Genomic DNA, 920,334 nt, shown 5'->3' with positions numbered 1-920,334 from the left:
TCCAGTACGGGTATTGCCAGATCGGTGCGGAAACCATACCAAGGCTGCGAATTTGGGCGCGCGAAAGCGTTTTGCGCAGTTTTTGAAACATTCTGAAAACCTGGCAGCGCGAACGGAAATGCGCCGAATCCTGCTTTCAACTGTCAAGATCCTGATCTCGGCTGCGCTGCTCTATTTCTCGCTGCGCAAGGTCAACCTGTATGACCTCGCCTCGCGCATCCAGGTCGAGAGCCTGGGCTGGCTCGGCCTCGCGATCGCGGTCACGTTCCTGCAGATCTTTCTCGGCGTGCTGCGCTGGCGGGAGATCGGCGTGGAGTGCGGCGCGCCGCTGGAGACCTCCCAGGCGATGCGCTTCAACGTGATCGGCACCTTCTTCAACCAGACACTGCCGTCCTCGATCGGCGGCGACGCGGTGCGGCTTTGGCTCGTCGCGCGCGCCGGCGCGGGCTGGCGCGCCGCCACCTATTCGATCTTCGTCGATCGCGCGGTCGGATTGATCGCGCTTGCCGTCGTGATCGCCGTCACCCTGCCCTGGAGCTATCGGCTGATCTCCGATCCCCACGGCTGGACGGCGTTGCTGCTGCTGGACCTCGCCGGATTGGCGGCCGGATTTGGCTTCCTGTTGATCGGCGTGTTGCCGTGGCCCTGGCTGGCGCGGTGGTGGGCGACGCATCACATCCATGCCTGCGCTGTGATCGCAAACCGGGTGCTGTTCAGCCGTGCGCATGGATTGAAGGTGGCAACCCTCTCGATTGCCATTCATGTGGTGACGGTCGTGATCGGCTGGTGCGTGGTGAAGTCGATCGCGGCCCCGGTCACCTTCGGAGAGATCTTCCAGCTGCTGCCGCCGGTGATGCTGATCACGATGATGCCGATCTCGATCGCAGGCTGGGGCGTGCGCGAGGCCACGATGGCGCTGGCCTTCGGCTATGCCGGATTGATCGCCAATGAGGGCGTCAACGTCTCGCTGTTGTTCGGCGCGGTGACGTTCGTGGTCGGAGTGTTCGGCGGCCTGGTATGGATCCTGAGCCCGGAAAAGGCCGCCAAGGGCGCCGCGCCGATCGAAGTCCCGGGATCGCAATAGCGAGTCCCGGGATCACAATAACCGGACCAGAATGAGCGCTTTCGAAATCCTCCTGTCGTTGATCGCAGCGGCTCTCGCCGCAGCGATCTCGGCCGTCCTGATCCAGGCGACGCGGCCACTGCTGCTGCGTGTGGCGCTCGCGAAACCAAATGCGCGCTCGTCGCACCGCATTCCGATCCCGCAGGGCGCCGGCATCGCGGTCACGGCAGCCACGCTGCTCGCGGGTGGCATCGTCATCGCCCTCACCGGATCGCCGGACCTGACTATTCCATTCACGGTGTTCGCGGCCTGCCTGTTCATCGCGGTGGTGGGTTTTGTCGACGACATCCGTTCCCTGCCCGTCGTCCCGCGGCTGTTGCTGCAGGCTGCCGCCGTCGCGGCCGTGGTGTTCTCGGCGCCTGATGATCTCAGGCTCGTTCCGGCCTGCCCGATCTGGCTCGAACGCGGGGCGCTGCTGATCGCCGGGCTCTGGTTCGTGAACCTCGTCAACTTCATGGACGGGCTCGACCTGATGACGGCGGCCGAGGCAGTGCCGATCACGCTGGCCGTCGCCCTGCTCGGCTGCTTTGGCCATGTCGGCGCGGCACCCGCGCTGATCGCGGCAGCGCTGTGCGGCGCGCTGCTCGGCTTCGCGCCGTTCAACCGGCCGGTCGCAAAGATATTCCTCGGCGATGTCGGCAGCCTGCCGATCGGCTTGCTGCTCGGCTGGTGCCTGCTCGAGCTTGCCCTGCACCAGCAATTCGCCGCCGCGCTGCTGCTGCCGCTGTACTATTTGACGGATGCGACGGTCACGCTGTTCCGCCGCATGGCGCGGCGCGAGCCATTCTGGGCCGCGCATCGCTCGCACTTCTATCAGCGCGCGACCGACAACGGATTCACGGTATGGCGCGTCGTCGGCGAGGTCTTCGTGCTCAACCTCGTGCTGGCGCTGCTCGCCTTCGCCTCGGTCGGCCTCAATTCCCTCCGCGCGGACGTCGCCCTGCTGCTGGCCGGCGCGCTCGCCGTCGGCTGGCAGCTGCGCCGGTTCTCGCGACGGCTCTGATCGGTCAGATATCGGTCCGGCTCAGCGCGCGCCGCAGCCCCTCGTCGAGGCTGATCGGCTGCTGCCATCCGGTGCTCGCGACCTTGGAGAGATCGAGTTCGAGCGAGGCGAACAGGCTGTCATAGGCTTCCTTGCGGCCGCTGATGCCGAGCAGCACCTTCAACAGCGGCTGCGGCAGCCAGAACAGGCGCGGCGAGGTTTGCGCCGCGCGGGCAAGGCGCTCGACGAACTCCCGCGTCGAGACCTGCTCGCGGTCAGCCACCAGGAACACGTCGAAATCACTTCCCGGTTGCAACAACCGATGCAGGATGAACGACGCCAGGTTTTCCGCCGACAGGAACGCGCGGCGATTCTTCACATAAGCGAGCGGGAGCGGCATGCGATTCATCACCGCGCGCTTGAGCAGGTCGAAATTTCCCTTCGCGCCGGCGCCGTAGATCAGCGGCGGCCTGATCACGGTGACCCGCATGCCGCTGCCCGGCACGATTTCCTTCAAGCCGACCTCGGCGGCCGCCTTCGAGTTTCCATAGAGGCCGCGCGGCGTCAGCACATCGTCCTCGCGATACGGCGGACGCCCGTAATTGCTGCGCCCATGCACCAGGATCGTGCTGACGAAAATAAAATCCCGGACGCCGGCAGCGGCCGCCGAACGCGCCAAATGCAGCGTGCCCTCGATGTTGACGTTGCGGTAGAGCTCGATCGCCTGTTCGTCGGACTGCTGGTGAACGCGGGCCGCAAGATGAACGACGGCGTCGACGCCATCGAGCGCGGCGCGCCAATCGGTGGCCGGGCTGAGCGAGCCGATCGCCACGTCGTTTGCATCCTGCGGCGGGGTCCGCACCGCGCGCCGCACCAGCCAGCCGTTGCGCGCCAGCACCGGCACCACATGACGACCGACGAAGCCGCTCGCGCCCGTCACCAGAACCGTCCGCCGACCATCCTTCATGCCGTCCGCTCCGCATCGCGATTGGAGAGCAGCTCCCGAACCAGCGCAGCATAGCTCGCCAGCGCCCGCTCGGGGCTGAAAGTCCGCGCGGTCGCGACGGCGCGCTCGGCCATCGCAGTGTCCTGCGATCGCGACGCCAGCCTGACGGCGTCGGCGAGTTGATCGGCCCGCTCGGGGGTTACGACCCAGCCCAGCCGGTTTTCGCTGACGGTGAGCGCAGCCTCCGCCTCGGGCTCGGAGACAAGGATGACAGGCCGTCCCGCCGCAAGCAAATTGTAGAACCGGCTCGGGACCGACACCCCGGCGACGTTCTTGCGATAGGGAATGAGCCAGACGTCCGCGCTGGAGAGCAGCGCATCGAGCTCGCCGTCGGCGACGCGGTCGACCAGCGTGACATTGGCGAGCCGCGATGCGGCCTGCAGGTCCTTCAGGCGCGCAAAGCCCATGCCCCAGCCCGAGAGCAGGAAATGGATGTCGGTCTCGTCCTGCAACAGCCGCGCGGCCTCGAACACGACGTCCGGATCGTGGGTGAAGCCGAGATTGCCGGACAGGCCGACGACGAAGCGGGCGGCGAACGCCTTGCGAAACGGATTGTCGGGACTGACGGGACGGTTGCCCGGCGTGAGCGTGGCCCAGTTCGGAATGAACCTGATCTTGTCCGGCGTCATGCCGCCGTACCGCAGCAACAGTTTTTCGGCGTCGCGGCCGATCACGATGACCGCGCTCAAGGCACGGAACATCAGCGCGTTGATCGCGCGCATCGCCCGTGCCACCAGCGAGGTCGGCCGCAGCAGCCCGGCCATCACCAGCACGTCGGGAAACAGGTCGTGCAGGATCAGCGCCGACCTTGCCCCCTTCAACCTTGCCGCGGCGGCAACCGCATAGGGTAGCGCGAAGGGTGCGGTCACGGTCAGCGCCACGTCGCCGCGCTGCAGCCGCGACAGCAGCGCAAAGAAGATCCGGCCGGTGAACAGCGCCTCGGCCAGCGCACGCTTGATCAGCGCGGCCTTTCCCGGCAGCCAGTTCCTGATCTCGACGACGACGGGGCGCCCCGGCGCGGACGCCTGCGCGGAGCCCGGCATGCCGGAGACGACCATCACCTCGGCCTCCTGCGCGATCCGCTCTGCGATCGCAGCCATGATCGCGGCGGTCGTGCTGTGGTCCGGCGGATAGTGCTGGCTGACGACGACGACTTTTCGAGAACTGCGCATCAATGGCTTTCGAAACGGTCTTGCCTCATCGTGCGCAGGACGGCGCGGTCAGGCGGCATTCGATCCGAACTCGGGCACGGCATCCTGAAGCACGGCGTGGATGGTCACGCGGTCATCTCTCTCGATCGCATCCTCCAGCGCCGCCAGCCACTTGCGCAGCGTCGCCATCGGGGGCTGGTTCGGCTTCGCCGCCATCACGCCGGCGACGCCGATCTCGAGCGTCGGCTCCTGGCTTGCGAACAGGATCTCGTTCAGCCGCTCGCCGGGACGGATGCCGCTGAACACGATCTCGACGTCGACGCCGGGCTGCAGGCCCGACAGACGGATCATCCGCTCGGCGAGATCGACGATCTTCACGGGCTGTCCCATGTTCAGCACATAGACCGAGACGTCGGGCCGCGCCGGCGTCACCGCGTGCGTCGCCGCGGTGATCACGAGATCGCAGGCCTCGCGGATTGTCATGAAGTAGCGAACCATGTCGGGATGGGTGACCGTGATCGGTCCGCCGGCCTCGATCTGCGCCTTGAACTTCGGCACCACCGACCCGTTGGACGCCAGCACGTTGCCGAACCGCACCGAGATCAACCGCATGTGCGCCTTGCCCTTCGCCTCGGTCATCAGGTCATGGTCCAGCGCCTGACAATACATCTCGGCAAAACGCTTGGTCAGGCCCAGCATCGACACCGGCTCGATCGCCTTGTCGGTCGAGATCATCACCATCGCGCTGGCGCCCGCGGCGCGCGCGGCGTCGGCCACGTTGACCGAACCGAAGATGTTGGTCTTGACCCCCTCGCTCCAGTCGCGCTCCAGGATCGGCACATGCTTGAGCGCCGCGGCATGGAACACGATGTCGGGCTTGAACTCGCTCATCAGGCGCGTGACGCGCTCGCGATCCCTGATGTCGGCGATCCGGCCCTCGATCGCGGCGCCGGTGTCGCGCGCCGACAGCGCCTCGGTGACCGCATAGAGCGCCGGCTCGGAGTTCTCCACGACCAGGAGGCGCGCCGCGCCGAAGGTCGCGACCCGGTCGCAGATTTCCGCGCCGATCGAGCCGCCGCCGCCGGTCACGATCACGGATTTGCCTCGCACCAGCGCCTCAAGGCGCGCGTAGTCGATCTTCTGGCTCGGCCGCAGCAGCAGGTCCTCGACCGCGACATTGGTGAGCCGCGGCGCATCGCCGCCTTCCAGCGACGGCAGGCGGCTGACCATCAGGCCGAGCCGCTTGGCGCGCATCAGCACGCTCTCCGGATGCGCCTCCGGCTCGAACGCCGAGGGCATCATGACCACGCGCTTGATTGGCCGCTGGCGGGTCTCGAAGTCGCGAATCACGGCCTCGATGTCATCGACGCCGCCGACTACGGGAATGTTGCGGATCATCTGGCCGCGATCCGCGTTCGACGGCGAGAGCACGCCGACCGGCCAGAGCCGCTTGATGGCGCCGTTCTCGATGCCGCGCAGCACGACTTCCGCGTCGGCAGTGCGTCCGACCAGCAGCGCAGGCGCGGCATTGTCGGACCGGGCATGCAGGCGCGTGCGCGAATAGCGGAAATAGCGATAGCCGATGCGCAACGCGCTCAGCGCGAACACTTCAAGGAAGAAGAACAGGATGATCGTGACCCGGCCGAGGAACACCGGACTTTGCGAACTCGATCCCGTGAAGAAGTAGACATAGTCCAGCACGACCAGTGCCAGCGTCAGCACCGCCGCGACCCGCAGGATATTCACCGCGTCCGGCAGCGAGGTGAAGCGCCATTTCGCCGTGGTCAGGTTGGAGAAATAGCTGACCGCAACGCTGAACAGCACGAACCAGGGCAGAATGCGCAGCAGGTGCGGCAGCCGGTCGGTAAGGAGGCTGCCCTCGAAACGCAGATAAAAGCTCGCCAGCAACGCAAACGTCGTCGCGAGCGCGTCATGCGCCATAATCAGGAAGTTGCGCAGGGTGAATTGTGAAAGACGCGTCATCTAACAGACGGGTTGCCGGCAGCTGGGAGTTCGCGATGGGACATTGGCAGGCTGATAGCGTATCTGCACAGCCCTTGCCAGCGATCATGGACCGACGGGAGGTTCGGGTTCCATATCGGTCCCCAAACGCCCCTTCAACGCCATGCCGCCGGCTACCCCGACGCCCAGCACATACATCCAGCCTTCGTGAAAGTCGAAGATGTGTGAATTAAACAACGAAGTAAAAATATTCTGCACCACAACGAGGAGTCCAATCCAGTTGGCGAGACCGTCGCCGCGAAACAGCAAGAGATGCAACAGCCACATAGCGTAAAGTATGGCGACGCCCAGAATGCCCCACTGCACGGCGACGTTCAACGTTTGATTGTGAGGATTGCCGATCACCCCGCCGCTAGCCTGGGTCTCACCGCCGACCGCGACGCGCTCGAACAGGCCGCGCGTCGAGCCGGTGCCATGGCCGACGAGCGGGGCCTCGGCAAAGAACCCGAGCGACTTGCGCCAGAATTCCAGCCGCAAACCCATCGACGTCGGCTCGTTGCGCTCCATGTAGAGCTTGTAGTCACGCTGGAATGACTCGGCCGTCCAGCGCAATTGCGGCGACGCATACCACGCCACCACGGACAACGCGGCGGTCGCGCAAGCGATCAGGATGATGCTGCGCCAGCGCAGATGGAGCAGCGCAAACACGGCAAACATGATCGGAACCGTCACCATCGCGGTCCGCGACACCACCACCAGCGCCATGTTGGCGAACAGGCTGAGCGCAATCGCGATCAGCAGCACGGCCGGCAGGACCCGTTTTTCCCGCAACAGCATGACGACCGGATAGGACAGCCCGACCGCGCACAGCGTGAATTCCTGGCTCTGGTTGATGTAGTTCTTGACGAAGACTCCCTGCTCCCCGGGACCAGGCGCCCTCAATGCGAGGCCGGGATAGGCGAACACCAGCCAGGACATCACCATCAACAGCGTGCAGGATATCACGAAGGCCACGAACACCCAGCTCCCGCGCGTCGAGCGCTGGAAATGATAGAGCAGCACCGGAAGCACCAGCAGCTTGGCCGTCGGCCCGACCGCGTAGAATCGCGCGCCCCATGCGGCGTCCGACCAGAGCGTGCCGACCAGCGCGAGGCAGAACAGCGCGATCGGCGCCACGCAGATCGGCCGCTTCAGCAGCGTCCAGAACGCCCTCAGGTCGACCGTCGGCGCGATCGCGATCAAGAGCACCACGCCGAAGATGCCGACCAGCGAGGTCGACCACGGCATCGACAGCGCGATCAGCACCGCGACCACATCGGTCGCAGTGTGCCAGCGCGCCGGATCGCGCCAGGCCGGGCACGCCGCGGCGCCTGCCTGAGATGCCACGCTCGCGCTCACGCCTTGCCCTCACGGGCCCGGGCAACCAGCGACGTGGTGCTGTGACCGGGCAGGATCTCGACCAGCACGACCTCGCCGCCGGCGGCTTCGACGATCTCGTGACCGACCACCTGCTCGCGGGTGTAGTCGCCACCCTTGACCAGCACGGTCGGGCGCACCTTCATGATCAGATTGATGGGCGTGTCCTCCTCGAAGATTGCGACAAGGTCGACGGCTTCCAGCGCCGCCAGCACCTCGGCGCGGGCGCGCTCGTTCTGCACCGGACGCCCCTCGCCCTTCAGCCGCCGCACCGAGGCGTCGCTGTTCAGCCCGACGATCAGGCGGTCGCAGGTGCTGCGCGCGGCGGTCAGCACCTTGACGTGGCCGGGATGCAGGATGTCGAAACAGCCGTTGGTGAAGCCGATGCGCAGATCCTGTTTGCGCCATTCCTCGATATGCGCATCGATATCGCCGCCGGCCGGCACGATCTTGTCCTCGGCCGCGAGCGAGGCGTGCGGCAGGATCCTTCGCCGCAATTCGGCGGACCTGACGATCGCGGTCCCGGTCTTGCCGACCGCGACCGCCGCCGCGGCACTGGCGATCCGCAGCGCGCCGTCCCAGTCGGCACCACCCGCCAGCGCCAGCGCCAACGCCGCCGCAACGGTATCACCGGCGCCTGAGACGTCGCGCACCTTGACCGGCAGCGCCGGCACATGGATCGAGCCGCCGTCCCGCGTCACCAGCGTCATGCCGCGCTCGCCCTGCGTCACCAGCATCGCCTCGCAATCCGCGAGATACATCGCATCGGGCGCGGCCTGGGCGATGCTGTCCTGGCTGTCGGCGCGGCTGCGGGTCGCCTCGGCAAATTCCTTCCGGTTCGGCGTCAGCACGGTGGCGCCGCGATAGATCGCGAGATTGGCGCTCTTGGGATCGACGATCACGCGCTTCTTGGCCTGGCGCGCAGCGTCGATCACGTTGCGGATCACGCGCGCGGTGAGCACGCCCTTGGCGTAGTCGGACAGCAGCACGATGTCGGCACGGGCAAGATGCGGCAGGATCGCGTCGATCAGCTGCTGCTCGATGGCGGGCGCCGCCGGCGCGGCGAGCTCCCAATCGGAGCGCAGCATGTGGGTCGAGAATTGTTCGGAAACAAAGCGCACCTTGCGCGTGGTCGGTCGCGCGGCGTCGCGCACCAACACGGTCTCGATGCCGGCCTCCTTCGCCAGCGCCTCACTCAACGCGGTGCCGGCGGCATCCTCGCCGATCAGGCCGACGAAGATGCAGCGCCCGCCGAGCGCGGCGATATTGCGCGCGACGTTGCCGGCGCCGCCGATATTGGTCTCGCTGCGCCTGACCGCGATCACCGGCGCCGGCGCCTCCGGCGAGATTCGCGACACTTCGCCGTACACGAACTCGTCGAGCATGAGGTCGCCGACGCAGAGCACGGTCTGACCGGACATCGCACGCGAGATCGCTTCAAAATCGAACATCTGTCACACTGATCCGCTTAGCGATAGCGATCTGGGCGGTCGAGAAAGCCCTTCACATAGGCCCCGACCGCGTCTTCCAACCGAGTAAAGCCGCCATTGTATCCGGCGCGCCCGAGACGATCGACAACGCTCTGGGTGAAGTACTGGTAGCTGCCGCGGATTTGCTCCGGCATGTCGACATACTGGATGTTCGGCTGCAGGCCGAGCGCGCCATAGGCCGAGACGATCAGGTCCTTGAAGCTGCGCGCTTCGCCGGTTCCGACATTGAACAGCCCGGAGACCCGCGGCGTCGCGATCAGCCACATCATCACCCGCACGACATCGTCGACATAGATGAAGTCGCGGCGTTGATCGCCATCGGCGATGCCCTCGCGATGCGACTTGAACAGCTGCACGACGCGGCCCACCTTGATGTCGTCGAAGCGGCGCGCCAGCACGCTCATCATCGTACCCTTGTGATATTCATTCGGCCCGAACACGTTGAAGAACTTCAGCCCGGCCCATTGCGGCGGCAGCCGCTCGCCCTTCGCGACGCGCTCGGCGACCGCAAGATCGAACAGCTGCTTGCTCCAGCCGTACAGGTTCATCGGCCGCAGCCGCTTCAGCCCCTCGACCGACCCGTCGTCGTCGAACCCCCGCTCGCCGTCGCCATAGGTCGCGGCCGAAGAGGCATAGATAAACGGCGTGGCATTCGCGGTGCACCAGTCGAGCAGCCGCATCGAGAGCCGGAAATTGGTCTCGATCACCAGATCGCCGTCGGTCGCCGTGGTCTCAGAGATGGCGCCGAGATGGATGACAGCGTCCAGCCGCCGTCCCTTCAGCCAGTCGCCGAGTTCGGTCGGGGGAACGACGTCGGCAAGCTGACGCTTGGCCAGGTTCCGCCACTTGCCGTCGTGCCCGAGGATATCGCAGACCGCGACGTCGCTGCGCCCGGCGTCGTTCAACGCGGCCACGACGTTCGAGCCGATAAAACCGGCGCCCCCGGTTACCAGAAACATGATGAAATCCCGCCAGATTCCTTTGCAGCCGCCAGCTTTGCCCCACTCCGGCGCCACAGGCAACGACGGCTTTACCTCTAATCGCGAACCAGTTACCGACTTGGCCGCGTCCGACCCGGTCCTGGCCCTTTTAGAAATGAATATTGATTCAATATATGATATCGAAACACAGGATACGGAGGATAGCAGACCTATCCTGATCGTACCCTATGTTTGGATTGGGGATTTCGTGCGCGGCCACACCGTGGTCCGGGTTCTCCGCAAGCGCTGGCCCAATCGGCCGGTCGATCTGCTGACGTCAAGCCTGTGCGCCCCTTTGGTCGATTATATGCCGGGTGTCCGCGCCGGGCTCGTCTACGACCTGCCGCGCAGCCAGCTGGCCTTGGGCAAGCAGCGGGAACTCGCTGCCGAGCTTCGCTCCCGGAACTACGCCACCGCGCTGGTGATGCCGCGCACCTGGAAGTCGGCTATCGCGCCGGCGCTGGCCGGGATCCCGGAGCGGGTCGGCTTCTTTGGCGAGGCGCGATTCGGCCTGATCAACGCCATGCGCTGGGGCGAAAGGAAGCTGCCGCGCTTCATCGACAAGAACGCCGTGCTGGCGCTGCCCGACGGCGCGCCCCGCCCGGGCGAATGGCCTGTGCCGCAGCTCCGGGTTCCCGCCAACGAGATCGGACGCTGGCGGCAGGCCAACGGCCTCGGCACCGGCCCCGCCGTCGCACTCGGGCCCGGCTCGGTCGGCGCCTCAAAGCGCTGGACCTATTATCCGGAAGCCGCGCGGCTGTTCGCCGAGCGCGGCTTCGACGTCTGGGTGGTCGGCGGCCCCGGCGAGAAGGCGCTGGCGCAGGAGATCGCGGCCGCCGGCGGCGCGCGGGTCCGCGATCTCACCGGCACCGATCTGCGCAATGGCGTGCTGGCGATGGCCGCGGCCAATGTCGCCATCGCCAACGACTCCGGGCTGATGCACATCGCGGCCGCGATCGGCACGCCGACCATGGGCATCTTCGGCCCGACCGACCCCTATCTCTGGGCCCCGCTCAATGAGCTCGCCGCAACGGTGCGGCAGACCAGGAGCAAGCTCGCGTGCCAGCCGTGTCAGCGCACGGTCTGCACCATGAACGACCATCGCTGCATGCGCGACATCGCAGCCGAAGAGGTCGTCGATATCGCGCAACGCGTGCTGGCTCAGATCAACGTGCGATAGACCTTAGCGATTGCGCGCGCTTCCGCATCGAGGCTGAACTTATCCACAACTCGTTGGCGGGCCCGCGCCCCCATCGCCGCTGCCGACGCCGGATCGCGCATCAGCGGCTCGAGCGCGGCCACCAGCGCGTCGGCATCGCCGGTCGGCGTCAGCACGCCGGTCGTGCCATCGACGACGAACTCGGCAGCGCCTGCGCGCGCCGCGACCAGCGCCGCGCCTGCCGACATCGCCTCGATCAGGGTCAAACCAAAGCCTTCGTTGCGCGAGGTGAAGGCGTAGATCGTCAGCCGCTGGTACCAGCGCACGACATCCTCGATCGGCAATTCACCTGTGATGATGATGCGCGATTGCAGGCCGGCCGCCTCGATGCGCCGCTTCAACTCGCCGGCAAAGACCTGCTGCTCCGGCACCACGGCGCCGACGATGACGGCGGTGAAATCGGGATAGCGCGGCAGCAGTCTGCACATCGCCTCGACGAACACGTCGCTGCCCTTCTGCGCGCGCACCCGCCCGAAGCAGCCGATCGCATAGCGTCCCGGCAATCCGCTCTCGGCGAAGGCCGCCGCGCGATCGGCCGGCGGCGCATAGCTGAGGGTATCGACGCCATGCATCACCACGGTGGCCTCGCGCTTCAGATACGACGCCGACAGCGGGCTGGTCGCGATGATCGCATCCATGTTGCGGATCAGCCAGCGCGTCAGCCAGGTGTGATGACGTTGCGCGGCTGACGTGAACAGCAGTTTCAGCGGCCAGCCGAGCGCACGCAGCACGAGCCCTGCGATCATCTCGTCATTGCGCCGCGCATGCCAGATCAATGGCGACGCGCGCCGCCGCAGCCGCATCAGATCGGCAAATCCCATCGCGTCGATGCCGTCGGGCCGATGCGAGCCGAGCCATGCCGCGCGAAACATTTTGGCAAGCTTCGGCGCGACCATGCGGTTGGTCGCGGTGACACCGGAATAGCGTCGGTGCAGATTGGGCACGATGAGCTCGAGCTCGGGCGCAGGTGTGTTCTCGATCGGCACGCAAGTCTCCGTTTCGCGCCAGTTCCTATACGCAACATTAAGCATAGTGGCCAGTTCGGTTGGGTCGAAACCCCCTCTTCACCGCGCTCCCGCTAGCATCGCCGGCCAAAGATATCGGGAGAGCTCTATCCATGACCGTGCTCGTAACCGGCGGCGCCGGCTATATCGGAAGTCACATGGTCCATGCGCTGGTCGATGCCGGCGAGAGCGTCGTCGTGATCGACAATCTCTCCACCGGCTTCTCCGCGTTCCTGCCCGACGGCGTGCCGCTGTTCATCGGCGATGCCGGTGACGAGAACCTCGTCGAGGGCGTGATCGCCCAGCACGGCATCGACAGCATCATCCATTTCGCAGGCTCCGTGGTGGTGCCGGACTCGATGCGCGATCCGCTCGGCTACTACCGCAACAACACCATGACGACGCGCAGCCTGCTCAATGCCGCGGTGAAAGCCGGCGTCAACCGCTTCATCTTCTCCTCGACCGCGGCCGTCTACGGCAATCCGGACCAGGTGCCGGTGCCGGAGATCGCGCCGACCCGTCCGCTGTCGCCCTACGGCTCCTCGAAGCTGATGACCGAGATCATGCTGCACGATGTCGCCTCTGCCCATGGCATGAGCTACGTCGTGCTGCGCTACTTCAACGTCGCCGGCGCCGACCCGAAAGGACGCGCCGGCCTCGCCACCGTCGGCGCCACCCATCTGCTCAAGATCGCGGTCGAGGCCGCGACCGGCCAGCGCGCCAAGATCGACGTGTTCGGCACCGACTATCCGACACAGGACGGCAGCTGCGTGCGCGACTTCATCCATGTCAGCGATCTCGTCGAAGCGCATCGCTCGGCGCTGTCCTATCTACGCGCCGGCGGGCAATCGGTGACGTTGAACTGCGGTTATGGCCGCGGCTATTCCGTGCTCGAGACGATCGAGACGGTGCGCCGGGTCTCGATGCGCAATTTCGCCGTCGCCTACGCCGCGCGACGGCCCGGCGACATCATGACCATGGTGGCCGACACCACGAGGATCCGCTCGGCTCTCGACTGGACGCCGCGCTACGACGATCTCGAGACCATCGCAACCCATGCACTGGCCTGGGAGGAGAAGCTGTTCCGGGAGCGCGGCGGCCCCGCGCGACAGGCAGAATCGGCCTAAAAATCAAGCCGTTATCAAGCCGTTATTGGGCTTGAAAAAGCCCCGCCAAGCGGGCAATGAGGTCCCGCAACCTGACGGCCGGCACGGCCCGCCGTCAATGGACCGCGGATGGCTCAGTTTCCAAAGAAAATTACCGACGATCCCTACGGCGCGGCGGTCCTGATTCGCCGCCTGGTCATGGAACAAGGGATTACCTACTGGCGGCGCTATCTGACGGCGTTCGCCCTGATGGCCGTGGCGGCGGGCTCGACGGCGGGCGCCACCTATGTGCTCGGCCAGGTGATCAACCAGGCCTATGTCGACAAGAACATTCCCGGCATCGCGATGTTCGCCGGGATTACGGTCCTGCTGCTGTTCATCAAGGGCGTGGCGACCTACGGCCACATGGTGATCCTGACCAAGATCAGCAACGCCATCCTGGCGCAGAACCAGCGCCAATTGTTCGCCAAGCTGATGAGCGAAAGCATCGGCTTCTTCTCGCAGCGGCACTCGTCGGAATTCCTGGCGCGGCTGACGGCCGGCGCCAAGTCGATCACCGACGTGCTCAACATGCTGGTCAATGCGATCGGCCGCGACTTCCTGATGCTGATCAGCATGCTCGCCGTGATGGTCTGGCAGGACCCGCTGATGTCGTTCATCGGGCTCGTGGCGGTGCCGCCGGCGATGCTGATGCTGCGCAAGCTGGTGAAGCGGATCAAGGGCCTCGCCTACAACCAGTTCACCGGCACCGCCGACATCATGGAGACGATGCAGGAATCGCTGCAGGGCATCCGCACCGTGAAGGCGTTCACGCTGGAAGACACCATGCAGCAGCGGATCGACGAGAACATCGCGATCGTCGAGCGCAACGCCAACAAGATGGCGCGGGTCGCCAACCGCTCCAACCCGCTGATGGAGATGCTCGGCGGCTTCGCGGTCGCCGGCTGCCTGATGTATGGGGGCTATAGCGTGGTGGCGCTCGGTTCCACACCGGGCCAGTTCTTCACCTTCCTGACCGCCTTCCTGATGGCGACCGAGCCGGCCAAGCGGCTGGCGCGGCTCAACATCGACCTCAACAGCCAGCTGGTCGGCGCGCGGATGCTGCTCGAGGTCGTCGACAGCCCGGCAAGCGAGCAGACCGACGACGACAAGCCGGCGCTGAAACTCTCCGACGCGCGGATCGAACTGCGCGACGTCAGCTTCGCCTATCGGCCCGGCGAGCCGGTGCTGAACCGCATGAGCTTCATGGCCGAGCCCGGCAAGGTCACCGCGCTGGTCGGCCCCTCCGGCGGCGGCAAGTCGACGGTGCTCGCGCTGCTGCTGCGCTTCTACGAGACGCAAGCCGGCGAGATCCTGATCGACGGACAGTCGATCTCGTCGGTGTCGCGCAGATCGCTGCGCCGGCAGACCGCCTATGTCGGCCAGGACGTCTATCTGTTCCGCGACACGATCCGCGCCAACATCGCCTTCGGCAAGCCTGATGCCAGCGAGGCCGAGATCATCGACGCCGCCAAGGCCGCCTGCGCGCACGACTTCATCATGAGCTTCCCGCTCGGCTACGACACGCCGGTCGGCGAGCACGGCACCCAGCTCTCCGGCGGCCAGCGCCAGCGCATCGCAGTCGCCCGCGCGCTGATCAAGAACGCGCCGATCATCCTGCTCGACGAGGCCACCGCCGCGCTCGACTCGGAGTCCGAGAAGCAGGTGCAGGAAGCGATCGAGCATCTCTGCCAGGGCCGTACCACGATCGTGATCGCACACCGCCTGCACACCATCATGCATGCCGATGCGATCCTGGTGGTCGAGGGCGGCGAGATCGTCGAGCGCGGACGCCACGACGATCTGCTGCGCCGCGGCGGCCGCTACGCCTCGTTCTTCCGCCTGCAGCATCGTCACGACGTGATCGAGCTCGCGCCGGTCAGCGCAACCGGCTGAGGTTCATCTTCTTATCCCTTGGCCGCAAGACCTGCGCGCAGCACGCGCAGGACATTGCCGCCCATGACCTTGCGGATGTCGTCCTCGGAGAATCCGCTCGACATCAAGGCCTGGGTCACGGCGACGATCCCACTCGCATCGAATCCCGTGGTGGTCGAGCCGTCGAAATCCGAACCGAGGCCGACATGGTCGATCCCGACGAGGTCGCGGACATAGGCAATCGCCCGCGCGACATCCTTCGGATCGAGCGAGCAGACCGCCCCCTGCCAATAGCCGATGCCGATCACGCCGCCGGTCCGTGCGATAGCCCTGACTTCATCGTCGGTGAGGTTGCGGTTGACCTTGCAGGTCGCCTGCACGCCGCCATGGCTCGAGACCACCGGGCGCGTCGCCATCGCCAGCACGTCGGCGACCGCGGCGTGGCTGGCATGGGCGAGGTCGACGACCATTCCGAGCGCCTCCATCCGCTGCACGACCTGGCGGCCGAGCGGCGTCAGTCCGCCCTTGGCCACGCCGTGCATGGAGCCAGCGACATCATTGTCGAAGAAATGGGCGAGACCAGCCATCCTGAACCCGGCGGCGTAGAGCACGTCGAGATTGCCGATGTTGCCCTCGAGATTCTGCAGCCCCTCGATCGACAGCATGCCGCCCACCACCGTCACGCCGGTCTTGCGGTCGGCAAGCAGGCGATCGATGTCGGCCGGCGTCGTGATCAGGCGAAGCCGTCCGCCGGACTGCTCGGCGAAGCTCCGCAATTTCTCGGCATGCCACAGCGAGCGCTGCAGCAGTGAGAACCAGGTCCGCGGCGGTTGCAGATCGATGATGGCGAGGTTCGTGATCGTGTCGGTGTCGCCGCCATTGGCATCATAGTTCTGGCCCTTCGGCGACTTGGTGACCGACGAGAACACCTGCAGGGCGTAGTGCCCCTCGATCAGACGCGGCAGGTCGATGTGGCCGCGATCGGATCGCGCGATCAGGTCGCGCTTCCACAGCAGGCTGTCCGCGTGCATGTCGGCGACGTCGAGCTTCGCCTGCAAGGCGCGGGCGGCGGGCGTGATCTCCAGCGCCACGCGCTGGACCTTGTTCTGCCCGCGGTCGATCCGTTCCGGGGTCACCGTGAAGAAGCGGACGGCGGCGGCGACCAGGGCTACAGCGATCAGCGCAAGGCCGATTGAAAGCCACTTCCTCATGAACATCCCCTTGAACATCCCCTTGGGCTTCACCGCTCGCCCGCGACGGGTGTGCTCGGCGGAAAGCTGGCCTCACCTCTGCGCCGGATGCAGCCACAGCCACTAGCCCTGCGCGGCGTAAGCGCGTAAATACCGGCCGCGCTCCCTCCTTCAACCCTCCGGGACCCGTTCATGAACGCCGCCTCCACCGTCATTCCACTTCCCCCGCAGCCCTCGCTCCCCGTCGTCGGCGAATCCGGCACCTATCCGGTCCGCCGCATCTGGTGCGTCGGCCGCAACTATCTCGAGCATATCAGGGAGATGGGCAATGACGAGCGTGCGCCGCCGTTCTTCTTCGGCAAGCATGCCGACATGCTGGTGCCCGATGGCGCGACCATCCCCTATCCGCCGCTGACCAAGGACCTGCATCACGAGGTCGAGCTGGTGGTGGCGATGAAGAGCGGCGGGCTGAACATTCCCGCCGACAAGGCGCTCGAGCATGTCTACGGCTATGCGGTCGGCATCGACCTGACCCGCCGCGACCTGCAGATCGCCTCGCGCAAGAAGGAGCGTCCCTGGGAGATCGGCAAGTCGTTCGACTATTCCGCGCCCTGCTCCGCGATTCAGCCGGCCGCGAAGATCGGCCACCCGACCGCGGGCAAGATCTGGCTCACCGTCAACGGCAAGGAAGCGCAGAAGGGCGACCTCACCGAGCTGATCTGGAACGTGCCCGAGATCATCTGGCAGCTCTCGCAGCAGGTGAAGCTCGCCGCCGGCGACATCATCATGACCGGCACGCCGGCCGGCGTCTCGCAACTGCAGGTGGGCGACAAGCTTGAATGCGGCGTCGACGGTGTCGGCAAGCTCGCTGTGACGATCGGCAAGCCGGAATAGGCAGACCGCACAAGAGATGATGCAAAGCCCCGGACCTCGCGGTCCAGGGCTTTTTTGCTGGGCGCGCTCAGCGCATCGTGCCGGGCATGCAAGGCGGCTCGGTGAAGGGCGCGGTTGCGAACGAACCGACGTTCGGCGCGCGCACGCAATCGGTGGACTTGCTGCCGACCGTTGTCGTCGCCTGAGCATGGGCACGCCGCATCGCAGCATTGTTGCCGGCGGCGAACGCCTGAGCCGAGAACGCAGCTGCCGCAATCAGCGCAACCGTCGTGATGGTCAATTTGGTCATTGGGTTTCTCCGCACGATGGATGAAGCCGACCAAGTTCGGCTCCTGTGACCAATGACCGTGACAGTTCGAAGAATATTTCCTCCGGCCCGATCACCGAACCGCGAGCGCGTCATCACGTTCGGCGGAGCGAGGAATATCGGAATGACAAAACGCGTCCGTCTATCAGAGCCGCGCACAACGCGGCGATGACTGTATGGAGGTTTTCATGATCGACGTCCGGCGACTTGGCCTGGCTGCAATTCTGTCTTCAGCCATGGCGACCACTTCCTTCGCGGCGACGGTCGAGGCCCCCGGCGCATACGCGGCAAACGAAACCGCGACCAGGCCATGGTCGGCGCCGGTCGGCCATCGCCAGCCGCGCGCCGCCGACATTCCCGCCGCGACATCGGCGTCGCTGCAGACCCTCGATCAGGAGGACGCAATCGTCGACCGGAAGATCAAGGGCATTTGCCGCGGCTGCTAGCACACCGACGCTGCGGAACGCGACCGCCGTTCGCGATCAGGGCGTGCGGCGATACGGCACGTAGCGCGGGGTCCAGACCTTGGCGTGGATGCGCGCCTCGACTTGGTCGATCGGAATATCCTTGGCGAGCCCTTCCTTGTGCGCCTGCAGCGCCACCGCGAGCGCAACCGTCAGCGACACGTCGCGCAGCGCGCTGACCGGCGGCAGCAGATTGTGCTTCGGGTTGTTGCGGGCCGGCGAGACGCTGGCCAGCGCCTTCGCCGCGGCCATGAACATGCCGTCGCTGACCCTGACAGCGCCGACTGCGAGCGCGCCGACGCCGACGCCGGGGAAGATGTAGGAGTTGTTGGTCTGGTCGACCTTGAAGCGGGCGCCGTCGCGCGTGATCGGCGGGAACGGGCTGCCGACACCGATCAGCGCCCGCCCCTCGGTCCACGCCTCGATATCGACCGGCGTCGCTTCCTCGCGCGAGGTCGGGTTGGACAGCGGGAAGATCACCGGCCGCGCGTTGCACTCGGCCATCGCGCGGACGATCGGCTCGGAGAACGCGCCGGCCTGACCGGACACGCCGATCAGCACGGTCGGCCTGGCGTTGCGCACGACATCGAGCAGCGCGATCTTGTCGGGATGGCTGAGCTTCCAGCCGGTGATCGCCTGCTTGTCCTGGACGAAGGGAAGCTGGAACGGCGCGAGCCCGCTCATGCCCTCGAGCAGGAGGCCGTCGCGATCGACCATGAAGAAGCGCTTGGCCGCCTCGCTCTCCGAAAGGCCGGCATCGACCATCGCGGCGCGGATCAGGCTGGCGATGCCGCAACCGGCCGAGCCCGCGCCGAGCACGGCGACGCGCTGCTCGGTCAGCGGCACGCCGGTGACGTTGATGGCGGAGAGCAAGGCGCCGGTCGCGACCGCCGCGGTGCCCTGGATGTCGTCGTTGAAGGTGAGGAGCCGGTCGCGATAGCGCTCGAGCATGCGCGTCGCGTTATTCTTGGCAAAATCTTCCCACTGCAGCAGGACGCGCGGCCAGCGCTTGATCACCGCCGAGACGAAGGCCTCGATGAAGTCGTCATACTCCTGGCCGCGGACGCGCTCGTTGCGCCAGCCGATGTAGAGCGGATCGGCCAGGCAGTCGGGATTGTCGGTGCCGACGTCGAGCAGGATCGGCAGCGTCGTCGCCGGATGCAGCCCGCCGCAGCCGGTGTAAAGCGAGAGCTTGCCGATCGGGATACCCATGCCGCCGGCGCCCTGGTCGCCGAGCCCGAGGATGCGCTCGCCGTCGGTCACCACGATCGCCTCGACATGATCGAAGCGCGGCTGCGCCAGGATGCGGTCGATGCGGTGCTTGTGCGGGATCGAGAGGAACAGCCCGCGCGGCTTGCGGAACAGCCGGCTGAACTGCTGACAGCCGGCGCCAACGGTCGGCGTGTAGACGATCGGCAGCAGCTCCTCGAGGTTCTCGACCAGCAGCGCGTAGAACAGCGTCTCGTTGGTGTCCTGCAATTCGCGCAGGAAAGCGTAGCGCTCGAGATCGTTCTCGAAGCCGCGCAGCGCCTGCAGCCGGCGCGAGACCTGTTCGTCCAATGTCGCAACATTGGGCGGCAGCAGGCCATGCAGGTCGAACGCCTCGCGCTCGGCCTCGGAGAACGCCGTGCCCTTGTTCAGCTGCGGATCGGCCAATAGCTCGTAGCCGCTCAGCGCAGTGGTCGCGAAAGCTCCTGACGTCTCGGACATGACAAGGGTTCCCTCAGTGCGGATGCCTGATGCGACTGTATCACTTCAGTGCAACGAATCGGAGAGCGAACGGCGTCGTGCTGCGCAAAGCGGAATGTTGACTCAGGGGCGATGAACGGTCGTCCGGGCTCCGGCAACGCCGCTCCGGCTACAGCTGCGGACAGACATCAACATACGTTGGTATAACTTCCCTATTCCTTGTCATGACCTGTGCTGACGCTCGTACAATTGAGCGATGGAGAGAGATTTTTATGCTCCGGGGTACTGCAACGGATGCGCAAATAGCTCAGAACTTCTCTCTCCGGAGGCGCGACTAACAATAGCAATCCTCGTTCTACAGCGGGCGCGCGTTGTGTTCCCGAATCTGTGATCAGGATCACTGCTCCGAGGCGTGAATCGCAAGACTGTCACGAATGCGGGTTCTTCGAGGAACACTGAAATGATCGTCAACATTCAGAAGCTTAATGGCCTGTGGCACCTCATCGTCGGATCGTGCAAGATCCGAACTCCGTTCCTGGAGACTCAGGACCGGGAGTCGGTCGTCGCCTACGCCCGGCGCGTCTACCCCGGCGCCAAGGTCTTCGAACGCGACTGATCTCGGCTGCGACGTCCCACAGTTCACGCCCCAGCAAAAGGCCCCGGAGCGCGCTCCGGGGCTTTGTATTTGTAGGGCGGGTTAGCGAAGCGTAATCCGCCATGCCTCCGCACGATGCGGATTACGCCTTCGGCACATCACCGCAGCGCCGACACCACGATCAGGCCGAGGATCAGCGCGGTCACGGAATACTTCAGCGTGTAGTACACGTTCCGATTCCACTCCTTGACCTTGCGGCTGGCGAGATGGAGCTCGTAGAGCTTGCCGAACACCTTGTTCAGCGCGCCGACATGCTCGCCGTCGACGTTCTGGGTGGCCGACGCCTTGACGATGTTGTGGCTGACCCAGCGGTTCATCCTGGTCATGAAGCCGTACTTCATCGGGCGCTCGACGTCGCAGAACAGGATGATGCGGTTGACGTCGGTCTTGTTCTCGGCGCTGTGGATGAAGGTCTCGTCGAACATGAAGGCCTCGCCGTCGCGCCAGACGCATTCGACGCCGTCGACCAGGATGCGGCACTCGTTCGAGTTCGGCGTCACCAGGCCGAGGTGATAGCGCAGCGAGCCGGCGAAGGGATCGCGATGCGCCCCGAGCTTGCCGCCGGGCGGCAGCATCGCGAACATCGCGCCGTGCACATTCGGGATCGAGTTGAGCAGCTCCACCGTCTTCGGGCACAGCGTGCGCGCCGACGGCAGGAAGTCGTCGTACCATTTCAGATAGAAGCGCTTCCAGCCGCTCTTGAAGAAGGAATAGAAGCCCCAGTCGTTGTTCTTGGCGGCAGCGCGGATGAAACCCTCGTCGAACAGGCGGGTCGCCTCGTCGCGGATGGTCTCCCAATTGTCGGAGATCTTCTTCAGCTCGGGAAACTGCTCGACCGGGATCACCGGCGTGTTTGCTACGGCCGAGCCCGCATACATCAGCACATTGTAGGGCGCGAGGTAGGTCGACGCCGAGCTGGCGGGCGAAGCGCAACCGCTGCTTGCCGCGGAAGTGAACGTAGAGCGTAGAGGCCACCAGCACGTAGAGAATGACGAGCTGCGGCGCGAAGAGCTGTCTCAACATGATCCGTCTATGATCGCAGCGCGCCGATGCTCTCCATGCACCGCCCCGTAGCAGCCTAGCTAGACCCTTGATGGGCGGCTTAGCCCCGGGCGGCGAAGCGCAACGCCGTCCGCGAAAACTCCCCTGTTTCATCCTGACTTGGCACTGCGGCGTGGGCCAGTGCCCTGCCGCGGTGCCGTCCCGGATGAGCCATGTAAGCGTACGCTCACCGAATGTGAAGCGCCGCCTCATTCGAAGGAGCAACCTTGTGGCAATAATCACACACATATAATTCGCTATTGACAAACTGATTAGATAATTACTAATCATGAGATGAACCGCCAGAAGAGCGCGGACATCCACAGGGAGGAATGATGAGACACGTTCTGGCGGCAGCCATTCTCGCGGCAATGACATCGGTCGCTCATGCCCAGGTTTCCGACGACGTCGTGCGCATCGGGGTGCTGACCGACCTGTCGAGTTGGGGACGCGACAACTCCGGCCCGGGCTCGGTCGAGGCGGCCAGGATGGCGGTGGAGGAGTTCGGCCCCACCGTGCTCGGCAAGCCGATCGAGATCATCTCGGCCGACCACCAGATGAAGACCGATGTCGGCGTGCAGGTCGTGCGCGGCTGGTTCGACAACGGCAAGGTCGACGCGGTCGTCGACATCCCGAATTCCGGCATTGCGATCGCCGTGCACAACATGGTGCGCGAGCGCAACAAGATCGCGCTGTTGTCCGGCCCCGGCGCGAGCTCGCTGACGGATGAATTGTGCAGCCCCAACACCGTGCACTTCACCTACGACACCTACGCGCTATCGAAGGTCACGGCATCGGCGGTGATCGCGGAGGGCGGCAAGTCCTGGTACTTCATCACCGCGGACTATGCCTTCGGCCAGCAGCTCGAGAAGGACGCGACCCGCTTCATCAACGAGATGGGCGGCAAGGTGCTCGGCAGCGTCCGCCATCCGACCAACACCGCCGACTTCTCCTCCTTTGCGCTGCAGGCGCAGAGCTCGAAGGCCGACGTGGTGGCGTTCGCCAATGCCGGCCAAGACACCGACAATTCGATCAAGCAGTCCGGCGAGTTTGGCCTCGTGCAGGGCGGCCAGAAGCTGGTCGGCCTCCTGATGTTCGACACCGACGTGCATGCGATCGGGCTCAACGCCGCGCAGGGCACCTACATGACGACGGCGTCGTACTGGAACATGGACGAGAAGACCCGCGCATGGTCGAAGAAATTCTTCGCCCGCACCAACGTGATGCCGACCATGATTCAAACCGGCGTCTACGGCTCGGTGCTGCATTATCTCAAGGCGATCCAGGCCGCCGGCACCGACGATCCGCAAAAGGTGATGGCCAAGATGCGCGAGCTGCCGATCGAGGACACCTTCGTGCATGGCGGCAAGTTGCGCGAGGACGGCCGCGTCATCCGCGACATGTATCTGGCGAAGGTGAAGAAGCCCTCGGAATCCAAGGAGCCGTGGGATTATCTCGACATCATCAAGACGGTGAAGGGCGAGGACGCCTATCGTCCGGTCTCCGAGTCGAAGTGCCCGCTGCTCAAGAAATAGGATCGATCGCGTGGCCAACGAAGAAACTTATGAATGCGACGCGCTGGTCGTCGGCTCCGGCTGCGCCGGGCTGTCGGCGGCGGTCACCGCCGGCCATCACGGCCTGAAGGTTCTCGTCGTCGAGAAGGAGCCGCGGTTCGGCGGCACCACCGCGCGCTCGGGCGGCTGGCTTTGGATTCCCGGCACCTCGCTGGCGAAGGCGTGGGGCATCGAGGAGAGCCCCGATCAGGCCAGAACCTATCTGCGCCATGAGGCCGGCAACAGTTTTGACGCCGCCCGCGTCGATGCGTTCCTGACCGAAGGGCCGAAGGCGGTCGACTTCTTCACGACAGAAACCGCCGTGCGCTTCGACATGCCGCTGACGTTCCCGGACTATCATGCGGAAGCGCCCGGCGGCGCGCAGGGCGGCCGCTCGATGGTGACGCGCCCGTTCGACGGCCACGAGCTCGGCGACGCCCTCAAGGATCTCGGCAGCCCCCTGCCCGAGCTCACCGTGTTCGGCATGATGCTCGGCTCCGGCAAGGAGATCGTGCATTTCATGCGTGCGACGCGCTCGCTGGCCTCGGCGGCCTATGTCGCGAAGCGGCTGTCGAAACACGCGCTGGACGTGATGCGCAACGGCCGCGGCATGACGCTGACCAACGGCAATGCGCTTGCCGGCCGGCTGGCGAAATCCGCCCTCGACCTCAAGATCCCGCTCTGGCTCAATTCGCCGGTGCGCGAACTGATCGTCGAGAACGGTGTGGTGCGCGGCGCGATCGTGGTGCGCGAGGGCCGCACCATCCGCGTCAATGCGAAGCGCGGCGTGGTGCTCGCCTGCGGCGGCTTTCCGCATGACGTAGCGCGACGGCAGAAGATGTTTCCGCATGCGCCGACCGGAAAAGAACATTACTCGCCGGGACCAACAGGCAACACCGGTGACGGCCTGCGGCTTGCGGAATCCGCCGGCGGCCGCGTCGAGGATTCGCTGCCGAACGCGGCAGCCTGGGTGCCGGTCTCGGTCACGACGCGCAAGGACGGCTCAAAGGGCGTGATGCCGCACTTCATCGATCGCGCCAAGCCCGGCGTGATCGCGGTGATGCGCGACGGCAAGCGCTTTGCCAATGAAGGCAATTCTTACCATGACTTCGTGCAGGAGATGATCAAGGCGGCGAAGCCCGGCGAGGAGATCGCGGCGTTTCTGCTTTGCGATCACGCGACTTTGCGCAAATACGGCCTCGGCTGCGTGCCGCCGCGCCCGATGCCCACAGGCCATCATCTGAAGACCGGCTATCTCAAGCGCGGCACGACGCTGTCGGAGCTTGCCGCGCAGGCCGGCATCGACGCAAAGGCGCTTGAGGCAACCGTCGCGGCGTTCAACACGACCGCCGCCGAGGGACGCGATCCCGCCTTCGGCAAGGGCTCGCGCGCCTATAACCGCTACCAGGGCGATGCGCTGCACGGGCCCAATCCCTGCATCGCGCCGATCCAGAACGGGCCGTTCTACGCCATCAAGATGGTGATCGGCGATCTCGGCACCTATGCCGGCATCCGGACCGACGCCAATGCCCGCGCGCTCGACGCCGACGGCCAGCCGATTGCGGGCCTCTATGCCGCCGGCAACGACATGGCGAGCATCATGGGCGGCAACTATCCCGGCGCCGGCATCACGCTCGGACCGGCGCTGACCTTCGGATACATCGCGGGCAAGCATATCGCCGGCGCCGCGGCAGAACGCAGCGCGGCATGACATGAGTCCCGTCATCCTGAGGAGGCCGCAACGCGGCCGTCTCGAAGGATCGACGGCCCGACTGTGGCCGTGCATCCTTCGAGGCTCGCAAGGGCTCGCACCTCAGGATGACGGGGTGGGAACGGATATGACGCACAAAGACGTCCCGCACATCGACGTCTCGCGAACGGCGTGCTTTCTTGCTAATTGCGAAAGCGCGAGCGCGAACAGGGCCACATGACGAGAGAAAGCCGCGGCATACAGTCGATCGAGGTCGGCGGGGAATTGCTCCGCGCGCTCGCCCGCAGCGGCGAACCGATGATGCTGCGCGACCTCGCGCGCGAAGCCGGCATGCCGCCGGCCAAGGCGCATCCCTATCTCGTCAGCTTTTCCCGCATCGGCCTGATCGAGCAGGACGAGACCACCGGCCGTTACGAAATCGGGGCGCTGGCACTCGAGCTCGGCCTGATCAGCCTGCGCCGGCTTTCCGCCGTGCGGATCGCGACGCCGCGGATCGCCGCGCTCGCCAACAGCATCAATCACGCGGTGTCGCTGTCGGTCTGGGGCACCCACGGCGCGACCGTGGTGCGGCTCGAGGAGCCAAGCCATCCCGTGCATATCGCGATGCGCGTCGGATCGGTGGTGGCGCTGCTGGAGACCGCGACCGGCCGCGCCTTCGCCGCCTTCATGCCGCCGAACGCCGTCAAGACGGCGCTCGAGAGCGGCCTCGATCGCCTCGGCGTCGGCTACAATCCGAAACGCGAGACCATCAGCGCCAAGACCACGGAGATGCTTGCCGAGGTGCAAAGCCGCGGACTCGCGCGCGCGATCGGCGATCCCCTGCCCGGCGTCAACGCCTTCGCCGCGCCGGTGTTCGATCACGCCGGCCACGTCGCGCTCGTCATCACCGCGATGGGCCCGGAGGGCACCTTCGACGCCGACTGGGACAGCGCCATCGCAGCCGCGCTGCGCGATTGTGCAGGCGACATCTCGCGGCAGCTCGGGCACGGCTCGGTGCGGGTGTCGGAATGACAGTGAAGTGAGCACACTGCTCAGGCTCCCTCTCCCCTTGCGGGAGAGGGGCGGGGAGAGGGGTGGCCCCGGGCGAGATGATTGATGATGACATCGCCCTCGCAAAATCGTTTGCTTGTCGTCGTGACGATACGGAGAGAGCACGTCGTGTGGCACCCCTCTCCCTAACCCTCTCCCGCAAGGGGAGATTCTATGGGTCTAAAAACATCAACAAAATCAACGAAAATAAGCATTTTCAACAGCTTGGTTTGCCTTTCCGGCGGGAAAAACGTACACAAATAGGGACACAAACCCCTTTTGCGTGCACCCGGACGGAGACCAACACACCGTGGCATCTAAGCAGCATCACCTTCAACGCATCAACGGCTTTCCAACTCGCCTTTCAACGCAAGTGCCGTCTCGTGTCGTGCTAGCGCCCTTTCAATTGCTCTCAATAGCTCATCCGACCTAACAGGCTTAATGAAGAAGTTGTCTGCCCCCGCTTTGATCGCCTTCACCGTGACGGTGATATCCATGTAGCCCGTCAGAAACACGATAGGTAGGGTCGAGCCGAACTCGATCAAACGGCTCTGTAAATCCGGGCCGCTCAAGCCACGCATCCGGACGTCGACAGCCCGGGTTGTTTTCGTCCGGGCGCTGATCCAGCAACTGCTGGGCCGACGCATAAGTGACGACCCGGTACCCGGTCTTCTCTAATAGTCGCTTGATGGCTGTTCGGTACGACGCGTCGTCATCCACGACATAAACGATGCCGGGCAATTGGCTCTCCTAGGAGCTTGTCTGGATAGTCGCTGTTCAAATCTGGTCGGGTCTGATTCAACATTGGGCGATGAGCAAGTATTTTCGGCCTTGGAACATCGATCAGACGCTGCTTCTGCCGCCGAATGTGCAGGACTTCGTGCCGAAAGGCCATGTCTCGCGGTTTATGGTTGATCTGGTGCGGGAGAGCCTCGATCTCAGGGAGATCATGGGCAGCTATGTGAGCGGGCTTGGGCAGCCGCCGTTTGATCCGCGGATGATGGTGGCGCTGCTGCTGCATAGCTATGCGAGTGGGCTGTATTCGTCGCGTCGGATTGCCAAGGCCTGCCGGGAGCGGAACGATTTTGTGATGATCGTGGCGCTGGATGCGCCGGATTTTCGGACGATCTGCGACTTTCGCAAGCGACATTTGAAGGCGCTCGGCGCGCTATTCGTGCAGGTTCTGAAGTTGTGCGAGACGGCCGGGCTGGTCAAGCTCGGTCATGTCGCGCTGGATGGTACGAAGATCAAGGCGAACGCGTCGAAACACAAGGCGATGAGTTATGAGCGCATGAAGAAGCGCGAGGCGGAATTGAAGGCCGAGGTCGCTCGCATGCTGGCGGCCGCCGAGGCGGCGGATGCCTCGGAGGATGAGACTTTCGGCAACAGCGACGAACTGCCGGACTGGACCGTCGACAAGCAGAAACGGCTGGCGAAGATCCAGCAAGCGATGGCGGCGCTGGAAGCGGACGCCAAACTGGCGGCGGAGGAAGAGCGCCGCATCGAGGCCGAAAAGGAACAGCAGCGCCAGGCCGAAGGCCGCAAGAAGCCGGGCAAACCGGCGGCGCTGCCATCGGAGGAACCCAATCCCAAGGCGCAACGCAACTTCACCGATCCGGAAAGCCGCATCATGAAGTCGAAGGATGGCTTCGTTCAGGCCTATAATGCCCAGGCGGCCGTCGATGCACATGCCCAGATCATTGTCGCGCAAGAACTGACCCAGCACGGCCTCGATCAGGGCCAGTTGGTGCCCCTGATCGAGGCCATCGAGAGCAATCTTGGCCGCAAGCCGCGGCAGGCCTCAGCGGATTCCGGCTACTGCAGCGAAGCCAATCTCGAAGCGCTCGACACACGCAGCATCGATGGCTATGTCGCGCCCGGACGCGCCAAGCACCCGACAGTAGCGAACGGAAAAGTCGGCGGCCCGCTGACACAGGCCATGCGAAAGAAGATCGACGATGGCGGCTTCGAAACACCCTACCGATTGCGAAAGCAAGTGGTGGAGCCGGTGTTCGGGCAGATCAAACAGGCAAGAGGCTTCCGCCAGTTCCTGTTGCGGGGCATCGAGAAAGTGCGCGCCGAGTGGACAATGATCTGCACCGTCCATAACCTCCTCAAGCTGTTCAACCTCGCAAACGCAGCCTGAGCCTGCTACTCTACAACAAATGCCCGTCACGAAAACATATCTGGACGGGCTCCTAGGAAGAAAGTGTGCTTGTTCTTGCTCTTGCTCTTTTCAGCGCTTTCTCACCAAGCATCGTTGCCGGTCACCCGCGTCAGCGGCTGCGCTGATTGCGGCGCTTGTCGCCCTCATTGTTGGGCTAGTCAGCCCGATTATCACATACAGGATGGGCTCAAAACAGGCAGCCGTCGCAAAAACCGCTGCCGATGCTGCCATGATGACCGCGAAACATGCCGGGACACGAGCACTCGCCAACGTTCGTCTTGAGTGGCTCCAATCGTTGCGCGACACCCTATCGGAATATCACTCGATCCTGATGAGTTGGGAAGATGATGAGCCTGCCAAGACCGACGCCGACTACCGGAGGCTTTCGTATCTCGGGACGCAGCTTGATCTGTTGCTGAACCAGAGGAAGAAATATCAACAAGCGCTTTGGCAAGTGAGCGACGACATTCTTAAAATGGAAACTCGGGATGAACGACAGGCGCAAGACGAGCGGCTTGTGATCGCCGCGCGAGAGGTGCTCGATTTCCACTGGCGAAAGATCAAGGCCGAGATAGTTGGCGGTGCGGCTCTGCAAGAGCCCCCATACGAACGTCCTCCGCAAAGCGCGGATGCCGGACGCTAACCGAAGCCCAGCTCTCGGGCGCGCGGCATCTCATCGAACGTGCGCCCGCGACCACGGCCCAGCTCGGCACCTTGCGCTTCCTGCCGTCCTTGCCGGTGCGTTTTTCAACTGCCTCAGTTCAACACTACGTAGTGTTGACTTCGTCGTCTTTCTCAAGCCGCGCACTAAGCCGAAATAGTCCCTGCTGCGATACCGATATGGAGATGGTCCATCAGGACTTCTCCCAGCTTGCTGCCGCCAACCTTGATGATGGCAGCGAGCGCTGCGCCAATTGCGCGGGTGGCAGCGCCAATGACGTTCTCGGCAATCAGCTTCTTTAAATGAGCAAGCAGATCGGACGCTTCGCTCCGTTCCGCCTTTTGCAGATTGAGGGTTGGCAGCTCCCTCTCGATCCCTGCGATGACTTGAGACACCTTCGACTGATCGACCGTGAGCTGCGCGCTTTGGGTGCTGTTCGCGCCAGCGACCTGCACGATGCTGTAGTGAGCCTCGATGGTTAACCACCGATGCTGCTTGTTATGCACCGCTGGAACGACGAGTCCCGTCCACTACATCTGCTGCGGCGTATGGGTCCCGGCCTTCGCCGGGACGACGGTGGAGTGTGCGGAGAAAGTCGCGCGACGAACGCGAAGCTGCATTCTCATCCACAACTGTCATCGCCCGGCTCGACCGGGCGATCCAGTACGCCGCGGCCTCTCGATTCAAGCTCCGGCGTCTCTGGAATACTGGATCACCCGCATGCGCGGGTGATGACATCGAGTGCTCTGCTGTTTGACATGTGAATCGAAACAATCAGGCGCGCAGCGCCTGCAGGCTCTTGAAGGTCAGGCGCTTGGGATCGCGGACGCCGGCGAGATAGAGCTTGCGGATGAAGGCAATGACGGTGTCGCGATCGCAATCGGTCAACGCGACCACGGCGTCGACCGCAATCTTCTGGGCTTCCATGGGAACACGTCCTCCGCTGCAGCCTCGAACCCGGAAGCCTAGGCGCTGCCGGTTAATCCGGCATTAACCTCTGCCCACAATCGCCGATTCCGGCCCCCTCGCGTATACGCGAAACAACGCATGCGACGGCCTGTCCAACCACCGCAGCAAAAAGCCCCGGGCAATGCCGGGGCTCTTCACGTGATCGACTGTGACGACCGCAGATCAGTAGCGGTAGTGATCCGACTTGAACGGGCCTTCCTGCTTGACGCCGATATAGTCGGCCTGGTCCTTGCGCAGCTCGGTCAGCTTGGCGCCGACCTTGGCGAGGTGCAGGCGGGCCACCTTCTCGTCGAGCGTCTTCGGCAGCACGTAGACCTTCTTCTCGTACTTGCCGCCCTTGTTGTTGGCGAACAGCTCGATCTGCGCCAGCGTCTGGTTAGTGAACGACGCCGACATCACGAAGGACGGGTGGCCCATTGCGTTGCCGAGGTTCACCAGACGTCCCTCGGAAAGCAGGATGATGCGGTGCTTGTCGGGGAATTCGATCTCGTCGACCTGCGGCTTGATGTTGTTCCACTTCAGATTACGCAGACCTGCGATCTGGATCTCGTTGTCGAAGTGACCGATGTTGCAGACGATGGCGCGATCCTTCATCGCGCGCATGTGCTCGATGGTGATGATGTCCTTGTTGCCGGTCGCGGTCACGAAGATGTCGGCGCGCGGCGCGGCCTCTTCCATGGTAACTACCTCGTAGCCTTCCATCGTCGCCTGCAGCGCGCAGATCGGATCGACCTCGGAGACCATGACGCGGCAGCCGGCCTGGCGCAGCGAAGCCGCCGAGCCCTTGCCGACGTCGCCGAAGCCCGCGACCATTGCGACCTTGCCCGACATCATCACGTCGGTGCCGCGGCGGATGCCGTCGACCAGCGATTCACGGCAGCCATAGAGGTTGTCGAACTTCGACTTGGTGACGCTGTCGTTGACGTTGATCGCGGGGAACAGCAGCTTGCCCGCCTTCTCCATCTCGTACAGACGGTGCACGCCCGTGGTGGTCTCTTCCGAGACGCCCTGGATGTTCTTGGCGATCTCGGCGAACCAGCCCTTCGGCTTCTCCTTCAGCAGGCGCTTGATCAGCGCGAAGAAGACTTCTTCTTCCTCGGAACCAGGCTTGTCGAGGAACGCGACGTCGCCCTGCTCGGCGCGCAGGCCGTGATGCACCAGCATGGTGGCATCGCCGCCGTCATCGAGGATCATGTTGGGCGTGCCGCCGCCGTGCCAGTCGAACAGCTTTGCGGTGTAGTCCCAGTATTCGGTCAGCGTCTCGCCCTTGACCGCGAACACCGGAATGCCGGCCGCGGCGATCGCGGCCGCGGCGTGATCCTGCGTCGAGTAGATGTTGCAGGAGACCCAGCGGATGTCGGCGCCGAGCACGGCCAGCGTCTCGATCAGGACCGCGGTCTGGATCGTCATGTGCAGGGAGCCGGCGATGCGTGCGCCCTTCAGCGGCTGCTTGGGGCCGTACTCCTCGCGGGTCGCGATCAGGCCGGGCATCTCAGTCTCGGCCAGCGAGATCTCCTTGCGGCCGAACTCGGCGAGCGAAATGTCCTTGACGATATAGTCGGTGAAGCCGGGCTTCGTGGGGGCGTTCATGTCTGTTTCCTAATCGGTGAATCCAGCGTGTCAGTAACAAAGCGAGCCGAACGCCCTGCGGCGCGACCTTCTCCCTCTCCCCGTTCTTACGGGGAGAGGGCCGGGGTGAGGGGCTCCATCCGCTGGCTGAATCTGCGGAGAGTCCCCCTCACCCGCCACTTCGTGGCGACCTCTCCCCGCAAGCGGGGCGAGGTAAGAGCATCAGAGCGCGCGCTTGAGCGGCTCGACGAGATCGGTCTTCTCCCAGGAGAAGCCGCCCTCATTGTCCGGCGTGCGGCCGAAATGGCCGTAGGCCGAGGTGCGCGCGTAAATCGGGCGGTTGAGGTCGAGATGGGTGCGGATGCCGCGCGGCGTCAGATCCATCGCCTTGGCCGCCGCCTTCTCGAGCTCGTCCTCCGAGACCTTACCGGTGCCGTGGGTGTCGATGTAGATCGACAGCGGACGCGCCACGCCGATCGCGTAGGCGAGCTGCAGCGTGCAGCGGTCGGCGAGACCGGCCGCGACGATGTTCTTGGCGACGTAGCGCGCGGCATAGGCCGCCGAGCGGTCGACCTTGGTCGGATCCTTGCCGGAGAACGCGCCGCCACCATGCGGGGCCGCGCCGCCATAGGTGTCGACTATGATCTTGCGGCCGGTCAGGCCGGAGTCGCCGTCGGGACCGCCGATGAAGAACTTGCCGGTCGGATTGATGTGCCAGATCGTCTTGCCGTTGATCCATTCCTTCGGCAGCGCCTCGCGCACATAGGGCTCGACGATGTCGCGGATCTGGCTGGACGAGAGGTCCTCGACCAGATGCTGGTGCGAGACCACGATCTCGCGGACGCCGACCGGCTTGCCGTTCTCGTACTGCACGGTGACCTGGCTCTTGGAGTCCGGACCCAGCACCTTCTCCTTGCCGGAGTGGCGCGCTTCGGAGATCAGCCGCAGGATCTTGTGAGCGTAGAAGATCGGCGCCGGCATCAGGTCCGGCGTCTCGTTGGTGGCGTAACCGAACATGATGCCCTGGTCGCCGGCACCCTCTTCCTTGACCTCGCCCGGCTGCAGCGCGTCGACGCCCTGCGCGATGTCGGCCGACTGCGGATGCAGCAGGATCTCGATGTCGCAGGTCTTCCAGTGGAAGCCGTCCTGCTCGTAGCCGATGTCCTTGATCGCGTCGCGCACGACGCCCTCGATGTGTTCATTGGTGACCGAGCTCGGGCCGCGGGTTTCGCCGGCGATCACCACCTTGTTGGTGGTCGCGAGCGTTTCGCACGCCGCACGGATCTGCCACGGGTCGATGCCTGCCTTCGGGCCCTCGCGATAGAACAGATCGACGATCTCATCCGAGATGCGATCGCAGACCTTGTCCGGATGGCCTTCCGAGACCGACTCGCTGGTGAAGAGATAAGACGCGCGCATCAAGCAAACCCCTTGTTTCGTCGAAGTCCGACGTTGGTTGGTGAATATGTCCCCGGAATGTCAGTCTCGTCGCCGCGAGATGACGTAGGATTCGTCGTAGAACCACAGCCCGTTGTGTTTGCGGAGAACTTCGCGCGTAGCCTCGAGAGCTCGTCCGTTTTCGGTCGTTTCGGTCAACCGCTCATCTTCGATCTGCGCGACATACACCGCCGCATTCCACGCTGCAAAGGCCGTCGAGGTTCCGATCGAACCGGTCACCTCATTGGGCAGCGCTTCCATATCATATCGGAAGATCGAACGGTTATCGGCGTAGGCGTTGAAGTTCAGCTCGCGACCGGCCGACCCCAACTCGTATTTCACCGCGCGCAGTATCTCATGACGGCTGACGGCGAAAGGATTTTCTCCGGGCCAGACGGCCTGAATGATTTCAAGTCCGGGATCGCCGCCGTGGGAGTGGATTCCTATCAGCCGTCCGCCGCCGCGCAACGCGCGGGCCAGCGGCGCGATGATCCGCTTGGCGCGGAAATTCACCGAGGATTTGGCCCGATACGGCTGCGAGGCGATCACAAGATCGAAATTGGCCTCGGTGCGGCCGGCCCGGGGAATGATCGAATCGAGCAGGAAGCGGTGGTCGTCGCGGTACAGCACCAGCGCCACCGGCCGCTCATAGATCGGCATCGCATTCCCGGGGCTGAGATTGGCCCGCCAATTCTGCTCGAGGAACGGGCCGAGTTCCGCGATCTGGGCCTCGAATTCACCCGAGGACGCGCCGCGGAGGGCCACCTCGTGCCAGATCATGCTGGCGGCCGCCGTGGAGTTCTTGGGCGTCAGCCAGGGCGCCTCGGCGTAATACATGTTGGTGAACACGAAGACGCTGGCCGGGTGCTCGAACAGGCGGTCGGGGACCTTGTCCAGGGTGAGGCGGACGTCCTCCAGGCTCAGTTCCTTGCCGGCGACATAGAACGGCATATGTGGGAAGCGGCCATGCATGGCACGCAGGACCCGCGCCAGCACGGTGCCATCGCCCATCCCGGCATCGAACACCCGCAATGCCGGCGGCCGCGGGTGGATGGCGGCCAGTTCCAGCGAAACCCGGTCGGCAATCACCCGCTTCTCGCTGCAGGTGTGCACGAACAGCAGATAGCGCTGGCGGTTCTCGAAAAAGCGAAAATTGCCGCGCGGATCGCGCTTCTCCGGCGGAACCACCAGGCCGCGCGGCGGCGGCACGCCGCCCGGCGTCGAGGTCGCGATGAAGGCATTAATGCGGTCGAGCGTGTCGATGGTGATGCGCTTGCCCTCGCGCAGCCGGTGCACCAGCTTGCCGTCGTTGACGGCACGGCGGCCGAACGTCGTCTCCGCCATGTCGGAGCGCCGGCAGAAATCCGTGATCTGACTGAGGATTTCGTCGTTCTTCATGGGCCTGGGGTGGGCGGCGGCGAGTGGGCAGGAAGTGGGCAGAGATAGTGTGTAGCGACGTCTTACCACCATTTTCCCACCAGTTGAACCCCCCTTTACTGCCCGATCACCAAACACGCATAGATCGCCTCGCCCTCGCCGATCGCCATGACGGCTTACCCGTGGATGACCGATGCGCCGCCTGCTCCTGATCCCAGCTTTCCTCGCCGCCTTGCTCTGGTCGGCGCCCTGCCTCACAAGATCATCGCGCTGAAGGTGTTTTCCGGCGAGAAACTCAAGAAGGGCAACTATGCCCAGGTGATTTCCGACGCCACCGAGGCGCTGCGCCTCAAGCCGAGCACCGCCGTCTACAATCTGCGCGGCTCGGCCTATTACGACAAGGGCCAGTACGACATCGCGATCGCCGACTTCAACGACGCGCTGCGCATGGGGCCGCCGAGCGGCATCATCTTTCACAACCGCGGCAACGCCTATCGCGGCAAGGGCGACTACGCCAAGGCGATCGCCGATTATGACGCCGCGATCAAGGCCGGCCCGAAGTCGGCCTTCTCCTACCAGAACCGCGGCTCCTCGAAGCAGGCGCTCGGCGATCTCGACGGCGCGCTCGCCGACATCAACGAGGCCGTCAGGCTCGATCCGTCGCTGCCGCAGCCGCTAATCAGCCGCGCCGTGATCTGGCGCGCCAAGGGCGACATCGCGCGCGCGATTGCGGACACGTCAGAAGCGATCCGGCTCGCGAAGGCGAAGGCGCCTGTCAACATCATGACGCCGCCGGGCAGTGTCTTGATCTCGGCCTATACCCAGCGCGGCCTCAGCTATGAGGCAAAGGGCGATGCCGCGCACGCCAAGGAAGACTACGCCTCGGTGCTCGAGGGCGTCGCGTCCGACGCCGGCAGCAAGGCCAACCAGGCCACCGCCAAGGTGCGGCTCGCACTGCTCAAGGAGGCCGATGCAGCACCGCGCAACGATGCAGCCCCCCGCAAGGCGGCGGCGGCACCTGCCGCCGAGAGCAGCCCGACCGCGCCACCGGCAGGCTCCGTCACCGCACCGGCGCCGCCCGCCGCGCCGTCACAGACTGCCGCAACCAGCCGGCGCGTCGCGCTGGTGATCGGCAACGGCGCTTATGCACATGTGAAGGCGCTGCCCAATCCGCCCAACGATGCGCGTGCCATCGCCAAGAGCCTGCGCGAGATCGGCTTCACCGTCTCCGAGGGCCTCGACCTCGATCGCAATGCGATGCAGACGACGATCCACGACTTCCTGCGCGAGGCGGCGCGGTCGCAGATCGCCGTGGTCTACTACGCCGGTCATGGCGTGCAGGTCGACGGCCGCAACTATCTCGTGCCGGTCGATATCGAGTTCAAGGCGGGCGGCCGCATGACCGACGCAATGGTGGACATGGACACCATCATGGCCGGTCTCGACGATCAGATCCGCACCAACATCCTGATCCTCGATGCCTGCCGCAACAACCCGATGGCGCCGCAGGTCGCGTCCGCAGGTCCGAGCCGCGGCATCGAGGCCGGCTCCGGCCTTGCCGCCCCCGCCTCGCTCGGCTCAGGCTCGACGCTCGGCGCTGGCACGCTGATCGCGTTTGCGACCGCGCCGGGCCAGGTCGCGCTCGACGGCGAAGGCGCCAACAGCCCGTTCTCGGCGGCACTGTCGCGCCATGTCGGCACGCCCGGCCTCGAGGTGCAGCAGATGCTGACCCGGGTCCGCGCCGAGGTCGTCGCCGCGACCAAAGGCAAGCAGGTGCCCTGGTCGAACTCCTCGCTGCTCGGCGAGGTCTATCTGGCGGAGAGGTGAGACGACGCGCGCAAGAACCGTCATCGAGGAGCGTCGGCGACCAGACAATCTACTCGTCTGTTCGCCGCGCCACGAACGTGCCACCCGGCTGATGAAAGATCATCTCGTCGACGATCGTCCCATCACTGCAAAATTCGACGAGGGTCGCCTGCCCGACAATGCGGAACGTCCTGCCCTGCTCCGGCGCGAGGCGATGGGCCGGCTGGTGGTCGGACTTCAACTCAAGCGCCCCCTCGCTATCCAGCGTGACGCGGTGCGTGATCGCGCTCCATTTGAAACTGCCGACGCACCGCGCACGGAACGCGGCGTCGGTGCATTCGCCGGCCGCAAGGCGCACGAACACGATATCCGCGACGGCCGGTTCGAGCGGCGCGGAGAGACTGACGATGGCGCCGTCGCGATTGGTCAGGAACGTGAGCGGAAGCGAGTCCGGCACGTAGCGGTCCTGCACCTCCGGCGTTTCGAACGTCTCAAAGTGACGGTGCCCCAATGTCGCAAACAGCCCGCGCCACGACCAGTGCAGCGCACCGTCCTGCTCCCTGATCGACATCACGCCGTAAGCAGGGTGCTCATAATCGCCGGAGTAGGCCGCAAGTTCGTGCGCCGGGTGAGTTGAGTGTTGTTGCGGCGGCCCTTCTCCCGCACGCCCTTGTCGGCCTGGATCTGCTCGAGGGCTTCATCACGCCGCTTGCGGAAACGCTCGCGCCATTCGATCGGCTCGCGGCCGCGCAGCCGGTCGATGATGTGCAAGGTCAGCGTCCACGGCACCTGGTTGGGACTGCGGTTGGTGAAGACAGCAATGCCGATGCCAAAATCCGGCAGCAGCGTCATCTGCGTATTCCAGCCAATCCAGCCGCCGCCGTGCTCGACCAGTCGGTCGCCGCGGTAGCTGTTGCACTGGAAGCCAAGGCCGTAATGTGCCTGGCCGAACTCCGCATAGCCTGGCAACCAGTTGTAGACACGCGGCGCATGCAGCTCACCGATCAGCGCTGCCGGCAATATGCGCTCACCGTCGAACGCGCCCTGACCGAGATGCAGCCGCATCCAGTTCGCGAAATCCACGACCGAGGTGGTCATCGCGCCGGACGCGGTGGTCGTGATCGGCAGACGGAACGCGGGCAGCCGCCTGTCTCCGTGCATCTTGTACGGCCGTGCCGGCTCGCTCGAGGCTTCGAGATCATCAACGTTGAAGCCGACATTCATGCCGAGCCAGTCGGTCAGCCGCGCGCGGATGAACGCCTGATAGCTCTGCCCGCTCAGGCGCTCGATCAACAGGCCCGCAACATTGTAGCAGAGGTTGTTGTATTGAAAGGCGCTGCGGACATCGCGGCTCAACTCCAGATGCCGCATCAGGCCGAGCATGTCGGCCGGCGCGAGATCGCCGGGCTCGTGCACCCAGTCATGACGCGGCAGCCCGGTGTGATGACACAACAAATCGAGCACGGTGACGCGCTCCGTCGCCACCGGATCGCTCAGACGAAACTCGGGGATGTAGTCGCGCACCGGTTTGGCCCAATCGAGCCGCCCTTCATTGTGCAGCAGCGCGATCGCGGTCGCGGTGAAAGATTTGGTGATCGAGCAGATCGCGAACTGCGTCGACGGCGTGACGGGCAAATTCGCCTCGACATCGCGCTGGCCGTAGGCGCGTGCGAGCACGACCTTGTCGTCCTGCACCACGGCGAGCGCGGCGCCTGGCACCTTCCAGTCGGCCATGACATCGGAGGCCAGACGATCGAGTTCGGGGATAAAGGATGCAATTGGCGCACTGGGCGCGTCGGATGATTGGGGCATGAGGGCTTCTCGGCTTCAACAGCAACAGACGGCGCCTCACCAGGGTGAGGCGTGGCGGCGTTACGGCAACCCGGTCGTTCGACCGGCTCACCGTTCGTCAGTGCTGGCTAAGCTCGAAAGCGATCAACATCGTTGGATCATCCTCAATGGACCAAAGCTATCATGTGGCCAGGACAACTGTCCAGCCGCACGAGCTCACGCGGGATGCGCCGTCATTCCGGGTACCTCGAAGCCGCGAACCCGGAACGATGAGCGAAACCTACTTGCCCCACACCTCGTTGGCGACCTCGACGGCGAGCCGCAGCTTGGCCCACTGCTCTTCCTCGGAGAGGATGTTGCCCTCCTCGGTCGAGGCGAAGCCGCATTGCGGCGACAGCGCGAGCTGCTCGATCGGGGCAAACTTCGATGCCTCCTCAAGCCGCCGCTTGATATCGTCCTTGTTCTCGAGCTCGCCGAACTTCGAGGTGATGACGCCGACCACCACGACCTTGTTGCCCTTGGGCAGGAAGCGCAACGGCTCGAAGCCACCGGCACGATCGGAATCATACTCGAGGAAATAGCCGTCGTAATTGGTGCCGGCGAGCATGGTCTCGGCGACCGGCTCGTAGCCGCCCGAGGAGATCCAGGTCGAACGGAAATTGCCGCGGCAGACATGCGTCGTGATCACCATGTCGGACGGACGATCGGCGATCGCGTAATTGATGACGCGGGCATAGATCTCCTGCAGGCCGTCGGGATTGTCGCCGCGGTCGCGCGACTTCTGCAGCTCCTCCTGCGAGCACAGATAGGCCCACACGGTGTCGTCGAATTGCAGGTAGCGGCAGCCGGCGTCGTAAAACGCCTTGACCGCCTTGCGATAGGTCTTGCCGAGGTCCTGGTAGAATTCCTCGAGGTCCGGGTAGACCTCGTTCGAGATCAGCTTGCGGCCGCCGCGGAAATGCAGCACCGCCGGCGACGGGATTGTCATCTTCGGCGTGACATGCGCCTGGTCGGCGTACTTCTTCAGGAACCTGAAGTGATCGAGCATCGGGTGATGATCGGAGAAGTCGAGCTTGCCGATCACCCGGATGGCGTCGTGCCGGGTCTGCACGCCCGCGAACTGGATGCCCATATCGGGATGGAACAGCAACCGGTCAGGTGGCTGAGGAAATCGAAGTGCCACCAGGAACGGCGGAACTCGCCGTCGGTCGCAAGCTTCAGGCCGACCGAGGCCTGCTTATGCACGACCTTCTCGATTTCCATGTCCTCGACCTTGCGCAACTCGTCGGCCGAGATCTCGCCCTTCTCCAATCTGGCGCGGGCTTCCTTGATCTTCGGCGGCCGCAACAGGCTGCCGACCTCGTCGGCGCGAAACGGAGGCTTGGATCGCTGCATGGTCAACTCCCGAACGTTTCTAATGTACCTTCTAATGTGCCTTGGCCCCGGAGACGCCGAGGTGGCGCTCGAGGACGGAGGGATCGGCTTTCAGCGCAGTGCTTGTGGCATCGTGCACGATCATGCCGCGTTCCAATATCACAACGCGGTCGGCGAGCCCGAGAATCTTTTGTGCATTCTGCTCCACGATGATCGAACAGATCCCACCGGCGCGCGTGATGGTTCCGATCGCCTTTAACAATTCCTCAACGATGATCGGCGCCAGGCCTTCGGTCGGCTCGTCGAGCAGCAGCACTTTCGGATTCAAGGTCAGCGCGCGGCCGATCGCCAGCATCTGCTGCTCGCCGCCCGACAGCTGGTTGCCGAAATTGCCGCGCCGCTCCTTCAGCCGCGGAAACATCTCGTACACCCGCTCGACCGTCCACGGCCCAGGCTGCGCCACCGCGGTCATGTTCTCTTCCACCGTCAGCGAGCGGAAAATGTTGCGCTCCTGCGGGACCCAGCCGATCCCGGCGCGGGCGCGCTGGTCGGGCCGCATCGCCGTGATGTCCCGGCCGGCGAGCGCGACGCTGCCGCCAAAGCGTCTGACGATGCCGACGATCGAATTGATCAGCGTGGTCTTGCCGGTGCCGTTGCGGCCAAGCAGCGCGAGCACCTGGCCCTCGGCGAGCGAAAGCGACATATCGGACAGCACCACCGCCTCGCCATATCCGGCGCGCAGGCCCTTGATGGAGAGCAGGTCAGGCATCGGCCGCCTCGCCGAGATAGACCGCCCTGACCTGCGGATCGCGCGCGACCTCGTCGGGCGCGCCCTCGGTGAGCAGGCCGCCATTGACCAGCACCGAGATGCGGTCGGCGAACGAGAACACGAGGTCCATGTCGTGCTCGATCAGGAGCACGGTGACGTCGCGCGGCAGCGCCGCGACCGCCGCCAGGATATCGTGGCGCTCGCTCTCGGGCACGCCGGCCGCGGGCTCGTCGAGCAGCAGCACCCGCGGCTTCGCGGCGATGGCGACCGCGATCTCGAGCAGCCGCTGCTTGCCATGGGGCAATGTCGAGGTGAGCTCGGTCATCACGTCGAGCAGATGGAAGCGCGACAATATCTCGGCGATCTCGGCGTTGACGTCGTCGCGCGTCCCCATCCGCCGCCACCAGTCGCCGCCGCGGCCCATCCGCTCAGAAGCGGCGAGTCCGATGGTCTCGAGCGGGGTCAGGTCGGCATAGAGCTGGTTGATCTGGAAGGTGCGCGACAGTCCGCGCAGCACCCGCTTGTGCACGGAGAGGCCGGTGATGTCGCTGCCTTCGAGCAGGATGCGTCCGCTGTTCGGCGTCAGCACCCCGGTAAGCTGATTGATGACGGTGGTTTTGCCGGCGCCGTTGGGTCCGATCAGCGCGTGGCGGGCGCCCTGCATCACCTGCAGCGAGAGATCGCGGGTGACGCGAAGGCCGCCAAAGGATTTTTCCAGGCTGCGGGTCTCCAGCGCGATCGTCATAACGCATCGCTCTCCGGCACGGCGACGGCGGCTTTGCGGCCGGCGAACTGGCGGACGACCAGGTTCGGCACGAACAGCACCCAGCGGTGGATGCGCGCGCGGCCGACCAGCACGATCACGACCAGCACGAGGCCGATCCAGAACAGCCAGTATTGCGGGGTGATGGTCTGAAACAGCTCCTGCAGCATCTTGAACACGACGGCGCCGATCAGCCCGCCATAGAGATAGCCGGTGCCGCCGATCACGAGCACCAGCATCAGGTCGGCGGAGCGCTCGAAGGAAAACACGTCGAGCGAAGCGAGCGCCGTGGTCTGGGTGAACAGCGCGCCGGCGATGCCGGCATAGAACGCGGCGAGTGTATAGACCGCAATCAGGCGGCGGTTGACCGGCACGCCGATCGCGGCCGCGCGCAGCGGATTGTTCCTGATCGCGCGCAGCGACAGGCCGAACGGCGAATGCACCACGCGGCGGGCAAACAGGAATAGGATGAACAGCACGATCAGCGAGTAGAAGAACCCGGTCTTGCCGAACATGTCGAAGGTGAACAGCCCGAGGATCGGCTGCATCTCGATGCCCTGCAGGCCGTCGGTGCCGCCGGTGATGTTGGAGAAGCGTTCGGCGAGCGCTTCCAGCAAGAGCGCGATGCCGAGCGTCACCATCAGCCGCGTCAGGTCGACGCCGCGGATGACCAGGAAGCTGGTCAGGAAGCCGAGCACGGCGGCCACAAGACCAGCGACAACAAGCGCAATGACGGGCTCGTTGATGATGCCGTGCAGCGCCAGCAAGCCGGCCGAATAGGCGCCGACGCCGAAGAAGGCCGCATGGCCCAGCGAGACGATGCCGGCGTAACCGAGGATCAGGTCGAGCGACAGCGCGAACAGGCCAAGCCGCACGATGTCGGTCATGATCAGGTAGCGCGACGGGAACAGGAAGGCGCAGGCGAGCGTCAGCACCCAGAACGCGACCTCGCCGATCCGCCAGCGCGCGCTGGCCATCGCGTGAGTGGAGACGTCGGACAGCGCGGTCATGCCAGCCTCACCGCGCCGCGGTGCGGCCGAACAGGCCGTTGGGACGCCAGAGCAGGATCACGATCATCACCGTGTAGATCACGAAGGGTCCGACCTTGGGCACGTAATATTTGCCGGCGACGTCGGCGATGCCGAGCAGCAACGAAGCCAGGAACGGCCCGGTGATCGAGGAGGAGCCGCCGACGGTCACGACGATCAGGAAGTAGATCATGAATTTCAGCGGGAAGTATGGATCGAGCCCGAGGATCTCCGCGCTCAGCGCGCCGCCGAGGCCGGCGAGGCCGCAGCCGAAGGCGAAGGTGAAGGCGAACACCTGCGGCACGTTGATACCGAGCCCGATCGCAGCGCGCGGATCGTCGACCGCGGCGCGCAGCCGGCTACCGAACCGCGTCTTGGCGAGGATCAGCTGCAGCGCCAGCGTGAGCAGGCCGCAGATCACGACGATCATCAGCCGGTAGCGGCCGATGCCGACGCCGAACAGATCGATCTGGCCTTCCAGCGCCGCCGGCAATTTGATGAAGACCCGCGACGATCCCATGATGTAGTCGACCGCCGCGACCGACATGAAGACGAGCCCAATCGAGAACAGCACCTGATCGAGATGGCTGCGGGCATAGAGATGGCGGTACAGCGTGCGCTCCAGCGCGATGCCAATCACTGCGCTTCCGACAAAGGCGAGCGGCAGGCCTGCGAAGAACGGCCAGCCGGAATTGTTGACCAGCACGGCACAGATATAGCCGCCGGCCATGGCGAAGGCGCCATGCGCGAGATTGACGAAGTTCATCAACCCGAGCGTCACCGCCAGCCCGCAGGCGAGCACGAACAGCAACATGCCGTAGGCGACGCCGTCAAACAGATTGGTGAGGATAGAGGCCATCGGGTCAGCTCAGCCGAAAGAACGCCACCACGTCGCGCAGGTCGGATAGATCGCCATGGCCGGGCTCGTCCCGGCCATCCACGTCTTGCTCGCACGCCGGCAGGAAAGACGTGGATGCCCGGCACATCTGCGTGAAGACACGCTTCGCGTTTTTGGCCGGGCATGACGGAGTACGGGCACGCGCTAGGAATGACGATAACGGCGTCACTTCTTCGTCTTGCCGGAATCCTTGACAGCCTCGAAGGTTGCGAACTCGACGTTGTAGAGCTCGCCGTCGACCTTCTCGACCTTGCGGATATAGATGTTCTGCACGATGTCGCGGGTTTCCGGATCGATCGAGATCGGGCCGCGCGGGCTCTCCCACTTCATGCCCTTCATCGCCTCGATCAGCTTGTCGCCGTCGGTTGCACCATTGGTCTTCTTCAGCGCCTCGTAGATCAGATGGATGCCGTCATAGCCGCTGACCGCCATGAAGCCCGGCCGGTTGCCGTATGCCTTCTTGTAGGCGGCGACGAAGTCCTTGTTCATCGCCGACGGATGGGCTGCCGAATAGAGATGCGCGGTCACCGCGCCGAGCGCGGCATCGCCCATATTGTTGAGCAAATCGTCGTCCATCACGTCGCCGGGGCCGATCACCTTGATGCCGCTCTTGTCGAGCCCGCGCTCGGCATATTGCTTCATGAAATTGCCGCCCTGCCCCGCCGGCACGAACACGAACATCGCATCGGGCTTGGCATCCTTCATGCGCTGCAGGAACGGCGCGAAGTCGGGATTGGCGAGCGGGACCTTGACCTCTTCCACGACCTCGCCGCCGCCGGCGGTGAAGTGCTGCTTGAAGAAGGTCAGCGCGTCGTTGCCCGGCGCGTAATCCGAGGTCAGCGTCGCAACCTTCTTGATGCCGTTCTTGACCGCCCAGTCGCCGATGATGGTGGAGGATTGCGCCAGCGTGAAGCTGGTGCGCACGATATAGGGCGAGCGCTCGGTGATGATCGAGGTGCCGGCCGCCATCACGACTTCCGGAATCTTCGCCTGCGTCGCCAACGGCGCCGCGGCAAGCGCCGCGGGCGTCACGCCGAAGCCGGCGATGAAGCTGACCTTGTCGTTGACGATCAGCTCCTGCGCGAGCCGCTTGGTGTTGTCGGGCACCGCGGCGTCGTCCTTCAGGATGATCTCGATCTTCTTGCCGGCGACGGTGTCGCCCTTCTGCTGCATGTAGAGCTTGATCGCGTTATCGATCTGCTTGCCGGTCGACGCCTGGCCGCCGGTCATCGGCAGGATCAGGCCGATCTTAACGGCGTCATCCGCCCGCGCCGGCGCGCTGGCGCACAATCCCGGAAGCACCGCCGAAGCGGCGCCCCACAGCAACAATTTGCGACGATTGAACATCGACGTCCCTCCCCCTTCCATTCTTCTGCGTCGAGCCGAGTCCCCGGCCCTTGCCCTTCCTTAACCCAAGCATGTCACGGCCAAGGCGCAACGCGACAAGGCGTCTCCCCGTGCTCTCTGTCAATCGGACGATGGACGTGTGTCGCGCGGGGTGCGATCCGGCTCGCGGCCGTGACCAGTATCAGGATACCAAAGCCGCTCCCCGAAATTCAATGCCCGCGAGAACCGGTCTCGCGCGCTCAGAGAGCTTCGCGGGCTCAATTATACGATCGTACAAACAAAGCGGCGATGTCAACAAACAAGCACAATTGCAGCCGAACGGTCGCGCCCGACGTCCATCATCCATAAAGACCAGGGTTGTATGCTGCCTCCCATGCCAATCGTCACGCGCCACATCCCTGTCCTGATTGCCCTCGCGCTCGCGGCCTGCGCGCTCGGGGGATGCAGCACCGTGAACCAAAAGCTCTCATCCGGCATGGCCGACTACATTCCGGCCTGGGCCGGCGGCCTGCCCGCGGATGCGCCGCCGCGGCAGGGCACCCCGGAATACGACAAGTTCATGCAGGAGCGGGAACGCAAGCGCCAGATCCCCGCGGCCGAGCGCGACGACGCCAAGCCGGCCGCGACGACGCAGGACGCGCCCCACTGAGCCGATGCTCCGGTCGAGACTCTCTCCTGAGGATTTCGCCGCGGCCGTCGAGTTCGACCACCACGTGAACCGCGGATCAGTCCACGAACACCACGGTCTTGCGGCCGTTGAGGATGACACGGTCGGCCAGATGGTAACGGATCGCGCGCGCCAGCACGCGGCGCTCGATATCGCGACCCTTGCGCACCAGATCCTCCGGCGTGTCGCGATGGCTGATGCGCTCGACGTCCTGGTCGATGATCGGCCCCTCGTCGAGATCGCTGGTGACGTAATGCGCCGTGGCGCCGATCAGCTTGACGCCGCGCTCATGCGCCTGGTGGTAGGGCTTGGCGCCCTTGAAGCCGGGCAGGAAGGAATGATGGATGTTGATGCAGCGGCCCGACAGCCGCGCCGACATCTCGTCGGACAGGATCTGCATGTAGCGGGCCAGCACCACGAGGTCGGTGTTGGTGTCCTGGGCCAGCTGCCACACCGCGTCTTCCTGCTGCCGCTTGGTCTCTTTGGTCACCGGCAGATGATGGAATGGGATGTCGCCGAAATCGAGCGAACCATAGCTCTCGCGCGGGTGGTTGGAGACAATCGCGGTCGGGATCATCTCGAGCTCGCCGGTGCGCCAGCGATAGAGGATGTCGACCAGGCAATGATCGGACTTGGACACCAGCAGCATCACCCGGCGGCGGCTGGCGCGATCGCGCATCTGCCATTCCATGCCGAAACGCTCGGCGATCGCGGCAAAGCCGGTCTGCAGCGCGGCCAGCTCCACCGCGAGATCGGCCGCGGTGAACACCACGCGCATGAAGAACTTGCCGGTCTCGATATCGTCGAACTGCTGGGCGTCCAGGATGTTCTGCCCATTATGCGCGAGGAAGGTCGAGACCGCCGAGACGATCCCCGGACGGTCCGGACAGGACAGGGTCAGAACGAATTGATGGTCGGGCATGCCAATTGACCAAAGCTTGAGCAGGTAGGTGGAATTTTCGGCCCTCGTCTACACCGCGGGCGGCCTTGCGCCAATCCCGGCGCGGGGGTCAAATCGAACAAATGACGACAATGTTGTTAGGGACCATCATGGCTGACCGGCTGAACGGCTACCGCATCCTGATCCTCGAGACCCGCGAGGAGGCGCAGTTTTCCCGCCTGCTCGCCGAACAGGGCGCCGACGTGCTGCAATGCCCGATGTTCACCATCCATGATGCGCCTGATCCGGCGCCGATCGAGGCCTGGATTCGCCGCGCCATCGAACGCCCGCTCGACGACCTCGTGCTGATGACCGGTGAGGGCCTGCGCCGCCTGATGAAGGTCGTGCGCCGGATCGGGGTCGAAGCGGAGTTTGTCGGCAGCCTCGGCAAAACGCGCAAATTCGCCCGCGGCCCCAAGCCCGGCCGCGCGCTGCGCGAGATCGCCCTGGAGCCGCAAATGACGACGGAGAAGCCGACCTCGGAAGGCGTCGCCGAGATGCTGGCAAAGCTCGACCTGACCGGCCATCGGCTCGGCCTGCAGCTTTATCCGGACAAGGACCACGCCACCCTGATCGGCGCGATCAAGGCACGTGGCGCCGAGATCGATACGGTGCTGCCCTATGTCTACGATGCGCAAGCCGCCGACACCAACATCGTCACCGCGATCGAAGAGATGGCGCAGGGCCGCATCGATGCGATCGCGCTGACCAATCTCGGCCAGGTCCGCCGCCTCGTCGAGGTGGCACGGGCGCGCGGTTGCGAGGACAGGTTACGCGACGGGCTCGCGCGTACCCCGATCGCTTCCGTCGGACCGGCGGTATCGGATGAACTCAAGTCCCAAGGCCTGCGCACCGACATCTACCCGGCCGAAGACGCCTTCTTCATGCGGCCGTTGATATCGGCAATGGCGGCAGCGCTTTCAAAAAATCCGCCGCGCGCGGCGGCGCGAAGCTAATCCACCTTGGCGCCGGCGAACTTGACCACCTTGCCCCATTTCTCGGTCTCGTCCGCCACCAGTCTGCCGAAGTCGGCAGCCGAGCCCGGCAGCATCATCGCGCCGAGCTCGGTGAACCGCGCCTTCGCCTTCGGATCGGCGAGGATTTCATTGACCGCCTTGTTGAGCTTGTCGACGATTTCGGGCGGCGTGTTCTTCGGCGCCGCGAGGCCGTACCAGGCGCTCGCCTCGTAGCCCGGCAGGAAGTCGGCGACCGGCGGCAGATCCGGAAGCACGTCCGAACGGGTCGTGCTGGTCACGGCAAGTCCGCGCAGCTTGCCGGATTTGACGTGCTCGGCACAGGTCGGAAGATTGTCGAACATCACCTGCATCACGCCGGAGAGCATGTCGGTTATCGCCGGCGCGCCACCCCGGTAGGGCACGTGCTGCATCTTGATGCCGGTGAGCATCTTGAACAGTTCGCCCGACATGTGGATCGTCGAACCGTTGCCTGACGACGCCATGTTGAGCTTGCCGGGATTGGCCTTTGCATAGGCGATCAATTCGGGAATCGACTTGATCGGCAGTGAGGGGTGCACCACCACAACGTTGGGAAAGCGAATGATGCCCGCGATCGGCTCCATCTCGCGCATGAAATCGAAGGGCAACTTCTCGTAGAGCGTCGCGTTGATCGCATTTGCCGGCGCGACCAGCAGCAGGGTGTAGCCGTCGGGCGCTGCGCGCAGTGCCGCCTCCGTGGCGATGTTGGTGCCGCCGCCCGGCCGGTTCTCGATAATGAAGGATTGCCCGAGTCTTTCCGACAGCCATTGCCCCATCAGGCGCGCCGTGAGGTCTGCCGAACCGCCCGGGGTGTAGCCGATCACGAGGCGAACCGGCCGCGCCGGATAGGCCTGGGCACGCGCGCTGCCAAATGTGAGCGGAAGCGCAGCCGTACCGGCTGCAAGTTGCAGGAATTGGCGGCGCAGAATTTTCATGATGCCTCCTCCGACGCACTGGCGGCTCTTGCGGCCGCTCGGGTACGCGCATCCTATCCGCGGCGTCGCCAAGCCGACAGATATTCTCCGTCGGAGGGCGGGAGGATCACCGCGTCACTTCGTCTCGCGCAGAAAGGCCTGATAGGCGAGCTTGATGCCATCCTCGAGCGAGGTGGTGGCGCGCCAGCCGAGCTTGGCCAGACGGCTGACGTCGAGCAGCTTGCGCGGCGTGCCGTCCGGGCGCGAGGTGTCGAAGCCGATCTCGCCGCGATAGTCGACAGTGGCGGCAACGACGCGGGCGAACTCGGCGATGGTGATGTCCTCGCCGGTGCCGATATTGACCAGGTCCGGCGAGGAATAGGTCTTCATCAGATGGATGCAGGCGTCGGCGAGATCGTCGACATAGAGGAATTCGCGGCGCGGCGTGCCGGTGCCCCACACCACGACATTGCTGGCGCCCGAGACCTTGGCCTCGTGGAAGCGGCGGATCAGAGCGGCGACGACGTGGCTGTATTCGGGATGATAATTGTCGCCGGGACCGTAGAGATTGGTCGGCATCACGCTGATGAAATCTGAGCCATACTGGCTGCGATAGGCCTCGGCCATCTTGATCCCGGCGATCTTGGCGATGGCATAGGGCTCGTTGGTCGGCTCCAGCGGGCCGGTCAGCATCGAATCCTCGCGCAGCGGCTGCGGCGCCAGGCGCGGATAGATGCAGGACGAGCCGAAGAACATCAGCTTCTCGCATCCATTGGCATGGGCGGCCTGGAGCACATTGGTCGAGATCGCCAGATTGTCGTAGAGGAATTCGGCCCGCAGCGTGTTGTTGGCGACGATGCCGCCGACCTTGGCGGCGGCGAGGAACACGGCCTGCGGCCGCTTCGCGGCAAACCAGGCGCTCACCGCGGCCTGGTCGCGCAAATCGACCTCGCTGCGCGACACCGTCAGTAGATCGGCCTGTTCGCGCGCCAGCCGGCGCATCAGCGCCGAGCCGACCATGCCGCGATGGCCGGCAACGAAAACCGTCTTGCCCTTCAGTTCAAACGTGCTTGCCATTGCCCGCGTCCTGCCTGGCCTCAGCGAGATCGCTGGCGACCATCTCCTGCACCAGCCGCGCGAATGGCGTCTTCGGGGCCCAGCCGAGCTTGGCGCGTGCCTTGCTGGCGTCGCCGATCAGGAGATCGACCTCGGTCGGACGGAAATAGGTCGGGTCGATCTGCACCAGGGTCTTGCCCGACGCCTTGTCGACGCCGACCTCGTCGACGCCCTTGCCGCGCCATTCGATGCTGCGGCCGACCTCCGCAAACGCCAGTTCGACGAACTCGCGGACCGAGCGCGTCTCGCCGGTCGCGAGCACGAAATCATCAGGCTCGTCGGCCTGCAGGATTTTGTGCATGCCCTCGACATAGTCGCGGGCATGGCCCCAGTCGCGCTTGGCATCGAGATTGCCGAGATAGAGCTTGCTCTCGAGGCCGACCTCGATGCGGGCGACGGCGCGCGTGATCTTGCGCGTCACGAAGGTCTCGCCGCGGATCGGGCTCTCATGGTTGAACAGGATGCCGTTGCTGGCGAACATGCCATAGGCCTCACGGTAGTTCACCGTGATCCAGTAGCCGTAGAGCTTGGCGACGCCATAGGGCGAGCGCGGATAGAACGGCGTGGTCTCCTTCTGCGGCACCTCCTGCACGAGCCCGTAAAGCTCCGAGGTCGAGGCCTGGTAGAACCGCGTCTCCTTTTCCATGCCAAGGATGCGGATCGCCTCCAAAAGGCGCAGCACGCCGATGGCGTCCGCGTTCGCTGTATATTCCGGGCTCTCGAAGCTGACCTGGACGTGGCTCTGGGCGGCGAGGTTGTAGATCTCGGTCGGCCGGATCTGCTGCATCAGCCGGATCAGATTGGTCGAATCCGTCATGTCGCCGTAGTGCATCAGGAACGGCACGTTGCCGGCATGCGGGTCCTGGTAGAGATGGTCGACCCGCGCGGTGTTGAACGAGGACGAACGGCGCTTGATCCCGTGCACAGTGTAGCCGAGGCCAAGCAGATATTCGGCGAGATACGCGCCGTCCTGCCCGGTCACGCCGGTGATCAGCGCCACGCGCCGCTTTGAGTCCTGAGCCGCCATGTCATCTCCAGAGAGCGCGAGACCGCGCGATCCCGACGAGGCCGGTCTGTAGCATCCGGCCTTCGCCAAGTCTAATGGCTTAATCGTGTGAAATCAGGACTTTAAGGCATGATCCGGAAAAGTGTGAAGCGGTTTTCCCTCGCGACAAGCGCGGAACGCGCTTGCGCGGAGATCATGCCCAAACAAGAAGCTAAAGCGCGATGGATCTCATCGCGCTTTAGAACCTCAGAAAGTGGCCCAACGCTACCCTGCCCCGTCACTCGCCGTAGTGGCGGAGCCGGTCGAGGTTGATGATGGTCACCCCGCCATATTCGAGCCGCAGCAGCCCCTCGCGCTCGAGTCGCTTCAGGCACTGGTTGGCATTCTGCCGCGAGATTCCCGACAGCGCCCCGATCTCCTCCTGGGTGATCTCCAGGTGCAGGGTGAGGTCGGGGTAGAGGATCGGATTGAACAGCGAGGCGATCGAGCGCGCCAGCCGCGCCGTCGCATCCAGCGTGCGGCCGTATTCGAGCAGCGCGATGAACTGGCCGAGCCGTTCGTTGAGCGATCCGACCAGGAAACGGTTGAACCCGACGCTGTTCTCGAACAGCCAGACGAAGGTCCGGCGATCCATCATCGCCAGCCGCGTGTCGCGCAGCGCGACCACGTCGTAGCGCCGCGGCTCGTTCTTGAGCACGGTGCCCTCGCCGAACCACGCGCCGGCGGTGAGGCCCGCGAAACTCGCCGCCTTGCCGCCGCGCGACACGATGCCCATGCGCGCGAGCCCGCTGACGATGCCGGTCCAGTACTGGAAATTGTCGCCGCGCATGAAGATGAATTCGTTGGCGCGGTAGGACTTCTCGGAAATGCCGGCGCGCGCGATTTCGATTTCTTGCTCGCTCAGTTCGCGCGACCAGGCCGCGATGCGCCTTAAGTAATCAGCAGCAATCATTCTAGCGACGGCATCCCACCCCAAGATACTGACACGATATTGCACTGCAGCAATGCCGCGTGCGAAGCCAGCAGCCCGACGCCTGGAATGCCAGCGAAAATTCCTGACCAATTGTCGGGCACATTTTCAACCTATCGCTTTCTCGTATTCAGAGCCACCTCGCGTAACGCCGCGCAGCACCTTGGTGGATCGCTGACGGCGGATGATGCGAGACCGGGCTTGCAGGCGGGTGCGGCGTTACCGCGCATGACGCAGGCGATCGGGGCGAGCGATGCTCCCGAACGCCGGCATCATTAGTCGGATGGTCTCCCTTCGGCGGCCCATATAAGATCGGAGCGAAAGATCAAGAGCGCGCCAAAGCGCCTGTATCTGGAGGGAACAGGGTGTCTTACAGTCTCGAGGTGCGCGGGGTCTCATTGCGCTTTGGCGGCGTCCGCGCGCTGACCGAAGTGAGCTTCGGCGTGAATCAGGGCGAACTGTTCTCGATCATCGGCCCGAACGGCGCCGGCAAGACCTCGATCGTTAACTGCATTTCCGGCCGTTATAAGCCGACCGCAGGCCAGCTCTTTTATGGCGGCAAGGATATCACCGGCCTCACCCCGAACGCGCGGCCCCGCCTCGGCATCGGCCGGACCTTCCAGAATCTCGCGCTGTTCCACCACATGAGCGTGCTCGACAACATCATGGTCGGCCGCCATCACCTCTTGAAGAACAACTTCATCACCGGATCGCTGTACTGGCTGACCGGCGCGCGCCGCGAGGAGCTGGAGCACCGCCGCAAGGTCGAGGAGATCATCGACTTCCTCGACCTGCAATCGGTGCGCAAGGCGACCGCCGGCACCCTGCCCTACGGCCTGCGCAAGCGCGTCGAGCTCGCCCGCGCGATGGCGCTGGAACCGCAACTGATCCTGCTCGACGAGCCGATGGCCGGCATGAACTTCGAAGAGAAGGAGGACATGGCGCGCTACATTGTCGATCTCAACGAAGAGTTCGGCATGACCGTGATGATGATCGAGCACGACATGGGCGTCGTGATGGACATCTCCCACCGCGTCATGGTGCTGGATTTCGGCCGCAAGATCGCCGAGGGCGATCCGGCCGCCGTGCTCGCCGATCCCCATGTCAAGCGCGCCTATCTCGGTGAAGAGGACGAGGCGCTGGTCGATCCCGACGACAAGCCGGCGGTGCGGGAGAGCGCGGCATGATGGACTATGCCGGACGCGCCGCGCAGGCCGACACCTATCCAAAGCTGCTGCGGCTGAACGCAAAAGAGCACGGCAACGAGATCGCGCTGCGCGAGAAGGATCTCGGGCTGTGGCGCGAATTCACCTGGAACGATTACCAGACGCGCCCCCATGATTTCGCGCTCGGCATGGTCGAGCTCGGGCTCGGCCGCGGCGACGTGATCGGCATCATCGGCGACAACCGGCCGGACTGGGTCGCCGCCGAGATCGCCAGCCACGCCATCGGCGCGATGAGCCTCGGCCTCTATCGCGACGTGCTCGACGAGGAAGCCGCCTATCTGTTGAGCTACGGCGAAGCCAAGCTGGTGTTCGCCGAGGACGAGGAGCAGGTCGACAAGCTGCTCACGCTCGCCGACCGCGTGCCTCACCTCAAGCACATCGTCTATTCCGACCCGCGCGGCATGCGGAAATACGACGATCCGCGGCTGATGGAGGCGAGCAAGCTGGTTGCGCTCGGCCGCGACCGCGCCGCACGTGAGCCCGCTTTGTACGATCGGCTGGTCGACGAAACCAAAGGCGAGGACGTCGCGATCCTCTGCACGACCTCAGGCACGACGGCGAACCCGAAGCTCGCAATGCTCGCGGCGGGCCGTGTGCTGCGGCACTGCGCGACCTATCTCGCCTTCGACCCGAAGGGACCGGACGACGAGTATGTCTCGGTGCTGCCGCTGCCCTGGATTATGGAGCAGGTGTACGTGCTCGGCAAAGGGCTGCTCTGCCGGATGAAGGTCAACTTCGTCGAAGAGCCCGACACCATGATGAACGACTTCCGCGAGATCGCGCCGACCTTCGTGCTTTTCGCGCCGCGGGTGTGGGAATCAATCGCGGCCGACGTCCGCGCCGGGGTGATGGACGCCTCGCCGTTCAAGCAGCGGCTCTACGAGCTCGGCATGAAGACCGGGCTTGCCGCGCTCGCCGAGGGTAAGCATTCGGTGCTCGCCGACCAAATCCTGTTCCGCGCGCTGCGCGACCGGCTCGGCTTCACGCGGCTGCGCTCGGCGGCGACCGGCGGCGCAGCACTCGGGCCTGATACTTTCAAATTCTTCCAGGCGATGGGCGTGCCCCTGCGCACGCTCTACGGCCAGACCGAGCTGCTCGGCGCCTATACGCTGCACCCCGAAGGCGAGGTCGATCCCGATACCACCGGCATTCCGATGGCCGAAAGCATCGAGATCCGGGTCGACAATGCCGACGTCAACGGCGTCGGCGAGATCGTGGTGCGCCACCCCAACATGTTCCTCGGCTACTACAAGAACCCGGAAGCATCGGTCGCCGACATCAAGGACGGCTGGATGCATTCCGGCGATGCCGGCTACTACAACGACAACCAGCAGCTCGTCGTGATCGACCGCATCAAGGATCTCGCCGAGACCTCGCGCGGCGAGCGCTTCTCGCCGCAATATATCGAGAACAAGCTGAAATTCTCGCCCTATGTCGCCGAGGCCGTCGTGCTCGGCGCCGGCCGCGACGCGCTCGCCGCGATGATCTGCATCCGCTACTCGATCATCTCGAAATGGGCGGAGAAGAGCCGGCTCTCGTTCACGACCTATACCGACCTGTCCTCGCGTCCGGAGGTCTATGCGCTGCTGAGGAGAGAGGTCGAGGCGGTCAACGCCACTCTGCCGCCGGCGCAGCGCATCTCGCGCTTTCTATTGCTCTACAAGGAGCTCGATGCCGACGACGGCGAGCTGACCCGCACCCGAAAAGTCCGCCGCGGCGTCATCAACGAGAAATACGCCGACATCATCGATGCGATCTACCGCGGCACGGCCAAAATCCCGGTCGATACCGTGATCCGCTTCCAGGACGGCACGACACAGCGCGTGCGCACCACGCTCGAGGTCGTCGATCTCGGCCGCGCCGTGACCGCGGAGGCCGCGGAATGAACTTTGGGCAATACAGTGAGATCGCAGTGACTGCGCCCTCTCCCCTTGTGGGAGAGGGCTACGCTCCCGGTAGACACAAACTCGCTTCGGTGAGGGGTTTTCTCTCCACGATCCCGATGCGGAGACAACCCCTCACCCGGCTTCGCTTCGCGAAGCCATCCTCTCCCACAAGGGGAGAGGGTACTAGCGCCGCCGTCCGGAGCTACCACACCCCATGAACACCCAGTTCCTGATCCAGCTGATCGTCAACGGCCTCGTGGTCGGCACGCTTTATGGCGTGGTCGCGATGTCGTTCGTGCTGATCTACAAGGCGACGCAGGTTGTCAACTTCGCACAGGGCGAATTGCTGCTGGTCGGCGCCTGGGTGTGCTGGGCGCTGCTGACCAAGTACCAGGTGCCCTTCTGGGTCGGGATGCCGATCACGCTGGTGTTCATGTTCATCTTCGGCATCGCGATCCAGGTCGTGATCCTGCGGCCGATGATCGGCGAACCGATCATCTCCGTGATCATGGTGACGATCGGCCTCTCGACCGTGTTCCAGGCCGCGCTGAAATGGATCTTCGGCGTCAACCCGCAACCATTCCCGCGGGTGTTCGAGAGCCAGTCGGTCAGCCTGTTCGGGCTGCAGATCCAGACCGTCTATCTCATGAGCCTCGTAGTCTCGCTCGCCATGATGGTCGGCATGGCCTGGTTCTTCCGCGCCTCCAAATACGGCCTTGCGATGCGCGCCACTGCCTTCAACCAGCAGGTCGCGCAGTCGCTCGGCATTTCCGTGAAGAACGTGTTCGCGATGGCGTGGGCGATTTCGGCTACCGTCTCGGCGGTTGCCGGGGTCGTGGTTGCGGTCGTGAACGGCGTGTCGTCCGGCCTCTCGGCCTATGGCATCAAGGTGTTTCCGGCCGCGATCCTGGGCGGACTCGACTCGGTCGGCGGCGCCGTGCTCGGCGGCATCATCATCGGGCTGCTGGAAAACGTCGCCCAGTATGTCGACAGCGAGTATCTGCACTGGGGCAATCTCTACGAAATCGCGCCGTTCTACGTCCTGATCATCATCCTGATGATCAAGCCCTATGGGCTGTTCGGCACCAAGGACATCGAGCGGGTCTGATCAATGGCAACAAGCACTCTCATTCCTTCGGGCGATTTCCGCACCAGCTACGCGGCCGACACCACGATCTTCCCGACCGCAACCAGCCGCAACTTCGCGATCGCCGGCATCCTGCTCGCCTGCCTTGCACCGATGGTGCTGACCAATTACTGGCTCAGCGTCTCGATCCAGATCGGCATCTTCGCGATCGCAGCCCTCGGCCTCAACGTCCTGGTCGGCTTCACCGGCCAGATCTCGATCGGCCACGCCGCGTTCTTCCTGTTCGGCGCCTTCACCTCGGCCTACATCTCCAACAATCTGCCGATCCCGGTGTTCTTCGCCATCCCCCTCGCCGGCGTGGTCACCGCGCTGGTCGGCCTGATCTTTGGCGTACCGGCGGCGCGGCTGAAGGGGCTCTATCTCGTCATCGCAACGCTTGCCGCGCAGTACATCCTGCTCGATTTCTTCTCGCGCGCCGACTGGTTCTCGGGCGGCTCGGTGCCGGCAAGCGCCAACCCGTTCTCGATCTTCGGCTACACGCTGCGCGGCGACCGGCAGTATTTCTACGTCGTGCTCGCCTACATGGTGATCAGCTACCTGCTGGTCACCAATCTGATGCGCACCCGCGACGGCCGCGCGCTGGTCGCGATCCGCGACCATTATCTCTCCGCCGAGATCATGGGCATCAACCTGACCAAGTACCGGACGCTGTCGTTCGGACTTGCCGCCTTCTTTGCCGGCATCGCCGGCGCGCTCTACGCGCATTATCAGCTGGTGGTCTCCCAGGAAGGTTTTGGCATCGAGCGCTCGGTGCTGTTCCTCGCCATGGTCATCATCGGCGGCACCGGCTCGGTGATGGGCACGCTGATGGGCACGGCTTTCGTGGTGCTGCTGCCTGAATCGATGGAATGGCTGAGCGCGTGGCTGAAGGGCGGCGCCATCGACAAGGCGCTGCAGCTCAACAACAACATCACCTTCCTGCGCGAGATCGCGATCGGCCTGATCATCATCGGCTTTTGATGTTCGAGCCTGATGGCCTCGCGCATCGCTGGCGGCAGATCAAGGCCTACTGGAAGCTTTATCCGTTCTCACACTGACGCAAGGCACGGAACGCAACTCAAAATTCGGTTCAACGAATAAGCAGGAGGAAACCAAAATGACGATTAGATCCCTTTTGAGCTCGGTCTCCCTCGCGCTGCTGATCAGCAGCGCGGCCGCCACCGCGCAGGCCCAGATCGCCATCGGCCATCTGCAGGACCTCTCCGGCGGCACCTCCGATGTCGGCACGCCCTACGGCCAGGGCGTCGCCGATACCTTCGCCTGGGTCAACAAGAACGGCGGCATCGGCGGCAAGCAGCTCAATGTCGACAGCAACGACTATGGCTACCAGGTGCCGCGCGCCATCGCGCTGTACAAGAAGTGGTCGGCGCCCGACGGCAAGGTCGCGGCGATCATGGGCTGGGGCACCGCCGATACCGAGGCCCTCACCGGCTTCCTCGCGCAGGACAAGATCCCCGACATCTCCGGCTCCTACGCCGCCGCGCTGACCGATCCGGAAGGCACCAGCGGCAAGGCCAAGCCCGCGCCGTACAATTTCTTCTACGGTCCGAGCTATTCGGACTCGATGCGCGCGATGCTGACCTGGGCCGCTGAGGACTGGAAGGCCAAGGGCAAGTCCGGCAAGCCGAAGTTTGTCCACATGGGCGCCAACCATCCCTATCCGAACGCACCGAAGGCGGCCGGCGAAGCGCTCGCTACCGAGCTCGGCTTCGAGGTGCTGCCGCCGCTGGTGTTTGCGCTGTCGCCCGGCGACTACTCGGCGCAGTGCCTGAGCCTGAAGAGCTCCGGCGCCAACTACGCCTATCTTGGCAACACGGCCGCCTCCAACATCTCGGTGCTGAAGGCTTGCAAGACCGCCGGCGTCGACATCCAGTTCATGGGCAATGTCTGGGGCATGGACGAGAACGCCGCCAAGACCGCCGGCGATGCCGCCGACGGCGTCATCTTCCCGCTCCGCACCGCGGTGAGCTGGGGCGGCAACGCGCCCGGCATGAAGACGGTGATGGAAATCTCCAAGATGTCCGATCCGTCCGGCAAGGTCTATCGCCCGGTGCACTACATCGCGGCGGTGTGCAGCGCGCTCTATCTGAAGGAAGCGCTCGACTGGGCCGCCAAGAATGGCGGCGCCACCGGCGAGAACGTCGCCAAGGGCTTCTACCAGAAGAAGGACTGGGTGCCGGCCGGCATGGAGGGCGTCTGCAACCCGTCGACCTGGACCGAGAAGGATCACCGCCCGACGACGAAGGTCGATCTCTATCGCTCGAAGGTGTCGGGCGCGACCGACGGCGACATCAACGACCTGATGGGCAAGGGCACGATCAAGCTCGAGAAGGTGAAGACCGTCGAACTGCCGCGCAAGCCGGAATGGTTTGGGTGGTGACGTGGTGAGGCTGCCACCAGTGCAGCCTCAACAACAACCGTCATCCCCCGCGAAGGCGGGGAATCCAGTACGCCGCGCTCTCACGTTTTGATCGCCGGCGTCTCTGGAATACTGGGTCACCCGCCTTCGCGGGTGACGACAGTGGAGAGTGATCGAGACCATGAACGAAACCCTCGAAGCCACCCGCCCGGGGCCGACGGCAGTACTGCCGCCGCCGCTGCTCAGCGTCAATAACATCGAGGTCGTCTATGACGACGTCATCCTGGTGCTGCGCGGCCTCAGCCTCGAGGTGCCGAAGGGCGCGATCGTGGCGCTGCTCGGCGCCAATGGCGCCGGCAAGTCGACCACGCTGAAGGCGATCTCCGGCCTGCTCAAGACCGAGGACGGCGAGGTCACCCGCGGCGAGATCCTGTTCGAGGGCCAGCGCATCAACGGCATCGATCCGGACAAGATCGTCCGCCGCGGCATCTTCCAGGTGATGGAGGGCCGCCGCATCGTCGCCGACATGACGTCGCTGGAAAATCTGCGGCTCGGCGCCTTCACCCGGCGCGACGGCGAGGTCTCGGCCGACATCGACATGGTGTTCAAATATTTCCCGCGCCTGAAGGAGCGCACCGGCCTCGCCGGTTATCTCTCCGGCGGCGAGCAGCAGATGCTCGCGATCGGCCGCGCGCTGATGGCGCGCCCGAAGATGATCCTGATGGACGAGCCGTCGATGGGGCTGTCACCGCTGCTCGTCAAGGAAGTGTTCGCGATCATCAAGGAGATCAACCGCGATCTCGGCGTCACGATCCTCTTGGTCGAGCAGAACGCGCGCGCCGCGCTTTCGGTCGCGAGCCACGGCTACATCATGGAACAGGGCAAGGTGGTGCTCGACGGCTCGGCCGACGAGCTGCGCGACAACGAGGACGTCAAGGAGTTCTACCTCGGAGGCGCCGGCGACCAGCGCAAGAGCTTCAAGAACCTGAAGAGCTTCAAGCGGCGCAAGCGCTGGCTGTGAGGCCATGGCGCGTTTTCTAGCGGAGTTGAGGACCAGTTGGCGTGCAGAAAACGCATCAGACCAGCAAGGGCGTTCTAGCTGAGCACCTGTTCCGCTTCGGTGACGGCGCAGAGCACATGGTAGAACGACGACGCCGGGATCGGCGCAATCAGCGACTTGCCGTCGCGGTCGAACTGGTCGTACCAGCCGCCGGCGACGGGATGGCTGAGATAGTGCCGTTCGAGCAGCACCAGCGCCGCGCGCGCCTCGTCCGCCGCGCCGGCTTCGCCCGACTCGGCCTGCGCGATCCAGGCCTTCGCCAGCTCACTTTGCGGCCACAGCCGCCGTGTGTGGCGGCGGATGTTGCCCTCGGCGTCGCCCTCATCGATCAGGCAGCCGGTGGCCGCGTCGCGATAGCGCAGCGCCGAGGCCAGCAGTTCGCCGCGCGGACGCCCGGTGGGGCAGCCGGTGATGCGTTCAAATCCCTTCAGCAACCAGACCCATTCCGCGAGGTGCCCGGGCTCGACAGAGACCGGCGGGATCTTCGACCAGTCCTCCTCGAAATATTCGCCGAGGGTGCGCGTCTGCTTGTCGTAGAGGTTGGCGAGGAACAGCGCGAAGAAATCGCCGGCGCGGTTCTGGAACGACAAATCGTGCGTCGCGTCGAAGCACGCGATCATCGCCTCGAACAGGTGCATCTGCGGATTCTGACGGCGCGGCATCGAGGGCGGCAGGCCTTCCTGGAAGGCGCCGTGGGGCGAGCGCAGCTTGGTGTCGAGGAACGACAGCAGCGCGTCGATCTCGGCGCGGATCTGGGCGTCCTGGTCGAGGCCGTAGACGGTCGCGAGCGCCAGCAGCACGAAGGCGTGACCATAGGTGTCACGCAGCGGCTCATGCACGCCGCCGTCGGGCGTGAGGCTGTAGACGAAGCCCGGCCGGCCGTCCGGCGCCTTGGCCTTGGCCAGCAGGTAGTCCAGCCCCTTCAGCGCGATCGCGCGGCCTTCCGGATACCAGCCGAGCTGGGCCGCCTTGGCGTAGCAATAGATCTGGCGCGCTTGCACAAGCAGGCGGCGCGGCGCGGCGTGATCGGCTGTCCCATCCTGATGCAAACGGTCGACAAAGCCGCCGGTTGTGCTGTCCCAGCCGACCGTCGACCACAACGGCAGGGCGTGGTCGATGATGCGGCGCTTCAACCTCGCGACGACGTCGGCGGCCCCGTCCGCCGCAACGCTCTCTGCCTCAGCCATCGTGCTCCCTGGAACCATCCCAATGTCAGCGGTCACCGTCTGATAGCACGCGCCAGCCGGCACGTAACCCTGCGCACATCTTCCCTCAAGGATCCGCCATGACCGACCATTACGACGCCCTTGAAACGCGCGATCCGGCCCAGCGCGAGGCCGCCCTGTTCGCCCGGCTGCCGGACGTGCTGCGCAAGGCGATGGCAGCGCCCGCCTATGCCAATTTGCTGAGGGGCACCGATCCCGCATCCATCACCAGCCGGGAAGCGCTGGCGGAGCTGCCGGTGCTGCGCAAGTCGGAATTGCCGGCCCTGCACAAGGCTGCCCCGCCCTTTGGCGGCTTCGTGGCCGACAAGCCGGGCTCATTCGCCCGCCTGTTCACCTCGCCCGGCCCGATCTTCGAGCCCGAGGGCCGCCAGGCAGACCCTTGGCGCGGCGCGCGGGCGCTGTTTGCGGCGGGCTTCCGCGAGGGCGATGTGGTGCTGAACACTTTCAGCTATCACCTCACGCCCGGCGGCTTCATCTTCGACGCCTCGGCGCGGGCGCTCGGCTGCGCGGTGATCCCGGCAGGCCCGGGCAATACCGAGCAGCAATTCGAGCTGATCGAAGCCTATCGCCCGGTCGGCTACAGCGGCACTCCGGACTTCCTGAAAATCCTGCTCGACGCCGCCGCAGCGGGCGGCCGCGACGTGTCCTCAATCAAGCGCGCGCTGGTTTCGGGCGCCGCATTTCCGAAGTCGTTGCAGGAGGAGATGAAGTCGCGCGGCGTCGAGGCCTACCAGGCCTTCGGCACGGCCGATCTCGGCCTGATCGCGTTCGAGACGCCGGCGCGCGAGGGGATGACGGTCAACGAGGAGCTGATCCTGGAGATCGTCAAGCCCGGCACCGGCGATCCGGTCGCACCGGGCGATGTCGGCGAGATCGTGGTGACCTCGCTCGATCCGCATCATCCCTGGATTCGCCTTGCGCTCGGTGACCTGACCGCCGCGCTGCCCGGCGCGAGCCCGTGCGGGCGCACCAACATGCGTATCAAGGGCTGGATGGGCCGCGCCGACCAGACCACCAAGGTGAAGGGCATGTTCGTGCGTCCCGAGCAGGTCGCGGAAATCGGCAAGCGCCATCCCGGGCTCGGACGGCTGCGCCTCGTCGTCACGCGTGCCGGCGAAGCCGACGCAATGACGCTGAAGGCCGAATGCGCTTCGCCGCCCGCGTCGCTGCAGGATGAGGTTGCGGCGACGCTGCGTGCCGTGACAAAACTCGGCGGCACGGTCGAGCTGGTCGGCGCCGGCGCGCTGCCGAACGACGGCAAGGTGATTGCCGACGAGCGATAGTCCTTGAGGTCAGAGAAGCGCGAGCGCCCGGCCACCTTGGGCGTGATCCGTCTACATTGTCGCGCGCGGCATTGTGAACTATTGAGCTAGCCCATGCCGAGTGGAGACAGACGGATCATCACCTCATGAGCAGCGCTTCCGGAGATCAGCCGCGACGGCCGGCGGTTTTCTTCGATCGGGATGGCGTCCTGAACCAGGACATCGGATACCTGTTCGAGAGCCACAGGCTGATCTGGATCGACGGCGCGCGCGAGGCGGTGAAGGCCGTCAACGACACGGGCTATTTTGCGTTCGTCGTAACCAACCAGTCAGGCGTTGCAAGAGGCCTCTACGAAGAGGCGCATATCCAGGAGCTCCACGGCTGGATGGCCGCAGAGCTCGGCAAGATCGGCGCACATATCGACGCCTTCGAATACTGCCCGTTCCATCCTGAGGGGACGGTCGAGCGGTATCGGCAGGTCAGCCATCGCCGCAAGCCGTCGCCCGGCATGATCAATGACCTGCTGGCGCGTTTTCCGGTCGATGTCGAACGCAGCTTCCTGGTCGGCGATCAGCCGACCGATCTCGAGGCGGCGCGCGCGGCCGGCCTGAAGGGCTACCTGTTCTCAGGCTCCAATCTGGAGCTGTTCCTGAGGCCTCTGCTGCAGCGAAGCTGAGCCTCAGAACTTCCGAACCAGGTCGATCACCTCATCCTGCTGCTGGCGCGTGATCTCGGCGAAGATCGGCAGCGAGAGGATCTGGCCCTGGTCGCGGTGCGCGTTCGGGAATTGCTCCGGCCGGTGGCCGAACCGCGCATAGGCCGGCAGGAGCGGCAGCGCGGTCGGGTAATTGATCGCAGTCTGCACGCCATTGGCGTTGAGATGGGCGGCAAGCGCGTCGCGGCGCGGATGTCTGATCGTGTAGAGGTGATAGACGTGGCTGCGCGCCGGCGCGACCTCGGGCACCACGACATCCTCGATCTGGTTGAGGCCGGCATCGTAGACCTCGGCAGCAGCCTGCCGGGCCTCGGTCCACGCTTCGAGATGCGGCAGCTTGGCCGAAAGGATCGCGGCCTGCATGCCGTCGAGCCGGCTGTTGACGCCCTCGATATGGTGCTGGTGCTTCACCAGCCCGCCATGACGCGCGAGCATCGCCATCTGCTCGGCAAGCGCGGCGTCATTGGTCACGACGGCGCCGGCGTCGCCCATCGCGCCGAGATTCTTGCCGGGGTAGAATGAATAGGTCGCGGCCTCGCCGAACGTTCCGACCATGCGGCCCTTGTAGCGCGCCAGATGGGCCTGGGCGCAGTCCTCGATTACCCAGAGCTTGTGCTTCTGCGCGATCGCCATGATGGCGTCCATATCCGCCGGCTGACCGTACAGGTGCACCGGGATGATGCCGACGGTGCGCGGCGTGATCGCGGCCTCGATCGCGGCCGGATTGATCGTGAACGTCGCTTCATCGGTGTCGCAGAACACGACGGTGGCGCCGGAATGGGTGATCATCGCCGCGGTCGATATCCACGAATGCGCCGTCGTGATCACCTCGTCGCCGGGCTTCACCGTTAGCGCCCGCATCGCGAGGTAAAGCGCATCGGTGCCGTTGGCGCAGGACACGCAATGGGCGACCTCGGCAGCCGCGGCGAACTCACGCTCGAAGCGGTCGACATAGCTGCCGCGAATAAAGGCGTTGTCGCGGATGACGCCGGCGATCGCCGCATCGATCTCGTCCTTGATGGACTGGTATTGCAGTTGCAGGTCGGCATACGGCACCGGCATCAGATATCCCCTATTGGCTCGCCAGCAGCCGGCGCGCCGGATTGCCGGCATAGGTGCCCGGCGTCGTGATGTCCTTGGTCACCACCGATCCCGCGCCGATGACAACGTCATCGGCGATCCGGACCGGCATGATCGTGGCATTGGAGCCGATCGACACCCGGTTGCCGATCACTGTCTCGCGCCACAGCTCCTTGCGTCCGCGCGCAGGGCCGCCGGTTGCGAACGTGTCGTTGACGAACATCACGCCGTGCCCGACGAAGCAGTCCTCGCCGATCGTGACGAGCTCGCAGACGAAGGCATGCGATTGCACGCGGGTGCGCGCTCCGACCACCACGCCTTTCTGGATTTCGGTGAAGGGACCGACGAAACAGTCGTCACCGAGCGTGCAGCCATAAAGGTTGCAGGGCTCGACGATCTTGACGCGTTCGCCGAACGCGACATCGCGCACGCTGGCCTGATGCACTTCCGGCCGGTTCACGAAACGACACCCAACCGGCTCAAGCGCGGCGTGAAGCGCAGCGCCACTTCCTCGCCGGTCTCGATCGACTCATAGAGGGCCGAGATCAGCTCCAGGCTCTTGCGCCCCTCGAGCCCGTCGACCAGCGCGGCGCGCTGGTTCTCCAGGCAATCGACCACATGGTGGTAGTAGGCCTGATGGCCGAAGCCGTAGACGTTGGGCGGGTTGACCGAGAACTTCTCCACGACGTCCTTGTCCGACGGCAGCTCGTCGACAAAGCGCCAGTGCCGGATCTGGTTGACCGCAAAACCGGAAATCTCGACGGTGCCCTTCTCGCCCAGGATCGACAGCGAACCCTCGAGATCGGTCGGACGCGCCGCAGTGGTCGCCTCGATGATCCCGAGCGCGCCATTGCGGAACTTCAGCGTTGCGACAGCGGTGTCCTCGGTTTCGATCTTGGCCAGCGCCGTTGCCGCGCGGGCATGCACGCTCACCACATCGCCGAAGAACCACTCCAGCATATCGACATGGTGGCTCGCCTGATTGGTCAGCACGCCGCCGTCGTAAGCCCAGGTGCCGCGCCATTGGTCCTGATCGTAATAGGCCTGGTCTCGGCACCAACGCACCCGGACCGTCCCCAGGATGAGCTTGCCGAAGCGGCCGGCATCAAGCGCCTCGCGCGCCTTGACCACCGGCACGTTGAACCGGTTCTGCTTGACGATGAACATCTTGACCCCGGCCTGGTCGCAGGCCCGGATCATGTCGTCGGCGTCCTGCAACCGCAGCGCCATCGGCTTCTCGACCACGACATGCTTGCCGGCCCTGGCGCAGGCGATCACATGCGCGGGATGCAGCCCGCTCGGCGTCAGCACAGCGACAGCGTCGATATCCTTGCGGCCTAAGAATTCGTCCATGTCGTCATGGGCCGCAACCCCGAACTTCGCGGCAACCGCATCGGCGCGGGCACGAACCGGATCGCAGACTGCAACCAGGCTTGCTCCCTCGATGTGATTGCCACCCAGGAGATCGGAATGACGCTTGGCGATACGCCCGCACCCGAGCAGGCCAAATCTGATCATGCAACAGGCCCTGTCTTGTCTCGCGGCCGACCGTTGCAGCCAGCCGAACAGCCGAGGGAACAAGCGGCCTTGCAAGCCGCACGGTAACGTCCATTACCCAGAAAACTTGGGATTAGGCAAGGCGATCCAGCGGCGCGGCCCGCGGCGTCATGCTTCGAGCCTGCCATAACCGATAGGCCGCGAAATATGCGGGCCAAAAGCAGCAAACATCGATCTCACGCGCCCGACTTGTTGCAGCTCCAATAAATATCCAGTCCGCAATACCGCGGGATCGGCGAGGCAAGGAGTTGGGGACGCTTCCAGAGCTTAAATGGCCGTTCCTGATCGGCGTTCTCCGGGACCGCCTGAAAATTCGAGTATCCCGCGCAGATCTGCCGCAACGACCTGGCCGAGATGAATTCGGTCGCCGGCGCCAGCGAACCGTCCTGCGTTTTATCGTAGGCGGCGGTTTCACCGTCGCGGAAGGTCCCGCGATAGCCGCCGAGTTCACGCAGCATATAGCGAAGCGCGCGTTTCGGCTCGAGCACGAACTGCCGGTAGGAGTAGGCATAGTAGACCATGCCGACGAGGCGTCCGCCTGGCACCAGAAGCCGGCGGCAGGCCGCGATTGCAGCGGCGAGGTTGCCGGTATGATGCAGACAACCGATCGCGACAACCGCATCGAACGAATTGTCGGGAAGCGAGTTGCTGAGAATGCTGCCTTGAACGGCCCTGCCGTTCAGCCCGCTCTGCTTGATCCGGTGATTGACCATCGTGACCGGATTAGCGGCGATATCGAGACCAGTGAAGTCGGCGCCACTCTCCGCGATCTTCTGCGAGACGCTGCCGTAACCGAGCCCGATCTCGAGCACGCGCTTGCCGCGCATCGCCTTCCAGTCGATGTATTTCTCGAGATACGGATAGAAGTGGAAATAATTCTCGTCGTAGCGCCGCAGCGACTCCATCGAGGAATCGGTGATCCCCCACGCGCGGGCTGCCGCCGAGCCGCACAGTTCGTCCCAGAACGCCGCATTGGCGGCGTCGATCGCCTGTTGAGTGTCAGTCATAGCGGCCCTTACCTGCTTCAGCCAAATAGTGTGTTTCGACGCATCCGACGCCGAATATCCGGTATTGCTCGTCCTGCCAACATCTGATTCGGCCCCGATTTCCGCTTCAATTTCGCTGTCGGCAGACCGACTGCGTGCCGCGAGCGGGCCAATCCCTTCAGCGCAGCGACAGTCGCAATTCAGCCGGAACGACCGGCGCGACGACCTCGGTCTCCGCTCTCGCCAGGGAACGTCTGAGGCGCTTCAGGAGCCGCCAGGCATCAACCAAACCCCGGCGGGCCTGGAAGGGCGTCCCGCTATCCCAACCGTTGGGCCTGGTATCCTCGCCGAAGAATCTCTTCCCACCAGGGCCTGTTGTTAAGGTACCAATATACCGTCTTCCTGATGCCGGCCTCAAAGCTCTCCTGCGGGCTCCAGCCGAGTTCTCGCTCGATCTTGGACGGGTCGATGGCGTAGCGGCGATCGTGACCGGGACGATCCCTGACTAACGAGATCAGGCGTTTGTGCGCGCCGGTCTCGGCCCCCCTGGCCTCATCGAGCAGCGTACAGAGCAGTTCCACGACCTCGAGATTGGTGCGTTCGCTCCTGCCGCCGATATTGTAGGTCTCCCCCACTTTCCCGTGGTGAAGAACGCGGATCAGCGCCTCCGCATGGTCCTCGACATACAGCCAGTCACGGATGTGCTGACCATCACCGTAAACAGGCAGCGCCTCGTCGGCCAATCCCCTGATGATCATGTGAGGGATCAGCTTCTCGGGAAATTGATAGGGTCCATAGTTGTTGGAACAATTTGTCACCAGGGTCGGCAGCTCGTAGGTCTCGCACCACGCACGCACGAGATGATCGGAAGCGGCCTTGCTGGCCGAATAAGGTGAATTTGGCGCATACGGGCTTGCTTCCACGAAATGGCCATCCGCACCCAGCGTGCCGAACACCTCGTCCGTCGAGACATGAACGAACCGGAACGCGTCGCGCTCCGCGGGCGCTAACGCCCGCCAGTAGCGCAAGGACTCCTGCAGCAGCGTGAAGGTACCCACAACATTGGTCTGGATGAAATCGCCGGGCGCGTCGATCGAGCGATCGACATGGCTTTCCGCAGCAAGATGCATCACGGCCTGAGGCCGGTAGTGATCGAACAGACTGCGCAAGCCCGGACTGTCGCAGATATCCGTTCTCGAGAGAGCATAGCGTTCGCTGCTTAACTCCGACGGAATTGAGTGAAGGCTGGACGCGTACGTCATCTTGTCAACATTGACGATCGAAGCGTCGGTGCAATTTAGCAAACGCCGAATAACGGCAGAGCCGATGAAGCCGGCTCCTCCGGTGACAAAGATCGTTGCTTTGCTAGGCACCACTGGCGTCGACCTCAGTGCGACCGCCTCGAATTGGCAAAGCTATCATAGATCGACAAAAGATACTCACCATAGCTGCTCTTCGCATTCCGCTCCGCAACGCTGCGAAAGGCGTCAAGGGAGATGTAGCCGAGCCTCAGCGCGATCTCTTCCGGACACGCGATCCGAAGGCCCTGGCGCTGCTCGAGGACCTGCACGAAATGACTGGCCTCGACCAGCGAGGCATGGGTCCCGGTGTCCAGCCACGCGAAGCCGCGCCCCAAAATCTCGACATGCAGCTCGCCGCGCTCCATGTAGGCGCGATTGACGTCGGTGATCTCGAGTTCGCCTCTCGTCGAGGGCTTGATGGAGGACGCAATCTCGAGCACGTCATTGTCGTAGAAGTACAGGCCCGTCACGGCGAGATTGGATTTCGGCAGACGTGGCTTTTCCTCGATCGAAATCGCCCGTCCATCCCCATCGAGTTGGACGACGCCGTAGTCCTGGGGACGCTTGGTGACATAACCAAAGATAGTCGCTCCCGAAGCTCGCGCGCTGGCGCGGTTCAATATCTCCGGCAACCCATGACCGAAGAACAAATTGTCGCCGAGGACCAGGGCGACGTTGTCCTTGCCAACGAAATCACGCCCGACAATGAAGGCATCAGCCAAGCCCCGAGGTTGGTCCTGGCTTGCGTATTCCAGCTTGAGGCCGAAGTCCGAGCCGTCACCCAGCAACCGGCGAAACAACGGCTGATCCTGGGGTGTGGAGATAATCAGAATCTCCCTGATGCCACTCAGCATCAAGGTCGAGAGCGGGTAATAGATCATGGGCTTGTCGAAAATCGGCAAGAGCTGCTTCGACACGACAATCGTCACCGGGTAAAGCCGAGACCCGGTACCACCAGCAAGAATGATACCCTTCATCCAATCCCGCCTGTGCAATTATCCGGACAGTCTACCAGAGGCCATCGGTTCGGCAAACGCGCGGCATGATTCCAGCGATCCGCATTGACACCATTGGGCAGGAACAATGGAATAAAATACAAGCATATTCTTGTCGTCTTATCGGCGCCGTGTCATGTCCCTAGGCCCAAGTCACTAGGCCCAGGACGGTGCCATCGTCTGGCGATCGTGGGGCCCAGTCGGCCTGGCGCGATGACCAGCAATGGAACAGTCCAAAACGTACAGCCCGATACGGCGGTGAGCGAGAATGAACGATCGGATCACTCAGCTGGAGCTTGGTTGGCCCCAGGCCAAACTTGCCCTGCTCGCCTATGCCCACATCGTGGTGTGTTGCGTTTCGCTCTACTTCATCACGGCCGTCGATACGTTTCCGGGTGTCACCGGCATCGACCAGGCACACGTGGCAGCTGCCATCCTGAATGTGCTGGCGTTCAGCCCCGTCGTCATCCTGTTCGCGATCGTACGCTTCAGCTTTGGCTATCTCGTCGGCTTCTACTTCTACATGATGATCCTGGGATACCTCTGGCTGATCGAATTTTCGCTGCTAAATTACGATCACCGCCTGGCGCTTGTCTCGATCGTGCTTTCAGGATTTGCATTCCTTGCTCCCGCGCTGTTGATCACCGCGCCTGTGCAGCAGGCGATCGTCATGCCGGCACGCGCCTTTCACATGATGCCTTCCGTTATCCTGATCGCCTCGGCCGCAATCGTCGGCATCGGCGCTCTCTACCACCTCAAGCTGGTCGATCTCTCCGAGATGTACAAATATCGCGCGGAGATCGAATTTCCCGGCTTCCTTCGATACGCAACTTCGATCGCCTCGAACGCCCTGTTGCCTTTCGCCTTCGCCTGCTTCGTCGTCAGCAAGCGGAACTGGCAGGCAGCGATCACTCTGGCCCTGATGGTTCTGTTCTATCCCATCATGCTGACCAAGATGGCGCTGTTCGCTCCGTTCTGGCTGCTGCTTCTCGCGCTCATCTGCAAGCTGGCCGAGGTGCGGCTTACGACGATCCTCTCGCTATTCCTGCCTGTCTCCGTCGGCGTTGTCCTGGTCTTCCTGGTCAAGACCGGCGTGATTCCGTTCAGACCCGGGATGGTCTATTTCGGCACCGTCAACAACAGGATGATCGCAATCCCGTCGCTCGCCCTCGAGGTCTACAACAACTACTTCTCAGCGCATCCGCTGACCCATTTCTGCCAGATCAACGTCGTGAAGCTCGTGGCTGCGTGCGCCTACGACGAGCCGATATGGGCCGTGATGGCCAAGGCCTACGACCTCGGCTCCTTCAATGCCTCGCTGTTCGCCACCGAGGGAATCGCCTCGGTCGGCCTCGTGCTCGCGCCGCTGTCCGCGCTCGGTTGCGGCCTGATCATCGCGCTTGGCAACCGCCTGTCGGCAGGCCTGCCCCCGCGATTTGTGCTGCTATCCGCCGGGGTCCTGCCGCACGTTCTGCTCAATGTACCGCTTTCGACGGCCTTGCTGACCAACGGCACCGGTCTGCTTTTCCTGCTCTGGTACGTTACGCCGCGGTCGGCTTTCGAGCAGACGGCAGCGTCAACGACCGCAGTGGACGGACAGTTACAAGGCGCAAGCGCCAGCTAGCGCGCCGGCTTCGAACCCGTCTCACCCGAAAGGGCACCCGGTGGGCGGGATAGCCGGCGCCGCGACGAGATCGCCTGTGCGCGAATGATATCGCCTACGCGCGAATGATATCGCCTACGCGCGAATGATATTGTCTGCCGGCTCAGGGAACTTGCCGCGACAATCGACGAGCAGCGGCGCGTGCGCGCCGAGCAGCTGATAGTCGAACTTGTCGTGGTCGGTTGCCAGCAGGACGCAATCGAAGCGCCGCAGATTGGCCTCGGTGAGCGCGACACTCGACAGATCGAACGAATGCGCACGCATCTTCGGGAACGCGGGAACGTGCGGATCGCTGTAGGCGACGCTGGCGCCGAGATCGCGAAGCTTCTCCATCAGCAGCACGGAAGGCGACTCGCGAACGTCGTCGACGTTCTTCTTGTAGGCAATGCCGAGGACCAGGATCGAGCTGCCGCTGATCGACTTGTGCCTCTGATTGAGCGCCAGCGAGATCTTCGACACCACGTAGTCGGGCATCGAGGAATTGATCTCGCCGGCGAGCTCGATGAAACGCGTATGCATGCCGTATTCCCGCGCCTTCCAGGTCAGGTAGAACGGGTCGATCGGAATGCAGTGCCCGCCGATGCCGGGACCGGGATAGTACGGCACAAACCCGAACGGCTTGGTTGCTGCCGCGCGGATCACCTCGTGAATGTCGATCCCCATCTTGTCGGCGACCATCTTCATTTCGTTGACGAGGCCGATATTCACCGAACGATGGATGTTCTCCAGCAGCTTGGTCAGCTCGGCAGCCTGCGTCGAGCTCACCGGAACGACCTTGTCGATCACCTGACGATAGAGGGCGATGCCGGCCTCGAGACACGCGGGCGTGCAGCCGCCGCAGACCTTCGGGATCGAGCGGGTCGAGAAGTTCTGGTTGCCGGGATCTTCGCGTTCCGGCGAGAACACCAGGAAAATATCGGTGCCGACGCTGAAGCCGCACTTTTCGATGCGCGGCTTCAGTTCCTCCTCGGTCGTGCCGGGATAGGTCGTGCTTTCGAGCGACAGCACCATCCCCTTGTGGAGATATGGCAGCAGCGATTCCGTGGTGTTCAGCACGAAGCTGAGATCGGGTTCGCGATATTTGTTGAGCGGGGTCGGAACGCACAGGATGAGGGCATCGACCTCTTTCGCCTGTGAGAAATCCGTGGTCGGCTCGAAGCCGAGCTCCGTCGCCCGCTTGATGCTCGCGCTCGAGATATGTTCGATATAGGACTGGCCGGCACGAAGCGCATCGACCTTGGTTTGGTCGATATCAAAGCCTATGACCTTGTAGCCCACCTCGCTGTAGCGAAGCATGAGCGGCAGGCCGACGTAGCCCAAGCCCACGATACCAATCCTGGCGGTCTTGCGGTCCAGCTTGTCGATCAGTTCGGAATTCATGTCTAACGTCCGTACGTGTGGTTGTGTTCAAAACAGCGTGCTGAATAAAATCCGCAAGGTAAGTCGCCTTTGGCGAGATGGTTGCATAGACGCCCCGTATCCGTCCGACAAGCCCAAAAGCGGTGGGCTGGCTTGGCTCGTCCACCCCGGCGACGGGCCGCCCCGTCGCTGCCGGACCAAATTGAGATCGCCTTCGCCTAAGAGAGCGGCCTATTTCAGATTGCGGCGTCCGGCTGTCTGCAGCACCAGATCGTAGTCGCTGCGAACGTGGCGCGCCCGTCCGAGGATTGCGCGATCGATACGATCTGACGGTGCCATCGGCTCCGGCGTCCACCATTCGGGATGAGTGAGAAGGTGTAGCCGATCATGTCCGTGCGCGATCACCTCCGACATTGGCTTGAAGCGCCAGTAGCCGTTGGAGTCGGAGCAATAAACGTAGTCACGCCTGAATCGGCCCGCATAGGCATTGATCAACCCGCCCATCTCCTCCGCCTCGAACTCGAGCAGATTGGTGAGGTCGGGATTGTGCCAGCTGATACAGCGGACGGGAAGCTCCAGCGCGAGCTCAAGCAGCTGCCGTTCGCGCTGCACGGCCGCGACAAGTTCCGCTTCGTTCCACTGCGTCACCGGGTAAGCGCCGGCATCGAAGTGCAGTCCGATCTCGTGACCGAGGCCGGCGATCCGGCGCACCAGCGCCATGATTTGGGGCTCGAGCAAATTGCAGAACAAGCAATGCGGATTGACGAAATAGGTCGCGACCGCCCCCTCCTCCGCCTCGATCTCGGCCAACGCGGCTGCGCGATGCATCGATATGTCGACGTCGTGCCGCCAGATCACGTGCCGGCCGCTGGCAGGCTCGCCGTATCGCGCGAAACGGTAGCCGCCGGCCTTGAGCAGAAGCAGCAGTTGTCGAAAACCAGCTTCTGTAAATTCGGAGAAATCCTGTTTCGTCATCGTGGAGCTCAAGCGTGATCCCGAAGTTTGGCCATCACCACCTGATCCGTCCACCTGCCGTCGATAAAGCAAGCGCGCCGCATGGTGCCTTCGATCGCGAGCCCAGCTTTCTGATACGCCTTGATGGCCCGTTCATTGTCTGCGAAGACACTGAGCCACACGCGCTGAAGATTTCGGTCCTTGAAGGCGAAATCGATCGCAAGCGTCACCGCCTCCGTTCCCGCGCCACGGCCGCGATCAACCTCCTGCCCGATACGGATCGTCAGCTCAGCGGTACGATGGATCGGATGAAGGTCGATCAGCTGCACTACGCCGATCAAGCGGAGGTCGGGAAGTGCGCGAATGGCGAAGACGATCTTGGCCGTTGAAGTGATGACCGATTTCAACCAATTCTCATGGGTGGTTTCGTGAACCGGGGAGAATGGAGCGTTGAAGCGCACCGTATCGGGATCGTTGATCCAGTGAAACAATTGGGGAGAGTCTTCGTTTCGAATTTCGGTAAGCGCGATGACCTGCCCTTTAATCATAGCTGCCTCCAGGTGATCCCGTTGCTGGCCGCCCGTCCCACATCAGATAGTCGATCACGGAGAGGCCCGGAATGAACGCCTCATGCGGGCCATACGGCTGCGGCGCGAAGCCCTGGCTGACCAGACGAACGCCATGCTGCTCGAACAATTCGTCCTGCTGGTACCCCGTGGCACCGCCGCCGGCGAGATAAGCATCCCCGCCGACTGCCTTGACGAGTGAGATGAGAAGCTCGGTCGCCTTACCCGCATGCGGCAGCTCGGACTGCCGTTCAAATCGCGTCGCAAGGCCGAGATGCTCCGTGATCGCCTTGATGGCCGCGATATTGAACGCCGCAAGGTTCGTTTCATGCTGCTCGACCAGGGGCTGCAAGAGGCCCATCGCCTCGCGAAACCGCGGCGCTTTGCCGTAGCTGGCCTGCAGCGTCGCAATCATCTTGCGACGCCAGGGCCGACCGTCATCGATCTCTGCGGCATTGAGCGGCGCCCCCAACGGCAGGCGATGGACAGGACACGTGGCCCAGCGCGCCTCGCCCTGGATAGCAATTCGCACCCTGTTCGACCACGATCCCATGCCCCCCGATCCCGAGCGCGGATAATCGACGGCATCGAGCAGCACGAACACATCGGCACGCCGGATCTTGTCAAAGTACCCGAGCCACGGAAAGAAGTTGGGTTGATGGATCGCAACGAGGCATCCCATCGTGCTGCCTACCCGCTACAGCCGCGTGTCGAAGAACGACTTGAGCCGCCGGAACCACCACAGCCCGGCCCAGAATGCAGCTGCGCCAACCACCGCCAGGTAGCAGATCATCCAGAAGCTCGGCATCGCCCCGTCTACAGTTGCAGTGCGGTAGCACTCCGCGATGACATAGAACGGGTTGAGCTGCACAACAGGCCGAATGAAGTCCGGGTAGGACGAAAGCGGGTAGAAGATCGGAGAAGCGAACAGCAGCACGGTGAGCACATTCGGTAGCGCCAGAGCGGTATCCCGTACAAAGACGTTGAGCGCCCCAAGGAACAATCCCAGTCCCGACACGAACAAGATGTGGAGGGCTACGATCAGCGGCAGCGCCAGATAGCCTGGGCCCGGCATCTCGCCCGAAACCACCTGCAGTATGAGTACGATAGCGAGCGCGACGACCAGCGGCACCAACCCCATCAGCGCGCCCACCATCGGCAACAACTCCGATTTGAAGGCGATATTCTTCACGACGCCGGCGTTTCCGACTACGGACGTCGTTGCCGCCGACAGGCCTTCGCTGATCGCAAGCCACGGCCCGTAGCCGCTAAGCAACCAGATCACGAACGGCAACGACCCCGTACGTCCCGGCAGCCGCCCCGGAAAAACGACGGTGAACACGAACGTGAAAATGCACATCAGCATCAGCGGCGACAGCACCGCCCATACCAATCCCAGCGCCGAGCCCAGATAGCGGTCGCCCAACGTCATGCGGAAGAGATTACTCAGCATGCCGAGATCTCGCCGATCAAAACCTGCCAGCATCATGTCTTGACGTCCTCAAGGCGGCGCGCGCTGATCCGCGGAGGATAGAAGATCAGCGGCTGCCCACCTACTTGTCCTTCCTCGTCGACGACCTCCAGCACGCAGGAAATCGATTCCTTGTCGCCCCCGTTACCGACAAGCGCAACATCGAAGCGATAGAGATTGGCCCCCAGCACGAAAGGATCCATGTCGATGGTGACCGTGAATGGACCCGACGCGGGCAGCGCCATCCCCACCTCCGAAAGACGCCGCCGCCAGACCAAACGTCCGTCGACCCGTGTGAGAACAACCTCGAGATCATGCATCGGCGGGGTCGAGTCGAGCCGCCCGCGCGCGACGATCGCCAACGGCACCATGGCGAGCGCGGTCGCCTTGCGCGCCTCCCCGCGCTGAATGATTTCGACTGCATCGAGCTGAAGGGGTGCGGCCCGGTTCACCACGCTCCCTTCAAACTTGCGCATCAGCTCCGCCTCGTCCGCCTCACGCACGGCCGCCTCATAGGCCTTGGTGACGACCTGCGGCGAACCATCCATGACGAGCCGACCGTCATCGAGCCAGAGGCATCGTGAGCACATTTCCACGATCGAGCCCAAGCCGTGACTTACGACGATCACAATACGGCCGCTGGCCGCGACATCTCGCATGCGCCGCGTCGCCTTGGCGGCAAAGAAGGCATCGCCGACCGATAGCGTTTCGTCGATGACGAGAATGTCGGGATTGATGAACGCCCCCATCGAAAACGCGAGCCGGGCCTTCATCCCCGAAGAGTAGGTTCGCACCGGACGATCGATGAATTCACCGAGTTCGGCGAACGCGATGATTTGATCGGCGACGTCATTGACTTGTTGTCGACTACGGCCGTGCACGGCCGCATCGAGGAAAATGTTGTCGCGGCCGGTCATGTCCTCGCGCAGCACGGCGCCCACCGTGAGCATCGCGTGCAGGTCGCCGTCGACCTCCACAGAGCCTGAGGTCAGCTCGGTAAGCCCCGCGATGATTGAAAGCAGCGTCGTCTTGCCCGCTCCGTTGCGGCCTATGATGCCGACGCGCTCGCCCTCCGCCACTTCGAAGCTGATCGAATCGAGCGCCTGCACGTGACGTGTCGTGACTTCGCGCTTGCCTGTGCGCAGCGCTTCCATCAGCGATACGGGCCCGCCGCCATGGTCGGCAAGCGCAAATACCTTGCTGACATTGCTCACCCGAATTGCCGCGCGCATCAACCAGCCACCTTCCACTCGGCTGGCAGGCTGAATCCGCGCCCGGCCGAGCCTTCCACGCTGAGCGCGAGTCCGTTGCCGTCGAGCCAGCTAAATCCATCGAGAACAATTCGGACCACCGGATTGTCTGGATCCGGCATCGCAAGGTGCAGGCCGATCTGGTAGCTCCCGGGTGCAAGCGGCAGTGCCGGGATATCGACGCCGATCGCATAGCGCCCGGGTTCCTCGCCGACAGGCGTGAGCCGACGCGACATCAGCCCCGTCTCCCAGCCGTACGCGGGCTGGAGGTGCTCGACCACAACCACCGCGCCGACCTCCGCCCGGGTGAGGATATCGACCTCCGCTTCAAGCCTGAAATCCGCTCCCGTCATAATCGTGCGCGGATAGACAGGCGCCCCCGCGAACCGTGCAATTCCATCGCGGTATGTCGACTTTGCCTGCTCGCCGTAGAGGTAGCGCCTCACTGCATGCTCGGCCGGCCCCGAAAAGATCACCTTGCCACGGTCCAGGACGTGCGCCGTTTCGCACAGCCGTACGATCGCAGACCAGTCGTGCGTCACGAGGACCCCGGACGCCCCGCCCGATACCCGTTCGCGCAACCGCCGCCAGCACTTGGACTGAAAGTGCTGATCGCCGACCGCAAGCACCTCATCGAGGAGATAGACCTCGTATTGCCCGGCCGTCGCGGTCGAGAAATAGAGCCGCGCGCTCATCCCGGTCGAGTACGTCAGCACGGGATCCTCGAATCGATCTCCAAGTTCGGAGAAATCGTGGATATCCAAGATCATTGCCGCTCGCTCGCTCGGCGAAAATCCATGCACGGTCAGCAGCCGGTCGGCATATTGTCGTCCCGTGAGCTCCGGATGGCCGACCAGACCGAGCTCGTAGAGGCCCGACATCGCCCCGTTTACCTTGACCCGGCCGGTATCCGGCGCGTAGACGCCGCCGATCACCCGAAGCAGCGTGGACTTGCCGGCCCCGTTGCGGCCGAGCACGCCGAGGAAACGGCCCTTGGGCACCTCGAAGCTGACGTCCTCAAGCGCCGTGAAGTGCGGAACGTCGCGTCCCAGCCCGAACGCGAGCCGCCAGGCGCTTCCACCGTCGACGAGCGCAAAGCTTTTCGACACACCTTGGCACGTGATGGCAACGGCGCGCGACATCATGCCTTCGCGCATTGCCCATACCGGCAATCAGCCGCAAAATCAGAGATCGGTTGTTCAACCATTTTCGAGATCAAAGTACGCATTCATTTTGTACGGCGCGGACCGCGCGGCCGATTTTCCATTCAATACGGGTTCATCGAGGACGCTGAACAACCGTCTCCAAAATCTCTCGATTGGCTGGCGTCGGATGATAGTTGGCGAGATTTTGGCTCACCTTCCGCCGCCTCGCGCACGCAGGGATCAGAATACTGAGATGCTTACATTTCTTCCAGCGCCGCCACCACCCGGTCGACGTCGGCGGGACCCATGTGGTTGTGCAACGGCAGCGCGATGGTTTGCGCCTCGGCGCGCGTCGCAACCGGGAAGTCGGCCGGATCAGTCCCCAGCCGCTTGCGATAGGCGGCAAGACCGACCACCGAGTGGGTACCAGGCCTGCTGCCGATACCCTTTTCCTGCAGCCGCAACAAAATTTCGTTGCGGCTGAGCGGCGCATTGTCAGCCACCATCGCTACGTAGGCCTGCCAAGCGTGTACATACCCCTGTGGTCGCGTCGGAGGCTTGATCCAGTCGATCCGACTGAGCCCCTGGTCGAGACGGTCGGCAAGCACCTCCCGCTCGGCGATGAACCTGTCGAGCTTCTGCAGTTGCACGCTCGCCACGGCGGCCTGGATATCTGTCATTCGATAGTTGAAGCCGAACACCTCGAACTCCGGCAGCTCGTAGGGCTTCGGACCACGATGTCTCACCTCCTCGGAAATCGACGCGCCGTGGTTGCGGTACACATCGAGGAGGCCAGCGAGCCTGTCGTCGTTGGTCGTGACAACCCCTCCCTCGCCGCACGTGATCGACTTTCTGGGATGCAGTGAAAAGCATCCCATATGCCCAAGCGAACCTGCAGCCTGCCCATGATAGCCGGCTCCGGCAGCGCACGCGGCATCCTCGATCACCGTCACCTGACGGCCGCCAAGCGCGTCGTTGATCGCATCCATGTCGGCGGCGAGACCGAACAGGTGCACGGGAATGATTGCCTTGGTCCGCGCGCTGACGGCCCGGCTGACCGCCTTGGGATCGATGTTGTAGCTGGCGGGGAGAATATCGACAAAAACAGGCGTGGCTCCGCAGTGCATGACCACGTTGGCCGTTGCTACCCACGTGAATGCCGGCACGATCACCTCGTCCCCCGGACCGATGCCGGCAGCGACCAGCGCCAGATGCAATGCAGTGGTGCAAGAGGTTGTAGCGAACGCATGCTTCACGTCGTGCCGCTCGGCGAATGCCGTCTCGAGCTTGCGCACCCATGGCCCCTGCGTGAGCCATCCTGATTCGAGCACCTGACGAACTGCCTCCAGCTCTTCGGCTCCCATTACGGGCTTTGCGATCGGCAAGGTTGGCAACGACGACGACATTGATGGCACTCGGGCTTGTTTAAAAGCGATGCAGGAAACTTAACCGGTCACACTCGGCAATGCCAGCGGGACGACAAGGAACGATGGGTGACAACCGCCAGGGCGTCAGGCGTGGGCATGTTTCTTAAGCATCTCAGTACGGACAACATCACCCAACGCATTGTCCGGATCCGCGGGCAAGCCGGCACGAACACGATCGATAATCGTCTCGAAGCGCGCGGCACATACTTCCTGAGTATGCCATTTGAGCGCGAAGGCGCGCGATAGCTCGCTCATCCTGCGACGCCGCTCTGGATCATTGACTAGCGCCTTGAGCTCGCCGTAGATCGTTGCTTCGTCAGCGTGCTGGACTGGCGCCTCCGTCAGATAAGGCAGCTTCTCTCCTCGCCCGTGCTTGAGACTGGTGATCACCGGCCGACCCAACATGAGACTCTCCCGCGCGTTGGCACCGAGCCGTCCGTAGTTGAGCTGGTCGACGACAATGTCCGCTTGTACCTGATAGTAACGCACGTCCCGGCTTGGCAGGTCGGTGGCGAAGAACAAGCGGATCGGACATCCCTCGGCCTTCAGCCGATCGATGGCCGCCAACACCGCTCCGGTGCCCTTGATGTCGCGCCCCTGGTCTCGGCGGCTCTCATAGTTGCCGACCGCGTGATACACCAGCAGCTCATCCGGGGCCCGCGCGATCCAGAACGCGTCTGGGACTTCCAGATCAGGCCGCCAGCGGTCCTTCGATAAGGCCGTGACTGCAGGCCCGAACACATGGCGCGGTGTCTTGCGCTCGGGCGTGACCCAGTCTCCCTCCAATCCGACCCAGTCGCAAACCAGATCCAGCCTTGCCAGCCACGCCGCATTGCGGTCCTCGGAGCAAATGTCGGGCCGAAGTTGCCAAACGCAGTGCGAACATACACCGTCCGTCACCTCGAAAAACGATGATGGCAGAGCGCCCTCAATGCATCCGCTCGGCATATTGCCAATGATCAGATTGTGCCGCCGCAACTCCATGAAATCCCATGGAATCTTCGTATTCTTTTGACCTGCCTCCATGTTATCGGAGAATAGGGCCGCTGCGCCCATTCCATAGAAGTGCATTGCCTCGAAGCGTTCTGGCACAGACTTGAAGAACTGAGCGACCTGGCGCTGCATTTGCGCGGGGTCTGCGTGAAACAGGCTGAGATCTTCTCCGTGAAAGAACTGTTGTTGCGGACTGGCCGGGTTCTCGAGCGATACCGTCATCGCATCCCATCCGCGCTCCTTCAGTCCCTCCGCAAGATTGTTGAAGTGGTAATAGCTGTGGTGCAAGAACAGCGCCGAGCGCCGCCTCGGTTGCGCTGGAACGCGAAAGTCCGGCAGGTACTCGGGCAGCGCAAAGGGAGCTGGCACACTGCCCGCCGCAGTCTTCCGCCCGGCGGCAAGAAAATCAATCAAGTCGGGCGTTTGCTTTAGAAGACGCGCCGTCATTTCAAATGCGTGCTCGGAGTCAGACGCAACTAGCTGTAAGTCGTCCGCAACTCCAGCATGCGCGTTCAGTGCGTCCCTGAATAGGGTCGGCTCCGTCGCGATATGCTTCAAGACTGCCGGCCGGGCCGTCCATGGCCCGAGCGTGCCGTCGGCAGCGAGCACTGCCAACTCGAACTCCGTCACCTGGCCCGCGACAATCGCGGCTACGATGGAGTCGCCAGACCAGCCGCCAAGCCCCAGCACCTGCACCTGCACCTGCTCTTGGCTTGCCGTGATTGCGCGCAGCGTCTTGCCCCGTCGCACGATCAGGATGCGATCGGGCCACGCCTCATTGTTGGGCGCCGTCAACAGCGGCCAAACAATGTGGCCGGGAGGCACCCGCACATCCGCACGTCGTTGCGCCTCCAGTTCAGCTATCCGCGTTTGCGCAGACGTCAGTTCATCACGCAACACGTCGAGCTCCGCCTTCAAATCGGACAGGTCCGCCCGCACGGAGTCCTTCCATTGCCTGGCGCGGCGCATGAGGGTGAAGGGATTGGTTGTCATCAACGGCTTCAAACTGGCGACCTTTCGTGGTCCGGCCGACCCAGTCGCCCCAAATCCGAGCGACCGCGTACGCGTTACGGCCTTAGCTGGTGAGGCGACCACTCTCGATCAAGTAGCAGATCCGGCCGGCCGCGGCTTCTTGCGTGAGACGAGCAGCTCGGCTCCGACATCGGAAGAGCGATCGCCGGCTTCAACGTGCGGCATGCAGACCCTCGTGATGACGCAGCTCTGCACACATGTGGCCGACATTCTGTCTTTGTTAAGATCTCGTTTTGGCTTTCTTACGGACCAAGGAGGCTGCGACGAATCACCCTCTGCCCTGCCGGGATATCATGCGCAGTCCTCAATATGCGCGCGCAGCGCGTACTCCACGTTGATCAGCGACCAAATCAGCAGTCTGCGATTTTCGCGACCGTGGAGATGATCATCGACCAACTCCCTGATCGGCTTGGGATCGAGATAGCGATAGATTTTCGCCTGATCGTCGAAAAGGACGTTGCGGACAAAGTCGATGCTTTGGCCCTTGAACCAGCTCGCGTCAGGGCCGGAGAAGCCTTGCTTCTCGCGTTCAACGACTTCCTGGGGGATGTGCTGCTGCATCACGTTTCGCAGCAGCATCTTGCCATCACGAGCCTTCTGAAAGTAGCGGGCCGTTTTCCTGCCCGGCTCGTTTTCGTCCAATGCCACGACTTCATCGAGCTTGCCGAGCTTCATCCGGACCGGCAGCTTCATGGCAAAGTCGACAAGATCGTTGTCGAGGAACGGAACGCGTGTCTCTAGCGAATGCGCCATTGAGAGTTTGTCTTCCATGGTCAACAAGCCATGGAGAAAGGTCTTGGCCTCCAGATAGAGCGAATGATTGACGTAATCCTCCGGGCGGGTCAGACGCTCGGCGTGCTGATTGAACATGTCCCTGAAGATATCACGGGTCGAGACGCCCTGCACGTCGCCCCAGATCGGTGCGAAGACGCGCTTCAGCACAGTGTTCGGTACAAGCCGCTGCCAGTACTCGTAGTACTTGTCGATATATTCCTCGAAGCTCTGGTTCACGACCGCGCGGTAGTAGCGCCAGGGGTAGCCACCGAAGATCTCGTCGCCGCCCGTTCCCGCAAGGACAACCTTGTTAAACTTGCTGGCGAGCTGCGCGACGTAGTAGTTCGGATAGCTCTGTCCGACGCGCGGCTCTTCAAGATGCCAGGCCAGCTTGGGAAGAACGCGCTCCATGTCGCCCGATTTGAGCACCATTTCGTAGTGCTCGGTGCGAAACAGATATGACATTCTTTCCGAGGCCGCACGCTCGTCGTATTGGAGCTCGATGCCGGATACCGAGCTCAGGTCGAAACCGCAGGTGAACGTCCGCATGTAGCTGAGCGATTGCGCCGCGATCGCGGTAATCGTTCCCGAGTCCATTCCGCCCGACAGATACGCCCCGACGTCGACATCAGAGACGAGCTGCCGCTTCACCGCCTGTTGAAGCAGATGATCGACCTCTTCTTGATAGTCCGCTTCGGACCGCGCCGTTTCCGGCTCCTGGAAATTGTAGTCCCAGTAGCGTGTCAGCTTCGGCTGCGTTCCAGCGCCCGCCTCGCTCGATACGCTGATATAGCAACCCGCGGGTAGGATACGGACGCCCTTGAGCAAGGTGCGGTCCGTGAAGAAATTCTGGAATGTGAAGTACTCCAGCAACCCCTCGGATTCGAGCTGCGCGTTGAAGTTCGGAACGGCGCGAAACGCCTTCGATTCCGACGCGAACAGCAACTGGTTGGCACCCAACCAGTAGTACAGCGGCTTGATGCCGTAGCGATCCCTCGCAAGCGTAAGTCTGCGCTCCATGCGGTCCCACAGCGCGAAGGCAAACATGCCGTTGAAACGCTGCAGAGCACCCAGTCCCCACGCTGCGATCGCCTGCAACAGGACCTCGGTATCGCTGCTGGATCTGAAGACATGTCCCTGGGCTTCGAGCTCGGCGCGAAGGTCCCGATAATTGTAGATTTCGCCATTGTAGGAAATCACAAACCGGCCATCCGCCGTTTGCATCGGCTGCGCGCCGGTCGGACTCAGATCGATAATCGCCAGCCGGCGATGCCCGAGACCTATCGAACCGTCGATCCATTGGCCTTCGCCGTCAGGACCACGGTGGGCGATCGCCTGCGTCATCGCACGCAGAACATGCGAGGACACCGGCCGCCCATCGAGGTTAAGAATGCCCGCGACGCCGCACATATCTAGATCCGTCCGATCCTGGACTGCAGAGCCTTACTCAATGCCGGCCTTGGCGCGCCGCCGCTCGAGGCCGGCCCGATGCTTCGATCGCCATTCGATCAGCATCTGCAGTCCCTCACGCAAATCGACTTCCGCGGTGAAGCCGATTTCCTCGGCCGCGCGCTTCGTGGAGCCGACCCGATTGCGCACGAAGCTCGCGTTGCTGCGCGGCGCGTACTTGATCGGCTGGTTCGACCCGGTCAGCTGGAGCAGCATTTCCGCGAGCTCCTTGAGCGACGTTCGCTCGCCGGTCCCGACATTGTAGTAGCGGGCAACCGTATCGGCCGACATCGCGCAGAGATTTGCCCGCGCGCAATCCAGCACTGAAACGAAGTCGAAGGCTTCCGAACCGTCGCCCAGAATGGTCGGCCCTTCGCCGCGGTCGATCGCGTCGAGCATCTTCATGATGACCGCGATATAGGCGCCCTGATAGTCCTGACGCGGCCCGTAGACGTTCATGTAGCGCAAGCCGACCGCAGGCAGGCCATAACGGTGACAGAATGCCGTCGCCATCGCTTCGCCGGCGATCTTGGTCGCGCCGTAGAAATTCTTGTTGTTGAACGGATGATCCTCGGTCATCGGCTCCTCGACCGCATCACCGTAAACCGAAGCCGAAGAGGAATAGACGAGACGCTTGATCCGGTTCGCGACGCAGGCTTCGAGCACATTGAACGTCCCTCGAATATTGGTGTCGAAGGCCGCCCGGGGGAATTCATGGCATTGCAGCAGCCACAGCGCCGCAAAATGGAACACGCCATCCTTGCCCTTCATCGCGGCATCAAGGATATCGGATTGGCAGACATCGCCACCTGCCTCGAATATTTTGACACGCGGATCGCTGAGCACCCGCTCGACATTCTCGAGCGAGCCGCGCGCGAAATTATCGAAGATCACGATCTCGCCGACGTCGTGCTTCGCGAGCTGTTCGACCGCATGCGAGCCGATCAATCCCGCTCCGCCGATGACGAGGAACTTCTTGCCGTTGATTTCCAAGGTCGACCTCTTGGACTGGAGTTTTACGCCTCACCACGAGCGGACAAAGTCGGGCCCGCGGCAAAGTGACGATGACTGCTTGAGATGCAGGACAACCGCCAGGAGGGCAACGGGTACGAATCCCGTTGGTAACGATCTCAGCTTGCTGCGCGCGATGGGGCCTGGTCTCGCAGCAGTTCCGCGATCTCGAAAGCCGCTCGTCCCTGGCCGTAGTCGGTGATGTCGTTGCGCGCCAGATGCGCCGGTCCCTTCCAGAGCCGGTTCCAGCCGTTTGTAACCGTCTCGGTCCACTCGGTTTCATCGCGCAGCGTCACGCATGGCACGCGATGAAAGTAGGCTTCCTTCTGCAGGCCGCCGGAATCCGTGTACACTTCCGTGGCGTGGTGCAGCAGCTTGGCCATGTCGAGATAGCCGACCGGGTCGATGATACGCAGCCCTTCCAGGCTCACGCCCAGCCGCGAGGCGGCGCCCCGGGTGCGCGGATGCAGTGGCAGGACCACGGTGCGCCCGCGCGACTGCTCCAGCAGGAATTGAACGACATCGCGGAGCCGCGCCGGATCGTCGGTGTTTTCCGCACGGTGCACGGTGGCAAGCGCGTATTGCCCGGGTTGCAGCCCCAGTTCATTCAGGATCGTGGAGCTGACCTCGGCCTTCTCCAGAGCGAACAGCGTGGCGTCGTACATCACATCGCCGACGTGATGCACGCCCTTGACCACGCCCTCAGCCGCAAGGTTTGCGATTGCGGTTGCGGTGGGACAGAGGTGAAGGGTCGAGAGATGATCCGTCACAATCCGGTTCAGCTCTTCGGGCATGCGCCGGTTGAAGGAACGGAGCCCGGCTTCGACATGGGCGACCGGAATGTGGATCTTTGCCGCCGCCAGCGAACCGGCCAGGGTCGAGTTGGTGTCGCCGTAGACCACGACCCAGTCCGGCTTTTCGGCAAGCAGGATCGGCTCGATTTCCATCAGCATCCGCCCGGTCATGTCGCCGTGACCGCCGCCATTGATATCCAAATGATGTTTCGGCTTCGGGATGGCCAATTCCTCGAAGAACAGATCGGACATGTTCGCATCGAAATGCTGACCGGTGTGAATCATCACCTCCGTCAGTCCATCCGTTTCGCGAATGGCCCGGCTGACCGCTGCGGCCTTGATGAACTGCGGCCGCGCACCGACCACAGTGAGGATCTTGATCGACATCAGGAATACTTCGCGACGTCAGGCGCATGCGCAACGTGATTGCGCATGCAGCCAAGGATGCGGTCACGGTTTTCCCGGGTCCACGCGATGGTCCGCTTGAGGCCATCCTCATGCGCGACGCTCGCGACGAAGCCGAGCTTTTCGCGCGCCTTCCCCGGATCACCGAAGCGCTGACCCGACCGGTCCCAATCACGCGCCGGCGTGAGCGCGATCGGGGTCTGGTTGCCGGCGATCGAATTCACCCGCTTCGCCAGATCAAGGATGCTGGTCTCGACACCCGACGCCAGATTGTAGATTTCGCCGGGCTCACCGCCGAGGGCGCACGCCATCAGTCCCCGCGCCATGTCTTCCACAAAGATGAAGTCACGCGACGCGATCCCGCCATTCTCGACCGGAAGGGCTTCGCCATGCAGCGCCTTCCAGATGAAGGTCGGGGTGACATTGCGCCAAACCGTGTGAACGGTGCCGCGCCAGCGGCCGGCCCCCAGTATTTCGCCCGGCCCGTAGACGTTCTGGAACCGCGCCTTCACGAAGGGCAGCTTGTACCGGGTGAAGTAGTAGTTGCCGTACATCTCCCCGATCAGCTTGGAGATCGAATAGGGACTGTCGTGAAACAGCGAGACCGGAGCGTCCTCCGTCGTCGCCGAGGCGCCGTCAAAGGTCTTCTCGGCCACTGCACAGCCAGCCGCGGCGTACACCACCTTTTGCAGCGAGCGGATGTCCTTGAGCCTTTCGAACAGCTTCAGGCTCGTCAGCGTGTTGTTGTCATGATCGGACAACGGATCGGCGATCGACGACTGGTTGCCGTGGAAGCACGCAAGGTGGAAGGCAAAGTCGAGATCCTCCGGCAGCGCGGCCAGCACGGCGTCTTCGGTGATCGGACGCGGCACGAACTGGATCCGGGGATCAGGCGGCACGTTCGAGGCATCGGCCGACAGCAGATTGTCGACGACAATGACCTTGGCCGGCGCCTGCTCTAGCAGCAGCCGCACGAGATTAGAGCCGACGAACCCGGCTCCGCCGACGACGAGAATGGTCGATCCGTTAAATGACTTCATGATCAGCTCTTTGGTGCCGCCAGGTGACTATAGACATCGCTCACGCCATAGGCGTCGTACCACGCAAGCAGGCGCCGGATGGTCTCATCGAATGGCACCTTGGCTTGCCATCCGAGAACTGCACGGGTCCTGCTCGGATCGGGAACGACGGACGGCACGTCGTCATCACCGACCGGCACCACCTTCACATCAGGATCGGCCGGCAGTCCAAGGTGGGAACGCACGAGGTCGTAGATTTCCTTGATCGAGTGACCGATCCCGCTCGATACGTTGAAAACGCCGGTCGGCGCCTGCTCGGCCATCGCGAGATCCACCGCGGCCAGGAAGTCGGACATGTCGAGGAAATCGCGCTGCGCGTCGCTGCAGAAGCAGCCCTGCCCGGCCTTCAGGCGCTTGTAGAAGGTCGGGATCGGACCAATCGCCAGACGAGGCCCCGTCACGTTGGCAAGCCGCAGCGACACGTAAGGCAGACCGCTCATCGCCAGGTACTGCTCGCCGGCAACCTTTGAGATGCCATAGCTGGTGAACGGCCGGAGCGGATGCTCGACCGGGATCGGTGTGCTTTCCGGCCGGCCGTAACACAGCACGGTCTGGAAGTTCAGGATCCGGCCCGCGCCGGCGGCCCGCGCCGCGTCGATCACGTTCGCGGTGCCATCGACGTTGGTTGCGATATCTTCGCGCCAGTTCGCCGGGTCCTTGTAGGAAGCCGCCGAATGCACGACATGCGTCGGTCGAAACTTCTCGAATGCCGAGGCAACGAGATTCCGATCGGCGATCGAACCTTCGATCAAGGTCAGGCCGGGAAGCGCCGGCACAACCTCGCGCTTGCCGGTCGCGAAATTGTCGATGACCAGAATCTCGTGGCCTTGCGGCAACCAGTGCTCGATCAGGTTCGAGCCGAGGCAGCCTGCGCCGCCGGTGATGATGATGCGCATCTCGTGGTTCCGATCAGGTGCGGATTTCCGCACGCGCTTCCTTCAGGTGCGTATAGCCGCCGACGACGCCTTCCTTCTCCCAGCGTTCAACAGACAGACGGGCAATCTCGTCGAGCGAGGTGAACTCGACGTCGCCGAAATCCTTGAACGTACGTGACGGGTCGAGGAGGATCGAAGGTGCATCGTCCGGACCGAGCGGCTTCACTTCCGGCTCCGGGTAATCATTGATCTTCATGGCGCGCACCACGGAATCGTAGAGCTCCTTGATGGCGACATCCTTACCCGAGGAGAAGTGATAGGTGCCGCGACCGACACCATCGGCGGCCTTGACGACGACGCGGGCAAGATCACCCGCGTAGCAGAAGTCGCGGCGCGCCGGGGTGACGAAGCACTTCTGTCCCTTGGCCAGCCGCCCGTAGAAGATCGGCAGCGGCCCCGACACGTTTCGCGGCCCGATCACGTTGGCAAGGCGGAACGTCACCCATTCGACCCCGGAGAACTGCACGTAGTGCTCGCCGGCCGTCTTCGAGATCGCGTAGCTGGAATTGACCGGGTTGATGGGATGGTCGAGCGGGATCGGCGACTGCAGCGGCTTCGTGCCGTAGCAGAGCGCCGTCTGGAAGTAGATCAGACGGGATACGCCGAAGGTCTTGCAGGCCTTCGCGATGTTGGCGGTGCCGACCGCGTTCACCAATGCATCGCTGCTCCAGTCCTCCGGATCCTTGTAGGACGCCGCGGTATGGATCACGACCTCAGGCCGGAAGTCGGAGAACAACTGATCGACCACCGCAGCATTCGCGATCGTGTCCTCGACCAGGGTCAGATTTGCGTGCTTGGTGAGGTTGTCGGCTCTGCCGGTCGCATAATTGTCGATCGCAACCACTGTGTCGCCGCGCGACAGCAGCATATCGACAACCGTTGATCCGACCTGCCCGGCTCCGCCGGTTACAAATATCTTCATAGCCACCATCCAGATTGAGAAGTTTAAGCACTGACCATCGCGCGGAACTCGGCCGCCCGGTCATGAAACCGTTGGTGCCAGAGTTCCAGACTGAGAAGACCCCACGTCTTTCGGGAGAAGCGGGATTGCTCGCCAAAGCTGGAGAGCACGACATCGCTGTTGAAGAACGGGCGATGCTTCGAACGCTGTTCACCAAAGATATCAAGGACAAAGTCCTTGAGCTCGCCGTCGAACCATTCCTTCAGCGGCACCGGGAAACCCATCTTGTCGCGCCGCTGCAGCAGTGCCTTCGGCAGGGTGTCGCGATAAGCCGTCTTCATGAGCTGCTTCATCTGCCCGCCCATGAACTTCACGTCGGCCGGCACGGTAGCGAGAAACTCCACAAGGGGATGATCCAGCAACGGCACGCGGCTCTCCAGGCCGTGCGCCATGCTCATGCGGTCCTCGACGTGAAGCAGCGCCGGCAACAGGCACTTGAAGTCGAAGTGGGTCATCTTGTCGAAATAGGCTTCCTTCCGCACATTGTCCTGGTTGTTGAAGATCGCGCGGAAGGACTCGAACACCCCCTCCTTGTTCAGCGCGCTCCAATCGACCTCACCGACCATGTCGGTCGAACGATCGACCAGGCGGAAGTACCTGCGATCAAGATCCGCGAACAGGCCATCGCGCCAGAACTCCTTGATCATCGGCTTGTATTCACGCAGCAGACCGAGATTGGGCACGATCGACTCGATCGTGACCACGTAGTGACCACTCTGGTAGGTGCCGTCGATCGCCGCCTTGATGCATTGCTCGAAATAGGCGACCAGATACCGCGCATAGCCGCCGAGCAGCTCGTCGCCGCCCTGCCCGCCGAGCACGACCTTGACGTTCTTCGCCGCCAGCGCGGACACCATGTATTGCGGAAACGACCCCGGTCCGGCGACCGGGAAGTCCAGATGGTAGATCACGTCGCCGATGCTGTTGCGGAAGTCGGCGGCGGTGATGTCGACCATGTGGAGCGACATATCAGCCAGATCGGTCACCGTCTTGGCGTAGCCGCTCTCGTCATAGCCCGGAAATTCGAGAAAGCGGCCGTGGAATGCGTCGCGGCTGCGGTGATCCAGCTTGGAGGCCATCAGTGCAACGAGGCTGGAGTCGAGACCGCCCGACACGTAACCGCCGACCGGAACGTCGGAGCGCAAATGCACCTGCATCGAGTCGGACAGCAGTTCGGTGAAGCGCCGCTCGAAATAGGCGGGACTGCGATCGAAATCGACATCGTACTGCACGTCCCAGTACCGGGACGTCATGACGTCGCCGCCCGCGAGCCGAAGCAGATGGCCGGGCAGCAGGGCCGATATCCCCTTGAACAGGGTCTTCTTGCCGATCGTGTACTGAAACGTGAGATACTCGCTCAGCGCATCGGCGTCGGTTTCGATGTCGCTCAGGAACGGCAGCAGCGCCTTGGCTTCGGATGCGAAGTAGAAGACCCCCTGTTGCACCGTGTAGTAGAACGGCTTGATCCCGAAGCGATCGCGCGCGGCAAACAGCTTCTTGTTTCTCTCGTCCCAGATCGCAAAGGAGAACATCCCGCGCAGATGATCGACGCAGCGCTCGCCCCATTTGGCGTAGGCGGCGAGGATCACCTCCGTGTCCGAATGGGACTGGAACGTCCAGCCGTCCGAGAGCTGTTCGCGAAGTTCGACGAAGTTGTAGATTTCCCCGTTGTAGGAAATCACGGTGCCGTTCGCCCCCTTCATGGGCTGGGCGCCGGCAGGCGTCAAATCAATGATCGCAAGCCGACGGTGGACCAGCCCGACGCTTCCGGCGTCATCGCTCCATTGCCCTGAACCATCGGGCCCGCGATGCGCAATCAAGCTGCTCATCGCGTTGAGCGACGCGACGCGCCTTGCGACGGGATGACCGGACAGAGATGCAAATCCTGCAATGCCACACATGAATTCAGAGAACCTCGATACTCAAGATCGCTGCAAAGACACTAAAGCTATCCGCGAATTCTGCGCGCGAGTGACAGCATCTGGCGGACAAGCGTAACGACAACTGCGTGAAGGAAATTGGGTAGCAACCTGATTTCCTTCACATCCTCGATGTGATGCTGATGCGCGCGAAGAACGGCGCGGGTAAACGATTCCCGTAAGGCAAGCTCGTCTGTTACCGTACCGGTTGAGCTACCGCAATCAGGGAGTCGTCGGCCCTTCCTGACCGCCGCATCACGAACTTCCGCTAGCAGACCTGCCACGAAATTCCTATAGCGGAACCTCGGATCCTCGACCAAGGCACGGTAACAGGCCTCGATCCGCGCCATATTGGCGTCCTCGTCCTGCATCTGCTCATAGACGTCTTCGACATTCGAGCAATCCGGCGCGAGCGCGATGTAGTGCTCACCCGCCTTCAGGGCACCGGCGTAATTGCCGGGCGTCAAGATCTGGCAGGAGCGTGCGATCGCCGCCTCGAACAGGCGCGGACCCGCTGCGGTATAGACATTCCGCATATCCTGACCGGGAAAGCAGGCCTGCTCCAATTCCTCAAAGCTGGCCGCCGGGTTGCGCTGCAGCCGCCGCTCGACGCATTCCCTGATCTCCCCCCTGGCGTCCAGCAGCGAACTTCCGCTCTCGCAGCCCAGGGTGAACTTGCTGTTGCCCAGAAACTGCAGCCAGGCGTCGCCAACGAGGGCGTCGCGCGCCTGCGTCGAGATATCCAGCTTCAGCTGGCGATCGGCCATGCTGGAGCGGAAGCGATCGCCCAATTCGGTTTTCAGCTGGCCAATTCTTCCAAAATAAGCAGGCAGCGCCCTGGCCCTGTAGCCGACGTCGATCTCCCGGTCCTTGAACGGGACGGCAAAGCGCTGCATCAGCCCGATGTCGGCGTCGTCAACGTATCCCGTCAGCGCCTCGAGCACCCGGGCATGCTTCCCCGCGCGAGGATAGAACTCCGCATGATGGTCGTAGCAGACGGAATAGATGAGATCGACCTTCCAGTCCGAAAGCCAGTTGTCGAGTATTTCGGCGTGGTCGTACTCGTCCTGGGGCAGCGCCACCTTGACGGCATCCGACTTCGCGATGAAGTCGTAGGCATCGAGGAGCCGATCCAGCCACAGCGATTTCGGCCTCGCCCATCTCCAGCACAGAAACGTGGTGTCGAGAATGATCGCGTCGAAGGCCTGTTCGCGAAGACGGGCGGTGACGGGCTGGCGTGCGCTATGCAGCGTGTATTCGTGCTCAGGAGCATATTTGACGAGTGCGAACGCGTGATTGATCGACGTACGCCGCGCCGAGTCAAGATCGTCAAGTTCGTGCAGGATAAGGATGCGCACGATCGAAGATTAACCCTGCATCCGGCAGCGTGGGACGGCAGCTGTCACGCGTCAATCCCGATCAGGCGACGAATTCTCGTGTGCCTCAAAACGATCCGTTTCGCCCAACGACGGAGTGGACCCGGCGTCAAACGCGCCACATGGATGACGCCATTCGCTGCAACGACCTTCGCGATGACGACCAGACGGTGGCGTACCGTCTGCCTCGCCTTCCGCATCACTTTCTGCATCAGCTCCCGTCGCCGCGTGCGGCGCTTTTCGCGCGCGACCAATGCGACAAGCTCGCCTTCGGCATAGCACCGTTTCGTTGCCGCCATTTCAGGGTGATATCGACGGTCGATAGCGCGATCGACCTGCCGGACCATTGCCTCGAAGCTGTTGTCGGGATTGAGCGCAACCTCACGATAGGCCCGGTCGACAATCTCTTGCGCCCGCACCGGATCGCGCAGCACCTCCATGACCTCGGCCATGTTGGAATGATCCTTTTTCAGCGGCACATAGTGCCGCCAGGGCTCAAGCCTTCCGGAATAGGTGCCCTCGTACAGGATCATCAATGTTTGCAGCGCGGCCGCCTCGAAGCATCTCGGCGAGATGACGGCGAGAATGACTCGATTGTCCTCATCCTTGAAATACAGATCACGCAGCGTTTCAAAGCTCGCCGACGGATCGCGGGCCAGATGTTGATCCACGTTGCGCTGAATCTCGCCGGTGAAGTCGCAAACGCTGGCACCACTTTCGGTGCCGAGGACGGCCTTGCAGTTGGCAAGGAACTTGATCCAGTTCTCGCCGTAGATGCGGTCTTCCTCGCGTGTGGACATGTCGCAGGTCAGTCCGTACTGAGCGGCATCCGCCTCAAACCGACCGGAAATCAGCCACTTCTCCTGGGCAAAGCTTCCCAACCAGTCGGGAACCTTTCTCGCACGGTAACCGACATCGATGGATCGATCCTCGAGACGCGGCACCGTCCGGTCGAGCAATTCGCCCGGAACGTAGCCGGTGAGCACGGTTTCCCGGACGACATTCGGCAGCCGATCCTGCGGATAGTAGTCGTCCATGATCTCCTGCGGGACGACGCTGAACAGGATATGGACGCCGAGCTGCCGGAACGCGGCCATCGTGTCGTTGATCCAGCGATACTCGTCCTGGATGAAGGCGGCCTTCAGCCCCTTGAACCTGCAAATGGCGGCCCGCAGATTCGGGCCGATATAGGTGTCCATGCAGGCGACGAGAGAATAGTGGATGATGACACCGTCAAATCGGTCGAGCTCGAGCAGATTGGAGACGTCGCCCCGTGAGTTGAAGATCTGGATCGAGTGCCTGGAGAACTCCTTGAGACCCATGACGTGGTCAATGATCGTGGAGGCGCTGCCTGGCATGAAATCACAAAGCAGCAGAAACTCAAGACGCCGAAGATTGGGCGCGTCGACCGCGGTGAGCGGAGGAACCGGATGGGTGACTGGAATCATCTGGGTTAACTGAAGTTGGTTTGGAAAAAACGCCAGCCTAGGAGCTTGTCTGGATAGTCGCTGTTCAAATCTGGTCGGGTCTGATTCAACATTGGGCGATGAGCAAGTATTTTCGGCCTTGGAACATCGATCAGACGCTGCTTCTGCCGCCGAATGTGCAGGACTTCGTGCCGAAAGGCCATGTCTCGCGGTTTATGGTTGATCTGGTGCGGGAGAGCCTCGATCTCAGGGAGATCATGGGCAGCTATGTGAGCGGGCTTGGGCAGCCGCCGTTTGATCCGCGGATGATGGTGGCGCTGCTGCTGCATAGCTATGCGAGTGGGCTGTATTCGTCGCGTCGGATTGCCAAGGCCTGCCGGGAGCGGAACGATTTTGTGATGATCGTGGCGCTGGATGCGCCGGATTTTCGGACGATCAGCGACTTTCGCAAGCGACATTTGAAGGCGCTCGGCGCGCTATTCGTGCAGGTTCTGAAGTTGTGCGAGACGGCCGGGCTGGTCAAGCTCGGTCATGTCGCGCTGGATGGTACGAAGATCAAGGCGAACGCGTCGAAACACAAGGCGATGAGTTATGAGCGCATGAAGAAGCGCGAGGCGGAATTGAAGGCCGAGGTCGCTCGCATGCTGGCGGCCGCCGAGGCGGCGGATGCCTCGGAGGATGAGACTTTCGGCAACAGCGACGAACTGCCGGACTGGACCGTCGACAAGCAGAAACGGCTGGCGAAGATCCAGCAAGCGATGGCGGCGCTGGAAGCGGACGCCAAACTGGCGGCGGAGGAAGAGCGCCGCATCGAGGCCGAAAAGGAACAGCAGCGCCAGGCCGAAGGCCGCAAGAAGCCGGGCAAACCGGCGGCGCTGCCATCGGAGGAACCCAATCCCAAGGCGCAACGCAACTTCACCGATCCGGAAAGCCGCATCATGAAGTCGAAGGATGGCTTCGTTCAGGCCTATAATGCCCAGGCGGCCGTCGATGCACATGCCCAGATCATTGTCGCGCAAGAACTGACCCAGCACGGCAGCGATCAGGGCCAGTTGGTGCCCCTGATCGAGGCCATCGAGAGCAATCTTGGCCGCAAGCCGCGGCAGGCCTCAGCGGATTCCGGCTACTGCAGCGAAGCCAATCTCGAAGCGCTCGACACACGCAGCATCGATGGCTATGTCGCGCCCGGACGCGCCAAGCACCCGACAGTAGCGAACGGAAAAGTCGGCGGCCCGCTGACACAGGCCATGCGAAAGAAGATCGACGATGGCGGCTTCGAAACACCCTACCGATTGCGAAAGCAAGTGGTGGAGCCGGTGTTCGGGCAGATCAAACAGGCAAGAGGCTTCCGCCAGTTCCTGTTGCGGGGCATCGAGAAAGTGCGCGCCGAGTGGACAATGATCTGCACCGTCCATAACCTCCTCAAGCTGTTCAACCTCGCAAACGCAGCCTGAGCCTGCTACTCTACAACAAATGCCCGTCACGAAAACATATCTGGACGGGCTCCTAGTGCTTCTCTTTGAGAAGGCATCGACCATCAATTTCAACGTAAGCTTCGCCGGACCGCGGACACTTCAGATCGTCGCCGAGCCGCTCGCCGGCCCTGCTCATCCAGCCGATCCTTCTTGCGGGATTGCCCGCCATCAATGCAAACGCAGGGACATCCTTCGTGATCACCGAACCGGCCCCGATGAAGCAGTATTCGCCCAGCGAATGCCCGCAGACGATGGTCGCATTGGCACCGATGCTCACCCCGCGTCCGATCGGCGTCTTGCGAAACTCATCCTTTCTGGAAACGTCGGCGCGCGGATTGTTGACGTTCGTGAAGACGCAGCTCGGACCGCAAAACACGTCGTCCGCAAGCTCGACGCCATCGTAGATCGAGACGTTGTTCTGGATCTTGCAGCCGTTTCCGATCCTCACGTTTGGACCGATCATCACGTTCTGGCCGATCGAGCAATTCTCGCCGATCACCGTGCGCGACAGAATATGGCAGAAGTGCCAGACCTTGGTGCCGCGTCCAAGCACGGCACCGTCGTCGACGTAGCTCGATTGATGGATCAACACGCCGGGGAAGCGCGGATCCTCGCGCATCTCGCTCATTTGTGCATCGCCTTCTGGGCAAAGGCGTGAACGCCATTGCTTCGAACGAGCGGCGCCGTGCGGAACGTGGAAACGATATCGATCGAGGGGCGGACTTCGTCCAGACGGAAGCCGCGGCCGGCGACGATCTCCTCATAGCTCCTGGTATGGAGATCGGTGAAACCTTCGGAGAACTCGACCTCTTCGCCATCGACGGTGATGGAGCGAAAGGTCGTCTTCTTGCCCTTCACGCTCTCCGGCAGGTCGTTGCGGTCCAGCGACAGGAACCAGCTCACGTCAGCGCGCTCGCACTCCAGCGAGCCTGCAGCCCTCTCCGGCTCGCGCAGGTGCGCCTCGTTGCGGCTGGCGGGACCGAACACGAAGCTCAGCACGTCGAAGAAATGCACCCCGATATTGGTGGCGACACCGCCGGACCTTTCCTCCGCGCCTTTCCAGGAGGTGTGATACCAGCGCCCCCGCGATGTGATGTAGGTGAGCTCCACCTTGTGGCGCTTCTGCGAATTGGCGAAGCGGTCGCGAAGCGCGATAATCGCCGGATGCAGGCGCAATTGCAGAATAGTGGAGATGCGCCGGCCGGTATCGCGCTCAATGGCCGCCAGTCCGTCGATGTCGCCGGGATTGAGCACCAGCGGCTTTTCGCAGATGGCATCCACCCCGGAGCGAAGCGCAAATCGGCAGTGCGCGTCGTGAAGGTAGTTCGGCGAGCAGATCGTCATGTAGTCGAGCTTTTTGCCGTCGCGCTGCAACGCACCGACGTGGCGATCAAACAGCTCAAATTCCGTAAAGAACTCGGCATCCGGAAAATGGCTGTCCATGATTCCCACGGAGTCGTTGGGATCGTAGGCCACCGCGAGCTTCCCGCCGGTATCGGCCATCGCCCGCATGTGCCGTGGCGCGATGTAGCCGGCGGCACCGATCAGCGCGTAGATCGTCATGAAATTCCTCTCTTCGAACTTTCTGCTCTGTTTAGGCAAGCTGTTTGCTTCAGGCAAGCTACCGCACTCGGGGTGAATCGAGCGTCACACCCAAGCCAAAATATATCCATCACGCCCGCCAGGCGGCGGAACGCACTCAAGCCGCGGCGATCAGATCCGCCCCGACAAGAACGCGAACCTTGCGGCCCAGCAGGTTCAAAAGCACAGCCACGCGATGGTGATCGCTGGCATCTTCGACGAGCGCAAGACTATCGACGAATGCACCCTGGACAATTCGCACGGTGTCACCGGGCGAGAAAGTCGGCCGGCGTACGAGCTGGATGAAACCGGCTTCGTCCTCGCGCGATTTCAGCGTGTCGATGACACCACTTTCCACCGCGGCCGGCCGATCTCCCACGCATACGAGATGCGAAACACCAAGCGTCGATTGAATGGCACGCCAGCGCTGGGCCGCAACATCGATTGCGACGAATAGGTAGCGCGGGAATAGCGGCCGCGGCACCAGTTCCACCTTCCGCGCATGACTGCGGCGTCTCTGATAGCGGGGAAGGTAGGTGGAGAATCCCTGCCGCACGAGGCCCGCCGCCGCCTTGGCTTCGGCATTGACCTGTGTCTGCACGACGTACCAGCGCGAATCGGGCTGCATCGCCATCACGCCCCCGGCGGCTGCTTTGGACGCAAGCCCAGCAGGTCCGGGGCGAGCACTTTCTCCACCCCGAACTTGCTGACCGCCTGGTCGAATACATGTCGCGCGCCAGTCAAATGGGTCACGACGACCGCATCAAACGGCTCATCCACCAACGCATAGGAGGAAACCACCTTGACTCCGATGAACCGGGACGCGGTTGCATCGGGATCAACGATCGCAAGGACCGAGATCGGCCCGTCGACCGCGCACAGGATCGCGATTTCGCAAAGGTCCGATTGTCCGGCAAGCACAACGCGCCTGAAGCCCCGCGCCTGCGCGCGTTCAAACAGCTTGCCATATTCATCCTTCGCCTTGCGGAAGAGCGAAAAGGAGTCGGACAGGAATTGCACGGTGAGCCGCGATTTCTCGGAGAAGCCCTGCGGCGTGAGGTAGTAGGCATATCGTCGCGCGGGCGCCGACCCGACCTTGACGAAGCCCTTCTTGATCGCCCGCTTCAGGTAAGCGTTGACCAGACCGAGTGCGACGCCCAGTTCGGCTGCGATCCGCCGCTGCGATTGCGCGCCATCCGCCTCAAGAGAGGTGAGCAGCCCGAGCACGAGCCGGTCGCTGTCATTCTCATCCGTCGGTAGAGTGCCTGCCATCACGCCTATCCCCACTGGAGAGGCTGATAGCGCGTTCACACGATGAACGTCAAGCAAATTCGTTCACGCCATGAACATCGCAACTATCTGATTATAAAAGAATTTATCTCGCGAGCCTGTGTCGCAATGGCCACACTTCAGGCCGGATCACGGGGCTCGGCCAGATACTGCGCCGCGAGAGTCGAATAGCTGTATCGCTGCGCGGCGGCGACACGATCGCCGCGCAGACGCGCCGGACCGTCGAGAGCGGCACGCAGCGATGCCGCAAGCGCATCAGCATCATCAGGTGCGCATCGCGCGGTCACCAGATCCTCGAGCCCGGCCAGCGCCCGCTCCTCGCAGGCTATGACGCTGCGCGGCGCGAACAAGCAGTAGTCGAACAGCTTGTTGGGACTGATGCCATGGTAATAGAGCGCGTTCTTGTGGAAGGCGACGACCGCGCAATCGGAAGCATGCAGCATGCCGTGCACGACCGACCGATCGACTTCATCGTGAAACTCCACATTACCAAGCGCGACCGCCCGCTGTTCGAGCGCGGCTCGCGAGGTCCCTGAACCGATCATCACGAAACGAATCTCGGAGTTCGATTTGCCGAGGATGGCAGCCGCATCGAGAATAGCCTCCACGGCGTTCGGAGGACCCATGCCGCCGGCGTAAAGCACCACCCGCCTGCCCTGCTGCTTCAGCAGATTGATGCGATCGGTCAGGGGGTGGCGAAGATTGTCGATCGTCAGTGCGCTCTGGATCTCGCCGTCGGAGACCCCGTTCGGAATCCACAGGAACCTGCCGGCCGGCAAGCCACGTGCCCGCATATGGGGTTCCGCTCCGGCCAGCAGGCAGATCACGCGATCTGCCGCGCGATACGCCGAGCGCTCCTTCCAGCCGAGCACCTTCATCAGCGGATGCCATGCCGGGGTCATTCCGAGCGCGATGATGCTCTCAGGCCAGAGGTCGCGGACCTCCAGCCAGAACCTCGCATCGAAACGCCGCGCGACCTGATGCGCCGCTGAGATGAAGAACAGATGCGGACTCGACGCAATCATCAGATCCGGTTTGCCGAACCGTGCGGCAATTGCAGACGCCGCCGAGCCGAAGGCCGGCCCGAAGCTCAGATTGTTGCGGAGCCGCCCCAGGCTGCCGCTGCCATAGCGCGGTGTATCGAGAAACCAGAAGTCGATGTCGTTGATCCGCTGCGGCCCCGGAACGCGCGGCTGCCTGTGCAGATGATGGAAGGCGGCGCTGACCACCACCACCCGGTGCCCCATCTTGCCCCAGGCGTCCGCCAGCCAGAACGGACGATAGTGACGCCCCAGGCCGGGTCCGCCAGCAAAGGGATGCACCAGCCAGATGTTCATGCCGCCGCCCCGGGCGAAGCAAATCGCCGGTAGAGGTCGTTGAGCTCCGCCGCGTCGTGCTGCCAATTGAAATTCCCGGCAACCGCCGCCCGTCCCGCCAGCCCCAGTCCGATCGCCATTTGAGGGTCGTCCGCCAGCCTGGACAGGCTGTCGAGCAGCGCCGCGCGATCCCTGAGCGACACGACGATGCCGCAGCCGGCGGCCTCGACGATCTCCTTGGATTTCGGCAGATCACTCGAAATGACGGGTAGCCCAGCGGCCATGTATTCAAAGAGCTTGGTTGGAAGTGAGAGCAAATAATTCGGTTCGGGCAATAGCAGGTTGAGTCCGATGAGACTTTCGTTCAGCAGCGTCGCGATCTCACCACGTCCCAGCCTGCCCCTGTATGACACGTCGGCGGATGATTTCTCAAGCCAGGCCTGTTCTTCGCGGCCGATGGTTCCCGCGAGCACGAGCGGCAGACGCACCGCGGCGCATGCTTCCACCATTTCGACCAACCCGCGATCGAAACTGGTGCGGCCGACGTAAACCGCCTGACGCTGCCGTTTTGTGGTCGGCGTCGGCTCGATGAATTCGTCGAGCCGCACGGTGTTCCTGACCAGCGTGACATTAGCGCCATAGCTCTGAAAGCGATCCGCTATCGCCGGCGTCGCAGCCACGATCGCATCAAAGCGCCGCGCCGCGCTCCGCTCCACCAGTTCCATCGCGCGCGCCACCAGAGGCCGCATCCAGGGCCAAATCCACCGCTTGGAATGGATGTCCGACGGCACGTCCTCGTGAACGTCATAGACCACCTTGCAGCGCCGGCTCTTGAGCAGGAGCGCGAACGGTATCAGTTCCGGATCGTGGAATTGCACGACATCGGCCCCGGATGCGCGGGCAAGTGCAATTGCCGCCCTCCCCGCGACCCACGGACGCTTCCAGCGCGCGACCGAGGCCTGCTCGATCAGTTTGAACGCGATGCGTCCTGTGTCGCCTGGGCGCGGCGGCCGCGCCACGACGGTCACCTCGTGACCTGCCTCGGACAGGCTTCGCGCTTCCTTCTCAACAATTCGAATGTCGTTGGCCGAATGGACGCTCGACAGCATACAGATCTTCATGGGGCTCCAACCCGGAAGCGTTCGCCCCAGAGCGCCACGCAATAGAGCCGCCAGCGCATTCCGAGGTCGAGCCGGTGGAATTTCCTCTTCACTGCAGCCATGTCGACGTAGCGGGCCAGCAGCGTGCTGCCAATCACCTTGTCATACATCACCGGCGAGTGTCGGTTGAGCCAGAGCTGATCGGGAGCCGCAAAGCCGATCTTGTCCTTGCGCCAGCAGATGTTGGCCGGAAGAACGTCCTGCATGGCTGCGCGGAGCGGCCATTTTGTCCAGCCGTGATTGACCTTGATCCGGGTCGGCAAGCTCAGTGAAAATTCGACAAAGCGGTAATCGAGGAATGGCAATCGCGTTTCGACGCCGAACCGCATCGAATTCTTGTCCTCGAAACGCAGCAGCATCGGCAGGTTGGTTTCGGTGATCTCCAGAACCTGCATCTCACGTGCATCGTTGGTGTTTCGCGCAAAACGGCGCAGCGACTCCGGCAGGGCTGGACTCTTCAGGAACGCGTATCGCCAACGGTAGACGCCGGCTCGCAGTCCCGCCAGGCTGGCCCCGAACAAATACATCAACAGGCGACTGGCTGAAACGCCCGCCTTCCTGGCCGCGCCGAAGGCGGAGAAAAATCCGCGCACACCCGAGCGATGAAAGTGGTCGCGGAGCCAGGCCGCATAATAGCGATGATATCCGAGCAGCGTTTCGTCGCCGCCCTGACCATCGAGAAGCACAATCACGCCGTTCGCGCGCGCCGTCTTCATCACCTCATACTGCATCATGATCGAGGGGCCTCCGAACGGCTCCTCCTGAACCTCGAGCAGGGTTTCCGCCGTCGACGCGAAATCCTCGTAGCCCGGCTTGGTGCGCAACCAGTTCAGCTCGGCGCTTGCCACGATTTCGGCCGCGTAGGCTTCCTCGTTATTGGCGGCCTGCTCGCTGACTGCGGTGATGGCAAAGAAGCGATCGTTGGAGGTCGTCGCATAGCGCCGTGCTGCCAGCGTCGCGACGCTCGAACTGTCCAGTCCTCCCGACAGGCAGGTTCCGACGCGAACGTCCGAGCGCAGGCGCAGACGCGTTGCGTCGTCGAGCAGCTCTCGCAGCAATTTGGCTGCATCCTTCCCGTCAGCGACGTCCGGGCGAGGCGCCAGCGAATAATAGCGCTCCGTCCTGATCCGGCCTGTTGCCACATCGACGCGCATCTTGTGTCCGGGGGCGAGCTTCTCGATGCCCTTGAAAAAGGTGCGATTGGTATGGTCGCTGAGGCCGCAGACGAGAAAATCCCTGACAAGATCGTCGTCGGCGACGGAGCGCCCGATCAGCGGCAGCAACTGGCGAATCTCCGAACCGAATGCGAACTGCGTCGCCGTGTCGGCATAGTAGAATGGCTTCACACCGAAGCGATCACGCGCGCAGAACAGCGTATTGTCGCGCTCGTCATGGATCGCAAACGACCACATGCCGTTGAAGCGGTCGAGGCAGTTTTCGCCCCAGTGGACATAGGCGGCCAGCAGGACCTCGGTGTCGGACGCGGTGTGGAAGACATGTCCGAGCGCCTCGAGTTCCGCGCGGAGCTCGAGGTAGTTGTAGATTTCACCGTTGTAGGTGATCCAGATCGGAAGCAGCCTGTCGCGCATCGGCTGCGCGCCGTCTTCGGTCAGATCGATGATGGCGAGGCGCCGGTGTCCCAACCCGACATTGCCATTGACCCTCACGCCGCGCCCGTCCGGCCCGCGGTGAGCGACCAGATCGGTCAGTCGATCGACTTGATCAGCATCAACGAGCCCGTTCTTGGCGATGAGGCCGAATATGCCGCACACGTGGGACTAACCTGTTCGTCTGGGTTTCGTTGACAATTCGACAGGACGCGCAGTCTGGCCGCCGCGGCATGACATCCGACCCAGCGCCTGAGCTCTCCTCTACCCCGTTCACGCGATGAACGTCAACCTCGCCGGGTGAAGCAGCGCCCGCGCGATCTGCTGCGCGACCTCAGCTTCTATCTTGCGACTGGCTCACTGATCTCCTGACCGGCAGCCCGTCGCATGGTGGCCGCAAAACTCGCCGCAAAGGCGCGGACGCTGTCGTCCTGATGCGGGACGACGTTCCGAACGACGAGCCCGCGCGCCTGCTGTGAAACTTGCATCAGGTGGTCCGCGAGCGCGACCGGATCATTGACGCCGAAATAGCGTGCAGCCCCGTCGGTCTGCTCCTTGTGCACATCGAGATCGGACAGGATCATCGGAACGCCGAACGACTTCGCCTCCTCGACCGTCGTGCTCCACCCCTCGAAACGCGATGGATTGATCAGTGCGGTCGATGCCCGCAGCAGCGCGTAGACGTGTAACAAGGGGATCGTCCCAACATGGCGGAAATGCGCATCGAGGCCGCGCTCGCGAACCTGCGCGTTGACCAGTTCGTAATAGCCCGGCTCGCGGCGGTCCTCGGTGCTGCCGGAAGCACAGACCACCACGTTGGCGCCGCGCTTCTTCAGGATCGTCAGCGCGTCGACCACGAGCTGATGGTTCTTGTGACGGTAGAACTGATTGGGCAGGTAGAAATAGCTTTCCGGCAGGCCGTAGGTCGCGATCACCTCGGACGGATCCGTGTTCAGGAGAGCGGCCGGCGGCTGGGTTGCGAAGCGAACCACGCAGACATCGTTCCCGGCGCGCGGATAGTAGGTCCTGAAATCGCGATGCGCACTCTCGCTGCTCAGCATGATGGTCCGGCCCGACGCCATCTGGACGCGAAAGCCGATTTCGCGGCGCCAGCGTGCCATCCTCGGAAAGAGCTGAGGCAGAGATCGGTGTTGCAGGTCCGGAATCCACGCCACTACCGGGATAGCCAGCCGCCAGCCGAAGAAGTGTGCCGCTTCAACAACAACATCGATGCGCGCGGAGCGAAACGCCGCGGCGGCTCCGGGGTCCAGCCCAAGCCCCAGCGCCGCGGCTGAACCTGGCTGTCCATCGAATGCTGCCGACCGGACCACCTCAACACCCGGTGTTGCGGCAAGCTCCGCGAGTTCATTCTCATCGGCCGTATTCCCGGCAAAGATGACCGGAACGAATTCGCCAGGCAGAGACCAGGCGAGCGCCGCGAACAGATTGCGCTGATAATTGTATCCGCCAGCCCAAAGCCGACGCGAAATGTGACTGAACGCGATCCGCAACGGGCGCAACGTCACGAAGCCTGCCCCTTGAACCACGTCACGTAGTCGGCAAGGCCCTGATCGAGGGGAATGCGCCAATCGAACCCGATTTGGCGCAGCATTGCATCGTCGGCCAACAGGCTCACGGGATCGCCGGGCCGGCTTACGCCCGAGTGTCGCACTGCGGTGTTGCTTCCCCACTCCCGGATAAGGCCGGCCGCAATGTCGGCAACGCTCGTCCCACGGCCCGATCCGCCATTGATGACCCGGAACGTCTCCTGCGGCGACGGTTCCGCGACACTTGCAAGAAGCCTCGCGACGTCGCGAACGTCGGTCCAGTCGCGGATTTCGTTGCCCATCCCGCCGAGCGTGAGCAACGGCTCCCTGGCCTCGAGCCGCGAGCAGATGTCCCAGAGCAATTGTTTGCGCAGGTTGGGACCGTAGACCGAGAACAGCCGCACGACAGTGCAGCGGATGCCGAACGACTGCGCGTAGCTGCGGCACAATTGCTCCATCATGAACTTGTGTTGCCCATAGGGTGACATCGGAGCTGCGACGGCGCTTTCGGCGATCGGGCCGGTATGGTCGGCACCATAGACGGCGGCGCTCGACACCGCGATCACTGCGCAATCTGGCGCGGATCCACGCAACCATTCGAGCAGCCGCGCCGTGCTGGCGACAGTCCGTGTGAAATCCTCAAACGGCCGCTCAATCGAGACGCCGACGGACGATCCGCCGGCGAGGTGAAAGACCTGCGCCGGCAACCCGTGCACAGCCGCAAGCGTGTTGAGATTGGCCGCGTCGACCTCACCGTTGATCCAGCTCTGCAAACCGAGGCGCCGGGCTTCCGCCGCATCGACGGCTCCGTGCCCGACCCCATGCACCGCATGGCCCGGCGCGGCCAACTCCCGCACAAGATGGCGGCCGATGAACCCGTTCGCGCCTGTGACCCACACGATCATGCGATTGACCCAGCCAAACTAAGTTTCAAGGACTGACCTTACAAGACGTGCCGGGTTTCCGGCGACGACTGTGTCTTCGGCGACGTCCCCAGTGACTACCGAACCAGCCGCTACTATCGCGCGGGCGCCGATCCGAACGCCTCTCGTCAGGAAAACGCCAGCCCCGATCCAGGCATCGTCGTTGATCAGGACAGGACGCTCATCGAGATCTAGCTCACGCGGATGACCTTTGGTAAACATCTCCTGAATCTGCCGGTGGCGCGCCACGTGGTCCACAGGATGAGTGAGATTGTCGAAGACATTCACATCGTGCGCAATCAGCACCCGGTCTCCAATTCGCACGGATCCAGCGGACCATATCCGCGAATTCTCCCCGACATAACACCACGATCCGATTTCGATGCGCCCGCCATGGGCGAACGTCAAAAGCTCGCCTCGGATAATGCTGTTCGCACCAATGACGATGCAGTCGCTGTCACCGCGAATATTGCGGATGCGTGCAGTCGGCATCAGCCTGGCGTCCGACCCAAGGCGACAGGTCGCGCGCCCCAGCATCCGCTGCAGCCAGTAATCGAGATTCATCTGATCAACTCGATGCAGGCAATAGCGCGCGCGCAGCCAGCCCTGTCGTCGAGCCGGCCGCGTCCGCTATGCGGGTCAAATGCAGTCGCATTCGCAACCTCGGCCTCCGTTGCCCGACGCCAGCCCGTCTTCTCATAGCCGAAGAACTCGAGCTCGAAGGACGAAGGCGCAAAAGCGTCGATCAGGGTCTGGATCATCCCCCGGTCGAAGACCTGAAACCAGTTGAAGTTCTCATATCGCCCATATGGCACCGTGATCAGGCAACGTCCGCCGGGAGCAATGATCCGTCGAAACTCGCGCATCGCATCGGCAAAGCCATGCTTATTGGTTTCTGATTTAGCCGGATCATTGGTGTAGAGCATTGTGTTGTCCAGTCCGACATGCTCCAGGGTAGAAATGCTGACAATGGTGTCGAAGGCGCCATCCTCGAACCTCGTCTTGCGAAAATCCCCAAAGACGTAGGAATAGCCCTCGTACCAGTAACACCGCTTTTCCGGTGCCAACGTCATGATCGTCAGGTCCGCGTTGCGCAGTGGATCGCGGCCCAGAATGTAGTCGTGATTCAGCGTCGAGCCCGCGTCAAGCATTCGTCCCAGTCGGACACCATCGCGGCGCAACCGGTCGAACAGCCATGGATATTCGACTACCCTCTCATCGATGGCGATGCCAAATGCGTCAGGCAGCGGGCGCCCCGATCCAACGGCGGCCGTGTCGATCGCGGTCTGAATGCAGTCCTTCTTGCGCGTAAAGTAACCAACCGACCAGGGTCGACGCCCTCTAGCAAAGTAGACAGGCAATGCAGCCGCGTCAGCCAACTCCTTGATTCTAAAAACCAGACCGTCAACGTGCATGCCTGCTCCTAGACGCGCTCCAAGAGGTCTTCAAATAGGGCCCACTGGCGCCCTTTGCTATACAAATCTCCGACCACTCGCCGCCCCCGCTCGGCTTTCGCCTTCATTTCATCCCAGCCCCGCAAGCAATTCGCGATCTGGGTGAGGCAATCATTGCCCGACTCGTAGACCGCAATCGTCTGCCCATCCTCCATCCCCTCCGGATAATTGCCGGCGTCCGAGACGAGCAGCGCTCCGCAGCCCATCGCCTCGAAGCAGCGCATGTTGCCGCGATCGTTGCCGGCCATGTCGATTGCGCCGTTGAGCACGATCTTCGCCGATCCGAAGAGATCGTAGAGGTCCCTGCCGAACAGCGGCAACCTCGCGATCCGCGCGATGACCTCGGGACGCCGGTGCTTCCCCAGCGGCAATAATCGTCCGACCGGGCTTTCGGCAAGCCGTGTCAGCCGCGATGCATCGAGGCAGAATACGATGTTGCGATCAGCCGCCAGCGCCGCGACCTGCTCGAGCGTCCGGCCCCGCGCGCTGTGGTGCCGCGAATATCCACCGACAAACGCCACGTCGATCGGCCGTTCGCCGTGGCCGTATTGCTCCATCACCGGATCGACCGCAGGGAAGAACAGCTCTGCCCGGCACCCCTTGCTGCGCCAGGCCTCGAGGATCGAAGGGAAGTTTCCAAGCACCGCGCCATAGGCGGTCAGGTCGGCATTTCCGGAGGGTGCCGCGCGCCAGCACAGCGTCTTCTTCACGCAGCCGGGAAGCTTTGCGACGAACGGGCTCGGATAGCGCACCGGATCGAGATTGTAGAACACCTCGGTTCCGTGATGCTCGATCTGCGCAAGCAGGATTGCCTCGAGCGTCGGCGTCCCCTTGATGCCCTGCTCATGCGCCCATCGGCGCTGCAGCACTTCGTCGTCGCCGTTGGTGAAGAAGGCTTCGGGTGCGCGGTCGAGCACCGGCTTGAGGAAATGCGCCGCGCCAAAGCGATCGTGCAGGAACACGTCGCGCCGCGCCGCGAAGGTCGACGCCTTTGCCGCAAGCTGGTTCAGCCGCGGCAGATAGGACGGATAGAGACCGCTGTTCTGGAACAGACGCATTGCTTACGCGGACCTCGCCAACATCCATTTCATGTTCAGATACGGCCAGATCCGGCCGACGGATTCCCAACCCCAGCTTTGCGATGCCGTCAAGCGGCCGACCGCCTTTCGAAGCGGCACCTCGTCGACGAACTCGGCAAATGCCGGGACCTTCCGATCGAGCAGCTCTGCGGTCCAGCCGGCCAACGGCCCGTTCAGCCATTCCGGCATCGGCGAATTGAATCCGACCTTGCGGCGCGCAGTGCGGATGCTTTCGGGCATCAGGTTCGCCATCGCCTGCCGCGCCACCACCTTGGTCATGCCGTCGGCCGACTTGCTCGTTTCCGGCAGCGCCATCGTGTAGGTGACCAGCCGCCAGTCCATGAACGGCATCCGGACCTCGATCCCGTGCGCCATCGAGAGCCGGTCGAAATTGCGCAGGATGGTTGGCAGCGTGGTCGAGTGAAACATCCGGTAGAGACGCCGGTTCAGCGCGCCCCACGCGCTCGGCATTTCGTCATCCTCGGCGACCAGCCGCAACGGTGCGGGCATCGCCGCCGCGCCGCCACGCAGGAAGTAATACCCCTGCCGCCTGATCATCTGCGCCCGCAAGAAGTCGATGCCCCGCTGCGCCAGCTTCGATCGTGACGTGAGCGCGGTCGCTGCGTTCCGGATCCGGAATGCGGTCGACTGCCCCTCCTGCAGGTAGGCGCCCATCAATTCATCCGCGCCGTGACCGTCAAGCGACACGGTGACGTTCTGGCGCCGGAGTTCGCGGTAGATCAGCCACGGCGCGCTCGGCAGCCCGATATAGACGTCGTCATTGTCGTCGAGGATCCGGTCAAGGTCGATCAGCGCATCAGCGCGGCCGATCTCGAGAAAGCTCGGCACCACCTCGGCCCATGCGGCCGCTTCCTCCGCCATCGGCCGCTCGTCGTTGCTGTCGCCGGGAAAGGTCGCGACAAAGGCGTGCCGCCAGGCGGTGCTGTCGCGCGGTCCCATGCCGGCCTTCTCATGCGCCGACATGGTGCAGATCACCGCGGACGAGTCGAAGCCGCCGGACAGGCAAGTGCCGATCGGTACGTCGCTGCGCATGCGCAGCGCCACGGAATCCTGAAACAGCTCACGAAAGCGCGCCACGCGTTCGGCCTCGGTGTCCGGGATATCAGGCAGATGATCCACGGTTCGCCACCAGCGGCGCACCTGCACCTTGCCCTGGCGCAGCCACATGCAGTGGCCGCCCTGCAGGCGGCGCAGCTGCGCGAACAGGGTCCGCTCGCTGCCTTCGATCCCGAATGGGTCAAGCAACAGCCGCCGCGCCACGTCGATGTCGAGCGATGTCTCGATCAGTCCGCTCCGCGCCAGCGCCCGCTGCTCGGACGCGAAGACGAATCGCTCGGACGACAGCGCATAGAGCATCGGCTTGATGCCGAAACGGTCGCGCGCAAGGAACAGATCATCCGTGGCGGTGTCGTAGATCGCCAGCGCCCACATGCCGTTGAAGCGCAGCAGCATGTCCTCGCCCCACGCCTGCCAGGCGGCAAGGATCACTTCGGTATCGGACTGGCTGCGGAACACCGCGCCCTTCGCCTCGAGCTCGCGGCGCAATTCGAGGAAGTTATAGATCTCGCCGTTGTAGACGATCACATGGCGGCCATCGCCTGAGACCATCGGCTGATAGCCACCCTCGCCGGGATCGATGATGGCGAGCCGGCGATGGCCGAAGGCGACGTTTCGCTTGGCGTTGAACCAGATGCCCTCGCCGAACGGACCGCGATGCGCGATCAGACTGGTGAGCCGCGAGATCTCGGCCGGCTCCACGGCGGAGCCGCGCAGATTGACGATGCCTGCGATACCACACATGTCTAGGCGGCCTTGAAGGGCAAGAAGCGGGTGATGATGATGCGGAGGTCCCGCCGGCAGACGGCACGATAGGGACCAAGCTGCGACACGGCGACGGCGGCGACGAAGATTGCCGCCGCCGACACGCCGTAGAGCGACACCACATACCACCATGACGGCGCGTGGTCGAATGAGGTGTGGCCAAGCTGGGAGCGCAGCGCCAGCGCAACGGCGATCCCGGTGCCGAGCGGGACGAGGACGAAATGCAGCATCCGCGACCACATGGCTGAAAACCTGAAGGTCCGCCGCAACAGCAGCACCGTGGTGACCATCTGCGCGACCATCCCGACGCAGGTGCTCCAACCGGCCGCCTGCCAGCCGAAATACGGCAATGCGACGGCGCTGGTCGCGAGCGTGAAGACACCGGTGACGAGCGAGATCAGCGCGTTGGAACTGGAGCGCCCCTGCGACAGCAGATAGAACGCAAACACGTTGGCGCAGGACCCCAATATGCCGCTGATCGAGAGCACCACCAGCACCAGTTGCGCCTCGGCCGCCACCTCGGCGCCGGTCCATCGATATAGTAATGCGCCTGCGACCGGGATCAGGCCGCCGAGCGCGCTCGCGGCAAGCACATTGAGAATCCAGGACGAACGAAGCAGCAGGTCGACCTTGCGATCGTCATCCTCCTTTTGCAGCGTGCTGAAGAACGGGAACAGGATCTCGCCGACCTTCAGCACACCGATATAGACCGCCTCCTCCAGCCGCTGCGCAACACTGTAGAAGCCGACAAATTGCGGCTGCAGCAGCGCGCCGAGCAGATAGCGGTCCGCCTGCCCGGCAAACAGCGCGCCGCTTTGCGCAGCCACCTGCCAGCCGCCAAGCTTGACCAGTGCACGCAGCGCGTTGCGATCGAGCGCCGGCCGTGCCAGCCAGTCACCCATCGCGTGCCGCGACCAGGCGACGGCCATCAGGAAATTCGTTGCGAAGCCCAATGCCTGGCAACCGAGGAACGTCGAGGCGCGCGGCGCATGCGGGATCAGCAGCAGCATCGACATCGTCGTCACCACCGTGCCTGTGATGCTGATCGACGCGATCCGCCGATAATCCTGGCGCGCCGTGAACAGCGAGAGGAAGACCGCGAACAGGCACTGGCACAGCCAGCCGGCGCCGGCCAATGCAAAGGCAAGCCCCAGGTCGTCGCCAGCCGGGCCCCCCAGGTGAAATCCCAATCGCGCGAACGGCGCGCCCACAAGGCTGAGCACTACCGCGATCAGGCCGCCCACGACGAGGGCGAGCGCAAGGGCGGTCGCGAAGAAGCGCCGCGCATCGTCGCGATCGGACGATTCCAATCGTTGCGCGAGCTCGCGCGTCGTGGAGAGGCCAAGCGCGTTGCTGAACATCAGCGCAGGCGCGACGCAGGCTGTCACCAGGCCCGCAACACCGAACGCAGCGAGGCCAAGGCGGAAAATCACGAATGGCAGGATCGCAAGATTGAGCAGCACTGCGACCGCGAAGGCAGTCGCGTTCCATGCCGAGTTGCCGAGCAGATGGGATGGACCTTTCTTCACCGCCATGCCCGTTTTCGGTCCATCGCTTCGATACGCTTCAAGTGTCTATTCCATAAGGGCAAAACCCGTTCGGCTCGGCGACGGGCTAGCAGCCGCCGGGGTGATTGTCGAGGGTTGGCAGATGGTAGTGCCGGCGAGCAGGCCCGGCTGGCCCAAATCACCGCCAAGGGACGAACCGATCTTCACGGAACCATGGCTGGTTGTTTCCGGCCCGGCCTGTCGTCCGGGTAACAGTTGGAAAGGTCAGCCAAATTGTCTAAGGCAGATAGGCAGTAGCCCCCAGAGCGGCCCGCCAAACAAGAGGTGTCTCAATGCCCTTTCCTCGCGCATCCCAAGCCCTGTCCCGTTTCACCGTGCTGGATTTGACCCGGGTCCGGTCGGGGCCGACCTGCGTGCGCCAGCTCGCCGACTGGGGTGCCAACGTCATCAAGATCGATGCGCTGCTGGAGGACGGCGGCGGCGAGCAGCCGGGCGGCCCCCGCGGCGGGTCCGATTTCCAGAACCTGCATCGCAACAAGCGCGCCATGACCTTGAACCTGAAAGACCCCAGGGGGCTCGAGGTGTTCAAGCGGCTGGCCGAACAGGCTGATGTCGTGGTCGAAAACTTCCGGCCGGACGTCAAGGCCAAGCTCGGCATCGACTATGAGAGCATCTGCAAGATCAATCCGCGGATCGTCTATGGCAGCATCTCCGGCTTCGGCCAGGGCGGCCCCTATCACAAGCGCCCGGGGTTCGATCTGATCGCGCAGGGGATGGGCGGCCTGATGTCGGTGACCGGCGCGCCCGGCGAGGGGCCGATGCGGGTTGGCATTCCCGTTGCGGACCTGACCGCGGGCCTGTTCTGTGCGCTCGGCATCCTGACCGCGCTGCTGGAGCGCGATGTTTCCGGCGAAGGCCAATGGGTGCAGACCTCGCTGCTGCAGGCGCAGATCTTCATGCTGGATTTCCAGGCGGCGCGCTGGCTGATGGAAAAGGAAGTCGCCAAGCAGGCCGGCAACAACCATCCGACCTCGATCCCGACCGGCGTGTTCACGACCTCCGACGGCTACATCAACATCGCCACCACCGGAGGACGAATCTGGGAGCGCTGCGCACAGGCGATCGGCGCGCCCGATCTGGTCACCGACCCCGACTATGCAACCGCACCGGCGCGCTCGAAGAATCGCGACGCGCTCAATGCGCGGATCGACGCGCTGACCCAGAAGAAGTCGACCGAGACCTGGGTGCAGGAGCTGAACGCCGCCGGCGTGCCGTGCGGGCCGATCTATTCGATCGACCAGATGTTCGAGGATGCCCAGGTCAAGCATCTCGGCATGGCCCAGCACGTTCCCAATGACGAGAACCGGCATATCCAGCTGGTCAGCCAGCCCGTGACGCTGTCGCGGACCCCGAGCAGGATGGCGGCCCGTCCGCCGGAATTCGGCGAGCAGACCGAGGAAGTCCTGGCCGAATTCGGCTTCGACAAGGACGAGATCGCCGAGCTCCGGCAGCGCAAGGTCGTCTGACCCCTCACGCCTTTGCCGGCCGCACCAGACGCGCGACGCCGGCAAAGGCCCGATCGATCACCGGCCAGAACAGCAGCACGATCGCCAAGGTCGTGATGGTGCCGACGAGGCCGTTCGACCAGAACACCTTCATATCGCCGCCGGAACCGATCATCGAGAGCCGGAATGCGTCCTCGGCACGGCTGCCGAGCACCAGCGCGAGGGTGAATGGCGCAAGCGGGATGCCGATCTTCTTGAAGACGTAGCCGACGACACCGAAGCCCAGCATCAACCAGATGTCGAACATCGCGTTCTGGATCGCATAGGCGCCGATCGCGCAGGACACCACGATCATCGGCGCGACCGCCGCGAACGGTACCCGGAGGATCGAGGCGAAGATCGGCACGGTGGTCAGCACCAGCACGAGGCCAACGACGTTGCCGAGATACATCGAGGCGATCAGGCCCCAGACGAAGTCTTTGTGCTCGACGAACAGCAGCGGGCCCGGGTTGAGGCCCCACACCATCAGGCCGCCAAGCAGGATCGCCGCAGTCCCCGAGCCGGGAATGCCGAGCGCGAGCATCGGCAACAGCGCCGAGGTGCCCGAGGCATGCGCGGCGGTCTCCGGCGCGAACACGCCCTCGATGCGGCCCTTGCCAAAACTTTCCGGATCCTTGGCGAAGCGCTTGGCGAGATTGTAGCCCATGAAGGAGGCCGCGATCGCGCCGCCCGGCGTGATCCCGAGCCAGCAGCCGATCACGGACGAGCGCAGCAGCGTCACCCAGTATTTCGGCAGGTCCTTCCATACCGAGAGCACCACGCGCAGGCTGATGCCGGCGGCGTGTCCACGCAGCGCCAGGCGCTCCTCCATCGTGAGCAGGATCTCGCTAATGCCGAACAGGCCGATCACCGCGACGAGGAAGTTGATGCCGCGCAGCAGCTCCGCGGAGCCGAAGGTCATGCGCAGCTGCCCGGACACCGTATCCATGCCGACGCCGGCGAGCAGCAGCCCAAGCGACATCGAGATCACCGTCTTGTGCTTGGCCTCGCGGCCGAGGCCGACGAACGAACAGAAGGTCAGGAGGTAGACGGCGAAGAACTCCGGCGGGCCGAACTTCAGCGCGAACGACGAGATCATCGGCGCCAGGAAGGTGATCAGGAGCACCGCGACCAGCGAACCGATGAAGGACGAAGTGAACGCGGCCGTCAGCGCTTCAGCCGCCCTGCCTTGCTGCGCCATCGGATAGCCGTCGAAGGTGGTCGCGACCGACCAGGCCTCGCCGGGAATGTTGAACAGGATCGAGGTGATGGCGCCGCCGAACAGTGCGCCCCAATAGATGCAGGACAGCATCACGATGGCGGACGTCGGATCCATCGTGAAGGTCAACGGCAGCAGGATCGCGACGCCATTCGGACCGCCAAGCCCGGGCAGCACGCCGACGAAGATGCCGAGCACGAGGCCGACCATCATCAACAGCAGCGTCTTCCACGTCAGCAGGACGGCGAAGCCGTGCAGCAACAGACCGAAGGCTTCCATGTCTCGAAATCCTGTCGGTTGGCTAGCGGCCGAGAGCCGCTTCGAGCGGCCCCTTCGGCATGATGACGTCGAACGCGACGTCGAACGTTATGAACATCACGGCGGTGAAGACGAAGGCAGTCAACAGCGACTTCCACAGCGCGATCTTGCCGACCAGGCGCATGAAGCCCGCGATCAAGAGAAAGCTCGCGACATAGAGGCCGAGATATTGAGTGGCGAAGCAGAACAGCAATGTCGGCACGAACACCGCCATCACCCGGCGCAGCTGGGCGCGGGTGACGAAGGTCTCGGCGGCTTCCCGGCGCGAGAGGAAGGCGGCGCCCAGGCCGTAGAGGCTGGCGCCGCCGAGGATGACCGAGAGATAGAACGGAAAATAGCCCGGTTGCGGCCCGGTCGAATCCCACGAGGCGCCGGTGCGCCAATTGTCCCAGCCGAGCACCAAAGCGAGCACAAGCAAAAGCAGCGAGACGACGACGTCGACGACGCCGGTGCTGACGACCGCAGGCGAGTTCTCTTCAGGCGCGGTCGGATCGTCGACGACGATCTCAAGTTCGGTATTGGACATGGACGAGACGGTCTCGGTTGCGAGGGCAACGATTGGATAGCGCGCTGATACAATCACCGTCAATGCAGCCTTCAGCTAACGCCGGAACGTTCGGGAAACGCGCTCGCAAGTGCAGCACGGCTAGCGTTGAGGACGCCGCGCTCGGTGATCAATCCCGTCACCAGCCTGGCCGGCGTCACGTCGAAGCCGAAATTGGCGACGGAAGAGCCTTCCGGCACCACGCGCACGGTCTCGATCCGTCCATCAGTCGTGCGCCCGGTGAGGTGCGTCACCTCGGCGGCCGCGCGCTGCTCGATCGGAATCTGTTTGATGCCGTCATCGATACGAAAGTCGATGGTCGGCGACGGCAGCGCAACGTAGAACGGCACGCCGTTGTCATGGGCCGCGAGCGCCTTCAGATAGGTCCCGATCTTGTTGCAGACGTCGCCATTGGCGGCGACGCGGTCGGTTCCGACAATCGCAAGATCAACCATTCGATGCTGCATCAGATGGCCACCGGTGTTGTCAGGGATCACGGTGTGCGGCACGCCGTGATGCCCGAGCTCCCAGGCGGTCAGCGAGGCACCCTGATTGCGCGGCCGCGTCTCGTCGACCCAGACATGGACCGCAATGCCGCGATCATGCGCCTGGTAGATCGGCGATGTCGCCGTTCCCCAATCCACCGTTGCAAGCCAGCCGGCATTGCAATGCGTCAGCACGTTCACCGGCTCGCCCGGCTTCTTCGTCGCGGCGATTTGCTCGATCAGGGCAAGGCCGTGGCGGCCGATATCGCGGTTGATCTCGACATCCTCGTCGGCGATTTCGCGGGCGCGGGCATAGGCGGCTTCCGCGCGGGCTGAAGCTGCGAGCGGCGCGAGCGCGCGCTGCATCTCGTCGATCGCCCACTTCAGATTGATCGCGGTCGGCCGGGTCGCAGCGAGCATCTTGCCGGCCCGCGCGAGCGCCGCGTCGGACGCATCGGCGCGCATCGCAAGCGCCATGCCATAGGCTGCGGTGGCGCCGATCAGCGGCGCGCCGCGCACCAGCATCGAGCTGATCGCCTCGCCGGCCTCCTCCGCTGTCGTGAGCCTGGCGATGATGAACTCATGCGGCAGCCGCCGCTGATCGATCGCGCCGACCGACCAGCCGTCGGGCTCGAGCCAGATGCTGCGAAAATGCCGTCCATCGACCTTCATGCGTTCAACACCCTTCCGGCGACGGCATCGAGCTTGGCAAGCAACTGCGGATCGCGCGCCGTGGGCGCCGTGATCAGCGCGGTGTCCAGTGCACGATCTGAGCCCATCGGACACGGCTCGTGCTCGCGCGGGAAATCCCGCGCCAGACGCGCGACCAGCGCCTTTGCCTTCTCGGCGTTCGAATTCAGCACGCGGATGATATCCTGCACCGTCACGGCATCATGCGCCGGATGCCAGCAATCGAAATCGGTCACCATCGCCACGCTGGCGTAGCAGATCTCGGCCTCACGGGCGAGCTTGGCTTCCGGCATGTTGGTCATGCCGATCACCGAATAGCCCTGCGCCTTGTAGGTCAGGCTTTCGGCGAGCGAGGAGAATTGCGGCCCTTCCATGCAGAGATAGGTGCCGCCGCGCGCAAACGCGATGCGCTCGGCCTCGGCCGCGGCCGCGAGATGCTTCACCAGCAACGGCGACACCGGATGCGCCATCGAGACATGCGCGACGCAGCCCTTGCCGAAGAACGAGCTCTCGCGCCTGTGGGTGCGATCGACGAACTGGTCGACCAGCACGAACGTGCCCGGCGGCAACTCCTCCTTGAACGAGCCGCACGCGGACAGTGCAACAAGGTCGGTAACCCCCGCCCGCTTCAGCACGTCGATATTGGCGCGATAGTTGATGTCGGACGGCGACAACGCATGTCCCTGGCCGTGCCGCGGCAGGAACACGATCGGCAGTCCCGCCATCTCGCCGCGGCGCAGCGGCGCCGACGGCTCGCCCCACGGGCTCGTGATCGCTTCCTCGCGGACATTTTCCAGGCCCGGCAGGTCGTAGATGCCGGATCCGCCGATGATGCCGAGAACGGCTTTGCTCATGATCGCTCCTCACAGTCCCGCCGGACATTCCGCCATAGTGCGGCGCAATATCGATGGGGTGGCTGCGCGATGCAAGGCGATTCCGGACCGACGGCGAAGCGATGCGGCCGGTCATTCCGGGGCGCCCGAAGGGCGAACCCGGAATCTCGAGATTCCGGGTTCGATGCTCCGCATCGCCCCGGAATGGCGGAAGACGTCACAACCGCCATCGCTACTTCGCGACGAAGCCCGCCGCATTCATCAGCGAGGCGTTCAGCTTGTCGTCATCCTCGAGGAACTCGACCATGTCCTTGCCGGTGAGGAAGATCGGCTTCAACGCCTGCTTCTCCATATAGTCCTTGTATTCAGCCGTCTGCGTCACCTTCTGGAACAGGTCGGCATAGAACGCCTGTTGCTCCTGCGTGACCTTGCCCGGCAGGAACATCGCGCGCAGCATCAGGTACTGCAGGTCGAGCCCCTCTTCCTTGCAGGTCGGGATATCGTTCCAGGATTGCGTCTCGGTGACCTTGGTCTTGTAGGAGATCCGCTCCTTGTCGAACACGCAGAGCGCGCGAACCTGGCCGGCCCGCCAGACTTCGAGGTTCTCGCTCGGATTGTTGACGTTGGACTCGGTGTGGCCGCCGACCAGCTGGGTCGCAGCCTCGCCGCCGGATTTGTACGGCAGGTAGGAGAACTTTGCGCCGGTCTTCTGCTCCATGAACACGGTCAGCACGTGATCTTCGCGCTTGGAGCCCGTGCCGCCCATCTTGAACGGCGCGCTTGCCGCCTTGGCGGCCTCGATGAACTCCTTCACGGTCTTGGGACCCGATGCATTGTCCCACAACACGAACTGATCGAGCGCAATCACCGACACCGGCGTGAGGTCGCGCCAGTTGAAGGGAATTTTCGCCGACAGCGGCAGCATGTAGATCAGCGCTTCGGCACCCGACGCGCCGCCCTTCAGCGACACCACCATCGGCTGCTTCATCAGATTGTTCTTCTGGATCGCCGCCTGCATCATCCGCGCCATCTGGTCGGAGGCGCCACCGGCACCGGCCGCAACCACGATCTCGACCGGCTTGCTCGGCTCCCAGCCGGCAAAGGCCGGCGTGCTCAGCAGCAAGGCCGCGATGGCAGCCGTGGTTTTCACAATCTGTCCCACGTGTTTCTTCCCTATCTATTTGTTCGGCTTGGCGAAAACCTGCGAATTGGCGGGTGCCGTCATTGTGCCGAGAATGCGGGTGAGTTCAAGCCGCGAACTGCCGCAGCACGTATGACTTTGGAATGAGGTGGGTGTGTCGGTTCGCACTGACATTAGCAGTCCCGTCATCCTGAGGAGCGCGTAGCGCGTCTCGAAGGATGCACGGCCACCAGCCGGGCCGTACATCCTTCGAGGCTCGCTCAGCTCGCACCTCCAGCGACAAAGGCGAAGCCTTTGCGCGGGGATGACGGTCCTATTCGGATTCGAATGGCAAACAACATGCTCGATGGTCATCACCCGCGCATGCGGGTGATCCAGTATTCCAGAGACGCCGGAGCTTGAGCCGAGCGGCCGCGGCGTACTGGATCGCCCGGTCAAGCCGGGCGATGACAGGTGAGGATGGGGATACAGCATCGCATTCTCGCGACATGAATCGTCCGAGTCTTACATCTCGTTCCGCCCTCTCATCAAACAGAGGGCGCAGGGAAAGCCGGGTGCCGATTGCACCCATGGGTCCCGTGCAACAGGAAGCACGGGAGGTAGGACCACAGGTGTCACCGGGAACTCCGGCTTTCCCTGCGCGATGGGTTACGGCTTATTTCGTGCTCTCCCCGGCGAGACCGGGCTTTGTTGTCACCGCCCTCGCAAAAACGCTTGCGCGTTTTGCGAGGGGACACCTACCGCTGGGGCGTCAGGACCACACGACTTCACCGTCCGCTTCGCGTGCTCTCGTCAGCGCCACGCTCGGCGTCCACCGCATCCCACACCGCGTTCGTGACTACCGCGAAGCGCCCCTCGATCGGGTGAGACGGCGGAGTCATAACACTGAGCTGCCCTTACGATAAACCGAAATATTTTTCGCGGAAGGGCTGGACAGGGTGTGTCGCATTGATTTGTCGGGTGAAATTAGATTTTACGCGCATATTCACCCTCTCCAGGTCACGCCGATGGAAATTTGAAACCGAAGAGTGGGGTCGCCCGTACAATTGCAATCGGACGACCCCTGCCGACCACTTCCAATTGCCCCCTGCCATTCAACAGGTGCGATAGCCGACCCCACAAATACGCAGCAACCATGATCCGGTTTTGCTGCGCAATCCGGTCATTCCTTTTCATCTGACCAGTTTGGGCTATATGGCGTGCGTTGGCGCGACCTGGAGCAAAGCGTGAAACCGCCGCTACTTGCCCTTGAAGTTCGGCGCGCGCTTGTTGAGGAAGGCGTCCATGCCTTCGCGGAAATCCTCGCTCATGTAGGCGCGCAGGATCAGGTCTTCGCCTTCCTCGCGCGACAGCGTGCGGCGGATGCGGCGCACCGCTTCCTTGGTCACTTCGAGCGTGATCGGCGCATGGCCGGCGACAAGCTTGGCGGTCTCGTTGGCGCGGCGCTGCAGCGTCTCCACGTCGGGAACGACTTCGTTCAGGAGCCCGAGCGCCAGCGCCTCCGGTGCCTCGACCAGGCGCGCTTTGAAGATCAGATCCTTGGTCCGCGCCGGGCCGATCAGCGAGACCAGCCGCGAGATGTTGGACATCGAGAGGCAGTTGCCGAGCGTGCGCGCGATCGGGAAGCCGATCCGTGTCGCCTCGGTACCGATGCGGATGTCACAGCATGCGGCGATGCCGGCGCCGCCACCGGTGCACGCGCCGGCGATCGCTGCGATGACGGGCACGCGGCATTGTTCGAGCGTTCCCAGCACGCGGTCGATCCGCGCCTCATAATCCAGCGCATCCTGCGCGGTCTTGAAGGCCCGGAACTGCGAGATGTCGGTGCCCGAGGCGAACGCCTTGTCGCCGGCACCGGTCATGATCAGCGCCTTGATGAGTGATCCTGATTGATGTTCTCGCAGATCGAAGCCATCTGCTCATACATCGCAAAGGTCAGCGCGTTGCGCGCCTGCGGCCGGTTGAACGTGATGCGCGCGATCCCGTCCTCGACGGAATAGATCAGGTCTTCGGTCGAAGTGACGGGCGCGTTCATGTCTCGCTCTTTCTGTTGTCTACGATTCGATTTCAGGCGACGGCCTTTTTAAGCAACAGCCTCTTCAAGCAACAGCCTTGGACGCCTGCGACGGGTCGCGTCCCTTCAGGACTTCCATCGCCGCCAGCACGCCGCCACTGCGATGCGGCACCTTGGCGAGATCAAGCCCCATCTCGACGCCGGACAGCGTGCCCATCAGCATCAGGTCGTTGAAGTGACCGATATGCCCGATCCGGAATACCTTGCCCTTGACCTTGTTGAGGCCGGTGCCGAGCGACATGTCGAAATTATCAAGCACGACCTTGCGGAAATGATCGGCGTCATGGCCATCAGGCACCCGCACCGCGGTCAGCGCCGGCGAGTGCGCGCCCTGTTCCTGGCACTGCGTCTCGAGGCCCCAGACCTTGATCGCGGCGCGCGTCGCCTCGCTGTGGCGCTTGTGGCGGGCGAAGACGTTGTCGAGCCCCTCCTCCTCCAGCATCTTCACGGCCTCCCTGAGGCCGAACAGGAGATTGGTTGCGGGCGTGTACGGCCAGGTGCCGGCCTTGTTGATGTTGATGACCTCCTGCCAGTCCCAATAGGAGCGCATCGCGGGATTGGCCTTGGCCACTGCCAGCGCCTTCTCCGACACGGCGTTGAAGCCGAGGCCGGGCGGCAGCATCAGTCCCTTCTGGGAGCCGGCGATCGACACGTCGATCCCCCAGGCATCGTGCTCATATTCAAGCGAGCCGAGGCCCGAGATGGTATCGACCATCAGCAGCGCCGGATGCTTCAACGTGTCGAGGATCTTGCGGACGTCGCGCGGATAGGTCACGCAGGCGGTCGAGGTCTCGTTATGGACCACGCAGACGGCCTTGATCTTGTGCGCCTTGTCGGCGGCAAGCCGCGCCTCGATCTGCTCGAGGTCGGCGCCGTGGCGCCAGTCGCCGGGAATGAAATCGACGTCGAGCTTGAACTTGTCGGCGATGCCGTGCCACAGCACGGCGAATTGCCCGGTCTCGCACATCAAAACCTTGTCGCCGGGCTGCAGCGTGTTGACGATCGCAGCCTCCCAGGCTCCGGTCCCCGACGAGGGGTAGATGATCACGGGCTGCTTGGTGCGGAACACACGCTGCATCGCCGAAAGCACGGCAAAACCGATCTCGGCGAATTCGGCACCGCGATGGTCCATGGTCGGCATGTCCATGGCCCGCAGCACCCGGTCCGGCACGTTGGTCGGTCCCGGAATCTGGAGAAAATGCCTTCCAGTATGCACGGTCATGAGCGTCTTCCCGGTCTTGTCTTGGTCGTGGTGAGCCGCTCGCATATCACTATTCGCCGGGTTTGTCCTAGGCCCGGCGAGGGGCCGTCATGCATATCTGACGGCGCTCCACCGGGGCCGGCAGCCCCTCATTCGGCCGAGGCTATCGAGGTTGGGGAATCGACGCGATCATCGTCCCCGTAAAACTCGTCATGCCCGGGCTTGTCCCGGGCATCCACGTCTTCGTTTCCGGGCAAAGATAGACGTGGATGGCCGGGACAAGCCCGGCCATGACGCTGCCATATGCGATGGCCCTATTCACTCGGCGGCCACCACCTTTCCCGGTGCCACCGGTTCGCTGGTCTCCTCGAACGGCCGCTCCGGGTGCATCAGCAATGCCGAGAAACCTCCGACCAGCAAGAGCCCCATCGACATCAGGAACGGCAGGTACCAATTGCCGGTCGCGTCGATGACGAAGCCGGCGACCAGCGGCGAGACGATGGCCGCAAACGCCGAGCCGGAGTTCATGATCCCCGCGGCGGTGCCGGAATATTTCGCCGCGATGTCCATCGGGATCGACCACATCGGGCCGATCACGAGCTCGGCGCAGAAGAAGCCGGCCGACAGGCTGAGCGCGACCACCGTGATGTCGTGAACGAACAGGATCGGCATCAGGGACAGCAGCGCGCCGGCGAATCCCACGATCGTCACGCTGAGCCGCGCCAGACGCACATTGCCGGTGCGCTCGAGGATGCGGTCGGAGATGACGCCGCCGATGCTGTCGCCGACGACGCCGGCGAAGAAGACGCCGGATGCGAACAGCGCCGAGTTCTTCAGGTCGAGGCTGTAGTTGTTCTTGAAGAACAGCGGCAGCCAGTTGAGGTAGAGCCACAGGCACCAGCCGTAGCAGAAATAGGTCAAGGTCACCGGCCACATGCGCTGCAGCAGCGGGCCCCACGGCACCTTGGGCCGCTCGCCCTGCGGACGCGGCGGCAACGTCGCAAGCTCGGCTGCGGTGATCGAGCCATGGTCGCTCGGCTCGTTGCGGAAGTACCAGACCCACGCGACGCCCCAGATCAGACTGACAATACCGAGCGCGATGAATGCGCCGCGCCAGGTCAGCCATAGGATCAGCAGCGCTACCACCGGCGGGGTGACGGCATTGCCGAGCCGCGCGAACGAATGCGTCAGCCCTTGCGCGAAGCCGCGCCGCTTTGGCCGGCGTCCAGTACTGCATGGCGCGCGTCGCGGTGGGAAAAGTCGCGCCTTCGCCGAACCCGAGCGCGAAGCGGGCAACGAACAGCGCGGCGAGACCATGGACAAAGCCGGTCATGATGGTCGCCGCAGCCCAGATCATACCGCACCAGAACAAGGTCTGGCGCGGTCCGAAGCGATCGCCGACCCAGCCGCCGATCACCTGGAACAGCAGATACGGATAGGCGAAGGCCGAGAACACCAGGCCGAGCTCGGTGTTTGACAGGCCGAGCTCCTTCTGGATATCGCCGGCCGCGGTACCGATGTTCACCCGGTCGACATAGGTGATGAAGTACATCACGCAGAGCATGGCCAACACGACATGAGAGCTGGCTCCGCAAATTCGGACAGTAGCTTGAGTGGATTTTCTGCCTGACAGCGGCGAGGATTCTTGCCGCGAATCAGGAGCGAAGATGACGAAGAAGAGCCGCCGGATGCATTCTCCGGCATTCAAGGCGAAGGTTGCTTTGGCTGCGGTCAAAGGCGAGAAGACGCTGGCGGAGCTGGCGCAACTGTTTGATGTTCATCCGAACCAGATCACGATCTGGAAAAACCAGCTCCTGGAAGGCGCCGCCGGCGTGTTTGGGCATGACAAGGCGTCGGCCGAGACGCCGGTCGATTTGAAGGCGTTACATGCCAAGATCGGCGAGCTGGCGTTGGAAAACGATTTTTTGTCCGGCGCGCTCACCAAGGCGGGCCTGCTGAGCGCAAAGCGATGATCGACCGCGGTCATGATCTTTCTATCGTGCGCCAGGCGAAGGTCCTGAAGCTGGCTCGCAGCACGGTCTACTATGAACCTCGGCCAGTTTCGGCCGAGGACCTTGCCTTGATGCGTCGGCTCGATGAGCTGCATCTCGATTATCCCTTCGCGGGAGCGCGTATGCAGCGATCGTTGCTGCGGCGGGAGGGCGTATACGCCGGTCGCCGCCACATCGCGACGCTGATGAAGCGCATGGGGATCGAGGCGGTCTATCGTCGCCCGAACACGAGTAAGCCGGCACCGGGTCACAAGATCTACCCGTACCTGTTGCGCGGATTGAAGATCGAGCGGCCCGACCAGGCGTGGGCAATGGACATCACCTACATTCCGATGCGGCGTGGCTTCGTCTATCTCGCGGCGGTCGTCGATGTGTTCAGCCGACGGGTCCTGGCCCATCGCGTCTCGATCACAATGGAGGCGGCCTTCTGCGTCGAAGCGGTCCAGGAGGCGTTGGCGAAGCACGGCAGGCCCGAGATTTTCAACACGGACCAGGGCAGCCAGTTCACCAGCCTCGAGTTCACCGATGTGCTGCTGGACGCGAAGATCGCCATCAGCATGGACGGCAAGGGCGCCTGGCGCGACAACGTGTTTGTCGAGCGGCTCTGGCGCACGGTCAAATACGAAGAAGTTTATCTCCGCGCCTACGACAGCGTGTCCGAGGCGCGAGCGTCAATTGCCAAGTATCTGGCCTTCTACAATCAGGGACGCCCTCACTCGAGCCTTGACGGGCGCACGCCCGACGAGGCTTACTTCGGCACGCAAGCTATGGTGATGGCCGCATGACCGTCGCCGACGATTTTGTCGTCGCTCTGGTCGGGCTACGCCCTCCCGACGCAACGACAAAATCGTAAGGCCCCGCGTTCAGCATAACCCGGCAGGAATCCACTTAAATCCCGCGGGGCGCTGTCCAAACAACCGGCGCCAGCTCTATGGGTGGCCTTGAACCGAAGCCTCATATCCTCCCCTTCCCTGATCCCCGATTTTTCTGTGCCGTTGGCCTGCGGGATGCCGGTAGGTGATCGCTTAAGTGCTGACCACCTTCAGATGCGACGGCGCGTTGTGCTGATCGCGCTGCTCAAGAATCCGCATGGCGGCCTCGACGCCACCCGCACGATGCGGGACGCCGGCGACCGACAGCCCCATCTCGACGCCGGTGAGCGCACCAAGCAGCGTCAGCTCGTTGCACTCGCCGAGATGGCCGATGCGGAACACCTTGCCGGCAACCTTCGACAGGCCGGCGCCGAGCGACATGTTGAAATTGTCGAGCACGACCTTGCGGAACTGATCGGCATCGTGGCCGGGCGGCATCATCACCGCGGTCAGCACCGGCGAGAATTCCGATGGCTCCTGGCAGAGATTCTCGAGCCCCCATTGACTGACGGCAGCCCGCGTCGCGGCGGCGAGCCGCCGATGGCGCGCGAACACGTTGTCGAGCCCCTCCTCCAGCAGCATCGCGATGGCTTCGCGCAGCCCGTAGAGCAGGTTCGTCGCCGGCGTATAGGGGAAGAAGCCCTTGGCGTTGGGCTTCAGCATCTCCTCCCAATCGAAATAGGAGCGCGGCATCTTGTTGCTGCGCGACGCGGCGCGCGCCTTGTCGGAGATCGCGTTGAAGCCGAGGCCGGGCGGCAGCATAAAACCCTTCTGCGAGCAGCTGACGCTGACGTCGACCTTCCACTCGTCGTGCCGGTAGTCGACCGAGCCCAGCGAGGAAATGGTATCGACCATCAGGAGCGCCGGATGCGAGGTGCGGTCGATCGCGGCGCGGATATCCGCGATGCGGCTGGTGGCGCCGGTCGAGGTCTCGTTGTGGACGACCATCACCGCCTTGATGCTGTGGGCGGTGTCGCCGGCGAGTCTCGCCTCGATCTCGGCGGGGTCGGCGCCGCGGCGCCAGTCGCCGGGCATGAAGTCGACCTCGATGCCGAAGCGGCCGGCCATCTGGCGCCAGAGCGTGGCGAAGTGGCCGGTCTCGACCATCAGGACCTTGTCGGCCGGCGACAGCGTGTTGACGATCGCGGCCTCCCAGGCGCCGGTCCCGGACGACGGGAAGATGACCACCGGTCCTGCGGTCTGAAACACCTTCTGGCTGCCCTCGAGCACGGTGCGGCCAAGCTCGCCGAATTCGGCGCTGCGGTGGTCAATGACCGGCATGTCCATCGCGCGAAGAACGCGGTCGGGGACCGGGCTCGGTCCCGGAATCTGGAGAAAATGGCGCCCTTGATGCATGAGAACCTCCCAATCGCCGTGCTTCAGTCCGCTGGTCGGCTATTTTGCATTCATTTTTTGTCTTTTCAACGCATATTTGGTATTCGATTGGAGACGTCGACGCGACCCTGTGGGTAAATTATTGTCCTGGATATGAAATCTGCGATTCCCGAAACCGGGGTTCCGATCACCCCACCGGCCGCCAGCAATGGCGGCGACCGCCAGGAAGCCTCGCTTCATGGCGAGATCCTGTTGCGGCTTCGCGACTATGTGGTGGAGGGCAACATCCCCGAAGGCGGGCGCATTCCGGAGCGGCAGCTCTGCGACATACTGGGGATATCGAGGACGCCGCTGCGCGAAGCACTCAAGGTGCTGGCCGCCGAAGGCCTGATCGAGCTGTTGCCCAATCGCGGCGCGCGGGTGCGCCGGCTCAGCCCGCGCGACCTCGAGGAGCTGTTCGACGTCATGGCAGGGCTCGAGAGCCTGGCCGGGCGGCTGGCCTGCGAAGCCATTACCGATGAGGAAATCGCCGCGATCGAGCGGCTGCATTACGAGATGTACGGCCACTATCTGCATCGCGACATGCACGGCTATTTCCAGGTCAACCAGCGCATTCACGAGAGCATCGTCGCCGCCGCGCGCAATGAGACCCTGAAGACCGCCTACGCCAATTTCGCGGGCCGGATCCGCCGGGTGCGCTACTCCGCCAATTTCGCCCGCAAGCGGCAGCGCTGGGCCGAGGCGATGCGGGAGCACGAAGCGATCCTCGATGCGCTGCGCCGCCGCGCCGGTAGCGAGCTCAGCGACATCCTGTTCGCCCACCTGCGCAACAAGCGGACCGCCGCCATCGAGCACCTCGCCGAGGGACCGGACGCCGCCGACGAGGCGACGCTTCAGGGCGACTAGCCTTGAGGCCGCAAGTCTTGCTCATTATGAATTCATAATGTTATTTTGGTCGCCATAGAATGAATAATCAACGGGCAGTTTCGGCTGCGTTGTGGATCACATCGGATCTGCGATGAAGAACGCCTCATCGCTTGAACAGCGCCTGCGGTCCGAAATGACCGGCGACGTCTTTTTCGATGCCTTCAACCGCGGCCGCTACGCGACCGACGCCTCGTTCTACCAGGTCATGCCGGCCGGCGTGGTGGTGCCCCGAACCATCGACGAGGCGCTGCGGGCGCTCGCGATCGCCCGCGACGACGGGCGGATCGTCACCCCGCGCGGCGGCGGCACCTCGCAATGCGGCCAGACCGTCAATGACGGCATCGTGGTCGACCTGTCCAAGCACCTGAACCGGATCCTCTCGCTCGACGTCGACAACCGCACTTGTGTCGTTGAGCCCGGCATCGTGCTCGACGACCTCAACCGCCAGCTGAAGAAGCACGGGCTGTGGTTTCCGGTCGATGTCTCGACCGCGTCGCGCGCCACGATCGGCGGCATGGCCGGCAACAATTCCTGCGGCGGCCGCTCGCTGCGCTATGGCACGATGCGCGACAACACGCTGTCGATGGATGCCGCGCTTGCCGACGGCACGCTGCTGCATTTCGGCGAGGTGCCGCGCGATCTGACGCGGATCAATTCTCGCGACAGCGGATCGCGCCTGTTCCGCGACATGCTCGATCTCGGCGAGCGCGAGGCGGCCGAGATCGCGGACAAATTCCCGAAAGTGCAGCGCCGCGTCGGCGGCTATAACCTCGACGCACTGGTGCCGCGCAATGCGCCGAACAACATGGCGCATCTCCTGGTCGGATCGGAGGGAACGCTCGCCTTCACGACCCAGGTCGAGCTGAAGCTGTGGCCGGTGATCCGCAACAAGGCGCTCGGCGTCTGCCATTTCGGCAGCTTCTACGAGGCGATGGACGCAGCCCAGCATTTGGTCAAGCTGCGCCCGATCGCCGTCGAGCTGGTCGATCGCACCATGATCGCGCTCGGCCGCGAGATCGCGATGTTCCAGCCGATCATCTCCCAGGCCGTGCGCGGCGATCCGGACGCCATCCTGGTGGTGGAGTTCGCCGAGGAAGATCAGGCCGACAATCTCGCCCGCCTCAAGCAGCTCGGCGAGCTGATGGCCGATCTCGGCTTCGGCTGGGACAGGCCGCAGCGCAAATGGGGCGGCGTGGTCGAGATCGTGGAGCCCGCGCTGCAATCCGGCATCGCCGATTTCCGCGCCGCCGGCCTCAACGTCATGATGTCGATGAAGCAGGAGGGCAAGCCGGTCTCCTTCGTCGAGGATTGCGCGGTGCCGCTGCCGCACCTCGCCGACTACACCGAGCGGCTCAACGCGGTCTTCGCCAGGCACGGCACCCGCGGCACGATGTATGCGCATGCCTCCGAAGGCTGCCTGCATGTGCGCCCGGTGCTCAATCTCAAGCTCGAGAAGGACGTCAAGGCAATGCGCGCCATTGCCGAGGAAGCCTTCGAGCTGGTGCGCGAATACAAGGGCTCGCATTCCGGCGAGCATGGCGACGGCCTGGTGCGCTCGGAATTCCACGAGACGATGTTCGGCGCGCGCATCGTTGCCGATTTCCGCGAGGTCAAGCAGCGCTTCGATCCGGACAACACGCTCAATCCGGGCAAGATCGTCGATCCACCGAAAATGGACGACCGCTCGCTGTTCCGCTTCTCGCCGGATTATCGCGTCGGCGAATTGAAGACGGTGCTGGACTGGTCGGCCTATCCCGGCGCCGGCGGCGGTTTCCAGGGCGCCGTCGAGATGTGCAACAACAACGGCGCCTGCCGGAAGCTCGAGGGCGGCGTGATGTGCCCGTCCTATCGCGCGACCCGCAACGAGAAAGACGTCACCCGCGGCCGCGCCAACACGCTGCGGCTGGCGATCTCGGGCCAATTGGGTCCGGACGCGCTCGCCTCCGACGAGATGATGGACACGCTGAAACTCTGCGTGTCCTGCAAGGCGTGCCGTCACGAATGCCCGACCGGCGTCGACATGGCCAAGATGAAGATCGAGGTGCTGGCCGCGCGCGCCGCAACGCACGGCCTGTCGCTGCGCGACCGGCTGGTGGGCTATCTGCCGCGCTATGTCGATCTCGCCTCGCGCCTTGCGCCGCTCGCGAACTGGCGCAACCGCAGCCCGCTGCTGCGCGCGCTGTTCGAGAGACTCGCCGGCATCAGCGCCAGGCGCGCGCTGCCGGCGTTTCGCCGCGACACGTTCCGGCCTGACGCCGAGGTGCTGGGTCCGCCTGATGGCCGCGAAGTGGTGCTGTTCGCCGATACGTTCAACCGCGGCTACGAGCGGGAAAATCTCGCCGCGGCGATCGAGGTCCTGCTTGCCGGCGGCTATCGCGTCCACCTCCCCAAGCCTTTGGATGGCGGCCGGCCGCCGTGCTGCGGGCGGACATTCCTGTCAGCCGGACTGGTCGAGCAGGCCCGGGCCGAGCTCGACCGGCTGGTTGCGACCTACGCGCCGTTCGCCGCCCGCGGCGTGCCGATCATCGGTCTCGAGCCGAGCTGCCTGCTGACCCTGCGCGACGAGCTGCTATCGCTGCGTTCGGATGCGCTTGCGAAGACCGTGAGCGCGCACGCTTTGCTGTTCGAAGAGTTTTTGGTACGCGAGGCAGAGGCCGGGCGTCTCGCCTTGCCGCTTGGCGCGGTCGCCGGCAAGGCCGTCGTGCACGGTCATTGCCACCAAAAGTCCTTTGGCGCGTTCAAGCCGGTGGAGAAAGTGCTCCGCCTGGTGCCGGGCCTCGAGGTCAAGACCATCGAGTCGAGCTGCTGCGGCATGGCCGGCGCGTTCGGCTATGGAGCGGATACCTATCAGGCCTCGATCGAGATGGCCGAGCTGTCGCTGCTGCCGGCGATCAGGAGCGCCGATCCGGACACGCTGATCGTGGCCGACGGCACCTCATGCCGGCACCAGATCATGGACGGCAGCGGCCGCACGCCGCTTCACGTTGCCAACGTATTGGCGATGAGCCTGAAGTGTGCGAAATCCAGTTCAGATCAATCGATAAAGGAAGAGGCCCATGGCTGATCTCACTCTCGACACTGCCCGCAAGATTCTGGATGCCGCGCTGGCCAAGGGGGTCGAGAAGAAATTCAAGCCGCTCGTCGTCACCATCCTCGACGCCCGCGGCGCCGTGAAGGTGACGGCCGCACAGGACGGCACCAGCCTGATGCGGGCCGAGATCGCCCATGGCAAGGCCTATGGCGCGCTGGCATTGGGAATGGGATCGCGCGCCCTGTTTCAGCGCGCGCAGGAGCAGGCCTATTTCGTCGACGCCGTGAACACGCTGGCGCAGGGCCGGATGGTACCGGTCCCCGGCGGCGTCTTGATCATGGACGGCTCTACCCTGCTCGGCGCCGTCGGCGTCAGCGGCGACACGTCAGACAATGACGAGATCTGCGCCGTAGCCGGCATCGAAGCCGCCGGCCTGAAGGCCAACGCGAGCTAGCGATGCGCACCGCCGCGCGACCCAGTCGCGCAGTGCATGGCCGTCGCGCCGCTCTAGCGCCCGGTCCATGTCGGCTTGCGCTTCTCGCCGAAGGCCTTGAGGCCTTCCTTGGCGTCCTCGGTCATCGCGAGCAGCGCAATCTGGCTTTCGGTGTAGGCGATGCTTTCGTCGAACGACATCGACGCGATCGCCCGCATGGCGTATTTGCCGCGTCGGATCGCCGTCGGCGACTTGTCGACGATGCGCCCGATCAGCCAATCGACCTTGGCGTCGAGCTCGGCCGCGGGCACGACATAGTTGAGAAGGCCGGCCGCCTGCGCAGTCCTGGCGTCGAACGGCTCGCCGGTCAGCGCCCATTCGTTGACGAGGCGCGGCGGGGCGATCGATTGCAGCAGGCTCAGCACCTGCATCGGAAACACCCCGACCTTCACCTCGGGCAGGCCGAAGATCACGCCATCGGCGGCGACCGCCATGTCGGTCATGCACAACAGCCCCATGCCGCCGGCCATGCAGACACCGCCGACCCGCGCGATCACAGGCTTGGTCGAATTCTGCGACAGCCGCAACAGGTCGGCGTAGTCGACATTGGGACGCGAATAATCCATCGAGAACGCCGCGCCGCTATTCTGCAAATCGGCGCCGGCGCAGAACGCCTTGTCGCCCGCGCCCGTCAGCACGATGACGCGAACGTCCTTGTCGTCATGCGCATCGCGGTAGCCCTTGGCGATGCCGGCGATCACACCCGCATTGAGCGCGTTTCGCTTGTCCGGGCGGTTGATGGTGATCCAGAACGCCTGCCCGCGCTTCTCGAGAAGAACGCTGTTGTCGGTCATGTTTCCCGCCTGTTTTCTTGCCTGTGCGCTGTTGTCAGCCCACATTTGCGGCAGGATCGGCGCCGACTGCAAGCAGGATTTAGGCGGCCGACGCCTTCCTGATCCAGACCTTGTTGTCGTGGAACGCGGCGCCGCCAAGCGGCGCGACGGCCTCCGCTCCGGTCAGCATGTTGATGCCGCGGCCACCGATGTGGGACTTGTTCGGGTGGATCGATTCGGCGATCAGCACGCCGCGGCGAACGCCATCGAACAGTTTCGCGGTCAGCGTGGTCTCGCCGCGCATGTTGCCGAGCGTCACGGCCTCCCCGTCGGCGATCGACAGCGCGGCCGCATCGTCGGGGTGAATCATCACGGTCGGCGCGCCCTCGCGGGCCTGCGACGACGGCGTTTCGTTGAAGCTGGTGTTGAGGAAGCTGCGCGAGGGCGATGTCGCCAGACGGAACGGGTGCTGCGCGTCGGCCTCCTCGATGATCCTCCAGTGGTCGGGCAGCGAGGGCATCTTGTCCCATGCTCCCATCAACCCGCCTGTGCCGACCGGGACCTTGCCCCAATCGACCTTGAAGTGGAACTTCTTGTCGGCGTGGGCAAATCCATCGAGATAATGCGACGTGCGGAAATCGGGTTGCAGATCGCGCCACAAATCGGCTTCCAGCGTCGCGATATCGCCGTGGCCGCTCTTCTTCAAAGTTGCGTCTATCAGCTGGCGCGGCGTCATGTCGAAGCCGGGATGCACGGCATTGAGGCGGCGGCCGAGCCCCTGCATCACCTCGTGATTCGAGCGGCACTCGCCGGGCGGATCGATCAGCTTCGGGCCGACCGAAATGTGCTGATGGCCGCCACCGTAATAGAGGTCATCGTGCTCCATGAACATCGTCGCCGGCAGCACGATATCGGCCATCTGGGCCGTCTCGGTCATGAACTGCTCATGCACCGCGACGAACAGATCCTCGCGGGCAAAGCCCTGGCGCACCAGCGCCTGCTCGGGCGCCACAGTCATCGGATTGGTGTTCTGGATCAGCATCGCCTTGACCGGCCCACCGCCGCGCAGTGCTTCGGCATCGCCGGTGAGGATGCGGCCGATCTTCGATTGATCGAGCACCCGGGTGCTGGGATCGATCGCGTCGTGGCCTTCGATGATCGACTCGTCGAAGCGCCTGATGCCGGCATTGTTGAAGAAGGCGCCGCCGCCCTCATATTGCCAGGCGCCGGTGACCGCGGGAATGCACGTCGCTGCGTGCATCTGCGCCGCGCCGTTGCGGCTGCGGGTAAAGCCGTAGCCAAGACGGAAGAAGGAACGCTTGGTGGTCCCGACCAGCCGGGCGAACGCCTCGATCTCCTCAACCGGCACGCCCGAGATCGCCGACGCCCATTCCGGCGTGCGGGTCTTCAGATGCGCTTCCAGTTCGTCGGGGCAATCGGTATAGCGCGCGAGATAGTCGCGATCGGCAAATCCCTCGCGGAACAGCACGTGCATCACGGCGCAGGCGAAGGCGCCATCGGTTCCCGGCCGCAGCAGGATCTTGATGTCGGCCTGCTTCATGGTCTCGTTGTTGTAAACGTCGACCGCCGCAATCTTCGCACCGCGCTCCTTCCGCGCCCGCGATGCATGCGTCATCACGTTGACCTGGGTGTTGACCGGATTGGTGCCCCAGATCACGACGAGGTCGGAGACGCCCATCTCGCGGGGGTCGACGCCGGCGATCTTGCCGGTCCCGGCCGCAAAGCCGATGCGCGCGATGGTTGCGCAGATCGTGCCGTAGAAGCGCGAATACTTCTTCACATGCGACAGACGGTTGAGGCCGTCTCGCATCACGAGCCCCATTGTGCCCGCGTAATAGTAGGGCCAGACCGACTGGGCGCCGAACTCCCGCTCGGCGGCATCGAAACGCGCGACGATCTCGTCCAGCGCCTCGTCCCAGGAGATCCGCTCGAATTGGCCAGAGCCTTTCGGACCGGTCCGGCGCAGCGGATACATCAACCGTTCGGCATGATGAATCCGCTCGGCATAACGCGCGACCTTGGCGCAGACCACGCCGGCCGTATAGGTCTGCTGCTTGGAGCCGCGTACCCTGCCGATCGAACGTCCGTCGATCACCTCGACGTCGAGCGCACATGCCGAGGGGCAGTCGTGCGGACAGGTGGAATGGCGGATGTCGGCCTTGGCATGCTGGTTCATGGCCAAATTGGTAACATCAAATGCCCCCTCCGCCGAGGGGCATTATTGACCCAGTCTCGGCGAAAACCGCGCATATGCCATGCGGCAGGCGCCCAAATGCTCGGCAATCGAGCCCACGCCGTCCGTCAAACGCGGAAGATGCGGGTGTAGCGCGATTTGATCGATTCCCCTTCCCGCTCCACCGCCGCGGGATCGTCCTTCATCGTCTTGATGTCCTTCAGCGGCTTGCGGCCCGCCTTCTCCTGGGCCTGCGCGTGGACCGAGCGCAAGCCGCCGATCTCGATGTTGAGTTGCTGCCCCTCGCGCCCGAGCGCGAACGATTGAAACAGCCTTGCGGCGTTCGGATGCGGGCAATCCTTGAAGATCCCGTTCGGGCCGACAATGAGCGGCGACCCTTCGGTGGCGTAGACCGGCTCGACCGGGCGGCTGGCCTCCTTCATCTGAAAGATGTTGTACTCGTTGCCGTCAGCCATCACGGCGCGCTCGCCGAGATCGAGCTTCTTCGGCGGATCCGTCGAGGACTGCACCTGCATGATATTCTGCTTTGCGAGCTGCTCGAAAAAGCTCCAGCCGAGGTCGCGCTGCATCTGATAGGTCGCAGTCATGATGGTGCCGCTATAGCCGGGATGCGCCTTGACGATCTTGCCCTTCCATTTCGGGTCGAGCAGATCGGCAAAGCTCTTCGGCGCCTCCTCGGCCTTCACCAGATTGGTGTTGTAGGCAATGATCGACAGCCAGACCCGGAAGCTTGCGAACTGGCCGTCGGGATCGCGATGCTCGTCCGGATAGTATCTTGCGACCTCCTCCGGAACATAGGGCGCCAGAATGCCGTCGCGCTTCCACACGATGAAATGTGCGGCGTCGGAGGAGTTGACGACGTCGACCGCATGAATGTTGCTGGAATATTCCTGGCCGACCCGCTGGAACACGCGCTCCGCGCCGGTGCGTTCGACACGCACGGTGATCCCCGGATATTTCGCTTCGAACGCTCTTGCCAGCTTCTCGGCGACCGGCAGATCGGTCGAGGTGTAGTAGACGACCTGGCCCTCTTTCCTCGCCGCCTCGATCAGCGTCGGCGTGACCGGTTCGGCGGGTGGCGCAGCGGCCATCACACGCGTTGAAAAAGCGGCCCCTGCCAGCACAGCGCCCGAGCCCTTGAGCATAGCGCGGCGCGATAGCCCAGGATGTTTCCTCATGTGATTCCCCGCACGCGATGGCGAAGTTGAATACACCGTCCTCCCGCTGATATTCCGATGCGCAAGGACGGAGTCTGTCGTCGACAGAGGCTTCAGGTTGCCGCTAGACTTCTAACCAAGAAACAAGACTAAAGTTGGGGAGAGGATCAATGGCGGGCTTACGGTACGCCTTGGTGCTTGTCGCGGCGCTGCTGACCGGGTCGATGGCAGGCTCATGTGCGGATGCCGAGGACTATCCTGCCCGGCCGGTCAGGATCATCGTTCCCTTCGGTCCCGGCGGCCCGGCCGACGTCGTCGCGCGACAGATCGGCAGCATCTTGCAGGAAAGCCTCGGCCAGCCCTTCGTGGTGGAGAACCGCACCGGCGCCGGCGGCGTGATCGGCACGCTCGAGGTCGCCATGGCGACGGCCGACGGCTACACCCTGCTGATGATGTCGAACACCCAGACCGCGAATGAATCGCTGGTGCCGCAGCGCAAATATGAGCTGATGCGCGACCTCACGCCGATCGCGTCCCTGAACACTTCCGACCTCGTGATCGTGGTCCACCCTTCTGTGCAAGCGAAGACGCTGCAGGACTTCATTGCATTCGCAAAAGCCCAGCCCGGAAAACTGAATTACGCCTCGTCGGGTCAGGGCACGCCCCATCACATGGCCGGCGAGTTGTTCAAAGCCATGGCCGGGATTGACGTCATGCATGTGCCCTACCGCAACAGCGGCGAAGCCCGTAGCGGCGTCATCGGCGGCCAGGTCCAGATGATGATCGACGCCGTGCCGGCGATGGCGGCGAATGTTGCCGAAAACCAGGTGCGCGCGCTCGCAACAACCGGCAAGGTTCGTTCGGCGGTGCTGCCCAACGTTCCGACGGTGATCGAGGCCGGTGTCCCCGGCTATGAGGCAGCGATCTGGCTCGGCTTGATGGCGCCGGCGGGTACGCCGAAGCCGATCATCGACAAGCTCAACACGGCCGTGAGCGCCGCGATCAGGCGGCCGGATGTCGAGAAGCTCTGGGCCGCGCAGGGCGCAGTACCGATGCCGATGACGCCGGACGAGTTCGACAGATTCCTGCGCGCCGATATCGTGAAGTGGGCGGACGTCGTCAAAAGGCTGGACAAGACTCAATAGGCACGCGGCGGGCAAGACATGGCAATGGAACAGTGCGAATGAAGACGTTGAACATCCTGAGCGGTGGCGCCGCGCAGGGCCTGGTCCGCAGCCTCGCGCCGGCCTTTGAAGCCGAAACCGGTCTCAGTATTACCGGCGATTTTGGTGCGGTCGGCGCCATGGCCGACAAATTGCGCGCCGGCATTCCGACCGACATCGTCATCCTCACCGCCGCCCTGATCGCGAAGCTTGCCGACGAAGGGCTGGTCCTGCGCAGTTCGATTGCCGACATCGGCCGAGTTGAAACGGCGCTTGCGGTCCGGGCGGGCGATCAGCCGGTGAGCGCAAAGGATGCGGCGAGCCTGCGCGCGGCGCTGCTCGCTGCGGACGCGATCTTCGTGCCCGATACCAAGGCCTCGACGGCCGGAATTCACGTCGCCAAGGTCCTCGCACAGCTCGGCATTGCGAACGATGTTGCCAACCGGCTGAGGATCTTTCCCAACGGCGCGACCGCGATGCGGCATCTGGCTGCCACCAATGACCGGCGGCCGCTCGGTTGCACGCAATCGACCGAGATCATCAGCACCCAGGGTGTTGTGCTGTCGGGCAACTTGCCGCCGGGATGCGACCTTGCGACCATGTATACGGCCGCTGTTCCGACGCAGGCAGCCTCTGCATCGCAGGCGCTACGCCTGATCGCGTTGCTGACGTCGTCGGATGCATCGCAGCTGCGCAGCAAAGCGGGCTTCGTCTCTTAGAGCCTTTCCCGTTCCGATTGAATCGGAACGGGGCTCTAGATTCTCGTTTTGACGCGTTTTCTTCACGCGAACCGGCATCCACTTCGCTCGAAAACGCTCTAGCGCGCCAACTGCGTGAGACCCGTCGGCGGTCCGTCGACCGCGGTCCAGCCACCGTCGACGAACAGCGTGCTGCCGCTGACATAACTCGCCGCATCCGAAGCGAGGTAGGCGACGGCGGTCGCGACCTCATCGGCACTGCTCCAGCGATTGAACACGGTGTGGCCGGCGTAGAGATCGTAGATGTCGGGCCGCTGCTTGAACGGGCCGGTCAGCGCGGTCTCCGCGATGCTCGGCGCGATCGCGTTGACCCGGACGCCGGATCGGCCGACCTCGGACGCGAAGCCCTTGACCAGCAGCCCGATCGCAGCCTTGGTCGATCCATAGACCGCAAGCCCCGGCTCGATGGTCACTGCGCGCACGGAAGAGCAGGCAATCAGGCTGCCACCTTGCTGCTTGACCATGATGCGGCCGAACGCCTGGAAGAACCAGACCGTGCCCTTGATGTTGAGGTTGATGACACGGTCGAGATCCTCCTCGGTGTAGTCGAGGATGGTCTTGCGGATGTTCAGGCCCGGCGTCGTCACCGCGATATCGATCCGACCAAATTCCGCGAGCGCCTTCGCCGCCAACGCCTCGACATCAGCACCATCAGCCGCATCGCAACTGACGGTCGTTGCCGATCCGCCCTGTTGCCGGATCGCCGCGGCGGTTGCTTCCGCTCCTTCCTGGGCTCGATCCGCGCAGAGCACGCGCGCGCCGAGCGACGCCAGCGCTTCGGCCGAGGATTTGCCGATCCCTGAGGCAGCCCCCAACACGACGGCCGTCTTGCCGGTGAGATCAAATAGCTTGCGATAGTCGGTCACGTGAACTCTCCCTTCGGCAATGCGTGCCGGAATGCCCGATTTGCTTCAGGTTCTGCACCGAGGGCAAGCGGCATCTTGCACAAGCGCGGCAAACGCGTCAGCATCATGGGTAGAAGCGCGCCTGCGCCAGCTCCGCCAAGAAAGGGCACCCGTCGTGAGGATCGTCGACCTGAGCCGAGAGCTCTATCACCGCACGCCGAGCTATCCCGGCCATCCGCCGATCATCCACGGGATGTGGAAGAACCACGCGGAAGCCCTCGCGGATTCGCGAAATGTCTATGGGTTGGCATCGATGTTCATCTCGACGCCTGACCATGGCGGAACCCATATCGATGCGCCCCGGCATTTCGGCCCGAGCGGCATCCCGATCAACGAATATCCGCTGGAGAAGTGCATCGTGCCGGGCATCTGTCTCGACCTGCGCCATATTGCGCCGCGTGCCGAGATCACCCCGTCCGATCTCGACGCCGCCGTGAAGGCGGCCGGACGGCCGATCCCGAACGGCGGCACCGTCCTGCTCTGCACCGGGCATCATGCGAGGACCTTTCCGCGCAAGGAATATTCGACCGACAATTCCGGCGTGAATGTCGCCGCCACTGAGTGGCTCGCGAAGCAAGGCATCGTTCATTTCGGCATCGATTCGATGCGCCCGGGTCCCGATAGCGACGAGAACCTCCTGGTTCACAAGGCCTGCCTCGACCTCGACATCACCCACATCGAAAGCCTGTGCAATCTCGAGGCCCTGCTTGGCCAGGGGCAGTTCACCTTCATCGGCCTGCCGATGAAATGGCGCGACGGGACGGCATCGCCGATCCGCGCGGTGGCGGTGTTCGGCCTGCAGGAGCCGTGATGCGGGTGAGGCATATCCAATGACGGGCAGCAGGCCAGCCTCGCCCTCGCGTCGCGCCATCTTGAAGGCCGGTGGCGTGCTCGCGGTCGCGGGTCTCGCCGGGGAAGCCAGGGCGGCCGGCTATCCGGAACGCCCGATCAAGGTCATCGTGCCGTTCGCGCCGGGCGGGCCGACCGACATCATGGCCCGCATCCTCGGTACTCACCTCGGCGAAGCGCTCGGCGGCACCATCGTGGTCGAGAACCGGCCGGGCGGTGGAGGCAATATCGGGATCGGCATAGCGGCACATGCCGACGCAGACGGCTACACGCTGCTGATCACGTCGAGTGCCTATGTCGTCAATCCCGGCCTCTACGCCAAAATCCCGTACGATCCGGCGAAAGACTTTGCACCAATTGCCGAGCTTGGTACCTCGCCCAACGTGATCCTGGTCAATCCGAAGCTCGGGATCAATTCGGTCGCGGACCTGGTCGCGCGTGCCAGGGCCAACCCGGACGAACTGAACTATGCGAGCCCAGGCCTGGGGACGACGCCGCATCTCGCCGGAGAGCTGTTCAAGATCACAGGCCAGATCCAGATGACGCACGTGCCGTTCTCGGGCGCCGGTCCGGCCATCCAGGCGATCCTGAGCGGAACGACCCAGGTCGCGTTTGCAGCGCTCCCACCTGCCCACCCGCACATCGAGTCGGGCGCGCTAAAGGCGCTGGCCGTCACCGGAACCTATCGATGGTTCGATTTGCCTGATGTGCCGACCATGATCGAGCTCGGCTACAAGGATTTCGTCTCCGACACCTTCCAGGGTTTTCTTGCGCCCGCAAATGCGCCCTCCTCCATCGTCGCGCTGCTGTCGGCGAAGTCGATCGCGATCCTGAAGACACCGAAGATCACCGAACAGCTGCGCAATGACGGTTTCGAAGTGCTGGCAAACGGCCCCGACGGCATGCGCGAGCGAATTGCGGACGAAGTGCCGAAATGGCGCGACATCATCGCAAAGGCCGGGATCAAGCCGGTCTGAGCAGATCAACATTGCGCGACACGCACAGCGTGTGGCCTTGCGACCGCCAAAGCGCATCCCTACGCTGCCCCCCATAACAAAACAACACTTGGGAGGCGATCGTCATGGCTACAAGGCGGGATTTCCTGAAGGTGGGAGCAACGGCGGCGGCCGGCATCGTGTTCTGCGGCTGCGGGCTCGTGCACAACGCGAACGCGCAGCAATCGCGCCAGAAATTGCCGGTCTCCGTCAATGGCAAACGCGTCAAGACGATCGACATTCATTCGCATTGCCACTTCCGCGAGGCGGGAGCCCTGCTCGGTGCCGACGCCGGAAGACTGCAACTGCCGCCGGTCAACGGCGCCGTTGAGGCCTTCGTCGAGATCGACAAGCGCCTGGCTGCGATGGACGCGCAGGCAGTCGATATGGAGGTGCTGTCGATCAATCCATACTGGTACGACCGCGATCGCGAGCTTGCCGGGCAGATCGTGAAAATCCAGAATGAAAAGCTCGCCGAACTCTGCGCTTCAAAGCCCGAGCGGTTTGCGGCCTTCGCCTCGCTGACGCTGCAGGCGCCTGATCTCGCCGTGCAGGAGCTGGAGACGGCGGTCAGGAAGCAGGGCCTGAAGGGTGCGGCGATCGGCGGCGTCGTCAACGGCGTCGAATTCTCCGATCCGAAACTTCATCCGGTGTGGGCCAAGGCCGAAGAACTCGGCGTCCCCCTGTTCATCCATCCGCAGGGTGTGCCGGAGCTCAACAAGCGGCTCTCCGGCAATGGCGCTGGCTCGGCAACACGATCGGCAATCCGCTCGAGACCACGATCGCGCTCTCTCACCTGATCTTCGAGGGTACACTCGATCGCTTCCCGGGATTGAAGGTCATCGCCGCGCATGGCGGCGGCTACCTCCCCTCCTATGCCGATCGCTCGGACCATCCCTGCCTGGTCGGCCCCAAGGGATGCAACCCGGACATCAAGCTCCAGAAAGCGCCGACGGAATATCTCAAGCAAATCTATTTCGACTCCCTGATCTTCACGCCTGAGGCCATCCGGCACCTCGCCGCCCAGGTGGGCTCCGGCCAGATCGTGCTGGGAAGCGACTATCCCTATCCCTGGCAACTGGCACCGGTCGACCACATCTTCGCGTGCACGTCGCTGAGCGACGACGACAAGGCCAATATTCTCGGCCAGACCGCAGCAAAGCTGCTCGGTGTTGCCGCGTGAGGATGGAAGCGGAGCGTTGGACGATCTGAATTGCCGACGTCGCATCTTGGCGCGTGACTTTGGCACGCGACCTTGGCACGCGACGACGGCATCAACGATCAGTAGGCTTTCACTGTCCGTATTTCGTTGCCCGGCCGGGCCGTTGGCGCCGGCTGTGCGATGTTGGGCACCGGATCAGCGTAGATGGCATCAGTTCCAGCGAACTCGGCTTGCGCCGCGTCCGATATCCATTTGACCGCCGCCGGGCGACTGACCAGCATCCCGATCAAGGCAACGATGACGAGCACCGGCAGAGCGATCAGCTTGATGCTGAAGCTCTGGTAGTTGCTCTGCGGGTCCTGCTGTCGCTTGTCGAAAGAGCCCTGCATGGATTCCTCCATAGTGTGCGCCCCGAAGCGTCACTTACCGCAATGCATGGAAGGCCGATGTGATTGGTTTCACAGGGCCTGCCAAATTCACCGTTTCGTGACATGCCTGACTGGTCGGCGGCCGCGGCAACTAGTCGCCGTCATCAGCTCCGGCCTCGACCAACGCTTGAAGCGTCTCGGGCTTCAGCACGACGATCGCGCCATGCTCAAGCCTGACCCAGCCGCGTATCGCCCACGCCCGGAGCTGCTTGTTGATGCTCTCGCGTGTCATGCCGACCATCTCGCTGATCTCCTGCTGGGTGATCGAGATGGTGCGCCCTTGCGGCTCGCGCTTGTGCTTGTCACTCAGGCGCAGCAGCGCGCTGGCCAGGCGACCGGGCAAGTCCTGCAGGATAACCTGCTCGACCTGATCGCTGGTCCGGCGCAATCGTTCGCAAAGCAGTTCGATGAACTTCATCGCGAGCGTCGGCTGGCTGCGCACGAAGGGAATGAACTCGCGCCGGTCGATGACGAACAGCTCGCAATTGCTGTTGGCGGTGGCATCGGCCGTCCGCGACAAGCCGTCGAGCAGCGCGATCTCCCCGAATATCTCTCCTGCCTCGATCAGGTTCAGGATCGCGTTACGACCATCCGGCGATGAGATGCTGATCTTCACGGTGCCCGAAATCACCGCAATCAAACTCGTGCCGGGATCGCCCTTGGAAAAGATCGTCGTCCCGCGCTTCAGCGTGGTGTGCTTGGCGTAGCGGCAGAGCTGATCGAACGCCTCCGGCTCAAGATCTGAGAAATAGGGATGCTTGCGCAGCACCGAAAGCTTGTTGTTCGGAAACGACGGCGCACCGGCAATTCGTTCTATGGGCGACGCACCGGTCATTGTCATCCAGACTGATTGTGTTGCGTTTAATCGGCCGCCAGAGCGGACGCCGACAAAGCCATCGATCAATGAAAGCGGAGGGGACTATAACCCCGCCGGGGACCTACAGCAACAAAGGTCCGTGCAGGGGATTCAAAGTACAATTTGGAATAAATAAACACCTAGTTGCAACGCTCAATTGTACCCGACAGCGGCACCTGATCCGGAAACCCGGTCCGGCAACGCAAATCCCGCGTGGCGAAACGCCTCTGTGCTGGCCGGCGCCCGGCCGGGCTCACAGCAGCTTGCCGTCAGGCCCAAAGAACGGATGCGGCCCGTCGAACTGACCGATTGGGACCTGATGCGTGACCAATTGCCCAAAACCCTGCCCGGGAAACCACGCGTGCAGATGAAACGCAGGCGGTTCCACCTTGAACGACGGTTCTCGGAGCTGTCCGAGATCCAGGTCGACCGCATGGTTTGGCGCAGGACATATTGTCACGGGAATGCCGGCAAGGGTGGTAAGCATGGCCCGGTGAACGTGCCCGCACGCGATCAACTGCGCACGCGGGTGGCGCCTGACGATTGCGGCCAGTTCCTCGGCATTGAACAGGTCCTGGCGGTCCATGTGCCAGATCCCACCCTTGAACGGCGGGTGATGCAGGAAAAGCAGCGCCGGCCGATCGGTCGCCGTCGCCAGCGTCGCATCCAGCCATTGCAACGTCGACGCTTCAAGCAGGCCATGCGGCTTCCCGGCAACGCTTGAATCAAGCAGCAGGAGATCGAGGCCGTTCACCTCGATCTTCTGGTCGAGCGGTCCCGTTGCGTGAGCATAAGGCGCGGCGGGAAATGCTGCGCGCATCCACTCCCGCGAGTCGTGATTGCCGGGAATGCCGGCTAACGGCAGGCGCAGCGGCGCGAGCAATCGCTTGAGATAGTCGTATTCTTCGACGGACGGCGTATCCACAAGGTCGCCCGAGATGACGACGAAATCCGGTGCAGGCTCGAATGCACCGAGCGCCGCCACACAGCGTTCAAGCGCCTTGGCGGTATCGACGCGGCCATAGGCCAGCGCGCCGGGCGGCTTGATGTGGAGGTCGGATATCTGGGCGATGAGGACCGGTTTCGACGGCATCGATGGAGCTCAGGGTTCGGAGGGCAGGACACGAAGAGCATCGGGCGCGATCGAAAGTCCGATCCGGTCGCCGACTTTGGCTTGAATCGTGTTCGGCGCATCGACATTGAGCGGCTTGCCCGATGCACCACTCACGACGATCCGCTGCCGGTCGCCGATGAAACTGACGGAATCGACGATACCCGAGAGCACCCCCGCGCCCGCGCCGGTCTCCGTCACGCGGATGGTTTCGGGGCGGATCATGACGGTTGCATTCGCAATCGTCGCTCCACCGTCGATCGGCAATCGCCCGCCGGGCAGCTGCAATACACCGTTCTCGATCGGAGCTTCCACAATGTTCGCTGCGCCGATGAACTCCGCCACAAACCGATCCTTCGGCGCGAAGTAGACCTCGCGCGGCGTTCCGATCTGGGCAATCGCGCCCTTCCGCATCACCACAATGCGATCACCCAGTTCCATGGCTTCGGCCTGGTCATGCGTGACATAGATCGTCGTGATCCCGAGCGCGCGCAACAGCCGGTTGAGTTCGCTGCGCAGCCGGTCCCGCAAGGCGGCGTCAAGGGCGGTCAAAGGCTCATCGAGCAGCAAGATGCCGGGCCGGATCGCAACCGCACGCGCCAATGCGACGCGCTGACGCTGGCCGCCCGAAAGCTGGTCGATGCGGCGGTTCTCCAATCCGGTGATGTTCGTCAGCGTCACCAGCTCGGCGACGCGTGCGACCCGCTCGCTCCTCGCGACACCGCGGATCTTCAGGCCGTAGGCGATATTGTCCGCCACCGTCATGTTGGGGAACAAGGCGTAGGACTGAAACACCATTCCGACATTACGCCGCTCGATCGGGACCGAGGTCATATCCTTGCCGTCGAACAGGACCTTGCCGCCGGCATCGGGCAACTCGAGGCCTGCAATGATGCGCAGCATCGTGGTTTTGCCGCAGCCGGATGGCCCGAGCAGCACCAGCGTCTCGCCGCGCGCAATGTCGAGGGTCGCGGGATCGAGGGCGCGCGTGCCGTCGGCAAACGTCTTGCCGCAGCTTTCAATCTGCACCGCTGCGCCATGGCCGTCCGTACTCATCGCTTGGGATCCCTGTCAGCCAGCAGCTGCATCGCAACGAGGAGCGGAATGATCATCACGAAGAAGATCAGGGTGTAGGCCGAGGCCACTTCGAGCCGCATCGAGGCGTAGCTGTCGGCGAGCCCGATCGGCAACGTCTTCGTCAGCGGCGTATGCAGCATCCAGGTCAGGTTGAATTCGCCGAGCGACAGCGTGACCACCATCAATGCGCCGGCCAGAATTCCCGGCAGGGCATTCGGCACGATGACATCGCGAAATCGCCGCCACGGCGATGCGCCGAGCGAGGCGGCGCCTTCATCGAGCGTCTTGATGTCCACGGTGGCAAACACCGCCATGACCGACCGCACCATGAACGGCATGGTGAAGATCACGTGGCCGACCAGGATGAACAGCCAGGAACGGCGAAAGCCGCCAAAGCTCCCATAGGAGAGCAACAGTGCAAGCGCGATCGCAAGTCCGGGGATCGCCAGTGGCAACGTGATGATCTCCTCGACGATGCGCGCAAGCCGGCCGCCGCGCGCATGCAGCGCATAGGCGGCGGGGACGCCGGCGACCAGCGTGACCGCAAGGGTCGCGAAGGCGATCACGAAGGAGAGCAGGATGGTGCCGGCATAGAGCTCCCAGACCTGCGCCACCCATTGCAAGGTGACACCGGACTGGATACCGCGGAAATAATTGACGGTGACCCCGGCGGAGATCGAAAGCCCCGCCGGCACCACCAGGAATGCCGCGACGAGCAGTGTGAAAATGAATTGGCCGGCGAAGATCAGGCGGTCGCGCATGGGTTCACCCGGCCGCCGCGACCGCGCTGCCGCTGAACGTGCGGGCAAGCGCAAGGATGAGCCAGGTGATCAGGCCAAGTCCGACCGATAATGCTGCCGAGGTCGCGAAATTGGCGGCCAGCGTGAACTCGGTGTAGATCAGCATCGGCAGCACGTCGATATTCGTCGCCAGCGTGAAAGCGGTCCCGAACGCTCCCATTGCGGTGGCAAAGGCGATCGCACCGGAAGCGACGAAAGCCGGCGCGAGCGCCGGCAGCACGACGTCACGCTGCACCGCCCATGGGCTGGCGCCGAGCGACCGCGCGGCTTCCTCCAGGCCGACATCGAGCTTCTGTACGGCCGCCATGATGGTGAGGATCACGCGCGGGATCGAGAAATAGAGATAACCCAGGAAAAGCCCGTAGATCGAATAGGCGAAAACGATCTTCTCGCCGAAGATCCTGTTCGAGAGATCGCCGATCAGCCCCTGTCGTCCGGCCAGCAGAATGATCATGAAGCCGACGACCACGCCGGGAAACGCCAGCGGAAAGGTCAGCATTGCGATCAGCACGGCCCGCCCGGGAAAGCGGTGCCGCTGCAGAAACATTCCGGCAATCGTCGCCGCGATCAGCGTCACGACCGTGGTTGCCGCCGCGAGAAGCACGGTGTTGATCAACGTCGCGCGATAGCGGCCTTCCGCAAGGATCGCGAGATATCCGGCGAGCCCGTGCGGCCCTTCGGCACCTGCGATCACCAGCCGTGCCATCGGCAACAGGAAGAATGCCGTCGTCACCACCGCAAGCGGCAGCAGACAGAGCCAAACAAAGGACTTTTGCGACATCGGAAGATTGGTGCCCTGGCGAAGGGCACCATATTGCCTCAGCGAACCTCGGCGAGATAGCGGTCGACGAAGGCTTTTTGCACGTTTTCCATCTCGCCCCAGTCGACGCTCTTGGCCCGCGCGTAGTCGCTGTCGGGGAGGAATTTGCCCTTCACGGAAGCCGGCAGCTCGATCGGGCGGGCCGGACGCAGATAGGCATTGGTCCAGATCGCCTGGCCCTTGTCGGACAGCAGATAGTCCATCACCTTCTTGGCCTTCTCCTTGTCGGGCGCGTTCTTCACGAGACCGACGACATAGGGAAACACCACCGAGCCCTCGCAGGGAATCACAAACTCGAAGTTGCCCTTTTCCGAGTATTTCGCGCGGTAGGCGTGGAAGTCATAGTCGAACAGAATCGGCATCTCACCGGAGACGACGCGGGCATAGGACGTCTGCTTCGGCACGATCGGATCGTTCTTGCGCAGCTCCTTGAAGAAGCCGATCGCGGGATCGAAATTGGTGGGCGAGCCGCCCAGCGCCAGATTGACGGCCACTGCGCCGACATAGCCGACCGCCGCCGACGACGGATCGAGGTAGCCGACCATCCCCTTGTAGTCGGGCTTCAACAAATCCTTCCAGCAGGCCGGCACCGGCTTGCCGCCAAGTGCGTCCTTGTTGACGAACAGGCCGAGCGTGCCGGAGTGGATCGTGGTCCAATAGCCCGTCCGGATCCTTGAGGCCGGCGGGGACCTGGTCCCAATGCGCCGGCTTGTAGGGTTCGAGCGCGTCCTGGGCCTTGGCCTTCATGCCGAAGGTGACGCCGAAATAGCCGATATCGCCGACCGGGTTGGCCTTCTCAGCCAGGATCTGAGCCAGCGCCTGGCCGGAATTCTTGTTGTCGTGCGGGATGTCGTAGTTGAGGTCGGCCTTGATCGCCTTCAGCATCGAGGCCCAATCCGCCCATTCCGGCGGGCAATTGTAGCAGACCACGTCGGCCGCCCTAGCCGATTGCCACGGCGCGATCAGCGTCAGCGCCAGCAACGCGAGGACAAGGCGGACGGTCTTCATGGGAGGCTCCGGTTTGGCGGGATGCGATGAGGATTTCAACATCAACCGGACGATCAAGTATAGTCCGCGTATGAAGGTTTTGCGACGCGCCCGCTGCTGTGCAGCAAATGGCGGAGCCGCGATGCCAACCATCGGCTGCTCGCGGCCGCCGGCCGTTTTGCGCTAGGCTGCCAACCAAAAGAGGAGGCGACCATGTACCAGCCGCCCGGCGTCAAGACATCGCCCGACCTTCCCGTCCCCGACCGCATGAAAGCCTGGGTCCTTGGTGACCCCGATCAGCTCCTGCTGAGCGAGAAGCCGACGCCTGCCCCGTCGCGTGCCGAGGTGCTGGTCCGCATCGATGCGGTTGCGATCTGCGCCACGGATCTTGAGATCATCCATGCCGGGTCGCCGGCGAGCATTCAGGGCGGCCTGCCCTTCAACAAGAACTTTACGCCGGGCCACGAATACATGGGCACGGTCGCCGCGCTCGGCCCTGATGTCGACGAATTCAGGATCGGCGAGCGGGTCAGCGTGGAAATTCACGCCGGTTGCGGCCAATGCAAACGCTGCCGCCAGGGCATGTACACGTCCTGTCTCAACTATGGAAAGCCCGAGAAGGGTCACCGCGCCAACGGCTTTACGACCGATGGCGGATTCGCCGAATACGCGGTGAATCACATCAACACGCTGGCGCGCGTACCTGATGCGATGAGCGACGCGGAAGCGACGCTGGTCGTGACTGCCGGTACGTCGATGTATGGCTTGACGGAATTGGGGGGATTGGTTGCCGGCGAGAGCGTCGTGGTGATCGGCCCCGGGCCGATTGGACTGCTCGCTGTGGCGGTGGCCAAGGCGCTTGGTGCAAGCCCGGTCATCCTGACCGGAACACGCAACAAGCGGTTGGCGATCGGCGGGGAATTGGGGGCCGATCGTGTCATCAACATCAACGACGAAGATGCCGTCGAGGTTGTGAGGCAACTAACAGGAGGGATCGGCGCTGACTATGTCGTCGAATGTGCCGGCACCGAAGCGACACTCAACCAGGCCATTCACATGACCAATCGTGGCGGCAGGATTTGCCTGGCCGCCTTCCCGCACGAGGCCGCAACACTGGACATTGCACATCTCGTGCGAAACAACATCTACGCCTACGGCATCCGCGGCGAGGGCCGCAGCGCCACCCACCGCGCCATGGAGTTGATGGCAGCGAAACGGTTCGACGCGAGAAAGATTCACACGCATACCTTTCCGCTGGCCGACCTGCCGACGGCGCTCAGATATGCGCGGGATCGCGTCGACGATGCGATCAAGGTCGTCGTGACCAATCGCAGCGCCGAACAGATCGCAAGCGCCGCGGAGTAAGATGGCGCTCGCGCCGGCTGCAACCGCGCCGGCGTGGGAGCCTGCTCACACCGAACAATATCGCTCCTTGATCTCATTGTCGGCCAGCAGTGCCTGCGCAGATGCCTGATGCACCACGGATCCCTGGTCCAGCACATAGGCACGATCCGCGATACCCAGCGCCAGCTCGACGTTCTGCTCGACCAGCAGCACCGTCGTTCCCTGTGCCTTCATGCTGCGGAACAGCTCGAACATCTCGTCGACCAGCACCGGCATGATGCCCTCCGAGGGCTCATCCAGCATGATCAGGTCGGGCTTGGCGATCATCGCCCGCGCGATCGCCAGCATCTGCTGCTCGCCACCGGACATCGTGACCGCCTCTTGATCCATGCGCTCGGCCAGTCGTGGGAATATCACGGCGATCTCGTCGATCAGCTCGGCCTCCCGCTTCTTCTGCTTCGATGCGACCAGCCCGAGCCGCAAATTCTCCCGCACGGACAGCCCCTGCACGATCCGCCGCTCTTCGGGAACATAGGCAAGCCCCAGCGCGAACCGAACATGCGCCGGCTGGCGCAGCAGCTCTTCACCCTTGAAGGTGACCGAGCCGCGCGTCCGCCCCATCAAGCCCATGATCGATTTCAGCGTCGTCGTCTTGCCGGCTCCGTTGCGGCCGATCAGACAGACGATTTCGCCCCCAGCCACCTCGAGACTGATGTCCTGCAATGCGTGGCTTGCGCTATACCAGGCATTAAGCTTGCTGATCTGCAGCATCACCTCAATGCTCCCGCTGGCCGAGATAGACACGCTTCACGGCCTCGTTCTGCCGCACCTCCTGCGGCGTTCCCTCGGCAAGAAGTTCACCATGGTGCAACACGAGGATGCGATCGCTGATCCCGAGCACGAGCTTCATCTTGTGCTCGACGAGGATGACCGTACGTTCCTTTGCGAGCTTCACGATGAGATCCATCATGGTCCGGGTTTCTTCCGGGCTCATGCCGGCCGTCGGCTCGTCCAGCAGCAGCAAGCGAGGCTGACTGGCAAGCGCCATGCCGATTTCCAGCGCCCGCTGCTCGCCATGAGCCAACGTTTTGGCGGCGCGTTCGCGGGACTCCCACAGCCCAACCAGGGTAAGCAGTTCGTCCGCCCGCTCCACCAGTTCGGTCAGCCGCGCGCGCGGGCGCCAGATGTCGTATCTGGACACCAGGGCCTGCAAACCGACGCGGATGTTCTCACGCGTCGTGAGCTGCGGAAACACGCTGGTGATCTGGAACGACTTTGCAATCCCCATGTGCGCAAAGCGGTGCTGCGGCAGACCGGTGACATCCTTGCCCTCGAACTCGACGCTGCCATTCGACGGCGGAAAGGCACCGCACAACAAATTGAAATAGGTGCTCTTTCCGGCGCCGTTCGGACCGATGATGGAGGTGATCGCTCCCCTGGCAAACTCGGCCGAGATGTTGTTGAGCGCAACAAACTTGCCGAACGTCTTGCCGACGCCCCTGGTGCGCAGAATGATTTCCCCCGCCTGGTCTGCCGCCCCGGTCATCGCCTGCCCCGCGCGATCAGCGTACCCCAGATGCCGGCGGGGAAGAACAGCACGCATGCAATGAAGATGGCGCCAACGATCAATTGCCAGTGCACGGTCCAGACGGAGACGATGTTCTCCAGCACCAGGAAGACCGCGGCGCCGATCATCGGCCCGAAGAATGTCCCCATCCCGCCCAGCAGCGCGATCATCACGACGAGGCCCGAGGTCTCGTAGTGCAAAATCTCGATCGGCACGATCGACAGATGCAGGGCCTGCAAGGCACCCGCGAGGCCGCAGAAGCCACCCGACAGGACGAAGGTCAGCAATCGGGTCAGGGTCACGTCATAACCTGACGCGCGGGCCCGCATCTCATTCTCCCGCACCGCCTCAATAACGGCCCCAAACGGTGACGCCAGAATGCGCGACATCACGAAAAAAGCGGCGATCACGAAAGCCGCAATGACGTAGTAGCGGACCATCGGGTTGATGAAATCAATCCGCAGGCCGAACAGATCGATGGTGCGGACGTTGATGCCGCGCAGGCCGTTTTCACCGCCGGTCAGGTCAACCGCCTGATAGAAAAGGTAGTAGACGCATTGCGACAGCGCCATCGTCACCATTGCGAAGTAGATGCCGCGGGTTCTGATCGCGAGTACGCCGATCAACAGCGCCATCGACAGGCCGCCGGCGACCCCGGCCGCGATGGCCGCATACCATGGCCAGCCAAAGTGCACGATGGCGATACCACAGACATAGGCACCGGTCCCGAGCAGCGCAGCATGACCGAATGAGAGCAGGCCCAGATAGCCAAACACGAGGTTGAAGCCGAGGGCGTACAGCCCATAGATCAGGATGTTCACGGCCAGGGCCGTGAACGGCATCACCAGCGGGAACACCAGGATCACCGCTGCCGCGATGCTTAGTCGCGAACTCGTACCAACTGGCCGTCGTGGTATCGGGCTGTTTGATGGATTCGGTAGCGTCGGTCATGCCTGGCTCAGCTCATCAATCCGGCGCGGCCGAAGAAGCCTTGGGGACGAACAATCAGCACGAGCGCCATCAGGGCAAAGATCGAAACCTTGGCCATCTCTGGTGCAAACAGCGAGGTCATGCTGACCACCACACCGACCAGCAGGCCTGCCAATATGGCGCCGCCGATCGACCCCATTCCGCCGACGACGGTCACCACGAAGGCTTCGGCGAGAATCGTGCCGCCCATCTCCGGAATGACGCCCTGCAGCGGGGCCGCCAACAGCCCGGCCAAGCCCGCAATCGCGGTACCTATCCCGAACACGATCAGCCAGACCCTGGAAACATCGACCCCAAGGACACGGACGATCTGCGGATCGCGCGCGCCGGCGCGGATAATGAGCCCGAAGCTGGTCTTCTCCAGAAACAACCAGAGCGCCAGCAGGACGACGGCCGTCGCCGCGATGACAAACAGGCGGTAGAGCGGGAAATAGCCGACACCGATGTTGACCGCCCCCTGCAGGATCTCGGGCGTGTCAAAGGGATAACCGGTCTTGCCAAAGGCAATGCGCACGCATTCGACCATCACGTAACTCAGCCCGAAGGTGAGCAGCAGCGGATAGTCGATGCCGCGGCCGTAGAGCGGCCGGATCAGCACGCGCTCGACCACAAGGCCGAACAGTCCGACCAAGAGCGGCACCGCCACCAGGCAGACCCAGAAATTGCCGCCGATCGAAATCAAATAGAGCCCGACATAGGCGCCGACCATGTAGAACGCGCCACGGGCGAAGTTGACGACCGTCAACATCCCGAAGATCAGCGAGAGGCCGATCGCAAACAGCACGTAGATCGCGCCGAGCGCCAGCCCGGCAAACAGTTGCAGCGCAATCAGGTCAAAGCTCAGGCCCGCCATCTCATCACCCCAATGTGGCGCGCACCGTTCCGCGGCGCGCGCCATCGCACGAGCTCAGCTCTTGTGACCGAGCGCTTCGCAGGTACGCAGGTTCTTTTCGTTGGGTTCTTCGGTCGACAGAACTTCGAACACATCGGACTCGTTCTTCATGTCCTTGGACTTCGACTTGATCACGAGCACCGACTGCACCGACTGGTGATCGCATTTGCGATAATATTGCGGTCCCTTGTAGTAGTCGTACTTCAGAGCCTCCAATGCGGTGACGACCTTGTCGGTCTCCACGCTGCCGGCGCCCTTGACCGCCTCGAGCACGGTCCGAACACCGCCATAGCCGAGCGCACCGTAATCGGTGGGCAGCTTGCCGTCATACATCTTGCGGAAAGCATCGTTGAACGCCTTGGTCGAGGCGAACTTGTCATCGATACCCCAGTAGAACGAGCAACCGCCGACGACGCCTTCGAATGCCTGCGGACCCGCCGCGACGCGACTGGCATGCGAGAGCAGCGGCGCGATGATCTGGATCGATTTCTTGATGCCAAAGTCGGTTGCCTGCTTCAGCGCGATTTGCTGGTCCCGCCCGAAATTGCTGATGCACAAATATCGGGCTTCAGCGACTGGAGACGCGGCAGCAGGGTCGAGAAATCGGTCGTTCCCAGCGGATGGCGGATGTCGCCGAGGTTCTCGATGTTGAACTCCTTGCCGACCTCAAGGAAGCCGCGAACCATCTCGTGACCGTAGGCATAATCCGCCGTGAGAACGCAACCTTCTTGCCGAATTTGGTGAAGGCGTAGCGGCCGACCGCACCTGATGTCATGTGCGGGTTCAGCGCTTCGTGGAATGTGTATTTGCTGAAGTCTGCCGCCTCGTTGATGGCGTCGGACTGGCTGATCGAATTGAAGATGACGCCGCGCTCCTTGGTGACGTTGTTGATCGCAAGCTGAACCGCCGCCGACAGACTGCCGACGACGAAATTCACCTTCTCCTTCTCGACCAGCTCCAATGTCCGCGTCGCCGCCTCACCGGGATTCAGCTTGTCATCGCGCACGACGAGCTCGGCCTTGCGGCCGTTGAGACCGCCGGCATCATTGAATTGGGCGACAGCCAGCTGACCCGCCCGGACCTGGTCCTGGGCCTCGGCGCCATATGGGCCGGTCAAGGGAACCGGGAAGCCGATCTTGATCGGTGCTTCCTGGGCCTGCAGTAGATTGATGCGAAAGGGCGAGACGGCGAGAGCGGCGTCGGCGCTTGCCGTCGTCAGCAGACGACGCCGCGATATCGATCCAGCTTTGGTGACCTTGTTCGTCATGACCATTCCTCCCCAAGAACTGTCTGTGTTGTGTTTTGCTTATCGTTTTGTCTTTGCCCGGAACGTCGCCACCTCAGATTCGTCCCAGGGCCGTCAGGATAACCTGAGGCGTCAGCGGAATCTCGGTAATTATTGCGCCGAACGGCCGGAGCGCGTCATTGACCGCGTTGGCCACGCAAGCTGCCGCCCGGCTGTCCCCGCCTCGCCCGCCCCCTTGGCGCCCAGCTCCGATTCTGACGTCGGAGAGACCACGTGGCCGATCTCGATATCGGGCATCTCACCGGACATCGGGACCAGGTAGTCCGCCATATTGGCGTTGGTCAGCTGACCGCGTTCATCATAGATGCACTTTTCGAACAGTGCCGCGCCGAGCCCCTGCACGACCCCGCCCCGGATCTGCTCGTCAACCAGTTGCGGATTGACGATGGTGCCGCAATCTTCGACAACCCAATGCTTGAGCAGCGTAACGAACCCGGTCTCGGTATCGACCTCGAGCCACGAGGCCTGAATGCCGTTGGTAAACGCAAAGGGGTACTGGCGTGGAACGAAATGCCGGGTCGCCATCAACTCGGGCTGGATCCCTGGCGGGAGGGTGTCCGGTCGAAAATAGACGATCCGCGCCAGCTCGTTCAGCTCGATGCGGGGCGCGCCGTCGTCGGCATTGACGATACTGTTGTTGACGATATCGAGCCCGGCTGGCGTCGATTGCAGGATGGCCGCAGCAACGTCGAGAATATTCTTGCGCAGAGCCTTGGCGGCTTGCAACGCGGCTTCGCCGCCGATGCCGGCGCCGCGCGAGGCCCACGTACCGCCGCCATAGGGCGTGTTGTCGGTATCGCCCAGGATCACGCGGACCCGCTCCATCGAAACGCCAAGCACGCTGGCGACGATCTGGGCCGTCAGCGATTCCGACCCTTGCCCCTGCTCCGTGATGCTGGTCTGGCAGATCACCGAGCCCTGGGCGTCAAGCCGAACCGCGACACCATCCTGCGACGAGATCCGCGCGCCGCCGACGCCGTAGAAGGCGGCGCTGGGATTGGTCACTTCTATGAAGCTGGCGATTCCGATGCCTCGATGAACGTTTCTGGTACGCAACGCGGCTTGCTCGGCACGCAATGCGTCGTAGTCCATCATCTGAAGCAGCTTGGCCAGCGAGGCGTGATGCGAGAGCTGCTCGAACTTCATGCCCGAGGGTGATGCGCAGGGATAGGCATCGTCGGCGATCAGGTTGCGCCGGCGGATTTCGACGGGATCCATGCCGATCTTCGCTGCGGCCAGATCGACCAGGCCTTCGGTAACCGAACAGGCGATCGGGTGTCCGACCGCCCGGTACTGGCACATCACGTTCTTGTTCTGGAACACGACCCGCGCGCGCGCCCGATAGTTCGGGGTCAGATATGCCCCACCGACAAGGTTGACCACCTGATTTGCCTCGATGGCGCTGGTGCGCGGATACATCGAATAGGGGCCGATCCCCGTCAGATCGTCGATCTCGAATGCCGTAATCGTGCCGTCCTTTAGGACGCCGATCCGTCCTCTGCATCGATGATCGCGGGCGTGAATGTCCGTGTTGAAACTCTCGACGCGGTCAGCCACGAATTTGACCGGCCGCCGCAGCAGCTTGGACAGCGCATAGGTCGCCATTTCGTCGGCGTAGATATGGACCTTGATGCCGAACGAGCCGCCGACATCCTTGCAGACCACCCGGACCTGCGCTTCCCTCAGCCCGAGATGGAGGGCCGCGATGTTCTGCACCATGTGGGGCGCCTGCGTGCCCTGATAGATCGTGAGCCGCGCCTCGGCCGCATTCCAGTCGGCAACGACGGCCCGCGGCTCAAGTGTCACGCCGGTGTGGCGCCCGAACACGAAGTCGGCTTCGACCACCTCGGACCCCGACAATGCGAGGTCGACATCGCCGGCATTGAGGGTCCGCTCAAAGGCGAGATTGTCACCGAGCGAGGCGTGAATGACAGGAGTCGCCGGATCGAGCGCGGTGCGCATGTCCCTGACCGCCTCGAGTTCCTCGTAGTCGACGGCAATGTGCTCCATGGCATCTTCAGCGGCCGCACGGCTGGTTGCCACAACCGCCGCCACCGCCTCACCCTGCCAGCAGACCCGGTCGACCGCGATCGCGTGCTGCGGCGCCGACTTCAATCCCTTTAGATGCGAGAGCACACCGACCCAAGGCGTAATCACAGCCTCAAGCTCACGCCCGGTGACGATGGAAATGATGCCCGACATTCGCCTTGCCGCGGCGGCATCGATCGCCACGATTCTGGCGTGGGCATATGGCGACCGCAGAAAGATCACGTGCGCCATACGCGGCAATTCCAGGTCGCTGACGTACTGTCCGCGCCCTTGCAGCAGCCTGTCGAGATTCGGACGCGGCACCGTCTTGCCGATGTAGGAATTCGGCCGATCGAGCACCGAAGGCGTGTTTGTTGCCGCGCGGGTCACCGTCATGCGCGGCGCTCCGCGCGCGTCTTGGCTGTCGCCTCCACAGCATCCACGATGGCCTGATAGCCCGTGCAGCGGCAATAGTTGCCGGAAAGATGCTCGCGGATCGCTTGACGATCAGGCACGGACAGACGCTTCAGCAAGTCCTGCGCCGTCATCAGCATGCCAGGCGTGCAATAGCCGCACTGCAATGCATTCCGTTCGCGAAACGCTGCCTGAAGATCGGCGACTTCTCCGCTGTCGGACAGCCCCTCGATTGTCTCGACCGACGCCCCCTGCGCCTGGACCGTCAACATCAGACAGGAGCGAACGATCTCGCCATCGACCCGGACAGTACAGGCGCCACAGACGCCGTGCTCACAACCGATGTGAGTGCCGGTCAGCTTCAGGTTCTCCCGGAGAAAATCAGCGAGGTTGAGCCGCGGCAAGACAAAGGCATCGATCGGTTCGCCGTTGACCAGAAGCGAGATCGATACCGGAACGCTCACTTGGTTGCTCCCGTTTCCAGTTCAGGTCGCGCGAGTAACGCGGCCACACAGCGCCGGAGCAAGACTGTGGCGAGATGTCGGCGCATGGCTGGGCTAGCCTGCTGATCCTCATGTGGATCGAGTTCATCGGCCAGCGCGGTCGCAGCCTCTGCGAGCAAGACGGCGGTCACAGATGCATTGATCAGCTTGTCGGCGGCGGACGCGAGCAGAGGCCGGTCACCAACCGCAAAGAAACCGAGCCGAAGATCCGTGAACCTGCCGCGCGCCACAACAGCGCGAGCGGCGAGGCCAGCGATGGCATAGTCGCCATGCCGCCGGGCGTATTCCTGAAAGAAAAATGTCGAGCCTTGCCCTGCGACAGGCACCTCGACTGCGACAAGCAACTCGTCCGGAGACAGTGCCGTTTCGTAAATTCCCTTGAAAAACCCGGTCGCAGCAATCCGGCGCTCGCCGGCCGGGCCGCGAACGATAACCGTGGCGTCAAGTGCTACGACGCAGGCGGGCAGTTCCGACGCAGGATCGGCATGGGCGAGGCTACCGCCAATCGTTCCGCGATTGCGAATTGCGGGATGAGCAACATGGGCAACGGCATCGCGCAACAACGGCGCGTGCAGAGCAACCTCCGGCGAACCGAGCAGGTCGACATGCCGGGTCAACGCACCAATGACCAGCACATCCCCCTTCACCGCGATGCCGCGCAACTCGGCGAGGCCGCCGATATCGACCACAATGTCCGGAGATAGGAGCCGCAGGTTCATCGCCGGCATCAGGCTCTGACCACCTGACAAAACCTTCGCCTTGTCGCCATGCGCAGCGAGCAATTCCAGCGCATTCACGACGCTGGTCGCGCGGGCATAGGCGAAAGCCGCAGCTTTCATGTGGGCGTGGCCTCCCGGGCCCAATTTTGGTTTGCCCGATTAGAGGGCCGCCCTCTTCAAAGGTCAAGCTTGTTTATCGAGTGATTATTTGCGCGGCGGGGCTTGTCTTCGCTGCGGGAAGGCCGCAGGTTCCTCGCCAACTAAAGTTCTACTCGCAAGGGAGGCGGATCATGAAGCTCGGATTCTTTACGATGCCGATCCATCCTCTCGACAAGGATTGGCGGCAGTCGCTCCGGGAGGATCGGGAGGCCTTCCTGCTCGCGGATGAGCTCGGGTTCACCGAAGGCTATGTCGGCGAGCATGTCACCGACAAGGCCGAGAACATCACTTCCAGCATCGCGTTCATTGCCTGGCTCGCGGCCGCAACCAAGCAGATCAGGCTTGGAACCGGCACCATCAACATGCCGAACACCCATCCGGCTGCAGTCGCCGCATCTGTCGCCATGCTCGACCACATGCTTGATGGGCGCTTCATACTCGGGATCAGCCCTGGCGGATTGCTGTCCGACGCGGAAGTCTTCGGCAATCTCGATGCCGACCGCAATGCGATGTTCCTGGAAGCGATCAATCAGGTTCTCGACATCTGGGCCGGCAAGCCGCCCTATGATCTGCAGGGCAAATATTGGGATGTCTCGGTCAAACGAACTCTGATTGAGGATATTGGCCAAGGCATCGTCGCGCGCCCCTTGCAAACCCCTCATCCGCCGATCGTGGTGACCGCGGTCGCGCCGTTCTCAAAAGGGGTCACGGAGGCGGCGGCACGCGGCTGGGATCCGATCTCGGCAAACTTCCTGATGCCTGCCTGGGTGAAGAGCCATTGGCCCAAATATGTCGAGGGCTGCGAACGCGCAAACCGGGCGATCGACAGCGCCAATTGGCGTGTCGCCAAGAGCGTGTTCGTGGCAAGGGACGCAGCAACCGCGAAAGCCTATGCCACGTCGCCCGACAGCCCCTACGTGTACTACTATCACCAGCTGTTCACGAAGCTGAAGCGCAGCGGCCGGCTCGAACTGTTCAAGACGCGGCGGGATCAACCTGACGCCGAGGTTACATTGGAAGAGATCTGCGACAAGCTCATCATCTACGGCACACCCGAAAGCGTTGCAGATCAACTGCTAGCGTTCCAGGAGGAGATCGGCGCCTTCGGAACCTTGCTGTACGCCGGCAAGGACTGGAGGGATCGCGAGCTTGGCCGTCAATCGACGATCCTGATGGCTGAGAAGGTCTTGCCGCGGATCAATGCCGCTCCCGGATTATCGGCGTGATCAAGGAGTCTCGACATGGCCTTCACTGATCGCATTCCGTACCAGGCCCAGGTCGATCGCCCGAAGCTGACATTGCCGGGCGGCAAGAAACTTGCCGTGTGGGTGATCCTCAATGTCGAGGAATGGCGCATCGGGAACGCGATGCCGCGCACCGTGCTGAGCCCACCGATGGGCCAGCCCCTGCTGCCCGACGTGCCGAACTGGTCGTGGCATGAATACGGCATGCGCGCCGGCTTCTGGCGGCAATTCAAGGCCCTCACCGACCGAAAGATTCCGGTGACGCTGGCCGTGAATGCCAACGTCTGCAACAGCTATCCGCGGGTGGCGTCGGCAGCGCTTGAGGCGGGCTTCGAATTCATGGGACACGGATTTGTCCAGGGCCCGATGCACAAGGTCGAGAACCAGGCTGACGCAATCAAGCGCGCGGTCGACACCATTGCTGGATTTACCGGCAAGCCGCCGCGATCGTGGGAAAGCCCAGGCCTGACCGAGACCGAAGAGACGCTCGATCTCCTGCGCCTCAACGGCATCGAATACGTGGCCGACTGGGTGATCGACGATCTCCCGCAGGACATCGCCACGCCGCACGGAACGGTGACGACAATTCCCTATTCCGTCGAGACCAATGACATCGTCATCCACGCGCTGCAGCATCTTCCGTCAGAGCAGTTCCTGACGCGCTGCACCGACCAGTTCGATCGGCTGTATCTCGAAGGCGCGGAGAATGCGCGGATCATGGCGATCTCGGTGCATCCCTACATCACGGGCGTGCCACATCGAATCAAATATCTGGAGGCGCTGCTCGATTACGTCATCGGCCATGACGGCGTAGCGCTGATGACGGCGAGCGAGATCGGAGATTGGTATCGGGGTCAGATGGCAACGAGGTAGTGCCGCTCAACCAACGACCTTGATCGGCGCCCGTCGACGATCGGTCGCGCTCTCCGCCATCCTCTCGAATCCTGCGAGAAAGATATCCAGCGCATCGCTGATCATTTTTGCCTTGTCCTCGAGGACCGGCGCTTCGTAGATGTACTTCCGCACACCATAGTAGAAGATACCGCCGTGAAACACCCAGGCCAGTTCCAGTTCAGCGGCGCTGGGCCTGCTTTGCGTCGCGAGGCCGGCGTCGTAGCGACATTCCCTGAGAATGCGGGTCAGGATCTTGTCCTTGACCATGCCGACATACCAGCGATTGATATCGAGGCCCTTCAGGCCGGAGTAAAGATAGATCCTCAGCCATTTGCGGTTGAAGATTGCATCCGTATAAACTTCGTAAAACTCCTGTAGGCGCACGCGGAGCGGACGCGAGCGATCCGAGAGCAACTTCTCCCAGCCGATTTCCAGGGGTTCGAGATATACCTTGCGGTAGACCTCCTTGATGAGATCATCCTTACTCGGAAAGTAGCGGTAAAGCAGCGGCTGGGTTACGCCGAGCTTGCGCGCGAGGGTACGTGTACCGCCGCCGAATCCCTCTTCCGCAAAAAGCTCAGTCGCCTTGGTGACGAATTCGCTGCGCCGGTCGTCAGCTGATAGTCGCCTCTGCTTGGTACGAGCTCGCTTGACGGGCGTCTTTCGATTCATGATGTCTTGTCACCATCGTCAGGCTGGAATCCGCCAAAACCTCCCCGCGCGAACAACAACGGATTGTTCCGGTTATAAGCGTAGGCTTCCACCGCCCCTAGAAAAATGACGTGATCTCCGCCGTAGTAGCGGTTGGCGGCACGGCATTGAAAATTTGCAACCACGTCGGCAAGCACAGGAGCTTGACCGAGACCTGGCGTCCAGCTCACACCTGCGAACTTGTCGCCTGATGACCTAGCGAACTGCAGCGCCAACGCCCGCTGCGACGCATCAAGAACGTTGACGGTAAAATGGCTGGCATTCTGGAAGATCGGCAGCCCCTGCGAAAACATGCCCAGGCTCCACAGCACCAGCGGCGGATTGAGCGATACCGACGCGAAGGAATTGCAGGTAATTCCGTACGGCCGCCCTTCGGCAGACATCGCGGTCACGATCGTCACGCCGGTCGCGAACGTGCCAAGCGCGTTGCGGAAGTCACGAGGGTCGATCGTCGAACTGTCGCTTGCGAACTCACTGGCCGGATCCGGCGGATGTTTGGGTAAGTCAGACATCCAATCGGCCTCAAAGCGTCAGGTTTTCAGACGGAAGCCCGAGGGCCACCCGCCCGTAATTGGTACCGGCCGCGTCAAAATTGAAGGCGAGGTGCGAGTTCACCGCATGCGCATCGCGGAATTGGCGCTGCAACGCGCCCGAGGTGAACAGGCTGCGCGCCCCGCTCGCCGCGAACAGAAGAGACACCGCTTCGGTGCACAGATTGACCGCAAACGCGCCGTCGCGTCGGAGCTTCGTCTTCGCCGCAATGCTCGGGATGTCACCACGCCGAACTTCCGCTAACACCTCAACGCAGTTCGTACGCATGATCAACCGCGCGGCATCTATCTTTGCCGACGCCTCAGCGATCTTGATTTGTGTGCTTTGCAGGTCTCCGATCTTGGCCCGGTTGTATGTCGAGGCGCGGTGTCGCGCGATCTCGACATAATCATCAAGGCAAGCCTGCGCATTCCCCAAGCCGACCCCTGACAATACATAAGGAAACAACGAGAAGACCGGAAGCATGTAGAGCGCATTCGGATTGACAACACTGCCGGGCGTCGCACCGCCCGCGAGATCGCTGACGGCAACCGTCATATGCTCGGGGACGAACGCGTCAGTTACCCGAACGTCGTTTGATCCCGTTCCGCGCAAACCAGCCGCATTCCAGGTATCGTCGATGCTGTAGTCCCGCTTGTTCAGCAGGAACAACCGATACTCGACGCCATCGGCTTCATCGTCAGAGGCAACCACGCTCGCGAGCATGTTCCATCCGCACGCTTCCACCCCGGACGAGAACGGCCAGTGACCGCTCAGCACATATCCGCCACTTGTCTTCCTTGCACGGCCTGCCGGGAAAACAAAGGAAGACGCGATCAGCGTATCCGGATCCTTGCCCCACACCGCGCTCTGCGCCTCGGGCGCGAACATGCCGAGCATCCAGTGGTGGCTCGCAAGATTGGCAAAATTCCAGGAGACCGAGGCGTCGCCCTGCCCCAGGGCATCGGCGCAATCGACCAGTGCAACATAGTCGAGTTCGCTTCCCCCGACGCGCTTGGGCTGCAGGATCCGGAAAAGCCCATTATCGTGCAGATCCCGTTCGGTCTCGGGCGGCAATCGGCGCAGGTCTTCGGTCCGTTGAGTTCGCTCACGCAAGGTCGGCACAAGCGCCCTGGCTCGTGCGACCATGATCGAATAGCGATCCATGTCTGCGCCTGGCGGCACCTTCGCGTCGAGCCCGCGGTCAACCTCAACCATGGTCTCTTCCTTCGTTCGATCTCCAAGACATTTGTGCGTGCGATCGAGCCGTACGGCTCAGTTTATCGATCGATCACCAGAGATCAAGCCGCGCAAGCCTACGTCCCTCGAATTTTCAACGCCCAGGACTAACGACTGCGGCGGGTGCCCACTGAGGGAACGTTTTCAGCGATGCCTCGTCCGCGCAGGACAGGCCAATCCAGCATTTTTTCCCGGCCAGGATACGACATGTGGTCCAGGCTCCTGCTAGCGAACGCTGAATGCAGAAGGCCGCTTCCTGGCGCAGAAACGCAAAAAAGCCCGGTGGCCATTCGGCCGCCGGGCGCTCTACGTCATGATATTATTGGTAACCGCTCAACCCATCTCGCGCGCTTTCTAGACGAGTTCCTTCCGCCAATACAACGTGTGCTCCCATGCCCAGGGCGAGGTAGGTTCGAACAGCCTGTACCCTTGCCGGATAAAGTTATTGGCCGAGAAACGATTGTGGGTCGTATCCGAGACAATCGCTTTCCAGCCGGCCCGCCGCCCTCGCGTTTCCAGCGCGCGAGTAAGCCGTACCTGCAGGCCGTGGCCGCAGTGCGGCATCGCAACGCCAACGCGGCACAGATATCCGGCGTTGGCGACATGGGTCGAGGGGACGACGCCCGCGAACGCTATCGGCCGCGTTCCGCGAAACGCAAACCACCAATATCCCTGCTCGAAGTCAGGCGCACGTGTCCCATCGCAGAATATCAGCTGATGAAGCTCGGCGAGCGAGTCCGCGACCTCATCGTCCTGCGGATCAACCTCGCGTATCCTGTACATTTTCACGCCTCGAGATTCTATTGTTCGCCAGGATGCCCAGGCGTCTGACTTGGACATCAAGCCGCCCACCCTCAGTTACAACGCCAGTCACTTTCCGAGCGTGGTCTTGATGCCCAACCAAACGGCACCGAGAAAACCAGTAGCGATCACGGTGATCACCGCTTTGAAAGTATAACTAGGCGGTCATTGCAAACCTCATTGATCGGCCGGCAGCGCGCGGTGCGGCCATCGAATTAAAGATGCGGCAGGTCGCGCAAAATGCTGCAACCGTTTGGGGCGCGAACCTTATCCCTGACGAGTGGGGCCGCGGGCAGCGCCGGCTTGCGCCGCGCCGCAGGACCGGCGCGTTCGCGCGCACCGGCCAATTTCGTGCTCGCTTCAAAGGGGGCGGACGGCGGCGCGCTGACGACGCTCAGGCGATGGGCGGGAGGATGTGGCGTCGTGACGTTGCGGCCGCCGTCCGATTGGTGAAACGGCAAACAAAAAGCCCGCCGCGGATTGCTCCGCGCGGGCTCAACAATTTCGGAATTTTTGAATTATGCAGCTGAGTTGCCCGACGTGTCAAACCTTTTTACGAGCTGAATGCGATCGGTAAAATTCAACGCGTCGGCTTCGACGGTGGGAAACCGCCTTGATCGAAAGTTTGCGCATGATCTGGAATCGCAACATGAGTTGGCGTCGATCGGCCGTATGCTTGTTGCGATGATGTCAGTGTGCCGCTGAGTTGCCCGACGCGTCAAGTGGGACAAGCGGTTCATATTTGGACCGACATCAATTACGGTTTTCGGCTCGCGCCGGTCGAACCGGCCCGCGCCGTACGTTGATTGCAGGGAGGAAGCGTCGATGTATTTCGTTGCTGCCGTGCTCGCGGTCCTGTCCGGCCTGTTCTATGCCGCAGGCCATCATCAGATCGGTTCGCTCGGTACCACCATGTGCCAGTATGGCGGCTTCTTTTGCGACGCTCCGGTGCTGGTTCTCGTCGGTGCCGGGTTCGCCGCGGCGTGGGGCATGCTCGTCAGCGTTCGCTGATCATCGCTTGATACTGCCGACAGTGATCTTGTGCCGCTGAGTTGCCCGACGAGTCAATTCCTGCGCTCCGCGTCATCGGACGCATCTCCACGAACGCCCGCATTTATTGCGGCGGGATTGGGTTTGCCGGTTGCGCCGGCTTGGGGCCAGGTGGAACGGGCTCAATCGGCGCCTTCGGCTCGGTCGGCATGACCGTTGCGCCGGCCGCACGCGCCGCCTCGCCGGTCGTCGAGTAGTTGGCGGAGGCGGCCGGCTGCACCTTCGGCTTATTCCATGGACCATGGTCGACGATCAGCATCCCGAACACGCCAAGGATCGCAACCACGGCTGCAACCACCAGCGGCATACCGCCGTGCCGATTGCGATGCCTGAGCGAACCACCTTCCATTATGCCGTGCGCTTGCATTGTCATCATCGTCTCCCCGGAAACAAGCCGCGACCCGCGCGTAAGTTTCCGGTTCCCTGACGTGAAAGGACGGCATGTCGGTGGAACCAATCCACGGCTGTGGCATTTGCACGATGTACGGCCGCCACCTGCAATTCAAAACGGCGCCTGTCGCGGATAGCCCGAGGTTCATCGACCCGCTGTTCAAAGCATGTGCACGCGCGGATGGAGGTGGCGGCCACCTGACCTTTAGTGAGATCGCGGCACATGAGCTCCGAGACACCCGAGTCCCCCCTGCAGCCCACACTGGGCGAACGAGCGATCGACGCTGCGACGGACGTTTCGCGCACCATCACGGAGGTGTCGGACGGACTGCGAGCGGCTGCGGATCGGCTCAGCGACGCGATCGCAACCTCGCGCCGGCCGGGCGGAGTCCTTGCCACGGTGAGCGCGGTCACGCGCGAAGCGCCGCTCGCCAGCCTGTTCGTCGCGTTTCTGCTCGGCGTTGCCGTCGCGCGCCGGCGCTAGGCTCGACGCGCTGCGAAAGCCGTCCTAGAACTTGCCTTTGGTGGCGTCCTTGGTTGCGGACATGACGCTTCCGCTGATCTGCCGCATATGTTCGCCGGCGTTAGTGAACTGGCTGCGGAGGAACTCCGACTGGATCCGCATCGCCTCCTGCAGATCGGTCGCGTACACGAGCTTGCGCGCATGCTCGAACGCCGCCTTCATGTTCTGCTCGGTGAACGACAGCGCCTGTTTGGAAATCTCGGTACCGGTGCCCGGCATCGCCGTCATCGACTTGCTCGCGGCGTCAAAGAACAGGCTGAAGGCCTTTTCGGCGTGGTCGATGGTCTTTTCCGCGAGATCGCGCAACTCGGCGGGAACTTCAAGCTTCGGCTCAATCATGATCGCGCCCCCTGAAATAAGCGTGGGGCAACGTTAGCATAGTTTGTGACGGCGTCAGCGCCGGATCGCCAGCCATGACAGGCCCGCTCGTTCCAGCCCCCGAGGAAAATTTACCTAGCCAGGGCCAGACCGCATGTGTAGCCGATTCCAATCGTGTCAGCACTGTGGCATAGTGATTCGACTTTCTTCGTTGGTCGCGTTCGCGTCTCTTGGGGAATAAGGGGATCCGATGCTGCGCGCCGTTCGTCCGACACCGACCTGCACCCGATTCAAGACCAGTATCGAGATGCCGTGCATGAAGTGCGGCACGCAAATGCGGCTGACCTTGATCGAGCCGGGCGACCAAGTCTACGACGTGCTGACCTATCAGTGCACGCCCTGCAATTCCGGCGAAAGCTTTCTGAACGCGCGATAAAGCGTTTTCACGCGAAGTGGATGCCGGTTCGCGTGAAGAAAACGCGTCAAAATATCTAGAGCCCCGTTCTGATTCCATCGGAACGGATAAGGCTCTAGGCGGCTACCCCGTTCAGTCGCTCAACACCGCAGCTCCCGCCGGCGTCAGCACGGGCTCGTCGTCATGCAGTTCGACCAGACCAAGCTCGGTCAGGACGCGCAAATCCTCGTCGCTGATCGGGGACAGTCCGAGCCGGCGGGCCTGGATATCCCGCAGGGTCCAGCGCAAGCCGATCGCGCGTTCAAGTGAAAACTCAGCGAATGGATTATCTGCCATCCGCCTCGACTAGTGCGGCATTTGGATCAGACTTTGTCTTTGCCGCGGCGGCTTCATGGACACCACAGATTGATAGCGAACTGGCGCGACCGAGGCGCCCGTGGGCCCCGATCGCGCTATCGCTTCGTACCAGTTCAGTAGCGGTAGGGATCGATATCGACCAGCGGGAATGCGCTGAACACGCTCGGCAGATTGGTCGGCGGCGCCGGGTGAAGATAGGATTTGTCCAGTTCGGCAAAGCTGGTGACGCCGAGCAGCCCGAGGCACCGGATTACCTCGTCCTCCAGCAATTCAAGCATCCGGACAATGCCCGCCTCGCCGGCCGCGGCGAGCGCCCAGCACTGCAGACGACCGATCCCGACAAGGTCGGCGCCCGAGATGATGGCCTTCACGATGTCGGTGCCGCGGCAGAACGAGCCGTCGACCATGATCTTGGCTCGCCCCGCGACGGCCTGGACGATCTCGGGTAGCACATGCATGGAGCCGCGGCCGTGGTCGAGCTGGCGTCCGCCGTGATTTGAGACGTAGATCCAGTCGACCCCGTGATCGAGGGCGATCCTTGCATCTTCGGCGGTGGCGATGCCCTTGAGGATCAGCGGAATCTTGAACTTGTCCTTGATCAACTTCACGGTCCGCCATTCCAGACCCTTCTGGAAATCGCCGCCGGTGGCGCGGATACGGCTTTCACGGACGTAGCGCTTGGCGATGTCGCGCTCGCGCCGGCTGTAATGGGCGGTGTCCACGGTGAGGCAGAACGCGGCATAACCGTTGTCGATGCTACGGCTGACCGTGTCCTCGACAAATGCGTCGTCGCCACGCACATAGAGCTGGAAGATGCGCAAGGCGTCAGGCGCGGCCTTGGCCGTGTTCTCCAGACCCGGCTCCGACACCGAGCTCAGCATATGCGCCGCGCCGAACGTTCCAGCTCCGCGCGCAACGGCTGCACCCGCATCGGGATCGAATATCTCGAGCGCGCCGACCGGGGCGATCATCACGGGAAGCCGGAGCTTGCGGCCGAAGACCTCGACGGAAGGATCGACATCGATGACGTTGCGCAGGACTCGCGGCCGGAACGCGATCTCGTCGAGGGCCATTCTGTTGCGGCGCATCGTGGTCTCGGTCTCCGAGGCGCCGACGATATAATCCCAGGCGTTCTGGTTCAGCTTGGCGCGGGCCTTTTGCACGAATTCGTGCAGGTTTTGGAATTCCTCGCCGCTGGCGCCGAGCTCGACATTGCGCGTCTGTTGAATGGGGGTCCCGTCATTCATGGTGTTTCTTCTCCCGATTTTGGCCGGCACATTAGCCGCAGACAAACCGGAAAAGCTACCGCCTTGAACTATGAATCCGGCCAGCGAAGGCCAGCTATTCGCTCGTGAGATAGATCAATTTCGACACCAAGCGCCCGGCGTCCGGACTGAGCCAGCCAGAGGCGAGCTAGCTGCCCGAAAACCGGTTTCGGTACTCGGTCGGTGACACGCCAAGGTGGCGCAGGAAGGCCCGCCGCATTCGTTCGTCATCGCCGAAACCCGCGCGCTTGGCGACTTCGACCACCCCGCCGATCTGACGGCTCTCGAGCAGCAGGCGCGCGGTCTCCACACGCAGCGCCTCGACGCCGCTTGCGGGCGTCATGCCGGTGCGGCTGACATAGGTCCTGGCAAAGGTGCGAGGCGTCATCCCGGCCTTTTCCGCGAGGGTCTCGACCTTGAGGTCGTCAGTGATGTTCTCGATGATCCAGGCGTGCAGCGCGCTGAAGCGTCCCTCGACGTCCGACGCCTGGGCCGCGAGCACAGTCGAGAACTGGCTCTGACCGCCCGGCCTCTTGAGAAACACAACAAGCCGGCGTGCGACATCGAGCGCGCTGGTGTGGCCGAAATCCTCTTCGATCATGGCAAGCGCGAGGTCGATACCAGCGCTGACGCCGGCCGATGACCAGACCCGCCCATCCTTGACGAAAATCGCGTTGGGCTCGACGCGGATGTTGGGGAAGCTGTCCTGCAAGCGCGGGCAATACCGCCAGTGCGTTGCAGCACGCTTGCCGTCCAGGATTCCGGTCCAGGCCAGCGCAAACGCGCCGAGGCACACCGATGCGATACGGCGCGCCTTCGGCAGCGCCTCCGCAATCCAGTTCATCAACTTGGCGTCGTTGCGGAGCTTCCAGATGCCCGGCCCACCAGGGATCACCAGCGTATCGACCTCGGCGGGCGCAACACTGTCGATCGGCGCCGTGTCGATCATCATGCCGACATCGGTCGGCACCAACCCACCGGACGCCGACAGGTAGGACAGCGAGTAGTCCGGCCCGGGCAGTTCGATCGCCTCCAGCTCCGCGAACACCTGGGCGGGCCCGGAGATGTCGAGCAAGGTCACGCCCGGAAAGGCGACGATCGCGATCCGCCGCGTGGTTTTCTTGTCGCGCGGCTCCGGCCGGGGCGCTTTGGCAGCTTTCGAGGGCATATTGTCCTTTAAGCCATTCGAGGCTGCCCTGTATAGGTCGCGATGGAATTCTGGAGTTCTACCATGTCGCGAAATCTGGGCAGCGGATACGAGGCGATCAAATCGCCTTGGGCGGATTACGCGATTTACAGTCTACCCGACGCCTCGCGGATCGAAGCCTGCGACCGTCAGCCGCTGATGGATGCCATGAACGGCATCATTGCCATCAACTGGCAAGCCCGCGAGCCGCACTGGACCGCAACCTCCTCGCCCTTCGACAAGAAGTACAGCCTGATCCTGGTCTACGACGGCTCAGGCCTCGTGGCCTTCTCGGTTTACCGCATCCTGCAGATGTCGGCCGGACTTGGAATCTACCGCGGCGGCACGGAAGTGCTGCCGGCGCACCAGGGCCGCGGCTTGTACGGCTTCTTCACGTCGGAAGTCCTGAAATGTTCGGGCGCCGCTGCGAGAGCCGACGGCAACGTCCTCTACGGCTGGCGGACCCGCAATCCGATCGTGTGGGCAGCGAACGCTAAGATTTGCGAAAAAGTGTCTCCATCGTTGCTCGACGATGCACAGGATCCCGCGTTGCAGGCGGCCTGTGTCGAGATGTGCACCTCGCTCTATCCGGGCAAGCCGCTCGAACTTCCCGACATGATCATGCGCGGCGCCTACGGCCACATTAAGCACCATCGGCAGACCTACCATGGCACCGCATCGCTGGTCGACGCCGCGATGTCGCGCAAGATTCCGAATTCAGCGGATGCCCTTTTCTCTGTCGGTTACGCGAGGGTTTGATGTCGATGCTCGGACAACAGGCGGTATACGTCCCGACGTCGCGCTTCACCGATCGCGCCTATCTGGCCTGGACGGCGGTCGCGATCGCCTATGCCATCGCGTTCCTGCAACGCGTGTCGCCGCAATCGGTGAGCCTCAGCTTCATGCACGACTTCGACACCGACGCGGCCGGTGTTGCGATGCTCGCCTCGAGCTATTTCTGGGGCTACACCTTGATGCAGATTCCGGCCGGCCTTCTCGTCGACCGTTTCGGCGTCAAGCGCGTCGTCCTGGCCAGCATGATCGCCTCGTCGCTCGGCAGCGCCGCATTCGCGCTCGCGCCGAACTTGCTCGACGTCTTTGCCGCTCGGCTGATCGTCGCCTGCGGCGACGCGCTGGTCTTCACCGCCCTGCTGAAGCTCGTCGCGCAGAGCTTCGCCGACGAGCGGTTCGGCATGATGTCCGGCATTTCGCAGGTGTCCGGCTATGTCGGCGGCGTGATCGCGACCACGCCGCTCGCGGCCGCGGTCTCGGGCTTTGGCTGGCGGTCATGCTTCCTGTTCATCGCCTGCATCGGACTTGCCAATCTCGCTTTCGCCAAGCTTGCGCTCAAGCCGGATCCGGTCTCGCACAGCAACAAGACGCTGAAGGGCGTTGCCATTGCGGCACGACAAGCGCTGGCCCATGTCGCGAACTGGGGTTGCGCAATGACGTTTGCCTCGCACTTCGCGGTCGTGACGACGCTGTCGGGCGTCTGGGGCATTCCGATGGTCGCGCACTTCTTCCATATCTCGCCGACGGCCGCCGGCACGCCGCTGCTCGCCTTCATGATTGGCAATGCGCTCGGATCGATCTTCCTCGGTCATGCCGCCGACCGTGCCGCCGCGGTACTCGACCGCGCGCTGATCGGCATTTGCGCGCTGCGCATGCTCCTGATCGCGATGCTGCTGCCGCCGATCGCCCAAACGTTTGGTCTTGCCTACGTCACCGTCGTGTTCACGGCATTGGGCCTCGTTGCCGGCGGCACGGTTCCGCTGGTGCTGAAATGCGTCAAGAAATTGTACACGGCGGACCTGATCGGTGTCGGCGCCTCCGTGAATACCACGGCTGCCGGCATCTTCGCCGGCGTCGCGCAGCCCATCATCGGCTTCGCGATGCTTGCCGCCAGCAGCGCCTCCGGGACCGACGCCGTGCACAACACGGCCGTGATCGGTGATGGCGGCTACAGCGCCTTGATTGCCATTCTTCTTCTCATGTCGCTGCCGGGCATTGCCGGGCCGCTGTTGATGAGAAGCAAGTTGATAGCTCGTTAGTGTCGTTAGGAGTCGAGGGGGTGTTATGGAGCGCTTGTTTTTGAGAAGAGGCGAAGTCGCGTCAAACTTTCCGGTCAGCAGCTGGCAAAGCGTGATGTTTTCCGAGTTTGAAGCGCAGATGAGCAGCGAGGCGAGGCCGTTCCCTTGCGTGTTCGGGGTGACCGGACATCGCCAGGACCAGCTCCGCTACCTCTTCATCGATCCGTATGACGTGGCGGTGCTTGGCGAACAGCTCGGACAATATGTCTCGGAGGCGCGCTCGTTCGGTCCCAACACCTCATTGATCGTCTTCACGCGGCCCCGCCCGGTGCAGACGATCGACGCCTATTATCGCAAGATGTGGCTGACGCTCGACCAGCTTGCGCGGCTGGACAAGAACCCCTGGCCATCAGAGATTCCGGAGCAGATCGACCATCCGATGTGGGAGTTCTCGTTTGCGGGCGAGCCGATCTTCGTCGTGTGCACAACGCCCGCGCATGTGATGCGCCAGAGCCGCCGGTCCAGCGCCTTCATGCTCACCTTCCAGCCGCGCTGGGTGTTCGAGAAGATTCTCGGGACGGAGAAGGCGGCGAACGCTGCGTTCGCCGAGGTGCGCAAGCGCCTGATCCCTTACGACAGCGCGAGCCCCTCGCCGCTGCTTGGCCGCTACGGCGCGTCCGACGGCCGCGAGTATCTGCAGTACTTCCTGGACGACGACAACAATGCGAGCGCCGGCTGCCCCTTCGCCAAGCTCGCACAGAACAAGACGGCACCGATCGCGAACAAGGAACAGGCAGCATGACCCAGATCATCGCAGGCGCGAAGACCGAATTTGCCATCGATCCGGAGATCCTGAACCTGCTCCCGGCGCAGGGCTCCGTCGAGCTGCAGCATGATGCGGCCGGTAAGGTGCATCACTTCCATACCCATCCGGTCGATGAAATCCTGATGATCATCAGCGGCCGGCTGAACTTCATCTGGGATGGCGGCGAACGGGTCGTCGGCCCCGGCGACACCATCCTGCTGCCTGCCGGCACCCGACATCAATCCGAAGCGCTCGAGGGCGGCGCGATCTACGTGATCGCGACGCAGCCCCCGGCCAAACCAATGAACAACTGACATCCAGGGAAAACGCGAACACCTCAGGACAGTGGAGGGTCGCGCGGCGGTTCAACCGCCAAACGTTCGACCAGCTCGATGACCTCGGAACGCTGGTCGGACGCAAGCCGAAGGAAAGCCTTCAACAGTCGCAGGCTTTCCAGTGTTTCGCTCGATGGAGCTCCGAGCTTGTTCTGCAGCTCTGCAACGTATGTGGGATTTTTCATCTCGCACCTTAAGTGAGGATTACGAATGGCATACCCAGGTAAACGTGAAGGCTTGGCCCAGAAGGTCGACACCGCAGCGCAAGAGGCCGAACGCCTCGGCCTGACCACGGCAACCCTTATACTCCGGATGGCCCGCCTCGAGATTGATCGGGCGGAGCCCGAGGAAGTTGAAAGTATGCCAAGGAACAACTTGCGCAGCAAGCCGAACTGAACTCCCGAAAACGGACCGGTTCCGGCTCCGAGGCCGCCGGCATGCGCCCGAGGCCTGTGACGTCTGAACGACGTCCTGCGAGGCGAGAGGCTAGCCTCTCGCCTGCGCTCAGGTTGCCTTGCGAACATTCGATCTTGGGTGCAGGCCAGCCACGCTAGCCGGTGTTCCCTGCCTTGCCGAACGCGCCCGCCTCGGCCAAGGCGGCCATGCGCCGGTCGTCATAGCCAAGCGTCTTGCTCAACACATCCCGCGTGTGCTGACCGAGCAGCGGAGCCGCAACAGGATCAACCGCCGGCGTCAGGCTCATATTGACCGGCGACTCGATGTTCGGAACCGAACCGGCGGTCGGATGCGCGATTCTGCTAAGGCGATGCCGATCGCGCACCTCGGGTGCGTTGAACCCTTCCTCGACCGTCCGCAGATAGCCAACCGGAATGTTGGCCTTCTTCATCTTCGCCATCCAGTGCTCGAGCGTGTCGCTCGCGAACACGCTGGCAATGATGGCGCGGAGCTTCTCCTTGTTGGCCGTCCGCGCCTTGCGGTGAGCAAATTCGGGGTCAGTGACGAGATCCGGACGCTCCAGCACGTCGGTGACCAACCGGCGATAGAGCCGATCATTGGCGCAGGCCATGTAAAGCGGACCATCGGACGCCCGGTAGACGCCGACGGTCGGCGAACCGTTCGGAGAATTGCCGAAACGGCCCGGGTTGTTGCCGTTGATGAGATAGGCCATGCCGTAGAAGCCGGTCATTGAGACCGCGGTGTCGATCAACGCGACCTCGACCTGCTGACCGCGTCCGAGCCGATCGCGCGCGATCAGCGCCAGCAGGATGGCGTTGCAGGCCGACATGCCCGTTGCCATGTCCACGATCGGCGGCCCGGTGCGCACCGGCTCGCCATCCGGAAAGCCGTTGAGCGACATGAAGCCGCTTTCGGCCTGGGTGATCGGGTCAAAACCTGGACGTAGCGCGAAATCACCTTTGCGGCCGTAAGCGGAGATCGAGCAATAGATCAGCCGCGGATTGGTGGGCGCCACCGACGCATAGTCGAGCCCGAATTTCTTCATCACGCCGCCGGAGAAATTCTCCACCACGACGTCGGCCTTGGCGATCAACGCGCGCGCGACCTCGAGCGCGGCCGGATTGTTGAAATCGAGCGCAATGCCGCGCTTGTTGCGATTGAGGCTCAAATAAGCTGCGCTCTCTCCGCCGATTTCGGCGTGCTCGTAAGCGCGCGTATCGTCTCCGCCGTCCGGGTTCTCGATCTTGATGACCTCGGCCCCGAAGTCTGCCAACGTTTGCGTGCAGGCCGGACCGGCGACAACGCGGGTGAAATCGACAACCAGCAGCCCATCGAGCGCCGTCGGAACTCCCTCCCCGCGCGGCGCGCGCCCTGGCAATTCTGGTCCGCTCATGATCTGACGCTTCCTCTGTTATTTTGTCAGGCGAAATACGACGGCCCTCCCAGGACCGACGCTGCGCGCCTTTTTAGCGGAAGCCCGTCACCAAAACCAAACCCGGATTTTGCAGGGCGGGACCTTCGCCTGACATGGCTGTCATCAGCAGAGAAGGTCCCGCGGTGCCGGCAGCACCGACACGGTCGGACCATTCGAATGTCGAGGAAGACTACCGGATAGCGGGTCCGTGAGAGCTTCCGGCCAGCGGAGGAATGTAGATTCGATGGGTGGCGGCGTCCGGCCGCCCCCCGCTTTCGTCATCGAGAACCGTCGTGCTATTCGGCGATCATTTCGCCGGACCCGCCGAACTCGGCCGGAAAATCCTTCAACTTCGGCAGACCATCGCGTATCGGCAGCACCGCCTCGGCATAGTTGACGTGCACGCCAGGGCTGAATTTCAGCGTCGGGATCGTTGCCGTGAAGACGTCGACGAGCCCAAGCGTCGGGTGGTTGGTCATCAGGTGACCGCCGCACTTGGTGCAATATTTGGGTTGGCTCATCGCCGTCTTCTCGAATGTCCCGATATGGTCGGCGCCCTTGGTGACCTCAACCGCCTCAGGCTTCCAGAGGCTGAACGCATTCACCGGACCGCCGGACCAGGAACGGCACGAGCGGCAGTGGCAGTAACCCATCGCCTCAGGCTCTCCCGCGACCTTGAGTTCGACAGCGCCGCAAAAGCAGTTTCCAGTGTGATTCATCGGTCGGTTCTCCTTGGGTGAATTTTGATTGGGGCTCCGCGCCGGCACCGACCCACGTTGCTCGTGATGTTCGTGATGCAGGAGGAAGATATGGAGAGGCGTAGCCGCTGCGAACTCCCTTGAGGTGACGCGCCAGACCCATTCCCGGCACCCGAGGGCATCACACTTCGTGTCGAATGCAGGCAGGTCATAGGCGTGGGCGAAGCTACATGAGAGTCCGCACCGCTGTCGACCTCTTCACGGCCTGTCCGAATACAACGCCCAATACACACGAAGGATGGAGCGCAATGTGAGGCCAGGCACAGTCCTGCAATGTGATGAAGCGTTGCCGTGCCGGAGGCCTGCATCGCAACCGGCACGCAAGCACATCACTTCAAATCAGCATCGGCGATCCTTCACGGGAACCCTGTTCGGCGTGGCAAGCCCGTACATCAGCGCCAGCCGATCCAGGCATTCCTTGAGACGCCGCGCGAAATAGTCCTGCCAGCGCTGCGTGCGCAGCCCGCGCCGCTGCCCAACCTGCTCCATGGTCATGCCGAGGATCAGGACGTCGTGCACCAGCGCCGAGCCGTCGGCGCCGAGCTCATGCTCGGCACGATTCAACCGCAGGGTCGCCCGACGCTGCCCCTCCGTGATCGGCTCGCGTTGCTGACCGCCGTCGACGTATTCGCGCGTCGTGTCCACCGCGCGAGGGCCACGCTCGGCCTTCTCCCAATCGTTTTGGAAGGCCCTGCCGCTCCGATACTGCGTATCGTCGATCTGTCGATGCGCGTGCAACCGGCCGAGCGGATCGTTGCGTATCGAGCGGAACGCAACGATCTTGTCGCCCGGCTCGAGCGCAAGGGGGTCGTCGATCTCGACCGTCGCCACCTCGGCATTGAAGGGCAGATCCTGGGAGCGTCGATCGTGCGCTCCGGCGGGATCGTACGGTTTCCGGCGTTTGGCTCGCGGCATTGCTGGTCTCCAAATATCTGGGTGAAGAGCGCGCGGAGTCATCCGCGCGATTACGGTTACGGACTGAAGTCCGGCGGTCGGGAGGTGAATCGCCTCAGATGGCCCCGACGGCCTGAAGCCAGGCCTCGTTCAATACCGGCCTCGCCGAGGCCTCCGGATCGCGGCTCAGGTGAAAATGCGGTGGACAGTAGCTCGTGCCCGGCCGGCACGGATGACCGCAGAAGGTGACCGTCTCGCCGTCGGCATCCCCGCCATAGGGATAGCGGCAGTCGCCGCGTTTCAGGTCGAGCAGTGAAAGATGCCGCGGCTCGACCGCCGCGCAACGAAGTTGGGGCATCTCCACCGCTTCGGCGAAGATCTTTGGCCAGCGAAGCAGATCGGGCTTCAGCTCGGCCCGCCCCTCCCGCAGGCGCCCGATGCCCGGGAGCTTCGGCAGGGACGGTTTCGGTGGGTCGAGGCGCCCCGGCAGGGACGGCTCCACCCGATCGAGGCCTACCAACCCCATGCGCTGGGCCCGGCTGAGGGCCGCGTAGCGTGTGTAGGCCGTGTTGAAGGTTGCGTTGATGGTGTCAGCGATCTCCGAGTAGGACAAGCCGCGGGCGCGCAGGTCCTGCAGGGCTGCCGAATGCTCCGGCAGCCAGTTCGTCATTTCCATTCCAGATTCCCATTTTTGTCATTCCGCCGGCGCCTTGCATAACTTCCGATATTCCGAAGTAAAAGTCAAGCTTGAATTCTGATAATCGTAACGGTATGGATATGGCAGGATTTGGAGAGGATGAAACATGCTGGACGCGGCACTGATCGAACGAGCACTGGAAAAGACAGGGAAGAGCAAGGGCGGGCTTGCCCGCGCAATGGGGGTACGGGCAGGGGCGGTATCCGAGATACTGTCGGGGATACGGTTGATCAAGGCGTCGGAAATCGCTCCGATCATCGAATATCTGGAGCTGAACTCGGTGCCGATCATGGGCCGGGTCGGCGCCGGCGCCTCGATCGAGCCGGACCTCGAGCAGGTACCGCCGGAGGGTCTCGGCGAGGTCGAACTTCCGTTCCCGGTGACCGAGGAGACCATCGCTTTCGAGGTCTCGGGCGATTCGATGCTGCCAAAATACGAGAACGGCGACGTCATCGTGGTCTATCGCGAGCAGCGCCATCCGCTGTCGAGCTTCTACGGCGAAGAAGCTGCGGTCCGGCTGAAGAGCGGCGAGCGCTACCTGAAGACGATCGAACGCGGCAGCTCTTCCGGCCTGGTCAACCTCAAGAGCTTCAACGCCAAGCCGATCAACGGCGTAAAGCTCGAATGGATCGGGGAAATCTGCGTCACCCTGCCCCGCGGCCAGATCGAACGGCTGCGCGGCAAGACGGCGAAGGGCCGCAAATCTGCCCGGACGCAGGGGCGATCGGAGAAATAGCGGCGCGACTTCAGGGCCGACCAGGCCGATTCGGATACCTCCGGACCGAATCGGCCGGACCAGCGGCGTCGGAATTCGGGTTATCGGCAATTTCTCTTGACATAGTTCCGATTATCGGAAATAATGGCCAATGACAGTCAAGGCATCGAACTATCGGGCATGCAGTATTTTGTCGTGATGATCGACTATGGCCGCCGCGGCCGGGAAGCGATCGTCGACCCCGAAATGACCCGGCGTGAGGTGGTCTCGCGCATCGCGTCGGGTGAATACACCAACATCAGCTTCATCCACGAGATTGCCGAATGTTCGGTTGAGGATGTCACGAACGACATCCTTGCCGAGGCTGCCCTGCCGGAGGTCCCCCTGACCGCCGCTGATATGCAAGCCAATACGCTCGATCACATCGGCGACCTGCGCAAGCACGAGCCGGTCTGACGTCGAGACCTCACGTGGTGATTTCGAAAACGTGATCTTTCTTGAGCCGGCCACTTGGCCGGAACCGGAAACGGACTAGATAGGGTTCACGCAAAGTCTATTCGGACCGGGCGTGGGTTCCCTTTAGATTAGCGATTCGTTTCTCGGGCCGGTAGATTTCTGCTTCAAATGACTCCGACAAAAGATGCCGGGATCGCGGCAGGCGATGGCGATCTCAGGATTGCGCTGCTGCTCGGCATCGCGAACTGGTTTCTATTCCTCGATCATATTCCGCACAACGTCGTCAACACGCTGACCATGCGCAACTTCGGCTTCAGCGGCGCCACCGACCTGTTTGTATTCGTTGGCGGCTACGCGACGACGCTGATCTACAGTGGGATGGCGGTGGAGCGGGGAATGCTGGTGGCGGCCACCCGCATCTTCAGGCGCGTGTGGCAGCTCTATGCTGCCTACATCGTTTTGTTCGTGATCTATGTCGAGTTGATCAGCTATGTCGCAGCCCGGACCGCGGCGCCCGAGATCATCAGCGAGTTCAACATCACCGGCTTCATCGACCACGGGATCCGAACGCTGATCTACGGCCTGTTCCTGCAAGCCAAGCCGCTCAATCTCGATGTGCTGCAACTCATTATCGCCTTGATGGCCTTCCAGCCCATTATCGTGTGCGGACTGCTCTATGTGCCGAACGCGACGCTTGCCGGGTCCGTTGCGCTTTATGCGACCGCCCGCGTACTCGACTGGAATCTGTCATCATACCCGGACGGACACTGGTACCTGAACCCGTTCTGCTGGCAATTGCTGTTTGTGATGGGCGGCTGGCTCGCACTCATCGGCAAGCGGTATGCATCCGAGATCCGCGCGCTGCAGGCTACTCCCGCGCTGCGCGCCGCGGCCCTGTTGTATCTGGTGCTCGCGCTGACGATCGTCTCAGTTGGCGATATCCCAGCCCTCGCCCAGATGATGCCGGATGGACTGAGCGATATGCTCCTGCCAAGCGATCGGGAGGACGTTGCACCCCATCGCATCCTGCATTTCCTGACCCTGATGTTCCTGTTCACCTTGCTGGTGCCGCGGGACTGGGGGTATCTGCGATCACACGCCCTGCAGCCGATCATCAAGTGCGGCGAGGAGTGGCTCGCCGTGTTCTGTGCAGGCGTTTTCCTCTCCTTTGCCGCGCACCTTATCCTGATCACCGGCCCGAACTCGGTGGCGAGGCAGGTCGCGGTCAGCATCGCCGGCATCGCGGCGATGATTGCAGTCGCCTACTACGTCTCGTGCGAAGCAGCAAGATCATAAGTCGGCTGTGGGAGCCCATTCGTGAATCAGGTGATTGAGAGCGTTTTCGAGCGAAGTGGACACCGGTTCGCGTGAAGAAAACGCGTCAAAACAACAAGCCAGAGCTGCGGTTCTGATTCAATCGGAACCGCAGCTCTAGTCGATCGCCAGCGACCGCCGCAGCCGCGTCTCGCTGTCGTGCAACATCGCAGCGTCGAGCGCATCCCGACCGGCTGCGTCGCTCGCACAGGCGAACAGACGGTAGAATTGGGCCCCATCATAGGCGACCAGCAAGAGATCGACGCCCGCGTTCAATGCCTCGACGACGGCGGTGCAGACGTCGTGCTGATAGATCGCGCCCATCACCAGATCATCCGTCATGACGAGGCCGGGGTAGTTCCAGCTTTTCCGGATCAGCCCATCGATGACGGCCTTCGAATGCGAGGCAGGCCGCGCCGGGTCGAGAGCGCTGACCGCCACATGCCCGACCATTAGGCGCGCACCGGTGGTCGACAGCACATCGCGGAACGGACGCCAGTCGGTCGCCTCCAGTTCGCCGACCGGCGTATCGAGATCGGCGTTGAAATGATGCGTGTCGGCGCGCACGCGGCCCAATCCGGGAAAGTGCTTCACGGTGGCATTGACGCCCGCGGACTCGAGGCCATGGATGTAGGCGCCCGCGATCGCGCTCACCTTGGCGGGGTCGTCGGAAATCGCGCGCTGATTGGTCAGCGTATTGAAATCGAACCGGTTGCGCGTCGCCTCGGGCCGAAGGTCGAGCACCGGAGCCAGATTGAGGTTGACGCCAAGCGACGCCAGTTCGCGTCCATGGATGCGTCCGAACTCCTCGGCTTTTGCCGTTCGTTGCTCCGGCGCCAATTCGGCCAGCGAGGCAAGCGCGGGCAGCCTCGTCAGCGGCGGCGCGAGGTGCGAAACGATGCCACCCTCCTGATCCGTCGCGACCATCAGCGGCGGCAGCCCGGCCGCGCGCCGCGTCGCCTGCAGCGCAGCGACCTCCGCCTTCAGTGCATCGACCGTCCTGCCGGCGACATTGCGCCCGGTGACATAGATACCCGCAATCAACCCGCTCTCCGCCAGCGGCGCGACCTCGTCGAACGACCGGTAGCCAACGATGAAATGCTGCCCAAGGGACCGCGCAAGAAGCGGCTCAGTCTGCATTACGCGGTGCTTGCGGACCTCGAACACACCATGCGCGGCCAGCATTGCGAGTGGCGGCAGGCACCACAGGATGACGAGAAGCTTCCCCGCCCAGGCCCGCCAGGCGCCGCGGCGGACCAGCATGGGCACGACGGCGACGCTTGCGACCACGAGCAGCAGATTGCCGATCCCGCGTAGCGGGACCAGATAGGGATCGTTGTGGTTGACGCCGGCAAAGACGAATGCGAGCCCGACGATCCAGGCTAGGGCAATGCCGACTCGCTTGATGATTTGCATGGAGACGAAGGGTTGAACAAACCGAACGTGTCGTCCGTATCAGACCGGATTCGCCGCAGCTAGCGGATAAGACCCCTCTGCACGCAATCTGCATAAGACTCCTGAACTCCTGCTGATCGCCTTTCCGCTGTCTGCACGCAGCCAACCCAAGGTTCGCCATGCCGCAGCCGGGATCGCGTTCGCACACCCGTCGATGACGTCAGCGCGACCGCCGGAGTCCAAACGTCCTTCAATCCTGAGGTCACAATGACAAGCCTTGAGTCACCGGAAACCGAGACACAATCGATTGCCAACGGCTTGCCGCCGGCCAAGGCCGCCGCCGCGCTTACTCTCGCCGCGCTGGCCGATTGGTTGTTCTATGATCAGAATGCCGGACTTTCGGTGGTCCTGTTCGCAGTCGCGCTGGCCGGCGTGTCACTGGCCTCCAACTTTGGTCACCTCGCTCGCCACAGGCTGCTGATGGCCGGCGCGATCGTTGTGGCCGGGTTGCTCCCTGCCCTGGAGGAGTTCAACGCAGCCTCGCTGGCCTTCGCCGTTCTTGCGCTCGGCGCCGCGCTCACTCTCACGACCAATCCCTGTCTCGACAGTGTGGCCAAGGGAGCTGCCTCGCTGGTGGACCTCTTGCTGGTCAGCCCTTTCAGGTTGTTCCGGGACGTCGTCAGCGCATTCAGCCTGCCGGGCCTGACCAAGGGTTTCATCCTATGGTTCGTGCCATTGCTGCTCGGAACCGTGTTTGTCTTTCTGTTCGTCGCCGCCAATCCAGTGCTGGAAATATGGATCAGCCAGCTGAACCCGGGCAATCCCGCCGCCAGCCTCAGCCTCGGCCGCACGCTGTTCTGGATCCTCGCATTGGCGCTGGTCTGGCCCTTCATCCATGTCAAATGGCGGCACTACACCAACGTCGTGCCCAACGGACCTCGATCTTCCGCGAGGGATCCCGCCGAACCCGATCATTTCATCGACTTGTTCGGCGCAGGCTCCATCCTGCGCTCCCTGATCCTGTTCAACCTGCTGTTTTCGATTCAGACCATTCTCGATGCGATCTATCTCTGGGGCAACGCGACGCTTCCTGCCGCGATCACTTACGCGTCCTACGCCCATCGTGGCGCCTATCCGTTGATCGTCACGGCGCTTCTGGCCGCGGCCTTCGTTCTGCTCGCGATGCGGCCGGGCGGCCCGGCCGAACAATCGCGAGTGATCCGACCGCTCGTCTACGTCTGGGTCGGGCAGAATGTCTTGCTGGTGATCTCCTCGATGCTCCGGCTTGATCTCTACGTCCAAACCTACCTGCTCACCTACTGGCGCGTCGCAGCATTCGTCTGGATGCTGCTCGTCGCCGTCGGGCTGATCCTGATTCTGGTGCGCATCGTCCTGCGGGCGTCGAATGAATGGCTGGTCCGCACCAACCTGTTGGTACTCACCATCCTGCTCTATGTCTGCTCCCTGGTTAATTTCGCCGCCGTCATCGCCGACTACAATGTTGGCCACAGTCGCGCAGCCTCGGGCAGCGGCGCCAATCTGGATATGGACTACTTGATCCAGCTCGGCCCCCAAGCCCTTCCGGCCATCGACCGGGCGATCCAGCTCCGCTACGCCAACCCGGTCCTTGTCTCGCGCCGCAATAGCCTTGTAGAACAGCAACGCCAGCAGATGGCCTCATGGCGCAGCTGGGGCTTTCGCGGCTGGCGGCTTCAGCGTTTCCTGGACAGGCAGCAGACCAATGCGCCGGGATAGTCGAAGCGCCGGTTTTCGGAGACGACTCGTGACGCACCGCATCCTCATCGTCGACGACGACCTGCATATCCGCGAGGTCATCCGCGTCGCCCTCAAGAAAGCCGGCATGAGCGTGGCCGAGGCCCGCGACGGAAAGGAGGCGCTGACCCGGTTTGCCGGCGAGCGGCCGGACCTGATCGTGCTCGACATCGGCATGCCGGAGTTCGATGGCCTCGACGTCTGCCGTGAAATTCGCAAATCGTCCGAGGTGCCGATCCTGTTCCTCTCCGCCCGTGACGAGGAGATCGACCGCGTCCTCGGCCTCGAGATCGGCGGCGACGACTATGTGACCAAGCCGTTCAGCCCGCGCGAACTCGTCGCGCGGGTGAATGTCATCCTACGGCGGCTGACCCCACGGATAGCGGCGACAAGGACAGAGGCCGCCGTGCTCTCGCGGGGCAGCTCTCGATCGATCCCGAGCAGCACATCGCGACGTTCGCGGGCGCGCCGCTGCGCCTGACCGCAATCGAGTTCGGAATTCTGCGCGCCTTCCTGACGCGACCGACGGTGGTATTTAACCGCGAACAGATCATGAGCGCGGCCTACCAGCTCAACATCCAGGTCTCCGACCGCACCATCGACAGCCACATCCGCAACATCAGAGCCAAGCTCGCAGCCGCGAGCTGCGACAACGTTATCGAGACCGTTCACGGCGTCGGCTTCAAGCTCGGTCGCTGCGAGCTGCAGGCATGACATCCTTCCGCGCCCGCCAGAAGTGGCGACCGTCGCTTGGTCTGGTCATCTTCACCGTGCTTGCCCTGGTCGCGCTGCTGCCGCTGGTGGGTCTGTTCTTCTTCCGCCTCTACGACAACCAGCTGATTCACCAGACCCAGGCCGAGCTGATCGCGCAAAGCCGTGTTCTTGCCGCGATCTACGCCGAAGAAGTGAAGGCACGATTGGGCAACGGCATCCCGCTCGGCCCCGCGGTCCCCCCGGAGGCGTTGCCTGATCCCGGCGATCACGTGACGCCGATCCGGCCCGCGCTCGACCTCGCCGGCAACGACCTGCTGCGGCGACGGCCCGACGCGCTGCCGGCGGCCGGGGCCGCGGATCCGGCCTATGTCGAGATCGGCACCCGGCTGATGCCCATCATCCTGGAGACCCAGAAGGTGACGCTTGCAGGCTTCCGGATTCTCGATCCGCAGGGCGTGGTGATCGCCGGACGCCAGGAGGTCGGACAGTCGCTTTCCCATATCGAGGAGGTGGCCGCAGCGTTGCACGGCCAGTATAGCGCCGCATTGCGCATCCGCATGCCCGACAAGCCTCCACCACCGATCTATTCAATCAGCCGCGGCGTCGGTGTTCACGTCTTCTCCGCGATGCCCGTGATCGTCAACGACCACGTTGCCGGCGTGATCTACACGTCGCGGACGCCGAGCAACATTTTCGACCATCTCTATCAGGAGCGCGGCAAGTTCCTGCTCGCCACATTGGCCGTGCTGCTGGCGACGATAGCGATCGGGTTGATGTTCTCACGCACGGTCACGCGCCCGATGCGCGAGCTCGTCGATCGCGCCGTGCGGATCGGCCGTGGCGACCGCAACGCCTTCCAGCCGCTGCAGCACTATGGCACACGTGAACTCGCCCAGCTCTCCGACAGCTTTCTGGACATGGCCCAGCAGCTGTCGCGGCGGTCCGACTACATCGCCACCTTCTCGGCACACCTGACGCACGAACTGAAATCGCCGCTGACATCGATCAGGGGCGCAGCCGAGCTGCTGCAGGATTCGCTTCAGAGCAAATCGGATACGCTGACCCGCTCCGAACAACAAAGCTTCATCTCGAACATCCTTGGCGACGTCGAGCGGCTCGATGCGATGAGCCAGCGGTTGCGCGAGCTGGCCCGTGCGGAGGGCGCCCCACAGAACGAGCAGACCCCGCTCTCTCCCGTCATCGAAAACCTGAAGGGCCGCTTTGCAGGCCGTACCATTGCGGCCAGCGGCTGCCTCGACCGCTCAATCGGCATGTCCGGCGAGAAGGCGCTGATCGTGCTGGCGCATCTGGCCGACAACGCGTTCCGTCACAATGCCAAGTCGGTGGAGATAGAAGCGACCGGTGACGCCTCCAGCGTCAAAGTGACGATGAGCAATGATGGCGACCCGATCTCCGACGCCAACAGCGACAAGATCTTCGACGCTTTCTTCACTACGCGCCGCGACAGCGGCGGCACAGGCATGGGACTGGCGATCGCGCAAGCCGTCATGGTGACCCATGGCGGCTGGATCCGACTCCTGCCCTCCAGCCGGGGCGCCGCCTTCGAGTTGCAGTTTCCCGCCGTCTGACCGGTCAGAACCGCTTGATGATGATCGCCGCCCTCATCGCGGAGGGCGCGCCGATCGAACCCACTTCCTGACTATTTTCGGCGCGAAGCCAAAATCTTCTCGGCGGCGCGAAGGTGCGGCTTGTCCAGCATCTTGCCATCCATCTTGGCGACCCCGGACGGATTGCGGGCAAACGCGGCGATCACCCGTTCCGACCACGCGATCTCCTCATCCGTCGGCATGAAGGCCGCGTTGACGACGTCGACATGCTTGGGATGGATCACGGCCTTGGCGAGGAAGCCGTCCTGCCGCGCGGCGATCGCCTCCGCCTTCAAGGCATCCAGATCGTTGATGTCGGTGGCAATGGTATCGATCGCGACCACCCCGGCGGCGGCCGCGCCGATCAGGCAGAGATCGCGGGCCAGGATGAAGGGGGAATGATAGCGGCCGTCGGTGCGGTTGCGCGTTGCCCCGAGCGAGGCCGCGAGATCCTCCGCACCCCACATCATGCCCCAGAGACGCGAGCTCATATTCTCGAAGTCGAGGATTTTCAAGACTGCCCGCGCCGTCTCGGTCGCGACCGTGACGATCCGCGTGGTGCCCTGCGCGATGTCAGAGGCGGCCTCGAATGCGTCAAGATACAGCGCGAGCTTGTTGACGTCGGCGGCGCCAGCGCATTTCGGCAGCACGATGCCGTCGGGCTTGCCGGGCATCACGGCGGCGAGGTCGCCGAGCGTCAAATCGGTGTCGAACGCATTGACCCGGATATAGAGCTTCTGGTCCGGATTGCGCGCATCGAGCATCTCGCGCGTGATACCGCGCGCAACCACCTTCTGGTCCGGTGCGATGGAATCCTCGAGATCGAGGATCAGCGCATCGGCCGCGGTCTTCTTCGCGCTTTCATACTTCCGGGTGCTGTCACCGGGAACGAACAGGAACGATCGCATTGTCTATGCCTTCGGCTTGCAGTGCATCAGGCCGGTGCGGCGGCAACTCGCCACCACCTCGCCGCGCTGATTGGTCATAGTGTGCTCGAATTCGACGATGCCCTGGGTCGGCCGCGACTTGCTGGCGCGCTTGCCGATGATCCTGGTGTGCGCCTTCAGCGTGTCGCCGTGGAACACCGGCTTTGGAAACTTAACGTCGGTCATGCCGAGATTGCCGACCGTGGTGCCCAGCGTCGTGTCGTACACGCTCATGCCGATCATGATGCCGAGCGTATAGAGGCTGTTGAACAGCCGTTGGCCGAACTCGGTCTTCTCTGCGAAATGCGCATCGAGGTGCAGCGGCTGCGGGTTCATGGTCAGAAGGCTGAATAGGGTGTTGTCCATCTCCGTCACGGTCCGGCTGAACTCGTGATGGAATTCCCGCCCGACCTCGAACTCTTCGAAATACAATCCAGCCATTTAGCGTCCCTTGTAATTGGGCGTCCGCTTCTCGACGAACGCATTGAGCCCTTCCTGGCAGTCTTCCGTGGACGCGACCACCACAAAGCTCTCAGCCGTGTTCTCCACCGAGCGGCGGAAATCGGTATCGACTGCGCGCATGAATGCGTCGCGGCCGATCTTCATCACGATCGGTGACTTCGCCGCAAACTTCCGTGCGATCTCGCGCGCTCGCTTCAGCGCAGTGCCGTTCGGTACCACTTCGCTGAGCAGGCCCATGCGATGGGCGGTCGCCGCATCGAAGGGTTCGCCGAGGAACAACGGGCCGAACGCCTGGTGTTTCCCGACCAGCCGCGGCAGCTGCACGAAGTGGATCGCGGGGATCAGGCCGACATCGATCTCGGGGTAGCCGAAGGTCGAGCCGTCCCCAGCGATGATCATGTCGCAAGAAATCGCGATCGTCATGCCGCCGGCCCGCACCGCGCCATCGATCGCCGCAATGGTGGGCTTGCCCATGCGGTATTGCGTATCGTTCAGCGCAAAATACAGCCGCTCGAGAAATGTCTTGGTCTCGATCGCGGGCTTGCCCCTGACGATATGGAGGTCGAGGCCGGCGCAGAACACCTTGTGCGCGCTGCTGATGATGACGGCGCGCACGCCCTCATCATCGCGCGCCTTCGCAAGGGCCGCCAGCAACGCGTCGATCAGGGGGATGCTGAGTGCGTTGACCGGCGCGCGATCCAGCACGATCTCCGCAATCTGATCGGTGACCGAGTAACGAACGAGGTCCGTGCTCATGATGTATTGCCTCCGTTATCACTTGGCTTGCCGCACGGCGCCTGACAACAGCAGGCCGTCGATCTCCGCGGAGCCGAAGCCAGCCTCTGTCAGCACGGCGCGGCTATCCTGTCCAATATCCGGTGCAGGACAGAGCTGATCCTCGGACAGGCTCGCGATCCCCGGCGTCCGCGGCGAGTAGACCGCACCGACGCCGGGCGTATCCTGGCGCACCGACGCGCTGGTCGCCTCGACATGGGCGTTGCGCAGCCATTCGCCGGGACTGAGGATCCGCTCCGCGATGATATCGCCGGCGTGCAATCGCGTCAGCCAGGCGTCGGTCGGCTGGGTCAAAAACACCTCGCGCAGCTGCGGGATCAGCGTGTCGGCCGCATCGGCGCGCCGGGCGAAATCGGCGAAGCGCGGATCGCTGGCGAGTTCCTCGCGGCCGATCGCGGTGCACAGCCGCTTGTATTGCGGCTCGTTCACCAAGGTCACCATCATCCAGCCGTCCTGGGTCTGGTAGGTGCCAGCCGGCACGTTGAGCGCGCGCGGCGCACCGCCCTCCAGGATGAACTCCGCGACCTTGTGGCCGAGCAGCGCCGACGTCGACTGGAAGAGATTGACGTCGATCCAGCGACCGGTGCCGACCGTCGCGCGCGCGAACAGCGTCGTCGCAATCGCCTGGAACGCATACACGCCGGTGACGACGTCGGAGATGGTGGTGCCGACCCGATGCGGCACGCCATCGGTGCCGACATTGACCGAGACCAGGCCGGAGAACGCCTGCGCGACCGAGTCCGATCCGGGCCGCTTCGAATACGGCCCGCTCTGCCCGAAGCCGCTGACCGACAGATAGACCAGGCCGGGATTGTCGCGCGACAGGCTCTCATAGCCGAGCCCAAGCCGCTCCGCGACACCAGGGCGAAATCCTTCGATGAGCACGTCTGCCTCGCGCGCCAGAAGCTGCGCGATCGCGATGCCGTCCTTGTGCTTCATGTCGAGGCACAGGCTGCGCTTGCCGCGGTTGTAGACCGCCGACAGCGTCGTTTGATTGCCGTAGGTGGTGCCGAGATAGCGCGACCAGTCGCCTTCCGGCGGCTCGACCTTGATGACGTCCGCGCCGTAGACTCCGAGCAGCATCGCGCAATAGGGCGAGGCGATCCCCTGCCCGAAATCGAGCACCTTCAGCCCGCGATACGGCGCCTCGTGCGTCGGCGTCAGCCTGCGTTCGCCCGCCATTTGTCCTCCCACATCCGTCGAGGAGCCTTACAGCGCCAGATAGCGCTGCCGGATGTTGTCGTTGGCCTTCAGCTCTTCGATGGAGGATGTGTAGACGATCTGTCCCTTGTCGATAACCGTCGCGTGGCTCGCAAGGCCAAGGCAAAAATGCATGTTCTGCTCGGCGATCAATACTGTGGCACCGGTGCCGCGGAGCTGCCGCAGCAGCTCGCCGATGCGCTGCACGATGATCGGCGCCAGCCCCTCGCTCGGCTCGTCCAGCAGCAGCAGCACCGGATTGCCCATCAGCGTGCGGGCGATCGCCAGCATCTGCTGCTCGCCGCCGGACAGCCGTCCGGCGATCCGGTGCCGCAGCGGCTCCAGCAGCGGAAACACGTCGTAGACGCGGCGGATCGACCATTCGTCCTCGCCATCCGGCCCTTTCTTCTGGCCTATGACGAGATTGTCCTCGACGGTATGCTCGGGAAAAATCTGGCGGTCCTCGGGCACGAAGCCGAGCCCGGCCCGCGCGATATGATGCGGCCTCATCCCGGACACCACGCGGCCGCGCAAGGTCACCTTGCCGCGGCGCGCCGGCGCCAGCCCCATGATCGCCTTCATGGTGGTCGACTTGCCGGCGCCGTTGCGGCCCAGCAGCGCCATGGTCTCGCCTTGCCGCACCGAGAGGCCGACGCCGAACAGGATCTGGCTGGTGCCATAATAGACGTCGAGGTCCTCGACCTGCACCACCGGCTGCGCACTCATACCACCGCTCCCGCGTGGTCGTCGCTGCCGAGATAGGCCTCGATCACGGCATCGTTTCGCCGGATCGCGTCCGGCGTCCCGGTCGCAAGGATCCGCCCGTAGCACAGCACGACAATCTGCGGCGCGATCTTGAACACGATATCCATGTCGTGCTCGATGAATACGACGGTGATCTTCTGCGTTTCCCAGAGCTCGCGCACCTTGTCGATCATGCGCCAGCGCTCTTCAGTGCCCATGCCCGCGGTCGGCTCATCCAGCAGCAGCACCTTGGGTTCGAGCACCAGCGCGAGCGCGATGTCGAGCAGCTTCTGGTCGCCATGCGATAGTGTGGCCGCGGTCCGGTTGCGCTTGCTGGCGAGGCCGAGCAGCTCCATCGCATGCTCGGCGCGATCGCGCGTCTCGGCCAGCGGAAAGCGGCGATGCATCACGCCGGCGCGGCGCTGATCGGCGCAGACCGCTGCGAGCATCGTCTCCTCGACCGTCAGCGACGGGAAGATGCTTGCGACCTGGAAGGCGCGGCCGATGCCATGACGCACGATCTCGGGCGGCGTCTTGCCCGCCATATCGACGCCATTGAGCAGGATCTGCCCGGCATCGGGCCGCAGCGCGCCCGTGATCAGATTGAAGAAGGTGCTCTTGCCGGCACCGTTGGGGCCGATCACGGCGGTGAGCGAACCGTCGGCGAAGTCGAGCGAGACGTTGTCGGTCGCCTTGACGCCGCCAAAGGATTTCGAGAGGGCGCGGATTTCCAGCATGGCTAGCCGCCCGCCTCCCGCAGGCCGCCATAGCTGTTCCACGATGTGGCGACGAGCCAGCCGCAATCGACCGGCACATTGGCGCCGGTCATCGCGGAGGCCGCATCGGAAGCCAGGAACGCGACCACGCGGCCGATCTCCGAGGGATCGACGAGACGGCGAAGCGCTGCGTTGGCGGCGAGCGCGGAGACATCCCGCTCGCCGCGATCGATGGCATTCTTCAATGCCGGAGTCAGCGTGTAGCCGGGCGACACGGCGTTGACACGGATACCCGATGGCCCCCACTCGGCCGCCAGGCATTCGGTGATGGCGATCACCGCGGCCTTGGCGGGCGCATAGGCGTGCAAGGGCATCGAGCGCATTCCGGCAATCGAGGCGATGTTGACGATGCTGCCGCGCTTGCGCGCGATCATCTGCCGCGCAAAGGCGACGCAGGCGACATAGGTGCCGCGCTGGTCGACGCGCACGACGTCGTCCCAGGAGGACATCGGCAGATCGTGCGGCCGGACCGGCACCTGGATGATGCCGGCGCTGTTGACGAGCACATCCACGGGGCCGCAGTCCCGCTCGATCGCGGCGGCGCTGGCCTCGACGCTGCGCTCGTCTGCGACATCGGCGGCAAAAGCCTTGCCGCCAACTTCCGCTGCAACCGCCTGCGCCTTGGCGAGGTCGCGGTCGACGACCGCCACAATATCGCCTGCCGCCGCCAGCTCACGGACGCAGGCCGCGCCGATGCCGCTGGCGCCGCCGGTGACAACGCTGATCCGTCCTTTGGTACTCATAGCGCGCGCTCCCCGGCTGCTCCGCGGCGCTGCGCGAACCATTCGACGACGAAGTCCATCAGGCCCTTCCGCAGGCCGATGGCAAAGAACAGGATCACGATGCCGAGCACAATGCCGTGATACTCGGTCAGCCGCGTGACGGTGTCATTCAGGATCAGGAACAGCATGGTGCCGACCATCGGTCCGAGGAAGGTGGTCACGCCGCCGAGCATGTTGATGAAGATGCCCTCGCCGGAAATCGTCCAGTAGGCGAATTCGGGATAGGCGCCGGAGACGAACAGCGCCATGATCATGCCGCCGGTCGCAGCGAACAGCGCCGCCAGCACGAAGATTGTCAGCTTGGCGCGCCAGACGTCGATGCCGATGAAGCTCGCCCGCGTGGCGTTGTCGCGGATCATGCGCAGCGTGTAGCCGAACGGCGACTGTGCGATCTGGCGCATCAACAGTAACCCGATCACCAACAGCGCGCAGCTCGTGATGTACAGATGCAAATGGTTCGACAGATCGATGCCGAGAAATGGCGGCCGCGGGATGCCGCCGCGCAAGCCCTGGTCGCCACCGGTCAGCGACTGCCACGACAGGATGGTCGAGTGGATCAACATCTGGAACGCCAGCGTGACGAAGGCGAAGTAGATTTCCTTCAGCCGCACGCAGATTGCGCCAATAACGACGGCAACGACCAGGGTCATCGCCAGCGTGCCGACGAAGGCCACCGGGATCGGCACACCGGTCTTCTGCATCATGAGGCCAAAACCATAGGCGCCGAGGCCGAAGAACATGCCGTGCCCGAACGAGATCAGTCCGGTGTAACCGACCAGCAGGTTGAGCGACGTCGCGAACAATCCGTAGGCCGCGCAGCGGATCACGAAGTCGAGCAGCTGCTTGCTGCCGAATACCATCGGCAGCAGCGCGAGCACGACAAACGCCGCGAGCGCGATCAGCACATCGCGATAGCGCTGCGGTCTGGCATCGATCCGGGGAACCTCGAGGGGCGGCGCGCTTTGGCCTGCCTGCAATTCGGTCATGCGACCTCCCTGCCGAACAGGCCGGTCGGGCGCGACACCAGCACGATCACCATGAAGAGATACATCAGCCCCTCGGTGAACAGCGGGAAGCCGAGCGATCCGAACGAGCGGATCAGGCCGATCAGCAGCGCGCCGATCAGCGCACCCAGGATCGAGCCCATGCCGCCGATCACGGTGACGATGAAGGACTCGATCAGCACCGAGAACCCCATGCCCGGGCTCAGCGAGCGCACCGGCGCGGCAAGCGCTCCCGCCAGTCCCGCCAGCATGCCGCCAAGCGCGAACACGCCGCCATAGATCAGCCCGGTATTGATGCCGAGCGCCGAGACCATCCCGGGATTATGCGCGGCGGCGCGGATCACCTTGCCGATCCTGGAGCGCGCCAGCGCCAGCCCGAGAACCACAGCCGCAGCGAGCGCCAAGCCGATCAGCAGCAGATAACATGGCGGCACCACGCCGCCGGCGATGAACAGCGGCGGAACCTGGAATGCGGCCGGCATGCCCATCGACCTGAATTCGGGGCCCCAGATCATGCGGACGACGGCGTCGAAGATCAGCACGAAGGCATAGCAGACCAGAAGCTGCATCAGGACGTCGCGGCCGTAGACGCGGCTCATGAAGACGCGCTCGAAGATCAGGCCGAGGAGCGCGGTGCCCGCTGCGCCGCTCAGTATCGCCAGCGCAAAGCTGCCGGTGAACTGATAGGCCGTCATCGCGAAATAGGCGCCGAACATATAGAAGGCGCCGTGGCTGAAATTGACCACCTTGAGCACGCCGAAGATCAGCGAGCCCGACGGCGACGAGAAACAGCAGCATGCCGATGATCAGGCCGCTGGTGGTCTGCGTCACCAGGCATGCAGGACTGGCGAGGCAACTGGCGAGCGCGTCGAGGTCCACGGGAAATCATCCATTACGGCGGGCCGCAATGCCGGCGCGCGACAAACATCAGATGAAAGGCGGAGACCGCATGCTGCTGTCTCCGCCCCGCATGCGGATCAGGTGTAGCCCTTGCTCTTCTTCCACTCGGCTTCGAGCTCGAAGATGGTCTTCCAGTCGCCTGCCTTCACGTCGGGCACGTAGGGCTCCTGCGGGATCGTGGTGCCCCAGCCGATCGCGTAGCCGACCAGCGTGTGATCGTCGGCGCGCATGGTGACGGTGCCGTCGGCGCCGAACGGGCACTTGATGGTGAGCCCGGCGAGGGCCTCCGCGACCTTCTTGCCGTCGGTCGAGTTCGTCTTCTTGACGGCCTCGTTGAGGAACATGACCGCCGTTGCGTTCTGCCACGACCAGTTGGTCGGGTACTCGTTGTACTTCGCCTTGTAGGCATCGCCCCAGGCTGCATTCTCCGGGGTCGGCGGGAATGTCTTGATGTAGCGGTCGCCGGAGTGGATGCCCTTGGGCAGGTTCTTCACCACTGTGAGCGCGGTGTAGTCGGCCATGTTGACCGCGAACACCTCCATCTGGGTGAACATCGCGTAGATGTTGGCCTGGTCGATGTAGGAGGTGAGATCGCCGCCCCACAGGCAGGAATACAGCGCCTGCGGCTTGGCCTGCAGGATCTTGGTTACCACCTCGGTGTAGTCGGGCTGGAACAGCTTCGGCCAGGACTCGCTGATGATCTCGACGTCGGGCGCGAACTTCTTCAGGTAGAGCACGAACTCGCCGGTGGTGTCGCGGCCATAGGCATAGTCGGGCGAACAGGTCGCCCATTTCTTCAGGCCCTTGGCCTTGGCGATCCCTGCCGCGTAGCCGGCGCCGACGATCGAGTCGTGAATGCCCTGCCGCACGCAACGGAAGGCGTTCGGGATGTGCTGCTTGGGATCGGCGGTCAGCGACGACGCTTCCGAGCAAGTGTGGATGCAGAGCACGCCGAGATCGCGCGCCACCTCATGAACCGCGAACGATCCTGACGACGCCTCGCCGTCGAGCAGCATCTCGCAGCCGTCGGTGTTGACGAGCTCGCGCGCGATGCGGGCGGCTTCCTGCGGCTGTCCCTTGGAATCGCGGATCACCATCTCGATCTGCCGCCCGGCGAGCCCGCCGGCGGCATTGACCTTCTCGACCTCCAGCATCACCGCGTTGCGCGAGGAGGTCCCGAGCTGCGCGACGCGGCCCGAGAGAATGGTCGGCATGCCGATCTTGATCGTCTTGGCCTGGGCACGCGCCACCCACGGTGCGGCAAGGCTCGCCGCGCCGGCACCCATCAACGCAAGCGTCGAGCGCCGGGTGATGCCCGGTTTCCGGGTCCTCTTCATATTCCTCTCCCTGTCGGGTGTTGGCGTTCCCAAAATCCCTGTCGGAGATCGTTCCGTCTCCGTGACCGCAATGTTTTCAGAGCAAGGGGGGTGACGTCAAGCCAAAGATGAATTACGACTCATAATTCATCTAGGGAGAAACGGCGCCGGAAATCGGCCCGACGGGCGGCAAATGATCAATCTTTCCAGCTTCATCGCATTTCATGCCAAGCGGACTCCGAACCGCTGTGCGCTGAAATATCGCGGCGAAGATGTCTCCTATGCCGACTTTGATCTGCGCATCCGCCTGGTCGGCGGCTGGCCGCGCGGGATCGCGCCCGGCGATGTCGTCGCGGTGCTGATGAAGAACAGTACGGCTTTTCTCGAGCTGGTGTTCGCGACAAGCCATATCGGCGCGGTGTTCCTGCCGATCAATTATCGCCTGTCGGCCGATGAGGTCGGCTACATCGTCGGCAATTCTGGCGCGCGCCTGCTCGTCGCCGACGAGGAATTTGCCACCATCGCAGCCGGCAACGCGCCCGTCGTTTTGCTTGATGAAGGCGCGCAGGCCAGCATCACTAATCTCGCACCCGATATCGCACTGGCGCCGATGCATGTGCGCCAGCCGCGCGACCTGATGCGGCTGATGTACACCTCGGGCACGACGGATCGTCCCAAGGGGGTGATGCTCACCTACGAGAACATCTACTGGAAATCCGCCGACCAGACGCTGGTGCTCGGGCTCAGCGCCGACACGCGGCTGCTCATCGTCGGCCCGCTCTATCATGTCGGCGCACTCGACCTGCCCGGCATTGCGGTGCTTTGGCACGGCGGCATGCTATGCATTCACCGCACCTTCGAGCCCGAGCCGGCACTGGCCGCGATCGAGCGAGAGAGGCTGAACGCGGCGTGGTTCGCGCCTGTCATGACCACGGCCCTCCTCACCTGCCCGAACCGCGAGCGTTACGACGTCTCCAGCCTGAAATGGGCGATCGGCGGCGGCGAGAAGACGCCGGAAGTGCGCATCCGCGCCTTCTCGGATTATTTTGGGAATGCGCGCTACATCGATGCCTACGGCCTCACCGAAAGCTGCGGCGGCGACACTTTCATGGACGCGGGCCGCGAGATCGAGAAGATCGGTTCGACCGGCCGCGCCATCGCCCATGTCGAGATCGAGATCCGCGACGATGCCGGCAAGCGCCTGCCCGCCGGGCAGAATGGCGAGATCTGCCTGCGCGGCCCGAAGGTCACGCAGGGCTACTGGAAGGATCCCGAGAAGACTGCATCCGCGTTCTTCGGCGACTGGTTCCGCACCGGCGATGTCGGTTATCTCGACGCGGATGGCTTCCTCTATCTGACCGACCGCAAGAAGGACATGATCATCTCCGGCGGCGAGAACATCGCCTCCTCCGAGGTCGAGCGCGTCATCTACGAAATACCTGAAGTGCGCGAGGTCGCCGTGATCGGCCTGCCGGACGCGCGCTGGGGCGAAAAGCCGGTCGCCATCGTGGTGCTGGCCGATGGCGCGAAGCTCGACCTGCCTGATCTCACCGACTTCTGCCGTTCGCGGCTCGCCGGCTTCAAGGTGCCGCGGCAGCTGATCATCCGCGACAGCCTGCCGCGCAATCCATCCGGCAAGGTGCTCAAACGCGTGCTCCGCGCCGAACTCGAGGCCATCGCATGACACAAGCGACATCCGCCAAAGTCACCAAGCTCAACCGGGTCGAGCGCAACGCCTGGACCAAGCAGAAGATCTTCGACGCCGCGACCAAGATCGTCGGCAAATACGGCTACGCCGAAGCCTCGGTCGCCCGCATCACCGAAGCCGCCGGTGTCGCGCAGGGCACCTTCTACAATCATTTCGAGAACCGCCAGGAGCTGCTCGACCAGTTGCTGCCGAAGATCGGCCTCGACATGGTCCGCTTCATCCGCGCGCGAACCGGCACCGCCAGCGCAGCCCGGCAGGAGATCGAGCGCTTCAGCGCCTTCTTCGATTTCATCCGCGAGGTACCGGAATTCCTGCGCATCCTCAACGAGGCCGAGTTCTTCGCGCCGATCGGCTACCAGAAGCATTTCGACAACATCTCGAGCGCCTATCTGCGGATTCTGCAGCGCGCGCGGGCCGCGGGAACCACCAATAATTTCAGCGACGAGGAATTCGAGGCCATCGTGCAGGTGTTGATGGGCGCGCGCGGCTATCTCAGCCGCCGCTATTCCTACTCCGAGCAGGGCGTCACGGCGGTGCCCGACTATGTCATCTCGGCCTACCAGAAACTCGTCACACGCGGCCTGTTCACCACGAGCGACAAGGGAAGAAAATCATGAGCGCCAACGGCACCATCCTCGTCACCGGCGGCAGCCGCGGCATTGGCGCGGCGACCGCAACGCTGCTTGCCGATCAGGGCCATCGCGTCGTCATCGTTGACATCGCGCCCGAACCGCTGGCCGGAACGGCGGCCATCCTTTGGCCGGCGCCGTTCGACGTCGCGAGCGAAGCCGCCGTGGTCGCCGGCATTGCCGATATCGAGAAGGCGCACGGCCCGATCACCGGCCTCGTCAACGCGGCCGGCGTGTTCGGCAAGATGCACACGATCGAGCGGGTGCGGATGGAGCAATGGGACCGCGAGGTGAACATCGACCTGCGCGGCACCTTCCTGGTCGCGCGCAGCGTCGGCGTCGCGATGGCGAAGCGGCGGCATGGCGCGATCGTCAACGTCGCCTCGGTGGCCGGCATGACGTCGGGTCCGATCCACGCCTATACCGCGGCAAAGGCCGGCGTCATCCAGATCACGCAGACGCTCGCCGCCGAATGGGGCCGCGCCGGCGTCCGCGTCAACGCGGTGTCGCCCGGCTTCACCCGCACGGCCGCGCTCGAGGCCGGCATCGCGTCGGGCGCCCTGAACAGGGACCTGCTGACGCGCCCGACCGCGATGAACCGGCTGGTCGAGCCGATCGAGGTGGCGCAGGCGATCGCCTGGCTGCTCTCGCCGCAGGGCAGCGGCGTGACCGGCATCAATCTGCCGGTCGACGCCGGCTACATCGTGGGCACCACCTGGGCCGCCTATGGCGGTCTGCCGGACGCTCCGGCGAGCTGAGGACAACGCATGAACATCGAGCTTTCGCGCAAACACCTCGATCTGTCCTCCGCCATCGCCGAGGGCGACATCCGCGTGCTGCTGATGGTGCTGGTGCACATGACCGGCGACGAGAAGTGGCTCGAGCCGCCGTACAAGCCGAAGCGCGACGTCCGCCTGATCCCCGATCCGGACGCCGGCGTGCCGAAGGAAATCCAGGACGAGATCCGCGCCGCCGTCCTCAACCTGTTCGCGAACGGCATGCCGAAGCCCGTCATCACCGATCTCGGCAACGAGCTGATGCTGCGGATGATGCGCGCGACGCTCGGTGAGAACGTCGCACCGGAATACGCCCCGCTGATGCGCGAGGAAATGGCTTTCACCCCGCGCGATGCGCGCTGGCGCGAGCGGCCCTCCGACGGGCGGCTGGCGCAGCAGCATGTGCTGATCGTCGGTGCCGGTGTCTGCGCGATCGCGCTTGGCGTTGCGCTCGGGCGGCTCGGCATTCCCTATACGATCGTCGAGAAGCAGGACGAGATCGGCGGCACCTGGTACGTCAACCGCTATCCCGGTTGCGGCGTCGATACGCCGAACCACCCCTATTCCTTCTCGTTCGGCGCCCGCAATCCGTGGACCCGCTATTTCGCGCAGCGCCAGGAATTGCTCGACTATCTGCTCAAGGTCGTGCGCGAATACGACATCCGCAAGCACGTCCGTCTCAGCACCGAGCTCGTTGCCTCCTACTGGGACGAAGCCAGGCGGCGCTGGATCTCGACCCTGAAGACTGCGAGCGGCGAGGAGACGTTCGAGTCCACCGCGCTGGTCAGCGCGATCGGGCAACTCAATGATCCCCTGCCCGCTCGCTTTGAGGGAGACGACGATTTTGCCGGTCTGAAGGTCCATTCGGCGCTGTGGTCCGACGACGTCAAGCTCGACGGCAAGCATGTCGCCGTGATCGGCACCGGCGCCACCGCGATGCAGCTGGTGCCTTCGATCGCTGACCGCGTCGCCTCGGTGACTGTCTACCAGCGCACCGCGCAGTGGGCGCGGCCGGTGAAGGGCTATTCTGATCCGATCACCGAAGGCGCGCAGTGGTTGCTCGCCCATCTGCCGTTCTATGTGCAGTGGTATCGCTTCAACATGTTCTGGCGTTACGGCGACGGGTTGCTGCCGTTCCTGCGCAAGGATCCGGCCTGGCCGCATCCGGACCGCGCCGTCAACAAGGGCAACGACCGGCATCGCCAGGAACTCGCCGACTTCATCCTGTCCGAGCTGAAGGATCGCCCTGACCTGATCGAGAAGTGCATGCCGACCTATCCGCCTTACGGCAAGCGAATCCTGCTCGACAACAACTGGTTCAAGACCCTGACCAGGCCGAATGTCGAGCTCGTCACCGACAAGATCAACCATTTCGCTGCAGAAGGAATCGTCACGGCTGACGGCAAGTCGCGGCAGCACGACGTCATCGTGATCTCGACCGGCTTCAAGGTCTCCGAGATGGCGGCGCGTCTCAACATCACGGGACGCGACGGCAAGACTCTCAGGCAGGCGTGGGACCACGACAATCCGACCGCGTATCTCGGTCTCACTGTGCCTGACTTCCCCAACCTCTTCCTGATGCTCGGGCCCAATTCGGGACCTGCGCATGGCGGCAGCGTGATCTTCCAGTCGGAGTGCCAGAGCCGCTATATCTCCGCCTGCCTCGTCGAGATGATCGAGAACGATATCGCTGCGATCGACGTGCATCCTGATGCGCATGATCGGTACATCCGCGAGGTCGATGCCGAGCATGAGCAATTGATCTGGACGCATCCGGGCATGACGACCTACTACCGCAACAGAAGCGGCCGCGTGTTCTCTGCGATGCCGTGGCGGTTCGTCGACTACTGGAAAATGACGCACGATCCGGATTTCACGCAGTATCGCCAGACCAAGTCGCGACAGGAATCCTGACCTGAATTACCCCTCTCGTTAACTTGACAGACGACCATAACTGCCGCAGCATTTCGCTGACTGCACCTGTTGGGGTGCGGGAGCGCCTGCTCCCCGCGTCGCAGGAATTGACGGACGATTATGGGATCGGCCGCCAGGCAGCAGAAGCGGACAGAGGTCCGTCGGCCCACCCTTGGAGAGGAGCATGACGCCACCGGCGAAAGCCAGCGACCTTGCTCGGCAAGGTCTCGGTGCACGTGAGGCGAACAGCAGCTGCTAGCCGCGTGTACCGCCGACAATCTGAACATATCCGCAGGACGAGAGCGCAAAGGCCAAGCGCTTTTAGGTCCAGAATCACCACTGGTCTACACCAGAGATCCTTCGCTAAAACGAAGTAGCAGGGCCCCGCGATGCTTGAATGCACCGGGGCCCATTCGTTTGCCTGCCATCTCCCCTTCGTCACCCCGCATTGCGCCACCGCCGTGGATCGGGAACAATTGTCGTGACGGGATGAGGAACGCCGATGGAAAAGCCGCTTGTACGGATCTACACCGACTACAAGTCTCCCTACGCCTATGTCGCCAACAAGCGACTGTTCGAACTTGAGGAGACCTACGGCGTCGAATTGGAATGGCTGCCCTACACGCTGCGCATTCCTGAATTCATGGGCACGGTGGAGGCGCGCACGCCGCACTTCTGGCGCAAGGTGCGCTACGCCTATATGGACGCGCGGCGGTTCGCCAACGCGCAGGGGCTCACCATGAAGGGCCCGCGCCGGATCTATGAAGCGTTCTACGCCAGCGCCGGGATGCTGTTCGCACAGCGTCACGGGCTGTTCCGGCCCTATCATGACACGGTGTTCCAGAGGTTCTGGAACCATGAGCTGGAGATCGACGAGCTGTCGGAGATCTCCGGCGTGATTGCCGCGGTCGGCGGTTCCGCTGAGGCGTTCGAAGCCTATGTTCGCGGCCCTGCGCGCGCGGAGCATGATCGCATCATCGACGAGGCCGAGACGCTCGGCGTGTTCGGCGTACCCAGCATGGTGTTCAACGGCGAGCTGTTCTGGGGCGGCGACCGCATCGACATGCTGATCGAACGGATCAAGCGGCCGGAGTCGATCGCGGTTGCGCTTGGGAGCAGGCACCACCGGACCTAGGTGCCGGGTGTTTGGAAGCCGCCTCCTGATCAATCAGCCTCCATCCAGGATGGCCCAGCATCCCGTGCGTTCCAGCACGGGCCTCAACGCAGCGCGATCGCCGGCATCGAGCGCGGCAAACTTCTCGCGCAGCTGCTGCAGGCATTTGACCTGATATTTGAACGCCGCCAGCGCGTAAGGCAGCCCCCAGACGTTGATCTCGAGCCGCTCGAGGCCTTTCGCGAATGCATCCGCATTGGCCGCCAGGAACGGCAGATAGAGCTCGCCCGCGATCCGCAGCAACGCCTCGGCGAACCCGCCGAGCGCCTGCTCGCGCGGATACCATTTGCCCTCGACGCCGGACGCGTCATCGAGCCGCCGCACCCAGTGATCGGTGAACGGCGCCCGCTCGCGCATGATCCGCATCGGGGTCGGATCGGTTGCCATCTCGCTGAGCTGGCCGAACCAGGCAAAATCCGCCAGCGACGGCCGGCTGCCGAACAGATAGTTCGTCATGCCGACATGCGGCTCGAACGCCGCAAGGGTCCGGCGGTAACTCTCCTCCAGCAGCAGCCTGTTCTCGTCGGTCGCGCCGAGAATGACCATGCGCGAAATCTGCCGCTGCCGGAACTGCTCGATCTCCTCGCGGCTGCCGACCGCGGCGTCCGATGTCGACCATTCCTCGCCGGCCCAGCGCGACACATAGGCCTGATCTTCCGGATCCCACCAGCGATAGAGAAACAGCGGCTTGACCGCCCATTCGTCGGCGAGGTCCTCGAGCAGGTCGCAGACGAACGCGACGGCCTTGTCCTCGGGGATCACCGAACGCCCCTGGTGGCGCGCTTCCAGATCATAGGCGAGCGTCGTGGTCTCGCCGCGATAGCTGCCGTCGGGATATTGCAGTACCGGGATCAGCATCGGCTTCAAATGCGCGGTCGCCGCGCGCAGCGCCTTGGTCATGATCACCCAGTCATGCGGAATCCGCCGGTAACGCAGCAGCGCACGCAGCTTGATCGCATAGGGCGACGCGGTCGATCCGATCAGGCGATAGCGGCCCTCGGTCATGACGACGTCTCCGAGAACGCCGGATTGCCGTACGGATAGAACTGCGCAAGATCGACGTTCTTGTAAGGCAACTTGTCGAGGCGCGTCGTGCCGAGGAAGGGCTGCTCGGGCTCGACCAGCAGGATCGTCTTCGCAAAGCCGTTGTCGTCGAAGCCGCGGCGGAAGTGGACACGCGACTTGATCGCCATCACGTCGAAAGCGCCGATATCGGGCACCAGCGCCTTCAGCGAGAACGGCTCCATGACCTGCACCAGATAGGTGGAGAGGACCAGCACATTGTTGCGCCCGAAGCGCACGCAGACCCAGAACTGCCCGTACCCCTCACCCGCGGCCGAGATGGTGCCCTGAATACGAACCGGCTCGCCCGCCGACTCGTCGGCGCGACCACCGATCTCCAAGTCGAAGGCATCGCCGACCTTGGCGCCGGCCGCCTTCAGGCTTGCCGTCGCCCAGGCATCGGCAATGGTCGCGATCACCGTGTTGGCGAGGTCCTGAGCGATGATCTCGCGCAGCAGCCAGGTCGCCGATCCTGAGCGATCGCTGTGATCGGCGAGCACCACCGGCGTGTTGCCATCAGCGACGGCCTGCTTTGCCAGTGTGACGCCCTCGGTGATGCTGTGCAGCTTGGTCGATTGCAGCAGCGCCTCGCGCAACCGCCAGATCGTTCCGGCGAGGTCCCGCGCGACCTGCTCGGCGAGTTTTGGATTGTCGTTGGTCAGGACCTGCACGGTCATGCCGACATCGGGAACATCGGCGAACGGGAAGCCGAAGAAGATGTTGACATAGACGTCGACCTCGCGGGCCTCCCAGACCAGCGCGCGCTGCACCAGATCCATCCACGGCCGCGCCCCGGTCCATTGCAGCACGGTGGACGAGATCACAGGAACCTTGATGGTCCGGTGCGTTGGCTTGTAGTCACCGCGGATCGCCCGCACCAGCACGCGCGCGGCCCGTTCACCCTGCAGATGGGCGTCATAGTGCGGGAAGTATTTGACGGTGAACGCCATGTCCGCCTGTTCGAGGAACGCCTCGTCCTCATTGCCGTGAAGGTCGAAGGTTGCCGCGATGAAGGCAGAGCGGCCGACCACCTCGCGCACCTGCCGCGCCAGATCGGCCTCCGGCCGCGGCACGCCATGCACGGCCATGGCGCCGTGCAGACACAGATAGACGCCGTCGAACGGCCCCTCCTCCTTCAGTCCGGCCATCATCTTGCCGACGAAGGTGCGATAGGCGCCCTCGGTGATCCAGCCCGATCCGGTACCGGTCTTCGGCCAGAGCGGGGATTCGATGCCGACCAGCTCGACCTCGGAGAACTCGCGCGCCACCTGCACGAAACCGCCCATGTAGTTCCTGGGATCGAACTGCAGCAGCGCCTCGCCGCTCGCCGGCGAGCCCGGATAGATGAAGTCGTCGAGCGTGGTCTCGTTCGGCAGGAACGAGACGGTTTCGTGGGAGAAATGCAGGACGGCGATACGTATCTTGCGTTCGCTCATTTTGTGCGCCTCGGCTGTTTTTCCGTATCCTGACATCGAAGGCGCGGCGCGCCAATGCCGCATTCGGTTTTTGCCCGCCAGCCCTGCAAATACGCAGACGCGCCACAGCTTGCCGCCGCGCCGATTCTGCTATGGTCCACGCCAACAATCGGGCCTCGGCCCCGCAGATGTCTCAAGGAGAGAACGCCATGAATCCCCCCGTCAGCTCGCCCGCGATCAAGGTCGTCAAATCGGTTCGCGAGCAGGTGAGCGCCGAGGAGTGGCAGGCCCGTGTCGATCTTGCCGCCTGCTATCGGCTGACGGCGATGTACGGCATGACCGAGATGATCGCGAACCACATCTCCTGCCGCGTGCCCGGCACCACCGACCAGTTCCTGATCAACGCCTACGGCATGCTGTATGAGGAGATCGACGCCTCCAGCCTGATCAAGGTCGATGTCGAGGGCAACACGCTGCTCAACGCCACCGATTATGACGTCAACGTCGCCGGCTTCGTCATTCATAGCGCCATCCACATGGCCAAGCACGACATGGATTGCGTCGCGCACACCCATACCCCGGCTGGCATGGCCGTCTCCGCGATGGAATGCGGCCTGCTGCCGCTCGCGCAGACCTCGATGCGCTTCCTGCACATCGCCTATCACGATTTCGAAGGCATCGCCGACAATGTCGACGAGCGCGAGCGCCTGGTCCGCGACCTCGGCGACAACGAGGCGATGATCCTGCGCAATCATGGCCTCTTGGTCGTCGGCCGCACCGTGCCCGCCGCCTTCAACGTGCTGTTCCGGCTCGAGCGCGCCTGCCAGACCCAGGTGATGGCGCTGTCCTGCAACACCAAGCTGATCTATCCGCCGCGAAACATCCTCGAAGACACCTATGAGCGGATGCAGCCGAAGCCCGGCCGCGCCGCGCGCAACGGTGAGCTCGCCTGGCCCGCTTTGCTGCGAAAGCTCGATCGCGTCGATCCGTCGTATCGGGACTGAGGCGAAATCGCGCCTTCGCATCAACTTTGAGCGTCGCTTGCCCGCTATTTGAGCGCACGCTTTGTCGCGAGATCGCCGATGCTAGCCCTCGGCGAGGCGGCAGGTGCGTGCGATGAAAACCTTCATTCGCGTTGTTGAACTGTGGGTGCCCGATAAAACCCGGACGCGGCTGGAGTTCGGCGGCAGCCTCCACAGCGGCGAGTTCACGGAGTTCAACGCGGTCAGCGAGAACGCACTGTTCGCCTATGACGAGGGCCTTCCCGGCAAGGCCTGGGCGAGCGGCCATCCGGTCATCCTGACCGAATTCGCCAATTCCTATTTCAAGCGAACCGACGAGGCGCGCGAAGCCGGCCTGACCTGCGGCGTCGCGCTTCCGGTGTTCGCCGGCGAATTCCTGATGGCGGTGATGGTGCTGCTGTGCGGTGACGACAGGAAGCATGTCGGCGCGATCGAGCTCTGGCACAACGATCCGGACAGATCCCACGAAATGGCGCTGGTCGACGGTTACTACGGCACCGCCGACATGTTCGAGTTCAACTCGCGCCACACCAAATTCCCGCGCGGCTTCGGCCTGCCCGGCCGGACCTGGAAGGCCGGCATGCCGCTGATCATCAAGGACCTGCACAATGCCAAGGGATTCCTGCGCTGGGAGGACGCATCCGAGATCGGCATCAATTGCGGTGTCGGCATCCCCTACACGACCGGCGACCAGACCTGGGTGGTGACATTCCTGTCGGCCCAGGCGACGCCGATCGCACGCCGGTTCGAGATCTGGGTGCCGAACGAAGAGCGGTCGGCGCTGGTGTTCCACACCGGCGATTGCAGCGAGCAGTCCGACCTCGCCACGCTCTACGCGGCAAAGACGATCGGCCGCGGCGAAGGCTCTATCGGCGGCGTATGGGCAACCGGCATGCCCGCGCTCACCGAACATCTGAAGCAGGATCAATCGATTGCGGCCGCACTGGCGCGCGCCTCCGGTATGAACCACGTGGTCGCGCTGCCGGTGATCGAGAGCGCCCGGCTCAAGGCCGTGCTGGCCTGGTATCTTTAGGGGTTGGAAGGATCGTCCGTCACCGCCTGGATATAGCTCCATCACCGTCATCCCCGCGCAAAGGCTTCGCCTTTGTCGCTGGAGGCGCGAGCGGAGCGAGCCTCGAAGGATGTGCGGCCCCGCTGGTGGCCGTGCATCCTTCGAGACGCGCGCAAGAGCGCGCTCTTCAGGATGACGGTATTGGCCTGATTTGACTGTCAAACAGCTTGGTGTCATCACCAGCGCATGCGGGTGATCCAGTATTCCAGAGACGCCAGTGCTTGAGCCGAGGAGCCGAGGCGTACTGGATCGCCCGGTCGAGCCGGGCGATGACAGTGTGGGTGGGGACGCAACTTCGCGTTCTCGCGACATGAATTGCCCGAGACTTGCTCTTCGTTTCGCCCTCTCACTTGCAGAGGGCGCAGGGAAAGCCGGGTGCCGATCGCACCCATGGGCCCCGAGCAAAGGGTGAAAGCTCGGGGGTAGGACCACAGGTGTAACCGAACAATCCGGCTTTCCCTGCGCGATGGGTTACGGCTTACTTCGTGCTCTCCCCGGCGAGACTGGGCTTGTTTGTCACCGCCTTCGCAAGACGTAATTGCGTCTTACAAGGGGACACCGGCCGCTAGGGCGTCAGGACCACACGACTTCACCGTCCGCGTCATGCGCACTCGTCAGTTGCACAATCGACGTCCACCGCATCTCACACCGCGTTCGTGACGACCGCGAAGCGCCCCTCGATCGGGTGAGACGGGCGGAATTGGACCACTGAGTTGCCCGACGACGGAAGCGCCGATTTGCCCGTCGGGTTGATTTGTCGCAGGACCGGTTACGCCATCGCCAACCCGCCCGCCGTCCTCGCGTGATTTGCCTGCGGGGCGCGTTTTCAACTAAGGTCGCCGGATGGACATGCTCGTCAAGCTCTATGCCTTGCCCGATTCCCAGCCCGCCTACGATCGATTGCTTAAGGCCGGAATTGTGATGCGCCGTGCGCTTGCCCCCGAAAAGCACAAGGTCGTGGCCTGGGTGCGGGAGACATTCAGCGAGGCATGGGCCAGCGAAACCGAGGTCGCGTTCAGCTGCCAACCGGTCTCCTGCTTCATCGCGATCCAGCAGAAGAAGATCGTGGGATTCGCCTGCCACGACGCGGCCTGTCGCAACTTCTTCGGTCCGACCGGTGTCGCGCCCAAGGCGCAGCAGGGCGGAATCGGCAAGGCGCTGCTGTTCGCCTGTCTTGAGGACATGAAACACCAGGGCTTCGGCTACGCCATCATCGGTGGCGTCGGCCCGGCGGAATTCTATTCGAAAGCCGTCGGCGCGGTGGCCATCGAAGGCTCCGCGCCGGGGATCTATCGGGGACTGCTGTAGCTGCGCCTTTGCGCGGCGCGCATGTCGATCAGCTCCCGAGCTGAATGGTGCGCTCCAGCGCCCCGCCGAAGCCGTTGAGGGGGACGTTGAAGACGACAGCCTGCCCGCCGTTGATGTTCTGCGCGGCAACGGTGAGCGTCTTGGCCTTGCTCATGGTGTCGGTAACCACTGTTGGAAATGATACCGGAAGCAAACAGCCTTGCGCGGTGCACGTGGAGAAGCGCGTCTGCTCCAAATCCTTGCCGTCAAGCTTGACGACGGCCCCGGTATCGAGCTTCAGCCCAAACGGCATCAATATGTTGCCTTCCGCCTTTCCGTCCCTGGGAATCAGTTCGATGGCGAAGATCTGCTGATTGGTCTCCTTGGAGAGCTGTGTCTGGCTCAGGGTACACAGCTTTGCACCACCGTCGAGCAGGCATTTGACGATCCAGTCTCCATAAGTCTCGCTGATCGCGGAAGCGCCCTTGGGAAGCTGGACGGGGCGGACCACGCCATCCGCCGCGGAGGTCTGGCTCCGCGTCTCGATCGGAATCGAGACGGTGCCCCCGCTGGCATCCGATTTATCGGCTGTTCGGGCGGCTTGTGCCGAACCGATGCCGGCAAGGACGACGAGAGCGACGAGAGCGACGAGAGCGACGATCGCCCGAAGACGCCTGTCCGCAGCGCTTACTCTCACCATGCATTCGCTCCAGCACGATACATCTCGAAACCGATTCCGGCTCTACGTGGGTATATTTCCCACGTAGATGTGCTACGTGTACTTGGAGAACCGCAGACATGCAAGAGATTATCGCCGCCAGTGTGATCGTCGCGATCGTTGCATTCTGCGGCGGGTATTTTTGGGCAGTTGCGCGTGAAGTCGGGACCTCGAACAAGCAACAGCGGAAATCGCAGCGCTGACCGGCGATCCGCACCACGCGCCGCACAGCCCGGATGGAGGAGCGAAGGGATACCCGTCGTTCCAGCCTCCGATGCGGCCTGGTGGTAGCGCTGCGCTCCACCCATTCTACGAAGTTCGCGCAGAGATCGGTCAAAGGTCTTGTCTGACCTGCAGCACAATTCGCCCCATCGCGCGCCGGTTCGCAACCAGGCTCATCGCCTCGCCGGCACACTGGAGCGGAAGCACCCGGTCGACCTGCGGCCGCAGCTTGCCCTCGCCGACCCATGCCATGACGGCTTCCGTCGCGCGGGCCGCTTGTTCCGGACAACGCTCCATCCAGGCGCCGACAAAGACGCCGACGACCGAATAGTTCTTGAGCAGAGGCAGATTCATCGCGAGCGACGGGATTTCGCCGCTGGTGAATCCGATTGGGAGCAGCCGACCGTTCCAGCCCATAAACCTTGCAAGGGTCGCGAACAGCGCACCGCCGATATTGTCGACGCAAATGTCGAGGCCCTTGTCCCCCGCAAGAGCCTTCACACGTTCACGCACATCTTCGCGCGAATGGTCGACGATCTCGGCAGCGCCATGCGCGCGCACTATGGTCGCCTTCGCAGCACTGCCCACGACGGCAATGACCCGCGCGCCCATCAAATGCGCCATCTCGACGCAGGCGAGACCAACTCCGCCGGCAGCGCCCGTCACGAGCACCGTCTCGCCCGCCTGCAGGCGCGCCCGCTCGATCAGGGCGTACCAGGCCGTGAGATAGGTGTGCAGCACTGTTGACCCCACGGTGAAATCTACGTTGGCCGGCAGCAATGCGACGCTGCTCTCCCTGGCAACCATCCGCTCCGCAAATGCACCGAACCAGTTTCCGCAACTGACACGGTCGCCGGGCCGGAAGCGCGTGACCCGGTCACCACAAGCCAGCACGATTCCGGCAGCGTCCGTTCCCGGTACGTAGGGAAGAGCCGGCCGCATCTGATAGCCGCCGCAACTCATCAGATAGTCCATGTAGCTGACGGACGCGGCATGGACATCGACGAGAACCGCGTTTGCTGCCGGGCGCGGTTCGGCGATCTCGGTGAAGCTCAGGTCTTCGATACCTTTGAAGGCCTTGCAGACAATGGCGCGCATATCAGCCTCCGTGGCGGGTTTCTGGAGCGATCGGGGCACCGCCAGGAAGACGCGGCAGCAGCATCGGAACGCGTTGGCGATACTGCTCGTAGCTGGCGCCGAACTGCGCAACCAGGTCCCGTTCCTCGAGCCTGACGCCGATAAGGATGTAGCCGGTGGTCGCGACGGCAAACAACAGATGCCCGGCGGTCATGTGCGGCGTCGCCCAGAAGGCGAGCAACAGACCCAGCATCAGCGGGTGACGGACCAGCCGGTACAATAGCGGCGTCTTGAACGCAGGCATGCGATCGGCTGCTCCGCGTAGCACGTCGACGACCTGGCGCAATCCAAACAGCTCGAAATGGTCGATCTGGAATGTCGACATCAGCGCGATCAGCCAGCCCATCCAGAAGATTGATGTCAGCATTACTTCCGGCCAGCCCTCGACGCGCCAGACTGTCGCGACGATCGGACGCCACTGCCAGAAGATCAGGATCAGCAGAAAGCTCGAGATCAGCACATAGGTGCTGCGCTCACAGGAAGCCGGGACGATGCGCGTCCACCAGCGCTTGAAGGCTTGACGCGCCATGACGCTGTGCTGGATCGCGAATACGCTGAGCAAAATCGCGTCGATCGCGAGCGCTTGCGCTAACCCGCTGTCCGGTCCGACATCGATCGTCTTCGGGACAAGAAAATTGCCGATAAAGGCCGGCGCATAGGCAAATGAAACCGAGAAGACGAGGTAGCTCGCGAGGCCATAGATGAGGGCGACGGCGCGTCCGGTCATGACGTTTCTCCAGAAGGTGGCGGCGCAATGCCCCCGGTGCTAGCATCGCGGCGTCCCCTGAGCGTCCCCGGACGCCTTCATCGAAGATCGCATCGGTATGGCTTCGTTCAGCGTCCGGACGCTCGGATTTCCGGAGGTTCGTTGTGATGACCGCCTGCGCCCGGTGGCGCTGCGCAAGGGACTTGCACTGCTGGTCTATCTGGCTGAGGCGAAAGGCCCGGTCGGACGCGATGCGATTGCGACCATGTCGTGGCCGGAAAGCCCCGCCGAGGTGGTAAGAGCCCGGCTGCGTCGGCTGTTGCATCGCCTGCAGCTCGCGCTCGGCGATGTCATCGCATCCGACAGATCCACAGTTCGATTATCGGCGGGGATCAAACTGGACATCGATTCACGCCTGTTTGAACAGGCTTGCGATCGCGGCGAGTTCGAGCGCGCCTGCGGTCTCTATCAAGCCGATTTCCTCGACGGCTTCTCGCCCGGCGATTGTCCGCAATTCGACGAATGGGCGTTCTTTCGAAGAGAGGCCTTGCGCGGCCGCGCGATCCAGGCGCTCGAGCGGGTTGTGCAGGAGAAGCACGCGGCGGGCGACTATGCCTTCGCCGCCGCACATGCCGGCCGTCTGGTGGCACTCGATCCGCTCAGCGAAATCTATTCCCGCCACTTCATCCGCAATCTCCTGCTGGGGGGCGACAGGGCCGCGGCCGAGCGCCAGCTCAAGGCGCTGACGCAGCGTCTGCGCAACGAACTCGACGTGGCGCCCGAAGCCGAGACCAGCGCGCTGCTCGAGGCCGGCGCCGCGGAGCCGCCGACGACGCAATATGTCAGCGGAGGCAACGTGCATCTCGCATTCCAGACCTATGGCAAAGGGCCCACCGACGTTCTGATGCTGCCCGGCTTCGTGTCTCATGTCGAACGGGTCTGGGAGGACGCAAGGTGCCGAGCCTTCCTTTCCTCGCTTGCGGCGATGGGCCGTCTCGTCCTGCTTGATCGCCGTGGCGTCGGCCTGTCTGACCGGGTCGGGTTCACCCCCAACGCCGAGGCAACTGCGCAGGACATCCGCACCGTGCTTGATGCCACGGGCTCGCGCCGGGTCGTGCTGTTCGGCGCATCCGAAGGCGGACCGGCCTGCATCAGGTTCGCCGCCGATCATCCCGACCGCGTCGCCGGACTAATCCTGTTCGCTTCGCTCGCGAAGGGAAGTGCCGCGCCCGACTATCCGCATGCGTTGAACGCCGACCAGTATGATGCGTGGCTGCAGCAGCTCGTTTCGGCCTGGGGCGGCCCTGCCGGTATCGAAACTTTTGCGCCGAGTCTGGCCGGCGATGCCAAGGCGAGGGCCTGGTGGGCCGGCCTGCTTCGTGCGGCCTCAAGCCCTGGCGCCATCAGGGGCGTGCTGGAGACGCTGCGCGACACGGATGTGCGACATCTTCTGGGGCGGGTTACCGTTCCGACCCTGGTGCTGCACCGCCGCGGCGACCGCGCCGTCCGCATCGGTGCCGGGAGACATCTCGCCGACAACATCCCACACGCGCGATTCGTCGAGCTCGACGGCGCCGATCACTGGGCTTTCGCCGGCGATCGGCAAGCGGTGCTTGATAACGTCAGGCAGTTCGTCGGCGACCTCGCGGAGTAGTGTTGTCAGGGCAGCCGCAGCGCTGACCGACGATCCGCACCGCGCGCCGACGGTTGAATGTTTGATCTTCCCTTCCGATTTCAATTGCACACGCCTGGCGATCGCCGCGGTCCTGCGCATCTGGCAACGTACGTAGGAACATGGCACACTTGCGATGGGTCGTACCTTTCGCGAGGTCTCCGTCAGCTTGACGGAGGTGCCGGCCTCGTCGCACTGCGAGACAGACTGACAATCTTTGTGTTCTGGGAGAATCCAAAGATGGGTGGCGGGTTGAAGATCACGACCGGCATCATCGCCGTGGTGCTGGTCACTGCGGCGGTGGCCCAGGCGCGCAGTGTGCTCGCCCCGCTTGCGGCCGCCCTGTTCATCATTGCGATCGTCTGGCCCGTTCAGAAGCGGCTTCAGTCGTGGCTGCCGAAACTCCTCGCGCTCGCCATTACGGTCGTTGTTACGGCTGCAACCTGCGTCGCGTTTGCTTCGCTGGCGGCATGGGGATTCGGCCGCGTCGGGCGCAATTTGATTGCGGACGCGGCGCGGTATCAGGCCTTCTACGACGCCGCAGTGATGTGGCTGGACGGCCATGGCGTCTCATTCGCCGGCCTTTGGGCGGAGCACTTCAATGTCGGCTGGCTGCTGCGCACCACTCAATATGTCACGGGTCGCATCAACACCACGTTGAGTTTCTGGCTCATCGCGCTGGTCTATGTCGTGCTGGGACTTCTCGAGGTCGAGGACGCTGGTCGACGAATTGGGCGGCTGGAGAATCGCACAGCTGCGCGCGTCTTGCTCAAGGGAGCAAAGCCACGGCCGCGAAGTTCCGCAAATATATGCTGGTGCGGACGCAAATGAGCGCGGTCACCGGTCTGCTGGTCGGCCTGTTCGCTGCCGTGACCGGACTGCCATTCGCTTTCGAATGGGGCGTGATCGCCTTTGTCCTCAACTACATTCCTTTCATCGGCCCTTTCATCGCGACGCTGTTCCCCACCCTGCTGGCCATGACGCAGTTCGACAGTTGGCCTGCGGTGTTTGGTGTGTTCGCCTGTCTCAACGTCATCCAGTTCGTGGTCGGCAGCTATATCGAACCGCGGGTGGCCGGCTCGACGTTGTCGATCTCGCCGTTTCTGGTTCTGTTTGCGATCTTCTTCTGGAGCTCGCTTTGGGGCCTGTTCGGGACCTTCATCGGCGTGCCGATCACGCTCGCTATTCTGACCTTCTGCGCCGAGTATCCCCCGGCCGCTTGGATCGCCGATCTCTTCGGCGGATCACACGAAGACAAGCCGAAAACGGCCTAGAGCCGTTCCGATGGAATCGGAACGACTCTAGATTCTTGTTTTGACGCGTCTTCTTCACGCGAACCGGTATCCACTTCGCTCGAAAACGCTCTAGTCTGACTGAGTCACAAAACCGCCGGCCAGAATCAGCGATGGATGAAGCACGGACCATCAGTCGAGAGGCCGACATGAGCGGGCGTGGCACCAAGACGAGCGAGAAGCGATTTGCGACGTATTTGGAAGGGCTTGCCAGTGTCATCGGTCATGCTGATCGGAAGGCGCCGCTGCGCGACTATTGCGTCGGCCTGATGGCCTGTGGCGGTCGCAAGAGCGTGGAGTCGATGGCGGCGGTGACAGCTCCGGAACGGACGGCCGCCCAGCATCAATCGCTGCTGCATTTCGTCGGCAGCGGCGCCTGGTCGGATGAGAAGGTGCTGGGCAAGGTACGTGAGATGGTCCTGCCGGCGATTGAACGCCAGGGCCCCATCGAAGCCTGGATCATCGACGATACCGGATTTCCCAAGCAGGGCCGACATTCAGTTGGAGTTGCACGGCAATATTGCGGGCAGCTCGGCAAGCAGGATAATTGTCAGGTGGCGGTGTCACTGTCGATTGCCAACCACCACGCCAGCCTGCCTGTCGCTTATCGCCTTTATCTTCCGAAGGAATGGACTGAGGACTGCGATCGGCGGCGCAAGGTGGGCATTCCTGCCGAAGTTGGCTTCCGGACCAAGCCGGAGATCGCGCTGGAGCAGTTGCGGTGGGCCTGCGCGAGCGGCCTTCCACGCGGTGTCGTACTGATGGACGCGGGCTATGGCAATAACAGCGACCTGCGCACGGAGATCACGGCGCTGGGATTGACCTATGTGGCGGGTCTTCTGTCGAGCACAACGGTATGGGCGCCCGGTACCGGTCCCTTGCCGCCGAAGCCATGGTCGGGCCGCGGCCGTCCACCGAAACTGATGCGCCGCAACCGTCAGCATCAGCCGGCCGCCGTCAAGGCGCTCGCGATCGGCCTGCCGGCCAAAGCTTGGCGCACCATCACGTGGCGGCAAGGAACGAACGAAAAGCTGACCTCGCGCTTTGCCCGCGTGCGGGTCCGTGCCGCGCATCGTGATTATTGGCAAACCACCCGGCGATTGGAGGAATGGTTGCTGATCGAATGGCCAAAAGGCGAGGACCAGCCTACCAAATACTGGCTCTCGACATTGCCGGAGGATGTGGCATTCCGGACTCTCGTTGAGACGGCTAAATTGCGCTGGCGCATCGAACGCGACTATCAGGAACTCAAGCAGGAGGTCGGGCTCGGCCACTTCGAGGGACGCGGCTGGCGCGGCTTTCATCATCACGCAACAATGTGCATCGCAGCCTACGGATTCCTGATCTCCGAGCGGGAGACGATTCCCCCCTCAGGCACTCGGCACGCCCGGCCGATCCTGCTCGATCGCATTCCCGCAGATTACAGACCCCGCGGATTTGCCGCTGCGGACCCAACGTCACATTCCAAATTCGATCGCGACGATGCGACGGCGCCTCGAACATGGGCTCGTCCGAACGCTGTCGAGATGTCCTTGTTGTGCGATCAAGTTCGACCACTAGACAGATCATCGTTTGTGACGCAGTAGGACTAGCAGGCTGTTGAAGAAATGTCGGAACGACGTGCGATGAATGGGATGTCGTCGCCGTTGACGAGGCAGATTTCACCTTCGAGCGATCCGTTATCCTGCAGTTCGGCCCAGCCATCACCGCCGGCTGGCTCCATTTCGTCGTTTCCTTCCCAACTGAACTGGACGGCATCGCTGTCGCAAGGAGCCGTGGATGGAGCCCGTGAGGCAATCGAAGGCGAATTCGCCGCCGATCTCGTGCGTGGCCCGGGGTCTCGACGACGCGCCATCGACCCCGGATGCTCATGCCGGCGCCGTCAGAAGCTTGGGCAGGCGAATGAGGTTATAAGCTGCCAGCGCAAGTGTGAAGGCGGCGTCCACACGCGCACGGCCGCGCAGCTTGATTTTGGCGAGACCGGCGGAACTCTTGATCCAGCCGAATACTTCTTCGATGCGTTTGCGGCAGCGCTGGCTGATGTCATAGCCGGCGTGACGCGTGGTGCGGGCGTCGACCGCCGTCTTGCGTGGCTTGCCAGTCTTGCTCAGATGTCCGTCGATCGCGATATGCGGAGTGACTGACCGCTCTCTCAGGTCGCACACGAACTGGGTGACATCGTAGGCTTTGTCCGCTCCGAGAGTAATCCGTTTCGCGGATCCACGCCCGTCGATCATAGCGAGCGCGGCCTCCCGTTCGGCTGTGCCAGTCGCTTGGCTCACCCCGCCTAAAATCGCCAAACCGTTGCGATTCTCCATCAACGCATGGCCCATGTAGCAGAGCTTGGCCGGCTGGCCGTCGCCCTTCCTGTAGAGCCGGGCCTCGGGATCGGTCGTACTCTCATGGGTCTCGTTGGATCGCTTCTCTTTGTGGAAGCTACGCTCGGCATTGCGTCCCGGACCGTCATGGTCCTTGTCGCTGCCGCCCTTCCTCCGGAAGCTTTTGATCGAAGCCCAGGCTTCAATCAGCGTGCCGTCCACTGAGAAGTGATCGCTTGACAGCAAACGCTTCACCTTCGGCTGCGCCAAAAGCGCGTTTAAGAACTTGGCCGCAATCTCGCCTTCAAGCAGCCGATCCCGGTTCTTCGAGAAGGTTGAATGGTCCCAAACCGCATCGTCGACCCCAAGTCCGACAAACCAGCGGAACAGAAGATCGAACTCCATTCGTTCCATCAGATGCCGCTCCGAGCGAACCCCATAGAACGCCTGCAGCAGCATCGCCCGAAGCAACTTCTCTGGCGCAATCGAGGGCCGGCCGAAGTCCGTATAGAGCTTGCCGAACTCGCCTGACAGATCGCTCAGCGCAGCATTCGCCAGCTCCCTGATCACCCGTAGCGGGTGGTCGGCGCGAACCCGAGCCTCCAGGTCAATATAACTGAATAGCGCGCCAGACCGCTCGTCGCTTCCTCGCATCGCAATCCCCCGCCACGCCCAGATCCTAGGGAATCACGATCTAAACCGCTTCGCCAGCGACTTCTTCAACAGCCTGCTAACTCTTGGCAATCTCCACCCGCTCGGGCTCGGCGAGGCAGAGCTTCCGGTCCGGCCCGACCATCATTCTGTGGATGTAAAAATAGCTGGCTGCATCATCGGCCCCCATCACCGGCGACGGGGCCGAGACGATCTTCGATGCACCACATGTACCGATCCAATCGATATGACGGTGACCGTGCATCACAACCGAGCGGTCGGAAAACCTTTGCAGCCTGCGCACAAACCAACTGCCGTTGATCAACGCCGTCCCAATGCGCTCGGCGAACGTCTTCACCGGCATGGGATATTCCATCAGGTGATGGTGTAGGGCGATGGTCCAGTACGCCGTCGGGAAATGACGGATCGCAGCCTCCAATCGCCGCGTTTGCGCCTCCGAAACCAAACCGAGCGCGTTCGTGAAGGAGAAGTGGGTTTCGGCGTTGGAGTTGAGAACGGCGATCCCGAGGCCGCCGTCCCCGTCCGGCGGCACGATCATTGGAAACTGATCATCGAACAGGCCGCGGAGCGCCGCTGCGCGGCGCACGCCCCCGTGCTGCGCAAATTGCGTGATCCGATCATAGGAGGGCGCCAGTGCCTGGTTCAGCGTCGCCGATGGCTTGCCGGAACCATCGATGACGCGCACGCGATCACCCTGGACCGCCGCGATTGCCGATAGCGTACGCATCTGCCGCAGCCGCTTGCTTGGGCTGAACGGCAGGTCGAGACGCGCGGGATTGGCGCGATCCACGACGTTAACGTCATGATTCCCCGGAAGCATGATGATGCGTGCGGCAAGGTCGGGATGACCTGCCAATGCATCGAGAAATTCCGCCCATTCGCCGGGCCGGCCGGCATCGGTCATATCGCCGCTGATCAGCACTTGGTCGAGCGGATCAACGGCGTGAATTTCGGCAAGCCGAGCCAGCACGCTGTCATTCGGCCTGCAATATTGACCCCCTAAGCCGGGGGATCGGCGTCCAAAATTGACCCCCTACAGATTGATCTGTTGCGCTGCCTGCTTTGGAACGAAGCAGGTGGTGGGGGATGCTGATCGTGGAGACAATTGCCCGGATCCGGCGCGAGCACTTCATCAAGGGCAAGACGATCAAGGAGATCGCCCGTGACCTGAAGGTGTCGCGGAACACGGTCCGGAAGGTGCTGAGGTCGGGAGAGACCTCCTTCGAGTACGAGCGGCAGGTGCAGCCGCGGCCAAAGCTGGGACGATGGGCAGTAGAGCTTGACGGATTGCTGGCGGCGAACGCGGCCAAATCGGCTCGTGAACAGCTGACGTTGATCCGGATCTTCGAAGAGCTGCGCGGCCGCGGCTACGACGGCGGTTACGATGCCGTGCGGCGTTACGCCAGGCGGTGGAGCAAAGAACGCGGGCAATCGACCGCGGCGGCTTATGTCCCGCTGAGCTTTGCCCCAGGCGAAGCCTACCAGTTCGACTGGAGCCACGAGGTGGTCTTGCTGAGCGGGACCACGGTGATGGTGAAGGCCGCCCATGTCCGGCTCTGTCACAGCCGCATGCTGTTCGTGCGGGCCTATCCGCGGGAGACGCAGGAGATGGTGTTCGACGCCCACGACCGGGCGTTCGCTCTGTTCAAAGGCACCTGCACCCGCGGCATCTACGACAACATGAAGACCGCCGTAGAGACGATCTTCGTCGGTAAAGGGCGTCTCTACAATCGCCGCTTCCTGCAGATGTGCAGCCACTATCTGGTCGATCCGGTCGCCTGCACGCCGGCGTCGGGCTGGGAGAAGGGGCAGGTCGAGAACCAGGTCGGGCTGGTCCGGGAGCGCTTCTTCACGCCGCGGCTGCGGTTCAAAAACCTCGACGAGTTAAACGCCTGGCTGCTCGACAAATGCATCGCCTACGCCAAGGCTCATCGCCACCCGGAGCTGGTCGATCAGACGATCTGGGAAGTGTTCGAAGCCGAGCGTCCCAAGCTCGTTCCCTATGCCGGCCGCTTCGACGGCTTCCATGCGGTGACGGCATCGGTCTCGAAGACCTGCCTGGTGCGCTTCGACAACAACAAGTACTCGGTCGCAGCCAGCGCAGTCGGACGGCCGGTCGAAGTCCAGGCTTATGCCGACCGCATCGTGATCCGTCAGGATGGACGCATCGTTGCCGAGCACCCGCGATCCTTTGGCCGCGGCGAGACGACCTATGATCCCTGGCACTATGTGCCGGTGCTGGCTCGCAAACCCGGTGCCTTGCGCAACGGCGCTCCCTTCAAAGACTGGGTGCTGCCGGCCGCGATCGAGCGGATCCGGCGCAAGCTTGCCAGCACCGACGATGGCAATCGGCAGATGGTCGACATCCTCACCGCGGTGCTGACTGACGGTCTGTCCGCGGTGGAAGCGGCCTGTGCCGAAGCGCTCGGTCATGGCGTCCATTCCGCCGATGTCGTGCTCAACATCCTGGCCCGTCAACGTGAACCCGCCCCACCGGCCAACATCATGACGCCGGCCGCACTGACGCTCCGTCATGCACCGATCGCCGATTGTGCCCGCTACGACAACCTCCGGAGGACCATCTGATGGAACGAACCCAAATCTTCGACCTCATGGGCGAGCTCAAGCTCTACGGCATGAAGGCTGCCTTCGACGAGATCATGGCAACTGCCGTCAAGCGCCAGCACGAACCTCAGCGCATTGTCGGCGACCTGCTTAACGCCGAGATCAACGAGAAGCAGGCCCGCTCGATCAAATACCAGCTGACCATTGCCAAGCTGCCGCTTGCCAAGGACATCGCCGACTTCCAGTTCGACGGCACGCCGATCAATCAGACTCTCGTCAATGATCTCGCCAGCGGCGGCTTCATCGCCCAGCAACGCAATGTCGTGCTGGTTGGCGGCACCGGCACAGGCAAGACCCACCTGGCCATTGCCATCGCCAGAAGCTGCATCCGATCCGGTGCCCGCGGCCGCTTCTTCAACGTAGTCGACCTCGTCAATCGCCTCGAGACCGAGACCCGCAACGGACGGCAAGGACGGCTCGCCGAGCATCTGACCCGGATGGACTTCATCGTGCTGGATGAACTCGGCTATTTGCCCTTCGCCCAGTCCGGTGGCCAGCTCCTCTTCCACCTCGTCAGCCGGCTCTATGAGCGCGCCTCCGTCATCGTGACGACCAATCTCGCCTTCGGCGAATGGCCGAGCGTGTTCGGCGACGCCAAAATGACCACAGCGCTGCTCGACCGATTGACCCATCACTGCGACATTGTCGAGACCGGCAACGATAGCTGGCGGTTCAAGAGCCGAGACGACGATCACGCCACCCGCGCTCGTCTCGCCTCCGCTATCCCGGCCAGCTCCGACGAGACGAGCGCTACCAGCAAAGCCCGCCGCACGAAGGGGTCAAAATTGGACGCCGATGAGGGGTCAAATTTGCAGGCCGATTGACAAGCACGCGATTGAAGCGTTCGTTTCCTCGCGGACCGGCCGTCCCGCTTTCGATGCGGAAGCCGTATCGCTCGCCGACCACGTGAAGATCGGACAGATGTGCAACGCGCCAGACGCGGCCTCCTGACGGCGTCGCGTCGAACCCGGCAAGGTCGGCCGGTTGATCCATGCTGGCGTCGGCCACACTCCAGGCCAGTGATGCCACCGCAAGATAGCAGGACACCAGCACCACAGCGTTCGCGAACGTCGGCACCACAAGATGATGGATCAGAACAAGGTCATTGATGGTCGCCTTCCATTGCGAAGCAGGCCAGGCCAGGACGGCGATCAATGCCGCACCCGCAGCGAGCAGTATGCCGGCGCCGACGGAGCAACTGCGGCGCAGCCGCATGCGGGAGGCAGGAGTTGCGCCGGAGTGCCAGAATAGCTCGGCCAGATGGCCCAGCGCCTCGCGCGCGAACGCGTAGCTCGGCTGGACCGCGAGCGCGTTAAGTGACCAGAAGCTGGTTTCCGCGATTTGAAACAGCGGTCGCCCGCCGAGCCATCCTAACGCCGCGATCACAATGAGCGCCAACACGGCGCCCGCTTCGGACAGTGCAAGAGCGTGTTGGGAAAGGCCCGAAATCCAGGCGGACGCGACCAGCGGCGCGAGGCCGAGTAGCACGCCCGGAACCAGAAGCGAAACCGTCCAGGCGAATAACAGCTTCGCCGGGCTGATCTCAACGAGAAGGCTGCCCACGATAGCGAACAACGAACGCTGTTCGGGACTGGCGGCATCGTCCTCAAAGTCACCGTCGCGGGGGTCAAGCAGCACGCTGACGTCCCTCCGTAGGATGGGTGGAGCGCAGCGATACCCATCAACTCAGATTCGCGGCGCGAACGATGGGTATCGCTGCGCTCCACCCATCCTACACGGCTAGCCTATCGTCAGCGCAGTTTCCTGAAAAACTCCCGGACCTCACCGACAAACAGCTCAGGCTGTTCGAACGCCGAGAAATGCCCACCCTTCGGCATCTCGCTCCAGTGCTGGATGTTGGTGAAGCTCGTCTCAATCCATTTGCGGACCGGCGTGACGATCTCCTTGGGGAACACCGCAACGCCGGTCGGCACGCTCACTCTGTGGAGGGTTCGCTTGCCCGGCCCAAAGCTTTCCCAGTAGAGCCGCGCCGACGACGCGGCCGTCGCGGTGACCCAGTACAGCATCACATTGTCGAGCAGTTCGTCGCGGCCCAGGATGTTCTCCGGATGCCCGTCGCAGTCGGTCCAGGCCCAGAATTTTTCCAGGATCCAGGCCGCCTGCCCGCTCGGCGAATCCGTCAGGCCATAGCCAAGCGTCTGCGGCCGGGTGGACTGCTGTTTGGAATAACCGGAATCCCAGTCGGCATAGTATCTGATGCCGTTGAGCGCGCGGGTCTCCTCCGGCGTCGGCTTCCCCTCGACATTGGGCCGCGTCGACATCGCGAGCGTGATGTGAATGCCGGCGCAGTGTGCAGCGTCCTGACCGCCGATCGCGGTCGTGACCGCGGAGCCCCAATCGCCGCCTTGCGCGAAATAGCTGGCATAGCCGAGCCGTTCCATCAGGACGGCCCAGGCCTTGGCGATCCGGTCGACGCCCCAGCCTGTCGCGGCCGGCTTGGCGGAGAAGCCGAAGCCCGGCAATGACGGGCACACCACGTGGAAGGCATCGGCCGCGCTGCCGCCATGCGCGGTCGGATCGGTCAGCGGCTCGATCACCTTGTGGAATTCGACCACCGAACCGGGCCAGCCATGGGTGATGATCAGCGGCCTTGCCTCCGGATGCTTTGAGCGGACATGAATGAAGTGGATGTCGAGCCCGTCGATCTCGGTCGTGAACTGGCTGAAACGGTTGAGCTGCGCCTCGCGCTGCCGCCAATCATAGGTCTCGGCCCAATAGTGGCAGACCTCCCTGATCCACTGCAGCGGCGCGCCCTGGCTCCAGTCGTCGACCAGTTCGGCCTCCGGCCAGCGGGTCCGGCGCAGCCGGGTGCGCAGATCCTCGAGGACGTCGTCGCTGACGGCGATGCGAAACGGGCTGATGGCGGTAGTCATGGCGTCTCCCCGGGATGCAGACCTTTCCGGGGAAGATAGGGGCGCGCGGGTCGCCGATCAAACCCGCGCCGCGCCATTTACCGCGACCCAGCCGCCCTCTGCACGAACCCTGCACGACAAACCGCGAATTCTGCACGACAAAATCCATCATCGGCCTCGCCATGTTGTTAAGACGGAGGCTGCGATCGATCGACATCAATCGCGGACGATCGAAGCACTCATGGCGCAGCGCATGGAGCTGATGTGGCACTCTATTTGACGAGCATCATGAACGCCCAGGACGTTCTGTTGAAGCTGGGCGTGCCGCTTGTCGTCATGTTCTTGTCGGGGTGGATCATCATCGGGACATGGGTGAACAGGCCTGGCATCGATTCGTCAGGCTTTTCGCCGGCAGCGTCGTCGGCCCTGTTTTCCCCTATACTCCTCGTCATGTACTTCTTGCTGCTGCAATCCGTCATGCAGGAAGGCATTGCCGCTCACGCGGAGCTCGTCATCTTATACGGCGCGATTTTCGCACCGACATTTCTTCTGCTGCTGCCATTCGCAATCATCTCCCTCGTGCGAGTGCGCCGACGGAGAGCACCGCTCGGCAATGGGATGCTATGTAGCGCATTCGCGGCCTGGCCGATCTTGCAGGTGGTGTGGATGTGTCTGCTGTTCGGAGAATGGGAATAGATCGGTCAAATTACCTGCCGATCGCGGTCTGCAGCAGCGCCTGGGCCTGTTTGGTGGCCTCTGCGAATGCCGGTTGCTCTGGCGCGTGCTGAACGAAGCAGCGCTTGAAGGCGTCGTCGCCCTGTTGGCGCAAATCGCCGAGCTTGTCATAGGCCTTCTTCGTGATCTCTTTGCGATCGAGCTTCTCGGCCGCCGCGTCGGCCTTCTTGTTGTAGTCGGCACGAATGGTCGCGCAGGCCGGCACCTGCACGGCAGGCGCGATCTCGCCATAGGCGATGTAGAACTTGCCGTTGGCAAGCGCCGCGACGAACACCTCGTCGGCGGCCTCGGGGGTCGAATCCTGGGTGCGGCCGGCCAGGAAGCCGTATGTCAGGGTGGCCGACGACGGCTTGGCGACCGGCAGTTGGTCGAAGTTGATCACCGCGGCATCGGTCGAGATCGCCTGGGTGTAGAGGCCTTCGAACTTCAGAGCCGCTTCGATCTGTTGCGGCACGTTCTTGCTGCCCTTGTCCCACCAGGTCTTGTGCTCGTGCAGCCAGCGGGTGAACAGGGCTTCGGTGGTGACGATGATATGGGCCTTCGGCTCGACGAAGCTCCCGTCGGGGCGCTGCTCGCCGATCTTGCCGCCGTCCCTGCCCTTGTCGGCATCGAAGCGCAGGCCGTCCAGCATGCCGAACCCCATATCGCCCTTATAGAGAGTGTCGAGGTTGAGCTGGGCGGGCGCAAAGCCCGGCCGGGCGGGCTCGGACAGGATTGCGGTGAGCTGCGTCTTCAGCTCGTCGCGCGCCGCCGCCTCGGCCTTGTCGACGGCCTCGCCGGTCTTGCCGTCATTCGCCTGCTTGGCGAATTTGGCGATCGCGGCGTCACGCGCGGCAATGTAGCGGTCTTCCGGCGACGCCGCGTGGGCGTGCGAAAGGACCAGGATCGGGGAAAGCGCGAGGGCAAGGCGGAAAATAAAATGCATGCCCTGTGGTCGCCCGCAGGGCATGCAAGGTTCAAGGTCACGGGTACTACCAGCATACCCAACACCGGCAGCCCTCTGCCGGCGCAGAATCTCGTCAGGCCCGACCGTTCAGGCCGCCTCCACTAGGCTGCCTTGAGATTAGGCTGCCTTAAGCCGCCTTGGAGTTCGCCACGTGGGTGGCGATTGCGTCCATCAGCGGCGGCGACAGGCAATCATAGGGCTCGAGCCCAAGCTCCTTCAGCCGCGACCGGATCCCGGCCATATCGGCCGGCTTGACGCCGGACTCGATCACCGACGAGACGAAAGCGGCAAATCCCGGAGCCGCCGAGCCGGACTCCTGGAACAGCTCGGGGTGGACGAAGTCGAGGCCGTAGAACGGATGGCCCTTGTTCTCGATCCGGCCGTACATGTGAGTGCCGCAGCCCGAGCAGGCGTGGCGCTGAATCACCGCCGCCGTATCGACGATCTTCAGCTTGTCGCCGTTTTCCAGCACGGTGACGTTCTCGCGCGGCACCACCGCGACCACCGAGAAGGTGGCGCCCGAAGGCTTCCAGCATTTGGTGCAGCCGCAGGCGTGGTTATGGGCGACGTCGCCCTTGACCCCGACCTTGACCTTCTTGTCCGCGCATTTGCAGACAAGCGTGCCGCCGGCGAAACTGCCGGAGCCTTGCTTGACGCCGTTGTCGATTGACGGGTGGATATGAACAGTCATTGACCTATCCTCCTAGTGCTTGGTGTTTTGATTTTTAGAACACGACGACCGAACGGATCGACTTGCCCTCGTGCATGAGGTCGAAGCCCTTGTTGATCTCCTCGAGCTTCAGCACGTGGGTGATCATCGGATCGATCTGGATCTTTCCGTTCATGTACCAGTCGACGATCTTCGGCACGTCGGTACGACCGCGCGCGCCGCCGAAGGCGGTGCCCTTCCAGACCCGTCCGGTGACGAGCTGGAACGGCCGGGTCGCGATTTCCTTGCCGGATTCCGCGACGCCGATCACCACCGAGACGCCCCAGCCGCGGTGGCAGGCTTCCAGCGCCTGGCGCATCACGTTGGTGTTGCCGGTGCAGTCGAAGGTGTAGTCGGCGCCGCCGTCGGTCAGGCCAACCAGGTGCTGGACGATGTCGCCGGAGACCTTGGTCGGGTTGACGAAATGCGTCATGCCGAACTGGCGGCCCCAATTGTCCTTGGAGTCGTTGATGTCGACGCCGATGATCTTGTCGGCGCCGACCATCTTGGCGCCCTGGATCACGTTGAGGCCGATGCCGCCGAGGCCGAACACGACGACGTTCGAGCCTGGCGTCACCTTGGCGGTGTTCACCACCGCACCGACGCCGGTGGTGACGCCGCAGCCGATGTAGCAGCTCTTGTCGAACGGCGCGTCCTCGCGAATCTTGGCCACCGCGATCTCGGGCAGCACGGTGAAGTTCGAGAAGGTCGAGCAGCCCATGTAGTGGAAAACCGGCTTGCCCTTGTAGCTGAAGCGCGAGGTGCCGTCGGGCATCACGCCCTTGCCCTGGGTGGCGCGGATCGCAGTGCAGAGATTGGTCTTCTGGCTGAGACAGCTTTTGCACTGCCGGCACTCGGGCGTGTAGAGCGGGATCACGTGATCGCCCGGCTTCACCGACGTCACGCCGGCGCCGACCTCGCGAACGATGCCGGCGCCTTCGTGCCCGAGGACCGACGGAAAGATGCCTTCGCTGTCGAAGCCGTCGAGCGTGTAGGCATCGGTGTGACAGATGCCCGTCGCCTTGATCTCGACAAGGACCTCGCCGGCCTTGGGGCCTTCCAGGTCGAGCTCGACGATCTCAAGCGGCTTCTTTGCTTCGAATGCGACTGCGGCGCGGGTCTTCATCTTGGTCTCCAACAAATATTAAACAGGTTGCCGTTCGCGCCGGACACGCTCACTTCTTGTTGCCCATGCAGGCGTCTTCCGCCTTGGTGTAGGCTTCCGATTTGTCTTCGTGCTTGGCCGGCCGAACACGCCCGGTCGCATCATTGGCGCGGGCACGCAGGTACACATAGAGGTCGTCCATGTAGCAGGCAACGTTCGGGTTATCGCCGAATGCCGGCATCACGTTCTCCTGCGCCGTAGAGACATTCTTGCGGCCGCTCGCGACCACGCCCATGAAGTCGGCATAACTCATGGTCTTCAGCGAATCCTTCAACGCCGGCGCGTAGGTCGAGCCCATGCCATCGGGTCCGTGGCAGACGTGGCACTCCGAATGATAGCGGCGGTATCCGGAGTAGGTGTACCAGTCCACCGTGCCGTCGGGCGCCACCTTGAACGTCGGGTCTCCATCCTTGTCGAGATACTTGCCGTCCTCGGACTTGACGGCGGTCGGATCACCCGCGTCCTCGGCGGAGGCAACTCCACCCATTGCCACGACAAAGATCGCGGCACTCACAAACCAGATCTTACGCAAAAGCATATCCTCGCGTGCAGATTGAAGACGGTCCGGCGCATGGAGATCGCTCCATGCGCCGGAACGAGCTTGCTCAGCTCACTGCTGCGGCAGCGAGAACACGGTGAGCGTTCCGCCGAGCGCGGTGTAGTTGCTCAGCGCGGCATAGCCTCCGACCGCACCGAGACCGGCCGTCGGATCGGTCAGACCGGCCGCGAGGCCGATGCCCGCCCAACCGCCAACACCCGAAAGAATGGCGATGTACTGCTTGCCGCCGTTCTCATAGGTGGTGACGTTGCCGATGATGCCGGACGGGGTCTTGAACTTGTAGAGTTCCTTGCCCGTCTTGGCGTCGACTGCCTTCAGGTAGCCTTCCAGCGTGCCGTAGAACACCACGCCGCCGGCGGTCGCGAGCGCACCCGACCAGACCGAGAACTGCTCCTTGTTCGACCACACGATCTTGCCGGTCTTGCCGTCCCAGGCGATGAAGTTGCCCATGTGGGTTTCACCGGGAGGCGGATACATCGACAGCGTCGCGCCGACATAGGGCTGACCTGCGGTGTAGCTCACCTTGAACGGCTCGTAGTCCATGCAGACGTGGTTGGTCGGCACGTAGAACAGCTGGGTGTCCGGCGAGTAGGCTGCCGGCTGCTCGTCCTTCGAACCGAGCGCCGCCGGGCAGATGCCCTTCACGTTGACGTCCTCGCCGGCCTTGTCGGTCGACGCTGCGTCAAGAACCTTCGGGCGACCATAGGTCGGCGAGCTCTTGTTCATGTCGACGCCGGAGGTCCAGTTCACCTTCGGATCGTACTTCTCGGCGACCAGCAGTTCGCCGGTGGCGCGATCGAGCGTATAGCCGAGGCCGTTACGATCGAAATGCGTCAAGAGCTTGCGCGGGGTGCCGTTGATCGATTGATCCGAGAGGATCATCTCGTTGATGCCGTCATAGTCCCATTCGTCATGGGGCGTCATCTGGTAAACCCACTTGGCGACGCCGGTATCCGGGTTGCGTGCCCAGATCGTCATCGACCACTTGTTGTCACCGGGACGCTGCTTCGGATTCCAGGTTGAGGGGTTGCCCGACCCGTAGTAGACGAGGTTCAGTTCGGGATCGTAGGAGATCCAGCCCCAGGTCGCGCCGCCGCCGATCTTCCACTGATCGCCTTGCCACGTCTTCAGGCTCGAGTCCTTGCCGACCGGCTTGCCGAGCTCGGTGGTCTTGTCGTCGACCAGGATCTGGTCATCCGGACCTTCCGAGAAGCCACGCCAGACCTGCTTGCCGGTCTTGATGTCGTAGGCGGTCACATGAGCCTGGACACCGAATTCGCCACCGGAGATGCCGAGCAGAACCTTGTCCTTGACCACGAGCGGCGCGGAGGTGCCGGTCGAGCCCTTGCTGGGATCGCCGTTCTTCACTGTCCATTCCACCTTGCCGGTCTTGGCATCGAGCGCCACCAGCGTGGTGTCGGCCTGGTGCAGGAAGATCTTGCCGTCGCCATAGGCAACGCCGCGGTTGACCGTGTCGCAGCACATCACCGGAATGACGTTCGGATCCTGCTTCGGCTCATACTTCCAGACGATCTTGTTGTCTTGCGAAAGGTCAAGAGCATAGACCTTGTTTGGGAACGGCGTGTGGACGTACATCATGTTGCCGATGATCAGCGGACCGCCCTCGTGGCCGCGCAGCACGCCGGTCGAAAACGTCCAGGCGACCTGCAACTTTCCGACATTCGAAGCGTTGATCTGATTCAGCTTCGAATAGCGCGTATTGGCGTAGTCGCCAGCCGGCATTACCCAGTCTTTCGGGTTCTGCGACATCTTGCTGAGTTCTTCATTGGCATTGGCAGCTCCGGCGGCGAACACCGCCATGGCGCCAAGGCTGGTCGCGTAAAGCAACTTGCGCATCGTGGATTTCCTCCCAGGGTTCAAGAGTTCAAGGGTTTCCGCCGAAACGGCCCCACTTCTTCCATTTTGGTTGCTCAGTCGTAGTCCGATCGAACCCCGCTGACTTGCCCAGCAGCGAAGCGCCGTTTGCTCAGAAGCGAAGCTTTGTCAGATTTTTGCGGCCGGGCCCCCAATTGGCAGGAAAGGCCGCCTCATGTTGCAGGGCATCAAACGCCCTCGGTGCCGTTCCAGCGTCAGATGGAAGCGGCCCAAGGTTGCGCTTGACGCGCCCAGAACTAAGTCGGAGGATCACCCGACATTAACCGGGAAGAAATCCCGCCGCCTCCCTAAGCTGTTCAGAATCAGGGAGAAGGCGCATCATCCCGGGCCAGACCTAAGCTCGGTGAGCAGTCACGTTGGGGATCGAATCGGTGGCTGGAAAGATGACCGATACAGTCCATTCACTCAGCACGAACGGTTTGACGCCCAAGCGTCAGATCCAGCGCTGGTCGGATGCGCTCACTGACCTCTGCGGTCAGTTCGACGTCGATGCGCTCGAGGGATCTTCGCTCGAGGGCCGGATCAATTTCACGACGGTCTCGCGATTGAAGCTGTGCCAGATCGAGGCAAGCCAGCACCGGATCGCGCACACCATCTCGCGCATCAAGCTGAGCGAGCACCCCTACATCAAGATCGTGTTCCAGACCCATGGCGTCTCGCATTTCGAGCAGGACGGCCTGCACTTCGACATCATGCCGGGCGACTGCTTCGCCTACGATGTGTCCTGCCCGCATACGATCATCAGCCCGTCCCTGACCCGTCACGAGGTTGTCATCGTGCCGAAGGACCTGCTGAAGGAGCGCGGCTTCCAGCTCTCCAAGATGGCGCCGTGCAAGCTGTCGGCGCGCAACGGCACCGGCCGCATCGCCTATGATTTCGTCCATGCCGCGTTCGGCGAGGCCCCGACGCTGACCCCGGTCAACGCGGTCGGCGTCGCCGATGCGCTGATCGACCTGCTGCTGCTGCCGCTGCGCGAGACCGGCGCCATGTTCGACCGCGGCAGCGCGGAGGCGACCTACGTGCGGGCCCAGGGCTTCATCCGCGAGCATCTGCGCGATCCCGATCTCTGCATCGACCGCATTTCCGCGGCGCTCGGCTGCTCGAAGCGCTATCTGCACATGCTGTTCAGCGATCGCGGCATGACGGTCAGTGATTACATCTGGAAGGCCCGGCTGCAGAATTGCCGGCAGGAGCTGGAATCACAGAACGGCAAGACCATCACCGATGTCGCGTTCTCCTGGGGCTTCTCGAGCTCCTCGCATTTCAGCCGCGTGTTCCGGAAGTATTTTGGCATCGCGCCCTCCTCCGTCCACAAGGGCCTGCACGGCGGCATGCCGGCCGACGTGGTGCTGGAATAGCGTTTCCGCCTGGCGTGCAGGCGTCACGCCATGCTGTCCGCGACCAAACTTTCCTCGATCAAGCATTCACTCAAAACCTGGGCGCGAAACCTCAAACGGGACAGCGTCGCGCTGTATCTCGCAGCGCGTGATCCGCGCGTGCCCTGGTACGCCAAGGCCGTTACGGTCGCGGTGGCCGCCTACGCACTGTCGCCGATCGATTTGATTCCGGATTTCATCCCTGTCATCGGCTATCTCGACGACCTGATCCTGCTGCCGCTCGGCATCCGGCTTGCGATCGCGCTCGTTCCCGACGAGGTGATGGCGGAATGCCGCGCCAAGGCCAGCACCATATTGCAGCGCCCGACCAGCCGGGCCGGCATGACCGCGATCATCGTGCTCTGGATCGCCGGCGCACTGGCGCTTGTCTGGGCCGCCTTCGCATACTTGCCGCGATCCGCCCCCTAGGACGGTGCGGCCTTCGGCACCAGCGCCTCGACCGTCACGCCGTCATCGCCTGAAGTGATATTGAGCGTGCCTCCAAGCGCGAGGATTCGCTCCCGCATGCCGGATAAACCGCGCCCAAGCCGGTGATCCCCGAGCATACCGCGGCCGTTGTCGCGAACCCGCACCAGCGCGCAGCCACGGCTGCCGCGCGGGCCTGCCTGCCGCTCCGCCGGCTCGATCATGATGTCGACTTCAGTTGCGCCGGCGTGGCGAAACACGTTGGTGAGCGCCTCCTGGACGATGCGATAGATCGTCAAATCGGCCATCTCGCCGGTATCGCCGAGATCGGGCGAAATGCGGCTATCGATCTCCACCTCGGGGTGCGACTCACCCCACATCCGCACCAGCGCGCCAAGCGCTTCCGCAAGCCCGAGCTCGGCCAGTCCGACCGGCCGCAAGCGCTCCAGGATGCGGCGGGTGAACTGCTGGAGCGCATTGACCTGCTCGAGGATGGCATTGCCGTGCTTGCGCAGCGCCGAGGGATCGGGCTTTTCGACCTCCGACAGCCGGTTCAGCGCGGCGGCATGCGCGCGCAGCGCAAACAAATACGGCCCGAACTCATCATGCAGTTCGCGCGCGATCTCCTTGCGCTCGGAATCCTGCAGCGACACCGCGCGTTCGGCCAGCTGCCGCTTGCTGTCCACGGCTTCGCCAAGGGTCGCCGCCAAATGGTTCAGTTTGGCACAGATTGCCGCCAATTCCGGCGATCCGCCGGGCTCGACGCGCGCATCATAATCCCCGGCCTCGATGCCGGTCATGGCCTGCGACAGGGCCTCCAGCGGCGCAAGCGCACGGCCGACCACCAGCATCGTGACGAGAAGCAGCGCCACCGCAATCGCGGAGCCGACCTCGAGCTGGGTGACGATGCCGTCCCAGATCTCGGCCATTTCATCATCCGGATGCGAGGTGATGACCAGCGATTGCGGCTTGCCGTGAACCGAGATCGGCACCCGCACCGAGGTCTGCTCGGGATGCACCAGCGCCACGAACCACTCGGGCGGGGCGCGCGGATCGCCGGCCTCCTCCGCCCGCTCCGCCGGCTTTGCGGTCGCGTCATCCTGCCGCGAGATGCTGACATGGCGCAGCCGGCTCAAATCCTCGACGATCTGATCGAGCCGCGCATCGGGGTCCGGCGCTTCGTCGAGACCGGCCACGATCGTCGCGACAAACTCGCGCGCCAGCCGGATCACGCTCTGGTCCTCGGCCTGGACACGCGGCCCGGCTTCCAGTACGAGCCGCGCAATATTGATGCCCAGTCCAAGCGCCAATATCAGCGCCAGCAGCAGGTTGATCCGTGCGCGCAAGGATAGCTTTTGCCACATGACGTTGCCCCCGACCCGCGATCCCTCCTCCGAGAGGATCGTTGACAGCCAAATTTGCCCGGCTATCTAATCGCAGCCTATCGCAATCTCGCGCGAGGTGCACAAGCGGCCGGAACCGACCTGTCCTGGTGCAAACCGATGTGATGATGAGTGAGCCAAGGAAGGCCGCGGAACAACGCCATGCGCGTTCTGATTGTTGATGATCATCCCATCGTCGCCTCGGGTTGTCGCACCGTGTTCGCCGACGATCCCGAGATCATCCTGCTGGAAGCCGCGGATGCCGAGAGCGGCGAACGGGCTTTCGTCGCTGAAAAGCCCGATCTCTGCGTGATCGACATCAACCTGCCGACGGTCTCCGGCTTCGAGCTGGCGCGCCGCATCCTGTCGCACGATGCATCCGCACGCCTCATCATGTTCAGCATGAACGACGACCCGGTGTTCGCCGCCCGCGCCATCGATATCGGCGCCAAGGGCTACGTCTCGAAGACCGGCGATCCCAACGACCTGGTGGAGGCGGTGCGCGAGGTCGGCAATGGCGGCGTCTATTTGCCGCCCGCGATCGCACGCAATGTCGCCTTTGCGCGGCCGGGCTTTGCGCAGAATCCGCTCTCCAAGCTGACCTCGCGCGAGATGGAGATCCTGCGCCTGCTCAGTTCCGGCAAGAGCCTGTCGGAGATCGCCTGGCTGGTGCATTCGTCATACAAGACGGTCGCGAACACGTCATCGATCATGCGCCAGAAGCTTGGCGTGCGCACCTCGGCAGAACTCGTGCGGCTCGCGATCGAGAGCGGCGTCGCCTGACGCAGCACTCCAACCCAGAGGAATACGACAATGCAGACGGTTTCCCAGAACAAGTCGCATGGCGGCACGCAGGGCGTGTACCGGCATCCAGGCCGCGAGACCAGGACCGACATGACCTTCTCGGTGTTCGTCCCGGAGCATGCGGCCGGCGCCAAACTGCCTGTGGTCACCTACCTGTCGGGCCTGACCTGCACGCACGCCAACGTCACCGAGAAGGGTGAATTCCGCCAGGCATGCGCCGAACTCGGCCTGATCTTCGTTGCGCCCGACACCAGCCCGCGCGGCGAAGGCGTCCCCGGCGATCCCGCCAATGCTTACGATTTCGGCCTCGGCGCGGGCTTCTATGTCGATGCGACGGAGCAGCCGTTCGCGACCAATTACCGGATGTGGAGCTACGTCACCGAGGAATTGCCAAAGCTGATCGCCGAGCATTTTCCGGTCGACACGACGCGGCAATCGATCCTCGGTCACTCGATGGGCGGCCATGGCGCGCTGACGGTGGCGCTGCGCTATCCGGATCGCTATCGCGCGGCGAGCGCGTTTGCGCCGATCGTGGCGCCGTCGCAGGTGCCATGGGGCAACAAGGCGCTCGGCGGCTATCTCGGCAGCAACAAGCAGGCGTGGCGAAAGCACGATGCGGTGGCGCTGATCGAGGACGGCGCCCGCTTCTCCGATCTGCTGGTCGATTACGGCGATGCCGACGGGTTTCTCACCGAGCAGCTGCGGCCGGAGCTGCTGAAAGCCGCATGCGAGAAGGCCAACATTCCCCTCACTCTGCGGCGTCAACCGGGCTACGACCACAGCTACTACTTCATCTCGACCTTCATGGCCGATCATCTGCGCTGGCACGCCGCGCGGCTGAAGGCGTGATCATCACTTAGGACAACGCCGGTCCATCTCCGTCACCCCCGCGCAACGGCTTTGCCGTTGTCGCTGGAGGAGCCGCGAAGCGGCGTCTCGAAGGGTCGACGGCCCCGACTTTCTCCGCGCGGCTGTAGGTGGGCCGTTTATCCTTCGAGACGCGCTACGCGCTCCTCAGGATGATGGGGAAAAATCCGTGCGCGCGAGCTACCGTGCCTGCGGCGCGCCGTAATTCGGCGCGAGCAGGCGGTTGCGGACGAGGTAATTGGTGGCGCGCGACCAGGATTCGTCGGTATTGCCGCGCATGTCGGCGCTCGCCGCGGCTAGCAATTGCCCGCTATGCACGTCGCGCAGATAGAGATTGATGTTGAGGATCAGGTTGGAGACCTTCTGCACCACGCCTGTCATCACGAGATCGGCGCCCAGCTCGCCGGCCAGCTTCACATCGCACCCGCCGCAGGCCTGAAGATTGCTGCCGTGTGCCGCAGCGTTGACAGGCGCGATGTCGAGCACGCGGAACCTGCCTGATTCTGCGAGCTCCTTGCGCACCTGATCACCGGTCCGGATCAGCCGTGCCTGCTCGTCAGTCCGCGGCCCGTTGACCTCGCCTTGCAGGCTGGTGTCGATCATCTCGAGGTCGAACACCGCGAGCCTGGGCGGCTCGGCGCGCGCGGCCGCCGCAGACATCACCAGCAAAGCGACGACGAAAGCGAACGTTGATCTCATGATTGTGAACCAATCGAAATTTGTAACCTCGCAACGACAAAAAGCGGGGTTGCAAGCTAGGCCAATTCGGTCATCTTGCACGTCAACGCATGGTCCGACAATCGCCATGCCCGGTGAAGAAAGACTGCGGGAGGAGTTATGTTCCGATGGCTGATCGGCACGATCGCGCTCAGCATGATGGCGACCGGAGCGCTGGCGGCTGATCCCGTCGAGGTCCATATCGGCTATCTCGGCCACGCCGGCGTCAAATCGACGCTTTCGCTGCTCGACCAGCCGGCCGACAATGACGGCATCGCCGGCGCACGGCTTGCGATCGAGGACAACAATACGACCGGGAAATTCCTCAACCAGCGCTTTGTGCTCGACGAGGTCAAGGTCAAGGACAGCGACGACGTCGCCAAGGTCGCGACCGATCTCGCCGGCCGCAACGACTACATCATCACCGACCTGCCCGCCGATGCCCTGCTCAAGGTCGCCGATGCGCTGCGCGACCGCGGCACCGTGCTGCTGAATGCAGGCGCGATCGACGATCGGTTGCGCGAGCAGGACTGCCGCGGCAACGTCATCCATGTCGCACCGACCCGCTCGATGCTGGCTGACGCGCTTGGCCAGTACCTGGTGTGGAAGCAGTGGAAGCGCTGGTTCCTGGTGGTCGGCTCGCACGATCAGGACAAGCTCTATGCCGACGCGCTGCGCCGCGCCGCCACCCGTTTTGGCGCCAAGATCGTCCAGGAACGGACATTCGAGGATACCGGCGGCGCACGCCGCACCGACTCTGGCGTCACGCTGATCCAGCGCCAGATGCCGGTGTTCACGCAGCAGGCGCCGGCTTACGACGTGCTGGTTGCGGCCGACGAGAGCGAGGTGTTCGCGAACTATCTGCCCTACCGGACCTGGGACCCGCGGCCGGTGGCAGGCTCGGCGGGCCTGGTGCCGACCAGCTGGGACGCGGCGCATGACCAATGGGGCGCCGTCCAGATTCAGAACCGCTTCATCAAGCTGAACATGCGCCGCATGACGGCGATCGACATGCAAGCATGGACCGCCGCGCGCATGATCGGGGAGGCCACGTCGCGCACCAATTCGGGGGATCCCAGGAAGGTCATCGCCTTCCTCAAGGGCCCGGACTTCTCGATCGCCGCCTTCAAGGGCACGCGATTGACCCTGCGCAACTGGAATCTGCAGCTGCGCCAGCCGATCCTGCTGGCCGATGGTCGTATGGTGGTCTCGGTCTCGCCGCAGGAAGGTTTCCTGCATCAGGTCTCCGAACTCGACACGCTCGGTGTTGACCGGCCTGAAACGAAGTGCAAGCTGCAGTGAAGGAGAACCAACTTATGTGGCGCCGCTGTCTGTTGACCGGGATCCTGATTTGGCTTGCCGCGGCGCCGGCATCCGCTTTTGTTGCCTATGTCTCCAACGAAAAGGGCAACACGGTCACGGTGATCGACACCACGAGCTGGACCGTGACAAAAACCATCAAGGTCGGCCAGCGGCCACGCGGCATCGAGTTCTCACGCGACGGCAAATTCGTGATGGTCGCGGTCGGCGATGACGACACGATCCAGGTGATCGACACCAAGACCCAGGAGATCGTCGACACCCTGCCCTCCGGCCCCGACCCTGAACTGTTCGCCCAGGATGCCGCCGGCAAGACCATGTATGTCGCCAACGAGAACGACAACACGGTCACCGTGATCGATCTCGAGAAACGCGCCCGGATCGGCGACATCCAGGTCGGCGTCGAGCCCGAGGGCATGACGATCAGCCCGGACGGCAAGATCCTGATCAACACCTCCGAAACCACCAACATGGCGCATTTCATCGACACGGCGACGCGCCAGATCGTCGCCAATGTGCTGGTCGATTCGCGGCCGCGCTTTGCCCAGTTCAAGCACAACAGCTCTGAGTTGTGGGTATCGTCCGAGATCGGCGGGACGGTGTCGATCGTCGATCCCGTCAAGCACGAGGTGACGGGCAAGATCACCTTCGAGATTCCGGGCCTGCGGAGCGAGGCGATCCAGCCGGTCGGCATCGGCATGACCAAGGATGACAAGACGGCGTTCATCGCACTTGGCCCTGCCAACCGCGTCGCGGTGGTCGATGCCACCAGCCACAAGGTGATCAAATATCTCCTGGTCGGCCAACGGGTCTGGCACATGGACTTCACCCCGGACGAAAAATATCTGCTGGTCACCAACGGCGTCTCGAACGATGTCTCGGTGATCGACGTCGCGGCCCAGAAGGTGATCAAGACCATTCAGGTCGGCGAACTGCCCTGGGGGATCACGATCGCGCAGCCATGACCGCAACCGACGCCCATATCGCGAGCCAGCCCTCGCCGGACTCAGCCCCCGGAGCAGAAGCGGCCGTGCAGCCGGCACTGTCGATCGGCAATGTCAGCCACAGCTACGGGCCGCGGCGCGCCCTGATCGATGTCAGTTTCACGGTCGCACCGGCGAGTTTCACCGCGCTGCTGGGCCTCAATGGCGCCGGCAAGAGCACGCTGTTCTCGCTGGTGACGCGGCTGTTCGGCATCCAGAACGGCCAGATCAAGATTTTCGGCCACGACATCAGTCGGACGCCCGGTGAAGCGCTGCGGCTGATGGGCGTCGTGTTCCAGCCGCGCACGCTCGATCTCGATCTCTCGCTGACGCAGAACCTGCTCTATCACGCCGCGCTGCACGGCATCTCGCGGCGCGAGGCGCGGATGCGCAGCGCCGAGGTGCTCGGCCGCATCGGCCTTGCCGACCGCGCCGGCAGCAAGGTGCGCGACCTCTCGGGCGGCCAGATGCGGCGGCTCGAGATCGCCCGCGCGCTGCTGCACCGTCCCAAGCTGTTGCTGCTGGACGAGGCCACCGTCGGGCTCGACGTCAAGGCGCGCGCCGACATTCTCGACCATGTCCGGCAGCTCGTCACCGAACAAGGCATCGGCGTGCTCTGGGCAACCCATCTGTTCGACGAGATCATGCCGAACGACGACCTCGTCGTGCTGCATCAGGGCAGGATGCTGGCGCACGGCCCGGTGTCGCGCGTGATCGCGGAGGCCGGCGCCCAGGACGTCAACACCGCGTTCATGCGCCTGACCGGAACGGCCACACTTTCGGGGAGACCGCCGTCATGAGCAGTACGACGGTGACGCCCGAGCGAAGCGGCTTCTCGCTGTCCGAATACATCGTCTGCCTGAACGGCATCGTGTGGCGCGAGGCGCTGCGTTTCCTACATCAGCGCGAGCGCTTCGTCTCGGCGCTGGTCAGGCCGCTGGTCTGGCTGTTCATCTTCGCCGCCGGCTTCCGTCAGGTGCTCGGCATCTCGATCATCCCGCCCTATGAGACCTACATCCTCTACGAGGTCTATATCGCGCCCGGCCTGATGGCGATGATCCAGCTCTTCAACGGCATGCAATCCTCGCTGTCGATGGTCTATGACCGCGAGATGGGCAACATGCGCACGCTGCTGGTCAGCCCGCTGCCGCGCGGCTACCTCCTGTTCTGCAAGCTGCTCGCCGGCACGGCGGTCTCGCTGCTGCAGGTCTACGCTTTCCTCGTCATTGCATGGTTCTGGGATATCGCGCCGCCGACCGTCGGCTATCTCACGGTGCTTCCGGCGCTGGTGCTGTCGGGCCTGATGCTCGGCGCGCTGGGCATGCTGATCTCGGCCAGCATCAAGCAGCTGGAGAATTTCGCCGGCGTGATGAACTTTGTGATCTTCCCGATGTTCTTTGCATCGTCGGCGCTCTACCCGCTGTGGCGCGTGCAGGAAGGCAGCCCGATGCTGTATTATGTCTGCCAGTGCAATCCGTTCACCCATGCGGTGGAGCTGATCCGGTTCGCGCTGTATGGCAAGATGAACTGGGTTTCGCTCGCGGTGGTCGGCGGCTGCACGGTGGTGTTCATGATCGGCGCGATCGTGGCTTACGATCCCTCGCGCGGCCTGGTGCGCCGCGGACCCGGCGGAGGCGAGGCATGAGAGGTCTACGAATCGGACTGGGTGCGCTGTGCGCGATGGTTCTGTCGAACCAGGTCGCATCCGCCGCGGACCCGCGCTATCCGGACTGGCCTTGCGCACAGGCCAAGGTGCCCGAGATCTCGCTTGCCGCCGTCTGGGCCGGGCCGCCGCTGGGCGATGCCGAGACCAAATGGAAGGACGATCCGAAGATCAGCGCACTCGCGGCCAAGCTCGCGGCGCGCCGCATTCCACTGGAGGATGCGCAGAAGGAGATCACCGAGTTCCTGTCGTCTGCCGCGGCCGACAAGGCCAATGCGGGAAAGCTGCTGTTTGCGGGCCTGTTCAATACGCTCAACGGGCAGCGGGCCTCGGTGATGAACGGGCTCGAACGCGTGATGCGCAAACAGCGCGAGGCCGCGGAAAAGATCCGCGCCGACACGCTCGCGCTGCAGGCGCTGCAGGACGCCACACCGCCGGACCAGGCCAAGGTCGATGAGCTCGGCAATCAGCTGGTCTGGGAGACGCGGATTTTCGAGGACCGTGGACGCGTGGTGCGATTCGTCTGCGAGGTGCCGACCACCATCGACCAGCGCCTGTTCGCGCTGGGTCGGATTATTCAGCAGGAGCTGGATTGAGCCCTGCGACCGATCGCCCCGGCGGTCGTTGACATATCTCCCGGGGCGCGGCGCCGATCCGGAACAAACTGCGGCTCCGCTCGTTGTCTCCTACTATATCTGAAGTTGGGAGGCCTCGATGAGAGCAGCCAAGATCGTCATGACCGGCCTTGCGGCCGCGAGTCTGGTCACGTCAGCGGCTTTGGCCCAGCAACCCATGTCGGGAATGGTCACCAAGATTGACCGATTAAGCGGAACCATTTCGATCCAGCAGACACAGAGCGGTACCGTCGGCGCGGCTGGCGGCGCGATCCAGGAATACAAGGTACCCAAGGGACAGTCGCTGGAGGAGCTTCACGCCGGCGACAAGGTGACGTTCACCACCGCGGACGGCGACGGAGGCAAGACGATCGGCAAGCTCGACAAGCAGAAGTAGCTCGCAAACCGCGTGAGGGCGGGCTCATTGCTCGCCGTCGCGCGGCTCGGGCTCCGCATCCGCCAGCGGCAGTTTGGCGCGCCCCCACCCGTCGGTTCCATCCGGATACCACGCCACGTTGCGGTAGCCGTAAGACAGCACGCGCTTGGCGGCATTCCACGACATCCAGCAATTCTCCTGGCAGTAGATCACCAGCAGTCTCGCCTTGTCGTCGCCGGAGGCGCGGGTCAGTCCGCGTCGCAGATACGTTTCCGTCGGCGCGGCGAGCCTGCCGTAGCCGGTGTCGGGCAGCCAGATGCTGCCGGGGATATTCTGATGCGGCCGCTCGCGCCACACCGTGCCGGCGGGCAGATTTGGCTTCGGCGCGCGCGGCAGCACGTCGACGAAGGCGCCGGATTTCTCGCGCCAGATCGCTTCCGCTTCCGCGGTCGTGAGCACCTGTGCGCCGGCAAGCGTTGTCGGCACCGGCGCGCGGTAATCCTCGGTGCGATAGCCCTCGGGTTCTGCGGGATGGTCCTGCGCGCGGACAGGCGAAGCGGCGACCAACATCACCGCAAGCATGGCCGCGCGCCTGATCATGGCGATTTGGTCGCGGTCTCCGGCCCGATCGGACGGTCGTTCTCGTCGAGCAGCGGAACGCCGTAGTCGAGCAGGATCTTGTTGATCGCCGGCTGGTTCTCCTGGATCAGGCGATTGAGCTGCCGCTTCCAGTTCTGATCAGACCCACGCACGCCCATGCCGATGCGATAGACGAGCTTCGGTCCCGTGGTCTCCTTGACCAGCGGCGTGATATGCAGCGGCGGGTTGGCCTTCTTGGCGTAATAGCCCGCCATCGGTCCCCACAGGATGCCGGCGTCGATCTCACCCTTGGCGAGATCGTTCATCATGGCCTCGGCCGACGAATCGTAGCGCGTGTCGATCATCAGCGGATAGGGCTTGGCGTTGCTCATCAGACCGTTGATGGCCATGTTGGTGGCGGGCGGCGTTCCCGCAACGATACCGATATGCTTGCCCTTCAGCCGCGCGTCCTCGAGCGTCGTGACCTCGTCGAGCCCGCTGCCAGGCTTGGCGACGATCGCATAGGCCGTGCGATAGTAGGGATTGGTGCCTTGCGCGAGGTCATCGCCTTGTGGAAATCCCATGATCACGTCGCAGCGATGCGCCGCGAGCGTCATCCGCACGAAGCCGGTCGCCTGCGGAAAGAACATGTAGTCGAGCTTCTTCTGCAGTTTTTCGGCAAGCAGCTCGCCGAGCTTGTTCTCAAAGCCCTCGCCCTTTTCGTTCGAGAACGGCAGGTTGCGTGGATCGGCGCAGATGCGCAGCACTTTGGCATCGATCAGCTCGATGGAGAGTTCGCCCTGATCATTGACCTGCGCGTGCGCGATGTCGCGCCCGGCCAGACAGGCAATGAAGCCTGCAAGCGCGAGCAGAACAGGACGGTATCCGGCAATTCTCATCACGCGGTCTCCTCTCGAACGGACGCTTCGCCGTCATCCAGCAATTGCAGGGCGTACCATGACGTGCAACAGGGATAATGATCGCGACAGCGCCGCGTTGCTTGTTGCAGCGCAAACTGGCGCGCGACGACATTGATCGCGCGTCCCGGAGAAACTGAGGCTGAAACATGGCTCATGGCGGTTCGGTGCTTGCGCTGCTCCTGATGCTTTGGGCGCCGACCATAGCGTGGGCGCAAGAGGCGGAATTGCCTGTGAGCGAAGTCGCCCCCGGAATATTCGTTCACACTGGGGTCATTGCGTTGATGACGCGCGAGAACGAAGGCGCCATCGCCAATGTGGGATTCGTGGTCGGCGACAGCGCCGTCGCCGTCATCGACACCGGCGGCAGTGTCCGCGAAGGGCGGCAATTGCTCGCCGCGGTCCGCAGCCACACCGACAAGCCGATCCGCTACGTGATCAACACCCATGCGCATCCCGATCACAGCTTCGGCAACGCGGCCTTCGTGGGCGACGGGACCAGCTTCGTCGGCCACAAGACCCTGCCCCGCGCGCTGGCGACGCGCGGGCAATTCTATCTCGACGGCTTTCGGCGCACGATGGGCGACGCGTTGATCGACGAAGTCAGGATCATTCCCCCGACCGTGCTGGTCGAGGACACGCTGAAGCTCGACCTCGGCGGACGCAGCCTGACGCTGAAGGCGTGGCCGCCGGCGCACAGCGACAACGACCTCACCGTGCTCGACGAACAAACCCAAACCCTGTTCGCCGGCGATATGGTGTTTCTCATCCATATTCCCGTGGTCGACGGCAGCCTCAAGGGCTGGCTGCGTGCGCTTGACGACCTCCCGGCGATTGCCGCCGAGCGCGTGGTTCCCGGTCACGGCCCCGTGAGCGCATGGCCTGCGGCGCTCGCCGACCAGCGGCGTTATCTGGGTACGCTGGCCTCAGACGTCCGTGCGCTTCTCGCGAGCGGCAAGCCGATCACGGCAGCCGCCGAGCATGCCGGCGAAGCCGAGCGGCCGCGCTGGCAATTGTTCGACGATTACAACGCCCGCAACGCAACTGCAGCATTCTCGGAAATTGAATGGGAGTAGCTGTTGGTCCTATAATGACGCAGCTCGCATAGGATTTCGCGAACATGCCTCGACATCGCGCCCGCCTGCTTTGCATCGCCAGCTTTCTCACGATGACGCTGGGCACATCGGCTGCGCCCGCCGCCGAGGCCTATGATCCCTGGCCGGGCCTCGTCCAGGACATCTTCAGCAACCGCCCGATGAACGACGGCGGCGACGTCATCGGCATCGAGATGCCGGCGCGCGCGGAAGACGTCGCGATCGTCCCGGTGACGCTGCGTACCAAGCTGCTGCCCAGCGACAGCCGCCGCGTCGTCGCGATCACGCTTGTCATCGACGAGAACCCGGCGCCGATGGCCGCGAAATTCACGCTTGGGCCGAGCGCCAACGTCAGCGAGATTTCGACCCGCGTCCGCGTCAACAACTACACCAATGTGCACGCCGTCGCTGAACTCAGCGACGGCAAGCTCTATGTCAGCAAGGTCTATGTCAAGGCATCCGGCGGCTGTTCGGCGCCCGCCGGCAAGAACGTCGAGGAGGCGAAAAACCGCCTCGGCCAGATGCGCTACCGCCAGTTCACGAAGTCCGAACAGGGTCCGGCGACCAGCACGAGGGAAGCCCAGATCATGATCGGGCATCCGAACAATTCAGGCCTGCAGATGGACCAGGTCACGCAGCTTTACATCCCGGCCTTCTTCGTCAACGAGCTGCACATCTGGCAGGACGACAGTCCGGTGCTGGCGATGGAGGGAGGAATCTCGATTTCCGAGGATCCCAATATCCGCTTCACCTACGTCTCGAACGGCGCAAAACTCTTCCGTGCCGAAGCCAAGGACACCGACGGGCACGTCTTCGAGCACGAATGGAAGGTCGAGAATCCCGGGACCTGAGGCACCGTCGATCTCACTATAGACGTTAGAAGCACCTGACTTCGGCCTCGGCCTGGGCGCGCCTGAGGTCATTGAGGGCGTTCGCGGCCTGCTCGGACGAGCGGAACTGGCCGCCCAGATTGCCGCGCACCTGCGACATGCTCAGCACGGTCTCGGCGGTGATGTAGCGATCATAGGGGATGATCGATGCGACGACGTCGATCGAGCAGGAACATTGCTCGATCGACTGCCGGCTTTCGCCATTGGCCTTCATGCAGCCGAACACATATTCCGCCCGCGCCGAGGTCGGATAGTCGTTGACCTCCTGGGCCCGCACGCTGACGGCCGTCCCGGCGAGCACCCAGACGGCGACAATCGGTCGTAGCATGCCAGCTCCTGCCATGGTCCTGCTTCCTCTTCTCTTCGCGCAAGCTATGCTATGGATGTTGATCAGAAAAGAAAACATTCGGGGAAGTGGCACAAGAAACGATGATCATCTCTGTTCGCATGGTGTTGGCTGCGGCGGTCCTGGCGGTCATGCAGTTCGGCACCTCGTGCAACGCGGAGACCATCCGCATTGCAGCGCAGAAGACCGGAACGCTGGCCTGGGAACTGGCCGTCATTCGCTCCCATGGCCTCGACAAGAAGGCGAATCTGTCGATCGACGTCACCGAGCTCGCCAGCCCCGAGGCCGGCAAGATCGCGCTGCGCGCCGGCTCGGCCGACGTGATGGTGTCCGACTGGCCCTGGGTGTCGCGGGAGCGTTCGCTCGGCGCCAAGCTGCAGTTCTATCCCTATTCGAGCGCGCTTGGGGCCGTGATGGTCCCCGCCGCCTCGCCACTCAAGACGCTCGCGGACCTCAAGGGACGCAAGCTTGCCGTCGCCGGCGGCGCGATCGACAAGAACTGGCTGCTGCTGCAGGCCGCGATGAAGCAGGACGGCGTCGACCTGAAGTCGCAGTCGACCATCGTCTATGGCGCGCCGCCGCTGCTTACGGCCAAGACGCTCGACGGCGAGATGGACGCGACGCTCAACTACTGGAATTTCTGCGCCGCGCTTGAAGCCAAGGGCTTCCGCCGTCTCGCCGGCATGGAAGAAATCCTGCAAAAGCTCGGCAGCAAGGGCCGCATCGCAATGATCGGCTACGTGTTCGACGAAGCCTGGGCCAACGCCAACAGGGATCTGGTGGCTCGTTTCATCGCCGTGACGCGCGCAGCGAAGCAGATCCTGGCAACCTCGGACGCCGAATGGGATGCGATCGCGCCGCTCACCGGTGCGCAGGATGCCGCAACCCTGCATGCCTATCGCGACCGCTACCGCGAAGGCATCCCGCGTCGTTCGATCGCGGACGAAGAAGCGGATGCGCGCGTACTCTACCGGGTGCTGGCGCAGCTCGGCGGCCGCGATCTGGTCGGCACGGCAACCGAGCTCGATCCCGGCACATTCTATCAAGCGATCTCGGGAGACTAGCGGTGCTGCGTCTCCTGTCCTTCGCGCTATTCATCGCGACCTGGTGGATCGCCTCGCTGCTGATCGGCGATGCGAAGCTGCCGGCACCGCCGGCGGTGCTGTCCGTGCTCGTCGCCGAAGCCCGATCGGGGGCGCTGTTCGTCAATCTCGGTGCAACGCTGGCGCGCGTCGCGCTGGCCTTCACGCTCGCGATGGCGCTCGGCTCGGCGATCGGTTACCTGATGGGCCGCGTCTCGCTGGCCAACCGCCTTGGCGACCCCTGGCTGATCCTGCTGCTCAATTTGCCGGCACTCGTCGTCATCGTACTTGCCTATATCTGGGCCGGGCTGACCGAAGTCGCCGCGATCGTGGCGATCGCCATCAACAAGCTGCCGACCGCCGTCGTCACGCTACGTGAGGGCGCCCGCGCGCTCGATCCCGCGCTCGATGAGATGGCAACGGCGTTTGCCTTGCCGCGCGGCCGCGCCTTCCGACATGTGATCCTGCCGCAGCTTGCACCCTACATTGCGGCCGCGGCGCGCTCGGGACTCTCGCTGGTGTGGAAGATCGTTCTGGTCGCCGAATATCTGGGCCGGCCGAACGGCGTCGGCTTCGAGATCGGCGTCGCCTTCCAGCTGTTCGATATCCCCTTGCTGCTCGCCTACTCGCTGAGCTTTGCTGGTGTCGTTCTCGTCATCGAGACCCTGCTGGTGCAGCCGTTTGAAACCAGGCTAACGCGGTGGCGGCTCCGTGCAGCTTGAGGTCAATATCACAGGCAAGAGTTTTGCGAGCGCGGCCGGGAAACGGCACGACGTGCTCGACAACGTCACCTTCACGTTGAACGCCGGCGAGGTTGGCGTGCTGTTCGGCCCGTCGGGCTGCGGCAAGAGCACCCTGCTCAGGATCCTCGCCGGGCTCGACGGCAACTACCAGGGCCACGTCGCGCGCTCGCCCGGCATGCGCCTCGGCATGGTGTTCCAGGAGCCGCGGCTGCTGCCCTGGCGCACCGTCGAGGAGAATGTGCGGCTGGCCGCACCTCACGTCGACGACAGCACACTCTCGACGCTGTTCGAGGTGCTCGAACTGACCGTGCACCGCAACCATTTCCCCGGCGAGTTGTCGCTCGGCCTCGCCCGCCGCGTCGCGCTCGCCCGCGCCTTCGCCATCGAGCCGGATTTCCTGATCCTCGATGAGCCGCTGGCCTCGCTCGACAATGCACTCGCGGGGCGGCTGCGCGATCAGGTCGCGACTCTGGTGGCAAGCCGGAAGATGATGACGCTCCTGGTCACCCACGATCTCGACGATGCAGTCCGCCTCGGCGACCGCCTGTTCTTCCTGTCGCCGCGGCCGGCGCGTATCCTTCACGTCGAGACCATCGCCGCACCGCGCGCGTCGCGCGATGATGCCCAGATCGGAGAAATCAAGCGGCAGCTCTCACAGTTGGACCTTGCAAATATGTGAGACGCCGTCATCCTTGGACAAAGCGTAAGGGAGAAATTGGATGTCGCGCGCGTTGATTGCTGCTGGGGTTGCGTTGCTTGTGCTGCCGGGCGCGGTGCTGGCCCAAAGCAAGGGCAAGGGCATCCGGCTGTGGAATCTGACCAGCGCCACGATTTCGAGCTTCGAGCTGTCGCCGGCGGGCAAGAACGAGTGGGGTCCCAACCAGACGCTCAATGACAAGGACAAGGAAGTCGACCACGACGAGCGGCTGCGCATCACCGGCGTCGAGCCCGGCCGCTTCGACGCCAAGGTCGGCTACAGCGGTGCCAAGCAATGCTTCGTCCGCGACATCGAGATCAAGGCCGACGCCGTGTTTTCGGTTTCCGACAAGGACCTGAAGGACTGCAACAAGTAGAGCGCCTAGCCCGCCGGCGGCTCGCCACCGGTGCCGGCGCGGTCATTGCTGTGCGGATATTCACAGCGCCATCGCACGGCGGTCCATTTCGGATGCTCACCGACCCATTGCGCGATGTAGGGCGGCGCGGCCATGGCGCATTGCTGCAGCGAGCCGCTCCAGTTGAACACCAGATGCTGCTCCTCGCAGGTGGCGGGCGACAGCACGGCACATACAGTGACGATCAGATCAATCGGGTTCATGCGCGATCCCTAAGCGTGCTCATGAAATAGATAACACGACGGAATACGTAATCAGACAAGGCAGAGTTTCACAGCCCCGTGAGAGGACGTCGGAACCTAGAAGTTGAGACCGTACACCAGCCGCGCCTGATGGCGCTCAAAATTGACCAGATCGAGGGCACCGCTGCTCCCGGCGTGCTGTCCCCAGGCCTGGACGCTCCAGGTCGCGGTCAGGCGTGAGCGCTCGGAGAGCTGGAAATAGGCGGTCGGCCCGATGAACAGCGCTTGCCCGGACAATTCATCGAGCCCGATCCCCTCATACTTCCGGAAATAGCGCACTTCGCCGCCGAGCAGGATATCCGGCTTCACCTTGGCCATCAGCCCGAACGCGACGCCGACCGTGGCATCCTGCTCTGCTGTGCCGGTGCGCGGCATCCGCGTCCATTCCGGCTCATAGCTGACGTTCAAGGCCGCCACCACAAAGTTCGGGATCACTTCGCGGTCGAACGCCAGCGTGAGTTCGGTGCCGTAGCTGCGGACGGCTGCGGCCGTCACTTCGTCGACGCGGTCGGCACGTGCCTCCAACGCGACGGTCATACCGAATGGCGCCGACTCGCGATCGAGAAAGCGATAGCGGAAATCGGCCGAGACGCTCTGCCACGACAATTGGCGGCGATCGTCAAAGCCGGGGACGCGGTTGATGTCGTAGGCCGAGAACGACGTTCCGAGCGCGACGCGAAAATTCGGCGCCGGAACGAGCTCGAGCTCCAGTTCCTGACTGAGCGTGCGATACCGGCCGCCGTCCTTGGCGAAGCGCCCGGTGGCCTGAGTCTGAAACTCGCGCTCGCCGCCCCCCCCCACATCGGAGCCGATCATGAATCCGAAGATGTGCTCGGTATCAAAACCCTCGGCATAGGCGCCGAGCGGCAATACCGCGGCGACGCCGGCAACCGCCGCGCACACCACGCCCACCCAACGCCCGATCTTGATTGCGAGATTCATCGTCCCGTAGCACCACCTTGAACCGCACTGTAGGACAAAGCCGTGCGGCCCGCCAATCGCGCGGGCGATGTCGATCTCAAGGGTCCAGTGGGAAGGATGTGAGAGAAGCTGTTCGAGCGACTGCATCAGAGCCGCGAAAGTACTTTGCGCGAAAGACGCCTGCCACGGCCCGATGCAGCAAGCTGCACCAGCCGGGCAGGCTGTCTCACATTACTTGCGTTACTTGCGCGCCGCGCAGGCGTACATGTTGATTTCCATGCCCACCGGCACTTCGACGATCTTCGGTGTTTTCCAGGCCATTTCCTTCTCCCAAGTATAAGTTGGCGCAAGCTTCGCGCCGCGCGGCAAGCTAGGGCTGGCTTTTCCAGGGCGCAAGCTGGGGGTTAAGGACCCGACTTCGCTGCTGGACATGCCGGAACGGACGACGGCTCGCTGACGCCTGCCCGGCTTTGGAAGGGCTGGGAAATTCCGACACTGTTCTGTCAGGCATTTTCCGGCTGCCGGGCAGCGGCGCACGGATAAGGAGACCCGATCACGGCAGCCGAGTCTTGTCCAAGAGCGAAATCGCAACTTTTTTTGTTATGCGCCGGATTCCAGCGTCAATGACCGGAATCGGCCCCGTGGAGGGTGCTGCCGGAAGCTTATTTGAGCAGGCGCAGCAGTGCCCGGCCGGCGCGCGACTTCAGCTCTTTCGCATCCAGCGTTCCGTCATTGTCGGGATCGGCGGCCTTGAAGCGCTGCTCGACGACCGCGAGATATTCGTCGAGCGTCAGGGTGCCGTCGTGATCGGGATCGGCCATCGCCAGCTCTTTCGCGGTCAGCCGTCCGCGCAATTCGCGCACGTCGAGCGTGCCATCATGGTCAGGATCCAGCTTCGCGAACAGGTCGGCGGCCGCCTTCTTGGCTTCGGCAAGGTCGACCGTCCCGTCATTGTCGGGATCGAGCATCTTGAGCACGCTGCCGCGGCCGGATGCCGCCAAAGCGGGGCCCGCGAGGGCGGCCATGCCCAAAGTCAAAGCAAGCGATCGGCGCGAAATCATCATTCGTCTCCCTTGCGTGCCGCTCCGGCGACGTGACGAAGCGCTGCAAATCGAGACAAAGCATAGCAGCTTTGGAGACGCGCCGTACAGTTTGCACAGCCGGTAAGCCCTCGTCGGGTTTCGGGTGGAACGAGACTGCCCCACCGGTCATCTCTGGAGTTCTGACGCATAGCACCAGAATGAACGAGGTCATCCATGAGCGGCATTTGCAGGAATGCGTTGGGCTGCCTTGTCGTGCTTGGCCTGATCGCGCCGGTGTCGGCACAGACCAGAGCCCCTGCCCGATCCGCGGAGGCGGTCCAGCAACGCACGCTCACCGGCAAGGAGCGGCTCGGCCGCAAATGGACCGACGAGCAGCGCATCGACAATTGCAATGTGCCGCCGGACAAGCGGGGCACGAAGCCGCGCCCGAGTGCCTGTCCCCATTCGCCGTCAAGCTGATCGAACCGTGCGCGTTGCGACATAACCGCGGGCCACGCGTGGTGTTGTGTATTCCACGCCGCGGTAAGCTACGGACGCATCTGCGAAAAACCTGACGTTCTTGACCGGGTCGCCGCGTTCGCTGGGGTTCGTTCACGTTTTCGTATTGACCCGTTTTGCTTTCAGGCCGATGGTTGCATCCGCAACGTCAGGGAATAGGCGTGCAGCAAAAAGGTTCATTGGGAGGAGATATGATGAGACGCATTGCGCTGGCCGCAAGCCTCGTGATTCTTGCATCGTATGGTGCAAGCGCGCAGACCAACGAACAGTTGGTCAAGGGGGCGACTGATACATCTAACGTTCTCAATTATGGAATGGGCTACAATCTTCAGCGCTTCTCGCCGCTGAACCAGATCAACAAGGACACCGTCAAGAATCTGGTGCCGGTCTGGAATTACAGTTTGAACGACGACCGCAGCGAGGAATCGCAGCCGCTCGTCTACCAGGGCGTCCTTTACGTCACCACCCACAGCGCCACGATCGCGATCGACGCCAAGACCGGCAAGCAGATCTGGAAGACCAAGGTCGAGTATCCCGCCGAGACGCCGCGTATCGTCTGCTGCGGCATCATCAATCGCGGCGCGGCGCTCTATGACGGCAAGGTGTTCCGCACCACCCTCGACGCCAACGTGATCGCGCTCGATGCCAAGACCGGCAAGGAGCTGTGGCGCGAGAAGGCCGCCGACATCAAGGAAGGCTACTCGATGACGGTGGCGCCGCTGGTCGCCGATGGCGTTGTCATCACCGGCATCTCGGGCGCCGAATTCGGCACCCGCGGCTTCATCGACGGCTGGGATCCGGCGACCGGCAAGAAGCTCTGGCGTACCTATTCGATCCCGACGCCGGACGAGCCCGGCGGCGACACCTGGAAGGGCGATACCTGGAAGCTCGGCGGCGGATCGACCTGGATCACCGGCTCCTATGATGCCGAATTGAACACGGTGTATTGGGGCATCGGCAATCCCGGCCCGTTCAATTCGGCGGTGCGCCCGGGCGACAACCTCTACACCTGCTCGGTGCTCGCGCTCGACCCGAAGACCGGCAAGATCAAGTGGCACTACCAGTTCTCGCCGAACAATCCTTTCGACTACGACTCGGTGGCCGAGATGGTGCTCGCCTACATGAATGTCGAGGGCAAGCCGACCAAGGTGCTGATGGATGCCAACCGCAACGGCTTCTTCTACGTGCTCGATCGCACCAACGGCAAGCTGCTCGCGGCCAATCCCTATGTGAAGGTCAATTGGGCCACCGGCATCGACATGAAGACCGGACGCCCGATCGAGACCGACGTCAGCAAGGATGCGCGTGACGGCAAGAAGGTCACCGTCTATCCGTCGATCCTCGGCGGCAAGAACTGGGAGCCGATGTCGTACAATCCGCAGACCGGCCTCGCCTACGCCAACACGCTGGCGTTCGGCGGCAAGTACAAGGCCGAGCCGGTGACGTTCAAGCAGGGCGAGTGGTATCTCGGCATGGACCTCACCGATCCCTGGGAATGGGGCACCGGACCGCGCGGCCATCTCAAGGCGATCGACCCGATGACCGGCAAGGCCAAGTGGGAAGCGCCGAGCGACATTCCGCGCTTCTCCGGCGTGCTCTCCACCGCCGGCGGTGTGGTGTTCTCCGGTCAGCTGACCGGCGAGTTCGAGGCGTTCGACGCCGACACCGGCAAGAAGCTCTGGCAGTTCCAGACCGGCTCCGGCATCGAAGGGCAGCCCGTCACCTGGCAGCAGGACGGCGTGCAGTATGTCGCGGTGACCTCGGGCTATGGCGGCGTCTACGCACTGTTCTCCGGCGACGAGCGGCTGGCGAAAGTGCCGCCCGGCGGGTCGCTGTGGGTCTTCGCGGTCAAGAACTGAGCGCGGAGCGCACGTGACTGAAAGAGTAACCCTGTTGACGGCGGCGATCTTCGCCGCCGTCGCGGCGGCCTTGATCATGCTGATCCCGGCTGCCGCACAGCAAACCAGTGCAATCGATCTTTCCGGTCAGGCCGACGAGGGCAAGGTCACCTACGCGAAGAACTGCTCGCATTGCCATGGGCCCAACATGGTCAACTCCGGCACCATCACGCCGGACTTGCGCGCCTTCCCCGACGACAAGACGCGCTTCGTGACGACCGTCAAGCAAGGCAAGAACGGCAAGATGCCGCCCTGGGTCGACATCCTGAACGAACAGGAGATCGCCGACGTCTGGGCCTTCGTGTCGAGCCGGAGGACGCCATGAGGGCTCTGCTTGCGGGCACAGCGGCGGCTCTGCTGCTCGCCGTGACGGCGGCGGCGCATGCCGCCGGCGACCCGCTCAAGGTATGTCTCGACGAGGATCTGCCGCCGCTGTCGGCGCATCATCGCGGCAAGCCGGATGCCGGCTTCGACGTGGCGCTCGCGCAGGCCATTGCCGAGAGGCTCGGACGGCCGCTCAAGATCCAGTGGTTCGAGAGCAAGCTCGACGAGGATTCGAGTCCGGCGCTCGAAGCCAACGCGCTGCTGTCGGACGGACGCTGCTCGCTGGTCGGCGGCTACGCCCTCACCACGGACTCGCTGAGGGTGCCCGGCGTCACGACGGCCAAGCTGCCGGACTTCGACGGCGCCACCCGCGAGGATCGGCGCCGGCGGATCCCGATCGGCGTGCTGGTGCCGAGCCGGCCCTATATCTACTCGCCGATGACCGTCGTGCTCGGTCCCAAGGCCAAGGACAAGCTCAAGGACCGCAAGATCACCGATATCGGCGATCTTGCCGGGCTTCGCCTCACGATCGAAAGCGGCACGCTCGGCGATGCCATCCTGATGACCTTCGACAAGGGCAAGCTGATCGACGACATCACCCACCTCGTTCCGGGGCGCAGCGACCTGCTGGGCGAGCTCGAGCGCGGCGAGTTCGACGCCACGCTGCTCGACCTGCGCCGGTTCGACGCCTACCGCGCCGAGCATCCCGACACCGGGATAACGGCCTCCGGCTACTATTACCCGATCGGCGCCAACCGCGGCTACGTTGCGCTCGAAACCGACAATGCACTGCTGGATGCCGTCAACAAGGTGCTTGAGGATATGCAAAGCAAGGGCAGCATCGGCCAGCTTGGCCAGGCGGCTGGCCTCACCTGGCTTGCCCCACGCGAACCGATCATCCTCGGCGATGTCTGGCTGAAGATCCTGAACCGCTGATGCGACCTGTGGCCCGCTATCGCAGATAGCTCGCCAGGTTCATGCTCTGGATCTTGGAGATCGCCGAATAGGATGCGGTCAGCTGCGCCTGATAGGTCGAAAGCTGCGCCGTCACTGCAGCGACGTCGACGCTGGTGAGGTTTGTCGACAGGGTCTTTGCGAAATTCTGGTAGTCGCTCTGGTTGGTGCTGGCGGTCTCGATCTGCGAAGCCGCTGTCGAAAGCTTCGCCTGCACCGTTGACGTCGCATCCAGCGCATTGCTGGCAAGGTCGAGCGCTTGCGAGATATCGCTCGACGACAGTGTCGTGCTGTTGCCGACGTACTTCAAGAGCCGCATCACCTGCTCGAAGGCCGGGTTGTCAGCGGTGACGCCGTAGGAAATCGACTGGCTGTCGGAGACGCGCACCGACGCGATCTCGCTGTCGCCCTTGTAGTAGCTGGTGTCTGATGTCGTCAGCGAGCCGGTGTCGAACGTCGACAGATCCGCAGGGGCGGTGTCGGTGCGGGCGCCGCTGAAGACATACTCGCCGTCATATTGCGTGTTCAGCAGCCCCTGCATCTGCGAGATCGCCTGCTGGGCATAGTTGATCACCGACGCCGTCGCCGTGCTGCTGCCGGTGGTCGCGGCGCTGAGCTGGGTCCGAAGCTGCGTGATGATATCGGTCACCGAGCCGACCGCCGAATACATCGCCTGCACCTTGTTGTCGGCGAGATTGCTGGCATCGATATAGGACTGGGCACGCGTCACCGAGACCTGCAGATTGATGACGCGCCCGGCGCCGGGACCGTAACCGCCGAAATCCTCGGATTGCAGCCCGGAGGACTCCTGCACCTGCTCGTTGGCCATCACCGCCTGCACCCGCAGCGCACTGGTGATCATCTGTTCCGATTGTGCAAAGGTGGCAACACGCATCATCATGACAGCGGCCTCACACTCAGCTTGCGCTCATCGCGGTCATCAGCGCCGAGAACATCGCGTTGATGGTCGTAATGATCTGGGACGCGGCAGCGTATTTGTTCTGCAACGAGCTCAGATTCGCGCTTTCCTGGTCGAGGTTGACGCCGGACTGCGACGACAGCGAGCTCGCATAGGTCGATTGTGCGGTCTGCTTGGCGGTGTAGGTCGCCGACGCCTGGGTCGCCTTGCTTGCGACGTTGGCGACGATCGCGGCCGCATAATCGGTGAACGAGCCGGTGGTGGCGCCGAGCCCACCCGCCATGGCGAAATTGGTCGACCCCGTCAGCGTGCTCGAGAGCGCGTTCACCACCGTCGCGGAGCCCGGCGACAGCACCGAATTTCCGACCGTCAACGTGGACGACGCATCGAGCGTCGCCGTCGGCAACGCCGCCGTGCCGCTGAGGATGTCGCTGCGAACCGCGATATCCGACGCGCCAGTCCCCGTGATCAGGTCGTTGAGCCCGAAATAGTTCGAAAACCCCTCACCGGAACTGCCGACCGAGCTCGTCATCTCATTGATGGCGACGCCGTTGCCGGACCCGGTCGCCGCGATCGACAGATGTCCATTGGCATCGACCGACGCCGACAGGCCCGAGATGCCGTTGATCGCGGTAACGAGATCGCCGACCGTCGCGAAGGACGACAGATTCAGGTCCTTGTAGGACACGAGATTTCCACTCTTGTCCGCAACCGCGATGCGCACCGTGCCGGTCGCCGACAGCGCCGTCGCGCTGCTCACGGTGGCGGTCCCGGTCAGGCTGGACGGCGGCGGCACCGACGTGCCCTGGTTCGACACCGCATTGACGCTCGCGGCAAGCTGCTGGGCAAGCTGGTCGAGCTGCGACTGTGCGGCGGGCAGCGTCTGGTCGCGCAGGGTGATCAGCGCGCTCACCTTGCCGGAGGAGATCTGCGAGGTGATGTCGACCCCGTTGACGGTGATGCCGCTGAAGCCGCTCGACGATCCTGCGCTGTAGGTAGTAGAAGCCGTGACGCTGGGCAGCGCCGTATAGCTCAGCGGGTGCGCCGTGCTGTCGACCAGCGCCTGCCCCGATCCGGTGTAAACCTGCAGATCGCCGGTCGACGTGGTGAAATAGCTCACATTCATCATCGACGCGAGGTCCTGCAGCGCGCTGCTGCGCTGGTCCTCCAGATCGGCGGTCGACTGCCCGGCTGCGGCCTGCTGCTTGATCTGCTTGTTGAGGTCGGAGATCTGCTGCAGATCGGAATTGATGTCGGTGACCGACGAAGCGATATCCTGGTCGGCATTGGAGCGCAGCGTCTGGATGCCGCTCGAGGTCTGCTGAAGTTGCGTCGTGACCGCGGCAAGCGCGCTGACCGCGTTCGACTGCAGCGACGCACTGCTCGGCGTGCTCGCCAGCGACGACAATGCCGATTCGAATGCCGCGAGCGTGTTGGCAAGCGAGGTGCCGGTGGTGGAGCTGTCCCCGCTCGAGGTGCTGCCGTAGAGCTGCTGGAGCTCGGTCAGAAAGCTGTTGGTGGTGTCGGCGGCGCCGAGATCGGAATCGGCCCCGACCAGCGACTTCAGCAGCAGCTTGTCGACGGCGCTGGTGATCCCCGTGATCGTGACGCCGGTGCCGACGCCACCGGTGACGCTGGCGCTCTGGTTGGCGGTCTTCTCGGTGTAGCCCTTGGTATCGGCATTCGAGATATTTGCCGAGGTCACGCTGATCTGCACCTGCGTGGCCGACAGCCCGCTGAATGCAATGCTTCGTGCAATATCGAGCGACGACACGGCTAACTCCCTCCGGCGCGGACCAGATCAGGCCCGCACGTTGGTCCCATAGGACATCGCGGGCGTGACGCGACGGCCGCCGGCCCCGTAGGGCGACACATTGGCGATCTGCTCGCGGATCGCCTGCATGATCGCCTCGATCCGGCGGTTGCTGGCATCGATCGCCGCGCGCAGCCGCATCACGTTCTCGTCCATCGCCCCGCGGAGCTTCCAGGATCCGGTCCATCAGCTGCTCGCGCAGCACCCGGTCCTGGACGTTGAGGTTTGCGGTCTTGCCGACGGCCTCGGCCACGCACTGCTCGAACAGGGTGGCAAGCCGGTTCTTCTCGTCGACCTGCTTCAGCCGCGAGGCCGGCAGGCCCTTGGCGAGCTCGACGTTCTCTTCGTTGACGATTGCGATCAGATTGTCGATCAGCGCGATCAACGACCTCGCGCGCTCGTCATTGCCCGCGGGATTGATCTTGATGTTGCGTTCCGGTGTCATGTCATCGCTCCCGTTCAAGCTAGTGTCCGCGACGCAGGGCGCGGACCGATTGTGCGCTGCGCCCGTACGCGGTGATCGCCATTACCCGGACCGTGGCCCGGTTGAGTTCCTGGTCGAGCCGCGCGCATTCGCGCATCAGCTCGCCGCGCAATGTCTCCACATCGTCGAGCAGCGCAGTGAGCTGCGCCCGGTCGTTCGGCTGAACCGAAGCGGCCATCGCCTTCAGCCGCCGCAGCCGGACCAGCAAGCGGTCATTCTTTGCGGTCATCATCGCGACACCGCCGAGATCAGGGTATCGAACATCTTGTCGACGGTGGTGATCACCTGCGATGCCGCCGAATAGGCCTGCTGCGCCGAGATCATGTTGGAGAACTGGCCGCTGGTGTCGGTGGTGCTGGATTCCAGCTCGCTGCCGTAGATCGTTCCGGCACCGTTGCTCCCCGAAGTCTGCAGCGTGGCGTTGCCGGAGGCTGCCGTCGCGGAGTACATGCCGTCGCTGGCCGCGCTCAATCCGTTGGGATCGCTGAAGGTCGCGACCGCAATCTTGTAGATCGCGATCGTCTGCCCATTGGAATAGGTCGCGTCGACCACGCCGCCCTTTCCGATCGAGATGCTGCTCAGCTTGCCGTAAGGCAGGCCGTCCGACGTGATGCTCGTGAGATCGACCGCTGGCGTGGTTTCGCCCGACGAATATTGCGTGAGACCGTCGGTCTTGCCGACCGTACCGAGATTGAGCGTGATGGCATTGGTGCTGGAACTATCGGCCGCACCATCTTTCCAGCCGGTCACCGAGATTGTTGGCGGACTCGGCACCGTCGAGGCGAGCGAACCGTCGCTATTGAAGGTGATATCCACCGTGTCGGTGATCGCGTTCGCACTGGCCGTACTGGAGTCCGACGCTAGCTTCGGCTGCTCGAAGCTGGCCTGCCAAGTATTGTCGGCGGTCTTCTTCCAGTCGATCTGGATCGTGCTCGCCGTGCCGAGCGAATCGTAGACCGTCATCGAGCTGTTGAAGGTCGCGTTGACGGCCGCGTCGGCCGGCAGATTCGCCGCGACTGTGGTCTTGGTGGTGGCACTACCGCTGGTTGATGCCACCTGGGTGTTGATCGGCCCGAGGCTCGCGGCCGAGGCGTTGCCAACGATGTTGCCGTCAGCGTCGGTACGCCAACCCTCGAGGTAATTGCCGTTGTTGACGAGATAGGCGGTGTTGTCGGTGGTGAACGCACCGTTGCGCGTATAGGAGGTGGTGCCGCCCGACGTCGCGTTGGTGGTGACGAAGAAGCCGCTGCCCTGGATCGCCACGTCGGTGGCGTTGGTGGTCGCGGCCAGCAATCCCTGCTGGGTGATGTTGGCGCGGCCGGACACCGTGACGCCGCCGGACGTATATGAGGTGGCGCTGTTCGACGCCGTCACCAGATCTTCGAACATCGCCGAAGTGGTCTTGTAACCCGTGGTATCGGCGTTGGAGATGTTGTCGGAAATCATTGCCAGCGACTGGCTCTGCGCATTGAGCGCCGAGATCGCCGAGGAAAGTGCACCAGTGAGACTCATGATAATACTCCGGAAGCAATCAGGACGTGACGCCGATGATGTTGGCGGCGCTGACGGGGACGCCGTTCACAAGCAGCGAGGGCGTCGAGCCGGAGGCATCGATCCCGGTCACCGTTCCCGTCATCGTGGTGTAGCTGAGCAGCGAGTTTCCGGCGGCGTCGGTCGCGGTCACCTGGATCGTGTACTGGCCGCCATCGCTGAGCTGGGTGCCGCTCGTGGTCTGACCATTCGAGGTGAAGCTGTTTGAGCCGGCGTTTCCGGTCCCCTTGCCGCTCCAGACCGTGTTGCCCGAGGAATCCTGGATCGTGATCGCGACGTTGGAAGCGGCCGAGGTGAGCGAGTAACCGAAGGTCGCCGAACCATTGGTCAGCTCCGCCGTGCTCGTCTTCGCCTCGACGGTGTGGCCGATATAGTTGACCGAGTTCAGCGTCACGAGACTCGAGAACGAACTCGCCAGCGACGTCATGCTGGCGTTGGTCGACTGCTGCTCGGTGAAGTTGGCGTAGGAGGTGAGCTGATTGATGAAGTCGGTCGTGCTGGTGGCGTTCAGCGGATCCTGGTTCTGCAGCTCGCTGACGAGCAAATTGAGAAAATCGGTCGAGCTCATCCCCATCGATGCGCTCGACGATGAACTCGACGAACTCGAGGCGGCGGAGGCTGCAGCAGAGGTTGCCGAGGAGACGGTCATGACAAGGCTCTCTTCGCCGCGGGCTAAGGCGGCGGAACGCGTTGGAACATTGGGATCGTGAAGTCGTTCGCAGATAAAACGGACGACGCGCCGATTTCAGGCGCGGATTCATCCGCGCGGAATCACTTGATTAATCGACAGAATTTGCCGCGTCGGCTGCGGCTTCACGGCGCGCCGAGCGGGCGCAAGCGATCTGCCGCGGACACCGGGCCGCGGGCGCAAAAGGAATGTGGAGAGCCTAGAGCGAGAGGCTGATCGGCAGATCCGGTTCGCCGAGCATCAATGCCGGCGGCGCCAATGCGGGCAACAGGCAGAGGGCCAGCAACAGCGCGGGCAACACCTTGCCCTGCTGTGCCGCATCACCCGGAGCTTGCGCATCGCCCGGCTGATCCGCCGGCGCGGCCGGCTCCGAGGCCATCTCCTGTGCCGTCTCTTGGGGCAGTTTCGCCGCGGCGGTCACGATGCGGTCGACAAGCTCCTTGGGCGCGCGAACCGGCGGCGCGGCGAGCGCCCGGCGTACCGCGCTCGCCTCTTCATAGAGCGTCCGCGCCTCGGCCGAGGATGCGAGGAGCTGGACGGCGGCAAGACGTTGATCGTCGGGCCAGCGGGACAGATCCTCCCCCAGCCGGTCGATCAGGTCTTCGAATATCGCAACGTCCATCGCGCGCGTAGATCCAGCCTCGTCGCCAAGGCTGTCATAAAGCATTCGCGGGACGGCGGAAATCAATTTCCGCCGCCGGTGCGTCAGGTCCAGCATGGTGTCCGTCAGGCGGCTATTTTCCCCACCAGGACGCCTTCCCCGGGGCGTCCTGCACCACCGGCGAAGCGGTCTCGCCGGGCGATTCGTGCCTCAGCCGCGCCTAGCGGCCGGCGGCTGATTCGAGCGTTTTGGCCTTGGCGGCCTTGCCGGCGGTGGCCTCGACGTACTTCCAGGCGTCGCGGAGTTCCGTCAGGCTGGCGATGATGCGCCGGAAATTCTCCCTGGCCTGCGGCCGGCCATAAGAACGCAGACACGCCATGATCAGGGCGTTGTAGGTGCGGTAGAGCCGATCGGCCATCGCGCCGCCACGGGTGAAGTCGAGATTGTGGCTCAGTCCGCGCAGGATCGCGGTCGCCCGCGTCAGATAGGTGTGGCCTTCCTCGAAGCGCTTCGCCTCGTGCGCGTCCAGCGCCTTCTGCAACAGCGTGATCGCGCCGTCGCACAGCATCACCACCGCCTTCAGCGGCGGCACCGCCACTGCGGCGGATCGGTAGGCATTGTTGGCAAGGTAGGCGGTAGCGTTCTGTGTCATCAGTTACTCGATGCTGAATCCAGGAGTGCTTTCAGGTAGCCCAGCGTGTTGTTCGCGCTTTCGATGGCAGCCTGATAATTGGCGTATTGGACCTGCAGCTGCGCCTTGAACGTCGCGGCATTGCTCTGGATGTCGCTGACCTGGGACTGCAGATCGGTATCGCGCGACTGCAAATTGGTGATCATGGTCTGCAACTGACCGCTGGTCCCGGAGCTGGTGTGCGCGAGCTGATAGAGCTGCGATGCAAGGCCGGACGTCGACGTCACGGTGATCGATTGCGAGGTCGATCCGGTGTAGGTGAATGCCATGCCGGCGTAGATCGTGCCCGCATTGCCGATGATGCTGTTGCCGACCACCGAAAAGCCCGAACTGTCGCCGCCGACGGACGCGCCGGTCAGCGTGCCGGTCGAATCCACCGTCACGTCGAGCGTGAACGATTGCGGCGATGTGCCGGTGTTGACGACGTTGAGCTGGCTGGACGAGGTGGTCGTCTGCGCCGACAGCAGCTGGGTGACGCCGGCGAGATTTTGTGTCAGCACGGTCGACAGCGTGCCGGTATCGAGTTGCAGCTCGTTGTTCTCGTTGAAGGACAGGCCGAGGTCAGCCATCGTCATGCCGCCAACCGAGCCGCTGAGCACCTGCTGCAGCTGGGTCATGATATCGCGCATCGTGCTGTCGCCGAACAGCACCGCGCTCGATGCGGCCGTGCCGTCGGAATTCTGCGCGGACTGCGCGATCACCTGGTCGCGGAATGCATTGTAATTGGTGACAAAGGTCTGCAGCGCGGAAGTGATCTGGCTGGTGTCGGTCTGGATGCTGATGTTCAGGCTGGTGCCGCTCGGCGTCGGCTGCAGCAGATCGAAGGTGACGCCCGAGAACGTCGGAAATGTCGTTGGTGTTGCGGGTAAGCGCGATGCCGTCGAGGGTGAATTCCGCGGACTGCGACTTCTGCAGCACGTCGGTGAAGGCACCCGACGTGTCGGTGACGCCGAGCTTGTTCAGGATGCCGTCGCCGGAGGTCGAGGAATAGGTGATGTCGGCGGCGTCCTCGGTCCCGGTCAGCACCATCTCGTAGGACCCGCTCGACACCTGGACGATCGAGGCCTGGACATTGGTGCTTGAGGTCTGGGCGTTGATGGTGTCGACGACATCCTGCATCGTCATCCCGCTGGTGATCGAGATCGCGGTGCTGCTGCCGCCCGCGAGCCCCAGCGAAAACGTGCCGGCGAGGCCCAGCGCCGTCGACGAGCTCGACTGCGAGGAGCCGATCACCTTCTGCGCGGTGGCGAGCTGGGTGATCTGGAGCGTGTGATCGCCGGTCGCCGAGCCGCTGTTCACGCTCATGTTGAGCGCCGAGGAGGCACTGACGTCGCCGGTGGACGAAATCGTCGCCGAGCGCGTGGCGAAGGCGTTGGTGGCGATCGAATTGATGATCGACGAGCTGAGCGACGACAACCCGGTTGCCAAAGTCGACAGCTCGGTCTGCAGCGACTGGTAGGCCGTGACCTTGGCCTGGTTCGCGGTGATCGTCGTGGTGATCGAGGTCGCCGCCGCGAGCTTGGCGTCGACCTCGGCTTCGATCAGGGCGTCCCAGTCGATGCTGGTCGAATTGGTCGTGCCGGTCGTGGTCACCGTGCTGGCAGAGCTGGCAGAACTCGACGACGTCGTGCCTGATGTACTCGAGGTGGCGCTGCTAACCGTCATGTCGACACTTCCGCCGCAATGGGAATCGGGCCGGCATCATGCCGGCCCGATCTATCCCTGGATTTAGCCGAGCAGCTTGAGCAGGTACTGCGGCATCTGGTTCGCCGCCGTTTCCGCCGAAACCGCGGCCTGGGTCTTCACTTCGGCCGAGGACAGCGTCGCCTGCTCGGAAGCGATATCGACGTCCTTGATCGCCGAATTGGCCGACTGCAGGTTCTGGGTCTGGGTCGAGATCGAGTCGGCGCTGAAGTTGAAGCGCGACTCCTGGGCACCGATCTCGGCGCGGGCCGACGACACGGTGTCGATGGCGCTGTCGAGTGCCGACATGGCGCTGGTCGCGCTCGACAGGCTGGAGACGTCGAGCGAGGTGACGCCGAGCGAGGACGCCGTCAGGCTGGTCAGCGTGATCGTGATGGTGTCGGCCGAGGTCGAACCGACCAGCACCGAGACGCCCGAGGAGAACACGCTCGAACCGTCGAGCAAGCTCTGGCTGCTGTAGCGGGTGCCAGAGGCGATGGAGTCGATTTCGCCCTTGAGCTGTGTGAATTCCGAGTTGATGTAGGCGCGGCTGGAGTCAGCCACGGTGCCGGAGGCGGACTCGGAGGCCAGCGACTTCATGCGGGCTAGGATGTCCGAGATGTTGGAGGCGCCGCCGTCGGCGGTTTGCAGGATCGAGGTCGCCTGCGCCGCGTTGGTGGCGGCCTGCTGCAGCGTCGTGATGTCGGAGGAGATGCGGGTCGAGATCGCGAGACCGGCCGCGTCGTCGGAGGCCGAGGTGATGCGCGAGCCGCTCGACAGCTTCGACAGCGCGCTGGTTTCCTGCTGCGAGTTGATGTTGAGGTAGCGGACCGCGGAGTTGGCGGCGGTGTTGGTGGAAATTGCCGGCATGAGTAGCTCCTGTGCTGATGGGGCATGGCATGCCGCATCGTGAAAAAGAGAGGTGACGCGGATCCAGCCCCCGTCCGCCCGATCAAACGGGTCGGCCGACGCAGGTCAGGCGCAAAATCTTCAGATGCCGGATTTTATGGTTAGCAGTCGGTAAACGCGCCGCGCAGGTCGCGCTCGTGCCGCTTCAGCATTTCGCGCAGCTGTTGCCGTCCGCGCTTCAACAGCGACTCCACCGCGGCCACGGTCGTATCCATGACCTCGGCGATCTCGCCGTTGCTCATGCTCTCATGATAGGAGAGGATCACCGCGACGCGCTGCTGCTCTGGCAGCCGCTGCATCGCCACCTCCAGAAGATTGCCGATCTCGTTGCGCTCGATGACCGTCGAGGCATCGAGCTGAGTATCGGCGACTTCGGGCACGACGTCGACATTCTCGGTGCGCGGCTTGCGGCGCAGATCGATGCAGCGGTTGCTGACGACGCGATACAGCCAGGTCGAGAACTTGGCACGGCCGTGCTGCCAGCGGCCGCGATGCGTCCACACTTTCAGCATCGTGTCCTGCACCACGTCTTCGGCGTCGGCGGCGTTGCCGACGATGCGCAGCGCGATCGCGTAGGCGCGATCGACATGGCGTTCGACCAGAGCACGAAACGCCGCCTCGTCGCCGGCGGCGAGGCGGTCGAGCAATTCCTTGTCCTCGTCCTGGATCTCGACGGTGTCGAGCGGGCCCGCATCGGCGACCGTGGGAACGTCGCTCCAGGGCGCAGCCGCCTCGACCGGCGCGACCGCGGCCGTCGTGGCCTCGATCTCGGCCGCTGCCGTCATATCAAGCGCGTAACTCATGCCCCGCTCTCCAACCAGCGCCGCTGGCACACATCCCATGCGGCTTCTGAGCGTTGAACGGAGGCGCTGGACAAACCAGGCGAAGATTTTTTGTTACTTTTCAAATGCTTAGCTGGATATTTTTGCCGACTGCCCGGCAAAAGCTGCCGCTGCGTCAGCGCGCAGGGAAAAGTTCGACGGGATCTGGAGCAGTCGTTCAGCATCGCCTTGCATGCCCGCGGGAAGAGATCGTCGCGCCGGAAAACGCTGTTGTCACACCAACTAACGCCACGCGAACACATGCATGCGCGGAGCATGCGAGTGATCCGTCGCCGTTGGTCGCCATCTTGCATTCGACGATTGCGACTAGGCAATTTTTTCCGAATCACCTTTTCGACGTTATCGGATTTTTTGAATCTGTCAGTCGCGAAGCGCGCGTTTTTGAATCGCGCATCAACTTTTTTGGATCAGCGCGCCTGATTTGTCTCACGCACGCGTTCAACGCATGAGGACTGGCGGGAATTTTGCGCATGACGATCATGACGGTCGACGCGACGCGTCGAGCGCAGAATGTTTCTGCATGTTCATTCGATGTTTTCGATACATTTCTGTTGCGTGCGTGCACGACGCCAGATGGCGTATTTGAAAGGGTTTTTCAGCTTTCGCCCATTGCTGAAAAATTTCCAAATATGTCCGTCAGTTTCGTTCAGCATCGAATCCAGGCCGAAGCGCGCGCGCGCAAGGTTGCGCTGGAGCGCAGCGGCTCCACTGAAGTGCACATCGCCGACATCTATAAGTACTTTCCGTTCAGGCTGTTCGGCCTGAGCCGCGATGCGTTGCGCGATCTCGCGCGAATCGAGTTCGGGGTCGAGCTCGAGCTGTGCCGCGTCAATCCGGAAATGCTTGAGCAATATCTGGACATGAAGCGCGGCGGCTTTCGCACTGGCTTCATTTCCGACACCTACTGGAGCACCGACCAGCTCGCGCAGCTGTTGCGCAGCTGCAGCCCCGGACTGACCTGGGATTTCCTCTACGCATCCTGCGATCACGGCTCAGGCAAGATCGAGGTGCTGTTCGAGGCCTATCTCGCCGAACAAGCCATCGATGCGGCAAGCTCGTTCCATATCGGCGACAACCACAACGCCGATATCAAGGGTGCCCGCCGTCATGGCATCCGCCCGCGCTATTATCCGCAGGCCAGCGCGGCACTGGCCTCCAAGTTTCAGCGTGAAGCATCGATCTACGAATTGCTCTGTCCCGATCAGCCGTCGCGGCTCGATTGCGGCGCCCGCACGCTGCGGCGTGTAGTGACGGCACAGAGCGCGGAGCATTCTCCCGCCTTCCATCTCGGCGTCACCGTGCTCGGACCGGTGATGGCGGCATTCGACGCGTTCATCGAAGCGCGGCGCTCCGCGCTCGCCCGCGAGGGCGCGCGGGTTGCGATCGGATTCCTCGGCCGCGACGGCCTGCTGCCACATCGTGTCTGGCAGGCGGACCATGGCGAGACCGGCGCCTATGTCGAGATCAATCGCCGCGTCAGCCTGGTCGGATCCGCCGATACGCTCGAACCGCTCTGCGAGCTGTTGAGCCGGGTCGTCAAGATCGATGCGGCGACCTTTGTCGATATCGTCAAGGTGCAGCCGCCCGCGGTGATGAATTTCTTCGCGCAATACCCCGATGGCATCGCGAGCGGCCGCGAACTTGCCGACGCCCTGCCCGATCTGATGGACCCGCGCGAGATCACCGATATCGCCGCCGGGGTCCGCGCCCGGCTGCTCGCCTATCTGCGCGCGCACATCCAGGATTTTGATAACTGCACCGACCTGATCCTCGTCGATCTCGGCTATTCCGCTAGCGTGCAGAAGTCGCTGCGCCGGATCTTCGATCGCGAGGGCATTCGCACCCGCCTGCACGGCGCCTATCTGCTGACGCTTGACGATGCCTTCGACGACATCGCCGATGACGACACCGCAGAGGGGCTGATTTCCGATCGGGTCGTCACGCCGCACGTAAAACGCATGCTGATCCGCAACGTCGCGCTGTTGGAGCAGCTATGCTGTTCTGCGGAAGGATCGGCGCGCGATTATCGAAGCGGCGAGGTGTTGCGCGAGGGTGATCAGCGCCCGGCCGCGCAGCTGGCGCTCGCAACCGAAGTGCAGTCGGGGGTGCTGGCCTATGCCGCGCGCGCCCGCGAGCTGGCACCGCGCTACGCGCTGCAGCCCTACGCGGACCCCACTGTTGCGGCACGCTGGGCCGCCGCTGTACTTGGACGCCTGCTGCTGCTGCCAGACGACGACGAGCTCGTGCTGCTCGGCGGCATCAAGCATGACGTCAATCTCGGCACCCAGGCGCTGGCGCCCCTGCTCGACGCCAGCTTCGTCAACGACTGCATCGTCGCCCGCGGGCTCGTGTCCGCCTGCACCGCCCCGGCGCCTCCGATGTGGCTGGCCGGCAGCTTTGCCGCCTTGTCACCGGCGCATGCCTACCTCTACACGCTGTTCGGCGCCAACCGCCTGTCCGCGAACGTGTTCGGCGAAGCCCAATGCGGGACGCTGCAGGTCGGCCTGTTCCGCCACGATGGCCAGGCGTCGCTCGAGGCCATCAACGTCTATCACACCGGGCTCGGCGATCTTCGCCTGCGGATTCCGCTGTCAGGCCGCATGACGGTGGCGACCATCGCACTTCCGCTGGCAAAGCTCACCAGCAACGGGATACTCCACGGCATCACGGTGCAGTACGGCGAGAGCGCCGCAAAGGCCGCGGACAATTCGAACATGAAGACGATCGCCGAGGGACGGCTCACCGATGGCGGCATCGAGAGGAGCGGCCGTCACTTCCGTGCCGCCGGTGACGACGGCATGCTGCTGATCCCGGTCGACGGCTTCGAAGAGGATGTTGCGATCTACACGGTCGCGCTGACCGCCCTCGACCACGACCGCATCCTTGCGCTCGGGGACCGCGACGGCAACGAGGCCGCCTCGGCCACGCTGACCTGGCGCAGCGCCAATCGCACGCCGGCCGCGAACGGCAAGTGATTTGTCCGCCTGATCTGACCGCCCCGCTCGTAGAAGGTTAACGAGGGGTAGCGCGGGCATGACATCGGCTGACACGGCGCAAGCGGACGGCTTGCAGACGAATTTAGACCAATTGCTGTCGGCAAACGGCATCCGGATCAACGCGGCGCAGCGCCGGCGGCTCGCATGGCTGTCCGCGCGGCTCGGACGCGCGGCCGTCCATCAGCCCGGTTCAGTTCCGGCGCGGGATCATGGCGTCGTCATCCTCGCTGGGCCGCCGAGCGGTCCCGCCGCCGAGATGCTTTACCGGTCGCTTCGCGCCGACTGTGCGGTCGTTATCCCCTTCGGCGAGAATCCGGCATTCGACTTCCTCAAATCCAAGCTCACCGACTACGGCACGATCGGGCCGAGCTCCGACGGTCCGCACGAGATGTGGTGGGGCGGCCTCAATTGGCGCCCGATCGCGCCCGAGGAAGGTTGCCGACCCGACGCATCGCTGCGCGTAGTCTCCTGCTATCCCTGCGCCCTCGGCGACGATCATGCCGGCGCGCTCCGGCAGAAGCTCGCCGAATTTCAGATCGCCTGCGACATCGTACCGATCGACACCGCGGACGGCGAGCAGATACGCGCATCCGAGAAATCTGCCTTCATGCTACGGATGTGGGAGGAGCATCGCGAGCCACTGCTCTTCATCGAAGCCGATGCAACGCTCAGCGAGCCCCCGCTGCTGCCGTCATATCTCGATTGCGACGTCGCGCTCCATAAATGGAACCGATGGGAGATGTCGGCGCGCACGCTCTATTTCGGCCGGTCGCCTGCCGCCGAAGCGCTGCTGCGCAACTGGCATCACATCGCGACCGCCTATCCCGCGGTCTGGGAGGGCTATCTGCTCGACCAGGCCTGGAGCCTGACGTCGTCGCAGATCGCGCTCGACGCCGCCTGGCTGCCGCGCTCGTACCATGCGCCCGCTGAGGACGTCGGCACGCCCCGCCACACCACCGTCGTTCACAATCTGCCGACCGACAACAGCGATCTTGGACCAGACGCCGAATTCGGCGTCGCAATGCGCCCCGCGCGGCGCGCCTGCCGCAGCGGCGGCCGCGACGCGATGATCGTAATCAACTCGCACGCAGCTTCGAATGCCGCGATCACCGTGATCATGCGCGATATCGCGACCAGCGACGCGCGCGAGATGGCCGCCAGCATCGAGGCGGTGACCGGCGCGTTCGCCGCCGACTGCGGCGGGTTCGGCCGGCTCGAGCTCGCGCTCTGCCCGTGGCAGGACGATATCCGCGCGGCGAAATCGGCAGCGAAGAGCGCGAACAACCGGATTATCGAGATTGCGCCCTGGCAGACACTGCCGGCCGATCTGTTCCGCACCGTGGGTCAATCCCGCGATGCCGGCAGTGTCGTCGTTATGGCCGGTCAACGCAGCTGATATCGGCTGAAGGGCTGAACAAGGGAAGGACATCCGCATCATGAAGACCATCATCCTTCTCACCGGCGTCGCCAGCCAGCAATTCGCGCTCACCGAGCTGTTGAAGGCGCACAATCCCGCGCTGTCGTTCCGCTGCGCGGTGACGGCCGACGACCTCGCCGCGATCGAGCCGGAGGTCCTGCGCGACGCCCGGCTGTTGGCGTTCACCACCAGCGTGATCGTGCCTGAAAGCATGCTGGCCGCGCTCGGCCATGGCGCCTACAATTTCACCCCGGCCCGCCGCAATATCCGGGCTGGGCGCCGGCGCATTTCGCGCTCTATGACGGCGCCCGCACCTTCGGCGCGACGGCCCATGTGATGGCCGCGCGCGTCGATTCCGGACCGATCGTCGGCGTCGAGTCCTTCATCATTCCCGACAAGATCAGCGTGCGCGGCCTCGAGCAGATTGCCTATGTGCGGCTTGCCCATCTGTTCTGGCGGATGTCGCGCGACCTCGCCTGCGATGGCGCGCCGCTGAAGGAGTTGGACATCGCCTGGTGCGGCATCAAGAGCACCCGGCGGATGTACCGGGAGATGTGCGAGCTTCCCGCCGGCATCAGCGCCGGCGAGCTGGCCCGCCGGATTCGCGCCTTCCACGACGACTTCCGCGGCATCCCGCTGACCGTCTCTCTGCACGGCATCCGCTTCCAGCCCGCGACATCAGCCACACAGGCGCCCGAGGCACCGCAGGTGGTCTCGCCGCCGCTCGCCGCGGCATCCTGAGGATTGGCCTCAACGACATTACCTGCGGCTCCGGGACTCACGTTGCTGCTGCAACAGCGCCCTCACCGCGCGCTCCGCGGCCCGTGCGGAGCCGAAATAGCCGCCATCGAGGCCGTCAAAGGCGCGGTCGGAGGAGAAGAAGCAGAAGCCGCTTTTGTCGCTGACAACGATACCTGCTGTGCGATCCGATATTTCGATGACGTAAGCTAGGGATTTTTGGGCTTGGGATATCTGGGCTTGGGACATGCGTGCTCAATCGCCGGGTGACGGCGCTCCTGTCTGATTGTCGCTGACTCTGGATTTGTCGAAGCGATCAACAACAGACGCCGGTCACCGCCGAGATGCAGCGATGCTGCATGCGGCTTCGCATGTCGTACATCAGGCTGCGGTCGTCATGTCTCATTGCAGTGACCTTGAACATCGTAGGATAGCGCGCATCAATATCCAGCCGAAGCGCGCTGCGGTCAATGAAATGGCTGTCCAAAGTTGACCGCGCGGCGCGATGCATCCATTCGCGGCGGGCGGAAAAACAGCACAGATTTGGTGATGACGGTTGCGGACCGCTGAACTGGCAAAGCGACGGCCGGGCACCGAGCCCTACGGTGCCCGGCCGTGATTCCTCAAGGCAGGATCGGCGGGCGATAGCTGAAGGTCGCCATCAGGATCGCCGCCAGCAGCATCACGATCGGGAAATGGATGAAGAACTGCACCGAGGTGTAGCCGATCAAATCCTTCGACTTCAGGCCGAGAATGCCGAGCAGCGGCAGCATCCAGAACGGGTTGATGAAGTTCGGCAGGGTCTCGGCGATGTTGTAGACCGTCACCGTCCAGCCCAGATGCGCGCCGATATCGTTGGCCGCCTTCATGATGTAGGGCGCCTCGATGATCCACTTTCCGCCCGCCGACGGCACGAAGAAGCCGAGCAGCGCCAAATAGATTCCGACCAGGAACGAGAACACGGTGGAGTTGCTGGAGGCGCCGACGAACCAGTGCGCGATCGTGTCCGACAGCGTGGTGCCGCCGCTGTTCGGCACTTTGGTCAGGATCTGCGCGATGCCGGCATAGAACGGAAACTGCAGCAGCACGCCGGAGACGCTCGGCATCGCCTTGGAGAAGGACTCGATCAGGCTGCGCGGGCGCCAGTGCAGCACAATGCCGAGAATGAGGAAAACGAAATTATAGGTGTTGAGGCCGGACAGGGTGATCAGCGGATTGCCCGACTGAAAGGTCTGCCATAGCCAGCCGGCGGCAAGCAGCGCGATCAGGATCGTCAGCAGCGGACTGAACTCGAGCCAGTCGCCCGGACGGGCCGGCTTCCTGGCCTCGATCCGATCATTACCGAGCGCAACGCCGAGGTCCTCCGCCGTCTTGGCCTGCTCGGGCGCCGGCGTCGTGAAATAGCAGATTGCGGCGGACACGACGGTCACCATCACGACAGTGACCATGTTCTGCCAGGTCAGGATGGTTTCCGAGAAGCCGATCACGCCGGTGATCGGCAGAAGGGACGCCGGAATGCTGCCGGCATTGGCCTGGAGCTGTGCGGCGGAAGACGTGATCCCGAGCGTGAAGCCGCAGCCGAGCCCGAGATAGCCGGCCGCGCCGGCCGCCCGATAGTCGAGCCGGATGTCGGTGCGCCGCGCGATCTCCCGCACCAAGAGGCCGGAGAAGATCAGGCTGAGGCCCCAGTTCAAGAGCGAGAGGAAGATGCTGAGCACGCCGACAAAGACCACTGCGCCGCACCCGGTCTTCGGCACGCTCGCCAGCCGCGCAAGCACGGCCGCCACCGGCGGCGACATCGCCACGACATAGCCGCCGATCGCGACCAGCGCCATCTGCATCGTGAAGGGAATCAGATTCCAGAACCCGTCGCCGAACGCGCGACTGACCGCGAGCGGCGAGCCGCCATGCAGGATCGCACCGACGGCAACCGCAATCACCGCGATCAGGACGAAGACATAAGCATCCGGAAACCAGCGTTCCGCGAACACTACCAGAGCCTGCGAAAATCGCGCGATGATGTTGTCCACGTCAGGTTTTCGCAGGCTCACGGTTTGGTCGTGCGTTGCATTCGTCATTAATCTCGTCCCCCTACCGGTGATGCGGTGACAGCCTTCAGTGTGATTTGGTCATCAAAGCGCGAGCGTGAGGTCGGTCAGAGGGACCGCCTGGCAGGCAAGGCATTGCCCCTCGCTTGCATCGACAGGCCCGAGATGGGTGAACTCGCCATCGACGACCTCGACCGCACAGCTTTCGCATTGCCCGACGCGACAGCCGCTCGGCAACGCGACGCCCGCCGCACTGGCAGCGTCGAGCAGCGTCCCTTGCTCCGGTGCCCACGAAAAGCTCTGCTTGCTGCCGGAAAGCCGGACGGTGCGCGGCGCAAGATTGCGCGGCACCGCGGGCGGCGAAACGAAGCTTTCGGCGAAGATGTCGAAGCGCGGCACGCCGAGCGCCGTCACGGCCGCGATCTGCGCCGCGACGAAATCGGGCGAGCCGCAAATGTAGACCAGCGGCCGGCGCGCCGACAGCGGCCTGACCTGTTCGAGATCAAGCCGGCCCTTGCGCAGCGAATGCGAAACGACCGGGTCCTGCGCGAGCGGTGCGGAATAGAACGTCACCCGTGTCAACTCTGGCGTACTGGCTTCCAGCTCCGCAAGCCGCCGCGCGAACGGATGCTCGCGGCCGCTGCGGCAGCCGTGCAGCAGCAGGATCTCGGCGACACGATCATCTGGCGCCATGTGTTGCAGCGTCTCGAGATGGCTGACGAACGGCGTGATACCGATGCCGGCGGCGAGGAAGACCAGCGGCCGCGGCCCCTTCAATGGCGGCGTGAAGATGCCGCCCGGCGGCTCCAGCAGAACCTCATCTCCGACCGCGAGACCGTGCAGATGATCCGGCATGAAGAACGGCGCATCGCCGCGCCGTGCTTCGTCAAGGAAGCGTCCCTTCACCGCAATCGACAGCGCCTGCGGCAGTTCGCCCGATCCGGTCAGCGAATAGGCCCGCGCCTCCGCCGCGCCCGGCAGCGAGATCATCACGTGCTGGCCCGGCAGGAAGTCGGGCAGCGGGCCGCCGTCAAGCGGCCGCAGGCTGAGCGCGACCACGTTATCGGCCTCGGCCCGACGTTCGCTGACCGTGAAGCGGCGTTGGCCGCTCCACACGCCGCGGCTTGCATCGGCGTCGCGCCTGATATCGCAGACGATCGCGCGCAGCGGGACGGAACCGCTGACGGGATCGCGGGCATCGTCGTGCAGCACCGCGTTGATGTTGCGCGTGCGGTTGCCTGCCGCAGCTGAACGATCGCGGCCGAGCGGCGGACAATCCTCCCACCAACCGAATTCGGCGACAACGACGCGATCGTCGAGCGCCGCAATGAGGCGCACCTTCAGGCGTACGGCACCGCCTTGGGTCTCCACCACGGCCCAGTCGCCTTCTACCAGCCCGCGCTGCCGGGCGAGTTGCGGGCTGATCTCGACGGCCGGATCCGGTGACTTACGCCGCAGCGAGGCCACATGCCGATAGGAGGAGTGGACGAACCAGCCGCTCTTGGCGGTCGAGAGCACCAGCGGAAAGCGCTCATCCGCGGCACTGGTGAGCGGGCTTCCGACCGGCTCGACATGATCGGGCAAGGGATCGTACCCGTGCCCCAGCATCAGCTCCGAGTAAATCTCGACGCGGCGCGTCGGCGTCGCAAACCCCGCCACGGTTCCGTCGTCGCGCGTGACGGCGTATTTTTTATCGCGGAAGAGCTGCGGGAAGCGGCGTCCCTCGGGATGCGCGCGCAGCTCATCGACGCCGACGCCGAGCGGCGCCAATTGGTAGTTCCAGCCGGCCTTGATGTCGCCACCGAAGAACAGCTCTCCCATGCCGAGCTTCAGCGCGAGCGCTGCGGCGATCTCGTAATCGGCCTTCACGGCGCCGACCGGCTCGACCATGCGCGGGCGAAACTGCACGGTCTCGACGGCTTCCTGCGTGATCTCGAACCCGATCTTGAGCGCGTCGCGTTCCCACGGCGTGCTGGCGGGCAGCACGAAATCGGCGCTCTCCGCGGTCGGGTTCATGAACATGTCGATATGAACCTGGAACTCCAGCGCATTCAGCGCCGCACGGTTGCGCTCGGAATGGCCCTGCGAGACGACGAAGTTGGTCCCGAACGCGACCAGCGCGCGCACCCGGTAAGGCTCGCCGTCGAGCACAGCCCGACTGAAGTCGCGCGCCGTGATCCAGCCCTTCGCCGGCGGGCCGAGCGGCAGCTCAGTAATGCCGAGCGCCTTGGCCTGCTGCGCCGGCGACAGGATGTTGTAGTCGTTGAGGGCGCGCGTCGGCGGCGGCACCGGCCAGCGATTGCCGCCGGGCCGATCGCACGCACCGGTCAGCGCGTAGAGCGTTGCGATCGCGCGCTCGATCGCGGTCGCATTGGTGTGCTGGCCGACGCCGGCCCAGGAATGATAGGCAAGCCGCGGCCGGCCCTCGAGCAACGCGTTGAACGCGTCGACATCCTCGGTACGTAGCCAGGTCAATTCCGCCACGCGCGCCGGCGTGTAAGGCGCAACGCGCTCGGCCAGCAATTCGAACGCGGTTGCCGCCGGTATCATCCGGCCGTCGCGCGCACGGATCGATAGCGCGCCACGCAGCCGGCCGCCGCTCTCCGGCGCGTAGCTTGTGTCGCACGGCACCGGCGCGCCCGACGCATCGAGACGAACGAAGGCGTCCGCCATGCCATCTGCCCACAGCGCGTCGGCGCGCAGGAAGCGCCCTGTCGCGCGATCGACCAGCAGCGCTCCATTGGTCCATGCGTTGACGAATTCCGCGTCGAAGCTGGCCGTCGCGATGAGATGACGGATCGCTCCCATCGCGAGCGCGCCGTCGGCGCCCGGGCGAATGCGCAGCCAGAGATCGGCCTGCTGACCCGAGCCATTCGGCTTGGGATCGACCACCACGACCTTGGCACCGCGGCGCCGCGCATCGGCAATCCGCGTCGCCTGGGCGAGCCAGGTGCGGGCGGGATTGTGGCCCCACAGGATGATCGCATCGGCATTGTCGTAATCGGGAAAGCCGATGCCGCGGCCGAAGGTCAGCGCATGCGCGTAGTCCTTGTGCCAACCGCAGATCTCGACCGCATAGATCAGGTTCGGGCTGCCGAAGCCGCGGATGAAGCGCTCGACCCACTCGAAGCTATCGACCATCGGCGTGCCGCTCGGCGTGGTGACGCCGAACGCCACCGCCTCGGCGCCACTTTCGGAGCGGATCGTGCCGAGCCGCGCAGCGATCTCGGTCAACGCCTCGTCCCAGGACACCTCGACCCAGCCCGGATCGGCGGCATCGCGCGGACGGGACCGCTTCAGCGGCACGGTCAGACGGCGCGGGCTGGCGACGATTTCGGGGGCGGCCCGGCCCTTGGCACACAACGCACCGCCGGTAGGGTGGTTATTTAATACCTCTATACCGACGAGACGTCCGTCCTCGACCACGGTGACGGCACCGCAGCGCGAGCGGCAAAGCGTGCAATAGCCGGGCAGACGCTGTTTCACCGCCATCTCAAGATCAGCCACCCTTAGTGGCGCATCCTAGTAACGCGTTACACATTTACGTCATACGCTACCGTCCCCGTCAAGGCTAAGTAATAATCAGGGACGAATCGGAGTTCGGAGCGAGAGGCGGCGACGACCACCCATGGATCAGAATTTGCGAGAACAGGTGCTGCAACGGGTGCGCGCCGAGATCATTTCCGGGCAGAGCCTACCGGGCACGATGTATTCGGTACCGAGTTTGGCGGCGAGCCTCGGCGTCTCCTCGACGCCGGTGCGCGAGGCGCTGCTCGAGCTTAGCCGCGGCGGCCTGGTCGAGCCGATGCGCAACCGCGGCTTCAAGGTCGTGGAGCCGACGCTGACCGAGCTGCGCAATTTGTTCGACATGCGCGAGGTGCTGGAGCTGCACGCCGCGGTGCTGGTCGCCGCCAATCCCCCGCGGGATCTTCCGGCCGTGCGCGGCTGGGCCGACCAGATCGCCAAGGCGGTCGAGACCGACGACGTCCAGCTCTATCTGGAAGCCGACCGCAACTATCATCGTGAGTTCATTGCGGCTGCCGGCAACGAGCTCTTGACCGACATGGTGATGGGCCTGCGCGACAAGATGCGGCTCTACGGCATCAGCTCCCGCGCCGGCCACGAGCGGCAGCTGGCTTCGGTGCCCGAGCACTACCGGTTGATCGAACTCGTGCTCGCCGGCGAGACCGAGGCGTTGCCGACCCTGCTGCGCAGCCACATCCGCTCCTGGGAGCCGATCTTCGTCGATGCGCTGCTGCGCTCGAAGGAGCACGTGCGCGAGCCGCTGCGCCAGGCGCGCGGCTGACGCGGAGCGAGGCAGATAGCCGATCGCGGCGGCGATCGGCTAATCCAGAATGCTCTTGTAGTGCTCCGAGAAGACATCGCGGCCGATGATCAGCCGCATCACTTCGGAGCTTCCCCCCAGGATCCGATTGACGCGCGCGTCGGTGAACATGCGACTGATCGGATATTCATCCATGTAACCTGCGCCGCCGTGCAGCTGTACGCCGAGGTCGAGCATCTTCCACTCGACTTCCGACGACATCATCTTGGCCTTGGCGCCCATATTGCTGGTCAGGAGTCCCGCATTGTGCTCGGCCACGCAGTGATCGACATAGACCTGCACGAGATCGATTTCGGCATCCATCTCCGCCATGCGGAACTGGGTATTTTGCTGTTCCGCAAGAGGCCTGCCGAACAGCTTGCGTTCCATCACGTAAGCGCGCGAGATGTCGAACGCCTTGCGGCCATTGGCGATCGATCCGACTGCGGAGATCAGCCGTTCCTCGGCAAGGCCTTCCATGAGATAGTAGAAGCCCCTGCCGGGCTCGCCCAGCACGTTGGCCTTGGGCACCTTCACATTATGGAAGAAAAGTTCGGCGGTGTCCTGCGCCGGCATGCCCATCTTCTTGAGATTGCGGCCGCGCTCGAAGCCTTCCATGCCCCGCTCGACAATCAGCAGCACCATGGCATGTTTCTTCTCTGCGCCTGCGAGCCTGGCGGCCACGATCACCACGTCGGAATTGATGCCGTTGGAAATATAGGTCTTCGAGCCATTGAGCAGGAAATAATCGCCCTTGTCCTCCGCCGTCGTGCGCATGCCCGCGAGATCTGAGCCCGCGCCGGGCTCAGTCATCGCGATCGCCAGGATCGTCTCACCGCTGACGCATTTGGGCAGGAATCGGTCACGCTGCTCCTCGGTGCCGAAGCGCTTGAAGTAAGGACCGACCAGGCGGCTGTGCAGCGTGTTGTACCAGCCCTTGCAGCCGGAGCGCGCAGTCTCCTCGATGATGATCTGCTCATAGCGGAAATCGGCGTCGCCCATGCCGCCGTATTTTTCCTCAGGCCAGATCATCAGGAAGCCGAGGTCGCCGGCCTTCTTGAACGCGTTGCGGTCGACGATGCCGGCCTCCCGCCACTCCTCCATATGAGGCGCGATCTCGCTGGCGAGGAACTTGCGGTAGGAATCGCGGAAAATGACCTGATCTTCGGTAAAGCTGCGCATCATTCCCCCAATAGAGCGTTTTCGAGCGAAGTGGGCACCGGTTCGCGTGAAGAAAACGCGTCAAAATAAGAAGCTAGCGTTTCAAGCGACGTGAATACCGGCCGGCGCAAAAATTCTGAGCGCCGGTTCTCAGTCAATCAAAACCGGCGCTCCATTGTCGAAACAGTCGACGCCTTACTTGCCCTTCCAGTTCGGCGCGCGCTTTTCCGCAAAGGCCGCCGCGCCCTCACGGGCATCCTCGGAGACGAAGACAGGACCGGCGATCTCCTGTTGCTTCTTCCACATCTGGTCTTCCGGCCAGAGCCGGGATTCGACGATCACCTGCTTGGATGCCTTCACCGCGAGCGGGCCGTTGGCGCCGATCGCTGCCGCAAGCTCAAGCGCGGCGTCGAGCGCGGGGCCATCGGTCACGCGGTTGATGATGCCTAGTTCGTAGGCGCGCTCGGCGCCGAAGAACTCGCCCGTCAGTGCGAACTCCATCGCCACGCGAATGGGCATCTGGCGCGGCATGCGGATCAACCCCCCCGCCGCGGCGGCCAGCCCACGCTTCACCTCGGGGATTCCGAACTTGGCGTTGCGGTTGGCGACGATCATGTCGCACGACAGCGCGATCTCCATCCCGCCGGCGAGTGCGTAGCCGTCGACGGCCGCAATCAGCGGCTTCTTCGGCGGCGCCTCGGTGAGGCCGGCGAAGCCGCGGCCGGGGATCGACGGCCGCTCGCCTTTCAGGAACCCCTTGAGGTCCATGCCCGAGCAGAACGTGCCGCCGGCGCCGGTGATGATGCCGACGCCAAGGGCATCGTCGGCGTCGAGCCGGTCGATCGCCGCGGCCACGCCCTTGGAGAGGGCGAGGTTGGCCGCGTTCTTGGCTTCCGGCCGGTTCAGGGTGATGATCAGTATCGGTCCGCGGACTTCAGTGAGGACCGGCGTTTCTTCGGACATCGCTTTCGTCTCCTGTAGTCACCTAGCGCGGGGCCATACGGATGGCGCCATCGAGGCGGACGTCTTCACCGTTGAAGTAGCCGTTGGTGATCATGGTCAGCGCCAGCTGCGCATACTCCTCCGGCATGCCGAGACGCTTCGGGAACGGCACCGACGCGCTGAGCGCGGCCTTGACGTTCTCCGGGGCGCCCTGCAGCAGCGGCGTGTTGAAGATGCCCGGCAGGATCGTGTTGACGCGGATTCCCTCGGCCATCAGGTCACGCGCGATCGGCAGCGTCATGCCGACGACGCCGGCCTTCGAGGCCGAATAGGCGGCCTGCCCCATCTGGCCGTCCTCGGCCGCGACGGACGCCGTATTGACGACCGCGCCGCGCTCGCCGTGCTCCAGCGGCGTTAGCGACAGCATGCCCTGCGCCGACTTGGCGATGCAGCGGAAGGTGCCGACGAGGTTGATCTGGATGATGCGGTTGAAGGCGTCGATCGGGAAGTGAGTGGGTTCGCCGGTCTTCTTGTCCCGGCCGGCGGTCTTCACCGCGTTGCCGGTGCCGGCGCAGTTCACCAGGATGCGCTCCTGGCCGTGTGCCGCGCGGGCCTTGGCGAAGCCTGCGTCGACCTGCTCGTCGGAGGTGACATCGACCTTACAGAACACACCGCCGATTTCCCTGGCGATGGCTTCACCCTTCTCCTCGTTGAAGTCGAAGATCGCGACTTTCACGCCTTGCGCGGCGAGCGCCCGCGAGGTGGCTGCGCCGAGGCCGGAAGCGCCGCCGGTGACAACGGCGGCGACCGATGAATCGAGTTTCATGGCAGGTTCCTTTCGCGATCAGATGCGTTCGATGATGATGGCCGGTGCCATGCCGCCGGCGGCACACATGGTGACGAGACCGTAACGTCCGCCGCTGCGCTCGAGTTCGTCGAGCGCCGTGCCGATCAGGATCGATCCGGTCGCGCCGATCGGATGGCCAAGCGCAATCGAGCCGCCATTGATGTTGACCTTCTCGCGATCCAGCTTGAGGTCGCGAATGAATTTCTCGGCGACGACCGCGAAGGCCTCGTTGATCTCCCAGACGTCGATGTCGTCCTTGCTCAGGCCGGCCTTGGCGAGAACCTTCTTGGCCGCCGGAACCGGCGCGTTGAGCATCAGCGTCGGGTCGTCACCCTGATTGGCGTAGGCCACGATGCGGTCGCGCGGCTTGAGGCCGTGCTTCTCGGCATATTCCTTCGAGGTGATCAGCACCGCGGCGGCGCCGTCCACCACGCCGGAGCTGTTGCCGGCATGATGCACGCCCTTCCAGTCGAGGTCCGGATAGCGGCGCTGGATCTGGTTCTTGAATGTCACGCCGTTGCCGAGATCGAAATCGGCAAGCTGCTCGAAGCTGGGCTTCAGCGACGCCAGTCCTTCGGCAGTGGTCTCGGGACGCGGAAATTCTTCGCGATTGAGCGCGACGCTGCCGTCGTCGTTGAGGACGGGGATCACCGACTTGGCGAAGCGGCCTTCATCGATCGCCCGCTTGGCACGCTGCTGACTGACCAGTGCCAGGGCATCGCAGGCCTCGCGGCTGATTCCCTCACGCGTGGCGATGGCGTCGCCGCAGACGCCCTGGTGGGACTGCGGGTGAACGGCGTCAAGCGCCGGGTTGCCTGAACCCATCATCCGCGCCGGCTGTCCGGCCTTGGAGCGCTCGGCTGCGAGGGTCTGCTGATAGCTCATCATCTCGGTGCCACCGGCGATGACGCAATCCTCCATTCCCGACATCACCGAAGCTGCCGCGAGGTTCACCGACGTGATGCCGCCGCCGCAGAAGCGATCCAGCGTCGTGCCGCTGGCGTTGATGTCGTAGCCGGCCGCGAGCGCCGACATGCGTCCGAGATCGCCGCCCTGCTTGCCTTCCTGGGTCGACGTCGACCAGATGATGTCGTCGACGGTCGACGTATCGAGCTTGTTGCGCTCCTTGAGCGCGCCGAGCACTGTTGCTGCCAGTTGCTGCGGGTGCAGGTGCGACAGCGCTCCCTTGCCCGGCTTGCCGATGCCCCGCGGCGTGCGGACCGCGTCGATGATGTATGCTTCAGACATGCGTTTCCCCTTCGTTTCAGATGTTTCGTGACTGTGAGCTCGCGGCGATGGTCCCGATCATTCTGCCTCGGAACAAGCCGAGCGTCAGCGGTAAGGTGGCGTCACCGCAAGCGGCTCGGCAACCGCGTTGCGCTCGTCCTCGAAGTACCCGAAGCGCGAGCCGATCCCTCGCCGCACGGATGCTTGTGCCTCATGGAGTTCCCGCTCTTCGGCAAAGGCCGGCTCGTTGCAACTCGCTGCGAGCAACGGGGCGCCGGCCGTGTTGGCGTCGGGAGCCAGGGCATATTTCTGCTCGTGCGGCAGGTAGATCAGTTGGCCGATCTGGGTGAGGGTCAATGTGAGACGAGAGACCGTCGATCGCGGAAGCCCACAGCGATCGGCGATCTCGCGATTGCCGAGGCGCATGCTTCGACCCTCGAAGCAGCGCACGATGTCGAATGCGCGCGATACCACCTGTATCACACGTCTGTTGTCCGTGCCGGCCGTCTCTTGCGCCATCAGTACTTCAGATCGACGTCCCATCGTTTACGCCTCAATCCTCGTTTTCATACGGGTGAACAAAGCCCACGCTGGTTCGAGCAGAAGGCCCGATCCGAGATGTCCCTGCCGGGCGCGCAACGTGGCGCGGCCCGCGCGCGAGCGGACAAGCGTGCAGGATCTGACGGCAAGGATCGGCGGACGCCGCGTCGGTGTCCCAGCGGTGCTGGTCGGCTTGTTCCGGGATCGACGGTTTGACGTGGTGGCCGGCTGCTTCGGCATTCGGCGGAATGCCGGTCGTGTTGATTGTACCGACGCCGTGCCGCGCAGGTTCGGCAAGGAATGCGGCCTGCCAGACAACACCGTCCCGGCCTGTTCGAGGCCGGTCTGCACGGAACCCGTGAGCGCGTGGTTTTCCAGCCGGGTGAAGCCGCCACCGAGCGGGGCAAGCAGCTTCGGATATCTTTGGCTGGCCAGCATCAGGCGGATTCTTTCCCTAGGGTTTCCGCCTTAATTAATTGATTAATTAGTTTATTGGCCGAGTGATTAAGATGGGCCGGCCTTCCTGTCAACTATCCTTCGGCGCGCGCCTGCCCCTCGCCCAACGCCTTACACATCGCTCCAGCCGCTCGCGGCCGGCTTTGTCAGAGCCGTGACCGGAGCGCCCGGCGCGACTTTCTTCAGACTGAGGCCGACGCTGAACGTTGATGACGCAAAACGTCGGCGAGAGTCCGCCCGCAACCGCGGGCATGCTACGACGCATGATGCAAAGACGATCGCGGAATGAGGCGGCGCCGCAGAGCTGGCTCGGGAAAGGTGCGTACCGGCGTGCGACCCAGAGCATCATTCCCGATCGGAAGCGGGGTTCAGGTCCGACCCGTTGCTCAAATTTGGTCTAGCCTCCCGCCAAACAACGGAGGTCGTAGGAAACCTTAAGAAACGTCGACATCTGCGCGTGCCAACGTCCCGCTCGCGCCCTGATCGTAGGAATGTCGGAGGCTCAAGTCGATGGAAGGCTTAGCAACCTGGGCCAATAACTCGCTGCGGATCGACGGTCCCTCGGAGAATGACTTTCGTCGTTTCCGCAACCGGCGGAATGACTTATCTGCCAAAAGCAACCCGCAATCTGCAAAAGCAACCCGACCCAGCGTCTCGGACGAGCGAAAGGCTGACCGGCGATATCTCCTCCAATTGGTCGCTTGATGTTGCTCGATCCTTTCACTCGATCGCTTCGATCAGAGCCGCTGTTACGCAGTCGATCGGCTGTGATGCGTCAACGCTCCTGAGTAGTCCCTTCGCGGAATAGTAGTGAGTAAGTGGGCTCGTTTGGTTTGTATAAGCCGCTAGACGTACGCTGAGCGCTTCCTCGTTGTCGTCCGCCCGCACTGCTTCACCGCTGGCGCGAGCCTGGATGGCACGTCCTAAGATCCGGTCGAGCAACTTCGCTTCATTGACTCTGAGTTCGAGGACGCAATTGAGCTCGTGTCCGTCGGCGACCAGAAGCCCGTCAAGAATTTCGGCCTGCGACACGGTGCGCGGAAACCCGTCGAGGATGAAGCCTCTCGCCGCATCGGGCTGCGCGACCCGCTCGATGATCACCCTCGCCACCAGGTCGTCGGGAACGAGTTCGCCCCGCTTCATGATATCCGCCGCTTTCATCCCGACCGTCGTTCCCGCCGACGCGGCCGACCGAAGCATGTCGCCGGTCGACAGCTGCGGAATCGCGAGAATCTGGGACAATCTGAATGCCTGCGTACCCTTCCCGGCGCCCGGCGGTCCCAAAAGCACAAGTCTCATATCGCTTCTCCGTCAACCAGGCTTGCGCACGGCGGCGCGGCCTATCGCGGTTTCAATCAGCGTGCGCGCCTCGTCGGCATGTCCCCATCCTGCGAGTCGCACCCACTTGCCGGGTTCGAGATCCTTGTAATGAAGGAAAAAGTGCTCGATCTGCTTCCAGGTGATCTCGGGCAGGTCTGTGTAGGTCTGCACATGTTGATAGCGCTGGGTCAGCCGTGACGACGGCACCGCGATGATCTTCTCATCGCCGCCACCGTCATCCTCCATCTTCAGAACGCCGATCGGCCGCACGTTGATGACGGCGCCCGCAATGATCGGGCGTGTATTGGCGACCAGCACATCGATCGGATCACCGTCGTCGGACAGCGTCCGCGGCACGAAGCCGTAATTTCCGGGATAGCGCATCGGCGTGTACAGGAAGCGATCGACAAAGAGCGTGCCGGACGCCTTGTCCATCTCGTATTTGATCGGTTCGCCGCCGAGCGGCACCTCGATGACGACATTGACGTCGTCGGGTGGCGTGTGGCCGATTGCAATCGCATCGATGTTCATGGGATGCTCACGCCTATCGCTTGTTCTGCCGGTTCTGCACGAGGTCGTCGACCACGGCGGGATCGGCCAGCGTCGAGGTGTCGCCGAGGCTCGACGGCTCGTCCTCGGCGATCTTGCGCAGGATACGGCGCATGATCTTGCCGGAGCGCGTCTTCGGCAGGCCGGGCGCGAACTGGATCAGATCCGGCGAGGCGATCGGGCCGATGTCCTTGCGGACCCAGGCGACCAGCTCCTTGCGCAGCGCCTCGGTCGGCTCGGTGCCCTTCATCAGCGTGACATAGGCGTAGATGCCCTGGCCCTTGATGTCGTGCGGATAGCCGACCACGGCGGCTTCCGACACCGCCTCATGCGCGACCAGCGAGCTCTCGACTTCGGCGGTGCCCATGCGGTGGCCGGAGACGTTGATGACGTCGTCGACGCGGCCGGTGATCCAGTAATAGCCGTCGGCGTCGCGCCGGCAGCCGTCACCGGTGAAGTACTTGTTCTTGTAGGTCGAGAAGTAGGTCTGCTCGAACCGCGCATGATCGCCATAGACCGTGCGCATCTGGCCGGGCCATGACTTGGTCAGGCAGAGATTGCCCGAGGTCTCGCCTTCCAGAGTCTTGCCGTCGGCGTCGACGATCTCCGGCACCACGCCGAAGAACGGCCGCGTCGCCGATCCCGGCTTCAGCTTGGTGGCGCCGGGTAGCGGCGTGATCAAAATGCCGCCGGTCTCGGTCTGCCACCAGGTGTCGACGATCGGGCAGCGCTCGTCGCCGACCACGCGGTAGTACCACTCCCAGGCTTCCGGATTGATCGGCTCGCCGACCGAGCCGAGCAGGCGCAGCGATTGGCGCGAGGTCTTCTTCACCGGCTCGTCGCCGCCCTGCATCAGCGCGCGGATCGCGGTCGGCGCGGTGTAGAAGATGTTGACCTTGTGCTTGTCGACCACGTTCCAGAACCGCGAATTGTCCGGATAGTTCGGCACGCCTTCGAACATCAGCGTGGTCGCGCCGTTGGCGAGCGGTCCATAGAGGATGTAGCTGTGACCGGTGACCCAGCCGACGTCGGCGGTGCACCAGTAGATGTCGCCGTCGTGATAGTCGAACACGTATTGATGCGTCATCGAGGCGAACACCAGATAGCCGCCGGAAGTGTGCAGCACGCCCTTCGGCGTGCCGGTCGAGCCCGAGGTGTAGAGGATGAACAGCGGGTCCTCGGCATGCATGTGCTCGGCCGGGCATTCCGTCGTCACCATCTCGGCGGCCTCGTGATACCAGAGGTCGCGGGTCGGGTTCATGTCGATCGCACCGCCGGTGCGCTTCACCACCACGACCCAGTCGACGCCGCCGGTCTTGGCGATCGCGGCATCGACATTGGCCTTCAGCGGCACTTTCTTGCCGCCGCGCAGGCCTTCGTCGGCGGTGATGACGACCTTGGAATCGCAGTCCTTGATGCGCTGGGCGAGGCTGTCAGGCGAGAAGCCGCCGAACACCACCGAATGGATGGCGCCGATCCGCGCGCAGGCCAGCATGGCATAGGCGGCTTCCGGAATCATCGGCAGATAGATCGTGACGCGGTCGCCCTTCTTGACGTTCCGGGTGCGCAGGATGTTGGCCATCTTGCAGACTTCGTCGTGCAGCTGGCGGTAGGTGATGTGCCTGGATTCGGAGGGATCGTCGCCCTCCCAGATGATCGCGGTCTGGTCGCCGCGCTTCTCGAGATGCCGGTCGATGCAATTCCAGGCGACGTTCAGCACGCCATCCTCGAACCATTTGATCGAGATGTTGCCGGGCGCGAAGGAGACGTTCTCGACCTTGCTGAAGGGCTTGATCCAGTCGATCCGCTTGCCGTGCTCGGCCCAGAAGCCGTTGGGGTCCTTGACCGAGTGCGCGTACATCTCGCGATATTTGGCGTCGTTGACGTAGGCGCGCTTGGCCCAATCGGCCGACACCGGATGAACCTGCTCTGCGGACTTGTCCAAACTCGTCGTCATCAACCAACCTCCGAGAAATCACGTGGCGGGGCCTTTAGGAAATCCGTTACGACCTTGATCTGGTCCGGCGTCACCAGCGGCGGCACATGGCCACGATCATCGAACCGGAAAATATCGGCGCGCCGATTCCGGCGTCTCATCTCATTCGTCAGATCGATCGACAGCAGGTCTGATTTGGCACCGTGCAGCACCAACATCGGCACCTTGATTGCTTCCCAGTACTTCCAGAGATCGAGTGGTGCGTAGAACCAGGGCGTTTTGAACGCCTTGGCGATCGCCGGATCGCAGAGCACCGCGTAACGCCCGTTGGCTTCTTCCCAGCGCAGACTGTGGATCGCAAGATGCCGCCAATGCTCGTCGGCGAGATAGCCATAGGGCGCGAGCACGGTACGAAAATATCTCTCGCCGTCCTCGATGGTCGAGAACGATGCCGGCATGTCCGCGATGTAACCGCCGATCCGCCGCAACCCGGTCGCGGACACGAACGGGCCGATATCATTGATCACGAGCTTGCGGACAATGCTTCCGGAAAAGCCGGCCATCACGATCCCGATCAAGCCACCGAGCGATGTTCCGACCCAATCGACCTCCCTCACGCCGAGGCGTGCGACCAGCGCATTCATATCGGAGCAATATTGCGGCAGCGAATAGTCGTCGGGATTGCTGATCCGCCCGCTTCGGCCGCGACCCGGCAAATCGGGACAGATCACCCGCCGGCCGCTCGCCGCGAGATCAGCGGCGAGATGGTCAAAATCCCGCGCCTGCCGCGTCACGCCGTGGACACAGATCACTGGCCTGATATCGTCGACTGGCCCCCAATCGACGTACGCAATCTCGTGAAGGCCCGACGGCGAAAGGCCAAGCAGCCGATCCGCGCGATCCGGCTGCGGGCCTTCGGACGTCCCGCCCGAAGCCTCCCCTGTCACCTCATATTCTCCGTCAAACATCCCGTCTCTCCCGACAAGCGACGGCGGAAAAGCTCGCCATGCGCGGCGCCGCCCATCCGCAAGCAAGCCCCCCTCAATGACGACCCATCATCACGATCTATCTGCCCGATGCATCGCCGCCTGCCTGAAAATGCGCGAAGCGCTGGGCTTCCGCCTGCGTCTCGAAGATGTGCGGCGCGACGTGGCGCTCGGCGAGCCCCTCCCCGAGCTTCATCCGCATGAACGCACTCGTGGTGTAGCGGGACGCCGAACTGTAGTAGCGCTTCTCGAGATAGGCGATCATCGAGAAATAGGTGTCGCTGACCTGCGGCTCGAGATGGAAGCCATCGTAGTTGGCGATCAGCGCAACCGGTTTCCCGACCACCCGGCAGGCGTTCTCGACCTCGCGCCGGACCAGATCGACGTCTTCGACGGTGCGGACCTCAAACCCTTCGAAATTGACGAACAGGGCATTGCGTTCTGCATCGTAGCTGATGCGATCGGCGAGGTTGCGGCCGAGCAGCATATGGTCCAGCCCCATCGGCTGGTTGCGGAAGATCCGCGCGTCCATCGGACGCACGTTGCGGATCAGCGGCTTGAAATCCATCTGGCCGAGGATGTCGCGTTCGATATCGATGCCCGGCGCCACCTCGATCAGTTCGAGCCCTGCAGGCGTCCGCTGCAGAACGCAACGCTCGGTGACGTAAAACACCGACTGGCCGGTTTCAGCCGCGTAGTCGCCACTGAAGGTGATCTGCTCGACCTCGGCAATGAATTTCCGCATCGTGCCTTCGCGCAGGATGTGGAGCGCTTCGTCCTCGACCGCGAGCTTGAGCCCGCCGCTGGTGAAGGTGCCGGCAAAGACGATCTTCTTGGCGCTCTGGGATATGTTGATGAAGCCACCCGCGCCGGCCAGCCGCGACGAGAACCGGCTGACATTGACGTTGCCAGCGCTATCGACCTGCGCCATGCCGAGGCAGGCGAGATCGAGCCCGCCACCGTCATAGAAATCGAACTGCTGGTTCTGGTGGATGACGGCGTCCGGGTTGAGCGCGGTGCCAAAATTGAGGCCGCCCTGCGGCATGCCGCCGATGACGCCGGGCTCCGCCGTCAGCGTCAGGTACTTCAGCACGTGCTCCTCGGCGGCGACCGCCGCAACGCCTTCCGACATGCCGATGCCGAGATTGACGACGCCGCCCGGCGGCAGCTCGAACGCACAGCGGCGCGCGATGATCTTGCGCTCGTCGAGCTCGAGCGGCCGGACGCGATCCATCGGCACCCGCTGGCGGCCGGAGAAGGCGTGGCTGTAGGTGGTGCCGTAGGTCTGCGGATGGTTCTCGGGATCGGCGACCACGACGCAGTCGACCAGAATCCCTGGAATCTGGACCTCGCGCGGATTGAGTGAATTGCCGGCGGCGATGCGTTCGACCTGCACGATGACAAACCCACGCGAATTCTTGGCCGCCATCGCCATTGCGAGATTGTCGAGCGTCAGCGCCTCGCGCTCCATCGTGATGTTGCCGGCGGGATCGGCGGTGGTCCCCCGCAGGATTGCGACGTTGATCGGGAACGCCTTGTAGCGCAGCCATTCCTCGCCATCGATGGTCATCAGCTCGACCAGGTCCTCGGTGGTCTTCTCGTTGAGCTTGCCGCCTTCGAGCCGCGGATCGACAAAGGTGCGTAGCCCGACCTTCGAGATCGTGCCGGGACCACGCGCAGCAATGCTGCGGTAGAGGTGCGAGATGCAGCCGAGCGGCAGATTGTAGGCTTCGATACGGTTGGCGAGTGCCAGTTCGCCGAGCTTCGGCACCAGCGCCCAATTCCCTCCGACAACCCGCTTGACCAGGCCATCATGCGCGAGCCGGTTCAAGCCACGCTCCCGGGAATCGCCCGGGGCCGCGGCAAACAGCAGCGTCAGGTCGGCGGGATGACGCGTCTCCCGATAACGCTTCTCCAATGCGATCAAGAGCTCGTCGGGCGTGCCGACGCCGACGAAACCGGACGTGCAGACCGTGTCGCGATCCCGGATGATCGCAACGGCCTCGTCAGCGGATACGATCTTGTCCTTCATGGATGCGCCTCAATCCCTGGCCGCCAGCCATTCCGCGATGCCCTTGCTCAGCCGTCCCTGCGACTTGCTCGATACGAACAGCCCGACGTGGCCGCCCGGCAGGGGGATTTCCGTGTAGTCCTTGGTACCGATCAACGGACCGAGTGCCTTCGAACAGGTCGGCGGAATGATGTGGTCGTCGAGCGCGAAGACGTTCAGCGTGGGCGCCGAGATCACGCGAAGATCGACTTTGCGGCCGGACAGCGTGAAGGTTCCGTTCACGAGCCGGTTCTCCTGATAGAGATCCTTCAGCCACTGCTTGGCCGCTTCGCCGGGATGGGCCGGTCGGTCGGCGAGCCACTTCTCCATCCGAAGGAAATTCATCAACTTGGCTTTGTCGTCGATGACCTCGATCAGGTCGATATTGTACTTGGTCAGCGAGCGCATCGGCGTCATCAGCGAGAAGACCGAGCTCATGAATTCGCCGGGGAGTCCGCCGTAGGTATCCACCAGCCGATCGATATCGGCGCTGTCGAGGCTTCGGGTCCAGAGATTGAGGAAGCCGTGATGGGTGTCGGGATCGTCACGATCGGCGTGAAAGTCGATCGGCGTGATGGTCAGGACCAGACCCTTGACCTTGTCCGGGTGAAGCGCCGCATAGCAGGTCGTGAACACGCCGCCTTCGCAGATGCCGAGCAGCGTGATCCGGTCATGCCCGGTCTCGCGACAGACACGCTCCACCGCGGCGTGGATATAGTCGTCGACGTAATCGTCGATCGTCAGCCAGCGTTCGGTGCGGTTGGGCTGCCCCCAATCCACCAGCCAGAGATCCAGTCCCTGCGACAGCAGGCTGCGGACCAGCGAGCGGTCCTCCTGCAGGTCGGCCATGGTGTAGCGGCCGATCAGGCCGTAAGCCAGCAGCACCGGCGTCTTGACCCGCTGCTCGGCCAGCGGCTCATAGCGAAACAGCTCGACTTTGTCGCGACGCATCACCAGCTTCTTCGGGGTCGCTCCGACATCGACGTCCTGATCCCTGATGTTCGACAGCAGCTTGCCGGCCTTGAGCAGCTTGTCCGTCATCTCGGCGAACCCGCCGGCCGCACCCTTGTCTGGCGTCTGGCTGCTCATGCTTCACCTCGTGCTGCGCCGGATGCGCCGATCCGGCGTTCCAAGGCGCGCATTTCGCGCCTGAGCTCGGTGAGCTGGCGGGTGACGTCGTCGAAATCGCGCTGGGTCGGAAGCCCCAGCACGGATGCGATGGTGTCAGCGATATCAGATTGCCGGGCACGAAATTCGGTCGCCGCCTGCAACAGCTGTTTTTGCGCGACCAGGAAGTCCTCGGTGCGCTGGTTGGCGATCAGTTCTTCGTTGGCAAGCTTGTTCCAGGCGCCCAATTGCTCACGCCAGCCCGCAGTCGCATCGGCGCCGCCCTCTTGCCGCCCGCGCGCGGTGTACTGTTCAGCCGCGCGCATCCAGGGCCGCGAGGCAACAGCATGGTATGCCGCAAGCTTGCTCTGCAGCTCACCCCAGGCGGCCGCAACGCCGGCGAGCTTACGGTCGAAATCCAGAACGTCGGCGAGCCGCGGCCCGTTGGCCATCCGCTCGATGGCCTCGGCCAGATCGTTGCCTGCCCCGAAGCCAAACCCGCTCTCGGCGACACGCTTCATGATGAAGGACAGCATCGAGTTCGACCAGCTTTCGCTGATCCCACCGGTGCCGGCCATCGCACGCCAGGATTCCATCCACTGCGCGGCGATCGGCCCGAACGGGTTGACGTCGCCCTTGTCAGCCATGGGGGGCCTGCACGGAGCGATTGCTGCCGTCATCGAAAGCGGCGCTGTAGATCGCATAGGCGTCGTCCAAGGTCAGCTCGCGGGGATTGTTGACCAGGAGACGCGTCTGCTTCATCGCATCCTCGGCGAGCTTCTTCAGATCATCGCGGCCAATACCGACCGCCGACAACGACGCCGGAACCTGACAATCACGGCCGATCGACGCCATCTCGTCGATGAAGGCCCGCGCCCGTTCCGCCTGGCTGGTCGCGTGCAGGCCAGGCCTGACGAGCTCGGCGAGCTCCGCATAGAGCGCCTCCGCCGCCGGCAGATTGAACTCGAGCACGTGGCGCAGGACGAGCGCGTTCGACAGCCCGTGCGGAACATGGAAGATTGCGCCGATCGGATAGGCCAGCGCGTGGACGGCCGCGACTGGCGCGTTGGCGAAGGCCATACCGGCGAGCATCGATCCCAGCAGCATCTGCGAGCGCGCCGCCAGGTCGGCGCCGTTCTGGCAAGCGCGGCGTATGTTGGCCGACAGCAGCCCAAGCGCCTGCCGCGCAAGCTGGTCGGACATCGGGTTCTTCCTGACCTTGCTGGTATAGGCCTCGATCGCATGCACCATGGCGTCGATGCCGGTTGCAGCGGTGACCGGCGCCGGGAGGCCCAGCGTCAGTTCAGGATCGAGGATCGCCCAATCCGGGATCAGCGCGGGTGAGACCACGCCTTTCTTTTCGGTGGTCGGGGTGGTGACGATCGCAATCGGCGTCACTTCCGATCCGGTACCGGCTGTGGTTGGCGCCAGCAGAAGCGGCAGGCGCTTTCCTTTGGCTAGCCCAACGCCATAGATGTCATCGAGGCGATCCGGCGTTTTCGCGAGATAAGCGACGAGCTTGGCGGTATCCAGCGCGCTGCCACCGCCGATCGACAGCACAAGCTCGATGTCGTTGGCCTGAGAGGCCGCCACCGCGGCCTCCACGACATGCGACGGCGGATCGGCGACAACATCATCGAAAACGCTGACCTCGATGCCGGCAGCCGCCAGCGAGGCCTCGGCCCCCCGCGTCAAGCCTGCCCCGCGCACGCCCTTGTCGGTCACCAGCATCACGCGCCGCGCGCCGTAGCCAGCAACCAGCTCGTCGATCTTCCGCGAGGCGCCGGGCTCAAACAGGATGTTCGACGGTGCCTGGAAAGTGAATCTTCCGATCATGTTCCCGATCCTTGTGTCTCGCCGCGCGGCTTACGCTCTCGACCCACGGATGAATCGCCGGCACGCGCGGCGCCGGCCAGCCATTGCCGGCACGACCTGCAATATCGCTCTCTCGTCAGGACGGCCTGACATCGAGCTTGCGGCCATGGAGCTCATCGACCAGCACGCGGGTGTTTTCTGAGTAATCGATCGCCACATCGACGAGGTGGACGCCGCCGCCTTGAAGGCGGCCTCCAGTGTCGGCACCAACCCGTCGACCGAGGTGACGCGGGAACCCTTGGCACCGTAGGACTCGGCATAGCGGACGAAGTCGGGATTGCCGAACGTGAGGCCGAAATCCGGGAATGCGTCGACCGCCTGCTTCCAGCGGATCATGCCGTAGGCGCCGTCGTTGAGGATCAGCACCACCAAATTGAGCTTGAGGCGGACCGCGGTCTCCAGCTCCTGGCTGTTCATCATAAAACCGCCGTCACCGCAGATCGCCATCACCCGACGATCTGGATACAGCTTCGCCGCCATCATGGCCGACGGCAGGCCAGCCCCCATGGTGGCAAGCGCGTTGTCGAGCAGCAGCGTATTGGCCACATAGGTCCGGTAGTTGCGCGCGAACCAGATCTTGTACATGCCGTTGTCGAGCGCGACGATGCCGTTCTCGGGGATCACCTGCCGGATGTCGTGGACCAGCCGCTGCGGCGTCACCGGCCAGCGGCTTTCGGTGGCGCGATCCGCGATGCGGCCAAGGATGCTCTCGCGCAGCGGCAGCATTCGGCAGCCTGCCCTCCACCCGGTCAGCGAGCAGCTCAAGGCTCGGTCCGACGTCGCCGACCACCTCGGCGTCCGGGAAATAGACCTGCTCCACCGTGGCCGGCGTATAGCTGACATGGATCACCTGGGGTCCGTGCGGTCCCATGATGAAGGGCGGCTTCTCTACGGTGTCGTGACCGATGGCGATGATCAGGTCGGCCTGGTCGATCGCATCATGCACATAGTCACGCTCGGACAACGCGGTTGTTCCCATGTACTGGCTGGTGCCGCCGGGCACCGTCCCCTTGCCCATCTGCGTCGTGAAGAACGGGATGCCGGTGCGCCGCACGAAACCAGCGATACCGAATGTCGATCGCGGTCGGCTTGCCGCCGCACCCAGCATGATCAACGGCCGCTTTGCGGCCAGAATGATCTCAGCCGCGCGATCGAGCGCAGCGCGGTGCGCGACCGGAATATCGATCGGGTGGATCGGCACCATCGGGACCGGTTGGACCTCGTCTCCGGCAATGTCTTCAGGGAGCTCGAGAAGCACCGGTCCTGGCCGCTCCTCCATCGCAACACGGAATGCATCGCGGACCAGCGTCGGAATGCTCGCAGCGCTGACAATCTGCCGTGACATCTTGGTGAGCGGCTTCATCGACGCGATCACGTCTACGATCTGGAAGCGCGCCTGGCGGCTGCTCATGATCGCTTTTTGCCCTGTCAGCATCAGCATCGGCATGGCGCCGAGATGCGCATAGGCCGCCCCAGTCGAGAAATTGAGCGCGCCGGGGCCGAGCGTCGCGATGCACACGCCCGGACGGCCGGTGAGCCGGCCATGAGTCGCCGCCATGAACGCCGCAGCCTGCTCGTGCCGGGTCAGCACCAGCTCGATCTTCGAGTTCCTCAGCGACTCCACAACATCGAGATTTTCCTCGCCCGGCACCCCGAAGATGCAGTCGACGCCTTCATGCTCCAATGCAGCGACCAACAGGTCAGAGCCTTTTGTCATTCATCCACTCCCTGCTGTCGATCGATCCGCCACGGCGAGATGCCAGCGCTCGAGCGACGGTTTCGTCCATTGCAAAAGGCGGCCCTGCGTCGTGCAGGTGCCGCGAACAGCCGCACGGGCCACGCGTTCGCACAGCCCAGGTGGTTCATGCCGCGAGGCGCTTGATAACAGCATTGGCAAAATCGGCGGTCGACACCTTGCCACCAAGGTCAGCCGTCCGCACGTTGTCGATCTGCAAGGTCTGCTCGATGGCGGTTCGCAACCTGGTTGCCTGATCGTCCCTGTTGACATGTTTGAGCATCAAGCCCGCAGCCAGCAGCAGCGCCAGCGGATTGGCGATACCCTTGCCCGCAATGTCCGGAGCCGAGCCGTGCACTGCTTCGAAGATCGCGGCCTTTTCACCGATATTGGCGCCAGGTGCCATACCGAGTCCGCCGACGAGGCCAGACATCTGGTCGGACAGGATGTCGCCGAACAGATTGGTGGTGACGATGACGTCGAACTGCCAGGGATTCATCACGAGCTGCATGGCGCAGGCGTCGACGATGCGGTCGTCCATCGCGACGCGCCCCTCGTACTCCTTGGCGATCTCGCGGCCGGCCTGCAGGAACAGCCCGGTCAGCGCCTTCAGCACGTTCGCCTTGTGCACCACGGTGACCTTCTTGCGCCCGTGAGCCAGCGCATATTCGAATGCAAAGCGGACGATCCGTCGCGCTTCCGCGTGCGTGTTGACGCCGGAAGAGATCGCAACCGCATGTGGGTCATCGCCAACGGCGATGAAATGCTCGAACGCTACATAGAGACCTTCGATGTTCTCGCGGACCAGAACGAGGTCGATATCCTCGTAGCGACCGCCTGGCACCATGGTCTTCACCGGCCGCAGATTGGCGTAGAGCTCGAACTCTTCGCGTAATCGAACGTTTACCGAGCGAAAGCCGCCACCAACAGGCGTCGTCAGTGGTCCCTTTAGCGCGAGCTTGGTGCGGCGGATGCTGTCGATCAATGCCCCCCGGCAAGGGATCGCCGGCGCTTTGGATACCGGCCATGCCACCCTGCTGCACGTCCCATTCGAACGGCGAGCCCATTGCATCGAGAATGCGCGTCACCGCTTCCGTGATCTCTGGACCAATCCCGTCACCGGGTATCAACGTCGCTGGAATTTTGCCTGACATCTTTGTTTCCTCAGAGTTATCGAGGTGCGTTCGATCGGATCAGCGGCTTATCACGCCGCAAGCTGGCGCAGCACGTAAGGCAGGATGCCTGCCGTGCTTGTAGTAGTTGAGCTCGTCCAGCGTATCGATGCGGCAGGTGACCGGCACCCGCTGCACTGAACCGTCGACCGTCGTGACGTCGACCGTCATGCGCTGGCCGGGCGCGATGTCGGAGAGTCCTGTGATCGAGACCTGTTCGCTGCCGGTCAGGCCGAGGCTCTTCCAGGAGGCACCCTCGTCCAGCACGAACGGCAGGATGCCCATCCCCACCAGGTTGGAGCGATGGATGCGTTCAAAGCTCTGCGCAATCACGACGCGGACACCGAGCAGCTTGGTGCCCTTCGCGGCCCAGTCACGCGACGAGCCATTGCCGTATTCGACGCCAGCGAACACGACGAGCGGAACGTTCTCGCGCTGGTAGCGCATCGCAGCATCGAAGATCGACATCCGCTCGCCGGACGGCTGATGCACGGCCCAGCCGCCCTCGGGCGTGTTGCCGCCCTCGTCCTTGACGGAGAAATTCCTGATGCGGATATTGGCAAAGGTGCCGCGCACCATCACTTCGTGATTGCCGCGCCGCGTCCCGTACTGATTAAAATCCTCCTGCCGCACCTGGCGGCCGCGCAGGAATTCGCCAGCCGGCGATGACGCCTTGATCGAGCCGGCCGGAGAGATATGGTCGGTCGTGATCTTGTCACCGAACAGGCCAAGGATCCGCGCGCCGACGATGTCACCGGTCGGCACCGGGGTCATCGCAATGCTCTCGAAATAGGGTGGGTTCTGCACATAAGTCGACGACATGTTCCAGCGGTAGGTCATGCCGGTGGCGACCTTGACGGCCTTCCAGTTGGCATCCCCCTCGAAGACGTCGGCATATTTGCTCACGAACATCTCGCGGGTGACATTCTCGCGAATGAACTGCTCGATCTCGGCATTTGAGGGCCAAATGTCCTTCAGATAAACCAGCGTACCGTCCGATCCCGTCCCTAGGGGCTCGGTCGCGAGATCGATCTGCATTGAGCCTGCCAGCGCATAGGCGACCACGAGCGGCGGCGATGCCAAATAGTTCGCCTGCACGTCAGGCGAGACGCGCCCTTCGAAATTGCGGTTGCCGGACAGCACCGCGGCGCCGATCACGCCGTTGTCGTTGATCGACTTCGATATCTCGCGCGGCAGCGGGCCGGAATTACCGATGCAGGTGGTACAGCCGAAGCCGACAAGATAGAAGCCGAGGGCGTCGAGATCCTTTTGCAGCCCGGACTTTTCGAGATACTCGGCCACGACCTGCGAACCCGGCGCGAGCGAGGTCTTGACCCAGGGTTTTGCGGTGAGACCCCTCCGCGCCGCGTTTCGTGCCAGGAGACCGGCACCGATCAGGACCGACGGATTTGACGTATTGGTGCAGGATGTGATCGCCGCGATGACGACGTGACCGTGGCCAAGCTTGAAATCCTTGTCTTCGACGCCAAATTGCTTCGCCGCCTGCCCCTGCTTGCCATACTCGCTCTCGAGCGCCGCAAGGAAATTGGCCTTGGCGACGCTGAGGCCGACCCGACCCTCTGGACGCTTCGGACCGGCGAGGGACGGCACGACATCGTCGAGATTCAATTCAAGCGTATCGGTGAAGACGGGATCCGGCATGCCCGGCGTCCGGAACAGGCCCTGCGCCTTGGCATAGGCTTCGACCAGCGCGATGCGGTCGCTGGAGCGGCCTGAGAGCTCGAGATAGTTCAGCGTCTCCCGGTCGACCGGGAAAAAGCCGCAAGTCGCGCCATATTCCGGCGCCATGTTGCTGATGGTGGCACGGTCGGCGAGCGTCATATGGTCGAGGCCTGGCCCGAAGAACTCGACGAACTTTCCAACCACCCCCTTCTTGCGCAGCATCTGGGTCACGGTGAGGACGAGATCGGTTGCGACCACGCCCTCGCGGAGCTTGCCCGACAGCTTGAAGCCGATCACCTGCGGCACCAGCATCGACAGCGGCTGGCCAAGCATCGCCGCCTCGGCCTCGATGCCGCCGACCCCCCAGCCAAGCACAGCGAGGCCATTGGCCATGGTGGTGTGGCTGTCGGTGCCAACCAGCGTATCAGGATAGGCGATGGTCTCGCCGCCCCGTTCCATGGTCCAGACCGTCTGCGCCAGATATTCGAGGTTGACTTGATGACAGATGCCGGTGCCGGGCGGCACCACGCGGAAATTGGCGAAGGCGCCTTGCCCCCATTTTAGGAAATTGTAGCGTTCGCCGTTCTGCTCATATTCCCGGGTGACGTTGTCCTGCAACGCATGCGCATTGCCAAAGTGATCGACCACGACTGAATGATCGATCACGAGCTCAACCGGCACGAGCGGATTGATCCGTGACGGATCGCCGCCGAGCCTCTCCATGCCGTCGCGCATCGCGGCAAGATCGACGACGGCGGGCACGCCGGTGAAATCCTGCATCAAGACCCGTGCGGGGCGAAAGCCGATCTCGGCGCCGGCCGATCCACGATCCTCGGTCCATCGCACCAGCGCCTCGATGTTGGCGCGCGTGACCGAGCCGCCGTCCTCGAACCGCAGCAGGTTCTCGAGCAGCACCTTCAGCGAGAACGGCAAGCGCGACATGCTCGCGAGGCCGTTCTTTTCGGCGTCAGGCAAGGAAAAATAGGTGTAGGTCTGGCCGCCGACGGTCAACGTCTTCCGGCATTTGAAGCTGTCAAGACTGTTCATGGGTCAACCAACCTTTCACGCAGACGACTTCGACGAGAGCCGCTTGATGCGGCGCACGAGTTATTTCAGGTAGCCCATGATAAGCAGGACCACCGTGACGGTAACCGCGCCGCCGATCCGGGTGGCGATCTGGGCAAACGGCATCAGCTGCATGCGGTTGGCTGCGGTCAGAATGGCGACGTCGCCGGTGCCGCCCTGCCCGCTGTGACAAGCATTCACGATCGCCGTTTCGATCGGATACAAGTTCATGAACTTGCCGACCGCAAATCCGGTCGCCATGATCGTAACCACGGTCGACACGATGGTGACGATATTGGCGAAATGAAACGCCGCGACCAACTTGTCCCATGGCGTCAACGCGACACCGATCGCAAACAGCAGCGGATAGGTCATGTTGGTCCGTACGAACTCGTAGACCACCAGTCCGCCGCGCTGCAGCTCCGGCGACACCGCACGGGTCAGCTTGGCCAGCACCGCCAGGAACAGCATCGCGACCGGCGCCGGCAGGCCGAACAGATGATGACAGAGCACGCCGAGCAGATAGAGCATGATCGCGGTCAGGCCCGCCGCAGCGATCGTGCTCACGCCAACATGGCCGACACCCTGCTCGGTGCCGCCCTCCTCGTGCACCGCCTGCACATCGATGTCATCGTCGTGATGCGGCTGGAGGCGGCCCTCACCGGTGAGACTCGGGTATTTCTTGCCGACGAAATTGAGCGTGCCGGCGAGCAGGATGGCCGTCAGGCTCCCCAGCATGACCGGCGGAAGGACCTGCGCAAAGACCTCGCCCTGCGGTATGCCCGTCAACGCCGCATATCCGATCGACAGCGGAATTGCGCCCTCGCCAACCCCGCCTGCCATGATGGGCACGACCACGTAGAAGAATGTGTGCGAGGCGCCAAGTCCGAGTGCCGTCCCAACTGCGGTCCCGACAGCTGCGGCCGCGACGGAGCCGACCGCGAGCGGCACGAAGATCTTCAGAAAGCCACGGATCAAGACCTCACGGTCCATCGCAAAGATGCTGCCGACGATGATCGACGCGATGAATAGGTAAAGGAAGTTGGTCGACTTGGTGAAGTCGATGATGGATTTTTCGACCTGCGCCGGGATCAGGTGATAGAAGGCCAGCGCCGACGGGATGAAGGTGGCGAAGATCGCACCAGCGCCGATGCTACGCAGCACCGGGATCCGCTTGCCGATCTCGGCGCAGGTGAAGCCGCCGAGCACCAGCACCACGATCATCGTCGGCCCGTCCGGCTTGATCTCACCGGTGTAGACCAATGCGGCAACGAGAACGATGAGCAAGGCATAGATCGGAACCGGCACTATTCCGATCCGGATATCGGTCAGGCGCCACCATCCCTCAGGCCAGAAACGGTGCACAGGGTCCGCCGAACTCTCGGCGACCGACCGCACTGTGCTCTCATGGTGCGAAGCAATTCCGCCTGCGTCCTGCGAGGCCATGTCCGCTCTCCTCCCGGTATTTTTGCCAGATATCGACGGACCCCCGCCACGCAGGGGATGAATGTCGTTCCGGTCGTGTTATCGGGCGGCAGCATAAGTCGGCCAACCTGTCAGCAAGCTGTCACGTTGCGTCATCCGCGATGGATCTGTCGTGGCATACGGAAAACCACGATCAATGCCCTGCGCTCGCTGCTCGTGATCCCGACGGCGCTTACCGGCTCCGCTCAGCGCCCGTGAAGTGACTCTTTCCAGTCCTTCAGGAAGCGATGACGCTTGGCCTGATCGAGATAGGTCATGAGATCGATGCTCAGCGCGATCGGCCGCAACGCTTGGGCCCCATCGGCATAGCCGGGAATGGCGCCCTTCATGTCGCTGCGAACGGACCCCAGCGAATGCCCGGCCAACAGGGTCTGGCCACTGCGTGACAGCAAGAAATCGACGAAGCGGCGAGCCAGCTCCGGCTGCGGCGCCGATTGCGGGATCAGCGCGATCCGTGACAGCAACAGCATGTAGTCGGAGGGAAGGACGACGCCAAGATCGGGATCGCGCTTGGCACGTTCGAGCGCGTAGGAGCCTAGCACGTTGTAGGCCAGCAGCAGCTGGCCGCTGCTGACACGGTTGATCATCGGGTCAGACGATGCATAGAGCTCGACTCCAGCCTGTCCCATCGCTGTCACCAGCTTCCAGGTCTGGGTCGTGACACGCACGTCCTGGGTAATGAACAGCAGGCCGGTGCCGCTCAACTCGGGATCATAGGTCGCGATCTTGCCGCGGAACACCGCTGGATGATCGGTCAGCAGGCGCAACAGGTCGGCATGGTCTTTCGGCACCAGACCGTCCTGCAGCAGACGCTTGTTGTAAACCATCACTACCGCCTCGGCCGTGACGCCGTACGCACGATCCTTCCAACGCGCCCAGTCGAAAATCCCGTCGGCTTCAGGCGAGCGGTACTCGGCCGCATATCCATCATTGGCTACCTTGATCTGGAGGTCCATCGCCGAACTCCAGGTCACATCGGCCGTACCTCGTGCCCCCGAATGCCTGACGACATCATCGAACAGTTCCGTCGACGACACCTTTGAATACTGAACCAGAACGTCAGGGTTCCGCTTCATGAATTCAGTCAGGAGATCGGCGACTTCGGACCTGTCGGTCGTACCTTGCACCGCAAGACGAACCTGCGCGCGGCCGGCATTGTCGGTCGCCTTGGCACCGGTCTCGGCGCGGAGCGCGGCGGTGCCAAAAAGGAGAGACACGGCAAGCCCGCACAGGCCGGCGATTAGACGATACGCCGGCAAGCGTGGTGACAAATTCACTCGGATGATGCGCAATCTTTTGACCTCGTGACGCATCTGAACTTACATTGCCGCGTTTGGTAACGCCCGCCGCTCCGGCTCGAGGTTCATCGTCGTGCGTATTCTAATCGTTGAGGATGACACGTCGTTGGTCGAAGGCCTCAAGAAGGCCTTGGCACCTTCGGGCTTTGCCATCGATCACGAATCGAGTGGATCGGACGCAGTCGAGATCGTACCATCCGAAGCCTACTCGCTGATCGTGCTGGACCTCGGCCTGCCCGACATCCCGGGCCAGGAGGTGCTGCGCAGGCTGCGCGGCAATGGGTGCGAGGTGCCGATCCTGATCCTTACTGCGCTCGGTGAGGTAAAGGACAAAGTCAAATGCCTCAACCTTGGAGCCGATGATTACCTGACCAAGCCATTCGACCTCGATGAATTCGAGGCCCGGGTCAAGGCTTTGGTGCGGCGCGGCAAGGGTCGCCTCGATCCGATCCTGCGATGCGGGTCTTTGATGCTGGACACTTCGTCCGCGACAGCCATGATCGACGACCTGCCATTGCCGCTGCGCCGCCGCGAAGTGACGGTTCTCGAGATCCTGATGTCACACGCTGGTCGGCTCGTGCGCAAGGAACGGCTGATCTCGGAAATCTTCGGCTTTGATGAACCGGTCGCACCAAACGCCATCGAGCTCTATATCGGGCGGCTGCGGCAAAAGCTTGGGCCCAGGGGACCCACAATCAAGACGGTACGCGGCCTCGGCTATTTGATGGAGAACAAGTGATCGCCAAGCGAGCTCCCTCACTACGCCGCGCGCTGCTTCTTAACCTGCTGGTTCCGACCAGCGCGCTTGCCGTCGCATTTGGGCTCGCCGGTTTGCTGTTGATCAACAAGACCATCGAAAGTGCTTATGATCGTGTTCTCGACGGTTCGGCGAAAGCGATCGCGGAAAAGGTCGCCGTCGAAGACGGCGAAATCACCGTCGATCTGCCTCAGGTCGCGCTTGGGATGCTCGAGAGCAGGGCCAATGACAGCGTCTATTATAGCGTATCTCACGGACAGGCTCTCATCACGGGTTATCAAGATCTGCCCCGCGCGGAAGTCGCTGCGATTCCAATCGGGGACGTCAAGCATTTCGATTCCTCCTACCGTGGAATAGCGGTTCGTGTCGCGGCGACGACCCAGGCGGTCTACGGCAAACCGCTCCCCGTTCTGATCGAAGTCGCGGAGACCATGAACGGGCGAACGGCAGTGCAGCGTCAGCTCCTGCTCGCGCTGGCAGCGCTGGAAGTCGCCATCATCGCCACAGCCGCCATCCTGGTCTGGTTTGCTGTCCGGCGCGGGCTTTCGCCGCTGGTCGATCTTGGACGCGAGATCGATACGCGGCAATTCGGAACGGGAGCAAGCCTGGACCGGCTCGACCTGGAACACATCCCGATCGAAGCACATCCGCCGGTGCGCGCGATGAACGAGCTGTTCGTCCGTCTCGAAGTCGCGATCCAGGTGATCCGGGACTTCATCGCCGATGCCTCGCACCAGATGAAGACGCCGCTCGCTTCGCTGCGCGTCCATCTGGCGCTGCTGCAACGCGACACTAGCCAACTGCCAACCAATGTCGAGACCATCGCCGAGATCGAGAAATCGACCAAACATCTGGATCGGCTGGTTGCCCAGCTCATCGTAATGGCGCGCGTAGAGCAGGCTGCGGTTGCCGCGCCAACCGAAGATATGCCTTCCACCGATCTCGTCGCCAGCACGGGCGAGGCCATCGTCACCATGGCGCCCTTCGCGGCCGCAAAGAATGTCGAGCTGGCGTTTGACTGCGAGATCGACAATGCACCGCTCTACGCAGATCCAGCGGCGCTGCATGACATTCTTACCAACCTGATCGACAACGCGATCAGGTACAATCGCGAGGGTGGTAGCGTGGTCGTCAGTGTTGTCGCCAGCCTTGGCCGGTATGCAGTGAAGATCGCAGACAATGGCCCGGGCATTGCGCGAGAGTACCGCGAACGAGTATTCGATCGCTTTTACCGCATACCCGCCGCCACCCGCCCTCCCGGCTCTGGGCTCGGGCTCTCCATCGTCCGCGCCTTGGTGGGGCAAAGTGCCGGTACGATAACGCTAACGGAGGGCATCGGCGGTCGCGGCCTGACGGTCACACTCAATTTTCCTGCGGACACCATGGACGATTGAGCTCACCCGCGATACTGCCCTCCTCAGCGTTACAGGCTCCGGCTACGCTCGATTGTCTTAAACCGCTCGCCTGCTCGCTACAGACCGACGAGTTCTCTTGCAGCAAATTGCGGATCAGCGCGCGGGCGATCGTCGGCGGAAGTAGCCAGGAAACATTGCAAGAGTCACTTCTTGAGTTCGGTGGGCAGAACTGCCCCGATGCGCTGTAAAGCCACCCAACTTTCATCCACCCGCTAATTCGAGGGCGGAACGATCTTCATCACGAAGGACGTGGGCTTCTCGGTGGGTCCAAAGGGACCGGGCACCGCGTTTTTGATCGGCTTCAGCGTTTTCAGGTATTCAGCGATTGAATTGGCATCCGCCGCCGTCATTGCCGAGAACCCCCGCCATGGCATTGCCGCTGAAAGTTCTCGATTGTCCGGGGTGACGCCCCTTGTGAACGCCGCAACAATCTCAGCAACCGACCAGTTGCCGAGGCCCGTCTCGTTGTCTGGTGTCAGGTTTGAACCATAGAACACACCAAGTTGCGGGACTTCAAAACCAACCTCGGAGCCGCTGAGGGCCCGGCTGAGATCCGGCTTCCCGAAGAAGTGGCCCGGCGTGTGGCAATCACCGCAGCCCACAATTCCGACCAGGTATTTGCCGCGCTGAACTTGACTCTCGTCCGCGTGAACCGGACGGCACGACTCAGCCAAGCCGATCATCGAGAACAGCCAGACGGCGCCGGCGCGCGTCCAGCTGCTCTGAAGTATCCGCCTCGAAATTTGATGAGCCAGCATGCCAACCTCCCCGATCCGTTACCGGCGTTCGTGGCCGCAGCCCGCACGCCAGATCTGCTGCATATCGTTCACGCGCTTTTCTCGTCTGCCCACCACTTCCCCGCAGGCACCGCAGCTTCAATGTTCGCGTGGCACATGGTTGAGCGAATCGACCACCACCAGCAACAAGTCCATCGACGTCCCGATCCGCCGCACTCACGGGCGAAGCGATTTGACTGATCGAGCGCTGCAGTCGACACTCGGCAAATCGACACCTCCGGCAGGGCATTGCCGGAGGTGTCCTTCGTGCCGCGCGCGATCGGCTGTTGAGGTGCAGGGAGTCAGAACTTCACCGTAACGCCTGAGTACAAGGTAGACTCGACGCAGCTGCCAGCAAATTTACCGATGCACGAGGGCGAGAGGTTGTTATCGAGACCGAACTTGTTCTTCCAGTACCGATAGGCGACCCAGACATCGACAAAGTGCGAGTACTTGTCCCCCCACACCGCCTTGCTGGCATCGAGCGTCAGTCGAATGGGCTCACTGTTGAATTCAATTTTCCTGTCAAGCGTGCCGGGTACACTGGTGCCGGGCCCCTTCGGTCCGTACCAGGCGGCGCGGACGCTGATCGACCAGAACTGCATGTTCTGTGGCAGGAAGCCGAGATCCATATAGTAGTTGGTCTCGAGCGCCCAGGTGCCGCGGAAATCCAAAGTCCCGTCGGACGGAGCCGGCAAGAAAGCACTGTGGTTTGTCTCCTTGTAGTATAACGGCGAGACGTTGAAGAATCCCTTGTAAGGCAGGTCGAATGCGAACAGCAATCCGACCACGCCGGATCGTTTGGCTGGCGACAAAGGATTGTTTTCAACCCCAGCGTCCACTCCCACCTCAAACGAGATGTTCCTTAGCGGCCCGACGGTGAAAGCCGTGGTGTCGAATATCTGGTTGAATCCGAAAGTGCTGCGGATGTAACCATAGAAGTCGCTGGCGCCAGCGCACCCAACTCCGCCTCCAGGGGCACAGGGCGCTGCCGGATCGTTGTGATCGGATTTGTAGAGGGCAAGGTTGATCAGGTTGGTGCCGTACTGCCAAGCGTCGAAATGGGTGAATGCGTACGCTTGCTTCGCGGTCGATGCCGTTACACCGGGATCAGTGCCGTTGGGCATGTAAGCGTAGGTAAGCCTGTTATCATTGACGAAGAAGAACGGCACCGGCGCCGCAGGCTTGGGAGCAGCCTTGACCGGCTGATCGTCGACGTCAGCAGCATGGCCAGAGGCGACGCCCCCAATCAATGAGAACGCCACAACAAGAGTTCGGATATTTGAACGAAACGGCATTTCAACCCTCCACACGAAGCCGCCAAACCAAAGGACATCGCCAGACTCCTGGTTCTGTGAAATTGCCCGATGGCGAGCGCAACGCTCACCCTCCGAACCTCTTCGCTGTCCACTTGGAGAATATACCGCAGTTAATTCATGAAGTAACTTCATGATTTTAATTGCTTACAATAATTTGTGAAGCCATTGCTGAATTGTCACACACAAGATGAGTTTTCGGGCTAGCTTTTTCCGGCTATGAAGCCGTAGCATGGCTTCAATCGAAGAGACCGCCGACGGTCCAGACACCAACACGATCGGAATTCACAATGGTCGGAAAACAACTTGATGCAGCAATGACGGACTTCGTCTGGAATATGCTGGAAATAGGTTCACTGCTCGGCGACATCCGCAAAACCTGGGCTGAGCAACTCGGGGTCAGTGAAGCTCAATGGCTCATCCTCATGGCCATCGATGATCTCGGCAAGGACGGCGGCGTCTCCGGGGTCGACATCGCGACAAAGCTGCGTACCCACGCCACGTTCATCGCGATGCACACGAAGCAATTGGAGAAGGCTGGCCTGCTGTCACGAAAATCATCGCCGATTGACGGCAGGCTGGTTTTGATGTCGCTGACGGCCAAGGCCCGCGCGGAGATCCAGAAATTGTCGGACAAGCGGGAAGCGCTCAACAGCATCATTTTTGCGAACGTCGACGCGCGGACCTTGGCGAATCTGAACTCGACACTTGCGATCATCCGGAAAAATTCGGAGCGCGCGCTGAGGAGTGCGGTCGATGCTTGAGTAACGCGCGATCGGACTTCGAACACCCCGCTACCTTGCAGGAATGACCATTCGCCTCGTGCCGACATGTCATCCCCCTCCGGCCTAGTGCCGTTCAGCCAACTTCAAGGTGATCCAATCGAAGATGAAGTTTCGATCGGGCTCGATCCAGGTCTGTCGATCGGGAAGCGCCCCACTCAGCAGCGAGGGCTCCAAGTCGGCGCAAATACCCGACGACTTGCAGTAGTCGAACAGCCTCACGGCGGCGTCGGTATCGGGCAGACACTCCCAATTGATCGTGATGAGGAATGGGCACGCGATACTGCGCGCTATCCCATGGTGGCGCCCCCGGTCCGGCAGCCGTCCGTGAGGCCGCCCGGCAAAAGACCCGAGGACAGAATGACCATAGCTGCTGTCGAACAAACCACCGTCGCATACGGCAGCTGCAAACCGCGTATCCAGGCTCGCGGCTCGCGCGGCGTAGGACGCGCCCAATCCATCGCCGTAGATTGCGATCAGCTTTTCGTCGACGTCGCCGCGCGTCACCAGATAGTCAACACACGCGCTGATTCCTGCTTCGATCTCATGCCGATCGGAGCCGACGCCACGCCGCGCATTCGCCGGCTGGCAAGGGAGATCGACCAAAAGAAGAGACAGCCCTCTGCTGACGGCGCGAGCCGCAATCGTGAAGAGGTGTGCGTCCTTCGGCTCTCCCTCTCCATTCACGCAGATCACTGCAGGCCACTTCCGGCCACCAGATGCGCCGGGAATAAAGTAACCGGCGATCGGTTCGTCCGCATGCGGGATCTCGACGAACTCGGCCGCCGGATCGAGAGCTCGCAGGTATTGCAGCGAGCAATTCTGCATGGCGTCGAGGACGCGCCATCGACGCTCATCGCAATCCGCGAGAAACAGTTCGGCCGATCGGTAGTAGGCTCCCGCTCTCAGAAACATGCCTTGCGCAAGCCGGACATGCCCCTCGCCCAGCATCCGCACGGCTCTTGCTCGATTGTCGTCCGCGAGCCGTTTCCACTCGCGGTACCAGCTCTCGCTGTCGCCCGGCCGGATTTGATCAGCGGCCGAGTAACACTCGCGGACGGTACTGGCCCCGGTTTCAGCGAACTGAAGGATGCGCATGAATTGAAGGCTGTATAATTCGTGTTGGGGCCATCGCATCCAGATCATGGAATTGCACCTCGGTCGCGCCGCTTCAGACCTGACTGAACGTATCCTCATACTTTGCACGGTCCCCTCCCATGCACGGCGCTCCACGCCGCACCTGCAGGCAGTCACGGGCAAGCCGTGGGCGACGCCGCCCACGGCGTACTGTTTCACGGAATGACCACGTAGTTGCTGAACCCACCGTCCCGGTCCTTCAAGCCGGAGATCGCTTCGTTCACGCGCGCCAGCGGAAAGCGCCGGTGTTCGAGATACGACAGATCGATGGTCCCGGAGCGGACCATCTCCGCCATTTCCTGTCCCTGCGCGGTCGTGAACCAGTTCGATCCGATCAGTTGAACCTGTTCGTCCATCAGCCACTTCACGTCGATCGGCAGATCCTCTGCGACGCCACCGACGTTGACGATCCGGCCACCGCGGCGGACGCCCTTCATCGAATCGAGCATGGTCGCGGCCGGAGCCTTGGCACCGAGCGCGCTGATGACGAAGTCGACGCCTTCGCCGTCGGTCGATGCCTTCGCCCACTCGCCGGCGGAGCCGCTTCCGAGCGTCATGACGTCGATGCGGCCAGGCGCGATCGCCTTGACGCGGCTGAGAAGCTGTTCATCACGCCCCGTCCCGAGAACTCGCGAGACGCCCATGGCGAGGCCAAGCACGGTGGCCGCCACGCCGAGCGTTCCCGTGATGCCATCGATCAACGCGACCTGGCCTGGACCTGCTCCCGCATTCTTCAGAGCGCCGTATGATGTTCCGAGGTATCCGAACCTGCCGGCCTGCTCAAAGCTGAGATTGTCCGGAATATTGACGATCGCGTACTCGGGCGCCGTCATAAACTCGCTAAATCCGCCATACGGATACAGGTCGAAGATGCGCTGGCCGTCCCTGCTGGTGCTGAAGTAGCCGTTGAGCGTAAAATACCGGCAATAGCTGCGCTGACCGGCGCGGCAGGCCTTGCACGATCCGCAGGAGCGCAGCGGGCTCACATAGACGCGGTCGCCGGCCTTGACGTTGATGACGGCCTCACCGACTTCCTCGACGACGCCAGCCGGATCAAGCCCGAACACAGCCGGAAATTTCGGCAACGGCTGATGCGGAAACCAGGTCGGCCAGTTGTTGATGACATTCGCCATGTTCGGGACGATGCCGCACGCCTTGACGCGCACCAGCACGTCGGTTGGCCGGGGTTTCGGCACGGGGATCGCGTCAAGCGACATCGGTTGTCCAAGCGCGTGCAGCCTCGCTGCGACCATCGTCCGTTCCATGGGGACCTTCCTTTATTTCGTAGCTGTTGCCGTGATGCTCGCTATCAGGGAGCAATAAAATCGGTACCAGGCGGCCGGAAGCTGGCTGGCCATATCGCCACCCACTTGCCGTCCTGGACTTGCCTGACCTTTGTGTTCGCCGGACCGGTGTTGAACTGCCCGTCGAAGCTGCGGACGCCAAGAACCGTGTTCACGGAATTGGTCTTCAGCCAGGCGGCCATGGCCTTGTCATTGACTTGCCCGACCGCGGTTGCGGCCGCTTCGAGCACCTGCCAGGCGGCGAACTCGGCTGCGGCTTGAGATTCGGCGCGCGGCCACGGCAGGCCTGCCGCCTTCGCGCGCTCCGTGTAGAGCGTAATGAACTCCGCCGCACCGCCGTTTCTGGTGAACGGCTCGTGGTCCTCGAACCAGGTGAGACTGGTGAGCCCGTTCGCGTTCGGGTTGGCAACGGTCGGTCCCGGTGCGGGAAACAAATAGAATTGGCGCCGCGGCTTGTAGTCGATGCGGGCCATTGCATCGAGCAACTGGCTGGCTTCCAGGCCGATCGCGCCTGACCATAGCAGGTCGGGACTGGCATCCTTGATGCGCGCTGCAATCCCCCCGAAATCGCGGGTGCCGAACTCGTATTCGAGGAACAGCAGCACCTTCATGTCGCGCTTGAGCGCGACATCCTGACCGCCCTTGGCAAGCTCGAGCGCAGAGGGGAATTTGCTGGTCACGAAAGCGATCGTCTTCGGCGGCTCGCGTGTCGCCGCATATGCATCAAGCACAACCTCGGTATCGGCGCGGAAGGGATCGGGTCCCAGCGGAAGCACGGGGAATTGCATGTCGTAGGGCGCGAGCTTCGGATCGCCGAGGCTGCTCTGGATCAGAAGCTTTCCGAAACGCTGTGCGACCCCCATCGCGGCAATGATCGAGCTAGTGCCATATGGCCCCATCAGCAAATCGACCTTGTCGGCGGTGATGAGCCGCTCATACAGCGTGCGCGCGTTCGCCGGTTGCGACTGATCGTCGAGCAGCACGAGTTCCAGCTTGCGGCCAAGCACACCGCCGCGCTTGTTGACCGTCTCGACGAACACTTCGGCGGCCAGCTTGTGGATACCGCCGACCGACGCGAGCGGTCCGGTCAGAGGAAGGGTCTGCCCGACCCTGATCGTTCCGGCGCCCTGTTCGGCAAGCGCCGGCAGGGCGACGGACATCGCAAGTGAGCCCACCCCAGCAAGGAATGCTCTGCGTCGAAATTGCATCTGCGATTGTGTCACTGGGGTCCCCTCCCTGTGTTGGTTATCTGGTCTTCCCGCCGTGCACGGCGGGGCCCGCACGTCCGCTCAGCGGTAGCCCTCTTCCAGCTCGATCGCGAGCGCTCCCATGATACGGACACCGGAGTTGTACCAGGCGACCGTCAGCACGAGCTCGACCAGCTCGCGTTCGCTCAAAAAGGCCGCCACGCGATTCCAGCTGCTATCGCTCACGTTGACACGCAGGGTAGACTCTTTCGCGAATTCCATGACGGCGCGCTCCCCCGCGCTGAACAAGGGCGAGGTGTCGAACTTTCCGATCTCCTTGAGCTGCTCCGGGCTGATGCCGGCTTTTAACCCGTGTGACTGATGATGAGCGATCTCGTATTCGGAGGCCGTGCAGTGACCGACCGTCAGGATCGCCATCTCGCGCAGTTTCGGACTCAGTTTCGCTCCTCGCATCGCATTGCCGTAGGACAGGAACTGATCGAGAATTTGCGGCGCATGTGCCAGAGCCAGGAAGATGTTCGCCGTGGGCACCTTGCGCTCGCGCAGCAGGCGCTCGAACAGCGGCTTGCCTTCCTCGCCGAGATCGGATGCTTGAAGATATTTGACCCGTGCCATCGCGGTACTTTCCTTTTCGCAGTCAGCTTTGTGACGAGAGCTTTTGAGCGTAGCTCTCGAGTGTTTCAGGGTTGGGTCGCACCGCAGGATCGACGACCGGCGAGCCGTCAAAGTTGGTCGCCTCGAAGTACCAGCGGGCCGGCGCCGGCAATCCCCAGTGCGCGCGGGTGCTGAGCGATGCCGCCTCCCAGCGCACCGGCTCGATCTCGATATCGATGGTCCGATAGTGGTCGGTGAACAGCTCGATCCGATGTCCATCCGGATCGCGCAGATAGACGAACAGCACGCCGCCGGGTCCGTGGCGGCCTGGCCCACGCTCGACGCTATCAGCGAGCCCGTAATTGCCGGCGAGATCGCAGGCCGCAAAAATCTGGTCGGCTCCCGGCACCAGATAGGCGAAGTGATGCAGCCGCGGCCCCTGCCCCTCAACGACAGCAAGATCCAGCACCGTGCCCTTGCGGTACATGAACGAGCCCAGCAACTTGTCGCCATGCGCGAGATATTCGGAGCTCCGGAAGCCAAGCTCGCCATAGAAGCCGCACAGCGCGAACGCATCGGGCGCGAGCAACTGATAGTGATCCAGCGACTGCGCCTGCGCGCCGGCGAATATCTCGCGCTTCAGATGTAGCCGCGGGCGGGTTTCCATCCGTGCGCAGAGCTCGATCTTGGTTCCAGCGGGATCTTCCACATGCAACGTACGCCCCTGGTGCGGCACCTCCGCCCATGCAGCCGGGAGATTGCGCGCCGTGAAGAACTGGTGGGCGAGTTCGAGCTCCTCATCGAAGAACACGCGCATTCCGATCCGCTTGCAGGTCGCGCCTTTGGGTGACTGGACCAGCACGAGGCTGTGGTGACAGGCTTCAGCGAGACCGCGCAGATAGCAAACGCCGTCGCTCTCATCGGAGACGACGAGCCCGGCGATCTTGACGTAGAAATCCTTGCTCCTCGCGAGGTCGGCCACGTGCAGGATGACGTGACTGGCGCGGGTGATGTTGAATGGCGGACGCAGATTGACGGGCGGCAACATCGGGGCCTCAGGCTTTTCCTCAGGCTTTTCCTCAAGCTTTTATGCTAACGTTAGCATTTACTATTGTGCAGAGCTCGACGGATCGTCAACAGCCAACTTGCCTAGATCCAGCTAAATTACCGACCTTCGATGCAGATCAGGCCGCACCGTGCCATTCTCGCGGGGAGACAGAATGATGACCTTGCTGCGCAAATCCTGCGAACGTTTTGCGCGAAGCGCTACGCCCTCACACCCCTCGCGCCGCCACGGGAGAAACCTTGAAGGGCAGGGCGGACCAGCCACTGAACCTCGCGTCGGCGCCGAGTTCCTCCTCGATCCTCACGACCTCGTTCCACTTGGCCATCCGCTCCGAGCGCGAGAACGACCCCACCTTGAGCTGTCCCGCATCCCACCCGACGCTGAGATGCGCGATCGTCACATCTTCGGTCTCGCCGGAACGCGCCGACACGATGGTACCGAAGCCGGCTTTCTTGCCCGCAAGCAGCGCGGCATGCGCCTCGCTGACCGTGCCCGCTTGATTGGGCTTGATCAAAACCGCATTGGTGCTGGCTTCGGCCGCCGCTGCCGCGACGCGTTCGGCGTTGGTGACGAGGAAGTCGTCACCGATGATCTGGCACCGCGATCCGTATCGGCTGGTGAAGGCGCGGAAGCCATGCGAATCGTCCTCAGCTACCGGGTCTTCGATCGAAAGGATCGGATAGGCATCGAGCCATCCGCCCAGCATGTCAATCAATCCGCTGGTGTCGAGACGACGGCCATCGAGGGCGAGGACGTAGTATCCGTTCTCGCCGAACTCGGATGCGGCGATATCCAGCGAGATGCCGACCTCGGCCCCCGGCCGCAAGCCTGCATCCTGGATGGCCTGCATCAGGGTATCGAGTGCTTCTTCATTGCTGGTGAAAGCCGGCCAATAGCCGCCCTCATCAGCGACGCCCTGCAGCTTGCCGGTCCTCTTCATCAGTGCGCCGGCTGCGCGGTAGACTTCGGCGGTCCATTCGAGCGCCTCGCTGAAGCTGCGCGCGGCCGGACACATGATCATGAAATCCTGCACGTCGACACGCCGCGCCGCATGGGCTCCGCCGCCAAAGATCTGAATTTCGGGCAGCGGCAGACGAACCGCCCTGCCCTTTGCGAGATAGCGCCAAACCGGCTGCCGGCTCGCTGCCGCCGCCGCGTGCAGCAAGGCCATCGAGGTCGCGACGATGGCATTGCCGCCGAGCCGGCTTCGGTTCGGCGTCCCGTCAAGTGCGACCAGCTTCTCATCCAGTCGAAGTTGATCGCAGGCGTCCTGCCCAGCCAACGCCTGCGCGATATCGCCGTTGATCGACGCGAGCGCCTTCATCACGCCAAGACCGCCGAAAGCCGCGCCTCCGTCACGGAGTTCGAGCGCTTCGCCGCTGCCGGTCGAAGCACCGGCCGGCGCCGTGGCACGTCCAGTCGCGCCGCAAGTGAGCGTTACCTCGGCCTCTACCGTCGGCCGGCCCCGGGAATCCCAAACTCGACGCCCATGCACTCGGGCGATCGTTGTGTCAGTCATTTCAAGTTCCTGTTCTTCAATCTTGTTAATTCTTATCGCGTAATTGATTTCGACAAGGCCATCCGGCTCGCGCCGATGAGAACGAAAGCAAGCGTCGCCGGGCGATCGCTCTTGTTGCGTCAAGCGTGGCGTGTGCCGTTCTGCACGACCACATCGTGCTTACGCAGGCAAGTCTGGCGCCCGTCGTCGAGTTCCAGCCAGATTTCACCGTCAAGCACGATACCGTAATCGACGCTGTCGGTCGCGTGCATCCCGTCCGGCTCGAAATGTTCGGCGAGACCCGGATTGAGGCGGAGGTTCTCCTCAGTCGCCGCAGCCGGATCGAAGTCCGGCGCCGCGAACACCCTGTCGGGCGGGAAAGTGACGACGAGGAAACGGGTCTCTCCGGATGCCGGAGCGATGCTCGTCACCGACATCGTTGGGTCCACGTTCTTGACGGGCACGAGCGCCGTCTCCGCGGTCGCCCAGACCAGGCGCGAAACCATGCCGGGAATGCGCTGAAACACATCCGTACGCGGCGGCGCACCGTCCAGCACCACATCCGCCTTCCCTTCGCCATTGTACCCGGTGACGATCCGATTGATCGCAACGGGAACACCATTCTCTTGCAGGTCAGACGCCAAGATAAGCCTCTCGAATCTGGGGATCATTGAGCAGCAGTGCAGGGTCGCCCGAGGTGGTGATGCGCCCGTCCTCGATGACATAGGCATGATGGGCGAGCTCGAGCGCCTTGGTGATATTCTGCTCAACCAGCAACACCGCCACCCCGCGTTCGTTGATGGTGCGAATGATGCGGAACATGTCTTCAACGACGGCCGGCGACAGGCCGAGCGAAGGCTCGTCCAGCAACAACAGCCGCGGCCGCGCCATCAGGGCGCGAGCAATCGCCACCATCTGCTGCTGCCCGCCGGACATCGAGCCCGAAATCTGGTTGCTTCGCTCTTTCAGCACCGGAAACAGCGAAAAGACCGCGTGTAACGCCTCCTGGCGCGAGGCGTGCGCGGCCGCGCGGTAACTTCCGAGCTCAAGATTGTCCATGACGGTCATCTGGACAAACAGACGCCGCCCCTCCGGAACGATGGCGATGCCATGATCGCAGACGCGATATGCGGGAAGGCGCGCGGTGTCGACGCCCTCGATCAGGACTTCACCGCGGCTTGGCCGCAGCAGCCCTGCAATGGCGTTGATCAACGTGCTCTTCCCGGCCCCGTTTGGCCCGACCACCGAGACGATCTGGCCGGCGCCGACGGTGAGTGTCGCATCCCATAGTGCCGGCGCGTCACCGTACTTCACCTGGAGATTGCGAACCTCAAGCAGCATGGGAGGCCCCGAGATACGCGGTGATGACGCGCGGATTCTGCATGGTCTCGCGCGGCGGCCCCAGTGCAAGCAGCGTTCCCTGGTCAAGAACTGCGATGCGATCGGCAAGAGCAACCACCGCCCGCATCAGGTGCTCGACAAAGATGATGGTGGTGCCACCGGCCCTGATCTTGCGGATCATGGCAACCGCCTGGTCAACCTCAGGCGGCGTCAATCCGCAGAGCACCTCGTCCAGCAGCAACAGGCGCGGCTGCGCGGCAAGCGCGCGTGCGAATTCGAGGAACTTGCGCTGGTGCAGGTTCAGCATCGACGGCAGCAGATCGGCCTTCGCGGACAACCCGGTAAAGGCGAGCCATCGCCGCGCCGCATCATCAGGCGTCTCCTTGTCGCCCGGGTTGGCACCGCTGAAGCCGGCGCACAGCCGGACGTTCTCGAGCACCGTCATGCTGTCGAACAAGCGGGGAATTTGGTAGGTCCGCGCGATGCCACGACACGCGATTTCATGCGGCGGCAGTCCCGAAATGACGGCGCCGTCGAGCTCGATTCTGCCCGCCGTCAATCTGAAGTGGCCGCTGATCATGTTGATCAGGGTCGACTTTCCCGATCCGTTCGGACCGACGAGCGCGAGGATCTCGCCCTCATTGACCTGAAGATTGACCCCACGCAGCGCCCGGATGCCGCCGAACGATTTCGCGACATCGCGGCATTCCAGGATCACGTTGCCGCTCTGAAGCGGCGTCACATCGTCGGATTTCGTTTCGATCACGCGCAGCTGCTGAATGTCGGTTCGCTGCGACACCCCGCCACGAGAGAATAGGCGCAACAGCCGAGGCGCGATCCCCTGAGGGATCGTCAGGATCACCACGATCAGCGCCAGGGCAACGACGGCCCGCCCAAGCTCGGCGTGCCCGCCGCCGACCGCGAGGCTCTGCGCCACCGTAATCAGCGTCGCACCGATCGCGGGCCCCGCCCAATGCCGCGCTCCGCCAAGGACGCTCATCAACACGACGTAGAGTGGCACGGTGACCGAGAATGTCTCGCCAACGGTGACGTACCCGACATAAATCGCCTGAATCGAACCGGCCGCCCCCGCGATCGCCGAAGAGACGGCGAATGCGATCAGCTTGTAGCGGAGCGCCGGAACTCCCTTCACCTCTGCGACGTCCTCGTCATCGTGAATGGCGAGCAGCCCTTCGCCAAGTCTCGAGCGGAGGATTTGACGAGAAACGAGCAGTGCGATCGCGGCCAGCAGCAAGCCCATCAGATAAATCGAGCCGGACACCGAGGGCGCGATCTGAGGGACCGGGACATTGCTGAGATAGACGCCGGCGCCGCCGTCGATCGAGGTATTCGAGATGATGGCTGCGAGCACGAAGGTGACCGACAGTGTCAGCAGCGCAAAGAACTCCCCGCGCAGCCCCTTGTTGCGAAACACGACAAGCCCGATCGCCACGGCAAGAAGCGCCGCGACTGCCGCTGCCAGTGGAATGGTCAGGAGGAACGGCACCTGGAACTTTCCGCACAGGGTCGCGGTCGTATAGATTCCGGCGCCGAAGAACGCAGCGTGGCCAAAACTCCAATAGCCCGTGTAGCCGCTCAGGATGCCCCAGCTTGTGGCGAGCGCGACCCAGAAGCAGACGACGTACAGATATGACAGGTAGAAGTCCGCGACACCGGTAAATGGCAGCAGCACCAGCAGCAAGATCGCAGCCGGGATCGCCACGCGAGCACTTTTCTCGATCAGAGCCATCGTGGCTTCCACAGCAAGAGAGCGATCAGGATCGAAAACGCGACCAGCGGCGCCCAGGCCGGATTGACGAGCGCCATCGTCACGGCCTCGGAGACGCCGACCAGCACGCCGGCGGCAAGCGCACCGAGCGGGTTCGCCAATCCTCCAATAATCACAACAGCGAAGATGACGCCGATCCACGCCTCGATCTGCGACGGCGCAAGCGTCGAGGTGAGCGCAATGAATACGCCGGCAACCCCAGCCGACGCCGCACATAGACCAGCGAGCAGATAGGACAGGCCGGCCGCATTGATGCCGAATGCGGCGGCGACCGGCCCGTCCTGCGCCACAGCGCGTAACGCTTTTCCAAGCATCGTTCGGTTCAAGCCAAGCCAGGCGCCAAGCGCGAGCGCTGCCGCGAAACCAAATGCGACCAGCTCTAGCAGCGGAATGTAGAGCGAGCCGAGCCGCAGTGTATCCTGCGTATGGCTTGTCTCATATTTGAGGTAGTCGGCCGACCAAACCCACTGGATGAACGATTCAATGAGAACCGTCAGCCCAAACGTCACGAGCATCGACGCGAACTCGCCAACCTTGAAGCGAACGAAGACCGCGTGCAACGCGACGCCGATCAGAAAAAACGCGGGCAAGATCGCCAATCCGGAAACCCAGATCGGCCACCCGAATCTCGTACCAAGGCCGTAGCCGATATAGGCGGCAAGAAACGCCAGCGCGAAGTGACTGAGATTGACCAGGCGCAGCAACCCCCAGCTCAAGCTGAGCCCCAGAGCCAGCAATCCGTATATGCCGCCGAGCAGCACGCCACCGATTGTCGACTGCGCGAGCAACGTAAAGCTCATCCCGCCCCTCTGGTTTCCGCCCTTGGCGCGCGCGACGGCAAGACGTCGACGCAGCTTGTTGAAGATCAATCCATCTTAATGCTAACGTTTGCACAACTCACACAGACTGTCAACTCGGTTAATTCCAATGAACCTGTGCCCACACCGCTTGACCAAGCTGCGGCGAGATAGCTAACGTTAGCACAAATCACGGCAAGGCGAGGATGATCATGCATATCGTCAGATACGCTCTGGACGGTCGGGCGCACTACGGAATTCTTGACGGCAACCAAATCACGCGCCTGGAAGGCTCGCCCTTCGACGGCCTCGACAAGGCGGGACCGACGGACAGCCTTGCCGACGCGCGCATCCTTGCGCCTGTCGATCGACCCCGAGTGTTCGGCCTCGCCTACAATTACAGAGCTCATTCGCAAGAGACGGGTAAATCTGATCCGCAGGCACCCGTTCTCTTCATGAAACCGAGCACGGCGGTGGTCGGCCACGATGACTCGATCATCTACCCTCACGATGGCGAGATCGTCCATTTCGAAGGCGAGTTGACGGTCATCATCGGCAAGCAGGGCCGGCACATCTCCGAAGCCGACGCGCTCGACTTCGTATTTGGCTACACCTGCGGGAATGACGTCAGCGACCGCGTGGTCCAGCGCCGCGAGAGTGCCTTCGGATGTCTACTCGCCGGCAAAGGGTATGACACCTTTGCCCCGTTGGGACCGGCGATCGTCACCGGGCTCGATCCGTCAAGCCTGCGTGTCATCACGCGCGTCAACGGCACCGTCCGTCAGGACGCAAGCACCGCGGATCTGGTCTTCTCGGTCCCCACCACCATCGCCTATCTCAGCCGGTTCATGACCCTGCTGCCGGGCGACGTGATCATGACCGGCACGCCAGCGGGCGTGGGTCCGATCAAGATCGGCGACACGATCGAGGTTGAGATTCCCGGGATCGGCGTGCTTCGTAACGACGTGAAGGCAGAGCGCATCTGACCAGCGCTTCCGGCTCGGCTTCGATCGGCGCGATTGCGCTCTAGCGGAATGATCGAAGCCAGCGCTCGCTGATATCAGACAGCTGGGTCACAGGCTGACGCAGCAGCGGCACCGCAAACGAACGGACATGATCCCGCTGTTGCTCGTCGGTGAGATATTCCACCGGCGACTTGCCATCGACCCGCGCCAGCAAAAGCCCCGGCAGCAAGTCGGCGGCCCGAGCTTCCAGCGCCGCGCGCGATTCCCAATTGAGCTCCGCGCAATAGGCTTCGGCAAGGGCTGCGAACGCCGACATCAATTCGCTGCGGCGCGCGTCGAGAGGCAGGCACTTCAGAAGCAAATGGTTGAGACAGAATGCCAGGTCGAACGCCGGATCGCCGAACCAAGCGCACTCCGCGTCAAGCAACACCGGTCCTCGCGGGCCGACAAGGATGTTTTTCGGACTGACGTCCCCGTGCACCAGCGCGATTTGCACAGCAGCAGTGCGTTGGGCCAAGTCAGTCAGCCGCCCTGCGACCGGGGCGTGCACCTTCGCCGTCGCAATCAGGTATGGCTCGATGCGCAAGGCATAGAAGTTGTCACGAGTGTCGAACGTTTTCGCCAGACGCGCTTGCCCGGCACTTGCGGCATGAAGACGCCCGACGAGCCGGCCGACGGCCGCCGCAGTTTCGCTTGAGACCTCCCCGGCCAGCAACTGATCCTTCCAGACGTGATGCTGCGCGGGCTCAAGAAACGACATCGCAAACAGGCCGGCCTCCGGATCGTGGGCCAGCGGCCGCGGGACGTTGTCGGGACAATGCTCCACCGCGAACAGCATCCACGCCCATTCGTAGGCGTTGCGCGAAACCGGCGCCTGCCAATCGGCAGAGACCTTCAATTTCGCCAGCGCCCGTTTCACGCAAAGCGACCGGCCGGGCAAGTCGGCCCGCCAGATGTCCGAGGAAACACCGCCCGCGAGGGCGGACCAGCGCGCGGTTTCGTCGGCGCCTGCAAGCCCCTTCGAGACGAGAAAGGCATCAAGCTTCGGATCGGGGCTGGCTCCGACGACGGCTCCGATGGGGCGGCTCACGGTGTTCATGCCGCCCCCCCGCCATTGCGCGGAACGGGAGAGTTGCGCGGCTGTTGCGGCTTCTGACCCTTCAGGACGCGGACGACCTCTTCGGCCGCTCGCTCGCGAAGTTCGCGCAAGGATGCATCCGACGAAAACGCGACGTGAGGGGTGATGATCGCACCGGACTGGGCAAGCAACCGTAGAGGAACGCTCGGCTCCGTCTCGAGAACATCGAGCGCCACGCCGGAGATTCTCCCGCCCTCGAGCGCTTCGATGACCGCCTCGGTGTCGACCACTCCTCCGCGGCTGACATTGATCAGAAGGCTTCCAGGACGCATCAATGCGATGCGCTCGCGACTGATGAGATGACGCGTCGCACCGGTCAGCGGTGCGTGAACGACGACAACATCGCTCTGCGACAGCAAGGCTTCCAGACTGACCGGCTGCACACCTGAAGGCTCACCTGTTATGTGAGGATCGAAAGCGAGCAGGCGGCAACCGAACGCGGCAAGCTTGCGCGCGGTCGCGCGACCAATACGTCCGAAGCCGACAATACCACAGGTCAGTTCGGACAGACGGCGAAGCTTTGCCCCGGAGGGATTCCAGCTGCCGGCACGCACCTCCCGATCGAACAGAACAATCCCCCTGGTCCAGGCTAGCGCAAAGCCGACGGCATGATCGGAGACCTCCTCGACGCAATAATCGGGCACATTGGTGACCCATATGCCGCGGCTGGTCGCAGCTTCGACCGCGATATTGTCAAGTCCGCCCCCTAGCCTTGCCACGATCTCCAGCCCGGCAGAGGCGGCGATCGCGTTGGCCGATACCGGCGCCCAGCATGTCATGATGGCGGCAGGCTGATGCTCCAGGGCAAGTGCTTCGATGGCTTCGGCGGACGAGGGCGTCGCCGGACCGCTGACCAGGCGCATACCGGCGTCCTCGACGATTCCGCGCTCGATGGAATCGTCCGGCCACGCATAGTCGGTCAGTAGCACAGTGCTGTTCATCGTCGAAAACCCATTGCTATCAATGGCAGTCCGCGCGGGTCACGTCCCGCTGGATTCATCAGCCCGCGGACGCGGAAACGCCCCTCGCCGCGCGGCCATCCGGCGCCCGCGAAAACTCGCAGGTGCTGCCCCGCACGATCAGTGTCGGTGGCGTGATCGAGCTGTATGGGGCGGCGTTGACGGATTTGTGCTTGATTTGATGGACGAACCAAAGCCCGCAGGCTGTAGCCAGCTCCGATACCGGCAGGCTGATCGTTGTCAGGCCGGGGCCCCACCAACGAAAGCCGAGTTCATCGCCGAAGCCGACGACAGAAAGCTGCTGGGGTATCTGGACGCCCCTCACATGCAGCTCTTCAAGAACCCCTTGGGTGATCTGGACGGAGCCGATCACAACGGCCGAGGGTGGCTTGGGCAGGTCCAGCATTCGGCGCAACGCTTCGCTACCAAACTCCATCGAGGATGGCGGCCCAAGCTCTACCAGACCATCATTCTTCGCGGACGGGTTGGCAAGAGCACTGCGGTATCCATGCAGGCGCGCGGCGCCTGTCGGCAGTTCGGCGAGGCCGCCGATATAGCCGATGCGGCGATGGCCCAATTGAACAAGGTGTCTTGTTGCTTGATGCATCGCTGCCGTGTCATCCATTCCGAACCACTGCTCTCCGAGAGCGGAGATCCTTCGCAGCAGCTGGATGTGCGGAATGGCCTTCAGGAGACGGACCGAACTGGGATGCGGCTTTGCGCTGGGCACGATGATGACGCCGGCGACATTCGCACTGGTCAGTTCGCGGATGTGACGCAACTCGGTCATCCGGTCGTCATCCGTTTCCGAAAGCGTCAGTTGGTAGCCAGCTTCCTCCAGACATTTCGACAGCCCGTGCGCGATCGTCGAATAGAAGCTGTTGCGGATATCCGGAACGACCAGACCTACGAGATTGCTGGAGACACCGCGCATGATCTGCGCGGCCCGGTTGGCGACATAGCCGATCTCGTCTGCGACCTCGGCAACCTTCTGCTTGACCGCACGGCTGATGCGGGGGTCATCCGCCAACGCCCGTCCGACCGTCGAGGGCGACACTTGCAAACGAGCTGCGATGTCCTTGATGGTGACCATGAGCCTGCTGAACGTCTCTTTCACGCGAAAAGCGCGCACGCTGTGTGACGACGATAGCACAAATCTAGAGTGCGCCCAGCGCAATATCCAGCTAGGCCGGCTATATATTGCAGCCGCCAGAGAACCATCGCCAACATATCGAGGAACTGGAGCACTAACGTTAGCACTGCGCACCGCAATTTTCCCGATTTGACTGCTGATCAGCATGGTGACACCCGGCTCGCGGTCTAAACCGCGCGGCGCGCGCGGAGCGCGACAAGTTCCGACGAATCGATGCCAAGCCATGATTGCAACACCTCATCGGTATGCTGCCCCAGCACCGGCGGGGCGTGTCGATACGCGACCGGCGTTGCGGACAGGCGAATGGGATTGGCGACCAGCGGCACGACTCCGCCCAGCGGATGATCCATCTCGACGCGCATGCCGCGAGATTGAACCTGCGGATCTTCGAACACACGCTCCACGCTGTTGATGGGGCCACACGGCACGCTGGCCGCATCCATTGCGGACACCCAGGCACTGGTCGTGCGGGTCACGGTGACGCCTCGCATCAATTCCACCAGTTCGTCGCGGTTGGCCACCCGCTGGGGATTGCTTGCGAAGCGCGCGTCCGCGGACCAGGCAGGCCGATCCAGCACGGCGCAAAGCTTGACGAACTGGCGGTCATTGCCAACCGCGATGATCATGTGGCCGTCGGCGGTCGGAAAATCCTGATAGGGAACGATGTTTGGGTGGGCATTGCCGAGACGCCGTGGGCGCTGACCGCCGACCAGAAAATTCAGCGCCTGATTGGCAAGGGTGGCGACCTGAACATCGAGCAGGGACAGATCGATGTGCTGGCCATCGCCGCTTCGCTCGCGATGCGCCAGCGCCGACAGGATCGCGATGGTGGCATAGAGACCGGTCATGACATCGACCAATGCCACGCCGACCTTCACCGGGCCTCCCCCATTCGCGCCGTCGGGCAAGCCGGTCAGGTCCATCAGCCCACCCATGGCCTGGATCAGGAAATCGTAGCCCGGCCGAGCCGCGTAAGGCCCTGTCTGACCGAAACCCGTGATCGAGCAGTAGATCAGCCGCGGATTGGCGGACTTCAGGCTTTCATAGTCCAATCCATATTGCCGCAATCCGTCGACCTTGAAGTTCTCGATGACGACATCCGCGCCGGCGGCGAGCCGCTGCACGATGAGCCGCCCATCCGGATGATTGAGATCGGCGGTGACGGATCTCTTGTTGCGGTTGGCACAAAGATAGTAAGCGGCTTCCGACGTCTCCTGCCCCTCGGCATCCCTGAGCCAGGGCGGCCCCCACGACCGCGTGTCGTCGCCGCTCTCCGGCCGCTCGATCTTGACGACGTCGGCTCCAAGATCTGCCAGCAACTGACCCGACCATGGCCCGGCAAGTACGCGCGACAGATCAAGCACCCGCAGGCCGGCAAGCGCTCCCGAGATGTTGGAGGCTGCGGTCATCGGACTAGAATGCCGCAATGCCGGTGATGGCGCGCCCCAGGATGAGGGCATGCACATCATGGGTGCCTTCGTAGGTGTTTACCACCTCCAGATTCACCAAGTGGCGCGCGACACCGAACTCATCGCTGATGCCGTTGCCGCCGAGCATATCACGCGCGGCGCGAGCGATCTCCAGTGCCTTTCCACAGGAATTGCGCTTCATGATGCTGGTGATCTCCACCGCCGCAATCCCCTCGTCCTTCATGCGACCGAGACGCAGGCAACCTTGAAGACCGAGCGAGATTTCGGCGAGCATGTCAGCAAGCTTTTTCTGGATCAGCTGATTGGCGGCGAGAGGCTTTCCGAATTGCTTGCGGTCCATTACGTATTGACGCGCCGTCAGATAGCAGTCTTCCGCAGCCCCCAGCGCGCCCCATGCGATGCCATAGCGCGCGCTGTTCAGGCATGTGAACGGCCCCTTGAGGCCGCGAACGTCGGGGAAAGCGTTCTCCTCCGGGCAGAAGACCTGGTTCATGACGATCTCTCCGGTGACGCTGCTGCGTAAGCCGACCTTGCCGTGGATCGCCGGCGCAGACAGCCCCTTCCAGCCCTTCTCGAGCACGAAACCTCTGATCTCGCCTGCGTCATCCTTGGCCCACACGACGAAGACGTCGGCGATCGGGCTGTTGGTGATCCACATCTTCGATCCAGAGATCGAATAGCCGCCGGCGACTTTCCGGGCGCGGGTCGCCATGCTTCCCGGATCCGAACCATGATTTGGTTCCGTCAGACCGAAGCATCCGATCAACTCGCCGGTTGCGAGTTTTGGGAGATATTTTTGCTTCTGCGCCTCGGTCCCGAATTCGCTGATCGGCACCATGACGAGAGAGCTTTGCACGCTCATCATCGAACGGTATCCCGAGTCTACCCGCTCGACTTCGCGGGCGACCAGGCCGTAACAGACATAGTTCAAGCCGGCTCCGCCGTAGGCTTCCGGGATTGTCGCGCCGAGCAGACCCAACTCTCCCATCTCCCGAAAGATGGCGGGGTCAGTTCGCTCCCCTCGAAACGCTTCAGGCATACGCGCGCGCAAATGCTTCTGGCTGTAAGAGCGCGCGGAATCGCAGACCGCCCGCTCGTCTTCCGTCAATTGGACATTGAGCAGAAGCGGATCGTCCCATTGAAATGCTGGCTTATGCGAAGCAGTGTTCATCTGTTCTCTGCAATCTCGTGTCGTTGCCAATCTGCGAGAAGGCCCTGACTACCGTCAGCCTCCCAAACGGCTCCTCTCAAATCCGGCGACCCACTCGGCGTACTTGTCCATGAATGTTTGCAGGAAGGCTCTCGTACCTTCGTTCGCGATATCGCCTTCGTCGCTGATCAGTCCTTCAGTGAACCGGAGGCAAACCTCGGGCTGACCAAGGGTCGGAACGTCGAGATAGCCAAGCATTGAACGCAGATGCGCCTGCGCAACCGCGGTACCGATCGTTCCAACCGACGCTCCCGCGATGGCGGCCGGCTTTCTCGACCACAAGCTCTTGCCATATGGACGTGAAGCCCAATCAATGACGTTTTTCAGCATGGACGGGATGGAGCGGTTATGCTCCGGCGTCACGAACAGCAGTCCGCGCGCCGTCTCGATCTGCCGCCGCACCCGCACGACTTCGGATGGCATGCCCTGCTCGCGGTCCTGATTGAAGAGCGGCACGTCGTCGAGCGCGGCGAAATCGAACTGAAGTCCCTGAGGCGCCAAACGGACCAGAGCTCTTGCGAGCTTGAGATTGATGGAAGTCTTACGCGCGCTTCCGACAAGGACGAGGATGCTTTGGCTCATGGTGGTACGGACTCGGCTTCAGATTAGATGATGAGACTTGCGCTAACGATCGCCTTATACTGTTCATATGATGCACGATCTAAGGCGAAAATCTTATGCTAACGTTTGCATAATCGGCCAAGCTTGTGGTGTCAAGCCCGCCCTCCCCACGAAAATAGCTGCATTCCGGGGAGCCCTCTTGCCAGCACCACACCGCGTTCGTTCCCAGGCGAGGGGAACGGCGGCCACGGCCCGCGCGTAGCTCGCCATTCGATCCGGCCTGTTAGAAGCCGCGATCGCGCAAATGCGACAGTCGTTCGCCGGTCTATCCGAATGAGTAATTCAGCGGCACGTAGGTGTAGGTTGTCGCGCCATCGCGTCGCACGTGGCCAAGTCCAGGGAATGATATGTGGGCCCCACCGATCATGTAGCCGTTCCCCGCCGCCTGCGCGAAGGCGAGCTCATGGACGTGCTCCGCCTCCGACGGATTCACATCGTACCGGATTGTGACCGTGGGGTCCTCAAACTGAATGGCAGCGACGTGCACGACGTCACCCCAGAGCAACAACTTCTCGCCCCCGCTCTCGACCATGTACATCGTGTGCCCGGGCGTATGGCCATAGGCGGTTTGCGCGCGAACGCCAGCAACGAGAGCGGTGTTGCCCTCGAAAACGATCAGCTTGCCCGCTCGCTGGTATGGCGTGATCGAAATGGTTGCGGCCTGGAAGAATCGCTTCGCTTCCTCCGGCGCGGCACGCATGTTTGCGTCGCTCAACCAGAACTCCACCTCCCGTTTGTCGACGCGCATAATCGCGTTGGGAAAGGCTCGCTGGCCTTCGGCCATCAGGCCGCCAATGTGATCGGCGTGCAGATGGGTGAGATAAATCTCGTCAACCTGCTCGGGCTGATAACCCGACGCGCGAAGGTTGTCCAACAGGTGACCTGTACCTGGCCCCAGCAGTGATCCGGCGCCTGCGTCGACCAGGATCAGCTTGGCACCGGTGTTCACGAGAAACGAATTGTGAGATGTCTCGACGAGGTCGCCGAGGTAGTTGCGCTTCAGCATCTCCTCGAGACGAGTGGGGTTGCCTTGCAGCAGCTTTCTGGCAGGGAGCATGTTGGTGCCGTCGGATAGCGACGTCACCTCAAAGTCACCGAGCGTCAGGCGATAGAACCCCGGCGCTTGTCTTTTCACCATTGGCGCGTCGGCCGACGCCAGCCCGGGCTGGCAGCACACGCACATAGAACCGGCCAGCAAAAATGCGCGGCGGGTTAGGCTTGGTCCGCCGCGCTTGCTGGGCCGGACCGGACCGACGGCTTTCGCCTCATCGAACCACTGCTCGACCTCCACCCGCCAAGTGGACATTTCGGCTCCGTCAGCCATGGAAACTCTCCTGCTCATATCTCAAGCTCGCTCGCGTGGGGCGAACAACAAGTCGCACACCCACCGACCGTAGGGAGCGTAACCTCTTCCGGAAGTGTCATCACTTGACGTTGCTCGCGATCCACCCGAGCACGAAATCCGCTACCTGGAGGTTATTTCTGTCCTGCATCATCATGTGGGAATTGCCCTTGATCCCCATATCGGGAAGTCGAATGAGGGTAGCCCTGCCCTCCTGCCGCTCGTTGATGCGTTCCACGACAGCCTTTCGGCCTTCGTAGCGAGGGCGACCGGTGAAGACGGGAGAGTCGACGTGATCGCCGAACAGTTCGAGCACCGGGATGCCCCGGTAAGCTTCGATCTGCGCCTCCGTCGGGACGATGGCCTGCGCGCCTTCAATGTTGACGATGGCCTTGATCAGACGAGGTCGCATCTCGACAAGCGCATCTGCGAATGGGCCAGCGAGCGAATGAACGACAACCACGGCTGGACCGATCTTGTCGAGCAGCGCCGCAAGTGCTCGGGGCGCAGTTGCCATCGCACCGCCCTCGAGCGTCACCTCTCCGAACGGCACAGCTTGCGACCCGAAGGCGCCGAACGCCTCAACCGGGAACTGAGTGTCCGGATACGCCGTGCCGTATGCCGGCCCGAAACGAAAGAGCGGCCACGCAAGCTCACTCGTTACCATGAGGACGTTGCCTGGCAATGGAGCCACGCTGGACTCGGCCTTTGCCTGGTTGATCGCGGTTGCGTTGAACCCCGAGCGACCACGCCCGGGTGTATCCACGACGTAAACCGCGTGGCCTCTGCGCGCCAGGTAGGTCGCCCAGCCCTCGCGGCCATCCGGCGTGGTCTCATAGCTCATGCCGGTCAGTCCGCCGCCGTGCACGAGCACAATCGGCGTCGGACTGACAAGCTGGGCCGGGATCCGATAGTGCACATACATCTGGTCGACCGTCACCGTGCCAGGCTTCGACGGCCCCGCCGGGGAGGCGCCCGGATGCGAAGAGAGCACGTTCGTTCCATTGACGAAGAACATTCCTTCGTCCGCCAGATTAAGCGGCCCGCCAAGAGATGCCGCCGGCGCCCTGTCGGCCGTGGCACAGCCGGCAACCAGGATCCCAATTCCGAATAGCGCGCGCGACAGCAGGTGCATGGAGGCCTCCAATGTGTTTGATCGTCAGATTGGGACGTTCAGGCCACTTTGCTCATCGCTGGCTCTCATGCAGGGCGTTCATGCTGAACGGACTTCAGCAGATCCAGTGCGACGTCGACGATCATGTCCTCTTGGCCCCCGACCATCTTGCGTTTGCCCAGCTCGACCAGGATATCGACCGTCTTCAGTCCGTACTTGCGTGCCGCGGTCTCCGCGTGACGCAGGAAACTCGAGTATACGCCGGCGTAACCGAGCGACAGCGTCTCACGGTCAACGCGCACCGGCCGGTCCTGCAGGGGACGCACAAGGTCGTCCGCCGCATCCATCAGGGCATACAGTTCCGTGCCGTGATTCCAGCCCATGCGGTCGGCTGCGGCGATGAAGACTTCCAGCGGAGCGTTGCCCGCACCGGCGCCCATCCCGGCCAGGCTGGCGTCGACGCGGTCGGCCCCTTCCTCCACGGCAGCGATCGAGTTGGCGACGCCCAGGCCGAGGTTGTGATGGGCATGAATGCCCGTCTGCGTCTCGGGTTTCAGCACCTCCTTGAAAGCCCGGAAGCGATCCCGCACGTCGTTCGTGCTGAGCGCTCCGCCGGAGTCGACGACGTAGACGCAAGTCGCGCCGTAGCTTTCCATCAGCTTGGCCTGCTCCGCGAGCTTCCGAGCCGTCGTCATGTGACTCATCATCAGGAACCCCACCGGGTCCATGCCCAACTCGCGCGCATACTCCAGATGCTGGCGCGAAACATCCGCCTCGGTGCAATGCGTAGCTACGCGCACGACGCGTGCGCCGGCATCATAGGCGTGGCGCAAATCATGCGTGGTGCCGATGCCTGGCAGCAGCAGTGTGGCGACCTTTGCCTGCGCGACCGTTTCGGCGACGGCAGAGATCCACTCGACGTCGGAGTGCGCCCCGAATCCGTAGTTGAAGCTGGACCCTTCGAGGCCGTCGCCGTGCGCCACCTCAATGCTGTCGACACCGGCTGCATCCAGCGCCGCGGAGATCGCCTTCACCTGGGCGATGCTATATTGATGGCCGATCGCATGGCTGCCGTCGCGCAGCGTCACGTCCGAGATGTAGAGCTTCTTGCTCATGCCAACACTCCCCTATGGTTCGCCGGGACTCACGCCGTTTGCTTCAACCCGCGCGCGATGCCCGCCTCGATACGCCGGCGCGCCATCATGTCGCCGCAGGCCAGGGCCGCCGAGGTCATGATGTCCAGGTTGCCGGCGTAGGAAGGCAGGTAGTGCGCCGCGCCCTCGACCTCGAGGAATACTGACGTCTTCAACCCATGCCGCGGCCCAAGCTTCGGCACGTTGAGCGGCGCAGCCGGTGGAATGATATCGAACTGCACCTGCTGCTTGAGACGGTAACCTGGCACATAGGCCTGCACGCGCGCGACCATCCCGGCGATGCTTGCCTCGATCGCGGCCTGCTCCGCAAGTTCGGACAGCACGAACACCGTGTTGCGCATCATGAGCGGCGGTTCGGCGGGGTTCAGCACGATGACGGCCTTGCCGCGTTCGGCCCCGCCGAGTTTTTCAATCGCTGCGCGCGTTGTTTCAGTGAACTCATCGATGTTGGCTCGCGTGCCCGGCCCGGCCGACTTGCTCGAGATGGACGCTACAATCTCCGCATAGTGAACTTTTGCAACGCGAGACACGGCAGCGACGATCGGGATCGTGGCCTGTCCGCCGCAGGTCACCATGTTCATGTTGGAGGCGTTCTCGGCCTCCAGATTGATCGCCGGAATCACGAGACCGACAGCCGCGGGGGTGAGGTCGATCACCTGGGCGCCCAGACGCTGCAGCACCTCATTGTGATGCCGGTGAGCGCCCGCCGAAGTGGCGTCGAAGACGACATCGATCTCCTCGAACGCATTCAGCTTGAGCAGTCCGTCGATGCCGTCGGCGGTGGTCGGAACGTTGAGCCGCTTGGCCCGCGCGAGGCCGTCCGACTTGGGATCGACACCTATCATCGCGCCCATTTCGAGGTGCTTGGCGTGCCGCATCAGCTTGATCATGAGATCGGTGCCGATGTTGCCGGATCCGATGATCGCGGCTTTGACTTTGTGATTCATGCGCTGCTCATGTCCATGGCTTGTGAGCTTATGAAGGGCGTCGATCACGCCTGCATATGGAAGCCGGCGACGCTCAGCCTTTCCATCTCGATCGAGATATACTGGCCCGGCTTCAGCCACTCCGCCGGAGTAGCACCGCCGGCCATCACCACCCAGCCTGCCTGTAGCGGCTCGCCGGCAGCTTCCGACAGGCGCGCAGCGGCAACCAGCGAGCGGAGCGGATGACCAAGGATCGCCGCTGTCGATCCCACCTGGACGACGCGGCCGTCAATGCTCATGGTGAGGCCGAGATTGCTGAAGTCATCGCGCGGGTTGCACCACGGCCCGACCACAAATCCGCTGGATGACGCGTTGTCGGCGATCACGTCGGGCAGCGTGAATTTGAAATCCTGATAGCGGGAGTCGATGACTTCGAGCGCAGGCGCGACCGCCTCCACGCTGGCAAGCGCTTCGGCGGCGGTGACATGGCCCGATAACGGCTTCTTCAGCACGAACGCGATTTCGGGTTCTGCGCGCGGATGCACGAAGCGCGCGAACGAAGTTGCCATGCCTTCCTCGATCAGCATGTCGTCGGTAAGACGGCCCCAGATGACGTCGCCGATGCCCATCTGGACCATCTTGGCGCGGCTCGTGAATCCCATCTTCACGCCGGCGCGTCGCGCGCCGCGGGAGATGCGGCGTTGGATGGACGCACGCTGGATCGCGTAAGCATCTTCCAGCGGCATCTTTCCCTCGGGGTCGATCTGCGTGACCTCACGAGAGGCGCGCGCCGCACTGTCCAGCCGCTCGGCCAATTCGTCCACTTGGATCATGTGAGTTGTCTTCCCGCTTGGTCGGCCTCAAACACAGCCTTGACACTGCCCAAACCATTGATGTGAGCATCGAAGATGTCGCCTGGGTTGACGGCGACCATGGGTCCGAGCGCGCCGGAAAGCACCAGGTGACCGGCGCGGAGCGGCTGCCCCAGAGCAGCCATCGTCCGGGCAAGCCAGACCACTGCATTGAGCGGGTTGCCGAGGCACGCCGCACCGGCACCGACGGAGACGGGCTCGCCGCGCCGATTCATCACCATGCCGCACAGCCTGAGGTCGACATCAGACAACCTCTTCGGCATGCCTCCAAGCACGTAGGCGCTGGACGAGGCGTTGTCTGCCACGGTGTCGACGAAGCGGATGTTCCAGTTTGCGATGCGGCTGCCGACAATCTCCAGTGCGGGCAGCAGGTGATCGATTGCCTGGATGACATCTACGTGTCCGGGATTATCCATGTCCAGGTCGCGTCCGAGGACGAAGGCGACCTCCGCCTCGACCTTTGGCTGCAGCAGTCCGCGCATCGAAATCGGTTCGGCGTCGCCGAACCCCATGTCGTCGAACAGCATGCCGAAGTCGGGCTGATCGACGCCGAGTTGCGCCTGCACCGCCTTCGCCGTCAGTCCGATCTTGCAGCCGACGATGCGTGCGCCCTGCTCACTCACACGATGCTCAGTGTTCAGGCGCTGGATCGCATAGGCCTCGGCCGCCGTCATCTGTGGGAATGTCTCGCGCAGCGGGGCGATGGCATTGCCCATGCGAGCAGCGCGGCGCAGAGAGCGCGCGGCGCAGGCGATATCGATGGAAGATGTGGACATGGCGTTATCGTTCGTGATCGTCAGAGGGAACGGTCGCCGAGACCCACCTTGGCGTAGATCTCGTTGACATGCTGCTTGACACTGTCGGGAGTCGTGTCGTGCTCCGGCTGGAGCGCCCAGCCCACTCGCGCGCGCGCGTGCCGGCCGATCTCCTCGTCCTGGTCGCTGGTGGCGCCGCTGATGCCGTAGGCACCGACCATCTCGGCACCCCTGAAGATCGGCGCGCAGCCGCCGGAGGCGACGATCTGGCCATTGGTGAATACCGCAGCGTTCATCAGCATCTGCGGGTTGCGTTCCTTGAACCACTGCTGGATGACCAGCCCATCCGGGAAGCGCGGGCTCATCGACCGGAAAGCGGCGACGGTGAACGCCTTGGCGCGCGCCGTGTCAGGCGTGATGAAGCCGGCATCGTCCATGCGCTCAAGCGCGATCAGGTGCCCCTCGGGCCCGACGATCGCGACCGAGATCGGAACGCCCATTTCGGCTGCCCTTTCGGTGACAGCCTGGATGAACTCGCGGCACTCCGCGGCTCGCAGCTTGGCCATGTGCAATCTCCTTCGTTGAACGGTTATTCGCGGGTGATGCCAGCGGTCTGAATGACGTTGCGCCATTTGATCGTTTCGCTGCGGATGTATTGAGCGAACTCGTCTGGCGTGACTTGATGACCTCGATACCCTGGGCGCCGAACAGGTCCTGGACATCCGGCTGGCCGAGCACGGCATGGGTAGCGGCCTGGACCTTTGCCACCACGTGAGGCGGCGTGCCCACGGGCAGGAGGAAACCGAACCACACCGAGCTTTCGAAATCCTTGAAGCCGAGTTCCTGCAGCGTCGGCAGATCGGGTGCGAGCGCGGTTCGCTTCGCGCCAGTCGCCGCCAGCGCTTTCAATGTGCCGGCGCGAACATGCGGCAACACGCTCGAGACTGGCGAGAACATGACCTGCACCTGACCGCCGAGCAGGTCCGTCACGGCCGGGGTGCTGCCGCGGTACGGCACGTGCAGCATCTTGATGCCGGCCATGGAGGAGAAGAGTTCACCCGACAAATGGGGCGACGTGCCGTGGCCCGAGGAAGCGAACGTGATCTGACCCGGCTTCGCCTTCGCTGCACGAACCAGCTGGTCGACCGATGCAACGCCGAGCGAGGGGTTCACCACCAGCACGTTCGGCATGCTGCCGATCATGGTGACCGCGACAAAATCCTTGGCCGGGTCGGGGAAACCGGCGTTGGGGAATGCCGCATTGATGGAGTTCGCGACCGTTCCCACGAACAACGTGTAGCCGTCGGGGGCAGACGTCGCAACCGCCTTGGCCGCGATGTTGCTCGCGGCGCCGGGCCGGTTGTCGATGATGAAGGGCTGGCCCAGCCGACGGGCCAGCGCTTCCGCGACGGCACGAGCTGCAACATCGGTGGCACTTCCGGCTGGAAAGCCGACGACCACCTTGACCAGGCGCGAGGGGTAGCTGTCTTGCGCCCAGGCTGCGGGCGCGATGGCAGCAGCCGCTGCAAGCAGCATCGCCGCAACGCACTGGCGCCGGTCCATGTCGTTTCCTCGTGTTGGCTGCTGCGTCCTTGTGCTCATTAGAGGCGTCCGCGAACCTTGATGCAAACGAGTAATTCCGATCGAATGATTGGGTAAACTCATCAACGAGCCCTTGCGATAGCGCTCGGCTGCGCTGATCGACGTGGTCAGCGCGCCGCGCGTCTCCGCGATATCGAAGACCTTGACACGAGCGTCGTGATGATGAGGCCCGCACGCGATGAAACATGCGACAGAGGCGGACACGAAACCGATGGGTGCTCTCGGCTACTCGTTCTGCAGTCGCGGTTTCAGCAGAACGACCAAGAACGCGGCGATCAGCAGGGAGCCACCCAATCCTGCCAGGCCAACCTCGAAGGACCCGGTGAGATCTTTCAGCGATCCCATCAACCAGGGACCAATGAAGCCGCCCGCAACGCCAATCATATTGATGAAGGCTATGCCGCCGGCAGCTGCGACGCCGGCAGGAACTGCGACGGGATCGCCCAGAAGAAGCCGCGGGAGGCGTTCATCCCGACCAGCGCGATCGTGATTCCGGCCATGGAAACGAGGAAGGAACCCGGAATCAGTGCGGCCGCGAACCCGATGGAAGCCAGCACGGAGGTGATGATGACATTGCCCGCCGCGCTGCCGCGGCGACTGCCGACGGCGGACCAGATCACCATCGCGACAGTAGCGAACAGGAACGGAATCGCGCTGATGAGGCCGATTGTCAGGTTGGAGAAATGCTGCTGCTCATGCTTGATGATCAGGGGCAGCCAGATCTGCACACCGAACGAGCCGGTCGAAAGAGCCAGGAATACGCCAGCAAGCAAAAGCACCCTGGTATCCATGAGAGCCGGCAGCAGCTTGTGAAGAGAATGATGTGCCTGCTCGGATCGCTCGTTGTCCAAGCGCCTCAGGATCGCCAAACGTTCCACCCCGGTCAGCCACTTGGCTTTCTCCGGTCCGTCCGCCAGCACCTTCAGAAGAAGCAGGCCAACCAGGATGGTCGGCAAGGCCTCGATGATGAGCAGCCACTTCCAGCCTGCCAGTCCAGCGACGCCGTCCATTTCCAGGAGCAGGCCCGACAGCGGACTGCCGATCAGCGATGAGGCAGGAATGGCGACCAAGAACCAGGTCAGGATCTTGGCGCGGCTGGCCTTGGGAAACCAGGCGGAGAGATAGAACGCCACCCCAGGGAAAAATCCTGCCTCTGCAATACCAAGCAGAAATCGAACAAGATAGAAGCTGTATGGCCCGGTGACGAAGATGGTCGCGGCGGACACAATGCCCCACGTCACCATGATGCGAGAGAGCCAGATCCGCGCGCCGAAACGATACAGCAGCAAGTTGCTGGGAACATCAAACAGACAGTAGCCGAGGAAGAACAGGCCGGAGCCGAGGCCGAATTGTGAGGCGCTCAGTCCGACGTCCTCGTTCATCGTCAGTGCCGCCACACCGACGTTGGTGCGGTCGAGGAAATTCAAGGTGAATGAGACGACAAGTATCGGAAGCAGCCTCCAGGCTACCTTGGCGAAGGCTGCATCCTCCACTTGCACCGCGTGTTCCGGAATGCACTCAGCTTCCCTTGCCTGCGCAACCACGTCACTCTCCCCGACTGCTTCGTTCTGTTTATGCAACGGGAAAATTGAGAACCGGCGGCCTGATCTTCCCGAAGGCGTCGGCGTTGTGTGTGGCGCAGAGCGAACCTATAATGCAAACGAGTTTATTTGCTGGATCTATGAGCTTTTCCAATGAATGTGACCGTGCGCCAGCTGCGCGCCTTCGTCTTCGTGAGTCAGCTGAAGAGCTTCACGAAAGCGGCGGAGCGCCTGCACCTGACGCAATCTGCTCTAAGTCTGCTCATCCGTCAGCTCGAGGACAATTTGCAGGTCCAGCTGATCGAGCGCTCCACCCGGAAGGTCGAGCTCACCGCTGCCGGACTGGAGCTGATGAGCGGCGCCGAACGGCTGCTGGACGATCTTGACACTGCGCTTGCCAACGTAGCGGAGCTAGGGGCAAAGCAACGCGGCAAGGTCGTGATTGCCGCTCCCTACATCCTCGCCACTACCTTCCTCGTCGAAGTGATCGCCGAGTTCAAGACGCGCTTTCCGACCATCTCGGTGCACCTGAAAGATTCCTTGCCTGAGCAGGTCCTGATGCAAGTCCGAAGCGGTGGAGCTGATCTCGGCATCGGCAGTTTCCGCGAGTGGGAGCCCGGACTGCAATGGAAGCCCCTGTTTCAGGAACCGCTGGTGGCGGTCTTTCCGCGCGACCATCCGATCGGCGAATTGGCGCAACTCAACTGGGGTGATCTCGCCGGCCTGCCGGTGATCTCGCTTAACCGCGACAGCATCTTCCGCGATTTAGCCGAAGATGGCTTTTCCCAAGCCGGGTTCTCCTTATCACCGGCATATGAGGTCGCCTATGCGGGGACGGCGCTCGCCCTGGTTCGGGTCGGCTTGGGCATAGCGATCCTGCCCCAATGCGTTGGCGTGCTGATTGATTCTTCCATTGCCGTCCGGCCTCTCGAGAACCCCCAAATCATGCGTTCTGTCGCGGTGATCACCCGAGACGGCCGATCCCTCTCCCCCGCCGCCGAGGCGTTCGTCGATATATTGCGCAAATCCGTGAAAGTGCCGGCCAGACTAGCTGCGATCGGATAGCCTCTCTTGCCTCCAGCGCCTGCTTTGGCGGGTGGGTCCTTGAGTGAGTGCTAAAGCGAAGACGGCCCCGTCACCAACAGCGCCCGAAGGTCAAATTCGCAAGTCGCTCCCTGGCGTGTATCACGCCTCGTCTCAACCCTCGGGTGAAAGAATCCAGAGGCTGCGAGGACCCGCGCAGTGAGCGCTGCCGGTCTCATCGACCTTCATGCCGTCGGGCACTCCCTCCGCGGCATCATTACTCATTTGGCAACATTTCATCCGGGCGGCCAACGATTCCGCACCGTCGCAGTCGCCAGCAAGGCGACAAGCCACGCGCCCGGGCGAGGGAGGCGCTCGCTGGTTGAATCAGTAATCCGAACTAAAAAACCGTTTGAGAATTCAGCTTCTCAAACGGTTTCTCTCGCTAAGGCTTGATTTGGTGGGCGCACCAGGGCTCGAACCTGGGACCCGCTGATTAAGAGTCAGCTGCTCTACCAACTGAGCTATGCGCCCGGAACTTGTCCGGAAATGCCCCTCGCAAGAGAGCGGTCGTTTAGCAAAGCGATTCCCCGATGTCCAGCAAATGGGCGCAACTTTTCCCGACTTTTACCAGCCCTCCTCACAGCCGAAAGGCCGCCGGATTCCGGCGGCCTTTCAGTAGCTTGGTGAAGAGCCCGGTGAACGGCTCTCAGAGCCGGCCGGAGCGCTCCTGATCCGGACCGTCGTCACGGTCGAAATGGTGGTCGCGGCCGCCGCGTTCCCAGCGGTCCATGCCGCGCTCGAGGCGGTGGCGGCGCCAGCCCTCGGCGCCGAAGCCGCGCCCTTCCATGTGGGTGAGCATCGTCAGCCGCCGCTTCTGGTTGTCGTCGAGCGTTTTGTAGAGCGGGTCGGCGGCGTCGGCGATCTTCTTCAGCGACGTCGCGGTCGCCGCCATGTTGTCGGCGCGCTCGCGCAGACGGGCGACCGGATCGTCTGGCTTCTCGGCCTTGTTCCCGGCCTTGTCCGCGTCGGCCTTCTCCGCGGCCATCCGCGCATTGGCGCGATCGAGCCGCGCCTTGGCGAAGTCGCGCACCGCGGCTTCGACCGGCGGCCACAGCTTCTCCTGATCCGCCGTCAGCTTCAGCCCGGCGTGGACGGCGGCGATCCGCGCGTCGAGGAAGGCGGCCCGATCCTCGGGGCTCATCCGCATATGGCCGTGGAACCAGGGACGATGCTGGGCATAGACCACGGTCGAACCGGCAATCGTGAGCGCCGCGACGCCGGCGAGCAGAACTTTCTTCATACGAACCTCCTTTGAAGGTTGCTCGAAGATGATGCGCCCTGCCCACGCCTTCAACTTACGGATTGGACAGAGAGACCTCTCTTACCAAGATGTAATCCCCTTCTTTGCCCGCCAGAAACATCCAGAGCGCGAGGTCGCGCTTTGGATTTCTTGTTGTCGCTAGATCATTCCCAACAGCCGCGGCAGCCACAGCGAAATCTCCGGCACGTAGGTGATCAGGCCGAGGAACACCAGCATCGCGCACAGCCACGGCAGCACCGAGATCGTGATCTCGCTGATGCCCATCTTGGCGATACTGCTCGCGATGTAGAGGTTGAGCCCGACCGGCGGATGGCACAGCCCGACCTCGGTGTTGACGATCATCAGGATGCCCAGGTGCACCGGATGCACGCCGAGCTTGGTCGCCAGCGGAAACAGGATCGGCGCCATGATCAGGAGGATCGACGACGGATCCATCACATTGCCGGCGAGCAGCAGGATGACGTTGACGACCAGCAGGAACATCCACACCGAGAAGTTCTTGTCGATGATCCAGGCCGCCATCTCCTGCGGGATCTGCTCATGCGTCATCAGGAACGAGAACAGCACCGCATTGGTGATGATGTAGAGCAGCATCGAGCTCATGCTCGCCGCCTGCAACAGCACCTTCGGCACCTCGGAGAGTTTTAGTTCCTTGTAGACGAACACGGTGATGAAGAAGGCGTAGGTCGCGGCGACCGCAGCCGCCTCGGTTGGCGTGAAGACGCCGCCATAGATGCCGCCGAGCACGATCGCGATCAGCGAGAGGCCCCAGATGCTTTCACGGAACGCCGTGAACTGCTGGCCGATCGTCGCCTTCGGCATCTTCGGATAACCGTTGCGCTGCGCGACGAAGAAGGTCACCGCGGCCAGCATCAATGCGAGCACCACGCCCGGCACGATGCCGGCCATGAACAGCGCGCCGATCGAGGTGTTGGTCGAGACGCCGTACAGCACCAGGATGATCGAGGGCGGCACCAGGATGCCGAGCGCGCCGGAGGTCGAGATCACGCCGACGCCGAACCGCTTCGGATAGCCGTGATCGACCATCGCCGGCATCATGATCGAGCCGATCGCGACCACGGTGGCGACGCTCGAGCCCGAGATCGCCGCGAACATCGCGCAGGCCGCGACGCCGGCAAGCCCGAGGCCTCCCGGCAGATGGCCGACCAGCGAGGTCGTGAACGCGATCATGCGCCGCGCGACGCCGCCGCGGGTCAGGAAGGTGCCGGCCAGGATGAAGAACGGGATCGCCATGATGCCGAAATTGTCGAGGCCAGAAAACAGCTTCAGGCCGACGCTCTCGATCGGCACCTCGGTCATCGTGAACAGGAAGGTCAGCACGGTCAGGCCGAGCGAAATCGAGATCGGCATGCCCGTCAGCATCAGGGCAAACAACAGTCCGAAAATAAGGGCGGCGCTCATCACGCTTCTCCAAGCGCGATCGGCGCATTCTTGCTGGTCTCGACGCCGTCGACATGGGAGGCGTCATGGTGCGGCAGCTCGTTGGTCCACCAATAGTTCCAGCACACCTGCAGGAAGCGGAAGCACATCAGATAGGAGCCGAGCGGGATGCAGGCGTAGACGATCCAGCTCGGGATCTCGAGATCGGGCGAGACCTGGTCGGTATGCATCAGTTCGAACACGAACTTGGCGCCCATGGTGCCGACGATCCCGGTGAACAGCGCGCCGCCGAGCAGGCCGAACATGATGGTGCGCTTGCGCCAGAAATCATTGAGGCGGTTAATCAGCACGTCGACGCCGACATGGACGCCGGCGCGCACGCCATAGGCGGCGCCGAACTTCGCCATCCAGATGAACATGTAGATGCAGAGTTCCTGCGACCAGGCGAGGTTGATGCCGAACAGATACGGATAGAACACCGGAACGTCGACCAGAAAGCGGTGCACGACCGTGATGAAGGTCAAGAGCGTCGCGGCACCCATCAGGCTCGCGATGATGATTTCCTCGAGCCGGTCCAGAATTTTCAGCAGCATTGATCTCCCCTGTCATGGCCTGATGCGGCGACCGGCCACGGCACCCAGGCCGCGGCCTCGCACGGCCGCGGCGTTTATTCGATTACCTGACGGTTCTCGGTCGAGAGACCGATCCGCAAACTCCCTTCACCTCTCCCGCTTGCGGGGGAGCGTAGGCCGCCTTCGGGGGCCGTCTTTGAAGAACGCCGAAGCAAAGCTTCGGCTACGTCGCATCGAAGGTGCGATACGGGTCGGGGCTCTCTCCACCAGAATGACTCGCGGTGATACCCCCACCCCAGCCCTCCCCCGCAAGCGGGAGAGGGAGCGCACCGCCTTCTTGGCGACTAATAGGCGATCCGCCTCAGTTCATTGGGCCGCGGCCCGTTTCCTTGAGGAATTCTTCGATCAGCGGCTGGCCGACGCGCGACGCCACGTCCTTGTAGACCGGCATCATGGCCTTGCGCATCGCCTCGTCCTGCTCCGGCGTCAGCGTGATGATCTCGGTCTTGCCGGCCTTCTTGATCTCGGCGAGCGCGTCCTCATTCTCCTTGGCCGACTGGCCGTTGCCGAACTCGGTTGCTTCCTTCATCGCCTTGGAGAGCTGGTCGCGGACATCGGCCGGCAGGCCGTCCCAGAACTTCTTGTTCACGACGACGATGTAGCCGATATAGCCGTGATTGGTGACAGTGGCGTACTTCTGCACCTCATGCATTTTCTGGGTGTAGATGTTCGACCAGGTGTTCTCCTGGCCGTCGACCACGCCGGTCTGCAGCGCCTGGTAGACGTCGGAGAACGCCATCACCTGCGGGATCGCGCCGAGCGAGCGGAACTGGGCTTCCAGCACCTTCGACGACTGGATGCGGAACTTGAGCCCCTTGTAGTCGGCGGGCGCGACCAGCTTCTTGTTCGCGCTCATCTGCTTGAAGCCGTTGTCCCAATAGGCGAGACCGGTCATGCCCTTGGAATCCAGCTTGTTCAACAGCTGGGCGCCGAGCGGACCGTCGGTCACCTTGCGCAGCGATTTCAGGTCGGGGAGGATGTAGGGCAGATCGAAGACTTCGAATTCCTTGATGCCGATCGGGCCGAACTTGGAGTTCGACGGCGCCAGCATCTGCACGGCGCCGAGCTGCAGCGCCTCGAGCTCTTCCTTGTCCTTGTAAAGCGTCGAGTTCGGATAGACCTCGACCTTCACCTTGCCGCCGGTGTACTTCTCGGCGAGTTCCTTGAACTTGTCGGCCGCCTTGCCCTTCGGCGTATCCGAGGCCACCACGTGGCTGAACTTGATGACAACAGGCGACTGCGCCGACGCCGGCCCGACAAAGGTCAAGGCCGCGATCGAAGCCGCAGCCAATATGAGTTTACGCATGTTTCCTCCCGCGTAATTGCGGAGCACGTTTACCGGCCCCGAGACATCCGGTCGCACCATTACAGAGAAGCCGCGGCGATTGCCATTGCCCCTTTAGCAGGGGCTAAATGCGCCGTTGCTGCACTGCAAAATCCGATGCGGCGGTATCCCCTTCGGCTCTTGCGACCGTTCAATGACACCGCCCGCACGCTGTGCCCGGCCATGGCGATACGGTCAATGCGAGGTTTGGCAATGGCGAGTTCGCCGGGCGCGAATGCTGCGCTGTCGTCCCTGCGAAAGCAGGTAGCAAGAGAGGCCGCTGCGCGACCCAGAATTCCACCACCGTTTTTGCGAGCAACGACGACCATGTATTCGGTGTCATCACCCGCGCATGCGGGTGATCCAGTATTCCAGAGGCGTCCGTGCTTGAGCTGAGGGGCCGCGGCGTACTGGATCGCCCGGTCAAGCCGGGCGATGACAGATGTGAGTGCGAGCATAGCTTCGCACTCTCGCGACATGAAGCGCCCGAGATTTGCCATTCGTTCCGCCCTCTCCTCAAGCAGAGGGCGCAGGGAAAGCCGGGTGCCGATTGCACCCATGGGTCCGGTGCAACAAAAAGCACCGGAGGTAGGACCACAGGTGTAACCGGAGCAATCCGGCTTTCCCTGCGCGATGGGTTACGGCTTATTTCGTGCTCTCCCCGGCGAGACTTGGCTTTTTTGTCACCGCCTTCGCAAGACGCAATTGCGTCTCACAAGGGGACACCGGCCACTAGGGCGTCAGGACCACACGACTTCACCGTCCGCCTCATGCACACTCGTCAGTCGCGCAATCGGCGTCCACCGCATCTCACCGCAACACCCGTGACGATGCGCAGCGCCCCTCGATCGGGTGAGACGGGCATATTGAACATCTGAGTTGGGTGAAACGCCAAGCGGAATATTTTCTTATGCCGATATTGACAGGTTTTGCTGAGTTGCCCGTTGTGTCGAACCGGCAACACACCTCCCAGCAAGATTGATGTGTTCGCAGCAATCGCTCTGCAATCAGGTCAATTGCTCGGGGGCAGCGGCACGCACGGCTCGGTAGATATTCACGATTACCGAGCTTCGAACAAAGGTCGCTATGTCCGAATCCCCGAGGGGCGCTGTTACGCCCGCCTCGATTGTCGACGCACTGAAAGCTGTGGCCGGCGATCCGCCAAAGGCACGCGCGAGCTTTGCCAAAGGCCAATGCGTCCATGGCACCTACATACCGTCCCATCAGGCGGAGGAAATCACGAAATCGCTGAGCTTCACGAGACCATCCCGCGTGCTGGCGCGCTTCTCCGCGGGCGGCGGCAATCCCGATGTGGCGGATACCGAAAGTCTCGTTCCGCGCGGCTTCAGCTTCAGGCTCGGCGACATCGGCCATCGCACGGATATCGTCGCGCAAAACTCTCCCGTTCATTATGCACGGACGCTCGCGCAGATGCTGGCGTTCCTGGAGGCGCGCATCCCGGGCCCCGATGGAAAGCCGGATATGGAGAAGGTCAGGGCATTCTCTGCCGCCAATCCGGAAACGCTGCATCAAGTGAACTACATCGCCACGCGGCCGCTTGGGAGTTTTGCCGGCACGACCTATTGGGGTGTGCACGCCTTCCCTGCCACCAATGCGATGGGCGAGATACGGTTCATCAAATTCAAGATCGCGCCGATCGGCGGGGACGTGACGCTGACGGGACCGGAAGCCAAGGCGAGGTCTGCCGACTTCCTGCACGACGAGCTCGAACAGCGGGTTGCTACGGGCAACATTCGCTTCAGCGTGCTCGCATTGCTCGACCGCCCCGGCGACCCCACCATGGACCTGACTGTCCGATGGCCCGATGAGGATCATCGCGAAGCCGTGCGACTGGGGACGATCGTGATCACCGGCATCGAGCCAAACGAAACCTGCGATGGCTCCATCTTCGATCCGGCAAATCTCGCCGAAGGTATCGGTCACCCGCATGACGAGATCTTTGCGGCGCGCGCCACAGCCTACGCCATCTCACTGAAGATGCGTCGCTGATCAGACACGCCGCTGCACATTGCCCGGAATTACGCATCCCCTCCGGACACGCCGAGCTTTTCGCGACGCCACACGCCCGGGCTGATCCCGACCACGGCCGTAAACACCCGCGTAAAGTGGCTTTGGTTGGCAAAGCCGGCCGATATCGCAATCTCGGCCAGGGGCAGCTCGCGCACCGTCATCAGTTGTTGGGCCACCTCGACACGCTGGCGGAGCAGCCACCGGTGCGGCGGCAGGCCGGTGGAGATTCGAAATGCGCGCGAAAAATGGCTGACCGAGAGGTCAAACTCGGCCGCGATTTGTTGGAAGCTTTCCACCGAGGTCGGAATCCAGTCTTTCGCAGGCGCGTTTCGTCTGCCACGGCGCGAGGCCACCGCGAGCCGGCTCGGCTCTGCGCTGCATTCCGCCATAGGTCTGCGCGACATGAACTGTAAATGCGAACAGCGAGTAGTCGATGAAGAGCCGATTGGTCTCAGTCGGCCGACGCAGCGCTGGCAGGAGCGCCCCACCGATATGACGGATGATCGGGTCGTCATGGCCGACGCCGAACTGACAGGGAAGATCGCCAACGCGCGGTGCGCGGGACTGCTCCGTGATGCCGTCGAGCGCCGAGCGCGGAAGATAGAAATGGAGCGAATGGAACGGCTTGTCGATGACGAATCGCGGATCGATCTTCATGTCGTACAAATATGTTGCGCCCGCTCGGATATCGGCCTTGGTGACGCACTTGCTGCGTGCCCAGAGCTCGCAGCTCGGGTAATCGTTAAGCTTCAGGCTGACAACATAGGAATCCTCAAGGACCATCCCGCCGGAAAGGCTCCGCACCGGGGCATCATCCCGGGTTTCAGTGACGGCGATCTCGGTATTGCGCAGTGAACGCGTGATCAACGAGGGTGGTTCATGCTCGAGATGCAAGAACCGCCTGACGTTCTGACCGTAGAAACGCCTCTGCGTCATGTGGGCCGTCCCATCGTCAGGAGTTGGGCCAGGCTGCTCTCACTCGCATTGTCGCCTGCGCCATCTCATTGAAGACTCGCCGCTGATCGGACGAGCCGCCGCGCTGCCCGGAAATCACGCATCCCCTCCGGACACGCCGAGCTTTTCGCGGCGCCACACGCCCGGGCTGATCCCGACCGCGGCCGTAAACACCCGCGTAAAGTGGCTTTGGTTGGCAAAGCCGGCCGATATCGCGATCTCGGCCAGCGGCAACTCGCGCACCGTCATCAGCTGCTTTGCGGCCTTCACCCGCTGACGAAGCAGCCACTGATGCGGCGGCAGGCCGGTGGAGCTGCGAAAGGCCCGTGAAAAATGCCCGACCGAGAGGCCGAATTCAGCCGCGATTTGTTGCAGCGAAAGCTCTCCGCCCAGATCGGAGTCGAGCCTTTCACAGGCGCGTTTCAGCTGCCAGGGCGCGAGACCGCCGCGGACCGAATTGGTGACGCGCTGCAGTCCGCCATAGGCCTGTGCGATGTGCGCGCCGAACGCAAGCATCATGTGATCGATGAAAAGCTGGTTCGCCTCGTCCGGCCGGCGCAGCCCCTGCAGCAGCGCAGCGCCGATATGGCGCATCACCTGGTCGTCATGGCCGGTGCCGAATTGACAGGCGAGGTCCTCGACGCGCGGCGCGCCGGCCTCTTCAGCGATACGATCGAGCGCCGAACGCGGCAGATAAAACTGGATGGAACGGAACGGCTTGTCGATGACATAGCGCGGATCCTGCCTGAGATCGTACAGCCACGTCGTGCCCGCCCTGACATCCGCCTTGGTGACACACTTGCCGTGCTTCCAGAGTTCGCAGTCCGGATAGTCATGGAGTTTCAAGCTGACGATATAGGCCTCGTCTGCCATGGACCCGGAAAGACCCGGCACGGGGTTATCATTCTGCGTTTCGGCGGCAGCGAGATCGATGCCGCGCATTGAGCGCGTGATCACCGCGCTCGGCGCGTCCTTCAAATGCAGGTAACGCCCTACCCTCTGCCCGAAGGTGCCTGCCTGGGTCATGTGGGTCGATCTCATCGTGAGGAGCTGGGCCAGGCGGCTCTGGGTTCGCCTGCGCGGTCGCCTGCATTATCCGGGATCGGCGCGCCGTGGTCTAGGTCTGCGGCGTATCGCGCGGCCATTGTGACCGTCTCGTGACGGGGACGATTTCCGCAGTGATTTCAACGCGCGGCATGCGACCGCGCTGATGACATCGATCAACGATGCTGACCTAACGCCCGCGGGCCCACCCGTCACACGACGCTTGCAGCAGGATCAGGCAAGGCGCGGCCGTTTTGGGAAAGAACCCGTAGTCCTCCGGGCCTAAAACGCGCAGCCAAAGCTCGCAGCATTGACCGGCAACAATACCGAACACCCGAAGCAACGGCTTCACGCCAGCCCGGGACGTCGGGCCGGTGGCGCGCGCATGGCCTCGCAATACGAGTACAAGCCGATGAGCAAACCGATCCAGCACGATGCGCCAGAGCATTCGCAGGCAGCCCCCGAGGCGCGTCAAACCGACGTGCCAAGCAACGAGCACCGTACCGCCGATGCCGAGATGGCGCGCGTGCTCGGGACCACGCCGTTTCACATGGCTCTGGACTCCTCGGGTGCCGGGATCGCGCACTGGAAACATGATCCATTGCACGACGTCGTCGAGCCGATGACCCATCACGTCATCATGGCCTACAACGGCACGGTACAGCACGTGGAGCGGCGGTCTGGACAATCGGTTGCGACAGGAACGTTCCGGCCCGGCGTCGTGATCATCATTCCGGAAGGATCGAGCTCGCGATGGGATATTCCAAAACCTGTTGACGTGGTTCAGCTCTATCTTCCGCACGCCATGCTCACACGCGTTGCGGACGAAGCCGACGCGGCCGCGCCGAAGGACATCCTGGACGCACGGGGCATCCCGATGCCATCACGTCTCGATTGCTGCTCAGCGCATCGGAGATCGTGGAGAGCAACGACGCGCTGGATATGTTGTTCAGGCAGCAACTGACCGAGTTGCTGGCCACCCGTCTCCTGCTGGCGCACGCCAGTTCGCCAACCACGATCCAGCCGGTCAGGGGAGGATTGGCGCCGAAAGCGCTGCTTCGCGCGATCGAGCGCTTGCGCTCGGACAGCGATTCTGACGTGTCATTGGCGGCGCTCGCGTCAGAGGCCGGCCTGTCGCGCTTCCACTTCTGTCGCGCCTTCAGGGAGAGTACCGGACTGTCACCCCATGCCTGGCTGCGCCAGCACCGGCTCGAGCAGGCAATGAACATGTTGCAGAACACCGATGAGCCAATCGTGTCAGTGGCGGCGGAGCTCGGCTACGCCTCGCAGACCGCCTTTGCCGCCGCGTTCAAGAAACTGACCGGCGAAGCACCGCGCGATTGGCGGCGACGTGCCCGTTAGCCGCAATCCATCTGCAAGCACGGCAATCTCGCTGGGGCAGCGGCAATGTCGATCCGATAGATCAGCATGGCCAACACCCGCAACGGATGGAGACTAGCGATGAACTGGAAGACATGCGTCACCGCCCTTTCTGCAATCGTTCCACCACGGCGAGCCCTTGCGACCGCCCTCGTCTACGGTCTCTCGCTCGGCGTTCGTTTCACCTCAGCCACCGGCGAACAAGTGGAAGTTTACTCGCTGGCCACGGCGTCGATCATGACGACAGACGATACGCCAACACCCGACAATGGCTGGCCGCTGAGACCGGCGCAGCCGATCGCTCTGCGGCTCACCTAGCCGCCGGCTGCCGGGCGCTGTCATGCGGGGTGTGGACGCACCATGCCCATGGCATCGGCGCCCACATGCGGCGCTCCGTAAGCGTCGGATAAATTCCTCTCACATCTTCGTATCGCATGCGATCGCGCCGGTCCCTCAGGGATCGCGATGATGACGCGTGCATCCGGCATCACTGCCGGCGCCTCTCACCCGATTGAACTCTTGCGCCACAGCTTTCGGAGGACACCATGTCGCCCCTTCCCTACGCCGCCGAGCAGAAAGCCGGCATCCACCCGTCTCCGTCGCGCCATGCCATCCGGCGCGCAGCATTCGCACTCGCCGCAGCGCTCGGCGTCGCCGGCACTGCCGATTTCGGCTACTACTACTACATCACCACCGGCCGCTACCTGGAAACGACCGACGATGCCTACGTCAAGGCCGACTCCACTATCGTCGCACCCAAGGTTTCGGGCTACATCGCCAAGGTGCTCGTATCCGACAACGAGCCGGTCAAGGCCGGCCAGACGCTGGCGCGGATCGACGATCGCGACTTCAGGGCCGCGCTGCAACAGGCCCAGGCGGATGTCGCCGCCTCCGACGCTGTCGTCAAGAACCTCAACGTGCAGATCGAATTGCAGGAGCCGCTGATTCAGCAACAGGCGGCCGAAGTCGATGCGATCGATGCCAGCCTGAAATTCGCGCAGCAGGAACGCGCCCGCTACGACGAGCTGATGAAGACCGGTGCCGGCACGATCCAGCGCGCCCAGCAGACCGACGCGGCGTTGCGCGCGCAGACTGCGCAGCTGCAGCAAGGCAAGGCCGGATTGATCGCGGCCAACAAGAAGATCGAGGTGCTCGCGACCCAGCGCGCGCAGGCCGTCGCGCAACTCGGCCGCGCACAGGCGGTCGAACAGCAGGCTGCCCTGAACCTCTCCTATACCGAGATCACGGCGCCGGTCGGCGGTACGGTGGGCGCACGAACACTTCGCGTCGGCCAGTATGTGCAGGCCGGAACCCAGCTGATGGCGGTCGTGCCGCTCGACGCGGTCTATGTGGTCGCGAATTTCAAGGAGACCCAGCTCACCCATGTGCGCAACGGCCAGCCGGTCGAGCTGCGGGTCGACAGCTTCCATTCGACCAGGCTGAAAGGTCATGTCGACAGCCTGTCGCCGGCGAGCGGCCTGGAATTCGCTCTGCTGCCGCCCGACAATGCCACCGGCAACTTCACCAAGATCGTGCAGCGCGTGCCGGTCAAGATCGTGCTCGACGATGCGAGGCTGAGCGGCCGCCTGCGGCCGGGCATGTCGGCTGAGCCGACCGTCGATACGAAATCGGCTGCTGTCGCCGAGCGTCTCTCCGACAAGAAACGGCTCGCAACGTGCGACGCCGGTTCGACAGCCGACTGATGCTTCATCCCTCGCACGCGGTGACCACCATGACCACAGCGCAAGCCACCAGCGAAGTCGCTCCCGCCAGCGCAACTCCGTTGCCGGCCGCAGGTCCCGCCATCTCCACAAAGACCTGGCTCGCGGTGACGGGCGCGACGCTGGGCGCCTTCATGGCGGTGCTCAATATCCAGATCGTCAATGCCTCGCTTGCCGACATTCAGGGCGGAATCGGCGCGGGCATCGACGACGGCGGTTGGATCTCGACGTCCTATCTGATCGCCGAGATCGTCGTGATTCCACTCTCCGGCTGGCTCGCCCAGGTGTTCTCGGTCCGCATCTATCTGTTGACCAACGCGTTCCTGTTCCTGGTGTTTTCCGCGGCGTGCGCGCTCGCGCACGACCTGCCGCAGATGATCGTGCTGCGCGCCGTGCAGGGCTTCACCGGCGGCGTGCTGATCCCGATGGCGTTTACGCTCATCATCACGCTGTTGCCGAAGGCGAAGCAGCCGATCGGGCTCGCGATGTTTGCGGTCTCGGCAACCTTCGCGCCTGCGATCGGTCCGACCATCGGGGGTTATCTCACCGAGAATTTCGGCTGGCAGTACATCTTCTACGTCAACGTCGTCCCCGGCGCGGTCATGATCGCCATGCTGTACGTCTCGCTGGAGGCTGCGCCGATGAAGCTGTCGCTGCTGCGCGAGGGCGACTGGGCCGGCATCATCACCATGGCGATCGGGCTCGCCGCGCTGCAGACCGTGCTGGAAGAGGGCAACAAGGACGACTGGTTCGGTTCGCCCTTCATCGTTCGGCTGGCCGTCATCGCTGCGGTCGCGCTGGCGCTGTTCCTCGCAATCGAGCTGGCCACCAAGCGGCCGTTGCTCAACTTACGCATCCTGCTCCGCTGCAATTTCGGGTTCGGCGTTCTCGCGAACTTCCTGCTTGGCGTCTCACTGTATGGCTCGGTCTATGTCCTGCCGGTCTACCTGTCCCGGATCCAGGGTTACAATTCGGAGCAGATCGGCATGGTGCTGGCCTGGACCGGCCTGCCGCAGCTCCTGCTGATCCCGCTGGTGCCCCAGCTGATGAAGCGCTTCGACCCGCGTCTCGTGATCGGCATCGGCTTCGTGTTGTTCGGGGGTTCGAACTTCATGAACATCCATATCACGAACGACTATGCGGCAGACCAGCTGTTTTGGCCGAATGTCATCCGCGCCCTTGGTCAGGCACTGGTGTTCGCGCCGCTTTCCGCAGTTGCGACCGCCGGAATCGAGCAGGAGAACGCCGGCTCGGCCTCTGCGCTATTCAACATGATGCGAAACCTCGGCGGCGCAATCGGCATCGCGGCACTGCAGACATTGCTGACGAAGCGCGAGCAATACCACTCCAATGTGCTCTCGCAGCACGTCACCATGCTCGAGCAGGCGACCCGCACCCGGCTCGATCAGCTCACGCAGTATTTCATCAACCATGGTGTGGTCGACCGGGTGGACGCCGTCCACCACGCCTATGTCGCGATCGGCAAGGTCATCCAGAAGCAAGCCTTCATTCTTGGCTTCAGCGACACCTTCTATCTGCTCGGCGTCTCGCAGATCGTCGCGCTGATCGCGGCGCTCATGCTCACCAAGCCCGATCGTCTCGACGCCGGCGGCGCGCACTGACCGTCAACGGCAACGCCTCACCGGGGTTGATGACGACCTAGTTCGGCCACGGCGTATTGCGAATCCGCGTGCAGGCGTTCGGCCTGTGGAACGTCGGATCGTGCTCGCAGACAAAATCGAAGTTGACCGTGCCGAACGTGGTGTGCGGCTTCTTCAACGCCGAGCAGGTTTGAACCGCGATGAACTCGTTCTTGAAATCACCGCGGGGAAACGCCGCGATAACGCCGTCGCGCTGCTCTGCCGTGTAGTCGTCGTATCCGACGCCGACGGCGTCGACCAAAACCCCGGCATTGGTGAGCGCGATTTCCGGCCGCATGTATTGCGGGATGCCGGGCGTGGTGTGCAAGGCAATCGCCTCCCACACCAGATCCGCCTTCGGCTCGGGAATGCCATGACTGCGGAGAAACTCGCGCGCCGCATCGGCTCCGTCGACCTCGAACCGCGTGGTCTCGGTATGGAAAGCGTCGGCAAGACCCAAATCATGGAACAGCGCGGCGACATAGAGCAGCTCGAGATCGAACTTCAGGTTCTGCCTGATGCCCTTGAGCGCGCCGAACATGAACACGCGGACCGAGTGATTGAACAACATCTCGGTCTCGTGCTGCCGCACCAGCTCGGCGGCTTCGCGTGCGATCCTGCTATCCGGGATCCGAACGCCGGAAATGATCTCGGCCATCGTCGCGCTCCTGTCTGCTGCGATGAATCATTGACCATTACCTAGCGCCCAAATGGTGAACCGGAAGTGCCGGGCCGCATGAAGATTCGACACTGGGATATTGAGCCGGATGCAGCATCCCGCGCAGGCCGCGAGCCCCGTGGCTCGACCACTTGTCTCCGCGCGTCCACCGCGATGGCCAGCAAGAGACCACCCGAAGGCGGTCTCGCACTCAAGGAAGAAGGCGCTCCGTCAAATATCGACCTGGATGGAAAGGCTGGAGCGTACCCAATCCGATTGCCCGGCCTTCAGCCGCTTGGCTTGAAATTCTGCGAAAGCTGGATCGGCACCAAGTGAGGCCAAGGTGCGCCCATAAGCCTCTATACTGTCGAAGCGAGCGACAAAGGCGTAGTTCCCGACCTCGCCACCGATCACCGACCAATAGCTCACGTCGGCCCCGTGTTTCCTCCAGAGTACGGCCCCGTCCTTTGCAAGCTGCAAGACCGTCGCAAGATCGCCACCGGGTTTTGGATGTGAAACGAACTGCATAACAACTGCAGGCATCTTCCCCTCCATTGATAAATTATTGCGCCAAATAACTAGGTGGTCATCAACGCCAGGGAGAATTCCAAACAGGGCCGTCTCAGGCTTGATCTGGATCAATCTCTTCCTCCAGAAACAGCAAACCGGCGATGAACATTTTAGGCGGCCAAAGCCACTAAGCTCATGACGAGCATCTGATCCCAGGGCTCTGATGGGGGTTGAGATCGGGCGATGCGGCGTCGAACGAAAGGTGTTTTGGTCGCCGGCACCCTGGCCGCCGCGACCGTCGTCGCGACGATCGTCGCGCTGACCGGGGCGTTCGCGCGGAGCCTGGATCCCGGTCACTACTGCGACACCGGTTTTTCAACCTTGATCAATTGCACCCTCCATTGGTCATCGACAACGACCAGCCAAGGCACCCCGGTATTCGCCGCCACATCGGGCTCGGCAAGCGCCACCCCGTCGGACTCGCGCGACACTTTCCGGCCAATCTCCACCGACGTGACGATGTGGGCCGTTGCGCACTGTCCCCGGAATACTATCGCCAAGCGCCTGCTCTGCGCCGTCCCTCGGGGCGCGGCGCTGGCGCCGGCTGAGCGCGACGATCTCGCCGCCGGGCTGCCGCTGCCCAAACCCTGGGTGCTCAGGACGGCGAAGAATTCACCGTTCATCGAGTCGGTTCACGTCGAGACGCCGCTCGGTCTCGCTGATACGCTCGGCTTCTATCGCGCCGAATTGACCAAGCGCGGCTGGACCGAGAATGGCGGCGCGGTTGTCGAGCCGGACCGGGCCGTGATCGCGTTCACGACACCAGATGGACCGGCGCTGCTCCGGCTCAACCATCAGGACGAGCGGACGATCGCCGACCTGTCGCTGCGCAAGCCTGCCGCCAAGAATCCCGTCACTGATGCCGGCCTGCTGCCGCGGCCAGGCCAGGTGAAGCTGAAGCTTGGCAACGCCACGGATGAAGCGGCCGTCATCACCATCAACCAGCAAACCATCGAATTGGCGGCTCGCGCCGGACGCGATCTGGAGCACCCCCGCGAAACCGGACGGAAATCGCCTGATAGCCCGGAGGTCGATCTGCCGCCCGGCAAGGTCAAGGTCACGCTCAAGGTCGCGAGCGGCGTGGCCGAGAGCCGCGAGTTCGAGGTCGCGGCCGACGAGACCTGGGGCCTGCTGGCCGGTCCGGCCGGCGTCCCCCTCCCCATGCGGCTTTACTGACACGAAATTGCGCTAAGCTGTCGGCACGCGTTGTCCTTGGTGGACCGAAAATGGTCCTCGCCCTTGATCAGGAACAGCCCATGCCGCCTGCCATCACACCGGACTTGCAGACCATCGAGACCAACGGCATCCGCCTTCGCGTGGCGTTGGCCGGCGCGGGCCCGCTTGTGGTCCTGATCCATGGCTTTCCGGAGAGCTGGTATTCGTGGCGACACCAGATCCCGGCGCTCGCAGCCGCCGGCTATCGCGTTGCTGCGCCTGACGTGCGCGGCTATGGCGGCAGCGACAAGCCGCACGCCATCGAGGCCTACGCGCTCAAGACAATCGCAGCCGACATCGACGGCCTGATCGCGGCACTCGGCGCGGAACGCGCCGTCGTGGTCGGTCACGATTGGGGCGCGCCGATTGCCTACGGCACGGCCTCGTTTCATCCCGAGCGCGTGCGCGCCGTGGCAGGACTGAGCGCACCGGCGCTCGGCCGGGGACCGATGCCGAGCGTCCAGCTGTTTCGCAACATCTACAAGGACCGCTTCTTCTACCAGCTCTATTTTCAGGAGCCCGGCGTGGCCGAGGCCGAACTGGAGGCCGACGTCCCGACCAGCCTGCGCAAGCTCTATTATTGGAGCTCGGGCGAAGGGCAAAGAGCCGGCGCGAAGATCGACAATCCGGCAGCGCGCGGCCTGCTCGATCGCCTCGTCGATCCCGATCCGCTTCCGGCCTGGCTGAGCGCGGCCGATCTCGACTATTTCGCCAGCCAGTTTCAGAGCAGCGGCTTCCGCGGCCCGCTCAATCGCTACCGCAACTCCGAGCGCGACTTCGAGGACATGGCCGTTTTCGACGGCAAGCAGATCACGCAGCCGACCGCCTTCTTGGCCGGCAGCCTCGAGCCGATCCTGCGCATGGTCCCCGGCGTCGACATGGTCGACCTGATGCGACAGCGCTGCGCCGACCTTCGCCTGGTCCGAATCATGGAGGACGCCGGCCATTGGCTGCAGCAGGAGCGGCCGGCCGAAGTCAACGCCGCGCTGCTCGAGTTTTTGCGCGGCCTTCCGGCGGAGTGACACGTGAAGGCATTGCCGCGCGGTCGTCGGCCGACGGCGACGGTCAGTCAGCCGGGATGAAGCGCAGCGTGCCGGCCCGACGCGTCGGCCTGCCGGTGTCGTTGGTATGATTGACGCCATCCATGACCGGCACTTCAGGGAAATCGAACGGGCTTACCCCGTCCAGGCAAGCCACGTTCACGGCATACAGGCTCTGGTCAGATCGTCGCTGATGATGGGTGTAGATTCCGCAGCGAGAACAGAAGAAGTGCTGCGCTGATCCGGTGTGGAAGCGGTAGCTCGTCAGCGCGTCTTCACCCTGCAGGAGCTTGATCCCGCCCATCTCCGCCATGACAACGACGGCGCCTCGCATCCGGCAGTAGGAGCAGGTGCAGCGGCGGATCGAATTGAAGCCGTCGCTGAGCGTTGCCTCGAAACGCACCGCGCCGCAATGGCACCGGCCAGCCCGAATGTTCGTGTCGCTCACCATGTTGCCTGTGCTGATTGAGATTGACTTCAACGCGAAGCGTATCTCTAGAATGTGAGCCGGACAATTCAGAAATATTCGCGCAACACGCGAGAAAAACTTGCGCGAAGGCAGGCAGGCTTCAACGGTGTTGGGCGTGAACTACGCGTTTAATGCCAGCCCGCCAACCCGCCGGCTCTGGTCTGTCTCGACGGCGCGCAGATGATCCAGCATCAGGCGGCTGGTGGCCGACAGATGGGCTGTGTCGCGGATCACGATCTTCAATTCGCGGCGGCCCCATGCGTCACGCAGCGGAATCGCGCGAAGCCCCATACCGGCGCCGACCACCTCGAAGGCGCGATCGGGGATCAGGCCAAGCCCCATATTGGCCTGCACCATGCGGCAGACCGCATCGAAGCCGGGCACGTTGATGCGCAGCCGCATCGTCTTGCCGGCCTGGGTCGCCGCATATTGCGAGCGCAGATAGATCGAGCTCGCGGTGTGCAGGCCGATATGGTCGAAATCGAGCGTCTCGGTAAACAGCAGACTCTGGCGGCCGGCCAGCGGATGGTCGGGCCGCATCACGACCACCAGATTGTCGTAGCGGTAGTGGAAGGCCTCGAGCGCGCGGCTGTCGGCCTCGGCCGAGCAGATGCCGATCTCGGCCGCGCCCTCCTCGATGCCGCGCACGACCTGCCCGCTCGGCCGCTCCTGCAGGTCGACGCGGAGCAATTCATGCGCGCCGAAGAAGGCCGAGAGATCCTCGGGCAGATACTGCACGATCGCCGAGAGGTTGGCGAGCATGCGGACATGGCCGCGCACGCCGTGCGAATATTCCGACAGCTCGACCGCGATCTTCTCGACATTGAGCAGCGTGACCCGGGCGTGATGCAGCAGCGCCTCGCCGGCCGGCGTCAGCGCCATGCCCTTGGCGAGCCGCTTGAACAACGTGACGCCAAACGCCAGCTCGAAATCGTTCATCCGCTTCGACACCGCCGACGCCGCAATCCCCTCGCGCTGCGCGGCGCGGGTGAGATTCTGCTCGTCGCAGACCGCGACGAACAGGCGAAGCGTGGTGAGATCGACCCGGCGGGTGAGCGCGGTCTCTGCGGGCGTGGGGCTGCGTTGCGTGTCTGATACGAGCGAGGCAAGCGGCATGGGCGGCGTCCTGGCGGGAGAGGACGCAAGGTTAGCCCCGGGGGTGGCGCGGAAGATTCCAAAGCGGTGCGGGATGGCGCGAATTGTTGGTAAATGATTCCAAGAAAGTGCCTAGAAGCCAGATTTCATCCCAAGCCGTCCAATTGGAACCGCCCTTGCGAAGGTGAACAGCTCGCAAGCAAACCTCTCACCGTCACCCCCGCGCAACGGCTTAGCCCTTGTCGCTGGAGGAGCGCGCACTTGCGCGCGTCTCGAAGGGCGACGGCCCGGCCCTCTCCACAAGGCGATCGTCACGCGCCGAAGCAGCGGGGCCGTGCATCCTTCGAGACGCGCGTTCCGCGCTCCTCAGGATGACGGGTTGAATGTGTGCTCAAACGAAAAACGCGGCGCCGGGGCGCCGCGTTTCCGGATGCGTTGATTGGGCGAACCGTCAGCCCGCGACCTTGGAGGCCGGCACGTCGCGCTGGCGCTTCATCACGATCTTGTTCAGCGCGCCGAGATAGGCCTTTGCGGAGGCGACCAGCGTGTCCGGGTCGGCGGCGCGGGCGGTCATCGAGCGGCCCTCATGGGCGAGGCGCACCGAGACCTCGGCCTGCGCGTCGGTGCCTTCGGTCACCGCGTGCACCTGGTAAAGTTCGAGCTTGGCCTCGTGCGGCACCAGGCGCTTGATGCAGTTGAAGACGGCGTCGACCGGGCCGTTGCCCTCGGCCTCCTCGATCTTGATCTGGCCGTCGACGTCGAGCTTCATGGTCGCGCGCTGCGGGCCATGGGTACCGGCGATCACGGTCAGCGAGGTCAGCTTGATGCGGTCGTGGGCGGCCGCCATCTCCTGGTCGACCAGCGCCTCGATGTCCTCGTCGTAGATGTCCTTCTTGCGGTCGGCCAAGGCCTTCATCCGCGTAAAGGCATCTTCCAGCTGGTTGGCGCCCAGCTTGTAGCCCATCTCCTCCAGCTTGTGGATGAAGGCGTGGCGGCCGGAATGCTTGCCGAGCACCAGCGAGGACTGCTTCAGGCCGACCATCTCGGGCCGCATGATCTCGTAGGTCGAGGCGTCCTTCAGCACGCCGTCCTGATGGATGCCGCTCTCATGGGCGAACGCGTTGCGGCCGACGATCGCCTTGTTGTACTGCACCGGGAACGAGGTGGCGGCCGACACCACCTTCGAAGCGCGGGTCAGCTGCGTGGTGTCGATCTTGTTCCAGTACGGAAACTTGTCGTTCCGCACATTGATCGCCATCACGATCTCTTCCAGCGCGGCGTTGCCGGCGCGCTCGCCGATGCCGTTGACGGTGCACTCGACCTGCCGGGCGCCGCCGACGATGCCGGCCAGCGAGTTGGCGACCGCCATGCCGAGGTCGTTGTGGCAATGCACCGAGAAGATCGCCTTGTCGGAGTTCGGCACGCGCTCGATCAGCGTCCGCATGAAGTGGGTGTATTCCTCCGGCACCGTGTAGCCGACGGTGTCGGGGATGTTCACCGTGGTGGCGCCGGCCTTGATCACGGCTTCGACGATCCGGCACAGATAGTCCATCTCGCTGCGGGTGCCGTCCTCGGCCGACCATTCGACGTCGTCGATCTGGTTGCGGGCGCGGGCGACCATCGCGACCGAGGTCTCGATGACCTCCTCGGGGGTCTTGTTCAACTTGACCCGCATGTGCAGCGGCGAGGTCGCGATCACGGTATGGACGCGGCCGCGGCGGGCGAATTTTACCGCTTCGGCGCAGCGGTCGATGTCGGCCGGATGGGCGCGGGACAGGCCGGCGATGACCGCGTTCTTGGAGCGGCGGGCGATCTCGCTGACCGCCTGGAAGTCGCCTTCCGAGGTGATCGGGAAGCCGGCCTCGATGACGTCGACGCCCATGTCGTCCAGCAACTCGGCGACCTCGAGCTTCTCCTCGAAGGTCATGGTGGCGCCGGGGCACTGCTCGCCGTCGCGCAGCGTGGTGTCGAAAATGATGACGCGGTCCTTGTCGGACTTGTTCGCGGTGGTCATGTCAGAAATTCCTTTGAGCTTTTGCGCCCGTCATGTTGCTGCTTGAGCGATTGCCTGGGCGAATATCAGGGTCCGGTGATCTCGTACAAACCCCTGAGTGCCCAGGCGCAAACGCCCAGCCGGCCCTCAGGGGCAGGTAAGAAGCAGGCCGCCAATAAGCAGGGTGGGCCGCGCGGCCGGGATCGTGGCGGTAGCCTGGGCCACCTCCCCCGAAATCCCATCGATTTGGCCGCGAATCAGCATTGCCAGACCCTGTTGAGCGCCGAAATCCTCGGGCAAAACCGTTGACGGTTGGTTGCCGGGAGCGCTTACGCGCCGTCGTTCTAGACGATTATGGCAAGCCGCCGCAATGGGTAAAGATGGTCAGTGGGATTGACCTAAAGGCGGGCGGCGGGTTGGCCAGACGCCGAGGCACATGAGGGACGCACCGGCGGGAGGGTTCCCTCCCCCTTGCGGGGGAGGGTCAGGGAGAGGGGTGGCCACACGACGTGCTCTCTCCATCTTCTGCCTGGATCATCACGATGCGATCGAGATTGTGAGAACGGGTTCGTTACTGGATCGTCTCGCCCGGGGCGCACCCCTCTCCCCACCCTCCCCCGCAAGGGCAGGGGAATCGCATATGGGGTTTCGCTGGCTATTGCATTGTAAGGCAACACCGATTCTGAAGACGACTCCCGGATTAAGGAGGGGGTCGGATGAAGAAGTTCAAGACGGCCTTTCGGCGGTTGCCGGACCCGCGCGCGGACAATGCCAGGCACGATCTGTTGGAAGTGCTGTTCATCGCACTGGCGGCGATGCTGTGCGGGGCGGAGTCGTGCTCGGACATGGCGGACTTCGGGCAGTCGAAGGAGGAGCTGTTGCGGCTCTTTCTTCGCCTGGAGCATGGCATCCCAAGCCACGATACATTCAGTCGGGTGTTCCGCCTGCTCAAACCGCAGGCCTTTGAGTGCGCATTTCGTCGCTTCATGGCGGCCTTTGCCAAGGCCAACCGCATCAAGCTGACTGGGGTCGTGGCGGTTGACGGCAAGGCCCTGCGCGGGGCCTACGAACGCGGCGGCAAGGCCACCCCGCTGCACATGGTCAACGTCTTTGCGGTGGATGCCCGCATGGCCTTGGCTCAGCAAAAGGCATCTGGTCGCAACGAGACGGCGGGCGCTCTGGAGGTACTGGACCTTCTGTCGCTGGAAGGCTGCATCGTTACCGCCGATGCGCTGCATTGTACCCGCGCCTTTGCGGCTACGGTGCGCGAGCGCGGCGGCGACTATGTTCTGGCGATCAAGGCCAACCGCGGGCGCTTGTTCACCGCGGTGACCCAACAATTTGCGCGATCGGGCAAGCGCAGCACAGCCGAGCAGATCGACCCTTCCACCCACGATCGACGCGAAGTGCGACGTGCCACAGTCATGCGCAATACCAGTTTGGCGGACCTCTATGGCTTCCCAGGGGCCGCCGCGATAGGGCGCATCACCTCGCGCAGACGCCTGCGGAAGCAGCGCGCCGATGCGCCTGTCGTGCGTCACTATCTCCTGTCCAAATACATCGCTCCCAAGCGGCTGCTCCACGTCACTCGCAGCCATTGGGGCATCGAGAACCAACTCCATTGGGTGCTCGACGTCCATTTTGCCGAGGATAGCAACCGCTCACGCTGCGACCATGCGCCCGAGAACCTTGCCATTCTGCGCAGGCTCGCCCTCAACATCCTGCGAACTCACCCGGATCCAGCCTCCCTGCGGCGCAAAATTAAGCGCGCCGGCTGGGACAATGCCTTCCTCATGGCAGCCCTCAGCCATATGCGATAGCCCTGCCCCTTGCGGGGGAGGGTTAGGGAGAGGGGTGCCACACGGCGTGCTCTCTCGATTCGTCTTTCGACCGCCCGCGATCGAATTGCGAAGACAGCGCTCACGTCGACGATCCCGCCCGGGGCCACCCCTCTCCCCACCCTCCCCCGCAAGGGGGGAGGGTGCCTGACTAGCGTGCTCACCTCACTTGCTAGGTGCTCACCTCAGGTGATGGCGGCACAAATGGCAAAGGACGCGCACTACTTCTTCACAGCCACCTTCTTCTCCGCCGCGCCGCCCTTGCCTTCCGCTTCCAGCGCCGCGCGGACGCGCTTGAATTCGCTTAAGTCGGCCTTGTCGACCTCGGGGAATTTCAGCTCGAGCCGGTCGAGCGCATTGATGATGGTCGAGCCGATCACGACGCGGGCGAACCATTTGTGGTCGGCGGGCACGATGTGCCAGGGCGCCTCTTTGGTCGCGGTGTGATGGATCAGGTCCTGATAGGCGGCCTGATACTTGGCCCACAGCGCGCGCTCGGAGATATCGGCCATCGAGAACTTCCAGTTCTTGGCCGGCTCCTCGAGCCGGGCGAGGAAGCGCTGGCGCTGCTCCTCCTTGGAGACGTTAAGGAAGAACTTCAGGATCATGGTGCCGTTGCGCGACAGATAGCGCTCGATCGCGGCAATGTCCTCGAAGCGCTCGCGCCAGATGTTCTTGGTGACGAGGCGCTTCGGAATCTTCTGCTTGGCGAGCACGTCGGCGTGCACCCGCACCACGAGACACTCCTCGTAGTAGGAGCGGTTGAAGATGCCGATGCGGCCGCGCTCCGGCAGCGCGATCATGGCGCGCCACATGAAGTCGTGGTCGAGCTCCCTGGTCGACGGCTGCCTGAAGGAGGAGACCTCGCAGCCCTGCGGGTTGACGCCCTCGAACACGCTCTTGATCGCCGAATCCTTGCCGGCGGCGTCCATGCCCTGGAAGATCAGCAGCAGCGACCAGCGGTCCTGGGCGTAGAGCTTCTCCTGGAAATCGTTGAGCCGCTTGCGGTTGGCCTCGATGATCTTGCCGCCGGCGTCCTTGTCGATGCCGCCCTTCTCGGCGGTCGGGTACGATTTGAGGTGAAACTCGCTCGAACCGTCGAAGCGGAACGGTGCGACGTAGGGTTTCAGTTCATCGGCGAGCGATGGGGGCGGTTTGTTGCTCATGACCTCTCGACGGCTTGCGTGGCGATTTGACCAGGTCGATCACGCTACCAAGAATGCCCTTGGGCAGGAAGATGATGAAAAGCACCAGCAGCACGCCATAGACCAGATTGTCCCAGCCGACCGCCTTGGTGCCGAAGCCAATGCGCAGCACCTCGGCCAGCACGATGGTGATGACGGCGCCGACCGTGGGCCCCAGCGCGACATAGACGCCGCCCACGATCGCCGCGAATACCATTTGCAGGGAGACCGCAATGCCGCTCACCGTGTCGGGCGAGATGAACATCTGGTACTGGCAGTAGAGCGCACCGGCGAGCGCGGTCATCAGCGCGCTGATCAGGGTGATCTTCAGCTTCTCCGCGGTGACGTTGACGCCGGCCGCGGCGGCGGCGTCTTCATCCTCCGAGATCGCCTCCATGGCGTGGCGAATCATGCTGCGATCGATCGCGCGCCAGATCGCGAGGCCCAGGACCCAGACCGCAAGCGCGATCAGGTACCAGGTGATCTTGTCGTCGAACTGCAGCGCAAATAGTCCCTTGCCGCTTTGGGCGCGCTGGGGCGTATAGCCGAGCGAGCCGCCGGTATAGTCGCGGGTCGCGGTGATGACCTGGAGCACGATGCCCGACAGCGCCAGGGTCACCAGCACGAAATAATGCCCGGTGATGCGGAAGCGGAAGCAGGGATAGGCCACGATCAGCGCGAGCACGCCCGCGGTTGCCATGCTCAGGGGAATGCCGATCCAGGGCGAGACGCCGAGGTGGTTCCAAAGCAGCGCGGTGACATAGGCGCCGATGCCCATGAAACCGCCATGGCCGAGCGAGACCAGGCCGAAGCGGCCCATGATCGACCATGAGGTGTAGGCGAACGACCAGATCAGGATCAGCACCAGCACATGCAGATGATAGGGATCGCGATGTACGAAGGGCAACGCGACCAGCGCAATCAGCGCGATGACCCAGAAGGCGAGCTTGCTGTTCACGAGCGCCTCGCCAAAAGGCCCGCGGGCCGGATGAACATCATGACGATGAAGAAGGCGAAGGCCAGCACGTAGCCCCATTCGAGATCGGAGAACAGGCCGCCGAGCGAGATGATCTCGGCGAACACGAAGGCGGCGATGAAGCCGCCGATGAAATTGCCGAGCCCGCCGAGCACGCAGATCAGGAAGGTGATCGGCCCGAACGACAGGCCGACGAACGGATGCACGTCATATTGCAGCACCAGGAGGCAGGCGGCGAGACCGGCAAGTCCGCCGCCGATCGCCGAGGTGCCGAGATAGATGCGCTTGGGATCGACGCCCATCAGCGGCATGATCTGGCGGTCCTGCGCGATGGCGCGGATCGCGGTGCCGGTGAAGGTGCGGGTCAGGAACAGATAGACTCCGATCATGCCGACCAGCGCCGCGCCGAACGACAATAGTCGTGCGTAACTGAAATTCATCTCGCCGAGCGCAAGCACCGGCAGGCGGATGCCGAGATTGCGGAAGTCGATGCCGAAGGCGACGGTGGCAAAGCTCTGCAGGATGAACAACACGCCGCCGGTCGCGAGCAGCTGGTTGATCGGCGGCGCCGTCAGCAAGGGCGCGATGACCAGGAAATGCAGCGCGGCACCCAACAACGCCACCAGCAGGATGACGAGCGGCGCGGCGGCCCAGTACGGCAAATGATAATACTGCACGAGGTAGTACATGCCGTACATGCCGATCATCACGAGCTCGGCGTAGCAGATCCAGGTGACGTCGATGACGCCGAAGATCAGGTTGAGCCCAAGCGCCAGCAGCGCCAGCACGCCGCCAAGCAGGATGCCGTTGATCACGGCCTCCAGCAGGTAGATGTCGAAGATGTTGAGGAAGGATTGCATCGTCGCTGCCTTTCTTACCTCTCCCGCTTGCGGGGGAGGTCGGCGCGCGAGAGCGCGCCGGGTGGGGGCTCCCTCCGCGATACGACTCGTGGAGAGACCCCCACCCCGGCCCTCCCCCGCAAGCGGGAGAGGGAGAACACCGATCGAGTGAATGCAATCATCCCCTATACCCCGAGATACGCCTGCTTGATGGTGTCGCTCGCCGCGAGCTCCGCCGCTGTGCCGGCGGCGCGGATGCTGCCGGCTTCCAGCAGATAGGCGCGGTCGACGACGCGCAGCACCTGCTGCACGTTCTGCTCGACGATCAACACCGTCAGCCCGCTGGCGCGGATGCGCTTGACCAGCTCAAACACCTGCTGCACCACGACCGGCGCGAGCCCGGCCGACGGCTCGTCGAGCAGCAGCAGCTTCGGATTCGACATCAGCGCGCGGCCGATCGCGCACATCTGCTGCTCGCCGCCCGACATGGTGCCGGCCATCTGGTGCTGGCGCTCTTTCATGCGCGGAAACAGCTCGAACACGAAGTCGAGCCGCTCGGCGTAATGCGCGCGGGCGCCCGGCATGTAGGCGCCCATCTTCAGATTGTCGGCGACTGTGAGCCGCGGAAACAGCCGGCGATTTTCCGGCACATGCGCGATCCCGAGGCTGACGATGCGATGCGGCGGCGTCGCGACGACGTCGGTGCTTTCCATCGCGATGGTGCCTTTGATCGGACGGATCAATCCGGAGATCACGCGCATCAGGGTGGTCTTGCCGGCGCCGTTCGGGCCGATCACCCCGACCGCCTCGCCCGCCCGGACGTCGAGGCTGACGTCGAACAGCGCCTGGAAGCTGCCATAACCTGCATCGATCGATTTCAGTTCCAGCATGCCGCTCACGCCCCGATCCGGCGGCGCGCCTGCTCGGCGACGGCGGCAGCCAGGCTCGCGTCGGCATCGGTGCCGAGATAGACCTCGATCACGCGTGGATTGCCGGCGACATCGGCCGGCAGCCCTTCGGCGATCTTCTCGCCGTGATCGAGCACCATCACGCGATCGACCACGCGCATCAACACGCCCATGATGTGCTCGACCCAGATGATGGTGATGCCGAGCTCGTCGCGGATCCGGCGCAGCATGTCGGCGGCCGCGTCCATCTCGGTCTCGTCGAGTCCACCAAGGCTTTCATCCGCGAGCAGGAGTTTCGGGCCGGTGGCGAGCGCTTTTGCCAGTTCGAGCTTCTTCAATCCGGCAGCCCCCAGACCCTCGACGCTGCTGTGGCGATCGGTCGGTAGCCCGACCATGGCCAGCGCGCGCTCGGCCGCCTCCTCGGCCTTGGCGCGGCTGTGACGGCCCTGGCCGTAGAAGCCGGCCAGCACGACATTCTCGAAGATGCTGAGGCGATGGAATGGCCGCGGGATCTGGAAGGTGCGGCCGATGCCGCCGACGATAATGCGGTGCGGGGCAAGGCCTGCGATCTCGCGGCCGTCGAACAGGATCGAGCCCTCGGTCGGCGGCAAGGTGCCCGACAGCATGTTGAAGATCGTGCTCTTGCCCGAGCCGTTCGGGCCGATCAGGCCGAGGATCTCGCCCTGCGCGACGCGGAACGAGACGTTGTTGACGGCGCAAAAGCCGCCAAACCGCTTGACCAGGCCTTCGACGGCGAGCACGGCGATCCCTTTCGCAGCCGAATTATTTGTAGCTGTAGGTGGTGCCGGCCGGCAGCGGCAGCTCGGTCTCGCGCTGCATCTGGCTCTTCGGCCACACCACATAGGATTTGTCGTCGATATATTGCAGCACCACCGGGAACGAGCGCTCGTTCTGCCCGGCGAATTGCTCGCCCTCGCCGAAGAATTTCACGCCGTAGCCGAGCATGGTGCCGCCCTCGGGAATGTCGGTGTCGAGCGCGGCCTTGCGCAGCGCGTCCGGATCGACGCCGCCATATTTCTTGATCGCGCGCGGCAGCACGTCGTCGAAGAACACATAGGCGTTGGAGGCGCCGATGCCGACATGGGCGGAGCGGATCGGCACGCCCGGCTTGAGCTTGTCGAATTCCTCGCCGACCATCTTGATGACCGGCGGAAGCTTGGGATCCATGCCCTTCTGGTTGGCGAGCCAGATCGAGATCGGGTCGGTGTTGAAGAGATAGTTGGCGTCGGCGCCGAGACCTTCCTTGAGCTTCTCGTAGACGCCATAGCCCGCGCCATGGCCGACGATGGCGCCGAACTTAAGCCCCTGCTCGCGCGCCTGGCGGAATAACAGGGTAATGTCCGGATTGTAGCCGGTGTGGAAGATCACGTCGGGCTTGGCGCGCTTCAGCTTGGTGACCAGCGCCGACAAATCGGGCGCGGTCGCCGAATAGCCCTCCTTGAGCACGATATTGAAGCCGGCTTTCTTCGCGCCGGCCTCGTTGCCCTTGGCGACGTCAACGCCATAGGCGCCGTCTTCGTGGATGATGGCGACGCGGAGGTCCTTCGACTCCTTGCCGAACTTGGACATCGAATATTGCGCGATGAAATCGGTCGTCATCATGCCGTACTGGTTGCCGGCGGCCTGCGGACGGAACACGTATTTGTAGTTCTTGCCGTCGAACACGCCCGAGGAGATGCAGGTCGTGATCCACATGAACCTCTTCATCTGCTCGACCCGGGCCGAGACCGGCACGCATTGCGCCGAGGAGAAGAAGCCCATCACCAGGTCGACCTTCTCCTGCTCGAGCAGGCGGACGGCCTCGTTGATGGCGATGTCGGGCTTGCTCTGCGCGTCGGCATAGACCGCCTCGACCTTGTAGCCCTCGACGCCGGTCTTGACGTAATGGTCGAGCATGATCTTGACGCCGGTATATTGCAGCTCGGAGCCGCCGCCGGCGAGCGGGCCGGTCAGATCGAAGATCACGCCGATCTTGATCTTCTTGTCCTGCGCATGGGCGGCATTGGCCACGCCGAGCGCCGCAATCGCGACAGACAGACCCGCGAGCCAGCGGACAGCCCTCCTGACCGGCATGAATCCCTCCCCAGAGATTGTGCACTGCATTTTTTGTTGTCGTGCCGCCCTATCACAGGGGGAGCGGCCGATGATGTCAAGCGCGATGGCTGCGTCGCCACGGCGCAGGCCTGCGTAAACTTTCGGCGGAGCATCGCGGACGCGCGGCGCCAGCGCGGGTGCTCATCAAACCCGCGGCCGCTTTGCCCTCAAATCAAAAAAGGCCACCCTGTGGGTGGCCTTCTGGTTCACTTTTGCAGGCTTGCGGCGAACAGCTTGGCGGCTTCGGCCTTCGATTCCTGATCGGCCTTGGCATCGTATCTGAGCGGCAAATTGAACTTCTTGCCGAGTTCTGTGGCTTCGGGGTTGGTGAACGCGTGCACAGCGCCGGGATACTCGATGATCCGATAATCGGCCTTCGCTGCGTCGAAATCCTTCTTGAGCGCATCGTACTGCTCGAGCTTCACGAACGGGTCGTCCGCGCCGTTCAGAATGAGGATTTTCGCCTTGACCGTTCCCGGCGCCGGCGCCGGCGTGTTGAGACCAAGTGTTGCGTGAAAGCCCGCAACGGCGGCGAGATCAGCGCCGGTGCGCGCCATGTTCAGCACCACCGCGCCGCCGAAGCAGTAACCGACGGCGCCGATCCGCTGCGGATTGACCGAGGCCTGCTTGGCGAGCTGCTCGCGCGCGGCGTTGAAGCGCTGCTCCATCACCTTCGGGTTCTTCATCACCGACCCCGAGAGCGCGCCGGCGTCCTTCGGGTTGTCGGCGGTCTTGGCGTCGCCGTACATGTCCGCGATGAAGGCCGTGTAGCCCTGCTCCGCGAACTTCCGCGCCTCACTATGGATATGCGGGGTGATGCCCCACCATTCGTGCACCATGATGATGCCGGGCCGCTTGGCCTGGGTGGCGTCGTCGTAGACAACGAAGCCCTTCATCGTGGTCTCGCCGTCCGTATAAGTGACCGGCTCTTCCTTCACTGCTGCGTGTGCGCTCGCGACCATTGCGATGGCGCAAAGTGCTCCCATTATGTTTGTTCGCATGTTTGACCTCCTGCGGGTTTGGCACAACACTACATTGGCATGCCAACGATTCCTGCGCTAGGCTCTGCAGGCAGTGTTCGCTAGGGCCGCGCCATGCCCGCCCGCTTGATTGCCGCGTGCATGATATCGCTGTCCGCGGAAAGAAAATCGATCAGGCGCCTGGCTGCTTCCGCCGCCTTGGAGTCGCTGACCACAGCGGCTGTGAAGGTTTGGACAAGCTGAAGATCTGGCGGCAGCAGACCAACCAGTTCAATGCCGGGCTCTTGGACCAGTTCGCTGGTCGGGCCTATCGAGAGATTTGCCTTGCCGGCCCTGAGCGCTTCGGCCGCCTCAGTGCCACGCGCCTCCAGGGTGAGCCTGACCGAGTCCGGCAAATTCAGCTTTGGGAAGACCTTGTCGCGGAAATATTGTCCGCTCGTGCTGCTCGGCGCCACAATCTGGCCTGCGTCGATCAAGGCTTTCCTGAGCGCGAGATCATTGCCGATATCCGGCTTGGGCGAGCCTGCCCGAACCGCGGCGGCCAGAGGCGCCGTCGCCAAACCGGTTTCGGATCCCGCACGAATCCGCCCGTCTTCGTTGAGCTTTCGAAGTCCCTCTCGCGACAGGATCACCACGTCCGCTTTGATGCCGTGGGCAAGCTGATGCCTGATCGTCTTCGGACCGGTGCCCTCCGACGCACCTGATCCGGTTTCCACCCTGATGCCCGTGCTTCGCTCGAATTCAGCAAGAACTTCCCGGTAAACCGCGGCGAAACCGCCGGAAATGATGACCTTGATCGTCGCGGGGGTGTCGGAGATTGCCGGCGTCGATGCCGCAGCAGTGGCGGGTTGCTCGATCATTGCATCTTCCTTGCTTACTGAGGCGAAACTAGCATTACCGGGCTGACCGACAAGGTTTGGTAACTCGCCGGCCTGTCGGTCGGCTCCTCTATCAGAAGCGGGCACCAGACCGAATACAGAGCATGGCCGCCCGGGGTCTCCGGACTAGGGCCTGTTTGGATTCCGGATTCTCATCCTGGCTTGGTTGTGATTCAAGCTTGGGATGGACCGATTCGTTTTGACTGATGCCCAATGGGCGAAGATGGAGCCGCTTTGTCTTGGCAAGCCGGGTGATCCCGGCCGGAGCGGCAATAACAACCGGCTGTTTGTCGAAGCCGTGCTGTGGATTGCGCGCACGGGCAGTCCGTGGCGCGATCTGCCGCGCGCCTTCGGCAACTGGATAACCGTGTACACGCGCTTCCGCGACTGGGCCAAGGCGGGCGTCTGGAAGCGCATGTTTGATGCGGTCTCGGACGAGCCGGACATGGAGTACGTCATGGTTGATGCCACCATCGTCAAAGTCCACCGCCACGGACAGGGCGCAAAAGGGGGACGCAAAACCAGGCGATCGGCCGCTCGAAAGGCGGAATGACCACCAAAATCCTGGCACTGACCGACGCGCTCGGCAATCTCCTGCGTTTCGTGCTGCTGCCAGGACAGCGCTTCGACACGGTCGGCGTCCCGCCGTTGATCGAAGGGCTGACCTTCGATGCGATGATCGCCGACAAGGCGTTCGACAGCAACGCCATCATTGCCGACCTCGACGCACGCGGCGCCAAGGTCGTCATCTCCCAGCACCCGCGGCGCGCAAAACCTCTCGCCATCGACGCGGAAATCTACAAATGGCGACATCTGATCGAAAATTTCTTCTGCAAGCTCAAGGAATTCAAGCGGATCGCCATGCGAGCCGACAAAACAGATATCAGCTTCGAAGCCATGATCAATCTCACCGCCGCTGTGATAAATTCAAGATGAATCCAAACAGGCCCTAGTCCACCGAGAAAGAAAAGGACTGACTGAAACGAGCGGCGTTCCGTCGGCCGTTTGCTTCACTCTGAACTCTATTTCTTTTTCCGCGCTCGTGTCCAAAACGCTGACAGACAGTATCGCAATGCACGTGACTTCTCGCGTTGCCTTGTCCCTTGACTTCACGAGTATCGTGCCATCCAGGCTGTAGACAGCGCTTTTCTTTGCACCGTCCAAAATCGTCGATTTTTCAGTTTCCGATTTCGCAGCATTCATCATTGCGTCAAGCGAACTCGAGTATTTAAGGGTAAAAGTCACCAGCTTGTTGTTTTGATCGTCCGAAAATGTCTTGAGTACCGAACTGCGGGCATCCGAAGAACGACACTCCTGCTCCGCCATCTGGTCCGCCGCTTCTCCACAGCCACTCAACAACAGCAGCAGAACGAAGCGTGTCAGAAGCGCCTGCCCTTCCCTCATAGGTCTCATTGGATTGCCCGCGTCGGATTGCCCCGATACGCTTTGCGCCAGACCGACGACAGAGCGACACCGTGGGCAGATTATTGCGCTGGAATTTCGGTCGGCTGAGCCGTTGCACAGCCTCGGTCCAAAGCGGACCATCCGGGCGCCTCAACAGTCGGATTCCGCTTGCGGTCTGTGCCGAACACCTCATCAAAGCGCCGGTCCATGCTACTTGAATTCGGCGGCATGGAGCTTCACGAAATCGCGCGTGTTCACGGGTGCTTCGCCGTGAGCTTGTACATGGTGTCAATCAGTTTCGCGGAAAGAGCCATTTGCCTGCTCCTGGGGACGGGTTTATTATTTAGACGACGTATAATTTATACATTGTAAAAGCAAGAGGGCCAATGCCGAGAACTGCCGATCCGGAGCTGCCTCACAGGATCTTGAAGGCCGCCGACACGCTGTGGCAGTCGGGCGGCGAGGAGGCCGTGACGATCCGCGGCGTGGCGGCAGAAGCAGCCACCACGACGCCGACGGTCTATAGCTACTACGCCGACCGGGAGGCGTTGCTGACGGCGTTGCGCACGCTGGCCTTTCAGCGCTTCTCGGCCTACCTCGCAAAATCCCGCGACTTTCAGGACACCTGCGTACGACATCTCGAGTTCGGCAGCACCCACCCGCGCGATTATGAATTGCTCTACGGGCGTGGCTGGATGGAGCGCGTCACAACGAGTGCGCAGGCCGGCGAGATCGAACGATACACCACCCATATCGTGCGCGCCGGTGTCGACGAAAGCAGGGCCGCGCACGTCGCCTATCCGATCATGATGATGCTGCACGGCGTGGTGATGCATCGGCTGTTGAACAAGAAGCCGGGTCCGCTCGGCCGGACGATTGCCGCAGCCTGCCTCGACGCCTGCATGACGCTGCTCGAAAGCGCGCGGCAGGAGAAATAGCAGATTGCGATTTAGAACCGCGGAGACGATTGGCCCGATGCGCTGAAAGCCAGCTTCCGAATTACGGCCGCAATGGGGTCAAACGCGGAAGTCGGAGCGCGCAACCGTGACGTCCGCTTCACCCCCGACGCCGGACTTTCGATAGCAAGCGCTACGTCCCGATTGCTGCTGTGGACCCTCACCCACTACCGCCCATCTGATCGCGCCGATTTGTCAGGGCCGCTGGCGCTCGCGAGAAACACGTCGTGCTTGGGAAACTTCTCGAATAATTCCGGCGGTTGCGCGAAATTGACGGCGAGCACGTCAGCGGGGTTGCCGGCAATCCACTGCGACAGATTGATCGTCTCGTAAGTGCCGGTGTTGAACCCGATCAGGATGCGCGCAGGCGTATTGCCAACATTTTCGATCGAGTGCCCGTAGCCCTGCGGAATGTAGCCAACGTCGCCTTTCTCCAGCGTCTCGACGCGGAACCGTCCGTGGGAGCCGAACAGGGTGACGGACACCCGCCCGTCGATGACGTATTGCCACTCGTCCGCGTTAGGGTGCCAGTGCAGCTCGCGTAACGCGCCAGGATCGAGATCGAGGATGACGCCGGTCACAGTCGTCGAGATCGGGAACCGACTGGCATCGACGCGCCACTCCCGGCCGCCCTTGTAGACCCCGTGTGGTTCTTGCGCGAGCAAGCGGTATTTGTGCGTCTGCGGCGGCAGATTTACGCCTTGCAACGGGGCGGCCGGCTGTGCCGGAGCGATTGCCCCGCGGGCAAAATAGACCTCCGTCTTCGGAAACGAGTCAAACGTCGCCGCGGGCACGCCGAAGTTCTTGGCCAGAAGAGTCTTCGGCGCGTGGCCGATCCAGTCCGTGATGCTGAAGGTGCCGAACTCAGAAAAGTACCCGTTGTCGAAAATGAGAATAAAGTGGCAGGCCTGGCTACCGAGACACTGCAGCATGTGGCCGTGCCCGCGGGGAAAGTACCAGATATCGCCAGGCTCGAATTCGTTGGTCTCCGCCCGGCCCTGCGGATCGATGACTGTGGTGCGCACGCCGCCCTCGATGACGAATGCCCATTCGGCTGCTGTGGCGTGCCAATGAAGCTCGCGCATCGCGCCAGGTTCGAGCCGCATGGAGACCCCAGCGATGCCTTTGGAGATCGGCAGCTGCTTGACCGTCGCCTCCTTGCCGTAACTTTCGCCGATAACTTTTCCCTCAGATTTCTCCAGGGCGAACTTGAAGGTCGGCAGGTCATCGGCCGCGAGAAGCGGATCGGGGACGTTGTTCATGAAGCTCGGATCGCCGGCCAGCGCTGGCTTTGCTGCGGCCACAGCTGCCGCAGCAAGCGCTGAGCCGATAAGAACGTCACGCCGCTGCACGTTTGACATGATGATATCTCCATGATGGCGTTGATCGTGAAGTACCGAAACCACGCGCCCGCTCGGGCCATTCATTGCGGCAGGTTGCCCCGACACCTGATGTCGCACTACCGAGCGACCGCGGTAAGTTGCTGGAAATATTTAGACCGCTCGAGGGCCGGCGCCCCGAATGCCTTGCCTCCTTTTGATGCAATGTTACAACTGGTCAAAACCACCGTACAGGGGTGCTAGTGTCAGCGTCGGGTCAAAAGCCGTCAATGACGGACGATCCAGGCAACGACCGCTTCATCCTCGGAAGCGGAGCTTTACGCGTACGCGCCTACGCCGGAAGCTGCGTCTCGATGAACGCGGTGACGAAACGCGGCATTGCGGCTGTGACATCGGCGCGGCTGCGCACCAGATGGATGCCGGCGAGCTCCGGATGCTCCTGCCGCGCGAGATTGGCCTCGATCCGCGCACGCAGCGCGTCCGCTGGCATGTCGACGCGCAGGATCTGCATCATCGCCAGCGCAACGCCGGTGTAGATGCAGTGCCAATCGGCATCGGCATGGCAATCCGCGGCGGTGAGGCCGGTCTCTTCCTCGAGCTCGCGCATCACGCTGCCGGCGATATCGACCGTCTCGCCCCTGATGTCATCGAGATCGGGCGTGCCCGAGGGGAAATAGATCCGGCCGGCATTCGCCGTGTGCTTGCCCATCACCCCACACACAAAGGCGCCGTCGCTGGCAAGCAGCGCGCCCATGCCAAAACCGTTGAAGATCTCCTTGTCCGGAAAGCCCCAGTCACGCCAGGCCAGGAAGCTCGCGAAATCGGTCTCGAAATAGCTCGCGCTGAGTCGTTCGGCGGCAAACACCGGATCGCGCCCGAGCAGGACGCGGCCGTTCCACAATTTCGGGTTCAGCCGCTGCTGCTCGGCGAAATGCGCGTCGATCTCGGCGCGCCGCTGGTCCGCGAATGGCCAGGGACGCCGCTGCAATGCCAGGTCGAGCGCGGTGACGCGACAGATCAGCGGAGACTGCATGTCACGCACCACGTGTGTTTTGTGGCATGACCTCCGCGCAAACGCGTCGCGCTTGTCGCGAGCAAAACCGCTTCACACTTTTGCGGATCATGACTTACTTCGCGCTTCCGGTCGTCTTCTTGGCCTGCTCGACATATTTGTTGGTGTAGGTCTTGGTGACGTCGATGCCGGCCTTCGCGACCTCGGGCGAGCCCTCGCTGAACACCGCGAGCACGGCCTCCGCGCCCTTGGGATCCATCTTGCCGGTTTCCGAATACATCGGGATCGTGTTCTTCAGCGCGGCCAGATATTGCTCCTTGTTCTTGCCGACGAGTTCCTCCGGCATCTTGGCCATGATGTCCTCGGCGGAATGCGAATGAATCCAGGCCAGCGTCGCCATGATCGCATTGGTCAGCGCCTGCACCTCCTTCTCGTGGCCGTTGACCCAAGCCGTGGTCGAATACAGCGCGCCGCCGGGATATTCGCCGCCGAACACCGCAAGCGTGTCGTGCTGGGTGCGGGTGTCGCTGAGGATCTTGAGGTCAGCGTGGCTGCCCTGCAGCACGGTGACGGAGGGATCGAGCATCACGGCGGCATCGATCTGGCCCTGCTCCATCGCGGCCACTGCAGTCGCGCCGAGGCCGACGCCGATCACGGCGGTACCGGCCGGATCGAGGCCGTTCTTCTTCAAGAGATATTTCAGGAAGAAGTCGGTCGAGGAGCCCGGCGCACTGACGCCGACCTTCTTGCCCGCGAGATCCTTGATCGAATTGATCTCACCGGTGTGCTTCGGCGAGACCACCAGCACGAGGCCGGGATAGCGGTCATAGACCACGAAGGCCTGCATCTCCTGCTTCTTGGCGGCGATATTGACGCAATGGTCGAAATAGCCGGAGACGACGTCGGCGCTGCCGCCGAGCACGGCCTTGAGCGCATCCGAGCCGCCCTTGAGGTCGACCAGCTCGACCGCAAGGCCGGCCTTGTCATATTCGCCAAGCTGCTTGGCCAGCACGGTGGGCAGATAGCACAGGCAGGCGCCGCCGCCGACCGCGATGGTGATCTTGCTTTGCGCCGCGGCAAGGCCCGTGGACAGGGTCAGCGCCAGCAGCGTTCCGGCAAGCTTGCCAAGCAGTTTGTTCATGACGTCCTCCGTTCGACCGGGCGGCAAGATAGAGGAGCCGGCGCGGCTTGAGAAGGCGACTTTCCGATAGCTGGTCAAGCCTGCGGCGGCGGCATAGCATCGCGGATACAAGGAAACGCCGAAGAAGCACCAAGAATACTTCAAGGGAAACACCAAGGGAGGTCTTCATGAATCGGATTGCAACCGCGCTGTCGATGGGCGCCGCCTTCGCCGCCGGCTGCGGCGTCACCCATGTGCTGCGGCCGGCTCTCGCGGCCGAGAGCATCACGGCGCAGGTCATCCACACCGGCGAGATGGAGGGCGACAAGCTCGGCGACGCCAACAAGGTCGGCTTCCGCTCCAAGATGTTCGTCTCGGCCGACGGTGCCACTGTCTCGATCCAGGACGGCAATGTGCCGAAGCACCTGCACCCCAACACCAACGAGATGCAGTTCGTGCTTGAAGGCACCGGCACGGTCTGGCTCGGCGACAAGGAAGTGACGGTGAAGCCGGGCGATCTGATCGTGATCCCGAAGGGCACGCCGCATGGCGGCAACAAGCCGAACGGCCGCGCCATCAAGTCGATCGCGATCAAGACGCCGCCGCAGGCGCCGGATGATACCAAGCTGTTGGATTGACAGCAGCCCTCTTCACGTCATTGCGAGCGAAGCGAAGCAATCCATCTCTCCCTATATGCGGACCGATGGATTGCTTCGTCGCTCCGCTCCTCGCAATGACAGCAGCTTACGGGCGCACGAACACCAGCAGCGGTTCCATCACATGACCACTGACAGATAATTCACTTGCTTCACGCCAGGCCGACTCATAATATGATGATCATCATTTTATAGAGAGCCGGAACCATGAGCCTGGACGATCACCCCACGGTCAGGGCTGTGCGCGCTCGCAGCAGCCGGCACGTCCACGACGTCCCGGTTTCCTCGGAACTCATCAAGCGGATCGCGCGGGACTGCGGCGCCGACGATGTCGGCATCATCGAGTTCGACCGGGCGGCCATCGCACCGCAGCGGGACTTCATCCGAAAGGTCTATGGCCGGACGCGCTCGCTGCTCGCGATCGCCTGCCACATGAACCGCGAGCCGGTGCGCTCGCCTTCGCGCTCGGTCGCCAACGAGGAATTCCACAGCACCTACGATCACGTCAACGAGACCGCACGCGCGATCGTTCGCGCGCTCGACGAACACGGCATCCCGTCCTGCAATTCGGTCGCCGCCTTCCCGATGGAGATGGACCTGCCCAGGATCATGATGGTCCAGCACAAGCCGATCGCGGTCGAAGCCGGTTTGGGACGCATGGGCATCCACCGCAGCGTCATCCATCCGAAATTCGGCAGCTTCGTCCTGCTCGGCACCATCCTGCTCGGATGCGAGGCGGATGCCTACGACCAACCGATCGACTACAATCCCTGCCTGGAATGCAAATTGTGTGTGGCCGCTTGCCCGGTCGGCGCCATCAAGCCGGACGGCGGCTTCGATTTCCTGTCCTGCCACACCCACAATTATCACGACTTTCTCGGCAACTTCGCGCAGTGGGTGGAGAAGGTCGCGGATGCAAAGGACGCCAGGGATTATCGCGCCCGCGTTCCCCGCACCGAAACGCTCAATGTCTGGCAATCGCTGTCGTTCAAGCCGGGCTACAAGGCGGCCTATTGCATCTCGGCCTGCCCGGCCGGCGAAGACGTGATCGGGCCGTTCCTGCATGATCGCGACGGCCATTTCGCCGACGTCGTGCAGCCGCTGATCGACAAGGACGAGTTCGTCTATGTGATCCCGGATACCGACGCCGAGGACACGGTGACGCGGCGCTTTCCGCACAAGAAGGTTCAGCACGTCACGTCCGGCCGCCATACCGGCAGCCTGCAAGCCTACATCTTTTCGCTGTCGCTCGGATTTCAGCGCGGCCGGGCGCGCGGCCTGGATCTCGTGACGCATCTGCGCTTCACCGGGGCAAGCGCGCTCGATATGACGGTCACGATCAAGGGTAGGAATCTCCAGGTGGTGCCGGGCCGGCATGTGGGAGAGGCTGGCTTGCTTGTTACCGCCGATACAAAGGCATGGTTAAGCTTGCAAAACCGCGACCTTACGCTTGCCGATGCGATCGCCGCAGAGCTGGTGAGCTACAGCGATGAGACATTGTTTGCGGCCTATATGCGGTGCTTCCCGCTCTGAGCCCGCAGCGTCGCTGCGTAGGGTGGGTTAGCGAAGCGTAACCCACCGTCTCTTTCGCCGCGACATGGTGGGTTACGCCTTCGGCTAACCCACCTTACTCTGCTTGCTACGCGAAATAAGCGGGATGATCGATGTCGGCGATCAGCCCTGGCTGCTGCGGCTGCCAGTCGAGCCGCGACCTGGTGCGGGCGCTCGAGGTCGGCACGTCGAAGGCCGCGAACCTGGCGAACCAACCGAAATGCTCGGCAGCCTCTTCAGGTGATTTTGAGACCAGCGGCACGTTGAGCCGGCGCGCGATCACCTCAGCGATTGCCTTGAACGACACACCCTCATCGGCGACGGCATGGAACGGACCGCGTTCGACGCCGCGTTCGAGCGCAAGCCGGTAGACGCGGGCCGCATCAAGGCGATGCACGCCCGGCCAGCGATTGAGTCCTTCGCCGATATAGGCCGAGGCGCCCTTCTCACGCGCGATGGCGACGAGGCGTGGCACGAAACCATGATCACCATGGCCATGCACCGAGGGTGCCAACCGCACGACGGACGCGCGCACACCGCGCGATGCCAGCGCTATCGTTGTCGCCTCAGACGCACGCGGATAAGCAGACGAGGTAGGAATCGGCGGGTCCTCCTCGGTCGCGACGCGACCCTGCCCGACCCGCGCCACGCCTGATGTCGTGATGAACGGACGCTGCGAGCCTTCGAGCACCGCACCGAGAGTCTCGATCGCGCGCCGATCGGTCTCGGAATTCTCTGCGAACTTCGAAAAGTCGTGGTTGAAGGCGCAGTGGATCACTGCATCCGCCTGCGCGGCGCCGCTTCTAAGGCTGTCGAGATCTTCCAGCGTTCCGTAGTGAACCTCGGCGCCGGCGGCGACGAGCGCTTCCGCGCCCTTGTCGGAACGGGCCATGCCGAGCACCCGATGGCCGGCGGCAATCAGATCGTCAGTGACGGCCGAGCCGACCCAGCCGGTCGCTCCAGTAACAAACACGCGCATCAGCAAGTCTCCAGGTTTTGCTGGAGACAAATCTGGGTCGCCGCGCTATCGTGGTAAAGTAGTGACCTTATCATGGTATAATAGCTAACACGATGAGCGAGCCGCGCACCCAAGGGAATCTGCATGAGAAGCTGCATGACAACCTGCTCGGCGCCTATCTGAAAGACCGCCGCAGCAAGCTCGATCCCGCGACGTTCGGCTTTCCTCCGGAGCGGCGGCGCACGCCGGGCCTGCGCCGCGAGGAGGTGGCGCAGCGCGCCAACATCTCAGCGACCTGGTACACGTGGCTCGAACAGGGCCGCGGCGGCGCGCCTTCAGCGGATGTGCTGGACCGCATCGCGCGTGCGCTGATGCTGACCGATGTCGAGCGCGAGCATCTGTTCCTGCTCGGCCTCGGCCGCACGCCCGAGGTGCGCTACCAGAAGAATGAAGGCGTCTCGCCGCGGCTGCAGCGCGTGCTCGACGCGTTGCTGCCGAGCCCCGCCGTGATCAGGACCGCGACATGGGACATCGTCGCCTGGAATCGGGCGGCGACCGTGATGCTGACCGACTATGGCGCGCTGCCGCCGCGCGAGCGCAACGTGTTGCGCTTCATGTTCCTCGATCCGCGCGTCCGCGCTGCGCAACACGATTGGGCAAGCGTGGCGCGCTTCGTCGTCGGCGCCTTCAGGGTGGACGCGGCCCGCGCCGGCGCTGCCGCCGAGGTGCAACCGTTCGTCGATGAGCTCTGCCGGCTGAGCCCCGAATTCGCGGCGTTGTGGCGCGACAACGACGTGCGGACCCATGGCGAGGGCATCAAGCAGCTCCGGCACCCGATCCTGGGCCCGGTCAAGTTCGAATATTCGGCGTTCGCGGTCGATGGCCGGCCCGACCTCAGCATGATCATCTACAATCCTGTCGACCCGGAGGTGGCGGAGAAGATCCGTGGGTTGATGGAGGCCGCGCCGGAGCACGAGCGCGCGTGGTCGATTGAATGAGATTATCCTCGCACCGACTGACGTTGCGAACATGGCAAGAGACCGATAGGGCTCGATTTGCGGAGATGTCAGCAGACCCCGCCGTCATGCAACATCTGCGCCCTCTCCCGACACGAGAATCCAGCGACGCCTGGGTTGATTTCCAGATCGAGCATCAATCAACCCATGGGTTCTGCATGTGGGCCGTGGAATTGAACTCTTCCAGAGCTTTTGCTGGCGCGGTCGGACTGCTGGTTGTCAATTTCCCGGCCCACTTCACGCCCGCCGTGGAAGTTGGCTGGCGTCTGGCACGGGCTTGTTGGGGACAGGGGGCTCGCCACCGAGGCAGGTCGCAAGGCGCTTGAATTTGGCTTCCGAGAGCTGGGTCTACCCGAGATTGTCGCGCATGCGAGCGTCCACAACACGCGCTCTCTTCGCGTCATGTCCAAATTGGGGATGACGCACAACCCGGCCGACGATTTTGACCATCCGCGCGTCAAGGAATCGGACCCGCTCCGGCGACAGGCGCTCTATCGCTTGAAACGCAATGACTGGCCTGGCATGGCCGAGCCGCCGCGTCGATGAGTAGCGCAGATCTTTTCAACTGCACGCGGCAGACGAACGGAGATGATCGTCGCCGCCTTTCACACCGCGAAACGCGAATTGAATCGCTCCCGCCGTACGACCTGTAGTATAATGCCCCACCCACCGAGCCAACGGTGGGATTTGGGAGAAGATAGCCATGAAAGCCTCGTTACTCCTCGCGGGCCTAGCTGTCGCGATCTTGTCGATTGCCCCCGCAAATGCCGAGAACAAACCCGCACTCGCTAAGCAGGCAACCTCGGGAGCACCCTGTTCCGTCTCCAGTAGCTGGCCCAATCCTACGCCGGTGGTTTGCTGGCCAGAGGGCGTCAAACGTTTCCACAACTTCAACGAATGTAGAGAATCCCTGCTCAAGTTTGGCCACGATACCAATGGCATTTCGTGGTGGTGCCACAGCCAGGGATACAAGACCTGACGGTTTCGCACCCAGAACGCGTGAGGCCGCCAACGCTGGCGGCCTCTTTTATTGCAGTCCGACGTAGCCAGCTCGCAGCGTCTGGCATCAGCCCAACGCCCGGATCGCGCTATGGAAGTAGGCTCGGACCGCGCGACACGTGCTAGTCCCGCGTGACCGCCGTCGGCCGCCAGACCAAGAGCCGCTTCTCGACCATCGTCACCGCCATATCGATCAGGATGACGAACGCCGACAGCACGAACATGCCGGCGAACACGCCGGCGACGTCGAACACGCCTTCGGCCTGCTGGATCAGATAGCCGAGGCCGGCCGCGGAGCCGAGATATTCGCCGACCACCGCGCCAACCACGGCAAAACCGACCGAGGTGTGCAGCGAGGAGAACATCCAGGACAGCGCCGACGGCCAGTAGACGTGGCGCATCAGCTGCCGTTCGTTCATGCCGAGCATGCGGCCATTGTCGAGCACCGTGGTCGGCACTTCCTTGACGCCCTGATAGACGTTGAAGAACACGATGAAGAACACCAGCGTCACGCCGAGCGCGACCTTGGACGAGACGCCGAGCCCGAACCACAGCGCGAAGATCGGCGCCAGCACGACGCGCGGCAGCGCATTGACCATCTTGACATAGGGATCGAACACCGCGGCGACGCGCGGCTGCCGCGCGAACCAGAAGCCGACCAGGATGCCGCTGGCCGAACCGATCACGAAAGCGAGGATGGATTCCCACAGCGTGATCGCGAGATGCTTCCAGATCACCCCGCTCGAGAACCACTTTACAATTTGGCTGAAGACGTCGACGGGATTGGAAAAGAAGAACGGCGGCAGCAGCACCTTGCCGAACACCGGGACGGTGGCAAACAACTGCCACAGCGCCAACGTAACGACGGCGACCAGGACCTGCAGGAACAATAGCGTGACGCGCGACATCAGGCCGCTCCCGCCTGCGTCGACTGGACATAGCCCTTCATCACCTCGTCCTTCAGCACGCCCCAGATTTCGCGGTGCAGGGTATGGAAATCCTTCTCCATCCTGACTTCGGAGATATCGCGCGGCCGCGGCAGCGTGATGCGCCAGTCGCCGATGATGCGTGCGGACGGACCTGCCGACATGATCACGACGCGATCAGCCAGCGCGATCGCCTCCTCGAGATCGTGGGTGACGAACAGCACCGCTTTGCGGTCGGCGCTCCACAATTCCAGCAGCAGATTGCCCATGATCTGCCGGGTCTGGGCATCGAGCGGGCCGAACGGCTCGTCCATCAGCAGGATCTTCGGATCGCGGATCAGCACCTGCGCCAGCGCGACGCGCTTGCGCTGGCCGCCCGACAGCATATGCGGATAGCGGCCCGCAAAGGCACCGAGCCCGACCGCTACAAGCCATTTCTGCGCGCGTGCGAGCGCCTCGGTGCGCGGCGTGCCTGATATCTCGAGCCCGATCGCGACATTGTCGATCGCGGTCTTCCACGGGAATAGCGCATCGGCCTGGAACAGGTAACCGGCGTCGCGGTTGAGGCCGCCCAGCGGCTTGTCGAATATCCGCGCCGATCCGGCGGCGGGTTTCAGAAGCCCCGCGGTGACATTGAGCAGCGTCGACTTTCCGCATCCGGTCGGGCCGACAATGGCGACGAACTCGCCATGCGCCACCGCAAGATTGGCCTGCTCGACCGCGGTATAGACGCGTCCATCCGCCAACCGAAACGCCACCGTCGCATTGTCAAGCGCGACCGCCGTCGGCTCCGTCATCCCCACCGCACTGCCTCCCGAACTTTGCAAGATGGCTTAGCGGTTTGGGCAGGCAAGTTCAACGCAGGAAGATGGCGCAGGACGCGCCGACGAGGCTGCGCTCACGCGGTTTTCACGGCAGACCGGGTTGCGCATTGATCCGACATCGTCGAGGGTGCGACCAAAGTGACAGGCAGGAGATATAAACATGCGGATCGCAGTGGTAGGCGCCGGAGGTGTCGGCGGTGGCTTTGGTGCGGCGCTTGCGCATGCCGGCGCCGACGTCACCTTTATCGCGCGCGGTGCCCATCTGGCCGCGATGCGCAGCGAGGGGCTGAAGGTTCAGGGCGGCCGCGGCGAAACCCACCTGGTCCCGACCCAGGCGACCGACGATCCCGCAAGCGTCGGCCCGGTCGATATCGTGCTGTTCTGCGTCAAGCTGTGGGACGTCGAAAGCGCCGGGGCGCACATCAAGCCGATGGTCGGTCCCGACACCGCCGTGATCCCGCTGCAGAACGGCATCGACGCGCCCGACCGGCTGATCCCGATCCTCGGACCTAACGCCGTGATGGGCGGCGTCGCGCAGATCTCAGCCTCGATCATCAAGCCCGGCATGATCAACCAGGTCGGCACCTTCATGCGCATGATCTTCGGCGAGCTCGACGGCCGCATCACGCCGCGCGGCAAGGCGCTGCTCGACCTCTGCCTGAAGGCCGGCTTCGACGCGACGCTGAGCGAAGCGATCAACACCGAACTCTGGATGAAGTTCGTAGGCCTCGCCACCAATGCCGGCATGACGGCCGTGACCAGGCTGCCGATCGGTAGGCTGCGCGACGATCCCGATTTGCGGCCGTACTTCGTGTCGGCCTGCGAGGAGACCATCGCCGTCGCCCACGCCAGCGGCATCAAGCTGCCGCCGGATGCGCTGGAGAAGGTCCTCGCCTTCATCGGGCACGCGCCGCCGGCCATGAAGGCCTCGATGGCGCTCGATCTGGAGCGCGGCAACCGGCTCGAACTGCCGTGGCTGAACGGCAAGGTGGTCGAGCTCGGCCGCAAGCTCGGCGTTCCGACGCCGACGCACGACATGCTCTATGCCGTGCTGAAGCCCTATGCGATGGGCGCGCCGTCCTGATATCCGAGCAGGACTGAAATCTGCCGGCCCGCCGCGCGGACCAGCCTGGAAAATTCCAGCAGCTTCTGCTCATCGATGCGCGCGCTGGGTCCGTACAGACCAACCGAGCCGACGACGCTGCCGCGGTGATCGAAGCACGGCGCGGAGACCGCGACCGTGCCGGCGAAGATCTCGCTGTGGCTGGTCGCATAGCCGTTGCGCCGCGCAAATGCCAACGCCTCCTCCAGCCGCGCGCGGTCGGCGCTCTTCGGGATGGTGGCGAGGAGTGCGGCCTGCCGCGCCGGGTCCATGAAGGCCAGCATCGCTTTGCCGGTCGAGCCACGGGTCAGGCTCGAACTGTCGCCGACGCCGCGGCTGATCGAGAGCACGTGACGGCTCTCGCATTCGAGGATGCAGATGCCGCGATCCTCCTGCATGCGAAACAGCGCGGCGGTCTCGCCGGTCGCCTCGCGCAGGCCTTCGACAACGGGGCGCGCGACCGTGACGACTTCCAGCCCCTTCAGCCAGACATGGGACAGCTTCATCACGCCGTGCGACAGCCGGAAGCGCTGCGGATCGCCTTCGGCCTGGATCAGGTCGCGCTGCGCCAGCGTCTGCAGCAGGCGATAGAGCGTCGGCCGGCTCAGCCCGACGCGCTTCTGGATTTCGATCACGCTCATCGCCGGTTGATCGGGCGTGAAGCATTGCAGGATCGCGATCGCGCGATCGACCGCCCGGACGCCTGACGCGACCTGCTCCGCGTCCGGTTCCGTGGCCTGTGCCGTGTCCTGCGCTTCCGCCTTCGGTTTCTTCGCCATCGTCCACATCCGCAAATTCCGCAGGGCGCGCTGCATCCAGCGCGCTTGACCAATCGGCCCGCGCGGATACTATCTCATATTATGAGAATTGTGTCCACTAGATAGACATATCAAAAGTCGACGGGAGGATTGCAATTGCTTCAGACAGACGCCTCGCGCAGATGGGCCGCCGCCACGATCGCCACGCTGATGCTCTCGACGCCGCTGGCGCAGGCCGCGCCCGACGGTTCGGGCATCTCGGACGGCGTGGTGCGGATTGCGGTGCTGGGCGACTACGGCAGCGGCCGCGATCTCGGCGGGCCGGGCTCGGTGACGGCGGCCAAGCTTGCCGCCGAGGATTTTCACAACAAGGTGCTGGGCAAGCCGATCGAGATCATCTCGGCCGATCACCAGAACAAGCCTGACGTCGCGGTCGGGATCGCGCGGCAGTGGTTCGACGTCGAGCATGTCGACGCGGTGACCGACCTTGCGGTGAGTTCGGTCGGTCTCGCCGTTGCCGGGCTCGCGACGCAGAGCAACCGGACCGCGCTGGTCTCGGGCGCCGCGACCTCGGACCTCACCGGCGACAAATGCTCGCCCGTCATCACCCATTGGGCCGACGACACCTACGCGCTGTCGGCCGGCCTGGTCGGCGAGCTGGGCCGCCGCGTCGGCAAGGAATCGTTCTTTGTCGCGGTCGACTATTCGTTCGGCACCGCGATGGTGAAGGACGCCTCGCGCGCGGTGACCGATGCCGGCGGCAAGGTGCTCGGCGCGGTGCGCTATCCGTTCAACACCACCGACTTCTCGTCCTTCCTGCTGGCGGCGCAGAGCTCCGGCGCCAAAGTCGTGGCGCTGGCCGGCACCGGCGCCGACACCGTCAACGCGGTCAAGCAGACCCACGAATTCGGCCTGCAACAGGGCGGCCAGACCATCGTCGGCATGCTGACCTTCATCTCCGACGTCCACTCGATCGGGCTGCGCGACGCGCAGGGCATGTACATCGCATCGCAATACTATTGGGATGACGACGACGGCACCCGCGCCTTCGCCAAGCGATTCATCGAGATCGAGAAGCGCGAGCCGACCAAGCTGCAGGCCGCGACCTATGCCGCCGTGCGCCACTATCTGAAGGCGATCGAGGCCGGCGGCAGCGACGAGGCGAAGGCGGTCAATGCCGAGATGCGCAAGCTGCCGGTCGATTTCTTCGGCCGCCCCGCGCATATCCGCAAAGACGGCCGTGGTCATCTACGACCTCTCGCTCTACCGCGTGAAGAAGCCGGACGAGAGCAAATACCCCTGGGACTACTACCAGAAGATCGCTGTCATCCCCGGCGACAAGGCGTTCCGCCCAGAGGGTACCGGCGGCTGCAAGCTCGACAAATAGGACGCACCATCATTCGCCGCGACGCAGCGTCGCGCAAGCCAGACAAGGAGGAGCCGATGCCGCTTCGCAACGATTTCGATCAGCTTGTTGACGTCAAAGGTGGCTTCATCAGCCGCGAGATCTTCGTGGACGCCGATATCTACCGGCAGGAGCTCGACAAGGTCTTCACCCGCGCCTGGCTCCTGGTCGGGCACGAAAGCCTGGTGCCCAATCCCGGCGACTTCTACACCTCGCGGATGGGCGAGGAGTCCGTCATCCTCTGCCGCGACAAGAAGGGCGAGATCCACGTCTTCCTCAATTCGTGCCGGCACCGCGGCATGAAGGTGTGCCGCTACGAGCAGGGCAACACGTCGCTGTTCACCTGCCCCTATCACAGCTGGACCTACACCACCGACGGCAAGCTGCAAGGCGTTCCGCTGCACCGGACGCTCTATGACGGCGTGCTCGACCGCGAGGCCAATTCGCTGGTCTCGGTAGCGAAGCTCTGCAACTACAAGGGCTCGATCTGGGCGACCTGGGACAAGGATGCGCCCGACTTCATCACCTATCTCGGCGACGCCAAGGTCCATCTCGACCAGGCGCTCGACTGCCGCGACGGCCGCGAGGGCGGCTCCGAGGTGATCGGCGTCCACAAATGGGTATTCCCCGCCAACTGGAAATTCGCCGCGGAGAATTTCCTCGGCGACACCTATCACAATCCGAGCCACCGCTCGGTCGACCTGATCGGCATCGGCCCGAGCGCCGCCGCCGGCAAGAAGGGCCGCCGCGACGACGAGCTGGAGAAAGCGCAGCACGTCTGGATCAGTTTTCCGGAAGGCCACGGCGTGCACAGCGCGATCCAGCCGGAGGCCAACGAATATACCGAGTCCTTCCTCGATAATCCGATCCTCGAAAAATACTTCCGGCACTGCTTCGAGGAGCGCAAGCGGCGGCTCGGCGAAGGAGCAAGGCTGCTGCCGTTCGTCGGCACGATCTTCCCCAACACGTCCTATCACGGCCGACAGCCGCGCGGATTGTGCGCCTGGCATCCGCACGGCCCGACCTCGACCGAAGGCTGGCGCTTCTTCCTGGTCGACAAGGACGCGCCGCAGGAAGCCAAGGACTATCTACGCCACTACTACATGCGCTACTCCGGCCCGGCCGGCATGACCGAGCAGGACGACATGGAGAACTGGCTCTATGCGACCGCCGCAAGCACCGGCACGGTCGCGCGGCGCTATCCCTTCAACTATCAGCAGTCGATGGGCGCCTACACGAGCGACCATCCGCTCGGCGGCGATGTCTCGCCCCAGGTCACCGAGCAGATCGCACGCGGCTTCTACCGCCGCTGGACCACCTACATGCAGGGCGGCGATTGGCATGAGCTGCTTGGATCGCCCGCAAGCAACCGGCAGGCCGCAGAATGACCGCGCCCCGAAAAACCGTCCTCGTCAGCGGCGGCACCTTCGGCATCGGCCGCGCGATCACGCTCGGCCTCGCCAGGGGCGGCCATGCGGTGGTGGCGTTCGGCCTCGAGGCGCCGCAGGTCTCGAGCACCGCGCAGAACGCCATTCCGGCCCTGCGCGAGGAGCTGGATCGCGAGGGCCTCTCCGCTGAACTGATGGAAGCCGATGTGTCGCAGACTCGCGACGTCGCGCGGGTGGTCGAACACGCCATGACGCGGTTCGGCCGCATCGACGGCGTCGTCAACAACGCGGCGATCGGCCCGCTCGGCACCGTGCTCGACACCGACGAGGCGCTGTTCGATCGCATCATCGCCGTCAACCTGAAGGGACCGTATCTGACCAGTCGCGCCGCGATTCCCCACATGATCGCGCAAGGCGGCGGTTCGATCGTCAACATCGGATCCGGCGCCGGCTGGGGCAAGCCGAACATGGCGGTCTACAGCGCGAGCAAGGGCGGTGTTGTCGCGCTCAGCGCGGCGATGGCCTACGACTTCTTCCACCAGCGCATCCGCGTCAACACCGTGATCCCCGGAGGCGGCGGGATCGTTAGCGGCATGAGCCTCGGCCGTGTCGGCGGCGATGCGGCGCGCTTCGGCAAGGGCGCACAGGGCACCGCGGCCGGGCGTGTCGCCGCCGGCGACGACATCGCCAATGTCGTGGCGTTCCTGCTGTCGCCGGAGGCGGAAACGCTGTCCGGCACCGTGATCGATGTCGGCTGCTTCGCCCAGCAGGGCGGACCGATTCCGCCCAAGCCGGCGCTGTGACAAGTCAGCGATACCTGATGAGGAGATCATGATGACGACAACCGTTCAGGATCAGGACAAACAAGCGCAGACTTCGAACGCCACGATCGAACGTTCGGCGGCCTACTACCGGCTGAAGGCCGATGTCGAGGACTTCTATTATCGCGAGGCCGATTTGCTCGATGACCGGCGCTTCCGCGACTGGCTCGACCTGCTCGCCGAAGACATCAGCTATTTCATGCCGATCCGGCGCAATGTGAAGTTCGGCCAGCAGGCCGCGCGCGAGAACACCAGACGCGGCGAAGGCATCAGCTGGTTCGACGAGGACAAGTGGACATTGACCAAGCGGGTCGAGCAGATCCTGACCGGCGTGCATTATGCCGAGGAGCCGCTGTCGCGGATCACGCACATGGTCAGCAATGTGCAGATCAAGGGCGCGCGGCCGGATATCGACACCGCCCGCGAGCTCGATGTCACGAGTCGCTTCCTCGTCTACCAGAACCGCGTCGAGTACGAGACCTACATCTTCGTCGGCCGCCGCAACGACACGCTGCGCCTCACCGAGAACGGCTGGAAGATCGCGCGGCGCGAGATATTGCTTGAACAGAACATCCTGCTGGCCAAGAATCTCACCACGTTCTTCTGAGCGAGGCCAAGGAAAGCAAGGAAAGCGATGATTGACGTGACGGCGATCAAGGTGGGGACGCGGCTGAAGTTAGAGGCCGGCGTCGTCGCCGAGGTGGTGGAGAACATGGACGATGGCCAATGGCTGCAGGTGCGCTATCTGGAATCCCCTGCCCGGCCCGGCGACGTCGGCATGGTGGAGCTGTGCCACGCCCAGGATGTCCTCAACGTGCTCAGCGAGTAGCTCCGGCCAACGGATAATCGATCATGCTGCGCTTTGAATACATGCCGAGCGATTTCCATCCGCTGTTCCTGTTCCTCGGCGAAGCCGCCGATCTCGCCGCGCTGGCAAAACTGTTGCGGCGCTTTGCCGAGAGCCCGCAAACCATTGCCGTGGCGGAGCGGATTCCCGGCGCCGTCTCGCGCAACGCGCTGGTGCTGGCGCCGGCCGACGACGAATTCGGCATGCGCGATCTCGGCGGCGGCTTTGCCTGGAAGCTGACGGATTGGCAGGCGCAGCGCATCGCCGAGCGCATCGAGCTGCTGACGCCTGAGGATAACAAGTCCGGCTCGGAAATCGTCGAGATCGGCAGCGAGGGCGAGATTCCGGTCAAGCTGTCGCGCGGCGAATTCACCGACGACTTCCTGATCACGCACAGATAATGGCGGCATAGCGCGTGAGCGAACAACGCACACCAAAGGTCCTGATTGCCGGCGCCGGGATCGGCGGCCTCGTCGCGGGATTGGCGCTGCTGCAGCGAGGCATCGAGGTCGATATCTTCGAGCAAGCGTCCGAGCTGCGCGAGCTCGGCGCCGGCGTCCAGCTCAGCGCCAACGGCACCAGCGTTCTGATTGCGCTCGGCCTCGAACGGGAGATGCAGGCGATCGCCTGCGAGCCCTCCGGCAAGGAGATCAGGCTGTTCAGCACCGGGCGGACCTGGAAGCTGTTCGATCTCGGCGCCTCCTCGCGCGCGATCTATGGCGCACCCTACTGGATGGTGCATCGCGGTGACTTTCACCGCGTGCTGGTCGACGCGTTCAACGCACGCGCGCCTGGCAGGCTGCATCTCGACAGCCGCTGCGCCGGCTTTGACGAGGACGGCGACGGCATATGGCTGCGTCTCGCCAATGGCGCGCGCCACCGCGGCGACGTCGTGGTCGGCGCCGACGGCGTGCACTCCGAAATTCGCCGGCAGATCGGCGGTGACACCAAACCGTTCTTCTCGGGCGTGGCCGCCTGGCGCGGCCTGGTGCCGATGGCACGGCTGCCGGAAAGCCTCAGGCGCGACGTCGGCACCAACTGGGTCGGCCCGGGCGGCCACGTCATCACCTATCCGGTGCGCGGTGGCGAGCTGTTGAACTTCGTCGGCATCTTCGAGGGCGAGAGCTGGTCGGTCGAATCCTGGACCGAACGCGGCACGCGCGAGGCTTGCAGCGGCGCCTTTGCCGGATGGAATGGCGAAATCCACAGCATCATCGACAACCTCGATGTACCCTACAAATGGGCGCTGCTCGGCCGCGATCCGCTCGATCGCTTCGTCGCGGGGCGCGCCTGCGTGCTCGGCGACGCGGCGCATCCGACGCTGCCGTTCCTGGCCCAGGGCGCCAACATGGCGATCGAGGACGGCATGGTGCTGGCGCGCTGCCTCGAACGCTTCCCTCCCGAGGAGGGGCTGCAGCGCTACCAGGCCGCGCGGCTCGCGCGGACCAATACGATCGTGGTGAAGTCGGCCGAGAATGCCAAGCGCTTCCATAATCCGGCGCTCGCCGACGCCGAAGGCGCCGACGCCTACGTCTCGCGCGAATGGCAGCCGGACCGGGTGCGCGAGCGCTATGACTGGCTGTTCACCTACGATGCGCTGAACGTGCCGGTCTGACGGCGTTCCCGCGTCAGTAAGCGCGATGATGCCGTCCGCGATGCGCCCGACGCTTGGGGGGCGGTTGCGGGGCGAAAAAAGGATTCACCGAGCACATTGCACCACGGCCCGATGCGCTCGCCTGGCACTGCGGGATCGAGGTGAAGCTGCAATCGATGTAGTTTCCGCCGAACCGGCCGCCATAGACATGCATGCACACCGGATAGTTCGGATCGTAGGCCTGTCCGGCGGCAGGTCCGGCAAGCACACCACCAAAAGCGGCGACCGCACATGCGGCGATCGCGAACAGTTTCAGGCGCATCGGTCTCTCCTTGTCGTCCGGAAGGTTTCCACGCAACTGCCGGAGTATGTCAACAGCGCCAGCGAGCCGTCCGCCATGCGGGCCATCGCGGGCAAAACAATGCGCCGATGCCCGGGCGCGCTACTCCGTGCGTTGGCGCTGCCCCTTCTTCGGCGCTGTTTTTGGACCCTTGTAGAAGGGATTGAGCGAGCATGTCGCCGATCGCCCGGAGGCCGTTGCCTGGCACTGCGGAAGCGATGTGAAGCTGCAATCGATGTACTCGGGCGTCATCCTGCCCTCATAGACTTCCATGCACACCGGATAGTTCGGATCGTACCTTTGTGCGGCGGCTGGCCCGGCGATGCACACGCCAAGGACCGCGGTGACAAGGGAGGCGGCGATGGTGAATTTCATGCGCATCGCGTTCTCCTCACGCCTGATCAGGAGCGCCGGGCATTATCGCTGGCCGTCCGCCGGCTTGCTGTCGTCTTCGCCGAGACAGCGGATCATGAAGGCCGTCGTGTCCCGCGGCAGCACTTGCGCGGCGCGCGCCTTGAGACGGCATTCGAGCTGCGCGATCTGGCGCGCCCGTTGCCGTTCCGACGGCAGCGTTGATTGCCGCAACCGGCGCAGCGTCATCGGCGAGCCATCCGACTCGAAGCTCAGTTCGTACTTCTTGCCGTTCTGGTCGGTGGCGGCGCAGGTGATGGTGGACACCTGCCGCGTGATGAAGCTTCCGACCTGGCGGCAGGAACCCGTCGACATCTCGACCAGCGGCACCGGCAGGCCGTCGACGCGCGGGCGGTCACTCGACTTCAGCAGCATGCGGTCGACCGCAAGCTCGAACAGATTGTCCTGGGTGCGCTCGGTGCTCTCGCCGGAGAACGAGATGATGTGGCTCTTGTCGGCGGGATCGTCGAGCACCACGGTGAATTCGGAACGGCCGCGCAGGGTGTGGAAATAGGCCACCGCCTTGCAACTGTAGCTGCGGCCCGCGACGGTGACATTGCGGCAGGTGCCCGACATCAGCGCATACAGGTCGACATCGTAGACCGGCCCGGCGGCAACAGCGAGCGCAGGCCAGCAGACAATGGCGATCGCAATCAGTTGAGCGAAACGGGAGATCATGCTGAAACGGTCGAAAACGCGGTCGTTGGAGAAGTCCATGGCGCAAAGTCGCTGATTTCCACGGACTGTGCAACGATGAAGCAGGCCTAAATGTGGAGACTCCGCGAACGGTCGGGGAACGGAAGCGCGATCCGTGCTGAAAGGCCGCGGCCCGCGTGCGCCTGGCGTCAGATCTGCGGGCCGGACAGCGTGACCTCGCGCTCGGCGCGGAACACGTTGCTGTAGAGGTTCGCGATCCACTGGCGGCCGCTTGCCGTCATGTTCAGGCAGTTGATGGCGCCCTGGATGTGCGGCGCAACCATATTCCAGTAAAATTGCGGATAGCGGTCGACGATATCGGCCGGCGATTCATAGCCGAGCTGACGGTTGATGCCGACTTCCTCGAACTCGTGATAAAGCGCGTTGGCCTTCCTGATGTAGTTGGGATCGCCGAGCTGCCCGATGAAATCGGCCGCCCGGACGATTGCCGCCTCATCGTCATACTGCTGGCCTTCGGGCGCCGGAAACCGCGTCCCCTCGATGTTGCGCGCGACGCGCTCACGATCGAGCGGAAGCACGGCCTCGAGTCTATCAAGTACGTACAGCTTGGAGCGGTCGACATGATACGGCATCAGGCCGGCGTCCGACGAGCCGCGCGGCAGCACCACCTTCTTGCCGGAGGCATCGATGACGTAGCCGTCCGGCCCATCTCCCTTCAGCAGGCCGCGTACATAGCCGATGTCGTGGGTCAGGCAGGCGATGATCGTGTGGGTGTAGTCTTCGGCGGTGACGTGGGTGTGCAGCGCGCGACCGCGGATGATGTCGTGCCCGGCCAGCGTGACCAGCATCGTATGTTCGACATTGTGATAGAGCGCATCGCTGTTGCCGATGCATTCCAGCGCGATGCGGGCGGCGGCCGGCAGCAATTCGCCAAAGCGCGCCTGCGAAGCTCCAAAGGTGCGGCTCACATGCGTTGCGAGAAACTTCTCCAAAGCACCTGCCGCCAACTCAGGTAACGTCATCATCGATGCAGCCCCGACCGCGCAACGTCCCTCGCTGGCCCCGATCTCACGTCGTAGTTGGGCGGCAACTATAGCGTATCTGCGCGCGTGCGGCTACGCGCTGGCGGACGCGGTGTTCGCTCCAGCCGTACTTTCCCGGTCTTGCCGGTCGCGGCGTCAAGGCTGCTGATAGTGGCATGAACCCTGCATGAGTCGGTACAGACCGGGTTAACCCCACCGATAAAGGCTATCATGCTCGTTACGCTCGTCGCCATCCTCTGCAATTCTCAGCTCTGTATGGAAAAGGTCGTTACCACCAGTGACCAATCCGGCATCACCATGGGGGCCTGCGCAGTGAATGCGCAAATCGGCATCGCCGACTGGCTCGCCAAGGGGCCGTATCACGAATGGCACCTGCAGAGTTACAAGTGCATCATGGGCAAGTACGTACCCAAGAACGAAGTGTGATGTATGCTCACAGCCCCCGAAGGGGCTGATCCACTTCAGTTGCCCGACTGGAACAGCCTGCGGGACCACGCGGCGCAGCTGCGCCTCAAGTCAAAGTCCGTTTTATGGGCTATCACTGTCGTTCACGATGGTGAGACATGAGGTTGCACTGGAATGCCCGCAACGCCGCTGATTGCCTACGCGCATGTCGGCAAGAGTTTTGACGATGGTCGCGTGGTGGCGGTCGACGACGTCTCGCTTGACGTGGCCGAGGGCGAATTCCTGGCTGTTGTCGGCGGCTCGGGCTCCGGCAAGACGACGCTGCTCCGGCTCGCCAACCGGCTGATCGAAGCCGACCGCGGCAACATCGCCGTCGAGGGTGAGGACGTCAGCCGCATCGACCCGATCCTGCTGCGACGCCGCATCGGCTATGTCTTCCAGAGCGGCGGGCTGTTTCCGCATCTCACCGTCGCGGACAATATCGGCGTCACACCAAAGCTTCTCGGCTGGCCGCCGGCGGAGATCTCGGCGCGGGTCGACGAGCTGCTCGACCTCGTGCGGCTGGACGGCTCACAATATCGCGACCGTCTGCCGCACGAGCTGTCCGGCGGCCAGCGGCAACGCATCGGCGTCGCGCGCGCGCTGGCTGCGAAGCCGCGCATCGTGCTGATGGACGAGCCGTTCGGCGCGCTCGATCCGCTGACCCGCGACGCGCTCGGCGACGACTATCGAACCCTGCACCGTGAGCTCGGCCTGACCACGGTCATGATCACCCACGACATGACCGAGGCGTTGCTGCTTGCCGATCGTGTCGCGGTGATGCACGGCGGCAGGCTGCTTGCGCTGGGCACGCCGGCTGAGCTCACGGCCAGCACCGATGGCTATGTCGGCGAACTCTTGCGCACGCCGCGGCGACAGGCCGAGCGGTTGGGCGCATTGCTGCCGCGGGACGGCGCGGCATGAGCCTGTCAGCCGATCCGCGCTGGAGCGAGGCGCTTGTCCACCTGCCCGATTATCTCGGCAATCATGTGCGGGTCAGCGTCGCCGCGCTGGCGCTCGGACTTCTGATCAGCCTGCCGCTCGCGATCATCGCCCGCAACCGGCCGGTGCTGCGCACCGCCCTGCTCGGGCTTGCCAGCATCGTGCAGACCGTGCCCGGTCTTGCGCTGCTTGCGCTGTTCTATCCGCTGCTGCTGGCGCTCGCCGCGCTGACGGCGGCGTGGCTCGGCTTCAGCTTTTCCGCCTTCGGCTTTCTGCCCGCGGTGCTGGCGCTCGCGCTCTATTCGATGCTGCCGGTGTTGCGCAACACCATCACAGGACTGTCGGGCGTCGACCCCGCCGTGTTGGAGGCCGCCCAGGGCGTCGGCATGACGCCGCGGCAATCGCTCACCATGGTCGAGCTGCCTCTGGCGCTGCCGGTGATGATGGCGGGCATCCGCACCGCGGCGGTGTGGGTGATCGGCACCGCGACGCTGTCGACGCCAATCGGCCAGACCAGCCTCGGCAATTACATCTTCGCAGGCCTGCAGACCCAGAACTGGGTATTCGTGCTGTTCGGCTGCTTCGCCGCGGCCGTGCTCGCGCTGGTGGTCGACCAGTTGCTGGCGCTGATCGAGAACGGCCTGCGCAACCGGAGCCGGATCCGGACCGCGCTCGGCGGGCTCGGCATCGCCGCCCTGATCGCGGCAACGCTGGTCCCGGCGATCGCGCGTCCACATGCGCGCTACGTCGTCGGCGCCAAGACCTTCACCGAGCAATATGTGCTGTCGGCATTGATCGCGCAGCGGCTGCAAGCCGCCGGCCTTTCGGCCACGACCCGCGCCGGCCTCGGCTCCAACGTGATCTTCGACGCGCTCGCATCCGGCGATATCGATGTCTACATCGACTATTCCGGCACGCTGTGGGCCAACCAGTTCCACCATACCGATATCAAGCCGCGCGCCGAGCTGCTGGGCGAGCTCAAGACGACGCTGGCGAAGCAGGACATCACGCTGTTCGGCGAGCTCGGCTTCGAGAATGCCTATGCGCTGGTGATGCCGCGCAAACGCGCCGACGCATTGGGCATCCGTTCGATCGCCGACCTGGCGTCGCGCGCCCCGACGATGTCGATCGCCGGCGACTATGAGTTCTTCTCGCGGCCGGAATGGGCCGGCATCCAGAAGGCCTACGGCCTGACGTTCCGCGGCCAGCGCCAGATGCAGCCGGATTTCATGTACGCCGCCGTTGCCTCCGGCGAGGTCGACGTCATCGCCGGCTACACCAGCGACGGGCTGATCGCGAAATACGACCTGGTCACGCTCTCGGACGACAGGCACGCCATTCCGCCCTATGACGCGATCGTGCTGCTGTCGCCAAAGCGGCGCGACGACGAGGCATTCAAGGCCGCGCTGCGGCCGCTGCTCGGCAAGATCGGCATCGCCGAGATGCGCGAGGCCAACCTGCGCGCGTCGGGCAATGATGCATCATCGTCGCCCGACATCGTGGCGCGCTGGCTGTGGGAGAAGGTCGGGGGAAAATCGCAGGATCGCTAAAGTCCCTTGATGATCCCGGCGTCGATCAACATGCGATTGAAGCGGCGCGCTTCCGCGCCGTCCTTGCAGGAATAGAACGCGCCGTTGCAGCGAAGCATGATGGCCTTCTGCTCCTCGAACGACGAATCGAGCGGAATGCCCGCGGCCTCCTGGATCACCAGCGGCAGATAGGCGGCATCGATCGTGTCCATCACCGCCGGGCTCTTCACCGGTTCGAAGTTGACGGCATCGATCGCATAATATGTCGCGTAGTAGCGCGGATCGTAATCCATCAGCTTCTTGCCGATGCCGGCCTCGTCGAGCTTGGGATCGAGCAGCTGCGGCGAGAACTCCGGCTGATGATCGCCATAGCGCACGATCAGGAACGGCTGCGCCGGAAACTTCTTCTTCAGCGCCGCGACGAAGCCGGCATAGTCGCCGGCGCTCATCGCCTGCCGGCGCAGATATTCGTCGACCGAAGGCGTGTTGCCCGGCCGCTTCCAGGCCGGCAGCAGGTCCGGCCGGAACTTGGTCTCCCACGGGAAATGGTTGGCGGCGAGATAGACGAAGGTGAACAGCGGCGTGGTCGATGTCTTCTGCTCCGCCATCAGCTTCAGCGCCTTGTCGTAGAAGAAGCTGTCGGGCTCGACGTCCTTGGCATGCAGATCATGCGCGTCGTAGAACTGCTGGATGCCGGTCGTGGTCTGGAAGTTGCGCGCGCTCATGAAGGCGCCGAACGCCGGATACAGCGAGAGCGTCTCGTAGCCGCAGCGGCGCAGCGCCAGCGGCAGGCCGCGCGCGACCCGGCCGGATGCGATGCGGGTGACGAAATAGGAGAACCGGCCGAACGAGCGCGACGACAATCCCGCCAGCACGTTGTACTCGGTGAACCAGCTCGGCCCGCCATTGCTCTCGGCGAGGAATTTGCGCTCGACGCCGTCATAGGACTTGAACTGGCTGCCATAGCCCGGCGGCACCTTGATGCCGGAGGCGGCACGGATGTCGAAGCTCGATTCATCATGGATCATGATGATGTTCGGCCGTCGCCCGGCGGGATGGCAGGCGTCGACCAGCGGCACCTTGAGCTGCTCGCTCGCGGTTGGATCCGACTCCATGAAGCCGTAGGCGACGAAGTCGGACACCGCGGTCACGCCGGAGCGCGCGAATTTCGACAGATAGCCGTCGTCGTAATAGCCGCGCCAGGCTTCATCGGGCCAGGCGAAGGCATAGCCGGAGAGCGCCGCGGTGCAGGCCAGGCAGGCGGCCGCGGCCGGCAGGCGGCGGATGCGGAACGGATCGAGCCACCACAACGCGTACATCAAAGGCAGCGTGACGAGGCCGGCGCCGATGATCGACCAGCGCAGGTTCGGAAAAATCATGAGCAGGAACGCCGCGGTGTCGCGATCGATCACCATCAGGTCGACGAAGTTCGCGGTCATCTGCACCACGTCGTGCTTGAACCGCGACAGCAGCACCAGCACCACGACCAGCGTCAGCGACAGCGCGCCCGACAGCGCCGGCCGGCGCAGCAGCGCGATGAACAGGAAGTTGAGAATTCCCCAGGTGAGCAGGAAGCAGAACCGCGAGCCGAAATCGGTCTCGGTCCGCAGCATCAGGATCAGCGCGCCGAGATGCGGCGCGGCGACCGCCATCAACCGCCAGATGCCGAGCGCGGCGAGACCGCCGGCGAGCGCGGCAACCGAAGAGTTTTGCTGAGGCGCGGGCGCCATGGGCGGGACGCAATACAACCCGGCGCAATGGCACGGCCTTGGCTGGCAATGGCCAGGAGGCACACCGCACAGCCGGTGTCTGCGCCGTGTCACAAAATCGTAATTGAATCGTCATGAACGCGCAATGAATTTGCCCGCCCCGGAGTGCCGCAGCAGGCAGCGCGCGCCTTAGACCTTGGCCGCAGGCGCCGCGCTCCCCGCGATGCCGGCAATGAAGAGATCGACGATGTCAGCGGCCATCTGTTCGACCTCTGTTTCGCCGACGCCCCAGCGCGGCAAGTGACCGTCGATGCGCATCCGCGCAAAGCCATAGACCAGCGCGCGGCCGGCGATCTGGACCTGCTTCAGATCGCGCGCGGCGAGCTGACCGGCCGCAAATGCCTCGGCCAGCGTGCGCTCGGTCAAGCCGATCAGCTCGGCATTGTCTCTGGAGACGCCGGCCGAGCGGTCGTGGTCGAAGAAGCGGCGGCTCGAGATGATCTCGAAATGGGTCGGGTTCTTCATCGCCCAGCGCAGATAGGCGATCCCGAGGCAGCGGAAGCGGCCGAGCGGATCGTCCGGCGGCGTCTCGGCCAGCGCGGCCCCGATCTCGGCGCGGAAGCGGCGCTGCGCCTCCTCCGCCACGGCCTTCATCAGGGCGTCTCGGCTCGGGAAATGCCGGAACGGTGCCCCCGGCGAGACCCCGGCCCGGCGGGCGGCCTCGCGCACGCTGACCGCCTCCGGCCCGCCCTCGCCGACCAGTTGCATGGCGGCATCGATCAGGACCCGGCGGAGGTCGCCGTGGTGGTAGGGCTTGGCCGCCGGTGCCCGCGCTGGACGCGGCTTGGACGACCGGCGTCCGGCAGGCTGGCTGCTGGGGGATCTCTTGGCGGGACGGCGCATGGCGCACCTCTAGTACCTACTGTTCTTAAAGCGTGAGTCGTGATTCAAGGTCGGGATGATACCCGAAGCAAGAGAAGTCCACCTTTCGAGGAAAGATCGCAAGGTGCTTGAGGCGTGTTGCCGCTCCCCGGTGACGTTGCAGCGCGATTTGAAGCGGGCGCGGATAGTTCTGTTGGCGGCGGATGGACGCAGCACTCGGTCGATCGCCAAGGAAGTTGGGGTCCAGCCGCGGATTGTCAGCCTTTGGCGGCATCGCTATGCCGACCAAGGCCTTGAAGGGCTGCAAGACAAGCCGCGACCGGGCAAGCAGCCAATCTATACGAAGGCCACCGACAAGCGGATTCTGAAGCTGCTGGACAAGCCGCCGCCGGACGGGTTCGCACGCTGGACCGGGCCCCTGCTGGCCGGGGCGCTGGGCGATGTTGACGTCCAATATGTCTGGCGGTTCCTGCGCAGCCACAAGATTGACCTCGCGGCTCGTAAGTCCTGGTGTGAGAGCAACGACCCGAACTTTACGGCCAAAGCCGCCGATGTTGTCGGCCTCTATGTCGCCCCGCCCGCGAAGGCCATTGTGCTGTGCGTGGACGAGAAGCCCTCGATCCAGGCTTTGGAGCGAGCGCAGGGTTATCTGAAGTTGCCCAATGGCCGCGCCTTGACCGGCCAGAGCCACGATTACAAGCGGCATGGCACCACAACATTGTTTGCGGCGCTCGAAGTCGCCACCGGAAAGATCATCGCGGCGCATTCAAAACGCCGACGCCGCGTCGAGTTTCTCGACTTCATGAACAGCGTCACCGCGGCTTTTCCGAACCGGAAGCTTCACGTCATCCTCGACAACCTCAACACCCACAAGAAGAACGAGCATTGGCTCAAGGCCCACCCCAACGTGCAATTTCATTTCACGCCGACAAGTGCGTCTTGGCTCAATCAGGTCGAGGTATGGTTTTCGATCTTGCAGGGGCAGTCGCTCAGCGGCACCTCCTTCACAAGCCTCACGCAGCTTCAGGAGCACATCGATGCCTACGTCAACGCATACAACGACAGAGCCGAGCCCTTCGTCTGGACCAAGAAAAAGGTCCGTCAACGCCGTTTCAAAGGCCGCCGTATCACTCAGCTCTGATTCTGGGTACTAGCATCACCCGCTTGTGAATGTAAGCACCGATTACACAGATTGACCTGCCGCACCCGCGATATGTAACTGGTGATTAGCGGGAGGCGGGATATGGCGACGGGTCGAAACTGGTTCGAAGGCTGGCGGCTGTTCGGCCTGCTCACGCTGACCCTGATCGGGCTTTCGATCTGGATCGCCGCGATGCGGCAGTTCGAGGTCGAGGGCGTGCGGATGGTGATCCGCTTCACGGCGCGGACCTCGCTGCTGTTGTTCTGCCTCGCCTTCTCGGCCGCCGCGCTGGCGCGGCTCTGGCCGAACGCCTGGACGCACTGGCAGCGCCGCAATCGCCGTTACCTCGGCGTCACCTTCGCGGCCTCACACGCCATCCATGCGGTCGCGATCGCCGCGTTCGCGGTGCTCGATCCGGCAGGCTTCGCGGCCGCGACCTCGGTGGTGTCGTACGTCTTCGGCGGCATCGGCTATGTCGTCATCATCGCGCTGACCGCGACCTCTTTCGATCGCACGGCTGCGATGCTGGGCCCGCGCGCCTGGCGCACGCTGCACCTGGTCGGCGGCTATTATCTGCTGCTGCAGTTCATGGTCTCGTTCGGCAAGCGGATTCCGGAAATGCCGCTTTACGCGCTGTTCCTGGTGCCGCTTGCCGTCGTGTTCGCGCTCAGGATGATCAGCATGGCCGCGCGGCCCGCGCCACGCCGGGCGCCGGCGAACTGAGGCACGACCGGATCAGGTCCCCTCACACAAGGTGAAACTGGCGGCCAAGCCGGCGATGCACCGACAGCACCGCGCGATCGACGTCGCTGATCAAGCTGTCGCCGAGCACGACGTTCGGAATCTCCCAATTGCGCCCGATCTGCGCATCGGGCAGCGCGGCGACCGCCGGCACGCGCGCGGTCTCGCAGCCGGGCTGGGCGCGCAGCGCGTCCTCCGCGAGCTGGGTCAGTTCGTCCTGGCTTTTTCCGTCGGTCATGATCGCGGTCGTGACACCGGAACATGGCTCACTGATGGCCAAGATTCTCCAGTTCCTTGGCCCGGGTCTCGGTCATGCTGCGCATGCATTCGCCGGCATCGAGGCGGGCGATGGTGCCCTCGCCGAGGTCGTAATACAGGCAATTGGCGTCACGGTACTGGATCCACAGCCGTTGCGCGGTGCGGAGCTGTTCGCGCTGCTTGTCGCCGGCGGCATCCTTCAGCGCCTGCTGATAGGCGACGTTCATCCGTTTGTCCCACTGCGCGGTCTTGGCCTTCAGGCATTCGACCATCTGGTAGGTGTTGCCGTCGCAGGACGGCTCGGGATCACCCTCGTCGCCGGCATGAGCCGCCGCTGCGAGGGCGGTGACGAACACGGCCGTGAGCAGGGGCCTTAGCTTAAACACCGTTTTCATGCCGCCGTCCCTTTCCGATCGATCCCCGCCATCGAACCATACATTAGTGCCGCTGCAGCGTATCCCGTTCACCCCCGACCGCGCCGTGCAACCGCTAGCCTTCCCGATCCGCGCAGGATATTTCATGGATGTGGAGGGACCATGCGGCGCGCGGTGACGCCTGCGATCGTTCTGGCCGTGTTCGGTCTGCTCGTCGGCGGACTGTTTCGCTACGCCTTCGATGAATCCGACGAGGCCTCGGTCGCGAACTATTCGCGCAGCGGCCTCGAGGGCGCCGCCATCTCCCTGATCGTCTGGGCGTCGCATCTCTATCTGGTCGCGCGCGGCGGCTGGCTGCGGCGGCGGCCGCTCATTGTCGAGTTGATCGGCCGCTCCGTGATCCTGGCCGCCATCGTCGCAGTCGCCGCGATCGTGCTGGAGATCGTTCTGTACGGGCATGGGCTCGAGGCGAAGTGGATTCGCGACACCTTCCTGAAGATCATCGGCGTCGGCCTCTTGATGTCGATCCCGATCACGACGATCTACGAGTTGGTCCGGATGATCGGCGGTCGGACGCTGCTCAATGTCGTGCTCGGGCGCTACCGCCGACCGGTGCGCGAGGAGCGCGTGCTGCTGTTTCTCGACCTGGTCGGCTCGACGTCGCTGGCGGAGGCGATGGGCGAACTGCGCGTGCAGGAGCTCTTGACGCGCTTCTTCTTCGACATCGACGACGCGATCGTGGCGCATGGCGGCGAGGTGCATGCCTATGTCGGCGACGAGGTCATCGTGACATGGCCGGCCGGTGCGGACGAGACATCGCGGCGCTATCTCGACTGCGTGTTCGCGATCGAGGACCGCTTGGCCAGGCGGGCCGATCACTATCGCAAGGAGTTCGGCGTGGTGCCCGCATTTCGGGCCGGAATGCATGCCGGTCCGGTCGTGATCGGCGAATGCGGGGACTCGCGGCGGCAGATCGCCTATTTCGGCGACACCGTGAACGTCACGGCGCGGCTGCAGGCGCATTGCAAGGAGGCCGGCCGGCCGGCCGCTGCTGATCTCGGGCGAGTTGCTTCGCCTGCTGCCTTCGGAACAGGATTTCGTCATCGAGCCGCTCGGCTGGACGCAATTGCGCGGGCGCGCCGCATCGATCGACATCTTTGCCGTCGCGCGGCGTGCGTCGTCCTAAATAATCTCTTAATGCGCATTAGAGCGCTTTCGAGCGAAGTGGGCACCGGTTCGCGTGAAGAAAACGCGTCATAACAAGAAGCCAGAGCTTCGGTTCTGATTCAATCAGAACCGAAGCTCTAGCTCCGACGGCTCCGTCGAAAGCGTAAATTGCATCGTGTCCGGTCGCGCCCTGTTAAGGATGCGATGCACCCGTATTTGCACCGGGTTCCACCTTAACGCACGTGTAAGACCGCGCCCTGCATGGTGCAGATCAGGTGTCATTCAACAAAAACAAGGTTGCCCATCGATGGCGCAACAGGCGTCACAATCGATTATTGCCGAACTCGAAGATGCGGTCAGGGACGGGACATCCGCCAAGCGCGTGCAGACGCTGCGGCAGGTCACCGATCTGTTCCTGAACGACGGCGACCGCCTCAACGATGAACAGGTCAAGGTGTTCGACGACGTGCTCTGCCTGCTCGTCGCGCGCGTAGAGACGCGGGCGCGGGCCGAGCTCAGCAAGCGGCTCGCACCGCTCGACTACGCGCCGTTTGAGGTGATTCAGCACCTCGCCTGGGACGACGACATCGGCGTCGCGGGCGACGTACTGACCCACTCCAGCCGCCTCTCAAGCGACGCACTGCGCGAGATCGCGAGCAGCAAGGGACAGGATCATCTGTTCGCGATCTCGGCGCGGGAAAACCTGCCCGCCTCCGTCACCGACGTGATCATCGACCGCGGCGAAGACAGAGTGATCCGGCGGCTCGCCAACAACGCCGGCGCGCAGTTCTCGGACAACGGCTATTCCTCGATCGTCGCCCGCGCCGCAGGCGATGACGAGCTGGTCGAGATCCTCGGGCTGCGCATCGACATTCCAGCCAAGCTGCTGCGCGACCTGCTGCAGCGCGCCAAGGATACGGTGCGCGCCCGCCTGCTCGCGATCGCGTCGCCCAGGGCGCGCGAGGAAATCAGCCAGGTGCTGAACGACATCGCGCAGGAAGAGGCCGCTGCTCCGCGCCGCAACTACGGCATCGCCGAAGAGCTGGTCAAGCTGATGAAGCAGCTGAACGAGCTCGATGACGCGGCCGTCTACAAGTTCGCCGAATCCGGCAAGTTCGACGAGGTCACGGTCGCGCTCGCCGTGCTCAACGACATGCCGATCGCGATGATCGAACGCCTGATGCTCGGGCTGCGCTCTGACCTGATCCTGATCCCGTGCCGTTCGGCACGGCTGAACTGGCCGACGGTCGAAAGCATCCTGCGCAAGCGGCCGCTGCCGCATTCGATCGACAACGCAACGCTCGAGATCGCACAGCGCGATTACCGGCGGCTGTCGCTGGAGACCGCACAGCGCACCGTGCGGTTCTGGCAGCTGCACAACAGGATCGAGAAGCAGCCGATCGCGGCGGGTTAACTGCCGCTACGTCGTCGTGACAACGAAAAAGGGTGGGCAACGCGTTTGCCCACCCTTTTTGATTTGATGCGTAGGGTGGGTTAGCCGAAGGCGTAACCCACCATGCCGAGGCGAAGCAGCGGCGGGTTACGCTTCGCTAACCCGCCCTAAGTTCGCGTCCAGCGCTTAGTTCTTGGTCTTGTCGACCAGCGCGCCCTTCTTGATCCAGGGCATCATGTCGCGCAGCTTGGCGCCGACTTCCTCGATCGGGTGCTGGGCGAGCTTGGCGCGGGTCGCCTTGAACGAGGTCTGGTTGACCTTGTTCTCCAGCATCCAGTCGCGGGCGAACTTGCCGCCCTGGATGTCGGCGAGCACGCGCTTCATCTCCGCCTTGGTCTCGGCCGTGACGATGCGCGGACCGGTGACGTACTCGCCATATTCGGCGGTGTTGGAGATCGAGTAGTTCATGTTGGCGATACCGCCTTCATAGATCAGGTCGACGATCAGCTTCACTTCGTGCAGGCACTCGAAATAGGCCATCTCGGGCGCGTAGCCGGCCTCGACCAGCGTCTCGTAGCCGCCCTTGATCAGCTCGACCAGGCCGCCGCAGAGCACCACCTGCTCGCCGAACAGGTCGGTCTCGCACTCTTCCTTGAAGGTGGTCTCGATGATGCCGGCGCGGCCGCCGCCGATCGCCGAGGCGTAGCTGAGGCCGAGGTCATGGGCGTTGCCCGACGAATCCTTGGCGATCGCGATCAGGCAGGGCACGCCGCCGCCGCGCTGATATTCCGAGCGCACGGTGTGGCCGGGGCCCTTCGGCGCGATCATCAGCACATCGAGGTCGGCGCGCGGATCGAGCAGGTTGAAGTGCACGTTGAGGCCGTGGGCGAACACGAGCGCCGCGCCCTTCTTCATGTTGTCGTGCAGGTGCTCACGATAGATGTCGCCCTGCAGCTCGTCCGGGGTCAGCATCATCACGAGGTCGGCCCACTTGGCGGCCTCGGCGACTTCCATCACCTTGAAGCCGGCGGCTTCCGCCTTCTTGGCCGAGGCCGAGCCCTTGCGCAACGCAATGGCGACTTCCTTGACGCCGGAATCCTTCAGGTTCAGCGCGTGGGCGTGGCCCTGGCTGCCATAGCCGACGATAACAACCTTTTTGCCCTTGATCAGGTTCAGGTCGGCATCGCGATCGTAGTAAACTCGCATCGTGGTTTCCTCGTTTGAAGGGGGCCAAAATCGGCCGATGAATCAGGCTTTCGGAAGGTCAGAACCGCCGGGCGCCCGCGAATTTCCGGCGTTGTCTAGAGCATTTTCCCCCTCAGGGGAAACCCCAATCTCGCATGGCGCGGTGCGGCATCATGCGTCCATGAAGACCGGGTAGAGCGAGGCCAACAGCAGGATGGCCATGACGACGTTGAAGGCACGGATCGCCCGGGGTGAGGTCAGGATCGGCCGCAGCGCGGTGCCGAACAAGGCCCAGACGATGCAGGACACCGTCCCCAGGATCAGGCTCAGGCCGACCTGGATCGCGATGTTCCACGGAAAGGCAGCGATCGCCGCATAGGCCGTGATGGTGCCGATCACCATCACCCAGCCCTTGGCATTGATCCACTGGAACATGGCCGCGCCCCAGAACGTCATCGGGCCGCGGCCGCCCTTGTCGTCCTTGTCCGCCGAGGGCGGCTCGGCCATGGCGATGACGGCGGCGAGATAGACCAGGTAGGCCACGCCGCCATATTTCAGGATCGTCTGCAGCACCGGATAGGCGCTGAAGACCGCCCCTAACCCGACCCCGACCGCCCCGACCATGAAGGCGAAGCCGACCGTGATGCCGACGATGTGCGGCACGGTGCGGCGGAAGCCATAGGTCAGCCCCGACGACAGCAGCATGATGTTGTTGGGGCCCGGCGTGAAGAACATCACGACCGCGAACACGACAAAGGCGAACAGCAGCGAATTCGACATTGTGCCCTCACGCGACTTTCGGCAGAGTTTTTGGCCGTTTCGACAGCAGCATCACGGCGATGCCGGCGATGACAGTGACCATGCCGGCCAGCCGCAGCGGCCCGAACTTCTCGCCGAACACGACGCTGGAGGCGGCGGAGCCGACGAACGGCACCAGCAGCGCGAACGGCACCACCTGCGCCGCCGGATAATCCCGCAGCAGCCGGCCCCAAAGCCAGTAGGCGATGCTGGTGGAAATGGCGCCGACAAACAGCATCGAGACAATGCCGGCCGGCGACAGATGCGACAGCGACTGCCAGATCGGCTTCGCGCCCAGCGTCAGCAGCGACAGGCCGAACAACGGGACCGCCGCGCACAGGCACAGCCATGCGAACAGATCGAACATCCGCGCGCCCTGCGCCGGCCGCAGCAGCAGGTTTCCGATTGCGAACGAGACCGGCGAGATCATCAGGATGGCAAAGGCGCTGACGCTGAAATCGTAGCCGACGGTGCCGCAGATCATCAGCAGGCCGATCGCGGCGATGGCGATGCCGACGGTCTGCGGCCGCGACGGCAATTCGCCGAACAGCAGCGCGGCAAAGCCGATGGTGAACAGCGCCTGGCTCTGCACGATCACGCTGGTGAGCCCGACCGGCACGCCATGGGCGATTGCGATCGACTGCGCAAGGAATTGGCCGAGGAACAAGGTGAGGCTGATTCCGATCAGGAGCGGCCACGAGACCTGGCGCGGCTTGCACAGCAACAGGCACGGCAGGGCCGCGATGCCGAAGCGCAGCGCCGTCATCAATTCGGGCGGCAGCTCATCGAGCGCGATCCGGCTTGCGACGAACGCAAGCCCCCAGATCACCGCGACCATGACGGCGATGCCAACATCGGCCGGCTTCATTTTTGTTCTTCTTTTGCTTCCGTTACGGTCGGGATCTAGATTTGTTGGCCCGGCATCGGTTTGCGCAACAGGTAGGTACCGTGCAGCGGCGCGTGGTAATCGACGGAGACCAGCGTGAAACCGGTCTCGGTCAGCATGCGCTCCATCACCCAGCCGAAGGTCGAGTATTCGTCGCGCATGTGGGTGATCACGCTTTCGCGCTCGAAATCGTGATTCTTGATCGAGAAATCGGCCCACCCTTCGACATCGCGATCGACGCCGTCGGGCATGCTGACGAACACCATGTCGCGCAGATAGAAGTTCGCGCCGGGCTTCAGCGCGTTGAAGATCCGCGACAGCGCCACCGCCTTCCAGAAGTCGGGCAAATGATGCAGCGTGAACTCGCTGACGATTAGATCGTAGGAATTCGGCTGATAGGCGAAGGACAACAGGCCGGCCGGCTGGGTCCGGATCTTCGCCTTGCGGTCGCGCGCATAGATTTCGGCGAGCCCGATCATCGCCGGCGAGATGTCGATGGCGTCGACCTCGGCGCCCAGCAGCGCCGCCTCGGTCGCCAGCACGCCGTTGCCGCAGCCGATATCGGCGATCCGCCAGCCCGGCCTGGCACCGAGCATGGTCAGCGCCTGACGGGCACGGACGTCGCTGTCCTCGCTGACGTCATAGATCGAGGCCACCGCGGTATCGAGACCGACCTGCCGCCGTTGGGTGTAGTACCAGTCGCGCGCCAACATGATTCACATCCCTTCCGGCCCGCGCGTGATCGCGGCCACCCCGGTTCGTGACACCTCGACCAGCCCCAGCGGGCGCATCAGGTCGATGAACTGACTGATCTTGGACGAGTTGCCCGTGATCTCGAACACGAAGCTCTCGGTGGTGGCGTCGATCACCCGGGCGCGGAACGCATCCGCCAGCCGCAGCGCCTCGACACGGTGATCGCCACCGCCCCTCACCTTGACCATCGCAAGCTCGCGCTCGATCGAGCTGCCGGTCAGCGTCATGTCGACGACGCGGTAGACCGGGATCATGCGGTCGAGCTGATGCTTGATCTGCTGGATCACCATCGGCGTACCCGTGGTGACGATCGTGATCCGCGAGAGGTGTTTCTGGCTCTCGGTCTCCGAGACGGTGAGGCTCTCGATGTTGTAGCCGCGGCCGGAGAACAGCCCGATCACGCGCGCGAGCACGCCGGGCTCGTTCTGCACGAGCACCGACAGCGTATGCGTCTCGTTGGGATCGTGACGCTCTTCGAGGAAGTAGGCGGATGCGGGCTGGTTCATGGTCGTCCCCTTACATGCTTTTCACGCCACCGCCCGCTGGGCGGCCGGCGCGGCATCTGTCCCGATCCAGGTCCGGAACAGATCGAAATCGATATTGCCGCCGCTCAGGATCAGGCCGACCCGCTTGCCGGCGAGCCTGGTCTTTTCCTGGAGCGCGGCTGCGAGCGCCGCAGCACCTGCGCCCTCGGCGAGATTATGGGTGTCGGTCCAGTAGGCGCGGATCGCCTGCCCGACCTCGTCGTCGGTGACCTGCACGATGCGGGATGCGCCCTTGCGGATCAGGGCGAACGCGTCCGCGTCCGGAATCCGCGTCGCCATGCCGTCGGCAAGGGTGTTGCTGGTCTCGGTGGTCACGATCTTTCCGGCCGCAAGCGACAGCGCATAGGACGGCGCCTCGGTCGACTGCACGCCGACGATCTCGGTCTTCAGCCCGAGCAGGTCGCGCGCCATGATGCCCGAGATGCCGGAGCCCTGCCCGATCGGCACGTAGAGAATGTCGAGGTCGGGCGCGGTGCGGAACAGTTCGAGCGCATAGGTCGCAACGCCGAGCACCAGGTCCGGGTGGAACGACGGCACCATGTGCAGGCCGGCGAATTGGGCGCGGCGCTCGGCCTCTTCCCGCGCCGCCTGAAAATCCTCTCCGTGCTCGACCAACTCGGCGCCAAACGCGTGCATGGCGCGGTTCTTCTCGACCGAGTTGCCACGCGGCACATAGATTGTCGCCGGCACGCCGTGACGGCCCGCGGCAAAGGCCAGGCTCTGACCATGATTGCCGCGCGTCGCCGAGATGATGCCGGGCACATCGGGCCGCTCGCGCTTCAGACGTTCGAGATAGACCAGCCCGCCGCGCACCTTGAAGGCGCCGGTCGGGGTGTGGTTCTCATGCTTGACCACGACCTCGGCGCCGAGCCGCTCGGCCAGCAGCGGCCAGGCATGCGCCGGCGTCGCCGGCACCGCGGTGCCGACGATCCTGTGCGCGCGCTCGAGCTCGTTGAGGTCAAACATGATCCGTCCTCACCTCACACCAGCGCCTTGCCACCCGCGAAGGCCCTCGCGGTGGCCTCATCGGTGGCTTCTTCCGGCAGCAGCATCTCGTTATGCGCCTTGCCCGACGGGATCATCGGGAAGCAGTTCTCCAGCGCGGCGACGCGGCAGTCGAACAGCACCGGACGTTTGATCGAGATCATCTCCTTGATCGCGCCGTCGAGATCGGACGGCTTGGTCGCCTGCAGGCCGACGCAGCCATAGGCGTCGGCGAGCTTGACGAAGTCCGGCAGCGCCTCCGAGTACGAATGCGACAGACGGTTGCCGTGCAATAGCTGCTGCCACTGCCGCACCATGCCCATGTACTGGTTGTTCAGGATGAAGATCTTGATCGGCAGCTCGAACTGGACCGCCGTCGACATCTCCTGGATCGTCATCTGCACCGAAGCGTCGCCGGCGATGTCGATCACCAAGCTGTCCGGATGCGCCACCTGGACGCCGATCGCGGCCGGCAGGCCGTAGCCCATGGTGCCGAGACCGCCGGAGGTCATCCAGCGGTGCGGCTCCTCGAAGCCGAAGAACTGGGCGGCCCACATCTGGTGCTGACCGACTTCGGTCGTGATGTAGGTGTCCTTGCCGCGGGTCAGCTCGAACAGGCGCTGGATCGCATATTGCGGCAGGATGATATCGTTGTTCTTCTTGTAGGACAGCGACTTGCGCGCGCGCCATTGCGCGATCTGCTGCCACCACGCCTTGATGTCGGGCTTTTTGGCTTCCGCCTTGAACACCTGCAGCAAGTCGCCGAGTATGTTACCGGCGTCGCCGATGATGGGCACGTCGACGCGGATGTTCTTGTTGATCGAGGATGGGTCGATGTCGATGTGGATCTTCTTCGAGCCTGGCGAGAACGCGTCGGTGCGGCCGGTGATGCGGTCGTCGAAGCGCGCGCCGACGCACAGCATGACGTCGCAATCATGCATGGTCATGTTGGCTTCGTAGGTGCCGTGCATGCCGAGCATGCCGAGCCAGTTCGGCCCCGACGCCGGATAGGCGCCCAGCCCCATCAGGGTCGAGGTGATCGGGAAGCCGGTCGCCTCCACCAGCTGGCGCAGCAGTTGCGAGGCCTCGGGGCCCGAATTGATCACGCCGCCGCCGGAATAGATCACCGGACGTTTGGCATTGGCGAGCAGCGCCACCGCCTTGCGGATCTGGGTCGCATCGCCCTTCACGCGCGGCGTGTAGGAGATGTGCACGTCCGACTTGCGCGGCGGATGATAGGTGCCGGTCGCGAACTGCACGTCCTTCGGCACGTCGACCACGACCGGGCCGGGCCGGCCGGTGGTGGCGACGTAGAAGGCCTCGTGCAGCACCTTGGCGAGGTCGTTGACGTCGCGCACCAGCCAGTTGTGCTTGGTGCAGGGCCGCGTGATGCCGACCGTGTCGCACTCCTGGAAGGCGTCGTTGCCGATCAGATGGGTCGGCACCTGGCCGGTGATGCAGACCAGCGGGATCGAATCCATCAGCGCGTCGGTCAGCGGCGTCACCATGTTGGTGGCGCCGGGACCCGACGTCACCAGCACCACGCCGGGCTTGCCGGTCGAGCGCGCATAGCCCTCGGCGGCATGGCCGGCGCCCTGCTCATGGCGGACCAGGATGTGCTCGACCTCGCTCTGCTGGAAAATCTCGTCATAGATCGGAAGCACCGCGCCGCCGGGATAGCCGAAGACATGCTGCACGCCGTGATCGATGAGCGCGCGCACGATCATCGCGGCGCCGGTCATCTGATTGGGATCGTGGCTCTTGTCGGTCATGGTTCGCTCCGGATGCGCTTGTTTTTGCGCGGCTTTTGTCAGTTCTCGTCAGTTCGGCTTCGGGCAATAAAAAGGGGCCCCAGAGGCCCCATGCACACCGCCCGAATTTGGATGGCCGCTAGCCATCCCCGGCGGTGTGCCTGGGTACGACGGCGATAAGGAGTTTGGTAATAATATTGCGCACGATACGACCCAGTATTCCCAAAGGTTGCGCGAACATAGCGGCCAAAGCCCGAATGTCAAGGCAAGGCAAGCACTTTCGCGATTTTTGGAGTGTAACGGGGTTCCAGCCGTTCGGCGAGTGTTTTTGCGCAGGCGAACGCGCATGGCTGACGGGCGCGTAGCCCGGATGGAGCGAAGCGAAATCCGGGACGGACTTCCCCGCGGGGGCCGGGTCCCCGGATTACGCTGCGCTTCATCCGGGCTTCTGTAACGGGCCTTTGTAAGTCAATCCCTTTTTGCGTGATCCACTCGCCGGGCACTTGCTTCTGTACGGGATCGGCGCGAAGGCCGTCGCCTGATGGGGTGCATTGAGGAGCCGGCCGGCCAATCTACGGAAGCGTGGTTGTGAGCCACTTCCCGGATGGCGGCCTGACCGGATCCATCGTCCCGGCGCAGGGACCTCGCTCAGGGAGAGCCTGGTGTCGTGGCCCGCCCAGAACCGATTGCTGCTCCTTGCTTAGGTTGCCGAGGCCTTGGCCATCGGGTTGAACGGTTTGGCGTCGGCGAGCATGCGATGCAGAACGACGGCGAGCTTGCGTGCGAGCGCCACCTTGGCCTTGCGCAGGCCTGCGCGCCGGGCGATCCGCATCGCCCAGCCTTTCAGCGCCGAGCAGTTCCTGACCGGCTTGGTCAGCATGACGTGAGCCGCTTGATAGAGCGCCTCGCGCACGGAGGCATCGCCGATCTTGCTGATGCGGCCGGTATAGTCGGTTTCGCCCGATTGGTACTTCTTCGGGGTGAGGCCAAAATGCGCTCCCGTCGCCTTCGAGGACCGGAAGCGCTTCGGGTCGTCGACCGCCGAGGCGTAGGTAAGCGCCACGATCGGGCCGACGGACGGTGTCGTCATCAGGAGGCGGGCTTGAGGGTGCGACCTGGCGAGCTTTTGGGTGTGCTTATCCAGGCCATTGAACTCGCGCCGCAGCACGGCGTGGGCTTCGAGCAGCGCCTGTGCCACGATCTCAAGTCCGGGATGGCCCGCTACGAGCTCCCGGATGCGTTCGGCGAACGTGCGCTCGGTGGTCGTGCCGACCTTCAGACCGAAGCCGCGGAGCACGCCGCGCAGGCTGTTCTCGATGTCGCGCAGCTTGGACTGCAGCAGCTTGCGTGCCGTCAGAACCGCCCGCGTCTCTTGCGCTTCGATCGACTTGCAGTGCACCGGCCGGAACCAGCCCAGCCGCATCAGTTGCGCGATCCCGCGGGCATCGTTGCGGTCCGACTTCACCGGCATCGCCTTGAAGGCATCGCGGACGTGCCGCGTCTCCAACAGTTCGACTGCCAGGCCCGCATCCCGCATCGCTGCGTAGAGCCATTGCGACAGCGGACCAGCCTCCAGCCCGATCCGTTCCAGCACCAACCCCAGCGACCGCAACCAGGTGATCAAGGCCTCCGGCTCACTCGCAACCCTCGCCTCGCGCAAAATCTTACCTGTCCCATCGACAAGGCAGACGCTCGAGCATTCCAAAGACACGTCGATTCCTGCATAGTGGTACATGGTCGTCCCTTAATGATGCTTGGAGCGGGCTTGCCCGACTCCGTTTATTGACACCATCAGTTTGAGGGACGACCGCCTTCCAACCAACAGGCCGCTCGCGAGCGCGCTTCCAAATCGCGCCGTAGCGAGCGGCCGGCCGGCCCGTTACCCCATCTACGGGACTGGGCTAGGGGATCCGCTCCTCCAGCCACTCCTTCGCCGCCTCGGGCCCCACCCATTCGAATTCCGGGAGCTGGTGGCGGAACCAGGTGAACTGGCGCTTGGCGTAATGGCGGGTGTCGGCGCGGCCGATCTCGCCGGCCTCCTCCCGGCTGATCTCCCCCTTCAAGTGCCGGATCAGCACCGGCACGCCATGCGCCTTCATGGCCGGCAGCAGTGGATCGAGCCCGCGCGCCGCCAATGCGGCGACCTCGTCGAGCGCACCGGCATCGAGCATGACGCCGAACCGCGCGTCGATCCGCGCATAAAGCCAATCGCGCTCCGGCGCGAGAAACAGCGCGTGGAATTGGCCCGGCGGCAGCAACGGCGGCAGGCCCTCGCGATGCCAGTCCGGCAGCGGGCGGCCGGTGGCCTCGACGACCTCGAGCGCGCGCGCGATGCGGGTGCGGTCGCGCGGCTTCAGCCGTTCGGCCGACACCGGATCGCGCTCGGCAAGCTCGGCATGCAGCGCCTCGACGCCGTGCTGCTCGAGCCTGGCGCGAACGCGGTCGCGCACCTCGGCCGGGATCGGCGGTACCGCCGACAGCCCGCGCGTCAGCGCCTTGAAATACAGGCCTGAGCCGCCGATGAAGATCGGCAGGCGTTTGTCCGCACGGGCCTCGCCGAGCACCCTGGCCGCGTCAGTCACCCAGGCGCCGGCGGAGAAATTCACGCCGGCGTCGACATGGCCGTAGAGCTGATGCGGAACCAGCGCCTCCTCGCCCGCCGTCGGCCGCGCGGTGATGATTCTCAGATCGCGATAGACCTGCATGGAGTCGGTGTTGATCACGACCCCGCCGGTGCGCTGCGCGAGCGCGAGCGCCAGGGCCGACTTGCCGCTGGCGGTCGGCCCTGCGATAAGCACTGCCTTGTCCAACAATCCCGAATGCGCCTGCATGTCCCTCGTTGCCACGCTGATCTGCAATCCTGCAAGCCCCGCGCTCGACTCCACCATCGTCGACGGTGCGCGGGCCGTGCTGCCCTCACCCGGCCCGGCGCAGTGGCTGTTCAACGAAGTCGCCGTCGACATTCCCTTCGAGAGCCAGGACGCCGGCAGGGACGACATCAAGGCGATCGAGCAGCGCCTGCGCCGGGCCCGCAGCGACCTGCCGATCGACGTTGTCGTGCAGCCTCGGATCGGCCGGCGCAAGAAGCTTTTTCTGGCCGACATGGATTCCACCATGATCGGCCAGGAGTGCATCGACGAGCTCGCCGACTTCGCCGGGCTGAAAGCCCATGTCGCTGACATCACCGAGCGGGCGATGCGCGGCGAGATCGAGTTCGAGTCGGCGCTGCGGGAGCGCGTCGCACTGCTCAAGGGCCTGCCGGTCAGCGTGGTCGACGAGGTCCTGGACAAGCGCATCACGCTGACGCCGGGCGGCCGCGACCTCGTCATGACCATGCGCGCACACGGCGCCTATAGCTGCCTGATCTCGGGCGGCTTCACCCAGTTCACCAGCGTGGTCGCGGCGAAGGTCGGTTTTCAGGAGAACCGCGCCAACCAGCTGCAGGTCGAGAACGGCAAGCTGACCGGCGAAGTGGTCGAGCCGATCCTTGGCCGCGCAACCAAGCTCGCCACCCTGATCGAGCTCACCGAATCGTTCGACCTCGACGATATCGACACGCTGGCGGTGGGCGACGGCGCCAACGATCTCGGCATGATCCAGGCCGCAGGCCTCGGCGTCGCCTATCACGCCAAGCCGGCGGTCGCAGCCGCAGCCGCAGTGCGGATCGACCACGGCGATCTCACCGCGCTGTTGTACGCGCAGGGCTATCGGCGGGACGAGTTTGTGGCGGGGTGATCCTCGGCGTCGTCCCGGCCGAGTGCGCGCTTGCGCACGGAGCCGGGACCCATAACCACCGATGCCGGCTATCTAGAAAAGCCGTTGCCCACTTCCTCAACAAGAGCGGCCGCGGCGTACTGGATCCCCCGCTTTCGCGGGGGATGACAGGGTCAGGCGTCAGCGCGCGCCGTTACTGCACGCCGAGCGCGACGAAGCGCAGTTCGCCGTCGCCGTTCGAGACCAGCAGCAGCACGGACTTCTTGCCGTCCTTCTTCAGCTGGTCGACGCGCTTCTTGATGTCGGCGGCGCTCGCCACCGCCTCCTGCGCCACCTCGACGATGACGTCGCCGGCCGACAGCCGCTTCTCGGCGGCGTCGGAATTGCCGTCAACGCCGGTGACGACGACGCCCTTCACGCTGTCCTTGATCTTGTACTTGGTACGCAGGTCCTTGCTCAGCGCCGCGAGGTCGAGACCGAGCGCCTTCTGGGTCACCGGCTTCTCGGCGGTGTCGTCCTTCGACTTGGCGTTGACCTGCTGAACCTTGTCATTGTCCTCGAGCCGGCCGAGCGTGACCTTGCGGGTCTCCTCATTGCCCTTGCGGATGATGACGACGTCGACTTCCTTGCCGACCGCGGTGTCGGCGACGATGCGCGACAGATCCTTCGGGTCCTTGACGTCCTTGCCGTCGAATTTGACGACGACGTCGCCGGGCTCGATGCCGGCCGGCTTGGCCGGGCCCTTGTCGTCGACGCCGGCTACCAGCGCGCCGCGTGCCGGCTTGATGTTGAGGCTGTCGGCGATCTCGTCGGTGACCTGCTGGATGCGCACGCCGAGCCAGCCGCGGCGCAGCTCGCCGAACTTCTGCAACTGGTCGACGACGCCGGCCACCGTCTTCGACGGCACGGCGAAACCGAGACCGATCGAACCGCCGGTCGGGGAGATGATCAGCGTGTTGACGCCGATCACCTCGCCTTCGAGGTTGAACAGCGGACCGCCGGAATTGCCGCGATTGATGGCGGCGTCGGTCTGGATGTAGCTGTCATACGGCCCCTGGCTGATGTCGCGGTTCTTGGCCGAAACGATGCCCGCGGTCACGGTGCCGCCGAGGCTGAACGGGTTGCCGATCGCGACCACCCAGTCGCCGAGACGGATCTTGTCGCTGTCGCCGAACTTGACCGCGACGAGCGGCTTCGGCGGCTTGAACTTGAGGACCGCAAGGTCGGTCTTCTTGTCGACGCCGACCAGCTCGGCCTTGATCTTGGTGCCGTCGTTGAGGATGACGTTGATCTCGTCGGCGTCGGCGATGACATGGTTGTTGGTGACGACGATGCCCGCGGTATCGACGATGAAGCCCGAGCCGAGCGAGTTGGTCTTGCGCGGCTGGAACTCGCCGCTCTTGTCGCCGCCCTTGCCGGGCGGCCCGCGGCGGTTCTTGAAGAAGTCGTCGAAGAATTCCTCGAACGGCGAGCCCGGCGGCAGCTGCGGCATCGCGCCGCCGCCTTTGTTGGCCTCGATCGTCTGCGACGTCGAGATATTGACGACCGCGTCGATCACCTTCTCGGCGATGTCGGCGATGCCGTCTGGACCACGCGCGAACGCCGGCACAGAGCTCAGCATGCTCGCAGCACCGATCGAGATCGCGGCTCCCACCATGCGGAGGCGACGGCTCAGGGCTGGTCTGGCAGCGGTCATGTTGGAAGTTCTCCAAGCAATCGGGTTCGAAATCAGCTGGTTACAGAGTGCGCCCGAACGGGCGGGCGGCGCAAGCATCTCAGCCGGATATTTCGGCGAAAAACCGGCCGCAAGAGGCTCACGATTATGTTCATTCCGGCACGATCGGCGCGACGGAACATGCAACGCTCAGCGTCGCACCGCCCAGATCAGAACCAGACCTGCGACCGCCGAACCGATGCCCACGATACGCAGCAAATTGTCGGGTGTCGCCAGCGCACTCTTCATCGCCCGGCGCATCCAGGCGGGACTTGCCGCGAACAAGATGCCTTCGAGCACGAACAGGATTCCCAGACCGATGAGGAAGTCGCCGAACGCTATGGACTTCATCGGATGGCAGCCTCCCGCTCGATGCTTGTTGTTGTTTGAGTGGCGGCGACGCGTTGTCCGCATCGCCGCCAAATCATGATGTTCACGCCGTGAAGTTCAAGTCGTGAGGTTACTGTTTCGGCGCGGCGGCCGCCTCAGGCAGCCTGCCGTTGGCGCTGCCGAAGTATCTGAAGAATTCCGAGTCCGGCCGCAACAGGAAACGCGTGTCGCCGGACTTGAGGCTGTTCTCGTAGGCCGTCATCGAGCGATAGAATGCGAAGAAGTCCTTGTCCTTGCCGTAGGCCTCGGCGAACAACCGGTTGCGCTCGGCGTCGCCCGCACCGCGGGTTTGCTCCGCGGTGGAGTTCGCTTCCGCGACGATCACGGTTGCTTCGCGATCGGCCTTCGAGCGGATCTCCTGCGCCTTCTGGTCACCCTGGGCACGGAACTCGGCCGCCTCGCGCTGACGCTCGGTCTTCATCCGGTCGTAGACCGCCTGGCTGTTCTGCTCCGGCAGGTCGGCGCGGCGAATCCTGACGTCGACGACCTCGATGCCGTATCCGTCAGCCTCCTTGTCGAGCTGTTCGCGAATCCGCGACATCAGCCGCTCGCGTTCGTCACGCACCACCGTGATGAAGCTGACCTCGCCGAGCACGCGGCGCAGCGACGCGTTGAGCAGCGTGGTCAGTTGCAGATTGGCGGCCTGGATCGAGCCGACGCTGGTGTAGTAGCGCAGCGCATTCTTGATGCGATAGCGCGCGAAGGCGTCGACCACCAGCCGCTTCTGGTCGGAGGCGATCACCTCCTGCGACGGGTTTTCGAGATCGAGGATGCGCTTGTCGACATTGATCACCGAATTCCACGGCGCCTTGAAGTGCAGCCCGGGATCGGTGACGACGTCGACTGGCTCGCCGAACCGCAGGACGATGGTCTGCTCGGTCTGCTGCACGGTGAACACCGAGCTGTAGCCGACGGCAAGCACGATGAAGAGGATGATCAGGGACACAATGCCGGTGACAGGGGACCTCATCGGGTGGCTCCCTGCTGGCCGGTCGTGGCCGGTGCTGCCGCCGGACGCCGCGGCGTCAGCTCGCCAAGCGGAAGATAGGGCACGATGTTCTGGCCTTGGCCGCCGTCATAGACCAGCTTCTCGGAGCTGCCGAGCACCTTTTCCATGGTCTCCAGATAGATGCGCTCGCGCGTCACGTCGGGTGCCTTCTTGTACTCTTCATAGACTTTCAGGAAGCGGGCGCTCTGGCCTTTGGCCTCGGCGACCGCCTGCTCCTTGTAACCCTCGGCGGCCTGCAGGATCTGCGCGGAACGACCACGCGCATCCGGCACGACCCGGTTGGCGTAGGTCTGCGCCTCGTTCTGTTTGCGCTCGAGGTCGGAGCGCGCCGCCTGCACGTCGCGGAATGCGTCGATCACTTGTGCCGGCGGGTCGACCTTCTGCATCTGCACCTGCGCAATCTGGATACCCGCGCTGTAGCCGTCGAGCGTCTTCTGCATCAGTTCCTGGACGTTCTGCTCGGTGACGTTGCGCGCCCCGGTCAGGATCGGCTGGATCTGCGAGCGGCCGATCACCTCACGCATCGCGCTTTCGGCAACCGCCTTCACGGTGCCTTCGGGATTCTGGATGTTGAACAGATAGGCGCCGGCTCCGCCCGGCTTGATACGCCACAGCACGGTGAAGTCGACGTCGACGATGTTTTCGTCGCCGGTCAGCATTAGGCTCTCCTCCGGCACGTCACGCATGGTGCGGCCGCGGCGAGCGGGATCGTCGATCAGGGTCATGCCGATCGAGATCGTGTTGACGCGCAGCGCCTTCGGCAGCAGCACCGTCTCGATTGGATATGGCAGGTGATAGCGCAGGCCCGGCTGCGCATCGCGGACATACTTGCCGAAGCGCAGGACGACGCCAAGCTCTTCGGACTGCACACGGAAGATGCCGGTCGCGAACCAGATCGCCAGCGCGGCGACCAGCACCAGAGCGACGCCCATGCCGCTGAAATGACCGCCGGGCAGCCACTGCTGCAGCCGGTCCTGGCCGCGCCGCAGCAGATCCTCAAGATCCGGCGGCCTCGGCCCGGCTGACTGCGGACCGGTGCCCCACGGCCCTTTCGGACCCGAGCCCCAGGGCCCCCCGCCTTGATTTTTCCACGGCATCAAACATCTCCTCGACAAGTCCGGACGGGACGCCCGGCCTCGAATGTCCGGCCCGGTTATAGGGGACCGCTAGGGCCCTTACAACGCAAGCTTCCTGGCCGGACGAGCTATGCGCCGGGCCATAATTGTCAATGCAAACATTAGTTAACGTTGGCTGCGCCGACGATATGTCACATAGGAGAAGTCGACGCTGTCGTCCGGACCTGCCGGATTTCGCACGCGCGCGACCTCGTCCCACTCCTTCGCATCGATTTTGTCGAACCGTGTGTCGCCGTCCGGCCTGGCGTGGACCTCGGTGATCTCCAGGCGATCGGCCACACCCATCCACTGCGCGTAAATCTCCGCGCCGCCGATGATCGCGATCTCAGTGGCGAAACGCCGCAGCGCGTCACCAAGCGCAATGGCGCGGGCGTTCTCGAACGACGTCGTGACGATGGCGCCGCGCGCGCGGTAGTTCGCATCGCGCGTCACCACGATGTTGGTGCGCCCCGGCAGCGGCCTGCGCAGGGATTCGAAGGTCTTGCGTCCCATCACGACGGGCTTGTTCAGCGTGATCGCCTTGAGGCGCTGCTGGTCGGATTTGAGCCGCCACGGAATGGCGTTGGCGCTTCCGATCACGCCGTTCTCGGCGACCGCAACGACCAGCACGATCTCCATCAGCGTGTCCCTTCCGCGAGCGTCGACAGCGCCGGGCCGGAGACGCGGCAGATCGTCCATTCGTCCATCATCTCGGCGCCGAGCGACTTGTAGAACGCGATCGACGGCGCGTTCCAGTCGAGCACCGCCCATTGCAGGCGCGCCCAGCCATTGGCGAGGCATTGCTTCGCCAGATGCACCAGCAGCGCCTTGCCGATGCCGTTGCCGCGCAGCGCCGGGCGCACGAACAGGTCTTCGAGATAGATGCCGTGGCGGCCGGCGAAAGTCGAGAAGTTGACGAACCAGACCGCGAAGCCGGCCGGCTCGCCGTTCCATTCCGCGATGTCGCAATAAAGCCGCGGGTTCGCGCCGAAAAGCGCCTCGGCGATATCGGCCTCGCTGGCGTGGACCTCGTGCAGGAGCTTTTCGTATTCGGCGAGTTCGCGGACCAGCGAGAACACCAGTCCGGCCTCATCGGGCCGCGCGCGGCGGATGGTCAGCGACATTCAGCCCCTCAGACCGCGACTTCAGCCTTGATGTGCGGATGCGGGTCGTAACCTTCGAGTTTGAAGTCCTCATAGCGGAACGCGAAGATATCCTTCACATCGGGATTGATCGTCATCGTCGGCAACGGCCGCGTCGGCCGCGTCAGCTGCAGGCGCGCCTGCTCGATATGGTTCGAGTAGAGATGCGCATCGCCGAGCGAGTGCACGAAATCACCGGGCTTCAGCCCGGTGACCTGCGCCACCATCATGGTCAGAAGCGCATAGGAGGCGATATTGAAGGGCACGCCGAGGAAGACGTCGCCGGAACGCTGATAGAGCAGGCAGGACAATTTGCCGTTGGCGACATAGAACTGGAACAGGCAGTGGCACGGCGGCAGCGCCATCTTGTCGACCTCGGCCGGATTCCAGGCGCTGACGATCAGCCGCCGCGAATCCGGATTGCGCTTGATCATCTCGATCACGTTGGCGATCTGGTCGATGCTGCGGCCATCGGGCGCCGGCCACGAGCGCCATTGCGAGCCGTAGACCGGGCCGAGATCGCCATTGGCGTCGGCCCACTCGTCCCAGATCGTGACGCCGTTGTCGTTGAGATATTTGATGTTGGTGTCGCCGGCGAGGAACCAGAGCAGCTCGTGCACGATCGCCTTCAGCGGCAGCCGCTTGGTGGTCAGCATCGGGAAGCCGGCCGACAGATTGAAGCGCATCTGGTGGCCGAAGATCGACAGCGTGCCGGTGCCGGTGCGGTCGTGCTTCTCCGCGCCATCAGCGAGGATGCGTTCGAGCAGGTCGTGATACTGGTTCATGGCGTTGGTTTCGGACCCTTCAAGGGGAAGCGGCGAACTTAGCGGCCGCGGCCGCCGGCCGACACGCCGATTCGGCTGATTGCACCGATTATACCCTGAAAAATGAACACTCTTCCGGCAAACGACAAGGGGCGGAACTTGCGTTCCGCCCTTGCCTATCCACTTGATCGCATTGAATTAAGAGGCCGGCTTGAGCACCGGCGTCCATTTCGCGATCTCGCTCTTGACCAGGGTCGCGAGCGCCTCCGGGGTGCGGCTGGCGGGCGCCGGGATCACGCTGCCGAGCTCGAGCAGGCGCTTGCGCACGGTCTCGTCGTCGAGCGCCTTGATGGCCGCCGCATTCAGGGTGGCGATGATGGTGGGCGAGGTTCCCTTCGGCGCGAAGATCGCGTTCCAGGCCTGGGCCTGGAAATCCGGCAGGCCGGCTTCCGCCGTGGTCGGGACATTAGGCAGCGACGGATTGCGCTCGGCGGTCGCGATCGCGTAGGCCTTGATGGTGCCGGCATTGATCTGCGGCACCGCGTTGACGATCTGGTCGCACATGTAATCGACTTGGCCGGCGACCAGCGCATTCATCGCAGGTCCTGTGCCGTTGAAGGGCACGCCGACCGGCTTGATGCCGAGGATCGAGTTCAAGAGCTCGCAGGACACGTGGGAGACCGAGCCGATGCCGGCATGCGCGGCGTTGACCTTCTCGGCATTGGCCTTCACATAGGCGACGAATTCCTTGAGATCCTTCGGCGGAAAATCCTTACGGGCAAGGATCAGGATCGGCGTGCCCGCAAGCAGCGCGACGGGCTCGAAATCCTTCTCCGGGTGATAGGCCAGCTTCGGATAGAGCGGCACCGAGGCGGCGTGCGTGCCCATATGCCCGGTAACCAGCGTATAGCCGTCATTGGCGGCGCGCGCGGCGCGCGTCGTCGCGGTGGTGCCGCCGGCGCCGACCACGTTCTCGATCACGATGCTCTGTCCGAGCGTCGGCGCCATGTTCGCGGTGACGATGCGCGAGATGACGTCGGTCGGACCGCCGGCTGCGAACGGCACGATCATGGTGATGGTGCGGGTCGGGTAGTTCTGCGCGGACGCCGGCACGGCTGCGGCGCTCAGTGCGGCAAATGCCGAAAGGCATGCGCCCGCAAGCGAGCGAATGGAGATCATTTCGAATCCTCCCGGGAACGTTTGACCAATAAAAATGCCGGCCAAATCGGCCAGCATTTTCATTTCACGAGACGACATCGAGTGTCGATTGGACTTCCGCCTGCGGCGCGCCGACGCAGGGCCGGCAGTACGCTCAGCCCTCGGACTCCACGAACACTTCGTCGCGCTTGGCACGCAAGCTCGGCAGCACGGCAAGCACCAGCAGGCCTGCCGCGATCGCCAGCAGCACAGCCGATAGCGGCCGCGACAGGAACACGCTCCAGTCGCCGCGCGAGATCAAGAGTGCACGACGCAGGTTCTCCTCCATCAGCGGGCCCAGCACCATGCCGAGCAGCAGCGGCGCCGGCTCGAAATCGTGCTTGATCAGCCAGTAGCCGACCAGGCCGAACGCGCCTGCGAGGACGACGTCGACCGGCGCGTTGTTCACCGAGTAGATGCCGATCGCACAGAAGATCACGATCGAGGGGAACATTAGCCGGTACGGCACGCGCAGCAGACGGACCCAGATGCCGACCAGCGGCAGGTTGATGATGATCAGCATCAGATTGCCGATCCACATCGAGGCGATCATGCCCCAGACCAGATCGGGCTGCTTCACCATCACCTGCGGACCCGGCACGATGCCATGAATGGTCATCGCGCCGACCATCAGCGCCATCACCGCATTCGGCGGGATGCCGAGGGTGAGCAGCGGGATGAACGAGGTCTGCGCGGCGGCGTTGTTGGCGCTTTCCGGCGCCGCCACGCCCTCGATCGCTCCGCGGCCGAACCGCGATGGATCCTTCGCGATCTTCTTTTCCAGCGTATAGGCCGCGAACGACGCAATCACGGCGCCGCCGCCCGGCAAAATGCCGAGAATCGATCCGAGGATCGTGCCACGCACGATCGCAGGCGCGGAGTCCTTAAGGTCCTTCCTGGTCGGCATCAGGCCGGTGATCTTCTGCTGCACCAGATCACGGCTCATCTCGGCACCCGCGTCGAGATTGCGGATGATCTCCGCAAAGCCGAACACGCCCATCGCCACGGTGGCAAAGCCGAGGCCGTCTGCGAGTTCCGGGATGTTGAAGGCCATGCGCGAGGCGCCGGTCTCGATGTCGGAGCCGACCATCGACAGCAACAGGCCGAACACGATCATCGCGATCGCCTTCAGCACCGAGCCCTTTGCGAGCACCACCGCGAAGATCAGGCCGAGCACCATCAGCGAGAAATATTCGGCCGGGCCGAACGCCAGCGCGAGCTTGGTCAGTGGCGCGCCGAGCACGGCGATCAGCACGGTCGCGACGCAGCCTGCGAAGAACGAGCCGATCGCGGCGATCGCCAGCGCCGGGCCGGCGCGGCCCTGCCGGGCCATCTGGTGGCCATCGAGCGCAGTGACCACGGAGGTCGCCTCACCCGGAATATTGACCAGGATCGAGGTGGTCGAACCGCCATATTGCGCGCCGTAATAGATGCCGGCGAGCATGATCAGCGCACCGACCGGCGGCAGGCCGAAGGTGATCGGCAGCAGCATCGCGACGGTGGCGATGGTGCCGATGCCGGGCAGCACGCCGACCAGCGTGCCGACCAGCGCACCGATCAGGCACATCAGAAGGTTGATCGGCGAGAACGCGACGACGAAACCGTGGGCGAGATTGGCAAACAGCTCCATTTCGCCCTCACTGAATCAGGAAACGCGGGAACATCGGCATCGGAAGTCCCAGCACATAAGGAAACAGCAGCGCGCAACCGAGCGTCAGACAGCCGCCGACGATGATGGCCTCGATCCATCTTGTCTCATGCGAGCCAAGCGCTGCGATCAGGAAGGCGGCAAAGGCCGAGACGACGAGCCCGAGCGGACGGATCGCCACGGCGAAGAACACGATGGCCGCGGATACGAACAGCGGGCCGCGCCAGGAATAGGCGGCGATATGCGGGCCGTCCTGCAGAAGTCCCATCAGCGCGACGGCGCCGCCGAGCAGCAGCAGCAGCACGGCAAACATGCGCGGCGCGGTTCCGGCGCCGAACGAAAATCCGTGCATGCCCTGCAAATCGCTCGAGGCCCACAAGGCAAACAGCGCCACCGCCATCATGGCGAGCCCGCCGACAAAGTCCTGCGGACCGCGTACCCATTTCGGCAAGATCGATTTGACCGGCGCCTCGCTCGGCGTATCGCTCATGACTTCGCTTCCCCCGTCAGGGCTGTCCCGCCCGTTTTGATTGAATGGCTTGGCTGTGGTGCGTTGACCGCAAGCCTTGCTAGCGATTTTCGTCAGATAACGCCAGCAAAACCCAAGAGGCCTCCGGCAAGCAACATCCACAAGGGGTTGATCCGCGTCGCAAACGCGAGCGCTGCCGCGACAATGGTGATCAGAACCGCGATCCAACTTTGGTCTGATGTCTGCGCCACGATGAGGCCCGAGGCGGCCATCAGGCCGATCGACAGCGGAACCAGTGCCGCCTGAATGATCGCCGGCCAGCGCGCGCCGCGCGAGCGATCGAGGAAACGGCTTACATAATAGGCAAGCAAAGCGGTCGGCCCGCACATCGCCACCGTTGCGGCCAACGCCCCGGCGACGCCTGCGACAGAATAGCCTATCAGCGTCACGATCAGCACGTTCGGCCCCGGCGAGAGCTGCGAGATCGCGAACACGTCGGCGAACTGCTTGTCGGTCAGCCAGTGATGCACGTCGACGGCGGCACGGTGCATTTCGGGGATCGCCGAATTGGCCCCGCCGACCGCAAACAGCGACATCAGGCCGAAGGTCCAGAGCAGCGCCGCGATCGGGTTGGGCTCCATGCTCATGCCTTCACCATGCGGCGTGTCAGGATCGTGATCGCAATGCTGAGCGGGATCGCCACCAGCAGCACGATCTGCAGCGGCCAACGGATCAGTCCGATCGCGACGAAAACCGCCGCCAGAATGACCAGGCCTGTGACATCGCGCCGCTGCAACAGCGGCATCATCATTTTGGTGACGACGGCGAACAGCAGCCCGACCGCGGCGCAGGCCACGCCGGCGAGCGTCCGGCGCAGGACGTCGATATCACCGTAGCGGGCGTAGAGCGCGGCAAGGATGGTCGCGATCACCATCGGCGGGCCGACCAGCCCGGCGAAGGCCGCAAGCCCGCCGGCGATGCCGCGAAACCGCGCGCCGAACACGACCGACAGGTTGACGATGTTCGGACCTGGCAGGAAATGGCACAGCGCGAAGGTCTCGTTGAACTCTTCCGCCGTCATCCAGCGGTGCTGCTCGACGATCGAGCGCCGGGCCCAGACCAAAACCCCGCCAAAACCGGCCAGCGACATCTTGGCAAAAGGCCAGGAACAGCTCGAGCAGGCCGGGCTGGTGGGGCGGCGACGGTGCGGAGGGAGCCGGCGCCGGGGCGGCGACCGGCGGGGATTCCGGGGGCATGGGCGAAATCTAAAGCGGCTGGCGGACCCCGGCCAACCCAAATCGGCGTGTTTTCACACCTGAACAAGCCTGAATCGGCTCTGTTTTTATCCGTCCGCGCCGCCTATATTGGGGGTGCCGGTTCGCCGGCTATGGAAATAAATGGCCGTCGCAATAAACCATTCGGACCCGGGGGCGGTACCCGGCGCCTCCACCAAAACCCATCATGGGTGGCTTTTGGCGGGGGCGAAATAGGATCGACGAGGGCGTAAAGGGCGTGTTTTTTCTCGGTATGGTTCCGCCGTTATCGGGCTAATGCAATAGTTGCCAACGACAACTTTGCTCCGGTTGCTCAGGCTGCGTAACGCAGTTTGAAAGACCATCTTAAAGTCCTAACGGGTTAAGCTCCGTTAGGCGGGGTTCGGAGGCACCTGGCAACAGAAGCCTCCACTTTAATTTCCGATCGGGCGTCCGCCCGTATTTCAGCCACCCACCCTGCTGATTTCCGGCTCCCGGCGGGGTAGCATGGCCAAAAGGGCGAGTCGGACGATCCGGCGATGCCTACCGGCCAATTTTCGAAGCGACAGGATTACGATGGCGACCGATCACATCCGATATGACGTGCTGGCGCGCGACGCGCTGCGCGGGGTGCTGCGCCGGGTGTTGTCCGACGCCGCCGAACATGGCCTGCCGGGCGAGCACCATTTCTACATCACCTTCCTGTCGCACGGCGACGGCGTGAAGCTGTCGACGCGGCTGCTCGCGCAATATCCGGAAGAGATGACGATCATCCTGCAGCACCAGTTCTGGGATCTGGTGGTCACCGAGGATCGCTTCGAGGTCGGCCTGTCGTTCGGCGGGATTCCGGAGCGGCTGACCGTGCCGTTTGCCGCGGTGACGCGCTTCCTCGATCCGTCAGCGCCGTTCGATCTGCGATTCGATGTCTCGGACGCGTTGTCCGAAGAGCCTCCCGCCACGGCGCCGGCTTCTCCCCTCCCCGCACCTGCCGCCCGCGCGGCGGTCGAGATCGAGACGGCCGAGACCGAGCAAGAGCCCGCGAAGCCCAGCGAAGGCGCCGAGGTCGTGCGTCTCGATCGTTTCCGCAAGAAATAATCTAAGCACAGATCGCTCCGCGACCTTGTAGGATGCCTGCCAGGACCGGGATGACAGATCGTCATCCCGGATTATCTTCGGCATGAACGTGCCTCCGCGCCGACGCATCGCGTTGCCGCACGGGAAAACCGGCGCCGCGCCGGTTCACGTTCTGATGACGCAACGGAGAGCATCCATGGCTCAATCGACGACACCATCCAGCGCCGCCAGCCGCAGCGAGACCGACAGCTTCGGCCCGATCGACGTCCCCGCCGATCGCTACTGGGGCGCACAGACCGAACGCTCGCGGCAGAATTTCAAGATCGGCCACGACCGGATGCCGATCGCGATCATCCACGCGCTCGGCATCGTCAAGCTCGCGGCGGCCGAGACCAATCGCGAACTCGGCCAGCTCGATGCACGCCGCGCCGACGCCATCATCAGCGCCGCCAAGGAAGTGATCGACGGCAAGCTCGACGATCATTTTCCGCTGGTCGTCTTTCAGACCGGCTCCGGCACGCAGACCAACATGAACGTGAATGAGGTGATCGCCAACCGCGCCAACCAGATGCTCGGCGGCGAGCTCGGCGCCAAGCAGCCGATCCATCCGAACGATCACGTCAACATGAGCCAGTCGTCGAACGACTCGTTTCCGACCGCGATGCATATCGCAGCCGCAAGCCGCATCATCGCCGACCTGATCCCCTCCCTCACCGAGCTGCATCAGGCGTTGCACCAGAAGCAGGAGGCGTTCGCCAAGATCGTCAAGATCGGACGCACGCATACCCAGGACGCGACACCGCTGACGCTCGGCCAGGAATTCTCCGGCTATGCCGCGCAGGTCGAGAGCGGCATCGCGCGGCTGCACGTCGCGGTGAAGGAGCTGTTTCCGCTGGCGCAGGGCGGCACCGCCGTCGGCACCGGCCTCAACTCAAAGCCGGAATTCGCCGGCGCTTTCGCCAGGCATGTCGCTGAGATCACCAAGCTGCCGTTCACCAGCGCGGCAAACAAGTTCGAGGCGCTGGCTTCCAACGACGCCTATGTGCTGGTGCACGGCGCGATCAATTCGGTGGCGACCGGCCTGTTCAAGATCGCCAACGACATCCGCTTCCTCGGATCCGGCCCGCGCTCCGGCCTCGGCGAATTGATTCTGCCCGAGAACGAGCCGGGCTCGTCGATCATGCCGGGCAAGGTCAACCCGACCCAGTGCGAAGCCATGACCATGGTCTGCTGCCAGGTGTTCGGCAATCAGACCACGATCACCGTCGCCGGCAGCCAGGGCCATTTCGAGCTCAACGTGTACAAGCCCGTTTTGGCATATTGTATGATAAATTCCATTCAACTGCTGTCTGATGTTGTCCGCTCATTTACCGAGCATTGCGTTGTCGGAATACGCGCCGACGAAAAGCGCATCAACGAACTGATGCAGCGCTCGCTGATGCTGGTGACGGCGCTCGCGCCGAAGATCGGCTACGACAATGCGGCCAAGGTCGCCAAGACGGCGCACGCGCGCGGAACGACGTTGAAGGAAGAGGCTTTGCGGCTTGGATTTGTTTCCGCGGATGAATTTGATCGCCTTGTGCAGCCGGACAAAATGACACACCCGGGCTAATGCGAGGCGCGCAATGTCCGGATAATTACGGTCAGCGCGCGTGATATAATTATGGATCATAACGCCTAAAGACTAAGGCTGCTTACCTATCAGCCCTGCGCTGGCGCGTGGTACAGACGTCTAGTTTTCGCAGAGCGAAACGGATTCTTTGCTATCAGAAGCATCAATGGGGATTCGGGATGAATATCGAGCCGGGCGCGCAGCGCGATCGCTCTTGCTTTCGTCACGATGCATCACCAAGTCCGCTGTGGGGACGATGAGGACGACGAGCATGGGCGACGTGGTCAACCTGAAACGATTCAAGAAGCGCGGTGAGCGCGAACAAGCGGCAAAGCAGGCCGAAGCCAATCGTGCGCTATTCGGTCGCACCAAAGCCGAACGCGCGCGTGACGAATTTCTCGACGAGCGCAGCGCGCGACAACTCGATCAGCATCGCATCGAAAGCGGAGACGCATCATGAAGTCTCCCGTTGTTAAGCGCTCGATCGTCGTCGCCGGGCACAAGACCAGCGTCAGCCTCGAAGAAGCCTTCTGGAACGGCATGAAGGAAATTTCCGGACTACGGAACATGACGCTGTCGGAATTGGTCGGCGAGATCGACAACAACCGTCAGCAGGGCAATCTGTCGTCGGCGATCCGGCTGTTCGTGCTCGACTACTTCCGCTCGCGCGCCACGCCGGCCGTGCCGACGGATGTCAGGCCGCAACAGGTCGACACGCGTCAGCAGGCCTGATGCCTCACCGACCGTCACAGACGGTCGTTCGTTGCGGACTAGCATGAAGGTCAATCGCATCGTCGCGAACGTTGCCGCGTCAGACATCGCGGCAGCGAAGTCGTTCTATCAGGATATCCTTGGCCTCAAGCCGCTGATGGATTTCGGTTGGGTTGCGACTTACGGTTCATCCGAAACGATGCAGGTTCAAATCAGCTTCGCATCCGAAGGTGGCTCGGGCACGCCGGTGCCCGATCTTTCGATCGAGGTCGATGATCTCGATGAAGCGCTGCGCCGCATGCAGTCGGCGCGGGTTGCGATCGAATACGGACCGGCCGACGAGCCGTGGGGCGTGCGGCGCTTCTTCGTCCGCGATCCCTTCGGCAGGCTGATCAATATTCTCCAGCACCAATCGTGAGCCAGCGCGTCGCTTGACGCGTTTTCGTCACGCGAACCGGCACCCACTTCGCTTTAAGAGGCCTTTAGTTCTGCAACGCCGGCCGCGGTGGTGGATTGGCAACCTGCGGCGTCAGCGATAGCGGCGGCCGCAGCGGCTTCGGCCTGAGTGCGCCGGGCAGTGGCTTGACCTCGATCGGTGGCGGCAACGGGGCGACCTGCGGCTGGCTCGCAACCGGCGCAGGCGGCACGACAGAGGGCGCGGTGGCAACCGGCGGCTCGATCGGCGGGATGATCGACTGGGTGATCGACGGTCTTGGCGCCACGATCTTCGGCTTCGCCGGCACACGGCGCGGATCGCGGCCAGGCGCCAGCGCATCCGCAGGAGACACCGCCGCGGCAGGGTTGGACGCATCCGGCGCCGGCCCGGCCGGTGGCGGAACAGCCGCCGGGATCGGTGGCGGCACCGGTTCACCGCGCTCGATCGCGTCGAGCCGTTTGGTCTCGCGATCGATCGCGCGCACCGCAAGCCATGACGACAGCGCCGCAATGTCGATGCTGCGCGACAATCCGTCGGGCGTGCCGATCGCAAGCAGCTGGATTTCCGGGCGGCTAGTGGCCGTGCCAACCTGCGTCGATGCCAGTGCGGCGCGGATGTCGGCCTGGTCGGCCGGAATGTCGTAGCCCCCGGACACGATGGCGTTGGCGCCGTTGGCCGCAAGCGTGGTGGCCGCGACACGAATACGGCCGTCGCGGATGTTGAAGGGAATTTGCGCCGAGGCGATCGACAGCGCACCGGCTGCGAGCACGGGTTCGACAATCTGCCTCAACCGCGTGTCGTCGGTCGCCTGCCCGGAATCGCTCGCGCGGATCGCCGTGTCGAATGCGCGCGGATCGAGACCCGGAAGGTTCAACCCCTCCAGCGTCACGGTGCCGCTGCCGGACAGCGCGCCCGTCAAAGCCGCGGCGCTGCGGCCCTGCGTCAACAGCGTCATCTGCATCGAGGCGCGTCCCTTGGGCATCGCGAGACTGCGGTAGCGCAAGGCCGAAGCGTCGACGCCCGACAGCTGCACGTTTGCATTGAGCGCCAGTCCGTTGCCGCCCTGTCGCACATCGATGGTGGCGGTCGCTTCGCCGCCGCCGATCTTGCCTTTGATGCCGTCGAAAGTCAGCGACTGTCCGTCCGACTTGACGGTGCCGCTGACCGGCTGCAGCTCGGCGCCGCCCGGCAGTAGGCCATGCAGCGCTTCGAACGTGACCTTGCCGCGCCAGGCGCCGGTGAGCCCCGCACCGAGCGGCTCCGTCGCATCGTGCCCGGCGGCACCGATCGCAGTCGCGAATATCGGCGCCAGCGTGATCTGATCGAGGCCGATTTCGCCTTCGACGCTCTTCTGATCGGCAAGCGTCAGCGCGAGGCGGCCACGCAGCCGCGAGCCGGCGACGATGCTGTCGAGATCATCGAAGATCAGCCGGTCGCCTGCGAGCGTCACGCGCGACGACAGGCGGATGCTTGCGACCGGGTCCGATGATTTCAGATTGAGCAGCGGACTGATGTCGGCGCTGCGGACGCGCAGGCTGACGCTCGATTTGGCGTCCTTGGTGGCCTCCCTGGCCCACGGCTCTGCGGTCCCGTCGGCGTCGGCGTCGAGCCCCGCCCCCCAGAGCCTGACCTTGAGCCGCAACGGCGCGCGCCACGCGCCACTCACGGTGCCCTCGATCTGCACCGGCCCCGCGCCGGCCGCGATGACATGATCGAGGTCAAACAGCGCGAGCAAGGCATTGCCCTCGCCGGCGGAGAATCTTGCCTCGGCGGCAACATCGCTGCGGGTCAGCGCGTCGAAATCCAGCGCACGGATCGCAGCGACCTGCGGCGTCGCCGAAATCACCGTATTGCCCTTGAGCTGCGGCGTGTCGAGATCGAGCGCCGCGCGCGCGCTGACGCGATCGGCCGCCTTGCCCTTGCCGAGGTCGAGCACAAGCCTGGCGCGGACCGGGCCGGCATCGGCGCGGAGCACGCCGAGCCGCGCGGCGAGCGCCGGCGCGAACGGCTGCACGACAGCGGCAAGCCGGCCAAGCGACGCAGCGGTCGCATCGACCGCAAGCTTGCCGGTCGCATTGGCGCGATCGAAATTGCCGCTGCCGTCGAGCGTGACATTGTCGGGCTGTCCGACCTTCACGCGCTCGAGCACGATGTCCTTCGGAGTATAGGCGACCTTCGCCAGCAGCGGCCGCAATTCCTGCCCGGCGGAGATCGCGCGCCCAACATCGAGCGACAGCTGAGCCTCGTCGGGCCATTCGGCTTGCGGTCCGGCCAGCGAGCGGATGAAGGAAGCGGTCGCATCGAGATCGAGCCGCTCCGCCTTCAACTGCGCCTCGACCTTCGATCCGCTGGTCGCCTCGCGATGCACGACCGCGACGCGGCCCTCGACCGTGCCGCCGTCGATCTCCACCTTCATCGCATCGATCGCAAAACCGGCCGGCGACACCGTGACGTCGCCGCGCAGCCGCAGCGGCTTCTGGTTGCGATAGGCAGCATCGCTCCGCCCCTGCAGCCAGGTCATCAGCGCGTCGGGATCGGACGATTCGATGTTGAGCCCGGTCTTGAAGCTGTTGGCAACTCCGGCTTGCGCGCTGGCGCCGCTCATCGAGACCCGGGTCGAGCCCGGCGCGCGAAACTCCAGCCGGCGCACCGTCCAGGATTTCGCATCCGATTGCAGCTCTGCCGAGATATCCTGCAAGGGACGACCGCCAAGCATGATCTGCTCGGACGCCAGTTCGAGCTGTGCCGGAATCGGGATTTGCGGCAGGCCCGCCAGGACCGCGCGCATCGCCGGCAGCACCCGCACCGGCTCGACATTGGCGTTGTTGCTATCCTTGGCGGCGAACTTGTCGCCGTCGAGCTGCCGCGCGGTGAGCGAGGCGCGCAGCAGCGGCGCTGCGCCGAAACGCAGATCGCCGTTGCCCGCGAGCTTCAGCGCGCGGTCCTCGGCCCCATAGCTCACCTCGACCTGGTCGAGCCGCGCTGCCGAGTAATCCGACTTCACCTTGGCCGCGATCCGCCACGCCGGTGCATCGCTGCCGCCGCGCTGACCCGGCGTGCCCGCGAGCACCACCGCCCCTTCGAAGCGCAGCGCACGCGCCTCGAAGCTCAGGATGCCGTCGAGATCGGCCGAGACCGGCCGCTGCCCGGGATCGATGTTGAAGTGCATGCGAATGCCGTTGCCATCAGGAGTTTGGCCGGACGAGATCCGAAACGGGTAGCGGTTGCCGTCGAACATGAAGTTGCCGTCGCCGCGGATCGCGCCGGCCAGCGAGCGGACATCCCCGCTGAACGCGATGTCGTTGAGCTCGAGCGTGCTGCGGCTCGCGGCGTCATGCAGCGCAATGCGGCCGGTCAGATTGAGGCGGTCGATAGCCAGCGAGGCGAGGTTGAAGGTGCCGCTCGACGGCGACCAGTCGACCCGTCCCTTCGGATCGAGCCCGAGATCCAGCGACACGCCATTGACGGTGAGCTCGGTCGCCCGCCACTCGGCACGCATCAGCGAGCTCAGGCTGAACTCGACGTCGAGGCTGGCGGCGCGGACCTTGCCGAGGTCGTTAGCGCCGCCGACGCTGACGGTTTTCAATCGCAGCGAGGGGGCCGGCAGCAGACGCGCGTCGAGATTGCCGGCAACCCGGACCGGCGCGCCGATGATCTTGCTCGCCTCCGCCTCGAACTGCGGCCTGAACTGGTTCCAGTCGACGAAATACGGACCGACCAGCGCGGCGACCAGTGCAAGGATGAAGGCAATTGCCAGTCCGAGCAGCGTCGTCTGCACGGTGTCTCCCTTTGAGCCAGCTCCGCGGCAGCCTGCTGATGCTGAACCGTTGGCCAACCTTGGCCGGAGCAGCCCAAATATAGAGACAAGTATGGCGAAGTCACAGCGGCATTACCGCCGTGACTTCAGGCAGAAGGTGGTTTTCCGCTCAAGCGTGCGTGCACGCCGGCCGTCGCGGCAGAATCGCCGTCCTGCCGCAAATCCGGCTTGTCACCAGCTCGCCGGCAGCCGCTTCAGCCCGCGCAGCACGAAGGTCGGCCGCCACTCCGGGTTTTCCGCGTCATCGAGCCGCAGATCCGGGATTCGCCGCAACAGGGTCGAGATCGCGACCTCGGCCTCGATCCGTGCCAGCTGCGCGCCGAGGCAGAAATGGATGCCGCCGCCGAACGACAGCGGCTTCACGTTCGGCCGCTGGATGTCGAGCTTTTCGGGGTGATCGGGGTAGACAGCCGGATCGTGATTGGCCGAGCCCAACAGGCACAGCACGCTCTCGCCCTTCGGGATCCGCTTGCCGCCGAGATCCTCGATGTCTTCGAGGGCGACGCGGCCGGTCAGCTGCACCGAGGAATCGTAGCGCAGGAACTCCTCGATCGCATTGGTGATCAGGCCGGGATTGGCCTTCAGCAGCGCGAGCTGGTCCGGGTTGCGATAGAGCGCGAGCAGACCGTTGCCGATCAGGTTCACGGTCGTCTCATGGCCTGCACCGAACAGCAGGATGATGTTGCCGGTCAGCTCCTCATTGGTGAGCTTCTGGCCGTCCTCTTCCGCCTGCACCAGCTGCGTGGTGAGGTCGTCGCCGGGCTGCTTGCGGCGCAGCTCGAACAGCTGATGGAAATACATCGCCGCCATCGCATTGGCGGCGTTGCCCTGCTTGATCTCCTCGGGCGACAGCGGGACCGGCTCAAGGATGCGGCCACCGTCGCGCGAGCCGTTGTAGAAGGCCTCGCGGTGTTCCTCGGGGATGCCGAGCATGTCGCAGATGATCGTCACCGGGAGGCGGAAGGCGAAGTCCTCGATCAGGTCCATCCTGCCCTGCGGGATGATGCGGTCGAGCGTCTCGTCGACGACGTGCTGGATGCGCGGGCGCATGTCCTCGACCCGGCGCGCCGTGAACGCCTTGACGACGAGGCCACGCAGGCGGGTGTGATCCGGCGGATCCTGCTGCAGCATCCAATGACTCATGCTGCGGAAGACCGGCTCCTCCAGGATCTTCGGACCGTAACGGCGGATGCTGCGCTCGGCAAAATCCTTGCCGAACCGCTTGTCGCGCAGCACGAGGCTCGCCTCGGCGTGACGGCTGGCGACGAAGGCGCCGTGCACATTGACATGCATCGGGTCGAGACGCCGCAACCGCTCGTAATACGGATAGGGGTTGCGAATGAATTCGGGCGCCAGTGGATTGAAAAGCGGCTCACCGCTGGCCGGCTGAACTTGCTCGTTCATGGTGACCTCGTTCGTGCGCTGCGGCGGTGCCTGTACCCTGGCGCGCCTTGGTGTCATCCTCAAGATCGCACCATCACGGGTGCGGCTATTCTGATTCCGTCAAATGCAACTCGATACACTCTTGTATCGAGTTGCATTGTGCCCTAAAATGCGCGGATGTCAAGGGTTCGAACCAGACCGACACGGGACGACACCTGCGAGAAGCTGTTCGAGGCGGCGGCGCGGGTGTTCGAGGAACAGGGAATCGGCGGCGCCAGCATCGAGGCGATCGCGGCCGCGGCGGGATTCACCCGCGGCGCCTTCTATTCGAACTTCAAGAGCAAGGACGAGTTGATCATCGCGATGCTCGAGGATCACGTCGAGCAATCGATCCGGCGATGTCTCGACCTGCTGGCCCAACACCAGAACCTTGCCGACTTCCTCGAGGCGCTCCGCACCATGGATCGCAGCCGGCAGGACCCGCTCGGCCGCTCCCCGCTGCTGCACATGGAGATGATCCTGTTTGTCGCACGGGCAGAGAAGCGGCGGCCCGAACTGGCAAAACGACTGCGCGCGCGGCGCAAGCTGATCGCGGATATCGTCACCACCACGGCGAAGAACGGCGGCCCGAACGGCGCGCTCAACCCGGAATGGACCGGCGCGATCGTGCTGGCGCTGGAAGACGGTTTCCGGCTGCACCGCCTGATCGATCCGGAGACCACGCCGGCGGACAGCTTCCTGCGCGCGATCACCGATTTGCAGCGGGCGATCGGCGTTTCGTCCGCCCGCTAGAGTTTTCGAGCGAAGTGGCTACCGGTTCGCGTGAGGAAAACGCGTCAAAACAAGAATCGAGAGCCCCCGTTCTGATTCCATCGGAACGGAAAAGGCTCTGGGCTCAGGCCGCGCTCGCGATCTTGTGCACCTGTCCGGCGACCGCGCGCACCTTGCCGGGCGACGCCTGCCAGATCGCGAAGGCGGACAGCAGGCTGACCATGATCCCGAGCAGGAACGCGCTCGTATAGCTGCCCGACAGATCATAGAGCTGGCCGGTGATCCAGGGACCGGCGGCCCCGCCGGCCAGCGCCGCCAGCATCACGGTACCGAAAATGCTGCCGTAGTGCCTGCCCTGGAAGATCTCCAGCACCACCGGCCCCATCACGGATGTCAGGCCGTAGCCGAGCGCGCCCTGGGTGAAGACCATCAGATAGATCAGCGCCATGCTCGGCCAGTATTTCAGCGCGGCCAGCGCGGCAAAGCAGATCACGAAGCCGAAGCAGGCGATCGCCCAGACCCATTCACGGCCGATACGATCGGAGAGATGCCCGAGCCAGATCTGGCCGGGAATGCCGAGCAGGCTGACGACGCCGAGCGCCCAGACCCCGACATTGGAGCTGAAGCCGATGTCGAGCAGGAATTTGGTCTGGTGCACCTGCACCGCATACCAGATGTACAGCCCGCAGAAATAGCCGATCGCGATCCACCAGAACCGCGCGGTGCGCAGCGCCCGCGACAGCGTCCAGTCGGTGCCGGCCCAGACCGGATCGACGATGTTCGATGCCGGCTTGGCCGTTGTCGCCGTCGGCGCGGCATCGCCATCCGGTTGCAGGCCGATATCCTCCGGCCGCTTGTGCAGCAGCAGGGTTGATCGGCGCCAGCGCGACCAGCACCACGATTCCCATGGCGGTGCAGGCGGTGCGCCAGCCGGTCTGCTCGATCATGTGCTGAACCCATGGCAGCAGGGTCACCGAGCCGATGCCGACGCCGGCGAAGGCGAGGCCGATCGCCAGCCCGCGGCGGCGGATGAACCAGTTCGGCACGAACAGCGACTGGCCGGAATAGCCGAGGCAGACGCTGCCGGAGCCGACCAGCACGCCGATCGTGAGATAGAGGTGCCAGGGTTGCGTGGTCAGCGGCGCCAGCAGCAGCCCTGAGCCCATCAGCAGCACACCAAGCTCCATCACCGCGCGCGGACCGCTGCGGTCCATCAGCCGGCCGATCAGCGGGCTTGCGATCGCCGAGGCGACGAAGCCGAACGAGAATGCTCCCGCCGTGACACCACGCTCCCAGCCGAACTCGGAGATGATCGGCGGATAGAACAGCGAGAACGCGGTGCGCGCGTTGACGCCGATCGCCATGGTAACGAAGGTCACCGCGACGATGATCCAGCCGTAGTAAAAGGGGAGTCGCATGGTAACACTGTGGAATGGGATGGATAAGAAGCCAACCGGACCGGGGGGGCTCACGAAAAGCATTGCCTTTGCATCATGCACGGTCAACTCTGTGAAGCAATTCATAGACAGCGGAGCAAACCGGTGGTTGTACCATCGGACAGCCATCCGCTCACAGCTAGCCGGAAGCCGGGAAGCGGGCTATCATGGCTTTTTCAGGAGGAACACAATGGGTGGATTGGTTGCCGACAGTTACGTCCCCGACGTTCTGCAACAGATGAATTCCCGGCTTATTGGCGAAGCCCTGACCGAAATGGTCCAGTTTCAGAAGGAGTTCAAGGTCTTCTCGTCGCAACATACGCTGGAGACGTCCTTCAAGTTGCTCAATATCGCGCCGGTTGGCGATGCGGATCGCAAGGGGTTTTTCAAATTTCTGGGCCTGCTGAAGAAGACGGGCGCCTCAGTCGACGGCAAGGCAACGAAGCTGAGCGGACACGATCAGATCATCGCATCGCTGCAGGGCAATCTCGAGAGCAGCAGGCCGTTGTCGGTACACTTTACCTCGCACCCGGCGGAGTCTCCGAAGGGCGTCGTGAAGGTGACCTCAGGCGATCGCGTCTTCAATTTTTCCTCTCTGGTGTTTCTCACGATCTCGATGCCAATGATCAACGCCGACCGCCCCAAGGCCGGCGCGCGCAAGAAGTGACCTGACCTCGGCGATGCTCGATCCGCACGCCAAGGTTCGCGACTATTATTCAGGAACACTGGAGCGTCACGGCCCGACCCCGCTCGGGGTCGACTGGCCGAACGTGCTCTCGCAGTATCTGCGCTTCGTGCAGCTCGTGAAGCTGTGCGATTTCGGGCGGCCGTTCAGCCTGAACGATTTCGGCTGCGGCTATGGCGCGCTGCTGGAATTCCTGGCAATGCGGCATGGCGATGCCGAGGTGACCTATCGCGGCATCGACATTTCGCCGGCGATGATCGCCGCCGCCCGCGCCCGCTGGGCCGGCAACACGCAGGCCGTGTTCGCCGAGGGTTCGCAGTGTGGCGCACTCGCCGACTATTCTCTGGCAAGCGGGATATTCAACGTCCGGCTCGGTCATCCGGTCGCAGCGTGGGAAGCGTATGTCGAGGCGATTCTCGCCGATCTTGCGGCCCACAGCCGGATCGGCTTCGCCGTCAACTTCATGCTGCCGCGTGACGAAGGGCGCGCCGAAACCGGGCTCTATCGGATCGCGCCGGAGCGCTGGATCCGGTTTTGCGAGCAGTTCGGTCACGTCGAACCGGTCGCCGATTACGGCATGCCCGAATTCACGCTTCTTGTCCGCAGGACGACGACTGCACGACCGGGAACAGGCGTTCATAGGGTGAGGCGCCGGTCTCCTCGATGAGGAGCCGGGCCCGCGCAAGCAGCTCGTTCAACCGATACTGCGGATAGCGCAAGCTATCGGCGTTGACCACATGCGCCAGCACCAGCGTCGAGCGGCATTCGGCGAGCCGCGCCCGCCGCTCCCTCGCGACCGCGATCCCCTGTTCAGCGGCGCCGAAGGCCGCGGCAAGGCTGTTGCTCCTCAGATGAATCTCGGCGAGGAATGCCAGCATGTCGCTTTCATATTCGAGGCCGGCGAAAGCCTCCCGCGCGAGCCGGATCGCCGATTCAATCTTCTGGATCGCCGCAACGTGTTCGCCCGCCAGCGACAGCGCCAGTCCGCGGCAGACGCTCGCATACACCGCGACATAGGGTGTGTCGTTTCTCCTGGCGATCTCCTCGATACGCAGGCTGTGAAGATCGGCAAGCTTTTCGTCCCGCGTCAGCCAGGCCATCTCGACTCCGGCATGATGGGGAATGAACAGGACCGCCGGATCGGGATGGCCGCTCTCGCTGGCGACCAGTTTGGCGATTCTCTCTCGCGCAACATCGAAATTGCCCGTCCGCGCCAGCAACCGCGCATGCAGACCCTCAACCCATCGTTCCACATTGAAGCCGAGCGGCGCTTCGTGGGCCTTCTCGATGCTCGCAATGTGCTTGAGCGCGGTCTCGCCGGCCGCAAGTGCTTCCCGAAGCTTGCCGGCATAGCCGTAGGCCTGACACAGGAACACCTGCATCATCGTCCTGATGCTCGGGTCCTCGGAGACCTCGATCGCCTCCAGCAGCTGCCTCACATATTCGTCCGCCGAGCCCGTACCGGCGGAGACCCGGCCAAAGGCGGCGAGCAGCAGGACCTCCCAGAGCGAGTCCTTGAGGTCCCGCGCGGCAGCCAACGCCTCGCGGAAGAACGGGGCAGCCTCTTCGGCGCTGATGCCTTCGCGCCAGCCAAGGATCAACACTTGACCGGATGCGTGCATGCGCAGCCGATCGGTTTCCGGCGAGCGCGGCAACGATTGCAGCAACAGCCGAACCTTGAGCCACGACTTCATCCCCAGCCGGGAATTGGTTGTGCCGATCCAGCTCGCCGAACGGGCCAGGTAGTTGGCCGCGGATCCGAAATCCTTGGCCGATTCGAAATGATACGCGATCAAATTGGCGTATTCGCCCAGCCGGTTATGGTAGAATCGCTCGAGCGCGCTCGCGACCGCCTGATGCAGTTCGACGCGGCGGGTGCGCAGCTGCATCGCATAGGCGACCTCCTGGATCAGCGGATGGCGGAACGCGTATCGATCGTGCTCGATCTCGCTGGCGACCTCCTGGATCAACTCGAGATGCGACAATCGGCCGAGGATACCGACGAGATCGTGGTAGCTTGCACGTGCCACTTCGGCCAGCACTGAAAACGGGAATTCCCGCCCGATCGTGGCGCCGACCTGCAGCACTTCCTTGTCCATCGGCGCGAGACGGTCGATGCGTGCACCGATCACAGTCTGGACCGTAGCCGGCAGCGTCTCGGGCGATGCCTGCCCGGACATCTCGTATTCGCCGGGCCGGCCGGTCAGATCGCCACTGTCTATCAGCGAACGGACCAACTCCTCCGCGAAGAACGGATTCCCGCCGCTTCGTTCAACGATGCGGTCGGAGATTGCGGCCGTGGATGGATGATCGCCGATCATGTCGCTGATCAGCGCGGAGACATCCTCGTCGCGCAGTTCGTCGAGCCGGATTTCGTGGAATCCCGGCCCCTCCTGCCACGGCGCATAGGTCGGCCGATACGTGAGAATGATCAGGGCGCGGCTGACCTGCGCAACATTCACCAGCGCCGAGACGAACTCGATGCTCGCTTCGTCGAGCCAGTGGATGTCCTCGATGATGATCACCGACGGTGTGCGGGTGCCGTCACGTACGAGACTTGCGACGAGATTGACGAGCCGCGTATGCCGCGTCTTTGGATCCAGCGCGGGCGCCGGCGATTGGGTGTCGCGGATGCCGAGAAAATCGGCGAGCAACGCCACGTCTTCCATCAAGTGGGGGACCGAGGACTCGATCCGCGCCGCGACCTTGGCGCGCGCCGTCTCCGCATCGTCGATCGATGCGATCCGGAAGAAATTGCGGAAGAATTCCAGCAGCGGCTGTAGCGGACCGGAATGGTCGTAGGGCGATGCGCTTGCCTCCTGCACCGGCACCAGGCGTTCCTTGACGCTGCGGGCAATTTCGAAGCACAGGCGGCTCTTGCCGAGACCTGGCGGCGCCGAAATTCCGATCACCTTGCCGGCGCCCTGCTCGGCTCCGGCAAATGCCTCCTGGAGGATGGCAAGCTCGGCATCGCGCCCCCGATAGGTGCCGACGACGGCATCACGGAACGGCGCGCGAGACGGCTTCATGCCGACCAGCCGGTAGACGCCGATCGGCCGCGGAAATCCCTTCACGTTCTGATGGCCCAGGGCACGCGCATCGCAAGATGCCTGCACCAGCTTGAACGTCGACTCCGTGACGCAAATGTCGCCCGGCTGGGCCATATGCTCAAGCCGGCTCGCCAGATGCACGGCGGCGCCGTAGACGCTTTGCTCCTTGGTGAATTTGTCGGGCACGCCCGCGACGATTTCGCCGGAATGGATGCCGACGCGCAGCACGATGCCGTTGTCCCGCGACGACTGCATCATGGCGAGCGCGGCCTGGCAGGCGCGCAGCGCATGGTCTTCCTGGGCGTGCGGAATACCGAAGATCACCATCAATCCGTCGCCCATGCTGCGCATGATGGTGCCGTGAAACTGCTGGACCGCATGGCCCATCCGCGCCAGCGCGGGCGGCAGGCGATCGAGCGCAAGCTCGGGATCGTTGTCGCCGATCAGTTCGGTGGAGCCGACGATGTCGGCAAACATCACGGTGACGACCTTGCGTTCGCCAACCGTCTGGGCCTGGTCGAGACGCTCACCACAGGCGCCGCAAAATCGCGCCGCCTCGAGATTGGGATGCCGGCAATTCGGGCAGACGGCAGAAAAATTCAGCCCGCACGACCGGCAGACGCCATCTTCGGTCAGGCTCTCGGCTTGACAGGCCGGGCACAGCATTCACACCACCTTCCCGATCCCGTCCGTTTACAGGCTCCGGCACATCCTAACACAATCGGGGGGCCGGCCGCATGAGGCCTCATGAAGCCAGAATCGGCGTCCGGCGCCAAGTCTTACCTTTGAGCACACGGGGTAAGGCGGGCTCAAGCACCCAGCGCGTGGCTTTCATGGCCGAAATAGGCGCGCTCGAGCCTGTGCGCGAGGTCACTCTCGCCGGTCGGCGCCTCCAGCGCGATCGCACCCTGCACCAGCGCGTAGACCCGATCGGCACAGGCCAGCGCCTTCTCGAGCAATTGTTCGACCAGCAGCACCGAGGTGCCCTGCTCCCGCAGCCGGCCGATCACATTGAGGACACGATCGACCAGCACCGGCGACAGTCCGGCCGAGGGCTCGTCCAGCATCAGGAGCCGGGGGCGGCGGACCAGGCCTTGCGCCACGGTCAGCATCTGCTGCTGCCCGCCCGACAACGCGCCGCCGCGCTCATGGCGCTTCTCGGCGATCTCGGGGAAGAACGCCAACGCCTCTTCGATGCGTACAGTCCGTTCGGCGCGCGGCAGGTCGTAGCCGGCGAGCAGCAGATTGTCGGTGACCGAGATCTGCGTGAACACGCGATGTCCCTCGATCACATGCACCAGCCCGGCCCGCGCGGCATCGCGCGGCGTGGCGTTGGTCATGTCGCGTCCGCCGAACCGGACCTGCCCGGCGGTGACCGGCAACAATCCCGACATCGCGCGCAGCAGCGTGGTCTTGCCGGCGCCATTCGGACCGAGCAGCGCCACCACCTCGCCGGCGGCGATCGTCAGGTCGATGCCGTGCAGCACGCGGATCTTGCCGTAGCCGGATTCCAGCGCGCTCACCGTGAGCAAGGGTTCAGCCGCCGAGATAGGCACTGACGACCTCCTTGTGCACACGGATCTCCGCCGGCGTTCCCGCCGCCAGCGTGCGGCCGAGATTGAGCACCGTGACCTGATGGCAGATGTCGAAGATCAGATCGGCATGGTGCTCGACCAGCAGCACACCGGTGCCGCGGGCGCAGACCGCCTTGATCAGGATCGCGAGCCGCTCGATCTCGTCATTGGAGAGGCCCGCCGCGGGCTCGTCGAGCAGCAGGAAGTCCGGATCGAGCATCAGCGCCCGCGCGATCTCGATGAAGCGCAGTTCGCTGTGCTGCAGACGGTCGGCGCGCACATCGGCAAGCGCCTCGAGGCCAACGACGCCGAGCAGTGCCCGCGCCTTGGCGGCGAGCAGACGCTCGTCCGCGCTGCTGCGCAGCAGTGCCAGCATCGCCTCGACGAAATTGGCCCTGCCCTCGATCGAACCGCCGATCATGACGTTCTCCAGCACCGAGGCTTCGCCGATCACCCGCGGGGTCTGGAAGGTGCGCGCGATGCCGCAAGCGGCACGCATCACCGGCTGGCCCGCGGCCAGCACCGCATCGCCGAGCGTCATGCTGCCGGCCTTCGCGGCGTAATAGCCCGAGATCACGTTCAGCGTGGTGGTCTTGCCGCTGCCGTTCGGCCCGATCAGGCCGTGGATCTGGCCGGGCGCGACGTCGAGGTCGAGGCCGTCGATCGCCTTCACATTGCCGAAGCTCAGCGCGATGCCGCGCAGCTGCAGCGTCTTGCCGCCATCGCGCCGGCGCACGATGGCGGCGAGCGCGGCCGGGCGCGGCACGATGGTGCGGTTGCTGGCGAGCGGGCGACGGTTGCGGAAATCGAGCAGCGCGGCGATGCCGCCGGGCATCACCAGCACGATCACGAGCAGCAGCACCGCGTAGAGGAAGGTCGACCAGGCCGCGAGCGGCGCCGCGATCTCCGGCAGGATGGTCAGGATGATGGTGCCGAGCATCGGCCCGAGGATCGAGCCGCGGCCGCCGATCAGGATCGCGATGAAGAACAGCACCGAGAGATCGAAGGTGAACGCGTCTGGCGTGATGTAGGTCTGCAAGGTCGCGAACAATCCGCCGGCGATCGCCGCCAGCGCACCGGCGAACAGGAAGATCGCGATCAGCATTTTCGGCTTGGAGATGCCGCTGGCTTCGGCGGCCACCTCGGCGTCGCGCACCGCGATCAGCGCCCGGCCGAACCGGCTGCGCGCCACATTGGCGCTCATCCAGGTGGTGACGACCGCGAAAGCGATACAGAGGCCGTAGAACCCCCACGGCGTGTTGAACGGCGCCGGGAATTCGGGACCGGCAATGCCGATGCCGCCTCCGGTCACGCTCTGCCAGGCCAGTGCGATCTGGGTCACAATGGTCGCAAAGCCCAGCGTCGACATCGCAAAGTAGAAGGTGCGCAGGCGCAGGGCCGGCAGGCCGACGATCACGCCGAAGATCGCGCCGATGAGGCCTGCGATCGGCAAGGCGGCAAATACCGGAATTGCCGGCATCACATTGCCGGCGACCAGCACGCTGGTGGTGTAGGCGCCGAGCGTCAGCAGCGCGACATAGCCGATCGCAAGATGGCCGGCAAAGCCGACGACCAAATTGAGGCCCGACACCAGCACCCAGTAGATCGCCGCGCGGGTGCCGATCAGCACCCAGTAATCATTGCTGACGAAGGGCAGCAGCAGGGCCAGCACCAGAATGCCGAGGAACGGCACGAGGTGCGGCAGCGCCGCACGCCATGCGCCGCTATCGGTTCGGGGCGGAGCGGCGGCGACCGATGTCATCACACCCTCCGCGCGGTCGAGGCGCCGAACAGCCCCTGGGGAGCCGCGAGCAGCACCACGATGAACAGCGTGAACACCGCGACCGAGGAGAAGATGCCGCCGACCAGGAAGTTCGCCGCCTGCTGGAACAAGCCGAGCGCCAGCCCGCCGATGATCGCGCCTCTGTTGTTACCGAGCCCGCCGAGCGCCACCGGCACGAAGCCGTAGAAGTTCAGCAGCGCGCCATTGGCAAAGAAGGCTAGCAACAATTGCCCGCCGGAAAATCCGGCGATGCCGCCGACCACGCCGGCAAGCGCGTAGCTCGCAACACGCAGATTGCGCTCGGGCAGGCCGAGCGCCCGTGCCGCGAAATTGTCCTCGGCGATGGCGAGGAACGCGCGACCGACCAGCGTGCGGCGGTAGAGATATTCGAGGCCGATGATGGTGACGGCGCAGGCGGCAACCGGCAGCCAGAATTTTTCGTCCCAAACGCCCTCACCGAATCCTGCGATGCGCGGGAACGGCTGCGGCTCGGTGCCCCATTTGATCGCCGTGACCTGCTGGATCATCAGCGCGACCGCAAGCGTCGAGAGCACGTAGAGATGCTGGTCGAGGCTCTTGAGCACCGGCCGCACCGCGACGAATTCGGTGATGATCCCGATCACCGCGCAGCAGAGCAGCGTCAGCACGAAGCCGACCGCGATCGGCAGGCCGAGCTTCAGCGTGAACATCGAGCCGAACACGCCGCCCAACATCGCAAGCTGTCCCGCGGTGAAGCTCATCACCCGCGAGGTCGAGAACATCGTGTTGTAGGTGACGCCGACCAGCGCGTAGATCGCGCCCGCCGCGAGACCGGATGCAAGGATCGAGGCCAGCATCGGCTGCGTCCTCGCCCTGCTATGTGTACCCCGGCGCCAGCGCGAAGGTGCCGTCCTTGGCGGTAGAGGCCTCCGACATCACGATCTCTTCGGTCAAATAGCCGTTATGCTGGGTCGGCGAGAAGCGGTAGTTGCCGAAATAGCCGGGATAGGTCGACAGCGAATTCCAGTAGCTGATGATGCCGGCGCTGTCGGTCGAGCCGCTCTCCGCGACCGCCTTGGCGATCAGCTCGATGCAGTCGATACCACCCGCGACCCACCACAACAGCGTATCATTCAGCGCGACATTGGCCTTGGCCAGGCGCGCGACCAGGTCCGCGCTCTTCGGCGGCAGCTTGCCGGCGCCGTCATAGCTGCAGCTCTTGTAGCCGATCGCATAGACCTTCTTCCAGCTCTCCGGTTTTGCAACCAGGTTCGCCAGCTCGCCGGAGGCCATCGACGGATGCCCGACGAAGGGAACGTCCCAGTTCATCGCGGCGCGGGTGTTGAACATGCGCGCCTCCATGCCGGTCGAGACGCTCCACACCACGATCGCCTCGGCGCCGGCATTCTTGGCGCGCAGCATGTCCGGCGTCATGTCGGGCTGGGTGGCGTCGATATTGGCCTGATAGGACACCTCGGCGCCGTCCTTCTTGAACGCCGCGACCGACGCGCCGACCGCGGTGACGCCATAGCCGGTGGTGTCGCCGATCACCGCGACCTTCTTCACCTTGAGGATCTTCAGGCAGTAATTGCGCACGGCATCGTCCCATTGATTGTTCGACGGCGCGATGCGGAACGCATTGGGGAACTTGACCGGATCGATCAGGGTCTCGACGACGCAGGGGTGCAGGTCGGGCATCTTGGCGCGCGCCATGATCGGCGTGGTGGCCAGCGCCTCGCCCGAATTCAACGGGCCCCAGATCGCGTGAACCTTGGCCTGGCTGATCAACTCCTGGGTGGCGTTGACCGCCTTGGTCGGATCGCCCTGGGTGTCGCGCATCACGAGCTCGATCTTGCGGCCCTTGACCCCGCCGGCGCCGTTGATGGCATCGACCGCGAAATTGACGCCCCGGTTGAATCCGACGGTCGGCGCCGAACTCGGGCCGGTGATCGCCGCGAGACAACCGATCTTGATCGGTTCCGATTGTGCTGTTGCAGGAGCCGGGAAGGAGAATGATGCGGCGCCCAATGCGCCGGCGCTGCCCAATAAAACGTCACGGCGTGAAATGGCCATGTGATGCACTCCCTGTTTCCCTCTCGGCGCCCGTCGTTTGTTGCGGGACGTCCGTTGATTGATTGTCCGCGCGCTCGGGGCCGCGGTTTTGCAGGATCAAGTTTGAGCTGGATGTAAAGGTCTTGTCCAGCCCCGCGGACGGTATTGGGATCAGTCGAACTTTCATGGCCGCGGCCGCCGCGTCCAGCGCTCGGCATTGACAGCGCCGACAGGTATCTCGCCGGCGACGATCTTCGTGACCTGGCGCACGGTTTCCGACGACTGATGCTCGATCGCCTGCGGGGTCAGGCCGCCGACATGCGGGGTTGCGATCCCATTGCGCAGCTTCGCGAGCTCCGGCGTCGGCATCTGATCGGGCGCACGGCCGACATCCATCGCCGCGCCGGCAATGTGGGCATCGCGCAGCGCGGCCGCCAGCGCCGCCTCATCGACCAGATTGCCGCGCGACAGGTTGATGAAGAATGCATGCTTCTGCATCCGCGCCAGTGCGGCTTGCCCGATCAAATTCTCGGTCTCGGCGTTGGCGATCGCGAGACAGACGACATAGTCGGCGCTTGCCAGGAGATCGTCGAGCGGCAGATGCCGGATCGCGGCATCGTCTGACGTCACGAAGGGACCCGCGACCAGCACATTCATGCCGAGCACTTTTGCGATCCCGGCAAGATAGCGCCCGATGCTGCCATAGCCGATGATGCCGACCGTGCTTCCCGCAAGCTGGTGGCCCATCACGACCTCAGGCGCCCTGCCCGCATGGTAGTCCGCGGTCGCGCGCGAGACGCCGCGCGACAGATCGACCATGAAGCCGAGCGCAAGCTCGGCGACCGACTGCACGAAGCCGGCGCTCGCCTGCGTCACCAGCACGCCGGCGGCAGACGCTGCCGCGACGTCGATGTTGCGGATATCGACCGCACAGCGGACGAAGGCGCAGAGCTTCGGCAGAAGCGGGACGATTTCGCCGGGCCCCTGCGTCATGCGATCGGCGACGATGATGTCGACATCGGCCGCGGCCCTGACCAGCGCAGCCGCGTCCAGCGCCTCATCGCCGTCATGCAGCCTGACGTCGGCGACCGCGCGCAGGCCGTTCAGGCTGCGCTCGCCGTAATAGTCGCGGCGCATCTGCGGGGTATGGGCGAGCAGTACCTTCACGCTTCTCTTCCCCTCGATCGTGATGCGATTATGAGAAATCGCATCACGATCTCGTCTCTTTGTTTGAGCATGATCTTTTCGGAAAACCGGTTCCCACTTTTCCGGATCATGCTCTAATAACCCAACGCATGCGGCAAGGCCGTGCTGATCGCCGGTACGAAGGCGATCACCAGGAGGCACAGCAACAGCAGGCCGAGATAGCCTGAGATCGGCTTGATGGTCTGCTCGATCGGCACATTGCCGATCAGGCAGGCGCCATAGAGCCCAAGGCCAAGTGGCGGAGCAAAGAGCCCGAGCCCCATCGCGATCACCAGCACGACGCCGAAATGCAGGGGATCGATGCCGAGCTTGACGGCAACCGGCAGCAGCAGCGGCCCGAAGATGATCAGCGCCGCGGCGCCCTCCAGCACCGACCCCATCACCACCAGCACCGCGATCGACAGCAGCATGAACAGCCAGACGCCATGGCTGCCCGATATCGCCAGCATGAGGTCGCCGACCGCGTGGGGCACCTGCTGCAGCGTCAGGATGAAGGCCAGCGACTGCGCGGCGGCGACGATGAACAGCACCAGCCCCGAACGGGTGGCCGATTGCACGAAGCAGTGCGCGAGGCTCTTCGCGCTGAGTTCGCGGAACAGCAGGCTACCGACGGCGATGGCATAAACGGCGGCGAAGGCGGAGATCTCGGTTGCGGTGGCGAAACCGCTCCTGAAGCCGAAGAAGATCATGAAGATCAGCCCGAACGAGGCGATCGCGCCGGTCCACAGCCCCGACACCGCGGTGCGCGGCTCAGCGTCCTGGTTCGCGGCAGGACGCTTGCCGAAGATGATCGACACCGCGATCAGCGCCAGCGCCATCAGCGCGGCCGGCAGCATCCCGGCGACGAACAGCCCGCCGATCGAGAGATTGGCGACGAAGCCGAGGATGATCAAATTGATGCAGGGCGGAATGGTCTCCGCCATCACAGCGGAAGCCGCAAGCAGCGCCACCGCGCCGCCCGGATTCTGCCGCGAGCGGCGCGCCGCCGGGATCAGGACCGAACCGACCGCGGCGACATCGGCCATCTTCGAGCCCGAGATGCCGGAGAACAGCACCATCGACATCACCATCACGACGTTGAGCCCGCCGCGCATCCGTCCGACCGCGCGCTGCAACAGCTCGATCAGCCGGACCGACATGCCGTTGGCTTCCATCAGATAGCCGACCAGGATGAAGAACGGGATCGCCAGCAGCACGAAATTGTCGATGCCGCGCGCCATCTGCTGGGCGAAGATCACGCCGGGGAGCGTGCCCTCCACCCAGATGAAGATCAGCGCCGCCAGCGCCAGCGCAAAGCCGATCGGCAGTCCGCCGAACAGCGTGAGGAAGAAGCCGATCAGCATCAGCGCCTGCGACGACGGCACCGACGACGGCGCCAGCGCATCCCAGGCCAGATAGAGGCCCACGATGACGGCGGTCACGGCGATGCCGGCCACCATGTCGCGCAGCGGCCGGCCGCAGAAGGTCTCGAACGCGAAGATCGTCATGAACGAAGCGCCTGCGCCCATCGGGTAGAACGTCCATTCCAGCGGCAGGCCGGAGCCGGAGGTCTGGCCGGTGGTCAGCCAGCCCATCTTGATGGCGTTGAACGCAACGTAGAAGGCGATGATGGCGACGAGCAGCGCACCGACCGCATCGACGACCCGCCGCACGCCCGTCGGCAGCATGTCGACGAAGAAGGCGACGCCGAGATTCTCGCTGCGTGCCAGCGCGCTGGCGGCGCCGAAGAAGCTCGAGCCGACCATCAGGCCGCGGGCGACGTCGTCGGACCACTCGACCGGCGCATTGAACAGGAAGCGCGCCAGCACCGACACGCAGACCACCACGAGATCTGCGGCGAGCAGGATCGCGGCGATCGCGTCGCTGACGGCGAGCAGCGGCGCCGTGATCCGCTCAGCGCTGCTTCTCGTCGCGACTGCGGCGACCGACATGCGCCGACCTCAGGCCTGGGTGGCGCGGATCAGATCGACGACGGCCTTCGCCTCGGGCCGCGCCTTGATGAAATTGTCGGTCTGCGGCAGCACGCGCTTGCGGAACGCCTCCTTGTCGCATTCGACGACGGTGACGCCCTTTTCCACCAAGGTCGCCAGCGCCTCCTTCTCCACCGCGAGGCCGTGCGCGCGGGTGTCGATCGCGGCCTTGCTCGCCGCATCGAGGAAGCCTTCGCGCAGCTTGGGGGCCATGCGGTTGAAAGAAGTGTCGCTGAAATAGACCGCGAGCGGCGAGAAGATGTGCTGGGTCAGCGCGTAGTGCTTCGCCGTCTCGTAGAACTTGCTCGCCAGGATGGTCGGCGGATCATGCTCGAGCCCGTCGAGCACGCCGGCCTGCAGCGCCGTATAGATCTCGCCGAACGCCAGCGGCGTCGCCGCGGCGCCCATCAGCCGCAGGCATTCGGTGATGATCGGATTGGGCAGCGTGCGGATCTTCAACCCGGCGAGATCTTCCGGCGTCTTCACCGGCTTCTTCGCCAGCACGCTGCGCGCGCCGAAATTATAGGCCCAGCCGATGATATGAATGCTGGCGCCCTTGAGTAGCGCATCCTCGATCGGCTTGGCCGCACCGGCGTCGAACGCCTTGGTCTGCTGCTGATAGCTGGTGAAGAGGTAGCCGAGGTCGAAGGTGCCGACCAGCGGCACCAGATTGGCCGAGATCGACGAGCCCGACACCATCAGGTCGATCACCCCGAGCTTCACCGAGTTGATGACGTCGATCTCCTGGCCGAGCTGGTTGTCCGGGAAGAAGGTGACGTCGATCTGCTCGCCGAGCCCGTTCGCCTTCAGGCTCTTGACCAGATTGTCGTAGTAGACGCGGCCGTTGGCGTATTTGGGATCGTTCGGCAGCGACGACGAGCATCGCATCTTCAGGATCGCGGCCTCGGCGCGGCCGACGATGGCGGGTGCGGCGGCGAGCCACGCCGCGGCCGTGACCGACGATCGCAGCACAATGCGGCGGCTCACCCGGTTCGTCGTCATGATGGTGCTCCTCCCCAGGAACGGATCTTTGTTGTCTTGGCCGTTTGTGTTGGCCGCCCGCCTGAACGGCGTGAGCTTGGCAGCCCATTTGTCATAATGTATGACAAAACAGATACGGTTGTGCAAGAGCGCGGCGCGGCGGCGGCGCAGGCACCAACCGCAGCGAGGCTTCCGATGTTCCAGACATCCAACGCATTGCGCCGGAGCGTGCACAGCCAGGTCACCGACCGCGTCGGCAGCAGCATCGTGCGCGGCGATATCGGCGTCGGCGAAACGCTGCCGCCGGAGATGCAGATCTGCGAGATGATGGACGTCAGCCGCACCGTGGTGCGCGAGGCGATGCGCACCCTGACCGGCAAGGGCCTGATCGAGTCGCGCCCCAAGAGCGGCACGCGGGTGCGGCCCCCCGAGCAGTGGAACCAGCTCGATCCCGACGTGCTGCGCTGGCACCTCGAGACCGCGGAGATCGATCGCTATCTGGCCAAGCTGTTCCAGCTGCGCGCCGCGGTCGAGCCCGCCGCCGCGGCGCTGGCGGCGACCCATGCCGAGGCGGACGACATCGCCCGCATTCGCGCCGGCTGCGACGGCATGGACGCGGCCAGGACCAACGAGGACTTCGTCGCCGCCGACATCATGTTCCATCAGGCGATCTATTTCGCGACCCGCAACGAGTTCTTCTGGCCAATCGCGCAGATGTTCGAGATCACCCTGCGCCAGAGTTTTACCATCGCCGCCCCCGGCTCGCATCGCCCGCGCGCGCTGCGCGAACACCGCGCGGTGCTGAATGCGATCGCCGCCGGTGAGGTCGAGGCGGCGCGCGCGGCCACCGTCGTGCTGTTGACGAACTCCGCCGATGACCTCGTGAGAATTCGCGGCCGGGAGTTCGAGACGCCGGCGGGCAAACCTGCGCGCAGGCGGTAGTCGCTGTGTAAGCGACATCCTCACGTCGACACCTCCACGTCGTCCTGGCGAAGGCCAGGAACAATAACCACCGACGTGTATTGGGAGAGAGATCGAGGCCCCAGCATCGTCCAGCAATTTGCATTTGGGGTAATGGGTCCTGGCCTTCGCCAGGACGACGATGAAGGAGGTTCTCGATTCATGATGTCAAACAGCCGAGTTCTCGGTGTCATCGCGCGGCTCGACCGGGCGATCCAGTATTCCAGAGACGCCGGTGCTTGAGCCGAGAGGCCGCGGCGTACTGGATCGCCCGGTCGAGCCGGGCGATGACACTGTGAGTGGGATACAGCTTCGCGTTCTCGCGACATGATTTGTCCGAGCTTTGCATCTCGTTTCGCCCTCTCGTTGAGCAGAGGGCGCAGGGAAAGCCGGGTGCCGATCGCACCCATGGGCCCCGTGCAAAAGTAGAAAGCACGGGGTAGGACCACAGGTGTAACCGGGAACAACCCGGCTTTCCCTGCGATGGGCTAGGTGGTGTGGACACTAGCGCATCCATAGAACGATGGCTGCGAGAGTGACGACGGCCCGGTAGTTCCGGGCCGTTTTTTCGAAGCGGGTTGCGACGCGGCGGAACTGCTTGAGCTTTGAGAAGCAGCATTCGACGAGATGACGCTGGGCATAGAAATGCTTGTCGAGTGGATATTTGAGCGCGCGTGACGGGTTGTTGGGGATCACGGCGAGCGCGCCTTTGGCGGCGATGGCTTGGCGCAAGTGATCGGCGTCATAGGCCGTATCGGCCATGACGACCTCGGCGGATAAGCCTTCGATCAATGCGGCGGCTTGCGGTGCATCGCCCTTCTGACCTGCGGTGAGCTTGAACCGCACCGGACATCCCAAGCCTCGAACGGCCATATGTATCTTGGTGCTCAGGCCGCCGCGCGAGCGGCCGATCGCTTGATCTTCCGCTTGATCTTCAGACCCCCTTTTTGGCGCCGGCGGCGTGCTGATGCGCCCGAACGATGGTGGAATCGACGATCAGATATTCGAAGTCCGGATCATCGGACATCGCCTCGAAGATCCGCCACCAAACACCCTTGATGCTCCATCGACTGAAGCGCCGGAACACGCTGTTCCAGTCCCCAAACACCTCCGGAAGATCGCGCCAGGGAGACCCCGTACGCACGATCCACAGCACACCTTCCACGAACATCCGGTTGTCGCGCCCGGTGGAGCCCTTCTGATCGGGGCGCCCTATGATCAGCGGCGCTATCCGCTCCCACGCCGCGTCGCTCAATACCAAACGGTCCATCACACCCAAGGCGGCCTCCCCAAAAGCAGCCTTGAATCTGATTTGCTCCTAAAAGGGAATCCTTAGAGTCCACACCACCTACGGCTTACTTCGTGCTCTCCCCGGCGAGACTGGGCTTGCTTGTCACCGCCTTCGCAAAGCGCTGCGCGCTTTACGAGAGGACACCGGCCGCTAGGGCATCAGGACCACACGACTTCACCGTCCGCTTCGCGTGCTCTCGTCAGTTCCACGCTCGGCGTCCACCGCATCCCACACCGCGTTCGTGACGATCGCGAAGCGCCCTCGTATCGGGTGAGACGGGTGAACCTATAGCACTGAGTTGCTCTACTGATAAACCGAATTATTTTTGCGCGCGGAGATTGACAGGTTTTTGCTGTGTTGCCCGACGTGTCGAATTGGCAACACTTGGTTGCCATCACGATGTGCATCGTAGAATGGATAGAGCGCAGCGAAACCCATCATCTCAACGCGCGGATAAAACGATGGGTATCGCTTCGCTCCACCCATCCTACGATCTACCACGATCCACCAGCCGAACCTCGTCGCAACACACTATTTCGAGCGTGCCACCGTGGTGCCGTCCCAGTCCTCGTCGGTGGGATTGGCGAGCTGATGCCTGCACCGCTCGATCATCAGCGATGAGGCCGCATCCGCGCCGCGGAGCTGCCGGCACGTCTCGAACGCAGCGATCGCTGCGGTGAAATCGCCGGCGCGCCAGGCCGACAGTCCGGCCTCATAGGACGCGATCCAGTCGCGCGCGATCGCGTCCTCGTCGGCCATCGCGATCAACTCGTAGATGTCGAGCCCGCCGGCGCGGCCGTAAACGGCGAGCCGGTCGAGCTCGCGGACGACGATGCGATCACCGGCGAGACGGCGCGTCTCCGGACCGATGATGATCGTCGACCCATAGACCTTGTTGGTGCCCTCGAGGCGGCTCGCGATGTTCACGGCATCGCCGATCACGGTGTAGTTGAGCCGCACCTCCGAGCCGATATTGCCGACCAGCATGTCGCCGGAATTGACGCCGATGCGGATGCTGACCGCGTCTCCCTTGTCGTCGGCGAGGCCGGCCTGTGCGACCGCGCGCTGGCAGGCGAGCGCCGCCCGGCAGCAATCCGCGGCGTGATCCGGGTTGGCCGCGGGCGCGCCCCAGAACGCCATCACGGCATCGCCGATGAACTTGTCGATGGTGCCGCCCTCCTTCTGGATCGCCGCGGAGACGACGTCGAAATAGCGCGACAGCAACGGGATGATGCGGTCGCCGAGCCGCTCCGACATGCCGGTGAAGCCGGCAAGATCGATGAACATCACGCTCATCGGCCGCACCGCGCCGCCGAGCCGTGCGCCGTTGCCGTCGCTGACGAGGCGCCGCACCAGATCGGCGGGGATGTATTTGCGGAACGCGGCGAGCCCCTGCGCCATGTCGCCGATCGCACCCGAGAGGTTCTCGATCTCGGCAAGGCGCGACGGATGCCGCTCGACCTTGTCGAGGTCGAAGCGCTCGACATGCCTGATCTCGCCGACCACCTTGATCAGGGGCGCCGCGATCAGGCGCTGCGCCAGCCAGGCCGACAACAGGCCGGCGGCCGCGATCAGCGCCGCGAGCCCGATCAAGAGATTGCGGATCGTCATCCGCACCGGGCCGAGGAATTCGGATTCCGGCACCACCGTCACCAGCGACCAGCCCGGGAACGAGATCGGCGTCAGCACCGCCTGATAGGCCTGCCCGTCCCGCGTGACCTGGGAGCGGAACGCCTCGCCCTCGCCGGGATCGTAGGCCTTGCCGGCCTGCCTGACCGCGGCGACCGCAACAGGCAGCAGCGGATGGTCGGTCTTCAGCGCATTCAGCTCGTCGGCATCGGGATCGGGAGACGCGATCACGCTGCCGTCGCGATCGAGCAGGAAGGCGCCCGCCGACTTGCCGACCGTGAGTTGCGAGAGGAAGTTCGACACCCGGGTCAGCTCGATGATGATGGCGAGCACGCCGGTGCGCTCGCCGTCGACGTCGATCGGCACCGCCAGCATCGCGGCCAGCCGCTCGCCGCGGGGCAGCGTCGTCAGCGTCGACCATTGCTGGTCACGGGCTGCGATCGCATCGCGAAACCAGGGCTGGTCGGTGACCAGATATTTGCTATCCTCGACGGTGCTGTCCCTGAGCTTGATGTCGATGCCGGCATAGTCGTATTGATCGGCCTTGAGCTTGCGGTCGGGTGAGATGGTCAGCATCTCGACGCCGGCATCGCCGAGCTTGTGTCCGGCGAAGAACGAGCCGTCCGGCCAGCCGAATGCCACCCACGAAATGGTCGGTTGCGACTGCAATTGCGACAGGAACACGAACTGCCGCTTGCGCGCGTCGCTTGCGTCCAGCACCTTCTCGGTCAGCAACGTCCGCACCGCCGTCATCGACGAACGCGCTTCGGTCGTGATCGACTGCAATTCGTCGCCGACCGCGGAGACGATCTGGTCATTGATGGTGTCGGCCAGGGTCTGGCTCACCCGTTGTGCGGTGCGCCACCACAACAGATGCACGCCGACGGCGCTGACCACGATCGAGGTCAGGACGAGGGCCGAGATGGCGCTGCGGATGCCGATGCGCATCGTTAGAGTCCGTATCAACGGTTTCATTACCGCACTACGGAACATATCAGGGTTTGTTTCACCCGCACGGCGGTGGCGCAGCGCCCGGACACGGCCCTGTGACCATAGTTGAAGGTGCCGGCGACGAAACTTCTGGATTGTTGGCCGCGTACACGCCAAGACAAGTTAGTTACCTCGAAGGTTCTTTGATGCACGACGTCTCGATCCCGGCCGCCCTGATCGCCGGCCTAGTCAGCTTCCTGTCGCCCTGCGTGCTGCCGCTGGTGCCGCCCTATCTGATCTATCTGACCGGGGCGACCATCGAGCAGGTCAATCAGGACGGCGCCACCGCGGCCTCCAAGCGCGCGGTGATGACGGCGGCGCTGATGTTCGTGCTCGGCTTCTCCACCGTGTTCGTCGCGCTCGGCGCCAGCGCCTCGATCGTCGGTGGGCTGGTGCGGGCCTGGTCGGCCGAGCTCTCGATCCTGGCCGGCATCGTCATCATCATCATGGGCCTGCACTTCCTCGGCGTGACCCGGATCGGCCTGTTGATGCGCGAGGGGCGGATGACCGCGCCCAGGCCGGTCGGGCTGTGGGGCGCCTATGTCATGGGCCTGGCGTTCGCCTTCGGCTGGACGCCCTGCATCGGGCCGATCCTGGCGGCGATCCTCTCGATTGCGGCCGCCGAGGCCACGGTGACGAAGGGCGCCGGCCTGCTCGCGGTGTATTCCGCCGGGCTCGGCATCCCGTTCCTGCTGGCGGCCTTCATGATCAAGCATTTCTCCTCGCTGTTCGCGCGGATGAAGCGCCATCTCGACACCGTCGAGCGCGTGATGGGCGTGCTGATGGTGGTGACCGGCATCGGCTTTTTGACCGGCGCCGTCTCCGGCGTCAGCGTCTGGCTGCTGGAAACCTTCCCGGCACTGCAAAATATCGGCTAGGCGCGTAACAAGCCCGCCGGGACCGGCGAAACTCCTGCCATAACGGGTCCGTAGCTTTCAGCTCGTGCCCTTTGGTGCGCGTGCGCCCAACCACCGGCGCAGGCGGCCTGGCGAGATATTCGGGAGGGTTCGCATGAATTTCATCGTCAATTTGCTGATTTTGCTGCCGGCACGGATCGCTTCGCATTTTTCCTGGGCCGGGCCGCTGATCATGCGGATCATCGTCGGCTACACCTTCATGCTGGCCGGGTGGGGCAAGCTCACCAACCTCGCCCAGGTCACCGAGAATTTCGTCGGCTGGGGCATTCCGTTCCCGACCATCCTCACCCCCTTCGTGTCAGGCGTCGAATGCTTCGGCGGCGCGATGCTGATCCTCGGCCTGTTCACCCGCATCCCCGCCGCGATGCTCGCGGTGGTGATGATCGTCGCGATCAGGTCGGCGAAATGGGGCGACGTCGATTCGCTGGAGACGCTGCTCGGGTTCGAGGAAGCGACCTACTTCGCCGCCTTCATGTGGCTTGCGATTGCAGGTCCCGGCGCCGCCTCGCTCGACCGCCTGCTGGTCAACGCGGTGGCCGGCCAGAAGGCGGCGACCTGAGAGGCTGGCTCACAATCCCGTGACATGGCGAGCCCCGAACCGGGCGGGCGCGTAGCTCACACGACCCCTCGCCGCCAGGAGCGCGCCATGAGACTTGTCCGCACCATCGCAGTTCTCGTGGCGTTGAGCGCGTCACCGTCGCTGGCGGCGGACGGCCCGGCATGGAGCGACTGGAGCCACGATCTGTTCGCGCGCGCCACGGCCGAGAAGCGCTTCGTGATCCTCGATCTCGAGGCGGTGTGGTGCCACTGGTGCCACGTGATGGAGAAGACGACCTACGCCGACCCCAAGGTGCAGGAACTGCTGTCGGCAAAATATCTCCCGGTCCGTGTCGACCAGGACGCCAATCCGGACCTCTCGAGCCGCTACGGCGACTGGGGCTGGCCGGCCACCATCGTGTTCGCGCCCGACGGCACCGAGATCGCGAAGATCAGGGGCTATATCGAGCCGGAGCGGATGCAGTCGCTGCTCAAGGCCATCATCGACGATCCCTCGCCGGGCCCGTCAGTCGGCGAGGCCTTCGAGATCAAGCCCGCCGTCTCGGCGTTTCTCGACAAGGCGCAGCGCACTGAGCTGACCAAGACCTTCGACTCTTCCTACGACGAGAAGCTCGGCGGTTGGGGCGAGAACCAGAAATATATCGATGCCGACAGCCTCGACCTAGCGATCAGCCGCGCCGAAGCCGGCGACGCCATGGCAACAAAACGCGCCCGGCAAACGCTCGATGCCGCGATCGCGCTGATCGATCCGGTGTGGGGCGGCGTGTTTCAGTATTCCGAGGCCGGCTCCTGGAACCAACCGCATTTCGAGAAAATCATCTCGTTCCAGTCGCAATATCTGCGGCAATACGGCCAGGCCTACGCGCAATGGAAGGACCCGAAATATCTCGCGGCCGCACGCGACGTCGAGCGCTATTTGACAAGCTTCCTGCTGAGCCCCGACGGCGCCTTCCATGTCAGCCAGGACGCCGATCTCAATCACGATGTCGACGGCCACACATACTACGCGCTTGATGATGCCGAGCGCCGCAAGCTCGGCATGCCCCGCATCGACAAGAACCTTTATGCGCGGGAGAACGGCTGGGCGATCTCGGGGCTCGCAGCCTACTACGACGCGAGGAACGATCCGAAGGCGCTTGAGATCGCCGAGCGGGCGGCAAAATGGGTGCTGGCCAATCGGGCGCTGCCGGATGGCGGCTTCCGCCATGGCGAGACGGATCGCGGCGGCCCCTTCCTCGGCGACACCGTCGCGATGGGACAGGCCTTGCTCGATCTCTACGCCGCGACCGGCAATCGCGACTGGTTGGCGTCGGCGACGAAGGCCGGCAATTTCGTCGCGAGCTTCCGCGATGAGGCCGGCGGCTTCTTCACCTCGAAGACGTCGGAGGGAAAAGCGGGCGTGTTCGCAAAACCGGCAAAACTGATCGACGACCAGATCCAGGTCGCGCGCTTCATGAACATGCTCAATCGCTATACCGGCAACGACGGCACCCGCGAGCAGGCCGCGCATGCCATGCGTTACTTGAGCGCGGCGTCGGCCGAGATGCCGCGTCCGCTGCCCGGCGCGCTGCTCGCCGACGACGAGCTCGCGTTCGAGCCGACGCATGTGACGATCGTCGGACACAAGGATGACGGCCGCGCACAGAGCCTGCATGCGATCGCCCGTGCCCTGCCCGCCCGCTACAAGCGGCTTGAATGGCTCGACCTCCGCGAAGGCAAGCTGCCCAACCCGGATGTCGACTATCCCGACCTCGGCGAGCCCGCGGCGTTTGCCTGCAGCAACCGCATCTGCTCATTCCCGGCGTTCAGTGCCGAGGAATTGCGGACGAACGTGGCGCAGATGGCGAAGCTGAAGCCGGCGCGATCAGCGCAAAACTGATTAAAATGCAGAGAGTGCGATGCAGCAAACCGATCGGCACCGCGCAATGAAATACTCTTTGACCCACGGCGTTTGACATGAACCGGGCATCAGACCCGGGTTGAACAAAATTTTCTTTTGAAGCGCTGTAACCAAATCGCCTGATACCCCGTAGCTGATCTTGGACGAGCACTCACATCGCGGGACGCACCGCGCCGCGGACGCCCCTGCGATCTGATTGTTCTCCGAATGTCCATCCGTTGTGCGGTCCGGGATCGAACGATCATCGGATGCTCACGGCGCCACGTTATTGCTTTCAAACAATCACCGAGGAGATCGTCATGAAGTTGAATTCGAAGTCCGGCGCCATGCTCGCCGTCGCTGCGGCCACCCTGTTCCTCGCCGGCTCCGTGGTTTCGACCTCGACGGCCGCCAATGCCGCCACCGGCAAGTGCATGGCCGGCAACGCCTGCAAGGGCCAGAGTGCATGCAAGGGCGGCGCCAATTCCTGCAAGGGCCTGAACGCCTGCAAGGGCACCGGCTTTTCGATGGCCTCGGAGAAGCAGTGCATGGCTCAGGGCGGCAAGTTCGTCAAAGGCTGATCGCAGCGGTTAACGGCCGGAGAAGGCCCGGTACACAAACCGGGCTTTCTTCATTGCGAGCAGCAAAATGTCCGTCCTTGGTGTAACCAGGACGGACTGCTGTGCGTAGCTATCAATCGGGTGCAGCCCTGGTCCGGGACTGTCGCAGGCCGGCGGGCGCGCACCTTCAACCATCGTCCGTAAGGAGACGCTCATGAAGGTTACGACCAAGTCCGGCGCCACACTTGCCGCCGCTGCAGCCACGCTGTTCCTCGCCGGTGCTGTCGTGTCGACGCCGTCCTACGCCGCGGGCGAAGGCAAATGCATCGGCGCCAATGCCTGCAAGGGCCAGAGCTCCTGCAAGGGCGGCAACCACGCCTGCAAGGGCCAGAATGCCTGCAAGGGTCAGGGCTTCTCGTCCATGACCAAGGATCAGTGCACCACCGCCAAGGGCAAGTTCGAGCCCGCCTGATCGCACCGGATCGAGACGGGGCCCGGCGATAGGCCGGGCCTCGTTTCCATGTTAGTTTTGCAGACGAGACGCTACGATTGCAGCGCCTGCCACGCGGAGACGCCATGAACGTCGCAAGCCGATTGCCCACGGCGGCGCACACGGGGCAAACGATGCAAGCGGCCAAACCGCCGTTCCTCGGCTTTGGCCTCGGCCTGCGCGCGCAGCATTACGACGAGATTTTGAACGGCAATCCGCCGATCGACTGGTTCGAGGTGATCAGCGAGAACTACATGCTGCCGGGCGGCCAGCCGCTGCGCATCCTCGACCGGATCTGCGAGCGCTATCCCGTGGTGATGCACGGCGTCTCGCTGTCGATCGCCTCCACCGCGCCGCCGAATTTCGACTATCTGCAAGGCCTGAAGGACCTCGCAAAACGTGTGCAGCCGAAATGGGTGTCGGACCATCTGTGCTGGACCGGCGTGCACGGCAAGAACCTGCACGATCTATTGCCGATCCCCTACACAAAGGAGGCGCTCGATCATGTCGTGAGCCGCGTGCAGCTGGTGCAGGATGTCCTCGGCCGCGCGCTGGTGCTCGAGAATGTCTCGACCTATGTGCAGTTCAACAATTCCGAGATGACGGAGTGGGAGTTCCTCTCCGAGCTGTCGCGCCGCTCCGGCTGCTGGCTGCTGTTCGACATCAACAATGTCTATGTCAGCGCCTTCAACCACGGCTATGATCCGATGGCCTTCCTCAACGGCATTCCGGCGGACCGCGTGGTGCAATTCCACATGGCGGGCCACAGCCATATGGGGACGCACATCATCGACACGCACGACCATCCGGTGTGCGAGGATGTCTGGGACCTCTATGTCGCGGCGTTGCAGCGGTTCGGCCGGGTCTCGACCATGATCGAGCGCGACGACAACATTCCGCCGCTCGACGAATTGCTGCTCGAGGTCGAGCGCACCCGCGAGATCGCGGCGCAGGTGCTGGGCGCGGGCGCGCCTGTGGCATGAGCGACTTCGCGCGCCAGCAGGACGACTTCCAGCGCGCCATCCTCACCGGCGACGACGGCATCCTGACCGAAATCCTCGACAGCTCCAGGGAGACGCGCGCGACGCTGTTCGGCGTCTACCGCCATGCTTATGGCTCGCGGCTGGTCGAAGCGATGCGCAACGACCACGAGCTGCTGCATCGCTTTCTTGGCGACGAGATGTTCGACGAGATGGGCCACGCCTACGTCAAGGCACGGCCATCAGAACATCCGAACCTGCGCTGGTTCTCGCAAGGATTGCCGGATTTCCTGAAGTCCGCCGAACCCTACAGCCATCACCCCGTGCTCGCCGACCTTGCCGCGCTCGAGAAGGCCTTGAACGACGCCTTCGATGCGCGCGAAGGCGACGTGCTCGCCTTGGAGACGATGGCCGGTTTCGCGCCCGAGGTCTGGAACGACCTGGTGTTCCAGCCGCATCCGAGCGCTGCGCGGATCGACCTGTCGACCAATGCCGCCGCGATCTGGATCGCACTGAAGAACGACGAGACGCCGCCCGAGGCGGAGATGCCGGCCGAGCCTGCTCGCCTTCTGATCTGGCGCCAAGACACCACACCGATGTTCCGCGAGCTGCCGACCGAGGAAGCGATGATGTGGGACGAAGCCTCTGCCGGCATTCCGTTCGGCGTGCTCTGCGAGATGCTCGCGACCTATGACGATCCCGACGGTGCCGCGGCGCGCGGCGCCGGGTATCTGCATGGCTGGATCACGGCGGGACTGCTGACGGCGGCATCGGTTCGCGAATAGGGGCGCGGCATGGGCAGCGACATCGATCGTCCCTCCCCCAACGTCCCGTGCCCGGCAGAGACCTGTCCCGACCTATCGCGTGATATCAGCCTCGATGCTGGTCGCGGCGATCCTCATCGGCATCGCATCATGTCACGTCAAGGCGCAGTCCGAGTTCATGCGCGGCGAAGGCATGCCCTACGATGCCTTCGACCGGCTGCCCAGGACCGATCTCGAAGTGTCAGGCGGCACCATTCATGTCGGGTTCGCGCCCGGCAACATGGCGCTGCCCAGGGAGAAAATATTCGACTGGATCAGGGCGTCCGCTCACGCGGTCTCGATTTACTACGGCCGGTTTCCCGTCAGCTCGCTGCGGCTGCTGCTGGTGCCGGTCGACGGCTCGCGCGTGCGCGGCGGCACCACATGGGGTTATCGCGGCGCTGCGATCCGGCTGCCGATCGGCCGCGACGCCGACGCGGACGACCTCAAGCGCGACTGGGTGATCGTGCACGAGATGGTGCACACCGCCCTGCCCGATCTCGACGACCGCTACGCCTGGCTGTCGGAAGGGCTCGCGGTCTATGTCGAGCCGGTCGCGCGCGTGCAGGCCGGCGATCTTACGGCGCAGGAAACCTGGCAGGCAATGGCGCGCGACATGCCCAAGGGCCTGCCGCAGGCCGGCGACGAGGGCCTCGACAATACCGACACGTGGGGCCGGAAATACTGGGGCGGCGCGATGTTCTGCCTGTTCGCGGATGTCGAAATCCGCAAGCGCACAGGCAACAAATTCGGCCTGCAGGATGCGATGCGCAGCGTGCTCGCCGCAGGCGGCAATCACGAAAAGGACTGGCCGATCGCGCGCGTGCTCTCCACCGCCGACAAGGCGGTCGGCGTCGACGTGCTGACGCGGCTGCACGACGAATGGGGATCAAAGCCGGTGACACCCGACCTTGCCGGACTGTGGCGCGATCTCGGAGTGAAGATGCAGGGTAACAGTATTGCGTTCGACGACAACGCGCCGCTGGCGGCGATCCGCAAGGCGATCACCGAGGCGCGCCCGCGCTAGCGCGGGATGAAGGTCGGCTTCGCAGCAGACGGGTTCCACCTCTCCCGCTTGCGGGGGAGGTCGCATCGCATCGAAGATGCGGTGCGGGTGGGGGCTCTCTCCACGACGTGACTCGCGGAGAGAGCCCCCACCCCAACCCTCCCCCGCAAGCGGGAGAGGGAGCGCACCGCCGTCGCGACCGCTATTCAAGCTAATCTCATCATGTTCTAGTCGTCACCCTTCGCGGCTGCACACAGCCCGACGCCGCTGGCTTTTACGCGCGCGATGTCGGACTATTTCCGCAGGAATCGCTGTCATCCACGTGGGAGACCGATGGGCCAGGATCATCCGACACGCGCCAGTTGGCCGGTCTTCCGTTCGTTGGCCGCATTCCGGCCAAGCGACCTGCCCGGCGATCTGATCGCCGGGCTGACGCTTGCTGCGATCGCGATCCCGGAGCAGATGGCGACCGCGCGGCTTGGCGGCTTCTCGCCGCAGATCGGCTTCTTTGCCTTCATGGCGGGCTCGCTCGGCTTTGCGATGTTAGGGGCCAACCGTTTCCTGTCCTGCGGCGCCGATTCGACGATCACGCCGATCTTCGCGGCCGGCCTCGCGCTGATGGCGACCGCAGGCTCACCCGACTATCAGTCGCTGGCGATGGCGCTGGCGCTGATGGTCGGCGCGATCATGATCGCAGGCGGCCTGTTCAAGCTCGGCTGGGTTGCCAATCTGCTGTCGACGCCGGTGACGGTCGGCTTCCTCGCCGGCATCTCCGTCCACATCCTGGTCTCGCAACTGCCCGGCGTGCTCGGCCTGACCACGCCGGACGGGCCGACGCTGTACAAGCTCGGGGTTCTCGCTGCAGAGATCGGCCAAACAAATTTCTATACGCTGGCGATCGGCCTCGGCGTGCTGGCGCTGGTCGCGGGATCGGAGAAGATCAGCGCGCGCATTCCGGGCGCGCTGATCGGCCTTGTCGTGGCCACCATTGCTGTCATCGCCGGCCATCTCGAAAGCAAGGGCGTCAAGGTGGTCGGCATCGTGCCGGGGTCGCTGCCGAAGCCGTCATTTCCGGACATCGCACCGGAGCGATGGATCAAACTGTTGTCGCTGGCGATCTTGATCGCCATCGTGGTCATGGTGCAGACCGCGGCGACGACGCGTTCGTTTCTGTCAGATCCGGACAAGCCGGCCGACGTCGATCGCGACTTCCTCGGCGCCGGTGCCGGCAGCCTCTTGTCCGGCCTGTTCGGCGCCTTCCCCGTCAACTCCAGTCCGCCGCGCACCGGCATCGTCTCGGAGACCGGCGGACGCACGCAACTCGCCGGGCTGTTCGCCGCGACAATCGTGCTCGCGCTGCTCGCGTTCGGCGCGACGCTGCTAAAGCACGTGCCTGACGCTGCGCTCGGCGGCGTGCTGCTGTTCGTTGCGCTGCGCATCATCCGCGTCAAACAGATCGTCGCGATCTTCCGCCAGTCGTTCTACGAATTCCTGCTGGTGATCGCGACGGCGGCCGCGATCATCGTGCTGCCGATCGAGCAAGGCGTCGCAGTCGGCATCGCGCTGTCGCTGCTGCACGGCATCTGGACCACGACGCGGGGCCAGCTGGTGGAATTCGTCCACGTGGCTGGCACCACGATCTGGTGGCCGACAGGTCCGCACGTCACCGGCGAGCGCAAGCCCGGCATTGCCGTCGTCGGCCTGCAGGCGCCGCTGTCGTTCCTCAACGCGGAAGGCTTTCACAGCGACGTGCTCAAGACCATCGGCACGGCGACGCCGAAGCCGTTTCTGCTGGTGATCGAGGCCAGCGGCATGATCGAGATCGATTTCACGGCTGCGCAGGCGCTGCGCGATCTGTTTCGCGAATGCCGCGATGACGGCGTGACGGTGGCGGTGGCGAGGCTCGAATCCACACGCGCGCAGGACGCGTTCGAGCGCTTCGATCTCTACGCGGTTCTGCCGCGGGATCACGTCTTCCGCAGCGTCGACGAAGCGGTGCGGGCGCTGGGCCCGAGCTAGCCTGGCGAAGGCTCGCCCTCGAGCGTCGGATGCTCCCTCAGGACATCGGCCTTGATGGAATTGGTGTGGATGGCGCGGAACAGCGCCCGGCCGGTCTTGATGTTGTTGGCCTTCATGCAGAGGCTGACGATCTCGCGCACCGCGGAGTCCCGCATCATCTCGTCGGTTATCTTCATCGCGATCTCCATCGCGGTCCTGGCGGCACGCTCGTAGCGCTCACGCTCGACCTGATACTTGTTCGGCGAACGCTTGTCGGGCGCGCCGACCGCCTCGGCGCAGCCGGCGGCATCGCGGCAGATCGCACGGATCCGCTGCGCAGCCTCGATATCGCCGAGCGGCTGCTCGACGGGATCATCCCAGATGTCTTTGCGCTTGGCCTTGCTGAACATCCACATCGCCGTACCCCGAAAGCGCGGCGAGCATAGCTGGCCGAGGCGCAACCTGTGAACCGCAGAGTCCTCCCGGCGCAAAAGCGAGATGCTGGCTATGGCATCATGGCCACACCGGAACAGCCGATCCGGCGAGTGACTTGATGTCACACGCGCATCAAGCCGATCGTTGCGGCCCGATCGCCTCGAACTGCGCCTTTTGCTCGTCACTGAGGGTGGCGTAGAAACTCTCAAGCGCGGCGCGGACATCCTTGACGGCCTGCAGCATGACGTCGAGCCGCTTTGCAACGGAGGCGAGACGCGCCGGCGGGGTCATTGCCTCGTTGGCTTGGCACGCCGCCTTCAGTTTGCGGGCCGCATCGGCGCTGGTGTCCTGAAGCGCCTGGAGCGCCGCGCGCTGGGTGTCGTTGAGCTGCATCCGGGCCTGGATCTCGCTCGTCGGCCAATCCTGCGCGGCACCCTGCGCAGCGCCGCAGTTCCGGGCAACCGCCGTGTTCTGATCAATCTTCTGATCACCTTTGGGATCGCGCGCCGCGGCGTCCTTGCGCTGATTGTCGGCGAGCGCGTTGAACCGCGCCTTCTGCTCGTCGTCGAGCAGGCCGTAGAATTTCTCCAGCGGCGGCCTGACGATTACGACTGCCGTCACCATCGCTTCGATCCGCTGCTGCATGGCGGCGAGGCGGTTCGGCGCGGTCAACACCACCTGCGCAGGACATGCCGCCCGAATGGTGCGGGCGGCGGCGAGCGACGCTTCGCCGAGTTCGCCGAGCGCAGCCAGCTGCGCCTCGGTCGGCTGCACCGTATCCGCAATCTGATCCACCGGCAGGCCGGCGATCGAGCGGCTGTCATTGCCACACATCTCCTCGATCCGTCCGCCGCCGCGATATCGGCGGCCCGGCCTGCGATCGGGCAGATAGCCCCTGAGATCGTCATAACCATAGGGACCGAAGATGCCGGCATAGATGTCCGGATAGCCGTAGCCCCAGAATCCGAGATCGTCGCCCCAGACCGCGTAGTCATAGATGTCGTTGTAGGCGAACGGCCAGAACAGCGGGCCGACCCAGCCATAGCCGCCGCCGGAATGCTGCCACCAGCCATTGGCAACCGTCCCGCCGTGCCAGCCGGCGAGCGCCGCGGCCGCGGCGATCTGCGCACGCGCCGCCGGGTTGCTCAACAGCCGGCCGTTGCGCAATGCGCCGTTGCGCGACAGCGAGTTGAACGCATTGCGCATGTTGCCGGGATGGCCGAAATTTGCCGCCCCGCGCGACACGAAGGCGCCATGGCCGGCGAAGCCTGATCGCGGGATCGCGTGCGAACGGCCGAACCCGCCATGATGGCCGCCGCCGAAATGCATGTGGCCAAAGCCATGCCCGCCATGTCGATGACCACCGCCATGTCCGTGGCCACCGCCGTGCCCATGACCGCCGCCGTGCCCATGACCGCCACCATGGCCTCCTCCATGGCCGCCACCGCGGGCGATCGCGTCGCCCGACAGCGCCATGGCAACGATCATGACTGCAATTCCGATTGCCCGTCCGATCACTTCTGTCTAGCTCCGCGCCAATACACTACGGCACAGGAAAGACGCCGGACGGACGGAAAAGTTCCGCGCGATCGCAGCGCGCAACCGCTCGCGGATACTGCGCTGCTGAGTAATGACGCCTCAGGCGGCCGGGACGATCTTTCCGGGATTGAAGATGTTCTGCGGATCGAGTGCCTGCTTCAGCGCCCGCATCGCGTCGAGCGCCTCCACCCCGAGCTCGGCCTTCAGGTATTTCTGCTTGCCCTGGCCGATGCCGTGCTCGCCGGTGCAGGTGCCGCCCATCGCTTGCGCGCGTTCGACCAGACGATGCATGAACTCCTCGCCACGCGCCATCTCGTCCTTGTTGTCGATGTCGCAGACCAGCGAGCAGTGGAAATTGCCGTCGCCGACATGGCCGACGATCGGCGAAAGCAGATTGAGCCGCTTCAGATCGTCCTCGGTCTCGGTGACGCAGTCGGCAAGCCGCGAGATCGGCACGCAGACGTCGGTCGCGACGACGCCGATGCGGTCGCTGGGACGCAGCGCCTTCACCGACCAGTAGGCGTCGTGCCGGGCCTGCCACAGCCTGGTGCGGTCTTCCGGCTTGGTGGTCCAGGAGAAGTCGCCGCCGCCGCATTCGGCGGCGATGTCGCGGAAATTCTTCGACTGCTCGGCAACCTCCACCTCGCTGCCGTGGAATTCCAAAAGCAGCAGCGGCGTCTCCGGCAGCGACAGTTTTGAATAGCTGTTGCAGGCCTTCACTTGCTCGGCGTTGAGCAGCTCGATGCGGGCGACCGGGATTCCGGTCTGGATGGCGAGGATGGTCGCCTGGCAGGCGCCGCGCACCGTCTCGAACGAACAGGCCGCGGCTGCGATCGTTTCGGGAATACCGCGCAGCTTGATGGTGAGCTCGGAGATGATGCCGAGCGTGCCTTCAGCGCCAATGAACAGATGCGTCAGGTCGTAGCCGGCCGACGACTTCTTGGCCCGCGTGCCTGTGGTGATGATCTCGCCGTCGCCGCGCACCACCTTCAGCGCCAGCACGTTCTCGCGCATGGTGCCGTAGCGCACCGCGTTGGTGCCGGAGGCGCGGGTCGAGGTCATGCCGCCGAGCGAGGCGTCGGCGCCGGGATCGATCGGGAAGAACAGGCCCTGGTCGCGCAGATGCTCGTTGAGCGCCTTCCGCGTCACGCCGGGCTGGATCACGCAGTCGAGGTCCTCGGCATGCACCTCGAGCACCTTGTTCATATCGCGCAGATCGATGCAGACGCCGCCCGCAGGCGCATTGACCTGGCCCTCGAGCGAAGTTCCGGTACCGAACGCGATCACCGGCACGCGGTTCGCGGCACAGATCCGCACCACGTCCTGAATGTCAGCCGTCTCCTGCGCCATCACCACCGCGTCCGGCGGCTGGGTCGGCAGCCATGTGGTGGTATGGGCGTGCTGTTCGCGCACGGCCAAAGACGTGACGAGCCGGTTGCCGAACCGTGCCGCCAGCGCGTCGATCGCGCGCTTCAGGGCCTGCGGCTCAGGTCGCGTCAAATTGCTCGAAATCGTTGTCGCCACGTCAAATTTCCTCCCGGCTTTAGCCGACCGTGGCAAAGCTTGTATAAGGGGTCAAGAGAGCCGGACTTGAAAAAGTGGCCGCCGGAGTCACAGAAAAGCTCATGCTCGAACGCCAGCAAACCGGGGATGGACGATGACGTCAGTGACTGCCGCAAGCGAGATGCCGATTCCGCCGGCCCCGTTCAAATCCTCGCTGATGCAGATCGAGCCGCAATGGATCGATTATAACGGCCATCTCAACATGGCCTACTACAACGTGATGTTCGACCGCGCCATCGACGAGATGTGGCTGCAGCTCGGGATCGGGCCGGCCTACATGAAAGAGCGGCACTGCTCGACCTTCACCGCCGAGTGCCACGTCCGGTACTTGCGGGAAATTCATCTCGGTGATCCCGTGCAGGTCTCGGTGTTCCTGCTCGCCGCCGACGAGAAGCGGCTGCACACCTTCGAGGAGCTGCGCCACGCCACCGAGGGCTGGCTCTCGGCGACCTCGGAAAACCTCACGCTGCACATCGACATGGAGGCGCGCAAGGTGGCGCCGTTTGAGATCCAGGCGCGCGCCCGGGCGATCGTGGAGAGCTATGCGGGCGTGCCGCGTCCGGAGGGCATCGGCCGCAACGTGGCGATGCCCTCCACCAAGAAGTAACCAAGCGCCGCGCTACACCCTTGTGCGGCCGCGCGCCAATCCGACCACCGCCGACACCAGGAACAGGATGATGGCGATGAAGAAGATCGCCTTGGCGATTTCGATCGAGGCGCCGGCGATGCCGCCGAAGCCCAGAATGCCCGCGATCAGGGCGATGACCAGGAATGTGACGACCCAGCTCAGCATGATCAAACCTCCGCTTCGTTTCCTCGTTCGTTTGCTGGCGCGAACCTCTGCCCGGCGCCAAACCTGTTGAAACAATCCTGCGGGGAAACGCTGGTTCCCGACCGCGAAACCGCGAAATTTTCGCCGATTTCAGGAACCAGGCCCGTTGTACGCTGCTGCCAAAAGCGTTCCTGTCGGCCGCGATAAAACCTGTCAAAATGGCCGATCAGGCCCTATATGCCCCTCAATCCCTGTTAAGAAGGCTCCCCTTCACCGTCCCGCGGTGCCATCGTGGGGCCGAGACGATTCGCTGATGACCGAGCCGAGCAAATTGCCCCCCCACGGCGTTCCCGAGCACCAGCCGGTGGCTGGGGGCATCGCCGCGCGTGCGCGGGCGGCGGCGGGTCCGCAATATCTCCAGGGCCTCAATCCGGAGCAGCGCGAGGCGGTCGAGACGCTCGACGGCCCCGTGCTGGTGCTCGCCGGCGCCGGCACCGGCAAGACGCGGGTGCTGACCACGCGCATCGCGCATATCCTGAGCCAGGGCCGCGCGCGGCCGCACGAAATCCTGTCGGTGACCTTCACCAACAAGGCAGCGCGCGAGATGAAGCTGCGGCTCGGCCAGATGCTGGGCCAGGCGGTCGAGGGCATGCCGTGGCTCGGCACCTTCCACTCGATCGGCGGCCGCATCCTGCGCATCCATGCCGAGCTGGTGCAGCTCAAATCCAACTTCACGGTGCTCGACGTCGACGACCAGGTGCGGTTGCTCAAGCAGCTTCTGCAGGCCGAGAACATCGACGATAAGCGCTGGCCGGCGCGGATGCTGGCCGGCCTGATCGACAGCTGGAAGAACCGCGGGCTGTCGCCGTCGCAGGTGCCGTCGGGCGAGGCCGCCTCGTTCGGCAACGGCAAGGGCGGCAAGATCTACGCGACCTATCAGGAGCGGCTGAAGATCCTCAACGCCGCCGATTTCGGCGATCTGCTGCTCGAGAACATCCGCCTGTTCCGCGAGAACCCTGATGTGCTCCGGCAGTACCAGAACCGCTTCAAGTTCATCCTGGTCGACGAATATCAGGACACCAACGTCGCGCAGTATCTGTGGCTGCGGCTGCTGTCGCAGGCGCCGACGCAGCCCGGCCTGCCGCTGTCGGCGGTGATTCCGGGAGCGACCAACTCACCCGTCATTCCGGGGCGCATCGAAGATGCGAACCCGGAATCTCGAGGTGAAGAAGACTCATCTCGAGATTCCGGGTCTGCGCCTGCGGCGCATCCCGGAATGACGGAGAATGCTCCCCTCAAGAACATCTGCTGCGTCGGCGATGACGACCAGTCGATCTATGGCTGGCGCGGCGCCGAGGTCGACAACATCCTGCGCTTCGACCACGATTTTCCCGGCGCCAAGGTGATCCGGCTCGAGCGCAACTACCGCTCCACCGGCCACATCCTGGCCGCAGCCTCGCATCTGATCGCGCATAATGAAGGCCGGCTCGGCAAGACGTTGCGCACCGAGGATGTCGACGGCGAGAAGGTCACCGTCACCGGCTCCTGGGATTCGGAAGAGGAGGCGCGCGCGATCGGCGAGGAGCTCGAGGGGTTGCAGCGCGCCGGCGAAAACCTCAACGACGTCGCCATTCTGGTCCGCGCCTCGTTCCAGATGCGCGAATTCGAAGACCGCTTCATCACGCTCGGCCTGCCCTACCGCGTGATCGGCGGCCCCCGATTCTACGAGCGCGCCGAAATCCGCGATGCGCTGGCCTATCTGCGCACCATCAACTCGCCGGCCGACGATCTCGCCTTCGAGCGCATCGTCAACGTCCCGAAACGGGGGCTCGGCGATGCCACCGTGCAGCTGCTGCACGACCATGCCCGCAAGCGCCGCATTCCGCTTTTCGAGGCGGCGCGCACCGTGGTCGAGACCGACGAGCTGAAGCCGAAAGCGCGCGGCTCGTTGCGCGATCTCGTCATGCAGTTCGACCGCTGGCGCGCCCAGCGCGAGGTTGTCTCGCATACCGACCTCGCCGAGATCGTGCTCGACGAGAGCGGCTATACCGAGATGTGGCAGAAGGACCGCTCGGCTGATGCCGCGGGCCGGCTGGACAACCTCAAGGAGCTGGTGCGTTCGATGGAGGAATTCGAGAACCTGCAAGGGTTTCTTGAACATATCTCACTGGTGATGGACCGCGACGGCGAAGCCGGCGACGAGGCGGTGTCGTTGATGACGCTGCATTCGGCCAAGGGGCTGGAATTCGACAATGTGTTCCTGCCGGGCTGGGAGGAAGGTCTGTTCCCGAGCCAGCGCACGCTGGATGAACAGGGCCGCGCCGGGCTCGAGGAGGAGCGCCGCCTCGCCCATGTCGGGCTGACCCGCGCCCGCCGCCGCGCAAAAATCTATTTCGCCACCAACCGCCGCATCCATGGCACCTGGTCGACCACGATCCCCTCGCGCTTCCTCGACGAGCTGCCGGCGCACAATGTCGAGATCACCGAATCCAAGGGCGGTTCGGGCTGGGGCGGCAGCGGCGGCTATGGCGCCTCGCGCTTCGACAACCTCGAATCATTCGGCTCGAGCTATTCGACCCCGGGCTGGCAGCGCGCCCAGGCCAACCGCGGCCGCGGCGGCGGGGGGCGCAGCGGCGGCTTCGAGGAGCGGCAATCCTCCTTTTCCTCGGATAGCTTCAGTCGCACCAAGCGCGGCCCGATGGTGATCGAGGGCGAGCTGGTGGCGAAATCCACCGGCACGGTGTCGGAATTCTCGCTGGAGGATCGGGTGTTTCACCAGAAATTCGGCTACGGCCATGTGGTGAAGATCGACGGCAACAAGCTGACCATCGCCTTCGAAAAGGCCGGCGAGAAGAAGGTGGTCGACAGCTTTGTGGAACGGGTGTGAGTGAGCAGCCTTCCCTGGCGGCCTTCCCTGTTCGTAGCTCTTGACCCCAGTTGAATTCACGGGTTGAGATGGCCCCATGGTCCGGGGAGGGTTTTTCCTTTTTGTCATCGCGCTCACTGCGCCGTCGCTGGCGGTCGCGGAGACGTTGAGCTTTGGCGATTCGGCCGCGCAACTCGCCAAGGCCTGCGGCGCCGACATCACCGCCAATTGCCGCGGCGTCAATCTCGACGCCACTCGCCTCAAGGAGTGCCTGTCGCGCAACCGCGACGTCATATCGCCGCAGTGCAAGGAGAGCTACTTCTCCACCCTCGATGCGATCCAGAAGCGGATCGCGGCGCGCGTGACGGTGGCAAACGCCTGCACCCGCGAGATCGTCAAGGTCTGCAACGGCTCGACCAAGGAGACCAGCAAGGCGGTGCCCTGCCTCGTCGCAGCCAAGGGCGTCAGCCGCAATTGCGCCCAGGCGATCAATGACGCGGGGTATCAATGATGCGGCTGTCGACGGGCGGCTTGCGCGATCTTGGCCTGTTGGGTCTGCTCGGCGCGCTGACGTTGCTGGCGGCGCCGCTCGCGCAGGCGCAGACCGCGGTCACCCGCGACGACGTCATCGCCAAGCTCAATCATTTCGAGACCGACGCCGCGATCGACGTCCCGGCGCTGCGCCAGCAGACGCTCGAGCGATCGAAGTCGCGATCGAAGAACGAGCCGCCGCCGCAAAAGCGCCCGCCGATCGCTCCCGACCTGACCAAGCTGCCGGCGTTCAACGCCGACATCGCGTTCGACGTCGACACGCCGATCGTGATGCCGGAATCGTATCAGACCGTCGGACGGATCGCCGATGCGCTGACGCATTCCGCGCTGCTGCCCTACACCTTCCTGATCGTCGGCCACATCGAATCGACCGGACGGCGCGACAACAACGTGCTGCTGAGCCAGCGGCGCGCCGACGCGATCCGCGACATCCTGGTCAACACCTTCAAGATCGCGCCGAAGCGCCTGCAATCGGTCGGGCTCGGCGAAGAGCAGTTGCTCGACCCCGCCCGCCCCAACGCGCCGGTCAACAACCAGCTGCAGATCATGCTGGTCGCGAAGGTCGCCGACGAGCCGCCCGCGCACCCCGCGCCGGCGGCGGCCGCCAAGAAGCCGGCGAAGCCAGCCAAGAGACACTAGCGCGGCTTTTCCGCCACACTGCAGAATGAATTTTCTGCCTCGGCGAGCGATTGCGGAACAGATTGCGCGTTCCTATCTGCGCTTGACCCGCATCCCGCCCCGCCCATGCTCCAGTCCGCGCGCGCCCCCCTCCCTCACGCTTTCGATCCTTCATGTCGCCGATCATTTCCGTATCCAATCTTTCAAAGACCTATGGCTCCGGCTTCAAGGCGCTGAAGGGCATCAACCTCGATATCGCCAAAGGCGAGATCTTTGCGCTGCTCGGGCCGAACGGCGCCGGCAAGACCACGCTGATCAGCATCATCTGCGGCATCGCCAATCCGAGCGAGGGCCGCATCACGATCGGCGGCCACGACATCATCGGCGACTATCGCGCGGCGCGGTCGATGATCGGCCTGGTTCCGCAGGAACTGCACACCGACGCGTTCGAATCGGTCTGGGCGACGGTCAGCTTCAGCCGCGGCCTGTTCGGCAAGCCGAAGAACCCCGCCCATATCGAGAAGGTGCTGCGCGACCTGTCGCTGTGGGACAAGAAGGACGACAAGATCATCACACTGTCGGGCGGCATGAAGCGCCGCGTGATGATCGCCAAGGCGCTGTCGCACGAGCCGCAGATCCTGTTCCTCGACGAGCCCACTGCAGGCGTCGATGTCGAATTGCGCAAGGGCATGTGGGAAGTGGTTCGCACGCTGCAGGCTGCCGGCGTCACCATCATCCTGACCACGCACTACATCGAGGAAGCCGAGGAGATGGCCGACCGCATCGGCGTCATCAACAAGGGCGAAATCATCCTGATCGAGGACAAGGCGACCTTGATGCAGAAGCTCGGCAAGAAGCAGCTGACGCTGCATTTGCAGAGCAAGCTCGACGCCGTTCCACCCGCGCTTGCCGCCTACCATCTCGAATTGTCCGACGACGGCCGCGCGGTGACCTACGACTACGATACCAAGGGCGACCGCACCGGCATCACCAGCCTGCTCAGCGACCTCCGCAATGCCGGTGTCCGCATCTCCGATCTGGATACGAAGCAGTCCTCGCTTGAAGATATTTTCGTCAGCATCGTGAGGGCGCCATGAACTACCGCGCAATCCGGGCCATCTATCTGTTCGAAATGGCGCGTACCTGGCGCACGCTGCTGCAGAGCATCGTCTCGCCCGTTGTCTCAACCTCGCTGTATTTCGTGGTGTTCGGCGCCGCGATCGGCTCGCGCATCACCGAGGTCGAGGGCGTCAGCTACGGCACCTTCATCGTGCCGGGGCTCGTGATGCTGTCGGTGCTGACGCAGAGCATCTCCAACGCCTCGTTCGGCATCTACTTTCCGAAATTCGTCGGCACGATCTACGAGATCCTGTCGGCGCCGATCTCCTATTTCGAGATCGTGATCGGCTATGTCGGCGCCGCCGCCACCAAGTCGATCATCCTCGGCCTGATCATCCTGGCGACCGCCGGACTTTTTGTGCCTTTGCATATCCAGCATCCGGTGTGGATGCTGACATTCCTGGTGCTGACCGCCGTCACCTTCAGCCTGTTCGGCTTCATCATCGGCATCTGGGCCGACGGCTTCGAGAAGCTGCAGATGATCCCGATGCTGGTGGTGACGCCGCTGACCTTCCTCGGCGGCAGCTTCTATTCGGTGAACATGCTTCCGTCGGGCTGGCGCACCATCACGCTGCTCAATCCCGTGGTCTATCTGATCTCCGGCTTCCGCTGGAGCTTCTATGAGATCGCCGATGTCAGCGTGCCGCTGAGCCTCGGCATGACCGTGGGATTCCTGGTGGCCTGCATGGCCGTCGTGGCATGGATATTCAGGACCGGCTACCGGCTGAAGAACTGACTTGCGAAAGCAAGTCATTCCGGGGCGCGCCTTAGCGCGAACCCGGAATCTCGAACTTGTGGCGCGAGAGTCCGGGTTCATGCTTCGCATGCCCCGGAATGACGGTCTCCATCAATAACAATGGAAATGGCCGTGGCGGTAATAGCCGCGGCAGCGGTGACCACGGCGGTAGCCACGATCTGGGATGCCGAACACGCCCTTGACCGCGCCCATGGCGCCGCCGACACCAGCGCCGACGGCGCCACCGACCACGCCGCCCACCGGGCCGGCGACCCGGTTGCCTTCATAGGCACCCTCATGGGCCCCGCGGACGATGCCCTGGGCATGGCCGGCATGAGGGACTGCCACCAGCGCCAAAGCGAGGGCTGCGGCCGCAAGCAGGAGCCGCGCGGAGGAGCCGGCGGGGACGACGGCCGCGGTCTTAACCTTGGTATTGTTCATCTGGATTCCTTGAAGCTCGGCGCGATCGCGCCGCCGGGGCGGGATTGTGAAACGCCCATGCGGCCAGATGGTTGCGTGTTGGCGGCCAATTGCGGGCATCGTCGCGGCCTGCTCGCGAAAAAGTCAGGCCGCCGCGACCGGCGGGCCCGGCTTCGGCCTTGTTTGCGCCGTGCGCGGGATTAACGATGGCGCTCAAAGATGGCCTGGGTCCGCGACTGGAACCAAGTTCGGATTCCGTGCATATTGGTTGCCGGGGACGGAGAGCCGCGGCATCGCGATCAGGCCTGGAGGCCAAAGGTAAAATGCGTTCGTTCCTCATTGCGTTCACTTCCGTGATGCTTTTTGCGGCCGGCGCCGCGCAGGCCAAGGTCGATATCACCATCGACAAGGACAACCAGCAGATGACCGTCGCGGTCGACGGCGTCGCGCGCTATCACTGGCCGGTGTCGACCGGCATTCCCTCGCGCGAGACGCCGAACGGCAGCTTCCGCGCGTTCCGCATGGAAGAGGATCACTACTCCAAGGAATTCGACGACGCACCGATGCCGCACTCGATCTTCTTCACCAAGATCGGGCACGCGATTCACGGCACCGACTCGGTGAACCGGCTCGGCTCGCCGGCCTCGCATGGCTGCGTGCGACTGTCGCGCGACAACGCAACGACGCTCTACGCGCTGGTCCAGAAGCAAGGCGTGCTCAACACCACGGTGACGCTGACCGGCTCATCCCAGGTCGCACTGGCGCGCAATCCGCGTGGGCGCAACGGCACCGCCGTCGCCCGCCGCGCGCCGCAGCAAGATGAGCAATACGGCACCGCCGCCGCCGGCGATCCCGTGGTGCTGACGCCGCAGCCGCGCGAACCGGCGCAGGCCCGCGCCGACGACGGCTACATCTATCCGGCCGACGGCAGCTCGACTGCGCAGCGCGACCCGGCGCCGCCGTCAAGCCGCCGCGTCTACGACGCGCAGGGCTATGGCCAGCAACAATACTACGGCAACCAGGGCTACGCGCCGGCGCCGCAGGGCAATTACCAGCCGCGGCCGTACTACCAGCAGCAGCGCGGCTTCTACGGCAACAACTATCAGGACTGAGACGCTCTCCTGATCCGCTGACGGCGCCGCAGGCCGCGCGCCGTCAGTTCACGCTCCCCTCACCCGCTTGTGACCGTCGTAAAGAGCCCACCTCGTCGTGCGCCGTGGCCCGTCGTTGCATCGTCATCTGATTGTAAAATTAGCCCGATATTCGGCGGCAATAGCGCCCGCCTTGGCCTCTGGAGGCCGATTCACGCGGAGTACCTGATGACATCAGGGCGAGAAGCGCGGGTCACGTAGGCAGTATCAGAGGTCGAAATGAAACGGGGCTTCATTGTCCTTTGCCTGTGCGTCGTGGCGATGGCCGGCTATTTCACGACGGACCGATGGGCCATCCGTCACACGATGCTGACGTTCCATGACGTGCTGCGCGACGACCGCAACCACGGTCGAGGTCGCGGTCCGGCGTGACCGGCAGATGCAGGCGATGGCCGAGATGATCGAATTGCCGGTCGCGATCCTGAGCCACGGCAACACCGTCAAGAACACCGAGTATTCGTTCCTCACCAATCTGTTCGCGTCGCGCGGCTACCTCGTGGTCAGCATTCAGCATGATCTCGACAGCGATGCGCCGATGGTGACCAAGGTCGGCGAGGAATATGTCGGCCGCCGCATGCAATACAACCGCGGCGCCTTCAACATCATGTATGCGATCGATGAGCTCAAGAAGCTCTATCCGAACGCAAACTATCGCCAGCTGACGCTGATCGGCCACTCCAACGGCGGCGACATCTCGATGTTCTTCGCCAAGCAGCATCCCGAGCTGGTCAAGAAGGTGGTCACGCTGGACAATCTGCGCGTCCCCTTCATCACCGACGCGAGGATCAAGATCCTCTCGTTCCGCTCGAAGGACCCTCATTTCAAGGCGGACCCGGGCGTCGTCCCCGACGACGAGACCTGCGCCCGGCTCGGCATCAAGGTGGTCCGAACCGAGTTTCAGCACAACGACCTCAGCGACCGCGGCCCCGACAGCGCCAAGTCATCGATCCAGGCGGGGGTGGAGCAATTCCTCGACGAGGACGCCGGCGAGACCTCGCCGACGATGCCGCTGCTCGCCGCGTCAAGCCCGGACAAGGACAAGCCGGCGGCTGTGGCCGACGACAAGTAACGGGCGGTCGAACCGCCAGCTCGAGCTTCGGTTCTGATTCAATCAGAACCGAAGCTTCAGTGCCTGCGCGCTCTCCGATGCGAGGCCCCTCTTACGCATGCGCGTTGCGATAAGCTGTCGCAACGAGCCAGATTGCGGACACCAGGAAGTAGAACGCGCCGAACCCCGCATAGGGAGCGACATCCAGAATCGTTGGCGCGACGGTGCCAATGGATTGGCTGATCATGTAGCCACCGGCGAGGGCCGACTGCGCGCCGCTCAGGATCATTGCCCATTGCGCACCGTAATGACGCCAGCGCCTTGCTCCCGTGTACAGCTGCAGCAGACCGGAAAGGATCGCCCAGACTCCGAATATGGCCAGCACGGCATATGTGCTGTGGCTGACCGCTGCGATCACGGCGAGCGCTGTTACCGTGCTGACCGCGACGTTCAATGCCTGGGATGGGTTGGCCTTCAGACCGCCATTGACCCGGGCGTCTGCCAGATTGGCGATGGCGTCCCATGCCGGGTAGATCACGAGCAAAAACGCGGTGACGCCGGGTTGCCCCCTGAACAGAACGGCGGCGGCAACCCAGGCGATCGAGAATATGCCGCGGCCGAAATAATACGATCGCAACCAGGTGGATTGGGTCGAAAGGTGGCTTTGCATTGACAGGCTCCTTGCTTACCTTCCTACTAGTAGGAAGATGACGGTTTTGAGTCAATCCGACGCTCGGACACCTTCTTGTGTGGGACGGGAGAGCTGGGATAGCTTGACAAGCTTACCTACTGGAAGGTAGGCGCCATTATGAACCCGACGATTTCGACTTCGGAAAAAATTCTCGATGTCGCCCAGTCTCTCATCGTCGCGGGAGGCTACAACGCGTTCAGCTATGCCGACATTTCCGATGCGATCGGCATCAGGAAGGCGAGCATTCACCATCACTTCCCGACCAAGGCCGAATTGGTCTCGGTGCTGGTGGATCGCTACCGGCGGCAGGCGGAACTGGGCCTGAGGTCTCTCCAGGAGCAGTTCTCGAGCCCGACCGAACAACTGCAGTCTTATCTGAACTTCTGGCAGACGTGCATTCGGGATGCCTCGCTGCCCTTCTGCGTCTGCGCGATGCTTGCCGGCGAGATGCCGATGTTGCCGGACGAGGTCGCTTCACGCGTCCGGGCTCATTTCCATGGTCTCGCAAGATGGCTGACATCGGTGCTGCAGGCCGGCGCAGAGCAGCACTTATTCCACTTGAACAAGCGGCCGGAAGATGAGGCTCAAATGCTGATGGCATCGGTTCACGGCGCAATGCTCTCTGCGCGGGCGTTCAACGATCCCGAGCTGTTCGTCGCAATCGTCAACTCCCAGATCGCGAAGCTGCTGGTAGCGGATCGCTAGAGCAGGATGAGGTTATCTTGAGCCGGAGCGGCTGCCGAACTCCACCTCTCCCTTGGGAGACATAGGCCGCCCGCGGCGGCCGTCCACGAAAAGAACGCCGAAGCGAAGCTTCGGCTCTGGCGTAGCGCCGGGTGAGGGGTTGCGGTCTCTCGTTGGAGCTGCGGCCCCTCACCCGATTTGCTGCGCAAATCGACCTCTCCCTGATGGGGAGAGGTGAACCTCAAGCCTACTGCTCGCCGTCGCGCAGGCGGCGGTACACCGCACCCAGCACGTTCGAATAATCGTCGGTCCAGACCCGCTGCTTCTCGTCGGCTTCGGTCTCGGTCCAGACATCCGACGATGCGAGCTTGCCGACATCAGCTTCCTCGCGGGCGGAGACCACGACCGAGGTCGAGAAGATGTACTCGTTGTCGCGGCCGGAATCCTCGCTATAGACCCAGCTCTTCATGTCATTGGCATCGGCGATGCCGACCACGACGCTGGACAGTTCGAGGTGACGGTTGGAGACGTGCATCACGACCGCGCCCTGCGGCGCCAGCTTCTCCTTGTAGATCGCCATCGCCTCCTCGGTGGCGAGATGGATCGGGATCGCGTCCGACGAATAGGCGTCGACGATGATGAGATCGTAGACGCCGTCCGGCTCCTTGGCGAAGGTCAGCCGCGCATCGCCGATCACGGGCTTCAGGTTCGGCTCGCAGTTCTGGATGTAGGTGAAGTATTTCGGGTCGCGCGCGGTGTCGACCATCGATTGGTCGATCTCGAAGAAACGCCAGTCTTCGCCGGGCACTGAGGCGCAGGTCAGCGTCCCCGAGCCGAGCCCGATCACTGCGACCTTCAGCGGCGCGCCCTTGCGCTCGCGGATGGCGGTGATCGCCTGCCCGATGCCGCCGTCCTTGTGGTAGTAGCTGATCGGCTCCGGCCGCCCGGTGACCGGCGTGCCGTCGTTGTTCCTGAACTTCTCGGCGCCGTGGATCGTGGTGCCGTGCATCAGCACGTGATACTGCCCGTTCGGCGTCACCACGATCTTGTGCACGCCGAAGAAGCTGCGCACGGTTTCGACGCGGCCGTCGTCGGACGGATAGGCGCGCAGCACCACCAGCGCGACGACGACGGTGGCGAAGATCTTCCAGCGATTGGCGTTGAGCGCGAGCGCCAGCAGCGCCGAGAGCACGCCGACGGCGCCGATCATCCAGACCCTGCGGTCGTCGAGCCAGTTGAAGATGTCGCCCGCCGACCAGGATGGCGCGATCAGCGCCACCGCCAGTACCGCGAGGAAAGGCCAGTACCAGGCGCTCCAGCGCGGCAGCCGCTCGGCGCCGCCGGGCGGGCGGCACAGCGCGGCGAGCGCCAGCAGGATTGGATATTCGGCGACCCAGGAGAAAGTAAAAGGCGCAATAAGTCCAGCGAACAGGCCGCCGACCATGCCGCCGAACGACAGCGCGACGTAGAAGCCGGTGAGGTATTTCGCGGCCGGGCGGGTGCGCGCCAGTTCGCCGTGACAGGCCATCGCGATGATGAAGAAGCAGATCTGATGGCCGCCGAGCGTGAGCAGCAGGTTCTGCTCGCCGCCGACCGCGAGCAGGATCACGACGCCGGCAATCGCCAGCGGCTGCGCCAGCAGCATCCATTTGTGCGGCAGCAGCGGCCGCGACTGGAACACCAGCACCCAGGTCAAGAGATACAGCGACAGCGGCAGCACCCAGAGCAGGGGCGCGGCCGCGACGTCGGTCGAGATATGCGCCGTCACCGCGATCAGCAGGCCGGACGGCACGGCGGCGAGGAAGATCCAGCGCGCCCGCTGCGGCCAGGACGGCGCCGTCGCGTTGGCGTCGTCGGCCGACATGTTGAGTGCGCCGGCATTGGCCGGCGATCGCAACAGCAGCACGCCACAGCCCGCGATCAGGACGATCAAAAGACCATAGCCGCCGGTCCAGATCAGGTTCTGGGTGCGCAACGTGAACATCGGCTCGAGCAGCACCGGATAGGACAACAGCGCCAGGAAACTGCCGATGTTCGACGACGCGTAAAGAAAATACGGGTCGGGGCCATTGGGGTGGCCGGTGCGCACGAACCAGGCCTGCAGCAGCGGGTTGTTGGCGGCGAGCGCGAAGAACGGCAGGCCGATCGAGACCACGAACAGGCCGAGCAGCCAGATCGCATAGCCCGAAGTTGGCGGCTCGCCCCAGCCGCTCTTGATCGACAGCGGCAACGTCAGCAACGCAATGACGAGCAGCACGAGATGCACCACGATCGGCACGACACGGCTGTTCAGCTTCATCAGGAGATGCGCATAGGCGTAGCCGCCGAGCAGCAGCGACTGGAAGAACACCATCGCCACCGACCACACCGCAGGCGAGCCGCCGAGCCGCGGCAGCACCATCTTGGTGAACAGCGGCTGCACCGAGAACAGCAACAGGGCGCTGACGAAGATCGCGGCGGTATAGACGACCAGCACCAGCCGGTTTCGCGAGGCGGACGGCTCAGATGTCATGAAAGCTCCGGCATGGACCCGGCGGGCGCCGGAAGCGGACGGTCCGGCGGCAGCGCACCGGAGGAGGCGAATTGAGCATAAGGCAGTATCACGGACAAGAAACCACGGTCACGCGGACTTGACGACGCGGCGCTGCGGCGCCACAGCACGTGCTCTAATCACTGCTTCTTGAAGCGGACATGAACGAGACAGACGTCGTCATCATCGGTGCGGGGCATAACGGCCTCACCTGCGCGGCCTATCTTGCGATGGCAGGGTTGCGGGTGAAGGTCGTGGAACGCCGCAAGGTGGTCGGCGGCGCCGCCGTGACCGAGGAGTTCTGTCCGGGATTCCGCAATTCGGTTGCCGCCTACACGGTCAGTTTGCTCAACCCGCAAATCATGTCTGACCTGAAACTTGCCGATCATGGCCTCAGGATCGTCGAGCGGCGCGCCCAGAACTTCCTCCCTGCGCCAGACGGCAGCTATCTCTTGACCGGCGAAGGCCGCACCCAGCAATCGGTCGCGAAGCTCAGCCAGCGGGACGCTGCCACGATCGGCGTGTTCTCCGGGGAACTCGAAGCCATCGCCGACGTGCTGCGCCAATTCGTGCTGCGCGCACCGCCGAACCTTGTCGAGGGCTTTGGCGTCAGTGCGGTGAGCGAGGCCTTCAATGCGCTCGGCACCGCCAACATCCTGCGCAGGCTGTCGCTCGAGCAGCAGCGCGATCTGCTCGATTTGTTCACGCGCTCGGCCGGCGAGATGCTCGACGAGCGTTTCGAGAGCGATCTCGTCAAGGCGCTGTTCGGCTTCGACGCCATCGTCGGCAACTATGCCAGCCCCTACGCCGCCGGCTCGGCCTATGTGATGCTGCACCATGCGTTTGGCGAGGTGAACGGCAAGAAGGGGGTCTGGGGCCACGCGATCGGCGGCATGGGCGCGATCACCCAGGCGATGGCGCGCGCCGCGCGCGGCCATGGCGTCGAGATCGAGACTGATGCGCCCGTGCGCGAGGTGATCGTCGAGAAGGATCGCGCCACTGGCATCATCCTCGACAATGGCGAGACCATCCGCGCCAAATACGTCGTCTCGAACGTCAATCCGAAGCTGCTGTACACACGCCTGGTGCCGGCAGGCGCACTGGCATCCGAATTCCGCGCGCGCATCTCGCGGTGGCAGAATGGTTCCGGCACGTTCAGGATGAACGTGGCGCTCCGCGCCCTGCCCTCGTTCACCGCGCTGCCTGGTGCGGGCGATCACCTCACCGCTGGAATCATTATCGCGCCAAGTCTCGACTACATGGATCGCGCCTGGCGCGATGCGCGCGAATTCGGCTGGAGCCGCGCGCCCGTCGTCGAGGTGCTGATCCCCTCGACGCTCGACGACAGCCTGAGCCCGCCGGGCCAGCATGTCGCGAGCCTGTTCTGCCAGCACGTCGCACCGCAATTGCCCGACGGAAAATCGTGGGACGACCATCGCGAGGAGGTCGCCGATCTGATGATCGCAACCGTCGACAGCTACGCCCCCGGCTTCGCAGGCAGCGTGGTCGGCCGCCAAATCCTGTCGCCGCTCGACCTGGAACGGCAGTTCGGCCTCCTCAGCGGCGACATCTTTCACGGCGCGCTGACGCTGAACCAGTTGTTCTCGGCGCGGCCGATGCTCGGCCATGCCGACTACCGCGGCCCGCTCCGCGGCCTCTATCATTGCGGTTCCGGCGCCCATCCCGGCGGCGGCGTCACCGGCGCCCCCGGCCACAATGCCGCCCGCGCCATCCTGGCCGACCATCGCGCGCTGTTCGCATAGGGCGGACGACGGACCGCGCGGTCATGGCGTGGCAAGCTGTGGACAGGTCTGTTGAGAAGCTGTGGATGGGCCGCGAGTGAACCGCGGTGCGTTGCGCTGGAAAGCCGGTGGACTGGCTGTGCAGCAGCGGCTGACAACCCCGGGACAACGCCCCGCATATCCGGTTGGCAAGTTGCGTGGAACTCTGTGGACGACCTGTTCAAAAAGAAAACACCGGGCGTCGTTGCCCGGTGTTTGCTTTGAGAACGCCGTCTGCGCAATTACTTCAGGGAACCGCTGATCGAGTTGAAGGTCCCGCTCAGCGCCGTGCCGACGCCATTCACCGCAGCGATGATGGCGATGGCAATGCCGGTCGCGATCAGTCCGTATTCGATGGCGGTCGCGCCGGATTCGTTCTTCAAGAACTTAACGATAAAAGCCTTCATTGCAGCCCTGCCCTTGGTTGTGATGCCTTGGAGCAACGGGAGTTCCGCTGCCGGAACCAGTACTAGTACGGTAACATCTAAGGTTGTCTGAACCGGGAACCTATCAATTCTCGCGATATTCGAATGAATCCAGCTTGAAATTTTAACAAAAAACGCGCTACCGGCCTCCGATGACCCCGTCCACACACCGCGCCAGCATCACCCTGTCAGATGAATCGACCGCAAAACGCGTGGTCGACGCGCTTTCCGAGTTGTTTTTCGAGGATCAGGCGGCCTTTGCAGCCTTCGAGCGGCCGGACGGCCGCTGGGACGTCACCATCCATTTTGCCGAGCCGCCGGACCAATCCTTGCTGCGCGAGCTGGTCGGACTGGTGGTGCGGCAGGATGTCGCAGAGACTTTAGTCTTTGATATTGTTGAGGCAAAGGACTGGGTCAAGGCCAGCCTGGAGGACCTCGTCCCGGTCGCGGCCGGCCGCTTCATCGTCCACGGCCAGCATGACCGGCACAGGATTCCGCCCAACAAGCTCGGGATCGAGATCGAGGCGGCGCTCGCCTTCGGCACCGGCCATCACGGCACCACGCGCGGCTGCCTGCTGCTGCTCGACCACGTGCTGAAGGCCTATCAGCCCCGGCGCGTGCTCGACCTCGGCACCGGAACCGGCGTGCTGGGGATTGCCGCCGCCAAGGCGCTGCACGGCCGGGTGCTGGCCAGCGATATCGATCCGCCGTCCGTCCAGGTTGCTGAGGAGAACGCCCGCCTGAACGGGGCAGGTCATCTGGTCGACGTGATCCGCGCCACGGGCTTTGCGTCGCCGCGCTTTGCCGGGGATGGGCCGTTCGATCTGGTGCTCGCCAACATCCTGGCCAATCCGCTGCGCCAGCTGGCGGGGCCGATGGCTCGCCACCTCGCTTCGTCGGCGCAGGTCATCCTCTCCGGCCTGCTGACCCACCAGGCGCCGGCTGTCATCGCCGCCTACCGCGCCCGCGGGCTGGTGCCGCTACGGCATCTCAGAATCGAGGGCTGGAGCAGCCTGCTGCTGCGCTCGGTGAGGTGACATGACCGCGACCGGCAGACAGTGCGGCGACTGCACGCTCTGCTGCAAGGTGATGGCGATCGAGGAGCTGGCGAAGCCCGCCAACGCCTGGTGCCCGCATTGCAAGCCGGGGCGCGGCTGCCGGATCTACCCGAGCCGGCCGGAGGAATGCCGCTCGTTCAGCTGCGTCTGGCTCGTCAACGAACTCCTGGAGGAGCACTGGAAGCCCTCCCGGTCGAAGCTTGTCCTGACCACATCGAACGACGGCCTCGAGGTCAGATGCGATCCGGGCTTCCCAGACGCCTGGCGCAGGGAGCCGTTCCGCAATGAGCTGAGGGAATGGGCGCTGTCCGGCGAGACGCTCGACATGACCGTCGTCGTCATCGTCGGTCAGCGCATCACGCTGCTGACGGCGGAGCGTGAATTCGATCTGGGGATCGTCGGGCCCGATGCGCGGATCGTGCGCGAGCTCGAAGGCACAAAGGTCGTCAACGTGACCGTGGCGAAGGCGTCCGACCTGGAATAGTCAGACCCCTGCAACGGCAGGCATCATCAAGCGTTGGTCCGCGATCCTGTTCGTGATCTCGGCGAAGGAGACCGTCCGCATGAAACGTCCCACTCGCGCCTTCACCATCGCGGCGATCTTCGCTGTCGCGTCTCCGGCGGTCGCCAACGCCCAAGGCGCCGGCATCCGCCTCGTCACCGACCGCAGCCATGCCGGCGAACCCTATCGCGGTTATCCAACCGGGCGTCATGACAGCCGGCCGCGGGTACGCAATGACGGTCGCGAGCGTGGCTGGCCCAGCGGATCATATCCTCTGGAGTACGAAGACCGGGACCGAGGCGTGTACCTCGGCCAGCGTCACGATGATTGAAGGAGAGCTATTTGGACGGCGCTGGATCGCGGCCGGGAGTCTCGACCTTGTCCTGACTGGCTGCGCGCCTGGCACGCGCCTCAACGAAACGGTCTAGCATCTGGACGATGACGCCACGTTGCTTCTGTTCGATCGGCGCGACCGGTCCGCGGGGGACCGGCGGCGAGATCTTCTCAAACGTGAATGCAGGCATCGTGCATCTCCTCACCGTTGAGTTGAGACACTCCTGGACACCCCCCGTACGCTTGACCAAGGACGCGCAGTGGACATCGTCCGGTCATTTCTACTATGCCACGATTCAAGCATAAGTTATGCCAAAATAATGGTCAGGCCTGACCGCGTGGCGCAAGGTGGACAACCGGCTTTCCGGCGCGACAAAGGCGCCGCGTTTGCGCGAAGATCATGCGCCATCCGAAGAGAGTGCGACAGCGATGTTCGAAGCCCATTTCCAGACGTTCGAAGAGCCTGAAGGCGGCGTGGCGCTGACCGCGCGCTTGAGCGCGCTGCGCGAGGAGCTGGCGCGGCGCAAGCTGACCGGGTTTGTGGTTCCGCGCGCCGACCAGCAGCAGAATGAGTATGTTGCGGCGTCCGAGGAGCGGCTCGCCTGGCTGACCGGCTTCACCGGATCGGCCGGGCTCGCGATCGTGCTGAGCAAGCAGGCCGCCCTGTTCGTCGACGGCCGCTACACGCTGCAGGCCGGCAAGCAGGTCGACGCCAAGGCCTGGCAGGTCGAGCCGCTGGTCGAGCCGCCGCCGGAGCACTGGCTGACGCGGCACCTCTCAGCCGGCGACCGCCTAGGATTTGACCCGTGGCTGCACACTTCTGCGGCAGCGGAACGGCTGGCGGCGGCCTGCACCAAGGCCGGCGCCGAACTGGTCGCGGTCGACCGCAACCCGGTCGATGCGATCTGGAGCGAGCGGCCGGCCCCGCCGCTCGGTCCGGTCAGCATCCACGGTGCGCAGTTTTCGGGTGAGATCGAGGCCGAGAAGCTCAAGCGGATCCGGCTCGAGATCAACAAGCTCGGGGTCGATGCTCTGGTGCTGTCCGACAGCCACGCGGTGGCCTGGGCCTTCAACATCCGCGGCGCCGACGTCTCGCATACGCCGCTGCCTCTGTCCTACGCGCTGGTGCCGAAGGACGGCCGGCCGCTGGTGTTCATCGATCACCGCAAGCTGTCGAACGCGACGCGCGACCATCTCGAGCAATCCGCCGATGTCGAGGAGCCGGCGGCGCTGGCGCCAAAACTCACCGAGCTCGCCAAGCGCGGCGCCTCGATCGCGCTGGACAGCGCGACCGCCGCGGACGCGCTGAGCCGCCTGATCGCTGGCGCCGGCGGCAAGCCGGTGCGCGGCAACGACCCGGTCAGCCTGCTGAAGGCGGTGAAAAACATCACTGAGATCGAGGGCACCCGGTCAGCGCATCAGCGTGACGCGGTGGCGCTGGCGCGCTTCCTCGCCTGGATCGACCGCGAGGCGCCCACAGGCCACCTCACCGAGATCGACACCGTCGAGGCGCTGGAGACGTTCCGCCGCCAGACCGGCGCGCTGAAGGACGTCTCGTTCCCTACCATCGCCGGCACCGGGCCGAACGGCGCCATCGTGCATTACCGCGTGACGCGCAAGAGCAACCGCCGCATCGCGCCCGGCGACCTGCTGCTGATCGATTCCGGCGCGCAATATCAGGACGGCACCACCGACGTCACCCGCACCATCGCGATCGGCACGCCGAGCGACGAGATGCGCGACCGCTTCACCCGCGTGCTGCGCGGCCATATTGCGATCGCGCGTGCGATCTTCCCCGACGGCACCACCGGTGCGCAGCTCGACAGCTTCGCGCGGCAATATCTCTGGCAGGCCGGGATCGATTTCGAGCACGGCACCGGCCACGGCGTCGGCAGCTATCTCAGCGTCCATGAAGGGCCGGCGCGGATTTCGAAGCTCGGCACCACGCCGCTGAAGCGCGGCATGATCCTGTCCAACGAGCCCGGCTACTACAAGACCGACGCCTACGGCATAAGGATCGAGAACCTCGAGCTCGTGATCGGCACCGACATTGCCGGCGCCGAGAAGCCGGTCAACGCCTTCGAGACGCTGACCCTGGCGCCGATCGATCGCCGCCTGATCGAGGTCAGCCTGCTGAGCCAAGACGAGTTGGCCTGGCTCAACGACTACCACGCCCGCGTCGCGCGCGTGGTGCGTCCGCATCTCGACGACAACGCGACGAAGCTGTGGCTGGATGAGGCGACGGCTGTGCTGAAGTGACGTTCCGTCATTCCGGGGCGATGCGCAGCATCGAACCCGGAATCTCGAGATTCCGGGTCTGGTGCTAATCTGACTGAGTCACAAAACCGCCGGCCAGAATCAGCGATGGATGAAGCACGGACCATCAGTCGAGAGGCCGACATGAGCGGGCGTGGCACCAAGACGAGCGAGAAGCGATTTGCGACGTATTTGGAAGGGCTTGCCAGTGTCATCGGTCATGCTGATCGGAAGGCGCCGCTGCGCGACTATTGCGTCGGCCTGATGGCCTGTGGCGGTCGCAAGAGCGTGGAGTCGATGGCGGCGGTGACAGCTCCGGAACGGACGGCCGCCCAGCATCAATCGCTGCTGCATTTCGTCGGCAGCGGCGCCTGGTCGGATGAGAAGGTGCTGGGCAAGGTACGTGAGATGGTCCTGCCGGCGATTGAACGCCAGGGCCCCATCGAAGCCTGGATCATCGACGATACCGGATTTCCCAAGCAGGGCCGACATTCAGTTGGAGTTGCACGGCAATATTGCGGGCAGCTCGGCAAGCAGGATAATTGTCAGGTGGCGGTGTCACTGTCGATTGCCAACCACCACGCCAGCCTGCCTGTCGCTTATCGCCTTTATCTTCCGAAGGAATGGACTGAGGACTGCGATCGGCGGCGCAAGGTGGGCATTCCTGCCGAAGTTGGCTTCCGGACCAAGCCGGAGATCGCGCTGGAGCAGTTGCGGTGGGCCTGCGCGAGCGGCCTTCCACGCGGTGTCGTACTGATGGACGCGGGCTATGGCAATAACAGCGACCTGCGCACGGAGATCACGGCGCTGGGATTGACCTATGTGGCGGGTCTTCTGTCGAGCACAACGGTATGGGCGCCCGGTACCGGTCCCTTGCCGCCGAAGCCATGGTCGGGCCGCGGCCGTCCACCGAAACTGATGCGCCGCAACCGTCAGCATCAGCCGGCCGCCGTCAAGGCGCTCGCGATCGGCCTGCCGGCCAAAGCTTGGCGCACCATCACGTGGCGGCAAGGAACGAACGAAAAGCTGACCTCGCGCTTTGCCCGCGTGCGGGTCCGTGCCGCGCATCGTGATTATTGGCAAACCACCCGGCGATTGGAGGAATGGTTGCTGATCGAATGGCCAAAAGGCGAGGACCAGCCTACCAAATACTGGCTCTCGACATTGCCGGAGGATGTGGCATTCCGGACTCTCGTTGAGACGGCTAAATTGCGCTGGCGCATCGAACGCGACTATCAGGAACTCAAGCAGGAGGTCGGGCTCGGCCACTTCGAGGGACGCGGCTGGCGCGGCTTTCATCATCACGCAACAATGTGCATCGCAGCCTACGGATTCCTGATCTCCGAGCGGGAGACGATTCCCCCCTCAGGCACTCGGCACGCCCGGCCGATCCTGCTCGATCGCATTCCCGCAGATTACAGACCCCGCGGATTTGCCGCTGCGGACCCAACGTCACATTCCAAATTCGATCGCGACGATGCGACGGCGCCTCGAACATGGGCTCGTCCGAACGCTGTCGAGATGTCCTTGTTGTGCGATCAAGTTCGACCACTAGACAGATCATCGTTTGTGACGCAGTAGGACTAACGCACCATCCCGGAATGACGTGTTCATACACGAGTCTCTGGAATACTGGGTCCCCCGCTTTCGCGGAGGACGACAGCGGAATTCGCGGCGACGACCATCGCGCTTATTGCGCGAGACGAAACATCACCGCCGCGTCTCCCGAAATCGCATGGGCGTATGCCGAAACACCCGTATTCCGCGCGAACGGGCACGCTACAGTCTTTCCACAATGCTGGATCGGACCTGAATGCACGGCGTGATGGGCAAGCCGCCCGGCGCGGCCAGAGACAACATCAAGGACAACATCGCGACATCGAAGGTCATGCTGCTTATGCTCGTCGTGATGACGGGCGTCGCGCCGATCTCGCTCTACATGCTGGTCCCGGCGCTGCCGGTGCTCGCGACCGATTTCGGCCGCGACATCTCTATCGCGCAGATGACGGTGTCGCTCTACATGGTCGGCATTGCGCTCTCGCAGCTGATCATGGGGCCGCTGTCCGACAGATTCGGCCGCCGCCCGGTGCTGCTCGCAGGCCTCGGCCTGATGGTGGTGGCCGGCATCGGCTCGGTGTTTGCCGAAACGCTGCCGCAGCTGATCGCGGCGCGCTTCTTCCAGGCGCTCGGCGGCGCCAGCGGCATGGTGATCAGCCGTGCCATCATCCGCGATCTCTATCCGCGCGAGCGGGTCGGCGCCATGATCAGCCTCGTGGTCGCCGCGCTGATGATCGCGCAGATGGTGAGCCCGTTGACCGGCGGTCTCTTGGAGACCGCATTCGGCTGGCGCGCGATCCTCTATCTCATCACCGCGGCGTCGCTGACGACAACGATCTTCATCGCGCTAGCACTGCCCGAGACCCGCCGCGACCGCGCCGACAGCGCGAGCTTTCGCGGCGACCTCGGCAAGCTGATAACGAACCGCGCCTTCGTCGGCTACCTGCTGTGCCAGGTGCTGTCGTCGCAGATCATCTTCGCCTTCGCCGGCGGCGGCCCCTACATCGTGGTGACCCAGATGGGCCGCAGCAGCGCCGAATATGGCGCCTGGTTCGCGATGACCGGGTTCGGCTACTTTGTCGGCAATCTGCTCTGCGTGCGCTTCGCGCCGCGGCATTCGCTGGAGAAATTGATCTGGTTCGGCCTCGCGCTGCAGCTCGGCGGCAGCCTCTTGAACCTGATCTGGAGTTTTGCCGGAGTAAACCAGGCGCCGCTCTGGCTGTTCGGCACCCAGATGATCGTGATGGTCGCCAACGCCTTCGTGATGGCCAATTCCGCCGCCGGCGCCATCAGCATCCGCCCAGAAGCCGCCGGCACCGCGTCGGGCGCCATGGGCTTCCTGCAGCAGGGCATCGGTGCGCTGATCTCGCAGTTCGGCGCCTATCTCGGCGGCCACTCCGCCACCACGCTGCCGCTGACCTCGGCAATCTTCGCAATCTCGATCGCCTGCGCCTGCACCATGATCTTCGTGGTGCCGCGGCGGAACGTGGTGGTCAGCGAAGAGCTGATCGCGCAGGCGGAGGAGGATGAGAGCGGGATGATGTAAGGCGCGTGCGCGCGCCACGCCCTCACCTCGTCATCCCCCGCGCATGCGGGGGATCCAGTACGCCGCGGCCCATCCGCTCAACAATGACTGTCTCTGGGATACTGGATCACCCGCCTTCGCGGGTGATGACAGCGGAGAGTTGCGGCGACGTTGCGCCCTACTCCTCGATCAGCGTCAGCCAATCGTCCTCGGTCAGCACCGCAACGCCAAGCTCGCGCGCCTTGGTCAGCTTCGAGCCGGCGTCCTCGCCGGCCACCACGTAATCCGTCTTCTTGGACACCGAGCCGGCGACCTTGGCGCCGAGCCGCTCTGCCATCGCCTTGGCTTCGTCACGGGTGAATTTCGTCAGCGACCCGGTGAACACCACGGTCTTGTCCGAGACAGGCGAGCTCTTGCGCGGCTGCTCGGCGGGCTTCACCTCGATCTGGTGCAACAATTCGCCGAGCGCCTTGACGTTGCGCGGCTCGGCAAAGAACTCGACCACCGCATCTGCGACGATCTCGCCGATGCCATCGATATCGTTGAGGTCCTGGTAGGCCTCGGTGGTATTCTCTTCGTCCTTGCTGCCCTTGGCGGCGGCCAGCATCGCCTCACGGAAGTTTTCGATCGTGTGGTAGTGCCGCGCCAGCAGCTTGGCGTTGCCTTCCCCGACATGGCGAATGCCGAGCGCAAAGATCAGCCGGTGCAGCTCGATGTTGCGGCGAGCATCGATCGCGTCGAACAGATTGCGCACCGAGGTTTCGCCGTAGCCCTCGCGCTCCATCAATTTCCTGGTCGATCGTGCGTCCCGCTCGCGAAGGGTAAAGATGTCGACAGGCGACATCACCAGCCCGTCCTCGTAGAATTCCTGGATCTGCTTCTCGCCCAGACCGTCGATATCGAAGGCGAGTCGCGACACGAAATGCTTCAACCGCTCGACCGCCTGCGCCGGACAGATCAGCGCACCGGTGCAGCGGCGCACCGCCTCACCTTCCTCGCGGATCGCATGGCTGCCGCATACCGGGCATGTGTCTGGAAACTTGTAGGGCTTCTTCCCGCGCGGCTTGTCCAGAACAACGCCGACGATCTGAGGGATCACATCGCCGGCGCGTTGCACGACAACCGTGTCATCGACGCGAAGGTCCACGCCGTCCCGGATGGGATTTCCATCGTTGCCGATGCCCTTGATGTAATCTTCGTTATGCAACGTCGCATTCGAAACGACGACGCCGCCAACCGTGACCGGCTCGAGCCGCGCGACCGGCGTCATCGCGCCGGTGCGCCCCACCTGGATATCGATCCCCTTGAGAATCGTCGTTGCCTGCTCGGCCGCAAATTTGTGAGCGATCGCCCAGCGCGGGCTGCGCGACACGAATCCGAGGCGCTCCTGCCAGTCGAGGCGGTCGACCTTGTAGACCACGCCGTCAATGTCGTAGCCGAGCGAGGCCCGCTCCTCGCCGATCTTGTTGTAGAATTCCAGGACATCATCGACGCTCTTGCAGAGCGTGATCAGCGGATTGACCACAAAGCCTGCCTTGTCCATCCACTCCAGCATGCCGTGCTGGGTGTCGGCGGGCGGCTCGCTCATCTCGCCCCATGTGTAGGCGAAGAATTTCAGCGGCCGCGACGCGGTGATCGACACGTCCTTCTGACGCAGCGACCCCGCGGCCGAATTGCGCGGATTGGCAAAGATCGTGTCGTCAGCCGCGGCCTGCTTCTTGTTCAGCTCAAGAAAATCCTTCTTGAGCATATAGACTTCACCGCGCATTTCGCAGGCTGCCGGAACGTTGCGGCCCTTCAGGGTGTGCGGAATGTCCTTGATGGTACGGACGTTAGCGGTCACGTCCTCGCCGGTGAAGCCGTCGCCGCGCGTCGCGGCGCGGACAAGCTCGCCATTTTCGTAGCGCAGCGAGAGAGACAGGCCGTCAATCTTCGGCTCGGCGACCAGCACCGGAATCTGGTCGGCATCCAGCTTGAGAAAGCGCCTGATACGTTCGACGAACTCGGTGACGTCCTCGTCACTGAATGCGTTGCCGAGCGACAGCATTGGAACGGCATGCTGCACCTTGGCAAAGCCGCGCGCCGGCGCCGCGCCAACCGTCTGCGTCGGCGAATCCTTGGTGACGAGATCGGGGAATTTGGCCTCGATCGCTTCCAGGCGCCGCCGCAAGGCGTCATAGGCCGCATCGGATACGGTCGGCGCGTCCTTCTGGTAGTAGCGCTCGTTGTGAGCCTCGATCTCGAGTGAAAGCCGCATCAGCTCGACCTTGGCCTGCGGCTTGGTGAGCTTGTCGACGTCGACCAGCGCTTTCTTCGCCTTGACAGCCATGGGCGCGACTAGCTCGCCGCCCTGAGCAGGCGTTCGGCGGCGGCGCGGGCCTCGGCGGTGATCTCGGCGCCGGCCAGCATGCGCGCGATCTCCTCGCGGCGGTGGTCGGCGGCGAGCGCGTTGACGCGGGTGGCGACGCGTTTGCCCTTGTCGAGCGCATCCTTGGAGATCAGGAGATGCTGGCTGGCGCGCGCCGCGACCTGCGGCGCATGCGTCACCGCCATGACCTGAACCTTGCCGGCGAGGCGCGCCAGCCGCGAGCCGATGGCGTCCGCCACCGCGCCGCCGACGCCGGTGTCGATTTCGTCGAACACCAGGGTCGGCGCCGAGCCGCGATCGGCCAGCACGACCTTGAGCGCCAGCAGGAAGCGCGACAGCTCGCCGCCGGAGGCGACCTTCATCATCGGTCCCGGCTTGGTGCCCGGATTGGTCTGGACCCAGAACTCGACGCGGTCGATGCCCTGCGGGCCCGGCGCGGCGGCGTTGCTCTCGACCTGGGTCATGAACTTCGCGCGCTCGAGCTTGAGCGGGGCGAGCTCGGCATTGACGGCCTTGTTGAGCTTCTCGGCCGCCTTGGTGCGCGCCGCCGACAGTTTTACGGCAGAAGCAGCGTAGCGCTGGTCGGCCTCACGGGCGGCCGCTTCCAGCTTCTTCAGCTGGTCGGCGCCGGCATCGATCAGCGCGACGTCGCCCGCGTATTGCGCAGCCAGCGCGGCCAGCAAATCGACCGGCGTCGAATATTTGCGCGAGGCGGCGCGCAGTGCGAACAGCCGCTCTTCGATGCGCTCGAGCTCGGCCGGATCGAAATCGGTCGCCGCCAGCGCAGCGTTGAGGTGCTGGTCGGCCTCTTCCAGCGCATTGATCGCGATGTCGATCGCCTTCACCGCGGGCTCGATCAGGGCGGGCGCATTGGCGGCGCGCCGCTCCAGCCGCCGCACCGCGGCCGACAGCGCCGACACCGGCGAATGCGAGCCACCGATCGCCTCCTGCGCCTCGCGCAGATCGGTGGCGACCTTCTCGCCCTGCATCATGGTGGTGCGGCGGTTGGCGAGCTCGGTCTCCTCGCCCTCCTTCGGCGCCAGCGCCTTCAGCTCCTGCGAGGCATGGCGCAGATAATCGGCCTCGCGCGCGGCGCGTTCCATGCCGGCGCGATGTTCGTCGAGGTCGGCATTGGCGGTCCGCCTGATATCCCACAGCGCTTCCAGCGCCGCGACGTCCTTCTCATGGCCGGCGAAGGCATCGAGCAGCTGGCGATGGGTGGAGGCGTCGACCAGAGCGCGCTCGTCATGCTGGCCGTGGATCTCGACCAGAACGGCACCGACCGCCTTCAGGGTCTGCACGCTGATCGCCTGGTCGTTGATGAAGGCGCGGGTGCGGCCGTCGGCGAGCTGCACGCGGCGCAGGATCATCTCACCGGTGTCGTCGAGGCCATTCTCGGCCAGGATTTTGGCCGCCGGATGCGCCTTCGGAACATCGAACGTGGCGGTGACCTGGCCCTGCTCGGCGCCGTGGCGCACAAGTCCGGCATCGCCGCGGCCGCCAAGCGCCAGCGCAAAGGCATCGAGCAGGATGGATTTGCCTGCGCCGGTTTCGCCGGTCAGCACCGCGAGCCCACGGGAAAATTCGATATCGAGCCGTTCGATCAGGACGATGTCACGGATCGACAGACGCGCCAGCATGCGAGGACAATTCCTAGCCGAGACCTATCTTCTTGAAGGTCCTGCTGATCCAGGAACCCTGATTCTCGCTCGGCTCGAGACCGCCGGACTTTACTAGATTATACGCGTCCTTGTACCAACGGCTGTCTGGAAAATTGTGGCCAAGCACCGCGGCGGCGGTCTGCGCCTCGCCGGCAATGCCGATCGCCATATAGGCCTCGGTGAGCCGGTACAGCGCCTCTTCGACGTGGCGCGTGGTCTGGTACTGCGTGACCACGGTCTTGAAGCGGTTGATCGCGGCGGTGAAGTCGCGCTTCTCGATGTAGTAGCGCCCGACCGCCATTTCCTTGCCGGCGAGCTGGTCGCGTGCCGCCTGGATCTTGGACTTGGCTTGGGTGGCGTATTCCGAGGTCGGATATTTGCGCACCACCTCTTCGAGCGCCGCGATCGCCTTCTCGGTGCGGCCCTGGTCGCGCGAGATGTCCGGGATCTGGTCGAAATGCGATGCAGCGATCAGGTACTGGGCGTAGGACGCGTCCGGGCTGCCGGGATGCAGCGTGACGTAGCGCGTGGCAGAACCGATGCAGCTGTCATAGTCGCCGGCCTGATAGAACGAATAGGCCGACATCAACAGCGACTTGCGCGCCCAGTCCGAATAGGGATGCTGACGGTCGACTTCCTCGAACTTCTTCGAGGCGGCCTTCAGGTCCTTCTTCTCGTTCATCATGTACAAGCCCTCATTGTAGAGCTTGTCCGCGGGCTCATCGACGAACGTGTCGTCCTTGGCCATGAACTTGTCCCACAGCGCGCCGGTGCCGCAGCCTGAGAGCGGCAGTGCCAGCACAATCAGGCCCGCCGCAAAACGCAGCGTGCGCGCGGCCTTCGTCAGGCCGGTGACGTCAGAAGAGGAGCGTGGTTCGAGCGCCATACGCATTGCCGACATGGATTGTAAAACCTGACGCCTTTGATGCGGTTAACGGCGACCCCACTCCACCCATGAACCGCGGTCATGGATGCAATATTCCCGCAGCTTTGGTGCCGTCACTCGCAACCGCGGGCCTGTTTAGCCGAAAAATGACCTCGGACCAACCGAATACGAAGCCATTCCGCCCGGAATAAGGCGACCTGACGAAGCTCACAGCCTGCTGTGGTTGTTACGGAAATTGGGGCCCAACCGCCTGCGGCGATCAGGACACGTCCGGACCATAGGCCGGGGAAACCAAGCCGCCCACGGTGCTTGCACCGGCCTCGACATGGCCACGGACCGGCCGCCGGGCGGTTTCCGATTCGACCACGCGCCAGGCGCTGCGGTCGGAGAGCAGCGCCTTCAGCACCGCGTTGTTGAGCTTGTGACCGCCCCGGACCGAGCGGTAGCTGCCGAGCAGCGGCAGACCGGCCAGAGCGAGATCGCCGATCACGTCGAGCACCTTGTGGCGGGCGCACTCGTTGGCGTAGCGCAGGCCCTCGGTGTTGAGCAGGCGGGCCTCGTCGAACACCACCGTGTTGTCGAAGGAGGCGCCGAGCGCGAAGCCCGCGCCCCACAGCCGCGCCACGTCGTTCATGCAGCCGAAGGTGCGGGCACGGGCGACATCGCGGCGGAAGCCTTCCGGCGAAAGGTCGAACGAGAAGGTCTGGTGGCCGATCACCTTGTTGGTGAATTCGATCTCGACTTCAGCGCGGAACCCGCCGGCGAACGGACGCAGCTCGCCCATCGCGTCGCCGATCTTGACCTGCACCGGCTTCAGCACCTGGATGAAGCGGCGGACGGCAGGCTGGGTCACAATGCCGGCCTGATCGATGGCTGCGGCAAACGCCGCAGCGCTGCCGTCCATGATCGGAACTTCCTGCCCGTCGATTTCGATGGTGGCGTTGTCGACGCCCATGCCGCGCAGCGCAGCGAGCACGTGTTCCGCGGTCGAAACCAGCGGCCCTTCGCGGTCACCCAGCACCGTCGCGAACTCGGTTGCGATCACGGCGTCAACGTTGGCGGCGACTTCGCGGTCGGCACCGTCGAGACCGGTGCGGACAAAAATGAAACCCGAATCAACGGGCGCCGGTCCCAAGGTAAGACTGACAGGAAGACCGGAATGAACGCCTACGCCAGTCACGGTGGCCTGCGACCGAAGCGTGGTTTGACGGCTGAACTTCATTCGATAATGCCCACTACCCGACTTCACTCAATTCAAGTGGCCAAATTTCCCCAGGCCGACTCGCTTGAGCTCCCCAAGTCACGGCAGACCATAGTGATTTCCTAAACCGCGCCAACTCACGCTTCTTTACCGATTGTTACCCCATCTCGGCCGCATTCACGCCCAAGGTTAACCTAATTGCGGCAGCGAAATCGGCCCTCGAAGCGCGGCCATCAGATCACCGAAAGAATAATTAATGATTTAAAATCAGTTACTTGTTTGGCAACCACAACCGCCTGCCCGCAAAAAGGAGAAGGCCCCGGCGGTTCCCCGCCGAGGCCTTCTTTGTCGCCAAGGTTGTAACAAACTTCAGTTTGCCTGCCGGCGCAGGAAGGCCGGGATATCAAGATGGTCGTCACCCTGTGGCGTTGGCGCAACAGGTGCCGGGCGGCCGTGAGCGTCCAATCCCTGCGGCGCCGGACGCTTCGCATATTCCGATACCGGCGATTCGTTCGCCGAGATCTGCTGCGCGACGCTGCGGGCCTGCTTGCGGTCGGGCAGCGGCGGCATCACGGGCATCGCCGGATTGGAGGCGCGGGCCGCGATCGGCGGCTCGGTCTCTTCGTCGCGGCGGCCGAGGCCGACATTGGCCAGCCGCTGCAGCAGCGACAGCCGGGTCTTCTGCGGGTGCTCCGCCTCACCGTCATGGGCCTGGCGAATCTCCGCCTGCGCCGGCATCGGCAAATCCTCGAACTTCGGCATCCGCGGGGCGCGGACCGGCGAACGCTCGGCCGCTTGCGGGATGAAGGTCTCGGGCGGCATCGGCTCGTGCTGCTCGGCCTTGGCTGCCTCGTGGTCGGGGAACAAGGTCGGCTTCTGGGCGATCGGCCGCACGGTGACGTCACCATAGGAGCCCGGCTGCATCGGCGCCTGAGCCGGCGCGCTGTCCGGAGCAACCGCGGCCGCGATCGCCGCGAGCGCTGCGCGCTCGACGGCCGGACGCTGCTGGGCGGCGGCAGGAGCCGCAATCGGCGCGACCGTCACGCCGGTCGGCGGCTCCAGCTTCTGGGAACGCTCGGCCATGCGCTGGTTGTCGGCCCGCAGGCGGGCAGTCAGATCGGCCAGCCGGCTCTCCGGCGAGCCGCCCGACTGCTGCGCGGGCGCCGCGGCACGGGAGGCGATCGCCGCCTGCTCGATGCCGGTTGCGACCACCGAGACGCGAATGACGCCGTCGAGCGATTCGTCGAAGGTGGCGCCGACGATGATGTTGGCGTCGGCATCGACTTCCTCGCGGATGCGGGTCGCGGCTTCGTCGACCTCGAACAGGGTCAGGTCCTTGCCGCCGGTGATCGAGATCAGGAGGCCGCGGGCGCCTTTCATCGAGCTATCGTCGATCAGCGGGTTGGCGATCGCAGCTTCGGCTGCGGTCAGCGCGCGCTTCTCGCCGGTGGCTTCGCCGGTGCCCATCATCGCCTTGCCCATTTCCCGCATCACGGCGCGGACGTCGGCGAAGTCGAGGTTGATCAGGCCTTCCTTGACCATCAGGTCGGTGATGCAGGCGACGCCCGAGTACAGCACCTGGTCGGCCATCGCGAACGCGTCGGCGAAGGTGGTCTTCTCGTTGGCGACCCGGAACAGGTTCTGGTTCGGGATGATCAGCAGCGTGTCGACCACCTTGTGCAGCTCGGAAATACCGTGCTCGGCGGTGCGCATGCGGCGCTGGCCCTCGAAGTGGAACGGCTTCGTGACCACGCCGACCGTGAGGATCCCCATTTCGCGGGCCGCCTTGGCGATCACGGGCGCAGCACCGGTGCCGGTGCCGCCGCCCATGCCGGCGGTGACGAACACCATGTTGGCGCCGGTGAGATGATCGCGCAGCTCGTCCATGACCTCCTGCGCGGCCGCAGCACCGACATCGGGCTGCGAACCGGCGCCGAGGCCCTGAGTGACCTGGGTGCCCATTTGGACGATGCGCTGCGCCTTCGACATGGTCAGCGCCTGTGCGTCGGTGTTGGCGACGACGAAGTCGACGCCCTGCAACCCGGCAGTGATCATGTTGTTGACGGCATTGCCACCCGCGCCACCGACGCCGAAGACAGTGATCCGCGGTTTCAGCTCGCTGATGTCAGGGGGTGTCAGATTGAGTGCCATGGTTGCCTCTCTCGATTACGCGCGCGTGGGTTCGCCCCGGCCACGGGGCGCGGGAGTTGGTGAAAATGGGGTGAGCCGGGATGCGGTCATCAGAAGCCCTCGCGAAGCCATCGTCCGACCTTTCCGAAGTAGCCGTCTGTCCCTGTCCTGAGCTGCCGCGTGCGCCGCGGTTCGACATGTTCAAGATGAGCGTATTGCGGATAGACCAGGAGGCCCGTCGGCACCGAGAACGAGGCGCCTTTCGCCTCGTTCGGCAGCCGGCCGAAGCCGAGCGGGCGGCCGATGCGGACCTGGCGGTTCAGGATGCGGGTGGCAAGCTCGATGGTGCCGGTGAGTTGGGATGCGCCGCCGCTCAGCACGACGCGCGCCCTCGGCTCGGCCGCAAAGGGGGAATCCGCGAGCCGGTCACGGACCATTTCGAAGATCTCCTCGGCGCGATGCCGGACGATGTTCGCGATCGTGGCGCGGGACACGATTTGCGGAGTCTCCCGATCATCGCCTGCAGTGGGAACGGACATCAGCTCACGCGAGTCCGAACCGCCGGTCAGCACCGTGCCGTATAAAGTCTTGATTCGCTCGGCATCCGCAATGCACGCGCCGATGCCGCGCGCAAGATCCATCGTGATATGTTGTCCGCCGAGCGCAAAACCCGATGCGTGCACGAGGCGTCCGCCCGAGTAGGTCGCGATCGTCGTCGATCCGGCGCCCATCTCGACGACGGCGGCGCCGAGGTCGGCCTCGTCATCGGTCAACACCGAGAGGCCCGCGACATAGGGGCTCGACGCCATGGCTTCGACGTTGAGATGGCAGCGCTCGACCACCAGCATCAGGTTCTTGGCGACCGTCGCATCCGACGTCACCACGTTCATGTCGACGCCGAACTGGCGCGCCACCATGCCTCTGGGATCGCGGATGCCCTTGACGCCGTCGAGCGCGTAGCCGACCGGCAGCGCATGCAGCACGGTGCGGCCGGCGCCGGCGGCGTGGCGCATGCCGGCGGAGGTGACGCGGCTGATATCGTCCGCGGTGACCGAGCCGCCGCGGATATCGGCCGCGGCTTCAACCAGCTGGCCGTGCAGCCTGCCGCCGGAGACCGACAGCAGCACGGATTCGACGCGGACCTTGGCCATGCGCTCGGCCAACGCCACGGCATGGCGCACCGCCTTCTCGCATTCGGCGAGATCGACCACGGAGCCGGCCTTGACGCCGCGCGACTGGATCTGGCTGTAGCCGATCAGCTCGACCGCATGGGTGCGGCCGCGCAGCGCCTCGTTCGGCGGCGACGGCTTCAGCCGCGCGATCATGCAGGCGATCTTGCTGGAGCCGACGTCGAGAGACGCCACCATCGCGGTGCGCTTCTGCATCGGGCGGGTCTTCGGGGTCAGGTTGCGATCGAGGCCGGTCATGCGGAGTCACCGGCCTTCTTCTTGGACTTCTTGTCCTTGAACAGCTCGTCGCGCGCCTTGCCGGCGTCCTCGGACAATTGCACGATCAGGCGATCCGGCAGGCGCATGTCAACGGCGACGATGTCGCGCGAGAACAGCTTCTCGTCCTTGTCGAGCCTGGAGAGCGCGGCCAGCGCATTGCCGACGTCGTTCTCCGGCAGGCGGATGTCGAGGCCGTCCTTCAGCCGCAGGTTCCAGCGCCGCTCGCCGACGAAGATCGCGGCCTTGGTCACCGAGCGCACCTGCGGGTAGCGGTCGAGCAGCGCCAGGAAGTCCTGGGCGCGCGTGTCGGCGCCCTTGCCGACCACCAGCGGCAGGTTGAGGAAGCGACGTGACACGTAGGGCTCGAGCACCGCGCCGTCGGAGGCGATCACCGACAGGCGGCCGTTCTGCTGCCACAGCGCGAAGGCGGTGCGCTCGACGATGTCAATCTGCAGCCGGCCCGGATAGAGTTTCAGGATCGTGGCGTCCGCGATCCAGGGATTGGCCTTCAGCTTGGCGCGCACGGTGTCGGCGTCGAGGAACAGCAGCGATGAGCGGCCGTTGACGCCGCCGATCGCAAGCACCTCGTCCTGGCTCAGCTGCTTGCGGCCGTTGATGCCGACGGTGGTGATGCGGAAGCCCGCGGCGTTGGCGAGCGCGTTGCGGGTATCGCTGAGCGCCGTGGTGAATTCCTCGACATGGCCGCCGCGGACGATGCCGAAGCCTGCGCTGCCGAACAGGATCGCGAGCGTCGCGACCAGGCCGATGCGGCGCGGCAGATAGCGTTCGACCGTCAGGATGAAGCGGTTCGGCGGCTCGCGATCGATCACCTGCGGCCGTCTGGCGGCGGGACGCCGGCGGCGGCGTGCGAGATGGGCGCCGACATACTCGCGCAGCAGCACCGCCGCTCCAATAGCGGCTGCTTTCAGGTCAGCTTGAGGCCCCAGCGATCGCAGCGATCGAGTGAGGCGTCCTGCACCATCCATTGCACGAGCTCGTCATGTTGTGCCCGCCAAACCCTGCGGGTCCCGGCACAGGTCACGTCTCGGCTAGACCGGTGGGATTAGAGTGGCCCCCTGTTCCCTGGTTGCGATCCTCGAAGCGGTAATCCGCGACAGCTCACGCCCCGGCAGCCAAGCGCTACATGCGCCGCCAGCGTTAACCTTCGGGCTTCCTGGTAAACAAACGGTAAACGACTTCAGCCTGGAGTGTGTTTTGATCAACGCTTTGAGGACTTTGCCGCGAACCCGTTAGCATTTTAGCAACAGCGTCCGGGTTCCATCCGGCCAAGTCTCGCGGGTTCCCGCCCGGTCGGCCTTAACTCCGGACGCGGCGGCGCGCGATCTCGATCTGGTCGATCAGGAAGTCTGCAAAGGCGATGCCCTGCGCTTTCAAGGCCTTAGGGTACAATGACGCCGCCGTGAGCCCCGGCAGCGTGTTGGTCTCGAGGTAGACCGGCCCGTTCACTGAGACGATGAAATCGCTGCGTGAGTAGCCGGTGCAGGACAATGCGCGATGCGCCTTCAGCGCATGATCCATGATCGCGGCGCTGACCTCCGGCTCGAAGCGGCCGGGGCAGATCTCCTGGGTCGACTTCAGAAGGTATTTGGCCGTGTAGTCGAAGCTGCCCTCCGCCGGTACGATCTCGATCGGCGGCAGCGCGAACACCGTGCCGTCGGATTGCTCGAGCACGCCGCAGGTCGCCTCGACGCCCGACACGAACGGCTCGATCAGATAGTCTTCATGCCTGGCGGCATTGCGAACGGCGACAAGGTCCTGCTCTGCGTTGACGAAGATCAGGCCGTAGCTCGATCCGTCCTTGGCGGGCTTTGCGATCAGCCTGCCGTGTTGGGCGAAGGCCGCATCGATCCGTTCGACGGCGATGCCCAGCGGCGCGTTGAGACCTGCGATCGCCGCGAAGCGTTTGGCCGACGGCTTGTCGAACGCCAGATGCGACGACGCCGAGCCTGAGCCGGTGAACGCGACGCCGCGCATCTCGCACATCGCCTGCAACTCGCCATTCTCGGCGCGGCCGCCGTGCAGGCCAAGCACCAGCACTCGCTGCTCGGCGCCAGCCTTGTCGAGCGCCTCCTCGAGCGCGATGCCGCGCCCCTCGGGCTTGAAATCAACCTCGAAGGGCCGCGTGTGACCGAGCAGCTTCTCGGACGTCACCGCATGCACGGTGTCGTCAACATCCCAGAACCAGAGCCCCGCGTCAGGCAGCGCGCGATGCAGCGCCTGCGCGCTCGCCACCGAGACCAGCCGCTCCTTGTTGGTGCCGCCGAACAGAATGGTGACCTGCATCAGCTGTTCCCGATCCGCTTGATTTCCCAGTGCAGCTCAATCCCGCTGGTTTGCTTGACCCGTTCACGCACCGTCTCGCCGAGCGTCTCGATGTCGTGCCCGGTGGCGTTGCCGGTGTTGATCAGGAAATTGCAGTGCATCTCCGACACCTGCGCGCCGCCGACCTTGAGGCCGCGGCAGCCGGCGGCGTCGATCAGCTTCCAGGCGCTGTTGCCGGGCGGATTCTTGAAGGTCGAGCCGCCGGTCTTCTCGCGGATCGGCTGCGCGGTCTCGCGATGGGTCTGCACCTCGTTCATGCGGGCGCGGATCGCATCTGATGCGGTGATCCTGCCGCGGAAGCGCGCCGAGGTGAAGATGACGGACGGATCGACGCCGCTGTTGCGATAGACGAACCTCATGTCGGCATTGCCGAACGTATGCTTCGTGCCGTCGCGGCCGATGCCGGTCGCTTCCACCAGCACGTCCTTGGTCTCGCCGCCATTGGCGCCGGCATTCATGCGCAGCGCGCCGCCGACCGTGCCGGGAATGCCGAAGAAGAATTCCATGCCGCCGATGTTGGCGGCCGCCGCCGTTTCAGCCACGCGCTTGTCGAGCGCCGCGGCACCCGCAGTGACGACATCATCGGCCGCGCTGGTCTCGCCGAACGCACGCGGCGCCAGCCGGATCACGACGCCTGGCATGCCGCCGTCGCGCACGATCAGATTGGAGCCGACGCCGACGACATAGACCGGCAGCTGCTGCGGCAGGCGCGTCAGGAAATAGGCGAGATCATCCTCGTCCGCCGGCGTGAACAGCACCTGCGCCGGACCGCCGACGCGAAACCACGTCAGCTCCGCAAGCGATTGGTTCGCCAGCAGCCGCCCGCGCAGCTCCGGCATCGCGGCTTTGAGATCGGGCGTGATGTCGGGGAAGGTCATGCGGGGTCAATCGGCTCATGGAACGGGTTGATACCGCATCGTGTTACGCCTGCCGTCAGCGCCCGGGGCTTACCCCTCTCCCCAACCCTCCCCCGCAAGGGGGGAGGGAGCCTGACTAGCGTACTCACTTCACGTAGCGTCACAGCTGCACTCTGACTCTTTGCACGAGTCAGGGACGCACTGGCGGATGGGTTCCCTCCCCCCTTGCGGGGGAGGGGTAGGGAGAGGGGTGGCGGCATACGCCGGCCTTCGTGACTGCGCAGCTGTTCGGCAGCGGCAAGAGCGAACATCATCACCCCAGCGCCTTCAATTCGCCGGGCAATGCGTAGGCCCATTGCGTGATGTTGCCGGCGCCGAGGCAGACGACGAGGTCGCCGGACTTGGCGAGACCGTGAACGATCTTCGCGAGCTCGCCCGCGTTCGGGAGCGGCACCACGCTGCGATGGCCGTGCGCGCGCAAGCCGGCGGCGAAGTGATCGCGGTCGATGCCTGCGATCGGCGTCTCGCCGGCCGGATAGACCTCGGCGACGACGACCGCATCGGCATCGTTGAAGCAGGTGCAGAATTCCTCGAACAGCGACTGCAGGCGGGTGTAGCGATGCGGCTGCACCACGGCGACGATCTTGCCGTTGGTGGATTCCCGCGCCGCCTTCAGCACCGCTGCGATCTCGACCGGATGATGACCGTAATCGTCGATCACCGTGATGCCGTTCGACTCGCCGGTCTTGGTGAAGCGCCGCTTGACGCCGCCGAAGCCGGCCATGGCCTGGCGGATCACGTCGTCGGTCACGCCGAGCTGGTGCGCGACCGCGATCGCCGCCGTCGCGTTCGATGCATTGTGGCGTCCCGGCATCGGCAGCATGATATCCGCGATCTCGTGCGTCGCGCCGGTCTTGCGATCGCGGATCGCGACCGTGAACTTGGAGCCGCCGCCCATCGGCGTCAGATCCAGGAGCTGCGCATCGGCCTGCGGATTTTGTCCGTAGGTGATGATGCGGCGGTCCTCGATCTTGCCGACCAGGTTTTGCACCACGGGGTGATCGGTGCACATCACGGCAAAGCCGTAGAACGGAACGTTCTCGACGAAATTGCGGAACGCGTCCTGGATCGCCTCGAAGGTCTTGAAGTGATCGAGATGCTCGGGATCGATATTGGTGACGATGACAACATCCGACGGCAGCTTCAGAAAGGTGCCGTCGCTCTCGTCGGCCTCGACCACCATCCAGTCGCCGGCCCCCAGCCGCGCGTTGGAGCCATAGGCATTGATGATGCCGCCATTGATCACGGTCGGATCGAGCCCGCCGGCATCGAGCAAGGTCGCGACCATCGTGGTCGTGGTGGTCTTGCCATGGGTGCCGGCGATCGCGACGCAGCTCTTCAGCCGCATCAACTCCGCCAACATCTCGGCGCGCCGCACCACGGGAATGCGCTGCGCGCGCGCCGCCATCAGCTCGGGATTGTCGCGCTTGATCGCGGTCGAGACCACGACGACATCGGCACCGTCGACATTCTCGGCGGTGTGGCCAACCGAGACTTTTGCGCCCTTCTTGCGCAGCCGGTCGAGATTGTAATTGTCCGACGCGTCCGAGCCCTGCACGGTGTAGCCGAGATTGATCAGCACCTCGGCGATGCCGCTCATACCGATGCCGCCGATCCCGACGAAGTGAATGGGTCCGATCTCGCGCGGCAGTCTCATGATCCGGTTCCTGACATCATCATCCGCCCAATGCGGGCACCGCTGCGGAGCGGACGATTGAGCTTCTCTGTGCGCCTCACATCGGCGGCGCTGACCACTGGATGCCCCGCTTTTCCCATGCGTGACAAGGGCTTTTTGCGGCCTTCGGCCGCGGAAATGTCGCGATCGCCGACTACCGGCCAGTGCCTCAGATCGAGCATCACGGACATCTCCATCCCGGCCCGGCGGTTACGCCGCTCCCAATCGCACGGCACGCGCCGCCAGTTCATCCTGCATCTCGATGACGCGAAGATAGTTGCGCAGCCGGTTGGTCTCGAGCGTGCGCAGCAGCTTGTTCAGGTGATAGGGCAGCACGAGTTCGGCCAACGATGCGCTCCAGGCCGCGTTCATGTCGAACAGCACACCGAGGCCGAATACGGCGGGGATCTCGGCGAAACCGAACTCCCTGCCCTGCGCCAGCTCCTCCGCCAGGAAATCATCGATCGCGGTCATCACGCCGTTGCGCGCGCCGCCGGCGACGTTTGCGAATGCAGCGAGGCCGGCGCCGCGAAAGCCACGCCCCTCGACCAGCACCGGGCGATCCAGCGTGGCGCCCGCGTCGTAACTGTGCGGATGGCGGTAGGCGGCCGGAATTTGCTCGGGTGTGTAATACATGTCGCGCCGCCCGCAGGGCCAGCCGACATCGTGCAGGAAGACCAGAACAGGCTGGCCGGCGCGGCGGCTGATCACCTCGATCTGCCGGAGCTCGTGATAGACCGTGTACCAATTGTGGTCGCCGTCGACGATCCAGGCGTCGGCGGCATCGAGTTCCGCGAAGGCATCGAGGCTGGTCTTCGCAACGTGATGCACATCCGGATTGGCGTTGACCCAATCGAGGAATTCGCGCTTCGGCGCCGGATCGACGCTGGTGAGCTGACCGCCGCGCGCCCGGCAGTGCTCGGCGAGCAGCGCCGACATGCCGCCATACTCCGCACCGATCTCGACGATGTTTTGCGCGTCGGCCAGGCGTAGCGCCTCGAGGATCAGATCCGAGAATTCCGAGACGGAGTGAATCAACAGGCCCGTCATATTCAAGTCTCCCCCGGCGTCCTGCTGGATTGGCGCATCAAATCCCGGCCACCTTGGCAACCAGGTCCGCCAGCCGCTCGGCGGCATCGAGCCGGCCGACGCCGCGCGCAGCTTCCGCCATCGCGGTCAATTTCTGCGGCTCCGCAGCGAAGGCCGTGATCTCGGCGGCGAGTCTTTCGGGCGTGAAGTCGCTCTGCGCGATGCGCAGCGCGCCGTTCGCTTGCGACAGCACGCCGGCATTGGCGAACTGGTCCTGATCGATCGCGCCCGGCAGCGGCACCAAGATCGAGGGCCGGCCGATCGCGGCGAGCTCGGCCACGGTGCCGGCGCCCGAGCGCGAAATGACGAGCTGGCTCGAGGCCAGCCGCGCCGGCAGGTCGGCGAAGAACGGCGCGAGCTCGGCATCGATCCTGAGCCGGTCGTAAACCGCGCGCACCCTGGTCATGTCCTCTTCGCGCACCTGCTGGGTGACGATCAGGCGGCTCCACAGCGCGGGCGCGAGCTGCTCGATCGCCGGCGGCACGATGTCGCTCATCACCCGCGCGCCCTGGCTGCCGCCGACGACCAGCAGGCGCAGCGGCCCGTCCACCTCGGGCGGCGTGTATTTCACTGCGGCGGCCGCCAGGATCGCCGGCCGCATCGGTGTGCCGACGGTGGTCGCCTTGCCGGCCAGCGCGGGATCGCGATCGAGCACGCCGGGCAGCGAGGTCGCGATCGCGTTGACGCGGCCGGAGAGGAAACGGTTGGCGCGGCCGAGCACCGCATTGGCGTCGTGGATAATGCCGGGGACGCCGAGCATCCGCGCCGCGATCAGCGGCGGCAAGGTCGGGTAGCCGCCGAAGCCGACCACGGCGGACGGCTTCAGCCGGCGCACCAGATTGGCCGCGACCAGCGTGCCGTAGCCGAGCATCAGCACGGTCTGCGCCAGCGAGAGCGGGTTGCGGCTGCGCACGGTCGCGCTCGGCACCAGGTCGATGCTCTCCCGGCCGAACAGGCCGGAATAGCGCAGCGCGCGGCCGTCGGTGGCGAGCCGGACCCGCAGGCCACGTCTGATCAATTCCACGGCGAGCGCTTCGGCCGGGAACAAATGGCCGCCGGTGCCGCCGGCCGCCAGCAGAATCAGGGGCGCGTTGTCCATGGCCTTCAGATAACCGACGCCGCAGTCACAGTCACCTACGCGTAGGCGCGCCGAGCGCTGGCGCCTTCCATCGATTCGATCTCGGTGCGCGGCCGCTGCCGCGTCAGCGCCAGCATCATGCCGACGCCATAGGCGAGCGAGACGAACGAGGAGCCGCCATAGGAGATGAACGGCAGCGTCATGCCCTTGGCCGGGATCAATTGCAGATTGACCGCCATGTTGATCGTCGCCTGCACGCCGAACAGGATCGCAAGCCCCGACGCCGCAAAGCGCGAGAACATGTCCTCGGTGGCATAGGCGCGGGTCAGCGTGCGGACCACGATGAAGCCGAACAGCGCGACCAGCATCAGGCAGAGGATGATGCCGAACTCTTCCGCCGCGACCGCGAACACGAAGTCGGTGTGGCTGTCCGGCAGGCTGCGTTTGGCGATGCCCTCGCCCGGCCCGAGCCCGAACCAGCCGCCGTTCCAGAACGCTTCCATCGCGGTGTCGACCTGGAAGGTGTCGCCGGAGGCGGGATTCATGAAGCGCTTGATGCGACCGGCGACGTGCGGCACCAGCAGATAGGCGCCGAACAGGCCCGCGCCAGCGGCGCCGGCGAGCCCGAACACCCAGATCATCCGCATGCCCGCGATGAAGAACAGCGCGCCCCACACGGTGAGGATCAGCATGGTCTGGCCGAAGTCGGGCTCCATCACCAGCAGCGTGACCAGCGTCATCAGCAGCACCAGCGCCATCGAGGTCGCCGGCATCTCGGGCCGCTTGGTCGATTCCGCAAACAGCCAGGCCGCGACGATCACGAAAGAAGGCTTGGCGGCTTCGGAGGCCTGGATGTTGACACCGAGCAGCGTGATCCAGCGCCGCGAGCCCTTGACCTCGGGCCCGATCAGCAGCGTCAGCACGATCAGCGCGATCGAGACCGCGAACACGATCAGCGCGGTGCGCCGGATCTGCCGCGGCGTCATGAACGACACCCCGATCAGCACGATCAGCGATGGCGCCAGGAACATGACGTGGCGGTTGAAGAAGTGGAACGGATCGAGCCCGATCCGGGTCGCCACCGGCGGGCTCGCCGCCAGCGACAGGATGACGCCGGCCAGCATCAACGCGGCGATCGCGACAAGCAGCAGCTTGTCGACGGTCCACCACCAGTCCGAGAACGGGGTGCGTTGGTCACGGGCGAGCATGGGCGTCCCCAGATGGCAGAGATAACGTCCATTGGTGGCGCAGGATGGTTTCCAAGGGGTTAACGGATTGGGTAACTTTTGAGGGAGTGGATTGGGGAAGCTCGCGGCACCCTCGATGTCATCACCCGCGCATGCGGGTGATCCAGTATTCCAGAGACTTCCGTGCTTGAGTTGAGAGGCCGCGGCGTACTGGATCGCCCGGTCGAGCCGGGCGATGACTGTTGTGGATGGGGACGCAGCTCCACGTTCTCGCGACATGATTGCCCGAGCTTTGCTCTTCGTTCCGCCCTCTCATCAAACAGAGGGCGCAGGGAAAGCCGGGTGCCGATCGCACCCATGGGTCCGGTGCAACAAAAAGCACCGGAGGTAGGACCACAGGTGTAACCGGAAACAACCCGGCTTTCCCTGCGCGATGGGTTACGGCCTATTTCGTGCTCTCCCCGGCGAGACTGGGCTTTTTTGTCACCGCCTTCAGCAAGAGGCGTAAGCCTCTTGCTGAAGGGGACACCGGCCGCTAGGGCGTCAGGACCACACGACTTCAAGTCCAGCCGCTATTTCGGCCTGTTGAAAATGGCGGAAGCGCCGGAAAATACGGGCGTTTTTCGATTTCTGCTGAAAGAACAAAAGGCCCACCGAAACCCGCCGGGCCCCAATAGGCCCTAGCCCGTCCTATTCGTGAGAGTGCTTTTTTTAGTCCGATTGATGTGGCCGCACATCTGCTCTGACGAGGCGCGCGGGATTGCCTTCGGCTTTTCACCGCCTGACGACCCGTACTTTGCAACGCGCTTGAGGGATGGGTTGGGCGAACGGGGGGCGGACGCCCCGCCGGTCAAGGACCGAGCGGCAGCAGCGCGCCTGGCAAGCCGCGGATCAGGTCGGCTTCGGGACATGCCGCGGCAAACGCAAGGCGAATGCGGCTCGTGGTCTCGACGACACGGGCAGCGAGTTTCAAGAGACGAAGACGCAGCGTCGCGAACTCGGCTGTGGCCAATTCCCGGGCTTTGGGAATCGCGTCGCGCACGGTCAGCATCAGCCAATAAGCGGCGGTGTGGAGAACGAGGCGGACTTGATTGGCGAGCGCCGAACGGCAGCTGGTGCGATCGGAGGCGAGCTGTGTCTTATGCAGCTTGATCAGATTCTCGGCTTGGCCGCGCGCGCAATACAGGCTGTCGTAGATCCACTCGGCCGAGCCGACATCGAGGCTGGTGACGACGAAACGGATGTCGAGGCCGAGCATCGTCGCCTCAATACGGGCGACGGTACGCCGTTCGCGATCCCAGGACTTGGCCTTGTGGCGCGTCTCGGTATAGCCACGCAGAACCGGCAGGTTCTCGATGGCGCGTCGCGTGCGGATGTCGTCGGCGGCCTCGTCGACTTTTCTGGCGAGCGGCTTGGTGCCGGACAGACCGAAGATGTAGTCGATGCCGTTGGTCTCGCACCACGTCATGGCCTCCGGCCGAGCATAGTGCCCGTCGCCACGGAACGTAATTCGCCTGTTGTGCCACCGCGTCCGGATATGCCGTATCAGGCGGCGCAGATGGGCACGCACCTCGACGCCGCCCGGCGTCTTGCCGGGCCGCAGCACGACCGCCACGGGCCGGCTCTTCTCCGTGTCGTAGACGTGGATCGGCAGGAAGCAGCGTTCGTCATAATGAGCGTTGAACAGCGAGAGCTGCTGATGGCCGTGGACGACATCGCAGGTATCATCGATGTCGAGCGTGACGGATGCCGGCTCGCGCGGGTAGCTATCCATCCATGCGTCGACCAAAGTGTAGGTCAGTCGGATCACGTCGCGCAGGCGCGGAGCATTCTCCAGCCGCGACAGCGTCGGTTGGGAACACAGATCGCGACCCGTGTCCGGCAGCCGTCCGCAGGCCAGCTTGAATGCGGGATCGGACCGCAGATGATCGAGGTCGTCGGCGTCCTCGTAGCCGCAGCAGATCGCGAACATGCGCGCGCGGAACATATCGACAAGGCTGTGCACGACCCGCGTCGGATCGCGCCGATCCGGGAACACCCGGGCCAAATTGTCGGCCAAGCCGAGACGCCGCTCGGCCATCGCCAGAAGCATCACGCCCCCGTTCGAGGTCAGCCGACCGCCATCGAAGGCAGCTGTGACTTTCTTGGCGTGAACGGCTGGAAACGAGAAGGGCAGAATCGTATCATCGGTCATGGCGGGCTGGCGTTCGCGGTTGAGGTGATGGGGTTGGCTTTGCAACCGAATCCTACGCCGCATCAGCGCTTTACACCACGCTCGCCAGCCTCTCAGGCGCACTCTGACGAATAAGACGGGCTAGAGCACCCAAAGTGGCGCATGTGAGCATGACGAGACCGATCTTGCTTCGAGCATTCATGCGGGCCTCCCTCGATGTCGCCGCCGCCACGAGCAGCAGCCGACAGGACTGTCCGCCCGGGCCCAAAACGTGTCCAATGCATATATTCTCTGAAAGTTCATGCCGTAATGGTATAAGCGGGCATGAACCTTCGACAGGCCCTCACGTTCCTGACCGTGGCCGAGCTCGGCACCGTCTCGAAAGCTGCGTTGCGGTTGCGGGTCGCTCAGCCGGCCCTGTCCAGGCAAATCATCGGACTTGAGCAGGAGCTCGGCCTTCGGCTGTTCGATCGGGTCGGGCGCCGCCTTTTGCTGACCGGTGAAGGCGAGCAGTTGATTGCAGGCTGCCGACTGCTGCTCAACAGCGCCAGCTCACTGAAAGAGCAGGCTCAGTTGCTCCGCCAGGGAGACACGGGAGTTCTAAAGATAGCCGGGTCGCCACAACACATCGAGAGTGTCCTATCGCAATTTCTGCACCGATATGCGAAGCGCTATCCCCGCGTTGAAGTAAGGATCAGGGAGGGGACGGGCAACGAAATATTGACGATGCTCGAACGCGGTGAAATTCATCTCGGCCAAAACCTGCTGCACGCAGTCAAGTTGAGCGAACAGCACTACGGCAGCCTTCCGCTTGGATCTGTAGAGCTGCTGGCTGCCTGCCATCCCTCGATGCCGCTTGGCCCTCAAACGACGATCGAGGTAGCCGACCTTGGCGAGTTTCCGCTGCTGCTGATGGACAGCGGATTCGGATTTCGGCGTGCTTTCGACGCGGCAGCCCGCATGGCGGGACTGAAGCCTGCGATCGCATTCGAGAGCCGGAACCCGCACACCTTGCTGGCACTCGCCGAGGCAGGGCACGGCATAGCGATCGTTCCTTCCCAGCTGCAGTGCCAGCGCTACGAATTGAGGATTGTCGGTCTCACGCACAGGCGCCGGGTGTTGCAGGAGCCCCTGACCATCTCTTGGGACAAGCGGCGCCCCTTGCCTCGTTTCGCGACCGACTATTGTGCAATGCTCGCAGAGCATATGCGCGAGACGTTTCCGATCACGCGCCCGACGGAGCCGGCCTCAGCCAACACGAAAGGGAAGCATCGGCTCCCCGCACAGCGCGCGGCCCGCAAGACGAGAAGGCTACGTGATTGAAAGCTGTGACTTTATCGCGGAGAACTCCAACACATAGTCGGCTTTCACCCTTCACCCACTCGGCCGGCTAATCCGCCCCTGAGCCACGGCGCCTACGTCCCTGCATCGTGGACGTTCAAATCGACGCCCTGCGGATCCTTGATCGTCGACACCGTGATCAGCGAGATCAGTGCCAGCACCCCGATATAGACGCCGACGCGCCAGGATTGGCCGTAGATGCCGATGATCCATTGCGCGATCATCGGCGCGAAGGCGCCGCCGAAGATGGCGCCGAGCGCGTAGCCGATCGAAACGCCGGAGTAGCGCACCTTGGCCGGAAACAGCTCGGCATAGAGCGCCGCCTGCGGACCATAGGACAGACCGAGCGCGATGGTGAGGCCGACCGCGCTGACGAAGAACAGCAGCAAATTCTTGCTGTCGATCAAGAACCACATCGGCACCGCCCACAGCACCATCAGGGTGTAGCCGATCTGGAAGCAGCGCACGCGGCCAATTCTGTCGCCGAGGATGCCGCCGACCAGCGTGAAGATGAACCAGCTCACCGCGGCCAGCGTGCCGATCAGCAGCAGCTGCTCGGACGGCATCTTCAGCGTGTTGGTGCCGTAGCTTATCAGAAACGCGATCAGGATGTAGCCGGCCGCATTGTTAGCCATGAAGATCAATGCGGTGCGCAGGATCTCCTTGCTGTGATTGCGCATCAGCTCCTTGAGCGGCGCCGAGGATTCCTTGTGCCGGCGCTGCATCGCCTTGAACACCGGGGATTCCTCGACAGTGCGGCGGATCACGATGCCGACAAGGATCAGGAGGATCGACAGCAGGAACGGAATCCGCCAGCCCCATTCGATCATCGCCTGCTTGCCGAGCGTCGCGGTCAGCACCCAGAGCACGCCGGTCGCCAGGATCATGCCGAGCGGCGTGCCGATCTGCGGGAACGAGCCGAAGAAGCTGCGCCGGTCGACGGGCGCGGATTCCACCGACATCAGCGCCGCGCCGCCCCACTCGCCGCCGGCCGAGAAGCCTTGCAGGATGCGGAGAAGAATTAGGAGCGCCGGCGCCCAGGCACCGATCTGCGCGTAGGTCGGCAGCAGGCCGACCAGCGCGGTCGCCGCCCCCATCAACAGCAGCGTGACCACGAGCATGTTCTTGCGCCCGAAGCGATCGCCGAGATGGCCGCAGACGATGGCCCCCAACGGGCGGAACAGGAATGACAGGCCGAGCGTCGCAAACGACACGATCTGCGCCAGCAGCGGATTGTTCGCGTTCATCGGCGCGAAGAACAGCGCGCCGAACACCAGGCCCGCCGCTTGGGCGTAGACGAAGAAGTCGTACCACTCGATGGTGGTGCCGACGAGCGTTGCGGTGAGGACCTTGCGCTCCTCATCCGACAGTTCAGCGCCGCGCGAGCGCGCGGACAGTTCGATGGACATGTGGCCTCCCCTGTATCCGTTTTGTCTGTGAGGGGGCGCTTCAACTGCCGCCACGGCACACCCCCGCACGATGCTGGTCGCCGCGATAGCAGAACTTCGCGCATGGCGCGAGTAAAATAGTTGCACATGCAACGGTATGACGTATGCCACCGGTCCCGGACCTAGGAGCTTGTCTGGATAGTCGCTGTTCAAATCTGGTCGGGTCTGATTCAACATTGGGCGATGAGCAAGTATTTTCGGCCTTGGAACATCGATCAGACGCTGCTTCTGCCGCCGAATGTGCAGGACTTCGTGCCGAAAGGCCATGTCTCGCGGTTTATGGTTGATCTGGTGCGGGAGAGCCTCGATCTCAGGGAGATCATGGGCAGCTATGTGAGCGGGCTTGGGCAGCCGCCGTTTGATCCGCGGATGATGGTGGCGCTGCTGCTGCATAGCTATGCGAGTGGGCTGTATTCGTCGCGTCGGATTGCCAAGGCCTGCCGGGAGCGGAACGATTTTGTGATGATCGTGGCGCTGGATGCGCCGGATTTTCGGACGATCAGCGACTTTCGCAAGCGACATTTGAAGGCGCTCGGCGCGCTATTCGTGCAGGTTCTGAAGTTGTGCGAGACGGCCGGGCTGGTCAAGCTCGGTCATGTCGCGCTGGATGGTACGAAGATCAAGGCGAACGCGTCGAAACACAAGGCGATGAGTTATGAGCGCATGAAGAAGCGCGAGGCGGAATTGAAGGCCGAGGTCGCTCGCATGCTGGCGGCCGCCGAGGCGGCGGATGCCTCGGAGGATGAGACTTTCGGCAACAGCGACGAACTGCCGGACTGGACCGTCGACAAGCAGAAACGGCTGGCGAAGATCCAGCAAGCGATGGCGGCGCTGGAAGCGGACGCCAAACTGGCGGCGGAGGAAGAGCGCCGCATCGAGGCCGAAAAGGAACAGCAGCGCCAGGCCGAAGGCCGCAAGAAGCCGGGCAAACCGGCGGCGCTGCCATCGGAGGAACCCAATCCCAAGGCGCAACGCAACTTCACCGATCCGGAAAGCCGCATCATGAAGTCGAAGGATGGCTTCGTTCAGGCCTATAATGCCCAGGCGGCCGTCGATGCACATGCCCAGATCATTGTCGCGCAAGAACTGACCCAGCACGGCAGCGATCAGGGCCAGTTGGTGCCCCTGATCGAGGCCATCGAGAGCAATCTTGGCCGCAAGCCGCGGCAGGCCTCAGCGGATTCCGGCTACTGCAGCGAAGCCAATCTCGAAGCGCTCGACACACGCAGCATCGATGGCTATGTCGCGCCCGGACGCGCCAAGCACCCGACAGTAGCGAACGGAAAAGTCGGCGGCCCACTGACACAGGCCATGCGAAAGAAGATCGACGATGGCGGCTTCGAAACACCCTACCGATTGCGAAAGCAAGTGGTGGAGCCGGTGTTCGGGCAGATCAAACAGGCAAGAGGCTTCCGCCAGTTCCTGTTGCGGGGCATCGAGAAAGTGCGCGCCGAGTGGACAATGATCTGCACCGTCCATAACCTCCTCAAGCTGTTCAACCTCGCAAACGCAGCCTGAGCCTGCTACTCTACAACAAATGCCCGTCACGAAAACATATCTGGACGGGCTCCTAGCGCTGCACGACGTGCTGGTTGGTTTCAGTGGATGCCTGCTGCATGCCGCGCGCGCCCATTTCGGCGACTTCCATCTTCAGAAGCGCACCGGGACGCACGCGCTGCAGGCCGTTGACGACGATGCGGTCGCCGGATTTCAGGCCGGCGGTCACGATCCGCAGGCCGTCGACCGCACCGCCGAGCGTGACCGGGCGATAGACCGCGCGGCTGTCGTCGCCGACCAGCATGACGAACTTCTTGTCCTGGTCGGTGCCGACGGCGCGCTCGTCGATCAGCACCATCGTCTGCTCTTTCGGCTGGCCCATGCGCACGCGGGCGAACTGCCCGGGGATCAACCGGCCGTCATCGTTCCTGAACACGGCGCGGACGCGGATGGTGCCGCTCTGCCCGTTGACCTGGTTGTCGATCAGCTGGATGTGCCCCTTGGCGCTGAGGCCGCCTGAGGTCACCATGTCGACCGGGATCTGATCGAGATTGCCGCGCTTGCCAGAGGCGTCCGCGATCGAGTTCAGCGCGCGCAACACGACTTCCTCATCGGCATCGAAGCTCGCATAGATCGGATTGACCGAGACCAGCGAGGTCAGCACCGGCGACGAGGTGCCCGCCGCGACCAGGTTGCCGACCGTGATCTCGATCCTGCCGACCCGGCCGTCGACCGGTGCGCGGACCTCGGTGTAATCGAGATTGAGTTTTGCGGTCTGCAGCGCGGCTTCAGCCGCCTTGACGTTGGCGATCGCCTCGCGGTTGGTGTTGTCGCGCTGGTCGAAATCGCGCTTGGTAACGATGTTGTTGCCGACCAGCTGGGCGCCGCGCTCGACTTCGCTCGCGGTGAACACGGCACGGGCCCTGGCGGCCTCGAGCTGTGCCTGGGCGCGGTCGACCTCGGCGGCGTAGGGCGCGGGGTCGATCTTGAACAGGATGTCGCCAGACTTCACCAGCGCGCCTTCGGTGAAGTTGGTCGCCAGGATCGCGCCCGCCACCCGCGGCCGGAGCTGGACGCGGTCGACGGCCTCGAGCCGGCCCGAGAAGTCATCGAACAGCGTGGTCGGGCGCGGCTGGATCACAGCCACGGTCACCGGCACTGCCGGTTCGGGGGCGGCCGCTGTGGCGGTCGCCTGGGCGGCATGAAAATAGTGGCCGGTCGCGATCGAACCGGCGACAGCGAGGGCGCCGAGGATCACAATACCGCCGACGACGCGTCGGAGGCGGCCGGAACGGGGATTTTGGGTTGACGAGGGCATTCGCGCGCTCCAGATATCTGTAGTGTTCACTACAGATGTGGAGCTGGACGCCGGTCCGCAAGATACTTATGTATCGAGCACTATGATTTTCTTAGCGCATTCGTGGGGAAATGAGAAGCCGCGGAAAAACATCACGTGCAACAAGAGGATAAGCCAGGGACAATCCGTCACAGAAACGGGCACCCAGCTTACGGAGTAACGAAAATGGGTATGGGACGCCCGCGCGCTTTCGACGCGGATGCCGCTTTGGACCAGGCGATGGACGTGTTCTGGCGCCATGGTTACGAGGGCGCGACGATTGCGCAGCTCACCGAGGCGATGAACATCAATCCGCCGAGCCTCTATGCCGCCTTCGGCAGCAAGGAAGGCCTGCTGAAGGCCGCGCTCGACCGCTACACCGAGCGCCGTGACGCCTGGATGGAAACGGTTTTGGGCGCCGCCACCGCCCGCGAGGTGGCGGAACGATTTCTGATGGAGCACGCGGACGCCCAGACCGATCCCGCCAACCCGCCCGGCTGTCTGCTGGTCCAGGGCGGACTTGCCTGCGGCACCGGCTCGGAAAATGTTCCATTCGAACTGGCGGCGCGCCGCACCCACACCGAAGACCAGTTGCGCGAACGCTTTGTCCGCGCCAAGGCCGAACGCGACCTGGACGAAAGCGCCGATCCGGCCATGCTCGCCCGCTATCTCTCCGCGGTCATATCAGGCATGTGCGTGATGGCCTCCTCGGGCGCCGACCGCAACGCGCTGCGCGAGATCGCAGCGGTGTCGCTGAAAGCGTTCGACGAGCAGGCGAAAGGGTAAAGCGGTTCACGTCAAGCGCATGCGAGCTCCAACGGGGTTGGGAGTGACCGGCGATGAATCATTGGACCGGCTGGCTGCCAGGTCTCAACACGGTCCGTCGATATGAAGCGGCGTGGCTTCCACACGACATTTTCGCCGGGCTTGTGCTCGCGACCATGCTGGTCCCGGTCGGCATCGCCTATGCGGAAGCGTCGGGCCTGCCTGGCATCTACGGACTTTACGCGACGATCATCCCGCTCCTCGTCTACGCGTTGTTCGGGCCGAGCCGCATCCTCGTCCTCGGACCGGACTCGGCGCTTGCGGCCGTCATCCTTGGCGTTGTCGTTCCGCTGTCGGGCGGCGATCCCCTGCGCGCGGTAACCCTGGCCGCCATGATGGCCGTCGTCTCCGGAACGATATGCATCGTGGCGGGCATCGCGCGGTTGGGGTTCTTGACCGAGCTTCTCTCCAAGCCGATCCGCTACGGCTACATGAATGGGATTGCCCTGACCGTGCTGATCAGCCAGCTGCCAAAGCTGTTCGGCTTCTCCATCGAAAGCGATGGACCTCTGCGCAGCCTCTGGGCGATCGGCGGAGCGATCCTTGACGGAAAGACAAATTGGGTCGCCCTCGGGATCGGCCTTGCCACGTTGGCGGTGATCCTGCTGCTCGCACGGAACAAGCGGTTGCCGAGCATTCTGATTGCCGTTGTTACGGCGACGGTCGTCACCGGCGTGCTCGATCTCGGAGCGCGCTTTAACGTGACAGTTTTGGGTTCGCTTCCCCAAGGCCTGCCGGGATTCGCCATTCCCCGGATCGGCTATGGCGATATCGTGCAGGTGCTGATCGGCGGTTGCGCCGTCGCGCTGGTGTCATTCGCCGACACCAGCGTGCTTTCGCGGGCCTATGCGGGACGATTGGGCGATCGCGTTGATCCCAACCAGGAGATGGTGGGGCTCGGCGCGGCCAATCTGGCGGCCGGCTTCTTTCAGGGCTTTCCGATCAGCAGCAGCGGATCGCGCACGCCCGTTGCGGAAGCCGCCGGAGCGCGCACCCAACTCACCAGCGTCATCGGCGCGCTTGCCATCGGCCTTCTGCTGCTGATGGCGCCGAACCTGCTCCAGCACTTGCCCAACGCCGCATTGGCCGCCGTGGTCATCGCCGCCGCGCTCGGCCTGTTTGAGTTCAGCGATCTCAGGCGAATCTACGCCATCCAGCAGTGGGAGTTCTGGCTATCGGTGGTCTGCTTTGTTGGCGTGGCCGTGCTGGGAGTGATTCCGGGAATAGGCCTCGCCATCGTGATCGCGATCATCGAGTTCTTGTGGGATGGCTGGCGGCCCCATTCCGCCGTGCTGGGTCGCGCCTCCGGCGTGAAGGGTTATCACGACATTACGCGATATCCGGACGCGCGCCAAATCCCCGGGCTGGTCCTGTTCCGGTGGGATGCGCCGCTGTTCTTTGCCAATGCCGAGTTCTTCAAGGAACGTGCGCTGGATGCCGTGGCGAAATCTCCGACGCCGGTGCGCTGGCTAGTCGTTGCGGCCGAGCCGGTCACCAGCGTGGACGTTACCGCCGGCGACATTCTCGCCGAACTGGACGAGGCGCTGCAGGCGCGCGAGATCGAGCTGTGCTTTGCCGAGCTCAAGGATCCCGTCAAGGACAAGCTGAAGAAATTCGGCTTGTTGGCGCAGCTTGGCGAGAACAACTTCTTCCCGACCATCGGCGTCGCCGTTTCGCGCTACCTCGAGATCAATGACGACGTGACTTGGGAGGACTGGGAAGACCGGGCTATATCCTAGGTTCAATCCAGGTCGTCACGGGCATCACCACATCGTCTGGCGTGCGCGCTCCGGCCATTCCCGATCGTATTTTTCGCCGCCGACCGTGTGCTCGCTCATTTCGGCGAGGATCTGCCCCGGCGTCGGCAAGGCCTTCGGATCGACCTGCTTGTCCGGGTTCCAGAGGTCGGAGCGCACGATCGCGCGGGCGCACTGGAAGTAGATCTCGTCCACATTCATCACGATCACCGTGCGCGGCGCCTTGCCTTCCATCTTGAAGGAGGCGAGCAGCTCCGGCTCGGCCGAGACATGGGCGCGGCCGTTGACGCGCAGCGTGCTGCCCGAGCCCGGGATCAGGAACAATAGCCCGACGCGGGGATCGCGAACGATGTTGCGCAGCGAATCGCAGCGATTGTTGCCGCGGCGATCCGGCATCATCAGCGTCTTCGCATCATGGATGCGCACGAAGCCCGGCAGGTCGCCGCGCGGCGAGCAGTCGAGCCCCTCGGGGCCCGAGGTCGCAAGCGACACGAACGGCGATTTCTCGATGAGCACACGATAGAGCGGCGTCACGTGATCGGCGACCTTCACGGTCGACGCGTCGTTCGGGAAGCCGTAGATCGCCTCAAGCTGCTCGATCGTAGAGATCACCGACATTCGTGCTGTTCTCCTCTTTCGTTAGTCGTCCCAGCGTTCGCCCTTGATGATGCGGACAAGCTGTCGCGCGTGATATTCGGCCGTGCCGGAATTGATGATGGTGAAATCAGGCATAGCCGTGCTCTCGTCGACGGTGCGCCCCAGCCGCTGCGCGAGCCCGCCGTCGCTGGCACGCCCCCGCGCCGCCAGTCGCGCAGCCAGCACGTCCGGCGGCGCCGTGACCGACACCACAATGGCATTGGCATAGTTGCGACGGGCGGCTGCGATCACCGTGCGCGAGACGTTCGCGATCACGGTGCGCCCGGCCCTGATATCGTCGTCGATCGTCCGCGACAGCGCGTAGCGATGGCCGTGCGCATCCCAGTGCATGGCGTAGTCGCCGGCGGCAGCCGCGCGCTGGAAGGTGTCCGCGCTGACCTCCTCATTGTCTTCCGACACTGAGGCCTGGCGGGTGATCAGCCGGCGCGCGAAGGCAATGTTGCGATCATCCGCGCAGGCCGCCTTCGCCAGGCCAAGCAGCGTATCCTTGCCGGCGCCGCTCGGGCCGACCACCAGGATCAACCGGCCGGGACCGATCGTGGTGGCGTGTTGCGCGGCGACGGCAGGGAGTTCGTTCATGCGACCCTGGCTCCTTCGCGCCAGACGCTGCGCACCACCGGCAGGTCGCGGGCGACATGCACGCGGATCAGATCGGCCCGCCTGCCGACCGCGATCTCGCCGCGATCGGTGAGCCCGACCGCCTCGGCCGGCGTCTTGGTCACGGTGCGGACGGCCGAGGCGAGATCGATCGCCGGCACATGAAGCGGCAGCTGCAGCGCCGCCATCAGCAGGCTGGACGGGATGTAGTCCGACGACAGGATGTCGAGCATGCCCTCATTGGCGAGATCGACAGCGGCGATATTGCCGGAGTGCGAGCCGCCGCGCACCACGTTCGGCGCGCCCATCAGGATGTCGACACCGGCGGCGTGCAGCCCGCGCGCGGCTTCCATCGTGGTGGGGAATTCCGCGACCGCGACCTTGTCGTTCACGGCGTCGACCACGTTTTCGTCGGTGGTGTCGTCATGGCTCGCCAAGGGAATCTTGTACGCATGCGCCAGCGCGACGATCGCGCGGGTGTTGGCGACGGCATATTCCTTCTGATAGGCGAAGCGCCGCGCAAACAGCACGTCGAGTTGGGCGTCGGTCATGCCGCCGCCCTTACCGCGATAGTAGTCGCGCAGCTTTACCTCGTCGCGGAACTGGCGCTGCCCCGGCGTGTGGTCCATCAGCGACATCAGCCGCACGTCCGGCCGGTCGATCAGCTCCTTGGCCTCGGCGACGACATCCGGCATCGGGACTTCGCAGCGCAGATGCAGGAAGTGACCGGCACGCAGCAGATTTTCCTCGCGCGCGGCCGAAATCGCCGCCGCCAGCACGCCGGCGCGGCCGTCGACATCCTCGGCGCCGTCCTCGCGCCAGACCCGCAGCGAATCCAGCACCGTGGTGATGCCCGAGGTCGCGAGCTGCCCGTCATAGGAGATCACGGCTGCGATCGGATTCCAGAACACTTTTGGCCGCGGCACGTAGTGCATTTCGAGGTGGTCGGTGTGCAGCTCGATCAGCCCGGGCATCAGGAGGTCGCCGCCGGCGTCCTCGGCTGCCTCGGGCGCCCTGCCCTCGCCGTATTCCGCGATCCTGCCGTCCGCTATCGCGACCCAGCCCTGCTCGATCACGCGGTCGGCGAGGACCAGCCGGGCGTTGCCGATGATGGTGTCTTGCTTGGCGGTCATTTCAAACGGTCCTTCAGGCAGCAGCGCCAAACGAGGTCACGTCGACGATGCGATCGGCAATCAGATGACGGATTTCGTCGTCATGGACAATCGCGACCATCGCGACGCCCCTGGTCTTTTTCTCCGCAATCAGCTCGACCACCACTGCGCGATTCGCCGCATCGAGCGAAGCGGTCGGCTCGTCGAGCAACAGGATCGGCAGGTCCGAGATGAAGCCGCGCGCGATATTGACGCGCTGCTGCTCGCCGCCAGAGAACGTCGAGGGCGGCAAGGTCCAGAGACGCTCCGGGATATTCAGCCGGCGCAGCAGGCGGCCGGCACGCGCGCGGGCCTCCTCGCGCGCCACGCCGTTGACGATCAGCGGCTCGGCGACGACGTCGATCGTCGCCACCCGCGGCACCGCGCGCAGGAACTGGCTGACATAACCAATCGTCGAGCGGCGGATGCTCAGCACCTGGCGGGGCTCGGCGGTGGCGAGGTCGATCACCTTGCCGTGGTGACGAATGCCGATCCGGCCGCTGTCGCAGCGATAATTGCCGAAGATCATCTTCAGGATCGAGGATTTGCCCGCGCCCGACGGGCCCGACAGCACCACGCATTCGCCCGGCTCGACGTTGAACGAGACGCCGCGCACCACGGGCAGCTCGACGCCGCCCTGCAGATGCATGGTGAAGGTCTTCTCGGCGTTGGTGAGTTCGATCATCGCGGTCATTGGCAAGCTCATGGCGGAAGGATCGAGGAGACGAGCAGCTGCGTGTAGGGCTCGCGGGGATCGTCGAGCACCTGGTCGGTGAGGCCGGTCTCGATGACGCGGCCGCCCTTCATCACCATCACGCGATGCGACAATAGCCGCGCCACCGCGAGATCATGGGTCACGACGATCGCGGCAAGGCCAAGCTCGCTGACGAGGTTGCGCATCAGGTCGAGCAGGCGCGCCTGCACCGAGACGTCGAGGCCGCCAGTCGGCTCATCCATGAACACCAACCGCGGCTCGGTGACCAGGTTGCGCGCTATCTGCAGCCGCTGCCGCATGCCGCCCGAATAGGTCTTTGGCGCATCGTCGATGCGGCCGACATCGATCTCGACTCGCTCCAGCCAGGTCGATGCGGTGTCGCGGATCCGGCCGTAGTGATTCCAGCCGACCGCCATCAGCCGCTCGCCGACATTGGCACCGGCCGAAACGCCCATCCGCAATCCCTGCGCCGGGTCCTGATGCACAAAGCCCCAGTCGGTGCGGAACAGGAAGCGCCGCTCGGCCTCGCCGAGTTCGGCGAGATCGCGCAGCACACCGTCGCGCATCCGGTAGGAGACCTGCCCCGCGCTGGGTGCGAGCTGCGCCGACAGCAGTTGCAGCAACGTCGACTTGCCAGAGCCGGACTCGCCGACGATCGCCAGCACCTCACCCGGATAAAGCGCGAACGAGACGTCGCGGCAGGCCGGAAGCCGGCCATAATTCTTGCCGAGCCCCTCGGCCACCAGCAACGGCTGGTCGGTGTCGAGTCTTGCGAGCTCAGACATGCGCCTTCTCCTTGTGCGGCGCAGCGCTCTCGGTGCCGTGATGGCCGGCGGCCTGGCGCTGCTCGCAGAAATCGGTGTCGGAGCAGACGAACATCCGCCCGCCTCTGTCGTCGGTGACGATCTCGTCGAGATAGGAGGAGTCGGCGCCGCACAGCGCGCAGGGCGCGTTGAAGCGGTAGCGCGTGAACGGATGATCCTCGAAATCCAGCGAGACCACGGTGGTGTAGGGCGGGATCGCGTAGATCCGCTTCTCGCGGCCGGCGCCGAACAGCTGCAGCGCCGCGCAATTGTCCATCTTCGGATTGTCGAATTTCGGCGTCGGCGACGGGTCCATCACGTAGCGCGCGTTCACCTTCACCGGATAGGCGTAGGCGGTCGCGATGTGGCCGAAGCGCGCGATGTCCTCGTAGAGCTTGACATGCATCAGTCCGTATTCGGCAAGCGCGTGCATCCGCCGCGTCTCGGTCTCGCGCGGCTCGAGGAAGCGCAGCGGCTCGGGGATCGGCACCTGATAGACCAGCACCTGCCCGGCGTGCAACGACGCTTCGGGAATGCGGTGCCGGGTCTGGATCACGGTCGCGCCCGTCGTCGATGTCGTGGTCGCGACACCCGCGGTCTTGCCGAAGAATTTGCGGATCGAGATCGCGTTGGTGGTGTCGTCCGAGCCCTGGTCGATCACCTTCAGCACGTCATCGGGACCGAGGATCGCCGCCGTCACCTGCACGCCGCCGGTGCCCCAGCCATAGGGCATCGGCATCTCGCGGCTGGCAAACGGGACCTGATAGCCCGGGATCGCGATCGCCTTCAGGATCGCGCGGCGGATCATCCGCTTGGTCTGCTCGTCGAGATAGGCGAAGTTGTATGTCGGCGCGTTCATTCGGCGGCCTCCTGCAGTTCGACGGCCTGGTTGGCCTCGGCGAACTCCTGCCGCAGCTTGCGCAACAGGCCGAGCTCGGACTGGAAGTCGACGTAATGCGGCAGCTTGAGATGCTCGACGAAGCCGGTCGACTGGACGTTGTCGGAGTGCGACATAACGAACTCCTCGTCCTGCGCCGGCGCGGCCGCTTCCTCGCCGAGCTCGCGCGCGCGCAGCGCGCGGTCGACCAGCGCCATCGACATGGTCTTGCGCTCGCTCTGCCCGAAGGCGAGGCCATAGCCGCGGGTGAAGCACGGCGCTTCGGTGGTCGAGCCCTTGAACTGGTTGACCATCTGGCACTCGGTCAGCTCGATCGAACCCAGCGGCACGGCGAAGCCGACATCTTCGGCTGAGAATTCGACCTCGACCTCGCCGAAGCGGATCTCGCCGGCGAAGGGATGGTTGCGACCGTAGCCGCGCTGCGTCGAGTAGCCGAGCGCCAGCAGAAAGCCCTCGTCGCCCCGCGCCAGGTTCTGCAGCCGCAGATCGCGATCGGCCGGAAAGCTCAATGGCTCACGCGTGAGGTCGCCGACCGGCGCGTCGGCCTCGGCCTGCGGCGAAGATTCGATCAGGCCGTCACGGCCGAGAATGTCGGTGACCCGCGGCGTTGCCGCCTGCGACGCGTCCGCCGTCGCCGGTTGCTCCGGCACAAAGCCTTCCGCGAGCTGCGGATCGAGCAGGCGGTGGGTGTAGTCGAAGGTCGGGCCGAGGATCTGGCCACCCGGAACGTCCTTGAAGGTCGAGGAGATGCGCCGCCGCACTTGCATCTCGCCGGTGTTGACCGGTTCGGTGGCACCGAAGCGCGGCAGCGTGGCGCGGAACGCGCGGACCAGGAAGATCGCCTCGATCATGTCGCCGCGCGCCTGCTTGATCGCCAGCGCCGCGAGCTCGCGGTCATAGAGCGAGCCTTCCGTCATCACCCGATCGACGCCGAGCGCGAGCTGTTCGGAGATCTGCGCTAGCGTCACCTCGGGCACATCGCGATCGCCGCGCCGCTCATGCGCGAGCAGGCGATGGGCGTTCTCGATGGCGCGCTCGCCTCCCTTGACCGCTACATACATCGCTCACACTCCGCTTGCGATCAGCCGCGTGGTGCGCGGGATCGCGACAATGGCATCGTCATGGACCAGCACGACATCGATGCCGCGCGGGAACAGGACCTCGTTGATCGACAGCCGCTCGAACAGATCGCGCGGCTTGATCATCGCCTGCAACAGCGCGCTGCCGTCGATGCCGGGCCCCTTCAGCTCGAAGGCCGGGCCCTGCGTCAGGCTGTCGACCTGCAGGATCAGCGTGGTGGAACGATCCGGATATTCGCTGCTGCCGAACGCGAAGCGATCGAGCGCCGGCAGGTTCGCGGCATCACCGATCAGCGCGAAGCTTGCGATCGAGGAGTCCCCGACCACCGGCGCGCTGGCGTGAAACTTCAGCCAGCGGGCGACATCCGGCGTCGCCGACATCGCGGCGTCGAGCCAGATCGGCGTGTCGTGATCGAACAGCGTCAGCGCGATCGCAGCCGCGCCGCGCATCATGCCGGCGGGCGTGCCTGCGCTCGCCGCAACGCGCTGCACGCTGCCCGGACGCGCCATCGCCTCCATCACGGAACGGAAGGTTGATTGCGCCGACAGCACCTTGTCGGCAAAGCCTGCGGGCATTTCGGCAATCGTCGTCATTGCATCACCCCTCACCGCGCACCATCGTGTAGAAATCGACCCGCGTCGCCGCGGTCTCGGCGGCCTTGCGGGCGCGTTCGGCGTTCATGACCGCACGCAGCGGCGCGATCACCTTTGCCTCCACCTCACCGGACAACTCCGCCGACTGCACCATGGCGTCGCACAGCGCGATCATCTGCGCCTTCTGTGCATCGCGGCCGAGCGTGTAGCCGAAGCCGACCTCGCCGGTCGCAAGCCGCACCGCCGCGCGCGACACCGTCGCCTCGCCGAGATTGAACGGCGCGCCGTCGCCGCCGATCCGCCCGCGCAGCATCACAAGGCCGTTCTCCGGCTCGCGCAGGTTCTCATGCGCCGGCACCGCGATCGCCGCGAGCCGGCCTGCGATGTCGGCAGCGGCGGCATGCGCCAGCACCGACATCGCGGCCTTGCGCTGGGCCTGTTTGCTGTTTGGTCCGGTCGAACTCATGGGCAACCTTGCTTGCATTAAGTTGTCTATGATACTAGATAACTTGATAGCCGAGCGCCATGACTGTTTCGTGACAAACCGACGATTTCTGGTATCACCGCGCCATGAGCATGCAGGAAAGTTCCGGCGTCGCCTTGTGGCGGCAGGTCGCCGACGGCATTGAGCGCGGCATCGCTGACGGCCGCTTTGCCGCGGGCGAAAAGCTGCCCGGCGAGATGGAGATCGCCGAGACTTACCGGGTCAACCGCCACACCGTGCGGCGGGCGCTCGCCGCATTGGCCGAGCGCGGCCTGGTGCGCGCCGAGCGCGGCAGCGGCACCTATGTCGAGGCCCAGCGCCTCGCCTATCCCCTGCGCTCACGCACAAGATTTTCGGAGATCGTCGGCGCCGGCGGCCACGAACCGCGCGGCCAGCTGATCGAGGCCGGCGAGGATATCGCCAACCGCGAGATCGCGCGTGAGCTCGGCCTGAAGATCGGTGCGCGGCTGATCCGGATCGAAGCGGTGCGCCTCGCCGACCGGACGCCGATCTGCGTCTCCACCACATGGCTGTCGGCCGAGCGGTTTCCCGATGCCGGCAGCGTGTTCGCCAACGTGCACTCGATGACGAAGCTGCTCGGGCATTACGGCGTCAGGGATTACCACCGCGCCTCGACCCGGATCACCGCGGCAATCGCCGATGCCACTGATGCCGCGCGACTCGATCTGCCGCTGGGACGGCCGGTGCTGGTGGTCGACGCAACCGACGTCGACATGCTGGACCAGCCGCTGGTGACCAAACGCTCGCGCTTTGCCGCCGAGCGCGTGGAGTTTCTGGTCGAGAACGGTTGAATGTGCCGCCACACTGGCGGTGCACCTCTCCCCTTGTGGGAGAGGTCGGATCGCATCGCCAGATGCGATCCGGGTGAGGGGTATCTCTCCGCGAACACATCGGCTTCTGATTTCGCTGAGAGATACCCCTCATCCGGCGCCGTAGCCGATGCCAAGGCATCGGCGTCCTTCTAGAAGACGGCGGCCAAAGGCCGCCTACGCCACCTTCTCCCACAAGGGGAGAAGGATGATTGAGCGCGCGGCGAGCTAGGCCACCGCCCTTTGACCAATAATCGCAAAGCGTAGCTTGCTCGAGATGAAGTCGATCGCCGCGACTGCGATCAGGATCATCAGGATCAGGAACGACACCTTCTGCCATTCCAGCACGCGGATCTGCTCGGCGAGTTGTAGGCCGATGCCGCCGGCGCCGACGATGCCGATGATGGTGGCCGAACGCGTGTTCGACTCGATGAAATAGAGCACTTGGCCGGCGATCACGGGCAGCACCTGCGGCAACAGGCCGAAGCGGATTTCATGCAAGCTATTGCCGCCGGAGGCGCGGATACCCTCGACCTGCTTGCGGTCAGCCGCCTCGATCGCCTCGGAGAACAGCTTTCCGAACGCACCGAAGTCGGAGACCATGATCGCGAGCACGCCGGCAAACGGGCCGAGTCCGACGACATTGATCCAGACCAGCGCCCAGATCAGCGTGTCGACGCCGCGGATCGAATCCAGGAAGCGGCGCACCGGAAAGCGGATCAGGTTCGAGGGGATGATGTTGCGCGCCGCCAGCAGGCTGACCGGCAGCGCCAGCAATGCCGCAAGCGTGGTGCCGAGCAGCGCGATCGACAGCGTCTCGCCAAGCGCCTGCATGTAGAGCGGGAATGACGCGCCGGGATTCGGCGGGATCATCAACATGGTGATCCAGCCGAGCTGGCTGAGGCCCGCGATCAGCCTGGACGGCGAGAAGTCGAGATCGACCAGGCCGTACACAAAGACCGCAAGCGCCGCCACGATCATGGCCGGCAACGCCAGCCGCGCCGCGGCGGGCCGGTCGAGATGTCGATGATGAAGACGGTGATGATGATGGTGACCAGGATGGCGCTGACGTCGGAATAGTAGAACTTGCGGATCGCGACCACGAGCTCCTGGCCGATGCCGCCGGCACCGACAAAGCCCATCACCGAGGCTTCGCGGACGTTGATCTCGAAGCGCAGCAGCGCGTAGCTGGCATAGCCCGCCGACACCTGGGGCAGGACGGCAAAGCGCATGCAGGACAGCCAGCTCGCGCAGGTGGAGCGGATGCCCTCGACCGGCTTCATGTCGGCGTTCTCGACGATCTCGGCGAACAGTTTTCCCAGCGCGCCGGTCGAGTGGATCGCAATCGCCAGCACGCCGGCCATCGGTCCGAGGCCGAACGCGATCACGAAGATCAGCGCGAACACGATGCCGGGCACCGTGCGGGCGAATTCAAGCAGCCGGCGTACCGTGAAGCGCAGCCACGGCGCCGGCGAGGTGTTCTGGGCCGCGAAGAAATTCAGAGCGAAGGCAAACACCGCGCCGGTCAGCGTGCCGACATAGCTGATCAGCACGGTCTCTCCGAGCATCCTCAGCCATTTCTTCCAGCCCCAGAACCATTCGGGAAAATCGGTCCACACCCGTGCGCCCGATTCGAGCGTCAGGATGCGGTCGAAATAGCTGACGAAGTTGCCGAAATAGGTGAACAGCGTGCGCAGGTTCACTTCCGCGCCGACCGCGGCGATCACCAGGGCCGCGCAGAATACTGCCGCCGCCAGCGCGGCCTTCAGCCGCTTGCGCGAGACCGACCTGCGGTAGGCCTCTTCCAGCATTGCCAGTTGCTGCGCCGGAAGAATGGATACGGCGGTCGCCATCGACGCGTGCCAGTCCGGTTCGGAGTTGAGAACAAAGGCCGGGCTGACAGGCCCGGCCTCGTGACGTCAGGCGAACGATCAGCTCGCCTTCTTCTTGCGCAGAGCGTCGACGAACTTGATCAGCTCGATCGTGCCATCCCAGTCCTTGGTGGTGGCGGGATGGAAGCCCTTCTTCTGGCCGTCGGAGAGACGGTCGAACGCGGCCTTGTCCTTGGTCGGGGCTTCGAAGAAGGCCTTCGCGATCGCAGCCTTCAGGTCCTCGGGCAGATCAGCGTTGTACGCATAGGGTCCGTTGATGATCGGCGCCGACTTGTGGATGATGCGGAAATCGTCCTTCTTCATCGCCGAGCCGTCGGCGTTCTTCAGCATGCCCTTGGTCAGCATCTGCGCGAGCGTCGAATCGTCGTCGCTGGTCCACTGGTTGGCGGCCATGTCGACGGTGCCCTGCGCCAGCGCCAGAACCGCGTTCTCGTGGCTGCCGGTAAACACGACCTTGCCGAAATAGGTGTCGGCGTCGGCGATGCCCATCTTGTCGAGCTCGAAGCGCGGCACGTTGTTGCCCGAGGTCGAGTTCGGATCGACCAGGCCGAGGTTCTTGCCCTTCAGATCGTCGACGCTCTTGTATGGGCTCGAGGCCTTGACGAAGAACACCGAGTAATAGCCGGTCGAACCGTCGGCGTTGATGTCGTTGGCGAACGCGTCGGTCTTGACGCCGGTCAGGCGCGCGCGCGCGAACGAGGCCGAGCCGTAGCTGGCGATCTGGATGTTGCCGGCGCGCTGACCTTCGATGACGGCGGCGTAGTCATTGGCGATGCGCAGCGTGACCTTCACGCCGAGCTCCTTCGACAGATACGCAACGAACGGCGTCCAGCGCTCGGTGACGCCCGAGGCGTTCTCCGCCGGCACCACCGCGAAGGTGAGCTCCGGATATTTTGCCTTCCAGTCCTGCGCGGATGCGGAACCGGTAAGCGCCAGCGCGGCGACGCCGGCCAGAATGATGCGACGAGTGAACATGACTACCCCTCTTTGTTATGGTTGCACCTGTTGGCCGGGCAAAATGCTCGGCCATTCAGATCGGAAAACGCGCGACGCTCAGGCCGCGGCGGCGGTGCCGAGTGCCGGAACGGTCGCGCCGTCGGGCGCGGGCATTGGCGCGCCGCCCATGACGTCGTTGGCCTCGAGGTCGTAGAGCTCGCGGGCGATATGATCGGTCAGCGCCGCCGGGGCGCCGTCGAACACCACGCGACCCGCCGCCATCCCGACCAGGCGATCGCAATAGGTCCGCGCCAGGTCGAGCGAGTGCAGATTGCAGAGCACGGTGATGCCAAAATGCTTGTTGATGCGCAGCAACGCATCCATCACGATCTTGGTGTTGCGCGGATCGAGCGAGGCGATCGGCTCGTCGGCGAGGATGATGTCGGGCTCCTGCACCAGCGCGCGGGCGATCGCGACGCGCTGCTGCTGGCCGCCCGAAAGCTGGTCGGCGCGCTGCGCCGCGAGCTGGGCGATGTCGAACTGATCGAGCGCGGACATCGCGAGCGCCCTGTCCTGCTCCGGCCAGGCTTGCGCCAACGAACGCCAGGACGGAATCTGGGCCAGCCGGCCCATCAGCACGTTGGTCAGCACGTCGAGACGGCCGACAAGGTTGAACTGCTGGAAGATCATCGCCGAGCGCGCCCGCCACTGCCGCAGCGCCTTGCCGCGCAATGCAGTCACGTCGGTTCCTTCGAACAGGATGCGGCCGGAGGTCGGATCGGCGAGACGGTTGATCATCCGCAACAGGGTCGACTTGCCGGCACCGGAGCGGCCGATCACACCGACAAAGCTGCCCGGCGCGATCGAGAAGGATGCGTTGTCGACTGCGGCTTTTGTGCCGAACCGGCACGTCAAACCTTCCACCACCAGCATGTAATGCTCCAACCGCGCCGTGTTGGGCCATCGCTATCCCCGGTGTTTTACAGTTATGTGACGCGACGTTGCGGTGCGGCGATCGTCCACACCTGCTCTCTTGCCGTCATCGTGACGTCATGATGTTGTCATCAAGCATCCCGATGACGAGCGCGCATCTCCCGGAAGCCAAAGACTTACAAGATTTGCGGAAGCCCTGATGGCCGGAAAAACACTCTCGGTTGTGCCGACCGTCGACCCGACTGCGTCGGTCCGCGAGAGCAAGCTCGGCAAATATACCGAGGTCGGCGCGCGCACGATCCTGCTTGAAGTCAGCATGGATGACTATTCCTACGTCGTGAACGACAGCCAGATCACCTACACATCGATCGGCAAGTTCTGCTCGATCGCGGCGATGACCCGGATCAATCCCGGCAACCACCCGATGCATCGCGCGACACAGGCGCATTTCACCTACCGCGCCAGCGCTTATTTTCCCGGCGAGAACGACGACACCGACTTCTTCAACTGGCGACGTGCGCATCACGTGCATATCGGCCATGACGTCTGGATCGGTCACGGCGCGATCCTGCTGCCGGGCCGCAACATCGGAACCGGCGCCGTGATTGCCGCCGGCGCGATCGTGACCAAGGACGTGCCCGCCTACACCATCGTTGCCGGTAATCCGGCGCGCCCGGTGAAGCGGCGCTTCTCCGAAGCGATCGCGGATCGTCTCGCTGCGCTGGCGTGGTGGGACTGGGATCACGAGACACTTCGCCGTGTCCTGCCCGACTTTCGCAAGCTCGCGGTGGAGGAATTCCTCGACAAGTATGAGGCCGAGGCCGTATCCCAAGCACAGGCCAAACAACGGAGTGCCGCATCGTGACGGACATTTTCATCGAGGGCGGACGCACGCTGGTTGACGGCGGATTGGTCGAGACCTCGCTGCGGACCGCAGGCCGCGATATCGGCGCGCTCGACGCCGAGCAAGGCCGCGCCGCGCTTCACATCAACGCCGGCGGGCTCTTGGTATTGCCCGGCATCATCGATCTGCACGGCGATGCGTTCGAGCGGCAGATGATGCCGCGCCCGGGCGTCGACTTCCCGACCGACGTGGCACTGATCGACAGCGACCGGCAGGCGATCGCCAACGGCATCACCACCGTGTTCCACGGCACGACCTGGTCGTGGGAGCCCGGCCTGCGCAGCGCGGAGAACGCGCGCAAGCTGCTCGATGCGATCGAGGCGCTGCGGCCGCTTCTCGCCGCCGACACGCGCTTCCATCTGCGTCACGAGACCCACAATCTCGACGCCGAGGCCGAGATCATTCAATGGCTCACCGAAGGTCGCATCGACCTGTTCGCCTTCAACGACCACAGCAACGTCAAGCCGAAGAAGCGCAACCAGCTGGCCGAACGCACCGGGCTCTCCGTCGAGGCCGTCAACGACATGCTCGACCGGGTCGCGGCTTGCCGCCCCGAGGTGCCGGCCTCGATCGCGCGACTGGCTGCGGCTGCACGCGCGGCTGATATCCGCATGCTGTCGCACGACGACAACAGCCCGGCGATGCGTCAGGAGTTTCGCGCGCTGGGCGCGGCGATTGCCGAATTCCCCGTCAACGAGGAGACCGCGCGCGATGCCGCCGATGCTGATGACTTCATCGTGTTCGGCGCGCCCAATGTGGTGCGCGGCGGCAGCCACACCGGCTGGACCAAAGCGTCCGACATGATCGCCAAGGGCCTCTGCTCGGTGCTGGCGTCGGACTATTATTATCCGGCGCAGCTGCTCGCGGCGTTCCGCCTCGCAGCGGACGGCATCCTGCCGCTCGCCAGGGCCTGGGACCTGATCTCGTCGGCGCCGGCGCGCGCCGCAGGGCTCACCGATCGCGGCGAGCTCGCCGCAGGCCGCCGCGCCGACATCGTCATCGTCGACGACAAGGCGCCGGTGCGGCCGCGCATCGTCGCCGTGATATCAGCCGGACGGCTGGTGCATCTGGCGGATGCAAGCTGCCTCGTTCACTCGCTCGCGCCGCGCAAGACGGTTGCGGCGGCATAGTCAGGCTCTATTCTGCTGCCATGGCCCCCACTCCGCGCTACGCGATCTACTATGCGCCGTCACCCGACAGCGCCCTGCACCGCTTCGGCTCGAGGCTGCTCGGCTATGACGCCGTGTCTGGCGACGATCTGCCGTTTCCCGATGGCGTCACGCCCGATTGGCGCGAGGTCACGGAGGACCCGCGCAAATACGGCTTCCACGCCACGCTGAAGGCGCCGACCGCGCTTGCCGACGGCAGGAGCGAGGCCGAGCTTCTCGGCGCCTGCGCCGCCTTCGCAGGCCGCGCGCGGCGCATACCGGTGATCGAGCCTGTTGTCGATGCCATCAGCGGTTTCATCGCCGTGATCCCGGCGAAGCGCTCCGACGAACTCCAGCAGCTCGCCGCCGATTGCGTCACCGAGTTCGACGCCTTCCGCGCGCCGCTCACGCCGGACGATCGCGCGCGGCGCAAGCCCGAACGGCTCACGGAACGGCAGCGCGACTATCTCGACCGCTGGGGCTATCCCTACGTCATGGAGGAATTCCGCTTCCACATGACGTTGACCGGGCGGCTGAGCGACGAGCGGCGCGGCCCGATCGTGGCACGGCTGCGCGAGCGGTTCGCGGCGATCGAACTTGCGACACTTGCAGTCGACCGCATCGCGCTGTTCAAGCAGGACGACGGCGCATCCCGCTTCCGCATCATCGGCAGCTGGCCGCTGCGGGCATAGCGGCGGCGCTATTCCTCGACCCGGGTGCGGGCGATGATCTCGGCGGCGCCCTTGTCCAACAGCTCCATACCGACGGCGCGGCCGAGTTCGCGCGGCCGGTCCGCGGGTCCGCGCCGCGTCACCTCGATGAAGCCGGCGCCGGCCTCGTCGAGCACCGAGGCGCGCAGCGTCATCTCAGCCCCCGCAAGCGTGGCGTGGCCGGCGATCGGCGAATTGCAGTGGCCGTTGAGCACCCACAGCACCTCGCGCTCGGCCTCGGCGGCGAGCCGCGACGGCGCGTTGTCGATCCGCCCGAGCCGCGCACGCGTCGCCCAGTCGGTCTCGACGCATTCGACCGCGACGACGCCCTGGCCGACCGCGGGCAGCATCTCATCGACCGAGAAGTCATGCGCGATGCGCGCGGTCATGCCGATGCGTTCGAGACCGGAGCGCGCCATCACCAGCGCGTCCGCCGGCCCCACCTCGCCGCCATCGGGCAGCCGCTGCTTGGCGCCGCGATCGAGTTTTGCAATTCGCGTGTCGGCGGCGCCGCGATAATGGATCACGGTCGCTGCCGGAAACAGCCGGCGCAGATAGGCGGCGCGGCGCACGGCGTTGGTGCCGATCATGAAGCCCTTGCCGCGCGCGGCGCGAAACGCATCCAGCGACAGGCCGGGACGCAGCACGAGGCTGTCATTGGCGGCATCACGCGCCAGCATCGCGGCAAGGACGAGACCCGGCGTCTCCTCATTGCCTGGCACGTCCTTCAGCGAATGCATCGCGGCCTGCAGCGTGCCTGATCGCATCGCCTCGCGGATCTCGGCGACGAACGCGCCGCCCTTGCCACCGTGACGCAACAGCTTGCTGGTCTGGTCCTGGTCGCCGCGGGTCTCGAACTTGACGATGTCGACGGCAAGGTCCGGCGCCGAGGCGCGCAGCAGCCGCGCCACCTCGTCCGTCTGCGCGAGCGCCATCGCGCTCTTGCGCGTCCCTATCCGCAAAACCTGTCCCGACACGAAATCTCCGCTGCGCGTCAACATCAACGGCTGGGGATTAGAACAAAAGGCCAGTCAAAACAACGGTTTTTGCCCTTAGCCGGCTCCGCTCAGGCAATCTCCTCGACAAGCGTGACGCCGGCCTCGCGCATCGCCGCGGTGGCGGCGGCAAGCGAACCGGCAAGATCGATGGCACGGCAGCCCGACAGCACGACCGCGGTCTCGAAACCGAGCCGCCGCGCATCGAGCGCCGAATACTGCACGCAGAAATCCGTGGCGAGCCCGGCCATCACGACGCGCTTGAGGTCGCGCTCGCGCAGATAGCCGGCGAGCCCGGTCGGCGTTGTCCGGTCGTTCTCGAAGAACGCCGAATAGGAATCGATCGCGCCGCGGAAGCCTTTGCGGATCACGAGCTCGGCGCGGTCGGTTGCGAGGTCGGGGTGAAACCGGGCGCCCGCGGTGCCCTGGATGCAATGATCCGGCCACAGCGTCTGCGGCCCATAGGGCATGGCGATCGAGGAAAACGGCGCCGCGCCCAGGTGCGAGGTCGCAAACGAGCTGTGGCCTGCCGGGTGCCAGTCCTGGGTCAGCACGACATGGTCGAAGCGGCTGGCGAGCCGGTTGACCACCGGCACGACGGCATCGCCGTCGGCGACCGCGAGCGCGCCGCCCGGGCAGAAATCGTTCTGCACGTCGATGATCAGGAAGAGATCGTCGGGCAAAATCTTCATCAGGTTCCGATCCGCAAGGACGCGCGCAGCTTGCGCAGGCAGGCGATCACCGAGAGCGCGGTGATGCGGCCGGTCTTCGGATTGTCAGAGGGGATGTTCTCGATCATCATCGAGAACCGCGCCGAGTCGGAATCGACCTCGATCCGGTGGGTGTTGCGCGTCACCGTCGGGTCGGCCCAGATCTCCACCCGGGTGCGATCGGGGCCGATGCCGGCGAGCGACAGCGCCACCGCGACGTTGAGATTGGCCGGAAAACCCTTTGCCGCATCGCGCGCGCTGCCCTCGAAGATGCGCAGCGGCTCGGTGATCCCCTCGATCTGAATGTTGTTCTCGACCAGATGCGGCGCGCCGACGAGCCCTGCGACCGGCTTCCGCGTCACCAGCCTGGCCGAATGAATGGTCCCGATCGCCGCCGCAGTCACCGCATCGAGCCCGATCAGCGCACCGGTCGGCACGATGATCTGGCCGCCATGGGCGCGAGCGAGATCGACCAGGTCCTCGTTCTGCAACAGTGCGCCGACGCTGAGCACGACCGCGGTCTTGCCGCGCTCGACCACCGGTGCCACGATCGAGCGCACCAGCTTGCTCGGCGCGCACTCGACCACGATGTCCGCGACATCGGCGAGCGCATCGATCGGCACCAGCTTCGGCGCAGAGTTGAGCTCCGCGACCCAGCCGCGATGCTTGTCCGGACTGTTCGCCGACACCGCAACCAGCGTCAGGCCCTCGATGCCCTGATCGAGCGCCTTGACGATTTCGGTGCCGATCGCGCCGAGGCCGGCGACCGCCACTCGCAGCCTTGTCTTGCCGTCAGCCATCATTTTCCGCCGGCGAGCATCTTGACCAGGCGATAGAGATACTCCTCGCCCTCGTAGAACGACTTGACCAGCACGCGCTCGTCCTTGCCATGGTTCCGGTTGTCATCGACATCGGCGCCGAGCCCGGAATGACCATAGGTCGGAATCCCCGCATTGCGCAGATAGCTGCCGTCGGTCGCGCCGGTGCTCATGGTGGGGACGATTTCGGCGTTCGGCCAGAACTCCTTCGACAGCTTCTCGATCGATCCCATCACCTCCTCGTTCAGCGGCGACGGCGGACTCAGTACGGCCTTGCCGGTCGGGGTCACCTCGATCTGCTTGTCGGCGAGCACGCGCTCGATCGTGGCCTGGACACCGTCGACCGGCTCGCCGGGCAGGATCCGGCAATTCACCTTGGCGGTCGCAAGCTGCGGCAGCGCGTTGATGGCGTGGCCGCCCTCGAGCATGGTCGCGACGCAGGTGGTGCGGAGCTGCGCATTATAGCCGGGATTTTCCGACAAGCGCGCCAGCGCCGCCGGGTCGGGCTGCGGCGCCAGGATCGCCTTGATGTCGTCGGCATGCGACTTGTCGACCTCGGCGATCTTCGCAAAATAGATTCGCGTGGTCTCGTTGAGATTCATCGGGAAGCTGTAATTGGAGAGCCGGACGAGGCCGTCGGCGAGGTGGTAGATCGCGTTGTCCTTGCGCGGCAGCGACGAGTGGCCGCCGCGATCCTTCACCGTGAGCTGGTAGCCGACCGAAACCTTTTCGCTGGTCTGCACGCTGTTGCGGATCGCCTTGCCATTCTTGAGGCCGACGCCGCCGCCTTCGTTCAGCGCGAACTCGGCGTCGATCAAGTCACGGTGGTTCTTGATCAGCCACTGCATGCCGAGGCCGTTGGCATCGAGGATCTCCTCGTCGGTCTCGAGCGCGACGATGATGTCGCGGTCGGGCTTGTAGCCCTCCTTCTTGTAGCGGATCAGGTTGGTGATGAAGGCCGACGCCATGAACTTGTCGTCGCTGGAGCCGCGGCCGTAGAAATAGCCGTCCTGCTCGGTGAGCTTGAACGGATCGACCGTCCAGTCCTCACGGAGGGCGGGGACGACGTCGAGATGGGCAACCAGAAGGATCGGCTTGCGCGCGCCGGAGCCGGGCAGCCGCGCCACCAGATTGCCCTTGTGCGGCGCCGGCGAGAACACGTGCACGTCGGCCTCGGAGAAGCCCGCCGCGCGGAGCCGCGCGCCCATCGCCTCCGCCGCCTTCTGGGTATCGCCGGTCGCGGTGGTGGTGTTGATCTCGACCAGTTCCTGGTAGATGCCACGGGCAAACTGCTGCTGCTCGGTCAGCCCCTGCGCCGCGGCGCCGGTTGCGAGCAGCGCCGGAGCAAGTGTAGCCGCGAGCCGCAGCGATCGAACCATGTTTCGGGCCTTGTGCGACATCGTGCTCTCCCGGAATTCCATCGTCTCAGGAGCGAATTCAGACAGGCGACACGCGCTTTGGCAAGACGGTGAGCCCTTCAATTTCCGCGCGCATGCTCCGCAGTTTCGCGGACGCTATTTGGAGTCCTTATTTGGCATCCTTGGCCGCGATCACCTCGATCTCGACGAGGAAGCCGGGATTGGCGAGTGCGGCGACGCCGACCACCGAGCGCGCCGGCAGGTTCGGCTGGCTGCCGCCGAAAAACTGGGTGTAGCCCTCCATGAAGGCCTTGAAGTCCATCGGCGCTGACGCGTTGTGCACCAAGAACACCTGCATCTTGACGACGTCGCCCATGCCAAGCCCCTGGCCCTCCAGGATGCTCTTGATGCGATTGAGCACGCCGACGGTCTGGGTCTTGGTGTCGCCATAGGCCTGCGGGCTCGACGGATCGGCATCCTTGTTGGCGACCGGCGGTACCTGGCCGCTGACATAGACGGTCGTGGTGTTGCCGGTGACGGTGACCGCCTGCGCGATCGGGAATGTCGAATTGGGAATCGGATGCCTGATCACGTCAGCCGAGGCAGCGCTTGCCACCACCGACAGCGCGGCGCCCAGCACGATACCGATGAATTTCATCAAACTCTCCCCAGAATAACTGTTGTTTTGACGCGTTTTCTTCACGCGAACCGGTACCCACTTCGCTCGAAAACGCTTCTAGCGGCGGGCGTCCTGGACGTCCTTCGCCGTCACCGCGTCCTGATAGGTGTTGCCGAAGTGCGTCCGCAAATAATTCACAACGGCAGCGACCTGACCATCGGTCATCATGTCGCCGAACCCCGGCATGCCGCGGCGGCCATTGATGACAAGGAAGATCGGATAGCTGGCGGATTCGAGATTCTTGTTGCTGGCGAGCGCCGGATAGGTGCCGGCGCCGCTCGCGCCTGTGGCATCCGGCATGTGGCAGCCCTGACAGACGTTGCCGAACAGCTCCTCGCCGGTCATCTCCACGAAGCGGTAGCCCGAGGAGAAGGTGCGCTTGCCGGTCGCGTTGTCCTGGCCGACCGCCGTGGTGGCGGACAGCAGCGTCAACGCTGCAACCGCTGATATGCTGGTACGCATCATCACGTCTTCACCACGCGTTCGTGCAATCGGCTGATGGCGTCGAGCGCGGACAGGATCGCGCCTTCCTGCCAGGCCGGCAGTTGCGAGGCGTGCTCGCCCGCCAGCGCGATGCGGCCGTCGATCTGGCAGAGATTGCGGTAATGCTGCGCCCGCCCGGCGTCGGTCCATTCGCCGGCGCAGCCGAGGGTGAACGGCACGCGATGCCAGGCCACCGCGACACCGTTCTCGAATTCGCTTTTGTACTGCGGGTGGATCTTGGCGCCGAACTCGACAGCACTCGCGACCCGCTCGGCCGGCGTCATCGCCGTGAACTCGAAGGAATTGGCGCCCCCATACATGTAGCCGCCGAGCAGGACACCGCGTCCGCCGCGGTTGAAGCCATAGTTCGGATAGGCGATCTGCCGGATCGGCAGGTCGGTGTAGCTGATGCCGCCATAGATCGCCTCATCCTCCTCCCAGAACCGCCGCTTGAACTGCAGGCCGATCTTCACCGAGGCGGCATAGGGTACGGAATCGATCGCATTCTTCATCGGCCCGCTGACATCGAGGGGCAGCTGGCTCAGGATCGGCAGCGGGATGGTGCAGATGCACCAGTCGGCGGTCGCCTGCTGCACCGTGGATGGATTGGCCGTGTCGACATAGCTCACGGTGACGCCGGAGCCGTTCTGCTGGATCTGCGTGACCTTGGCGTTGTAGCGGATGAGATCGCCGACCTCGCGCGCGAACGCCTTGCCGATCATGTCCATGCCGCCGACCGGCTGGAACATGGTGGTCTGGAAGTCGTAGCGCGCATAGCTCTGCAGATAGCGCCACATCCGTGACCGCAAGAGCTCCTGCAGCGAGATCGGGTCGCTCGGCAGCGGATCGTCCATCAGGCCGCCGCCGGGATCGCGCGTATAGCCGCGGAACTCGGCGGAGACCAGGTTGGCGTTGTACTTGTAGTCGCGGTCCAGCGCGCCCCAGTCGCGCATCGCCTGCAGCAATATCTCCTGATCTTCCTTGGTGACGACCTCGTCGAGCCTGCCCTGCTGGGTGACTTTCGCGAGCAGCTCCGACACCTGGCCCTGGAAATCCGCCTTGATGCTGCGGAAGCGCTGCGGCTTGCCGTCGAATGCGCGCGTCGCGTGCAGATAGGCGTTGTGGTTGAGCTGAAGGAAAGGTTCCAGCGTCACGTTGAGCCGGCGGCAGTAATCGAGCAGCGCACGGTGATGATAGGGAATCCGCCACGGGCCGGGATTGAGATAGAGCCCCTGCTCGAACTGGCAGGTCTGCTTGAAGCCGCCGAGCTCGGTAAAGCTGTCGCCGCCGCGGATCGACCAGTTGCGGCCGCCGGGGCGGTTGTTGAATTCGAGGATCTGGACCTTGTAGCCGGCCTTGCGCAGTTCCAGCGCCGCCGTCATGCCGGCAAGCCCCGCGCCGAGGATCAGCACCGAGGTGCCCTTCACATCGCCGGCGAGCTTGATCGGTCCCTTGTAGGCGGACTCGGATGCGAAGCCGAGGCTCGTCATCGCGTGATACATCGCCGAACTGCCGGCGATGGTGCCGATCAGCGCGAGCAGATTCCGCCGCCTGATCACAGATTCGTTCTGCACCCGCGTTCACCCAGCCGCTGATTTCGATGGCGAAGGGAAACGGTTGACGCGATCCGTGTCAAGGAAAGCCACACGCTTCGCCATGCACCCACACGCGCTTTTGATGCGCCACCTGATCGATGCATCACACCACGCTCTCGCGATGCACGCGCCGGCAATCCATTTCGAAGTCGAGCCCGACTACCGGCGGCCGGTCGAAATGCCAGGTCAAGCCGTTGCGCAGCGCACCGCGGCGGCCGAGTTCGCTTTCGAGCACCGGATAGGCGTCGTGGACGGTGTAGAGTTGCACAGTGGTGGTGTCCCGCCAGGTGCCGCCGAACGCGCTCATCCGGCGTTCCATCTCGCCAAGCACGAATTTCGCCTTCGCCAGGATGCCGGCCGGACTGGTGTCGCCGAAGGCCACGGTGTGATCGCGATAATTGGCATTGCCCTCGACCGACTCGCCGCTGCCGGCCACGACGAAGCTCGACGGTGCGTCCTTGGCAGCCGGCACCGTGTAGGAGAAGGCGTGGAACGACGGCTCGGCGGGCGGATCGAGCTTCGGACAGACATTGCTGCGCGCCACCGGATTGATGCCGTCGCGCATCACGCCCCATTCGATCAAGGTCTTGATGTAGATCGCGTTGAAGGCCTTGAACCCGTCTTCGGTGAACGGCGCCGGCGAGCGCAGTTCGCAGGCGCCGAACGCGGTGAGCGGACGACCCGCGGCTTTGAGGATGTCCGCGATCCTGTCAAAGCCCGCGCTCAACGGCACCGGCTCCGAGAACTTGACGCGCTCGATCGCAAAGCCGGGCAGCGCGCCGATGCCGCAGGAATACTGGCTGACGCCGGGCATGAAGCGGTAGCCGCCGTCGGGAGCCTCGATGGTGCTGGTCATGTTGCCTCGTGACGTGAGGTGGATGCGGTTGTTGTCATGATGTTGCGCAGTCATGATGTCTCGTAAGGGAGGATACTCACGATTCAAGTCGTCGAACAACGCGGTGTCATCACCCGCGAAAGCGGGTGATCCAGTATTCCAGAGACGCCGGTGCTCGAACCGAGAGGCCGCGGCGTACTGGATCGCCCGGTCAAGCCGGGCGATGACAGTGTGGGTGGGGATACAGCCTCGCATTCTCGCGACATGATTGCCCGAGCTTTGCTTCTCGTTCCGCCCTCTCCTCTAGGGCATTTTCCGATCACGTTGCGTCGTAACCAGCCGCGACGAGATAATTTTGGCATTCCTCGGGTGAGAAGCGCTTGAGAGCGTTGGCGATTGCTTGCCAGAGATCGGGCATGGTGCGCGCTGCGGCGGCCCGCAACAGGGCTTTCAGTTTAGAGAAGGCCATTTCGATCGGGTTGAAGTCTGGACTGTAGGGCGGAAGATAGAGCAGGCTTGCTCCGACCGCCCGGATGGCCTCTCGAACGCCATGGACCTTGTGAGCGGGCAAGTTGTCCATGATAACGGTATCGCCCGGCCGCAGCGATGGGGCGAGCAATTGCTCGACGTAGGCCAGGAAAGCGTCGCCATCCATTGGACCGTCCAGAACAAGCGGCGCGATCAGACCGTCGGAGCGCAATCCAGCGGTGAATGTCGTCGTCTTCCAATGTCCGTGTGGGATAGCTGCACGACATCGCTCGCCGCGTGGCGAGCGGCCGTAAAGCCGCGCCATTTTGGTGTTGGCGCTGGTTTCGTCGATGAAGACGAGACGCTCAGGGTCAAGATCGATTTGCCCTTCGAACCACTCCTCACGCGCGGCATTTATATCGCCGCGCCGTTGCTCGGCGGCGTGCGCTGTCTTTTTTTAAGTGTGATCTTTCTGCGCTGGAAAAAACGCCAGAGCGACGCGATGCCAGTCGATATTCCACGACTTTCAACAGTTCTCGCAACTCGGCGAGCGTGATATCCGGCTTCGCTGTCACTGCCTCCAGAATCAATTGCGAATGCGCTTCGATGCGCTGCGATTTGCGGTCACCGCCCTGGCGTTTAGGAACGATGTCGCCAACTTCCTTGAGGCGACCGCGCCAGCGGATCGCACTGGCCGCGCTGACACCAAAGCGCTCAGCAGCCTGTCGACAGGACATGCCACCGTCAATCGCGGCTATCACCCTTTGACGAAGATCAACCGAAAGCGCCCTGGCCATACATGCTGGCCTCCCTCGCCAGCATGCAGCTTGAATCTGACTCGCGCCGTTTTGGGAATCCCCACCCGATTCATTCCGGTCGGAAAATGCTCTAGCAGAGGGCGCAGGAAAGCCGGGTACCGATCGCACCCATGGGTCCGGTGCAACAAAAAGCACCGGAGGTAGGACCACAGGTGTAACCGGGAACATCCCGGCTTTCCCTGCGCGATGGTTTTACGGCTTACTTCGTGCTCTCCCCGGCGAGACTTGGCTTGTTTGTCACCGCCTTCGCAAGACGCAACTGCGTCTTACAAGGGGACACCGGCCACTAGGGCGTCAGGACCACACGGCCCTATTTTGGCCCTTGGCGAGCCTATCTGGCCCCAAGCGAGCCCATCTAAGTGCTTCTAAAATAGGCCCTTTTGGAATTATCATTTTCGATCAAAGGCAGCAGGCTCGCCGCTGAACCGCTGCAACTGGGGCAAGGCCCCAGCCTCGAACCCTTCCACAGGCCGACGAGGCTGGAGCCTGCACCCAGAGGCAGCACCCAAAACCGAGCAATGGGCACAGCCCAGAGAGCCTACACGAAAATGACTGCGCATCGAACCTACCAAGCGATCCTCACCAAGTATCTCAGCGCGACGAACACCAAGGGCTCGCGCATCAAGGCGAGCGCTGCCGCTGGCAACATCACCCTGCATCTCGATCATGCTTTGAGCAGCGAAGCCAAACACGCGCAGGCCGCCGAGGCCCTCGCCGAAAAATTCGGCTGGGCTGGCTCTTGGCAGATGGGCAGCATGCCGAGCGATTCCGGCTTCTGCTTCGTTTGCCGCTGCGCTGGCGACGAGCCCGCCTTCATTACTGGCGGTGCAGCATGACCGAGGGCGAGATCATCGGCGCTCGCATCGCCGAGCTGCAGCGCATGATCGCAGCGCTGCAGGCCGCGCTCCGCATCAAGGAAATTGAAACGGCCACCGCGATTCTGCATCGCGAAACCAAAGGAGCCGCGAACCAATAGCGCGGCCCAGCTTCCCTGCCAAAGCCCCGGATCACCGCAAGGTGCCGGGGTTAGGCGGTCAGAACGCCTCGCAATTCCGCGCGGCCTTCTGAAAAAAGGAAACCGGCAAAATGACTACCAAAAAACCCACCCCGCCGATGTCGCCGATCTCGCGCTCATCCCGGCTTGCAAGAAGTTCACCGCGACCATCCTCAAGAACAACAAGCCGCAGACCTCCGAGTTTGACACGCTCGCTGGCGCGCGGCTTGAGGCGGCGAAACTGAACGCGACTGCGAACAATAGCCGCAAGGCGCTGGTGCACGCGATCACCGCCGAAGGCCGCGCGATCCTCGTTCCGGCATTGTATGGGCGCACGCCTGCCGATGCAGGCAGCGAGGCAGCGAAGGCCGATGACAAGGCGCGCGATGCAAAGGCCGCGAAGCCCGCAAAGGTAGCGAGACCAGCGAAGGCGAAGTCAGCCAGGAAGGCAAAGGCGAAGCCAGCCGCCAAGAAGGCGGCGAAGCGCGAGGGCTCGAAGGTTGAGATCGTGATCGCGATGCTCACCGGCAAGAAGGCGGTCACCCGCAAGGATATTGCCGAGGCCACCGAGTGGCCGTCGATCAACATCAAGGCGATCTGCGCTCGGAAGGGCATGAAGCTGAAGAAGGCCGCAGACGGCACCCTCTCTGCCTCGGCCCCGAAGTGAAGCAACTGGAGCTGCAGCAGATCGCTGCAGCTCCTCCTCAGTTCAAACAGGATCATCAGCCAATGAAGCAAGCATTCATCCCCACCCTGATCGGCGGCACCTTCGCCCTGATCATCGTCGCCGAAACCATCGCCGTCGCAAACGGCGCAACCTTCGGCAACTTCGCATTGCCAATCATCCTCTGGGTGATCAGCGCCTTCCTCTATTTCCTGCCGACCTATGTCGCTTGGCGGCGCGCTCATCACGCGCTGCTCGCGATCTTCATCACCAATCTGTTCCTCGGCTGGACCTTCCTCGGCTGGGTGGCTGCGCTGATCTGGGGCTGCACCCCGGTGAAGCCGCTGGCCGCCGCCTAGCCCAAAAAGAGAGCATTGAGCCATGAATACATACCAAACCGAATTTCCCGACTTCCCCGCCGCCGACATGCCCGCGATCCCGCAAGGCTTCACGGATTCATCTTGGCACAATGACAGCTGCCCGAACTTCACCAGCGAAGAGCTGGGCCTGCGCATCTGGGTTGACTATGCCGACAAGGCGCAGCGCGAGCATCCTGATGCCTCGCGCTTCGTGCTGGAGCCTTCCGATAACGAGGACAACATCACCGATCCGATCTGCACCGATGACTGGGCGGTGATCATCGAAGCCGTCGAGGAGGAGCGCGCCGAGATCGTGGGTTGCCTCGCCGAGCTGGAGAAGGCTGACGGCGCGATCCTGCACTGGCAGCTGGATGACAAGAAGTTTGCAGTGATGCTGAAGCGCGGCCTGATCAGGATGGAAGGCGACTGCCTTGTCCATCCGAGGGCGCGCAAGATCACCGAGCTGGCCTTCACCATGGTGCACCCCACCGATATGCGCGTGCTGTACCGGGCCGACAATGAAGGCCCTGCCATCATGCTGCTGAACCAGCTGATCGCAAACTTCAATGTGGGCGGCGGCTGGCAGCATCGCTGCAATGAGGAGGACATGCGGCACGAGCTTGATTCGCGCGGCTGGTACTCGGGCCTGCACGACAACGGCCACTACCTCGTTCTGAACCTCCACCTGATGCAGCTGGAGCCGCATCCCGATCATCCGCGCAACGAAACCATCCGATAAGGAAAGGCATCACCCATGCCCAACATCACCAACAAGCAGTGCCGCAAGGCCGTTACCGCGCGCTCGAAAATTTACGATGCAGAATGCTCGGGCCTGTACGTCAGTCTGAGCCCGACAGCGCCGCCGACGTTCTCCCTGAAATACACTTGCCCCATCACCAAGGAGCGGCTCACCCATTGGCTCGGCGTCTATCAGGAGCCCGAGCGCGGCGTGGACTATTGGCGCAAGGAAGCGTGGAAGCTGAAGGTCAAGATCAATGCCGGCGAGGACATCGCGCAGAGCGCGCGGCAGGCCCGCAAGCTGCAGGCCAAGCGGTCGGGGATCACCGTGGATCAGATCATTGACGAGCGCATCGCGTGGATCAGCGAGCTGGCGCCGATCCGCCGCAGCCATTTACGTTGATGGTGCGGACGATCCCGATCACCCCGGAGCTGCTCTTCGATGATCGCTGGCAGACTCCAGCTCCAGCCATGCAGCAGGAGCGCAAAGTGGCAGAGGCCGAGATAAGGCCAGATGAGCCCAAACCGATCCAAGCGAGGCCAAGGCATGCCGCGCGCTATGCCGATCCGGTATGCGGCAGCCGGGGCCGCCGCTATTTCCACATCAGGCGGTGGCTCTCGTGGAGGTGCAGGCGATGAACGACATGAGCGGCATTCCAGGCCCCGAGGAAGCGCGGGGCTTGCAGCTGTGGACGGTGTATGCTCACCCACGCGATTAGCCGCATATCTCGGTTGTTCTAACGGATCGGGCATCTCAGGAATGGGGCGCCCTTTTCGTTTATTTCATCCCGGCGGTGTTGTGGTGCTTCCCGAGGTCGATGCCGTTGTCTTCGGCCTTGAGCCGCACGTAACCGCGCATGATGGCTTCCCGGAAAGAAAACCAGCCGGAGCCGTGGCCTACAACTATCCGGCTATGCGTGTCTTTACGCAGAGAAAGATAGCGCTGGTTGAGTCTCTCACGCGGGAGGAGTGGGCGGTCTGACCGCTTGCCCATGATCCATTTGTACGAACCGTCGTAAATCTCCGCGATTTGGCGCCGGTCTGATGTGCTATCGGCCAGTGCCCATAACGCTTCCTCGAATTCCTGCGTATTGCGGTACTTCTGCGTGGCCTTTTCGTACTGGGCCTTGAGCGCCGCCTCAGTCCGCTGTAGAGCGCCCTTGATGCCCTCTTTGTAATGGCGAGAATCCGACTTCCGAACCTCTTCGGGGTCGTCGAACATGCTCCAAAACATCGACTCGCCGATCAAGTGGACGTAGTGGGGGAAGCCGTCGCTCACCTGCCCGACGCGGATCAGCGCTTCTTGTTGGAGCTCGACATTGAGTTTTGTCGCGACGACGCTCAAGATCTTCCATAGGTCGTCGTGATTCAGCCGCTTCAGCTCAATCGTTTCCAGAATGCGGCCGGCGGACGGGTGCGACTGCAAAAGCTCCGTCACGTCATGCATGATGCCACAGAATATGAACCGCACGTTCGCGTTCAGCTCCGGAATGTTGCGGATGAATTCGGCGAATTTCTCTCGCTCCGGGGTGCTATCAATGCGCTCCAGTTCGTCGACAATGACAATGGTTGTGGTGTTCCGCTTCGCAGCGACATACCGGATGATATCGAGCGCTTCGTTGAGCGACTGGGGCACCGGGATGGCGGCCGCACTTTGAGTACCACCCGACAGCCCGACTCCGCCCATTCCTCCAGGCAGGTTGAAATTGAACCCACCACCGGAGGACGGCTTTTCCATCCGCTGCTCCACGGGGATCAGGGCGTTTCCGATGGCTTGAATCGTCTGTCCGAAGTTGTTCGTCTTTCCGCACATCACATAGACGGGCAGGTTTTCGATGCCGGTATGCAGATAGGCCGCTGTCAGTGCGAGCGACGTTTTGCCCACGCCGCGGTCGCCGAAGATGAAAATCTGGCGGCCAGGAGATGCGAAGGCGCGGTCGATCGTGCGCAGTGTCTTCTCCCGGCCGAACAGCCGTTCCCGGGTCTTGATCGAATCCGAGGGGGTCAAATTTTCAGAAAGAACCGCCTTCAGGTCCTCATCAGTCACGCCACGGAGCGACATTCTTCACCTCGATTCGGTCAAGATTGTACACGGGTTCCCCGTTGACACCACCAAGAGGTCGTCGTCCTTCAGATCGAGTTGAAGGTCACGACAAAAGGCTCGGCCTGATCAGAAGTGATCCTGCACGCGCCGATAGGCCGGATGCTGCGGGTTCTTGATCTTGAGCCAGTGCGTGCAACGGCCAGCGCCACAGGCGCGCTCGCGGTGCTTCGACACCAGCCCTTCCAATCCCATCAGGCAGGCGTGGCGAAACAGATCGGGGCCGATCTCGCCTTGTTCGAACGGTGCGCATGGATGCCGTCGGCGCCGCGCGCGAGCAGCGCCGCCAGGTTCTGCTTGCGCAGCAACAGCGGCAACCGCCGAAAGTCATCGCCACCGCCAGCCAGCATGTCAAAGGCGAAGAACTGGGCTTCTTGATCGTGCTCGCGCGAGTGTAGTGCATCGAAGTCCGACATGCCGTCGACGCCGAGCACCACTGCTTCGCCGTCCAGGATGAATTGCTGCTGCCGCAGCTTGAGTGCCGACTCGACAATCCACGGAAAGCGCTTTGACCAATCCAGCCCGCCTTTGGTGATCAGGCGCACCCGGTCATTCTCCTGCATCACCATCATGCGGTAACCCTGTCGTCTACGCAGGCGGCGCCCGCAAATTCAAACTCCATCAGTTCTTAACCGAAGAGGTTGGCGTTCCAGCGTTGCGTCAGCACCTTTGGCAGGCAATCGGTATCGGGAACGCTTCTAGGAGCTTGTCTGGATAGTCGCTGTTCAAATCTGGTCGGGTCTGATTCAACATTGGGCGATGAGCAAGTATTTTCGGCCTTGGAACATCGATCAGACGCTGCTTCTGCCGCCGAATGTGCAGGACTTCGTGCCGAAAGGCCATGTCTCGCGGTTTATGGTTGATCTGGTGCGGGAGAGCCTCGATCTCAGGGAGATCATGGGCAGCTATGTGAGCGGGCTTGGGCAGCCGCCGTTTGATCCGCGGATGATGGTGGCGCTGCTGCTGCATAGCTATGCGAGTGGGCTGTATTCGTCGCGTCGGATTGCCAAGGCCTGCCGGGAGCGGAACGATTTTGTGATGATCGTGGCGCTGGATGCGCCGGATTTTCGGACGATCAGCGACTTTCGCAAGCGACATTTGAAGGCGCTCGGCGCGCTATTCGTGCAGGTTCTGAAGTTGTGCGAGACGGCCGGGCTGGTCAAGCTCGGTCATGTCGCGCTGGATGGTACGAAGATCAAGGCGAACGCGTCGAAACACAAGGCGATGAGTTATGAGCGCATGAAGAAGCGCGAGGCGGAATTGAAGGCCGAGGTCGCTCGCATGCTGGCGGCCGCCGAGGCGGCGGATGCCTCGGAGGATGAGACTTTCGGCAACAGCGACGAACTGCCGGACTGGACCGTCGACAAGCAGAAACGGCTGGCGAAGATCCAGCAAGCGATGGCGGCGCTGGAAGCGGACGCCAAACTGGCGGCGGAGGAAGAGCGCCGCATCGAGGCCGAAAAGGAACAGCAGCGCCAGGCCGAAGGCCGCAAGAAGCCGGGCAAACCGGCGGCGCTGCCATCGGAGGAACCCAATCCCAAGGCGCAACGCAACTTCACCGATCCGGAAAGCCGCATCATGAAGTCGAAGGATGGCTTCGTTCAGGCCTATAATGCCCAGGCGGCCGTCGATGGTAAGCGCTCCTTTCTACGCACCTATGCAGTTGAGCGCGGGGATGGGATGAGGTGTCCACCATGAGCGAGGTGGACACGATCGATGATCACTCCAGAAGAACCTTTGAGACTTGAGACGGTCGGCGTGTTGCGCAATGGCCGGCGTCGCTATGATCCGGCCAGCAAACAGCGGCTGGTCGAGGCCTGTCTGCAGTCTGGCGTGTCGCTGGCGGGGCTTGCGCTGCAACACGGCGTGAACGCGAACCTGCTGCGCAAGTGGGTGGCCAAGCGACAACTTCAGAACGGGGATGGCCAGCCGGAGGCGCGGGCGCCGATTGCGCCAGCCTTTATTCCGGTTCGCGCGCCGTCGCCGTCGCCAACTCGATCTGCTGGCGCGATTGCGGTTTGCGCGACGGAGCGATCCTGTGCAGGGCGGCTGACGGCATCGATGCCCAACGGCGTGACGCTTTCGCTGGAAGGCGGCGACGCGCAGTTGCTGTCGGCGGTGATTGAAGCGCTGGGGCGTTGCGATGTTCCGACTGGCGTCTGATCTTCGGGTCTACCTTCACCGCGAACCGATTGACTTCCGGGCGGGCATCAACAGCCTGGCGATCGTGGTCGAGCAGTCGATGGGGCTGGATCCGTTCCAGCGCGCGGTGTTCGCGTTCTGCAATCGTCGCCGCGACCGGATCAAGCTGCTGATTTATGATCGGTCAGGATTTTGGATGCTGCTGAAGCGGCTGGAGGCCGACAGATTCCACTGGCCCCGAAGTCAGGAGGCGGTGCTGACGCTGACGACGGAGGAGCTGCACTGGCTGCTTGACGGCATCAACATCGCGGCGGTGCGTCGTCATCCGGTGCGGCAATATCAGAGCGTGGGCTGAGCGTGTTCGATGCGGGCGGCGTCATCGGGCTTCGGCATGGCCGTTCTCAGATGACGCGGCCGAAGACATGACGAAGACATGGGAGCCCGGTTGACGCGGCGGCATGACTTCGATTCAAGACTCCGATGAGTCGCAAGCCCACGACGCACGAACTGGAAGCCTTGATCGCGGCGCACGCGGCCGAGATCGCGGCGCTGAAGGCCGAAAACGAGAAACTCGCACAACGCGTGCTGCATCTAGAGGAGCAGTTGCGCCTGGAGCGCCTGCACCGGTATGCGCCGAAGAGCGAAAAGCTCAAGGAGCGCATCTTCAACGAAGCCGAGCAGGCCGCCGCTGAAAGCCGGGACGACGACGATGTCGAGGCGGTCGCCGTGCCGGACACGGGATTGCCGGAGGCTCCAAAGCCGGCGCCGAAGGCACGCGGCCGCAAGCCGCTGCCTGACGATCTGCCGCGCCAACGCGTCGAACACGATCTGGGTGAGGATCAAAAGGACTGTCCGTGCTGCCATAATCGGATGCATCGGATGGGCGAGACCGTCACCGAGCAGTTGCACGTCGAGGTCAAGGCGTCGGTGCTGCAACATGTGCGGTTCAAATATGCCTGCCGTCACTGCGAGCGCACCGCGCTGAACACCCCGATTGTGACCGCGCCGATGCCGGCGCAGCCGCTGCCGGGTAGCGTCGCCACGCCATCGACGCTGGCGCTGGTGCTCGCCAACAAATACGTCGACGGCACGCCGCTGTACCGTGTGGCGGACGCGCTGGGGCGCGCCGACGTCAGCATCAGCCGCGGGACGCTGGGCAACTGGGTGATCCGGGCGAGCGAGTTGCATCTGCATCGGGTCTATGACGCGCTACAGCAAAAGCTCATGTCGCAGCCCCTGGTCCACGGCGACGAAACCTGGGTCCAGGTTCTTAAAGAGGACGGCCGTGATGCGCAGGCCAAATCCTTCATGTGGGCCTATCGCAGCGGCCAGGACTGCGCGCAGCCGGTCGTGCTGTTCGATTACCAGCCCGGTCGCGGCCAGCAACATCCTCAGGCCTTCCTGGCCGGCTATCGCGGCTTGTTGATGAGCGACGGCTATGACGCCTGGCGCACGCTGACAGGCGCGACCCATCTCGGCTGTATGGCGCATGCGCGCAGGAAATTTACCGATGCGCTCAAGGCCAGGACAAAGCCTGGCGGTCCGCCATTGCAGGCGCTCAAGTTCTTCGAGGCGTTGTACGAGGTCGAGAGGGTGGCGCGCCAGACGCCGCCCGACGGCGAAACGCGCGCCGCATACACCTTGCGGCTGCGCCAGCAGCATAGCCTGCCGGTATTGGCCGCCTTCCGGACCTGGCTCGACGACCAGGCGCCGAAGGTGCTACCCGAAAGCTTGACCGGCAAGGCGATCGCCTATGCACGCAACCAATGGGATTATCTGACCCGTTACACCAGTGACGGTCTCGCCCCGATCGATAACAATGTTCTGGAGCGCGACATCAGGCCGTTTTGCACCGGACGAAAAAGTTGGCTGTTCAGCGACACCGTTGCCGGCGCCAAGGCAAGCGCCGTGATCTACAGTTTGGTGCTGACATGCCGGGCATGCGGCGTCGATCCCTATGCATGGCTACGTCACGCGCTCACCGAATTGCCCCAACGCGCGCCAGACGCCGATATCGAAGATCTGTTGCCGTTCAATTGCACCGCTCAAAAAAACCTGCCAGCTGACAACGACAGCGGCTGACCGTCAAACGCTCAGGATCAATCAAGCCGTTCCGATGATCCCGCTGGGCCCCGGCGCCACGCGACGCCGCGCCAGCCGCGCGCGCAGCCTGTGCAGTAAAATGCGCGCTTACCGTCGATGCACATGCCCAGATCATTGTCGCGCAAGAACTGACCCAGCACGGCAGCGATCAGGGCCAGTTGGTGCCCCTGATCGAGGCCATCGAGAGCAATCTTGGCCGCAAGCCGCGGCAGGCCTCAGCGGATTCCGGCTACTGCAGCGAAGCCAATCTCGAAGCGCTCGACACACGCAGCATCGATGGCTATGTCGCGCCCGGACGCGCCAAGCACCCGACAGTAGCGAACGGAAAAGTCGGCGGCCCGCTGACACAGGCCATGCGAAAGAAGATCGACGATGGCGGCTTCGAAACACCCTACCGATTGCGAAAGCAAGTGGTGGAGCCGGTGTTCGGGCAGATCAAACAGGCAAGAGGCTTCCGCCAGTTCCTGTTGCGGGGCATCGAGAAAGTGCGCGCCGAGTGGACAATGATCTGCACCGTCCATAACCTCCTCAAGCTGTTCAACCTCGCAAACGCAGCCTGAGCCTGCTACTCTACAACAAATGCCCGTCACGAAAACATATCTGGACGGGCTCCTAGGGACAAAGTGGAGTTTGAGAGAGCCTTCTATCGCGCGTTTCCTGAGGCAATCCCGAAGGTCAACGACGGGCAAATCGATTTCTTCGATAAGCTGGGTACCGCAGCTTAAGCAGACACCGGCGGCCGCTTTTGTCTGAAGTATGAAATAATGATTCTGAGGAGATTTGCAATTCAACGCTTCGCGCCAGTCACGGCCTTCTGCGCTGCTCGTCCGCTCTCCTTCCGCCAGCAAGGAGGGCGGAAGCAGGTAGTAGGCTTTTGTTTAAGCGACTCGCATTAACCGTTTATCGTTACGCGAGAAGGTCGTCGAGCGCGTGAGTAAGGTCGTCTACATCAAAGTCATCATGGCTCGAGGCCGTCGAGGCGCTTTCTGCACTCTCGCTATCATCGTCCTCACCGCTACCAGCTTTGGAAAGATATAGTGTAGGTTTGTCTGCACGTTGCCATTCACCATCGCCGTTCTTGGTCCACTTTTCGGGATGCTGGGTGGGGTCAAGCACCATGTTCGCTTCATCCACCTCAACATAACCCATGGCTGCTAAGCGTGATTGTGCCTCTAGGCTGGCAGGAGTAGAATCAACTAACGGTCGTTCGCCGTCGAGCCGAAGTTGGTGTTCCAGCAGAATATCGCCTGCGTTGTCGACAAGTGGATGAGTGACCCGAAGAACTGTAGTGGAGGTGATTTCAGTTCGTCCGGGAAACTGATCCTTCCACTTTTCCCCTTCGAACACATCACTCATGCTAAATCCGCCTTCTGTTCTCAGAAGTCCAACACTCTTATTGCCCAGCTCATAGCTGAAATAGCGCGCGTCGCTCGTATGCTTTCTGGCAGAACCGACGCCTTTAGCAAGACCTACCGTGCGCTCGGCTTTTGAGGATACGAAATGCGAGTACTCTTCTGGGTTCGCGGCGATATGCCTGATTCGATCGCCATGAAAGTCCTTCATCTTCCGCTCGAATGAAGACCTTGAGATCTCTACCACAGGAGGTCGGGGAACGAGACAATACAACCGTGTTGCCGTCGAAGACGAACTAGCGTTGGGATCCGGCGTCTCCAAGTGCATATCTGCTAATTTCTTTTCGAATTCGTGGCAGCCTGCTGACTGTCTCGTTTCGTCAGCCTCGCCAGCACTCGTGGACGGGATATTGGATGAGCAACCAATTCTGCCATACATCGCGATTTGCGTTCCTACTGAGAAAGTCTTTTGTAGGTTGATCATTGCCAGGGGAGAATTATTTACGCCTACGCTCACTCACGGGCTATTTGACTGTAGGATGATTGGCGAAGTAGCTGACGAGAAGCTGACGAGCGGGGCGTCAAGTCCGTCTTCGGCGTGCCACGAGTGATTTTGGTCCATGGCATGGTGCACTCCCTCGAATCTTCGCAAATCCGAAGGAATCACAGCCGACCGAAATCATTCACTGCTTTTTCGGGCCGCCAACGCGAAGAAGCCATCTTCGTTGGCCGCACGGACATCGGCCAGCCAGTCGGCGGGCACGCCGATCTGCCGCTCGGTCCTTGAGCGGCGGGGCGTCCGCCCCCCGTTCGCCCAACCTACACCTCAAGCGCGTTGCAAAGTACCGGTCGTCAGGCGGTGAAAAGCCGAAGGCAATCCCGCGCGCCTCGTCAGAGCAGATGTGCGGCCACATCAATCGGACCAAAAAAAACGCACTCTCACGAATAGGACGGGCTAGAGCATTTTCCGATCACGTTGCGTCGTAACCAGCCGCGACGAGATAATTTTGGCATTCCTCGGGTGAGAAGCGCTTGAGAGCGTTGGCGATTGCTTGCCAGAGATCGGGCATGGTGCGCGCTGCGGCGGCCCGCAACAGGGCTTTCAGTTTAGAGAAGGCCATTTCGATCGGGTTGAAGTCTGGACTGTAGGGCGGAAGATAGAGCAGGCTTGCTCCGACCGCCCGGATGGCCTCTCGAACGCCATGGACCTTGTGAGCGGGCAAGTTGTCCATGATAACGGTATCGCCCGGCCGCAGCGATGGGGCGAGCAATTGCTCGACGTAGGCCAGGAAAGCGTCGCCATCCATTGGACCGTCCAGAACAAGCGGCGCGATCAGACCGTCGGAGCGCAATCCAGCGGTGAATGTCGTCGTCTTCCAATGTCCGTGTGGGATAGCTGCACGACATCGCTCGCCGCGTGGCGAGCGGCCGTAAAGCCGCGCCATTTTGGTGTTGGCGCTGGTTTCGTCGATGAAGACGAGACGCTCAGGGTCAAGATCGATTTGCCCTTCGAACCACTCCTCACGCGCGGCATTTATATCGCCGCGCCGTTGCTCGGCGGCGTGCGCTGTCTTTTTTTAAGTGTGATCTTTCTGCGCTGGAAAAAACGCCAGAGCGACGCGATGCCAGTCGATATTCCACGACTTTCAACAGTTCTCGCAACTCGGCGAGCGTGATATCCGGCTTCGCTGTCACTGCCTCCAGAATCAATTGCGAATGCGCTTCGATGCGCTGCGATTTGCGGTCACCGCCCTGGCGTTTAGGAACGATGTCGCCAACTTCCTTGAGGCGACCGCGCCAGCGGATCGCACTGGCCGCGCTGACACCAAAGCGCTCAGCAGCCTGTCGACAGGACATGCCACCGTCAATCGCGGCTATCACCCTTTGACGAAGATCAACCGAAAGCGCCCTGGCCATACATGCTGGCCTCCCTCGCCAGCATGCAGCTTGAATCTGACTCGCGCCGTTTTGGGAATCCCCACCCGATTCATTCCGGTCGGAAAATGCTCTAGGAGCCCGTCCAGATATGTTTTCGTGACGGGCATTTGTTGTAGAGTAGCAGGCTCAGGCTGCGTTTGCGAGGTTGAACAGCTTGAGGAGGTTATGGACGGTGCAGATCATTGTCCACTCGGCGCGCACTTTCTCGATGCCCCGCAACAGGAACTGGCGGAAGCCTCTTGCCTGTTTGATCTGTCCGAACACCGGCTCCACCACTTGCTTTCGCAATCGGTAGGGTGTTTCGAAGCCGCCATCGTCGATCTTCTTTCGCATGGCCTGTGTCAGCGGGCCGCCGACTTTTCCGTTCGCTACTGTCGGGTGCTTGGCGCGTCCGGGCGCGACATAGCCATCGATGCTGCGTGTGTCGAGCGCTTCGAGATTGGCTTCGCTGCAGTAGCCGGAATCCGCTGAGGCCTGCCGCGGCTTGCGGCCAAGATTGCTCTCGATGGCCTCGATCAGGGGCACCAACTGGCCCTGATCGCTGCCGTGCTGGGTCAGTTCTTGCGCGACAATGATCTGGGCATGTGCATCGACGGCCGCCTGGGCATTATAGGCCTGAACGAAGCCATCCTTCGACTTCATGATGCGGCTTTCCGGATCGGTGAAGTTGCGTTGCGCCTTGGGATTGGGTTCCTCCGATGGCAGCGCCGCCGGTTTGCCCGGCTTCTTGCGGCCTTCGGCCTGGCGCTGCTGTTCCTTTTCGGCCTCGATGCGGCGCTCTTCCTCCGCCGCCAGTTTGGCGTCCGCTTCCAGCGCCGCCATCGCTTGCTGGATCTTCGCCAGCCGTTTCTGCTTGTCGACGGTCCAGTCCGGCAGTTCGTCGCTGTTGCCGAAAGTCTCATCCTCCGAGGCATCCGCCGCCTCGGCGGCCGCCAGCATGCGAGCGACCTCGGCCTTCAATTCCGCCTCGCGCTTCTTCATGCGCTCATAACTCATCGCCTTGTGTTTCGACGCGTTCGCCTTGATCTTCGTACCATCCAGCGCGACATGACCGAGCTTGACCAGCCCGGCCGTCTCGCACAACTTCAGAACCTGCACGAATAGCGCGCCGAGCGCCTTCAAATGTCGCTTGCGAAAGTCGCTGATCGTCCGAAAATCCGGCGCATCCAGCGCCACGATCATCACAAAATCGTTCCGCTCCCGGCAGGCCTTGGCAATCCGACGCGACGAATACAGCCCACTCGCATAGCTATGCAGCAGCAGCGCCACCATCATCCGCGGATCAAACGGCGGCTGCCCAAGCCCGCTCACATAGCTGCCCATGATCTCCCTGAGATCGAGGCTCTCCCGCACCAGATCAACCATAAACCGCGAGACATGGCCTTTCGGCACGAAGTCCTGCACATTCGGCGGCAGAAGCAGCGTCTGATCGATGTTCCAAGGCCGAAAATACTCGCTCATCGCCCAATGTTGAATCAGACCCGACCAGATTTGAACAGCGACTATCCAGACAAGCTCCTAGCCCGTCTTATTCGTCAGAGGGCGCCTGAGAGGCTGGCGAGCCGACGCTGTCGCGGCTGGAGAATGCTCCGCGCCTGCGCGACGTGATCCGACTGACCTACACTTTGGTCGACGCATGGATGGATAGCTACCCGCGCGAGCCGGCATCCGTCACGCTCGACATCGATGATACCTGCGATGTCGTCCACGGCCATCAGCAGCTCTCGCTGTTCAACGCTCATTATGACGAACGCTGCTTCCTGCCGATCCACGTCTACGACACGGAGAAGAGCCGGCCCGTGGCGGTCGTGCTGCGGCCCGGCAAGACGCCGGGCGGCGTCGAGGTGCGTGCCCACCTGCGCCGCCTGATACGGCATATCCGGACGCGGTGGCACAACACGCGAATTACGTTCCGTGGCGACGGGCACTATGCCCGGCCGGAGGCAATGGCGTGGTGCGAGACCAACGGCATCGACTACATCTTCGGTCTGTCCGGCACCAAGCCGCTCGCCAGAAAAGTCGACGAGGCCGCCGACGACATCCGCACGCGACGCGCCATCGAGAACCTGCCGGTTCTGCGCGGCTATACCGAGACGCGCCACAAGGCAAAGTCCTGGGATCGCGAACGGCGCACCGTCGCCCGTATTGAGGCGACGATGCTCGGCCTCGACATCCGTTTCGTCGTCACCAGCCTCGATGTCGGCTCGGCCGAGTGGATCTACGACAGCCTGTATTGCGCGCGCGGCCAAGCCGAGAATCTGATCAAGCTGCATAAGACACAGCTCGCCTCCGATCGCACCAGCTGCCGTTCGGCGCTCGCCAATCAAGTCCGCCTCGTTCTCCACACCGCCGCTTAATGGCTGATGCTGACCGTGCGCGACGCGATTCCCAAAGCCCGGGAATTGGCCACAGCCGAGTTCGCGACGCTGCGCTGGTTCCGGTCCTTCGTGCCCGGGGGCCCAGGCCGTCGGCGTGAGCCGCTCCAGCCTGAGCTATCCGCCCATGGCGACATCAGCCCCTGAGTCGGTTCTGCAGTGCCTGCCGATTGGCAACGAGGTTGCTGAGGTTCAGCAGGTCTGGCTCCCGTCCTTGCTCCAATTGCCTAACCAGCGCCCGCGTGCCGTCCACCACGAAGACGCCGCAATCATAGCCGTTCCGCTGCCGGGCCATGCCGGCTGGCTCCAGGTGGAGGTCCAGCCGACCTGCGAGATGTTCTGCATCCTTGTGGTTGAGTCCCCCGTAGGAATCGTAGTGATAGGCGACCGGCCGCCCCCGGTCGCGGCGATCAACGAACAGCAGCGACCAATGGTTGCCGAGGCTATTAGGATCTTCAGGAACGGCATTAATCACGGGCAGGAACAGGAAGTCGGCTGTATCGTTACCATTATCGTAGACGATGCGCTGGAATTCGGTTAGCACGACGCCATCGTCGTTAGAGCGCAGATAATTTAGGACGATGAGGGGATTCACGAACCGCGTCCGGGCGGCGAGATCCGGATGGTTCCTCCGCAAATCCAGCTCCTGGAGCCGGTAATCCCTGTCGATATGCTCGTCGCCCAGCCATTCCGTGTCCTCGAGCACCAGCCCGTGGCCGTGGGACGAGGCTGTCGGATCTAAAGCCCCGATCTGAGCATCAGCGGAGGTGCTCGGAAATGGCCGTACAGAATTAGCATCGTCGCGTGGTTCGGACGGCGTGGGCGCAGTCAGATCAACCAATGGAAAACCACGGTAGGTGTCTGAGCGAGCCCTGGCAGCGGGCGCCGGCGCAAAGTGAGCATCGTCGCGCAATTCGGACGGCGGGGGCGCATCCAGATCAACAAAAGACTCAAGACCGCCGTAGGTGTCTGACGGAGCCCTGCTGGTTGATGGTGAGGCCGGCTCTTGCATCTGCCGCCGCGCCAGCTCCTCGCGCAACCACGCCAAAGCTTCATCATCCGAGAAGGCTGGCGCCGGAGAAAGCCCCTGCGGCGAGCCGGGCTGTCGAACGCCCTGGTGATGACCCGGTACTGGCCCGGCAAACGGCGGCGGAAAGTCAGGCGCCGGGCTCCAAGCATTGTCACGCAACTCGAACGGTGCGGGCGGATTCGGATGAACCGCTGCCTCAAGACCGCCTTCGATGTCTGAAGGAACCCTGGCAGAGTGCGCTGACGCTGCTTCCAGGGTCGGCCACATACTCCAATCAAAGTTGAGCGGCATCTGCGGCGACCAGGTTGAGGTGGACCTGGCAGGTTCCTGCTCTCGAGCTTGGACTATCTCCTGCGCCTGCTCAGGGGGAACCCCGGACCACGGTGGGCCGTCTTCCACCATCAAAGGCAGATCCTGATCGTAACCTCCCTGCGGCGCGCTGTGCGCAGGGGCGCCTCCGACGTACGTCGCGACCGCATGCGGCGCCGTGGCATCTTCGTGCCCGCTCGCCTGCATCATCGGCTGCGCCTGCCATGGCGATGCACCCTGTTGATGGGTGGGGGCCACCGACGTCAGCAGGCGACCGCCTGAATTGGCGATCTCGCTCAGCTGCCGCTCGCCGGCAAGGCCGTGCAGATTGTCTAGGGTCCTCGGCCTCTTCGCTGGCCGCAACTCAGCTGTGTCATGCTCATCGTTGATGAGGACCTCCTTGCTTGGCAGGAGGTTGCTCCTGGCAAGTGCAGCCATCGGCTCGTCCAGGAACTGCTGGCGGTCGTAGCCCCAGTTCAAGGGACGAATGGTCTCTCCGGGATCCGATGACTGGTCATGGCGCGCGGCTGGCTCGAGAGATGACGACGGGCCGGGTTCGTCCATCAGCCCCAAAAGCAAATCCTGATCGTAGCCTTCTGCAGGAAGCCGCTCCTTTGGCCAACTGCCCGCGTCCTGCGACGCGCTGTGCTGCGCAGCGGCGCCGCCGACGGGCATCGGCTCCATCAGTGCCGCGTCTTCGGGATCAGGAACGGGGGAAATATGGCGCTCGCGCTCCATCGCTTTAGCGCCGGCCTGCGATTTTCGGAGATCAGCCAGTGCGGCACCGATATGCCGATTACCCCCGGCGTCCTTCCTATAGCGCTTAACATCTTCATCCAACGTGTTGCCGGAAAGCCGACCAGCAATGCCCTTCTTGTTGTTTTCACGCAGGTAGTCACTGAAACTGCGTAGAGCAGCTGCATACGCCTTGCTGGTCCTTGTCGCTGCTTCGTTTTTGTACTCTTCGATGAGAGCCACGTCCTGGGGGTGAGGATTTAGCCCAGAGCGGCCTGTGATCGGCACGACTCCGCCCGTCGACTGGAAGGTCCGGAGATGGTCTATTGCCGGACGGAGTCTCCTGTTATGACCCTTTTCGATGGCCTCGCGCGCATCATCAGTCAGCGACTGGTCGTCGAGCCGAGCAGCAATCGGATCTTTGTTATTTGCTTTGAGCCAGCGGCCAAAGCTGCGAAGAGAACTTACATAGCCGTGGGCGGTTTGGTTGGCGGCGTTGCCATTGCGGAGGGCCTCCTCAAGCCCCGAAATAAGGCGAGCGTCCTCGGAATAAAGAGGCTGCTTGCTCCGCCCTTTCAAAACCCCAGCTGACTGAGCCGGCTGCAGCGCCGAGGCGGCCGGCATTGCTCCACCACCTCCATTTGAATTGGCGATCTCGCTCAGCTGCCGCTCGCCGGCAAGGCCGTGCAGATTGTCTAGGGGCCTCGGCCTCTTCGCTGGCCGCAACTCAGCTGTGTCATGCTCATCGTTGATGAGGACCTCCTCGCTTGGCAGGAGGTTGCTCCTGGCAAGTGCAGCCATCGGCTCGTCCAGGAACTGCTGGCGGTCGTAGCCCCAGTTCAAGGGACGAATGGTCTCTCCGGGATCCGATGACTGGTCATGGCGCGCGGCTGGCTCGAGAGATGACGACGGGCCGGGTTCGTCCATCAGCTCCCAAAGCAAATCCTGATCGTAGCCTTCTACAGGAAGCACCTCCTCTGGCCAACTGCCCGCGTCCTGCGACGCGCTGTGCTGCGCAGCGGCGTCGCCGCCCCGCCTCGGCTCCATCAGGGCCGCGTCTTCGGGATCAGGAACGGGGGAAATATGGCGCTCGCGCTCCATCGCTTTAGCGCCGGCCTGCGATTTTCGGAGATCAGCCAGTGCGGCACCGATAGTCGGATTACCCCCGGCGTCCTTCCTATAGCGCTCAACATCTTCATCCAACGTGTTGCCGGAAAGCCGAGCAGCAATGCCCTTCTTGTTGTTTTCACGCAGGTAGTCACTGAAACTGCGTAGAGCAACTGCATACGCCTTGCCGGTCCCTGTCGCTGCTTCGTTTTTGTACTCTTCGATGAGAGCCACGTCCTGGGGGTGAGGATTTAGCTCAGCGCGGCCTGTGATCGGCACGGCTCCGCCGCCCGTCGACTGGAAGGTCCGGAGATGGTCTATTGCCGGACGGAGTCTCCTGTTATGACCCTTTTCGATGGCCTCGCGCGCATCATCGGTCAGCGACTGGTCGTCGAGCCGAGCAGCAATTGGATCTTTGTTATTTGCGAAGAGCCAGCGGCCAAAGCTGCGAAGAGAACTTACATAGGCGTAGGCGGTTTGGTTGGCGGCGTTGCCATTGCGGAGGGCCTCCTCAAGCCCCGAAATAAGGCGAGCATCCTCGGAATAAAGAGGCTGCTTGCTCTGCCGCCCTATCAAAACCCCAGCTGACTGAGCCGGCTGCAGCGCCGAGGCGGCCGGCATTGCTCCACCACCTCCACCTGAATTGGCGATCTCGCTCAGCTGCCGCTCGCTGGCAAGGCCGTGCAGATTGTCTAGGGTCCTCGGCCTCTTCGCTGGCCTCAACTCAGCTGCGTCATGCTCATCGTTGATGAGGACCTCCTCGCTTGGCGGGAGGTTGCTCCTGGCAAGTGCACCCATCGGCTCGTCCAGGAACTGCTGGCGGTCGTAGCCCCAGTTCAAGGGATGAATGGACTCTCCGGGATCCGATGACTGGTCATGGCGCGCGGCTGGCTCGAGAGATGACGACGGGCCGGGTTCGTCCATCAGCTCCCAAAGCAAATCCTGATCGTAACCTTCCGGGAGGACCAATGGCTGACTGACAGCTCCCTGCGGCGCGCTGTGCTGCGCAGCGGCGTCGCCGACGCGCCACGGCTCCATCAGTGCCGCGTCTTCGGGATCAGGAACTGGGGAAATATGGCGCTCGAGCTCCATCGCTTTAGCGCCGGCCTGCGATTTTCGGAGATCAGCCAGTGCGGCACCGATATTCCGATTACCCCCGACCCCGGCGTCTTTCCTATAGCGCTTAACATCTTCATCCAACGTGTTGCCGGAAAGCCGACCAGCAATGCCCTTCTTGTTGTTTTCACGCAGGTAGTCACTGAAACTGCGAAGAACAGCTGCATACATCCTGCCGGTCCGTGTCGCTGCTTCGTTTTTGTACTCTTCGATGAGAGCCACGTCCTGGGGGTGAGGATTTAGCTCAGCGCGGCCTGCGATCGGCCCGACTCCGCCCGTCGACTGGAAGGTCCGGAGATGGTCTATTGCCGGACGGAGCGCCGTGTAATGACCCTTTTCGATGGCCTCGCGCGCATCATCGGTCAGCGACTGGTCGTCGAGCCGAGCAGCAATCGGATCTTTGTTATTTGCGAAGAGCCAGCGGCTGAAGCTGCGAAGAGAACTTACATAGCCGTAGGCGGTTTGGTTGGCGACGTTGCCATTGCGGAGGGCCTCCTCAAGCCCCGAAATAAGGCGAGCGTCCTCGGAATAAAGAGGCTGCTTGCTCCGCCCTATCAAAACCCCAGCTGACTGAGCCGGCTGCAGCGCAGCGGCGGCGGGCATTGCTCCACCACCTCCACCTGAATTGGCAATCTCGCTCAGTTGCCGCTCAAAGGTCGCCGCATCTGCGGACGGCGCCGCGGGTGAACTCTCTTGCAGGCCCGTGCTGTCCGGCTGTTCACGCACCCACTTGTTCGAGGGGAAATCCATCCCTTCTCCCTTTCAAATTATGAACCGAGCCTTCGATCTGACATGCAGGGAATCAGCAACAAACCACCCTTTACAGCCCTCGACAGGCACGCACCGTGAGCATCGGCAGCCGATGTGCTTCCAGTGCGACCAACCCTGTTAAATGGGGAAGCTGTCGAGAAACTGATGACGACAACGTGCCGCGAGCATGGTGCATGACCTGCGCGCTTCGCCGTCAACAGCCGATAGACCGAAGATTCAGAGACAAAATACTGCTTCTCAATTCCCAAAGTCCGGGAATTGGCCACTGCCGAGTTCGCGACGCTGCGTCTTCGGCTCTTGAAAATCGCCGCCCGTGTGGTCGAGACCACGCGCCCATTCGCCTTGCGTTTGCCGCGGCATGTCCCGAAGCCGACCTGATCCGCGGCTTGCCAGGCGCGCTGCTGCCGCTCGGTCCTTGAGCGGCGGGGCGTCCGCCCCCCGTTCGCCCAACCCATCCCTCAAGCGTGCGCGGCGCATGTACCGGTCGTCAGGCGGTGAAAAGCCGAAGGCAATCCCGCGCGCCTCGTCAGAGCAGATGTGCGGCCACACGAGGAATATCACGAGCGTCAATGATACGAAGTTGGCGCGGTGGTTTCGGCTGCCCGCCTTCACCATCCTCACTTTGGGTACACTGAAATCCAAGATCTGGAAATCTGCCGCTGCTAGGAGCCCGTCCAGATATGTTTTCGTGACGGGCATTTGTTGTAGAGTAGCAGGCTCAGGCTGCGTTTGCGAGGTTGAACAGCTTGAGGAGGTTATGGACGGTGCAGATCATTGTCCACTCGGCGCGCACTTTCTCGATGCCCCGCAACAGGAACTGGCGGAAGCCTCTTGCCTGTTTGATCTGCCCGAACACCGGCTCCACCACTTGCTTTCGCAATCGGTAGGGTGTTTCGAAGCCGCCATCGTCGATCTTCTTTCGCATGGCCTGTGTCAGCGGGCCGCCGACTTTTCCGTTCGCTACTGTCGGGTGCTTGGCGCGTCCGGGCGCGACATAGCCATCGATGCTGCGTGTGTCGAGCGCTTCGAGATTGGCTTCGCTGCAGTAGCCGGAATCCGCTGAGGCCTGCCGCGGCTTGCGGCCAAGATTGCTCTCGATGGCCTCGATCAGGGGCACCAACTGGCCCTGATCGAGGCCGTGCTGGGTCAGTTCTTGCGCGACAATGATCTGGGCATGTGCATCGACGGCCGCCTGGGCATTATAGGCCTGAACGAAGCCATCCTTCGACTTCATGATGCGGCTTTCCGGATCGGTGAAGTTGCGTTGCGCCTTGGGATTGGGTTCCTCCGATGGCAGCGCCGCCGGTTTGCCCGGCTTCTTGCGGCCTTCGGCCTGGCGCTGCTGTTCCTTTTCGGCCTCGATGCGGCGCTCTTCCTCCGCCGCCAGTTTGGCGTCCGCTTCCAGCGCCGCCATCGCTTGCTGGATCTTCGCCAGCCGTTTCTGCTTGTCGACGGTCCAGTCCGGCAGTTCGTCGCTGTTGCCGAAAGTCTCATCCTCCGAGGCATCCGCCGCCTCGGCGGCCGCCAGCATGCGAGCGACCTCGGCCTTCAATTCCGCCTCGCGCTTCTTCATGCGCTCATAACTCATCGCCTTGTGTTTCGACGCGTTCGCCTTGATCTTCGTACCATCCAGCGCGACATGACCGAGCTTGACCAGCCCGGCCGTCTCGCACAACTTCAGAACCTGCACGAATAGCGCGCCGAGCGCCTTCAAATGTCGCTTGCGAAAGTCGCTGATCGTCCGAAAATCCGGCGCATCCAGCGCCACGATCATCACAAAATCGTTCCGCTCCCGGCAGGCCTTGGCAATCCGACGCGACGAATACAGCCCACTCGCATAGCTATGCAGCAGCAGCGCCACCATCATCCGCGGATCAAACGGCGGCTGCCCAAGCCCGCTCACATAGCTGCCCATGATCTCCCTGAGATCGAGGCTCTCCCGCACCAGATCAACCATAAACCGCGAGACATGGCCTTTCGGCACGAAGTCCTGCACATTCGGCGGCAGAAGCAGCGTCTGATCGATGTTCCAAGGCCGAAAATACTTGCTCATCGCCCAATGTTGAATCAGACCCGACCAGATTTGAACAGCGACTATCCAGACAAGCTCCTAGCGTATATGGCCCCAGCTGAGCCACGCTATCCCGCCTTGCGCTTCCGCTTGGCGCGGCTCTCCGCTGGCAGGTTCACCTGCCAGCTCTCGACTCATCTTCGTATCTGACCGATTTTTTTTCGGGCTGGATGCCAACGGATGCGCCTGGAATGCGGTGTCGGCTTTCGCCAACTGCGGACGTGCCGTCGCACACGTCCGGGGCAGCTATGTGCCACGAACGGACTCATACGGACGTCCCAGCAGGCGAGATCATCGCAACGATAGGGGCTCCGTCCCTCTCTCAATCGAAGGAAAGGGACTGGCCACCGATCTTAGCCTCAAAAGCCCGCAGCCGCTGATAGATCGAAATCAGTTCAACGATCGTGCTCCACGAATTGACGAGATACTGAAACGAGGTTCGCACTTGCGAAAACGCATTCAGAATCTGGTTCATCGAACCGAGCGTGATCTTGCCGGCCATGATCGTCGGTGCGAGCAGGAGGTAGGGAAAGACGACGTCGGTCTGCAGATAGACGATGCGGCCGATGTTGAAGTACATGAAGTTCAGGTAAAGCCGGAAGTAGTTCCTTCTGATATCACCAAACAGCACGCTCAATGTCGGTGGATCGGCACGGGCAGGTTCATCCTCACCGAGCACGAGCTCCTTGCGATAGGCCGCTTCAACCCGCTGGTTGAAAAATTCGATTGCCGGCAGGCGGATGCCGATCAGCGCGAGAACGCCAGTGCCGAGCACCGACCAGATCACGGCGGCGAACACCAGCGGATAGGGGATGACGCCAACCAGCGGCAGCTCCGTGATGTCGCCGGACAGCTTCATCAGAACCGGCAGGAAGGCCAAGAGCGTTAGCACGGCACTGATGAGATTGACACCGAGACCTTCCACGGTGGTCGCGAAGCGCATGGTGTCTTCCTGCACCCGCTGCGAGGCGCCTTCAATCGTGCGCAGCCGCGGCCAGTTGGTGACATAGAAATCGTTCATCGCGGTCCGCCAGCGGAAGATGTAGTGGCTCACGAAGAATCGCGTCACCACACCGACCGCGACCGCGACCAGTGCGATGCCGGCAAAGGTCGACAATTCACCGTAGAACTGCTCGACCGTGACCGGCGTTGATTTTGAAAGCGCGGCCTGGACGAGGTTGTAGAACGGTCCATACCAACTGTTGATCGCGACGCTGACCTGGACCTGGAAGTAGGAGGTGAACAGGATCAGCGCCGAGCCGAGAATAGACCAATTCGCCCAGGGATGCGGCGCCAACACAATCCAGGCCGCCGCGAAGAGCGCGGCGCACAGGGCAAAATAGAGATCGAACCAGAGCGCCGGTGCCGCCCAGAACGTCGCCAGGCCGACCGGCTGTTCAGCCGCTTGGAAGAAATTTTTGGCAAAGCCATACCAAACCGCCATTGCCAGCGCCGTCCAGACAACTACCGACAGAAAGAACAGCTTGGGTCGGGGGAAAAATGAAACGAACATGTTTGGTATCCCGCTCGGGTCAGAGAATTTGCGGGCTTTCTTATAGAAGACCGAGCATGCAGGGGCCACCGTAGGCGGCATAAGCCAGATCATCCCAGCCAATCGAAACTAATCGGTTCTGGGCCGCAAGCCCCATCGGCTCAGAATATGAACGCTCGCCGTTTCATTGGCAGTTCCTTCTCATGCTGGCTCAGACTTGCCCGCCGAAGATGTTTGATTTGAGCTCTGAAATAGATTGCTGGGCGGTCGATGAGTCATTCGCGCCCGAATGCGGTCCCCGCGATACGTCCGGTTACCCCCGGATAACGACCGAATAGCGGCTCGACTTCTCAAATTTACCAGAAGCCGTTACGCAGAGTTGGCTGCGTAAAGAAGTTGGATGCCGTCATTCGCCCTCGACTGCGAGTTTGCAAAAAGGGATCGGATCCGATGCGCCCGGTAGCGTCCCTTGAGAGGGGCGGCCATCCGGCTGTTGGCTGACCGCATCGTTCGGCGGGAATATGCTGGCGTAGATCGCGCGAGCTTCTCGAATCAAACGAGCCCGCTCGATCTCGGATCTTTGAGTAAATCGAATGACGTCGCCCATTGCGCTCCTTGTGAATGCGCGTAAACGGACGTAGACCGAGAGGCTGCCCATTTGCTTCAAGTAACCATCGCATGCCGCCAGTTACGCGCAGCAGGCCTCAAAGCCTTGCTTGAGGATATTGATCGGCAGATCACGGCCGATAAAGACCAGACGGGTTTGACGCGGTTCGCTTAACTTCCAAGGGCGTTGGGGGCCGCCCTCGACTGCTTTAGCCCCCTAGCCAGCTTTGGGTAGTGGGTCAGTTTGAAAACTGCCCCCGAAAGATTTCGCTTGGTTAATTGAGGAAAGCGGTAGTGCTTAAACGGCGAACCAGGGCGACTTGACGCCCAAACGGCGGTCCAAATATCCGACCATCGATGGCGTCAAAAATTCGCTTTGGCTCAACCCGACTACTACGACCGACTTTGCGCCCACCGACAGTTTCGTGAGGGTGTGGACTCTTTTCGAAGCCGAAAATGGTGTCGATCTCGCTTCCCGCCATATGACACTTACTGAGTGCCCCTTCCCGATGGCGTATCCGCCCGCGCCTTCCCGCCCTTCTTGCCTAGCGCCACCGCAGCCGGGTCTTTGCCCTCTCTCTGCGTAAGATCGCGATCGGGCGTCTCGCCAGTGGCGATATCAATGATTCGCTTGGCGAGCTGGTTGGGGTCCCTAGCCCAGCTTATTCACGTTCCCGATCACCATGCGGGCCTGCGCGGCCCGCGAGAACCGCGTCAGCGCCCCAGATCTGGCTTGTTCCTCTGTCCTGCTACAGAAGCGCGTTCTCCCAATCAGTCATTCCCGGCACCGGGCTCTTATCCGCGACGACTGGCGAGCGAAGCTGTCGCCGCCGGCAGATCCCAGAGTCTGTCCTGCGTATGCTTCAGTGGAGCCGCTAACGCCTCAAAGGCCGACCTCACGTCTGCATAGGCGGCCTCCTTCAAAGCGGCATCCGAGGGATCGATCTCGTTGTAGGCGGTCAGCGCCTCGGCATAGTTCTGATACAGGGGCATTTGGGCCTCGTTGGTCCAGCCGAGACCGAGATACTGGAACTGATCAGCCGGAACCGTGACGCGGCCTTTGTCCAGTTCCCGAACGTAGTCCGCCGACCAGTCGTGGATGGTATAGGATTCAAGTTTGTCCATCATCGACCGCCAGCGCTTGACGCGCTCCTCAAGCGGCATGTGGGCCGCCTTGGAAATTGCGGCCGCGATCTCTTCTGGACGGTTCGGATCCACCAGCAGCGCCTCGTCCTCGTTGAAGTCTTCAGCCGCACCCGCATACTTCGATAGTACCAGAACTCCGGGATCCCTCGGATCTTGTGCAGCAACATACTCCTTAGCGACAAGATTCATTCCATCACGCAACGGTGTCACGACGCCGACATGCGCCGCGCGGTAGAGGCGCGCGAGTGCAGCCTGGCTGAATGAGTCATTCCTGTAGTGGATCGGACTCCACTCGTCTGTGCCATGCTCGGCATTAACGTGGTTGATCGCGCTCTCCACGTCGTCTTTATATTTTTGATACTCTTCGACGTCGGCGCGTGAAGACGGCGCTATCTGCAACAGCGAGATGCTGTGCGGCTCGGCCGCTAAAAGCTGATTGAAAGCTTCGACCCGTTTGTCGATACCTTTCGTGTAGTCGAGTCGGTCTACGCCGATCGCAAACTTCGCTCCCTCGAAATTCTGCAATAATGACGAGATTTTTTCTTGCTCTGCGGGCGAGAGGTCTGCCGCAAGATACCCTGCGAACTGCTTGGGATCGATACCGATTGGGAATTTTCGAAGTCGCGTCTGACCACGCTCGGAGGTCACGACGCCATCCTTGCTCTCCAGGCCGAAATGGGTCTGGAGACAGGCCAGGAAATTGTTCAGATCCCGGTTCGTCTGAAAGCCGAGCAGATCGTACTTCAGCATCGACGTCATCAGTTCGCGATGGTGTGGTACGCGCTCTATCATGTCAGGCGCCGGCCATGGCGTATGTAGGAAAAAGCCGGTTGGCCGCTCAATGCCGAGCTTATGCAGATCGGCACCGAGCGGAAGCAAATGATAATCATGCACCCAGAATGCGTCCCGATCCCGCAAATCGAACGCCGCACGTGCCATAAAGTCGTTGATCTTTCGATAGCTGCCATAATCCTCTTCCGAGCCCGACATCCGGTCCGGTAGGGAGTGCAATGCCGGCCACAACGTCGAATTCGAAAAACCTCGATAATAGCCAGGATAGTCGGCGGCGGGCAGATCGAGCCTCGCCACATCGCCTGCACCGGTCTTCACGAGCGGGAGGGGCTGCTCGGTCCCGTCGCCGCGCTTCTCCGAGGAGCCCATCCAGACCGCGCCGGAACGTTCCACAACCGGCTCGAGGGCCGCGGCAAGCCCGCCGGTCTGGGGCTTATTGGGGTCGAAGGGCGCGACGCGGTTCGAAACGACAACAAGCTTCATGTCGGGTTGCTGGTTTACCGTATCGAGGCGATCCTCCACGTCAACCGAGACAACAGCATGGGAAGGACCTGCATCGGCTTGTTGCTCCCGCTCAAAGCTCGCTTGATGCGGGGGCGAGTGTACTTGTGAGTTGGCCTGTGCGCTCACTTCTTTCGACTGTTCCTGCAGCAGGATACTGTAAGACTCCATAAAGCTTTCTGTGTGCCATGGGTCGATATTCATCGCGTTGCCTCGTTGAATAGCGCTCTCTTAGTGCTTTGTATCTAATAATACTTTGATATCTAACCCAGCTTTCGAGAAGCTGACGAGCCCCGCGGTCGGCTACAGCGACAACCACCATACCCTTTTAGTAGAAGGAAAAAAAACGGCCCCAGAGCGGTACGAGCCGGGGCCGTTGGAGTATTTGTGTATCTAACCCGTCTTATTCGTCAGAGTGCGCCTGAGAGGCTGGCGAGCGTGGTGTAAAGCGCTGATGCGGCGTAGGATTCGGTTGCAAAGCCAACCCCATCACCTTCAGCCGCGAACACCAGGCCCGCCATGACCGATGATACGATTCTGCCCTTCTCGTTTCCAGCCGTTCACGCCAAGAAAGTCACAGCTGCCTTCGATGGCGGTCGGCTGACCTCGAACGGGGGCGTGATGCTTCTGGCGATGGCCGAGCGGCGTCTCGGCTTGGCCGACAATTTGGCCCGGGTGTTCCCGGATCGGCGCGATCCGACGCGGGTCGTGCACAGCCTTGTCGATATGTTCCGCGCGCGCATGTTCGCGATCTGCTGCGGCTACGAGGACGCCGACGACCTCGATCATCTGCGGTCCGATCCCGCATTCAAGCTGGCCTGCGGACGGCTGCCGGACACGGGTCGCGATCTGTGTTCCCAACCGACGCTGTCGCGGCTGGAGAATGCTCCGCGCCTGCGCGACGTGATCCGACTGACCTACACTTTGGTCGACGCATGGATGGATAGCTACCCGCGCGAGCCGGCATCCGTCACGCTCGACATCGATGATACCTGCGATGTCGTCCACGGCCATCAGCAGCTCTCGCTGTTCAACGCTCATTATGACGAACGCTGCTTCCTGCCGATCCACGTCTACGACACGGAGAAGAGCCGGCCCGTGGCGGTCGTGCTGCGGCCCGGCAAGACGCCGGGCGGCGTCGAGGTGCGTGCCCATCTGCGCCGCCTGATACGGCATATCCGGACGCGGTGGCACAACACGCGAATTACGTTCCGTGGCGACGGGCACTATGCTCGGCCGGAGGCCATGACGTGGTGCGAGACCAACGGCATCGACTACATCTTCGGTCTGTCCGGCACCAAGCCGCTCGCCAGAAAAGTCGACGAGGCCGCCGACGACATCCGCACGCGACGCGCCATCGAGAACCTGCCGGTTCTGCGTGGCTATACCGAGACGCGCCACAAGGCCAAGTCCTGGGATCGCGAACGGCGTACCGTCGCCCGTATTGAGGCGACGATGCTCGGCCTCGACATCCGTTTCGTCGTCACCAGCCTCGATGTCGGCTCGGCCGAGTGGATCTACGACAGCCTGTATTGCGCGCGCGGCCAAGCCGAGAATCTGATCAAGCTGCATAAGACACAGCTCGCCTCCGATCGCACCAGCTGCCGTTCGGCGCTCGCCAATCAAGTCCGCCTCGTTCTCCACACCGCCGCTTATTGGCTGATGCTGACCGTGCGCGACGCGATTCCCAAAGCCCGGGAATTGGCCACAGCCGAGTTCGCGACGCTGCGTCTTCGTCTCTTGAAACTCGCTGCCCGTGTCGTCGAGACCACGAGCCGCATTCGCCTTGCGTTTGCCGCGGCATGTCCCGAAGCCGACCTGATCCGCGGCTTGCCAGGCGCGCTGCTGCCGCTCGGTCCTTGACCGGCGGGGCGTCCGCCCCCCGTTCGCCCAACCCATCCCTCAAGCGCGTTGCAAAGTACGGGTCGTCAGGCGGTGAAAAGCCGAAGGCAATCCCGCGCGCCTCGTCAGAGCAGATGTGCGGCCACATCAATCGGACTAAAAAAACGCACTCTCACGAATAGGACGGGCTAAACATTTCCAGCTGACATCAGGCTTACGCCATCCCGAAAACTTTCGTTCACCCACGGTAAAATCCCAGATTGCGCTCGGCTATAGGGCGGGCCGCATTGGCCCGGGGCATGGCTATTCGTTCTCGACCCGAGCGTTCCTTGCGCTAATGCGGCACCGGCTTTCTCACCCTGCCAGACCCCAAGCTTCCGCAGGCTTCCAATCTCGACTGACGCGGGACCGGTCATGTGGCCCCAGCAATCGCCCCTGGGCCTCCAAGGGTGGCTGGGGCCACATCGTGCTGTGATGTCTCAAGACGCGACGAAATGAAGAATAATGATGGCACCTATGACGCAGGTCGCTATGGCAACGATCGCGCCGGTACGCCTATTCGGAAAACGCCAAAAGCCAGGATCGCAACGGCTAACAATATGGCGATCCTGATGAAGATCGAGGCCAATGGGATTGCTTCCTGGGTAAATCATCCGCAATTATGGGACGTCTACAGTCAACGTTCCAGCCCGAAACCTGCCGATCGTTCGTCGGAATATAACGAATGGAACTGTTCCTCCGCCTATGGTCAGTTGGTTACAAGCTCGAGAACGACCACGTCGTAATCCACGAGGCCGCGCGAGGTCGGCCGGCTATCCTCTTTAGGATGAGCGGTCGCTCAGGATGATTTGTTTATATACGAGAACGCAGGTTGCGCCATCGGACTTGGGCCTGATCGACAGCGTGATGGTGTCGCCCGCCGCGACACCATCGGGCAGATCAAAGTCCTTCTCAGTGCCCGGAGACACTATCTCATTGACAGCCTCGCGTCCGTTCACGGCTGCGACGAGGACGTTCGATCCGACGCAGCCGCGGCCGATCTCGTCGATCCGGCCGTGAACCACATGAGCCGCGGCGCGCAATCCTACCGAGGCGTTTCCGACATGCGAGGTCGAGTAATCGGCGCTCACTCCGATGTGGTTCGGTACCCCGTCGGGTGAGTAGACCCAAGCACCGCCGTTACTTTGCGGCGCCGCAAGAGCTATGTCCCCGCTCTTGCCGCGCAGGTAGCCATCCGCCTTCGTGAAGTAGTCGAACGGATCAAGGCTGTTGATGAGCTGAAGTCGAAAAGAAAGTTCCGACTCATTGGTGACGGCGTGAGCTGCCCGATCAGGCACAGCTTTCGCCTCATCGAAAGACAGGATTTCGAGCAGAGATGCCTGTCCCGAAGCGGTGGGATCACGCCTGAAATAGGTTCCCCAAGTCACATCGAAGAAGGCCCATTTGCCGCTAATTTTCACTTCTGCCGCGATATGCGAGTGACGAACGTCGGCTTCATCCGGCCAGTAGAATTCGAGGCTGCGTGCCTCGAGGCCAACTCGTGTCGCGATGTTGAGAAATACAGAAACCTGATTCCCGCAAATGCCGATCCCGCGCGACAGGGCCTCTTCATCGTTGGCGGGCAAATCCTCGGGGGATGTATTCGCGACAGCGCCATATCGCGTCGAGCTGACCTGCTGCTGGACGAGGTTCATAGCCGTGAGCGCCAGCCCAAATTGCCGCACGCGGTCCAAGTCGACATCTTTATCCCAGGTCAAACGCTTAGTGAGATAATCAGCATCTACGCGAACCTGTTCGACTACTTTCGAGATGGCCGGCTCCGTAACCGTTTGCGCCTGAACACTCGAACTCGCGATCAAAACTAGAACGGCCAACGATGGCGCGCATCGCATTCGGAACTCCGTCAAGACCTGAACAACAGCAGCGGACTCGGGGAATTCACGCTAGCCAAACAACAGGGCCAAAGTGAGTTAAACGAAAGCCATGGACCTCTTCCTCCGCCCCAGCCGGGTCTTTGCCCTCTTCCTCTGGCGTAGGATCGCGGTCGGGCGTCTCGCCAGTGGCGATATCAATGATTCGCTTGGCGAGCTGGTTCGGGTCCCTAGGGCGTTCGGGGGGCATTTCGCATAACCCTGCGATCTTAGCCAAATTATCTTGCGGTTCCCATCTATCAACCGCGGGCGTCCTCGCGCTCCTTTCCCTCTGCGCTCTCTACGTGCCCCAGGCGACTGCTTTTCCTCCCTCACTGCAAAAGACTCATCAGCTTATCCGCGAGACCGCAAAGAAGTACGGCGTCGATCCCGATACAGCGGTGCGCGTGGCGAAGTCAGAGGGCCTGCGCGACTTCCTCGGGGATCGCGGCAAGTCAGGCGGTGCATTCCAGCTCTATACAGGCGGTGGGCTCGGCAATGAGTTTCAGAAAAAGACCGGCCTCAATCCGCTCGATCCCGCGAACGAGAAAGCGACCATCGACTACGCGCTGTCGAATGTCGGAAAGACCGGCTGGGGCCCGTACCACGGTGCAAAGCGCGTCGGCATCGGGCCGCGCGAGGGCATTGGAGCACCACCGAACGGGCAAACCGCTGGCCCAGGCAGCGGCGCTGGAGCTGGCGACACACCAGCGGGCGATCTGCCGCCGAGAGTAAGCGCGGTCGGCGGCGGCGATCCTGCGGCCTTCATCACTCACCACACTGGCGGGCGCGGCAGCGTTGCGGGCGTGCAGAACACGCTGCGGCAGCGCGGCCTCGGCGTCGAATATGTGATGGATCGCGAAGGCAACATCGTCCAGACGGGCGGCCCCGGCAGCTCGCACATGCGAACCGGCTGGGGACCGAAGGGCGCAGGCCTGTCGAACCGCAACACGGTCGGCATGGAGATCATCGCCAAGGACGACAAGGATGTCACGCCGCAGCAGGCGCAGGCCTATGCGAAGTTTATGGCGTTGCGATACTGCATCGTGTTTCCCAACGACAGCGGCGACTCGCTCTATCAGCGCGACTACCGCCAGCCGCGCGATCAGCTGGTCAGGCAGTTGGAGGCCGAAGGTCCAGGCACGCTGCAGCTGCCGACGCAGGCCTCGCAGTTGGTGGTCTGCCCGCGCTACCTCGGGGCCAAGAAAGGCGAAGCCACCTTTGGGCGCGTCGGCACCGACGCAGGCATCTCGGTCAACGTCTACGCCAAGGTCGGATGAGCGATGAGCGGCGCGAATGTCCCCGACATCCGGCTGGTCCAGAACAATATCTTTCCGAAATATTCCGTCACGCTGGACTGGCTGCTGCTGCGAGATGGCACGCTGGACGACTCGCAGGCGCTGGCGACAGCGGTCTGCATCGCGCTCGGCACCAACGCGCTGGCCGCGCCTGATGATGTGCTGCCCGATCCTGACAGCAACGACCGCTGCGGCTGGTGGGGCGATCTCGACGCCGAGCTGATCTGGAACGGCTGGCCCATCGGCTCGAAGCTGTGGCTGCTGCGCCGCGCCAAGATCAACCCGGCATCGGCGCGCGAGGGCTCCACCGTGATGATGGTCGAGAACTACATTCGCGAGGCCATGCAGCCATTCGTGGATCGCAAGGTTTGCTCCAGCTTCGATGTCTGGGTGAACCGCGTGGACACGCAACGCATCGACGCACTGCTGAGAGTTTATCGAGGACCCGCGCAGCCGATTGATCTGCGTTACGAGGTGCTCTGGGACGCGATGGGGCCGTAGCGGATGCCTTGGTCAACACCAACACTGCGAGAAGTCCGCTCGCTGGTGCGCGATGCCGTGAATGCATCGCTGCCTGGAGCCGATGCCAATGTGCCCAACAGCGTGCTGCGCGTGCTATCGGACAACCAGGGCGCGCTCTGCCATCTGCCCCTGCAGTATATCGACTGGCTCTCGCTGCAGCTGCTGCCTGACACAGCCGAGACCGAATGGCTCGACCGCCATGGCGATATCTGGCTGGTCAATTCCGGTGGATCGACAGGCCGTAAGATGCCCGCGCTGGCGACCGGCACCGCCAACATCATCGGCACCACCAATGGCACCGTGCTGCCAGCCTTCACGCAACTGCAGAGCGGATTCGGCATGCCTGCCAATACCGACTCGCCGAACCAGAGCGTGACCTTCGAGACTCTGGAGGACATCACCGTCTCGGTCGCCGCGCCTGTCGTCGCCAATATCCGCGCGCTCGATTCCGGCACGCTCGGCAATATTCCCGATGGCTCCTCGCTGATCATCGTGCCGCCCGTCAATAGCGTCGGCTCGGCCTCGACCATCCACGTCAGCGGCGGCACCGACATCGAGACCGATGCGCAGCTGCGATCCCGCATCCTGCACCGCATCCAGAACCCGCCGATGGGCGGCAGCATCGCCGACTATGAGCAATGGGCGCTTGCGGTCCCCGGCGTGACGCGCGCATGGGCCGCGCCCGAGCAAGGCGTCGGCACCATCACCGTGCGCTTCCTGATGGACGATCTCTATCCCGATGACGACGGCTGGCCGCAGCCTGACGATATCCAGCGGGTTGCCGACTACATCGACAAGATGCGCCCGGTCACCGTCAAGGATTGCTACGTGGTCGCGCCGATCAAGCAGTTCATTGATGTCAACATTGCCGAGCTGATGCCTGACACCGATGAAGCCAAGGCCGAGATCGAGGCCAGCATTCGCGACATGCTGTTCCTGAAAGCCGCGCCTGGACAAACCATCTTCGCGGCGTGGGTCAGCTTCGCCATCATGAGCGCCCCGCATGTGCAGTCCTTCCGGCTGGTCTCCACCAGCGATTACGTGATGGCATCGGTCGGCAGCATGGCGGTGCTCGGCACCATCAGTTACGTCTGATGAGCGACCGACACATCAGGCGCAGCGGCAGCGACTACACCGAGGCCTATCTCGCGTTGCTGCCGCAGGGGCAGGCATGGCCGAGGCACGCGCCTGACAGCACTACGGTGCGCGGGATCACCGGCCTGTGCGATTACTGGGGCTTCGTGGATGGCCGCGCCGCCGATCTGCTGGAGCGCGAGAGCGATCCCCGCCAGACCGTCGAGCTGCTACGGGACTGGGAGAGCAACTGGGGCCTGCCCGATCCCTGCTATCAAAGCCCGCAAAGTATCGCAGAGCGGCAGCAGGCGCTGATCATGCGCATGACGATGCAGGGCGCGCAGTCGCGCGAGTTCTTCATCGGCATCGCCGCGCAGATCGGCTACTCGATCACGATCACCGAATACCGGACCTTCGTGGTCGGCCTCGACCGCGTCGGCGACAATCGCGTTCACGGCGACGGCTCCCACCCGATGTACAACGAGTGGGGCCAGCCGATCAAAAATCCGGACGGCGAGAACGTCGCGCTCGGCGAGCTGTCGGAATGGCCATACTACGGGCTCGGCCCCGACACCAACCGCTTCTATTGGACAGTGCATGTGCATCAGGCGGGCCTCGTCTGGTTTCGCTGCGCATCGAGCCAGTGCGGCGTCGATCCTCATCTGCGCATCAAGCTGGCCGATGACCTTGAGTGCCTGCTCAACCGTTGGAAGCCAGCGCACACGCAGATCATCTTCGACTATTCCGGTCTCAGCAATCCGGGCGATCCGATGGTTGGGACGCCATAGCGGCCGGGAACGCAAATGAAGTACAACGCACCATATGGCGTGAGCGATCCGAACGGCCCGTACATCAACGGCGATCCCTCCACCGGGCAGATGGGCTCGATCCCGCCAGCGGCTTCGATTGAGTATCCGCAGCGCGAGCTGGTCAACCTCTTCACCGATGCGGGGCTGGTGCCTGACAATGCGGACCTGCACCAGACATCGAAGTCGGTGCAATCCGCTGGCGTGATCAGAGGCATCGACAGCGGCGCGGTGAACATTCTTTCGATTGCCCTGACCCCGGCGCTGACCACGTACATCGACGGCATGTTCGTCTGGGTGCGGGTCGCGATCACCAACACCGGCCCTGCGGTGCTCTCGATCAACGGGCTGAGCGGCAAGAACATCGTGCGGCGCGGCGGCCCTGCGCTGCAGGCTGGTGATCTTCCGGGCGGCTACTGGGCGCTGCTTGTCTACAATGGACCGCACGGAAATTTCGAGCTGTACGGCGCATCGTTCGCGCCTGCGGCCTTCGTGCCGATCCTCGCCGCCAACACCAATCTTTACGTCAACCCGGTGACCGGCGACGACGCGCTGTACGATGGCTCGCAGGCGGTTGTCGCCGCGCCGCACGGCCCGTTCAGGACCATCGCCCGCGCGATGCAGGAGACGTTCAAGTACGGGCCTTCGGTCTACACGATGGCCATCAATTTGTCGGCTGGCACCTTCAATGAGCCGTGCGTGACGCCGAACGTGATTGGCCCGTCGATCATCGTCAAGGGTGCCGGTCCAACCCAGACTTTCGTGATGGGAGCCAACAACCAGCACACCTTCCTCTGCACCAGCGCCAACAACATGGTGGTGCGCGATCTCTGCACCCAGACCGGCACCGGCCAAGGCCCGCCGTGCAATTTCGCCGCATCGAGCGGCGGCTCGGTCACCACGATCAACACGGCATCGCAGGGCGCGACTGCTGGTTATATTTTCGAAGCGTATGGCGGCTATCTCTATCCCGGCAGCCACATTTTCAACACGGGCAGCTCCTGTCAGGAACTCTTCGCGGCCTTCTTCAGTGGCTTCATCGGCCTGCAGCAGGGTTCAGTGTTCAACTTCGCCGGTTCAATGAACGTCACGGCGGCGATTGCCGTCGCCAGTTCGAACGGATCGATTGCGGTGCCGGTGCCAGGCGCGCCGACCTTCCCCGGCGCAGGCTTCGTCACCGGCCAGAAATATTTCGCCGCCCTCAACGGCGTCATCAACACGCAGGGGTCTGGCGCGAGCTACTTCCCCGGCAACCAACCGGGCGTCCTCACAAGCGGCGGCCAGTACAATTAAGGGAGCGCTTCGATGTTCAACCCGAAAGATTGGTATTGGCACGTCGCGGGCGATGCAGCCAACGTGCTTTCGTCGGCGCGCAACATCTATGTGCCGACCAGCGACAGCGATTATGCGGCGTGGCTCACGAGCAACGGCATGGCTGACGCGCCTTCGGTGCCGGATGAAGCCGACATCTACCACTATGTCAGCGACTTCCTGCCGCTGTATCTATGGGACGGCGCGAACTTCTCGCAGCCTGCGGCAGGCCAGTACAGCAACGCGCAACTGCAGAACTACAACGGCACCGCGCGCCTCAACAAGGTCAACGGCGGCATGACGGCGGCGGGCATCCCGGTCAAGACCGATGATCGCTCGCGCGGCCTGATCTCCGATGGTCGCGCCTTGGCGATGGCCGACAGCACCTACACCACGAAGTGGTACGGCTCGGATGGGTTGTTCTACGATGTCGATGCCCCGACCATGATCCAGATGTCGGCCAAGGTCGCTGAGCACACGAACCTTTGCTACATGGCCTTTGAGCAGACCAGCGCGGGCATCTCGGGCGGCAGCATCACGACGCTCGCGGTAATCGATGCGGCCTATCAGGGGTTCTAGGCGATGGCCACGGTCAACATCAGCGTCGCGAACGATGCGGATTTCTTCCGCAGCTTCCTCTATCGCACGCTCAGCGGTGATCCCATCGACCTGACCGGCGCAACGTTCGTGATGAAGGCGCGCAGGCATGCGCAGGATGCGACCGCCTTCCTGACGCTCTCGACCGACACCGGAGAGATCGACATCGCCGATGGACCGGGCGGCAGCTTCACCGTGCTGATCACGCGCGAGCGGCTGCTGGAGATGACCATCGGCCCCTATGATCAGTCGCTGGTGATGACGCTGAACGGCGTCAAGCAGCAGCTCTGGTCTGGCGTGCTCACCGTCAACCCCGGACCATCGCGATGAACGACTTTTCGATCACGCAGACGCTGGATGTGACCGGCGAGGTCGAGATCATTCAGGACGATGTTGCGATCATCATCTCACCCGATCAGGGGCCGCCTGGAGCGCGCGGCAATTCGGTGCTGAGCGGCGCCAGCGATCCCACTAGCTCGCTCGGCGTCGATGGCGACTTCTACTACAACGAGGAGACCCATCAATTCTACGGGCCGAAGGAAGGCGGCATCTGGCCTGCGCCTGTGCTCCTGACAGGCCCGCAGGGGCCGCAGGGCGCGCAAGGCATCCAAGGCCCTGTCGGCCCGCAAGGCCCTGTCGGCCCGACCGGCGCAGCCTCGACAGTGCCGGGGCCGCAGGGCGTGCAGGGCAATACCGGCCCGCAAGGCGTGATCGGCAATACCGGCCCGCAAGGCGCGCAGGGCGTGCAAGGGCCGCAGGGCAATCCGGGCGTCGACGGCAACACCGTGCTGTACGGAACCGCTGCGCCGACTGCCGGGATCGGCGTCAACGGCAACTTCTACATCAACACCGCAACCAACTTCATCTATGGGCCGAAGGCTGGCGGCGCGTGGCCTTCAGGCACGTCGCTGGTTGGTCCGCAAGGCCCGCAGGGCGTTCAAGGCGTGCCCGGTGCAGGCAGTCCAGGCACCGCTACGCCGATCATGGACAGCGTCGGCGCTGTCGGCGTCTCGGGTAACTTCTCACGCGAGGATCACGTTCACCCATCCGACACCTCGCGTGTCATCAAGGCGGGCGACCGAATGACCGGCGCGCTGCGCGTCGGCTCAGTGCGACCTGCACCGGCCTACCCCGCGTCTGTCGGCAGCTATTCAATGTCGATTGATGCCAGCTTGGGGTTCAATGTCTTCGTGAGCGCCGATGGCTCGCAATGGTTAGCGCAGAGCGCTGGTTATGGTGTCGCGATCATTGATGATCCACCGACAGGCAATCTGAATTTCTATGCGTCAGCCGCTTCGGTCGCCGCTGGCGGTCAGTTGACGCTGAATGTAACAGCGACGCTGACGCAGCAGGGTCAGTGGCAACCGAAGTCGATTGCCATGACCGGCGATAATGGTTTCGGTGCCATCACGCTCTACCGCACTGGCGGCGTGACCTACGGAACGCTTGGCGTCGATGCGAGCGGCTACAACATCAATCTGAGCGCTGGCACGATCCCGATCAACATCTGCTTCTCTGGCATCGTCAGGGCGGTTTTTGCGAGTTCCGGTGGGCTGTCGATCAACCAACCGAACGCCACCAATCTAACCGCGTTGAGCGTCATCGGCGCAACCGCAAGCTATGCCGCCGATTTTCGAGCCAGTGGGCCGGGCTTCGCCGGGGTCGTCGGATGGGCGAACGGCACCAGCCTTTACGGCATGAGCGGCGAGAACCTGTCCGGCACCACTTATTCGTTCTACGGCAACACTGGCGCCTTCCTTGCCGCAGGCGCTTGGCAAACGTCTGACGCCCGCGTCAAGACCGTCACCAGGCAGGCTGATCCTGCCGCCGCGCTCGCCATCGTCAATGCGCTGACGGTGAACGAATTCACGCCAGCGAACCCAGCGGCGCGCGAGATGTTTTTCGGGCGCGGTGATGTCGCCAACGAAACGCTGTACGGCTGGAATGCACAGGATGTCGAACTGCTCGTGCCGATTGCCGTTCGCGACATTGGCATCCCGGCTGTGGATCGTGTGATGCGCGCGGCGCTCAAGCACATCGACATCCCGGAGCTGGACAGCAAGGAAGCCGAAGCGCTCGGCGAAGAGGAGATGTCGATCAAGGCGATCAACGACCGCTACATGCTGACGACACTGTGGTCGGCGGTGCAGCGGCTATCGACGCAGAACGATGAGCTGCGCGCGGAGATCGACGCGCTGAAAGCAGCAAGCTCATGAGAGCTGCGGCACCGGGATGACGCCTGTCACAAACCGCATATTCTCCCTAACTTTGGCCCCGCTTCGGCGGGGCTCGTTTTTGAAATCACGCATTGGTGGCAGTGTGTACTCGCCCACGACCGAAGATATTCTGCTGCGCTATACAACCGGCACGGTGTCACTTATTTTAACAGCTCCTTTGGGGTCGGTCTCGTTCTCGCTGGGGCAGCACGAGACGCCCTTGGGCAAAAAGTGTGTGCGACAAAGGCGAGGAACAACTCGTGCGGCATCTCAAGCTGCCTTTACCCTTCTGCCCCAATCTCACATCGCCGACCTGAAACCTGATCAACGCAAAGGTGATCAAAGCGATGCCTAAAACGTTTCCTATCAGACTCGAAGTAGAAGAGATCGCGCTCGGCCCCGTGCTGCGCAAACTAAATGACATGCCCGGAATAGTAGACCTGCATCTCGACCTCGGTCACGGCGGTCAAGGAGCTGGACGGAAGCAGCTAGAGGAAGCAGCTGCGAAGGCTCGCAACGGCGAGAGCGCTGAGGAGCTCACCGTCAAGCTGTTGTTGGAGGGGCCGAAGCACATCAGCGAGATCAGCGCCGCACTCGGCGGAAACAAGACGCGCGCTTACGGGGCTGTGCATCAGCTGCGCAAGAAAGGCCTTGCTGAAGCTGGTGCGAATAAGGGCGTGCACCAACTCACCGCCCAGGCGCGGGCTCAGCTCGGCGGCGCAGTGCCTGCGCTGCCAGCTCCTGATGTGAAGCATGGGCCTGCGGGCCGCGCCTCTCCCGGCTCAGGCAACATCTTGCTGCGTGCTGCGCTTGAAGCAGGCCCGGCGTCGCCTGCCGATCTGCGCAAGCACATGGCGGCGAAGGGCATGTCGCCGAAGAGTGTTGCAGGTGTGCTGGACCGCGCCAAGCGCGGCGGTCTGATCAAGAGGAACGGCAGCGGCTACGAGCTGACGGCGAAGGGACATAAGATCGAGATGATGGGAGCAGCGCACAATGGCTAGGGGTTTTTTGCGAACTTACCGGACGTACTCCTACATCGACAAAAATCCGGTGATCGACAAGATGCGCACGCTGATACAGGACGAGGGTTTGATCAAGAAGCTGAAGATCGTTCACGAAATCTCGGGCGTCTCGACTTCGACGCTCGACAATTGGTTCAACGGCACGACGAGATCGCCGCAGCATGCGACCATCGCTGCCGTGATCACCTCGCTCGGTTACGAGGAAGAGTTCGTCAAGAAAAAGGAGATCGACGTCGAGTCCGAGCGCAAGGTGGCCGCCGATTGGCTGGCGCAGCAAGAGAAAAAGAAAGCAAAGCCGAAAGCAAAGAAGCGCACAAACGGTAGCTCAAGGAGCAAACAATAATGGCAGCGCGCAAACAACCACCACACCCGCGCATGGTGACCGGCATCGACAAGATGATCGGTAACCGACTGCGGGCACGACGACTGGAAATGCACATCAGCCAATCCGAACTGGCCGATAAGATCGGCGTCAGCTTTCAGCAGGTCCAGAAATACGAGAAGGGCGTCAACCGCATCGGCGCCGGACGGCTGCAGCAGATCGCCAACATCCTCGAAACCGACATCGCATATTTCATGGGCGATGTGGTTGACGGCAAGCGACCGCCGACGGTGTCGAAGCTCGCCAGCTTCATGGCGACGAAGGAAGGCCTCGATATCAACGAGGCGATGATGCGGCTCGACCAGCCGCATCGGAAGGCGGTGATCGCGCTGGCGCGGACGCTCGGCAATGCCTACGGGGCCGAAGCATGAGCGAGACGCGGCTTCGCCAAATGTTCGACCGGGCCTCGCAGTTTTGCGAGGCCCACTTTGCTGCGTTTGGCGAGATCACGCCGATGTGGCACGCGGTGACGTCCAGCGGCGAGACCATCATCGAGCAGCATCCGGGTTATCTCGGCAAGGACATTGCCATGGTGGTGATTCGTGCGTTCTTCGATGCCAAGGACGTGGTGCGCTACGTCTATATCGGCGAGGCGTGGACGCTCGACCGGATGATTGAACCGGGCGAGCAAGAGGCGATTATGCGCGACGGCCTTACCAACCATCCCGACCGCGTCGAGATTGTCCAGCTGCAGGGCGAGGACCATGAGTGCGGCCAGATCATGGGGCAGCGCAAGATCATTCGACCCGAGAGCGGGCGGCCCTATCTCGGGCCACTGCAGATGGTCATCGACCTGCCGTTCGTGCCAGACGGCGCCACGATGCAATCCGAGGGCCGCATGGTCGGCGTGCTGCCGGCGCGAGGGATGCGGCAATGACGACTATTCCGAACCTCCTGGTGCTCATCGGCGCATTGGCTCCTGAAAAGAGCGCTATGGGGCGATTTGTTGGCTTTGGAGGCACCACGTCTAGACTTTTGGATATGTCCAATTAAGCGCGCGTTAGCTGCGCGCCGGAATGGCCACAAACGGTCCGGCCTCGGCGTGAGCGAATCGGGCTATTGTGCCCTGCCGCCAAAGTAGCCATTATGGCTCTTTACCTAAAGTAGCAACATGAAATTAAAATCAGCAAAGAGTGCAGAAGAACTCTCAAAATCTGGCCGGCCGCAAAAGCGAACGCTGCGACAGAGGACCAGCTAACCCGTCCTTGTAATAACGCGATCGGTTATCGTCGGCATATTCCGAGAGGAATGGCCTGTCGCGGTTAGCGACCGCGACAGGCCGCTGGCGATCGGATCGCACCCATCCTGAGCAGTTCGTGGCTGCCCCGTAGCAGGATCGCGCCAGCACCTTCATCGGACCCGGATGGTTGTCGGAACGGTTAGGTTCGCTTCACAAGGCGGGGTCGACGAGGATGACACAGACTAGCACAAGGACGGCTGGAATCGATACGTCCAAGAGCAAGCTCGATGTTGCGGTTCACGGCCGGACCGAACATTGGCAGGTCGCCAACTCACTGGCGGGATGGCGTATTCTGACGACCAAACTGGCCGAGGCTGACGTGAGCCGAATCGGTATCGAAGCGACCGGGGGCTATGAGCGCGGCGCGGTCGAACACCTGCGTGCGGCAGGCTTCACGGTGCTGGTGCTGCAGCCGATCCAGGTCAAGGCGTTCGGCCGGGTGCATCTGCGACGCGCCAAGAACGATGTGCTGGATGCGGTGTTGATCGCCGCCTGCGCGGCAGCGATCGAGCAGGTCAGAGATGCGCCCGATCCGCGCCTGGCGGAGCTGGCCGAACATCTGACCTTCCTCGAGCAGATCGAGGACGACATCAAGCGCTGCAAGACCCGGCTGGAGCATATCGATCAGCCCGCGCTGAGACGCCTGGTGCTGGGTGACATTGCCCGGCTGAAGGCACGGCGGCTCGCCCAGATCCGTTACCTTGCCAGGCAACTACGCGCTCACCGCGATCTCGCTGCCCGCCTTGACCTCGTGCTCAGCATTCCCGGGATCGGCGAACGCACCGCACTCGCGCTCTTGATCCGCATGCCCGAACTCGGCCGTGTCAGCCGCGAGGAGGCTGCGGCCCTCGCGGGGCTCGCGCCCTTCGACAACGACAGTGGGCAACATAAAGGCCAACGGCGCATCGCCGGCGGTCGGGCTCGGCTGCGACGTTCGCTGTTTGCTGCGGCGCTTCCGGCGGCATTCCGCTGGAACAAGGCCCTCATTGTGCTCTACACACGCCTAACCGCAGCCGGAAAGGCCCACAACGCAGCTCTCATCGCTTGCGCGCGAAAGCTGCTGATCTATGCCAACACTGTCATCCAGCGCGGAACGCCTTGGCGCGAACAGGCGTCCGCGACTTAATGGTTGCTATTCGTGAGAGTGCGTTTTTTTGGGTCCGATTGATGTGGCCGCACATCTGCTCTGACGAGGCGCGCGGGATTGCCTTCGGCTTTTCACCGCCTGACGACCCGTACTTTGCAACGCGCTTGAGGGATGGGTTGGGCGAACGGGGGGGCGGACGCCCCGCCGCTCAAGGACCGAGCGGCAGCAGCGCGCCTGGCAAGCCGCGGATCAGGTCGGCTTCGGGACATGCCGCGGCAAACGCAAGGCGAATGGGCGCGTGGTCTCGACGACACGGGCGGCGATTTTCAAGAGACGAAGACGCAGCGTCGCTAACTCGGCAGTGGCCAATTCCCGGACTTTGGGAATTGAGAAGCAATATTTTGTCTCTGGATCTTCGGTCTATCGGCTGTTGACGGCGAAGCGCGCAGGCACATGCACCATGCTGTCTTGGCGCGGCACGTTGGTCATCAGGTTCTCGACAGCTTCCCCATTTAACAAAACATACAGGGCTGGTCGCCTTGGAAAAACATCGGCTGCCGATGCTCACGGTGCGTGCCTGTCGAGGGCTGTAAAGGGTGGTTTGTTGCTGATTCCCTGCATGTCAGATCGAAGGCTCGGTTCATAATTTGAAAGGGAGAAGGGATGGATTTCCCCTCGATCAAGTGGGTGCGTGAACAGCCGGACAGCACGGGCCCGCAAGAGAGTTCACCCGCGGCGCCGTCCGCAGAAGCGGCGACCGTTGAGCGGCAACTGAGCGAGATCGCCAATTCAAGTGGAGGTGGTGGAGCAATGCCGGCCGCCTCGGCGCTGCAGCCGGCTCAGTCAGCTGGGGTTTTGATAGGGCGGAGCAAGGAGCCTCTTTATTCCGAGGACGCTCGCCTTATTTCGGGGCTTGAGAAGGTCCTCATCAAGGGCAATGTCGCCATTCCCACCGCCTACAGCTATGTAAGTTCTCTTCGCGGCTTCAGCCGCTGGCTCTTCGCAAATAACAAAGATCCGATTGCTGCTCGGCTCGACGACCAGTCGCTGACCGATGATGCGCGCGAGGCCATCGAAAAGGGTCATCACAGGAACCTCCGTCCGGCAATAGACCATCTCCGGACCTTCCAGTCGACGGGCGGAGTCGGGCCGATCACAGGCCGCGCTGAGCTGAATCCTCACCCCCAGGACGTGGCTCTCATCAAAGAGTACAAAAACGAAGCAGCGACAGGGACCAGCAAGACGTATGCAGCTTCTCTACGCAGTTTCAGTGGCTACCTGCGTGAAAACAACAAGAAGGGCATTGCTGGTCGGCTTTCCGGCAACACGTTGGATGAAGATGTTAAGCGCTATAGGAAGGACGCCGGGTGGGATCGGAATATCGGTGCCGCACTGGCTCGTCTCCGAAAATCGCAGGCCGGCGCTAAAGCGATGGAGTTCGAGCGCCATATTTCTCCCGTTCTTGATCCCGAAAACGCGGCCCTGATGGAGCCGTGGCGCGTCGGCGGCGCCGCTGCGCAGCACAGCGCGTCGCAGGACGCGGGCAGTCGGCCATTGGTCCTCCCGGAAGGCTACGATCAGGATTTGCTTTGGGAGCTGATGGACGAACCCGGCCCGTCGTCATCTATCGAGCCAGCCGCGCGCCATGACCAGTCATCGGATCCCGGAGAGACCATTCGTCCCTTGAACTGGGGCTACGACCGCCAGCAGTTCCTGGACGAGCCGATGGCTGCACTTGCCAGGAGCAACCTCCTGCCAAGCGAGGAGGTCCTCATCAACGATGAGCATGACACAGCTGAGTTGCGGCCAGCGAAGAGGCCGAGGACCCTAGACAATCTGCACGGCCTTGCCAGCGAGCGGCAGCTGAGCGAGATCGCCAATTCAAATGGAGGTGGTGGAGCAATGCCGGCCGCCTCGGCGCTGCAGCCGGCTCAGTCAGCTGGGGTTTTGATAGGGCGGAGCATGGAGCCTCTTTATTCCGAGGACGCTCGCCTTATTTCGGGGCTTGAGAAGGTCCTCATCAAGGGCAACGCCGCCAATCCCACCCACGGCTATATATATTCTCTTCGCGGCTTCAGCCGCTGGCTCTTCGCAAATAACAAAGATCCGATTGCTGCTCGGCTCGACGACCAGTCGCTGACCGATGATGCGCGCGAGGCCATCGAAAAGGGTCATCACAGGAACCTCCGTCCGGCAATAGACCATCTCCGGACCTTCCAGTCGACGGGCGGAGTCGGGCCGATCACAGGCCGCGCTGAGCTAAATCCTCCCCCTCAGGACGTGGCCCTGATCAAAGAGTACAAAAACGAAGCAGCGACAGGGACCAGCAAGACGTATGCAGTTTCTCTACGCAGTTTCAGTGGCTACCTGCGTGAAAACAACAAGAAGGGCATTGCTGGTCGGCTTTCCAGCAACACGTTGGATGAAGATGTTAAGCGCTATAGGAAGGACGCCGGGTGGGATCGGAATATCGGTGCCGCACTGGCTCGTCTCCGAAAATCGCAGGCCGGCGCTAAAGCGATGGAGTTCGAGCGCCATATTTCTCCCGTTCCTGATCCCGAAGACGCGGCACTGATGGAGCCGTGGCGCGTCGGCGGCGCCGCTGCGCAGCACAGCGCGTCGCAGGACGCGGGCAGTCGGCCAGAGGAGGTGCTTCCTGTAGAAGGCTACGATCAGGATTTGCTTTGGGAGCTGATGGACGAACCCGGCCCGTCGTCATCTCTCGAGCCAGCCGCGCGCCATGACCAGTCATCGGATCCCGGAGAGACCATTCGTCCCTTGAACTGGGGCTACGACCGCCAGCAGTTCCTGGACGAGCCGATGGGTGCACTTGCCAGGAGCAACCTCCTGCCAAGCGAGGAGGTCCTCATCAACGATGAGCATGACACAGCTGAGTTGCGGCCAGCGAAGAGGCCGAGGCCCCTAGACAATCTGCACGGCCTTGCCAGCGAGCGGCAGCTGAGCGAGATCGCCAATTCAAATGGAGGTGGTGGAGCAATGCCGGCCGCCTCGGCGCTGCAGCCGGCTCAGTCAGCTGGGGTTTTGATAGGGCGGAGCATGGAGCCTCTTTATTCCGAGGACGCTCGCCTTATTTCGGGGCTTGAGGAGGCCCTCCGCAATGGCAACGCCGCCAATCCCACCCACGGCTATATATATTCTCTTCGCGGCTTCAGCCGCTGGCTCATCGCAAATAACAAAGATCCGATTGCTGCTCGGCTCGACGACCAGTCGCTGACCGATGATGCGCGCGAGGCCATCGAAAAGGGTCATAACAGGAACCTCCGTCCGGCAATAGACCATCTCCGGACCTTCCAGTCGACGGGCGGAGTCGGGCCGATCACAGGCCGCGCTGAGCTAAATCCTCACCCCCAGGACGTGGCTCTCATCGAAGAGTACAAAAACGAAGCAGCGACAGGGACCGGCAGGCAGTATGCAGTTTCTCTACGCAGTTTCAGTGACTACCTGCGTAAAAGCAGCAAGCCGGGCATTGCTGCTCGGCTTTCCGGCAACACGTTGGATGAAGATGTTAAGCGCTATAGGAAGGACGCCGGGGGTAGTCGGCATATCGGTGCCGCACTGGCTGATCTCCGAAAATCGCAGGCCGGCGCTAAAGCGATGGAGTTCGAGCGCTATATTTCCCCAGTTCCTGATCCCGAAGACGCGGCACTGATGGAGCCGTGGCGCGTCGGCGACGCCGCTGCGCAGCACAGCGCGCCGCAGGGAGCTGTCAGTCAGCCATTGGTCCTCCCGGAAGGTTACGATCAGGATTTGCTTTGGGGGCTGATGGACGAACCCGGCCCGTCGTCATCTCTCGAGCCAGCCGCGCGCCATGACCAGTCATCGGATCCCGGAGAGACCATTCGTCCCTTGAACTGGGGCTACGACCGCCAGCAGTTCCTGGACGAGCCGATGGCTGCACTTGCCAGGAGCAACCTCCTGCCAAGCGAGGAGGTCCTCATCAACGATGAGCATGACACAGCTGAGTTGAGGCCAGCGAAGAGGCCGAGGCCCCTAGACAATCTGCACGGCCTTGCCAGCGAGCGGCAACTGAGCGAGATCGCCAATTCAGGCGGTCGCCTGCTGACGTCGGCCCCCACCCATCAACTGGGTGCATCGCCATGGCAGGCGCAGCCGATGATGCAGGCGAGCGGGCACGAAGATGCCACGGCGCCGCATGCGGTCGCGACGTACGTCGGAGGCGCCGCTGCGCAGCACAGCGCGCCGCAGGGAGCTGTCAGTCGGCCATTGGTCCTCCCGGAAGGTTACGATCAGGACCTGCGTTTGATGGTGGAAGACGGCCCACCGTGGTCCGGGGTTCCCCCTGAGCAGGCGCAGGAGATAGTCCAAGCTGGAGAGCAGGAACCTGCCAGGTCCACCTCGACCTGGTCGCCGCAGATGCCGCTCGACTTTGATTGGAGTATGTGGCGGATCCTGGAAGCAGCGTCAGCGCACTCTGCCAGGGCTCCTTCAGACATCGAAGGCGGTCTTGAGGCAGCGGTTCATCCGAATCCGCCCGCACCGTTCGAGTTGCGTGACAATGCTTGGAGCCCGGCGCCTGACTTTCCGCCGCCGTTTGCCGGGCCAGTACCGGGTCATCACCAGGGCGTTCGACAGCCCGGCTCGCCGCAGGGGCTTTCTCCGGCGCCAGCCTTCTCGGATGATGAAGCTTTGGCGTGGTTGCGCGAGGAGCTGGCGCGGCGGCAGATGCAAGAGCCGGCCTCACCATCAACCAGCAGGGCTCCGTCAGACACCTACGGCGGTCTTGAGTCTTTTGTTGATCTGGATGCGCCCCCGCCGTCCGAATTGCGCGACGATGCTCACTTTGCGCCGGCGCCCGCTGCCAGGGCTCGCTCAGACACCTACCGTGGTTTTCCATTGGTTGATCTGACTGCGCCCACGCCGTCCGAACCACGCGACGATGCTAATTCTGTACGGCCGTTTCCGAGCACCTCCGCTGATGCTCAGATAGGGGCTTTAGGTCCGACAGCCTCCTCCCACGGCCGCGGGCTGGTGCTCGAGGACACGGAATGGCTGGGCGACGAGCATATCGACAGGGATTACCGGCTCCAGGAGCTGGATTTGCGGAGGAACCATCCGGATCTCGCCGCCCGGACGCGGTTCGTGAATCCCCTCATCGTCCTAAATTATCTGCGCTCTAACGACGATGGCGTCGTGCTAACCGAATTCCAGCGCATCGTCTACGATAATGGTAACGATACAGCCGACTTCCTGTTCCTGCCCGTGATTAATGCCGTTCCTGAAGATCCTAATAGCCTCGGCAACCATTGGTCGCTGCTGTTCGTTGATCGCCGCGACCGGGGGCGGCCGGTCGCCTATCACTACGATTCCTACGGGGGACTCAACCACAAGGATGCAGAACATCTCGCAGGTCGGCTGGACCTCCGCCTGGAGCCAGCCGGCATGGCCCGGCAGCGGAACGGCTATGATTGCGGCGTCTTCGTGGTGGACGGCACGCGGGCGCTGGTTAGGCAATTGGAGCAAGGACGGGAGCCAGACCTGCTGAACCTCAGCAACCTCGTTGCCAATCGGCAGGCACTGCAGAACCGACTCAGGGGCTGATGTCGCCATGGGCGGATAGCTCAGGCTGGAGCGGCTCACGCCGACGGCCTGGGCCCCCGAGCACGAAGGACCGGAACCAGCGCAGCGTCGCGAACTCGGCTGTGGCCAATTCCCGGGCTTTGGGAATCGCGTCGCGCACGGTCAGCATCAGCCATTAAGCGGCGGTGTGGAGAACGAGGCGGACTTGATTGGCGAGCGCCGAACGGCAGCTGGTGCGATCGGAGGCGAGCTGTGTCTTATGCAGCTTGATCAGATTCTCGGCTTGGCCGCGCGCGCAATACAGGCTGTCGTAGATCCACTCGGCCGAGCCGACATCGAGGCTGGTGACGACGAAACGGATGTCGAGGCCGAGCATCGTCGCCTCAATACGGGCGACGGTACGCCGTTCGCGATCCCAGGACTTGGCCTTGTGGCGCGTCTCGGTATAGCCACGCAGAACCGGCAGGTTCTCGATGGCGCGTCGCGTGCGGATGTCGTCGGCGGCCTCGTCGAGTTTTCTGGCGAGCGGCTTGGTGCCGGACAGACCGAAGATGTAGTCGATGCCGTTGGTCTCGCACCACGCCATTGCCTCCGGCCGGGCATAGTGCCCGTCGCCACGGAACGTAATTCGCGTGTTGTGCCACCGCGTCCGGATATGCCGTATCAGGCGGCGCAGATGGGCACGCACCTCGACGCCGCCCGGCGTCTTGCCGGGCCGCAACACGACCGCCACGGGCCGGCTCTTCTCCGTGTCGTAGACGTGGATCGGCAGGAAGCAGCGTTCGTCATAATGAGCGTTGAACAGCGAGAGCTGCTGATGGCCGTGGACGACATCGCAGGTATCATCGATGTCGAGCGTGACGGATGCCGGCTCGCGCGGGTAGCTATCCATCCATGCGTCGACCAAAGTGTAGGTCAGTCGGATCACGTCGCGCAGGCGCGGAGCATTCTCCAGCCGCGACAGCGTCGGTTGGGAACACAGATCGCGACCCGTGTCCGGCAGCCGTCCGCAGGCCAGCTTGAATGCGGGATCGGACCGCAGATGATCGAGGTCGTCGGCGTCCTCGTAGCCGCAGCAGATCGCGAACATGCGCGCGCGGAACATATCGACAAGGCTGTGCACGACCCGCGTCGGATCGCGCCGATCCGGGAACACCCGGGCCAAATTGTCGGCCAAGCCGAGACGCCGCTCGGCCATCGCCAGAAGCATCACGCCCCCGTTCGAGGTCAGCCGACCGCCATCGAAGGCAGCTGTGACTTTCTTGGCGTGAACGGCTGGAAACGAGAAGGGCAGAATCGTATCATCGGTCATGGCGGGCCTGGCGTTCGCGGTTGAGGTGATGGGGTTGGCTTTGCAACCGAATCCTACGCCGCATCAGCGCTTTACACCACGCTCGCCAGCCTCTCAGGCGCACTCTGACGAATAAGACGGGCTAGGAGCTTGTCTGGATAGTCGCTGTTCAAATCTGGTCGGGTCTGATTCAACATTGGGCGATGAGCAAGTATTTTCGGCCTTGGAACATCGATCAGACGCTGCTTCTGCCGCCGAATGTGCAGGACTTCGTGCCGAAAGGCCATGTCTCGCGGTTTATGGTTGATCTGGTGCGGGAGAGCCTCGATCTCAGGGAGATCATGGGCAGCTATGTGAGCGGGCTTGGGCAGCCGCCGTTTGATCCGCGGATGATGGTGGCGCTGCTGCTGCATAGCTATGCGAGTGGGCTGTATTCGTCGCGTCGGATTGCCAAGGCCTGCCGGGAGCGGAACGATTTTGTGATGATCGTGGCGCTGGATGCGCCGGATTTTCGGACGATCAGCGACTTTCGCAAGCGACATTTGAAGGCGCTCGGCGCGCTATTCGTGCAGGTTCTGAAGTTGTGCGAGACGGCCGGGCTGGTCAAGCTCGGTCATGTCGCGCTGGATGGTACGAAGATCAAGGCGAACGCGTCGAAACACAAGGCGATGAGTTATGAGCGCATGAAGAAGCGCGAGGCGGAATTGAAGGCCGAGGTCGCTCGCATGCTGGCGGCCGCCGAGGCGGCGGATGCCTCGGAGGATGAGACTTTCGGCAACAGCGACGAACTGCCGGACTGGACCGTCGACAAGCAGAAACGGCTGGCGAAGATCCAGCAAGCGATGGCGGCGCTGGAAGCGGACGCCAAACTGGCGGCGGAGGAAGAGCGCCGCATCGAGGCCGAAAAGGAACAGCAGCGCCAGGCCGAAGGCCGCAAGAAGCCGGGCAAACCGGCGGCGCTGCCATCGGAGGAACCCAATCCCAAGGCGCAACGCAACTTCACCGATCCGGAAAGCCGCATCATGAAGTCGAAGGATGGCTTCGTTCAGGCCTATAATGCCCAGGCGGCCGTCGATGCACATGCCCAGATCATTGTCGCGCAAGAACTGACCCAGCACGGCAGCGATCAGGGCCAGTTGGTGCCCCTGATCGAGGCCATCGAGAGCAATCTTGGCCGCAAGCCGCGGCAGGCCTCAGCGGATTCCGGCTACTGCAGCGAAGCCAATCTCGAAGCGCTCGACACACGCAGCATCGATGGCTATGTCGCGCCCGGACGCGCCAAGCACCCGACAGTAGCGAACGGAAAAGTCGGCGGCCCGCTGACACAGGCCATGCGAAAGAAGATCGACGATGGCGGCTTCGAAACACCCTACCGATTGCGAAAGCAAGTGGTGGAGCCGGTGTTCGGGCAGATCAAACAGGCAAGAGGCTTCCGCCAGTTCCTGTTGCGGGGCATCGAGAAAGTGCGCGCCGAGTGGACAATGATCTGCACCGTCCATAACCTCCTCAAGCTGTTCAACCTCGCAAACGCAGCCTGAGCCTGCTACTCTACAACAAATGCCCGTCACGAAAACATATCTGGACGGGCTCCTAGGCCGGGGCCGTAGGGGCTCAGGGGCCTTTATATACTAAGCCGGGGCCTATTCGGGGCCTGAGCCTGCCAGCTCAGGTCCTTCGCTTTTCCAAGGCATTGAAAAGCCAACATTATTTAGTCGCCCGTTAAGAAGCTTCTAGGCGACTGATCTGGAATCGTATTTTGGCTGGAATGACGTTCTGAGATTGCAAGGTTTTGGTGTTTTGTGCATCGGAAGCTTGCAATTTCGTTTTCGAGATTCCCTCGACGGGCGAAGCATGATTCCCTGTCCGCATCGGAGGGCACGATGCGGCCGAAGAAGCACAAAACGACGGGAGCGAACGATTTTTTCCGGGCGCGGCTCGACCAGAGAGCTGGCTCCGCAAATTCGGACAGTAGCTTGAGTGGATTTTCTGCCTGACAGCGGCGAGGATTCTTGCCGCGAATCAGGAGCGAAGATGACGAAGAAGAGCCGCCGGATGCATTCTCCGGCATTCAAGGCGAAGGTTGCTTTGGCTGCGGTCAAAGGCGACAAGACGCTGGCGGAGCTGGCGCAACTGTTTGATGTTCATCCGAACCAGATCACGATCTGGAAAAACCGCTCCTGGAAGGCGCCGCCGGCGTGTTTGGGCATGACAAGGCGTCGGCCGAGACGCCGGTCGATTTGAAGGCGTTACATGCCAAGATCGGCGAGCTGGCGTTGGAAAACGATTTTTTGTCCGGCGCGCTCACCAAGGCGGGCCTGCTGAGCGCAAAGCGATGATCGACCGCGGTCATGATCTTTCTATCGTGCGCCAGGCGAAGGTCCTGAAGCTGGCTCGCAGCACGGTCTACTATGAACCTCGGCCAGTTTCGGCCGAGGACCTTGCCTTGATGCGTCGGCTCGATGAGCTGCATCTCGATTATCCCTTCGCGGGAGCGCGTATGCAGCGATCGTTGCTGCGGCGGGAGGGCGTATACGCCGGTCGCCGCCACATCGCGACGCTGATGAAGCGCATGGGGATCGAGGCGGTCTATCGTCGCCCGAACACGAGTAAGCCGGCACCGGGTCACAAGATCTACCCGTACCTGTTGCGCGGATTGAAGATCGAGCGGCCCGACCAGGCGTGGGCAATGGACATCACCTACATTCCGATGCGGCGTGGCTTCGTCTATCTCGCGGCGGTCGTCGATGTGTTCAGCCGACGGGTCCTGGCCCATCGCGTCTCGATCACAATGGAGGCGGCCTTCTGCGTCGAAGCGGTCCAGGAGGCGTTGGCGAAGCACGGCAGGCCCGAGATTTTCAACACGGACCAGGGCAGCCAGTTCACCAGCCTCGAGTTCACCGATGTGCTGCTGGACGCGAAGATCGCCATCAGCATGGACGGCAAGGGCGCCTGGCGCGACAACGTGTTTGTCGAGCGGCTCTGGCGCACGGTCAAATACGAAGAAGTTTATCTCCGCGCCTACGACAGCGTGTCCGAGGCGCGAGCGTCAATTGCCAAGTATCTGGCCTTCTACAATCAGGGACGCCCTCACTCGAGCCTTGACGGGCGCACGCCCGACGAGGCTTACTTCGGCACGCAAGCTATGGTGATGGCCGCATGACCGTCGCCGACGATTTTGTCGTCGCTCTGGTCGGGCTACGCCCTCCCGACGCAACGACAAAATCGTAAGGCCCCGCGTTCAGCATAACCCGGCAGGAATCCACTTAAATCCCGCGGGGCGCTGTCCAAACAACCGGCGCCAGCTCTCAGATCATCAATCTGAAGCACGAGCTGGTCCGGCTCACCGGCAAGATCGATTGGGACTGGATCGACGGCGAGATCGCGCCGCTCTACAGCGAGAACGGCCGGCCGGGGATTGAGACCCGCTTCGTGATCGGGCTGTTGTTGCTCAAGCACATTTACGGGCTGTCCGATGAGGGGGGATGCGAACGCTGGGTCCACGACCCGTATTTCCAGTACTTCACTGGCGAAGAGTTCTTCCAGCACGCATTCCCGCACGAGCGCTCGGACCTGAGCCATTGGCGCAAGCGGCTCGGCGACAGACTGGAACTGCTATTGGCCGAGAGCCTGCGGGTGGCGCACGACGTCGGCGCGTTACGCGGCAAGGACCTTGAGCGGGTCACGGTCGACACCACGGTGCAGCCGAAGGCCATCACCTTTCCGACCGATGCCAAGCTGCTGCATGCGGCGATCCAGGGGCTCAACCGCCTAGCGAGGAAGCACGGAGTGCGGCTGCGGCAATCCTATTCTCGGATCGCCAAGGCCACCGCGATGATGGCGGGACGCTACGCCCATGCCAAACAGTTCAAGCGGCACCAGCGGCAGTTGCGCATCCTGCGCAGCCGCCTGGGCCGGATCATCCGCGACATCCGCCGCAAGATCGAAGGCCAGGATGCGCTCGAAGAGGCGTTCGCACTCCCGTTGAGCCGGGCCACGCAGATCCGCTCGCAGCAGCAGCGCCAGCGCGGCTGGAAGCTGTATTCCTTCCATGCCCCCGAGGTGGAGTGCATCGGCAAGGGCAAGGCCAGCGCGCCTTACGAGTTCGGCGTGAAGGCTTCCATCGTCACCAACAACCGGCCTGCTCCCGGCGGCCAGTTCGTGCTGCACGCCAAGGCGCTGCCCGATAACCCTTACGACGGTCACACCCTGCGGGACGTCATCGACCGAACCGAGACACTCACCGGCTGCGCGATCGAGCGCGCCTTTGTCGACAAGGGATACCGCGGCCATGACGCACAGAACCCGCGCCGCGTCTTCATCTCCGGCCAGAAGCGCGGCGTCTTCGGCACTATCAAGCGCCAGCTGCGGCGCCGCTCCGCTATCGAGCCCGTGATCGGCCATTTGAAGGCTGACGGACACCTCGGCCGCTGCTACCTCAAAGGCCGCGCCGGCGATGCCGCCAACGTCATCCTCTCCGCCGTCGGTTACAACTTCCGCCGCATCCTCGCCTGGCTAAGGGCTCTTTGGTACCTCTTCCTGGCTGTACTCAAATCGGCTTCTTAACCGACGACTATTTATTCGCAAAGGGCTCTGGACAACAGGCCCACACGACTTCACCGTCCGCGTTCAGTCACGTTCGTCAGTTGTGACATCAGCGTCCACCGCATCTCACCACAACACCCGTGACGATGCGCAGCGCCCCTCAATCGGGTGAGACGGGCGAACCATACACCGAGTTGGGTGTTCTGATAAATAGAAATATTTTTGTTGCGGGGGCTTGCGCCGTCGGGCAACTCAGTGATTGGCGCGTAAGGGAGGCACCGGCGGAAGGGTTCCCTCCCCCCTTGCGGGGGAGGGTTAGGGAGAGGGGTGCCACACAACGTACTCTCTCCGCATTTGTTGCCGAGGCAAGCGAACAAGTTGCAAGAGCGATGCGTTCAACAATCAGCTCAGCCCGGGGCCACCCCTCTCCCCACCCTCCCCCGCAAGGGGGAGGGAGCCTGAGAGACGTGCTCACCTCACATACGATGAAGAAAAAACCAATTCCCATCGATACTGTCCGGCCAAGCAGCGATGGGTTTCGCTGCGCTCTATCCATCCTACGATGTCCAGACTACGACGTCGGAATCGTCACACCACCGGCTTGACGCCGGGCAGTGCCTGGACAATGTCACGGAAGGCGGCGCCGCGGATTTCGAAATTGCGGTACTGGTCGAACGAGGCACAGGCCGGCGACAGCAGCACGACGGCCTCGGAGAGCCCCGACGCCCCGGCATCGCGCGCGGCGCTGGCGATTGCGACGTCGAGCGTGCCGGACATCTCGTGCGGCACGCGCTCGCCGAGCGTTCCGGAAAACTCGGCTGCCGCCTCGCCGATCAGATAGGCTTTGCGTATGCGCGGGAAAAAGCCGGTGAGACCCGTGATGCCGCCCGCCTTCGGCTTGCCGCCCGCGATCCAGAAGATGTCGGCGAAGGACGACAGCGCATGCGCGGCCGCATCGGCATTGGTCCCCTTGGAGTCGTTGACGAACAACACGTTGCCGCGGCGGCCGACCTGCTCCATGCGGTGCGCCAGACCAGGGAAGCTGCGCAGGCCGTTCTGCAGCACGTCGGTCGTAATCCCCATCGCGAGCGAACAGGCCGAGGCGCAGGCCGCGTTCTGCGCATTGTGCAGGCCGCGCAGCGAGCCGATGCCGCCGAGACGCGCGATCTCGCTGCGCGCCGCGCCGGACGCGCGCACGATCGTTTCATGCTCGACATAGAGGCCGTCGGGCAGCGGGTTCTTGACGGAGATGCGCACCACGCGCTTGCCGGCGCGATCGAGCCTATCGGCGATGTCGCGGCACCAGCCGTCGTCGACGCCGACGATCGCGGTGCCGCCCTGCTGCACACCGGCGACCAGCCGTTCCTTCACCGCGGCGTAATGCGCCAGCGTACCGTGGCGATCGATGTGGTCCTCGCTGATATTGATCAGGATGCCGACCGAAGGATCGAGCGACGGCGCGAGGTCGATCTGGTAGGACGACATCTCGATGACATGGACGCGGCCCATCCGCGGCGGCTCCAGCGACAGGATCGCGGTGCCGATATTGCCGCCCATCTGGGTGTCGTAGCCGGCCACCTTCATCAGATGCGCGATCAGCGCCGTGGTGGTCGACTTGCCGTTGGTGCCGGTGATGGCGACGAACGGCGCGTTCGGTGCGTGACGGCGCCGCTCGCGGCAGAACAATTCGACGTCGCCGATCACCTCGACGCCGGCATCGCGCGCCTTCAGTACACTCCAGTGCGGCGCCGGATGGGTCAGCGGCGCGCCGGGGGTCAGGATCAGCGCGGCGAAATTCGCCCACGACAGGTTACGCAGATCCGCGGTGGTGAACCCGGCCTGCGCGGCCTTGGCGACATTGTCGGCACTGTCGTCAGCCGCGATCACTTCCGCGCCACCGGCCTTCAGCGCATGGCAGCTCGCAAGCCCGGAGCCGCCGAGCCCGAACACTGCGACCGTCTTGCCTGCGAAGGAGGTGACCGGGATCATGATGTGACCTCCGTCATTCCGGGGCGCGCGTCTTCGCGCGAACCCGGAATCTCGAGATTCCGGGTTCGTGCTTCGCACGCCCCGGAATGACAGTAGGAGGGCTTCTTCATCATCAGCGCAACTTTAGCGTCGACAGCCCGGCGAGTGCCAGCATCACCGAGATGATCCAGAACCGGATCACGATCTGCGGCTCGGTCCAGCCCTTCTGCTCGAAATGATGGTGCAGCGGCGCCATCCGGAACACGCGTTTGCCGGTGAGCTTGAACGAGGCGACCTGGACGATGACCGAGACTGCCTCCAGCACGAACAGGCCGCCGATCACGGCGAGCACGATCTCGTGCTTCACCGCAACCGCGGTGGCCCCGAGCATGCCGCCGAGCGCCAGCGAGCCGGTGTCGCCCATGAAGATCGAGGCCGGCGGCGCGTTGAACCAGAGGAAGCCCAGGCCCGCGCCGAGCACCGCGCCGCACAGCACCGCGAGCTCGCCGGTGCCGGCGACGTAATTGATCTGCAGATAGTCGGAGAATACCGCGTTGCCGGTGAGGTACGAGATCATGCCGAAGCTTGCTGCGGCGATCATCACGGGCACGATGGCAAGACCGTCGAGGCCGTCGGTGAGATTGACAGCATTGCCGGCACCGACCATCACGAAGGCGCCGAAGATCACGAAGAACCAGCCGAAATTGATCACCATGTCCTTGAAGAACGGAATCGCCAGCGAGGTCGAGGACACGTCGCGGCCGAGCCGGACCAGCGCGTAGCAGGCGGCAATCCCGATCACCGCCTCGATCAGCAGCCTGAGCTTGCCGGCGAAGCCAGAGTGTGACTGCTTTGTGACCTTCAAATAGTCGTCATAGAAGCCGACGAAGCCGAAGCCGAGCGTCACCGCCAGCACGATCCAGACATAGGGATTGAGCGGATTGGCCCAGAGCAGCGTCGACACCACGAGCCCGGACAGGATCATGAGCCCGCCCATGGTCGGCGTGCCCTTCTTCGAGATCAGATGCGACTGGGGACCATCGGTGCGGATCGGCTGGCCCTTGCCCTGCCGCAGCCGCAAATGATCGATGATCCAGGGCCCGAACAGGAACACGAACAGCGCGCCGGTCACCATCGCGCCGCCGGTGCGGAAGGTGATGTAGCGGAACACGTTCAGGCCGCTGCGGAATGCCCCAAACCCCGGAACGGTGTTGGACAGTTCGATCAACCAGTAGAACATTCAAAAGGTCCTATACCGCTTCTTCGTGCGCGGCCTTGCCGGGGAAGCGTTTTTCCAGCGCGCTGACAATGAGCTTCATCTTCGATCCCAGCGAGCCCTTCACCATGATCACGTCACCGGCACGGACCGCGGCGACCGCCTGCGCTTCGAGCGCCGCCGAGCTCTCGGCATAGCCTCCCCGCTTGCCGGTGGAAAGGGCATCCCACAAATTCCGCATCAACGGACCACAACAATATACGAGGTCGATGCGGTTGGCGGTCACGGCTTCGTTGAGGCCGCAGTGCAAATCCGGCCCGGTCGGCCCGAGCTCGAGCATGTCGCCGAGCACCGCGATGCGGCGGCCATGCGGCCCGGTTTTGGCCTGGCCGAGCACGTTGAGGGCGGCGCCCATCGAGGCCGGGTTGGCGTTATAGCTCTCGTCGATCAACGTCGCCTCGCCATGGCCGACCTCGAGCGTGCGGCGGAGGCCGCGCCCGGTCGGCGCCTCGAGCTGCGACAGCGACAGCGCCGCGCGCGCGATATCGGCGCCGAGCAGCGAGGCGCCCGCGAGCACCGCGAGCGAGTTCATCGCCATGTGGCGGCCGGGCATGCCGATCTTGTAGGTGATGTCATGGTCCAGGATATCCGCATGCACCGCCGAGCAGGTCGCGTGCAGCGAGAGGTCAATCAGCCGCGCCTCGGCGCGCTTGTCGGCGCCGAACGAGACGATGCGCGAGATGCCGGCCTGCTTGGCCTGCTTGGCCTGCTTGTGCAGCCGTGCGAATTGTCCATTGTCGCGGTTGAGCACCACCGCGCCGCCGGGCTCGAGCCCTGCGAATATCTCCGCCTTGGCGTCGGCGATCGCCTCGATCCCGGAGAAGAATTCCAGGTGCACCGGCTCGATCGTGGTGATGATGGCGACATGCGGCCGCACCATCTTCACCAACGGCGTGATCTCGCCCGCATGATTCATGCCGATCTCGAACACCGCAAAGCGAGTGCTCGCCGGGCAGCGAGCCAGCGACAGCGGCACGCCCCAGTGATTGTTGAACGACGCCACCGAGGCATGGGTCTCGCCCTGCGCCGACAGCACACGCCGCAGCGCCTCCTTGGTCGAGGTCTTGCCGACCGAGCCTGTCACCGCGATGATCTTTGCGTTGAGCCGCGCGCGCGAGGCGTGGGCGAGTTCGACAAGGCCGGCGAGCACGTCGTCGACCACCAGGAGCGGCGCGTCGGCAGGAAACTTTGCCCGTTGCGCGGTCTCGACCACGGCGAGTGCCGCGCCGGCCTTCAGTGCCGCCTCGACGAAGGCGTGGCCGTCATGGACGTCGCCCTTGATGGCGAAATAGGCCTCGCCCTTTGCAATGCTGCGGCTGTCGATCGAGAGCCCGGTGACGCCCTCCGGCAGCGTGCCTTGGGTCGCGGCGCGCATCGCCTTCGCCATTGCATCCGAGGTCCACAACATCGTGCTCATGCGCCCTCCTCGGCCAATGCATTGGCGACTGCTTCATGATCGCTGAACGGCAAGGTCGTGTTGCCGACGATCTGCCCGACCTCATGGCCCTTGCCGGCGACGACCAGCGCATCGCCCGGCTCCAGGCCGGCAATCCCGGCGCGGATCGCAGCGGCACGGTCGCCGATCTCGCGCGCGCCCTTCGCCGTCGCCATGATCGCGGCGCGGATCGCCTCCGGCTTCTCGCTGCGCGGATTGTCGTCGGTGACGATGATGTGATCGGCATTCTCGGCCGCGATCGCGCCCATGATCGGACGCTTGCCGGCGTCGCGATCGCCGCCGGCGCCGAAGATCACGACGAGCTTGCGCTTCGCATAGGGCCGCAGCGCCTGCAGTGCTTTGGCGAGCGCATCGGGCTTGTGCGCATAGTCGACGAAGATCGGCGCGCCATTGTGCTCACCGACGAATTCCAGCCGGCCTTTTGCGCCTTCGAGATGTTCGAGAGTGCCGAACACGTCATCCGCGGCACTGCCGGTGCCGATCGCAAGGCCCGCCGCGACCAGCGCATTCTCGATCTGGAATTCGCCGACCAGCGGCAGCCGGATCGCGCATTTGCGCCCGCGGTGCTCGATCGCGAGCCTCTGGGCAAAGCCTTCGATGGCAGCATCGGCGAGACGGATGCCCTCACCCGCATCGGCGTTGCGCCCGACCGTGATGATGCGCAAGCCGCGCGCCCGTGCCGCGTCGATCACCTCGGCCGAGCAGTCATGATCGGCCGAGATCACGGCGGCGCCGCCGTCGGCGACGAGATCGCGGAACAGCCGGAGCTTGGCATTGAGGTAATGCGCGACGTCGGGATGATAATCCATGTGGTCGCGCGACAAATTGGTGAAGCCGCCGGCTTCGATGCGCACGCCGTCGAGGCGATACTGGTCGAGACCGTGCGAGGAGGCCTCGAACGCCAGATGGGTGACGCCGTCGCCCGTGATCTCGTCGAGCTGGCGATGCAGCGCGATCGGATCCGGCGTGGTCAGCGACCCGTAGACGGTGCGCTTGTCCGACACGAGGCCGATGGTGCCGATGCTCGCGGAGGAGTGACCGAGCCGCTGCCAGATCTGGCGCGTGAATGCCGCGACCGAGGTCTTGCCGCTGGTGCCGGTCACCGCCGCGATCGTTTTGGGCTGGCGGGAAAAGAATTTCGCCGCGGCGAGCGCCAGCGCGCGGCGCGGATTCGGCGTGATCACGAACGGCGCGCGGGCGTGACCCTGGCCTTTGCCTTGACCTTGCGGCAGATGGTCGCTGGCGACTGCGACCGCGCCTGCGGCAATCGCCGCATCGACAAAGCGCGCGCCGTCGGTCCGGCTGCCTGATAGCGCGAAGAACAGGTCGCCCGGCTTCACCGCACGGCTATCGACCGCAAGCCCTCCGACCGTGACAGAGGAGGCACTCGGATCGATCGTGGCGTCATCGCTGAAGAGGTCGCGAAGTCTCATGATCTTGCAGTCTGGCCGGCGCTGTTCTGGCGCCGCGTTCATGTACGCCTTACTGGGTTGTTCTGGATGCCGCAAGAATAAGGCGGTCGGACGGCGGCAGGTCGAATCGCGGTTCGACGCCCAAAAGCGGCGCAATTCGGGCGATCACATTGCCGCCGGTCGGCACCGCATTCCAGCCCGAAGTGATGAAACCATAGGTCTCCTTCAGGGGCTGCGGCTCGTCGAGCATAATCAGCAGCTGGTATTTCGGATTGTCGGCGGGCAGGATCGCGGTGAACGCGTTCAGCACCTTCTTCTTGGCGTAGCGGCCGTTGATCACCTTCTCCGCGGTGCCGGTCTTGCCGCCGATATAGTAGCCCTTGACGTCGGCTTTCTTGGCGGTGCCGATCTCGGCGTTGAGCCGCATCAGATAGCGCATCTTGTCCGAGGTCTCGGGCTTGATGACGCGCTTGGCGAGCGCCATCGCTTCCTGCTCAGTGCGCTTGAGGAAGGTCGGCGGGATCAGGTAGCCGCCATTGACCAGCGCGTCGATGCCCATCACCGCCTGCAAGGGTGCCACCGCGACGCCGTGACCGAACGAGATGGTGACGGTGTTCAATTCGCCCCACTTCTTCGGCACGATCGGCGAGGCGCTCTCCGGCAATTCGGTGCGCAGCCGCTCGAGCTGTCCCATCTTGCGCAGGAAGGCCTTGTGCGCGTCGACGCCCATCGCCAGCGCGATGCGCCCGGCGCCGATGTTGGAGGAATAGTAGAACACCTCCTTCATGTTGATCATGCGGCCCATGTTGTGATCGTCATGGATCGCGAACTTCCCGTAATGCAGCGGGCCGCGCGCATCCCACATCGAGTTGAGGTCGAACCTGCCGCTATCCAGCGCCATCGCCAGTGTGAACGCCTTGAAGGTCGAGCCCATCTCGTAGACGCCGGTGGTCAGGCGGTTGATGCGATCGGGATCGTGCGCCTCCTTCGGATTGTTCGGATCGAAATCCGGCAGCGACACCATCGCCACGATCTCGCCGGTGCGCACGTTGGAGACAAGGCCTGAGGCGGCCTTGGCCTTGAACTTCTCCTTGGCCTTGATCAGTTCGTCGCGCAGCGCGTGCTCGACGCGCAGGTCGACCGACAATTCAACCGGCTTCTGCAGCCGGTCGGTGGCGAAGCCCGCGCGATGCAGATCGGCCAGACCGTTGCTGTCCAGCCACTTCTCCATCCCGGCGATGCCCTGGTTGTCGATGTTGACCAGGCCGATCAGATGGGCGACCTCGTTGCCGGTCGGATAGACGCGCTTGTTCTCGCGCAGGAAGCCGACGCCGGGAAGGCCAAGCCGGTGGATGTCGGACTGCTGCTTCGGCGTGATCTCGCGCTTCAGCCAGACGAAACCCTTGCGCGACGACAGGCGGTCGCGCACCTCGCCGGTGTCGAGATCGGGCAAGGTCGCGGTCAGAAGCTCGATCGCCTCGTCCTTGTCGATGAGGCGGCGCGGCTCGGCGAACAGGCTCGGCGCCTTGACGTCGGTGGCGAGGATTTCGCCGTTGCGGTCGGTGATGTCGGGCCTGGCGGTTGCGATCGCATCCTGCGAGGCGGCGCGCCGCGCGCCATGGCTGTCGGCGCCGACCGCGAACAACACCAGCCGTCCGGCCAGCACGCAATAGACCACAGCAAAGGCGACAATGGCCAGACCGACGCGCGCGCGCGCCTTCGCGGCACGGTCGACATTGCTGCCGTACAGCAGCGTGCGGATCAGCCGCTGGCTCCAGGGCTCGGGCTTGGGCTCGGGCTTCCCGGCCGGTTTGCCGGCGGGTGCCGGATCGGTCATGGCTGGTCCCGTCATTGCTGGTCTCCCCCGCCCTGATCGGTGTCCGCGGTGGGCGCAAGCTGATCGGCGGCCGACTGGTCTGACGCCGGCTTCGCAATCGACCCGGTGGTGCTGTCGGGCGCGGCGGCGGCCTCGATGGTGTCGATCATCGCGCCGATCGGATCGCGCGAACCGGGCCGCGTGAAGTTCGGCGGCCGTTCCGGCAGGTTCTTCAGGGAATCATACTGGTTGGCGTTGACCGGCTTCAGCGGCAGATGCCGCTCGGCAAGCCCCTGCAGCCTGAGCGGCGCGTCGAGCTTGGCCCATTCGGCGCGCAAGGTGGCGATGGCGTTGCGCTGCTCGCGGATTTCCGCGTTGAGCTGAAGCACGCGTTCGACGCGGGCGGTCGATTCCATCTTGATGCGGTAAACATAGGACGCCGCGAAGATCAGCATGCCGATGACGAGGAGATGGAGAAGGCGCATCGTCACCCTCCCCGCTTCAGGTCTGACAGCCGCGGCCATGACGGCAGGTCGTCGTCGGCATGCACTGGCGCTGTGGTGCGTTCGGCCGCACGCAGTTTTGCGGAACGCGCGCGCGGATTGGCGGCGAGTTCGGCTTCGCCCGGCGTCACCGGACGCTTGGTCAGGATCTGAAAGCTCGGCGCTGCCTGCGCGACCTCGGGCAGATGCCGCGAGCCGCCGGCGACCTTGCCGCGTTCAGTGAGGAAATTCTTGACGATGCGGTCTTCCAGCGAGTGGAACGAGACCACGACGAGCCGTCCGCCCGGCTTCAGCACACGCTCGGCCGCGGCGAGCGCGCGATGCAGCTCGTCGAGCTCTTCATTGACGAAGATGCGCAGCGCCTGGAAGGTACGCGTCGCGGGATGGATCTCGTTCGGCTTGGCGCGCACGACCTTGGCGACGATGTCGGCCAACGCCTGCGTCGTCGTGATCGGCGCGTCCTTGCGCGCGGCGACGATGGCGCGGGCAACGCCGCGCGAATGGCGCTCCTCGCCGAAGATATAGATGATGTCGGCGAGCTCTTTCTCCGAAGCGGTCGCCACCACATCGGCCGCGGCCGGGCCGCTCTGTGCCATCCGCATGTCGAGCGGGCCGCCGAGGCGGAACGAGAAGCCGCGCTCGGCCTGGTCGACCTGCATCGAGGACACCCCGACGTCCATCACGACGCCGTCGACCGCATCACACCCCTGCGCGGCGCAGACCTCGGCAAGATCCGAGAAGCGGTCCTCGACCAGCGTCAGGCGGCCGCCGGCGCCGTCGACCAGATCGAAGCCGCCTGTTATCGCGGTGCGGTCGCGATCGATGCCGATCACGCGCGTGTCGGCGACATCGAGGATCGCACGGCTGTAGCCGCCGGCGCCGAACGTCGCGTCGACATAAATGCCGCCGGCGCGCGGATCGAGATACGCGACCGCCTCGCGGCCCAGCACCGAAATGTGACGGGGCGCACGCTCGCTCATGCGCCGCCCCTGGGCAGGGCCGCGTAACTGGCATGCAAGCTGGCTGCGCGCCGACTCATTGCGCCTCGAATCCTCGCGCTTTACCTGACCGTTCCTGCGAAAAAGCCGCTGCGTGAAACCAGCGCCAACTCCCGTCCTCGGCCGCAAATCCTGATATCCGACCGGAATTGGGAGGGTTTCCATGGGATTTCGCGCAAAAGCGGACCTTGGCCGTCCCCCGAAAACGGTTCGGCACTTCAGCTCTCAGTAACGGCACTTAACGTTAAGAAAACGTTGATCATCGGTTAGCGGAATCGCGCGCCTTTGATCCACTTTCGAGTGATGCGCTCGGCCCCCGCTCGGGGCATCATGTGCGCCCTGGAACCGGCAGGCCGATTGCGCGGCCTGCACGGTAAAGGAATAGTAAACGCCTATTTGTTTATCCATATGTCAAAATGCTTTCTCCTGGTTCGGGTTTGAGTGATTCGTATGGCTTCAGGTTCGTCTTCGTCCGGCAACGCCGATCAGAAGCGTCAGCGCGCCCTCCCTGTTCCGAAGGGAGTGGCCGACGCGAAGACGTTCACGCCGGATTCCTCGATCGCCTCCGACGTGATCCCGTCGGTCAATTTCGGCGACCGCGCCAATGACCGGCAGCCCGACATGATCCTGCTGCACTACACCGGCATGCCCGACGTCGAGGGCGCGATCACCCAGCTCTGCACCGCCGGCACCGAGGTCTCGGCGCATTACATCGTGCTCGAGGACGGACGGATCGTGCAGTGCGTGCCGGAGAGCAAGCGCGCCTGGCACGCCGGCGTGGCGGCGTGGGCCGGCGAGGACGACATCAATTCCTGCTCGATCGGCGTCGAGATCGTCAACCGCGGTCACGATTGGGGTTATCCCGATTTTCCGCTGCGCCAGATCGCCGCCGTCATCGCGTTGTGCCGCGGCATCATGCTTCGCCGCAAGGTGGTCTCGCATCGGGTGCTCGGCCATTCCGACGTGGCGCCGGCGCGCAAGAAGGATCCCGGCGAGAAATTCCCGTGGCACTCGCTGGCCAATTCCGGCGTCGGGCACTGGGTGCAGCCGGCGCCGATCGTGCGCGGCGACGCGCTGCAGTTGGGCGCGATCAGCGACAACGTCTCCAACATGCAGGCCGCGTTCCGCCGCTACGGCTACAACATCCCGACCAACGGCAAGTTCGACGGCGCGACCATGGAGGTCGTCACCGCCTTCCAGCGCCACTTCCGCCCCGAGCGGATCGACGGCATCGCCGACCGCTCCACCATGGCGACGCTGCACGCGCTGCTCGAAAGCCTGCCGCCGGATGCCGCGGCGCCAACGGTGGTGGCGAAGGAGAAGTAGGCAATAGGCGCTCACCGAATCTGCTCCTCGCCCCACTCTTGCGGGGAGATTGCATCTGCGATGCAATCCGACCTCTCCCCGCAAGCGCAGGGCTGTCCGGGGAATGATTCACTGTGTCGCGGTGCATGCTCGGCAAAACCGAGGCAAATCGGTCTTTTCTGGTTGTCGAGACACAGAAGGCCGAGCATGCGATTTCGCGATAGCATTTTTAGTAGGCTGCTTGAACCGATCAATCGGCGGCAGTTTCAGACGGCTGTGGATCGTCTGGACGGGGATGCCTACGACAAGTCGTTCAAGAGCTGGGATCACCTGGTAGCGCTGATCTATGCGCAGTTGAGCGGGAACAACAGCCTGCGCGCCGTGGTGACCGGCTTCAACGCCAATCCTCAGCATCACTATCATCTGGGCACCGGCAGGTTGTCCCGCTCGACGCTGTCGGATGCCAATACCCGCCGCCCGTCCAGCATTTTTGCGCAAACCTTTGCACGATTGTCGGCGATGGCAAGCCGGCAGTTGCGGGGCGAAGGCAAGGAGATGGTGCGCCTGATCGACGCCAGTCCGATCCCGCTTGGCAAAGTTTGCACCTGGGCGGTGTGGAACGGCCGCATCCGCGGCATGAAGCTGCACGTGGTCTACGATCCCAAGGGCGATATCCCGAAGTGCGTCGAGGTGACGGCTGCCAACGTCAACGATATCGAGATCGGTCGCCAGACTCCGATCCAGGCCGGCACAACCTACGTGTTCGACAAGGGATATTGCCGTTTCGACTGGTGGCAGAAGATCAATGATAGCAAGGCTTTCTTCGTGACCCGGCCGAAGACGAGCATCCGGCTACGCGCGGTCAGGCATCGCACCATCCGCAACAGCAAGGGGGACGGCTTCAGGATCATCGTCGACGACGAGGTGAAGCTCACCAGTAAGGGCGACTCGCGTTTGCCGATACCGCTGCGGCGCATCAAGGTCAGGCGGGAGAACGGCGGCGTGATCACGCTTCTCACCAACGATACGACCCGAACGGCCGTCGAGATCGCCGCCCTCTACAAGAGCCGGTGGCAGATCGAACTGCTGTTCCGCTGGATCAAGCAGCACCTCGACATCCGCAAGTTCCTCGGCACCAACGACAATGCAATCCGCCTGCAAGTGCTTGCTGCGATGATTGCCTACCTACTGTTGCGCATTGCCGCGCGGACCAACTGCATCAAAATGCTGCCGCTCAGGCTCGCCGAACTCGTCAGCCAGTTCCTGTTCACCCGGCGAGCCTTCGCCAGCATCGACAAGCCTCCGCCAATCAACCCTAGCCGCCGCAAATGCAGAACGCCCCTCAACCAGATGGAACTCTGCTATGGTTGAATTTCCCCGGACAGCCCTGCCGCAAGCGGGGCGAGGTGACTTCACCCCAGTTCCGCGATCCGCCGCGCATAGAGCCGCCGCAGCGGCTCGAGTTGCGTCGCGGCGGTCGCGGCCAGATACGCCGCGCGCGCTTCGTCTTTGCGGCCGAGGCGGCGCAGCAAATCGGCGCGCACCGCAGGCAGCTGGTCGTATACCTTCAGGCTGCCGCGCGCGTCCAGCGCATCGATCAGGTCGAGCGCGCGCGCCGGGCCGTCGACCATCGACACCGCGGCGGCGTGGTTGAGCTCGATCACCGGCGACGGGCTGATGCGGAGCAGCACCTCGTAGAGACCGGCGATCTGCGGCCAGTCGGTATCCTCATAGCTCGGCGCCCGCGCATGCAGCGCGGCGATCGCGGCCTGCACCGCATAGGATTGCGGCCGGCCCGGCATTCGCAGCGCCGCCTCGACCAGCTCGAGGCCTTCGGCGATCTGTTGGAAATCCCACAGCGAACGGTCCTGCTCCTCGAGCAGCACGATGTCGCCATCAGCGGTCTGGCGGCCGGCGCGGCGCGCATCGTGCAGCAGCATCAGCGCCAACAGGCCCTTGATCTCGCCGCGCGCCGGGATCAGCGCATCGAGCAGCCGCGCCAGGCGGATCGCCTCGCGCGCAAGATCAGGCCGCATCAGATCCTCGCCGGAGGTCGCGGCATAGCCTTCGGTGAACACGAGGTAGATCACCGCGAGCACGCCCGCAAGGCGCGGCTCCAGCGCCTCGCGCTCCGGCACCTCATAGGGAATGCCGGCGAGTTTGATCTTCAGCTTGGCGCGCACGAGGCGCTGCGCCATCGCGTCCTCGCTGACCAGGAACGCGCGCGCGACCTGCGCCGTGGTCAGCCCGCACACCGTACGCAGGGTCAGCGCAACCTGCACCTCCGCGGCAAAGGACGGATGGCAACAGGTGAAGATCAGCCTGAGCATGTCGTCGTCGAGCGTCGCATCGGCCGGCTCGGGCGGCGCCTCCGCATCCAGCAACAATTGATGCGTCAGCTCCTGCTGCTTGCCGCGAAAGCTGACGGCGCGGCGGACGCGGTCGATCGCCTTGTTGCGGCCGACATTGACCAGCCAGGCGCGCGGATTGGCGGGGAATTCGTCGATCGGCCAGCGCTGCAGCGCGACCGCGAAGGCGTCCTGCAGGGAATCCTCCGCCAGATCGAAATCGCCGACGAGACGGATCAGCGTCGCGAGCGCCCGGCCCGCTTCGTCGCGGAAGACTTTCTCGATCTGGCTCGGGGTCATGTCCATCCATCGTTACTCAGCGGCCGCGCCAGGCGACGCGGCCGCTGCATTCATGATGCGACAATGGCGTCACCGCGGATTGTCGTAGATCATCACCGGCCTGACTTCGATCGACCCGTCCCTGGCGCCGGGGATCCGCGCCGCAAGGCCGAGCGCAGTGTCGAGATCCTTGGCCTCGACCAGATAATAGCCGCCGAGCTGTTCGCGGGTTTCCGCGAACGGACCATCCGTCGTCAGCGTCTTGCCGTCACGGACCCGCACCGTGGTTGCCGTCGAAACCGGCTGCAGCCCGTCGCCTGCCTTGAAGTGGCCGCTCTGGATGATGGACTGGGTGTAGACTCCGTACTCCGCCGACAACGCCTTGCGGTCGTCAGGGGTCATGTGCGCGTATTGCGCGTCGCTCCGGTAGATCAGCAACAAATACTGCATCTCATCTCTCCTCTTGATCGGCTGGATCGCCGACACCCAGTCGAACGGGCGACACGAAAGACGACATCATCAGGATAAATTATTTGGCCTCCCGGCGTGAATGCATCTCCCGCCTGGCGATGGTCGGACCAAGCCCAAGCCTATATCGGATAATTCGATAGTAACAGCCAATATTATTCGTTTGTCTAATTCATCGCGGCGCGTAGCCTTGCGGCCGGATACTCGGAGGACCCGCCATGAGATCACTGCCGCAAACAGCAACGCACCTTTCGCGGCTCCTGCGGACGCTGTACCGAATCCTGCGCAGCCGGATCGTGACAAGACCGGGCCACCGCGCCAGCCAGGTCGCTTCCGCCATCGCCGCGAGCGGCAATCCCCTGGGCGTGTGAGGCCGGCCATGCGACGGGTAACCGCGCGTTTGAAGGCGCTGCGTCAGCTGATCGCCGACGAAGGGCTGACCATCGCGATCCTGGCGGCGGTCGCGTCCGTCACGGTGATCGCGTTTGGCTTCCGTGCGGAAGCCGACCTCGTGGTCTCGATGCTGATCATCGGCGTCGTCACGGCGCTGGCCGAAACGCGTCTGCGATCGGGAAGATAGCTGGCGTTCGCACGGCCGGTTTCATGATGACGATCCGGCTTGCTGCGCCGCGCGGCGCCGCAATTCCTTGAGTTCCTCGAAACGCTTGGTCACGTCGCGCATCACGGCCACGGTGCCGGCGACGTGTCCCGCGTCGTGCAGCATCACGATGGTGAATTCGACGGAGATGCGCGCGCCGAGCTTTGTCAGCGCAGGCACCGACAGCAGATCGCCCTGACCGTAACGGCTGGTCCCGGTCGCCATCGCGTGCCGGTAGCCGGCCCAGTGACGCGCACGCAAGGCTTCCGGAATGATCAGGTCGAGCGATTGCCCGATCGCTTCGTCGGCCGTGAAGCCGAACATCCTGACCGCACCGGGATTCCACAAGGTGATGCGGCCTCTCGCATCGGTCGCAACGATCGCGTCGGACGCGCCATTGAGCAACGCGTCCCCCACCGCTGCCGCAATATCCATCGCTTGACCTCCAGCTGATCCCGATCCTGCTCTGAACTCGGACGTTCGCGCTGACAAGCGAAGAATCGCGATGCGATCGATCGGCGATACCGATATCAATCGCGCCGCCTCCGCACGCCCGACTTCGGCCGTGCGACGTCCGCACCGGAACGGGCCTGGGATGCCGCGAGGCGGTGCATGATCTCGACCGCGCGCGCCAGATGGTCGTCGGGGCTATCAGCCGGATAGGCGACATAGGCCGGCATCGCAAAGCTGGGCGCGCCGGCGACGGCGTGCAGCCGCCGCGCCTTCAGGAGCGGCTCGACGATGCGGCGCGCGAAGAAGCCGGAGCCGCCATTCTCCAGAAGGTGCTGCAATCCAAGCCAGCCGATATTCACCGTCAGCGCCGGGCCGGCGAAGTTCGGAAACAGCGTAGAGTGACGCGCATAGAATTCAGCACCCCAATCGACATAGACATAGCCCTGCCCCGGCTCCGGTGCGCTCTTGGGATCGGTCGAGACCAGGATGAGCTGCTCCTCGAACAACTGTTCGACCTTGAGGCCGGGGCGGCTCTGCGGCGTGTACATCACGCCGATATCGATGCGGCCCTCGACCAGCCCCTGCATCAATTCGGGCTCGAGCGCGCTCTCGGCGCGGATCGAGACGTCGGGATGTGCCTGCGTCATCAGCGGCAGCCAGCGCAGCAAATACTCTTCCCAAAGTCCGATGCGACCGCCGACCACCAGCGTCGCGGAAAACCCCTTGGGGATTCCGACATCGTGGCGTGCCTGCTCGACGGTGCGAACCAGCACCGAGGCGTGCCGCTGAAACTGCCGGCCCGCCGGCGTCAGCGTGGTGCCTGCCTTGTTTCGCACGAACAGCACGCAGCCGAGCTGCTGCTCGAGCGTGTGAATGCGGGTGCTGACCGTCGACTGGCTGACGTGAAGACGTTCCGCCGCAGTAATGAAGTTGCCGGCGCTCACCACCGTCAGGAACGTTCGGGCCAGTTCGGTGTCCATGGCGCGAAACCCTTTGGCACGAAACCCTTGGATCGATGAATTCGATATCAAAGGGTTATCCTTCGCGAATGTCAAAACCGGGCAAATCGGCCCGAGTTAACCATCGCTATCGCTTGACGCCGCGCAGCAAAGACTTCATGCCTAGCCCGTCAGTCGGCCGGACGGCCGCTCCCGCTGGTGCCGAAAGGCCGCGGGGGAGGAAAGTCCGGGCTCCATCGACATGCGGTGCCGGATAACATCCGGCGGGGGCGACCCCAGGGAAAGTGCCACAGAGAACGAACCGCCTCGCTTCGCCTTCGGGCTTGGCCGGGTAAGGGTGAAAAGGTGCGGTAAGAGCGCACCGCGTTTCCGGCAACGGAGACGGCATGGCAAACCACACCGGGAGCAAAACCGAATAGGGACGGCAACGCGGTTAGTTCGCGCACGCGCGATAACACCGCAGGGCGATGTCAGGCCCGCTGTCCGGGTAGGTTGCTCGAGGCAAGGTGCAAACCTTGTCCCAGAGGAATGGCCGTCACGTACCATTCGCAAGAATGGTGCCCTACAGAACCCGGCTTACAGGCCGGCTGATATCCTAAAGCGTTTTCGAGCGAAGTGGGGTTCCGATTCGCGTGAAGAAAACGCGTCTTGCTAAGGTGGACCATGAGGGGCTCGGCGCAACACGCCGGGCCCCTCGCCATTTCCGATGTGCCACCTGTTGCGCGCTGTGATGTTGATCGCCTCTTTGCTAAACTGCGGGCACGGCACTGCACCTTCGAGGGCATCAAACCACGCTGCTGATTTCGCCAGGACAATCCGCAACGCAGGGCACACGCAGGAGGCAAAAGGCATGACCTATTTTGATCTCGGGCCGTACAGCCGCAAAGTCACGACATCCTCGCCGGACGCCCAGCTCTGGTTCGACCGCGGGCTCAACTGGCTGTTCGGGTTCAACCACGGCGAAGCGATCAAGTGCTTCCGCAAGGCTCTCGATTACGACGCCGAATGCGCGATGGCGCATTGGGGCATCAGCTACGCCGCGGGGCCGAACTACAATCTGCCCTGGGTTCGCTATGACGCACAGGGACGCCAGATGGCGCTACAGGCCTCCTACGACGCGATGCAGGACGCGCTCGCGCATGCGGGAAAAGCAAGCGCGCTGGAACGGGCGATGGTCGAGGCGCTGCCCGCACGCTATCCGCAGCGCGAGGCGATCGAGGACATGGCGCCGTGGGACAAGGCCTACACCAGGGAGATGCGCAAGGTGTTCGCGGCCTTTCCCGACGATCTCGAGGTCCGCGCGGTGCTCGCCGAATCGATCATGAACGAGACCCCGTGGCAGATGTGGGACCTGCCCTCCGGCAAGCCGGCCGAGGCTGCCGGCACCGAAGAATGCAAATCGATCCTCGAACAGGCATTCGACAAAATTCCGGCGGCGTGGGATCACCCGGGCCTGCTGCACCTCTACGTCCACCTGATGGAGATGTCGCCGTTCCCGCAGCTCGCGCTGCGGGCCGGCGACCGGCTGCGCGAGATCGTGCCCGACAGCGGTCACCTGATTCACATGCCGACGCATCTCGATGTGCTGTGCGGGCATTACAACGACGTGCTGCGCCACAATCAGAAGGCACTGGCGACCGACCGCAGTTTCCTTCGCTATTCGGACGATCCCGGCGTCTACCTCGTCTACGTCATCCATAACTTCCACTTCGCGATCTACGGCGCGATGTTCCTCGGCCAGTACGCGCCCGCGATCGCTGCTGCCGAGGAGTTGATCGCCACCGTGCCGGAGCCGGTGCTGCGCATTCCGTCGCCTCCGATGGCGGATTTCCTCGAAGGCTATCTGACGATGAAGCAGCACGTGCTCGTGCGCTTCGGAAAGTGGCGCGAGATCATCGAGCAGAAATTGCCCGACGATCGCGACCTCTACTGCTCGGTAACGGCGATGATCCACTACGCCAAGGCGGTCGCGCATTCGGCGCTCGGCAATGTCGCGGAGGCCGAGGCCGAGAAGGCATCGTTCGTGGCGGCGAAGGCCCGGGTGCCGGAGAGCAGCCTCCTGCATAACAACAAGATGGTGAACCTGCTCAACGTCGCCGAAGCGATGCTGAACGGCGAGCTGGAGTACCGCAAGGGCAACTATGACGTCGCATTCGGGGAGCTGCGCAAATCGGTCGAGCTCTCCGACGCGCTGCCCTATGACGAGCCCTGGGGATGGATGCAGCCGCCCCGTCACGCGCTCGGCGCGCTGCTGCTCGAGCAGGGACATATCGCGGAAGCCGAGGCGGTCTACCGTTCCGATCTCGGTCTCGACGGCAAGCTCAGCCGGGCCTGCCAGCATCCCGACAATCTGTGGTCGCTCCATGGCCTGCACGAATGCCTGCTTCGCCGCGGCGAGAAGGCGGAGAGCGCGCTGATCAAGCAGCGGCTCGATCTCGCGCAGGCGCGGGCGGAGATCCCGATCAAGGCATCCTGCTTCTGCCGACGGACGGCGATGGCCGCGTAGGCGGCCGCTGCCAACCCAGGGCGGCGATCGCGATGCGGACCGCGCCATTGCTGGCGTTGTGGCGGCAGCATCCCCATCTAGCGGGAGCCCGTTCGAGCGGCATGACAAACCACAACGGGAGCAAAACCGAATAGGAACGGCAACGCGGTTTTCGAGCGAAGTGGAGTTTCGGTTCGCGTCAAGAAAACCCGTTTTGCCAAGGTGGTCCATGAGGGGCTCGCCGCAACACGCCGGGCCCCTCGCCATTTACAGTGACCGTCATTCCAGGGCGCGCCTTGCGGCCAGCAGTGCCGACCCGTCGCCTCGCGTCAGAACGACCCGAATGCGGTGCCGATCGCAATCACCGCTGCGAGCGCGATAACGGAACTCACAATGCCCACCATGACAATGTCGAGATAGCTTTCGCGATGCTTCAGCCCACAGATCGCGAGCAGGCTGACGACCGCGCCGTTGTGAGGCAGAATGTCCAGTGTTCCCGAGCCGATCACCGCGACGCGATGCAAAAGGCCGGGGTCAATACCCGCCTCCGCGGCAAGATCCATGTAGGTCCGGCCCAACGCATCGAGCGCAATCGTCAAGCCGCCGGAAGCCGACCCCGTCAGTGCGGCAAGGATGTTCGTCGCGACCGCGAGCGACACCAGTGGGCCGCCTTCAATTCGCAGCACCCAGTCCCGCACCACGCCGAAAGCGGGAAGCGAAGCGATAACGGCGCCGAATCCGACAAGGCTTGCGACGCTCAGCGCCGGCAGGACCGACGCGTTGGCACCGGCATCCATGGTTCGTCGTAGTTCAGGCAGTCGCGTCCAGTTGCAGAGGATGACCGTCACGATCGCTCCAGCCAACGCCACGACAACCGACCAAACACCGGCCACGGCAGCCAGTGATGTATTTCCCCACCGCTGTTCGGCCAGGAATGAGAAATCAAGCCGAGGCAGGACAACGAGCGACGTCACCAGGTTAACGGCGACGACCACGATCAGGGGTAGGACGGCGTTGAAAATCGGGACAGCGGCGTCGCTGTGATATCCGTGGCGGATCTCCGCCGGGTCGAATTCTCGCGCCGTCGTAGCCCGCTCGCGCAACAGCTCATCGTCGGCTGCATCCTCCGAAACCGGCGGCTCGTCGCCATAGCCCTCATTTGCGCGACGCGCTGCTTTCTCTGCGCGAAGCAGCCACCACAGCCCGACGCCCAGCATGATGATCGATGCGACAACGCCGAGGCCCGGTGCGGCAAAGGGGGGCGTGCCGAAGAAAGGCATCGGTATCGCATTCTGTATCGACGGCGTGCCCGGCAGCGCCGACATGGTAAAGGTCGAAGTCCCGAGAATCACCGCCGCCGGTACCAGACGACGCGAAATCCCCGCCGTGCGAAACAGCGACTGCGCCATCGGAACGATGACAAAGAACGCGACGAAGAGGCTGACGCCACCGTAGGTGACCAGTGCACCTGCGAGCACGACCGCGAGGATGACCCGGCGTTCGCCCAGACATCGGGAGATGAAGCCCGCGACCGCAGTGACCGCGCCGCTGTCATCCATGAGCTTCCCGAACACGGCGCCAAGCAGAAAAATGGGAAAGAACTGCGCGAGAAACTCCGACGCACTGCCCATGAAGGTCTGCGTCCAGTTGGCAAGCAACGGCTCGCCACCGAAGGCTGCGGCCACCAGCGCACAGAGCGGCGCGAGCAGCAGGACGCTCCAACCGCGGAAAGCAAGACAGACCAATAGTCCAAGCCCGACGAGAATGCCGAGAAGGCCCATCGCCTCAGCACTCCGTCAGCAGAATATCGAGATCAGCGGTCGAACGCTCACCGAGATCGGCGCCATGCGCGTCGAGGAATTCGCCGGCGGCTCGCCGCCCTTCCTCGTGCAGCTTGGCCACGAAAGCCCATTCGGCATTAAGCTTGGATGACGAACCGAACGTCGCAAGCATGTCGCTCTTGATCCGGTGCGTCTTCATCTGCGCCCAACGGGCACCTTCTCCGGTGCCAGGGTCGGCAACTTGACGAAGCAACGCGATCATCCGCAGCTCCTTTGCCAGCGGCGAATTGAACGAGATCTCGTTGAGTCGGTTGAGAATGTCCGCGGCCGTGCGCGGCTGCTCCAGTCGCTCGGTCGGGTTGATCTGGACGAGGACGGTGTCGCGCGCGTCGGTCTCGCGAACGAGCGGCGTAATCGTGGGGTTGCCCGCATAGCCGCCGTCCCAATAGGGCTCGCCATCGATCTCGATCGCAGGAAACATCGTTGGCAGGCAGGCCGACGCGAGCAGGACATCCGCGGTAATCTCCGCGTTGCGAAAAATCCGTCCGCGACCCGTGCGCACGCGTGTGGCGGTTATGAAGAGCTTGATCGGCGCGCGTGCAAGACGCTCGAAATCGATGCTGTCGTTCAATATGTCGCGCAGCGGATTGAAGCCCAGCGGATTGAGGTCGTAGGGTGAAAGCATCCGCGACATCAAATCGGTGAAGAGATAGGCCGGAGAGCTGTCGAGCGACCAGCGTCCCATCAGGCGGTCGAGCGGCGACCGTTGCAACGGACTGAATGCGGCGGCGCGCGAGACGCTTTGCCAGTATTTTTCAAGCGCTTCACGTGCGCCCGCAGCGCCGCCCGCGGTCCAACCGTCTGCCAGCACGGCGGCGTTCATCGCTCCGGCCGATGTCCCGGATATGCCCGCAATCTGAAACCATGGCTCTTCGAGAAGCCGATCCAGGACGCCCCATGTGAACGCACCATGCGATCCTCCACCCTGGAGCGCCAAGTCTACGAGCACGGGGCTACGGTTCATGAGACCACGTTCACCAGCACGCGAGACGCTCATTATGTCGCGGTTTGGCCGAACATGCGAGCCAAAGTTGCGGTCACCGCCTGGTTCCGATGGCGAACTTCGAACGACGTCGCCTCATCCCGCAGCGAAGCGACCCAATCGCTTCAGCGTCGCCATAGGCCCACGTTTCTTAAAAGGCGACATACATGGGGCGGCGGGCGTAGAGTGCGCCCTTCGCGGAGGATCGCAGATGGACCTTCAGAAGATCATTCAGGCGGCACGCAAGATCAGTCGCCGCTCAGGCTTCATCACTTTTGATCAACTGAATGAATTGTGCCCGAAAGAGCTTAGCGCCGACGACGTCGAAGCGCTCCTCGGCGCGCTCAAGAGTGAAGGAATCCGCCTCGCGGACAATGAGGAGGAGGCATCGTCGGGGCCATCATGCTCATTCTGCGGAAAGGCCGCGCCGCAGGTCCTGCAACTGGTGGCAGGACCCAAGGCATTTATCTGCAACGAATGCGTCCAACTCTGCGTGCAGGTCTTTGCCGCCGACCATCCGGAGTGGCTGGCGGAGCATCGAAAGTTTGTCGAGCGGTTGCCGAGCAAGCCCTGATCGGGTCCGAAATCCCACGTAAACAATCTCCTGCGGACTCTGAACGCCGAGTTGCAGGCCCGAGCGCGATCGCATGCGCTGCTCGGGAAGCTCGGAAACAACGCCATCAGCCAGTTAGGACGATTGCGGCAGCGTCAACAGAATGCCCGGCAAATAGAACTTCGAATGCGGTGGCAAATTAGCCATCCAGCGGCGTTAGAGCTATGATCGGCTGGAGCTGGACGTCTCCTTCTGCCCGGGATTCAGGAAATCAAACGGAGGATTGGTAATGTCGGTCGCCTGCAAGTTCGAGCGCAGCATTCTCAGCCACGAAGAATATGAGGCAATCCGCCTGACGCATCATCCCGCCATCTACAACGTCGAGGTGGCTGAGCTTGAGGCTACGCGACCCCGCTTGCGGAAGATGCGCGACAAGGAGCGAACGGTCAGCCGACAAAAGCAGCGAGAGAGCCGCGGAAAAGCCGAGGCTCGCGGGACAAGCTTTCCAGGAACCGACAAGCATGCTTCAGAACGAAAGCAAGTCTTCGCGGCGGCGGTGAAGCGGGTGAACACGGAGCTCAGGCGTCTGCATAACCTCGCAGCTCGGACCGCGCATGTCGAAGCAGCTCGAAAGGCCCTCGCACTGCACCGAGCCGCGAACTTCATGACTCGTCCCTCGGCCGGCGCTACCGCGGGCGACGGCATGGTGCCGAAGCCAAGCGAACGCCGAAGAAAGATCATTGCAGGCGCGAAAATCGGACGAGTATCGCAGGCGACGAAAGTCGCTCAGGCCGTGCGCGACGCGCGTGGTGCATGACCCCGGGCAAACAAACGCACCTGATTGATTTCGGCCGAAGCTTCGCATCGCCCCGGAACGACGGCTCGTCAGGAAACGATCTCCTGCAACAGCGTCATCAGCGCCTCCGGCGCGGTGACGTTCGGCGAGTGGCTGGCGTCGATCTCGAAATAGCGCCAGCCGGCTTCGTTCCTGGTGCGCCTGGCGAACTGGCCGAACGTGTCGGCCTGGGTGGTGCGGGTGGCGTAGATGTAGCTGCGCGGCAGGGTCGTCTCGCCGTGCTGCAGCTTCAATTTCTGCTCGAAGCATTTGATCGGCATGTCGACCCGGCGCGCGGTCAGCCATTCGACGTCTTCGGGAGATGTGTCCGGCGGCGTCGGCGTCGGCGGGATACGCCAGCCGTCGGCGTCGTGCGCGAGCTCACGCATGGTCTCGATGACCGGCTCGTTGAGGTCGAACAGCGACTGGCCGTCGCGCGGCACGAAGGCATCGAGATAGATCAGCTGCGCGATGCGCTCGCGCACCCGGTCGGCGACACCGGTCGCGACCATGCCGCCATAGGAATGGCCGACCAGCACGACGTCACGCAGGTCTTCGTATGAGATGACGTTGAGCATGTCGCGGATATGCGCTTCCAGATCGAGCCCCCGATGCGCAAGGTGCGCGCGCTCGCCGAGCCCCGTGTAGGTCGGCGTGATCAGCCGGTACCCGGCAGCCTGCATCAACGGATGCATCTTCTTCCAGACCCATCCTGCCGACCAGGCGCCGTGACAGACCAGAAAGGTTTTCGACGAACTCGAAGTCATTGGGATGCTTCCATTCCGATTATGGTTGATGAGCCGCGATTTCGAAGTGTACCCCCCACGCGCGTCGTGTAAACGTCGCTGCAAATGATCAGAAGAACGAGACGAGGATGACCCCGGCTGGTTACGCGATCCTGTTCTTCGGCGCGCTGGCCGGCGGTTTCGTCTCCGGCCTTGCCGGCTTCGGCACCGCGCTGATGGCGCTCGGCATCTGGCTCTATGTGCTGCCGCCGACGCTTGCGGTGCCGCTGGTGCTGGTCTGCTCTGTCATCGCGCAGGTTTCGACGCTGCCGTCGATCTGGAAGAGCATCGATTTCCGTCTGGTCTGGCCGTTCGTCATCTGCGGCCTCGCCGGCGTGCCGATTGGCATCCTGCTGATCGCGCGGGCCGACCCCGGCGTGTTCAAGCTGACGATCGGCATCTTCCTGCTGGTGTTCCCGACCCTGCTGTTCCTGCAGCGCAAGCCGATGTCGATCTCGTTCGGCGGCAAATGGGCCGACGGCGCGATCGGATTTGCCGGCGGCATCCTCGGCGGCCTCGCCGGACTGTCCGGTCCGCTGCCGATCCTGTGGGCGAGCCTGCGCGGCTGGGGCAAGCAGCAGCGGCGCGGCGTGTTCCAGATATTCAACTTCACAATTTTGGCGGCCGCGCTTCTCATCCAGATCGCCAGCGGCCTGGTGAAGCCGGAGCTGATCTGGCTGGTGGCCTGCGCGTTTCCCGGCACGCTGCTCGGCGCCTGGCTCGGCGCGCGGCTCTATCACGCGCTCAGCGACCGCAATTTCTCCGACGTGGTGCTGGTGCTCTTGTTCCTGTCCGGCGTGGCGCTGGTCTGGAACGGGCTGCCGCCGCGATGATCAACCGCCATCGCAAACTGGCTGAGCCGGTCATCCCACCGGCTCAAGACAAACGCGTTCCGGAGCAACTTCGCGCGCCGGCGGCACGAGACGTTTGCTGAATTCGCGACGCAGCAACCACAAGCTCAAACCGGCCTGCAGCGTCGTCGTCACGATCGACAGGTACCACACATGCTCGATCCGGAAGCCGGGCCGCGTCGAGAGCCAGATCACCGGCACCGCATAGGTGACGAGACGCACGACCGAACTCAGCAACACCGGCCTGGTGTTGCCGAGACCCTGGAACACGCTGTTGCAGGTAAAGATCAGTCCCTGCGCGACGAGATTCATGGAGACGAAGTGCAGAAACTGGGCGGCGACCGCCATGGTCTCGCGATCGTTCGAGAAGCCGTCGAGCAACAGCCCCGGCTTCCACTGCGCGAGAACGGTGAAGACGATCATCACGACCGTGCCGATCAGCACCGCCTTGACGAAGGTCTCCTGCACACGCTTGCCATTGCCGGCGCCGAAATTCTGTCCGACGATCGGGCCGGCGGCAAGCGCCACCGCCAATGCCGGCATCTGGATCAGGCCGAGCACGCGCGTCCCGATGCCTAACCCGGCCTGGGCCGCCGGGCCGAAATCGCGCAGCACATAATAGATCACGCCCATCCAGGCGAAGATGAGCGCGAACTCGCCGCCTGCAGGCAGGCCGACATTGAGGATCCGCGTCCACTGCCGGAGTTGTGGACGCCATTGCGCGGGATCGAATCCGACGTAGCGTTCAAGCTTGCGGAAATACGCGAACAGCATCAGCACGCCGATGAGAACGGCGATCGAACTTGCCAGACCCGCCCCGGCGACGCCGAACGCGTGACCGGTGCCCCAGCCTGCGATCAGGACCGGCGCCAGCGCGATGTTGATGATGACCGCGACCGCCTGCACCAGCATGCTGGGCCGCACGATGCCGGTAGCCCGCAGCGCTGACGCCATCACCTGGGTGATGAATTGCAGCGCCAATGCCGGCATGAACCACAGGAGATAGGTGGTGCCGGCTTCGATGGTGGCCTGGTCGGCAGCGACCGAGCGCATATAGAGGCGCGACAGCAATGCCCCCGCGCACAGCGTCAACAGCCCTGATAGCACCGACAACACGATCGACTGATTGAACACGAGGTTGGCATCGCTGCGGTCCTTGCGTCCCACGGCATGCGCGATCAGCGCGACGGTGCCGACGCCCAGCACCTGCATCAGCGCGTTGACGAGGAAACCGGCATTGCCGGCTGCAGATACCCCCGCCACGGCGGCCTCGCCGAGACCGGCGACAAAATACAAATCGACCAGTTGGCAGATCATGATCGTGATCATGCCGACCACGATCGGGGGAGCCATGACCAAGATGTGGCTCACGATGGAGCCGCGCGTAAGGTCTTTCATTTCAATTCCATTCTCAAATCGATTCTGAGGTCAATTTGGGCCGCGTGGCTGCCGGAGATGAATCCGTCAGCCACGCGCCATCGCTCACTCCGCCGCCGCGGCCTGGCCGAACTCGGTCGCCTGCCGCTCGAACAGGCCGCGGTAGATGCCGCCGGGACGTGCGGCGAGCGCCTCATGGGTGCCCTGCTCGACGATCTCGCCGCGATCGAATACCAGGATGCGATCCATGCTGCGCACGGTCGACAGCCGGTGCGCGATCACGATCGAGGTCCGGCCCTTCATCAGCCGCTCCATCGCTTGCTGGATCAGCGCCTCGGACTCTGAGTCGAGGCTCGAGGTCGCTTCGTCCAGGATCAGGACCGGCGCATCCGCCAGGAAGGCGCGCGCCAGCGCCACGCGCTGCCGCTCGCCGCCCGACAGCTTGACGCCGCGCTCACCCACCAGCGTGCCGTAGCCCTTCGGCAGCCGCATGATGAAGTCGTGCGCATTGGCAAGCCGCGCCGCCTGCTCGATCGCCTCCATGCCGGCGCCCGGCCGGCCATAGGCGATGTCCTCCGCCAGCGTGCGGTGGAACAGGATCGGCTCCTGCTGCACGATCGCGATCTGGCTGCGCAGCGATTGCTGCGTCGCCTGCGCGATGTCCTGACCGTCGATCAGGATTCTGCCACTGGTGACGTCGTAGAGCCGCTGCACCAGCTTGACGAAGGTCGTCTTGCCGGAGCCGGAGCGCCCGACGAGACCAACGCGCTCGCCCGCATCGATGTCGACCGACAGCCCGTCATAGAGCGGCCGGCGATGGCCGCCATAGTGGAACGTGACGTCGTCGAACACGATGCGGCCGCCCTGGATGTCGATCGTTCCAGCGTCGACCGCGTCGACAATGCCGAGCGGCTCGCCGTGGATCTGCACCAGCTCCTCCATGTCGTTCACCGAACGCTGCAGGTTGTTGATGTGCATGCCGACATCGCGCAAGTACGCGTGGATGATGTAGTAGCTGGTCAGGACATAGGTGACGTCGCCCGGCGTGGCGCGGCCGGCCGCCCACAGCAGGATCGCACCGCCGATCACCGAGGCACGGAAGCACAGCAGCACGAGCAGCTGCGCCGTCGAAGTGTGGTTGTAGCGGAGCCAGGTCCGCCGCACCCGGCGGCGCCAGCGGCTGATGACGCCGTCCAGCCTGATATCCTCGCGGGTCTCGGCGCCGAACGACTTCACCACCGCGTTGCAGGTCAAGGCGTCGGCCAGCGTGCCGCCGACCTTGGTGTCCCATGCATTGGAGACGCGCGCGGCAGGCGCGACGTAGCTCACCTGGAACGCCATGGTCATCGTGACATAGATCACCGAACCTATGGCGATCACCGCGCCGAGCTGCGGCCAGTGCAGCCCGAGCAGGATCATCGAGCCGAGCAGCACCACGAGCGACGGCAGCAGCGCCATCAGGATGGTGTCGTTCAACAGGTCGAGCGCCCACATGCCGCGCGTGACCTTGCGCACGGTGGAGCCGGCGAACGAATTGGCGTGCCAGTCGGTCGAGAAGCGTTGCACCCGCATGAAGGCCTGCTGCCCGACATCGGACATCGTCTTCAGCGTGAACGGCACGATGGTCGTAATGCCGACCAGCCGCAGCATCAGCGACAGTGCACCGAGGCCTACGATGGCGCCGAATGCCAGCATCGCGGCATGGCGCGCGGCGGCATCCGTCGAACCCGCGGTCAATGCGTCGACCAGATGACCGGAGAATACCGGCATGAACAGGTCGGCGGCGGTCGCACCGAGGAAGCCCGCGGTCACGGCGGAGGCGCGGAGCGGCTGCTCCAGCCAATGGCGGAACACGAATGGCAAGACGATCCGGATCGCGGCCGGTCGCTTGGATGTCAGAGAGGTCATGGCACATTCCGGCCACGCCTTTGCAGCGCAAGCCGGCTCCACTTAAGGCGACTGGCGGACGGAATCCGGCCGCAGGAGTCGCTGAAAACAATCGGTAATTTGTTGGGAAGCTTTGATGATCGGGGATCAGGCCCGATCAGCGCCGGGAGCTAACGCGTAAGCGCGTCCAGCACCATCGAACGCGGGCGCACGATCTGCGAAATAAACGACTTCATGCGCATCTCCCGGGTTCGAGTAAGGAATGCGCTGCTTATAAATGCATCAGGCGCGATTGGCAAGATGACAAGCGCGTGAGTGCGGCACTGTGTCGGCGATGCAACGCTCTGCACGCGAGCGGGCGCACACGACGCGCGCGATGCCGATGCTCTCAATGCGCGTCGCCGCCGGCGTCGGTCATCGGCGGCGGCTTGTTGACGAACAGCACCAGCAGGCTGAGGCCGACATAGAACAGCGACAGCATGAAGAAGGCGTCGCCATAGCTCATCACCTGGGCCTGGCGGTGCACGATCTGCGAGAGCTGCTTCATCGCCATCAAGGTGGAATCGCCCATGCCCTGCAAACGCTGGGTGAAATTGTTGAGGGTCTCGACCGCGGTCGTGTTACCCCAGGTCACGCGGTCCTGCAGCCGCGAGATGTGCAGATCGGTGCGGTCGTTGAGCGCTTCGTTGATCAAGGCGAGCCCGACCGCGCCGCCGAGATTGCGCATCAGGTTGAACAGGCCGGAGGCGTTCTTGACGCGGTCGGGCTCGAGCGTGGCGAGCGCGATGTTGTTGGTCGGCACCATCGCGCACATCATGCCGATGCCGCGCAGGATCTGTGGCACCAGCAGCTCGTAGAAATCGTACTCGCGCGTGATCCAGGTCATCTGCCAGGAGCCGAGCGCGAAGGTGACGAGGCCGAAGGCGATGATGTAGCGCAAATCGACCTTCTGCATCAGACGGCCGACCACCGGCGCCATGAAGAACATGGTGATGCCGGAGACGAACATGGTCTCGCCGATCATCAGCGCACTGTAGCCGCGGACCTCCGCGAGATAGCGCGGATAGACGTAAGTCAGGCCGTAGAGCCCGATGCCGATGCAGAACTGCAGCACGCAGCCGACCGCGAAGTTGCGGTTGGAGAAGGCATAGAGATCGACGATCGGCTCCTCCACGGTCAGCACCCGCCAGAAGAAGGCGATCGCCGAGACGAAACAGATCGCGGCGCAGATCGCCACCGAGGTGTCCTGCAGCCATTCATATTGCGGACCTTCCTCCAGCACATATTCCAGCGAGCCGAGGAAGCCGCCCATGAAGATCAGGCCCCACCAGTCGAAGCGCTCGAGCAGCGCGAAGTTCGGCTGGTCGAAATCGACCAGCGCCAGCACACCTATCGTGATGATGATGCCGGGCACGATGTTGATGAAGAACAGCCAGTGCCACGACATCAGATCGGTGATGAAGCCGCCGACCGTCGGCCCGACGGTCGGCGCCAGGGTCGCGACCAGCCCGATGATCGGCGCCACGATGTAGAACTTGGAGCGCGGGAAGATGGTGTAGGCCGAGGCGAACACCGTCGGGATCATGCCGGCGCCGAGAAAGCCCTGCAGCGCGCGCCACAGGATCATCTGCTCGATCGTGGAGGCGAAGCCGCACAGCAGGCTGGACACCGTGAAGCCGAACGCCGAGATCGCGAACAGCAGCCGGGTGCCGAGCGCGCGCGACAGGAAGCCGGACAGCGGGATCGCGATCACCTCGGCGATCAGATAGGCGGTCTGCACCCACGACACTTCGGTCGAGGACGCCGACAGGCCGGCCTGGATCTCGGTGAGCGACGCCGAAACGATCTGGATGTCCAGGATCGACATGAACATGCCGAACACCATGATGATGAACGCAACCACCCGTTTCGGCTGGAGGCGCTCGGACTCCGAGGCGCCGGCCATCATCGAAGGGGAAGCAGTGGTCGCGTCGGCCATGGGCTTATCAAGCTCCGCGCTTCGAACCCTCAGGTCCGAAGCTTCAAGGCATCACTGCGGATGGATCATCATCGACGCGTCGAGATCGGTATCGGCGTCGGCGTCGGCCGCGCCCTCCCTGGTGTCGACGGTGGTGTAGACCGACATGCCGGCGCGCAGCATGCCCTGCTTGGCGACGCTGTTCGGCACGCGAATGCGGACCGGCAGGCGCTGCACGATCTTGGTGAAATTGCCGGTGGCGTTGTCGGGCGGCAGTAGCGTGAACACCGAGCCCGCGGCCGGCGAGATGCTGTCGACGATGCCGGTGAACTTGCGGAAACCGTAGGCGTCGACCTTGATCGTCACCCGCTGGCCGGGACGGATGCGCTTGAGCTGCGTCTCCTTATAGTTGGCGTCGATGAAGACGCCGTCGAGCGGCACCACATTGCCGAGCCGCTGGCCGACATTGATGTAGTCGCCGGTATTGACCAGGCGGTTGGAGAAGGTGCCGTCGACCGGCGCGCGGACCTGGGTGAAATCGAGATCGCGCTCGGCCTTGGCGAGCTGGGTCTGCAATTCGGCAAGCTGGGCGCGGGACTCGGCCTGCTGCGCCCTGGTCACATCGACATTGCTCTTTGCGGCATCGAAGGCGGCCTGCGCCGAGCGCACAGCGGCGGCGCCCTGGTCGCGGCCGGCTTCCGAGACCTCGAAAGTGGCGCGCGAGGCAAAGCCCTTGGTGCTCAGCGCCTGCTGGCGATCGAAATCGAGATCGGCACGCTTCAGGCCGGCCTGGGCAGACACGAGTTGCGCCTGTGCCTGGTCGACCGAGCTCTCCGCCGCAGCGACCTGGCGACCGAAGCGCTCGATCGTCGCCTGCTGGGTCGCGATCCGGGTGCGCGCGGCATCGGCTGCGATGCGATAGTCGCCGTCGTCGATCCGGAAGATCACATCGCCGGCGCGCACCAGCGCATTGTCGCCGGGCAGGATCGCCGCGATATGGCCCGCGACGCGCGCGCCGAGCATGGTGTTGTTGGCGCGGACATAGGCGTCGTCGGTCGAGACGTAGAAGCGTCCGACCATCAGGTAATAGGCGGCATAGCTTGCGGCCGCGATCGCGAGCAGGCCGACCACGCCCATCATCACGAATTTGCGCTTGCCGGATTTCGGCGCAGCCGCAGCGGGCGAAGCCGCCGGCTGCTCGGGCGCAACCGCGGGCGGCGCCTCGGCGGGACGCTTGAATTCGTCGGCCCTTTTGGTTTCGTCAGTTCTAGCCTGCTCGCCGAGATCGGCGGATGCGTCGCGCGCCTTCGCGTCCTCGGCCATCTCTGGCCCGGAACGAACAATGCGTGCAGCCTGATCTCGTGCTGCGGCCATAGCCGAGGCTCCCCAAAAAAAGTCTCGATGCCCGCAGTGGCGGAATAAGGGCCGTGCGGCTCATCGTCACTCCCACCAATAGCATTGACCGAACCGTTCGGTCAATCTATATTCCCTCGGCAGGGATTATAACGCTTCGATTCTCAACCTTGCGCATTCCGGGTTGAGTTCTTTGGCGAGAAGCTAAATCAATGGTTGCAGCCCCCCGAGCCTCCCTCCAGCCCGTCGGCGAGGAAGAACCGTCAAAACGACGCCAGATCCTGGACGGCGCCCGCAAGGTGTTCCTGGAGCTCGGTTTCGACGGCGCCAGCATGGGCGAGATCGCCCGCGCCGCCGCCGTCTCCAAGGGCACGCTCTATGTGTATTTCCCCGACAAGGCCGGGCTGTTCGCGGCGATCGTCGAGGAGGAAAAGCTCGAGCAGGGCAAGGTCGCCTTCAATTTCGATCCGACGCGCGACGTCGACACCACCCTCCCCGAATTCGGCCGCGCCTATGTCGCGGTGCTGTGCCGGCCCGGCGGCGGTTCGGCGATCCGCACCGTGATGGCGATCGCCGAGCGGATGCCCGAGCTCGGCAGCCGGTTCTACACCCACGTGATCGCCCACACCGTCGACCGCTTCGCCGCCTATCTCGAGGCGCGCGCCGCGCTCGGCGAGCTCGTGATCGATGATTATCAGCTCGCGGCCTGGCAGTTCATGCAGATGTGCCAGGCGACGCTGTTCCAGGCGTTCATCTTCCAGGCCAATCCGTCGCCCTCGTCGGAGCGGATCGCTGTTGTCGTCGACAGCGCAACGCGGGTGTTCTTCGCCGCGTACCGGCCGAAGCAGGCGAACTGATCTCGCACCGTCATTGCGAGGAGCGTCAGGGACGAAGCAATCCACTCTTCATCCTCGCGGCGCGATGGATTGCTTCGCTTCGCTCGCAATGACGGGGAGAGATTAGCGCGCTACCATGGCCGTTGCGGCGCCAATTCGAGGATGGCCATCCATGAACGACCCCAGCATTCGGCATATGCACCCGGACGAGATCACGCTCGCGGTGGACTGGGCCGCGGCGGAGGGATGGAATCCCGGCCTCGCCGACGCCGCGTGCTTTGCCGCCGAGGATCAGCAGGGATTTTTCGTCGGCGAGTTCGACGGGCGGCCGGCCGCGGTGATCTCCTGCGTCAATTACGGGGCGCAGTTTGCGTTCCTCGGCTTCTACATCGTGCGTCCGGATCTGCGCGGCCGCGGCCATGGCCTGAAGATCTGGAATGCGGCCATCGCGCATGCACATCCACGCGTGATCGGGCTCGACGGCGTGGTGGCGCAGCAGGCGAACTACCAAAAATCCGGCTTCGCGCTCGCTTACGCCAATGTGCGCTATGGCGGCATGGTCGCAGCACCTCCGGCGCCGAACGCTGACATCATCGCGCTGGCCGATGTGCCGGCGGCGCTGATCGAGGCCGATGACGCCACGGTGTTTCCGGCGCCGCGTCCGGCCTTCCTGCGCGCCTGGATCAATACACCAGGACATCTCGGGCGCGCGCTGTTGCGCGACGGCGCTCTCGCCGGCTGGGGCGTGATCCGCCCGTGCCGCACCGGCCGCAAGATCGGTCCGCTTGTCGCCGATGACCGCGCCGGCGCCGAGACCATCCTGTCGGCATTGCTTGCAAGCGCCGGCAGTGGCGAGATCTTCCTCGATGTCCCCGCCGTCAACCGCGACGCCGTCGCATTGGCGGAAGGCCTCGGACTCTCGCCGGTGTTCGAGACCGCGCGGATGTATACCGGCGCGATCCCGCCGTTGCGGATCGATCGCGTGTTCGGCGTCACGACGTTCGAGCTAGGCTAGCGCTTCGGTCCTGGTTGAGAACCGAAGCGCCGCAAGACTCCCAGTCTAGTTCGCCGCCGCGTTGATCTGCGGCGCGGCACTGCCCTGCTCCAGCTCCACGGGCAGTCCGGCAAAGCGGCGCAGCGCCTGCGCCATCTTCACGCGGCCGCTGACGCCCGTGATAATGACGTCGACCATCACGAACGACGAGTGGAAGTGGCCGTGCCCCTTGAGCTGCTCGACCTTGACGCCGGCCTTGGCAAGCGCGTCGCCATAGGCAATGCCCTCGTCGCGCAGCGGATCGAACTCCGCGGTGGCGATGAACGCCGGCGGCAGGCCGCCGAGCTTGCCGCGCAGCGGCGCGACGCGCGGATCGGTGCGGTCGGCGGGCGAGCAGTACAGGTCCCAGAACCAGAACATCAGCCCGCGGGTGAGGAAGTAGCCGGCCGCGTTGTCGACATAGGACTGCCGGTCGAAGGAGGAGTCGGTGACCGGGCAGATCAGGAGCTGGCCCGCGATCTCGGGCCCGCCGCGATCGCGTGCGAGCTGGCAGGTGACGGCCGCGATGTTGCCGCCGGCGCTCCAGCCCGCGACCAGCACGGGCCCTGCCCGGCCGCCAAGTTCGGCGGTGTGGGCGGCGATCCAGCGCGTCGCCGCATAGCCGTCTCGGCCGCCGCCGGGAAGCGATGCTCGGGCGCGTGGCGATAACCGACGCTGACGATGATCATGCCGGTGCGCCGGCACAGATCGCGGCAGAACGGATCGTCCGACAGCTCGTCGCCGAGCACCCAGCCGCCACCGTGGAAATAGACCACGATCGGATGCGGCCCCGGCGTCGCCGGCCGATACAGCTTGTAGGGCAGCGGGCCGTCGGCACCCTGCAACATGCCGGTGCCGACTTCGCCGACGGGACGGCCGGCAGGACGGCCCTTGTTGAACTCGGTCAGGAAGTCGCGCGCGCCCTGCGCACCCATGGTCTCGATCGGCGGCAGGTTCATCTCGGCCAGCATGCCGAGCACCAGCCGCACGTCCGGCTGCAGCCGCACGACCTCGCCGTCATTGCACTGTTCGGCGACGCCGGGACCCGACAGCTTGAAGCCGAGCATGCCGCGGCCGACCACCTCATTGCAGATACTGCGATACGGGCCGACGCCGCCGGTATAGGGCATCACGCCCTGCGGCTTGCCGGGCACGTTGGCGCCCGTGTACCAGGTGTTGGCGAGCCGGTGCAGCGTCAGGGTCGCGCAGTCGGCCATGTGCCGCTCCCAGCCGGCCTGCGCGTTCTCGGTCGCCTCCATCGTGGTCAAGCCGGCGTCGCGCAGCGCGGCGATCCGCTCCACCACCCAGTCGACATGCTGCTCGATCGACACCGCCATGTTCGACAGCACCGACGGGCTGCCGGGACCGGTGATCATGAACAGATTGGGGAAGCCCGCGACGGTGACGCCGAGATAGGTCTGTGGTCCGTGCGCCCAGACATCCGACAGCGACTTGCCGCCGCGGCCGGAGATCGGATGCACCGCCATGATCGCGCCGGTCATCGCGTCGAAGCCGGTGGCGAACACGATGACGTCGACATCGAAGCTGCGCCTGTCGGTCGCGATGCCGTTCGCCGTGATCGCCTTGATCGGCTCCTGCCGCAGATTGACCAGCGTCACGTTCGGTTGTAGGTCGCGTAGTAGTTGGTATCGAGGCAGGGACGCTTGGCGCCGAACGGATGATCGTGCGGAGCGAGCGCCGCGGCGATCTCGGGATCCTTGACCACGGCGCCGATCTTCTCGCGGATCAGATCGGCGACCAGCCGGTTGCCGTCGACATCGACCGCCTGGTCGGCCCACAGCTGGGTCAGGATATGAACGAGGTCGCCCGCCGCCCACGCCTTCTCGAAGCGCTCGCGGCGTTCGGCGTCGCTCAACTGCCAGCTCACCACGGTCTGCTGCGGATACGGCACGCCGGCCATCGACCAGCGCGCCTGCTCGCGATAGGCCGCGCGGTCGGTCTCGAAATAGGTCTTGCGATCCTCAGGCGCCGGGCCGTTGCCGGCGGGCAAGGCGAAGTTCGGCGTGCGCTGGAACACGGTGAGTTGCGCGGCTTGTTCGGCGATCAACGGTATAGACTGAATGCCCGACGATCCGGTGCCGATCACGGCGACCCGCTTGCCCTTGAGATCGACGCCCTGATGCGGCCAGCGGCCGGTGAAATAGATCTGGCCCTTGAAATCCTTGGCGCCGTCGATCTCCGGCGGCTTCGGCGCCGACAGGCAGCCGGTCGCCATGATGTAGTAGCGGCACGAGACATTGGCGCCGTTGTTGGTCGAGATCTGCCAGCGCGCGGTCGCATCATTCCAGGTCGCCTGCGTCACCTTGGTGCCGAAGCGGATATCGCGGCGCAGATCGTAGCGGTCGGCGACGAAGCCGAGATAGCGCAGGATTTCCGGCTGGGTCGCGTATTTCTCCGACCAGGTCCAGGCCTGATCGAGCTCGGGATCGAAGGTGTAGCTGTAATCGATGGTCTGGATGTCGCAGCGCGCGCCGGGATACCGGTTCCAGTACCAGGTGCCGCCGACGTCGGCGCCCTCTTCGAGCGCGACCGCGGAGAGGCCCGCCTTGCGCAGCCGATGCAGCAGATAAAGACCGGCGAAACCGGCGCCGACGACCGCGACGTCGACTTGCTGCGTGGTTCCGCTGTGCGTGGAGTCCGAAGCGCGTGCTGCAACTGCTGCGTCTGGCATGCCATTCCTCCCGTATGTTTTGATTTGACGGAAGGCTAGCCCTGCGCTTTCAGTTTGTCATCACGACAAACGCAATCAGAGGTCGCCGCAATTGTGGCGCGCGCGGATTGGAACGAAATGCGCAGCGCGTAGACGCAAGTGGTGTTGTTGCGGGGCAAGAGCACATGAGGAAGGTCGAGCCGCATCCCATCATTGCGAGCGAACCGAAGCAATCCACCGCACCGCATATGCGGACGCATGGATTGCCTCGTCAACGACGCGGGTTGAGCGGCCGGCACACCCGTTCACAACTCTGTTATTGCGACCTATCGCGCTCTTCACCTTCCTCAACTGGGCACCTCGCGCCTGTTGTTGTACCTTGGGCGGAGCAACTGCACGATCGCCAGGAGGAATTTACATGACCACCGCCGTGTTCAACCGTCGCAACCTCCTCGCCGCTGGCGGCTCCGTCCTGGTAACCGGAGTTGCCGGGCTCATGTTGCCCGCCCGCGCGGAAGGCCTCGCACCGACCGATTCGATGTTGGGCGGGTCGAACAATTACCGCAAGGGTGCGCCGATCGTGGACCGGATCGGCAAGGGCGGCTTCTGGATGAGCGGCACCGTACGCCGCGCAGGCGACGGGGCTCCACTTGCCGGGCAGCGCATCCAGATATGGGCGCACACGACCGAGGGGCAGGAGCACGAGCCGCAGAGTCATGGAGCCACGCTCACCGACAAGAACGGGGCGTTCCGTCTCGAGATGCCGCAGATCATTCCCGTCTTTGGCCAACCGCATGGTCACCTCGCCTATGACAGCGGTGAATTCAAAACCGTCTTCCTGCGTCCCATCATGCGAAGCGCAAAAGATACCAGCCTGGAGGCGCACTTCGTGCTTCAGCCGGCCTGACCGGGTTGGGATCAAAAAGGATGAGATTGGCCCGGGTAACCCTGATCTGGGCCGCTCTTGTAGCCGCCGTTTGCGTGCCGATCGCCGCTGCAGCGGCGAGCCCGCTGCTCGCATGGCGCGGTCCGGTCTACATCCTGGCCGGATTCGCAGGAATTATCGCACTGGGTCTTGTGCTCGTTCAGCCTTTACTGATTGGCGGCTACTTGCCGGGACTGGCGGCCTATCGCGGACGGCGCGCACATCACTGGATCGGAGGCACGCTGGTCGTGGCGGTGCTGGTCCACGTCGGGGGCCTTTGGATCACCAGTCCGCCGGACATGATTGACGCCCTTCTCTTCTCATCGCCGACGCCGTTTTCGCCGTGGGGTGTGATCGCCATGTGGGCAATCTTCGCCGTTGCGCTTTTGGCGGCACTGCGTCGGCGATTGGGACTCCGACCGCGAACGTGGCGCATTGCTCACATGTCCCTTGCGGTGGTTATCGTCGCGGGGAGTGTGGTCCATGGCATGCTGGTCGAGGGGACGATGGAGATGGTGTCGAAGGCGGCCCTTTGCGCACTGGTCCTCGGCGCGACCATCAAAGTCATGGCTGACTTGCGGGTGTGGCGAAAGCGAGCGACGTCGCGCGCAGAGAGCATTGCGCGACAGTAAACCAGGCGGAATTGATAGCGATACGGATCATCGGAACGTATTCCGAGTTGGGTCACTTGAGCCTCAAATCGACCGCATCAGGCCGCCATCGACGCGGATGTTCTGGCCGGTGATGTAGGCCGCGCCGTCGGAGACGAGGAACGCGATGGTTGCGGCAATTTCCTCCGCCTTGCCGTAGCGCTTCATCGGCACGCTGTCGCGGCGCTCGTCGGTTGCCGGCAAGCTGTCGATCCAGCCCGGCAACACATTGTTCATGCGGACATTGTCGGCTGCGTAGCTGTCGGTGAACAATTTTGTGAACGCGGCGAGCCCGGCGCGGAACACCGCCGAGGTCGGAAACATCGCGCTCGGCTCGAATGCCCAGGCGGTGGAGATGTTGACGATTGTGCCGGATTTTTGCGCCTGCATGACCGGTGCGACGAGACGCGTCGGGCGGATCACGTTCATCAGATAGACGTCGAGGCCGGTGTGCCACTGCTCATCAGTCAGTTCCAGCACACCCGCGCGCGGGCCGTGGCCGGCACTGTTGACCAGGGCATCGATGCGGCCCCAGCGCGCCATCACGCCGTCGACGGCGCGCTTCAGATCCTCGTTCGAACGGTTGGAGCCGGTGAAGCCGATGCCGCCGAGTTCGCCGGCCAGCGCCTCGCCCTTGCCCGATGACGACAGGATCGCGACGCGAAAGCCATCGGCGGCAAGCCGCCGCAGCGCCCATGCCGCTGCCACCTGCGGTAACGAGTGCGACCTTCTCCAAAGCCATGACCTGATATCCCTGTGATGACGAACCTGGCGCAAGGTCTATCATCAGGGATCGCGGGACGCGACACCCGGTCTGCCGCGCAGTGTCGCACTACTTGCGGAATACCTGCTTTGAGCAGGCTTCGAACCGGGCGACGGGCCGGTCCATCTGCCACAGCTCGACATCATGGTGATCGACAAGACGGCTGGCCGATGTGATGGCCTGGTCGTCGTCGCTGCAATCCATGTTGACCACGCCGATGGATCGGCTGTGCGGTCCGACGATATAGGCGCGATAGGTCGTCATCTTTGCCTCCAGGGACTGCGCTCTGCTAGTGAGCTCGCCCGAATGTGGACAGGAGGACGTATGAATTCGAGGTGGGATACCCCGCTATGGTGTAAAGACGGAATAAGCGCCGCCAAATCACAGGGGATCACGCGGCGTCTCCGGCCCGCGTTGCGTCACCGGATCAATTGACGCATGGTGACCGTCGGCCCTCCATCCTATCCTGACCGCATGACATCCCTCCTCCGATACCTAGTCATCGCTGCCGTGCTGCTGGTCGCCGGTCCCACGCTGGCGCAGACGCCCTCCATCGTCGTTGCCTCTACGACATCGACCGAGCAGTCCGGCCTGTTCGGCTATCTCTTGCCGCGCTTCACGCAGGCGTCGGGCATTGCCGTGAAGGTGGTCGCTGTCGGCACCGGTCAGGCGCTCGACATCGGACGGCGCGGCGATGCCGATGTCGTGTTCGTGCACGATCGCGTGGCCGAGGACAAATTCCTGGCCGAGGGCTTTGCGACCAAACGGTATGACGTGATGTACAACGATTTCGTCATCGTCGGTCCGAAGGCCGATCCGGCGCACATTGCCGGCGACAAGGACGTCGCGGACGCCTTGCGCAAGATCGCCGCGACGAAATCCGCCTTCATCTCGCGCGGCGACCACTCCGGGACGCATGAGGCCGAGTTGCGGCTCTGGAAGGATGCCGGTGTCGATCTCGGTTCCGCGAAGGGCCAGTGGTATCGCGAGATCGGCCAGGGCATGGGTCCGGCGCTCAACATGGCGTCGGCGTCGAATGCCTATGTGCTATCAGACCGCGGCACGTGGCTGTCATTCAAGAATCGCGGCGAGCTCGCCGTGCTGACCGAAGGCGATAAGCGACTGTTCAATCAGTACGGCGTGATGCTGGTCAATCCGGCAAAGCATCCGACGGTGAAGGCCGCCGACGGACAGGCCTTCATCGACTGGCTGGTCTCGCAGGCCGGGCAGTCGGCCATCGCCGGCTACAAGGTCGGCGGCGAGCAGCTATTTTTCCCCAACGCCGCGCACTAGCAGAAACGCGATCGTGCTGACGCTGACGCTCAGCGCAAGCAGGATCACACCGAGGCCGAGACCGAGCGCCAGTTCGCCCTTGCTGGTTTCCAGCGCGATCGCGGTCGTCATCGTTCGCGTATAGCCGCTGATATTGCCGCCCACGATGATGATGGCGCCGACCTCCGCGATGGCGCGGCCGAAGGCGGCGAGGAATGCGGTGAGAAGCGAGGCGCTGCCGAGCGAGAACAGCAGCACAAGGCTGCGCAGGCGGGACAGGCCGTCGGTGCGTATCAGGTCGGCGTATTCCGCCCACAGCAGCGCGACCGGACGATGCACCAGCGCGACCACGATCGGCGTGGCCAGGATGACCTGCGCCACCACCATCGCCGTCGGCGTGAACAACAGACCGGCGAAGCCCAGCGGTCCCGAACGCGACAGCAGGAGATATAGCCCGAGCCCGACCACCACCGGCGGCAGGCCGAGACAGGCATTGGCGAGCACGATCACCACCTGCCGTCCGCGAAATCTGGTTATCGCAAGCCAGCCGCCGATCGGCGCGCCGATCAGAAGCGCGAGCAGGCTCGCCAGCAGGCTGACGCGCAACGACAATGCGACGATCCCGAGCAGCACCGGATCGCGACTGGCGATCAGTGACGCTGCCGCCGTGATGGACTGTGCGAAGTCATTCATGTTGCGGAGCGATCAATCGCTCAGGCCGGTGCGCCGTTCTTGAGCAGCTTCGTCACGGCCGCGACCAGTTCGTCGGGCGAGAACGGCTTGTTCAGCAGCACGCTGTCCGCCACGCCCCGGGTCGGCCACTCGTCGCCGCCACCGCCGGTGATGTAGAGCACCGGGAATGACGGATCGATCTCGCGGGCGCCGCGCGCCACGCGCCAGCCGTCGAGCCGGCCAAGCAGGCGGATGTCCGTGACCAGGGCACTGTATTTGGTTCGGAACGCCTTCAGCAGCGTCAGAGCTTCCTCGCCCGAGCCTGCGATCGCCGGCTCATAGCCGCCGTCCCTCAGGGCGTCCTCTACCATCATCTGAAGATCACGATCGTCTTCGATGACGAGAATGATCGGCACGTCTTGCAAAACCTATCCCCCAGTAACCAGCCGGGTGCGCCCGGCTCGCGAGCATACGCAGAAAATAGTGGCTACCGTTTGCACGGCATCCCCAGTAAAAATACGGGTATCAGACGCGTCCCTATTCGTCGGCGAATTCGTCTTCTTCGTTGACCCCCGCTTTACCCCGCGGGGCCGGCTTTCTGCCGCCGAGCGATCCTGTGACATAAGGTTCGCGCGTTGCATAGGGGTTACGTCCGCCGGCGCGTGCCGCGACCTCCTCGCCGGAGACGGCGGCCGGCTGGCAGATCAGGCGCCGGCTCGCCCGGCGCATCAGATCCACATGGATGTGGTCGTAGTGATAGACGTTGGAGCCTGGCGCCAGCACGGTGGTGAATTGCTGGCACGCGGCGGCCTGGATGTCGCGCAGGAAGCCCTGCTCTTCCGGCAAGCCCTTCCAGCCATCCTTGACCGAGATGCGGCGGCCGTCGGCGAGCGTGAAGGCTGCGATATCGAGCGCATTGCCGAACGCGTGCTCGGAAATATGCGCGTGCGAATTGCCGTTCATGCCGCGGCAGGAATAGGCCGAGATCTGCTTGATCTCGACGACCCGCGCGCCGAACCAGCGCTGCGCCGCCGGCTGCACGGAATCGGCGAGCCAGCGCTCGAGCACCGAGACGATCGGGCACGCCAGCGTCGCCGCCGGCTTCACTGCGACCGGGCCGACCGTCATCACCGGGTTGCCGCCTGACGGACCGAGCCGTGGCGGCGGCGCGCCTGATGGCTGCTGGGAATAAGGCGCCGGCGAGTAAGGCGCGGCCCCACTGTCGCGCCGTTGATTGGACGGCAGGCCCGGATAATAAGGTCGCTCACCGCTTGAGTCGGGCGAGCCGTCAGGCGGCAGTTCGATCTCGTCCTGTTGCGGTGGAACGCCAGGCGCCGACAGCGAGACCGGCCCGTTCGGCTGGCTGCCATAGTTCGGCTGGCCGACCGCCTGATCGGAGTATGGCGCCTGCGCGGGCGGCGGGGGTTGCCGGTTGATCGGCCAACGCGGCTGGTTGCCGACCGCGGCTGGCGGACGCAGGCTGTCGTCGGCAAATCCGTAGGCCGGACTGGCTTCGCCGAGAGCGGCGACCTTGAGCGGGAACTCGGCGCCGCAGACACCGGGCCCGGAGATCGGATCGATTCGGACGAGGTCGGCGCTTTCCTTGACGGCGCCGGATTTCAGGCAAGCGGCCTCAGCCTCGGCCCGCCACGGCTCGCGCTCGGCGGTCTGAAACAGACCGCGCCCGCAACCAGCAAGCGACACAAGGACAAGGGAGCCGACGAGATACAAACGAACTCCACGCGTCATGGCGCGGAGGTTCTGCGAATTTGATTAAAGACTCTTCAACGCAATTCGACGCGTTGATTTCAACGCCCCTTAACCATGCGCTGGAACCCGGCCGAGCAAGTCGCGCGCTGCCGGGATCTATCTCCATCACTGGGTGTAACGAACGACGCCCTTGCCGCCATAGGACGACGTGACGTCGGAGAACTCGCCTTCGAAGGTCAGCAACCGCCCGGAAGGACCCACAAGCACTGTCAGGTTCACAGGTCCCCGGAATATATTTGGGGACGCTTCAAGGCCTTGATTCGACGCTGTTTTGATCCGGGCGCCGCAATGCGGCATTGCCAGGGAACAGCGGGCCGGACAGCAACGCTGACTTTTTCGACCAGGAACCGATTGCTAGCTTCAGCGTTAATGCGGGCAGCGTTGTGAACCAAGGGAGCCCCCCCAATGGATTTCGCGAGTCCTCTGCTGAGCAAGCTGAGCATTGTGGCCGCGTACATCGCGTTCGCCTTCGTCGGCGCCATCATTCTCGGCGTGTTCTAGGACATTCGGCTCCTAGGACATTCGACTTGGCATTGAGTTCAGCGCCCGGCGGTCCCCCCGCCGGGCGCTTTGCGTTTTTGGCGACACACACCCACCCCGTCATCCTGAGGTGCGAGCTCTTGCGAGCCTCGAAGGATGCACGGCCACAGTCGGGCCGTCGATCCTTCGAGACGGCCGCTGCGCGGCCTCCTCAGGATGACGGGACGACGGATCAGGATGACAGGTCAAAGAGCCACGTCGCGCCATCATCTCAAAAATTCGAGCAGCTCGATCCGGTGATGCCGCCGATCGTGAAATCGTGGCAGACCAGGCCGGGATTGTCGGGATCGGGATAAGCCGTCGTCGCGATGGCGCGGCTCGCGGATGGTGTGGCTGAAGCGCCAGCCCCGCGCACGCATGCAGCGCTCCTATTGCCGCGACGCCAGCAGCTTCGATGTGTGTCGAATTATTTTTGGATCGGCGCGAATTCGAAGCCACGGATTTTATCGGCCTTCAAGGCCGTCACAATGATGTCGTCCACGATCAACGTGCTCTTGGCGTAGGTCAGGCGGAACGCGTGCGCTGCGCCGACGGCCTCCGGCCGCATCCTGACATCGATCAGAGCCCGATAGTTCTTGATGCCCGGGATGTTGTCAAAATAGTTGATGACTGAGTGTTCCTCATCGATGCAGTCGAGCGTCCGCATGATGTAGACAAACCAGAAATCGGGACCAGGATTCGGCGCATCGCCGTAGTCGACCTCGACCTTCTGGAATACGAAAGCGTCCAGATCGAGCTTTTCGAACAAGACCTTCAGGCGATCCGAAATCAGCCAAATGCCAAGCGTGACTGGTTCCGCATCCAGGAATGCGGAACTGGCGCTCTTACGCTCGAATCTGAACTGCGGCGGCTCGGAGAAATGCAACCCGCGAAAGGCCTGTTCCGGCCGCGGGAAGAAGCCCTTCATCTGCTCCTTCTTGTTCACCCATTTAGGATACTTCGACTTACTGGCGACCTTGAAATCGACCTCAAGCGAGTAATAACTCTGCGCTTCCTGAGCCGCGCGCTTGCCCTGATCGGTCAAGAACATCTCCTGCGACAATGCCGCGCGCTGCACGAGAACCTCCACTGCGAGAATGCGAAGGGCAGCGCCCGTGCCTGCGGTTCTTGCTGCTTCGCGCACAGTCGCCCGGTGCTACAACAAGCAAAATCAATACCCGCGATAATTGGCTGCATCTCTGAATGTGATGCCTTTCAGACCCTGTCTTCGCTCATCGCCTGATGTCGCATTGGCCCATAGGCAGACCATCAACGATCACCCGATTTTGCAACCAGAACAGATTGACCGTTTGTAATTTTCGTTATCCAAGAAACAAATTGTTACACGCGCGGCGATGATCTTGCACATGCGCTCCCGATTGCGCCAACGCTTCGATAACGGTGAATCAAAAATTCGAGCAGCTCGATCCGGTGATGCCGCCGATCGTGAAATCGTGGCAGACGAGGCCAGGATTGTCGGGATCGGGATAGAAGTCGTCGCGACGGCGCGGCTCGCGGATGGTTCGGCTGAAGCGCCAGCCGCGGGCGCGCATGCAGCTCTTGTATTGCCGCGACGTCGGCGTGCCGTTCTGCGGCGCGCCGAACTGCGCATCGCAGAATGCGGTGTCGACATGCAGCGCGTCGTCGCCGCGCCGCTGCTTCAGCATGTTGGTGTAGATGTCGTTGTCGGCATGGGCGGCGACGGCGCTGCCGGCGACAAGCAGTAGCGCGACCAGGCTCAAGCGTTTCATGTTTGCCTCCATCGCTTGCGGAAGAGCGTTGACCTCCGTCGGTCGCGCGCGACAAAGCCTCAGGTTCGAAGGCATTCGGTTACAAATTGGACAGCCGCGTAGTCAGGAGCGCGGCTCGCCCTACGTGACATCGATCACGGAAGCCGGCACCGACAGCGCGTAGCGTCCGGATCAATCGAACCCGGCCGCCCAACGCCCACGGAGACTGTCATGAAGACATTCGTTGCGATCGCCGCGCTGCTGATGGCCACCACGTCAGCCCGTGCCGGCGGCTCCGGCATCACCTTCCAGATCGACGGCCAGCGCATCCATGTCGAGGCGCCGCGCAATTGTAGCGCGCTATCCTGCATCCGCATCTCGGCGCCGGGCTATAACGGCACGATCGGCAACATCAACCTCAAGGGTCTCGGCTCGAAGTCCAACGATGATGACGATGTGTCGTCGTCGGACGCCCCGCCTGCAGCGCCACCACCTGCGCCCGCTCCCGCGCCTGCGCCGGTGCAGGCCGCCGCGCCGCAGCCGGTGCCGGCCGCGCCGGTTGCGACGGTGGTCGCGCCTTCAGCGCCTCCTCCGCCCCCGTCAACGGCGGTTGCGACGGCAGCCCCTGCGCCGGTCGAAGCCGCTCCCGCAGCGCCTGCCCCCGCCCCGGTCGCGGCACAGCCGGCACCACAACCCGCTCCCATTGCCGCCGCCCCGGCACCGACCGGACCGGTCGGCGTCTGGGTCACCGAAGAGAACAAGGGCAACGTCCGCGTCGAAGCCTGCGGCGCCAATCTGTGCGGCTATTCGGTGAAGACCAGCGAACGCATCCTGATCAACATGAAGCCCGACGGCAGCAAATGGAGCGGCCGCATCCACGATCCCGACTCCGGCCGCGACTACGACTCGACGATCGCGATGAAGGGCTCGAATGCGATGCGCGTGCAGGGCTGTGCCTTCGGCGGCATGTTCTGCGGCGGCCAGACCTGGAAGCGGGTCAGCTAGGCCGCTACTTCGAGATCCGGCCTGATGTCCGCCACCTGCGAACGGTGAGCGGACATCTGCCCTTGAACGCCACTGCCACAAGCCGACAGCCGACGATGGCTCATAACTGCCGATGGTCGCTTCATGTGGATCGTCGGAAGCGCTATAAGACCAGCATTGTCGAGATTGAATTGAACCTGCGGGCGGCTCGCGATGGCGTTGACGGCTCTTGAGCTCGGTCTCCGGGGAGCGGTGGTCGCACTGTTCCTGGTGGTTTGCGCGGTGCTGCTGCTGCGCTATGCGGCGGTGCACCGCGCCGCGAGCCTGGGTGCTGCGATGGGCGCGGCCGGCGCGGCCTATGCGATCACGACGGCGCCGTTCTTTCCCGCCACATCATTCGGCTGGAGCTCACCGTTCGTCGCCTTCGCCATGGGCTCTCCCGTGATTTTCTGGCTGTGGGCGCGCGCGATGTTCGACGAGCAGTTCGTCTTGCGGCCCTGGCACGCTGCCGTATGGACGCTCCTCGCCGGCCTAGGCGTTGTCAGCCACAATTGCTTGACGATCTGGCCCGATGTCGCCAGGACGTGCGGCCGCATGCTCGCGCTGGCGACGATCGCCTTCGCCGTGCTCGGGGTCACGCAAATTCCGAAGGGCTGGCGCACCGCCGTGACGACGGCGCGCGGCCGGCTGTTGATCGCGCTGGTGATCGGCGTCGGCCTGCAGATGGTACTCGCGGCCGCGGCAGGGCTGGCGGCAATTCCGACGCGGTCGATCAGCCTGAACGCCGCGCTCGGCCTGGCTACATTCGCGCTGATGTCGATCTGGATGATGCTGTTCGATCCGCCCGTCGGCCAGCCGGCCGCGGCCGGCACCGGCGGCCAGGCTGGCCGGGCGTCCGGATCGTTCGAGCCTAATGGCCCGTCACCCCAGGACCGCGCGTCGCTCAATCGCCTCAACCATTTGATGACCACCGAGCGCGCCTACCGGCAGGAGGGACTGACCATCGGCCTGTTGGCGGCGCGGCTCGGGATGCCGGAATACCGGCTGCGCACACTGATCAATGACGGGCTCGGCCACCGCAACTTCAACGCCTTCCTCAACCGCTATCGGCTCGACGAGGCCAAGGCGGCGCTCGCCGATACCAACCAGGCCGAGGTGCCGGTGCTGACGATTGCGCTCGATGCCGGGTTCCAGTCGCTGGCGCCGTTCAACCGCGCCTTCAAGGCGGACACCGGGCTGACGCCATCAGAGTTTCGCCGGCAGGCGGCTGCCGCGCCAACCGCTGATACGGCGGAAATTGCCCGCTCGGAGTGAGAATTCTCTCCTCGATTTCAGAAATCGATAGGCCTGCAGCACCACAATCTGCCTCACTGTTGTCGACGCATGCACGGATCGTGCGGCGGCGCGACACGGCAAGCGGAGTTTCAACGCCCGATGAAGCACTTCCTCAACGCGGCCAGGCTATTGGCCCTCGACCTCGCGTCGACCCTGGTCTTTCTTGTTCTGTTCCTGCTGACCCACAACACCGCGCTCGCGGTCGGCCTCGGCATCGCGTTCGGCGTTGCACAGATCGGCATCCAGCTCATGCGCGGGAAGCGGATCGACGCCATGGAGTGGCTGAGCCTGTTCCTGGTCGTCGCGGCCGGCTCCGCGACCCTGATCACCCATGACCCGCGCTTCGTGCTGTTCAAGCCGAGCATCATCTACGCCATCGTCGGCGTCGTGATGCTGAAGCCGGGCTGGCTCAACCGCTATCTGCCCGAGATCGCGCAGACCGTCGTGCCCGATGTCGCCGTCATCGTCGGCTACGCCTGGGCGGGTCTGATGTTCGTCTCCGCCGCGGTGAACGCCTTCGTCGCGCTGACCTGCGAGATCACGACATGGGCGATCGTGATGCCGATCTATGGCATCGTGAGCAAGATCGTGGTGTTCCTCGGCGGCTTTGCCGTGATGCGCTTCACCGCCAGGCGCCGCATCCGCGCCATGCCGGAGGCCCAGCGCGAGGCCGTGCTCGCGCTCGAGGGAGCTCCGGCGACGGCGACGCCGTAGCCGCTGACGTACCCGCCCGGGGCGTGGTGGACGAAACAAATGGGGATGCGACGAAACCATTTTGCGGTGCGGACGAAGAATTGCTGAAACCGGGCCTCCGTAGTCATGCCCCCGGCAACGCGCTGCTTCGGCGCGATCACCACAAGGGGGACATCATGGCTTTCACCGCTTCCGCGCGCCGTCACGGCAAATTGCTGGCGGCAACCGCGTTCACGCTCGGTCTGTTGACCTCGGCGTCCTATGCCTACACCGACGAGCAGCAGCAGATGTGCACCGGCGACGCGATGCGGCTGTGCAGCTCCGAGATCCCCGACGTCGATCGCGTCACCGCCTGCATGGTCCGCCAGCGTGCGCTGCTCAGCGACGGCTGCAAGGCGGTTTTCCACTACGTGCCGCCGGCAGCGGGCCCGCAGCCCGCGAGCTTCACGCCCGCGGCCAAGCCGACAAAACCACTCAACATCACCCCTCACAAGCGCGGCTAACCAAACCCCGACTGCGACCAAGCACCGTGCTTCCCGCGAGGGAGCGCGGTGCTTGATCGTTGCAGCCTGCCATGACAACAAGGCGGGACCGTTCATTCGGCATTCAGCCGGACGCGGCTCAATTGCGAGCCCCAAGTGCCTCCCGGGAATCGTTGGTGATGCGCCGCACCTTCCTCTTTGCGCTTCTGCTTGGCGTCGGCGTCACGATCGGTTGGCATACAACAGCCGATGCCGCGCCCGACCTGATGCAGCTTGCGCAAGCGCAGCCGGCGCCTTCGCCTGCCCCGGCGCCGAGCGCGACACCGGCCGCACCTGCAACACCTGCTCCGGCCGCGACGCCGCAGGCCACAGCGCCCGAGCCGATCGGCAACGTCGCGACGCTGACCGGCAACGCCACGGTCATCCGCAACAACGCCACGACGCCGCTGCAGATCCGCGACGACATCTTTGCCAATGACGAGGTCGCGACATCAGCGACCTCCTCGCTCGGCATCACCTTCAACGACGGCACCACGTTCAACCTGCGCGCCAACGCCAGGATCACGATCGACAATTACGTCTATGAGGACGGCGGCCAGCAGAACAGCGCGCTGTTCAACGTCGGCAAGGGAACGGCGGCCTTCGTCGCCGCCGCGGTCGCCAGGACCGGCGACATGAAGATCTCGACGCCGACCGCGACGCTCGGCATCCGCGGCACCACCGGCCTTGTCGAGGTGCCCGAAGGCGCGACCGCGACCAGCAACAATGTCGGCATCAAGCTCTATCCCGACGCCGACGGGCATGTCGGCCGCATCGAGGTCAACGACCACAGCGGCGCCTCGCTCGGCGTGCTGACGCGCGGCGCGAGCGGCTTTGCGATTCGTCCAGGCAGCGGCGGCGCCCGCTTCGCCGCGGTGCCGCTGACGATCTCGCCGCAGCAGATGACGCGCGACCAGGGTTTTGTGCGCCAGGTCCACAGCGCGCAGACGCTGGGCCGCCAGGTGGTGTCCGAGCAGCGCGACTTCCGCCGCGCCAATCCCGACTTCCGCAGAGCCAATCCGGCCGCGCCCTATCCGAACCGCGGCCAGCCGGTGCAGCCGAACCCGCAGCGCCAGAACGGCCTGCCGGGCCAGAACCGCAATGCTCCGCAACAACCGGGTCAGCAGAATCGCCCAGGCCAGCCGCAGCAGCCCGGTCAGCCGAACCGTCCCGGCCAGCCGCAGCCACCGGGCACGCCCGGCCGGCAGGGCTCGCAGCAACAGCCGGGCACGCAGCAGCAAGGCGGCGCGCAGCACGCGCTGCCCGGCCAACCCGGCGGCGCGACGCTGCCGCGCGCGCCCGGTGTCCAGACGCCGGCCGGACAACAGCCTGCGGGTCAACAGCCTGCGCGCCAAGAACCTGCACGCCAAGGCGGCGCGACGCAGCCCGGCGGACAACAGTCGCCTGCACGTCAGGGCGGCCTGCAGCCCGGCCGCACAGCGGCGCCGGGCGGCGTGCGCCAGCCCGGACAACCGGCGGCTCAGCCGGGTCAGCCAGGCATGCCGCGACAAGGCACGGCGCAGCCGGTGCCGCAGGCACCCGGCCAGATCCGACCCGGAATCCAGCAGGCCGCACCGGGCATCCGCCCCGGCATGCAACGGCCCGCACTGCAGCCACGCCCCGGCTTCGTGCAACGGCGCGCACCGCCGCCGCGCGCGGCAAAGCCGCCGCCCAAGGACAAGCGCCAGTAGCTGAACGAATGTGGCGCCGGCGAAAAACGCCGGCGCCACGCTCCGATCGAAAAAGCAGCAAGCAGCAGATCAGCCCCGCCTGGTGATCACGGCCTCCAGATATTCACTGGGGATGACCAGCGTCCCGTCCTTCGCGACATTGAACTGGTCCATCAGGCGGAACATGTCGGCGGCGAGCAATTGCTGCTTGACGGCATCGATCGCTCCGAATGCTTTCAGTACCGGACCGTAATAGGTGCGGAAGATCTCGAGGAAATGCTCGCGCGACCTGTAACGGAAATTGAAGTGCCTGCGCGTGGCCTCAACCGTCGCCTGGGGACCGAACAAGGCGACGAGATGGGCTTCGGTGCCCCATAGCGCGGGAGATTTCACGCCCGGGGCCGGCGGCACATATTTGCCGATGGTCTTGAACACCTGGCCGATGAAACCTTCCGGCGTCCAGCTCGCAAGGCCGATCTTGCCGCCGATGCGGCAGACACGGCGCAGCTCATTCGCGGCCTGCTGCTGGTCGGCGGTGAACATGACGCCGAATGTCGACAGCACGACGTCGAAGCTCGCATCGGCGAACGGCAGCTTCTCCGCGTCCGCTTCCTGGAACGTGACAGGCAGCCGTTCTGCGGCCGCGCGCTCGCGGCCGCGCTCGAGCAACGCTCCGACGTAATCGGTCGAGACCACGTCGGCAAAGCGCCGCGCGGCCGCCAGCGTCGCATTGCCGTTGCCGGCGGCGACGTCGAGCACCATTTGATTGCTGCGCAGGTCGACTGCCTCGCAGAGCGTTTCACCGACGATCTGAAGCGTGGTGCCGACGATGGCGTAGTCCCCCGAGCTCCAGGTGGCTTGCTGGCGTGCCTTGACGGCGGCGAGATCGACAGCGGGCATTTCGGTCTGAACGTTCATGTGAATCTCCTTTGAGTATGAGGTGCGGCTTCCGGCGAGACCGCAGCCTCGCCGGAAGTCCGTAAGTGGCGTTGAAATGCGTCGTGCAGTGCAATTGGCCCTGCGGTGCGCCGGACTACGTGCGACGGTCGAGAAAGACCGTGATGGTCGATGCGGCAACAATGCTCCAATCAGAGCGATGGCTGCAGCCGTGCTTGCTACGCTGAGGCCAGACGACGGCCTGCTGCACTGGAGCTGCACGATGCTCCAGAACGACAGGCTCCTCCGCTCTGGTGAACACGGGTGAAGACAAACCCGCGATCACCAGCCCGAGAAGCCCGCTTCGAATGATCGGCCGAGAGCAGCGGCCGCCGGCGCCCTTCGACCGCCGGCTGCCGGGCTCGCGCGGCATCAGGCCGCTGACTTGCCGCTCGCGGTTTGCAAGCATGCCTGCGACCAATTGATTGACGATCCGGCGGATGCGCAAAAGCAGGATGGAAAAATGCCTACGTACCGGACTTGACACGGACTCCATGAATGAAATCGACATAATCGTTTCCTTGATCAAATAGTGATGGCGTCCCGGATAATCGATTGGCCGGGATACGCCATGCGACGCCCCCCAGGCGTCACTCGGCTGCAATGGGCGGTTGGACCGGATCACCACGCACCACCACGGTTGTCGCGACCTTGTAGAATTCTTCGCCCGGCATGCCGACGCAGCGCGCATGCTCCCGGATCGAGTCGCCGTCGCGCGCCTCGTAGATGCAGAATGTGCCAATGCGACCATCTGCCTCATGCACCACGTAGCTACGGATCCAACAAACGCGGTCCGGCATCTGCTGATCGCCGATCCTGGCGGAGGTTGCGCCGGCAAGCTCCAGCTCGCTCATGTTTGCCCAGGCGCTCGGACGGCGAATGACATAGAGTTCCATCGAAATCTCCTCAGTTGCGAGTGTTGAACAGCAGGCCTGGCTCCGATGATCGCGAGCCGTGAGGGATGTATAGGCGCCGTCGACGCTGACTGTCCTTACCGCGGCCTGATCATTGTCTGATCATTGCCTGATCTTTGCCTGAACCTTTTCCGCCGAGCCCGCACACATAGACATGGCCTTCGGATTTGGACTGTTCGAGCTTGATGAAGCTGGCCGCGTCCTGCTGTGCGCGCGGCAAGAGGTCCCATTGCAGCCGCGCGTGTTCGATTTGCTGGTCTACCTTGTTCGGCACCGCGACCGGGTCATCTCCAAGGAAGAACTGCTTGAAGCCATCTGGCCGGATGTGACGGTCACGGACAACTCGCTGCAGCGCGCGGTGAGTTCGTTGCGCGCCGCGCTTCGCAAGGGTGGCATGGACGGAGCGATCCGAAATCTCCCAGGCAAGGGATATCGGTTCTTTCACGATTCCGAGATCAAGCAGCCGGAACCTGCTGCGCACAATCCAAACGACACAATCGGTGCAATCGGAGCAATCGGTCTCGCCCGACGCGCAGCGGCCGGACAATTATGGCTGCAGGCGGCAACCCTGTTTGAGAGCGCGGATGAAGAAGGCCAGCTCAGCGCCGAAGATCTGCACGATTGGGCGCTCGCCCTGCAATGCCTCGGCAGAGCCGCGGCAGCCATTCCGATTCTGATCCGCGCGGTCGGCGCAAAGAGCAAGGCAGGCGACGCTGCCGGGGCAGCGGTCGACGCGATCGCGCTCTCGGGTTTGCATTTCGAGAGCGGTCAGGCCGCGATCGGAAAAGGCTGGCTCGCGCGCGCGGAAGACTGGACCGCAACGCTCGACGATCCTCCGACGACGGCCCTGCTGTTATGGATGAAGTCGAAACTTGCCGCCTTCGATGGCGAGCCGGAACAGGCACTCGCGTTGGCCGACGCCGCCTACACTGCCGTCAGATACAAGGATGCACTCAACATCGAAGCTCTGAGCCTGGCCTATCGCGGCTTCTATCGGCTATGCCTCGGCGACACCCATGGCGGACTGGCCGATCAGGACCATGCCGCCGCGGTCGCACTGTCCAGCAACAATCTGGACCCGATCATGGGCGGCAACCTCTACTGCAACATTCTCTGGGCGGCCCGGATGTTCGGAGATTGGGCACGGGCCGACCAGTGGACACGGAGCTACCAGAATTTCTGTTCGAGCAGCGGCATGGAACTGACGGGTTCATGCCAGCTGCATCGTTCCGAGGTGCTCGGCGTCAGGGGCTCGCTCGACGAGGCGCTGGCTCGGATTCAGGACGCGCTCGCGCGCCTGACCAGCGATGCGCCATGGTCGATGGGCGATGCCAACCGGGTGCTGGGCGATATTCTGTCTGCGATCGGCAATGAGGACGCAGCGCTTGAGGCCTATGACAGGGCCTACACGCTGGGCTGGTGCCCGGAGCCGGGCCGCGCGATGTTGCTGCTCGCGAGAGGCGAAGCGGAAGCCGCCCATGCGAGCCTGGAACGGAGCCTGATCGGCAAGGCCTGGTGGACCCTGCAGCGGCGGGGAATCCTGCTCGCGCATCTGGCGCTGGTTGCGGCACACACGAATCGGGCCGGTCAGGCCAAGGCATTGATCTGCGAACTTTCGGGAAGTCCGGATCGCTGGCCGATGCCCTCGATCCGCGCGCTCACCAACGAAGCGCAGGCGATCCTCGCGCTGTCGCGGCAGGATCACGAAAAAGCCATGCGGCATCTCCATCTCGCCCGCCAGCTCTGGTCGAGCATCGACGGGCGGGTCCAGATCGTGCGGTTGAGGCTGCAGATCTGCAGGCTCCAGCTGGAGCACGGCGACATTCGCGGCACCATGGCCGAGGTTCATGCCGCTCAGCTCGTGGCACGTGAATTGGGTTCGCCCAAGCTCAGAGGCGACTGCATGGCCTTGCAGCGTGAGATTGACGGCTGGCAGCCAGCCACGGCTCCGGCTGTACGACGTCAGGGCATCGGCCGCTGATCAGGCCGCGCGGCGCAACCAGTCGCGCACGCGCTCGATCAGGTTTTTGCGCGGCCTGGGCTGAACGATCGTCGCACCCGGCGCGATGTCGCGCAGGGATGACGACGGCGCTTCGGATACGGCCGCCTCCGCGACATGCTCCGCCTCGACCACGTCGCCAGCCTCCGTAGCGCTGCGGTCCGGCGCCATGGCCGGCGTATCGCCTTCGCTCTGCGCCAACGCCGTCGGTTCGATGGCCGGCGTCTCCGCCAGCACGGGGGCATCAGCGACGTCAGGCGGGTTGACGGCGTCCTGCTCCTCGATGACCGGCGCCCCCATCGCCGCGCGGCTCCGCCGCCGCTCCGCGGCCGCAGCGCGTGCCAGCGCCCGCCGCTCACGCTCGGCGTCCGCTGCGGCTTGCAGCGCGATCGGTCCGACATTTTCCAGGAACGCACGCTCATAGCCGCGCGACAGACGCTCGAGCGCCGCATCGAGCGGCAGCCAGTCGACCTCCCTGATGTCGCTCATCAGCGCGCGCACCGGCTTGCCGCCGGCTTCCATGCGCCAGTAATGCACCACCTTGGAACGGCCGCCGGAATCATAGACCAGCGTGCCGAGGAATTCGTGCACGTCGACGTCGTGGCCGGTTTCCTCCAGCACCTCGCGTTCGGCGGCATCGCGCGGTGTCTCGCCGTCGTCGAGCTTGCCCTTCGGCAGCACCCACTCATTGCGCTTGCGCAGGCGCACGACGGCGAAGCGCGGCGGGGTCTCCCGCCGCAGCACAATGCCTCCCGCCGCCAGCACCGGCGTCCGCGCCATCTCGTGTCCCAAAGTTTGCGATTTGAGATCGTCGCACGACGATCCCGGCTATTCTAAAGCATGATCCGGAAAAGTGGAAACCGGTTTTCATGCTCAAAAAATGACGCGTCGGGCAAAAAAGCGATCACATCGCAGGCTTCCGCAGCAGCGGCTCGCCGCATTTGATCCGCGCTCCCTCCGCGACATTGTCGCAGAATTCGAAATTGCCGGGCGCGAGCACGATGATGGTCGAGCCGTGCTCGAACCAGCCGAGCTCATCGCCCTTCTTGACATGTGCGTCGCAGGGGAAATCGACCGGACCCCGCGACTGCGCGTTCAGCGTAACGTCGAGGAAATGCAGGCGGAGGCTGGCGACAAGGATCGCGGCGACCGGAACCAGCGTCAGCGCCTCGCCGGTCGCGAGTTTCCCGCGCAGCACCGCGCGCTCGTTCTTGCAGAACAGACGCTCGATCCGCTTCAGCGCGATCGGATTGACGTTCCAGACGTCGCCATGAATGAACGTGACCTTGTCGATCGCAAGATCATAGGGCGCGTGGAAGCGGTGATACATGCTCGAGGTCAGCCGCAGCGTGACGAAGCGGCCGTTCTTGTGCTGCTCGACCAGCGCTGGATCGCCGAGGAGATCGAGCAGCGAATAGGGCGCGCCCTTGACCTGGAACAATTGCGTGTCCTCGATCCGCCCATGCGCCCCGATGATCGCATCCGACGGGCTCGCGATGATCGCAGGATCGGCCACTGCCGGTCGCAGGCCGGGCTTCAGCTCGCGGGTGAAGCAGTCGTGCAGGCTGGTGAACTCGGTCTTCTTCGCCTCCGACAGATCGAGGTCGGAAAACAGCTTCCAGCAGGCGATCGAGGCGTCGCGCACCAAGGGGTTCTCGACCTTCGAGAACCGGCCCATGAAGCGGGTCAGCGCCGCCCGCGGAATCCGGTTGGTGAGCAGGAAATTGAGGTCCTCCTGCTGGGTGAATGCCGAGATCAGGCCCTTGACTGTCATGAATTTGTTAGGTGCCGAGGCTAGCGCTTCTGTCATGGAAACATTTCTTCCGATTCTCTCGCTGTCCGCCGCCGCGCTTGCCGGCGCCGCCGCAGCGTTCCCCAAAGTCAAAGCCCGGCTTGCCCTGTCGCGCGCCAAGCACCGCTCGCTGACTGGGCATTCCAAGATGTCCAAGATGGTGGCGCGACTGGTGCCGCACTACGAATTCGACATCGACGAGTTCTTCCGCTCCGACGGCGCGCCCGCCGAGGTCGCGATGCAGCGCCAGGACGGCTTCTTCCGGCTCGCCGGAGTGTACCAGGACCGCTACCCCAAGGGCCGCGCGCTCACCGCCGAGGTGACGGAGCGCATCTCCGATCTGCAGTTCACCGAAACCTACCGCGTGCCGTTCCAGTACAGCCGCCTGGTGCGCGAGCATCTCGGCACCTCGGCCTTCGTGCAGGCCTCCAGCGGCGTCACCGTGACCGACGTCGACGGCAATCAGTTCTACGACCTGACCGGCTCCTATGGCGTCAACATCTTCGGCAACGACTTCTACAAGGAGTGCATCACCGAGGGTGAGAAGCGCGCGCATGCGCTCGGTCCCGTGCTCGGCCCCTACCACCCTGTCATTGCCGACAACGTCAAGCGGCTCTGCGAGATCTCCGGCCTCGACGAGGTCTCGTTTCACATGTCCGGCACCGAGGCCGTGATGCAGGCGGTGCGGCTCGCGCGCTACCACACCAAGCGGACGCATCTGGTCCGTTTCGCCGGCGCCTATCACGGCTGGTGGGGCGAGGTGCAGCCCGGCGTCGGCAATCCGGTGTCGCCGCACGAGACCTTCACGCTCGCCGACACGTCGGAGAAGACGCTGCACGTGCTGCGCACGCGCAAGGACATTGCCTGCGTGCTGGTCAATCCGCTCCAGGCGCTGCATCCGAATGCCAACGCGCCCGGCGATTCCGCGCTGGTCGACAGTTCGCGCTCCTCCCGATACGACCGCGCCGCCTATACCGAATGGCTGAAACAGCTGCGCGAGGTCTGCACCGAACGCGGCATCGTGCTGATCTTCGACGAGGTGTTCGTCGGCTTCCGGCTCGCCGCCGGCGGCGCCCAGGAATATTTCGGCGTCAAGGCCGACATGGCGACCTACGGCAAGAGCCTCGCCGGCGGCCTCCCCGTCGGCGTGGTGTGCGGCCGCAAGGATCTGATGCGGCGCTTCCGCGACGACCGGCCGGCCGACATCTGCTTTGCCCGCGGCACCTTCAACTCGCATCCCTATGTGATGACGGCGATGGACGAGTTCTTGAGCCGGCTCGCCAGCCCGAACTTCCGCTCGATCTACAACGGCCTGGACGAGACCTGGAACGGCCGCGCGACGGCGCTCAACGACCGCCTCACAGCCCAGGGCCTGCCGGTTCGCGTCGGCAACATCTCGTCGATCTGGACCGTCTATTACACCGAGCCGTCCCGCTACAACTGGATGCTGCAATACTATCTGCGGGCCGAGGGGCTGGCACTGAGCTGGGTCGGCACCGGCCGCCTGATCTTCAGCCTGAACTACACCGACGCCGACTTCGGCGAGGTTGCCGACCGCTTCGTCGCGGCCGCCGAGAAGATGAAGCGCGACAGCTGGTGGTGGCACAAGGAAGGCCTCACCAACAAGAACATCAAGCGGCAGATCCTGAAAGAGATGGTCGCCGTGAAGTTCGGGCGCTGAGGCCTTATCGGCCCTACGGGCTCCCCTCACCTCTCCCGCTTGCGGGGGAGGTCGTAGCGCATCGCGAGATGCGCTACGGGTGGGGGCTCTCTCCCCACAAAGATTATCGCAAGCGGTGACACCCCCACCCCAACCCTCCCCCGCAAGCGGGAGAGGGAGAGGGAGCGCAGCGCCGTCGCGACGAGCAGTTCGGCCTGGTCTCTTCACAGGTGTCCCAAGACGTAGATGCCCGGGACAAGCCCGGGCATGACGCATTTCGGAAAGATGAGGGATCAACGATCAGGCGTGCTTGACGTGCTTCTCGAGGCCCGGATCGATCAGCTCGCCCTTCATCAGGAACAGCGGCGCCTTGTGATAGAGCTTCAGGTCGTTGAACGGGTCGGTGACGATCTTGGTCATCCAGACGAGGCCGGTCTCGATATCGCGGATGAAGAACAGATGGACAGTGCGGAACAGGAGGCCGCCGATGCCGACGAAGAGCCAGACCTTGGCCACCTGACGGGTGAAGTCGCCCATGGTGACCCAGGGCTTGAACAGCCCGAACAAGGTCGGATCGAAGTACAGCACCATCGGCGACAGCGCCCAGATCGCCATCAGCACGACCTTGCGCTGCAGGTTGTAGCCGACCTTGATGTCTTCCTTGTGCTCGTGGGTGGCCTGGTTGACGTGGTCATAGCCCTTCGGCTCGAAGAAGAAGTGACCGGCCTGGCGCGAGGTCATCGAGACCAGCCAGCCGACCAGCGCCGACACCACCGGATCGAAGAACAGCATCACATAGGCGAACAGGAAGCTCAGCGCGCTGACGAAGTGCAGGCTCTGGTTGATCCGGCTGTGATGGTAGAAGCGGTGGTCATCCCAGCGCTGGGTACGGAGCTCTTGCAGGAAGTTCTTGATCATTGGTTCCCCCAACATCTTTCGGGACTGGATTTACAGGGATTCGATGTAGCGCGTGTGACATCATCATAATGACATATGACAATGCGGAGCGACGCCTTGACGCAACCGGAGAAGGGTCTCGCCTCATCCCGAACAGGCTCACAGGGATGAGGCGAAAGATATTGGTGCCTCCCGGTTCGGGCCGCGCGGTGCGCTCCCTCACCCGGCAGGATCGAGGCTTGGCCCGCCTGGGCTGCCTCAGGCCGCCTTGGCCACATCCGCCTTGCGGAAGCGGACCAGCGAGAAGTGGCCGAGCGGCGGGATCAGGCGGCGTTCCGCGAGCTCCATGCCGCGCGCGCCGGCGAGCCACTTGGTGTAGCGCGACCAGGCGAATTCGGCGGTCCGGAACCCGAGCGGACGCACCACCGGCTGCAGCTTCTGCTCGATGAAGCGGCGGACGCCGGCATCGGCGCTGACCCGGGTCAGGATGATCAGCTCGCCGCCCGGGCGCACCACGCGGGCGAACTCGTCGAGCGCGGCCTCCGGGTTCGGCACCGCCGACAGCACGTACTGCGCCATCACCACGTCGAACGAATTGTCGGGGAATTCGAGCTTCTCGGCGTCCATCACCGCGAGGCCCTCGACATTCTTCAGGCCCTGCTCGGCAACCCGCTTCCTGGCCTTCTCCAGCATCGCTTCCGAGATGTCGGTGCCGAAGATGCGGACGTTCTGGCTATAGAGCGGCAGCGAGATGCCGGTGCCGACGCCGACCTCGAGCACGCGGCCACCGATCTTGTTGGTGGCCTGGATCGCAGCCTGCCGGCCCTTGCTGAACACGCCGCCAAACACGAGGTCGTAGATCGGTGCCCAGCGGTCATAGGCCTGCTCGACCGTCTCGCGGTCGAAGTCCATGGAACGGTCGGCACCCAGCTTGATGATTTCAGCCATAGATCGTTTCTCGTCTCTCGTTCGATTGAACTGTTAATTCGGAACCGCACTGCGGCCGGCAACGCGGCGGGCGGGCCGCGGCGCGCGGCTCGGCTGCAACGTGGCCAGATTGCCGATGAACTGACGCGCACTGTTTTCCCAGGAACGCTCCAACGCAAAATTGCGGCAGTCGGCGCGCGACATCGTCAGCGCGCGCAGGCAGGCAGCGCGCAGGTCGTTGTCGATCGCGCCGATCGGATGGTCGGCGATCACGTCCTTCGGGCCGGTCACCGGGAACGCCGCGACCGGCGTGCCGCAGGCCAGCGCCTCGAGTTGCACGACGCCGAAGGTGTCGGTCAGGCTCGGGAACACGAAGACGTCGGCGGCGGCCAGGTGCGAGGTCAGATCCTGGCCCTTCTTGTCGCCGAGGAAAATCGCGTCGGGATATTTCTGCTGCAATGCTGCGCGTTGCGGGCCGTCGCCGACCACGACCTTGGAGCCCGGCAGGTCGAGCGACAGGAAGGCGTCGAGATTCTTCTCCACCGCGACGCGACCCATGGTCATGAAGATCGGCCGCGGCAGATCGAGGATGGCCGGCTGGTCCGGATTGAATATCCCTGTGTCGACGCCGCGGGTCCAGAAGCCGAGCCTGCGGAAGCCGCGCTCGGCAAGCTCTGACCGCAGCGAGTCGGTCGCGACCATCGTCATCGAACCGGCAGCATGGAAATGCCGCAGCACCGCGTAGCCGACGCTGTCCGGAATGCCGGTGCGCACCGAGACATATTCCGGAAAGCGCGTGGTGTAGGACGTGGTGAAGGCGAGCTTGTTGCGCTGGCAATAGCCACGCACCGCCCAGCCGATCGGCCCTTCGGTCGCGATATGGATCGCCTCGGGTGCCGCCTCCTCGATCCGGCGCGCGATCTCGCGGCGGTTCGGCAGCGCCATCCGCAGGCCCGGATAGGTCGGCACGCCGACCGAGCGGAAACCGTCGGGAGTGAGGAATTCGATGTCGGCGCCGAGCCCGGCTGCGCTGCGCGCAAGCGACGTCAGCGTCCGGACCACGCCGTTAACTTGTGGATGCCAGGCATCGGTCGCAACGAGAATGCGCATCGCGGGAGATCCAAATCGTTAATCTTGATTCTGCTCGCACGACGTTCTGACATGGATGTTTCAAACGTATGACGTCATCGAAATGTTAGGTTGTTTTTCACGGCAAACCGCCGGTTTTTCGTGTATCGTGACAGTGAGATGTCAGAGCAGAGTGAAAATCCAGGCACCACGCGCCGCAGGCTCCGGCGACGAAACTCGTCGCTGCTGATCCTTGCGACCGGCATGCTTGTGTTCGGCCTCGCCGCCGGCGCGCTGTTCTACGGGCTGCGTCCGGTGACGCTCTCGATCGCGGTCGGCCCGACCGGCAGCGAAGACGTCAAGCTGATCCAGGGCTTCGCACAGGCCTTCACGCATGACGGCAGTGCGGTGCGGCTGAAGCCGGTCACGACGCAGGGCTCCGCCGAAAGCATCGCGCTGTTCACCGCCAACAAGGTCGACCTCGCGGTGGTACGCGGCGATCTCGATTTGCCTGCGAGTGCGGAGTCGGTTGCGATCCTGCGCAAGAACGTCGTCGTGCTGTGGGCGCCCTCGGGCGGCAAGGGCAAGCGGCGATCCGCGAAGATCAAGAGCATCGACGATCTCGCCGGACACAAGGTCGGCGTGGTCGGCAGCACCCCGGCCAATGTCACGCTGCTGCGCGTGATCCTGACCGAGTCCGGCGTCAACCCCGACAAGGTCGCGGTCAGCCAGTTCAAAGCCAACCAGATCGCCGACCTCGCGCGCGATGCCTCGCTCGACGCCTACATGACGGTCGGCCCGCTCGACAGCAGGATCACGTCGGATGCGATCACGGCGACGGCGGCCGCGCGCGGCGAGCCGGTATTCCTCCCGATCGATGTCTCGGAAGCCATTGCACAGAAGCATCCGCGCTACGAATCCGAAGAGATCGCCGGCAGCATCTTCTCGTCGTCGCCGGCGCGACCGGAAGACAAGGTCGAGACCGTCAGCGTCAATCACCTCATCATCGCGCAGCATCGGCTGGACGACGCCACGGTCGGCGCGCTCGACCGGCAATTGTTCACGCTGCGGCTTCAGGTCGCGCGCGATCTGCCGGCGGCGTCCAAGATCGAGAAGCCCGACACCGACAAAGATGCTGCGCTGCCGGCTCATCAAGGCGCGGCGGCCTATATCGACGGCACCGAGCGCACCTTCCTCGAAAAATACTCCGACTACATCTGGGGCGGCATCCTGCTGATCTCCGGCCTCGGCTCGGCCGGCGCCTGGCTGCGCCACTACATGAAGCGCGAGGAGCGCGAGCACTACATCACCCATCGCGACAATCTGCTGACGCTGATCTCGCGGGTGCGCGGCGCCGAGACGACGGAGGAACTCGCGGCGATGCAGAGCGATGCGGACGCGCTGTTGCGCGAGGCGCTCGATTGCTATGACGACGGCGCGATCGAGGAAGGCGATCTCTCGGTGATCGGACTGACGCTCGAGCAGTTCCACCACGCCGTCACCGATCGCCGCGCCGCGATCAACGGTGACCGGCCGGGCCTGCCGAGGATGCGCGCCGGCTAGGCGCGCGCACGCCGATTGCACCGAGAGCAATGTGCACCGAGAGCAATGTTTGGATTGCGCGTGCATGCGCGCGTGGCCATGTTGAGTATGACCACAACGCTCCGCACGACACCATGATCACGTCCATCATCGCTGACCTGCCCGGGCCGTTTGTGCTCGCCGTTGCCTTCGCCGGCGTGTTCCTGATCGCCTTCATGAAGGGCGCGTTCGGCGGCGGCTTTGCCATCGTCGGCATTCCGCTGCTCTCGCTGGCGATGGATCCGATCGCGGCGGGCGCGCTGCTGGCGCCGCTGTTCGTCGTCATGGACATCACGGCGCTGCGGTTCTGGCGCCCCAGCACCTGGTCGCGCACGGACCTCGCGATGCTGCTGCCGGCGCTCGTGATCGGCATCGGCCTCGGCTATTTCGTGTTGCGCGATCTCGACCGGCATGCCGTCGAGATTGTGATGGGACTGGTGACGCTGGTGTTCGCCGCGCTGTGGTTTCTCGGCGGCGGCGAGATCAAGCCGCGCCCGCGCTCGACGATCAAGGCGACCTTCGCCGGCCTGTCCTCCGGCGTCACCACGATGGTGGCGCATTCGGGCGGACCGCCGCTGGCGATCTATCTGCTGCCGCTCGGCATGTCGAAGACGCTTTACGCCGGCACCACCAGTCTGTTCTTCACGGTCGGCAACCTGCTGAAGGCCGGTCCGTGGCTCGTGCTCGCCACGCCCTCGCGCGGCCTGTGGATGCTGATGGTGCTTTGCGTGCCGGCCGTGCCGGTCGGCGTCTGGGCCGGTTGGCGGCTGCACGAACGCCTCGACCAGCGCGCGCTCTACCGCGCCTGCTACGCCATTCTGGTCATCACCGCGGCCAAGCTGCTGTGGGACGGATTGGCCGGCTACATCCACCCCTGAGGTCTTGCCGTCGCTCCCGGCAACCCGCCCTTAACCGTTCGACGAAACACGGACGAAACAAATCCCTAACGGCACGAAACCATTTTGGCGATTTCGTGCAAACGTCCTGAAACGCCTGATCTGTACTTGTTTGACCCAACGACGCGCCGGAACTGGCGCGCAGGGCGCAAACAACAGGGGTCGACAATGTTCAATTCCATCAAGCTGAACGCACGTCTCGCTGCCGCCGCCTTCGGTGCGCTGGCGATCGGTACCGTCGCTTTCTCGAATTCCGCCGCGGCCGCGCCGCTGCCGATCTTCCCGTTCATCCTCACGCCGCCGACCGAGGCGGTGCAGCCGCCGGTGCGGTCGATGCCCCAGGTGCAGGAGGAAGACCGTTCCGTTGAATTGCCTGCCCGCCTGCGCCGCCAGGTCGTGACCTATCCGACCCGCGAGGCGCCGGGCACCATCATCATCGATACCCCGAACACCTATCTCTACCTCGTGCTCGGCAACGGCCAGGCCATGCGCTACGGCATCGGCATCGGCCGCGACGGTTTCACCTGGTCGGGCACCCAGACCATCACCAAGAAGTCGGAATGGCCGGATTGGACCCCGCCCCCGGAGATGATCGCCCGCCAGCCCTATCTGCCGCGCCACATGGCCGGCGGCCCCGGCAACCCGCTCGGCGCCCGCGCCATGTATCTCGGCGGCACCATCTACCGCATCCACGGCACCAATGCGCCGGAGACGATCGGCACCCGCGTCTCCTCGGGCTGCCTGCGCCTGACCAATGCAGATGTCTCCGACCTCTATTCGCGGGTCAGCGTTGGCACCAAGGTGATCGTGCTGCCGATGACCGACCGCCGCGCCGACCTCGGCTCAGCCACCCGCTAAGCCGGACATATCGAGACATCGACAACGGCCCCGGTGCCACGCCGGGGCCGTTGTCCCGTTCATCATCGTTAACCTCCGTGGCGATCGCTTGGCGATCTCTGGCCGCGACCTGCTTCCGCCCCCGAACCAGCTTGATCCGGCCACACTGGCGCCCTGCTCGGGGGGCCTGTACAACCCCGGTCAAGTTCATTTCTACCGGGGGGGTGATGCGTCTACCGATGCATCCAAGGACGATAGCGCTCGGGATCACGGTGGTGCTGATCTCGTTCGTGATCAGCCTTAAGGCGATGGATTGGCTGGCGCCGAGCGCCACCGTGCCGTCGCCGCAGCTCACGCAACTGCCGCCGCTGCCGCAAGCGCCGCGCTCCTCGACGGTCGTGGCGCAAGTCTCGGTCGCGCTGTCGGCGATCCGCGACGCTGCCGAACGCGGCGCGCCGAAGACCTTTGGCGGCAAGGCCGACAATCCGGTGCAGCAGATCCTGCAAAATGCCGATATCAGCTGGACGGCCTCGCGCGGGCCGATCGCGGCGACCGGCGCGCAGGACGTGCTGACGCTGACGACCCCGATCAGCGGAACGCTCAAGGTCACCGGTTCGCTGTCGGCGCAGGCGACCGGCGCGGTCAGCAACGCCCTCGGCAGCCTGCTCGGCGGCAATGTCGCCAAGCAGATCGGCGCGGTGAACATCAAGAACGTCAACGCCAACGCCGAGATCAAGGGCAGCGTCACCCTGACCTCGCGGCCGAAGCTCGGTGCGTCCTGGCGGATCGAGCCGAACCTGCAGGCGCAGGTCAATCTCGGCGACACCAGCCTGTCGGCCGCCGGCGTGCGCATCAGCGTGCCGGCCCAGGTCAAGCCGGTGATCGACAAGGCGGTCGCCGACCAGATTTCCGTGGTCGAGGCGAAATTGCAGAACAACCCGGTGTTCCAGAACAGCGCCCGCGCGCAATGGACCAAGGCCTGCCGCTCGATCCCGCTGCAGGGCACCGGCGGCACGTCGTCGATGCCGCCGATGTGGCTCGAGCTGAAGCCGATCCGCGCGATCGCCGCGCAGCCGAAGGTCGATGCGTCCTCGATGATCCTGACGATGGGGATCGAGGCCGAGACGCGGATCACGGAGACGCAGACCACCCCGAACTGCCCGTTCCCGGAAAAACTCTCGATCGTGCCGCCGATGCCGAGCCAGGTCGCGGTCGGCCTGCCGGTCGACCTGTCCTTCACCACGCTGACCCAGCTGGTCGAGGCGCAGCTCAAGGGCAAGACCTTCCCCGAGGACGGTTCCGGCCCGGTCGACGGGACCGTCAAGAGCGCGAGCATCGCCGCCTCCGGCGACCGGCTGTTGATCTCGCTCCTGGTGCACGCCAAGGAAAAGACTAGCTGGTTCGGCCTTGGCGCTGAGGCGACCGTGTACATCTGGGGCCGGCCACGGCTCGACCAGCAGGCGCAGACATTGCGGCTGGCCGACGTCGAACTGGCGGTCGAATCCGAGGCCGCGTTCGGCCTGCTCGGCGCCGCCGCGCGCGCGGCGATCCCGCACATGCAGCAGGCCCTTGCCGACCGCCTGGTCGTCGACCTGAAACCGTTCGCGAGCAACGCGCAGCGCAAGATCGCCGCCGCGATCGCCGATCTGCAGAAGAACGAGGAAGGCATCCGCGTCGACGCCGAGGTCAACAGCATCCGGCTCGCCGGCATCGAGTTCGATTCGAAGACGATCCGGGTCATCGTGGAAACCGACGGCACCATCAAGGCCGCCGTCACCGCGCTCCCGGCGCTGTAGTTAGATCGTCGGATAGCAGCCAAGAAGGGATTGCGCTCCCTCTCCCGCTTGCGGGGGAGGGTTGGGGTGGGGGCTCTCTCCACGAGTCATGGCGTGGAGAGAGCCCCCACCCGCCGCGCTCCAGACGACGCTTTGCGTCGCTCGTTGCGCGCCGACCTCCCCCGCAAGCGCAGGGCTATCGCATATGGCTGAGGGCTGCCATGAGGAAGGCATTGTCCCAGCCGGCGCGCTTAATTTTGCGCCGCAGGGAGGCTGGATCCGGGTGAGTTCGCAGGATGTTGAGGGCGAGCCTGCGCAGAATGGCAAGGTTCTCGGGCGCATGGTCGCAGCGTGAGCGGTTGCTATCCTCGGCAAAATGGACGTCGAGCACCCAATGGAGTTGGTTCTCGATGCCCCAATGGCTGCGAGTGACGTGGAGCAGCCGCTTGGGAGCGATGTATTTGGACAGGAGATAGTGACGCACGACAGGCGCATCGGCGCGCTGCTTCCGCAGGCGTCTGCGCGAGGTGATGCGCCCTATCGCGGCGGCCCCTGGGAAGCCATAGAGGTCCGCCAAACTGGTATTGCGCATGACTGTGGCACGTCGCACTTCGCGTCGATCGTGGGTGGAAGGGTCGATCTGCTCGGCTGTGCTGCGCTTGCCCGATCGCGCAAATTGTTGGGTCACCGCGGTGAACAAGCGCCCGCGGTTGGCCTTGATCGCCAGAACATAGTCGCCGCCGCGCTCGCGCACCGTAGCCGCAAAGGCGCGGGTACAATGCAGCGCATCGGCGGTAACGATGCAGCCTTCCAGCGACAGAAGGTCCAGTACCTCCAGAGCGCCCGCCGTCTCGTTGCGACCAGATGCCTTTTGCTGAGCCAAGGCCATGCGGGCATCCACCGCAAAGACGTTGACCATGTGCAGCGGGGTGGCCTTGCCGCCGCGTTCGTAGGCCCCGCGCAGGGCCTTGCCGTCAACCGCCACGACCCCAGTCAGCTTGATGCGGTTGGCCTTGGCAAAGGCCGCCATGAAGCGACGAAATGCGCACTCAAAGGCCTGCGGTTTGAGCAGGCGGAACACCCGACTGAATGTATCGTGGCTTGGGATGCCATGCTCCAGGCGAAGAAAGAGCCGCAACAGCTCCTCCTTCGACTGCCCGAAGTCCGCCATGTCCGAGCACGACTCCGCCCCGCACAGCATCGCCGCCAGTGCGATGAACAGCACTTCCAACAGATCGTGCCTGGCATTGTCCGCGCGCGGGTCCGGCAACCGCCGAAAGGCCGTCTTGAACTTCTTCATCCGACCCCCTCCTTAATCCGGGAGTCGTCTTCAGAATCGGTGTTGCCTTACAATGCAATAGCCAGCGAAACCCCATATGCGATTCCCCTGCCCGCAAGCGGGAGAGGTAGATCGAGACCGCTGCTCGACCGATCTAATCCAGAACGTCCCGCACTGGGTCGCGGATCCGGGTGATCCACCCGTCCTCCGCATGCCCAAAAAGTCGTCTTTGCGACAGGTTGCCGCACCAGATAGAAGGTGCCCCGTGGAAGCAACCCTCCAAGTAACTCGAACGAAAAAACGGGAGAAACACGATGAAATCGCTCTGGGCCGCAGCAGCGGCCGGCCTCGCACTGGCGGCCTCCGGCACCGCGGCCAACGCCCAGATCTCCGACGACGTCGTCAAGATCGGCGTCCTCACCGACATGTCGAGCCTCTATGCGGACGCCACCGGCAAGGGCTCGGTCGCCGCCGTGGAGATGGCGGTCGCCGATTACGGCGCCAAGGTGAAGGGCAAGCCCGTGCAGGTGGTCGTCGCCGATCACCAGAACAAGCCCGACGTTGGCGTCAACATCGCGCGCAACTGGTATGACAATGACAAGGTCGACGCGATCTTCGACGTGCCGACCTCCTCGGTCGCGCTGCCGATCTCGGCGCTGACGCGCGAGAAGAACAAGATCCACATCAATTCCGGTGGCGGCTCCTCCGACATCACCGGCACCGCCTGCTCGCCCAACACCGTGCACTGGACCTATGACACCTATGCGCTGTCGAACGTCGCCGGCAAGGCGATGGTCAAGCGCGGCGAGGACACCTGGTTCTTCGTCACCGCCGACTACGCCTTCGGCATGGCGCTGGAGCGCGATGCCGCCAACGTCGTCAAGGAAAGCGGCGGCAAGGTGCTCGGCGACGTGCGGCATCCGCTCAACTCGTCGGACTTCTCGTCGTTCCTGCTGCAGGCACAGGCGTCGAAGGCAAAGGTCGTGGCGCTGGCGAATGCCGGCGGCGACACCACCAACGCGCTGAAGCAGGCCTCCGAGTTCGGCCTGACCCAGGGCGGCCAGAAGATGATCGCGCTGCTGCAGGAGATCACCGACACGCATTCGCTCGGCATCAAGGCCACCCAAGGCCTGATCGTCACCGACGCCTTCTACTGGGACATGAACGACGAGACCCGCGCCTTCTCGAAGCGTTTCAACGAGAAGGTCGGCCACATGCCGACCATGATCCAGGCCGGCCTCTATTCGGCGACCATGCATTATCTGAAGGCGATCGAGGCAATCGGAACCGACGAGGCGCCGAAGGTGATGGCCCAAATGCGCGCCACGCCGGTCAACGACTTCTTCGCCAAGAACGGCCATATCCGGATCGACGGCCGCATGGTGCACGACATGTACCTGTTCGAGGTCAAGAAGCCCGAGGAATCCAAGGGCGAGTGGGACCTCTACAAGCTGATCGCCACGGTGCCCGGCGACGAAGCGTTCCGTCCACTCGACAAGGGCGGCTGCCCGCTGGTGAAGTCGAACTAGAGCGGCTTCGGGCGAAGTGGACGCCGGTTCGCGTGAAGAAAACGTGTCAATACAACAAGCTAGCCCGTCCTATTCGTGAGAGTGCGTTTTTTTAGTCCGATTGATGTGGCCGCACATCTGCTCTGACGAGGCGCGCGGGATTGCCTTCGGCTTTTCACCGCCTGACGACCCGTACTTTGCAACGCGCTTGAGGGATGGGTTGGGCGAACGGGGGGCGGACGCCCCGCCGGTCAAGGACCGAGCGGCAGCAGCGCGCCTGGCAAGCCGCGGATCAGGTCGGCTTCGGGACATGCCGCGGCAAACGCAAGGCGAATGCGGCTCGTGGTCTCGACGACACGGGCAGCGAGTTTCAAGAGACGAAGACGCAGCGTCGCGAACTCGGCTGTGGCCAATTCCCGGGCTTTGGGAATCGCGTCGCGCACGGTCAGCATCAGCCAATAAGCGGCGGTGTGGAGAACGAGGCGGACTTGATTGGCGAGCGCCGAACGGCAGCTGGTGCGATCGGAGGCGAGCTGTGTCTTATGCAGCTTGATCAGATTCTCGGCTTGGCCGCGCGCGCAATACAGGCTGTCGTAGATCCACTCGGCCGAGCCGACATCGAGGCTGGTGACGACGAAACGGATGTCGAGGCCGAGCATCGTCGCCTCAATACGGGCGACGGTACGCCGTTCGCGATCCCAGGACTTGGCCTTGTGGCGCGTCTCGGTATAGCCACGCAGAACCGGCAGGTTCTCGATGGCGCGTCGCGTGCGGATGTCGTCGGCGGCCTCGTCGACTTTTCTGGCGAGCGGCTTGGTGCCGGACAGACCGAAGATGTAGTCGATGCCGTTGGTCTCGCACCACGTCATGGCCTCCGGCCGAGCATAGTGCCCGTCGCCACGGAACGTAATTCGCGTGTTGTGCCACCGCGTCCGGATATGCCGTATCAGGCGGCGCAGATGGGCACGCACCTCGACGCCGCCCGGCGTCTTGCCGGGCCGCAGCACGACCGCCACGGGCCGGCTCTTCTCCGTGTCGTAGACGTGGATCGGCAGGAAGCAGCGTTCGTCATAATGAGCGTTGAACAGCGAGAGCTGCTGATGGCCGTGGACGACATCGCAGGTATCATCGATGTCGAGCGTGACGGATGCCGGCTCGCGCGGGTAGCTATCCATCCATGCGTCGACCAAAGTGTAGGTCAGTCGGATCACGTCGCGCAGGCGCGGAGCATTCTCCAGCCGCGACAGCGTCGGTTGGGAACACAGATCGCGACCCGTGTCCGGCAGCCGTCCGCAGGCCAGCTTGAATGCGGGATCGGACCGCAGATGATCGAGGTCGTCGGCGTCCTCGTAGCCGCAGCAGATCGCGAACATGCGCGCGCGGAACATATCGACAAGGCTGTGCACGACCCGCGTCGGATCGCGCCGATCCGGGAACACCCGGGCCAAATTGTCGGCCAAGCCGAGACGCCGCTCGGCCATCGCCAGAAGCATCACGCCCCCGTTCGAGGTCAGCCGACCGCCATCGAAGGCAGCTGTGACTTTCTTGGCGTGAACGGCTGGAAACGAGAAGGGCAGAATCGTATCATCGGTCATGGCGGGCCTGGTGTTCGCGGCTGAAGGTGATGGGGTTGGCTTTGCAACCGAATCCTACGCCGCATCAGCGCTTTACACCACGCTCGCCAGCCTCTCAGGCGCACTCTGACGAATAAGACGGGCTAGAGCTTCGGTTCTGATTCAAATCAGAACCGAAGCTCTAGACGCCATCGCAAATTCGTGGGGAGCGGCTTTGCGTGCGCTTACGAACCTTCGAACTTGAATGAGACTTTCATCTTGGCACGGTAGGCTTCGACCTTGCCCGCGGCGTCCAGTTGCAGATCGAGCTCAACGACCTCGGCGACGCGCAAATCGCGCAGGGACTCTCCGGCCCTGCTGACCGCCGCTGCGGCCGCCTTTTCCCAGGAGTCCTTGCTGGTACCGATCAGCTCGATAACCTTGTAGACGCTCTCAGCCATGTCGTCCTCCCGTTGTTGTCAGGCAGGACGCAAGCGCTCCTGCCGCGACCAGCCTAACATCGGGATTTCCGGGCTGATAGGATGCGCCGCACCAATCAGCGTGCAGGGCGGCGCGCCGGCACCGTGCAGAACTTCGACCACGCGATCACCGGGATCGCGCAATCGATCCGCTTCGTTTTGAAAGCGCTAGCTCTATCGGCCTGCACGACGCGAACCATGGCGCGGCGCGTGAACGATGCCGATGCCGCTCTCCTGGGCCTGAAGCGCCTGCAGCACTGCGGGCGGCTCCAGCACCAGTTTTGCCGCCGGCGTCGGCGCGCCGTTATTGAGCACGTCGCGATAGGGATAGAGCGCTTGGTAGGCGGCCGGCTCGGAGATTGCAGCCTGGGCCGAGGCCGCCGTCGCCGTGACGGCCGACAGCGCCAGGGCCAGCGCGATGGTTTTGAACGTGGTTCCGACGTGGGAAATCCTGGTGGTCACGGTAACGCTGCCGCGATTTACATCGCATACGATTAGTTCGTTCGCGCTTGATAAAGGCAGCGCGCGAACCGACTTCAAGTATCCCGATTTAATCGGATACGATTTATTCGGGCCCGGGGCGTCAAATATCCGTGTGATCCGGCAGGCTATGCGCGGCAGGCAAGGCTGCTGTGTTTGCGCGGCGTCGCTGGCGCCGAAGTCGCGTCAGCCGGCATGCGGGTGATCGCATCAGCAAATCCGCGCAAAATCGGATTCAACGCACGGCAGGCTTGCCGGTCGCGTGCACGAGCATTCAAGCTTCGCGCTTGGAGACGTCCGGCCGATGCACGACGCCAATTCCCGCTGCTGCCGGAATTGTGCATGCAACCGCCCGCCGATGAGAACCTTGCAACGAGATGCTTTCGGCAGCACCGATGCACTGCTTTCGAAGCCGGTCAAATTCGAGCCGGATCGGACAAGCGGCCGAGGTTGGCAGGGTTTAACATCCGCGCCATAGTGAATGGGTATCGTGATCGTGAGCCAAGTGGAGTGAGCCATGGACGTGCAAGCCTCTGGTAACGAAAACCAAAGCACGCCCGAGCCGGCACCTGCACCAGGCCAAGAGAATCCGCCTGCGAATCCGCACGCCGCGACGCGCACGCCGGCCATCATCGTCGGTGTCATTGCTGCCATCATCATTGCGCTGTCGATCTATTATCTGCTGCGGCCGGAACCGCTGCTGGTGCAGGGTGAGGTCGATGCCACGCGGCTCGATATCGCCGCGCGCGTCGACGGACGGGTCAAGGAGATCCCGGTCGAGCGCGGCCAGAACGTCACCGCCGGCGCCGTGCTGGTGCGCATCGACAATCCGGAAACCCTTGCAAAACAAGACCAGATGCGCGCGGCCAAGGCGGTCGCCGACGCCCAGCTCGCCAATGTGCTGGTCGGCACGCGGGCCGAGACCATCGCTGCGCGCAAGGCCGAGATGGAGCGCGCGGAGGCAGCCCAGGTGCTGGCGCAGAAGACCTTCGATCGCGCCAAGACGCTGACGGAGCAAGGCAACGCGCCGCAGGCGCGTCTCGACCAGACCACCGATGCGCTGCATGAAGCCGAGCGCGGGCTCGATCAGGCCAAGTCGGCCTATGAGCAGGCGGTCAACGGCTACACCAAGGAAGAGCGCGCGATCGCGAAAGCCAATGTCGAGAAGGCCGAAGCGGACATTCAGAGTGTCAAATCGGTCATCGATCAGCTCGCGGTCTACGCGCCGATCGCCTCGCAGGTCTATCAGCGCAATGTCGAGCCGGGCGAATATGTCTCGCCGGGCGTGCCGCTGGTGACGCTGATCGATCTCGGCGATCTCTGGATCCACTTCGATCTGCGCGAGGATCTGGTCAAGGGCCTCAAGGTCGGCGACAGATTCGACGTCCGCATTCCCGCGCTCGACGACCGTCATGTCACCGTCGAGGTCAAGCTGATCGCGACCAAGGGCGAATATGCGAGCTGGCGGGCGACGCGCGCCACCGGCGATTTCGATTTGCGGACATTCTCGATCCGCGCCTACCCGGTGCAGCCGGTGCCCGAATTGCGTCCGGGCATGAGCGCCTATCTCGACTGGCGGTCGCGCCAATGAGGCTGGCATCGAAGCCGGGATTCTGGCTGGTCGCGCAACGCGAATGCCTGTGGCTGTTCCGCGATCGCGTCGCGCTGCTGTTGATTTTCGGCGTGCCGCTGTTCGCGTTCGTGGTGCTCACCACCGTGTTCAGCCAGCCGGTGATCCGCGGGCTCGGCGTCACCATCGTCGACGCCGACAAGTCGGATACCTCGCGCGCATTGATGCAGCATGTCGCGGCCTCGCCAAGCTTGCGCATCGTCGACGATTCCGGATCGCTGTCGACCGCGGTGCAGGACATCCGGTCCGGCAAGGCGATTTCGGCGATCTTCATCCCGCCGAATTTCGAGCGCGACCTGAAGGCCGATCGCCGTCCGCAGTTGGTCGGCTTCTACAACCAGCAGTTCCTGACCGCGGCCGGCATCGCCTCCTCGGGGCTGAGCGATGCGCTGACCGCCGCCGCGAACGCGGCAGCTCCCGCCAGGCGCGCGGCACCGGCGCCGTCCTCGATCGGCACGCTGAGCGCGGAGACCATCGCGCTGGTCAATCCGCAGAAGAACTACGCGCAATTCCTGCTGCGCGCGCTACTGCCGACCATCATCCATGTCGTGATCACGCTCGCCGCGGGCTATTCGGTCGGCTCCGAATTCCGCCGCCGCAATGCGCGGGAGTGGCTCGCAAGCGCCGGCGGCGATCCGATCGCCGCGTTGGCCGGCAAGCTGGCGCCGCTGTTTGCGATCTTCGTCGTGATCATGCTGGCCCAGCCGCTGGTGCTGGAGGGCGTGCTGCAGATCCCGTTCAAGGGCGACGCGCTGCTGATGATCGCCGCCGCCTCAATCCTCATCATCGCCTATCTGTCGGTCGGCGCGCTGCTGCAGCTTCTGGTCGGCGATCTCGCGACCGGATTGGGACTTGCCGGCCTGATCGCCTCGCCTGCGTTCGGCTACGCCGGCGTCGGCTTTCCCACCATCGGCATGAATACGTTTGCGCAGGTCTGGAGTGCGATCCTGCCGCTGCGCTGGTACATGGCGGTGCTGATGGGACAGGCGGCGCGCGGGTTGCCGGCAACGGAATCCGCTGTTCCCTTCGCCGCGCTCGCCGGTCTCGCGCTGCTGTTTGCCGGCCTCGCCTGGTTGCGGATGGCGAGCCTGACGCGCAGGGGCTGGTTTGCGACAGAGCGACCGGCCGAACCGCCGGTCAGCGAACAGACATCGCCAGGCGTCGGCGGCGCCTTCATCGGGGAGTGGCGGCGCGTGCTCGGAACGCGCAGCGCCTTCACCCTCCTATTCATCGCCCCGCTGATCTACGGCATCTATTATCCGCAGCCCTATCTGAACCAGATCCTGCGCAAGCTGCCCATTGCGGTCGTCGACAATGATCTCAGCGATCTCTCCCGCCAGATTGTCGAGACGCTCGATGCCAGCGGCACGTTGAGCGTGACGGTGCGCGCTCGCACGCTTGCGGAGGCGCGCACCGCGATCGACCGCGGCGATGCGTTTGCCGCGGTGCAGATCCCGCCCGGTACCGAACGCGACGTGCTCAAGGGCATCACCGCCCACATTCCGGTCTACGCCGACGCCACCTATCTGTTCGTCTTCAGATCGACCGCAAGCGGCGTCGCCACCGCGATCGGCACGCTGACATCGGAGCTGGTGTCGCGCGGCGGCCGCGCCGACGGCAGCCTGGTCAAGGCGAAGCTCGCGAGCCTCAGCCCATCTGACGTTCTGCTGCAACCGATCTTCAACCCGGTCGGCGGCTATGCGAGCTACATCGTCCCGGCGGCATTCATCCTGATCCTGCAGCAGACGCTCCTGATCGGCGCGGCGATGCTGACCGGCACGGCGCTGGCCAGCGGCCGCGGCGCGTTCGCCGGCGTGTTCGGCCGCGGCATCGCCCATCTGACGATCTATTTGCCGGCGCTCGCGCTCTATCTGATCGTGCTACCGCGCGTCTACGGTTTCTCGACGCTTGGCCATCTGCCGCAGATCTTTGCGCTGGCGACCGTCTTCCTGCTGGCGACGAGTTTTATGGGACAGGCGATCGGCGCCTGGTTCACGCGGCCGGAAAACGCCACCATCCTGCTGCTGGCGACCAGCCTGCCGCAATTCTTCACCGCCGGCTTTGCATGGCCGCGCGAGGCCATCCCCGCTGCGGCCACCGCGCTGGGCCGGCTGTTTCCGGCCGACTCCGCGATCGACGGCCTCGTGCGCATTAACCAGCTCGGCGCCAGCATCTGGGAGGTCTCGCATGACTGGCTCGGACTGTGGTGTTTGGCGCTGGGCTATTTCGCACTCGCCGTGATCTCCGCGCTGGTGTTCAAGAGAGGACAGCAACATGCCCAACGCTAAGCGCATCGCCCTGATCGCGGTCCCGCTTGTGCTCGTCGCAGGCGCGCTGATCTATTCCGAGAAGCGCGCGACGTCGTCCCCCGCAACCGTCGGTATCGTGCGCTCGACCGAGGTCAGGGTCGAGCCGGAGGTGAACGGCCAGCTGGCATCGATCGCGGTCGAGAAAGGCGCGCAGGTGCATGCGGGCGACGTTCTGGCGAAGCTCTCCGCAGTCGAGTTGACCGCGCAGGCCGACCAGGCGCGGGCCGCGCTCGCCGCTGCCGTCGCAAGCCGCAACAACGTCTATGCCGGCGTTCGCCGCGAGCAAGTCGATTCCCTGCAGGCGGCCATCTCCAAGGCCAAGTCGCGCCTCGAATATGTCGAGGTCCAGCTCAAGCGGATCACCACGTTAGCGAGCCAGAGTTTTGAAACCCAGCAGGCACTCGACCAGGCGGTAAATGACGTTGCCGCGGCACGCGCCGGCGTGGCGGCAGCCCAGGCCAATTACGACGCCGCGGTGGCCGGGCCGACCAAGGAGGAGCGCGCCATCGCCGACGCGCAGGTGCAGGCGGCCGCGGCCGCCGTCGCGGTGCTCGAGCGCCGGCTCGACAAGATGGTGTTGCGCGCGCCGGCCGACGGCGTGGTCAGTGTCATCGCTGCGGAAGTGGGCGAGAACGTTCGCGCGGGCCAGCCGATCCTGATGGTCGCGGCGGCCGGCAAGCAATGGCTGTCGTTCAACGTGCGCGAGGATCATCTCGACGGCCTTGCGATCGGAAAGACCGTGAACGTGATCCGGAATGCCGCCGCCGGCGCCACCAAGGCCGCCATCACCGAATTGCGGCCGCTCGGCACCTTCGCCACCTGGCAGGCCGAGCGCGTGATCGGCGATCATGACCGCAGCACGCTGCGGCTGCGTCTCGATCTCGCCGGCGCTGCGGAAGGCCTCGAGCCCGGCATGACCGTCCGGATCGAGCGATGAAGCGCGCGACGCTCGGCCCCGAACCGCGGTGACGTGCGCGTCGCCGCGATGCATTTCAAAAGCTTTTGTCGGCCCACCCCGCCCGACAGTCATCCAGCTGTCAGGAGATTGAGACAAGAAGACAGCAGCGTCGAACGGCTCGGCCCTTGTGGCACTCGACCCGACGCTACACCAAAGATGGAGGCGTGGCCGTGAAGCACATTCGTTCAGGACGGAAAGTACATCTTGCAGCGATGCTGTTCGGTGCGGCGGCTTTGGCGATGCTCCCGCCATCGATCGCGTCAGCGCAAACCACGTCAGTGCCGGCCGGCAACAAGCCCTTCCTGACCCTCGATGGAAAGCCGCCGCTCGTCATCGGGCATCGCGGCGTGCCGGGCCTGGTGCCCGAGGAGACCGAGGCATCGTATGAGCTCGCCGCCGATCTCGGAACGGACGCGCTCGAAGAGGACCTGCACCTGACCAAGGATTGCGTGCTGGTGGCGCGTCACAACCCGTGGCTCGGCGACAATACCAACGTTGCCGAGGTGGCGAGGACCAATGCGGCGGTTGCGGCCCGCAAGCGCACGGCGCCGGGTGTCGTCCTCAGGCCGAACTGGACCCAGCTTCCCACCGGCGGGCCGGCCGAATTCCCCACCGACCTGATCGATCCGGTCGATCCCAAATCGGTGCTGAAAGCGCTGATCGTCGATGGCGATGACCATACCAATGACTGGTCGATCACCGACTTCACCATGGCCGAGCTGAAGGACTGGATCGCCGGCACCACCTATGATGCGGCCAACGAGAGGCCGAAGCTGTTCAACGGCAAATTCCCGATCATCAGTTTCCAGGACGTCATCGACATCGCCAAGGCCAAGAGCAAGGCTGTGGGGCGTCCCATCATGGTCTATCCGGAGACCAAGAATCCGACCTGGAACAATGCCCAGGCCATCGCCAATGGCTGCGGCGCGCCCGGCAGCCGCCCGCTCGAGGATGCCCTGATCAAGATCATCAGGGATAACGGCCTCAACGCGAAGGACGCTCCGATCATCGTTCAGAGCTTTGAGCCCGGCAGCCTGAAATACATGCGCAGTCACGGGCTTCAGACGCGGCAGGTTCAGCTGATGGACGGCAACGGTGTCGACTTCAAGACCGGCAAGGTCCTGCTGAACAACATCGCCACGTCGCGTCCGTACGACTGGACAGTTGCGGGCGACTCGCGCGGCTTCGATGCGATGCTGACCCCTGAGGGCCTCGCGGAGATCAAGACCTATGCCGACGGCATCGGTCCGTGGAAGGCCTATATCGTTCCGTTGAAGATCTCCCCCTGGAAAGACCGCAACGCCGACGGCAAGCCCTACAAGGGATCGACGCCGGAGGCCTCGACGCAGGAAGCAACCAGCGTCATTGCCGATGCGCACAAGCTCGGCCTGTTCGTGCATGTCTTCACCTTCCGGAACGAGAAGAAATATCTGGCGGCCGACTATCGCGACGATCCGGGCCTGGAATACCTGAAGTTCTTCCGTCTCGGCGTGGACGGGGTCTTCACCGATTTCACCCACACCGGAGTTGCCGCCCGTGCGGCCTATCTCCGTGAACTGGGCTGGTGATGCCGGCCATGCGAAGGCCGCGGATGCACGTCGTGCAGCACCGCGGTCACAGGTTCATCTGAAAGCGATGCTGCGCGGCCTGTGGCCGATGGCAAGGCGCGAGCGGAAGCGCCTCGCGCTGCGGCTCCTGAGCGCGGCCGGAAGGGTACACAGCCTCCGCCTCACTTCCCCTTGAGCACCAGCGCGCTGGTCAGGTCGCCGAGCGGCTTCTGACCATGAGCGGCGATCGCAGCGTCGCGCACGGTGATGCCGTGCAGCGTCGGCAGTTCGAAGCGGCGCGTGATGAAGCGCAGGATCGATGTCGTGTCCATCGGCGTATGGTCGACAAAGCCGCGGCGCGCATAGGGAGAGACGATGATGGCCGGGATGCGTGAGCCAGGGCCCCACCGGTCGCCCTTGGGGGGCGCCAGTGATCCCACAGGCCGCCATTCTCGTCATGGGTGATGACGACCAGCATATGCGGCCATTGCGGGCTCTTCTCGAGATGCGCGACGACATCGGCGATATGGCTGTCGCCGGCCTGGATATCGGCATAGCCCGAATGCTCGTTGAGGTCGCCCTGCGGCTTGTAGAAGGAAACCTGCGGCAGCTTGCCGTCGTCGATCGCCTTGATGAACTCCTTGCCCGCCAAGCCGCCGTCAAGCAGATGCTCGGCACGGGCCGCGGTGCCCGGGGCGAAGCTCGCATAGTAATTGAGAGGCTGGTGGTGATACTGGAAGTTCGGCACCGGCGACTTGTTGCCATAGTCGAGCACATCCTGCCAGGCCCCGCCATACCAGGCCCACGTCACGCGCTTGAGGCTGAGCAAGTCTCCGATTGTCGGCTCGATCTGCGGCACAAGCGTCGTCGCATTGTTCGGATCCGCATAGGCCTTGTCGCCATCCTTCGCGGGGTCGTTGCCGCTCGGCTGATAGGGCGGCTGCATGGTGTTCACGGCGTAGAAATCAGGGGTGAGATTGCCGTCGCCGGCATATTTCGGAATGCCGTCCATCGCCGATTTCGGCGAGTTGGCGGCCTGCGTCAACGTCACGCCGTCGCGCTCGACAACGGAGATCGACGGCTTGGCGGGGTTGGTATCGGCACGGGGATAGTAAGGTACGCAGGCGCAGACCAGCCATTGATGGTTGAGGAAGGAGCCGCCGAAGGCCCCCATGAAGAAATTGTCGGCCAGCACATATTTCTCGGCCAGCTTCCACATCGCCAATTTCGATCCGTCCCAGAGGCTCATCACCAGGGCGCCCGAGTCGGCATGGGCGACGAATTTGTCGTTACGCCCGCCATTGATCTGCATCTGGTTCTGGTAAAATCGGTGCCAGAGGTCGCGCGTGATGGTGCCGTAGCTCAGCTTGAAGCCCTTCGGGTCGTCAGCATAGAAGGGGCGATTGGGCAGATGCTCGGTCTCGGCCTGCTTGATCGGCGGCGTGACACCCTTGGCGGTCAGGCCTTCCCAGATCGGCGGCAACTCACGGAACCGCTTGCCGTCGCGATCGCGCTGGATCCGCGTCGAGGCGGACGCCCTGGCCACGCCATTCGCGCCCGGAAAACGGCCGTAGAGATTGTCGAAGCTGCGGTTCTCCGCATAGATCACGACGACCGTGTCGATCAGAGCCAGATCGACGGCGGCATCCTTCTTGGCGCCCGGACTGTCCCCGGCTGCCAGCGCCGGACCGCACGCACCGATGAAGAAACTCGATGCAAAAACGACAACCGCCGATTTCGTTCGCATTCCAGCCCCCTGCACTCACCGGATTGTTGCTATCGTTCCGTTCGGTCTTCGTCATAGCCCAGACGCTCGGCAAAGGCACCTTCGGATCGCCATGACGATGTCCAGCCATAGGCGCGGTTTGCAACATGCGGATTAAGTATCGGGCTTTCGCGTCCGCGATCGTGCTGCTGGCTTTGACCATCGGTCCCGGCCAGGCCAGGCAGGAAATGTCGCGTGCCGAGGCGCGCCGGATGGCCGAGCGGCTCAGCGCACTCGGTCAGGCCCTGTTCTTCGATCCATCTCTCTCGCCGTCGGGCAAGCTCGCCTGTTCATCCTGCCACGATCCCGCCCACGGTTTCGGCCCGGCCAATGCCATGGCGGTGCAACTGGGAGGTGGCGACCTGCGTCAGCCAGGGGTGCGCGCTGTCCCCTCCCTGAAATATCTGCAGGTGGTGCCGTCCTTCACCGAACATTTCCATGACTCCGAGGACGAGGCCGACGAAAGCGTCGACAATGGCCCGACGGGTGGCCTCACCTGGGATGGGCGGGTCGACCGTGGTGCCGACCAGGCCAGGATTCCGCTGCTCTCGGATTTCGAAATGGGCAATCGGAACGTGGCCGACGTGGCCGGCCGGGTGCTCGCCGCAGGCCATGGCAAGGCGATCGCGACCATTGCCGGGCCCAAGAAGGCCGCCAATCCCGCCACCGTGTACAAGACGGCCCTTAAGGCACTCGAAGTGTACCAGCAGGACTATCGGACTTTTTATCCCTATTCGAGCAAATATGACGCGGTGCTGGCCGGCAAGGCCGAACTCACGCCCGCGGAAGCGCGGGGGCTCGACCTGTTCAATGCAGCGAACAAGGGCAATTGCGCCTCCTGCCATATCAGCCGGCGGGGCAATGACGGCACCCCGCCCCAGTTCACCGATTACGGACTGATTGCACTCGGCGTGCCGCGCAATCTCGACATTCCCGCCAACAAGGATCCGATCTATTTCGACCTCGGCCTCTGTGGACCCCTGCGCACGGATTTCCTGAAGCGCGAGGACTATTGCGGCCTCTTCCGTACCCCGACACTCCGCAATGTCGCGCTACGCCAGACCTTCTTTCACAACGGCGCGGTGCATTCCCTGCGCGACGCCGTGCGGTTCTATGTCGAGCGGGAAACCCGGCCCGAGCGTTGGCATCCGCGCAACGCCGAAGGCAGCATCGACAAATATGACGATCTGCCCGACAGGCCAAAGGCCAACGTCTGCATGGATCCGCCGTTTGACCGCAAGGCTGGAGATGAGCCAGCCTTGACGTCGGCCGAGATCGACGATGTCGTCGCCTTTCTCGGGACGCTGACCGACGGATATCAGCCGGCGAAGTGAAGGCTCGCACCGAGCCCGGCGTCCGGTCGTGGCCTCAGCCTCAGCCAGATTTTTTGGGCAACCCGAGAAGGCCTGCGACCGCCTCGGCCCCTTTGCCGGAAGCGGAGACGTCCCCATTGTCCCTGACCTCCACGACAGCGCCATTGGAGAAACTGAGCGACCAGCCATCATCCGTGCCGTTCCGGCGCCGATCGGTCAGCTCAATACCAGCTGCGGAAATCACTGCGGTGGCCTTGTCGACGTCCATGGTCGTCACCTCTTGCAGGCGTCGGAATATTCTTCCTCGGCCAATGGATCGTGAAGTCGAGGCACTCTCGCGTCAAAACAAGAATCTAGAGCTCCGTTCCGATTCCATCGGAACGGAAATAGCTCTGGCAGTATGAACCAGGCGGAGGTTTCCGCAGCATCAAGTATGAGTCCGCGGCGTCTCGTGCGACAGCAGACGAGCCGACTTTCGTGCAAGGCACAACAAGACGCGCCCGGTAGCACCGGGCGCGTTTGGCTTTCACAGCATGCGATGCGCGTTACTCGGTCGCGTATTTGAACTCCGGCATCGCCTTCAGCTCATCCTTGGTCGCATTGAACACCGCGTGGTCCGGATACCAGGGATTCGGCTTCGCCGTCGCGGCAGCAGGTGCCGCGCCCGTGGTGGTCGTCGACTTGGTCGTGCTGCCGGTGTTCGACGCGGCGGCGCCGGTATAGGCGACCGGCTCGCTTGCGAACTTCACCTTGTCGAGCGGCACGGCGACCAGATGCTCGCCGACGCCAAGGAAACCGCCTACGCCGATCACGACCACCTTGATGGCACCGTCCTTGTCCATCAGCAGATCATTGATCGAGCCGACGCTCTCGTTCTTGTCGTTGTACACGCTGAGCCCGACGACCTTCGAGGCGCGCCAGTTGCCCTGATACGAGGCCGGTGACGTGGTCGATGTCGTCGATGCCGCCGGAGACATCTTGTCGCCCTTGTCGGTCGGCGTCTGCGCAAAGGCTGCGGTTGCGAGCAGCGCGGTACCGGCAACGCCGGCGATGATGGATTTCATCAACATGTGGCTCTCCTCATTTCGAAAATCGATGCAGGGAAAACCCGTCATCTCGGCAACCGTTCCTACCGGGCCTGCGATCAAAAGCCGCCCCACTGCGGAGGAACGCCGTGGAAGCGATGCAGCAAACCGGAGCGTGTGGACGTCAAGCGCATGGAACGCTGCGGTGCTTGACGAGAGCGATCTTGATCTCTCAAGTAAGCTGCGGTTGAGCCTCACGACTGCGCCGGACGCGCAGTCCCTGATGTGACGATGTTTGGCTCACTAAGTCGTCCCGGCGAACCGCGCTGCGCAGGCTGGCGCTCGCCGCAATGTTTGCGCGAAGTGCCGCGCGCTCAGAAGCCGCCCCAGTAAGGCGGCACGCCGTAGAAGCGATGCAGCTCGACTTCCTGCGAGCGGTCGCCCCAGTCGAAGTCCCTGTCGGCGCGGAACGACGGTGCGCGCTTCAGCTCGTCATCCTCGATGTCGAGCTCGTAGGCCTCGAACTTCGGATTGTAGTGCAGCCGGCCCCAGGGCAGCGGAAGCAAATTGGTTCCGATGCCGAGGAAACCGCCGAAGCTCAGCACCGCGTACGACACCTTGCCGGAAATCTTGTCGATCATCAGCCGCTCGATGTGGCCGACCATGTCCCCGTTGGCCCGGCGCACCGCGGTACCTTCGACCCGATCGCTTGCAATGAGCTGATGCGGTCTGATGCTGGTGTCGGTCTCCGTCTCGGTCCTGACCTCGACAGCCATCTCACCCTCCTGGCCTGAAAGTAGAAACAACGCGTCGCCGGGGGTTCGGGTTCCGGCCCCGGATATGACAGCCAACCTTCCCTTTCGGGCCGCGGCGATCACGGACCCCGGGGCTCCGGCCGGCAACAGATCGGCCCGAATTTCAACGCATTGGCTTGATGACAGAACGATAACTTTTCTCCGCCCCGGCGACCTGTAAACTCCATCAGCCGGGCAAGATTTCAGAAATATACTGAAACAAAATTCCTGAGCCGCTTCCCCCGAATCACGGACAAAAGAGTCGGTATGACCCAGGCTGCGCCCAATATCCTAGTCGTCGAGGACGACCGCGAGACGCGGTCCCTCATCGCAAAATATCTCCGGACCAATTCCTGCCATGTCACGACCGCCTCCGACGGCCGCGAAATGGCCAAGGCCATGACCGACCACCGGGTCGATCTCCTGGTGCTCGACGTCATGCTGCCCGGCGAGGACGGCCTCAGCCTGTGCCGCAAGGTGCGCGCGGAGTCGCAGACACCGATCATCATGCTGACCGCACGCGGCGAGGACGTCGACCGCATCCTCGGCCTCGAGATGGGGGCCGACGACTATTTGGCCAAGCCGTTCAACCCGCGCGAGTTGCTGGCGCGCATCAACGCGGTGCTGCGCCGGCAGGCCGCCGCGCGGAACGCCAGCGCGATCGAGGGCGCGACCACGCTGAGCTTCCTCGGCTGGCGCATCGACATCCGCCTGCGCGAGCTGCGCAACCCGGAGGGTGCGCGCGTCGCCATGACCAGCGCCGAATTCGACCTGTTGCGCACCTTCTGCGAGCGGCCCGGCCGCGTGCTGTCGCGCGACAGCCTGCTCGACCTGACGCAGGGCCGCAGCGCCGGTTCGTTCGAGCGTTCGATCGACGTGCTGGTGAGCCGCATTCGCCGCAAGATCGAGCCCGATCCGCAGGAAGCCACCATGATCAAGACGGTGCGCTCCGGCGGCTATGTGTTCACTCCGAGGGTGGAGGCGGTTGCCGCCACGAGCAACTGACTATGAAGCTGCTGCGCGTGCTGAGTCTGCGGGGGATCGGCGCCCAGATGGCGGCGCTGGTTGTCGTCTCGATCGTCGCGCTGCATCTGATCATTACTGCCACGTTCCTGATCCATCGCCCTGACCGGCCGGAGCCTTCGGACCGCTGGCACACCCAGCTCGCCGCTGCCGCGCAACTGCTCGGGCATGCCCCGGCATCGGAGCGGCCGCGGCTCGTGGCCGACGTTGCCCGCGCCTTCCCGCAACTCGCAATCGGCGACCTGCCAACCGATACCGGCGCGCTCACCGAGACCGACACGCCGAGCCTGCACGCGCTGCGCCGGCTCGGCGCCGGCTATCACGTCTTCCTGCTGCCGCGCGAGGCGGGCAATGCGCCGCATGACGGCGACATCCGCCGCGTCGCGATCCGCCTGCCCGATGGCGCCATGTTCGCCGCCAACCTGATGCCGGACCAGCATATGCGGCCGTTCTGGGGTGGCCCGTGGATGATGACGGTGCTGTTTGCCGTCATCAGCGTCACCCTGCTCGGCCTGTGGGCGGCATGGGCGCTGACGGCGCCGCTGTCGTCCTTCGTCAAGGCCGCCGAGACCTTCAGCCTGAACGGCGCCTCCGCGCCGCTGCCCGAGCGCGGCCCCGAGGAGATCCGTTCGCTGGCCAAGGCGCTCAACCGGATGCGCGAGCGCATCACCGCCTTGATCGACGACCGCACCAAGATGCTGGCCGCGATCAGCCACGATCTGCGCACGCCGATCACGCGGATGCGGCTGCGCGCCGAGTTCATCGAGGACGAGACCCATCGCCACCGCATGCTGCGCGACCTCGACCAGATGCGCTCGATGCTGGAATCGGTGCTGTCGTTCCTGCGCAACGACCGCAAGCTCGAGGAGATGACGCTGGTCGACATCGCGAGCACGCTGCACCTCGTCACCGACCAGTTCGCCGACATGGGGCACAAGGTGAGTTACGAGGGGCCGCAGCACGCCATGGCGACCGCACGGCCCGCCGACCTGCATCGCTGCATCACCAATCTGGTGGAAAATGCCGCACGCTTCGGCGGCGAAGTCGCCGTCCGGCTCGGCGTCAAGGCTAACAGTCTCGTCGTCGACATCGAGGACGACGGCCCCGGCATTTCGGACGCGCACAAGGCGACCGTGCTGGAGCCGTTCGTGCGCGGCGACCAGGCGCGCAACATGGACGAGGCCGAGGGCTTCGGCCTCGGCCTGTCGATCGCCAACGCCATCGTGCTCGCGCATGGCGGCACGCTGTCGCTGCACGATCGCAAGCCGCACGGGCTCGTGGTCCGGATCGAATTGCCGGCGCGTCAGCAGCAACAGTTGCAGCCACCGCAGAAATCTGCGGCCTGATCAGGCTGATCTGAGCGACAACAAAGATTTTAGGCGGCGAGTGGCGTGAGCTGAGCTACGTCATAGATCGCGATCGCCTCGAAGCGGTAATTGCAGGCGCGGCAATTCCACAGGAATGACGTGCGCCCCTCGCTGTGCTCCACCCAATCGGGGCGGGCAATTGGCTTGCCGCATTGCGCGCAGGGATTTTCGCGAGGCATATAGCCGGTGTCCTGACGGACCATGGCGCATCTCCCGAATGTTGTTTTTTGCGTGCTTTGGAAGGGACAGACGCGCTGACATGAGCGCGCGCTGCCATGGATGAAGTGTAAACCTTCACCGAATCGTTTGCACGAAAAACCTTTGTGGATAGCGTGCGGCAAAAAGCGGCCAACAAAATTAGAAGCGAAGACAATTTTTGGCTGAGACGATTGAAGCGAACAATTTGAAGCATCTGTCTTCGCAATCGCGTCGTCCATTTGACCGGCACCCGAACAATCACCGACGCAGAACGTTCGCTGATGCGAAGGTTTTGCCACATTCCTGCCCGCTCGCCGTACCATTCAGACCGCAGAACCGACGCGCATCTGAAAGCCCCGAGCGACCGAGATGAAGACCGTACAAGCCCTTAGCTGCCCTGTTAGCTGCCTTGCCGCGATTGCGGTGCTGGCCTGCAGCACCAGCGCGCATGCACAATCGCGCGCGCAATATGAGGCGATGGTCGCGGCCGAGGCGCAGGCGAACCTGGTGCCGGAAGAACTGGTGCATCGCGTCATCGTGCGCGAGAGCAAATACCATCCGCAGCTGATCGGGCGCGGCGGCACCATCGGACTGATGCAGATCAAGCTCGGCACCGCGCGCGGCCTCGGCTACACCGGTACCGCAGAAGGTCTGCGCGACCCCGGAACCAACCTCAAATACGGCGTCAAATACCTCGCCGGCGCCTTTCGCGCCGCCAATGGCGATCACGACCGAGCTGTGCGTTATTTCGCGCGCGGCTATTACTATGTCGCAAAGCGCCAGCGCGGGGATCACCTCAAGCAGGCGAAGCATGGCAGCGCGGGTGCAGCACCGAAGGAACTCGCCAAACAGGACGCCAGCCAGGGCCAGATGACGCCGAATGCCGCCGAGGCGACGGCGGAACAGGCGGAAAAATAAGTGCTTTCGTGTCCCGGACGCGGTGCAACGCGCAGCGTTGCTCCGCAGAGCCGGGACCTATGTTCGACAGGATGGTGGACCCCGGCTCAGCAGCGCGCTGCGCTGCGTCCGGGGCACGAGAGCTTTGCGCGCGCCACGGCGTGCCGGTCCCTGGCATACAAGTTGACACACCCGCCCATCCGCCTACATTAGGGGCGTTCCGAGGGGTGCTCCGAAGGAGGAGCTGAGATACCGCAAGCTTGGACTTCGCCATCACGGCGATCAGTTCGGGACCGCGGTGACCCTTTGAACCTGATCCGGGTCATGCCGGCGAAGGGACAGGGATGTATCAGACGTCAAGACCGCGGGGGGATTCCCCCGTCTCCATCATCGGCGCAGGCATAGCCGGCGCGTGGCACGCGCTATTGCTCGCAGAGGCTGGACGTGCCGTCACCCTGCATGAGCGCAGTGACGCCGCGATGACGGAATCCACAAGCCACTTCGCCGGCGGAATGCTGGCGCCGTGGTGCGAGGCGGAGGCGTCCGAGCCCGTGATCTCGCGGCTCGGCATGCGTGCGCTCGATTTGTGGCGGCAGCATTTCCCCAAGACTCCGTTCAACGGCTCGCTGGTGGTGGCGCATCCGCGCGACCGCGCCGATTTCGAGCGCTTTGCCCGCCTCACCACGGGCCATCGCCGGCTCGACGCTCAAGGGGTGAATGCGCTCGAGCCGTCGCTCGAGGGCCGTTTCCGCGATGGCCTGTTCTATCCCGACGAGGGCCATGTCGAGCCACGCCGCGCGCTGCCCGAGCTGCATGCCGCGATCGCCAAAGCCGGCGGCGCCATCAGGTTCGGCAGCGACGCCGAGGCAAAGGATCTCGACGGCCTCGTGATCGACTGCCGCGGCCTTGCCGCGCGCGACCGCGAGCCGAGCCTGCGCGGCGTCAAGGGCGAGATGATCATCATCGAGACCTCCGAGGTCGAGCTGTCGCGCCCGGTGCGGCTGATCCATCCGCGCTGGCCGCTCTATGTGATCCCGCGCGGCGACGGCCGCTTCATGCTGGGGGCGACCTCGATCGAGGCCGAGGACAATGGCGTCAGCGTGCGCTCGGCGCTGGAGCTGTTAGGGGCCGCCTATGTGGTGCATCCGGCCTTCGCCGAGGCGCGCATCGTCGAGTTCGGCGCGGGCCTGCGCCCGGCATTTCCCGACAATCTGCCGAAGATCAGGATCGAGCAGGACCGCATCACGGTGAACGGGCTCTACCGTCACGGCTTCCTGCTGGCGCCGGCGCTGGCCGAGCTGACGCTGAGCTATCTCGCGCGCGGCGAAATCGACAATGAGGTGATGCAATGCGCGTGATCGTCAACGGTGAGCAGCGGGAGATCGCGGCTTCCAGCGTCGATGCGCTGCTGGCCGAGCTCGACTACGAGGGCACCCATTTCGCGATCGCGCTGAATTACGACGTGGTGCCGAAGAGCCGATGGGCCGACACTGCACTCAAGGCCGGCGACGAGATCGAGATCATCACGCCGCGGCAGGGAGGGTGATGATGATGCGCGATCGCGCCATTCACTCCGCTGTCATCGCCCGGCTTGACCGGGCGATCCAGTACGCCGCGGCTTCTCGGTTCACGGCATGGCCTCTGGAATACTGGATCCCCGCCTTCGCGGGGATGACGACCACATTTGAGGAGACACCTCGGACATGGTGAACTTCTATGGCAAATCCTTCCCCTCGCGCCTGCTGATCGGCACGGCGCTGTATCCCTCGCCCGCGATCATGCAGAGCGCGATCCGCGCCTCCGGCGCCAGCATCGTCACCGTATCGCTCCGCCGCGAAGCCGCCGGCGGCAAGACCGGCGATGCGTTCTGGTCGCTGATCCGCGAGCTCGGCGTCACCGTGCTGCCGAACACCGCGGGCTGCCGCAGCGTCAAGGAGGCGGTGACCACCGCGAAGCTGGCGCGCGAATTGTTCGGCACGCCCTGGATCAAGCTCGAGGTGATCGCCGACAACGACACGCTGCAGCCGGACGTGGTCGGCTTGGTCGAGGCCGCCGCGATCCTGATCAAGGACGGGTTCGAGGTGTTCCCCTATTGCACCGAGGATTTCTCGGTCGCTTCGCGCCTCGTCGATGCCGGCTGCAAGGTGGTGATGCCGTGGGCCGCGCCGATCGGCAGTGCAAAAGGCATCACCAACCGCGACGCGCTGAAGCTGTTGCGCGACCGCCTGCCCGACATCACGCTGGTGGTCGACGCCGGCTTAGGCGCGCCGTCGCATGCCGCCGAAGCGCTCGAGCTCGGCTACGACGCCGTGCTGCTCAACACCGCGGTGGCCAAAGCCGCCGATCCCGTCGCGATGGCCAACGCCTTCCGGCTCGGCGTCGAGGCCGGCCGCACCGCCTATGAGGCCGGGCTGATGGAAGCCCGCGACTTCGCCTCCCCCTCCACCCCTGTCGTTGGGACCCCGTTCTGGCATGCCGTATCCTGATCCGTTTTATCCCGTCGTCGACAGCATCAAATGGGTCGAACGCCTGACCAAGCTCGGCGTCGGCACCATCCAGCTGCGCGCCAAGGATCTCGACGATGCCGGGGCGCTGCAGATCGTCAGCGATGCGCTGGCGATCACGAAGGGCACGCCGACCAAGCTCGTCGTCAACGACTACTGGCGCGCGGCGATCGTCGCCGGCGCCGAGCATCTGCATCTCGGCCAGGAAGACCTCGCCGACGCGGACCTCGGTGAAATACGCAAAGCGAAACTGACGCTCGGCGTCTCCACCCATGACGATGCTGAACTCGCCACCGCGCTCGCAGCCAAGCCCGATTACGTCGCGCTCGGCCCGATCTTCTTCACCACGCTGAAGTCGATGCGGTTCGAACCACAGGGTATTGCGAAGATCACCGAGTGGAAGAAGCGCATCGGCGCGATCCCGCTTGTCGCGATCGGCGGCATCAAGTTCGAGCACGCCGCCGAGATCTTCGCCGCCGGAGCCGAATCGATCGCCGTCGTCTCTGACGTCACGCAGAACGCCGACCCCGACGCGCGGGTCAGACAATGGCTCGGCCTCAGCGCGGAGGCCGCGTGATGCTGCCTACCGCACACTGTTTATCCCGTCACCCTGAGGTGGCCGCTTCTTCAGCGGCCCTCGAAGGGCGACGGCCCGGCTCGTCGACCCTTCGAGGCGCGCAAGAGCGCGCACCTCAGGGTGACGAGAACAACATTACGCACACGAATTAAACGGAGGATACGCTATGAACATCCGCTCCAACCCCGACACCACACGTCCCGCCGTCACCACAGGCTCGCTGCCCTCCTCGCGCAAGATCTTTGCGACGCCGGAGGCCGCGCCCGATCTGCGCGTGCCGTTGCGCGAGATCATCCTCTCCGAAGGCGCCGGCGAGCCGAACCTGCCGGTCTATGACACCTCGGGCCCCTACACCGATCCGGCCGTCACGATCGACGTCAACAGCGGCCTGCCGCGCAATCGGCTGGCCTGGGTCAAGGAGCGCGGCGGCGTCGAGGAATATGAAGGCCGCACCATCAAGCCGGAGGACAACGGCAACGTCGGCGCCTCGCATGCTGCAAAAGCCTTCACCGCGCATCACACGCCGCTGCGCGGGCTCGACGGCCACAAGATCACGCAGCTCGAGTTCGCCCGCGCCGGCATCATCACCAAGGAGATGATCTACGTCGCCGAGCGCGAGAATCTCGGCCGCAAGCAGCAGCTCGAACGCGCCGAAGCCGCCCTTGCCGATGGCGAGAGTTTTGGCGCCGCGGTGCCGGCCTTCATCACGCCGGAATTCGTCCGCAGCGAGATCGCGCGCGGCCGCGCCATCATCCCCTCCAACATCAACCATGCCGAGCTCGAACCGATGATCATCGGCCGCAACTTCCTGACCAAGATCAACGCCAATATCGGCAACTCGGCGGTGACCTCGTCGGTCGAGGAAGAGGTCGACAAGATGGTGTGGGCGATCCGCTGGGGCGCCGACACCGTGATGGACCTCTCGACCGGCCGCAACATCCACACCACCCGCGAATGGATTTTGCGCAACTCGCCGGTGCCGATCGGCACCGTGCCGATCTACCAGGCGTTGGAGAAGTGCGACGGAGATCCCGTCAAGCTGACCTGGGAGCTCTACAAGGACACCCTGATCGAGCAGTGCGAGCAGGGCGTCGACTATTTCACGATCCACGCCGGCGTGCGCCTGCCCTACATCCACCTCACCGCCAACCGCGTCACCGGCATCGTGTCGCGCGGCGGCTCGATCATGGCGAAGTGGTGCCTGGCGCACCACAAGGAGAGTTTCCTCTACACCCATTTCGACGAGATCTGCGACCTCATGCGCAAGTATGACGTCTCGTTCTCGCTCGGCGACGGCCTGCGCCCCGGTTCGATCGCCGATGCCAACGACCGCGCGCAGTTCGCGGAGCTCGAGACGCTCGGCGAGTTGACCAAGATCGCGTGGGACAAGGGCTGCCAGGTCATGATCGAGGGCCCCGGCCACGTGCCGATGCACAAGATCAAGATCAACATGGACAAGCAGCTCAAGGAATGCGGCGAGGCGCCGTTCTACACCCTCGGGCCGCTGACGACCGACATCGCGCCGGGCTATGACCACATCACCTCGGGCATTGGCGCCGCGATGATCGGCTGGTTCGGCTGCGCGATGCTCTGCTACGTCACGCCGAAGGAGCATCTCGGCCTCCCTGATCGCAACGACGTCAAGGTCGGCGTCATCACCTACAAGATCGCGGCCCACGCCTCCGATCTCGCCAAGGGCCACCCCGCCGCCCAGCTCCGCGACGACGCGCTGTCGCGCGCCCGCTTCGACTTCCGCTGGCAGGACCAGTTCAACCTCGGCCTCGACCCAGAGACCGCAAAGAACTTCCACGACGAGACCCTGCCCAAGGAAGCCCACAAGGTCGCGCATTTCTGCTCGATGTGCGGCCCAAAGTTCTGCTCGATGAAGATCACCCAGGACGTGCGCGACTACGCCGCGACGCTTAACGACCCGACGGGCGTTGGGGCGTCGATGTCAGGCGTCATCGAGGACGGCATGGCGTCGATGAGCGCCAAGTTCAAGGAGATGGGCGAGAGCTTGTATCTCGATGCGGACAAGGTGAAGGAGAGCAATCGGGTGTTGTGAGGGCTCGCCCTCTCCGCTCGTCATGCCCGGGCAAAAGCGCGAAGCGCGTCTTCGCGCCAGATGACCCAGGCATCCATCCAGAACGAAGAGGCCGGGCGAGAGCCCGGCCTCTTCGCTTCAACGGCGCTCACTCATAAATCCATCGCGTGTGTGCGGATTGTACAGGGGCAGTCACGACAGCAACCGGCCCAAGGCCGCCACGTGCTCCGCAGAACCATTGACTTGGATCAACGAAAAATCCGCTGTCTCATCGCATGCCAGATGCTCAAAAGCGATGAAGTGCCGCGTCGATGATGCTATCATGCTCCCCTCAAACAAACGATTTAGCGACAATTCCACGTCCGGTTCGCAGCGGGTCCAGTAGCCTAATGACCATTTAATTGGAGATTTTTATGAGAACCTTCAATGCGGTACTATTCGTGCTTCTCGTTGCGCAATCGGCCTCGACACAGGCTGCCGATTTGAACGGAGCCTGGACGATCGACGCCTCGGCCTGCGATAAGGTATTCACCAAGGAGAACAACAAGCTCGCGTTCAAGAAAGATGCCGATCTCCACGCGGGCGGCTTAATCGTCCAGGGAAAGCAAATCACCGGCACGTTTCAAAAATGTACTGTCAAATCGTTGCACGATGACGGGCAGAATGTTCGAGTGATTGCGTCGTGCTCGGACGGCGTCGCGATTTCAGACGTAGCAATCGACGTAAAACTCTCTGGCGAGAATAAGATCACACTCAGCGCCAAGGAGCCGGTGCCAATGGAGACGCCGTATGTTCGCTGCTCGATGTGATATCGGTGGCGACGGCCTGAGAGCGACGTGGATGATCGACTATCGAAGGTCCTAAATGCGGACACTGTAGATAGCTGTCTACTGCACCGGATTGCCATCGTCGCTTCGCGCCTCCTGGTTCGACCGCGCGGCGAGGTTGAACGACGATCAGAGCGGTTCGGTGGCCCGCGACAGCACCTTTGCGAGCCATCGTAATGATCGCGATAACGACCGCGAGAAGATGGTGGGTTACGCTTCCGCCTTCGCTCGTCGAGCTACGGCGGACAAGTCGCTAACCCACCCTACGATGCCGACGCGCCAACAGCCGCCGCCTGCGCGCCAGCCCGCGCCCCAGAACCAAACTCAATCTCCCGATACCCCTCCGCCGCCACGCCGTTGATGATCCCCAAGAACTTTGGCGTGCCGCCGTTGTAGACGAAGTAGCGCACGGTGCCCTCCTCGTGGCCGGCGACGTTGGAGTTGTAGCCGGTGAACCACGACTTGGCTTTGCGCATCAGCATGATCTCGTACATCTTGACGACATGCGCGGTCCAGCGCTCTTGCGCCTCCAGGGTCGCATCGGCGCGGGTCAGGCCGCGGTCCCACATGTACTGCAGCAGATTGGTGCACCAGTTGACGCCGTTCTCGATGCCGCGCGGAAAATTGGTCGAGGCTGAGGCGCTTTGCGGGCCGGTCGGCATCAGCAGGTTCGGGAAGCCGTGGACGAGCATGCCGAGGAAGGTCGACGGCGCCTGCTTCCATTTGTCGGCGAGCTTCACGCCGCCGATGCCGGTGATGTCGATCAGGTCATAGGCGCCGGTGATGGCATCGAAGCCGGTGGCGTAGACGATGATGTCGAACTCGTAGTCGCGCGCCATGGTGCGCAGGCCCGTCTCGGTGACGCGCACCAGCGGCGTCTCGCTGAGGTCGACGAGGTGCACATTGTCGCGATTATACGCCTCGAAATAGTTGGTCTCCAGCGGCAGGCGCTGCACGCCGAAGCCGTGATCCCTGGGGATCAGCTTTTCGGCGACTTTGGGCTCCTTCACGCGGCCGCGGATACGGTCGGCGATGTATGCCGACAATTCGGCATTGGCGGCCTCATCCATAAAAATCTCGCGAAAGTTCGCCAACCAGATGCCGAAGCCGGGCTCGTCGTAGAGCTTGTCCCACAGTGCCAGGCGCTCCTCGCGGCTCACCTCGTAGAAGCCGCGCTTGTCGGGACCGTGCACAAAACTGCCGGGCGTCAGTGCGCAGGCGGCGAAGATCTCGTCGTAGCGCGCGCGGATGTCGGCCATCTCCTCCACTGAGATCGCGGAGTTGTTGAGCGGCGCGCTCCAGTTCGGCCGGCGCTGGAACACGGTGAGTTGGCCTACCTTGTCGGCGATCTCGCCGATCACCTGAATGCCGGTCGCGCCGGTGCCGATCACGGCGACCTTCTTTCCCGCGAGATCCACCGGCTCGTGCGGCCAATAATAGGTATGGAACGAGTGGCCCTTGAAGTCGTCGATCCCAGGCACGCGCGGCATGGTCGGCGCCGAGAGCAGGCCGATCCCCAGCACGACGAAGCGGCAGGTCAGCATGCGGTCATCACTGATCTTGAGCTGCCAGAGATCGCACGCCTCGTCGAACTGCATCGCCTCGACCTTGCAATTGAACTGCATGTACTTGCGCAGGTCGAACTTGTCGGCGACGTAGTTGAGGTAGCGCAGATTCTCTGATTGCCCGGAGAAGCGCTCCTTCCAGTGCCACTCGTCGAGCAGCTCGCGCGAGAACGAGAAGCCGTAGGTGTAGCTTTCCGAGTCGAAACGACAGCCCGGATAGCGGTTCTAGTACCAGGTGCCGCCGAGATCGGGCGCGCCTTCGAGCACGGTGGCGTCGATGCCGAGATCGGCGAGCCGCTTGATCTGGTAGATGCCGGCGACGCCGGCGCCGACGACAATCACCTCGTAATGGGTTTTCGCCTCTCCCGTCATGTTCTGCTCCAAAATTCTTCTTGATCTGTTGGGGCGGATTACAGACCCTTTTGCCAGCGCAGGCAACCGCCCGCGCCCGGCAGAGCGACGTGCAACTTGCGTTGAGGCGCTGGGCGCTCCACATCATGCGGGCTATGATCGCCCACACTTCACCGGGACCGCCATGACCGACAATCTCACCGGCGTCTGGGACGGCAGCTACGTTCAGCCGGGCTCCGGTATGGTCACGTTCCTGGCGACGCTGATCGACGCCGGCGGCGCGATCGGCGGCAGCGTAACCGAGCCTTGCTTGACGCCGGGCTGCCCGCTCGCCACCCACAATGCTTCGCTTGCAGGTCATCGCTCCGGCAGCGCGGTGACGTTCGTCAAACGCTACGAGCCACCCGGTTACGGCTACGGCACCGTCCACTACGAAGGCTCGGTCAATGCCGACGCGACCGAGATCGACGGCCGCTGGAGCATCCGCGGCACGAGGTTCTCGGGAACGTTCCTGATGGTGCGCGCGACGGGGCCTGCACAAGCGGTCACGACCGAAGAAGAGATCAAGGAGCCGGCGCGCTAAACAACGATGACGTTAGGTTGAACCGGTCAGGCCGCAGACACGCTCCACCTCTCCCGCTTGCGGGGGAGGTCGTATCGCATCGAAGATGCGATATGGGTGGGGGCTCTCTCCACGATGTGACTCGTGGAGAGTGAGCTGCTGCCGGTTTGATGGACACCGAGATTAGGTGTTTCATGAAGCCGGAGGTGGCGATGAAAAGACGGAAGTTCAGCCGCGAGTTCAAGGTCGAGGCGGTCAAGCTGGTGCGGGAACGTGGGGTGTCGGTGGCGCAAGCTGGCCGTGACCTGGATGTTCATGAGAATGTTCTCCGCAAATGGGTGAAGGAGTTGGGCTCCGACCCGGCGCAAGCCTTTCCCGGCCACGGGCAGATGAAGCCGGAGCAGCAGGAGATCGAGCGGCTGCGCCGTGAGGTCGCCAAGCTGAAGGCCGAGCGGGATATCCTAAAAAAGGCCGCAGCCTACTTCGCGAAGGAAGCGACATGAAGTTCGCCTTCGTCGCGAAGCACCGGACGATCTGGCCGGTGGCATGGCTATGCGATGCGCTGGGAGTGTCGCGGTCGGGCTTCCATGCCTGGCTGAACCGCTCTCCCAGCGCCAGATCCCGCAGCGACGAGGAGCTCGGCGGCAAGGTCAAGGCCAGCTTCGCCGCCAGCGACCGCACCTATGGCGCACGCCGGGTGTGGCGTGACCTGCTCGCCGACGGGGCGGATTGCGGCCTGCACCGGATTGAGCGGCTGATGCGCCTGCAAGGCTTGCGGGCGCGGCCGCGACGTCGGCGCTTACCGAAGGACAGCGGCGATCGACAGCTCGAGACCGTACCGGCGAACCTCCTTGACCGGCAGTTCGCCGCCGAGCGGCCGAACCAGAAGTGGATCGCCGACTTCACCTATCTCTGGACGGCCGAAGGCTGGCTCTATGTCGCAGCGGTGATCGACCTGTTCTCACGCCGCGTGGTGGGCTGGTCGATGAGTGCCTCCATGACGGCACAGCTCGTGACGGACGCATTGTTGATGGCCGTCTGGCGGCGCGGCAAGCCGGATGCGCTGTTGCATCACTCCGACCAGGGCAGCCAGTACACCAGCGAGCAGTTCCAGCGCCTGATGGCCGACCACGGCATCGTTTGCAGCATGAGCCGCTCCGGCAACGTCTGGGACAACGCGGCGATGGAGAGCTTCTTCTCCTCGCTCAAGACCGAGCGTACGGCCAACAAGATTTATCAAACCAGAGATGAGGCACGCGCCGATGTGTTCGACTACATCGAACGATTTTACAACACGACCCGCAGGCACTCGACCATCGGCTATCTCAGCCCGGTTGAGTTCGAGCGCAAGGTGGGATTAGCTTAAGCGGGTGTCCATCAAACCGGCAGCAGCTCAGCCCGCTAATAACCTTCACCGCCTCCCCGACCAGCTCCGCGCCAATCTGCGCCTGGTCTTCGTCGGCACGGCGGCCAGCACGCGCTCGGCCGCGGTCGGGCATTACTACGCGCATCCCGGCAACCGGTTCTGGCGTGCGCTGCATGAGGCCGGCATCACGCCACGGCGCTATCGGCCGGATGAGTTCGCGGCGCTGCTCGAACTCGGCATCGGCTTCACCGATCTCTCCAAGACCGGCGCCGGGATGGATCATGAGATCGCGCGGGGCTCGTTCGATGTCGCAGGCTTCAGGGCGAAGATCGAGAGGCATCGGCCGAAGACGATCGCCTTCACCAGCAAGAAGGCGGCGAGCCTGTTTTACGGCAGGCCGACCAGCGCGCTCGCGTTCGGCCGGCAGCCGCAGATCGGCAGCTTTCCCGATGTGTTCGTGTTGCCGTCGCCGTCCGGCGCGGCGTCCGGGCATTGGAATTTGCGGCCGTGGCGCGAGCTGGCGGAGTGGATCGGCCTGGCTCGTCCGGACGAAAATGCGTAGATGGGGTAACGGGCCGGCCGCCCGCTCGCTACGGCGCGATTTGGAAGCGCGCTCGCGAGCGGCCTGTTGGTTGGAAGGCGGTCGTCCCTCAAACTGATGGTGTCAATAAACGGAGTCGGGCAAGCCCGCTCCAAGCATCATTAAGGGACGACCATGTACCACTATGCAGGAATCGACGTGTCTTTGGAATGCTCGAGCGTCTGCCTTGTCGATGGGACAGGTAAGATTTTGCGCGAGGCGAGGGTTGCGAGTGAGCCGGAGGCCTTGATCACCTGGTTGCGGTCGCTGGGGTTGGTGCTGGAACGGATCGGGCTGGAGGCTAGTCCGCTGTCGCAATGGCTCTACGCAGCGATGCGGGATGCGGGCCTGGCAGTCGAACTGTTGGAGACGCGGCACGTCCGCGATGCCTTCAAGGCGATGCCGGTGAAGTCGGACCGCAACGATGCCCGCGGGATCGCGCAACTGATGCGGCTGGGCTGGTTCCGGCCGGTGCACTGCAAGTCGATCGAAGCGCAAGAGACGCGGGCGGTTCTGACGGCACGCAAGCTGCTGCAGTCCAAGCTGCGCGACATCGAGAACAGCCTGCGCGGCGTGCTCCGCGGCTTCGGTCTGAAGGTCGGCACGACCACCGAGCGCACGTTCGCCGAACGCATCCGGGAGCTCGTAGCGGGCCATCCCGGACTTGAGATCGTGGCACAGGCGCTGCTCGAAGCCCACGCCGTGCTGCGGCGCGAGTTCAATGGCCTGGATAAGCACACCCAAAAGCTCGCCAGGTCGCACCCTCAAGCCCGCCTCCTGATGACGACACCGTCCGTCGGCCCGATCGTGGCGCTTACCTACGCCTCGGCGGTCGACGACCCGAAGCGCTTCCGGTCCTCGAAGGCGACGGGAGCGCATTTTGGCCTCACCCCGAAGAAGTACCAATCGGGCGAAACCGACTATACCGGCCGCATCAGCAAGATCGGCGATGCCTCCGTGCGCGAGGCGCTCTATCAAGCGGCTCACGTCATGCTGACCAAGCCGGTCAGGAACTGCTCGGCGCTGAAAGGCTGGGCGATGCGGATCGCCCGGCGCGCAGGCCTGCGCAAGGCCAAGGTGGCGCTCGCACGCAAGCTCGCCGTCGTTCTGCATCGCATGCTCGCCGACGCCAAACCGTTCAACCCGATGGCCAAGGCCTCGGCAACCTAAGCAAGGAGCAGCAATCGGTTCTGGGCGGGCCACGACACCAGGCTCTCCCTGAGCGAGGTCCCTGCGCCGGGACGATGGATCCGGTCAGGCCGCCATCCGGGAAGTGGCTCACAACCACGCTTCCGTAGATTGGCCGGCCGGCTCCTCAATGCACCCCATCAGGCGACGGCCTTCGCGCCGATCCCGTACAGAAGCAAGTGCCCGGCGAGTGGATCACGCAAAAAGGGATTGACTTACAAAGGCCCGTTACAGAAGCCCGGATGAGCGAAGCGACATCCGGGGTTGGTGCGGTCCCGCATATCGCTTCGCTCATGCGCGCTACAGATCATTGGCAGGACCGTAGCAACCATTAGCTCTTTCGGTTGTGTGCGATTGAATTGTCCGATCGCCGTTGAGACTGACGCCGTGCTCGCGGCCATCAAGGCGTGGCCTGTTGAGGATGAGGATGTGGTGGCATTTGAGCGACGGCCATCCTTGACGGCCGCTGTGCGCGACGTCCTGGTGACGGCAGGTCGGGACGAAGAAACGGCGCCCCGGTCGAACAAAGAAACGCTTCAGGCTGCTGGAACAGCTGACATGTCAGCTTGCCAAGGGGTGCCTCGGGCCACTACGGCGTTGATGAAGACGAGCAGCTTCCTGGCGCAGGCGATTAGCGCCGCGCTTGTGACCCTTACCGGCGGCGATCAGTCGCTTGTAAAGGGCGATGAGCTGCGGATTCCAGCGGAACGACGCCGCCAGCGCTGCAGCATAGAGCGCCTCTCGCAGGCGCTTGCGTCCACCGATGATGTGACGAGCGCCAATATGCTCTCCGCTGTCGTCATCATAAGGCGCAAGGCCCGCAAGAGCTGCGGCCTGCTCGCGGCTGATTTGGCCGATCTCCGGCATGCGCACCAGAATGGCGACCGCAGTCGGCAGCCCGGCCCCGCCGACGCTGTAGATCAGATCGAGCCGGGCAGCGAGATCGTGCTGTTCGCGGATCGCTGCCACCAAAGCCTTGAACTCGACGCGTTCGCGCTTGGCCAGGCGGACGATATCTTCCTTCCAGAGCTTTTGGATACGCGCATCGCGACAGCTCTCGAGCCGGTTCTTGAACCGCGTGATATCCTCTCCGATCTGATCGATCAGTGTCAGCTGCCCGGCCAAGGGCGATAATCTTGCGTCAGGGGCCGGGTGGATCTTGTTGACCGCAGCGGCGCAGGCGGCGATCAGCGCGGCATCGATCCGATCGTTCTTGGCACGTTGCCCGCGGTATTTGGCATAGGCACGCACCTGCGCCGGCTGGAACACCACGACGACAAACCGCATGCGCCGTAACTCGGCGACGACGGCTTGCTCATAGCCACCGCTCGCCTCGATCCCAACCCGCTTGACCTTGCGCCGCCCAAGCCACTCCAGCAGCGCCTTGTGACCTTCCGCCGTGTTCTCCACCTGCAGCTGCTCCGAGTTGCCGTCGAGCGCCACGTCGAGCTTGCGCTTGCCGGTATCGATCCCGGCACAGATTGTGGTACGCTTGGCCATCTTCCTCGACCCTCCCTTGTGATGCGAACCTAAAGTTCGTTCAACCATGCGGGTCCCGATGAAGTGCCGATCGCGATCTTGCTACGAATAACAGCCCTCAAGGCTTCGATGGGTAACGATCCGATCGATCAGCGGCCCAGCCCGGGCGGCCACCCGAGCTGGGCCATTCCTCACGGAACGAGGCCAGTCTAACCCAGCGCGCTAATACAAGGATGGGTGGAGCGTAGCGATACCCATCATCTCTCCCAGGACGACGAAGGCGATGGGTTTCGCGGAGTTTATCATCGGGCCGCGCGTTGCGCGGACCCGTTGGCTCTACCCATCCTACGAAACCTACGAACAACGCGCCCGTTACTCCTTCAACGTAATCGCAAGCCCGCTGAGGTCGACATTGGCCATCAGGCCGACCTGCTTGCCGCTCAATTCGAGCACCGCGCCGTTCTGGTTGGTCAAGAGGATGCCGCGCACGCCGGCGCCGAGGGCAACGCCCATGCCGGCCGCGGCGTAGACGCCAGCGATGTCCTGGGCGCGGCGGATATTACGGACCCGCCCCTGCAAGGTGGTCTGGGAGCCGCCGAACACGAGGCCGTAGTCCAGCCCGCCGGCGGTGAGCCCGTAGGTCTGGCCGTGGAAGGTCAAAACGCCCTTGCCGGCGGAGCCGCCGAAGATCCAGCCGCCCTTGAAGATCACGAGCGTCACGGCGCCCTCGTCGGCCAAGGCGGCGGACGAGCCGGTGAGCAGCGCCAGCGCGAACAGCGCGGCGCGGATGGCGGATGACAATCTCATGGGGTGTTCTCCGGACGAATTGAGAGCGAGAAGCGAATTGCGGCAATCCAGCCGGCTGGAGGCATCGTTGAAATGCCGGCAAACACGCGGGATTGCGCTTGTTCCTGATCTGGCGGAGTCTATCATCGGGTGCACAGTCGCGCGACGTTGGCGCATCCGCAGCCGCCACTTTGCCGGATCGCTGAGGTGTTCGCGCAACAGGGATCAGCATCGATGCACGATTTCACCCCCTTTTCCGGCCTCGCCGGCGGCGCGCTGATCGGGCTCGCCGCGGCGCTGCTGATGCTGCTGACCGGACGAATCGCAGGCGTCACCGGCATCGTCGGCGGCCTGCTGCAGGCCGATACCGTCGACCGCTCCTGGCGCGTCGCGTTCATCGCGGGGCTGGTCGCGGCGCCCCTGATTGCGGCGCTGTTCGGCGCGCCGCTGCCGCGGCCGGCGATGAATGCGAGCCTCGCGGTGATCACGATCGCGGGATTGCTGGTCGGGTTCGGCACCCGGATGGGCAATGGCTGCACTTCGGGCCACGGCGTCTGCGGCTTCGCGCGGCTGTCCGGCCGCTCGATTGCGGCCACCATCATCTTCATGCTGGCGGCGATCGCGACGGTCGCGATCGCAAGACATGGATTGGGAGGCTAGCGATGCCGCTTCTTGCCAGCTTCGTCTGCGGCCTGATCTTCGGCGCCGGCCTGCTGATCTCGGGCATGACCGATCCGCAGAAGGTGCTCGGCTTCCTCGATTTGTTTGGCGCCTGGGATGCGACGCTCGCTTTCGTGATGGCCGGCGCCGTCGCGGTCGCAGCAACAGGCTTTGCGATCGCGCGGCAGCGCACCGCACCCGCCTTCTCGGCGCGCTTCCTCTGGCCCGACCGCAACGACATCGATGCGCCGCTGGTTGCCGGCGCCGTGCTGTTCGGCATCGGCTGGGGCCTCGCCGGCATCTGCCCCGGACCGGCGCTGGTTAACCTCGCCGGCCTCTCGCTGCCGATCGTGGTCTTTGTCATCGCGATGCTCGCAGGCATGATCGGTCAGAATCTCTTCGGCAAGAATCTCTGGCGCCGCCACGCAGTGGCGCCGCACACCATCGACACCGCTTCCCTTCCCTCTCGCGCAGACGGGTGATCCCAATGACAGAAACGACAGCGATCAAGCACTTCCCTCCTCCGCCCGGCGTCCAGGCGCCGCCGCTCTCGTTCGGCGCCCGCGTCGGCGATTTGCTGTTCATCTCCGGCATTCCCGGCTTCGACGCCAACCGCGAGCTGCCTGACGGTTTCGAGGCGCAGTTCGCCAATGTCGTTACCAATTTCAAACGTGTGCTGAACGAGGCGGGCGCAACGATGCGCGATCTCGTCAAGGTCAACGTGCTGCTGACCCGCGCCTCCGACGTCGCCACCATGAACGTCCTGTATGCCGGCGCGTTCGGCCCCGCGCCCTACCCCGCGCGCACCACCTGCGTCGTGGTGGCGCTGCCCAATCCGAAGATGCTGATCGAGATCGAGGGCGTGGCGTCGGTGAAGGGGTGAAGGCTCCCTTCGTCATTCCCCGGTGCGCAATTGCGCACCTGAGGGCGCGCCGCGGCCGCTCGGCTCAAACACTGGCGTCTCTGGAATACTGGATCATCCGCATGCGCGGGTGATGACACCGATCAAGCTGTTTGGCAGGTTGAATCTTCATCGTCGTCCTGGCCTAGGTGGTGTGGACTCTAAGGATTCCCTTTTAGGAGCAAATCAGATTCAAGGCTGCTTTTGGGGAGGCCGCCTTGGGTGTGATGGACCGTTTGGTATTGAGCGACGCGGCGTGGGAGCGGATAGCGCCGCTGATCATAGGGCGCCCCGATCAGAAGGGCTCCACCGGGCGCGACAACCGGATGTTCGTGGAAGGTGTGCTGTGGATCGTGCGTACGGGGTCTCCCTGGCGCGATCTTCCGGAGGTGTTTGGGGACTGGAACAGCGTGTTCCGGCGCTTCAGTCGATGGAGCATCAAGGGTGTTTGGTGGCGGATCTTCGAGGCGATGTCCGATGATCCGGACTTCGAATATCTGATCGTCGATTCCACCATCGTTCGGGCGCATCAGCACGCCGCCGGCGCCAAAAAGGGGGGTCTGAAGATCAAGCGGAAGATCAAGCGATCGGCCGCTCGCGCGGCGGCCTGAGCACCAAGATACATATGGCCGTTCGAGGCTTGGGATGTCCGGTGCGGTTCACGCTCACCGCAGGTCAGAAGGGCGATGCACCGCAAGCCGCCGCATTGATCGAAGGCTTATCCGCCGAGGTCGTCATGGCCGATACGGCCTATGACGCCGATCACTTGCGCCAAGCCATCGCCGCCAAAGGCGCGCTCGCCGTGATCCCCAACAACCCGTCACGCGCGCTCAAATATCCACTCGACAAGCATTTCTATGCCCAGCGTCATCTCGTCGAATGCTGCTTCTCAAAGCTCAAGCAGTTCCGCCGCGTCGCAACCCGCTTCGAAAAAACGGCCCGGAACTACCGGGCCGTCGTCACTCTCGCAGCCATCGTTCTATGGATGCGCTAGTGTCCACACCACCTAGTGCGCAATTGCGCACGGGAGCCAGGACCCATTACCGCAGATCTCAATTGTTGCGCGACGCTGGGGCCACTATCCCGTTCACGATCAACTGCGGTGGTTATGGGTCCTGGCTTTCGCCAGGACGACGATGTGGAGAAATCTGAGAGCTGGCTCCGCAAATTCGGACAGTAGCTTGAGTGGATTTTCTGCCTGACAGCGGCGAGGATTCTTGCCGCGAATCAGGAGCGAAGATGACGAAGAAGAGCCGCCGGATGCATTCTCCGGCATTCAAGGCGAAGGTTGCTTTGGCTGCGGTCAAAGGCGACAAGACGCTGGCGGAGCTGGCGCAACTGTTTGATGTTCATCCGAACCAGATCACGATCTGGAAAAACCAGCTCCTGGAAGGCGCCGCCGGCGTGTTTGGGCATGACAAGGCGTCGGCCGAGACGCCGGTCGATTTGAAGGCGTTACATGCCAAGATCGGCGAGCTGGCGTTGGAAAACGATTTTTTGTCCGGCGCGCTCACCAAGGCGGGCCTGCTGAGCGCAAAGCGATGATCGACCGCGGTCATGATCTTTCTATCGTGCGCCAGGCGAAGGTCCTGAAGCTGGCTCGCAGCACGGTCTACTATGAACCTCGGCCAGTTTCGGCCGAGGACCTTGCCTTGATGCGTCGGCTCGATGAGTTGCATCTCGATTATCCCTTCGCGGGAGCGCGTATGCAGCGATCGTTGCTGCGGCGGGAGGGCGTATACGCCGGTCGCCGCCACATTGCGACGCTGATGAAGCGCATGGGGATCGAGGCGGTCTATCGTCGCCCGAACACGAGTAAGCCGGCACCGGGTCACAAGATCTACCCGTACCTGTTGCGCGGATTGAAGATCGAGCGGCCCGACCAGGCGTGGGCAATGGACATCACCTACATTCCGATGCGGCGTGGCTTCGTCTATCTCGCGGCGGTCGTCGATGTGTTCAGCCGACGGGTCCTGGCCCATCGCGTCTCGATCACAATGGAGGCGGCCTTCTGCGTCGAAGCGGTCCAGGAGGCGTTGGCGAAGCACGGCAGGCCCGAGATTTTCAACACGGACCAGGGCAGCCAGTTCACCAGCCTCGAGTTCACCGATGTGCTGCTGGACGCGAAGATCGCCATCAGCATGGACGGCAAGGGCGCCTGGCGCGACAACGTGTTTGTCGAGCGGCTCTGGCGCACGGTCAAATACGAAGAAGTTTATCTCCGCGCCTACGACAGCGTGTCCGAGGCGCGAGCGTCAATTGCCAAGTATCTGGCCTTCTACAATCAGGGACGCCCTCACTCGAGCCTTGACGGGCGCACGCCCGACGAGGCTTACTTCGGCACGCAAGCTATGGTGATGGCCGCATGACCGTCGCCGACGATTTTGTCGTCGCTCTGGTCGGGCTACGCCCTCCCGACGCAACGACAAAATCGTAAGGCCCCGCGTTCAGCATAACCCGGCAGGAATCCACTTAAATCCCGCGGGGCGCTGTCCAAACAACCGGCGCCAGCTCTCTGTACCTGTATTCGCGCCACGCACCACGCTTTTCCAACCGATCGCTAAAACAACGACCCCTGCCCGTCATCCTCCCGCACACTCGTCTTTCGCGGTGTGGCCTTCTTCGCCGGCGCATCTTCCGCGGCGATCTCTTCCGCACTCATCGGCAGCAGCAATTGCGCGTCGTCATTGGCGACGCTGTTCACCCGCATCGTCACCTGGTGCCAGGCGAACTCGCCGACATCGGGCCCTTTCAGCATCGGCATCACGTCGTCGACATCGTTGGGCAGGCAATCGAGCCAGCGCGCGAATTGCTCGGGCCGGATCGTGACCGGCACACGGTGATGCAGCTGCGCGAGGTCGGGGCTTGCGGGCGCGGTGACGATCGCGACCGTGTCCTGCTCCTCGCCGTTCGGCCCCATCCAGGTCTCGGCGAGCGCTGCGAAGGCGAGCGGGTGGCCGTCGCGGCGATGGATGAAGAACGGCCGCTTGCGGCCGCCGGCATCCTGCCATTCGTAATAGCCGTCGGCCGGGATCAGCGCGCGGCGCCGCTTGATCGCGTTCTTGAAGGCCGGCTTCTCCCGCACTGTCTCGGAGCGGGCATTGATCAAAAGCGAGAACGTCCGGGGGTCCTTGACCCAGGACGGGATCAGGCCCCAGCGCATCAATTGAAAATGCCGGCCGCCATTCTGCAGCAGCACCACCGGGATTGGCTGGGTCGGCGCAACATTATACCGTGGCGGAAAATTCGGCTGCTCGATATAGCCGAACATCTCGCGCAAGGCCGCCGGCGGCGAGGTTATGACAAAGCGTCCGCACATTTCCCGTCCAGAGTGGTATCCGTTTATTCTGCCTTAACTTGGAACGTTAAAGACTGCGATCAATGACCTCAACGGCCGCCATAGCGGGCTCTTCCCCGCGACCGACGTACCCCGACGAGGCGCGGGCGACGCTGTTGCGCGCCGCCAACATCAATCCCCGGACCGGGCTTGCCACCGACTACCTCAATCACTTCAACGAAGCCATCATGCTGCTTGAGATGGTTCCGGACCTGCCGGAATGCGCCAGCGATTTCCTGGAATGGCAGCCGCTGTCCTATGCCGAGCATTTCACCGCCTCCAATTTCAAGGCGCGCGATCTCGCGATCGAATCCTATGAGACCGCCGATGCCGGAATCCGGGCCGAATTCGACCAGCTCACCGACAGCATGACCAAGATACTGACTGAGGTCGGCGCCGCGATGCGGCAATTGCATCAGGACAAGAGCCGGGTCGCGCTCGCCGAGCAGGCGATCGTCTGGGTCAAGCCGCTGGTGATGCTGACCGCCGGCATCATCAACGGCGCCGCAGAGGCCGACGTCGACAGCATCATGGCGGGCGCCTGATTTATCGGGCATAAAGTGCTTGAACCTGATTGTTGATTGCCTTGGCCTCTCCCGAACCTCCGATCCGCCCGCAGCTCGCCGTCTCCGGCGTGATTTTTCGCGACGGCAAGGTGCTGCTGGTCCGCCGCGCCCGCTCGCCCGGAAAAGGCTTCTATTCGCTGCCCGGCGGCCGGGTCGAGTTCGGCGAATCCTTGCACACCGCCCTGCACCGGGAGATCGACGAGGAGACTGGCCTCAGGGTCGAAATCCTGGGCATGGCCGGCTGGCGCGGGGTGCTGCCGACCGGCCCCGGCACCGGGCATTATCTGATCATGACATTCGCGGCGCGCTGGGCGTCCCGCGAGCCCGTGCTGAACGACGAGCACGACGATTTCAAATGGCTGGCGCCGGAGGCGATCGGCGACCTCAAGGTCACCGGCGGTCTCCATGAGGTCATTGCGGCCGCCCGGCGGCTGGTTTGAGGCCGGTTTTGGGGCGCTTGGGAGGCGGTATTACAGGCCCTTTGCGCCTTGCCTCGGGCGCATTGAGGGGGCATACCACGGCCATTCCGGAACCCCTGATGATCAGAGCCTTTCTCGCCGTTGTGATCCTGATGTCGGCATGCCTTGCCTCGCCCGCCCGGGCGCAGGACGCGGCTGCGCCGTTCGACGGCGACCTGCAGCGGCTGGCCGAGATCCTCGGCGCCCTGCACTATCTGCGCGGCATCTGCGGCTCCAACGAGGGCGCCAAATGGCGCAACGAGATGCAGGCGCTGATCGACGCCGAAACCCCCTCCGGCGACCGCCGCGCCCGCATGATCGCGGGCTTCAACCGCGGCTATAACGGCTTCCAGCAGACCTACCGGTCCTGCACCCCCGCAGCCACCGTGGCGATCCGCCGCTACATCGAGGAAGGCTCGAAAATCTCGCGCGACCTGACGGCCCGCTATGCCAACTGACCGCGCGATCTTCTTCGACCTCGACGGCACCCTGACCGACCCGAAGCCCGGCATCACCGGCTCGATCCAGTATGCGCTGGGAAAGCTCGGCCGGCCGGTCCCCTCGCAGGACGAGCTGACCTGGTGCATCGGGCCGCCGCTGCGGGCGAGCTTTGCGCTGCTGCTCGGCGGCGAGGAGCTCGCCGACCGCGCGGTGGAGCTCTACCGCGAGCGATTCGGCGATGTCGGGCTGTTCGAGAACAGCGTCTATCCCGATATCGCCGAGGTGCTGGCAGAGCTGCGCGAGTGGCCGGGCCGCATGTATGTTGCGACCTCGAAGCCGCATGTGTTCGCGACACGGATCGTCGCGCATTTCGGGCTGAACGGGTATTTCGACCACGTGTTCGGTTCCGAACTCGACGGAACCCGTGTCAACAAGGTCGACCTGCTCGCCTATGCGCTGGAGCAGACCGGGGCCGATCCGGAGAAGGCCGTGATGATCGGCGACCGCAGCCACGACGTGATCGGGGCCAGGCGGAACGGCATCCGCGCGGTCGGCGTGACCTATGGCTATGGCACGCCCGAGGAGCTGCTCGAGGCCGGCGCCAGCCAGCTGTGCGCCTCGCCGCGCGCGGTAGGGGACCATATCCACAGCTCATTTGGCTGACGGCGGCCGCACCATCCGGAATTCCCCTTTAAATGCCGAAGCGCGCGTTAACCTTTTCGAAAGATGTGGGCTAGGCGGTACCCGCATGCGTGATACATCTCGCGCGTCGCAGTGGTTCGCGTCCGGACCGCGCGCATTCATTTTGATGAGTTCCATGCGCCATCCAGCGTCCTTTCCCCATCACCAAGACCCGCGTCCCGATCACGAGCAGAAGCAAGCCGCGCTGGGCTACCTGAACGAGGCCTGGGCGGAAGCGCGTCACGACGGCGTCGATGGCGACTGCCTCGCGCAGGCGAGTCTGTTTGCGGCGCTCGCCGAGCTCGTCGGCACCTATGGCGAGGATGCGGTGGCGAAATTCGCCGAGGGCCTCGCCGCGCGCGTGCGCAACGGCGAGTTCTCGCTGGCGCTCGCCCGACAGTAATCGCACCAGTCGTTACGGCTTCAGCGTCTCGAGGAACCGGACCGGCTCGCCTGTCGACGGCGTCGTCAGTTCGCCCTGCCACATCACCCGCCTGCCGCGCACGAATGTGCCGACCGGCCAGCCCTGCACCCGCACGCCGTCATAGGGCGTCCAGCCCGCGCGCGAGGCCACCCATTTGTTGGTGATGGTCTCGTTGCGCTTGAGGTCGACCACGGTGAAGTCGGCGTCATAGCCCGCCGCGATGCGGCCCTTGCAGGCGATGTTGAACAGCCGTGCCGGCCCCGCGCTGGTGAGATCGACGAACCGCGCCAGCGACAGCCGCCCGGCATTGACGTGATCGAGCATCAACGGCACCAGCGTCTGCACGCCGGTCATGCCTGATGGCGAGGCCGGATAGGTCTTGGCCTTTTCCTCCAGCGTATGCGGCGCGTGATCGGAGCCGAGCACATCGATGATGCCCTGCTCGATGCCGTACCAGATGCCGGCGCGGTGATCGGCCGAGCGCACCGGCGGGTTCATCTGCGCCAGCGTACCGAGCCGCTCATAGCATTCGGGCGCGGCCATGGTGAGGTGATGCGGCGTCGCCTCGCAGGAGGCGACATCCTTGTGGTCGCGCAGATACAGGATCTCTTCCTTGGTCGAGATGTGCAGCACGTGGATGCGCTTGCCGGTCTCGCGCGCGAGATTCACCAGACGCTCGGTCGCCATCAGCGCCGCGGTCTCGTCGCGCCACACCGGATGCGAGCGCGGATCGCCCTCGATGCGCAGCGGCTTGCGCTCGTTGAGGCGGTATTCGTCCTCTGCGTGGAACGCGGCGCGGCGCCGGATCACCTGAAAGATCCGCCGCAGGCTCTCGTCGTCCTCGACCAAGAGCGCGCCGGTGGAGGAGCCGATGAACACCTTGACGCCGGCGCAGCCCGGCGCGCGCTCTAGCTCCGGCAAGTCCTGCACATTCTCGCGGGTGCCGCCGATGAAGAACGCGAAATCGCAATGCATGCGATGGTGGCCGCGCTTGATCTTGTCGGTGAACGCCTCTGCGGTGACGGTCAGCGGGTTGGTGTTCGGCATCTCGAAGACAGCGGTGACCCCGCCCATCACGGCGCTGCGCGAGCCGGTCTCGAGGTCTTCCTTCTGCGTCAGCCCGGGCTCGCGGAAATGCACCTGGGTGTCCATCACGCCGGGCAGGATGTGCAGGCCCTTGCAGTCGATCACCTCGCCGGCCGAAGCCTGGCCGAGCGAGCCGATCGCGGCGATGCGGCCGCCCGCGATACCGATATCGCGCACGCCCTCGCCGTCCTGATTGACCACGGTGCCGGATTTTAGAATGGTGTCAAAATGCTGATTCATCGGTCCTCGGCGCCCGCTTTCCGTTGTCGCGCGGGCCTTGTTCGGCGCACTCTAGCGCCTTAGCTTGGCAGGGGATATCCGCGGCCTGCGCGTTTCCCAAGGAACTTGAAAAGAGCCAATTTTGCGAATGAAAGCAGCGTTTCTTCCGGATCGGGGCGTGGTCAAGGTCTCTGGCGAGGACGCCCGCAACTTCCTCAACGGCCTCATCACGACGGATGTCGAGCAGCTGCGGCCGGGACAGGCGCGGTTCGGCGCGCTGCTGACGCCGCAGGGCAAGATCATCGTCGATTTCCTGATCACCGAGATACCCACAGGCCATGGCGGCGGCTTCCTGATCGACGCGCCGCGCGCGCTCGCCAAGGGGCTCGCCGACAAGCTCGGCTTCTACAAGCTGCGCGCCAAGGTCGTGGTCGAGAACCTCACCGACAGCCTCGGCGTGCTGGCGGCCTGGGATGGCGAGCCGGCGGCGATCCCCGATCTCGCCTTTGCCGATCCGCGCAACCCGGCGCTCGGCTGGCGCATCCTGATCCCGCAAGATCTGACGCAGAAGCTCGCTGAGCTGATCGGCGCCGATCTCGTCGACGATAGCGCCTATGAGGCGCATCGGATCGCGACCGGCGTGCCGCGCGGCGGGCTCGACTTCATGTATGGCGACGCCTTCCCGCACGAGACCAATATGGACCGCCTCAACGGCGTCGATTTCGAGAAGGGCTGCTATGTCGGCCAGGAGGTGGTGTCGCGCATGCAGCACCGCGGCACGGCGCGCACCCGCACGGTAAGGATCATTCTCGACGGCCCCTCCCCCGAGACCGGCGCGACTATCCTCGCCGGCGACAAGCAGGTCGGCACCATCGGCTCGACCGCCGGCGAGAAAGGCCTCGCGCTGGTGCGCATCGACCGCGTCGCCGATGCGCTCGACGCCGGCCTGCCGCTGACCGCGGGCGGGCTCGCGCTTCATCTCGCCGAGCCCGACGCCGTCCGCATCACACCCAAGCAGACCGTCGCATGAGCCGTACCGCGCAACTGCATCCCGACGGCAAGACGCGCTGCCCCTGGCCGGGCGAGGACGCGTTCTACGTCGCCTATCACGACAACGAATGGGGCGTGCCCGAATATGACGACCGCGCGCTCTACGAAAAGCTGATCCTCGACGGCTTCCAGGCCGGCCTGTCCTGGATCACGATCCTGCGCAAGCGCGAGAATTTCCGCAAAGCCTTCGACGATTTCCAGCCCGAGAAGATCGCGCGCTACAACGCCAAGAAGGTGCACGCGCTGATGAACGACGCTGGCATCGTCCGCAACCGCGCCAAGATCGATGGCGCGGTGGCGAGTGCGAAAGGCTATCTCGAGATCATGGAGAAAGGTCCCGGCTTCTCGAAATTCCTCTGGGACTTCGTCGACGGCAAGCCGAAGGTCAATCAGTTCAAGACCACGGCAAGCGTGCCGGCCTCGACGCCGGTGTCGATCAAGGTCTCCAAGGAGCTCGGCGGACGCGGCTTCAAGTTCGTCGGCCCGACCATCGTCTACGCCTTCATGCAGGCGACTGGCATGGTCAACGATCACCTCGTCACCTGCTTCTGCCACGAGGCCTGCAGCGGGAAACTCCGCACACCGCGGCTCATGACGAAATGACTGCGCGTAACTCGACGGAGACCGCCCGCGCCTGGCAGCGGATGTTGTCCGGGCGCCGGCTGGACCTGCTCGATCCGTCGCCGCTCGATATCGAGATCGTCGACATCGCACATGGATTGGCGCGGGTCGCGCGCTGGAACGGACAGACCAGCGGCGCGCACATCTTCTCGGTGGCCCAGCATACGCTGCTCGTCGAAGCCGTGATGCGCCAGCAGACGCCGCGCGTCGACATCCGCGTGCGGCTTGCCGCGCTGCTGCATGACGCGCCGGAATATGTCATCGGCGACATGATCTCGCCGTTCAAGGCAGTGCTCGCCGGCGAATACAAGGCGGTGGAGAAGCGGCTGCTGTCGGCGATCCACATCCGCTTCGGCCTGCCGCCCGTGCTGGCGGATGAGATCACCCAGCAGATCAAGGCCGCCGATCGCGGCGCCGCCTATCTCGAGGCGACGCATCTGGCGGGATTTTCGCAGGCCGAGGCCAAGCGGCTGTTCGGCCGCGATCCGGAATTGCCGGAGGCGACCGAGCGCGACTATCTAACGCCGTGGACCGCAGCGAGGGCCGAAAAGCAGTTCCTCGAGCGCTTCAAGGCATTGCACGCGTCGTAGGCGCGGCACCGCGAAACGTGCCGCCGGTTGCGGCGCAAAACGAGGCGCGGGTACGGCGCCGCCCGCCTTTGCCCACCCGGGAGCAGCCGTTATAATCGGACGCGCCCGATACCCAAGGACCATCATGCTTCACGTCTGCTCGCTCGCCGCGCTCTCCGACACGGTTCGTGCCACCGGCGCCAGCCATGTGCTGACCGTGATGGCCAATGTCGACCAGGTACAACGGCCGCCCTCCGTGCTGCCGGCCAACCATCTGAAAGTGTCGATGGACGACATCATCGAACAGATGGACGGGTTCGTGGCGCCCAACGAGACGCATATCGAGAAGGTGCTGACCTTCGTGCGCGGCTGGGATCGCCGCGCACCGATGGTGGTGCATTGCTACGCCGGCATCAGCCGCTCGACCGCGAGCGCATTTGCCACCGTCTGCGCGCTCAATCCGCACCGCGACGAAATGTCCATCGCCCGGCTGATCCGCGAGGCCTCGCCGATCGCGGCGCCCAACCGGCTGATCGTCAGCCTCGCCGACAAGGCGCTGGGACGCGAGGGCCGGATGTTGCGCGCGCTCGATGCCATGGGTCCGGGCAGCATGAGCGTCGAAGGCCGCCCCTTCCACATCGATCTGGAATAGCGCGGCTCGCACACCCGATCGCTTGAACTTCCGGTCCTCTCAAGTGCACTACTAGGTTGCGACCCCGCTGGTTGGCCACGGCTCCGGCGCGCGCTGCCGGAGGCCTGATGTTCGACTCGCCGTTCGATTTCCTCACGCTGGTCATCGCCATCGTCGCGATCATTTTCGCGCGCCAGGCGCTGGGCCGGATCGCGCTGCTGCAGCGGCGGCTGGATGCGGTCGAGACTGCGGGTGCAGCCGCCACACGGACGGCGATGCCGCCGCCTTTGGCACCGCTGCAGGAGTTCGAGCAGACGCTTCCGGCGGCGCCTCCGATCGCGCCGCCACCGCTGCCCGAGGCTGTGCCGAGCGAGCCGGACGCGCAGACAGAGCCGGCCGCGGATGCTGCGGGCGCCGCGCCACCGCCGCTGCCGCAACCGCCGCCCGCGCCGGAGCCAACGCCCGGCTTCGAGGAAACGCTCGGCACGCGCTGGGTGGTGTGGATCGGCGGCCTGACGCTGGCGCTCGGCGGCTTCTTCATGGTGCGCTACTCGATCGAGGCCGGGCTGCTCGGCCCCTGGCGTGCGCACGATGCTCGGCGGGCTGTTTGCGCTGGCGCTGCTCGGCGCCGGTGAATGGACCCGGCGCAAGGAAAGCATCTCCAACATCGCGGCGCTGCCGATCGCCAACATTCCGGCGATCCTCACCGCCGCCGGCACCGCGGTGGCGTTCGCGACCGTCTACGCCGCCTACGCGCTGTACGACTTCCTGGCACCGGCAACCGCCTTCATCCTGCTCGGCATGGTCGCGCTCGGCACGCTCGCGGCCGCGCTGCTGCACGGGCCGGCGCTGGCGGGGCTCGGCATCGTCGGCGCCTTCGTCACGCCGATCCTGGTCTCATCGGACAAGCCCGACTTCTGGTCGCTCTACATCTATCTCGCCATCGTCACCGCCGCATCCTTCGGCCTCGCCCGCATCCGGCTGTGGCGCTGGCTTGCGGTGACGACGATCGCCTTCGCACTGCTGTGGACCTTCCCGTGCCTGCAATGCGGGCCGGAGATGGTCGCGCCGCACGTCTTCCACGGTATTCCTCCGCTAAGGGCCGCCTTGTTTGATGGGCGCGAGCGCTGCAGGTCCTAGGGGTAATCCTAGGAGAAGCGCTATGACGATTTCGAGGGCGGAGGTGATCACAACGGTCGAGCGGCGGCGCCGGTGGTCGCAGGATGAGAAGGAACGGCTCGTCGCAGCGTCGCTCGAGCCCGGCGCCAATGTTTCCGAGGTGGCTCGCGTGGCCGGGCTTCATGTGAGCCAGCTGTTCAGGTGGCGTAAGGAGCTTTGCAGGCACGGCGAAGCGAGCATAGCGCCGTTTGTTCCGGTCGAGATTGGGCCGTCTGCGCTACCGCGGGAGGTGGCCGAAGCGGCGTTGACGCCAACGGCGCGTCGACGCAAGAGCCAGGGCATCATCGAGATTGATCTTGGTAGCGGGCACCGCATCCGGGTCGATGGCGACGTTGATGGAGATGCGCTACGTCGCGTTCTCGATGCTTTGGTCCGCCGATGATCCCGGTTCCGACGGGCGCGCGAGTGTGGCTCGCGACAGGCTACACGGACATGCGCCGAGGCTTTCCGTCGTTGGCGCTCCAAGTGCAGGAGGTGCTGCACAAAGACCCGCTCAGCGGTCATTTGTTTGTCTTCCGCGGTCGCCGCAGCGATCTTGTGAAGCTGATCTGGCACGACGGCCAAGGAGCATGCCTTTTTACCAAAAGACTCGAGCGAGGAAGGTTCATCTGGCCATCGGTTGGCGGTGAAACGGTAACGATCTCGCCGGCGCAGTTGAGTTATCTGTTGTCCGGAATCGATTGGCGCACCCCGCAAGAAACCCAGCGTCCGACGCGGGTCGGATAACCGTTTTGGGTTTGAATCTGCTGCTCGATCTGATTCAATGGCTTCATGAGCTCGAAGCCAGACGATCTTCCTGCGGATCTTGCGAGCGCCTACATGGCGCTGCTGGCCGAGCGCAAGGCGTTGCAAGTTGAGCGCGATATCGCAGTCGCGGATGCCGCCAGCGCGCGGGCGGAGCTGTCGGACAACGAAGCGTTGATCGCACATCTCGAACTGCGGATCGAGAAGCTCAAACGCGAACTGTACGGGCCGCGGTCCGAGCGCACGGCGCGGCTGATCGAGCAATTGGAATTGGAGCTCGAAGAACTCATCACCATGGCGAGTGAGGATGAGCTCGCCGCGCGTGCCGCGGCTGCAAAGGTACAGAACGTTCGGGCCTTCACGCGCAAGCGGCCGGTGCGCAAGCCTTGGCCGGACGACATCGAACGCGAGCGGGTCGTCATTGAGGCGCCAACGAGCTGCGCCTGCTGCGGCGGATCGCGCCTGGCGAAGCTGGGCGAGGATGTGACCGAGACGTTGGAGGAGATCCCGCGCCGGTTCAAGCTGATCGAGACGGTGCGGGAAAAGTTCACCTGCCGCGATTGTGAGAAGATCAGCCAGCCGCCCGCGCCGTTCCATGCCACACCGCGTGGCTTCATCGGTCCGCAACTGCTGGCGACAATCCTGTTCGACAAGTTCGGCATGCATATCCCGCTCAACCGTCAGAGCGTGCGCTTTAAGGCCGAGAGGATCGATCTGCCGCTGTCGACGCTGGCCGACCAGGTCGGCCACGGAACCTTCGCCGTTATGCCGCTGTTCCAGCTGATCGAGCACCATGTGCTCGCGGCCGAGCGCCTACATGGCGACGACACCACCATCCGCATCCTGGCGAAGGGCAAGTGCACGACTGGGCGGATCTGGACGTATGTGCGGGATGACCAGCCGTTCGCCGGGCCTGCGCCGCCGGCGGCGGTCTATTACGCCTCGAGCGACCGACGGGGCGAACATCCCCAGAAGCATCTGGCCGCCTTCGCCGGTATCTTGCAGGCGGATTGCTATAGCGGCTTCGAGCCGTTGTTCGATCCGAAAAGAAAAGCGATGCCGATCACGCCCGCATTTTGCCTGGCCCATGCGCGGCGGGGATTCTTCGAGCTGGCCGACATCGAGAAAACGGCCAGGGAAGGCCGCAAGGGCAAACCGGTCTCCCCGATCGCGCTGGAGGCGGTCAGGCGTCTTGACGCTCTGTTCGAGATCGAGCGCGCCATCAACGGCCGCAATGCCGACGAGCGGCGTGCCGTACGCCAGGAGAGGAGCAAGCCGCTTCTCGATGACTTGCACGACTGGCTGCTCCGCGAGCGAGAAGCCCTGTCGCGCTCCTCCGAGGTCCTGAAGCCCATGAACTACATGCTCAGGCGCTGGGACGACTTCTCCCGCTTCCTCGATGATGGCAGGATCTGCCTCAGCAATAATGCCGCTGAAAGAGCGTTGCGCGGCATCGCGTTGGGCAGGCGCAACTGGACCTTCGCCGGCAGCCTGCGCGGCGCCGACCGCGCTGCCATCATGCTGACGATGATCACGACCTGCCGCCTGAACAACGTCGATCCCAAAGCCTGGCTCGCCGACGTCCTCGCCCGGATCGCCGATCTTCCCACTTCGCGTCTGCGCGAACTGCTGCCCTGGGAATGGAAGCTCCTGCGGCAAGCCAACAACCCCACCGATCAGCAGGCCGCCTGACCTTCACCCAACGCTATCTTACAGATCGCCACGCCCACGCGCATGCGTCAATCAGGCGGCCTTCGTCGTATGCGTACCTTCCACGTGATCGCGGGCTTCGTGCTGGCGGCGCTGCTCGTGGTCTGCGGCTTCATGCTCGGCCCCGACGGCGATGGCGAGGAAATCGAGCCGATCTCGTCGGGATCGCTCGCGGCCTATCTGTTCGGCGCGATGCTGATCGTGCTCAACAGCGCGCACGCCGACATCGCGATGATCGGCTTTGCGCTGCTCACAGCCGGAAGCCTGCTCGTCGCCTGGCGCGCACCGGCTGCCACCCGTGCGATCGGCGCCGCGTCACTCTTTGTCTTCATCGTATTCGGCGAATGGGCGGTCCGCCGCAACGTCGACATGCTGGTGCTGCCGGGCGGCGCGATCCCCGGCGTCGGCCCGTCCGCGACCGACGGTTCGGTCTCGCTGCATCTGGTCACCGCGGCGCTGTTCGCAGCCGCCTTCGGCATCGCCGGCTTCCTCGCGCAACTGCGCTTTGCCACGACGAAGGTCACGGTGACCTGGGCCGCGGCGGCCGTGTTCACGCCGGTCGCGCTGCTGGTCGCGCTCTATGCGCGCATCGCGCATCTCGACCGCTCGATTCCGTTCGCGATACTCGCCGTGCTGCTGGCAGCGGCCTACGCGGCCGCGACCGAGGCGCTGACCCGGCGCGGCCAGCGGCCGGAGCTGTCGCCCTCGATCGCGTTGTCGGCGACCGGCGCGCTCGCCTCGCTGGCGCTTGCGCTGACCTTCGCGCTCGACAAGGGCTGGCTCACCATCGCGCTGGCGCTGGTGTCGATGGGCACGGCATGGCTCTCGGTGCAGCGGCCGATCCCGTTCCTGCGCTGGCTCGCTGCGATCCTCGCCGGCATCGTGGTGCTGCGCATCGGCTACGAGCCGCGGATCGCCGGCGATGCCGTCGGCACCACGCCGATCTTCAACTGGCTGTTGTGGGGCTATGGCGTCCCGGCGCTGTCGTTCTGGGCCGCAAGCCATTTCCTGCGCCGCAATGCCGACGACGTCCCGCTGCGGATCATCGAATCCGCCGCGATCCTGTTCACGGTGCTGCTTGCCTTCATGGAGATCCGCCACGCGGTCAATAGCGGCGACGTTTATCGCGACAGCGCCGGGCTGACCGAGGTTGCGCTGCAAGTTGGCGTGACGCTCGCGATGGCGATCGGGCTGGAGCGGTTGCGCCTGCGCACCGGCAGCATCGTCCACAATGTCGGCGCGGTCCTGCTCACTTCCTTCGCCGGGCTTGCCAGCGTGTTCGGGCTGCTGTTCCTGGAGAATCCGATGCTGTGGGCGCATGACGTCGGCGGCAGCTTCATCAACCTGCTGCTGCTCGGCTATGCGCTGCCGGCCGTGCTGGCGCTGCTGCTGTCCTACGCGGTGGCGGGCCATCGTCCCGCTGTATACGCCAATACGATCGCAGCCGGGGCGCTGATCCTCGCGCTCGCTTATGTGACGCTTGAGATCCGCAGGCTCTATCACGGACCGGTGCTGGCGCGCGGCGAGACCACGGGCGCGGAGCAATATACCTATTCGATCGCCTGGCTGATGTTCGGCGTCGCGCTGCTCGGCATCGGCATCGTGGTCAATTCGGAGCGGGCGCGGCTCGCGTCCGCTGCCGTGATCGGGCTGACGATCCTGAAGGCGTTCCTGGTCGACATGTCCACACTGACCGGTGTCTACCGGGCGCTGTCGTTCATGTGCCTTGGCATCGTACTGGTCGCGATCGGCTGGCTGTACCAGCGGATCCTGTTTCGCAGGCGGGCTGCGCCGCCTGTGCCGCAGGCTGGGGGTTAGAACCGCTTGTCGTGAAAGGTGAGCCTCAGTCGCAAGTCTCACGGTCGACGGACTCGGCGACCAGGCGAATCCTGAACACCGGCTTTCTGCCCTCGTCGAGCAGCTCCATGTGCCATTCGCTGTTCTGCTTCAGATTGCGCGAAATGCTGCCGAGGAAATTGCCGCAGACCTTGGTCATCTCGGCCCAGGCCACATCACGGCTTTCAAACTCCGTCGCGTGGTCGGACGCGCCAGCGTAATCGCCGTCACTGATCCGGAAAAAATACTGCGCCATATGACTACTCAAAATCGGAGCCCCCAACATCTCGCCGCCTGGCGAACGCTAGGTATTGAGTAGATAACAACGCGTGGCGACCGCCATCCGTATGACTACGGCTTGGCGGCGCTATTCCCGTTGGCGCGCAGATGAAACGTTGGTCAGCAGAGCGTTAGTCGGTGGAGCGGCGGAACTCCGGCGCGCTCTCGACCTTGGCGGGTTCGGCCTTGACCGGCTCGAGCTTCGCGCTTCCGACCTGCGGCGTCTCAACGCGCGACACTTCAGTCTGCGAGGCATCCGCGGATCGGGTGCGCGGGTGCAGCGAGCGTGGCCGCGCCACCGCGCGCGCCATCAGCATCTGTTGGCCGCCCTGATGGCGGAATTCGCAATAGGCGAAGCCCATGCCGGAGACCGAGCCGCGGAACGAGCGCTCGTCCTGCTTGTCGAGGTTGAAGCACGGCTCGAACGGAATGCCCTTCAGCGAGGCGCAAACGCTCTGGCCGCGGATTTGCAGCGTGTTGCCGGGCAGGCGCACATGGCGGATCGGACCGGAGCCGGAGAACTGGATCGAGCCAGCCGCGCCCATGTCGTCGAGGATGCGGCCGGCGCCGCGCGTGCCATCGAAACAGGTGAAGGCGAATACCTTGCCCGCGACAAACTTGCGGGCCTCATCGGCGTTCATCATGCCTGCGAACGCCGGCACGACCATTGCCCCGGCCGTGACGGCCCCCAACACCAAACGCGCAAGCATGAGCTACTCCACTTACGAGCGCGGGCACCCGCTCCTTGTTGAGCATGATCCCCGCGACCGACGCTTCTCGACGTCCGCGCGAGGAAACCCGGCCCCCCGGGATCATGCTGCAAGTCTCTTTACCCGCTGCTTACCATACCAACCGTGGCAACATTGGAGCAGCTTGGTTGGTAAAGTCTGAACGTCCTCAGACTATTTTTACCACGATCCGCCCGCGGACCTGGCCGCCGAGAATTTTCGCACCAAAGCCCATGACCTCGTCCAGGGCGATTTCATGAGTGATATCAGCCAGTTTTGCCTTATCCAGATCGCTGGCAAGGCGGCGCCAGGCGGTCCGCCTGAGTTCGATCGGGCACATCACGGAATCGATGCCGAGAAGGCACACGCCGCGCAAAATGAAGGGCGCGACCGACGACGGCAGGTCCATACCAGCCGCCAGGCCGCATGCCGCGATGGCGCCGCCGTATCTGGTCATCGAAAGCAGGTTGGCGAGCGTGGTCGAGCCGACGCTGTCGACGCCGCCCGCCCAGCGCTCCTTGGCAAGCGCCTTCGGGGCGCCGGACAGCTCGGCGCGGTCGATCACTTCGCTGGCGCCGAGCCCCTTGAGATAGTCGGTCTCCGACATCCGCCCGGTCGACGCAATGACGTGGTAGCCGAGCTTCGACAGCACCGCGATCGCGACCGAACCGACGCCGCCGGCAGCGCCCGTCACCACGACCGGGCCGCTCTTCGGGGTCAGACCGTGCTTCTCCAGAGCCAGCACCGACAGCATCGCGGTATAGCCGGCGGTGCCGACCGCCATCGCATCGCGGGCCGAAATGCCGTCCGGCAGCCGCACCAGCCAGTCGCCCTTGACGCGGGCCTTTTCGGCATAGGCGCCGAGATGGGTCTCGCCCATGCCCCAGCCGTTGCAGACGACCTTGTCGCCCGCCTTCCAGTCCGGATGGCTTGATTGCTCGACCGTGCCGGCGAAATCGATGCCGGCGATCATCGGGAAGCGACGCACCACCGGCGCCTTGCCGGTCAGCGCGAGGCCGTCCTTGTAGTTCAGCGTCGACCATTCGACACGGACGGTGACGTCGCCATCCATCAATTCCGCCTCGTCGAATTGGGTCAGTGCGGCGGTGGTACCCTTGTCCGCCTTGTCGATCCTGATTGCCTTGAACGTTGCCACGATGAGCACTCCCCGTAATCTTGGTTTCGGAAAAGTGTTTAACCCATCAGGCGGGCTGCGCAACCGGGCGCACGACCGGCTTTTCGACGATCGGCAGATTGATCAGCGCCGACAGCACGCCGAACACCACCGACAGCCACCAGATCGGCGTGTAGGAACCAACCTGCTCGAACACGATGCCGCCGAGCCAGACGCCGAGGAAGCCGCCGACCTGATGGCTGACGAAGGCGAAGCCGTACAGCGTCGCAAACCAGCGCGTACCGAACATCAGCGCAACCAGCGCCGAGGTCGGCGGCACCGTGGAGAGCCAGGTCAGGCCAGAGATCGCGCCGAACGCAATCGCCGAGAAGGTCGTGATCGGGAACGAGATGAAGGCGATGATCGACAGCGCGCGGGTGAAATAGATCACCGACAGGATGTAGCGCTTCGGGAACATGTTCTGCAGCCAGCCGACGCTGAGCGAGCCCATGATGTTGAACAAGCCGATTGCCGCGATCACCCAGCCGCCGGTCGAGGCCGGAATGCCACGGTCGGCGAGATAGGCCGGCAGATGCACGGTGATGAAGGCGAGCTGGAAGCCGCAGGTAAAGAAGCCGAGCACCAGCAACACGTAGGAGCGATGGCCGAAAGCCTCCGCCAGCGCGGTCTTGAACGATTGCTGATCGGCAGGCGCGGCATCATTGGTCTCTGCCGGCGGCGTCGAGAGCGCCAGCGACAGCGGCAGGATCAGCAGCATCAGCGCGGCGAACACCAGCAGAGCAGTCTGCCAGCCAAAATTGTCGATCATCGCAACGCCGAACGGGGCGAACAGGAACTGGCCGAACGAGCCCGCGGCGGTGCCGGCGCCGAGCGCGATGCCGCGCTGCGCGGGCGGCAGCAGCTTGCTGAACGCGGACAGAACGAGGTTGAACGAGGAGCCCGACAGCCCGAAGCCGATCAGGACGCCGGCGCCGATGTCGAGCGACAGCGGCGTCGTCGAGTAGCGCATCAGCAGCAGGCCCGCAGCGTAAAGCAGCGCGCCGACGATCATCACGCGCAGCACGCCGAAGCGGTCGGCAATGGCGCCGGCGATCGGCTGGCCGAGACCCCACAACAGGTTCTGCAGCGCCAGTGCGAGGCCGAACACATCGCGGCCCCAGGCGAATTCGCGGCCCATCGGCTGCACGAAGAAGCCGAGGCTGGAGCGCGGGCCGAAACTCAACAATGCGATCGCGCAGCCGCAGACGATGATCACAAGCGGCGTGCGCCAGGTGCCGGACGCCGGTCGAAGATCGCCGGTGGTAACAGCCATGTTGTCTTCCCCCGCAGCTGCGGCGGGGGAACCGCCCCGCCGAACATTACGGGGAGTTAATGCATCTGCATGAAAACCCCAAGAGGGCCCGGGAGAAAAATCTTCGCCCGCAGGGCTGCTCTGCAGAATTGGAAAGGATGATGCGCGTCATTCCGGGGCATGCCGCACCCACCCGGAACAGGGCGAAAGACCACTATCGCTTGGCGCTGGCCTGCTCGGCAGAACTCTGGGCCGCCTCGGCGAGCTGCGCCGAGATCTTGGCGGTCTCGGCCGGGTTGCCCCAGCTCGGCGCATCGCTGCCGTCGCCCCAGGCGCGCGGGCGATAGAAGGTGTGGACGCCGAACTTGTACATCTTCTTCATTTCGCTGACCCAGGACGGTCGCACCCAATAGGCATGGTAGTGGGTCGAGCGGTCGACTTCGGGCAGCCACAATTTGCCGTCGAGCATCGCTTTCGCGATCTTCTTCGCGCGGTCCCACATATCGGGCTCGCGGACGACGTCGGCAGTGTTGTCGCAGGCGAAGGTGAACTGACAGGCGTAGTGCCGGTTCTTGTTCTGGTAGACCACGCCGCACACCGTCTCCGGATATTTGCCGGAGAAGGCACGGTTCAAGACCACCTGGGCGACCGCGATCTGGCCGCGCACCGCTTCGCCGCGGGCTTCGAAGTAGACCGCCTCAGCCAGGCACTTCTCCGACTTGGCGCGCGACTTGTCGTCGAACAGGCCGAGCCGCTCCGCCGGCGTCTTGGTGTGCTGGTCGTCGGCGTTGACCTCGCCCTTCGGCGCAATGCTCTCGCCCATCTCGCCGGCCCTGACCGGGCCGTCGGCATCGACCGGCAATGACGCCATCACCTTCATGTCGGGATCGGGCTGCGCTACCGGCATCACGACGACCGGCGCCTCGCCGGGCTGCCAGCGCTCGAGATTCTCGGGCGTGCCGAGCGAAGAGCCGAAGAACAGGCTGGCGGTCTTGAATGCAAACGGGTCGCGCTCATGCGCTGCATCGGCGGGCGCAGCAGCAGGTTTCGCGGGCGCCGGCTTCAGATCGTCGAGCGGGCTGGCCTCGAGCGACAGCGACACGTCGTAATGCTGCGACGACGGCTTGGCATATTGCGGCAGCGGCGGCGCGCGCAGCGCTTCCTGCAATTCCGGATCGAGCGGCGCGCTGTCGGCCGGCGCGGTCGCGGTCTTCATGCCCTTGACCGACGAATTCGATGTTGCAGGATCCTCGTTCGCCGGCGCCGTGTTTGCGGGCTCGGAAGGCTCGACCTGATCGGGCCCCCTGACCACGAGACGATCGCCCTTCAGGGTGCGATCGACCTTGGGGAAATCGGATGCCGCGTAACGCGGCGGCGGCGCCGCGATCGGATTGCGCGTCACCGTGCCGGTGATGTCGACGCTCGAATTGTCCAGCCTGGCGAGCAGGATTTGCGGGGCCTGCGGCGCGGATGTTCCGATCGGACGGCCGAAGCTGTAGGTGGCGACCTGGATCGAGCCGACCGCGGATGCGAAGACGCGCTTCTGCCAGCGCTCGGCGACGCCGGGCTGCCGGGCCAGGAGCGAAGCAATATCCTGATATCCGATCTCGGTCGGCATCAGGGCGAAGATGCCTAGACCGAGACCGAAGAGCGCAAGACGTGCGCCCTTCGGCTGGTTACGCGACACAAACATCGTACGCTCACGCAACGCTTACTGAGTGCAATCGAACGCGGTACATCCGCGCAATTCGACCTTTCCCGTTGCTAACTTGTTTAGGTTGCCGCGGAGTTAATCGACGTTGCCCGCGCGCTACACTCAAGCGATCGCAGAGTCTTGGCGCGTTGCATCGCGCGCCTTGGTAAATGCGCGGCGCATGAAGGTCGTGAACATCCGGTCAACGAAGATGGTGAACAAGGCGTTACGTGCGGCCGTCTCGGCGTGGTGATCACGCAGCAAACAAAATGGCCGGGACGTGGTCCCGGCCATTGTCGTCACCGACTATTTTGATCGCTCACGCCTGGCTGGCGGCCGCCTTGCCGAGTGCGGCCTGGGCTGCTGCAAGACGCGCGATCGGCACGCGGTAGGGCGAGCAGGACACGTAGTCGAGCCCGACCTCGTGGCAGAACACGACCGACGCCGGATCGCCGCCGTGCTCGCCGCAGATGCCGACCTTGAGGTTCGGCCGCGTCTTGCGGCCGCGCGCGACGCCGATCTTGACGAGCTCGCCGACGCCGTCGCGATCGACCGAGATGAACGGATCGATCTCGAGAATGCCCTTGGCGACATAGGTGCCGAGGAAGCTCGCAGCGTCGTCACGGCTGATGCCGTAGGTGGTCTGCGTCAGGTCGTTGGTGCCGAACGAGAAGAACTCCGCGGTCTCTGCGATCTCGCCGGCCATCAGGCAGGCGCGCGGCAATTCGATCATGGTGCCGACCTGGTAGCTCAGCTTGGCCCCGGTTTCCTTCATCACCGCCTTGGCCATGGCATCGATCCGCGCCTTGACCAGATCGAACTCGGCCTTGGTGGCGATCAGCGGCACCATCACCTCGAGGCCGACCGGCTTGCCGGTGCGCTTGCCGGCTTCGACGGCGGCCTCGAAGATCGCGCGCGCCTGCATCTCGGCGATCTCCGGATAGGCGATCGCGAGACGGCAGCCGCGGAAGCCGAGCATCGGGTTGAACTCGGACAGTTCGCGGGCGCGGTCGGCGAGCTTGCGCGGATCGGTGTTCATGGCGCGCGCCACTTCCTCGATCTCGGCCTGGGTGTGCGGCAGGAATTCATGCAGCGGCGGATCAAGCAGCCGGATCGTGACGGGCAGGCCCTTCATGATCTCGAACAGCTCGACGAAGTCGGCGCGCTGCATCGGCAGCAGTTTCGACAGCGCGGCGCGGCGCGACTGCTCGTCCTCGGAGAGGATCATCTCGCGCACGGTGCGGATGCGGGTCTCCTCGAAGAACATGTGCTCGGTGCGGCAGAGGCCGATGCCTTCGGCGCCGAACTTCACCGCGGTGCGCGCGTCATCGGGCGTGTCGCCGTTGACGCGGACGCCGAGCTTGCGGACCTCGTCGGCCCAGCCCATCAGCGTGCCGAACTCGCCGGACAGTTCCGGCTCGATCATCGGCATCCGGCCGGCCAGCACCTGCCCGACCGAGCCGTCGATGGTGATGACGTCGCCGGTCTTGAAGGTGCGCGAACCGATGCTCATGGTGCCGCGGCCGTAATCGACGCGGATGGTGCCGCAGCCGGAGACGCAGGGCTTGCCCATGCCGCGCGCGACCACCGCGGCGTGCGAGGTCATGCCGCCGCGGGTGGTGAGAATGCCTTCCGCGGCGTGCATGCCGTGGATGTCTTCCGGGCTGGTTTCGATGCGGACCAAAATCACCTTGCGTCCGTCGGCCTGCAGCTTGGCCGCTTCGTCCGACGAGAACACGATCTCGCCGGAGGCCGCACCTGGCGACGCCGGCAGGCCGGTCGCGATCACGTCGCGCTTGGCGGCCGGATCGATGGTCGGATGCAGCAGCTGATCGAGCGAGGCGGGATCGATCCGCGTCACCGCGTCCTTCCTGGAGATCAGGCCTTCATTGGCGAGCTCGACCGCGATGCGCAGCGCCGCTTTCGCGGTGCGCTTGCCGCCGCGGGTCTGCAGCATCCACAGCTTGCCCTGCTCGACCGTGAACTCCATGTCCTGCATGTCGCGGTAGTGCTTCTCGAGCAGCGTGTAGATCCGCGTCAGCTCCTTGAAGGCGTGCGGCATCGCGGCTTCCATCGACAGCTTGTCGGAGCCGGATTCCTGGCGCGCTTCCTCGGTGATGTCCTGCGGCGTGCGGATGCCGGCGACGACGTCCTCGCCCTGCGCGTTGATCAGGAACTCGCCGTACAGCTTGCTCTCGCCGGTCGAGGGGTTGCGCGTGAAGGCCACGCCGGTCGCCGACGTCTCGCCCATGTTGCCGAACACCATCGCCTGCACGTTGACGGCGGTGCCCCAGGATTCCGGGATATCGTGCAGCTTGCGGTAGGTCACCGCGCGCGCGTTCATCCAGGATGAGAACACCGCGCCGATCGCCCCCCACAGCTGGTCGTGCGGATCCTGCGGGAAGTCGTGGCCGGTCTCCTTGGCGACCGCTTCCTTGTACTTGCCGACCAGTTCGACCCAGTCGTCGCCGGTCAGGTCGGTGTCGAGCGAATAGCCCTGGCCGTCCTTGAAGGTGTCGAGGATGTCCTCGAAGTGATGATGCTCGAAGCCGAGCACCACGTCGGAATACATCGTGATGAAACGGCGATAGCTGTCATAGGCGAAGCGGCGGTCGCCGGAGAGCTCGGCGAGCGCTTCGACCGTGCGGTCGTTGAGGCCGAGATTGAGCACGGTATCCATCATGCCGGGCATCGAGGCGCGCGCACCCGAGCGCACCGAGACCAGCAGCGGGTTCCTGGCGTCGCCAAAGGTCTTGCCGGTCAGCTTGCCGACATAGTCGAGCGCCTTCTCAACCTGAGCTTTCAACTCCTTCGGATACGTCTTGTCGTGTTCGTAGAAATAGGTGCAGACCGAGGTCGGAATGGTGAAGCCGGGAGGCACCGGCAGGCCGAGATTGGCCATTTCCGCGAGGTTGGCGCCCTTGCCGCCGAGCAGATCGCGCAAGGTCGCCTGACCCTCGGCCTTGCCGTCACCAAACGTATAGACCCACTTGCCGGCCTTGATCGCAGCCGGGGCTGCCTTTTTCGCCGAAGTTGCCGCCTTCACCGGCGCCTTGCTGGCGGGCTTTGCAGCCGGCTTGGCTGCGGCTTTCGGCGCCGCCTTCGGGGCGCTCTTCTTCAGCGCCTTGCGCGCCGGCGCGGCCTTGCGGGCCGCTGCGGAGGGCTTTGATTTCGCTGCAGTTTTCTCGGCAGTTTTCGCAGCAATTTTCTTGGACTTCGCGACGGCTTTGGCCATGTCAGACAACAATCCGGAAGGAGGGGTCGAAGATGCGCGCCTTACACCATTTTGGGGGGTTCCGCGCAAGCCGCGAAACCCCGCTTTCCCGCTACAGGTGCAGCCAGCGCAACAGGCCCATCCCCACCAGCCCGACGAAGATCAGGTAGATCGCGACGATGTAATTGAGCAGCCGCGGCATGATCAGGATCAGGATGCCTGCAATCAGAGCGACAATGTGCGGCAAATGCCCAGCGGTGATGACCATTGAAGTTTCTCCGGCGGTTTTTGGAGGAGCGAATCGAGCGGCAGTTTATCCGCTGCGGGGGTTCCCACATCAAGACGCCCGTCACGCCCGCGGGTTCCCGCAACTCACGAAAATTGCTCCAAAATGCCGCGTGTATGGCGGTGGTTTTTCCGGAACATCACCACACCGGATGCATTGGCTCGCCATGTGCGCTGGCGAAGGCCGGCGTGCTGCGTGAAAAGAATGGAGCGAGCCATGCGAAACAGAATACTTGCCGTTGCAGCGGTTGCTGCTGCGATCACGGTGCCGGCTGTTGCCGCACAGGCCCAGACCGTCGGCATTGTCCGCGGTGGTCCGGCGGTCGCCGTCGAGGATGACGGAGCAATCGCGGTCGAGCAGCGTCCGGCATTCCGCGAATACATCGTACGCGAGCGCGTGCCGAACTACACCGTTCCGGATCGCGTCGTGGTCGGCACCGTGCTGCCGGACGCCGGCGTGACCTATTACGACGTGCCGCAACGGTTCGGCGCGACACCCTATCGCTACACCGTCGTGAATGGTGAGACCGTTCTGGTCGAGCCGCGTTCGCGACGGATCGTTCAGGTGGTCGAATAAGCCCCCAGCCGCCTGAACGCGATGTCCGGGCGCCGCGTAAGCGGATGTGCGCGCAGATCGACCGGACTTGAAAGCCCCGCCCGGCCTCCCCACCGGGTGGGGTTTTTCATGGATACCTACGATTTCAGGATCGAGAGCAGCGTCGAGGTCGACTTGTAGCTCTTGATCGCGGCGTCCTGGAAATCCTGCGTCCAGTTGGCCGCCTGCCGCTCTTCCGCACTCATCGAGGAATATTGCTTGAGGATGCCGAGGCTGAACTGGCGCGGATCGCCAGCGGACTGGCTCTGCTTCAGCGCGTCGAGCACCGCAAGGCGCGTCCGCGTGTTGAGTTCCTGCTTGGCCGCGAAGGTCTCCTCGGTGGAGAATTTCTTGTCCTGGTTCAGCGAGATCGCCGAGAGCGAGCGGTTGTCGAGCGAGGACAGGTCGGCGAGCTGTCCGGTCTTGCGCCTGGCATCGTAGACCAGTTCCTTGCCGTTGCTCGCAGCCTGGCTCTTCTGCCGATCGAGGAAGGCGCGCACGTCGCTTGCCACGCTGCTGAAGTCGCGCGTCGTGCCCGTCGCGGGAGACGCGTTGCCTGCGAGCGCGGCCGCGATCGGGTCACCGGAAATCCCAGATGGTGCCGTGTTCGAATCCTGCTGCGTCGCCTGATAGCCCTTGAGCACCGCGGCGCGCTGGCTGGCCCAGGTCGCGGTTGCCTTCTCCTCGTCGCTGGCGCCATCGAGATAATCGAGCGCCGCCTTGTAGCTGACGCTGTAGTCACCGGTCAGGCGCGTGGTCGCAAGCGACGGCGCCAGCGCCGTGTCGAAGCGCTGCTTCAGTTCGGTGGCGGCAACCGCCTGCTCGTCCGGCGTGAACTTGCCGCCATTGTTGGTCGAGATCGCAAACAGCGAACGGCGGTCCAGCGTCGAGAGATCGATCGTGGTCTTGCCGTCGAAGATCGGCGCCTTGACGCCGGCCACCGTGTAGAGCCGGTCGAGCGTGACGCGCGCATCGCTCGTCACCGTCGCGAAGTCGGGCTGCGGCGCCTTGGCGAGTTGGGCGCGGGCGGCATCCGACAGCGTGAGGTTGGTCGCAGCGTTCGATGTCGATGATGACGACAGATCGCCGGCCGTGCCGTCGCCCGACAAGGTCGCTGCCAGCGAGGGCGTCGCGGCGGCCCGCGCGTAGGCCGAACCATATTGGGCGTAGGGATTGGGCGTGGTGCCGATCGAGGTCATCGGGGAGGTCTCTGCATTGGCGCAAAGGGCGATTTCTTAAGAAATCGTTGACCCGACAGGACCTTCGCAGGGCATGGTTAACAAATTGCAAATTGTGTCCAAATATTTCCGGCGCGACCCGCCGCTCGGCGGCCGCCGCTTATTTGTCGGCGACCCAGCGATGGCGGCGCTCCGTGAAGACCGATTGCGATGGCGCGGGAAAATCGGGGTCCGCGAAGGCGCCGACCGCAACGCCGATCAGATCCGGCGCGCGGCGCGGCTCCCAATAGACCGACGTTCCGCAATTCGGACAGAAGTGGAAGACCACCGCAGACCCGCTGTCGCCGACACGGCTGTACTCACGCGCCTCGCCCTGCGGCTCGACATCGGCACGGGGAAAGAACGCCGCGACCCCATAGGTGCTGCCGGTCCGCCTCTGGCACTCCAGGCAATGACACAGCGATATCTTGAGAGGCTCGCTCTGACAGGTGACGCGGAGCTGTCCGCAGGCGCATGTCGCGAGCCTTGCCATCATCGCCTGCCTTTGCTGGCGACCAGCCGGTGAATGACTTTGCCGGATGACGCGCTGACGACTTCCGCGTCGAGCAGCAATTCGGCCGCCGCCAGTTCAGTCCGCACCAGGGCCGCATCGAAGGCTGCATAGAGCCGGCCGTGTGCATCACGCGCATCGTCACCTGCGGTGACGCGCCAGCTCAGATAGAATACGCCGCCGGGCTTCACGATGTCGAGCATGCGGCGCACCGACGGCGCGATCAGCGCGTGATCGAGATGCATGATCACGGTCTCGCACAGTACGTTGTCAAAGCTGTTGGCCGCGATGCCGGACAGCTCAGGCAGCTCGGCCCGCGCAAAGCGCAGCGCCGGATAGCGCGTCCGCGCTTCCGCGAGCAAGCCCTCGGAGGCGTCAAAGCCTTCGGCTGGAAAGCCGTGAGCGCCGAGCCACGCCACCTCGCGGCCGCTGCCACAGCCAATATCGGCTGTTACGCCGCCCTTGATGAAGAAACGGGTGACGATGTCCTGGAGATCGACCGGCGCCGGCTGCTCGTGCCAGTCCTGCGCAAACGCCGCCGCTTGCTTGTCGTAAGCGGCGAGCGTTGCGTGGTCCATCGGTCAGCCCTCGATTTTCGAGAAATCCGCCACCGCACGCGTCGCGGCGCGGATCTCGTTGAGCAACTTCAGGCGGTTTTCGCGCACCTTCGGGTCGTCGTCGTTGACCTTGACCTTGTCGAAGAACGCATCGACCGCCGGGCGCAGCTTGGCCATCGCACTCATCGCAGCGGCGAAGTCTTCCTTGTCGACGGCGGCGGAGGCCTCGGCCTTCACCTGGTCGATCGCTTTCGCGAGCGTCTTCTCTTCGTCGAGCTTGTAGAGCGCAGCGTCAGGCTTTTCATCGAACTCGCGCTTGTCTTTTTTCTCCTCGATCGCAAGGATATTGCTCGCGCGTTTAGTTCCGGCGAACAGGTTCTTGCCGTTATCGGTATCGAGGAACTTGCCTAGCGCTTCAACGCGGCGAACGATGCGTAAGAGATCATCGTCATCGTCTAGTGCGAACACTGCGTCAACAAGATCGTGCCTAGCACCCTGTTCGCGTAGCTGCACTTTCAGGCGGTCAGCGAAGAAGCCCAACAACCCGACCGAAACATAGTATCTTTCCGATCGTGCGGGCCCCGTGTCCGACCTTTGCGAAACCAGATGAGCTGCGTAAGCTTCTGTATTTTCCTCGCCCGGCAATTTGGAGGGGAACAGAGCGCACGCCTTGTCGAACAGCTCGAGCAAATTCAGCGGACGATCGAGGGTGAGGATAGTTCTTACCACTCCAAGCGCAGCTCGTCTCAGCGCAAAAGGATCTTTCGACCCAGTTGGCTTCTCATCGATTATCCAGAATCCCGCCAACGTATCCAGCTTGTCCGCCAGCGCCACCGCGACGCTGACCGGATCAGTCGGCACGCGATCGGTTGGCCCCTGCGGCTTCCAGTGCTCCTCGCTCGCCGCCGCCACGGACGCATCCTCGCCTTGCGCCAGCGCGTAATACTTGCCCATCAAGCCCTGCAGCTCGGGGAACTCGCCGACGACTTCGGTCAGCAAGTCGGCTTTCGCCAGGCGCGCGGCACGCCTGGTCTTCTCGACGTCGGCGCCGACCAGCGGCGCTATCTCGACCGCCAATCGTTCAATTCGCCTGATGCGATCCGCCTGTGAGCCCAACTCCTTGTGGAACACGATCTGCTCGAACTTCGGCAGTCGATCTTCCAGCTTCGTCTTCAGGTCGGTCTCGTAGAAGAACTTCGCATCCGACAGCCGCGGCCGGATCACGCGCTCATTGCCGGCGACGATGGTCTTGCCGCCGTCGGGCGCCTCGATGTTGGCGGTCAGCACGAACTTGTTGGTCAATTTCCCAGTCTTGGGATCCTTGACCACAAAACACTTCTGGTTGTTGCGGATGGTGGCGCGGATCACCTCGTCAGGAATCGCCAAAAATTCCTTCTCGAACGATCCCATCATCACAACAGGCCATTCGACGAGGCCGGAGACCTCGTCGAGCAGCACCTGATCCTCGACCAGCTCGAGGCCCTGCGCGAACGCGAGCTCCTTGGCGTCCTCGAGGATGATGTCCTTGCGCGCCTGCGGATCGAGGATCACCTTCGCGGCCTTCAGCTTGGCCTCGTAGTCCTCAAAGCGGCGTACCGAGATCGCGGCTGGCGCCATGAAACGGTGGCCGTAGGTGGTCTGTCCGGCCTCGATACCGTCGACCGAGAATTTCACAATGTCCGGCTCTTCGGTCTCGAGCCCAAAAGTCGCGGTGATGGCGTGCAGCGGGCGCACCCAGGTGAGCGAGCCTGATTTCGCCGAGCGCGCGCCCCAGCGCATCGACTTCGGCCAGGGGAAGGTGCGGATGATCACCGGCAGCATCTCCGCGATCACGTCGATCGCGGCGCGGCCGGGCTTTTCGATCAGCGCGATGTAGAAATCGCCCTTCTTCGGATCGGTCTGGATCTTTGCCTCGCTGATCGAGGACAGGCCGGTGGCCTTCAAGAATCCCTGGATCGCGGGCTCGGGTCCGCCGACGCGCGGGCCGCGGCGCTCGTCCTTCAGATCGGGCTGGCGCGCGGGAATGCCGTGCACGGTGAGCGCAAGCCGCCGCGGGGTCGCGAACGCCTTGGCGCCTTCATAGACCAAGCCTTCGGCAACGAGCTTGTCGGTCACCATGCGGCGCAGATCGTCCGCCGCCTTGGCCTGCATGCGGGCGGGGATTTCTTCGGAGAACAGTTCGAGGAGAAGATCGGGCATCAGACCGCCCTGCCCGTTTCAGTGTGGATCCACGCCTCGCCGCAGGCCTTCGCCAGATCGCGCACGCGGGCGATATAGCTCTGCCGCTCCGTCACCGAGATGACGCCGCGGGCGTCGAGCAGGTTGAACACATGGCTCGCCTTGATGCACTGGTCGTAGGCCGGCAAGGCCATCAGATGTTCCTTACTGTTGCCGCCCTCACGCCAGCCGGCGGCGAGATATTTGCGGCAGGCGTCCTCGGCCATCCTGAACTGCTCGAACAGCATCGCGGTGTCGGAATATTCGAAATTGTGCCGCGAATATTCCTGCTCGGCTTGCAGGAAGACGTCGCCATAGGTGACCTTCTCGGCGCCCTCGCGGCCGTTGAAGTTGAGGTCGTAGACGCGGTCGACGCCCTGCACATACATCGCGAGCCGCTCGAGCCCGTAAGTGAGCTCGCCCGCGACCGGCGCGCATTCGACGCCGGCGACCTGCTGGAAGTAGGTGAACTGCGAGACTTCCATGCCGTCGCACCAGCATTCCCACCCCAAACCCCAGGCGCCCAGGGTCGGGCTCTCCCAGTCGTCCTCGACGAAGCGGATGTCATGGACGGCGGCATCGATGCCGATCGCGGCGAGCGACTTCAGGTACAAGTCCTGAAGGTTCGGCGGCGACGGCTTCATGATCACCTGGAACTGGTAGTAGTGCTGCAGGCGGTTGGGGTTTTCGCCGTAGCGGCCGTCCTTGGGCCGCCGCGACGGCTGCACATAGGCCGCGTTCCAGGGCTTTGGCCCCAGCGCGCGCAGCGTGGTCGCGGGATGGAAGGTACCGGCGCCCATTTCCATGTCGTAGGGCTGCAGAATGACGCAACCCTGCTCGGCCCAGAATCGCTGGAGAGCCAGGATGAAGCCCTGGAACGAACGTTCCGGGCGCATGTGGTCAGGCAGGGCGTCCATCGTCACGACAGGTCTCGCGAGGGGGGTTGTGAAGCGCGCGGGACCGTATCGGCGGCAGCCAATGGAATCAAGGCGATGGGGATGTTTCTGCCACCCTTACCTCGCCCCGCTTGCGGGGAGAGGTCGAAATTCGCGCGCCGCGCGGATTTCGGGTGAGGGGGACTCTCCGCGCACTCTCGCTTTTCGAATTTGCGGAGACGGCCCCTCACCCCAGCCCTCTCCCCGCAAGCGCGGGGCGAGGGAGATCCAGGCCTTAGCCCGGGCGATAGGCCCCGGTCACGGGGTCGCGGCGCAGGGTCTTGATTTCGCCCGCATGCGCGGCTTCGGCCACGCGGGACAATCGCGCCTCTTCCAGTTCCTGGTTGATCCGGACGGCCGTCTTGTAAGCCCAGCGGACCACGGCCAGGCCACCCAGGACGCCTGCGAATGCAATCAGCGGCGGCATCGGTCGATCCTTGTCGTTCACGTCTGTCAGGCCCCCAATACCAGGCATTCTTACGCAAGCCGGCCTGCGCCGCAATCGCACTTTTGGGACTAAATGGCGCGCTCACAACCGTGTGTTCACAGCCCGAATCTGGCCCAAATCGCCCGTGTTTCCAACGCCGAGATCAGATCATCCGGCAGCGCGGCGATGCCGTCCAGCGCCGCCAGCGAGCCCGCCCCCGCCGCCCGGCGACCGAGCAGGCCGGACAGCATGCCGCTCGCCGGCGCGATCACCGGGGTCAGCACCTTCTCGCCATAGCGGGCGCGCAAGGTCGAGCGGAGGTCGCCGATGGCGTCGGCGAGCCCGAGACCGATCGCGGTGTCGCCCGCCCAGTACTCGCCGGTGAACAGCGCGTCGTCGGCACCCTTGAGGCGGCTGCCGCGGCTCTGCTTCACCAGCGCGATGAAGATCGCATGGATCTCGCGTTGGATCGCCTTCAGCCGGGCGACGTCATCAGGGTTTTCGGGAAGGAACGGGTCGAGCATCGCCTTGTGGCTGCCCGCCGTATAGAGCCGGCGCTCGACCCCGATCTTCTTGATCAGCCCCTCGAGGCCAAAGCTGCCGCCGACCACGCCGATCGAGCCCAGGATCGAGGACGGGTCGCAATAAATCTCGTCGCCCGCGCAGGCGATCATGTAGCCGCCGGAGGCCGCGACGTCCTCGACGAATACCAGCACCGGCAGCTTCTTCTCGGCCGCCAGTTGCCGGATGCGCAAATAGATCTGCCGCGACTGCACCGGCGAGCCGCCCGGCGAATTGATCACCAGCGCCACCGCCTTGGCATTCCGAGTGCCAAAGGCGCGCTCCAGCATCTTGGCGACGCCGGAGAGCGTCATGCCGGGCCGCAGCGGCGTCACCGCGCCGATCACGCCCGACAGCCGCACCACCGGCACCACCGCCGTGCCGCGCCTGAACCGCGCCGGAAGCATTTTCTGCGCACGCTCGAACAGTCCCGGACGTCTGGCGCGATCACTTATTTGTTCACTCATGCCGTTACCTTGCGTTTGCCTCAAACGATACACGATGGAGGCGATGTCATCCTGTTGAGCCGCTGGCGCATGGCCGCCTGACCCTCTCTTATATAGCGCCCCGATCAGGGCCGCCCCATCGGGCGGCCCTTTTGCATTTACCGGGGCCGGTAAACGGGCGCCCATGCGTTCGGCCGGCCGGCCGGGTCGGATACCCGGCGCGCTGATTTACACCACTCAAAAGCCATTAGAGCGGGCCGGCCCAATTGGCCCGGCATTCGCGCCGCGCTTGCGCCCCATTGGGCCGGCCAAAAGGACCCGCCCCCCGGGGATGGGGAGCGGGCCAAGTTTCGGCGGGGAGCCCCCGACTGACCGCGTTCTTGCGGGCCGGGGGTGCGTATGTGATCCCCGCCGGTCCGGGCATTCCCACTATCGGTTCGGTTGTATTTCGCCGGCGCCACCTAAAGCACGGTTTCTTGTCGCGCAAAGTGCGAATGGTTTCATAATGGAAAAAAAATATGTGGGCGACGGCCCGCCAATCGCTGGCATGCCAACCCTTTGCAACTTCCAACCGTTGATTTAAGAATTGTTCTTACACGAGGCTGACAAATCAGCCCGACCTCGCGAGTGACTGATCAACAGCGCGGCGAGGAAAGAAATGCGTATGTGAAGGAAGGAACCCCGATGCGGCGGTGCGGGGAACGTCAACTATGCTGTAGGCTCTTGCGAGTCGTATCCCTGCCCAAGGGTGCGGGCATAGCCTGCAAACACCAGAAATTCAAAAAGGGTTGCTCAGTCTATCGATCGGCGCTGATGCCGTTCGAGTGCTCCGCTTGGAATTGTCGATGGCTCGTCAACGACGACGCGGCCGAACTCTCGCGGCCCGATCGCTCACATTACGTGATCGATCTCATGCCGGATTTCATCACCCTTCCGGACAATGAGACCGGCGCGATCCAGAACATCCAAGTCGTCCAAATCTGGATTGATCCTGCTTACCCGCTCGCCCACCGCGATCCCGCCTTGCGCCGCTGGCTTTGTCGCCGCGCCGAGCAGGGGATCGCCGCCTTGATCCGCTTCAATGAACGAGACGCGCTGACGATCTTCGCGCCGCCCTTCGATCCGAAGGGCGAGTGGCACGAGATCATCAGCGGCGCCAACAATGTCTCGATCAATCGCACTCATTCCTTTGAGGAAATCACGTCAGCGCTCGGTGGTCGGGCGCTGGTGATCAGCGAACCGGAGAAAGGCTATTATGGCAAAGAAAGACGAAGCACACCCAACGGATAGGTTCCGGATTATATGCGAGGCCGAGGCCGCCGACATGGGGCCGATCATCGCGCAACTCTCCCGCATGGGCCTCACCAACATCGGGTTCGAGTTGATCACCGACGTTCCGGCTTTCAAGCGGAACGAGCGGCACGAGGTGAGCGCCGAGGACTTCGCCCTGGCGTTCGTCAATGAGCACCTGACATTCAGCGGGCGCGACCTGTCGGCGCACTTCAAGGCCGCCGGGCGCACCGCCTCGTCGAGCTACTACGCGGTCAGAAAGCTGATCGGGGCCGGCGAGATCGTCGATCTCGGGGATCGCAATTACCAGCGCGCGGATGTCCGGGCGATCGAGCCGCCCAAGACCGAGACCGCGCCCAAGAAATTCGACACGCCAGCCTCGGCCGAAATCCTCAAATTCGCGCGCAAGCACGGCGGCAAATTCAACACCGAGCAACTCGTCGCGCTGTTCGCCGAGCAAGGCCGTGCGCGCGGCACGGTCTATGGCAGCGTCAACAAGATGCTGACCGAGAAACTGATCAAGCGCGTCGGCGCCTCAGGATCGGGCGACTACATGCTGCTCGCGAAGGCGAAGGCCAAGTCGAACCCGAAGAAGCCGGCGACAAAAGCAGCGGCGGCACCAGCCGCGAAACTCAATGGGGCGAACCACGAAACCGCGGAGACAGTGAATGGCTAATAGGATCGGACACAATTCGGGAATGCTTTGGCTGACCCGATCCTACAACTACGTCGACAAGGACCCGGAGATCGATCGCTTCCGGACGCTCTACCAGAAGGATCGCATCAAGGAGGCCGATCTCGCAGTGCTTGCCGGGCTGTCCGGATCGACGGTTACGAACATGTTCGGCGGCAGAACGCGACGACCGCAGCACGCCACCTTCGCCAAAATGGCCGGCGCCCTTGGCTACAAATACGATCTCATCCGAGACGACAAGCCCAACTTCGCGAGCGAAATCCCGAAGGCGCGCGAGGAACGAAAGGCTTATCGAGCCATGCTCGCGAAAAAGAAGGAGCGCGCCGCCAAGCGCAACGGCCATGCAAACGGGCACGGCAAATCCAACGGAGGGAGCAGGTAAACCAATGGCACGGGCTAAAAGCACGAAAATAAAAGTCCGCAGCGCCGGCAGCGCCGATCGCTCGCTCGGCATCATGATCCGCACGCGCCGCAAAGAGGTCGGTCTGAGCCAGAGCGAGCTAGGCGAACGGCTCGGGGTCAGCTTCCAGCAAATCCAGAAATACGAGAAGGGCGTCAACCGGGTCAGCGTGGCGAGGCTCAGTGAAATCGCCGCCGCGCTCGATTGCGATATCTCGCTCTTTACCGGCGCGGCGGCCGGCGACGCGAAGCTAACGCCGCACATGGAATTCGCTGCATCCAAAGACGGCCATGACATCATCACGGCCATGATGCGGGTCGGCAATCCGGAACTGCGGCGCAGCGTCATCGCGCTTGCCCGCACTCTTGCGGAGGCATTCCCTGGCTAACGAAATGATCAACAGTCCCGGCCAGTGCGAAAGCCCTGGCTGGCGGGCTGAGAGCTGGCGGAAGATGGGTGGGAAACGCAAATGAAGGATATTGGCGGCAATCGCACCAGATACCTGCCGCAGCACCGGCCAAGACGCATCTGCATCGCGGATGCGATTTTGGAGGTGCAGGCAAATGGACAAAACGAAGCTCAATCAGGCGATCTGGTCGATCCCCATGGCCGACCGGATCAACCGGCTTCCGATCTCGGAGACCGGTTTTCCGGTCCCGTGGTTCGTCGCATGGCTCGATGGCAAGCCGGATTTTCGCGTCATCGGCCCTGACAAGCTGGTACAGGCGGTCAAGCGCTCGCTCTGCTGGACTTGCGGCCAACCGCTCGGCCAATACAAGGCTTTCCCGATCGGCCCGATGTGCGCGATCAACCGCACGATCGCCGAACCGCCATCGCATCTCGAATGTGCTGAATACGCGGTGCGCGCCTGCCCGTTCCTTTCCAACCCGCGCATGCGGCGCAACGAAAAGGACATGCCGGCGGGCCACCAAGAGCCGGCCGGGATGATGATCAAGCGCAATCCTGGCGCCGTCTGCATTTGGGTAACGAAGGAATTCCGCGTGATGCGCGATGGAAACGGCGCCGTCTTCCGTCTCGGCGATCCCACGTCGATGACGTGGTGGGCCGAAGGCCGCCGCGCTACCCGCGCCGAGGTTGATCACTCGATCCAGACAGGCTTGCCGCTGTTGCGCGCCGAGGCGGAAAAGGAAGGGCCCGAGGCGCTCGCAATGCTGGACCGATACATTGCCCGCGCTCAACGGCTGTTGCCGCCATGACTGAGACCGACGACGCCATTGCCCGCGCCGCTCAGATCATCGATCAGCATGCGTTCCGGCAAGAAAACCCTAGCGTCGCGCTCGCAAGGCGGCAGCAAATCGCGCTCCGAAAAGCGCGCGACGTACTTTCCTTCGCGGCAGCCGAACGCGGCGATCTAGTTTCGGCGCTCGCGCTCGCCCATGAGCAAATCGACACCTTGTTCGCAATGTACGCGCTCAAGGACCAAGCCTTTCGCCCCACGGAGACAGAGCTATGGCCCGAAATCGAACGCCGCGCCGAACTCCTACGCCGCCACGGGAGAGCCCCGAAATAGATGGCCCGGACATCCAAGGCGGCATGGAGCACGCCGACGAATTGGTCGATGCGATCCGCCCGCTGCTCGCCGGCAAGAACCCGGAAGTCCAAGGCGCCACGATCGCGCAATTGCTCGCGATCTTCATTGCCGGGCACGCGCCGCCGCTACGCGATGGTGCCCGCAAGCTGCTGATGGATTGCTGCGACGGGCTGGTGCCGATCTTGGTCGAGGAAATGATCGAGGCGGGCCGCGCGCCGCCGGAATGGCGCACGGAAAGAAGCAATGAGCGACGACAACATTATGAGCGTCGGTTCTAGCGCAGGCCTGCCGCTCCCAAGGCAAGGTCGATCGCTATTACGCCGCCTCCTTCGCGAGAAGATGGTCGCCAATCTCATTGATCGTATGCATCGGGCGAAGCCCGATCTCTTCCTGATCTGCCTGCTCCCGGAGCGCACCAAGAGCATCTTCTATGCGCTGGATCTGCTTTTCAGAAAACTGCGGGTCGGTTTTCGCCGGATGCTGAACAATCATTTCGTGATTGCGTTTAGCCAAACCACCCTTCTCGCTGTCGCGATCCACTTTTAGTTCCCAAAGCCGCTGCTTAATTCGGCCAACCGAAGCGACATGGTGACTTACGGACAACGTGCCGAAGTTGGCAACAATCCTCGATCCCGCAAAATCGATGTGCACTCCCGAGATGTTAGTGCGGCGTCTAGCGTGTTGCTCCCTAATCTCTTCGCTGAAAAATTGGTCTAATCCCGGGCGTCGCTTTACCACATATTCAAGGATCAACGCGGGCAATCGGTCGCGTGGTCTCGCCGGTTCAGCAACATCAGCCGCAACGTACGCTTCACTAGTCAACGCAATCTCAGGACTTGCGGAATAGAGAGAGGAGAGTGAAGCCATCCAAGAGGCAGCTATGCTCTGCAAAGATGGTCCCTCCGCCTCTCCTACGTCGCCAAGAACAACTCCGGAGAAGACTGGTTGATACTCTGCGAGCGCGGCGATCGCGCGGCTCGACAGATCGGCCTCAAACGCGTCAAGTGCGGCTTGGGCCGCCAGGACTGCCGAATTGGCGTCTGCCGCGAAAAGGCAGGTTAGGCGTACGAAACTATTGGCTCGTTCGAGATGAAATCCCGCCTGATTGACGGCTCCCACGCCAATCACGAACTGCTCAGGTGAGCCGAGAATAGGCCGCAGCAACAAGGGCGCCCACTTTGCACGTACAAATCCCGTGCTGGCCGGGAAGTCGGTTTCGAGCAGCGATAGCACGGTCAGACTATCCTTGCTTGATTAAGAGCGTCGGAGGCAATCCGGGGTACAAAGGCGATACGATCGGTTAAAAAAGTGACCAATCGGTTGAAGTCCTCCTGACCAACCAACGCTGGCACACGATTTTGCTCTCCTAACGCCTTGACGTCCAGAGCGCTCAGCGTGGGAACCATCGCCGTCGCCAGAGCGGAAAAGCGCTTTTGCTCCGCATCATTCAGCAGCGGGGTGAGCCATTCTTTCAATCTGTGCCGATACAGCTTTGAAGGGTCCAGATCAGCAGGCTTCCATGCTTCGCCCGTGAATGCTCGCCCGTGATCAATAAGCCAAGGCTGCTGATTAGGCCCGATCAAGACATTTCCGGTATGTCGATCGGTGTTGGCTGCCCAGCCGTCAAAGCCATAAAACTCTCCAAGCTGTGTGCACTGTTTCATCGCGTTCGCAACGAAATCGATAGCAGCGGGTTGAGGAACTCCGTTAACAAGCACGATTTGCGCAATAGACGGTGTATTCACGTCTGCACTTGCAAACAAAAGAGATGAACCGCCGAGCTTTGACGCATGCTTGGTCGCAAGGTCCGAGGTTGAGGCAAGCGCAAGAAAGGGCGGCGGAACTGGAAGTGAAATGGCGATGGCGAGCGTTGCCGCAAGAACCTCGTTTGCAACCTCTCGAATGGGAATGTCCTTAATGATCGCTGTTCGGACGTCACCCTGCCCGACGAGTATTTGGCCGCGATAGGTATCGCTTACGTTTGCGATACCTTGGTCCTTGAAGCTCCTCGCTCCGGCAAGTAACCTTGCAAATCCAACGGTCGGCAAAATAGCTCTCCTGCGATAGAAATCACTTCGCTAATCAACTGCCTCGGCGAGCAATTCGCCCGCGGACGACGCGCGCGTCTGATTTAGGTCAAACAGGTTCGCCAGCGCCTGTTCTTCTGAAATATCGGCGGGCCAACCGTATGCGGCCGCTACAGCTGCATCCAGCTCGGCATGAGCGTTCGCAAGCCAAGTGGGATGCTCGTTGTAAAGGTTGGTTAGCGTGCGCTTTTTCAGTATGGCCGAGGCGGCGGCGTCCTTCGGCTCAATGCGGAGCGGATAACCTGACACAACTTCTGGCCTACTGATCACAAGATCGGGTGGGTTGAGCCAACGTTCTCGGAGATCGTTCAAGTTGCGCGCGGCTGCTGCGATTTTTACTGCGCGCGGATTATCCGCGTAAGTGGATGCTGGGATATCCGGGGCGAGGCCCTTTGGGAACGGAAACGTTTCAAATGTTGTGCTGGGAGTGTAGCGAGGATCGTTGCCGACCCCTAGCCAACTGCACAACCTGAGAGACCATTGCTCGTGGAAACGACTGTGCAAAATGCCAAACGTCGTATCGTCATCGCGAGCAATGACGTTGAGCAAGTTCGCGGCCATTTCGACCGGCGAGCGCCACACAAACAAACGATGCTTAGCCACCATCGGGGTGGCGATATAGCGCGATAACGGCGCGAGTTTGCCGCGCATGGCGGGCCTCGGCTCTGCGTAGCGCCACCAGAAGCGACGATATGCTTCCCGAGCGTTCTTCAAACGTACGGGTTTAATGTGAGCGACAACATATTCAAATGGCAGCGCGTATAGGGCAGCTTCGGCCTTGGTCATGGTACAACCAAAATCGATTGTCCACTGCCGCCGCGAGCGACGAGTGACGTCCATCGCATTTGCGTAAGGCCGAATGACGTCGCTATTCGGACGTCCGTTCGGATTTAATGGCGCCTCTAACCATCGGCGCCCCAGCGCTTCGGGCACGTCAAACTTACCCGCTGGTGTTACTCCCATAAAGGCCAGATCGGAGTTTTCGAGCAGTCTGACAGCTTTAGTCAGATCGACAGCCTCGGCCGTCAAATCGGCGTTAATCAGCGAGACCGGCGCTCCGTTGAGCGTTGCACGCCAAGGGTGACCTGCCGTCGTGAAGCAAACAATGGACACGCGGACCGCGGCGCCTTCCACGATCCAAGCCTCGTCGGCCCAAGCGCCAAATATCGAGCCGTCTTTGACGATAGCATCAAGTGCGCGTCGATTGACGCCCCCCCTGATAGAGTTTGTCGCAACCAGACCCGCTCGCTTCAAGCGACCCGCGCGCATAAGGTCCCACGTCTTGGAAATCCAGTAGCACACCAAATCCGCTTCGGCCGATATTCGTCCGTCATATGCACCAAAGAGACGGTCTACGTAATCGTCACCTAAAAAGGTTCGCATGAGCTTTCCTCCTAAGAAGGGAGGATTGCCGATAACGACATCTGCGTCAGGCCAAGCTGCCTCTTTGCCTGTGTCCGACAAAATTGCGTCGCGGCATTCGATATTATCCAGCGGTTTCAAAATCGGACGATCGGATACGCCGAAGCCGTTGCGGCGCATCCACTGAATTTCGCCTATCCACACCGAGACGCGGGCAAGTTCGGCAGCGTATTGGTTGATCTCAATCCCTTTTACGGACGCGGGCCCCACTTGCGAAAATTCGCGCTGCAAGCCCATCGCTTCTGCTTCGATGCTGACACGGTGTTCGATGTCTTTCAGCGCCAATAGGGCGAGATAGAGGAAATTCCCTGAGCCACAGGCCGGATCGAGTACTCGGAATGACCGAAGCTTGTTCAAGAAAGAGCGGTAGCCAGCGACGGCCTGACCATGAGCTTTCGTGCGCGCGCTTGCCGATTTCGCGGAGCGAGAATTCTCTACTGACTTTGCTATTTCCTCCTTTGCTGCTTCCCATTCTGCCAGCCATGGACGCACAATCACAGGATCGACGATCATCATGATCTTTTCTCGATCCGTATAGTGGGCACCCAACTGCGACCGCTTGTCCGGATCAAGTCCGCGCTCAAACAGCGTACCGAGAATGGATGGGTCGATTTCCGCCCAATCCAGCTTGGCCGCGACCAGTGTTAGCGCGATGTCGTCTTTGTCGAGTGCCAGCGCCGTGTCATCGTTGAAAAGGCCGCCGTTAAACCATGCTACTTGCTCAAAGCCGACCCGACCTCCGGACTGCATCGCTTTAAAGAGATCGCTCGCAAGCGACTGGAATTCGTCTGGCCGCGAGGAGGCGTGTTCCAGCATCCGCTTGAACATCTTGTTCGGGAGAAGATCGACATCTTCGGCGAACATGCAGAAAACTAGTCGATTGATGAAATGCGCGACCGTTTCGGCGGCATGACCTCGATCTCGCAATCGTTGCGCGAGTTTAGCAAATTCGGCGGCAGCTTCTTCTGTGAGGGTCTGGCGGGTTTTGCCCGGCTTCAACTGCTCAGGGTCAGAGAACACCGACTTGAGCTTTTGCCGAACATTAGGCTCGCGCAGATCGTCGAGGCCGAATTCATGAACCGCCGAAACGCTATTGGTCCAGTTGGTATGGATTTCGAACCGATCCATATCGCAGACGACCAGCAGCGGCGGGTTTTCGAGCGCCAGGGCATATTGTTGCAGTTGCGCAAAGGCCGCCTTGAGGTCTTTCCGCTTGCCCTTGTACTCCCACCCGAAATGGTCGCGCTTCCAGACGTCGGCCCAACCCTCGCCGCCGGTCGTCTTGGTGGCACCGCGTTCAAAGGCGTACCACTCCCCCGTCGGATCGACATCCGTTGGAGCGGGCTCGTCCAGCATTCGGCAGAGGTCGATGAAATGAGAATGGGCGGCCGCCCGCTCGTTTAGTTCGACGTTCTTCCACTTTCGGATAAATTCATCAGGCGTCAATTCAGCAGTTCCCCCAACGGACCTAATTGGCACATATCCTAATAGTTGCATGAACGGTGAACCGGGACCTATGGTCAACCCCTTCGATTGGGTTACACAAAGAAACCGATAACGAGGGGCCTCACGAGCCGTCCCGGCATCGATCAGGCCGCAATCCGATCCTCTTTGTCTGCCCCGCGCATGACGATCCTGAGCGCGCCGTCCGGCAGGGGGCGCTGCAACGCTTTTGCCTCATCCCACGGCGCCCGCATCCAGACGTCGCGCTCCTCATCGGTGGTCAGGATCACCGGCATGGCCTTGGGGTGGATCGGCTCGACCACCGCGTTCGGCGAGGTCGTCAGGAAGCCGTAGACCAGATGCGGGCCCGGGATCGGCTTGGACTTGGTGCCTCGATCGCCCTTGAACTCGGTCCAGATACCCGCGAAGGTGAACGGAGGTCGGTCCTCATTCAGCGCGAACCAGACCACATCTTTTTTCTTGGTCTCCGGGTTCGGCTCGGGCGCGTACTCGGCGAAACTGTTGGCGGGGACCAAGCAGCGATTCTCAGGCTTGAGCCACCCCCGCCAGTGCGGCGACGACGTGTTGCGGATGTTGGTGACCGGCGGCCCGCTAGTGCGCGGTGGCGGCGGCATGCCCCACCGCATCAGCACCATCTCGCGCTCTACGCCTGCGTTGCGCACGACCGGCGCCGGATAGTCTGGAAACACCCCCGGCATCGGCGGAAGGTTGCCCACATAGCGATTGACCACGCGGAACAGGGCGCGGATCGCCTCTTGATTTGTGGTGACGCTGTAGAGATTGCACATCGGGCTTACGGGGTATCGTCTTTCCTGCCGCCGCCGATGCTGTGCGGCTTGTTCAAGAAGAACTGCCGATTGCCGAGCGCCGCCTCGGCATACTGATCGATCGCAACGGTGATCGCTTGGACGTGTTGATAGCACCATCCCTCACGGGTCGCCCTGATCCTGACTTCAGCCAAGGCCTTTATCCATGGTGAATGATCGTCGGTGTCGCCGAACCATTGGGGGCGCTCGGTCACCATGACCGTCCACCCAACACCCGGCCCTTGACCGGCGGCTGCTCTTTCTTGAGCCGATCCCGTTCGATGCATAGTTCGTCGATCTTGTTGAGCATCCGGTCCAAGAGCGCCTCCGCCGACAGCGTCGGAATTCCCGCCCGTTGAAGCTGCCGGATTTCCCCGCGCTGCCGATGGACTTGGATTCGCATCCGTTCGATCTCGCGCCGCACAAAATCAAGCTGCATGACGTTCCCGCTCAGCCAGGCTTTCTCGATCTGCCGAAGAAGGGTGGTCACCGGTCGGCCTTACCGCTCCAAGAAGGCGCAGGGGGTACCAAAGCCGGATGATTTCCCGTTCTCGATCGGCATCCATGGACTTCACTCACGGTCGACGCACCGTGAACGAAATGAGAACAAATGGCAAGCCGCTAGGAATTGTACTGTGCTCGGAAAGGGACGCTAGGCATTCCCGTCAAAGGGACGTCCATCCGGCTCGGACTGGCTGCACGAGACTAAAAGCCCCGAAGTCCGCAAACCGGTGCTGTTAGGCAAAATGAAATCAATGGCTTAGCCGTTGTTCTCGGTAGAGCTACTGAGACGTCTTGGTGAATGTTCTACCTTTGGTCCCGCACCCTTATATGCAGTTTGCGCCACATAAATTTCTTTTATGTAACAGTCGGCGTGCGGATTCCTCTGGAACTTTCGTGCTCTCTCGGGCTTTCTGATTCCGTTTTTGGGGCAGCAACGTCGGCTTTGGAGAGAGGAGCCATGAAGCGACGACGCCGGGTTAAGCAAATTCATTCCCTTGAAGAACGTCTTGCACAAGAAGCCCAAGAGCTGCGCCGCCGAGCGAAAGAGCTTTCGCCCGGTCAGGAGCAGGAAGCGCTGCTGACGAGAGCGCGGCAGTACGAAGAGGCGGCCTACATGAGCGAGTTGCTAATGTCGCAGGGATAGTTGTCGGTCAGATATCTGCCCTTTGGTCCGGCATTACAAAATAAGAGTGGCCTACTTCGCATCTGCGAGTGGCCAAAGAAACGGCCGCAACTGAGGGCCGAAGTTCGGGGAGGAATGGCCTTATACACTCCGCCGACCCCAACTGAATTCTGTTCTCGAAGAGTGGCCCAATTTGGATCTGAGCGTGGCCTAATTCGGCCAGTACCCAATCTTGCCGGGCGACTCGAGGCCATTGGTCGAGATAGGCCTCTCGTGCCCTCGCGCCCCATCCCGACAAATTGAACTCTGGGATGTAAGTGGCCAAATTCGATACGGCCTGAGCCCGCGCTGCAAAGCGGTCAGCTTCATATCGGGCCTTGGTGCGAGCAAGAATGGACATAGCGACTCACCGTGAGCCGCCCAATTAGTCAGGCGTGGAGCCTAAAAGCTAGTCCGAACGCGGGTCATGGTACAGTTTTGCAACCGGTTTAGCCCCCAAAGAAACGGCCCCAGCGCCCTTGGAGGTCGACGCTGGGGCCGCTTCGCCGGTCCGCCGAATCGAAAGGGGCCGCCCGCGATGCGGCCCCTTGCCGGGAAAAAATTCTCGAAAATGAGATCGGGATGAAATGTCTAGCCCCGGTAACGATTAGCTTAAAGTTTTCCACACCAAATGTGGATTCCGGAAAACCACGGTGTTCCGCGCTGACGTCATCCCATCAACAGCCACGCCATGCTGGCAAGAAGCGCGATGAACGGCACCGCCACAACGCGACAATTAGCGGGCACAACTAGCCGGGTTCCAGAGCTGATTTGACCGGGGTGCTATCATTGGTGGCATCGATTTGATTCGAGACCACTGCAATGAAAAGCAACGCACAACGACGCCTGCCGCTGCAGGCCGCCCGTCCCGCCTATCGCAGTCTCGAAGGCTGGGCGCTGGGCACCCTGATCGAACATCACGCCGTTCGCGAGTGCGAACACCACGGGCATGCAGTGGACCGCCGTGATCCGGACGCCCGGAACCGGGCCCGCGAGGCGGCATGGAACCAGCCTTTTCCCGGCGCCACCCCGGAACAGTGCCTGGCCGCGATCGAGGACGCCCTGCAAGGCATCGGCGACACCTGCCCGGACTGCTAGCCGACGACTCCAATTCGCTGACTCGCGTCCTATATTGATACCGTTCAGCGTAGGTGGAGTTTTTGAGTATGGCCCCGCGCGCCAATTGGAAGGGCTTTTTGCGGCTGTCCCTTGTGACATGCCCGATCGCACTTTTTCCGGCGACCTCTGAATCCGACAAGATCAGCTTCAACCAGATCAACAAAAAGACCGGTCACCGGATCAAGTATTTGAAGGTCGATGCCGAGACCGGCGAAGAAGTCGCCTCAGAAGATATCATCAAGGGCTATAAGGTCGACACCGATCAGTATCTCGAGGTGACGAAGGACGAGCTCGAGAACATCGCGCTGGAATCCACCCGCACCATCGAGATCGATGAGTTCGTGCCAAAAAGCGAGATCGATGATCTCTATCTGGTGCGGCCCTACTACATCGTTCCCGATGGCAAGGTCGGGCACGATGCCTATGCCGTCATCCGGGAAACCATTCGCTCGCTCGATAAAGTCGCCCTCGCCCGCGTCGTTCTAACCAACCGCGAGCACGTCATCGCGCTCGAGGCCCGCGACAAGGGCCTGATGGGCACGTTGCTCCGCTATCCGTATGAGGTTCGCGACGCCGCGGAATATTTCGATGAGATCCAGGATGTGAAGATCACCAAGGACATGCTGGATCTTGCAAAGCACATCGTCGAGCAGAGGTCCGGCCACTTTGAGCCGGCGAAGTTTGAGGACCATTACGAGCAAGCCTTGCAGGATCTACTCGAGCAAAAGCGCAAGGGCCAGCCGATCGCCACCACGCGCAAGCCCGCTCCGACCAATGTCTTCAATCTGATGGACGCGCTGAAGCAGAGCATCCAGAGCTCGGGCGGACCGGCGCCAGCGACGAAATCCGCGAGACCAAAAAAGGCGTCGACCAAGCCGCGCCGCAAGGCGAGCTAAGGTGACTATCCGGCCCTTTCAGCCCTGCCTGCCGAGCACGGCTAAGATCGTGCCACACGGCGCAGACTGGCTGCACGAGATCAAGCACGACGGCTACCGGCTGATCGTCCAGCGCGACGGCAAGATCGTTCGCCTGTTCACCAGGAACGGTCACGATTGGAGCAAGCGGTTTCCGGCGATCAGCGAGGCCGCACTGCGCAACCGCTGCCAGCGCTTCGTCATCGATGGCGAGGCGGTGCTGCTCGGCGTCTACGGCCGGTCGGACTTCAATGGCCTGCATTCGCGCAAGCACGACGATGAGGTGCAGCTCTACGCATTCGATATCATCGCGCTCGATGGCGACGATCTTCGCAAGCTGCCGCTGCATCTTCGCAAGACCAACCTAGCCCGGATTCTCGCCCGCCGTATCGATGGCATTCACGTTGCGCCATTCGAACGTGGCGAGATCGGCCCTGATCTCTATCGCCATGCCTGCCTGATGGGGCTCGAGGGGCTGGTCTCGAAGCACCGCGATCGCGGCTACCGCGCGGGCCGCTGCACGCACTGGATCAAGAACAAGAACCCAGAACATCCGGCCTTCAATCGGGTCAAGGACCAGTTCTAGGGCCCTTGCAGCCTTGGCCCTTCGCGGCGAGACGAATGCCGGGCGTGGCTCTGGATGTCGGCAAGTCGCGCGCTTGATCGGGATCTCGAATGCAGAACGCGCAAGGCCGCCGACCCGGATAATCCGCGTGGCGTCACTATGCGCGCAGCCGAAACAGACAGGCCTGCTCCTATTTCCCCACCATCGATTTCAGCCGATCAGTAATCGTCCCCGCATCCGAACCCGCGCGCAGTACCATCGGCCCCATGCCGACGCATGCGCCGAGCAGCAGATAGGACCACTCGACCGTCGTCCCACTCGATGGATATCGCGCGATCAGCCCGAGCGCGACGATCCCGGGAATGCCGACCTGATGCCAGAGCAACACGCATAGCTGCGAGAGCGTGACGACTGCCCAGACGACTTGCATCAACTTCGACTTCTCGACCGCGCGCATGAAGGACGCGTAGGTCTTCGCGAGCGCATCGGCATGCGCGACCTCGACATCCCTGGCCGCTGCCACCATGGCTTCGTAAAGCTGCGTTTTCAGTTGCTCGATCGAGATGGTCTTGTTCTCGTAGGCCTGAAACGCCGCGAGGAACTTGTCGAGCATGCCGTTGATCAGCGACATGCCGATCTGGGAAAAGATTGCGGCCAACATCAGGCTTTGCTCTCGGCTGATGCGACATCATCCACGACGGGCTCGGTGGTCAGCCACCGCAGCCATTCAAAGATGATACCGGAAAAGAACAGGAAGCCCGCGAGCGCGAGCGGACGATACTGCTCGGGGATGAACGCCGCGATCTCGTTGAGCATGGGCGTCATGTCGAACCCGTTCTGGGCAAGCCAATCATGTGCGCCGATGGCAAGGCCGCCGACCCAATAGAAGCGCGCGACGAGCAGAGTTTTCGAGTTCTTCCATAGCGCGCCCTCGATCGCGTTGATCCTGTCGAATGCACCCGGGAACCGTTTGACCAGCAGCGGCCGGCCGAACATGAAATAGGCCCACGCCACGAAGATCGCGATGCCAGCGCCCATAAAGACGTTCATGGGTTTGCCTCAGCAGGATTGCGGTTGCGATACCATGTCCACCAAACGCTGATGCCGGCGAGCGCCGCGAGGAACATCAGAAACAGCGACAACTCGAACGAGATCACACCGTGCGCATGCGCTTGCTGCGCCGCGATGCCACCGCCAACCACGATCGCGCCAGTGGTGGTGTTCTGCTCGACCGTCGTCGTCGGTAACTTCGCCCTGGCGGACGCCTCCGGTCGGGATTGCGAGATGATGTCCGGATCGGGTGCCTCGGGCGCGAGCGCGGGCGCCGTCGAAACGGTCTCGGTCATGCCCACGCGGAAAAGGTTCGCCTCGCGATGCCGGCGCGCTGCGACGCCGCCGGTCCATAGCCGCGACATGCTGTCGAGCAGCGCCGGGATTGCCGTGAGATTCTTCGCCGCCATGGCGGCCTTGATCGCGCGCATCTCGCGGAAACGATCAGCAGATGACGTGTAGCCTCCGGTGCCGCGATTGTAATTCAGCGAGACCAGCACGCCGAGGCAGGTTGGCGTCAGCAAGTCACAATTCGGCAGCGCGTAGTACGTCGCCGCGATCCACTGCGGGATATCGCGCCCCATGAACACCGCCATGGCCGCCTCCCACGGCACGGTGATCCTGTTATTCATACGCTGCGAGAGCGCCTTCGCCGCCGTGCCCTTGACCCCGACGCATCCGAGCATCGCTTTGACGCAATTCGTGTCGACGCGGCCGGTCCAGTCGGCCTTGACCTTCGCCTCGGTCGCATAGCCGAGATCATAACCGATGCCGATCGTGACGCCGCTGGAACCGCCCGGCCATTCCGGGTGCGTGTAGTGCTTGCGATAGTAGGCCTCGCCGCTGACCTCCTCGCGGATGATCAGGTCGATTGCTTTCTGGCTGATCGAATGCATCACATACCCATCATTGCGCTGTTGAAGCCGCCTCGGGCCTTGAAGGTGAATTGATTGGCCGATGTGCTGGGACTGGTGCCGTCTACGTTCGTGACGATGACGTTGAAGGTGCCGAGCGAGTGCTGCGGCGTAACCGCCGTGATCTGCGTCGCACTGTTGACGGAGAAGCTCGCGGCATTGATCGTTCCGAAACGCACCGACGAGACGCCGTTGGTGAAGTTGGTGCCGGTAATCGTGATCGTTTCGCCGCCGCCGGGCCGGCCGATGTTCTTGCTCAAGCCTGTGACGGTCGGCGGCTGCGGGACATACGGGGTATAGGAAGCTTGGACGAGGCCCTGATAGGCCGCGCCACCGCCCGCACCCCCGGCGGGACTGCCGCCCATGGCGGCCATGGCACCGCCGCCGCCGCCGCCACCACCACCACCGCCGCCCCAACCTGTTGCGTTGCCACCCGCGCCGCCGGGACTGCCCCCGCCTGCGGCTCCGGCACCGCCGCCGCCGCCCGCACCGCCGGCACCGCCATACGGACCGACCGGAGTGCCGCCAGCGCCGCCCGTGCCGCCGTTGTAGCCGTTAGGGCCAGCGCCGCCCGCACCACCATTGCCGGTGAAATTCTGATCACCGACTGCGCCATAACCCGGCGAGCCAACCCCCGATGCGCCATAGGCCAAGCACAGCCAACCGCGCGATGCACTGTAGAGGCCAGCATAGGTCCCCGAACTGCCGTCGCCGACGTAAATGCTGAGTTGCTCGCCGGGTGTGGCCGCAATGCTGTATTTCAGCGCGGCGCCGCCGGATGATCCGCCATTGCCGCCCGTGCCGCCCACTTGATCGCCGCCACCGGAGCCCGCAGCGCCATAGAAGCCCGGGCCGATAGACCAGCACCAATCGAGGCCACGGCAGTCCGCGGGGATGGTGAAGCTCTGCCATCCCACCGCCGTCCATGTCAGGGTCGTCACTGCAACGCCTTGATCATGTAAGTTGCGATGCCGCCCCAGAGCCGGCGGATCGAGAGAATGAACATGTGTCCATTCGTCGTGGTCAGGAGATCACCCGTATTCCCGGGCGAGACGTACCACGAGCCGGCGAACGTGATTGCACCCGCGCCCGGCCTGTTCGCGATCAGGATGTCAATCGCACAATCGGCGGTCGGCGGGTTGATCGTGATCGCGCCGGCATTGCCGAGGCCCTGATAGTTGCCCCTCGTCGGGTCCGGATTGAACGTGCCGCTGAAATTGTCTTGCGTGAACGTCGTGAAGGTGTAGCCGGCGGTGATGTTCGCCGTCGCGCCGGGCTTGAGCAGCGCATCGGTGATGCCGTAGCCGGCAAGCGTCGTCGGCTTATTGGTGACGTTGGTCCAGTCCGTCGCCGCGGCACCAGCCGGGCCTTGCGGACCCTGCGGGCCAACGATCGAAACGCCAGCCGGCCATGCGCCGCCGGCCTTCGGCCCATAGATCAGCCACGCTGCCGTATTGATCCAGAAATCACCATCGATGCCGTCCGCGCTCGTCGGCGCGCGCGCGGCGGTGCCCAGCGTGCGGCCGCTCGGCGGCCCGACCAGCGAAATCCCCGCCGGCCATGTCGTATCGCCCTTCGGGCCGTAGAGATAGTGCGCGGCGGTATCGATATAGAAATTGCCGGGCTTGCCAACGGTCTGGTCATTCGGAACGCCGGAGCCATAGAGAACGGTGTTGCCATCGATACCCGCCGGGCCTTGCATGCCGGTGAAGCCACGCGGGCCAACGATCGAAACGCCGGTCGGCCAGCCGTTCACCGTTTTCGGACCAAAGATGTAGTTGGTCGACGTGTTGATCCAGAAATTGCCGATCACACCATCCGATTGCGTCGGCCCGGTCGAGCCGTAAAGGACAGTATTGCCATCAACGCCGCGCGGCCCCGGCGGGCCTTGCCCTGGCTCTTGGATGACCTCGGTTTCATAGTCGATATTCGTCATCGAGACGGTCCTGCTGCATGCGAGAGCGTGCCCGACCAAACGCGATATCGGATATCGCCGTCGGCGTAGTGGATGATCCGGATCAGCGAATGCTCATAGTCGCCGAAGTAGAGCGCGAGCAGCGTCGCCTGTCGGATCGTGAGCACGAACTTGCCACCGGGTGGATCAACGATGGTGATGCCGCCGTTCTCAGTGGTCAGTAGCAATTGCTCCTCGCTATCCTGCGCATGCCGGCGAACACCCATCCGCATCGACTGGCCGGTCAGGTCGATCGGCGTGTCGCCGGCCATCAGAATGAAGCCGTGCACATAATCCTGATCGCTCGTCGTCGAGATGTTGACGATCGCCATGATCGGCTACCCCGGATAGTTCGGCGGCCACTTGATCGCGTCGAACGCCTCATTTGCCGCTTGCACCGAGGTTGCAGCGTCGATCGCGGCCTTGCCGCCAAGCCGCGCGGTCTCAATCGCGGCGGCGATCTTGACCCACGCCTCTTGGGTCGCGTTCACGAGCGCGGCGACCTCTTGGATCGTCGCACCCTCGATGCCAACGGTCGCGCTCAAGATCGGATAGTTTGCGGGATCGGGGTCCGGATCGTTCGCCAAACGCGCGACTTCCTCACCCTTCCGCTGATACACCATCGCCTGACCCGAACCGATGGTGAGATACGTGCCGCGAATTTGCTCGGCCTTGGCATCGACCTTCGCCATGAGCGACGTTTTATAGTCGGCGAGGTCTTGCGCGGACGACTTCGGATAGGGCGCGACCGCACCGTATGCCCCAGCGACGGCCCGCTCGAACAATATCTTACCGTGCGGCTCGGTATCGTCCTTCGTCGCCAGAAACGGCACCGACCCCAACTCGGCGAACCGCACGGTCAGGTCGATCATGGTGTGCTCGGCGTTGGCCCATACGGGTTCGCTCGCACTAACAATCGTCAGCGCCATTCACGTTGCTCCTGCTTGCGTTCGCGCTTAGGCGATGCGCTGGAAAAGGGAGAGCGGGTTGCCGTCACCGTAGGCGAGGCTCCCGACATAACAGATGTATTGCCACGTACCCGGCACCAAGAATTGGCTGCCGAGGCTCGCGGCATTCGATTGCGGACCGTAAGCCCAGCAACTCGACGTAATGTCGACGTTCCAGTTCACGGCAACGACAAAGCTGCCGATCGCGTATTTCGTCGTCGGGAACGTGCCGGCGGGACCTTGCGGACCCATCGCGCCCATCGGGCCGGCCGGGCCTTGCGGGCCGGCCGGGCCTTGCGCACCAGCGGGGCCGGCGGGACCTTGCGGACCCGTCAGACCAGTGGCGCCGGTCTGCCCGGCTTCGCCGCTCCCGCCGCCGGCACCGCCATTGAAAACAAGTTGCCACTGCACGCCGTCATAGGCGATGCCGATGATCGCACCCGCGCTGATCGTTTCCGCTGCGAGTTCGCCGAACGTCACCGTGCGAAGCGGCTTGATGCCGAGGCCGTTCACATTGACATCGACCGGCCCGCTGTTCGTATTCGCGACCTTGATCTTGAGCAGCGTCCCCTTGACGTAGCCGTCCATCGCTGGATCGAGCGCGATCGAAATATGGTTGGTCGATCCGGTGTCATCGCCATAGGCCGCGATGTTCAACACCGACGCCTTGACCAACTGCATCAGGTCGTTCTCGTTCGGCGTCAGCTTGTTCTTGCTGATCATCGTAACGATTTCGCGCTGCGGATGCTCGATGCTCGCTGCTGGCGGGATGCTGCCCGCGCGCCCGATCGATGGGTCGCCGTTCACATAGGGCGCATCGTCCGTCGCACCGTAGGGTTGGTTATATTTCACTCGCCTTCTCCTATGGCGTCCCGGCCATGGGACCGCCGGTCTGCAAGCCGGAATAGTCGAACACGATTTGCGTCTGCGCCGGCTTCCATCGGTTGAGCAGACAGTCGAGATCGCTCGCGATGCCGATCAGTAGATGAGGGTCGATGCCGCATTGTCCGCCGCCATTGCCGCAGCGAAACCATGTCAAGCGCGCTTGATCGACATGCGCCGTCCAATAGAAGCGGTTCTCGGGCGGACCGAGCATGTAGGGATAGTCGCCATACTCGCCCGGGCCGAGGCGAGGCCGATTATCGCCGACGCGATCGAGGCCGACCATGAACGGCCGGAATTCCTTGATGTGGATGGTGTGGCCGATATCGGCCTCGACTTGGATGAAGAACGCGCGCGACTGCCCGCCTTCAATCGTCATGCGCTGCACAAGCGCAATCTGACGGTCACCGATCGTGAATGGCTCGCTGTAGCAAGGATCAGGGAGGCCGAAATTGCGCTCCCAATCCGGCAGCATGTCAAGGGTCTGGCGCGGATCGCTCTCGCCCTCAAGCAAGGTCGACGCGCGCTGCTCGACCAGTCCCCAAATCTGGCACAGCCCGCGCACCACTTTCATCAGCACGCTATCATTGTTGCGCGGCCATGCCTGCCCTTTCGGCAGCAGCGCGGCCATCGCCTCGGCGTAGTCGTCGCCGCTGCGCGTTACGTGCTTATCCACGTCAAGCTGTCTCGTAAGAGATGGTGTCGAGCATTGGGATGTGCCCTGGCGATGGCATCACGAGCGTTGAGAAGTCGAGTTCGTGATGATCCTCGCCCAGCGCGCCGCTGATCGCCTCGTCGACCCAACTGCGATAGAGCGTGCATCCGGGATACAGCCGGCGCCGCTCCATGGTCTTGATCGCGCTCTCAATGCGCGCTCGAACCGTCGGCGTGTCCTGCGTAAGCTGCCGAATGGTGACATTGTAGAAGAACGGGATCGGCGCAACGATGAACCGATCCTTCACCGCCACCGGACGCACGCTGTCGATATAGGCGGTCACGGTTTGAATGTCCGCCTGCATGGGGATGCCGTTAAGGTCGGCGCGCAAGTCGTCCATCATGAACCGCACCGTGACGGTGCCGATCCCCATTTCGAGCGGGTAGCACCACGCTCGCGTCACGCCGGCAACGGCCGTGGCCCATCGCTCATAGTCGGCCTTGTCGCCGCCCATCGGCGGGTTCTGGATGCGGAACAGTACGCGCTCGCGCAGGAGATCATCGTTCTCCACATCGGCGCCGCCGGTCATGCTCACAACCGCCGCAGTCAAGTCGGCGCCACTGATCGGCACCTCAAACGAGAGGTTGCTGCCCTCGTCGAGATTTCCGATCACGCCAGCGGTCAATGCCTCAAGCGGCACATTCGCCAAGCCTGCGGCGCTGATCTCGGCCTCGGCCGTGATCTGGTAGCGCACCTGATTGTAGCCTGACAGCACCGAATACCGCGGAATGACGACGCCGCCGGCCCCGGTGATGGTGGCCGTGCCGCTCGCAAAGGACGCGACCTTGCGGCCCTTCGATCCGTCGGCGTTGCGGAGCCAGATGTTGCCATGCCGATCGAGCCATTCCTGCTCTGCGATGTCCGGCAAAAGCTGCTTGGCGAGCCAATCGATATACAGCAGCGTCAGATGAGCAAGCCCGGATTTGGCGTCGCTCATGATCCGCAGCGCCGAGTTCGGGATCAACGCCTTGGCACCCAACTGCGACAGCACATAATCGCGCGTCAATTTGCGCACGTCTTTGAGCGTCGGCGTGGACCACGGCATCAGCTATATCCCAATTCTTCCCACAGTTCGGCGTAGCGGAGCGCGACAGCCGGGTCCGGGCCGCGCTTCAACAGCACCGAGACATCGATCCTGCTGACATCGGTGCGCTCGGCGCCGACATCGGCGGCGCTGGCGATTTGCTTGTCGATGAACGGTTGGATCGCCGCGCGCGCGTAGCTGCTCGCCCTAAAGACGGTGCCGCCGTCGGACGCGAGCGAGGACGAGATTTTCGCCCGGCGCAGCAGCCACAGCTTCGATCCGACCGGCCAGCCATCCCAGATTTCCTGCGAGTCGAGATCGCCCCACCAGCCGCCGCGATCGGTCTCGTCGAGGCCCGGCAATGGATCGGTGGTGCCTGCAAGCGCATCGGAGCCCAGCGCGATGATCACCGCCGACTGCAAGGCGAACGTATCGTCGAGGAGGTTCTGATCGGTCCGCAGCCAATCGAGTTCGACGGCATAGGCGGGATACTCGCGTAAGTCCGCCTGTTGCCGATAGCGAACGTCGGTCATTTCTGAGTATCAAGCGAGGTCGGCGGGCCGGGCTTCGTCGCCTTGACGAGCACCGCGCCCGCGCCGCTGGTTTCGGTCGTCATGCCGCTGCCGCCGTTGACGCCATAGATCGGGTTCGAGGCGTCGTCGGCACCGAGGCGCATCTCGCCGGTGAAGGACCACCGCTTATTGTCCTTATCGTAGTAGCCGACCACATCGTCACCCACGCGAAACTCGATCCGGTTTTTGGTGCAGCGGATTTCCGTGTTGACGGTCTTGCCCTCGTGCGGGAAATCCTCGTCCTGCTGCGACTGCTGCGATTGGCCGCCGGCCTGGCTGGGGTTCTGCTTCTGCGGTCGCGGCTGCTTGTCCTTCTGGACATGACGCAACGAGACCATGCGCTCTTGGTCGTTGCCGTTATCGTCCTTGCCGTCAAGCGTGAGGAGGAACAGGCCCTTGCGACGCATCAGCGTCATCTGGCCGATGTCGTCATACTGCGCGTTCTCGCCGGGCTTCAATCCGCGCGGCCGATGCCGGCGGTCATCGATACCAACGATCACCGGATGATTGCGCTGGCCGCCTTGGAACATCACCAGCGCCTCGGCCGCCTCACCTTTGGGCTGCTCGGGCTGTGTCTCGCCGCCACCGCTCTGCTGCTGTTGCTGCTGGCCGCCCTCCTGTTTCGAGCGCGGCATCGGAACCGACGTGAACCCATAGTTCTGCACGCGCTCGATATTCTTCCGGCTGTCATTGTTGAAGAAATCGAGATGCATCTCCTGCATCATGGGATTGTCGCTCGCGGTGTTGAGCGTGGCGCGCGCCAGCGTGTGGACCGTGCGAAACGCCATGTCGCGGATTGAATTGCGGTGCATCGCTACTCCGTCGGTGTCGATCCCGAGAAGTCCGTCATTCCGTTCATGTGGTTGGGATCGACCATTGTAAGGGTTGCGGTCGTGCCTCCGCCGACCGATTGCTCATAAACGATGCTTCGGCACCCGAGGTTCATGTTCATGAGCAGCATGGGCGAGCGCACAAGATAGTAGTCGCCCGCCTTCCACAGGGAGCCGCTATCGCGCAGCCAACCCTGCACGGTGACGTTCAACTCAATCTTGCCGCCCTCGGTGACGAGCCGTTCCATCTCGGCGCTGCGCTGCGCGCCGTGCTGATCGTCGGACACGTCCATCAGCGTGACGCGCGTTCTATTTCGCGTCGATGATCCGGATGTCTGGCCGACCAGCTTGTTCGACTGATCGCCCCATGACTGGTCGTTTGAGGCGCGCTGGCCGAGCGAGAAAATCTTGCGATAGACGTTATCGTCCGAGATCACGCCATTGGCGCGCAGGATGTTGACGCCCTCGATGAGCTTGTCGCTCTCGCTCGCGGCATGCTCGCCGATCGCCAGCAATTCGCCCTTCTCCGTCGACCCCATGACGATCTTGCGCTGTCGCGCGTAGCGTTCGAGCGCCGACCAGATGAGTTCGCCCGGTTGGACGTGCGCCTGCTCATAGGGCTTCTCGTCGACCGCGCCTTTGGTGCTGAGTGCGACGCCGACCGGCGCGATCAGCTTGCGGGCCATCTGGGTCCACGATTGACCGTCGAACGATCCACCCTGTTGCCACACCGAGACGGTCGCAAGGTCATAGGTCTTGCCGACGCCGACGATCCGCACGCCGTGGCTTCTCGCGTCATACCCGACATGACGCTCGGTCACATAGCCGAGGACCACCAATTGACCGGCGAGGTAGACCTCGACGACATCGCCCGGCGCGATTCGCAGATTGCTCATGATCTGGGCCTCGGTCATGCCGGTGGCCTTCTCGTCGAACTCGGTGCAATCGAACTGAAAGATCGGGAACGCCTCGGTGATCCGCACCTCGACCGTGACCGCTGTCCAATCGAAATAGTCCTGCCCGTTGATGCGCAGGAACGCGACTTCCTTTTGGTTCATACCGCCAGCATCCGACCATCGCGCGGCATGAATGCCGGGTGGACCACCCTGTTCTCATTGCGCAGTTCGTCCGAGCGCGAGGCGTCGGCATAGAGCCGCTGCGCCATCGTGAGCGCCGGGAGCGTTTGCGGAAACCGATAGGTGATCACTCGCGGGACTTGCCGGCCGACATCGGTCAAGAACTTGGTGACTGTCGCCTGTAGCGAGATGATCGCCATATAGGCGGCGGCTTGGAGATCGTCGCTGGCGACCTCGGCCGCCGCATCGAATGCCGCGCCCATGATCTGCGCGACGCTCTCGACATCATCACGCGACTGGAATTGCAGGGCCGTCACCAGCCGCGCCTCCTGCGCGAGCGACAGCCGAACAATCATCTGCACCACGATCGTTGCCGAGAGGCTTTGCGGGGTTTCGCTCAACGCCTGCAAGCGCACGCGCGACATCGCGGTCCATGTTGCGCCTGCCGCCCTGGCTTCATTGAGGCAAGCCGTCATTTGCGTGGCGAAGGCCGCGCTGTCCGTCACGACATCATTGCTCGATAGCATCTGACCGACGAGCCGGCGCAATTCGGAGCCGGCCGATCCGACGTTCGCCGGGACGGTCGAGAGCACGGCCGGCCCGATGCGCTGGATGATCCCGGCCACCTCGTCCCGATCCGCCCGAATCATGTACCGATCACCGCGCGCTCAAGCGCCGCCGCCGCGCTCGTCACCGCCGCCTGCGTCACGATCGACACATCGCTAAAGCCGGGCTTGCCGGCCTCGACGAAATCCATTTCGACGCTGCACATGCCGCCGCGCTCGCGGCTTTCGGTGATGCCGTACTGCATTACCATCACTTCCATATCCCGTCCCTGATAGGGCAACGGCAAGCGCAGCGTGCCCGATCCATCCTGTTCGAGCGCACTGATCAGCGCGTCCTTGAGGGTCAGATAGTTCGGCCCGATCAGATAGCCTTGCACGGTGAAGCGCACCGCCGCGCGGCCCATGTCCTCGGCGTAGGGCAGATTTCGCTTCGGATACTCATGAACAACTGTGCGCCGCCCGCCATGGCGCTGCTCGGTCTCGACATGGAAGATCGCACCGCGAAAGCTCGCGGTCTGATACCGATCGCGCCACGGATTATGAAGGTCGCGGATTGCGCTCATTGCGCACCACCATCAAGGCCGGTTTGCTCCATCTGCCGATAGCGCTGAATGCGCGTGCTCTGGAAAAGGCCGTCGCTCTTGGCATCAACCTTCGTGCCGGCAGCGGCGTGCACATTGACGTTGACCGTGCCCTCGGCCTTCACCGCACCGCTGCTCGCGGCAAGGTTCTGATCGACGGCGCGGCGATAGCCGAATTGCGCATCAGTGGGGAATGTCTTGGCCGTGTAACCCATCTGGGTCGCGGCGGCCGAATTGATGTCGATCCCGCGCCCGGTGCGCGCCGCCGGGCCGATGTCGGTTTGCGGCAGCATGAACTTGCGGCCATCCGGGGTAGTCACCTCAAACATCTTGCCGAGGCCCTCGCGCGATGGCAGCGCGATCCCGGGCACGGACAGCGGCTTGCCCGATGCGGTGCGGCGGCTCGCCGGCTCGGATGGATCATTCCAGCCGGGGCCGCTACCAAACCACGAGCCTTTGACGGTCCGGCCGGCGGCGATGTCCTTTGCCGCGCTCTCGGCCTGCGCTGGCGCCATGCCTTGCGCGATCAGCGCATCACGCGCGGCCTTCTCGCTGCGGATGCCGAAATGCCCGGTATCCGGCCGGCGCCAGTTCGCGCCCGAGACGAGGCCCCATTTCGCGGCGAGACTGTTCTCGACATCGGTCGGGAGCGTGCGCCCGCCCCGGCCCCGCACGCCATAGCCGACTTGATTGATGTCGATCGCGGCGCCGATGGGGTGGCCGCTGGCGTTGTGCGGGCGGGAGCCGAGCGTGCCGCTCTCCGGGCCGATGACGCCGCCGGCCTTCTCATAGTCATTGATAAAGCCTTGGAAATTGTCCTTGAAGCGCGCGTCGACCTGAAACTTTCGCCCGCCCGCCGTGGTCACGGTCGCCATGCCACCGCGCTGGATCGGCGTGCCCGCTGGCGCCGTGATCCCGGCGGTGCCGCCCGCGCTCTCCATCGGACGCCGTATGCCGAGCGCGCCAGATGGTCCGGTCAGCGGATTTGCGCCGGCCTCGCTGGTGCCGCCGAGCGGATTGTTGAACGAGCGCGGCACCCCGCCGCCGCCGGGTGCGCTACCCGGCGCTGCAGCGCCGCCCGGGCCGAACGGCCCGAGGTTCGAGTAGCCGCCGCCGAATGGCCGGAAGCCACCGCCTCGCGCCGCGCCAGCACCGCCGCCGAAACTCGCATTGATGATCCCGCCACCGCCGCCGGCATCACCGGGACGCGATAGCTCGAAATTCATCTTCTTGAAGTTCTCGGCCAAGTCGCCGGATTGCTTCTTGAGGTCGTCATCTTCCTTGGTGGCGCCAGGGCGGGCGCCGCCGAGACGTGATGCGCCCGGCCCTTGCCAGAAGCGCTGCCACCAAGAACGGCGCTCGTCGCCCAATTGCTGCTGATTGGCGCCGGCCCGGGGCGAGAGGTTCGGCGCCCGCTCGCCGCCACCCCACGACGGCAGATGCTCGTTGATCCACCCGATCCCCTCTTTAAGTTTGTCGATCGCGGTGTTGACCTTCTCGACGCCGGCCGTGAACGCGGGGAACAGCGGCGTGAGCGTGCGCTCCTTGAGGCCTTCAAGGGTGCGGTCCAATTCCTCCCATTTCTTCCGGAAGGCTTCGCTGCGAGCGATGGCTTCGTCGGTGTACTTGCCGCTCGCCTCGGTCTTGCGGATGAACTCCTCGATCTCGCGCCACGACATGCGCGTGGCTTCGGCGGTGCCAAACATCGCCTCGGCGAAGCGGCGCGCGAGCACCGGGTTGCGGCGCTGCAATTCCTGCATGCGCTCGAATGCGATGCGCAGGCCATCGATCGGCGTTTTGGCACGGCCGATCGCCTCGACGACATCACCCGCCCCGAATTTGTATAGCTCCTCGCGGACGCTACCGATCCGGAGCCGGAAGTCCTCGGCATTGCGCGTGAACGATTGCAGCGCGGCTTGCGCCGATCCCGGATCAATCCGGACTTCGCCAGCGGCCTTCTGAAACGCCTTCAACTGCGCGGCCGACACGCCCATGTCTTGGGCGGCGAATTTCAGCTCGGCGGTCTTGTTGGCAAACTCTTGGAGTTGCCGGCCGATGCCGTAGAACGCGGCGCCGACCGCCGCGATGCCGACGACGATGCCGCCGGTCTTGCCGGTAAACTTCCCGAACGAGGAGATCAGGCCCTCGACGCCCGCCTCGCCGGCAAGGCCCTTCACCTGTTCCTGTAACGCGGCAAGTTCGCGCCGCGCTTTGCTCGTCTCGACTTCCTTGCCGACGCCAGCAAGATTTTTGCGCAGATTGGCGACCCCGGGCGACGCATCGTCGCGCAGGGTCGCTCGCATGCGCAGGACATCTTCGCCGGCCATCGCGCCTATTCCGTTTGCTGCTTGCTGATCGCCTCAACGAGCCGTTCGGTCCAGAACATGTGCTGGCCGATTTCCTCGACTGTCAGTTCGAGAAATTCGCGCGGGTTGCGCCCGTAGAACTTCGCGAGCCGGTAGCAATCGAGGACTAAAGCTTCATGAGGTCCGGAGTAAAAAAACCGGCCAAGGCCCACGCCGCAGTCGTCCAGTCATTGGGCGATAGCTGCGAGATGACGCTCGGCGGTTGCCTGTAGAGCACCGACATCATCGCCGCCATCTTGCGCTCGTCGAGCGTGATCTGCGGCGGATCGGACGCGAAGTCGAATTTGAGCGGGTGCCCGCATTCGACGATATCGCGGCCGGTCGGCTTTCGGTATTCCAGTTGCTTGATCGTTTCCTCGCCGAACTTCACCGGCTCGGACAGTGGAATGATGTTGTTAGGTTTCGGCGCATCCTGTTGCTGCGCGCCATCCTTTGCCGCCTCAGTCATTCGTTCCGCCTTAGCTGATTTCGTCACACGCCTCGCCTTCAAAGCGCGCCCGGAACTGGCCGTCATGCGTGTTCAACTCGATCGCCGATTTGCACCACGCATTGCGGAGCACGTAGACTTTGCCATTGATCAATTCCGCGGTGACGGTGGCGTCAGTGATCAATTCCATGTCCTCAAGCGAAATCTCCGGACGCGACGAGATATCGCCCTCGATGAAAGGTACGCGCGGCAATTCGCTGTAGCCGTGGACATAATCCTGTCCGGCGATGCCGGCGCGCTCGACCGCCGACGGGGACACGGTGAATGTGCCCTTGAGCGGATATTGATTGCCGTCGACCTTGAGATAAGCGGTGCCCGCGATTGCGACGCCCATGTCTGTGCTCCTTCATGGAATTAAAAAGCCCGCGCGCGGGAAGCGGCGGGCTTCGAGGATCGGTTGCGGCCGATCGGGTTAGGCGATGGTGGTATCCACCCCGCGATCGTATTGCAGGCGGAACTGCGCCAGCACCGCGAACATGCGCAACTGATTGATGAGGTCCGGCGGATACACCACGTTGAGCCGATTGGGATTGCTGCTGTCTCGCTCGACGATCAGGTTCGACTTGAACGCGGTCGCATTCTCGACCAGCCCCTCCCACTCGTCCTGCCGATATTGCGCGACAAGTTCGGCCTTGACGATTTTGGGCGTGACGATCGCCTGACCGGGACCAAACCGCGTGCCGTCATCGGCCAGCTTATGGCGCGGGAATTTGGTGGTGATAGCCGCCTTCTGCCGGCGCATCACGGCGGCAAGCGTCGCGAGCGTCGTCACCAACTCGTAAGCGTCGTCGCCCTGGCTGTAGAGGTTCTTCTGATAGGTCGTGCTTTCCCGCTTGATCATCGGCACGCCATCGGCGCCGACGCCCTGCGTTGCGAGACCTACGCCAGCGAGGTTGTTCAACTCGGTGAGCAAGAACCGCTGGTTCTTCGGCGCCGGCAGGATGCCCTCCAATGCGAGCGTTTGCAGCGGACGCGCCGGATCATTGATCAGCGCCCGGCCGGCCTTCGCGGTGTACGCGGCGGCGACATGCCATGCCGGCGACGGCATGTTCTGCTCGATCCCCATCACCGAGACCACACCGGAATTGTTATTCGGCCCCCACGTCAGCAGCGACGAATAGGTGCCGCGCCGCGCCGAAAAGACGTGGCCGAACAATTCCCGCATCCAGCCCCAGCGCCCGCTATCGCCGAACCCGTACTCGGTTTCGATCGCGACCAGCGACGTGCTGTCGGTGTACGGCATGGCGACATACTCAAAGCCCTCGTCGCCGAGCGCGATGATAGCAGCGGAAAGATCGGGCACGCCGGTCCCGCCCGTTAGCTTGCCATTGTTGCCGAGGGTAAAGCTGAGACCCGGCGGCATGCTCTCGGCCGCGATCGAGCCCGCATAGTTGATCCGGAAATCGATGTCGTTTCCGTCCGCGCCCTTGTGTTTCGCAGTCAGCGTCACCACCGCCGCAGCGTTGCTCGCGACAACCTCCATCGACGGATCGGCATTGATCGCCGCCACGATCGCCGCCGCAACGACCGTTGGCGTGTCATTGGCGCTGATCCCGACCGGCACGCGACGGCCGGCCACATAGACGTAGATGGTGCCCGCTTGCGTCGGCGGGTTCGAGACCGTGATGGTCGCCGCCGCCGCGACGCCGGTCGCCGGCTCGGGGATCGGCACCATCCAGACTTCCTGCGACGCGCTGTTCTTGAAGAAACTCTGGGCCATCGCATCGAGCATCGAACCAAGACCCGCAAGCTCCTGCGCCTCCGAGACGGAGCCGATCGGCACCGGGACATTCGGCTGCGCCGTACCACCGGCGAGCATGTAGCCGAACAGCAGCGCCGGCTGGCGCAGGGTCAGCGATCCCGCCTTGGAGGGGTCGACCTCGACCCAATAGAGCGGTTGTTTCCAGTTGGCCGGGATGCTTGCGAACGAGATGGGCATGGGGGTTGCTCCTTTGGTCTAGGGCGCGCCGCCGCGCGATTACTTCTTGTCGGTCTGCGGTGCCGCAGCGCTCGCCTTCGCGGTCTCGTCCTCGACCTCGATGTCCTTGTCGGCGATCCGGCGCAGCGTGAACTGATCCAGCGGCCACACATTGCGCGAGCCGGCGACCGGATGGTGGATCATGGTGTTCCCGATCATCTTGACCTTGACCATTTGAGCCATGAGCGTCGTTCCTTTCAGTTTTGCTCGATGTCGTATTGCTCGACGACTTGCTGCACGGCTCCGGGGTCCGTGTCCTTCTTCGGGTAGCGGGTCTCGACGTGGAAGGTGCGATAGTCGTCCGGCACGACCGGCGGCCAATAGGTCCGGAACGTCACCACCATTTCGATCTGGATTTCAGCGAGCGGGGTTTCGCCCATGATCGCGTACTGCGACCGGCGATCCATCTGCTCGATGCCCTCAAACATCCGAATGAATGTCGGGTCGGTCAGCAGGCGATCGTCGATGCCGGCCATCACGGTCTCAAGCGCCGCCAATTGCGACCCGTCATCGGCCGCGCTGACCGCGCCCGCGATCCCGAGATGGAGGCGGTGGAAAAAGCGCGGCTCGCCGGCATTCTCGTCGCCATCGGGCGAGCGGGTCTCGCGCAGGATGTAGACGCCCAGCAACGGAAGATCGCCCGGAGAGACTTGCCGCATCGGCGTTCGCTTGAACGTCTTGAACGCCGGCTCAAACGGTTTCGCTTGCAGCAGCGCCATCGCCTTGTCTGCAATCTCGATCGCGTAAGTGCTCACGGCGTTTCCTGCGGTGCGGTGTTGCGCAACAGGATTGTCGCGCCGCCCTGGCCGTCGGTGTCGACATCGCCCACCCAATACAGCCCATCGATGCCGTCGACCTTGATCCGATCGCCGATCTCGGGCGCGACCGGGAATTCAGCGAGGCGGATGCCAAGCGACGTTTCCTGATCGGAAAAGATCGTGCCGTCCTGCATCTGCACATCGACCGGCCGGGACGAGTAGACGCCGCGCCCGACATAGGGCGCGCCGTTCGGATTGTCGGCGCTGACCGTGCTCGCTTGGCTCACGCGCGGATAGAAGGTGCAGACCCGCGCGAATGCGTTCATACCCGGCGCGAGGACGAGCGAGGAAAAGTCCATTGCTCGCCCTCGATCCGTTAGGCGGTGCGCCGGCCTTGGATCAGCGCGGTCGGGCGGGTGCAGAGATTGAGGTTGTTGGTCTGCACGTCGAGATGCACGCCCTTGTTATTCTGCATCACGTATTGCCGCGCATAGCGCGCCTGCCCGAGCGTGTTGACGGTCTCCATGTAATCGGCCGGCGCGAAGTAGGTCCGGAACAGGCCCGGGACGCCGGTCGGATAGATGTGGCACTTATCGGGGTCGATGAACGCCTGCGCGCCGACCTGACCGCGATAGTTGGTCCACTGGATGCCGCCGAACGGGAACGAGCCGAAGGTTTGGCCGGCGGAGATGTACGCCTGCCGCAGTTCGGCCGCCGCCTGATAGTTCATATACGTGGCGCGCACTTCCTTGTGCATGATTAACGCATCGAAGAAGTTGTCGCCGCAGATGGCCTCCAAGCCGGTGAACGGGGTGCCGTCGAGCGCGGCGGCGGTGGTGCGGATCACGCCTGCACAAGTCTTGCGCAGGATGCCGTCCGCCGGATTGGGGTTCGACAGGTCGAACCCGAGTTCCGGCTGCTGCGCCACGCCGAACGTGGTGAACAGGTTGAGCGTCGAACCGTCTGCATAGGTGACCACGCCCTTGACCGCGCCGATCCGCGAATACTCGATGGTCGCCTCGTGCGACTGACCGTCGACCTGCATCCGCTCGCCGACGAGACGCATCACGCTATCTTCGCCGCTCTCCTGACCGAACGGGCGGATGTTCTGCACTTCCTCCGCCATCACCGCGTCGTTCACCTCAAAGTGCGGCACGTTGACGGACAGCATCGAGCGCTTGCCCTTATCCAGCGTGATGCCGGGACCACCGCGCGGGGTGGGCGGGACGAGCGACAGGACGTTGTTCTTGCTCTCGATCGCGATTGACGTGGTGGTCACACCGCTTTCCGAGAACAAGCCGGACGAGCCGAGATATCCGGGCACGAATTTCAGCTTGTTGATCGCGTCGGTCAGCGAGACGACGCTGAATGCATCGCTGTTGAAAACATCGAGCATCGGCATTGTCATTGTTCCTTTCAGACAAAAGGCCACGCATCCCCGACAGCAAGCCGCCGTGGTTGTTGAGGACAGTGGTGTGAGGGAGGGTGGGTTTTGCCCGCGCTTAGCGGACGATGATCAAGACGCCAGCGCCGCCGAGGGCAGCAATCGCAGCGGCTTTCTGCGCCGCAGTGATGCCGACCGGCCACGTCAGGATGTTGCCGTTGACCTCGGCCGCGCGGGTGATCGCGGCGATCTGCATGGTCTGGCCGGCGCCCGTGTTCGCGGGATAGATCGGCAGCGCTGCGGCGTTCTGCGAACCATCATTCGCCGCCGGATTGAGCGGAACGAACTGGCTGCTCGCGGTGATCTTGCCGAGCACCTGACCGGGGACAATCGACACGTTCTGCGCGATCGTGATGTTGTCGCGCGAAAGATCGCCGTTCGCCTCGTTCAAGATGAACTCGCCGGGATGACGGCCTTCGGTGACGGGATTGGGCATGCTGCTACTCCTTGGTTACTTCCGGACGCGAGCGTTGAGGTTGTCCGTGACGCGCCCCCACGCGGCGGTGATCCGCTCCCGGCCGCCTTGCGTGGGCGCCGCCCGGTGGTGTTGGATTTCGAGACGCTCGTCCTCGTTGGCGCGGGCCTCGATCAGCTTGGTCCGCACCGTCTCGACGCTCTCGTTCGCCCGGATGTAGCCGGCGGCGAGCCTCGGCATGCCGGCGAGCGAGCAAAGGTCGTTGATCTCGTTGACGTATGCGATCGTGCTCTCGCGACCCTCGCGGCGCGCGTCATCGATGTTGATAACCTGCGCGCTCGGCGGGTCGGTGCGATTGCTAGGAGCCGAGGGCCCGACAGGTTGCTCCACCCCCGGCTCCTTCTCGGTGCGAGCCGGAGGCGGCTCCGGCTCGACCGATTTCACGACGCCCTTGAACTGCTTCGCCGCATTCTCGGGCAGCAGCCGCAGCGAGAACTTCGCGGCCATCTTCACCGCGTCCTTGATCTCGTCGGCGAGGCCAAGCTCCTTGGCCTCCTTGGCGTCCATCAGGCGATCTTCGTTCATGATCGCCGCGATCTTCTTTTCATCCTGGCCTGATCGCTTGGCATAGGTCGCGACGATCGAGGTATCGAGGCGGCCGAGATCATCGGCCATCGCGCGCATGTCCTGCGCGTTGCCCATGGCAAAGCCGCTCGCGCCGTGGATCAGCAGGAACGCGTTCTCGGGCATGACGATCTTGTCGGCCGCCACCGCAATGATGGATGCGGCCGATGCGGCGATGCCGTCGATCGTGGCCGTGAACGTCGCCGGATGGTTCTTGATCTGGTTGTGGATCGCGATGCCGTCGAGGGCGTCGCCGCCGGGCGAGTTGATCCGCAGATTGACGGTCTCGACATCGCCCATCGCCTTCAACTCGTCGTCGAAGTTCTTGGCCGACATCGCGTCGTCATTCCAGAACGACTTGCCGATCTCGTCATAGATCAGGATTTCGCCGGCCTTATCGTCCAGCTTCCGCATCGAAAACCAACGGCGCATGATCGTTTCTCCTATGCTGCTGCCTCGGCGGCGGCGTTGTCATCGCCGCTCAAGTCCTGTTGCGCGTCCGCCTGCTCTTGAGGATCGACCCCGCTCGCATCTGCTGCGTTTGGATCGGTCGGTTGCGTCGAGGACGCGCCATGGATCGGGAAGTCGAGCCCGAGGCGCTTCTCGCGCTCGTGGTCAGCGGCGATCCGCTCGTCGGTCTCCTCGGGGTCGTAACCCTCGGCCTCGACGACATCGCTGCGCGACTTGAAGCCGCTGTCGACGGCAAGCTTCTCGGCCTGCCGGTCCTTGAGCGGATCGACCCACTCAAAGCGCGGCGCGATCCATTTCGCGCGCGTCAATTTCCGCTGCTGATCCGTAAACCCGGCGAGCGAGATCGTGCCGGCGAGCACGGCATCGGCCATCCAGCGCTGCCAAATCGGGCGGCACATCTGGAACACGATGACGTTGTGCTGCAATTGCTCAAGCCGGCGGCGATATTCGACGATCACACCGCGCAGCGACGAGTAGGAGGCGCGCCGCGTGTCGCCGGTGCCGAGCATGTAGGGCACGCCCATCGCCGAGAACGTCGCAAGCTGATTGCGATACTGGAACGCCTCATAGGCGCCGCCGACATCGGCCGGCTCGGAGAATTTGATGTCCTCGCCCGGCAGCAACGCCTGCATGGTGCCCGGTTCGAGCGGCGCGATGCCGACCGATCCGCTGTCGGAATTGTCCGCGTCGGTCGCGTCCGGAAGGATGTCCTCGGGCGTCGATGACGTGATGAACCCGGCAAACATCGCCGCAAGCTTTTTGCGATCAAGCTCCGCGTCGTCGTATTGGTCGAGGAAGTACAGCTTGACCAGCGCGGGCGTCACAAGCGGAACGCCCCGGACTTGGCCGGGGCGAGTAGCGCGGAAAATATGAAGCACCTGATTGGCCGGGACACGGACCTGTTCGGTCGTAAATCCCTCGGGCTCGATCGGGCTGTCGCCCGGGTGCTGGATGTAGAACCAATACGCGACGCGCCGACCAACGAGATCGAATTCGACCCCGTTCATGATGTAATTGCCGTTCGGCGCGAACCGATTGTCCCAATACGGCAGCATCTCGCTTTCAAGCACCTGCAATTGCAGTGGCGTCGAAAGTCCGTCCTCGGGCCGGCGCGGGCGGAAACGAATGAAGCATTCGCCGGCCTCGAACAGCGCCCTGGCGACGAGCGATTGCATTCCGTAGAAGTCGACGAGGCCGTCCGCGTCGCACTCGTCGGTCCAATCGAGGAACGCCTGCATCAATTCCTCGCGCTGACCGATATCCTCGATCAGCGACGACGGCTTGATACCGGCGCCCACCAGATTGCCGACGAAGTTCTCGACGGCGGCAACCGCGTGCGGATTGTTGCGCATCACGTCGCGGGCGCGGGCGCGCAATAGCTCGCCCTGCCACGACATGATGACGTTCGAGGTCGTGATCGACGGTTTCCACGGCGCCAGCCGGCGGCCATAGCGGGCCGCGTCAAAGCCGGTTTGCCGCACTGACGGCATCGTCGCGGTATCGGTGCCGATTGACGAGACCAGTTGATTGCGGATCGACTGCGCCTTGACGCGAACGCGCGGCTTGATCGCGGCGGCGGCGAGGGCCATCGCTTACAGACCCTTGTCCGGCGGCGTGACCACGCGGAACGTGCGCCGGGGCACGGTGCCGGTCAGGCTCGACGATGCATTCGCGAAAATCTCGCGCAACTCGGCGAGCGAGCGGAATTCCACCGACTTGTCGCCATAGGAAACACGCTGCGCGCCGGATGCCAGCGCGTTGATGACATCCTGCAACTGCTGCGGCGTATAGGTTGGGACGGCCATGGCCTCCTCCTCAAAGGTAGTTCGAGCGCACGATCCGGCGCGCAGCGCGCGGATATCGCGCGATAGCGACGGGCGCCGGCTGCGATGGCGCCGGGACGTGCTCTTTCTCCGGCGCCTCGTCGGCGCCGCTGGTTTCTTTCGGCGGCGGCGGTGCGACCCGCTGCATGTTCATGAGGTAGCTCGATGCGGCGGCCATCGCCTCGCAATCGAGGAAATGGTTATGTTTCGAGAGCGCCACCCACTCGGGCGTGCCGTTCGGCTTTTTCATCCGCGCCTCGGAGACGATCTGCCGGCAATAGTCGTCATCGACGCCGCGCGGGACATGCCACGCGCCGATCTGTTCGGCGGGCCAGCGCAAGCGCTCATGCACCCACGATTTCCAATGGTCGGTGTCGAGGCGGACGAGATCGAGACCGAATTTCGCGGCCTTGCCGCTGCGGTTGATCTCGATCTTGCTGATGATCAGCGGCACCCGCAGCGGGCGGCTCGAACCCTTGGTCGGCCGTACCCGTTTCGGGAAGCGCCGGCAGAACTCGTAAACGCGGTTGAGCGGCAGCGTGTCCTTCTTGCCGGGACGAAAGCCGCTGTCGACGAACGCGACATTGATCGGCATCCCATCGACCGGCTCGGAGATGAACTGCGCAAGTTCGTCCCAAATCTCGGGCTCGGCGGTATCGCCGCGCAGATATCCCCAATCGATCAGCCATGACGTGGCGCGCGGACCAAAGCCGCGAATGACATACGGCATCGACTGCTTTTGCACGTCGACCGCGATAGCCAGTCGCAGCACGCCGTCGGGCACTTCGCCGCGCTCATAGGTCGAGAGTCGCGACTTCTCCTTGATCTCCGCCCATTCCGGGACATCGCCGCCGCCGGGCGACCAGAGCTCGCCGAACCCAGCGTTGATCGATTGCTGGATTTCCGCCTGATCGCCCATCGCGACCGCTTCCAGATAAACCCGGATACGCTCGCCGAACGTGACGAAGGGCGACGCCAGACCCGAGACCCAAAAGCTGACCGCCATGGTATCCGGCGGATCGCCTGAGACGATGCCGGCCTTGTCTATGGTTTGGCCTGGCGCCACGTATCGGCCGCGTTCGTTCATCACCGCCTTTTGGCTGTCCTCGATGACGCCACCGCAATGCGGGCATTCGAGATACGTCTCGCGTGCAGCCACCATCGGCGTTGCAGTCGCCGGCCACCGCATCAGATTGAAGCGCGGGACGAAGTACGCCGCGCAATGCGGGCACGGCCAGCACCAGTGATAGCGGGTGCCTTGCTGCCAGAGTTGCCAAATCGGGCTCTCGATATCGTCCGACATGGCGACATCCCAAAAGACAAGACCGGATCGCCTGTCCTCGATCGCCTCGACGCGCCCGCGCGATGGGGTCGATGTCACCACGCAAACGAAGTCGGCATAGGTATCGCCGCGCCGCTCGACGAGACCGAGCGGGCCGCCCTGCTCGTTCACGTCGGCTTTCATTTCGTCGTATTCATCGACGAAGGCCAAGGCGGCGGGATCGGACTTCAAGGCCGCCGACGAGCCGGCATGAGCAAGACGGAACGGGACGCCCGCGACGGTCTTGCGCGTTTTCGTCATCCGTTTGCCGCGCGCGACCTTCGCGGTCAGCGACGGCGCCTCGTCGAGCAGCGCCATCACGCGCGGCTCGAACTGTTCGGTCAGGAATTGCTTGTTCGGGCCGACGTACAGGATCGGCCCCGGCCGCTGGTCGAGCCGTTGTCCGGCGCAATCGAGAACGGCATCGGTCTTTCCGGTCTGCGCGCCGAACATCAGGATCACGCGCCGGGCCGCGCCGCTGGCGATGACGCGCTCGGGCTCGATCACATAGGGCGTGAGCGTGGGATCACGCGGCCCCGGCACGCCCGCTGTCTGCGGATATATCCGGTTCTCGCTCGCCCATATGTCCGGCGGCATGGGGCGCGATGGCCTCGCGAGCAGCGCGAGCTTCTTCCACAGCGCGTCCCCTTTCAGCGGCAATATCTGCCACCCTTTCGAGGATGTCATTTACAGCGGTCTCGATTGTTTTCCGGAATTGCAAGTCGCGCGTGACGCGCGCCGGCAGGCCGGCGGTCTCGGCGCGAAACAATCCGATCATGTCCTCGACAATCGCCATCGCCTCGTCGGTCTCGATCAGGCGAGCCTCGCGGACGGCGTTGCGCAGTTCAATCTCGCGCGCTCGCGCCTCGCGCACGCGGCTGTCGGCCGCTGTCTTTTGCGCGCGCCGGTCGCTGTCATTGCGAAAGCGGATGTACCCTTGCACGACATCGACCAGATAGAACTGGTCGCGCCCCTGTTTCTCTATCCAGCCCTCTTTTGCCAGTTGCCTGACCCGCTCGGGCGAGACCATGAGCAAGCGCGCGGCAAGGGCCGATGTGATCAATCCGCCCCGGCCGGCGGCGCCGTGAACGGCGCCCGGGGGTGCGTTATTTCCGCCAGCCCGGCTAGAAGCCCCGGCCGACGTATCGGCCGCCAGTCCGGCCCCTACGGGCTTTCCCTGGCCCGCCGTAACGCCTTGATTTTCTGCCATTTTTCAGGCTTTCCAGTTGTGGAATTTCCTCGTCACCACCGGTAGTTGGCCTATATCTGGGCCAGACCTCCCGGGGTTTTGGCCCAATTCCGGGCCGGCCAATGGGGGCGAAAAAACGAAGGCGTATGTGGAAATGACGAAGCTAACCCCGGCCGATCTGGCCCACTTCACCGGCACCGCCCAGTGGTATCGCCACGGGCTCAACCGGCGCATGCTCTACACTGACGGCGTGCAGTATCTCGCCGAAAAGGGCGGCGCATATTGGCTGCTCGACAAGATCGCTTGCCTGCAACTCGAACCGAAGATTGGGGCCGAGGAATTTCAGGTCTGGCGATTGCACGTCATGGATGACCGCAGCGCGCGCCTCGTTTGCGATGACGGCAACGATAATGGCACCGCCATCTATTCCGAGGACATCGACTTCACCGATTTCCCTCTCGATCAAATAACGAGTTGGGTCGAGGGCAATGTCATCCTTCTGCCGAGCGAGCACTGATCATGAAATTCGTCGTAGGGGATCAGCCGATGACTTTCGACGCGATCGAGACCCGCGCGATCGAGGCGGTCCGTCGCGCGGATCACTTCACCGCATCGCTGTTTCTCGGGCGCGGCCAATACCGCGTCGAGAAGCGGCCCACCGTTCTCGCGGCGATGCAAGCCGCGCGCGAGATCGAGAGCGACCCCGCCGCCTATACCCGGCGCGCACTTGTTTACGCCATCGCCGCCGACGGTCACGCCACGCTGCTGACCGCCGCGCTAATCGCGAAACTGCTTTCCCTCAAATCGTAAGAATGTCTGACCAGTAGCCTCAATTTAGGCGACGGCGGAGCTTCTTGATGATTTTCCGCAGATCGTCTGCGTACTCCTCGATGACCCGGCGCGCCTCCTCCAAGCGCGACGGCTTGGGCTTCGGCGCTTCCTTGCCAGGGCAAGGGGCTTCTGGCGGTTTCATGTCCTGACGCTCGGCGAAAATCAAATGGGACCATTGAGCTAAATCAACGAACCATTGACCTCGTTCTGAGATGCAGACCGAAATGTTCGTGGGCTGGAGCGTGGCGGTCGCCGCTGCCGCGCCGCTGTGCCGAGGGGGCCCCGGCCATCGCCTGCTTGCCACGCGCAATTCCCCGATACATGCCGGCGCCGCGCCTCTCGATCTCCGCGTATGGGATTTCTTTGCAGGCGAGCCGCGCACGCGCGGCCGGATTGAGAAAATAGATATACCGCATTTGGTAGCCGTCGAGCGGTTCGCCCTGGCCCGACCATGAACCGCCGGTCTTGGCGAAATGCGCCGCGCGGTTCTTGCCCGTCACTTGCGTCATCTTGTGAGTGACCGATCCGTCCGGCAATCGCAGCAGGCTCTTGTTCACCTTGATCCCGGTCAGCACGAAGCCGGCCGCGCGATAGATCGTCCCATCGCCGCACTGGCAACCATCGGCGAATGAGATGATCCATTCTATGTGCGGATAGTGCTTGCGGATCATCCGCAGCGCGATCGAGAGCGCGCGGCTCTCGCTGTTGCGCGGCAACGCGTCCGAGAACGCCAGTCGGTTCAATTCGAGAAAGCCGTTCCATTGCGTCTCGCGCACCAGCCCGAGGATGTTCGACTTATCCATCGACGGGCCAAACGTCATAGCGCCTTCAAGGCGCCCGCCGATAAAGACGCCGAGGGCGAGGAAGGTGTTGTTGACGGTCTTATGGCTGTAGTGCAGCCGGATGATCAGCGCGTCCGCGTCTTTCTTCGCGATCGGCGCAACGCGGATTTCTTTAGCCTGTCCCATGGCTCGTCACTGAGTTCGTAGCGCATCATTCGCGGCCCCGGTCCGGGAGACACGGCGCCACCACCAACCACAACGGCCCGCCGTGGAGCCGCCAATGCTCTGAATTCACTTCAGCTTTTGAGGTATTGCGGATATTGCCGGACTTGCTGCTGGCTCGACCCGGTCGAGATTGACCCCGAGCTGACATAGGCCGGCTTGAAACGATATTCTGAGGCGGCGAGATACTATGGCGCGCCAGTTGCGGCTATGCTACGGTGCAACTCCGCCCGACGGCATAGTGGTTTGGACTGAGCAAAGTGAGGACTGTTATGGCCGACTTTACAGCACCGGAAGTGACTGCGGAGGAGTTCCACAAGAAGGGTCTAAGGCCTATACTTCTGTTAGCTCAACCTAAAACGTTCAAGGTATTAAAAGACCCACACGACCTTCAAAAATGGGAGGAAATGCTTGTTGAATGCCTGGGTCTGAAAGCGGGCTCTAAGAGTAAACTAAAGGATCTTCATACTGCGAGTAACACTAGCTGTGAAAGTAACAGTCCCACTAGCGACTGTGACGAGGATTGACGCAACAAATTGATGCGCCGCGTAGGCATAGTATCTTTGGACGTTGATTTACACGCACATGCGGTTGCCAAGTGCTTGCGTGAGCGGTTCAACTGTTCCGCTCACGTGTTTTGTGTAGACCAGGCCCATCGAGAAACAGTCGTCACTTGGGCGCAAGGACAAGGTCTTATCACGGACTACAATGGGGAAACTCTAGATTTAAGTTCGATCGACGTACTGTGGTGGCGGAGAGCTAATCAACCGCAGTCACCTAGTGACCTTCTGCAAGAAGAAGCGGTGCATGCGTTTGTTTCGGCAGAGTGGCGGTTTGCATTGTCAGGTCTTTGGGCGGCCTGCTTCCGGGGAGTTTGGGTTAATGACCCTCGGGCAGAAATGTGGGCGACAGGTAAGCAAGTGCAACTTGATGCCGCGGCAAAAGTTGGCTTTCGCGTGCCGAAAACGATAATCTCGAATGATCCAGACCAAGTCCGAAATTTTTCTCGATCTCTGGGGGGCCGCATAATCATTAAGAAGATTGCTGGGGCACCCGGGATGCAGTTAGCCACAGTCCCGATCGATATAAGCCAGTATGACGACGATTCTATTCGCCTCGCTCCGTCAGTATATCAAGAACTGATCTCTGCGAAAGCCCATTACAGAGTTGTAGCACTTGGTGATAAGCCAATTTTTATTGAAATCATCTCATCAGAACTTGATTGGCGAAGGGGTATAAGTGCGAGGCCAAAGGTAGTCAGAGTAGACGACGCTCTTATCGACCGAACCAAACGACTAATCAGAAATTTGGGACTAAAAATGGGTATCGCGGATTTTGTAATTGATCAAAACGGCGATGTTGTTTTCTTGGAGGTCAACGTCCAGGGACAATTTTTGTTTTTGGATGGCATTGGCGATATTGATACAACGACCGCTTGCGCGGAGTTTCTTGCGTCCGTCTCCGAGCCAATTCAATAGCGGTGCCCAACCAACAACCGCTACCGTACTTGCATTCGCCGGGACATCTTGGGACATTTGGGATATCGGCATCCGTCGTCATCGGGCTCCAAACCTCGATGCCGGTGGAGCGAAGCTCAGCAGATTGCCAGCCTAGCGCTCGCGAAGAGCTTGCCGACGGTCTACGGATATCGTGAGAATGTCTTACCAAGGCGCTGCGCATGGACTGTCCCACCGCTGATTCTTCGTGCGCCGACGAGGTGATCGAATAGGATTATCGTTGTTGCGCTGCATGAGTCCGATACTGGCCCATCGCGCCATTTCGTTGCATCGCGGTATTTGGTCAGTATCCGGGATAGAATAAGCCGCATAACCAATCTCGATTTATGAAACGCGCCCTAGATATTCGGCGCAGATCGCTGCGAGCGCATTGCCTTGCGGCGAGCGATTGGGATTATCCGGGTCGCGCGGCTTGGTTGCCCTGGCAATGGCGCGCTCGACGATCCCGAATTGCTCGCCGTGCAGGATGAACGTCATGTCTCGGAACGGCGACCGATCGCCGTCCGGCAACTCGGGCATCTGCTCTAACTCGCCGACCCCGACCGACAGCTTTGATAGCTCGTCCTCGGTTATGCCGGTCAGCGCGATCTCGAAACCGCCCTCGATGAGGTCGGACAATTCGAGCCGCAGCATGTCGTTATCCCAATCGCTAGCATCTGTCAGGCGATTATCGGCGATGACATAGGCGCGCTTTTGCTGATCGGTCCAACCGCGCGCGACGATGACCGGGACCTCGGTAAATCCTAACAGCTTGCCGGCGGCCAATCGCCCGTGACCGGCCAGCACCATGCCGTCATCGGCCGCGAGGATTGGCATCGTCCATCCCCATTGGCGGATCGACGCCGCGATTTGCTCGATTTGCTCGGGCGAATGCCGGCGCGAATTGCGCTCATAGGGCCGCAATCGATCGACCGGCCATGTTTCAACCGCCGGTTTCCTTGCTAGTGCATCCATGCTTTACCGCCTGTAGGGCCTTTTTTGTCCCGGGAAATCGTTGTTTTGAGCGGAACCAAAGGCCGAAAACGGCCGCGCCAAATACGCAAAAGGCGCGCGGTCCCGCGTACCCGCGCACTCTCGGCAGGCCCCAAAGTACCTTTGCCCCACCATGCCCTAGCGCGGGCCACTGGTGGCTCGGCGCTCAATCCCGCATCTCGTAGCGCCAGCCGCGTCGCTCGGCACAGTCGAGCACCCGCATGCGATCCCAGCCCATCATATAGCTGAGGATCGGCGCTGCCCTCATGACCCGGAGCGATGTGGCATTGATGACGACCGCTGCGTTGAAATGCGGTGCATCGATGATGATCATCGGTTGCTCCGCTGCTGGTTCGCTGTCGCTCCCATGGCGCACCCCCACTCTTACGGTATGCGGCGCTGCTGCTCGGCGGCCTGCGTCTGGGCGCCTGCGAGCCGCCGCTCGATGTCATCGAGGCGACGCTGCATAGTCGTCAATGCATCGCGCGGATTGTACAAATCCGAGTAGGCCTTCTTGAGCTCGTCAATCTGGCGCTGCTCGTCAGCCATGCGGCCATCATTGCCGCGCCACTTTTCCTCGTGCTCACCGCGCGGGACGATCATCTTGGTGATCTCGTCGAGCCGCGTCTGATTGCGCTTGATCGCATCGTCGATCGTGCGCCATTTTTCCTCGTGCTCGCCGCGCGGCACACTCGATTTGGTTAGATCGGCGACGGCATCGGAGTTTCGCTTGCTGCGGTCCTCGGATTGGCGCTGCCAGTCATCCCGGCGCTGCCCGGTCGCGGTCAGGCGGACATCCAAATCCTTCTGAGTGACGCTGGTCTCGACCATCTTCTCGATGACGCGCTGTTGCCGATCGAGCCCCTCCTTGACCGGATACCAGACCAAGCCGCCGATGATGGTGAGAAACGAGAGCATGACGCCCAGCGCCGGCCACGGGATTTTCGCCCGCTCGTCCAGCTTGGTCGACAGGTTCGAGATTTGCTGCGACAGACCATTGATCTGCGAAGCAGTCGCGCTCGATAAATCCTTGATGCCGGCTTCGAGGTTTTGCACCCGCTGCTCGATCGCAGCAGGCTCGAACCGGAACGGCGAGGATGCATTTGCCACGGTACTCTCCCGCAACCGCTACCTCTCAAGCGACAGCAACGTAAGTGTTCGCATTGACGCCAGTTTCGACCTGTGCGTTGGCGACAAGCCGGGTGTTCGCGGTGGCGCCGAGATAGCTTTGCGCACGAGCGGAATTGCCCGCCGTGCAGCCATAGGCCGCAACCTGCGCCGCGACGGTCGCCGTTGCCGTCGCGGTGATGATCAGCCGATACCAGCCATTGCCCGCATTGACGATCGAGGCGGTTGCGCCCGATCCGATCGTTTGCACGAGACCGTTTTGGATATCGAAGTTTGCATAGGCCAGAGCGCCAAACGCGGCGCTGCCGAACAGCAATTGGAAGAACTGCGCGGTCTCATATTTCGCATAGAGCGAGAACGTGTAGCTCGATCCAGAGACGAAATTGATGTTGGTCGATGCCGCGCTGTGAGTATTGGTCGCCGCCAACTCGCTGAGACGATCGGCAGTCAATGCATTGTTGACGGGATCGTTGGCGACGTTTGGCGTTTGCGAGAACGAATTCAGCGTCCACGAACCGAACGCATCCGAATGCTGCACCAGATTGGTCGGCAACGTCGATGCCGGCGCCGATGTCACGGAACTCGATCCTTGGGCATTCGTCGCCGTCACCCGCACGGTGATTGATGCGCCGACATCGCTAGCGAGCACCGTATACGACGAGCTTGTCGCACCAGCGATATCGACGCCGCTCTTCGCCCACTGATACGTGTACGCAATCGGCAAGTCGCCGGCCCACGTGCCGAGCGCCGCCTGCAAGACGTTGCCGGCGGTCCCGCTCGATCCAGAGACGGTCGGGGCCGAGGTGTTGCCGGGCACCACGCTCGCAGCGGCATAGGCGCGCGAGGCGGCATTGACCCGCGTCGTGTAACCGATGTCGGTCGCCGCCGGGTTGGTGCTGAAATCGAAATTATGATACGCGCCGCTCAACCAGAGCACGGAATACTTGGCACTGCGGGCGACGGGGACAACCGGGCGCACATTCTCGTTCGCCAGGGCGCTGACCCGCTGCCGGCTCCATGTCGCGCCACCATCCGTGGTCTGGTAGCGATACATCTGCGAGTTGGCCGAGTTGCCAAGCGAGATATACAGCACGCCTTCTTCCGTGGTGTCGAAGAACGCGCCCGGGCTGTAGTAGCCCTCGGATATACCTTGGCCGTCAGTGATCTGCGTCGATCGCGTATCCGGCACGCCCATGCCTTGACCGGCATCAACCTCGCCTTTGGACCACGATGCGCCATTCCATCGCGCATAGTAGCAGCGGTGATCGCTGGTGGAGATGAACCGCCAAAAGACCGCCTCGATGTTCCCCGATGTGCGGCGCTGGATATGGTGGCACCACATATCGCCGAAATTGTCCGGCGCGCCGCTGGTCGCAACCGCAGTAAATGCGGTGAAGCCGATCATAGCCGACCCATCGCCAAGCGCCGTACCATCCGAGGTGCGCCATTGGCCGCCTAGGTAATACCCATGCCGCACGTCGGTCTTGGTGCTGGCTTGCGGCCCGACCGCATCGGTCATCAACAGGTCGATCCGGTCGACGTTGTTCGACGTGACCTTGTGATAGATGCCTTGCGTGCCGGTGCTGATCGCGAGTTGCCGTTCCGCCGCCCATGTCGGCACCGCGCCGAGTGCGCCGCCATCGACCGTCGCTGGGGCCACCGTCCCGATGTCCGCGCTGGTGATGTACGCCAGCGGACCGCCGGTCGTGCCGTTGCGGTAGAACAGATACAGCTTGCCGCCCTCGCCCGAGAGCATCACTGGCGATGGATAGGTGGGCGCGGCAGCGCCATTGCCGAGATTGTATTCCTGCGACCAGCCGCCGGCCATCGTGTATGGCTGCACTGAAATCCGGAAATTGATCGGCCCGCCGGTGCGATGCGGGCAATAGAAGGTGATCAGGCGGCCATCGGGCCGGATCAGCGGTGCGGTCGGATAATCGTGGTCGTCAGTCCAAATGCTCGCGACAGTGCTGGTCGCCATGACCTTGTTGGTCACGGTGTCGCTGGCTTCGTCGACCTCATAGAGCGTGGCGCGGCCGGTCGCCACCGAATTGTCGTTGGAGCCGTTGGTGCCGAACCAGAGCTTGCCAACATACGACGCCGCGCGCGGCTCATGAAACCAGCACCATGCATCGGCGCCCGGCGATGCGAGCGATAGCGCTGCGGGCGCCATGATGACCGGCGGCGCGATGATGACCGACGAGCGACCGCCTCGGCCCCCGAGCCGCACCAGCCCCCTGCGCGCGACGCCGAGCCGCCTCATGCCAGCTTCCAGCCGACCTTATCGCCGGCATCGACGAAGATATCCTCGGGGCGGCCCCATGCCGGATCGTAGTAGCGCAGCGGCCCGTTGGTGGTGTCAGGGGTTGGGCCGATCGCGTAGAAGATTGCGGCAGAGGCGCAGATGGAGCACAGCGCCTTGTCGTTATTCCGACTGCTCGGCGCTGAGATGGTGCTCGTCCCGGCCGCCGCCATCGTCTGCGATGCGACCGGCTTGTATGGCAGGATCGTGTCCGCTGTGCCATCGCCAAAGCCGCCGGCAAATGCTCCGAACGTGATGTGAACGCCTGCGAGCGCCATCGCTGCCTCCTGATGCCAATGTCTGGGTGGTTGAAGCGCGCGGCCCTAGATGACCCGGCTTCGCTCCCGATCGAATTCGGAAAGCTCGACGCGCAGCGCTTGGTCGCGATAGCCGAGCGAGATCAATCCCATTTGCGCGTCATGCGGGGAGATCACGCCGCATCGATACTGCAAACGGAGTGCGTCGTAGTACTCGCGCCATCGCGCGAGGTGCGCGGGATCGAGACGATTGACGGCCCGATCCCGCGCGATGCTCGGAAAGGCCGCGCTCATTGCGCGGCGGTGCCGCCGCCCGACTGATCGGTCGATCCGGTGCCGCTGTCACTCGAGCCCGTCGCAGGCGGCGGAGCCGACGGCGTAGGCGTGCCGGCAGTGACCGCAGCCGCAACGGTAGAGGCGTTCGAGGTATCGAGGTTCTTGATCGAGAGCAGCGTATCCGACAGCAATTGCAAATCGGCCTGGCTGGCGCCGCCGGCCGCGACGAGATCATCGACTTGCTTTTTCAGCGCATCGATCGTCGCGTTCTGGTCATCGACCACTTTCTTGACCGCGTTCGCGACATCGGTTTCGGCCTGCACCTGTTGCAGGGTCGCGGTTGCCTGATCCTGTAAGTCCTTGACGCTAACCATGATGATCCTCTCCGATTTGATCACAATCCTTGTGAGCGCGGCGATGCGGTCATTGATGTCGGCAAGGTGCGCCACGATCAGCCTGCCGAAAGGGTCATCCACGATGACGTGGTGATAGACGTGCATTTCCATTGCGCGCTCCTATCGAGGGCGTCGCGTTGCCATCGCGATCGCGACGTTCTTCGGCAGACTGTCGAGCATCGCCTGCCGCATGGTGTTCGTGAAATCTTGATAGAACAGCACGTCGCGCTTGATCGGCACGGCCGGATCGAGCGTGTACATCATCTTGCCTTGAGCGAAGAGGAAGCGCCCGTGCCGGGCCGCCTTGTCCGCGAGAGCACGCGGCGTTTGGCTGCGCGAGACCGCCCCACGCCCGGTCCGCCGCACATTGGCCGACGACGGGATCGCGATGTTCTGGCCTTGCGCGCGCCGCGTTCCACCCTTCGCGTGGAGAAACAGGTTGCCGCGCCCGAGCTTGTCGTAAATCTCGACCGCCGGATCCGACTTCGTCGCCCGCGCACCCTTGGTGGTCAGCGCGGCGCCGATGAACGATCGGTTCTTCACTGCAACTGATCGTGTCCAAGTCCCCTCGATCAGAAACGAGCGCGTTTTTTCCGCAGCATCGTTGAGCGAGCGCGCGAAGATGTACGGCAGTTGATCCTCGACCGCGCCAAGCTCGATTGCCTGGCCGGTGAAGTCCGCGGTGTCAAACTGGACTGAGATCATCACGCAAAAAGACCGACCTCGCCGCCGAGATCGGTTTGAAAAGTTTCGGGTGAAGCGTCACCGATGGACGTAGCTCTGCCATCGGGCGTGCGCGCGTAGAAAACCCACCAAAATTCGGTCCGTCAACGTAAATTTTGTCGGGGCGGTTTGCGTAAATCAGGAAAGATGGCCGGGAGTAAATCAGCGCCAACATCGAGAATGTCCAATGTAATGAGTCGCTTAGTGACTTCTCGGCGCAGCCGCGCGAGCGCCTCGGCGTAGCTCATGACGCGACCGACCTTTTTCGCCTCGATCCGCCAATCTCGATAGGCCGTATTGAACCACGCCAGTTCCCCACGCCCGTTTGCTTCGCTGATCATCTGCTCGACGCGCCGCACTGCCGACCGCACGCGCGCCATCGCCGCGTCGTGGTTTGTGAGATTGAGTTTCCAACTGTCGGCAATTTGCTCGATTTGCCTGCGGGCGGTTTCGGCACGCACAGCGAGCCGGCCATCGAGATCGTGCGGAAGCACTCCGTTGACCTCGTTCGCTATCGCCTCGGCCGTGTCGCGATCCTTGACCCAGAACGCGCATGCAATTTTCGACCACGGCCAGCGCTCGCGCATCGCCTCATAGGTTTTATCGAGATCGCGCGAGGCACCTACGATGCACGGCTCACCTCGCGGGATCGTGCCGACATAGATCGCGGCCACGCCGAACACGATCAGATACTCCCGATCAGCTCCGCGAGGGATTTCACATTCCATCAGAACACCGGGACCATTTCGGCGCGCAGGCCCGCCGCGATGACATCGCACCCGCGATCATGGTTCGCGCGCCACGTATCGGCATAGCCTCCGCGCTTAACTGCGACCCACCCCGCGTCCCGCTCTAACGAGTGCGCCATGGCGACCGCATTCACCGCGCGCATGAGGTGGCGCGCACCGTTGAGATACCGCGCCGGCCAGACGATCGCCGCCTCCATCCGTGTCACGTCGCTGTAGGACGGCATGATGCGCGTCCGGTTCTGCATGCGCTGCGTTTTCTCAAGTTCGCCTTGCTCCTGTTGCGCGAGCAAGTCCTCGAACTCGTAACTGTAGGCCGGCCATGATCCGCCATAGCCGGCGACCGCCTGCATCGGCAGCATCCGCAGCGTGCGCATGGCCTCGGACAGTCGCTTGCCGACATGTGGCCCATCCCAGATCGTCGGCGGAATATCCTCCATCACGGCATCTTCAAGCGGATTGAATTTGAGCGGTTCGCGCCGCACGACGGGCATGTCACTCATTCGGGACACTCCATTTGCGTCTGCGCATCGAGTGGAACGAAGCGCTGGGACGATCGATCCAGCTTCATTTTGATCGTCCCCTTTTCGCCGGTGCCCTCAAAGCGGACCTTGTTGATCATGATCGCCGCTTGATCGGTTTCGGGCTCGCGCCAGATGACGACGCCGTGGTCGCATTTGTTGAACCAGTGCGCGGCGCCGTCGATGTCGTAGAGCGACGGCGGGCGTAGCCTGCCATGCTCCCAGACATCCTTCGTCGGATGCGCGAGCACGATCACCGCCACGCCGTATTGCCGACCGAACCGCTTCAAGGCGCGGATCGCGCGGCCGATATATTCCGGCATTGTCTCGTCCCGGCGACGCGCGTGCTCGACCTCATTCCATGGATCGATCACCAACATGCGGATGCCGTAGCGCAGCACCGCATCGCGCGCTTTCTCAATGATCCATTCGAGCGTGATGTCGTCCTCGTACTCGTCGTTCGGATCGTTGTCGATGAACACAAAGCTGTTCTCGATCCGGGCGTCGGCATCGGGCGTGCCGATGATCCGGCGCAGCTTGTCGCGCAGATAGGGTACGGTCGGCATCTCGGGTGAGAAGATCGCCGACCGCCAGCCGTAGTCTCGCGCGACATTCCAGAGCACATTGGCGAGCCACGTCGATTTGCCGTGGCTCGGCACGCCGGTCACGATCATGAATTCGCCGGCAAACATCTTCATCCAGCCGTTGCCGTTCACGACGCCATCGAACAGTGGCCATCCGATCGAGACCGGCTCGACCTCCGGCAGCGATGGATACTCGGAAAGCCGGTAGAGCCCTCGTACCGGATAGGGCTTCGCGTCGCGCAGCGCCTCATGAACGGCGTCGCGGCCATACTTGCGCAGCACGTCGTTCAAGTCCTTGCAGCCGTCGGGATAGGCGACGAACTTGCACCGCACGGCACCGAGCCGGCGCACCATCTCGGCCGCCAAACGCTGCCCCGGCCCATCGTTGTCGACCGCGAGAGTGAACCATTTGATCCGCTTCAATCGATCGCGGTTGAGCCATAGAAATTCGAACTTGCCGGTGTGCTCGGTTTCGGGATCGAGCGGCGCCATGCGACCATCCTTCGGCACCGGTGGCGCGCCATCGGGCACCGAGACGGTGAGCGGCCACCCGCAATCGATCGCCACCATCGCATCCTCGAACCCCTCGGCGATCACCAGCGATTGAGTACCCGCCTCAAGTTGCGGATCGTCGAGCACATCGACGTTCCAGAACGTTCGCTTGCCACCCTTGTGATGCCAGAAGAACTTCTCGCCTTCGCGCTCGGCGCGATATTTTTCGTTGACGATTTTCCCATGCTCTAAGAACGGGTAGACGATGACGTTGCCGCGCACTTGCGGCACCACGCGCCGCTCACCCTGCTTAACGACGACTGCCCCCGTATAGATTTCGAACCTTGCTGCCGTCTCTGGCGATATCCCCCTTCGTTCGAAATACTCGGCGTGATAGGGCGCGAGAGTGTTCATAGCTGTAGCTCCCGTGGAATTCGTCGCAATGGAAGCAGCGGAAGAAAAATCCGTCGCTCTCGGATCGGATTGACAGACATCGATTGAATTTCTTGCGGCGCGTATGCGAGCACGCCGGGCATCGGAACGCCTTGCTGCCGGTGAAGGATCGCGGATCGGCACCGACGCTCGCCAGCATCCGCAGAACCTCGTCGAGGGAATAGCGCTGCGTCATACCCGCACCCTCGGTGTTTGATCCTCGATCGCGTTGCCCCGGATAATCGCGCCGATGTACTCGCGCGGGTTCTGCTTAGTCGAAGCCTGCTCGATCGCCGCGCGGGCGAGAGCGACATTGCGGCCTTTGGCTTTCAGCACTTGTGCGGTGAGCGATCCACCAGCGCGCTCGCCGAAGATTTCCTTTCCACGCCGGAACAGGTCCGTCTCCGGATCGGCGGTCGCTGGTTTTGCCCGGGCCGTCTCCGCTTGCCCGAGATCAAGTTCCCCACGGCGCGCACCGTTAGGTGCGGCATCTTCTTTCTTCTTTTCTTTCTTCTCTTCTCTCCTCTCCTCTCCTCTACTCTCCTCTCTATGGTGTTGATGTTCGAACAGTGGGCTTGATGCCAAGCTGTTAGAATTCAATGCGTTATCCGGCTGACCGACTGCAGACCTCTGCTCAACCTCACTCTGACCTCGGCCGGACCTCTTCCTGACCCCGCGACTACCCCTCCCCCCTCGGGCCGAGGTTGAGCGGAGGTCGGCGACACGTTGAAGCTCGGTCTCGGCGCGGTCGTTGGTCAGTCGGCCGTCGATGATCCGCAGCTTGCCGGAGTCGAGCAGCGCCTTGAGGTTCCGGCGGAAGGTAAGCACATGCTGATTGCAGCGGCCGGCGATCCCCTGCTCGTGCACCCCGATCGGCCCCTCGTGCAAATAGATCAACTGGCACACGACGTGGTAGACGCGATACGGCCCGTCATCGAGGCCCTCGGTGCCGTCCATCCAACGCGGTATGTCGTGCTTGAACCACTCAACCATCACGCGCTCCCGTTCGCTGCAAACAGGGCGTTGAAGAACCCGGGCGCCGTCATGCGATCCTCCGACGGAATAGCGGCGAAGTCTGCACCGCCAGATCGGGATTGAGGATTGCCGCCTGATAGTGCCAGAGCGCGAGCGCGTCGGCAGCGTTGTCGTCGGTCGGCCTCCAGCCCAAGCGATAGCAGGCCTCGGCTGTCAGCGACTTGGCCTCCTTCCGCTTGTGCCGGTTCGAGCCGATGAAGTGATTGCGGACATCGGAGACGCGCGCCTCCCGCACGTCATAGCCGCGCGCATGCGTCAGTTCCTCGACGATCGCGCAAAGCCCGATCAGGACGCGGATGATCTCCGCGCTCGTCCGCCCAGCCATGTGCTGCGGCACCATCGGTGCCTCGAACACCACCAGCTTCACGTCGTTCTCAGTGGCGAGGAAATCGTTCAGCCATTGCCGGCAACCGGCAAAAACCGCGCCCATGGCTGCGCCCTCGCGCGCGAAACGCACCGAGCCGGAGCGCGGCTTCTCGTCGGCGGGATAGCCGACCGCCCAGCCGGTCTTTGAGGCGAGATCGAGCGCGAGGATGCGGGGATTGTGTGGCATGGCCGCACCTCAATGAGCGGTTGCGCCAGCCTCACCTATCGCATTCATCGCCGCCGCTCGCCACAACGGCAAGTCCTTCACGCCCTCGGCGGTCGCGAGCATCGAGAGGATTTGCTGTTGATCCTGCTCAAGCTCCTCATAGATTTCCTTGTTCTTGTTTTCGTTCTTCCTGATCTTCACAAGCGCACGCAATTCCTTCGTCGGGATGCCGCGCGCCTTCGCCTCCTTGAGCACGTTATTGATGCTTTCGCGGATGTTGCGGCAGCGGGCCATCGATGAACCGCGCTCGCTCGCTAGATCGGCCTCATAGCCGTCGATCTTGCCGAGCACTTCCTGCACGACCTCGGCATCAAAATCATTCGTTTGCTGGGCTGCTTGCTTCGCCATGAGTTTCCCTTTTGGTTGACGGGGCCTCGGCGAATTGGGATCGATCGCCGGGCCGCGCGTGGGCGACCCATCACGACCTCCTCGAGACGTAGCAAACGGTGATGAATTGACGCTTGTGCCTGGCGCACCATGACGAGCCGGGCACCTTGCGCGCACCGCAGAACATCGCGAGCCCGTTGGGATCGCGCTGGTCGAGCGGTGCCCGGCACTGATGATCCTTCACGTCAAGGATCGAGACCGGCTTGGCGACCGCATCGGCGACAAATTCCGGGATCGCGCGCCGCGGCGTCTGCCTCGGTGGGGCCTTCGTCAAGATTGGCTTGCTTTCTCGCCGCAGCTTCAAGCGACTGATCTTGCCGCAGACCGCGCTGCGGGTTTTGTTGATCGCATCGGCGATCACAGATGCCGACGCGCCGGCACCGAACATTTTGCGCAGTGTGGTCTCGGCTGTTGGAGACCATTCGTTTTGTTGAGCCATCACACGCGGCCTTTTGCTCGCGAAGCAGACAGCTATCCGGAATAGGAAATGATCGGCGGGCACGTCATCTGAAAACCGCAGGCTTTGCCCACCAATTTCGTAAATGGCATTTTTGCGGCGCGCGCCGATGGCGCTGCGTAAATCATGGAGGCGCATGCATCTAAAACTGAGCAGCGCAAATGCACGCGCTACCCAAAGTCGCAAGTTTCACTCTGCCCGCTTTTTTTATGAAGCTATGTTGACATCACGCGCGAAGCGGAATGAGAATTTACGCGCGTAGTTCGGGCATCCAACAAGAGAAGATCGCGCTCGACACGAGGAAGCGTCACCAGCCCGCCACGGCAGCGGGCGGCGCCTACAACAACAAAACGACCCGGTATCACCCTTTGCGAGGCGGCGGCTTCGCAGAGCGCGGGAGAGCTATGGAACATTGCGGGCGAGAATGAGCGCGGCGAATGGCAATGCAATCTATCCCTTGGGACGGCAAACCGATCACTCGGCCGGGTCTGTATCGCAACATCCCATTAGCGGATTACCATCGGCACGACTTGTGCGATGCGGTCAGCGTCTCCTCGACGATGTTCCGCAACATCATTCGCCGCTCGCCCGCGCACGCCTTCACCAACTCGTCGCTCAATCCCAAGCGCGGCAAGGAGCCGCAGTCTGAGGCGATGGCGCTCGGCCGCTTCGTCCATAAGGCGGTAGCCGGTGAGCCGTTCGACGATGATTGCGTGCTCTGCCCGCCCGAGGTCGGCGGCAAGCCCTACAACATGCGCTTGAAGGTTTGGCAGGATTGGAAAGCCGAGCAGGAAGCCGCCGGCAAATGCGTCATCACGCCGTCGATGGCCGAGCGCGCGAAGGGCATGATCCTTGCGCTGGGCAAGTTCCCGTTGGTGCAGCAGGGCATGCTCGGCGGATCGCCCGAGCGCTCGCTGATCTGGAAGGACAAGCGCGGGTTCTGGAAGAAGGCGCGGCCTGACGAGATACCGAACGACAGTGGCGATTTCGTCGACCTCAAGTCGACCAACTCGGTTCTCTACCGCGACACGCAACATTCGATCATCGAATACGGCTACGTCCAGCAAGCGGCGCTGGTCGTCGAGGGCGCGCGCGCGCTCGTCATGACCGCCAGCTCCTTCACGCTGCTCTGGGTCGAGAGCGAGAAGCCGCATTGCGTTCGCGCTCAAACGCTCAAGGACGACGATCTCGCACGCGGCCATGGCCTCAACGAGTTGGCCGCCGAGACCTTCTGGCAGTGCTACCAGAGCGGCGAATGGCCCGGCCCCGGCGATGATCGCGCCGACGCCGAGTACGTCGATCTGCCGGACTGGTGGCGCAAATCGGTCGATGACCGGATCAAATACCAATTGCGGGAGACGGCGTGATGTCAGAGCTACAGACCGACAGCACCGTCCGCTCGCAAGATGCGCCGCCGCCCCAACAGCCGGCCGGCCCCGAGCGCGTGACGCGCCGCGATCTAGTTGAGGGTAACGCGGAGAAAGTCGTCAACGACCGCACCGAGGGTGTCGTGCTGTTCAAGGGCGGCGGCGTCGACTATGCGAACCTTCGCGATATGGTCGACGCGGCGAAGCTGCTGGCCGCATCCGGCCCGTATCTGCCGCCTTTCATGCAAGGCAATGTCGGCGCCTGCTTCGCCAATTGCATGCGCGCGCAGGAACTTGGCGTCTCGCCGCTCGCCCTGGCGAAATGGACCTATGTCATCGAGCAATGGATCGGTGGTCAGAAGGTCGAGCAAATCGCTTACGAGAGCCAGATGTTTCACGCGATTGTCGAGGCCCGCGCCCCGATCACGACGCGGCTGCAAGTCGCCTATGAAGGCGAAGGCCCAAAGCGACGATGCCGAGTCTGGGCGACATTTCGGGGCGAAACCGAGCCACGCTACTTCCCACCGCTCGATGCCGACGCGGATCAATTCACGCTGGGCAAACTGCACCCCGGACACAACGACAAGGGCAAGGTGAGGGGCTCGCCGCTCTGGGACAAGAAGCCGGACTTGCAACTGTTCTACAATATGTCCCGCGATTGGGCGCGCATGCATTGCCCCGATGTCATCTCGGGCATGTATGGCCGCGATGAGATGGAGGACGCCGGCTTTACGGTCGCCTCCGATCACGCAAAGGACGTTTCCCCCGGGCTAACCGCGCGGCTGCGCGGGTCTTCCTCAGCGCTTGGGCAGGCTGCGATCGACGCGATCGATCAGGCGGCCGCAGCGAAGAAATCGAAGCCGGAAAGCAAAGAACCTTCCGCCGATTCCTCCGGGTCCGACTTCCCCGGCAATCGGCCAATGGACAGCGACAATTGATGGGAATGCTCGAAATGGGAATGCGACAAGTGCCGGACGATCTGTTCTTCACTCTTGCGGCAATGAAGCATGGCGGCACCTCGCGGATGTCGGCGCGCGCGGTTGTTGACGTGCCACGCTACATCGAGATGGCGCGGGAATTTCACCGCATCTGCGCGGCGCGTCCCTTTCTCAATCATTGCATTGTTGCGCGCGATGTCGGCGCCCGGGCCTTCGAGATCAGCATCGACCAGTTGCTCGCACGCAGCCGCGAGGGCGATCAGACCGAAACGCGCCAGAAGATCATGGCATTCGCCTGTGTCGTGACCGGCGCGTCCTTCCGACAGGTCGGCGCCACGTTCGAGCGCGACCATTCGGCCGTTTCCTACGCCTGCGACAAGTATGCGGACTACATCCGTACGGCCATCGAGAGGGCGTAGCCGATGCGCAAGATGGTCCGGGACATCATCGGCGAAATCCGCGAGGCCGGCGGCTCCGACGTGCGGGTCTCCGAAGGCGGCAATCACACCCGGGTCCACTTTATGACGCCGCGCGGATCACCTGCTTGCATGCTTATCCATCGCGGCACCAACGTCAGCAAACGCCATGCGGGCATGTTGCGATCCCAAATGCGGCGGAAGATGCGCGACGCCGTCGATTCCGTCGAAAGGAACCTCCATGGCTTTGACAGCGAGGCAAGTGCTCGATGAGGCAATGCGCGGCCAAGGCGCGCTCGGTAAGGCGGCACCGGACGAGCCGGTATTCGTTCTGCGCGCGCAGAATATCCATGCCGCCGACCTCGTTGAGAAATGGGCGATCTGGTGCTCGGCCGGTGATACGCCCGGCGACAAGGTGACCGAGGCGCGCGCGATCGCTGGCATGATGCGGGATTGGCCCGATCGCAAGCGCCCCGATTGAGGAGGCCCGACCATGCGAACCGTTCAATGCAGAGGCGGCTATTCGCCGAATGACGACGGCAGCTTTACCGTGGTGATTGAGGTCGAGGGGGTTTCGCATCAGGAGGCAATCGACATCATCGAGGCGAGCCGCGAGCCGTTGCGCTCGGCCGTCATCGAGATCACCAGCAAGGGCGGCCCGTTCCGCGTCGAGACAAAGCAGTGAAGCATGACCGTCACGCCGGCAACCATAAAGGCACTGCGCTGGTTCGCGGCGCGCGGCGAGGTCGGATGGTTCAACCGGAGCGCGCCCGGGCATTCGATGCGGACGCGACTCGTCAAGCGCGACATGATCGAGCGCGCTCCGGATGACCGGCCGGTGCATCTCAGGCGGTTTCGCCTCTCGGAGAAAGGCCGAGAGATATTGCGGGAGAATGGATGGCTGTGAGGACTGCGCGCTCGCCGAGTTTGCGGATCAAATGCGCCGCCGCGCTGCTCGCATTGACCGACGAGCGCGGCGACCGCCTGATCCCACACGAGCACTCCAAGGCCATGTCGGCTGATCAAATCATCTCGCTGTTCCAGTTCGATCATCACCCGATCCGCGCCGAGGCCGGCGGCCCGACCGAGCCATGGAATTTGGACCCGCGACTGATCCCGGAGCATCGGATCAAGACCGCGAAAAAGGATGCGCCCGAGATCGCGAAGATCAGGCGGGTCGCGGCGGCCGAGGAAGACTTTCGGCGACGCTTGCTCACGCCAAAGGATCAGCGCGAGCCGCGCCGGTCGCGGTGGCCGAAGCGCAAGATGCGGGGGCGATGAGTGGAAAGTCCGTGATGAGTGAGAGTGAGCAAGCCGCCCTGGCGGCGACCCCTACGTTGGTTTGCAAAGCATGCGGTGAGCAAAAGCCCGAGACCGATTTCTACATGCAAGCGCGTGATGGCTATAAGCCGCGCCGCATGAAGGTCTGCAAGGCCTGCCATAAGGCCCGGGTTGTGCGGAATACCCGAAAGGCCCGCAAGTCCCGCCGCCGCCGGCCGGACTGACCCCGCCCCGGGGCAAATCAGCGGCGCAAATCAGCAGAGTGAAACAGGCCCCGGCCGAAAGGGGCCGAAACCCGACCCAAATAATGTCGGGACTATCGGTAGATAGCGGGAATTATTGCACTTTTTACGATTTTCCCGCATGTCGGACAGGGTTTTAGTAATGCGTAAATGCGCCCAAGCCCGGAAGCCCGGCCCCAAGCCGGGCGCCCAAAGGGCGATCATTCGGCCGCTCGACCGCTCCGATCCTCGGAGCATCGATCATCCCAGCCACCGCAATGCATGGTTGGAATTGGCGGACGCGATCGGCCGGCTTGAAGCGCGTGAGATCATACGATTGCGACGGCAGGGGAAGATAGATGAAGGCAGTTAGCGCCAAGCGGGCCGCGCTCTACGCCCGATTTTCGAGCGACCTCCAAAAGGACAAGTCGATCGACCGGCAGTTCGCCGATTTGGAGAAGGCCGCGCGCCGGCTCGGTTTCAAGCTCGACAAGCAGCACTACTTTGCGGATCGCGCTCAATCGGCGACAACACTGTTCGAGCGGCCGGGCCTGACCCGAGACTTGCTCGGCGCGGCGGCGCGGCACGAGTTCGACGTGGTGCTGGTCGAGGCGACTGACCGCCTCTCGCGCGATCGGGCGGACCTGTTTTGGCTGAACAAGCGGTTCAAGTTTAACGAGGTGACGCTGTTTACCCCGGCCGGCGAAGTCAGTGACATGCAATTGACTTTCGACGGGCACAGCAACGAGGACTTCATTCGGAAGTTGGCCGGGCGCGTCAAGAGCGGGCATGACGAACTGACCCGCGAGGGCAAGATCGCCGGGGGCAAGTGTTACGGCTACAGCGCGGTGCCGGGTCAGCCCGGGGTGCGCGTCATCAATGAAACCGAGGCGGCGATCGTGCGCCGCATCTTCACGGAGTACGCGAGCGGATCGACGCCGCGCCAAATCGTCAAAGCCTTGAAGTCTGACGGTATCCCCTCACCCACCGGAGCGGCGGTCTGGAATTATCAGGGCATCTGCGGATCGGATGGCGGCTCGACCGGCATGGGAATGCTCCACCGCGAAATTTATCGCGGCAAGATCGTCCGTAACCGCATTCGCTATGTGAAGAACCCAGACGATGGCCGGCGGCTGGCCCGGCGCGCCGATCCGGACGACTTGCTGATGGTGGACGCGCCGCAACTGCGCATCATCTCGGACGAGCTATGGGAGGCCGCGCACGCCGTCCGGAAGGCCCGCAAGAAGAAGATGAACCCGGGCGGATGCAAGCCGGCGCCGACGCTGGCTCGCAAGCAGGGTATTCTCGCCGGCCTGATCCGGTGCGCGACCTGTAGCGGGAATATGGTTCTGGTCTCCTCGACCCGGGGCGGCCGGGTGGCATGCTCAAACGCCACCCACCGGCAATCCTGCGCCCATGCCAAGAGCTACGCGATTGACGCGATCACGGCCGAGGTCATGGGCAAGGTGAAGGAGGAGTTGACCAACCCCGAATTCTTGAAGCGCCGGCACCGCGCCCGGACACTGGAACTCGCCAAGGCCGAGCGGGAAGAGAACGAGGAGCGGGTCCAGGCGCAACGCGATCTCGATCGGCTCAAGCTCCAAATCTCCCGACTGGTCGATGCCCTCGGCGATGGCGATCTCCCGGCGGCCGAGATTAAGGCGAAGATGAAAGCCAAGGAGGCCGAGCGGGTCGCCATTGAGGAGCGGCTCCGGCTGCTCGGCAAGGGCAGCAATGTGACATCCCTCCCTGACGCTACCATGGCCGCCTTCGGCAAGAGCGTGGAGACCCTGATCGATCTGCTCGGCCGGAACCCCGATGACCCGGCCTGCCGGGCGGCCTTTGCCAATCTCGTGGATTGCGTGGTGGTCCATCCGACCCCGAAGAAGCAGCCCTATGACTTGGCCCTTTACGCCCGGGTCTCGGCGATCGGAAATCTAAAACTCTTCCCGGAGGCCCGGTCGCACGAAAAAATGTTGGCGGATGAGGGGTTTGCCTATTTCGCTACAGGCAATGCCGTTACCTCGAATTAACCATTTTTTATCACGCCACTGTCATTGGAATCCGTGGAACGCGTTTTGCATTTTGTCATTGGGGTTGCAACGCGCGGGCGGAGAGGGACCCATGAAGATCTATCTGCTGATTTTGCTGATCGGAACACTGCTGACCGCGATTCACTTCACTTCGACGCCTGATCGCCAGTCAGAAACGGCCTCGCAGTAGTTTAGTGCCAGACGACGTGGGCAGTTCGCCTGCCCGCTAGCGCCGCGCCAGCGGCAATTCTCCCTTTCCAGCCAAGACCTCCTGCACCCATTTATTGGGCACACCTGACTCTTCCTTGAGCAACAGTGCGGCATGGAGCCGCGCCGGCGCCCGGCCGCCCTTGACGGCCCGCACCAGGATTCGGATCGCCGGCGACGTCGCGTCGGCGTGAACCGGCAGGATCTCGAGGCTGCCGAAGCCGCGCTCCAGCGCGGCCAGCACCTCGGCAATGCCGTCGGCTCGCCAGATCAGCGCAAGCTGCCCGTTCGACCTGAGAATCCGCCGTGCGACGTGGACCCAGCCGGCGAGCGTGGTCGCGGTCGCGACATGAGCGCGCTCCCGCACGCCGTCCGGCGAGGCCTGGTGCCGCGACGGATCGTTGAACGGCGGGTTCATCAGCACGACGTCGGCGCTGTCGGGTGCAAGACCAGCGTCATCGAAGGCTGCAGCACGGGCCTCGACATCGAGCACGATCACGTCGGCCATGATCGCATTGTGGCCGGCATTATTCCGTGCGAGCTCGGCCAGCGTCGGATCGATTTCGACCAGAACCAGATTGATCCCCCTCACCCGCCGCGCCACGGCGAGCCCGGCGGCGCCGACGCCGGAACCAAGATCGACGACGCGGTCGCCGGATCGCGCCGGCGTCGCCGCGGCCAGCAGGATCGCGTCATGGCCGGCGCGGTGGCCGCCGCGCGGCTGCCGCAGGCGCAATTGCCCGCCGAGAAATCCGTCCTCGGTGACGTCGGCGGCCGGAGACTCCTTTTTTGACGCGTTTTCCTCACGCGAACCGGGGTCCACTTCGCTTGAAAACGCTCTAATCATCGGCCCGCAATTCGTGGCCGAGGCCGGCGTCGGTCAGGAGCTGGCGGGCCTCGTGGTTGTCGTCCTCATGCACCAGGATCCGCCGCGGCAGCACGCCGAGCGAGCCCTCGATGATGCTCATGTTCTGGTCCAGCACCAGATGATGGATGTTAGCGCTGTCGAGCAACGCGCCGATGGCGGAGACCAGCACAATGTCATTGGTCCGTACCAATTCCCGCAAAACGCACTCTCCTGTTGGCCCGGCTGTGCGGCCAATGCGCCACATGTCAATAACTTGATGGCCTTGCCGCTGCACCGCGCAGTTTCTATTGTTATAGCTGAGCATAGTGAGAAATCGGCAAAATTGGAGACCAGCGTGGCGGTTATTGTACCCTTCGAAAGCCCGTCCAATGCTTCGATCGACGGGCTGGTGGGACTTCTCGCCGCGGACATGGAGCGCGTCAACACGACGATCCTCTCCAGGACCGGCTCCGAGGTCACCATGATCCCCGAGGTCGCCAATCATTTGATCTCCTCCGGGGGCAAGCGGCTGCGTCCGATGCTGACCTTGGCGATGGCGCAGCTCGCCGACTATTCCGGCGACGGCCATATCAAGCTCGCCGCCGCGGTCGAGTTCATGCATACCGCAACCCTGTTGCATGACGACGTGGTCGATGAGAGCGAGCTGCGCCGCGGCAAATTGTCGGCGCGGATGCTGTGGGGCAATGAGGCCAGCGTGCTGGTCGGCGACTTCCTGCTCGGCCAGGCGTTCCGCATGATGGTCGAGGTCGGCTCGCTGCGCGCGCTCGACATCCTGTCCGCGGCCGCCGCCACCATCGCCGAGGGCGAGGTGATGCAGCTTGCCGCCGCCAAGAACACCGCGACCACCGAGGACGAATATCTCGCGGTGATCCGCGGCAAGACCGCGGAGCTGTTCGCCGCCGCCTGCGAGGTCGGCCCCGTGATCGCCAACCGGCCCAAGGCCGAACAGACCGCCTGCCGCTCGGTCGGCATGAATCTCGGTATCGCCTTCCAGCTCGTCGACGACGTGCTCGACTATGGCGGCAAATCTGCCAAACTCGGCAAGAATGTCGGCGACGATTTCCGCGAGGGCAAGATCACCCTTCCCGTCGTGCTCGCCTTCCGCCGCGGCAACGACACCGAGCGCAAGTTCTGGATTCGCGCACTCGAGCGCGGCGAGATCGGCGCTGCCGATCTCGACCACGCGATCGGGCTGATGACCAAGCACCGCGCGCTGGAAGACACGATCAGCCGCGCCCAGCACTACGGCGCGATGTCGGTCGACGCTCTGGCGCTGTTCCCGCCCTCGCCGATGAAGACGGCGCTGGAAGAGGTCGTCGCGTTCTGCCTCGCGCGCTCGCATTGAGTAGGTCTCGCACTCACTGAGCATCATAGACGGTGTCGTCCCTTCGAAAGCAGGGATGACTTGAGACTGTTCCGGCCCGATGCGTCGGTGTTGGCCCCGTCATCCTGAGGAGCGCGCAGCGCGTCTCGAAGGATCGACGGCCACCAGCCGGGCCGTGCATCCTTCGAGGCTCGCTCCGCTCGCACCTCAGGATGACGGGACAAGTTCTCTACCCCTCCACCGGCACCCAGATCTCGAGCCCGCCGTTGCCGCTGTTCTTCTCGAACTTCTCGTCGTAGCGCTCGAAGTTCGGCGCGTCGGCGACCTTCATGCCGGATTGCGGCAGCCAGCGATTCCAGATCGTGTTGACGGTGCGGCGGATGGTCGAGATGTGGTCGGTGTGGGTGAACACGAGATATCTCTGCGCCGGGATTCTGACGTGCGCGAACTCGCGCGGCAGGTCAGAGAAATCGGCGACCTCGATACCTGCGATGTAATCGAAATTCCCGGCGTCGTCGCCGTTGCAGCAGACGCCGTAGGCGATGTTGCCGACCTGGCGGGGAATGTGTGCGCATTGCTGGTGGAAGCCATGCCATTGGTTCGGGATGCCGGCGGTGCTGTCATTGGCGTGGTTGTAGCGCTCGCCGACGCCGGCAACGAGAAAGGCCTTGCCGGTTGCGATGCGCGGCGGATCGATGTGATCGAGAGCGGTCGAGATCATGGTGATCGGCTCCTGCAGCTTGAGCTTGGTCAGGCACGTCGTGGCGCGCACCGTCTCGGGCGTGACGCCGAAATGGTCGCGGAACGCGCGGGTGAATGCTTCGTGGGAGCCGTAATCCGCATCAAGCGCCAGGCTGAGAATATCGGGCACACCGGCCGCGAGCTCGCGCGCGGCCTCGCTGAGGCGGCGCGCCCGCAAATAGCGCATCACCGAAAACCCGGTTGCTTCCGCGAATGCCCGCACCAGATGAAAGCGCGAGACCCCGGCGACGGCTGCGATGTCATCGAGCGTCATCGGCCGACGGAGGTGGCTCTCGATGTACCAGAGCGCCTTCTGGGCTGGATTCATGGACGACGGCCTTCCTTCAAAGCACGCACATCATGCGCGCCTGCCGAACGCGGCGCTTGACAGTCCTTGCTGCGCAACGGCGGAAACTCTGGTTCCGCTCTACGGAAATTTACCGCAAAGCCGTCGCTGGTAACACCGTTGCAATCGTGCATACTCGCAGTTGCATCGATCCGACGGCTCATCAAGCTGCCCGAAAATCAAGACTGCACGAGCCGCGGCCAGCATGTCAGGGAGGACAATGATGCACTACCCACGCCTGAGCTATGTCAACTGCGTCAAATCAGCGGCGCTTGCGGGGCTTTTGACGATCGCCGTCGCAACCGCCGCCAACGCACAGAAGAAGTATGATCCGGGCGCGACCGACACCGAGATCAAGGTCGGCAACATCATGCCCTATTCGGGTCCGGCGTCCGCCTATGCCACGATCGGCAAGACCGAAGCCGCCTATTTCAACAAGCTCAACAGCGAAGGCGGCATCAACGGCCGCAAGGTCAACTTCATCTCCTATGATGACGCCTACAGCCCGCCGAAGATGGTCGAGCAGGCCCGCAAGCTGGTCGAGAGCGACGAGGTGCTTTTGATCTTCAATCCGCTGGGAACGCCGGGCAACACCGCGATCCAGAAATACATGAATGCCAAGAAGGTGCCGCAGCTGTTCGTCTCCACCGGCGCCGCCAAGTGGAACGACCCGAAGAATTTCCCGTGGACCATGGGCTGGCAGCCGAGCTACCAGGTCGAGGCCCGCATCTATGCCAAATTCATTCTGCAGAAATATCCCGGCAAGACCATCGGCGTGCTCTATCAGAATGACGATTTCGGCAAGGACTATCTGATCGGGCTGCACGACGGGCTCGGCGATCAGGCCAAGAAGCTGATCATCGTCGAATCCTCCTACGAGACGTCGTCACCGACGGTGGATTCGCAGATCGTGCAGATCAAGGGCGCCAACCCCGACATCTTCGTCAACATCGCAACCCCGAAATTCGCGGCGCAGGCGATAACGAAGGCCGCTGAGCTCGACTGGCATCCGGTCCAGTTCCTGACCAACGTCTCGGTCTCGATCGGCGGCGTGATGAAGCCGGCCGGCTACGAGGCGAGCCAGGACATCCTGTCGACCCAGTATCTGAAGGATCCCGCGGATCACGAGTGGAAGAACGATTCGGCCATGAACGAGTGGCGTGCCTTCATGACCAAGTGGTATCCTGAAGGCGACCAGAACGACGCCTCGACCGTGTTCGGCTATGGCGTCGCCAAGGGGCTGGAGCAGGTGTTGCGGCAATGCGGCGACGACCTGACCCGCGAGAACCTGATCAAGCAGGCGGCCAGCCTCAACTTCGAGATCGGCATCTACCTGCCCGGCACCAAGATCAAGACCGGGCCGGATGACTATGCACCGATCGAGCAGTTGCAGATGATGCGCTTCAAGGGCGAGAGCTGGGAGCGGTTCGGTCCCGTCATGAGCGGCGAGAAGAGCTCGTAACAGCTTTCTCCACAATTTCGCAGTTCGCGATGCCCGGTCTTGGGCCGGGCATCCACGCCTTCGACACGATTGACGAGCAAAACTCGTCACAAGCAAGAGTTGGGATGGCCGGAACCAGGCACATCCTGCGATCGGAAGGACAACAACAATGAAGATCACCGATGTCCGCGCCCACCATATCCGGATTCCCTATGACGCAGGGCCCGCGAGCTTCCGCCAGGGCGCATCCGCGATCTCGGCGCTCGACATGGTGCTGGTCGAGGTGTCGACCGATGCCGGCCTGACCGGCTGGGGCGATGCCTTCGCCTATGTCTGCCCGCAGACGAGTTGCACGGCGGTGACCGAGATGATCGCGCCGCAGGCCCGCGGCCTCGACGTGCCGGACGCCGCAAAGATTCCCGCCGTGATGGAGCAGATCCAGCGCAATCTGCACCTGTTCGGCCGCTATGGCATCACGATGTTTGCGATCTCGGCGCTCGACATCGCGCTGTGGGATCTGGCCGGCAAGGTGAAGGGCGCACCGCTGCATCAATTGATCGGCGGCGCGCGGCGCAGCTCCATTCCGGCCTACGCAAGCTTGATGCGGATCGGCAATCCCGCGCAGATCGCCGCCGAATGCAGGAAGGCGATCAAGCTTGGCTATGCCGCGATCAAGCTGCACGAGACCACCGTGCCGGCGGTGTCAGCCGCGCGCGAGGCGATCGGCCCCGGCGTGCCACTGATGGTCGACATGAACTGCCCGCTGGACGGGCCGGCGGCCATTCAATTCGCCCGCGACTGTAAGCAGGCCGCGCCGATGTTCCTGGAGGAGCCGGTCTGGCCGCCGGAGGATTTTGCGACGCTCGCCGAGGTGCGTCGGGAGGGCCGGCTCGATATCGCGGCCGGCGAGAACGCCTGCACCGTGCATCAATTCCGCCAGATGATGACCGCAGGCGCGGTCAGTCACGCGCAGCCGTCGGTGATCAAGGTCGGCGGCGTCACCGAATTCCTGAAGGTGGCCGTGCTCGCCGACGAGTTCGGCGTCCAGGTGATTCCGCACTCGCCCTATTTCGGGCCGGGTTTCCTCGCCACCCTGCATCTGATGGCGATCCGCGACGAAGGCCTGATCGAAATGTTCTTCATGAAGCGCCCCGCCTGCCTGTGGGGCGACCGCATCGCTGTCGACACCAACGGCCATGTCGCCGTGCCGCAGGGCCCCGGGCTCGGCTACGAGCCGGATCGCGATGTGATGGAGCAGTATCGGGTGGCGTGAGCCGAGATGCGCCGCGAAGAAAGTGCGCCCCCTCTCCCGCTTGCGGGGGAGGGTTGGGGTGGGGGTGTCACCGCAAGCGATATCCTTCGTGTGGAGAAATCCCCCACCCGTATCGCATCTGACGATGCGATACGGCCTCCCCCGCGAGCGGGAGAGGCGAAGGCAATTCGCGGATCGACCTTTGCTACTTCGTCCCGTCCTTCGCGGCAGGCGCAGCATCCTTCGCCGGCGGAGCGTCAGCCTTCTTCTTCAAATCTTCCGTCAGCTTGAGCTGCCCCGCCTGCTGGTCGGCGACGAGCTTTTGCAAACTCGCGACCAAACTCTTCAGGCTTTCGATCTGCCGGTTGGCAGCGTCGAGCTTCTGCTGATGATCTGATGTCAGCTTGTTGACGGTCTTCTGCAGGAAATCGACATTGCTCTGCAGACAGCTGGTGCGCCGCTCCATCGTCTTCTCGACGGTGCAGATCTCGATGCCGGGAACGTCTTGCGCATGCGCAGTTCCGACGACGCCGAGCGCAATCAGCGCGAGCAAGGCAACAGCGATACGAGCGAACATCATCATCCCCAATCAGAAGCGTCTTTCACAGTTTTGTGCTCACGACGCTGAAAGCTAGGCAGACATACCACACTGAAACCGCATTCAAGCGGTGTGCTTCACCCATTACGGGGACTACTCGTGGGGACGGGGGCCTTCGGAACTCGTTTGGTTCGACCCGTTTTGGCTCGACCTTGGGCAGTGGAGACAGATCGTATGGCTACGCGCGAAAAACGGCTGGCGCAATTCGACGGCAATGGCGAACCTTCGCCGGAACAACGCGTGGAAGTGCTTTGTGAGGATCACAGCGGAACGTATCAGCTGCCGTTCGCCTGCCGGTTCATCGACGGCCGGTGGCGCAATGACACAACCGGCGGCGCGCTGGAGGTCAATGTCATTGCCTGGCGCATGCCGCGCGTGAAGCAGGCGGGCATGGCGTAACAGCGCACAAGCGCTGTTTCAAAACGCGACGCGCACGCGCACGACTTTAAGATTTGGAACGCGGGTGGAACGAACCGCGTCCGAATCACTGATCGAGCGCCGTACTCCGCTGTTCACGGCTAGCCCGTCTTATTCGTCAGAGTGCGCCTGAGAGGCTGGCGAGCGTGGTGTAAAGCGCTGATGCGGCGTAGGATTCGGTTGCAAAGCCAACCCCATCACCTCAACCGCGAACGCCAGGCCCGCCATGACCGATGATACGATTCTGCCCTTCTCGTTTCCAGCCGTTCACGCCAAGAAAGTCACAGCTGCCTTCGATGGCGGTCGGCTGACCTCGAACGGGGGCGTGATGCTTCTGGCGATGGCCGAGCGGCGTCTCGGCTTGGCCGACAATTTGGCCCGGGTGTTCCCGGATCGGCGCGATCCGACGCGGGTCGTGCACAGCCTTGTCGATATGTTCCGCGCGCGCATGTTCGCGATCTGCTGCGGCTACGAGGACGCCGACGACCTCGATCATCTGCGGTCCGATCCCGCATTCAAGCTGGCCTGCGGACGGCTGCCGGACACGGGTCGCGATCTGTGTTCCCAACCGACGCTGTCGCGGCTGGAGAATGCTCCGCGCCTGCGCGACGTGATCCGACTGACCTACACTTTGGTCGACGCATGGATGGATAGCTACCCGCGCGAGCCGGCATCCGTCACGCTCGACATCGATGATACCTGCGATGTCGTCCACGGCCATCAGCAGCTCTCGCTGTTCAACGCTCATTATGACGAACGCTGCTTCCTGCCGATCCACGTCTACGACACGGAGAAGAGCCGGCCCGTGGCGGTCGTGTTGCGGCCCGGCAAGACGCCGGGCGGCGTCGAGGTGCGTGCCCATCTGCGCCGCCTGATACGGCATATCCGGACGCGGTGGCACAACACGCGAATTACGTTCCGTGGCGACGGGCACTATGCCCGGCCGGAGGCAATGGCGTGGTGCGAGACCAACGGCATCGACTACATCTTCGGTCTGTCCGGCACCAAGCCGCTCGCCAGAAAACTCGACGAGGCCGCCGACGACATCCGCACGCGACGCGCCATCGAGAACCTGCCGGTTCTGCGTGGCTATACCGAGACGCGCCACAAGGCCAAGTCCTGGGATCGCGAACGGCGTACCGTCGCCCGTATTGAGGCGACGATGCTCGGCCTCGACATCCGTTTCGTCGTCACCAGCCTCGATGTCGGCTCGGCCGAGTGGATCTACGACAGCCTGTATTGCGCGCGCGGCCAAGCCGAGAATCTGATCAAGCTGCATAAGACACAGCTCGCCTCCGATCGCACCAGCTGCCGTTCGGCGCTCGCCAATCAAGTCCGCCTCGTTCTCCACACCGCCGCTTATTGGCTGATGCTGACCGTGCGCGACGCGATTCCCAAAGCCCGGGAATTGGCCACAGCCGAGTTCGCGACGCTGCGTCTTCGTCTCTTGAAACTCGCTGCCCGTGTCGTCGAGACCACGAGCCGCATTCGCCTTGCGTTTGCCGCGGCATGTCCCGAAGCCGACCTGATCCGCGGCTTGCCAGGCGCGCTGCTGCCGCTCGGTCCTTGACCGGCGGGGCGTCCGCCCCCCGTTCGCCCAACCCATCCCTCAAGCGCGTTGCAAAGTACGGGTCGTCAGGCGGTGAAAAGCCGAAGGCAATCCCGCGCGCCTCGTCAGAGCAGATGTGCGGCCACATCAATCGGACTAAAAAAAGCACTCTCACGAATAGGACGGGCTAGATGTGGTCATCAGCCCGAGGCTGCGCACCACATACAGAAGCATCACGATCGGCCGCAGCCAGCGGCCGACGACAAAGGTTAATTCCTCCGCAGACGACATTGCGAACCCTCCTCGCGGTCATTTCCACGGCGTGACCGGCGGCACCGTCTCGGTCGCCGGCGGCACATCCACGGTCTTGAAATCGGCCGGGCTGACGATCTCGAGGTATTCCATGTCCTTCGAGTAATCGAACAGATAGTGGGTGATGCCGGGGCGCTGATGGATGACGTCGCCGGCCTCGACCAGCGTCTCCTTATCCTCGTACATGAAGCGGGCCCAGCCCTTGGTCATGATGACGATCTGGAAATCGCACAGATGCTTGTGCCAGCCGGTGCCCTGCTCCGGCGGCAGATCGGGATTGGCCTTGACCAGATGGCAGATCACCTGCCCGCCGGTGGCGTCGGCGATGCCGAGATCGCGATACAGGAAGAAGTCGCGCAGACCTCCGCCCTTGAACTCGGTGTCACCTGGTTTGACGTGGGAGAATTTGCTGACGACGGCGTGCTGATTCATTTCAAGCCTCCACGGTTCTCGTATTCGCGAGATCGCGGCGCGGGCTCAGCGTCCAAATTTTCGGCAGCGTCGCATCGTCGCGGTCACAGCTCGATGTTGCTATGCGAAATCCTTGCCAGCCCGATTGTGCTGCAGTGTTCGGTCTTGCCGTGAGCTGATGTCGCAGTGGAAGCATCTGGCGCAAAGCGCAAATTTTCATTCGGCGCGGATCGCGTCGCGCGCCCCGCGCGCCGCCAGGACCTGACGCCGACGGCACGTCTGTTGAGCAAGGCTTGCCTGGAGCTTGAGCCGCCGACGCAGGCAGGCCGCCTGGGTACTGCCTAATATTCGACCTCGAGCTCCTCGACGTCGGCAGGCTCGGCCTTCGCGGCCTCGATCCATTCCTGCATCTCGGGCATCGCCATGATGGTCTTGGCATACGCCGCGAGCACGGGGTCGAGCTTCACGTCATAGGTCATGAAGCGGGTCACGACCGGCGCATACATCGCGTCCGCCATGGTGCGGCGTTCGCCGAACAGGAACGGCCCACCGGATATGCCGAGGCAATCGCGCCAGATCACGCAGACGCGGTCGATGTCGGCCTGCGCCCGCGACCAGATCTTGAAGCCGGGGAAATGGCCCTTGAGGTTGACCGGCAGCGAGGCCCGCAGTGTGGTGAAGCCGGAATGGATTTCGCCCGAGATCGAGCGGCAATGCGCACGCTGGATCCGGTCGTCCGGCAACAGCCCGGCATGCGGCATGATCTCGTTGAGATACTCGCCGATCGCCAGCGTATCCCAGACGGTTGCGCCCTCGTGGCGCAGGCAGGGCACCAGGATCGACGACGACAACAGCAGCAATTCGGCCCGTGCCGAGGCGTCGTCGGGCGCCGTGACCACCTCCTCGAACTCCAGCCCGGCGAATTTCGCCAGCAGCCAGCCGCGCAGCGACCACGACGAATAATTCTTGCTGCTGATGGTGAGTGTCGCTTTCGCCATGCCCGCTCCTCACGCCTGAACGCGTCCTTAGCCCCCGGACCTGCGCGCCGGTCCAAGCCGCCGCGCCCCCGAAGCCGTTCATTTTTGCAGCAAGCCACGTGCCAATTTGCCGGGCAGCCCGCCCCCTCTCTAGCGTCGATATTGCATAGCCAGCCGGGCCAGGGGCGGATGCGTATGATGTCAATGATGTACCAAGCCTACCAGAACCACATAGACTTCACGGCGCCATGGCGGACCGGGGCCGCAGCGGCGCTGAAATACCTCAATCTGGTGCCGCAGGGCGCCACCGACCGGGTGTACGGGCGGCTCGCGGCGGCGCTTGAGCTGATCTCGCGCTCCACCCTGACCTACGCCCGTCCCGACTACGCCATCGGCAGCGTCACCTCCGGCAACAGGGAATACCAGGTGACCGAGGAGGTCGCCTATGCGACGCCGTTCGGCTCGCTGCTGCATTTCAGGAAGGTCGACGGACCGGAGCAGCCGCAGATGCTGCTGGTGGCGCCGATGTCCGGCCATTTTGCCACGCTGCTGCGCGGCACGGTGAAGACCCTGCTGCAGGACCACGACGTCTACATCACCGACTGGCACAATCCGCGCGACATCCCGCGCAAGGAGGGCCGCTTCGGGCTCGAGGACTATACCGACCACCTGATCGACTTCCTCGGCCAGATGGGTCCCCGCGCGCATATGGTGGCGATCTGCCAGCCTTCGGTGTCGGCGCTGGCGGCCGCCGCGATCATGTCGGAAGACAATCATCCGGCGCGGCCGGCATCGCTGACCCTGATGGCCGGACCGATCGACACGCGGATCCAGCCGACCAAAGTCAACGAGTTCGCCAAGAGCAAGCCGATCAAGTGGTTCGAGGACAATCTGATCAACTACGTGCCCATGCAGTGCAAGGGCGCGTTGCGTCAGGTCTATCCCGGCTTCGTGCAGCTCACGGCCTTCGTGTCGATGAACCTGGAGCGTCACATCAAGCAGCACATCGATCTCGCCAACCATCTCGCCAAGGGCGAGGTGATCAAGACCTTCTACGACGAGTATTTCGCGGTCATGGATCTGCCGGCGGAGTTCTACATCGAGACGGTGCGCGACGTGTTCCAGGAGCATCTGTTGCCGCAGGGCATGCTGATGCACCGCGACCGCCCGGTGAACCCGGCGGCGATCCGGCGCATGGGCCTGATGACGGTGGAAGGCGAGAAGGACGACATCTGCTCGATCGGCCAGACGCTCGCCGCGCAAGACCTCTGCACCGGCGTTCGCACCTATCGCAAGGTGCACCACATGCAGGCCGGGGTCGGCCATTACGGCGTGTTCTCCGGCAAGCGCTGGAACAACGAGATCTACCCGCTGCTGCGCGATTTCGTGCATGTGAATTCGTGAGGGCTGACGACGCTCTCTCCCCGTCATTGCGAGCGCAGCGAAGCAATCCATGTTTCCGCATGCGCAGTGGCATGGATTGCTTGACAGCGAATACCTAGTCACGCCTCTTTCCGGGCAGTAATCTCCTTCTCCACGACGACCCCGTCCCAAGAATCGTCCAGGGAGAAACTCCATGCGTTCCGCCACCGCCTTCCGCGCCCTCACGCTCGCCGTCATCGGCGCCCTCGCCTTCACGTCAGCCGCCTCCGCCGCCGAAGTCCACGTCATGATCTCGGGCGGGCTGACCGCGGCCTACAAGGCGCTGGTGCCGGAGTTCGAGCGCAAGACCGGGCACAAGGTGGTGACCGCGTTTGGGCCGTCGATGGGCACCACGACCAACGCCATTCCGGTGCGGCTGGAGCGCGGCGAGCCGGCCGACGTGCTGATCATGGTCGGCTATGCGCTCGGCGACCTCGTCAAGCAGGGCAAGGTCGTGGCCGACAGCCGCGTCGACCTGGTGAAATCGCCGATCGGGATCGCAGTCAAGGCAGGCGCACTGAGGCCGGACATCAGCTCGGCCGACACTGTCAAGCAGGCACTGCTGGCGGCGAAATCGGTCGCCTATTCCGACAGCGCCAGCGGCGTCTATGTCTCGACCGAAATGTTCCAGAAGCTCGGCATCGTCGATCAGATGAAGGACAAGGCGCGGATGATTCCGGCAACCCCGGTCGGCGAGATCGTCGCCAAGGGTGAGGCCGAGATCGGCCTGCAGCAAATCTCGGAGCTGAAGCCGGTCGCCGGCATCGACATCGTCGGCCCGCTGCCGGAGCCCTTGCAGAAGATCACGGTGTTCTCCGCCGGCATCGCGTCGGTTTCAAAGGAGCCCGACGCCGGCAAGGCGCTGATCAGCTTCCTCGCCTCATCAGATGCCCGCGACGCGCTGGTCAAGAGCGGGCTCGATCCGATTCCGGCGAGCGCGACGCATTAGCGAGGCATCGCCCACTCTCTTCCCGTCATCCTGAGGAGCGCGCAGCGCGTCTCGAAGGATGCACGGCCCGGCCGGTGGCCGATTCATCCTTCGAGGCTCGCTTCGCTCGCACCTCAGGATGACGGAGATAGGTAGAGGACTTGTCCCCCTACCGCAAATGATGCGCGGCGTAGGCGAGCAGCAGGACGACGACGAGCGCCAGGAGCAGCGTGGTCGACTTCCAGAACAGCACCGGGTTGCGCTCGATCAGCGGGGTCGATGACGTCGTCAGATATTTCGCGTTGGGATTGCGCAGGTCGAACAGGAACTCGGAAAAACTCTCGTAGCGCTTGAGCGGATTGGCGTGCACGGCGCGCTCCAGCGCGCCATCGACCCAGTTCGGGACGTCGCGGCCGCCATGCCCGGCCGGACGATAGACCAGCCTGTTGAAGTCCGATCGGGTGCGGGCGATCTGCGCGCCATAGGGCAAGCGTCCGGTCAGCATCTGATAGGTGACGACGCCGAGCGAGAACAGGTCGGAGCGCGCCGTGCCGGCCTCGCCCAGAAAATACTCCGGCGCAGTGTATTGCTGGGTGCCCAGGATATCCTCGCCGCCCGACGGCGCCGCGTCGGCGACGCCCGCGATCCGCGTCGAGCCGAAATCGATGATCTTCACCGTACCGGTCCGGTCGATCATGATGTTGTCGGGCCGGATGTCCTGGTGCAGCATCTCCTTGCGGTGGAACGCGCGCAGGCCTTTTGCAATTTGCTCAGTGATGTCGCGCACCGTTTCCAGCGCGGCCGCGGGATTGTCCGTTATCCACTGCGTCAGGGTCTGGCCGTCGATATATTCCATCGTGACATAGAGGAAATTGCGCCTGCGCTGCGGCAGAAACGGCTTCAGCACATGCGGGCTCTCGATCCGCTTGGCGACCCACTCCTCCATCATGAAGCGCTTCAGATAGGCGCCATCGTCGCGCAGGTCGATCGAGGGGATCTTGATCGTGACCGTGGTGCCGGTCTCCTCGTCGACCGCGAGATAGATGTGGCTGCGGTGCGATGCATGCAGCTCGCGCACGATACGATAGCCGTCGAACAGCATCCTTGCGTCGAGCAGCGGCGGCAGCGGCAGCTCGGTCGGCTGGCCGAACACCTCGCCGGCATCGCCGTCGGGCAAGGCATCGATCCGGATGATCTGCGCGGTGAGATTGTCCGGGCTGCCGTTCTCATAGGCCTGTTCGACGATCGATTTCGCTGTAGCATCGAGATCGCCAGCGCCGTCCAGAATCGTTTTCGCAAGCTGGCGCGGGGCGAAGTGCTCGTAGATGCCGTCGGTCACCAGCAGAAAAGTGTCGCCGCGCTCCAGCGGGAGATTCTGGTAGTCGATCTCGAGCTGCGGATTCACGCCGAGCGCGCGGCCGAGATAGCTCTGCTGCGAGGAGATCACGACGCGATGATCGTTGGTCAATTGCTCGAGACTGGTGCCGGCGACGCGGTAAATCCTGCTGTCGCCGACATGGAACAGATGCGCCGTGGTCGACCGGATCACCATGGCGCTCAGCGTGCAGACGTAACCCTTGTCCTTGTCGTAGGGGTTCTGGCTGCGCCTGGTCTGGGCGTGCAGCCAGGAATTGGTCGCCTCCAGCACCCGCTGCGCCGAGCTCTTCACCGACCAGGATTCCGACGTGCAGTAATAGTCGGTGAGGAAGCTCTTGACCGCGGATTCGGCGGCGATGCGGCTGACGCTGCTCGACGAGATGCCGTCGGCGAGCACCACGGCGATGCCCTTCAGGCCGAGCAGCGGCTCGTCCGGGATCAGCACGCCGTGGAAATCCTGATTGGTGTCCTTGCGGCCCTTATCAGAGAATTGCCCGACCGATATTTTCAGCGCACGCGGCATCGACCGTCCCAATGCGAATGGGGCCCTCCATGACAGGAGAGCCCCATCAGCCGGCCTGGATCAAGCCGCGAGGCGCTGGCGCTTCGGCGCCGTCTTGATATGCGTCGTGTAGAGCGTGAGCCCGGTGAAGGCGAGGCCGCCGACCAGATTGCCGACCACGGTCGGGATCTCGTTCCAGATCAGGTAATCCATGATCGTGAAGTGACCGCCGAGCATCAGGCCGGACGGGAACAGGAACATGTTCACGATCGAATGCTCGAAGGTCATGTAGAAGAACAACATGATCGGCATCCACATCGCGATCACCTTGCCGCTGACCGTGGTCGAGATCATCGCGCCGACCACGCCGGCCGAGACCATCCAGTTGCAGAGCATGCCGCGGATGAACAGCGTCAGCATGCCGGCCGCGCCATGCGCCGCGTAACCGACCGTGCGGCTCTCGCCGATGGTGCCGATCACCTGGCCGACCTTGTCGGGCGGCGAGGAGAAGCCGAACGTGAAGACGATCGCCATCATCACCGCCACCGTGAAAGCGCCGGCGAAATTGCCGATGAACACGAGCCCCCAGTTGCGCAGAACGCCACCGAGCGTGACGCCGGGCCGCTTGTCGATCAGCGCGAGCGGCGACAGCACGAACACGCCGGTCAGCAGGTCGAAGCCGAACAGATAGAGCATGCAGAAGCCGACCGGAAACAGCGCGGCGCCGACGATCGTCACGCCGGTGTTGACGTTGATGGTGACCGCAAACGCTGCCGCCAGCGCGAGGATCGCGCCGGCCATGTAGGCGCGGATCACGGTGTCGCGGGTCGACATGAAGATCTTGGATTCGCCGGCGTCGACCATCTTGGTGACGAATTCGGACGGTGCGAGATAGGCCATTCGTAAAGTCCCCTTGCGCAATTCGGCCGCGCCGGATGCGATGCCGGAAGCGACGCGGGTTGATTGAAATGCTCGTCCGGCCGGGGAGATGGGGTCTAACGATTGCTCGAGACGCCCGGACCGGGCGCCTTGATCCCCTCGCCTTGGCCTTCACTGGCTTCGGCAATCCGGAGGACGGCAGTCGTCATTGACTGATGCAATCAAAAGCAATGCATGTGCCAACCGCAGGCGCCGGCCGCAGTCTAAAAATTCATTTTAATACAATGACTTACCATGCCACCCGAGAGGCAGGCGGGCGCGATGGCGCCGAATTATGCAGCTTGCACAGATGTCACCCACGCGGACGCGCGCCTGTCCGTCTCCGTCATCCTGAGGAGCGCGCTCTTGCGCGCGTCTCGAAGGATGGACGGCCCGGCTGGTGGCCGTCGATCCTTCGAGGCTCGCAAGAGCTCGCACCTCAGGATGACGGGGATAGGGTCGATATGCGCCGCTACTTCACCTCGGTCCGAACCGGCGAGTCCTTCAGCCCGTTATGGTCATAGGCCTTGCGCAGCGTGCCGTTGGCGATTGCCTCCGTCATGAACTTGGTGGCGAACGCCGCGGCGAGCGGATGGTTGAGCGGCACCGCGACCGCGGTGACGGTCTGCTTGAAGGTTTCGTCCAGCACGCACGTGCCCGGAATCTTCTTCGCCATCGCGATCAGCTGATCGCGCGATAGCGCGAAGGCGTCGACCTCACCATTCTCCAGGAGATGGAAGATCTCGTCATAGGTCTGATAACCCGTGACCCTGGCGTGCTTGAGATGCGCGATCGCACCACGCATGGTCGTGGTGTTGTTGACGGCGGCGACCTTGACGCCGTCCTGGTCGAGCGTTGCGAAATTCGTGATCTTGGAACCCGGCCTGACGATATAGGTGGCGTCGGCGACCTCGTAGATCGGCCCGAACGTCATCTTGGTTTCGCGATCGGGATCCTTGGGCAGGAAGGTGACGTCCCAGCTGTTGTTCGACGCCGCGTCGGTGATCTGGCCGGAATTCTGATGCACGACGTATTCGACTGATACCCCGAGCTGTGCCGCCATCTCCTTGCCGAGATCGACGGGAACGCCGGCATAGCCGCTCTCGGTCTTGGTCGACCAGAACGCGCCGCCGGCCGGGCTGATCGCAATCGCGACCCGGAGCTTTCCGCTCGGCGCGATCTGATCCTTCAAGGCGTCGGCATTGGCAGATGTGGCCATCATCATCGCTCCCAGAACGAGGCCAGCCAGACGCTGCAATCGAGACGACATCGGTGCCCTCCACGCCGAATTTTGTTGTCCGGCAGGCGCGCAACAAACCGCACGGCACGGCCTGGCGCAAGCGCCGGTTCTCGCAAGGGAGCTATCCGTATCGGCCTATCTGACCCGGATGGTGATTTTCTCGGAAACGACGGGCGGGTTGAATGGATAGTGCTTGGCGTCGCCCAGCACCAGCTGCAAGGTATGCTTGCCCCGCGGCAGGTCGAGCTGCGTCTCGGTCTGTCCTGCACCGAAGTGCAGATGAGACTTGTCCGACGGGATCGGCTCATTCGGATTCAACGGCTCGTTCACGTCGATCAGAAGATGGTGATGGCCGCTGTTCGGATAGTCGTCGCCGGCATGGGTGACGCCCATGTTGCGCAGCCCAAAGCGACACCAGAACGGGCTCTTCACCGTCACCCCGCTGTGCGGCCAGAGGAAATACAGCTTGGTGTCCTTCCCTGCCGGCTTGTTCTGCGCATTGGCCGGAGCCGCGAACAACGTCAGTGCTGCAGCGAGCATGATCAAGCCTGTACTTTTCATATCCCCTCCATGAAACCCCGCGATTGCATACGATCGCTCAGGGAGTCAGCGCGACCCGGAAACCGTGGGTCGGGTAACGGACATTGGCGTCATAATTGTCGCGATTGGCCGGACGCACATAGCGGGCGTCGTTCTTCCAGGAGCCGGAGCGAAGGACATGGAAGGCGCAGTCGCCGCCGGACCAGACCGCACCGTCGGCCGACGCGCCCTGGTAGTTCCTGTGCCAGCAATCCTCCACCCATTGATCGACCCCGCCGCCCATGTCGTAGAGACCGAACGGATTCGGCTTGAAGCTGCCGACCTTGACCGGTTGTTCGGTCGCAGCACTACCGCCGCAATCCTTGCAACCTGCGTTGCCCAATTGCATCTGGTCGCCCCACCAGTATTTCGACTGCGTTCCACCACGCGCCGCATACTCCCATTCGGCCTCGCTCGGCAGCCGATAGGCCTTTTTGGTGCGCTCGGCGAGCCACGCCACATATTGCTTCGCGTCATTCCAGCTCACATTGGTAACCGGAACGTCGTCCTTGCCGGTGACCGTGAAGCCGCAAGCCTTGGCCTCCGCGCAGGCATTCCATTCGCGCACGGTGACCGGATATTTTCCCATGGCGAACGGCTTGACCGTCACCTTGCGGACCGGCCGCTCCGAAGGGTCGTCATTGCTTCCCATCGAGAAGCTGCCGCCCTGCAGCGAGACCATTTCGGGCTCCGGCACCGACACGGCGGGACTGGCGGAGGGTGCAGCCTGAGGCAACGCCTGCTGTGTTGGCGCTGCGCTTGGGATCTGACTTGGGCTCTGACTTGGGCTCTGACTTGGGACCGGACTTGGGACCGGACTTGGGACCGGACTTGGGACCGGACTTGCAGATTGAGTTGGAGCCGGGCTCGGTGCCGGCTGCTGAACGGTCGGCGAAGCCGGCGATACCGGCGGCGCCTGCGCCACCTCAGCCTGCTTGCCGCGCGGTTGCGCGAGCATGTACCAGAGCACACCGCCGGCGATGATTGCGACCGCCAATCCGAGCAGCGTGAGCAGGATGGACTCACGGCGCCGGCGCGTCCTTTGGTACGCGGCGGCGTCCGGCAACACGCGATAAACCCGGACCGGATCGGTGATGTTCTTGACCTTGCGGTCGCCGAGCGATTCGTATCCGCAGACCATCTTGTGCTTGATCTGCTCGTAGATGCCACCGGAGATGAAGACGTCACCCGGCGCCGCAATCCCTTCCAGACGCGAGGCGACGTTGACGCCGTCGCCATAGATATCGTCGGGTTCGATGATGACGTCGCCGAGGTTGACGCCGATCCGGTACTCGATCCAGTGATCTCTCGCGATCGCCGCGTTGCGGCCGATCATGTTCTGCTGGATCACGATGCTGCAACGGACGGCCTCGACCGGGCTGTCGAATATCGCGATAAAGCCATCGCCGGTGGTCTTGACCAGCTTGCCGTGGTGCTCGGCAATGGTCGGCTCGACGAGATCGCGCTCGATCCGCTTGACGCGGGTATGCGTGCCCTCTTCGTCAAGTTGCATCAACCGGCTGTAGCCGGCGATATCGCCGGCAACGATCGCTGCGAGGCGCCGCGGCATCGAATTGCCGGGAGTCTCGCCGGGAGGCTGAGACCGGCCTGACTTGAAGTCGCGAATTTCTCCCATGGGGCTCCGGCTGCTCCAAAAAATTTGTGCTCGAGGCGCAACCGGCGCCTTCGTCCCCGAGGCTCGGTTAAACCTACCACACCTTCGGATTGGAACAAAGTTTCGCGAAGCGTGACCAAGCTCACGGATTGCCGCCCGCGCATGAGCCGCGCACCCGCCGGGCGAGCGGGCGGGTACTATCTCAACGGCAAACCGGGTGGCAAGACACAATTGCGTCAGCCCGCCTGGGCGGCCGGCGCCCGGATCTCGCGCGGCAGGATGATCGCGGCCGCAATCGCCAGCAGGCAGAGTGCCGCGAAGGCGCGCAGCATCATGGCGAAGCCGCCCTGGTCGTACAGCCAGGCCACCAGGCCGACCGAGGCGCCGGCCGCGGTGAAACCGACGAAATAGCGCACCGCATAGGCGCGCGAGCGCCATTCCTCGGTGGTGTACTTGCCGACCATGGCATCGTTCACCGTCACCTGGCCGAACGCACCCATCACGATGCCGATCGAGACCACGATCAGGGGCAGGTTGGACAGGTTCGCCGCGAGATAAAGGAACGGCGCCAGCATGAACGACAGCGGCAGCGCCACCGTCTTCAGCGAATGCCTGTCGAGCAGCTTGCCGATCGTGTACTGCGTCATCGCGCCGAACACATAGACCCCGGCCGCGATCACACCGAGCAGCGCCGGGCTCCCGGTCAAGTCGGCGAGCCGTTCGGCGAACAGTTTTGGCAGCGCCACCGTCACCGCGTTGAAGGTGGTCGAGATCGCAATCACCACGATCAGGAGCGACAGCACCACGCGCCACATGTCCTGCTTGGCGACGCGCGCCTGGGCTGCGGCCTGTTTGGAGCCCTTGCGGTCCTCATGCACCACCGTCATCGCAAAGGCGATGCCGATCAGCACGGTGACGGTGCCGGGCACGATGAACGCCCAGCGCCAGCCGAGATACTGGCCGATCACGCCGGTGACCAGCGCCGACGAGGCGACGCCGAGATTGCCCCAGACGCCATTGATTCCCATCTCGGCGCCGAGCTTCTCGGCATAGGACACGATCATCGCGGTGCCGACCGGATGGTAGATCGAGGCGAAGATGCCGATCGCCAGCAACGCCGCGCCGAGCTGCAGCGGGCTCGAGACGAAGCCGACCGAGATCATCGACAGGCCGATGCCGACGAAGAAGATCAGCATCATGTGGCGGCGGCTCCAGCGGTCGCCGAGCCAGCCCGTGATCAGCGAGCCGGCACCGAAGGCGATGAAGCCCGGCGTCGCATAGGGCAGCAGTTCCGAATAGGCCATGCCGAGCGCCGGGCCCATGATGATGACGGCGGCGGCGAAGATCAGCATCGCGTAGTGATCGATGAAATGGGCGGCGTTGACGAAGGTGATCACCCGGCTGAGGCTATTCATGGCACGTCTCTCACGCGATTCTTCAATTGCTCGAAAAATAGGTTATAGGTGCTTGTCCTGACGGGATGTCGCCAATGACTATCGCTGAACCGCCAATCAGAGCCCTCCACAAGGACCGGCGCATCACCGGCGATGGCGTGCATCTGGTCGCGCGCAACTATCCCAAGGGCGTCCGGCTCGACCCGCACATGCACCGCGAGGCCCAGCTGGTCTATGCCGCCTCGGGCACCATGCAGGTGACCACGCCGAAGGGCCGCTGGCTGGTGCCGCCGGACCGCGCGGTGTGGGTCCCTGCCCTGCTGCCGCATGCGATCGATGTGCTCGCCGACATCGAGATGCGCACGCTGTATTTCGACCAGGCCTGGCTCGCACGCGAGGAGCGCAGCGACAGCCTCGACCACGAATTCGTGGTGCGGGTCTCGCCCCTTGTGCACCAGGCGATCCTTGCGCTGTTCGACACATCATGCGGACGCGAGCGCACCGACCTCTTGATCCGCCTCGTGATGCTGGAGCTGCACCAGGCCGAGGATTCCGCGACCTTCATCCCGCTGCCGCAGGAGCCGCGCTGCCGCCGCGCCGCCGATATCGTGCTCGCCGATCCGACGGGAGATCACGAGATCGACGCGTTGGCGCGCATGGTCGGCACCTCGGCGCGGACGCTATCGCGGTTGTTCTCGGTGGAGACGCAGCTCTCCTTCAAGAGCTGGTGCCAGCGCGCCCGCATCGCGGCCGCGATCGAGCGGCTGTCGACCAACGTGAATGTTTCGGTCAAGCAGGTCGCCGCCGACCTCGGCTATGCCAGCGTGCCGGCATTCTCCCACGCGTTCCGCCAGGTCACCGGCAAGACACCGACCGCGTTCGCGGAGAAAACGTGCGAGAAAACGTGAACGGGATTCGTCATCGGGAGTAGTCATGACGAATTATACCGCTGTCGGGCTGCGACATATTTCCGTACGATCCCTGCGCTTGATTGCAGTCCTCCCGACCTTAAATCCCGTGTAAGGTCCGGCTTCACTGGATGCGACCCGCTGGATACGACCTGCTCATGGCCAACGCCTTTTTCTCCGACCTGCTCTCCACGATCTCCGAACGCGGCCGGGTGCTGCTCGGCCGCGCCAGCCCGGCCGACGACAAGCAGGATCCGTCCGAGCTGCTGGAATTGTGCGAGGCGCTATTGTCCGGCCGCGGCGAAGCCTCCGGTACCGCGATGGCGCGCGAAGTGCTCGACCGCTACCACCATCTCGATACCCCCGGGCAGCTGTCGTTCTTCCAGACGCTGGCGCGCGACTTCGGGCCCGATCACGCCAGGCTGGCGCAGGCGATCGAAAGCTGGCGCGCCAAGGTGAACGACAAGGCCAATGGCGACGACGCCAGCGACTTGCATTTCGCCTCCGAACCGCGCCGCCAGGAATTGATCCGCCGGCTCAATCGCGCGCCGGGCGGCACCGGCGAGCTGGTGTCGATGCGATCCGATCTGCTTTCATTGATGAAGGGCAACAAGGACCTCGCCGCGCTCGATCGCGACGTGGTGCATCTGCTCTCATCCTGGTTCAACAGGGGATTTCTGGTGCTGCGCAGGATAGACTGGTCATCGCCGGCCAATATTCTGGAGAAGATCATCCGCTATGAGGCCGTGCACGAGATCCGCGACTGGGACGATCTGCGCCGCCGCATCGATCCGGTGGATCGCCGCTGCTACGCGTTCTTCCACCCGGCGCTGACCGATGAGCCGCTGATCTTCGTCGAGGTCGCGCTGACCGAAACCATCCCGGGCGCGATCGCGCCGCTGCTCGCCGAAGAGCGCGAGCCGGTGGCGGTCGAGCGGGCCCGCACCGCGGTGTTCTATTCGATCTCCAACACCCAGCGCGGACTTGGCGGCATCTCCTTCGGCAGCTTCCTGATCAAGCAGGTGGTCGAGGAACTGCGCCGCGAATTGCCGAAACTCGACACCTTCGTGACGCTGTCGCCGGTGCCGGGCTTCATGCAGTGGGTCAAGCAGGCCGACGACGTGCCGCTCACCGATGAGGACCGCCAGCTCTTGGAAAGCCTCGGCAAGCCCGGCTGGTCCGAGAACCCCGAGTTCGCCGCGCAGCTGCGTACCGTGCTGGAGCCGCTCGCCGCCTACTACTTCCTGAAGGCGCGCACGCCGAAGGGACGGCTGATCGATTCGGTCGCGCGCTTCCATCTCGGCAACGGCGCACGGCTGGAGCGGATCAACTGGCTCGGCGACCTCTCGCCCAAGGGCCTGCGCGAATCCGCCGGCGTCATGGTCAACTACCTCTACCGCCTCGACGACATCGAGAAGAACCACGAGGCCTACGCCAACAATGGCGAGGTGATCGCCTCGAGCGCGGTGAAGAAGCTGTTGAAGGGCGAAGGCCGGCGGCTGCTGGACATGCGGCTGGGGTAATGAGACCCAGCTCCATCCGCGTCATGGCAACGACGACAGAGAGCGCATTCCAACACCGTCATCCTGAGGTGCGAGCGGAGCGAGCCTCGAAGGATGCACGGCCCGGCCGGTGGCCGTCGATCCTTCGAGACGCCGCTTCGCGGCTCCTCAGGATGACGGGGCCGTGAACATCGACAGCAATGACGGCACGGTAGTCGAGGCCCTCGCCGCCTAAAACCTCGCCCGCGCCATCAGCCGCACCGTGCGGCCCTGTCCCGGCGAGATGTTGTTGTTGCCGTCGGCGGAGGCCCAATAGCCCTTGTCGAAAATGTTCTCGACATTGAGCTGGGCGCTCCAGGTCTCGTCGATCTTGGCATAGACCGCCGCATCGAAGCGGACGAAGCTCGGCAGCCGCACGGTATCGTCGGACGAGGCAAAGGAATCGCCGAAATAGATCACGCCGAGCGCGGCCGCCCACATTGGCGTGAACTGATACTTGTTCCACCAGGCAAACTGATTGTACGGCACGAGCTGGACGCGATTGCCGGGCACGACGGTCGCCGACGTCGCACTGGTGATCTTCGCATCGGTATAGGCATAGGCCAGCGACGACTGCCACTGATCGGTGACATAGCCGGTCAGGCTCGCCTCGACCCCGCGCGTCAGCGTGCTGCCGGAGGGGAAGAAGAAGCCGGGATTGTTGCCGTCGGCGATCGGCTGGTTGGTGCGGTTCAGATTATAGACCGCGGTCGAAAACAAAAGCTTCGGATTGATGTTCCACTTCATACCGAGCTCGACATTCTCGAAGCGCTGCGGCTGCAGGATCAGCGTGCCGTCGGTCAGCGCGCTGAACTGGTCGCCCGAGGCCGGCAGATACGAGATGCTGTAGGCGGTATAGACCGACATCGAATCCATCGGCTTGATGATCAGGGCGCCCTGCGGCGACACCAGATTGTCGACGCGGCCGCGGTTGATGTTGGTGTTCATGTCGGTGGCCGACATGTCGAAGCGGTCGAACCGCGCGCCGGCGATGATCTGCACGGCGCGCGAAATCTCGATGGTGTCCCTGACATAGCCGGACTGGATGTTCAGCGCGTAGCGGCTGTTCGAATCGGGCGTGGTGACGCCGTCGGTGTTGGTGCCGGTGAAATGGTGGATGAACGTCACCGGACCGAAATAGGTCGGCGCGAACGGGTTCTGCACGATGGTGTTGGTGCCGTTCGGGAACACACCGGTGTTGCGGATGTCGACGCCGCTCTGGCGACCGAATTCGGTGCCGAAGCCTACGGTGTGGAACAGCGGTCCGGTCCAGGTCTTGTAGTTGAAATCGGTCTGGTTGAAGACGTTGTCGCGGTTGGTGGTATGCTGATAGGCGCCGAGATTGACCGCGGTATCGGCCGGATTGACCGCACCGGCGAGCGGGCCGCCGGTCGGATAGACGTTCTGATAGAACTTCTGGTAGTCGGCGGCGAAGGTGCCGTTCCGCACCGTCAGCCCGTTCTCGAAATCGTGCTCGATAACAGCCATGCCGGTCTGCACCGTCGCCTGCGCGGTGTTCTGCGCTGGACTGCCGAAGAAGGTCGAGAAATCGCCGTTCGGCGCAAACGGCGTGGTCGGATTGAAGCGGGTCGCGCCGCCCGGCAGTCCCTGCGAGGGATTGCCGCGATCGGCGGTACGCTCGTCGTGGAAATACTCGTAGCTCAGCTTGATCTTGGTGTTGTCGTCGGGCTTCAGCGTCACGGTCGGATTGATGCCGTAGCGTTCCAGATGATTGAAATCGCGGAACGCGTCGGCGCCCTCGTAGAACACGTTGAGCCGCGCCGCCACGTTCTCGTTGATCGCCTGCCCGGCATCGAGGGTGACGCGGCGATCGCCCCATGAGCCGGTCTGCGCGGTTGCCTCGTAGACGCGGTTGCCATCGGCCTCCTTGAGCGTGCGGTTGAGCAGGCCGCCGCCGGCGCCGCGGCCGAAGGTCAGCGCGCTCGGCCCCTTCAGCACCTCGATGCTTTGGGCGTTGTACATGTCGCGGAAATACTGGACGTCGTCGCGGAAGCCGTTGACGAAGAAATTGGCGCTGGAATCGACGCCGCGGATCACGAGTTCGTCGCGATTGCCCTCGCCCTGATGCACGGCAACGCTGGGGACGTAGCGGGTGACGTCGGTGAGGCCCTGGTAGTTCTGGTCGCGGATCTGCTCCCGCGTGATGACGTTGAGCGATTGCGGGATGTTGACGATCGCGGTGTTGGTCCTGGTCGCAACCGAGGTGCTGTTGGCGAAATAGCCTGACGTGCCGGTGCGCGCGTCCTGCGATTCCGCGAACGGCTTTGCCGTAGCCGCCGGCTCGATCCGCCGCGCGGTCTGGGTGCGGCGGCCGCGCGTGGCGGCGGTGTTGCGCGCAGTCTTCGGCGCGCTGCGGCGGCGTTGCGCCGCCGGCGGGGTGACGGTCACCGGCGGCAACGTCGAGACGCCTTGCGCCGGCGCCGACTGCGCCTGTGCAACCGAGGTTGCGAGCGGAACGCTCATAGCGAGATAGCTCGCCGTGAGCAGCGAAAGCTTCGCCAGCAAGACAGTGTGGCGGTTGGTTTGTGATCTCGATGTCATGACGTCGTCCCCAAGCAACTCTCGAAGCAACTCTCGCCTTGCACGAAGGCGATGCGCCGTCCTCTAGAGACGTGGGGCGCCATGCGTCCAGACGACGCGGCCGGGAAAATTTTTGCGCGACAACGGAATAAAATCGCGACGAAAGCGCGCAGGTGCGCCTCGCGGCGCGCACAGCGTTGGAAAAGTCAAGGATGCAAATGGTTTCTGTCGGCTTCCGGATTTGCGCCGGGAAACGAAGAACGGCGCTTGCGCGCCGCCCTTCTTGTAGGAATTCCAGATTGTATCGGTTCTAAAGGCGCTACCGATGCCGGCCTCACGCGATCGCGGATCGCGGCCGCAGCCCCGCCGGCAGATGCGCATCGATCCAGCCAGCGATCGCGCGCTCATTGCGATGGTAGAGCAGGCCGGCGGCGATCACGGCAATTCCGATCAGCGACAGCGCGAACGGAAACCACAGCGAGTCCTTGAACACGACGTCGGCCAGATGTCCGAGATAGATGCAGATGCCGAACGCGCCGAACACCGCATAGGCGCGCCGCATCAGGATCACGGCGAGCGCGATCAGGCCGACATTGAGCAGGCAGTAGACCGCCTTGCCCAGTTCGGTCGAGCCTTCGGACGCGGTAATTCCGCCCCAGAACGCCATCAGGCCGAACAGATGCAGCCAGAACGCAAAGTCGCCGTTGCGGCTGCGATAGTCGACGATCCACGCCACCGCGAGCACGGCCAATCCGAACCAGATCGACACGCGGCGCCGCGTCTCGAAGTCGGCATAATCCATGCCGCTGAACCACGGCGCCAGATCCATCGACATGAACCACAGCGCGAACGCGATGATCGCGACGATGAAGGCGAAGCGGAAGTAGCGCAGCGCGACGATGCCGGCGGCAACGGTTGCAATCTCCATGAAGAGCCAGCTGCCCTTCACCCAGATGTAGAAGTCGTGCACGGTTCCGGGCTTGCCGAACTTGCCCCACCAGCCAAGCTCATCCTGGATGCCATAGACCGCGAGCGGCGCCATCGAGACCGCGATCGCGATCAACAGGCCGCCGGGAACCCGCAGATTCTTGCCGTACCAGAGGTTGTGACCGGCGACAGTGAAAGCGGTGGCGTAGGCGATCGCGCAGGCCGTCAGCGCCCGGCCGCCCATCTGGGTGAACGCCAGGGTCGAGAACAGGCCCATGGCACCGATCACGATCAGCGCGCCGGCGTACCAGAGCACATGCGCGGCATCGAATTTCGCCGCCGGGCTGGCGCCACTGTCTGCGCCCTGCCCGTCGCTGCTCGCCAGGAAGGTGAGCAAGCGTTCCAGATCAGCCGTGCTGATCACCCCGGCATCGGCGGCGTCATTCTTCGCTGAATATGGCATGCGGCTATCCTCACGGCCGGTTCCGCGCCTCACCCGGTGACCCGGAAAGAGGCGTCTCTCCTGCATGAGTATACCGGAACGTGAGCAACGTTCAACATTTTCTTGAGCGCCGCTCACATTATTTTGCAAGCAGACTCAAGGATGCCTGGCCGGCCGGATTGGGCACGGACTACGCGGCCAGCGCCTTCATCTCCTTGTAGAGATCAGACTTGCCCTCGAAACCGATGCCCGGAAGGTCGGGCATCACGATGTGGCCACCCTCGACGTGCACGCCGTCGGGGAAACCGCCATAGGGCTGGAACAGGTCGGGATAGCTCTCATTGCCGCCAAGGCCGAGGCCAGCCGCGATGTTGAGCGACATCTGGTGGCCGCCATGCGGGATGCAGCGGCTCGGCGACCAGCCGTGGGTCTTCAGCACCGCGAGCGTGCGCTGATATTCGCAGAGACCGTAGGACAGCGCGCAATCGAATTGCAGCCAGTCGCGATCCGGCCGCATGCCGCCGTAGTGGATCAGGTTGCGCGCATCCTGGTGGCTGAACAGGTTCTCGCCAGTCGCCATCGGGCCGGGATAGAATTCGGCAAGTGCTGCCTGCAGCGCGTAGTCGAGCGGATCGCCGGCCTCCTCGTACCAGAACAGCGGATACTCGCGCAGCATCTTGGCGTAGGCGATCGCGGTCTCCAGATCGAAGCGGCCATTGGCGTCGACCGCAAGCTGCGCGTTACTGCCGATCTCCTTGAGCACCGCCTCGATCCGCTCGCGGTCCTCGGCGAGCGGCGCGCCGCCGATCTTCATCTTCACGACGTTGTAGCCGCGGTCGAGATAGCCGCGCATTTCCTTGCGCAGCGCGCCGAGGTCCTTGCCCGGATAGTAGTAGCCGCCGGCGGCATAGACGAAGACGCGCGGATTGGCGGTCACGCCGTGGCGCTCGGCGAGCAGCCGGAACAGCGGCTTGCCGGCAATCTTCGCCACCGCGTCCCACACCGCCATGTCGATGGTGCCGACCGCGACCGAGCGCTCGCCATGGCCGCCCGGCTTCTCGTTCGACATCAGCGTCGACCAGACCTTGTCCGGATCGAGATTGCTGCCGTCGGCATCGAGCAGCGATTTCGGATCAGCCTCAAGCAGGCGGGGCGCAAAGCGCTCGCGGATCAGACCGCCCTGCCCGTAGCGGCCGTTGGAATTGAAGCCATAGCCGACCACCCGCCTGCCGTCGCGCACCACGTCGGTGACCACGGCGACCAGGCTCGAGGTCATCTTGCTGAAATCGATATAGGCGTTGCGGATCGGCGAGGAGATCGGTTTTGTAACCTCGCGGACGTCGACGATGCGGACGGACATGATCGTGCTCTTTGAGTTGCTGACCTGTCATTCCGGGGCGATGCGAAGCATCGAACCCGGAATCTCGAGATTCCGGGTCTGGTGCTTGCGCACCATCCCGGAATGACGAGGCTCTACTTTACTTCTTATCCCGGAAATACGGCTCGACCGGCCCGTGCACCTTGATGGTCAGCGGATTGCCGTAACGGTCCTTGGCGTTGCCGGCGGTGACCCGCACCCAGCCTTCGCTGATGCAGTACTCCTCGACATTGGTCTTCTCGGCGCCCTTGAAGCGGATGCCGACGTCACGCGACAGGATCGCCTCGTTGTAATAGGGGCTCTTCGGATCGATCGAGAGACGGTCCGGAAATTGCTCGTTGGTGGTATCGTCGTTGTCGTCGCTCATAGCAGCGCCTCGATCTCCTTCTTCAATCCTTCGGGCCGGGCGGTCGGCGCGTGCCGCGCCACGACCTTGCCGGAGCGATCGACCAGGAACTTGGTGAAGTTCCACTTGATCGAGGGTCCGAGCAGGCCCGACTTCTCACGTTTCAGGTGCTCATACAATGGATGCGCACCGGCGCCATTGACGTCGATCTTGGCGAACATCGGAAACGTCACGGAATAGTTGGTCTCGCAGAACGAGGCGATCTGCGCTGCGTCGCCCGGCTCCTGCGCGCCGAACTGGTTGCAGGGAAAGCCGAGCACGGCAAAGCCGCGCGGCGACAGGTCGGCGTGCAGCTCCTGCAGGCCCTTGTATTGTGGCGTGAACCCGCAGGCGCTCGCCGTGTTGACGATCAGCAGCACCTGCCCCTCGAAGCGCTGCAGCGGCACGTCGTCGCCGGACAGCGACTTGGCGGTGAAATCATAGACGCGTGACATCGTCATTGCCGTTACCCCGCTGGATCGATCGGCGACGACGGCGTGCCGCCCGCCTCGACCGCCTCGCCCGCGGCAAGGCAGAGGTCCTCGCGGTAGCGGCCGGCCACCAGCTGCACGCCGACCGGAATCCGCCCCACGAGGCCGGTGGAGACGACGAGCCCGGGAAGCCCCATGAACGGGATCGCGATCTGCGGCAGCTGCGCATGCCACACCCGCGCGAACGAGGCCTCGTCCTTGCGATCAAGATGATCGGGGAACGGCAGCTCGCCGGACACCGGCATCAGCAGCACCGGATATTTGTCGAAGAAGGCAAACCATTCGCGGGTCAAGGTCGCGCGGCGGGTCAGCGCCTGCGACAGGTCGAACGGATGCACCCTGGTGCGGACGCCGCGCAGGCAGGCCAGCGCACCGGGATCTCCCTCGCGCTCGGCGAATGCGAGCTGGGCCTCGTAGCCGTCGCCGAGCCAGAGCCGGGTCTGGATCTCGGCCGCCTCACGCAGGGACGGTGTGTCGGCGATCTCCTCGACGATCCAACCGGCCTCTCGCAACCGCTTGCCGGCATCGGCCACCGCGGCGACCACTTCCGGCACCGGATTGAGACCATCGGGATTGAGGCACATCGCAACGCGCTTTCCCGCGGCGGGCCCTCGAGCGGCACCGGCGCATACCAGGGATCGCGATAGTCGGGCGCCGACATCGCGGCGAGCGAGATGCGCAGATCGTTGACGGTGCGCGCCAGCGGCCCCGACACCGCGCTGATCTGCGGGCCGATCGGCCGCTCCGGCAGCGCCGAATTGAAGGCCGGGATACGGCCCATGCTCGGCCGCAGGCCATGCACGCCGCAAGCGTAAGCGGGATAGCGGACCGAGCCAGCGATATCGGTGCCGTGGGCGATATGGCCGATGCCGGCCGCAACCGCCGAGCCCGCGCCGCCCGACGAGCCACCCGGGGTGATGCCGGGATCGCGCGGGTTCTTGGTGTCGCCGTGAATGAGATTGGTGGTGAACCAGCGATAGGAGACCGCGGGACAATTGGTGCGGCCGAGCAGCACCGCGCCCGCCTTGCGCAGATTGGCGACCACCGGGTTATCGGCCCTCGCGATGAGGTCGCGCTGCGCCTTCAGCCCGTTGGTGGTGGCGTAGCCCTCCTGGTCGACATTGACCTTGATGGTGATGGGCACGCCGGCGAGCGGACCGACCGCCTCGCCGCGCGCAATTGCCGCATCGATCGAAGCGGCCTGCGCCAGCACGTCGTCCGGCCGGTGATCGACCACCGCGTTGATCTTCGGGTTGACCGCGTCGAGCCGGGCAAGCCCGGCCTCGGCGGCCTCTTTCGCCGATACCTTCTTTGATTTGATGAGGCCGGCGAGTTCAGCCGCCGACAGACGCCAAAGATCCTGCATGTGCAACTCCGTGTGACGCAGGCGTTTTAGCGCCGCACGGAGAACAAGGCCAGCGGCCCGCCGCCCGTTGTTTCAGCGGACATGCGCGATGTAATAGGCAAGGTCGGCGATCTGCTCCTTGGCGACCGGCTGCATCACGTCGGCCATGGTCGCGTCGTAGCCGTGGCGGCTATTGTCCTTGTATTCGGCCATGGTCTTGGCGAGGTAGTCCTCGCGCTGGTTGGCGATGCGGGGGACGTTCTCCTTGCCGGAGAAATCGGTGTTATGGCAGGCGTTGCAGCGGTTCTGCTGCACCAGCGCCTGGCCGCGCGCCATCCGCGCCGGATCGCCGGCCTCCGTGGGCGGCGTGGGCTTCGGCAGGGTGGCGATGAAATCGGAGAAGGCGCGCAAATCGTCGTCGGTCATCGACTTCGCCATCTCGTTCATCGGCTCGAAGGTGCGCAGCTTTTCGCGGAACATGAAGAGCTGGATCAGCGCATAGGGCGCCTGCTGGCCCCCGAGCGAGGGCGTGTTCTCGGTTTCCGAGGTGCCATGCTCGCCGTGGCAGGCAAAGCACGCAGCAGTGCGCTCCTGGATGGTCTCGGCATTTGCGGAGAAGCTGAGAGCGGCGAGCGCCGCAGCGATTGCGAGCTTACGCATCGGTCCATCCTTGCATGCACTTCAAAAAAGAAAATCGGGGGCAGCGGACGCTACCCCCGATCCCTGGTTTCAACTTACTGGTTGGCGACCTTCTGCTTGCCGTAGCTGATGCGATAGACCGCGCCGTTCCAGTCGTCGGAGACCAGCAGCGAACCGTCCTTCAGCAGCATCACGTCGACCGGGCGGCCGACATACTTGTTGTCCTCGAGGAAGCCGGTCAGGAACGGCTCGACCGACTTCACGGTGCCGTCCTTGTTCAGCTTGACGACGACGATGTCACCGCCCTGCTTCTGCGACTTGTTCCAGGAGCCGTGGCGCGCGACGAAGATCGCGTCCTTGTAGGCCTTCGGGAACATGCTGCCGGTGTAGAAGCGCATGCCGAGTGAAGCGGTATGCGGGCCATCAGGCCGACCGGCGCCGTGTAGTCCTTGCAGTTCTTGCCCCAGCCGAGCTCCTGGTCGATGATGTTGCCCTGCCAGCAATACGGCGCGCCGAAATCCTCGCCGGCCTTGGTGACGCGGTTGAGCTCGTCTTCCGGCACCGTCTCTGCCGTCCTTGAAGGCGACGCCGTTCGGACGATAGAGGCCGGAGGCGACCACCTTGACCGAGCGTTTGCCGTCCTTGTTGACGATCGCATAGACCTTGTCGACCAGCCGGCTGCCGACGAACACGGTGCCCTTGTCGCCGAGCGCCAGCGAACGCGCATTGGCCATGCCCGCAGCATAGACCTCGACATTGAAGCCGGCCGGCACTTTGAGCTTGGCGAGCGGCAGCTTGTCGGGCGCGGACGGCAGCGGCGGCGGCGCCACCGGCGCGAGCTTGGCGGCGGCCTCATTGTCCGGACGCCCGATCATCGGCGAGCCGGGCGGAAGCGGCTGCGCGGCAGGGGCCGCGCCTGCCGCCGGCGGGGTCGCCGGCTGCTGCGCCGCAGCAGAGAGCGTGAATGCCCCCAACATCGCCCCGGCAAGCAGCAGGCTGCGCGGTGCGAACGAGTGTTTTTTCATGATTGTTCTCCCCTGGGTGGAAGCCGTTGTTGATTGCGCCATTAAGGTCGATCGGCGCGGTTCGGCTTTCCGTTCATAGCCATGCGAGTTTGTCCGGACAATTGCAATCGGATACATGCTGGCATCGGCCAACGCATGGTTGTGACCACGCGGCCCCGTCGGCGTGCGTCAATGCCTTATCTCAGTGCCTTGTCAGGGAGCGGTCCGGGCGATCGAGAATCGCCTCGGTGAAGGGAAACTCCAGCACGATCTCGCCCTCGTCGTCGGTCACCTCGATCACCGCGCTGAGCAGCGCACCGTCGGCGCCCTCGGTCTTGAGCAATTCGCGAATCATCGCCCGCGCCATTTCCCATGCGCGATCCGGGTCGCGCAGGATCTCGCCGTCGGGGTCGGAGATCAGCTCGTCGCCGATACGGGTATTGAAGAAATAGCGTGGCATCGGCTGAACTCGGCTCGTTAGTCGCTCCCGTCGCCGGAAGCTGTAGAATCGTCATCAGGACCTTCGGAGGACCGCGCGGCCCTGTTTGTTAGCCCAACATCACCATTCACCGTGTGGCGAACAACAGGAAAAAGGTCTGATGGCACGGGCTTTTGACAGGAAATGCGCGCACAAATTTGTGACCGGGCCAGTTCCGTTTGCCGCAGTGCAGCATGCCTTTGAGCAGGGCACGTTGCAAAATATTTAAGTGGCGAACTTTTCCAACCGCAGTAGTTTAACTGCAGGGCGGAAAGTTCGTCCGGTTGCAACATGGAGAGCCAAATGGCCTGGAAAGCACCGAAGATCGTGGAAGTGTCGGTCGGCATGGAAATCAACATGTATATGTGCGCCACCCGCAAGTAAGCGGCAGCGCCCTATACACGTTTAGCGTTTTAGCGCAGGTGGACATCCGGGCGTAACACGCTCCCGAACATGGGGGTGTGTTTCAAATCCGGGGTCCACCTCGAAACGTTTCTGGGCCCAAATCAAACCTCGTTAGGGCCAAACTTTCTCCAGGGGACGGATCATGCTTCGTGTCGTCGTCCTGGGTGCCGCGGCAGGTGGCGGCGTTCCGCAGTGGAACTGCGGGTGTGCCGTCTGCTGGACGGCGCGAAGCGACCATCCGGAATTGCAGAGCACGCAAGCCTCGATCGCCGTCAGCGGCGACGGCGCGCACTGGTTCCTGGTCAACGCTTCCCCCGATCTGCGTCAGCAGCTGATCGCCACGCCACAGCTGCATCCGAAGCCCGGCGCCTTGCGCCACAGCCCAATCGCCGGCGTCATCCTCACCAATGGGGAGGTCGATGCGGTCGCCGGGCTGTTGTCGATGCGCGAGGGTTCGCCGTTTGCGATCTACGCCCACGAGCGGGTGCTCGCGATCCTGCGCTCGAACAGCATCTTCAACGTGCTCGGCGCGAAGAACGTCGCGCGCAGGCCGATCGCGGTCGATCAGGCCTTCGAACCGGCCCTGCCCGACGGATCGCCGTCCGGGCTCGAGGTGCTGCCGTTCGAGGTTCCCGGCAAAGGCGCCTGGTATCTCGAGGGCAAGGCGCACCCGGCGGGTGCCGACGGCGTCGGCGATACGCTCGGCCTGCGCATTGCGGACAAGCGCAGCGGCCAATATTTCTACTTCTTGGCGGCCTGCGCGCGGGTCACCGACGACCTGAAATCGCGGCTCAAGGGCGCGCCCCTCGTGTTCTTTGACGGCACGGTGTGGCGCGACGACGAACTGATCGCGGCGGGGCTTGGCAACAAGACCGGCCAGGGCATGGGACATATCGCGATGTCGGGCGATCAGGGCGCGATCGCGAGCCTCGCCGCTCTCGACATCGGACGAAAAGTGTTTTTGCATATCAACAACTCCAACCCGGCGCTGCTTGGGAGCTCGGCCGAGCGCAAGGCGGCCGAACAGGCGGGCTGGCAGATTCCTTCCGACGGAACGGAGATCGTGCTGTGAATGTGGTGCTGACCTCAGGAATGACCGCGCTCTCGATCGGCAAGGGCATCACGCTCGACAGCGCCGAGGCGATGGAGGCTGTGCTGCGCCAGATCGGGGCGACGCGCTATCACAGCCTGCACCCGTTCCACCGCCTGCTGCACGGCGGCAAGCTCAACAAGGGCCAGGTCCAGGCCTGGGCGCTCAACCGCTATTATTACCAGAGCACGATCCCGCTGAAGGACGCGATGGTCATCTCGCGCTTCCGCGACCGCAACACGCGGGTCGAGTGGCGTCACCGCATCGAGGATCATGACGGCGATCTCGGCACTGAGGGCGGCATCGAGCGCTGGCTGAAGCTGACCGAAGGCCTCGGCCTCGCCACCGCCTATGTGGAGTCCACCGAAGGCATCTTGCCGGCGACGCGCTTTGCCGTGGAAGCCTATGTGCATTTCTGTCGCGACCGCACGCCGCTGGAGGCGATCGCCTCCTCGCTCACCGAATTGTTCGCGCCGAACCTGCACGAGGAGCGCATTTCGGGGATGCTGAAGCATTACGACTTCGTCAATCCCGACATCATGAGCTATTTCAGCCGCCGCCTGACCCAGGCGCCGCGCGACGCCGGCTTCGCGCTTGAATACGTCAAGCAGCATGCCAAGACGCCCGCCGAACGCGAAGCCGTGTGCAACGCGCTAATCTTCAAGACCAACGTGCTGTGGGTGCAGCTCGACGCGCTGTATCACGCCTATGTCGACGGCCACATTCCGCCCGGCGCGTTCGTGCCGAAAGCGAATTAGGGACGACATCAATGGCCAGCCGCAACATCAACGTCAGCGAGACCAGCCGGCCGAAACTGCCGCGCCACACCAAGCTGAAATTCGACGAGACGCGGCAGGTCTGGGTGATCCTGGCGCCGGAGCGCGTGCTGGCGCCGGACGACATCGCGGTCGAGGTGCTGCAGCTCTGCGACGGCATGCGCAACGTCGCCGAGATGGTCGACGGGCTGGCGGCGAAATACGCCGCCCCACGCGAGGCAATCGCGACCGACGTGATCGCCATGCTGCAGGATCTGGCCGACAAGGGCTTTCTCACCGAAGCGCGCGAGAGCACAGCATGAGTGACACACTCGCCGACAACAAAACGACACAATCAGGCCCGAGCGCGGCCCAAAGCGACGGTCTCGCCGTGCTGGAAGGCGCCCGCTCGGCGGCCGAGACCTACGGCATCCCGCTCGCGGTGCTGCTCGAAATCACCCACCGCTGCCCGCTGCAATGCCCCTATTGCTCCAACCCGGTCGAGCTCGACCGCGGCTCGACCGAGCTCACCACCGACGAATGGAAGAAGGTGCTGAGCGAGCTCGCCGAACTCGGCGTGCTGCAGATCCATTTCTCCGGCGGCGAGCCGACTGCGCGCAAGGACATCGTCGAGCTGGTGCAGCATGCGACCGATGTCGGGCTGTATTCCAACCTGATCACCTCTGCGGTGCTGCTCACAAAGGACAAGCTCGCGGCGCTGGCCGATGCCGGCCTCAGCCATGTGCAGATCAGTTTCCAGGGCAACGAGCCGATCGTCGCGGATCGCGTCGCCGGGCTGAAGGACGCGCACAAAAAGAAGCTCGAGGTCGCGAAATGGACGCGCGAGCTTGACATGCCGCTCACGGTGAACGCCGTGATGCACCGGCAGAACCTGCATCAGCTCCCTGACATCATCCAGATGGCGGTTGATCTCGACGCCGACCGGCTCGAGGTCGCCAATGTGCAATATTACGGCTGGGCGCTGAAGAACCGCGCCGCGCTGATGCCGACGCTACAGCAGATCGAAGAGACCAGCCGCATCGTCGAGGAAGCCCAAGTGCGCCTGAAGGGCACGCTCGCGATCGACTATGTCGTGCCGGACTACTACGCGCTGCGGCCGAAGAAATGCATGGGCGGATGGGGCCGCCAGTTCTTCAACATTTCGCCGGCCGGCAAGGTGCTGCCGTGCCACGCCGCCGAAAGCATCACCGGGCTCGAATTCGAGTCGGTGCGCTCCAACCATTCGATCGCCTGGATCTGGCAGAACTCGGAGGCCTTCAACCGCTATCGCGGCACCGGCTGGATGCCGGAGCCGTGCAAGTCCTGCGAATTCCGCGAGGTCGATTACGGCGGCTGCCGCTGCCAGGCCTTTGCGCTGACCGGCGACGCCGGCAACACCGACCCGGCCTGTGCGCTGTCGCCGCAGCATGAGGCGATCTTCAAGCAGGCCGAGCAGGAATCCGCCGGCACGCAGAACCGTTTCGTCTATCGCAATTTTGCCGGCGGCACGCTGGAGGCGGACGAGCACCAGGACAAACGTGATGGCGCCTGACGCCGATGCCGGCAAGGCCGCGAGACGCGCCGATCCGTTTGCTCCCCTGACGTCGGAATGGCTCGATGTCGGCTGTGGCCACAATCTCCATGTCGAGAGCGTCGGGCGCGAAGGCGGCATTGCCGCGGTCTATCTGCATGGCGGCCCGGGCAGCGGTTGCCAGCCCGATCATCGCCGGCTGTTCGACCCCGAGCGCTTTCACGCCGTGCTGTTCGACCAGCGCGGCTGCGGCCGCAGCCGGCCGAAGGGCAGCCGCGACCACAACACGACGCAGCATTTGATTGCGGACATGGAGAATATCCGCGAGCGGTTCGGCTTTGCGCGCTGGATGGTGGTCGGCGGCTCCTGGGGCGCGACACTGGCGCTGGCCTATGCGCAGGCCCATCCCGAGCGCGTCAGCGGCCTGGTGCTGCGCGCGACCTTTCTCGGCACCGCCAAGGAACTGGAGGATGTCTTCCTGCGGACCCTGCCGCGGTTCTACCCGTCGCTCCACGAGGACTTCCTCAACTTCCTGCCCGAGGACGAGCGCACCGCACCGCTTGCGGCCTATTACCGCCGTATCCTCGATCCCGACGCCGCCGTGCATGCGCCGGCCGCGCGCGCCTGGCACGACACCGAGCGCACGCTGTCGGAGCATACGCCGAAGCAGACGCGGCTCGATCTCAAGTCATCGGGCGCCCTGCCCTCGACGCCGTTCATGGAGGCGCATTACTTCGCCAATGACTGCTTCATGCGGCCGGACCAATTGACGGATGACGCCGGCAAGCTCGCCGGCATTCCCGGCATCCTGGTGCAGGGCCGCTACGATCTCTTGTGCCCGCCCGCGACCTCGCACGCCCTCGCCGCGCGCTGGCCGGGCAGCGAGGTCCGCATCATCGATGGCGCCGGCCACATCCTCTACGATCCCGGCATCCGCAACGCCGTGATGAAGGCGATCGCGGATCTGGCGGCTAAGGCGACGTGAGATCGAGGTCCAGAACACCCACACACCCTGGTCCATCGTGCCGATAGGCGGGAGCGATACATGGTTCAAAAACCAGTGAGAGAGCTCTGTAAGATTGGTGCGAAGCTGACAGACGGCCTCAGCGAGAAGCAACTTCAGGCCGCCGCGAAATACGTTGATGAACTTACAAAACCCCTCGGTGAGGGTGACATTGAGGCACTCATTTCGCTGCTACCGCAGGACGGCGACACTGCTTTTGGCATCAATTGGTCGATCTTGCATGCGATCGAGGCGTCGCCTGCCTGGCCTCTGTGGAGCTTGCTCGAAGATAAGCGAAACGAATGGGTTCGCACGTTTCGGCTCCGCCTGGCGAACGGAGGCTTTCACCCTCCATCTCCCAACACGCGGGACGAGGTGAAGCGGAGCCGGCCACACTAGTTGCACCAAACCAGATTCATGCGGCCGCCACTGCACGATTTCTGAATAATGGAAAAATACCGGTGAGTTGCCCGACGTGTCAAGTCGCCGTGTCGGCAACCGACGGCTACTTTGCATGGGGTTGTTTTCGATATTTTGGCAGTGCCCCCTTCAAACCAAATTCAGATCCTTCGGCTTGATGCCGGTGAAGATGCGCTCGAGGCTCGGCTGCTGCAGGCCGTAGACGCGCTGGAGCAGGCCGGCGAAGAACGCCTTGTAGTCGGCCAGAACAGGATAATCGCGGTTCTGGAACAGCGTCGCCTCAGCGACCTTGACCTGCTCGCCGGCCATCCGTCCGCCATTGAGGCCGCCGCCCATCACCCAGTAGACGCTGCCATGGCCGTGATCGGTGCCGTGATTGCCGTTCTCGCGGAAGGTGCGGCCGAATTCGGAGATCACGACCACGACGGTGTCGCGCCACATCGCAGGCCCGATCTCCTCGGCGAAACCGGCAAGGCCGCGGCCGAGCTCACCGAGGCGGCTGGCAAGATAGCCGGTCGCGGCGCCCTGGTTGACATGGGTGTCCCAGCCGCCGACATCGACGAAGCCGAGGTTGAACTGCTCGCGCATCAAATGCCCGATCCGCCGCGCCGACAGCTCGAAGCCGCGTGGCGAGACCGCGCCGCGGTTCGCCGCCGTCATCTCCTCGGAGACGGATTTGTAAACGTCGTCGCGGACGCGAAAGCCTTCCGACACCGAGTTTGCCAGGCTGCCCTGCGTGTACATCTGCTTGATCAATTGCGCCTGGCGGTCGTCGACCCCGGGCTTGCTGACGCTCGCGATGCTGGTGTTCGGGACCTGGGCGCGGCCGCGGAAGATCAGCGGCAGCTGGTCGGTGAAGGAGATCGGCTTCACCCGCGTCAATTCGCTGGCCAGCCGGCTCATGAAGCCTGAGCGGTAGTCGCGGCTGCCGCCGACCGATTGCCCGAGCTCGATCGTGTCCTGGGTCTCGAAATGACTGCGTGAGAGGTCGTCGGTACAGCCGGCGAACGGGACGAATGCGATCTCGCGTTTGGCCCAGAGCGGATAGATCGAGTCGCGGAGCGCCGGATGCAGACCCCATCCGGCATCGAGCGCCAGCGCCGCATTCGGATTGCCGGCATCCGGCCGCGCGATCGCAAGCGTCGGGCGCGTGGCGTAGTAGAACTCGCTGCCGACCGGCACGATCACATTGGCTGCGTCGTAGGCGCCGCGCAGGAACACGACGAGCAGGCGCGCATCGGTCGCGGGCGCGGCCCAGACCCGGTCGGCGACGGTGAGAGATGCGGAAGCAGCGAAGGCCTTGATCAGTTCGCGGCGGTTCATTGGCGAACCTCCCTTTCAGTGCATGAACTCCGGTGACGACAGGAACAGCGTGTTCCAGTCCTGCGGCGAGACCGCCTGGTCGAGGGCTGCGAGCGTGGTCGGGCTCAGCGTCTGCCTGATGGTGCTGAAGTAGAGTGCGTTCATGACCTGCGGAAACGCCGGCTGGTCGACGGCATTGGGCTCGTTCGGCTTGAACAGCCCGGCCGAACCGGAGCCGATCGCCCGCGCGATCTCGAAGCGCAGCATCATCTGCCCCGGCCCATTCCAGGCCGTCGACAGCATCGAATAACCGTCGGGCGTCTCGTGATTGAACAGGCCTTCCGACAGCCGATTGAGCCAGCCCTGAATCGGCATCGTGTTAAGGATCACCTTGGTGTCGTAGGCGAGCCGCACCGCCGAGATCACGTAGAGCACCGGGTCCTTGAACTTGGCGCCATCCTTCAGCGTCGCGGTGAACTCGGGCGCGTGCACCAGCGTCGACATCACGGCGGCGATGTCGCCGTCGGTCTTCTGGAAGGTCTGCGCCACGCGCTGCACCAGCGCGTCGGACGGATTGTCGGAGACGAAATAGGTCGCGAGCTGCCTTGCGATATGCGTGGCGGTGGCCGGGTGACGGCAGAGGATATCGAGGGCTTCGTCGACCTCGGCAAGGCCGCGGCCCTTGATCTGATGGCCGAGGAAGGTCTTGTCGCCATAGTCGTGGCGCGCCGGATTGAACTCGAAACCGCCTTCACGGACCAGCTGGGATTGCAGCTCCGGCTTCAGCTTCGGATCCTCCGACGCGAAGTCGACGCCGACGCCGGTGAGGATGCGCGCCAGCGCCTCGACGTCGGCCTGGGTATAGCCGGAGCCGACGCCCATGGTGTGCAGCTCCATGATCTCGCGGGCGTAGTTCTCGTTGAGGTGGCCGGCCGCGTTGTCGGCATTGTCGAGATAGCGCAGCATCACCGGATGATGCAGCGTCGCGGCGAGCAGGTCGCGGAATTTGCCGAGCGCATGGTCGCGGATCGCGTGATCCTCGTAGTCGCCCAGCAGCACGCGGATCATGGCCTTGTACTGGAACACGTTGAAGTGGTTGAACCAGAACCAGGTCATGCGCTCGCGCAGCTGATCCGGCGCATAGAGCGCGCGCAGGATGGTGCGGGCCGCGGCCTGCTTGACGCGATCGTTCATGCCCTGCTGGAACACCGTCTGCGCCGCCCTGCGCTGGTCGGGGTCGGCGACCTGGTTGGCCGATTTGGCCTGCAGGTCGAAAGCGACCGCGATATCGAACGGAAAGCGATGCACGTCGGGCATCGCCTCGATCTGCGCACGCACCGCCGGCGGCAGCGCGACATTGGCCGGGTGCAATTGCTCCTGCAGCCAGCGTTCGACGCCGACCTCGCGCAGATGCGCCGCGCTCGAGGCGTTGACGCCCCAGCTCAGGCGATCGAGCAGCGCGACGTCCTGTGCTGCGAGTTCGGCCGCCTGTGCGGGCTGGCGGCACGCCACCAGCCCGACGATTGCGCCGATCAGGAATTTCGCGACGCTCCGCGACCCGAGCGAGGCCGTGATGCTCATGGATGCTGACCTGCTCCGCGCATGACGTCACGCCCTCAGTGTTTGCACTTGCCGGGAGGACAGGCCGGCGCTGCCGCCCGTGGTGCGGGCGCGGGCCTCGGCGGCGGCGCCATCCGCGGCGGCGGCGCTGCGCGTTGCGCCTGCACCGCAGGCCGCGGCGGCGGCGGTGCAGCGCGCGGAGCCGGTGCCGGCGCCGGACGCGGCGCAACGGCTGCGGCGCGAGGCGGCGGAGCTGCGGCACGCTGCGGCGCGGGCCGCGAGACCGGTGGCGGCGACACCGCGGCACGCGCGGGTGCCGTCCGCGCGGCCGGCGTCGGCCGTGGCGGTGTCGCGCGGCTCGCCGGCGATGGCGCCGTTGCGGGCTTCACATTGCCGGTTGGCGCCGTCGCGGCATGCGAGAGCGGCTGCCTGCCCGGTTTGCCAGCGGTCGCAGGCGACGCCGGCGCGTTTGCCGCCGGGGCAGCCGTGGGCTTGGCCGGAGGCGCAGGTTGCGCATTGGCAGGCGCCATCGCGGTCGCCGGCTTGCCCGGTGTGAGCGCATTCGGCTTTGCGCCCGGTTGCGATGTGCCAGGTTGCGCGGCGCCCGGCTGCACGGCGCCATGCGGCGTCGCGCTGGCTGGCGCGGTCGCCGACTGCGGCAGCGGCGGGCCGTTCTTCGCGCCCGGCAGAATGTGCGCACCCGGCGCGCCCGGTGCGGTTGGCGCACCCATCGCATTCGGCGCAACCGCCGCGTTCGGTGCGGCGCCTGGAGCTCCCATCGCCGCGCCTTGTGCCGGCGTCACGCCTTGCGGCGCGCCCGGCCGCGTCAGATTGGCGCGCTGCATCGCCGCCGCCGGCAGTTGCGGCGCCGCCGTCACCGGCGCGCCGCCCATCGCCGCGGTCACCCCGGCCGCATGGAGCTGCGCCGGCGTGGGGTTGGGATTGTTGATCACCGTGTTGATGACGGTCGTGTTGTGGATGTTGTTGAACACGATGTTGTTCTGCGGCGGCACGACATAGGCCGGCGCAGCGACATAGGCCGGGATCGCCACGAAGAACGGCGTCGGCAGTACGAACAGGCCGATCGGCGGCGGTGGTGGCGGCAGCACCACGAAGTCCGGCGGCGGCGGCGGCAGGAAGAACACCGGCGGCGGCGGAGGCGGCGCGAAGGCGAACACCGGATCGCTGTAATAGAGCACCGGGCGGTCGACATAGACGATCTCGTCGGGCGGCGGCGGCGGCACGTCGTAGTCGAGCACCGTGAACTGCGGCGGCGGCTCCAGCGCGGCCGACAGATAGGCGAGCCGGCGCCGGGCGTCGTAGGCATGCGGCCCGCGCGGATAACGCCGCAGGTACGACCAATAGGCGTCCGGCGTATCGGCGTTGTAGGTGCGCCGCCACGTGATGGCCTCGCGCCGCGCCGCCACGATCACACGCACCCGCTTGGCCAGCGGATCGGTCGGATAGGCCTGCAGATAATCCTCGTAGCCCTGCAGCGTGTCGCGCTCCAGCGCCGCGGCGTAGGCATCTTGCGCCGGGAAATCGCGGATCGGCTTGGTACGCAGACCGGCATCGACCTGCTGCGGCGGCGCATCCGGCTTGCGCTCGAAGAACATGAAGGGCGCGTCGACCTTCTGTGCATTCCAGGGGATCTCGGCGCCCTTGGTCATCTCGTTGACGCGCAGGCGAACGCGGTCGAACACCTCGGGCAGGGTCAGGCCGCCGGCGCGGATCATTTCCGCCAACGCTTGCGCGTAGGGCCCGTAAGGCGGCGCGCCGTCAGGCGCGACGGTGCCTGGCGCCGAGTTGAAGGCGATCAGCATCTTCGGATCAGGATCGACCAGCGCAAGGCCACCGGCCAGCGGCTGGCCATCTTTCGCGAACGGATTGCTGCGCGCCGCATCGAGCACGATCACGCCGGCCTTGATCGGCAGCGCCGACAGTTGATGGCTGTAATCCGAGATGCGGATCGCCTCGACCGGCACGTCGGTGTCGCGGGCGATCTTGGCATCAACAGGCACGAAGTAATTCTCGCCGGTCAGCTGCACGCCGTAGCCGGCGAGATAGACGAAGGCGACGGTGTTCGGTCCGGCGTCCTGCACCTTCTGGATGAAATCGCGGAACGATTTGCGCAGCGTCTCGCCGTCGAGATCGCGGGCCCCGATGACATCGAAGCCGGCAGCCTGCAAGGTCTGCGCAATCAGACCGGCATCGTTGGCGGCAGTCTGCAGCGCGCTGGCCTCATAGGCGCCATTGCCGACCACGAGCGCGAGGCGTTTCTCCTGGTCCTGCGCGTGCACGGGAAGCGACGCGAGCGACACCAGACCGACAATCAATGCCCACAGAATGCGTGCCATAGCGGTCGTCCCTTTGCTTCTCGAGAGTTGGCGAAACGAATGGAAATGCTACCTCTGTGAACCCGCGCTGAACAGGATTGCAGCAATTGTGGCAATCCTTGGTATGCACGCTCTCGGGCACTGGGGAACCTGCTTCCCCGGCCCGGCTATCAGGCGATATTGCGCAGATAAAACAGGCAAAAAAGGAGCACTCGATGCCGATCGCCGGACAAGGCATGCTGCTGACATCGATGGATATCGACAGCTTACACGAAACTGAATTCAATCGCTGGTACGACAGCGAGCATCTCGAAGAACGCGTCGCCATCGACGGCTTCCTGGAAGCCCGCCGCTATGTCGCCCATGACGGCAAGCCGAAATATCTCAGCCTCTATTCGACCGCGACCTTCGACGTGCTCGAGAGCCCGGCCTACCGCACGGCGCTCGCCAACCAGACCGACTGGTCGAAGGCCAATATCGCGCGCTTTCAGAACATGATCCGCGGCGTTGCGCGCATCACGATCAGCCGCGGCGTCGGCAGGGGCGCTGCGCTCGGCATCATCCGGCTGCGCCCGCCGGCGGACGGCGCGGACAAACTCCGCGTTGCATTGCGGGAGCAGCTCGATCCGGCATCGCGCGACGGCATCATCTCGATGCACCTCTTGGAGAACGACCCTGTGCTGTCGAAACCGCTCACGCCGGATGCGGCGAAGGCCGATCCCGGCGCCGGCGACTGGTTCGTGCTGATCGACGCCACCGATGTCGGCGCGGTCCCTGCGGCCGCTGCAGCTATTACCGGCAACGCAGCCTTGAAACCGCTGGTGGTCACCAGCGGCGTCTACCGGCTGTTGTGGGATATCGCGAAGAGCGACCTTCCGCGCGCCTAAAGCATGATCCGGAAAAGTGCGAAGCGGTTTTCCTCGCGACAAACGCGCAGCGTTTGCGCGGAGATCATGCTCGAATCAGGGCGATGTGGCGGTGCACGCATGCTGCACCGCCACATAACGCAATCGAGATTAACGCCAAACGCACATCAGCCGCGCGAAAGCGGATGATCGGACAATTTAGCCTTTGCCTTCACTGGAACGGCTCTAATAAGATAAACCTATGATCCAATTCAAAAACCAGAACAACGCCACGTGAGCGTTCGTCGTCAACGATAAGGCCGCGCGGTCAGGCTTTTCGCGCGGGTCAAAGGTAGGAATGAAACCGACTGATATCTCGGCGCCGGATTACTTTCACAAAGTAGTCGATTGCCAATGGGCCTGTCCCGCACACACCCCCGTTCCCGAGTACATCCGGTTGATTGCTGAGGGGCGTTACAGCGACGCCTATATGATCAATTGGCAGTCCAACGTGTTCCCCGGGATCCTGGGACGCACCTGTGACCGTCCATGCGAGCCGGCGTGCCGCCGCGGCCGGGTCGAGGAAACTCCGGTCGCGATCTGCCGCCTGAAGCGCGTCGCCGCCGACTTCAAGGACGACATCAAGCATCGGCTGCCGAAGCCGGGACCGAAGAACGGCAAGCGCATTGCGCTGGTCGGCGGCGGCCCCGCCTCGCTCGCGGTGGCGCGCGATCTGGCGCCGCTCGGCTATCACTGCACCGTGTTCGACGGCGACCCCAAGGCCGGCGGCATGATGCGGAGCCAGATTCCAAAGTTCCGCCTGCCTGACAGCGTGATCGACGAGGAGACCGACTACGTCCTCAACATCGGTGTCGAGTTCAAGGGCGGCCAGCGCGTCGACAGCCTGAAGCAGCTTCTAGCCGAGAACTACGACGCGATCTTTGTCGGCTCGGGCGCGCCGCGCGGCCGCGAGCTCGACATTCCCGGCCGCAAGGAGGCTGCCGCCAATATCCATATCGGGATCGACTGGCTGGCCAACGTGTCGTTCGACCATGTCGACAAGATCGGCCGCCGCGTCATCGTGCTCGGCGGCGGCAACACCGCGATGGATTGCTGCCGCACCGCGCGCCGCCTCGGCGGCGAGGACGTCAAGGTGATCGTGCGCTCGGGCTTCGAGGAAATGAAGGCCTCGCCCTGGGAAAGGGAAGACGCGATCCACGAGGACATCCCGATCCTCAATTTCATGGTGCCGGTGGCATTCAAGCACGTGGCCGGCAAGCTCATCGGTGTCACCTTCCAGAAGGTGCGGGCCGAATACGACGCCAAGGGCCGCCGCAATCTGGTGCCGGCGGGCGAGCCTGACCAGACCATTCCCTGCGACGACGTGCTCGTTGCGGTCGGCCAGGAAAATGCGTTCCCCTGGATCGAAGCCGATTGCGGCATCGAGTTCGACAAGTGGCACATGCCGAAGGTCGACCCCAAGACATTCGTCTCGACCAATCCGAAGGTGTTCTTCGGCGGCGACGCGGCGTTCGGGCCGAAGAACATCATCTGGGCGGTGGCGCACGGCCACGACGCCGCGCTGTCCATTCACAAGATGTTGTCCGGCGAGGACATCAACGAACGCCCACTGCCCGAGGTGCACATCTCCTCGCAGAAGATGGGCATCCACGAGTGGAGCTACGACAACGACATTTCCGCCGACAAGCGCTTCAAGGTGCCGCATCGCGACAAGGTGATCGCGCTGAAGGACATCCGCGCCGAAGTCGAGCTCGGTTACGACCTCAAGCTCGCGCTCGGCGAAGCCCAGCGCTGCCTGAATTGCGACGTGCAGACGGTGTTTTCCGCGCCGCTCTGCATCGAATGCGACGCCTGCGTCGACATCTGCCCGATGGACTGCATCACCTTCACCGAGAACGGTGAGGAGGATGATCTGCGGCAGCGGCTGAAAGCCCCCTCGCCGCATCACGACCAGGCGCTTTACATCGCAGAAGGCCTGAACACCGGGCGGGTGATGGCAAAGGACGAAGACGTCTGCCTGCATTGCGGGCTGTGTGCCGAGCGCTGCCCGACCGGCGCCTGGGACATGCAGAAGTACCTCATCGATATGGTTCAAGCGGGATCAACATGTCAGTCCAAAGCCCGATCAGCAGCGTAAACGACTTCGTCGTCCGCTTCGCCAACGTCAACGGTTCGGGCTCGGCTTCCGCCAACGAGCTGTTCGCGCGCTCGATCCTGCGCCACGGCGTGCCGGTATCGCCGCGCAACATCTTCCCCTCCAACATCCAGGGCCTGCCGACCTGGTATGAGGTGCGCGTCACCGAGGAAGGCCATCTCGGCGCCCGCGGCGGCGTCGACATGATGGTGGCGATGAACCCGCAGACCTGGGACAAGGACGTCGCCTCGATCGAGCCCGGCGGCTATCTGTTCTACGATTCGACCAAGCCGATGCCGACGTCGAAATTCCGCGAGGACATCACCGTCATCGGCGTGCCGCTGACCGCGATCACCAACTCGACCTACACCGATCCGCGGCAGCGCCAGCTGTTCAAGAACATCATCTATCTCGGCGCGCTCTGTGCGCTGCTCGACCTCGACCCCAAGCTGGTCGAGCAGCTGATCGGCGAGCAGTACAAGGGCAAGGAGAAGCTGCTCTCCTCCAACGTCCATGCGCTGCATCTCGGCCGCGACTGGGCGCTGCAGAACCTGAAATGCCCGACCGGGCTCCGGGTGAAGAAGTCCGACAAGGTCGGCGACCGTATCTTCATCGAAGGCAACAGCGCGGCCGCGCTCGGTGCCGTCTATGGCGGCGCCACCGTGTGCGCCTGGTATCCGATCACGCCGTCATCGTCGGTGGCGGAAGCCTTCACCAGCCACTGCAAGAAGTATCGTCACGATCCCGAGACCGGCAAGGCGAAGTACGCCATCGTGCAGGGCGAGGACGAGCTCGCCTCGATCGGCATCGTGATCGGCGCCTCGTGGAACGGCGCGCGGGCCTTCACCGCAACCTCGGGTCCAGGCATCTCGCTGATGACCGAGTTCATCGGCCTGTCCTATTTCGCCGAGATTCCGGCCGTGATCATGAACATCCAGCGCGCCGGCCCCTCGACCGGCATGCCGACCCGCACGCAGCAATGCGACGTGATCGCCTGCGCCTATGCCTCGCACGGCGACACCAAGCACGTGCTGCTGTTCCCGGAAGATCCGGCGGAGGCGTTCGAGTTCGCCGCCGCCGCGTTCGATCTCGCCGAGCGGCTGCAGACCACGATCTTCCTGATGCTCGATCTCGACATCGGCATGAACCACCGGCTGTGCCGCCCGCTGAAGTGGGATGACGCAAGGCAGTACGACCGCGGCAAGGTGATGACCGCGGAGATGCTCGAGGAAGGCCGCGACTTCGGCCGCTATCTCGACGTCGACGGCGACGGCATCCCCTATCGGACCTATCCGGGCACGCATCCGACCAAGGGCTCCTACTTCACCCGCGGCACGTCGCGCGACCGCTACGCGCGCTATTCCGAGGAAGGCGCCGTCTACGCCGACAACATGCAGCGCCTGGTGCGCAAGTTCGAGACCGCGCAAGACATGGTGCCGCGGCCGCTGCAGGCCAATGCGGCGAAGCCGACCAAATGCGGCGTGATCTATTTCGGCTCGACCTCGCCCGCGATGGACGAGGCGATCGGAATCCTGGAGGCACGCGGCCATCAGCTCGACCGCATGCGCATCCGCGCCTTCCCGTTCCACTCCAGCGTCGCGAGCTTCATCGCCGATCACGACTTCGTCTATGTGGTCGAGCAGAACCGCGACGCCCAGCTCCGCCAGCTGATCGTCAACGAGAACGGCATCGACCCTGTGCGGCTGGTGCCGATCCTGCATTATGACGGCACGCCGATCACCGCGCGTTTCATCGCCAATTCGATCGGCGACCACCAGGATCATCTCAAGGTGACCCCTCTCCGCAAGGCCGTGACATGACCTACATTGCAAAGCCGAAGTTTCATCATCCCGGCCTGAAGAAGAACGAGCTGGGCTATACCCATCGCGATTACGAGGGGAAGATCTCGACCCTGTGCGCCGGCTGCGGCCACGATTCGATCACCGCCTCGATCATCGAAGCCTGCTACGAGCTCTCGATCGAGCCGCACCGGGTGGCGAAGATTTCCGGCATCGGCTGCTCGTCGAAGACGCCGGACTATTTCCTCGGCAATTCGCACGGCTTCAACTCGGTGCACGGCCGCATGCCGTCAGTGCTGACCGGCGCCAACCTCGCCAATCGCGACCTGATCTATCTCGGCGTCTCCGGCGACGGCGATTCGGCCTCGATCGGCTTCGGCCAGTTCGCGCATTCGATCCGGCGTGCCGTCAACATGACCTATATCGTCGAGAACAACGGCGTATACGGCCTGACCAAGGGCCAATTTTCCGCGACCGCCGACCGCGGGTCGAAGTCCAAGAAGGGCGTCACCAACACCGACAACGCGATCGACCTGGTTGCGATCGCGCTGCAGCTTGGCGCCACCTTCGTGGCGCGCAGCTTCTCCGGCGACAAGACCCAGCTGGTGCCGCTGATCGCCGCCGCCATTCGCCACAAGGGCGCCTCCTTCATCGACGTGATCAGCCCCTGTATCGCCTTCAACAACCACGCCGGCTCGACCAAGAGTTTTGACTATGTCCGCGAGCACAATGACGCGGTGAACCGCCTCGACGTGCTGGTCGGCCGCGAGCCGATCAGCGTCGACTATGCGCCCGGCACGGTGCAGGTGGTCGAGCAGCATGACGGCACGCGGCTCGCACTGCGCAAGCTCGACGCCGACTACGATCCGCACGATCGCCTCGGAGCACAGACCTTCCTGCAGAAGCATGCGGCCAAGGGCCAGATCGTCACCGGTCTGCTCTATGTCGATCCGGACGCCGAGGATTTGCACACCCATCTCGACACCGTCGAGACGCCGCTCAACACGATGGACGAACAGGCGCTGTGCCCCGGTTCGGCCGTGCTGGACAAGATCAACGCCAGCCTGCGCTGAGCTTGAATCTGGTTTCAAACCGGGCCCTCCGGACTTTGCCGGAAGGCCCGGTTTGCGTTCATGCCGCTACTTGTCGCTCAGCACATCGCCGAACAGCGCCCAGGACTTGCCGTCGAACCGCGCCATCTGGATCTGGCGGATCGGCGTCACATTGTCGGGCTCGGTCTGCACCTTGATTCCCGGCAGCAGCATCGGCAGTTCCAGCGCCTTCAGATTGGTGGCCTGCCTGATGATGTTGTCGCGGCTGTAATCGCCGTTGCAGTTCTTCAGCACCGCCGTCATCACCTGCGCGACCGTGTAGCCCTGCACGTTGAACAGATCGCCCGGGCTCGCATTCGGCTGGTACTTCTTCATCCAGGCCGAAAACTCCTTCTGCGCGGGATCGTCGGCCCAGCGCGGATCGGTCGGGTCCTTCAGATAGAGCCCGGTGACGACGCCGATGACATCCTCGAGCCCGGCCGGTTCAAGCACGGCGGAGACGGAGTTGGAGACGGTCGGCAGGATGGTCAGCGGCTTCCAGCCCATGCTCGCCGCCTTGCGCAGCGCCTGGGCTGCGAATTTCGGCGTCGCTTCGGCGAAGAACACGTCCGCACCGGACTCGCGCATCGTCACCATCTGGGAATCGATGGTCGGGTCGGTCGTGAGGTACGTGGTCTCCGCCACGATCTGGCCGACATGCTCGCCGAGCCCATCCTTGAAACCCCTGAGATAATCCTTGCCGGCATCCTCGTTCGGCGTGATGACCGCGATCTTGGCGTCCGGCTTGGTCTTCAGGATGTATTTTGCATAGAGCCGGCCTTCGAGCTCGTAGGTCGGATTGAAGCCGACCGTCCACGGGAACTGCTTCGGATCGTTCCAGCGCGTCGCGCCGGACGACACGAACAGCTGCGGCACGTGCTTGATGTTCAGATACTTCTGCACGGAGATGTTGGGCGCGGTGCCGACCGCGCTGAAGATTGCGAGCACCTCGTCCTGCTCGACGAGCTTGCGGGTCTGCTCGACGGTCTTCGACGGCGAATAGGCATCGTCGAGACTCTCGAAGTCGATCTTGCGGCCGTTGATGCCGCCCTGATCGTTGAGCATCTGGAAATACGCGGCCTCGGCCCGTGCGATCGTGCCGTAGGCCGATGCCGGGCCGCTATAGGGCGCGGTGTTTCCGATCCTGATCGCGGTGTCGGCTGCAACGGACGGTGAGATCGACGCGGCGGTGAGCGCGGTGAAGACGAGAAAGCCCATAAGGCGGGAGCGAGTTGACAAGGGCATATCCTTTTCTTGGTTTTCTTGACGCGGCGCACATTATCAATCGCGCCCGCGCAGGCAATCGCCAAGAAGCTCCAGGAAGATGGCTGCGCAATTTCCGCATGCCGGCGATCACGTTCGCGCGCGGAACGCTTGCGCTTTCAAACTCCGGAATGTTGCCGGGATGTTCATGATGTGAGCCTTCGATAGAAATGAAGGTTCACCAAGCAAGACAGGCATTCCGCGCGGCGGTCGGCGCCGCACTATCCGTTCGGTGTTGTCCTCAAGCCGCGACCGCAGCCGCGCGCGGGCTGACGACATATTCCTTCAGCACCTTGTCGGTGCCGTCGACTTCGGTCAGCGCGACGTCGTAGGACCAGAGATCGGCGAGATGCTGCAGCACGCGCCGCGTGTCGGTCTCGTTGAGCTGCGCGCCCTTCACCGTTGAGTGACGCAGCATCAGACGGCGATCACCGTCCAGATCGACATCCACGACCTCGATATTGGCGTCGACAAAGCCGACGTCGTATTGCCGCGCCAGCTCGCGCCTGACCCGGCGGTAGCCACGCTCGTCATGGATCGCATCGACCTTGATCCCCTGGCTTTCCGCAGGGTCGTCGTGCAGATGGAACATGCGGAAGCGCCGGATCAGCGCCGGGCTGAGGAACTGGCTGATGAAGCTCTCGTCGCGGTAGTTGCTCCAGATCTCGCGCAGCACGCCCTCGACGTCACCCTTGCCGGCGATGTCGGGGAACCATTCGCGGTCCTCATCCTCCGGCGTCTTCACGATCCGCTCGATGTCCTGCATCATGGCGAAGCCGAGCGCATAGGGATTGAAGCCGGAATAGCGGCGGTCGTCGAACTCGGGCTGGAACACCACATTGGTGTGCGACTGCAGGAATTCGAGGAAATTGCCGTCGGTGAGTCGGCCCTGCTGATGCAGCCGGCTCATGATGCGGTAATGGACGTAGGTCGCGGTGCCCTCGTTCATCACCTTGGTCTGGCCCTGCGGATAGAAATACTGCGCGATGTGGCGCACGATGCGAATGAGCTCGCGCTGCCAGGGTGCGAGACGCGGCGCGGTCTTCTCGAGGAAGTAGAGGATGTTCTCCTGCGGCAAACCGAGCAGCGCGTGGCGGCGCTCGGCGGTGAGCGCGGCCTTGCTCTTGGCCTTGGTGTTCGGCACCGTCCGCCACAAATCGTTGAACACGCTTTCCTCGTGCTGCCGGCGCTCGCCGGCGCGCTTCTCCTCGGCACGCAGGTCGAGCGTCTTCTTGCCGGGGTAGCGGTCGACACCATGCGACATCAGCGCATGCGCGGCATCGATCGTCCGCTCCACCGTCTCGCGGCCATGGCGGTCCTCGCAGACCGCGATGTAGCCCTTGGCGAATTCGAGATAGTCGAGGATGCCGTCGGCGTCGGTCCACTGCTTGAACAGATAGTTGTTCTTGAAGAAGTGATTGTGCCCGAACGCCGCGTGCGCGATCACCAGCGTCTGCATCGTCGCCGTGTTCTCCTCCATCAGATAGGAAATGCACGGCGAGGAATTGATGACGATCTCATAGGCGAGGCCCATCAGGCCCTTGCGATAGGATGCTTCCTGGAAGGCGAACTGCTTGCCGAACGACCAGTGCTTGTAGAACAGCGGCATGCCGACCGACGAGTAGGCGTCGAGCATCTGCTCGGCGGTGATCACCTCGATCTGGTTGGGATAGACGTCGAGCCCGAGTTCGGTGCGCGCGACTTTCTCGCAGGCGTCGTGAATCCGCTGCAGCGTCTGGAAATCCCAGTCGGCGCCCTCGAACAGCCGTTCGCCGGAAGAACCCATTACGCTACCCTTTCCTGCTTGCTGCGGCGCTTGAACAGGTCCTGGAACACCGGGAAGATCTCGCCGCGCTCGCTCACCTTGCGCATCGACAGCGGCGCGCCCTCGTTGCGCAGACGCTCATAGAGCGTCCAGAGCGAGGAGTCCGGCATGTCGAAGGTGTAGTTGGCGGCTTCGCCGACCTCGAGATAGGCGAAGAACTGGCAGACCGGCAGGATCTTGTCGGTCAGGAGATGACCGGTCAGCCCGCTATCCGACGTCATGTTGTCGCCGTCGGAGGCCTGGGCGGCATAGATATTCCAGTCGGCCGGGCGGAAGCGGGTGCGGACGATGTCGTTCATCGCAACCAGCGCGCTCGACACCAGCGTGCCGCCGGACGCCGGTCCATGGAAGAACGTATCCTCGTCGACCTCCTCGGCGCGGTCGGTGTGGCGGATGAAGACGATCTCGACGTGCTTGTAGCGCCGCTTCAGGAACACGTAGAGCAGCATGTAGAACCGCTTCGCTAGATCCTTCATGTGCTCGGACATCGAGCCGGAGACGTCCATCAGGCAGAACATCACGGCCTGCGCCACCGGTTTCGGCACCGTCTCAAAGCGGCGGTAGCGGATGTCGATCGGATCGATGAACGGAATGCGCTTGACCTTGGCCTTCAGCGCTTCGAGCTGCGCCACGAGCTCACGGCGCCGCGTCTCGTCATCGCATTCCGCAAGCTCGGCCTCGAGCGCCTCGACCTCGTCCTTGCGCGGCCGGCGCAGCGCCACACGCCGCGCCAGCGCCCGGCTCACCGTGCGGCTGATCGAGATGTTGGCGGGCGAGCCCGATGTCGCATAACCCGCGCGCCGGAGGCCCTCGCTCTCGGTTTCCGCGAGCTTGCGCTTTTCAAGGTCGGGCAATTCGAGGTCGTCGAGGAAAAGGTCGACGAACTCCTCGCGGCTGAGCACGAAGCGGAAGGCGTCCTCGCTGTCGCCCTCGCCGGCGCCGGAGCCCTTGGCACCGCTCTGGTTCGGGCGCTGCAGCCAGTCGCCCTCGACGAACTTCTTGTTGCCGGGCAGCACCATGTCACGCGTGCCGCCCTCGCGCCGGAACCGCGGCTCGTCCATGCCGTCCAGCGGGATCGTCACCTCGCCGCCCTCCAGGACATCCTTGATGTCCCGGTCCTGCGACGACTTCTTGACAGCCCCCTGCACCAGCGCCTTGGCGCGCCGCAGGAAACGCTGACGGTTCTCCAGGCTCTTGCTACCCGGATTCAGCCGCCGATCGACGATATGCATGACCACTTTGCATCTGCCTCGCGCCGGATGCGATCATCACCAGTCGCATCGCATTCTTTTTGGACGGGACGGAACGGAGAGCCGGTGCCGGCTCTCCGGATCGTGCACTAGCCGGCCTGCTTGACCCGCATGTACCACTCGACGAGCCGGCGGACCTGGCGCTCGGTATAGCCGCGCTCCACCATCCGCTCGACGAACTCGCCGTGCTTCTTCTCGGTCTCGCCGTCCTTCTTCGAACCGAACGAGATGACCGGAAGCAGATCCTCGACCTGAGAGAATATCCGCTTCTCGATCACGTCGCGAACCTTTTCGTACGAGGTCCAGCTCGGGTTCTTGCCATTGTTGTGCGCCCGCGAGCGCAGCGAGAACTTGACGACCTCGTTGCGGAAGTCCTTCGGGTTGGCTATGCCAGCCGGCTTCTCGATCTTGGTCAGCTCCTGGTTCAGGAGCTCGCGGTTCATCAGCTGGCCGGTGTCGGGATCCTTGAAGTCCTGATCCTCGATCCAGGCATCGGCGTAGTCGACATAACGATCGAACAGGTTCTGGCCGTAGTCGGCGTAGGATTCCAGATAGGCCTTCTGGATCTCGTTGCCGATGAACTCGGCGTAGCGCGGCGCGAGATCGGCCTTGATGAATTCGAGATAGCGCTTCTCGGTCTCGTCAGGCAGCTGCTCGCGGCGGATCGCCTGCTCCAGCACATACATCAGGTGCACCGCATCGGCGCCGACTTCGGTGGTGTCATGGTTGAAGGTCGAGGCCAGCACCTTGAAGGCAAAGCGGGTGGAGACGCCGTCCATGCCCTCGTCGACGCCGGCCGCGTCCTTGTACTCCTGCACGCTGCGCGCCTTCGGATCGGATTCCTTGAGGCTCTCGCCGTCGTAGACCCGCATCTTGCCGAACAGCGTCGAGTTCTCGTGCTTGCGCAGCCGCGACATCACCGAGAAGCGCGCCATCGTCTCCAGCGTCGCCGGAGCGCATGGCGCGGCGGCAAGCTCGGAGCCCTGGATCAGCTTCTCGTAGATCTTCTGCTCTTCGGTCACCCGCAGGACGTACGGGACCTTGATGACGCAGATGCGGTCGATGAAGGCCTCGTTGTTCTTGTTGGTCTTGAAGCTCTGCCACTCCGCCTCGTTGGAGTGCGCGAGGATGATGCCGGTGAACGGGATCGCGCCGATGTTCTCGGTGCCGATGTAGTTGCCCTCCTGCGTCGCGGTCAGCAGCGGGTGCAGCATCTTGATCGGCGCCTTGAACATTTCGACGAACTCGAGCACACCCTGGTTGGCGCGGTTGAGGCCGCCGGAATAGCTGTAGGCGTCGGGATCGTTCTGGGCGTAGGTCTCGAGCTTGCGGATGTCGACCTTGCCGACCAGCGAGGAGATGTCCTGGTTGTTCTCGTCACCGGGCTCCGTCTTGGCAACCGCGATCTGGCGCAGCCGGGAGGGCTGGATGCGCGCGACGCGGAATTGCGAGATGTCGCCGCCGAAGGCTTCGAGCCGCTTGTAGGCCCAGGGCGACATCAGCCCGCTCAGCCGGCGGCGCGGAATGCCGTACTTCTCCTCGATCATCGGGCCAAGCGTCTCGGGATCAAACAGCCCGAGCGGGCTCTCGAACACCGGTGACAGCTCGTCACCCGCCTTCAGCACGTAGATCGGATGAATTTCCATCAGCGCCTTGATGCGCTCGGCAAGCGACGACTTGCCGCCGCCGACCGGCCCGAGCAGATAGAGGATCTGCTTGCGCTCCTCGAGGCCCTGCGCGGCGTGGCGGAAGAAGCCGACGAGGCGCTCGATCGTGTCCTCCATGCCGTAGAAGCCGGCGAAGGCTGGATACGATCTGATCGTACGGTTCAAAAAGATACGGCCAAGGCGTGGGTCCTTGGCCGTGTCGATCATCTGAGGCTCACCGATCGCCGCTAATAACCGCTCGGCCGCATTGGCATATCGCATCGGATCGCTTCGACACGACTCCAGATACTCGGCCATCGACATGTCGGTCTGGCTTCGCGCTTCAAACGACCTTGCGAAGGCGTTGAACAAAGAATCGTTGTACATGATCCCTCTCTCCACGATATGTATCGCCGCACGACTGACACGAGTCGCAACCAGAGCATCCAAGGATCGAATCAGCGTCGGCACGCTGGGTCCATTGGACACTCGACCGACTCACTTCGGCAATGCACGGCGCGTGCAGCCTCTGCCTTATCAACAGGCAGGAAGCTTAATGGTTCATCAATATCCCCCGACAGTAGCCTGTTTTTGACGGTTGTAGCGCCTCCGCAACATCCGTGGTTTACCGGGCCCCAGGCCTCCGAGGCGGACATCCGAGCGGGGCAACTTCCCCGTCCGGCGATGAACGTTAGCCTCCCTGAAAAGGTGTGACCGTCCAGCCTTGGCGTCAAGATGCATGCCTCACAAGCTGCATGAACAATCTGTCAGACAGCGTTGAACGTGCCTCGTTGTCGCCGCGACTAAGGCAACGAGCCCGCGCAGTTCCGCGCGGCACCATTGCCGCGCCTAGGAGCCCGTCCAGATATGTTTTCGTGACGGGCATTTGTTGTAGAGTAGCAGGCTCAGGCTGCGTTTGCGAGGTTGAACAGCTTGAGGAGGTTATGGACGGTGCAGATCATTGTCCACTCGGCGCGCACTTTCTCGATGCCCCGCAACAGGAACTGGCGGAAGCCTCTTGCCTGTTTGATCTGCCCGAACACCGGCTCCACCACTTGCTTTCGCAATCGGTAGGGTGTTTCGAAGCCGCCATCGTCGATCTTCTTTCGCATGGCCTGTGTCAGCGGGCCGCCGACTTTTCCGTTCGCTACTGTCGGGTGCTTGGCGCGTCCGGGCGCGACATAGCCATCGATGCTGCGTGTGTCGAGCGCTTCGAGATTGGCTTCGCTGCAGTAGCCGGAATCCGCTGAGGCCTGCCGCGGCTTGCGGCCAAGATTGCTCTCGATGGCCTCGATCAGGGGCACCAACTGGCCCTGATCGCTGCCGTGCTGGGTCAGTTCTTGCGCGACAATGATCTGGGCATGTGCATCGACGGCCGCCTGGGCATTATAGGCCTGAACGAAGCCATCCTTCGACTTCATGATGCGGCTTTCCGGATCGGTGAAGTTGCGTTGCGCCTTGGGATTGGGTTCCTCCGATGGCAGCGCCGCCGGTTTGCCCGGCTTCTTGCGGCCTTCGGCCTGGCGCTGCTGTTCCTTTTCGGCCTCGATGCGGCGCTCTTCCTCCGCCGCCAGTTTGGCGTCCGCTTCCAGCGCCGCCATCGCTTGCTGGATCTTCGCCAGCCGTTTCTGCTTGTCGACGGTCCAGTCCGGCAGTTCGTCGCTGTTGCCGAAAGTCTCATCCTCCGAGGCATCCGCCGCCTCGGCGGCCGCCAGCATGCGAGCGACCTCGGCCTTCAATTCCGCCTCGCGCTTCTTCATGCGCTCATAACTCATCGCCTTGTGTTTCGACGCGTTCGCCTTGATCTTCGTACCATCCAGCGCGACATGACCGAGCTTGACCAGCCCGGCCGTCTCGCACAACTTCAGAACCTGCACGAATAGCGCGCCGAGCGCCTTCAAATGTCGCTTGCGAAAGTCGCTGATCGTCCGAAAATCCGGCGCATCCAGCGCCACGATCATCACAAAATCGTTCCGCTCCCGGCAGGCCTTGGCAATCCGACGCGACGAATACAGCCCACTCGCATAGCTATGCAGCAGCAGCGCCACCATCATCCGCGGATCAAACGGCGGCTGCCCAAGCCCGCTCACATAGCTGCCCATGATCTCCCTGAGATCGAGGCTCTCCCGCACCAGATCAACCATAAACCGCGAGACATGGCCTTTCGGCACGAAGTCCTGCACATTCGGCGGCAGAAGCAGCGTCTGATCGATGTTCCAAGGCCGAAAATACTTGCTCATCGCCCAATGTTGAATCAGACCCGACCAGATTTGAACAGCGACTATCCAGACAAGCTCCTAGATGTGACACCTTGGAGGCACGGCATATTCCCGAGACGGTCATGCAGCGGACGTTCCTTGTTGTCGCACTCGCAGCCGCGGCCTGCGCCGGCGCGGCGTTAACCGCCCAGACGAAGGAAGCCGTCGACAAGGCGACGGCGGCCGCCTTCGACAACAGGATGTTCGCCGGCCCGCCCGGCGCGAAAGCCTATGCCTGCTTTGTGCGGCGCTACGATGCAAATCATCTGGCGCAGCACCCGAAGCAGAAGGTCAGCGCGATGAAGCTTCTGGTGTCAGCCGAAGACGCGCCGGAGGACAAGACCACCAATTACTCGTTCCGCCTCGGCGTCACCTACCGCCACCGCCCCGGCAATTTCGACTCCAGCGGCTACTGCAACCACGCGATCGAGTCCGGCCACGAGGTGCGCTTCGAATGCGGCGTGGATTGTGAGGGCGGCGGCATCACCGTGGCGCTGTCGAAGGACAACAAATCCGCGACCGCGCGCCTTGGCCGCATCCTTGGCCGCATCATGGTGTGGAATCGCGACAAGCCCGACGACGACGCGCGCGAAGCGCTGTTCGCCGGCGCCGACGACAAGATCTTTCGCGTCGACCGCGCGAACTCGAGCGAATGCGCCGAACTTGTGACCGACCGCCAGGAACTCGCTGCGCTCCGCCACAAATGATGGGCTTGCCCAAGCCGAAAACACCAAGTCGAAAACACCAAATCAACAACATCAGCGCGGGGGGACGCCATGCACCGACGCAGCATCCTGTGGGGCACCCTTTCGGCGATCGGCGCCGCCTTCGCAGCATCACGGGCGAACGCCGCCACTGCGGCACCGCCGCAGAAGCTGAAGGTGGTCTATCACCTCGATGACCTCGACAAGGTCAATTTCGTGATCGGCAACATCCAGAACCATCTCGACGGCGTCGGCGGCCCGGACAACGTGACTATCGCGCTCGTGGTGCACGGCCAGGCGCTGAAGGCGTTTCATTCGGCCGGAGCCAACCCAGTCCTGGCAAAGCGTGTCGGACAGTTCACGGGGTCCGGAATTGAACTCGCCGCCTGCCGCAACACCATGAAATCACAGAACATCGGCCTGAAGGACCTGCTCCCGGGCTTCGTCGCCGCCGAGCGCGGCGGCGTGGTCCGCCTCGCCGAGCTGCACTCCCAGAGCTACCTCTACCTGGGGCCCTGACGTGCAGCCGTGCGCCGCGATGCGTCATAAAAATGTGCCGAGATCAGGGTCTGCTCGGACCGCCTCCCAAGGGATCGAGAAGGGATCGAACTGTTGTGAATGGCGTTATCCCTTGGGAATGCTGATATTCCGCCCGGGCTCCACCCTATGTTGACAATCCGCCTCCGCCCCCGAAAGCTGCCCGGGAACCCAAAAATCGACCCTCGATCGAACGAGAACAGGCACCCATGAACCCCGTCAACGCACTCGAAAATCACCGCCAGGCCGTCTGGCTGGACTTCCTCGGCCGCGGCTTCGTCGCCAAGGGTGACCTGAAGCGGCTGATCGAGACCGACGGCGTCAAAGGCGTGACGTCCAACCCCTCGATCTTCGAGAAGGCGATCGGCAGCTCGGACGAGTATGACGGCGCGATCGGCCAGGCCCTCAAGAAGGGCGACCGCTCGGTCGCCGACCTGTTCGAGCATCTCGCGGTCGAGGACATCCAGCACGCCGCCGACGTGCTGCGCCCGGTCTACGACAAAAGCCACGGCGGCGACGGCTTCGTCAGCCTCGAAGTGTCTCCCTATCTCGCGATGGACACCAAGGGCACGATCGCGGAGGCCGAGCGGCTCTGGAAGGACGTCCACCGCAAGAACCTGATGGTCAAGGTACCGGCGACGTCGGAGGGATTGCCTGCGATCGAGCATCTGATCGGCGAAGGCATCAGCATCAACATCACGCTGCTGTTTTCGCAGGAGGTCTATCGCCAGGTCGCGGAGGCCTATCTCAAGGGCCTGGAAAAATACGTCGCCAAGGGCGGCGACCCCTCCCATATCGCAAGCGTTGCGAGCTTCTTCGTCAGCCGCATCGACTCTGCCGTCGACAAGCAGCTCGACGAGAAGATCGCGAAGGCCAACGATCCGCACGAAAAGGAGCGGCTCGCGGCGTTGAAGGGCAAGGTCGCGATCGCAAATGCGAAGCTCGCCTACCAGGACTACAAGCGCCTGTTCTCGGGCGCGCGCTGGGACAAGCTCAAGGCCAAGGGCGCCAAGCCGCAGCGGCTGTTGTGGGCGTCCACCGGCACCAAGAACAAGGACTACAGCGACGTGCTGTATGTCGAGGAGCTGATCGGCCCCGACACGGTCAACACCGTGCCGCCGGCAACGCTCGACGCGTTCCGCGATCACGGCAAGGTGCGCGACAGCCTCGAGGAGAATGTCGACGACGCCCGTCACGTGCTGGAGGAGCTGGAGAAGTCCGGCATCTCGCTCGATGCGATCACCGAGGAACTGGTCAAGGACGGCGTCAAGCTGTTCGCCGACGCGGCCGACAAGCTTTACGGCGCGGTTGCCCACAAGCGCGCGACCTCGCTCGGCGGCGGCATCGACCACCAGAAGCTCGCGCTCGGCGCCACCATCGAGAAGGCGGTCGAGAAGAGCGCGGAGGAATGGCGCGTCTCGGCCAAGATCCGACGGCTGTGGCAGAAGGACAAGTCGGTCTGGACCGGCGACGACGAGAACAAATGGCTGGGCTGGCTGACCAGTGCGGCCTCTGCCGACGTGGCCGACTACGAGGATTTCGCGCAGCGCGTGAAATGGCAGAACTTCACCGACGCCGTCGTGCTCGGCATGGGCGGATCGAGCCTTGGGCCGGAGGTGCTGGCGCAAACCTTCCCGCACCGCACAGGCTTCCCGCGGCTGCACGTGCTCGACTCCACCGACCCGGCGCAGGTGCGCGCGATGGAGGAGTATGTCGACATCTCCAGGACGCTGTTCATCGTCTCCTCCAAATCCGGCGGCACCACCGAGCCGAACGTGATGAAGGACTATTTCTTCGATCGGGTGGCCAAGGCGATCGGCAAGGACCTGGCCGGCCACCGTTTCATCGCGGTGACCGATCCGGGCTCATCGCTGCAGAAGGTCGCGATCAAGCAGGGTTTCGCCCGCATCTTCTACGGGGATCCTGCGATCGGCGGCCGCTATTCCGTGCTGTCGCCGTTCGGCCTGGTGCCGGCGGCCGCCGCAGGCATCGACGTCCGCAGCCTGCTCGGCCATACCCTCGCCATGGCGCGCTCCTGCGGGGCCGACGTGCCGCCGCAGGAAAACCCGGGCGTGCAGCTCGGGCTTGCGATGGGCATCGCCGGGCTCGACGGCCGCGACAAGGTGACGATCTTCTCCTCGCCAGACGTCGCCGATTTCGGCGCCTGGGCCGAGCAGCTGATCGCGGAATCGACCGGCAAGGACGGCAAGGGCCTGATCCCGATCGAGGGCGAGACGATCGGCGACGCCGCGGTCTACGGCAACGACCGCTTCTTCATCGACCTGCGCACCGAGGGCGAGCACGATGCCGCCCATGAGGCAAAACTCGCCGCGCTGGAGGCTGCGGGCCATCCCGTCGTGCGCATCGTGATGAAGTCGATCGACCATATCGGCCAGGAATTCTTCCGGTTCGAGATCGCGACCGCGGTGGCAGGCTCCATCCTCGGCATCAACCCGTTCAACCAGCCCGACGTCGAGGCCGCCAAGATCAAGACGCGCGAGCTGACCGCAGCCTTCGAGAAGACCGGATCGCTGCCGGCCGAGCAGCCGGTGGTGTCCGCCGACGGGGTCGATCTCTACACCGATGCGCAGAACGCCGAGGACCTGCGCAAGGCCGGCGCCAATGGCGACCTCAATTCCTGGATCAAGGCCCATCTCTCGCGCTCCGGCCGCGGCGACTATGTCGCGCTGCTCGCCTATATCGAGCGTGACGGCGACACCATCGACGCCATGCAGGCGATGCGGCTGAAAGTGCGTGATACCAAGCACCTTGCGACCTGCGCCGAGTTCGGCCCGCGCTTCCTGCATTCGACCGGGCAGGCCTACAAGGGCGGCCCCGACAGCGGCGTGTTCCTGCAGGTCACGACCGACGATGCCCAGGACCTGGCGGTGCCCGGCCAGAAAGCGAGCTTCGGCGTGATCAAGGCGGCGCAGGCGCGCGGCGATTTCGACGTGCTCACCGAGCGCGGCCGGCGGGCACTGCGCGTGCATCTCAAGGGTGACCTCGCCTCCGGGCTCGCGGCGCTCGACGCCGCGATCTCGGCTGCGTTGAACTGACGGAGGCGAGGATGCAACTCGGCATGATCGGCCTCGGGCGGATGGGCGGCAACATCGTCCGCCGCCTGATGACCCAGGGCCATACCACTGTGGTCTATGACAAGGATCCCAAGGCGGTCGCGGCGCTGGTGGCGGACAATGCCACCGGCGCCTCGTCGCTGGAGGATTTCGTCCTCAAGCTGGAACCGCCGCGCACCGCCTGGGTGATGCTGCCGGCCGGCAAGATCACCGAAACCACCATCGACGCGCTCGCAAAGCTGATGCAGCCCGGCGACGTCATCATCGACGGCGGCAACACCTTCTGGCAGGACGACGTCCGCCGCGGCAAGGCGCTCAGGGAGCGCGGGCTGCACTATGTCGATGTCGGCACCAGCGGCGGCATCTGGGGCATCGAGCGCGGCTATTGCATGATGATCGGCGGCGACAAGGGAGTGGTCGATCGACTCGACCCGATCTTCAAGACGCTGGCGCCCGGCATCGGCGACATCCCACGCACCCCCGGCCGCGAGGGCCGCGATGCCAGGATCGAGCAGGGCTACATCCACGCCGGCCCTGTCGGCGCCGGGCATTTCGTCAAGATGATCCACAACGGCATCGAGTACGGCCTGATGCAGGCCTATGCCGAAGGCTTCGACATCCTGAAGAACGCCAGTATCGAGGCGTTGCCGCCGGAGCATCGGTTCGATCTCGATATCGCCGACATCGCGGAAGTCTGGCGGCGCGGCAGCGTGATCCCGTCCTGGCTGCTCGACCTCACCGCCTCGGCGCTGGCGCAGAACCATACGCTCGACAATTATTCCGGCTTTGTCGAGGATTCCGGCGAAGGCCGCTGGACCGTCAATGCCGCGGTCGATGAGGCGGTGCCGGCCGAGGTGCTGACCGCTGCGCTCTACACCCGCTTCCGCTCGCGCAAGGATCACACCTTCGCGGAGAAGATCCTCTCGGCGATGCGCGCAGGTTTCGGCGGCCACAAGGAGCCGCCGAAGAAGGCCTAGATTTCGAGCGAAGCCTGTCCTGCACTTGATGCGGGATGGGAACCGGTTCGCGTGAAGAAAGCGCGTCAAAACCAGAATCTCGAGCCCCCGTTCCGATTCAATCGGAACGGGGGCTCCAGAAGACAACCGCGGAAGGTCACGTGCAGAAGAAACCCGATCCCTGCTCTTTCATCATCTTCGGCGCTACCGGTGATCTGACACACCGGCTGGTGGTCCCGGCGCTCTACAATCTTGCCGCAGGCAATCTGTTGCCGGACAAATTCTGTGTCGTCGGCATTGTCCGCAAGGGGATGTCGAGCGAGCAGCTGACCGACAGCCTGATGCAGGGGCTTCGCAAATTCGCCACCCGCCCGGTGGATGAGGCGATCGCGAAGCGGCTGTTCGAATGTGTCACCTCGGTCGAGGCCGATCCGCGCGATCCTGCGTCGTTCGATGCCATGAACGAACGGCTCGACAGGCTCGAGACGGCGCGCGACACCGGCGGCAACCGGCTGTTCTATCTCGCGACCCCGCCGAGCGCCTTCCTGCCGATCAGCGAGCAGCTCGGACGCACCGGCATGCTGGAGGAGAACGGCGCCTGGCGGCGGCTGATCATCGAGAAGCCGTTCGGCACCGATCTGGCATCGGCCAGGGCGCTGAATGCCGCGCTGTTGAAGCTGATGGACGAGCACCAGATCTACCGGATCGACCATTACCTCGGCAAGGAAACCGTCCAGAACATCCTGGTGCTGCGCTTCGCCAACGGCATGTTCGAGCCGATCTGGAATCGCAACCACATCGACCACATCCAGATCACCGTCGACGAGAAGCTCGGCGTCGGCCATCGCGGCAGCTTCTACGACGCCACCGGCGCGCTGCGCGACATGGTGCCGAACCATTTGTTCCAGCTGTTGTCGCTGGTGACGATGGAGCCGCCGGCGCGCTTCGATGCCCACGCCGTACGCTCCGAGAAGGCCGAGGTGCTGAGCGCGATCCAGACTCAGAGCGAGCAGGAGGCGCTGTCCAATTCGGTACGCGGCCAGTACCGCGCAGGCCGGATCGGCGACACCGAGATCGAGGACTATCTCAAGACACCGGACGTCAAGCCCGACAGCTCGACAGAGACCTATGCCGCACTGAAGCTGACCATCGACAATTGGCGCTGGGCCGGCGTGCCGTTCTACCTGCGCACCGGCAAGGCGCTGACCAGCAAGCGCACCGAGATCGCGATCAAGTTCAAGCAGGCGCCGTTCGCAATGTTCCGCGATACGGCGGTCGACCGCCTGTCGCAGAATTACCTGGTCATCTCCACCGAGCCGACCGAAGGCATCGAGCTGCAGTTCAACACCAAAGTGCCGGGCCCGACCATCAATATCGACGGCGTCGAGATGAAGTTCCGCTACAAGGACTACTTCAAGGCCGAACCGTCGACCGGCTACGAGACGCTGATCTATGACTGCATGATCGGCGACAATCTGCTGTTCCAGCGCGCCGACAGCGTCGAGGCCGGATGGCAGGCAGTGCAGCCCTTCCTCGACGCCTGGAAGAGTGCCGGCGGGCGCGGCCTGCAGCCCTACAAGGCCGGCAGCGAAGGCCCGGAGGCCGCCAACGCGCTGCTGACGCGCGACGGCCGCAGCTGGCGGAAGCTCGGCTGATCATGACCGCGAGCGGCCAGCGCAAGATCATCACGGTCGTCGATCCGGCGGCACTGGCGAAAGTCGCCGCCGAACGGGTGATCGCGAGGCTTGCCGAGAACAGCGGCCGGATTGCGGTGTGTCTCACCGGCGGCTCCAGCCCCAAGGCGCTCTACCAGCTGCTGGCAACGCCGGATTATCGTGAGAGGATTCCATGGGACCGCGTCGACTGGTTCATCGGCGACGAGCGCCTGGTGCCGCGCAAGGACAAGCTGCACAATATGAGCATGGCGCGCCAGGCCTTCCTCGACCGCTGTGCGCCTGCCGCCAATGTGCACCCGATCGCAACCGACACTGCCGATCTCAGGGATCCCGACGTCAGCGCGGCGCTGTATGAGAACGAGCTGATGGCGTTCTACGGCGCCGAGCAGCTCGACCCGGCGCGGCCGCTGTTCGACCTGGTGCTGATGGGCATCGGGCCCGATGGCCACACCGCCTCGCTGTTTCCCGGCTACCCCGCAGTCGAGGAAACCCGGCGCTGGGTGGTCGGCGTGCCCAAGGCCAATGTCGAGCCGTTCGTGCCGCGCGTGTCGCTGACCTTGCCCGCCCTCGCCTCCTGCCGCGAGATGCTGTTCGAGGTAGCAGGCGAAAGCAAGCGCGCGATCTTGACGCGCCTGTTCGCAGGCGAGAACCTGCCGGCAAACCGCGCGCGATCGCTGGGCGAGACCGTCTGGCTGATCGATCAGGCCGCGCTGCCGGAGGATTTTCCTGGGTGACTTTCTTGGCTGACGGGCAAAACCCCTGCGCACTGGTCGTGATGGGCGTCTCCGGCTCGGGCAAGAGCACCATCGCCGATCGCCTCGCGATCAGGATCGGCTGGCGCTTCGAGGACGGCGACAGTTTTCATCCGCCAAGCAATGTCGCGAAAATGCATTCCGGCCAGCCGCTCACCGACGAGGACCGCTGGCCCTGGCTGCGCGCGATCGCCGATGAGATCGACCGCAGCTGCGGCGTCCGCGAACGTGCCGTCATCGCCTGCTCGGCGCTGAAGCGCGCCTATCGCGACATCCTGGTGCATGGCCGCGACGATATCCGGATTGTCTTTCTCGACGGCACGCAGCAGCTGATCGCCGCGCGGCTGGCCGCACGCAAGGACCATTTCATGCCGCCGGGGCTCCTCGCCAGCCAGTTCCGCACGCTGGAGCCGCCGACGCCGGACGAACGCCCGATCACGGTTGCGATCGACCGCTCGGTCGAAGCCATCATCGAAGACATTGTCAGTCAACTGAAGCTGGATCGCCCATGACCCGCATCGCCCTTGTCGTATCCGATGTCGACGGCACGCTGCTCACCAAGAACAAGACCTTGACCGACGGCGCCAGGACTGCGGTGCGCAGGCTGCATGAGGCCGGCATCGGCTTCACCATCGTCTCCAGCCGCCCGACGATCGGGATGAGCTTCCTGGTCGCGCCGCTCGCGATCACGCAGCCGATCGGCGCCTTTAACGGCTCTTCGATCGTCGACCCGCAGATGACGCCGCTCGAGCAGCATTTGATCCCCGCGGCGACAGCAAAAGGCTGCGTCGACTTGTTGCGCAACTATGGCGTCGACATCTGGCTGTTCACCAACGATCGCTGGCTGACGCGAAATCCCAACGGCGAATACACCGCCCACGAGCAGCACACCATCAAGCACGATCCGACCATCGTCGACGACTTCACGCCCTATCTCGGTCAGGCCTGCAAGATCGTCGGCGCCAGTTCGGATGCGCCCTTGCTGCAACGCTGCGAAGTGGAGATGCAGCGGATGGTCGGCAATGATGCGACCGCGGTCCGCTCGCAGACCTACTATCTCGACGTCACCCCGCCCGGCCACGACAAGGGCACCTTCGTCGAGGGCATCGCGAAACGCCTTGGCGTGTCACTCGAGAATGTCGCCACGATCGGCGACATGCAGAACGATCTGCCGATGTTCGCGCGAAGCGGCGTCTCCTTTGCGATGGGCAACGCCAGCGACGACGTCAAGGCACGCGCCACGCATGTCACCGAAACCAACGAGCACGACGGTTTCGCCCGCGCGATGGATGTGGTGCTGCAGCTTCGCTGAAGCTTTCAGGCGATCGTACCCCGCGCGATCGAACGCGGGCCGCAGCGTGATACGCCACTTCCACTTCGCTCGAAATCGCTCTAGGTCGACCGCTGCACCGCCGGCTTCTCGGCGGCAGCCCGGGCGTCGCTGAGATTGTGCGCGGTGTTGATCAGCGCGATATGGGTCAGCGCCTGCGGGAAATTGCCGGTCTGCCGGCCGGCACCGCTGTCGAATTCCTCTGCCAGGAGCCCGAGATCGTTGGCGACCGCCGCCACGCGGTCGAACATGGTCTGCGCCTTGTCGACATCGCCCGCCAGCACATGGGCGTCGGCGAGCCACAGGCTGCAGGCCAGGAACGCACCCTCGATCGGCTGGATCTCATCGGATACTTCGCGGGGATCGTGGCGCAGCACGAAGCCGTCACGCAGGTGCCGCTCGATCGCATCGATCGTGCTGCGGATGCGCGGATCGGCTGGCGGCAGGAAGCCGACCGACGGCAACAGCAGCAGGCTGGCGTCGAGCAGCTTCGAGCCATAGCTCTCGACAAAGCTGTTGAGGCCGGCATCGAAGCCCCGTTGGCAGACATCTCGGTGGATGGCCTCGCGCAGCACCCGCCATTTGACCAGCGGCGCTTTGAAGCCGAACCGCTCGGCGCTCTTGATGGCGCGGTCGAAGGCGACCCAGCACATCACCTTGGAGAACACGTAATGTCTTGGCTGGTCGCGGCGCTCCCAGATGCCGTGATCCGGCTGGTCCCAGACCTCGGCGAGATGATTGACGACCGTACACTCCAACGACCAGTTTTCCTCGTCGAGCTTCAGCTTGGCCATGCGGGACTGGTGGAACGCGTCGATCAGCTCGCCATAGACGTCGAGCTGCAGTTGCGCATGCGCGGCGTTGCCGACGCGGACCGGCTGCGCGCCTTCATAGCCGGGCAGCCATCCGGCCTCCCATTCCAGCAGGCGCCGCTGCCCCAGGATGCCGTACATGATCTGCATGTTGGCCGGCGCGCCGGCCGCGGCCCGCAGCAGCCAATTGTGCCAGGCCGCCGCCTCCTCGGTGTAGCCCGAATTCATCAGCGCCAGCAGCGTGAAGGTGGCGTCGCGCAGCCAGCAGAACCGGTAGTCCCAGTTGCGCGCGCCGCCGAGCTTTTCCGGCAATGAGGTGGTCGGCGCCGCGACGATGCCGCCGGTCGGCCTGAAGGTCAGCGCCTTCAGCGTGATCAGCGAGCGCATCACGAGGCCGCGTTGATCGCCGCCGTCATAGGTCGAGCGGCCGCACCATTCCTTCCAGTAGTCTTCGGTATCCTTCAGCGCCGCCTCGGGATCGATCGGCTCGGGCACCGGCTGATAGGACGCTCCGTAGGTCAGCACGAACGGCACGGTGTCACCCGCGCCAACCTCGAAATCGGCGATCGTGGTCAGATCCCTGCCCGATGTCGCAACCGGCGTACGCAACACCGTCATGTCCTGGCCACTGATTGCGAGCAGCCCCTCGCCGTCGGGGTTCTTCTTCACCCAGGGGACATCGACCCCGAAGCCGAAGCGGATTACGAGCTCCATGTGCATCCTGACGCGGCCGCTGATACCGCGAACCAGACGCACCACGTCGGAGGCATTGCCGCGCGGCGGCATGAAGTCGATCAGGTCGACCACGCCGCCTTCGGTCTCGAACCGCGTCTCCAGGATCAGCGTATCGTCCCGATAGCGGCGCGAGGTCCGCCTGATCTCCCCGGCGGGCGCCAGCAGCCAGCGGCCGTTCCTCGGCGTACCGAGCAGCGCCGCGAAGCAGGCGTCGGAATCGAATGCCGGCCAGCACAGCCAGTCGATCGCGCCGTCGCGGCCGACCAGCGCCGCGGTCTCGCAATCGCCGATCAGTCCGTAGTCTTCGATGCGAGAGGCCACGCGCCGTGCTCCGCGTTGTCAGGCGTGCGACCGTTCCCGGGTTGCGCGCTTGAGCGCGTCGATATCGATCGCCGACGCGAGATGCTCGAGCGAGACCGGCAGCCGCCGTTTCCAGTTCGGATGCTCGTAGACGGTGCCCGGGATGTTCGGCTGATCGACGATGCCGAGCAGATCCTCCATCGACACCGCCATCATCCGCGATCGCGTCCGCGCCAGGAAGCTCGCCACCGAATAGAAATCGTGGGCGTGGATGTCGTGCCGGCGCAGCACCTCGTCGAGCTGGCCGAGCGCTTGCCAGCGCCCCTCGTCGGTCTCGCCGGGATCGATCCCGAGCGCGCGCTTGGTCTTGAGATCGCTAAACGAGCGCCAGCCGGCATAGGTCGAGAGGTCGTGGGTGTTGAAGGTGACGAGCGCGTTCGGCAGATAATAGTCGGCATTGCGGAAAACGCCATGGTCGTCCGTCTCGAACATCATCACCAGATATGACCAGATGCCCCAACCGTTCATCTGCTCGCGGAAGCCTTCGGGCACGGTGCCGAGGTCCTCGCCGATCACGACGCAGCGGTTGGCTGTGCTCTCCTGCGCGGTCGCCGCCAGCAGCGCCTCGAACGGCATCAGCACATAGGCGCCATTGGCCGGGCCAAAACCGCGCGGCACGAGATAGAGCCGCTTCAGCCCGAAGGCGTGGTCGAGCCTGATCGCGCCGGCATGGTGCATCGAGGCGCGCAGCATCTGCCTGAACGGCTCGAAGGCACGCTGTTCGAGGCCCGCGGCGTTGAAGCCGGCAAGTCCCCAGTCCTGGCCCGCGGTGTTGAGCGGGTCCGGCGGCGCGCCGACGCCAAGATGGCGCGAGATCGCGGTCTGCTCGTTCCAGGCGTCGAAGCCATCCGACTGCACGCCGACCGCGACATCGAGATAAAGCCCGACCCGCATGCCGAGCTTGTGCGCGAGCGTCTGGCAGGCGCCGAGTTGGCGGTCCGCGGTCCATTGCACGAATTCGACGAACTCGACCTCAGCCGCCGTCTCTCGCGCCCGGCGCAGCTTGCTGCAGGCCGCGTCATTGGGCTGCCGCCATTCGTCGGGCCATTCCCACCACGGCGTGTTGAGCTTGTGCCTGATCACCTCGAAGCAGGCGAAGCGCGTCAGCAGCGCGCCGTGCTCCTTGCGATAATCTTCAAAATCCTGCCAGCGGCCGAGGCCGGGATTGGCCTTGAAGGCGGCAAAGGCCGCCCGCAGCGCCCGCCATTTCAGCGCCGCGACGCCGACATAGTCGACCATGTCGTGGGAGCGCAGGTGCGCCAGCGCGGCTTGCGTCTCCGCATCGATGCGGAATTCGGCAATCTTCTCGACGTCGATATAGAGCGCGTTGAGGAACAGCCGGCTGTTCGGCGAATATGGGCTGCAATCGCCGGGCCGATCGTCGAACAGCGCATGCAGTGGATTGAGCCCGATGCCGTCGGCGCCGAGCCGGCGGGCGAATGCGAGCAGGCCTTCGAGATCGGTGAAGTCGCCGATGCCCCAGTTGCGCGATGAACGCACGCCGTAGAGCTGGACCGCGATCACCCAGCAGCGATCGAACTCGCCGCCGAACGCGCCTTCCGGCGCCACGAGGAGCGGCAGCTCCTCGCTGCCCGATGCATCCGATAGCTGCAACCGGTGCACGCCTTCGCCCAGACCGGACGGCCACGTCACACTCCGCTCGTGCGTCTCGCCTTGCGCGAGGACGCCGGTGCCGTTCATGATCTTCCATCGCACCGGTAGCTGGGCCGCCTCCGAGAGCTGTGTTCGCCCGCCATGACCGACCCTGACGACCACGGGATCGGCGACAATCCGCCGCGGCGTCTGGGGCGGCAGCGCGTCGAGGATCGCGGTGAGCGCCTCGGGGGTTGTCACACGGCGGTGACCGCTACCGTCGATATACTCGATCTGGATTCCCAGGGTCTGGGCTTTGGCGTAAAGGTCCATTCGGCACGCTACTTGCTCGCAACGGTATTGGGATCGTTGCTAAATTGTACAGATACGGGAAAGGGATAGTTGATGTTCAACGCTCTACCCTATCAGGCGTTCCCGCCGGGAACCATTGTCCGACGAGCGGCTTTCTATATGGATCTGGCGCGCCTCCTTCCCGGCGCGGGGACTTCATTTGCCTATTCAATGGCGGCATCACCGTGAACAAAACCGCCCGGCCTGTCGAGAGTGCCCACGGCACTTTTCATATCACCGATGTCTATCCGTCGGTTGATGGCGGCCGCTTTCCGGTCAAGCGCATCGCGGGTGAAGCCGTCGAGGTGTGGGCCGACATCTACCGTGACGGACATGACGTGATATCAGCAGCACTGGTGTGGCGGCGCGAGGGCGACGGCGAGTGGCAGGTCGCCCCGATGACGCCGCATAGCGACGACCGCTGGGGCGGCGCCTTCGTGCCCGAGCGGCCCGGCCGCTACTCGTTCGCGATCGAAGCCTGGACCGACCAATTCGCCAGCTGGCGGCATCGCTTCGAGCAGAAGCAGCGCGACGGCAGCGACCACACGCTGGACGCGCTCGAAGGCGCAGGCATGCTGACCCAAGCGCAGGCAGGGGGACCTGCGGCAGCCGCTGTCATCATCAGGCAGTGCGAGATCTTTCTGCAGACCGGCGAGCCCGGCGCGCTGCTGGCGCCGGAATTGCGGGAGGCGATGGCGGGCAGCCAGTTTCGCCGCGACCTGGTGCGATCGCAGCTCTACCCCCTGACCGCGGACCGGCCGCGGGCCCGCAGCGGCGCGTGGTACCAGATGTTTCCGCGCAGCCAAGGCAAGACATCAGGCACGACGCCGGGCGCGCATGCGACCTTCAACGATTGCGCCGCGCGGCTTCCCGACATCGCCGCGACGGGCTTTGACGTCGTGCTGCTGGCGCCGATCCATCCGATCGGGCAGCAACACCGCAAAGGCCGCAACAATGCCGCCATTGCGCAAGCAAATGATCCCGGAAGTCCCTACGCGATCGGCGCAGCCGAGGGCGGCCACGACGCCGTGCATCCAGAGCTCGGTACGCTCGATGACTTCCGCGCTTTCGTGGCGGCATGCGAGATGCATGGCCTCGAGGTCGCGCTTGATTTTGCCGTGCAATGCTCGCCCGATCATCCCTGGTTGACCGAGCATCCAGAATGGTTCAAGCGGCGCCCGGACGGATCGATGCGCACGGCCGAACATCCGCCGCAGCGCTGGGACGATGTCGTCAATCCGGATTTCGGCTGCGAGGACGCCGGCGCGTTGTGGCGCGCGCTGCGCGACGTCGTGCTGTTCTGGGTCGAGCAGGGCGTCAAGATCTTCCGGGTCGACAATCCGCACACCAAGCCGCTGGCATTCTGGGAATGGCTGATCCGCGAGGTGCAGGACCGCGATGCGGACGTCCTCTTTCTTGCGGAAACCTTCGCGCGGCCGAAACTGATGAAGGGTCTCGCCAAGCTCGGCTTCACGCAATCCTACAGCTATTTCACCTGGCGCACGCAGCGCGTCGAGCTCGAGCAATATCTCGGCGAGTTGATCGGCTACCCCGAGCGTGACTTCTTTCGGCCGAATTTCTTCGTCAACACACCCGACATCCTGCCTTTCCACCTGCAAAGCGGCGAATCCTGGATGTTCAAGTCGCGCGTCGCGCTGGCCGCGACGCTCTCAAGCAGCTACGGCATCTACAGCGGCTTCGAGCTCCTCGAGCACACGCCGGTCCCCGGCCGCGAGGAGTACCTCAACTCCGAGAAATACGAAATCAGGGTGCGCGATTGGGATCAGCCGGGGAACATCAAGCCCTATATCGCCGCCCTCAACCGGATCAGGCGTGCCAATCCGGCCTTGCAACAATTCGCGGATCTGCGCTTTATCAATGTCGATGACGGCGGCGTGATCGGCTTCGTCAAGGAGGCGACCGATCAGGGCAATGTGATCGCGGCCGCGATTGCATTGTCAGGCGAGCCGCGTGAGGTCTGGCTTCCGCTCGGCGACGTCATGGTCGGCCGTGGCGAAGCTCGCCGCCCCGTCGCGGCCGTGGAAGACCTTGTCACTGGCGAGCGCCATGCGCTCGAATGGGGAGGCGTCCGCCTACGCATCGATCCTGCGCGCGATCCCGCGTTGCTGTTGCGCTGTGTCGCCTGAAGGAGCCGACATGAACGTATTCTCCTCCGTCAATACCCAGGAGAAGGTCGCGACCGAGACCGCGGACCAGCTGTGGTACAAGGACGCCATCATCTACCAGCTGCACGTCAAGGCGTTCGCCGACAGCAACAATGACGGCATCGGCGATTTCACGGGGCTGACGGAGAAGCTCGGCTACCTGCAGGAGCTCGGCGTCACCGCGCTGTGGCTGCTGCCGTTCTATCCCTCGCCCGGCCGCGACGACGGCTACGACATCGGCGACTATGGCGACATCAATCCCGATTTCGGGACGATGAAGGACTTCAAGCGCTTCATCCAGGAAGCCAAGAAGCGCGGCCTGCGCGTCATCACCGAGCTCGTCGTCAACCACACCTCGGACCAGCATGCCTGGTTCAAGCGCGCGCGCCGCAGCCCGCCGAATTCGAGCGCGCGAAGCTGGTACGTCTGGACCGACACCGATCAGAAGTACCTCGATACGCGGATCATTTTTACGGATACGGAAAAGTCGAACTGGACCTGGGATCCGGAAGCCGGCCAGTTCTACTGGCACCGCTTCTTCTCGCACCAGCCGGATTTGAATTTCGACAATCCGCGTGTGGTGCGCGCCATCGTGCAGGTGATGAAGCGCTGGCTCGACACCGGCGTCGACGGCTTCCGGCTCGACGCCATTCCCTATCTGTGCGAGCGCGACGGCACCAACAACGAGAACCTGCCGGAGACGCATGCCATCATCAAGCGGCTGCGCCAGGAGCTCGACGCCTATGCCAAGGGCAAGATCTTGTTGGCCGAGGCCAATCAATGGCCGGAGGACGTGCAGGAATATTTCGGCCATGGCGACGAATGCCACATGGCCTATCACTTCCCGCTGATGCCGCGCATCTACATGGCGATCGCCCAGGAAGACCGTTTTCCGATCACCGACATCCTGCGGCAAACGCCCGATATTCCGGCCGCGGCCCAGTGGGCGCTGTTCCTGCGCAATCACGACGAGCTGACCCTGGAAATGGTCACCGATGTCGAGCGCGACTATCTGTGGTCGACTTACGCCAACGACCCGCGCGCCCGCATCAATGTCGGCATCCGCCGCCGCCTTGCGCCGCTGATGGACAACGACCGGCGCAAGATCGAGCTGATGAACTCGCTGCTGCTGTCCTTCCCGGGCACGCCGATCATCTATTACGGCGACGAGATCGGCATGGGCGACAACATCTATCTCGGCGACCGCAACGGCGTGCGGACGCCTATGCAGTGGTCGCCGGACCGCAACGGCGGTTTCTCGCGCGCCGATCCGGCGCGGCTCTACGCGCCGATGATCATGGACCCGGTCTACGGCTACGAATCCGTCAATGTCGAGGCGCAGTCGCGCAGCCTGTCGTCGCTGCTGTCGGCGACCAAGCGACTGATCGCGGTGCGCAAGTCGACGCTTGCCTTCGGGCGCGGCACCATGACCTTCATCCGCCCGGAGAACCGCTCGGTGCTCGCCTATGTGCGCCAGTACCAGGGCGAAACGATCCTGTGCGTCGCCAATCTGTCGCGCTCGGCGCAGGCCACCGAGCTCGACCTCTCCGCCTTCAAGGACCGCATCCCGCTCGAGATGCTTGGACGCACGCGCTTCCCGGCGATCGGCGAGCTGCCCTACATGATCACGCTCGCGCCCTACGGCTTCTACTGGTTCCAGCTGCAGGAGCGCGACAAGTCCGAGCCGGTGACGCCGCGGGCGGTGCCGGAGTTCGAGACGCTGGTGGTGCCGCTGAATTCGACCTGGATGTCTTTGGCGCGCTCCCGCAGCGTGTTCGAGCACGACGTGCTGCCCGGCCATCTCGCCCGCACGCGCTGGTACCCGGAGCGATCGGCAAGTGCGATCCAGCCGATCCTGGTCTCCGCGATCCCGTTCTGCGACATCGGCGACAACCGGCCGTGGCTCGCCTTCTTCGAGACCACGCAGCGCGGCAACACCAGCCGCTATGTGCTGCCGATGCAGATCGAGTGGGTGCGCTTCGACCGCGAGCGCTACAACCCGCGTGCCTTTGCCGCGATACGTCAGGGCGCGCGCGAGGGCACGCTGCTCGATGTCGCCACCGACCAGATTTTCACCGGCCTGTTCCTGCGCAATCTCAGGGAAAACCTCACCGTCGACGAAGGCGAGCAAGGCCTGAAGCTCGAATTCCGGCCGACCAGCCGCTTCTCCGACCGGCCGGTGCGGCAGCCGGAGCGGATCCGCGTGTTCGAGAACGATCAGCCGCATTCGACCGCGCTGGTCGACAACGAATATGTCACCAAGATTTACCGGAAGCTCGAGGTCGGCATCAATCCGGAGATCGAGATGGGCCGCTTCCTCACCGAAGTGGTCGGCTTTCCGAACAGCCCTGCCCTGCTCGGCACCGCCGAGCTGATCGAGGCCGACAAGCGCAGCGCCATCGCCGTGCTGCATGCGATGGTTGTCAACCAGGGCGAGCTCTGGGCGGTCGCCGCCGCGCACCTCGACCGTCTGGTCGAAAGGCAGCGCCTGCTCGCCGTGAGCGAGGACCCGGCGGAGAACGGCGACCATGCCGCCTATCTGCGCCACATGTCGCACAGTGGGAAGCGTCTCGCGGAGCTGCATCTGGCGCTTGCCAGCAACCGTGACTTGCCGGACTTCGCGCCCGAGCCAACCCGGCCCGAGGACCTGCTGCGCTGGAGCGACGAGATCATGGCGCGCGCCGAGCGCGTGTTCGACACGCTGAGGCAGCGGCGTGGCTCGCTGAAAGAATCCGACCGTCTGCTGGCCGATCAGTTGCAGGCCCAGCACGACATGCTGCCGGAACGGCTCAAGGCGCTGCTGCCACGCGAGACCGATGGATTCAGCATCCGCCATCATGGCGACCTGCATCTCGGCCAGTTGCTGGTCGTCAAGGACGACGTCTTCATCATCGATTTCGATGGCGGCCCCGGCCGGACCATCGCCGAGCGCCGCCGCAAGGCGCCGCCGGCGCGCGACGTCGCCGGCCTGATCCGCTCGATCGACTATGCGGCGACCGCCGCGCTGGAGCGGGCGCTCAAGGTCGCCCCCGACGAGAGCGGCAGGCTGAGCCTCGCTTTGGCCGAATGGCGCGACCAGGCCGCGGATACGCTGCTGGCGGCCTATCGCGAGACCATGGCGGGCCAACGGCTATGGCCCACTGATGCCAGGGCGGCCAATCGCCTGCTGAACTTTTTCCTGCTTGAGAAAGCCTTCTACGAGATCGAGTATGAGCTGGCCAACCGGCCGGATTGGCTCCGCGTCCCACTGACTGGCCTGTTGAGACTCCTGGCCCAACAGCCGCATGAGGTTGCATGACCAAATTGCCCGCCGAGGCCTATGCCATCATCGAGGGCCGCCACTCCGATCCCTTCCACTATCTCGGGCTGCACACCGAGGGCGATCGCAGCGTGGTGCGCGCCTTCCTGCCTGATGCCAGCAATGTCGAGGCGATCGGCGAGCATGGCGAGGCGGCGCCGCTGGCCAAAATCCATGATTCCGGCCTGTTCGCAGGTCCCCTGCCGAACGGTTCGACGCGCTACCAGCTCCGCGCCCGCTTCGGCGACAACGTCGTCGAGCTCGAGGACGCCTACCGCTTTCCGCCGATCCTGAGCGATTTCGATCTCTACCTGCTCGGCGAGGGCACCCATCAGCGCGTCTACGACACGCTCGGCGCGCATCCGATGACGCTCGACGGCGTCGACGGCATCGGCTTCGTGGTGCTGGCGCCGAATGCGCGGCGGGTCAGCGTGGTCGGCGACTTCAATTTCTGGGACGGACGGCGTCATCCGATGCGGGTGCGCGGTCCGGGCTATTGGGAGCTGTTCATCCCGCGTGCGCGCGTCGGCGACCACTACAAGTTCGAGATCGTCGCGCGGAACGGCCAACATCTGCCGCTGAAGTCCGATCCCTTGGCGTTCGCCGCCGAGGTGCGTCCGAAGACCGCCTCGATCGTGATCGATGAGCGTAAGATCCCGCACCCGCGCCCGGCGCCCGATCGCGTCAATGCGCTGAGCTCGCCGATGTCGATCTACGAGGTCCATCTCGGGTCGTGGCGGCGCAAGGGCCGCAATGAGTGGCTGACCTATCGCGAGATGGCCGAGCAGCTTCCGGCTTACGCCAGCGACATGGGCTTTACCCATATCGAATTCCTGCCGATATCAGAGCATCCGTTCGACGGCTCCTGGGGCTACCAGCCGACCGGCATGTTCGCGCCGACCAGCCGCTTCGGCTCACCCGATGATTTCGCAGCGCTGATCGATGCCTGCCATGGTGCAGGCCTCGCCGTGCTGCTCGACTGGGTCCCCGGGCATTTCCCCGACGATCCGCACGGCCTCGGCCATTTCGACGGCACCGCGCTCTACGAGCACGCCAACCCGTTGCAGGGCCGTCATCTCGATTGGGGCACGCTGATCTACAATTACGGGCGCACCGAGGTCACCAACTTCCTGGTGTCGAACGCGCTGTTCTGGCTCGAGCGCTACGGCATCGACGGGCTGCGCGTCGATGCCGTCGCCTCCATGCTCTACCTCGACTACAGCCGTCCCGCCGGCGGCTGGATCCCGAACAAATATGGCGGCCGGGAGAACATCGAGGCGATCGACTTCCTGCGCCGCTTCAACACCGAGCTGTTCGCGCATTTTCCGCAGGCGACGACGGCGGCGGAGGAATCCACCGCGTGGCCGCAGGTGTCGCGTCCCGTCGAATATGGCGGGCTCGGCTTCGGCTACAAGTGGAACATGGGCTGGATGCATGACACGCTGAAATACATCGGCAAGGATCCCATCCACCGCAAATTCCATCACGGCGACATCCTGTTCGGCCTGCACTACGCCTTCTCGGAGAACTTCATCCTGCCGCTGTCGCATGACGAGGTCGTGCACGGCAAGCGTTCGATCCTCGGCCGCATGCCCGGCGACGACTGGCAGCGCTTTGCCAATCTGCGTGCCTATTACAGCTTCATGTTCGGCCACCCCGGCAAGAAGCTGATGTTCATGGGCTGCGAATTCGGGCAGGAGCGCGAGTGGAATCACGATCACTCGATCGATTGGCATCTGCTCGACCAGCCGAAGCACCGAGGCGTTCAGAACCTGATCCGCGACCTCAATCGCCTCTATCGTGCGCTGCCGGCACTGCATGAGCTCGACTGCGACCAGGCCGGCTTCGAATGGGTCATCACCGACGACGCCAGCAACAATGTGTTTGCCTGGATCCGCAAGGGCAATGATGCGCGCGCACGCTGCCTCGTGGTCGCAAACTTCTCGCCCAACGTCTATCGCAACTATCGCGTCCGCGTGCCGTTCGCGGGCAAGTGGCACGAGGTGCTCAACTCGGATTCCTCGCACTACGGCGGCACCAATGTCGGCAATGTCGGCGAGGTGCGCGCCTCGGAGGGCGCCACGCCGGAATTGAACCTGACCATTCCGCCGCTGGCTGCAATCTTCCTCGTACCGGAAAGCTGATTCATGCGACTGAGCGGGGGAACGTCCGCGCGGCTTGGTGCAAGCTGGGACGGCAGAGGCACCAATTTTGCGCTGTTCTCGGCGAATGCGGAGAAGGTGGAGCTGTGCCTGTTCGACGGCCAGGGCCGCCGCGAGCTCGAGCGGATCGAGCTGCCGGAACGCACCGAGGACGTCTGGCATTGCTACCTCAACGACGTCTCGCCGGGCCAGCTCTACGGCTATCGCGTCTATGGGCCGTATGCGCCAGAGCGCGGCCACCGCTTCAACGCCAACAAGCTGCTGCTCGATCCCTATGCCAAGCGGCTCGCCGGCCGGCTGGTGTGGAACGATGCGCATTTCGCCTACCGCACAGGCAGCGCGCGCGAGGATCTCTCCTTCGACCGGCGTGACAATGCTCGCGGCATGCCGAAGGCGGTCGTGGTCGACGAGACCTTCAACTGGGGGCGCCGCGAGATCCGGCCGCACATTCCCTGGGAAGACACCATCATCTACGAGGCGCACGTCAAGGGCCTGACGCAGAAGCGCGAGGACGTGCCGCCGAATTTGCGCGGCACCTATGGCGGGCTGTCGTCGCCTGCGATGATCGATCACCTCAAGCGGCTCGGCGTCACCACCATCGAGCTGTTGCCGATCCACGGCCTGATCGACGACCGCGTCCTGGTCGAGAAGAAGCTTTCCAATTACTGGGGCTACAACACCATCGCGTTCTTCGCGCCCGAGGCGCGCTACGCCCAGGACAATGCGCTGGACTCGTTCCGCACCACGGTGGCGCGGTTGCACGATGCCGGCATCGAGGTGCTGCTCGACGTCGTCTACAACCACACCGCAGAGGGCAACCATATGGGCCCGACGCTGTGCTTCCGCGGCATCGACAACGCCTCCTATTACTGGCTGAACCGCGAGAACCCGCGCTTCTATGACGACTTCACCGGCTGCGGCAGCTCGGTCAACCTCACCCATCCGCGCGTGCTGCAGATGGTGATGGATTCGCTGCGCTACTGGGTCGAGGTCTGCCATGTCGACGGCTTCCGCTTCGATCTCGCCACGACCCTGGCGCGCGGACCGAACGGCTTTGATCGCAACCATCCCTTCCTTACCGCGATCCGCCAGGACCCGGTGCTGGCGACTGTGAAGATGGTCGCCGAACCCTGGGATCTTGGTCTCGGCGGCTACCAGGTCGGCGCGTTTCCGTCGCAATGGTCGGAATGGAATGATCGCTATCGCAGCGCGATGCGGCGCTACTGGAGCGGCGAAGGCAGTTTGGTCGGCGACATCTCGGGCCGCATGACCGCCTCCTCGGATTTGTTTCACCACGACAACCGCGCGACCCGCGCCAGCGTCAACCACATCACGGTGCATGACGGCTTCACGCTCGCGGACCTCTTCAGCTACAACGAGAAGCACAACGAGGCCAATGGCGAGGACAATCGCGATGGCTCCAACGACAATCACAGCAACAATTGCGGCCACGAAGGCCCGACCGACGATCCCGCCATCATCGCGTTGCGCCGCCAGCTCCGGAAGAATGCGCTGGCCTGCCTGGTGCTCGCACAGGGCACGCCGCTGATCCTCGCCGGCGACGAAGTCGCCAACACGCAAGGGGGCAACAACAACGCCTATTGCCAGGACAATGAGACCGGCTGGATCGGCTGGGAGAACCTCGGCACCGACGACGACGCCATCGATTTCATCGGCCATCTCACCGCGCTGCGCCAGCGCTTCGGCCAGATCCGCTGCCAGCGTTGGCTCGACGGCCGCCGCACCGACGGCAGCTATGGCGTGCTGTGGCTGACGCCCGCGGCGGAGGAGATGAAGGAATCGGACTGGAAATTCCCGGAGAGCCGGTTCCTGGCCTATGTGCTGGGTCCGATGGAACAAGGGCAGGAGCCGATCTTTATCGTGCTGAATGCCGCGCCGCAGGAGATCGTGTTCAGGATGCCGAGGATCACTGAATACAGGACCTGGCAGCAGGTCCTGAACACGGCCAAAGCGGAGCAAACCGCCGAGCAATTCGCATCCGGCGCCGACACCACGGCACCGCCGCGCTCGGTGCTGGCATTCGCGGGCTCCATATGAGCACACAGCATTTCGGCGCTGAGCTGACACCCGATGGCGCCCGCTTCCGGCTGTGGGCGCCTGCGGCCAAGCGCGTCGATCTGCTGCTCGACAAGCCGGATACGCGGAGCCGCGATGCGCACGCGCTGACGCGTGACGCCGCCGGCTGGTATGTCGCCGAAATCCCGGGTGCGCGCGCCGGCACGCGTTACAAATTCCGCGTCGATGACGAAGTCGATGTGCCGGATCCGGCTTCCGCATTCCAGCCGGACGACGTGTTCGGCCCGAGCGAGGTGATCGATCACTCAGCCTTCAAATGGCGCGCCACGGAATGGCGCGGACGTCCCTGGCACGAGGCCGTCATTCTCGAAGCGCATGTCGGCACCTTCACGCCGGAAGGCACCTATCGGGCCATGATCGACAAGCTCGATCACCTGGTTGCGACCGGCATCACCGCGCTCGAACTGATGCCGCTGGCGGATTTCGCGGGCAAGCGCAACTGGGGCTATGACGGCGTGTTGTGGTATGCGCCCGACAGCGCCTACGGCCGGCCCGAGGATCTGAAGACCCTGATCGACGAAGCGCATCTGCGCGGGCTGATGGTGATGCTCGACGTGGTCTACAACCATTTCGGCCCCGAGGGGAATTTTCTCGGCCGCTATGCGCCCACCTTCTTCAGTGACGCGCATACGCCGTGGGGCAACGCGATCGACTATCGCGTGTCAGAAGTGCGCGCGTTTGCGATCGGCAGCGTGGTGAGCTGGCTACGCGACTATCGCTTCGACGGGCTGCGCTTCGACGCGGTCAACACCATCGTCGAGGCCGGCGAAATCTTCGTCATCCACGATTTCAGCAAGGCCGCCGGCAAGCTCGCCGCGGAGACCGGTCGGCAGATCAACCTCGTGCTCGAGAACGGCGACAACATCGCAAGCCTGCTCGACGCCACCGAAGACCCGCCGCACGGCAAATTCCGGGGACAGTGGAACGACGATTATCATCACGCCTGGCACGTGCTGCTGACCGGCGAAACGCAGGGCTATTATGGCGACTACCGGGCGCCGAAGCAGGATCTTGCCCGCGCGCTGTCGTCCGGCTACATCTACCAGGGCGAAGTCTCGGAGTTCTGGGGCGGCAAGGCCCGCGGCGAGCCGAGCGGCGCGCTGTCGCCGACCTGCTTCATCAACTTCCTGCAGAACCACGACCAGATCGGCAACCGGCCGCTCGGCGATCGCCTTGTCAGCATTGCGAAACCGGAAGCGGTCGCGGCGGCGCTCGCGGTGACGCTGATCGCGCCGACCACGCCGATGCTGTTCATGGGCGAGGAATGGGGCGCGACGACGCCCTTCCCGTTCTTCTGCGATTTCAAGGGTGATCTCGCAAACGCCGTCCGCACCGGCCGGCGCAAGGAATTCGCCTGGGCCTATGCCAAATATGGCGACGACATTCCCGACCCGCTCGCCGAGGAGACGGTGCGATCGGCTGTGCTCGACTGGGCGGCGCTCGGCCACGATCCGGCCCGCGCGCGGCTGGCGCTGGTGCGCGACCTGCTCGCCGTGCGCCGGCGCGAGATCACGCCGCGCCTTGCAGGAGCCCGTTTCGGCGATGCCAGCGTGGCGGGTGACCTCTTGACCGCCCATTGGCAGATGGGAGACGGCCGCACGCTGCGGCTGACAGCCAATCTGTCGGATCGCGCCATTGCCGGCGCAGCGGAGCCGGAGGGAACTGCGATCTGGGGCGGCGCGTTGTCGAGCGACCTCCCCGGCTGGGCGGTGCGCTGGCACATCGGATAGCACAATGCCTTCGGCGATCCCGATCGCAACATACCGTCTGCAACTCACCGCCGATTTCGACTTCGATGCCGCCGCCGGCGTCGTGCCGTATCTGAAGGCGCTCGGCATTAGCCATCTCTATGCCTCGCCCTTTACGAAGGCGCGCAAGGGCTCGACCCACGGCTACGATGTCGTCGACCACACCAAATTCAACCCGGAACTCGGCGGCGAAGAAGGCTTTGCGCGGCTTAGCGACGCGCTGAAGCAGAACGACCTCGGCCTGATCCTGGATTTCGTGCCGAACCATGTCGGCGTGCATTTTGCCGACAATCCGTGGTGGCTCGACGTGCTGGAATGGGGACCACTGTCGCCGCATGCGCCCTCCTTCGACATCGACTGGGACCTGCTGCCCTATCGCGCCCGCGGCGGTGTGCTGCTGCCGATCCTCGGCTCGTCCTATGGCCAGGCGCTGGAGCGCGGCGAGATCGAACTGCGCTATGACGCGAACGAAGGCAGTTTTTCCGCCTGGTATTTCGAGCACCGCCTGCCGATCGCGCCAGAGCGCTATGGCCAGGTGCTGCGGACCATCGTGCGCGAGGCCGCCGCTGAAGACAGTCCGGCCGGACGCGCGATGCTCGAACTCGCCGCCCGGTATCGCGGACTGCGTCACCCCAACCGCGTCGAGGCCCCGGCACTGAAGGCGGCGATCAAGGCGATCGAGGGCGGCGCCGAGATCATCGCGCGCGGGCTCGATGCTTACAGCGCCGGCGAGGACCGCCCTGCCCAGACGCTGGCGTTGCATCACCTGCTGGAGCGGCAGCACTACAAGCTCGGCCACTGGCGGCTCGCCTCCAGCGACATCAACTATCGCCGCTTCTTCGACGTCAACACGCTGGCCGGCCTCCGCGTCGAGGACGCCGCCACCTTCGAGGCGAGCCACAGCCTGGTGAAGCGCCTGATCGCCGAGGACCGGCTGCAGGGCCTACGGCTCGACCATATCGACGGCCTGCGCGATCCCGCGCAGTATTTCCATCGCCTGCGCCGCCTGATCCGCTCCGCACAGGGCGTCAAGGCCAAGCCGTTCTACATGGTGATCGAGAAGATCCTCGGCGAGGACGAGAAGCTGACGAAATTCAGCGGCGTCCACGGCACCACCGGCTATGAATGGATGAACACGATCAGCCAGGTGCTGGTCGATGCCAAGGGCCTCGAGCCGCTCAGCGAGATCTGGCGCCAGATCAGCAACCAGTCGCCGAACCTGACGCCGGTGCTGCGCGCGGCCAAGCGCCGCGTGCTGGAGACCTTGCTGACGAGCGAATTCACCGTGCTGGCTCGGCTTTTGGCGCGCATCGCCAGCGGCCATTATTCCTCGCGCGACTTCTCGGCGGACAGCCTGCGGCAAGCGCTCGAGCTCTATGTGCTGCACTTTCCGGTCTATCGCACCTATCTCACCGCCTCCGGCCCGGCCGCGCATGACCGCGCGCTGATCGACGAGACCATCGCGCGCGCCCGCGCCGACTGGTTCGCCGCCGACGAAGGCATTTTCGATTTCCTGCGCGATGCGCTGACCATGGACCTCCTGAAGCCCGGCCGTCCCCCGCACAGCGCGCCGCGGGTCCGCCGCTTCGCGCTGAAGGTGCAGCAATTCACCGGGCCGATGATGGCAAAGTCGCTGGAGGACACCACCTTCTATCGCTACCACCGCTTGCTTGCGCTGAACGAGGTCGGCGGCGATCCCGCGGCAAGCGCGATCGCGCCCCAGCGCTTCCACGCCATGATGACGGCCCGTATCAGCGAATGGCCGCACGGCATGACCTCGACCGCGACCCACGACACCAAGCGCGGCGAGGACGCCCGTGCCCGGATCATGGCGCTTGCAGAAATCCCCGGCGAATGGACCAGCGCGGTGGCGCGCTGGAAGGTCCTGAACGCGCCGCATCTGGTGCTCGACGGCGAGACGCGTGCGCCATCGGCGACTTTCGAATACATGCTGTATCAGACCCTGCTCGGCGCCTGGGATCCGGACGATGACTCCCTCATTGCGCGCATCCAGGCCTATGCGCTGAAAGCCGCACGCGAGGGCAAACAGGAGACCAGCTGGCTCAATCCGCACGAACCCTATGAGGCCGGTGTCAAGACGTTCATCGAGCGAATCCTCGATCGCAACACCTCGCCCGAATTTCTCGAAGCGCTGGAGACACTGGCGCAACGGACCTCGCTGATCGGGGCGCTGAACTCGCTCAGCCAGATCACGCTGAAGGCGACCATGCCGGGCGTGCCGGATTTCTACCAGGGCACCGAAGGCTGGGATCTTTCGCTTGTCGACCCCGACAACCGCCGTCCGGTTGATTTTGCCGAACGCGCAGGAATGCTGGCGGCGCTGGAGATGCCGGATTGGGGCGCACTGGCGCAGAGCTGGCGCGACGGCCGCCTGAAATTCGCGTGGACGCGGCATCTCTTGCGGCTGCGCAACGAGCTGCCCGACGTCTTCACCAGCGGCAACTACCAGCCGCTCGCCGTCAACGGCCCGCACCGCGACCACGTCATGGCCTTCGCGCGGCGCCATGGCCGCGCGGCGGTCATCGTCGCGGTGGCGAAATCATTTGCGCCGTTTACCCAGGGCGGACGGAGCTGGCCGCGTCCCGAGGCCTTCGAAGGCGAGATCGACGTGGCTGGATACGCGCTCCCGGGTGGCGAAAACAGGATTCAGCTTTCAGCGCTGTTCGCCAATCTGCCGGTCGCGGTACTGAAGGCGAAGGTCGCGGCGGGCGCGAAGCAAGCCTCGAGGCGTGCGCGCTCGCACGGCTAGCCCCGCGGATCACCGCTTGGTCAGCAGCAACTGTCCGCGCTTCCGAATCGCAATCTGCGCGACTTCGGCGAAGCGCTGCAGCAGCCAGGGCAGCGTCACCTCGAGGCGCACATGGCTATCCTCGACATCGAGATGCCCGGCCGCGACCTGCCCCAGCGCGCGGACGCGAAAGCTCATGCGGTTGTCGTCCCAGCGCTCTTCGTCGACACTCAACACCGGCACGCTCGCCACCGCGCGCGACAAGCCCGGCTTCAGGCGGCGCATGGCCTCGTCGCGGCCAAGGCTGTGGGGAATCGAAACGATCAGCGGCGCCGACATCGCGGTGCACTCCTCCATGGATTCCTTTCATGTAGTTCTGTTCCGCACAAATGGAAGATATGTGGACTTTATCGCCCCGCGAGCGCTGGAACCTTCACAGTTCCGGTTTGTTTCCTCACGCGAAGGGCAGAGACGAATGGGCCCACGCAGCTGAGGAGAGCTTGAGATGTCAATTGGAACGATCATCCTTATTATTCTGGTCATTGCGCTGCTTGGCGGCTTCAGCGGCATCGGCGGCGGACCATTCTACGGCACCGGCTATTATGGCGGCGGCGGTCTCGGCCTCGTGATCGTGATTTTGCTGATCCTGCTACTGCTCGGACGTCTGTAGCGCGCAGCTGCGCTGTACGCGATCCGCATCAACGACTGTCATCACCCGCGAAAGCGGGTGATCCAGTATTCCAGAGACGCTGGCGATTGAACCGATGAGTCGCGGCGTACTGGATACCCCGCTTTCGCGGGGTATGACGACCTAAGCCAGCGGCACAGACTTGCCCAACATTTGCTACTTAGCCGCAAGCTTCTTCATCGCCGCCGTGATCGACGATGCCGCATCCTCGTAGCCGTCCCACGCCTTGGTCTTCGCCAGCAGCGCCGGCACTGTCCGCACCGTATACTTCTTTGGATCGAGATCGCCGCGCAGCTGCGGCCAGGTCAGCGGCATCGACACCGTCGCGCCCGGACGCGCCCGCGGCGACAGCACCGCGACCGCCGTCGAGAGCCGGTCGTTGCGCAGATAGTCGAGGAAGATCTTTCCGGTGCGCTTGGCCTTGGACATGTTGATCAGATAGCGCTCGGGATCGTCCTGCGCCATCCACTGGCAGATGCCTTGCGCGAATGCCTTGGCTTCCTTCCACGTCACCTTGTCCCTGGCGCCTGCGAGCAGCGGCGTCACGACATGAAGACCCTTGCCGCCGGTGGTCTTGCAGAAGCTTTCGAGGCCCACGGCCGACAGCCGCTGGCGCATGTCCTTCGCCGCATCGATCACGTCGCTGAACGCGACATCAGGCGCGGGATCGAGATCGAACACCAGCCGGCCCGGCGTGTCATAGGCATCCGGCGCGCAATTCCAGGGATGCAGCTCAAGGCCGCCGAGCTGCGCAACCGCAGCCAGGCCCTCGACCTGGTCGATCTGCAGATAGGGTTTGCGGTCGCCGGACACCTTGGCGAGCTTCAGGAGCTTCGACGTGCCGGCCATCGCGTGACGCTGGAAGAAGGTCTCACCCTTGATGCCATCGGGGGCGCGCACGATCGAACATGGCCGGCCCTTGAGGTAGCCGATCATCCATGTGCCGACCGCCTCGAAATAGCTGGCGAGATCGAGCTTTGTCACCGGCGTGCCGTCGCCGGCATCGGGCCACAATGCCTTGTCCGGATGGGAAATGGCGACGCCCATCACCTCGCCGGAGGATTTCCCGGATGATCTTCCTTTGGCCATCGGCTTCACCACTTTGGTCACGATCGGCCGCTCGGCCTCGACCTCATGCGCCGGCTTGTCCTGGCGCAGGCCCTTGAATGCGGCCTGGCGGATGTTGCCGGCATCGGTCCAGCCGGCGAACTCGATCTCGGCGACCAGCTCCGGCTTCAGCCAGTGCACGTCGCGGGCCTTCTTCGGCGCGTCCTTGCCGCCAAACGGGCTCGTATCTGATGCCGCCGCCTTCAGCGCCGGCATGATGCGGCGAACCGTGTCCTGGCCGAAGCCGGTGCCGACGATGCCGACAAAGGCCAGATGATCGTCGCGATAGACGCCGGCCATCAGCGAGCGGAATTTGCCGTTGGTGGTCTTCCAGCCGCCGATCACCACCTCATGGCCGGCGCGGATTTTTGCCTTGGTCCAGTCATCGGACCGGCCGGAGCGGTAGGCGCCGCCGAGCCGCTTGGAGACGATGCCTTCCAGCCCGAGCTTGCGCGCGGAATCCAGCACGGCCTCGCCGCTCTCCTCGAAATGTTCGACATAGCGGATCAAGGGGTTCTTGCCCTTGCGCGCCGCGAGCAATTCCTTCAGCCGCGCCTTGCGCTCGGTGAGCGGCAGCGGGCGGAGATCCTCATTGCCCGCAAACAGCAGGTCGAAGGCGTAGAAGATCAAGTGATCCGTCTTGCCGTCGGACAATGCCGCCTGCAGCGTCGAGAAATGCGGCATGCCGTTCTCGTCGAGCGCAACAATCTCGCCATCGATCAGGACGTCCGGCAGCTTGGCGGCTTCCTTTGCGATCGCGCCGAACTTGTCGGTCCAGTCGAGCGCCTTGCGGGTCTTCAGGTCAGCCTCCCCGTCCTCGACGCGGAGCTGCACGCGGTAGCCGTCGAACTTGATCTCGTGGCACCAGCCCGCGCCATTAGGCGGACGCTCGACCGCGGCGCAGAGTTGCGGCGGAACGAAGTCCGGCATCGCCGCCACCTGCTTCGGCTGCGCCTTTGACGGCGCCTTCAATTGTGCATTCAGTTGCACCTTTAGTTTTTCCTTGGGCGGCGGCGCCTTGGTTTTCGCGCGCGCGTCCGCGGCCATACCATGATTGGAGTGCCAGACCGCGTCCGCTTTGGCCTTGCCGTTGCCCTTGGCCAGCATGAACGGCTTCGGCGCCCGCCCCTTGCCGGCGGCGATTTGCGCCATCGAGCGGCCGGAGGCGACCGAGCGGTCCTCGTCGAGGATCGCCTCGCCATTGCCGTCAACGGCATATTCATCGCGGTGCTTGATCAGGAGCCAGTTGGTGCGCTTGCCGCCAAAGCGGTCGTTCTTCATCCGCACCAGCACCCAGCTGCCGTGCAGCTTGTCGCCACGCAGCGTGAACTTCAGGTCACCCTTCCTGAAGCCGCGCTCGGGATCGTCAGATTCCCAGGTGCCGCGATCCCAGAGCTGCACCGTGCCGCCGCCATACTGGCCTTCCGGAATCGTGCCTTCGAAATCGCCATAGTCGAGCGGATGATCCTCGACCTCGACCGCGAGCCGCTTGTCATGCGGATCGAGCGACGGCCCGCGCGTCACCGCCCAGGACTTGAAGACGCCGTCGAACTCCAGCCGAAAATCATAATGCAGCCGCGTCGCGTCATGCTTCTGGATCACGAAGCGCCGTAGCTTGCCGGGCGCCACCTTGACGTCGCCGGACGGCTCATTGGTCTTCTCGAAGTCACGCTTCTTGCGATAGGTGGTGAGGTTTCTCAGCGACACGTACAGGCCTCGGCGCAAACGGCGGCCGCCGCGAGCCTGCGGCCATCAGGAACCAAAACCTACGGTATCCGTTCAAGTTCCAAACTCAAGCTGTTTGGAGGCGATCATGGCCGCTCCCCGCGCCTACTGGAAAGGCACGCTCAAACTGTCGCTGGTGTCGTGCCCGGTGGCGCTCTACCCGGCCTCGACGGCGGTCGAGAAGACCCGCTTCCATATGATCAACCGGGAGACCGGCAACCGGCTGAAGCAGCAGATGGTCGATGCCGAGACCGGCGACGTCGTCGAGGGCGACCAGAAGGGCCGCGGCTACGAGGTCCGCAAGGGCAAATATGTCGAGATCGAGAAGGACGAGCTCGAGGCGGTCCAGATCGAGAGCAACCACACCATCGATATCGATTCCTTTGTGCCCGAGGGCGAGATCGACAAGCGTTATCTCGACCACCCCTACTACATCAGGCCGGACGGCAAGGCCGGCGCCGACGCGTTCGCGGTGATCCGCGACGCCATGAAGGACCAGGACCGGGTCGCGTTGGCGCGCATCGTGCTGACCAACCGCGAGCATGTGATCGCGATCGAGCCGCTCGACAAGGGCATGCTCGGCACCACGCTGCGCTACCCCTACGAGGTCCGTGATGCCGACGATTATTTCGACGACATCAAGAGCCCGAAGGTCACCAAGGACATGATCGAACTCGCCGGCCACATCCTCGACAGCAAGGCCGCGCATTTCGACCCATCGAAATTCAAGGACGAGTACGAGACCGCGTTGAAAGCGCTGGTACGCCGCAAGGCCGCCAGCAAGCCGATCAAGGCCGTCGAGCGTGAGGAGAAGCCCAGCAATGTGGTGAACCTGCTGGACGCGCTGAAGCAGAGCCTGAAGGACCGGAAAGGCGGCGCAAAGCGCGCGCACTCCAGTGCGCGCCGCCCGACCTCGCACCGCCATGCGGCGAAGAAGGCGCACCAGTCGAGCGCGCGGTCGCGGAAGGCGGGGTGAATTGAATTTCACGCGTCGTGCCCGGGCTTGACCCGGGCATCCATCCTCTTGGCCAGAAAGACGTGGATGGCTGGGTCAAGCCCGGCCATGACGAAGGTAGACGGACGGCGCCCTACCGCTTCTTCGCAGCCTTGCGCTTCTTCGCCGTCTTCTTGGCCGTCTTCCTGGCGGCCTTCTTCGGCACCTTCCGCCCCTTGGCGCGGGCCTCGGATAGTCCGATCGCGATCGCCTGCTTGCGGCTCGTCACCTTCTTCTTCGAGCGGCCGCTGCGCAGCGTCCCGGCCTTGCGTTTCTTCATCACACGCTCGACATCATCAGATGCCTTCCGCGAATATTTCCTTGCCATGGCTTCTCTCCCGCTAAGCGAAACCAAGCCTCGATAGGAGCGAAAGTTCCGCTCGGTGTCGTCGCCCGGCTTGCCGCCTTCGCAAAAGCTTCGGCGCGCCCGGGGAGCATGGCCTCGTCGAAGCCTTGGCGTAGACGGGACCGGGCGACCCAGTATTCCAGAGACGTCAGCGGTTGAACGGAGAAGCCGCGGCGTACTGGATGCCCCGCCTTCGCGGGGCATGACAGCTCAGTCCGCCGCGCGCAGGCGGTAGCCGATGCCGGTCTCGGTCAGCACGAATTGCGGGCGCTCGGGATCGGCCTCGATCTTCTGGCGGAGCTGGCGGACATAGACGCGCAGATATTGCGCGTCGGTCAGTTCGTCCCACAATTCCTTCAGCAGGAAGCGATGAGTCAGCACCTTACCGGCGTGCTGCACCAGCACGCGCAGCAGGTCGTATTCCTTCGGCGACAACTTGATCTCCTTGTCGCCGACCTTGACGATCCGGCGCACCAGATCGACCGAGAGATCGCCGGAGCGGAACACCGGCCGCTCGCCCTGCACCTGCAACTGGTGGCGCAGCGCCGCGCGCAGCCGCGCCAGCAATTCGTCCATGCCGAACGGCTTCGTCAGGTAATCGTCGGCGCCGAGATCGAGCGCCTGAACCTTGCCGGCCTCGTCGCCGCGGCTCGACAGCACCACGATCGGGACGCTCTCGTTGCGGCCGCGGATCATGCGGAGGAGATCGTGGCCCTGGATATCGGGCAATCCGAGGTCGAGGATGATCAGCGCCGGCCCCTCGCCCAGCATCTCCAGCGCCAGCTTGCCGTTGGAGGCCTCGAGGATGTCGTAGCCCTGCGTGCTCAGCCCCATCCGCAGCAATTTGCGGATCGGTGGCTCGTCATCGATGACCAGGACCTTGATGGGGATAGCATTCATGCAGCAGTGTCCAGCGCGTTGGTGTCGGCCGTAACAGGCAGGCGGATGGTGATGACGGCGCCGGTCCGGTCGGCGCGGTTGGCCGCCGCGATCGTGCCGCGCATCGCCTCGACGAAGCCGCGCGAGATCGCAAGGCCGAGGCCGGTGCCGGGGCGGACATGGTCGCCCTTCTCGGCGCGATAGAACTTGTCGAACACGCTTTCGAGCTCGGAGGCCGGAATGCCGTTGCCTTCATCGAGGATCTGCAGCGTCACCGCGTCACGGTCGCGGCCGCCGCGGATCGAGATCGTGGTGTCCGACGGGGCATATTTGGCGGCGTTGTCGAGCAGGTTGAACAGCACCTGCTCGAACAGCACGGCGTCGAGCTCCAGCATCGGCAGGTCGGCTGCGAGCTCCAGCGACACCCTGTGATGGACCAGGATCTTGCCGGCCCGGCGCAACGCGCTGCCGACGATTTCGCCGACATCGTGCCGCGCCGTGTTCGGCACGATGGCGCCGGATTCCAGCTTCGTCATGTCGAGCAGGTTGGCGATGAAGCGGTTGAGCCGTTCGGATTCGTCGATCACGGTCGCAAGCAGATCGTGCTTCTGGGCGTCACTCAGGCTGGCGCCGAGATCGCGCAGCGCCGAGGCCGACCCGAGCACCGAGGCCAGCGGCGTCTTCAGATCATGCGAGATCGAGGTCAAGAGCGCGCCGCGCAACCGGTCGGATTCGACCGTGCGCTTGACCCGGTCCATGTCCTCGACCAGCAGCACGCGCTCGATCGCCAGCGCGCCCTGGTCGACCAACGCATCGAGCAGCCGGCGCTGGTCCGGCGTCAGCAGCGGCCCGGTGCGGTCGTCGTCGATGCCGATCACGCCGATCGGGCCGCGGCCGGTGCGCATCGGCAGGAACAGCCGTTTTCCCCCTGGCAGCGTGTCGGAGCCGCGACCGGCCGGGCGATCGTTGCCCCAGGCCCAGTTGGCGGCGGCAAGATCGGCCTGATCGAGCTGGTCTTCCGGCGGGTAGCCGCTCTTGACGGTCAGCATCCCGCCCTCCGGCAGCAGCAGCACCACGCGCACCTTCAGCATCAGCGCGATCTGGTAGGCGGTCGCCCACAGCACGTCGTCGAGCGTCGCGGTGCCGGCGAGCTTGCGGCTGAAGGCGTAGAGCGATTCGGTGGTGCGGACGCGGCCGATCGCGGTGTCGGCCTGGATGCGTACCCGCGCCGCGACGTTGGAGACGATCAGCGCGATCAGCATGAAGAAGAAGAACGCCGCGACATTGGTCGGGTCGGTGATGGTGAAGGTATAAACCGGCGGCAGGAAGAAGAAATTGTAGCACAGCGAGGCGGCGACGCTGGCGAGCAGCGACGGCCACAGGCCGTAACGCGCCGCGGCGCCGACCACGGCAGTGAGGAAGACGAGGTCGACATTCTCGATGCCGAAGAACGGCTGGATCAGCTTGGCCGCGCCGAGCCCGAGTCCCACCAGCAGCAGCGACATCAGATACGGCCGCGGATTGAACGGCTCCTGCCGCTGCGCGGTCTGCACCGGCGCCTTGCCGACCGGCAGCTCGTCGCCGGCGATCACGTTGACGCTGATATTGCCTGCGCGGCGCACCAGATCGTGCACCACCGAGCCATGCGTCAGCTCGAACCAGCGCGAGCGCGTCGACTTGCCGATGATGATCTGGGTGACGTTGTTGGCCTGGGCAAAATTGATGACATCGTCGGCGATGCGGCGGCCGACACCGGGAAGCGTCAGCGCCTCGCCGCCGAGCGATTCGGCAAGCCGCATGGTGTCGGAGAGCCGGTCGCGCTGCTCGTCGGTCAATTGCAGGCTGCGCCGCGTTTCGATGCTGACGGCAGTCCATTGCGCATGCAGCCGGTCGGCCAGACGTTTCGTGTAGCGGACGAGGCCGGCCGCGCGCGGGTCCTCGCTGAGGCAAACCAGGATCCGCTCGCCTGCCGCCCAGGGACCCTGGATGGCATTGGCCTGCATGTGGGTGAGCAGCTGTTCGTCGACCCGCTCGGCGGTGCGGCGCAGCGCCAGCTCGCGCAGCGCGGTCAGATTGCCGGGCGAGAAATAATGCTCCAGCGCCCGCTCGGCCTGCTTGGGCACATAGACCTTGCCCTCCTTCAGCCGCTGGATCAGATCGTCCGGCGTGAGGTCGATCAGCTCGATGGCATCGGCGCGATCGACCACCGAGTCCGGCACGGTCTCGCGCACCCGCACATGGGTGATCTGCGCGACGACGTCGTTGAGGCTCTCGATGTGCTGGATGTTGATCGCGGTGTAGACGTCGATGCCGTGCGACAGCAGCTCCTCGACGTCGAGATAGCGCTTGGGATGCCGGCTGCCCGGCGCATTGGTGTGGGCGAGCTCGTCGACCAGCGCGAGCTGCGGCCGCCGCGCGATCAAGGCGTCGAGGTCCATTTCCTCGAGCGTCTGGTCGCGATAGGCCAGCCGCTTGCGCGGCAGCACTTCGAGACCCCTGAGCAGCGCCTCGGTCTCCACCCGTCCGTGGGTTTCGACCACACCGACCACGACGTCGACGCCCGCCTTGAGGCGGGCGTGGGCGCTTTGCAGCATCTCGTAGGTCTTGCCGACGCCGGGGGCTGCGCCGATAAAGATCTTCAGCCGTCCCGAACGATCGGCCTCGCGGCGCGCCGCCTCCAGCAGCGCATCCGGCGAGGGTCGTTTTTCAGGGTCGCGCTGATTGGCCATACCGCAATATAGTCATCCTGCGAGTGGCGGCCTACTCCCCTATTTCGCGTTTGCCGCGTCGAGCGCCAGGTTGAGCGCAAGAACGTTAACGCGGGGCTCACCCAGCACGCCGGCAAAGCGGCCCTGGGTGTTCTGCGTCACCAGCTGGTGCACCGCGTCCTCGGACATGCTGCGCGCCTTGGCGACCCGCGGCACCTGGAACAGCGCGGCGTCCGGCGAGATGTCGGGATCGAGGCCGCTGGCCGAGGTGGTGACGAGATCGACCGGCACGCTGGCGGTCGGATTCTCCGCCTTCAGCTTCTCGACATCGTCCTTGATGCGGTCGTTCAGCGCCTTGCTGGTCGGGCCGAGGTTGGAGCCGCCGGAATTGGCCGCGTTGTACGGCGCCGGCACCGTCTTCGAGGAATCGTTCGGATCGGGCGCCACCGTCGCCGACGGCCGGCCGTGGAAGTATTTGTCCTCCTTGAACTCCTGCCCGATCAGGGCGGAGCCGATCACCTTGCCGTCCTTCTCGATCAGGCTGCCTTGCGCCTGCCTCGGAAAGATGACGCCGGCGATCCCGGTAATGGCGAGCGGATAGGCAAGGCCCGTGATCGCGGTCAGCAGGACCAGCACGAGGATGGCGGGACGAATTTCTCTCAACATGATTGCGGCTCCTTAAGCCAGGCCCAGGGCGGCGACGATGAGGTCGATCGCCTTGATGCCGATGAACGGGATGATGATGCCGCCGAGGCCGTAGATCATCAGGTTGCGGCCGAGCAGCGCACCGGCACCGACGGCGCGATACTTGACGCCCTTCAGCGCCAGCGGGATCAGCGCGATGATGATCAGCGCGTTGAAGATGATCGCCGACAGGATCGCACTCTGCGGGCTTGCCAGCCGCATCACGTTCAGCACCTCGAGCTGCGGATAGAACGCGAGGAACATCGCCGGGATGATCGCAAAATACTTTGCGACGTCGTTGGCGATCGAGAACGTGGTGAGCGCGCCGCGGGTCATCAACAGCTGCTTTCCGATCTCGACCACCTCGATCAGCTTGGTCGGGTTGGAGTCGAGGTCGACCATGTTGCCGGCCTCGCGGGCGGCCTGCGTGCCGGTGTTCATGGCGACACCGACATCGGCCTGCGCGAGCGCCGGCGCGTCGTTGGTGCCGTCGCCGCACATCGCGACCAGCTTGCCCTTGGACTGCTCGTCGCGGATCAGCTTGAGCTTGTCCTCGGGCGTCGCCTGCGCCAGGAAGTCGTCGACGCCAGCCTCGGCCGCGATCGCGGCCGCGGTCATCGGATTGTCGCCGGTAATCATCACGGTGCGGATGCCCATGCGGCGCAATTCGGCAAAGCGCTCACGGATACCGCCCTTGACGATGTCCTTCAGATGCACGACGCCGAGCAGCTTGCCGTCCTTGGCGACGGCCAACGGCGTGCCGCCGGCCTTGGCGATCTCGTCGGCGATCGACTGGATCTCGCGCGCTTCCGCGCTCATCGTCGCCGCAACCGCGCGGACGGTGTTGCCCGATGCGACCGTGCGGGGCGAGCCGCCGTCGACATAGCTGAGGATCGCGTCCACCGCGCCCTTGCGGACCGACGAGGAGCCGGCATCGATGCCGCTCATGCGGGTCTGCGCGGTGAAGGGCACGAAGGTCGCGGCAAGCTCATGCATGTCGCGGCCGCGGATGCCGTACTTCTCCTTGGCGAGCACCACGATCGAGCGGCCTTCCGGCGTTTCGTCGGCGAGCGAAGCTAGCTGCGCCGCGTCGGCGAGGTCCTGCTCGGAGACGCCGCGGATCGGACGGAACGCCGTCGCCTGGCGGTTGCCGAGCGTGATGGTGCCGGTCTTGTCGAGCAGCAGCGTGTCGACGTCGCCGGCGGCTTCCACTGCGCGGCCGGACATCGCCAGCACGTTGAAGCGCACCAGGCGGTCCATGCCGGCGATACCGATCGCCGACAATAGCGCGCCGATCGTGGTCGGGATCAGCGTCACGAACAGCGCCACCAGCACCACGACCGAGATCGAGCCGCCGGCATAGGCCGCATAGCTCGGGATCGTCACCGTGGCGAACACGAAGATGATGGTGAGGCCGGCGAGCAGGATGTTGAGCGCGATCTCGTTCGGCGTCTTCTGCCGCTCGGCGCCCTCCACCAGCTTGATCATGCGGTCGATGAAGGTCGAACCCTGCGCCGCGGTGATGCGGACGCGAATCCAGTCCGACAGCACCTGGGTGCCGCCGGTGACTGCCGAACGGTCACCGCCGGATTCGCGGATGACCGGCGCTGACTCGCCAGTGATCGCCGCTTCATTGACCGAAGCGACGCCTTCGATCACCTCGCCGTCCGACGGGATGTTGTCGCCGGCCTCGACCAGCACGACATCGCCGACCTTCAGCGAGGTGCCCGGCACCATCCGGTAGGTCCGGTCGGTGCCGGTGAGCAGCTTGGCCTGGCTCTCGGTGCGGGTCTTCTTCAGCGATTCCGCCTGCGCCTTGCCGCGGCCTTCAGCGACCGCTTCGGCGAAGTTGGCGAACAGCACCGTGAACCAGAGCCAGAGGATGATCTGGAAGGTGAAGCCGAGATTGGCGCCGCCGGTGACGAGGTCGCGCACGAAGATCACGGTGGTCAGCGCGGCCACGACCTCGACGACGAACATCACGGGATTCTTCGCCATCAGGCGAGGATCGAGCTTGACGAAGGCCGACCAGATCGCCGGCACCAGGATCTTCGGGTCGAGCATGGTCGACGCCGTCACCTGCTTCTGCAGTTTCATGGTTTCCATGGATGTCACTCCGGACGTATCGGATCAAAACAGGGTGTTGGCGTTCATGGCGAGGTGCTCGACGATCGGCCCGAGCGCCAGCGCCGGGAAGAAGGTCAGGCCGCCGATGATCAAGATGACGCCGATGACGAGGCCGACGAACAGGCCGCCGGTGGTCGGGAACGTGCCCGCCGAGGCCGGGATCGACTTCTTCTCGACCAGCGATCCCGCGATCGCCATCGCCGGCACGATCATGAAGAAGCGGCCGACGAACATCGCAGACGCGAGCGTCAGGTTGTAGAACAAGGTGTTGCCGGTGAGGCCTCCGAACGCCGAGCCGTTATTGCCGGTCGCCGAGGTGAAGGCATAGAGCACCTCGGTGAAGCCGTGCGGGCCGGCATTGGCCATCGAGGCCACCGCCGACGGCAGCACCACGCCGACCGCGGTCCAGCCGAGATACATCAGCGGCAGCACCAGGATCGCGAGCATCGCCATCTTGACCTCGCGCGCCTCGATCTTCTTGCCGACATATTCCGGGGTGCGGCCGACCATCAGGCCGGCGACGAAGATCGCCAGCACGACGAACAGCAGCATGCCGTAGAAGCCGGCGCCGACGCCGCCGATGATGACTTCGCCGAGCTGCATGTTGATCAGCGGGATCATGCCGCCGAGCGCGGTGAAGCTGTCATGCATGGCATTGACCGCGCCGCAGGAGGCGGCGGTGGTGACGACGGCGAACAGCGAGGACGCGACGATGCCGAAGCGGACCTCCTTGCCCTCCATGTTGCCGCCCGTCAGGCCCAGCGCCTGCAGCGCCGAGGTGCCGTTGGCTTCCGCCCAATAGGTGACGACAACGCCGGCGACGAACAGGATGCCCATCACGGCGAAGATCGCCCAGCCCTGGCGCTCGTTGCCGACCATGCGGCCGAACACGTTGGTCATCGCCGCGCCAAGCGCGAAGATCGAGATCATCTGCACGAGGTTCGACAATGCGGTCGGGTTCTCGAACGGATGCGCGGCGTTGGCATTGAAGAAGCCGCCGCCGTTGGTGCCGAGCATCTTGATCGCAACCTGCGAGGCCACCGGGCCGAGCGCGATGGTCTGCTTGCCGCCTTCCAGCGTGGTGGCGTCGACATAGGCGCCGAGCGTCTGCGGCATGCCCTGCCAGACCAGGAACAGCGCATAGACGATGCAGATCGGCAGCAGCACATAGAGCGTGCAGCGCGTGACGTCGACCCAGAAATTGCCGACCGTGCGCATTGACGAGCGGGTAAAGCCGCGGATCAGCGCCATCGCGAGCGCGATGCCGGTCGCCGCCGACAGGAAGTTCTGGTGGGTCAGGCCGAGCATCTGGACCAGATAGGACAGCGTGCTCTCGCCGCCGTAGTTCTGCCAGTTGGTGTTGGTGATGAAGGAGATCGCGGTGTTGAAGGAGAGATCCTCGGCCACGGCCGACTGTCCGGCCGGGTTGAACGGCAGCACCGCCTGCAGCCGCATCAGGCCGTAGATCAGAGCGAAGCCGCCGACATGGAACAGCAGCATGGCGACCGTATAGGTGAGCCAGTGCTGCTCGCGCCGCTCGTCGACGCCGCCGACCCAGTAGATCGCGCGCTCGACCGGGCGCAGCACAGGCGAGAGGAAGGTGTGCTCGCCGTTGAACACGCGGGTCATGTACCAGCCGAGCGGTTTGACCAGCGCGATCACGATCGCGCAAAACAGAATAATTTGAATCCAGCCGATGACGGTCATTGCGTCAAGCCTTTCGAATGGGTGCGAAGCGCAGCAGCGACGCGAACAGGCCGAGCAACAGCCCGGTCAGCACCGCGTCGGCTAGCAGAATTGTGCAAAGCGCGAGCATCGCGATCGCTTAGAAGCGTTCGGGCCGCAGCAAAGCGTAGGTGAGGTAGAACAACAGGCCGAGCGAGACGAGGCCGGCGAGCGAGTAATCGAAGATCATCGCCGCCTCCCTTACAGTCGTTCGCAGGCGTAGGCGTAGCCGATGCCGGCCGCGAAGAAGCCGATCCCGAGCGCCGCCATGAGAATGTCCATCATGTGAGACTCCTATGCGTCACAGGGCACGGGCGACCGTATAAGCGCTCCGCGCCGGATGGTGGTGAGGTGCCATCCGGGGCATAGGTTTTCGAGATGTGGCGCATAAGGACGTTATAGGAATCCTATAAAGGTCACGGGCGGTTCAGGTGTCGTCCTGGCGAATGCCAGGACCCATACGCCGCGGCCTCAGGAAAGACACGCGGCTAGACATTGAGCCTGCAACCGACGGTGGTTATGGGTCCCCTGAGTTCACAAACGAAGTGCAACACTTCCTTGAGGAGGTGTTGCGATGGGGCGGAGTTACGAGCAGCTATCCCTGGACGAGCGATGCGAGATTGCCCGGCTTTCGGCCAATGGCAGCTCGGTCCGGCAAATCGCGGCAGCTCTGGATCGCTCGCCATCAACGATCTCTCGGGAGCTGACCCGCAATCGAGGCGTCCAGGTCGGCTACAAACCCAGCTATGCCCAGCAACAGATGCGAGCACGGCGCTGGACGGGCGTACGCCTCGAACGGGAGCCCGGCCTGCGCCGTGCGGTGTTGGAACGCCTGGGTCGGGGCTGGTCGCCCGAGCAGGTCGCCGGCCGGCTGGCCCGCGAACACGGCCGCAAGGTGATCTCCCACGAGACCATCTACCGCTTCATCTACGCCCAGATCCGACGCACCTCGGACTTCAGCTGGCGGCGTTATCTGCCACGCGGCAAGAGCAAGCGCGGTTACCGCGGCAAGAAGGGCGGCAGCCCCGCAAGCTTCATCGAAGGCCGTGTTTCCTTGGATCAACGGCCTATCGAGGCCGCCGATCGCAGCACTCCCGGTCATTGGGAAGCCGACCTGATGATGTTCTCCAAATACGGTCAGGCCGTCCTGACTGTGCATGAGCGCACCTCGCGCCTGCTGCTCGGCATCCGCCTCGCCAGCAAGGTTGCGCGCGGGGTCGCCCGTCATCTCGTTCGCTTGTTCGCATCCCTGCCACAGGACCTGTGCCAGACCGTCACCTTCGACAATGGCACCGAGTTCGCCTGCCACACGGCGCTGCACCGCCTCGCGATCGAGACCTTCTTCTGCGATCCGCACGCGCCCTGGCAGAAGGGCGGCATCGAGAATGCGATCGGTCGAATGCGGCGCTTCATCCCGCGCAAAACCGACCTCGCAACCCTCCCGACCCGCCGCTTCCATCAGTCCTTCAACGCCTACAACAACACCCCGCGCAAATCTCTTGACTTCCAAACTCCCGCCGAGGCCTTCTCCCAAGTGTTGCACTTCGAGTGTGAATCCACCTCCCGGCCTGCGCCAGGACGACAGGACCCGTTCCATCTTTATGGAATCCCTATATCTCCGCCCCTCGCTTCATCTCGTTTTCAAATGGCTATCCGGCCATTTTGGGCCTGCGGCCAATGCCTCGAGCCACTCCTTCTTGGGCCGCGCGTAGAACGAGATGACGTCATGTCCGTGCTATCCCAAAACTCCTCGACCGACCTCGGCGACCGGCTGCGCGACGCGTATGCGGTCACTGCCGAGTTCATGGCCGACATCATCAGCCAGACCTGCCGGCGCTTTCCCTCGGTCGGGCAGAACGGCAAGAGCGCCCGGGTCGAGCGCCTGATCCAGTCCGGCGCCTGGACCGATGCAGCGATCGCGCTGCTCGATCTCGAACTGCCGCAATGGCAGGTCCGCCGCCTGGTCTATGACGAGGGCGAATGGCATTGCGCATTGTCGCGCGAACGCGAACTTCCGGACTGGCTCGACCAGTCGATCGAAACCCACCATACCGATCTTGCGCTGGCGATCCTCAGCGCCTTCGTCGAGGCACAGCGGATCTCTGCGCCCGACAGCCGGACCAGCGTACCCACCGTCCGCCGCGACACGCGCTCGCTCTACGAGCCGCTGTTCGTCGACAATATCGGCTGACGGCGGCCCCGCCGTGAACACCAAGCAACTGCCACGGCAGCTGCAGTCGGCCCAGGTCCTGGTCCGGTTCGGCTTCCGGCTCGCCATCATGATCGGCTTCGCCGTGTTCGCCGGCACAGGCTTCGGCAAGGGCCTCGTCACGCTATTGTGGATGTCGGCGCTGATCTGCGCGCTGGCCGGGCTCGTCAAGCGCGAGATACCGTTTGCCAGAAACCTCAATCACTGGGACGAGATGATCGCCTATGTCGCGCTGTGCGCGCTCGGCACCGGCATCGTCCAGCGCCTCTGAAATCACCCCTCAAATCCTATGCCGCTCCTATGAAGTCGCTGGTCGCACGCGCTCGATTTCATATCCGGCAAATCAGACATTTGATCGCGTGACTGTGACCAAAGCGTTTTCGAGCGAAGTGGATACCGGTTCGCGTGAAGAAAACGCGTCAAAAACTAAAGAGCAAGGACTACCACCGTGAAACTCGTCGAGCCTCCCTCGTGTAGCGCAGCGTCCACCATCGTCTTCATCGGCGGCAACCACCGCGGCCAGTGGGTCGCCCAGCAACAGAACGGCCTCTATGGCGGCCTGTTCGTCAACCGCGCGCAGGCCGTCAAATACGCGCTGTTCGAGAACGGCCAGCACCCTGAAATGATCGTCGAGCTGTCGCGCGAGATCGAACTCGATATGCGCGGCGAGACCGCGAACCTCCCCGCAAGCCGCGTGGCCTGAGCCACCCCCATGACTGCGAAAGCGGTGACTGCGAAAGCGGACACGGCCGAATGGCTGTCGGGCTACATCCCCGATCTTCCGACCCCCTTCAACCATCAGGGCGAGATCGACGCCGAGGCGTTCGGCCGGCTGTGCGAGCGCCAGATCTCGGCCGGCGCGACCGCGCTGGTGGTCGGCGAGACCGCGGGCGAAAGCTCGACGCTGGAGCCTGCAGAGCGCGTGCACTTGGTTCGCATCGCAGCCGGCGTCGCGCGCAAGCGGGTCCGCATCATCGCCGGCGCCGGGTCGAACGCAACCGATCGCGCCGTCATGTTCACGCGGGCCGCGGCGGCGGCCGGCGCCGACGCCGACGCCATCATGTCGGTCGTGCCCTATTACAACAAGCCGATGCCGCAGGGCATGGCGGCGCATTTCCGCGCCATCACCGCGGCCACCACGCTGCCGGTGATCCTGCACGACATCCCGTCGCGGAGGGTGAAGGGCCTCATCGACGAGACGCTGCTCGAGCTCGCCGCAGCGCCCCGCATCGTGGGATTGCGTGACGGCGGCGGCGACGTCGCGCCCGATCTGTATGTGGCCGTCCACAGGCATTTCCGCGCGGGACGGTTGTATCAGGCGCGCGAGTTGCACCAGCGGCTGGTGCCGCTTGCGACCCTGCTGGAGCGCGAGCATCCCGCCGCCTTGAAATTCGCGCTGGCGCTGCTCGGGTTCATGCAGCCGGCGACGCGGCTGCCGATCGTCCAACTCAACGGATCGGCGAAAGCCGAGCTCGCGCAGGCGATGGCCGAGCTTGCCAACGAATATATTGCCGACGCGGCACCGCTATCGGATGAATGACGATCACGCGTAGATGGGAGGCGCGGACACACCAAATGAGTGCCAATTCAATCCGGCAGGGCTGCCCGCGAGGAGATTTTAGCGGTGCCGCGAACAATTTCGAGTGCAAGATCAAGATGGATCTCCTTGATCGCCGCTGACGATTCCGCCGCGTTGCCGACCGGCTTGCCATTGACGCTGAGGATGATGTCACCGACGCGCAATCCCGCGGCCTGAGCAGGGCTGTCTGCGAACACCTCGATCACCTCGGCACCGCGGGCTGCCGGCAGGTCATGGATCTTGGCAATTTCGGGCAAGACGTCACGCATCTGCGCGCCGAACCGGTACGGGACCAACGACGGTGTACCCGACGACGATGTCGGCGCTCCATCGCCAATTTCGGCTTTCGCAGCGTCGCGCAGCAAATCGCCCAGCAGCGGCACACGGATCAGCCGGGTCTCGTCCAGACCACCCACCACCAGCATGCGACCATCTGGCGAGAACTGGAGGCTGGTCTTCACGCAGTCATGCTGAATAGGAATCTGCGCCAGGATTTCACGCGCACCGACGTGCCAGAGGCGAAGTAAATCTCCTGACCCGATTGTCGCTAGAATTGCACCGTCGGGAGATAGCGCCGCATTGACGCTCTCCTCAGGCTCGCCAGCATAGAACGTCCGGACCGAGTTTGTGTTGAGCGAATAAAGATCAACATACCCCTTTCTGTCGATCGCCAACATCAGCGACGGGTCAGTCGTCGACTTCAGCGTAACCGCCGAATAGGCGCTATATTCGCGCGGCAACGACGGCGATGGCACAGCCTTGCCGGCCGCGATATCCCAGTTCGAGAACATTCCCTTGTCGGTCACAAGCAGAAGCCGCTTCGCGTCGGCGGAAAACTCTGCATCCGCAATCGTGTTGTCGTCCCAGTTCAATTCGGTCAGTCTCGAACCATCACTCACTCGATAGACCCGGACATAGTTGTCGGGGCTGCGTATCGCTACGAATGCGCCGCTCGGATCAAGCTTCTCGGTCCAACGGTTGAACGAAGACCGCCTGGACCATTCGACGGCAAATGAAGTCAGGTACTTGCCACTGCCCGTATCCCGCAACGTTACCCGACTACTCTTTTCATAAATCAGCAGCCTTGCCGGGTCGGCGGCAAAACGCAGCCAGAACGGCTTTTGCCGAAGCGACGCGACGAGCTTGGGTGCTCCGTTCGCCACGTCGAGTGACCAGATCTTTTGGTCATTTGTCATGACGGCCAGCGCGCGCCCGGTAAGATCCCAGTCGATTTGCGAGATCGGATTGTCGAACTCGACTTCGCGTTCGAGCGCGCCAGTCCGTCCGTTGCGCAGCGACAACCTATTTTGCTGCACCGACGCGAGCCCGCCAGTCCGGTCTGCCACGGCGGTCATTGCCACAGCATCCAGTTCGCCGATCACCGTCCTTCGCGGGACATCGACAAGACGTACGGAACCGACTCCGCCACCTGCGACGCGGACAAACAATTCTGCACGCTCGCCCGACTGGCCGTAGCCGAAATAGGCTTCCTGTCCTGCTCCGATGGGCATCGAAGCAACCTTCTCGGCAGGATCCAGCGCGAACAGGCTGATCTCTTCCGATTCCGTTATCACGACGCTCTTCTCGTCGGGAGCGAGTTGCAGGCCGACAACCCTCCGGCCCGCATGAAATTGCTGCCAGACGATCCTCCCCTCGCTCACATTCAGGATCGCCGCACCTCCCGAGGCCATCAGCAGTGGGATATGCCTGCCTTCGAGCGAGGCGCCACCCAGGGGATCGACCCGGTCGAGGCCTGCAAGCTCGTAGATGCGAGCGCCGGTGCGGGTATCCCAAACGTCCAGTTGACCCGTCTCATCGACGGTCACGAGGCGATCGTCGGATGCTGAAAATCTCCAGCGACGCAGGTTGCTCTGGAGCGACACTCGAACCGGCGGCACGTCTTCATCAACCTGCAGGATTTCGAGGTCGCGGGCCGCTCGCTCCACTGCGACCACTTTCCCGCCTAGCCCTACATAAACGCCCTGGCCCATTTCCGACTCCGCGAAGGCCCTGATCAAGCTGCCGTTCTCAGCGTCGAATATCTTGATCCTCTCTTTTTGTCACGCCATTCTCGCGTAACAATCCGACGGTTGTCGTCGCTGAACTGGGCAAGCGATCCTTCGAACTCGCCATCGGGGATGGTCGCGATTTTTTCGGCTGCGTCGAGATTCCACAGCGTTCGCGGCGCGCCGATGCTATCAACCAGCATTCTGCGCCGGTCAGTCGACATCAGGAGCCTGCTCGCACCAACAGCAGCACCGGCGATCGATCCGATCTCCTTTCCGGTCGAGCACTGCACCAGTGATGGGCGATTGTCGCTGTCGCCGAGAAGGACCCGGTCGCGCTCGGTCAGCCTCGCTGCCGCGCTCTCATCATCATAAGGAGCGACAGGGCGGTCGAATCCCGCGATCCTTTCGCCGTTGGAGAGATTCCATACTGAGCTCGTATATTCGCGCCAACGCGGCTGGGTCACAAATATCGTACACCCGCTTTCCGGCACATAAAGAAGCCTTGCGTCGCGTCCGTCCTGTGTCACCGACAACAGCTCCTTGCCAGATTTGGCATTCCATATCTCTGCGAAGGACCTTGAATCATCGCCGTTGTAATCTACGGCAGCGAGGCCAAGCGTAGCTCCGTCGTCACCGAGGAACTTCACATCAAATGAGCGGGCCTCGCCTCTCGTGACGAGGAGCCGAGTGGCCTTTCCGCTTTGCGAGTCGATGATCGCGACGGCGCGCGCCCTGCCCTCGCCAAGCTCGATCGCAGCCGCATCTGCGGCCACCTCTCTGGCAAGATCAGTCAATATCTTCGACGCGTCCTTCCGCGCTTCCCCACTATCGCCCGAATATTCGCGCTTGATCGCAAGCCACCTGCCCGAGGGCGAGAACGGCCCCGGCGCTGCCCCATCTCGAACAAAGGCCTTGACCGCTTCGCTGCCTACCGGCTTCCGGTCCAGGACGCTCCAAAGACCAGTTCCGGGATCATCGCCGGCAGCCTTCGTATCAGTGGAAGCTTCAACAGTCGCGACCTTGCTCTGCAGATTGATGGATTTGATCCGCTGGCTCGGAGGTTGAACGTCGAGTACCGCGCCGGACGCACGCACATCCCAGACTCGCGCGACGGCATCCCCATAGGTGATCATGTGCCGTCCATCCGGCGAGAACGTGATGCCTCGAACCCGCTCATTGTGACCGAGGAAAACGCCGATCGGATCGGCGGAATCGATCGGCCACGCGCGCACGGAGAAGTCGGCGCACGCGGCCGCGATCAGCGTGCCATCAGGGCTGATGGCCATTTCGGCTATGTCGGCGGGCAGTTCACGTTTCGCGATGAGGCTCCAGTCCGAGCGCGAATACGTTGCGAGATTCCGCTTGCTGACTGGAAAAGTAATCTTGTCTCCGCTGGGAGTCAGCAGTGGCCCGCGTGAGGAAACATATTCCGAGCTCTTCTCGAAGGGTTGGCTGCTCTTGACCGTCGCGGTATTGAGATCAACTAGATAAACATGCTGCTTTCCAACCAGCACCGCGTCTCCGGTATCGCTGACGAAGGCCGCCCCATCGATCGGCTCATTCCCCTCTGCACCCGGCAACTCAAGCCGTCGAACGCCGGACCTTGCCCCAACCGAACTTACCACAAGAGACCCGGTTGACAGATCCCAGGCAAGGACGGCGTTATCGCGAACAAAGAGCAGCAAGCGACCATCGGGGCTGATCGCAGCCGCTCGGGGCAATCCAACGCCCAAACTGGGATGACCCTCGACGAACCGGACGTTGCCGCTCTCATCGTTGAGATCGATAATGGCGGGCCGTCCCTCCAATTGCTGGCTGAGAACGACAGCCCTGGATCCATCTCGTGTCAGCAAGACCTTGTTCGGCAGCGCCCTGAGCCGCAGCACGCGCATCACCTTGCCCGAAGCACCGTCCTTCACGACGAGAGACGGCGGGTCCTGATAGGCCACAACCAGACGCGACCCGTCGGCGCTGGCGGCGATCGCCATCACCGCCCGCCGACGCTCGTTGCCGGACGTCACCTCCTGGTTGGTCTTCGCATCGTAAGTTTTGAAGAAGCCGTCGCGCGTTCCGAGCGCGAATTGGGATCCGTCGCGGTTGTAGACGACGTCGTTGACCCAGTCGTTGCTAGGTTTGATGGCCGCCTGCGGCCGATTGGCGAGAAACGCCTTCGCCAGGGCATAGTCGGCCCTGGCGACGTATGGCCGGTCCAGATTCGCAGGGTCGCGCGGAAGCGCCGCAAGTGCGGTATGCATTGCGCCCAGGACGTCTCCGTTTGCAGTCTGACGGAGCGACTGATCGGCAAGCGAGATGGATTCCTGGATTTGCGCCCTGGCTTGCGCGCGATAGGCGCGCGCTTCATTGACCTCCGCTCGTTTCGCGTTCTCGTCTGCCTGATCCCTCGCCTGGCGGAAACTGTCGGCGCTGCGCTCGGCTTCCTCCTTGTTGACCCGAGCCACTTCGGCTTCGCGCCTGGCGCTGGCCCATTGCGTCGCGGCTAGGAGCCCGTCCAGATATGTTTTCGTGACGGGCATTTGTTGTAGAGTAGCAGGCTCAGGCTGCGTTTGCGAGGTTGAACAGCTTGAGGAGGTTATGGACGGTGCAGATCATTGTCCACTCGGCGCGCACTTTCTCGATGCCCCGCAACAGGAACTGGCGGAAGCCTCTTGCCTGTTTGATCTGCCCGAACACCGGCTCCACCACTTGCTTTCGCAATCGGTAGGGTGTTTCGAAGCCGCCATCGTCGATCTTCTTTCGCATGGCCTGTGTCAGCGGGCCGCCGACTTTTCCGTTCGCTACTGTCGGGTGCTTGGCGCGTCCGGGCGCGACATAGCCATCGATGCTGCGTGTGTCGAGCGCTTCGAGATTGGCTTCGCTGCAGTAGCCGGAATCCGCTGAGGCCTGCCGCGGCTTGCGGCCAAGATTGCTCTCGATGGCCTCGATCAGGGGCACCAACTGGCCCTGATCGCTGCCGTGCTGGGTCAGTTCTTGCGCGACAATGATCTGGGCATGTGCATCGACGGCCGCCTGGGCATTATAGGCCTGAACGAAGCCATCCTTCGACTTCATGATGCGGCTTTCCGGATCGGTGAAGTTGCGTTGCGCCTTGGGATTGGGTTCCTCCGATGGCAGCGCCGCCGGTTTGCCCGGCTTCTTGCGGCCTTCGGCCTGGCGCTGCTGTTCCTTTTCGGCCTCGATGCGGCGCTCTTCCTCCGCCGCCAGTTTGGCGTCCGCTTCCAGCGCCGCCATCGCTTGCTGGATCTTCGCCAGCCGTTTCTGCTTGTCGACGGTCCAGTCCGGCAGTTCGTCGCTGTTGCCGAAAGTCTCATCCTCCGAGGCATCCGCCGCCTCGGCGGCCGCCAGTATGCGAGCGACCTCGGCCTTCAATTCCGCCTCGCGCTTCTTCATGCGCTCATAACTCATCGCCTTGTGTTTCGACGCGTTCGCCTTGATCTTCGTACCATCCAGCGCGACATGACCGAGCTTGACCAGCCCGGCCGTCTCGCACAACTTCAGAACCTGCACGAATAGCGCGCCGAGCGCCTTCAAATGTCGCTTGCGAAAGTCGCTGATCGTCCGAAAATCCGGCGCATCCAGCGCCACGATCATCACAAAATCGTTCCGCTCCCGGCAGGCCTTGGCAATCCGACGCGACGAATACAGCCCACTCGCATAGCTATGCAGCAGCAGCGCCACCATCATCCGCGGATCAAACGGCGGCTGCCCAAGCCCGCTCACATAGCTGCCCATGATCTCCCTGAGATCGAGGCTCTCCCGCACCAGATCAACCATAAACCGCGAGACATGGCCTTTCGGCACGAAGTCCTGCACATTCGGCGGCAGAAGCAGCGTCTGATCGATGTTCCAAGGCCGAAAATACTTGCTCATCGCCCAATGTTGAATCAGACCCGACCAGATTTGAACAGCGACTATCCAGACAAGCTCTTAGATTGGACATTCAGTCAGGCTAATCAAAAGAGGTTCTCGGGCGCCAGGCATTTGCGCGGGACGCCGACCGTCAGACCTCCATCGATGACGACCTCCGAACCGGTAAGGTAGCTGGACTCGTCGCTGAGGAGGAACAAGACGACCTGCGATACTTCCTGCGGCTCGGCTGCCCGCCCGAGTGGAACGGGGAAAAGGGAGGACTCGAAGCTCTCGGTCATCGGGTGGCAATGAAGCCGGGATGGATCGAGTTGATGCGGACTCCCGAGGCCGCGGCTTCCAGTGCAGCGGACTTGGTTATGCCCCGCACGCCGAACTTCGAAGCGACATAGGCGTGGAGTCCGGCACTGCCCCGCAGCCCCTCGACGGACGAGACGTTGACGATCGAACCTCCGCCCGCGCGCCGGATGGCCGGTAGGGCTGCCTGCATTCCGAGGAATACGCCGGTTAGATTGACGGCAAGGGTCTTGTTCCACTGATCGAGCGAGAACTGCTCAATAGGGGCTATGTTGGCGATCGCGGCGTTGTTGACCAGCCCGTGGAGCGCGCCGAAGCGCCCTTCGGCGCTTGCGACCGCCTCGGCCCACTGCTTCGGCTGGGTAACGTCCTGAGGCATATAGATGGTCGAATTGCCAAGTTGAGCCGCGAGAGCCTCTCCTTCCGTATGAAGAATATCAGTGATCACGACCCTGGCCCCCTCAGCCACCAGCAGGCGCGCATTAGCTGCCCCCATTCCGCGAGCCCCGCCGGTCGCCAGAATGACCTTGTCGTTCACACGTCCCATAGTCGTCGACTCGTTCCGTTGATCAATGGCGGTGCAGCGTCTTCCAGGCGTCGAAGAGAACGCGAGGGTCATGCTGGCCCTTGTAAAGGGGTGAGACCGAACGTTGGACATCGAGCAAGCCGAAAACGGCGGTCTGCGCCGCGCGCACGGAATATTCAACGGTAAAGACAACGTCGGCGGGAATCTCGCAGAACTGGCCGATGAAGGCGAGGTTGCGCGATCCCTTCGGGATCACCCTCGGTCGGTCATGACGCGCGGCATGAACTGGGCGGTAATGTAAGGCATCATCGCCGTAATGACGCGCGACGTGTCGAGAATGAACGGAATACTCTCTGTGAATCGCAGGTGCGAAAGCAATTCGATGAGAATTTCACGCCCCGTGCACTCCGACATGGGCTTATGCACGAAGTTACCCGGCTTGTCCGGGTAGAGCCCATAGCCCCACCACACCCACACATTCTTCGGCTGTTCGTAAAAGTGCGGTTGCCGATTAAGGACAATGGTCAGGAGCCAATTGGAGTCTTTAATTGTTACCAATCCGCCTTTGCCGGCCTTACTGCCGGAGAAGGCTTCTAGCCGGTCGAAGAAGCTCGAGTCGTCCGCGGTGACTGTGAACGATTCCCATTTGGACTGATCGATCTTGGAAGCGAAGGCGGCGGGGCGGCCGAAATCCGGACTCTTGGCAGCCAGGCGCTCCCAAAGTTTCCACGCCCCTCCGGTTCGCTCCGTATTCAGCACGGGAACCGTGTCCATCGAACCGTAACTCGTATCGGATGTCATTGACCCGTTGGTCACTAACACAAGATCCCGTTCGGCCAGATCGATGGTGCGATCTTTGCCGCCATGCCGATAGCGCAAACGCGTCGCGGTCTTCTTCCCGCCTTCGGTGACAATATCAACATCGGTCACTTCCGTCCCCATCTCCAGCCGCACGCCCCGCGCCGTCAACCATGCGACGATCGGACGGACCATGGCGTCGAACTGGTTGAACTGGGTGCGGTAGATTCCCGCTAAAGTGTCGATCGTCGAGAACAGATGCAGGAAGCGCAGACAGTATCGCTTGAACTCGACGGCGCTGTGCCATGGCGCAAATGCAAAGGTTGTGGACCAGATGAACCAGAAATTGCTGCGGAAAAAGTGGGGTTCGAACCAGTCCTGGATCGTCCTGACGTCGAGCACCGATTCTGGAGCCGCGCAAAGCGCGATCAGGTCGAGCCGATCTTTCTCACTGAACCCCGGATCGGAGACGTCGACGATCTGCCCTCCCGAAACCAAGCGCGCCTTGTCGTTCCAAAAGAACTCCTGATGGAACTCCATCAATTCGTCCTTCGCCGATTTGGTCTCGTCGGCAATCGAGGGAATGAAGGATAACAAGTCGCAGGTACAGTTGAACTTTTCCTCGAACATGCGCCCGCCGCGCATGACATATCCGTCCTTCGGATCGCCATGTGCGTCGAGGCTTTCGCCGAACTGCTCCATTTGCTCGAACAGGACGACATTCGGGCCGGATAGCCCGCCCTCCTTGACGAGGTAAGCCGCTGCGGCCAGGGCGGCGATGCCTGTTCCGACCAAATAGGCCTTGCGAGGAGCCGCCTGCTTCGGTGGATTAAGGCGAGAAACGAGAGAAGCAGAGGACATAAAGTTCTCCAGCATGTAGCGGTTGGAATGTCTATGCAATCGGCGCGCCGATGGGGCCGTGCAAAACAATATGATCGCGAAGCACAGCTCCCGGACTGCATAATCAACAAGCGCCAGAAGCCCTTCGGGGTGCACAGCCACATGCAGTCGCCGTCGAGCGCCTGACCATAAGCAGCAACGGCGCCGCGATCATCGAATTGGATCAAGCCATACCAGCAGCGGCTGCGCGGCGCGCAAAAGCTGATTGCGGGCTTTGCTTGAAGACGGAATGGGAGCGTCGTCATGTCGGGCTGACAACCATCGCCGTCTTCAACCAGACAAGACAGAAAGCAACCGGACAAGACGGAAATTGAGACGGTGCCAGTTGTCGCTTTTGCCGAAGTCGACCATACGTCAGTACGAAGATGCCCAAGGCGACCTTACAAGGTGCTTGGCCAGCGGCCGGGTTGAGTTCGAGCGCAAGCACGTACCGGTCCTTGGCGCATCGCTAAAGTCTTTCGGGATGGCGCCACACTTCTGAACCAGGGTCCGTGCTACCTCCTATCTCATCTGTGAGGCGCTCCATACCCTGAGAGCCCGGGCTGTGAGGCTGGCGTTCGCCAGTTCTCTCCAGGACTTCCGTACTTCCATCCAACGGATTTTTCGAGCGGGCAAGGTATCAAGCAGTTTTCGGGCAATTGGTACAAACCGCACAGCTTCCGAGTTCGGGTCGCGCTTGGTATCTTCGAGAATTTTGAGAGCGGCCGCTTCGGACCGTCTCCAGCCCGACTCGGTGAACCTGCTCTCCGCGAAATACTCAAAACAGGTCCGGAACCTCAAAGCGCGGCCGATGATCGTATGGGCTGGCAATCCCGCCTCGCTCAGCCACCTCCGAAGATGGTCACACCACCCTTTGCTGCTGCATTCGAGAAGACCACCACCTTCCAAGACCAGAAGCGCTGCCATGCCAGCGATCTCGCATCGTACCTCCTCATTCTGGCCTTCGAACCAGTTCCGGATTGCATGCAGTGGCGTCACCGGCCGATTCACAACCGATACCTGTGCCGTGCCGGCGCGATAGAACGGAACCACGTTTTCCAGCGATGGTAGGCGCGGCCACGGCCTCCCTTCTGAGTCCCACAAGACCCAGCGCTGAGCGATCCTCTTTGCCTCGTCGGGCGACCTGCTTCGCCAAAGCTCTTTGAGCGCCTCATTGACGTAATATGAGACGTCAGCTTTCAGACCGCATGTACGTGCTATTGCTGCGAGGCGACCGGCGTCAATGAGCCGCGCCGCGAAATTGTTCTCCGCGTTCATTTGCCGACGTGCTAAGTGGTTCGCTGCTCAGTTCCGATCATCAACCTTCAGAAGGTACCACAATCTCCAACTTGTCATACCCACCTCATTCGGTACGGCGTGGACGTATGCAAAGCCAATGGAATTGGGCTGGCTGGGCCTTCGCGCTCTTATTGATTTTCGGAGAAGTCACTGACGGCGAAAAGGACAATCCACTTTCAGGCTATGAAGTGCCACTTGGACTTTGCCAAAAAATCCTGGTCGAAGTCGTTCCGCGAGGGATCGAAGATGCTGGATCGTCTCAAAACACAGCCACCCTCTGCGGTGAGGTAAGCTATCCACGCATCGCCGCACGAAGGGGAAGATTCCGCCCTCCCGACCTCGTCGGCCCGCGTCCGTCAAAAAACTTGGGCTTCTCAGAATGCAAAGTCCCCGCTGCTGTCCCGCTCAGAACTGAACGCCGTGCCGAATTCGGTTGCTACGATACAGCGCCGCCTCAGGAGCGCGTTGGTTGGGCGTATAGCTAGGACGACTACACACTCATCGAAGCCAAAGCAGATTGCGGCGAGGTGGACAAACGCGAGGAAGTTCGGCCCGTCGGTCGAATCGCGTAGCGAAGCGGCGGAAGTGTTTTGAGCTTGTTGAGCAGCGCTCGATGCGGTTTCTCAGCTTGTAGATCGTTTCGTCGCGGGGGATCGGGACCTTGCGAGAGCGGCTGAGGAAATCTCTGCTTGGGAGTTCCTGTCTGCGATGGTTTTGCGCAGACGTCGTTGTAGTCATAGGCCCTGTCGGCTAGCACGGCCCCGGCCTCAAAGCCTTCGAGCAGGGCTTTCGTAGTGAGATTGCCATGTCGTTGACCGGCCATGAGCATGTAAGCGGACGACCGAGGCCGTTGCAGAGCATGTGGATCTTGGTCGTCAAACCACCTCCGGAGCGCCCGAGTTCTTGAGTTTTGGCCCCCTTCTCCGCTCGCGGCCTGCTGGTGGACGCGAACCAGAGTGGTGTCGAGCATCAGGTATTTATTGTCGCGATCCCGGATCAGTTCGGCAAACACTTTCTCCCACACGCCGCTTTGGCCCAGCGGGAAACCGCGCAGGCACGCTGTTCCACTTGCCATAGCGCTCCGGCAGGTGCAGGTGCTGCCAGTTAGGCGCCGGACCGCGGAACCCACAACCCCGTTCACGAACAGACGGTTGTCGACACCGCTGCGGTCGGGATCACCCACCTTGCCCGCCAGCATCTGCCCGAGGATCGATAGAACGCGCTGTCCAGGCGCCGGATCACGCAATTGAATGGGCGATTGCGGCCGACGTCATGAATCTTCTTCGACTCTTCCTCGACCGGCTGCGCGACTCCCGAGAACCGTCCCGGTTAAACCGCGCTCCACCTAGAAGGTGCCGGCATAGTCGCTTGCCTGGGTTAGCGCGGTATAGGCGATCTCCGGCAACTGGATTTTCCTGAGCTTTTTGAGCAACGAAGAATGCGGCGCGCCTGCTCGACCAGCTTCAGCGCGAACTTTTTGACCGCGAAGCCATTGTGCTGCTCCGGACTCATTCCGAAAAACTTTCTCGTTTTCGCGATGGGCGACGAAGAGAAATTGGTAAGTGGAGCTTCGGATCTGACCTGGAGAATGACAGCGAAAATGAGCGCCACGGCGCGGAGCGCCTGAGGCTAAGCGCGCGAATGAATGATGCTTACGCGGCAATCACACGATTGCGACCTTCATGTTTTGCGCGATAGAGCCGCTGATCGGCGACGTTCAGCAATCCGTCAAGCGTGTCTCCATCGCGCCCGAACTCCGACACCCCAACGCTGATGGTGACGCCGACCGACGGCTGAGCTTCGACGTCGAATGCAGTGCCTTCAATCGTCGATCGAAGGCGTTCGGCTACCGCGTAAGCCGTGTCGAGCGTCGCCGCGGGCAGCAAGACCATGAATTCTTCACCGCCCACGCGTGCGACAGAGTCATAAGGGCGAATTGCCTCCAGACACTTTCGCACAAATGCGCGGAGCACCTCATCGCCGACGCTGTGACCACGTGAGTCATTGATATCCTTGAAATGGTCGAGATCGAGCGACAGCAGAGATAATGGAGCACCGGTTCGTTTGGCCCGCGCGATCTCGGCGCCGATATGGTCGAGGAAGTGTCGCCGATTTCCGGCACCGGTCAGTGGGTCGGTGGCGACAAGGCGTTCTAACCTTTGATTGCTCACCTGCACTTGCTGTAGCGCCCTTTGAGTGTCGGCCATCGAATCGGCCAGGCGGGCCATCATTTCTTCCTGGCTATAGATGGTCGAGAAGGATTGCGTCGTTCGGAAAGCCTGGACAACGCCATAGCTGAGCAGCAAGAACCCGCCAGCAAAGATCGCGTGGGCGAGCCACCACATATGATTCCACGGTGCCGCCAGAATGAATGCGAGCGACGATAACGCAAACCACGCGACCGAGATGCCGAAAACAAGCATGAGCGGCGAGTGAATCCCTCGCATGAGCATGACCGCAACGTTCAGCGCGCTGAACACCAGTGCACCGCCCTCCATGGACAAGCGTACCGCCGGGTGTCCCGCATAGGGGGAGTAGGCGATCAATGCGACAGCTATATCCACGGTCAGGAACAGGCCGGTCCACGTCAGCCGTGTGCGCGCATCCGAACGCTTCTCGACCTCGTCTGATGGCTGGTTATAGCTGAGCAGCCCAACGAAGAGAAGAATCGACATCGCGAGACGCGACGCCGGTCCATAGAGCAGAAACAGCCAGATGTTGCGGTGTGCCATCCTGGTGAAGGCGCCGTGCAGTAAATAGATCAATACGAAGCCGAGAAAACCCAGCGTCAACCAACGCAACAGAGGTTCGCCCGAAGACCAGTAGCAGCGCCACGTCACATAGGTGACGAACAGCCCTTCGAGGGTGGCGAGGGCAATCGCGAATTCATGGAATGGGTGATTTTCGAATTTTAGCGTGGGATCCTGCTGGAAATACAGGTAGGCAATGAACTGGGCGGGCATCAAGGCGAAGGCGATGAGGAGAAGGCTCATATACGCCTGTGTGACCAGCCGGAGCGCATTAGGCGGCTCGGGTACCGCACGATTGGTGCTCATATGCAATACCGTCTCCCATGATGACGTCAGATCGTTTCGTGGACACTTGAGCGTCTCCGAAGGATACTGTCCCAGAGCACCTTCGGTCCTTGTGTACTAGCCAGATGAAGGAACCAGAATGCGTCGCGGCCGGAGGCCATTCAACAACTCGGCGCCCGCGATCACTGCTGCGACGGAGGCATGAGCTTGACCTTTCCGTCCTGCGGCACCCCATCGAGCAGGCGGCGGCGCGGATAGGGTCGGCCTTGTCGTCCAGCAGCGGCCAGCTCCCGCCGCCACCGGGATCAGCAGCGCCGTGGACTGCGTTTATGTATTCGAGCCCACCGCGTTCAGGCCGCCCGCTCCGCTAGGTCAACGTGTCGTGTGTTCAGCAGATTATTCCGGCCCCTGCCGCGAGTTGTCACGGTCTGCGAGGCGCTCGAAAATGCCCATCGAGACAAGGAAATCACGAGCCCGTTGAGGAAGGAGTCTGCGTATTACCGTACTCAACCGTCTGCCTGCCGCCCGCCGGTAGTGCCGCCGCCACAATCGATCCGTTACTGGTTCGGCTCCGAGCCAACACGCGTAATGAGCAAAACCGTAAGCGTCAGCCCGCTTTGATTGGCGAGTTTCTTGTAGGCCATCTGCGATCTCCTTCGTCTGGGATGTCCCCGCACTGCGCGACCGGGGCCGTAGGATACCTAAACTGGTTGAGTTAGCCGCCTGCCAAACCTTGTAGGTTCCCTAACGCAACCTGTGAGATTGGCTTGCGGCAAGGACGAGTTACTCGATCCGTCATGGATCACGCACGAAGATATATCCGCGAGAAGGTAATCGCCGGTTGGCTCTATCGAATGCTTGGGCGGGCGGGCAAGTGCTTCGGCCTAGCGGATCTACGCGCACTGGGCGTTCAACATCTACGACTATGACGATAAAGGTACGCTCGAGATCGGGTTCGTGCCGCGCCCGCTGCATTTGCCGGAAGAGAGGCTCATCGCTGGCGACGCGTCGGTCCGTATCCTGATGGACCGCGTCGACGCCCATCGACCGTGAGGTCGGCATGCCAATTGGTTGGTTCTTCTTGATAATTCATGGTCATCAGGCTAAGCGAGAGGTTGGCCAAGCGATCGCCAAGGGGCTGCGTAATCTTTGACAGTCACTTCGGAGGAAGGCTCCTTGCTGGTCGATGCATGGATCTGGATCTTCCTCGAGGCCTTCTGCGATTCCAGGCCTGAGAGTGGCAAGCGGGAGCTGCGCCGCCGCTCCGCCATTGAGCCTATCATAGGACACCTCAGAACCGAAGGACACCTCGGCCGGTGTTACCTCAAAGGCCGCACCGGGGCCGCAGCCAACGTCGCCCTCTCGGCCGCCGGCCCCAACTTCCGACGCATCCTCGCTTGGGTTGGAGAACTTTGCGCCTGTTGCTGGTCTCGCTTTGGCGCATGCTCAACTGTCCAGCTCAGCTCAATCCAACTCCTTAAAGATCGGCTCGAAAGAAACGATGCAAGCACGTTTTGAGATTGCAAGTACGAAGAAGTCATGGCACGCGCTCGATACAGCCATCTCGCGATGGCTCCGCTTGAGCCGAGCTCCGGCACTACCGAGCAGCTTAGCAAGCGTCGCGCGTCGAGGTCCAGACGAGGCAGGCGAACTTTACGAGGCATCACCTCGTCTCCCATCGAGCGGCTTTGCATAAGTTTCTTGCTCAAAACACGTACCGACTGCGAAGCCGCATGGACCAATGCCGGGATTCTTTTTGCCGTCCTTCGCAGAAAGAACGCAATCATGCTGCGCTCCGGCATAGAGACGTCCGCGGAAAGAACCATGAACCCGGCACCGGATCACTTTTGTCTATCGGGGTTGACACCCCATCCACTATCAAAGAACGGTCGACCAACTACGCCGACGTCCGATTTCAGACATGCTTTGTCGGTTTTGGTACTCTCCCTCAAGCAGTTGGGCCTTTTATGATCAAGCTCTCGCAGTTGGCATGAGGCTTGAAGGGGAGGTCTCATCCAACGCAGGCGCTCGAGGAGCGGCGGCTTACGATATGGTCGTTTTACCCATGGCCTCGCTGCGCAAATACACGAGCTTTCACATGGCGTCGATCTCGATGGCACATTCCGATAAATGCTCTCGATGTGGTTCTGCATTGGTCCACCTTGAGTGGCATGAGCGCACAGGTGCGCAGGTCCAATATCTTTGGCGCTGCTGGAACTGCAAGAACGAATTTGTCACCCTCGCCAGTTCTGATGAGACGGATCCTCCGGCCGTTGAGATCACGAAACTGTTCTTTACCAGCCTGCTAGTCTGATAGATGGCGCCCGAACGGGTCGAGCTTGTAAGGCTATCGTTCGATGCAAAGCGGCCGCTTCATTGCCGATGTCAAAATCGGTTCGAGTGGCACCCGGCGTTCCAACCCGAAACAAGCAGCAGAGGATGGTTTGGCAGAGGCCTAAAGAAAAACGAGTCTCCGTAGCGCCCTCTTGAGAACGCTAGCGTAGCAAATGCCGCTCAGTGGAGCCACCTTCCCATTGGGAATGAACTTGCAAGTCGCCTATGAGACTCGTACGCGTCGTCGTCGGTTTCGACCTGCTGACTGTGGGACTATACGTTGTTATCGGCGAGCACTTTGCTGGGACATCGGCGGATGCTACGCTCAATGCTAGGCTCAACATCGTTCGTGCCCCGATCGAAGGAAGGGTGACGCTCGCCATAAAAAACATGGGCGCGCGCGTTAGCCCCGGCGGGCTTATAGCTGAAATATACGACCAGCGTTTCGATACCGCCAGGCTTCTTGAGCTTGATCGCGATCGCGAAGACCAACGGATCGAGCTCAAGCGCCTTGCTGGCCAGCCCCGAATTGCCGAAACGAAAGCAACTCAAGACGCTGCGGCTGCGCGCCTCCGTCAGGCGGATGCAGAGTTCCAGCGCGCGAACGAACTAAACACGCGTGGCGTACAGACAGCGGCCAATCTGGATCGCGCTCGCGCAACTTACGACGTCGCCCAGCAAGAACTCGAGAGTGCGCGGCAGCGAGTAAATTACTTGGAGACCGAACTCGCGTCCGCTCGCGAACGTCTTTATCGGGGAGTCCTACAATGCTGCTCCCTCCTCGACCCAACGTATCCGTGAACTCGAGCAACGGCTGGCCGAGCTGACTGTGGACAAAGAGCAGCTGAAGGCGCGCATCGCCCAGCTCGACCGGCAGATCGACGCCGAGCGTCTTCGTGTCAATAGTTTGACCTTCGCCACGCTCAGTGCCGGCATCTCGGGCCTAGTCCGGGACATACTGGTAGACGACGGCCAATACGCGCGGCGTGGCCTGGATCTTGTCAAGATCGTCGACTGCAATACGCTGATCGTCGCCGCCGGCGTCGCCGAGTCTCTGTACGACAGTCTTTCCGTGGGGGCGGCGGTCCAGTTTCGGTTGTTTGGGGATGATCGGATTTTCGATGGAACCATAACCCGCCTCGGCGGATCCGGTGCAAGCTCGCTGTACGCCAACCTTGCTGTGGGTCCAAGTGCGCAGCATCTCCAGCGCTTTGACGTCACCGTGACTGTTCCCGACCTCGCGGCAGAGCCGGATTTCAGCTGCGCGATCGGGCGTACTGGTCGCGTCATCTTCACGGGCGGTCCCATCGCACAATTTCGCCGGTTTATTACGCGGTACGGACTCTGATGCTTCTGCTGTCTCCACTCCTTGCTGCCTCCGCAGGCGCCGCTTTGGTAATCGGGCTCCGCCTTACTGTCCTCCCCTTGCTCAATCCGATGAAATGGTATTGGCGCGCACTTCTCCTTGGGGCGGCCGCCATACTCTCGTGGCGTTATGTGATCTGGCGCATCACCGAAACTCTGGCGCCTCTCGACTGGACTGCGGATGCGCTCTTCAGTTGGGGATTCGCCATGCTCGAAGCTCTATCGGTTGGATTCCGATACAAAGCGTGACCGAGGACTTCCTGCTCACGCTCAAGCTCGCAAACCGTGTACCTTAACGAGCCGCTGACTGAAGGCTTGGCTCCCGAGGGATTGCAAGAGTATATCGTCCAGCGTGGCCGGTGGTGCCTCGGCCTAATGCAGATTGTCCGCAACTCATACAGCCCATTTGGCTTGCACCGCCTCGGGCTGATGCATCGAATCGGCATCATCGACTCACTACTCTATTGGCTCACCACCTTTCCCTTCCGGCTTGCCAGCCTGATTTGCCCACTGTTGTACTGGTGGTGCGGGATCACGATCGTGAACGCGTCGCTGGTCGACATTATCAAATTTTACGTGCCGTATTACCTGGTGGTCCTGGTATCTTTGAACTGGCTGTCGAAAGGACTGTTTGTCCCGCTTCTCAACGACACGGCTCAGCTGATGGCGGCCTGGCCGATCAGTCGGGCTGCTGCTCTGGGGCTGCTGACCAGGGGATCGCATAACTTCTCGGTGACGGCCAAGGGTGGCAACCGCGCCAAAGTCGTTATTCAATGGACGTTGATGCGACCATTCCTAATCCTGCTCGGATTGACAATCGGCGGCCTAATCGTGTCGCTTAACTCCGATTTCGTCTTCAATACGTCGGCGACGGCGGCCTACCGCAAAGAAGCCGATCGCACTCCAAACAGCCATTTTCATCATGACCCTCGCCGTTTGCGTTGAGCTGGTTCGATATGCCGCCGTTAGTTCAGTATCAGCAAAACCGCACCGCGAGGCTCCTACAAGCTCTGTAGGCATTCCCAAATCAAACGCCGCTCAGCATGCTGCTGAGAGCCGGCCCCGGAATTCTGCACAGGGCGATAAGTGGAGTTTCTGCCTGACAGCGGGCACGCTGTGCCTGCGAATCAGGAGCGACAATGAGCAGAAGAACACGCCGGAACCACACACCGGCCTTCAAGGCGAAGGTGGCGCTCGCCGCCGTGAAGGGCGATCGAACGCTGGCTCAGCTTGCCGAGCAGTTCGACGTCCACCCCAATCAGATCACGGCGTGGAAGGCTCAGCTTGAAAGCAAGGCCGCCGATGCGTTCGGTCCCGGCGGCGGCTCCGGAGCGGAGCAAGCAGCCATCGACGTGAAGTCGCTGCACGCCAAGATCGGCGAACTGACGCTGGAGAACGATTCCTAAGAAACGGCAGCATCTACTTTCGGCTCCAAGGGATGGAGAACAAAGCCGAATGCCTTGGCACGCCGATGCAAATTGTTGACCACTCGCGTCCGGTAACGCGTCTCGTAGGACGAGGCCCCGGGATCGACATAGTCCATTCCGTATCGCACAGCATTGTAGAACAGAACTGCGATCTTCCGGGCCGTGGCGGTCACGGCCTTGGCCTTGCCGATGCGCGCTGAGAGCCGTCTATAAAAGGCGCCGAGCGCAGTGTCTGTACGACCCACGGTCACGGCAGCAAGGCGCAGAAGTGCCGCCGCTCGGCCGCCGGATCGGCGCGTTCGGGACGAGAGCATTTTGCCGCCGGAGACCTTGTTGCTCGGCGCCAGTCCCAGCCAGGAGGTAAAATGCTTTGCACTTGGCCACGAGGAGAGGTCGTCGCCGCATTCAGCGATCAGCTTCAGCGAGAGGTAAGGACCGAGGCCGTCGATCGCGGTGAGGTCCTTTCCGAGCAACGCGAACAGCGCCTCGCGGACATCGAAAGCTGGAGCGTTCGCCTGATCGGTTCGATTCCGACGCCGCGAGACCCGCGGCGCTGATCCGTGGCCATGCCCCCGATGGAAGCTCAGTTCCTTCAACACGGCTTCAATTCGGGCGTCGCAGGCAGATGCCTTCTCGTGGTAGGCGTCGTAAAGCGCAAGTGCCTGCTCGAGCGCAAACAGATGCTCGGCGCGGTAGCTTCCGGTGAGCGCCTTCGCGATCGTCTCGGCGCTGGAGCGGCAACTATAATGGCGCAAGCACGCCAGCGCCTCAGGATCGCGCTCGCCGGCAAGGATCGCCCGTATGATACGCAGGCCGGTCACGCCGGTGATGTCGGTGACGACGTGGTGCAGCTGAAGATTCATCTCCGTCAAGGCCTTCTGCATATGCTGGATGTGTGAGGCCGCGTACTCCAGCAGACGCTCGCGCTGACGCACGTAGGCTCGCAGCTCGGCAATCTGCCCTTTGGGCCGAAAGCTGGCCCGCAGCAACCCGAATGAATGGAGCCGCTGCAGCCATTGCGCATCGCTGACATCGGTCTTGCGCCCCGGCACGTGCTTGGCATCGCGCGCGTTGACAAGAAACACGTTAAATCCCCGGGCATCGAGAAGCTCGAAGATCGGAATCCAGTAGACGCTGGTCGATTCCATGACGACAGTCTCGACGCCGCATTCAGTAAACCAGTCGACTAGCCGATGCAGATCAGCCGTGAAGGTACCGAAGCTGCGGACTGGCTCCGGTGCGCGATCTGCCCTCACGGCAGCCATGTGCATAGTCGCTCCGACGTCGATGGCAGCCGCGTCCGGGTGCACCATCTGCATCTTACCTCCGTTCCTCGACTTCGATCTTTTGGGGTTCATCTCTAATCCTCCTGCTGACGGCGGCGGAAGGGCTGGGCTGCGCTATACGTCAGATTCCTAAACGGGATCGCCGGATGGCGTCACCACTCTCAAGTGCGCGACAACCCATGGACCAGGTTTTTTAACGGGGTCACGTGCCACCAAAATCGTATCGGCCGCTCCCTCCCGGTCGGCAATCTAGTACCCAGAATCAGAGCTGAGTGATACGGCGGCCTTTGAAACGGCGTTGACGGACCTTTTTCTTGGTCCAGACGAAGGGCTCGGCTCTGTCGTTGTATGCGTTGACGTAGGCATCGATGTGCTCCTGAAGCTGCGTGAGGCTTGTGAAGGAGGTGCCGCTGAGCGACTGCCCCTGCAAGATCGAAAACCATACCTCGACCTGATTGAGCCAAGACGCACTTGTCGGCGTGAAATGAAATTGCACGTTGGGGTGGGCCTTGAGCCAATGCTCGTTCTTCTTGTGGGTGTTGAGGTTGTCGAGGATGACGTGAAGCTTCCGGTTCGGAAAAGCCGCGGTGACGCTGTTCATGAAGTCGAGAAACTCGACGCGGCGTCGGCGTTTTGAATGCGCCGCGATGATCTTTCCGGTGGCGACTTCGAGCGCCGCAAACAATGTTGTGGTGCCATGCCGCTTGTAATCGTGGCTCTGGCCGGTCAAGGCGCGGCCATTGGGCAACTTCAGATAACCCTGCGCTCGCTCCAAAGCCTGGATCGAGGGCTTCTCGTCCACGCACAGCACAATGGCCTTCGCGGGCGGGGCGACATAGAGGCCGACAACATCGGCGGCTTTGGCCGTAAAGTTCGGGTCGTTGCTCTCACACCAGGACTTACGAGCCGCGAGGTCAATCTTGTGGCTGCGCAGGAACCGCCAGACATATTGGACGTCAACATCGCCCAGCGCCCCGGCCAGCAGGGGCCCGGTCCAGCGTGCGAACCCGTCCGGCGGCGGCTTGTCCAGCAGCTTCAGAATCCGCTTGTCGGTGGCCTTCGTATAGATTGGCTGCTTGCCCGGTCGCGGCTTGTCTTGCAGCCCTTCAAGGCCTTGGTCGGCATAGCGATGCCGCCAAAGGCTGACAATCCGCGGCTGGACCCCAACTTCCTTGGCGATCGACCGAGTGCTGCGTCCATCCGCCGCCAACAGAACTATCCGCGCCCGCTTCAAATCGCGCTGCAACGTCACCGGGGAGCGGCAACACGCCTCAAGCACCTTGCGATCTTTCCTCGAAAGGTGGACTTCTCTTGCTTCGGGTATCATCCCGACCTTGAATCACGACTCACGCTTTAAGAACAGTAGGTACTAGCGCCGGTCCGTTTCTATCCCACAGGGGGAGCGCATCGCCGCGCATAGTTTTTTAGAAGGAGCGCTCACCAAGGCGGGATTGCTGAGCGCAAAGCGATGATCGACCGTGAGCACGAGCTGTCGATCACCAGGCAGGCGGAGGCTTTGAACATCAGCCGCGGCAGCGTGTACTACCTGCCGCGGCCGGTGCCGGACGCCGACCTTGCGATCATGCAGCGCCTCGACCGGCTGCATCTGGAGTTCCCTTTTGCCGGCTCTCGCATGTTGCGAGGGCTGCTGGCTGCCGATGGGTGCAAGATCGGCCGTCGGCATGTGAAGACGTTGATGCGGCGGATGGGGATAGAAGCGCTCTATCGCCGTCCACGCACGACAAAGCCCGAGCCGGGCCACAAGATCTACCCGTACCTGCTGCGCGGGATGGAGATCACGCGGCCGAACCAGGTGTGGGCGATGGACATCACCTACATCCCGATGGCGCGAGGCTTCGTCTATCTGGCGGTTGTGCTCGACTGGTTCAGCCGCCGCGTGCTGTCGTGGCGCGTATCGATCACCATGGAGGCGGCGTTCTGTGTCGCGACGCTTCAGGATGCCCTGGCTCGTCACGGCAAGCCGGACGTCTTCAATACGGATCAGGGCTCGCAGTTCACCGGACAGGCTTTTAACGGCGTGCTCGCCGACAACGGCATTGCGATCAGCATGGACGGCAAGGGAGCCTGGCGGGACAACGTGTTTGTCGAACGGCTATGGCGCAGCGTCAAATACGAGGAGGTGTATCTGCGGGCCTATGACAGCGTCAGCGAGGCCCTCGCGTCGATCGGCCGATACCTCGACTTCTACAACGGTCGGCGCCCGCATTCGAGCCTTGACGGCGTCACCCCCGATCAAGCCTACTTCAACCCGCTGCCACTCCGCTTGGCAGCCTAACCATGGCAGAGGCTCCACTTATCGACGCGGAAAATCTGTTCAGACAACCGGAGCCAGCTCAGCTGGATGTCTTGCGCCCTTAGTCAACTATTGAGCTTGGTTATTGATCGAGAGGATGTAGCTATGGCACGCGTTCCCGATGAACGATCGCGGAGTCGTTTCGCATGAAGAACGTCTTGCTCGGCACGGTAGCCCTGATCGCGTTGACCGCTCCTGCCGCCTCCGCAGATCTAGCCGCGCGGCCTTACGCCAAAGCTTCTCCGATAGTGATTCCGATCTTTGATTGGACCGGCTTCTACATCGGCATCAATGGCGCCGGTAGCACCGCGCATCAGTGCTGGGACGTAGCCAACGCCGCCGGCTTGGTCTTTGCTCCACCTCGTGGCATGGGTTGCCACAATGCAACCGGTGGCACGTTCGGTGGCCAAATCGGCTACGGCCGGCAAATAGCCAACTCGGTGTTTGACCTGGCGGCGCAGGGTAACTGGCCCAATCTCAGCGGCTCCAACTCCAATCTCGCTTTCGTCGGCGTCCAGGATGGCACCAAGATCGATGCCTTCGGCCTGTTCACGGGCCAGGTTGGCTACACTTGGAATAACATGCTGCTCTATGTGAAAAGTGGCGCTCCGGTCGTCCGCAACAAGTACCGGGTCTTCGATTTCACAACGGGGATGAACGTCGATAACGGCAGCGAGACCCGGTGGGGCGGCGCCGTAGGCACGGGCCTTGAATTCGACTTCGCTCGGAACTGGTCAATTGGCGTTGAGTACGATCACTTGTTCACGGCTCATCGGGATGCGGACTTCTTCTTTTCAACCGGGCTTGTGGGCGGTCCAGCGGGCGCTTTTGCAGGGACCGCGCGTATTGGTCAGGACGTTGATATCGGTTTGATCCGCGTGAACTACCGCTGGGGTGGCGCTGGGGGCTGTGAGATATTGAGTCCCAGCGAGAGCGCGTATTGGACCATCGGCGCAGCCCTACCATACGACGGCGGCCAGAAGGCCGTGGAGTTACCAGTAAATGGAGTCTACAATGCGTCTAGCAAATTGGAAATTAATCGAGTGGATCGCGTCTGCCTGCCTCGGGTTGATACTGGCGACAGCGGCAGAGGCGCAACCCATTTGGACATGGAGCAACCAGTACGGCTCAACCCTGGCGGTCAGCAGCTACGACCAGAGCACCGGCGCGATTTCCGGCACCTATACGAACAACGCAACCAATAGCTGCGACGAAGGCGTGCCTCAGGCGATGACAGGCTGGCTCGTCCAGAACCACAACGGAACGGCGATAAGCTTTGCTGTCAACTTCGAAGGTTGCAGCTCAACCACTGTTTGGACAGGACAGCTTAATGCGGCATCGGGATTTCAAGGGCTTTGGTTGCTTTCACTCGCCGAGGCGGTGGCATGGAATGGCATCAGCGCAGGCGCCGACACTTTCACGTTCGGTAGCGGCGACAAGTCAAAATTGGTGTCTGCTGATGCAACTGCGGCGAAAGGCGACGCGGGAGAGAAGCTCTCAAATACGAAGAAGCGCAAATGATGGCCAGCTTGCCAAGTCGACGTAGGCGAGCGGCCACTATTTGCGGCTCGAGCCAAGCAGTCTCGCGCACGTGCATAGGCCCGCGCGTGAGACTTTCTTCATCTATGATGGTACTGGCGCTCGTCCATTCAATTCCGGGCGCTCGGCTTGGAGGGGCCCAAACACTACGGTTCTATCGGCTCGCTTGCCTCCGTCTGATCGCATTTCAGAGTACGCCATCTCCCTCCCGCCGCGCCTGATGCTGACATTGGCGCGCGCCAGCGCGTCTGCCAGTCAATATAGCGGCGTGCCGTCGACGTACTTGTTGGCGAGCACGAGCGCCAGCGTTGAAGGCGTGGCGACGCTGCCGGGCAAGGGCTGCGCCGGCATCGGCACAGTCACCATCGGGCTATTCGGTGCGGTCCGCTCGCAGTGGCGGCGCGCATACTTGAACCGCACATGCCGCAGCACCGTCGCCTTCACCTCGATGCGCAGCTGCTCGGCGACGTTCTCGCCCATCCGATGCATCCGGCTCCGGCAGCACGGACAGGCCTTTTGGTCCTCGGGCAGGTCATGTTCGATGCGCTGGCGCGGCAGATCGGCCGGCAGCGGCTTGCGGTCGCGCTTCTTCGGCTCGGGCTTCTCGCCCTCAGGCAACCCTGTATCCGGAATCCCCGCCGGCTAACATCGCCGTCTTCCGCGCCGTCCTTAACGGCGGTCTGCTCGGCTTCATTGACGATACGGTCCTTGAGCTTCGCTCCTAGGCGCGTAGCGCTGCAACCGCTCCAGACGCAACCGCTCCACAGGCGATGGCTTCGGGAGCGCGGCAACATGGACGGTTGGATAGTGACCGTCGCCGTCTTCAAGGAAGGCGCCGACGATGAGGAATTCAAGCACATAACTTACGCGGTTGCAGTCGCCGACCCGTCAGAAGCGGCGAGGATGACCATATTGCAAACTGCGGCGCAAAGCCCGCAATGCTAAACTGCCCTCTCGCAGAGGAGAAGTTGCGAAGGCTCGGCTTGGAGCCCGGCGCTGATAGCCATACACGATGACGCGATCGACCCGCATCACGCGACCCCGGCGCCATTAAGCGCTGCACGTTTCATCTCGTTCGGCCGCGTCCGGTTCATGACATTGCAGTCCGCAAGCCGCCACATCGTTCCGGTAGCTAGGGTGCACGAGGTGTGAAAGCGCTCTGTTTTGCAGGCGTGACCGTTTTGCCATGCATGGCTTGGTCGCTTGTTGATTGACCTCGTGAGGGCCAAGCCCTCATACCGCAACTTCGCGCGGGCGGTCGTCAGCAGCCGCCCGCGCTTTTTCATAGTGCTGGGTGCTCTTCCTCCTCTCTCTTGCATGGTGACTTGTCTGGCACGCGAGTTGCTTGCCGCATCGCGAAGCTCTAAGTGACTAGGCCTCCGCCAAAACGAAAGGTCACTTCGTGGGCCAGCGTTCACGAACGCTTAGGAGGCTGTTGAAATGGACAGGCTCAAATTCATACCAGCCTTCGAGGCTGCTATTCGTTCTGCCGATCCTAACAAGCTCGCCGCACTTCGCGAGACCATCCGCGAGCGCGGAGGCCCTGACGAGTTCGCGATGACGAGTACAGAACTCATGCGCATACCTCCGCTTACGCTCTTTAGGCTGCTTACGATCATTTGCGACGCGGCCGATGAGGAGAAGCGTTCATGAGTATGAATCCAGCAGCCGCTCGAAGTTATAGTATTCTCGAAGTTATAGTATTCTCATCGCAGACGCGGCCGTACCTGTCGTTAATGCGGCTTGCACAGCATTGCGGCTGTACGTCCGGACCGACAGACAAGGCACAAGTGATCGGACCAGAAACGAAGGCGGAGAAATCAGCCAAAATGAAAGGCCGGCGCAATGGCCAGCCCCATTAATCTTCGATGGCTTGATGCGCTCAACGGAATTACGCAGTAATGACTTCGAAGTCAGCCGGCATGCCACCGCTCATCAACATTGTCGCCTCGACGCATCTTAGCATTCTGGCCACCATCAACATCACTGCTCGACCATCAGAGACCTTAGATGAGTGTCGGAGGATTGGTGAGTTAGCGATCAAGGCCGCAACCGTGAAGCCCGGCTATTCCGCGTCCTATGTCTGCCACGACACTACCCTACAACGAGGCTTATCGGGCGTATTAGGCGTCGTTGCCTACGTGCAGCAGGAGGATAGTAAAATAACGATCCTTGAGGGCTACATGGCGACGATGTCAGACTGCAAGGTTGCCGGTATGGCAGCAGCCGCGAGCCGAGTTGTTCCCGGCGCTAGGTCTTGGGCTTGGGCTTGCTATGAGCTCGGTAGCTTTGGACAATGACCCAATCTCGGACGGCGCTAGTATTCCATAACCCTTGCGAGGGTTCACAACTGTGGCGCATCCAGAGCTATCTGCAGGCCCTCATTCCCGCCCCATTGCAAGTACCTAATTTGAGTTTGTGAGTGGCCTGTTTTGGATTAAGCAAACAGAAACCAAGGCTTAGCCGATGTTCCCAGTATTGGACGTTCTGTCCCATCAATTTCCATTAGGACGCCATCCGTTCTGCTGGTTGGCAGCCGTCATTAACCTTTGCCAATATGTTTTCTTTTGACCAGCAAGTCGGCGACCGGACATGCGAGCCTTGCCCAATCACCGCACCATCAACGGCAATAATCGGTGACCGAGAGTATCGTGCTCCCGCCTGAGTTAAGGCGCGCAACCATGGCCTACCATTTCGGGCGACTATGCCCGGCATGTCTAACCGCAATGTCGCTGGCACGCATCACGCCCGGCCGCTGGGGTCTTCAAATCCGCACCTATGAATGCCCGGTGTGCGACGACATCCACCAGGTTGTCGGCGATCTGGCTGACCCGTCTGAACGCTGACGTCGCTTACCTGCCGTGGACCGATTTCAAGGGGCGTGACAATCATCTCTTGCGCGACGAGACCATATTTGATGAACAACGGGGCAATGGGGGCCGAGGCGTCCAAGTTGAAGGCGTCTTGTCCTACTTCGTCACCAGGAACTTCAGCGTCGGCGTCGGTGGCCGCTACTGGGCGATGGGGACCAACAGGCGAAGCAACTCTTTGTGCAGCGGCTGCGGTGAACCGACCGTACTTGCGAAGTACAGCATGGAACGCTGGGGTACGTTCTTTCCTATAAGTTCGATTGAAAAAACACACCAAAATCGGTCATAAGCCCATAGGTTCCACGATGCAGGTTTCATGGAATCGATCGTCTGGAAGGAAGGATAGCTTCGCCAGGTTTGATTTCCGTCACCTGGAGATTCTTGTAGTTGACCAGCGCAGCGTTCTCTGAGCCGAATCGCGGTCAACCCCACCTTTTGCCAGTCGCGAGGATTCTAAGCGCGACTGCGAGGAAGCAGAGCTAAAGCCATGTCTTCTTTAGAAGCAATCAGCCGCTGGCTGGAATCACAAGACTTAGACACGCAACTTGAGGTCGCTGCATACGTGACACTCTTGATTTATCTTTAGGAAGAGTGACGTTCTCACGCTTGGCGGGCCGGAGGGCTCGACACCCTTCAGCGTTGGTTGACCGAACCAGAGTTGGATCCAAGGGCCGCCGCAGGTCGTGCTCTCACCTTCCGGCTCGCCTCCGACTACTTTGCCGAGGTGAGCTGCTGCCGGTTTGATGGACACCGAGATTAGGTGTTTCATGAAGCCGGAGGTGCGCGATGAAGAGACGGAAGTTCAGTCGCGAGTCAAGATCGAGGCGGTCAAGCTGGTCAGGCAGCGTGGGGTGTCGGCGGCGCAAGCCGGCCACGACCTCGATGTTCATGAGAATGTTCTGCGCAAATGGGTGAAGACCCGGTGCAGGCCTTTTCCGGCCACGGGCTGATGAAGCCGGAGCAGCAGGAGATCGAACGGCTGCGCCGTGAGGTCGCCAAGCTGAAGGCCGAGCGGGATCTCCTAAAAAAGGCCGCAGCCTTCTTCGCGAAGGAAGCGACATAGCGTGCTTTCGCAGTCGCCGGTGCACGTATTCCGACGCACTGGCACCGAATTTGTCAGGTTCGAGACAAGTGTCGATGTCTCGAAGGCACGCACATACCACGAAGAATTCGCAAAATCTGCATCGTGCAAGAGGCACGGCGCTTGCTTTTGTTCACGGCGTCGCCACCCGGGTTTCGGGGCGTCGATCATGTGGTGACGCTCACATACGGCGTCGTTTTTGCTCCCGAGAGAAACAGAGACCTTGGCAGTTTTTGGGGCGTCGACATCTGAGCCACCGGCGAGGGGAGCGACTAATTGCCGACGATCGCCTAGCCACCACCGGCGGTGGATTCCTTAGCTATGCTAGTACATACGCCGATTCCACGATACCAATGTTCGCAGCACCTGTATTTGGGATTCTTATTGCTCGCCGCCGCGTCCATGTTGGTGGCCAGCATACCTGGTGGTCCGGCCACCGACCTGGATGACCGTAGTCCGGCGAGTTCGCGAGCAAAGTTCCTTGCGCTGTACATTTTGGATTACAGACAGTCGAAACGACGTCCTGTGTTGACCAAGCCCGTCATGGACCTTTTCTGTATCGATCGGGCCAATGCTCCGCTGGGTACCGTCAGCCTTCCATCACTCCCGTGTCTTGGCCATTGGACTGAGCCCCGGCGCAGCAATGAGCAACCAAACTGCACTCGTCACATTCTAAACCACTGCGCGGAGGATGAAATTGCCAAATTTGCTGGAATAGGAGTTGTCGGGCAGCAGCGTCCGAAACTCTATCCGGATGGCCTAACCAATTTTGTCCTATCCACTCCCGCTTCTGTCGGAGACCATACATTTACATCATCCAACGGCACCAAGATCACCTACACCCTGATCATGGCCTTCAATGCCAGCCGCAATGCCTTTGGACCTCAGGTGTATATGGATGCAGAAAATAACGCTGTGGTGTGCGCGATCCCGCCCTCGGACACGGAAACAATCTCCGGATTCCGGAATTCGTTGGCTGACGCTTTCGTCAAAGAGGCTGCCGATCCTGGCAGAGGACTTCCTCGCGTAGACGTCGAACGATCCATTGCGGATGACTGGGCCGCCAAGGCTACGAATGGCATTATGAGCCGTTGTCTGCTTGCGAAGGATGGTGGAGGCGCTCCAATAGTGATAGCCGCTCATTATCAGGGTCTTGACCTTTATTGAGTTCAGGCTGGTTGGAACACCGTTTCCAGGGGAGCTTCTGCGACGAAAGACGGGGGTAATGCTTGCTGTTGCGTGATGGGAACGCTCTGGCGTCCAAAGTGAAGCAGCACAGATCCCGTGGCAGGCGCAATACCGGTGCTGGAACCACCAATTGCTTTCTTGGCCGCCAAGAACGCGGCGATCTAATTGGCCATTTTCATAGAAGTAAGTCCGGCCAGAGGACGGACGGAAATTCACAAGGTTCGCTGAGGGAGAACACATGCTCAACGAGAACAAGGTCGTCTGGCCCGACCTGACGGCGTGCTGAAGGAGCTGCCGGTATGGCCGCCCCGGCGCGACCGCCTTTGGGGGGTGATTAAGGCCCGTAACTCGCACAGCACGCGCCTTGTAGTTCATATCGCTTACGGGCCGCGTAACGCTGGCCGAGATCGCGGTATGGCAGCGGTGATTTCGCTGACTAGGAGCTTGTCTGGATAGTCGCTGTTCAAATCTGGTCGGGTCTGATTCAACATTGGGCGATGAGCAAGTATTTTCGGCCTTGGAACATCGATCAGACGCTGCTTCTGCCGCCGAATGTGCAGGACTTCGTGCCGAAAGGCCATGTCTCGCGGTTTATGGTTGATCTGGTGCGGGAGAGCCTCGATCTCAGGGAGATCATGGGCAGCTATGTGAGCGGGCTTGGGCAGCCGCCGTTTGATCCGCGGATGATGGTGGCGCTGCTGCTGCATAGCTATGCGAGTGGGCTGTATTCGTCGCGTCGGATTGCCAAGGCCTGCCGGGAGCGGAACGATTTTGTGATGATCGTGGCGCTGGATGCGCCGGATTTTCGGACGATCAGCGACTTTCGCAAGCGACATTTGAAGGCGCTCGGCGCGCTATTCGTGCAGGTTCTGAAGTTGTGCGAGACGGCCGGGCTGGTCAAGCTCGGTCATGTCGCGCTGGATGGTACGAAGATCAAGGCGAACGCGTCGAAACACAAGGCGATGAGTTATGAGCGCATGAAGAAGCGCGAGGCGGAATTGAAGGCCGAGGTCGCTCGCATGCTGGCGGCCGCCGAGGCGGCGGATGCCTCGGAGGATGAGACTTTCGGCAACAGCGACGAACTGCCGGACTGGACCGTCGACAAGCAGAAACGGCTGGCGAAGATCCAGCAAGCGATGGCGGCGCTGGAAGCGGACGCCAAACTGGCGGCGGAGGAAGAGCGCCGCATCGAGGCCGAAAAGGAACAGCAGCGCCAGGCCGAAGGCCGCAAGAAGCCGGGCAAACCGGCGGCGCTGCCATCGGAGGAACCCAATCCCAAGGCGCAACGCAACTTCACCGATCCGGAAAGCCGCATCATGAAGTCGAAGGATGGCTTCGTTCAGGCCTATAATGCCCAGGCGGCCGTCGATGCACATGCCCAGATCATTGTCGCGCAAGAACTGACCCAGCACGGCAGCGATCAGGGCCAGTTGGTGCCCCTGATCGAGGCCATCGAGAGCAATCTTGGCCGCAAGCCGCGGCAGGCCTCAGCGGATTCCGGCTACTGCAGCGAAGCCAATCTCGAAGCGCTCGACACACGCAGCATCGATGGCTATGTCGCGCCCGGACGCGCCAAGCACCCGACAGTAGCGAACGGAAAAGTCGGCGGCCCGCTGACACAGGCCATGCGAAAGAAGATCGACGATGGCGGCTTCGAAACACCCTACCGATTGCGAAAGCAAGTGGTGGAGCCGGTGTTCGGGCAGATCAAACAGGCAAGAGGCTTCCGCCAGTTCCTGTTGCGGGGCATCGAGAAAGTGCGCGCCGAGTGGACAATGATCTGCACCGTCCATAACCTCCTCAAGCTGTTCAACCTCGCAAACGCAGCCTGAGCCTGCTACTCTACAACAAATGCCCGTCACGAAAACATATCTGGACGGGCTCCTAGAGCTTCGAGAATCGTCACCATGGACGATTCATGTTGTTGTCGCGCGATCCGCGTCCGATCTGAGACGTCAATGTCGCGAACCCCACGTATGACTTCAGGGTTCGCCAACGTCACCAAAGATGCAATGGCACGTCGATTGCTTCAGATGCGACGTATTCCGTTATGTCGATGACGGTTCGCAGCCCCTTTTACGGTTCAGATGGGACCTCATCCGATTGATTCAAACTAGTGCTTTGATGGAGCTGTCGCGTGGGTCGTACGGCGCGATTTAGCTGGGATTCTGCGGTGCTTCTCCCGGTGGGCAGGTGCGCCTTACTGAGTTCGTGGAGTGGATATGCGTGATCGCTCGCGCCGAATCTTAATGCTTACCATCGCGGGTGTTATTGCGACTGCTTGCGGCGTTGTTGCGCCTGCGAAAGCATGGGCGCAAGCCTTCATCTACAATGAGCACCAATCGCGAGCTACCCGGCCGAAGGTGCTCGGCGGCAACCACATGCTCGTTCAGGCGACCGAGGTCGATTACGACTACAACAACAGCCGCATCTCGGCCGTCGGCAACGTGCAGATGTTCTACAACGGCACCAGCGTGGAGGCCGACAAGGTCATCTACGACCAGAAGACCAAGCGTCTTCATGCCGAAGGCAACATCCGCATGACCGATGCGGAAGGCAAGATCACCTACGCCAACATCATGGATCTCAGCGACGACTACCGCGACGGTTTCGTCGATTCGCTGCGCGTCGATACCGAAGACCAGACCCGGATGGCGGCGACCCGCGCCGATCGGTCCAGCGGCAATTACGCGGTGTTCGACTACGGCGTTTATACCGCCTGCGCGCCCTGTAAGGATGATCCGAAGAAGCCGCCGCTCTGGCAGGTCAAGGGCGCGCGCATCATCCATGACCAGACCGAGAAGATGCTCTATTTCGAGAACGCCCAGCTCGAATTCTTCGGCGTTCCGATGGCGTATCTGCCCTATTTCTCGACGCCCGATCCGACCGTGAAGCGCAAGAGCGGCTTCCTGATGCCGGGCTTCACCTCGTACACGGCGTTCGGCTACGGCGTCGAAATCCCCTATTATTGGGCGATCGCGCCTGACATGGACGCCACCTTCAATCCGCGCATCACGTCGAAGCAGGGCGTGCTGTTCCAGAGCGAATTCCGCCAGCGCTTGGCGGACGGCTCCTATCAGATCCGGCTCTACGGCATCGACCAGCTCGATCAAGGCCAGTTTGCCGGCCAGCCCGGCGATCGCCAGTTCCGCTGGGGCGTCGACACCAAGGGGCAGTTCGCGCTGAACGACAAATGGGTCTGGGGCTGGGACGGCGTGGTGCTGTCCGACTACTTCTTCATGTCCGACTACCGGCTCGCCCAGTACAAGGACCCGTTCGGATCGTTCCTGTCGCTGCCCACCGAGGCGATCTCGCAGCTCTATCTGACCGGTGTCGGCAACCGCAGCTACTTTGACGCGCGCGCGATCTACTACCTCAGCTACTCGGGCAACCAGAACCAGGTGCCCGTGGTCGCCCCCGTCATCGACTACAACAACGTGATCAACCGCCCGGTCCTGGGTGGCGAAGTCAGCTACAAGATGAACTTCGTCAACCTGACCCGCGAAACCGCGGTGTTCGATCCGATCACGACGATCGCCAACACCGCTGGCCTGTGCAGTTTGACGTCCGCCGATCCGCTGGCCCGGACGCCGTCGCAGTGCCTGCTGCGCGGCATGCCGGGCACCTACACCAGGCTGACGGCCGAGGCGCAGTGGCGCAAGTCCTACACCGACCCGCTCGGCCAGATCTGGACGCCGTTCGCCAGCATCCGCGCCGACGCCATCAATGCCGACGTCTCGAATCAGCCGGGCGTTTCCAACTTCCTGCCGGTCGGCGACACCCAGACGATCCGCATGATGCCGACCGTCGGCTTCGAATACCGCTACCCGTTCATCAATGTGCAGCCGTGGGGCACGACCACCGTCGAGCCGATTGCGCAGGTCATTATCCGGCCCGACGAACCCAATGCCGGCAAGCTTCCGAACGAGGACGCACAAAGTTTTCTATTCGACACCAGCAACCTGTTCGCGGTCGACAAGTTCTCCGGCTACGACCGCGTCGAGGGCGGCGGCCGCGCCAATGTCGGCGTGCAGGCCACCACGCAGTTCGATCGCGGCGGCAGCGTCAAGACGATGTTCGGACAGTCCTACCAGATGTTCGGGCTGAATTCGTTCGCGGTCACCGACATGACCAACACCGGTGTCGACTCCGGCCTGCAGAACCCGCGCTCGGATTATGTCGCGAGCGTCGCCTATTCGCCGAACCGCACCTATACGTTCAGCGTGCGCTCGCGGATGGATGAGACAACCTGGAACATCAACCGGTTCGAGGCCACGGCGAGCGCGAATTTCGACCGCTGGTCGGTCGCCGTGACCTACGGCGATTATGCAGCGCAGCCGGAACTCGGCTACCTGACGCGCCGCGAAGGCATTCTCACCAGCGGATCGGTCAAGGTGGCGTCGAACTGGGTGGTTCAGGGCGCTGCGCGCTGGGACCTTGAAGCGAACAAAATCAACCAGTACGCGTTCGGCGCGGGCTATGTGGACGACTGCTTCGTGCTGGCAGCAAAATACGTAAGTTCCTACAATTACTCTGTTGGTTCGGCACCGCCCGTGCTGAACAATACATACCTGCTCACTATCGGTCTACGAACGATCGGGGTAAATTCGGTCAGTTTTTGAGCAACGGCGTTACTGCTAAAGAGGAACAGTTCACAATGTGGCCTGGTAAAGCACACTGCTTCTTCACGGAAACACAGCCTGAATCGAGATAGTTGGCATATCTGTTACTCCGCGCCACACCTCGCTCGCACGCTTCACCGGCCCGAGCTGCTTGAAGCTGCCGTCAGAAAGCAATTATGTGCAGCCCTGGCAGGATCGCTGAACTCTGGAATAGCGCCAGCAAGACACATCATGCTGTGTGTCCGTTGTCAGATGATTTGAGACTGATCAGGCGTTTCGAGAAGGGAGGCTCTGGCTCATCAGGGGTTAGAGTCTAAGCAGCCTGCAGTTGATGCTGCAAGCGGCGGTTTGCGATGGTGTCGCGCTTGATGCATCTTCGCGCTGCGAGGATCGCCTTGGCTCTGCCGATATATACATCGGCTGGTGTGAGGTTGTCGATGCTCTCATGATAGCGAACTTGATTGTAGTGTTCGACGAAGGCCGATATCTGCCGTTCGAGATCACCAGGCAGGTAGTAGTTGTCAAGCAGAATGCAGTTCTTCAGTGTCTGATGCCAGCGCTCGATCTTTCCCTGGGTCTGGGGATGGTACGGAGTCGCCCGTTAAGAAGCTTCCAGGCGACTGATCTGGAATCGTAATTTGGCTGGAATGACGTTCTGAGATTGCAAGGTTTTGGTGTTTTGTGCATCGGAAGCTTGCAATTTCGTTTTCGAGATTCCCTCGACGGGCGAAGCATGATTCCCTGTCCGCATCGGAGGGCACGATGCGGCCGAAGAAGCACAAAACGACGGGAGCGAACGATTTTTTCCGGGCGCGGCTCGACCAGATCATCAATCTGAAGCACGAGCTGGTCCGGCTCACCGGCAAGATCGATTGGGACTGGATCGACGGCGAGATCGCGCCGCTCTACAGCGAGAACGGCCGGCCGGGGATTGAGACCCGCTTCGTGATCGGGCTGTTGTTGCTCAAGCACATTTACGGGCTGTCCGATGAGGGGGTATGCGAACGCTGGGTCCACGACCCGTATTTCCAGTACTTCACTGGCGAAGAGTTCTTCCAGCACGCATTCCCGCACGAGCGCTCGGACCTGAGCCATTGGCGCAAGCGGCTCGGCGACAGACTGGAACTGCTATTGGCCGAGAGCCTGCGGGTGGCGCACGACGTCGGCGCGTTACGCGGCAAGGACCTTGAGCGGGTCACGGTCGACACCACGGTGCAGCCGAAGGCCATCACCTTTCCGACCGATGCCAAGCTGCTGCATGCGGCGATCCAGGGGCTCAACCGCCTAGCGAGGAAGCACGGAGTGCGGCTGCGGCAATCCTATTCTCGGATCGCCAAGGCCACCGCGATGATGGCGGGACGCTACGCCCATGCCAAACAGTTCAAGCGGCACCAGCGGCAGTTGCGCATCCTGCGCAGCCGCCTGGGCCGGATCATCCGCGACATCCGCCGCAAGATCGAAGGCCAGGATGCGCTCGAAGAGGCGTTCGCACTCCCGTTGAGCCGGGCCACGCAGATCCGCTCGCAGCAGCAGCGCCAGCGCGGCTGGAAGCTGTATTCCTTCCATGCCCCCGAGGTGGAGTGCATCGGCAAGGGCAAGGCCAGCGCGCCTTACGAGTTCGGCGTGAAGGCTTCCATCGTCACCAACAACCGGCCTGCTCCCGGCGGCCAGTTCGTGCTGCACGCCAAGGCGCTGCCCGATAACCCTTACGACGGTCACACCCTGCGGGACGTCATCGACCGAACCGAGACACTCACCGGCTGCGCGATCCAGTGCGCCTTTGTCGACAAGGGATACCGCGGCCATGACGCACAGAACCCGCGCCGCGTCTTCATCTCCGGCCAGAAGCGCGGCGTCTTCGGCACTATCAAGCGCCAGCTGCGGCGCCGCTCCGCTATCGAGCCCGTGATCGGCCATTTGAAGGCTGACGGACACCTCGGCCGCTGCTACCTCAAAGGCCGCGCCGGCGATGCCGCCAACGTCATCCTCTCCGCCGTCGGTTACAACTTCCGCCGCATCCTCGCCTGGCTAAGGGCTCTTTGGTACCTCTTCCTGGCTGCCTTCTTCTCAGTCACCAGCCACCGCACACCACTCAAATCGGCTTCTTAACCGACGACTACGGAGCACCGCGCACATGCTGCATGCCCTTCTGGTCGAGCCACTTGGCCAGATCGTCCGCCACGTAACTCGAACCATTGTCGCTGAGAAGCCTTGGCCGGTGCGCGACGGCGATGTGGTCAAGGCCGGATGCAGCGAGTGCCTGGTCGAGCGTGGCCGTGACGTCGGAAGCGCACATGGTCGGCCAAGCCTCCAGCCACGATGTAGTGCGAGAAGTCGTCAAGCACGGTCGCGCTTGGCCGGAAGATGCGATTGCTCGACCAGCTGGATGATCTCGGCCTTCTCGGAGGCGGGATACCTCATGCCTCGTCTCATCTGTCACCCGACAGGTGAATGCGAAGCATTCACCGATAGGGCCCGTTCATGCTTTTTTGAGCAGACGGTTCTCTAGGATCAGATCGGCTACGGCCTCCTTCAACGCGGTAGCCTCCCGGCGGAGGTCTTTCACCTCGCCGGGAGGTCGCAGCTCGCGCCGTGCCGTCGGTCAAGCGGCGCTTACCGGGTTTGAGGAACTCCTTGGACCAGCCGTAATACATCGAGGCCGCAATGCCTTCTCGGCGGCAGAGCTCGGAGATGTTCGCCTTGTCACGCAACCCTTCCAGCACCATGCGGATCTTCTCCTCCTCCGAATAACGCCGGCGGGTCTGTCGCCTAATGTCCGTTAGAACTTGTTCTGCCGAGCCTTGCCCGGTCCGGATTTCTGCTTCATCTTCGCTCCTGGTGGCTACGATGAACCAGAAATCCTCCCCCCGCAAAATCCCTCTGTTTGTCTCACAGGCCCTGACGGCGAACAGGGTCTATTGCCGTCGCAGCTGTTGCTTGCGTTGTTCGTGAACATCGCTCCGGTACTCTGGCCGTAGCTGTTACGGATCAGAGTTGAGCCATATTGGTTGGTCCAGATTCAGGTGGGTTGAGCATTTTCTGGGCAGCCAATAGCAGATCGATGCCACGTAGTGCGTCAGTTTCCAGATTTCTTGAGACATCGTCGGATCCATGTGATCCGAAATAGGAGAACCATACAACCGATTTTGGACGACGTGCGTTGATGCACACCTTTCAAAGCGGAACCCACCATGACGGTGATTCCTAAAGCTCGTCGAGGCCGTTCTAGTTCCAGGTTGGTCTGTTCAACAATTTCCGGAAATCTGCCTTTTGCCGATGGTTGCTTTGTGTCTTATCTGCCACAAAAGACCTCCGAGGCACCTGCCAGAAATGGTAGGCCGTCCCGCTCGCTGAGCATGTTGCGAATGCACGCCGACGACGTCACGGTCACAAGAGCGCGCCCGCGCGGAGGAATTCAGAGGCATAAGAAAGAGGGCGCGCTAATACCTATCTGAGCGACCAAGGGTTCCTCGATCGACCGTGCGATGTTATGCGCCGTAAGCTGGTAGCTCCGCCTTCTCGCGTCCGGCAACCTTCGCAAGCCGACCACCCGAGAGGAAGTTAGGCGGGCGCCAATATTGAAATGAGCGAATCTGCGCCAGATTCGGGCAGGCAAGTTAGCTGCAACCTGGTGTCGTCGTAAAAGATGACCTTTCGACTGTTCAGCACGATGTCCGCTCTCCCCCCGTAAACCAAAACGAATGACGTGCTGGGGATTAACGCGCAATACTCACCATATCGTCTTACCCGCGGATGGTAGCTGTGATCACGCAGACGATGTGCGGGGCATGGGTTACGAGGCCGGTACCAACCCTCGAGCCATCTGACGGCACGCCCATGGCTTGAAACGAACGTGGCGTTAGATTGTACGATCAAAGGAGGTTGAGGAAAGTCGTCAGTTGTCTCACGACCTGGAGGCGCACAGATGTTTCAACTCGCAACGAGCGGCCTGTTTATCTGTTGCGTAGGTGTCGCCCGCCATTTCGTCCGGAGTTTCGAATGATGTCCGCCTCTTGGAGAGCCACTCGGCTCGCGACGCGCCTTGCATTCTTTGTCGCCGGTTTTGGCATGGCGGGCTGGGCGCCGTTGGTGCCGTTCGTTAAGGAGCGGCTGGCTGTCGATGACGGCGTCCTCGGCTTTCTGCTGCTCCTTCTGGGGATTGGTTCAGTTGTCGCGATGCTATTGACCGGATTATTGAGTGCGCGTTGCGGCAGCAAACCAATCATCTTAGCCGGCGGATTCGGAGTTGCGCTCCTCCTGCCGTGGCTCGCCGTTTTCAGTACACCCGCTGCGCTAGGAGCTGCGCTGGTCGGCTTCGGCGCCTCGCTCGGCTCGATCAGTGTATCAGCGAATATCTATGCGGTAGAGGCGGAACGTGCTGCGAAGCGTCCGCTGATGTCGGGCTTTCACGCGCAATTCAGCATCGGCGAATTTGTTGGTTCCGCCGCGATGACCACATTGCTCTGGCTGGATATCGAGGCGTTTTCGTCAACCTTGATCTGCTCGATCATCGTAGTTTGCGCCATGATGCTGATCTGGCCGCGATTGCCCCGAAGCGCTCAGGCACAGCATGGGGCGCTATTCGTGGTGCCGCGTGCCATCGTGCTGCTGCTCGCGGCGCTAGCGGGGATCATGTTTCTCATTGAGGGGGCGATGCTTGATTGGAGTGCCTTGCTGCTCGTGGAACGTGGCCTTGTCCCGAAAGCGCAGGGCGGGCTCGGCTTCATGCTGTTCTCGATCGCCATGACTGCCGGGCGCCTCGGTGGAGATTCCGTTGTGGCGCGCCTCGGTGACCGCACAACACTGGTGTTAGGCAGTTTATTGGCGGTCGCGGGCTTCGCACTTCTGCTTTGCGCGACAAGTGCAACCTTCGCCATAGCAGGCTTCCTGCTTATTGGTTTGGGTGCATCGAACCTAGTCCCGATCCTGTTCCGGCGGGCTGGCGCGCAGAAGGTAATGCCTCGCGGCCTCGCGATTGCAGCGATCACCGCAGTTGGTTATGCCGGAATCCTCGTTGGACCGGCGGGCGTGGGCTTTCTCGCCAAGCTCGCTGGATTGCCGATCGCATTTGCGATATTGGCGGCCCTCATGTGTCTGGTCACGCTGTCAGCGCGCAGTGTGACGATGGAAACACGGTGAGAGAGGCACGCGGCGAGGTGCACATGCGCAACTGGGCGGGCACCACTTATCGTTGGAGCCGCCGAGGAAGAGAGCCGGCCCCGGAATTCTGCACAGGGCGATAAGTGGAGTTTCTGGCTGACAGCGGGCACGCTGTGCCTGCGAATCAGGAGCGACAATGAGCAGAAGAACACGCCGGAACCACACACCGGCCTTCAAGGCGAAGGTGGCGCTCGCCGCCGTGAAGGGCGATCGAACGCTGGCTCAGCTTGCCGAGCAGTTCGACGTCCACCCCAATCAGATCACGGCGTGGAAGGCTCAGCTTGAAAGCAAGGCCGCCGATGCGTTCGGTCCCGGCGGCGGCTCCGGAGCGGAGCAAGCAGCCATCGACGTGAAGTCGCTGCACGCCAAGATCGGCGAACTGACGCTGGAGAACGATTCCTAAGAAACGGCAGCATCTACTTTCGGCTCCAAGGGATGGAGAACAAAGCCGAATGCCTTGGCACGCCGATGCAAATTGTTGACCACTCGCGTCCGGTAACGCGTCTCGTAGGACGAGGCCCCGGGATCGACATAGTCCATTCCGTATCGCACAGCATTGTAGAACAGAACTGCGATCTTCCGGGCCGTGGCGGTCACGGCCTTGGCCTTGCCGATGCGCGCTGAGAGCCGTCTATAAAAGGCGCCGAGCGCAGTGTCTGTACGACCCACGGTCACGGCAGCAAGGCGCAGAAGTGCCGCCGCTCGGCCGCCGGATCGGCGCGTTCGGGACGAGAGCATTTTGCCGCCGGAGACCTTGTTGCTCGGCGCCAGTCCCAGCCAGGAGGTAAAATGCTTTGCACTTGGCCACGAGGAGAGGTCGTCGCCGCATTCAGCGATCAGCTTCAGCGAGAGGTAAGGACCGAGGCCGTCGATCGCGGTGAGGTCCTTTCCGAGCAACGCGAACAGCGCCTCGCGGACATCGAAAGCTGGAGCGTTCGCCTGATCGGTTCGATTCCGACGCCGCGAGACCCGCGGCGCTGATCCGTGGCCATGCCCCCGATGGAAGCTCAGTTCCTTCAACACGGCTTCAATTCGGGCGTCGCAGGCAGATGCCTTCTCGTGGTAGGCGTCGTAAAGCGCAAGTGCCTGCTCGAGCGCAAACAGATGCTCGGCGCGGTAGCTTCCGGTGAGCGCCTTCGCGATCGTCTCGGCGCTGGAGCGGCAACTATAATGGCGCAAGCACGCCAGCGCCTCAGGATCGCGCTCGCCGGCAAGGATCGCCCGTATGATACGCAGGCCGGTCACGCCGGTGATGTCGGTGACGACGTGGTGCAGCTGAAGATTCATCTCCGTCAAGGCCTTCTGCATATGCTGGATGTGTGAGGCCGCGTACTCCAGCAGACGCTCGCGCTGACGCACGTAGGCTCGCAGCTCGGCAATCTGCCCTTTGGGCCGAAAGCTGGCCCGCAGCAACCCGAATGAATGGAGCCGCTGCAGCCATTGCGCATCGCTGACATCGGTCTTGCGCCCCGGCACGTGCTTGGCATCGCGCGCGTTGACAAGAAACACGTTAAATCCCCGGGCATCGAGAAGCTCGAAGATCGGAATCCAGTAGACGCTGGTCGATTCCATGACGACAGTCTCGACGCCGCATTCAGTAAACCAGTCGACTAGCCGATGCAGATCAGCCGTGAAGGTACCGAAGCTGCGGACTGGCTCCGGTGCGCGATCTGCCCTCACGGCAGCCATGTGCATAGTCGCTCCGACGTCGATGGCAGCCGCGTCCGGGTGCACCATCTGCATCTTACCTCCGTTCCTCGACTTCGATCTTTTGGGGTTCATCTCTAATCCTCCTGCTGACGGCGGCGGAAGGGCTGGGCTGCGCTATACGTCAGATTCCTAAACGGGATCGCCGGATGGCGTCACCACTCTCAAGTGCGCGACAACCCATGGACCAGGTTTTTTAACGGGGTCACGTGCCACCAAAATCGTATCGGCCGCTCCCTCCCGGTCGGCAATCTAGCGCCGGTCCGTTTCTATCCCACAGGGGGAGCGCATCGCCGCGCATAGTTTTTTAGAAGGAGCGCTCACCAAGGCGGGATTGCTGAGCGCAAAGCGATGATCGACCGTGAGCACGAGCTGTCGATCACCAGGCAGGCGGAGGCTTTGAACATCAGCCGCGGCAGCGTGTACTACCTGCCGCGGCCGGTGCCGGACGCCGACCTTGCGATCATGCAGCGCCTCGACCGGCTGCATCTGGAGTTCCCTTTTGCCGGCTCTCGCATGTTGCGAGGGCTGCTGGCTGCCGATGGGTGCAAGATCGGCCGTCGGCATGTGAAGACGTTGATGCGGCGGATGGGGATAGAAGCGCTCTATCGCCGTCCACGCACGACAAAGCCCGAGCCGGGCCACAAGATCTACCCGTACCTGCTGCGCGGGATGGAGATCACGCGGCCGAACCAGGTGTGGGCGATGGACATCACCTACATCCCGATGGCGCGAGGCTTCGTCTATCTGGCGGTTGTGCTCGACTGGTTCAGCCGCCGCGTGCTGTCGTGGCGCGTATCGATCACCATGGAGGCGGCGTTCTGTGTCGCGACGCTTCAGGATGCCCTGGCTCGTCACGGCAAGCCGGACGTCTTCAATACGGATCAGGGCTCGCAGTTCACCGGACAGGCTTTTAACGGCGTGCTCGCCGACAACGGCATTGCGATCAGCATGGACGGCAAGGGAGCCTGGCGGGACAACGTGTTTGTCGAACGGCTATGGCGCAGCGTCAAATACGAGGAGGTGTATCTGCGGGCCTATGACAGCGTCAGCGAGGCCCTCGCGTCGATCGGCCGATACCTCGACTTCTACAACGGTCGGCGCCCGCATTCGAGCCTTGACGGCGTCACCCCCGATCAAGCCTACTTCAACCCGCTGCCACTCCGCTTGGCAGCCTAACCATGGCAGAGGCTCCACTTATCGACGCGGAAAATCTGTTCAGACAACCGGAGCCAGCTCAATGCTCAACCGTCCGCTCGAAGCTGGAATGTTGCAAAGTCGACTTGGAAGTTGGCGAACTGAGAAATGGACCCGCGGAGCGGGACCGCTTGAGCCGGTTTGTTAGTTGGAAACTGACCGCTCCTGATTACTTCCTATCACGCTGCCAGAGACTCTGTCTGCTGCTGTTGCTGGGGCATGTGGTCAACGCGTCAGCGTTGTCCACCATGTCCACAGCCTTCGCGGCCTGCATCCGTTCGCGCCAGACCGCCATCGGCGTGCGATAGCCGAGCGCCTGATGAAGGCGACGATCGTTATAGAAGGCGATCCAGCTCGCGACCCCTGCCTTGGCCTCGCGGCCGTCGGCATAGCCCTTGAGATAGATGTCCTCATGCTTGAGCGACCGCCACAGCCGCTCGATGAAGACGTTGTCCATCCAACGACCGCGGCCATCCATGGAGATCTTGATCCCTGCGCCCGCCAACGCGCCGGTGAAGGCCGCGCTGGTGAACTGGCTGCCTTGGTCGGTATTGAAAATCTCCGGCCTGCCGTACTTCGCCAGCGCCTCTTCCAGAGCCGCCACGCAGAACGAGACGTCCATCGTGTTCGACAACCGCCACGCCAGAACCGCACGGCTCGCCCAGTCGATGATGGCGACGAGATAAAGAAAGCCACGGCCGATGGGCAGATACGTGATGTCGGCGGCCCACACCTGGTTCGGCCGGTCGATCGTCATGTTGCGCAACAGATAAGGATAGATCTTGTGGCCCGGCGCCGGCTTCGTCGTGTTCGGCTTCGGTCCCAGCGCCGCGATGCCCATCTTGCGCATCAACCGCTGCACGCGCTTGCGATTGACCTGAAGCCCCTCAGCCTTCAGCATTGCGGTCATTCGCCGCGAGCCCAGGAACGGCCAGGCGATGAACAGCTCGTCGATCCGCCGCATCAGGGCAAGGTCGTTGTCGTTGGCCGGCCGGGGCGGCCGGTAGACCCCGAAGCGCGCGATGCCAAGCAACAGGCATTGCCGACGGATCGACAGCGCCTTGTCGGCGCGATCGAGCATTCCTCGACGGTCCGGCGTGCTCATCTTCCGGACCTCCGCGCTAAAAAATCGCGCTCGACCGTCAGTTGTCCAATCTTGGCGTGCAGCTTCTCGATCTCGCGTTCGCGCGTTTCCTCGCTCTCGCGCCCGACACCCGCATCAAAGGCCCGCGCCGCCTGGTCCAGCAGTTGCTTCTTCCAGGCATAGATCTGGTTCGGGTGAACCTCATAGCGCTGGGCCAGATCGGCCACCGTCGCCTGCTCCCGCACCGCTTCCAGCGCAATCTTTGCCTTCAGTGCCGCGTCGATCTTGCGTCTCGTCTTCGTCGTCATCATGCCCTCCGTCTATCAAACGGAGCGGCCCTTTTCCAACTTAACCTCTGGTCCCAAAATCGGGGTCCATTTCACTGGTCGTGGTTCACGACGATGACATTGATCCAATCACCTCACGGCCCGGAATCATTAGCCAACGTCTGATTTTTCATTAGACCGCGTCGGATTGGATACCTGTCCGGAAGCTCCACGAGCAGTTAGCTGGCGCACTGTGAAGAAGCGAGTCATTTGCTCCTCTCCTCTTTGGCACGCGAGTTGCTGAGAGACTTATCGGCTTGGCCGTCTAATTAACCCCGGACAGTATGAGCCGGCGTAGCAAACTTGGCGCGGGTGGTTGCCTCCAGCTGCCCGCGTCTCTTTCGTAGTCCCAGGCCACTGTTTCGGGAAAAGCGACGCCGTGGAATTGGTTCCATGAACGCGATAGAGGCGCTCATACGATAGTCCTGGGGGAAGATCGCAAACAGCCCAGCCCTTTCCGCGATTGCGAAGCTCGAATTAACTAGGCCGCCACCTACACGGCGTCCAAAAAACAGGCCCTCTACATAGGCTGGAGCTGAGATGGCAGCAGGATGGATAGCTTCGATCGGCGTCGTCAAAAACGACAAGCTCCGATCTGTCACTTACGCCTTGCGATGGCTGATCAGGCGGAAGCCGTGAAAGCTTCTTTGGCGGCCAGCGCGGGTGGAAGCAGCGATCGCGAATTCCGAACCCCGCGACGCCAATTTTAGAGGTCTTGGGCTAAAGCCAGGCGAGCTTATGGCGATATCCCTGGCTCGAGTGCAAGACGCCGCGCGCGGTTGACCTGGCCGCGCTGCGCCACGTGCCATCGACGATGGTGCACGATCTCGCCGGGCGCGTACGCTACGTGAAGTGCAGCGGCGCCGGCAAGCGGCCGACGGCCGAGCTCACGCAGCTGTGGCAACGATGCCCGATCGAAGACATGACCGAGCTGACACGCCAGCAATCAGCCGATCCTCACCGAATGGGCTGGGATGTTTCTATGGCAACGTCAAGATTGGCTGGTTTGGCGAGCGCGCCGGCGTGCCGGCGTGCCGGCTGACGCCGATCGATGGGGCTGGACCTGTGGCTTCTATCCCGGCTGGCGATCCCGGCCGTCCAGATCGCGACATCACCAGCTACTGCCCTGGGCCTATCGCGCTCAAGACCCGTGGCCTGAACGACGCTTACTTTGACCGATGCCATCGAGAGTTTGTTTTTTGGGGGCGGCGACATTGCGCTCTTCGCAAGCGGCGCCGCCAATGCGGCAGACCTGGAACCAGAACTGAAACTGCCCGGAGCGTGGAATTGGTCCGGAGGCTGCGTTGGGGGCACGTCGGCGGCGGCTACCGCCGAACTTCTATTGCGATGTAGTCGACAAGGCCAGTGTTCCTAGCCGGTGACCGGATCGGCTACATAGAGGAAGAACGGCTGGGTATTTGGTGTCGAGCTCGATGCTAGAGCGGGATGGGTCTAGCTTGAATCGATTTGGGATTCCCAAATCGGAAGGCTTCTGATTCAACATGCTGGCTGGGAAGGAGGCCAGCATGGATGGGACGAGCCTATTCGGACGACCTTCGTGAGCGGGTAGTGAGAGCTGTCATCAAAGGTGGCCTGTCGCGGCATCAGGCAGCGGCTCAATTTGGGGTGGGCATCAGCACGGCGATCAACTGGGTACAGCGCTTCCACGAGACCGGTAGCGTCAAGCCAGACCAGATCGGGGGCTATCGGCCAAAGAAGATTGCGGGGCCGCACCGCGAATGGCTGATGCAACGGTGCCGAAACGATTTTACCGTGCGCGGGCTGGTGGCCGAACTCGCTGAGCGTGGCCTGAAGGTCGATTACCGCACGATGTGGGAGTTCGTCCACGCCGAGAAGCTCAGTTACAAAAAAAGACGATGATTGCCGCCGAGCAGGATCGTCCCGATGTCACCCGTCGGCGGGCGCAGTGGACCAAGTATCGGGATCGGATCGATCCCACTCGGCTGGTGTTCATCGATGAGACCTGGACCAAGACCAATATGGCGCCGCTGCGGGGCTGGGCGCCGCGCGGTCAACGTATCAAAGCCAAGGTACCGCACGGCCGCTGGCGGACCATGACCTTCATGGCCGCCTTGCGCCACGATCGCATTACCGCTCCGTGGTTCCTCGAGGGGCCGATCAACGGCGAAGCCTTCCTTGTCTATATCGAGAAGGCTCTGGTCCCGACCCTGCGGCACGGCGACATCGTCATCATGGACAATCTCGGCTCGCACAAGGCCCACGCCGTGCGTCGCGCCATCCGTGCCGCCGGCGCCCGGCTCTTCTACCTGCCGAAATACTCGCCTGATCTCAATCCGATCGAGCAGTTCTTCGCCAAGTTCAAACACTGGCTGCGCAAAGCCGCACAGCGAACCACCGAGGCCGTCTACGATGCTATCGCTCCGATCCTCGGCACCGTCTCACCGGCCGAATGCGCCAACTACTTCGCAAAGGCCGGATATGACCAAAACTAAACTCATCACGCTCTAGCGCTGCTGCCTCCGACGGCACAAACCTGCCTCGCTGCGTCTGGCTTTCTTGTAAGCGCAAACTGCAAGGCGGGCCCCCACGTCTTTGCTTTGGTCGGTTACGCCTTTGGTTATCCGAGCTAACCGGGCGAGCGGCGTAAGCGCGGCCGCTGATCCGCTGCAAACTACCGTTTCTCATAGGCTTTGCAGGTCACCGAATGTGGTCGAATGGGTATGGCGGAACGCACCATCGCCGGAGACCACCGATGTATTTCCACCTCTATCAGGACGACAAGCGAGAGTGGTGTTGGTCGCTGCACGGCGGGAATCACCATAAGATTGCCAGCTCCGGTGAAGGCTACCATCACAAGACCTGATGCTGTCCCTGCCCTTGGACTAGTCCAAGGGACGAACGAACGCACTCCGGTAAAGGACTGAAGACTGCGAATTGACCATCGTCGGAGACTTACGATGCATTTCGAATTGTACCGAGACGAGCACCAGGAATGGCGTTGGAAGCTACACGCGCGGAATGGTCTCAATATCGTCACCTCCGGCGAAAGCTACCACAAAAAGGATGATGCTATTCGCGCCATCAGGCTCGTCCAAGCCACGACTGACGAAACTCCGATCCGTATATCCGCTACCTAGCCCGTCTTATTCGTCAGAGTGCGCCTGAGAGGCTGGCGAGCGTGGTGTAAAGCGCTGATGCGGCGTAGGATTCGGTTGCGAAGCCAACCCCATCACCTCAACCGCGAACGCCACGCCCGCCATGACCGACGATACGATTCTGCCCTTCTCGTTTCCAGCCGTTCACGCCAAGAAAGTCACAGCTGCCTTCGATGGCGGTCGGCTGACCTCGAACGGGGGCGTGATGCTTCTGGCGATGGCCGAGCGGCGTCTCGGCTTGGCCGACAATTTGGCCCGGGTGTTCCCGGATCGGCGCGATCCGACGCGGGTCGTGCACAGCCTTGTCGATATGTTCCGCGCGCGCATGTTCGCGATCTGTTGCGGCTACGAGGACGCCGACGACCTCGATCATCTGCGGTCCGATCCCGCATTCAAGCTGGCCTGCGGACGGCTGCCGGACACGGGTCGCGATCTGTGTTCCCAACCGACGCTGTCGCGGCTGGAGAATGCTCCGCGCCTGCGCGACGTGATCCGACTGACCTACACTTTGGTCGACGCATGGATGGATAGCTACCCGCGCGAGCCGGCATCCGTCACGCTCGACATCGATGATACCTGCGATGTCGTCCACGGCCATCAGCAGCTCTCGCTGTTCAACGCTCATTATGACGAACGCTGCTTCCTGCCGATCCACGTCTACGACACGGAGAAGAGCCGGCCCGTGGCGGTCGTGCTGCGGCCCGGCAAGACGCCGGGCGGCGTCGAGGTGCGTGCCCACCTGCGCCGCCTGATACGGCATATCCGGACGCGGTGGCACAACACGCGAATTACGTTCCGTGGCGACGGGCACTATGCCCGGCCGGAGGCAATGGCGTGGTGCGAGACCAACGGCATCGACTACATCTTCGGTCTGTCCGGCACCAAGCCGCTCGCCAGAAAACTCGACGAGGCCGCCGACGACATCCGCACGCGACGCGCCATCGAGAACCTGCCGGTTCTGCGCGGCTATACCGAGACGCGCCACAAGGCAAAGTCCTGGGATCGCGAACGGCGTACCGTCGCCCGTATTGAGGCGACGATGCTCGGCCTCGACATCCGTTTCGTCGTCACCAGCCTCGATGTCGGTTCGGCCGAGTGGATCTACGACAGCCTGTATTGCGCGCGCGGCCAAGCCGAGAATCTGATCAAGCTGCATAAGACACAGCTCGCCTCCGATCGCACCAGCTGCCGTTCGGCGCTCGCCAATCAAGTCCGCCTCGTTCTCCACACCGCCGCTTATTGGCTGATGCTGACCGTGCGCGACGCGATTCCCAAAGCCCGGGAATTGGCCACAGCCGAGTTCGCGACGCTGCGTCTTCGTCTCTTGAAACTCGCTGCCCGTGTCGTCGAGACCACGAGCCGCATTCGCCTTGCGTTTGCCGCGGCATGTCCCGAAGCCGACCTGATCCGCGGCTTGCCAGGCGCGCTGCTGCCGCTCGGTCCTTGACCGGCGGGGCGTCCGCCCCCCGTTCGCCCAACCTACACCTCAAGCGCGTTGCAAAGTACCGGTCGTCAGGCGGTGAAAAGCCGAAGGCAATCCCGCGCGCCTCGTCAGAGCAGATGTGCGGCCACATCAATCGGACCAAAAAAACGCACTCTCACGAATAGGACGGGCTAGCGTCGGTAGCGTGTCAACCTATCACCTCTCGCTGTTGATAGAGAAATCGACACATGTAACCGTAACTCATCGGCGATCATCAATGCTGCCGATCAAAATCAGGAGAGACGCCTATGCCGATCCATATTAGCTACGCTGAGAAAGAGCTAACCAACGAACAGCGCGCGTCGCAGCCGGCGAACGCCGCGCTAGCTCAAGGAACGCAATACTCGCTGTTGCTCAAGAATCGATCCGCTCAGCCCTGGATATTTTTCGTTTATCAGAAGTTGCCGCGCCTGCAGGCGGATATCTTCTCCTTGGCTTGGTTCTGCTCCCCTATCAGATCCAAGTCGGCGATCAGATCAGGTTCACGTGGGAAATCGGGACTAAGTGCGGGGTCAATGTTCAGCGTCGATTCACAATCGAGGTCTCCGGCCTCGACCGCCCCGGCCTGCTCTACCAGCTCACCACCGCGATCTCGAAGCTCAACCTCAACATCGCCCTCGGCGCATGTCGCGACCTTCGGCGAGCGCGCCCGCGACGTGTTCTATGTCACCGACCTGCTCGGCGCCCAGATCACCGCGCCGACCCGCAGGCCGCGATCAAGAGCGCGCTGCTGCATCTGTTGTCGACCGAGGACCAGGCGGCGAAGCCGGCGGCTTGACGCGTCGCCTCTCTCCGTCGTCATTCCCCGATGCGCAATTGCGCATCGGGGAATGACGACGGATGGGACTGCTGCAGGCCCACCTCATTCATGCCGCTCTAGCCGAACAGCCGCATCAGCAGGGCCTTGCCGACCGGCGCTGCGCGGACACTGCGGAAGGCGCGGACATATTCGCCGGCATAGAATGCGCGCACGACATTGATCCGCGTCGCAACCGCGTCCTCGAAGCGGACGCCGAAGCCATCGCGGGTGCGGCGGACCACGAGCGCGGCCACGTTCTGTCCGTAGACATTGCACTTGATCGAGGCGCCGATTGCGGGAGGGGCGGGATCGATGAAGCGCGCGCCCGAGATCGAAATGTCGACCATCCGGACCAGCCGCGGCTCCGTACCTTCGTGAATCAGGATCGGCTCGTCACGCTCGAAGCGCTCGGCCTTGCGACGCCGCGGCTGCTCGATGCAAATGAAGCACACGATCGCGAGCACGACGCAATTATAGAGGCTCCAGGCCAGCGCCAGCCCGCCATAGGCGATGCTGTCGCCGCGCACATGCAGGATGAATGCGTAGGCGATCGCCAGCAGCGTGATGAGCAAGGCGCTGCCATAGAGCCGCAGCAGCGGCCACTCGATGAAGCGGCGATTGCGGTCACCGCCCTTGGCCGTCACCTTGAACTTGTGGCCTTGCGGCTTGGCGAGGCCGGTCACGACCGCCTTCAGGACCGCGGGGGCTGCGATGTATTGCGACACGTCGGTCATGATCGCGAGCGAGCGACCGCGCGAGATCCAAGCCATGGTGAAGGCGTGCCAGACATAGAACGGCATGAAGTACTTCAGAAGCTCGAACAGATCGGCGTGAACCGCCTTGATGCCGAACAGCAGATAGAGCCACGGCACGACGAGGCCGAAAACCTTGGTGCCATAGAGCGCCGTCCAGCTCATGAAGGCGTCGACCAGCGACAGCCGGTCCATGAAGGCGAGCTTCGATTGCCGCGAGAACGGCCCGCTGCGGCCCCTGAAGATCTGCATGAAGCCGAGACACCAGCGCCCGCGCTGGGTGATGTACTCCTTCAATCCTTCCGGCGCGAGACCGATGGTCAGGCGCTCGTTGAGATAGACCGTGCGCAATCCCCATTCCTTCAGGCGCAGCGTGACGAGATAATCCTCCGTCACCGAATCGGTCGGAAAGCCGCCGATCTGCATCAGGCCGGAAAAGCGGATCAGCGATGAGGTGCCGCAGCAAAATGCCGTGCCCCAGGCGTCCTTGGCCGGCATCAGGATGTCGAAGAAGAAACGCTGTTCGTCGGGCCAGACGTCGGTTGCGGCGAGATTGGTCTGGATCGGATCCGGATTGATGAAGTGCTGCGGCGTCTGCACGACGCCGACGGTGCCGTCCTGCATCAGGCTCATCGCCCGCGTTAGGAAGTCCGGCATCGGGACAAAATCCGCATCGAGGATCGAGACGAACTCCGGCCGGTCCGGCAGCCCGGAAACGTGCTGGAGCGCATGATTGATGTTGCCGGCCTTGGCATGGCGGTTGTCCGGACGGGTCAGATAGTTGCAGTCGAACTCCTGGGCGAGCCGGCGCAGCCAGAGCCGCCGTCCGTCGTCGAGCACCCAGACGCGATAATCGGGATAGTTCAGCCCGGTGGCGCCGATGATGGTGCGCTCGAGGATCGCCTTCTCTTCATTGTAGGTGCAGATGAAGACGTCGACGCGCGGCGCATCCGTCAACGCCTTGGATTGACGCAGGATGGCATTGACCGCGGGCGAGCGGTCGATGGTGCGGCTGAGGAACAGCAGCGACAGGCACACCGCGATCATCGAGGCCGCCTCGGCCGCCACGAAGGGATAGCCGACCACCGCGTCGGCGGTGAGCCCCAACGGCGGCAGAGTCTGGGTCACCCGCCAGACGAAGTAGTGCAACAGCAGCAGGAACGATATGCCGGTCATCATGACGCGCCCCAGCGTCTGCTCGCGCCGGAGCAGCGGCAGGATCGCAAGGCAGGCGCCTAAGGCGACCAGCCCGGGCACGAATGCCGCCATCATGACCTTGCCGCGTCCGTGTTGAACACCACCCGCCCGGTTCGGCCGACCGCGCAATCCTTGCCCGTGGTGTCGAGCTCCGGCATCGAGACCGTCACCCGGTACGGTTCCTTGTTCAGCGCATCCGGATTGATCGCAAGGTTCGCGGGCGCCCCCGATGCACCGGTGAGGTTGGCGATCTCACCCTTGATCGAAGCGCTGCCGTCGTTCGGCTCAAAGCTCGCCCGCTCACCAAGCCTGAGGCGGTTATAGACGCCTTCGGTGACATTGGCGGTGACCACTGCGCCGGTGCAATCGAGCAGCTTGAGCAGGGGCTGCCCGGCCCTGACGTCCTCGCCCGGCGACGTCATCATCTCCCAGATGCGTCCGGCGACCGGCGCCTTGATGTCGGCTTCCGCCCGGTTGATGTAGTGCAATTGCTCCGAGGCAATCTCGTGGGTGAGCCAGTCGATCTCCGCATCGGAATGCACCAGATCGGCGCGCAGATCGCTGACGCGCTGGCGCATCTCCTCTTCGCGTTGCACGGAACTCGGCCGGTCATTGTAGCTGTCGCCAAGATAGGTGCCGTTCCTTGCCGCGGTGAGTTCGACCTTGGCGGCGTCGAGCCGGCGCTGCGCGCCTATCTCGGTCTGATGGGCGATCGCCTGCTCGCGCGTCAGCCGGGCCATTTCGACCGTCGAGACGCTGCCCGATTTGACCAGCGACGAGGCGCGTTCAACCGCCGCCGTCGCTTCTTCCCGTCGCGCGGCCGCGGCCTCGATCGCGGTCTGGATTTCGGCGATCCGCGCCTCGAGCTGGAGGATGCGGCCGTCGCGGAACTGGGCCGCCTGGCGCGCGAGGTCCTGTTGCGACGTCTCGGCGGCCGCAAGCTTTGCGGCGAGACTCGGGCGCTCATTCTCCATCCGGGACATCTGCCGCCGGAGATCGTCGAGCCGCACCCGATCGCCGCGCGCGTTGACGACATGAAGGATCGTATCGCCTTCGTGGACCACACTGAGCTGCGTGGAGCTCTGCGGCTTCGCACTCACGGTGCCGTCGATCGGCGAGCGCAGGGTTACGATCCTGGCATTGACCACGGCCTCGACGCTCGAGGTCTGCAGCACGGCTTTCAGCGGCAGCCATCCGAAGATCGCGACGAGGGCGAGGCCAATGCCGACCTTGAGCAGGCGCCGAACCCACCGGCCCGAGCCTGCAGGCGCTTCGGGATGGGGGGCGCTATCATTGACAGGCTCGCTGACCGGCTCGTCGTCCGCCGGACGCAAGCGGTCCTGCAAATCGCGCTGCAACCCCCGTGCGCCCGATTCCTCGTCCTTGCTGACGGACGTATGATCTTCGGGAACGGGCTTCTGCTGTTCCTGATTCATGATGACCGGACCTGAACTGTCAGTGCGCGCGGGGTTCAGAAACCGTAATCCTGAACGGCCAATGTGCTTTTGGGGTGCCCCTTCGACATAGGCGCACCGTCCCACCGAACGGGGCCGTTATACGCTGGCCCATTGATGGCCACTGATGCTATCTTGGGTTTCTGAGGCCCAAGCCGAGGGTTGCAAACAACCTAGACGTTTGCAACAGTCAGTTTCTACTTAGGGTGCGACGAAACCGCGCGCTCTCGTAAAGCGGTTGCAAGGCTCGACGCTGACGGAAAACACTGTGAATCGGCGTGGAATCCGGACGCCGATCGGCGTCCCAAGTGCGCGCTTGTCGTCTCCCTCACACCTGTGAGCGTGCCGCGCTCGATGCCACTTGCAGCGGCCGTTCTCGATTACGTCAAAGCACCCTGGATGTGCTGGCCGATGCCCACGCTCTCGTTGGCCGCTTCCACGCGATGATCAGAAAGAGGGGCGAGATCGAGCTCGAACCTTGGATAGATGAATCCAAGCGGAGCCTCATTGGCTCGTTCGCGAATGGCATCGCCAAAGATAAGGGCGCGGTAGACGGCTATCACACAACCATGGTCCAATGGCCAAGTGGAAGCTCAGATCACCAAACTCAAGCTGGTCAAACGGCAGATGTACGGGCGCGCTAAGCTCGATCTCCTTCAGGCTAGACTAGAGCGGTTTTCGGTTGATGTGAATCGGAACAAATAAGGGGGTCCCTGAGGCGCGCAAATCAGATTCGGGTTGCTTTGACAAGCAATGGCGAGGTCGCGCGATGGCGAAGGGATACTCGAAGGATCTCAGGGCGGGCGGTCGCGCTCGTCGAAGACGGCGAGAGCAGACGGGAAACGGCGCGGGTGCTCGGTCTCGGCGCCTCGACCGCAATCCGCTGGATTGAGCGCTGGGTGACGACGGGCAGTGTAGCGGCACTACCCGGCACGGGCCACAGTCGCTCGCCGCTCGAGGCGCATCGCCAATGGCTGCTTGATCTGGTCGCAGCGGAGCCGGACTTGACGCTCGAGGAGATTAGCGCACGGCTCAAGTCCGAGAAGCGGCTGAAAACCGGTACGACCTCGGTCTGGCGCTTCTAAGAACGCCACGACATCACGTTCAAAAAAAACTCTGCACGCCGCCGAACAGGATCGTCCTGATGTCGCTGCAGCGCGTGCCGAGCTGAAGGTAGAGCAATCCAAACTTGATGCGCCGCGCCTCGTCTTCATCGACGAGACGGCGGTTACGACCAAGATGGTCTGACATCGCGGCCGCTCACCGCGTGGCGAGCGTCTCGTTGCGAGCGTGCCGCACGGCCATTGGAAGACGCTGACGCTCGTTGCCGCGTTGCGCATCAATGGCCTGACGGCGCCTTATGTCATTGACGGCGCAATGGATGGGCCATCGTACCTCGCTTATGTTGAGCAGATCCTCGCGCCGACGCTGCGCAAACGCGATATCGTCTTCATGGATAACCTGCGCACCCACAAGATCGACGGCGTTCGCCAGGCGATCGACACGGTCGGCGCCAAAGTGCGCTATTTGCCGGCCTACTCGCCGGACCTCAATCCGATCGAAATGGCATTCTCAAAGCTGAAGACGGCGCTGCGCAAGCGGGCCGTTCGCACCGTGACAACGCTGATGAAGTTGATCGGCAAGCTCATCAAGACATTTGCACCCGAGCAGTGCGCCAACTACTTTCGACATGCTGGATACGCGTAGTGACCCATATCAAGTGGAAACCGCTCTAGCCACGAGCTCTCCTCTGTAGATATTCGAGCTTCAACTAATGTGATGAATTTGCGTTCCAGATGACTAGTCCAGGTTATCAAGCCCACGGACAGATTCCCTGATTTGCGACCGAATCGGCAATAGCGAAGAAGCCCTACCTGGGCGGCTTTCGCGCGCCCTCAGGTTGCGATAGGCTTTGGCGATCATGTCCGATGACACCAGCCAGCCGCCGCAAAAGAGCGAGGAAATCGTCAAGATGATGCACCTGCGCGGCGCGACGATGGCCTGATGTACAAAATGTTCAAAGGCGGCAACCCTGCTGAGGGCAAGATACAGTTCACGATGGACGAATACCTCCACCACACGCACATGCTCACGGCGTCTGTTAAGCAATTCGTCTCGATTTTGCGACGAGTTTGGGCGGATCA

General features: G+C 63.5%; 813 protein-coding genes, 1 tRNA gene, 2 other RNA genes, 59 pseudogenes and 1 riboswitch (1 of these 876 only partly in view). Of the genes and pseudogenes, 357 read left to right on the top strand and 518 right to left on the bottom strand.

The window, feature by feature from the left end; genetic code table 11:
• Positions 1-118: 118 nt before the first annotated feature.
• The gene (locus HAP54_RS27925) at positions 119-1,084 is read left to right on the top strand and encodes a lysylphosphatidylglycerol synthase transmembrane domain-containing protein (RefSeq protein WP_166305850.1); all 966 of its coding nucleotides are present in this window, start codon (positions 119-121) and stop codon (positions 1,082-1,084) included.
• 31 nt (positions 1,085-1,115) lie between these two features.
• Complete coding sequence (locus tag HAP54_RS27920; protein ID WP_166305847.1) at positions 1,116-2,126, top strand: MraY family glycosyltransferase; 1,011 nt, start codon at positions 1,116-1,118, stop codon at positions 2,124-2,126.
• Between the two features lie 4 nt (positions 2,127-2,130).
• On the opposite strand, the gene HAP54_RS27915 is transcribed toward HAP54_RS27920, so the two are convergent.
• The 6 genes from HAP54_RS27915 to rfaD form a co-directional block, all read right to left on the bottom strand.
• A complete protein-coding gene (locus HAP54_RS27915) occupies positions 2,131-3,072 on the bottom strand; it encodes an NAD-dependent epimerase/dehydratase family protein (RefSeq protein ID WP_166305844.1) in 942 nt (313 codons plus the stop codon).
• Positions 3,069-4,283 (bottom strand): glycosyltransferase family 4 protein, encoded by a 1,215-nt coding sequence (locus tag HAP54_RS27910; RefSeq protein ID WP_166305841.1) that lies wholly within the window; start codon positions 4,281-4,283, stop codon positions 3,069-3,071. Before HAP54_RS27910 ends, HAP54_RS27915 begins: the two co-directional genes overlap by 4 nt.
• 48 nt (positions 4,284-4,331) lie before the next feature.
• Positions 4,332-6,245: a nucleoside-diphosphate sugar epimerase/dehydratase gene (locus HAP54_RS27905; protein ID WP_166305838.1), complete on the bottom strand. Its 1,914-nt coding sequence runs from the start codon at positions 6,243-6,245 to the stop codon at positions 4,332-4,334.
• Positions 6,246-6,329: 84 nt separating this feature from the next.
• Entirely contained in the window at positions 6,330-7,622 is a 1,293-nt protein-coding gene (locus HAP54_RS27900) for an O-antigen ligase family protein (protein WP_414646148.1), read from the bottom strand.
• The gene (gene rfaE1 / locus HAP54_RS27895; RefSeq protein ID WP_166305835.1) at positions 7,619-9,091 is read right to left on the bottom strand and encodes a D-glycero-beta-D-manno-heptose-7-phosphate kinase; all 1,473 of its coding nucleotides are present in this window, start codon (positions 9,089-9,091) and stop codon (positions 7,619-7,621) included. Before rfaE1 ends, HAP54_RS27900 begins: the two co-directional genes overlap by 4 nt.
• A 17-nt stretch (positions 9,092-9,108) precedes the next feature.
• Entirely contained in the window at positions 9,109-10,089 is a 981-nt protein-coding gene (gene rfaD / locus HAP54_RS27890; RefSeq protein WP_166305832.1) for an ADP-glyceromanno-heptose 6-epimerase, read from the bottom strand.
• A gap of 136 nt (positions 10,090-10,225) precedes the next feature.
• On the opposite strand from rfaD, the gene waaF reads away from it, so the two are divergent.
• Positions 10,226-11,290, top strand: coding sequence for a lipopolysaccharide heptosyltransferase II (gene waaF / locus HAP54_RS27885; protein ID WP_166305829.1), 1,065 nt, complete (start codon positions 10,226-10,228; stop codon positions 11,288-11,290).
• Here the strand turns inward: waaF and HAP54_RS27880 are convergent.
• Positions 11,272-12,360: a glycosyltransferase family 4 protein gene (locus HAP54_RS27880; protein ID WP_175619495.1), complete on the bottom strand. Its 1,089-nt coding sequence runs from the start codon at positions 12,358-12,360 to the stop codon at positions 11,272-11,274. The genes waaF and HAP54_RS27880 overlap by 19 nt on opposite strands.
• A gap of 86 nt (positions 12,361-12,446) precedes the next feature.
• On the opposite strand from HAP54_RS27880, the gene galE reads away from it, so the two are divergent.
• Entirely contained in the window at positions 12,447-13,460 is a 1,014-nt protein-coding gene (gene galE / locus HAP54_RS27875) for a UDP-glucose 4-epimerase GalE (protein ID WP_166305826.1), read from the top strand.
• A gap of 108 nt (positions 13,461-13,568) precedes the next feature.
• Entirely contained in the window at positions 13,569-15,374 is a 1,806-nt protein-coding gene (locus HAP54_RS27870; RefSeq protein ID WP_166305823.1) for an ABC transporter ATP-binding protein, read from the top strand.
• Between the two features lie 11 nt (positions 15,375-15,385).
• On the opposite strand, the gene HAP54_RS27865 is transcribed toward HAP54_RS27870, so the two are convergent.
• Positions 15,386-16,564 carry a dipeptidase gene (locus tag HAP54_RS27865; protein WP_166305820.1) on the bottom strand — a complete coding sequence of 393 codons (1,179 nt, stop codon included), beginning with the start codon at positions 16,562-16,564 and terminating at the stop codon, positions 15,386-15,388.
• Positions 16,565-16,735: 171 nt separating this feature from the next.
• Here HAP54_RS27865 and HAP54_RS27860 point away from each other — a divergent pair, with 171 nt between their 5' ends.
• The gene (locus HAP54_RS27860) at positions 16,736-17,437 is read left to right on the top strand and encodes a fumarylacetoacetate hydrolase family protein (protein WP_028341609.1); all 702 of its coding nucleotides are present in this window, start codon (positions 16,736-16,738) and stop codon (positions 17,435-17,437) included.
• 67 nt (positions 17,438-17,504) lie between these two features.
• Here the strand turns inward: HAP54_RS27860 and HAP54_RS27855 are convergent, their stop codons facing one another.
• Positions 17,505-17,726 carry a hypothetical protein gene (locus HAP54_RS27855; protein ID WP_166305817.1) on the bottom strand — a complete coding sequence of 74 codons (222 nt, stop codon included), beginning with the start codon at positions 17,724-17,726 and terminating at the stop codon, positions 17,505-17,507.
• A 206-nt stretch (positions 17,727-17,932) separates the two neighbouring features.
• On the opposite strand from HAP54_RS27855, the gene HAP54_RS27850 reads away from it, so the two are divergent.
• Positions 17,933-18,190 carry a hypothetical protein gene (locus tag HAP54_RS27850; protein WP_224741761.1) on the top strand — a complete coding sequence of 86 codons (258 nt, stop codon included), beginning with the start codon at positions 17,933-17,935 and terminating at the stop codon, positions 18,188-18,190.
• A gap of 36 nt (positions 18,191-18,226) precedes the next feature.
• Here HAP54_RS27850 and HAP54_RS27845 read toward each other — a convergent pair whose 3' ends face one another.
• Entirely contained in the window at positions 18,227-19,918 is a 1,692-nt protein-coding gene (locus tag HAP54_RS27845; RefSeq protein ID WP_166305814.1) for an NAD-dependent malic enzyme, read from the bottom strand.
• A 439-nt stretch (positions 19,919-20,357) separates the two neighbouring features.
• On the opposite strand from HAP54_RS27845, the gene HAP54_RS27840 reads away from it, so the two are divergent.
• The gene (locus tag HAP54_RS27840; protein WP_165124580.1) at positions 20,358-20,513 is read left to right on the top strand and encodes a hypothetical protein; all 156 of its coding nucleotides are present in this window, start codon (positions 20,358-20,360) and stop codon (positions 20,511-20,513) included.
• 137 nt (positions 20,514-20,650) lie between these two features.
• On the opposite strand, the pseudogene HAP54_RS27835 reads toward HAP54_RS27840, so the two are convergent.
• Positions 20,651-21,575 (bottom strand): annotated as a pseudogene (locus HAP54_RS27835) (aspartyl/asparaginyl beta-hydroxylase domain-containing protein).
• A gap of 350 nt (positions 21,576-21,925) precedes the next feature.
• Between HAP54_RS27835 and HAP54_RS27830 the strand changes: the two are divergent.
• The 3 genes from HAP54_RS27830 (at position 21,926) to HAP54_RS27820 (ending at position 25,868) form a co-directional block, all read left to right on the top strand.
• On the top strand, positions 21,926-23,128 hold the full coding sequence (locus HAP54_RS27830; protein ID WP_414645634.1) for an ABC transporter substrate-binding protein: 1,203 nt from the start codon (positions 21,926-21,928) through the stop codon (positions 23,126-23,128).
• Between the two features lie 10 nt (positions 23,129-23,138).
• Complete coding sequence (locus HAP54_RS27825) at positions 23,139-24,857, top strand: FAD-dependent oxidoreductase (protein ID WP_176422207.1); 1,719 nt, start codon at positions 23,139-23,141, stop codon at positions 24,855-24,857.
• Positions 24,858-25,073: 216 nt separating this feature from the next.
• Positions 25,074-25,868: an IclR family transcriptional regulator gene (locus HAP54_RS27820; RefSeq protein ID WP_166305808.1), complete on the top strand. Its 795-nt coding sequence runs from the start codon at positions 25,074-25,076 to the stop codon at positions 25,866-25,868.
• A gap of 359 nt (positions 25,869-26,227) precedes the next feature.
• Here HAP54_RS27820 and HAP54_RS27815 read toward each other — a convergent pair whose 3' ends face one another.
• Positions 26,228-26,467 (bottom strand): response regulator transcription factor, encoded by a 240-nt coding sequence (locus HAP54_RS27815; RefSeq protein WP_312022809.1) that lies wholly within the window; start codon positions 26,465-26,467, stop codon positions 26,228-26,230.
• Between the two features lie 230 nt (positions 26,468-26,697).
• Between HAP54_RS27815 and HAP54_RS27810 the strand changes: the two genes are divergently transcribed.
• Positions 26,698-28,032: an IS1182 family transposase gene (locus HAP54_RS27810; protein ID WP_166305802.1), complete on the top strand. Its 1,335-nt coding sequence runs from the start codon at positions 26,698-26,700 to the stop codon at positions 28,030-28,032.
• Positions 28,033-28,234: 202 nt separating this feature from the next.
• A complete protein-coding gene (locus tag HAP54_RS27805) occupies positions 28,235-28,696 on the top strand; it encodes a hypothetical protein (protein ID WP_176422208.1) in 462 nt (153 codons plus the stop codon).
• Positions 28,697-28,860: 164 nt separating this feature from the next.
• On the opposite strand, the gene HAP54_RS27800 is transcribed toward HAP54_RS27805, so the two are convergent.
• From HAP54_RS27800 to HAP54_RS27780, 5 genes are all read right to left on the bottom strand, one after another.
• Complete coding sequence (locus tag HAP54_RS27800) at positions 28,861-29,220, bottom strand: hypothetical protein (RefSeq protein WP_166305796.1); 360 nt, start codon at positions 29,218-29,220, stop codon at positions 28,861-28,863.
• 268 nt (positions 29,221-29,488) lie between these two features.
• Positions 29,489-29,641: a hypothetical protein gene (locus HAP54_RS27795; RefSeq protein WP_165124582.1), complete on the bottom strand. Its 153-nt coding sequence runs from the start codon at positions 29,639-29,641 to the stop codon at positions 29,489-29,491.
• Between the two features lie 204 nt (positions 29,642-29,845).
• Positions 29,846-31,273 (bottom strand): adenosylhomocysteinase, encoded by a 1,428-nt coding sequence (gene ahcY / locus HAP54_RS27790; RefSeq protein WP_166305793.1) that lies wholly within the window; start codon positions 31,271-31,273, stop codon positions 29,846-29,848.
• 201 nt (positions 31,274-31,474) lie between these two features.
• The gene (gene metK / locus HAP54_RS27785; protein ID WP_166308487.1) at positions 31,475-32,671 is read right to left on the bottom strand and encodes a methionine adenosyltransferase; all 1,197 of its coding nucleotides are present in this window, start codon (positions 32,669-32,671) and stop codon (positions 31,475-31,477) included.
• Positions 32,672-32,731: 60 nt separating this feature from the next.
• The gene (locus HAP54_RS27780; RefSeq protein ID WP_166308484.1) at positions 32,732-34,087 is read right to left on the bottom strand and encodes a hypothetical protein; all 1,356 of its coding nucleotides are present in this window, start codon (positions 34,085-34,087) and stop codon (positions 32,732-32,734) included.
• Between the two features lie 172 nt (positions 34,088-34,259).
• On the opposite strand from HAP54_RS27780, the pseudogene HAP54_RS27775 reads away from it, so the two are divergent.
• Positions 34,260-35,893: pseudogene (locus HAP54_RS27775) on the top strand (caspase family protein).
• Positions 35,894-35,942: 49 nt separating this feature from the next.
• Here the strand turns inward: HAP54_RS27775 and HAP54_RS27770 are convergent.
• The 8 genes and pseudogenes from HAP54_RS27770 to HAP54_RS27735 form a co-directional block, all read right to left on the bottom strand.
• Positions 35,943-36,452 (bottom strand): annotated as a pseudogene (locus HAP54_RS27770) (hypothetical protein); the annotation flags it as partial.
• Entirely contained in the window at positions 36,443-37,684 is a 1,242-nt protein-coding gene (locus tag HAP54_RS27765) for a serine hydrolase domain-containing protein (protein WP_166305787.1), read from the bottom strand. The pseudogene HAP54_RS27770 and the gene HAP54_RS27765, both read right to left, overlap by 10 nt.
• A 259-nt stretch (positions 37,685-37,943) precedes the next feature.
• Positions 37,944-39,058, bottom strand: a pseudogene (locus tag HAP54_RS27760) (cobalamin-independent methionine synthase II family protein).
• 31 nt (positions 39,059-39,089) lie between these two features.
• Complete coding sequence (locus HAP54_RS27755; protein WP_166305784.1) at positions 39,090-39,806, bottom strand: ABC transporter ATP-binding protein; 717 nt, start codon at positions 39,804-39,806, stop codon at positions 39,090-39,092.
• A complete protein-coding gene (locus tag HAP54_RS27750) occupies positions 39,799-40,551 on the bottom strand; it encodes an ABC transporter ATP-binding protein (RefSeq protein WP_166305781.1) in 753 nt (250 codons plus the stop codon). The genes HAP54_RS27755 and HAP54_RS27750 overlap by 8 nt, the downstream gene beginning before the upstream one ends.
• Positions 40,548-41,579, bottom strand: a complete 1,032-nt coding sequence (locus HAP54_RS27745) for a branched-chain amino acid ABC transporter permease (protein ID WP_166305778.1) — start codon at positions 41,577-41,579, stop codon at positions 40,548-40,550. Before HAP54_RS27745 ends, HAP54_RS27750 begins: the two co-directional genes overlap by 4 nt.
• A gap of 7 nt (positions 41,580-41,586) precedes the next feature.
• Positions 41,587-42,456 (bottom strand): branched-chain amino acid ABC transporter permease, encoded by an 870-nt coding sequence (locus HAP54_RS27740; RefSeq protein ID WP_166207542.1) that lies wholly within the window; start codon positions 42,454-42,456, stop codon positions 41,587-41,589.
• Positions 42,457-42,660: 204 nt separating this feature from the next.
• The gene (locus HAP54_RS27735) at positions 42,661-43,842 is read right to left on the bottom strand and encodes an ABC transporter substrate-binding protein (RefSeq protein ID WP_166305775.1); all 1,182 of its coding nucleotides are present in this window, start codon (positions 43,840-43,842) and stop codon (positions 42,661-42,663) included.
• Positions 43,843-44,293: 451 nt separating this feature from the next.
• Between HAP54_RS27735 and HAP54_RS27730 the strand changes: the two genes are divergently transcribed.
• Complete coding sequence (locus tag HAP54_RS27730) at positions 44,294-44,491, top strand: hypothetical protein (protein WP_414646147.1); 198 nt, start codon at positions 44,294-44,296, stop codon at positions 44,489-44,491.
• Between the two features lie 76 nt (positions 44,492-44,567).
• On the opposite strand, the gene purU is transcribed toward HAP54_RS27730, so the two are convergent.
• Positions 44,568-45,431, bottom strand: a complete 864-nt coding sequence (gene purU, locus HAP54_RS27725) for a formyltetrahydrofolate deformylase (RefSeq protein WP_166305769.1) — start codon at positions 45,429-45,431, stop codon at positions 44,568-44,570.
• Positions 45,432-45,559: 128 nt separating this feature from the next.
• Between purU and HAP54_RS27720 the strand changes: the two genes are divergently transcribed.
• Positions 45,560-46,405, top strand: coding sequence for a uroporphyrinogen-III synthase (locus HAP54_RS27720; protein ID WP_166305766.1), 846 nt, complete (start codon positions 45,560-45,562; stop codon positions 46,403-46,405).
• Here the strand turns inward: HAP54_RS27720 and HAP54_RS27715 are convergent.
• From HAP54_RS27715 to HAP54_RS27700, 4 genes are all read right to left on the bottom strand, one after another.
• Entirely contained in the window at positions 46,402-47,379 is a 978-nt protein-coding gene (locus tag HAP54_RS27715) for a Bug family tripartite tricarboxylate transporter substrate binding protein (RefSeq protein ID WP_166305763.1), read from the bottom strand. The two genes, HAP54_RS27720 and HAP54_RS27715, sit on opposite strands and share 4 nt — an antisense overlap.
• A 114-nt stretch (positions 47,380-47,493) precedes the next feature.
• Positions 47,494-48,435, bottom strand: coding sequence for a GDP-L-fucose synthase (gene fcl / locus HAP54_RS27710; protein ID WP_283843188.1), 942 nt, complete (start codon positions 48,433-48,435; stop codon positions 47,494-47,496).
• Positions 48,419-49,501, bottom strand: coding sequence for a GDP-mannose 4,6-dehydratase (gene gmd / locus HAP54_RS27705; RefSeq protein ID WP_166305760.1), 1,083 nt, complete (start codon positions 49,499-49,501; stop codon positions 48,419-48,421). The genes fcl and gmd overlap by 17 nt, the downstream gene beginning before the upstream one ends.
• Before the next feature lie 256 nt (positions 49,502-49,757).
• The gene (locus tag HAP54_RS27700; RefSeq protein ID WP_029084712.1) at positions 49,758-50,432 is read right to left on the bottom strand and encodes a Crp/Fnr family transcriptional regulator; all 675 of its coding nucleotides are present in this window, start codon (positions 50,430-50,432) and stop codon (positions 49,758-49,760) included.
• A gap of 383 nt (positions 50,433-50,815) precedes the next feature.
• Here HAP54_RS27700 and HAP54_RS27695 point away from each other — a divergent pair, with 383 nt between their 5' ends.
• The 6 genes and pseudogenes from HAP54_RS27695 (at position 50,816) to HAP54_RS27670 (ending at position 58,089) form a co-directional block, all read left to right on the top strand.
• Positions 50,816-51,637, top strand: coding sequence for an ABC transporter ATP-binding protein (locus tag HAP54_RS27695; protein ID WP_166305757.1), 822 nt, complete (start codon positions 50,816-50,818; stop codon positions 51,635-51,637).
• On the top strand, positions 51,634-53,562 hold the full coding sequence (locus HAP54_RS27690; protein WP_166305754.1) for a long-chain fatty acid--CoA ligase: 1,929 nt from the start codon (positions 51,634-51,636) through the stop codon (positions 53,560-53,562). Before HAP54_RS27695 ends, HAP54_RS27690 begins: the two co-directional genes overlap by 4 nt.
• 214 nt (positions 53,563-53,776) lie before the next feature.
• Positions 53,777-54,670 (top strand): branched-chain amino acid ABC transporter permease, encoded by an 894-nt coding sequence (locus HAP54_RS27685; RefSeq protein WP_166305751.1) that lies wholly within the window; start codon positions 53,777-53,779, stop codon positions 54,668-54,670.
• 3 nt (positions 54,671-54,673) lie between these two features.
• A pseudogene (locus tag HAP54_RS27680) lies at positions 54,674-55,746 on the top strand (branched-chain amino acid ABC transporter permease).
• A 59-nt stretch (positions 55,747-55,805) separates the two neighbouring features.
• On the top strand, positions 55,806-57,089 hold the full coding sequence (locus HAP54_RS27675) for an ABC transporter substrate-binding protein (protein WP_166305748.1): 1,284 nt from the start codon (positions 55,806-55,808) through the stop codon (positions 57,087-57,089).
• A gap of 160 nt (positions 57,090-57,249) precedes the next feature.
• Positions 57,250-58,089 (top strand): ABC transporter ATP-binding protein, encoded by an 840-nt coding sequence (locus tag HAP54_RS27670; RefSeq protein ID WP_166305745.1) that lies wholly within the window; start codon positions 57,250-57,252, stop codon positions 58,087-58,089.
• 74 nt (positions 58,090-58,163) lie between these two features.
• Here HAP54_RS27670 and HAP54_RS27665 read toward each other — a convergent pair whose 3' ends face one another.
• Positions 58,164-59,315: an AGE family epimerase/isomerase gene (locus HAP54_RS27665; protein ID WP_166305742.1), complete on the bottom strand. Its 1,152-nt coding sequence runs from the start codon at positions 59,313-59,315 to the stop codon at positions 58,164-58,166.
• 98 nt (positions 59,316-59,413) lie between these two features.
• Here HAP54_RS27665 and HAP54_RS27660 point away from each other — a divergent pair, with 98 nt between their 5' ends.
• Positions 59,414-60,637, top strand: coding sequence for a phenylacetate--CoA ligase family protein (locus HAP54_RS27660; RefSeq protein ID WP_166305739.1), 1,224 nt, complete (start codon positions 59,414-59,416; stop codon positions 60,635-60,637).
• A 125-nt stretch (positions 60,638-60,762) separates the two neighbouring features.
• Positions 60,763-61,293 carry an HAD family hydrolase gene (locus HAP54_RS27655; protein WP_166305736.1) on the top strand — a complete coding sequence of 177 codons (531 nt, stop codon included), beginning with the start codon at positions 60,763-60,765 and terminating at the stop codon, positions 61,291-61,293.
• Between the two features lie 3 nt (positions 61,294-61,296).
• Here the strand turns inward: HAP54_RS27655 and HAP54_RS27650 are convergent, their stop codons facing one another.
• From HAP54_RS27650 to rfbA, 6 genes are all read right to left on the bottom strand, one after another.
• Positions 61,297-62,394 carry a DegT/DnrJ/EryC1/StrS family aminotransferase gene (locus tag HAP54_RS27650; RefSeq protein WP_166305733.1) on the bottom strand — a complete coding sequence of 366 codons (1,098 nt, stop codon included), beginning with the start codon at positions 62,392-62,394 and terminating at the stop codon, positions 61,297-61,299.
• Between the two features lie 10 nt (positions 62,395-62,404).
• Positions 62,405-62,872, bottom strand: coding sequence for an acyltransferase (locus HAP54_RS27645; RefSeq protein ID WP_029079915.1), 468 nt, complete (start codon positions 62,870-62,872; stop codon positions 62,405-62,407).
• A complete protein-coding gene (locus tag HAP54_RS27640) occupies positions 62,869-63,930 on the bottom strand; it encodes a Gfo/Idh/MocA family protein (protein ID WP_029079916.1) in 1,062 nt (353 codons plus the stop codon). The genes HAP54_RS27645 and HAP54_RS27640 overlap by 4 nt, the downstream gene beginning before the upstream one ends.
• Positions 63,931-64,145: 215 nt before the next feature.
• Positions 64,146-64,976 (bottom strand): class I SAM-dependent methyltransferase, encoded by an 831-nt coding sequence (locus HAP54_RS27635; RefSeq protein ID WP_166305730.1) that lies wholly within the window; start codon positions 64,974-64,976, stop codon positions 64,146-64,148.
• A 296-nt stretch (positions 64,977-65,272) separates the two neighbouring features.
• Positions 65,273-66,328, bottom strand: a complete 1,056-nt coding sequence (rfbB, locus tag HAP54_RS27630) for a dTDP-glucose 4,6-dehydratase (protein ID WP_166305727.1) — start codon at positions 66,326-66,328, stop codon at positions 65,273-65,275.
• A 14-nt stretch (positions 66,329-66,342) separates the two neighbouring features.
• Positions 66,343-67,233 carry a glucose-1-phosphate thymidylyltransferase RfbA gene (gene rfbA / locus HAP54_RS27625; protein WP_166305723.1) on the bottom strand — a complete coding sequence of 297 codons (891 nt, stop codon included), beginning with the start codon at positions 67,231-67,233 and terminating at the stop codon, positions 66,343-66,345.
• A gap of 286 nt (positions 67,234-67,519) precedes the next feature.
• On the opposite strand from rfbA, the gene HAP54_RS27620 reads away from it, so the two are divergent.
• Positions 67,520-68,875, top strand: a complete 1,356-nt coding sequence (locus tag HAP54_RS27620) for a hypothetical protein (protein WP_166305720.1) — start codon at positions 67,520-67,522, stop codon at positions 68,873-68,875.
• 114 nt (positions 68,876-68,989) lie between these two features.
• On the opposite strand, the gene HAP54_RS27615 is transcribed toward HAP54_RS27620, so the two are convergent.
• The 18 genes from HAP54_RS27615 to HAP54_RS27530 form a co-directional block, all read right to left on the bottom strand.
• Entirely contained in the window at positions 68,990-70,294 is a 1,305-nt protein-coding gene (locus HAP54_RS27615) for a nucleotide sugar dehydrogenase (RefSeq protein ID WP_166305717.1), read from the bottom strand.
• A 210-nt stretch (positions 70,295-70,504) separates the two neighbouring features.
• Positions 70,505-71,248 (bottom strand): hypothetical protein, encoded by a 744-nt coding sequence (locus tag HAP54_RS27610; RefSeq protein ID WP_166305714.1) that lies wholly within the window; start codon positions 71,246-71,248, stop codon positions 70,505-70,507.
• A gap of 8 nt (positions 71,249-71,256) precedes the next feature.
• A complete protein-coding gene (locus HAP54_RS27605) occupies positions 71,257-71,775 on the bottom strand; it encodes a GNAT family N-acetyltransferase (protein ID WP_166305711.1) in 519 nt (172 codons plus the stop codon).
• Positions 71,768-72,475, bottom strand: coding sequence for a WbqC family protein (locus tag HAP54_RS27600; RefSeq protein WP_166305708.1), 708 nt, complete (start codon positions 72,473-72,475; stop codon positions 71,768-71,770). Before HAP54_RS27600 ends, HAP54_RS27605 begins: the two co-directional genes overlap by 8 nt.
• A 15-nt stretch (positions 72,476-72,490) precedes the next feature.
• On the bottom strand, positions 72,491-73,282 hold the full coding sequence (locus tag HAP54_RS27595) for an ABC transporter permease (RefSeq protein ID WP_165124639.1): 792 nt from the start codon (positions 73,280-73,282) through the stop codon (positions 72,491-72,493).
• On the bottom strand, positions 73,279-74,496 hold the full coding sequence (locus HAP54_RS27590) for an ABC transporter ATP-binding protein (protein WP_166305705.1): 1,218 nt from the start codon (positions 74,494-74,496) through the stop codon (positions 73,279-73,281). Before HAP54_RS27590 ends, HAP54_RS27595 begins: the two co-directional genes overlap by 4 nt.
• Entirely contained in the window at positions 74,496-75,671 is a 1,176-nt protein-coding gene (locus tag HAP54_RS27585; RefSeq protein ID WP_166305702.1) for an ABC transporter ATP-binding protein, read from the bottom strand. Before HAP54_RS27585 ends, HAP54_RS27590 begins: the two co-directional genes overlap by 1 nt.
• A gap of 245 nt (positions 75,672-75,916) precedes the next feature.
• A complete protein-coding gene (locus HAP54_RS27580) occupies positions 75,917-77,023 on the bottom strand; it encodes a DegT/DnrJ/EryC1/StrS family aminotransferase (protein WP_339156773.1) in 1,107 nt (368 codons plus the stop codon).
• Between the two features lie 147 nt (positions 77,024-77,170).
• Positions 77,171-79,072, bottom strand: a complete 1,902-nt coding sequence (locus HAP54_RS27575; protein WP_166305696.1) for a glycosyltransferase — start codon at positions 79,070-79,072, stop codon at positions 77,171-77,173.
• 330 nt (positions 79,073-79,402) lie between these two features.
• The gene (gene asnB / locus HAP54_RS27570; protein ID WP_166305693.1) at positions 79,403-81,295 is read right to left on the bottom strand and encodes an asparagine synthase (glutamine-hydrolyzing); all 1,893 of its coding nucleotides are present in this window, start codon (positions 81,293-81,295) and stop codon (positions 79,403-79,405) included.
• A 33-nt stretch (positions 81,296-81,328) separates the two neighbouring features.
• Positions 81,329-82,327, bottom strand: a complete 999-nt coding sequence (locus HAP54_RS27565; protein WP_166305690.1) for an NAD-dependent epimerase/dehydratase family protein — start codon at positions 82,325-82,327, stop codon at positions 81,329-81,331.
• A gap of 137 nt (positions 82,328-82,464) precedes the next feature.
• Entirely contained in the window at positions 82,465-83,526 is a 1,062-nt protein-coding gene (wecB, locus tag HAP54_RS27560) for a non-hydrolyzing UDP-N-acetylglucosamine 2-epimerase (protein WP_166305687.1), read from the bottom strand.
• Positions 83,526-84,584 carry an NAD-dependent epimerase/dehydratase family protein gene (locus tag HAP54_RS27555; RefSeq protein WP_166305684.1) on the bottom strand — a complete coding sequence of 353 codons (1,059 nt, stop codon included), beginning with the start codon at positions 84,582-84,584 and terminating at the stop codon, positions 83,526-83,528. The genes wecB and HAP54_RS27555 overlap by 1 nt, the downstream gene beginning before the upstream one ends.
• Positions 84,585-84,586: 2 nt before the next feature.
• On the bottom strand, positions 84,587-85,519 hold the full coding sequence (locus tag HAP54_RS27550) for an NAD-dependent epimerase/dehydratase family protein (protein ID WP_166305681.1): 933 nt from the start codon (positions 85,517-85,519) through the stop codon (positions 84,587-84,589).
• Positions 85,520-85,532: 13 nt separating this feature from the next.
• Positions 85,533-86,480 carry an NAD-dependent epimerase/dehydratase family protein gene (locus HAP54_RS27545; RefSeq protein WP_166305678.1) on the bottom strand — a complete coding sequence of 316 codons (948 nt, stop codon included), beginning with the start codon at positions 86,478-86,480 and terminating at the stop codon, positions 85,533-85,535.
• A gap of 23 nt (positions 86,481-86,503) precedes the next feature.
• Positions 86,504-88,420, bottom strand: coding sequence for an asparagine synthase (glutamine-hydrolyzing) (asnB, locus tag HAP54_RS27540; RefSeq protein WP_166305675.1), 1,917 nt, complete (start codon positions 88,418-88,420; stop codon positions 86,504-86,506).
• A gap of 47 nt (positions 88,421-88,467) precedes the next feature.
• Complete coding sequence (locus tag HAP54_RS27535) at positions 88,468-89,796, bottom strand: hypothetical protein (RefSeq protein WP_166305672.1); 1,329 nt, start codon at positions 89,794-89,796, stop codon at positions 88,468-88,470.
• Positions 89,797-89,840: 44 nt separating this feature from the next.
• Positions 89,841-91,172, bottom strand: coding sequence for a hypothetical protein (locus tag HAP54_RS27530; RefSeq protein WP_166305669.1), 1,332 nt, complete (start codon positions 91,170-91,172; stop codon positions 89,841-89,843).
• A 188-nt stretch (positions 91,173-91,360) separates the two neighbouring features.
• Here HAP54_RS27530 and HAP54_RS27525 point away from each other — a divergent pair, with 188 nt between their 5' ends.
• Positions 91,361-92,695, top strand: a complete 1,335-nt coding sequence (locus HAP54_RS27525) for an IS1182 family transposase (RefSeq protein WP_166202952.1) — start codon at positions 91,361-91,363, stop codon at positions 92,693-92,695.
• 52 nt (positions 92,696-92,747) lie between these two features.
• Here the strand turns inward: HAP54_RS27525 and HAP54_RS27520 are convergent, their stop codons facing one another.
• The 14 genes from HAP54_RS27520 to HAP54_RS27455 form a co-directional block, all read right to left on the bottom strand.
• A complete protein-coding gene (locus HAP54_RS27520; protein ID WP_166305666.1) occupies positions 92,748-93,344 on the bottom strand; it encodes an acyltransferase in 597 nt (198 codons plus the stop codon).
• Positions 93,341-94,279 (bottom strand): Gfo/Idh/MocA family oxidoreductase, encoded by a 939-nt coding sequence (locus HAP54_RS27515; protein WP_166305663.1) that lies wholly within the window; start codon positions 94,277-94,279, stop codon positions 93,341-93,343. The genes HAP54_RS27520 and HAP54_RS27515 overlap by 4 nt, the downstream gene beginning before the upstream one ends.
• Positions 94,280-94,415: 136 nt before the next feature.
• Positions 94,416-94,931 carry a transcription termination/antitermination protein NusG gene (gene nusG, locus HAP54_RS27510; protein WP_166305660.1) on the bottom strand — a complete coding sequence of 172 codons (516 nt, stop codon included), beginning with the start codon at positions 94,929-94,931 and terminating at the stop codon, positions 94,416-94,418.
• Positions 94,931-95,524, bottom strand: a complete 594-nt coding sequence (locus HAP54_RS27505) for a winged helix-turn-helix transcriptional regulator (protein ID WP_248114442.1) — start codon at positions 95,522-95,524, stop codon at positions 94,931-94,933. The genes nusG and HAP54_RS27505 overlap by 1 nt, the downstream gene beginning before the upstream one ends.
• Before the next feature lie 182 nt (positions 95,525-95,706).
• Positions 95,707-96,924, bottom strand: a complete 1,218-nt coding sequence (locus HAP54_RS27500) for a glycosyltransferase family 4 protein (RefSeq protein WP_166305657.1) — start codon at positions 96,922-96,924, stop codon at positions 95,707-95,709.
• Positions 96,921-98,012: a glycosyltransferase family 4 protein gene (locus HAP54_RS27495; RefSeq protein ID WP_166305654.1), complete on the bottom strand. Its 1,092-nt coding sequence runs from the start codon at positions 98,010-98,012 to the stop codon at positions 96,921-96,923. The genes HAP54_RS27500 and HAP54_RS27495 overlap by 4 nt, the downstream gene beginning before the upstream one ends.
• Positions 98,013-98,020: 8 nt before the next feature.
• On the bottom strand, positions 98,021-99,835 hold the full coding sequence (gene asnB, locus HAP54_RS27490) for an asparagine synthase (glutamine-hydrolyzing) (RefSeq protein ID WP_166305651.1): 1,815 nt from the start codon (positions 99,833-99,835) through the stop codon (positions 98,021-98,023).
• A 176-nt stretch (positions 99,836-100,011) separates the two neighbouring features.
• Positions 100,012-101,217 carry a glycosyltransferase family 4 protein gene (locus HAP54_RS27485; RefSeq protein WP_248114444.1) on the bottom strand — a complete coding sequence of 402 codons (1,206 nt, stop codon included), beginning with the start codon at positions 101,215-101,217 and terminating at the stop codon, positions 100,012-100,014.
• Positions 101,193-102,122, bottom strand: coding sequence for an NAD-dependent epimerase/dehydratase family protein (locus tag HAP54_RS27480; protein ID WP_166305648.1), 930 nt, complete (start codon positions 102,120-102,122; stop codon positions 101,193-101,195). The genes HAP54_RS27485 and HAP54_RS27480 overlap by 25 nt, the downstream gene beginning before the upstream one ends.
• An 18-nt stretch (positions 102,123-102,140) precedes the next feature.
• The gene (locus HAP54_RS27475) at positions 102,141-102,704 is read right to left on the bottom strand and encodes an acyltransferase (RefSeq protein WP_166305646.1); all 564 of its coding nucleotides are present in this window, start codon (positions 102,702-102,704) and stop codon (positions 102,141-102,143) included.
• Positions 102,701-103,555: a methyltransferase domain-containing protein gene (locus HAP54_RS27470; RefSeq protein ID WP_166305643.1), complete on the bottom strand. Its 855-nt coding sequence runs from the start codon at positions 103,553-103,555 to the stop codon at positions 102,701-102,703. The genes HAP54_RS27475 and HAP54_RS27470 overlap by 4 nt, the downstream gene beginning before the upstream one ends.
• An 8-nt stretch (positions 103,556-103,563) precedes the next feature.
• Entirely contained in the window at positions 103,564-104,652 is a 1,089-nt protein-coding gene (locus HAP54_RS27465) for a glycosyltransferase (protein WP_166305640.1), read from the bottom strand.
• Positions 104,653-104,655: 3 nt separating this feature from the next.
• Positions 104,656-106,494 carry an asparagine synthase (glutamine-hydrolyzing) gene (asnB, locus tag HAP54_RS27460; protein ID WP_166305637.1) on the bottom strand — a complete coding sequence of 613 codons (1,839 nt, stop codon included), beginning with the start codon at positions 106,492-106,494 and terminating at the stop codon, positions 104,656-104,658.
• Positions 106,495-106,496: 2 nt separating this feature from the next.
• Positions 106,497-108,050, bottom strand: a complete 1,554-nt coding sequence (locus tag HAP54_RS27455; protein ID WP_166305634.1) for a lipopolysaccharide biosynthesis protein — start codon at positions 108,048-108,050, stop codon at positions 106,497-106,499.
• A gap of 305 nt (positions 108,051-108,355) precedes the next feature.
• On the opposite strand from HAP54_RS27455, the gene HAP54_RS27450 reads away from it, so the two are divergent.
• On the top strand, positions 108,356-109,549 hold the full coding sequence (locus tag HAP54_RS27450) for a CaiB/BaiF CoA transferase family protein (RefSeq protein ID WP_166305631.1): 1,194 nt from the start codon (positions 108,356-108,358) through the stop codon (positions 109,547-109,549).
• Between the two features lie 4 nt (positions 109,550-109,553).
• Here HAP54_RS27450 and HAP54_RS27445 read toward each other — a convergent pair whose 3' ends face one another.
• The 8 genes and pseudogenes from HAP54_RS27445 to HAP54_RS27410 all read right to left on the bottom strand — a co-directional run bounded on the left by HAP54_RS27445 (position 109,554) and on the right by HAP54_RS27410 (position 119,636).
• Complete coding sequence (locus HAP54_RS27445) at positions 109,554-111,065, bottom strand: tripartite tricarboxylate transporter permease (protein ID WP_029079940.1); 1,512 nt, start codon at positions 111,063-111,065, stop codon at positions 109,554-109,556.
• Between the two features lie 22 nt (positions 111,066-111,087).
• Positions 111,088-111,630, bottom strand: a complete 543-nt coding sequence (locus HAP54_RS27440; RefSeq protein WP_166305628.1) for a tripartite tricarboxylate transporter TctB family protein — start codon at positions 111,628-111,630, stop codon at positions 111,088-111,090.
• Between the two features lie 71 nt (positions 111,631-111,701).
• Positions 111,702-112,805, bottom strand: coding sequence for an S-methyl-5-thioribose-1-phosphate isomerase (mtnA, locus tag HAP54_RS27435; RefSeq protein ID WP_166305625.1), 1,104 nt, complete (start codon positions 112,803-112,805; stop codon positions 111,702-111,704).
• Complete coding sequence (locus tag HAP54_RS27430; protein ID WP_166305622.1) at positions 112,802-113,677, bottom strand: S-methyl-5'-thioadenosine phosphorylase; 876 nt, start codon at positions 113,675-113,677, stop codon at positions 112,802-112,804. Before HAP54_RS27430 ends, mtnA begins: the two co-directional genes overlap by 4 nt.
• Positions 113,678-113,888: 211 nt before the next feature.
• Positions 113,889-114,809, bottom strand: a complete 921-nt coding sequence (locus HAP54_RS27425) for a Bug family tripartite tricarboxylate transporter substrate binding protein (protein WP_414646227.1) — start codon at positions 114,807-114,809, stop codon at positions 113,889-113,891.
• A 1,226-nt stretch (positions 114,810-116,035) separates the two neighbouring features.
• A pseudogene (locus HAP54_RS27420) lies at positions 116,036-116,832 on the bottom strand (enoyl-CoA hydratase/isomerase family protein).
• A gap of 64 nt (positions 116,833-116,896) precedes the next feature.
• Positions 116,897-118,093 carry a pyridoxal-phosphate-dependent aminotransferase family protein gene (locus HAP54_RS27415; protein ID WP_166305616.1) on the bottom strand — a complete coding sequence of 399 codons (1,197 nt, stop codon included), beginning with the start codon at positions 118,091-118,093 and terminating at the stop codon, positions 116,897-116,899.
• A gap of 297 nt (positions 118,094-118,390) precedes the next feature.
• Positions 118,391-119,636, bottom strand: a pseudogene (locus HAP54_RS27410) (MFS transporter).
• A 103-nt stretch (positions 119,637-119,739) separates the two neighbouring features.
• On the opposite strand from HAP54_RS27410, the gene HAP54_RS27405 reads away from it, so the two are divergent.
• Positions 119,740-120,869 (top strand): IS3-like element ISRj2 family transposase gene (locus HAP54_RS27405; RefSeq protein ID WP_166296389.1). Its coding sequence is split into 2 segments (ribosomal slippage): positions 119,740-119,992 and positions 119,992-120,869, totalling 1,131 coding nucleotides; the frame shifts between segments, so codons are not numbered across the junction.
• A gap of 240 nt (positions 120,870-121,109) precedes the next feature.
• On the opposite strand, the gene HAP54_RS27400 is transcribed toward HAP54_RS27405, so the two are convergent.
• On the bottom strand, positions 121,110-122,312 hold the full coding sequence (locus HAP54_RS27400) for a pyridoxal-phosphate-dependent aminotransferase family protein (protein ID WP_166305613.1): 1,203 nt from the start codon (positions 122,310-122,312) through the stop codon (positions 121,110-121,112).
• 132 nt (positions 122,313-122,444) lie between these two features.
• Here HAP54_RS27400 and HAP54_RS27395 point away from each other — a divergent pair, with 132 nt between their 5' ends.
• From HAP54_RS27395 to HAP54_RS27385, 3 genes are all read left to right on the top strand, one after another.
• Entirely contained in the window at positions 122,445-123,197 is a 753-nt protein-coding gene (locus tag HAP54_RS27395; RefSeq protein WP_166305610.1) for a GntR family transcriptional regulator, read from the top strand.
• A 112-nt stretch (positions 123,198-123,309) separates the two neighbouring features.
• Complete coding sequence (locus HAP54_RS27390; RefSeq protein ID WP_166305607.1) at positions 123,310-126,282, top strand: FAD-binding and (Fe-S)-binding domain-containing protein; 2,973 nt, start codon at positions 123,310-123,312, stop codon at positions 126,280-126,282.
• The gene (locus HAP54_RS27385; RefSeq protein ID WP_166305604.1) at positions 126,275-126,703 is read left to right on the top strand and encodes a GlcG/HbpS family heme-binding protein; all 429 of its coding nucleotides are present in this window, start codon (positions 126,275-126,277) and stop codon (positions 126,701-126,703) included. Before HAP54_RS27390 ends, HAP54_RS27385 begins: the two co-directional genes overlap by 8 nt.
• Positions 126,704-126,756: 53 nt before the next feature.
• Here HAP54_RS27385 and HAP54_RS27380 read toward each other — a convergent pair whose 3' ends face one another.
• The 3 genes from HAP54_RS27380 to HAP54_RS27370 all read right to left on the bottom strand — a co-directional run bounded on the left by HAP54_RS27380 (position 126,757) and on the right by HAP54_RS27370 (position 130,821).
• Complete coding sequence (locus HAP54_RS27380; RefSeq protein WP_166305601.1) at positions 126,757-127,536, bottom strand: enoyl-CoA hydratase/isomerase family protein; 780 nt, start codon at positions 127,534-127,536, stop codon at positions 126,757-126,759.
• A gap of 79 nt (positions 127,537-127,615) precedes the next feature.
• On the bottom strand, positions 127,616-129,712 hold the full coding sequence (locus tag HAP54_RS27375) for a molybdopterin oxidoreductase family protein (RefSeq protein ID WP_166305598.1): 2,097 nt from the start codon (positions 129,710-129,712) through the stop codon (positions 127,616-127,618).
• 125 nt (positions 129,713-129,837) lie between these two features.
• Entirely contained in the window at positions 129,838-130,821 is a 984-nt protein-coding gene (locus HAP54_RS27370) for an ABC transporter substrate-binding protein (RefSeq protein ID WP_224741764.1), read from the bottom strand.
• A 236-nt stretch (positions 130,822-131,057) separates the two neighbouring features.
• Between HAP54_RS27370 and HAP54_RS27365 the strand changes: the two genes are divergently transcribed.
• Complete coding sequence (locus tag HAP54_RS27365; protein ID WP_166305593.1) at positions 131,058-132,032, top strand: Bug family tripartite tricarboxylate transporter substrate binding protein; 975 nt, start codon at positions 131,058-131,060, stop codon at positions 132,030-132,032.
• A gap of 38 nt (positions 132,033-132,070) precedes the next feature.
• The gene (locus HAP54_RS27360) at positions 132,071-132,769 is read left to right on the top strand and encodes a molybdate ABC transporter substrate-binding protein (RefSeq protein WP_166308472.1); all 699 of its coding nucleotides are present in this window, start codon (positions 132,071-132,073) and stop codon (positions 132,767-132,769) included.
• 98 nt (positions 132,770-132,867) lie between these two features.
• Here HAP54_RS27360 and HAP54_RS27355 read toward each other — a convergent pair whose 3' ends face one another.
• Entirely contained in the window at positions 132,868-133,674 is an 807-nt protein-coding gene (locus HAP54_RS27355; protein ID WP_166305590.1) for an SDR family NAD(P)-dependent oxidoreductase, read from the bottom strand.
• Positions 133,675-133,828: 154 nt separating this feature from the next.
• On the opposite strand from HAP54_RS27355, the gene HAP54_RS27350 reads away from it, so the two are divergent.
• The 4 genes from HAP54_RS27350 (at position 133,829) to HAP54_RS27335 (ending at position 136,740) form a co-directional block, all read left to right on the top strand.
• Complete coding sequence (locus HAP54_RS27350; protein ID WP_166305587.1) at positions 133,829-134,524, top strand: cyclase family protein; 696 nt, start codon at positions 133,829-133,831, stop codon at positions 134,522-134,524.
• 19 nt (positions 134,525-134,543) lie between these two features.
• Complete coding sequence (locus HAP54_RS27345; RefSeq protein WP_166305584.1) at positions 134,544-135,539, top strand: Bug family tripartite tricarboxylate transporter substrate binding protein; 996 nt, start codon at positions 134,544-134,546, stop codon at positions 135,537-135,539.
• Positions 135,540-135,643: 104 nt separating this feature from the next.
• Positions 135,644-136,357: an amidohydrolase family protein gene (locus tag HAP54_RS27340; RefSeq protein WP_283843190.1), complete on the top strand. Its 714-nt coding sequence runs from the start codon at positions 135,644-135,646 to the stop codon at positions 136,355-136,357.
• The gene (locus tag HAP54_RS27335; protein ID WP_339156902.1) at positions 136,315-136,740 is read left to right on the top strand and encodes an amidohydrolase family protein; all 426 of its coding nucleotides are present in this window, start codon (positions 136,315-136,317) and stop codon (positions 136,738-136,740) included. Before HAP54_RS27340 ends, HAP54_RS27335 begins: the two co-directional genes overlap by 43 nt.
• Positions 136,741-136,838: 98 nt before the next feature.
• On the opposite strand, the gene HAP54_RS27330 is transcribed toward HAP54_RS27335, so the two are convergent.
• From HAP54_RS27330 to HAP54_RS27300, 7 genes and pseudogenes are all read right to left on the bottom strand, one after another.
• Positions 136,839-137,108: a hypothetical protein gene (locus tag HAP54_RS27330; protein ID WP_166305581.1), complete on the bottom strand. Its 270-nt coding sequence runs from the start codon at positions 137,106-137,108 to the stop codon at positions 136,839-136,841.
• A gap of 130 nt (positions 137,109-137,238) precedes the next feature.
• Positions 137,239-137,982, bottom strand: a complete 744-nt coding sequence (locus HAP54_RS27325; RefSeq protein WP_166308469.1) for a Crp/Fnr family transcriptional regulator — start codon at positions 137,980-137,982, stop codon at positions 137,239-137,241.
• A 274-nt stretch (positions 137,983-138,256) separates the two neighbouring features.
• Positions 138,257-139,096, bottom strand: a complete 840-nt coding sequence (locus HAP54_RS27320; protein WP_166305578.1) for a phosphodiesterase — start codon at positions 139,094-139,096, stop codon at positions 138,257-138,259.
• 9 nt (positions 139,097-139,105) lie between these two features.
• On the bottom strand, positions 139,106-140,170 hold the full coding sequence (locus tag HAP54_RS27315; protein WP_166305575.1) for an ABC transporter ATP-binding protein: 1,065 nt from the start codon (positions 140,168-140,170) through the stop codon (positions 139,106-139,108).
• Positions 140,167-140,952, bottom strand: coding sequence for an ABC transporter permease (locus HAP54_RS27310; protein ID WP_166305572.1), 786 nt, complete (start codon positions 140,950-140,952; stop codon positions 140,167-140,169). Before HAP54_RS27310 ends, HAP54_RS27315 begins: the two co-directional genes overlap by 4 nt.
• A 4-nt stretch (positions 140,953-140,956) precedes the next feature.
• Positions 140,957-141,772 carry an ABC transporter permease gene (locus HAP54_RS27305; RefSeq protein WP_166305569.1) on the bottom strand — a complete coding sequence of 272 codons (816 nt, stop codon included), beginning with the start codon at positions 141,770-141,772 and terminating at the stop codon, positions 140,957-140,959.
• Positions 141,773-141,810: 38 nt separating this feature from the next.
• Positions 141,811-142,819, bottom strand: a pseudogene (locus HAP54_RS27300) (ABC transporter substrate-binding protein).
• A 192-nt stretch (positions 142,820-143,011) separates the two neighbouring features.
• Between HAP54_RS27300 and HAP54_RS27295 the strand changes: the two are divergent.
• Positions 143,012-144,163 (top strand): zinc-dependent alcohol dehydrogenase, encoded by a 1,152-nt coding sequence (locus HAP54_RS27295; RefSeq protein ID WP_166305566.1) that lies wholly within the window; start codon positions 143,012-143,014, stop codon positions 144,161-144,163.
• A gap of 45 nt (positions 144,164-144,208) precedes the next feature.
• Here the strand turns inward: HAP54_RS27295 and HAP54_RS27290 are convergent, their stop codons facing one another.
• From HAP54_RS27290 to HAP54_RS27255, 8 genes and pseudogenes are all read right to left on the bottom strand, one after another.
• Positions 144,209-144,913, bottom strand: a complete 705-nt coding sequence (locus HAP54_RS27290; RefSeq protein ID WP_166305563.1) for an ABC transporter ATP-binding protein — start codon at positions 144,911-144,913, stop codon at positions 144,209-144,211.
• Positions 144,914-144,917: 4 nt separating this feature from the next.
• Positions 144,918-145,688: an ABC transporter ATP-binding protein gene (locus HAP54_RS27285; protein ID WP_166305560.1), complete on the bottom strand. Its 771-nt coding sequence runs from the start codon at positions 145,686-145,688 to the stop codon at positions 144,918-144,920.
• On the bottom strand, positions 145,685-146,575 hold the full coding sequence (locus HAP54_RS27280; protein WP_224741765.1) for a branched-chain amino acid ABC transporter permease: 891 nt from the start codon (positions 146,573-146,575) through the stop codon (positions 145,685-145,687). Before HAP54_RS27280 ends, HAP54_RS27285 begins: the two co-directional genes overlap by 4 nt.
• Positions 146,576-146,667: 92 nt before the next feature.
• A complete protein-coding gene (locus HAP54_RS27275; protein WP_166305557.1) occupies positions 146,668-147,552 on the bottom strand; it encodes a branched-chain amino acid ABC transporter permease in 885 nt (294 codons plus the stop codon).
• A gap of 54 nt (positions 147,553-147,606) precedes the next feature.
• Positions 147,607-148,858 (bottom strand): annotated as a pseudogene (locus HAP54_RS27270) (ABC transporter substrate-binding protein).
• A 73-nt stretch (positions 148,859-148,931) separates the two neighbouring features.
• Positions 148,932-151,321, bottom strand: a pseudogene (locus HAP54_RS27265) (xanthine dehydrogenase family protein molybdopterin-binding subunit).
• Positions 151,318-151,803 (bottom strand): (2Fe-2S)-binding protein, encoded by a 486-nt coding sequence (locus tag HAP54_RS27260; RefSeq protein WP_166305554.1) that lies wholly within the window; start codon positions 151,801-151,803, stop codon positions 151,318-151,320. Before HAP54_RS27260 ends, HAP54_RS27265 begins: the two are co-directional and overlap by 4 nt.
• Positions 151,800-152,681 (bottom strand): FAD binding domain-containing protein, encoded by an 882-nt coding sequence (locus HAP54_RS27255; RefSeq protein WP_166305551.1) that lies wholly within the window; start codon positions 152,679-152,681, stop codon positions 151,800-151,802. Before HAP54_RS27255 ends, HAP54_RS27260 begins: the two co-directional genes overlap by 4 nt.
• A 170-nt stretch (positions 152,682-152,851) precedes the next feature.
• Here HAP54_RS27255 and HAP54_RS27250 point away from each other — a divergent pair, with 170 nt between their 5' ends.
• Both HAP54_RS27250 and HAP54_RS27245 read left to right on the top strand, forming a co-directional pair.
• Complete coding sequence (locus tag HAP54_RS27250) at positions 152,852-153,946, top strand: LLM class flavin-dependent oxidoreductase (RefSeq protein WP_166308463.1); 1,095 nt, start codon at positions 152,852-152,854, stop codon at positions 153,944-153,946.
• 15 nt (positions 153,947-153,961) lie between these two features.
• Positions 153,962-154,837: a polysaccharide deacetylase family protein gene (locus HAP54_RS27245; protein ID WP_166305548.1), complete on the top strand. Its 876-nt coding sequence runs from the start codon at positions 153,962-153,964 to the stop codon at positions 154,835-154,837.
• Between the two features lie 6 nt (positions 154,838-154,843).
• Here HAP54_RS27245 and HAP54_RS27240 read toward each other — a convergent pair whose 3' ends face one another.
• The 4 genes from HAP54_RS27240 to HAP54_RS27225 form a co-directional block, all read right to left on the bottom strand.
• A complete protein-coding gene (locus tag HAP54_RS27240; protein ID WP_166305545.1) occupies positions 154,844-155,530 on the bottom strand; it encodes a TetR/AcrR family transcriptional regulator in 687 nt (228 codons plus the stop codon).
• Positions 155,527-156,081 (bottom strand): flavin reductase family protein, encoded by a 555-nt coding sequence (locus tag HAP54_RS27235; protein ID WP_166305542.1) that lies wholly within the window; start codon positions 156,079-156,081, stop codon positions 155,527-155,529. Before HAP54_RS27235 ends, HAP54_RS27240 begins: the two co-directional genes overlap by 4 nt.
• Positions 156,082-156,091: 10 nt before the next feature.
• Complete coding sequence (locus tag HAP54_RS27230; RefSeq protein ID WP_166308460.1) at positions 156,092-157,267, bottom strand: acyl-CoA dehydrogenase family protein; 1,176 nt, start codon at positions 157,265-157,267, stop codon at positions 156,092-156,094.
• A gap of 426 nt (positions 157,268-157,693) precedes the next feature.
• The gene (locus HAP54_RS27225; RefSeq protein WP_166305539.1) at positions 157,694-158,122 is read right to left on the bottom strand and encodes a GNAT family N-acetyltransferase; all 429 of its coding nucleotides are present in this window, start codon (positions 158,120-158,122) and stop codon (positions 157,694-157,696) included.
• A gap of 843 nt (positions 158,123-158,965) precedes the next feature.
• Here HAP54_RS27225 and HAP54_RS27220 point away from each other — a divergent pair.
• Complete coding sequence (locus HAP54_RS27220) at positions 158,966-159,151, top strand: hypothetical protein (RefSeq protein ID WP_029079993.1); 186 nt, start codon at positions 158,966-158,968, stop codon at positions 159,149-159,151.
• 103 nt (positions 159,152-159,254) lie between these two features.
• Here the strand turns inward: HAP54_RS27220 and HAP54_RS27215 are convergent, their stop codons facing one another.
• Positions 159,255-159,557 carry a hypothetical protein gene (locus HAP54_RS27215; protein ID WP_338832463.1) on the bottom strand — a complete coding sequence of 101 codons (303 nt, stop codon included), beginning with the start codon at positions 159,555-159,557 and terminating at the stop codon, positions 159,255-159,257.
• A 246-nt stretch (positions 159,558-159,803) separates the two neighbouring features.
• On the opposite strand from HAP54_RS27215, the gene HAP54_RS27210 reads away from it, so the two are divergent.
• Positions 159,804-160,064, top strand: coding sequence for a hypothetical protein (locus HAP54_RS27210; protein ID WP_166305536.1), 261 nt, complete (start codon positions 159,804-159,806; stop codon positions 160,062-160,064).
• A gap of 24 nt (positions 160,065-160,088) precedes the next feature.
• Here HAP54_RS27210 and HAP54_RS27205 read toward each other — a convergent pair whose 3' ends face one another.
• Positions 160,089-160,442, bottom strand: a complete 354-nt coding sequence (locus tag HAP54_RS27205; RefSeq protein ID WP_166305533.1) for a phasin — start codon at positions 160,440-160,442, stop codon at positions 160,089-160,091.
• Between the two features lie 229 nt (positions 160,443-160,671).
• Here HAP54_RS27205 and HAP54_RS27200 point away from each other — a divergent pair, with 229 nt between their 5' ends.
• A complete protein-coding gene (locus HAP54_RS27200) occupies positions 160,672-160,857 on the top strand; it encodes a hypothetical protein (RefSeq protein WP_166305530.1) in 186 nt (61 codons plus the stop codon).
• Between the two features lie 111 nt (positions 160,858-160,968).
• Here HAP54_RS27200 and HAP54_RS27195 read toward each other — a convergent pair whose 3' ends face one another.
• The 3 genes from HAP54_RS27195 to HAP54_RS27185 form a co-directional block, all read right to left on the bottom strand.
• Positions 160,969-161,172 (bottom strand): hypothetical protein, encoded by a 204-nt coding sequence (locus HAP54_RS27195; protein ID WP_029079998.1) that lies wholly within the window; start codon positions 161,170-161,172, stop codon positions 160,969-160,971.
• 134 nt (positions 161,173-161,306) lie between these two features.
• A complete protein-coding gene (locus HAP54_RS27190; RefSeq protein ID WP_166305527.1) occupies positions 161,307-162,440 on the bottom strand; it encodes an alpha-hydroxy acid oxidase in 1,134 nt (377 codons plus the stop codon).
• 166 nt (positions 162,441-162,606) lie between these two features.
• Entirely contained in the window at positions 162,607-163,626 is a 1,020-nt protein-coding gene (locus HAP54_RS27185; RefSeq protein WP_166305524.1) for a GlxA family transcriptional regulator, read from the bottom strand.
• 42 nt (positions 163,627-163,668) lie between these two features.
• Between HAP54_RS27185 and HAP54_RS27180 the strand changes: the two genes are divergently transcribed.
• The 4 genes from HAP54_RS27180 (at position 163,669) to HAP54_RS27165 (ending at position 166,793) form a co-directional block, all read left to right on the top strand.
• Positions 163,669-164,403, top strand: coding sequence for a hypothetical protein (locus HAP54_RS27180; protein WP_224741766.1), 735 nt, complete (start codon positions 163,669-163,671; stop codon positions 164,401-164,403).
• Entirely contained in the window at positions 164,403-165,695 is a 1,293-nt protein-coding gene (locus HAP54_RS27175; RefSeq protein ID WP_166305521.1) for an MFS transporter, read from the top strand. Before HAP54_RS27180 ends, HAP54_RS27175 begins: the two co-directional genes overlap by 1 nt.
• 94 nt (positions 165,696-165,789) lie before the next feature.
• Positions 165,790-166,476, top strand: coding sequence for a YqcI/YcgG family protein (locus HAP54_RS27170; RefSeq protein ID WP_224741767.1), 687 nt, complete (start codon positions 165,790-165,792; stop codon positions 166,474-166,476).
• Positions 166,473-166,793 (top strand): cupin domain-containing protein, encoded by a 321-nt coding sequence (locus tag HAP54_RS27165; protein ID WP_166305515.1) that lies wholly within the window; start codon positions 166,473-166,475, stop codon positions 166,791-166,793. Before HAP54_RS27170 ends, HAP54_RS27165 begins: the two co-directional genes overlap by 4 nt.
• Positions 166,794-166,816: 23 nt before the next feature.
• On the opposite strand, the gene HAP54_RS27160 is transcribed toward HAP54_RS27165, so the two are convergent.
• The 5 genes from HAP54_RS27160 to HAP54_RS27140 form a co-directional block, all read right to left on the bottom strand.
• Positions 166,817-166,999 carry a hypothetical protein gene (locus tag HAP54_RS27160; protein ID WP_166305512.1) on the bottom strand — a complete coding sequence of 61 codons (183 nt, stop codon included), beginning with the start codon at positions 166,997-166,999 and terminating at the stop codon, positions 166,817-166,819.
• A gap of 365 nt (positions 167,000-167,364) precedes the next feature.
• Positions 167,365-168,627, bottom strand: a complete 1,263-nt coding sequence (locus tag HAP54_RS27155) for a CaiB/BaiF CoA transferase family protein (RefSeq protein ID WP_166308451.1) — start codon at positions 168,625-168,627, stop codon at positions 167,365-167,367.
• A 314-nt stretch (positions 168,628-168,941) separates the two neighbouring features.
• On the bottom strand, positions 168,942-169,364 hold the full coding sequence (locus HAP54_RS27150) for a GFA family protein (RefSeq protein ID WP_166305507.1): 423 nt from the start codon (positions 169,362-169,364) through the stop codon (positions 168,942-168,944).
• Positions 169,365-169,742: 378 nt separating this feature from the next.
• Complete coding sequence (locus tag HAP54_RS27145; RefSeq protein ID WP_166305504.1) at positions 169,743-170,318, bottom strand: DUF6456 domain-containing protein; 576 nt, start codon at positions 170,316-170,318, stop codon at positions 169,743-169,745.
• A gap of 94 nt (positions 170,319-170,412) precedes the next feature.
• Complete coding sequence (locus tag HAP54_RS27140) at positions 170,413-170,973, bottom strand: GcrA family cell cycle regulator (protein ID WP_166305501.1); 561 nt, start codon at positions 170,971-170,973, stop codon at positions 170,413-170,415.
• 127 nt (positions 170,974-171,100) lie between these two features.
• On the opposite strand from HAP54_RS27140, the gene HAP54_RS27135 reads away from it, so the two are divergent.
• From HAP54_RS27135 to HAP54_RS27125, 3 genes are all read left to right on the top strand, one after another.
• Positions 171,101-171,730: a LexA family transcriptional regulator gene (locus HAP54_RS27135; protein ID WP_029080008.1), complete on the top strand. Its 630-nt coding sequence runs from the start codon at positions 171,101-171,103 to the stop codon at positions 171,728-171,730.
• A 159-nt stretch (positions 171,731-171,889) separates the two neighbouring features.
• Positions 171,890-172,165: a hypothetical protein gene (locus HAP54_RS27130; RefSeq protein ID WP_166308448.1), complete on the top strand. Its 276-nt coding sequence runs from the start codon at positions 171,890-171,892 to the stop codon at positions 172,163-172,165.
• Between the two features lie 168 nt (positions 172,166-172,333).
• Positions 172,334-173,461, top strand: a complete 1,128-nt coding sequence (locus HAP54_RS27125; RefSeq protein ID WP_224741768.1) for an OpgC domain-containing protein — start codon at positions 172,334-172,336, stop codon at positions 173,459-173,461.
• A gap of 135 nt (positions 173,462-173,596) precedes the next feature.
• Here HAP54_RS27125 and HAP54_RS27120 read toward each other — a convergent pair whose 3' ends face one another.
• The gene (locus tag HAP54_RS27120; protein WP_166305498.1) at positions 173,597-174,895 is read right to left on the bottom strand and encodes a glycoside hydrolase family 3 protein; all 1,299 of its coding nucleotides are present in this window, start codon (positions 174,893-174,895) and stop codon (positions 173,597-173,599) included.
• Positions 174,896-175,141: 246 nt separating this feature from the next.
• Here HAP54_RS27120 and HAP54_RS27115 point away from each other — a divergent pair, with 246 nt between their 5' ends.
• The 3 genes and pseudogenes from HAP54_RS27115 to HAP54_RS27105 all read left to right on the top strand — a co-directional run bounded on the left by HAP54_RS27115 (position 175,142) and on the right by HAP54_RS27105 (position 178,950).
• The gene (locus tag HAP54_RS27115) at positions 175,142-176,629 is read left to right on the top strand and encodes a DUF4173 domain-containing protein (protein WP_166305495.1); all 1,488 of its coding nucleotides are present in this window, start codon (positions 175,142-175,144) and stop codon (positions 176,627-176,629) included.
• A 28-nt stretch (positions 176,630-176,657) separates the two neighbouring features.
• Positions 176,658-177,361, top strand: a pseudogene (locus HAP54_RS27110) (response regulator transcription factor).
• A complete protein-coding gene (locus HAP54_RS27105) occupies positions 177,358-178,950 on the top strand; it encodes an ATP-binding protein (protein WP_166305492.1) in 1,593 nt (530 codons plus the stop codon). Before HAP54_RS27110 ends, HAP54_RS27105 begins: the two are co-directional and overlap by 4 nt.
• Positions 178,951-179,021: 71 nt before the next feature.
• Here HAP54_RS27105 and HAP54_RS27100 read toward each other — a convergent pair whose 3' ends face one another.
• The 10 genes from HAP54_RS27100 to HAP54_RS27055 form a co-directional block, all read right to left on the bottom strand.
• Positions 179,022-179,876, bottom strand: coding sequence for an HpcH/HpaI aldolase/citrate lyase family protein (locus HAP54_RS27100; protein ID WP_166305489.1), 855 nt, complete (start codon positions 179,874-179,876; stop codon positions 179,022-179,024).
• 3 nt (positions 179,877-179,879) lie between these two features.
• Positions 179,880-180,335 carry a MaoC family dehydratase gene (locus HAP54_RS27095; protein ID WP_166305486.1) on the bottom strand — a complete coding sequence of 152 codons (456 nt, stop codon included), beginning with the start codon at positions 180,333-180,335 and terminating at the stop codon, positions 179,880-179,882.
• On the bottom strand, positions 180,336-181,112 hold the full coding sequence (locus HAP54_RS27090) for an enoyl-CoA hydratase/isomerase family protein (protein ID WP_166305483.1): 777 nt from the start codon (positions 181,110-181,112) through the stop codon (positions 180,336-180,338).
• A gap of 18 nt (positions 181,113-181,130) precedes the next feature.
• On the bottom strand, positions 181,131-182,333 hold the full coding sequence (locus tag HAP54_RS27085; RefSeq protein ID WP_166305480.1) for a CaiB/BaiF CoA transferase family protein: 1,203 nt from the start codon (positions 182,331-182,333) through the stop codon (positions 181,131-181,133).
• A 27-nt stretch (positions 182,334-182,360) separates the two neighbouring features.
• A complete protein-coding gene (locus tag HAP54_RS27080) occupies positions 182,361-183,077 on the bottom strand; it encodes an ABC transporter ATP-binding protein (protein WP_166305477.1) in 717 nt (238 codons plus the stop codon).
• Positions 183,074-183,832 carry an ABC transporter ATP-binding protein gene (locus HAP54_RS27075; RefSeq protein ID WP_166305474.1) on the bottom strand — a complete coding sequence of 253 codons (759 nt, stop codon included), beginning with the start codon at positions 183,830-183,832 and terminating at the stop codon, positions 183,074-183,076. The genes HAP54_RS27080 and HAP54_RS27075 overlap by 4 nt, the downstream gene beginning before the upstream one ends.
• Before the next feature lie 2 nt (positions 183,833-183,834).
• On the bottom strand, positions 183,835-184,614 hold the full coding sequence (locus HAP54_RS27070) for an SDR family NAD(P)-dependent oxidoreductase (RefSeq protein ID WP_166305471.1): 780 nt from the start codon (positions 184,612-184,614) through the stop codon (positions 183,835-183,837).
• The gene (locus HAP54_RS27065) at positions 184,611-185,639 is read right to left on the bottom strand and encodes a branched-chain amino acid ABC transporter permease (RefSeq protein WP_166305468.1); all 1,029 of its coding nucleotides are present in this window, start codon (positions 185,637-185,639) and stop codon (positions 184,611-184,613) included. Before HAP54_RS27065 ends, HAP54_RS27070 begins: the two co-directional genes overlap by 4 nt.
• Positions 185,636-186,412, bottom strand: a complete 777-nt coding sequence (locus HAP54_RS27060; protein WP_248114448.1) for a branched-chain amino acid ABC transporter permease — start codon at positions 186,410-186,412, stop codon at positions 185,636-185,638. The genes HAP54_RS27065 and HAP54_RS27060 overlap by 4 nt, the downstream gene beginning before the upstream one ends.
• A 222-nt stretch (positions 186,413-186,634) precedes the next feature.
• Positions 186,635-187,894 (bottom strand): ABC transporter substrate-binding protein, encoded by a 1,260-nt coding sequence (locus tag HAP54_RS27055; protein ID WP_166305465.1) that lies wholly within the window; start codon positions 187,892-187,894, stop codon positions 186,635-186,637.
• Between the two features lie 172 nt (positions 187,895-188,066).
• On the opposite strand from HAP54_RS27055, the gene HAP54_RS27050 reads away from it, so the two are divergent.
• From HAP54_RS27050 to HAP54_RS27030, 5 genes are all read left to right on the top strand, one after another.
• Positions 188,067-189,557 (top strand): AMP-binding protein, encoded by a 1,491-nt coding sequence (locus HAP54_RS27050; RefSeq protein WP_166305462.1) that lies wholly within the window; start codon positions 188,067-188,069, stop codon positions 189,555-189,557.
• Complete coding sequence (locus HAP54_RS27045) at positions 189,554-190,198, top strand: TetR/AcrR family transcriptional regulator (protein ID WP_166305459.1); 645 nt, start codon at positions 189,554-189,556, stop codon at positions 190,196-190,198. Before HAP54_RS27050 ends, HAP54_RS27045 begins: the two co-directional genes overlap by 4 nt.
• Positions 190,195-190,968, top strand: a complete 774-nt coding sequence (locus HAP54_RS27040; protein WP_166305456.1) for an SDR family NAD(P)-dependent oxidoreductase — start codon at positions 190,195-190,197, stop codon at positions 190,966-190,968. Before HAP54_RS27045 ends, HAP54_RS27040 begins: the two co-directional genes overlap by 4 nt.
• 9 nt (positions 190,969-190,977) lie before the next feature.
• On the top strand, positions 190,978-192,900 hold the full coding sequence (locus HAP54_RS27035) for a flavin-containing monooxygenase (RefSeq protein ID WP_166305453.1): 1,923 nt from the start codon (positions 190,978-190,980) through the stop codon (positions 192,898-192,900).
• 502 nt (positions 192,901-193,402) lie between these two features.
• On the top strand, positions 193,403-194,035 hold the full coding sequence (locus HAP54_RS27030) for a 2-hydroxychromene-2-carboxylate isomerase (protein ID WP_166305450.1): 633 nt from the start codon (positions 193,403-193,405) through the stop codon (positions 194,033-194,035).
• A 33-nt stretch (positions 194,036-194,068) separates the two neighbouring features.
• Here HAP54_RS27030 and HAP54_RS27025 read toward each other — a convergent pair whose 3' ends face one another.
• Both HAP54_RS27025 and HAP54_RS27020 read right to left on the bottom strand, forming a co-directional pair.
• Positions 194,069-195,079, bottom strand: coding sequence for a glutathione S-transferase N-terminal domain-containing protein (locus HAP54_RS27025; RefSeq protein ID WP_166305447.1), 1,011 nt, complete (start codon positions 195,077-195,079; stop codon positions 194,069-194,071).
• A complete protein-coding gene (locus HAP54_RS27020; RefSeq protein WP_166305444.1) occupies positions 195,076-196,572 on the bottom strand; it encodes a M81 family metallopeptidase in 1,497 nt (498 codons plus the stop codon). Before HAP54_RS27020 ends, HAP54_RS27025 begins: the two co-directional genes overlap by 4 nt.
• 188 nt (positions 196,573-196,760) lie before the next feature.
• Here HAP54_RS27020 and HAP54_RS27015 point away from each other — a divergent pair, with 188 nt between their 5' ends.
• From HAP54_RS27015 to HAP54_RS27005, 3 genes are all read left to right on the top strand, one after another.
• The gene (locus HAP54_RS27015) at positions 196,761-197,555 is read left to right on the top strand and encodes a class II aldolase/adducin family protein (protein WP_166305441.1); all 795 of its coding nucleotides are present in this window, start codon (positions 196,761-196,763) and stop codon (positions 197,553-197,555) included.
• Between the two features lie 112 nt (positions 197,556-197,667).
• The gene (locus HAP54_RS27010) at positions 197,668-198,606 is read left to right on the top strand and encodes a GAF domain-containing protein (protein WP_166305438.1); all 939 of its coding nucleotides are present in this window, start codon (positions 197,668-197,670) and stop codon (positions 198,604-198,606) included.
• Between the two features lie 882 nt (positions 198,607-199,488).
• Positions 199,489-199,953 (top strand): GNAT family N-acetyltransferase, encoded by a 465-nt coding sequence (locus HAP54_RS27005; RefSeq protein ID WP_166305435.1) that lies wholly within the window; start codon positions 199,489-199,491, stop codon positions 199,951-199,953.
• A 28-nt stretch (positions 199,954-199,981) separates the two neighbouring features.
• Here the strand turns inward: HAP54_RS27005 and HAP54_RS27000 are convergent, their stop codons facing one another.
• Entirely contained in the window at positions 199,982-200,443 is a 462-nt protein-coding gene (locus HAP54_RS27000) for an invasion associated locus B family protein (protein WP_224741769.1), read from the bottom strand.
• 287 nt (positions 200,444-200,730) lie between these two features.
• On the opposite strand from HAP54_RS27000, the gene HAP54_RS26995 reads away from it, so the two are divergent.
• Positions 200,731-200,853: a hypothetical protein gene (locus tag HAP54_RS26995; RefSeq protein WP_283843193.1), complete on the top strand. Its 123-nt coding sequence runs from the start codon at positions 200,731-200,733 to the stop codon at positions 200,851-200,853.
• A gap of 130 nt (positions 200,854-200,983) precedes the next feature.
• Here the strand turns inward: HAP54_RS26995 and HAP54_RS26990 are convergent, their stop codons facing one another.
• Together HAP54_RS26990 and mddA are read right to left on the bottom strand one after the other, a co-directional pair.
• Entirely contained in the window at positions 200,984-201,970 is a 987-nt protein-coding gene (locus HAP54_RS26990; RefSeq protein WP_166305429.1) for an NADPH:quinone oxidoreductase family protein, read from the bottom strand.
• A 1-nt stretch (position 201,971) separates the two neighbouring features.
• Positions 201,972-202,736 (bottom strand): methanethiol S-methyltransferase, encoded by a 765-nt coding sequence (gene mddA, locus HAP54_RS26985; protein WP_166305426.1) that lies wholly within the window; start codon positions 202,734-202,736, stop codon positions 201,972-201,974.
• 97 nt (positions 202,737-202,833) lie between these two features.
• On the opposite strand from mddA, the gene HAP54_RS26980 reads away from it, so the two are divergent.
• The 3 genes and pseudogenes from HAP54_RS26980 to HAP54_RS26970 all read left to right on the top strand — a co-directional run bounded on the left by HAP54_RS26980 (position 202,834) and on the right by HAP54_RS26970 (position 207,265).
• Positions 202,834-204,369, top strand: coding sequence for an alpha/beta hydrolase (locus tag HAP54_RS26980; protein ID WP_175619492.1), 1,536 nt, complete (start codon positions 202,834-202,836; stop codon positions 204,367-204,369).
• A gap of 258 nt (positions 204,370-204,627) precedes the next feature.
• Positions 204,628-205,661: pseudogene (locus tag HAP54_RS26975) on the top strand (AI-2E family transporter).
• Between the two features lie 167 nt (positions 205,662-205,828).
• Complete coding sequence (locus HAP54_RS26970; RefSeq protein ID WP_166306603.1) at positions 205,829-207,265, top strand: IS701 family transposase; 1,437 nt, start codon at positions 205,829-205,831, stop codon at positions 207,263-207,265.
• 2 nt (positions 207,266-207,267) lie between these two features.
• On the opposite strand, the gene HAP54_RS26965 is transcribed toward HAP54_RS26970, so the two are convergent.
• The 3 genes from HAP54_RS26965 to HAP54_RS26955 all read right to left on the bottom strand — a co-directional run bounded on the left by HAP54_RS26965 (position 207,268) and on the right by HAP54_RS26955 (position 209,639).
• The gene (locus tag HAP54_RS26965) at positions 207,268-207,402 is read right to left on the bottom strand and encodes a hypothetical protein (protein WP_283843061.1); all 135 of its coding nucleotides are present in this window, start codon (positions 207,400-207,402) and stop codon (positions 207,268-207,270) included.
• A 145-nt stretch (positions 207,403-207,547) separates the two neighbouring features.
• Positions 207,548-208,651 (bottom strand): IS5 family transposase, encoded by a 1,104-nt coding sequence (locus HAP54_RS26960; protein ID WP_166294692.1) that lies wholly within the window; start codon positions 208,649-208,651, stop codon positions 207,548-207,550.
• A gap of 76 nt (positions 208,652-208,727) precedes the next feature.
• Complete coding sequence (locus tag HAP54_RS26955) at positions 208,728-209,639, bottom strand: metallophosphoesterase family protein (protein ID WP_224741770.1); 912 nt, start codon at positions 209,637-209,639, stop codon at positions 208,728-208,730.
• A 116-nt stretch (positions 209,640-209,755) separates the two neighbouring features.
• Between HAP54_RS26955 and istA the strand changes: the two are divergent.
• A pseudogene (gene istA / locus HAP54_RS26950) lies at positions 209,756-211,246 on the top strand (IS21 family transposase); the annotation flags it as partial.
• An 8-nt stretch (positions 211,247-211,254) separates the two neighbouring features.
• Positions 211,255-212,118 carry an IS21-like element helper ATPase IstB gene (istB, locus tag HAP54_RS26945; RefSeq protein WP_166294386.1) on the top strand — a complete coding sequence of 288 codons (864 nt, stop codon included), beginning with the start codon at positions 211,255-211,257 and terminating at the stop codon, positions 212,116-212,118.
• On the opposite strand, the gene HAP54_RS26940 is transcribed toward istB, so the two are convergent.
• Together HAP54_RS26940 and HAP54_RS26935 are read right to left on the bottom strand one after the other, a co-directional pair.
• Positions 212,045-212,932, bottom strand: a complete 888-nt coding sequence (locus HAP54_RS26940) for a hypothetical protein (protein WP_175619491.1) — start codon at positions 212,930-212,932, stop codon at positions 212,045-212,047. The two genes, istB and HAP54_RS26940, sit on opposite strands and share 74 nt — an antisense overlap.
• Before the next feature lie 113 nt (positions 212,933-213,045).
• Positions 213,046-214,188, bottom strand: a complete 1,143-nt coding sequence (locus tag HAP54_RS26935) for an epoxide hydrolase family protein (RefSeq protein ID WP_166305423.1) — start codon at positions 214,186-214,188, stop codon at positions 213,046-213,048.
• Positions 214,189-214,431: 243 nt separating this feature from the next.
• Here HAP54_RS26935 and HAP54_RS26930 point away from each other — a divergent pair, with 243 nt between their 5' ends.
• Entirely contained in the window at positions 214,432-214,863 is a 432-nt protein-coding gene (locus tag HAP54_RS26930; protein WP_166305420.1) for a hypothetical protein, read from the top strand.
• A gap of 10 nt (positions 214,864-214,873) precedes the next feature.
• On the opposite strand, the gene HAP54_RS26925 is transcribed toward HAP54_RS26930, so the two are convergent.
• The 5 genes from HAP54_RS26925 to xoxF5 form a co-directional block, all read right to left on the bottom strand.
• Complete coding sequence (locus tag HAP54_RS26925) at positions 214,874-215,827, bottom strand: hypothetical protein (protein ID WP_166305417.1); 954 nt, start codon at positions 215,825-215,827, stop codon at positions 214,874-214,876.
• A 148-nt stretch (positions 215,828-215,975) separates the two neighbouring features.
• On the bottom strand, positions 215,976-216,539 hold the full coding sequence (gene gfa, locus HAP54_RS26920) for an S-(hydroxymethyl)glutathione synthase (RefSeq protein WP_166305414.1): 564 nt from the start codon (positions 216,537-216,539) through the stop codon (positions 215,976-215,978).
• A gap of 34 nt (positions 216,540-216,573) precedes the next feature.
• Positions 216,574-217,683: an S-(hydroxymethyl)glutathione dehydrogenase/class III alcohol dehydrogenase gene (locus HAP54_RS26915; protein ID WP_029080046.1), complete on the bottom strand. Its 1,110-nt coding sequence runs from the start codon at positions 217,681-217,683 to the stop codon at positions 216,574-216,576.
• A gap of 49 nt (positions 217,684-217,732) precedes the next feature.
• Positions 217,733-218,209, bottom strand: a complete 477-nt coding sequence (locus HAP54_RS26910) for a c-type cytochrome, methanol metabolism-related (protein WP_035976611.1) — start codon at positions 218,207-218,209, stop codon at positions 217,733-217,735.
• 123 nt (positions 218,210-218,332) lie between these two features.
• The gene (xoxF5, locus tag HAP54_RS26905) at positions 218,333-220,138 is read right to left on the bottom strand and encodes a lanthanide-dependent methanol dehydrogenase XoxF5 (RefSeq protein WP_166305411.1); all 1,806 of its coding nucleotides are present in this window, start codon (positions 220,136-220,138) and stop codon (positions 218,333-218,335) included.
• 422 nt (positions 220,139-220,560) lie between these two features.
• On the opposite strand from xoxF5, the gene HAP54_RS26900 reads away from it, so the two are divergent.
• Both HAP54_RS26900 and HAP54_RS26895 read left to right on the top strand, forming a co-directional pair.
• A complete protein-coding gene (locus tag HAP54_RS26900; RefSeq protein ID WP_029080049.1) occupies positions 220,561-221,535 on the top strand; it encodes a helix-turn-helix domain-containing protein in 975 nt (324 codons plus the stop codon).
• A 30-nt stretch (positions 221,536-221,565) separates the two neighbouring features.
• Positions 221,566-221,982: a YkvA family protein gene (locus tag HAP54_RS26895; RefSeq protein ID WP_166305408.1), complete on the top strand. Its 417-nt coding sequence runs from the start codon at positions 221,566-221,568 to the stop codon at positions 221,980-221,982.
• On the opposite strand, the gene HAP54_RS26890 is transcribed toward HAP54_RS26895, so the two are convergent.
• On the bottom strand, positions 221,979-223,343 hold the full coding sequence (locus tag HAP54_RS26890) for a histidine kinase (protein WP_166305405.1): 1,365 nt from the start codon (positions 223,341-223,343) through the stop codon (positions 221,979-221,981). The genes HAP54_RS26895 and HAP54_RS26890 overlap by 4 nt on opposite strands.
• A gap of 180 nt (positions 223,344-223,523) precedes the next feature.
• Between HAP54_RS26890 and HAP54_RS26885 the strand changes: the two genes are divergently transcribed.
• Complete coding sequence (locus tag HAP54_RS26885; protein WP_166305402.1) at positions 223,524-224,144, top strand: response regulator transcription factor; 621 nt, start codon at positions 223,524-223,526, stop codon at positions 224,142-224,144.
• A gap of 30 nt (positions 224,145-224,174) precedes the next feature.
• Entirely contained in the window at positions 224,175-225,014 is an 840-nt protein-coding gene (fghA, locus tag HAP54_RS26880; RefSeq protein ID WP_166305399.1) for an S-formylglutathione hydrolase, read from the top strand.
• A 198-nt stretch (positions 225,015-225,212) separates the two neighbouring features.
• Here the strand turns inward: fghA and HAP54_RS26875 are convergent, their stop codons facing one another.
• The gene (locus HAP54_RS26875) at positions 225,213-225,692 is read right to left on the bottom strand and encodes a DUF3280 domain-containing protein (protein ID WP_166308442.1); all 480 of its coding nucleotides are present in this window, start codon (positions 225,690-225,692) and stop codon (positions 225,213-225,215) included.
• A 177-nt stretch (positions 225,693-225,869) separates the two neighbouring features.
• Here HAP54_RS26875 and HAP54_RS26870 point away from each other — a divergent pair, with 177 nt between their 5' ends.
• The 6 genes from HAP54_RS26870 to HAP54_RS26845 all read left to right on the top strand — a co-directional run bounded on the left by HAP54_RS26870 (position 225,870) and on the right by HAP54_RS26845 (position 230,726).
• Positions 225,870-227,051 (top strand): ABC transporter substrate-binding protein, encoded by a 1,182-nt coding sequence (locus tag HAP54_RS26870; RefSeq protein WP_166305396.1) that lies wholly within the window; start codon positions 225,870-225,872, stop codon positions 227,049-227,051.
• A gap of 14 nt (positions 227,052-227,065) precedes the next feature.
• On the top strand, positions 227,066-228,034 hold the full coding sequence (locus HAP54_RS26865) for a YVTN family beta-propeller repeat protein (protein ID WP_166305393.1): 969 nt from the start codon (positions 227,066-227,068) through the stop codon (positions 228,032-228,034).
• A complete protein-coding gene (locus HAP54_RS26860) occupies positions 228,031-228,852 on the top strand; it encodes an ABC transporter ATP-binding protein (protein WP_224741771.1) in 822 nt (273 codons plus the stop codon). Before HAP54_RS26865 ends, HAP54_RS26860 begins: the two co-directional genes overlap by 4 nt.
• A complete protein-coding gene (locus HAP54_RS26855) occupies positions 228,849-229,697 on the top strand; it encodes an ABC transporter permease (RefSeq protein ID WP_166305390.1) in 849 nt (282 codons plus the stop codon). The genes HAP54_RS26860 and HAP54_RS26855 overlap by 4 nt, the downstream gene beginning before the upstream one ends.
• Positions 229,694-230,311, top strand: coding sequence for a hypothetical protein (locus tag HAP54_RS26850; RefSeq protein ID WP_166305387.1), 618 nt, complete (start codon positions 229,694-229,696; stop codon positions 230,309-230,311). Before HAP54_RS26855 ends, HAP54_RS26850 begins: the two co-directional genes overlap by 4 nt.
• A 118-nt stretch (positions 230,312-230,429) precedes the next feature.
• Positions 230,430-230,726, top strand: coding sequence for a copper-binding protein (locus HAP54_RS26845; RefSeq protein ID WP_166305384.1), 297 nt, complete (start codon positions 230,430-230,432; stop codon positions 230,724-230,726).
• A gap of 24 nt (positions 230,727-230,750) precedes the next feature.
• On the opposite strand, the gene HAP54_RS26840 is transcribed toward HAP54_RS26845, so the two are convergent.
• A complete protein-coding gene (locus HAP54_RS26840; protein ID WP_166305381.1) occupies positions 230,751-231,305 on the bottom strand; it encodes a PQQ-dependent catabolism-associated CXXCW motif protein in 555 nt (184 codons plus the stop codon).
• Complete coding sequence (locus HAP54_RS26835) at positions 231,302-232,183, bottom strand: substrate-binding domain-containing protein (protein ID WP_166305378.1); 882 nt, start codon at positions 232,181-232,183, stop codon at positions 231,302-231,304. Before HAP54_RS26835 ends, HAP54_RS26840 begins: the two co-directional genes overlap by 4 nt.
• 167 nt (positions 232,184-232,350) lie before the next feature.
• Here HAP54_RS26835 and HAP54_RS26830 point away from each other — a divergent pair, with 167 nt between their 5' ends.
• Positions 232,351-233,277 carry a quinoprotein relay system zinc metallohydrolase 2 gene (locus HAP54_RS26830; protein ID WP_166305375.1) on the top strand — a complete coding sequence of 309 codons (927 nt, stop codon included), beginning with the start codon at positions 232,351-232,353 and terminating at the stop codon, positions 233,275-233,277.
• 92 nt (positions 233,278-233,369) lie between these two features.
• Positions 233,370-234,146 (top strand): quinoprotein dehydrogenase-associated SoxYZ-like carrier, encoded by a 777-nt coding sequence (locus HAP54_RS26825; protein WP_224742040.1) that lies wholly within the window; start codon positions 233,370-233,372, stop codon positions 234,144-234,146.
• Between the two features lie 25 nt (positions 234,147-234,171).
• Here the strand turns inward: HAP54_RS26825 and HAP54_RS26820 are convergent, their stop codons facing one another.
• Positions 234,172-234,513, bottom strand: coding sequence for a hypothetical protein (locus HAP54_RS26820; protein ID WP_414646146.1), 342 nt, complete (start codon positions 234,511-234,513; stop codon positions 234,172-234,174).
• A gap of 119 nt (positions 234,514-234,632) precedes the next feature.
• Between HAP54_RS26820 and HAP54_RS26815 the strand changes: the two genes are divergently transcribed.
• The 4 genes from HAP54_RS26815 to HAP54_RS26800 are packed head-to-tail and all read left to right on the top strand — an operon-like array spanning position 234,633 to position 237,429.
• Positions 234,633-235,595, top strand: coding sequence for an ABC transporter substrate-binding protein (locus HAP54_RS26815; RefSeq protein ID WP_224742041.1), 963 nt, complete (start codon positions 234,633-234,635; stop codon positions 235,593-235,595).
• A 2-nt stretch (positions 235,596-235,597) separates the two neighbouring features.
• Entirely contained in the window at positions 235,598-236,335 is a 738-nt protein-coding gene (locus HAP54_RS26810) for an ABC transporter permease subunit (protein ID WP_166305366.1), read from the top strand.
• Positions 236,325-237,035 carry an ABC transporter ATP-binding protein gene (locus HAP54_RS26805; RefSeq protein ID WP_166305363.1) on the top strand — a complete coding sequence of 237 codons (711 nt, stop codon included), beginning with the start codon at positions 236,325-236,327 and terminating at the stop codon, positions 237,033-237,035. Before HAP54_RS26810 ends, HAP54_RS26805 begins: the two co-directional genes overlap by 11 nt.
• Before the next feature lie 40 nt (positions 237,036-237,075).
• A complete protein-coding gene (locus HAP54_RS26800) occupies positions 237,076-237,429 on the top strand; it encodes a hypothetical protein (protein WP_166305360.1) in 354 nt (117 codons plus the stop codon).
• Between the two features lie 5 nt (positions 237,430-237,434).
• On the opposite strand, the gene HAP54_RS26795 is transcribed toward HAP54_RS26800, so the two are convergent.
• The 4 genes from HAP54_RS26795 to HAP54_RS26780 all read right to left on the bottom strand — a co-directional run bounded on the left by HAP54_RS26795 (position 237,435) and on the right by HAP54_RS26780 (position 239,692).
• A complete protein-coding gene (locus HAP54_RS26795; RefSeq protein ID WP_166305357.1) occupies positions 237,435-237,671 on the bottom strand; it encodes a hypothetical protein in 237 nt (78 codons plus the stop codon).
• Between the two features lie 96 nt (positions 237,672-237,767).
• Positions 237,768-238,778 carry a hypothetical protein gene (locus HAP54_RS26790; protein WP_249817801.1) on the bottom strand — a complete coding sequence of 337 codons (1,011 nt, stop codon included), beginning with the start codon at positions 238,776-238,778 and terminating at the stop codon, positions 237,768-237,770.
• Between the two features lie 93 nt (positions 238,779-238,871).
• Positions 238,872-238,952 (bottom strand): pyrroloquinoline quinone precursor peptide PqqA, encoded by an 81-nt coding sequence (pqqA, locus tag HAP54_RS26785; protein WP_009031067.1) that lies wholly within the window; start codon positions 238,950-238,952, stop codon positions 238,872-238,874.
• A 341-nt stretch (positions 238,953-239,293) separates the two neighbouring features.
• Positions 239,294-239,692 carry an EF-hand domain-containing protein gene (locus HAP54_RS26780; protein WP_166305354.1) on the bottom strand — a complete coding sequence of 133 codons (399 nt, stop codon included), beginning with the start codon at positions 239,690-239,692 and terminating at the stop codon, positions 239,294-239,296.
• 195 nt (positions 239,693-239,887) lie between these two features.
• Between HAP54_RS26780 and HAP54_RS26775 the strand changes: the two genes are divergently transcribed.
• The 4 genes from HAP54_RS26775 (at position 239,888) to HAP54_RS26760 (ending at position 243,330) form a co-directional block, all read left to right on the top strand.
• Complete coding sequence (locus HAP54_RS26775; protein WP_224741772.1) at positions 239,888-240,133, top strand: hypothetical protein; 246 nt, start codon at positions 239,888-239,890, stop codon at positions 240,131-240,133.
• 233 nt (positions 240,134-240,366) lie between these two features.
• On the top strand, positions 240,367-242,031 hold the full coding sequence (locus HAP54_RS26770) for a methanol/ethanol family PQQ-dependent dehydrogenase (RefSeq protein WP_166308427.1): 1,665 nt from the start codon (positions 240,367-240,369) through the stop codon (positions 242,029-242,031).
• 76 nt (positions 242,032-242,107) lie between these two features.
• Complete coding sequence (locus tag HAP54_RS26765) at positions 242,108-242,395, top strand: c-type cytochrome (protein WP_051346139.1); 288 nt, start codon at positions 242,108-242,110, stop codon at positions 242,393-242,395.
• Positions 242,392-243,330: a substrate-binding periplasmic protein gene (locus tag HAP54_RS26760; protein WP_166305351.1), complete on the top strand. Its 939-nt coding sequence runs from the start codon at positions 242,392-242,394 to the stop codon at positions 243,328-243,330. The genes HAP54_RS26765 and HAP54_RS26760 overlap by 4 nt, the downstream gene beginning before the upstream one ends.
• A gap of 16 nt (positions 243,331-243,346) precedes the next feature.
• Here HAP54_RS26760 and HAP54_RS26755 read toward each other — a convergent pair whose 3' ends face one another.
• The 9 genes and pseudogenes from HAP54_RS26755 to fliD form a co-directional block, all read right to left on the bottom strand.
• The gene (locus tag HAP54_RS26755) at positions 243,347-244,249 is read right to left on the bottom strand and encodes a flagellin (RefSeq protein ID WP_166305348.1); all 903 of its coding nucleotides are present in this window, start codon (positions 244,247-244,249) and stop codon (positions 243,347-243,349) included.
• A 16-nt stretch (positions 244,250-244,265) separates the two neighbouring features.
• Positions 244,266-246,041, bottom strand: coding sequence for a flagellar hook-associated protein FlgK (gene flgK, locus HAP54_RS26750; protein WP_166305345.1), 1,776 nt, complete (start codon positions 246,039-246,041; stop codon positions 244,266-244,268).
• A gap of 27 nt (positions 246,042-246,068) precedes the next feature.
• Positions 246,069-246,525, bottom strand: a pseudogene (locus tag HAP54_RS26745) (flagellar protein FlgN).
• Positions 246,526-246,544: 19 nt separating this feature from the next.
• Positions 246,545-246,796 (bottom strand): hypothetical protein, encoded by a 252-nt coding sequence (locus HAP54_RS26740; protein ID WP_166305342.1) that lies wholly within the window; start codon positions 246,794-246,796, stop codon positions 246,545-246,547.
• Positions 246,793-248,076 carry a flagellar hook protein FlgE gene (gene flgE / locus HAP54_RS26735; RefSeq protein WP_166305339.1) on the bottom strand — a complete coding sequence of 428 codons (1,284 nt, stop codon included), beginning with the start codon at positions 248,074-248,076 and terminating at the stop codon, positions 246,793-246,795. The genes HAP54_RS26740 and flgE overlap by 4 nt, the downstream gene beginning before the upstream one ends.
• 19 nt (positions 248,077-248,095) lie before the next feature.
• Complete coding sequence (locus HAP54_RS26730) at positions 248,096-248,764, bottom strand: flagellar hook assembly protein FlgD (protein WP_166305336.1); 669 nt, start codon at positions 248,762-248,764, stop codon at positions 248,096-248,098.
• A 238-nt stretch (positions 248,765-249,002) separates the two neighbouring features.
• Complete coding sequence (locus HAP54_RS26725; protein WP_312022810.1) at positions 249,003-249,521, bottom strand: hypothetical protein; 519 nt, start codon at positions 249,519-249,521, stop codon at positions 249,003-249,005.
• 103 nt (positions 249,522-249,624) lie between these two features.
• On the bottom strand, positions 249,625-250,056 hold the full coding sequence (gene fliS / locus HAP54_RS26720; RefSeq protein WP_029080083.1) for a flagellar export chaperone FliS: 432 nt from the start codon (positions 250,054-250,056) through the stop codon (positions 249,625-249,627).
• A pseudogene (gene fliD, locus HAP54_RS26715) lies at positions 250,056-251,637 on the bottom strand (flagellar filament capping protein FliD). The gene fliS and the pseudogene fliD overlap by 1 nt, the downstream one beginning before the upstream one ends.
• Between fliD and HAP54_RS26710 the strand changes: the two are divergent.
• Complete coding sequence (locus HAP54_RS26710) at positions 251,558-251,827, top strand: hypothetical protein (protein WP_248114578.1); 270 nt, start codon at positions 251,558-251,560, stop codon at positions 251,825-251,827. The pseudogene fliD and the gene HAP54_RS26710 sit on opposite strands and share 80 nt — an antisense overlap.
• Here HAP54_RS26710 and HAP54_RS26705 read toward each other — a convergent pair.
• Both HAP54_RS26705 and HAP54_RS26700 read right to left on the bottom strand, forming a co-directional pair.
• Positions 251,824-252,648: a flagellin gene (locus HAP54_RS26705; protein WP_029080085.1), complete on the bottom strand. Its 825-nt coding sequence runs from the start codon at positions 252,646-252,648 to the stop codon at positions 251,824-251,826. The two genes, HAP54_RS26710 and HAP54_RS26705, sit on opposite strands and share 4 nt — an antisense overlap.
• Positions 252,649-252,788: 140 nt before the next feature.
• Positions 252,789-253,490, bottom strand: a complete 702-nt coding sequence (locus HAP54_RS26700) for an RNA polymerase sigma factor (protein ID WP_166305333.1) — start codon at positions 253,488-253,490, stop codon at positions 252,789-252,791.
• Between the two features lie 509 nt (positions 253,491-253,999).
• Here HAP54_RS26700 and HAP54_RS26695 point away from each other — a divergent pair.
• From HAP54_RS26695 to HAP54_RS26685, 3 genes and pseudogenes are all read left to right on the top strand, one after another.
• On the top strand, positions 254,000-256,504 hold the full coding sequence (locus HAP54_RS26695) for a hypothetical protein (RefSeq protein ID WP_166305330.1): 2,505 nt from the start codon (positions 254,000-254,002) through the stop codon (positions 256,502-256,504).
• 91 nt (positions 256,505-256,595) lie between these two features.
• Complete coding sequence (locus tag HAP54_RS26690; RefSeq protein WP_312022812.1) at positions 256,596-257,921, top strand: hypothetical protein; 1,326 nt, start codon at positions 256,596-256,598, stop codon at positions 257,919-257,921.
• 37 nt (positions 257,922-257,958) lie between these two features.
• Positions 257,959-258,683: pseudogene (locus HAP54_RS26685) on the top strand (formyltransferase family protein).
• Between the two features lie 18 nt (positions 258,684-258,701).
• Here HAP54_RS26685 and HAP54_RS26680 read toward each other — a convergent pair.
• From HAP54_RS26680 to HAP54_RS26665, 4 genes are all read right to left on the bottom strand, one after another.
• Complete coding sequence (locus tag HAP54_RS26680; protein ID WP_175619490.1) at positions 258,702-258,929, bottom strand: hypothetical protein; 228 nt, start codon at positions 258,927-258,929, stop codon at positions 258,702-258,704.
• A gap of 67 nt (positions 258,930-258,996) precedes the next feature.
• The gene (locus tag HAP54_RS26675) at positions 258,997-259,167 is read right to left on the bottom strand and encodes a hypothetical protein (protein WP_166305324.1); all 171 of its coding nucleotides are present in this window, start codon (positions 259,165-259,167) and stop codon (positions 258,997-258,999) included.
• Positions 259,168-259,303: 136 nt separating this feature from the next.
• Complete coding sequence (locus HAP54_RS26670) at positions 259,304-260,758, bottom strand: short-chain fatty acid transporter (RefSeq protein WP_166305321.1); 1,455 nt, start codon at positions 260,756-260,758, stop codon at positions 259,304-259,306.
• Between the two features lie 54 nt (positions 260,759-260,812).
• Positions 260,813-264,235, bottom strand: a complete 3,423-nt coding sequence (locus tag HAP54_RS26665) for a molybdopterin-dependent oxidoreductase (protein ID WP_224741774.1) — start codon at positions 264,233-264,235, stop codon at positions 260,813-260,815.
• Positions 264,236-264,356: 121 nt separating this feature from the next.
• On the opposite strand from HAP54_RS26665, the gene HAP54_RS26660 reads away from it, so the two are divergent.
• Entirely contained in the window at positions 264,357-265,034 is a 678-nt protein-coding gene (locus HAP54_RS26660) for a GntR family transcriptional regulator (protein WP_166305318.1), read from the top strand.
• Between the two features lie 39 nt (positions 265,035-265,073).
• Here HAP54_RS26660 and HAP54_RS26655 read toward each other — a convergent pair whose 3' ends face one another.
• The 19 genes and pseudogenes from HAP54_RS26655 to HAP54_RS26565 form a co-directional block, all read right to left on the bottom strand.
• Positions 265,074-266,234: an acyl-CoA dehydrogenase family protein gene (locus HAP54_RS26655; RefSeq protein ID WP_166305315.1), complete on the bottom strand. Its 1,161-nt coding sequence runs from the start codon at positions 266,232-266,234 to the stop codon at positions 265,074-265,076.
• Positions 266,235-266,408: 174 nt separating this feature from the next.
• The gene (locus HAP54_RS26650) at positions 266,409-267,176 is read right to left on the bottom strand and encodes a crotonase/enoyl-CoA hydratase family protein (protein ID WP_166305312.1); all 768 of its coding nucleotides are present in this window, start codon (positions 267,174-267,176) and stop codon (positions 266,409-266,411) included.
• A gap of 22 nt (positions 267,177-267,198) precedes the next feature.
• Entirely contained in the window at positions 267,199-267,981 is a 783-nt protein-coding gene (locus HAP54_RS26645) for an SDR family NAD(P)-dependent oxidoreductase (RefSeq protein WP_166305309.1), read from the bottom strand.
• 18 nt (positions 267,982-267,999) lie between these two features.
• The gene (locus tag HAP54_RS26640; RefSeq protein WP_166305306.1) at positions 268,000-269,250 is read right to left on the bottom strand and encodes an acetyl-CoA C-acetyltransferase; all 1,251 of its coding nucleotides are present in this window, start codon (positions 269,248-269,250) and stop codon (positions 268,000-268,002) included.
• Positions 269,251-269,514: 264 nt separating this feature from the next.
• Positions 269,515-269,772: pseudogene (locus HAP54_RS26635) on the bottom strand (helix-turn-helix domain-containing protein); the annotation flags it as partial.
• Between the two features lie 3 nt (positions 269,773-269,775).
• A complete protein-coding gene (locus tag HAP54_RS26630) occupies positions 269,776-270,207 on the bottom strand; it encodes a hypothetical protein (RefSeq protein WP_166305300.1) in 432 nt (143 codons plus the stop codon).
• 738 nt (positions 270,208-270,945) lie between these two features.
• Positions 270,946-271,524: an adenylate kinase gene (locus HAP54_RS26625; protein ID WP_166305297.1), complete on the bottom strand. Its 579-nt coding sequence runs from the start codon at positions 271,522-271,524 to the stop codon at positions 270,946-270,948.
• A gap of 12 nt (positions 271,525-271,536) precedes the next feature.
• Positions 271,537-272,076, bottom strand: a complete 540-nt coding sequence (gene ppa, locus HAP54_RS26620; RefSeq protein WP_166305294.1) for an inorganic diphosphatase — start codon at positions 272,074-272,076, stop codon at positions 271,537-271,539.
• Positions 272,077-272,089: 13 nt separating this feature from the next.
• Positions 272,090-274,051 carry an acetate--CoA ligase gene (gene acs, locus HAP54_RS26615; protein ID WP_166305291.1) on the bottom strand — a complete coding sequence of 654 codons (1,962 nt, stop codon included), beginning with the start codon at positions 274,049-274,051 and terminating at the stop codon, positions 272,090-272,092.
• Positions 274,051-274,998 (bottom strand): alpha/beta fold hydrolase, encoded by a 948-nt coding sequence (locus HAP54_RS26610; protein WP_166305288.1) that lies wholly within the window; start codon positions 274,996-274,998, stop codon positions 274,051-274,053. The genes acs and HAP54_RS26610 overlap by 1 nt, the downstream gene beginning before the upstream one ends.
• A 97-nt stretch (positions 274,999-275,095) precedes the next feature.
• Positions 275,096-277,048: an acyl CoA:acetate/3-ketoacid CoA transferase gene (locus HAP54_RS26605; RefSeq protein WP_166305285.1), complete on the bottom strand. Its 1,953-nt coding sequence runs from the start codon at positions 277,046-277,048 to the stop codon at positions 275,096-275,098.
• 9 nt (positions 277,049-277,057) lie between these two features.
• Positions 277,058-278,155, bottom strand: a complete 1,098-nt coding sequence (phaC, locus tag HAP54_RS26600; RefSeq protein WP_166305282.1) for a class III poly(R)-hydroxyalkanoic acid synthase subunit PhaC — start codon at positions 278,153-278,155, stop codon at positions 277,058-277,060.
• Positions 278,152-278,820, bottom strand: a complete 669-nt coding sequence (locus HAP54_RS26595) for a poly(R)-hydroxyalkanoic acid synthase subunit PhaE (protein ID WP_166305279.1) — start codon at positions 278,818-278,820, stop codon at positions 278,152-278,154. The genes phaC and HAP54_RS26595 overlap by 4 nt, the downstream gene beginning before the upstream one ends.
• A complete protein-coding gene (locus HAP54_RS26590) occupies positions 278,813-280,006 on the bottom strand; it encodes an iron-containing alcohol dehydrogenase (protein WP_166308418.1) in 1,194 nt (397 codons plus the stop codon). The genes HAP54_RS26595 and HAP54_RS26590 overlap by 8 nt, the downstream gene beginning before the upstream one ends.
• 118 nt (positions 280,007-280,124) lie before the next feature.
• Positions 280,125-281,765, bottom strand: a pseudogene (locus HAP54_RS26585) (acetolactate synthase large subunit).
• Between the two features lie 145 nt (positions 281,766-281,910).
• A pseudogene (locus HAP54_RS26580) lies at positions 281,911-282,937 on the bottom strand (isocitrate/isopropylmalate dehydrogenase family protein).
• A 50-nt stretch (positions 282,938-282,987) separates the two neighbouring features.
• A pseudogene (acnA, locus tag HAP54_RS26575) lies at positions 282,988-285,685 on the bottom strand (aconitate hydratase AcnA).
• A gap of 60 nt (positions 285,686-285,745) precedes the next feature.
• Positions 285,746-287,149 carry a 2-hydroxycarboxylate transporter family protein gene (locus HAP54_RS26570; RefSeq protein WP_166305276.1) on the bottom strand — a complete coding sequence of 468 codons (1,404 nt, stop codon included), beginning with the start codon at positions 287,147-287,149 and terminating at the stop codon, positions 285,746-285,748.
• Between the two features lie 224 nt (positions 287,150-287,373).
• Positions 287,374-288,501, bottom strand: a complete 1,128-nt coding sequence (locus tag HAP54_RS26565; RefSeq protein WP_166305273.1) for an ABC transporter substrate-binding protein — start codon at positions 288,499-288,501, stop codon at positions 287,374-287,376.
• Between the two features lie 58 nt (positions 288,502-288,559).
• Here HAP54_RS26565 and HAP54_RS26560 point away from each other — a divergent pair, with 58 nt between their 5' ends.
• Together HAP54_RS26560 and HAP54_RS26555 are read left to right on the top strand one after the other, a co-directional pair.
• Positions 288,560-289,225 (top strand): response regulator, encoded by a 666-nt coding sequence (locus HAP54_RS26560; RefSeq protein ID WP_166305270.1) that lies wholly within the window; start codon positions 288,560-288,562, stop codon positions 289,223-289,225.
• Positions 289,222-290,637: a sensor histidine kinase gene (locus HAP54_RS26555; protein ID WP_166305267.1), complete on the top strand. Its 1,416-nt coding sequence runs from the start codon at positions 289,222-289,224 to the stop codon at positions 290,635-290,637. Before HAP54_RS26560 ends, HAP54_RS26555 begins: the two co-directional genes overlap by 4 nt.
• 233 nt (positions 290,638-290,870) lie before the next feature.
• Here HAP54_RS26555 and HAP54_RS26550 read toward each other — a convergent pair whose 3' ends face one another.
• Both HAP54_RS26550 and HAP54_RS26545 read right to left on the bottom strand, forming a co-directional pair.
• The gene (locus HAP54_RS26550; RefSeq protein WP_312022814.1) at positions 290,871-291,416 is read right to left on the bottom strand and encodes a cytochrome c; all 546 of its coding nucleotides are present in this window, start codon (positions 291,414-291,416) and stop codon (positions 290,871-290,873) included.
• Between the two features lie 320 nt (positions 291,417-291,736).
• The gene (locus HAP54_RS26545) at positions 291,737-292,732 is read right to left on the bottom strand and encodes a hypothetical protein (protein ID WP_166305264.1); all 996 of its coding nucleotides are present in this window, start codon (positions 292,730-292,732) and stop codon (positions 291,737-291,739) included.
• Between the two features lie 308 nt (positions 292,733-293,040).
• Here HAP54_RS26545 and HAP54_RS26540 point away from each other — a divergent pair, with 308 nt between their 5' ends.
• On the top strand, positions 293,041-293,514 hold the full coding sequence (locus HAP54_RS26540) for a MarR family winged helix-turn-helix transcriptional regulator (RefSeq protein WP_166305261.1): 474 nt from the start codon (positions 293,041-293,043) through the stop codon (positions 293,512-293,514).
• Positions 293,515-293,598: 84 nt separating this feature from the next.
• Here the strand turns inward: HAP54_RS26540 and HAP54_RS26535 are convergent, their stop codons facing one another.
• The 10 genes from HAP54_RS26535 to HAP54_RS26490 all read right to left on the bottom strand — a co-directional run bounded on the left by HAP54_RS26535 (position 293,599) and on the right by HAP54_RS26490 (position 304,338).
• On the bottom strand, positions 293,599-294,630 hold the full coding sequence (locus tag HAP54_RS26535) for an alpha/beta hydrolase family protein (RefSeq protein WP_166305258.1): 1,032 nt from the start codon (positions 294,628-294,630) through the stop codon (positions 293,599-293,601).
• 194 nt (positions 294,631-294,824) lie between these two features.
• On the bottom strand, positions 294,825-295,922 hold the full coding sequence (locus HAP54_RS26530) for an alcohol dehydrogenase catalytic domain-containing protein (protein ID WP_175619867.1): 1,098 nt from the start codon (positions 295,920-295,922) through the stop codon (positions 294,825-294,827).
• Positions 295,923-295,978: 56 nt separating this feature from the next.
• Entirely contained in the window at positions 295,979-297,133 is a 1,155-nt protein-coding gene (locus HAP54_RS26525; RefSeq protein WP_224741775.1) for an amino acid ABC transporter substrate-binding protein, read from the bottom strand.
• Between the two features lie 129 nt (positions 297,134-297,262).
• On the bottom strand, positions 297,263-297,796 hold the full coding sequence (locus HAP54_RS26520; RefSeq protein ID WP_166305249.1) for a carboxymuconolactone decarboxylase family protein: 534 nt from the start codon (positions 297,794-297,796) through the stop codon (positions 297,263-297,265).
• A gap of 22 nt (positions 297,797-297,818) precedes the next feature.
• Positions 297,819-298,823, bottom strand: coding sequence for a VOC family protein (locus HAP54_RS26515; protein ID WP_166305246.1), 1,005 nt, complete (start codon positions 298,821-298,823; stop codon positions 297,819-297,821).
• A gap of 226 nt (positions 298,824-299,049) precedes the next feature.
• Entirely contained in the window at positions 299,050-300,483 is a 1,434-nt protein-coding gene (eno, locus tag HAP54_RS26510; RefSeq protein ID WP_414646145.1) for a phosphopyruvate hydratase, read from the bottom strand.
• Positions 300,480-300,983, bottom strand: a complete 504-nt coding sequence (locus HAP54_RS26505; protein ID WP_166305243.1) for a cupin domain-containing protein — start codon at positions 300,981-300,983, stop codon at positions 300,480-300,482. Before HAP54_RS26505 ends, eno begins: the two co-directional genes overlap by 4 nt.
• Positions 300,973-301,680 (bottom strand): ABC transporter ATP-binding protein, encoded by a 708-nt coding sequence (locus tag HAP54_RS26500; RefSeq protein ID WP_166305240.1) that lies wholly within the window; start codon positions 301,678-301,680, stop codon positions 300,973-300,975. Before HAP54_RS26500 ends, HAP54_RS26505 begins: the two co-directional genes overlap by 11 nt.
• Positions 301,670-303,430, bottom strand: coding sequence for an ABC transporter permease subunit (locus HAP54_RS26495; RefSeq protein WP_166305237.1), 1,761 nt, complete (start codon positions 303,428-303,430; stop codon positions 301,670-301,672). Before HAP54_RS26495 ends, HAP54_RS26500 begins: the two co-directional genes overlap by 11 nt.
• Positions 303,421-304,338, bottom strand: a complete 918-nt coding sequence (locus HAP54_RS26490; RefSeq protein ID WP_339156771.1) for a branched-chain amino acid ABC transporter permease — start codon at positions 304,336-304,338, stop codon at positions 303,421-303,423. Before HAP54_RS26490 ends, HAP54_RS26495 begins: the two co-directional genes overlap by 10 nt.
• 134 nt (positions 304,339-304,472) lie before the next feature.
• Between HAP54_RS26490 and HAP54_RS26485 the strand changes: the two genes are divergently transcribed.
• Positions 304,473-305,252 (top strand): fumarylacetoacetate hydrolase family protein, encoded by a 780-nt coding sequence (locus tag HAP54_RS26485; protein WP_224741777.1) that lies wholly within the window; start codon positions 304,473-304,475, stop codon positions 305,250-305,252.
• 40 nt (positions 305,253-305,292) lie between these two features.
• On the opposite strand, the gene HAP54_RS26480 is transcribed toward HAP54_RS26485, so the two are convergent.
• The 15 genes from HAP54_RS26480 to HAP54_RS26410 all read right to left on the bottom strand — a co-directional run bounded on the left by HAP54_RS26480 (position 305,293) and on the right by HAP54_RS26410 (position 321,051).
• Positions 305,293-306,330: a phosphotransferase family protein gene (locus tag HAP54_RS26480; RefSeq protein WP_166305234.1), complete on the bottom strand. Its 1,038-nt coding sequence runs from the start codon at positions 306,328-306,330 to the stop codon at positions 305,293-305,295.
• On the bottom strand, positions 306,327-307,310 hold the full coding sequence (locus HAP54_RS26475; RefSeq protein ID WP_166305231.1) for an NAD(P)-dependent oxidoreductase: 984 nt from the start codon (positions 307,308-307,310) through the stop codon (positions 306,327-306,329). Before HAP54_RS26475 ends, HAP54_RS26480 begins: the two co-directional genes overlap by 4 nt.
• Before the next feature lie 58 nt (positions 307,311-307,368).
• Positions 307,369-308,421: a LacI family DNA-binding transcriptional regulator gene (locus HAP54_RS26470; RefSeq protein ID WP_166305228.1), complete on the bottom strand. Its 1,053-nt coding sequence runs from the start codon at positions 308,419-308,421 to the stop codon at positions 307,369-307,371.
• Positions 308,422-308,648: 227 nt separating this feature from the next.
• On the bottom strand, positions 308,649-309,890 hold the full coding sequence (locus HAP54_RS26465) for a CaiB/BaiF CoA transferase family protein (protein WP_210297522.1): 1,242 nt from the start codon (positions 309,888-309,890) through the stop codon (positions 308,649-308,651).
• Positions 309,891-309,894: 4 nt separating this feature from the next.
• On the bottom strand, positions 309,895-311,082 hold the full coding sequence (locus HAP54_RS26460; protein WP_166305222.1) for an acyl-CoA dehydrogenase: 1,188 nt from the start codon (positions 311,080-311,082) through the stop codon (positions 309,895-309,897).
• A 54-nt stretch (positions 311,083-311,136) separates the two neighbouring features.
• On the bottom strand, positions 311,137-311,703 hold the full coding sequence (locus HAP54_RS26455) for an NADPH-dependent FMN reductase (RefSeq protein ID WP_166305219.1): 567 nt from the start codon (positions 311,701-311,703) through the stop codon (positions 311,137-311,139).
• Between the two features lie 304 nt (positions 311,704-312,007).
• Positions 312,008-313,066 (bottom strand): MBL fold metallo-hydrolase, encoded by a 1,059-nt coding sequence (locus HAP54_RS26450; RefSeq protein WP_224741778.1) that lies wholly within the window; start codon positions 313,064-313,066, stop codon positions 312,008-312,010.
• A gap of 100 nt (positions 313,067-313,166) precedes the next feature.
• Entirely contained in the window at positions 313,167-314,219 is a 1,053-nt protein-coding gene (locus HAP54_RS26445) for an alpha/beta fold hydrolase (RefSeq protein ID WP_166305216.1), read from the bottom strand.
• Positions 314,220-314,284: 65 nt separating this feature from the next.
• Entirely contained in the window at positions 314,285-315,313 is a 1,029-nt protein-coding gene (gene dmpG, locus HAP54_RS26440) for a 4-hydroxy-2-oxovalerate aldolase (protein ID WP_166305213.1), read from the bottom strand.
• 29 nt (positions 315,314-315,342) lie between these two features.
• Complete coding sequence (locus HAP54_RS26435) at positions 315,343-316,299, bottom strand: acetaldehyde dehydrogenase (acetylating) (protein WP_166308400.1); 957 nt, start codon at positions 316,297-316,299, stop codon at positions 315,343-315,345.
• A gap of 44 nt (positions 316,300-316,343) precedes the next feature.
• Positions 316,344-317,111, bottom strand: a complete 768-nt coding sequence (locus HAP54_RS26430; protein WP_166305210.1) for a 2-keto-4-pentenoate hydratase — start codon at positions 317,109-317,111, stop codon at positions 316,344-316,346.
• Entirely contained in the window at positions 317,108-317,926 is an 819-nt protein-coding gene (gene mhpD, locus HAP54_RS26425) for a 2-keto-4-pentenoate hydratase (RefSeq protein WP_166305207.1), read from the bottom strand. The genes HAP54_RS26430 and mhpD overlap by 4 nt, the downstream gene beginning before the upstream one ends.
• A gap of 20 nt (positions 317,927-317,946) precedes the next feature.
• Positions 317,947-318,405: a GlcG/HbpS family heme-binding protein gene (locus HAP54_RS26420; RefSeq protein ID WP_210297568.1), complete on the bottom strand. Its 459-nt coding sequence runs from the start codon at positions 318,403-318,405 to the stop codon at positions 317,947-317,949.
• Positions 318,347-319,468 (bottom strand): tripartite tricarboxylate transporter substrate binding protein, encoded by a 1,122-nt coding sequence (locus HAP54_RS26415; protein WP_210297523.1) that lies wholly within the window; start codon positions 319,466-319,468, stop codon positions 318,347-318,349. Before HAP54_RS26415 ends, HAP54_RS26420 begins: the two co-directional genes overlap by 59 nt.
• Before the next feature lie 434 nt (positions 319,469-319,902).
• The gene (locus HAP54_RS26410) at positions 319,903-321,051 is read right to left on the bottom strand and encodes an MFS transporter (protein ID WP_166305201.1); all 1,149 of its coding nucleotides are present in this window, start codon (positions 321,049-321,051) and stop codon (positions 319,903-319,905) included.
• A gap of 150 nt (positions 321,052-321,201) precedes the next feature.
• On the opposite strand from HAP54_RS26410, the gene HAP54_RS26405 reads away from it, so the two are divergent.
• On the top strand, positions 321,202-322,113 hold the full coding sequence (locus HAP54_RS26405; protein ID WP_166305198.1) for a LysR family transcriptional regulator: 912 nt from the start codon (positions 321,202-321,204) through the stop codon (positions 322,111-322,113).
• A 416-nt stretch (positions 322,114-322,529) separates the two neighbouring features.
• Here HAP54_RS26405 and HAP54_RS26400 read toward each other — a convergent pair.
• The 6 genes from HAP54_RS26400 to HAP54_RS26375 form a co-directional block, all read right to left on the bottom strand.
• Positions 322,530-322,605, bottom strand: a tRNA-Lys gene (locus HAP54_RS26400).
• A 175-nt stretch (positions 322,606-322,780) separates the two neighbouring features.
• A complete protein-coding gene (locus HAP54_RS26395; RefSeq protein ID WP_166305195.1) occupies positions 322,781-323,374 on the bottom strand; it encodes a Spy/CpxP family protein refolding chaperone in 594 nt (197 codons plus the stop codon).
• Between the two features lie 159 nt (positions 323,375-323,533).
• A complete protein-coding gene (locus tag HAP54_RS26390) occupies positions 323,534-324,817 on the bottom strand; it encodes a TRAP transporter large permease (RefSeq protein ID WP_166305192.1) in 1,284 nt (427 codons plus the stop codon).
• Positions 324,817-325,389, bottom strand: coding sequence for a TRAP transporter small permease (locus HAP54_RS26385; RefSeq protein WP_166305189.1), 573 nt, complete (start codon positions 325,387-325,389; stop codon positions 324,817-324,819). The genes HAP54_RS26390 and HAP54_RS26385 overlap by 1 nt, the downstream gene beginning before the upstream one ends.
• Before the next feature lie 340 nt (positions 325,390-325,729).
• Positions 325,730-326,734 (bottom strand): TRAP transporter substrate-binding protein, encoded by a 1,005-nt coding sequence (locus tag HAP54_RS26380; RefSeq protein WP_166305186.1) that lies wholly within the window; start codon positions 326,732-326,734, stop codon positions 325,730-325,732.
• Positions 326,735-326,793: 59 nt separating this feature from the next.
• The gene (locus tag HAP54_RS26375) at positions 326,794-327,252 is read right to left on the bottom strand and encodes a hypothetical protein (RefSeq protein ID WP_166305183.1); all 459 of its coding nucleotides are present in this window, start codon (positions 327,250-327,252) and stop codon (positions 326,794-326,796) included.
• A 586-nt stretch (positions 327,253-327,838) separates the two neighbouring features.
• Here HAP54_RS26375 and HAP54_RS26370 point away from each other — a divergent pair.
• Positions 327,839-328,762, top strand: a complete 924-nt coding sequence (locus tag HAP54_RS26370; RefSeq protein ID WP_166305181.1) for a catalase family peroxidase — start codon at positions 327,839-327,841, stop codon at positions 328,760-328,762.
• A 29-nt stretch (positions 328,763-328,791) separates the two neighbouring features.
• Here the strand turns inward: HAP54_RS26370 and HAP54_RS26365 are convergent, their stop codons facing one another.
• From HAP54_RS26365 to HAP54_RS26355, 3 genes are all read right to left on the bottom strand, one after another.
• Entirely contained in the window at positions 328,792-329,079 is a 288-nt protein-coding gene (locus HAP54_RS26365; protein ID WP_312022815.1) for an AraC family transcriptional regulator, read from the bottom strand.
• Entirely contained in the window at positions 329,045-329,719 is a 675-nt protein-coding gene (locus HAP54_RS26360) for an AraC family transcriptional regulator (protein ID WP_339156770.1), read from the bottom strand. Before HAP54_RS26360 ends, HAP54_RS26365 begins: the two co-directional genes overlap by 35 nt.
• 114 nt (positions 329,720-329,833) lie before the next feature.
• Entirely contained in the window at positions 329,834-330,763 is a 930-nt protein-coding gene (locus HAP54_RS26355; RefSeq protein ID WP_166305178.1) for a helix-turn-helix domain-containing protein, read from the bottom strand.
• Between the two features lie 430 nt (positions 330,764-331,193).
• Between HAP54_RS26355 and HAP54_RS26350 the strand changes: the two are divergent.
• From HAP54_RS26350 to HAP54_RS26335, 4 genes and pseudogenes are all read left to right on the top strand, one after another.
• Positions 331,194-332,143, top strand: a pseudogene (locus HAP54_RS26350) (helix-turn-helix transcriptional regulator).
• Between the two features lie 99 nt (positions 332,144-332,242).
• On the top strand, positions 332,243-332,479 hold the full coding sequence (locus HAP54_RS26345) for a hypothetical protein (protein ID WP_176422144.1): 237 nt from the start codon (positions 332,243-332,245) through the stop codon (positions 332,477-332,479).
• 227 nt (positions 332,480-332,706) lie between these two features.
• Positions 332,707-333,864: an HlyD family secretion protein gene (locus HAP54_RS26340; protein ID WP_166305175.1), complete on the top strand. Its 1,158-nt coding sequence runs from the start codon at positions 332,707-332,709 to the stop codon at positions 333,862-333,864.
• A 29-nt stretch (positions 333,865-333,893) separates the two neighbouring features.
• Positions 333,894-335,504, top strand: coding sequence for an MDR family MFS transporter (locus HAP54_RS26335; protein ID WP_166305172.1), 1,611 nt, complete (start codon positions 333,894-333,896; stop codon positions 335,502-335,504).
• A 37-nt stretch (positions 335,505-335,541) separates the two neighbouring features.
• Here HAP54_RS26335 and HAP54_RS26330 read toward each other — a convergent pair whose 3' ends face one another.
• Both HAP54_RS26330 and HAP54_RS26325 read right to left on the bottom strand, forming a co-directional pair.
• Complete coding sequence (locus HAP54_RS26330) at positions 335,542-336,180, bottom strand: HD domain-containing protein (RefSeq protein ID WP_166305169.1); 639 nt, start codon at positions 336,178-336,180, stop codon at positions 335,542-335,544.
• Positions 336,181-336,411: 231 nt separating this feature from the next.
• The gene (locus tag HAP54_RS26325) at positions 336,412-336,822 is read right to left on the bottom strand and encodes a hypothetical protein (RefSeq protein WP_224741780.1); all 411 of its coding nucleotides are present in this window, start codon (positions 336,820-336,822) and stop codon (positions 336,412-336,414) included.
• Between the two features lie 135 nt (positions 336,823-336,957).
• Here HAP54_RS26325 and HAP54_RS26320 point away from each other — a divergent pair, with 135 nt between their 5' ends.
• A complete protein-coding gene (locus tag HAP54_RS26320; RefSeq protein WP_166305166.1) occupies positions 336,958-337,926 on the top strand; it encodes a hypothetical protein in 969 nt (322 codons plus the stop codon).
• 80 nt (positions 337,927-338,006) lie between these two features.
• Positions 338,007-338,987: an alpha/beta fold hydrolase gene (locus HAP54_RS26315; RefSeq protein ID WP_166305163.1), complete on the top strand. Its 981-nt coding sequence runs from the start codon at positions 338,007-338,009 to the stop codon at positions 338,985-338,987.
• Positions 338,988-339,030: 43 nt separating this feature from the next.
• On the opposite strand, the gene HAP54_RS26310 is transcribed toward HAP54_RS26315, so the two are convergent.
• From HAP54_RS26310 to HAP54_RS26300, 3 genes are all read right to left on the bottom strand, one after another.
• Positions 339,031-339,456, bottom strand: a complete 426-nt coding sequence (locus HAP54_RS26310) for a GFA family protein (RefSeq protein WP_166305160.1) — start codon at positions 339,454-339,456, stop codon at positions 339,031-339,033.
• A 138-nt stretch (positions 339,457-339,594) separates the two neighbouring features.
• The gene (locus HAP54_RS26305; RefSeq protein WP_166305157.1) at positions 339,595-340,590 is read right to left on the bottom strand and encodes a LysR substrate-binding domain-containing protein; all 996 of its coding nucleotides are present in this window, start codon (positions 340,588-340,590) and stop codon (positions 339,595-339,597) included.
• Between the two features lie 430 nt (positions 340,591-341,020).
• Complete coding sequence (locus HAP54_RS26300) at positions 341,021-342,583, bottom strand: 2-isopropylmalate synthase (protein WP_166305154.1); 1,563 nt, start codon at positions 342,581-342,583, stop codon at positions 341,021-341,023.
• A 695-nt stretch (positions 342,584-343,278) separates the two neighbouring features.
• Between HAP54_RS26300 and HAP54_RS26295 the strand changes: the two genes are divergently transcribed.
• Entirely contained in the window at positions 343,279-344,382 is a 1,104-nt protein-coding gene (locus HAP54_RS26295) for an ISAs1 family transposase (protein WP_166297973.1), read from the top strand.
• Between the two features lie 239 nt (positions 344,383-344,621).
• On the opposite strand, the gene HAP54_RS26290 is transcribed toward HAP54_RS26295, so the two are convergent.
• From HAP54_RS26290 to HAP54_RS26255, 8 genes are all read right to left on the bottom strand, one after another.
• The gene (locus HAP54_RS26290) at positions 344,622-345,566 is read right to left on the bottom strand and encodes a polyphosphate kinase 2 family protein (RefSeq protein WP_166305151.1); all 945 of its coding nucleotides are present in this window, start codon (positions 345,564-345,566) and stop codon (positions 344,622-344,624) included.
• Positions 345,532-346,542, bottom strand: coding sequence for a branched-chain amino acid ABC transporter permease (locus HAP54_RS26285; protein WP_166305148.1), 1,011 nt, complete (start codon positions 346,540-346,542; stop codon positions 345,532-345,534). The genes HAP54_RS26290 and HAP54_RS26285 overlap by 35 nt, the downstream gene beginning before the upstream one ends.
• A complete protein-coding gene (locus HAP54_RS26280) occupies positions 346,539-347,420 on the bottom strand; it encodes a branched-chain amino acid ABC transporter permease (protein ID WP_166305145.1) in 882 nt (293 codons plus the stop codon). Before HAP54_RS26280 ends, HAP54_RS26285 begins: the two co-directional genes overlap by 4 nt.
• A gap of 164 nt (positions 347,421-347,584) precedes the next feature.
• Positions 347,585-348,289, bottom strand: coding sequence for an ABC transporter ATP-binding protein (locus tag HAP54_RS26275; protein WP_166308395.1), 705 nt, complete (start codon positions 348,287-348,289; stop codon positions 347,585-347,587).
• 5 nt (positions 348,290-348,294) lie between these two features.
• Complete coding sequence (locus HAP54_RS26270) at positions 348,295-349,068, bottom strand: ABC transporter ATP-binding protein (protein ID WP_166305142.1); 774 nt, start codon at positions 349,066-349,068, stop codon at positions 348,295-348,297.
• A gap of 22 nt (positions 349,069-349,090) precedes the next feature.
• Complete coding sequence (locus tag HAP54_RS26265; protein WP_166305139.1) at positions 349,091-350,401, bottom strand: ABC transporter substrate-binding protein; 1,311 nt, start codon at positions 350,399-350,401, stop codon at positions 349,091-349,093.
• A gap of 227 nt (positions 350,402-350,628) precedes the next feature.
• Complete coding sequence (locus HAP54_RS26260) at positions 350,629-351,318, bottom strand: dienelactone hydrolase family protein (RefSeq protein WP_248114450.1); 690 nt, start codon at positions 351,316-351,318, stop codon at positions 350,629-350,631.
• Between the two features lie 185 nt (positions 351,319-351,503).
• The gene (locus HAP54_RS26255; protein WP_166305136.1) at positions 351,504-352,262 is read right to left on the bottom strand and encodes a substrate-binding domain-containing protein; all 759 of its coding nucleotides are present in this window, start codon (positions 352,260-352,262) and stop codon (positions 351,504-351,506) included.
• Between the two features lie 202 nt (positions 352,263-352,464).
• Between HAP54_RS26255 and HAP54_RS26250 the strand changes: the two are divergent.
• Positions 352,465-353,216: pseudogene (locus tag HAP54_RS26250) on the top strand (IS5 family transposase).
• Here the strand turns inward: HAP54_RS26250 and HAP54_RS26245 are convergent.
• On the bottom strand, positions 353,208-353,684 hold the full coding sequence (locus HAP54_RS26245; protein ID WP_166305133.1) for a hypothetical protein: 477 nt from the start codon (positions 353,682-353,684) through the stop codon (positions 353,208-353,210). The pseudogene HAP54_RS26250 and the gene HAP54_RS26245 sit on opposite strands and share 9 nt — an antisense overlap.
• A 386-nt stretch (positions 353,685-354,070) precedes the next feature.
• Here HAP54_RS26245 and HAP54_RS26240 point away from each other — a divergent pair, with 386 nt between their 5' ends.
• Positions 354,071-354,622, top strand: coding sequence for a TetR family transcriptional regulator (locus HAP54_RS26240; RefSeq protein ID WP_166305130.1), 552 nt, complete (start codon positions 354,071-354,073; stop codon positions 354,620-354,622).
• 185 nt (positions 354,623-354,807) lie between these two features.
• Here HAP54_RS26240 and HAP54_RS26235 read toward each other — a convergent pair whose 3' ends face one another.
• The 3 genes from HAP54_RS26235 to HAP54_RS26225 form a co-directional block, all read right to left on the bottom strand.
• Positions 354,808-356,001 carry a cupin domain-containing protein gene (locus HAP54_RS26235; RefSeq protein WP_166305127.1) on the bottom strand — a complete coding sequence of 398 codons (1,194 nt, stop codon included), beginning with the start codon at positions 355,999-356,001 and terminating at the stop codon, positions 354,808-354,810.
• Between the two features lie 310 nt (positions 356,002-356,311).
• The gene (locus tag HAP54_RS26230; protein ID WP_166305082.1) at positions 356,312-357,013 is read right to left on the bottom strand and encodes an NUDIX hydrolase; all 702 of its coding nucleotides are present in this window, start codon (positions 357,011-357,013) and stop codon (positions 356,312-356,314) included.
• A gap of 94 nt (positions 357,014-357,107) precedes the next feature.
• Positions 357,108-358,133: an ABC transporter substrate-binding protein gene (locus tag HAP54_RS26225; RefSeq protein WP_166305079.1), complete on the bottom strand. Its 1,026-nt coding sequence runs from the start codon at positions 358,131-358,133 to the stop codon at positions 357,108-357,110.
• Between the two features lie 167 nt (positions 358,134-358,300).
• Between HAP54_RS26225 and HAP54_RS26220 the strand changes: the two genes are divergently transcribed.
• Together HAP54_RS26220 and HAP54_RS26215 are read left to right on the top strand one after the other, a co-directional pair.
• Complete coding sequence (locus HAP54_RS26220) at positions 358,301-358,750, top strand: cupin domain-containing protein (RefSeq protein ID WP_166305076.1); 450 nt, start codon at positions 358,301-358,303, stop codon at positions 358,748-358,750.
• Between the two features lie 225 nt (positions 358,751-358,975).
• Positions 358,976-360,301 (top strand): 4Fe-4S binding protein, encoded by a 1,326-nt coding sequence (locus HAP54_RS26215; protein WP_166305073.1) that lies wholly within the window; start codon positions 358,976-358,978, stop codon positions 360,299-360,301.
• A 106-nt stretch (positions 360,302-360,407) separates the two neighbouring features.
• On the opposite strand, the gene HAP54_RS26210 is transcribed toward HAP54_RS26215, so the two are convergent.
• Positions 360,408-361,298 (bottom strand): SDR family oxidoreductase, encoded by an 891-nt coding sequence (locus HAP54_RS26210; RefSeq protein ID WP_166305070.1) that lies wholly within the window; start codon positions 361,296-361,298, stop codon positions 360,408-360,410.
• 92 nt (positions 361,299-361,390) lie between these two features.
• Here HAP54_RS26210 and HAP54_RS26205 point away from each other — a divergent pair, with 92 nt between their 5' ends.
• The 3 genes from HAP54_RS26205 to HAP54_RS26195 all read left to right on the top strand — a co-directional run bounded on the left by HAP54_RS26205 (position 361,391) and on the right by HAP54_RS26195 (position 362,839).
• On the top strand, positions 361,391-362,275 hold the full coding sequence (locus HAP54_RS26205; protein WP_166305067.1) for a helix-turn-helix transcriptional regulator: 885 nt from the start codon (positions 361,391-361,393) through the stop codon (positions 362,273-362,275).
• Positions 362,272-362,619: a GNAT family N-acetyltransferase gene (locus HAP54_RS26200; protein ID WP_339156769.1), complete on the top strand. Its 348-nt coding sequence runs from the start codon at positions 362,272-362,274 to the stop codon at positions 362,617-362,619. Before HAP54_RS26205 ends, HAP54_RS26200 begins: the two co-directional genes overlap by 4 nt.
• 91 nt (positions 362,620-362,710) lie before the next feature.
• Positions 362,711-362,839 carry a hypothetical protein gene (locus tag HAP54_RS26195; protein ID WP_283843275.1) on the top strand — a complete coding sequence of 43 codons (129 nt, stop codon included), beginning with the start codon at positions 362,711-362,713 and terminating at the stop codon, positions 362,837-362,839.
• A gap of 575 nt (positions 362,840-363,414) precedes the next feature.
• Here the strand turns inward: HAP54_RS26195 and HAP54_RS26190 are convergent.
• Both HAP54_RS26190 and HAP54_RS26185 read right to left on the bottom strand, forming a co-directional pair.
• Entirely contained in the window at positions 363,415-364,200 is a 786-nt protein-coding gene (locus HAP54_RS26190) for an ABC transporter permease (protein ID WP_166305064.1), read from the bottom strand.
• The gene (locus tag HAP54_RS26185; RefSeq protein WP_166308390.1) at positions 364,200-365,015 is read right to left on the bottom strand and encodes an ABC transporter ATP-binding protein; all 816 of its coding nucleotides are present in this window, start codon (positions 365,013-365,015) and stop codon (positions 364,200-364,202) included. Before HAP54_RS26185 ends, HAP54_RS26190 begins: the two co-directional genes overlap by 1 nt.
• 187 nt (positions 365,016-365,202) lie before the next feature.
• Here HAP54_RS26185 and HAP54_RS26180 point away from each other — a divergent pair, with 187 nt between their 5' ends.
• Positions 365,203-366,126 (top strand): ketopantoate reductase family protein, encoded by a 924-nt coding sequence (locus tag HAP54_RS26180; protein ID WP_166305061.1) that lies wholly within the window; start codon positions 365,203-365,205, stop codon positions 366,124-366,126.
• On the opposite strand, the gene HAP54_RS26175 is transcribed toward HAP54_RS26180, so the two are convergent.
• Positions 366,102-366,923: an IclR family transcriptional regulator gene (locus HAP54_RS26175; RefSeq protein ID WP_166305058.1), complete on the bottom strand. Its 822-nt coding sequence runs from the start codon at positions 366,921-366,923 to the stop codon at positions 366,102-366,104. The two genes, HAP54_RS26180 and HAP54_RS26175, sit on opposite strands and share 25 nt — an antisense overlap.
• Positions 366,924-367,058: 135 nt before the next feature.
• Here HAP54_RS26175 and HAP54_RS26170 point away from each other — a divergent pair, with 135 nt between their 5' ends.
• Genes HAP54_RS26170 through HAP54_RS26145 form a run of 6 tightly spaced genes read left to right on the top strand, consistent with a single transcriptional unit; the run spans position 367,059 to position 372,978 of the window.
• Complete coding sequence (locus tag HAP54_RS26170; protein ID WP_224741782.1) at positions 367,059-369,695, top strand: ABC transporter substrate-binding protein; 2,637 nt, start codon at positions 367,059-367,061, stop codon at positions 369,693-369,695.
• A complete protein-coding gene (locus HAP54_RS26165; protein ID WP_166305052.1) occupies positions 369,692-370,498 on the top strand; it encodes an SDR family NAD(P)-dependent oxidoreductase in 807 nt (268 codons plus the stop codon). The genes HAP54_RS26170 and HAP54_RS26165 overlap by 4 nt, the downstream gene beginning before the upstream one ends.
• A gap of 31 nt (positions 370,499-370,529) precedes the next feature.
• Entirely contained in the window at positions 370,530-371,123 is a 594-nt protein-coding gene (locus HAP54_RS26160; RefSeq protein WP_175619488.1) for a 3-phenylpropionate/cinnamic acid dioxygenase subunit beta, read from the top strand.
• A gap of 27 nt (positions 371,124-371,150) precedes the next feature.
• Positions 371,151-371,345: a hypothetical protein gene (locus tag HAP54_RS26155; protein ID WP_166305049.1), complete on the top strand. Its 195-nt coding sequence runs from the start codon at positions 371,151-371,153 to the stop codon at positions 371,343-371,345.
• Positions 371,346-371,368: 23 nt separating this feature from the next.
• Positions 371,369-371,764, top strand: a complete 396-nt coding sequence (locus HAP54_RS26150; protein ID WP_166305046.1) for a hypothetical protein — start codon at positions 371,369-371,371, stop codon at positions 371,762-371,764.
• A 14-nt stretch (positions 371,765-371,778) separates the two neighbouring features.
• Positions 371,779-372,978, top strand: coding sequence for an FAD-dependent monooxygenase (locus HAP54_RS26145; protein ID WP_166305043.1), 1,200 nt, complete (start codon positions 371,779-371,781; stop codon positions 372,976-372,978).
• Positions 372,979-372,991: 13 nt separating this feature from the next.
• On the opposite strand, the gene HAP54_RS26140 is transcribed toward HAP54_RS26145, so the two are convergent.
• The 4 genes from HAP54_RS26140 to HAP54_RS26125 all read right to left on the bottom strand — a co-directional run bounded on the left by HAP54_RS26140 (position 372,992) and on the right by HAP54_RS26125 (position 375,390).
• The gene (locus HAP54_RS26140) at positions 372,992-373,279 is read right to left on the bottom strand and encodes a DUF3551 domain-containing protein (RefSeq protein WP_166305040.1); all 288 of its coding nucleotides are present in this window, start codon (positions 373,277-373,279) and stop codon (positions 372,992-372,994) included.
• Positions 373,280-373,399: 120 nt separating this feature from the next.
• A complete protein-coding gene (locus HAP54_RS26135; RefSeq protein ID WP_166305037.1) occupies positions 373,400-373,678 on the bottom strand; it encodes a DUF3551 domain-containing protein in 279 nt (92 codons plus the stop codon).
• Between the two features lie 36 nt (positions 373,679-373,714).
• Positions 373,715-374,425 carry a hypothetical protein gene (locus HAP54_RS26130; protein ID WP_224741783.1) on the bottom strand — a complete coding sequence of 237 codons (711 nt, stop codon included), beginning with the start codon at positions 374,423-374,425 and terminating at the stop codon, positions 373,715-373,717.
• A 128-nt stretch (positions 374,426-374,553) separates the two neighbouring features.
• On the bottom strand, positions 374,554-375,390 hold the full coding sequence (locus HAP54_RS26125; protein ID WP_029078817.1) for a hypothetical protein: 837 nt from the start codon (positions 375,388-375,390) through the stop codon (positions 374,554-374,556).
• Between the two features lie 228 nt (positions 375,391-375,618).
• Between HAP54_RS26125 and HAP54_RS26120 the strand changes: the two genes are divergently transcribed.
• From HAP54_RS26120 to HAP54_RS26110, 3 genes are all read left to right on the top strand, one after another.
• On the top strand, positions 375,619-375,834 hold the full coding sequence (locus HAP54_RS26120) for a hypothetical protein (protein ID WP_166215098.1): 216 nt from the start codon (positions 375,619-375,621) through the stop codon (positions 375,832-375,834).
• A 153-nt stretch (positions 375,835-375,987) separates the two neighbouring features.
• A complete protein-coding gene (locus HAP54_RS26115) occupies positions 375,988-376,776 on the top strand; it encodes an ATP-binding cassette domain-containing protein (RefSeq protein ID WP_166305034.1) in 789 nt (262 codons plus the stop codon).
• A complete protein-coding gene (locus HAP54_RS26110; protein WP_166305031.1) occupies positions 376,773-378,344 on the top strand; it encodes a glycine betaine ABC transporter substrate-binding protein in 1,572 nt (523 codons plus the stop codon). Before HAP54_RS26115 ends, HAP54_RS26110 begins: the two co-directional genes overlap by 4 nt.
• On the opposite strand, the gene HAP54_RS26105 is transcribed toward HAP54_RS26110, so the two are convergent.
• Together HAP54_RS26105 and HAP54_RS26100 are read right to left on the bottom strand one after the other, a co-directional pair.
• A complete protein-coding gene (locus HAP54_RS26105; RefSeq protein ID WP_166305028.1) occupies positions 378,341-380,053 on the bottom strand; it encodes a sulfatase-like hydrolase/transferase in 1,713 nt (570 codons plus the stop codon). The two genes, HAP54_RS26110 and HAP54_RS26105, sit on opposite strands and share 4 nt — an antisense overlap.
• A 168-nt stretch (positions 380,054-380,221) precedes the next feature.
• Positions 380,222-380,935 carry a TetR/AcrR family transcriptional regulator gene (locus HAP54_RS26100; protein WP_166305026.1) on the bottom strand — a complete coding sequence of 238 codons (714 nt, stop codon included), beginning with the start codon at positions 380,933-380,935 and terminating at the stop codon, positions 380,222-380,224.
• A gap of 55 nt (positions 380,936-380,990) precedes the next feature.
• Here HAP54_RS26100 and HAP54_RS26095 point away from each other — a divergent pair, with 55 nt between their 5' ends.
• Positions 380,991-382,055, top strand: a complete 1,065-nt coding sequence (locus HAP54_RS26095; protein WP_166204319.1) for an IS630 family transposase — start codon at positions 380,991-380,993, stop codon at positions 382,053-382,055.
• A 102-nt stretch (positions 382,056-382,157) separates the two neighbouring features.
• Positions 382,158-382,778, top strand: a complete 621-nt coding sequence (locus HAP54_RS26090) for a hypothetical protein (RefSeq protein WP_166305023.1) — start codon at positions 382,158-382,160, stop codon at positions 382,776-382,778.
• 22 nt (positions 382,779-382,800) lie between these two features.
• Here the strand turns inward: HAP54_RS26090 and HAP54_RS26085 are convergent, their stop codons facing one another.
• Both HAP54_RS26085 and HAP54_RS26080 read right to left on the bottom strand, forming a co-directional pair.
• Entirely contained in the window at positions 382,801-383,034 is a 234-nt protein-coding gene (locus tag HAP54_RS26085) for a hypothetical protein (protein WP_166305020.1), read from the bottom strand.
• 28 nt (positions 383,035-383,062) lie between these two features.
• On the bottom strand, positions 383,063-383,449 hold the full coding sequence (locus tag HAP54_RS26080) for a lysozyme inhibitor LprI family protein (RefSeq protein WP_224741784.1): 387 nt from the start codon (positions 383,447-383,449) through the stop codon (positions 383,063-383,065).
• Between the two features lie 141 nt (positions 383,450-383,590).
• On the opposite strand from HAP54_RS26080, the gene HAP54_RS26075 reads away from it, so the two are divergent.
• Both HAP54_RS26075 and HAP54_RS26070 read left to right on the top strand, forming a co-directional pair.
• On the top strand, positions 383,591-384,688 hold the full coding sequence (locus tag HAP54_RS26075) for an adenylate/guanylate cyclase domain-containing protein (protein WP_224741785.1): 1,098 nt from the start codon (positions 383,591-383,593) through the stop codon (positions 384,686-384,688).
• 214 nt (positions 384,689-384,902) lie between these two features.
• Entirely contained in the window at positions 384,903-386,009 is a 1,107-nt protein-coding gene (locus HAP54_RS26070; RefSeq protein ID WP_166305017.1) for a DUF2336 domain-containing protein, read from the top strand.
• 165 nt (positions 386,010-386,174) lie between these two features.
• Here the strand turns inward: HAP54_RS26070 and ilvC are convergent, their stop codons facing one another.
• The 9 genes from ilvC to miaA all read right to left on the bottom strand — a co-directional run bounded on the left by ilvC (position 386,175) and on the right by miaA (position 395,721).
• On the bottom strand, positions 386,175-387,194 hold the full coding sequence (gene ilvC / locus HAP54_RS26065) for a ketol-acid reductoisomerase (protein WP_029078826.1): 1,020 nt from the start codon (positions 387,192-387,194) through the stop codon (positions 386,175-386,177).
• 150 nt (positions 387,195-387,344) lie between these two features.
• A complete protein-coding gene (locus HAP54_RS26060; protein ID WP_166305015.1) occupies positions 387,345-387,953 on the bottom strand; it encodes a LysE family translocator in 609 nt (202 codons plus the stop codon).
• A gap of 7 nt (positions 387,954-387,960) precedes the next feature.
• Positions 387,961-388,839 (bottom strand): EamA family transporter, encoded by an 879-nt coding sequence (locus HAP54_RS26055; protein WP_166305012.1) that lies wholly within the window; start codon positions 388,837-388,839, stop codon positions 387,961-387,963.
• A gap of 35 nt (positions 388,840-388,874) precedes the next feature.
• Positions 388,875-389,570 (bottom strand): class I SAM-dependent methyltransferase, encoded by a 696-nt coding sequence (locus tag HAP54_RS26050; RefSeq protein WP_166305010.1) that lies wholly within the window; start codon positions 389,568-389,570, stop codon positions 388,875-388,877.
• Positions 389,571-389,573: 3 nt separating this feature from the next.
• Positions 389,574-390,116 (bottom strand): acetolactate synthase small subunit, encoded by a 543-nt coding sequence (gene ilvN / locus HAP54_RS26045; protein WP_016841057.1) that lies wholly within the window; start codon positions 390,114-390,116, stop codon positions 389,574-389,576.
• Between the two features lie 21 nt (positions 390,117-390,137).
• On the bottom strand, positions 390,138-391,121 hold the full coding sequence (locus HAP54_RS26040; RefSeq protein ID WP_166305007.1) for a threonine dehydratase: 984 nt from the start codon (positions 391,119-391,121) through the stop codon (positions 390,138-390,140).
• Between the two features lie 14 nt (positions 391,122-391,135).
• Positions 391,136-392,911: an acetolactate synthase 3 large subunit gene (locus HAP54_RS26035; RefSeq protein ID WP_166305005.1), complete on the bottom strand. Its 1,776-nt coding sequence runs from the start codon at positions 392,909-392,911 to the stop codon at positions 391,136-391,138.
• A 679-nt stretch (positions 392,912-393,590) separates the two neighbouring features.
• Positions 393,591-394,625, bottom strand: a complete 1,035-nt coding sequence (locus HAP54_RS26030; RefSeq protein ID WP_166294930.1) for an IS110 family transposase — start codon at positions 394,623-394,625, stop codon at positions 393,591-393,593.
• Positions 394,626-394,791: 166 nt separating this feature from the next.
• The gene (gene miaA, locus HAP54_RS26025; RefSeq protein ID WP_166305002.1) at positions 394,792-395,721 is read right to left on the bottom strand and encodes a tRNA (adenosine(37)-N6)-dimethylallyltransferase MiaA; all 930 of its coding nucleotides are present in this window, start codon (positions 395,719-395,721) and stop codon (positions 394,792-394,794) included.
• Between miaA and serB the strand changes: the two genes are divergently transcribed.
• Entirely contained in the window at positions 395,720-396,625 is a 906-nt protein-coding gene (serB, locus tag HAP54_RS26020; protein ID WP_166305000.1) for a phosphoserine phosphatase SerB, read from the top strand. The two genes, miaA and serB, sit on opposite strands and share 2 nt — an antisense overlap.
• A gap of 172 nt (positions 396,626-396,797) precedes the next feature.
• Here serB and HAP54_RS26015 read toward each other — a convergent pair whose 3' ends face one another.
• From HAP54_RS26015 to HAP54_RS25960, 12 genes and pseudogenes are all read right to left on the bottom strand, one after another.
• The gene (locus tag HAP54_RS26015; protein WP_166304997.1) at positions 396,798-398,300 is read right to left on the bottom strand and encodes a Do family serine endopeptidase; all 1,503 of its coding nucleotides are present in this window, start codon (positions 398,298-398,300) and stop codon (positions 396,798-396,800) included.
• 168 nt (positions 398,301-398,468) lie between these two features.
• Complete coding sequence (locus HAP54_RS26010; RefSeq protein ID WP_029078835.1) at positions 398,469-398,669, bottom strand: DUF2065 domain-containing protein; 201 nt, start codon at positions 398,667-398,669, stop codon at positions 398,469-398,471.
• A 109-nt stretch (positions 398,670-398,778) separates the two neighbouring features.
• Complete coding sequence (gene hflC, locus HAP54_RS26005) at positions 398,779-399,678, bottom strand: protease modulator HflC (RefSeq protein ID WP_166304994.1); 900 nt, start codon at positions 399,676-399,678, stop codon at positions 398,779-398,781.
• Positions 399,675-400,814, bottom strand: a complete 1,140-nt coding sequence (gene hflK / locus HAP54_RS26000; RefSeq protein ID WP_166304991.1) for an FtsH protease activity modulator HflK — start codon at positions 400,812-400,814, stop codon at positions 399,675-399,677. Before hflK ends, hflC begins: the two co-directional genes overlap by 4 nt.
• Before the next feature lie 144 nt (positions 400,815-400,958).
• Positions 400,959-401,471, bottom strand: coding sequence for a dihydrofolate reductase (locus HAP54_RS25995; RefSeq protein ID WP_029078838.1), 513 nt, complete (start codon positions 401,469-401,471; stop codon positions 400,959-400,961).
• Complete coding sequence (locus tag HAP54_RS25990) at positions 401,471-401,956, bottom strand: GNAT family N-acetyltransferase (RefSeq protein WP_166304989.1); 486 nt, start codon at positions 401,954-401,956, stop codon at positions 401,471-401,473. Before HAP54_RS25990 ends, HAP54_RS25995 begins: the two co-directional genes overlap by 1 nt.
• Before the next feature lie 8 nt (positions 401,957-401,964).
• Positions 401,965-402,759 carry a thymidylate synthase gene (locus tag HAP54_RS25985; RefSeq protein ID WP_166304986.1) on the bottom strand — a complete coding sequence of 265 codons (795 nt, stop codon included), beginning with the start codon at positions 402,757-402,759 and terminating at the stop codon, positions 401,965-401,967.
• Positions 402,760-402,936: 177 nt separating this feature from the next.
• Positions 402,937-403,917, bottom strand: coding sequence for a tripartite tricarboxylate transporter substrate binding protein BugD (locus HAP54_RS25980; RefSeq protein WP_166304983.1), 981 nt, complete (start codon positions 403,915-403,917; stop codon positions 402,937-402,939).
• A gap of 133 nt (positions 403,918-404,050) precedes the next feature.
• Positions 404,051-405,565, bottom strand: coding sequence for a tripartite tricarboxylate transporter permease (locus tag HAP54_RS25975; RefSeq protein ID WP_029078842.1), 1,515 nt, complete (start codon positions 405,563-405,565; stop codon positions 404,051-404,053).
• 7 nt (positions 405,566-405,572) lie between these two features.
• Entirely contained in the window at positions 405,573-406,073 is a 501-nt protein-coding gene (locus tag HAP54_RS25970; RefSeq protein ID WP_166215051.1) for a tripartite tricarboxylate transporter TctB family protein, read from the bottom strand.
• Between the two features lie 92 nt (positions 406,074-406,165).
• On the bottom strand, positions 406,166-406,699 hold the full coding sequence (locus HAP54_RS25965; protein ID WP_166304980.1) for a chromate transporter: 534 nt from the start codon (positions 406,697-406,699) through the stop codon (positions 406,166-406,168).
• Positions 406,696-407,308 (bottom strand): annotated as a pseudogene (locus tag HAP54_RS25960) (chromate transporter). The gene HAP54_RS25965 and the pseudogene HAP54_RS25960 overlap by 4 nt, the downstream one beginning before the upstream one ends.
• A gap of 77 nt (positions 407,309-407,385) precedes the next feature.
• Between HAP54_RS25960 and ssrA the strand changes: the two are divergent.
• From ssrA to HAP54_RS25930, 6 genes are all read left to right on the top strand, one after another.
• Positions 407,386-407,739, top strand: a transfer-messenger RNA (tmRNA) gene (gene ssrA / locus HAP54_RS25955).
• Positions 407,740-407,881: 142 nt separating this feature from the next.
• A complete protein-coding gene (locus HAP54_RS25950) occupies positions 407,882-408,400 on the top strand; it encodes an SspB family protein (RefSeq protein WP_166304976.1) in 519 nt (172 codons plus the stop codon).
• A gap of 175 nt (positions 408,401-408,575) precedes the next feature.
• Positions 408,576-409,991: a class II fumarate hydratase gene (gene fumC, locus HAP54_RS25945; RefSeq protein WP_029078847.1), complete on the top strand. Its 1,416-nt coding sequence runs from the start codon at positions 408,576-408,578 to the stop codon at positions 409,989-409,991.
• A 271-nt stretch (positions 409,992-410,262) separates the two neighbouring features.
• Positions 410,263-410,451, top strand: coding sequence for a DUF4169 family protein (locus HAP54_RS25940; RefSeq protein WP_166304974.1), 189 nt, complete (start codon positions 410,263-410,265; stop codon positions 410,449-410,451).
• The gene (locus tag HAP54_RS25935; RefSeq protein WP_024580116.1) at positions 410,448-410,723 is read left to right on the top strand and encodes a ribbon-helix-helix domain-containing protein; all 276 of its coding nucleotides are present in this window, start codon (positions 410,448-410,450) and stop codon (positions 410,721-410,723) included. Before HAP54_RS25940 ends, HAP54_RS25935 begins: the two co-directional genes overlap by 4 nt.
• Positions 410,724-410,766: 43 nt before the next feature.
• Positions 410,767-411,120: a VOC family protein gene (locus HAP54_RS25930; protein WP_166304972.1), complete on the top strand. Its 354-nt coding sequence runs from the start codon at positions 410,767-410,769 to the stop codon at positions 411,118-411,120.
• A gap of 64 nt (positions 411,121-411,184) precedes the next feature.
• Here HAP54_RS25930 and HAP54_RS25925 read toward each other — a convergent pair whose 3' ends face one another.
• Positions 411,185-414,916 carry an AsmA-like C-terminal region-containing protein gene (locus tag HAP54_RS25925; protein ID WP_166304970.1) on the bottom strand — a complete coding sequence of 1,244 codons (3,732 nt, stop codon included), beginning with the start codon at positions 414,914-414,916 and terminating at the stop codon, positions 411,185-411,187.
• 210 nt (positions 414,917-415,126) lie between these two features.
• Complete coding sequence (locus HAP54_RS25920; RefSeq protein ID WP_166304968.1) at positions 415,127-416,359, bottom strand: cytochrome P450; 1,233 nt, start codon at positions 416,357-416,359, stop codon at positions 415,127-415,129.
• A 156-nt stretch (positions 416,360-416,515) separates the two neighbouring features.
• Here HAP54_RS25920 and HAP54_RS25915 point away from each other — a divergent pair, with 156 nt between their 5' ends.
• Positions 416,516-417,130, top strand: coding sequence for a TetR/AcrR family transcriptional regulator (locus HAP54_RS25915; RefSeq protein ID WP_166304966.1), 615 nt, complete (start codon positions 416,516-416,518; stop codon positions 417,128-417,130).
• Positions 417,131-417,233: 103 nt separating this feature from the next.
• Here HAP54_RS25915 and HAP54_RS25910 read toward each other — a convergent pair.
• Positions 417,234-418,527: pseudogene (locus HAP54_RS25910) on the bottom strand (MFS transporter).
• Between the two features lie 208 nt (positions 418,528-418,735).
• On the opposite strand from HAP54_RS25910, the gene HAP54_RS25905 reads away from it, so the two are divergent.
• Together HAP54_RS25905 and HAP54_RS25900 are read left to right on the top strand one after the other, a co-directional pair.
• On the top strand, positions 418,736-419,212 hold the full coding sequence (locus HAP54_RS25905) for a hypothetical protein (protein ID WP_166304963.1): 477 nt from the start codon (positions 418,736-418,738) through the stop codon (positions 419,210-419,212).
• Positions 419,213-419,225: 13 nt separating this feature from the next.
• Positions 419,226-419,897 (top strand): class I SAM-dependent methyltransferase, encoded by a 672-nt coding sequence (locus HAP54_RS25900; protein ID WP_166304960.1) that lies wholly within the window; start codon positions 419,226-419,228, stop codon positions 419,895-419,897.
• Here HAP54_RS25900 and HAP54_RS25895 read toward each other — a convergent pair.
• From HAP54_RS25895 to HAP54_RS25860, 8 genes are all read right to left on the bottom strand, one after another.
• Positions 419,818-422,946: an adenylate/guanylate cyclase domain-containing protein gene (locus tag HAP54_RS25895; RefSeq protein ID WP_166304957.1), complete on the bottom strand. Its 3,129-nt coding sequence runs from the start codon at positions 422,944-422,946 to the stop codon at positions 419,818-419,820. The genes HAP54_RS25900 and HAP54_RS25895 overlap by 80 nt on opposite strands.
• A gap of 143 nt (positions 422,947-423,089) precedes the next feature.
• Positions 423,090-423,836, bottom strand: coding sequence for an ABC transporter ATP-binding protein (locus HAP54_RS25890; protein WP_166304954.1), 747 nt, complete (start codon positions 423,834-423,836; stop codon positions 423,090-423,092).
• On the bottom strand, positions 423,817-425,616 hold the full coding sequence (locus HAP54_RS25885) for an ABC transporter permease subunit (RefSeq protein WP_166304951.1): 1,800 nt from the start codon (positions 425,614-425,616) through the stop codon (positions 423,817-423,819). The genes HAP54_RS25890 and HAP54_RS25885 overlap by 20 nt, the downstream gene beginning before the upstream one ends.
• Positions 425,616-426,473 (bottom strand): branched-chain amino acid ABC transporter permease, encoded by an 858-nt coding sequence (locus HAP54_RS25880; protein WP_166304948.1) that lies wholly within the window; start codon positions 426,471-426,473, stop codon positions 425,616-425,618. Before HAP54_RS25880 ends, HAP54_RS25885 begins: the two co-directional genes overlap by 1 nt.
• 19 nt (positions 426,474-426,492) lie before the next feature.
• A complete protein-coding gene (locus HAP54_RS25875; protein ID WP_224741786.1) occupies positions 426,493-427,689 on the bottom strand; it encodes an ABC transporter substrate-binding protein in 1,197 nt (398 codons plus the stop codon).
• 162 nt (positions 427,690-427,851) lie between these two features.
• Entirely contained in the window at positions 427,852-428,835 is a 984-nt protein-coding gene (locus tag HAP54_RS25870) for an NAD(P)-dependent oxidoreductase (protein WP_166304945.1), read from the bottom strand.
• A gap of 113 nt (positions 428,836-428,948) precedes the next feature.
• The gene (locus tag HAP54_RS25865) at positions 428,949-430,805 is read right to left on the bottom strand and encodes a TRAP transporter large permease subunit (protein WP_166304942.1); all 1,857 of its coding nucleotides are present in this window, start codon (positions 430,803-430,805) and stop codon (positions 428,949-428,951) included.
• A 9-nt stretch (positions 430,806-430,814) separates the two neighbouring features.
• Positions 430,815-431,846, bottom strand: a complete 1,032-nt coding sequence (locus tag HAP54_RS25860) for a TRAP transporter substrate-binding protein (protein WP_166304939.1) — start codon at positions 431,844-431,846, stop codon at positions 430,815-430,817.
• 120 nt (positions 431,847-431,966) lie between these two features.
• Between HAP54_RS25860 and HAP54_RS25855 the strand changes: the two genes are divergently transcribed.
• Positions 431,967-432,767 (top strand): FadR/GntR family transcriptional regulator, encoded by an 801-nt coding sequence (locus tag HAP54_RS25855; RefSeq protein ID WP_248114453.1) that lies wholly within the window; start codon positions 431,967-431,969, stop codon positions 432,765-432,767.
• A gap of 522 nt (positions 432,768-433,289) precedes the next feature.
• On the opposite strand, the pseudogene HAP54_RS25850 reads toward HAP54_RS25855, so the two are convergent.
• Both HAP54_RS25850 and HAP54_RS25845 read right to left on the bottom strand, forming a co-directional pair.
• A pseudogene (locus HAP54_RS25850) lies at positions 433,290-434,064 on the bottom strand (IS5 family transposase).
• A 543-nt stretch (positions 434,065-434,607) separates the two neighbouring features.
• Positions 434,608-436,653, bottom strand: coding sequence for an adenylate/guanylate cyclase domain-containing protein (locus HAP54_RS25845; RefSeq protein ID WP_166304931.1), 2,046 nt, complete (start codon positions 436,651-436,653; stop codon positions 434,608-434,610).
• Between the two features lie 188 nt (positions 436,654-436,841).
• On the opposite strand from HAP54_RS25845, the gene HAP54_RS25840 reads away from it, so the two are divergent.
• From HAP54_RS25840 to HAP54_RS25800, 9 genes are all read left to right on the top strand, one after another.
• The gene (locus tag HAP54_RS25840) at positions 436,842-437,573 is read left to right on the top strand and encodes a cytochrome c biogenesis CcdA family protein (RefSeq protein WP_175619486.1); all 732 of its coding nucleotides are present in this window, start codon (positions 436,842-436,844) and stop codon (positions 437,571-437,573) included.
• A 133-nt stretch (positions 437,574-437,706) separates the two neighbouring features.
• Complete coding sequence (locus HAP54_RS25835; protein ID WP_029078864.1) at positions 437,707-438,171, top strand: DoxX family protein; 465 nt, start codon at positions 437,707-437,709, stop codon at positions 438,169-438,171.
• Between the two features lie 87 nt (positions 438,172-438,258).
• Positions 438,259-440,049 carry a thioredoxin domain-containing protein gene (locus tag HAP54_RS25830; protein WP_166304925.1) on the top strand — a complete coding sequence of 597 codons (1,791 nt, stop codon included), beginning with the start codon at positions 438,259-438,261 and terminating at the stop codon, positions 440,047-440,049.
• Positions 440,050-440,369: 320 nt separating this feature from the next.
• Positions 440,370-440,630 carry a hypothetical protein gene (locus HAP54_RS25825; RefSeq protein WP_166304922.1) on the top strand — a complete coding sequence of 87 codons (261 nt, stop codon included), beginning with the start codon at positions 440,370-440,372 and terminating at the stop codon, positions 440,628-440,630.
• Positions 440,631-440,823: 193 nt separating this feature from the next.
• Positions 440,824-441,081, top strand: a complete 258-nt coding sequence (locus HAP54_RS25820; RefSeq protein ID WP_029078868.1) for a hypothetical protein — start codon at positions 440,824-440,826, stop codon at positions 441,079-441,081.
• A gap of 152 nt (positions 441,082-441,233) precedes the next feature.
• Complete coding sequence (locus HAP54_RS25815) at positions 441,234-442,082, top strand: DUF692 domain-containing protein (RefSeq protein ID WP_166304919.1); 849 nt, start codon at positions 441,234-441,236, stop codon at positions 442,080-442,082.
• On the top strand, positions 442,079-442,864 hold the full coding sequence (locus HAP54_RS25810; protein WP_166304916.1) for a DNA-binding domain-containing protein: 786 nt from the start codon (positions 442,079-442,081) through the stop codon (positions 442,862-442,864). Before HAP54_RS25815 ends, HAP54_RS25810 begins: the two co-directional genes overlap by 4 nt.
• 79 nt (positions 442,865-442,943) lie before the next feature.
• A complete protein-coding gene (locus tag HAP54_RS25805) occupies positions 442,944-443,909 on the top strand; it encodes a hypothetical protein (protein WP_224741788.1) in 966 nt (321 codons plus the stop codon).
• Positions 443,910-444,221: 312 nt separating this feature from the next.
• A complete protein-coding gene (locus HAP54_RS25800; protein ID WP_166304913.1) occupies positions 444,222-445,907 on the top strand; it encodes a SulP family inorganic anion transporter in 1,686 nt (561 codons plus the stop codon).
• Here the strand turns inward: HAP54_RS25800 and HAP54_RS25795 are convergent.
• From HAP54_RS25795 to HAP54_RS25785, 3 genes are all read right to left on the bottom strand, one after another.
• A complete protein-coding gene (locus HAP54_RS25795) occupies positions 445,904-446,302 on the bottom strand; it encodes a hypothetical protein (protein ID WP_166304910.1) in 399 nt (132 codons plus the stop codon). The genes HAP54_RS25800 and HAP54_RS25795 overlap by 4 nt on opposite strands.
• Positions 446,303-446,453: 151 nt before the next feature.
• Positions 446,454-447,839, bottom strand: coding sequence for a Spy/CpxP family protein refolding chaperone (locus HAP54_RS25790; protein ID WP_166304907.1), 1,386 nt, complete (start codon positions 447,837-447,839; stop codon positions 446,454-446,456).
• Positions 447,840-447,959: 120 nt separating this feature from the next.
• Complete coding sequence (locus tag HAP54_RS25785; RefSeq protein WP_166304905.1) at positions 447,960-449,384, bottom strand: FAD-binding oxidoreductase; 1,425 nt, start codon at positions 449,382-449,384, stop codon at positions 447,960-447,962.
• A gap of 160 nt (positions 449,385-449,544) precedes the next feature.
• On the opposite strand from HAP54_RS25785, the gene HAP54_RS25780 reads away from it, so the two are divergent.
• Positions 449,545-450,030 (top strand): thioesterase family protein, encoded by a 486-nt coding sequence (locus HAP54_RS25780; RefSeq protein ID WP_166308375.1) that lies wholly within the window; start codon positions 449,545-449,547, stop codon positions 450,028-450,030.
• Positions 450,031-450,042: 12 nt separating this feature from the next.
• Here HAP54_RS25780 and HAP54_RS25775 read toward each other — a convergent pair whose 3' ends face one another.
• Positions 450,043-450,216, bottom strand: a complete 174-nt coding sequence (locus HAP54_RS25775) for a DUF1328 domain-containing protein (protein ID WP_021077209.1) — start codon at positions 450,214-450,216, stop codon at positions 450,043-450,045.
• Positions 450,217-450,508: 292 nt separating this feature from the next.
• Between HAP54_RS25775 and HAP54_RS25770 the strand changes: the two genes are divergently transcribed.
• The 5 genes from HAP54_RS25770 (at position 450,509) to HAP54_RS25750 (ending at position 456,086) form a co-directional block, all read left to right on the top strand.
• A complete protein-coding gene (locus HAP54_RS25770) occupies positions 450,509-453,082 on the top strand; it encodes an ATP-dependent helicase (protein ID WP_166304903.1) in 2,574 nt (857 codons plus the stop codon).
• A gap of 76 nt (positions 453,083-453,158) precedes the next feature.
• A complete protein-coding gene (locus HAP54_RS25765; RefSeq protein ID WP_166304901.1) occupies positions 453,159-453,572 on the top strand; it encodes a hypothetical protein in 414 nt (137 codons plus the stop codon).
• Positions 453,569-454,252 (top strand): OmpA family protein, encoded by a 684-nt coding sequence (locus HAP54_RS25760; protein WP_166304899.1) that lies wholly within the window; start codon positions 453,569-453,571, stop codon positions 454,250-454,252. Before HAP54_RS25765 ends, HAP54_RS25760 begins: the two co-directional genes overlap by 4 nt.
• Positions 454,253-454,404: 152 nt before the next feature.
• A complete protein-coding gene (locus HAP54_RS25755; RefSeq protein WP_166304896.1) occupies positions 454,405-455,328 on the top strand; it encodes an ABC transporter ATP-binding protein in 924 nt (307 codons plus the stop codon).
• The gene (locus HAP54_RS25750; RefSeq protein ID WP_166304893.1) at positions 455,325-456,086 is read left to right on the top strand and encodes an ABC transporter permease; all 762 of its coding nucleotides are present in this window, start codon (positions 455,325-455,327) and stop codon (positions 456,084-456,086) included. Before HAP54_RS25755 ends, HAP54_RS25750 begins: the two co-directional genes overlap by 4 nt.
• Before the next feature lie 111 nt (positions 456,087-456,197).
• On the opposite strand, the gene HAP54_RS25745 is transcribed toward HAP54_RS25750, so the two are convergent.
• Complete coding sequence (locus tag HAP54_RS25745) at positions 456,198-456,527, bottom strand: hypothetical protein (RefSeq protein ID WP_166304890.1); 330 nt, start codon at positions 456,525-456,527, stop codon at positions 456,198-456,200.
• Positions 456,528-456,829: 302 nt separating this feature from the next.
• On the opposite strand from HAP54_RS25745, the gene HAP54_RS25740 reads away from it, so the two are divergent.
• Both HAP54_RS25740 and HAP54_RS25735 read left to right on the top strand, forming a co-directional pair.
• Complete coding sequence (locus HAP54_RS25740; RefSeq protein ID WP_166304887.1) at positions 456,830-457,618, top strand: L,D-transpeptidase; 789 nt, start codon at positions 456,830-456,832, stop codon at positions 457,616-457,618.
• Positions 457,619-457,876: 258 nt separating this feature from the next.
• Positions 457,877-458,726 (top strand): annotated as a pseudogene (locus HAP54_RS25735) (alpha/beta fold hydrolase).
• Between the two features lie 91 nt (positions 458,727-458,817).
• Here the strand turns inward: HAP54_RS25735 and HAP54_RS25730 are convergent.
• On the bottom strand, positions 458,818-459,375 hold the full coding sequence (locus tag HAP54_RS25730) for a DUF308 domain-containing protein (RefSeq protein WP_166304884.1): 558 nt from the start codon (positions 459,373-459,375) through the stop codon (positions 458,818-458,820).
• 138 nt (positions 459,376-459,513) lie between these two features.
• Here HAP54_RS25730 and HAP54_RS25725 point away from each other — a divergent pair, with 138 nt between their 5' ends.
• The gene (locus tag HAP54_RS25725; protein ID WP_166304881.1) at positions 459,514-460,101 is read left to right on the top strand and encodes a TetR/AcrR family transcriptional regulator; all 588 of its coding nucleotides are present in this window, start codon (positions 459,514-459,516) and stop codon (positions 460,099-460,101) included.
• A gap of 226 nt (positions 460,102-460,327) precedes the next feature.
• Here the strand turns inward: HAP54_RS25725 and HAP54_RS25720 are convergent, their stop codons facing one another.
• Positions 460,328-462,592, bottom strand: a complete 2,265-nt coding sequence (locus HAP54_RS25720; RefSeq protein WP_166304878.1) for a fused MFS/spermidine synthase — start codon at positions 462,590-462,592, stop codon at positions 460,328-460,330.
• A gap of 179 nt (positions 462,593-462,771) precedes the next feature.
• Between HAP54_RS25720 and HAP54_RS25715 the strand changes: the two genes are divergently transcribed.
• A complete protein-coding gene (locus HAP54_RS25715) occupies positions 462,772-464,373 on the top strand; it encodes a phytoene desaturase family protein (RefSeq protein ID WP_166304875.1) in 1,602 nt (533 codons plus the stop codon).
• A 260-nt stretch (positions 464,374-464,633) separates the two neighbouring features.
• On the opposite strand, the gene HAP54_RS25710 is transcribed toward HAP54_RS25715, so the two are convergent.
• Positions 464,634-464,798: a Flp family type IVb pilin gene (locus tag HAP54_RS25710; protein WP_166214980.1), complete on the bottom strand. Its 165-nt coding sequence runs from the start codon at positions 464,796-464,798 to the stop codon at positions 464,634-464,636.
• A gap of 170 nt (positions 464,799-464,968) precedes the next feature.
• Between HAP54_RS25710 and HAP54_RS25705 the strand changes: the two genes are divergently transcribed.
• The 3 genes from HAP54_RS25705 (at position 464,969) to HAP54_RS25695 (ending at position 466,707) form a co-directional block, all read left to right on the top strand.
• Positions 464,969-465,853 carry a 50S ribosomal protein L11 methyltransferase gene (locus HAP54_RS25705; RefSeq protein ID WP_166304872.1) on the top strand — a complete coding sequence of 295 codons (885 nt, stop codon included), beginning with the start codon at positions 464,969-464,971 and terminating at the stop codon, positions 465,851-465,853.
• Position 465,854: 1 nt separating this feature from the next.
• Positions 465,855-466,358, top strand: coding sequence for a hypothetical protein (locus tag HAP54_RS25700; protein ID WP_166304869.1), 504 nt, complete (start codon positions 465,855-465,857; stop codon positions 466,356-466,358).
• A 79-nt stretch (positions 466,359-466,437) separates the two neighbouring features.
• A complete protein-coding gene (locus HAP54_RS25695; RefSeq protein ID WP_166304866.1) occupies positions 466,438-466,707 on the top strand; it encodes a hypothetical protein in 270 nt (89 codons plus the stop codon).
• 7 nt (positions 466,708-466,714) lie between these two features.
• Here HAP54_RS25695 and HAP54_RS25690 read toward each other — a convergent pair whose 3' ends face one another.
• Positions 466,715-466,900: a hypothetical protein gene (locus HAP54_RS25690; protein ID WP_166304863.1), complete on the bottom strand. Its 186-nt coding sequence runs from the start codon at positions 466,898-466,900 to the stop codon at positions 466,715-466,717.
• A 238-nt stretch (positions 466,901-467,138) separates the two neighbouring features.
• On the opposite strand from HAP54_RS25690, the gene HAP54_RS25685 reads away from it, so the two are divergent.
• From HAP54_RS25685 to HAP54_RS25675, 3 genes are all read left to right on the top strand, one after another.
• On the top strand, positions 467,139-468,968 hold the full coding sequence (locus tag HAP54_RS25685) for an aminopeptidase P family protein (RefSeq protein ID WP_166304860.1): 1,830 nt from the start codon (positions 467,139-467,141) through the stop codon (positions 468,966-468,968).
• Between the two features lie 141 nt (positions 468,969-469,109).
• Positions 469,110-470,546 carry an IS701 family transposase gene (locus HAP54_RS25680; RefSeq protein ID WP_166306603.1) on the top strand — a complete coding sequence of 479 codons (1,437 nt, stop codon included), beginning with the start codon at positions 469,110-469,112 and terminating at the stop codon, positions 470,544-470,546.
• A gap of 232 nt (positions 470,547-470,778) precedes the next feature.
• Positions 470,779-472,068 carry a multidrug effflux MFS transporter gene (locus HAP54_RS25675; RefSeq protein WP_166304857.1) on the top strand — a complete coding sequence of 430 codons (1,290 nt, stop codon included), beginning with the start codon at positions 470,779-470,781 and terminating at the stop codon, positions 472,066-472,068.
• Positions 472,069-472,225: 157 nt separating this feature from the next.
• Here the strand turns inward: HAP54_RS25675 and ligA are convergent, their stop codons facing one another.
• From ligA to HAP54_RS25595, 16 genes and pseudogenes are all read right to left on the bottom strand, one after another.
• Positions 472,226-474,376, bottom strand: a complete 2,151-nt coding sequence (gene ligA / locus HAP54_RS25670; RefSeq protein WP_166304854.1) for an NAD-dependent DNA ligase LigA — start codon at positions 474,374-474,376, stop codon at positions 472,226-472,228.
• Between the two features lie 8 nt (positions 474,377-474,384).
• Positions 474,385-476,055: a DNA repair protein RecN gene (gene recN, locus HAP54_RS25665; protein ID WP_166304852.1), complete on the bottom strand. Its 1,671-nt coding sequence runs from the start codon at positions 476,053-476,055 to the stop codon at positions 474,385-474,387.
• Positions 476,056-476,068: 13 nt separating this feature from the next.
• The gene (locus tag HAP54_RS25660; RefSeq protein ID WP_414645861.1) at positions 476,069-476,977 is read right to left on the bottom strand and encodes an outer membrane protein assembly factor BamD; all 909 of its coding nucleotides are present in this window, start codon (positions 476,975-476,977) and stop codon (positions 476,069-476,071) included.
• Positions 476,978-477,221: 244 nt separating this feature from the next.
• Positions 477,222-478,184, bottom strand: coding sequence for a UDP-3-O-acyl-N-acetylglucosamine deacetylase (gene lpxC, locus HAP54_RS25655; protein WP_166304847.1), 963 nt, complete (start codon positions 478,182-478,184; stop codon positions 477,222-477,224).
• A gap of 348 nt (positions 478,185-478,532) precedes the next feature.
• Positions 478,533-480,314: a cell division protein FtsZ gene (ftsZ, locus tag HAP54_RS25650; protein WP_166304844.1), complete on the bottom strand. Its 1,782-nt coding sequence runs from the start codon at positions 480,312-480,314 to the stop codon at positions 478,533-478,535.
• An 89-nt stretch (positions 480,315-480,403) separates the two neighbouring features.
• Positions 480,404-481,720, bottom strand: a complete 1,317-nt coding sequence (gene ftsA / locus HAP54_RS25645) for a cell division protein FtsA (RefSeq protein WP_029078900.1) — start codon at positions 481,718-481,720, stop codon at positions 480,404-480,406.
• A complete protein-coding gene (locus HAP54_RS25640) occupies positions 481,717-482,727 on the bottom strand; it encodes a cell division protein FtsQ/DivIB (protein WP_166304841.1) in 1,011 nt (336 codons plus the stop codon). The genes ftsA and HAP54_RS25640 overlap by 4 nt, the downstream gene beginning before the upstream one ends.
• A pseudogene (locus tag HAP54_RS25635) lies at positions 482,667-482,933 on the bottom strand (hypothetical protein); the annotation flags it as partial. The gene HAP54_RS25640 and the pseudogene HAP54_RS25635, both read right to left, overlap by 61 nt.
• A gap of 125 nt (positions 482,934-483,058) precedes the next feature.
• On the bottom strand, positions 483,059-484,045 hold the full coding sequence (locus HAP54_RS25630) for a D-alanine--D-alanine ligase family protein (RefSeq protein WP_166304838.1): 987 nt from the start codon (positions 484,043-484,045) through the stop codon (positions 483,059-483,061).
• Positions 484,045-484,962, bottom strand: a complete 918-nt coding sequence (gene murB, locus HAP54_RS25625; RefSeq protein WP_166304835.1) for a UDP-N-acetylmuramate dehydrogenase — start codon at positions 484,960-484,962, stop codon at positions 484,045-484,047. The genes HAP54_RS25630 and murB overlap by 1 nt, the downstream gene beginning before the upstream one ends.
• Positions 484,963-485,254: 292 nt before the next feature.
• The gene (gene murC, locus HAP54_RS25620; RefSeq protein WP_166304832.1) at positions 485,255-486,658 is read right to left on the bottom strand and encodes a UDP-N-acetylmuramate--L-alanine ligase; all 1,404 of its coding nucleotides are present in this window, start codon (positions 486,656-486,658) and stop codon (positions 485,255-485,257) included.
• Positions 486,655-486,861, bottom strand: coding sequence for a hypothetical protein (locus HAP54_RS25615; RefSeq protein WP_166304829.1), 207 nt, complete (start codon positions 486,859-486,861; stop codon positions 486,655-486,657). Before HAP54_RS25615 ends, murC begins: the two co-directional genes overlap by 4 nt.
• 25 nt (positions 486,862-486,886) lie before the next feature.
• Positions 486,887-487,726 (bottom strand): class I SAM-dependent methyltransferase, encoded by an 840-nt coding sequence (locus tag HAP54_RS25610; protein ID WP_166304826.1) that lies wholly within the window; start codon positions 487,724-487,726, stop codon positions 486,887-486,889.
• 37 nt (positions 487,727-487,763) lie between these two features.
• Positions 487,764-488,864 carry an undecaprenyldiphospho-muramoylpentapeptide beta-N-acetylglucosaminyltransferase gene (gene murG, locus HAP54_RS25605; RefSeq protein ID WP_166304823.1) on the bottom strand — a complete coding sequence of 367 codons (1,101 nt, stop codon included), beginning with the start codon at positions 488,862-488,864 and terminating at the stop codon, positions 487,764-487,766.
• A gap of 35 nt (positions 488,865-488,899) precedes the next feature.
• Positions 488,900-490,051, bottom strand: coding sequence for a putative lipid II flippase FtsW (ftsW, locus tag HAP54_RS25600; RefSeq protein ID WP_166304820.1), 1,152 nt, complete (start codon positions 490,049-490,051; stop codon positions 488,900-488,902).
• An 829-nt stretch (positions 490,052-490,880) separates the two neighbouring features.
• Positions 490,881-492,224 (bottom strand): IS1380-like element ISBdi2 family transposase, encoded by a 1,344-nt coding sequence (locus HAP54_RS25595; RefSeq protein WP_166296915.1) that lies wholly within the window; start codon positions 492,222-492,224, stop codon positions 490,881-490,883.
• A 303-nt stretch (positions 492,225-492,527) separates the two neighbouring features.
• On the opposite strand from HAP54_RS25595, the gene HAP54_RS25590 reads away from it, so the two are divergent.
• On the top strand, positions 492,528-493,526 hold the full coding sequence (locus tag HAP54_RS25590; protein WP_166304817.1) for a LysR family transcriptional regulator: 999 nt from the start codon (positions 492,528-492,530) through the stop codon (positions 493,524-493,526).
• A 92-nt stretch (positions 493,527-493,618) separates the two neighbouring features.
• Here the strand turns inward: HAP54_RS25590 and HAP54_RS25585 are convergent, their stop codons facing one another.
• Positions 493,619-494,953, bottom strand: a complete 1,335-nt coding sequence (locus tag HAP54_RS25585) for an MFS transporter (protein WP_166304814.1) — start codon at positions 494,951-494,953, stop codon at positions 493,619-493,621.
• A 222-nt stretch (positions 494,954-495,175) separates the two neighbouring features.
• Here HAP54_RS25585 and HAP54_RS25580 point away from each other — a divergent pair, with 222 nt between their 5' ends.
• Positions 495,176-496,510, top strand: a complete 1,335-nt coding sequence (locus tag HAP54_RS25580) for an IS1182 family transposase (protein ID WP_166202952.1) — start codon at positions 495,176-495,178, stop codon at positions 496,508-496,510.
• A gap of 52 nt (positions 496,511-496,562) precedes the next feature.
• Here the strand turns inward: HAP54_RS25580 and HAP54_RS25575 are convergent, their stop codons facing one another.
• Positions 496,563-497,807, bottom strand: coding sequence for an efflux RND transporter periplasmic adaptor subunit (locus HAP54_RS25575; RefSeq protein WP_166304811.1), 1,245 nt, complete (start codon positions 497,805-497,807; stop codon positions 496,563-496,565).
• A gap of 204 nt (positions 497,808-498,011) precedes the next feature.
• Here HAP54_RS25575 and HAP54_RS25570 point away from each other — a divergent pair, with 204 nt between their 5' ends.
• The gene (locus tag HAP54_RS25570) at positions 498,012-498,611 is read left to right on the top strand and encodes a TetR/AcrR family transcriptional regulator (protein ID WP_166308372.1); all 600 of its coding nucleotides are present in this window, start codon (positions 498,012-498,014) and stop codon (positions 498,609-498,611) included.
• 53 nt (positions 498,612-498,664) lie between these two features.
• Positions 498,665-500,389, top strand: coding sequence for a SulP family inorganic anion transporter (locus HAP54_RS25565; protein ID WP_166304808.1), 1,725 nt, complete (start codon positions 498,665-498,667; stop codon positions 500,387-500,389).
• Between the two features lie 24 nt (positions 500,390-500,413).
• Here the strand turns inward: HAP54_RS25565 and HAP54_RS25560 are convergent, their stop codons facing one another.
• Genes HAP54_RS25560 through phnG form a run of 9 tightly spaced genes read right to left on the bottom strand, consistent with a single transcriptional unit; the run spans position 500,414 to position 507,367 of the window.
• Positions 500,414-501,025 carry a pyridoxamine 5'-phosphate oxidase family protein gene (locus HAP54_RS25560; RefSeq protein WP_166304805.1) on the bottom strand — a complete coding sequence of 204 codons (612 nt, stop codon included), beginning with the start codon at positions 501,023-501,025 and terminating at the stop codon, positions 500,414-500,416.
• Between the two features lie 21 nt (positions 501,026-501,046).
• A complete protein-coding gene (phnN, locus tag HAP54_RS25555) occupies positions 501,047-501,643 on the bottom strand; it encodes a phosphonate metabolism protein/1,5-bisphosphokinase (PRPP-forming) PhnN (RefSeq protein ID WP_166304802.1) in 597 nt (198 codons plus the stop codon).
• Positions 501,640-502,794: an alpha-D-ribose 1-methylphosphonate 5-triphosphate diphosphatase gene (locus tag HAP54_RS25550; RefSeq protein ID WP_166304799.1), complete on the bottom strand. Its 1,155-nt coding sequence runs from the start codon at positions 502,792-502,794 to the stop codon at positions 501,640-501,642. The genes phnN and HAP54_RS25550 overlap by 4 nt, the downstream gene beginning before the upstream one ends.
• Positions 502,795-502,807: 13 nt before the next feature.
• Entirely contained in the window at positions 502,808-503,506 is a 699-nt protein-coding gene (gene phnL, locus HAP54_RS25545) for a phosphonate C-P lyase system protein PhnL (RefSeq protein ID WP_166304796.1), read from the bottom strand.
• Between the two features lie 8 nt (positions 503,507-503,514).
• The gene (gene phnK, locus HAP54_RS25540) at positions 503,515-504,312 is read right to left on the bottom strand and encodes a phosphonate C-P lyase system protein PhnK (RefSeq protein WP_166304793.1); all 798 of its coding nucleotides are present in this window, start codon (positions 504,310-504,312) and stop codon (positions 503,515-503,517) included.
• Positions 504,305-505,189 carry an alpha-D-ribose 1-methylphosphonate 5-phosphate C-P-lyase PhnJ gene (locus HAP54_RS25535; RefSeq protein WP_166304790.1) on the bottom strand — a complete coding sequence of 295 codons (885 nt, stop codon included), beginning with the start codon at positions 505,187-505,189 and terminating at the stop codon, positions 504,305-504,307. The genes phnK and HAP54_RS25535 overlap by 8 nt, the downstream gene beginning before the upstream one ends.
• On the bottom strand, positions 505,186-506,289 hold the full coding sequence (locus HAP54_RS25530) for a carbon-phosphorus lyase complex subunit PhnI (RefSeq protein ID WP_166304787.1): 1,104 nt from the start codon (positions 506,287-506,289) through the stop codon (positions 505,186-505,188). The genes HAP54_RS25535 and HAP54_RS25530 overlap by 4 nt, the downstream gene beginning before the upstream one ends.
• A gap of 3 nt (positions 506,290-506,292) precedes the next feature.
• On the bottom strand, positions 506,293-506,901 hold the full coding sequence (gene phnH / locus HAP54_RS25525) for a phosphonate C-P lyase system protein PhnH (RefSeq protein ID WP_166304744.1): 609 nt from the start codon (positions 506,899-506,901) through the stop codon (positions 506,293-506,295).
• 4 nt (positions 506,902-506,905) lie between these two features.
• Positions 506,906-507,367, bottom strand: coding sequence for a phosphonate C-P lyase system protein PhnG (phnG, locus tag HAP54_RS25520; RefSeq protein WP_166304741.1), 462 nt, complete (start codon positions 507,365-507,367; stop codon positions 506,906-506,908).
• A gap of 104 nt (positions 507,368-507,471) precedes the next feature.
• Between phnG and phnF the strand changes: the two genes are divergently transcribed.
• Positions 507,472-508,197: a phosphonate metabolism transcriptional regulator PhnF gene (gene phnF / locus HAP54_RS25515; protein ID WP_166304739.1), complete on the top strand. Its 726-nt coding sequence runs from the start codon at positions 507,472-507,474 to the stop codon at positions 508,195-508,197.
• Between the two features lie 246 nt (positions 508,198-508,443).
• On the opposite strand, the gene phnE (HAP54_RS25510) is transcribed toward phnF, so the two are convergent.
• From phnE (HAP54_RS25510) to phnC, 4 genes are all read right to left on the bottom strand, one after another.
• Positions 508,444-509,196, bottom strand: coding sequence for a phosphonate ABC transporter, permease protein PhnE (gene phnE, locus HAP54_RS25510; protein WP_166304737.1), 753 nt, complete (start codon positions 509,194-509,196; stop codon positions 508,444-508,446).
• On the bottom strand, positions 509,193-510,068 hold the full coding sequence (gene phnE, locus HAP54_RS25505) for a phosphonate ABC transporter, permease protein PhnE (RefSeq protein WP_166304735.1): 876 nt from the start codon (positions 510,066-510,068) through the stop codon (positions 509,193-509,195). The genes phnE (HAP54_RS25510) and phnE (HAP54_RS25505) overlap by 4 nt, the downstream gene beginning before the upstream one ends.
• A gap of 78 nt (positions 510,069-510,146) precedes the next feature.
• Positions 510,147-511,082, bottom strand: a complete 936-nt coding sequence (gene phnD, locus HAP54_RS25500) for a phosphonate ABC transporter substrate-binding protein (protein WP_166304732.1) — start codon at positions 511,080-511,082, stop codon at positions 510,147-510,149.
• Positions 511,083-511,160: 78 nt separating this feature from the next.
• On the bottom strand, positions 511,161-511,976 hold the full coding sequence (gene phnC / locus HAP54_RS25495; protein WP_166304729.1) for a phosphonate ABC transporter ATP-binding protein: 816 nt from the start codon (positions 511,974-511,976) through the stop codon (positions 511,161-511,163).
• Positions 511,977-512,175: 199 nt separating this feature from the next.
• Here phnC and HAP54_RS25490 point away from each other — a divergent pair, with 199 nt between their 5' ends.
• The 3 genes from HAP54_RS25490 to HAP54_RS25480 are packed head-to-tail and all read left to right on the top strand — an operon-like array spanning position 512,176 to position 514,720.
• On the top strand, positions 512,176-512,841 hold the full coding sequence (locus tag HAP54_RS25490) for a chloramphenicol acetyltransferase (RefSeq protein WP_166304726.1): 666 nt from the start codon (positions 512,176-512,178) through the stop codon (positions 512,839-512,841).
• Positions 512,838-514,010, top strand: coding sequence for an alpha-D-ribose 1-methylphosphonate 5-triphosphate diphosphatase (locus HAP54_RS25485; protein WP_166304723.1), 1,173 nt, complete (start codon positions 512,838-512,840; stop codon positions 514,008-514,010). The genes HAP54_RS25490 and HAP54_RS25485 overlap by 4 nt, the downstream gene beginning before the upstream one ends.
• Before the next feature lie 20 nt (positions 514,011-514,030).
• Positions 514,031-514,720: a DUF1045 domain-containing protein gene (locus tag HAP54_RS25480; protein WP_166304720.1), complete on the top strand. Its 690-nt coding sequence runs from the start codon at positions 514,031-514,033 to the stop codon at positions 514,718-514,720.
• A gap of 8 nt (positions 514,721-514,728) precedes the next feature.
• Here the strand turns inward: HAP54_RS25480 and hemC are convergent, their stop codons facing one another.
• From hemC to HAP54_RS25435, 9 genes and pseudogenes are all read right to left on the bottom strand, one after another.
• Entirely contained in the window at positions 514,729-515,739 is a 1,011-nt protein-coding gene (gene hemC, locus HAP54_RS25475) for a hydroxymethylbilane synthase (protein ID WP_166304717.1), read from the bottom strand.
• A 65-nt stretch (positions 515,740-515,804) separates the two neighbouring features.
• A complete protein-coding gene (gene pncA, locus HAP54_RS25470) occupies positions 515,805-516,425 on the bottom strand; it encodes a bifunctional nicotinamidase/pyrazinamidase (protein ID WP_166304714.1) in 621 nt (206 codons plus the stop codon).
• Entirely contained in the window at positions 516,425-517,243 is an 819-nt protein-coding gene (locus tag HAP54_RS25465) for an aspartate dehydrogenase (protein ID WP_166304711.1), read from the bottom strand. The genes pncA and HAP54_RS25465 overlap by 1 nt, the downstream gene beginning before the upstream one ends.
• A complete protein-coding gene (locus HAP54_RS25460; protein WP_175619484.1) occupies positions 517,243-518,661 on the bottom strand; it encodes a M20/M25/M40 family metallo-hydrolase in 1,419 nt (472 codons plus the stop codon). The genes HAP54_RS25465 and HAP54_RS25460 overlap by 1 nt, the downstream gene beginning before the upstream one ends.
• A 127-nt stretch (positions 518,662-518,788) precedes the next feature.
• Positions 518,789-519,277: a RidA family protein gene (locus HAP54_RS25455; RefSeq protein ID WP_166304705.1), complete on the bottom strand. Its 489-nt coding sequence runs from the start codon at positions 519,275-519,277 to the stop codon at positions 518,789-518,791.
• Positions 519,278-519,355: 78 nt separating this feature from the next.
• Complete coding sequence (locus HAP54_RS25450; protein ID WP_166304702.1) at positions 519,356-519,763, bottom strand: c-type cytochrome; 408 nt, start codon at positions 519,761-519,763, stop codon at positions 519,356-519,358.
• Positions 519,763-521,355 (bottom strand): NAD(P)/FAD-dependent oxidoreductase, encoded by a 1,593-nt coding sequence (locus HAP54_RS25445; protein WP_166304699.1) that lies wholly within the window; start codon positions 521,353-521,355, stop codon positions 519,763-519,765. Before HAP54_RS25445 ends, HAP54_RS25450 begins: the two co-directional genes overlap by 1 nt.
• A 124-nt stretch (positions 521,356-521,479) precedes the next feature.
• On the bottom strand, positions 521,480-522,232 hold the full coding sequence (gene cnbZ, locus HAP54_RS25440) for a 2-amino-5-chloromuconate deaminase CnbZ (RefSeq protein ID WP_166304696.1): 753 nt from the start codon (positions 522,230-522,232) through the stop codon (positions 521,480-521,482).
• 298 nt (positions 522,233-522,530) lie between these two features.
• Positions 522,531-523,476, bottom strand: a pseudogene (locus HAP54_RS25435) (IS630 family transposase).
• Between the two features lie 539 nt (positions 523,477-524,015).
• Between HAP54_RS25435 and HAP54_RS25430 the strand changes: the two are divergent.
• From HAP54_RS25430 to HAP54_RS25405, 6 genes are all read left to right on the top strand, one after another.
• The gene (locus tag HAP54_RS25430; RefSeq protein WP_166304694.1) at positions 524,016-524,333 is read left to right on the top strand and encodes a hypothetical protein; all 318 of its coding nucleotides are present in this window, start codon (positions 524,016-524,018) and stop codon (positions 524,331-524,333) included.
• Entirely contained in the window at positions 524,330-524,473 is a 144-nt protein-coding gene (locus tag HAP54_RS25425) for a hypothetical protein (RefSeq protein ID WP_166304692.1), read from the top strand. The genes HAP54_RS25430 and HAP54_RS25425 overlap by 4 nt, the downstream gene beginning before the upstream one ends.
• Positions 524,418-525,158 carry a hypothetical protein gene (locus tag HAP54_RS25420; protein WP_166304690.1) on the top strand — a complete coding sequence of 247 codons (741 nt, stop codon included), beginning with the start codon at positions 524,418-524,420 and terminating at the stop codon, positions 525,156-525,158. Before HAP54_RS25425 ends, HAP54_RS25420 begins: the two co-directional genes overlap by 56 nt.
• Positions 525,062-525,514: a superinfection immunity protein gene (locus HAP54_RS25415; protein ID WP_339156766.1), complete on the top strand. Its 453-nt coding sequence runs from the start codon at positions 525,062-525,064 to the stop codon at positions 525,512-525,514. The genes HAP54_RS25420 and HAP54_RS25415 overlap by 97 nt, the downstream gene beginning before the upstream one ends.
• 67 nt (positions 525,515-525,581) lie before the next feature.
• Complete coding sequence (locus HAP54_RS25410) at positions 525,582-526,253, top strand: hypothetical protein (protein WP_175619482.1); 672 nt, start codon at positions 525,582-525,584, stop codon at positions 526,251-526,253.
• Positions 526,254-526,268: 15 nt separating this feature from the next.
• Positions 526,269-526,655 carry an Arm DNA-binding domain-containing protein gene (locus tag HAP54_RS25405; RefSeq protein WP_166304688.1) on the top strand — a complete coding sequence of 129 codons (387 nt, stop codon included), beginning with the start codon at positions 526,269-526,271 and terminating at the stop codon, positions 526,653-526,655.
• Between the two features lie 375 nt (positions 526,656-527,030).
• On the opposite strand, the gene HAP54_RS25400 is transcribed toward HAP54_RS25405, so the two are convergent.
• Both HAP54_RS25400 and HAP54_RS25395 read right to left on the bottom strand, forming a co-directional pair.
• The gene (locus HAP54_RS25400; RefSeq protein WP_166304686.1) at positions 527,031-528,314 is read right to left on the bottom strand and encodes an AAA family ATPase; all 1,284 of its coding nucleotides are present in this window, start codon (positions 528,312-528,314) and stop codon (positions 527,031-527,033) included.
• Positions 528,315-528,547: 233 nt separating this feature from the next.
• A complete protein-coding gene (locus HAP54_RS25395) occupies positions 528,548-528,925 on the bottom strand; it encodes a hypothetical protein (RefSeq protein WP_166208368.1) in 378 nt (125 codons plus the stop codon).
• A 187-nt stretch (positions 528,926-529,112) separates the two neighbouring features.
• Between HAP54_RS25395 and HAP54_RS52815 the strand changes: the two are divergent.
• The 5 genes and pseudogenes from HAP54_RS52815 to HAP54_RS25370 form a co-directional block, all read left to right on the top strand.
• Positions 529,113-529,985 (top strand): annotated as a pseudogene (locus tag HAP54_RS52815) (transposase); the annotation flags it as partial.
• A gap of 84 nt (positions 529,986-530,069) precedes the next feature.
• A complete protein-coding gene (tnpA, locus tag HAP54_RS25385; RefSeq protein WP_166205731.1) occupies positions 530,070-530,516 on the top strand; it encodes an IS66-like element accessory protein TnpA in 447 nt (148 codons plus the stop codon).
• On the top strand, positions 530,497-530,850 hold the full coding sequence (tnpB, locus tag HAP54_RS25380) for an IS66 family insertion sequence element accessory protein TnpB (protein ID WP_166205730.1): 354 nt from the start codon (positions 530,497-530,499) through the stop codon (positions 530,848-530,850). The genes tnpA (HAP54_RS25385) and tnpB (HAP54_RS25380) overlap by 20 nt, the downstream gene beginning before the upstream one ends.
• Positions 530,851-530,975: 125 nt before the next feature.
• Positions 530,976-532,577: an IS66 family transposase gene (gene tnpC / locus HAP54_RS25375; protein WP_166205729.1), complete on the top strand. Its 1,602-nt coding sequence runs from the start codon at positions 530,976-530,978 to the stop codon at positions 532,575-532,577.
• 95 nt (positions 532,578-532,672) lie between these two features.
• Positions 532,673-533,158: pseudogene (locus tag HAP54_RS25370) on the top strand (transposase); the annotation flags it as partial.
• 346 nt (positions 533,159-533,504) lie between these two features.
• Here the strand turns inward: HAP54_RS25370 and HAP54_RS25365 are convergent.
• The 3 genes and pseudogenes from HAP54_RS25365 to HAP54_RS25355 form a co-directional block, all read right to left on the bottom strand.
• Positions 533,505-534,161 carry an effector protein NopP gene (locus HAP54_RS25365; protein WP_175619481.1) on the bottom strand — a complete coding sequence of 219 codons (657 nt, stop codon included), beginning with the start codon at positions 534,159-534,161 and terminating at the stop codon, positions 533,505-533,507.
• A 760-nt stretch (positions 534,162-534,921) separates the two neighbouring features.
• Positions 534,922-535,867, bottom strand: a pseudogene (locus tag HAP54_RS25360) (IS630 family transposase).
• 147 nt (positions 535,868-536,014) lie between these two features.
• Positions 536,015-537,349, bottom strand: coding sequence for an IS1182 family transposase (locus tag HAP54_RS25355; RefSeq protein WP_166295748.1), 1,335 nt, complete (start codon positions 537,347-537,349; stop codon positions 536,015-536,017).
• Positions 537,350-537,447: 98 nt separating this feature from the next.
• On the opposite strand from HAP54_RS25355, the pseudogene HAP54_RS25350 reads away from it, so the two are divergent.
• Positions 537,448-538,320 (top strand): annotated as a pseudogene (locus HAP54_RS25350) (IS1380 family transposase); the annotation flags it as partial.
• A gap of 79 nt (positions 538,321-538,399) precedes the next feature.
• Here HAP54_RS25350 and HAP54_RS25345 read toward each other — a convergent pair.
• Positions 538,400-543,310 carry a Ulp1 family isopeptidase gene (locus HAP54_RS25345; protein ID WP_224741792.1) on the bottom strand — a complete coding sequence of 1,637 codons (4,911 nt, stop codon included), beginning with the start codon at positions 543,308-543,310 and terminating at the stop codon, positions 538,400-538,402.
• A 258-nt stretch (positions 543,311-543,568) separates the two neighbouring features.
• Here HAP54_RS25345 and HAP54_RS25340 point away from each other — a divergent pair.
• A pseudogene (locus HAP54_RS25340) lies at positions 543,569-543,750 on the top strand (transposase); the annotation flags it as partial.
• A 299-nt stretch (positions 543,751-544,049) separates the two neighbouring features.
• Here HAP54_RS25340 and HAP54_RS25335 read toward each other — a convergent pair.
• From HAP54_RS25335 to HAP54_RS25315, 5 genes and pseudogenes are all read right to left on the bottom strand, one after another.
• The gene (locus tag HAP54_RS25335) at positions 544,050-545,384 is read right to left on the bottom strand and encodes an IS1182 family transposase (protein ID WP_166296156.1); all 1,335 of its coding nucleotides are present in this window, start codon (positions 545,382-545,384) and stop codon (positions 544,050-544,052) included.
• A 340-nt stretch (positions 545,385-545,724) separates the two neighbouring features.
• Positions 545,725-546,915 carry a peptide antibiotic transporter SbmA gene (sbmA, locus tag HAP54_RS25330; RefSeq protein ID WP_166304682.1) on the bottom strand — a complete coding sequence of 397 codons (1,191 nt, stop codon included), beginning with the start codon at positions 546,913-546,915 and terminating at the stop codon, positions 545,725-545,727.
• 385 nt (positions 546,916-547,300) lie between these two features.
• The gene (locus tag HAP54_RS25325) at positions 547,301-547,501 is read right to left on the bottom strand and encodes a hypothetical protein (protein WP_084518314.1); all 201 of its coding nucleotides are present in this window, start codon (positions 547,499-547,501) and stop codon (positions 547,301-547,303) included.
• An 81-nt stretch (positions 547,502-547,582) separates the two neighbouring features.
• Positions 547,583-547,705, bottom strand: a pseudogene (locus tag HAP54_RS25320) (GTP-binding protein); the annotation flags it as partial.
• Between the two features lie 590 nt (positions 547,706-548,295).
• Positions 548,296-550,143, bottom strand: coding sequence for an alpha,alpha-trehalose-phosphate synthase (UDP-forming) (locus HAP54_RS25315; RefSeq protein WP_224741793.1), 1,848 nt, complete (start codon positions 550,141-550,143; stop codon positions 548,296-548,298).
• Between the two features lie 315 nt (positions 550,144-550,458).
• On the opposite strand from HAP54_RS25315, the gene HAP54_RS25310 reads away from it, so the two are divergent.
• Positions 550,459-551,802, top strand: a complete 1,344-nt coding sequence (locus HAP54_RS25310) for an IS1380-like element ISBdi2 family transposase (RefSeq protein WP_166296351.1) — start codon at positions 550,459-550,461, stop codon at positions 551,800-551,802.
• Positions 551,803-552,275: 473 nt separating this feature from the next.
• Positions 552,276-552,566 (top strand): hypothetical protein, encoded by a 291-nt coding sequence (locus HAP54_RS25305; protein WP_166304680.1) that lies wholly within the window; start codon positions 552,276-552,278, stop codon positions 552,564-552,566.
• 36 nt (positions 552,567-552,602) lie between these two features.
• Here HAP54_RS25305 and HAP54_RS25300 read toward each other — a convergent pair whose 3' ends face one another.
• Positions 552,603-553,673: a transglutaminase domain-containing protein gene (locus HAP54_RS25300; protein ID WP_176422212.1), complete on the bottom strand. Its 1,071-nt coding sequence runs from the start codon at positions 553,671-553,673 to the stop codon at positions 552,603-552,605.
• 425 nt (positions 553,674-554,098) lie between these two features.
• On the opposite strand from HAP54_RS25300, the gene HAP54_RS25295 reads away from it, so the two are divergent.
• The 13 genes from HAP54_RS25295 (at position 554,099) to HAP54_RS25235 (ending at position 565,285) form a co-directional block, all read left to right on the top strand.
• Complete coding sequence (locus tag HAP54_RS25295; protein WP_166304676.1) at positions 554,099-554,971, top strand: N-acetylmuramoyl-L-alanine amidase; 873 nt, start codon at positions 554,099-554,101, stop codon at positions 554,969-554,971.
• Positions 554,972-554,974: 3 nt separating this feature from the next.
• Positions 554,975-555,490, top strand: coding sequence for a phage GP46 family protein (locus HAP54_RS25290; RefSeq protein ID WP_166304673.1), 516 nt, complete (start codon positions 554,975-554,977; stop codon positions 555,488-555,490).
• Positions 555,491-555,535: 45 nt separating this feature from the next.
• Positions 555,536-556,606 carry a baseplate J/gp47 family protein gene (locus HAP54_RS25285; protein WP_166304670.1) on the top strand — a complete coding sequence of 357 codons (1,071 nt, stop codon included), beginning with the start codon at positions 555,536-555,538 and terminating at the stop codon, positions 556,604-556,606.
• On the top strand, positions 556,606-557,373 hold the full coding sequence (locus tag HAP54_RS25280) for a YmfQ family protein (protein WP_166304668.1): 768 nt from the start codon (positions 556,606-556,608) through the stop codon (positions 557,371-557,373). The genes HAP54_RS25285 and HAP54_RS25280 overlap by 1 nt, the downstream gene beginning before the upstream one ends.
• A gap of 15 nt (positions 557,374-557,388) precedes the next feature.
• A complete protein-coding gene (locus tag HAP54_RS25275; protein ID WP_166304665.1) occupies positions 557,389-558,684 on the top strand; it encodes a hypothetical protein in 1,296 nt (431 codons plus the stop codon).
• A gap of 12 nt (positions 558,685-558,696) precedes the next feature.
• Positions 558,697-559,281, top strand: a complete 585-nt coding sequence (locus HAP54_RS25270; RefSeq protein WP_166304662.1) for a DUF4376 domain-containing protein — start codon at positions 558,697-558,699, stop codon at positions 559,279-559,281.
• A gap of 3 nt (positions 559,282-559,284) precedes the next feature.
• Positions 559,285-559,629, top strand: a complete 345-nt coding sequence (locus tag HAP54_RS25265; protein WP_166304659.1) for a hypothetical protein — start codon at positions 559,285-559,287, stop codon at positions 559,627-559,629.
• The gene (locus HAP54_RS25260) at positions 559,626-561,515 is read left to right on the top strand and encodes a collagen-like protein (RefSeq protein WP_166304657.1); all 1,890 of its coding nucleotides are present in this window, start codon (positions 559,626-559,628) and stop codon (positions 561,513-561,515) included. Before HAP54_RS25265 ends, HAP54_RS25260 begins: the two co-directional genes overlap by 4 nt.
• Before the next feature lie 335 nt (positions 561,516-561,850).
• Positions 561,851-562,516, top strand: coding sequence for a hypothetical protein (locus HAP54_RS25255; protein ID WP_166304654.1), 666 nt, complete (start codon positions 561,851-561,853; stop codon positions 562,514-562,516).
• A gap of 49 nt (positions 562,517-562,565) precedes the next feature.
• The gene (locus HAP54_RS25250) at positions 562,566-562,880 is read left to right on the top strand and encodes a hypothetical protein (RefSeq protein ID WP_166304652.1); all 315 of its coding nucleotides are present in this window, start codon (positions 562,566-562,568) and stop codon (positions 562,878-562,880) included.
• Entirely contained in the window at positions 562,880-563,290 is a 411-nt protein-coding gene (locus HAP54_RS25245) for a helix-turn-helix domain-containing protein (RefSeq protein WP_166304649.1), read from the top strand. Before HAP54_RS25250 ends, HAP54_RS25245 begins: the two co-directional genes overlap by 1 nt.
• Positions 563,287-563,796, top strand: a complete 510-nt coding sequence (locus HAP54_RS25240; RefSeq protein WP_166304646.1) for a hypothetical protein — start codon at positions 563,287-563,289, stop codon at positions 563,794-563,796. Before HAP54_RS25245 ends, HAP54_RS25240 begins: the two co-directional genes overlap by 4 nt.
• A gap of 535 nt (positions 563,797-564,331) precedes the next feature.
• Entirely contained in the window at positions 564,332-565,285 is a 954-nt protein-coding gene (locus HAP54_RS25235; protein WP_166297397.1) for an IS110 family transposase, read from the top strand.
• A gap of 169 nt (positions 565,286-565,454) precedes the next feature.
• On the opposite strand, the pseudogene HAP54_RS25230 reads toward HAP54_RS25235, so the two are convergent.
• A pseudogene (locus tag HAP54_RS25230) lies at positions 565,455-565,636 on the bottom strand (transposase); the annotation flags it as partial.
• Between the two features lie 273 nt (positions 565,637-565,909).
• On the opposite strand from HAP54_RS25230, the gene HAP54_RS25225 reads away from it, so the two are divergent.
• The gene (locus HAP54_RS25225; protein ID WP_224741795.1) at positions 565,910-570,826 is read left to right on the top strand and encodes a Ulp1 family isopeptidase; all 4,917 of its coding nucleotides are present in this window, start codon (positions 565,910-565,912) and stop codon (positions 570,824-570,826) included.
• 79 nt (positions 570,827-570,905) lie between these two features.
• Here HAP54_RS25225 and HAP54_RS25220 read toward each other — a convergent pair.
• A pseudogene (locus HAP54_RS25220) lies at positions 570,906-572,117 on the bottom strand (IS1380-like element ISBdi2 family transposase); the annotation flags it as partial.
• Between the two features lie 182 nt (positions 572,118-572,299).
• On the opposite strand from HAP54_RS25220, the gene HAP54_RS25215 reads away from it, so the two are divergent.
• From HAP54_RS25215 to HAP54_RS25205, 3 genes and pseudogenes are all read left to right on the top strand, one after another.
• Positions 572,300-573,634 (top strand): IS1182 family transposase, encoded by a 1,335-nt coding sequence (locus HAP54_RS25215; RefSeq protein WP_166202952.1) that lies wholly within the window; start codon positions 572,300-572,302, stop codon positions 573,632-573,634.
• A 493-nt stretch (positions 573,635-574,127) separates the two neighbouring features.
• Positions 574,128-575,256, top strand: a pseudogene (locus HAP54_RS25210) (IS3-like element ISRj2 family transposase).
• A gap of 107 nt (positions 575,257-575,363) precedes the next feature.
• Positions 575,364-576,659, top strand: coding sequence for an IS5 family transposase (locus HAP54_RS25205; protein WP_166308357.1), 1,296 nt, complete (start codon positions 575,364-575,366; stop codon positions 576,657-576,659).
• 567 nt (positions 576,660-577,226) lie between these two features.
• On the opposite strand, the gene murD is transcribed toward HAP54_RS25205, so the two are convergent.
• The 7 genes and pseudogenes from murD to rsmH form a co-directional block, all read right to left on the bottom strand.
• Entirely contained in the window at positions 577,227-578,627 is a 1,401-nt protein-coding gene (gene murD, locus HAP54_RS25200; protein ID WP_166304643.1) for a UDP-N-acetylmuramoyl-L-alanine--D-glutamate ligase, read from the bottom strand.
• A 112-nt stretch (positions 578,628-578,739) separates the two neighbouring features.
• Positions 578,740-579,846 (bottom strand): phospho-N-acetylmuramoyl-pentapeptide-transferase, encoded by a 1,107-nt coding sequence (mraY, locus tag HAP54_RS25195; protein ID WP_166304640.1) that lies wholly within the window; start codon positions 579,844-579,846, stop codon positions 578,740-578,742.
• A 10-nt stretch (positions 579,847-579,856) separates the two neighbouring features.
• On the bottom strand, positions 579,857-581,299 hold the full coding sequence (locus tag HAP54_RS25190) for a UDP-N-acetylmuramoylalanyl-D-glutamyl-2,6-diaminopimelate--D-alanyl-D-alanine ligase (RefSeq protein ID WP_166304637.1): 1,443 nt from the start codon (positions 581,297-581,299) through the stop codon (positions 579,857-579,859).
• Positions 581,296-582,771 (bottom strand): UDP-N-acetylmuramoyl-L-alanyl-D-glutamate--2,6-diaminopimelate ligase, encoded by a 1,476-nt coding sequence (locus HAP54_RS25185; RefSeq protein WP_166304634.1) that lies wholly within the window; start codon positions 582,769-582,771, stop codon positions 581,296-581,298. The genes HAP54_RS25190 and HAP54_RS25185 overlap by 4 nt, the downstream gene beginning before the upstream one ends.
• A gap of 49 nt (positions 582,772-582,820) precedes the next feature.
• Positions 582,821-584,587 carry a peptidoglycan D,D-transpeptidase FtsI family protein gene (locus HAP54_RS25180; RefSeq protein WP_166308354.1) on the bottom strand — a complete coding sequence of 589 codons (1,767 nt, stop codon included), beginning with the start codon at positions 584,585-584,587 and terminating at the stop codon, positions 582,821-582,823.
• 74 nt (positions 584,588-584,661) lie between these two features.
• A pseudogene (gene ftsL / locus HAP54_RS25175) lies at positions 584,662-585,051 on the bottom strand (cell division protein FtsL); the annotation flags it as partial.
• Positions 585,052-585,053: 2 nt separating this feature from the next.
• The gene (gene rsmH / locus HAP54_RS25170; protein ID WP_166304628.1) at positions 585,054-586,049 is read right to left on the bottom strand and encodes a 16S rRNA (cytosine(1402)-N(4))-methyltransferase RsmH; all 996 of its coding nucleotides are present in this window, start codon (positions 586,047-586,049) and stop codon (positions 585,054-585,056) included.
• Positions 586,050-586,517: 468 nt separating this feature from the next.
• Here rsmH and HAP54_RS25165 point away from each other — a divergent pair, with 468 nt between their 5' ends.
• Both HAP54_RS25165 and HAP54_RS25160 read left to right on the top strand, forming a co-directional pair.
• Positions 586,518-587,393, top strand: coding sequence for an N-acetylmuramoyl-L-alanine amidase (locus tag HAP54_RS25165; protein WP_166304625.1), 876 nt, complete (start codon positions 586,518-586,520; stop codon positions 587,391-587,393).
• 186 nt (positions 587,394-587,579) lie between these two features.
• Positions 587,580-588,743 carry an IS4 family transposase gene (locus HAP54_RS25160; protein ID WP_166298459.1) on the top strand — a complete coding sequence of 388 codons (1,164 nt, stop codon included), beginning with the start codon at positions 587,580-587,582 and terminating at the stop codon, positions 588,741-588,743.
• A gap of 41 nt (positions 588,744-588,784) precedes the next feature.
• On the opposite strand, the gene HAP54_RS25155 is transcribed toward HAP54_RS25160, so the two are convergent.
• Entirely contained in the window at positions 588,785-590,020 is a 1,236-nt protein-coding gene (locus tag HAP54_RS25155) for an RNA polymerase sigma factor (RefSeq protein WP_166304623.1), read from the bottom strand.
• A gap of 69 nt (positions 590,021-590,089) precedes the next feature.
• On the bottom strand, positions 590,090-590,449 hold the full coding sequence (locus HAP54_RS25150) for a YciI family protein (RefSeq protein WP_029078916.1): 360 nt from the start codon (positions 590,447-590,449) through the stop codon (positions 590,090-590,092).
• Positions 590,450-590,846: 397 nt separating this feature from the next.
• Here HAP54_RS25150 and HAP54_RS25145 point away from each other — a divergent pair, with 397 nt between their 5' ends.
• Positions 590,847-591,047, top strand: a complete 201-nt coding sequence (locus HAP54_RS25145) for a hypothetical protein (protein WP_166304620.1) — start codon at positions 590,847-590,849, stop codon at positions 591,045-591,047.
• A gap of 21 nt (positions 591,048-591,068) precedes the next feature.
• On the opposite strand, the gene HAP54_RS25140 is transcribed toward HAP54_RS25145, so the two are convergent.
• Positions 591,069-591,500: a PAS domain S-box protein gene (locus tag HAP54_RS25140; RefSeq protein ID WP_166304617.1), complete on the bottom strand. Its 432-nt coding sequence runs from the start codon at positions 591,498-591,500 to the stop codon at positions 591,069-591,071.
• A gap of 95 nt (positions 591,501-591,595) precedes the next feature.
• Positions 591,596-592,498, bottom strand: a complete 903-nt coding sequence (locus HAP54_RS25135; protein ID WP_166304614.1) for a LysR family transcriptional regulator — start codon at positions 592,496-592,498, stop codon at positions 591,596-591,598.
• Positions 592,499-592,647: 149 nt separating this feature from the next.
• On the opposite strand from HAP54_RS25135, the gene rnpB reads away from it, so the two are divergent.
• Positions 592,648-593,072: RNase P RNA component class A (rnpB, locus tag HAP54_RS25130), an RNA gene on the top strand.
• 255 nt (positions 593,073-593,327) lie between these two features.
• On the top strand, positions 593,328-594,983 hold the full coding sequence (locus HAP54_RS25125; RefSeq protein ID WP_166304612.1) for a hypothetical protein: 1,656 nt from the start codon (positions 593,328-593,330) through the stop codon (positions 594,981-594,983).
• A 308-nt stretch (positions 594,984-595,291) separates the two neighbouring features.
• On the opposite strand, the gene HAP54_RS25120 is transcribed toward HAP54_RS25125, so the two are convergent.
• Together HAP54_RS25120 and HAP54_RS25115 are read right to left on the bottom strand one after the other, a co-directional pair.
• The gene (locus HAP54_RS25120; protein ID WP_166304609.1) at positions 595,292-596,743 is read right to left on the bottom strand and encodes a GntP family permease; all 1,452 of its coding nucleotides are present in this window, start codon (positions 596,741-596,743) and stop codon (positions 595,292-595,294) included.
• A gap of 4 nt (positions 596,744-596,747) precedes the next feature.
• Complete coding sequence (locus HAP54_RS25115) at positions 596,748-597,767, bottom strand: patatin-like phospholipase family protein (protein WP_166304606.1); 1,020 nt, start codon at positions 597,765-597,767, stop codon at positions 596,748-596,750.
• Between the two features lie 229 nt (positions 597,768-597,996).
• Here HAP54_RS25115 and HAP54_RS25110 point away from each other — a divergent pair, with 229 nt between their 5' ends.
• Positions 597,997-598,359, top strand: a complete 363-nt coding sequence (locus tag HAP54_RS25110; protein WP_166304604.1) for a ClpX C4-type zinc finger protein — start codon at positions 597,997-597,999, stop codon at positions 598,357-598,359.
• Positions 598,360-598,627: 268 nt separating this feature from the next.
• Positions 598,628-599,155, top strand: coding sequence for a hypothetical protein (locus tag HAP54_RS25105; protein WP_166304601.1), 528 nt, complete (start codon positions 598,628-598,630; stop codon positions 599,153-599,155).
• A gap of 68 nt (positions 599,156-599,223) precedes the next feature.
• On the opposite strand, the gene HAP54_RS25100 is transcribed toward HAP54_RS25105, so the two are convergent.
• Positions 599,224-599,940: an alpha/beta fold hydrolase gene (locus HAP54_RS25100; protein ID WP_166304599.1), complete on the bottom strand. Its 717-nt coding sequence runs from the start codon at positions 599,938-599,940 to the stop codon at positions 599,224-599,226.
• A gap of 107 nt (positions 599,941-600,047) precedes the next feature.
• On the opposite strand from HAP54_RS25100, the gene HAP54_RS25095 reads away from it, so the two are divergent.
• Entirely contained in the window at positions 600,048-600,791 is a 744-nt protein-coding gene (locus HAP54_RS25095) for a sulfite exporter TauE/SafE family protein (protein WP_166304596.1), read from the top strand.
• A gap of 30 nt (positions 600,792-600,821) precedes the next feature.
• Here the strand turns inward: HAP54_RS25095 and HAP54_RS25090 are convergent, their stop codons facing one another.
• The 4 genes from HAP54_RS25090 to HAP54_RS25075 form a co-directional block, all read right to left on the bottom strand.
• The gene (locus HAP54_RS25090; protein ID WP_166304593.1) at positions 600,822-602,207 is read right to left on the bottom strand and encodes an MATE family efflux transporter; all 1,386 of its coding nucleotides are present in this window, start codon (positions 602,205-602,207) and stop codon (positions 600,822-600,824) included.
• Between the two features lie 84 nt (positions 602,208-602,291).
• Positions 602,292-604,094 carry an ABC transporter ATP-binding protein gene (locus tag HAP54_RS25085; protein ID WP_166304590.1) on the bottom strand — a complete coding sequence of 601 codons (1,803 nt, stop codon included), beginning with the start codon at positions 604,092-604,094 and terminating at the stop codon, positions 602,292-602,294.
• A gap of 367 nt (positions 604,095-604,461) precedes the next feature.
• Positions 604,462-606,051 (bottom strand): DHA2 family efflux MFS transporter permease subunit, encoded by a 1,590-nt coding sequence (locus HAP54_RS25080; protein WP_166304587.1) that lies wholly within the window; start codon positions 606,049-606,051, stop codon positions 604,462-604,464.
• 51 nt (positions 606,052-606,102) lie between these two features.
• Positions 606,103-607,404 (bottom strand): HlyD family secretion protein, encoded by a 1,302-nt coding sequence (locus HAP54_RS25075; RefSeq protein WP_166304584.1) that lies wholly within the window; start codon positions 607,402-607,404, stop codon positions 606,103-606,105.
• A 191-nt stretch (positions 607,405-607,595) separates the two neighbouring features.
• Here HAP54_RS25075 and HAP54_RS25070 point away from each other — a divergent pair, with 191 nt between their 5' ends.
• Positions 607,596-608,240 carry a TetR/AcrR family transcriptional regulator gene (locus HAP54_RS25070; RefSeq protein WP_166304581.1) on the top strand — a complete coding sequence of 215 codons (645 nt, stop codon included), beginning with the start codon at positions 607,596-607,598 and terminating at the stop codon, positions 608,238-608,240.
• 151 nt (positions 608,241-608,391) lie between these two features.
• The gene (locus HAP54_RS25065) at positions 608,392-609,234 is read left to right on the top strand and encodes a GNAT family N-acetyltransferase (protein ID WP_166304578.1); all 843 of its coding nucleotides are present in this window, start codon (positions 608,392-608,394) and stop codon (positions 609,232-609,234) included.
• 45 nt (positions 609,235-609,279) lie between these two features.
• Here HAP54_RS25065 and HAP54_RS25060 read toward each other — a convergent pair.
• Positions 609,280-610,100 (bottom strand): annotated as a pseudogene (locus HAP54_RS25060) (alpha/beta hydrolase).
• Between the two features lie 767 nt (positions 610,101-610,867).
• Complete coding sequence (locus HAP54_RS25055) at positions 610,868-611,944, bottom strand: NAD(P)/FAD-dependent oxidoreductase (RefSeq protein WP_339156856.1); 1,077 nt, start codon at positions 611,942-611,944, stop codon at positions 610,868-610,870.
• Between the two features lie 397 nt (positions 611,945-612,341).
• Between HAP54_RS25055 and HAP54_RS25050 the strand changes: the two genes are divergently transcribed.
• Together HAP54_RS25050 and HAP54_RS25045 are read left to right on the top strand one after the other, a co-directional pair.
• Complete coding sequence (locus tag HAP54_RS25050) at positions 612,342-612,830, top strand: Twin-arginine translocation pathway signal (RefSeq protein ID WP_166304576.1); 489 nt, start codon at positions 612,342-612,344, stop codon at positions 612,828-612,830.
• A gap of 20 nt (positions 612,831-612,850) precedes the next feature.
• Positions 612,851-613,480, top strand: a complete 630-nt coding sequence (locus HAP54_RS25045) for a ferric reductase-like transmembrane domain-containing protein (RefSeq protein ID WP_166304573.1) — start codon at positions 612,851-612,853, stop codon at positions 613,478-613,480.
• Positions 613,481-613,543: 63 nt separating this feature from the next.
• Here the strand turns inward: HAP54_RS25045 and HAP54_RS25040 are convergent.
• Both HAP54_RS25040 and HAP54_RS25035 read right to left on the bottom strand, forming a co-directional pair.
• Positions 613,544-614,240: pseudogene (locus HAP54_RS25040) on the bottom strand (SDR family oxidoreductase).
• 90 nt (positions 614,241-614,330) lie between these two features.
• Positions 614,331-614,525 (bottom strand): hypothetical protein, encoded by a 195-nt coding sequence (locus HAP54_RS25035; RefSeq protein WP_166304567.1) that lies wholly within the window; start codon positions 614,523-614,525, stop codon positions 614,331-614,333.
• Positions 614,526-614,735: 210 nt separating this feature from the next.
• Between HAP54_RS25035 and HAP54_RS25030 the strand changes: the two genes are divergently transcribed.
• On the top strand, positions 614,736-615,554 hold the full coding sequence (locus tag HAP54_RS25030) for a substrate-binding domain-containing protein (RefSeq protein WP_166304564.1): 819 nt from the start codon (positions 614,736-614,738) through the stop codon (positions 615,552-615,554).
• Here the strand turns inward: HAP54_RS25030 and HAP54_RS25025 are convergent.
• The 6 genes from HAP54_RS25025 to HAP54_RS25000 all read right to left on the bottom strand — a co-directional run bounded on the left by HAP54_RS25025 (position 615,528) and on the right by HAP54_RS25000 (position 620,245).
• Positions 615,528-616,226 carry an ABC transporter permease gene (locus HAP54_RS25025; protein WP_166304561.1) on the bottom strand — a complete coding sequence of 233 codons (699 nt, stop codon included), beginning with the start codon at positions 616,224-616,226 and terminating at the stop codon, positions 615,528-615,530. The genes HAP54_RS25030 and HAP54_RS25025 overlap by 27 nt on opposite strands.
• 20 nt (positions 616,227-616,246) lie before the next feature.
• Positions 616,247-616,630 carry a response regulator gene (locus HAP54_RS25020; RefSeq protein ID WP_029078940.1) on the bottom strand — a complete coding sequence of 128 codons (384 nt, stop codon included), beginning with the start codon at positions 616,628-616,630 and terminating at the stop codon, positions 616,247-616,249.
• A 112-nt stretch (positions 616,631-616,742) separates the two neighbouring features.
• Positions 616,743-617,954 carry an extensin family protein gene (locus HAP54_RS25015; protein ID WP_166304558.1) on the bottom strand — a complete coding sequence of 404 codons (1,212 nt, stop codon included), beginning with the start codon at positions 617,952-617,954 and terminating at the stop codon, positions 616,743-616,745.
• A 772-nt stretch (positions 617,955-618,726) separates the two neighbouring features.
• A complete protein-coding gene (locus HAP54_RS25010; RefSeq protein ID WP_166304555.1) occupies positions 618,727-618,870 on the bottom strand; it encodes a hypothetical protein in 144 nt (47 codons plus the stop codon).
• 51 nt (positions 618,871-618,921) lie between these two features.
• Positions 618,922-619,638, bottom strand: coding sequence for an imm11 family protein (locus tag HAP54_RS25005; protein WP_224741796.1), 717 nt, complete (start codon positions 619,636-619,638; stop codon positions 618,922-618,924).
• 262 nt (positions 619,639-619,900) lie between these two features.
• On the bottom strand, positions 619,901-620,245 hold the full coding sequence (locus HAP54_RS25000; protein ID WP_166304552.1) for a hypothetical protein: 345 nt from the start codon (positions 620,243-620,245) through the stop codon (positions 619,901-619,903).
• Between the two features lie 210 nt (positions 620,246-620,455).
• On the opposite strand from HAP54_RS25000, the gene HAP54_RS24995 reads away from it, so the two are divergent.
• The 5 genes from HAP54_RS24995 (at position 620,456) to HAP54_RS24975 (ending at position 625,448) form a co-directional block, all read left to right on the top strand.
• Positions 620,456-621,229 (top strand): DUF2147 domain-containing protein, encoded by a 774-nt coding sequence (locus HAP54_RS24995; protein WP_166304549.1) that lies wholly within the window; start codon positions 620,456-620,458, stop codon positions 621,227-621,229.
• A gap of 192 nt (positions 621,230-621,421) precedes the next feature.
• Positions 621,422-622,522, top strand: a complete 1,101-nt coding sequence (locus HAP54_RS24990; RefSeq protein WP_166304546.1) for a helix-turn-helix domain-containing protein — start codon at positions 621,422-621,424, stop codon at positions 622,520-622,522.
• Between the two features lie 120 nt (positions 622,523-622,642).
• Entirely contained in the window at positions 622,643-623,257 is a 615-nt protein-coding gene (locus HAP54_RS24985) for an inner membrane-spanning protein YciB (protein WP_166304543.1), read from the top strand.
• A gap of 155 nt (positions 623,258-623,412) precedes the next feature.
• Positions 623,413-623,739 (top strand): hypothetical protein, encoded by a 327-nt coding sequence (locus HAP54_RS24980; RefSeq protein WP_224741797.1) that lies wholly within the window; start codon positions 623,413-623,415, stop codon positions 623,737-623,739.
• Positions 623,740-623,897: 158 nt separating this feature from the next.
• Positions 623,898-625,448, top strand: a complete 1,551-nt coding sequence (locus HAP54_RS24975; protein ID WP_166304537.1) for a FecR family protein — start codon at positions 623,898-623,900, stop codon at positions 625,446-625,448.
• Between the two features lie 69 nt (positions 625,449-625,517).
• Here HAP54_RS24975 and HAP54_RS24970 read toward each other — a convergent pair whose 3' ends face one another.
• From HAP54_RS24970 to HAP54_RS24960, 3 genes are all read right to left on the bottom strand, one after another.
• The gene (locus HAP54_RS24970; protein ID WP_029078948.1) at positions 625,518-626,345 is read right to left on the bottom strand and encodes a class I SAM-dependent methyltransferase; all 828 of its coding nucleotides are present in this window, start codon (positions 626,343-626,345) and stop codon (positions 625,518-625,520) included.
• Positions 626,346-626,460: 115 nt separating this feature from the next.
• Positions 626,461-626,892, bottom strand: a complete 432-nt coding sequence (locus HAP54_RS24965; protein WP_166304534.1) for a hypothetical protein — start codon at positions 626,890-626,892, stop codon at positions 626,461-626,463.
• A gap of 61 nt (positions 626,893-626,953) precedes the next feature.
• Entirely contained in the window at positions 626,954-627,259 is a 306-nt protein-coding gene (locus HAP54_RS24960; protein ID WP_166304531.1) for a nickel-binding protein, read from the bottom strand.
• Between the two features lie 172 nt (positions 627,260-627,431).
• Here HAP54_RS24960 and HAP54_RS24955 point away from each other — a divergent pair, with 172 nt between their 5' ends.
• Positions 627,432-629,258, top strand: a complete 1,827-nt coding sequence (locus tag HAP54_RS24955) for a winged helix-turn-helix domain-containing protein (RefSeq protein ID WP_166304528.1) — start codon at positions 627,432-627,434, stop codon at positions 629,256-629,258.
• On the opposite strand, the gene HAP54_RS24950 is transcribed toward HAP54_RS24955, so the two are convergent.
• Both HAP54_RS24950 and asd read right to left on the bottom strand, forming a co-directional pair.
• Complete coding sequence (locus HAP54_RS24950) at positions 629,259-630,056, bottom strand: NUDIX hydrolase (protein ID WP_166304525.1); 798 nt, start codon at positions 630,054-630,056, stop codon at positions 629,259-629,261.
• 124 nt (positions 630,057-630,180) lie between these two features.
• Positions 630,181-631,050, bottom strand: coding sequence for an archaetidylserine decarboxylase (asd, locus tag HAP54_RS24945; RefSeq protein ID WP_166308348.1), 870 nt, complete (start codon positions 631,048-631,050; stop codon positions 630,181-630,183).
• 34 nt (positions 631,051-631,084) lie between these two features.
• Here asd and HAP54_RS24940 point away from each other — a divergent pair, with 34 nt between their 5' ends.
• Positions 631,085-632,749 (top strand): aminotransferase class III-fold pyridoxal phosphate-dependent enzyme, encoded by a 1,665-nt coding sequence (locus tag HAP54_RS24940; protein WP_166304522.1) that lies wholly within the window; start codon positions 631,085-631,087, stop codon positions 632,747-632,749.
• 279 nt (positions 632,750-633,028) lie between these two features.
• Here the strand turns inward: HAP54_RS24940 and HAP54_RS24935 are convergent, their stop codons facing one another.
• The 3 genes from HAP54_RS24935 to HAP54_RS24925 all read right to left on the bottom strand — a co-directional run bounded on the left by HAP54_RS24935 (position 633,029) and on the right by HAP54_RS24925 (position 635,662).
• Entirely contained in the window at positions 633,029-633,646 is a 618-nt protein-coding gene (locus HAP54_RS24935; RefSeq protein WP_029078954.1) for a hypothetical protein, read from the bottom strand.
• Positions 633,647-633,883: 237 nt separating this feature from the next.
• Positions 633,884-634,573: a class I SAM-dependent methyltransferase gene (locus tag HAP54_RS24930; protein ID WP_106320433.1), complete on the bottom strand. Its 690-nt coding sequence runs from the start codon at positions 634,571-634,573 to the stop codon at positions 633,884-633,886.
• Positions 634,574-634,606: 33 nt separating this feature from the next.
• Positions 634,607-635,662 carry a glycosyltransferase family 4 protein gene (locus HAP54_RS24925; protein WP_166304519.1) on the bottom strand — a complete coding sequence of 352 codons (1,056 nt, stop codon included), beginning with the start codon at positions 635,660-635,662 and terminating at the stop codon, positions 634,607-634,609.
• Between the two features lie 138 nt (positions 635,663-635,800).
• On the opposite strand from HAP54_RS24925, the gene HAP54_RS24920 reads away from it, so the two are divergent.
• From HAP54_RS24920 to HAP54_RS24905, 4 genes are all read left to right on the top strand, one after another.
• Positions 635,801-637,183 carry a TAXI family TRAP transporter solute-binding subunit gene (locus HAP54_RS24920; RefSeq protein ID WP_166304516.1) on the top strand — a complete coding sequence of 461 codons (1,383 nt, stop codon included), beginning with the start codon at positions 635,801-635,803 and terminating at the stop codon, positions 637,181-637,183.
• 113 nt (positions 637,184-637,296) lie between these two features.
• Positions 637,297-638,079: a sulfite exporter TauE/SafE family protein gene (locus HAP54_RS24915; RefSeq protein ID WP_166304511.1), complete on the top strand. Its 783-nt coding sequence runs from the start codon at positions 637,297-637,299 to the stop codon at positions 638,077-638,079.
• Between the two features lie 186 nt (positions 638,080-638,265).
• Positions 638,266-638,955, top strand: coding sequence for a L,D-transpeptidase (locus HAP54_RS24910; protein WP_166304508.1), 690 nt, complete (start codon positions 638,266-638,268; stop codon positions 638,953-638,955).
• 206 nt (positions 638,956-639,161) lie between these two features.
• Positions 639,162-640,730: a DUF4403 family protein gene (locus HAP54_RS24905; protein ID WP_166304505.1), complete on the top strand. Its 1,569-nt coding sequence runs from the start codon at positions 639,162-639,164 to the stop codon at positions 640,728-640,730.
• A gap of 175 nt (positions 640,731-640,905) precedes the next feature.
• On the opposite strand, the gene HAP54_RS24900 is transcribed toward HAP54_RS24905, so the two are convergent.
• Positions 640,906-642,009: an ISAs1 family transposase gene (locus HAP54_RS24900; RefSeq protein WP_166297973.1), complete on the bottom strand. Its 1,104-nt coding sequence runs from the start codon at positions 642,007-642,009 to the stop codon at positions 640,906-640,908.
• 293 nt (positions 642,010-642,302) lie between these two features.
• On the opposite strand from HAP54_RS24900, the gene HAP54_RS24895 reads away from it, so the two are divergent.
• Positions 642,303-643,517: an ABC transporter substrate-binding protein gene (locus HAP54_RS24895; protein ID WP_166304502.1), complete on the top strand. Its 1,215-nt coding sequence runs from the start codon at positions 642,303-642,305 to the stop codon at positions 643,515-643,517.
• 230 nt (positions 643,518-643,747) lie between these two features.
• Here HAP54_RS24895 and HAP54_RS24890 read toward each other — a convergent pair whose 3' ends face one another.
• From HAP54_RS24890 to HAP54_RS24880, 3 genes are all read right to left on the bottom strand, one after another.
• Positions 643,748-645,091, bottom strand: a complete 1,344-nt coding sequence (locus HAP54_RS24890) for an IS1380-like element ISBdi2 family transposase (RefSeq protein ID WP_166296351.1) — start codon at positions 645,089-645,091, stop codon at positions 643,748-643,750.
• A gap of 203 nt (positions 645,092-645,294) precedes the next feature.
• On the bottom strand, positions 645,295-645,510 hold the full coding sequence (locus HAP54_RS24885) for a dodecin family protein (RefSeq protein WP_166304499.1): 216 nt from the start codon (positions 645,508-645,510) through the stop codon (positions 645,295-645,297).
• Between the two features lie 192 nt (positions 645,511-645,702).
• On the bottom strand, positions 645,703-645,990 hold the full coding sequence (locus HAP54_RS24880) for a hypothetical protein (protein WP_166293500.1): 288 nt from the start codon (positions 645,988-645,990) through the stop codon (positions 645,703-645,705).
• Between the two features lie 535 nt (positions 645,991-646,525).
• On the opposite strand from HAP54_RS24880, the gene HAP54_RS24875 reads away from it, so the two are divergent.
• The 4 genes from HAP54_RS24875 (at position 646,526) to HAP54_RS24860 (ending at position 652,473) form a co-directional block, all read left to right on the top strand.
• Entirely contained in the window at positions 646,526-647,599 is a 1,074-nt protein-coding gene (locus HAP54_RS24875; RefSeq protein WP_166304496.1) for an HlyD family secretion protein, read from the top strand.
• Complete coding sequence (locus HAP54_RS24870) at positions 647,596-649,926, top strand: ABC transporter permease (RefSeq protein ID WP_166304493.1); 2,331 nt, start codon at positions 647,596-647,598, stop codon at positions 649,924-649,926. The genes HAP54_RS24875 and HAP54_RS24870 overlap by 4 nt, the downstream gene beginning before the upstream one ends.
• Positions 649,913-650,884 carry an HlyD family secretion protein gene (locus HAP54_RS24865; RefSeq protein WP_166304490.1) on the top strand — a complete coding sequence of 324 codons (972 nt, stop codon included), beginning with the start codon at positions 649,913-649,915 and terminating at the stop codon, positions 650,882-650,884. Before HAP54_RS24870 ends, HAP54_RS24865 begins: the two co-directional genes overlap by 14 nt.
• Positions 650,885-651,075: 191 nt before the next feature.
• Entirely contained in the window at positions 651,076-652,473 is a 1,398-nt protein-coding gene (locus tag HAP54_RS24860) for a glycerophosphodiester phosphodiesterase family protein (RefSeq protein ID WP_224741798.1), read from the top strand.
• A 161-nt stretch (positions 652,474-652,634) separates the two neighbouring features.
• Here HAP54_RS24860 and HAP54_RS24855 read toward each other — a convergent pair.
• Positions 652,635-654,199 (bottom strand): annotated as a pseudogene (locus HAP54_RS24855) (acid phosphatase).
• Between the two features lie 125 nt (positions 654,200-654,324).
• On the opposite strand from HAP54_RS24855, the gene HAP54_RS24850 reads away from it, so the two are divergent.
• The gene (locus HAP54_RS24850) at positions 654,325-655,551 is read left to right on the top strand and encodes a cytochrome-c peroxidase (protein WP_166304487.1); all 1,227 of its coding nucleotides are present in this window, start codon (positions 654,325-654,327) and stop codon (positions 655,549-655,551) included.
• 40 nt (positions 655,552-655,591) lie between these two features.
• Here HAP54_RS24850 and HAP54_RS24845 read toward each other — a convergent pair whose 3' ends face one another.
• Both HAP54_RS24845 and HAP54_RS24840 read right to left on the bottom strand, forming a co-directional pair.
• Positions 655,592-655,798 (bottom strand): hypothetical protein, encoded by a 207-nt coding sequence (locus tag HAP54_RS24845; protein WP_166304485.1) that lies wholly within the window; start codon positions 655,796-655,798, stop codon positions 655,592-655,594.
• Between the two features lie 277 nt (positions 655,799-656,075).
• Positions 656,076-656,600: a PRC-barrel domain-containing protein gene (locus HAP54_RS24840; RefSeq protein WP_166304482.1), complete on the bottom strand. Its 525-nt coding sequence runs from the start codon at positions 656,598-656,600 to the stop codon at positions 656,076-656,078.
• Here HAP54_RS24840 and HAP54_RS24835 point away from each other — a divergent pair.
• The gene (locus tag HAP54_RS24835) at positions 656,581-656,844 is read left to right on the top strand and encodes a hypothetical protein (protein ID WP_338828497.1); all 264 of its coding nucleotides are present in this window, start codon (positions 656,581-656,583) and stop codon (positions 656,842-656,844) included. The two genes, HAP54_RS24840 and HAP54_RS24835, sit on opposite strands and share 20 nt — an antisense overlap.
• Positions 656,845-656,929: 85 nt before the next feature.
• Here the strand turns inward: HAP54_RS24835 and HAP54_RS24830 are convergent, their stop codons facing one another.
• A complete protein-coding gene (locus HAP54_RS24830; protein WP_166304476.1) occupies positions 656,930-657,331 on the bottom strand; it encodes a PRC-barrel domain-containing protein in 402 nt (133 codons plus the stop codon).
• Positions 657,332-657,616: 285 nt separating this feature from the next.
• Here HAP54_RS24830 and HAP54_RS24825 point away from each other — a divergent pair, with 285 nt between their 5' ends.
• Positions 657,617-658,354, top strand: a complete 738-nt coding sequence (locus HAP54_RS24825) for a response regulator (protein ID WP_029078975.1) — start codon at positions 657,617-657,619, stop codon at positions 658,352-658,354.
• Between the two features lie 2 nt (positions 658,355-658,356).
• Positions 658,357-659,718: an ATP-binding protein gene (locus tag HAP54_RS24820; RefSeq protein ID WP_166304473.1), complete on the top strand. Its 1,362-nt coding sequence runs from the start codon at positions 658,357-658,359 to the stop codon at positions 659,716-659,718.
• Positions 659,719-659,747: 29 nt separating this feature from the next.
• On the opposite strand, the gene HAP54_RS52580 is transcribed toward HAP54_RS24820, so the two are convergent.
• Positions 659,748-660,176, bottom strand: coding sequence for a hypothetical protein (locus tag HAP54_RS52580; RefSeq protein WP_414646214.1), 429 nt, complete (start codon positions 660,174-660,176; stop codon positions 659,748-659,750).
• A gap of 130 nt (positions 660,177-660,306) precedes the next feature.
• Between HAP54_RS52580 and HAP54_RS24810 the strand changes: the two genes are divergently transcribed.
• From HAP54_RS24810 to HAP54_RS24780, 7 genes are all read left to right on the top strand, one after another.
• A complete protein-coding gene (locus tag HAP54_RS24810; protein WP_166304471.1) occupies positions 660,307-660,855 on the top strand; it encodes a lytic transglycosylase domain-containing protein in 549 nt (182 codons plus the stop codon).
• 192 nt (positions 660,856-661,047) lie between these two features.
• A riboswitch (TPP riboswitch) is annotated at positions 661,048-661,191 on the top strand.
• Positions 661,179-662,192 (top strand): FAD-dependent oxidoreductase, encoded by a 1,014-nt coding sequence (locus tag HAP54_RS24805; RefSeq protein ID WP_166304468.1) that lies wholly within the window; start codon positions 661,179-661,181, stop codon positions 662,190-662,192. It overlaps the preceding riboswitch by 13 nt.
• Positions 662,183-662,380 carry a sulfur carrier protein ThiS gene (thiS, locus tag HAP54_RS24800; RefSeq protein WP_057014951.1) on the top strand — a complete coding sequence of 66 codons (198 nt, stop codon included), beginning with the start codon at positions 662,183-662,185 and terminating at the stop codon, positions 662,378-662,380. Before HAP54_RS24805 ends, thiS begins: the two co-directional genes overlap by 10 nt.
• A gap of 157 nt (positions 662,381-662,537) precedes the next feature.
• Positions 662,538-663,320, top strand: a complete 783-nt coding sequence (locus tag HAP54_RS24795; RefSeq protein WP_166304465.1) for a thiazole synthase — start codon at positions 662,538-662,540, stop codon at positions 663,318-663,320.
• Complete coding sequence (locus HAP54_RS24790; RefSeq protein ID WP_166304462.1) at positions 663,307-663,915, top strand: thiamine phosphate synthase; 609 nt, start codon at positions 663,307-663,309, stop codon at positions 663,913-663,915. The genes HAP54_RS24795 and HAP54_RS24790 overlap by 14 nt, the downstream gene beginning before the upstream one ends.
• 166 nt (positions 663,916-664,081) lie before the next feature.
• Positions 664,082-665,980 carry a phosphomethylpyrimidine synthase ThiC gene (gene thiC, locus HAP54_RS24785; protein WP_166304459.1) on the top strand — a complete coding sequence of 633 codons (1,899 nt, stop codon included), beginning with the start codon at positions 664,082-664,084 and terminating at the stop codon, positions 665,978-665,980.
• Between the two features lie 392 nt (positions 665,981-666,372).
• Complete coding sequence (locus HAP54_RS24780; protein ID WP_029078984.1) at positions 666,373-666,768, top strand: hypothetical protein; 396 nt, start codon at positions 666,373-666,375, stop codon at positions 666,766-666,768.
• 281 nt (positions 666,769-667,049) lie between these two features.
• Here the strand turns inward: HAP54_RS24780 and HAP54_RS24775 are convergent, their stop codons facing one another.
• The gene (locus HAP54_RS24775; RefSeq protein WP_224742046.1) at positions 667,050-668,510 is read right to left on the bottom strand and encodes a flavin-containing monooxygenase; all 1,461 of its coding nucleotides are present in this window, start codon (positions 668,508-668,510) and stop codon (positions 667,050-667,052) included.
• 66 nt (positions 668,511-668,576) lie between these two features.
• Positions 668,577-668,723 (bottom strand): NAD(P)-binding protein, encoded by a 147-nt coding sequence (locus HAP54_RS24770; RefSeq protein ID WP_224741799.1) that lies wholly within the window; start codon positions 668,721-668,723, stop codon positions 668,577-668,579.
• 163 nt (positions 668,724-668,886) lie between these two features.
• Between HAP54_RS24770 and HAP54_RS24765 the strand changes: the two genes are divergently transcribed.
• The 4 genes from HAP54_RS24765 to HAP54_RS24750 all read left to right on the top strand — a co-directional run bounded on the left by HAP54_RS24765 (position 668,887) and on the right by HAP54_RS24750 (position 672,380).
• Entirely contained in the window at positions 668,887-669,285 is a 399-nt protein-coding gene (locus HAP54_RS24765; RefSeq protein WP_166304456.1) for a hypothetical protein, read from the top strand.
• Between the two features lie 191 nt (positions 669,286-669,476).
• A protein-coding gene (locus HAP54_RS24760; protein ID WP_166295259.1) for an IS3 family transposase occupies positions 669,477-670,630 on the top strand; the annotation gives its coding sequence in 2 pieces (ribosomal slippage) (positions 669,477-669,726 and positions 669,726-670,630; 1,155 coding nt in all).
• Between the two features lie 4 nt (positions 670,631-670,634).
• Complete coding sequence (locus tag HAP54_RS24755) at positions 670,635-671,192, top strand: mismatch-specific DNA-glycosylase (protein ID WP_224741800.1); 558 nt, start codon at positions 670,635-670,637, stop codon at positions 671,190-671,192.
• A 153-nt stretch (positions 671,193-671,345) separates the two neighbouring features.
• Complete coding sequence (locus HAP54_RS24750; protein ID WP_166304453.1) at positions 671,346-672,380, top strand: IS110 family transposase; 1,035 nt, start codon at positions 671,346-671,348, stop codon at positions 672,378-672,380.
• 579 nt (positions 672,381-672,959) lie between these two features.
• On the opposite strand, the gene HAP54_RS24745 is transcribed toward HAP54_RS24750, so the two are convergent.
• On the bottom strand, positions 672,960-673,898 hold the full coding sequence (locus HAP54_RS24745) for an IS110 family transposase (RefSeq protein ID WP_224741801.1): 939 nt from the start codon (positions 673,896-673,898) through the stop codon (positions 672,960-672,962).
• Positions 673,899-674,249: 351 nt separating this feature from the next.
• Positions 674,250-674,684, bottom strand: coding sequence for a hypothetical protein (locus tag HAP54_RS24740; RefSeq protein WP_166214787.1), 435 nt, complete (start codon positions 674,682-674,684; stop codon positions 674,250-674,252).
• Positions 674,685-674,897: 213 nt separating this feature from the next.
• On the opposite strand from HAP54_RS24740, the gene HAP54_RS24735 reads away from it, so the two are divergent.
• The 5 genes and pseudogenes from HAP54_RS24735 to HAP54_RS24715 all read left to right on the top strand — a co-directional run bounded on the left by HAP54_RS24735 (position 674,898) and on the right by HAP54_RS24715 (position 678,593).
• A complete protein-coding gene (locus tag HAP54_RS24735) occupies positions 674,898-675,323 on the top strand; it encodes a YeeE/YedE family protein (protein WP_166304450.1) in 426 nt (141 codons plus the stop codon).
• A 2-nt stretch (positions 675,324-675,325) separates the two neighbouring features.
• Complete coding sequence (locus tag HAP54_RS24730; RefSeq protein ID WP_166304447.1) at positions 675,326-675,805, top strand: DUF6691 family protein; 480 nt, start codon at positions 675,326-675,328, stop codon at positions 675,803-675,805.
• Positions 675,806-675,810: 5 nt separating this feature from the next.
• Positions 675,811-676,206: a RidA family protein gene (locus HAP54_RS24725; RefSeq protein WP_029078990.1), complete on the top strand. Its 396-nt coding sequence runs from the start codon at positions 675,811-675,813 to the stop codon at positions 676,204-676,206.
• A gap of 245 nt (positions 676,207-676,451) precedes the next feature.
• Positions 676,452-677,218: pseudogene (locus HAP54_RS24720) on the top strand (IS5 family transposase).
• A 245-nt stretch (positions 677,219-677,463) separates the two neighbouring features.
• Positions 677,464-678,593 (top strand): IS3-like element ISRj2 family transposase gene (locus tag HAP54_RS24715; RefSeq protein WP_166204126.1). Its coding sequence is split into 2 segments (ribosomal slippage): positions 677,464-677,716 and positions 677,716-678,593, totalling 1,131 coding nucleotides; the frame shifts between segments, so codons are not numbered across the junction.
• Between the two features lie 191 nt (positions 678,594-678,784).
• Here HAP54_RS24715 and HAP54_RS24710 read toward each other — a convergent pair.
• The gene (locus HAP54_RS24710; RefSeq protein ID WP_166304445.1) at positions 678,785-679,543 is read right to left on the bottom strand and encodes an SOS response-associated peptidase; all 759 of its coding nucleotides are present in this window, start codon (positions 679,541-679,543) and stop codon (positions 678,785-678,787) included.
• A 62-nt stretch (positions 679,544-679,605) separates the two neighbouring features.
• On the opposite strand from HAP54_RS24710, the gene HAP54_RS24705 reads away from it, so the two are divergent.
• The 5 genes from HAP54_RS24705 to HAP54_RS24685 all read left to right on the top strand — a co-directional run bounded on the left by HAP54_RS24705 (position 679,606) and on the right by HAP54_RS24685 (position 682,110).
• A complete protein-coding gene (locus tag HAP54_RS24705) occupies positions 679,606-680,106 on the top strand; it encodes a hypothetical protein (RefSeq protein WP_166304442.1) in 501 nt (166 codons plus the stop codon).
• Between the two features lie 41 nt (positions 680,107-680,147).
• Entirely contained in the window at positions 680,148-680,567 is a 420-nt protein-coding gene (locus HAP54_RS24700) for an NUDIX hydrolase (RefSeq protein ID WP_166308336.1), read from the top strand.
• A 98-nt stretch (positions 680,568-680,665) separates the two neighbouring features.
• Positions 680,666-681,043, top strand: coding sequence for a TIGR02301 family protein (locus HAP54_RS24695; protein ID WP_029078994.1), 378 nt, complete (start codon positions 680,666-680,668; stop codon positions 681,041-681,043).
• Positions 681,033-681,689, top strand: coding sequence for an HAD family hydrolase (locus tag HAP54_RS24690; protein ID WP_166304439.1), 657 nt, complete (start codon positions 681,033-681,035; stop codon positions 681,687-681,689). Before HAP54_RS24695 ends, HAP54_RS24690 begins: the two co-directional genes overlap by 11 nt.
• Before the next feature lie 154 nt (positions 681,690-681,843).
• Entirely contained in the window at positions 681,844-682,110 is a 267-nt protein-coding gene (locus HAP54_RS24685; RefSeq protein WP_028332620.1) for a hypothetical protein, read from the top strand.
• A gap of 12 nt (positions 682,111-682,122) precedes the next feature.
• Here HAP54_RS24685 and HAP54_RS24680 read toward each other — a convergent pair whose 3' ends face one another.
• Complete coding sequence (locus HAP54_RS24680) at positions 682,123-683,457, bottom strand: dihydroorotase (RefSeq protein WP_166304436.1); 1,335 nt, start codon at positions 683,455-683,457, stop codon at positions 682,123-682,125.
• A 127-nt stretch (positions 683,458-683,584) separates the two neighbouring features.
• Between HAP54_RS24680 and HAP54_RS24675 the strand changes: the two genes are divergently transcribed.
• From HAP54_RS24675 to HAP54_RS24635, 9 genes and pseudogenes are all read left to right on the top strand, one after another.
• On the top strand, positions 683,585-684,466 hold the full coding sequence (locus tag HAP54_RS24675; protein WP_166304434.1) for a YgfZ/GcvT domain-containing protein: 882 nt from the start codon (positions 683,585-683,587) through the stop codon (positions 684,464-684,466).
• Positions 684,463-685,089 (top strand): DNA-3-methyladenine glycosylase I, encoded by a 627-nt coding sequence (locus tag HAP54_RS24670; protein ID WP_166304431.1) that lies wholly within the window; start codon positions 684,463-684,465, stop codon positions 685,087-685,089. The genes HAP54_RS24675 and HAP54_RS24670 overlap by 4 nt, the downstream gene beginning before the upstream one ends.
• Positions 685,086-685,697 (top strand): YfbR-like 5'-deoxynucleotidase, encoded by a 612-nt coding sequence (locus HAP54_RS24665; protein ID WP_166304428.1) that lies wholly within the window; start codon positions 685,086-685,088, stop codon positions 685,695-685,697. Before HAP54_RS24670 ends, HAP54_RS24665 begins: the two co-directional genes overlap by 4 nt.
• A gap of 124 nt (positions 685,698-685,821) precedes the next feature.
• On the top strand, positions 685,822-686,328 hold the full coding sequence (locus HAP54_RS24660; protein WP_029079000.1) for a tyrosine phosphatase family protein: 507 nt from the start codon (positions 685,822-685,824) through the stop codon (positions 686,326-686,328).
• A gap of 107 nt (positions 686,329-686,435) precedes the next feature.
• Positions 686,436-687,396, top strand: a pseudogene (locus tag HAP54_RS24655) (DUF2339 domain-containing protein); the annotation flags it as partial.
• Positions 687,397-687,469: 73 nt separating this feature from the next.
• A complete protein-coding gene (gene tnpA, locus HAP54_RS24650; protein ID WP_166294114.1) occupies positions 687,470-687,868 on the top strand; it encodes an IS66-like element accessory protein TnpA in 399 nt (132 codons plus the stop codon).
• A complete protein-coding gene (gene tnpB / locus HAP54_RS24645; protein ID WP_028182053.1) occupies positions 687,865-688,212 on the top strand; it encodes an IS66 family insertion sequence element accessory protein TnpB in 348 nt (115 codons plus the stop codon). The genes tnpA (HAP54_RS24650) and tnpB (HAP54_RS24645) overlap by 4 nt, the downstream gene beginning before the upstream one ends.
• Positions 688,213-688,257: 45 nt before the next feature.
• Positions 688,258-689,922 (top strand): IS66 family transposase, encoded by a 1,665-nt coding sequence (gene tnpC / locus HAP54_RS24640; RefSeq protein ID WP_166294112.1) that lies wholly within the window; start codon positions 688,258-688,260, stop codon positions 689,920-689,922.
• Positions 689,923-690,000: 78 nt separating this feature from the next.
• Positions 690,001-691,758 (top strand): annotated as a pseudogene (locus HAP54_RS24635) (DUF2339 domain-containing protein); the annotation flags it as partial.
• A 25-nt stretch (positions 691,759-691,783) separates the two neighbouring features.
• On the opposite strand, the gene HAP54_RS24630 reads toward HAP54_RS24635, so the two are convergent.
• The 8 genes from HAP54_RS24630 to HAP54_RS24595 form a co-directional block, all read right to left on the bottom strand.
• Complete coding sequence (locus HAP54_RS24630) at positions 691,784-692,032, bottom strand: DUF6894 family protein (protein WP_166304426.1); 249 nt, start codon at positions 692,030-692,032, stop codon at positions 691,784-691,786.
• A 154-nt stretch (positions 692,033-692,186) separates the two neighbouring features.
• Positions 692,187-692,765, bottom strand: a complete 579-nt coding sequence (locus HAP54_RS24625) for a hypothetical protein (RefSeq protein ID WP_166304423.1) — start codon at positions 692,763-692,765, stop codon at positions 692,187-692,189.
• Positions 692,766-692,952: 187 nt separating this feature from the next.
• Entirely contained in the window at positions 692,953-693,939 is a 987-nt protein-coding gene (locus HAP54_RS24620; protein WP_166304420.1) for an MDR family oxidoreductase, read from the bottom strand.
• Between the two features lie 46 nt (positions 693,940-693,985).
• Positions 693,986-695,230: an MFS transporter gene (locus HAP54_RS24615; protein WP_166304418.1), complete on the bottom strand. Its 1,245-nt coding sequence runs from the start codon at positions 695,228-695,230 to the stop codon at positions 693,986-693,988.
• A gap of 193 nt (positions 695,231-695,423) precedes the next feature.
• Positions 695,424-696,902, bottom strand: coding sequence for a cell wall hydrolase (locus HAP54_RS24610; protein WP_166304415.1), 1,479 nt, complete (start codon positions 696,900-696,902; stop codon positions 695,424-695,426).
• A 123-nt stretch (positions 696,903-697,025) separates the two neighbouring features.
• The gene (locus HAP54_RS24605) at positions 697,026-697,196 is read right to left on the bottom strand and encodes a hypothetical protein (RefSeq protein ID WP_166304412.1); all 171 of its coding nucleotides are present in this window, start codon (positions 697,194-697,196) and stop codon (positions 697,026-697,028) included.
• 25 nt (positions 697,197-697,221) lie between these two features.
• Positions 697,222-700,137 carry a pyruvate, phosphate dikinase gene (gene ppdK, locus HAP54_RS24600; RefSeq protein ID WP_166304409.1) on the bottom strand — a complete coding sequence of 972 codons (2,916 nt, stop codon included), beginning with the start codon at positions 700,135-700,137 and terminating at the stop codon, positions 697,222-697,224.
• A gap of 91 nt (positions 700,138-700,228) precedes the next feature.
• Positions 700,229-700,384 (bottom strand): DUF3096 domain-containing protein, encoded by a 156-nt coding sequence (locus HAP54_RS24595; RefSeq protein WP_084518327.1) that lies wholly within the window; start codon positions 700,382-700,384, stop codon positions 700,229-700,231.
• Positions 700,385-700,618: 234 nt separating this feature from the next.
• Between HAP54_RS24595 and HAP54_RS24590 the strand changes: the two genes are divergently transcribed.
• On the top strand, positions 700,619-700,978 hold the full coding sequence (locus HAP54_RS24590; protein WP_166304406.1) for a DUF1236 domain-containing protein: 360 nt from the start codon (positions 700,619-700,621) through the stop codon (positions 700,976-700,978).
• Positions 700,979-701,094: 116 nt separating this feature from the next.
• Here HAP54_RS24590 and HAP54_RS24585 read toward each other — a convergent pair whose 3' ends face one another.
• The 7 genes from HAP54_RS24585 to HAP54_RS24555 all read right to left on the bottom strand — a co-directional run bounded on the left by HAP54_RS24585 (position 701,095) and on the right by HAP54_RS24555 (position 707,888).
• Positions 701,095-702,195, bottom strand: a complete 1,101-nt coding sequence (locus HAP54_RS24585) for a hypothetical protein (protein ID WP_166304403.1) — start codon at positions 702,193-702,195, stop codon at positions 701,095-701,097.
• 139 nt (positions 702,196-702,334) lie between these two features.
• Complete coding sequence (locus HAP54_RS24580; protein WP_210297565.1) at positions 702,335-702,706, bottom strand: GFA family protein; 372 nt, start codon at positions 702,704-702,706, stop codon at positions 702,335-702,337.
• Positions 702,706-703,302, bottom strand: a complete 597-nt coding sequence (locus HAP54_RS24575; RefSeq protein ID WP_166304397.1) for a class I SAM-dependent methyltransferase — start codon at positions 703,300-703,302, stop codon at positions 702,706-702,708. Before HAP54_RS24575 ends, HAP54_RS24580 begins: the two co-directional genes overlap by 1 nt.
• A gap of 3 nt (positions 703,303-703,305) precedes the next feature.
• Positions 703,306-705,480, bottom strand: coding sequence for a glycine--tRNA ligase subunit beta (gene glyS / locus HAP54_RS24570; RefSeq protein WP_166304394.1), 2,175 nt, complete (start codon positions 705,478-705,480; stop codon positions 703,306-703,308).
• Positions 705,480-706,415 carry a glycine--tRNA ligase subunit alpha gene (locus HAP54_RS24565; protein WP_029079013.1) on the bottom strand — a complete coding sequence of 312 codons (936 nt, stop codon included), beginning with the start codon at positions 706,413-706,415 and terminating at the stop codon, positions 705,480-705,482. The genes glyS and HAP54_RS24565 overlap by 1 nt, the downstream gene beginning before the upstream one ends.
• A 253-nt stretch (positions 706,416-706,668) precedes the next feature.
• On the bottom strand, positions 706,669-706,860 hold the full coding sequence (locus HAP54_RS24560; RefSeq protein ID WP_029079014.1) for a hypothetical protein: 192 nt from the start codon (positions 706,858-706,860) through the stop codon (positions 706,669-706,671).
• 116 nt (positions 706,861-706,976) lie between these two features.
• Positions 706,977-707,888 carry a S49 family peptidase gene (locus tag HAP54_RS24555; RefSeq protein ID WP_166304391.1) on the bottom strand — a complete coding sequence of 304 codons (912 nt, stop codon included), beginning with the start codon at positions 707,886-707,888 and terminating at the stop codon, positions 706,977-706,979.
• 792 nt (positions 707,889-708,680) lie between these two features.
• Between HAP54_RS24555 and HAP54_RS24550 the strand changes: the two genes are divergently transcribed.
• From HAP54_RS24550 to HAP54_RS24520, 7 genes are all read left to right on the top strand, one after another.
• On the top strand, positions 708,681-709,157 hold the full coding sequence (locus HAP54_RS24550) for a hypothetical protein (RefSeq protein ID WP_166304388.1): 477 nt from the start codon (positions 708,681-708,683) through the stop codon (positions 709,155-709,157).
• A 34-nt stretch (positions 709,158-709,191) separates the two neighbouring features.
• Positions 709,192-709,833 (top strand): hypothetical protein, encoded by a 642-nt coding sequence (locus tag HAP54_RS24545; protein ID WP_166304385.1) that lies wholly within the window; start codon positions 709,192-709,194, stop codon positions 709,831-709,833.
• Positions 709,826-710,233: a helix-turn-helix domain-containing protein gene (locus HAP54_RS24540; protein ID WP_166304382.1), complete on the top strand. Its 408-nt coding sequence runs from the start codon at positions 709,826-709,828 to the stop codon at positions 710,231-710,233. The genes HAP54_RS24545 and HAP54_RS24540 overlap by 8 nt, the downstream gene beginning before the upstream one ends.
• Before the next feature lie 4 nt (positions 710,234-710,237).
• Entirely contained in the window at positions 710,238-710,639 is a 402-nt protein-coding gene (locus HAP54_RS24535; RefSeq protein ID WP_166304380.1) for a helix-turn-helix domain-containing protein, read from the top strand.
• A gap of 175 nt (positions 710,640-710,814) precedes the next feature.
• A complete protein-coding gene (locus HAP54_RS24530) occupies positions 710,815-711,468 on the top strand; it encodes a hypothetical protein (protein WP_224741803.1) in 654 nt (217 codons plus the stop codon).
• A complete protein-coding gene (locus HAP54_RS24525; protein WP_166304375.1) occupies positions 711,465-711,782 on the top strand; it encodes a hypothetical protein in 318 nt (105 codons plus the stop codon). Before HAP54_RS24530 ends, HAP54_RS24525 begins: the two co-directional genes overlap by 4 nt.
• Before the next feature lie 23 nt (positions 711,783-711,805).
• A complete protein-coding gene (locus HAP54_RS24520; protein WP_166304372.1) occupies positions 711,806-712,081 on the top strand; it encodes a hypothetical protein in 276 nt (91 codons plus the stop codon).
• A 37-nt stretch (positions 712,082-712,118) separates the two neighbouring features.
• On the opposite strand, the gene HAP54_RS24515 is transcribed toward HAP54_RS24520, so the two are convergent.
• The 6 genes from HAP54_RS24515 to HAP54_RS24490 form a co-directional block, all read right to left on the bottom strand.
• Positions 712,119-713,036 (bottom strand): hypothetical protein, encoded by a 918-nt coding sequence (locus HAP54_RS24515; RefSeq protein ID WP_166304369.1) that lies wholly within the window; start codon positions 713,034-713,036, stop codon positions 712,119-712,121.
• 2 nt (positions 713,037-713,038) lie between these two features.
• Positions 713,039-713,851, bottom strand: a complete 813-nt coding sequence (locus HAP54_RS24510; protein ID WP_166304366.1) for a HipA family kinase — start codon at positions 713,849-713,851, stop codon at positions 713,039-713,041.
• Between the two features lie 30 nt (positions 713,852-713,881).
• Complete coding sequence (locus HAP54_RS24505; protein WP_166304364.1) at positions 713,882-716,758, bottom strand: class I SAM-dependent DNA methyltransferase; 2,877 nt, start codon at positions 716,756-716,758, stop codon at positions 713,882-713,884.
• 143 nt (positions 716,759-716,901) lie between these two features.
• The gene (locus tag HAP54_RS24500) at positions 716,902-717,564 is read right to left on the bottom strand and encodes an SOS response-associated peptidase (RefSeq protein WP_166304361.1); all 663 of its coding nucleotides are present in this window, start codon (positions 717,562-717,564) and stop codon (positions 716,902-716,904) included.
• A 5-nt stretch (positions 717,565-717,569) separates the two neighbouring features.
• A complete protein-coding gene (locus tag HAP54_RS24495) occupies positions 717,570-717,800 on the bottom strand; it encodes a hypothetical protein (RefSeq protein ID WP_166304358.1) in 231 nt (76 codons plus the stop codon).
• Positions 717,794-718,072, bottom strand: coding sequence for a hypothetical protein (locus HAP54_RS24490; protein ID WP_312022817.1), 279 nt, complete (start codon positions 718,070-718,072; stop codon positions 717,794-717,796). The genes HAP54_RS24495 and HAP54_RS24490 overlap by 7 nt, the downstream gene beginning before the upstream one ends.
• Before the next feature lie 471 nt (positions 718,073-718,543).
• Here HAP54_RS24490 and HAP54_RS24485 point away from each other — a divergent pair, with 471 nt between their 5' ends.
• The 4 genes from HAP54_RS24485 (at position 718,544) to HAP54_RS24470 (ending at position 721,366) form a co-directional block, all read left to right on the top strand.
• Positions 718,544-718,729 (top strand): hypothetical protein, encoded by a 186-nt coding sequence (locus tag HAP54_RS24485; protein WP_166304355.1) that lies wholly within the window; start codon positions 718,544-718,546, stop codon positions 718,727-718,729.
• Between the two features lie 840 nt (positions 718,730-719,569).
• Positions 719,570-719,845 carry a hypothetical protein gene (locus tag HAP54_RS24480; protein WP_166304352.1) on the top strand — a complete coding sequence of 92 codons (276 nt, stop codon included), beginning with the start codon at positions 719,570-719,572 and terminating at the stop codon, positions 719,843-719,845.
• Positions 719,846-719,913: 68 nt separating this feature from the next.
• Positions 719,914-720,762: a Ku protein gene (locus HAP54_RS24475; protein WP_166308327.1), complete on the top strand. Its 849-nt coding sequence runs from the start codon at positions 719,914-719,916 to the stop codon at positions 720,760-720,762.
• Between the two features lie 49 nt (positions 720,763-720,811).
• On the top strand, positions 720,812-721,366 hold the full coding sequence (locus HAP54_RS24470) for a DNA ligase (RefSeq protein WP_248114455.1): 555 nt from the start codon (positions 720,812-720,814) through the stop codon (positions 721,364-721,366).
• A gap of 169 nt (positions 721,367-721,535) precedes the next feature.
• On the opposite strand, the gene HAP54_RS24465 is transcribed toward HAP54_RS24470, so the two are convergent.
• The 29 genes from HAP54_RS24465 to HAP54_RS24325 all read right to left on the bottom strand — a co-directional run bounded on the left by HAP54_RS24465 (position 721,536) and on the right by HAP54_RS24325 (position 745,206).
• The gene (locus HAP54_RS24465) at positions 721,536-721,976 is read right to left on the bottom strand and encodes a hypothetical protein (protein ID WP_166304349.1); all 441 of its coding nucleotides are present in this window, start codon (positions 721,974-721,976) and stop codon (positions 721,536-721,538) included.
• Between the two features lie 29 nt (positions 721,977-722,005).
• Entirely contained in the window at positions 722,006-722,341 is a 336-nt protein-coding gene (locus HAP54_RS24460; RefSeq protein ID WP_166304346.1) for a hypothetical protein, read from the bottom strand.
• Between the two features lie 50 nt (positions 722,342-722,391).
• Positions 722,392-723,291 (bottom strand): hypothetical protein, encoded by a 900-nt coding sequence (locus HAP54_RS24455; RefSeq protein WP_166304343.1) that lies wholly within the window; start codon positions 723,289-723,291, stop codon positions 722,392-722,394.
• Positions 723,291-724,250, bottom strand: a complete 960-nt coding sequence (locus HAP54_RS24450; protein WP_166304340.1) for an IPT/TIG domain-containing protein — start codon at positions 724,248-724,250, stop codon at positions 723,291-723,293. Before HAP54_RS24450 ends, HAP54_RS24455 begins: the two co-directional genes overlap by 1 nt.
• On the bottom strand, positions 724,247-725,245 hold the full coding sequence (locus HAP54_RS24445; protein ID WP_166304337.1) for a hypothetical protein: 999 nt from the start codon (positions 725,243-725,245) through the stop codon (positions 724,247-724,249). Before HAP54_RS24445 ends, HAP54_RS24450 begins: the two co-directional genes overlap by 4 nt.
• Entirely contained in the window at positions 725,242-725,595 is a 354-nt protein-coding gene (locus HAP54_RS24440; protein ID WP_166304334.1) for a hypothetical protein, read from the bottom strand. Before HAP54_RS24440 ends, HAP54_RS24445 begins: the two co-directional genes overlap by 4 nt.
• A gap of 6 nt (positions 725,596-725,601) precedes the next feature.
• Positions 725,602-726,192 carry a hypothetical protein gene (locus tag HAP54_RS24435; RefSeq protein ID WP_166304332.1) on the bottom strand — a complete coding sequence of 197 codons (591 nt, stop codon included), beginning with the start codon at positions 726,190-726,192 and terminating at the stop codon, positions 725,602-725,604.
• A gap of 27 nt (positions 726,193-726,219) precedes the next feature.
• Positions 726,220-727,017, bottom strand: coding sequence for a collagen-like protein (locus tag HAP54_RS24430; protein WP_175619479.1), 798 nt, complete (start codon positions 727,015-727,017; stop codon positions 726,220-726,222).
• A 55-nt stretch (positions 727,018-727,072) separates the two neighbouring features.
• On the bottom strand, positions 727,073-727,768 hold the full coding sequence (locus HAP54_RS24425) for a YmfQ family protein (RefSeq protein WP_166304329.1): 696 nt from the start codon (positions 727,766-727,768) through the stop codon (positions 727,073-727,075).
• Position 727,769: 1 nt separating this feature from the next.
• Positions 727,770-728,852, bottom strand: coding sequence for a baseplate J/gp47 family protein (locus HAP54_RS24420; RefSeq protein ID WP_166304326.1), 1,083 nt, complete (start codon positions 728,850-728,852; stop codon positions 727,770-727,772).
• A complete protein-coding gene (locus tag HAP54_RS24415) occupies positions 728,852-729,364 on the bottom strand; it encodes a phage GP46 family protein (protein WP_166304323.1) in 513 nt (170 codons plus the stop codon). Before HAP54_RS24415 ends, HAP54_RS24420 begins: the two co-directional genes overlap by 1 nt.
• A complete protein-coding gene (locus HAP54_RS24410; protein ID WP_166304320.1) occupies positions 729,361-730,191 on the bottom strand; it encodes a phage baseplate assembly protein in 831 nt (276 codons plus the stop codon). The genes HAP54_RS24415 and HAP54_RS24410 overlap by 4 nt, the downstream gene beginning before the upstream one ends.
• Positions 730,192-730,217: 26 nt before the next feature.
• Positions 730,218-731,291, bottom strand: coding sequence for a phage baseplate assembly protein (locus tag HAP54_RS24405; protein WP_166304317.1), 1,074 nt, complete (start codon positions 731,289-731,291; stop codon positions 730,218-730,220).
• A complete protein-coding gene (locus HAP54_RS24400; protein ID WP_166304314.1) occupies positions 731,288-731,959 on the bottom strand; it encodes a hypothetical protein in 672 nt (223 codons plus the stop codon). Before HAP54_RS24400 ends, HAP54_RS24405 begins: the two co-directional genes overlap by 4 nt.
• Positions 731,956-732,438: a DNA circularization N-terminal domain-containing protein gene (locus HAP54_RS24395; RefSeq protein WP_166304311.1), complete on the bottom strand. Its 483-nt coding sequence runs from the start codon at positions 732,436-732,438 to the stop codon at positions 731,956-731,958. Before HAP54_RS24395 ends, HAP54_RS24400 begins: the two co-directional genes overlap by 4 nt.
• Positions 732,435-734,783, bottom strand: a complete 2,349-nt coding sequence (locus HAP54_RS24390; protein ID WP_166304308.1) for a hypothetical protein — start codon at positions 734,781-734,783, stop codon at positions 732,435-732,437. The genes HAP54_RS24395 and HAP54_RS24390 overlap by 4 nt, the downstream gene beginning before the upstream one ends.
• A gap of 145 nt (positions 734,784-734,928) precedes the next feature.
• The gene (locus HAP54_RS24385) at positions 734,929-735,336 is read right to left on the bottom strand and encodes a phage tail assembly protein (RefSeq protein WP_166304305.1); all 408 of its coding nucleotides are present in this window, start codon (positions 735,334-735,336) and stop codon (positions 734,929-734,931) included.
• Positions 735,281-735,643, bottom strand: a complete 363-nt coding sequence (locus HAP54_RS24380; RefSeq protein ID WP_166304302.1) for a phage tail tube protein — start codon at positions 735,641-735,643, stop codon at positions 735,281-735,283. Before HAP54_RS24380 ends, HAP54_RS24385 begins: the two co-directional genes overlap by 56 nt.
• Before the next feature lie 78 nt (positions 735,644-735,721).
• Positions 735,722-737,248: a phage tail sheath C-terminal domain-containing protein gene (locus tag HAP54_RS24375; protein ID WP_166304299.1), complete on the bottom strand. Its 1,527-nt coding sequence runs from the start codon at positions 737,246-737,248 to the stop codon at positions 735,722-735,724.
• 39 nt (positions 737,249-737,287) lie between these two features.
• Positions 737,288-737,470 (bottom strand): hypothetical protein, encoded by a 183-nt coding sequence (locus tag HAP54_RS24370; protein ID WP_166304296.1) that lies wholly within the window; start codon positions 737,468-737,470, stop codon positions 737,288-737,290.
• 14 nt (positions 737,471-737,484) lie between these two features.
• A complete protein-coding gene (locus HAP54_RS24365) occupies positions 737,485-738,042 on the bottom strand; it encodes a hypothetical protein (RefSeq protein WP_166304293.1) in 558 nt (185 codons plus the stop codon).
• Complete coding sequence (locus HAP54_RS24360) at positions 738,039-738,404, bottom strand: head-tail joining protein (protein WP_166304290.1); 366 nt, start codon at positions 738,402-738,404, stop codon at positions 738,039-738,041. Before HAP54_RS24360 ends, HAP54_RS24365 begins: the two co-directional genes overlap by 4 nt.
• A 17-nt stretch (positions 738,405-738,421) precedes the next feature.
• Positions 738,422-739,453, bottom strand: a complete 1,032-nt coding sequence (locus tag HAP54_RS24355) for a major capsid protein (RefSeq protein ID WP_248114456.1) — start codon at positions 739,451-739,453, stop codon at positions 738,422-738,424.
• Positions 739,454-739,547: 94 nt separating this feature from the next.
• On the bottom strand, positions 739,548-739,925 hold the full coding sequence (locus HAP54_RS24350; RefSeq protein WP_166304287.1) for a head decoration protein: 378 nt from the start codon (positions 739,923-739,925) through the stop codon (positions 739,548-739,550).
• Between the two features lie 15 nt (positions 739,926-739,940).
• Complete coding sequence (locus HAP54_RS24345; RefSeq protein WP_166304284.1) at positions 739,941-740,960, bottom strand: head maturation protease, ClpP-related; 1,020 nt, start codon at positions 740,958-740,960, stop codon at positions 739,941-739,943.
• Between the two features lie 11 nt (positions 740,961-740,971).
• Positions 740,972-742,588 (bottom strand): phage portal protein, encoded by a 1,617-nt coding sequence (locus tag HAP54_RS24340; protein ID WP_210297525.1) that lies wholly within the window; start codon positions 742,586-742,588, stop codon positions 740,972-740,974.
• Positions 742,589-742,591: 3 nt separating this feature from the next.
• Positions 742,592-742,804, bottom strand: coding sequence for a phage head-tail joining protein (locus HAP54_RS24335; protein ID WP_166304282.1), 213 nt, complete (start codon positions 742,802-742,804; stop codon positions 742,592-742,594).
• A gap of 10 nt (positions 742,805-742,814) precedes the next feature.
• Positions 742,815-744,686, bottom strand: coding sequence for a terminase gpA endonuclease subunit (locus HAP54_RS24330; protein WP_248114457.1), 1,872 nt, complete (start codon positions 744,684-744,686; stop codon positions 742,815-742,817).
• Positions 744,670-745,206 carry a hypothetical protein gene (locus HAP54_RS24325; RefSeq protein ID WP_166304277.1) on the bottom strand — a complete coding sequence of 179 codons (537 nt, stop codon included), beginning with the start codon at positions 745,204-745,206 and terminating at the stop codon, positions 744,670-744,672. Before HAP54_RS24325 ends, HAP54_RS24330 begins: the two co-directional genes overlap by 17 nt.
• A 280-nt stretch (positions 745,207-745,486) precedes the next feature.
• Between HAP54_RS24325 and HAP54_RS24320 the strand changes: the two genes are divergently transcribed.
• Positions 745,487-745,849: a DUF6876 family protein gene (locus HAP54_RS24320; RefSeq protein ID WP_339156896.1), complete on the top strand. Its 363-nt coding sequence runs from the start codon at positions 745,487-745,489 to the stop codon at positions 745,847-745,849.
• Positions 745,850-745,851: 2 nt separating this feature from the next.
• Positions 745,852-746,142, top strand: a complete 291-nt coding sequence (locus tag HAP54_RS24315) for a hypothetical protein (protein ID WP_166304272.1) — start codon at positions 745,852-745,854, stop codon at positions 746,140-746,142.
• A gap of 19 nt (positions 746,143-746,161) precedes the next feature.
• On the opposite strand, the gene HAP54_RS24310 is transcribed toward HAP54_RS24315, so the two are convergent.
• Positions 746,162-746,329, bottom strand: a complete 168-nt coding sequence (locus tag HAP54_RS24310) for a hypothetical protein (RefSeq protein ID WP_166293498.1) — start codon at positions 746,327-746,329, stop codon at positions 746,162-746,164.
• Between the two features lie 19 nt (positions 746,330-746,348).
• The gene (locus tag HAP54_RS24305; RefSeq protein WP_175619478.1) at positions 746,349-747,131 is read right to left on the bottom strand and encodes a hypothetical protein; all 783 of its coding nucleotides are present in this window, start codon (positions 747,129-747,131) and stop codon (positions 746,349-746,351) included.
• A 575-nt stretch (positions 747,132-747,706) separates the two neighbouring features.
• Between HAP54_RS24305 and HAP54_RS24300 the strand changes: the two genes are divergently transcribed.
• Positions 747,707-748,645, top strand: a complete 939-nt coding sequence (locus tag HAP54_RS24300) for a hypothetical protein (protein ID WP_166304269.1) — start codon at positions 747,707-747,709, stop codon at positions 748,643-748,645.
• 363 nt (positions 748,646-749,008) lie between these two features.
• On the opposite strand, the gene HAP54_RS24295 is transcribed toward HAP54_RS24300, so the two are convergent.
• The 15 genes from HAP54_RS24295 to HAP54_RS24225 all read right to left on the bottom strand — a co-directional run bounded on the left by HAP54_RS24295 (position 749,009) and on the right by HAP54_RS24225 (position 760,121).
• A complete protein-coding gene (locus HAP54_RS24295) occupies positions 749,009-749,638 on the bottom strand; it encodes a ParB/Srx family N-terminal domain-containing protein (RefSeq protein WP_166304266.1) in 630 nt (209 codons plus the stop codon).
• 184 nt (positions 749,639-749,822) lie between these two features.
• Positions 749,823-749,990: a hypothetical protein gene (locus tag HAP54_RS24290; RefSeq protein WP_166304263.1), complete on the bottom strand. Its 168-nt coding sequence runs from the start codon at positions 749,988-749,990 to the stop codon at positions 749,823-749,825.
• Positions 749,991-750,040: 50 nt separating this feature from the next.
• Entirely contained in the window at positions 750,041-750,766 is a 726-nt protein-coding gene (locus HAP54_RS24285) for a hypothetical protein (RefSeq protein ID WP_166304260.1), read from the bottom strand.
• A 25-nt stretch (positions 750,767-750,791) separates the two neighbouring features.
• A complete protein-coding gene (locus tag HAP54_RS24280; RefSeq protein WP_339156854.1) occupies positions 750,792-752,831 on the bottom strand; it encodes a phage head spike fiber domain-containing protein in 2,040 nt (679 codons plus the stop codon).
• 212 nt (positions 752,832-753,043) lie between these two features.
• Positions 753,044-753,364, bottom strand: coding sequence for a hypothetical protein (locus tag HAP54_RS24275; protein WP_166304254.1), 321 nt, complete (start codon positions 753,362-753,364; stop codon positions 753,044-753,046).
• Between the two features lie 45 nt (positions 753,365-753,409).
• Positions 753,410-753,637 (bottom strand): hypothetical protein, encoded by a 228-nt coding sequence (locus tag HAP54_RS24270; RefSeq protein WP_166304251.1) that lies wholly within the window; start codon positions 753,635-753,637, stop codon positions 753,410-753,412.
• Positions 753,634-754,125, bottom strand: coding sequence for a hypothetical protein (locus HAP54_RS24265; protein WP_166304249.1), 492 nt, complete (start codon positions 754,123-754,125; stop codon positions 753,634-753,636). Before HAP54_RS24265 ends, HAP54_RS24270 begins: the two co-directional genes overlap by 4 nt.
• Positions 754,126-754,134: 9 nt before the next feature.
• A complete protein-coding gene (locus tag HAP54_RS24260) occupies positions 754,135-754,719 on the bottom strand; it encodes a hypothetical protein (protein ID WP_166304247.1) in 585 nt (194 codons plus the stop codon).
• Between the two features lie 122 nt (positions 754,720-754,841).
• On the bottom strand, positions 754,842-755,465 hold the full coding sequence (locus HAP54_RS24255; RefSeq protein WP_166304244.1) for a hypothetical protein: 624 nt from the start codon (positions 755,463-755,465) through the stop codon (positions 754,842-754,844).
• Entirely contained in the window at positions 755,465-755,986 is a 522-nt protein-coding gene (locus HAP54_RS24250) for a hypothetical protein (protein ID WP_166304242.1), read from the bottom strand. The genes HAP54_RS24255 and HAP54_RS24250 overlap by 1 nt, the downstream gene beginning before the upstream one ends.
• The gene (locus HAP54_RS24245; RefSeq protein WP_166304240.1) at positions 755,983-757,494 is read right to left on the bottom strand and encodes an AAA family ATPase; all 1,512 of its coding nucleotides are present in this window, start codon (positions 757,492-757,494) and stop codon (positions 755,983-755,985) included. Before HAP54_RS24245 ends, HAP54_RS24250 begins: the two co-directional genes overlap by 4 nt.
• A gap of 210 nt (positions 757,495-757,704) precedes the next feature.
• On the bottom strand, positions 757,705-758,505 hold the full coding sequence (locus HAP54_RS24240; RefSeq protein ID WP_166304237.1) for a DUF1376 domain-containing protein: 801 nt from the start codon (positions 758,503-758,505) through the stop codon (positions 757,705-757,707).
• A 49-nt stretch (positions 758,506-758,554) separates the two neighbouring features.
• The gene (locus HAP54_RS24235) at positions 758,555-759,100 is read right to left on the bottom strand and encodes a hypothetical protein (protein ID WP_166304235.1); all 546 of its coding nucleotides are present in this window, start codon (positions 759,098-759,100) and stop codon (positions 758,555-758,557) included.
• A 9-nt stretch (positions 759,101-759,109) separates the two neighbouring features.
• Positions 759,110-759,439, bottom strand: coding sequence for a GapR family DNA-binding domain-containing protein (locus HAP54_RS24230; RefSeq protein WP_166304232.1), 330 nt, complete (start codon positions 759,437-759,439; stop codon positions 759,110-759,112).
• A gap of 118 nt (positions 759,440-759,557) precedes the next feature.
• Positions 759,558-760,121: a GcrA family cell cycle regulator gene (locus HAP54_RS24225; RefSeq protein WP_166304230.1), complete on the bottom strand. Its 564-nt coding sequence runs from the start codon at positions 760,119-760,121 to the stop codon at positions 759,558-759,560.
• Positions 760,122-760,426: 305 nt separating this feature from the next.
• On the opposite strand from HAP54_RS24225, the gene HAP54_RS24220 reads away from it, so the two are divergent.
• The 9 genes from HAP54_RS24220 (at position 760,427) to HAP54_RS24180 (ending at position 766,239) form a co-directional block, all read left to right on the top strand.
• Entirely contained in the window at positions 760,427-761,350 is a 924-nt protein-coding gene (locus tag HAP54_RS24220; RefSeq protein WP_166304228.1) for a PD-(D/E)XK nuclease-like domain-containing protein, read from the top strand.
• Complete coding sequence (locus HAP54_RS24215; RefSeq protein WP_166304226.1) at positions 761,350-762,288, top strand: recombinase RecT; 939 nt, start codon at positions 761,350-761,352, stop codon at positions 762,286-762,288. The genes HAP54_RS24220 and HAP54_RS24215 overlap by 1 nt, the downstream gene beginning before the upstream one ends.
• 14 nt (positions 762,289-762,302) lie before the next feature.
• On the top strand, positions 762,303-762,707 hold the full coding sequence (locus HAP54_RS24210; protein ID WP_166304224.1) for a helix-turn-helix domain-containing protein: 405 nt from the start codon (positions 762,303-762,305) through the stop codon (positions 762,705-762,707).
• Positions 762,708-762,710: 3 nt separating this feature from the next.
• Positions 762,711-762,977: a hypothetical protein gene (locus tag HAP54_RS24205; RefSeq protein ID WP_166304222.1), complete on the top strand. Its 267-nt coding sequence runs from the start codon at positions 762,711-762,713 to the stop codon at positions 762,975-762,977.
• 4 nt (positions 762,978-762,981) lie between these two features.
• Complete coding sequence (locus HAP54_RS24200) at positions 762,982-763,185, top strand: hypothetical protein (RefSeq protein WP_166304219.1); 204 nt, start codon at positions 762,982-762,984, stop codon at positions 763,183-763,185.
• Positions 763,186-763,197: 12 nt separating this feature from the next.
• On the top strand, positions 763,198-763,389 hold the full coding sequence (locus HAP54_RS24195; RefSeq protein ID WP_166304217.1) for a hypothetical protein: 192 nt from the start codon (positions 763,198-763,200) through the stop codon (positions 763,387-763,389).
• Between the two features lie 3 nt (positions 763,390-763,392).
• A complete protein-coding gene (locus HAP54_RS24190) occupies positions 763,393-763,611 on the top strand; it encodes a hypothetical protein (RefSeq protein ID WP_166304215.1) in 219 nt (72 codons plus the stop codon).
• Positions 763,602-763,985 (top strand): hypothetical protein, encoded by a 384-nt coding sequence (locus tag HAP54_RS24185; protein ID WP_166304212.1) that lies wholly within the window; start codon positions 763,602-763,604, stop codon positions 763,983-763,985. The genes HAP54_RS24190 and HAP54_RS24185 overlap by 10 nt, the downstream gene beginning before the upstream one ends.
• A 580-nt stretch (positions 763,986-764,565) precedes the next feature.
• A complete protein-coding gene (locus HAP54_RS24180) occupies positions 764,566-766,239 on the top strand; it encodes a recombinase family protein (RefSeq protein WP_166304210.1) in 1,674 nt (557 codons plus the stop codon).
• A gap of 226 nt (positions 766,240-766,465) precedes the next feature.
• Here HAP54_RS24180 and HAP54_RS24175 read toward each other — a convergent pair whose 3' ends face one another.
• Together HAP54_RS24175 and HAP54_RS24170 are read right to left on the bottom strand one after the other, a co-directional pair.
• Complete coding sequence (locus HAP54_RS24175) at positions 766,466-767,293, bottom strand: tRNA1(Val) (adenine(37)-N6)-methyltransferase (protein WP_339156853.1); 828 nt, start codon at positions 767,291-767,293, stop codon at positions 766,466-766,468.
• Positions 767,286-767,513, bottom strand: a complete 228-nt coding sequence (locus tag HAP54_RS24170; RefSeq protein WP_106320528.1) for a DUF2007 domain-containing protein — start codon at positions 767,511-767,513, stop codon at positions 767,286-767,288. Before HAP54_RS24170 ends, HAP54_RS24175 begins: the two co-directional genes overlap by 8 nt.
• 135 nt (positions 767,514-767,648) lie before the next feature.
• Here HAP54_RS24170 and HAP54_RS24165 point away from each other — a divergent pair, with 135 nt between their 5' ends.
• Positions 767,649-768,659 carry a polyprenyl synthetase family protein gene (locus HAP54_RS24165; RefSeq protein WP_166304205.1) on the top strand — a complete coding sequence of 337 codons (1,011 nt, stop codon included), beginning with the start codon at positions 767,649-767,651 and terminating at the stop codon, positions 768,657-768,659.
• Between the two features lie 208 nt (positions 768,660-768,867).
• On the opposite strand, the gene HAP54_RS24160 is transcribed toward HAP54_RS24165, so the two are convergent.
• The gene (locus HAP54_RS24160; protein WP_166304202.1) at positions 768,868-769,707 is read right to left on the bottom strand and encodes an AraC family transcriptional regulator; all 840 of its coding nucleotides are present in this window, start codon (positions 769,705-769,707) and stop codon (positions 768,868-768,870) included.
• A gap of 238 nt (positions 769,708-769,945) precedes the next feature.
• Between HAP54_RS24160 and HAP54_RS24155 the strand changes: the two genes are divergently transcribed.
• Complete coding sequence (locus HAP54_RS24155) at positions 769,946-771,187, top strand: ABC transporter substrate-binding protein (RefSeq protein ID WP_166304200.1); 1,242 nt, start codon at positions 769,946-769,948, stop codon at positions 771,185-771,187.
• Positions 771,188-771,335: 148 nt separating this feature from the next.
• Positions 771,336-772,439 carry a mandelate racemase/muconate lactonizing enzyme family protein gene (locus tag HAP54_RS24150; protein WP_166304197.1) on the top strand — a complete coding sequence of 368 codons (1,104 nt, stop codon included), beginning with the start codon at positions 771,336-771,338 and terminating at the stop codon, positions 772,437-772,439.
• A gap of 184 nt (positions 772,440-772,623) precedes the next feature.
• On the opposite strand, the gene HAP54_RS24145 is transcribed toward HAP54_RS24150, so the two are convergent.
• Positions 772,624-772,995, bottom strand: a complete 372-nt coding sequence (locus HAP54_RS24145) for a DUF3450 domain-containing protein (protein ID WP_166304194.1) — start codon at positions 772,993-772,995, stop codon at positions 772,624-772,626.
• Positions 772,996-773,190: 195 nt separating this feature from the next.
• Between HAP54_RS24145 and HAP54_RS24140 the strand changes: the two genes are divergently transcribed.
• Both HAP54_RS24140 and HAP54_RS24135 read left to right on the top strand, forming a co-directional pair.
• Entirely contained in the window at positions 773,191-773,415 is a 225-nt protein-coding gene (locus HAP54_RS24140) for a hypothetical protein (protein WP_166304191.1), read from the top strand.
• A 244-nt stretch (positions 773,416-773,659) separates the two neighbouring features.
• Positions 773,660-775,003, top strand: coding sequence for an IS1380-like element ISBdi2 family transposase (locus tag HAP54_RS24135; protein ID WP_166204320.1), 1,344 nt, complete (start codon positions 773,660-773,662; stop codon positions 775,001-775,003).
• 288 nt (positions 775,004-775,291) lie between these two features.
• Here HAP54_RS24135 and HAP54_RS24130 read toward each other — a convergent pair whose 3' ends face one another.
• Both HAP54_RS24130 and HAP54_RS24125 read right to left on the bottom strand, forming a co-directional pair.
• The gene (locus HAP54_RS24130; RefSeq protein WP_166304188.1) at positions 775,292-775,726 is read right to left on the bottom strand and encodes a cupin domain-containing protein; all 435 of its coding nucleotides are present in this window, start codon (positions 775,724-775,726) and stop codon (positions 775,292-775,294) included.
• Between the two features lie 320 nt (positions 775,727-776,046).
• Entirely contained in the window at positions 776,047-776,703 is a 657-nt protein-coding gene (locus tag HAP54_RS24125; RefSeq protein ID WP_029079025.1) for a glutathione S-transferase, read from the bottom strand.
• Between the two features lie 174 nt (positions 776,704-776,877).
• On the opposite strand from HAP54_RS24125, the gene HAP54_RS24120 reads away from it, so the two are divergent.
• Positions 776,878-778,086 (top strand): polyhydroxyalkanoate depolymerase, encoded by a 1,209-nt coding sequence (locus HAP54_RS24120; RefSeq protein ID WP_175619853.1) that lies wholly within the window; start codon positions 776,878-776,880, stop codon positions 778,084-778,086.
• A 172-nt stretch (positions 778,087-778,258) separates the two neighbouring features.
• Positions 778,259-779,053, top strand: coding sequence for an extracellular solute-binding protein (locus tag HAP54_RS24115; RefSeq protein WP_166304186.1), 795 nt, complete (start codon positions 778,259-778,261; stop codon positions 779,051-779,053).
• Between the two features lie 148 nt (positions 779,054-779,201).
• Here HAP54_RS24115 and HAP54_RS24110 read toward each other — a convergent pair whose 3' ends face one another.
• From HAP54_RS24110 to HAP54_RS24085, 6 genes are all read right to left on the bottom strand, one after another.
• Positions 779,202-780,932, bottom strand: a complete 1,731-nt coding sequence (locus tag HAP54_RS24110) for a bifunctional protein-serine/threonine kinase/phosphatase (protein WP_166304183.1) — start codon at positions 780,930-780,932, stop codon at positions 779,202-779,204.
• A gap of 60 nt (positions 780,933-780,992) precedes the next feature.
• Complete coding sequence (locus HAP54_RS24105; RefSeq protein ID WP_166214717.1) at positions 780,993-781,811, bottom strand: formate/nitrite transporter family protein; 819 nt, start codon at positions 781,809-781,811, stop codon at positions 780,993-780,995.
• A gap of 490 nt (positions 781,812-782,301) precedes the next feature.
• Positions 782,302-783,099 carry a transporter substrate-binding domain-containing protein gene (locus tag HAP54_RS24100; protein ID WP_224741808.1) on the bottom strand — a complete coding sequence of 266 codons (798 nt, stop codon included), beginning with the start codon at positions 783,097-783,099 and terminating at the stop codon, positions 782,302-782,304.
• 105 nt (positions 783,100-783,204) lie between these two features.
• The gene (locus tag HAP54_RS24095) at positions 783,205-783,630 is read right to left on the bottom strand and encodes a DUF4399 domain-containing protein (protein ID WP_166304180.1); all 426 of its coding nucleotides are present in this window, start codon (positions 783,628-783,630) and stop codon (positions 783,205-783,207) included.
• 37 nt (positions 783,631-783,667) lie between these two features.
• Positions 783,668-785,284 carry an SUMF1/EgtB/PvdO family nonheme iron enzyme gene (locus HAP54_RS24090; protein ID WP_166308312.1) on the bottom strand — a complete coding sequence of 539 codons (1,617 nt, stop codon included), beginning with the start codon at positions 785,282-785,284 and terminating at the stop codon, positions 783,668-783,670.
• A 215-nt stretch (positions 785,285-785,499) separates the two neighbouring features.
• Positions 785,500-786,678: an MFS transporter gene (locus HAP54_RS24085; RefSeq protein ID WP_166304177.1), complete on the bottom strand. Its 1,179-nt coding sequence runs from the start codon at positions 786,676-786,678 to the stop codon at positions 785,500-785,502.
• Between the two features lie 74 nt (positions 786,679-786,752).
• Here HAP54_RS24085 and HAP54_RS24080 point away from each other — a divergent pair, with 74 nt between their 5' ends.
• Both HAP54_RS24080 and HAP54_RS24075 read left to right on the top strand, forming a co-directional pair.
• The gene (locus tag HAP54_RS24080; protein WP_166304174.1) at positions 786,753-787,565 is read left to right on the top strand and encodes an AraC family transcriptional regulator; all 813 of its coding nucleotides are present in this window, start codon (positions 786,753-786,755) and stop codon (positions 787,563-787,565) included.
• 158 nt (positions 787,566-787,723) lie between these two features.
• Positions 787,724-789,088: a malonyl-CoA decarboxylase gene (locus HAP54_RS24075; protein ID WP_166304172.1), complete on the top strand. Its 1,365-nt coding sequence runs from the start codon at positions 787,724-787,726 to the stop codon at positions 789,086-789,088.
• Between the two features lie 210 nt (positions 789,089-789,298).
• Here the strand turns inward: HAP54_RS24075 and HAP54_RS24070 are convergent, their stop codons facing one another.
• The 9 genes and pseudogenes from HAP54_RS24070 to HAP54_RS24030 form a co-directional block, all read right to left on the bottom strand.
• On the bottom strand, positions 789,299-791,668 hold the full coding sequence (locus HAP54_RS24070; RefSeq protein WP_248114458.1) for a TonB-dependent receptor: 2,370 nt from the start codon (positions 791,666-791,668) through the stop codon (positions 789,299-789,301).
• A 313-nt stretch (positions 791,669-791,981) separates the two neighbouring features.
• Positions 791,982-793,037, bottom strand: coding sequence for a hypothetical protein (locus HAP54_RS24065; RefSeq protein ID WP_166304169.1), 1,056 nt, complete (start codon positions 793,035-793,037; stop codon positions 791,982-791,984).
• A 169-nt stretch (positions 793,038-793,206) separates the two neighbouring features.
• Positions 793,207-794,376 carry a mandelate racemase/muconate lactonizing enzyme family protein gene (locus HAP54_RS24060; protein WP_166304166.1) on the bottom strand — a complete coding sequence of 390 codons (1,170 nt, stop codon included), beginning with the start codon at positions 794,374-794,376 and terminating at the stop codon, positions 793,207-793,209.
• A gap of 118 nt (positions 794,377-794,494) precedes the next feature.
• Positions 794,495-794,761 carry a DUF3297 family protein gene (locus tag HAP54_RS24055; RefSeq protein ID WP_166304164.1) on the bottom strand — a complete coding sequence of 89 codons (267 nt, stop codon included), beginning with the start codon at positions 794,759-794,761 and terminating at the stop codon, positions 794,495-794,497.
• A complete protein-coding gene (locus HAP54_RS24050; protein ID WP_166216932.1) occupies positions 794,758-795,234 on the bottom strand; it encodes a glutathione peroxidase in 477 nt (158 codons plus the stop codon). Before HAP54_RS24050 ends, HAP54_RS24055 begins: the two co-directional genes overlap by 4 nt.
• A gap of 11 nt (positions 795,235-795,245) precedes the next feature.
• Positions 795,246-796,636, bottom strand: a pseudogene (locus HAP54_RS24045) (amidase family protein).
• A gap of 72 nt (positions 796,637-796,708) precedes the next feature.
• Positions 796,709-797,275, bottom strand: coding sequence for a c-type cytochrome (locus tag HAP54_RS24040; RefSeq protein ID WP_166304161.1), 567 nt, complete (start codon positions 797,273-797,275; stop codon positions 796,709-796,711).
• 74 nt (positions 797,276-797,349) lie between these two features.
• Entirely contained in the window at positions 797,350-798,279 is a 930-nt protein-coding gene (locus HAP54_RS24035) for a PQQ-dependent sugar dehydrogenase (protein ID WP_224741809.1), read from the bottom strand.
• 181 nt (positions 798,280-798,460) lie between these two features.
• On the bottom strand, positions 798,461-798,718 hold the full coding sequence (locus HAP54_RS24030) for a DUF6894 family protein (protein ID WP_029079044.1): 258 nt from the start codon (positions 798,716-798,718) through the stop codon (positions 798,461-798,463).
• A gap of 321 nt (positions 798,719-799,039) precedes the next feature.
• Between HAP54_RS24030 and pqqA (HAP54_RS24025) the strand changes: the two genes are divergently transcribed.
• The 7 genes from pqqA (HAP54_RS24025) (at position 799,040) to HAP54_RS23995 (ending at position 803,919) form a co-directional block, all read left to right on the top strand.
• Complete coding sequence (gene pqqA, locus HAP54_RS24025; protein ID WP_035635412.1) at positions 799,040-799,120, top strand: pyrroloquinoline quinone precursor peptide PqqA; 81 nt, start codon at positions 799,040-799,042, stop codon at positions 799,118-799,120.
• A 163-nt stretch (positions 799,121-799,283) separates the two neighbouring features.
• The gene (gene pqqB / locus HAP54_RS24020) at positions 799,284-800,213 is read left to right on the top strand and encodes a pyrroloquinoline quinone biosynthesis protein PqqB (RefSeq protein WP_166304158.1); all 930 of its coding nucleotides are present in this window, start codon (positions 799,284-799,286) and stop codon (positions 800,211-800,213) included.
• Between the two features lie 20 nt (positions 800,214-800,233).
• Positions 800,234-800,989 carry a pyrroloquinoline-quinone synthase PqqC gene (pqqC, locus tag HAP54_RS24015; protein ID WP_166308285.1) on the top strand — a complete coding sequence of 252 codons (756 nt, stop codon included), beginning with the start codon at positions 800,234-800,236 and terminating at the stop codon, positions 800,987-800,989.
• An 11-nt stretch (positions 800,990-801,000) separates the two neighbouring features.
• Positions 801,001-801,309: a pyrroloquinoline quinone biosynthesis peptide chaperone PqqD gene (gene pqqD / locus HAP54_RS24010; protein ID WP_166304155.1), complete on the top strand. Its 309-nt coding sequence runs from the start codon at positions 801,001-801,003 to the stop codon at positions 801,307-801,309.
• A complete protein-coding gene (gene pqqE, locus HAP54_RS24005; protein ID WP_166304152.1) occupies positions 801,306-802,538 on the top strand; it encodes a pyrroloquinoline quinone biosynthesis protein PqqE in 1,233 nt (410 codons plus the stop codon). Before pqqD ends, pqqE begins: the two co-directional genes overlap by 4 nt.
• Positions 802,528-803,502: a prolyl aminopeptidase gene (gene pip / locus HAP54_RS24000; RefSeq protein WP_166304149.1), complete on the top strand. Its 975-nt coding sequence runs from the start codon at positions 802,528-802,530 to the stop codon at positions 803,500-803,502. Before pqqE ends, pip begins: the two co-directional genes overlap by 11 nt.
• 60 nt (positions 803,503-803,562) lie before the next feature.
• On the top strand, positions 803,563-803,919 hold the full coding sequence (locus HAP54_RS23995; RefSeq protein ID WP_166304146.1) for a hypothetical protein: 357 nt from the start codon (positions 803,563-803,565) through the stop codon (positions 803,917-803,919).
• Positions 803,920-804,069: 150 nt separating this feature from the next.
• Here the strand turns inward: HAP54_RS23995 and HAP54_RS23990 are convergent, their stop codons facing one another.
• Genes HAP54_RS23990 through HAP54_RS23980 form a run of 3 tightly spaced genes read right to left on the bottom strand, consistent with a single transcriptional unit; the run spans position 804,070 to position 809,159 of the window.
• Positions 804,070-805,263, bottom strand: a complete 1,194-nt coding sequence (locus HAP54_RS23990; protein ID WP_166304144.1) for a DUF1501 domain-containing protein — start codon at positions 805,261-805,263, stop codon at positions 804,070-804,072.
• 15 nt (positions 805,264-805,278) lie between these two features.
• Positions 805,279-806,823: a DUF1800 domain-containing protein gene (locus HAP54_RS23985; protein ID WP_166304141.1), complete on the bottom strand. Its 1,545-nt coding sequence runs from the start codon at positions 806,821-806,823 to the stop codon at positions 805,279-805,281.
• A 35-nt stretch (positions 806,824-806,858) separates the two neighbouring features.
• Positions 806,859-809,159 (bottom strand): caspase family protein, encoded by a 2,301-nt coding sequence (locus HAP54_RS23980; RefSeq protein ID WP_166304138.1) that lies wholly within the window; start codon positions 809,157-809,159, stop codon positions 806,859-806,861.
• A 194-nt stretch (positions 809,160-809,353) separates the two neighbouring features.
• Between HAP54_RS23980 and HAP54_RS23975 the strand changes: the two genes are divergently transcribed.
• From HAP54_RS23975 to HAP54_RS23960, 4 genes are all read left to right on the top strand, one after another.
• Entirely contained in the window at positions 809,354-810,025 is a 672-nt protein-coding gene (locus HAP54_RS23975) for a DUF4286 family protein (RefSeq protein WP_166304135.1), read from the top strand.
• 316 nt (positions 810,026-810,341) lie between these two features.
• Complete coding sequence (locus tag HAP54_RS23970) at positions 810,342-812,141, top strand: FAD-dependent oxidoreductase (RefSeq protein WP_166304132.1); 1,800 nt, start codon at positions 810,342-810,344, stop codon at positions 812,139-812,141.
• A complete protein-coding gene (locus HAP54_RS23965; protein ID WP_166304129.1) occupies positions 812,111-813,958 on the top strand; it encodes a 2-oxoacid:acceptor oxidoreductase subunit alpha in 1,848 nt (615 codons plus the stop codon). Before HAP54_RS23970 ends, HAP54_RS23965 begins: the two co-directional genes overlap by 31 nt.
• Positions 813,955-815,010, top strand: a complete 1,056-nt coding sequence (locus tag HAP54_RS23960; RefSeq protein WP_166214664.1) for a 2-oxoacid:ferredoxin oxidoreductase subunit beta — start codon at positions 813,955-813,957, stop codon at positions 815,008-815,010. Before HAP54_RS23965 ends, HAP54_RS23960 begins: the two co-directional genes overlap by 4 nt.
• 66 nt (positions 815,011-815,076) lie before the next feature.
• Here the strand turns inward: HAP54_RS23960 and HAP54_RS23955 are convergent, their stop codons facing one another.
• The 5 genes from HAP54_RS23955 to HAP54_RS23935 all read right to left on the bottom strand — a co-directional run bounded on the left by HAP54_RS23955 (position 815,077) and on the right by HAP54_RS23935 (position 823,252).
• Positions 815,077-816,267, bottom strand: a complete 1,191-nt coding sequence (locus HAP54_RS23955) for an ABC transporter substrate-binding protein (RefSeq protein WP_166304126.1) — start codon at positions 816,265-816,267, stop codon at positions 815,077-815,079.
• A 265-nt stretch (positions 816,268-816,532) separates the two neighbouring features.
• Positions 816,533-818,077, bottom strand: coding sequence for a SpoVR family protein (locus HAP54_RS23950; RefSeq protein WP_029079059.1), 1,545 nt, complete (start codon positions 818,075-818,077; stop codon positions 816,533-816,535).
• Positions 818,077-819,348, bottom strand: a complete 1,272-nt coding sequence (locus HAP54_RS23945) for a YeaH/YhbH family protein (RefSeq protein ID WP_166304123.1) — start codon at positions 819,346-819,348, stop codon at positions 818,077-818,079. The genes HAP54_RS23950 and HAP54_RS23945 overlap by 1 nt, the downstream gene beginning before the upstream one ends.
• A 107-nt stretch (positions 819,349-819,455) precedes the next feature.
• Positions 819,456-821,399 carry a PrkA family serine protein kinase gene (locus HAP54_RS23940; RefSeq protein WP_028342433.1) on the bottom strand — a complete coding sequence of 648 codons (1,944 nt, stop codon included), beginning with the start codon at positions 821,397-821,399 and terminating at the stop codon, positions 819,456-819,458.
• Between the two features lie 518 nt (positions 821,400-821,917).
• Positions 821,918-823,252 carry an IS1182 family transposase gene (locus HAP54_RS23935; protein WP_166202952.1) on the bottom strand — a complete coding sequence of 445 codons (1,335 nt, stop codon included), beginning with the start codon at positions 823,250-823,252 and terminating at the stop codon, positions 821,918-821,920.
• Positions 823,253-823,353: 101 nt separating this feature from the next.
• Here HAP54_RS23935 and HAP54_RS23930 point away from each other — a divergent pair, with 101 nt between their 5' ends.
• From HAP54_RS23930 to HAP54_RS23895, 8 genes are all read left to right on the top strand, one after another.
• The gene (locus HAP54_RS23930; protein ID WP_166304120.1) at positions 823,354-823,977 is read left to right on the top strand and encodes a hypothetical protein; all 624 of its coding nucleotides are present in this window, start codon (positions 823,354-823,356) and stop codon (positions 823,975-823,977) included.
• Between the two features lie 69 nt (positions 823,978-824,046).
• On the top strand, positions 824,047-824,493 hold the full coding sequence (locus tag HAP54_RS23925) for a DsrE family protein (protein WP_166304117.1): 447 nt from the start codon (positions 824,047-824,049) through the stop codon (positions 824,491-824,493).
• Positions 824,494-824,720: 227 nt separating this feature from the next.
• Complete coding sequence (locus HAP54_RS23920) at positions 824,721-827,567, top strand: bifunctional transaldolase/phosoglucose isomerase (protein ID WP_166304114.1); 2,847 nt, start codon at positions 824,721-824,723, stop codon at positions 827,565-827,567.
• An 11-nt stretch (positions 827,568-827,578) separates the two neighbouring features.
• Positions 827,579-828,562 carry a phosphogluconate dehydrogenase (NAD(+)-dependent, decarboxylating) gene (gnd, locus tag HAP54_RS23915; RefSeq protein WP_166304111.1) on the top strand — a complete coding sequence of 328 codons (984 nt, stop codon included), beginning with the start codon at positions 827,579-827,581 and terminating at the stop codon, positions 828,560-828,562.
• A 140-nt stretch (positions 828,563-828,702) separates the two neighbouring features.
• The gene (gene zwf, locus HAP54_RS23910) at positions 828,703-830,196 is read left to right on the top strand and encodes a glucose-6-phosphate dehydrogenase (RefSeq protein ID WP_166304108.1); all 1,494 of its coding nucleotides are present in this window, start codon (positions 828,703-828,705) and stop codon (positions 830,194-830,196) included.
• Positions 830,197-830,198: 2 nt separating this feature from the next.
• Positions 830,199-830,951 carry a 6-phosphogluconolactonase gene (pgl, locus tag HAP54_RS23905; protein WP_166304105.1) on the top strand — a complete coding sequence of 251 codons (753 nt, stop codon included), beginning with the start codon at positions 830,199-830,201 and terminating at the stop codon, positions 830,949-830,951.
• Positions 830,952-830,992: 41 nt separating this feature from the next.
• A complete protein-coding gene (locus HAP54_RS23900; protein ID WP_175619852.1) occupies positions 830,993-831,481 on the top strand; it encodes a gluconokinase in 489 nt (162 codons plus the stop codon).
• Positions 831,478-832,281 carry a Cof-type HAD-IIB family hydrolase gene (locus HAP54_RS23895; RefSeq protein WP_166304100.1) on the top strand — a complete coding sequence of 268 codons (804 nt, stop codon included), beginning with the start codon at positions 831,478-831,480 and terminating at the stop codon, positions 832,279-832,281. The genes HAP54_RS23900 and HAP54_RS23895 overlap by 4 nt, the downstream gene beginning before the upstream one ends.
• Positions 832,282-832,361: 80 nt before the next feature.
• Here HAP54_RS23895 and HAP54_RS23890 read toward each other — a convergent pair whose 3' ends face one another.
• Together HAP54_RS23890 and malQ are read right to left on the bottom strand one after the other, a co-directional pair.
• The gene (locus HAP54_RS23890; RefSeq protein WP_166304097.1) at positions 832,362-834,167 is read right to left on the bottom strand and encodes a glycoside hydrolase family 15 protein; all 1,806 of its coding nucleotides are present in this window, start codon (positions 834,165-834,167) and stop codon (positions 832,362-832,364) included.
• A gap of 18 nt (positions 834,168-834,185) precedes the next feature.
• Positions 834,186-836,132 carry a 4-alpha-glucanotransferase gene (malQ, locus tag HAP54_RS23885; protein ID WP_166304094.1) on the bottom strand — a complete coding sequence of 649 codons (1,947 nt, stop codon included), beginning with the start codon at positions 836,130-836,132 and terminating at the stop codon, positions 834,186-834,188.
• A 203-nt stretch (positions 836,133-836,335) separates the two neighbouring features.
• Here malQ and HAP54_RS23880 point away from each other — a divergent pair, with 203 nt between their 5' ends.
• Genes HAP54_RS23880 through treY form a run of 6 tightly spaced genes read left to right on the top strand, consistent with a single transcriptional unit; the run spans position 836,336 to position 850,390 of the window.
• On the top strand, positions 836,336-838,297 hold the full coding sequence (locus HAP54_RS23880; protein WP_166304091.1) for an alpha-1,4-glucan--maltose-1-phosphate maltosyltransferase: 1,962 nt from the start codon (positions 836,336-836,338) through the stop codon (positions 838,295-838,297).
• A gap of 10 nt (positions 838,298-838,307) precedes the next feature.
• Positions 838,308-841,613 (top strand): maltose alpha-D-glucosyltransferase, encoded by a 3,306-nt coding sequence (gene treS, locus HAP54_RS23875; protein WP_166304089.1) that lies wholly within the window; start codon positions 838,308-838,310, stop codon positions 841,611-841,613.
• On the top strand, positions 841,610-843,757 hold the full coding sequence (gene glgB / locus HAP54_RS23870) for a 1,4-alpha-glucan branching protein GlgB (RefSeq protein ID WP_166304087.1): 2,148 nt from the start codon (positions 841,610-841,612) through the stop codon (positions 843,755-843,757). Before treS ends, glgB begins: the two co-directional genes overlap by 4 nt.
• 3 nt (positions 843,758-843,760) lie before the next feature.
• On the top strand, positions 843,761-845,833 hold the full coding sequence (gene glgX, locus HAP54_RS23865; protein WP_166304085.1) for a glycogen debranching protein GlgX: 2,073 nt from the start codon (positions 843,761-843,763) through the stop codon (positions 845,831-845,833).
• Positions 845,830-847,602 carry a malto-oligosyltrehalose trehalohydrolase gene (gene treZ, locus HAP54_RS23860; RefSeq protein ID WP_166304084.1) on the top strand — a complete coding sequence of 591 codons (1,773 nt, stop codon included), beginning with the start codon at positions 845,830-845,832 and terminating at the stop codon, positions 847,600-847,602. Before glgX ends, treZ begins: the two co-directional genes overlap by 4 nt.
• Positions 847,603-847,606: 4 nt before the next feature.
• The gene (treY, locus tag HAP54_RS23855; protein WP_166304082.1) at positions 847,607-850,390 is read left to right on the top strand and encodes a malto-oligosyltrehalose synthase; all 2,784 of its coding nucleotides are present in this window, start codon (positions 847,607-847,609) and stop codon (positions 850,388-850,390) included.
• Between the two features lie 9 nt (positions 850,391-850,399).
• Here the strand turns inward: treY and HAP54_RS23850 are convergent, their stop codons facing one another.
• Entirely contained in the window at positions 850,400-850,708 is a 309-nt protein-coding gene (locus HAP54_RS23850) for a polyhydroxyalkanoic acid system family protein (RefSeq protein ID WP_166304080.1), read from the bottom strand.
• 166 nt (positions 850,709-850,874) lie between these two features.
• Here HAP54_RS23850 and HAP54_RS23845 point away from each other — a divergent pair, with 166 nt between their 5' ends.
• Entirely contained in the window at positions 850,875-851,039 is a 165-nt protein-coding gene (locus HAP54_RS23845) for a DUF3309 family protein (RefSeq protein ID WP_021080901.1), read from the top strand.
• Positions 851,040-851,213: 174 nt separating this feature from the next.
• Here the strand turns inward: HAP54_RS23845 and ligD are convergent, their stop codons facing one another.
• On the bottom strand, positions 851,214-853,871 hold the full coding sequence (gene ligD, locus HAP54_RS23840) for a DNA ligase D (protein ID WP_166304079.1): 2,658 nt from the start codon (positions 853,869-853,871) through the stop codon (positions 851,214-851,216).
• Between the two features lie 106 nt (positions 853,872-853,977).
• Here ligD and HAP54_RS23835 point away from each other — a divergent pair, with 106 nt between their 5' ends.
• Positions 853,978-854,865: a Ku protein gene (locus HAP54_RS23835; protein WP_166304077.1), complete on the top strand. Its 888-nt coding sequence runs from the start codon at positions 853,978-853,980 to the stop codon at positions 854,863-854,865.
• Between the two features lie 112 nt (positions 854,866-854,977).
• Here HAP54_RS23835 and HAP54_RS23830 read toward each other — a convergent pair whose 3' ends face one another.
• From HAP54_RS23830 to HAP54_RS23800, 7 genes are all read right to left on the bottom strand, one after another.
• Positions 854,978-855,211 (bottom strand): DUF6496 domain-containing protein, encoded by a 234-nt coding sequence (locus HAP54_RS23830; protein WP_166304075.1) that lies wholly within the window; start codon positions 855,209-855,211, stop codon positions 854,978-854,980.
• Between the two features lie 228 nt (positions 855,212-855,439).
• Positions 855,440-856,129: a response regulator gene (locus HAP54_RS23825; RefSeq protein ID WP_029079080.1), complete on the bottom strand. Its 690-nt coding sequence runs from the start codon at positions 856,127-856,129 to the stop codon at positions 855,440-855,442.
• On the bottom strand, positions 856,126-858,837 hold the full coding sequence (locus HAP54_RS23820; RefSeq protein ID WP_166304073.1) for a sensor histidine kinase: 2,712 nt from the start codon (positions 858,835-858,837) through the stop codon (positions 856,126-856,128). Before HAP54_RS23820 ends, HAP54_RS23825 begins: the two co-directional genes overlap by 4 nt.
• 39 nt (positions 858,838-858,876) lie before the next feature.
• Positions 858,877-859,482: a K(+)-transporting ATPase subunit C gene (locus HAP54_RS23815; RefSeq protein WP_166304071.1), complete on the bottom strand. Its 606-nt coding sequence runs from the start codon at positions 859,480-859,482 to the stop codon at positions 858,877-858,879.
• 12 nt (positions 859,483-859,494) lie between these two features.
• Positions 859,495-861,606, bottom strand: coding sequence for a potassium-transporting ATPase subunit KdpB (gene kdpB, locus HAP54_RS23810; protein WP_166304069.1), 2,112 nt, complete (start codon positions 861,604-861,606; stop codon positions 859,495-859,497).
• Positions 861,607-861,630: 24 nt separating this feature from the next.
• The gene (gene kdpA, locus HAP54_RS23805; protein WP_166304067.1) at positions 861,631-863,334 is read right to left on the bottom strand and encodes a potassium-transporting ATPase subunit KdpA; all 1,704 of its coding nucleotides are present in this window, start codon (positions 863,332-863,334) and stop codon (positions 861,631-861,633) included.
• 118 nt (positions 863,335-863,452) lie between these two features.
• A complete protein-coding gene (locus tag HAP54_RS23800) occupies positions 863,453-863,542 on the bottom strand; it encodes a K(+)-transporting ATPase subunit F (protein ID WP_016846764.1) in 90 nt (29 codons plus the stop codon).
• Between the two features lie 384 nt (positions 863,543-863,926).
• Here HAP54_RS23800 and HAP54_RS52810 point away from each other — a divergent pair.
• The 4 genes and pseudogenes from HAP54_RS52810 to HAP54_RS23780 form a co-directional block, all read left to right on the top strand.
• Positions 863,927-864,913, top strand: a pseudogene (locus HAP54_RS52810) (IS30 family transposase); the annotation flags it as partial.
• A 643-nt stretch (positions 864,914-865,556) separates the two neighbouring features.
• Positions 865,557-865,832, top strand: a complete 276-nt coding sequence (locus HAP54_RS23790; protein ID WP_166304065.1) for a hypothetical protein — start codon at positions 865,557-865,559, stop codon at positions 865,830-865,832.
• Positions 865,833-866,009: 177 nt separating this feature from the next.
• Positions 866,010-866,264, top strand: coding sequence for a hypothetical protein (locus tag HAP54_RS23785; protein WP_166304064.1), 255 nt, complete (start codon positions 866,010-866,012; stop codon positions 866,262-866,264).
• Between the two features lie 9 nt (positions 866,265-866,273).
• Positions 866,274-867,101 (top strand): dihydrodipicolinate synthase family protein, encoded by an 828-nt coding sequence (locus tag HAP54_RS23780; RefSeq protein ID WP_166304062.1) that lies wholly within the window; start codon positions 866,274-866,276, stop codon positions 867,099-867,101.
• Between the two features lie 47 nt (positions 867,102-867,148).
• Here HAP54_RS23780 and HAP54_RS23775 read toward each other — a convergent pair whose 3' ends face one another.
• From HAP54_RS23775 to HAP54_RS23735, 9 genes and pseudogenes are all read right to left on the bottom strand, one after another.
• Positions 867,149-869,158, bottom strand: a complete 2,010-nt coding sequence (locus HAP54_RS23775; protein WP_166304060.1) for a PDZ domain-containing protein — start codon at positions 869,156-869,158, stop codon at positions 867,149-867,151.
• Complete coding sequence (locus tag HAP54_RS23770; protein ID WP_166304058.1) at positions 869,155-871,608, bottom strand: WD40 repeat domain-containing protein; 2,454 nt, start codon at positions 871,606-871,608, stop codon at positions 869,155-869,157. Before HAP54_RS23770 ends, HAP54_RS23775 begins: the two co-directional genes overlap by 4 nt.
• Positions 871,609-871,702: 94 nt before the next feature.
• A complete protein-coding gene (locus HAP54_RS23765) occupies positions 871,703-873,037 on the bottom strand; it encodes an IS1182 family transposase (protein ID WP_166304056.1) in 1,335 nt (444 codons plus the stop codon).
• Positions 873,038-873,120: 83 nt separating this feature from the next.
• Positions 873,121-873,315 (bottom strand): SDR family oxidoreductase, encoded by a 195-nt coding sequence (locus HAP54_RS23760; protein WP_224496609.1) that lies wholly within the window; start codon positions 873,313-873,315, stop codon positions 873,121-873,123.
• Positions 873,312-873,869 (bottom strand): SDR family NAD(P)-dependent oxidoreductase, encoded by a 558-nt coding sequence (locus HAP54_RS23755; RefSeq protein ID WP_312022819.1) that lies wholly within the window; start codon positions 873,867-873,869, stop codon positions 873,312-873,314. The genes HAP54_RS23760 and HAP54_RS23755 overlap by 4 nt, the downstream gene beginning before the upstream one ends.
• 31 nt (positions 873,870-873,900) lie before the next feature.
• A pseudogene (locus tag HAP54_RS23750) lies at positions 873,901-875,516 on the bottom strand (oleate hydratase).
• A gap of 540 nt (positions 875,517-876,056) precedes the next feature.
• Complete coding sequence (locus HAP54_RS23745) at positions 876,057-876,812, bottom strand: hypothetical protein (RefSeq protein WP_165128139.1); 756 nt, start codon at positions 876,810-876,812, stop codon at positions 876,057-876,059.
• Positions 876,813-877,323: 511 nt separating this feature from the next.
• Complete coding sequence (locus HAP54_RS23740; RefSeq protein WP_371261263.1) at positions 877,324-878,031, bottom strand: hypothetical protein; 708 nt, start codon at positions 878,029-878,031, stop codon at positions 877,324-877,326.
• Between the two features lie 454 nt (positions 878,032-878,485).
• A complete protein-coding gene (locus tag HAP54_RS23735; protein WP_166304055.1) occupies positions 878,486-879,889 on the bottom strand; it encodes a GGDEF domain-containing protein in 1,404 nt (467 codons plus the stop codon).
• Between the two features lie 1,221 nt (positions 879,890-881,110).
• On the opposite strand from HAP54_RS23735, the pseudogene HAP54_RS23730 reads away from it, so the two are divergent.
• The 5 genes and pseudogenes from HAP54_RS23730 to HAP54_RS23710 all read left to right on the top strand — a co-directional run.
• Positions 881,111-881,349: pseudogene (locus tag HAP54_RS23730) on the top strand (IS5/IS1182 family transposase); the annotation flags it as partial.
• Positions 881,350-882,427: 1,078 nt separating this feature from the next.
• The gene (locus HAP54_RS23725; protein ID WP_166304053.1) at positions 882,428-883,003 is read left to right on the top strand and encodes a hypothetical protein; all 576 of its coding nucleotides are present in this window, start codon (positions 882,428-882,430) and stop codon (positions 883,001-883,003) included.
• Between the two features lie 28 nt (positions 883,004-883,031).
• On the top strand, positions 883,032-883,550 hold the full coding sequence (locus HAP54_RS23720; RefSeq protein WP_248114462.1) for an HlyD family efflux transporter periplasmic adaptor subunit: 519 nt from the start codon (positions 883,032-883,034) through the stop codon (positions 883,548-883,550).
• A gap of 302 nt (positions 883,551-883,852) precedes the next feature.
• On the top strand, positions 883,853-884,512 hold the full coding sequence (locus HAP54_RS23715; RefSeq protein WP_166304051.1) for a hypothetical protein: 660 nt from the start codon (positions 883,853-883,855) through the stop codon (positions 884,510-884,512).
• A gap of 194 nt (positions 884,513-884,706) precedes the next feature.
• Positions 884,707-884,967, top strand: a pseudogene (locus HAP54_RS23710) (transposase); the annotation flags it as partial.
• 2 nt (positions 884,968-884,969) lie between these two features.
• Here HAP54_RS23710 and HAP54_RS23705 read toward each other — a convergent pair.
• Together HAP54_RS23705 and HAP54_RS23700 are read right to left on the bottom strand one after the other, a co-directional pair.
• A complete protein-coding gene (locus tag HAP54_RS23705; protein ID WP_166298319.1) occupies positions 884,970-886,352 on the bottom strand; it encodes an IS110 family transposase in 1,383 nt (460 codons plus the stop codon).
• Positions 886,353-886,542: 190 nt separating this feature from the next.
• Positions 886,543-887,607, bottom strand: coding sequence for an IS630 family transposase (locus tag HAP54_RS23700; RefSeq protein ID WP_166204319.1), 1,065 nt, complete (start codon positions 887,605-887,607; stop codon positions 886,543-886,545).
• Between the two features lie 93 nt (positions 887,608-887,700).
• Here HAP54_RS23700 and HAP54_RS23695 point away from each other — a divergent pair.
• The 3 genes and pseudogenes from HAP54_RS23695 to HAP54_RS23685 form a co-directional block, all read left to right on the top strand.
• A pseudogene (locus HAP54_RS23695) lies at positions 887,701-888,576 on the top strand (IS3 family transposase); the annotation flags it as partial.
• A gap of 164 nt (positions 888,577-888,740) precedes the next feature.
• Positions 888,741-889,799 (top strand): outer membrane beta-barrel protein, encoded by a 1,059-nt coding sequence (locus HAP54_RS23690; protein ID WP_312022820.1) that lies wholly within the window; start codon positions 888,741-888,743, stop codon positions 889,797-889,799.
• On the top strand, positions 889,696-890,115 hold the full coding sequence (locus HAP54_RS23685) for an avidin/streptavidin family protein (RefSeq protein WP_339156894.1): 420 nt from the start codon (positions 889,696-889,698) through the stop codon (positions 890,113-890,115). The genes HAP54_RS23690 and HAP54_RS23685 overlap by 104 nt, the downstream gene beginning before the upstream one ends.
• A gap of 276 nt (positions 890,116-890,391) precedes the next feature.
• Here HAP54_RS23685 and HAP54_RS23680 read toward each other — a convergent pair.
• Positions 890,392-890,895, bottom strand: a pseudogene (locus HAP54_RS23680) (IS66 family transposase zinc-finger binding domain-containing protein); the annotation flags it as partial.
• A 45-nt stretch (positions 890,896-890,940) separates the two neighbouring features.
• Between HAP54_RS23680 and HAP54_RS23675 the strand changes: the two are divergent.
• The 8 genes and pseudogenes from HAP54_RS23675 to HAP54_RS23640 all read left to right on the top strand — a co-directional run bounded on the left by HAP54_RS23675 (position 890,941) and on the right by HAP54_RS23640 (position 899,894).
• Positions 890,941-891,078, top strand: a complete 138-nt coding sequence (locus tag HAP54_RS23675) for a hypothetical protein (protein WP_224742087.1) — start codon at positions 890,941-890,943, stop codon at positions 891,076-891,078.
• Positions 891,079-891,573: 495 nt separating this feature from the next.
• The gene (locus HAP54_RS23670) at positions 891,574-891,786 is read left to right on the top strand and encodes a hypothetical protein (RefSeq protein ID WP_029084861.1); all 213 of its coding nucleotides are present in this window, start codon (positions 891,574-891,576) and stop codon (positions 891,784-891,786) included.
• Between the two features lie 269 nt (positions 891,787-892,055).
• The gene (locus tag HAP54_RS23665; protein ID WP_029084862.1) at positions 892,056-892,433 is read left to right on the top strand and encodes a hypothetical protein; all 378 of its coding nucleotides are present in this window, start codon (positions 892,056-892,058) and stop codon (positions 892,431-892,433) included.
• A 511-nt stretch (positions 892,434-892,944) separates the two neighbouring features.
• Complete coding sequence (locus HAP54_RS23660) at positions 892,945-893,292, top strand: hypothetical protein (protein WP_248114463.1); 348 nt, start codon at positions 892,945-892,947, stop codon at positions 893,290-893,292.
• A gap of 497 nt (positions 893,293-893,789) precedes the next feature.
• A pseudogene (locus HAP54_RS23655) lies at positions 893,790-894,065 on the top strand (transposase); the annotation flags it as partial.
• Positions 894,066-894,612: 547 nt separating this feature from the next.
• Positions 894,613-895,251: a hypothetical protein gene (locus HAP54_RS23650; protein ID WP_156929088.1), complete on the top strand. Its 639-nt coding sequence runs from the start codon at positions 894,613-894,615 to the stop codon at positions 895,249-895,251.
• Positions 895,252-895,769: 518 nt separating this feature from the next.
• Positions 895,770-897,104, top strand: a complete 1,335-nt coding sequence (locus tag HAP54_RS23645) for an IS1182 family transposase (protein ID WP_166202952.1) — start codon at positions 895,770-895,772, stop codon at positions 897,102-897,104.
• 417 nt (positions 897,105-897,521) lie between these two features.
• Positions 897,522-899,894: an LPS-assembly protein LptD gene (locus tag HAP54_RS23640; RefSeq protein WP_224741812.1), complete on the top strand. Its 2,373-nt coding sequence runs from the start codon at positions 897,522-897,524 to the stop codon at positions 899,892-899,894.
• 313 nt (positions 899,895-900,207) lie between these two features.
• Here the strand turns inward: HAP54_RS23640 and HAP54_RS23635 are convergent.
• Positions 900,208-900,495, bottom strand: a pseudogene (locus tag HAP54_RS23635) (integrase core domain-containing protein); the annotation flags it as partial.
• Between the two features lie 161 nt (positions 900,496-900,656).
• Between HAP54_RS23635 and HAP54_RS23630 the strand changes: the two are divergent.
• Positions 900,657-902,003, top strand: coding sequence for an IS5 family transposase (locus HAP54_RS23630; protein ID WP_166297067.1), 1,347 nt, complete (start codon positions 900,657-900,659; stop codon positions 902,001-902,003).
• A 10-nt stretch (positions 902,004-902,013) separates the two neighbouring features.
• Here HAP54_RS23630 and HAP54_RS23625 read toward each other — a convergent pair.
• A pseudogene (locus tag HAP54_RS23625) lies at positions 902,014-902,721 on the bottom strand (transposase); the annotation flags it as partial.
• A 1,172-nt stretch (positions 902,722-903,893) separates the two neighbouring features.
• On the opposite strand from HAP54_RS23625, the gene HAP54_RS23620 reads away from it, so the two are divergent.
• Both HAP54_RS23620 and HAP54_RS23615 read left to right on the top strand, forming a co-directional pair.
• On the top strand, positions 903,894-905,033 hold the full coding sequence (locus HAP54_RS23620; protein WP_029085173.1) for an MFS transporter: 1,140 nt from the start codon (positions 903,894-903,896) through the stop codon (positions 905,031-905,033).
• Between the two features lie 157 nt (positions 905,034-905,190).
• Positions 905,191-905,451, top strand: a pseudogene (locus HAP54_RS23615) (transposase); the annotation flags it as partial.
• 2 nt (positions 905,452-905,453) lie between these two features.
• Here HAP54_RS23615 and HAP54_RS23610 read toward each other — a convergent pair.
• Complete coding sequence (locus HAP54_RS23610; RefSeq protein WP_166298319.1) at positions 905,454-906,836, bottom strand: IS110 family transposase; 1,383 nt, start codon at positions 906,834-906,836, stop codon at positions 905,454-905,456.
• A gap of 228 nt (positions 906,837-907,064) precedes the next feature.
• On the opposite strand from HAP54_RS23610, the pseudogene HAP54_RS23605 reads away from it, so the two are divergent.
• A pseudogene (locus tag HAP54_RS23605) lies at positions 907,065-907,940 on the top strand (IS3 family transposase); the annotation flags it as partial.
• Positions 907,941-908,127: 187 nt separating this feature from the next.
• Here the strand turns inward: HAP54_RS23605 and HAP54_RS23600 are convergent.
• Positions 908,128-909,350, bottom strand: a protein-coding gene (locus HAP54_RS23600) for an IS3 family transposase (protein ID WP_224497277.1) whose coding sequence is annotated in 2 segments (ribosomal slippage) — positions 908,128-909,074 and positions 909,074-909,350 — 1,224 coding nt in all. Because the reading frame shifts where the segments join, the coding sequence is not laid out codon by codon here.
• Between the two features lie 1,548 nt (positions 909,351-910,898).
• Between HAP54_RS23600 and HAP54_RS23595 the strand changes: the two genes are divergently transcribed.
• The 4 genes and pseudogenes from HAP54_RS23595 to HAP54_RS23585 form a co-directional block, all read left to right on the top strand.
• A protein-coding gene (locus HAP54_RS23595) for an IS630 family transposase (protein WP_166293972.1) occupies positions 910,899-911,842 on the top strand; the annotation gives its coding sequence in 2 pieces (ribosomal slippage) (positions 910,899-911,235 and positions 911,235-911,842; 945 coding nt in all).
• A gap of 465 nt (positions 911,843-912,307) precedes the next feature.
• Complete coding sequence (locus HAP54_RS52575) at positions 912,308-912,487, top strand: YegP family protein (protein WP_166304046.1); 180 nt, start codon at positions 912,308-912,310, stop codon at positions 912,485-912,487.
• 121 nt (positions 912,488-912,608) lie between these two features.
• Positions 912,609-913,952, top strand: coding sequence for an IS1380-like element ISBdi2 family transposase (locus HAP54_RS23590; RefSeq protein ID WP_166204320.1), 1,344 nt, complete (start codon positions 912,609-912,611; stop codon positions 913,950-913,952).
• A gap of 565 nt (positions 913,953-914,517) precedes the next feature.
• Positions 914,518-914,766 (top strand): annotated as a pseudogene (locus HAP54_RS23585) (ACT domain-containing protein); the annotation flags it as partial.
• A 98-nt stretch (positions 914,767-914,864) separates the two neighbouring features.
• Here HAP54_RS23585 and HAP54_RS23580 read toward each other — a convergent pair.
• Together HAP54_RS23580 and HAP54_RS23575 are read right to left on the bottom strand one after the other, a co-directional pair.
• Positions 914,865-916,811, bottom strand: a complete 1,947-nt coding sequence (locus HAP54_RS23580; RefSeq protein WP_166304044.1) for a glycosyltransferase — start codon at positions 916,809-916,811, stop codon at positions 914,865-914,867.
• A complete protein-coding gene (locus HAP54_RS23575; RefSeq protein WP_175619475.1) occupies positions 916,808-918,172 on the bottom strand; it encodes an HlyD family secretion protein in 1,365 nt (454 codons plus the stop codon). Before HAP54_RS23575 ends, HAP54_RS23580 begins: the two co-directional genes overlap by 4 nt.
• 419 nt (positions 918,173-918,591) lie before the next feature.
• On the opposite strand from HAP54_RS23575, the pseudogene HAP54_RS52805 reads away from it, so the two are divergent.
• The 3 genes and pseudogenes from HAP54_RS52805 to HAP54_RS23560 all read left to right on the top strand — a co-directional run.
• A pseudogene (locus tag HAP54_RS52805) lies at positions 918,592-918,895 on the top strand (transposase); the annotation flags it as partial.
• A 64-nt stretch (positions 918,896-918,959) separates the two neighbouring features.
• A pseudogene (locus HAP54_RS23565) lies at positions 918,960-919,897 on the top strand (IS630 family transposase).
• A gap of 297 nt (positions 919,898-920,194) precedes the next feature.
• Positions 920,195-920,334 carry the 5' portion of a hypothetical protein gene (locus HAP54_RS23560; RefSeq protein WP_029084873.1) on the top strand. Its footprint extends 52 nt past the window's final position, so 140 of the gene's 192 nt are visible here — the first part of the coding sequence; its start codon is at positions 920,195-920,197; the stop codon falls past the right edge of the window.

The sequence above is a fragment of the Bradyrhizobium sp. 2S1 genome (assembly GCF_011516625.5).
GTDB classification, from domain to species: Bacteria; Pseudomonadota; Alphaproteobacteria; order Rhizobiales; family Xanthobacteraceae; genus Bradyrhizobium; species Bradyrhizobium septentrionale.
Note: the sequence above shows the minus strand (reverse complement) of the source record. Positions and strands in the feature narration are given on the sequence as shown.

Bases quoted from the DNA above. Each gene is read 5' to 3' on its own strand.
- HAP54_RS27925 (WP_166305850.1), top strand. From the start codon at position 119: ATGCGCCGAATCCTGCTTTCAACTGTCAAGATCCTGATCTCGGCTGCG.
- HAP54_RS27920 (WP_166305847.1), top strand. From the start codon at position 1,116: ATGAGCGCTTTCGAAATCCTCCTGTCGTTGATCGCAGCGGCTCTCGCC.
- HAP54_RS27915 (WP_166305844.1), bottom strand. From the start codon at position 3,072: ATGAAGGATGGTCGGCGGACGGTTCTGGTGACGGGCGCGAGCGGCTTC.
- HAP54_RS27910 (WP_166305841.1), bottom strand. From the start codon at position 4,283: ATGCGCAGTTCTCGAAAAGTCGTCGTCGTCAGCCAGCACTATCCGCCG.
- HAP54_RS27905 (WP_166305838.1), bottom strand. From the start codon at position 6,245: ATGACGCGTCTTTCACAATTCACCCTGCGCAACTTCCTGATTATGGCG.
- rfaE1 (WP_166305835.1), bottom strand. From the start codon at position 9,091: ATGTTCGATTTTGAAGCGATCTCGCGTGCGATGTCCGGTCAGACCGTG.
- rfaD (WP_166305832.1), bottom strand. From the start codon at position 10,089: ATGTTTCTGGTAACCGGGGGCGCCGGTTTTATCGGCTCGAACGTCGTG.
- waaF (WP_166305829.1), top strand. From the start codon at position 10,226: ATGAATATTGATTCAATATATGATATCGAAACACAGGATACGGAGGAT.
- HAP54_RS27880 (WP_175619495.1), bottom strand. From the start codon at position 12,360: ATGCTTAATGTTGCGTATAGGAACTGGCGCGAAACGGAGACTTGCGTG.
- galE (WP_166305826.1), top strand. From the start codon at position 12,447: ATGACCGTGCTCGTAACCGGCGGCGCCGGCTATATCGGAAGTCACATG.
- HAP54_RS27870 (WP_166305823.1), top strand. From the start codon at position 13,569: ATGGCTCAGTTTCCAAAGAAAATTACCGACGATCCCTACGGCGCGGCG.
- HAP54_RS27865 (WP_166305820.1), bottom strand. From the start codon at position 16,564: ATGAGGAAGTGGCTTTCAATCGGCCTTGCGCTGATCGCTGTAGCCCTG.
- HAP54_RS27860 (WP_028341609.1), top strand. From the start codon at position 16,736: ATGAACGCCGCCTCCACCGTCATTCCACTTCCCCCGCAGCCCTCGCTC.
- HAP54_RS27855 (WP_166305817.1), bottom strand. From the start codon at position 17,726: ATGACCAAATTGACCATCACGACGGTTGCGCTGATTGCGGCAGCTGCG.
- HAP54_RS27850 (WP_224741761.1), top strand. From the start codon at position 17,933: ATGATCGACGTCCGGCGACTTGGCCTGGCTGCAATTCTGTCTTCAGCC.
- HAP54_RS27845 (WP_166305814.1), bottom strand. From the start codon at position 19,918: ATGTCCGAGACGTCAGGAGCTTTCGCGACCACTGCGCTGAGCGGCTAC.
- HAP54_RS27840 (WP_165124580.1), top strand. From the start codon at position 20,358: ATGATCGTCAACATTCAGAAGCTTAATGGCCTGTGGCACCTCATCGTC.
- HAP54_RS27830 (WP_414645634.1), top strand. From the start codon at position 21,926: ATGATGAGACACGTTCTGGCGGCAGCCATTCTCGCGGCAATGACATCG.
- HAP54_RS27820 (WP_166305808.1), top strand. From the start codon at position 25,074: ATGACGAGAGAAAGCCGCGGCATACAGTCGATCGAGGTCGGCGGGGAA.
- HAP54_RS27815 (WP_312022809.1), bottom strand. From the start codon at position 26,467: ATGCGTGGCTTGAGCGGCCCGGATTTACAGAGCCGTTTGATCGAGTTC.
- HAP54_RS27810 (WP_166305802.1), top strand. From the start codon at position 26,698: ATGAGCAAGTATTTTCGGCCTTGGAACATCGATCAGACGCTGCTTCTG.
- HAP54_RS27805 (WP_176422208.1), top strand. From the start codon at position 28,235: ATGGGCTCAAAACAGGCAGCCGTCGCAAAAACCGCTGCCGATGCTGCC.
- HAP54_RS27795 (WP_165124582.1), bottom strand. From the start codon at position 29,641: ATGGAAGCCCAGAAGATTGCGGTCGACGCCGTGGTCGCGTTGACCGAT.
- ahcY (WP_166305793.1), bottom strand. From the start codon at position 31,273: ATGAACGCCCCCACGAAGCCCGGCTTCACCGACTATATCGTCAAGGAC.
- metK (WP_166308487.1), bottom strand. From the start codon at position 32,671: ATGCGCGCGTCTTATCTCTTCACCAGCGAGTCGGTCTCGGAAGGCCAT.
- HAP54_RS27780 (WP_166308484.1), bottom strand. From the start codon at position 34,087: ATGAAGAACGACGAAATCCTCAGTCAGATCACGGATTTCTGCCGGCGC.
- HAP54_RS27765 (WP_166305787.1), bottom strand. From the start codon at position 37,684: ATGCCCCAATCATCCGACGCGCCCAGTGCGCCAATTGCATCCTTTATC.
- HAP54_RS27755 (WP_166305784.1), bottom strand. From the start codon at position 39,806: ATGCCTGACCTGCTCTCCATCAAGGGCCTGCGCGCCGGATATGGCGAG.
- HAP54_RS27750 (WP_166305781.1), bottom strand. From the start codon at position 40,551: ATGACGATCGCGCTGGAGACCCGCAGCCTGGAAAAATCCTTTGGCGGC.
- HAP54_RS27745 (WP_166305778.1), bottom strand. From the start codon at position 41,579: ATGACCGCGCTGTCCGACGTCTCCACTCACGCGATGGCCAGCGCGCGC.
- HAP54_RS27740 (WP_166207542.1), bottom strand. From the start codon at position 42,456: ATGGCCTCTATCCTCACCAATCTGTTTGACGGCGTCGCCTACGGCATG.
- HAP54_RS27735 (WP_166305775.1), bottom strand. From the start codon at position 43,842: ATGTTCAATCGTCGCAAATTGTTGCTGTGGGGCGCCGCTTCGGCGGTG.
- purU (WP_166305769.1), bottom strand. From the start codon at position 45,431: ATGCCCGACCATCAATTCGTTCTGACCCTGTCCTGTCCGGACCGTCCG.
- HAP54_RS27720 (WP_166305766.1), top strand. From the start codon at position 45,560: ATGGCTGACCGGCTGAACGGCTACCGCATCCTGATCCTCGAGACCCGC.
- HAP54_RS27715 (WP_166305763.1), bottom strand. From the start codon at position 47,379: ATGAAAATTCTGCGCCGCCAATTCCTGCAACTTGCAGCCGGTACGGCT.
- fcl (WP_283843188.1), bottom strand. From the start codon at position 48,435: ATGGCAAGCACGTTTGAACTGAAGGGCAAGACGGTTTTCGTTGCCGGC.
- gmd (WP_166305760.1), bottom strand. From the start codon at position 49,501: ATGGCGGCTCAGGACTCAAAGCGGCGCGTGGCGCTGATCACCGGCGTG.
- HAP54_RS27700 (WP_029084712.1), bottom strand. From the start codon at position 50,432: ATGATTGCTGCTGATTACTTAAGGCGCATCGCGGCCTGGTCGCGCGAA.
- HAP54_RS27690 (WP_166305754.1), top strand. From the start codon at position 51,634: ATGATGGACTATGCCGGACGCGCCGCGCAGGCCGACACCTATCCAAAG.
- HAP54_RS27685 (WP_166305751.1), top strand. From the start codon at position 53,777: ATGAACACCCAGTTCCTGATCCAGCTGATCGTCAACGGCCTCGTGGTC.
- HAP54_RS27675 (WP_166305748.1), top strand. From the start codon at position 55,806: ATGACGATTAGATCCCTTTTGAGCTCGGTCTCCCTCGCGCTGCTGATC.
- HAP54_RS27670 (WP_166305745.1), top strand. From the start codon at position 57,250: ATGAACGAAACCCTCGAAGCCACCCGCCCGGGGCCGACGGCAGTACTG.
- HAP54_RS27665 (WP_166305742.1), bottom strand. From the start codon at position 59,315: ATGGCTGAGGCAGAGAGCGTTGCGGCGGACGGGGCCGCCGACGTCGTC.
- HAP54_RS27660 (WP_166305739.1), top strand. From the start codon at position 59,414: ATGACCGACCATTACGACGCCCTTGAAACGCGCGATCCGGCCCAGCGC.
- HAP54_RS27655 (WP_166305736.1), top strand. From the start codon at position 60,763: ATGAGCAGCGCTTCCGGAGATCAGCCGCGACGGCCGGCGGTTTTCTTC.
- HAP54_RS27650 (WP_166305733.1), bottom strand. From the start codon at position 62,394: ATGCCGGTGCCGTATGCCGACCTGCAACTGCAATACCAGTCCATCAAG.
- HAP54_RS27640 (WP_029079916.1), bottom strand. From the start codon at position 63,930: ATGATCAGATTTGGCCTGCTCGGGTGCGGGCGTATCGCCAAGCGTCAT.
- HAP54_RS27635 (WP_166305730.1), bottom strand. From the start codon at position 64,976: ATGACTGACACTCAACAGGCGATCGACGCCGCCAATGCGGCGTTCTGG.
- rfbA (WP_166305723.1), bottom strand. From the start codon at position 67,233: ATGAAGGGTATCATTCTTGCTGGTGGTACCGGGTCTCGGCTTTACCCG.
- HAP54_RS27620 (WP_166305720.1), top strand. From the start codon at position 67,520: ATGAACGATCGGATCACTCAGCTGGAGCTTGGTTGGCCCCAGGCCAAA.
- HAP54_RS27615 (WP_166305717.1), bottom strand. From the start codon at position 70,294: ATGAATTCCGAACTGATCGACAAGCTGGACCGCAAGACCGCCAGGATT.
- HAP54_RS27610 (WP_166305714.1), bottom strand. From the start codon at position 71,248: ATGACGAAACAGGATTTCTCCGAATTTACAGAAGCTGGTTTTCGACAA.
- HAP54_RS27605 (WP_166305711.1), bottom strand. From the start codon at position 71,775: ATGATTAAAGGGCAGGTCATCGCGCTTACCGAAATTCGAAACGAAGAC.
- HAP54_RS27600 (WP_166305708.1), bottom strand. From the start codon at position 72,475: ATGGGATGCCTCGTTGCGATCCATCAACCCAACTTCTTTCCGTGGCTC.
- HAP54_RS27595 (WP_165124639.1), bottom strand. From the start codon at position 73,282: ATGATGCTGGCAGGTTTTGATCGGCGAGATCTCGGCATGCTGAGTAAT.
- HAP54_RS27590 (WP_166305705.1), bottom strand. From the start codon at position 74,496: ATGCGCGCGGCAATTCGGGTGAGCAATGTCAGCAAGGTATTTGCGCTT.
- HAP54_RS27585 (WP_166305702.1), bottom strand. From the start codon at position 75,671: ATGCGCGAAGGCATGATGTCGCGCGCCGTTGCCATCACGTGCCAAGGT.
- HAP54_RS27580 (WP_339156773.1), bottom strand. From the start codon at position 77,023: ATGGGAGCCGAAGAGCTGGAGGCAGTTCGTCAGGTGCTCGAATCAGGA.
- HAP54_RS27575 (WP_166305696.1), bottom strand. From the start codon at position 79,072: ATGACAACCAATCCCTTCACCCTCATGCGCCGCGCCAGGCAATGGAAG.
- asnB (WP_166305693.1), bottom strand. From the start codon at position 81,295: ATGTGCGGCGTCGCGGGCATTCTTAACCTCGATGGGCGGCCGGTGTCC.
- wecB (WP_166305687.1), bottom strand. From the start codon at position 83,526: ATGTCGATCAAGATCCTCACTGTGGTCGGTGCGCGGCCGCAGTTCATC.
- HAP54_RS27555 (WP_166305684.1), bottom strand. From the start codon at position 84,584: ATGAAGTCATTTAACGGATCGACCATTCTCGTCGTCGGCGGAGCCGGG.
- HAP54_RS27550 (WP_166305681.1), bottom strand. From the start codon at position 85,519: ATGCGCATCATCATCACCGGCGGCGCAGGCTGCCTCGGCTCGAACCTG.
- HAP54_RS27545 (WP_166305678.1), bottom strand. From the start codon at position 86,480: ATGAAGATATTTGTAACCGGCGGAGCCGGGCAGGTCGGATCAACGGTT.
- asnB (WP_166305675.1), bottom strand. From the start codon at position 88,420: ATGTGTGGCATTGCAGGATTTGCATCTCTGTCCGGTCATCCCGTCGCA.
- HAP54_RS27530 (WP_166305669.1), bottom strand. From the start codon at position 91,172: ATGCCAGGCAGCGCCTCCACGATCATTGACCACGTCATGGGTCTCAAG.
- HAP54_RS27525 (WP_166202952.1), top strand. From the start codon at position 91,361: ATGAGCAAGTATTTTCGGCCTTGGAACATCGATCAGACGCTGCTTCTG.
- HAP54_RS27520 (WP_166305666.1), bottom strand. From the start codon at position 93,344: ATGAGCGAGATGCGCGAGGATCCGCGCTTCCCCGGCGTGTTGATCCAT.
- HAP54_RS27515 (WP_166305663.1), bottom strand. From the start codon at position 94,279: ATGACGATCTACGCGCTGATCGGTGCCGCCGGCTACATCGCGCCACGG.
- nusG (WP_166305660.1), bottom strand. From the start codon at position 94,931: ATGGCGATGCAGCCCGATTCGCGCTGGTACGTCGTGCAGACACAGGTC.
- HAP54_RS27500 (WP_166305657.1), bottom strand. From the start codon at position 96,924: ATGAACATCTGGCTGGTGCATCCCTTTGCTGGCGGACCCGGCCTGGGG.
- HAP54_RS27495 (WP_166305654.1), bottom strand. From the start codon at position 98,012: ATGCTGTCGAGCGTCCATTCGGCCAACGACATTCGAATTGTTGAGAAG.
- HAP54_RS27480 (WP_166305648.1), bottom strand. From the start codon at position 102,122: ATGATCGTGTGGGTCACAGGCGCGAACGGGTTCATCGGCCGCCATCTT.
- HAP54_RS27475 (WP_166305646.1), bottom strand. From the start codon at position 102,704: ATGAATCTCGATTACTGGCTGCAGCGGATGCTGGGGCGCGCGACCTGT.
- HAP54_RS27470 (WP_166305643.1), bottom strand. From the start codon at position 103,555: ATGCACGTTGACGGTCTGGTTTTTAGAATCAAGGAGTTGGCTGACGCG.
- HAP54_RS27465 (WP_166305640.1), bottom strand. From the start codon at position 104,652: ATGCGTCTGTTCCAGAACAGCGGTCTCTATCCGTCCTATCTGCCGCGG.
- asnB (WP_166305637.1), bottom strand. From the start codon at position 106,494: ATGTGTGGTATCGCAGGCATCGTCAATCTGCGCGGCTCCGCCGTGGAG.
- HAP54_RS27455 (WP_166305634.1), bottom strand. From the start codon at position 108,050: ATGGCGGTGAAGAAAGGTCCATCCCATCTGCTCGGCAACTCGGCATGG.
- HAP54_RS27450 (WP_166305631.1), top strand. From the start codon at position 108,356: ATGCCCTTTCCTCGCGCATCCCAAGCCCTGTCCCGTTTCACCGTGCTG.
- HAP54_RS27445 (WP_029079940.1), bottom strand. From the start codon at position 111,065: ATGGAAGCCTTCGGTCTGTTGCTGCACGGCTTCGCCGTCCTGCTGACG.
- HAP54_RS27440 (WP_166305628.1), bottom strand. From the start codon at position 111,630: ATGTCCAATACCGAACTTGAGATCGTCGTCGACGATCCGACCGCGCCT.
- mtnA (WP_166305625.1), bottom strand. From the start codon at position 112,805: ATGAAGGTCGATGGACGGCATTTTCGCAGCATCTGGCTCGAGCCCGAC.
- HAP54_RS27430 (WP_166305622.1), bottom strand. From the start codon at position 113,677: ATGAGCAAAGCCGTTCTCGGCATCATCGGCGGATCCGGCATCTACGAC.
- HAP54_RS27415 (WP_166305616.1), bottom strand. From the start codon at position 118,093: ATGACCGTGCATACTGGAAGGCATTTTCTCCAGATTCCGGGACCGACC.
- HAP54_RS27400 (WP_166305613.1), bottom strand. From the start codon at position 122,312: ATGCATCAAGGGCGCCATTTTCTCCAGATTCCGGGACCGAGCCCGGTC.
- HAP54_RS27395 (WP_166305610.1), top strand. From the start codon at position 122,445: ATGAAATCTGCGATTCCCGAAACCGGGGTTCCGATCACCCCACCGGCC.
- HAP54_RS27390 (WP_166305607.1), top strand. From the start codon at position 123,310: ATGAAGAACGCCTCATCGCTTGAACAGCGCCTGCGGTCCGAAATGACC.
- HAP54_RS27385 (WP_166305604.1), top strand. From the start codon at position 126,275: ATGGCTGATCTCACTCTCGACACTGCCCGCAAGATTCTGGATGCCGCG.
- HAP54_RS27380 (WP_166305601.1), bottom strand. From the start codon at position 127,536: ATGACCGACAACAGCGTTCTTCTCGAGAAGCGCGGGCAGGCGTTCTGG.
- HAP54_RS27375 (WP_166305598.1), bottom strand. From the start codon at position 129,712: ATGAACCAGCATGCCAAGGCCGACATCCGCCATTCCACCTGTCCGCAC.
- HAP54_RS27370 (WP_224741764.1), bottom strand. From the start codon at position 130,821: ATGGCCGCTGCGCCACCCGCCGAACCGGTCACGCCGACGCTGATCGAG.
- HAP54_RS27365 (WP_166305593.1), top strand. From the start codon at position 131,058: ATGGCGGGCTTACGGTACGCCTTGGTGCTTGTCGCGGCGCTGCTGACC.
- HAP54_RS27360 (WP_166308472.1), top strand. From the start codon at position 132,071: ATGAAGACGTTGAACATCCTGAGCGGTGGCGCCGCGCAGGGCCTGGTC.
- HAP54_RS27345 (WP_166305584.1), top strand. From the start codon at position 134,544: ATGACGGGCAGCAGGCCAGCCTCGCCCTCGCGTCGCGCCATCTTGAAG.
- HAP54_RS27340 (WP_283843190.1), top strand. From the start codon at position 135,644: ATGGCTACAAGGCGGGATTTCCTGAAGGTGGGAGCAACGGCGGCGGCC.
- HAP54_RS27330 (WP_166305581.1), bottom strand. From the start codon at position 137,108: ATGCAGGGCTCTTTCGACAAGCGACAGCAGGACCCGCAGAGCAACTAC.
- HAP54_RS27325 (WP_166308469.1), bottom strand. From the start codon at position 137,982: ATGACCGGTGCGTCGCCCATAGAACGAATTGCCGGTGCGCCGTCGTTT.
- HAP54_RS27320 (WP_166305578.1), bottom strand. From the start codon at position 139,096: ATGCCGTCGAAACCGGTCCTCATCGCCCAGATATCCGACCTCCACATC.
- HAP54_RS27315 (WP_166305575.1), bottom strand. From the start codon at position 140,170: ATGAGTACGGACGGCCATGGCGCAGCGGTGCAGATTGAAAGCTGCGGC.
- HAP54_RS27310 (WP_166305572.1), bottom strand. From the start codon at position 140,952: ATGCGCGACCGCCTGATCTTCGCCGGCCAATTCATTTTCACACTGCTC.
- HAP54_RS27305 (WP_166305569.1), bottom strand. From the start codon at position 141,772: ATGTCGCAAAAGTCCTTTGTTTGGCTCTGTCTGCTGCCGCTTGCGGTG.
- HAP54_RS27295 (WP_166305566.1), top strand. From the start codon at position 143,012: ATGTACCAGCCGCCCGGCGTCAAGACATCGCCCGACCTTCCCGTCCCC.
- HAP54_RS27290 (WP_166305563.1), bottom strand. From the start codon at position 144,913: ATGCTGCAGATCAGCAAGCTTAATGCCTGGTATAGCGCAAGCCACGCA.
- HAP54_RS27285 (WP_166305560.1), bottom strand. From the start codon at position 145,688: ATGACCGGGGCGGCAGACCAGGCGGGGGAAATCATTCTGCGCACCAGG.
- HAP54_RS27275 (WP_166305557.1), bottom strand. From the start codon at position 147,552: ATGGCGGGCCTGAGCTTTGACCTGATTGCGCTGCAACTGTTTGCCGGG.
- HAP54_RS27255 (WP_166305551.1), bottom strand. From the start codon at position 152,681: ATGAAAGCTGCGGCTTTCGCCTATGCCCGCGCGACCAGCGTCGTGAAT.
- HAP54_RS27250 (WP_166308463.1), top strand. From the start codon at position 152,852: ATGAAGCTCGGATTCTTTACGATGCCGATCCATCCTCTCGACAAGGAT.
- HAP54_RS27245 (WP_166305548.1), top strand. From the start codon at position 153,962: ATGGCCTTCACTGATCGCATTCCGTACCAGGCCCAGGTCGATCGCCCG.
- HAP54_RS27240 (WP_166305545.1), bottom strand. From the start codon at position 155,530: ATGAATCGAAAGACGCCCGTCAAGCGAGCTCGTACCAAGCAGAGGCGA.
- HAP54_RS27235 (WP_166305542.1), bottom strand. From the start codon at position 156,081: ATGTCTGACTTACCCAAACATCCGCCGGATCCGGCCAGTGAGTTCGCA.
- HAP54_RS27230 (WP_166308460.1), bottom strand. From the start codon at position 157,267: ATGGATCGCTATTCGATCATGGTCGCACGAGCCAGGGCGCTTGTGCCG.
- HAP54_RS27225 (WP_166305539.1), bottom strand. From the start codon at position 158,122: ATGTACAGGATACGCGAGGTTGATCCGCAGGACGATGAGGTCGCGGAC.
- HAP54_RS27220 (WP_029079993.1), top strand. From the start codon at position 158,966: ATGTATTTCGTTGCTGCCGTGCTCGCGGTCCTGTCCGGCCTGTTCTAT.
- HAP54_RS27215 (WP_338832463.1), bottom strand. From the start codon at position 159,557: ATGCAAGCGCACGGCATAATGGAAGGTGGTTCGCTCAGGCATCGCAAT.
- HAP54_RS27210 (WP_166305536.1), top strand. From the start codon at position 159,804: ATGAGCTCCGAGACACCCGAGTCCCCCCTGCAGCCCACACTGGGCGAA.
- HAP54_RS27205 (WP_166305533.1), bottom strand. From the start codon at position 160,442: ATGATTGAGCCGAAGCTTGAAGTTCCCGCCGAGTTGCGCGATCTCGCG.
- HAP54_RS27200 (WP_166305530.1), top strand. From the start codon at position 160,672: ATGCTGCGCGCCGTTCGTCCGACACCGACCTGCACCCGATTCAAGACC.
- HAP54_RS27195 (WP_029079998.1), bottom strand. From the start codon at position 161,172: ATGGCAGATAATCCATTCGCTGAGTTTTCACTTGAACGCGCGATCGGC.
- HAP54_RS27190 (WP_166305527.1), bottom strand. From the start codon at position 162,440: ATGAATGACGGGACCCCCATTCAACAGACGCGCAATGTCGAGCTCGGC.
- HAP54_RS27185 (WP_166305524.1), bottom strand. From the start codon at position 163,626: ATGCCCTCGAAAGCTGCCAAAGCGCCCCGGCCGGAGCCGCGCGACAAG.
- HAP54_RS27180 (WP_224741766.1), top strand. From the start codon at position 163,669: ATGGAATTCTGGAGTTCTACCATGTCGCGAAATCTGGGCAGCGGATAC.
- HAP54_RS27175 (WP_166305521.1), top strand. From the start codon at position 164,403: ATGTCGATGCTCGGACAACAGGCGGTATACGTCCCGACGTCGCGCTTC.
- HAP54_RS27170 (WP_224741767.1), top strand. From the start codon at position 165,790: ATGTTTTCCGAGTTTGAAGCGCAGATGAGCAGCGAGGCGAGGCCGTTC.
- HAP54_RS27165 (WP_166305515.1), top strand. From the start codon at position 166,473: ATGACCCAGATCATCGCAGGCGCGAAGACCGAATTTGCCATCGATCCG.
- HAP54_RS27160 (WP_166305512.1), bottom strand. From the start codon at position 166,999: ATGAAAAATCCCACATACGTTGCAGAGCTGCAGAACAAGCTCGGAGCT.
- HAP54_RS27150 (WP_166305507.1), bottom strand. From the start codon at position 169,364: ATGAATCACACTGGAAACTGCTTTTGCGGCGCTGTCGAACTCAAGGTC.
- HAP54_RS27145 (WP_166305504.1), bottom strand. From the start codon at position 170,318: ATGCCGCGAGCCAAACGCCGGAAACCGTACGATCCCGCCGGAGCGCAC.
- HAP54_RS27140 (WP_166305501.1), bottom strand. From the start codon at position 170,973: ATGGAAATGACGAACTGGCTGCCGGAGCATTCGGCAGCCCTGCAGGAC.
- HAP54_RS27135 (WP_029080008.1), top strand. From the start codon at position 171,101: ATGCTGGACGCGGCACTGATCGAACGAGCACTGGAAAAGACAGGGAAG.
- HAP54_RS27130 (WP_166308448.1), top strand. From the start codon at position 171,890: ATGCAGTATTTTGTCGTGATGATCGACTATGGCCGCCGCGGCCGGGAA.
- HAP54_RS27125 (WP_224741768.1), top strand. From the start codon at position 172,334: ATGACTCCGACAAAAGATGCCGGGATCGCGGCAGGCGATGGCGATCTC.
- HAP54_RS27120 (WP_166305498.1), bottom strand. From the start codon at position 174,895: ATGCAAATCATCAAGCGAGTCGGCATTGCCCTAGCCTGGATCGTCGGG.
- HAP54_RS27115 (WP_166305495.1), top strand. From the start codon at position 175,142: ATGACAAGCCTTGAGTCACCGGAAACCGAGACACAATCGATTGCCAAC.
- HAP54_RS27105 (WP_166305492.1), top strand. From the start codon at position 177,358: ATGACATCCTTCCGCGCCCGCCAGAAGTGGCGACCGTCGCTTGGTCTG.
- HAP54_RS27100 (WP_166305489.1), bottom strand. From the start codon at position 179,876: ATGCGATCGTTCCTGTTCGTTCCCGGTGACAGCACCCGGAAGTATGAA.
- HAP54_RS27095 (WP_166305486.1), bottom strand. From the start codon at position 180,335: ATGGCTGGATTGTATTTCGAAGAGTTCGAGGTCGGGCGGGAATTCCAT.
- HAP54_RS27090 (WP_166305483.1), bottom strand. From the start codon at position 181,112: ATGAGCACGGACCTCGTTCGTTACTCGGTCACCGATCAGATTGCGGAG.
- HAP54_RS27085 (WP_166305480.1), bottom strand. From the start codon at position 182,333: ATGGCGGGCGAACGCAGGCTGACGCCGACGCACGAGGCGCCGTATCGC.
- HAP54_RS27080 (WP_166305477.1), bottom strand. From the start codon at position 183,077: ATGAGTGCGCAGCCGGTGGTGCAGGTCGAGGACCTCGACGTCTATTAT.
- HAP54_RS27075 (WP_166305474.1), bottom strand. From the start codon at position 183,832: ATGCTGGAAATCCGCGCCCTCTCGAAATCCTTTGGCGGCGTCAAGGCG.
- HAP54_RS27070 (WP_166305471.1), bottom strand. From the start codon at position 184,614: ATGAGTACCAAAGGACGGATCAGCGTTGTCACCGGCGGCGCCAGCGGC.
- HAP54_RS27065 (WP_166305468.1), bottom strand. From the start codon at position 185,639: ATGACCGAATTGCAGGCAGGCCAAAGCGCGCCGCCCCTCGAGGTTCCC.
- HAP54_RS27055 (WP_166305465.1), bottom strand. From the start codon at position 187,894: ATGAAGAGGACCCGGAAACCGGGCATCACCCGGCGCTCGACGCTTGCG.
- HAP54_RS27050 (WP_166305462.1), top strand. From the start codon at position 188,067: ATGATCAATCTTTCCAGCTTCATCGCATTTCATGCCAAGCGGACTCCG.
- HAP54_RS27045 (WP_166305459.1), top strand. From the start codon at position 189,554: ATGACACAAGCGACATCCGCCAAAGTCACCAAGCTCAACCGGGTCGAG.
- HAP54_RS27040 (WP_166305456.1), top strand. From the start codon at position 190,195: ATGAGCGCCAACGGCACCATCCTCGTCACCGGCGGCAGCCGCGGCATT.
- HAP54_RS27035 (WP_166305453.1), top strand. From the start codon at position 190,978: ATGAACATCGAGCTTTCGCGCAAACACCTCGATCTGTCCTCCGCCATC.
- HAP54_RS27030 (WP_166305450.1), top strand. From the start codon at position 193,403: ATGGAAAAGCCGCTTGTACGGATCTACACCGACTACAAGTCTCCCTAC.
- HAP54_RS27025 (WP_166305447.1), bottom strand. From the start codon at position 195,079: ATGACCGAGGGCCGCTATCGCCTGATCGGATCGACCGCGTCGCCCTAT.
- HAP54_RS27020 (WP_166305444.1), bottom strand. From the start codon at position 196,572: ATGAGCGAACGCAAGATACGTATCGCCGTCCTGCATTTCTCCCACGAA.
- HAP54_RS27015 (WP_166305441.1), top strand. From the start codon at position 196,761: ATGAATCCCCCCGTCAGCTCGCCCGCGATCAAGGTCGTCAAATCGGTT.
- HAP54_RS27010 (WP_166305438.1), top strand. From the start codon at position 197,668: ATGAAAACCTTCATTCGCGTTGTTGAACTGTGGGTGCCCGATAAAACC.
- HAP54_RS27005 (WP_166305435.1), top strand. From the start codon at position 199,489: ATGGACATGCTCGTCAAGCTCTATGCCTTGCCCGATTCCCAGCCCGCC.
- HAP54_RS26995 (WP_283843193.1), top strand. From the start codon at position 200,731: ATGCAAGAGATTATCGCCGCCAGTGTGATCGTCGCGATCGTTGCATTC.
- HAP54_RS26990 (WP_166305429.1), bottom strand. From the start codon at position 201,970: ATGCGCGCCATTGTCTGCAAGGCCTTCAAAGGTATCGAAGACCTGAGC.
- mddA (WP_166305426.1), bottom strand. From the start codon at position 202,736: ATGACCGGACGCGCCGTCGCCCTCATCTATGGCCTCGCGAGCTACCTC.
- HAP54_RS26980 (WP_175619492.1), top strand. From the start codon at position 202,834: ATGGCTTCGTTCAGCGTCCGGACGCTCGGATTTCCGGAGGTTCGTTGT.
- HAP54_RS26970 (WP_166306603.1), top strand. From the start codon at position 205,829: ATGAGCGGGCGTGGCACCAAGACGAGCGAGAAGCGATTTGCGACGTAT.
- HAP54_RS26965 (WP_283843061.1), bottom strand. From the start codon at position 207,402: ATGGAGCCAGCCGGCGGTGATGGCTGGGCCGAACTGCAGGATAACGGA.
- HAP54_RS26960 (WP_166294692.1), bottom strand. From the start codon at position 208,651: ATGCGAGGAAGCGACGAGCGGTCTGGCGCGCTATTCAGTTATATTGAC.
- istB (WP_166294386.1), top strand. From the start codon at position 211,255: ATGGAACGAACCCAAATCTTCGACCTCATGGGCGAGCTCAAGCTCTAC.
- HAP54_RS26935 (WP_166305423.1), bottom strand. From the start codon at position 214,188: ATGACTACCGCCATCAGCCCGTTTCGCATCGCCGTCAGCGACGACGTC.
- HAP54_RS26925 (WP_166305417.1), bottom strand. From the start codon at position 215,827: ATGCATTTTATTTTCCGCCTTGCCCTCGCGCTTTCCCCGATCCTGGTC.
- gfa (WP_166305414.1), bottom strand. From the start codon at position 216,539: ATGACTGTTCATATCCACCCGTCAATCGACAACGGCGTCAAGCAAGGC.
- HAP54_RS26915 (WP_029080046.1), bottom strand. From the start codon at position 217,683: ATGAAGACCCGCGCCGCAGTCGCATTCGAAGCAAAGAAGCCGCTTGAG.
- HAP54_RS26910 (WP_035976611.1), bottom strand. From the start codon at position 218,209: ATGGGTGGAGTTGCCTCCGCCGAGGACGCGGGTGATCCGACCGCCGTC.
- xoxF5 (WP_166305411.1), bottom strand. From the start codon at position 220,138: ATGCGCAAGTTGCTTTACGCGACCAGCCTTGGCGCCATGGCGGTGTTC.
- HAP54_RS26900 (WP_029080049.1), top strand. From the start codon at position 220,561: ATGACCGATACAGTCCATTCACTCAGCACGAACGGTTTGACGCCCAAG.
- HAP54_RS26895 (WP_166305408.1), top strand. From the start codon at position 221,566: ATGCTGTCCGCGACCAAACTTTCCTCGATCAAGCATTCACTCAAAACC.
- HAP54_RS26890 (WP_166305405.1), bottom strand. From the start codon at position 223,343: ATGTGGCAAAAGCTATCCTTGCGCGCACGGATCAACCTGCTGCTGGCG.
- HAP54_RS26885 (WP_166305402.1), top strand. From the start codon at position 223,524: ATGCGCGTTCTGATTGTTGATGATCATCCCATCGTCGCCTCGGGTTGT.
- fghA (WP_166305399.1), top strand. From the start codon at position 224,175: ATGCAGACGGTTTCCCAGAACAAGTCGCATGGCGGCACGCAGGGCGTG.
- HAP54_RS26875 (WP_166308442.1), bottom strand. From the start codon at position 225,692: ATGTCTGCGGCGGCCGCGCGCGCCGAGCCGCCCAGGCTCGCGGTGTTC.
- HAP54_RS26870 (WP_166305396.1), top strand. From the start codon at position 225,870: ATGTTCCGATGGCTGATCGGCACGATCGCGCTCAGCATGATGGCGACC.
- HAP54_RS26865 (WP_166305393.1), top strand. From the start codon at position 227,066: ATGTGGCGCCGCTGTCTGTTGACCGGGATCCTGATTTGGCTTGCCGCG.
- HAP54_RS26860 (WP_224741771.1), top strand. From the start codon at position 228,031: ATGACCGCAACCGACGCCCATATCGCGAGCCAGCCCTCGCCGGACTCA.
- HAP54_RS26855 (WP_166305390.1), top strand. From the start codon at position 228,849: ATGAGCAGTACGACGGTGACGCCCGAGCGAAGCGGCTTCTCGCTGTCC.
- HAP54_RS26850 (WP_166305387.1), top strand. From the start codon at position 229,694: ATGAGAGGTCTACGAATCGGACTGGGTGCGCTGTGCGCGATGGTTCTG.
- HAP54_RS26845 (WP_166305384.1), top strand. From the start codon at position 230,430: ATGAGAGCAGCCAAGATCGTCATGACCGGCCTTGCGGCCGCGAGTCTG.
- HAP54_RS26840 (WP_166305381.1), bottom strand. From the start codon at position 231,305: ATGATCAGGCGCGCGGCCATGCTTGCGGTGATGTTGGTCGCCGCTTCG.
- HAP54_RS26835 (WP_166305378.1), bottom strand. From the start codon at position 232,183: ATGAGAATTGCCGGATACCGTCCTGTTCTGCTCGCGCTTGCAGGCTTC.
- HAP54_RS26830 (WP_166305375.1), top strand. From the start codon at position 232,351: ATGGCTCATGGCGGTTCGGTGCTTGCGCTGCTCCTGATGCTTTGGGCG.
- HAP54_RS26825 (WP_224742040.1), top strand. From the start codon at position 233,370: ATGACGCTGGGCACATCGGCTGCGCCCGCCGCCGAGGCCTATGATCCC.
- HAP54_RS26820 (WP_414646146.1), bottom strand. From the start codon at position 234,513: ATGCTACGACCGATTGTCGCCGTCTGGGTGCTCGCCGGGACGGCCGTC.
- HAP54_RS26815 (WP_224742041.1), top strand. From the start codon at position 234,633: ATGGTGTTGGCTGCGGCGGTCCTGGCGGTCATGCAGTTCGGCACCTCG.
- HAP54_RS26800 (WP_166305360.1), top strand. From the start codon at position 237,076: ATGTCGCGCGCGTTGATTGCTGCTGGGGTTGCGTTGCTTGTGCTGCCG.
- HAP54_RS26795 (WP_166305357.1), bottom strand. From the start codon at position 237,671: ATGAACCCGATTGATCTGATCGTCACTGTATGTGCCGTGCTGTCGCCC.
- HAP54_RS26790 (WP_249817801.1), bottom strand. From the start codon at position 238,778: ATGCAGTCGCTCGAACAGCTTCTCTCACATCCTTCCCACTGGACCCTT.
- pqqA (WP_009031067.1), bottom strand. From the start codon at position 238,952: ATGGCCTGGAAAACACCGAAGATCGTCGAAGTGCCGGTGGGCATGGAA.
- HAP54_RS26780 (WP_166305354.1), bottom strand. From the start codon at position 239,692: ATGATTTCGCGCCGATCGCTTGCTTTGACTTTGGGCATGGCCGCCCTC.
- HAP54_RS26775 (WP_224741772.1), top strand. From the start codon at position 239,888: ATGAGCGGCATTTGCAGGAATGCGTTGGGCTGCCTTGTCGTGCTTGGC.
- HAP54_RS26770 (WP_166308427.1), top strand. From the start codon at position 240,367: ATGAGACGCATTGCGCTGGCCGCAAGCCTCGTGATTCTTGCATCGTAT.
- HAP54_RS26765 (WP_051346139.1), top strand. From the start codon at position 242,108: ATGCTGATCCCGGCTGCCGCACAGCAAACCAGTGCAATCGATCTTTCC.
- HAP54_RS26760 (WP_166305351.1), top strand. From the start codon at position 242,392: ATGAGGGCTCTGCTTGCGGGCACAGCGGCGGCTCTGCTGCTCGCCGTG.
- HAP54_RS26755 (WP_166305348.1), bottom strand. From the start codon at position 244,249: ATGATGATGCGTGTTGCCACCTTTGCACAATCGGAACAGATGATCACC.
- HAP54_RS26740 (WP_166305342.1), bottom strand. From the start codon at position 246,796: ATGATGACCGCAAAGAATGACCGCTTGCTGGTCCGGCTGCGGCGGCTG.
- flgE (WP_166305339.1), bottom strand. From the start codon at position 248,076: ATGAGTCTCACTGGTGCACTTTCCTCGGCGATCTCGGCGCTCAATGCG.
- HAP54_RS26730 (WP_166305336.1), bottom strand. From the start codon at position 248,764: ATGACCGTCTCCTCGGCAACCTCTGCTGCAGCCTCCGCCGCCTCGAGT.
- HAP54_RS26725 (WP_312022810.1), bottom strand. From the start codon at position 249,521: ATGCTGGACCTGACGCACCGGCGGCGGAAATTGATTTCCGCCGTCCCG.
- fliS (WP_029080083.1), bottom strand. From the start codon at position 250,056: ATGACACAGAACGCTACCGCCTACCTTGCCAACAATGCCTACCGATCC.
- HAP54_RS26705 (WP_029080085.1), bottom strand. From the start codon at position 252,648: ATGCCGGCAATTTCCACCAACACCGCCGCCAACTCCGCGGTCCGCTAC.
- HAP54_RS26700 (WP_166305333.1), bottom strand. From the start codon at position 253,490: ATGAGTTACGCGCTTGATATGACGGCAGCGGCCGAGATCGAGGCCACG.
- HAP54_RS26695 (WP_166305330.1), top strand. From the start codon at position 254,000: ATGACGATCATGACGGTCGACGCGACGCGTCGAGCGCAGAATGTTTCT.
- HAP54_RS26680 (WP_175619490.1), bottom strand. From the start codon at position 258,929: ATGTCCCAAGCCCAGATATCCCAAGCCCAAAAATCCCTAGCTTACGTC.
- HAP54_RS26670 (WP_166305321.1), bottom strand. From the start codon at position 260,758: ATGACGAATGCAACGCACGACCAAACCGTGAGCCTGCGAAAACCTGAC.
- HAP54_RS26660 (WP_166305318.1), top strand. From the start codon at position 264,357: ATGGATCAGAATTTGCGAGAACAGGTGCTGCAACGGGTGCGCGCCGAG.
- HAP54_RS26655 (WP_166305315.1), bottom strand. From the start codon at position 266,234: ATGCGCAGCTTTACCGAAGATCAGGTCATTTTCCGCGATTCCTACCGC.
- HAP54_RS26650 (WP_166305312.1), bottom strand. From the start codon at position 267,176: ATGTCCGAAGAAACGCCGGTCCTCACTGAAGTCCGCGGACCGATACTG.
- HAP54_RS26645 (WP_166305309.1), bottom strand. From the start codon at position 267,981: ATGAAACTCGATTCATCGGTCGCCGCCGTTGTCACCGGCGGCGCTTCC.
- HAP54_RS26640 (WP_166305306.1), bottom strand. From the start codon at position 269,250: ATGTCTGAAGCATACATCATCGACGCGGTCCGCACGCCGCGGGGCATC.
- HAP54_RS26630 (WP_166305300.1), bottom strand. From the start codon at position 270,207: ATGCTGGCCAGCCAAAGATATCCGAAGCTGCTTGCCCCGCTCGGTGGC.
- HAP54_RS26625 (WP_166305297.1), bottom strand. From the start codon at position 271,524: ATGAGACTTGTGCTTTTGGGACCGCCGGGCGCCGGGAAGGGTACGCAG.
- ppa (WP_166305294.1), bottom strand. From the start codon at position 272,076: ATGAACATCGATGCGATTGCAATCGGCCACACGCCACCCGACGACGTC.
- acs (WP_166305291.1), bottom strand. From the start codon at position 274,051: ATGACGACGAGTTTGGACAAGTCCGCAGAGCAGGTTCATCCGGTGTCG.
- HAP54_RS26610 (WP_166305288.1), bottom strand. From the start codon at position 274,998: ATGTTTGACGGAGAATATGAGGTGACAGGGGAGGCTTCGGGCGGGACG.
- HAP54_RS26605 (WP_166305285.1), bottom strand. From the start codon at position 277,048: ATGAAGGACAAGATCGTATCCGCTGACGAGGCCGTTGCGATCATCCGG.
- phaC (WP_166305282.1), bottom strand. From the start codon at position 278,155: ATGAGCAGCCAGACGCCAGACAAGGGTGCGGCCGGCGGGTTCGCCGAG.
- HAP54_RS26595 (WP_166305279.1), bottom strand. From the start codon at position 278,820: ATGGCTGACAAGGGCGACGTCAACCCGTTCGGGCCGATCGCCGCGCAG.
- HAP54_RS26570 (WP_166305276.1), bottom strand. From the start codon at position 287,149: ATGGCCTCGCAGGACGCAGGCGGAATTGCTTCGCACCATGAGAGCACA.
- HAP54_RS26565 (WP_166305273.1), bottom strand. From the start codon at position 288,501: ATGCGTCACGAGGTCAAAAGATTGCGCATCATCCGAGTGAATTTGTCA.
- HAP54_RS26550 (WP_312022814.1), bottom strand. From the start codon at position 291,416: ATGCTGGCTCATCAAATTTCGAGGCGGATACTTCAGAGCAGCTGGACG.
- HAP54_RS26545 (WP_166305264.1), bottom strand. From the start codon at position 292,732: ATGCCGTTTCGTTCAAATATCCGAACTCTTGTTGTGGCGTTCTCATTG.
- HAP54_RS26540 (WP_166305261.1), top strand. From the start codon at position 293,041: ATGGTCGGAAAACAACTTGATGCAGCAATGACGGACTTCGTCTGGAAT.
- HAP54_RS26535 (WP_166305258.1), bottom strand. From the start codon at position 294,630: ATGCGCATCCTTCAGTTCGCTGAAACCGGGGCCAGTACCGTCCGCGAG.
- HAP54_RS26530 (WP_175619867.1), bottom strand. From the start codon at position 295,922: ATGGTCGCAGCGAGGCTGCACGCGCTTGGACAACCGATGTCGCTTGAC.
- HAP54_RS26525 (WP_224741775.1), bottom strand. From the start codon at position 297,133: ATGTCCGTCGCCCTGCCGGCGCTTGCCGAACAGGGCGCCGGAACGATC.
- HAP54_RS26520 (WP_166305249.1), bottom strand. From the start codon at position 297,796: ATGGCACGGGTCAAATATCTTCAAGCATCCGATCTCGGCGAGGAAGGC.
- HAP54_RS26515 (WP_166305246.1), bottom strand. From the start codon at position 298,823: ATGTTGCCGCCCGTCAATCTGCGTCCGCCATTCAACATCACCCGCGCC.
- HAP54_RS26500 (WP_166305240.1), bottom strand. From the start codon at position 301,680: ATGCTGCTTGAGGTTCGCAATCTCCAGGTGAAGTACGGTGACGCGCCG.
- HAP54_RS26495 (WP_166305237.1), bottom strand. From the start codon at position 303,430: ATGGCTCTGATCGAGAAAAGTGCTCGCGTGGCGATCCCGGCTGCGATC.
- HAP54_RS26485 (WP_224741777.1), top strand. From the start codon at position 304,473: ATGATCATGCATATCGTCAGATACGCTCTGGACGGTCGGGCGCACTAC.
- HAP54_RS26480 (WP_166305234.1), bottom strand. From the start codon at position 306,330: ATGAACACCGTGAGCCGCCCCATCGGAGCCGTCGTCGGAGCCAGCCCC.
- HAP54_RS26475 (WP_166305231.1), bottom strand. From the start codon at position 307,310: ATGAACAGCACTGTGCTACTGACCGACTATGCGTGGCCGGACGATTCC.
- HAP54_RS26470 (WP_166305228.1), bottom strand. From the start codon at position 308,421: ATGGTCACCATCAAGGACATCGCAGCTCGTTTGCAAGTGTCGCCCTCG.
- HAP54_RS26465 (WP_210297522.1), bottom strand. From the start codon at position 309,890: ATGACCGCAGCCTCCAACATCTCGGGAGCGCTTGCCGGCCTGCGGGTG.
- HAP54_RS26460 (WP_166305222.1), bottom strand. From the start codon at position 311,082: ATGAACACTGCTTCGCATAAGCCAGCATTTCAATGGGACGATCCGCTT.
- HAP54_RS26455 (WP_166305219.1), bottom strand. From the start codon at position 311,703: ATGAGCCAAAGCATCCTCGTCCTTGTCGGAAGCGCGCGTAAGACTTCC.
- HAP54_RS26450 (WP_224741778.1), bottom strand. From the start codon at position 313,066: ATGGCTGACGGAGCCGAAATGTCCACTTGGCGGGTGGAGGTCGAGCAG.
- HAP54_RS26445 (WP_166305216.1), bottom strand. From the start codon at position 314,219: ATGCACCTGCTGTCGCGCGCGCTATTCGGAATTGGGATCCTGGTTGCC.
- dmpG (WP_166305213.1), bottom strand. From the start codon at position 315,313: ATGAGCAAGAAGCTCTACATCTCGGACGTGACGCTGCGCGACGGCAGC.
- HAP54_RS26435 (WP_166308400.1), bottom strand. From the start codon at position 316,299: ATGAATCACAAAGTCAAAGCCGCGATCATCGGATCCGGCAACATCGGC.
- HAP54_RS26430 (WP_166305210.1), bottom strand. From the start codon at position 317,111: ATGATCCAAGTGGACGAATTGGCCGAGCGGCTGGACAGTGCGGCGCGC.
- mhpD (WP_166305207.1), bottom strand. From the start codon at position 317,926: ATGTCCACATCTTCCATCGATATCGCCTGCGCCGCGCGCTCTCTGCGC.
- HAP54_RS26420 (WP_210297568.1), bottom strand. From the start codon at position 318,405: ATGGGCGTTCCGATCTCGGTCGCGATCGTCGGGCCCGAGGGGCACCTG.
- HAP54_RS26415 (WP_210297523.1), bottom strand. From the start codon at position 319,468: ATGGACCGGCGCCAGTGCGTTGCGGCGATGCTGCTTGCAGCGGCTGCT.
- HAP54_RS26405 (WP_166305198.1), top strand. From the start codon at position 321,202: ATGAATGTGACCGTGCGCCAGCTGCGCGCCTTCGTCTTCGTGAGTCAG.
- HAP54_RS26395 (WP_166305195.1), bottom strand. From the start codon at position 323,374: ATGAAGAAAGTTCTGCTCGCCGGCGTCGCGGCGCTCACGATTGCCGGT.
- HAP54_RS26390 (WP_166305192.1), bottom strand. From the start codon at position 324,817: ATGAGCGCCGCCCTTATTTTCGGACTGTTGTTTGCCCTGATGCTGACG.
- HAP54_RS26385 (WP_166305189.1), bottom strand. From the start codon at position 325,389: ATGCTGCTGAAAATTCTGGACCGGCTCGAGGAAATCATCATCGCGAGC.
- HAP54_RS26380 (WP_166305186.1), bottom strand. From the start codon at position 326,734: ATGCGTAAACTCATATTGGCTGCGGCTTCGATCGCGGCCTTGACCTTT.
- HAP54_RS26375 (WP_166305183.1), bottom strand. From the start codon at position 327,252: ATGGCAAATCTCGGGCGCTTCATGTCGCGAGAGTGCGAAGCTATGCTC.
- HAP54_RS26370 (WP_166305181.1), top strand. From the start codon at position 327,839: ATGTCCGAATCCCCGAGGGGCGCTGTTACGCCCGCCTCGATTGTCGAC.
- HAP54_RS26360 (WP_339156770.1), bottom strand. From the start codon at position 329,719: ATGACGCAGAGGCGTTTCTACGGTCAGAACGTCAGGCGGTTCTTGCAT.
- HAP54_RS26355 (WP_166305178.1), bottom strand. From the start codon at position 330,763: ATGACCCAGGCAGGCACCTTCGGGCAGAGGGTAGGGCGTTACCTGCAT.
- HAP54_RS26345 (WP_176422144.1), top strand. From the start codon at position 332,243: ATGAACTGGAAGACATGCGTCACCGCCCTTTCTGCAATCGTTCCACCA.
- HAP54_RS26340 (WP_166305175.1), top strand. From the start codon at position 332,707: ATGTCGCCCCTTCCCTACGCCGCCGAGCAGAAAGCCGGCATCCACCCG.
- HAP54_RS26335 (WP_166305172.1), top strand. From the start codon at position 333,894: ATGACCACAGCGCAAGCCACCAGCGAAGTCGCTCCCGCCAGCGCAACT.
- HAP54_RS26330 (WP_166305169.1), bottom strand. From the start codon at position 336,180: ATGGCCGAGATCATTTCCGGCGTTCGGATCCCGGATAGCAGGATCGCA.
- HAP54_RS26315 (WP_166305163.1), top strand. From the start codon at position 338,007: ATGCCGCCTGCCATCACACCGGACTTGCAGACCATCGAGACCAACGGC.
- HAP54_RS26310 (WP_166305160.1), bottom strand. From the start codon at position 339,456: ATGGTGAGCGACACGAACATTCGGGCTGGCCGGTGCCATTGCGGCGCG.
- HAP54_RS26305 (WP_166305157.1), bottom strand. From the start codon at position 340,590: ATGCCGCTTGCCTCGCTCGTATCAGACACGCAACGCAGCCCCACGCCC.
- HAP54_RS26300 (WP_166305154.1), bottom strand. From the start codon at position 342,583: ATGACCACCGCGAACAAGTCCGACAAGGACCGCGTCATCATTTTCGAC.
- HAP54_RS26295 (WP_166297973.1), top strand. From the start codon at position 343,279: ATGAAGAAGTTCAAGACGGCCTTTCGGCGGTTGCCGGACCCGCGCGCG.
- HAP54_RS26290 (WP_166305151.1), bottom strand. From the start codon at position 345,566: ATGAGCAACAAACCGCCCCCATCGCTCGCCGATGAACTGAAACCCTAC.
- HAP54_RS26280 (WP_166305145.1), bottom strand. From the start codon at position 347,420: ATGCAATCCTTCCTCAACATCTTCGACATCTACCTGCTGGAGGCCGTG.
- HAP54_RS26275 (WP_166308395.1), bottom strand. From the start codon at position 348,289: ATGCTGGAACTGAAATCGATCGATGCAGGTTATGGCAGCTTCCAGGCG.
- HAP54_RS26265 (WP_166305139.1), bottom strand. From the start codon at position 350,401: ATGCCGGTCAGGAGGGCTGTCCGCTGGCTCGCGGGTCTGTCTGTCGCG.
- HAP54_RS26260 (WP_248114450.1), bottom strand. From the start codon at position 351,318: ATGAAGGGCTTCGTTGTCTACGACGACGCCACCCAGGCCAAGCGGCCC.
- HAP54_RS26255 (WP_166305136.1), bottom strand. From the start codon at position 352,262: ATGATCGAGCAACCCGCCACTGCTGCGGCATCGACGCCGGCAATCTCC.
- HAP54_RS26245 (WP_166305133.1), bottom strand. From the start codon at position 353,684: ATGAGGGAAGGGCAGGCGCTTCTGACACGCTTCGTTCTGCTGCTGTTG.
- HAP54_RS26240 (WP_166305130.1), top strand. From the start codon at position 354,071: ATGCCGAGAACTGCCGATCCGGAGCTGCCTCACAGGATCTTGAAGGCC.
- HAP54_RS26235 (WP_166305127.1), bottom strand. From the start codon at position 356,001: ATGTCAAACGTGCAGCGGCGTGACGTTCTTATCGGCTCAGCGCTTGCT.
- HAP54_RS26230 (WP_166305082.1), bottom strand. From the start codon at position 357,013: ATGCAGTCTCCGCTGATCTGTCGCGTCACCGCGCTCGACCTGGCATTG.
- HAP54_RS26225 (WP_166305079.1), bottom strand. From the start codon at position 358,133: ATGAACAAACTGCTTGGCAAGCTTGCCGGAACGCTGCTGGCGCTGACC.
- HAP54_RS26220 (WP_166305076.1), top strand. From the start codon at position 358,301: ATGAATCGGATTGCAACCGCGCTGTCGATGGGCGCCGCCTTCGCCGCC.
- HAP54_RS26215 (WP_166305073.1), top strand. From the start codon at position 358,976: ATGAGCCTGGACGATCACCCCACGGTCAGGGCTGTGCGCGCTCGCAGC.
- HAP54_RS26210 (WP_166305070.1), bottom strand. From the start codon at position 361,298: ATGCGCGTGTTTGTTACTGGAGCGACCGGCTGGGTCGGCTCGGCCGTC.
- HAP54_RS26205 (WP_166305067.1), top strand. From the start codon at position 361,391: ATGAGCGAGCCGCGCACCCAAGGGAATCTGCATGAGAAGCTGCATGAC.
- HAP54_RS26200 (WP_339156769.1), top strand. From the start codon at position 362,272: ATGAGATTATCCTCGCACCGACTGACGTTGCGAACATGGCAAGAGACC.
- HAP54_RS26195 (WP_283843275.1), top strand. From the start codon at position 362,711: ATGACGCACAACCCGGCCGACGATTTTGACCATCCGCGCGTCAAGGAA.
- HAP54_RS26190 (WP_166305064.1), bottom strand. From the start codon at position 364,200: ATGTCGCGCGTCACGCTATTGTTCCTGCAGGTCCTGGTCGCCGTCGTT.
- HAP54_RS26185 (WP_166308390.1), bottom strand. From the start codon at position 365,015: ATGACGGAGCCGACGGCGGTCGCGCTTGACAATGCGACGGTGGCGTTT.
- HAP54_RS26180 (WP_166305061.1), top strand. From the start codon at position 365,203: ATGCGGATCGCAGTGGTAGGCGCCGGAGGTGTCGGCGGTGGCTTTGGT.
- HAP54_RS26175 (WP_166305058.1), bottom strand. From the start codon at position 366,923: ATGGCGAAGAAACCGAAGGCGGAAGCGCAGGACACGGCACAGGCCACG.
- HAP54_RS26165 (WP_166305052.1), top strand. From the start codon at position 369,692: ATGACCGCGCCCCGAAAAACCGTCCTCGTCAGCGGCGGCACCTTCGGC.
- HAP54_RS26160 (WP_175619488.1), top strand. From the start codon at position 370,530: ATGACGACAACCGTTCAGGATCAGGACAAACAAGCGCAGACTTCGAAC.
- HAP54_RS26155 (WP_166305049.1), top strand. From the start codon at position 371,151: ATGATTGACGTGACGGCGATCAAGGTGGGGACGCGGCTGAAGTTAGAG.
- HAP54_RS26150 (WP_166305046.1), top strand. From the start codon at position 371,369: ATGCTGCGCTTTGAATACATGCCGAGCGATTTCCATCCGCTGTTCCTG.
- HAP54_RS26140 (WP_166305040.1), bottom strand. From the start codon at position 373,279: ATGCGCCTGAAACTGTTCGCGATCGCCGCATGTGCGGTCGCCGCTTTT.
- HAP54_RS26135 (WP_166305037.1), bottom strand. From the start codon at position 373,678: ATGCGCATGAAATTCACCATCGCCGCCTCCCTTGTCACCGCGGTCCTT.
- HAP54_RS26130 (WP_224741783.1), bottom strand. From the start codon at position 374,425: ATGGACTTCTCCAACGACCGCGTTTTCGACCGTTTCAGCATGATCTCC.
- HAP54_RS26125 (WP_029078817.1), bottom strand. From the start codon at position 375,390: ATGATGACGTTACCTGAGTTGGCGGCAGGTGCTTTGGAGAAGTTTCTC.
- HAP54_RS26120 (WP_166215098.1), top strand. From the start codon at position 375,619: ATGCTCGTTACGCTCGTCGCCATCCTCTGCAATTCTCAGCTCTGTATG.
- HAP54_RS26115 (WP_166305034.1), top strand. From the start codon at position 375,988: ATGCCCGCAACGCCGCTGATTGCCTACGCGCATGTCGGCAAGAGTTTT.
- HAP54_RS26110 (WP_166305031.1), top strand. From the start codon at position 376,773: ATGAGCCTGTCAGCCGATCCGCGCTGGAGCGAGGCGCTTGTCCACCTG.
- HAP54_RS26105 (WP_166305028.1), bottom strand. From the start codon at position 380,053: ATGGCGCCCGCGCCTCAGCAAAACTCTTCGGTTGCCGCGCTCGCCGGC.
- HAP54_RS26100 (WP_166305026.1), bottom strand. From the start codon at position 380,935: ATGCGCCGTCCCGCCAAGAGATCCCCCAGCAGCCAGCCTGCCGGACGC.
- HAP54_RS26095 (WP_166204319.1), top strand. From the start codon at position 380,991: ATGATACCCGAAGCAAGAGAAGTCCACCTTTCGAGGAAAGATCGCAAG.
- HAP54_RS26090 (WP_166305023.1), top strand. From the start codon at position 382,158: ATGGCGACGGGTCGAAACTGGTTCGAAGGCTGGCGGCTGTTCGGCCTG.
- HAP54_RS26085 (WP_166305020.1), bottom strand. From the start codon at position 383,034: ATGACCGACGGAAAAAGCCAGGACGAACTGACCCAGCTCGCGGAGGAC.
- HAP54_RS26080 (WP_224741784.1), bottom strand. From the start codon at position 383,449: ATGAAAACGGTGTTTAAGCTAAGGCCCCTGCTCACGGCCGTGTTCGTC.
- HAP54_RS26075 (WP_224741785.1), top strand. From the start codon at position 383,591: ATGCGGCGCGCGGTGACGCCTGCGATCGTTCTGGCCGTGTTCGGTCTG.
- HAP54_RS26070 (WP_166305017.1), top strand. From the start codon at position 384,903: ATGGCGCAACAGGCGTCACAATCGATTATTGCCGAACTCGAAGATGCG.
- ilvC (WP_029078826.1), bottom strand. From the start codon at position 387,194: ATGCGAGTTTACTACGATCGCGATGCCGACCTGAACCTGATCAAGGGC.
- HAP54_RS26060 (WP_166305015.1), bottom strand. From the start codon at position 387,953: ATGTCGAATTCGCTGCTGTTCGCCTTTGTCGTGTTCGCGGTCGTGATG.
- HAP54_RS26055 (WP_166305012.1), bottom strand. From the start codon at position 388,839: ATGAAGCCGGCCGATGTTGGCATCGCCGTCATGGTCGCGGTGATCTGG.
- HAP54_RS26050 (WP_166305010.1), bottom strand. From the start codon at position 389,570: ATGTTGGCGCGCGACTGGTACTACACCCAACGGCGGCAGGTCGGTCTC.
- ilvN (WP_016841057.1), bottom strand. From the start codon at position 390,116: ATGAACCAGCCCGCATCCGCCTACTTCCTCGAAGAGCGTCACGATCCC.
- HAP54_RS26040 (WP_166305007.1), bottom strand. From the start codon at position 391,121: ATGTTTGACCTCAACGAGCTCGAGCGCGCGCACAGGATCGTCGGCACC.
- HAP54_RS26035 (WP_166305005.1), bottom strand. From the start codon at position 392,911: ATGACCGACAAGAGCCACGATCCCAATCAGATGACCGGCGCCGCGATG.
- HAP54_RS26030 (WP_166294930.1), bottom strand. From the start codon at position 394,625: ATGTACCACTATGCAGGAATCGACGTGTCTTTGGAATGCTCGAGCGTC.
- serB (WP_166305000.1), top strand. From the start codon at position 395,720: ATGTCCCTCGTTGCCACGCTGATCTGCAATCCTGCAAGCCCCGCGCTC.
- miaA (WP_166305002.1), bottom strand. From the start codon at position 395,721: ATGCAGGCGCATTCGGGATTGTTGGACAAGGCAGTGCTTATCGCAGGG.
- HAP54_RS26015 (WP_166304997.1), bottom strand. From the start codon at position 398,300: ATGACCGCTGCCAGACCAGCCCTGAGCCGTCGCCTCCGCATGGTGGGA.
- HAP54_RS26010 (WP_029078835.1), bottom strand. From the start codon at position 398,669: ATGAAGTCCATAGCGTTCGGCGACTTCCTCATCGGTCTGGGAATCCTG.
- hflC (WP_166304994.1), bottom strand. From the start codon at position 399,678: ATGAGGTCCCCTGTCACCGGCATTGTGTCCCTGATCATCCTCTTCATC.
- hflK (WP_166304991.1), bottom strand. From the start codon at position 400,814: ATGCCGTGGAAAAATCAAGGCGGGGGGCCCTGGGGCTCGGGTCCGAAA.
- HAP54_RS25995 (WP_029078838.1), bottom strand. From the start codon at position 401,471: ATGGAGATCGTGCTGGTCGTTGCGGTCGCCGAGAACGGCGTGATCGGA.
- HAP54_RS25990 (WP_166304989.1), bottom strand. From the start codon at position 401,956: ATGTCGCTGACCATCCGCCGCGCGCGGCCCGATGAGGCCGGACTGGTG.
- HAP54_RS25985 (WP_166304986.1), bottom strand. From the start codon at position 402,759: ATGAACCAGTATCACGACCTGCTCGAACGCATCCTCGCTGATGGCGCG.
- HAP54_RS25980 (WP_166304983.1), bottom strand. From the start codon at position 403,917: ATGATCTCCATTCGCTCGCTTGCGGGCGCATGCCTTTCGGCATTTGCC.
- HAP54_RS25975 (WP_029078842.1), bottom strand. From the start codon at position 405,565: ATGGAGCTGTTTGCCAATCTCGCCCACGGTTTCGTCGTCGCGTTCTCG.
- HAP54_RS25970 (WP_166215051.1), bottom strand. From the start codon at position 406,073: ATGAGCGATACGCCGAGCGAGGCGCCGGTCAAATCGATCTTGCCGAAA.
- HAP54_RS25965 (WP_166304980.1), bottom strand. From the start codon at position 406,699: ATGAGCATGGAGCCCAACCCGATCGCGGCGCTGCTCTGGACCTTCGGC.
- HAP54_RS25950 (WP_166304976.1), top strand. From the start codon at position 407,882: ATGGCGACCGATCACATCCGATATGACGTGCTGGCGCGCGACGCGCTG.
- fumC (WP_029078847.1), top strand. From the start codon at position 408,576: ATGGCTCAATCGACGACACCATCCAGCGCCGCCAGCCGCAGCGAGACC.
- HAP54_RS25940 (WP_166304974.1), top strand. From the start codon at position 410,263: ATGGGCGACGTGGTCAACCTGAAACGATTCAAGAAGCGCGGTGAGCGC.
- HAP54_RS25935 (WP_024580116.1), top strand. From the start codon at position 410,448: ATGAAGTCTCCCGTTGTTAAGCGCTCGATCGTCGTCGCCGGGCACAAG.
- HAP54_RS25930 (WP_166304972.1), top strand. From the start codon at position 410,767: ATGAAGGTCAATCGCATCGTCGCGAACGTTGCCGCGTCAGACATCGCG.
- HAP54_RS25920 (WP_166304968.1), bottom strand. From the start codon at position 416,359: ATGAACGAGCAAGTTCAGCCGGCCAGCGGTGAGCCGCTTTTCAATCCA.
- HAP54_RS25915 (WP_166304966.1), top strand. From the start codon at position 416,516: ATGTCAAGGGTTCGAACCAGACCGACACGGGACGACACCTGCGAGAAG.
- HAP54_RS25905 (WP_166304963.1), top strand. From the start codon at position 418,736: ATGGGTGGATTGGTTGCCGACAGTTACGTCCCCGACGTTCTGCAACAG.
- HAP54_RS25900 (WP_166304960.1), top strand. From the start codon at position 419,226: ATGCTCGATCCGCACGCCAAGGTTCGCGACTATTATTCAGGAACACTG.
- HAP54_RS25895 (WP_166304957.1), bottom strand. From the start codon at position 422,946: ATGCTGTGCCCGGCCTGTCAAGCCGAGAGCCTGACCGAAGATGGCGTC.
- HAP54_RS25885 (WP_166304951.1), bottom strand. From the start codon at position 425,616: ATGACATCGGTCGCCGCCGCTCCGCCCCGAACCGATAGCGGCGCATGG.
- HAP54_RS25880 (WP_166304948.1), bottom strand. From the start codon at position 426,473: ATGCTGGCCTCGATCCTTGCATCCGGTCTCGCGGCGGGCGCGATCTAC.
- HAP54_RS25875 (WP_224741786.1), bottom strand. From the start codon at position 427,689: ATGGCCATTTCACGCCGTGACGTTTTATTGGGCAGCGCCGGCGCATTG.
- HAP54_RS25865 (WP_166304942.1), bottom strand. From the start codon at position 430,805: ATGTCGGTCGCCGCAGTCGCGACGAGAAGCAGCGCTGAGCGGATCACG.
- HAP54_RS25860 (WP_166304939.1), bottom strand. From the start codon at position 431,846: ATGACGACGAACCGGGTGAGCCGCCGCATTGTGCTGCGATCGTCGGTC.
- HAP54_RS25845 (WP_166304931.1), bottom strand. From the start codon at position 436,653: ATGCGCATCGGCATCCGCAGCGCCATCTCGGCCCTCGTCCTGACCTCG.
- HAP54_RS25840 (WP_175619486.1), top strand. From the start codon at position 436,842: ATGCACGACGTCTCGATCCCGGCCGCCCTGATCGCCGGCCTAGTCAGC.
- HAP54_RS25835 (WP_029078864.1), top strand. From the start codon at position 437,707: ATGAATTTCATCGTCAATTTGCTGATTTTGCTGCCGGCACGGATCGCT.
- HAP54_RS25830 (WP_166304925.1), top strand. From the start codon at position 438,259: ATGAGACTTGTCCGCACCATCGCAGTTCTCGTGGCGTTGAGCGCGTCA.
- HAP54_RS25825 (WP_166304922.1), top strand. From the start codon at position 440,370: ATGAAGTTGAATTCGAAGTCCGGCGCCATGCTCGCCGTCGCTGCGGCC.
- HAP54_RS25820 (WP_029078868.1), top strand. From the start codon at position 440,824: ATGAAGGTTACGACCAAGTCCGGCGCCACACTTGCCGCCGCTGCAGCC.
- HAP54_RS25815 (WP_166304919.1), top strand. From the start codon at position 441,234: ATGCAAGCGGCCAAACCGCCGTTCCTCGGCTTTGGCCTCGGCCTGCGC.
- HAP54_RS25810 (WP_166304916.1), top strand. From the start codon at position 442,079: ATGAGCGACTTCGCGCGCCAGCAGGACGACTTCCAGCGCGCCATCCTC.
- HAP54_RS25800 (WP_166304913.1), top strand. From the start codon at position 444,222: ATGGGCCAGGATCATCCGACACGCGCCAGTTGGCCGGTCTTCCGTTCG.
- HAP54_RS25795 (WP_166304910.1), bottom strand. From the start codon at position 446,302: ATGTGGATGTTCAGCAAGGCCAAGCGCAAAGACATCTGGGATGATCCC.
- HAP54_RS25780 (WP_166308375.1), top strand. From the start codon at position 449,545: ATGCCGATTCCGCCGGCCCCGTTCAAATCCTCGCTGATGCAGATCGAG.
- HAP54_RS25775 (WP_021077209.1), bottom strand. From the start codon at position 450,216: ATGCTGAGCTGGGTCGTCACATTCCTGGTCATCGCCCTGATCGCGGGC.
- HAP54_RS25770 (WP_166304903.1), top strand. From the start codon at position 450,509: ATGACCGAGCCGAGCAAATTGCCCCCCCACGGCGTTCCCGAGCACCAG.
- HAP54_RS25765 (WP_166304901.1), top strand. From the start codon at position 453,159: ATGGTCCGGGGAGGGTTTTTCCTTTTTGTCATCGCGCTCACTGCGCCG.
- HAP54_RS25760 (WP_166304899.1), top strand. From the start codon at position 453,569: ATGATGCGGCTGTCGACGGGCGGCTTGCGCGATCTTGGCCTGTTGGGT.
- HAP54_RS25755 (WP_166304896.1), top strand. From the start codon at position 454,405: ATGTCGCCGATCATTTCCGTATCCAATCTTTCAAAGACCTATGGCTCC.
- HAP54_RS25750 (WP_166304893.1), top strand. From the start codon at position 455,325: ATGAACTACCGCGCAATCCGGGCCATCTATCTGTTCGAAATGGCGCGT.
- HAP54_RS25745 (WP_166304890.1), bottom strand. From the start codon at position 456,527: ATGAACAATACCAAGGTTAAGACCGCGGCCGTCGTCCCCGCCGGCTCC.
- HAP54_RS25740 (WP_166304887.1), top strand. From the start codon at position 456,830: ATGCGTTCGTTCCTCATTGCGTTCACTTCCGTGATGCTTTTTGCGGCC.
- HAP54_RS25730 (WP_166304884.1), bottom strand. From the start codon at position 459,375: ATGCAAAGCCACCTTTCGACCCAATCCACCTGGTTGCGATCGTATTAT.
- HAP54_RS25725 (WP_166304881.1), top strand. From the start codon at position 459,514: ATGAACCCGACGATTTCGACTTCGGAAAAAATTCTCGATGTCGCCCAG.
- HAP54_RS25720 (WP_166304878.1), bottom strand. From the start codon at position 462,592: ATGACATCTGAGCCGTCCGCCTCGCGAAACCGGCTGGTGCTGGTCGTC.
- HAP54_RS25715 (WP_166304875.1), top strand. From the start codon at position 462,772: ATGAACGAGACAGACGTCGTCATCATCGGTGCGGGGCATAACGGCCTC.
- HAP54_RS25710 (WP_166214980.1), bottom strand. From the start codon at position 464,798: ATGAAGGCTTTTATCGTTAAGTTCTTGAAGAACGAATCCGGCGCGACC.
- HAP54_RS25705 (WP_166304872.1), top strand. From the start codon at position 464,969: ATGACCCCGTCCACACACCGCGCCAGCATCACCCTGTCAGATGAATCG.
- HAP54_RS25700 (WP_166304869.1), top strand. From the start codon at position 465,855: ATGACCGCGACCGGCAGACAGTGCGGCGACTGCACGCTCTGCTGCAAG.
- HAP54_RS25695 (WP_166304866.1), top strand. From the start codon at position 466,438: ATGAAACGTCCCACTCGCGCCTTCACCATCGCGGCGATCTTCGCTGTC.
- HAP54_RS25690 (WP_166304863.1), bottom strand. From the start codon at position 466,900: ATGCCTGCATTCACGTTTGAGAAGATCTCGCCGCCGGTCCCCCGCGGA.
- HAP54_RS25685 (WP_166304860.1), top strand. From the start codon at position 467,139: ATGTTCGAAGCCCATTTCCAGACGTTCGAAGAGCCTGAAGGCGGCGTG.
- HAP54_RS25680 (WP_166306603.1), top strand. From the start codon at position 469,110: ATGAGCGGGCGTGGCACCAAGACGAGCGAGAAGCGATTTGCGACGTAT.
- HAP54_RS25675 (WP_166304857.1), top strand. From the start codon at position 470,779: ATGCACGGCGTGATGGGCAAGCCGCCCGGCGCGGCCAGAGACAACATC.
- ligA (WP_166304854.1), bottom strand. From the start codon at position 474,376: ATGGCTGTCAAGGCGAAGAAAGCGCTGGTCGACGTCGACAAGCTCACC.
- recN (WP_166304852.1), bottom strand. From the start codon at position 476,055: ATGCTGGCGCGTCTGTCGATCCGTGACATCGTCCTGATCGAACGGCTC.
- HAP54_RS25660 (WP_414645861.1), bottom strand. From the start codon at position 476,977: ATGTCGGCAATGCGTATGGCGCTCGAACCACGCTCCTCTTCTGACGTC.
- lpxC (WP_166304847.1), bottom strand. From the start codon at position 478,184: ATGAAGTTCAGCCGTCAAACCACGCTTCGGTCGCAGGCCACCGTGACT.
- ftsZ (WP_166304844.1), bottom strand. From the start codon at position 480,314: ATGGCACTCAATCTGACACCCCCTGACATCAGCGAGCTGAAACCGCGG.
- ftsA (WP_029078900.1), bottom strand. From the start codon at position 481,720: ATGACCGGCCTCGATCGCAACCTGACCCCGAAGACCCGCCCGATGCAG.
- HAP54_RS25640 (WP_166304841.1), bottom strand. From the start codon at position 482,727: ATGGATGGTGCAGGACGCCTCACTCGATCGCTGCGATCGCTGGGGCCT.
- HAP54_RS25630 (WP_166304838.1), bottom strand. From the start codon at position 484,045: ATGCAGGTCACCATTCTGTTCGGCGGCACCAACAAGGAGCGGCTGGTC.
- murB (WP_166304835.1), bottom strand. From the start codon at position 484,962: ATGACCTTCCCCGACATCACGCCCGATCTCAAAGCCGCGATGCCGGAG.
- murC (WP_166304832.1), bottom strand. From the start codon at position 486,658: ATGAGACTGCCGCGCGAGATCGGACCCATTCACTTCGTCGGGATCGGC.
- HAP54_RS25610 (WP_166304826.1), bottom strand. From the start codon at position 487,726: ATGACGGGCCTGTTGATTCACTCCGTCTCGGAATTCTCGGATCTGATC.
- murG (WP_166304823.1), bottom strand. From the start codon at position 488,864: ATGGACAACGCGCCCCTGATTCTGCTGGCGGCCGGCGGCACCGGCGGC.
- ftsW (WP_166304820.1), bottom strand. From the start codon at position 490,051: ATGCTCGCCCGTGACCAACGCACCCCGTTCTCGGACTGGTGGTGGACC.
- HAP54_RS25595 (WP_166296915.1), bottom strand. From the start codon at position 492,224: ATGACCGATGATACGATTCTGCCCTTCTCGTTTCCAGCCGTTCACGCC.
- HAP54_RS25590 (WP_166304817.1), top strand. From the start codon at position 492,528: ATGAACCTTCGACAGGCCCTCACGTTCCTGACCGTGGCCGAGCTCGGC.
- HAP54_RS25585 (WP_166304814.1), bottom strand. From the start codon at position 494,953: ATGTCCATCGAACTGTCCGCGCGCTCGCGCGGCGCTGAACTGTCGGAT.
- HAP54_RS25580 (WP_166202952.1), top strand. From the start codon at position 495,176: ATGAGCAAGTATTTTCGGCCTTGGAACATCGATCAGACGCTGCTTCTG.
- HAP54_RS25575 (WP_166304811.1), bottom strand. From the start codon at position 497,807: ATGCCCTCGTCAACCCAAAATCCCCGTTCCGGCCGCCTCCGACGCGTC.
- HAP54_RS25570 (WP_166308372.1), top strand. From the start codon at position 498,012: ATGGGTATGGGACGCCCGCGCGCTTTCGACGCGGATGCCGCTTTGGAC.
- HAP54_RS25565 (WP_166304808.1), top strand. From the start codon at position 498,665: ATGAATCATTGGACCGGCTGGCTGCCAGGTCTCAACACGGTCCGTCGA.
- HAP54_RS25560 (WP_166304805.1), bottom strand. From the start codon at position 501,025: ATGTCGGTGATCTCTACGATCGAGCAGCTTGAGGCGATCTACGGCTTC.
- phnN (WP_166304802.1), bottom strand. From the start codon at position 501,643: ATGAACGAACTCCCTGCCGTCGCCGCGCAACACGCCACCACGATCGGT.
- HAP54_RS25550 (WP_166304799.1), bottom strand. From the start codon at position 502,794: ATGACCGCCAAGCAAGACACCATCATCGGCAACGCCCGGCTGGTCCTC.
- phnL (WP_166304796.1), bottom strand. From the start codon at position 503,506: ATGACCGCGATGATCGAACTCACCAACGCCGAGAAGACCTTCACCATG.
- phnK (WP_166304793.1), bottom strand. From the start codon at position 504,312: ATGTCTGAGCTCGCAAGACTCGACACCGACCAGCCGTTGCTGGTGGCC.
- HAP54_RS25535 (WP_166304790.1), bottom strand. From the start codon at position 505,189: ATGAACGCGCCGACATACAACTTCGCCTATCTCGACGAGCAGACCAAG.
- HAP54_RS25530 (WP_166304787.1), bottom strand. From the start codon at position 506,289: ATGTATGTAGCGGTCAAGGGAGGCGAGCGCGCCATCGAGAACGCCCAT.
- phnH (WP_166304744.1), bottom strand. From the start codon at position 506,901: ATGACGACGATTGCCGAAATGCCCGCAGGCTTTGCCGACAAGGTGCTG.
- phnG (WP_166304741.1), bottom strand. From the start codon at position 507,367: ATGAGTTCGACCGGACCAAACAGCAAACAGGCCCAGCGCAAGGCCGCG.
- phnF (WP_166304739.1), top strand. From the start codon at position 507,472: ATGAGCATGCAGGAAAGTTCCGGCGTCGCCTTGTGGCGGCAGGTCGCC.
- phnE (WP_166304737.1), bottom strand. From the start codon at position 509,196: ATGATCGTGGCGGCGCTTGCGGTCTTTGTGTACGGCCTGGTCGATCTC.
- phnE (WP_166304735.1), bottom strand. From the start codon at position 510,068: ATGGCGACCGCCGTATCCATTCTTCCGGCGCAGCAACTGGCAATGCTG.
- phnD (WP_166304732.1), bottom strand. From the start codon at position 511,082: ATGTTCACTCGTCGCATCATTCTGGCCGGCGTCGCCGCGCTGGCGCTT.
- phnC (WP_166304729.1), bottom strand. From the start codon at position 511,976: ATGCTGGTGGTGGAAGGTTTGACGTGCCGGTTCGGCACAAAAGCCGCA.
- HAP54_RS25490 (WP_166304726.1), top strand. From the start codon at position 512,176: ATGGCCGGAAAAACACTCTCGGTTGTGCCGACCGTCGACCCGACTGCG.
- HAP54_RS25480 (WP_166304720.1), top strand. From the start codon at position 514,031: ATGGCCCCCACTCCGCGCTACGCGATCTACTATGCGCCGTCACCCGAC.
- hemC (WP_166304717.1), bottom strand. From the start codon at position 515,739: ATGTTGACGCGCAGCGGAGATTTCGTGTCGGGACAGGTTTTGCGGATA.
- pncA (WP_166304714.1), bottom strand. From the start codon at position 516,425: ATGAAGATTTTGCCCGACGATCTCTTCCTGATCATCGACGTGCAGAAC.
- HAP54_RS25465 (WP_166304711.1), bottom strand. From the start codon at position 517,243: ATGGCTGACGGCAAGACAAGGCTGCGAGTGGCGGTCGCCGGCCTCGGC.
- HAP54_RS25460 (WP_175619484.1), bottom strand. From the start codon at position 518,661: ATGTCGCACAAGGCCCGAAACATGGTTCGATCGCTGCGGCTCGCGGCT.
- HAP54_RS25455 (WP_166304705.1), bottom strand. From the start codon at position 519,277: ATGAAATTCATCGGTATCGTGCTGGGCGCCGCGCTGTCGGTGGTGGCA.
- HAP54_RS25450 (WP_166304702.1), bottom strand. From the start codon at position 519,763: ATGATGCGTACCAGCATATCAGCGGTTGCAGCGTTGACGCTGCTGTCC.
- cnbZ (WP_166304696.1), bottom strand. From the start codon at position 522,232: ATGACCAGCACCATCGAGGCTCCCGACGGCGGCTACCGCTTCATGCCC.
- HAP54_RS25430 (WP_166304694.1), top strand. From the start codon at position 524,016: ATGGGCACAGCCCAGAGAGCCTACACGAAAATGACTGCGCATCGAACC.
- HAP54_RS25425 (WP_166304692.1), top strand. From the start codon at position 524,330: ATGACCGAGGGCGAGATCATCGGCGCTCGCATCGCCGAGCTGCAGCGC.
- HAP54_RS25410 (WP_175619482.1), top strand. From the start codon at position 525,582: ATGCCCGCGATCCCGCAAGGCTTCACGGATTCATCTTGGCACAATGAC.
- HAP54_RS25405 (WP_166304688.1), top strand. From the start codon at position 526,269: ATGCCCAACATCACCAACAAGCAGTGCCGCAAGGCCGTTACCGCGCGC.
- HAP54_RS25400 (WP_166304686.1), bottom strand. From the start codon at position 528,314: ATGTCGCTCCGTGGCGTGACTGATGAGGACCTGAAGGCGGTTCTTTCT.
- HAP54_RS25395 (WP_166208368.1), bottom strand. From the start codon at position 528,925: ATGATGGTGATGCAGGAGAATGACCGGGTGCGCCTGATCACCAAAGGC.
- tnpA (WP_166205731.1), top strand. From the start codon at position 530,070: ATGATCACTCCAGAAGAACCTTTGAGACTTGAGACGGTCGGCGTGTTG.
- tnpB (WP_166205730.1), top strand. From the start codon at position 530,497: ATGTTCCGACTGGCGTCTGATCTTCGGGTCTACCTTCACCGCGAACCG.
- tnpC (WP_166205729.1), top strand. From the start codon at position 530,976: ATGAGTCGCAAGCCCACGACGCACGAACTGGAAGCCTTGATCGCGGCG.
- HAP54_RS25365 (WP_175619481.1), bottom strand. From the start codon at position 534,161: ATGAAGGACTTTCATGGCGATCGAATCAGGCATATCGCCGCGAACCCA.
- HAP54_RS25355 (WP_166295748.1), bottom strand. From the start codon at position 537,349: ATGAGCGAGTATTTTCGGCCTTGGAACATCGATCAGACGCTGCTTCTG.
- HAP54_RS25345 (WP_224741792.1), bottom strand. From the start codon at position 543,310: ATGGATTTCCCCTCGAACAAGTGGGTGCGTGAACAGCCGGACAGCACG.
- HAP54_RS25335 (WP_166296156.1), bottom strand. From the start codon at position 545,384: ATGAGCAAGTATTTTCGGCCTTGGAACATCGATCAGACGCTGCTTCTG.
- sbmA (WP_166304682.1), bottom strand. From the start codon at position 546,915: ATGTTCGTTTCATTTTTCCCCCGACCCAAGCTGTTCTTTCTGTCGGTA.
- HAP54_RS25325 (WP_084518314.1), bottom strand. From the start codon at position 547,501: ATGGGCGACGTCATTCGATTTACTCAAAGATCCGAGATCGAGCGGGCT.
- HAP54_RS25315 (WP_224741793.1), bottom strand. From the start codon at position 550,143: ATGAATATCGACCCATGGCACACAGAAAGCTTTATGGAGTCTTACAGT.
- HAP54_RS25310 (WP_166296351.1), top strand. From the start codon at position 550,459: ATGACCGATGATACGATTCTGCCCTTCTCGTTTCCAGCCGTTCACGCC.
- HAP54_RS25305 (WP_166304680.1), top strand. From the start codon at position 552,276: ATGAAGAATAATGATGGCACCTATGACGCAGGTCGCTATGGCAACGAT.
- HAP54_RS25300 (WP_176422212.1), bottom strand. From the start codon at position 553,673: ATGCGATGCGCGCCATCGTTGGCCGTTCTAGTTTTGATCGCGAGTTCG.
- HAP54_RS25290 (WP_166304673.1), top strand. From the start codon at position 554,975: ATGAGCGGCGCGAATGTCCCCGACATCCGGCTGGTCCAGAACAATATC.
- HAP54_RS25280 (WP_166304668.1), top strand. From the start codon at position 556,606: ATGAGCGACCGACACATCAGGCGCAGCGGCAGCGACTACACCGAGGCC.
- HAP54_RS25275 (WP_166304665.1), top strand. From the start codon at position 557,389: ATGAAGTACAACGCACCATATGGCGTGAGCGATCCGAACGGCCCGTAC.
- HAP54_RS25270 (WP_166304662.1), top strand. From the start codon at position 558,697: ATGTTCAACCCGAAAGATTGGTATTGGCACGTCGCGGGCGATGCAGCC.
- HAP54_RS25265 (WP_166304659.1), top strand. From the start codon at position 559,285: ATGGCCACGGTCAACATCAGCGTCGCGAACGATGCGGATTTCTTCCGC.
- HAP54_RS25260 (WP_166304657.1), top strand. From the start codon at position 559,626: ATGAACGACTTTTCGATCACGCAGACGCTGGATGTGACCGGCGAGGTC.
- HAP54_RS25245 (WP_166304649.1), top strand. From the start codon at position 562,880: ATGGCAGCGCGCAAACAACCACCACACCCGCGCATGGTGACCGGCATC.
- HAP54_RS25240 (WP_166304646.1), top strand. From the start codon at position 563,287: ATGAGCGAGACGCGGCTTCGCCAAATGTTCGACCGGGCCTCGCAGTTT.
- HAP54_RS25235 (WP_166297397.1), top strand. From the start codon at position 564,332: ATGACACAGACTAGCACAAGGACGGCTGGAATCGATACGTCCAAGAGC.
- HAP54_RS25225 (WP_224741795.1), top strand. From the start codon at position 565,910: ATGGATTTCCCCTCGATCAAGTGGGTGCGTGAACAGCCGGACAGCACG.
- HAP54_RS25215 (WP_166202952.1), top strand. From the start codon at position 572,300: ATGAGCAAGTATTTTCGGCCTTGGAACATCGATCAGACGCTGCTTCTG.
- murD (WP_166304643.1), bottom strand. From the start codon at position 578,627: ATGATCCCGGTCACCTCCTTCGCAGGCAAGACGGTCGCAGTGTTCGGG.
- mraY (WP_166304640.1), bottom strand. From the start codon at position 579,846: ATGTTCTACTGGTTGATCGAACTGTCCAACACCGTTCCGGGGTTTGGG.
- HAP54_RS25190 (WP_166304637.1), bottom strand. From the start codon at position 581,299: ATGAGCACGATGTTGTGGACCTCGGATGCAATGGCGAAGGCGATGCGC.
- HAP54_RS25185 (WP_166304634.1), bottom strand. From the start codon at position 582,771: ATGAGACTTCGCGACCTCTTCAGCGATGACGCCACGATCGATCCGAGT.
- HAP54_RS25180 (WP_166308354.1), bottom strand. From the start codon at position 584,587: ATGACCGATCCGGCACCCGCCGGCAAACCGGCCGGGAAGCCCGAGCCC.
- rsmH (WP_166304628.1), bottom strand. From the start codon at position 586,049: ATGAGCGAGCGTGCGCCCCGTCACATTTCGGTGCTGGGCCGCGAGGCG.
- HAP54_RS25165 (WP_166304625.1), top strand. From the start codon at position 586,518: ATGGCTTCAGGTTCGTCTTCGTCCGGCAACGCCGATCAGAAGCGTCAG.
- HAP54_RS25160 (WP_166298459.1), top strand. From the start codon at position 587,580: ATGCGATTTCGCGATAGCATTTTTAGTAGGCTGCTTGAACCGATCAAT.
- HAP54_RS25155 (WP_166304623.1), bottom strand. From the start codon at position 590,020: ATGACCCCGAGCCAGATCGAGAAAGTCTTCCGCGACGAAGCGGGCCGG.
- HAP54_RS25150 (WP_029078916.1), bottom strand. From the start codon at position 590,449: ATGCAGTATTTGTTGCTGATCTACCGGAGCGACGCGCAATACGCGCAC.
- HAP54_RS25145 (WP_166304620.1), top strand. From the start codon at position 590,847: ATGCGACGGGTAACCGCGCGTTTGAAGGCGCTGCGTCAGCTGATCGCC.
- HAP54_RS25140 (WP_166304617.1), bottom strand. From the start codon at position 591,500: ATGGATATTGCGGCAGCGGTGGGGGACGCGTTGCTCAATGGCGCGTCC.
- HAP54_RS25135 (WP_166304614.1), bottom strand. From the start codon at position 592,498: ATGGACACCGAACTGGCCCGAACGTTCCTGACGGTGGTGAGCGCCGGC.
- HAP54_RS25125 (WP_166304612.1), top strand. From the start codon at position 593,328: ATGACCTATTTTGATCTCGGGCCGTACAGCCGCAAAGTCACGACATCC.
- HAP54_RS25120 (WP_166304609.1), bottom strand. From the start codon at position 596,743: ATGGGCCTTCTCGGCATTCTCGTCGGGCTTGGACTATTGGTCTGTCTT.
- HAP54_RS25115 (WP_166304606.1), bottom strand. From the start codon at position 597,767: ATGAACCGTAGCCCCGTGCTCGTAGACTTGGCGCTCCAGGGTGGAGGA.
- HAP54_RS25110 (WP_166304604.1), top strand. From the start codon at position 597,997: ATGGACCTTCAGAAGATCATTCAGGCGGCACGCAAGATCAGTCGCCGC.
- HAP54_RS25105 (WP_166304601.1), top strand. From the start codon at position 598,628: ATGTCGGTCGCCTGCAAGTTCGAGCGCAGCATTCTCAGCCACGAAGAA.
- HAP54_RS25100 (WP_166304599.1), bottom strand. From the start codon at position 599,940: ATGACTTCGAGTTCGTCGAAAACCTTTCTGGTCTGTCACGGCGCCTGG.
- HAP54_RS25095 (WP_166304596.1), top strand. From the start codon at position 600,048: ATGACCCCGGCTGGTTACGCGATCCTGTTCTTCGGCGCGCTGGCCGGC.
- HAP54_RS25090 (WP_166304593.1), bottom strand. From the start codon at position 602,207: ATGAAAGACCTTACGCGCGGCTCCATCGTGAGCCACATCTTGGTCATG.
- HAP54_RS25085 (WP_166304590.1), bottom strand. From the start codon at position 604,094: ATGACCTCTCTGACATCCAAGCGACCGGCCGCGATCCGGATCGTCTTG.
- HAP54_RS25080 (WP_166304587.1), bottom strand. From the start codon at position 606,051: ATGGCCGACGCGACCACTGCTTCCCCTTCGATGATGGCCGGCGCCTCG.
- HAP54_RS25075 (WP_166304584.1), bottom strand. From the start codon at position 607,404: ATGGCCGCAGCACGAGATCAGGCTGCACGCATTGTTCGTTCCGGGCCA.
- HAP54_RS25070 (WP_166304581.1), top strand. From the start codon at position 607,596: ATGGTTGCAGCCCCCCGAGCCTCCCTCCAGCCCGTCGGCGAGGAAGAA.
- HAP54_RS25065 (WP_166304578.1), top strand. From the start codon at position 608,392: ATGAACGACCCCAGCATTCGGCATATGCACCCGGACGAGATCACGCTC.
- HAP54_RS25055 (WP_339156856.1), bottom strand. From the start codon at position 611,944: ATGCCAGACGCAGCAGTTGCAGCACGCGCTTCGGACTCCACGCACAGC.
- HAP54_RS25050 (WP_166304576.1), top strand. From the start codon at position 612,342: ATGACCACCGCCGTGTTCAACCGTCGCAACCTCCTCGCCGCTGGCGGC.
- HAP54_RS25045 (WP_166304573.1), top strand. From the start codon at position 612,851: ATGAGATTGGCCCGGGTAACCCTGATCTGGGCCGCTCTTGTAGCCGCC.
- HAP54_RS25035 (WP_166304567.1), bottom strand. From the start codon at position 614,525: ATGACGACCTATCGCGCCTATATCGTCGGACCGCACAGCCGATCCATC.
- HAP54_RS25030 (WP_166304564.1), top strand. From the start codon at position 614,736: ATGACATCCCTCCTCCGATACCTAGTCATCGCTGCCGTGCTGCTGGTC.
- HAP54_RS25025 (WP_166304561.1), bottom strand. From the start codon at position 616,226: ATGAATGACTTCGCACAGTCCATCACGGCGGCAGCGTCACTGATCGCC.
- HAP54_RS25015 (WP_166304558.1), bottom strand. From the start codon at position 617,954: ATGACGCGTGGAGTTCGTTTGTATCTCGTCGGCTCCCTTGTCCTTGTG.
- HAP54_RS25000 (WP_166304552.1), bottom strand. From the start codon at position 620,245: ATGAAACGCTTGAGCCTGGTCGCGCTACTGCTTGTCGCCGGCAGCGCC.
- HAP54_RS24995 (WP_166304549.1), top strand. From the start codon at position 620,456: ATGAAGACATTCGTTGCGATCGCCGCGCTGCTGATGGCCACCACGTCA.
- HAP54_RS24990 (WP_166304546.1), top strand. From the start codon at position 621,422: ATGGCGTTGACGGCTCTTGAGCTCGGTCTCCGGGGAGCGGTGGTCGCA.
- HAP54_RS24985 (WP_166304543.1), top strand. From the start codon at position 622,643: ATGAAGCACTTCCTCAACGCGGCCAGGCTATTGGCCCTCGACCTCGCG.
- HAP54_RS24980 (WP_224741797.1), top strand. From the start codon at position 623,413: ATGGCTTTCACCGCTTCCGCGCGCCGTCACGGCAAATTGCTGGCGGCA.
- HAP54_RS24975 (WP_166304537.1), top strand. From the start codon at position 623,898: ATGCGCCGCACCTTCCTCTTTGCGCTTCTGCTTGGCGTCGGCGTCACG.
- HAP54_RS24970 (WP_029078948.1), bottom strand. From the start codon at position 626,345: ATGAACGTTCAGACCGAAATGCCCGCTGTCGATCTCGCCGCCGTCAAG.
- HAP54_RS24960 (WP_166304531.1), bottom strand. From the start codon at position 627,259: ATGGAACTCTATGTCATTCGCCGTCCGAGCGCCTGGGCAAACATGAGC.
- HAP54_RS24955 (WP_166304528.1), top strand. From the start codon at position 627,432: ATGGCCTTCGGATTTGGACTGTTCGAGCTTGATGAAGCTGGCCGCGTC.
- HAP54_RS24950 (WP_166304525.1), bottom strand. From the start codon at position 630,056: ATGGCGCGGACGCCGGTGCTGGCGGCGGGAGGCATTGTGCTGCGGCGG.
- asd (WP_166308348.1), bottom strand. From the start codon at position 631,050: ATGACAGTCAAGGGCCTGATCTCGGCATTCACCCAGCAGGAGGACCTC.
- HAP54_RS24940 (WP_166304522.1), top strand. From the start codon at position 631,085: ATGGAAACATTTCTTCCGATTCTCTCGCTGTCCGCCGCCGCGCTTGCC.
- HAP54_RS24935 (WP_029078954.1), bottom strand. From the start codon at position 633,646: ATGATCAAGAACTTCCTGCAAGAGCTCCGTACCCAGCGCTGGGATGAC.
- HAP54_RS24930 (WP_106320433.1), bottom strand. From the start codon at position 634,573: ATGGCTGAAATCATCAAGCTGGGTGCCGACCGTTCCATGGACTTCGAC.
- HAP54_RS24925 (WP_166304519.1), bottom strand. From the start codon at position 635,662: ATGCGCATTCTCGTTGCGACCGATGCCTGGCATCCACAAGTTAACGGC.
- HAP54_RS24920 (WP_166304516.1), top strand. From the start codon at position 635,801: ATGTCAGAGCAGAGTGAAAATCCAGGCACCACGCGCCGCAGGCTCCGG.
- HAP54_RS24915 (WP_166304511.1), top strand. From the start codon at position 637,297: ATGATCACGTCCATCATCGCTGACCTGCCCGGGCCGTTTGTGCTCGCC.
- HAP54_RS24910 (WP_166304508.1), top strand. From the start codon at position 638,266: ATGTTCAATTCCATCAAGCTGAACGCACGTCTCGCTGCCGCCGCCTTC.
- HAP54_RS24905 (WP_166304505.1), top strand. From the start codon at position 639,162: ATGCGTCTACCGATGCATCCAAGGACGATAGCGCTCGGGATCACGGTG.
- HAP54_RS24900 (WP_166297973.1), bottom strand. From the start codon at position 642,009: ATGAAGAAGTTCAAGACGGCCTTTCGGCGGTTGCCGGACCCGCGCGCG.
- HAP54_RS24895 (WP_166304502.1), top strand. From the start codon at position 642,303: ATGAAATCGCTCTGGGCCGCAGCAGCGGCCGGCCTCGCACTGGCGGCC.
- HAP54_RS24890 (WP_166296351.1), bottom strand. From the start codon at position 645,091: ATGACCGATGATACGATTCTGCCCTTCTCGTTTCCAGCCGTTCACGCC.
- HAP54_RS24885 (WP_166304499.1), bottom strand. From the start codon at position 645,510: ATGGCTGAGAGCGTCTACAAGGTTATCGAGCTGATCGGTACCAGCAAG.
- HAP54_RS24875 (WP_166304496.1), top strand. From the start codon at position 646,526: ATGGACGTGCAAGCCTCTGGTAACGAAAACCAAAGCACGCCCGAGCCG.
- HAP54_RS24870 (WP_166304493.1), top strand. From the start codon at position 647,596: ATGAGGCTGGCATCGAAGCCGGGATTCTGGCTGGTCGCGCAACGCGAA.
- HAP54_RS24865 (WP_166304490.1), top strand. From the start codon at position 649,913: ATGCCCAACGCTAAGCGCATCGCCCTGATCGCGGTCCCGCTTGTGCTC.
- HAP54_RS24850 (WP_166304487.1), top strand. From the start codon at position 654,325: ATGCGGATTAAGTATCGGGCTTTCGCGTCCGCGATCGTGCTGCTGGCT.
- HAP54_RS24845 (WP_166304485.1), bottom strand. From the start codon at position 655,798: ATGGACGTCGACAAGGCCACCGCAGTGATTTCCGCAGCTGGTATTGAG.
- HAP54_RS24835 (WP_338828497.1), top strand. From the start codon at position 656,581: ATGATGGATTTCATCAACATGTGGCTCTCCTCATTTCGAAAATCGATG.
- HAP54_RS24840 (WP_166304482.1), bottom strand. From the start codon at position 656,600: ATGTTGATGAAATCCATCATCGCCGGCGTTGCCGGTACCGCGCTGCTC.
- HAP54_RS24830 (WP_166304476.1), bottom strand. From the start codon at position 657,331: ATGGCTGTCGAGGTCAGGACCGAGACGGAGACCGACACCAGCATCAGA.
- HAP54_RS24825 (WP_029078975.1), top strand. From the start codon at position 657,617: ATGACCCAGGCTGCGCCCAATATCCTAGTCGTCGAGGACGACCGCGAG.
- HAP54_RS24820 (WP_166304473.1), top strand. From the start codon at position 658,357: ATGAAGCTGCTGCGCGTGCTGAGTCTGCGGGGGATCGGCGCCCAGATG.
- HAP54_RS52580 (WP_414646214.1), bottom strand. From the start codon at position 660,176: ATGGACGACGCGATTGCGAAGACAGATGCTTCAAATTGTTCGCTTCAA.
- HAP54_RS24810 (WP_166304471.1), top strand. From the start codon at position 660,307: ATGAAGACCGTACAAGCCCTTAGCTGCCCTGTTAGCTGCCTTGCCGCG.
- HAP54_RS24805 (WP_166304468.1), top strand. From the start codon at position 661,179: ATGTATCAGACGTCAAGACCGCGGGGGGATTCCCCCGTCTCCATCATC.
- thiS (WP_057014951.1), top strand. From the start codon at position 662,183: ATGCGCGTGATCGTCAACGGTGAGCAGCGGGAGATCGCGGCTTCCAGC.
- HAP54_RS24795 (WP_166304465.1), top strand. From the start codon at position 662,538: ATGGTGAACTTCTATGGCAAATCCTTCCCCTCGCGCCTGCTGATCGGC.
- HAP54_RS24790 (WP_166304462.1), top strand. From the start codon at position 663,307: ATGCCGTATCCTGATCCGTTTTATCCCGTCGTCGACAGCATCAAATGG.
- thiC (WP_166304459.1), top strand. From the start codon at position 664,082: ATGAACATCCGCTCCAACCCCGACACCACACGTCCCGCCGTCACCACA.
- HAP54_RS24780 (WP_029078984.1), top strand. From the start codon at position 666,373: ATGAGAACCTTCAATGCGGTACTATTCGTGCTTCTCGTTGCGCAATCG.
- HAP54_RS24770 (WP_224741799.1), bottom strand. From the start codon at position 668,723: ATGACGGGAGAGGCGAAAACCCATTACGAGGTGATTGTCGTCGGCGCC.
- HAP54_RS24765 (WP_166304456.1), top strand. From the start codon at position 668,887: ATGACCGACAATCTCACCGGCGTCTGGGACGGCAGCTACGTTCAGCCG.
- HAP54_RS24750 (WP_166304453.1), top strand. From the start codon at position 671,346: ATGTACCACTATGCAGGAATCGACGTGTCTTTGGAATGCTCGAGCGTC.
- HAP54_RS24745 (WP_224741801.1), bottom strand. From the start codon at position 673,898: ATGGCCAAGCGTACCACAATCTGTGCCGGGATCGATACCGGCAAGCGC.
- HAP54_RS24740 (WP_166214787.1), bottom strand. From the start codon at position 674,684: ATGAGATTGTCATCCGCCATCCGCGCCGCGCTGTTCGCGCTGGCGCTG.
- HAP54_RS24735 (WP_166304450.1), top strand. From the start codon at position 674,898: ATGCACGATTTCACCCCCTTTTCCGGCCTCGCCGGCGGCGCGCTGATC.
- HAP54_RS24730 (WP_166304447.1), top strand. From the start codon at position 675,326: ATGCCGCTTCTTGCCAGCTTCGTCTGCGGCCTGATCTTCGGCGCCGGC.
- HAP54_RS24725 (WP_029078990.1), top strand. From the start codon at position 675,811: ATGACAGAAACGACAGCGATCAAGCACTTCCCTCCTCCGCCCGGCGTC.
- HAP54_RS24710 (WP_166304445.1), bottom strand. From the start codon at position 679,543: ATGTGCGGACGCTTTGTCATAACCTCGCCGCCGGCGGCCTTGCGCGAG.
- HAP54_RS24705 (WP_166304442.1), top strand. From the start codon at position 679,606: ATGACCTCAACGGCCGCCATAGCGGGCTCTTCCCCGCGACCGACGTAC.
- HAP54_RS24695 (WP_029078994.1), top strand. From the start codon at position 680,666: ATGATCAGAGCCTTTCTCGCCGTTGTGATCCTGATGTCGGCATGCCTT.
- HAP54_RS24690 (WP_166304439.1), top strand. From the start codon at position 681,033: ATGCCAACTGACCGCGCGATCTTCTTCGACCTCGACGGCACCCTGACC.
- HAP54_RS24685 (WP_028332620.1), top strand. From the start codon at position 681,844: ATGCGCCATCCAGCGTCCTTTCCCCATCACCAAGACCCGCGTCCCGAT.
- HAP54_RS24680 (WP_166304436.1), bottom strand. From the start codon at position 683,457: ATGAATCAGCATTTTGACACCATTCTAAAATCCGGCACCGTGGTCAAT.
- HAP54_RS24675 (WP_166304434.1), top strand. From the start codon at position 683,585: ATGAAAGCAGCGTTTCTTCCGGATCGGGGCGTGGTCAAGGTCTCTGGC.
- HAP54_RS24670 (WP_166304431.1), top strand. From the start codon at position 684,463: ATGAGCCGTACCGCGCAACTGCATCCCGACGGCAAGACGCGCTGCCCC.
- HAP54_RS24665 (WP_166304428.1), top strand. From the start codon at position 685,086: ATGACTGCGCGTAACTCGACGGAGACCGCCCGCGCCTGGCAGCGGATG.
- HAP54_RS24660 (WP_029079000.1), top strand. From the start codon at position 685,822: ATGCTTCACGTCTGCTCGCTCGCCGCGCTCTCCGACACGGTTCGTGCC.
- tnpA (WP_166294114.1), top strand. From the start codon at position 687,470: ATGACGATTTCGAGGGCGGAGGTGATCACAACGGTCGAGCGGCGGCGC.
- tnpB (WP_028182053.1), top strand. From the start codon at position 687,865: ATGATCCCGGTTCCGACGGGCGCGCGAGTGTGGCTCGCGACAGGCTAC.
- tnpC (WP_166294112.1), top strand. From the start codon at position 688,258: ATGAGCTCGAAGCCAGACGATCTTCCTGCGGATCTTGCGAGCGCCTAC.
- HAP54_RS24630 (WP_166304426.1), bottom strand. From the start codon at position 692,032: ATGGCGCAGTATTTTTTCCGGATCAGTGACGGCGATTACGCTGGCGCG.
- HAP54_RS24625 (WP_166304423.1), bottom strand. From the start codon at position 692,765: ATGCTTGCGCGTTTGGTGTTGGGGGCCGTCACGGCCGGGGCAATGGTC.
- HAP54_RS24615 (WP_166304418.1), bottom strand. From the start codon at position 695,230: ATGGCTGTTACCACCGGCGATCTTCGACCGGCGTCCGGCACCTGGCGC.
- HAP54_RS24610 (WP_166304415.1), bottom strand. From the start codon at position 696,902: ATGTTTGTGTCGCGTAACCAGCCGAAGGGCGCACGTCTTGCGCTCTTC.
- HAP54_RS24605 (WP_166304412.1), bottom strand. From the start codon at position 697,196: ATGGCCGGGACCACGTCCCGGCCATTTTGTTTGCTGCGTGATCACCAC.
- ppdK (WP_166304409.1), bottom strand. From the start codon at position 700,137: ATGGCCAAAGCCGTCGCGAAGTCCAAGAAAATTGCTGCGAAAACTGCC.
- HAP54_RS24595 (WP_084518327.1), bottom strand. From the start codon at position 700,384: ATGGTCATCACCGCTGGGCATTTGCCGCACATTGTCGCTCTGATTGCA.
- HAP54_RS24590 (WP_166304406.1), top strand. From the start codon at position 700,619: ATGCGAAACAGAATACTTGCCGTTGCAGCGGTTGCTGCTGCGATCACG.
- HAP54_RS24585 (WP_166304403.1), bottom strand. From the start codon at position 702,195: ATGACCTCGATCGGCACCACGCCCAATCCCTACGCCCAATATGGTTCG.
- HAP54_RS24580 (WP_210297565.1), bottom strand. From the start codon at position 702,706: ATGGCAAGGCTCGCGACATGCGCCTGCGGACAGCTCCGCGTCACCTGT.
- HAP54_RS24575 (WP_166304397.1), bottom strand. From the start codon at position 703,302: ATGGACCACGCAACGCTCGCCGCTTACGACAAGCAAGCGGCGGCGTTT.
- glyS (WP_166304394.1), bottom strand. From the start codon at position 705,480: ATGCCCGATCTTCTCCTCGAACTGTTCTCCGAAGAAATCCCCGCCCGC.
- HAP54_RS24565 (WP_029079013.1), bottom strand. From the start codon at position 706,415: ATGGACGCCCTGCCTGACCACATGCGCCCGGAACGTTCGTTCCAGGGC.
- HAP54_RS24560 (WP_029079014.1), bottom strand. From the start codon at position 706,860: ATGCCGCCGCTGATTGCATTCGCAGGCGTCCTGGGTGGCCTGGCCGTG.
- HAP54_RS24555 (WP_166304391.1), bottom strand. From the start codon at position 707,888: ATGAGTGAACAAATAAGTGATCGCGCCAGACGTCCGGGACTGTTCGAG.
- HAP54_RS24550 (WP_166304388.1), top strand. From the start codon at position 708,681: ATGCCGTTCGAGTGCTCCGCTTGGAATTGTCGATGGCTCGTCAACGAC.
- HAP54_RS24545 (WP_166304385.1), top strand. From the start codon at position 709,192: ATGGGGCCGATCATCGCGCAACTCTCCCGCATGGGCCTCACCAACATC.
- HAP54_RS24540 (WP_166304382.1), top strand. From the start codon at position 709,826: ATGGCTAATAGGATCGGACACAATTCGGGAATGCTTTGGCTGACCCGA.
- HAP54_RS24535 (WP_166304380.1), top strand. From the start codon at position 710,238: ATGGCACGGGCTAAAAGCACGAAAATAAAAGTCCGCAGCGCCGGCAGC.
- HAP54_RS24530 (WP_224741803.1), top strand. From the start codon at position 710,815: ATGGACAAAACGAAGCTCAATCAGGCGATCTGGTCGATCCCCATGGCC.
- HAP54_RS24525 (WP_166304375.1), top strand. From the start codon at position 711,465: ATGACTGAGACCGACGACGCCATTGCCCGCGCCGCTCAGATCATCGAT.
- HAP54_RS24520 (WP_166304372.1), top strand. From the start codon at position 711,806: ATGGAGCACGCCGACGAATTGGTCGATGCGATCCGCCCGCTGCTCGCC.
- HAP54_RS24500 (WP_166304361.1), bottom strand. From the start codon at position 717,564: ATGTGCAATCTCTACAGCGTCACCACAAATCAAGAGGCGATCCGCGCC.
- HAP54_RS24495 (WP_166304358.1), bottom strand. From the start codon at position 717,800: ATGGTGACCGAGCGCCCCCAATGGTTCGGCGACACCGACGATCATTCA.
- HAP54_RS24485 (WP_166304355.1), top strand. From the start codon at position 718,544: ATGAAGCGACGACGCCGGGTTAAGCAAATTCATTCCCTTGAAGAACGT.
- HAP54_RS24480 (WP_166304352.1), top strand. From the start codon at position 719,570: ATGAAAAGCAACGCACAACGACGCCTGCCGCTGCAGGCCGCCCGTCCC.
- HAP54_RS24475 (WP_166308327.1), top strand. From the start codon at position 719,914: ATGGCCCCGCGCGCCAATTGGAAGGGCTTTTTGCGGCTGTCCCTTGTG.
- HAP54_RS24465 (WP_166304349.1), bottom strand. From the start codon at position 721,976: ATGTCGCTGATCAACGGCATGCTCGACAAGTTCCTCGCGGCGTTTCAG.
- HAP54_RS24460 (WP_166304346.1), bottom strand. From the start codon at position 722,341: ATGTTCGGCCGGCCGCTGCTGGTCAAACGGTTCCCGGGTGCATTCGAC.
- HAP54_RS24455 (WP_166304343.1), bottom strand. From the start codon at position 723,291: ATGCATTCGATCAGCCAGAAAGCAATCGACCTGATCATCCGCGAGGAG.
- HAP54_RS24445 (WP_166304337.1), bottom strand. From the start codon at position 725,245: ATGACGAATATCGACTATGAAACCGAGGTCATCCAAGAGCCAGGGCAA.
- HAP54_RS24440 (WP_166304334.1), bottom strand. From the start codon at position 725,595: ATGGCGATCGTCAACATCTCGACGACGAGCGATCAGGATTATGTGCAC.
- HAP54_RS24435 (WP_166304332.1), bottom strand. From the start codon at position 726,192: ATGGCGCTGACGATTGTTAGTGCGAGCGAACCCGTATGGGCCAACGCC.
- HAP54_RS24420 (WP_166304326.1), bottom strand. From the start codon at position 728,852: ATGCCGTGGTCCACGCCGACGCTCAAAGACGTGCGCAAATTGACGCGC.
- HAP54_RS24415 (WP_166304323.1), bottom strand. From the start codon at position 729,364: ATGACCGACGTTCGCTATCGGCAACAGGCGGACTTACGCGAGTATCCC.
- HAP54_RS24410 (WP_166304320.1), bottom strand. From the start codon at position 730,191: ATGGCGTTTCGCACGGTCCACACGCTGGCGCGCGCCACGCTCAACACC.
- HAP54_RS24405 (WP_166304317.1), bottom strand. From the start codon at position 731,291: ATGAACCAAAAGGAAGTCGCGTTCCTGCGCATCAACGGGCAGGACTAT.
- HAP54_RS24400 (WP_166304314.1), bottom strand. From the start codon at position 731,959: ATGATTCGGGCGGATCGGGACGAGGTGGCCGGGATCATCCAGCGCATC.
- HAP54_RS24395 (WP_166304311.1), bottom strand. From the start codon at position 732,438: ATGAGCGCAATCCGCGACCTTCATAATCCGTGGCGCGATCGGTATCAG.
- HAP54_RS24390 (WP_166304308.1), bottom strand. From the start codon at position 734,783: ATGGCCGGCGAAGATGTCCTGCGCATGCGAGCGACCCTGCGCGACGAT.
- HAP54_RS24385 (WP_166304305.1), bottom strand. From the start codon at position 735,336: ATGACGGCCAGTTCCGGGCGCGCTTTGAAGGCGAGGCGTGTGACGAAA.
- HAP54_RS24380 (WP_166304302.1), bottom strand. From the start codon at position 735,643: ATGGGCGTCGCAATCGCGGGCACCGCTTATCTCAAGGTCGACGGCAAT.
- HAP54_RS24375 (WP_166304299.1), bottom strand. From the start codon at position 737,248: ATGCCCATCTCGTTCGCAAGCATCCCGGCCAACTGGAAACAACCGCTC.
- HAP54_RS24370 (WP_166304296.1), bottom strand. From the start codon at position 737,470: ATGGCTCAAATGGTCAAGGTCAAGATGATCGGGAACACCATGATCCAC.
- HAP54_RS24360 (WP_166304290.1), bottom strand. From the start codon at position 738,404: ATGGACTTTTCCTCGCTCGTCCTCGCGCCGGGTATGAACGCATTCGCG.
- HAP54_RS24355 (WP_248114456.1), bottom strand. From the start codon at position 739,453: ATGACAATGCCGATGCTCGATGTTTTCAACAGCGATGCATTCAGCGTC.
- HAP54_RS24350 (WP_166304287.1), bottom strand. From the start codon at position 739,925: ATGCCCAATCCCGTCACCGAAGGCCGTCATCCCGGCGAGTTCATCTTG.
- HAP54_RS24345 (WP_166304284.1), bottom strand. From the start codon at position 740,960: ATGCGCCGTTGGTTTTCGATGCGGAAGCTGGACGATAAGGCCGGCGAA.
- HAP54_RS24340 (WP_210297525.1), bottom strand. From the start codon at position 742,588: ATGGCCCTCGCCGCCGCCGCGATCAAGCCGCGCGTTCGCGTCAAGGCG.
- HAP54_RS24335 (WP_166304282.1), bottom strand. From the start codon at position 742,804: ATGGCCGTCCCAACCTATACGCCGCAGCAGTTGCAGGATGTCATCAAC.
- HAP54_RS24320 (WP_339156896.1), top strand. From the start codon at position 745,487: ATGACGAAGCTAACCCCGGCCGATCTGGCCCACTTCACCGGCACCGCC.
- HAP54_RS24315 (WP_166304272.1), top strand. From the start codon at position 745,852: ATGAAATTCGTCGTAGGGGATCAGCCGATGACTTTCGACGCGATCGAG.
- HAP54_RS24305 (WP_175619478.1), bottom strand. From the start codon at position 747,131: ATGGGACAGGCTAAAGAAATCCGCGTTGCGCCGATCGCGAAGAAAGAC.
- HAP54_RS24300 (WP_166304269.1), top strand. From the start codon at position 747,707: ATGCGCCGCGTAGGCATAGTATCTTTGGACGTTGATTTACACGCACAT.
- HAP54_RS24295 (WP_166304266.1), bottom strand. From the start codon at position 749,638: ATGGATGCACTAGCAAGGAAACCGGCGGTTGAAACATGGCCGGTCGAT.
- HAP54_RS24290 (WP_166304263.1), bottom strand. From the start codon at position 749,990: ATGATCATCATCGATGCACCGCATTTCAACGCAGCGGTCGTCATCAAT.
- HAP54_RS24275 (WP_166304254.1), bottom strand. From the start codon at position 753,364: ATGGCGCTCGCAGGCGTTCACATCACGTTCGGAGCATTTGCCGGCGGC.
- HAP54_RS24270 (WP_166304251.1), bottom strand. From the start codon at position 753,637: ATGAGCGCGGCCTTTCCGAGCATCGCGCGGGATCGGGCCGTCAATCGT.
- HAP54_RS24265 (WP_166304249.1), bottom strand. From the start codon at position 754,125: ATGGAAATGCACGTCTATCACCACGTCATCGTGGATGACCCTTTCGGC.
- HAP54_RS24260 (WP_166304247.1), bottom strand. From the start codon at position 754,719: ATGATCTCAGTCCAGTTTGACACCGCGGACTTCACCGGCCAGGCAATC.
- HAP54_RS24255 (WP_166304244.1), bottom strand. From the start codon at position 755,465: ATGGAATGTGAAATCCCTCGCGGAGCTGATCGGGAGTATCTGATCGTG.
- HAP54_RS24250 (WP_166304242.1), bottom strand. From the start codon at position 755,986: ATGAGTGACATGCCCGTCGTGCGGCGCGAACCGCTCAAATTCAATCCG.
- HAP54_RS24245 (WP_166304240.1), bottom strand. From the start codon at position 757,494: ATGAACACTCTCGCGCCCTATCACGCCGAGTATTTCGAACGAAGGGGG.
- HAP54_RS24240 (WP_166304237.1), bottom strand. From the start codon at position 758,505: ATGGTTGAGTGGTTCAAGCACGACATACCGCGTTGGATGGACGGCACC.
- HAP54_RS24235 (WP_166304235.1), bottom strand. From the start codon at position 759,100: ATGCCACACAATCCCCGCATCCTCGCGCTCGATCTCGCCTCAAAGACC.
- HAP54_RS24225 (WP_166304230.1), bottom strand. From the start codon at position 760,121: ATGCGCCTCCATGATTTACGCAGCGCCATCGGCGCGCGCCGCAAAAAT.
- HAP54_RS24220 (WP_166304228.1), top strand. From the start codon at position 760,427: ATGCAATCTATCCCTTGGGACGGCAAACCGATCACTCGGCCGGGTCTG.
- HAP54_RS24215 (WP_166304226.1), top strand. From the start codon at position 761,350: ATGTCAGAGCTACAGACCGACAGCACCGTCCGCTCGCAAGATGCGCCG.
- HAP54_RS24210 (WP_166304224.1), top strand. From the start codon at position 762,303: ATGGGAATGCGACAAGTGCCGGACGATCTGTTCTTCACTCTTGCGGCA.
- HAP54_RS24205 (WP_166304222.1), top strand. From the start codon at position 762,711: ATGCGCAAGATGGTCCGGGACATCATCGGCGAAATCCGCGAGGCCGGC.
- HAP54_RS24200 (WP_166304219.1), top strand. From the start codon at position 762,982: ATGCGCGGCCAAGGCGCGCTCGGTAAGGCGGCACCGGACGAGCCGGTA.
- HAP54_RS24195 (WP_166304217.1), top strand. From the start codon at position 763,198: ATGCGAACCGTTCAATGCAGAGGCGGCTATTCGCCGAATGACGACGGC.
- HAP54_RS24190 (WP_166304215.1), top strand. From the start codon at position 763,393: ATGACCGTCACGCCGGCAACCATAAAGGCACTGCGCTGGTTCGCGGCG.
- HAP54_RS24185 (WP_166304212.1), top strand. From the start codon at position 763,602: ATGGCTGTGAGGACTGCGCGCTCGCCGAGTTTGCGGATCAAATGCGCC.
- HAP54_RS24180 (WP_166304210.1), top strand. From the start codon at position 764,566: ATGAAGGCAGTTAGCGCCAAGCGGGCCGCGCTCTACGCCCGATTTTCG.
- HAP54_RS24175 (WP_339156853.1), bottom strand. From the start codon at position 767,293: ATGATTAGAGCGTTTTCAAGCGAAGTGGACCCCGGTTCGCGTGAGGAA.
- HAP54_RS24160 (WP_166304202.1), bottom strand. From the start codon at position 769,707: ATGAATCCAGCCCAGAAGGCGCTCTGGTACATCGAGAGCCACCTCCGT.
- HAP54_RS24155 (WP_166304200.1), top strand. From the start codon at position 769,946: ATGATGCACTACCCACGCCTGAGCTATGTCAACTGCGTCAAATCAGCG.
- HAP54_RS24150 (WP_166304197.1), top strand. From the start codon at position 771,336: ATGAAGATCACCGATGTCCGCGCCCACCATATCCGGATTCCCTATGAC.
- HAP54_RS24145 (WP_166304194.1), bottom strand. From the start codon at position 772,995: ATGTTCGCTCGTATCGCTGTTGCCTTGCTCGCGCTGATTGCGCTCGGC.
- HAP54_RS24140 (WP_166304191.1), top strand. From the start codon at position 773,191: ATGGCTACGCGCGAAAAACGGCTGGCGCAATTCGACGGCAATGGCGAA.
- HAP54_RS24135 (WP_166204320.1), top strand. From the start codon at position 773,660: ATGACCGATGATACGATTCTGCCCTTCTCGTTTCCAGCCGTTCACGCC.
- HAP54_RS24130 (WP_166304188.1), bottom strand. From the start codon at position 775,726: ATGAATCAGCACGCCGTCGTCAGCAAATTCTCCCACGTCAAACCAGGT.
- HAP54_RS24125 (WP_029079025.1), bottom strand. From the start codon at position 776,703: ATGGCGAAAGCGACACTCACCATCAGCAGCAAGAATTATTCGTCGTGG.
- HAP54_RS24120 (WP_175619853.1), top strand. From the start codon at position 776,878: ATGATGTCAATGATGTACCAAGCCTACCAGAACCACATAGACTTCACG.
- HAP54_RS24115 (WP_166304186.1), top strand. From the start codon at position 778,259: ATGCGTTCCGCCACCGCCTTCCGCGCCCTCACGCTCGCCGTCATCGGC.
- HAP54_RS24110 (WP_166304183.1), bottom strand. From the start codon at position 780,932: ATGCCGCGTGCGCTGAAAATATCGGTCGGGCAATTCTCTGATAAGGGC.
- HAP54_RS24105 (WP_166214717.1), bottom strand. From the start codon at position 781,811: ATGGCCTATCTCGCACCGTCCGAATTCGTCACCAAGATGGTCGACGCC.
- HAP54_RS24100 (WP_224741808.1), bottom strand. From the start codon at position 783,099: ATGTCGTCTCGATTGCAGCGTCTGGCTGGCCTCGTTCTGGGAGCGATG.
- HAP54_RS24095 (WP_166304180.1), bottom strand. From the start codon at position 783,630: ATGAAAAGTACAGGCTTGATCATGCTCGCTGCAGCACTGACGTTGTTC.
- HAP54_RS24090 (WP_166308312.1), bottom strand. From the start codon at position 785,284: ATGGGAGAAATTCGCGACTTCAAGTCAGGCCGGTCTCAGCCTCCCGGC.
- HAP54_RS24085 (WP_166304177.1), bottom strand. From the start codon at position 786,678: ATGAATAGCCTCAGCCGGGTGATCACCTTCGTCAACGCCGCCCATTTC.
- HAP54_RS24080 (WP_166304174.1), top strand. From the start codon at position 786,753: ATGACTATCGCTGAACCGCCAATCAGAGCCCTCCACAAGGACCGGCGC.
- HAP54_RS24075 (WP_166304172.1), top strand. From the start codon at position 787,724: ATGGCCAACGCCTTTTTCTCCGACCTGCTCTCCACGATCTCCGAACGC.
- HAP54_RS24070 (WP_248114458.1), bottom strand. From the start codon at position 791,668: ATGACATCGAGATCACAAACCAACCGCCACACTGTCTTGCTGGCGAAG.
- HAP54_RS24065 (WP_166304169.1), bottom strand. From the start codon at position 793,037: ATGCCATATTCAGCGAAGAATGACGCCGCCGATGCCGGGGTGATCAGC.
- HAP54_RS24060 (WP_166304166.1), bottom strand. From the start codon at position 794,376: ATGTCCGTCCGCATCGTCGACGTCCGCGAGGTTACAAAACCGATCTCC.
- HAP54_RS24055 (WP_166304164.1), bottom strand. From the start codon at position 794,761: ATGAGCGACGACAACGACGATACCACCAACGAGCAATTTCCGGACCGT.
- HAP54_RS24050 (WP_166216932.1), bottom strand. From the start codon at position 795,234: ATGTCACGCGTCTATGATTTCACCGCCAAGTCGCTGTCCGGCGACGAC.
- HAP54_RS24040 (WP_166304161.1), bottom strand. From the start codon at position 797,275: ATGCGTAAGCTCGCAATCGCTGCGGCGCTCGCCGCTCTCAGCTTCTCC.
- HAP54_RS24035 (WP_224741809.1), bottom strand. From the start codon at position 798,279: ATGAAAAAACACTCGTTCGCACCGCGCAGCCTGCTGCTTGCCGGGGCG.
- HAP54_RS24030 (WP_029079044.1), bottom strand. From the start codon at position 798,718: ATGCCACGCTATTTCTTCAATACCCGTATCGGCGACGAGCTGATCTCC.
- pqqA (WP_035635412.1), top strand. From the start codon at position 799,040: ATGGCCTGGAAAGCACCGAAGATCGTGGAAGTGTCGGTCGGCATGGAA.
- pqqB (WP_166304158.1), top strand. From the start codon at position 799,284: ATGCTTCGTGTCGTCGTCCTGGGTGCCGCGGCAGGTGGCGGCGTTCCG.
- pqqC (WP_166308285.1), top strand. From the start codon at position 800,234: ATGACCGCGCTCTCGATCGGCAAGGGCATCACGCTCGACAGCGCCGAG.
- pqqD (WP_166304155.1), top strand. From the start codon at position 801,001: ATGGCCAGCCGCAACATCAACGTCAGCGAGACCAGCCGGCCGAAACTG.
- pqqE (WP_166304152.1), top strand. From the start codon at position 801,306: ATGAGTGACACACTCGCCGACAACAAAACGACACAATCAGGCCCGAGC.
- pip (WP_166304149.1), top strand. From the start codon at position 802,528: ATGGCGCCTGACGCCGATGCCGGCAAGGCCGCGAGACGCGCCGATCCG.
- HAP54_RS23995 (WP_166304146.1), top strand. From the start codon at position 803,563: ATGGTTCAAAAACCAGTGAGAGAGCTCTGTAAGATTGGTGCGAAGCTG.
- HAP54_RS23990 (WP_166304144.1), bottom strand. From the start codon at position 805,263: ATGAACCGCCGCGAACTGATCAAGGCCTTCGCTGCTTCCGCATCTCTC.
- HAP54_RS23985 (WP_166304141.1), bottom strand. From the start codon at position 806,823: ATGAGCATCACGGCCTCGCTCGGGTCGCGGAGCGTCGCGAAATTCCTG.
- HAP54_RS23980 (WP_166304138.1), bottom strand. From the start codon at position 809,159: ATGGCACGCATTCTGTGGGCATTGATTGTCGGTCTGGTGTCGCTCGCG.
- HAP54_RS23975 (WP_166304135.1), top strand. From the start codon at position 809,354: ATGCCGATCGCCGGACAAGGCATGCTGCTGACATCGATGGATATCGAC.
- HAP54_RS23970 (WP_166304132.1), top strand. From the start codon at position 810,342: ATGAAACCGACTGATATCTCGGCGCCGGATTACTTTCACAAAGTAGTC.
- HAP54_RS23965 (WP_166304129.1), top strand. From the start codon at position 812,111: ATGTCAGTCCAAAGCCCGATCAGCAGCGTAAACGACTTCGTCGTCCGC.
- HAP54_RS23960 (WP_166214664.1), top strand. From the start codon at position 813,955: ATGACCTACATTGCAAAGCCGAAGTTTCATCATCCCGGCCTGAAGAAG.
- HAP54_RS23950 (WP_029079059.1), bottom strand. From the start codon at position 818,077: ATGGGTTCTTCCGGCGAACGGCTGTTCGAGGGCGCCGACTGGGATTTC.
- HAP54_RS23945 (WP_166304123.1), bottom strand. From the start codon at position 819,348: ATGCATATCGTCGATCGGCGGCTGAATCCGGGTAGCAAGAGCCTGGAG.
- HAP54_RS23940 (WP_028342433.1), bottom strand. From the start codon at position 821,399: ATGTACAACGATTCTTTGTTCAACGCCTTCGCAAGGTCGTTTGAAGCG.
- HAP54_RS23935 (WP_166202952.1), bottom strand. From the start codon at position 823,252: ATGAGCAAGTATTTTCGGCCTTGGAACATCGATCAGACGCTGCTTCTG.
- HAP54_RS23930 (WP_166304120.1), top strand. From the start codon at position 823,354: ATGCAGCGGACGTTCCTTGTTGTCGCACTCGCAGCCGCGGCCTGCGCC.
- HAP54_RS23925 (WP_166304117.1), top strand. From the start codon at position 824,047: ATGCACCGACGCAGCATCCTGTGGGGCACCCTTTCGGCGATCGGCGCC.
- HAP54_RS23920 (WP_166304114.1), top strand. From the start codon at position 824,721: ATGAACCCCGTCAACGCACTCGAAAATCACCGCCAGGCCGTCTGGCTG.
- gnd (WP_166304111.1), top strand. From the start codon at position 827,579: ATGCAACTCGGCATGATCGGCCTCGGGCGGATGGGCGGCAACATCGTC.
- pgl (WP_166304105.1), top strand. From the start codon at position 830,199: ATGACCGCGAGCGGCCAGCGCAAGATCATCACGGTCGTCGATCCGGCG.
- HAP54_RS23900 (WP_175619852.1), top strand. From the start codon at position 830,993: ATGGGCGTCTCCGGCTCGGGCAAGAGCACCATCGCCGATCGCCTCGCG.
- HAP54_RS23895 (WP_166304100.1), top strand. From the start codon at position 831,478: ATGACCCGCATCGCCCTTGTCGTATCCGATGTCGACGGCACGCTGCTC.
- malQ (WP_166304094.1), bottom strand. From the start codon at position 836,132: ATGGACCTTTACGCCAAAGCCCAGACCCTGGGAATCCAGATCGAGTAT.
- treS (WP_166304089.1), top strand. From the start codon at position 838,308: ATGAACGTATTCTCCTCCGTCAATACCCAGGAGAAGGTCGCGACCGAG.
- glgB (WP_166304087.1), top strand. From the start codon at position 841,610: ATGACCAAATTGCCCGCCGAGGCCTATGCCATCATCGAGGGCCGCCAC.
- glgX (WP_166304085.1), top strand. From the start codon at position 843,761: ATGCGACTGAGCGGGGGAACGTCCGCGCGGCTTGGTGCAAGCTGGGAC.
- treZ (WP_166304084.1), top strand. From the start codon at position 845,830: ATGAGCACACAGCATTTCGGCGCTGAGCTGACACCCGATGGCGCCCGC.
- treY (WP_166304082.1), top strand. From the start codon at position 847,607: ATGCCTTCGGCGATCCCGATCGCAACATACCGTCTGCAACTCACCGCC.
- HAP54_RS23850 (WP_166304080.1), bottom strand. From the start codon at position 850,708: ATGTCGGCGCCGCTGATCGTTTCGATTCCCCACAGCCTTGGCCGCGAC.
- HAP54_RS23845 (WP_021080901.1), top strand. From the start codon at position 850,875: ATGTCAATTGGAACGATCATCCTTATTATTCTGGTCATTGCGCTGCTT.
- HAP54_RS23835 (WP_166304077.1), top strand. From the start codon at position 853,978: ATGGCCGCTCCCCGCGCCTACTGGAAAGGCACGCTCAAACTGTCGCTG.
- HAP54_RS23830 (WP_166304075.1), bottom strand. From the start codon at position 855,211: ATGGCAAGGAAATATTCGCGGAAGGCATCTGATGATGTCGAGCGTGTG.
- HAP54_RS23825 (WP_029079080.1), bottom strand. From the start codon at position 856,129: ATGAATGCTATCCCCATCAAGGTCCTGGTCATCGATGACGAGCCACCG.
- HAP54_RS23820 (WP_166304073.1), bottom strand. From the start codon at position 858,837: ATGGCCAATCAGCGCGACCCTGAAAAACGACCCTCGCCGGATGCGCTG.
- HAP54_RS23815 (WP_166304071.1), bottom strand. From the start codon at position 859,482: ATGTTGAGAGAAATTCGTCCCGCCATCCTCGTGCTGGTCCTGCTGACC.
- kdpB (WP_166304069.1), bottom strand. From the start codon at position 861,606: ATGGAAACCATGAAACTGCAGAAGCAGGTGACGGCGTCGACCATGCTC.
- kdpA (WP_166304067.1), bottom strand. From the start codon at position 863,334: ATGACCGTCATCGGCTGGATTCAAATTATTCTGTTTTGCGCGATCGTG.
- HAP54_RS23800 (WP_016846764.1), bottom strand. From the start codon at position 863,542: ATGATCTTCGATTACTCGCTCGCCGGCCTCGTCTCGCTCGGCCTGTTG.
- HAP54_RS23780 (WP_166304062.1), top strand. From the start codon at position 866,274: ATGACTGCGAAAGCGGTGACTGCGAAAGCGGACACGGCCGAATGGCTG.
- HAP54_RS23765 (WP_166304056.1), bottom strand. From the start codon at position 873,037: ATGAGCAAGTATTTTCGGCCTTGGAACATCGATCAGACGCTGCTTCTG.
- HAP54_RS23760 (WP_224496609.1), bottom strand. From the start codon at position 873,315: ATGACCGAGAGCTTCGAGTCCTCCCTTTTCCCCGTTCCACTCGGGCGG.
- HAP54_RS23745 (WP_165128139.1), bottom strand. From the start codon at position 876,812: ATGAACGCGGAGAACAATTTCGCGGCGCGGCTCATTGACGCCGGTCGC.
- HAP54_RS23740 (WP_371261263.1), bottom strand. From the start codon at position 878,031: ATGCTGGCGGGCAAGGTGGGTGATCCCGACCGCAGCGGTGTCGACAAC.
- HAP54_RS23735 (WP_166304055.1), bottom strand. From the start codon at position 879,889: ATGAGCACCAATCGTGCGGTACCCGAGCCGCCTAATGCGCTCCGGCTG.
- HAP54_RS23725 (WP_166304053.1), top strand. From the start codon at position 882,428: ATGAGACTCGTACGCGTCGTCGTCGGTTTCGACCTGCTGACTGTGGGA.
- HAP54_RS23705 (WP_166298319.1), bottom strand. From the start codon at position 886,352: ATGAACCCCAAAAGATCGAAGTCGAGGAACGGAGGTAAGATGCAGATG.
- HAP54_RS23700 (WP_166204319.1), bottom strand. From the start codon at position 887,607: ATGATACCCGAAGCAAGAGAAGTCCACCTTTCGAGGAAAGATCGCAAG.
- HAP54_RS23690 (WP_312022820.1), top strand. From the start codon at position 888,741: ATGAAGAACGTCTTGCTCGGCACGGTAGCCCTGATCGCGTTGACCGCT.
- HAP54_RS23670 (WP_029084861.1), top strand. From the start codon at position 891,574: ATGGACAGGCTCAAATTCATACCAGCCTTCGAGGCTGCTATTCGTTCT.
- HAP54_RS23665 (WP_029084862.1), top strand. From the start codon at position 892,056: ATGCCACCGCTCATCAACATTGTCGCCTCGACGCATCTTAGCATTCTG.
- HAP54_RS23645 (WP_166202952.1), top strand. From the start codon at position 895,770: ATGAGCAAGTATTTTCGGCCTTGGAACATCGATCAGACGCTGCTTCTG.
- HAP54_RS23640 (WP_224741812.1), top strand. From the start codon at position 897,522: ATGCTTACCATCGCGGGTGTTATTGCGACTGCTTGCGGCGTTGTTGCG.
- HAP54_RS23630 (WP_166297067.1), top strand. From the start codon at position 900,657: ATGCGGCCGAAGAAGCACAAAACGACGGGAGCGAACGATTTTTTCCGG.
- HAP54_RS23620 (WP_029085173.1), top strand. From the start codon at position 903,894: ATGATGTCCGCCTCTTGGAGAGCCACTCGGCTCGCGACGCGCCTTGCA.
- HAP54_RS23610 (WP_166298319.1), bottom strand. From the start codon at position 906,836: ATGAACCCCAAAAGATCGAAGTCGAGGAACGGAGGTAAGATGCAGATG.
- HAP54_RS52575 (WP_166304046.1), top strand. From the start codon at position 912,308: ATGCATTTCGAATTGTACCGAGACGAGCACCAGGAATGGCGTTGGAAG.
- HAP54_RS23590 (WP_166204320.1), top strand. From the start codon at position 912,609: ATGACCGACGATACGATTCTGCCCTTCTCGTTTCCAGCCGTTCACGCC.
- HAP54_RS23580 (WP_166304044.1), bottom strand. From the start codon at position 916,811: ATGATGGCGGCATTCGTGCCCGGGCTGGTCGCCTTAGGCGCCTGCCTT.
- HAP54_RS23575 (WP_175619475.1), bottom strand. From the start codon at position 918,172: ATGAATCAGGAACAGCAGAAGCCCGTTCCCGAAGATCATACGTCCGTC.